693 protein-coding genes, 4 tRNA genes, 2 rRNA genes, 1 other RNA gene, 13 pseudogenes and 2 riboswitches (2 of these 715 cut by a window edge) are annotated in these 826499 nt (G+C 72.4%); of the genes and pseudogenes, 292 read left to right on the forward strand and 421 right to left on the reverse strand.

The window, feature by feature from the left end; all coding sequences use genetic code 11:
- Window positions 1-583 carry the 5' portion of an ABC transporter substrate-binding protein gene (locus tag ACQPYA_RS21515; RefSeq protein ID WP_433528896.1) on the reverse strand. The gene continues 689 nt to the left of window position 1, outside the view, so 583 of the gene's 1272 nt are visible here — the first part of the coding sequence; it begins with the start codon at window positions 581-583; its stop codon lies beyond the left edge, outside the window.
- A 292-nt stretch (window positions 584-875) separates the two neighbouring features.
- Here ACQPYA_RS21515 and ACQPYA_RS21520 point away from each other — a divergent pair, with 292 nt between their 5' ends.
- The 4 genes from ACQPYA_RS21520 to ACQPYA_RS21535 all read left to right on the forward strand — a co-directional run bounded on the left by ACQPYA_RS21520 (window position 876) and on the right by ACQPYA_RS21535 (window position 2949).
- On the forward strand, window positions 876-1217 hold the full coding sequence (locus ACQPYA_RS21520; RefSeq protein ID WP_433528897.1) for an ArsR/SmtB family transcription factor: 342 nt from the start codon (window positions 876-878) through the stop codon (window positions 1215-1217).
- A 3-nt stretch (window positions 1218-1220) separates the two neighbouring features.
- Window positions 1221-1712: an SRPBCC family protein gene (locus ACQPYA_RS21525; protein ID WP_433528898.1), complete on the forward strand. Its 492-nt coding sequence runs from the start codon at window positions 1221-1223 to the stop codon at window positions 1710-1712.
- 485 nt (window positions 1713-2197) lie between these two features.
- Window positions 2198-2632, forward strand: a complete 435-nt coding sequence (locus tag ACQPYA_RS21530; RefSeq protein WP_433528899.1) for a hypothetical protein — start codon at window positions 2198-2200, stop codon at window positions 2630-2632.
- A 47-nt stretch (window positions 2633-2679) separates the two neighbouring features.
- Complete coding sequence (locus ACQPYA_RS21535) at window positions 2680-2949, forward strand: hypothetical protein (protein WP_433528900.1); 270 nt, start codon at window positions 2680-2682, stop codon at window positions 2947-2949.
- 70 nt (window positions 2950-3019) lie between these two features.
- On the opposite strand, the gene ACQPYA_RS21540 is transcribed toward ACQPYA_RS21535, so the two are convergent.
- From ACQPYA_RS21540 to ACQPYA_RS21550, 3 genes are all read right to left on the reverse strand, one after another.
- Window positions 3020-3694 carry an HAD family hydrolase gene (locus ACQPYA_RS21540; RefSeq protein WP_433533561.1) on the reverse strand — a complete coding sequence of 225 codons (675 nt, stop codon included), beginning with the start codon at window positions 3692-3694 and terminating at the stop codon, window positions 3020-3022.
- Window positions 3695-3853: 159 nt separating this feature from the next.
- Window positions 3854-4420: a TetR/AcrR family transcriptional regulator gene (locus ACQPYA_RS21545; protein WP_433528901.1), complete on the reverse strand. Its 567-nt coding sequence runs from the start codon at window positions 4418-4420 to the stop codon at window positions 3854-3856.
- Window positions 4421-4493: 73 nt separating this feature from the next.
- Entirely contained in the window at window positions 4494-7190 is a 2697-nt protein-coding gene (locus ACQPYA_RS21550) for an MGH1-like glycoside hydrolase domain-containing protein (protein ID WP_433528902.1), read from the reverse strand.
- 42 nt (window positions 7191-7232) lie between these two features.
- Between ACQPYA_RS21550 and ACQPYA_RS21555 the strand changes: the two genes are divergently transcribed.
- The 4 genes from ACQPYA_RS21555 (at window position 7233) to ACQPYA_RS21570 (ending at window position 13026) form a co-directional block, all read left to right on the forward strand.
- A complete protein-coding gene (locus tag ACQPYA_RS21555; RefSeq protein ID WP_433528903.1) occupies window positions 7233-9164 on the forward strand; it encodes an amylo-alpha-1,6-glucosidase in 1932 nt (643 codons plus the stop codon).
- A 141-nt stretch (window positions 9165-9305) separates the two neighbouring features.
- The gene (locus ACQPYA_RS21560; protein WP_433528904.1) at window positions 9306-10637 is read left to right on the forward strand and encodes a glycosyltransferase family 4 protein; all 1332 of its coding nucleotides are present in this window, start codon (window positions 9306-9308) and stop codon (window positions 10635-10637) included.
- Between the two features lie 51 nt (window positions 10638-10688).
- Window positions 10689-11276: a DUF1707 SHOCT-like domain-containing protein gene (locus ACQPYA_RS21565; RefSeq protein WP_433528905.1), complete on the forward strand. Its 588-nt coding sequence runs from the start codon at window positions 10689-10691 to the stop codon at window positions 11274-11276.
- Window positions 11277-11304: 28 nt separating this feature from the next.
- On the forward strand, window positions 11305-13026 hold the full coding sequence (locus ACQPYA_RS21570) for a serine/threonine-protein kinase (RefSeq protein ID WP_433528906.1): 1722 nt from the start codon (window positions 11305-11307) through the stop codon (window positions 13024-13026).
- A gap of 52 nt (window positions 13027-13078) precedes the next feature.
- Here the strand turns inward: ACQPYA_RS21570 and ACQPYA_RS21575 are convergent, their stop codons facing one another.
- Window positions 13079-13678 carry an N-acetyltransferase family protein gene (locus tag ACQPYA_RS21575; RefSeq protein WP_433528907.1) on the reverse strand — a complete coding sequence of 200 codons (600 nt, stop codon included), beginning with the start codon at window positions 13676-13678 and terminating at the stop codon, window positions 13079-13081.
- Between the two features lie 187 nt (window positions 13679-13865).
- On the opposite strand from ACQPYA_RS21575, the gene ACQPYA_RS21580 reads away from it, so the two are divergent.
- From ACQPYA_RS21580 to ACQPYA_RS21630, 11 genes are all read left to right on the forward strand, one after another.
- Window positions 13866-14237 (forward strand): GntR family transcriptional regulator, encoded by a 372-nt coding sequence (locus ACQPYA_RS21580; RefSeq protein ID WP_433528908.1) that lies wholly within the window; start codon window positions 13866-13868, stop codon window positions 14235-14237.
- Window positions 14234-15154, forward strand: a complete 921-nt coding sequence (locus ACQPYA_RS21585) for an ABC transporter ATP-binding protein (protein WP_433528909.1) — start codon at window positions 14234-14236, stop codon at window positions 15152-15154. The genes ACQPYA_RS21580 and ACQPYA_RS21585 overlap by 4 nt, the downstream gene beginning before the upstream one ends.
- A complete protein-coding gene (locus tag ACQPYA_RS21590) occupies window positions 15151-15843 on the forward strand; it encodes an ABC transporter permease (RefSeq protein WP_433528910.1) in 693 nt (230 codons plus the stop codon). Before ACQPYA_RS21585 ends, ACQPYA_RS21590 begins: the two co-directional genes overlap by 4 nt.
- Window positions 15844-16130: 287 nt before the next feature.
- Window positions 16131-16940: a metal-dependent hydrolase gene (locus tag ACQPYA_RS21595; protein WP_433528911.1), complete on the forward strand. Its 810-nt coding sequence runs from the start codon at window positions 16131-16133 to the stop codon at window positions 16938-16940.
- Between the two features lie 154 nt (window positions 16941-17094).
- On the forward strand, window positions 17095-18186 hold the full coding sequence (locus tag ACQPYA_RS21600; RefSeq protein WP_433528912.1) for a LacI family DNA-binding transcriptional regulator: 1092 nt from the start codon (window positions 17095-17097) through the stop codon (window positions 18184-18186).
- A 36-nt stretch (window positions 18187-18222) separates the two neighbouring features.
- On the forward strand, window positions 18223-19518 hold the full coding sequence (locus ACQPYA_RS21605) for an ABC transporter substrate-binding protein (protein ID WP_433528913.1): 1296 nt from the start codon (window positions 18223-18225) through the stop codon (window positions 19516-19518).
- A 75-nt stretch (window positions 19519-19593) separates the two neighbouring features.
- On the forward strand, window positions 19594-20571 hold the full coding sequence (locus tag ACQPYA_RS21610) for a carbohydrate ABC transporter permease (RefSeq protein ID WP_433528914.1): 978 nt from the start codon (window positions 19594-19596) through the stop codon (window positions 20569-20571).
- Entirely contained in the window at window positions 20571-21455 is an 885-nt protein-coding gene (locus tag ACQPYA_RS21615; RefSeq protein WP_433528915.1) for a carbohydrate ABC transporter permease, read from the forward strand. The genes ACQPYA_RS21610 and ACQPYA_RS21615 overlap by 1 nt, the downstream gene beginning before the upstream one ends.
- Window positions 21452-23683 carry an alpha-xylosidase gene (yicI, locus tag ACQPYA_RS21620; RefSeq protein WP_433528916.1) on the forward strand — a complete coding sequence of 744 codons (2232 nt, stop codon included), beginning with the start codon at window positions 21452-21454 and terminating at the stop codon, window positions 23681-23683. Before ACQPYA_RS21615 ends, yicI begins: the two co-directional genes overlap by 4 nt.
- Complete coding sequence (locus ACQPYA_RS21625; protein ID WP_433528917.1) at window positions 23680-25077, forward strand: GH1 family beta-glucosidase; 1398 nt, start codon at window positions 23680-23682, stop codon at window positions 25075-25077. Before yicI ends, ACQPYA_RS21625 begins: the two co-directional genes overlap by 4 nt.
- Window positions 25078-25230: 153 nt before the next feature.
- Window positions 25231-26565, forward strand: coding sequence for an IS4 family transposase (locus tag ACQPYA_RS21630; RefSeq protein WP_433528918.1), 1335 nt, complete (start codon window positions 25231-25233; stop codon window positions 26563-26565).
- 176 nt (window positions 26566-26741) lie between these two features.
- On the opposite strand, the gene ACQPYA_RS21635 is transcribed toward ACQPYA_RS21630, so the two are convergent.
- A complete protein-coding gene (locus ACQPYA_RS21635) occupies window positions 26742-27335 on the reverse strand; it encodes a nucleotidyltransferase family protein (protein ID WP_433528919.1) in 594 nt (197 codons plus the stop codon).
- Window positions 27336-27620: 285 nt separating this feature from the next.
- Here ACQPYA_RS21635 and ACQPYA_RS21640 point away from each other — a divergent pair.
- Window positions 27621-28192, forward strand: a pseudogene (locus tag ACQPYA_RS21640) (IS5 family transposase); the annotation flags it as partial.
- A gap of 18 nt (window positions 28193-28210) precedes the next feature.
- Here the strand turns inward: ACQPYA_RS21640 and ACQPYA_RS21645 are convergent.
- From ACQPYA_RS21645 to ACQPYA_RS21655, 3 genes are all read right to left on the reverse strand, one after another.
- The gene (locus tag ACQPYA_RS21645; RefSeq protein WP_433528920.1) at window positions 28211-28453 is read right to left on the reverse strand and encodes a hypothetical protein; all 243 of its coding nucleotides are present in this window, start codon (window positions 28451-28453) and stop codon (window positions 28211-28213) included.
- Window positions 28454-28481: 28 nt separating this feature from the next.
- Window positions 28482-28673 (reverse strand): hypothetical protein, encoded by a 192-nt coding sequence (locus ACQPYA_RS21650; protein WP_433528921.1) that lies wholly within the window; start codon window positions 28671-28673, stop codon window positions 28482-28484.
- 173 nt (window positions 28674-28846) lie between these two features.
- On the reverse strand, window positions 28847-29833 hold the full coding sequence (locus ACQPYA_RS21655; protein WP_433528922.1) for an XdhC family protein: 987 nt from the start codon (window positions 29831-29833) through the stop codon (window positions 28847-28849).
- 117 nt (window positions 29834-29950) lie between these two features.
- Here ACQPYA_RS21655 and ACQPYA_RS21660 point away from each other — a divergent pair, with 117 nt between their 5' ends.
- The 3 genes from ACQPYA_RS21660 to ACQPYA_RS21670 are packed head-to-tail and all read left to right on the forward strand — an operon-like array spanning window position 29951 to window position 33578.
- Window positions 29951-30490, forward strand: coding sequence for a (2Fe-2S)-binding protein (locus tag ACQPYA_RS21660; protein ID WP_433528923.1), 540 nt, complete (start codon window positions 29951-29953; stop codon window positions 30488-30490).
- Window positions 30487-31476, forward strand: a complete 990-nt coding sequence (locus ACQPYA_RS21665) for an FAD binding domain-containing protein (protein ID WP_433528924.1) — start codon at window positions 30487-30489, stop codon at window positions 31474-31476. Before ACQPYA_RS21660 ends, ACQPYA_RS21665 begins: the two co-directional genes overlap by 4 nt.
- Window positions 31473-33578, forward strand: a complete 2106-nt coding sequence (locus tag ACQPYA_RS21670; protein ID WP_433528925.1) for a xanthine dehydrogenase family protein molybdopterin-binding subunit — start codon at window positions 31473-31475, stop codon at window positions 33576-33578. Before ACQPYA_RS21665 ends, ACQPYA_RS21670 begins: the two co-directional genes overlap by 4 nt.
- Before the next feature lie 16 nt (window positions 33579-33594).
- Here the strand turns inward: ACQPYA_RS21670 and ACQPYA_RS21675 are convergent, their stop codons facing one another.
- From ACQPYA_RS21675 to ACQPYA_RS21695, 5 genes are all read right to left on the reverse strand, one after another.
- Entirely contained in the window at window positions 33595-34077 is a 483-nt protein-coding gene (locus ACQPYA_RS21675) for a hypothetical protein (protein WP_433533562.1), read from the reverse strand.
- Window positions 34078-34241: 164 nt separating this feature from the next.
- Complete coding sequence (locus ACQPYA_RS21680; protein WP_433528926.1) at window positions 34242-34736, reverse strand: SUKH-3 domain-containing protein; 495 nt, start codon at window positions 34734-34736, stop codon at window positions 34242-34244.
- A 44-nt stretch (window positions 34737-34780) separates the two neighbouring features.
- Entirely contained in the window at window positions 34781-35188 is a 408-nt protein-coding gene (locus tag ACQPYA_RS21685; protein ID WP_433528927.1) for a hypothetical protein, read from the reverse strand.
- A 557-nt stretch (window positions 35189-35745) separates the two neighbouring features.
- Window positions 35746-36219, reverse strand: a complete 474-nt coding sequence (locus ACQPYA_RS21690) for an NUDIX domain-containing protein (protein WP_433528928.1) — start codon at window positions 36217-36219, stop codon at window positions 35746-35748.
- Window positions 36216-36938, reverse strand: a complete 723-nt coding sequence (locus ACQPYA_RS21695; protein WP_433533563.1) for an XRE family transcriptional regulator — start codon at window positions 36936-36938, stop codon at window positions 36216-36218. Before ACQPYA_RS21695 ends, ACQPYA_RS21690 begins: the two co-directional genes overlap by 4 nt.
- 284 nt (window positions 36939-37222) lie before the next feature.
- Here ACQPYA_RS21695 and ACQPYA_RS21700 point away from each other — a divergent pair, with 284 nt between their 5' ends.
- Entirely contained in the window at window positions 37223-37456 is a 234-nt protein-coding gene (locus tag ACQPYA_RS21700) for a flavin reductase (protein ID WP_433528929.1), read from the forward strand.
- A 52-nt stretch (window positions 37457-37508) separates the two neighbouring features.
- Here the strand turns inward: ACQPYA_RS21700 and ACQPYA_RS21705 are convergent, their stop codons facing one another.
- The 5 genes and pseudogenes from ACQPYA_RS21705 to ACQPYA_RS21725 form a co-directional block, all read right to left on the reverse strand.
- A complete protein-coding gene (locus ACQPYA_RS21705) occupies window positions 37509-38792 on the reverse strand; it encodes a tyrosine-type recombinase/integrase (RefSeq protein WP_433528930.1) in 1284 nt (427 codons plus the stop codon).
- Window positions 38782-38972, reverse strand: a pseudogene (locus ACQPYA_RS21710) (helix-turn-helix domain-containing protein). The gene ACQPYA_RS21705 and the pseudogene ACQPYA_RS21710 overlap by 11 nt, the downstream one beginning before the upstream one ends.
- Window positions 38969-40318 (reverse strand): replication initiator, encoded by a 1350-nt coding sequence (locus ACQPYA_RS21715; RefSeq protein WP_433528931.1) that lies wholly within the window; start codon window positions 40316-40318, stop codon window positions 38969-38971. Before ACQPYA_RS21715 ends, ACQPYA_RS21710 begins: the two are co-directional and overlap by 4 nt.
- Window positions 40319-40418: 100 nt before the next feature.
- The gene (locus ACQPYA_RS21720) at window positions 40419-41756 is read right to left on the reverse strand and encodes an FtsK/SpoIIIE domain-containing protein (RefSeq protein ID WP_433533564.1); all 1338 of its coding nucleotides are present in this window, start codon (window positions 41754-41756) and stop codon (window positions 40419-40421) included.
- A gap of 26 nt (window positions 41757-41782) precedes the next feature.
- On the reverse strand, window positions 41783-42106 hold the full coding sequence (locus ACQPYA_RS21725) for a hypothetical protein (protein ID WP_433528932.1): 324 nt from the start codon (window positions 42104-42106) through the stop codon (window positions 41783-41785).
- Between the two features lie 156 nt (window positions 42107-42262).
- Here ACQPYA_RS21725 and ACQPYA_RS21730 point away from each other — a divergent pair, with 156 nt between their 5' ends.
- The gene (locus ACQPYA_RS21730) at window positions 42263-42826 is read left to right on the forward strand and encodes a GntR family transcriptional regulator (protein WP_433528933.1); all 564 of its coding nucleotides are present in this window, start codon (window positions 42263-42265) and stop codon (window positions 42824-42826) included.
- A 406-nt stretch (window positions 42827-43232) separates the two neighbouring features.
- On the opposite strand, the gene ACQPYA_RS21735 is transcribed toward ACQPYA_RS21730, so the two are convergent.
- The 8 genes and pseudogenes from ACQPYA_RS21735 to ACQPYA_RS21770 form a co-directional block, all read right to left on the reverse strand.
- A complete protein-coding gene (locus ACQPYA_RS21735; RefSeq protein WP_433528934.1) occupies window positions 43233-43484 on the reverse strand; it encodes a hypothetical protein in 252 nt (83 codons plus the stop codon).
- A 9-nt stretch (window positions 43485-43493) separates the two neighbouring features.
- Window positions 43494-50480: a polymorphic toxin-type HINT domain-containing protein gene (locus ACQPYA_RS21740; protein ID WP_433533565.1), complete on the reverse strand. Its 6987-nt coding sequence runs from the start codon at window positions 50478-50480 to the stop codon at window positions 43494-43496.
- Window positions 50481-50648: 168 nt separating this feature from the next.
- Complete coding sequence (locus ACQPYA_RS21745; protein WP_433528935.1) at window positions 50649-54248, reverse strand: LamG domain-containing protein; 3600 nt, start codon at window positions 54246-54248, stop codon at window positions 50649-50651.
- A gap of 286 nt (window positions 54249-54534) precedes the next feature.
- Window positions 54535-55638 carry a hypothetical protein gene (locus tag ACQPYA_RS21750; protein WP_433528936.1) on the reverse strand — a complete coding sequence of 368 codons (1104 nt, stop codon included), beginning with the start codon at window positions 55636-55638 and terminating at the stop codon, window positions 54535-54537.
- Window positions 55639-55743: 105 nt separating this feature from the next.
- Window positions 55744-57831, reverse strand: a complete 2088-nt coding sequence (locus tag ACQPYA_RS21755; protein WP_433528937.1) for a xanthine dehydrogenase family protein molybdopterin-binding subunit — start codon at window positions 57829-57831, stop codon at window positions 55744-55746.
- Between the two features lie 89 nt (window positions 57832-57920).
- A pseudogene (locus ACQPYA_RS21760) lies at window positions 57921-59626 on the reverse strand (bifunctional 3'-5' exonuclease/DNA polymerase).
- Window positions 59627-59763: 137 nt separating this feature from the next.
- Window positions 59764-60813, reverse strand: a complete 1050-nt coding sequence (locus ACQPYA_RS21765) for an SIS domain-containing protein (RefSeq protein WP_433528938.1) — start codon at window positions 60811-60813, stop codon at window positions 59764-59766.
- Between the two features lie 14 nt (window positions 60814-60827).
- Window positions 60828-61928 carry a hypothetical protein gene (locus tag ACQPYA_RS21770; RefSeq protein ID WP_433528939.1) on the reverse strand — a complete coding sequence of 367 codons (1101 nt, stop codon included), beginning with the start codon at window positions 61926-61928 and terminating at the stop codon, window positions 60828-60830.
- 112 nt (window positions 61929-62040) lie between these two features.
- Here ACQPYA_RS21770 and ACQPYA_RS21775 point away from each other — a divergent pair, with 112 nt between their 5' ends.
- From ACQPYA_RS21775 to ACQPYA_RS21790, 4 genes are read left to right on the forward strand one after another with little or no spacing between them, the layout of a single operon-like run.
- On the forward strand, window positions 62041-63153 hold the full coding sequence (locus ACQPYA_RS21775) for a polyamine ABC transporter substrate-binding protein (protein WP_433528940.1): 1113 nt from the start codon (window positions 62041-62043) through the stop codon (window positions 63151-63153).
- Window positions 63154-64080 carry an ABC transporter permease gene (locus tag ACQPYA_RS21780; RefSeq protein WP_433528941.1) on the forward strand — a complete coding sequence of 309 codons (927 nt, stop codon included), beginning with the start codon at window positions 63154-63156 and terminating at the stop codon, window positions 64078-64080.
- The gene (locus tag ACQPYA_RS21785; protein ID WP_433528942.1) at window positions 64073-64843 is read left to right on the forward strand and encodes an ABC transporter permease; all 771 of its coding nucleotides are present in this window, start codon (window positions 64073-64075) and stop codon (window positions 64841-64843) included. Before ACQPYA_RS21780 ends, ACQPYA_RS21785 begins: the two co-directional genes overlap by 8 nt.
- Window positions 64840-65901 carry an ABC transporter ATP-binding protein gene (locus ACQPYA_RS21790; RefSeq protein ID WP_433528943.1) on the forward strand — a complete coding sequence of 354 codons (1062 nt, stop codon included), beginning with the start codon at window positions 64840-64842 and terminating at the stop codon, window positions 65899-65901. The genes ACQPYA_RS21785 and ACQPYA_RS21790 overlap by 4 nt, the downstream gene beginning before the upstream one ends.
- A gap of 90 nt (window positions 65902-65991) precedes the next feature.
- Here the strand turns inward: ACQPYA_RS21790 and ACQPYA_RS21795 are convergent, their stop codons facing one another.
- The gene (locus tag ACQPYA_RS21795; RefSeq protein ID WP_433528944.1) at window positions 65992-66687 is read right to left on the reverse strand and encodes a TetR/AcrR family transcriptional regulator; all 696 of its coding nucleotides are present in this window, start codon (window positions 66685-66687) and stop codon (window positions 65992-65994) included.
- Between the two features lie 72 nt (window positions 66688-66759).
- Between ACQPYA_RS21795 and ACQPYA_RS21800 the strand changes: the two genes are divergently transcribed.
- Genes ACQPYA_RS21800 through ACQPYA_RS21810 form a run of 3 tightly spaced genes read left to right on the forward strand, consistent with a single transcriptional unit; the run spans window position 66760 to window position 70959 of the window.
- Entirely contained in the window at window positions 66760-68058 is a 1299-nt protein-coding gene (locus tag ACQPYA_RS21800; protein ID WP_433528945.1) for a glycosyltransferase, read from the forward strand.
- Window positions 68055-69500 (forward strand): NAD(P)/FAD-dependent oxidoreductase, encoded by a 1446-nt coding sequence (locus tag ACQPYA_RS21805; RefSeq protein ID WP_433528946.1) that lies wholly within the window; start codon window positions 68055-68057, stop codon window positions 69498-69500. The genes ACQPYA_RS21800 and ACQPYA_RS21805 overlap by 4 nt, the downstream gene beginning before the upstream one ends.
- Window positions 69501-69552: 52 nt before the next feature.
- Window positions 69553-70959, forward strand: a complete 1407-nt coding sequence (locus tag ACQPYA_RS21810; RefSeq protein ID WP_433528947.1) for an aminobutyraldehyde dehydrogenase — start codon at window positions 69553-69555, stop codon at window positions 70957-70959.
- Window positions 70960-71084: 125 nt separating this feature from the next.
- On the opposite strand, the gene ACQPYA_RS21815 is transcribed toward ACQPYA_RS21810, so the two are convergent.
- From ACQPYA_RS21815 to ACQPYA_RS21835, 5 genes are read right to left on the reverse strand one after another with little or no spacing between them, the layout of a single operon-like run.
- Window positions 71085-72047 carry a carbohydrate ABC transporter permease gene (locus tag ACQPYA_RS21815; RefSeq protein WP_433528948.1) on the reverse strand — a complete coding sequence of 321 codons (963 nt, stop codon included), beginning with the start codon at window positions 72045-72047 and terminating at the stop codon, window positions 71085-71087.
- A gap of 13 nt (window positions 72048-72060) precedes the next feature.
- The gene (locus tag ACQPYA_RS21820) at window positions 72061-73002 is read right to left on the reverse strand and encodes a carbohydrate ABC transporter permease (protein WP_433528949.1); all 942 of its coding nucleotides are present in this window, start codon (window positions 73000-73002) and stop codon (window positions 72061-72063) included.
- A 38-nt stretch (window positions 73003-73040) separates the two neighbouring features.
- Window positions 73041-74444: an N-acetylglucosamine/diacetylchitobiose ABC transporter substrate-binding protein gene (ngcE, locus tag ACQPYA_RS21825; protein ID WP_433528950.1), complete on the reverse strand. Its 1404-nt coding sequence runs from the start codon at window positions 74442-74444 to the stop codon at window positions 73041-73043.
- A 26-nt stretch (window positions 74445-74470) separates the two neighbouring features.
- Window positions 74471-75220, reverse strand: coding sequence for a sugar isomerase domain-containing protein (locus ACQPYA_RS21830; RefSeq protein ID WP_433528951.1), 750 nt, complete (start codon window positions 75218-75220; stop codon window positions 74471-74473).
- Window positions 75217-76179 (reverse strand): MurR/RpiR family transcriptional regulator, encoded by a 963-nt coding sequence (locus ACQPYA_RS21835; RefSeq protein ID WP_433528952.1) that lies wholly within the window; start codon window positions 76177-76179, stop codon window positions 75217-75219. Before ACQPYA_RS21835 ends, ACQPYA_RS21830 begins: the two co-directional genes overlap by 4 nt.
- Before the next feature lie 191 nt (window positions 76180-76370).
- Between ACQPYA_RS21835 and ACQPYA_RS21840 the strand changes: the two genes are divergently transcribed.
- Window positions 76371-77369 (forward strand): N-acetylglucosamine kinase, encoded by a 999-nt coding sequence (locus ACQPYA_RS21840; RefSeq protein ID WP_433528953.1) that lies wholly within the window; start codon window positions 76371-76373, stop codon window positions 77367-77369.
- Between the two features lie 200 nt (window positions 77370-77569).
- Window positions 77570-79072, forward strand: a complete 1503-nt coding sequence (locus ACQPYA_RS21845; protein ID WP_433528954.1) for an acyltransferase family protein — start codon at window positions 77570-77572, stop codon at window positions 79070-79072.
- Here the strand turns inward: ACQPYA_RS21845 and ACQPYA_RS21850 are convergent.
- The 4 genes from ACQPYA_RS21850 to ACQPYA_RS21865 all read right to left on the reverse strand — a co-directional run bounded on the left by ACQPYA_RS21850 (window position 79044) and on the right by ACQPYA_RS21865 (window position 83536).
- A complete protein-coding gene (locus tag ACQPYA_RS21850) occupies window positions 79044-80528 on the reverse strand; it encodes a CoA-acylating methylmalonate-semialdehyde dehydrogenase (RefSeq protein WP_433528955.1) in 1485 nt (494 codons plus the stop codon). The two genes, ACQPYA_RS21845 and ACQPYA_RS21850, sit on opposite strands and share 29 nt — an antisense overlap.
- Before the next feature lies 1 nt (window position 80529).
- Window positions 80530-81831, reverse strand: a complete 1302-nt coding sequence (locus ACQPYA_RS21855; protein ID WP_433528956.1) for an aspartate aminotransferase family protein — start codon at window positions 81829-81831, stop codon at window positions 80530-80532.
- Window positions 81832-81934: 103 nt separating this feature from the next.
- Window positions 81935-82666, reverse strand: a complete 732-nt coding sequence (locus ACQPYA_RS21860; protein ID WP_433528957.1) for a hypothetical protein — start codon at window positions 82664-82666, stop codon at window positions 81935-81937.
- A gap of 12 nt (window positions 82667-82678) precedes the next feature.
- Entirely contained in the window at window positions 82679-83536 is an 858-nt protein-coding gene (locus ACQPYA_RS21865; protein WP_433528958.1) for a hypothetical protein, read from the reverse strand.
- Between the two features lie 117 nt (window positions 83537-83653).
- On the opposite strand from ACQPYA_RS21865, the gene ACQPYA_RS21870 reads away from it, so the two are divergent.
- Entirely contained in the window at window positions 83654-84817 is a 1164-nt protein-coding gene (locus ACQPYA_RS21870) for a hypothetical protein (protein ID WP_433528959.1), read from the forward strand.
- Here the strand turns inward: ACQPYA_RS21870 and murD are convergent.
- Window positions 84742-86091, reverse strand: a complete 1350-nt coding sequence (gene murD, locus ACQPYA_RS21875; protein WP_433528960.1) for a UDP-N-acetylmuramoyl-L-alanine--D-glutamate ligase — start codon at window positions 86089-86091, stop codon at window positions 84742-84744. The two genes, ACQPYA_RS21870 and murD, sit on opposite strands and share 76 nt — an antisense overlap.
- Before the next feature lie 89 nt (window positions 86092-86180).
- Here murD and ACQPYA_RS21880 point away from each other — a divergent pair, with 89 nt between their 5' ends.
- Window positions 86181-87536 (forward strand): hypothetical protein, encoded by a 1356-nt coding sequence (locus ACQPYA_RS21880; protein WP_433528961.1) that lies wholly within the window; start codon window positions 86181-86183, stop codon window positions 87534-87536.
- A 183-nt stretch (window positions 87537-87719) separates the two neighbouring features.
- Here ACQPYA_RS21880 and ACQPYA_RS21885 read toward each other — a convergent pair whose 3' ends face one another.
- Together ACQPYA_RS21885 and ACQPYA_RS21890 are read right to left on the reverse strand one after the other, a co-directional pair.
- The gene (locus ACQPYA_RS21885; protein WP_433528962.1) at window positions 87720-89630 is read right to left on the reverse strand and encodes a PucR family transcriptional regulator; all 1911 of its coding nucleotides are present in this window, start codon (window positions 89628-89630) and stop codon (window positions 87720-87722) included.
- Window positions 89631-89671: 41 nt separating this feature from the next.
- A complete protein-coding gene (locus tag ACQPYA_RS21890; RefSeq protein WP_433528963.1) occupies window positions 89672-90547 on the reverse strand; it encodes a TrmH family RNA methyltransferase in 876 nt (291 codons plus the stop codon).
- A 42-nt stretch (window positions 90548-90589) separates the two neighbouring features.
- On the opposite strand from ACQPYA_RS21890, the gene ACQPYA_RS21895 reads away from it, so the two are divergent.
- From ACQPYA_RS21895 to ACQPYA_RS21930, 8 genes are all read left to right on the forward strand, one after another.
- Window positions 90590-91276 (forward strand): helix-turn-helix domain-containing protein, encoded by a 687-nt coding sequence (locus ACQPYA_RS21895; protein ID WP_433528964.1) that lies wholly within the window; start codon window positions 90590-90592, stop codon window positions 91274-91276.
- 298 nt (window positions 91277-91574) lie between these two features.
- Complete coding sequence (locus ACQPYA_RS21900) at window positions 91575-93110, forward strand: sugar ABC transporter ATP-binding protein (protein ID WP_433528965.1); 1536 nt, start codon at window positions 91575-91577, stop codon at window positions 93108-93110.
- Window positions 93107-94072, forward strand: a complete 966-nt coding sequence (locus ACQPYA_RS21905; protein ID WP_433528966.1) for an ABC transporter permease — start codon at window positions 93107-93109, stop codon at window positions 94070-94072. Before ACQPYA_RS21900 ends, ACQPYA_RS21905 begins: the two co-directional genes overlap by 4 nt.
- Window positions 94069-95097: an ABC transporter permease gene (locus ACQPYA_RS21910; RefSeq protein ID WP_433528967.1), complete on the forward strand. Its 1029-nt coding sequence runs from the start codon at window positions 94069-94071 to the stop codon at window positions 95095-95097. Before ACQPYA_RS21905 ends, ACQPYA_RS21910 begins: the two co-directional genes overlap by 4 nt.
- A 50-nt stretch (window positions 95098-95147) precedes the next feature.
- Complete coding sequence (locus ACQPYA_RS21915) at window positions 95148-96134, forward strand: sugar ABC transporter substrate-binding protein (RefSeq protein WP_433528968.1); 987 nt, start codon at window positions 95148-95150, stop codon at window positions 96132-96134.
- A 91-nt stretch (window positions 96135-96225) separates the two neighbouring features.
- Entirely contained in the window at window positions 96226-97512 is a 1287-nt protein-coding gene (locus ACQPYA_RS21920; RefSeq protein ID WP_433528969.1) for a M24 family metallopeptidase, read from the forward strand.
- Between the two features lie 35 nt (window positions 97513-97547).
- On the forward strand, window positions 97548-98351 hold the full coding sequence (locus tag ACQPYA_RS21925) for an SDR family NAD(P)-dependent oxidoreductase (RefSeq protein WP_433528970.1): 804 nt from the start codon (window positions 97548-97550) through the stop codon (window positions 98349-98351).
- The gene (locus tag ACQPYA_RS21930; RefSeq protein ID WP_433528971.1) at window positions 98348-99811 is read left to right on the forward strand and encodes an NAD-dependent succinate-semialdehyde dehydrogenase; all 1464 of its coding nucleotides are present in this window, start codon (window positions 98348-98350) and stop codon (window positions 99809-99811) included. The genes ACQPYA_RS21925 and ACQPYA_RS21930 overlap by 4 nt, the downstream gene beginning before the upstream one ends.
- Window positions 99812-99902: 91 nt before the next feature.
- Here ACQPYA_RS21930 and ACQPYA_RS21935 read toward each other — a convergent pair whose 3' ends face one another.
- Both ACQPYA_RS21935 and ACQPYA_RS21940 read right to left on the reverse strand, forming a co-directional pair.
- Window positions 99903-100598 (reverse strand): GntR family transcriptional regulator, encoded by a 696-nt coding sequence (locus ACQPYA_RS21935; protein WP_433528972.1) that lies wholly within the window; start codon window positions 100596-100598, stop codon window positions 99903-99905.
- A gap of 5 nt (window positions 100599-100603) precedes the next feature.
- Complete coding sequence (locus ACQPYA_RS21940; RefSeq protein ID WP_433528973.1) at window positions 100604-101107, reverse strand: VOC family protein; 504 nt, start codon at window positions 101105-101107, stop codon at window positions 100604-100606.
- Window positions 101108-101234: 127 nt separating this feature from the next.
- Here ACQPYA_RS21940 and ACQPYA_RS21945 point away from each other — a divergent pair, with 127 nt between their 5' ends.
- On the forward strand, window positions 101235-103415 hold the full coding sequence (locus ACQPYA_RS21945; protein ID WP_433528974.1) for an alpha-ketoacid dehydrogenase subunit alpha/beta: 2181 nt from the start codon (window positions 101235-101237) through the stop codon (window positions 103413-103415).
- Window positions 103416-103417: 2 nt separating this feature from the next.
- Window positions 103418-104887: a dihydrolipoamide acetyltransferase family protein gene (locus ACQPYA_RS21950; protein ID WP_433528975.1), complete on the forward strand. Its 1470-nt coding sequence runs from the start codon at window positions 103418-103420 to the stop codon at window positions 104885-104887.
- Between the two features lie 57 nt (window positions 104888-104944).
- Here the strand turns inward: ACQPYA_RS21950 and ACQPYA_RS21955 are convergent, their stop codons facing one another.
- A complete protein-coding gene (locus ACQPYA_RS21955) occupies window positions 104945-105499 on the reverse strand; it encodes an RNA 2'-phosphotransferase (RefSeq protein WP_433528976.1) in 555 nt (184 codons plus the stop codon).
- Between the two features lie 339 nt (window positions 105500-105838).
- On the opposite strand from ACQPYA_RS21955, the gene ACQPYA_RS21960 reads away from it, so the two are divergent.
- The gene (locus ACQPYA_RS21960) at window positions 105839-106288 is read left to right on the forward strand and encodes a hypothetical protein (RefSeq protein ID WP_433528977.1); all 450 of its coding nucleotides are present in this window, start codon (window positions 105839-105841) and stop codon (window positions 106286-106288) included.
- Window positions 106289-106406: 118 nt separating this feature from the next.
- On the opposite strand, the gene ACQPYA_RS21965 is transcribed toward ACQPYA_RS21960, so the two are convergent.
- A complete protein-coding gene (locus ACQPYA_RS21965; RefSeq protein WP_433528978.1) occupies window positions 106407-106742 on the reverse strand; it encodes a hypothetical protein in 336 nt (111 codons plus the stop codon).
- A gap of 575 nt (window positions 106743-107317) precedes the next feature.
- Between ACQPYA_RS21965 and ACQPYA_RS21970 the strand changes: the two genes are divergently transcribed.
- From ACQPYA_RS21970 to ACQPYA_RS21980, 3 genes are all read left to right on the forward strand, one after another.
- Window positions 107318-108115, forward strand: a complete 798-nt coding sequence (locus ACQPYA_RS21970) for a helix-turn-helix domain-containing protein (RefSeq protein WP_433528979.1) — start codon at window positions 107318-107320, stop codon at window positions 108113-108115.
- On the forward strand, window positions 108102-108290 hold the full coding sequence (locus ACQPYA_RS21975) for a DUF397 domain-containing protein (protein ID WP_433528980.1): 189 nt from the start codon (window positions 108102-108104) through the stop codon (window positions 108288-108290). Before ACQPYA_RS21970 ends, ACQPYA_RS21975 begins: the two co-directional genes overlap by 14 nt.
- A gap of 227 nt (window positions 108291-108517) precedes the next feature.
- Window positions 108518-110368, forward strand: coding sequence for a thiamine pyrophosphate-requiring protein (locus ACQPYA_RS21980; protein WP_433528981.1), 1851 nt, complete (start codon window positions 108518-108520; stop codon window positions 110366-110368).
- Between the two features lie 161 nt (window positions 110369-110529).
- On the opposite strand, the gene ACQPYA_RS21985 is transcribed toward ACQPYA_RS21980, so the two are convergent.
- The 4 genes from ACQPYA_RS21985 to ACQPYA_RS22000 form a co-directional block, all read right to left on the reverse strand.
- Window positions 110530-112728: a transglycosylase domain-containing protein gene (locus ACQPYA_RS21985; protein ID WP_433528982.1), complete on the reverse strand. Its 2199-nt coding sequence runs from the start codon at window positions 112726-112728 to the stop codon at window positions 110530-110532.
- A gap of 199 nt (window positions 112729-112927) precedes the next feature.
- A complete protein-coding gene (locus ACQPYA_RS21990; RefSeq protein WP_433528983.1) occupies window positions 112928-113746 on the reverse strand; it encodes a hypothetical protein in 819 nt (272 codons plus the stop codon).
- A gap of 231 nt (window positions 113747-113977) precedes the next feature.
- The gene (locus ACQPYA_RS21995) at window positions 113978-115087 is read right to left on the reverse strand and encodes an SPFH domain-containing protein (RefSeq protein WP_433528984.1); all 1110 of its coding nucleotides are present in this window, start codon (window positions 115085-115087) and stop codon (window positions 113978-113980) included.
- A gap of 4 nt (window positions 115088-115091) precedes the next feature.
- A complete protein-coding gene (locus ACQPYA_RS22000) occupies window positions 115092-115562 on the reverse strand; it encodes an NfeD family protein (protein ID WP_433528985.1) in 471 nt (156 codons plus the stop codon).
- Between the two features lie 106 nt (window positions 115563-115668).
- Here ACQPYA_RS22000 and ACQPYA_RS22005 point away from each other — a divergent pair, with 106 nt between their 5' ends.
- Complete coding sequence (locus tag ACQPYA_RS22005) at window positions 115669-116988, forward strand: serine hydrolase domain-containing protein (protein ID WP_433528986.1); 1320 nt, start codon at window positions 115669-115671, stop codon at window positions 116986-116988.
- 34 nt (window positions 116989-117022) lie between these two features.
- On the opposite strand, the gene ACQPYA_RS22010 is transcribed toward ACQPYA_RS22005, so the two are convergent.
- Window positions 117023-117835, reverse strand: a complete 813-nt coding sequence (locus ACQPYA_RS22010; protein ID WP_433528987.1) for a DUF3097 domain-containing protein — start codon at window positions 117833-117835, stop codon at window positions 117023-117025.
- Window positions 117836-118092: 257 nt separating this feature from the next.
- Here ACQPYA_RS22010 and ACQPYA_RS22015 point away from each other — a divergent pair, with 257 nt between their 5' ends.
- Window positions 118093-118887: a hypothetical protein gene (locus tag ACQPYA_RS22015; RefSeq protein WP_433528988.1), complete on the forward strand. Its 795-nt coding sequence runs from the start codon at window positions 118093-118095 to the stop codon at window positions 118885-118887.
- A gap of 12 nt (window positions 118888-118899) precedes the next feature.
- On the opposite strand, the gene ACQPYA_RS22020 is transcribed toward ACQPYA_RS22015, so the two are convergent.
- From ACQPYA_RS22020 to fabG, 4 genes are all read right to left on the reverse strand, one after another.
- Complete coding sequence (locus tag ACQPYA_RS22020; protein ID WP_433528989.1) at window positions 118900-119679, reverse strand: HAD-IIA family hydrolase; 780 nt, start codon at window positions 119677-119679, stop codon at window positions 118900-118902.
- A gap of 93 nt (window positions 119680-119772) precedes the next feature.
- A complete protein-coding gene (locus ACQPYA_RS22025) occupies window positions 119773-120804 on the reverse strand; it encodes a ferrochelatase (RefSeq protein WP_433528990.1) in 1032 nt (343 codons plus the stop codon).
- Between the two features lie 112 nt (window positions 120805-120916).
- Complete coding sequence (fabI, locus tag ACQPYA_RS22030) at window positions 120917-121684, reverse strand: enoyl-ACP reductase FabI (RefSeq protein ID WP_433528991.1); 768 nt, start codon at window positions 121682-121684, stop codon at window positions 120917-120919.
- A 90-nt stretch (window positions 121685-121774) separates the two neighbouring features.
- Entirely contained in the window at window positions 121775-122479 is a 705-nt protein-coding gene (fabG, locus tag ACQPYA_RS22035) for a 3-oxoacyl-ACP reductase FabG (protein ID WP_433528992.1), read from the reverse strand.
- 150 nt (window positions 122480-122629) lie between these two features.
- Here fabG and ACQPYA_RS22040 point away from each other — a divergent pair, with 150 nt between their 5' ends.
- From ACQPYA_RS22040 to ACQPYA_RS22055, 4 genes are all read left to right on the forward strand, one after another.
- On the forward strand, window positions 122630-123901 hold the full coding sequence (locus tag ACQPYA_RS22040) for a sensor histidine kinase (protein WP_433528993.1): 1272 nt from the start codon (window positions 122630-122632) through the stop codon (window positions 123899-123901).
- Window positions 123898-124560, forward strand: a complete 663-nt coding sequence (locus tag ACQPYA_RS22045; protein WP_433528994.1) for a response regulator — start codon at window positions 123898-123900, stop codon at window positions 124558-124560. The genes ACQPYA_RS22040 and ACQPYA_RS22045 overlap by 4 nt, the downstream gene beginning before the upstream one ends.
- Window positions 124561-124661: 101 nt before the next feature.
- A complete protein-coding gene (locus ACQPYA_RS22050; RefSeq protein ID WP_433528995.1) occupies window positions 124662-125756 on the forward strand; it encodes an alpha/beta hydrolase in 1095 nt (364 codons plus the stop codon).
- Window positions 125753-127000, forward strand: coding sequence for an acyltransferase family protein (locus tag ACQPYA_RS22055; RefSeq protein WP_433528996.1), 1248 nt, complete (start codon window positions 125753-125755; stop codon window positions 126998-127000). Before ACQPYA_RS22050 ends, ACQPYA_RS22055 begins: the two co-directional genes overlap by 4 nt.
- Window positions 127001-127319: 319 nt before the next feature.
- On the opposite strand, the gene ACQPYA_RS22060 is transcribed toward ACQPYA_RS22055, so the two are convergent.
- Genes ACQPYA_RS22060 through ACQPYA_RS22070 form a run of 3 tightly spaced genes read right to left on the reverse strand, consistent with a single transcriptional unit; the run spans window position 127320 to window position 130395 of the window.
- Window positions 127320-128270, reverse strand: coding sequence for a VWA domain-containing protein (locus ACQPYA_RS22060; RefSeq protein WP_433528997.1), 951 nt, complete (start codon window positions 128268-128270; stop codon window positions 127320-127322).
- Window positions 128267-129289, reverse strand: coding sequence for a DUF58 domain-containing protein (locus ACQPYA_RS22065; protein WP_433528998.1), 1023 nt, complete (start codon window positions 129287-129289; stop codon window positions 128267-128269). Before ACQPYA_RS22065 ends, ACQPYA_RS22060 begins: the two co-directional genes overlap by 4 nt.
- Window positions 129268-130395: an AAA family ATPase gene (locus ACQPYA_RS22070; RefSeq protein ID WP_433528999.1), complete on the reverse strand. Its 1128-nt coding sequence runs from the start codon at window positions 130393-130395 to the stop codon at window positions 129268-129270. The genes ACQPYA_RS22065 and ACQPYA_RS22070 overlap by 22 nt, the downstream gene beginning before the upstream one ends.
- 231 nt (window positions 130396-130626) lie before the next feature.
- On the opposite strand from ACQPYA_RS22070, the gene ACQPYA_RS22075 reads away from it, so the two are divergent.
- From ACQPYA_RS22075 to ACQPYA_RS22085, 3 genes are all read left to right on the forward strand, one after another.
- The gene (locus tag ACQPYA_RS22075) at window positions 130627-130890 is read left to right on the forward strand and encodes a hypothetical protein (RefSeq protein WP_433529000.1); all 264 of its coding nucleotides are present in this window, start codon (window positions 130627-130629) and stop codon (window positions 130888-130890) included.
- A complete protein-coding gene (locus ACQPYA_RS22080) occupies window positions 130880-131419 on the forward strand; it encodes a PH domain-containing protein (RefSeq protein WP_433533566.1) in 540 nt (179 codons plus the stop codon). The genes ACQPYA_RS22075 and ACQPYA_RS22080 overlap by 11 nt, the downstream gene beginning before the upstream one ends.
- Before the next feature lie 470 nt (window positions 131420-131889).
- Complete coding sequence (locus ACQPYA_RS22085; protein ID WP_433529001.1) at window positions 131890-133206, forward strand: PH domain-containing protein; 1317 nt, start codon at window positions 131890-131892, stop codon at window positions 133204-133206.
- Window positions 133207-133370: 164 nt separating this feature from the next.
- Here the strand turns inward: ACQPYA_RS22085 and ACQPYA_RS22090 are convergent, their stop codons facing one another.
- A complete protein-coding gene (locus ACQPYA_RS22090) occupies window positions 133371-134408 on the reverse strand; it encodes a phosphatase PAP2 family protein (RefSeq protein WP_433529002.1) in 1038 nt (345 codons plus the stop codon).
- 132 nt (window positions 134409-134540) lie between these two features.
- On the opposite strand from ACQPYA_RS22090, the gene ACQPYA_RS22095 reads away from it, so the two are divergent.
- On the forward strand, window positions 134541-134945 hold the full coding sequence (locus ACQPYA_RS22095) for a thioesterase family protein (protein ID WP_433529003.1): 405 nt from the start codon (window positions 134541-134543) through the stop codon (window positions 134943-134945).
- A complete protein-coding gene (locus ACQPYA_RS22100) occupies window positions 134942-135772 on the forward strand; it encodes an MBL fold metallo-hydrolase (RefSeq protein ID WP_433529004.1) in 831 nt (276 codons plus the stop codon). The genes ACQPYA_RS22095 and ACQPYA_RS22100 overlap by 4 nt, the downstream gene beginning before the upstream one ends.
- Before the next feature lie 92 nt (window positions 135773-135864).
- Here the strand turns inward: ACQPYA_RS22100 and ACQPYA_RS22105 are convergent, their stop codons facing one another.
- Window positions 135865-136800 carry a PfkB family carbohydrate kinase gene (locus ACQPYA_RS22105; protein WP_433529005.1) on the reverse strand — a complete coding sequence of 312 codons (936 nt, stop codon included), beginning with the start codon at window positions 136798-136800 and terminating at the stop codon, window positions 135865-135867.
- A 394-nt stretch (window positions 136801-137194) separates the two neighbouring features.
- Here ACQPYA_RS22105 and ACQPYA_RS22110 point away from each other — a divergent pair, with 394 nt between their 5' ends.
- Complete coding sequence (locus tag ACQPYA_RS22110; protein WP_433529006.1) at window positions 137195-138322, forward strand: lytic polysaccharide monooxygenase; 1128 nt, start codon at window positions 137195-137197, stop codon at window positions 138320-138322.
- Window positions 138323-138423: 101 nt separating this feature from the next.
- Here the strand turns inward: ACQPYA_RS22110 and asnB are convergent, their stop codons facing one another.
- Entirely contained in the window at window positions 138424-140385 is a 1962-nt protein-coding gene (asnB, locus tag ACQPYA_RS22115) for an asparagine synthase (glutamine-hydrolyzing) (protein ID WP_433529007.1), read from the reverse strand.
- Between the two features lie 111 nt (window positions 140386-140496).
- Between asnB and ACQPYA_RS22120 the strand changes: the two genes are divergently transcribed.
- The 3 genes from ACQPYA_RS22120 to ACQPYA_RS22130 all read left to right on the forward strand — a co-directional run bounded on the left by ACQPYA_RS22120 (window position 140497) and on the right by ACQPYA_RS22130 (window position 145778).
- On the forward strand, window positions 140497-141978 hold the full coding sequence (locus ACQPYA_RS22120) for an aminopeptidase P family protein (RefSeq protein ID WP_433529008.1): 1482 nt from the start codon (window positions 140497-140499) through the stop codon (window positions 141976-141978).
- Window positions 141979-142272: 294 nt separating this feature from the next.
- Window positions 142273-143838 carry a right-handed parallel beta-helix repeat-containing protein gene (locus ACQPYA_RS22125; protein ID WP_433529009.1) on the forward strand — a complete coding sequence of 522 codons (1566 nt, stop codon included), beginning with the start codon at window positions 142273-142275 and terminating at the stop codon, window positions 143836-143838.
- Window positions 143839-144113: 275 nt separating this feature from the next.
- On the forward strand, window positions 144114-145778 hold the full coding sequence (locus ACQPYA_RS22130) for a right-handed parallel beta-helix repeat-containing protein (protein ID WP_433529010.1): 1665 nt from the start codon (window positions 144114-144116) through the stop codon (window positions 145776-145778).
- Window positions 145779-145860: 82 nt separating this feature from the next.
- Here ACQPYA_RS22130 and pulA read toward each other — a convergent pair whose 3' ends face one another.
- Together pulA and ACQPYA_RS22140 are read right to left on the reverse strand one after the other, a co-directional pair.
- Window positions 145861-151380 (reverse strand): pullulanase-type alpha-1,6-glucosidase, encoded by a 5520-nt coding sequence (gene pulA, locus ACQPYA_RS22135; protein ID WP_433529011.1) that lies wholly within the window; start codon window positions 151378-151380, stop codon window positions 145861-145863.
- 140 nt (window positions 151381-151520) lie between these two features.
- Window positions 151521-151775, reverse strand: coding sequence for a hypothetical protein (locus ACQPYA_RS22140; protein WP_433529012.1), 255 nt, complete (start codon window positions 151773-151775; stop codon window positions 151521-151523).
- A gap of 7 nt (window positions 151776-151782) precedes the next feature.
- Here ACQPYA_RS22140 and ACQPYA_RS22145 point away from each other — a divergent pair, with 7 nt between their 5' ends.
- Window positions 151783-152214, forward strand: coding sequence for a hypothetical protein (locus ACQPYA_RS22145; protein WP_433529013.1), 432 nt, complete (start codon window positions 151783-151785; stop codon window positions 152212-152214).
- 117 nt (window positions 152215-152331) lie between these two features.
- Here the strand turns inward: ACQPYA_RS22145 and ACQPYA_RS22150 are convergent, their stop codons facing one another.
- Together ACQPYA_RS22150 and ACQPYA_RS22155 are read right to left on the reverse strand one after the other, a co-directional pair.
- Complete coding sequence (locus ACQPYA_RS22150) at window positions 152332-153159, reverse strand: hypothetical protein (RefSeq protein ID WP_433529014.1); 828 nt, start codon at window positions 153157-153159, stop codon at window positions 152332-152334.
- Window positions 153160-153236: 77 nt separating this feature from the next.
- On the reverse strand, window positions 153237-153896 hold the full coding sequence (locus ACQPYA_RS22155) for a hypothetical protein (protein ID WP_433529015.1): 660 nt from the start codon (window positions 153894-153896) through the stop codon (window positions 153237-153239).
- Here ACQPYA_RS22155 and ACQPYA_RS22160 point away from each other — a divergent pair.
- Window positions 153895-154104 (forward strand): hypothetical protein, encoded by a 210-nt coding sequence (locus ACQPYA_RS22160; RefSeq protein WP_433529016.1) that lies wholly within the window; start codon window positions 153895-153897, stop codon window positions 154102-154104. The two genes, ACQPYA_RS22155 and ACQPYA_RS22160, sit on opposite strands and share 2 nt — an antisense overlap.
- A 24-nt stretch (window positions 154105-154128) precedes the next feature.
- Here the strand turns inward: ACQPYA_RS22160 and ACQPYA_RS22165 are convergent, their stop codons facing one another.
- Both ACQPYA_RS22165 and ACQPYA_RS22170 read right to left on the reverse strand, forming a co-directional pair.
- Complete coding sequence (locus ACQPYA_RS22165) at window positions 154129-155808, reverse strand: right-handed parallel beta-helix repeat-containing protein (protein WP_433529017.1); 1680 nt, start codon at window positions 155806-155808, stop codon at window positions 154129-154131.
- Between the two features lie 184 nt (window positions 155809-155992).
- Window positions 155993-156347 (reverse strand): annotated as a pseudogene (locus tag ACQPYA_RS22170) (VOC family protein).
- A 158-nt stretch (window positions 156348-156505) separates the two neighbouring features.
- On the opposite strand from ACQPYA_RS22170, the gene ACQPYA_RS22175 reads away from it, so the two are divergent.
- Complete coding sequence (locus ACQPYA_RS22175; protein ID WP_433529018.1) at window positions 156506-159388, forward strand: aconitate hydratase; 2883 nt, start codon at window positions 156506-156508, stop codon at window positions 159386-159388.
- Window positions 159389-159509: 121 nt separating this feature from the next.
- On the opposite strand, the gene ACQPYA_RS22180 is transcribed toward ACQPYA_RS22175, so the two are convergent.
- The 7 genes from ACQPYA_RS22180 to ACQPYA_RS22210 form a co-directional block, all read right to left on the reverse strand.
- Window positions 159510-160112 carry a GTP-binding protein gene (locus tag ACQPYA_RS22180; RefSeq protein ID WP_433529019.1) on the reverse strand — a complete coding sequence of 201 codons (603 nt, stop codon included), beginning with the start codon at window positions 160110-160112 and terminating at the stop codon, window positions 159510-159512.
- Entirely contained in the window at window positions 160093-160479 is a 387-nt protein-coding gene (locus ACQPYA_RS22185) for a DUF742 domain-containing protein (protein ID WP_433529020.1), read from the reverse strand. The genes ACQPYA_RS22180 and ACQPYA_RS22185 overlap by 20 nt, the downstream gene beginning before the upstream one ends.
- Before the next feature lie 5 nt (window positions 160480-160484).
- Window positions 160485-160907 (reverse strand): roadblock/LC7 domain-containing protein, encoded by a 423-nt coding sequence (locus ACQPYA_RS22190; RefSeq protein ID WP_433529021.1) that lies wholly within the window; start codon window positions 160905-160907, stop codon window positions 160485-160487.
- Between the two features lie 86 nt (window positions 160908-160993).
- Complete coding sequence (locus tag ACQPYA_RS22195; RefSeq protein WP_433529022.1) at window positions 160994-163618, reverse strand: nitrate- and nitrite sensing domain-containing protein; 2625 nt, start codon at window positions 163616-163618, stop codon at window positions 160994-160996.
- Window positions 163619-163729: 111 nt separating this feature from the next.
- On the reverse strand, window positions 163730-165349 hold the full coding sequence (locus ACQPYA_RS22200; RefSeq protein WP_433529023.1) for a prenyltransferase: 1620 nt from the start codon (window positions 165347-165349) through the stop codon (window positions 163730-163732).
- Window positions 165346-166227: a terpene synthase family protein gene (locus ACQPYA_RS22205; protein ID WP_433533567.1), complete on the reverse strand. Its 882-nt coding sequence runs from the start codon at window positions 166225-166227 to the stop codon at window positions 165346-165348. Before ACQPYA_RS22205 ends, ACQPYA_RS22200 begins: the two co-directional genes overlap by 4 nt.
- A 14-nt stretch (window positions 166228-166241) precedes the next feature.
- A complete protein-coding gene (locus tag ACQPYA_RS22210; RefSeq protein ID WP_433529024.1) occupies window positions 166242-167609 on the reverse strand; it encodes a cytochrome P450 in 1368 nt (455 codons plus the stop codon).
- Between the two features lie 456 nt (window positions 167610-168065).
- On the opposite strand from ACQPYA_RS22210, the gene ACQPYA_RS22215 reads away from it, so the two are divergent.
- Window positions 168066-168314, forward strand: coding sequence for a DUF2630 family protein (locus tag ACQPYA_RS22215; protein ID WP_433529025.1), 249 nt, complete (start codon window positions 168066-168068; stop codon window positions 168312-168314).
- 87 nt (window positions 168315-168401) lie between these two features.
- Here ACQPYA_RS22215 and ACQPYA_RS22220 read toward each other — a convergent pair whose 3' ends face one another.
- Together ACQPYA_RS22220 and ACQPYA_RS22225 are read right to left on the reverse strand one after the other, a co-directional pair.
- Entirely contained in the window at window positions 168402-169337 is a 936-nt protein-coding gene (locus ACQPYA_RS22220) for an RIO1 family regulatory kinase/ATPase domain-containing protein (RefSeq protein ID WP_433529026.1), read from the reverse strand.
- 188 nt (window positions 169338-169525) lie between these two features.
- Window positions 169526-170170 carry an HAD family hydrolase gene (locus tag ACQPYA_RS22225; RefSeq protein WP_433529027.1) on the reverse strand — a complete coding sequence of 215 codons (645 nt, stop codon included), beginning with the start codon at window positions 170168-170170 and terminating at the stop codon, window positions 169526-169528.
- Window positions 170171-170324: 154 nt separating this feature from the next.
- On the opposite strand from ACQPYA_RS22225, the gene ACQPYA_RS22230 reads away from it, so the two are divergent.
- The 6 genes from ACQPYA_RS22230 (at window position 170325) to mug (ending at window position 174825) form a co-directional block, all read left to right on the forward strand.
- Window positions 170325-170897, forward strand: a complete 573-nt coding sequence (locus ACQPYA_RS22230) for a TetR/AcrR family transcriptional regulator (RefSeq protein ID WP_433529028.1) — start codon at window positions 170325-170327, stop codon at window positions 170895-170897.
- A 103-nt stretch (window positions 170898-171000) separates the two neighbouring features.
- The gene (locus ACQPYA_RS22235; RefSeq protein ID WP_433529029.1) at window positions 171001-171927 is read left to right on the forward strand and encodes a TIGR04222 domain-containing membrane protein; all 927 of its coding nucleotides are present in this window, start codon (window positions 171001-171003) and stop codon (window positions 171925-171927) included.
- Complete coding sequence (locus ACQPYA_RS22240; RefSeq protein WP_433529030.1) at window positions 171924-172742, forward strand: DUF692 domain-containing protein; 819 nt, start codon at window positions 171924-171926, stop codon at window positions 172740-172742. The genes ACQPYA_RS22235 and ACQPYA_RS22240 overlap by 4 nt, the downstream gene beginning before the upstream one ends.
- A gap of 112 nt (window positions 172743-172854) precedes the next feature.
- A complete protein-coding gene (locus tag ACQPYA_RS22245) occupies window positions 172855-173286 on the forward strand; it encodes a hypothetical protein (protein WP_433533568.1) in 432 nt (143 codons plus the stop codon).
- Between the two features lie 85 nt (window positions 173287-173371).
- Window positions 173372-174133, forward strand: coding sequence for an SDR family oxidoreductase (locus ACQPYA_RS22250; protein WP_433529031.1), 762 nt, complete (start codon window positions 173372-173374; stop codon window positions 174131-174133).
- Window positions 174134-174267: 134 nt separating this feature from the next.
- The gene (mug, locus tag ACQPYA_RS22255; RefSeq protein WP_433533569.1) at window positions 174268-174825 is read left to right on the forward strand and encodes a G/U mismatch-specific DNA glycosylase; all 558 of its coding nucleotides are present in this window, start codon (window positions 174268-174270) and stop codon (window positions 174823-174825) included.
- Between the two features lie 124 nt (window positions 174826-174949).
- On the opposite strand, the gene ACQPYA_RS22260 is transcribed toward mug, so the two are convergent.
- From ACQPYA_RS22260 to ACQPYA_RS22275, 4 genes are all read right to left on the reverse strand, one after another.
- Window positions 174950-176926 (reverse strand): ABC transporter ATP-binding protein, encoded by a 1977-nt coding sequence (locus ACQPYA_RS22260; protein WP_433533570.1) that lies wholly within the window; start codon window positions 176924-176926, stop codon window positions 174950-174952.
- 130 nt (window positions 176927-177056) lie between these two features.
- Window positions 177057-177824, reverse strand: coding sequence for an enoyl-CoA hydratase/isomerase family protein (locus tag ACQPYA_RS22265; RefSeq protein ID WP_433529032.1), 768 nt, complete (start codon window positions 177822-177824; stop codon window positions 177057-177059).
- A gap of 43 nt (window positions 177825-177867) precedes the next feature.
- Window positions 177868-178095, reverse strand: a complete 228-nt coding sequence (locus ACQPYA_RS22270; protein ID WP_007072022.1) for a helix-turn-helix domain-containing protein — start codon at window positions 178093-178095, stop codon at window positions 177868-177870.
- Window positions 178096-178333: 238 nt separating this feature from the next.
- On the reverse strand, window positions 178334-179938 hold the full coding sequence (locus ACQPYA_RS22275) for an ABC-F family ATP-binding cassette domain-containing protein (RefSeq protein WP_433529033.1): 1605 nt from the start codon (window positions 179936-179938) through the stop codon (window positions 178334-178336).
- A gap of 231 nt (window positions 179939-180169) precedes the next feature.
- On the opposite strand from ACQPYA_RS22275, the gene ypfJ reads away from it, so the two are divergent.
- Complete coding sequence (gene ypfJ / locus ACQPYA_RS22280) at window positions 180170-181072, forward strand: KPN_02809 family neutral zinc metallopeptidase (protein WP_433529034.1); 903 nt, start codon at window positions 180170-180172, stop codon at window positions 181070-181072.
- A 97-nt stretch (window positions 181073-181169) separates the two neighbouring features.
- Here ypfJ and ACQPYA_RS22285 read toward each other — a convergent pair whose 3' ends face one another.
- The 3 genes from ACQPYA_RS22285 to ACQPYA_RS22295 form a co-directional block, all read right to left on the reverse strand.
- A complete protein-coding gene (locus ACQPYA_RS22285; protein ID WP_433529035.1) occupies window positions 181170-181817 on the reverse strand; it encodes an acVLRF1 family peptidyl-tRNA hydrolase in 648 nt (215 codons plus the stop codon).
- A 186-nt stretch (window positions 181818-182003) separates the two neighbouring features.
- On the reverse strand, window positions 182004-185711 hold the full coding sequence (locus ACQPYA_RS22290) for a M12 family metallo-peptidase (RefSeq protein WP_433529036.1): 3708 nt from the start codon (window positions 185709-185711) through the stop codon (window positions 182004-182006).
- Window positions 185712-185924: 213 nt separating this feature from the next.
- Complete coding sequence (locus ACQPYA_RS22295; protein ID WP_433529037.1) at window positions 185925-186581, reverse strand: LysE family transporter; 657 nt, start codon at window positions 186579-186581, stop codon at window positions 185925-185927.
- 584 nt (window positions 186582-187165) lie between these two features.
- Between ACQPYA_RS22295 and ACQPYA_RS22300 the strand changes: the two genes are divergently transcribed.
- Window positions 187166-189034, forward strand: coding sequence for a S8 family peptidase (locus ACQPYA_RS22300; protein ID WP_433529038.1), 1869 nt, complete (start codon window positions 187166-187168; stop codon window positions 189032-189034).
- An 86-nt stretch (window positions 189035-189120) separates the two neighbouring features.
- Here the strand turns inward: ACQPYA_RS22300 and ACQPYA_RS22305 are convergent, their stop codons facing one another.
- From ACQPYA_RS22305 to ACQPYA_RS22340, 8 genes are all read right to left on the reverse strand, one after another.
- Entirely contained in the window at window positions 189121-189579 is a 459-nt protein-coding gene (locus tag ACQPYA_RS22305; protein WP_433529039.1) for a metal-sulfur cluster assembly factor, read from the reverse strand.
- Window positions 189576-190052: a Fe-S cluster assembly sulfur transfer protein SufU gene (gene sufU, locus ACQPYA_RS22310; protein ID WP_433529040.1), complete on the reverse strand. Its 477-nt coding sequence runs from the start codon at window positions 190050-190052 to the stop codon at window positions 189576-189578. The genes ACQPYA_RS22305 and sufU overlap by 4 nt, the downstream gene beginning before the upstream one ends.
- Window positions 190053-190097: 45 nt before the next feature.
- Window positions 190098-191438, reverse strand: a complete 1341-nt coding sequence (locus ACQPYA_RS22315) for a cysteine desulfurase (RefSeq protein WP_433529041.1) — start codon at window positions 191436-191438, stop codon at window positions 190098-190100.
- Between the two features lie 25 nt (window positions 191439-191463).
- A complete protein-coding gene (sufC, locus tag ACQPYA_RS22320) occupies window positions 191464-192237 on the reverse strand; it encodes a Fe-S cluster assembly ATPase SufC (RefSeq protein WP_433529042.1) in 774 nt (257 codons plus the stop codon).
- Window positions 192237-192563, reverse strand: a complete 327-nt coding sequence (locus tag ACQPYA_RS22325) for a non-heme iron oxygenase ferredoxin subunit (RefSeq protein ID WP_433529043.1) — start codon at window positions 192561-192563, stop codon at window positions 192237-192239. Before ACQPYA_RS22325 ends, sufC begins: the two co-directional genes overlap by 1 nt.
- Entirely contained in the window at window positions 192563-193705 is a 1143-nt protein-coding gene (gene sufD / locus ACQPYA_RS22330; RefSeq protein ID WP_433529044.1) for a Fe-S cluster assembly protein SufD, read from the reverse strand. Before sufD ends, ACQPYA_RS22325 begins: the two co-directional genes overlap by 1 nt.
- Before the next feature lie 78 nt (window positions 193706-193783).
- Entirely contained in the window at window positions 193784-195214 is a 1431-nt protein-coding gene (sufB, locus tag ACQPYA_RS22335; protein ID WP_433529045.1) for a Fe-S cluster assembly protein SufB, read from the reverse strand.
- Window positions 195211-195945 carry a helix-turn-helix transcriptional regulator gene (locus ACQPYA_RS22340; protein ID WP_433529046.1) on the reverse strand — a complete coding sequence of 245 codons (735 nt, stop codon included), beginning with the start codon at window positions 195943-195945 and terminating at the stop codon, window positions 195211-195213. Before ACQPYA_RS22340 ends, sufB begins: the two co-directional genes overlap by 4 nt.
- A 176-nt stretch (window positions 195946-196121) precedes the next feature.
- Here ACQPYA_RS22340 and ACQPYA_RS22345 point away from each other — a divergent pair, with 176 nt between their 5' ends.
- A complete protein-coding gene (locus ACQPYA_RS22345; RefSeq protein WP_433529047.1) occupies window positions 196122-197093 on the forward strand; it encodes a COX15/CtaA family protein in 972 nt (323 codons plus the stop codon).
- A gap of 103 nt (window positions 197094-197196) precedes the next feature.
- Here ACQPYA_RS22345 and ACQPYA_RS22350 read toward each other — a convergent pair whose 3' ends face one another.
- From ACQPYA_RS22350 to ACQPYA_RS22360, 3 genes are all read right to left on the reverse strand, one after another.
- Window positions 197197-198114 (reverse strand): ATP-grasp domain-containing protein, encoded by a 918-nt coding sequence (locus ACQPYA_RS22350; protein ID WP_433529048.1) that lies wholly within the window; start codon window positions 198112-198114, stop codon window positions 197197-197199.
- Window positions 198115-198136: 22 nt separating this feature from the next.
- A complete protein-coding gene (locus ACQPYA_RS22355) occupies window positions 198137-198472 on the reverse strand; it encodes a hypothetical protein (protein WP_433529049.1) in 336 nt (111 codons plus the stop codon).
- 243 nt (window positions 198473-198715) lie between these two features.
- Window positions 198716-199672, reverse strand: coding sequence for a heme o synthase (locus ACQPYA_RS22360; protein ID WP_433529050.1), 957 nt, complete (start codon window positions 199670-199672; stop codon window positions 198716-198718).
- A 278-nt stretch (window positions 199673-199950) separates the two neighbouring features.
- On the opposite strand from ACQPYA_RS22360, the gene tkt reads away from it, so the two are divergent.
- The 6 genes from tkt (at window position 199951) to pgl (ending at window position 208415) form a co-directional block, all read left to right on the forward strand.
- Window positions 199951-202089 carry a transketolase gene (tkt, locus tag ACQPYA_RS22365; RefSeq protein ID WP_433529051.1) on the forward strand — a complete coding sequence of 713 codons (2139 nt, stop codon included), beginning with the start codon at window positions 199951-199953 and terminating at the stop codon, window positions 202087-202089.
- Window positions 202090-202106: 17 nt separating this feature from the next.
- The gene (tal, locus tag ACQPYA_RS22370) at window positions 202107-203231 is read left to right on the forward strand and encodes a transaldolase (RefSeq protein ID WP_433529052.1); all 1125 of its coding nucleotides are present in this window, start codon (window positions 202107-202109) and stop codon (window positions 203229-203231) included.
- Window positions 203232-203282: 51 nt separating this feature from the next.
- On the forward strand, window positions 203283-204929 hold the full coding sequence (locus ACQPYA_RS22375) for a glucose-6-phosphate isomerase (RefSeq protein ID WP_433529053.1): 1647 nt from the start codon (window positions 203283-203285) through the stop codon (window positions 204927-204929).
- A 97-nt stretch (window positions 204930-205026) separates the two neighbouring features.
- A complete protein-coding gene (zwf, locus tag ACQPYA_RS22380) occupies window positions 205027-206541 on the forward strand; it encodes a glucose-6-phosphate dehydrogenase (protein ID WP_433529054.1) in 1515 nt (504 codons plus the stop codon).
- Window positions 206542-206572: 31 nt separating this feature from the next.
- Window positions 206573-207589 (forward strand): glucose-6-phosphate dehydrogenase assembly protein OpcA, encoded by a 1017-nt coding sequence (locus ACQPYA_RS22385; protein ID WP_433529055.1) that lies wholly within the window; start codon window positions 206573-206575, stop codon window positions 207587-207589.
- Window positions 207590-207650: 61 nt separating this feature from the next.
- Window positions 207651-208415: a 6-phosphogluconolactonase gene (gene pgl, locus ACQPYA_RS22390; protein ID WP_433529056.1), complete on the forward strand. Its 765-nt coding sequence runs from the start codon at window positions 207651-207653 to the stop codon at window positions 208413-208415.
- Between the two features lie 95 nt (window positions 208416-208510).
- On the opposite strand, the gene ACQPYA_RS22395 is transcribed toward pgl, so the two are convergent.
- The 8 genes from ACQPYA_RS22395 to rapZ all read right to left on the reverse strand — a co-directional run bounded on the left by ACQPYA_RS22395 (window position 208511) and on the right by rapZ (window position 215655).
- Window positions 208511-208855, reverse strand: coding sequence for an RNA polymerase-binding protein RbpA (locus ACQPYA_RS22395; protein WP_433529057.1), 345 nt, complete (start codon window positions 208853-208855; stop codon window positions 208511-208513).
- 137 nt (window positions 208856-208992) lie between these two features.
- Entirely contained in the window at window positions 208993-209247 is a 255-nt protein-coding gene (secG, locus tag ACQPYA_RS22400) for a preprotein translocase subunit SecG (RefSeq protein ID WP_433529058.1), read from the reverse strand.
- 95 nt (window positions 209248-209342) lie between these two features.
- Entirely contained in the window at window positions 209343-210134 is a 792-nt protein-coding gene (tpiA, locus tag ACQPYA_RS22405; RefSeq protein WP_433529059.1) for a triose-phosphate isomerase, read from the reverse strand.
- Window positions 210134-211411: a phosphoglycerate kinase gene (locus tag ACQPYA_RS22410; protein ID WP_433529060.1), complete on the reverse strand. Its 1278-nt coding sequence runs from the start codon at window positions 211409-211411 to the stop codon at window positions 210134-210136. The genes tpiA and ACQPYA_RS22410 overlap by 1 nt, the downstream gene beginning before the upstream one ends.
- A 52-nt stretch (window positions 211412-211463) precedes the next feature.
- Window positions 211464-212468 (reverse strand): type I glyceraldehyde-3-phosphate dehydrogenase, encoded by a 1005-nt coding sequence (gene gap / locus ACQPYA_RS22415; RefSeq protein WP_433529061.1) that lies wholly within the window; start codon window positions 212466-212468, stop codon window positions 211464-211466.
- A 266-nt stretch (window positions 212469-212734) separates the two neighbouring features.
- A complete protein-coding gene (whiA, locus tag ACQPYA_RS22420) occupies window positions 212735-213715 on the reverse strand; it encodes a DNA-binding protein WhiA (RefSeq protein ID WP_433529062.1) in 981 nt (326 codons plus the stop codon).
- Window positions 213716-213769: 54 nt separating this feature from the next.
- A complete protein-coding gene (locus tag ACQPYA_RS22425; protein WP_433529063.1) occupies window positions 213770-214738 on the reverse strand; it encodes a gluconeogenesis factor YvcK family protein in 969 nt (322 codons plus the stop codon).
- Window positions 214735-215655 (reverse strand): RNase adapter RapZ, encoded by a 921-nt coding sequence (gene rapZ, locus ACQPYA_RS22430; protein ID WP_433529064.1) that lies wholly within the window; start codon window positions 215653-215655, stop codon window positions 214735-214737. The genes ACQPYA_RS22425 and rapZ overlap by 4 nt, the downstream gene beginning before the upstream one ends.
- A 219-nt stretch (window positions 215656-215874) precedes the next feature.
- Here rapZ and ACQPYA_RS22435 point away from each other — a divergent pair, with 219 nt between their 5' ends.
- Window positions 215875-216510 (forward strand): hypothetical protein, encoded by a 636-nt coding sequence (locus ACQPYA_RS22435; protein ID WP_433529065.1) that lies wholly within the window; start codon window positions 215875-215877, stop codon window positions 216508-216510.
- A 36-nt stretch (window positions 216511-216546) separates the two neighbouring features.
- Here ACQPYA_RS22435 and ACQPYA_RS22440 read toward each other — a convergent pair whose 3' ends face one another.
- Entirely contained in the window at window positions 216547-217443 is an 897-nt protein-coding gene (locus tag ACQPYA_RS22440) for a hypothetical protein (RefSeq protein WP_433529066.1), read from the reverse strand.
- A 191-nt stretch (window positions 217444-217634) separates the two neighbouring features.
- Here ACQPYA_RS22440 and recQ point away from each other — a divergent pair, with 191 nt between their 5' ends.
- On the forward strand, window positions 217635-219524 hold the full coding sequence (recQ, locus tag ACQPYA_RS22445; protein WP_433529067.1) for a DNA helicase RecQ: 1890 nt from the start codon (window positions 217635-217637) through the stop codon (window positions 219522-219524).
- Window positions 219525-219542: 18 nt separating this feature from the next.
- Here the strand turns inward: recQ and uvrC are convergent, their stop codons facing one another.
- Together uvrC and ACQPYA_RS22455 are read right to left on the reverse strand one after the other, a co-directional pair.
- Complete coding sequence (gene uvrC / locus ACQPYA_RS22450; RefSeq protein WP_433529068.1) at window positions 219543-221552, reverse strand: excinuclease ABC subunit UvrC; 2010 nt, start codon at window positions 221550-221552, stop codon at window positions 219543-219545.
- Window positions 221553-221561: 9 nt separating this feature from the next.
- Window positions 221562-222896: a jacalin-like lectin gene (locus ACQPYA_RS22455; RefSeq protein WP_433529069.1), complete on the reverse strand. Its 1335-nt coding sequence runs from the start codon at window positions 222894-222896 to the stop codon at window positions 221562-221564.
- A gap of 146 nt (window positions 222897-223042) precedes the next feature.
- Here ACQPYA_RS22455 and ACQPYA_RS22460 point away from each other — a divergent pair, with 146 nt between their 5' ends.
- Window positions 223043-226306 carry a penicillin acylase family protein gene (locus ACQPYA_RS22460; RefSeq protein WP_433529070.1) on the forward strand — a complete coding sequence of 1088 codons (3264 nt, stop codon included), beginning with the start codon at window positions 223043-223045 and terminating at the stop codon, window positions 226304-226306.
- Between the two features lie 53 nt (window positions 226307-226359).
- On the opposite strand, the gene ACQPYA_RS22465 is transcribed toward ACQPYA_RS22460, so the two are convergent.
- From ACQPYA_RS22465 to rsgA, 3 genes are all read right to left on the reverse strand, one after another.
- On the reverse strand, window positions 226360-226839 hold the full coding sequence (locus tag ACQPYA_RS22465) for a Rieske (2Fe-2S) protein (RefSeq protein ID WP_433529071.1): 480 nt from the start codon (window positions 226837-226839) through the stop codon (window positions 226360-226362).
- A 134-nt stretch (window positions 226840-226973) separates the two neighbouring features.
- Window positions 226974-229916, reverse strand: coding sequence for an excinuclease ABC subunit UvrA (uvrA, locus tag ACQPYA_RS22470; RefSeq protein ID WP_433529072.1), 2943 nt, complete (start codon window positions 229914-229916; stop codon window positions 226974-226976).
- A 108-nt stretch (window positions 229917-230024) separates the two neighbouring features.
- Entirely contained in the window at window positions 230025-231050 is a 1026-nt protein-coding gene (gene rsgA, locus ACQPYA_RS22475) for a ribosome small subunit-dependent GTPase A (protein WP_433529073.1), read from the reverse strand.
- Between the two features lie 130 nt (window positions 231051-231180).
- On the opposite strand from rsgA, the gene ACQPYA_RS22480 reads away from it, so the two are divergent.
- Window positions 231181-231303: a hypothetical protein gene (locus tag ACQPYA_RS22480; protein WP_433529074.1), complete on the forward strand. Its 123-nt coding sequence runs from the start codon at window positions 231181-231183 to the stop codon at window positions 231301-231303.
- 80 nt (window positions 231304-231383) lie between these two features.
- Here ACQPYA_RS22480 and ACQPYA_RS22485 read toward each other — a convergent pair whose 3' ends face one another.
- A complete protein-coding gene (locus ACQPYA_RS22485) occupies window positions 231384-231992 on the reverse strand; it encodes a DedA family protein (protein ID WP_433529075.1) in 609 nt (202 codons plus the stop codon).
- 233 nt (window positions 231993-232225) lie between these two features.
- Between ACQPYA_RS22485 and ACQPYA_RS22490 the strand changes: the two genes are divergently transcribed.
- Window positions 232226-232429 (forward strand): cold-shock protein, encoded by a 204-nt coding sequence (locus tag ACQPYA_RS22490; protein WP_013734973.1) that lies wholly within the window; start codon window positions 232226-232228, stop codon window positions 232427-232429.
- A 96-nt stretch (window positions 232430-232525) separates the two neighbouring features.
- On the opposite strand, the gene ACQPYA_RS22495 is transcribed toward ACQPYA_RS22490, so the two are convergent.
- The 4 genes from ACQPYA_RS22495 to ACQPYA_RS22510 all read right to left on the reverse strand — a co-directional run bounded on the left by ACQPYA_RS22495 (window position 232526) and on the right by ACQPYA_RS22510 (window position 237749).
- Window positions 232526-233416 carry a hypothetical protein gene (locus ACQPYA_RS22495; RefSeq protein WP_433529076.1) on the reverse strand — a complete coding sequence of 297 codons (891 nt, stop codon included), beginning with the start codon at window positions 233414-233416 and terminating at the stop codon, window positions 232526-232528.
- A gap of 161 nt (window positions 233417-233577) precedes the next feature.
- Window positions 233578-235245, reverse strand: coding sequence for a CocE/NonD family hydrolase (locus tag ACQPYA_RS22500; RefSeq protein ID WP_433533571.1), 1668 nt, complete (start codon window positions 235243-235245; stop codon window positions 233578-233580).
- Between the two features lie 107 nt (window positions 235246-235352).
- A complete protein-coding gene (locus tag ACQPYA_RS22505) occupies window positions 235353-236270 on the reverse strand; it encodes a transglycosylase SLT domain-containing protein (RefSeq protein ID WP_433529077.1) in 918 nt (305 codons plus the stop codon).
- 123 nt (window positions 236271-236393) lie between these two features.
- The gene (locus tag ACQPYA_RS22510; protein WP_433529078.1) at window positions 236394-237749 is read right to left on the reverse strand and encodes a DedA family protein; all 1356 of its coding nucleotides are present in this window, start codon (window positions 237747-237749) and stop codon (window positions 236394-236396) included.
- A gap of 122 nt (window positions 237750-237871) precedes the next feature.
- Between ACQPYA_RS22510 and typA the strand changes: the two genes are divergently transcribed.
- Both typA and ACQPYA_RS22520 read left to right on the forward strand, forming a co-directional pair.
- Entirely contained in the window at window positions 237872-239740 is a 1869-nt protein-coding gene (typA, locus tag ACQPYA_RS22515; protein WP_433529079.1) for a translational GTPase TypA, read from the forward strand.
- 81 nt (window positions 239741-239821) lie between these two features.
- Window positions 239822-240721, forward strand: coding sequence for a serine hydrolase (locus tag ACQPYA_RS22520; RefSeq protein WP_433529080.1), 900 nt, complete (start codon window positions 239822-239824; stop codon window positions 240719-240721).
- Here the strand turns inward: ACQPYA_RS22520 and ACQPYA_RS22525 are convergent.
- Both ACQPYA_RS22525 and ACQPYA_RS22530 read right to left on the reverse strand, forming a co-directional pair.
- Window positions 240675-241469: a tyrosine-protein phosphatase gene (locus tag ACQPYA_RS22525; RefSeq protein ID WP_433529081.1), complete on the reverse strand. Its 795-nt coding sequence runs from the start codon at window positions 241467-241469 to the stop codon at window positions 240675-240677. The two genes, ACQPYA_RS22520 and ACQPYA_RS22525, sit on opposite strands and share 47 nt — an antisense overlap.
- Window positions 241470-241845: 376 nt before the next feature.
- Window positions 241846-242841 (reverse strand): TerC family protein, encoded by a 996-nt coding sequence (locus ACQPYA_RS22530; RefSeq protein WP_433529082.1) that lies wholly within the window; start codon window positions 242839-242841, stop codon window positions 241846-241848.
- 250 nt (window positions 242842-243091) lie between these two features.
- On the opposite strand from ACQPYA_RS22530, the gene ACQPYA_RS22535 reads away from it, so the two are divergent.
- Window positions 243092-243385 carry an antibiotic biosynthesis monooxygenase family protein gene (locus tag ACQPYA_RS22535; RefSeq protein WP_433529083.1) on the forward strand — a complete coding sequence of 98 codons (294 nt, stop codon included), beginning with the start codon at window positions 243092-243094 and terminating at the stop codon, window positions 243383-243385.
- A 165-nt stretch (window positions 243386-243550) separates the two neighbouring features.
- Here the strand turns inward: ACQPYA_RS22535 and ACQPYA_RS22540 are convergent, their stop codons facing one another.
- Both ACQPYA_RS22540 and uvrB read right to left on the reverse strand, forming a co-directional pair.
- Window positions 243551-244405 (reverse strand): helix-turn-helix domain-containing protein, encoded by an 855-nt coding sequence (locus tag ACQPYA_RS22540; RefSeq protein WP_433529084.1) that lies wholly within the window; start codon window positions 244403-244405, stop codon window positions 243551-243553.
- 104 nt (window positions 244406-244509) lie between these two features.
- A complete protein-coding gene (gene uvrB, locus ACQPYA_RS22545) occupies window positions 244510-246618 on the reverse strand; it encodes an excinuclease ABC subunit UvrB (RefSeq protein WP_433529085.1) in 2109 nt (702 codons plus the stop codon).
- Window positions 246619-246917: 299 nt separating this feature from the next.
- On the opposite strand from uvrB, the gene ACQPYA_RS22550 reads away from it, so the two are divergent.
- A complete protein-coding gene (locus ACQPYA_RS22550) occupies window positions 246918-248567 on the forward strand; it encodes a hypothetical protein (protein WP_433529086.1) in 1650 nt (549 codons plus the stop codon).
- A gap of 79 nt (window positions 248568-248646) precedes the next feature.
- Here ACQPYA_RS22550 and coaE read toward each other — a convergent pair whose 3' ends face one another.
- The 5 genes from coaE to ACQPYA_RS22575 form a co-directional block, all read right to left on the reverse strand.
- The gene (gene coaE / locus ACQPYA_RS22555) at window positions 248647-249828 is read right to left on the reverse strand and encodes a dephospho-CoA kinase (protein WP_433529087.1); all 1182 of its coding nucleotides are present in this window, start codon (window positions 249826-249828) and stop codon (window positions 248647-248649) included.
- 454 nt (window positions 249829-250282) lie between these two features.
- Window positions 250283-251770, reverse strand: a complete 1488-nt coding sequence (gene rpsA / locus ACQPYA_RS22560; RefSeq protein WP_433529088.1) for a 30S ribosomal protein S1 — start codon at window positions 251768-251770, stop codon at window positions 250283-250285.
- Window positions 251771-252124: 354 nt separating this feature from the next.
- Window positions 252125-252949 carry a class I SAM-dependent methyltransferase gene (locus tag ACQPYA_RS22565; protein WP_433529089.1) on the reverse strand — a complete coding sequence of 275 codons (825 nt, stop codon included), beginning with the start codon at window positions 252947-252949 and terminating at the stop codon, window positions 252125-252127.
- A 58-nt stretch (window positions 252950-253007) separates the two neighbouring features.
- Window positions 253008-253343 (reverse strand): PPC domain-containing DNA-binding protein, encoded by a 336-nt coding sequence (locus ACQPYA_RS22570; RefSeq protein WP_433529090.1) that lies wholly within the window; start codon window positions 253341-253343, stop codon window positions 253008-253010.
- Window positions 253344-253349: 6 nt separating this feature from the next.
- Entirely contained in the window at window positions 253350-254636 is a 1287-nt protein-coding gene (locus tag ACQPYA_RS22575) for a helix-turn-helix domain-containing protein (RefSeq protein WP_433529091.1), read from the reverse strand.
- Window positions 254637-255196: 560 nt separating this feature from the next.
- On the opposite strand from ACQPYA_RS22575, the gene ACQPYA_RS22580 reads away from it, so the two are divergent.
- Both ACQPYA_RS22580 and ACQPYA_RS22585 read left to right on the forward strand, forming a co-directional pair.
- A complete protein-coding gene (locus ACQPYA_RS22580; RefSeq protein ID WP_433529092.1) occupies window positions 255197-255661 on the forward strand; it encodes a helix-turn-helix domain-containing protein in 465 nt (154 codons plus the stop codon).
- Between the two features lie 164 nt (window positions 255662-255825).
- A complete protein-coding gene (locus ACQPYA_RS22585) occupies window positions 255826-257271 on the forward strand; it encodes a UDP-N-acetylmuramate--L-alanine ligase (RefSeq protein ID WP_433529093.1) in 1446 nt (481 codons plus the stop codon).
- A gap of 3 nt (window positions 257272-257274) precedes the next feature.
- Here ACQPYA_RS22585 and ACQPYA_RS22590 read toward each other — a convergent pair whose 3' ends face one another.
- Window positions 257275-258666, reverse strand: coding sequence for a UDP-N-acetylmuramoyl-tripeptide--D-alanyl-D-alanine ligase (locus ACQPYA_RS22590; RefSeq protein ID WP_433529094.1), 1392 nt, complete (start codon window positions 258664-258666; stop codon window positions 257275-257277).
- 204 nt (window positions 258667-258870) lie between these two features.
- Here ACQPYA_RS22590 and ACQPYA_RS22595 point away from each other — a divergent pair, with 204 nt between their 5' ends.
- The 3 genes from ACQPYA_RS22595 to ACQPYA_RS22605 all read left to right on the forward strand — a co-directional run bounded on the left by ACQPYA_RS22595 (window position 258871) and on the right by ACQPYA_RS22605 (window position 260843).
- Window positions 258871-260085, forward strand: coding sequence for an esterase-like activity of phytase family protein (locus tag ACQPYA_RS22595; protein ID WP_433529095.1), 1215 nt, complete (start codon window positions 258871-258873; stop codon window positions 260083-260085).
- A 118-nt stretch (window positions 260086-260203) separates the two neighbouring features.
- A complete protein-coding gene (locus tag ACQPYA_RS22600; RefSeq protein ID WP_433529096.1) occupies window positions 260204-260425 on the forward strand; it encodes a DUF2945 domain-containing protein in 222 nt (73 codons plus the stop codon).
- On the forward strand, window positions 260412-260843 hold the full coding sequence (locus ACQPYA_RS22605) for a DUF3140 domain-containing protein (protein ID WP_433529097.1): 432 nt from the start codon (window positions 260412-260414) through the stop codon (window positions 260841-260843). The genes ACQPYA_RS22600 and ACQPYA_RS22605 overlap by 14 nt, the downstream gene beginning before the upstream one ends.
- A gap of 223 nt (window positions 260844-261066) precedes the next feature.
- Here the strand turns inward: ACQPYA_RS22605 and polA are convergent, their stop codons facing one another.
- The 11 genes from polA to ACQPYA_RS22660 all read right to left on the reverse strand — a co-directional run bounded on the left by polA (window position 261067) and on the right by ACQPYA_RS22660 (window position 273650).
- Window positions 261067-263766, reverse strand: coding sequence for a DNA polymerase I (gene polA / locus ACQPYA_RS22610; protein WP_433529098.1), 2700 nt, complete (start codon window positions 263764-263766; stop codon window positions 261067-261069).
- Window positions 263767-263953: 187 nt separating this feature from the next.
- A complete protein-coding gene (locus ACQPYA_RS22615) occupies window positions 263954-264757 on the reverse strand; it encodes an amino acid ABC transporter ATP-binding protein (RefSeq protein WP_433529099.1) in 804 nt (267 codons plus the stop codon).
- Complete coding sequence (locus ACQPYA_RS22620; RefSeq protein WP_433529100.1) at window positions 264757-265734, reverse strand: amino acid ABC transporter permease; 978 nt, start codon at window positions 265732-265734, stop codon at window positions 264757-264759. The genes ACQPYA_RS22615 and ACQPYA_RS22620 overlap by 1 nt, the downstream gene beginning before the upstream one ends.
- A gap of 1 nt (window position 265735) precedes the next feature.
- The gene (locus ACQPYA_RS22625; protein ID WP_433529101.1) at window positions 265736-266647 is read right to left on the reverse strand and encodes an ABC transporter substrate-binding protein; all 912 of its coding nucleotides are present in this window, start codon (window positions 266645-266647) and stop codon (window positions 265736-265738) included.
- Between the two features lie 33 nt (window positions 266648-266680).
- Complete coding sequence (locus ACQPYA_RS22630) at window positions 266681-267397, reverse strand: ABC transporter ATP-binding protein (protein ID WP_433529102.1); 717 nt, start codon at window positions 267395-267397, stop codon at window positions 266681-266683.
- The gene (locus tag ACQPYA_RS22635) at window positions 267381-268220 is read right to left on the reverse strand and encodes an ABC transporter ATP-binding protein (protein WP_433533572.1); all 840 of its coding nucleotides are present in this window, start codon (window positions 268218-268220) and stop codon (window positions 267381-267383) included. The genes ACQPYA_RS22630 and ACQPYA_RS22635 overlap by 17 nt, the downstream gene beginning before the upstream one ends.
- 4 nt (window positions 268221-268224) lie before the next feature.
- Window positions 268225-269334: a branched-chain amino acid ABC transporter permease gene (locus tag ACQPYA_RS22640; protein ID WP_433529103.1), complete on the reverse strand. Its 1110-nt coding sequence runs from the start codon at window positions 269332-269334 to the stop codon at window positions 268225-268227.
- Window positions 269331-270281, reverse strand: a complete 951-nt coding sequence (locus tag ACQPYA_RS22645; protein ID WP_433529104.1) for a branched-chain amino acid ABC transporter permease — start codon at window positions 270279-270281, stop codon at window positions 269331-269333. Before ACQPYA_RS22645 ends, ACQPYA_RS22640 begins: the two co-directional genes overlap by 4 nt.
- Window positions 270282-270385: 104 nt before the next feature.
- On the reverse strand, window positions 270386-271549 hold the full coding sequence (locus ACQPYA_RS22650) for a branched-chain amino acid ABC transporter substrate-binding protein (RefSeq protein ID WP_433529105.1): 1164 nt from the start codon (window positions 271547-271549) through the stop codon (window positions 270386-270388).
- A gap of 274 nt (window positions 271550-271823) precedes the next feature.
- Entirely contained in the window at window positions 271824-272978 is a 1155-nt protein-coding gene (locus ACQPYA_RS22655) for a hypothetical protein (RefSeq protein WP_433529106.1), read from the reverse strand.
- Window positions 272979-273029: 51 nt separating this feature from the next.
- Window positions 273030-273650: an ANTAR domain-containing response regulator gene (locus tag ACQPYA_RS22660; RefSeq protein WP_433529107.1), complete on the reverse strand. Its 621-nt coding sequence runs from the start codon at window positions 273648-273650 to the stop codon at window positions 273030-273032.
- Window positions 273651-273747: 97 nt separating this feature from the next.
- On the opposite strand from ACQPYA_RS22660, the gene ACQPYA_RS22665 reads away from it, so the two are divergent.
- A tRNA-Leu gene (locus tag ACQPYA_RS22665) sits at window positions 273748-273831 on the forward strand.
- A gap of 123 nt (window positions 273832-273954) precedes the next feature.
- Here the strand turns inward: ACQPYA_RS22665 and ACQPYA_RS22670 are convergent.
- On the reverse strand, window positions 273955-275112 hold the full coding sequence (locus ACQPYA_RS22670) for a trans-sulfuration enzyme family protein (protein WP_433529108.1): 1158 nt from the start codon (window positions 275110-275112) through the stop codon (window positions 273955-273957).
- Between the two features lie 102 nt (window positions 275113-275214).
- Here ACQPYA_RS22670 and ACQPYA_RS22675 point away from each other — a divergent pair, with 102 nt between their 5' ends.
- Window positions 275215-275694, forward strand: a complete 480-nt coding sequence (locus ACQPYA_RS22675) for an Lrp/AsnC family transcriptional regulator (protein WP_433529109.1) — start codon at window positions 275215-275217, stop codon at window positions 275692-275694.
- Between the two features lie 55 nt (window positions 275695-275749).
- A complete protein-coding gene (locus tag ACQPYA_RS22680) occupies window positions 275750-276754 on the forward strand; it encodes an LLM class flavin-dependent oxidoreductase (RefSeq protein WP_433529110.1) in 1005 nt (334 codons plus the stop codon).
- Window positions 276755-277130: 376 nt separating this feature from the next.
- Here the strand turns inward: ACQPYA_RS22680 and ACQPYA_RS22685 are convergent, their stop codons facing one another.
- A complete protein-coding gene (locus ACQPYA_RS22685) occupies window positions 277131-279362 on the reverse strand; it encodes a cellulose binding domain-containing protein (protein WP_433529111.1) in 2232 nt (743 codons plus the stop codon).
- Between the two features lie 212 nt (window positions 279363-279574).
- Here ACQPYA_RS22685 and ACQPYA_RS22690 point away from each other — a divergent pair, with 212 nt between their 5' ends.
- Window positions 279575-281002, forward strand: a complete 1428-nt coding sequence (locus ACQPYA_RS22690; RefSeq protein ID WP_433529112.1) for a pyridoxal-dependent decarboxylase — start codon at window positions 279575-279577, stop codon at window positions 281000-281002.
- Window positions 281003-281024: 22 nt separating this feature from the next.
- Here the strand turns inward: ACQPYA_RS22690 and ACQPYA_RS22695 are convergent, their stop codons facing one another.
- From ACQPYA_RS22695 to pyk, 4 genes are all read right to left on the reverse strand, one after another.
- The gene (locus ACQPYA_RS22695; RefSeq protein ID WP_433529113.1) at window positions 281025-282086 is read right to left on the reverse strand and encodes a sulfite exporter TauE/SafE family protein; all 1062 of its coding nucleotides are present in this window, start codon (window positions 282084-282086) and stop codon (window positions 281025-281027) included.
- A gap of 226 nt (window positions 282087-282312) precedes the next feature.
- Window positions 282313-282780 carry an RrF2 family transcriptional regulator gene (locus tag ACQPYA_RS22700; protein ID WP_433529114.1) on the reverse strand — a complete coding sequence of 156 codons (468 nt, stop codon included), beginning with the start codon at window positions 282778-282780 and terminating at the stop codon, window positions 282313-282315.
- Window positions 282781-282931: 151 nt separating this feature from the next.
- Window positions 282932-283816: an acyl-CoA thioesterase gene (locus ACQPYA_RS22705; RefSeq protein WP_433529115.1), complete on the reverse strand. Its 885-nt coding sequence runs from the start codon at window positions 283814-283816 to the stop codon at window positions 282932-282934.
- Window positions 283813-285261, reverse strand: coding sequence for a pyruvate kinase (gene pyk / locus ACQPYA_RS22710; RefSeq protein WP_433529116.1), 1449 nt, complete (start codon window positions 285259-285261; stop codon window positions 283813-283815). The genes ACQPYA_RS22705 and pyk overlap by 4 nt, the downstream gene beginning before the upstream one ends.
- A 259-nt stretch (window positions 285262-285520) precedes the next feature.
- On the opposite strand from pyk, the gene ACQPYA_RS22715 reads away from it, so the two are divergent.
- A complete protein-coding gene (locus ACQPYA_RS22715; protein WP_433529117.1) occupies window positions 285521-285841 on the forward strand; it encodes a hypothetical protein in 321 nt (106 codons plus the stop codon).
- Window positions 285838-286353, forward strand: coding sequence for a hypothetical protein (locus ACQPYA_RS22720; protein WP_433529118.1), 516 nt, complete (start codon window positions 285838-285840; stop codon window positions 286351-286353). The genes ACQPYA_RS22715 and ACQPYA_RS22720 overlap by 4 nt, the downstream gene beginning before the upstream one ends.
- A 16-nt stretch (window positions 286354-286369) precedes the next feature.
- Here ACQPYA_RS22720 and ACQPYA_RS22725 read toward each other — a convergent pair whose 3' ends face one another.
- The 11 genes from ACQPYA_RS22725 to gltB form a co-directional block, all read right to left on the reverse strand.
- A complete protein-coding gene (locus ACQPYA_RS22725) occupies window positions 286370-290401 on the reverse strand; it encodes a CHAT domain-containing protein (RefSeq protein ID WP_433529119.1) in 4032 nt (1343 codons plus the stop codon).
- A gap of 143 nt (window positions 290402-290544) precedes the next feature.
- A complete protein-coding gene (locus ACQPYA_RS22730; protein WP_433529120.1) occupies window positions 290545-291405 on the reverse strand; it encodes a lipase family alpha/beta hydrolase in 861 nt (286 codons plus the stop codon).
- 271 nt (window positions 291406-291676) lie between these two features.
- A complete protein-coding gene (locus tag ACQPYA_RS22735) occupies window positions 291677-292486 on the reverse strand; it encodes a TerC family protein (RefSeq protein WP_433529121.1) in 810 nt (269 codons plus the stop codon).
- 229 nt (window positions 292487-292715) lie between these two features.
- Entirely contained in the window at window positions 292716-293144 is a 429-nt protein-coding gene (locus ACQPYA_RS22740; protein WP_433529122.1) for a hypothetical protein, read from the reverse strand.
- A gap of 60 nt (window positions 293145-293204) precedes the next feature.
- A complete protein-coding gene (locus ACQPYA_RS22745) occupies window positions 293205-293468 on the reverse strand; it encodes a DUF6244 family protein (RefSeq protein ID WP_433529123.1) in 264 nt (87 codons plus the stop codon).
- A gap of 251 nt (window positions 293469-293719) precedes the next feature.
- Window positions 293720-294622, reverse strand: a complete 903-nt coding sequence (locus ACQPYA_RS22750; protein WP_433529124.1) for a hypothetical protein — start codon at window positions 294620-294622, stop codon at window positions 293720-293722.
- Window positions 294623-294624: 2 nt separating this feature from the next.
- Entirely contained in the window at window positions 294625-294993 is a 369-nt protein-coding gene (locus tag ACQPYA_RS22755; protein ID WP_433529125.1) for a hypothetical protein, read from the reverse strand.
- Window positions 294994-295142: 149 nt separating this feature from the next.
- Window positions 295143-297236 carry an FtsK/SpoIIIE domain-containing protein gene (locus ACQPYA_RS22760; protein ID WP_433529126.1) on the reverse strand — a complete coding sequence of 698 codons (2094 nt, stop codon included), beginning with the start codon at window positions 297234-297236 and terminating at the stop codon, window positions 295143-295145.
- A 326-nt stretch (window positions 297237-297562) separates the two neighbouring features.
- A complete protein-coding gene (locus ACQPYA_RS22765) occupies window positions 297563-299107 on the reverse strand; it encodes an MFS transporter (RefSeq protein ID WP_433529127.1) in 1545 nt (514 codons plus the stop codon).
- Between the two features lie 245 nt (window positions 299108-299352).
- Complete coding sequence (locus ACQPYA_RS22770; RefSeq protein WP_433529128.1) at window positions 299353-300861, reverse strand: glutamate synthase subunit beta; 1509 nt, start codon at window positions 300859-300861, stop codon at window positions 299353-299355.
- On the reverse strand, window positions 300854-305650 hold the full coding sequence (gene gltB, locus ACQPYA_RS22775; RefSeq protein ID WP_433529129.1) for a glutamate synthase large subunit: 4797 nt from the start codon (window positions 305648-305650) through the stop codon (window positions 300854-300856). The genes ACQPYA_RS22770 and gltB overlap by 8 nt, the downstream gene beginning before the upstream one ends.
- Before the next feature lie 145 nt (window positions 305651-305795).
- Here gltB and ACQPYA_RS22780 point away from each other — a divergent pair, with 145 nt between their 5' ends.
- Window positions 305796-306641 (forward strand): GNAT family N-acetyltransferase, encoded by an 846-nt coding sequence (locus ACQPYA_RS22780; RefSeq protein WP_433529130.1) that lies wholly within the window; start codon window positions 305796-305798, stop codon window positions 306639-306641.
- A 163-nt stretch (window positions 306642-306804) separates the two neighbouring features.
- On the opposite strand, the gene ACQPYA_RS22785 is transcribed toward ACQPYA_RS22780, so the two are convergent.
- The 5 genes from ACQPYA_RS22785 to trpC form a co-directional block, all read right to left on the reverse strand.
- Window positions 306805-307992: an FAD-dependent oxidoreductase gene (locus ACQPYA_RS22785; RefSeq protein WP_433529131.1), complete on the reverse strand. Its 1188-nt coding sequence runs from the start codon at window positions 307990-307992 to the stop codon at window positions 306805-306807.
- 15 nt (window positions 307993-308007) lie between these two features.
- A complete protein-coding gene (gene lgt, locus ACQPYA_RS22790; protein WP_433529132.1) occupies window positions 308008-309162 on the reverse strand; it encodes a prolipoprotein diacylglyceryl transferase in 1155 nt (384 codons plus the stop codon).
- Window positions 309163-309197: 35 nt separating this feature from the next.
- A complete protein-coding gene (gene trpA / locus ACQPYA_RS22795; protein ID WP_433529133.1) occupies window positions 309198-310004 on the reverse strand; it encodes a tryptophan synthase subunit alpha in 807 nt (268 codons plus the stop codon).
- A gap of 83 nt (window positions 310005-310087) precedes the next feature.
- Entirely contained in the window at window positions 310088-311302 is a 1215-nt protein-coding gene (gene trpB, locus ACQPYA_RS22800) for a tryptophan synthase subunit beta (RefSeq protein WP_433529134.1), read from the reverse strand.
- A gap of 31 nt (window positions 311303-311333) precedes the next feature.
- Entirely contained in the window at window positions 311334-312137 is an 804-nt protein-coding gene (trpC, locus tag ACQPYA_RS22805) for an indole-3-glycerol phosphate synthase TrpC (protein WP_433533573.1), read from the reverse strand.
- 442 nt (window positions 312138-312579) lie between these two features.
- Here trpC and ACQPYA_RS22810 point away from each other — a divergent pair, with 442 nt between their 5' ends.
- Entirely contained in the window at window positions 312580-312825 is a 246-nt protein-coding gene (locus tag ACQPYA_RS22810) for a hypothetical protein (RefSeq protein ID WP_433529135.1), read from the forward strand.
- A gap of 36 nt (window positions 312826-312861) precedes the next feature.
- On the opposite strand, the gene ACQPYA_RS22815 is transcribed toward ACQPYA_RS22810, so the two are convergent.
- The 5 genes and pseudogenes from ACQPYA_RS22815 to ACQPYA_RS22835 form a co-directional block, all read right to left on the reverse strand.
- Window positions 312862-313419: a Trp biosynthesis-associated membrane protein gene (locus ACQPYA_RS22815; RefSeq protein WP_433533574.1), complete on the reverse strand. Its 558-nt coding sequence runs from the start codon at window positions 313417-313419 to the stop codon at window positions 312862-312864.
- 102 nt (window positions 313420-313521) lie between these two features.
- Entirely contained in the window at window positions 313522-315075 is a 1554-nt protein-coding gene (locus ACQPYA_RS22820) for an anthranilate synthase component I (RefSeq protein ID WP_433529136.1), read from the reverse strand.
- Window positions 315072-315503, reverse strand: a complete 432-nt coding sequence (gene hisI / locus ACQPYA_RS22825) for a phosphoribosyl-AMP cyclohydrolase (protein WP_433533575.1) — start codon at window positions 315501-315503, stop codon at window positions 315072-315074. Before hisI ends, ACQPYA_RS22820 begins: the two co-directional genes overlap by 4 nt.
- Before the next feature lie 228 nt (window positions 315504-315731).
- Window positions 315732-316388: pseudogene (locus tag ACQPYA_RS22830) on the reverse strand (phosphoribosyl-AMP cyclohydrolase); the annotation flags it as partial.
- 112 nt (window positions 316389-316500) lie between these two features.
- Window positions 316501-316893, reverse strand: coding sequence for a MerR family transcriptional regulator (locus tag ACQPYA_RS22835; protein ID WP_433529137.1), 393 nt, complete (start codon window positions 316891-316893; stop codon window positions 316501-316503).
- A gap of 124 nt (window positions 316894-317017) precedes the next feature.
- Between ACQPYA_RS22835 and ACQPYA_RS22840 the strand changes: the two genes are divergently transcribed.
- From ACQPYA_RS22840 to ACQPYA_RS22850, 3 genes are all read left to right on the forward strand, one after another.
- Window positions 317018-317746: an ABC transporter ATP-binding protein gene (locus ACQPYA_RS22840; RefSeq protein WP_433529138.1), complete on the forward strand. Its 729-nt coding sequence runs from the start codon at window positions 317018-317020 to the stop codon at window positions 317744-317746.
- Window positions 317743-318498 (forward strand): ABC transporter permease, encoded by a 756-nt coding sequence (locus tag ACQPYA_RS22845; RefSeq protein ID WP_433529139.1) that lies wholly within the window; start codon window positions 317743-317745, stop codon window positions 318496-318498. The genes ACQPYA_RS22840 and ACQPYA_RS22845 overlap by 4 nt, the downstream gene beginning before the upstream one ends.
- Before the next feature lie 66 nt (window positions 318499-318564).
- Window positions 318565-319161, forward strand: coding sequence for a TetR family transcriptional regulator (locus ACQPYA_RS22850; protein ID WP_433529140.1), 597 nt, complete (start codon window positions 318565-318567; stop codon window positions 319159-319161).
- Here the strand turns inward: ACQPYA_RS22850 and ACQPYA_RS22855 are convergent.
- From ACQPYA_RS22855 to ACQPYA_RS22865, 3 genes and pseudogenes are all read right to left on the reverse strand, one after another.
- Window positions 319148-319637: pseudogene (locus ACQPYA_RS22855) on the reverse strand (DUF2470 domain-containing protein); the annotation flags it as partial. The gene ACQPYA_RS22850 and the pseudogene ACQPYA_RS22855 overlap by 14 nt on opposite strands.
- A 66-nt stretch (window positions 319638-319703) precedes the next feature.
- Window positions 319704-321431 carry an ABC transporter ATP-binding protein gene (locus tag ACQPYA_RS22860; RefSeq protein ID WP_433533576.1) on the reverse strand — a complete coding sequence of 576 codons (1728 nt, stop codon included), beginning with the start codon at window positions 321429-321431 and terminating at the stop codon, window positions 319704-319706.
- 254 nt (window positions 321432-321685) lie between these two features.
- Window positions 321686-323554, reverse strand: a complete 1869-nt coding sequence (locus ACQPYA_RS22865) for an ABC transporter ATP-binding protein (RefSeq protein ID WP_433529141.1) — start codon at window positions 323552-323554, stop codon at window positions 321686-321688.
- A 172-nt stretch (window positions 323555-323726) separates the two neighbouring features.
- Here ACQPYA_RS22865 and ACQPYA_RS22870 point away from each other — a divergent pair, with 172 nt between their 5' ends.
- From ACQPYA_RS22870 to ACQPYA_RS22880, 3 genes are all read left to right on the forward strand, one after another.
- A complete protein-coding gene (locus ACQPYA_RS22870; protein WP_433529142.1) occupies window positions 323727-324356 on the forward strand; it encodes a TIGR03085 family metal-binding protein in 630 nt (209 codons plus the stop codon).
- A 121-nt stretch (window positions 324357-324477) separates the two neighbouring features.
- Window positions 324478-325416, forward strand: coding sequence for a terpene synthase family protein (locus ACQPYA_RS22875; RefSeq protein WP_433529143.1), 939 nt, complete (start codon window positions 324478-324480; stop codon window positions 325414-325416).
- A 139-nt stretch (window positions 325417-325555) separates the two neighbouring features.
- Window positions 325556-327376 carry an AMP-dependent synthetase/ligase gene (locus tag ACQPYA_RS22880; protein ID WP_433529144.1) on the forward strand — a complete coding sequence of 607 codons (1821 nt, stop codon included), beginning with the start codon at window positions 325556-325558 and terminating at the stop codon, window positions 327374-327376.
- An 82-nt stretch (window positions 327377-327458) separates the two neighbouring features.
- On the opposite strand, the gene ACQPYA_RS22885 is transcribed toward ACQPYA_RS22880, so the two are convergent.
- Entirely contained in the window at window positions 327459-328769 is a 1311-nt protein-coding gene (locus ACQPYA_RS22885; RefSeq protein WP_433529145.1) for a low temperature requirement protein A, read from the reverse strand.
- A 71-nt stretch (window positions 328770-328840) separates the two neighbouring features.
- Window positions 328841-330298 carry a PLP-dependent aminotransferase family protein gene (locus tag ACQPYA_RS22890; RefSeq protein WP_433529146.1) on the reverse strand — a complete coding sequence of 486 codons (1458 nt, stop codon included), beginning with the start codon at window positions 330296-330298 and terminating at the stop codon, window positions 328841-328843.
- 57 nt (window positions 330299-330355) lie between these two features.
- On the opposite strand from ACQPYA_RS22890, the gene ACQPYA_RS22895 reads away from it, so the two are divergent.
- Window positions 330356-331009: a YczE/YyaS/YitT family protein gene (locus tag ACQPYA_RS22895; RefSeq protein ID WP_433529147.1), complete on the forward strand. Its 654-nt coding sequence runs from the start codon at window positions 330356-330358 to the stop codon at window positions 331007-331009.
- A gap of 121 nt (window positions 331010-331130) precedes the next feature.
- Window positions 331131-331592 carry a hypothetical protein gene (locus tag ACQPYA_RS22900; RefSeq protein WP_433529148.1) on the forward strand — a complete coding sequence of 154 codons (462 nt, stop codon included), beginning with the start codon at window positions 331131-331133 and terminating at the stop codon, window positions 331590-331592.
- Between the two features lie 86 nt (window positions 331593-331678).
- Here the strand turns inward: ACQPYA_RS22900 and hisF are convergent, their stop codons facing one another.
- The 8 genes from hisF to hisD all read right to left on the reverse strand — a co-directional run bounded on the left by hisF (window position 331679) and on the right by hisD (window position 337643).
- Window positions 331679-332446, reverse strand: a complete 768-nt coding sequence (hisF, locus tag ACQPYA_RS22905) for an imidazole glycerol phosphate synthase subunit HisF (RefSeq protein ID WP_433529149.1) — start codon at window positions 332444-332446, stop codon at window positions 331679-331681.
- Between the two features lie 131 nt (window positions 332447-332577).
- Window positions 332578-333294: a bifunctional 1-(5-phosphoribosyl)-5-((5-phosphoribosylamino)methylideneamino)imidazole-4-carboxamide isomerase/phosphoribosylanthranilate isomerase PriA gene (gene priA / locus ACQPYA_RS22910; protein ID WP_433529150.1), complete on the reverse strand. Its 717-nt coding sequence runs from the start codon at window positions 333292-333294 to the stop codon at window positions 332578-332580.
- A 22-nt stretch (window positions 333295-333316) separates the two neighbouring features.
- Entirely contained in the window at window positions 333317-333637 is a 321-nt protein-coding gene (locus ACQPYA_RS22915; RefSeq protein WP_433529151.1) for a hypothetical protein, read from the reverse strand.
- Between the two features lie 57 nt (window positions 333638-333694).
- Complete coding sequence (hisH, locus tag ACQPYA_RS22920) at window positions 333695-334372, reverse strand: imidazole glycerol phosphate synthase subunit HisH (RefSeq protein WP_433529152.1); 678 nt, start codon at window positions 334370-334372, stop codon at window positions 333695-333697.
- Window positions 334369-334542, reverse strand: coding sequence for a hypothetical protein (locus ACQPYA_RS22925; RefSeq protein WP_433529153.1), 174 nt, complete (start codon window positions 334540-334542; stop codon window positions 334369-334371). Before ACQPYA_RS22925 ends, hisH begins: the two co-directional genes overlap by 4 nt.
- A gap of 58 nt (window positions 334543-334600) precedes the next feature.
- On the reverse strand, window positions 334601-335212 hold the full coding sequence (gene hisB, locus ACQPYA_RS22930; protein ID WP_433529154.1) for an imidazoleglycerol-phosphate dehydratase HisB: 612 nt from the start codon (window positions 335210-335212) through the stop codon (window positions 334601-334603).
- Entirely contained in the window at window positions 335209-336327 is a 1119-nt protein-coding gene (locus tag ACQPYA_RS22935) for a histidinol-phosphate transaminase (RefSeq protein ID WP_433529155.1), read from the reverse strand. The genes hisB and ACQPYA_RS22935 overlap by 4 nt, the downstream gene beginning before the upstream one ends.
- Window positions 336324-337643 (reverse strand): histidinol dehydrogenase, encoded by a 1320-nt coding sequence (hisD, locus tag ACQPYA_RS22940; protein ID WP_433529156.1) that lies wholly within the window; start codon window positions 337641-337643, stop codon window positions 336324-336326. The genes ACQPYA_RS22935 and hisD overlap by 4 nt, the downstream gene beginning before the upstream one ends.
- Before the next feature lie 107 nt (window positions 337644-337750).
- Between hisD and ACQPYA_RS22945 the strand changes: the two genes are divergently transcribed.
- Window positions 337751-338452 (forward strand): LON peptidase substrate-binding domain-containing protein, encoded by a 702-nt coding sequence (locus ACQPYA_RS22945; protein WP_433529157.1) that lies wholly within the window; start codon window positions 337751-337753, stop codon window positions 338450-338452.
- Here the strand turns inward: ACQPYA_RS22945 and ACQPYA_RS22950 are convergent.
- The 24 genes from ACQPYA_RS22950 to mraZ form a co-directional block, all read right to left on the reverse strand.
- Complete coding sequence (locus ACQPYA_RS22950) at window positions 338364-339185, reverse strand: DUF2567 domain-containing protein (RefSeq protein WP_433529158.1); 822 nt, start codon at window positions 339183-339185, stop codon at window positions 338364-338366. The two genes, ACQPYA_RS22945 and ACQPYA_RS22950, sit on opposite strands and share 89 nt — an antisense overlap.
- An 84-nt stretch (window positions 339186-339269) precedes the next feature.
- On the reverse strand, window positions 339270-340664 hold the full coding sequence (locus ACQPYA_RS22955; RefSeq protein ID WP_433529159.1) for an AAA family ATPase: 1395 nt from the start codon (window positions 340662-340664) through the stop codon (window positions 339270-339272).
- A gap of 96 nt (window positions 340665-340760) precedes the next feature.
- Window positions 340761-341777, reverse strand: coding sequence for a hypothetical protein (locus tag ACQPYA_RS22960; RefSeq protein WP_433529160.1), 1017 nt, complete (start codon window positions 341775-341777; stop codon window positions 340761-340763).
- Window positions 341778-341821: 44 nt separating this feature from the next.
- Window positions 341822-342766: an RluA family pseudouridine synthase gene (locus tag ACQPYA_RS22965; protein WP_433529161.1), complete on the reverse strand. Its 945-nt coding sequence runs from the start codon at window positions 342764-342766 to the stop codon at window positions 341822-341824.
- Window positions 342763-343443, reverse strand: a complete 681-nt coding sequence (locus ACQPYA_RS22970) for a signal peptidase II (protein WP_433529162.1) — start codon at window positions 343441-343443, stop codon at window positions 342763-342765. The genes ACQPYA_RS22965 and ACQPYA_RS22970 overlap by 4 nt, the downstream gene beginning before the upstream one ends.
- Window positions 343444-343511: 68 nt before the next feature.
- Window positions 343512-343931 (reverse strand): TraR/DksA family transcriptional regulator, encoded by a 420-nt coding sequence (locus tag ACQPYA_RS22975; RefSeq protein WP_433529163.1) that lies wholly within the window; start codon window positions 343929-343931, stop codon window positions 343512-343514.
- 290 nt (window positions 343932-344221) lie between these two features.
- Entirely contained in the window at window positions 344222-344527 is a 306-nt protein-coding gene (locus ACQPYA_RS22980) for a DUF167 domain-containing protein (protein ID WP_433529164.1), read from the reverse strand.
- A 10-nt stretch (window positions 344528-344537) separates the two neighbouring features.
- Window positions 344538-345143, reverse strand: coding sequence for a hypothetical protein (locus ACQPYA_RS22985; protein ID WP_433529165.1), 606 nt, complete (start codon window positions 345141-345143; stop codon window positions 344538-344540).
- Between the two features lie 74 nt (window positions 345144-345217).
- Window positions 345218-346021: a DivIVA domain-containing protein gene (locus tag ACQPYA_RS22990; protein ID WP_433529166.1), complete on the reverse strand. Its 804-nt coding sequence runs from the start codon at window positions 346019-346021 to the stop codon at window positions 345218-345220.
- A 44-nt stretch (window positions 346022-346065) separates the two neighbouring features.
- Window positions 346066-346371, reverse strand: coding sequence for a YggT family protein (locus ACQPYA_RS22995; protein WP_433529167.1), 306 nt, complete (start codon window positions 346369-346371; stop codon window positions 346066-346068).
- A gap of 29 nt (window positions 346372-346400) precedes the next feature.
- Window positions 346401-347090 (reverse strand): cell division protein SepF, encoded by a 690-nt coding sequence (locus tag ACQPYA_RS23000; protein WP_433529168.1) that lies wholly within the window; start codon window positions 347088-347090, stop codon window positions 346401-346403.
- A 194-nt stretch (window positions 347091-347284) separates the two neighbouring features.
- Entirely contained in the window at window positions 347285-348031 is a 747-nt protein-coding gene (locus ACQPYA_RS23005) for a YggS family pyridoxal phosphate-dependent enzyme (protein ID WP_433529169.1), read from the reverse strand.
- Window positions 348032-348040: 9 nt separating this feature from the next.
- Window positions 348041-349156 (reverse strand): cell division protein FtsZ, encoded by a 1116-nt coding sequence (gene ftsZ / locus ACQPYA_RS23010; RefSeq protein WP_433529170.1) that lies wholly within the window; start codon window positions 349154-349156, stop codon window positions 348041-348043.
- A 210-nt stretch (window positions 349157-349366) separates the two neighbouring features.
- Entirely contained in the window at window positions 349367-350146 is a 780-nt protein-coding gene (locus ACQPYA_RS23015) for a cell division protein FtsQ/DivIB (protein ID WP_433533577.1), read from the reverse strand.
- Window positions 350147-350178: 32 nt separating this feature from the next.
- Complete coding sequence (murC, locus tag ACQPYA_RS23020) at window positions 350179-351711, reverse strand: UDP-N-acetylmuramate--L-alanine ligase (protein WP_433529171.1); 1533 nt, start codon at window positions 351709-351711, stop codon at window positions 350179-350181.
- Window positions 351708-352814 (reverse strand): undecaprenyldiphospho-muramoylpentapeptide beta-N-acetylglucosaminyltransferase, encoded by a 1107-nt coding sequence (murG, locus tag ACQPYA_RS23025; protein ID WP_433529172.1) that lies wholly within the window; start codon window positions 352812-352814, stop codon window positions 351708-351710. Before murG ends, murC begins: the two co-directional genes overlap by 4 nt.
- Window positions 352814-354232 (reverse strand): FtsW/RodA/SpoVE family cell cycle protein, encoded by a 1419-nt coding sequence (locus ACQPYA_RS23030; protein WP_433533578.1) that lies wholly within the window; start codon window positions 354230-354232, stop codon window positions 352814-352816. The genes murG and ACQPYA_RS23030 overlap by 1 nt, the downstream gene beginning before the upstream one ends.
- A gap of 329 nt (window positions 354233-354561) precedes the next feature.
- Window positions 354562-355695, reverse strand: a complete 1134-nt coding sequence (gene mraY / locus ACQPYA_RS23035; protein ID WP_433529173.1) for a phospho-N-acetylmuramoyl-pentapeptide-transferase — start codon at window positions 355693-355695, stop codon at window positions 354562-354564.
- Window positions 355692-357125: a UDP-N-acetylmuramoyl-tripeptide--D-alanyl-D-alanine ligase gene (locus tag ACQPYA_RS23040; RefSeq protein WP_433529174.1), complete on the reverse strand. Its 1434-nt coding sequence runs from the start codon at window positions 357123-357125 to the stop codon at window positions 355692-355694. Before ACQPYA_RS23040 ends, mraY begins: the two co-directional genes overlap by 4 nt.
- Complete coding sequence (locus tag ACQPYA_RS23045; protein WP_433529175.1) at window positions 357122-358681, reverse strand: UDP-N-acetylmuramoyl-L-alanyl-D-glutamate--2,6-diaminopimelate ligase; 1560 nt, start codon at window positions 358679-358681, stop codon at window positions 357122-357124. Before ACQPYA_RS23045 ends, ACQPYA_RS23040 begins: the two co-directional genes overlap by 4 nt.
- Before the next feature lie 115 nt (window positions 358682-358796).
- Complete coding sequence (locus ACQPYA_RS23050) at window positions 358797-361043, reverse strand: peptidoglycan D,D-transpeptidase FtsI family protein (RefSeq protein ID WP_433529176.1); 2247 nt, start codon at window positions 361041-361043, stop codon at window positions 358797-358799.
- 3 nt (window positions 361044-361046) lie between these two features.
- Window positions 361047-361652, reverse strand: a complete 606-nt coding sequence (locus ACQPYA_RS23055) for a hypothetical protein (protein WP_433529177.1) — start codon at window positions 361650-361652, stop codon at window positions 361047-361049.
- Window positions 361649-362755: a 16S rRNA (cytosine(1402)-N(4))-methyltransferase RsmH gene (gene rsmH, locus ACQPYA_RS23060; RefSeq protein WP_433529178.1), complete on the reverse strand. Its 1107-nt coding sequence runs from the start codon at window positions 362753-362755 to the stop codon at window positions 361649-361651. The genes ACQPYA_RS23055 and rsmH overlap by 4 nt, the downstream gene beginning before the upstream one ends.
- Window positions 362756-362961: 206 nt before the next feature.
- Entirely contained in the window at window positions 362962-363393 is a 432-nt protein-coding gene (gene mraZ / locus ACQPYA_RS23065) for a division/cell wall cluster transcriptional repressor MraZ (protein WP_433529179.1), read from the reverse strand.
- A 354-nt stretch (window positions 363394-363747) separates the two neighbouring features.
- Here mraZ and ACQPYA_RS23070 point away from each other — a divergent pair, with 354 nt between their 5' ends.
- From ACQPYA_RS23070 to ACQPYA_RS23085, 4 genes are read left to right on the forward strand one after another with little or no spacing between them, the layout of a single operon-like run.
- The gene (locus tag ACQPYA_RS23070) at window positions 363748-364995 is read left to right on the forward strand and encodes a MurT ligase domain-containing protein (RefSeq protein ID WP_433533579.1); all 1248 of its coding nucleotides are present in this window, start codon (window positions 363748-363750) and stop codon (window positions 364993-364995) included.
- Window positions 364985-365704 (forward strand): type 1 glutamine amidotransferase, encoded by a 720-nt coding sequence (locus ACQPYA_RS23075; RefSeq protein ID WP_433529180.1) that lies wholly within the window; start codon window positions 364985-364987, stop codon window positions 365702-365704. The genes ACQPYA_RS23070 and ACQPYA_RS23075 overlap by 11 nt, the downstream gene beginning before the upstream one ends.
- A complete protein-coding gene (locus ACQPYA_RS23080) occupies window positions 365701-365874 on the forward strand; it encodes a hypothetical protein (protein WP_433529181.1) in 174 nt (57 codons plus the stop codon). The genes ACQPYA_RS23075 and ACQPYA_RS23080 overlap by 4 nt, the downstream gene beginning before the upstream one ends.
- The gene (locus ACQPYA_RS23085) at window positions 365871-366569 is read left to right on the forward strand and encodes a TVP38/TMEM64 family protein (RefSeq protein WP_433529182.1); all 699 of its coding nucleotides are present in this window, start codon (window positions 365871-365873) and stop codon (window positions 366567-366569) included. Before ACQPYA_RS23080 ends, ACQPYA_RS23085 begins: the two co-directional genes overlap by 4 nt.
- Before the next feature lie 150 nt (window positions 366570-366719).
- On the opposite strand, the gene ACQPYA_RS23090 is transcribed toward ACQPYA_RS23085, so the two are convergent.
- The gene (locus ACQPYA_RS23090; protein ID WP_433529183.1) at window positions 366720-367973 is read right to left on the reverse strand and encodes a helix-turn-helix domain-containing protein; all 1254 of its coding nucleotides are present in this window, start codon (window positions 367971-367973) and stop codon (window positions 366720-366722) included.
- Window positions 367957-368130, reverse strand: a complete 174-nt coding sequence (locus tag ACQPYA_RS23095) for a hypothetical protein (RefSeq protein WP_433529184.1) — start codon at window positions 368128-368130, stop codon at window positions 367957-367959. Before ACQPYA_RS23095 ends, ACQPYA_RS23090 begins: the two co-directional genes overlap by 17 nt.
- Before the next feature lie 211 nt (window positions 368131-368341).
- Between ACQPYA_RS23095 and ACQPYA_RS23100 the strand changes: the two genes are divergently transcribed.
- A complete protein-coding gene (locus ACQPYA_RS23100; RefSeq protein WP_433529185.1) occupies window positions 368342-369031 on the forward strand; it encodes a hypothetical protein in 690 nt (229 codons plus the stop codon).
- Between the two features lie 23 nt (window positions 369032-369054).
- Here the strand turns inward: ACQPYA_RS23100 and ACQPYA_RS23105 are convergent, their stop codons facing one another.
- Both ACQPYA_RS23105 and ACQPYA_RS23110 read right to left on the reverse strand, forming a co-directional pair.
- Entirely contained in the window at window positions 369055-369951 is an 897-nt protein-coding gene (locus tag ACQPYA_RS23105; RefSeq protein ID WP_433529186.1) for an IS3 family transposase, read from the reverse strand.
- Window positions 369948-370250 (reverse strand): transposase, encoded by a 303-nt coding sequence (locus tag ACQPYA_RS23110; RefSeq protein WP_433529187.1) that lies wholly within the window; start codon window positions 370248-370250, stop codon window positions 369948-369950. The genes ACQPYA_RS23105 and ACQPYA_RS23110 overlap by 4 nt, the downstream gene beginning before the upstream one ends.
- Before the next feature lie 79 nt (window positions 370251-370329).
- On the opposite strand from ACQPYA_RS23110, the gene ACQPYA_RS23115 reads away from it, so the two are divergent.
- Window positions 370330-371019 carry a hypothetical protein gene (locus tag ACQPYA_RS23115; RefSeq protein WP_433529188.1) on the forward strand — a complete coding sequence of 230 codons (690 nt, stop codon included), beginning with the start codon at window positions 370330-370332 and terminating at the stop codon, window positions 371017-371019.
- Window positions 371020-371070: 51 nt separating this feature from the next.
- On the opposite strand, the gene ACQPYA_RS23120 is transcribed toward ACQPYA_RS23115, so the two are convergent.
- Window positions 371071-372396, reverse strand: a complete 1326-nt coding sequence (locus ACQPYA_RS23120; protein ID WP_433529189.1) for an IS701 family transposase — start codon at window positions 372394-372396, stop codon at window positions 371071-371073.
- Window positions 372397-372511: 115 nt separating this feature from the next.
- Between ACQPYA_RS23120 and ACQPYA_RS23125 the strand changes: the two genes are divergently transcribed.
- Window positions 372512-373003, forward strand: a complete 492-nt coding sequence (locus ACQPYA_RS23125; RefSeq protein ID WP_433529190.1) for an NUDIX domain-containing protein — start codon at window positions 372512-372514, stop codon at window positions 373001-373003.
- A 437-nt stretch (window positions 373004-373440) separates the two neighbouring features.
- Here the strand turns inward: ACQPYA_RS23125 and leuS are convergent, their stop codons facing one another.
- The gene (leuS, locus tag ACQPYA_RS23130) at window positions 373441-376275 is read right to left on the reverse strand and encodes a leucine--tRNA ligase (RefSeq protein WP_433529191.1); all 2835 of its coding nucleotides are present in this window, start codon (window positions 376273-376275) and stop codon (window positions 373441-373443) included.
- Between the two features lie 475 nt (window positions 376276-376750).
- On the opposite strand from leuS, the gene ACQPYA_RS23135 reads away from it, so the two are divergent.
- From ACQPYA_RS23135 to ACQPYA_RS23145, 3 genes are read left to right on the forward strand one after another with little or no spacing between them, the layout of a single operon-like run.
- Complete coding sequence (locus tag ACQPYA_RS23135; protein ID WP_433529192.1) at window positions 376751-377803, forward strand: AAA family ATPase; 1053 nt, start codon at window positions 376751-376753, stop codon at window positions 377801-377803.
- 1 nt (window position 377804) lies between these two features.
- Window positions 377805-379103 carry a DUF58 domain-containing protein gene (locus ACQPYA_RS23140; RefSeq protein ID WP_433529193.1) on the forward strand — a complete coding sequence of 433 codons (1299 nt, stop codon included), beginning with the start codon at window positions 377805-377807 and terminating at the stop codon, window positions 379101-379103.
- 16 nt (window positions 379104-379119) lie between these two features.
- Window positions 379120-381591, forward strand: a complete 2472-nt coding sequence (locus ACQPYA_RS23145; RefSeq protein WP_433529194.1) for a transglutaminase TgpA family protein — start codon at window positions 379120-379122, stop codon at window positions 381589-381591.
- 137 nt (window positions 381592-381728) lie between these two features.
- Here ACQPYA_RS23145 and ACQPYA_RS23150 read toward each other — a convergent pair whose 3' ends face one another.
- The 8 genes and pseudogenes from ACQPYA_RS23150 to ACQPYA_RS23185 form a co-directional block, all read right to left on the reverse strand.
- A complete protein-coding gene (locus ACQPYA_RS23150; RefSeq protein ID WP_111214799.1) occupies window positions 381729-382124 on the reverse strand; it encodes a DUF3040 domain-containing protein in 396 nt (131 codons plus the stop codon).
- A 115-nt stretch (window positions 382125-382239) separates the two neighbouring features.
- Window positions 382240-383499 carry a DNA polymerase IV gene (locus tag ACQPYA_RS23155; protein WP_433529195.1) on the reverse strand — a complete coding sequence of 420 codons (1260 nt, stop codon included), beginning with the start codon at window positions 383497-383499 and terminating at the stop codon, window positions 382240-382242.
- Window positions 383500-383537: 38 nt separating this feature from the next.
- Window positions 383538-384797: an alkaline phosphatase family protein gene (locus tag ACQPYA_RS23160; RefSeq protein WP_433529196.1), complete on the reverse strand. Its 1260-nt coding sequence runs from the start codon at window positions 384795-384797 to the stop codon at window positions 383538-383540.
- Window positions 384794-385540, reverse strand: a complete 747-nt coding sequence (locus tag ACQPYA_RS23165) for a methyltransferase domain-containing protein (RefSeq protein WP_433529197.1) — start codon at window positions 385538-385540, stop codon at window positions 384794-384796. Before ACQPYA_RS23165 ends, ACQPYA_RS23160 begins: the two co-directional genes overlap by 4 nt.
- A gap of 97 nt (window positions 385541-385637) precedes the next feature.
- A complete protein-coding gene (locus ACQPYA_RS23170; protein WP_433529198.1) occupies window positions 385638-389036 on the reverse strand; it encodes an error-prone DNA polymerase in 3399 nt (1132 codons plus the stop codon).
- A 510-nt stretch (window positions 389037-389546) separates the two neighbouring features.
- Window positions 389547-391019 (reverse strand): annotated as a pseudogene (locus ACQPYA_RS23175) (DNA polymerase Y family protein); the annotation flags it as partial.
- Window positions 391016-391735, reverse strand: a complete 720-nt coding sequence (locus ACQPYA_RS23180; protein ID WP_433529199.1) for a hypothetical protein — start codon at window positions 391733-391735, stop codon at window positions 391016-391018. The gene ACQPYA_RS23180 and the pseudogene ACQPYA_RS23175, both read right to left, overlap by 4 nt.
- A 151-nt stretch (window positions 391736-391886) precedes the next feature.
- Window positions 391887-392336 (reverse strand): SAV_6107 family HEPN domain-containing protein, encoded by a 450-nt coding sequence (locus tag ACQPYA_RS23185; protein WP_433529200.1) that lies wholly within the window; start codon window positions 392334-392336, stop codon window positions 391887-391889.
- Window positions 392337-392820: 484 nt separating this feature from the next.
- Here ACQPYA_RS23185 and ACQPYA_RS23190 point away from each other — a divergent pair, with 484 nt between their 5' ends.
- The 6 genes from ACQPYA_RS23190 (at window position 392821) to ACQPYA_RS23215 (ending at window position 398164) form a co-directional block, all read left to right on the forward strand.
- A complete protein-coding gene (locus ACQPYA_RS23190) occupies window positions 392821-393309 on the forward strand; it encodes a YbaK/EbsC family protein (RefSeq protein ID WP_433529201.1) in 489 nt (162 codons plus the stop codon).
- Window positions 393306-394046, forward strand: coding sequence for a monooxygenase (locus tag ACQPYA_RS23195; protein ID WP_433529202.1), 741 nt, complete (start codon window positions 393306-393308; stop codon window positions 394044-394046). The genes ACQPYA_RS23190 and ACQPYA_RS23195 overlap by 4 nt, the downstream gene beginning before the upstream one ends.
- Window positions 394043-394624, forward strand: a complete 582-nt coding sequence (locus ACQPYA_RS23200) for a GNAT family N-acetyltransferase (protein WP_433529203.1) — start codon at window positions 394043-394045, stop codon at window positions 394622-394624. Before ACQPYA_RS23195 ends, ACQPYA_RS23200 begins: the two co-directional genes overlap by 4 nt.
- Complete coding sequence (locus ACQPYA_RS23205; protein ID WP_433529204.1) at window positions 394621-395454, forward strand: carotenoid biosynthesis protein; 834 nt, start codon at window positions 394621-394623, stop codon at window positions 395452-395454. Before ACQPYA_RS23200 ends, ACQPYA_RS23205 begins: the two co-directional genes overlap by 4 nt.
- Window position 395455: 1 nt before the next feature.
- The gene (locus tag ACQPYA_RS23210) at window positions 395456-396583 is read left to right on the forward strand and encodes a glycosyltransferase (RefSeq protein WP_433529205.1); all 1128 of its coding nucleotides are present in this window, start codon (window positions 395456-395458) and stop codon (window positions 396581-396583) included.
- 96 nt (window positions 396584-396679) lie between these two features.
- Window positions 396680-398164 (forward strand): phytoene desaturase family protein, encoded by a 1485-nt coding sequence (locus ACQPYA_RS23215; protein WP_433529206.1) that lies wholly within the window; start codon window positions 396680-396682, stop codon window positions 398162-398164.
- Between the two features lie 201 nt (window positions 398165-398365).
- Here ACQPYA_RS23215 and ACQPYA_RS23220 read toward each other — a convergent pair whose 3' ends face one another.
- Both ACQPYA_RS23220 and metF read right to left on the reverse strand, forming a co-directional pair.
- Complete coding sequence (locus ACQPYA_RS23220) at window positions 398366-399055, reverse strand: CDP-alcohol phosphatidyltransferase family protein (protein ID WP_433529207.1); 690 nt, start codon at window positions 399053-399055, stop codon at window positions 398366-398368.
- 43 nt (window positions 399056-399098) lie between these two features.
- Window positions 399099-400016, reverse strand: coding sequence for a methylenetetrahydrofolate reductase [NAD(P)H] (metF, locus tag ACQPYA_RS23225; RefSeq protein ID WP_433529208.1), 918 nt, complete (start codon window positions 400014-400016; stop codon window positions 399099-399101).
- Between the two features lie 219 nt (window positions 400017-400235).
- On the opposite strand from metF, the gene ACQPYA_RS23230 reads away from it, so the two are divergent.
- Both ACQPYA_RS23230 and ACQPYA_RS23235 read left to right on the forward strand, forming a co-directional pair.
- On the forward strand, window positions 400236-400646 hold the full coding sequence (locus tag ACQPYA_RS23230) for a helix-turn-helix domain-containing protein (RefSeq protein ID WP_433529209.1): 411 nt from the start codon (window positions 400236-400238) through the stop codon (window positions 400644-400646).
- A complete protein-coding gene (locus tag ACQPYA_RS23235) occupies window positions 400531-401613 on the forward strand; it encodes a polyprenyl synthetase family protein (RefSeq protein ID WP_433529210.1) in 1083 nt (360 codons plus the stop codon). Before ACQPYA_RS23230 ends, ACQPYA_RS23235 begins: the two co-directional genes overlap by 116 nt.
- A 28-nt stretch (window positions 401614-401641) precedes the next feature.
- On the opposite strand, the gene ACQPYA_RS23240 is transcribed toward ACQPYA_RS23235, so the two are convergent.
- Window positions 401642-402025 (reverse strand): Rv2175c family DNA-binding protein, encoded by a 384-nt coding sequence (locus ACQPYA_RS23240; protein WP_433529211.1) that lies wholly within the window; start codon window positions 402023-402025, stop codon window positions 401642-401644.
- A gap of 166 nt (window positions 402026-402191) precedes the next feature.
- Between ACQPYA_RS23240 and pknB the strand changes: the two genes are divergently transcribed.
- Together pknB and ACQPYA_RS23250 are read left to right on the forward strand one after the other, a co-directional pair.
- On the forward strand, window positions 402192-404183 hold the full coding sequence (gene pknB, locus ACQPYA_RS23245) for a Stk1 family PASTA domain-containing Ser/Thr kinase (protein WP_433529212.1): 1992 nt from the start codon (window positions 402192-402194) through the stop codon (window positions 404181-404183).
- Window positions 404183-405064: a deoxyribonuclease IV gene (locus ACQPYA_RS23250; RefSeq protein ID WP_433529213.1), complete on the forward strand. Its 882-nt coding sequence runs from the start codon at window positions 404183-404185 to the stop codon at window positions 405062-405064. Before pknB ends, ACQPYA_RS23250 begins: the two co-directional genes overlap by 1 nt.
- A 64-nt stretch (window positions 405065-405128) precedes the next feature.
- On the opposite strand, the gene ACQPYA_RS23255 is transcribed toward ACQPYA_RS23250, so the two are convergent.
- The 4 genes from ACQPYA_RS23255 to ACQPYA_RS23270 form a co-directional block, all read right to left on the reverse strand.
- The gene (locus ACQPYA_RS23255; protein WP_433533580.1) at window positions 405129-406151 is read right to left on the reverse strand and encodes a threonine aldolase family protein; all 1023 of its coding nucleotides are present in this window, start codon (window positions 406149-406151) and stop codon (window positions 405129-405131) included.
- 144 nt (window positions 406152-406295) lie between these two features.
- Window positions 406296-407702: a class II 3-deoxy-7-phosphoheptulonate synthase gene (locus tag ACQPYA_RS23260; RefSeq protein ID WP_433529214.1), complete on the reverse strand. Its 1407-nt coding sequence runs from the start codon at window positions 407700-407702 to the stop codon at window positions 406296-406298.
- An 87-nt stretch (window positions 407703-407789) separates the two neighbouring features.
- Window positions 407790-408266 carry a hypothetical protein gene (locus tag ACQPYA_RS23265; RefSeq protein WP_433529215.1) on the reverse strand — a complete coding sequence of 159 codons (477 nt, stop codon included), beginning with the start codon at window positions 408264-408266 and terminating at the stop codon, window positions 407790-407792.
- A 298-nt stretch (window positions 408267-408564) separates the two neighbouring features.
- Complete coding sequence (locus ACQPYA_RS23270; protein ID WP_433529216.1) at window positions 408565-410181, reverse strand: glycosyl hydrolase family 18 protein; 1617 nt, start codon at window positions 410179-410181, stop codon at window positions 408565-408567.
- 213 nt (window positions 410182-410394) lie between these two features.
- Here ACQPYA_RS23270 and ACQPYA_RS23275 point away from each other — a divergent pair, with 213 nt between their 5' ends.
- On the forward strand, window positions 410395-410880 hold the full coding sequence (locus ACQPYA_RS23275) for a glutathione peroxidase (protein ID WP_433529217.1): 486 nt from the start codon (window positions 410395-410397) through the stop codon (window positions 410878-410880).
- Between the two features lie 179 nt (window positions 410881-411059).
- On the opposite strand, the gene ACQPYA_RS23280 is transcribed toward ACQPYA_RS23275, so the two are convergent.
- The 5 genes from ACQPYA_RS23280 to ACQPYA_RS23300 form a co-directional block, all read right to left on the reverse strand.
- A complete protein-coding gene (locus ACQPYA_RS23280; RefSeq protein ID WP_433529218.1) occupies window positions 411060-411620 on the reverse strand; it encodes a GNAT family N-acetyltransferase in 561 nt (186 codons plus the stop codon).
- 94 nt (window positions 411621-411714) lie between these two features.
- Entirely contained in the window at window positions 411715-412065 is a 351-nt protein-coding gene (locus tag ACQPYA_RS23285) for a DUF2203 domain-containing protein (RefSeq protein WP_433529219.1), read from the reverse strand.
- Window positions 412066-412153: 88 nt separating this feature from the next.
- The gene (gene proC / locus ACQPYA_RS23290) at window positions 412154-412972 is read right to left on the reverse strand and encodes a pyrroline-5-carboxylate reductase (RefSeq protein ID WP_433529220.1); all 819 of its coding nucleotides are present in this window, start codon (window positions 412970-412972) and stop codon (window positions 412154-412156) included.
- Window positions 412973-413050: 78 nt separating this feature from the next.
- Window positions 413051-414079, reverse strand: a complete 1029-nt coding sequence (locus tag ACQPYA_RS23295) for a 6-phosphofructokinase (protein WP_433529221.1) — start codon at window positions 414077-414079, stop codon at window positions 413051-413053.
- A gap of 165 nt (window positions 414080-414244) precedes the next feature.
- Window positions 414245-414742 (reverse strand): polyadenylate-specific 3'-exoribonuclease AS, encoded by a 498-nt coding sequence (locus ACQPYA_RS23300; protein WP_433529222.1) that lies wholly within the window; start codon window positions 414740-414742, stop codon window positions 414245-414247.
- Window positions 414743-415042: 300 nt separating this feature from the next.
- Between ACQPYA_RS23300 and ACQPYA_RS23305 the strand changes: the two genes are divergently transcribed.
- Entirely contained in the window at window positions 415043-415735 is a 693-nt protein-coding gene (locus ACQPYA_RS23305) for a Crp/Fnr family transcriptional regulator (protein WP_093401197.1), read from the forward strand.
- Between the two features lie 147 nt (window positions 415736-415882).
- On the opposite strand, the gene ACQPYA_RS23310 is transcribed toward ACQPYA_RS23305, so the two are convergent.
- Window positions 415883-416080: a hypothetical protein gene (locus ACQPYA_RS23310; protein ID WP_433529223.1), complete on the reverse strand. Its 198-nt coding sequence runs from the start codon at window positions 416078-416080 to the stop codon at window positions 415883-415885.
- 177 nt (window positions 416081-416257) lie between these two features.
- Here ACQPYA_RS23310 and ACQPYA_RS23315 point away from each other — a divergent pair, with 177 nt between their 5' ends.
- Window positions 416258-419914 carry an ATP-binding protein gene (locus tag ACQPYA_RS23315; RefSeq protein ID WP_433529224.1) on the forward strand — a complete coding sequence of 1219 codons (3657 nt, stop codon included), beginning with the start codon at window positions 416258-416260 and terminating at the stop codon, window positions 419912-419914.
- A 10-nt stretch (window positions 419915-419924) separates the two neighbouring features.
- On the opposite strand, the gene ACQPYA_RS23320 is transcribed toward ACQPYA_RS23315, so the two are convergent.
- The 3 genes from ACQPYA_RS23320 to ACQPYA_RS23330 form a co-directional block, all read right to left on the reverse strand.
- The gene (locus ACQPYA_RS23320) at window positions 419925-420614 is read right to left on the reverse strand and encodes a lysophospholipid acyltransferase family protein (protein ID WP_433529225.1); all 690 of its coding nucleotides are present in this window, start codon (window positions 420612-420614) and stop codon (window positions 419925-419927) included.
- Window positions 420615-420727: 113 nt separating this feature from the next.
- The gene (locus ACQPYA_RS23325) at window positions 420728-421057 is read right to left on the reverse strand and encodes a hypothetical protein (protein ID WP_433529226.1); all 330 of its coding nucleotides are present in this window, start codon (window positions 421055-421057) and stop codon (window positions 420728-420730) included.
- 72 nt (window positions 421058-421129) lie between these two features.
- Window positions 421130-421558 (reverse strand): hypothetical protein, encoded by a 429-nt coding sequence (locus ACQPYA_RS23330; RefSeq protein ID WP_433529227.1) that lies wholly within the window; start codon window positions 421556-421558, stop codon window positions 421130-421132.
- 251 nt (window positions 421559-421809) lie between these two features.
- Here ACQPYA_RS23330 and ACQPYA_RS23335 point away from each other — a divergent pair, with 251 nt between their 5' ends.
- Both ACQPYA_RS23335 and ACQPYA_RS23340 read left to right on the forward strand, forming a co-directional pair.
- The gene (locus ACQPYA_RS23335; RefSeq protein WP_433529228.1) at window positions 421810-423009 is read left to right on the forward strand and encodes a transposase domain-containing protein; all 1200 of its coding nucleotides are present in this window, start codon (window positions 421810-421812) and stop codon (window positions 423007-423009) included.
- 123 nt (window positions 423010-423132) lie between these two features.
- On the forward strand, window positions 423133-423396 hold the full coding sequence (locus ACQPYA_RS23340) for a hypothetical protein (RefSeq protein ID WP_433529229.1): 264 nt from the start codon (window positions 423133-423135) through the stop codon (window positions 423394-423396).
- A 330-nt stretch (window positions 423397-423726) separates the two neighbouring features.
- Here the strand turns inward: ACQPYA_RS23340 and ACQPYA_RS23345 are convergent, their stop codons facing one another.
- Window positions 423727-423975: a DUF2283 domain-containing protein gene (locus ACQPYA_RS23345; RefSeq protein ID WP_433529230.1), complete on the reverse strand. Its 249-nt coding sequence runs from the start codon at window positions 423973-423975 to the stop codon at window positions 423727-423729.
- Between the two features lie 6 nt (window positions 423976-423981).
- Window positions 423982-424599 carry a polymorphic toxin-type HINT domain-containing protein gene (locus ACQPYA_RS23350; protein WP_433529231.1) on the reverse strand — a complete coding sequence of 206 codons (618 nt, stop codon included), beginning with the start codon at window positions 424597-424599 and terminating at the stop codon, window positions 423982-423984.
- 313 nt (window positions 424600-424912) lie between these two features.
- On the opposite strand from ACQPYA_RS23350, the gene ACQPYA_RS23355 reads away from it, so the two are divergent.
- The 3 genes from ACQPYA_RS23355 to ACQPYA_RS23365 all read left to right on the forward strand — a co-directional run bounded on the left by ACQPYA_RS23355 (window position 424913) and on the right by ACQPYA_RS23365 (window position 428151).
- Complete coding sequence (locus ACQPYA_RS23355; RefSeq protein WP_433529232.1) at window positions 424913-425332, forward strand: transposase family protein; 420 nt, start codon at window positions 424913-424915, stop codon at window positions 425330-425332.
- 604 nt (window positions 425333-425936) lie between these two features.
- The gene (gene ltrA, locus ACQPYA_RS23360) at window positions 425937-427505 is read left to right on the forward strand and encodes a group II intron reverse transcriptase/maturase (protein ID WP_433529233.1); all 1569 of its coding nucleotides are present in this window, start codon (window positions 425937-425939) and stop codon (window positions 427503-427505) included.
- Window positions 427498-428151: an ISAs1 family transposase gene (locus tag ACQPYA_RS23365; protein WP_433529234.1), complete on the forward strand. Its 654-nt coding sequence runs from the start codon at window positions 427498-427500 to the stop codon at window positions 428149-428151. The genes ltrA (ACQPYA_RS23360) and ACQPYA_RS23365 overlap by 8 nt, the downstream gene beginning before the upstream one ends.
- Before the next feature lie 107 nt (window positions 428152-428258).
- On the opposite strand, the gene ltrA (ACQPYA_RS23370) is transcribed toward ACQPYA_RS23365, so the two are convergent.
- From ltrA (ACQPYA_RS23370) to ACQPYA_RS23385, 4 genes are all read right to left on the reverse strand, one after another.
- Window positions 428259-429728 (reverse strand): group II intron reverse transcriptase/maturase, encoded by a 1470-nt coding sequence (gene ltrA / locus ACQPYA_RS23370; RefSeq protein ID WP_433529235.1) that lies wholly within the window; start codon window positions 429726-429728, stop codon window positions 428259-428261.
- A gap of 777 nt (window positions 429729-430505) precedes the next feature.
- The gene (locus tag ACQPYA_RS23375; protein ID WP_433529236.1) at window positions 430506-432476 is read right to left on the reverse strand and encodes an RHS repeat-associated core domain-containing protein; all 1971 of its coding nucleotides are present in this window, start codon (window positions 432474-432476) and stop codon (window positions 430506-430508) included.
- A gap of 628 nt (window positions 432477-433104) precedes the next feature.
- The gene (locus ACQPYA_RS23380) at window positions 433105-433278 is read right to left on the reverse strand and encodes a hypothetical protein (RefSeq protein WP_433529237.1); all 174 of its coding nucleotides are present in this window, start codon (window positions 433276-433278) and stop codon (window positions 433105-433107) included.
- Window positions 433279-433468: 190 nt separating this feature from the next.
- Window positions 433469-440956, reverse strand: a complete 7488-nt coding sequence (locus ACQPYA_RS23385; protein WP_433529238.1) for a LamG-like jellyroll fold domain-containing protein — start codon at window positions 440954-440956, stop codon at window positions 433469-433471.
- Between the two features lie 498 nt (window positions 440957-441454).
- Between ACQPYA_RS23385 and ACQPYA_RS23390 the strand changes: the two genes are divergently transcribed.
- From ACQPYA_RS23390 to ACQPYA_RS23400, 3 genes are all read left to right on the forward strand, one after another.
- Window positions 441455-442894, forward strand: a complete 1440-nt coding sequence (locus ACQPYA_RS23390) for a serine hydrolase domain-containing protein (protein WP_433529239.1) — start codon at window positions 441455-441457, stop codon at window positions 442892-442894.
- Between the two features lie 182 nt (window positions 442895-443076).
- Window positions 443077-443928 carry a DUF308 domain-containing protein gene (locus tag ACQPYA_RS23395; RefSeq protein ID WP_433529240.1) on the forward strand — a complete coding sequence of 284 codons (852 nt, stop codon included), beginning with the start codon at window positions 443077-443079 and terminating at the stop codon, window positions 443926-443928.
- 195 nt (window positions 443929-444123) lie between these two features.
- Complete coding sequence (locus tag ACQPYA_RS23400) at window positions 444124-445542, forward strand: alpha,alpha-trehalose-phosphate synthase (UDP-forming) (protein ID WP_433529241.1); 1419 nt, start codon at window positions 444124-444126, stop codon at window positions 445540-445542.
- 30 nt (window positions 445543-445572) lie between these two features.
- On the opposite strand, the gene ACQPYA_RS23405 is transcribed toward ACQPYA_RS23400, so the two are convergent.
- The 6 genes from ACQPYA_RS23405 to ACQPYA_RS23430 all read right to left on the reverse strand — a co-directional run bounded on the left by ACQPYA_RS23405 (window position 445573) and on the right by ACQPYA_RS23430 (window position 450676).
- Complete coding sequence (locus tag ACQPYA_RS23405; protein WP_433529242.1) at window positions 445573-446397, reverse strand: alpha/beta hydrolase; 825 nt, start codon at window positions 446395-446397, stop codon at window positions 445573-445575.
- Window positions 446394-447800 (reverse strand): flavin-containing monooxygenase, encoded by a 1407-nt coding sequence (locus tag ACQPYA_RS23410; RefSeq protein ID WP_433529243.1) that lies wholly within the window; start codon window positions 447798-447800, stop codon window positions 446394-446396. Before ACQPYA_RS23410 ends, ACQPYA_RS23405 begins: the two co-directional genes overlap by 4 nt.
- A 93-nt stretch (window positions 447801-447893) precedes the next feature.
- Complete coding sequence (locus ACQPYA_RS23415) at window positions 447894-448595, reverse strand: endonuclease/exonuclease/phosphatase family protein (RefSeq protein WP_433529244.1); 702 nt, start codon at window positions 448593-448595, stop codon at window positions 447894-447896.
- 1 nt (window position 448596) lies between these two features.
- On the reverse strand, window positions 448597-449544 hold the full coding sequence (locus tag ACQPYA_RS23420; protein WP_433529245.1) for an ROK family glucokinase: 948 nt from the start codon (window positions 449542-449544) through the stop codon (window positions 448597-448599).
- Window positions 449545-449613: 69 nt separating this feature from the next.
- Window positions 449614-450180, reverse strand: a complete 567-nt coding sequence (locus tag ACQPYA_RS23425; RefSeq protein WP_433529246.1) for a hypothetical protein — start codon at window positions 450178-450180, stop codon at window positions 449614-449616.
- A 40-nt stretch (window positions 450181-450220) separates the two neighbouring features.
- Window positions 450221-450676, reverse strand: a complete 456-nt coding sequence (locus tag ACQPYA_RS23430) for an SRPBCC family protein (RefSeq protein ID WP_433529247.1) — start codon at window positions 450674-450676, stop codon at window positions 450221-450223.
- Between the two features lie 141 nt (window positions 450677-450817).
- Here ACQPYA_RS23430 and ACQPYA_RS23435 point away from each other — a divergent pair, with 141 nt between their 5' ends.
- From ACQPYA_RS23435 to ACQPYA_RS23455, 5 genes are all read left to right on the forward strand, one after another.
- The gene (locus ACQPYA_RS23435; RefSeq protein WP_433529248.1) at window positions 450818-452617 is read left to right on the forward strand and encodes an AMP-dependent synthetase/ligase; all 1800 of its coding nucleotides are present in this window, start codon (window positions 450818-450820) and stop codon (window positions 452615-452617) included.
- A 14-nt stretch (window positions 452618-452631) separates the two neighbouring features.
- Entirely contained in the window at window positions 452632-454329 is a 1698-nt protein-coding gene (locus ACQPYA_RS23440; protein ID WP_433529249.1) for a sensor histidine kinase, read from the forward strand.
- A 7-nt stretch (window positions 454330-454336) separates the two neighbouring features.
- Window positions 454337-455005, forward strand: coding sequence for a response regulator transcription factor (locus ACQPYA_RS23445; protein ID WP_200209675.1), 669 nt, complete (start codon window positions 454337-454339; stop codon window positions 455003-455005).
- A gap of 171 nt (window positions 455006-455176) precedes the next feature.
- On the forward strand, window positions 455177-455986 hold the full coding sequence (locus ACQPYA_RS23450; RefSeq protein WP_433529250.1) for an SAM-dependent methyltransferase: 810 nt from the start codon (window positions 455177-455179) through the stop codon (window positions 455984-455986).
- 79 nt (window positions 455987-456065) lie between these two features.
- A complete protein-coding gene (locus ACQPYA_RS23455; protein ID WP_433533581.1) occupies window positions 456066-457721 on the forward strand; it encodes a putative bifunctional diguanylate cyclase/phosphodiesterase in 1656 nt (551 codons plus the stop codon).
- Window positions 457722-457804: 83 nt separating this feature from the next.
- Here ACQPYA_RS23455 and ACQPYA_RS23460 read toward each other — a convergent pair whose 3' ends face one another.
- The 3 genes from ACQPYA_RS23460 to ACQPYA_RS23470 all read right to left on the reverse strand — a co-directional run bounded on the left by ACQPYA_RS23460 (window position 457805) and on the right by ACQPYA_RS23470 (window position 461849).
- Window positions 457805-458929, reverse strand: a complete 1125-nt coding sequence (locus ACQPYA_RS23460; RefSeq protein ID WP_433529251.1) for a glycosyltransferase family 4 protein — start codon at window positions 458927-458929, stop codon at window positions 457805-457807.
- A gap of 76 nt (window positions 458930-459005) precedes the next feature.
- Window positions 459006-460265: a M48 family metallopeptidase gene (locus ACQPYA_RS23465; protein WP_433529252.1), complete on the reverse strand. Its 1260-nt coding sequence runs from the start codon at window positions 460263-460265 to the stop codon at window positions 459006-459008.
- A 159-nt stretch (window positions 460266-460424) separates the two neighbouring features.
- On the reverse strand, window positions 460425-461849 hold the full coding sequence (locus ACQPYA_RS23470; protein ID WP_433529253.1) for an NYN domain-containing protein: 1425 nt from the start codon (window positions 461847-461849) through the stop codon (window positions 460425-460427).
- Between the two features lie 127 nt (window positions 461850-461976).
- On the opposite strand from ACQPYA_RS23470, the gene ACQPYA_RS23475 reads away from it, so the two are divergent.
- The 5 genes from ACQPYA_RS23475 (at window position 461977) to ACQPYA_RS23495 (ending at window position 467588) form a co-directional block, all read left to right on the forward strand.
- Window positions 461977-463731 (forward strand): DEDD exonuclease domain-containing protein, encoded by a 1755-nt coding sequence (locus ACQPYA_RS23475; protein WP_433529254.1) that lies wholly within the window; start codon window positions 461977-461979, stop codon window positions 463729-463731.
- Between the two features lie 130 nt (window positions 463732-463861).
- Window positions 463862-465643, forward strand: coding sequence for a RelA/SpoT family protein (locus ACQPYA_RS23480; RefSeq protein ID WP_433533582.1), 1782 nt, complete (start codon window positions 463862-463864; stop codon window positions 465641-465643).
- 88 nt (window positions 465644-465731) lie between these two features.
- Window positions 465732-466274, forward strand: coding sequence for an NUDIX hydrolase (locus ACQPYA_RS23485; protein ID WP_433529255.1), 543 nt, complete (start codon window positions 465732-465734; stop codon window positions 466272-466274).
- Between the two features lie 127 nt (window positions 466275-466401).
- The gene (locus tag ACQPYA_RS23490; RefSeq protein WP_433533583.1) at window positions 466402-467232 is read left to right on the forward strand and encodes a nucleotidyltransferase family protein; all 831 of its coding nucleotides are present in this window, start codon (window positions 466402-466404) and stop codon (window positions 467230-467232) included.
- Between the two features lie 68 nt (window positions 467233-467300).
- Window positions 467301-467588: an Lrp/AsnC family transcriptional regulator gene (locus ACQPYA_RS23495; protein WP_433529256.1), complete on the forward strand. Its 288-nt coding sequence runs from the start codon at window positions 467301-467303 to the stop codon at window positions 467586-467588.
- Window positions 467589-467605: 17 nt separating this feature from the next.
- Here the strand turns inward: ACQPYA_RS23495 and ACQPYA_RS23500 are convergent, their stop codons facing one another.
- The 6 genes from ACQPYA_RS23500 to ctaE all read right to left on the reverse strand — a co-directional run bounded on the left by ACQPYA_RS23500 (window position 467606) and on the right by ctaE (window position 473197).
- Window positions 467606-467974, reverse strand: a complete 369-nt coding sequence (locus tag ACQPYA_RS23500) for a hypothetical protein (RefSeq protein ID WP_433529257.1) — start codon at window positions 467972-467974, stop codon at window positions 467606-467608.
- A 166-nt stretch (window positions 467975-468140) separates the two neighbouring features.
- Window positions 468141-468818 (reverse strand): DUF4142 domain-containing protein, encoded by a 678-nt coding sequence (locus tag ACQPYA_RS23505; protein ID WP_433529258.1) that lies wholly within the window; start codon window positions 468816-468818, stop codon window positions 468141-468143.
- Window positions 468819-468984: 166 nt separating this feature from the next.
- Window positions 468985-470610, reverse strand: a complete 1626-nt coding sequence (gene qcrB / locus ACQPYA_RS23510) for a cytochrome bc1 complex cytochrome b subunit (RefSeq protein ID WP_433529259.1) — start codon at window positions 470608-470610, stop codon at window positions 468985-468987.
- A complete protein-coding gene (gene qcrA, locus ACQPYA_RS23515; RefSeq protein WP_433529260.1) occupies window positions 470607-471680 on the reverse strand; it encodes a cytochrome bc1 complex Rieske iron-sulfur subunit in 1074 nt (357 codons plus the stop codon). The genes qcrB and qcrA overlap by 4 nt, the downstream gene beginning before the upstream one ends.
- A gap of 11 nt (window positions 471681-471691) precedes the next feature.
- A complete protein-coding gene (qcrC, locus tag ACQPYA_RS23520; protein WP_433529261.1) occupies window positions 471692-472528 on the reverse strand; it encodes a cytochrome bc1 complex diheme cytochrome c subunit in 837 nt (278 codons plus the stop codon).
- 69 nt (window positions 472529-472597) lie between these two features.
- Window positions 472598-473197, reverse strand: coding sequence for an aa3-type cytochrome oxidase subunit III (gene ctaE / locus ACQPYA_RS23525; RefSeq protein WP_433529262.1), 600 nt, complete (start codon window positions 473195-473197; stop codon window positions 472598-472600).
- Window positions 473198-473329: 132 nt separating this feature from the next.
- Between ctaE and ACQPYA_RS23530 the strand changes: the two genes are divergently transcribed.
- The 3 genes from ACQPYA_RS23530 (at window position 473330) to trpD (ending at window position 476010) form a co-directional block, all read left to right on the forward strand.
- The gene (locus ACQPYA_RS23530) at window positions 473330-474331 is read left to right on the forward strand and encodes a cytochrome c oxidase assembly protein (RefSeq protein WP_433533584.1); all 1002 of its coding nucleotides are present in this window, start codon (window positions 473330-473332) and stop codon (window positions 474329-474331) included.
- A 152-nt stretch (window positions 474332-474483) separates the two neighbouring features.
- A complete protein-coding gene (locus ACQPYA_RS23535; protein ID WP_433529263.1) occupies window positions 474484-474879 on the forward strand; it encodes a hypothetical protein in 396 nt (131 codons plus the stop codon).
- An 84-nt stretch (window positions 474880-474963) separates the two neighbouring features.
- A complete protein-coding gene (gene trpD, locus ACQPYA_RS23540) occupies window positions 474964-476010 on the forward strand; it encodes an anthranilate phosphoribosyltransferase (RefSeq protein ID WP_433529264.1) in 1047 nt (348 codons plus the stop codon).
- An 83-nt stretch (window positions 476011-476093) separates the two neighbouring features.
- On the opposite strand, the gene ACQPYA_RS23545 is transcribed toward trpD, so the two are convergent.
- Complete coding sequence (locus ACQPYA_RS23545; protein WP_433529265.1) at window positions 476094-476522, reverse strand: cytochrome c oxidase subunit 4; 429 nt, start codon at window positions 476520-476522, stop codon at window positions 476094-476096.
- Window positions 476523-476531: 9 nt separating this feature from the next.
- A complete protein-coding gene (gene ctaC, locus ACQPYA_RS23550; protein ID WP_433529266.1) occupies window positions 476532-477503 on the reverse strand; it encodes an aa3-type cytochrome oxidase subunit II in 972 nt (323 codons plus the stop codon).
- 197 nt (window positions 477504-477700) lie between these two features.
- On the opposite strand from ctaC, the gene ACQPYA_RS23555 reads away from it, so the two are divergent.
- Both ACQPYA_RS23555 and ACQPYA_RS23560 read left to right on the forward strand, forming a co-directional pair.
- Window positions 477701-478936 (forward strand): cysteine desulfurase family protein, encoded by a 1236-nt coding sequence (locus ACQPYA_RS23555; protein ID WP_433529267.1) that lies wholly within the window; start codon window positions 477701-477703, stop codon window positions 478934-478936.
- Window positions 478933-479193, forward strand: a complete 261-nt coding sequence (locus ACQPYA_RS23560) for a sulfurtransferase TusA family protein (protein WP_433529268.1) — start codon at window positions 478933-478935, stop codon at window positions 479191-479193. The genes ACQPYA_RS23555 and ACQPYA_RS23560 overlap by 4 nt, the downstream gene beginning before the upstream one ends.
- Before the next feature lie 295 nt (window positions 479194-479488).
- Here ACQPYA_RS23560 and ACQPYA_RS23565 read toward each other — a convergent pair whose 3' ends face one another.
- The 3 genes from ACQPYA_RS23565 to ACQPYA_RS23575 form a co-directional block, all read right to left on the reverse strand.
- Entirely contained in the window at window positions 479489-480466 is a 978-nt protein-coding gene (locus ACQPYA_RS23565; protein ID WP_433529269.1) for a carbohydrate kinase family protein, read from the reverse strand.
- A 168-nt stretch (window positions 480467-480634) separates the two neighbouring features.
- On the reverse strand, window positions 480635-481003 hold the full coding sequence (erpA, locus tag ACQPYA_RS23570; protein ID WP_013735179.1) for an iron-sulfur cluster insertion protein ErpA: 369 nt from the start codon (window positions 481001-481003) through the stop codon (window positions 480635-480637).
- A gap of 205 nt (window positions 481004-481208) precedes the next feature.
- On the reverse strand, window positions 481209-482348 hold the full coding sequence (locus ACQPYA_RS23575) for a glycerate kinase family protein (RefSeq protein WP_433529270.1): 1140 nt from the start codon (window positions 482346-482348) through the stop codon (window positions 481209-481211).
- Between the two features lie 68 nt (window positions 482349-482416).
- Between ACQPYA_RS23575 and nadA the strand changes: the two genes are divergently transcribed.
- The 3 genes from nadA (at window position 482417) to ACQPYA_RS23590 (ending at window position 485861) form a co-directional block, all read left to right on the forward strand.
- Window positions 482417-483592: a quinolinate synthase NadA gene (gene nadA / locus ACQPYA_RS23580; RefSeq protein ID WP_433529271.1), complete on the forward strand. Its 1176-nt coding sequence runs from the start codon at window positions 482417-482419 to the stop codon at window positions 483590-483592.
- A 223-nt stretch (window positions 483593-483815) separates the two neighbouring features.
- Window positions 483816-485171, forward strand: coding sequence for a UDP-N-acetylglucosamine 1-carboxyvinyltransferase (gene murA, locus ACQPYA_RS23585; protein ID WP_433533585.1), 1356 nt, complete (start codon window positions 483816-483818; stop codon window positions 485169-485171).
- Window positions 485172-485255: 84 nt separating this feature from the next.
- Window positions 485256-485861: a DUF3043 domain-containing protein gene (locus ACQPYA_RS23590; protein ID WP_433529272.1), complete on the forward strand. Its 606-nt coding sequence runs from the start codon at window positions 485256-485258 to the stop codon at window positions 485859-485861.
- A 4-nt stretch (window positions 485862-485865) separates the two neighbouring features.
- Here ACQPYA_RS23590 and ACQPYA_RS23595 read toward each other — a convergent pair whose 3' ends face one another.
- On the reverse strand, window positions 485866-486174 hold the full coding sequence (locus tag ACQPYA_RS23595; RefSeq protein ID WP_433529273.1) for an AzlD domain-containing protein: 309 nt from the start codon (window positions 486172-486174) through the stop codon (window positions 485866-485868).
- Window positions 486174-486929 (reverse strand): AzlC family ABC transporter permease, encoded by a 756-nt coding sequence (locus ACQPYA_RS23600; RefSeq protein ID WP_433529274.1) that lies wholly within the window; start codon window positions 486927-486929, stop codon window positions 486174-486176. The genes ACQPYA_RS23595 and ACQPYA_RS23600 overlap by 1 nt, the downstream gene beginning before the upstream one ends.
- A gap of 66 nt (window positions 486930-486995) precedes the next feature.
- Here ACQPYA_RS23600 and ACQPYA_RS23605 point away from each other — a divergent pair, with 66 nt between their 5' ends.
- From ACQPYA_RS23605 to ACQPYA_RS23620, 4 genes and pseudogenes are all read left to right on the forward strand, one after another.
- On the forward strand, window positions 486996-487556 hold the full coding sequence (locus ACQPYA_RS23605; protein ID WP_433529275.1) for a helix-turn-helix domain-containing protein: 561 nt from the start codon (window positions 486996-486998) through the stop codon (window positions 487554-487556).
- A 433-nt stretch (window positions 487557-487989) separates the two neighbouring features.
- Window positions 487990-490875 (forward strand): hypothetical protein, encoded by a 2886-nt coding sequence (locus tag ACQPYA_RS23610; protein ID WP_433529276.1) that lies wholly within the window; start codon window positions 487990-487992, stop codon window positions 490873-490875.
- Between the two features lie 47 nt (window positions 490876-490922).
- Window positions 490923-492464 (forward strand): annotated as a pseudogene (locus ACQPYA_RS23615) (WG repeat-containing protein); the annotation flags it as partial.
- Window positions 492465-492555: 91 nt separating this feature from the next.
- Window positions 492556-493554 carry an aldo/keto reductase family protein gene (locus tag ACQPYA_RS23620; RefSeq protein ID WP_433529277.1) on the forward strand — a complete coding sequence of 333 codons (999 nt, stop codon included), beginning with the start codon at window positions 492556-492558 and terminating at the stop codon, window positions 493552-493554.
- A gap of 102 nt (window positions 493555-493656) precedes the next feature.
- Here ACQPYA_RS23620 and ACQPYA_RS23625 read toward each other — a convergent pair whose 3' ends face one another.
- Window positions 493657-494448 carry a site-2 protease family protein gene (locus ACQPYA_RS23625; protein ID WP_433529278.1) on the reverse strand — a complete coding sequence of 264 codons (792 nt, stop codon included), beginning with the start codon at window positions 494446-494448 and terminating at the stop codon, window positions 493657-493659.
- The gene (locus ACQPYA_RS23630; RefSeq protein ID WP_433529279.1) at window positions 494448-494648 is read right to left on the reverse strand and encodes a hypothetical protein; all 201 of its coding nucleotides are present in this window, start codon (window positions 494646-494648) and stop codon (window positions 494448-494450) included. The genes ACQPYA_RS23625 and ACQPYA_RS23630 overlap by 1 nt, the downstream gene beginning before the upstream one ends.
- A gap of 173 nt (window positions 494649-494821) precedes the next feature.
- On the opposite strand from ACQPYA_RS23630, the gene ACQPYA_RS23635 reads away from it, so the two are divergent.
- From ACQPYA_RS23635 to ACQPYA_RS23655, 5 genes and pseudogenes are all read left to right on the forward strand, one after another.
- Complete coding sequence (locus ACQPYA_RS23635) at window positions 494822-496534, forward strand: protein kinase domain-containing protein (protein ID WP_433529280.1); 1713 nt, start codon at window positions 494822-494824, stop codon at window positions 496532-496534.
- A gap of 59 nt (window positions 496535-496593) precedes the next feature.
- Window positions 496594-496800: a hypothetical protein gene (locus ACQPYA_RS23640; protein ID WP_433529281.1), complete on the forward strand. Its 207-nt coding sequence runs from the start codon at window positions 496594-496596 to the stop codon at window positions 496798-496800.
- Window positions 496801-496871: 71 nt separating this feature from the next.
- The gene (locus ACQPYA_RS23645) at window positions 496872-498893 is read left to right on the forward strand and encodes a bifunctional adenosylcobinamide kinase/adenosylcobinamide-phosphate guanylyltransferase (RefSeq protein WP_433529282.1); all 2022 of its coding nucleotides are present in this window, start codon (window positions 496872-496874) and stop codon (window positions 498891-498893) included.
- Window positions 498883-499655: pseudogene (locus tag ACQPYA_RS23650) on the forward strand (adenosylcobinamide-GDP ribazoletransferase). The gene ACQPYA_RS23645 and the pseudogene ACQPYA_RS23650 overlap by 11 nt, the downstream one beginning before the upstream one ends.
- 66 nt (window positions 499656-499721) lie before the next feature.
- A complete protein-coding gene (locus ACQPYA_RS23655; protein ID WP_433529283.1) occupies window positions 499722-501011 on the forward strand; it encodes a DUF2314 domain-containing protein in 1290 nt (429 codons plus the stop codon).
- 8 nt (window positions 501012-501019) lie between these two features.
- Here the strand turns inward: ACQPYA_RS23655 and gcvT are convergent, their stop codons facing one another.
- On the reverse strand, window positions 501020-502144 hold the full coding sequence (gcvT, locus tag ACQPYA_RS23660; protein ID WP_433529284.1) for a glycine cleavage system aminomethyltransferase GcvT: 1125 nt from the start codon (window positions 502142-502144) through the stop codon (window positions 501020-501022).
- 194 nt (window positions 502145-502338) lie between these two features.
- Here gcvT and ACQPYA_RS23665 point away from each other — a divergent pair, with 194 nt between their 5' ends.
- Entirely contained in the window at window positions 502339-503910 is a 1572-nt protein-coding gene (locus ACQPYA_RS23665) for a leucyl aminopeptidase (RefSeq protein WP_433529285.1), read from the forward strand.
- A gap of 107 nt (window positions 503911-504017) precedes the next feature.
- Here the strand turns inward: ACQPYA_RS23665 and ACQPYA_RS23670 are convergent, their stop codons facing one another.
- Window positions 504018-504347, reverse strand: a complete 330-nt coding sequence (locus tag ACQPYA_RS23670; RefSeq protein WP_433533586.1) for a hypothetical protein — start codon at window positions 504345-504347, stop codon at window positions 504018-504020.
- A gap of 179 nt (window positions 504348-504526) precedes the next feature.
- On the opposite strand from ACQPYA_RS23670, the gene lpdA reads away from it, so the two are divergent.
- Window positions 504527-505918: a dihydrolipoyl dehydrogenase gene (lpdA, locus tag ACQPYA_RS23675; RefSeq protein ID WP_433529286.1), complete on the forward strand. Its 1392-nt coding sequence runs from the start codon at window positions 504527-504529 to the stop codon at window positions 505916-505918.
- A gap of 72 nt (window positions 505919-505990) precedes the next feature.
- Complete coding sequence (gene sucB, locus ACQPYA_RS23680) at window positions 505991-507796, forward strand: 2-oxoglutarate dehydrogenase, E2 component, dihydrolipoamide succinyltransferase (protein ID WP_433529287.1); 1806 nt, start codon at window positions 505991-505993, stop codon at window positions 507794-507796.
- A 69-nt stretch (window positions 507797-507865) separates the two neighbouring features.
- Here sucB and ACQPYA_RS23685 read toward each other — a convergent pair whose 3' ends face one another.
- The gene (locus tag ACQPYA_RS23685) at window positions 507866-508810 is read right to left on the reverse strand and encodes an SDR family NAD(P)-dependent oxidoreductase (RefSeq protein WP_433529288.1); all 945 of its coding nucleotides are present in this window, start codon (window positions 508808-508810) and stop codon (window positions 507866-507868) included.
- 139 nt (window positions 508811-508949) lie between these two features.
- On the opposite strand from ACQPYA_RS23685, the gene ACQPYA_RS23690 reads away from it, so the two are divergent.
- The 5 genes from ACQPYA_RS23690 (at window position 508950) to ACQPYA_RS23710 (ending at window position 514363) form a co-directional block, all read left to right on the forward strand.
- Entirely contained in the window at window positions 508950-509528 is a 579-nt protein-coding gene (locus ACQPYA_RS23690) for a TetR/AcrR family transcriptional regulator (protein ID WP_433529289.1), read from the forward strand.
- Between the two features lie 45 nt (window positions 509529-509573).
- Window positions 509574-510902, forward strand: coding sequence for a low temperature requirement protein A (locus ACQPYA_RS23695; RefSeq protein ID WP_433529290.1), 1329 nt, complete (start codon window positions 509574-509576; stop codon window positions 510900-510902).
- A 246-nt stretch (window positions 510903-511148) separates the two neighbouring features.
- Window positions 511149-512327, forward strand: a complete 1179-nt coding sequence (locus tag ACQPYA_RS23700; protein WP_433529291.1) for a D-alanyl-D-alanine carboxypeptidase family protein — start codon at window positions 511149-511151, stop codon at window positions 512325-512327.
- Between the two features lie 79 nt (window positions 512328-512406).
- Window positions 512407-513414 carry an aldo/keto reductase gene (locus ACQPYA_RS23705; protein ID WP_433529292.1) on the forward strand — a complete coding sequence of 336 codons (1008 nt, stop codon included), beginning with the start codon at window positions 512407-512409 and terminating at the stop codon, window positions 513412-513414.
- A gap of 46 nt (window positions 513415-513460) precedes the next feature.
- Window positions 513461-514363 carry a TIGR01777 family oxidoreductase gene (locus ACQPYA_RS23710; protein ID WP_433529293.1) on the forward strand — a complete coding sequence of 301 codons (903 nt, stop codon included), beginning with the start codon at window positions 513461-513463 and terminating at the stop codon, window positions 514361-514363.
- Between the two features lie 188 nt (window positions 514364-514551).
- On the opposite strand, the gene ACQPYA_RS23715 is transcribed toward ACQPYA_RS23710, so the two are convergent.
- A complete protein-coding gene (locus ACQPYA_RS23715) occupies window positions 514552-515778 on the reverse strand; it encodes an extracellular catalytic domain type 1 short-chain-length polyhydroxyalkanoate depolymerase (protein WP_433529294.1) in 1227 nt (408 codons plus the stop codon).
- A 277-nt stretch (window positions 515779-516055) separates the two neighbouring features.
- Here ACQPYA_RS23715 and ACQPYA_RS23720 point away from each other — a divergent pair, with 277 nt between their 5' ends.
- From ACQPYA_RS23720 to ACQPYA_RS23740, 5 genes are all read left to right on the forward strand, one after another.
- Window positions 516056-517873, forward strand: a complete 1818-nt coding sequence (locus tag ACQPYA_RS23720; RefSeq protein WP_433529295.1) for a DUF2079 domain-containing protein — start codon at window positions 516056-516058, stop codon at window positions 517871-517873.
- A gap of 144 nt (window positions 517874-518017) precedes the next feature.
- A complete protein-coding gene (lipB, locus tag ACQPYA_RS23725; RefSeq protein WP_433529296.1) occupies window positions 518018-518659 on the forward strand; it encodes a lipoyl(octanoyl) transferase LipB in 642 nt (213 codons plus the stop codon).
- A 262-nt stretch (window positions 518660-518921) separates the two neighbouring features.
- Window positions 518922-519626: an SRPBCC family protein gene (locus ACQPYA_RS23730; protein ID WP_433529297.1), complete on the forward strand. Its 705-nt coding sequence runs from the start codon at window positions 518922-518924 to the stop codon at window positions 519624-519626.
- Entirely contained in the window at window positions 519623-520297 is a 675-nt protein-coding gene (locus ACQPYA_RS23735) for a DUF4166 domain-containing protein (RefSeq protein WP_433529298.1), read from the forward strand. Before ACQPYA_RS23730 ends, ACQPYA_RS23735 begins: the two co-directional genes overlap by 4 nt.
- A 13-nt stretch (window positions 520298-520310) precedes the next feature.
- On the forward strand, window positions 520311-520931 hold the full coding sequence (locus ACQPYA_RS23740; RefSeq protein ID WP_433529299.1) for a TetR/AcrR family transcriptional regulator: 621 nt from the start codon (window positions 520311-520313) through the stop codon (window positions 520929-520931).
- 23 nt (window positions 520932-520954) lie between these two features.
- Here the strand turns inward: ACQPYA_RS23740 and aspS are convergent, their stop codons facing one another.
- Window positions 520955-522268: an aspartate--tRNA(Asn) ligase gene (aspS, locus tag ACQPYA_RS23745; RefSeq protein ID WP_433529300.1), complete on the reverse strand. Its 1314-nt coding sequence runs from the start codon at window positions 522266-522268 to the stop codon at window positions 520955-520957.
- Between the two features lie 332 nt (window positions 522269-522600).
- Here aspS and lipA point away from each other — a divergent pair, with 332 nt between their 5' ends.
- Entirely contained in the window at window positions 522601-523593 is a 993-nt protein-coding gene (gene lipA / locus ACQPYA_RS23750) for a lipoyl synthase (RefSeq protein WP_433529301.1), read from the forward strand.
- 364 nt (window positions 523594-523957) lie between these two features.
- On the forward strand, window positions 523958-525907 hold the full coding sequence (locus ACQPYA_RS23755) for a hypothetical protein (RefSeq protein WP_433533587.1): 1950 nt from the start codon (window positions 523958-523960) through the stop codon (window positions 525905-525907).
- 43 nt (window positions 525908-525950) lie between these two features.
- Here ACQPYA_RS23755 and ACQPYA_RS23760 read toward each other — a convergent pair whose 3' ends face one another.
- The gene (locus ACQPYA_RS23760) at window positions 525951-528890 is read right to left on the reverse strand and encodes a helix-turn-helix transcriptional regulator (protein ID WP_433529302.1); all 2940 of its coding nucleotides are present in this window, start codon (window positions 528888-528890) and stop codon (window positions 525951-525953) included.
- 128 nt (window positions 528891-529018) lie between these two features.
- The gene (locus tag ACQPYA_RS23765) at window positions 529019-529174 is read right to left on the reverse strand and encodes a hypothetical protein (RefSeq protein ID WP_433529303.1); all 156 of its coding nucleotides are present in this window, start codon (window positions 529172-529174) and stop codon (window positions 529019-529021) included.
- 206 nt (window positions 529175-529380) lie between these two features.
- Here ACQPYA_RS23765 and ACQPYA_RS23770 point away from each other — a divergent pair, with 206 nt between their 5' ends.
- Window positions 529381-530070: a DUF4191 domain-containing protein gene (locus tag ACQPYA_RS23770; protein WP_433529304.1), complete on the forward strand. Its 690-nt coding sequence runs from the start codon at window positions 529381-529383 to the stop codon at window positions 530068-530070.
- 37 nt (window positions 530071-530107) lie between these two features.
- Here ACQPYA_RS23770 and ACQPYA_RS23775 read toward each other — a convergent pair whose 3' ends face one another.
- Window positions 530108-530500, reverse strand: a complete 393-nt coding sequence (locus tag ACQPYA_RS23775) for an RDD family protein (RefSeq protein WP_433529305.1) — start codon at window positions 530498-530500, stop codon at window positions 530108-530110.
- A 280-nt stretch (window positions 530501-530780) separates the two neighbouring features.
- On the opposite strand from ACQPYA_RS23775, the gene glnA (ACQPYA_RS23780) reads away from it, so the two are divergent.
- The 3 genes from glnA (ACQPYA_RS23780) to ACQPYA_RS23790 all read left to right on the forward strand — a co-directional run bounded on the left by glnA (ACQPYA_RS23780) (window position 530781) and on the right by ACQPYA_RS23790 (window position 533641).
- Window positions 530781-532205, forward strand: coding sequence for a type I glutamate--ammonia ligase (gene glnA / locus ACQPYA_RS23780; RefSeq protein WP_433529306.1), 1425 nt, complete (start codon window positions 530781-530783; stop codon window positions 532203-532205).
- 99 nt (window positions 532206-532304) lie between these two features.
- Window positions 532305-532664, forward strand: a complete 360-nt coding sequence (locus ACQPYA_RS23785; protein ID WP_433529307.1) for a PadR family transcriptional regulator — start codon at window positions 532305-532307, stop codon at window positions 532662-532664.
- On the forward strand, window positions 532661-533641 hold the full coding sequence (locus tag ACQPYA_RS23790; RefSeq protein ID WP_433529308.1) for a hypothetical protein: 981 nt from the start codon (window positions 532661-532663) through the stop codon (window positions 533639-533641). Before ACQPYA_RS23785 ends, ACQPYA_RS23790 begins: the two co-directional genes overlap by 4 nt.
- A gap of 449 nt (window positions 533642-534090) precedes the next feature.
- Here the strand turns inward: ACQPYA_RS23790 and mptB (ACQPYA_RS23795) are convergent, their stop codons facing one another.
- Both mptB (ACQPYA_RS23795) and mptB (ACQPYA_RS23800) read right to left on the reverse strand, forming a co-directional pair.
- Window positions 534091-535914: a polyprenol phosphomannose-dependent alpha 1,6 mannosyltransferase MptB gene (gene mptB / locus ACQPYA_RS23795; protein WP_433529309.1), complete on the reverse strand. Its 1824-nt coding sequence runs from the start codon at window positions 535912-535914 to the stop codon at window positions 534091-534093.
- A gap of 445 nt (window positions 535915-536359) precedes the next feature.
- Entirely contained in the window at window positions 536360-537760 is a 1401-nt protein-coding gene (mptB, locus tag ACQPYA_RS23800; RefSeq protein ID WP_433529310.1) for a polyprenol phosphomannose-dependent alpha 1,6 mannosyltransferase MptB, read from the reverse strand.
- 44 nt (window positions 537761-537804) lie between these two features.
- Between mptB (ACQPYA_RS23800) and ACQPYA_RS23805 the strand changes: the two genes are divergently transcribed.
- Entirely contained in the window at window positions 537805-539805 is a 2001-nt protein-coding gene (locus ACQPYA_RS23805; RefSeq protein ID WP_433529311.1) for a hypothetical protein, read from the forward strand.
- Between the two features lie 45 nt (window positions 539806-539850).
- Here ACQPYA_RS23805 and ACQPYA_RS23810 read toward each other — a convergent pair whose 3' ends face one another.
- Both ACQPYA_RS23810 and ACQPYA_RS23815 read right to left on the reverse strand, forming a co-directional pair.
- Window positions 539851-542979: a bifunctional [glutamine synthetase] adenylyltransferase/[glutamine synthetase]-adenylyl-L-tyrosine phosphorylase gene (locus ACQPYA_RS23810; protein WP_433529312.1), complete on the reverse strand. Its 3129-nt coding sequence runs from the start codon at window positions 542977-542979 to the stop codon at window positions 539851-539853.
- Entirely contained in the window at window positions 542979-543746 is a 768-nt protein-coding gene (locus ACQPYA_RS23815; protein ID WP_433529313.1) for a type 1 glutamine amidotransferase, read from the reverse strand. The genes ACQPYA_RS23810 and ACQPYA_RS23815 overlap by 1 nt, the downstream gene beginning before the upstream one ends.
- A gap of 216 nt (window positions 543747-543962) precedes the next feature.
- Here ACQPYA_RS23815 and ACQPYA_RS23820 point away from each other — a divergent pair, with 216 nt between their 5' ends.
- Both ACQPYA_RS23820 and ACQPYA_RS23825 read left to right on the forward strand, forming a co-directional pair.
- A complete protein-coding gene (locus ACQPYA_RS23820; protein ID WP_433533588.1) occupies window positions 543963-544838 on the forward strand; it encodes a S66 peptidase family protein in 876 nt (291 codons plus the stop codon).
- Between the two features lie 291 nt (window positions 544839-545129).
- Window positions 545130-545678, forward strand: coding sequence for a hypothetical protein (locus ACQPYA_RS23825; protein ID WP_433529314.1), 549 nt, complete (start codon window positions 545130-545132; stop codon window positions 545676-545678).
- Between the two features lie 195 nt (window positions 545679-545873).
- On the opposite strand, the gene ACQPYA_RS23830 is transcribed toward ACQPYA_RS23825, so the two are convergent.
- On the reverse strand, window positions 545874-546299 hold the full coding sequence (locus ACQPYA_RS23830) for a DUF350 domain-containing protein (protein ID WP_433529315.1): 426 nt from the start codon (window positions 546297-546299) through the stop codon (window positions 545874-545876).
- 107 nt (window positions 546300-546406) lie between these two features.
- The gene (gene glnA, locus ACQPYA_RS23835) at window positions 546407-547756 is read right to left on the reverse strand and encodes a type I glutamate--ammonia ligase (protein WP_433529316.1); all 1350 of its coding nucleotides are present in this window, start codon (window positions 547754-547756) and stop codon (window positions 546407-546409) included.
- A gap of 265 nt (window positions 547757-548021) precedes the next feature.
- Between glnA (ACQPYA_RS23835) and ACQPYA_RS23840 the strand changes: the two genes are divergently transcribed.
- Together ACQPYA_RS23840 and panB are read left to right on the forward strand one after the other, a co-directional pair.
- Window positions 548022-549794 (forward strand): NAD+ synthase, encoded by a 1773-nt coding sequence (locus ACQPYA_RS23840; RefSeq protein ID WP_433529317.1) that lies wholly within the window; start codon window positions 548022-548024, stop codon window positions 549792-549794.
- Between the two features lie 146 nt (window positions 549795-549940).
- Window positions 549941-550786 carry a 3-methyl-2-oxobutanoate hydroxymethyltransferase gene (gene panB / locus ACQPYA_RS23845; RefSeq protein WP_433529318.1) on the forward strand — a complete coding sequence of 282 codons (846 nt, stop codon included), beginning with the start codon at window positions 549941-549943 and terminating at the stop codon, window positions 550784-550786.
- Between the two features lie 77 nt (window positions 550787-550863).
- Here panB and ACQPYA_RS23850 read toward each other — a convergent pair whose 3' ends face one another.
- The 3 genes from ACQPYA_RS23850 to ACQPYA_RS23860 form a co-directional block, all read right to left on the reverse strand.
- Window positions 550864-551925 (reverse strand): DUF2332 domain-containing protein, encoded by a 1062-nt coding sequence (locus ACQPYA_RS23850; protein WP_433529319.1) that lies wholly within the window; start codon window positions 551923-551925, stop codon window positions 550864-550866.
- Window positions 551926-552032: 107 nt separating this feature from the next.
- Complete coding sequence (gene npdG / locus ACQPYA_RS23855) at window positions 552033-552731, reverse strand: NADPH-dependent F420 reductase (protein WP_433529320.1); 699 nt, start codon at window positions 552729-552731, stop codon at window positions 552033-552035.
- A gap of 82 nt (window positions 552732-552813) precedes the next feature.
- Window positions 552814-554247, reverse strand: a complete 1434-nt coding sequence (locus tag ACQPYA_RS23860; RefSeq protein ID WP_433529321.1) for an RNB domain-containing ribonuclease — start codon at window positions 554245-554247, stop codon at window positions 552814-552816.
- A 115-nt stretch (window positions 554248-554362) separates the two neighbouring features.
- Between ACQPYA_RS23860 and ACQPYA_RS23865 the strand changes: the two genes are divergently transcribed.
- The 4 genes from ACQPYA_RS23865 (at window position 554363) to ACQPYA_RS23880 (ending at window position 558503) form a co-directional block, all read left to right on the forward strand.
- Window positions 554363-555694: a hypothetical protein gene (locus tag ACQPYA_RS23865; RefSeq protein WP_433529322.1), complete on the forward strand. Its 1332-nt coding sequence runs from the start codon at window positions 554363-554365 to the stop codon at window positions 555692-555694.
- 200 nt (window positions 555695-555894) lie between these two features.
- A complete protein-coding gene (locus tag ACQPYA_RS23870; protein WP_433529323.1) occupies window positions 555895-557163 on the forward strand; it encodes a M48 family metallopeptidase in 1269 nt (422 codons plus the stop codon).
- Between the two features lie 43 nt (window positions 557164-557206).
- Window positions 557207-557716: an NUDIX hydrolase gene (locus ACQPYA_RS23875; protein ID WP_433529324.1), complete on the forward strand. Its 510-nt coding sequence runs from the start codon at window positions 557207-557209 to the stop codon at window positions 557714-557716.
- The gene (locus ACQPYA_RS23880) at window positions 557709-558503 is read left to right on the forward strand and encodes a nucleotidyltransferase domain-containing protein (protein ID WP_433529325.1); all 795 of its coding nucleotides are present in this window, start codon (window positions 557709-557711) and stop codon (window positions 558501-558503) included. Before ACQPYA_RS23875 ends, ACQPYA_RS23880 begins: the two co-directional genes overlap by 8 nt.
- 61 nt (window positions 558504-558564) lie before the next feature.
- Here ACQPYA_RS23880 and ACQPYA_RS23885 read toward each other — a convergent pair whose 3' ends face one another.
- Window positions 558565-559431 (reverse strand): AraC family transcriptional regulator, encoded by an 867-nt coding sequence (locus tag ACQPYA_RS23885; protein WP_433529326.1) that lies wholly within the window; start codon window positions 559429-559431, stop codon window positions 558565-558567.
- A gap of 440 nt (window positions 559432-559871) precedes the next feature.
- On the opposite strand from ACQPYA_RS23885, the gene ACQPYA_RS23890 reads away from it, so the two are divergent.
- Together ACQPYA_RS23890 and ACQPYA_RS23895 are read left to right on the forward strand one after the other, a co-directional pair.
- Window positions 559872-560243, forward strand: coding sequence for a hypothetical protein (locus ACQPYA_RS23890; RefSeq protein WP_433529327.1), 372 nt, complete (start codon window positions 559872-559874; stop codon window positions 560241-560243).
- A complete protein-coding gene (locus tag ACQPYA_RS23895; RefSeq protein WP_433529328.1) occupies window positions 560240-560710 on the forward strand; it encodes a roadblock/LC7 domain-containing protein in 471 nt (156 codons plus the stop codon). Before ACQPYA_RS23890 ends, ACQPYA_RS23895 begins: the two co-directional genes overlap by 4 nt.
- Window positions 560711-561174: 464 nt before the next feature.
- Here the strand turns inward: ACQPYA_RS23895 and ACQPYA_RS23900 are convergent, their stop codons facing one another.
- Window positions 561175-561513, reverse strand: coding sequence for an immunity 51 family protein (locus tag ACQPYA_RS23900; RefSeq protein ID WP_433529329.1), 339 nt, complete (start codon window positions 561511-561513; stop codon window positions 561175-561177).
- A gap of 215 nt (window positions 561514-561728) precedes the next feature.
- Window positions 561729-562143, reverse strand: an RNA gene (rnpB, locus tag ACQPYA_RS23905) — RNase P RNA component class A.
- Window positions 562144-562366: 223 nt separating this feature from the next.
- Here rnpB and ACQPYA_RS23910 point away from each other — a divergent pair.
- Window positions 562367-563137, forward strand: coding sequence for a sulfite exporter TauE/SafE family protein (locus ACQPYA_RS23910; RefSeq protein ID WP_433529330.1), 771 nt, complete (start codon window positions 562367-562369; stop codon window positions 563135-563137).
- Here ACQPYA_RS23910 and ACQPYA_RS23915 read toward each other — a convergent pair.
- The 5 genes from ACQPYA_RS23915 to ACQPYA_RS23935 form a co-directional block, all read right to left on the reverse strand.
- Entirely contained in the window at window positions 563126-564331 is a 1206-nt protein-coding gene (locus tag ACQPYA_RS23915) for a bifunctional RNase H/acid phosphatase (protein ID WP_433529331.1), read from the reverse strand. The genes ACQPYA_RS23910 and ACQPYA_RS23915 overlap by 12 nt on opposite strands.
- A 3-nt stretch (window positions 564332-564334) precedes the next feature.
- Window positions 564335-565072: a zinc ribbon domain-containing protein gene (locus ACQPYA_RS23920; protein WP_433529332.1), complete on the reverse strand. Its 738-nt coding sequence runs from the start codon at window positions 565070-565072 to the stop codon at window positions 564335-564337.
- Window positions 565062-565964 carry a Nif3-like dinuclear metal center hexameric protein gene (locus ACQPYA_RS23925; protein ID WP_433529333.1) on the reverse strand — a complete coding sequence of 301 codons (903 nt, stop codon included), beginning with the start codon at window positions 565962-565964 and terminating at the stop codon, window positions 565062-565064. Before ACQPYA_RS23925 ends, ACQPYA_RS23920 begins: the two co-directional genes overlap by 11 nt.
- A gap of 175 nt (window positions 565965-566139) precedes the next feature.
- Window positions 566140-566712: a flavoprotein gene (locus ACQPYA_RS23930; protein ID WP_433529334.1), complete on the reverse strand. Its 573-nt coding sequence runs from the start codon at window positions 566710-566712 to the stop codon at window positions 566140-566142.
- 13 nt (window positions 566713-566725) lie between these two features.
- Complete coding sequence (locus tag ACQPYA_RS23935; RefSeq protein ID WP_433529335.1) at window positions 566726-567958, reverse strand: helix-turn-helix domain-containing protein; 1233 nt, start codon at window positions 567956-567958, stop codon at window positions 566726-566728.
- Between the two features lie 250 nt (window positions 567959-568208).
- On the opposite strand from ACQPYA_RS23935, the gene ACQPYA_RS23940 reads away from it, so the two are divergent.
- Window positions 568209-568880, forward strand: coding sequence for a bifunctional DNA primase/polymerase (locus tag ACQPYA_RS23940; RefSeq protein ID WP_433533589.1), 672 nt, complete (start codon window positions 568209-568211; stop codon window positions 568878-568880).
- Between the two features lie 460 nt (window positions 568881-569340).
- On the opposite strand, the gene ACQPYA_RS23945 is transcribed toward ACQPYA_RS23940, so the two are convergent.
- Complete coding sequence (locus ACQPYA_RS23945) at window positions 569341-569556, reverse strand: hypothetical protein (RefSeq protein WP_433529336.1); 216 nt, start codon at window positions 569554-569556, stop codon at window positions 569341-569343.
- A 68-nt stretch (window positions 569557-569624) separates the two neighbouring features.
- Between ACQPYA_RS23945 and ACQPYA_RS23950 the strand changes: the two genes are divergently transcribed.
- A complete protein-coding gene (locus ACQPYA_RS23950) occupies window positions 569625-569882 on the forward strand; it encodes a DUF3040 domain-containing protein (RefSeq protein WP_433529337.1) in 258 nt (85 codons plus the stop codon).
- Here ACQPYA_RS23950 and ACQPYA_RS23955 read toward each other — a convergent pair.
- Window positions 569851-570897, reverse strand: coding sequence for an SWIM zinc finger family protein (locus tag ACQPYA_RS23955; RefSeq protein WP_433529338.1), 1047 nt, complete (start codon window positions 570895-570897; stop codon window positions 569851-569853). The genes ACQPYA_RS23950 and ACQPYA_RS23955 overlap by 32 nt on opposite strands.
- The gene (locus ACQPYA_RS23960; protein WP_433529339.1) at window positions 570894-574358 is read right to left on the reverse strand and encodes an SNF2-related protein; all 3465 of its coding nucleotides are present in this window, start codon (window positions 574356-574358) and stop codon (window positions 570894-570896) included. The genes ACQPYA_RS23955 and ACQPYA_RS23960 overlap by 4 nt, the downstream gene beginning before the upstream one ends.
- Window positions 574359-574468: 110 nt before the next feature.
- Between ACQPYA_RS23960 and ACQPYA_RS23965 the strand changes: the two genes are divergently transcribed.
- A complete protein-coding gene (locus ACQPYA_RS23965; protein ID WP_433529340.1) occupies window positions 574469-575338 on the forward strand; it encodes a carbohydrate kinase family protein in 870 nt (289 codons plus the stop codon).
- Window positions 575339-575405: 67 nt separating this feature from the next.
- On the forward strand, window positions 575406-575612 hold the full coding sequence (locus ACQPYA_RS23970; RefSeq protein WP_433529341.1) for a hypothetical protein: 207 nt from the start codon (window positions 575406-575408) through the stop codon (window positions 575610-575612).
- Between the two features lie 6 nt (window positions 575613-575618).
- Here ACQPYA_RS23970 and ACQPYA_RS23975 read toward each other — a convergent pair whose 3' ends face one another.
- The 8 genes from ACQPYA_RS23975 to ACQPYA_RS24010 all read right to left on the reverse strand — a co-directional run bounded on the left by ACQPYA_RS23975 (window position 575619) and on the right by ACQPYA_RS24010 (window position 583203).
- Window positions 575619-576764: a polysaccharide pyruvyl transferase family protein gene (locus tag ACQPYA_RS23975; protein WP_433529342.1), complete on the reverse strand. Its 1146-nt coding sequence runs from the start codon at window positions 576762-576764 to the stop codon at window positions 575619-575621.
- Between the two features lie 221 nt (window positions 576765-576985).
- On the reverse strand, window positions 576986-577783 hold the full coding sequence (locus ACQPYA_RS23980) for an alpha/beta fold hydrolase (RefSeq protein ID WP_433533590.1): 798 nt from the start codon (window positions 577781-577783) through the stop codon (window positions 576986-576988).
- A 125-nt stretch (window positions 577784-577908) separates the two neighbouring features.
- Window positions 577909-577980 (reverse strand) — tRNA-Val (locus ACQPYA_RS23985).
- A gap of 86 nt (window positions 577981-578066) precedes the next feature.
- Window positions 578067-578531, reverse strand: a complete 465-nt coding sequence (locus ACQPYA_RS23990; RefSeq protein ID WP_433529343.1) for a peroxiredoxin — start codon at window positions 578529-578531, stop codon at window positions 578067-578069.
- Window positions 578532-578589: 58 nt separating this feature from the next.
- Window positions 578590-579027: a DUF3052 domain-containing protein gene (locus ACQPYA_RS23995; RefSeq protein WP_433529344.1), complete on the reverse strand. Its 438-nt coding sequence runs from the start codon at window positions 579025-579027 to the stop codon at window positions 578590-578592.
- A gap of 113 nt (window positions 579028-579140) precedes the next feature.
- Window positions 579141-582017, reverse strand: a complete 2877-nt coding sequence (locus ACQPYA_RS24000; protein ID WP_433533591.1) for a thiamine pyrophosphate-dependent enzyme — start codon at window positions 582015-582017, stop codon at window positions 579141-579143.
- 154 nt (window positions 582018-582171) lie between these two features.
- Window positions 582172-582654 (reverse strand): MarR family winged helix-turn-helix transcriptional regulator, encoded by a 483-nt coding sequence (locus ACQPYA_RS24005; protein WP_433529345.1) that lies wholly within the window; start codon window positions 582652-582654, stop codon window positions 582172-582174.
- A gap of 144 nt (window positions 582655-582798) precedes the next feature.
- Window positions 582799-583203, reverse strand: coding sequence for a secondary thiamine-phosphate synthase enzyme YjbQ (locus ACQPYA_RS24010; protein WP_433529346.1), 405 nt, complete (start codon window positions 583201-583203; stop codon window positions 582799-582801).
- Window positions 583204-583368: 165 nt separating this feature from the next.
- Here ACQPYA_RS24010 and aceE point away from each other — a divergent pair, with 165 nt between their 5' ends.
- Complete coding sequence (aceE, locus tag ACQPYA_RS24015; RefSeq protein ID WP_433529347.1) at window positions 583369-586113, forward strand: pyruvate dehydrogenase (acetyl-transferring), homodimeric type; 2745 nt, start codon at window positions 583369-583371, stop codon at window positions 586111-586113.
- A gap of 157 nt (window positions 586114-586270) precedes the next feature.
- Here the strand turns inward: aceE and ACQPYA_RS24020 are convergent, their stop codons facing one another.
- Window positions 586271-586717 (reverse strand): SRPBCC family protein, encoded by a 447-nt coding sequence (locus ACQPYA_RS24020; RefSeq protein ID WP_433529348.1) that lies wholly within the window; start codon window positions 586715-586717, stop codon window positions 586271-586273.
- 185 nt (window positions 586718-586902) lie between these two features.
- On the opposite strand from ACQPYA_RS24020, the gene ACQPYA_RS24025 reads away from it, so the two are divergent.
- From ACQPYA_RS24025 to fabF, 9 genes are all read left to right on the forward strand, one after another.
- Window positions 586903-588252: a GH1 family beta-glucosidase gene (locus tag ACQPYA_RS24025; protein ID WP_433529349.1), complete on the forward strand. Its 1350-nt coding sequence runs from the start codon at window positions 586903-586905 to the stop codon at window positions 588250-588252.
- Window positions 588249-589520 (forward strand): MFS transporter, encoded by a 1272-nt coding sequence (locus ACQPYA_RS24030; protein ID WP_433529350.1) that lies wholly within the window; start codon window positions 588249-588251, stop codon window positions 589518-589520. The genes ACQPYA_RS24025 and ACQPYA_RS24030 overlap by 4 nt, the downstream gene beginning before the upstream one ends.
- Before the next feature lie 156 nt (window positions 589521-589676).
- A complete protein-coding gene (gene gltX, locus ACQPYA_RS24035) occupies window positions 589677-591047 on the forward strand; it encodes a glutamate--tRNA ligase (RefSeq protein ID WP_433533592.1) in 1371 nt (456 codons plus the stop codon).
- A gap of 433 nt (window positions 591048-591480) precedes the next feature.
- Complete coding sequence (locus ACQPYA_RS24040) at window positions 591481-592131, forward strand: hypothetical protein (RefSeq protein WP_433529351.1); 651 nt, start codon at window positions 591481-591483, stop codon at window positions 592129-592131.
- A 664-nt stretch (window positions 592132-592795) separates the two neighbouring features.
- Window positions 592796-594079: a PucR family transcriptional regulator gene (locus ACQPYA_RS24045; protein WP_433529352.1), complete on the forward strand. Its 1284-nt coding sequence runs from the start codon at window positions 592796-592798 to the stop codon at window positions 594077-594079.
- 78 nt (window positions 594080-594157) lie between these two features.
- Entirely contained in the window at window positions 594158-595153 is a 996-nt protein-coding gene (locus ACQPYA_RS24050; protein ID WP_433529353.1) for an ACP S-malonyltransferase, read from the forward strand.
- Window positions 595150-596094: a beta-ketoacyl-ACP synthase III gene (locus ACQPYA_RS24055; protein WP_433529354.1), complete on the forward strand. Its 945-nt coding sequence runs from the start codon at window positions 595150-595152 to the stop codon at window positions 596092-596094. Before ACQPYA_RS24050 ends, ACQPYA_RS24055 begins: the two co-directional genes overlap by 4 nt.
- 82 nt (window positions 596095-596176) lie before the next feature.
- Window positions 596177-596416, forward strand: a complete 240-nt coding sequence (locus tag ACQPYA_RS24060; protein ID WP_433529355.1) for an acyl carrier protein — start codon at window positions 596177-596179, stop codon at window positions 596414-596416.
- A gap of 2 nt (window positions 596417-596418) precedes the next feature.
- Entirely contained in the window at window positions 596419-597645 is a 1227-nt protein-coding gene (gene fabF, locus ACQPYA_RS24065; protein ID WP_433529356.1) for a beta-ketoacyl-ACP synthase II, read from the forward strand.
- 91 nt (window positions 597646-597736) lie between these two features.
- On the opposite strand, the gene ACQPYA_RS24070 is transcribed toward fabF, so the two are convergent.
- Both ACQPYA_RS24070 and ACQPYA_RS24075 read right to left on the reverse strand, forming a co-directional pair.
- The gene (locus ACQPYA_RS24070; protein WP_433529357.1) at window positions 597737-599467 is read right to left on the reverse strand and encodes a glycoside hydrolase family 3 protein; all 1731 of its coding nucleotides are present in this window, start codon (window positions 599465-599467) and stop codon (window positions 597737-597739) included.
- 62 nt (window positions 599468-599529) lie between these two features.
- Window positions 599530-600021, reverse strand: coding sequence for a DUF3145 domain-containing protein (locus ACQPYA_RS24075; RefSeq protein WP_433529358.1), 492 nt, complete (start codon window positions 600019-600021; stop codon window positions 599530-599532).
- A 310-nt stretch (window positions 600022-600331) separates the two neighbouring features.
- On the opposite strand from ACQPYA_RS24075, the gene ACQPYA_RS24080 reads away from it, so the two are divergent.
- On the forward strand, window positions 600332-600661 hold the full coding sequence (locus tag ACQPYA_RS24080; RefSeq protein WP_433529359.1) for a hypothetical protein: 330 nt from the start codon (window positions 600332-600334) through the stop codon (window positions 600659-600661).
- A 68-nt stretch (window positions 600662-600729) separates the two neighbouring features.
- Here the strand turns inward: ACQPYA_RS24080 and ACQPYA_RS24085 are convergent, their stop codons facing one another.
- Window positions 600730-601377: a carbonic anhydrase gene (locus tag ACQPYA_RS24085; RefSeq protein WP_433529360.1), complete on the reverse strand. Its 648-nt coding sequence runs from the start codon at window positions 601375-601377 to the stop codon at window positions 600730-600732.
- Between the two features lie 149 nt (window positions 601378-601526).
- Here ACQPYA_RS24085 and ACQPYA_RS24090 point away from each other — a divergent pair, with 149 nt between their 5' ends.
- From ACQPYA_RS24090 to ACQPYA_RS24105, 4 genes are all read left to right on the forward strand, one after another.
- Entirely contained in the window at window positions 601527-602471 is a 945-nt protein-coding gene (locus ACQPYA_RS24090) for an alpha/beta fold hydrolase (protein ID WP_433529361.1), read from the forward strand.
- A gap of 112 nt (window positions 602472-602583) precedes the next feature.
- Window positions 602584-604698, forward strand: coding sequence for a HelD family protein (locus ACQPYA_RS24095; protein ID WP_433529362.1), 2115 nt, complete (start codon window positions 602584-602586; stop codon window positions 604696-604698).
- An 87-nt stretch (window positions 604699-604785) separates the two neighbouring features.
- Complete coding sequence (locus ACQPYA_RS24100; RefSeq protein ID WP_433529363.1) at window positions 604786-605703, forward strand: cation diffusion facilitator family transporter; 918 nt, start codon at window positions 604786-604788, stop codon at window positions 605701-605703.
- 96 nt (window positions 605704-605799) lie between these two features.
- Window positions 605800-605932: riboswitch (cyclic di-AMP (ydaO/yuaA leader) on the forward strand.
- A 4-nt stretch (window positions 605933-605936) separates the two neighbouring features.
- Window positions 605937-607040 (forward strand): coiled-coil domain-containing protein, encoded by a 1104-nt coding sequence (locus ACQPYA_RS24105; RefSeq protein WP_433529364.1) that lies wholly within the window; start codon window positions 605937-605939, stop codon window positions 607038-607040.
- Window positions 607041-607103: 63 nt separating this feature from the next.
- Here the strand turns inward: ACQPYA_RS24105 and ACQPYA_RS24110 are convergent, their stop codons facing one another.
- Entirely contained in the window at window positions 607104-607469 is a 366-nt protein-coding gene (locus tag ACQPYA_RS24110; RefSeq protein ID WP_433529365.1) for an STAS domain-containing protein, read from the reverse strand.
- A gap of 313 nt (window positions 607470-607782) precedes the next feature.
- On the opposite strand from ACQPYA_RS24110, the gene ACQPYA_RS24115 reads away from it, so the two are divergent.
- Both ACQPYA_RS24115 and ACQPYA_RS24120 read left to right on the forward strand, forming a co-directional pair.
- On the forward strand, window positions 607783-607947 hold the full coding sequence (locus ACQPYA_RS24115) for a hypothetical protein (protein WP_433529366.1): 165 nt from the start codon (window positions 607783-607785) through the stop codon (window positions 607945-607947).
- A 180-nt stretch (window positions 607948-608127) separates the two neighbouring features.
- Complete coding sequence (locus ACQPYA_RS24120; RefSeq protein WP_433529367.1) at window positions 608128-608532, forward strand: hypothetical protein; 405 nt, start codon at window positions 608128-608130, stop codon at window positions 608530-608532.
- A gap of 87 nt (window positions 608533-608619) precedes the next feature.
- On the opposite strand, the gene ACQPYA_RS24125 is transcribed toward ACQPYA_RS24120, so the two are convergent.
- Window positions 608620-611346 (reverse strand): cellulose binding domain-containing protein, encoded by a 2727-nt coding sequence (locus ACQPYA_RS24125; RefSeq protein WP_433529368.1) that lies wholly within the window; start codon window positions 611344-611346, stop codon window positions 608620-608622.
- 302 nt (window positions 611347-611648) lie between these two features.
- Between ACQPYA_RS24125 and ACQPYA_RS24130 the strand changes: the two genes are divergently transcribed.
- Together ACQPYA_RS24130 and ACQPYA_RS24135 are read left to right on the forward strand one after the other, a co-directional pair.
- On the forward strand, window positions 611649-612338 hold the full coding sequence (locus tag ACQPYA_RS24130; protein ID WP_433529369.1) for a BON domain-containing protein: 690 nt from the start codon (window positions 611649-611651) through the stop codon (window positions 612336-612338).
- Window positions 612339-612403: 65 nt separating this feature from the next.
- Window positions 612404-612952 carry a DsbA family protein gene (locus ACQPYA_RS24135; protein ID WP_433533593.1) on the forward strand — a complete coding sequence of 183 codons (549 nt, stop codon included), beginning with the start codon at window positions 612404-612406 and terminating at the stop codon, window positions 612950-612952.
- A gap of 87 nt (window positions 612953-613039) precedes the next feature.
- On the opposite strand, the gene ACQPYA_RS24140 is transcribed toward ACQPYA_RS24135, so the two are convergent.
- Window positions 613040-616213, reverse strand: coding sequence for a LuxR C-terminal-related transcriptional regulator (locus ACQPYA_RS24140; RefSeq protein ID WP_433529370.1), 3174 nt, complete (start codon window positions 616211-616213; stop codon window positions 613040-613042).
- A 179-nt stretch (window positions 616214-616392) separates the two neighbouring features.
- Between ACQPYA_RS24140 and ACQPYA_RS24145 the strand changes: the two genes are divergently transcribed.
- The 3 genes from ACQPYA_RS24145 to serS all read left to right on the forward strand — a co-directional run bounded on the left by ACQPYA_RS24145 (window position 616393) and on the right by serS (window position 620398).
- A complete protein-coding gene (locus tag ACQPYA_RS24145) occupies window positions 616393-617583 on the forward strand; it encodes a saccharopine dehydrogenase family protein (RefSeq protein WP_433533594.1) in 1191 nt (396 codons plus the stop codon).
- Window positions 617584-617720: 137 nt separating this feature from the next.
- Window positions 617721-618851: a MerR family transcriptional regulator gene (locus tag ACQPYA_RS24150; RefSeq protein ID WP_433529371.1), complete on the forward strand. Its 1131-nt coding sequence runs from the start codon at window positions 617721-617723 to the stop codon at window positions 618849-618851.
- A 263-nt stretch (window positions 618852-619114) separates the two neighbouring features.
- A complete protein-coding gene (gene serS, locus ACQPYA_RS24155) occupies window positions 619115-620398 on the forward strand; it encodes a serine--tRNA ligase (protein ID WP_433529372.1) in 1284 nt (427 codons plus the stop codon).
- A gap of 18 nt (window positions 620399-620416) precedes the next feature.
- On the opposite strand, the gene ACQPYA_RS24160 is transcribed toward serS, so the two are convergent.
- From ACQPYA_RS24160 to ACQPYA_RS24175, 4 genes are all read right to left on the reverse strand, one after another.
- The gene (locus tag ACQPYA_RS24160) at window positions 620417-621358 is read right to left on the reverse strand and encodes a cytochrome c biogenesis CcdA family protein (protein WP_433533595.1); all 942 of its coding nucleotides are present in this window, start codon (window positions 621356-621358) and stop codon (window positions 620417-620419) included.
- Window positions 621359-621419: 61 nt separating this feature from the next.
- Window positions 621420-622052: a redoxin domain-containing protein gene (locus tag ACQPYA_RS24165; protein ID WP_433529373.1), complete on the reverse strand. Its 633-nt coding sequence runs from the start codon at window positions 622050-622052 to the stop codon at window positions 621420-621422.
- Between the two features lie 22 nt (window positions 622053-622074).
- Window positions 622075-623541: an NADH-ubiquinone oxidoreductase-F iron-sulfur binding region domain-containing protein gene (locus ACQPYA_RS24170; RefSeq protein ID WP_433529374.1), complete on the reverse strand. Its 1467-nt coding sequence runs from the start codon at window positions 623539-623541 to the stop codon at window positions 622075-622077.
- Window positions 623538-625352 carry a hypothetical protein gene (locus ACQPYA_RS24175; protein WP_433529375.1) on the reverse strand — a complete coding sequence of 605 codons (1815 nt, stop codon included), beginning with the start codon at window positions 625350-625352 and terminating at the stop codon, window positions 623538-623540. The genes ACQPYA_RS24170 and ACQPYA_RS24175 overlap by 4 nt, the downstream gene beginning before the upstream one ends.
- 264 nt (window positions 625353-625616) lie before the next feature.
- On the opposite strand from ACQPYA_RS24175, the gene ACQPYA_RS24180 reads away from it, so the two are divergent.
- From ACQPYA_RS24180 to ACQPYA_RS24190, 3 genes are all read left to right on the forward strand, one after another.
- Window positions 625617-627065, forward strand: coding sequence for an alpha-amylase (locus ACQPYA_RS24180; protein ID WP_433529376.1), 1449 nt, complete (start codon window positions 625617-625619; stop codon window positions 627063-627065).
- A 112-nt stretch (window positions 627066-627177) separates the two neighbouring features.
- Window positions 627178-628080 (forward strand): L,D-transpeptidase family protein, encoded by a 903-nt coding sequence (locus ACQPYA_RS24185; RefSeq protein ID WP_433529377.1) that lies wholly within the window; start codon window positions 627178-627180, stop codon window positions 628078-628080.
- Window positions 628081-628289: 209 nt separating this feature from the next.
- Window positions 628290-629525 (forward strand): MGDG synthase family glycosyltransferase, encoded by a 1236-nt coding sequence (locus ACQPYA_RS24190; protein ID WP_433529378.1) that lies wholly within the window; start codon window positions 628290-628292, stop codon window positions 629523-629525.
- Window positions 629526-629529: 4 nt separating this feature from the next.
- Here ACQPYA_RS24190 and ACQPYA_RS24195 read toward each other — a convergent pair whose 3' ends face one another.
- Window positions 629530-629787, reverse strand: a complete 258-nt coding sequence (locus ACQPYA_RS24195) for a hypothetical protein (protein WP_433529379.1) — start codon at window positions 629785-629787, stop codon at window positions 629530-629532.
- Complete coding sequence (locus ACQPYA_RS24200; protein WP_433529380.1) at window positions 629784-630191, reverse strand: DivIVA domain-containing protein; 408 nt, start codon at window positions 630189-630191, stop codon at window positions 629784-629786. Before ACQPYA_RS24200 ends, ACQPYA_RS24195 begins: the two co-directional genes overlap by 4 nt.
- 357 nt (window positions 630192-630548) lie before the next feature.
- On the opposite strand from ACQPYA_RS24200, the gene ACQPYA_RS24205 reads away from it, so the two are divergent.
- The 3 genes from ACQPYA_RS24205 (at window position 630549) to ACQPYA_RS24215 (ending at window position 633076) form a co-directional block, all read left to right on the forward strand.
- On the forward strand, window positions 630549-631427 hold the full coding sequence (locus tag ACQPYA_RS24205; RefSeq protein WP_433533596.1) for a helix-turn-helix domain-containing protein: 879 nt from the start codon (window positions 630549-630551) through the stop codon (window positions 631425-631427).
- On the forward strand, window positions 631420-631632 hold the full coding sequence (locus tag ACQPYA_RS24210; RefSeq protein ID WP_433529381.1) for a DUF397 domain-containing protein: 213 nt from the start codon (window positions 631420-631422) through the stop codon (window positions 631630-631632). Before ACQPYA_RS24205 ends, ACQPYA_RS24210 begins: the two co-directional genes overlap by 8 nt.
- Before the next feature lie 382 nt (window positions 631633-632014).
- The gene (locus ACQPYA_RS24215; RefSeq protein ID WP_433529382.1) at window positions 632015-633076 is read left to right on the forward strand and encodes a hypothetical protein; all 1062 of its coding nucleotides are present in this window, start codon (window positions 632015-632017) and stop codon (window positions 633074-633076) included.
- 8 nt (window positions 633077-633084) lie between these two features.
- Here the strand turns inward: ACQPYA_RS24215 and ACQPYA_RS24220 are convergent, their stop codons facing one another.
- Window positions 633085-635181 (reverse strand): prolyl oligopeptidase family serine peptidase, encoded by a 2097-nt coding sequence (locus ACQPYA_RS24220; RefSeq protein ID WP_433529383.1) that lies wholly within the window; start codon window positions 635179-635181, stop codon window positions 633085-633087.
- 180 nt (window positions 635182-635361) lie between these two features.
- Between ACQPYA_RS24220 and ACQPYA_RS24225 the strand changes: the two genes are divergently transcribed.
- From ACQPYA_RS24225 to ACQPYA_RS24235, 3 genes are all read left to right on the forward strand, one after another.
- The gene (locus tag ACQPYA_RS24225; protein WP_433529384.1) at window positions 635362-635568 is read left to right on the forward strand and encodes a type II toxin-antitoxin system VapB family antitoxin; all 207 of its coding nucleotides are present in this window, start codon (window positions 635362-635364) and stop codon (window positions 635566-635568) included.
- Entirely contained in the window at window positions 635565-635984 is a 420-nt protein-coding gene (locus ACQPYA_RS24230; protein WP_433529385.1) for a PIN domain nuclease, read from the forward strand. Before ACQPYA_RS24225 ends, ACQPYA_RS24230 begins: the two co-directional genes overlap by 4 nt.
- A gap of 75 nt (window positions 635985-636059) precedes the next feature.
- The gene (locus ACQPYA_RS24235; protein WP_433529386.1) at window positions 636060-637199 is read left to right on the forward strand and encodes a site-2 protease family protein; all 1140 of its coding nucleotides are present in this window, start codon (window positions 636060-636062) and stop codon (window positions 637197-637199) included.
- Between the two features lie 8 nt (window positions 637200-637207).
- Here ACQPYA_RS24235 and ACQPYA_RS24240 read toward each other — a convergent pair whose 3' ends face one another.
- Window positions 637208-638443 carry an FAD-binding protein gene (locus ACQPYA_RS24240; protein WP_433529387.1) on the reverse strand — a complete coding sequence of 412 codons (1236 nt, stop codon included), beginning with the start codon at window positions 638441-638443 and terminating at the stop codon, window positions 637208-637210.
- A 58-nt stretch (window positions 638444-638501) separates the two neighbouring features.
- Between ACQPYA_RS24240 and ACQPYA_RS24245 the strand changes: the two genes are divergently transcribed.
- Window positions 638502-638831, forward strand: a complete 330-nt coding sequence (locus ACQPYA_RS24245; RefSeq protein WP_433529388.1) for a hypothetical protein — start codon at window positions 638502-638504, stop codon at window positions 638829-638831.
- Here the strand turns inward: ACQPYA_RS24245 and ACQPYA_RS24250 are convergent.
- Entirely contained in the window at window positions 638789-639718 is a 930-nt protein-coding gene (locus ACQPYA_RS24250) for an LLM class F420-dependent oxidoreductase (protein WP_433529389.1), read from the reverse strand. The genes ACQPYA_RS24245 and ACQPYA_RS24250 overlap by 43 nt on opposite strands.
- A gap of 236 nt (window positions 639719-639954) precedes the next feature.
- On the opposite strand from ACQPYA_RS24250, the gene ACQPYA_RS24255 reads away from it, so the two are divergent.
- Complete coding sequence (locus tag ACQPYA_RS24255) at window positions 639955-642135, forward strand: carbohydrate-binding module family 20 domain-containing protein (protein WP_433529390.1); 2181 nt, start codon at window positions 639955-639957, stop codon at window positions 642133-642135.
- A 61-nt stretch (window positions 642136-642196) separates the two neighbouring features.
- On the opposite strand, the gene ACQPYA_RS24260 is transcribed toward ACQPYA_RS24255, so the two are convergent.
- Both ACQPYA_RS24260 and ACQPYA_RS24265 read right to left on the reverse strand, forming a co-directional pair.
- Window positions 642197-643234, reverse strand: a complete 1038-nt coding sequence (locus ACQPYA_RS24260; protein WP_433529391.1) for a hypothetical protein — start codon at window positions 643232-643234, stop codon at window positions 642197-642199.
- The gene (locus ACQPYA_RS24265) at window positions 643234-643503 is read right to left on the reverse strand and encodes a hypothetical protein (RefSeq protein WP_433529392.1); all 270 of its coding nucleotides are present in this window, start codon (window positions 643501-643503) and stop codon (window positions 643234-643236) included. Before ACQPYA_RS24265 ends, ACQPYA_RS24260 begins: the two co-directional genes overlap by 1 nt.
- Window positions 643504-644855: 1352 nt before the next feature.
- Between ACQPYA_RS24265 and ACQPYA_RS24270 the strand changes: the two genes are divergently transcribed.
- The 3 genes from ACQPYA_RS24270 to ACQPYA_RS24280 all read left to right on the forward strand — a co-directional run bounded on the left by ACQPYA_RS24270 (window position 644856) and on the right by ACQPYA_RS24280 (window position 648632).
- Window positions 644856-646454, forward strand: a complete 1599-nt coding sequence (locus ACQPYA_RS24270) for a DUF4153 domain-containing protein (RefSeq protein ID WP_433529393.1) — start codon at window positions 644856-644858, stop codon at window positions 646452-646454.
- Window positions 646455-646842: 388 nt separating this feature from the next.
- Window positions 646843-647799, forward strand: a complete 957-nt coding sequence (locus tag ACQPYA_RS24275) for an ATP-binding cassette domain-containing protein (protein ID WP_433529394.1) — start codon at window positions 646843-646845, stop codon at window positions 647797-647799.
- Window positions 647796-648632: an ABC transporter permease gene (locus ACQPYA_RS24280; protein WP_433529395.1), complete on the forward strand. Its 837-nt coding sequence runs from the start codon at window positions 647796-647798 to the stop codon at window positions 648630-648632. Before ACQPYA_RS24275 ends, ACQPYA_RS24280 begins: the two co-directional genes overlap by 4 nt.
- 13 nt (window positions 648633-648645) lie before the next feature.
- On the opposite strand, the gene ACQPYA_RS24285 is transcribed toward ACQPYA_RS24280, so the two are convergent.
- The 5 genes from ACQPYA_RS24285 to ACQPYA_RS24305 all read right to left on the reverse strand — a co-directional run bounded on the left by ACQPYA_RS24285 (window position 648646) and on the right by ACQPYA_RS24305 (window position 654936).
- Window positions 648646-651798 (reverse strand): BTAD domain-containing putative transcriptional regulator, encoded by a 3153-nt coding sequence (locus ACQPYA_RS24285; protein WP_433529396.1) that lies wholly within the window; start codon window positions 651796-651798, stop codon window positions 648646-648648.
- A gap of 237 nt (window positions 651799-652035) precedes the next feature.
- The gene (locus ACQPYA_RS24290) at window positions 652036-652794 is read right to left on the reverse strand and encodes an SDR family NAD(P)-dependent oxidoreductase (protein WP_433529397.1); all 759 of its coding nucleotides are present in this window, start codon (window positions 652792-652794) and stop codon (window positions 652036-652038) included.
- Between the two features lie 116 nt (window positions 652795-652910).
- Window positions 652911-653594: a class I SAM-dependent methyltransferase gene (locus ACQPYA_RS24295; RefSeq protein ID WP_433529398.1), complete on the reverse strand. Its 684-nt coding sequence runs from the start codon at window positions 653592-653594 to the stop codon at window positions 652911-652913.
- Complete coding sequence (locus ACQPYA_RS24300) at window positions 653591-654592, reverse strand: alpha/beta hydrolase (protein WP_433529399.1); 1002 nt, start codon at window positions 654590-654592, stop codon at window positions 653591-653593. Before ACQPYA_RS24300 ends, ACQPYA_RS24295 begins: the two co-directional genes overlap by 4 nt.
- Before the next feature lie 38 nt (window positions 654593-654630).
- Window positions 654631-654936, reverse strand: coding sequence for a putative quinol monooxygenase (locus ACQPYA_RS24305; protein WP_433529400.1), 306 nt, complete (start codon window positions 654934-654936; stop codon window positions 654631-654633).
- Window positions 654937-655309: 373 nt separating this feature from the next.
- Here ACQPYA_RS24305 and ACQPYA_RS24310 point away from each other — a divergent pair, with 373 nt between their 5' ends.
- Window positions 655310-655882, forward strand: coding sequence for a ferritin-like domain-containing protein (locus tag ACQPYA_RS24310; RefSeq protein WP_433529401.1), 573 nt, complete (start codon window positions 655310-655312; stop codon window positions 655880-655882).
- Between the two features lie 4 nt (window positions 655883-655886).
- On the opposite strand, the gene ACQPYA_RS24315 is transcribed toward ACQPYA_RS24310, so the two are convergent.
- Window positions 655887-658631: an ATP-binding protein gene (locus tag ACQPYA_RS24315; RefSeq protein WP_433529402.1), complete on the reverse strand. Its 2745-nt coding sequence runs from the start codon at window positions 658629-658631 to the stop codon at window positions 655887-655889.
- 180 nt (window positions 658632-658811) lie between these two features.
- On the opposite strand from ACQPYA_RS24315, the gene ACQPYA_RS24320 reads away from it, so the two are divergent.
- Window positions 658812-659705 carry an AraC family transcriptional regulator gene (locus ACQPYA_RS24320; protein WP_433529403.1) on the forward strand — a complete coding sequence of 298 codons (894 nt, stop codon included), beginning with the start codon at window positions 658812-658814 and terminating at the stop codon, window positions 659703-659705.
- Window positions 659706-659736: 31 nt separating this feature from the next.
- Here ACQPYA_RS24320 and ACQPYA_RS24325 read toward each other — a convergent pair whose 3' ends face one another.
- Genes ACQPYA_RS24325 through ACQPYA_RS24350 form a run of 6 tightly spaced genes read right to left on the reverse strand, consistent with a single transcriptional unit; the run spans window position 659737 to window position 665930 of the window.
- A complete protein-coding gene (locus ACQPYA_RS24325; protein ID WP_433529404.1) occupies window positions 659737-660687 on the reverse strand; it encodes a class I mannose-6-phosphate isomerase in 951 nt (316 codons plus the stop codon).
- A 6-nt stretch (window positions 660688-660693) separates the two neighbouring features.
- Window positions 660694-661911, reverse strand: coding sequence for an ADP-dependent glucokinase/phosphofructokinase (locus tag ACQPYA_RS24330; RefSeq protein WP_433529405.1), 1218 nt, complete (start codon window positions 661909-661911; stop codon window positions 660694-660696).
- A gap of 1 nt (window position 661912) precedes the next feature.
- Window positions 661913-662776: a ketose-bisphosphate aldolase gene (locus ACQPYA_RS24335; protein ID WP_433529406.1), complete on the reverse strand. Its 864-nt coding sequence runs from the start codon at window positions 662774-662776 to the stop codon at window positions 661913-661915.
- A 31-nt stretch (window positions 662777-662807) separates the two neighbouring features.
- Complete coding sequence (locus tag ACQPYA_RS24340; protein ID WP_433529407.1) at window positions 662808-663650, reverse strand: carbohydrate ABC transporter permease; 843 nt, start codon at window positions 663648-663650, stop codon at window positions 662808-662810.
- A 5-nt stretch (window positions 663651-663655) separates the two neighbouring features.
- Window positions 663656-664591: a carbohydrate ABC transporter permease gene (locus ACQPYA_RS24345; RefSeq protein WP_433529408.1), complete on the reverse strand. Its 936-nt coding sequence runs from the start codon at window positions 664589-664591 to the stop codon at window positions 663656-663658.
- 55 nt (window positions 664592-664646) lie between these two features.
- Window positions 664647-665930, reverse strand: coding sequence for an ABC transporter substrate-binding protein (locus ACQPYA_RS24350; RefSeq protein ID WP_433529409.1), 1284 nt, complete (start codon window positions 665928-665930; stop codon window positions 664647-664649).
- A 291-nt stretch (window positions 665931-666221) separates the two neighbouring features.
- Here ACQPYA_RS24350 and ACQPYA_RS24355 point away from each other — a divergent pair, with 291 nt between their 5' ends.
- On the forward strand, window positions 666222-667067 hold the full coding sequence (locus ACQPYA_RS24355; protein WP_433529410.1) for a DeoR/GlpR family DNA-binding transcription regulator: 846 nt from the start codon (window positions 666222-666224) through the stop codon (window positions 667065-667067).
- Between the two features lie 82 nt (window positions 667068-667149).
- On the opposite strand, the gene ACQPYA_RS24360 is transcribed toward ACQPYA_RS24355, so the two are convergent.
- The 5 genes from ACQPYA_RS24360 to ACQPYA_RS24380 all read right to left on the reverse strand — a co-directional run bounded on the left by ACQPYA_RS24360 (window position 667150) and on the right by ACQPYA_RS24380 (window position 671250).
- Window positions 667150-668064, reverse strand: coding sequence for an aldo/keto reductase (locus ACQPYA_RS24360; protein WP_433529411.1), 915 nt, complete (start codon window positions 668062-668064; stop codon window positions 667150-667152).
- Between the two features lie 199 nt (window positions 668065-668263).
- Window positions 668264-668340 (reverse strand) — tRNA-Ile (locus ACQPYA_RS24365).
- 58 nt (window positions 668341-668398) lie between these two features.
- Entirely contained in the window at window positions 668399-670093 is a 1695-nt protein-coding gene (locus ACQPYA_RS24370; RefSeq protein ID WP_433529412.1) for a M16 family metallopeptidase, read from the reverse strand.
- Window positions 670090-671040 carry a hypothetical protein gene (locus ACQPYA_RS24375; protein WP_433529413.1) on the reverse strand — a complete coding sequence of 317 codons (951 nt, stop codon included), beginning with the start codon at window positions 671038-671040 and terminating at the stop codon, window positions 670090-670092. Before ACQPYA_RS24375 ends, ACQPYA_RS24370 begins: the two co-directional genes overlap by 4 nt.
- A gap of 137 nt (window positions 671041-671177) precedes the next feature.
- Window positions 671178-671250 (reverse strand) — tRNA-Asn (locus ACQPYA_RS24380).
- 275 nt (window positions 671251-671525) lie between these two features.
- On the opposite strand from ACQPYA_RS24380, the gene ACQPYA_RS24385 reads away from it, so the two are divergent.
- Window positions 671526-671915 carry a hypothetical protein gene (locus tag ACQPYA_RS24385; RefSeq protein ID WP_433529414.1) on the forward strand — a complete coding sequence of 130 codons (390 nt, stop codon included), beginning with the start codon at window positions 671526-671528 and terminating at the stop codon, window positions 671913-671915.
- A 147-nt stretch (window positions 671916-672062) separates the two neighbouring features.
- Window positions 672063-673241: an ROK family transcriptional regulator gene (locus ACQPYA_RS24390; RefSeq protein ID WP_433529415.1), complete on the forward strand. Its 1179-nt coding sequence runs from the start codon at window positions 672063-672065 to the stop codon at window positions 673239-673241.
- 114 nt (window positions 673242-673355) lie between these two features.
- Here the strand turns inward: ACQPYA_RS24390 and ACQPYA_RS24395 are convergent, their stop codons facing one another.
- From ACQPYA_RS24395 to ACQPYA_RS24470, 16 genes are all read right to left on the reverse strand, one after another.
- Entirely contained in the window at window positions 673356-674363 is a 1008-nt protein-coding gene (locus ACQPYA_RS24395) for a sugar phosphate isomerase/epimerase family protein (RefSeq protein ID WP_433529416.1), read from the reverse strand.
- Between the two features lie 236 nt (window positions 674364-674599).
- A complete protein-coding gene (locus ACQPYA_RS24400) occupies window positions 674600-676714 on the reverse strand; it encodes a ThuA domain-containing protein (RefSeq protein WP_433529417.1) in 2115 nt (704 codons plus the stop codon).
- A 79-nt stretch (window positions 676715-676793) separates the two neighbouring features.
- Window positions 676794-679655, reverse strand: coding sequence for an RICIN domain-containing protein (locus tag ACQPYA_RS24405; RefSeq protein ID WP_433529418.1), 2862 nt, complete (start codon window positions 679653-679655; stop codon window positions 676794-676796).
- A 228-nt stretch (window positions 679656-679883) separates the two neighbouring features.
- The gene (locus ACQPYA_RS24410; RefSeq protein ID WP_433529419.1) at window positions 679884-680951 is read right to left on the reverse strand and encodes a polyprenyl synthetase family protein; all 1068 of its coding nucleotides are present in this window, start codon (window positions 680949-680951) and stop codon (window positions 679884-679886) included.
- Window positions 680948-682336 carry an alkaline phosphatase family protein gene (locus tag ACQPYA_RS24415; protein ID WP_433529420.1) on the reverse strand — a complete coding sequence of 463 codons (1389 nt, stop codon included), beginning with the start codon at window positions 682334-682336 and terminating at the stop codon, window positions 680948-680950. Before ACQPYA_RS24415 ends, ACQPYA_RS24410 begins: the two co-directional genes overlap by 4 nt.
- Window positions 682333-683574, reverse strand: a complete 1242-nt coding sequence (eboE, locus tag ACQPYA_RS24420; protein ID WP_433529421.1) for a metabolite traffic protein EboE — start codon at window positions 683572-683574, stop codon at window positions 682333-682335. Before eboE ends, ACQPYA_RS24415 begins: the two co-directional genes overlap by 4 nt.
- Entirely contained in the window at window positions 683574-684425 is an 852-nt protein-coding gene (locus ACQPYA_RS24425; RefSeq protein WP_433529422.1) for a TatD family hydrolase, read from the reverse strand. Before ACQPYA_RS24425 ends, eboE begins: the two co-directional genes overlap by 1 nt.
- Window positions 684425-685036, reverse strand: coding sequence for an EboA domain-containing protein (locus ACQPYA_RS24430; RefSeq protein ID WP_433529423.1), 612 nt, complete (start codon window positions 685034-685036; stop codon window positions 684425-684427). Before ACQPYA_RS24430 ends, ACQPYA_RS24425 begins: the two co-directional genes overlap by 1 nt.
- A gap of 14 nt (window positions 685037-685050) precedes the next feature.
- Window positions 685051-685941 carry a sugar phosphate isomerase/epimerase family protein gene (locus ACQPYA_RS24435; RefSeq protein ID WP_433529424.1) on the reverse strand — a complete coding sequence of 297 codons (891 nt, stop codon included), beginning with the start codon at window positions 685939-685941 and terminating at the stop codon, window positions 685051-685053.
- Window positions 685938-686801, reverse strand: a complete 864-nt coding sequence (locus ACQPYA_RS24440; protein WP_433529425.1) for an SCO3242 family prenyltransferase — start codon at window positions 686799-686801, stop codon at window positions 685938-685940. The genes ACQPYA_RS24435 and ACQPYA_RS24440 overlap by 4 nt, the downstream gene beginning before the upstream one ends.
- Window positions 686785-687945, reverse strand: a complete 1161-nt coding sequence (locus tag ACQPYA_RS24445) for an inositol-3-phosphate synthase (protein ID WP_433529426.1) — start codon at window positions 687943-687945, stop codon at window positions 686785-686787. The genes ACQPYA_RS24440 and ACQPYA_RS24445 overlap by 17 nt, the downstream gene beginning before the upstream one ends.
- A 445-nt stretch (window positions 687946-688390) precedes the next feature.
- Window positions 688391-689566 carry a Gfo/Idh/MocA family protein gene (locus ACQPYA_RS24450; protein ID WP_433533597.1) on the reverse strand — a complete coding sequence of 392 codons (1176 nt, stop codon included), beginning with the start codon at window positions 689564-689566 and terminating at the stop codon, window positions 688391-688393.
- Between the two features lie 54 nt (window positions 689567-689620).
- Window positions 689621-690676: a substrate-binding domain-containing protein gene (locus ACQPYA_RS24455; RefSeq protein ID WP_433529427.1), complete on the reverse strand. Its 1056-nt coding sequence runs from the start codon at window positions 690674-690676 to the stop codon at window positions 689621-689623.
- Window positions 690677-690771: 95 nt separating this feature from the next.
- Window positions 690772-691893, reverse strand: coding sequence for an ABC transporter permease (locus ACQPYA_RS24460; RefSeq protein WP_433529428.1), 1122 nt, complete (start codon window positions 691891-691893; stop codon window positions 690772-690774).
- Window positions 691890-693458 carry a sugar ABC transporter ATP-binding protein gene (locus ACQPYA_RS24465; RefSeq protein ID WP_433529429.1) on the reverse strand — a complete coding sequence of 523 codons (1569 nt, stop codon included), beginning with the start codon at window positions 693456-693458 and terminating at the stop codon, window positions 691890-691892. The genes ACQPYA_RS24460 and ACQPYA_RS24465 overlap by 4 nt, the downstream gene beginning before the upstream one ends.
- Window positions 693459-693525: 67 nt before the next feature.
- Complete coding sequence (locus tag ACQPYA_RS24470; RefSeq protein ID WP_433533598.1) at window positions 693526-694704, reverse strand: ROK family protein; 1179 nt, start codon at window positions 694702-694704, stop codon at window positions 693526-693528.
- Between the two features lie 472 nt (window positions 694705-695176).
- Here ACQPYA_RS24470 and ACQPYA_RS24475 point away from each other — a divergent pair, with 472 nt between their 5' ends.
- The 5 genes from ACQPYA_RS24475 (at window position 695177) to ACQPYA_RS24495 (ending at window position 702577) form a co-directional block, all read left to right on the forward strand.
- Window positions 695177-697375, forward strand: a complete 2199-nt coding sequence (locus tag ACQPYA_RS24475; RefSeq protein WP_433529430.1) for a TRAP transporter permease — start codon at window positions 695177-695179, stop codon at window positions 697373-697375.
- Between the two features lie 18 nt (window positions 697376-697393).
- Window positions 697394-698413: a TAXI family TRAP transporter solute-binding subunit gene (locus tag ACQPYA_RS24480; protein WP_433529431.1), complete on the forward strand. Its 1020-nt coding sequence runs from the start codon at window positions 697394-697396 to the stop codon at window positions 698411-698413.
- A gap of 62 nt (window positions 698414-698475) precedes the next feature.
- Window positions 698476-701043, forward strand: a complete 2568-nt coding sequence (locus ACQPYA_RS24485; RefSeq protein WP_433529432.1) for a sensor histidine kinase — start codon at window positions 698476-698478, stop codon at window positions 701041-701043.
- Window positions 701040-701465 (forward strand): roadblock/LC7 domain-containing protein, encoded by a 426-nt coding sequence (locus tag ACQPYA_RS24490; RefSeq protein WP_433529433.1) that lies wholly within the window; start codon window positions 701040-701042, stop codon window positions 701463-701465. The genes ACQPYA_RS24485 and ACQPYA_RS24490 overlap by 4 nt, the downstream gene beginning before the upstream one ends.
- Window positions 701462-702577, forward strand: coding sequence for a TAXI family TRAP transporter solute-binding subunit (locus ACQPYA_RS24495; RefSeq protein ID WP_433529434.1), 1116 nt, complete (start codon window positions 701462-701464; stop codon window positions 702575-702577). Before ACQPYA_RS24490 ends, ACQPYA_RS24495 begins: the two co-directional genes overlap by 4 nt.
- Window positions 702578-702634: 57 nt before the next feature.
- Here ACQPYA_RS24495 and ACQPYA_RS24500 read toward each other — a convergent pair whose 3' ends face one another.
- A complete protein-coding gene (locus ACQPYA_RS24500; RefSeq protein WP_433529435.1) occupies window positions 702635-702826 on the reverse strand; it encodes a DUF397 domain-containing protein in 192 nt (63 codons plus the stop codon).
- On the reverse strand, window positions 702817-703620 hold the full coding sequence (locus tag ACQPYA_RS24505; RefSeq protein ID WP_433529436.1) for a helix-turn-helix domain-containing protein: 804 nt from the start codon (window positions 703618-703620) through the stop codon (window positions 702817-702819). The genes ACQPYA_RS24500 and ACQPYA_RS24505 overlap by 10 nt, the downstream gene beginning before the upstream one ends.
- A 360-nt stretch (window positions 703621-703980) precedes the next feature.
- Here ACQPYA_RS24505 and ACQPYA_RS24510 point away from each other — a divergent pair, with 360 nt between their 5' ends.
- The gene (locus tag ACQPYA_RS24510) at window positions 703981-704217 is read left to right on the forward strand and encodes a flavin reductase (protein ID WP_433529437.1); all 237 of its coding nucleotides are present in this window, start codon (window positions 703981-703983) and stop codon (window positions 704215-704217) included.
- Between the two features lie 28 nt (window positions 704218-704245).
- Here ACQPYA_RS24510 and ACQPYA_RS24515 read toward each other — a convergent pair whose 3' ends face one another.
- From ACQPYA_RS24515 to ACQPYA_RS24545, 7 genes are all read right to left on the reverse strand, one after another.
- Complete coding sequence (locus tag ACQPYA_RS24515; protein WP_433529438.1) at window positions 704246-705055, reverse strand: ABC transporter permease; 810 nt, start codon at window positions 705053-705055, stop codon at window positions 704246-704248.
- A gap of 11 nt (window positions 705056-705066) precedes the next feature.
- Window positions 705067-705861, reverse strand: coding sequence for an ABC transporter permease (locus ACQPYA_RS24520; RefSeq protein ID WP_433529439.1), 795 nt, complete (start codon window positions 705859-705861; stop codon window positions 705067-705069).
- Between the two features lie 22 nt (window positions 705862-705883).
- On the reverse strand, window positions 705884-706816 hold the full coding sequence (locus ACQPYA_RS24525; RefSeq protein ID WP_433529440.1) for an ABC transporter ATP-binding protein: 933 nt from the start codon (window positions 706814-706816) through the stop codon (window positions 705884-705886).
- Between the two features lie 117 nt (window positions 706817-706933).
- The gene (locus ACQPYA_RS24530; RefSeq protein ID WP_433529441.1) at window positions 706934-707470 is read right to left on the reverse strand and encodes a hypothetical protein; all 537 of its coding nucleotides are present in this window, start codon (window positions 707468-707470) and stop codon (window positions 706934-706936) included.
- A gap of 2 nt (window positions 707471-707472) precedes the next feature.
- A complete protein-coding gene (gene dnaG / locus ACQPYA_RS24535) occupies window positions 707473-709335 on the reverse strand; it encodes a DNA primase (protein ID WP_433529442.1) in 1863 nt (620 codons plus the stop codon).
- 151 nt (window positions 709336-709486) lie between these two features.
- Window positions 709487-710332 carry a siderophore-interacting protein gene (locus tag ACQPYA_RS24540; RefSeq protein ID WP_433529443.1) on the reverse strand — a complete coding sequence of 282 codons (846 nt, stop codon included), beginning with the start codon at window positions 710330-710332 and terminating at the stop codon, window positions 709487-709489.
- Between the two features lie 234 nt (window positions 710333-710566).
- The gene (locus tag ACQPYA_RS24545) at window positions 710567-711826 is read right to left on the reverse strand and encodes a deoxyguanosinetriphosphate triphosphohydrolase (protein WP_433529444.1); all 1260 of its coding nucleotides are present in this window, start codon (window positions 711824-711826) and stop codon (window positions 710567-710569) included.
- A 234-nt stretch (window positions 711827-712060) separates the two neighbouring features.
- On the opposite strand from ACQPYA_RS24545, the gene ACQPYA_RS24550 reads away from it, so the two are divergent.
- A complete protein-coding gene (locus ACQPYA_RS24550; protein WP_433529445.1) occupies window positions 712061-712561 on the forward strand; it encodes a roadblock/LC7 domain-containing protein in 501 nt (166 codons plus the stop codon).
- An 85-nt stretch (window positions 712562-712646) separates the two neighbouring features.
- Here ACQPYA_RS24550 and ppdK read toward each other — a convergent pair whose 3' ends face one another.
- Window positions 712647-715355, reverse strand: a complete 2709-nt coding sequence (ppdK, locus tag ACQPYA_RS24555) for a pyruvate, phosphate dikinase (RefSeq protein WP_433529446.1) — start codon at window positions 715353-715355, stop codon at window positions 712647-712649.
- A 316-nt stretch (window positions 715356-715671) separates the two neighbouring features.
- Here ppdK and ACQPYA_RS24560 point away from each other — a divergent pair, with 316 nt between their 5' ends.
- The 9 genes from ACQPYA_RS24560 to ACQPYA_RS24600 all read left to right on the forward strand — a co-directional run bounded on the left by ACQPYA_RS24560 (window position 715672) and on the right by ACQPYA_RS24600 (window position 725637).
- Window positions 715672-717393: a beta-N-acetylhexosaminidase gene (locus ACQPYA_RS24560; protein WP_433529447.1), complete on the forward strand. Its 1722-nt coding sequence runs from the start codon at window positions 715672-715674 to the stop codon at window positions 717391-717393.
- Window positions 717394-718098: 705 nt separating this feature from the next.
- Window positions 718099-718761 (forward strand): C39 family peptidase, encoded by a 663-nt coding sequence (locus tag ACQPYA_RS24565; protein WP_433529448.1) that lies wholly within the window; start codon window positions 718099-718101, stop codon window positions 718759-718761.
- Between the two features lie 262 nt (window positions 718762-719023).
- Window positions 719024-719935, forward strand: a complete 912-nt coding sequence (locus ACQPYA_RS24570) for a ribokinase (RefSeq protein ID WP_433529449.1) — start codon at window positions 719024-719026, stop codon at window positions 719933-719935.
- 5 nt (window positions 719936-719940) lie between these two features.
- Window positions 719941-720969, forward strand: a complete 1029-nt coding sequence (locus ACQPYA_RS24575) for an ABC transporter permease (protein ID WP_433529450.1) — start codon at window positions 719941-719943, stop codon at window positions 720967-720969.
- A 54-nt stretch (window positions 720970-721023) separates the two neighbouring features.
- Window positions 721024-722043, forward strand: a complete 1020-nt coding sequence (locus ACQPYA_RS24580; RefSeq protein WP_433529451.1) for a substrate-binding domain-containing protein — start codon at window positions 721024-721026, stop codon at window positions 722041-722043.
- A gap of 4 nt (window positions 722044-722047) precedes the next feature.
- Window positions 722048-723592: a sugar ABC transporter ATP-binding protein gene (locus ACQPYA_RS24585; RefSeq protein ID WP_433529452.1), complete on the forward strand. Its 1545-nt coding sequence runs from the start codon at window positions 722048-722050 to the stop codon at window positions 723590-723592.
- Entirely contained in the window at window positions 723589-724044 is a 456-nt protein-coding gene (rbsD, locus tag ACQPYA_RS24590) for a D-ribose pyranase (protein WP_433529453.1), read from the forward strand. The genes ACQPYA_RS24585 and rbsD overlap by 4 nt, the downstream gene beginning before the upstream one ends.
- Before the next feature lie 42 nt (window positions 724045-724086).
- Window positions 724087-724791: a deoxyribose-phosphate aldolase gene (gene deoC / locus ACQPYA_RS24595; protein ID WP_433529454.1), complete on the forward strand. Its 705-nt coding sequence runs from the start codon at window positions 724087-724089 to the stop codon at window positions 724789-724791.
- A gap of 78 nt (window positions 724792-724869) precedes the next feature.
- Window positions 724870-725637 (forward strand): GntR family transcriptional regulator, encoded by a 768-nt coding sequence (locus ACQPYA_RS24600; RefSeq protein WP_433529455.1) that lies wholly within the window; start codon window positions 724870-724872, stop codon window positions 725635-725637.
- A gap of 18 nt (window positions 725638-725655) precedes the next feature.
- On the opposite strand, the gene dusB is transcribed toward ACQPYA_RS24600, so the two are convergent.
- Complete coding sequence (gene dusB, locus ACQPYA_RS24605) at window positions 725656-726747, reverse strand: tRNA dihydrouridine synthase DusB (RefSeq protein WP_433533599.1); 1092 nt, start codon at window positions 726745-726747, stop codon at window positions 725656-725658.
- Between the two features lie 230 nt (window positions 726748-726977).
- Here dusB and ACQPYA_RS24610 point away from each other — a divergent pair, with 230 nt between their 5' ends.
- Window positions 726978-727955 carry a type IV toxin-antitoxin system AbiEi family antitoxin domain-containing protein gene (locus tag ACQPYA_RS24610; RefSeq protein ID WP_433529456.1) on the forward strand — a complete coding sequence of 326 codons (978 nt, stop codon included), beginning with the start codon at window positions 726978-726980 and terminating at the stop codon, window positions 727953-727955.
- 112 nt (window positions 727956-728067) lie between these two features.
- Here the strand turns inward: ACQPYA_RS24610 and ACQPYA_RS24615 are convergent, their stop codons facing one another.
- The 3 genes from ACQPYA_RS24615 to ACQPYA_RS24625 form a co-directional block, all read right to left on the reverse strand.
- On the reverse strand, window positions 728068-729447 hold the full coding sequence (locus ACQPYA_RS24615) for a glycine--tRNA ligase (protein ID WP_433529457.1): 1380 nt from the start codon (window positions 729445-729447) through the stop codon (window positions 728068-728070).
- Between the two features lie 114 nt (window positions 729448-729561).
- Entirely contained in the window at window positions 729562-730035 is a 474-nt protein-coding gene (locus tag ACQPYA_RS24620; RefSeq protein ID WP_433533600.1) for an Rv0361 family membrane protein, read from the reverse strand.
- A gap of 259 nt (window positions 730036-730294) precedes the next feature.
- Window positions 730295-730633, reverse strand: coding sequence for an antibiotic biosynthesis monooxygenase family protein (locus tag ACQPYA_RS24625; protein WP_433529458.1), 339 nt, complete (start codon window positions 730631-730633; stop codon window positions 730295-730297).
- 29 nt (window positions 730634-730662) lie between these two features.
- On the opposite strand from ACQPYA_RS24625, the gene ACQPYA_RS24630 reads away from it, so the two are divergent.
- From ACQPYA_RS24630 to ACQPYA_RS24660, 7 genes are all read left to right on the forward strand, one after another.
- Window positions 730663-730920 (forward strand): hypothetical protein, encoded by a 258-nt coding sequence (locus tag ACQPYA_RS24630; protein WP_433529459.1) that lies wholly within the window; start codon window positions 730663-730665, stop codon window positions 730918-730920.
- Between the two features lie 68 nt (window positions 730921-730988).
- Complete coding sequence (locus ACQPYA_RS24635) at window positions 730989-731969, forward strand: metal ABC transporter substrate-binding protein (RefSeq protein ID WP_433529460.1); 981 nt, start codon at window positions 730989-730991, stop codon at window positions 731967-731969.
- Window positions 731966-732730 carry a metal ABC transporter ATP-binding protein gene (locus tag ACQPYA_RS24640; protein ID WP_433529461.1) on the forward strand — a complete coding sequence of 255 codons (765 nt, stop codon included), beginning with the start codon at window positions 731966-731968 and terminating at the stop codon, window positions 732728-732730. The genes ACQPYA_RS24635 and ACQPYA_RS24640 overlap by 4 nt, the downstream gene beginning before the upstream one ends.
- On the forward strand, window positions 732727-733596 hold the full coding sequence (locus tag ACQPYA_RS24645; RefSeq protein WP_433529462.1) for a metal ABC transporter permease: 870 nt from the start codon (window positions 732727-732729) through the stop codon (window positions 733594-733596). Before ACQPYA_RS24640 ends, ACQPYA_RS24645 begins: the two co-directional genes overlap by 4 nt.
- A 37-nt stretch (window positions 733597-733633) precedes the next feature.
- On the forward strand, window positions 733634-733933 hold the full coding sequence (locus ACQPYA_RS24650; RefSeq protein WP_204005657.1) for an ArsR/SmtB family transcription factor: 300 nt from the start codon (window positions 733634-733636) through the stop codon (window positions 733931-733933).
- 129 nt (window positions 733934-734062) lie between these two features.
- Window positions 734063-734461, forward strand: coding sequence for a Fur family transcriptional regulator (locus ACQPYA_RS24655; RefSeq protein ID WP_433529463.1), 399 nt, complete (start codon window positions 734063-734065; stop codon window positions 734459-734461).
- Between the two features lie 72 nt (window positions 734462-734533).
- Window positions 734534-735151, forward strand: coding sequence for a hypothetical protein (locus ACQPYA_RS24660; RefSeq protein WP_433529464.1), 618 nt, complete (start codon window positions 734534-734536; stop codon window positions 735149-735151).
- A 103-nt stretch (window positions 735152-735254) separates the two neighbouring features.
- Here the strand turns inward: ACQPYA_RS24660 and ACQPYA_RS24665 are convergent, their stop codons facing one another.
- From ACQPYA_RS24665 to ACQPYA_RS24690, 6 genes are all read right to left on the reverse strand, one after another.
- Entirely contained in the window at window positions 735255-737159 is a 1905-nt protein-coding gene (locus ACQPYA_RS24665) for an acyl-CoA dehydrogenase family protein (protein WP_433529465.1), read from the reverse strand.
- A gap of 228 nt (window positions 737160-737387) precedes the next feature.
- Window positions 737388-737888, reverse strand: coding sequence for a DUF6328 family protein (locus ACQPYA_RS24670; protein ID WP_433529466.1), 501 nt, complete (start codon window positions 737886-737888; stop codon window positions 737388-737390).
- Between the two features lie 107 nt (window positions 737889-737995).
- Window positions 737996-738745, reverse strand: a complete 750-nt coding sequence (locus tag ACQPYA_RS24675; RefSeq protein WP_433529467.1) for a sugar isomerase domain-containing protein — start codon at window positions 738743-738745, stop codon at window positions 737996-737998.
- Window positions 738746-738921: 176 nt separating this feature from the next.
- Entirely contained in the window at window positions 738922-739752 is an 831-nt protein-coding gene (locus ACQPYA_RS24680; protein ID WP_433529468.1) for an alpha/beta fold hydrolase, read from the reverse strand.
- 72 nt (window positions 739753-739824) lie between these two features.
- Window positions 739825-740613: a TIGR03943 family putative permease subunit gene (locus tag ACQPYA_RS24685; RefSeq protein WP_433529469.1), complete on the reverse strand. Its 789-nt coding sequence runs from the start codon at window positions 740611-740613 to the stop codon at window positions 739825-739827.
- Window positions 740610-741551, reverse strand: a complete 942-nt coding sequence (locus ACQPYA_RS24690; protein ID WP_433533601.1) for a permease — start codon at window positions 741549-741551, stop codon at window positions 740610-740612. The genes ACQPYA_RS24685 and ACQPYA_RS24690 overlap by 4 nt, the downstream gene beginning before the upstream one ends.
- Before the next feature lie 334 nt (window positions 741552-741885).
- A riboswitch (TPP riboswitch) is annotated at window positions 741886-741990 on the forward strand.
- A gap of 73 nt (window positions 741991-742063) precedes the next feature.
- Between ACQPYA_RS24690 and ACQPYA_RS24695 the strand changes: the two genes are divergently transcribed.
- The 3 genes from ACQPYA_RS24695 to ACQPYA_RS24705 all read left to right on the forward strand — a co-directional run bounded on the left by ACQPYA_RS24695 (window position 742064) and on the right by ACQPYA_RS24705 (window position 745182).
- Window positions 742064-742654, forward strand: a complete 591-nt coding sequence (locus ACQPYA_RS24695) for an ECF transporter S component (protein WP_433533602.1) — start codon at window positions 742064-742066, stop codon at window positions 742652-742654.
- Between the two features lie 135 nt (window positions 742655-742789).
- The gene (locus ACQPYA_RS24700; RefSeq protein WP_433529470.1) at window positions 742790-744385 is read left to right on the forward strand and encodes an ABC transporter ATP-binding protein; all 1596 of its coding nucleotides are present in this window, start codon (window positions 742790-742792) and stop codon (window positions 744383-744385) included.
- The gene (locus tag ACQPYA_RS24705; protein WP_433529471.1) at window positions 744382-745182 is read left to right on the forward strand and encodes an energy-coupling factor transporter transmembrane component T family protein; all 801 of its coding nucleotides are present in this window, start codon (window positions 744382-744384) and stop codon (window positions 745180-745182) included. The genes ACQPYA_RS24700 and ACQPYA_RS24705 overlap by 4 nt, the downstream gene beginning before the upstream one ends.
- Window positions 745183-745301: 119 nt before the next feature.
- On the opposite strand, the gene ACQPYA_RS24710 is transcribed toward ACQPYA_RS24705, so the two are convergent.
- The gene (locus ACQPYA_RS24710) at window positions 745302-745709 is read right to left on the reverse strand and encodes a hypothetical protein (RefSeq protein ID WP_433529472.1); all 408 of its coding nucleotides are present in this window, start codon (window positions 745707-745709) and stop codon (window positions 745302-745304) included.
- A 537-nt stretch (window positions 745710-746246) separates the two neighbouring features.
- Here ACQPYA_RS24710 and gndA point away from each other — a divergent pair.
- Window positions 746247-747692 (forward strand): NADP-dependent phosphogluconate dehydrogenase, encoded by a 1446-nt coding sequence (gene gndA, locus ACQPYA_RS24715; protein WP_433529473.1) that lies wholly within the window; start codon window positions 746247-746249, stop codon window positions 747690-747692.
- Between the two features lie 116 nt (window positions 747693-747808).
- On the opposite strand, the gene ACQPYA_RS24720 is transcribed toward gndA, so the two are convergent.
- From ACQPYA_RS24720 to recO, 3 genes are all read right to left on the reverse strand, one after another.
- Complete coding sequence (locus ACQPYA_RS24720; RefSeq protein ID WP_433529474.1) at window positions 747809-747994, reverse strand: hypothetical protein; 186 nt, start codon at window positions 747992-747994, stop codon at window positions 747809-747811.
- Window positions 747995-748109: 115 nt separating this feature from the next.
- Window positions 748110-748886, reverse strand: coding sequence for an isoprenyl transferase (locus ACQPYA_RS24725; RefSeq protein WP_433533603.1), 777 nt, complete (start codon window positions 748884-748886; stop codon window positions 748110-748112).
- 32 nt (window positions 748887-748918) lie between these two features.
- Entirely contained in the window at window positions 748919-749725 is an 807-nt protein-coding gene (gene recO / locus ACQPYA_RS24730) for a DNA repair protein RecO (protein ID WP_433529475.1), read from the reverse strand.
- A 126-nt stretch (window positions 749726-749851) separates the two neighbouring features.
- On the opposite strand from recO, the gene ACQPYA_RS24735 reads away from it, so the two are divergent.
- Window positions 749852-750757, forward strand: a complete 906-nt coding sequence (locus ACQPYA_RS24735) for a DUF4097 family beta strand repeat-containing protein (RefSeq protein WP_433529476.1) — start codon at window positions 749852-749854, stop codon at window positions 750755-750757.
- Here the strand turns inward: ACQPYA_RS24735 and ACQPYA_RS24740 are convergent.
- From ACQPYA_RS24740 to hrcA, 13 genes and pseudogenes are all read right to left on the reverse strand, one after another.
- Entirely contained in the window at window positions 750744-752060 is a 1317-nt protein-coding gene (locus ACQPYA_RS24740) for an acyltransferase family protein (RefSeq protein WP_433529477.1), read from the reverse strand. The genes ACQPYA_RS24735 and ACQPYA_RS24740 overlap by 14 nt on opposite strands.
- 186 nt (window positions 752061-752246) lie before the next feature.
- Window positions 752247-753143 carry a GTPase Era gene (gene era, locus ACQPYA_RS24745; RefSeq protein ID WP_433529478.1) on the reverse strand — a complete coding sequence of 299 codons (897 nt, stop codon included), beginning with the start codon at window positions 753141-753143 and terminating at the stop codon, window positions 752247-752249.
- A gap of 76 nt (window positions 753144-753219) precedes the next feature.
- Window positions 753220-753597, reverse strand: coding sequence for a cytidine deaminase (locus ACQPYA_RS24750; RefSeq protein ID WP_433529479.1), 378 nt, complete (start codon window positions 753595-753597; stop codon window positions 753220-753222).
- Window positions 753590-754996, reverse strand: coding sequence for a hemolysin family protein (locus tag ACQPYA_RS24755; protein WP_433529480.1), 1407 nt, complete (start codon window positions 754994-754996; stop codon window positions 753590-753592). The genes ACQPYA_RS24750 and ACQPYA_RS24755 overlap by 8 nt, the downstream gene beginning before the upstream one ends.
- A complete protein-coding gene (ybeY, locus tag ACQPYA_RS24760) occupies window positions 754972-755445 on the reverse strand; it encodes an rRNA maturation RNase YbeY (RefSeq protein WP_433529481.1) in 474 nt (157 codons plus the stop codon). Before ybeY ends, ACQPYA_RS24755 begins: the two co-directional genes overlap by 25 nt.
- 15 nt (window positions 755446-755460) lie before the next feature.
- A pseudogene (locus ACQPYA_RS24765) lies at window positions 755461-755826 on the reverse strand (PhoH family protein); the annotation flags it as partial.
- 306 nt (window positions 755827-756132) lie between these two features.
- Window positions 756133-756909 (reverse strand): annotated as a pseudogene (locus tag ACQPYA_RS24770) (PhoH family protein); the annotation flags it as partial.
- Window positions 756898-757593 (reverse strand): annotated as a pseudogene (locus ACQPYA_RS24775) (PhoH family protein); the annotation flags it as partial. The pseudogenes ACQPYA_RS24775 and ACQPYA_RS24770, both read right to left, overlap by 12 nt.
- A gap of 184 nt (window positions 757594-757777) precedes the next feature.
- Entirely contained in the window at window positions 757778-759166 is a 1389-nt protein-coding gene (locus ACQPYA_RS24780) for a serine hydrolase domain-containing protein (RefSeq protein WP_433529482.1), read from the reverse strand.
- Window positions 759163-759525, reverse strand: a complete 363-nt coding sequence (locus ACQPYA_RS24785; RefSeq protein ID WP_433529483.1) for a histidine triad nucleotide-binding protein — start codon at window positions 759523-759525, stop codon at window positions 759163-759165. Before ACQPYA_RS24785 ends, ACQPYA_RS24780 begins: the two co-directional genes overlap by 4 nt.
- A gap of 84 nt (window positions 759526-759609) precedes the next feature.
- On the reverse strand, window positions 759610-760344 hold the full coding sequence (locus ACQPYA_RS24790) for a 16S rRNA (uracil(1498)-N(3))-methyltransferase (protein ID WP_433529484.1): 735 nt from the start codon (window positions 760342-760344) through the stop codon (window positions 759610-759612).
- A 20-nt stretch (window positions 760345-760364) separates the two neighbouring features.
- Complete coding sequence (gene dnaJ, locus ACQPYA_RS24795; protein ID WP_433529485.1) at window positions 760365-761510, reverse strand: molecular chaperone DnaJ; 1146 nt, start codon at window positions 761508-761510, stop codon at window positions 760365-760367.
- A 73-nt stretch (window positions 761511-761583) separates the two neighbouring features.
- The gene (gene hrcA, locus ACQPYA_RS24800) at window positions 761584-762606 is read right to left on the reverse strand and encodes a heat-inducible transcriptional repressor HrcA (protein WP_433529486.1); all 1023 of its coding nucleotides are present in this window, start codon (window positions 762604-762606) and stop codon (window positions 761584-761586) included.
- A gap of 210 nt (window positions 762607-762816) precedes the next feature.
- Between hrcA and ACQPYA_RS24805 the strand changes: the two genes are divergently transcribed.
- Window positions 762817-763389: a DUF4870 domain-containing protein gene (locus ACQPYA_RS24805; protein ID WP_433529487.1), complete on the forward strand. Its 573-nt coding sequence runs from the start codon at window positions 762817-762819 to the stop codon at window positions 763387-763389.
- Window positions 763390-763431: 42 nt separating this feature from the next.
- Here the strand turns inward: ACQPYA_RS24805 and hemW are convergent, their stop codons facing one another.
- Window positions 763432-764655 (reverse strand): radical SAM family heme chaperone HemW, encoded by a 1224-nt coding sequence (gene hemW, locus ACQPYA_RS24810; protein ID WP_433529488.1) that lies wholly within the window; start codon window positions 764653-764655, stop codon window positions 763432-763434.
- A 20-nt stretch (window positions 764656-764675) separates the two neighbouring features.
- Here hemW and ACQPYA_RS24815 point away from each other — a divergent pair, with 20 nt between their 5' ends.
- The 3 genes from ACQPYA_RS24815 to ACQPYA_RS24825 all read left to right on the forward strand — a co-directional run bounded on the left by ACQPYA_RS24815 (window position 764676) and on the right by ACQPYA_RS24825 (window position 767613).
- Window positions 764676-765464 carry an enoyl-CoA hydratase-related protein gene (locus ACQPYA_RS24815; protein ID WP_433529489.1) on the forward strand — a complete coding sequence of 263 codons (789 nt, stop codon included), beginning with the start codon at window positions 764676-764678 and terminating at the stop codon, window positions 765462-765464.
- Window positions 765465-765578: 114 nt separating this feature from the next.
- Window positions 765579-766487, forward strand: a complete 909-nt coding sequence (locus ACQPYA_RS24820; RefSeq protein WP_433533604.1) for a hypothetical protein — start codon at window positions 765579-765581, stop codon at window positions 766485-766487.
- Between the two features lie 220 nt (window positions 766488-766707).
- A complete protein-coding gene (locus ACQPYA_RS24825; protein ID WP_433529490.1) occupies window positions 766708-767613 on the forward strand; it encodes a phytanoyl-CoA dioxygenase family protein in 906 nt (301 codons plus the stop codon).
- 86 nt (window positions 767614-767699) lie between these two features.
- On the opposite strand, the gene ACQPYA_RS24830 is transcribed toward ACQPYA_RS24825, so the two are convergent.
- From ACQPYA_RS24830 to ACQPYA_RS24870, 9 genes are all read right to left on the reverse strand, one after another.
- Complete coding sequence (locus ACQPYA_RS24830; protein ID WP_433529491.1) at window positions 767700-768650, reverse strand: IS630 family transposase; 951 nt, start codon at window positions 768648-768650, stop codon at window positions 767700-767702.
- A gap of 206 nt (window positions 768651-768856) precedes the next feature.
- The gene (locus ACQPYA_RS24835) at window positions 768857-769498 is read right to left on the reverse strand and encodes an MOSC domain-containing protein (protein ID WP_433529492.1); all 642 of its coding nucleotides are present in this window, start codon (window positions 769496-769498) and stop codon (window positions 768857-768859) included.
- A 184-nt stretch (window positions 769499-769682) separates the two neighbouring features.
- Window positions 769683-770555 (reverse strand): carbohydrate ABC transporter permease, encoded by an 873-nt coding sequence (locus ACQPYA_RS24840; RefSeq protein WP_433529493.1) that lies wholly within the window; start codon window positions 770553-770555, stop codon window positions 769683-769685.
- Window positions 770552-771535, reverse strand: coding sequence for a carbohydrate ABC transporter permease (locus ACQPYA_RS24845; RefSeq protein WP_433529494.1), 984 nt, complete (start codon window positions 771533-771535; stop codon window positions 770552-770554). The genes ACQPYA_RS24840 and ACQPYA_RS24845 overlap by 4 nt, the downstream gene beginning before the upstream one ends.
- Window positions 771532-772818, reverse strand: coding sequence for a sugar ABC transporter substrate-binding protein (locus tag ACQPYA_RS24850; protein WP_433529495.1), 1287 nt, complete (start codon window positions 772816-772818; stop codon window positions 771532-771534). The genes ACQPYA_RS24845 and ACQPYA_RS24850 overlap by 4 nt, the downstream gene beginning before the upstream one ends.
- A gap of 198 nt (window positions 772819-773016) precedes the next feature.
- A complete protein-coding gene (locus tag ACQPYA_RS24855) occupies window positions 773017-773301 on the reverse strand; it encodes a GlsB/YeaQ/YmgE family stress response membrane protein (RefSeq protein WP_433529496.1) in 285 nt (94 codons plus the stop codon).
- A 168-nt stretch (window positions 773302-773469) separates the two neighbouring features.
- A complete protein-coding gene (locus ACQPYA_RS24860; RefSeq protein ID WP_111217351.1) occupies window positions 773470-773760 on the reverse strand; it encodes a GlsB/YeaQ/YmgE family stress response membrane protein in 291 nt (96 codons plus the stop codon).
- A 150-nt stretch (window positions 773761-773910) separates the two neighbouring features.
- Window positions 773911-775788, reverse strand: a complete 1878-nt coding sequence (gene lepA, locus ACQPYA_RS24865) for a translation elongation factor 4 (RefSeq protein WP_433529497.1) — start codon at window positions 775786-775788, stop codon at window positions 773911-773913.
- 159 nt (window positions 775789-775947) lie between these two features.
- The gene (locus ACQPYA_RS24870) at window positions 775948-776481 is read right to left on the reverse strand and encodes a DUF4240 domain-containing protein (protein ID WP_433529498.1); all 534 of its coding nucleotides are present in this window, start codon (window positions 776479-776481) and stop codon (window positions 775948-775950) included.
- A gap of 53 nt (window positions 776482-776534) precedes the next feature.
- Here ACQPYA_RS24870 and ACQPYA_RS24875 point away from each other — a divergent pair, with 53 nt between their 5' ends.
- Both ACQPYA_RS24875 and rpsT read left to right on the forward strand, forming a co-directional pair.
- Window positions 776535-777521, forward strand: a complete 987-nt coding sequence (locus ACQPYA_RS24875; RefSeq protein WP_433529499.1) for a phosphotransferase family protein — start codon at window positions 776535-776537, stop codon at window positions 777519-777521.
- Window positions 777522-777645: 124 nt separating this feature from the next.
- On the forward strand, window positions 777646-777912 hold the full coding sequence (gene rpsT / locus ACQPYA_RS24880; protein ID WP_433529500.1) for a 30S ribosomal protein S20: 267 nt from the start codon (window positions 777646-777648) through the stop codon (window positions 777910-777912).
- Window positions 777913-778251: 339 nt separating this feature from the next.
- Here rpsT and ACQPYA_RS24885 read toward each other — a convergent pair.
- From ACQPYA_RS24885 to pepN, 10 genes and pseudogenes are all read right to left on the reverse strand, one after another.
- Window positions 778252-778680: pseudogene (locus ACQPYA_RS24885) on the reverse strand (hypothetical protein); the annotation flags it as partial.
- Window positions 778677-779654, reverse strand: a complete 978-nt coding sequence (gene holA, locus ACQPYA_RS24890; RefSeq protein WP_433529501.1) for a DNA polymerase III subunit delta — start codon at window positions 779652-779654, stop codon at window positions 778677-778679. The pseudogene ACQPYA_RS24885 and the gene holA, both read right to left, overlap by 4 nt.
- A gap of 174 nt (window positions 779655-779828) precedes the next feature.
- Window positions 779829-782387, reverse strand: coding sequence for a ComEC/Rec2 family competence protein (locus tag ACQPYA_RS24895; RefSeq protein WP_433529502.1), 2559 nt, complete (start codon window positions 782385-782387; stop codon window positions 779829-779831).
- A complete protein-coding gene (locus ACQPYA_RS24900) occupies window positions 782384-783139 on the reverse strand; it encodes a ComEA family DNA-binding protein (RefSeq protein ID WP_433533605.1) in 756 nt (251 codons plus the stop codon). Before ACQPYA_RS24900 ends, ACQPYA_RS24895 begins: the two co-directional genes overlap by 4 nt.
- A 658-nt stretch (window positions 783140-783797) precedes the next feature.
- Complete coding sequence (locus ACQPYA_RS24905) at window positions 783798-784598, reverse strand: SDR family NAD(P)-dependent oxidoreductase (protein WP_433529503.1); 801 nt, start codon at window positions 784596-784598, stop codon at window positions 783798-783800.
- A gap of 210 nt (window positions 784599-784808) precedes the next feature.
- Window positions 784809-785663 carry a DegV family protein gene (locus ACQPYA_RS24910; protein ID WP_433529504.1) on the reverse strand — a complete coding sequence of 285 codons (855 nt, stop codon included), beginning with the start codon at window positions 785661-785663 and terminating at the stop codon, window positions 784809-784811.
- 60 nt (window positions 785664-785723) lie between these two features.
- The gene (locus tag ACQPYA_RS24915) at window positions 785724-786392 is read right to left on the reverse strand and encodes a histidine phosphatase family protein (RefSeq protein WP_433529505.1); all 669 of its coding nucleotides are present in this window, start codon (window positions 786390-786392) and stop codon (window positions 785724-785726) included.
- Window positions 786389-786793, reverse strand: a complete 405-nt coding sequence (gene rsfS / locus ACQPYA_RS24920) for a ribosome silencing factor (protein WP_433529506.1) — start codon at window positions 786791-786793, stop codon at window positions 786389-786391. Before rsfS ends, ACQPYA_RS24915 begins: the two co-directional genes overlap by 4 nt.
- A gap of 99 nt (window positions 786794-786892) precedes the next feature.
- Window positions 786893-787489, reverse strand: coding sequence for a nicotinate-nucleotide adenylyltransferase (nadD, locus tag ACQPYA_RS24925; RefSeq protein WP_433529507.1), 597 nt, complete (start codon window positions 787487-787489; stop codon window positions 786893-786895).
- A 119-nt stretch (window positions 787490-787608) separates the two neighbouring features.
- Complete coding sequence (gene pepN / locus ACQPYA_RS24930; protein ID WP_433529508.1) at window positions 787609-790140, reverse strand: aminopeptidase N; 2532 nt, start codon at window positions 790138-790140, stop codon at window positions 787609-787611.
- 68 nt (window positions 790141-790208) lie between these two features.
- Here pepN and ACQPYA_RS24935 point away from each other — a divergent pair, with 68 nt between their 5' ends.
- Window positions 790209-790427, forward strand: a complete 219-nt coding sequence (locus tag ACQPYA_RS24935; protein ID WP_093407559.1) for a DUF397 domain-containing protein — start codon at window positions 790209-790211, stop codon at window positions 790425-790427.
- Window positions 790428-790546: 119 nt separating this feature from the next.
- On the opposite strand, the gene ACQPYA_RS24940 is transcribed toward ACQPYA_RS24935, so the two are convergent.
- The 5 genes from ACQPYA_RS24940 to ACQPYA_RS24960 form a co-directional block, all read right to left on the reverse strand.
- Window positions 790547-791437 carry a TauD/TfdA dioxygenase family protein gene (locus ACQPYA_RS24940; protein WP_433529509.1) on the reverse strand — a complete coding sequence of 297 codons (891 nt, stop codon included), beginning with the start codon at window positions 791435-791437 and terminating at the stop codon, window positions 790547-790549.
- Window positions 791438-791454: 17 nt separating this feature from the next.
- Window positions 791455-792234 carry an ABC transporter ATP-binding protein gene (locus tag ACQPYA_RS24945; protein WP_433529510.1) on the reverse strand — a complete coding sequence of 260 codons (780 nt, stop codon included), beginning with the start codon at window positions 792232-792234 and terminating at the stop codon, window positions 791455-791457.
- Window positions 792218-793264, reverse strand: coding sequence for a taurine ABC transporter substrate-binding protein (locus ACQPYA_RS24950; RefSeq protein WP_433529511.1), 1047 nt, complete (start codon window positions 793262-793264; stop codon window positions 792218-792220). The genes ACQPYA_RS24945 and ACQPYA_RS24950 overlap by 17 nt, the downstream gene beginning before the upstream one ends.
- A 36-nt stretch (window positions 793265-793300) precedes the next feature.
- Window positions 793301-794170: an ABC transporter permease gene (locus tag ACQPYA_RS24955; protein WP_433529512.1), complete on the reverse strand. Its 870-nt coding sequence runs from the start codon at window positions 794168-794170 to the stop codon at window positions 793301-793303.
- A gap of 123 nt (window positions 794171-794293) precedes the next feature.
- Complete coding sequence (locus ACQPYA_RS24960; protein ID WP_433529513.1) at window positions 794294-794602, reverse strand: hypothetical protein; 309 nt, start codon at window positions 794600-794602, stop codon at window positions 794294-794296.
- A 174-nt stretch (window positions 794603-794776) separates the two neighbouring features.
- Here ACQPYA_RS24960 and ACQPYA_RS24965 point away from each other — a divergent pair, with 174 nt between their 5' ends.
- Together ACQPYA_RS24965 and ACQPYA_RS24970 are read left to right on the forward strand one after the other, a co-directional pair.
- Complete coding sequence (locus tag ACQPYA_RS24965) at window positions 794777-796024, forward strand: cytochrome P450 (protein ID WP_433529514.1); 1248 nt, start codon at window positions 794777-794779, stop codon at window positions 796022-796024.
- Window positions 796025-796210: 186 nt separating this feature from the next.
- Window positions 796211-796690, forward strand: coding sequence for a DUF4383 domain-containing protein (locus ACQPYA_RS24970; protein WP_433529515.1), 480 nt, complete (start codon window positions 796211-796213; stop codon window positions 796688-796690).
- 4 nt (window positions 796691-796694) lie between these two features.
- On the opposite strand, the gene ACQPYA_RS24975 is transcribed toward ACQPYA_RS24970, so the two are convergent.
- From ACQPYA_RS24975 to ACQPYA_RS25005, 7 genes are all read right to left on the reverse strand, one after another.
- Window positions 796695-797120 carry a GNAT family N-acetyltransferase gene (locus tag ACQPYA_RS24975; protein WP_433529516.1) on the reverse strand — a complete coding sequence of 142 codons (426 nt, stop codon included), beginning with the start codon at window positions 797118-797120 and terminating at the stop codon, window positions 796695-796697.
- Window positions 797121-797190: 70 nt separating this feature from the next.
- The gene (obgE, locus tag ACQPYA_RS24980; protein ID WP_433529517.1) at window positions 797191-798645 is read right to left on the reverse strand and encodes a GTPase ObgE; all 1455 of its coding nucleotides are present in this window, start codon (window positions 798643-798645) and stop codon (window positions 797191-797193) included.
- Between the two features lie 90 nt (window positions 798646-798735).
- Entirely contained in the window at window positions 798736-798990 is a 255-nt protein-coding gene (rpmA, locus tag ACQPYA_RS24985; protein WP_433529518.1) for a 50S ribosomal protein L27, read from the reverse strand.
- A gap of 11 nt (window positions 798991-799001) precedes the next feature.
- A complete protein-coding gene (gene rplU / locus ACQPYA_RS24990; RefSeq protein ID WP_013735422.1) occupies window positions 799002-799316 on the reverse strand; it encodes a 50S ribosomal protein L21 in 315 nt (104 codons plus the stop codon).
- Between the two features lie 300 nt (window positions 799317-799616).
- On the reverse strand, window positions 799617-802658 hold the full coding sequence (locus tag ACQPYA_RS24995) for an Rne/Rng family ribonuclease (protein WP_433529519.1): 3042 nt from the start codon (window positions 802656-802658) through the stop codon (window positions 799617-799619).
- Between the two features lie 131 nt (window positions 802659-802789).
- Complete coding sequence (locus ACQPYA_RS25000; protein ID WP_433529520.1) at window positions 802790-803485, reverse strand: TIGR03936 family radical SAM-associated protein; 696 nt, start codon at window positions 803483-803485, stop codon at window positions 802790-802792.
- 123 nt (window positions 803486-803608) lie between these two features.
- Window positions 803609-805594: a TIGR03960 family B12-binding radical SAM protein gene (locus ACQPYA_RS25005; protein ID WP_433529521.1), complete on the reverse strand. Its 1986-nt coding sequence runs from the start codon at window positions 805592-805594 to the stop codon at window positions 803609-803611.
- 711 nt (window positions 805595-806305) lie between these two features.
- Between ACQPYA_RS25005 and ACQPYA_RS25010 the strand changes: the two genes are divergently transcribed.
- Together ACQPYA_RS25010 and ACQPYA_RS25015 are read left to right on the forward strand one after the other, a co-directional pair.
- Window positions 806306-807304, forward strand: coding sequence for a hypothetical protein (locus ACQPYA_RS25010; RefSeq protein WP_433533606.1), 999 nt, complete (start codon window positions 806306-806308; stop codon window positions 807302-807304).
- 42 nt (window positions 807305-807346) lie between these two features.
- Window positions 807347-808819 carry a cryptochrome/photolyase family protein gene (locus ACQPYA_RS25015; protein ID WP_433529522.1) on the forward strand — a complete coding sequence of 491 codons (1473 nt, stop codon included), beginning with the start codon at window positions 807347-807349 and terminating at the stop codon, window positions 808817-808819.
- A gap of 9 nt (window positions 808820-808828) precedes the next feature.
- Here ACQPYA_RS25015 and ACQPYA_RS25020 read toward each other — a convergent pair whose 3' ends face one another.
- The 3 genes from ACQPYA_RS25020 to ACQPYA_RS25030 form a co-directional block, all read right to left on the reverse strand.
- Complete coding sequence (locus ACQPYA_RS25020; RefSeq protein WP_433529523.1) at window positions 808829-809527, reverse strand: lysophospholipid acyltransferase family protein; 699 nt, start codon at window positions 809525-809527, stop codon at window positions 808829-808831.
- Window positions 809528-809691: 164 nt separating this feature from the next.
- On the reverse strand, window positions 809692-812913 hold the full coding sequence (gene ileS / locus ACQPYA_RS25025) for an isoleucine--tRNA ligase (protein ID WP_433529524.1): 3222 nt from the start codon (window positions 812911-812913) through the stop codon (window positions 809692-809694).
- Between the two features lie 342 nt (window positions 812914-813255).
- Window positions 813256-814026 (reverse strand): alpha/beta fold hydrolase, encoded by a 771-nt coding sequence (locus tag ACQPYA_RS25030; protein ID WP_433529525.1) that lies wholly within the window; start codon window positions 814024-814026, stop codon window positions 813256-813258.
- Window positions 814027-814164: 138 nt separating this feature from the next.
- On the opposite strand from ACQPYA_RS25030, the gene ACQPYA_RS25035 reads away from it, so the two are divergent.
- Window positions 814165-816618, forward strand: coding sequence for an amylo-alpha-1,6-glucosidase (locus ACQPYA_RS25035; protein ID WP_433529526.1), 2454 nt, complete (start codon window positions 814165-814167; stop codon window positions 816616-816618).
- An 84-nt stretch (window positions 816619-816702) separates the two neighbouring features.
- Here the strand turns inward: ACQPYA_RS25035 and ndk are convergent, their stop codons facing one another.
- On the reverse strand, window positions 816703-817128 hold the full coding sequence (gene ndk, locus ACQPYA_RS25040; RefSeq protein ID WP_433529527.1) for a nucleoside-diphosphate kinase: 426 nt from the start codon (window positions 817126-817128) through the stop codon (window positions 816703-816705).
- A gap of 143 nt (window positions 817129-817271) precedes the next feature.
- On the opposite strand from ndk, the gene ACQPYA_RS25045 reads away from it, so the two are divergent.
- Window positions 817272-818675 (forward strand): VOC family protein, encoded by a 1404-nt coding sequence (locus tag ACQPYA_RS25045; RefSeq protein WP_433529528.1) that lies wholly within the window; start codon window positions 817272-817274, stop codon window positions 818673-818675.
- 9 nt (window positions 818676-818684) lie between these two features.
- Here the strand turns inward: ACQPYA_RS25045 and ACQPYA_RS25050 are convergent, their stop codons facing one another.
- From ACQPYA_RS25050 to ACQPYA_RS25060, 3 genes are all read right to left on the reverse strand, one after another.
- Window positions 818685-819143 carry a DUF4233 domain-containing protein gene (locus ACQPYA_RS25050; RefSeq protein WP_433529529.1) on the reverse strand — a complete coding sequence of 153 codons (459 nt, stop codon included), beginning with the start codon at window positions 819141-819143 and terminating at the stop codon, window positions 818685-818687.
- Complete coding sequence (locus ACQPYA_RS25055; protein ID WP_433533607.1) at window positions 819140-820411, reverse strand: bifunctional folylpolyglutamate synthase/dihydrofolate synthase; 1272 nt, start codon at window positions 820409-820411, stop codon at window positions 819140-819142. Before ACQPYA_RS25055 ends, ACQPYA_RS25050 begins: the two co-directional genes overlap by 4 nt.
- Before the next feature lie 191 nt (window positions 820412-820602).
- On the reverse strand, window positions 820603-823221 hold the full coding sequence (locus ACQPYA_RS25060) for a valine--tRNA ligase (protein WP_433529530.1): 2619 nt from the start codon (window positions 823219-823221) through the stop codon (window positions 820603-820605).
- A 69-nt stretch (window positions 823222-823290) separates the two neighbouring features.
- Here ACQPYA_RS25060 and ACQPYA_RS25065 point away from each other — a divergent pair, with 69 nt between their 5' ends.
- Entirely contained in the window at window positions 823291-823974 is a 684-nt protein-coding gene (locus tag ACQPYA_RS25065) for a hypothetical protein (RefSeq protein WP_433529531.1), read from the forward strand.
- An 84-nt stretch (window positions 823975-824058) separates the two neighbouring features.
- Here ACQPYA_RS25065 and rrf read toward each other — a convergent pair.
- Together rrf and ACQPYA_RS25075 are read right to left on the reverse strand one after the other, a co-directional pair.
- A 5S ribosomal RNA gene (rrf, locus tag ACQPYA_RS25070) occupies window positions 824059-824175 on the reverse strand.
- Window positions 824176-824272: 97 nt separating this feature from the next.
- Window positions 824273-826499 (reverse strand): 23S ribosomal RNA (locus ACQPYA_RS25075) (it continues 888 nt past the right edge of the window).

The following is an 826499-nucleotide window of genomic DNA, read 5'->3' on the forward strand; positions in this document are numbered from 1 at the left end:
CCTCGTACTGGGCGCCCATGGTCAGCACCTGGTACGGCTGGCCCTGCTCCTTCAGCCGCTGCGCCATCGAGATCATCTCGTCCCAGCTGGTCGGCGGCTCGGGTACCAGGTCCTTGCGGTACCAGAGCAGCTGCACATTGGTGTTCTTCGGCGCCCCGTAGAGCTTGTCCTGGTACCGGGCGGTCTCCAGCGGGCCGTCGAGGGTGCCGTCCGTCACCTCGTCCCGGTCCGGCCCGGTCCACTCCAGGATCCACTTCGCGCTGGCGAACTCCTGCGTCCAGGTCACGTCGAGACCGAGCACGTCCATGCCGGTGTCCTCGGCCGCGAGCCGGCGTACCATCTGCACCCGCTGCTCGTCGGCCTCCCGTGGCAGCACCCGGTAGACGATCCGGTACCGCCCGCCGGCCTCCGCGTTGCACTCGTCGACGACCTGCCGCAGATTCTGCTCGGGCGGGTAGTACAGATTGATCGTGGGCGTACCGCTGTCGCCGCCGCCGGCGCAGGCGGCCATCGGCGCCACCAACGTCAACGCGGCGGCAGCCGCCGCCGCGCGCCGTCGCCGGCCCCGGGCCGGGCCGCTCATGTCGTCCCCCTGCCACTCTCCGCGCCGCGATCAGGTGTCACCGCGCCGAGCCTGACGAATCGCTGGCTCATGTCGCCTCCCCTCGGTATCGGCCATCAACCGGGGTAAGGGGCCCGCGCCCCGGCGCACGGCGACCAGGACAGGGCCCCTGACCTGCTGCTCCGTGGCCCTGCGTCTCGTGGTTGCAACACTGCCCGGCCCGTGAAGTCGCGAAACCTGACCTGTGCGCCACCGACACCCTGTCGCCATGTCAGCTTGACAACGTACAACTGATTGGTTGTATATTGATCCTGTGGGTGAGGGCAGCGACGACCGGGCGGACGCGATGTTCCACGCCCTGGCCGATCGCACCCGGCGCGACATCCTGCGACGGGTGCTGGCCGGGGAGCATTCGGTGTCGGCGCTGGCGGCCAACTACGACATGAGCTTCGCCGCGGTGCAGAAGCATGTCGCGGTGCTGGAAAAGGCCGGGTTGTTGACCAAACGCCGCCGTGGCCGCGAGCAGTTGGCCAGCGGCGACGTGGCGGCGGTGCGGTCGGTGACGTCCATGCTGTCCGAGCTCGAACAGATCTGGCGCGGCCGGATCGCCCGCATAGACATGTTGCTCGCAACAGATCCGACTCAGGAGGATTGAGACATGCCCGTCATCGAGGTACAACAGGACATCGACCACCGCACCCTGACCATCGTCGCCGACTTCGCCGCGCCCGTACAGCGGGTGTGGCAGGTGTACGCCGACCCGCGCCAGCTCGAGAAGATCTGGGGACCGCCGACCTATCCGGCCACCGTGGTCGACCACGACCTGATCCCGGGCGGGAAGGTCACCTACTTCATGACCGGGCCGGAGGGCGACAAGCACGCCGGCTACTGGCTGGTGAAGACGGTGGACGAGCCGAACAACTTCACCTTCGAGGACGGCTTCGCCGACCTGGACTTCAACCCGATCCCGGACATGCCGAGCTCCCACAACAGCTACACCTTCACCGCGCACGAGGGCGGCACCCGCGCCACGTACGTCGGCACCTACCCCACCGCCGAGGCGTTGCAGCAGGTGCTCGACATGGGCGTCGTCGAAGGCGCCAGCGCCGCCATCAACCAGATCGACACCCTGCTGACTTCCACCCCTTGACCCCGGCCCGCATCCTCGACGGAAAGCTGATCGACACCGGCGACGGCGACACCCGGGTCGACCCACACGACGCCCGCTCCCGCGCCGAGTCGATCCGGGTCAACCGGGTGCCCGAGCCACCTACCGTCAAGACTCCGCGTACACCTGGATCTGCGGCTGCCGGAGGCGGAGCCGGCGGTGCTGCTCGATGCCGGGGCCGCGGCTGGTCCGCGAGCCGGACACGGAGATCGACTGGTGGGTGCTGGCCGACCCGGAGGGCAACGGGTTCTGCGCGTTCCCGTCACGTCCCACCAGGTGAGCGGCGGTGCTACCCAGCGGCTGACCGGTGGACTAGCGTTTGACGTGCTTCGCCGTCAGCGCGTACGCCGTCGCCGTCGATACGCCACCGGCCGACCCCGACCCGCCCAATCGGATGTTTCTCGCGGGAACAGCCCGTAACCGGTCCACCGGTTGGGCAGGATCGTCCCCAATGAGGAGGTGCCGTCGTGGCGCAGGACACCCGCGCTCTCACCCTGACGTTCGACGTGAGCGGCCTGCCACCGGTCAAGACCGAGGCGCTGTCCATCTTCGCCGCCGGGCATCGGCAGGCGACGAGGGTACGAACCCTGCTACAGGCCGCCTGCGAGGCGGCGCAACGCACCGGTTGGACGCCACTGTCCGGGCCGATCGAGGTGGACCTGACCCTGCGCTGCCCGCCCGGGCACCGCACCTCCGACGCCAGCACCCTGCTGGGCGGGGTGTGCGCGGTACTACAGGACAAGAAGCGGGTCTCCAGCATCGGACTGACCCACCTCGGCGTCCTGGTCGACGTCGCCCTCTACGACGACGACAAGCAGATCCGGCGGCTGTCGTACGTGGAGGAGCCGGCGGAGGAGTTCTCGTACCAGGTACGCGTCGCCGCCGTACCGACCGTGGTTTGACCAATGGCCGCGGTGGGGTACCGCAGCCGCGAACGAGGGGAGCGCCGATGTCGGAGCCACATGTCACTCTGGAGCCCCGGGATCCGGTGCAGGAGAAGCTGCGCGGCCCGTTGGAGGACCAGTTGACCTCGGCCCTGCAGGCGGCCGCCGACCGGGTCCGCGACAGCTACACCGGCGAACCGGTGGAGCAGGTCTGCCAACGGCTGCTCGACGAGACCCGCGTCGGCCTGCACCCCGACATCGCCGCCGGCTTCGAACCCGACATGGACGAGTTCTGCCGGGTCGCGGTCGCCATCGTCCGCGGCGAGATCACCTGAGCCCGGACGGATGGGTGAGGCACGCCAGGCGGGCGCGGAACACGGGGCGCCGCCAGCGGACCGGCGCCGGTCAGAAATGGCGCAGCAGGTCGGGAAAGGCACTCAGGTGCAGCACCCCGGCGTCGGCCGGATCCAGTTCGTCGTGCTCCAGCACCCAGGTGTTGGCGTTCGGGATGAACACCGCGTTCCACCCGGCCGCCCGGGCGGGCAGGATGTCGGAACGCGGCGAGTTGCCGATCATCCAGGCCCGGGCCGGGTCGACCAGGTGCTCGCGGACCAGCCAGCGGTAGGTCTCGACGTTCTTCTCCGGCACGATGTGCGCGGCCTTGAAGTGGTGCAGCAGCCCACAGGCGTCCAGCTTGCGCTGCTGTTCCTCGCGCTCCCCCTTGGTCAGCAGCAGCAACTCGTGCCGGCCGGCCAACTCGTCCAGCGCATCGGCCACCCCGGGCATCAGCTCGACCTGATGGGTCAGCAGCGCCACCGCCAGGCCGTCGATCTCGCGCCGCTCCGCCTCGGTGGCCGGCCGCTCGCGCAGCCGTTCCAGGCACTCCCGCAGGCTGCGCAGAAAGACCTTGCTGCCGTACCCGTGGGCGACGGCGTTGGCCCGCTCGATGTCGTCGAGCACGGCCCGGAGTTGCACCCGGTCGAGGGTGGGATGGTCCAGCCACTCCAGAAAGTCGTCGATCACCCGCTCGAAGACGACGTTGTTCTCCCAGAGCGTGTCGTCCGCGTCGAAGACCAGCACCCGTCCCGGCTCGATCGCCACCCCGTCACCTGCCACGCTGCGACTCTAGGCAACCCGACCAACCGATATTCCGCCCGCTGCGGTGGCGACAGGAGTCATTCTTGGACAGTTTCCGTTAGCAGCTAACGGAAACCGTCCAAGATCGCGAGACGAGCCGGGTCAGGGAGGAGTGAAGAGGTGGTTGTCCAGCATCTGTTCACGCTGGTCCTGGGCCTCGGGGCGCAGCCGGCCGCCCCGGGTAAGCATGATCATGCCGTGCAGCAGGCTCCAGCCGAGTTCGGCGAGAGTGTCGGGATCTCGCCCGGCGGCCAACGGAACGAGCGCCGCTCGCAGCTCCGCAAAGGTTGCCGCGACCGTCTCGGGTACCTGTTCGGCGCCGAGGGTCAGATCCGGGGTGTGGGCGAACATCGCGTCGTACACCTCGGGGTTGGCGTACGCGAAGTCCAGGTAGGCCGCCATCACCGCCGGCCACATCTCGGGCGGCCGGCCGACCGCCGTACGGGCGGTGGTCAGCGCGACGGCCAGGTCGGCGAAGCCCCGCACCGCGACCGCGGTGACCACCGCGTCCCGGTCGGCGAAGCGCTCGTAGAGTGCGCCGAGGTCGACGTCGGCACGCTCGGCCAGCCGGCGGGCGGTCACCGCCGCCCAGCCCTCGGCCTCGGCCAACTGCCACGCGGTGGCGACGATCGCGTCGCCGTCCCGACCTGTGTCTGGGTCGTCTGACACGTCATCGATGCTAGCCGCGGGCAACTCAGGGTAAGCATCCCGCGACGGATTGGCGACTCTACGCACCGCCCGGTCAGCGGCGGAGGGTGAGGACGAGGTCGGCGACCAGGGCGGTCCAGCCGGTCTGGTGCCAGGCGCCGAGGCCGGCCCCGTTGTCGCCGTGGAAGTACTCGGGGAAGGCGATCAGGTCCCGCCAGTCCGGGTGGGTCTGGAACAGCTGGGCCGCGCCGTAGATGGGCCGGCGTCCCCAGTCGTCCCGGGTGAAGAGCGCGATCAGCCGGGCGGAGAGGTCGTCGGCGATCTCGTCGAGGGTCTTCTTCACCCCGGACCGGGTCGGGTACTCCACCTGGAGGTCGTCGCCGAAGAACGCCGCGTAGTCGCGCAGCGCGCTGATCAGCAGGAAGTTCGTCGGCATCCAGATCGGACCGCGCCAGTTGGAGTTGCCGCCGAAGAGGCCGCTGGTCGACTCGGCCGGCTCGTAGCCGACGCTGAACTCCTGCCCGCCCAGGGTCACCGCGAACGGCTTGTCCAAATGCGCGCGGGAGAGCGTACGCAGGCCGTACTCGGAGAGGAACTCGTCGGTGTCCAGCATCCGGGCGAGCAGCCGGACCACCTGCTCCGGGCCGCACATGGAGAGCAGGCGTTGCTGCCGCCCGTCCGGGCCGATCCGCCGTGCCCCTATCACCGAGGCGTACTCGGGGCGGTTGGTGAGGAACCAGCGCAGCCGGGCCCCCAGCTCGGGCAGCCGGTGCAGGGTACGCGCGGGCAGCCGGGTCACCGCGGCCAGCGGCAGCAGCCCGACCACCGAACGCACCTTCAGCGGCACCTTCGTGCCGTCGGCCAGCCGCAGCACGTCGTAGAAGAAGGCGTCCTCGTCGTCCCACAGCCCCTGCGAGTACGCCGCCGCGGCGATGTACGCGAAGTGTTCGAAGAACTTCGTCGCGGTGTCCACCCAGGTGCGGTCGTGCTCGGCCAGCACGATGGCGATGTCGAGCAGGTTGAGGGCGTACATCGCCATCCAGCCGGTGCCGTCGGACTGCTCCAGCACCCCGGCCACCGGCAGCGCCGCCGACCGGTCGAACGGGCCGACGTTGTCCAGCCCGAGGAAGCCGCCCTCGAAGACGTTGTTGCCGCCGGTGTCCTTGCGGTTGACCCACCAGGTGAAGTTCATCAGCAGCTTGTGCATCATCCGGGCCAGGAAGTCGTGGTCCCGGCTGCCGTCGATCTCGAAGACCTTCAGCGCCGCCCAGGCGTGCACCGGCGGGTTGACGTCGCCGTACGCCCACTCGTACGCCGGGATCTGCCCGTTGGGGTGCAGGTACCACTCGCGGAGCAGGAGCAGGAGCTGCTCCTTGGCGAAACCGGGGTCGACCCGGGCGATGCTGACGCAGTGGAAGGCCAGGTCCCAGGCGGCGTACCAGGGGTATTCCCACGGATCCGGCATGGAGATCACGTCGAAGCTGGTCATGTGCCACCAGGCGCTGTTGCGCCCGTGCTCGCGCCCGGCCGGCGGCGTCGACCCCGGGTCGCCCTCCAGCCACCGCTTGACGTCGAAGTGGTAGAACTGCTTGCCCCACATCAGCCCGGCGATGGCCTGCCGGGCGATCAGCGCCTCGTCGGCGCTGGCCCGGGCCGGGATCACCCCGTCGAAGAACCGGTTCGCCTCGGCCCGCCGGGCCCACAGCACCGCGTCGAAGCCGTCGCCCAGGTCGGCCGGCGGCGGGTCGCCGTCCCCGGGCGGTGGGGCGGTGCGGGTCAGCCGCAGCCGGATCCGCCGCTGCTCGCCGGCCGGCACGTCCAGCACGTAGTGCAGCGCCCCCTTGGTGCCGGTCAGCTCCGGGTTGACCGTCTCCGCCCCGGACACCACGTGGTCGTTGATGCCGTCCTTCGGGTACGGCGTGCGGCTGGGCAGCCCCCAGAGCCGCTCGGCGTTGGTGTCGTTGTCACAGAGCAGCGGCGTCGGGTCGCCGTCGCCTTCGAGCATGATCTGCCCCAGCACCCAGTGCTCGCCGACCAGCCGGCGCCCCTCGCCGACGATCCGGGGCACCCGGTCGGCGCCGGGCAGCCCCCAGGCCCAGGTGTTGCGGAACCACAGGTGCGGCAGCACGTGCAGTCGCTCGGCCTCCTCGCCCCGGTTCGCCACGGTCACCACGATGCACATGTCGGTCGGGGTGGCCTTGGCGAAGTCGACGGTCACCGCCCAGTACCGGTCGTCGTCGAAGACGCCGGTGTCGACCAGCTCGTACTCGGTGTCGTCCCGGCCGCGCAGCCCGTTGACCGCGACCAGCTCGTCATAGGGGAAGGCGGCCTGCGGGTAGTGGTAGCGCCAGCGCATCCACGAGTGGGTGGGCGTGGAGTCCTCGTACCACCAGTAGTCCTTGGCGTCCTCGCCGTGGTTGCCGCCGTCCCCGCCGAGGCCGAACATCCGCTCCTTGAGGATCGGGTCGCGCCCGTTCCAGAGCGCGAGGGCGAAGCAGAACGTCTGTCGGTCGTCACACACGCCCGCCATGCCATCCTCGGACCACCGGTAGGCTCGGGACCGCGCATGGTCGTGGGGGAAGTAGTCCCACGCCGTGCCGTGCTCGCTGTAGTCCTCCCGGACCGTCCCCCACGCCCGCTCGGACAGATAGGGACCCCATGCGCGCCAGTCCTGCTCCCCGGCGTCAGCCTGGGCGAGCCGGACCCGCTCGGCGTCGGGGGCGGAGGGCGAACCGTCAATGATCACCTGCACATCTTCGACGCCGCCGGGGTACTTCACCACAGCGGCCATTGTCGTCGTGTCGTGTTACACCTCGCCGCCGGTGGAGGAAAGTTGATCGAGATTCGTTTCGGTTCGCAGGTCTGCGGCGAGCTGACCAGCGCCGCCGCGCGGGAGTGGCTGGTGCCCGACGGCCTCGGCGGGTACGCCATGGGCACCGTCGGCGGGCTGCGCACCCGCCGCTACCACGGCCTGCTGGTGGTCCCGGGAAAGACCCCGTCCTCCCGAAAGGTGGGACTGGCCAGCCTCGACCCGGCGGTGCTGCTGCCCTCCGGGGCCCGGGTGCGCCTCGGCGCGCACGAGTGGGCCTCCGGCGACGTCGACCCGCGCGGCTTCGAGCTGCTGGAGCGCTTCGACCTGACCGACGGGTTGCCGCGCTGGCGGTGGCGGATCGGCGAGGTGGTGATCGAGCGGGAGCTGGCCGCCCTGCACGGGCGGTCCTGCGTGGCGGTGGTGCACCGGCTGGTCAGCGGCGGGCCGGTCGAGCTGGAGCTGGCCGCCGCGTGCACCTGGCGGGACGCCCACGGCGAGCGGCACGCCGACGGGCCGCCGCTGCACATGGAGCCGGTGGAGGGCGGCGCGGTGATCGAGGGGGCCTACCGGCTCTCCGGGCCGGGCTGGACACCGCAGGGCCACTGGTGGCGGGGCGTGTACCACCGCGAGGAGGCGGCCCGCGGCCTGCATCCGGAGGAGGATCTCTGGTACGCGGGCCAGTTCCGCGGCCCCCTGCACCGGCCCGGCGACACGGTGTCGGTGCTGGCCTGGGCCGGTCGACTGGAGCCGGAGCCGGAGCCGGGGCCGCAGGTGGTGGCGGCGGCGCGGCGGCGCAACCGGGCGGTGGTGGCGGCGGCCCGGCCCGCCGACGACGTGGCGGCCACCCTGACGCTGGCCGCCGACGCGTTCGTGGTGCAGACCGGCACCGGGCCGGACGTGGTCGCCGGCTACCCGTGGTTCGGCGCCTGGTCGCGGGACACGATGATCTCCTACGAGGGGCTGTTCCTGCGTACCGGCCGCGCCGATCTGGGCCGCGAGCTGCTGCGGTCGTACGCGGCGACGCTGTCGGAGGGGATGCTGGCCAACACCGCCGACACCGGCCAGGTCGAGTACAACACCGTCGACGGCACACTGTGGTTCCTGCACGCGGTCAGCCGGCACGTCACCGTCACCGGAGACACCGACCTCGGCGACGAGCTGCTGCCGGCGCTCTGCGCGGTGGTCGACGCCCACCTGGCCGGCACCCGGTACGGCATCGCCGTCGACCCGGCCGACGGGCTGCTCACCCAGGGCGTCCCCGGCGCCGCGCTGACCTGGATGGACGCCCGGGTGCACGGGGTGCCGGTCACTCCCCGGCACGGCAAGCCGGTCGAGGTGAACGCCCTGTGGGTCAACGGCCTGGCGGCCACCGCCGAGTTGGCCGAGCTGGCCGGGCGGGACGCCGACGGGCTGCACCGGCTGCACGAGCGGGCGGTCAAGGCGTTCCGGGACCGCTTCCCGACCCCGGCCGGCTGGCTGCACGACGTGGTCGACGGCCCCGCACCGGCGTACCCGTTGGGCGGCGCGGCCTCCCACGACGACGACCTGCTGCGCCCCAACCAGCTGCTGGCCTGGTCGTTGCCGTTCGCGCCGCTGGAGCCGGATCCGCAGACGCTGGGCCGGGTCGGCGCCGGGCTGCTCACCCCGCTCGGCCCGCGCAGCCTCTCCCCCGACTGCCCCGGCTTCGTCGGCCGGCACCGGGGCGGGCCGGCCGAGCGGGACAGCGCCTACCACCAGGGCACGGTCTGGCCGTGGCTGATCGGCCCGTACGCCGATGCCAGCCGGCGGGCCGGTCGCCCGGTCGACGAACTCTTCGCCGGCCTGGCGGCGCACCTGGCCGAGTACGGCCTCGGCTCGGTCAGCGAGACCGCCGACGGTCTCGCCCCGCACGCCGCCACCGGCTGCCCGTTCCAGGCCTGGTCGGTGGCGGAGCTGCTGCGCGCCCGCCGGTAGCGCTTTACACCCCCGCAACGGGTACGTCTCCGCTGGTTATCCCGCCACGACCAGGATGGGTCCCGATCCAGCCGCGACCCGAACGGGCCCGCCAGGGGGGCCGGCCCGCGGTCGCGCGGAGACAACTCAAAGGGGGCGCGTGTGTCACCGAACGCCGACGTGATCGACATCAACTCCGCCCGATCGCAGCGGGTGCTGATCCTGTCCTGGGAGTACCCGCCCGTGCTCGTCGGCGGTCTCGGCCGGCACGTACACGCCCTCTCCGTCGCCCTGGCCGCCGCCGGCCACCAGGTCACCGTGGTCACCCGGCACGCCGACGGCGCGCCGCTGGAGGAACACCTCGACGGGGTACGCATCCTGCGCGCCGCAGCGGATCCGGTCGCCTTCCCGCTGGCCACCAGCTCGCTGCTGGCCTGGACGATGGCGTTCAACCACACCCTGACCCGCACCGCCCTGCGCGCCGCCGACACCGGCGACTACGACGTCATCCACGCCCACGACTGGCTGGTCGCGCACACCGCCATCACCCTCGCCGAGCACCTGCGCCTGCCGCTGGTCACCACCATGCACGCCACCGAGGCCGGCCGGCACCAGGGCTGGCTGCCGGAGGAGATGAACCGCACCATCCACGGCGTCGAACACTGGCTCAGCAACGCCTCCACCCGGCTCATCGCCTGCTCCGGTTACATGCGCGAGCAGGTCACCACCCTGTTCGAGGTGCCCGACGGCCAGGTCGAGGTGGTGCCCAACGGGGTCGACGACCGGGCCTGGCGGGCCCGCCCGCGCGCCGTCGCCTCGGCCCGCGCCCGGTTCGCCGGGGACGGCCCGCTGATCGGCTACGCCGGGCGGCTGGTCTACGAGAAGGGCGTACAGCACCTGGTCGACGCCGTGCCGCAGCTGCGTGAACGGCACCCCGGGCTGCGGGTGCTGATCGCCGGGGACGGCCCCTACCGGGGCGAGCTGGAGGAACGGAGTCACCAGCTCGGGCTCGCCGGCACCGTACGCTTCGCCGGGTTCCTCGACAACACCCAGCTGCCGGCGGTGCTCGGCGCCACCGACGCCACCGTGGTACCGAGCCTCTACGAGCCGTTCGGCATGGTGGCCCTGGAGGCGGCGGCGGCCGGTGCGCCGCTGGCGGTGGCCCGCACCGGCGGTCTGGCCGAGATCGTCGAGCCCGGCGTCACCGGCGTCACCTTCCCGCACAGTGACCCGCCCGCCCTGGCCGGCGCGGTCGGCCAACTCCTCGGCGACGAGGTCTTCGCCCGCCGGGTCGCCCGGCAGGCCCGCAGCATGGTCGGCCGGCGGTACGGCTGGGCCACCATCGCCGCCCGCACCGCCGAGACGTACGCCGCCGCCCGCCGCGAGCACGCGCCGGCGCAGGCCCGACGCACCGCTGTCGACGTACCGTCGCGGCGGCCGACGATCTCCATCCCGGACGGCAACCTCCTCGCGCTCGGCGGCGCCGCCTGCTGACCCTGGTCCGACGGCGATCAGGAGGTTTGCGGGTGCCGTTAGGCTCGGAGCGTGGAGTGGGAACGGCACGACGACACGGACCGGCTGCGCGTCTCCGACCGGGAGCGGGAGGAGATCGTGGAGCTGCTCGGCAGGGCCACCGCCGAGGGCCGGCTCACCCTCGACGAGTACACCGAGCGGGCCGGCGCCGCCCACGCCGCGCAGACCCGGGGCGAGTTGGCCCGGCTGACCACCGACCTGCCGGAGGCGCCCGGCCGGGCGCCGGCACGCCCGGCCGGTGCGCTCGCTGCGACGTCGGAGAAGCTCCTGGCCGTCTTCGGTAGCGAGGTACGCAAGGGCGCCTGGGCGGTGCCGGAGCACATCGAGGCCCGCGCCGTCTTCGGCGACTGCCGGATGGAACTGCACGAGACCCGGATGCCCCGACAGGTGATCACGATCGACGCGGAGGCGATATTCGGCGACGTCACGGTCGTGGTGCCGGAGGGCACGGACGTCCGGCTCACCGGCAGCGCGATCTTCGGCAGCAAGAAGTCCAAGCTGAGCGGTCCGGTCATCCCCGGCGGCCCGGTCATCGAGGTGCGCTGCCGCGCCATCTTCGGCGACGTCATCGTCCGCCCGCCGCGCAAGCGCTGGTGGTGAAGACACGCTCTCGGCGGATGGGGGAGGCGTGCACGCGCTGATCGCTGGCCGGTACCGGCTGCTCGACCTGGTCGGACGCGGCGGGATGGGTACGGTCTGGCGGGCCGAGGACGAGATGCTGCACCGCCAGGTGGCGGTCAAGCAGGTGGTGCTGCCGCACTGGCTGGGTGGCGACCGACGCGACGAGTTGCGCGCCCGCACACTGCGCGAGGCGCGCACGGCGGCCCGGCTCAGCCACCCCAACGTGGTCCGCGTCTACGACGTGGTCTCCGACGGCGAAACCCCGTGGATCGTCATGGAGTACGTGCCCTCGCGCACCCTGCAGGATCTCCTCGACAGCGACGGTCCGCTGCCGCCGCGGCGGGCCGCCCGCATCGGGCTGGCGCTGTTGGACGCCCTGCGGGCGGCGCACGATGCCGGGGTGCTGCACCGCGACGTCAAGCCGGCGAACGTGCTCGTCGCGCACGACGGCCGGGTGCTGCTGACCGACTTCGGGCTGGCCGTCTTCGACGGCGGCGACGGGGCGATGACCGGCTCGGGCACGATCCTGGGCTCGCCGCAGTACGTCGCCCCGGAGCGCGCCGCCGAGGGCGTCTCCAGCGTGCCCGCCGACCTGTGGTCGCTCGGCGCGACCCTGCACGCCGCCGTGGAGGGCCGCTCGCCGTACGCGCGCAGCACCGCCATGGCCACGCTCAGCGCGCTGGCCTCCGCCCCGCCCGACCCGGCACCGCACGCCGGGCCGCTCTCGGCGGTGCTGGCCGGGCTGCTGCACCGCGACCCCGCACACCGCGCCGACCACTCCGAGACCCGCCGGCGGCTGCTCGCCGCCGACGATTCGGGACCGGGCGAGCCGACCGGCCAGCCCGGCCACGAGCCACAGCCCGGCGACGAGCCGAATTCGGGCCACGAGCCGCAGCCGACCGGCCGGCACGTCGGGGCCACGACGGCTGTCGGCGCGGAAGGTCGGGCGGCGGGCCCGGAACGCGACCGGGTCGCCGTGGCCCGCCCCTGGGCGCTGGCCGCGGTGGCCGTCCTGGTGGCGACGGCGGCGGGGATCGGCACCGCGCTGACCGTGGTGGGCACCGGCGCGGACCGTGGCGGCCCGCGCCACGAGGCGGGGGAGCCTGCTTTCGGCGCGCCGCCGTTCGAGGTGGGCGGTCCAGGGCCCGGCGGGCCTCCTCCACCCGACGGGAGACGCCCACCACCACCGCCGCCGGGGGGCTTCGTACCACCGCCGCTGCCCTGTGTACGCCCGTGGGTAAGCGGCGCTCCGGTGGCGTCGGCGACCCCCGCCGACGACGAGAGCTTCCGGCCGCCCACGGGCTGGGCCTGGCACGCCGACAGTGGCGGCTTCCGGGTGGCGGTGCCGGCCGAGTGGCGGTACTCCCGCGACAACGACGTGGCCTGCTTCCAGGATCCGGCCACCGGCCGGGCACTCACCGTTGCCCGAGACACCGAGCCGAGCACCGCACCGGTCGCCCGGCTGCGGGCGGTACGGGACCGCGAGATCGCCGCCGGCACCCTCCCCGGCTACCAGGAGTTCCGCCTCGGCCGGGTCGGCGACGCCACCGAATGGGAGTTCGGCTGGCTGACCCCGCACGGCGACCGGCTACGCGCCCTGCAGATCGTGCTGGACGGAGCCGCGCGCGGCCGGGCCTGGACGCTCGGCTGGTTCACCCACGAGCACGACTGGCGGTCCGCGTCGGCCCAACTGGCCACGATCCGCGACGGTTTCCGGCCCGAACGGTGACCGGGCCGGACGCGGCGCCGGCCGGCGGGCGCAACCCGGCACCGGCCGGCGGCTACCCGTGCGTCGCCGGCCGCCGGCTGCCCGCGCGCTCGCCGGCCGAGGCCAGCGGCAACGCGCGGACCAGCATCCGGTGCGGACGCCACTGCGGAAACGGAACGACGTCACCGACGTGGTCGAAGCCGATGCGTTGCAGGGCGTGCCAGACCCGGGTGTTGGTTTCCGCGACCGCGAGCACCACCCGCTCCTCGGCCCGCCGGCCGAGGAGTTCGATCGTCATCCTGACGCCGAGACGGTGCCGACGCATCTCGGGCAGCACGAACGCCTCGCAGACGGCGAAGGTACGCCCGTCCCACTCGGTGGCGAGGTGCGGGTCGTCGGACGCGGTCAGGTCACGCCACCAGAGTGTCTCCGGGGGCAGCGGGCAGCCCATCATCGCGCCCGCCAGCTGACCGTCGACATATCCGAGGGCCGCCTCGAAACCGGGAGCCTCGACGGTCCACCGGAGACGCTCCTCGACCGTCGGCACGCGGTGGTCGACCAGATGAAGATCTGCCGCGTGCGCCTGGCGGTAGACCGCGGCGAGTGCCTCGACGTCCACCTGGTCGGTGACCATCACTGTGTCGTTGCGCCCGCCGACTGCCTCGGCAGTCATGAGTGCCGATACCATCGACCCCTCCGTCAAGTTTGGTTAGGCAAACCTAACTTCAAGCTCACTTGAGGGCAAGCACCGCATCGCTGCGATCGACACCACATCCCGGCCCCCCTTGACGGCGAGGCCACCTTGCCTCCATGGTTAGTTACATGAGTAGTGAACCGCCCAACCAAGGCGGCAACCCGGGATGGCGGACGTGATGGAGGAAGGTCGGCCGATCTTCCTCCAGATCGCGGAGCTGCTGGAGAACTCGATCCTCGACGGCACCCTGGCCGAGGAGAGCCAGGTGCCCTCGACCAACGAGTTGGCCGCCTTCCACCGGATCAACCCGGCGACCGCCGCCAAGGGCGTCAACCAACTGGTCGATGACGGAACCCTTTACAAGAGAAGAGGAATCGGGATGTTCGTCTCCCCCGGCGCCCGCGCCAAGCTGCGCGGCCGACGCCGCGACGAGTTCGCCCGGCAGTACGTGCAACCGCTGCTGGCCGAGGCGCGCAAGCTCGGCATCGACCCGGCGGAACTCAAGCACATGATCGACACCTCGGAGGAGGCCCGATGAGCCCGGTGGTCACCGTCACCGAACTGACGAAACGGTACCGAGGCGTCACCGCGCTGGACGGGATCAACCTCTCGCTCACCGAGGACCGGATCTACGGCCTGCTGGGGCGCAACGGCGCCGGCAAGACCACCCTGATGCAGATCCTCACCGCCCAGAACTTCGCCACCTCGGGCGAGGTGACGGTCTTCGGGCAGCAGCCGTACGAGAACGAGCAGGTGCTCTCCCGGACCTGCTTCATCAAGGAGAGCCAGACCTACCCGTCGAACCTGCGGGTGCGGCATGTCCTGCGGGCAGCGAGCCTGGTCCATCCGGGCTGGGACGAGGAGTTCGCCCAGCGGCTGGTCGACGACTTCCGGCTGCCGCCGCAGCGCAACGTCCGCAAGCTCTCCCGAGGGATGCTCTCCTCGCTCGGCATCATCGTCGGGCTCGCCTCGCGTGCCCCGCTGACCTTCTTCGACGAGCCGTACCTCGGCCTGGACGCCGTCGCCCGGCAGGTCTTCTACGACCGACTGCTGGCCGACTACACCGAACACCCGCGCACCGTCGTGCTGTCGACCCACCTCATCGACGAGGTCAGCGACCTGATCGAGCACGTCCTGCTGATCGACGCGGGCCGGCTCCTGCTCGACGTCGAGGCGGAGGCCCTGCGCGGTCAGGTGATCACGGTCTCCGGCCCGGTCACGGCGGTGGACGAGTTCGCGCGTACCGGCGCCGAACTGCACCGGGTGCTCCTCGGCGGGACGGCCCGGGTCACCGTACGCGGCGATTTCGGCCCGGCCGAGCACGACCGTGCCCGGTCCCTGGGCCTCGGCCTGGAAGCCTCCTCGCTCCAGGACATCGTGGTCCGCCTGACCACCTCGGCCAACGGCCACGCAGCCGGCAGCGCCGCTGCGACCGGCAAGGAAGGTGTCCGATGAACCGCGCTCTGACGGTCGCCCGGCTACAGTTCGTCGCCTGGCCGAGTGTGATCGGCTGGCCCTGGGGGATCCTCACCCTCAGCTTCCTCATCAACCTGGCGCTCTTCACCGCCATCGGCGACACCGACGTCGAACCGACCACCGGCGCCCTGGCCAGCATCTACGTGGTGATGTTCATCGCCTGCATCAACACCATCACGCAGGACTTCCCGTTCGCGATCGGGCTGGGCATCTCACGGCGCAGCTTCTACCTCGGCAACGTGCTCCAGTTCGGCGTCCAGGCGATCGCCTACGCGGCGGTGCTCTATCTGCTGGCCGTGGTCGAAGAGGCCACCGGCGGCTGGGGCATCAACCTGCGCTTCTTCGGCCTGCCCTTCCTCTGGGTGGAGAACCCGGTGCTGCGGTTCCTCGGCTTCGCGCTGCCGTTCCTGCTGCTCGGCTTCATCGGCATCGCGATCGCCCTGGTGTTCAAGCGCTGGGGGGTCAACGGCATGCTCACCCTGAGCACCGCCGCGCTGGTCGTGATCGGCGGGTCCGCGGTGCTCGCCACCTGGCGGGGCTGGTGGCCGGCGATCGGCGGCTGGTTCGCCGACCAGTCCGGCGCGGCCCTGCTGGTGGGCTGGCCGGCGCTGCTCACGCTGCCCCTCGCCGCCGTCAGCTACCTGGTCATCCGGCGCGCCACGCCCTGACCCGACCCGCGGCGCGGACCGGCCCTGGTTGGTCCGCGCCGCCCCGCTGCGGAACGACGCGCGCGAGCAGATCGCGGTCGCCGGCCGGACGCGCACGGCGTCCCATGGCCGACACAGCGACCCGGCGAAGCCGTCCGCCCAGCCATAATCCCTGGTGATCGGCCGGGCCCGCCGGCCGCGCTCCGGCACCGTCTGCTGTGGACTGTCCGGGTGATCCCCTGCGGCGCCGCCACGAACTACAGTGGCGTAGTTTTGGCGCTCAAGATCCCTGGGGAGGGCGAGCCGAGATGATGGGACCGTCGCACGCGCTGTCCGGCGCGGCGGTATGGCTGAGCGGATCCTGGGCGCTCCAGCAGTTCTACGACTACGAGCAGTCGCCGTTGGCGTTGGCCGTGGGCACAGCGGTCTGTTCCGGTGCGGCGCTGCTGCCCGACATCGACCTCTCCGGCAAGGTGACCCGGAACAAGGGCGGCGCGACCGTGGCGCGCACCTTCGGCGTCTTCTCGCTCTTCGTCGCCGAGGTGGTGGAGAAGATATCGCTGGGGGTCTACTACGCCACCAAGCTGAGCCGCGACCCGAAACGCAACAACGGCCACCGTACGCTGACCCACACCATCCCGTTCACCGTGCTGGTGGGCTGGGGCACCACGAGCCTCTGTGCCGCGTACGGCAAGTGGGCGGTCATCGGCATCCTGTTCTTCATGATCGGGCTGGCGCTGCGCGGCCTGTTCGACAAGTGGGCCGAGCGCGCCGGCTGGCTCATCGTCACCCTGGTCTCGGCCGGCGCGGCCGTCTTCACCGCCGCCAACCTGCCCGGCGACCGCGGTTATCCGATGATCGGCCTGGCGGTCGGGGTCGGCTCCTTCGTGCACATCATCGGCGACATGATCACGCGGGCCGGCGTGCCGATCCTCTGGCCGATCCCGATCAAACGCCGGATGTGGACCCCGATCAGCCTGCCGGACCGGATCGCGATGCGGGCCGGGGGCCGGACCGAGGTCGTCTTCGTCCGCACCGCGCTGACCATCGTCTCGGTGCTGGCCACGATCGGGCTGGTCGCCCCCTCGGTGCTACAGAAGTTCGACCTGGACATCTGAGCACCGCCGGACGACCACGGATCCGAGGTCGATTCGTCATCGCCTATTGACGTGCCCGTAACACGTGACCTACCTTCCTGTCGAACCGCTTAGTCGAAGCGTTTCGACACTGTCCTGTGGCCCCGCCACAGGCGCACCGCGAGGGAGGTGTCCGATGGCCACCATGCAGGACGTCGCGCGCCTCGCCCAGGTGTCGGTCAGCACGGTGTCGTACGTGCTCACCGGCGCCCGGCCGATCTCCCAGGCCACCCGGGACAAGGTCCTCGCCGCCATGACCCAGCTCGACTACCAGCCGAACGCCATGGCGCGCGGGCTGGCCAGCCGGCGCAGCCGGATCGTCGGGCTGCTGCTGCCGATGGACGAGCGGGGCATCGGCGCCACCGAGACCGCCTTCGTCACCGGCGCGGCGGCTGCCGCCGGCGCCGCCGGCTACCACCTGGTGCTCTCCCCCATCGGCGTGGGTGACCTCGACGAGCTGCGCCGGCTGGCCAGCCAGCGGATGCTCGACGGCGCGCTGCTGATGGAGGTCCAGCTGGACGATCCCCGGGTGGACGTGCTGCGCGAGACCGGCGTCCCGCTGGTGCTGATCGGTCGCACCTCGGACACCACCGGCCTGTCGTACGTGGACATCGACTTCGACCGGACCGTCCGCGACGCCGTCGACCACCTGGTCGGCCTCGGCCACCGCCGGATCGTCTACGTCAACCACTCCGCCGACGCCATCGCGGCCGGTTACGGCCCCGCGTTGCGCACCCGGGACGCGTTCGCCGCCGCGATGACCGGGCACGGCCTGACGCCGCTGATGATCGCCGCCGGGGACAGCGCGGCCGGTGGCCGGGCGGCGCTGGCCACCGCCCTGCGGCAGGCGCCCGACCTGACCGCGGTCCTGGCGATGAACGAGAACGCCGTCTTCGGCCTGTTCGGCGAGCTGAGCACCCACGGGCTGACCGTGCCCGACGACGTCTCGGTCGTCTCGATGGTCACCTCACCCCAGGTCGCCGAGTTGGCGACGCCGGCCCTGACCGCGATGACGTCACCCGGCTCGGCGCTGGGCCGGATCGCGGTCGAGACGCTGCTGCGGCACCTCGATGGCGGCAGCGGCGAGATCCACCAGCAACTGTTGCCGTGCGCGCTGGAGGTCCGCGGATCCAGCGGCCCGCCGGGCACGGCGAGCAGGGGCGGCCACGACTTGGCCGCCAGCACCGAAGCAGCCCGCCGCCGCGCTGCCACGCGACGACGGGCTTGAGGAGTACCGGCTCGATACTCACCAGGGAGACTAGCAATGCACCGATTCCGCAGAGTAGCCGTGGCGGCCACGGTGGCCGCGATCACGGCGACCAGCCTGGCCGCCTGCGGCGGCGACGGCGACGACAGCGGGGCCAACGTCCTCAAGCTCTGGCACTACGAGAGCGCGAACAGCGCGATGGGGGTCGCCTGGGACCGGGCGATCGAGATCTTCAAGGACGAGCACCCCGGGGTCGAGGTGCGCTTCGAGCGCAAGGCGTTCGAGCAGATCCAACAGAACGCCGGCATGATCATCAATTCGTCCGAGGGCCCGGACATCATGGAGTACAACAAGGGCAACGCCACCGCCGGCCTGCTCTCCTCGCAGGGGCTGCTCACCGACCTCACCGGGGAGGCCACCAAGCGCGGCTGGGACACCGCGCTCAGCCCCAGCCTCCAGACCACCGCCCGGTACGACGACGGCGTGATGGGCTCGGGCAACTGGTACGGCGTGCCGAACTACGGCGAGTACGTGATGGTCTACTACAACAAGGAGCTCTTCGCGAAGCACGGCGTCACGGTGCCGACCACGCTGGCCGAGATGACCTCCGCGATGGACACCTTCGTCGCCAAGGGCGTCACGCCGCTCGGCATGTCCGGCGCCGAGTACCCCGCCGGCCAGCTCTTCTACCAGCTCGCCCTCTCCCGCGCGGACCGGGCCTTCGTCGACAACTACCAGCTCTACAAGAACCCGGTCGACTTCCACGCGGACCCGCTACGCTACGGCGCCGAGACCTTCGCCGAGTGGGTACGCAAGGGCTACCTGGGCAAGGACTCCGCCAGCCTGAAGGCGGAGGACATGGGGGTCGCCTTCATCTCCGGCAAGGTCCCCATGATCGTCTCGGGTAGCTGGTGGTTCGGCCGGTTCAAGAGCGAGATCTCCTACGACTGGGACACCTTCCTCTTCCCGGGCAACACCCTGAACGCCGGCTCGTCGGGCAACATCTGGGTGGTCCCGGAGAGCAGCAAGGCCAAGAGCCTGGCGTACGACTTCATCGACATCACCCTGCGGCCGGAGATCCAGGCGCTGATCGGCAACAACGGCGGCGTGCCGGTGGCCGGTGACCCGGCGACGATCAGCGACGAGAAGGACCGCAAGCTGATCGAGAACTTCAACACCATCAGCGCCCAGGACGGCCTGGCCTTCTACCCGGACTGGCCGGTGCCCGGCTACTACGACGTGCTGGTCTCCGGCTTCCAGGGCCTGATCAACCAGTCCAGGTCGCCCGAGCAGGTGCTCGACGCGATCGCCAAGCCCTACCAGGACGGCGTCGCGGAGATCACGCGCGACTGAGCGGCGGCCGGGCAGGCGTCCCGTCCGGCGTGACCGGGTCACCGGTGCGCCTGCCCCGCCGTGGAAGGACCTCCCATGGCTCTCCCCGACACCGTCGCCGCCCGCCAACCGGCGACCACGTCACCGCCGAAGCCGACGGCCGGCAGGCCGCGCCGGCCGTCCCGCTCCGACGCCGGGTACTGGCTCTACCTGCTCCCCGGCGCGCTGCTCTTCCTGCTCGTCATCGGCGGCCCGCTGGTCTACACCGGCTACCTGTCGCTCACCAAGTGGTCCGGCGTCGGCGATCCCCGCTTCATCGGGCTGGACAACTACCGCAACCTGCTCACCGACGACGTCTTCTGGATGTCGTTCCAGAACACCGTGGCGATGATCATCGCGATGGTGGTGCTGCCCACCCTGATCGGGCTGGTGCTCGCCGCGGTGCTCTTCGACACCATCGGGCGTAGGTTCCGGCCCCGCACCGCCGCCGCGCTGCGGGCCGCCTTCTACCTGCCGCAGGTGCTCCCGGTGGTGGTGGCCGGCATCGTCTGGGGCTGGATCCTGCGGCCCGACGGCGCGCTCAACGGGCTGCTCGACGCGGTCGGGCTCGGCGCGTTGAGCCACGACTGGCTCGGCGACCCGGACAGCGCGCTGCCCGTGGTGATGGCGGTGATGATCTGGGTGCAGCTCGGCTACCCGGTGGTGGTCTTCATGGCGGCGCTGGAACGGGTCAACCCGGAGCTCTACGAGGCGGCCGAGATCGACGGTGCCGGCTGGTGGCACCGGCTCCGGGCGATCACCCTGCCGCAGATCCGGCCGGAGACCTTCGTGGTCGGCCTGACCTGCACCATCGCCGCGATGAAGGTCTTCGGCCCGATCTACGCGCTGACCCGGGGCGGGCCGGAGAACGCCACCAACGTGCCGTCGTACTTCGCCTACTTCACCTTCTTCAAGCGGCTGAACGTCGGCTACGGCTCGGCGATCTCGATGGTGCTGACGCTGATCATCGTCGTGGTGGCGGTGCTCTTCATCCGGGCCCAGAACCGGGCCGAACGCCGGGACGGAGGGCTCTGATGGCCGTCACGCTCACCCCATCCCGCGCCCCCGGCGGCACCCGGCGTGCGCCGGACCGGCATCACCGGGGCATCGGCCGGTGGATCGTGCTGGCGCTGGTCACCGCCGCCGCGCTGGCCATGCTGGTGCCGTTCGCGTTCATGCTGCTCAACGCCTTCAAGTCGCCCGGTGATTACTCGACCAACGGCCCGCTGAGCTGGCCGAGCGAGTTCTACACCACCGGGCTGCGGACCTACTGGGAACAGGTCGACTTCCCGGTCAAGCTGTGGAACTCGATCCTCATCTCCGGCTCGGTGGCGGTGCTCGCCGTGGTCGTCTCGCTGCTCAGCGCGTACGCGCTCGGCATCGGCCGGGTCCGCGGCCGGCTCTGGATCATCGGTCTCTTCCTGCTGGCCAACATGCTGCCGCAGGAGGCCCTGGTCTACCCGCTCTACCACTTCGCCAAGGAGGCCGGCCTCTACAACACCCGGCTGTCGGTGATCATCATCTTCACCGTCGTCCAGGCCGCCTTCGGCACCTACCTGCTCGCCTCGGTGCTCAGCACCTTCCCCCGCCCACTGCTGGAGGCCGCGGCGCTGGACGGGGCCGGCCGGTGGCGGATCCTGTGGCGGGTGGTGCTGCCCAACGTGCGACCCACCATCTCGGTGTTGCTGGTCTTCTTCTTCATCTGGACCTGGAACGAGTTCCTCATCCCGCTGGTCATGCTGATCGACAACCAGACCCAGACCGTCCCGGTGGCGCTCGCCTCGTTGCAGGGCGACCGGCTGATGGACGCCCCCACCACCAACGCCGGGGCGCTGCTCAGCCTCCTCCCGGCGATCCTGTTCTTCCTCATCTTCCAGCGCACCCTGGCGCGCGGCATCACGGCAGGAGCCGACAAGTGAAGTTCACCGACGGGTACTGGCAACTGCGTCCCGGGGTCAGCGTGCTGCGCCCCGGCACGGTGGAGTCGGTGGAGCCGGGCGAGCGTGCCTTCACCGTCTTCGCCCCGATCGGGAAGATCACCGGACGCGGGGACACCCTGAACCGCCCGGTGATCACCGTACGGTTCTTCTCCCCCGCCCCCGGCGTGGTCGGGGTGACGGTCGGCCACCACTCCGGCGGGCTGCCCAAGCAGCCCCGGTTCGCCCTCGCCGAGGGCGGCGACCATCCGGTGCAGGTCGAGGTCACCGGGCTCAGCGCCCGGTTGACCACCGGCGAGTTGACCGTCCGGGTCGCGCTGACCGGCCCGTGGCGGGTGGACTTCCTGCGCGGCGACCGGCTGGTCACCTCCTCCACCGAACGCAGCATCGGCGTGGTCACCGACGCCGAGGGCCGCAAGTACGTGCACGACCGGCTGGCGCTCGGCGTCGGCGAGACCATCTACGGGCTGGGCGAGCGCTTCGGGGCGTACGTCAAGAACGGGCAGACCGTCGACATCTGGAACGCCGACGGCGGCACGGCCAGCGAACAGGCGTACAAGAACGTGCCGTTCTATCTCAGCAGCGCCGGATACGGCGTCTTCGTGGACCACCCCGAACACGTGTCGTTCGAGGTGGGCTCGGAGGTGGTGTCGCAGACCCAGTTCAGCGTGCCGGGGCAGTCGCTCACCTACCACGTGATCGACGGCCCCACCCCCAAGGACGTGCTGCGCCGGTACACCGCGCTGACCGGGCGGCCGACCCGGGTGCCGGCCTGGTCCTACGGGCTCTGGCTGTCCACCTCCTTCACCACCTCGTACGACGAGAAGACGGTCACCGAGTTCATCGACGGGATGGCCGAACGGGACCTGCCGCTGTCGGTGTTCCACTTCGACTGCTTCTGGATGCGGCAGTTCCACTGGGTCGACTTCATCTGGGACCCGGCGACCTTCCCCGACCCGGAGGGCATGCTGCGCCGGCTGCACGAGCGTGGCCTCAAGGTGTGCGTCTGGATCAACCCGTACATCGCCCAACGGTCGTACCTGTTCGAGGAGGGGCGGCAGGCCGGCTACCTGGTGCGCAACCCGGACGGGTCGATCTGGCAGTGGGACAAGTGGCAGGCCGGGATGGCGCTGGTCGACTTCACCAACCCGGAGGCGACCCGCTGGTTCGCCGGCAAGCTCAAGGCGCTGCTCGACATGGGCGTCGACTGCTTCAAGACCGACTTCGGCGAGCGCATCCCGACCGACGTGGTCTGGCACGACGGCTCGGATCCACAGCGCATGCACAACTACTACTCGTACCTTTACAACAAGGCCGTCTTCGAGTTGCTGGAGGCGGAGCGCGGCGAGGGTGAGGCGGTGGTCTTCGCCCGCTCGGCGACCGCCGGTGGGCAGCAGTTCCCGGTGCACTGGGGCGGGGACTGCGAGTCCACCTTCGTGGCGATGGCCGAGTCGCTGCGCGGCGGGTTGTCGCTGGCCGCGTCGGGGTTCGGTTACTGGAGCCACGACATCGGCGGCTTCGAGGGCACGCCGGATCCGGCGGTGTTCAAACGCTGGATCGCCTTCGGGCTGCTCTCCTCGCACTCGCGGCTGCACGGCTCCGGCTCGTACCGGGTGCCGTGGGCGTACGACGAGGAGGCGGTCGAGGTGCTGCGCCGGTTCACCCGGCTCAAGATGAGCCTGATGCCGTACCTGGCGGCGGCGGCCGAGGAGGCCCACCGCGAGGGCGTGCCGGTGATGCGGCCGATGGTGCTGGAGTTCCCGGACGACCCGACCGCCGTCTACCTCGACCGGCAGTACATGCTCGGCCCGGATTTGCTCGTCGCGCCGGTGATGAGCGCCGACGGGCAGGTCACCTACTACCTGCCGGCCGGCACCTGGACCCACCTGACCAGCGGCGCGCAGGTCACCGGCCCGGGCTGGGTCACCGAGAAGCACGGCTTCGACAGCGTGCCGGTGCTGGCCCGACCCGGCTCGGTCATTTCGCTCGGTTCGGTCACCGACCGGCCCGACTACCCCTGGGCCGACGGGGTCCGGCTGCGGCTGTTCGCCCCGGTTCCCGGGCAGCGCAGCCGGGTCCGGGTGCCGGCACCCGATGGTGGCGCCGGCACCGAGTTCGAGGTGAACTACCAGGACGGGACGGCCACCGCCGAACTGGTGGCGGGCAGCTCGTCGGGGTATCGCTGCGAGGTCACGGAGGTGGCGAAGTGAGTGAGATCGTGTTTCCCGAGGGCTTCGTCTGGGGCTCGGCCACGGCCGCGTACCAGATCGAGGGCGCGACCAAGGAGGACGGCCGGGGGCCGTCGATCTGGGACACCTACAGCCACACCCCGGGACGCACCCGCAACGGGGACACCGGCGACGTGGCGGCCGACCACTACCACCGCTGGGCCGGCGACCTCGACCAGGTGGCCGCGCTCGGGCTCCGGGCGTACCGGTTCTCCATCGCCTGGCCCCGGGTGCAGCCCGGCGGCTCGGGCCCGGTCAACCAGGCCGGGGTGGACTTCTACTCCCGGCTGGTGGACCGGCTGCTCGAACTCGGCGTCCGGCCGGTCGCCACGCTCTACCACTGGGACCTGCCGCAGGAGTTGGAGGAGGCCGGCGGCTGGCCGGCGCGGGACACCGCGCTGCGCTTCGCCGACTACGCCACCAAGATCGTCGGGGCGCTCGGCGACCGGGTGCACACCTGGACCACCCTCAACGAACCGTGGTGCTCGGCATACCTCGGGTACGCCTCCGGGGTGCACGCGCCCGGTCGCACCGAACCGGCCGCGGCGCTGCACGCCGTACACCATCTGAACCTGGCGCACGGCCTGGCCGGCCGGGTGATCCGCGACCTGGCCCCGGCGGCGCAGCTCTCGGTCACCCTGAACCTGCACGTGATCCGGCCGGCCTCCGACTCGGCGGCGGACGCCGACGCGGTACGCCGGATCGACGGCCTGGCCAACCGGGCCTTCCTCGGCCCGATGCTGGACGGCGCGTACCCGGCCGACCTGCTCGCCGACACCGCCGCCGTCACCGACTGGTCGTTCGTCCGGGACGGCGACGAGCGGACCGCGGCCGTGCCGCTGGACCTGCTCGGCGTCAACTACTACTCGACCACCCTGGTCCGCGCCTGGGACGGCGTGTCGCCCAAATCGGACGCGGACGGTCACGGCCGCTCGGCGCACTCGGCCTGGGTCGGCTCGGAGCGGGTCGAGTTCCTGCCCCAGCCCGGCCCGTACACCGCGATGGGCTGGAACATCGAACCGGCCGGCCTGACCGAGCTGCTGCTACGGCTGCACCGCGAATATCCCGACCTGCCGCTGATGATCACCGAGAACGGCGCCGCCTTCGACGACGTGGTCACCCCCGACGGCGCGATCCACGACGACCGCCGGATCGACTACCTACGCCGGCACATCACCGCCACGGCCGACGCGATGGCGGCCGGCGCCGACGTCCGGGGCTACTTCGTCTGGTCCCTGCTGGACAACTTCGAGTGGGCGTACGGCTACGACCGCCGCTTCGGCATCATCCACGTCGACTACGACACCCAGACCCGCACCTGGAAAGACAGCGCCCACTGGTACCGCCACCTAACCACAACCCACCACCTCCCCTAACCCCAATGCCGCTCAGTTAAGGGGACAGGGTGTCTGTCAAGGGGGCGTGTCGGTGGACGAGGACGGCGGGGTCTCGGTATAGAGGTTTGTCACTCCAAGACAGCCTCTGGACCGGGAGCCCCGCCGTTGGAACAGTGTGCCATCACCCGCACGATGAGGGTGGCTTCGGGCCGGTTCGCGGCGGGTCATCTGGGTGAGTTGACGCAGCAGGTGCCGTTCGAGATGGTCGATGCGGTTCTGGCTGAGACCGGGGCGGTGCAGTCCCGGGTGCGGGATCTACCGTCACGGGTGGTGGTGTATCTGCTGCTCGCGGCGGGGTTGTTCGCCGAGATTGGCTATCGGCAGATATGGGCTCGGCTGATTGCTGGTCTGGACGGGTTGGTGGTGCCCGTACCAACGTCGTCGGCTTTGGCTCAGGCTCGTCGTCGGGTCGGGGACAAGCCGTTCGTGGCGTTGTTCCGGCTACTCGCCGGTCCGCCGGCCGGGGCCCAGCGGTGGCGAGGTCTGCTGGTATGCGCGATCGACGGCACCAGCATGTTCGTGCCTGACAGTGCGGCGAACCTGGCGGTCTATCCCCGCCAGGCCGGCACTCACGGCGGGTCGGGATATCCGATGTTGCGGCTGGTCACCGTCGTGGCATGTGGCACCCGCGCCCTCATCGACGCGGTGTTCACACCGCTCACCAGCGGGGAACTCGCCTGCGCTGGTCGTCTGCTGGGCTGTCTGCAACCCGGCATGCTCCTGCTGGCCGACCGCGGCTTCGCCGCCCGCACAATGATCGAACAGTTTGCCGGCACCGGAGCTGAACTGCTCATCCGTGACAAGAACGACCGGAGACTACCGGTGATCCGCCGTCACCGGGACGGGTCATGGATGTCGGTCATCGGCGCAGTCACGGTCCGGGTCGTCGATGCCGAGATCGTCGTGAGCCTGGACGGGAAACGCCACGTCGGCCGGTACCGGCTGATCACCACCCTCACCGATCACCACCGGTTCCCCGCCCTGGACCTGGTCACGCTCTACCACCAACGCTGGGAAATCGAGACGGCATACCTGGAACTGAAATCGACCCTGCTGGGGGGACGGGTCCTACGGGCTCGGACTCCGACCGGGGTGAGCCAGGAGGTCCACGCCCTGCTGACCGTCTACCAGGCGGTGCGGCTGGCGATGACCGACGCCACCGCCAGCCAGCCCACCACCAGCCCGGACCGGGCCAGCTTCACCGTCGCGGTCCACGCCGCCCGGGACCAGATCGTCCTGGCCGCCGGGATCATCGCCGACACCGACATCGACCTCGTCGGCGCAATCGGCCACGCGGTCCTGACCCACCTACTCCCCGAACGACGTGCCCGAACAAGCCCACGAGTGGTCAAACGCGCCATCTCCAAACACCGCGCCAAAGGCACCATCGACCGCACCAACTACCACCACACCATCACCGTCAACATCCTCGACACCACAGAGTTGACAACCGACCCACCGCCTTAACTACGCGGCATTGCCCCTAACCCACCCCCTCCCCCGCCCCCCGCCCCCGCCCGCCCCGCCCGCCACCCCTCGCGCGTCGATCATGCAGTTGTGGTGCCCGACAGAACAGGGCAGTCGCCGTATTTCCGGCACCACAACTCCATGATCGGCAAGACGGGGGGTGGTGGGGGTGGGGGTTAGGCGCCTATTCGTTGTTCGGGGACGGTTAGGCCGTAGAGGGCCATGAGTTCCGGGGTGTCGACTCGGCTGCCGTCGGCTACCGCGTCGCAGGCGATGTCGACGATCTGGTCCTTGTGGGCCAGCAGGTAGGGGCGGGCGCCGACGTCGGCGCTGGCCAGGGTGGCGATGCCGGGCCAGTGGCGGCGGCCGAAGAGCATCGGGTAGCCGCGCAGGCCGTTGTAGGTGGCGCAGACCAGCACGTCGGGGAAGGGCAGGGCGGCGACCCGGCGGATCGCGGCCGCGGTCAGCCCCGGCATGTCCACCGGCACCACCACCGCCGCCTCGACCCGGTCGTCGTCGATCCCGGCCAGCCCGGCGCGGATGGACGAGCCGACCCCGGTGCCCCACGCGCGGTTGACCACCACCGTGGCGCGGCCCAGGTCGGCGGTCTGTCGGACCTGCTCCGCCGCGGCGCCCAGGACGACCACGATCGGCCCGCAGCCCGACTCCGTCAGCGTGTCGATCATCTGGTCGACCAGGGGCTTACCGCCCTGGTGTAGCAGGGCCTCCGGGCCGCCGATCCGGCGACCGCCTCCCGCAGCGATGATCATTCCTGCGATCCGGTTCAGAGCTGCGCTCCCTCCAACTTGGGAGCGGCCGGGGGCACCACGCCCCCGCCCGTCCCGTCCTACACACACCGTCTGCAACGAGCGCGGCCGGACCAGGGTGGCGGGGCAAATGGCATAAATTGGGTATCTATCTCATCCTTCGCCAATCACTGCGAGCACGGCGGCCCCGGCGCCCCGGATCAGTCGGGGCGCCGGGGCCTGGGCGCCCCTATCCGCCCGCGCTACCCGGGGTCGGCGTGAAGACGACCTGCCAGGCCCGGTGACATGTCGTCGATCGTGCGGGCGCACCAGCATGCCGCTGACGCCCGCAAAAAGGGGGCTCCCCGGCAAGTCCGGCGACGCCTGGTACGCAAGATGGCGAGGCCATCGGCCGATCCCGCGGCGGGCTGAGCACGAAGATCCACCTCGCCGTCGACGGACGTGGACGGCCGCTGTCGATCCTGCTCACCCCCGGCCAAGCCGGCGACAACCCGCAGTTGTTGGCGCTGCTGGACGCGATCCGCGTCAACGAGCCCGGCCCCGGTCGCCCCCGCAAGCGACCCGATGCGCTGATCGCCGACAAGGGCTACGCGCACGACTCCACCAGACGTGCGCTACGGCAACGGGGAATCCGGCACGTCATCCCGCAACGCTCGGACCAGGTCACCCGCCGTGCCGCCAAAGGCATCACCGGCGGGCGACCACCGGCCTTCGACAAGGCGACCTACCGCAAGCGCAACGTCGTGGAACGCTGCTTCAACCGCCTCAAGCAGTGGCGTGACCTGGCCACCCGATACGCCAAACGCGCATCCCTCTACCGAGCAACCCTTGTCCTCATCGCCGCCATCATCTGGCTCTGATGACACCGATGACTCGCCTCAAGCAGGGACCTGGGCAGAGCTGACGAACCAGGAACCCGACTCGACACCAATGGGCTCATCAACCCAAGGCTGCACGATGACGGCGAGCTGCGCTGTCATGGGCCACACGTCCACGACCCACCCGTCGGGCGTCACCTCGACATGCGCGCGCAGCAGCTCGGTGACCTCTGACGGCAGGTCCCACGAGCGTTCGAGGAAATCGTCCACGCCGAACTTCTCAACCGTGTTGACCACAACCACGGCGAGACTCTAGCCAAGACGTCCTGCCTCATCGTTCCATGATCGGCAGGACAGGCCCTAGTCGCCGCTGGCCGTGCGTAGGTAGACGGTGCCGTAGCCGGGGCGGGGCTGGCAACAGGTCCTCCGCCAGTGCCCAGTCACGGGTGAGCAGGAAGGCGGTGCGCAGCAGCCGCGGTGAGCGGGTCACGACGAATTCGTCGAACCCCTCCGGTGTGATCACGTGCCCGCCCTCCTGACAAGTCGGTCACGAGGTAGTACCCGGCCACCACCCGGAAAGGTTGCCTGACCCGGCCGCCCGAGCGGCACCCGTACCGCGGGCCGCCACCCGCCTCCGGTCGCCACCCGGAGCGCCGCAGAGTTGCCGGCCGGGGGAACGGCAGCGCCTGCGGCCCGTCATCGCCCGGGCGAGGCGGTCTCGGCCGCGCGGATCCTTCCGTGGGCGTCGCGCAGCCGGCCGCCGGTTCGGCGGTTGCCGACCGCCACCACCTCGGCGAGCATGGAGAGCGCGGTCTGGGCGAGGGAGGCCGCGCCGAGGTCCAGGCCCGCCGGTCCGGCGAGCCGGTCGAGGCCCGGCGCACCGGCCAACCGGGCCAGCCGCCGGGCGTGGGTGTCCCGGCTGCCCAGCGCGCCGACGTACCCGACCGGCCGGGCCAGCGCGGCACGGATCGCCCGGTCGTCGATCCGTGGGTCGTGGGTGAGCACGAGCACCGCGTCCCGGGGCTCCGGCGCGACGGTCGCCAGCCACTGGTCCGGCCAGGTGCAGACCACGTCGTCGGCCGCCGGCACCCGGTCCCGCTGGGCGTACGCGGGTCGCGGGTCGACCACGACCACCCGGTACCCCATCGGGACCGCCAGGGCGGCCAGCGCGGCGGCCAGGTCGGTCGCGCCGACCAGCAGCAGCATCGGGCCGGGCCGCAGTTCCTCGACGAAGTGCTCGTCGCCGCAGCGCAGGGCGGCCCGGTTCGCCGCCGTCGACCAGTGGAACGGCGGGCGGAGGTCGATGCCCAACGCCAGCGGGCGGCGGGTGGCCAGCGCCGCACCGATGGCCGCGTACACCGGGCCGGAGGGCAGCGGGCAGATCAGCACGCCCAGCTCCCCGGCGCAGGCCGGGGCGGGTTCCCAGGGCATCAGGTCCGCGCCCGGACTGATCGCGGTGAGCCGGGGGCGGGCACCGTCGAGCACCGAACGGGCCTCGTCGAGCAGGGTGGCCTCCACGCAGCCGCCGGAGACGGACCCGGTCCAGCCGCCGTCCGAGGCCACCGCCATGGTGGCCCCCAAGGGCCGGGAGCCGGGACCGGCGCGGCGTACCAACCGGGCCAGCACGATCCGCTGCCCGGCACCGCGCCGCTGCTCGACGAACGGCCACACCTCCGCCAACATCTGCCGACACCCTCCAACCCCGAGCCACTTGCGTACCTTTTTATAGCTTTTAGACAAGTTCGGTCGTACTTGCCGATAACTTGGTCGGCAACTCACCACCGTCAGGGGCTGGACACCATGGACACCGAGATCAGGCTGCGAGTGGACGGAGCCGACCATCGGCTCACCGTCGACACCCGGACGACGCTGCTCGACGCGCTACGCGAACGGCTCGGCAACACCAGCCCCAAGAAGGGCTGCGACCATGGGCAGTGTGGTGCCTGCACGGTGCTGCTCGACGGGCGACGGGCCAACAGCTGCCTCGCGCTCGCGGTGGCCCACGACGGGGCCGAGATCGTCACCGCCGCCGGGCTGGCCGCCGACGGCGAGCTGCACCCGATGCAGCGCAGCTTCATCGAACACGACGCCTTCCAGTGCGGCTACTGCACGCCGGGACAGATCGTCTCCGCGGTCGCCATGCTCCGGGAGGCGGCGACCGGGTGGCCCAGCGCGGTGACCTTCCGCCCGCCGGACGACCCCGCCGGCGAGCCCGACACCGGTCCGGTCGACCTGGCCGCCAACCCCGACGAGATCCGTGAACGGATGAGCGGCAACCTCTGCCGCTGCGCCGCGTACGCGAACATCGTCCCCGCGATCCAGGAGGTGGCCCGGTCATGAGGCCGTTCCGGTACGAACGCGCCTCCGACCCGGCCGGCGCGGTCGCCCTGCTCGCCCGCTCGCCGCAGGCGGCGTTCCTCGGCGGCGGCACCAACCTGGTCGACCTGATGAAGCTCGACGTGGCCCGCCCCGACCTGCTGGTCGACGTCCGGGGGGTGACCTCCCGCGCGATCGAGGAGCTGCCCGACGGCGGGGTACGCATCGGCGCCGGGGTGTCGAACAGCGACCTGGCCGCCGATCCGCTGATCCGGGGCCGCTATCCGGTGGTCGCCCAGGCCGTCCTCAACGGCGCCTCCACCCAGCTGCGCAACCTCGCCACCGTCGGCGGCAACCTGCTGCAACGCACCCGCTGCGTCTACTTCCAGGACGTCAGCACCGCCTGCAACAAGCGGGAACCCGGCTCCGGCTGCTCGGCGATCGAGGGGCACAATCGGGACCTGGCCATCCTCGGCACCTCACCGGAGTGCATCGCCACCCACCCGTCCGACCTGGCCGTCGCGCTGGCCGCGATGGACGCCACGGTGCAGACCATCGGCCCGGACGGCAGCCGCGCCATCCCGCTGACCGAACTGCACCGGCTGCCCGGAGCCGACCCCCAGCACGACAACGTGCTGACCCACGGCGAACTGATCACCGCCGTCGACCTGCCGCCGCTGGCCTTCGCCGCCCGCTCGTACTACCGCAAGATCCGGGACCGGGCCTCGTACGCGTTCGCGCTGGTCTCGGTCGCCGCCGCGATCGACCTGGTCGACGGGGAACTGCGCGACATCCGGATCGCACTGGGCGGCGTGGCGCACAAGCCGTGGCGGGCGCGGCGGGCCGAGGACCTGCTGCGCGGCGGACCGGCCACCGAGGAGCGGCTGCGCCGGGCCGCCGAGGCCGAACTCGTCGACGCCCAGCCGCAGTCGGACAACGCCTTCAAGATCCCGCTGGCCCGCAACGCCATCGTCCGTACCGTGCTGGACCTGGCCGGGGCGGCGCGGTGAGCGCGGTCGCGCCACACGCCATGGGTCAGCCGCTCGACCGCTTCGAGGGGGCGGAGAAGGTGCGCGGACTGGCGACGTACGCCTTCGAGCACCCGGTGCCGCGCCCGGCCTACCTGTTCGCGGTGCGCAGCACCGTCGCCACCGGAGAGATCATCGGCATCGACTGTAGCCGGGCCAGCGCCCAGCCGGGCGTACTCGCGGTGCTCACCCACCTGAACGCGCCCCGGCTCGGCACCGACGACGGCGAGCTGCGCATCCTCCAGTCCGGGGAGGTCTCCTTCCGCGGCCAGCTCGTCGGCGGCGTGATCGCCGAGACCTCGGAGATCGCCCGGCACGCCGCCGGCCTGGTCCGGGTCGACTACCGGGAACGACCCCACGACGTCGACCTGGAGTCCAGCCGCGCGCGGGGGCAACTGCGGGTACCGCAGCAGACCATGCCGCTCTTCCCGATGGACATCGACAAGGGCGACGTGGACGCCGCGCTCGCCTCGGCGGCCGTCCAGGTGGACCACACCTACCGCACCCCCTGGTACAACCACAACCCGCTGGAGCCGCACACCACCATCGCCTGCTGGACCGCCGAGGGGCTCACCCTGCACGTGTCCACGCAGTACCTGCGGGGCGTCCAGACCACCGTCGCCACCGCGTTCCGGCTCCAACCGGACCAGGTCCGGGTCTTCTCGCCGCACGTCGGCGGCGCGTTCGGCTCGAAGGTTCCCCGCCACTCCGACCTCATCCTCGCCGTGATGGCCGCCCAACTCGTCCCCGACCGGCCGGTGCGCTTCGCGCTCACCCGGCACCAGATGTTCTCCCAGACCGGCTACCGGTCCCCGACCACGCAGCGGGTACGCCTCGGTGCCGACGCCGGCGGGCGGCTGACCGCGGTCGCCCACGAGTCGGTGGAGCAGACCTCCCGGCTCAAGGAGTTCGCCGAACACGCCACCCGGGCCACCCCGACCATGTACGCCACACCCCACCTCCGGACCCGGCAGCAGTTGGCCGCGCTGGACCTACCGACACCCGCGATCATGCGAGCCCCGGGCGAGTCGGTCGGCATGTTCGCCCTCGAATCGGCGATGGACGAACTCGCCATCGCGGGCGGCCTCGACCCGGTCGAGCTGCGGATCCGCAACGAGCCGGAGGTGCACCCGCTGGACGGGCGGCCGTTCTCCAGCCGGAGCCTGGCCGCCTGCCTCCGCGAGGGGTCGCGACGGTTCGGCTGGGAAGCGCGCGACCCCACTCCCCGGGCCCGCCGCGAGCACGGCTGGTTGGTGGGCACCGGCGTAGCCTCGGCGACCTACCCGACCCTGCGGCTGCCCGGCTCCAAGGCCACCATCCGGGTCACCCCGGACGGCCGGCACACCGTGCTGATGGCGGCGGTCGACATCGGCACCGGCACCCGCACCGCGCTGACCCAGATCGCCGCCGACGCGCTCCGGGTCGACTTGGCCCAGGTCGAGCTGCGTCTCGGCGACACGGCATACCCGCCAGCGGCGCAGGAGGGCGGCTCGGCGGGCATCACCAGTTGGGGGGCCACCATCTGCGAGGGAGCCGACGAGCTACGCCGGCGGCTGGCCGCCGACCACGGCGGCACGGTGCCCGCCGAGGGCCTGGAGGTCACCGTCGACATGCCGGAGAATCCCTACCTCAAGCAGTACGTGATGCACGCCTTCGGCGCACAGTTCGCCGAGGTGCGGGTGCACGAGGAGACCGGCGAGATCCGGGTGCCCCGCCAGCTCGGGGTGTACGCGGTAGGCCGGGTGGTCAACCCGAAGACCGCCCACTCGCAACTGATCGGCGGGATGACCATGGGCCTGTCCATGGCGCTGCACGAGGCGAGCATCCTGGACCCGCGCTACGGGCACGTGGTCAACCACGACCTGGCCACGTACCACGTCAGCAGCAACGCCGACGTGGGGGCCGTCGAGGCGTACTGGATCGAGGAGGACGACCCGTACGTCAACCCGATGGGCACCAAGGGCGTCGGCGAGATCGGCATCGTCGGCGCCGCCGCGGCCATCGCCAACGCGGTGCACCACGCCACCGGCGTACGCGTCCGCGAACTACCCATCACCCTCGACAAGCTGCTCCCGTACGAGTGATCCACCCGGCCCGCGGTCAGCTCAACTCGGCCGCCGGCTCCGGTAGATATGCCTTGTACAACCGCTTGACGAGCGAGTTGAAGGCGTAACCCCACAATCTGGTTCCCCGGAAGGTCCACACCTGGCCGGCCTGCACGTCCGCGACCGCGGGTTGGGCCATCACCGCGAAACCGTTCAAGTTAAGGCGGTATGCCTTCTGAGTCAGCGCCACAGCGGCCGGGTCCACCGACTCGGTCACCAGGATGGGCAGCACGATGACGCCCGACTGCATGCCGCGCCACTGGCCCTTGCGGCCAACACCCAGGTTCACCACATCATCGACGTACGCCCGAAGGCTCGCCTCATCGACCTGCTCCACCTTGGCCGCGACCGCGAAGATGTGGATCCTCGTCAGCGCCCGGACCCGCGCCCGATACCCCACCACCACCGGCATCGAACCGATGCTCTCGTCAGTCACCGCACACCCGTCGGCCACCATCCGCTGCCGGACGACACTCATATACGCATCCACAGATTTCATCCCAAAGTCCTCTTCGCAAAACGACGGCAAGCCATTCCATTCCGCGCAACGCGTGACGATAACCGTGACAGCAACGCAAGTAGACCACCAGAGGCATGCATCAGCAAGGTCAGCACTTGGCTACCGGAGATAATCGACAGAGATCACGCAGGCGGCCAGGGGGAAACTCCCGGATCAGAGTGCAGACACAGCAGCGGACGATCCGCGCAAATTGCCAACTCTAAAGACTCCTCGAAGGTTGGTCCAAGCTCCCAAAACCACCCCCTGCCAGCAGCAACCACCCTCCCCTTGGATTCGATGAATACGCTTGAACAGCTAAGCCACTCGCCGATAGGGAAGTACTGTCCACCAAGAACGGACTCCACCTCCACAGCCAGGGCACGCTGGCCCGATCCGGCCGCAATAGGATCAAAATTGTAAGGCTCATCATTAGTGAAGTTCGGACCAACCTGATGGATCGGCTCAACCGACAGCCCCCCAAGCGCCGAGAGAACATCTACAGCCAATGAATGGGCGCGGTAACCTTCGCGCTCCAACTGTTCCACCCATTGGCCAGTGTCAACGGCGCGGCTCGCGCTCCACCCGGAGGCACCAAGAGCTCCGAGCACACCCGGACTGAGCGACTCGAAACGAATCATGGACGCCACTGCGCGTAACTGAAGACGGGACCGGACGATTGGCTTCAAATGAGATCAGGCGCTACAGGTCCTTCGAGATCAAAAACGGGTACTTGGCGCTCATCTTCGGGGCGCCAAACTGAGAATATCCACTCTCCGTAGGGATAGTCGCTAATGGTTTCGAAGATAAACCCGGTTCGGGTTTTCAAACTTAGATCGAGCCCAACATCGCGACTCTGCGCGCCCACTTGAACGATTTCATCTCCGATCAGGTCATCGAGACCGTGAGCCTTCGCGGCGTCGCCTGAAATCGACGGAGAAATTGCAGGAATTTCAGTTGCAGAAACACGCCAGTTCGTGTTAACACGTAGGCGCCAGTGGTTTCCGCTGAGGCATACGCCACCACCGTCCGCCTCGGCAGCAGCGATCGTGAGTGGGAGAAACGCCCTGATTTCCTCTATCCACGGGAACACTATGGCTCCAACTCAATGTGCGTCCGAGACCGTACATACTGCTTCGGATTCACGCCCCTCGGCGGCTGCACCGGCCTGCCTGTGAATGGACTGACTGGCGCATCGGCACCGTTTGTAAACGAGGCTCGAAGCCCCGCATTTCCGTTGGCTGACGGCTGCATAATGCGGATCCTACTGCCATCCGGCAGTTGGAAGCCCGTACCTGCCGAACGGGTGGGGAAGGTGCTAAACCCAGCCTCTCCCGCATCGACCGCCGCCTGCAATCCTGACTCCAGCCGCGAAGCGCTCGTGGGCACTACGGTCCCGTTCGCGTCTGCCACGAACGTGGCCCCGCCGCAGTTGTGGACCAGCACCGGTGTTTTGCCGGCTACCACATAGTACGTGTGGGATTTTCACCCCGTCACGCAGTGTGACTTACGTGTTCATGGCGTTTCACCTGGCCTTTCGCGTGTGGCACCAACTTGCCGCATCGATATCTATCGGTGTTGACGGCGACGGTGACGGCAACCTGGGGAGACGTCCGCGCCCGTCGACGGCCGAGGCATCGATGGGTGGCGTTATCCGAGGTAGGGGGTGTCGCGGTGCTCGGCGTGGTGGTGGAGGCGGAGGCGGACGGTGTCGTGGATGGGGATGTGGTCGAACTCGGTGGGGTGGATGAAGCGGACCTCGGTGGACTCGTCGCTGACGGTCAGCGTGCCACCGACGACTCGGGCGAGGTAGGTCACGGTGAACTCTTGCCGGACCTCACCGTCGGCGTAGGCAATGACGTGCGCGGGGTCGGTGTAGATGCCGAGCAGGCCGGTGATGGCGATGTCGAGGCCGGTTTCTTCCTTGACCTCGCGGACGGCGCACTGTTGGAGGGTTTCGCCGATGTCCATGGCGCCGCCGGGTAGTGCCCAGTTGCCGGAGTCGGTGCGCCGTTGCAGCAGGACGCGGCCGTGGTGGTCGGTGACGAGGGCGGCGGCGCCGGGGACGAGGCTGTTCGCGGTGGGGGCGTGCGGGTCGTGGTAGTAGTCGCGCCGGCCGGTCACCGGGTCTCCTTGGGGTGGGCGGTGGTGGTTTGCCAGATCTGTTCGAACTGGTCGGCGTGGGCGGCGAAGATGCCGTGCGGTGAGAGTTCGCGCAGGTGCAGGGCAGGGTGTTGGTAGCCGCGGGCGCGGTAGAGGTGTGGGGTGACGATCATCTGGTGGTCGAAGCGGAACACCGAGTTGTACAGGTGCACGGTGTGCAGGCCGATCTCGACCCCGGGCACGCCGTGGAGGGGTTCGCAGAAGTTGAGGGCGTTGCGGATCCGGCCGGGTAGGGTGCCGCCGATCTGTTCGAGGGCGTCGCGTTCGGCGACGTGCGGGCAGTCGGGGTCGGCGAACGTGAGCCGGACCCGGGCGCCGTTGGCGGCCTTGTCGGTGATGAGCTGCATGGTGTTGGGCAGCAACTCTAGGAGGAACGGGTAGGCGTAGCCGAGCAGGTCGATCCGCGTGGTGGCGCCGGTGAGCAGGGCCGCCCAAAGGTGGTGGGGGATGTCGGCGCGGTGGGCGTACGCGGCGACGACCTCAGCGGTGGCTTCCGCGCCGGGGGCCTGGTCGGGGCGAGTCTGCGGCCACAGGTCGGCTTCGGTCTCGCCGAGGGCGTCGGCGACGGCGAGGCGGGTGCGTTGGTGCGGGATCCGGCCGGCGAGCCACCGGGTGACGGTCTTGACGTCCACACCGACGGCTGTGGCGAGGGCGGCCGGGTCGAGGTGGGCGCGGAGCATGGCCGCGCGGAGGCGGTGACTCATACCGTCCCACGGTAGTGGACACGGCGGAACGCGCCAGGGTCGCCGAAGTGTCCGGCAAGTTGTCCATCGGGACGTTGGGGTGCCCCGGGGCTGGTTCGTAGGTTCAGCGGCAGGGCCTCGCCGGTTCGCTTGCGATAGATCGCCGGGCTGGTGGGCGCCAGGGGAAGGGGCACCGCCCGACCCGGGCTGTGGTCGGGTCCGGTGCGGGTGGCAGTCCCTTCCCCTTCCAACGATCCGGGAGGGTGGTGGGGTTGTTGTCGATGCACCAGCCAGTACGGCCGCAGTGGATCTGTGCGGGATGTGGGGCGGCGTGGCCGTGCCGGACCCGTAAGCGGCAGCTCGTGGTGGAGTTCACCGGGGCGCGGATATCGCTGATGCTGCACCTGTCGGCGTACCTGGTTCAGGCGTGCGAGGATCTGCCGCACACCCCGTCGGGGGTGTTGCACGCGCGGTTCCTCGCCTGGCCACGCTCAGCGGCGCTGCGCAACGAGTAGCGGCGCCCCGACCAGGATCATGGGTCCGGGTCGGGGCGCCGCTAGTCGGGTGTCAGTCGTCGGCGGGTGGGATGTCGTCGTCCGGGTCGGTGTCGTCGGAGTGCAGGGCTCGGTTCATGGCTTCGATGGCGTTGCGGTGCAGGCGGGGTCGGACGTGGGCGTGGATGTCGGCGGTGACGTGCAGCCGGGCGTGTCCGAGGAGTTCCTTGATGGTGACGAGTTCGACGCCTTGTTCCAGTAGCAGCGTCGCGCAGGTGTGTCTGAGGTCGTGGAAGCGGATGTAGCGGACCTCGGCGAGGTAACAAATCGTCTCGTGCTGACGGTGAACGCTGGCGGGGTCGAGCGGACCGCCCGTAGTTGAGGCGAACACCAGGTCGAGATCTGCCCAGGTGTCGCCGGCTTCCCGCCGGTCGATGTCCTGGCGTTGGCGGTAGCGGGTCAGCGAGGTGATGCAGTCGCGGGGCAGCAGGATCCGCCGCTGAGACGCCTCCGTCTTGGGTGGTTGGAAGGTCATGCCGCCCTTGGTGCGGGCGAGGGTGCGGCGTACGGACAGGTGACCGGCTTCGAGGTCGATGTCGGACCATTGCAGGCCGAGGAGTTCGCCGCGTCGCATGCCGGTGCGCAGCGCGAGTTCGAACAGCGGGCCGTGGCGGTGGAACGCGGCGGCGTACAGGTACTTGCGGGCCTCCCCGGCGGTGAACGGCTGGTACCGGCTGCGGGCAGGGGTGGGGAGTCGGACCGGGGAGGCGACGTTGCGGTGCAGCAGTTCCTCCCGTACGGCGTGAGCGAGGGCGGCGGACAGGACCGCGCGGATGTACCGGACGGTCGCCGGTGTCACGTGGCGTTGGCAGCAGGCGCCGACGGCGCAGCAGCGGGGCCGCCGATCCTTGCGCGGGTGGTGCGGATCACGGCGGGCGTCCCAACCACGGGCGCAGCACTGGCATACGGCCTGGACCGTGTCGAGGAAGGTGCGGACCTCGGTGACGGTGAGCGCGGCGAGCCGGCGGTGACCGAGTGCGGGGATGAGGAACTGCCGGACGTAGGTGTCGTAGTTGGCGTAGGTGGTGGGCCGCACCTGGTGGACCGCCACGGTGATGAGCCAGCGGGTGAGGTAGTCGGCGACGGTTAGCGTCGGGTCGGCGGTCGCGGGTAGACCCCGGTGGGAGTCAGCGAGCTTGACGGCCAGCTTGTCGGCGGCTTCCTTGCGGGTGGCGCCGTAGACCCGGACCCGTCGGCTGCTGCCGTCGGCGGCCTGGACGTAGCCGGCGCCTTCCCACCGGCCGTCGGCGCGCTGGTAGACGGTGCCTTCACCGTTGGCGCGTTTCCTACCGGCCATGCCCGGTCACCTCCCCGCTCAACTCACGCAGGTAGGCGGCCAGGGCCGTGGTGGGGATGCGGCGGCACCGGCCGATGCGCACCGACCGGAGTCGCCGGGTGCGGATGAGGTGGTAGACGGTGTGCTTGGACACTTGGAGCCGGTCCATGACCTGGGCGACGGTGGCAGGTCAGCGGTCACGCCCCACCTCCGGGTCCGGCGTAGCGCCAGTCGCCGACGACGAGCACGCTCGCCGGGTCGACGCCGGCCCGCTCGGCATGCCGGTCGGCCATCCAGTGACGGCGTTCGGCGCGCAGCGCGGTGAGGGTGGTGGAGTAGGCGCGTGAGGTGGTGGCGAAGTGGCCCCGGAAGCCGAGGGTGTGCGCGTACCGGCGCAGTCGCAGCCGACCGAGGCCGGGTTGGCCGCCCAGCCACCAGCAGGTGTCGACCAGCCGACGAGCATGCCCGCTCAGGTGCCGCAGGCTGACACCGGATCGCCGGCCGCTCCCCGCGCACCGGTGACACAGCACCGCAGTTGTGGAGTTGGTGCCGTGGCCGTCGCAGGCGCGGCAGTAGATCGGGCCGAGGTCGACCCCGACCGTCTCGGCGGCCTTGGTGGCGTACTTCGCCACGTACCGGGCCACCACTGTGTCCGACATGCCATCAGCGCGGGTGATCGGGCGGACGTCGACCTGCCGGCCCCACCTCAACCGTCGGGCTGGCACCCGTCGGCAGGCCGGGGTGGTCACCTCGACCCGCTGAACGGCGGCGTGGATGGCGTGGTCGAGCAGGTCGATGCTGGCCCAGCCGGCCGGGGCCGAGGAGGGGCCGTCGGTGCCGTCCAGGCGGACGATCGCGTGCAGGTGCACCACGCCCCGGGCCTGGAACTCGGCGACCTTGGCGAACACCACACGCACCTGCCGGGCCGCCACCACACGGGGCAGACCGGCTGCGGCAGCCAGGCCACGACGCGTCTCGGTCGTGAACCGCGCCCACAGCAGCCCGACATGGGCGTTGAACAGCATCTGACCGGGGTAGTCGTAGCCGGTCGGGTCCAGTGGCGTGCCGATCGCGGGGTCGGCGGCCGGGTGCCACCTGCCACAGCTACGGTGAGCCGCCGTAGGCCGGGTGCGGGGGTGGCAGGGGCGGGGCTGGCCGTGCCGGTCCGGGCCGAGGTGCACCGGCCCGAACGACGGCGCGGTCACCGTGACGAACAGCCGGGGCCGGTCGGCGACCTGTACTGGGGTGTCCTTGCCGCCGTGCAGGCCGGCGGCGATCAGGTGGTAGGCGTCCAGCTTGTACAGCGCCGAGCAGGCCGGACACACCGACGCGCGGCGGCTGCGGCAGCGCAACCCGACCACCCGGCCCGGTGCGGCCGTCGGGCCCAGGCTGTCGACGATCCGGCCGGTGCTCCGCTCGACGAGCAGACTGCTGCCGGTGACGGCTACTGGATGCCGGCACTCGCCGACGTGGTGGGCGAGGTCGGTGGCGGCCGCCACGCGGAGCAGGCCGCCCGGGTCTGCCGGTACGGGGTGGGGTGACATCATCGGGGGTGGTTCCTTCTCATTGCTGGGATAGGGGCTGAACCCGGGCAGCGCGGCGGAGTGTTCTTGGCGGAATGGGCCGCCGCTCTGCCCGGGGAACTCGTCATCGGGGTGCGGCATCGGCCACCGCCTTCCCCGTGGTCAACAGGTGCAACGGGTCGCGGACCAGGTGCGCGGTCGCGGTGGCGATCGCATCGGCGGTCGCGTCCGGCACGTACGGCGTGCGGACCAGGGTGAACCCAGGCCGACCCTGCGCAACCATCGACGCCACCCCGACATACGCCGGGTCTTGCAGCCGACGCGGATGCTCATCCGGCGCGGACGTGATGTCCGAGCCGAGCACCGCCGTGGCCGCCTCCGAGGTGCGCTGGGCGAAGCTGATCGCGACCTGGCAGTTGTCGCGGATCTTCGTCGGGATCGCATCCCCGGTGGCCTTCTGCGTCGCAAGAACGACCTGGATGCCGACGTTGCGGCCCTTACGGATCAACTCCTCCACCAGCCGGGCGGTCTCCCGGGCCAGGGCGTCGAGGCGCTTGGACTGCGCGTCGGTGCCCTTGGTCTCGTTCAGGAACGTGTGCGCCTCATCGATCACCACCATCACGAGGGGCCAGGAGGCGGACGGGCCGACGTGCCACATGTTCTTCACGCCGAGCACTGAGCGGATCGCGTGCTGCCGGGCGACCATCAACTCCCGTACCCGGGCCAGATGGTCACGGACCTGCTCGGGGTCGTCTTTCGCCGACAGCCACGCGCGGGTGAACAGGTCGTCGTAGTCCGGGCCGCCCTTGCCGTCGATCAGCACGAACTGCACCGCCGGCGATGGGGCGAGCTGGCAGAACCGGGCGTTGAGGAACGACGTCTTGCCATAACCCGCCAGCCCGGCCACCACCACGCCGGAGACACCGGCCGAGCGGATCGTGACCGGCTGACCGTCGGCGTCCACGCCTGCGACCCACACGGCCGGGTCCGACCCGCCGTCGGTCGGTTCGGTCCAGCTCGCGGGTTCGGTGAGGGGGTCGTGTAGCAGCGCCCGTATCCGGACCAGGCCGGGACGGACCTGCGCCACCCTCACGAGCGGCACCCGCCACACGTCGGCCAGATGCCCGGCCGCCTGCGTGAACTCCTCAACGCCCAGCCGGCCAACGGTGGAAACGTCCACGCGCACGCCCCACCGCTCGGCCGCCACCGTCACCGCTGGGATCAACTCCCGAGTCACGACCGTGCCCGGCGGACGGGTGGACCACCACGGCGGGCGGCTCCGCTCGGACTGCACGAGCCCGACCCGGCGGGCGGTCCGCCGCCACGTGTACCTGATCCGCCACGCGACCCGCAGCATCCGACGGAGCTGCCTGCCTGCTACCAGGTACCGCACGACGTGCGCGCCGAGCCACACGAGTACGGCCAGGGCGGCGACCGACAGCACGACGGCCGGTACCGCCACGATCAGGCGGGTATCAGGGGGATGGATCATCCGGGCTTCACCGCCGTCAACGCCGACGCCCGGAAGATCTGCCAGGCCCGGCCGTTCTTCTCCCCCGTCACGAACGTCAACCCGGACGCCCGCACCATCTGTCCCACGGCTAGGTCCTTCGGCACCGACGGTTGCGGCACCGACACCCGCAACACCTGCGGCTGTCCACCGTCGACCGTCAAGGCGAGGGGCACCTCCACCAACGGCGCACCGGTGACCCGATCCGTCGCGGCCACACCGTTGGCCTTGTCCTTGAACTGCGGCGCCGGCACAGCCAGCACCAGCAGCGTCTGGCTGCCATCAATCGGCAACACCAACATGTTGTGTTCTCCTCTGCTTCGGTCCACGCCACTGCGGCGTGCGTCCCGTGCACATAAGGTGTCACGTGACACCTGTGACGGTCAAGAGTTCTGGGCACACGAGTGTCATGTGACGCCTGTCTCGCCTGATCAGCCCATGACGGCTACGATCAGCGCATGGCCCACGACCCAGACGACAAGCGAGCCCTGTTCCAGCAGGTCGTCGATGACATCCTCGACCAGATCCGCGACGGACGCCTCAACCCCAACGACCCACTACCGTCCGCCCGCAAGATGGCCGACCTCTACGGCGTGGCGTCCATGACCGCCCAACGCGCACTACGCGAACTCCAACACCGGCGCATCACCTACAGCGTCGCAGGCAAAGGCACCTTCGTCCACCCCGACGCCTTCGACCTCCTACGCGGCGGTGTCCTCCGCGAACCCATCGACGACCCCGACCTCCGCCGCAGAGTCGCCGCCTACCTCGCCGACCAACAAACCATCACCATCCGCTACCACCACGCCCGCACCACCGACGACAAGAACGCCGCCCTACACGACCTACTACGCCACGCCGACACCAACAACGACCTCATCGACGACGTGATCAAATACCAGGCCAACCGAGGCAACTTCGCCCAGCAGCCCGAACACCTCCAACGCCCCAGCAACGACGACCAGGCCCCGCCACCCGCCAAGCGCTCACGCAGCAACCGCCAGCGCACCCCGAAGCAGTAAGCCAGCCGGACCAAGGCCCTCGACCAAGATCCGACTGGCTCAAAACTGCTCTACAGGATCAAGAGCGCCCGGCTACGCCGGGCCGCGCGCACGCGCTACAGGCCTACGGCCACGCGCGCACACCCACCAATACCAAGCGCCCAACCACGAGAGCCGGGACTGTCGACCGACCGGGGCTGCCGTGACGATCCCTTCGCCAACCGATCCAGGCGAGTGGTTCCGGGGATCGACGCCGCACCGCTACGCGGCGCGCCACCGCACATCCACCTCACTCACTACGGCCCACAAGAAGCCACGCATCGATGCATTCCTATATATCTCCTGTCTCTGACGGCAACCATGACGGCAACCCAGGCAGACGACGACGCCTCACAGAGCACCTCAGGCGTCATACCGCCACAGCCTGTTACCCGTCCGCGAGATACTCAGAAACCCATTCCCACTGGCTTCCGCCATCCATCAGCCGCGACAGACCGACGCGAAGACACTCGGCGAGGGACGCCTCTTCAGCTCGCACCAGACCTTGCGCACCTAGCGAGCCGCCCGATATGACGAGGGTCCAATAATCTCCCCCTTGGGCATACCTTTCGTGATCAACCTTCAGGATCACCGTCGTTCCAGCCTCCGCAAGCTTGCACATCAGAACTTCGATATCCATCGACTGCTCCTAATATCCGCGCAGGGCACGCGAGATGTCCTCTACGCTGCTCAGCTTGCCCTTGCCCACGCTGTCGATCACACCACGAAGCTCCGCCGAGGTCGGACCACTGATGACGTTGTTGCGTTGCATTAGCTGTTCAACAACCGCCTGAGTCGTCCGCTTATTACCATTGTCGAACATATAACCACCCGTAATGTCGCGAATTACTACAGCAGATTTGTCGTAGAAACTATTGTACCGCGAGGCATTAATCATCGTATTCTCGAATGATCCATTAAGCGTTGTCTGCCCGCCGAAGCTGCGGTTAATGCTATTGACCTCATCAGCACCAATTCCCACCTTGAATCCGCCGCCGCAGTTGTGCACCAGTACCGGGGTGTTGCCGGCGAGCACATAGTACGTGTGGATGTCTGCGACGGTGAGGTTGTAGGCAGTGCCCTGTTGGACGGTGGTCCAGTCGAGGCCGGTGACGGTGAGGGTTCCTCCGGTGGCCGTGTGGAGCAGGTCTCCGGGGTCGAGGTCCTGGCTGTCCTGCCACTGCTGGTCGGTGACGTTCCAGAACGGGTGGTCCTCGGTGGTGGTAAGGCTCCCGCCGTTCACCTTGAGGTCGACGAGTTGGTCCTCGTGAACCCACAGGTGGGTCACCTTACGGGCGCCTTCCTCCCCCGTTTCGGGGTCGGTGGCCAGGACCGCGTCGCCGATCTCGATGTCTCCGATTGGCTTCTTGCTGCCGTCCGCCATCAGGACTTCGGTGTCACCGCTGAAGCTCTTGAGGCAACCACGGATGCCCCCTGCACCGCCACCACGGGCTGCTCCTCGGGCTCCGGCGCCTGCCATTCTCAGGGAGGTACGCAGGCCTGCCCCACTGGCGAGGCCGAAGGCCCCGGCGCCGAGGGCGGGCAAGAGGATTGCGCCGCCTGCGCCGAGCAGGCCGCCGATGGCACCGCCCACGAGGGCTTCGCCGGCGAGTTGCCAGCCGCTTTCGTCGTCGGCGTCGAGGCCGTTGGTGACCAACGAGGCGACGGCACCGCCGACGAACCCGCCGATCGCCGCGCAGCCGACGGCGCCCACACCAAAGCTTCCGGCCGTGCAGGCGGCGCCGACGATGACGCCAGCGGCAACACCGGCGACCGTGCCCACTGCCCCGGCGTTTCGGCACCAGAAGCTGGACTGGCATTCGCGTTGTCTGCGTTCTGCTTCGGCGCGTTCGTTGCTGGCTTTCCTGAACGCTTCGCGTTGTTGCTGGCAGCTGGATCCACAGGCCGGGGGGACGTACTTCTTGACGATCTTGGTTACCGTCTGCCCGGAGGGAGTGGTGCTGACGTAGGCGCGGTCGCCGGTGTCCTCGCTGTTCTCCGTGAAGTACATCCCGGTGGGGTCGGCGTTGTCGATCGGGTTGTTGCCGCCGTATTGATAGGCGTTGTACTGGGCCGGGTCGTCGGCGACGAGGACCGGGTCGACGGAGATGAAGCGGCCCAGCGTCGGGTCGTACTGTCGGGCACCGACGTTGGTCAGGCCGGTGGGGTCGATGTCTCCGCCGACAAAGCCCTTGTTGTTGACCCAGATCGGGTTCGCGCCGCGGGGTGCCCCATAGGGGGTTTGGCGGCGGATGGAGACGGCCTGGGTGCCGGCGTTGACGGCGGTCTGTTGGGTGCCCTGGTGGTCGTCGAAGAGCCAGGTCAGGTCGGTGGTCGCCGAACCTGCCTTGCGGGAGGCGCAGACGGTGCCGGCGAAGCTGTAGTAGCGGGTGCCGGTGTTGACGCTGCCTTCGCGGCGGATCTCCTGTCCGGGCAGGTAGAGGGTGGTACCCCCACTGTCGCGGCGGATGATCCTGACGCCGTTGGCGTCGTAGATGTTGGTTTCGATGGTCTGGCCACCGGCCGCGACGGTGGCGAGTTTGCCTTCGGCGTCCCAGCCGAGGGTCTGGCTGTTGGTGCCGGTGCCGCAGTTGTTCGCGGTGGTGCCGGTCGGCCGGCAGGTGGTGTTGCCGGTGGCGTCGTAGGCGTAGTTGTTGACGACGCCGGTCTGACCGGGCGCTTGGGTGGTCATGGCGGTGACGGCGTGCGGTCGCACGGCATCCTGGCCGCCGGTCGGCACCGTGTAGGTGCGGGTGGTGTCGCCGCCGGCGGTGTGGCTGGTTTCGGTCAACCGGGAGCCGGTGGTGTTGAAGGTCCAGTCGTGCCAGTACGGCGCGGGACCGCCCAGGTTCGCCACGGTCGGGTCGGTCTGGCAGGCCACTCCGGCCTTCGGGGTCCAGGCGCTGGTGAGCCGGCCGAGCAGGTCCTGCCGGAAGCACTGGGTGTCGGCCTGGCCGATCTGCGGCCTCTCCTCGATGGAGGTGATGTTGCCGCTGTCGTCGTATTCGTAGTTGCGGTCGGAGACGGTGCCGGCGGTGGTCTCCCGCTGCACGGTGGTGCGCTCGATACGGCGGGTGGCTTCGTCGCGGTAGACGGTGTCCTGGGTCCAGACGCCGCCGGGCATCTTGTAGATCGAGCCGCTACGTTCGCCGTACGCGGTGTAGGTGGCGGTGGCCATCGTGCCGGCGGAGCCGGTGAGGCTGGTGTCCAGCCGCACCGGCATTCCGGTGCTGGCGTCGTAGTCGGTGGTGACTTCCTCGGTGACCAGCCCACCACCGGCCGGGTAAGAGATGGAGGTCGGGGCGCCGGTCGCCGCCGAGTAGCCGTAGGCGTAGACGTAGGTGCCGCTCAGACCGGTCTCGTTGGCCGGGATGACGTAGTTGACGCCCTTGGGCTGGTAACGGTCGTCGAAGGTGCGTACCTGCCACCGGTAGGCGTTGCTGCTGCCGGCCGGCTCGTAGCGGACCGCCTGGGTGAGTTGGCCCCTGAAGCCGCTCTGACCGGTGTAGAGGGTGTCGTACCTCCATTCGGCGCGCAGCGCCCCGGTGGCCGAGTCGTCCCGCAGTTCCTTCTTCCGGCCCAACGCGTCGTAGACGTACCAGAGCATCTTGCCGCGGGCGTCGGTGGTCTTGACCAGTTCGTTGGTGTCGTTGAAGGTGCTGGTCGTCGTACCCTTGTCGGGGTCGGTCGTGCGCCAGAGTCGGCCCTTGGCGTCGTACTCGTTGACCCACCGGTTCCCGGCCGGGTCGACGGTCCTGACCAGCTGGCCCTTGCGGTTGTAGACGTACTGGGTCTCCTGGTGGGCCCCGCCGACACCGGCCGTGGTGGTGTGCTGGCGCAGCTTGACGGCGCGGCCCTCGATGTCGGTCACCGTCGTGGTCGGTGTGCCGCCCTGAGGCGGAGTCACCTTGGTCAGGTCACCCTCGTGGGCGGCGATCGTGCGCCACTTCTCGACCAGGTTGGTCTCTCCATCACCGGCCAGGAAGATCGTGTTCGTGGGGCGTGACGCCCGGTCGAAAATGGTCTTGGAGACGGCGGGGAGAGACCATTCCGGCTCCCACCACAGGGTGCCGGAGGGTGCCCCGGGTTCGGCGTGTGCGCCGTAGGAGATCGCGGCGCGGCCGAGGCTGTCGTAGAGGGTGTCGGTGACCACCCGGTTCCCGGTGCCGTCCGACGCCGGGCTCTGGGTCTGTCGGGAGCGCAGCAACCCGTCGAGGATCTCGTACGAGGTGACGTAGTTGCCGTCCGCGTTCAGCGCCTGCGCCCTGACGAACGGATAGGCGTTGCGGCCCGCGGCGAACGTGTACGTGTACTGCGCGGACGGGGTGGTCGGGTGGTCGGCCTTGGTCCAGCCCAGCCCCCACACCTTGCTGACCCGACCGAGCGCGTCGTACTCGACGTCCGAGACAATCTTGTTGTTGGGGTCGGTGGCCTTGACGGTGGCGCCCCAGTAGGGGTTGGTCTCCACGGACGAGGTCCAGTTGAACGGCGCCGGACCCGTCGTGGTGACCTTGGTGATTGGGCCGCCCACGGCCGGCGTGTACGCGGTCGTGGTGACGTTGCCCTTGATATCGGTCGCGCTCACCGGCCGACCGGTGAAGTCGTAGCTGCCCTGCGACACCACCTGCCAGACCGTGCCGGTGCCGGCTGCCCAGTCCTTGAGCTGCTCGGTCTTGGTCACCAACCCGAACGTCGGCGCGGTGTCGACGTTGCTGGCCCCGTCGTAGTAGGTCCTCGCGTCGGAGATCACGTCCTCGACGGTGGTCGGGTTCGTGCCGCAGGTCAGCGCGGTGGTGGTCGTCTGCTTCACCATGGTGGTGAGGTTCTTGACGGTGTTGCGGTTGTAGCGGTAGGTGATGCACTTCTCGTCGCCGGTGACGGTGATGTCGCCGTCGTCCTGCGACCAGTTGACCGTGCCGTACGTGTGATCCAGGTTCTTGGTTCCCCGCGAGGTGCGCCAGCCCCGGCTGCCATCGACACCGAGGGCGGTCGCCGCGTAGCTCGTCTGCGTGTCGACGAACCGGGCCTCGACGGTGTCACCGTTGATCGTCCGACTCGCGGTCGGGTTGGACCGCCACGGCACGTTCACCGTCTTCGACACCGGTTTGGTTTCTACCCCGTTGTAGACGACCTGCTCCCGCACCTGGCCGGCGAACTGGTCCTCGTCGTAGACCGTCTCGGTGCCCAGCGAGGCCGGAACCGTCACGCTGCGGGTGCCGCCGCTCGGGCTGGACCTGTCGCCGTGCATACCCCGCATGAAGGTCGTCACGGCGAGAGTCTGGGTCGCCGAGTCGTCACCGACCCGGGTCTTGACCTGCGCGTAGCCACGCCACTGCGACCACGTCTTGCGTTCCGGCCTGGTCAGGCCGTCGTCGTCGGCGTAGTGCCACGCCGGCGATCCCACGTACTCGTACCAGGTGTGCTTCGACGGCGCCTGGTGCCCGTTGGTCAGCTGCACGTCGTCTTCGGCCACGTGCTCGACCCGGTGCTTGTGCCACCATTCGGTGACCAACCGCTGCCCCGTCGGGTCGGCCGGGTCCGGCACCCGCACCGGGTAGCACCGCTTGGTGTTCGTGTGCGGGTCCAATCCCGCCACCATCGCCTCGGTGCATTCCGGCAGCGCGTAGTCGACCTTGATCCGGGATCCGGTCTCCGTCACGATGCTGGAGATCCGCAGCCAGTTGTCGGTCGTGCCGTGGGCGGTCAACACCCGGTTCGGCAACGACACCGCCTCGAACGTCACCGGCGGCAGGCTCACGGTGCCGCCAACGTGCCCTGCATGATCGATCCTGTTCAGCCACAGCCCGGTATGCGTGGAGTCCGCCGTCGCCGCGAAGGTGTGCGACAGGGTCCACGACTCGACGTCCTGCCAGGCCGGGGTGGTCTTGGTGGTGTCCCACACCCTCGTGGTGATCTTGTTCAACCGCTTCGTGGTCCAGAACGTCGGCGAGTACTGCTGCGGACACGACGACGCCTTGCACTCCTGATCCCAGGGGGTGTCCTTCCAGGACGCCTTCACCGGATTCGACTCGGTGCCGCAGTTCGAGAAGCACCGCAGGTCCGTCTCGAACACCACCTGCGCGTACGGGGTGATGCTGCGCTCGGTCACCCCGTGCGCAGCAGACGTGCGGTCGTAGGTGCCGTAGTCGATCCGGGTCAGATAGCCGTCCCGGTCGTAGGGCGCGTCGTCGGAGTCCGTGTCGTTGCGGGCGTACTTGTTGGTGTCCTTGCCATACCACAGCGACATCGTGTTGCCGCGCACGTCGACGACGTAGTCCAGGTTCCACCGCCACGCCTGCTGGCAGTGCGAGTTGGCGAAAGCCGTGGCGTGACACGGCTCACCCGCGTGGTTACCGAAGACCGGCACCGCCAACGTCGAATTGGTCTTCGACGTGTGGCCCGGCAGCGAGTGCAGACCGAAGAAGTACTGCGTCCCGTCGGTGGTGGTCACCTTCCAGTGCTCACCATCGTCATCACCGTTGCCCGTCGCACCGGTCAACTTCTCGATCTTCGAGCCGTCCTCCGAGCGGGCGTGCCAGCCCTTGCCCGTCTGGAACACCAACTCGGTGCTGCGGCCGTTCAGGTTCATCGTCGCGTTGTCCGACCGCCAGCACAGGTCGCCGGTGTCCTTGGTGTTGTTCGCGCCGTTGACCTTCCTGTCCTCCGCACACGGCACGTACCGCCGCTCGACGAACCCCGGCGAATAGTCGAAACCCTCACCGATCCACGACGGTTGGTTGTTCGTCACCTCCGATCGACCATCCACGGAGGCTGAGGAGTACGCGAAGCCGACCGACGGCTCCGGACCCGCCGCCGGGGGCGTACGCAGCGGATAGCTCCACGAGAAGTCGCCGGAGGAGGAGCCGGCTGACCAGGTCGATGATGGTGCGAGACTGGTAGCGGTGAAGTCACCGTCCGCACCCGCTGCCGCTGCCGCCAGGGCAAGGAAGGATCCGCTCGACTGGGTCGTCACCTCCCCCGACAGCCGTGCCAGTTCCCTCGGTGTCGCCGAGGTGGGGGCGGCGGTGATCACCTCCGCGGTCGCCACTCCCGCGCCTAGGTCGTTCGTGGTGTGAAGCGGCACCGATCGGCAACCCGGCGCATCGGGTGTCGACAACGCACAGGCCGGGACCTGCCACAGTCGTAGCCGCGACGCCCAGGACCCACCCACCGCATGCCGGAACGAGTTGTAGTCCACCGACACCTTCGCCGTGCCGGCCGCAGCCCCGGCTGGCGCCGTCACCTTGAGCACCAGGCCGTCCCGCCAACTGGCCGGCAGTGATTCCCGGTCCACCACCTGCACGTCCACGCTGGTGACCCGGGCACCGGCCGGACCATCGCCCCGAGCGACCCGTACCGGCAGGGCACCGGCCCTGACGCCCACGCCGCTCGCGCTCGGCGAATCAAGCGTCACCCGAGCGGTGCTGGCTGACGGCCACACCGGTTTCGGAACCGGGGTGTCCTGCATCAGCTTCTGCGCCCACGCCCGCCCCGACACCGGACCACCATGCGAATCGAGCTTCTCCACCGGCGGCCGCAGCGGCTCCGCCCCTGGCGCGACGGCCTCAGCCGGCACACCGACCAGCAGCGACGCCGCGACGGGAACCACCGTCAGGCCGGCGGTCCACCGGCGCAGGCGGCCCGCTCGATGAATGTTCCGTCGTAGCTGCCGCGAGTCGTGAACAGAGCGTGCAGACAACATGCTTTCTCCCCGGTAAGGACAGCCGCACGAAGCAAAGGGTGTAGGTATGTCTCATCGGCACATACAAGTTCTGGACGTTGGACCTTCTCGGGCCGTCCGGAGCTACGAGTCGTACAGCATGAACACCGCCGCGTCGGTCAACGCGCCCTGGAACACAGCGACATCGTCGATGCCGCCGATCCACTGATCCACCAACTGGTCCTGCCAAAGAATGCGGCCCACCAAGAGCGGACCGGTCGACGCCATCGGAGTGAACGTGATGTTCTGCCGAACTCCTTCGAGTTCACCGTTGACATAGAGACGGATCTCGTTCCGTCCGGCGTCGTATACGCCCGCAAGGTGAGTCCAGACGCCCTCCTCCGGATCCGATGTCGAGGCAATGCTGGCCGTGGGCGTGGTGGTGGCGTCGTTGGCGCTGATGACGAACTGCCACTTGTTCAGGTTCGAGCTGAACTTGAGCCAGCCACCGCTTGAGTGCTCTCCTCGTTGGGAGACCGCCGTCCGCATGCCGTCGAGCCGGTCGAGCATCACCCAGGCCGACATCGTGAACGACTGATCGGTACGCAGGACCGGCTTGTCCTGCCACTGGGTGAACTCCAGACCATCGGCGTCCGGCGGCGTGATACCCGCCTTCACCGCACTCCGCCCATACTCGGCGGTGCTCTCGGTGTAGCCCTCCTCCGGAAAGTACTCGTTGTCGAGCCACAGACCGGAGCCCTCGGTGGAATAGCCCGCGCCCACGGCAGAGCCCCGCGTCAGTGCCAGCCACCGATCCCAGGCCGTCACCGTGTCAGGCGCCTCGCAGGTGTCCTTCAGATCAGCCGCATAGCAGGACATTGCGGCCTCGAAGTTCCAGTTGCCTACCTGCACCGGCGTCTGGATCCCCGGCTCGTGGAACCCGCCCGACATCGGATCCTGCGCCAACTGGCCGGTGAAGTCGTGCGGCACGAGGACCCGGTCGTAGAGCTGAACGTCGGCGATCTGCCCGGACCAGAAGCTGATGAGGGCACCGTTCCAGAGCTCACGACCAATCGCGATGCGCTGCCGGTTGGGCCAGGCTTGCATGCCGGTGGCCGCCGCCGACACCGGCGACTGCCCGTTCACATATATCGTCGCCGTACCACTGGTCGCGTCGTACACGCCGGCCAGATGGGTCCACACGCCCGCGACGACCGGAACGGTGGAGTTCACCATCCCGGTCGTTGTCGTGGTAGCCGTGTCGTTGACGTGCATCCACATGGACCATTTCTGGGTCGCTGCGTGATAGCCCAGTGCAAAACTGCTGTTCAAGCCTCCGTCCTGGGTCACCGCGATCCGGCTTCCGGTGGGCAGGGTGCCGCCGACACCACCCAGTTTCACCCAGGCAGAGACGGAGAACGACTTCGTCGGGTCGATCACCGGCTCAGTCGTGAAGGCCCGGCTCGAACTGCCGTCGAACGAGGCAGCCTTGCCACCGATCATGCGGACGTCGTCGGTCCAGCTCACGTTGGACGTACCCAGGTCGGTCTTGCCAGCCAGGCTGGGTTGCTGGTCGGCGAGCGCGGCGGTCTGGTCGACGCCGGGGTATTGCTCCAGGCCCCATTTGGCGATGGCCGGTGACGGGCGGGGTGCGGTGAAGGTGGCGGAGCCGATGTTGCCGAGGTTGCCGGTGGCGTCGATGCCACGAACCCAAAAGGTGTTCTGCCCGAAGTTGGGCACGGTGACGGTGACCGTGGCCGTCTTCGGGTTGGTGCCGCTGGCGGTGATCTCGGTCGTCGGCGGGTTGGACCAGCCGTAGCGGAACTTGGTCACGTCGGTGGTGGTGGTGCTGATCGTGAAGGTCATGGTCCGACCCGGGCCGCCAAGGGTTCCGGGGGTGATCGTGGGCGCCGGAGGCACGGTGGTGTCCGCGACGAACCGGCACCACGACGACCAGGGACCGGTGATCGAGTACGGAGCCTGGTCGGTGCCCTTGGCCCGGAACGCGTAGGTCGGCCCCTTCGCGATCGTCACCGCGGCGCTCTCGGCCCGGCTGTTCGGGGTGACTCCCGTTTTCGCTGGTGGCGGGCTCTTGCGAGTCGGGAAGGTGTTGGTCACCGTTCCCATACCCCCGGACGGCACCTCGATCCATTCGAAGGTGCCGGTCAGGGAGTCACCCTTGTCGGCGTCGGGAAACACCGCAGTGAACTTCGGGGCCAGCGTGCCGATCGTCAGCACCCCGGAACCGCAGGTCACGCCGGCGACCTGCAGGGTGTGCGGAGCGCCCGGCTTGGTGTCGTAGTCGACGATCAGCTTCGCGTCGTTGGGGTAGAACTTCTTCCATCGGTCCTGCGTCGACTCCCCCGACCCGTCGGCGGCCCGCGCGGTGAAGGCCACAGGGATCGAGTTCCAGCTCCCGTTCGCCGCAGCCTGCACCTGGTTGGTGGTGTTCGACCCCCGGAAATTCATGATCATATCCGGTTGGATCGACGAACACCCACCCGCCTCGTTCGCATTCCCGGTCGCCGTGTTCAGGAACGATTTCATCGTCATCGTCGACCAGGTCGCCTTCGGCGTAGCGTTGATCGCCGCGGTCAGATACATCGCCGCCACCGTCGGTCCGCACGACCAGGAATGATCCAGCTTCATCTGTACGTACGCCGACTCGATGTGGATCTGCGTCCCCTTGAGCGAAACTCCGTTTGCGGTCGTCGGGAACTCGAAGTACGACCTATACAGCGCGCCAGTGTCCGGGTTCAGCCCCACTCGCGCGCGACTCGTGTCCGAGTTCGACGACCCGTTGTTCGTCCCGTACGCCCACTTGCTCTTGAACACCGACCACGCCGGGTCCACGAACAGCGGGAACACGGCATCCGGGTCGTCCAGCAGCGTCACATCCGGACGCAACACCAGGTCACCGCCGGACACCTCGACACCGACCGTGCCGATCCGCGCCGCGTCCCCGGCCACCGTCGCCGTCGACTGCGGGCTCTCGGCCGACAGCCCCCGCGCCGAGACGCCATCCACCGCCCCCACCCGGGAATCCCACATCACCGCCGGCTCTGCCGAGGCGATGACGGCCGCACCGGCCACCGCCCGCAGGCCGCCGTCCGGACCCGCCACGACCTCGGCGTCCCCACCGAGTCGGAACCGCGGCGCGCGCACTTCAGGATGCGTCGCCGCCGCCGGCGTCTTGACCACCAGGACGTGCGCGAAGCCCGTCCGCGTCGCCCGCACCACCAGATCCACATCGGCGAGTACGTTCGGGTAGGTCAACGAATCCCCCGACACCGTCGGCGCCGGCAGCGTCCCCGGCCACGACAGCGTCACCGTCCGCCCGCCCCGCGTCAGCGTCACCATCGCGCCGTCCCCACCGCCCGAGAACGCCACATCCGCGACCGACACTCCAGGCCGCCACAGCCCGTCCCCACCTCGGGCCAGGTCGAGGTCGATCTCCTCCCACCTGCCGGCCTTGCGCGAGCGCTGCGGCACCACCGCCGACGCGAATTGCAGCCGCCCGTCCGGCAACGCGGTCACCTCGGCGAACTCCGTTCGCGACCCGTCCACCACCACCGGCTGACCGCACGAGGCTGCCAGCGCCCTCGCCTCGGCCTCGGAGCCGGCCGCGTCTGTGCACTGTCGCTCTACCGCAGCCACCCGCTCCGGCGCGGGAACACCGATCACTCCGACAGCCACCACAGCCGTCACCCCAGTGGACAACCCACGCCGCCACCGAACGCCCATCACACACCCCCGTGGAGAGAGCAACCAGTGGCTGAGACACTAGGGCCCGGATCTTTCTCGGGTTGCCCCGCTGCGGGCGTGAGGAACCCGTCACTCCCCGCGCAAAATCGATAGTTGGCGATGTTTTGATGAGCGGGACATCGCTTGATCACGCAGGGCAACGGAGATCGACTCGACTGCCATCGATATGTGACGTGGGGCACATCTGCCAGCCCCCTTCTCGGCCTTTATCCTCGCGCCTCGCGCGGCGGTGGCGACGGCGGCGGCAGGATCCGCGGGGCATCGGCTACTCGTCGCGGCGGGTGACGAGGCGTAGGCGGCGCTTGACGCCGCCGGCCGCACGGTTCCTGAGCCGCGCGAAGACCTTCTCGTCGTGGTCGTCGGTCCGATCGCCGAGGGAGTCCGCGTGCCCCAGCATGCCGACGATCGTCTCGACCGCGACCTGGAGCAGTTGGCTGTCGTCGAGGTCGTCGGGGGTGCCGGTCTGCTTCATCTTCGTCGGCCGCAGTTCGTCCAGGTCGCCGACGATCTGGCACGGGTAGTCCTGAAGTTCCTTGATCTGCTGCTCGGCAAGCGCCGTCACCCACTCGGCCTGGTCGAGGCCGACGCCGAACTTCAGCTCGTTGGCGCGCCGTTTGAGCACCGCGTCCACCAGGTGACGGTGGACGACCTTCTGGTAGGGCGTCCGGAGCGGATAGCGGTCGCCCAGTGCCAGGTTGACCCGGCGGAGTAGTTCGATCTCGGCCGCGCCGAGTGAGGGGTTGGAGGTGGGCTCGGCCAGCTCGCACAGGCCGTCCGGGATGCCCATGATGCCGGCGAAGCGGTGCCAGAGCAGGTCGCGGGGGGCATCGGGGGCCGGGACCGTGACCAGGTGGCGTTGCCGTGCCGGCACGAGGTCGCCCCAGCGGCGCAGCATGCGGGGTGCGGTGTGGTTGTTCCAGAATGCCTCGGCCCTGCCCTGCTGCACGGCGTCCATGAAGGCCCCGAAGCGCCAGCCGCTGCGGGCCCGGATGCTCTGTTGCCAGAACGACGGGAAGGTGCGCCACAGGTCGCGGCCGGCCACGATGATGTGCACCTCGGCGGGTTGCAGGCTCTCCACCGCGCGGATCGCCTGCTCGCTGGTGGCCGCGCCCAGCCCCTCGTTGCTGATGATCACATCACCGGGCCACTTGCGGGTCTTCTCGGCCAGCCGGTCCCAGGTCCAGTACACGTCGGTGTCCCGCCAGCGTGCCTGACGCAGGTCGGCCATCGCCTGGTCGTGCGCCACGGCGCTGCTGGGCAGCAGGATGCCGGCGTCCTCCAACGCGCGCTGGTTGCCCCAGAGCACGTTCTGCACGTAGGTGCTTCCCGTCTTCGGCGCACCGATGTGCAGGTAGACGCGCTTGGCCATGCTGCCTCCCGGACAACTTCACAAAGTTGATCGAATCAATCAGATTTGGGGAAACAGGGTGGCACGCGGACATGAACACTTCGGGGCGGTGACGACGGGTCGGGGTCAGGCCGACAGGAGTTTGTCCAGGGTTATCGGCAGCTCGCGGACGCGTACGCCGGTGGCGTGATGCACCGCGTTGGCGATGGCCGCGGCGGCGCCGACGATGCCGATCTCGCCGGCGCCCTTGACCCCGACCGGATTCAGCTGGCTGTCCTCGTCGGCGACCCAGTACGCCTCCACCGCGGGCACGTCGGCGTTGCTGCTGACGTGGTAGCTGGCCAGGTCGTGGTTTGCCCAGGTGCCGTAGCGGCTGTCGAAGAGCCCCGCCTCGTGCAGCGCCATGGAGAGGCCCATGGTCATCCCGCCGATGAGCTGGCTGCGCAGGGTGGTCGGGTTCACCGCCCGGCCGACCGCGAAGACGCCGAGCAGCCGTCGCACCCGGACCTCGCCGGTGTCGGCGTCCACCCGCACCTCGGCGAACTGCGCCCCGTACGCGTACCGTGGCAGGCTGCGCTGCGCCGCCACCTCGTCGTCGGTGCTCACCTCGACGGTCAGTCCCGCCTCCGGCACCGGGCCGCGCAGCTCGGCGATCCGGTCGCAGAGCCGTTCGCAGGCCCGCACCACGGCCCAGCTCCACGAGGCCAGGCCGGTCGAGCCACCGGCCGGGTCGGCCGCTGGCAGGGCGGTGTCCCCCACCCGGATCCGCACCCGCTGCGGCGGCGTCCCGAGCGCGTCGGCGGCCACCTGCCAGAGCGCGGTACGCGCCCCGGTGCCGATGTCGGCGGCGTTGATCCGTACCTCGAAGGTGCCGTCGGCGCGGACGGTGGCCGACGCGGCGGCCGGGCGGTTCCGGGCGGGGTAGCTGGAACCGGCCATCCCGGTGCCGAGCAGCCACCGGCCGTCACGTCGGGTCCGCGGGTTCGGGTCACGCCCGGCCCAGCCGAACCGCCCGGCCCCGTCGGCCAGGCAGGCGGCCAGGTTGCGGCTGGTGAATGGGGTGCCGCTGGCCGGATCGACGGTGGTGTCGTTGCGCAGCCGCAGCTCGACCGGGTCGACCTGGCAGGCCGTCGCCAACTCGTCCAGGGCGGACTCCAGCGCGAACGAGCCGGGGGTGTATCCCGGCGCGCGCATCCAGAACGGGGTCGGCACGTCGAGCCGGAGCAGCCGGTGCGTGGTGCGCCGGTTCGGGGCCGCGTACATGTTGCGGGTGTAGACCGCGGTCTGCTCGGCGAACTCGGTCACCATCGAGGTCTGGCTGATCGCATCGTGGGCGACCGCGTCGAGCCGGCCATCGCGGCCGGCGCCGAGCCGGACCCGCTGGATGGTCGGGGTGCGGTATCCGACCGGGCCGAAGGTCTGCTGCCGGGTCAGGGCCAGCCGGACCGGCCGCGCGACGTGCCGGGCCGCCAGCGCGGCGAGCACCGCCTGGACCTTGCAGTACAGCTTGCCGCCGAATCCGCCGCCGACGTGCGGGTTGACCACCCGGACGGCCTCGACGGGGAGCCCGAAGAGCCGGGCCAGGATCTCCCGGGTGGGCGAGGAGCCCTGGATGGAGTCGTGCACCAGCAGCCGCCCGTCGCGCCACTGCGCGGTCGTCGCGTGCGGCTCCATCGGGCTGTTGTGGTACGCCGGTGTGCGGTAGGTGAGATCCAGCCGGACCTCGGCGGCGGCGAACCCGGCGTCGAAGTCGCCCGCGAGCACGTCGGTCGGGTAGCTCGGGTTGACGTGCTCGGGCCGGTACAGGGCGGGATCCTGGGCGGAGAGCACCGTGTGGTGCGGCTGCGCGGCGTAGTCGACCCGGACCAGCCGGGCCGCCTCCCGCGCCGCCTCGATCGTCTCGGCCACCACCACCGCGACGAACTGGCCCCGGAAGTGGACGGTCGGCTCCTGGAGACGGAACAGCTCGGCGTCCACGCCCGGCGTCAGGCGGGGTGCGTTGCCGTGGTGCAGCACCGTGAGCACCCCGTCGACCGCCAGCGCGGCGGTGTCGTCCACCCCGTCGATCGTGCCCCGCACCACGGTCGCCGGCACCACCTGGGCGTACGTCACGCCCTGCGCCGGGTACTCGACCGCGTACCGGGCGGCGCCGGTGACCTTGGCGTGGCCCTCCAGGCGGGTGTGCCGCTGCCCCACCGCGCCGGCCGGTCTCACGATCGGGTCCCGCCGCGGCACAGATCCAACAAATCACACATAACGCTCATAATAGGTTCGGTCGGATCGTCGGGGCCCCGATCAGGGGATCACGCCGCGTCGGCGTAGCACTCCACGATGGAGAGATCCAGCGGGAAGCGGACCGGGGTGTCACCGAAGAGCAGCGTGGTGGCTCGCCGGCCGGCCCGGTCGACCGCCTCGGCGACCCGCTCCGCCTGCTCGGCCGGGCAGTGCACGATCACCTCGTCGTGCTGGAAGAAGACCAGCTCGCCACCGGTGCCGGCCAGCTCGCCCCGGAGCACCGCCAGCAGCGTGGAGGCCCACTCGGCGGCAGTGGCCTGGATGACGAAGTTGCGGGTGAACCGGCCCCGGGAACGGGCCGCGCGGGCCCGCGGCGACTGCGGATCACCGGCCGCCTCCGGATCCGCCGCCCCGTCCTCGCCGCCGAACCCCGCCGTCCCGGGCGGGCAGGTACGCCCCAGCCACGAGCGCACCAGCCCACCGGCCTCACCGGTACGCGCCGCCGCCTCGACGTGGCCGAACGCGGTCGGGTAGTTGCGCCGCAGCACCGCCAGGGCCGGCACCGCCTCCCCGCCGGTCTGCCCGTACATCGCGCCGAGCAGGGCCAGCTTGGCCCGGCCCCGGTCGCCGCCGAACGCGTCCCGGGCCAACGCCGCGTACAGGTCGCCGGTCGCGCCGGCCGCGGCGAGCCGGGCGTCACCGGAGACGGCGGCCAGCACCCGGGGCTCCAGCTGCCCGGCGTCCGCCACCACGAACCGCCACCCCGGATCGGCCACCGCCGCCCGGCGGATCACCTTCGGGATCTGCAACGCGCCACCGCCCCGGGTGGCCCACCGCCCCGACACCACCCCGCCGGGGACGTACTCGGGCTGGAACCGGCCGCCGCGCACCCAGGCGTCCCGCCAGGACCGCCCGTGGGCCGTCCAGATCCGGTACAGCTCCTTGTATTCGAGGACCAGCGGCACCGCCGGATGGTCCACCCCGCGCAGCACCCAGGCCCGGGTGTTCGGCAACTCCACCCCGGCCCGGGCGAACGCCCGCAGCAGCTCCGCCGGGCTGTCGGCGTGCAGCTGTCGCACCCCGAACGCCTCGGCGATCCGCGCGGCCAGCTCGGCCAGCCGCCGGGGCGGCCCGCCCACCGGGGACGGCTCCCCCAGCAGCTCGGCCAGGACCGCGTCGTGCACGTCGGCCCGCCAGGGCAGCCCCGCCGCCCCCATCTCGGCCGCGATCAGCGCACCGGCCGACTCGGCGGCCACCAGCAGCCGGAACCGGCCCGGTTGCGCGGTCGCCGCGATGCGGCCGAGCTGGTCGGCGTACACGCTGGTCAAGGCCGTGATGCCCGGACCGGGCGGGCCGGGCACGGCGTCGAAGAGCGCGGCCTGCCCGTCGCCGGGCGGGGCGGCGGCGCGCGGCGGCGGGTCCGCCGGCACCGGCGCGCCGGTCAGCCGCGCCCACGCGGCGGCCAGCGACCGCGGCTCCCCCAGCGACCGGCGTGCCCGAGCAGCAGCGTCTCGGTCAGCTCCACGTCGTGGCACCGCTCGACGCGGAGCCCGGCGCGCAGCAGCGCCGGGTAGAGCGTGGCGCCGGACGCCCAGACCCAGCGCGGCTGGTCGGCGCGCTCCCGGGCGGCCATCGCCGCGGCCAGGTCGGTGACCGGTGCGGGCGGGCCCGCGGGCACGCCGGCGGCGTCGAGGGGTTGCAGCACTCCCCCGCCCCGCTCGTCGGACACCACCGCCACCAGCACGGACGCGATTCTGCCGCCACCGTGCGACATGCCGAACCGCGGCTCGGGCCGCTCCGTCCGCCGTACCGGGCACCAAGGCGCGACGAAGCGCCTCATGGTCGCGCTCGATCACGGATCGGGTGGCCTGAACCTCGTGGTGAGGCCACCCGATCCCGGATCGAGCACGATCATGCGGCAGAGGCCCACCAGTGTGCGGCGACGAGTTCGGCGACCAGCGATTCGGTGAGCAGCCGCACCTGCTCGTCGTCGTCGCCCGCGTAGCGGATCACGGCCGTCGCGTCGGGCACCTCGGCGCCGACCGCGAGCACGGTCGACTTCCGGGTCCGAAGCCACTCCAGCGCCGCCGCGTCGTACCGGGAACCGGGGAGGAACAGCGCCCGGTAGTCGAGCGTCTTGGCGAGGTAGACGTCGACGTGCGACCAGTCGCCCGTCTCGCACCCGTCGGCCGGGCGGCGGGGGCCCTCCCGGACCATCAACGCCGACTGCAGCGCCGAAGAGAGCCGCTCGGCCGGCGCGAGGGCGTAGACACCGTGCGGACCGTCCAGCAGTTCGATCGCTCTGGGCAACCACGCGTCGCGGCGGGCGAGCAGATCCTCGGTGGCGTCGGCGGCGCGCCGCGCGAGAGCGGCGACCGATCCCGCCAGGGCCGCGTCACTGCGCCCGGAACCGGCCGCATCACGGCCCACCGAACCGGCCGCGCCACGGCGCCCGGAGCCGGCCGCGTCGCGGTGCGCCTCGGTCGCGCGGTCGACCAGGGCCAGCAGCAGGACCAGGGTGTGCTGGAAGGTCCGGCACGCGACCCCGCCGCGCTCGGTGCCGGCGTGCATCGGGACCACCAGATCGGCGCTGGTCGCCAGCGGAGAGTCCGGCACGTTCGTCAGCGCGACGAGGTGGCCCGACCCCTGGTAGCGGGCGGCGGCGTCGAGGGTTTCGATGCTCGTCCCGGTCGCCGAGATGGCGATCACCAGGGTTCCGGGGCGGGCCGGGTAGGACGTGGCGGTCGAGGCGTACTCGGCGATCGCGTCGATGCCCGCGGCGCGCAGCCGTAGCGCGGCCATCTCGGCGGCGTACCGCGAGCTGCCCATGCCGAGCAGCAGCACCCGGTCGACCGGGTCGGGCAGGCCGGCCCAGGGGTCGTCAGCGGAGAGGGTGGCGGCCAGGTGGCGCAGCGATTCCGGCTTCGCTTCCAGGTCGGCCAGGAACAGGCGCGGGTCCACGGGGGCTCCTCGGGTCAGTCGCGGTACCAGGAACGCAGCACGCCCATCGGGGCGTACCGCCAGCGGGGCAGGAAGCGGGCGGCGTAGCAGAGTTCGCGGCACTCCTGCTCGACCTCGAACGGTCGCAGCAGCCGCTCGTCGAACAGATGCGCCAGGCCGCGCTCGGCCAGCGTGCGACGGTACGCCCCGAGCAGATCGTCGACGGCGTGCCGGCTCCAGTCGGAGATCTCCGCCCGGTGCCGGCCCTCGGTGCGCCGGTCGGCGATCTGCCCGACGTGCAGCAGGCTGGTACGCAACTGCGCCACGTCACGTGCGGCCGGCTCGGTCAGCGCCCCGCCACCGGGCAGCGCGAGGGTCGGGTTCCCGTCGAAGTCGGTCACCGCCAGCCCGCCCCGCCACCGCAGCACCTGCCCCACGTGCAGGTCGCCGTGCGGCCGGATGAGGTACGCCCGGCCCACCTCGCGGGAGCGCTCGATGTCGGCGGCGAGCCGGTGCGCCCGGGCGGCGAGCCAGCACGCGTCCTCGGCGTGCAGGTCCGCCAGGAGCTGGTGGGTCGCTTCGAGCACGGTCCGGCCGCCGGCCGCCCAGCCGGGGTCACGCATCTCGGTGACCGGCTCCGGGACGCTCTCCGTCGGGGTGGCCAGGGCGGCGTGCAGCTCCGCGGCCAGCACGCCGACCTCCGCGGCCAGGTCGGCCGGCGGCCCGCCGGCGAGCTGGTCGAGCAGGGCGGCGACGCACCAGTCCCACCCGTCGGCGGCGTCCGGCAGGAAGCCGGTGACCACGGCGGCCAGGCCGCCGCCCGGCCCGCCGTGGTAGACGGCCGCGTAGGGGGTCGGGGTGCGGGTGAAGCCGACGGCGGCCAGGTGCGCCAACAGATCCGGGGCCCGGTCGGGGGGACCGCCGGGCGCCGGCCGCATCCACTTCACCACCACCCGCTCGCCCACCACGACCGAGGTGTTCGTCTGGTCGGCGGTGATCAGGCGTTCACCGAGCGGCCCCGGAGCCAGCGGCACGAAGCGGCGCACCCGCAGACCCGCCACGGCTCCGTCGGCGGCGAGGGCCTCGACGAGTGCGGCGGAGACCCCGGGCGGAACCCGATCATCTGTTGAATCCAAGTTCAGTTTCCGACGTAAATTATTGGCTACAAGAGGCGGGATGAGTCTTGCGTACGTTGAGCCTCGTTGCAACACTCCGGTTCACTATCTCGACTCCCGACAGGAGTGCGGAGTGTTGGTGTTGACCCGTTCCCGGCGTACCGCCGGACCGCTGGCCCTCGCCGCGGGCCTTGTTCTCGCCCTTGCGGCATGTGGCGGTGGCGCCGACGGCGCCGGCGCCGCCACCCCGGACACCCTCGACCCGAACGCGGACCTGAGCGCCCAGAAGCTCACGGTCTCCAACTGGGACGGCTACATGCCGGAGGATCTTCCCGAGAAGTTCAAGGCGGCGCTCGGTCCGACGGTCACCGTCACCAAGCACGCCACCAACGAGGAGATCCTGGCGAAGTTGACGGCCGGCGCGGAGAGCGGCATCGACGTCGCGTTCGTCTCCGGCCAGTTCGCCCAGGCCCTCGCCGAGCAGGGCCTGGTCGAGCCGATCCACGCCGATCTCGTGCCCAACCTCAAGAACCTCTACCCCGAGGCCGGGCGACTGGCCTACGACAACGGCAACCGGTACTCGGTGCCGTACACCTGGGGCACGACCGGCCTCTGCTACCGCACGGACCTGACCGGCTACACCCCGGACAGCTGGGAGGATCTGCTCTCCCCGAAGCCGCAGCTGGTCAAGAAGGTGACCATGATGGCCACCGAGCGGTGGCTCATGCTGCCGGCGCAGAAGGCGCTCGGCTTCTCCGCGAACACCACCGACGCCGGCCAACTGGAGCAGGTCAAGCAGAAGCTGCTCGCCGCGAAGAAGACGCTGCTGGCCTACGACGACACCACCTTCGGTGACCGGCTCAAGTCCGGCGAGGCCGCGCTGGTGGAGGCGTGGGACGGCTGGTGCCCGACCGACGACCCGAAGATCAAGTTCGTGGTCCCCAAGGAGGGCAGCGACCTCTGGGTGGACACCATGGTGATCCTGAAGACGTCGAAGAACAAGGAGGCCGCGCACGCCTTCGTCAACTACATCCTCGACGCCGACAACCACCGCTGGGCGGCCGAGAACATCCTCTACAAGGTGCCGAACGCGCCGGCCATGGCCAAGCTCGACGCCACGCTGCTGGAGACCTACCCGTACCTGACGATGACCCCGGCCGACCTGCTGAAGCAGGAGGTGCCGGTCGACCTCGGCGAGGCGGCGCCGGCGTACACCCGGATCGCGACCGAGGTGTCGGCCGGGTAGATGGGCACGACTCGCACCCCCGCACGCGTCGCCCGCGCGGACGTCGGTCCACGCGGGCGACGCGCCGCGCGCCGGGAACGCCTCGTCGGCCGGCTGGCCACCCTGGGCCCCGGGCTGGGCTACCTGACCGTGTTCATGCTGGTGCCACTCGCGCTGGTGCTCAGCTACACCCTGTTCCACCGGGGCCGCTTCGGCGGCATCGTCCACGAGGTCTCGGCCGACAACTTCAGCCGGGTCGCCGACGGGCTCTACCTCGGCGTCATCTGGACCTCGGTGAAGCTCGCCGCGATCACCACGCTGCTGGCCCTGCTGCTCGGCTATCCGACGGCGTACCTCATCGCCCGGCTGCCCCGCGCCTGGCGCACCGCCGCGCTGGTCCTGGTGGTCCTGCCGTTCTGGACCAACTTCCTGATCCGCACGTACGCGTGGATCATCCTGCTCAACAGCGAGGGCGTGATCAACCGGACGCTGACCGGGATCGGGATCATCGACCGGCCACTGGAACTGCTCTACACCCAGGGCGCGATCGTCGGCGGGCTGCTCTACGCCTACCTGCCACTGATGGTGCTGCCGCTGTACGCGGCGATCGAGCGCCTCGACCCGCAACTGCGCGAGGCGTCGGCGAACCTGGGCGCCCGTCCGGCCCGCACCTTCTGGTCGGTCACCCTGCCGCTCACCCTGCCCGGCGTGCTGACCGGCTGCATCTTCGTCTTCGTGCCCAGCCTCGGCAACTTCGTCATCCCCGAGCTGCTCGGCGGCGGACGGACGGTGATGGTCGGCAACCTCATCCGGGACCAGTTCCTCAAGGCCCGCGACTGGCCGTTCGGCTCGACCCTCGCGCTCGTCGTCATCGCACTGCTCGTGCTGCTGCTGATGGCACAGGCGTGGGCGGCCCGCCGGCTGGCCGACGGGGGCGACCGTGCGTAGGTTCAACTGGCTGTACGTACCGGCGGGGCTGACGTACCTCTTCCTCTACCTGCCGATCGCGGTTCTCGTGGTGATGTCCTTCAACGCCGCCGACACCCCCTACCGGTGGGGCGGGTTCGACACCGCCTGGTACGGCCGGTTGCTCGCCAACCAGTCGGTCCGCGAGGGACTGGTCAACACGCTGGTCGTCGCCGCCGGCGCGACCGTGCTGTCGACCGTGCTCGGCACCCTGCTCGCCGTCGGCCTGGCCCGGCACGCCCGGTCGAAGCTGCTCGACGCGATCGCGGTGGCCCCCGCCGTGCTGCCCGACATCGTGCTCGCCATCGGCCTGCTCGCCTTCTACACCGCCGTGCAGTTCACCCTCGGCCTGCACTCGATCCTGCTGGCGCACGCGGTCTTCGGCACGGCCTTCGTCGCGGCCGTGGTACGCACCCGGCTGGCCCACATCGACGGCTCCCTGGAGGAGGCCTCCCGCGACCTCGGCGCCACGCCGGTGCAGACCTTCGTCCGGATCACGCTGCCGTCGCTCGCGCCGGGCATCGTGGCCGGCGCGCTGCTGGCCTTCTCGCTGTCGATGGACGAGTTCGTCATCGCCTTCTTCACCGCCGGCCCGGCCGACCCGACGCTGCCCATCGTGATCTATTCGATGGTGCGGTTCGGAGTGACACCCGAGATCAACGCCCTGGCCACGCTCCTGCTGGCGGTCAGCTTCACGTTCGTGATCATGGCCCAACGCCTGTCCCGACTGACGGAGTCCCTGTGAGCAGCCCACCCCGCACCGGCGAACCCCTGGTCAGCATCGAGTCGGTCAGCCGGCGCTTCGGCGAGGTCCGCGCGCTGGAACAGGTCAGCCTCGAAATCCGCCAGGGCGAGTTCTTCGCCCTGCTGGGCCCGAGCGGCTGCGGCAAGACGACCCTGCTGCGGATCCTCGCCGGCTTCGAACACCCGGACCGCGGATCGGTGACCCTCGACGGCACCGACCTGCTCGCCGTCCCGGCGCACCGGCGACCGGTCAACCTGATGTTCCAGTCCTACGCCCTCTTCCCGCACCTGAGCGTGGCCAAGAACATCGCGTACGGGCTGGAGCGCGAGCGGGTGCCGAAGCCGGAGATCCGGGAACGGGTGGACGAGGTCCTCGCCACCGTCGGGCTCACCGGGCTGGACCGTCGCCGCCCGCACCAGCTCTCCGGCGGTCAGCGCCAGCGCGTCGCGCTGGCCCGGGCGATCGTGAAACGCCCCCGGCTGCTGCTGCTCGACGAGCCGCTCTCCGCGCTGGACAAGAAGGTGCGCGCCGAGATGCAGCTGGAACTCAAGCGCTTGCAGCACGAGGTCGGCATCACCTTCGTGGTCGTCACCCACGACCAGGAGGAGGCGATGTCGCTGGCCGACCGGATCGCGGTGATGAGCGAGGGCCGGGTGCGCCAGATCGACGCGCCGGTGCCGCTCTACAAACGCCCCGCCGACCTCTTCGTGGCGGACTTCATCGGCGCCAACAACCTGATCGACGGCGTGCTCACCGTGGCCGGTCTGCGGGTGCCCGAGGTCGGTGTACTCCCCTGCCCCGGGTCCCCGGTCGCGGTCGGCGCCCCGGCGACCCTGGCGGTACGCCCCGAGCGGGTGCGGCTGGGCGTCGACGCCGGACTGGCCGGTGTGGTGCGCGACGTGACCTTCTTCGGCGGGACCACCCGGGTCGCGGTGACGGTTCCCGGGCTCGACCGGCCGCTGCTGGCCACGGTCGCCGGTGCCGCCTCGGTCGCCGTCGGCGACCAGGTCCGGGTGGACTGGTCAGCCGCCGACGGCGTGCTGCTCGACCGGACCTGACCGCCGGCCGCCGGGCTCCCGGGCGGCGTCACGAGCTGCGCGGGCGGCGGGGCTCCCGGGCGGCGCGGGCGGGACGGCGGTGGGGCGGTGTCAGGCCGGGGCGGGGCGGGCGCGTGGGGGCCGGGCCGGCTCGTCCGGCACGTCGAGCGCATTGCCGGTGACCAGCCGGGCGTACGACAGGGTCAGCTCGACCGCCTCGGCGGTGTGCAGCGTCGGGTGCCGGGCGACGATCCGGTAGCCGTACGCGTCCTCCAGCGCGACCAGGTTGCGGGCGATGGTCTGCGACTCGGCCGCGAGCCGGAACACCCCCCGGGCCGCGCCGAGTTCGAGGATCGTCTGGTACATGCCGACCTGGCGGTCGTAGAGAGTGGTCAGCAGCGCGGCATAGACCCGGTTGCGACCGGCCGCCCCGCCGAGTTCGCAGAGCAGGCGCACGTCGGCGTCCTCGGCGTCGGTGGGTAGTCCGGACCGGATGGTCACCACCAGTTTCCGCACCGGGTCGTCGATCCCGGCGACCCGCTTCACCCGCAGCTCGTAGAAGCGCTCCATGCCGGCGTGGTGCGCCTCCAGCAGCAGGTCCCGCAGGTCGGGGTAGTGGTACAGGACCGCGCCGGAGGTGAGCCCGGCCTGTTCGGCCACCTGGTTGAGCAGCACCGTGTCGGTTCCGTGCTCGATCATCGCGCGGCGGGCGGCCTCGATGAGATCCTGCCGCCGCTGGGCGCGGGACTTGCGGGTGGTCATGCGGCCCCGATCCGGGTACGACGTCAACACTTCGCCAAACACCATAGCGCCTGCTTATTGACTCCCGACCGGCGACCTTGTTGAATCTCGATTCAAGAAACGGCCCGGGGAGAGGCGATGTCGCTGACCGTCCTGTTCATGCCCGAGAGTGCGTACGGCCCGACCAACAACTGCATCGGCATCGGCGACGTGCTGCGCCGGCGCGGGCACCGGGTGGTCTTCGCGGCCGAGGCGTCCTGGCGGGGCAAGCTGACCGCGCTCGGCTTCGAGGAGGACCTGGTCGACCTCGCGCCCCCGCCGGAGAACGCCGAGGAGCAGGACGCCGGCCAGTTCTGGAAGGACTTCATCCGGGACACCGCGCCGGAGTTCCGCAAGCCGACGATCGAGCAGATCGAGACCTGGGTCAAGCCGGTCTGGGTCGAGCTGATCAACGGCGCCAAGTACTGCCAGCCCCGGCTGCTGGAGATCATCGACCGGGTCCGGCCCGACATCATCGTCGAGGACAACGTGGTCGCCTTCCCGGCGCTCAACACCGCCGGGGTGCCCTTCGTCCGGATCGTCTCCTGCAACCCGCTGGAGATCAGGGGTGACGAGATCGCGCCGGTCTTCTCCGGCTATCCCGCCGCCGACCGGTCCGGCTGGGCCGCGTTCCGCGCCGAGTACGACCGGGTGCACCGTCCGGTGTGGGAGGAGTTCGACGCCTGGGTCCGTGAGCAGGGCGCGCCGGGCCTGCCGGACCTCGACTTCATCCACTCCGGCGACCTCAACCTCTACGTCTATCCGGGCATCGGCGACTACACCGACGCCCGGCCGCTCGGGCCGAGCTGGCAGCGGCTCGAATCGTCGGTCCGGGAGACCGACGAGGCGTTCACCCTGCCGGAGCAGCTGGCCGGCCGGGACGGCGCGCTGATCTACTTCAGCCTCGGTTCGCTCGGCTCCGCCGACGTCGAGCTGATGCGGCGGGTCATCGACGCGCTGGGCCGGACGCCGCACCGGTACATCGTCTCCAAGGGCCCGCTGCACGCCGAGATCGAGCTGGCGGAGAACATGTGGGGCGCCGAGTTCCTGCCCCAGACGACGATCATCCCGCTGGTCGACCTGGTCATCACGCACGGCGGGAACAACACCACCACCGAGGCCCTCCACTTCGGAAAGCCGATGATCGTGCTGCCGCTCTTCTGGGACCAGTACGACAACGCGCAGCGGGTCGACGAACTCGGCTTCGGCGTGCGCCTCGACCCGTACCGCTTCAGCGACGAGCAGTTGCACGGGGCGATCGACCGCCTGCTGGGCGACGCGGAGCTGCGCGGTCGGCTCGGCGCGCACGGTGCGGCGATCCGCGCCGCCGACGGCCTGCGGCAGGCCGCCGACGCGATCGAGCAACTGGGCGACAGCGCCGCCGAGGCCCGTCGTTGACCAACTGGTACGCCCCGGCGGCCCGCGACGGCTCGGCCCACGCGCGGGCGAAGGCGCAACGGGCCATCGCCGACGCGACGCCGACCGCCTTCTGGACCGATCGTCCCGACGCCCCGCCGCGACGGCCGCGGCTGACCGGGGCGGGCAGCGCCGACCTCGTGGTGATCGGCGGCGGGTTCACCGGCCTGTGGGCGGCCATCCTGGCCAAGCAGGACGATCCCGCCGCCGACGTGGTGCTGCTGGAGGCCCGGCGGGTGGCCGCCGGCGCATCCGGCCGCAACGGCGGTTTCGTCTCCGACTCGCTCACCCACGGTCTGGCCCAGGGCAGGTCCCGGTGGCCGGCCGAGATGCCGACCCTGGTCCGCCTCGGCCGGGAGAACCTCGCCGCGATCGCCGACACCGTGCGCGACCACGCCATCGACGCCGACCTGCGGCTCTGCGGCAAGACGACCGTCGCGGTCGCCCCGCACCAGGTCGCCGAGCTCGCCGCGCTCGCCGAGTTGCACCGCCGCCACGGCGACGACGTCACGCTGCTCGACGCCGACCAGGTCCGCGCGGACGTGGCGTCGCCGATCTACCTCGGTGGCGTACGGCTGCGCGGCACCGGCGGTCTGGTCGACCCCGCCCGGCTCACCTGGGGGCTGGCCCGCCTCGCCGAGGCGTTCGGGGTACGCATCCACGAGGACACCCGGGTCACCGGTTTCGACCGGTCCCGATCCGGGGTGGTGGTCCGCACCACCGACGGCCGGATCAGCTGCCGGCGGGCCGTCATCGGGACCAACGCCTATCCCCCGCCGCTGCGGCGGCTGCGGCACTGGATCCTGCCGGTGCACGACTACGTGCTGGTCACCGAGCCGCTCACCGACGCGCAGCGGGCGCAGCTGCGGTGGCCGGAGGCCCAGGGCCTCACCGACGCCGGCAACCAGTTCCACTACTACCGCCTCACCGAGGACAACCGGATCCTGTTCGGCGGCTACGACGCCATCTACCGGTTCGGCAACCGGCTGGACCCGGCACCCGAGCAGCGCGACGCCACCCACCTGCTGCTGGCCCGGCACTTCGCCCAGACCTTCCCGCAGTTGGACGGGGTACGGTTCACCCACCGCTGGGGTGGCGTGATCGACTCCACCACCCGGTTCACCCCCATGTTCGGCACCACCCGCGACCGCCGGATCGCCTACGCCGTGGGTTACACCGGGCTCGGCGTGGCCGCCGCCCGGTTCGGCGCCCAGGTGGCGCTCGACCTGCTCGCCGGCCGGGACACCGAGCGGACCCGGTTGCAGATGGTGCGGCGGCGGCCGGTCCCGTTCCCGCCGGAGCCGCTGCGGTACCCGGCGGTGGAGCTGACCCGCCGCGCGCTCGGCGCGGCCGACGCGCGCGACGGACGCCGAGGCGCGTGGCTGCGGCTTCTTGATCGATTCGGTGTCGGATTCAACAGTTGACGGTCGCGTGGGCGTCTGGTCCGTCCCGCGCGGCCCCCGAGAGGAGCGAGACGTGGCGCTACTGACCAATCCCGCGACCGGGGCCGCCATCGGCGAGGTCGCGGACACCGCCCCCGGCGCGGTCGCCGACCGGGTGGCAGGGGCACGCAGTGCCTTCGAGCAGTGGCGGGAGGCCACCCCGGCCGACCGGTCGCGGGTCCTGCTCCGCCTCGCCGACCTCGTCGAACGCGACGCCGAGGAGCTGACCCGGCTGGAGGTCGAGGAGACCGGCAAGCCGGCCCCGGTGATGCGCGACGGCGAGTTGCCGTTCGGTGTGGACAATCTGCGCTTCTTCGCCGGCGCGGCGCGATCCCTGGACGGCACCGGCGCGGGCACGCTCTCGGCCGGCTACACCTCGCTGCTGGTCCGCCGGCCGGTCGGTGTGGTCGGCGCCATCGCGCCGTGGAACTTCCCGCTCATCATGGCCATCTGGAAGATCGGCCCAGCCGTGGCGGCCGGTAACGCGGTGGTCATCAAGCCCGCGCCGCAGACCCCCAGGACCACCCTCGCGCTGGCCCGGCTGGTCGAGGAGGCCGGCGCGCCGGACGGCCTGGTGCAGGTGGTCACCGGCGGCGCCGAGGTGGGTGCCGCTTTGGTCGGCGATCCGGACGTGGACATGGTCAGCGTCACCGGCTCGACCCGCACCGGCCGGGAGGTGATGCGCGGCGCGGTGCCCGGGCTCAAGCGGGTGCACCTGGAACTCGGCGGAAAGGCCCCGGCGATCGTCTTCGACGACGCCGACCTGGCCGAGATGGCCGCCGGCGTGGCGCTGGGCGCGACCTACAACACCGGCCAGGACTGCACCGCCGCCACCCGGGTCTACGTCCAGCGACCGGCCTACGCCGACGCGGTCGGCGCGCTGGAGGCCGCGCTGGCGAAGATCCGCACCGGCGATCCGTGGGCGACGGGAACCGACATCGGTCCGCTCATCTCGGCCGGCCACCGGGACCGGGTGGCCGGCTTCGTCGCCCGCGCGGCCGCCGACGGGGCCACCGTCGCGCTCGGCGGCGCGGCCACCGACGGACCCGGGTTCTTCTTCCCACCCACGCTCGTCCTCGACGCGGACCAGCGCAGCGAGATCGTGCAGGGCGAGGTCTTCGGGCCGGCCGTGGTGGTGCTCCCGTTCGACGCCGAGGACGACGGGGTACGCCTGGCCAACGACTGCCAGTACGGCCTCGCCTCGTCGGTCTGGACCCGCGACGTGGCCCGTGCCCTGCGGGTCAGCCACCGGCTCGACGTCGGGGTCACCTGGATCAACGACCACCTGCCGATCGCCTCGGAGGCGCCGCACGGCGGGGTCAAGGGCTCCGGCTTCGGCAAGGACATGAGCCAGGAGGCGGTGGGCGAGTACTCCGTCACCCGACACATCATGATCAAACACACCGCCCCCGCAACCCGCGACTCCTTCCGCCCCGCCTAACACCCCCACCCCGGCCACCCCGGCCCACCCCAGCCCTCGCTGATCATGCAGTTGTGGTGCCTGACAAATGCGCCGCGTCGCGGCAATTCGCCCACCACAACTGCATGATCGGCAGGGATCGGCTGTTACTTGCCGACACCGGCGGTGAGGCCGGACTGGACCTGGCGCTGGAAGACGATGTAGACGACCAGCACCGGGAGCATCGCCATGGTGACCCCGGCGAAGAGGCCGGACCAGTCGGAGCGGTAGCCCTGGTTGACCGAGAGTTCGATCAGGCCCTGGGAGATGACCTGGTTCTTGGGCTCGCCGGCCACCGACTGCATGAGCAGGGTCGGCAGGTACCACTGGTTCCACTGGCCGAGGACGTTGAAGATGCCGATGCTGATCAGGCCGGGCTTGGCCATCGGCAGCATGACGCTGAAGAACAGCCGGCTGTGCGACGCCCCGTCGACCATGGCCGCCTCGGCGATGGCGGTGGGCAGGGTCCGGAAGAACGAGTGCATGAAGAAGACGGTGAACGCCAGCGACCAGGCCACGTAGACCAGGATCAGCATGAGGTGCTTGTTCGGGCCGAGGAAGGGCAGCACCACGCCCATGTTGTAGACGCCCTTGAAGAGCGGCACCGCGGCCAGGTAGATCGGCAGGGTCAGCCCGGACAGGAACGTGTAGTAGATCAGCCGGTTGCCGGGGAACTCGTAGCGGGCGAGCACGTACGCGGCCATCGAGCCGAGCAGCATGGTGAGGAAGACGCTGCCGGTCAACACCAGCACGGTGTTGAGGAAGAACGAACCGATGTGCCCCTCGGTCCAGGCGCGGACGAAGTTGTCCCACTGTAGCCGCTCGGGGATGAGCGACAGCGGCTTGCGGATGACCTCGGCGTCGGTCTTGAGCGCCGACATCACCACCCAGAGCAGCGGGTAGACCACCATGATCGTCCACACCGCGAGGAACAGGTGGGAGAAGCCGTTGAAGAACCGCGCCCCGGCACGACCGCCGCCCACGGCCGCGCCCGGTGCCGGCGTACGCCCCGGCGGTGGGCCCTGGTCGGGCCCGGCCAGTCCACCCGGGCTGTGGGTCACCGTGCTCATCGTCCAGCTCTCCTCAGTACTCGATCCGCTCACGACGGGTGATCCTCAGCTGGAGAGCGGCCAGCAGGATCGTGAAGATCGCCAGGGCCACCGCGATCGCGCAGGCGTAGCCGAACTGGCCTTTCTGGAATGCGTTGAAGTGGATCACCGAGGCGAAGATCTCGCTGGCGTGGTTCGGGCCGCCCTGGCTCGGGGTCATGATGTAGACCAGCGCGAACATGTCCAGCGCGATGAAACCGAGGTAGACCCAGGCCACCGAGACGGTGTCCCGCAGCAGCGGCAGGGTGATCCGGAAGAAGGTGTGGAAGCGGCTGGCGCCGTCGAGGATGGCCGCCTCGAAGATGTCCTTCGGGATGGACTGCATGGCCGCGGAGAAGAGCACCATGTAGAAACCCGCGCCGCTCCAGACCGCGATCAGCAGCAGCCACCAGAGCACCGCCGGCACGCCGAGGAAGGGCTCCGGGTCGTACATGAAGGTGATCGGGTCGTCCGGGCTGACCAGCCCGATCTTCATCAGCACGCCGTTGATCAGACCCTGGCTGTCGGCACGGTAGATCTGCTGCCACATCACCGCGATGACGACCAGGGAGAGCACCTGCGGGAAGAAGAAGATCACCTTGTACAGGCCGGAGCCGAAGACGCCCCGGATGCCGGCCCTGTCCTCGCGTCCGCCCACGTTGAGCAGGAACGCGAGGAACAGGGCCAACGCGATGGTGAACAGCGGCACGGTGACCAGGAAGAAGACGTTGTGCCAGAACGCCTTCCTGATCAGCTCGTCGGAGAAGAGCCGGATGTAGTTGTCCAGCCCGACGAACTGCTGCCGGTCGGAGTAACCTCCCCAGTCGGTCAGCGAGTACCCGGCCGCCTGTAGGAAGGGCCACACCACGTAGAAGAGGTAGAGCCCGAGCGGCAGTGCCAGGAAACCCGTGACGAAACGCGCAACACCGTGCCGCATTTCTCTCACTTCCTCGTTCGGTCAGATCAGGGCGGCGGTCACGCGTTGCGGGTCTGCTTGGTGATCGACGAGTCCTTGGCGACCTTGTCGGCGGCGGCCTGCATCTTGTCGACGAACTGCGCGGCGGTGAGCCGGCCGGCCATCAGCTCCTGGGAGAGGTTCTGGCTCTCCTTGTCCAGGTCGGCGTAGAAGTCCCAGAGCTTGACCGAGATCAGGTCCTGGCCGGCGTTCTTCATCACCTCGTTGGCCGTCGCCAGCGCCGCGTCCTGCACGTTGTCGCCGGAGCCCTTGGTCGACGCCAGGGACTTGGTCAGCTCGGCGAACTTCGCCGAACCGGCCTTGGAGAGCACCGCCCGCAGGAACTCCTTCGCCGCCGCCTTGTTCGGGGCCTTGCTCGGCACCACGAAGCCCTCGCCCGCACCGGCGAAGACGTCGTTCGGCGCCTTGTCGCTGGCGCCGAGGCCCCAGTAGTCGGAGAGCTTCATCTCGAAGCCGGGCGGGATGGTCGCCGCCATCTCGTTCTTGAGCCAGGTGCCGACCTGGATGAACGCCGCCTTGCCGTCGAGCCACGCCTGCTGCGACTGGGTGTGGTCGAGCTTGCCGGGCAGCACCAGCTTGTCCTTGACGACCTTCTCCCACGCCTCCAGCGCGGGCAGCACGCCCTCGGCGCGCCAGGCGTTCTCCTTCAGGTTGTCGATGTCGACGACCGCCTGCTTGCCGGCCGACTTCCAGATGGTGGACATCAGCGCCCAGCGCGGGTAGTAGCCGTGCACGGCGTCGTAGACGTACGGGGCGATGCCCTTGGCCTTGATCTTCGGGGCGAGGGCGAAGAAGTCGTCGAAGGTCTTCGGCGGCGTCCAGCCCTCCCGGTCGAACAGGGCGCCGTTGTACCAGTTGCCCCAGACCGTGAAGGCGACGTAGACCACGTAGAACTTGCCCTGGAAGGTGCCGTCGGAGACGGTGCCGGGCAGCAGGGAGTCGGCGACGGTGCCCTCGCTGTCCCAGGCGGGCGCGGCCAGCAGGTCGTCCAGCGGATCGATGGCGCCCTCGTTGATCAGCGTGCTGAGGTCCATCAGGTCGGCGCCCGAGTTCATGATGAGGTCGCTGGGCGTCGTCGCCATCTTGGGCTGTTCTTCGGTCTTGATCTTCTGGGTGGAGCTCATGTTGACCGTGATGTCCGGGTGCTTGGCGGTGAAGATCGCCTGGTCTTCCTTTGCCCAGGCGTCACCCAGACCACCGTTGAAGATGACCACCTTCACGGCGCTGTCCTTCTGCACGCCGAAGGGGTTGTCGTTGCTCTTCTCCCCGGCGTTGTCGTTGTTCTGACTCGGCGTGCTGCCGGCACAGGCGCTGAGCAGGCCCACGGCCGGGGTCACCAGGAGGCCCGCGGCCGCCGCGCGGCGCAGCAGGGTCCGACGATTGAGATCGGGGTTAAGCGACATCGTGTGACTCTCCTTGTGGTGTCGGGTCAGGCGGTGCGCCGGAGACGTCCGGCGTACCGCGACTCGAGGGCGAGGTTGTGCTCGTCCCCACCGGGGACGTTGGCGGAGAGGTAGATAGGGGGTGCCTCTCCGGCCTGGTGGAACCGTCGTACGACCTCCGCGGTCAGCAGCTGCGCCAGCAGCGCCGAGGTGACCGAGGAGACCGCACAGACCGCGCCGCCGCCCTCGAGCGGCAGCAGTGCGTCGCCGTACGGCGCGCCGTTGTCCAGCACGACGTCGGCGAGATCGGCGAGCCGCAGGCCGGACGGGTGCCGCGGGGCGACCCGTGCGGTGTGCTCCACCGAGGTGACCGCGATCAACGGGTGACCGCGTCCGGTGGCCAGCAGGGCCAGTTCGACCACCGAGCCGTTGATGCCGGACTGGGACGCCACCACGAACACGTCCCTCGGCTGCGGTGCGGCAAGCGCGTAGAGCTGGTGCGCGATGGCCGGGTCCCGCTCCAGCTTCGGGTCGGCGAGCACGTCGCGCGGGGTGTTGCCGTGCAGCACCAGGTCGTGGATGGCGAGCCGGTTGGTGGGGACCAGCCCGCCGGCCCGGGCGACCAGCTCGGCGGCGAACGCCTCGGAGTGCCCGGCGCCGAACGCCTGGAGCACTCCGCCGTCGCGCAGGCTGGCGGCGATCAGGTCGGCGGCCCGGCCGAGCGGCTCGGCCTCCCCGTCGACGAGCCGGTCGAGGACCGGACGGACGGCGTTCGCGTACCCCTGGGCGCTGATCATGCGGTGGCCCCCCTCGCGGCCTTGTGCCCGTCGACGGCCTGGGCGGTACGCCGGAAGGCCGCGTGGGCACGGTCGTGGGTGCGCTGGGCGACCGCGATGTAGAGCAGGTCGAGCACGACCAGTTGCGGGTGCCGGGCCGACAGCGCGTCCGGCCGGAAGGTGGTCGCGTGGCTGGCGGTGAGCAGGACGATGTCGGCCAGTTCGGCCAATGGCGAGCGGCGGAAGCCGGTCAGCGCGATGGTGGTCGCGCCCCGGCTGCCCCCCTCGGCGAGCATCTCGATGGCCTCCCGGGTCTGGCCGCTGTGCGAGATGCCCAGCGCGACGTCGCCCGGACGCAGCAGCGCGGCGGCGGCGAGACCGGAGTGCACGTCGTTCCACGCCCACGCGGCCACCCCGATGCGGTGCAGGCTGAACTGCATCTCCTCGCCGACCAGCGCGCTGCCGCTGGCGCCGAAGATGTTCACCCGGCTGGATCCGGCGATGGCGACCGCGGCCCGTTCGACCTCGCCGAGGTCGAGCAGCGCGGCGGTGTCGTGCATGGCCCGGGTGTCGGCCGCCATGATCTGCTCCAGCACCCGTTCCAGCGGGTCGCCGGGCTGGATCTCGCGTCCGATGTCGACGGTCCAGCCGGCCGACCGGGCCCGGCCGGTCTCGGCGGCGATGCCGAGCCGCAGGTCGGCGTAGCCGTCGAAGCCCATCGCCCGGCAGAACCGGGTTACCGTGGCCGGTGAGGTGCCGCTGCGTTCGGCCAGCTCGACGATGGTGGCCCGGGCCGCCGCCTCCGGGTCGCTGAGCACGTGCTCGGCGACCCGGCGCAGGGCGCCGGTCAGTTCGTCGGCGCCGGTACGTACCCGGGCCAGTATCCCGTCGGAGGCGACGCCGAGGGCGCCCCGCCGGTCAACCCCATCGGCGTCGGCCACCGCGGTGCCCGCGGGGGTGTCCGCCTCGTGATCAACCATGGGACGCCTTTCCGAAAAGACTGTTAACTGTTAGTGGTAAAAGTTCTTACTGAAGCCACCTCCGTGTCAAGACTGTGGGCGAAGTTTTCAAACTGTTACCTGGCGCACACCGCCCGGCCGGGGTCGCTCCTTGCCCCCGACCCCCGTCGCGACCAGCATGAACGCAAGATCAATCAAGGAGGTGGGCGGCCATGTCCGGCACCGTCGTGATCGGCCTCGATGTCGGCGGTACGTCCACCCGCGCGCTCGCGGTGACGCTCGACGGCGTACGGCTCGGCACCGGCCGAGCCGGCGGCGGCAACCCCACCAGTCACGGGGCCACACGGGCGGCCGGGGAACTCCTGACCGCCCTGCGGCAGGCGCTCGCCGACGTCGACCCGCACCGGGTGCGGGCCGGTGCGATCGGGCTGGCCGGGGCGGGCCGGCTGCTCGCCGACCCGGCGGGCCGGGCCGCCTTCGACGACGCCTGGCGGGCCGCCGGCCTGCGCTGCCGGTACGCGGTGCACGGCGACGCCCTGGTCGCGTACGCCTCGGGCACCGCCAGCCCGACCGGCACGGTCCTGGTCGCCGGCACCGGGGCGATCGCCGCGTCAGTACGCGACCTGCGGCTGGACCGGATCGGCGACGGCCACGGCTGGCTGCTCGGCGATCTCGGCTCCGGTTTCTGGCTCGGCCACCAGGCGGTCCGCCGGCTGCTCGCCACTCTGGACGCCGGCCACGACCCGGGCGGGCTCGGCCGGCGGATCCTCACCGCGCTGGCCGGCACCGACGAGGTGGCGGAGCGCCCCCGGGACACCGTCAGCGCCGTCGTCCAGGCCGTCACCCGCCACCCGCCGGTGGAGTTGGCCCGGCTCGCCCCGCTCGTGGTCGACGCCGCGGTCGCGGGCGACCCGGCCGGCGTCGCGCTGCTCGACGCGGCCGGCACGCACCTGATCGCCACGGTCGGCCGGATCCGCCCGCCCGGGGCGGCCACCCCGCTGGTCCTCGGCGGCGGGCTGCTCACCGGCGACACGCCCCTGGCCACCGTGGTTCGCGCGGAGGCGAGGCGGCGCTGGCCGGGCGCGCCGCTGCGGGCGGCCGGCGACGGTGCCGCCGCCGCGGCCTGGCTCGCCGCCCGGGACCTGCCCGAGGTGACCGACCCGGCCACCCTGCACCCCCTCCTGATCCCCCCAATTAGTGATCGAAAGTGATCTTTTTCTTCTGTCGAAGGGGACGGATTATGAGCACATCTCCGCATTGTCTCTGGTAAATGTTTTCGCGTCGACGGGCGGCCGTGGACCAATCCGAGGTCCTGGTCGATTCACGACTGGGTGGTTCCTTCGCCCGTCGATGCCAGAGGTGAGCGCCGTTATCAGCCCGGCCGCCACCGCCGTTGACATACGCTCGGGCCATGCGCCGTCTGGCCCGACTCGCCGCACGGACTCCGGCCGACCGCGAACGCTACCTTGACCTGCTCCGGGGGCTGGCCATCATCATGGTCGTCCTCGGCCACTGGACGATCGCCACCATCTACCACAACGATCGCGGCCAGCCCGACGGCCACTCGGCGCTGCCCGAAATTCCCTGGGCCTATCCGCTGACCTGGGCCGTACAGGTCATGCCGCTGTTCTTTCTGGTCGGTGGGTACGCCAATGCCGCCTCGCTCGCCGCGCATCGCCGCCGGGGCGGCGACGCGACCGGCTGGCTGCTCGGCCGCAGTGCCCGGTTGCTGCGCCCGACCACCGCGCTGGTGCTGGTGCTCGCCGGCGGGGCGTTCGTCGGCCGGCTGGCCGGCGTCGATCCGAGCATGGTCCGGACCGTCGTCTGGTTCGCCACCATCCCGCTCTGGTTCCTCGCCGCCTACTTCGCGGTGGTGCCGCTGACCCCGCCGATGTACGCGCTGCACCGCCGCTTCGGGCTGGCGGCGCCGGTGGCCCTGGCGCTCCTGGTGGCCGTCGGCGACCTGGGCCGCGGGCTCGGCCCGGACTGGGTGGCCCTGCCCAACTACCTGCTCGGTTGGCTCGCCATCCACCAGCTCGGCTTCGCCTGGTACGACGCCCGCCAGGGCGACTGCCGACACGACCGCCGCCGGCACGACGCCCGGCAGGGCCACCGCCCTCCCGACCGCACTCCGGCCGGTGGCCGTGCCGGGATCCGCACCCGCTGCCTGCCCATGTCCCGCCCGGCGGCCCTCACGATGGTCGCCGCTGGGCTCACCGTGGCCGTGCTGCTCACCGGGCCCGGCCCCTACCCGGTCAACATGATCAGTCTGCCCGGCGAGCGGCTGGCCAACGCCGCCCCGCCGAGCGTGGCGCTGCTCGCCGTGGCCACCGCCCAGCTCGGGGTGATCCTGCTGCTGCGCGAGCGGGCCGAGCGCTGGCTGCGCCGCAGCCGCCCCTGGCAGGCGGTGATCGCCGTCAACTCGGTGGTGCTGACCGTCTTCCTCTGGCAGCTGAGCGCGGTGGTGCTGCTGGTGGGCGCGCTCAACGGGCTTGGCGTGCTACCCACCCCGGCAGCCGGCTCGGCGGCCTGGCTGGCCTGGCGGCTGCCCTGGGTGCTGATGCTGGCCGTGGTGCTGGCCGGGCTGGTCGCTGTCTTCGGCCCGATCGAGGCCCGCACCGGCCGGTCCATCGCGAACCGCCGGCCGGAGCACGCCGGCCGGGGTCCCGCAGGAGGGCACGGCGGGACCGGCCGCCCGCGGGGAGACGGGCGGCCGGCCGGCCGGTGGGCGGGTGTCCGTGGCGTGCTGACCGTCGCCGGCTTCGCCGCCGTCGTGTTCGCCATGGCGGCCAACAGCGCGACCGCGAAAACGGCGCCCGAGCCGCTCGGGCTGCCCGTCGCGGCGCTGCTGGCGTACCTGGCCGGGGCGGGCACCCTGCGCGTGCTCAGGTCTGGGTGGGGAAGCCGAGGTTGACCCCGCCGTGGCGCGGATCCAGCCACCGGCTGGTGACCACCTTGCCCCGGGTGAAGAACGCGACACCGTCGGCGCCGTGCGCGTGCAGGTCGCCGAAGAGCGACGACTTCCAGCCGCCGAACGAGTAGTAGGCCATCGGCACCGGGATCGGCACGTTGACGCCGACCATGCCGACCTCCGCCTCGTGCTGGAAGCGCCGGGCGGCCCCACCGTCGTTGGTGAAGATCGCCGTGCCGTTGCCGTACGGGCTGGCGTTGACCAGCGCCACCGCCTCGTCGTACGAGCCGACCCGGAGCACCGAGAGCACCGGTCCGAAGATCTCGTCGGTGTAGATCGACATCTCCGGGGTGACGTGGTCGAAGAGGGTCGGGCCGAGCCAGAACCCCTCCGGGTCGCCATCCGGCCGCACGCCGCGGCCGTCCACCACCGGCAGCGCGCCGGCGGCCACCCCCGCCTCGACGTACCCGCGCACCCGGGCCGCGTGTGCGGCGGTGACCAGCGGACCCATGTCGCAGCCGCGCCGCCCGTCGCCGGTGCGCAGCCCGGCCACCCGCTGCGCGATCCGGGCCACCAGCTCGTCGGCGACCGGCTCGACAGCGACCAGCGCCGAGATCGCCATGCACCGCTCCCCCGCCGAGCCGAACCCGGCGTTGACCGCCGCGTCGGCGGCCAGATCCAGGTCGGCGTCGGGGAGCACCACCATGTGGTTCTTCGCCCCGCCGAGCGCCTGCACCCGCTTGCCGGCCATCGTGCCGCGCTGGTAGACGTACCGGGCGACCGGCGTGGAGCCGACGAACGAGACCGCCTTCACCGCCGGGTGCTCCAGCAACGCGTCGACCGCCTCCTTGTCGCCGTTCACCACGTTCAGCACCCCGTCGGGCAGGCCCGCCTCGGCGAACCACTCGGCCAGCAGCAGCGCTGCGCTCGGGTCCTTCTCGCTCGGCTTGAGCACCACGGCGTTGCCGGCGGCCACCGCCACCGGGACGAACCAGAGCGGCACCATCACCGGGAAGTTGAACGGGCTGATCACCGCGACCACCCCGAGCGGCTGCCGCAGGCTGTACGAGTCGACCTCGGTGGAGACGTTCTCGCTGAAGCCGCCGCGCAGCGCCGAGGGGATGCCGCAGGCGTACTCGATGACCTCCAGCCCGCGCTGCACCTCGCCGGCAGCGTCGGCGAGCACCTTGCCGTGCTCGGCGGTGATCACCTCGGCGAGCTGGTCGCGGCGGGCGTGCACCAGCTCGCGGAAGGCGAACAGCACCGCCGTCCGCCTCGCCAGCGACGCGTCCCGCCAGCCACGCGCCGCGCGCTCGGCGGCCTCCACCGCAGCCGCGACATCCGCGGCCGAGGCCAGCTCCACCTCACCGGTACGCCGGCCGGTGGCCGGATCGAAGACGTCCCCGTGCCGCCCGGAGGTGCCGCTGACCCGCTTGCCGTCCACAAAATGCCCGATCACGTCAGATCACCTCGGTTGCGCAGGAGCGGATCGCGTCGACCAGGATGGCCAGGCCCTCCCGGGCCTCCTCCTCGGTCAGGGTCAGCGGCGGGCCCATCCGCAGCACGTTGCCGTACAGGCCGCCCTTGCCGGCGAGCAGGCCGCCGGCCCGGCACGCCTCGAAGACGCGGGTGGTCAGCGCCGGGTCGGGTTCGGCGGTGCCCGGCCGGACGAACTCGACGCCGAGCATCAGGCCCTTGCCGCGTACCTCGGCGACGCAGTCGAGCCCGGCCACGGCGGCGCGCAGGCCGTCGGCGAGGATCGCGCCGGTGCGGGCCGCGTTCGCCTGCAGGTCGTGGTCGAGCAGGTAGTCCAGGACGGCGTTGCCGGCGGCGGTGGAGATCGGGTTGCCGCCGAAGGTGGAGAAGCTGATCGCCGGCACCGACTCCAGCACGTCGGCCCGGCCGACGACGCCGGCCAGGGCGAACCCGTTGCCGATGCCCTTGGCGAAGGTGAGCAGGTCCGGGGTGACGCCGTGCGCCTGGTAGCCCCAGAAGTGCTCGCCGGTCCGCCCCCAGCCGGTCTGCACCTCGTCGGAGATGAACAGGATGCCGGACTCGTCGAGCACCTTCTTCCAGGCGGCGAAGAGGCCGTCCGGTGGGTGCACGAAACCGCCGACGCCCTGGATCGGCTCGGCGATCAGGCAGGCCACCTCGCCGGCGGTCTGGGTGGCCAGCACCTCGCGCAGGTCCTCCACCGCCGCGTCGACCTGCTCGTCGGCGCCGAGCCGGGCGAGCAGGCCGCGGAGCCGCTCGCCGGAGTGCAGCCAGGCCACCTGGAGCGGGCTGAGCGCGCTCGCCGACCAGCTGCGGTTGCCGGTGATGCCCATCGCCGCGTACGACCGGCCGTGGTAGCTGTTGCGGACCGCGAGGATCTGGTGCGAGCGGCGGTAGTTGGTGGCCACCAGCAGCGCCGCCTCGTTCGCCTCGGTGCCGGAGTTGGTGAAGAAGACCCGGGCGTCCGGGATGCCGGAGAGCCGGGCCACCTTCTCGGCCAGCTCGACCTGCTGGCGGATCAGGTAGAGCGTCGAGGTGTGCACGATCCCGGTGGCCAGCTGCCGTTGCACCGCCTCGCGGATCTCGGCGATGTCGTAGCCGATCATGTTGGTCAGCACCCCGCCGAAGAAGTCCAGGTAGGTGCGGCCCTGCGCGTCGGTGACCCGGCGGCCCGCGCCGGAGACGAGTTCGATCGGCTCGGCGTAGTAGAGCGGCATCCAGGACGGGAGCACGGCCCGGTGCCGGGCCAGCAGGTCGTCGGAGGTCATCGTCGCACCCTTCGGTTCGCGGTACCCCGCACGCTTTCACCACCGTCGCTGCCCAAACAAGTGTCAACGTGTCGGGCGAGGGTGCGCCTGCGTTGACAGAACGTCAATGCTCGCCGCGCCAGCCGACGGGCAGGTGCAGTGCCGCCGAGACCAGGGCGAAGCCCGCCCAGCCGGTCGCGAGGCCGATCCCGACGGAGACGTCCTGGCCCAGGTGGACCCCGGCGAGGAAGCCGACCAGGGCGAGACTGTTGCGGGCGAAGTGCCGGCAGAACACCGGCAGTTCCCGTCGCACCTCGACCGCCACCAGCACCCCGGCGTACGGGAAGGTCACCACCAGCCCGCGCAGGAGTTGGCCGAGCAGCCCGGTCAGCACCGCTCCGGTGAGGATCAGCAGGAGCCGGCCCGCCGCCGGCAACCAGCCCGGCGCGCGCTGCGGACCGTCGGCGGCCGGCGTCGGGTCGCGCCCGGTGAAGCGGCGGCGCAGCACCAGCACGGCGAGCAGCCAGAGCGCCACGGTGCCGGCCAGGATGGGTACGAACGGCAGGGCGACCGGGCGCAGCGCCACCGCGAGCGCCAGGTAGCCGCCGATGCCGGCCAGGTCGGCCAGCAGGATCGGCCAGCACAGCCGGTGGTGCGTCAACGCCACGACGCCGAAGAACAGGTTGAGCCCGATCACCCCGACGACCTGTGCGCCGTCCACCCGGTAGCCGGTGACCAGCAGCGCCGCCGTCATCGGCAGCGGGAGGCCGGCGACAAAGGCCCGCCAGCGCACCGGACGGATCAGGGTCACCGCCCAGACGACCGCGGTCACCAGCAGCACGCCGTGCGCGGTCACGGGCGACGCCGGTCAGGTGTCGAAGGTCGCCAGCGCGGCGCACGCCTGGAAGGTGTCGCCGGCCCGGGCCACGTCGGCGGCGTTGACCGAGAACCGGTTCTCGTTGATCACCCCGTGCGCGCTCATCCCGGCCGTCCAGCAGGCCGTGCCGTCCCAGCGGATCAGGTTGACGTGCAGGTCGGCGGGGACCGCGACGGTGGGCAGCAGACCCACCCGCACCCCCGCCCGGCGCTGCGTCGCCACCAGTTCCGCCAGCTCGTCGGTGCGCTCGGTGTAGGTGAAGATCCGGGTGATCCGCACCCCACGGGCCAGCGCCGCCAGGTTCTCCGCCCAGTACTGGCGGCCGATGTCGCTGCGCCACCAGTCGAGCCGGGGCAGCACGTTGGTCAGCCCCTGCAACTCGCGTACGCAGTCCCGGGTCGCGGCGAGCATGTCCTGGTAGTCGGTGCCGGGCCGGACGACGCGTCCCTGCCGCAGGTGGGCGAGGTCGGCCTGGAGGCGCTCGAACCGGCGCTGGGCCTCCTCGGCCACCCGGGTACCCGGGTGGCGATCGACCGCCTCCTGGGCGGCGGCGGCCAGCTCCGGGACGGCCTGCACCAGCCAGGGCGGACCGGCCAGCAGCGTCCGCAGGTGGAACCGGCGCTCGGCACGGGCCAGCGAATCCACCAGCAGCGAGATCGTGATGCCCATCAGACCGGCCAGCAGCGACTCCACCCCGCTAGCCGCGCCGGTCAGGTCGAGCGTGACGGAGAGCGAGATCGACAGCGCGATGCCGATCAACGCGATCGGGTCGGTGTGTGCCATCAACCGGACGAAGCCGACCGGGGGGCCGAGCCGGTCCTTCCGTACTCGACGCAGCGGCTGGACCATCGACCACCTCCTGTCTCCGCTGCCGTCAGGGTACGACCCACCGGCCACGGAGCGACCACGACGACCTGCCGGCGCGGTCCGGCCCGCGCCGGGCCGGCGGCCGGTACGATCCGAGCCGTGCCCGAGCGTCCCGTCCCACCGCCCGGGTCCCCCGGTCCGAGCGCGCCACCGCCCGCCGCACCACCGGACGTCACCGGCCCGGCCGGACCGCCGCCGACCACCGCACCGCCGGTCCCCGTCGTACCGTTGCCGAACACCGCGCCCGGCGGCGTCGACGCGATCCGCGACGGCATCGCCCGCTGGGTCGGCAGCGGGTGGCTGCGGGAGTTGGTGGCCTGCTTCGGCGGCCGTTGGCCGGCCGGCGACCTCGGTGCGGTGCTGGCCGGGTTGGACGAGTTCTCCGCCCGGCACTGGGACTTCCGGGCCGGCCGGGAACGACCCGAGGCCCGGGAACCCGACCTCGACCCGCGCACCGTGGCGCAGGTGCACGCCGCCGCGGGCGCGCTCGGCCTGGTCCGGCCGCAACCACCGGCCCGCGCCGGGTACGCGCACCTGGTGGTGCTGGGCGGGCTGGCCCACGCCTGCCTGCGCCGCACGGCGTACGCCGCGCACCTGCTCCGCGGCATCAAGGTCACCGGCGAGGTGGTGCTGCTGGGCAGCTACCGGCCGCTCTCGGATCGGGAACGGCACACGCTCGCCGACGCCGGTGTGACCGGCTGCGACACCGAGGTCGACGTGCTCGACGCGGCGGTCCGGCGCACGTTCGGGCTCGGTGCGCCGGACGACGAGGACGGCCTGGACGCCGGCCACCCGCACCACTCCTGGTCGTCCCGGACCTACCGCCCGGCCGGGCGGCCTCCGCTGCACGTGCTGGCCGCCCCGTCGAGCGAACCCGAGCGGCGTCGCGCGCACACCGCCGACACCCAGCGGTTCTGGGCCGGGCACGCCCGGCTCACGGCCGGCGAGCCGGTGTTGCTGGTCACCGCGCCGATCTACGTGCCGTTCCAGCACTGCGACGCGCTGCGCACCCTCGCCGTGCCGTACGGCTGCGAGATCGAGACGGTCGGCGTCGACCCCGCGCTGCCCGACCTGACCCGGCTGCCGGAGCCGACCCTCACCCCCGGCCGCTACCTCCAGGAGATCCGCTCGGCCCTCCGCTCGATGCGCGCCCTGCACGCCGCCCTCGCCGAGGGCCGGGCTTTCCGTCAGGCGGGGGCGGTGCTGCGGACGGCCTCGGCGAAGACCTCGGAGCGGTGCTCGAAGTTGCGGAAGCGGCCGTAGCTCGGGGCTGCCGGCGAGAGCAGCACCACGCCACCGGCCGGGGTGACCCGTCGGGCCAGCTGCACGGCGTCGGTCAGGTCGTCGACCAGTTCGGTGCGCACCTTCGGCAGCCCGTCCAGCACCCCGACGATGCGGGGGCCGCTGTCCGGGATGCCGATCACGGTGAGTTCCCGTTCGGCCAGGTGATCACGCAGCGGGGTGTAGTCGACGCCCCGGTCGTTGCCGCCGACGATCACGGTCAACGGCCGCCCGTCGTACGCGTCGATGGCGTGCATGGCCGCGTACGGGCTGGTGGCGAGGGTGTCGTCGACGAAGGTCAGGCCGGACGGGTCGGCGATCTCGGTCAGCCGGTGGGCCAGCCCCTGGAATCCGGCGACCGCCACGGCCAGCGTGTCCTTGCGGTCGACCAGGTCCACGCCGAGCGCGTCGAGCACCGCGAGGGCCACGCAGAGGTTGCCCTCGTTGTGCCGGCCGACCAGCGGCAGCACCGCCCGGGGGAAGAGTGGCCGGTCGACCCGGTGGAACCAGGGCGTGCCGTCCGGCCCGGCGGCCACGTTCACCGAGTCGGCGGTGCCGGCGCGTACCGCCGCCCGGTCGCCCAGCTCGAACGCCAGCCGTGGGTCGGCGCCGTTGACGACCACCGTGCGCGGGCCGTACGCGAGCAGGTTGAGCTTGTCCCGGTAGTACTCCCGCTCGCCGCCGTGCGCGTCCAGGTGCTCGGGAAAGAGCGCGGTGACGACCGCGACCCGGGGCGAGTCGGTCAGGTCGCTGCACTGGTAGCTGGAGAGCTCCAGCACGTACAGCTCGGCCTCGGGCAGGTCGAGCGTTGGCACCCCGATGTTGCCGCCGAAGACGTTCGGCCGGTCCACCGCGGCCAGCAGATGGCTGATCAGGCTCGACGTGGTGCTCTTGCCCTTGCTGCCGGTCACCCCGACGGTGCGGTCCCCGTGGTCGGCCATCCAGAGCGAGGTGCCCTGGGTGACCGTGGCGCCCCGGCGGCGCAGCTCCACCAGCCACGGATGGGTCTGCGGCACGCCCGGCGAGCGGACCACCACGTCGGCGGCGGCCAACCGCTCGAAGCCCTCCTCGCCGGTGACCAGCGGAGCGGCCTCGGCCAGCGGCCCGTCCCAGGGCAGCGAAAGGAAGTTGGCGCTGTCGTCGACCGCGACGAGGTCGGCCGGGCCGTGCGCGGCGATCGCGATCACCGCGGCTCGCCCCTCCCGGCCGGCCCCCCAGACGGCCACGGTACGTCCGCGCAGGTCAGACAGGCGCACAGGTTCTCCTCGGGTGCGGCGACGGCAGGGCACGGGCGCGGTCCGGCGGAGCCGGACACGGCCGGACGAACCAGGGCCTAGTATGGCGTGTGCCCAAGACGCAGCTCCGGCGGATGGACGCCTTCACCTTCCCGTCCTACTCCTTCGACCTCTCCACCGGGGAGGTGTTGTTCGACTACGCCCTGACCGGTCCCGACGGCGAGCAGCGGTTCACCGAGGTGATCACGCTGCCGGTGCCCGAGGAGTCGCCCTCGGACGCCGCCGTGGCCGCCCTCGGCCGGGTGCTGGAGCTGCTGCACGTCGTGGCCGGGGTCAGCTACTACAAGACCGCCGCGCCGGGGCAGCTGGTGCTGCCGGCGCCGCTCGGCCCGGCCGCCGCCGAGTTCGTCACGGCCGTCTACACCCGGGGCCTCGCCGAGTACGCGTACCGCAACCAGCTGCCGCACGTGCTGGAACTGACCCCGCAGGTCCCGGCCGGCCGGGTCAGGCCCGCCAGCGAGTACGACAACTCCGGCCGTCGCCCGCTCTCGGCGGTCGGCGGCGGCAAGGACTCGATCGTCAGCCTGGAGGCGCTGCGCCGGGCCGGCCTCGACCCGGTGCCCTTCTCGGTCAACCCGAACCACGTGATCAACGCGGTGAACGCGGCCTCCGGGCTCGCCCCGCTCGCCGCCCGGCGGCGCATCGACCCGGTGCTGTTCGAGCTGAACGCGGCCGGTGCCCGCAACGGGCACATCCCGGTCACCGCGATCAACTCGCTGATCGCGGTCGCCACCGCGGTGCTGCACGGGCTCGGCCCGGTGGTGATGTCGAACGAGCGCTCGGCCTCCGACCCGAACCTGATCTGGAACGGCCACGAGATCAACCACCAGTGGTCCAAGGGAGTGGAGGCCGAGGGGCTGCTGCGGGCCGCCCTCGCGGAGCACGGCGGGCTCACCGAGCCGTACTTCTCCCTGCTGCGCCCGCTGTCGGAGCTGCACATCGCCCGGCTCTTCGCCACCATCGACCGCTACGACGACGTGGTGACCAGTTGCAACGCGGCATTCAAGCTCCGCGACGCCAGCGAGCGGTGGTGCCGGGACTGCCCCAAGTGCCGGTTCGTCTTCCTGGCCCTGGCCCCGTTCATGCCCCGCGAGCGGATCACCCACATCTTCGGCGGCGACCTGCTCGCCGACTCCACCCAGATTCCCGGCTACCGGGAGCTGCTCGGCGTGGACGGGCACAAGCCGTTCGAGTGCGTCGGCGAGGTGGAGGAGTCGGTGGTGGCGCTGAGCCTGCTCGCCGAGCAGCCCGACTGGCGGGACGCTCCGGTCGTCCGCGCCCTGGTCGCCGCCGTCCCCGACCCCGCCTGGTCCACCGCCGCCACCTCCGACGCCTTCACCCCCGGCGGCGGCCCCAACTACGTCCCACCCACCTACACCAAGGCCCTACACTCCCTCACCACCTAACGCCCCGCCCCGCCCCGCCCCGCCCCGCCCCGCCCCGCCCCGCCCCGCCCCGCCCCAACGATCATGGACTTGTGGTGGGCGTGATGCGCCCCTATATGGCTTTTGTGAGGCACCACAACTGCATGATCGGCGCGGACGGGGGGTGGGGGCGCGCGTGGGGTGGGGAGTGGGGGTGGGCAGTGGTTAGGGGGTGCGGATGGCGTCTAGGGCGAGGAGGGCTACGTGGAGGGAGAGGCAGGCGTCGACGGAGTCGAGGTCGACGTCGAGGATGCGGCCGATGCGGGCCAGCCGCTCGTAGAAGGCCGGCCGGGACAGGTGCGCCTCGGCAGCCGCCGCCGACTTGTTCCGGCCCTGCTCAAGGTACGCGCGCAGGGTGCCGAGCAGCTGCTCACGCGGATGCCGGGCGTCGTACGCCAGCAGCGCCCCCAGCTCCCGCTCGACGAAGGTCTGTAGGCGCGGCTCGTCGCGCAGCAGGTGCAGCAGGCCGGCGAGCCCGACGTGCGGCAGCCGGAAGATCGGCAGGTCCCGCCGGTCCCGGCGGGCCGCCTCGGCGACCTGGCGGGCCTCGATCAGCGACCGTCCCGCCTCCCGTAGGCTGCCCACCCCGGACCCGGCCGCGATGATCAGCCCGCCGGCCGACCGGCCCGGCTCGGATCCCCGCGCACCGCCGGCCGACCGGCCCGATGCCGGGTCAGGCTGCCGGGACTCGGGACGGGTCCGGCGCAGTGCGGCGGCGAAGGCGTTCAACGCCCGTTCCTCTGCCGCCGCGCCGGGGAGTGCCAGCAGCACGCCGACCGCGTGGTCGTCGACGGCGCTGGTCAGCCCGGTCACGTTCGCCTCGTGCAGCGCCTGCCCCACCGCCTCGGCGAGGTCCCGCAGCCGGGCCGGCCCGGGGTCGCCGCCGGCCGGCCCGGAATCGCCGCCGACACCGGGCTCGGCGGCCGGCCCGCTCTCCGGGTCGTCGGCCCGGTGCCGGACCACCACCCCGACCAGGTGACGGCGCTCCAGCACCAGCCCCAGCGCCCGGGCCCGCAGCGCCACCTCGTCCACCGGCCGGGAGCGGTCCAGCAGCGCGGTGAGCAGGGTGCGGTGGATCTGCCGTTCCAGCCCCTCGGCATCACGGCGGATCAGCCGGCCCAGCGCCAGGGTCGAGGCGGCCCGCTCGACCAGGATGGTCAGCCGGGTCGGCGGCCCCGCCGAGGCCGGCCGGGCCGGGCCCGGGTCACCGCCGTCGGGCCGGCGCGCCACCCGCGCCGGGCCGCCGCCATCGAGCGAGCGCACCACCGGCGGCGGCTCGGCGGCATCGGGCCAGCGCACCGGCGGGTCACTTCCGGCGGGCCAGCGCACCGGGCTCAGGTCACCTGCGGCGGGCCAGCGCAGCAGCAGCCGGCCCCAGTCCTCGCCCCGGGCACCGACCATGGTCACCAGCCAGCCGCTGTCCGGGTCGTACGCGGTGCGGCCGGCCGGCCGGATCCGCCGGGAGTGCTGCTCCCAGCCGTCGAGCAGCAACTCCGCGTTCTCCCCCGCCGGGTCGTACGCGAGCACCTGGCGGGCCAGGTTCTCCAGCACCACCGGGCAGCCGGACAGCTCGGCGGCCTGCCGGACCACCTCCCCTGGGTCGGCGCCCTCCACGGAGAGCTCGGTGAACCGCTGGTGGATCTCCTCGGTGGCGCGCAACTCGGTGAGCTGGGCGTCCACGATCAGCGCGTGCACCGCCTCGGTGATCCGGACGAACGGGGCCGCCCGGCGCAGCTCCACCAGCGGCAAACCGTGCCGCTCGGCGGCGGCGGCCATCACCCGCGGCACCCCGGTCAGGTAGCGGCGGCCCAGCTCGACCACCAGCCCGGAGACGCCGACGCCGGCCAGGTCGCCGATGAAGGCCCGCAGCCCGGCGTCGTCGCCGGGCAACCCGATGCCGGTGGTGAGCACCAGCTCGCCGCCGCCGAGCAGGGTGGCGATGTCCGGCACCTCGGCGACGTGCACCCAGCGCACCGGACGGTCCAGCCCGGTCTCCCCGGCGACCAGGCGCGGGGCGCCGTGGCGGACCGGGTCCAGGGCAAGGACCTCACGGACGGTGGGAAACACGGGCGACACGGTACCCGCAGGTCATTGCGAACCTCGACCAACGGGCCGGGCTACCCCGGATCGTCGCGCCCCAGCTCCCAGCAGGCCACGGCGGTGGCGGCGGCGACGTTGAGCGAGTCGACGCCGCGCCGCATCGGGATCACCACCCGGACGTCGCTGGCCGCCATGGCCGCCGGGGTCAGTCCGGCGCCCTCGGCGCCGAGGAGCAGCGCGGCGCGGGCCCGCTGGGCCGGGTCGAGCCGCTGGATGGGGACCGCGTCCGGTGCCGGGGTCATCGCCAGCACGGTGAAGCCGGCGGCCCGCACCTGCGCCAGCGCCGTCGGCCAGGGCTCCAGTTTCGCGTACGGCACGGCGAAGACCTCACCCATGCTGACCCGTACGCTGCGCCGGTAGAGCGGGTCGGCGCAGGTCGGCGAGAGCAGCACCGCGTCCACCCCGAGCGCGGCGACCGCCCGGAAAATCGCGCCCAGGTTGGTGTGGTTGTTCACGTCCTCCAGGATCACCACCCGGCGGGCGGTGGCCAGCACCTCGGCGGCGGAGGGCAGCGGCCGACGCCGGAACGAGGCGAGCACGCCCCGGTGCACGTGGAAGCCGGTGGCCTCGCGCAGCACGTCGGGGGTGGCCGCGTACACCGGGGCGGCGCCGGTGTCCAGGTCGGCGAGCTGGTCGACCCGCTTGGCGTCGACCAGGTACGACCGGGCCGGGTAGCCGGCCCGCAGCGCCCGGCGCAGCACCAGCTCCCCCTCGGCGATGAAGAGGCCGTGCGGCGGCTCCCAGCGGGTCCGCAGCTCCACGTCGGTCAGCGCGCGGTAGTCGGCGATCCGCTGGTCGTCGGGATCGGTGATCAGGTGGACGGGCACCCGCCGATTCTGCCCGATTCGGGGATCATGGCCTCGCCGCCCCGGACGCAGCGTCCCGCGCTTCACAACTACACTCGCTGGGCGGTAGTGTTCTGTGACAATGAGCGCTTGGGAAAGGTCGGCGTGGGCGAGAGCGGTGCTTCAGCCGAGTGGGTCCGAGTCGGCGACCGCATCCGGGTCGCCCGCGAGGCGGCCAAGCTGAGCGTCCGGGAGCTCGCCCGGCGCGTGGACGTGTCGTCCAGCCATGTCTCCCAGGTCGAGCGGGGCCTGGCCTCGTTCAGCGTCCGGGCGCTCTACAACGTGGTGAGTGTGCTGGGCATCTCCATGGACAGCCTCTTCGAGGAGGCACCGGCGGGCCCGGACCAGCCACCGGCGAGCGCCCCGGGCCGGGCACCGGCGGCAGCGGTCGGGCCGCTGGACGACGGCGGCATCGTGCTGCGTCGCGCCACCCGCCCCACCATCGCGCTGACCGGCGGCACCCGGTGGGAACGGTTGACCCCGAGACCCGAGGTGGGCGCCGAGTTCATCGAGGTGGTGTATCCCCCGAACCCGCAGGCCACGCCGCCGCCGAAGGACTTCATCCGGCATTCCAGCCGGGAGTACGGCATCGTGGTCCAGGGTGCCCTGACGGTGCAGGTGGGCTTCGACCAGACGGTGCTGCACACCGGTGATTCCATCGCCTTCGACTCGCACATCCCGCATCGCTTCTGGAACGCCACCGCCGACGAGGTACGGGCGATCTGGTTCATCCAGGACGACCCGCGCGGCGGCGAGAGTAACCACGCGCACGACTGAGCGCCCCATCGGGCCATACCGGGCTGGCTGATCGGCCGACGCTGCGCGCCCGATTCATCCCACCGACTGCCCCTCTGTGTCCACTAGTAGTGGACGACGAGTCGGCAATATCGGGAAATGACCGGCTACGCTAGCAACCGACACAGCTCACTGCGCGGCCACATGTAACAGCTCTGTAACCTTCGCCACCTCCTACTTCCTACGCGCTTTCTCGGTATTTACGCTCCCCAGCACAGCGCTCTGTGAGAGAGAGCACTCCGGTTGGCCACAGCGAACAAGGGCCGCGAAGAGGGAGACCATGACCGTTGACCAGACCACACCCGAGGCACCGGGTCCGGTCGTCATCGAGGCCGAGTCGATCACCAAACGATTCGGCGGCGCCACGGCGGTCGACGGCGTGAGCATCGCCGTCCGGTCGGGCGAGATCTACGGACTCGTCGGCGAGAACGGCGCCGGCAAGTCGACCCTGATGCGGATCCTCGCCGGCATCCTGGCCCCGGACCAGGGCGCGGTACGCGTCGACGGCCGACCGCTCACCGGCGGCACCCGGGCCGCGCTCGACGCGGGAATCGCCCTGGTCCACCAGGAACTCAGCCTGGTGCCGGAGCTGACCACCGCCGAGAACATCATGCTCGGCGCCTTCCCGACCCGGCTCGGCTTCACCAACGCGCGGCAGTTGCGCGGTGTCGCGGCGGCGGCCCTCGACGAGATCGGCATCTCCGTCGACCTGGACGAACGGGTCGGACGGCTCTCCGTCGCGCTGCGCCAGTTCGTCGAGATCGCCCGCGCGGTGGCCCGCAAGCCGCGGGTGCTCATCCTGGACGAGCCGACCGCCACGCTGACGCCCGCCGAGACCGACTACCTGCTGACGATGTTGCAGCGTCTCGCCGCGGGCGGGCTCGCCATCGTCTACATCTCGCACCGCATCCCGGAGATCTTCCGGATCTGTGACCGGGTCACCGTGCTGCGCGACGGACACCTGATCGCGACCACGCCGATCCGCGAGACGACGCCGGCCGCGCTCGTCGACCAGATGGTCGGCCGGGAGTACAAGCTGGATCTTCAGATCCGCCGGGAGAGCCGGCCGGGTGAGGTGGTCCTGACCGCCCGGGGCGTCCGGGCCCACCGCGTCCGCGACGTCGACCTCGACGTCCGGGCCGGCGAGATCGTCGGGCTCGGCGGGCTGGTCGGCGCCGGCCGGACCGAACTGGTCCGCGCCATGATCGGCGCGGACGTCCGGAGCGCGGGCCGGGTGACGATCACCGCCGACGGCCGCACCAGACCGATCTCCACCTACCAGTCGGCGGTCCGCAACGGCGTGGCGTACGTCCCGGAGGAACGCCGCACCGACGGCCTGGCCCTAGGGATGTCCGTCGCGGAGAACATCGCGCTGCCGAACCGTCGCCGGCTCTCGACCGGCGGGGTGCTGCGCCGGTCGCGGATCAACACGTTCGCCCAGCGCCTCGCGGACAGCGTCGGCCTCCGCCCGCCGGACATCAGGAAGGACGCCGGCGACTACAGCGGCGGCAACCAGCAGAAGATCGTGATCGCGAAGTGGCTGGGTCGCCGGCCGAAGCTCATCGTCCTCGACGAGCCCACCCGAGGGGTGGACGTGGGCGCGAAGGCGGAGATCCACCGGCTGATCCGGGAGCTGGCGGACCGCGGCACCGCGGTCCTGGTCGTCAGCTCCGACCTGCCCGAGCTGCTGGAGCTCTCGGACGTGGTCCACGTGATCCGGGACGGCCGGATCGCCGGGACGCTCGCCGGCTCCGAGGCCGACGAGAGATCCGTCATGTCGCTGGCGGCCGGCGGCGGAATGGTGGGTAAGGAATGAACCGCAGCCAGTTGACCGGCGCGCAGACCCTCCGGTGGGTCTCCGAGCGGGGCATCTTCCTCTTCACGGCCGCGCTCGTCACCTTCGCCGCGCTCTTCATCGACGGCTTCGTGTCGATCGTCAACATCACCGACGTCTTCCACCGGGCCGCGCCGATCGGCATCGTCGCGGTCGGGATGACCTTCGTGGTGATCAGCGGCAACTATCTCGACCTGTCGGTCGTCGCCCAGGTGGCCACCGCCGCCGTGGTCCTGATCGCGGTGAGCAACTCCGCCGGCCTCGGGCCGGCCGTCCTCGCCGCGCTGGCGATCGCGCTGGTGTACGGCGTGGTCAACGGGGTGGCCGTCGGCTACCTGCGGGCCAACGCCGTGATCGTCACCCTCTCCACCACCTTCGTCGGCCTGGGCATCCTGCGATGGCTTTCCGGCGGCAGCATCTTCTTCGGTCCTCCCGACGGCCCGATCCGGGCGCTCGGCCAGGTCAAGGTCGTCGGGCTGCCGCTCTCCGCGCTGGTGCTGGTGGTGATGACCGCGCTCCTCGCCTTCCTGCTCGGCCGGACCAACTTCGGGTTCCTGGTGCGGTCGTTCGGCTCGAACCGGACCGCGACCCGGCTCGCCGGCGTCGACACCTCCCGCGTCGTGGTCGGTGCCTTTCTGATCACCTCACTGTCGGCCATGGTGGCGGGCTTCGTGCTCGCCGCGTTCTCCAACACCGCCGTCTCCACGATGGCGCAGGGGTTCGACTTCGGCGCCCTCGCCGCGATCATCATCGGCGGTACCAGCGTCTTCGGCGGCAAGGGCAGCGTCCTGCGCACCCTGCTGGGCGTCATCTTCGTCAGCGTGCTGACGAACATCCTCGTCCTGTCGAACATCGGGTTCGGCTGGCAGCAGATGGCCATCGGCGCGCTGATCGTGCTCGCCGTCTCCCTGGACACGTTGGCTCGGAAGGCGGCTCGGCGATGAACGGCACCCCCACCCTGAGGCTCGGTCCGGCCACCACCGACCGGTCGGCCCGGCTGCGCGCGGCACTGGCCCGGCGCACCGAGTGGCGGGGCATCGCCCTGCTCACCGTGGTGGTCATCGCCACCCTCACCTTCGAGCCGCTGGTGTTCACCGCCTACCCGGTCACCCTGGGCCGGGTCGCCCTCATCGGTCTGGTCGCGCTCGGCCTCACCGCCGTGATCCTCATGGGCGAGCTGGACCTGAGCGTGGCCAGCACCCTCGCCGTGGCCGGCGTGGTGATGGCGAGTATCCCGAACGTCGCCCTCGGCATCGTCGTCGCGCTCTGCGCCGGGCTCCTGATCGGACTCGTCAACGCGTTCTTCGTCGTCCGGGTCGGTATCAACTCGTTCATCGCCACCCTCGGCATGCTCTTCGTGCTCCGCGGCCTCGCCTTCGTCCTCTCCGGTGAGAAGCCGGTGCGGATGGCCGACATCGAGGCCGGCATCGCCTTCGGCTCACCGATCATCGGCCCGTTCACCCCCCGGGTCCTAATCTTCGTCCTGGTCTTCATCGGTCTACAGATCTTCGTGACCAAGGTCCGGGCCGGGCGGGAGTTCTACGCCGTGGGCGGGAACCGTCAGGCGGCCCGCGACGCGGGGATCCCGGTGTCCCGGCGACTCGTCACCGGCTTCATGCTCTCCGGCTTCGTCGCGGCTCTGGCCGGAGTCATCAACACCATGGAACGGACCGCCGCAGACCCCACCGCAGGGTCGACCGTCCTGCTGGCCAGCATCGCCGCCGCCATCATCGGCGGAGTCGCGCTGACCGGCGGTCGCGGCTCCATCGTCGGCACGCTCGTCGGGGCGCTGTCGCTCGGAATCATCGAGGTCGGCCTGACCCTCTCCGGGGTCCAGGTCGACGTACAGCAGATCTTCATCGGCGGCGTACTCCTGCTCGCCGTCATCACCGATCCCGCCAGCCTCCGCGCGGTCCTGGGGAACGCCCGCTCGTTCCTCTCCGGCCGACGCAGCGGGGCCCCGGCGTGAACCCACCACCCCCGCCCTCAGCGGTGACAGGCACACAAAAGGGGAACGACATGATGCTTCGTACTCGTGGGACCCGGGCAGCCGCCGGGCTCCTGGTCGCCACCGGAATGCTGCTCGCCGGGTGCGGATCCGGCGCCTCCGACGACGGCTCCGACAGCTACACCGTCTACGCCCTGCTCCCGCAGGGCACCGACCAGCCGTACGGAACCACCTACCTCCCGCCCATGCAGGAGGCCGCGACGAAGGCCGGCATCAAGCTGACCATCACCAACTCGCAGTACGACGCGGACAAGCAGGCGAGCGAGTGTGAGGTCGCGGTGGCGGCCCGTCCGGACCTCATCATCCTGTGGCCCGCCGTCGCGGACACCGTCCGGCCCTGCCTGGAGTCGGCCAAGGCGGCCGACATCCCGGTGACGGTGACCAACTCCGACGTCATCCCGGCGGACAAGAGCCTGATCAAGGCGTACTCCGGCCCGGACACCTACGGTCAGGGCGCGGCCTCCGCCGAGATCATGTGCGAACTCGCCGACGGCAAGCCGACCGGAATCCTGATGATCAACGGTCTGACCGGCAACACCACCGCGATCAACCGCCGGCAGGGCTTCCTGGACACCGTCCAGAAGAACTGCCCGAACGTCACCGTCCTGGCCGAGCAGCCGGGCAACTGGAACAAGGACACCTCGCAGACGGTCACCTCCGAGATGCTGACCTCGGTCGGCGCGGCGAAGGTGCAGGGAATCTACGCCGCCGACGACACCATGGTCGCCGGTGCGATCGACGCCCTCAAGGCCCAGGGCATCGACCCGAAGCCGCTGCTGATCACCTCGATCGGCAACACCAAGCTCGGCAACCCGTTGATCAAGTCGGGTGAGCTGGACGGCACCATCTTCCAGTCCTCCTCCTGGGATGGGCAGAACGCGGTCGTGGTGGCCGAGAAGGTGCTCAAGGGCGAGTCCGTCGACGAGAACCTCTTCATGCCCTCGGTCAAGGTGACCGCCGCCAACGCGGACAGCGCCGAGGTCGCGCCCGAGTGGTGAGTGCAGGTCACAACGGCCCACCGGGTCCCGGGGCGGACGACCACCGTCCCGGGACCGGTGGACCGCCGGTTCCAGATCGAGAGAAGGCACCATGACGCTGACGCAGAACCCACCGCCGCTCGTCCCCGCGCTGGATTTCGCCAACCGGACCATCCCCGCGCCCGGGCACATGTCCGTCGACTACGAGGCCCGGGTCGACTTCGACCGGCTCCGGGAGTACCGGCTGGGCCGCGCGTTGGCCGCGCTGGAGGCCAGTGGCTGCGGGGCTTTCCTGCTCTTCGACTTCTACAACATCCGGTACACCACACAGACCTGGATCGGCGGTGCGCTCGGCGACAAGATGTCCCGGTACGCCCTGCTGACCCGGGACGCCAAGCCGTACCTCTGGGACTTCGGTTCGGCCGCCAAGCACCACAAGCTCTACGCGCCCTGGCTGGAGCAGGAGCGCTGCCGGGCCGGCATGCTCGGGCTGCGTGGGGCGATCAGCCCGGAGGTCGGGCTGATGAAGGAGGCCGTCGCCACCATCAAGGGGCTGCTGGTCGACGCGGGCGTGGCCGACGAGCCGATCGGCGTCGACATCGTCGAGCCGGCGTTCCTCTTCGAGATGCAGGCCCAGGGGCTGCGGGTGGTGGACATCCAGCAGAGCATGCTCGACGCGCGTTCGATCAAGTCCGCCGACGAGATCATGTTGCTGAGCCAGGCCGCCGCCATGGTCGACGGCGTCTATCAGGAGATCGTCGACGTCCTCCGGCCCGGGGTCCGGGAGAACGAGATCGTCGCGCTGGCCAACAAGCGGCTCTACGAGATGGGCTCCGACCAGGTCGAGGCGGTCAACGCGGTCTCCGGTGAGCGCTGCAACCCGCACCCGCACAACTTCACCGACCGCATCATCCGCCCCGGCGACCAGGCGTTCTTCGACATCATCCACTCGTTCAACGGCTACCGCACCTGCTACTACCGCACCTTCTCGGTGGGCTGGGCGACGACCCCGCAGCGCGACGCGTACGCCCGGGCCCGGGAGTGGATGGACGCCGCGATCGACAAGGTCGCCGACGGGGTGGGCACCGACGAGGTCGCCCGGCTCTGGCCCCGTGCGACGGAGCTCGGGTTCGCCAGCGAGATGGACGCCTTCGGCCTCCAGTTCGGGCACGGACTCGGCCTGGGCCTGCACGAGCGGCCGATCATCTCCCGGCTGAACAGCCTGACCAACCCGGTCGAGATCAGAACCGGGATGGTCTTCGCGTTGGAGACCTACTGCCCGGCCAGCGACGGGGTCTCCGCCGCCCGCATCGAGGAGGAGGTCGTGGTGACCGAACGCGGCGCCGAGGTGCTGACCCGGTTCCCCGCCCAACAGTTGTTCGTCGCCAACGAATACTGACCCGCCTCGTCAACTCTCGAAGGGAAACAACAGCAATGGACACGACCCGCCTCGCAGGCAAGCACATTCTCGTCACCGGCGCCGCCCAGGGCATGGGCGCGGCGGTCGCCCGGCACTACGCGGCCCAGGGTGCCAAGGTGTGTCTCGGCGATGTCAACGTCGACGGCGTGGCCCAGGTGGCCGAGGAGATCCGGGCCGCCGGGGGTGTCGCGACGCACGTGCGGCTCGACGTGACCAGCGAGACCGAGGCGGCTGCCGCCGTCGCCCACACGGTCGAGCGGTTCGGCAGCATCAACGTGTTGCTGAACAACGCGGGCATCAACAAGCCGCTGTTCTTCCTGGACATCACCCGGGACAACTGGCAGCGCATCATGGACGTCAACGCCTGGGGCACGCTCAACTGCATGCAGGCCGCCGCGCGGCAGATGAAGGCGCAGGGGCGGCAGGAGTACCCGTACAAGATCATCAATGTCGGGTCGATCCTGTCCCGGGAGGTCTTCGACGACGTGGTGGTCTACTCGGCCAGCAAGCACGCGGTGCTCGCCATGATCAAGGGCGGGGCCAAGTCGCTCATCGAGCACAACATCACCGTCAACGGGTACGGCCCCGGCGTGGTCCGCACCGAGCTGTGGGAGCAGCTGGACCGCGATCTCGTCGCGATCGGCAAGTTCGACAAGCTCGGCGAGTCGATGGACACCCTGGCCGAGAACATGATCCTGATGAAGCGCTACTCCTACCCGGAGGACGTGGTCGGCACGGCCGCCTTCCTGGCCAGCCCGGACAGCGACTACATGACCGGCCAGCTGATCATGATCGACGGCGGCATGGTCCTCCAGTGAGCCCGACACCCGAGATCGGTGCCGGCGCGGCCCTGCCCGAGCCGAGGTCCGGGCTGCTCGTCGGTGGCGAGTGGCTCGACACCGCCGACCGGATCGAGGTCCGCGATCCGGCCTCGGGGGCGGTCCTGTCGACGGTCGCCGACGCCCGCCCCGACGAGGCGCTGGCGGCGGTGACCGCGGCGCACGACGCCTTCCCCGCCTGGGCGGAGACCGCACCACGGCAGCGGGCGGAGATCCTGCGCCGGGCGTACGAGCTGATGACCGCCGAGGCCGAGGTGGGCGCCCGGCTGATCGCCCTGGAGAACGGCAAGGCCTGGCGCGACGCGGTGGGCGAGGTCGGCTACGCGGCCGAGTTCTTCCGCTGGTTCTCCGAGGAGGCGTGCCGGGTCGCCGGCGACTTCCGGTACGCGCCGAGCCGGGACAAGACCATCGTGGTGGACCACCGCCCGATGGGCGTGGCGTACCTGATCACACCGTGGAACTTTCCGGCGGCGATGGCCACCCGCAAGCTCGCGCCGGCGCTCGCGGCGGGTTGCACCACGGTCCTGAAGCCGGCCGCCGAGACCCCGCTCACCGCGCTCTGGGTCGCCGACCTGCTGCACCGGGCCGGCGCACCGGCCGGCGTGGTCAACGTGGTCACGACCGCGAAGGCGGCCGAGGTGTCGACGGCGGTGCTCGCCGACCCCCGGGTGGCCACCCTCTCCTTCACCGGCTCCACCCCGGTCGGCAAGCTCCTGCTGGCCCAGACCGCCCGGCGGGTGCTGCCCTCCTCGATGGAGCTCGGCGGCAACGCGCCGTTCCTGGTGCTCGAAGGGGCCGACGTGTCCCGGGCGGTCGCCGGGGCGATGGTGGCGAAGCTGCGCAACGGCGGTGCGGCCTGCACCGCCGCCAACCGGTTCTACGTGCACGAGTCCCTGGTGCCGGCGTTCACCGAACAGTTCCGGGCGGCCCTGGCGGCGGTACGCGTCGGTCCCGGCATCGACCCGGCGACCGACCTCGGCGCGATGGTCAGCGTCAGGGAGCGCGACAAGATCCTCGCGTTGGTGGACCAGGCCACGGCGGAGGGGGCCGAGGCGGTCGAGGTCGGCACGGCACCACCGGGCGGGGCCTTCGTCGCGCCCCGCCTCGTCCGCAACGTCGCGCACGGCTCGATCCTGACCCGGACCGAGATCTTCGGTCCGGTCGCGCCGATCATCAGCGTGGCCGACGAGGCCGAGGCGATCCGGATGGCCAACGACACCGAGTACGGCCTGATCTCGTACGTCTACGCCCGGGACCATGGTGCCGGCATCCGGGTGGCCCGACGGTTGGAGTCGGGCATGGTGGCGGTCAACCGGGGCGTGGCGTCGGATCCGGCGGCGCCGTTCGGCGGGGTGAAGGAGTCGGGCCTGGGCCGGGAGGGCGGCTTCGCGGGGATACACGAGTTCCTGGAGACCCAGTACCTCGCCGTCGACCTGTGACCCACCCGCGCTCCGGTGGCACCGGGCGACAGGGCGCGGGCGACAGGGCCCCGGGTGCCGGAGAGGGGGCCGGCACCCGGGGCGACGCCGCTCACGGCGCCGGGGGCGCGAACAGCTCCGGATGCCGGACCAGTTCCAGCCGGGTCCGGCGGATGTGACCGGCGACGAATCGTTCCGTGTCGACCCGGTCGCGCCGGCGGATCGCGTCGAGCAGCAACCGGTGCTCGGCGTTGATGATCCAGCGTTCGCCCTGGCCGCGGTACATCATGAAGGCCCGGCGGTAGTACTGCGTCGAGTTCCACAGCGTCACCACCGTGGCCAGCAGCGTGTCGATCGGGCAGCCGGAGTAGGTGAGCAGGTGGAACTCCCGGTCGAGGGTGATGAAGTCGGCGACGTCGTCACTTGCCTCGATCTGTTCCTGGATCTCGGTCAGCCGGTCGATCGTCGGGTCGGGCAGGTGGGCGAGGCTCTCGTTGAGGGCGAGCGGTTCGAGCCGCTCGCGCATCCGGTAGAGCACCTCGACCTCGTGCAGGCTACGCAGCGGCACCCGGGCGCCCCGGTTGGCCTGCGACTCGGTGAGGCCCTCCGCCTCCAGGATGCGCAACGCCTCCCGGACCGGCAGCCGGCTCGCGCCGAGCCGCTCGGCGATCTCCTCCTGGTAGAGCCGGGTGCCGGGCGGGATCCGCCCGGCCAGGATGGACTCGCGCAGCTCGGCCGCGATCCGTTGGCTGGCCACCGCCGACTGCGGCTCGGCCGTCGGATCCGGGCCGGACGGCCGGATGCTCACGTCTGCTACCTCCAGCGGCCGGGGTCTCGGTCGTACGCGCGGCCATCAGGGTACGAGACCAGCTCGAACTGCATGCCCCACGGCGCGAGGAAGTAGACCCACCGTTGTCCCTCGTTGGCGCCCCGACTCGCGGTCGGCTCGCCGAGTACCCGCACCCCGTGCGCGCGGAGGTGGGAGACCGCCGCGTCGAGGTCGTCGACGTAGATCGCCACGTGGTGACCGCCGATGTCGCTGTTGCGCGGTGGGATCGTGCGCTGCTCCGGGGCCGAGTAGTGGAAGACCTCGAAGACGGTGTGGCCGCCGAGCCGGAAGAAGCTGTTGCGCACCATGACCGCCCGGGGGTGCACGTCGAGGTGCTCGGCCATCCAGTCGGTGTCGTCGGAGCGGAACGGGCCGAGCGAGTAGAGGTACTCCATCCCGAGCACGTCGACGAGGAACCGGCTGGCCTCGTCAAGATCCGGCACGGTGAACCCGACATGGTCGAAGCGACGCACTCCCGGCAACCCCACAACTCCCCCTTTGGATCCAAAACAACCTAGCCATCCGCGAACTACGGGCTGGTGTCCGCTCCAAGGCTTGATGATGGATCCATTCTGTGCCAGGCTCGGGTATCCCGACAAGAGCGGAACGGCACACATGACAGAGCGCACCACGTTGCGACCCGCCGTCGACTGGGTCGAACTCACCGCCACCGACACCGACTGGGACGCTGCCGCACCCAGCCTGTTGACCACGATGTTCAGCCAGCAGGTCCTGATCCGGGCCTTCGAGCACTGCGTGCTCCAGCTGGCCGCCGAGGGCCTCGTGCACGGCCCGGCCCACTCCAGCGTGGGGCAGGAGGGCGGCGCGGTCGGGTCCGTACTGGCGCTGCGGTCCACCGACACGGTCAACGGCTCCCACCGCGGTCACCACCAGTTCCTGGCCAAGGCCCTCGGTCACGTCGCGCCGGGCGGGATCGACCCCACCGTCCCGTTCGACGCCGAGGTACGCGCGCTCGCGCTGCGTACCCTGCGGGAGATCTGCGGCCTGGACCGCGGCTTCGCCCACGGCCGGGGCGGCTCCATGCACCTGCAGTGGAAGGAGGCCGGTGCCATCGGCACCAACGCCATCGTCGGCGGCGGTGTCCCCCTGGCCGCCGGGTCCGCCTTCGCCCACCAGCGCGCCGGCACCGACGCCGTCGCGGTGACCTACTTCGGTGACGGCGCGGTGAACATCGGCTCCACCCTGGAGACGTTCAACCTGGCCGCCGCCTGGTCGCTGCCGATCTGCTTCTTCATCGAGAACAACCAGTACGCGGTGTCGACCGCGGTGGCCGAGGCGACCGCCGAGCCCCGGCTCTCCGGTCGCGGTCCCGGCTTCGGCATCCGCAGCTGGCGGGTGGACGGGATGGATCCGCTCGCGGTGCACCTCGCCACCCTGGAGGCCGTGGCGCACATGCGGGCCGGCGGCGGACCGACCGTCATCGAGGCCGACCTCTACCGCTACTACCACCAGAACGGCGCCCTGCCGGGCAGCGCCTTCCGCTACCGGAGCAAGGAGGAGGAGCAACAGTGGCGCGCCCGGGACCCGATCGACCGGACCGCCGGCCACCTGATCCGACGCGGAATCCTCCACCCGGCGCAGGTGGACGAGGCGTACGCGCGGGCCGACGCGCTGCTGGCGGAGATCGCCGCCGAGATCACCGAGCCGGTGGCCGGCGGCAAGCCCGGCACCCGCCGGATCCGGCCGGCGGAGTGGCCCGACCCGGCCTTCGCCGACGTGGGCGTACGGGGTGACCTCAGCGAGTTCGACGGCGCGTACGTGGCCGACCGGGACACGTTCACCGGCGGCGTCGGGCAGGTCAAGTTCATCAACGCGGTGGCCGGGGTGATGGCCCGGCGGATGGCCGAGGACGACTCGATCGTGATCCTCGGCGAGGACGTGCATCGGCTCAACGGCGGCACCAACGGCGCCACCCGGGGACTGGCCGAAGCCCACCCCGACCGGGTGCTGGGCACTCCGATCAGCGAGAACGCCTTCGTCGGGCTGGGCGGCGGGATGGCCCTGGACGGCCGTCTCAAGCCGGTGGTGGAGCTGATGTACGCCGACTTCATGTGGGTCGCGGCGGACCAGCTGTTCAACCAGATCGGCAAGGCCCGGCACATGTTCGGCGGGGCCGGTTCGGTGCCGTTCGTGCTGCGGAGCAAGGTCGCGATGGGCACCGGCTACGGCTCCCAGCACTCGATGGATCCGGCCGGGGTCTTCGCCACCCAGCCGGGTTGGCGGATCGTGGCGCCCTCCACCCCGTACGACTATGTGGGCCTGATGAACAGCGCGCTGCGGTGCGCCGATCCGGTGGTCGTCCTCGAACACGTGGACCTCTACGGGTCGACGGGCGAGGGGCCGCTGGACGACCTGGACTACCACCTGCCGGTCGGCAAGGCCGCGCTCCGGCGCACCGGCGACGACCTCACCATCATCACCTACCTGGCGATGACCCGGTACGTGCTCGACGCGCTGGACACCCTCGACGGCGTCGCGGCCGACGTGATCGACCTGCGCTGGCTGGACCGGGCGTCGCTGGACTGGGACACCGTCGGGGAGAGCATCCGCAGGACCAACCGGGTGCTCATCGCCGAACAGGGCGCCCGGGGCACCTCGTACGGCGGCTGGCTCGCCGACGAGATCCAGCGGCGTTACTTCGACTGGCTCGACGAGCCCGTGCACCGGGTGACCGGCGGCGAGGCGTCGCCGAGCATCAGCCGGGTGCTGGAACGCGCGGCAATCGCCCAGTCGGCGGAGGTCGTCACCGCGGTCAAGAACCTTCTGGGGAGCTGAGCATGGCCCACATCCTGCGGGTGCCCGAGACGGCCGGCGCCGAGGCGGCGTTGCTGACCTGGTTCGTGGCCGAGAATGCCCGCTTCGCCGCCGGCGACACCCTGGTCAGCCTGGAGACCGACAAGGCCGTCCTGGACATCGACGCGGAGGCCGACGGCATCCTGGTCAAGATCCTGGTCGAGGAGGGTCGGCCCGTCGAGACGGCCGGCGCGCTGGCGGTCCTCGGCGCACCGGGCGAGACCGTCGACCTGACCGAGATCCTCGCCGGCCCGATCGCCGCCACAGTCCCGAACACCACCACGGATGCCACCACCGCCGCGGATGCCACCGCAGGCCCGGTCACTGGTGCGGGCCCGGTCGCTGATGCGGGGCCGGTCGCTGATGCGGGGCCGGTCGCTGATGCGGGGCCGGTCGCTGATGCGGGGCCGGTCGCTGATGCGGGGCCGGTCGCTGATGCGGGGCCGGGTGCCGGCCGTGCGCCCGTGGTGCAGCTCGGGGAGAGCCGGGCCCGGCTCTTCGCCAGCCCGATCGCGCGTCGGCTCGCACGGGAGGCCGGGCTGGACCTCACCGTGATCGCCGGCACCGGCGCCAACGGCCGCATCACCCGGCGCGACGTCGAGGCCGCGCGCCCTGCCCTCGCGACGTCCCCACCCCCAGCCGTCCCGACCGTGGCCGCCGCCCCGGCCGCCACGGCCGTGGCCACCCCGACCGCCTCAGCTACCCCGGCCGTGGCCGCCTCGGTCGCCGTGGCCGGAGCGGCGGTGACCAGCGGGCCGGCCGCCGCTGGCAGCGGGTACACCGAGATCCCGCACTCGCGGATCCGGCGGACCATCGCCAACCGGCTGGTGACGAGCAAGCAGCACACGCCGCACTTCTACCTACGGGGCAGCGCCCGGGTGGACGAGTTGCTGGCGCTGCGTACACAGATCAACCAGGGCCGGGCCGACCGGGTCTCGGTCACCGACCTCCTGGTCAAGGCGGTCGCCCAGGCGCACGTGGCGGTGCCCGCCATGAACGTCACCTGGACCGACGAGGCGGTGCGGCAGTACCGCTCGGTCGACATATCGGTCGCCGTCGCGACCGACCAGGGGCTGATCGCGCCGGTGTTGCGCGGCGTCGAGTCGATGGGTCTCGCCCAGGTATCCGCGGGCGTCCGGGACCTCGCGACCCGGGCCCGAGCCGGCCGGGTGGCCCCGGACGAACTGGTTGGCGGCACGGTAAGCCTCTCCAACCTGGGCGGTTACGGCACCGAGGAGTTCGCCGCGATCATCAACCCGCCGCAGGCGGCGATCCTTGCGGTGGGTGCGGCCCGGCCGGAGCCGGTCGTCCGGAACGGCCAGATCGAGGTGGGTACGGTGCTGCGGGTCACCCTCTCCGTCGACCACCGACCGGTCGACGGCGCGGTGGCCGCCGAGTGGATGCGTACCTTCCTTGCCCTGCTGGCAGCGCCGCTGCGGATCCTCACCGGTTGAGGAGGTCGAGCCCCCGTGGCACCCCGATCGGGAGCGGCTCGGGGTGCCACGGGCTCGTCAGGCGAGGGTGCGCCCGCCGGGCAGGGTTATCCAACGCGGTGGGACATGGCTGGTCAGCCAGACCCCGTTGGCGGCCCGGTGGAACACCAGGCCGAGCGCGTGCATGCCGGCCGCGTCGACGGTCAGGACGACCGGTTCGCCACGTCGGCCACCGACCGTCACGGCGGTCCGCCGGTCGGCGGAAAGATGCACATGGGTACGCCCGCGCGGCTGGAGTCCCTCGACGTCGATGCTGGCCAGGAAGCGGGCGACGGTGCCGTGGTAGAGCACGGGCGGCGGGGTGGCCGGTTGGAGCCGCAGGTCGACGCCGATCGAGTGCCCCTGGGCGGCCCGGATCCGCCCGTCCTGGACCTCGAAGCGTTGCTTGTCGGTGCCGGCGATGACCCGGTCGAGCAGCTCCGGGGTGACGGTCCGGCCGTGCCGGGCCAGCGCGGTGAGCAGAACGCCGACGTCGACCCAGCCGGCGTCGTCGAGAGCGATCCCGACCGCCTCCGGACGGTGCCGCAGCACGTACGCGAGAAGCTTGCTGACTGACGTGAGCTGGTCGGTCACGGCCAGCGCCGGATCTGGTCGAGAAGGTCCCGCACCAGAAACTGTCACTGCGGGCCCGCCGCGTCTGCTTCGGGCAGTTCCCGTTCGGCCATGGCTCACGACGATAGCGCCATGGCCAACCGACGGTCGTGCCGGAGCCACGCCCACCTGGACCGGCGTCGAACGCCTCGTCACCCGAACGCCTCGTCACCCGAACGCCTCGTCACCCGATCACTCGCCGTGCGGGAGCAATCGACGCGGTGACGCCGACCGATCCCGGGCCGGGACCCTGTCGTACCCGGTGGGCATGATGCCGGGTAGCGGTCGCGACGGGCGCACGCCGCGGAGAGGACGAGTCGAATGAGCGGCGGATTACCGAGCCGCATCCCGATCGATCACGACGACTACCACGCCGAACATGTCGGGCGCACCGCCGATGGCCGGCAGTTCTTCCTCACCACCCCGTTCGAGCCGGCCATGCGCGACGAGGACGACGGCCAGGAGTTCGTCGCTCTCTACCTCTTCGACGCCGACGGCAGGTTCCTGGAGGCCAGGATCGACGCCTTCGGTCCCCGCGCCCGGATGGACGACGCGGCGCGGCGAGCGACGTACGAGGCCCGGCTGATCGAACTCGGCGACGTCACCTTCACCCGCATCGAGGTCGAGCCGTTCGCGGTCGACCGCTTCGGCACGACCTTCGGGCTGATCCCGCGCGAGCCGGAGGGCGACGACGACACCTGGTGGGTCACCGTCGAGCCCGGCGACTACATGGCCTTCTCCGAGCCGTGGGACGGCGACTACGACACCTGACGAGGGCGACTCGACAGCTGGGGGGGCCAGCGGGACATCGCAGGGGCATCGGGTGGAGCGACCCGCCCGGCTCAGCGACTGTCGGGAACCCCCGGGGCCAGGGCTTCCCGACAATCGCTCAATCCGGCGGCCTGGTGGTCGGGCGGCGGGACGGGCCCCAGGCAACGAAGCGGTCGAAGAAGGACTGCGGCTCCGGGCCGTCGTGCGGGTTGAGGTGGTAGAGATCCCGCATCGCCTCGTACATCAGACCCGCGAGGTAGATCGACAAGCCGATCAGGTTGCCCTCGTACTCCGCCCGTAGCAGCAGCCGCGCCTCCGCGCACGGCCACGGCTGCCCGTCTGCGCGGCAGCACCACATCGGCCGCAACGGGGTGTGCGGCGGCTGGGTGCCGGCGGCGCGCGGACGCTCCGGCTCCGGGCCCCGGCCCGGCCTCGGCAGGCGCGTGCTGATCACCGACGGCCTCCGCTCGCCCGCCACCGCTGGCCCGGCGTCAACCAGCCCGCACATCCCGGACGTTGCATCGGCAACGGCCGCGTCGGCTCCCGCATCCACCCCGGCAGCCGCACCCCGCCGCCCGCTGCGGCAGAGCCGGCACCGCCGCACCCAGGCGGCAGAGCCGGCACCGCCGGTAGCCCCGGCGGAGCCTGCGGCAGAGTTGATCCCGGCGCACGTTGCGGCAGAGGTGGCATGGCCGGCACCGCCGGCAGCACGGTTGTCGGGCATTGGAACCACGGAACGCGCACGTCGACCTCCAGGGAGAACCTGTGGGTACGTTTCTTGTCGCCTCAGCAGCAAGAGATGTACCCGGAGCGGTGGGAAGGGGCCGCCCCTGCACGGGGGAACACGGGCGGCCCCGGGAGCAGGACCCGCCCCAGCCCTTCCCGGCGTGGAGCGGATCCGCTTACGTGACAGTCTGCTGAGGACACCGATACGCTCGAAAGGCATCGAGCCTGGTCACGGCGATGGTCGACGGATCTTGCCGGACACCCGGCAAGGCTTGGTGATCTTGGGGATTCCTTGGAGGGCGCATGGAAGGTGAGCAGAGCGTGGAGCTGATCCGCGTCCAGTTACGCAAGCAGCGGGCGTTGGCCGGCATGAACCAGGAGGAGTTCGGCAAGCGCACGAACTACTCGGGCTCGACGGTGTCCGCTGTGGAGACCGGCACCCGCGCGGTCGACCTGCCGTACGCCCGCCGGGCGGACGAGATCCTGGAGACCGGCGGTCTCTTCGAGTCGCTGCTCCGCACCGCGCAGCAGGACGGCCAGCCCGCCTGGTTCATGCCCTGGCTGAAGGCCGAGCGCGCCGCCCGGCAACTGCGCTACTTCAACCCGACGCTCATTCCCGGCCTCTTCCAGACCGAGAACTACGCCCGCGCGGTGCTACGCTTCGACGACACCCGGCCGGAGCAGGAAATCGAGCAACAGGTGGCGGCGCGGCTGGAACGCCAGGAGATCCTCAAGCGCGAACGCCCGCCGCAGGTCGTCGCGGTGATCGACGAGGCTGTCCTACGCCGCACCGACGCCATCATGGCCGAGCAACTGGCCCACCTACTGCGGATGGCCGAACTGCCACACGTTCACATCCACATCATCCCCGCCCGCGCCGGCCTGCACATCGGGCTGTGCGGGCCGCTCCTGTTGGCCATGCTGCCCGACGGCACCTGGATCGGGCACCTGGACAATCAGCTCGGTGGCGAGGCGTCCGACACCGAGGAGAAGGTGGCTAAACTCCTGGGCGTGTGGGAGTGCGTGCGGGCTATCGCCCTTCCCGAAGACCTCTCGATCGCTTTGATGAAGGAAGTTGAGAGCCAACATGGACCTCAGTAACGCCCGCTGGCGGAAGTCCACTCGGAGCAACTCATCCGCCGGCGACTGCGTCGAGGTGGCGGACAACCTGGCCGGGGTGGTCGCCGTGCGTGACAGCAAGGACCCCGCCGGCCCGGTACTCGCCTTCGACCCGGCCGCCTGGCGGTCCTTCCTCGGCTTCACCCGGCAGCACTGACCGCGCGGCCCGCTGTATCAAGGGCCCGCTGCCGGGCCGGCTCGAAGCCGGACCGGCAGCCCGGCCCGATCCCGGCCGACAACCCGGCCCCGAGCCGGACCGGCAGCGGCCAGGGCCCGGTCCCGACCAGTTGTCGCTGGCCCGTCGAACACGTCCCCGGCGCGGTGGTTTTGTCCGGGTAAGAAGGGGAATCCCGCGCCACCAGTCGCGACCGAAGGGTGGACCAGGTGAGCGCAGACCACGCCGGCAGCTACGTGCCGGCCGACCCGTGGCCGCTGCCCCGCGAGGCCACCGTCGCCGACCACATCGTGCAGCGGCTGGCCTGCTGGGGCGTCCGCCGGTACTTCGGCTACCCCGGCGACGGCATCAACGGCATGACCTCCGCCCTGCAACGCACCGGCGAGCAGGCGCAGTTCATCCAGGTACGACACGAGGAGACCGCCGGGTTCGCCGCGTCCGCGCACGTCAAGTACGGCGGCGGGCCGATCGGCGCGGTGCTGGTCACCAGCGGGCCGGGCGCCATCCACGCCCTCAACGGCCTCTACGACGCCAAGCTGGACCACCAGCCGGTGGTGGCGCTGGTCGGGCACACCGCGCTCACCGCCGAGGGCGGCGGCTACTACCAGGAGGTGGACCTGCTCGCCCTCTACAAGGACGTCGCGGCGGCGTTCCTGGCCCAGCTCGACCATCCCTCCCAGGTGCGGCACCTGGTCGACCGGGCCTGCCGGACCGCGCTGGCCCGGCGTACCGTCACCGCGCTGGTCCTCCCCCTCGACGTGCAGGATCTGGCGGCCGTGCCGAACCCGCCGCACGCGCACGGGTTCTACCAGACCAGCAGCGTGCCGAGCAGCGGCCCGACGGTCCCGCCGGAGCAGGACGTACGCCAGGCCGCCGAGGTGCTGCGCGGCGGCGAGCGGGTGGCCATGCTGGTCGGGCAGGGCGCGCTCGGCGCCGAGAACGAGGTACGCGAGGTGGCCCACCGGCTCGGCGCGGGGGTGGCGACGGCGCTGCTCGGGATGACCGTGGTGGATCACCGGGAGCCCTGGGTGACCGGCGCGATCGGCCTGCTCGGCACCCGGCCCAGCTGGCAGCTGATGAACCAGTGCGACCGGTTGCTGATCGTCGGCAGCAACATGCCGTACTCGGAGTTCTATCCGCCACCCGGCCAGGCGCGGGCGGTGCAGATCGACCACGACGGCACTCAGCTGGGCCTGCGGTACCCGACCGAGGTGAACCTGACCGGCGACGCCGCGCCGACGCTGCGTGCCCTGCTGCGGGAGCTGGGCCCCGGTCCGGGGCCGACCCGCTGGCGGCAGACCGTCGCCGGGGCCACCGCCGCGTGGCGGCAGGCGCAGCGGGACCTGGCCGGGCAGGAGGCCGACCCGGTCAACCCGCAGCGGCTCTTCGCCAGCCTCAGCGACCGGCTCCCCGACGACGTGATGATCGCCGTGGACTGCGGCACGACCACCGCCTGGTACGCCCGGCACCTGCGGGTCCGCCCGGGGATGCTGGCCAGCCTCTCCGGCACGCTGCTGTCGATGGGCGGCGCCATGCCGTACGCCCTCGCGGCCAAGTTCGCCCACCCGGACCGCCCGCTGGTCGCCCTGATCGGCGACGGGGCGATGCAGATGAACGGCGTCAACGAGCTGATCACCGTGGCGAAGTACTGGCGCGGCTGGGCCGATCCCCGCTTCGTGGTGCTGGTGCTCAACAACCGGGATCTCGCCTTCGTCAGCTGGGAGCAGCGCTCCACCGAGGGCACCCCGATGTTTTCCGACAGCCAGCAACTGCCCGACATCGCCTACCACCGCTGGGCCGAGGTGCTCGGGCTACGCGGCGATCTGGTCGACCACCCGGATCAGGTGACGCAGGCGTGGGACCGGGCGCTGCACGCCGACCGCCCCACGGTGATCAACGCCCTGGTCGACCCGGCCGAGCTGATGATGCCGCCGCACTTCACCGCCGATCAGGTCCGCAAGACCGCCGCGGCCGTGCTACGCGGCGACACCGACTGGGCCGGCATCATCCGCCGCGGCCTCCCCAGCGTAGTAACCACCTACCGCCCCCGCCGCCGGTAAGGAAGGGCCCCCTATTAACGCCTCGTGCATAGCAGGGGCCCCCTATTAACGCCCGAACCCGCGAGCGAGCAGCGGGCGAGCGCGAGTGCGGGCGGCGGCGCGGGCGGCACGGGCGGCGGGTGCGGGTGAGCGCGGGTGCGGGCGGCGGGCGCGGGCGGGCGTCAGCCGCGGCGGCCTTGCAGCCAGCGGTCGAAGGTGGAGAGGGGATCGTCGGCGGTCTGGCGGCGGTCGGTGAACGGGCCGCGTTCGACCGGGCGGCGCGGGTCGCCGACCAGGGTCTGGCTGGGCGCGGTGAACGCCTGCTCGGGCTGGCCGTCGACGGCGGTGGCGATGATCTGGGCGACCGCGTCGATGACCCGAGCCTGCACGGCGCTGCCGACCAGGTCGGTCGGGTCGTCCGGGTTGGCGGCGATGCCGGCGACCGCGACCTGCGGGGTGAAGCCGACGAAGGTCTCCGTGGCGGCGCGCTCGGAGCTGCCGGTCTTGCCGGCCACCGGACGGCCGTCGAGGATCCGGTTCACGGCGGTGGCGGTGCCGCCGTTGCACTGCCCGAACGCGGACTGCTGGCCCACCGGGCAGCGCGCCGCGTCGGTGGCGGCCCGGGCCACGTCGGGGTCGAGCGCCTGCCGGCAGGACGGGTCGCCGACCGGCAGCGGCTGACCGTCGGGCGCGGTCACCGACACCACCGGCAGCGGCGCGCAGTACGTCCCCTCCGCTGCCACGGTCGCGTACGCGTTGGCCAGGTCGAGCGGGGTGGTGGCGGCCACGCCGAGGGTGAAGGCCCCCCAGTTGGCCGCGTTGTCCTCGGCGAAGTTCGCGTCGGACTCGGCGCGGAAGGTGATGCCCAGCCGCTGGGCCATCTCGACCACCTTCTCCGGCCCGACCTGCTCGGCCAGCCAGACGAAGTACGTGTTCACCGAGCGGCCGAAGCCGTCCCACATCATCCGGTAGCCGTCCATCCACTGCGGGTTGGCGTTGGCCGGGCACCACTTGCCGCCGCAGCTGCTGTCGTCCGTGCCGGCCGAGTACCGGGTGGGCAGCCGGCTGGGCGCGTCGAAGCCGGTCGACAGGGGCCGGCCGGACTCCAGCGCGGCGAGCATGGTGAAGAGTTTGAACGTCGAGCCGGCCTGGTAGCCGGCGACGCTGCCGCCACCGGAGATCAGCGGGTTGACCGTGTTCGGATAGTTGACCTGCCCGTCCGGGTTGTCGTCGAGGCTGTAGTGCCGGTTGACCGCCATCGCCAGCACCCGGCCGGTGCCGGGCTCCACCGCGGCGATCGGCACGGCACGCGGGTTGTCGTACCCGTACACGCTGGTCGCCTGCTTCTGCGCGGTGGCCTGGACCTGCGGGTCCAGCGAGGTGACCACGGTGTAGCCGCCACCGCGCAGCGCCTGCTCGCGCTCGGCGACGGTGTCGCCGAACTCCGGCTGGGCCAGCCACCACCGGCGCAGGTAGTCGCAGAAGAAGCCCCAGCCGTCGCGCTCGCTGGCGGTGGCGGTGCAGCCGTTGGGCTGCTCGCTGGGGTGCAGGCCGAGCGGTTCGGCCTTGGCCTCGGCGGCCTGCTCGGCGCTGATCGCCCCGGTCTCGGCCATGGCGTCCAGCACGTACGCCCGCCGGGCCAGCGCCGCGTCGGCGTCGCCGTCGATCGGGCTGTACGCCTCCGGCGCCTGCACCAGGCCGGCGAGCAGGGCGGACTCGGCGAGGGTCAGCTCCGCCGGGGCGGTGGAGAAGTAGCGCTGGCTGGCGGCGGCGATCCCGTACGCCCCGGAGCCGAAGTACGCGATGTTGAGGTAGCGGTTGAGGATCTCGTCCTTGCCGAGGCGCTGCTCCAGCGCGTTGGCGTACCGGACCTCCTGGAGCTTGCGCCCGACGGTCTGCTCGGTGGCGGCGGCGCGCTCCTCGGCGGTGCGGCTCGGATCGGTCTTGAGCACGTTGCGCACGTACTGCATGGTCAGCGTCGAGCCCCCCTGCTCGGTGCCGCCCTCGGTGACGTTGGTGACCAGGGCCCGCAGCATGCCGCGCAGGTCGACCCCGCCGTGCTCGTAGAAGCGCCGGTCCTCGGCGGCCACGATCGCCTGCCGCATCACCGGCGCGATCTCCGCCAGCGTCACGTCGCTGCGGTTGACGTCGTAGAACGTGGTGATCAACGTCTTGCCGTCGTTGGCGTAGAGGTAGGACCGCTGCGGGGTGGCCGGGGTACGCAGCGCGTCCGGCAGCGCGGCGTAGTTGCCGAGTGCCGCCTGCGTGGCCAGACCGAGCAGCAGGTTGCCCGGCAGCGCGACGACCGCCAGCACGAGGCCGACGAGCACGCCGGTCAGCAGCACGGTGAACAGCCGCGACAGCGGCGTAGGGGTGGCCATGGTCACTAGGATTGCCACGAAAGCCGCGATCCGACCACCTCGACGGGCCGTTTGTCAGCCAATTCACCGCCCGTTGCCAGCCGCCTTTGCGCTGGTCAGCGCGGGGCCACAACGCCATCTGCGAAGTCGGCCAGCCGGCGCGCCCCCGCCCGATCGGGCACGGCAGGGGCGGCACCGGCAGCAACCGGACGGAGCCGGCTCAGGCCGCGCCCAGTGGGCCGGCGCCGCCCGGCGCCGCCGGTCCCGCCGGGCCGGCCGGCCCGGCGGTGGCGACGCTGGCGTTGGTGGCGTCCCGCAGGATCTCCCGGGGCATCAGGCGACCGGAGCGGTACGCGATGCCGATGCCGGCGATCAACACGAAGATCGCCCCGAAGGTCTGCAACGAACCGATCAGCGCCCCGCCGAGACCGAGCAACGGGCTGGCGATCATCAGCATCGTCCCGTCGCCCATGCTGAACATGCCCGAACGGGCCACCGCCCACCCGGTGCACAGCCAACCCACGCTGTAGCAGGCCGCGCCGACCAGCACCAGGGTCCGGGCGGTGGTGCCGAAGACCGGGGTCTGCTCGGCCAGCCCGGCGAAGGGCAGCATCAGCACCGTGCCGGCGATGCTGACCAGCAGCCCGGCCACGGCGGAGCGGCGGCTACGGGTGGCGGCGAGCAGGCCGGCCAGCCCGAGCAGGGCCAGCAGGCCGAGCCAGACCGCGGCCACCCAGCCGACCAGGTACAGCGGTCGTCCGTCGGCCGGGTACGGGTCGTTGCCGACCCCGCCGTCGCTGGCCATCGCCACCGCGCCGTAGAGGATCGCGTACGCCGGCAGCAGCCAGACCGCCGCCCGCGCCAGCCGGCGCAGGGACCAGGCCCAGCTGGCGTTGGTGGCCGGTCCGGGCGGGGCCGGCTCGTCGACGAAGGGCAGCACACCAAAACCGCCACCGGTACGCCGGGTGCCCGGCGGCCCGGCGGGGTCGTGCGCTCCCGGCACGTCCGGCGTGGACCACAAGCGCCTCAGTGGATCCATCCGTCACCTCGCTCATCCACGAGCGGTGCCGGGACACGCCAAGGCGCCCCGATGCCTGGTCACCACCCGCTCTACGACCGATGGTGGCAGGCACCGGAGCGCCCTATGAGCCGTTTTCACATTTACCGCCGGTTGGCCCCGGCGGGGTCAGCTTCGCCGGCCCCGATCCGGCCGGATCAGCCGCGCCGGACCGGGCGACCCACCGGGGTCACCGTTGCCGGCCCGACCGGGTCAGCCGCGTTCGCGCTGGTCGGTCGGGTCGTTGAGCAGGCTCGCCGGGGAGACCGGCTCGGGTGCGGGCAGACCCGGCTGCGCCGTACCGCCGGTGGCCTGCGCCTCCGCGACGCGTACCTCGTCGTGGATTTCCTGGGCCGCCGCGGCGGCGGCCTGGGCGGCCTCGGCGGCCTCCCGCTCGACGGCGCTGGCGTCGTCGGACGCCTCCTTGCTCGGCGCGTCGCCGACCATCCGGCTCAGCCCGCCGAGCGCGCCGCCCATGCCCTCCAGGGCCTTGGTCAGCTCGGCCGGCACGATCCACACCTTGTTGGCCGTGCCGTTGGCGATCTGCGGCAGCGCCTGGAGGTACTGGTAGGCGAGCACCTTCTGGCTCGGGTTGGCCTGGTGGATGGCGTCGAACACGGTCCGGATCGCCTTCGCCTGCCCCTCGGCCTGGAGGATGCGGGCCTGCCGGTCACCGTCGGCGCGCAGCACCGCGGCCTGCTTCTCACCCTCGGCGGAGAGGATCTGCGACTGCTTGTGCCCCTCGGCGTTCAGGATCGCGGCCCGGCGGTCCCGCTCCGCGCGCATCTGCTTCTCCATCGAGTCGCGGATGCTCGGCGGCGGCTCGATCGCCTTGATCTCCACCCGGGTCACCTTGATGCCCCACCGGCCGGTGGTCTCGTCCAGCACGCCGGAGAGGTGCCGGTTGATCTCCTCACGGCTGGTCAGCGCGCGCTCCAGGTCCAGCGAACCGATCACGTTACGCAGCGTGGTGACGGTGAGCTGCTCGATCGCCTGGAGGAAGTTGGAGATCTCGTAGGTGGCCCGGACCGAGTCCACGACCTTGAAGTAGAGCACCGTGTCGATCGACACGACCAGGTTGTCCGAGGTGATCACCGGTTGTGGCGGGAAGCTCACCACCTGCTCGCGCATGTCGACCTTGGTACGTACCGAGTCGATGAACGGCACCAGGAGGTTGAGCCCCGGGTTCAGCGTGCGCTTGTAACGGCCGAGCCGCTCGACCACGTCCTGGCGCTGCTGCGGCACGATCCGCAACGCCTTGGCCAGGGTGATCACCGAGATGAGGGCAATACCAATCAACAGGACGGGGAACAAAAATTCCATCCGTTCACCTTTCCGCTTCGGGTAGCTCACCGGGCGTCGCAACGTCCCGCCAGACCAGGGCTACCGCTCCCTTGACCTGGATAACCTGCACCCGTTCACCGGGTGCCAGAACCTGGGTGGCGTCGTAGGCGCGGGCGCTCCACATCTCGCCGTCGATCTTCACCATGCCCCGGTCGCTGTCGACCTGCTCCAGCACCAGGGCGGTGGAGCCCTCGATCGCCTCGATCCCGAACGGGGTGTCGCCGCTCTCCATCGCCGACAGCCTGTGCCGCTGGATGACCGGGCGGGCGGCGAGCACGGTCAGCGCCGACACGGCGGCGAAGACCACCGCCTGCACCCCCACCGGGGCACCGAGCGCGGCGGCACCGGCAGCGGCGAACGCGCCGACCGCGAACATGATCAAGAACAGCGTCGCCGTGAAGATCTCGGCGATCGCCAATAGCACACCCAGAACGATCCACAGCACTGCTTCCACAACACGATCGTGACATGGCAATGCACGTGTCATCTAACTGTCATGATCGAAGGCACGGCCCCGCCACCATCAAGGGAGATGCCCGCCACCATCGAGGGAGATGTTCGTGTCCCTGCGTCCCGAAACCGCCCGGCAGGTCGACGCCATGGTGGCCGACGCGCAGGCCACCGGCCGCGCCCCGTCGCTGGTCGTCGGCGTGATCCGGGACGGCACGCTGGCGCACCTGGCCGCCGCCGGCACGCACCCCCGGCCCGACGCCGATCTCCAGTACCGCATCGGCTCGCTCACCAAGACGATGACCGCAGTGCTGATCATGCAGGAACGCGACGCCGGCCGGCTGGCGCTGGACGACCCGCTCCGGCTACACCTACCCGAGGCCGCCGCGGCCGGCGCGGTCACCCTGCGCCAGCTGCTCGGGCACGCGGGCGGCCTGCAACGCGAGCCGGACGGGCCGTGGTGGGAACGCAGCGAGGGCGTCGACCTGGCCACCCTGCTGGCCGGATTCTCCGCCGCCAAGGTGGCGTACCCGCCGCACCACGCCTTCCACTACTCCAACCTGGCGTACGGGCTGCTCGGCGGGGTGCTGGAACGGGTCACCGGCACGCCGTGGGCGCAACTGCTGCACGAGCGGATCCTGACGCCGCTGGGCCTGCGCCGCACCACGTACGCGGCCACCGAGCCGTTCGCCCGGGGCTACGTGGTGCACCCGTGGCAGGACACGCTGCGGGAGGAGCCGCGTACCGACACCCGGGCCATGGCACCGGCCGGGCAGCTCTGGTCCACCGTCACGGACCTCGTCCGCTGGGCGGCCTTCCTGGCCGACCCCGACCCGGCCGTACTCGCCCCGAGCACCCTCGACGAGATGTGCGCCCCGGTGGTCATCGGCGACCTCGACTCGTGGAGCGGCGGGTTCGGTCTCGGGATACAACTGACCCGCGAAGGCGACCGGGTGTACGCCGGGCACGGCGGCTCGATGCCCGGTTACGTCTCCACGCTGGCCGTGCACCGCCGCAGCCGCACCGGCATCGTCGGCTTCGCCAACTCGTACGGCCTGCGTACCGGCGGCCTCGGTCCGTTGGGCCACCAGATCCTGACCCGCGTACTGGAGGCCGAGCCCGCGCCGGCCCTTGCCTGGCCCCCGGCCGACGCCCCGCCCCCGGCCGACGTGGCCGCGCTCACCGGCCGCTGGTGGTGGATGGGCTTCCCGCTCGACGTCGCCTGGGAGCACGCCACCGGCGAACTGGTCGGCACCCTGCGCGGCGACCGGATCAGCCGGTACGCCCCGGACGGCGTCGACCGCTGGCGTGGTCGCAGCGGGCCGGAGAACGGCGAGGTGCTGGCCGTGCGGCGCGACGACGCCGGACAGCCGGTCGCCCTGGACATCGCCACCTTCGTCTTCACCCGCACCCCCGACGAAGCCCCCTGAGGCGCGGGCCGGGCACCGGCTCCCAGCCGTAAACTCACAACGGCTCGGTGACGAAGTCGATCAACCGCTCCATCGCGTTGATCAGCGGCGTCTCCACGTCGGCGAAGGTGTTCACCCGGGACAGGATGCGCCGCCACAGGTCGGCCGGCTCGGCGACGCCGAGCGCCGCGCAGACGCCCTCCTTCCACGGCTGGCCCGGCGGCACCACCGGCCACGCCGCGATGCCCAGCGCCGCCGGCTTCACCGCCTGCCACACATCGACGTACGGATGCCCGGTCACCAGCACGTACGGGGAGGTCACCCGGGCCACGATGCGGCTCTCCTTGGAGCCCGGCACCAGATGGTCGACCAGTACGCCGAGCCGCCGGTCGGGCCGAGGGCCGAACTCCCGCACCTGGGCATCGAGGGCGTCGACGCCGTCCAGCGGCTCCACCACCACGCCCTCGATCCGCAGGTCGTCACCCCAGATCCGCTCGACCAAGGCGGCGTCGTGCACGCCCTCCACCCAGATCCGGCTGGCCCGGGCCACCCGGGCGGAGACCCCGTCGACCGCGATCGAGCCCGAGGCGGTACGGCGGCGGGCCGCCGGCACCGCTGCCCGCGTCGGCCGGCGCAACGTGACCGGTCGCCCGTCGAGCAGGAACGCCGCCGGTAGCAGCGGAAAGTTGCGCCGCCGCCCGTGCCGGTCCGCCAGCACCACCGCACCGGACTCGAAGCCGACCACCGCGCCGCAGAAGCCCGAGTCGGCGTCCTCGACCACCAGCTCCGGCTCGGCGTCGACCTCCGGGATCACCTTCCGCCGCCGCCAGTCCCCCGCCAACACGTCATCCCCATACCGCCGCCCCATCCACCCCACGCTAATCCCACCCCCCTCCCACCCCAACCCCAACACACCCACCCCCACCCCCCCACCCCCACCCCGCCCGCCACTCCGCCGCCCCGCCCCACCCCCGCTGCTTCGCCGCGTCGATCATGCAGTTGTGGTGGCCCGCAAAAGCCGTGAACATTGACGAACCGCCCACCACAACTGCAAGATCGGCGGGGTGGGGAGGTGGGGGCGTGGCAGTCGAGACAGGGGCGGGCGTCAGCACGTACTCTTTCGGCATGTCCACCCCCGCTGCGGGTGCGGCCATCCTCGCGCCGCGCCGGTCGAGCCGGTTCGTTGCCTGGGTGCGCGCGTGGCGCGCCGGGCTGGTGCCCTTCGACGAGGTCTCCGACACCGTCGCCGGCGACGAGGAGCACCTGGTCGCCGACGCCCCCGGCACCTGGACGGACGTGCCGCTGCGGGAGGCGTTGCCCACCCTCGCCAAGCTCTCGCCGGACGAGATCCGACTGGTGCTCCCGGCGCCCGGCGACCCGCGCGGGCTGCCCGGTCCGGGTGACTTCGCCGGTGCCGCGCTGCTCGCCGGCGAGGCGGTGATCGCCGGCGGGTTGGGCCTGATCCCCGAGGTACGGGTGCACACCTCCGGCTCCGGCGACACCTTCGAGACGGTGCTCTGGCGGGTCTACCCGCTGCCGGCCAACGCCCCGGCCGCCACGCTCAACCTGCCCGGCGCCGCCGAGGCCGAGGCGGAACTCGCCACCGCGCTGGCCTACACCACCGCCGCGCTCACCCGGCTCGACGTGGCCCAGTGGCGCCCCGAGCTGGCCGGCGCCCTGGAGGCGCTGCGCCGCCCCGACGGCACCACCGACCTGCCGCCCGGATTCGACCCACGGGCTCGCCGGCTCTTCGCCCGCGCGGCCGTACTCGATCGGGTGCTCGCCCTGGCCGGGCACGCCGCCCCCGGTGGCGCGATCAACAACCACGAGGCCCAACAGCGCGACGCCGCCCTGCGACCGCTCACGGCGGCCTGCCGGCAGGCCCTCGTCGCCGCCTGCAACGCCCCCCTCCGTCCCTGACGGAGCCGGTGCTCAGAGTTCGTCGATCAGGTCGGCGACCGAGTTGACGATGCGCGACGGGCGGTACGGGTAGCGTTCCGCCTCGGTGCGGCTGCTGATCCCGGTCAGCACCAGGATGGTCTCCAGCCCGGCCTCCAGGCCGCAGAGGATGTCGGTGTCCATCCGGTCACCGATCATCGCGGTGCTCTCCGAATGTGCGTTGATCGTGTTCAGCGCCGAGCGCATCATCATCGGATTGGGCTTGCCGACGAAGTACGGCTCGACGCCGGTCGCCTTCGAGATCATCGCGGCGACCGAGCCGGCGGCGGGCAGCGCGCCCTCCATCGACGGGCCGGTGGCATCGGGGTTGGTGCAGATGAACCGGGCCCCGTCGTTGATCAGCCGGACCGCCTTGGTGATCGCCTCGAAGCTGTAGGTGCGGGTCTCCCCCAGCACCACGTAGTCGGGGGCGAAGTCGCTGAGCACGTAGCCCACCGCGTGCAGGGCGGTGGTCAGCCCGGCCTCCCCGATCACGTACGCCGTGCCGCCCGGCCGCTGATCGGCCAGGAACTGGGCGGTGGCCAGGGCGGACGACCAGATCGCTTGCTCCGGCACGTCCAGGCCCATCCGGGCGAGCCGGGCCTGTAGGTCACGCGGCGTGTAGATCGAGTTGTTGGTCAGCACCAGGAACGACTTCCCGGAGCTGCGCAGCCGCTTGACGAACTCCGGGGCGCCCGGCACCGGCTGCCCCTCGTGCACCAGCACGCCGTCCATGTCGGTGAGCCAACTCTCGACGGGCTTACGGTCATGCATGATCGTCATTCCCTGGGGGTGTCGGGGATCGCCGGGCGGCCGGAACAGGCGGCGAGGCGGTCAGCAGGGGCGGCAGGATGGCCGGCGGGCTGGTCAGGACGCACGGCGGGGCGGAACGCAGCAGACCGTGGGGCAGGTGTCCCACATCGGCAGCTCGCCGAGGCGGCGGCGCAGGTTCGTACCGGCCGGGTCGATCCGCTCCCGGACCAACTCCCGCACCATGGTCACGAAGCGCGGGTCGGTGCCGGGGGTGGCGGCGCGGACGAAGTCCAGGCCCAGTTGCTTGGCCGTGTCCAGCGCCTCGGTGTCGAGGTCCCACACCACCTCCAGGTGATCGGAGACGAAGCCGATCGGGCTGATCACCACGCCGGTGACGCCCTGCTCCGCGAGCGTGGCCAGGTGGTCGTTCACGTCCGGCTCCAGCCACGGCACGTGCGGCGGGCCGGAGCGGCTCTGCCAGACCAGGTCGTATGGCAGGTCCGGGGCCGCCGCCGCGTGCACCAGCCGGGCCGTCTCGGCGAGCTGGGCGGTGTACCGGCCGCCGTGCGGGCCGGCGCTGTCGGCCGCCGAGACGGGTACGGAGTGTGCGGTGAAGACGAGCCGGGCGCCGTCCCGTCGGGCCGGGTCGAGCTGGGCCAGTGCCGCGCGTACCGCGTCGACGTGCGGCTCGACGAAGCCGGGATGGTCCCAGAACTGGCGCAGCTTCTCGATCGTCGGCGCGTCCGGACCGACCGCCGCCCGGGCCGCGGTGATGTCCTCCTGGTACTGCCGGCAGGAGGAGTACCCGCCGTAGGCGCTGGTGACGAAGGCCAGTGCCCGCCGTACGCCGTCGTCGCGCATCTGCGCCACGGTGTCCGCGAGCATCGGCTTCCAGTTCCGGTTGCCCCAGTACACCGGCAGGTCGAGGCCGTGGGCGGCGAAGTCCGCGCGGATCGCACCGAGCAGCTGCCGGCACTGCTCGTTGATCGGCGAGACACCGCCGAAGTGCTGGTAGTGCTCGGCGACCTCGGCCAGCCGCTGCGGCGGGATGCCCCGCCCCCGGGTCACGTTCGCGAGGTACGGCAGCACGTCGTCCGGCCCCTCCGGGCCACCGAAGGAGACCAGCACCACCGCGTCGTACGCCATGGGCCCATTCTTCCCGGTGGCCGGCTGCGGCCCGGCAACGCCCCCGGGTCCCGGTCGTTAACAGGGGGCCCCTGCTATACCGCAGGCGTTAATAAGGGGCCCTTCCTTTCACCTAGGCGCCGATGGCGTGGTAGCCGCCGTCTACGTGCACGATCTCGCCGGTGGTGGCCGGGAACCAGTCGGAGAGCAGGGCCAGGCAGGCCCGGGCGGCCGGCTCCTGGTCGGTGAGGTCCCAGCCCAGCGGGGCCCGCTCGGACCAGGCGTCCTCGAACTGCTCGAAGCCGGGGATGGACTTGGCGGCCATGGTGCGCAGCGGCCCGGCGGAGACCAGGTTGCTGCGGATGCCCTGCTTGCCCAGGTGCAGGGCGAGGTAGCGGGAGGCGGACTCCAGCCCGGCCTTGGCCACGCCCATCCAGTCGTAGACCGGCCACGCCTGGGTGGCGTCGAAGGTCAGCCCGACCACCGAGCCGCCCGGCGACATCAGCGGCAGCGCCGCGACGGCCAGGGACTTGTAGGAGTACGTCGAGACGTGCAGCGCGGTCGCCACGTCCTCCCAGGAGGCGTCGAGGAACCCGCCGCCGAGGCAGCTCTGCGGGGCGAACCCGATCGAGTGGACCACCCCGTCGAGGCCGTCGACGTGCTCCCGGACCTTGTCGGCCAGCCCGGCGAGGTGCTCGGTGCTGGTCACGTCCAGCTCGATCACGGGGGCCGGCTCGGGCAGCCGCTTGGCGATCCGCTCGACCAGCGAGAGCCGGCCGTAGCCGGTGAGCACGACCTGGGCGCCGTTCTCCTGGGCGAGCTTCGCGACCGAGAAGGCGATCGAGGCATCGGTGATGACGCCGGTGACGAGCAGCCGCTTACCGGCCAGCAGTCCGGACATTACGCTCATTCCTCCGTGGCAGGTGGGTCGGGCCGCAGGCGGCGCGCGGTCCGGGTTGATGAAGGTTCCGCAGTCCAGGTCGGTGCGGGCTCAGTGGCCCATGCCCAGGCCGCCGTCGACCGGGATGACCGCGCCGGAGACGTAGCCGGCGGCATCGGCGGCCAGCCAGGTGACCACCGCGGCGACCTCGTCCGGGCTGGCCATCCGACCGGCCGGGATCGACTTGAGGATCTCCGCCTTGCGCTCGTCGGTCAGCACCGCGGTCATGTCGGTCTCGATGAAGCCGGGCGCGACCACGTTGGCGGTGATGTTGCGGCTGCCCAGCTCGCGGGTGATCGAGCGGGCCACCCCGACCAGGCCGGCCTTGCTGGCCGCGTAGTTGACCTGACCGGCGCCGCCGGAGAGGCCGACCACCGAGGAGACGAAGATCATCCGCCCCCACCTGGCCCGCAGCATCTTCGCCGAGGCGCGCTTGGCGCAGCGGTACGCACCGGTCAGGTTGGTGTCCAGCACCCGGGTGAACTGCTCCTCGGACATCCGCAGCAGCAACGTGTCGTCGGTGATCCCGGCGTTGGCGACCAGCACCTCCACCGGCCCCAGCTCCGCCTCGATGGTGGCGAACGCGGCGTCCACCGACTCGGCGTCGGTGATGTCGCACCGCACGCCGAACAGCCCGTCGGGAGCCCCGCCGCCCCGGTGGGTGATCGCCACCCGGTCGCCCTGCTTGGCGAAGGCCTGGGCGATGGCCAGACCGATCCCGCGGTTGCCGCCGGTAACCAGCACAGTTCGAGACACGGTGGGTCCTCTCCGATGATCGCTGCGGGTTGGAGACTAGGCGCTACCGCACGGTAATCACTAACCCGCCCACCCCATACCTGGGTATGACCCGCGAGATCACCCCGCAGGTGCGCGACGGGCCCGGTCCGCCGAACTACCCTGCGGGGAATGGACCGCCATGCCGTCCGTGTCGCTCTGATGGCCCTTCGCCGCGCCCTGGCCGGGCCGGACTATCCCGCGACCCGGCTACCGCTGGACCGGCTGCGACACCGGCCCCGCACGGCCGCCACCCTCCGCACCCTCGGGCTGCTGGCCCTGCTCGGGCTGGCCCTGGTCACCGCGCAGCACCTGCTGGACTCGCGGGGGTTGCCCGTCGCCACCGCCTGGGTGATCGCGCTGCTCACCGTCGCACCGCTGCCGCTCCTGTCCACCCGGCCACTCCTGGCCTGGCGGATCATGTTCGTCGGGCAGTTGTTCGGCACCTTCAACCGCCGGCCGTCGGACGAGGCCGTGGTCGTGGGCGTCCCGGTGGGTGAGTTTTGGCCGTGGAGCCCCACCCAGGTCATAGTCATCGTCGTCGTGCTCGCCACCGTGGCGGCCCGGGTCGACCGGGCCGTCCTGGCCTGGATCGGGCTGCTCAGCCTGATACCGGTCTGGATCTTCGTGAGACCGGGCAACCAGGTCGGCGTCACCCTGCTGTTCGTGGTGCTGCTGATCGTCGGCGACCTGATACGACGCAACCTGCTGGCCCGCCGGGCACTCGCCGAGGAGGCGGAACGCAGCGAACTGGAGAAGGCGCGGCGCGCGGTGCTGGAGGAGCGCACCCGCATCGCGCGGGAGTTGCACGACGTCGTCGCGCACCACATGTCGATGATCGCCGTACAGGCGGAGACCGCACCGTACCGGCTCGCCGCCGTACCCGACCCGACCCGGGCCGAGTTCGCCGCCATCGCCGACTCCGCCCGGGCGGCGCTGACCGACATGCGCCGGCTGCTCGGCGTGCTGCGCAGCGAGTCGGAGGATCCGCGTACCGCGCCGCAACCCGGTCTGGCGGAGCTGCCCGCCCTGGTCGCCGCCGCACGGCGGGCCGGCATGGCGGTGACCCTGGAGAGCGACGTCGGCAGCGAACCGTCGGCCCCCGTCGGGCTGGCCGCGTACCGGATCGTCCAGGAAGGGCTGGCCAACGCGGCCCGCCACGCGGCCGGCGCCGAGGTGCACGTCAGCCTCCGCGACCAGGCCGGCAACCTGGCGGTGCGGGTGGTGAACACGGCCGGTGGCACCCCGGCCGGACCAGACACGCGCGGCGGCGGGCAGGGGTTGACCGGCATGCGCGAGCGTGCCGTCTCCCTCGGCGGTACGTTCACCGCCTGCCCCACCGCGGCGGGCGGGTACGCGGTGGACGCGCTGCTGCCCAGCGACCGGGAGGACGGGACGTCATGATCCGGGTACTCATCGCCGACGACCAGGCGATGGTCCGGCAGGGCTTCGGCGCGCTACTGGCCGCCCAGCCGGACCTGCTGGTGGTCGGCGACGCCGCCGACGGCTCGCAGGCGGTCGCCGAGGCCCGCCGGCTCGACCCGGACGTGGTGCTGATGGACGTGCGGATGCCGGTGCTCGACGGTCTGGCCGCGACCAGGAAACTGCTCGGTGACCGGCCCGCCGACCGGCCGAAGGTGCTCATCCTCACCACCTTCGACCTGGACGACTACGTCTACGAGGCGCTGCGTGCCGGAGCCAGCGGCTTCCTGCTCAAGGACGCCCCGGCGGCCGACCTGGTGCACGCGGTACGGGTGGTCGCCGCCGGTGACGCGCTGCTCGCCCCGGCGGTCACCCGCCGGCTGATCGCCGAGTTCGCGGCCCGGCCGCAGCGCCAGCGCCCCCGGCCCACCGCCCTCGCCGGGCTCACTCCCCGCGAGACCGAGGTGCTGCGGCTGATCGCCCGCGGCCGGTCCAACACCGAGATCGCCGCCGAGCTGGTCGTCGCCGAGCAGACCGTCAAGACCCACGTCGGCCGGATCCTGGCCAAGCTCCAGCTGCGCGACCGGGCCCAGGCGGTGGTCCTCGCGTACGAGACCGGTCTGGTCGCCGCCGGCGAGTAGCCCCCGGGTACCGGGCCGGAAACCACTCTCCGGGTTGACGCCCGCCACCCGCCGCCCCACGCAGGCTTCGCACCATCATCCGGTGCGAAGGGAACGCGTCAATGAGCCTTCTTCCATCTGCCCCCACGGCGCAGGGCCGGCGGAGGTCAGGGCACCGGCCCCGCGTCGTCCAGGTCCTGGCCGGTTCGATGGTGTGCCGGGTCGGTCTCGCGGCGCTGCTCGGGGCGGGGCTGTTGACGCCACCGAACGGGACGCCGGCCGGGCTGCCGGCGGGCTTCGTCGAGGCGTACCCGGTGACGGTCCTGGCGATGGACGCGGCCGGGCCGCCGTACGCCGACTGGGCCCGCGGTGGACGCCGGTTCCTGGCCTTCGACGCCCGTGGCGACGGCCGCGCCGTCGAGGTGGTCGGCGAGCTGGCGACCGCGGACCGGATCGCGGTGCTGGTCCCCGGGGTGGGCAGCCGACTGTCCGACCTCGACCGTGGGCTGGGCGGGGTCGCCCGGCGCGCCCTCGCCCGGCAGGCCCGGGACCTGCACGCCGCGCTGCGCCGCGCCGACCCGCACGCCCGGGTCGCGGTGCTGGCCTGGCTCGGCTACGACCCGCCCGACGGCGTCGCCGCCGCAGCCACTGCGGCCAGCGCCCGCCGTGGCGCCCGCGCCCTCGGCGAGCAACTGCGCGTACTGGCGGCCCGGCGGCCGACCGCCCGCGTCACGCTCGTCGGGCACAGCTACGGCGCGCTGGTCGTCGGGCTGGCGGCCGTCGACGCCCCACCGCAGGTCACCGACGTGGTGACGCTCGGCGGCGTGGGGACCGGGGTGGACCGCGCCGACCTGCTCGGGCCGGCGCGGGTGTGGGCGGCCGAAGCACCGAACGACTGGATCCGCCGGGTGCCGCAGCTGCGGCTGCCCGGGATCGGGCACGGGGTCCGGCCGGGCGACCGGTCCTTCGGGGCGCAGCCGCTACCGGTCGCCGCGACCGGCCACGACGGGTACCTGCTGCCCGGCGGGCCGACCCTCGCCGCCGTCGCGGAGGTGGTGCTGCACGGGGCCACCGCGCCGCGCGACCCGGTGCCGGCCGCACCGGTCGCCGAGGGCGGCACGGAGGCAGCGCCGGCGGGTCCGGTGGCCGAGCACGGTGCGGGCACCCTGACGGCGGGTCCGGCGGCCGTCGGTTCGGCGGCGGGAGCTGGGCGGTGAGCGCCGACCGGCCCACCCCCCGACCGCACCGCGACCCCGCCGTCGACGCGTTGCGGGCGTACGCGGTCGCCGGGGTGGTCCTCGGCCACTGGCTGGTCACCGGCCTGGTGCTCGACGCCGGGGGCAGGCTGACCCAGGCCAGCCCGCTGACCGCGATGCCGGCCCTGGCCCCGGCCAGCTGGGCGTTGCAGACCCTCGGGCTGTTCTTCTTCACCGCCGGGTACGCCTCGGCCCGCTCCGCCGCCCGGCACACCGGCCCGGGGTGGCTCACCCGCCGGCTGCGTAGGTTGATCCTGCCGGCGGTGGCGCTGCTCGGCACGGGCGCGGCCGTGCTGCTGGCCGCCATCGTGGCCGGCGTGCCGGACGGCACCCTGTCGGTGGCACTGAGGCTGGCGATCAGTCCACTGTGGTTTCTGGCTCCGCTGCTCGCCCTGGTCCTGCTGACCGGCCCGCTGCGGGCCGCCGTACGGCGGTGGGGCGCGCTGCGCTGCGCCGGCACGGCAACGGCGGTGGTCGGCGCGGTCGACCTGGCGACCTGGCTGCTTCCGGCCGGCGCCGGGCTGCCGCCGGTGACCGTGCTGGCCGCCTGGGCCGTGCCGTACCTGCTGGGTCTGGCCCACGCCGACGGGCGGTGGGGCGGACGACGGGCTGCGCTGCGGCTGGTCGCCATCGGGGCGGCCGGGCTCGCCGCCCTGGTCACGCTCGGCTACCCGGTCAGCGCGGTCGGGGTGCCCGGCGCCGGCCGGTCCAACCTGGATCCGCCGTCGCTGCTGGCGGTGGCGCTCGCGGTCAGCCAGGTCGGGCTCGGCCTGCTCGCCCGGCCGGCCCTGACCACACTGCTCCGCCGACCGTTGCCCCGGCGACTGGTCCACGAGGTCAACCGGCACGCCGTCCGGGTCTACCTCTGGCACCAGCCGGTGCTGGTCGGGGTGGCGGTGCTCGCCGCCCACACCGGAGCCACCCTGCCCGGGCTGCACACCAGGCCCGACGAGCCGGCCTGGCTGCTGGCCCGGCTCGGCTGGCTGCCACTGCTCGCGGTCGTCCTGGCGGTCCTGGTCCATCGGCGCGGATCCGTGGACCGGTCGGCCGAGTGTGCTCCGCCCCCACCCCGGGTGTACGCTGATCCCCGTTTGCGGGCCGCACGGCGACCCGCAACGCTCCGGACCCGCCGACCGCAGGAGGTGATCGCTGTGCGAGATAGCGATCCTCCCAGTCGTGGCCGGGCCGACCGCCAGTCACGCTGAGTTCCGCTCCGCCTGAGCTGGCCCCGCTCCCGACGCACCCGCCCCCGTCACCCGGCACAGCACGCCGGGACCGGGCGGGCGGTTGCCACCGGAAGCCGTCCGGTCACGACTTCGTGTGTGCGCGTCCTGTTCCACCCCCCCTGCGGTCCGCCCTGCCCCCGGGCCGCCGAGTCGCCGCTCCGGAGCCTGTCATGAGCCGTTACGTCGCCCCGCTGGGCTTCACCCTCGCCGCCGTCTGGGTGGCCGTCCTCTTCGTCCTGGCCAGCGGCAACCACTGACCCGCGCGACCCAGCCCCCCGACCGACCGTCCTCCCGGCCGTCAGAGCATGCGGGAGGACCAGAGCAGGCTGAAAGCGCCGGCACAGAGGGCCAGCAGCAACGCGAGGCCGGCGTACCACTGGGTGATCTCCCGAGGCTCGGTGCGGAACCCGATCGAGCTGCCCATGTCCTGGTACACCTGCTTGAGCTCGTTCACCGAGGCCGCCTCGTAGAAGTAGCCCTCGGTGGTCTCCGCCAGCTCGGCCAGGGCGAGCCGGTCCACCGGCACCCGCTGCAACTGGCCACCGATGTCGACGTGGCCCGCATCGGTGCCGAAGGCGATGGTGGAGACCGGCACGTTCGCCGCCTGCGCCGCCGCGGCGGCCTCCTCCACCGACCGGCCGGCCGTGCGGTAACCGTCGGAGAGCAGCACGATGCGCGCCGGTGGGATACCCGCCGCGCCGTCGGCCGGCACCGACCGGATCGCCTCCAGGCAGGTGAAGACCGCCTCCCCGGTCGCCGTCGCCTCGGCCAGCACCAGCCCGTCGATGGCGCTGGTCACCGCCGGACGGTCCTTGGTCGGCGGCACCAGCACGTTGGCCGACTTGGCGAACGACACCAACCCCACGTTGTACGTCTCGGGCAGCTCCGCCACGAACTGGTTGGCCGCCTCCTGGGCGGCCTCCAGCCGGTTCGGCGACACGTCGTCGGCCTGCATGGACAGCGACACGTCGATGGCCAGCATGATGGTGGCCCGCTCCAGCGGTTCCCGGGTGTCCACCGCCGGCCGGGCCAGCGCACCGGCGAGCACCAGCAGGGCGAGCAGGAACGCGGTCGCCGGCACGTGCCGCCGCCAACCCAGCCCCTTCGGGGCCACGGTACGCAGCAGCTCCACGTTGGTGAACCGCATCGCGTAATCCCGGCGACGCAGCTGCCGCCAGACGTAGAGCGCGGCGAGGGCGAGCACCGGCAGCACAGCCAGCAGCCACCACGGTTGCAGCAGTCTGATCATCTCGTCGTCCCCCGGGTGCGGGCGTGCCGCTGCGCGGCCACGAAGCGCACCATGTCCAGCAGCCAGTCTCGGTCCGTACGCAGTCTCAGGTGCGCGGCTCCGGCGGCGCGCAACGCGGCGGAGATCTCCGCTCGCTGGGCGGCGGCGGCCGTGGCGTACCGGTGCCGCAGGCTCGGATCGGCGGTCTGCACCTCGTGCAGCTCGCCGGTTTCCGGGTCGACCACCGGGAGCACCCCCACGTCGGGCAGCTCCAGCTCCCGTGGGTCGACCACCTCGATCGCCAGCAGGTCGTGCCGTACCCGCAGTTTGCGCAACGGCCGGGACCACTGCGCCGACGGGGCGAGGAAGTCGGAGATGACCACCGCGACGCCGCGCCGCCGGGGCGGGCGGTTCAGCATGTCCACCAGCGCCCCGAGATCGCTGCGGCCGGGCCGGATCTCGGTGGCGTCGATGGCCCGCAGCATGCCCTGCGCCTCCTTGCGTCCGGCGCGGGCGGGCAGCCGGACCAGCCGGCCCGGACCAGCCGGCGGGGGTGTCGCCCGCCGGAAGCGCCGCGGCGCGGGAACGTCGCCACCGCTGCCCACCACCGCCCCGATCCGGTTGCCGCCGCGTACGGTCAGGTGGGTGATGGCCGCCGCCGCCGCGATCACCACGTCCCGCTTGAGCCACCGGCCGGTGCCGAAGTCCAGGCTCGCCGACAGGTCCACCGCCAGCCACGTCTCCAGCTCACGGTCGGCCACCGTACGCCGCACGTGCGCCGTCGTGGTCCGGGCGGTGACCGGCCAGTCCATCCGGCGTACGTCGTCGCCGGGGCGGTACTCCCGCGACTCGCCCGCCTCGCTGCCCGGCCCGGGGAGCAGACCGGCGTAGTCGCCCTGTAGCAACCCGTCGAGCTTGCGGGTGACCAGCAGTTGCAGCCGGGACAGCACCGCGCCGGAGCGGCCGGTGGTGGCATCCGGGGCGCGGTCCCGGTTGCCGGGCCGAGGGGTGGTCGAGGTCACGGCCGCTGCCCGGGCCACCCCGAGGTCGGTGCCACGGCGCCCGGCGGGGTGGCCTGCTGCCGGGGCGCCACCGACGGCAGCGGGATGGTCGACAGCACCCGGTGCACCACGTGGTCGGCCGGCACGTCGTCGGCGAGCGCGTCGTAGCTGAGCACCAGGCGGTGCCGCAGGATGTCCGGCGCGATGTCCAGCACGTCCTGCGGCAGGGCGTAGTCCCGGCCGCGCATCAGCGCCAGCGCCCGGGTCGCCCGGACCAGACCGAGCGAGGCCCGTGGGCTGGCACCGTACTGGATCAGTTGCGCCACGTCGGGCATGCCGTGCTCGGCCGGGGTACGCGTGGCCAGCACCAGCCGCACCGCGTAGTCGACCAGCGCGTTGTGCACGAAGACCTGGTCGGCCTTCTGTTGCAGGGTGATCAGGTCGGCGGTGTCGAAGACCGGGGTCGGCTCGGGCGCGGACACCCCCATCCGGTAGACGATCTCCCGCTCCTCGGCGTCGGTCGGGTACCCCACCACGATCTTCATCAGGAACCGGTCCCGCTGCGCCTCCGGCAGCGGATAGACCCCCTCCTGCTCGATCGGGTTCTGCGTCGCCATCACCAGGAACGGGTTCGGCACCCGGTGGCTCTCACCCCCGATGGAGACCTGCCGCTCGCTCATCACCTCCAGCAGGGCGGACTGCACCTTGGCCGGCGCACGGTTGATCTCGTCGGCGAGCAGGAAGTTGACGAAGACCGGCCCCAGCTCCACGTCGAACTTCTCGCTGGACTGCCGGTAGATCCGGGTACCCATGATGTCGGCCGGCACCAGGTCGGGGGTGAACTGCACCCGGGCGAACGACCCGCCGACGACCTTGGCGAGCGTCTCCACCGCGAGGGTCTTGGCCACCCCCGGCACGCCCTCCAGGAGGCAGTGCCCCCGGGCCAGCAGCGCCACGAACATCCGCTCGACCATCCGGTCCTGCCCGACGATCACCCGCTTGATCTCGAACAGCGCCCGCTCCAGCAGGGTGGCGTCCTGCGCGGGCGTGGTCGGCGGCCCAGTCGGCGCAGTGGACGGCGGCGCGGGTGCCTGCGGCGGCGCGCCGTTCGGCGGCGGGGCGTCGGGCGTGGTCGGCTGGGCCACCGGTCCTCCACAGCATGATCGGTCGTCGCGGCGTGTGCGCTACCAAGCCTCGCATGCCCGACTGAGTACGGACGCGGGGAGCAACCGATTTCCGCCACGCCCACGCCGACGAATCGCCGATCACCAGTGGACAGATGCCGCCCCGGCGTGTGTACCATTCATCCGTCGCCGGGCGGCTTCCCCCGTGGCCGCCCGGCGCTCATCCTCTCCCGCCGCCCTAGACTGGCCGGGATGAGCGACCCCGATCTTTCCTCCGAGGCCCTGATCTGTTCGGCCCGTGGGTGTCGCGCCCCCGCCGGATGGGCACTGCGCTGGAACAATCCCCGTCTGCACGAGCCCGATCGACGCAAGACCTGGCTCGCCTGCGACGTGCACCGACCCTCGCTCGGCGACTTTCTCACCGCCCGGGGCTTCCTGCGCGAGGTCGCCCCGCTGTCCGGATCGCCTACCCTCGAAGGGTGGACGCGTACAACGGAACCAAATGGTGAACGGTGACGGGCCGGGCGGCCCAGCGCCGGTGCCGCCCGCCGCTCCGCCCGGCCCCCTCGAACCGTGGCCGGCCACCGTCCGGTGGCAGTCGATCTCGTCCGACCTGATCTGGGTGGAGTTGCTGCGGCTCTGCGCCCTGGTGACCGTCGTCTCGATCGCGCTCGGCGTCAGCTGGTCGGTCACCGGCGCCTGGCCCTTCGGGCTGGCGCTCGGCGGCATCCTGCTGTTCGCCGTCTGGCGCGCGGTGACCATCGTGCGGGCGGTGCGCGCCTGGGGCTACGCCGAACGCGAGGACGACCTGCTGGTCCGGCACGGGCTGCTGGTCCGCCGGCTCTCCATCGTGCCGTACTCCCGGATGCAGTTCGTCGACGTCAGCGCCGGCCCGCTGGAGCGCGCCTTCGACCTGGCCACCGTGCAGCTGCACACCGCCGCCGCGGCGAGCGACGCCCGGGTGCCCGGGCTGCGTCCCGCGGAGGCATCCCGGCTGCGCGACCGGCTCACCGCGCTCGGCGAGGATCGGGCGGAAGGGCTATGAGCGGCCCGGCCGGCGGTTCGGACCGGCCCGCGCCCGCCGCCGACGACCCACCGCCACCCCCCGGACCGGCCGACGCCCCCTCCGCAGCGGCGGCACCACCGCCCGGCACGCCCCCTCCCCCCGGCGCCAGTCCACCTCCCTTGCCAGGGACGCCCGCCGCCTCGTCGGGGACACCCGGCTGGCCCCCCGGACACCCGACCGGCCCGCCCTACCCGCCGCCCCTGGCATACCCGGTATACCCGCCGTACCCGCCCGGCGCGCAACACCCGCCAGGGCCGCAGCCCGCGGGATATCCGCCCTACCCGCCCGGCACGCAGTACCCGCCAGGGCCGCCGCCTCCGGGATACCCGCCGCATCCTTCCGGCGCGCAGTACCCGGCAGGGCCGCCGTCCCCGGGATATCCGCCCTACCCGCCCGGCGCGCCGTACCCGCCCGGCGCGCCCTACCCGCCGGGGGCGCCGTCTGACGCGTTGCAGGCGCGGCAGCGGCTGCATCCGTTGAGTCCGGCGCTGCACGGCGCGAAGTCGCTGGTCGTGGTCATCGTCGGGTTGTCCTGGTCGACGCTGTCCCGGGTCGGGTTCGGCTGGTTCGTCGCGATGGTGATCGTGATCGCCCTCGGCGCCACCGTGCTGGCCTTGGTCAGTTGGTACAACACCGGCTACCAGGTCGTCGGTCGGGAACTGCGGATCCACGAGGGGCTGCTCTGGCGGCGGACCCGGGCCATCCCGCTGGAACGGCTCCAGGCCGTCGAGGTGGTCCGGCCGTTGCTCGCCCAGCTCACCGGCCTGGCGGAGCTGCGGCTGGAGGTGGTCGGCGGGGGCAAGACCGAGGCGCCGCTGGCGTTCCTCGGCGTCGCCGAGGCGGCGGTCCTGCGACAGCGCCTGCTGACGCTTGCGGGGCGACCGGCAACTGCGGCGCAGGGCACCCAGCCGCCGGAAGAGGCACACGCGGCGGTGCCGGTCGGTGCCGAGCCGGCCGGTCGGCCGCTGCACGCGGTGAGCAACCGGGACCTGTTGATCAGCCAGCTGCTGACCCCCCAGGCGTTCCTGCTGCCGTTCGGCGTGGCCTTCGTGGCCGCGCAGTTCCTGTCGGAGGGGACCTGGTCGTTCATCGCGGTGGCGAGCACGCTGACCGCGATGGCGGGCATCCTGCTGCAACCCGTCCGCCGGGTCCTCGACGACTGGCGGTTCCAACTGGCCCGCGACGACGACCGGCTGCGGATCCGGAACGGCCTGCTGGAGACGCGGGTACAGACCGTGCCGCTGCACCGGGTGCAGACCGTGGGCGTGACCTGGCCGCTGCTGTGGCGGGTCAAGGGCTGGCTGCGGCTACGGCTGGAGGTGGCCGGCTACACCGCCGGCGAGCCCGACCAGCGCAACCGGCCGGATCGCCTGCTTCCCGTCGGTGACCTGGCGACCGGCGCGGCGATCGTCGCCGAGGTGCTGCCCGGGGTGGCCCTGTCGGCGTTGCCGCTGAGCCCACCGCCGGCCCGGGCCCGCTGGCTCAGCCCGCTGAGCCGACAGGTGCTCGGCGCCGGCCTGACCGAGCAGGTCTTCGTCGCCCGCTCCGGCCTGCTCACCCGTCAGCTGACCATCGTGCCGTACGCCCGGTTGCAGAGCGTCCGGGTGGTGCAGGGGCCGGTGCAGCGCCTGCTGCGGTTGGCCACCGTGCACGTCGACACCGCCGGCGGGGCCGGCGCGGCGGCGGTGGACCGGGATGTCGCCGATGCCTGGGCGCTGGCCGCCGAGCTGACCACCCGCGGCCACGCCGCCCGCCGCCCCGCCTGACCCTCCCCACCCACCCCCACCCGTCCCCGCCCCGCCCTCCCCCGCCCCGCCGATCATGCACTTGTGGTGGCGACAAAGGCCGTGAAAGCGGGCACATCAGCACCCACAAGTGCATGATCGGCGGCGTGGGGGAGGGCGGGACGGCAAGGGTGGGGCGGAGGGGGTCAGTGGGGGGTTGGGACGGGGGGTGGGGTGACGGGGGCTGCTCGGGGCGAGGGTGGGTGGGGCGGGGCGGGGGGTGGGGCAAGGCGGCTTTTCCGGCCGGCCCACCATCGCTCGGCCCAACCGACCGCCAGGAAGGTCATCCCGACGTACGCCCAGCCGACCAGCACATCGATCACGTAGTGCTCGCCGCTGTAGACCAGGGTGAAGGTCATCGCCAGCGGGTACGCCAGCAGCAACGGCCACCAGCGACGCCGGACGCTGCGCAGGAAGAACAGCACCACGAAGAGGGCGAACGCGGTGTGCAGTGACGGCATCGCGGCCACCGGGTTCGAGGCCAACTGCCCGGCGTTGAGCAGGTTGCCGGCGCCGTGCATGCCGAACGCCTTCCAGCCCCGGGTGGAGATCCGGGCGACCTCTTCCAGCAGGCCGTTCTGCGCCGCCCACCACGGCGGTGCGGCCGGGTAGAGGAAGTAGGTGATCAGCCCGGTCGCGCAGAGGAAGAACCAGCGGCGCATGAACGCCGCCCACCGGCTGCGCTCGCGCATCCAGAGCACGGTGGCGGCGGCCAGCGCCGCCACGAAGTGGGAGAAGTACACCCAGCTGGCCAGGACGTCCCACCACCGCACCTCGGGCTGGTAGAGGTGCTGCTGCAACCAGACGGTGGGCACCTGGCCGTCCATGGCCCAGCCGAACATCAGCCGGTCCGCCAGGATCAACTCGTAGGCGTGCGGGACCGTCCCGTCGTGGTAGGCGAAGCCTCGGGAGAGGTTGTAGGCGACCAGCAGCAGCACCACCGGCACCCAGTCGCGGGCGAAGCGCAGGTGACTGCGCCACGGTCGGGCGGAGTGCCAGGCGATGGTCCCGGCCCAGATCCAGAAGAACGCGTACACGGGGTCGGTGGGCAGGCCGATGACGAGCCAGCCCGCCACGAAGGCGACGCTCCACACCGACATCGCGATCACGCGGCGGCGACCGCCGTCGGGCGAGGCGGGTGGCTCGGTCGGGGCGGCAGGCTGGGGGTCGGTCACGGCAGACATCGCGGACAAGGTTAACGGCGGGCAACGCGCCGCCCCACGCAGGACCGCCTGCCACGCCGGAGCCGGGGCGTGCCGTCGCGTCATCTGGCCGGCCGCGTGACCCGGGTCTCCGCGAGCACCTACGCTGTGGCCATGCAGGAGCAGCCGGATCATGCCCTGACGCCGGGTTTGGCCGCCCGGGTCGAGTTGACCGTCACCGACGCCGACACCGCCCAGGCGGTCGGCTCCGGCGACGTGCCGGTGCTCGGCACCCCTCGGGTGCTGGCGCTGGCCGAGGCGGCGACCGTGGCGGCGACCGCGCGACACCTGCCCGCCGGATCGACCACCGTGGGCACCCGGGTCGAGCTCGACCACCTGGCCGCGACGCCGGTCGGCCGGACGGTGACGGCGCAGGCCCGGCTGACCGCGGTCGACCGGCGACGGCTGGTCTTCGAGGTCACCGTGACCGAGGGCGGGCAGACGGTGGCCGAGGGTCGGGTGCAGCGGGTCCTGGTCGACCGGCACCGCTTTGTCGAACGCGCCGGACAGCCGGCATGACCAGCCGCTTCGTCGAGGTCGCCGACCGGGTGCACGTGCTGCGGGAGCCGCTGCTCGCGGTCAACGTCACGCTGGTGCTCGGGGACGGCGAGGCGCTGCTGGTCGACACGCTTTCCAGCGCCGCGCAGGCCGCCGAGCTGACCGCCGCCGTACGTGCGGTCACCGGCGACCCGCTGACCCTGGTGAACACCCACCACCACTTCGACCACTGCTTCGGCAACGCCACGCTGGCCGCCGACCCGCCGCGCCCGGTGTGGGCCCACGAGTTGGCCGCCGCGGCGATGCGCGAGGACCCGGACCGGCTACGCCGGGAGGCGTACGCGGAACTCCGCGCCGAGCAGCCCGAACTCGCCGCCGAGCTGGCCGACACCGTGCTGCTGCCGCCCACCGACACCGTCCACACCGAGGCCACCCTCGACATCGGGGGGCGGCGGGTAATGCTGCGCCACCCCGGCCGTGGCCACACCGACGCCGACCTCGTGGTGCAGGTGCCCGACGCCGACCTGCTGGTCGCCGGTGACCTGGTCGAACAGGCCGGCCCGCCGGCGTTCGAGGACTCGTACCCGTTGCAGTGGCCGGACGCGCTGGCCGAGTTGCTCCGGTGGACCACCCCGACGACGGTGGTGGTGCCCGGCCACGGAGAGCCGGTCGACGCCGAGTTCGTCCGGGCGCAGCACGCCCAGTTGGTCGAGCTGGCCTGGCTGATCCGGGCCGGGCACACCGGCGGCGCACCGCCGGAGCGGATCGCCGCCGACGCCCCGTTCCCGGCCCGCCCCGCCCTGATCGCCGCCCGCCGTGGCTACGCCGAACTGGACGGCGCCGCCTGACCCGCCCACAGCCCGCCGGACCCGCAGCCCGCAGCCGGGCAGCCCCGCAGCCCGCCGACTTCACAGCCGACCGGAGCGCAGCTGGGCGGTTGTCAGCTGGTGAAGCGCTGGAGCACCTCGGCACGGGTGGGCATGGCGACCGCGCCGCCGGGGCGCTCGCAGACCAACCCGGCGACCCGCAACGCGAAGGCGACCCGCTCGTGCCAGCCCGCCGGCTCGACCGGTTCACCGTCGACGAGCAGGTCGGCGACGAGCGCGGCCATCACCGAGTCGCCCGCGCCGGTGGCGTCGGCGGCGTCCACCTTCGGGGCGGGTACGCGTACCGGATCGGCATCGGCGGCGGCGACCACCGCACCGGCGGCGCCCAGGGTGACCACGACGGTGCCGGCGCCCAACTCCCGCAGGTACGCCACCACCCCTTCGACCGGCTCGCCGGGATAGAGCAGGTCCGCGTCGGCGCCGCTGAGCTTGACCAGGTGCGCACCGGCGGCGAACTCGGCGACCACCTCGCGGAGCCCGGCCAGCGCCGCCGGGCCGTCCAGCAGGCGGGGGCGGACGTTGGGGTCGAACACCCGAAGTCCCGGCGCCAGCGACCAGGCTCGCCGCGCGGCGGCCAGCGTCGACGGGGACAGCAGCACGATCGAGCCGCAGTAGAGCACCTCGGCGCCCTCGATCAGCGCGACGTCGATGTCGTCGGGGGCGAGCAGCGCATACGAGGGCGGTTCGCCGTAGAAGCGGAAGTCCGGCTCCGGGCCGGCGAAGGTGGCCACGGCCAGCGTGGTCGGCACGGCCACGGTGATCGCCCCGGTCAGCCCGACCTCCTCGGCGGCGAGGAAGGCGCGGATCCGGTCGGCGAGCACGTCGTCGCCGAGTGACCCGACGAACTGCACCGCGCCGCCGAGCCGGGCGACCCCGACGGCGACGTTGAGCGGGGCTCCGCCGATGGCCTGCCGGTAGATCGGCGCGCCGTCGCACTCGGTGTCGAGCAGGTCGACGAGCGCTTCGCCGAGCACCACCGCGTATCCCATCGTCAGGTCCCTCCGTCGGCCGTCCCTGATGCCCAGGCTGGCACAGCGGATGCGTGCCGGGCACCGGAGCCACGGTATTGGCGGGACGGCCCCGGCGCGACGCCGGGCCCGCCATACGCATCGAGAGATGCTATTGCGTCGATGCGCTCGGCATGCTGGGATGGTGCTGTCGGGTGGCGCGGGGCTGCGCGCCACCGATGCCGGGTTCACCATGCGCGAGGGCACTCAGACGCGTCGACAGACCGCTGGCGGCATACCGCCCGGCGGGTCACCCAATCCCGTCGCAGGTCGCCGCAGCGTCGCATCCGCCCACAGCAGCGGGGCGGCCTATTCCGCCACCCCGCGCGTTTCGGCGGGGCCACCCACCTGTGTGCCCCGCAAGTCAGGAGAACCCGTGCACCGTCCTCGTCTGGCCGCGCTGCTCCTCGCAGCCGCCACCCTTGTCGCGAGCGTGGTCGTGGTGACCGCCCGCCCCGACCCGGCCGCCGCGCACGGCGCGGCGATGATTCCGGGTGCCCGTACCTTCCTCTGCTGGAAGGACGGCCTCTCCCCCACCGGCGAGATCCGGCCGCAGAACCCGGCCTGCGCCGCCGCGGTCGCGCAGAGCGGCGCGAACTCCCTCTACAACTGGTTCAGTGTGCTGCGCTCGGACGCCAACGGGCGCACCACCGGCTTCATTCCCGACGGCCAGCTCTGCAGCGGCGGCGCCACCGGCTTCCGCGGCTACGACCTGGCCCGCAACGACTGGCCGTTGACCCACCTGACGGCCGGTCGGACGATGGAGTTCCGGTACAGCAACTGGGCCCACCACCCGGGCACGTTCTACTTCTACGTCACCAAGAACACCTGGAGCCCGACCCGGGCACTGGCCTGGAGCGACCTGGAGGAGCAGCCGTTCCTCACGGTGACCAACCCGCCGCAGCGCGGCGCGGTCGGCACCAACGACGGCCACTACTACTTCACCGGCACCCTGCCGTCGAACAAGAGCGGCCGGCACATCATCTACTCGCGTTGGGTCCGCTCGGACAGCCAGGAGAACTTCTTCGGCTGCTCCGACGTGACCTTCGACGGTGGCAACGGCGAGGTGACCGGCATCGGCACGGGCGGCAGCAACCCGCCGCCCACCACGCCGCCGCCGACCACCCCGCCCCCGACCACGCCGCCGCCCACCACCCCGCCGCCCACGACGACCCCGCCCACCACCCCGCCGGCACCGGGCGGTGACTGCGCGGCCGTCTACCGGATCACCAGCTCCTGGTCGGGTGGCTTCCAGGGCGAGGTCGAGATCACCAACCGCGGCAGTACGCCGTTCAGCGGCTGGACCGCGAACTGGACCTGGCCCAACGGCCAACAGATCAGCCAGATCTGGAACGCCACCCAGACCACGTCCGGATCATCGGTGACGGCCACGAACGTGGCGTACAACGGCGCCCTCGGCGTCAACGCCAGTACGACGTTCGGCTTCCTCGCCAGCTCCACCGGCACCAACGGCTCACCGACGGTCACCTGCACCCGCCGCTGACCGCACGCGCCCGCCGCACGCATCCGTCGCGCGGCGGGCGGCGTGTTAATAGGGGCCCCCTGCTATACGCGAGGCGTTAACAGGGGGCCCCTCCTTACAGCTCAGCGGACCATGGAGCCGACGACGGGTTTGGTGAGGAGGGCGGACTGGTTGCGCTGGATGCCCGGGTCCAGCGTCTTCGCGACGAAGATCGCATGCCAGATGCAGAAGATCAGCACCGTCCAGACCTTGCGGGAGTGGTCGAACTCCTCCCGCTTGTGCTCCTCCAGCAGGCGCAGCGCGTACGACAGGTCGAGCAGCTCACCGGCGCCGGAGGTGGTCAGCACGTGCCGGGCCCACTCGTACATCTCGCCGCGCAGCCAGACCCGGGTCGGGGTCGGGAAGCCCAGCTTCTTGCGGTTGACGATGGCCGGCGGCACCACGCCCTGCAACGCCTGCCGCATGGCGTACTTGGTGGCGTCCGAGCGCGGCGGCAGCTTCAGGTCGACCGGGATCTTCGCCGCCACCTCGAACACCTCGCGGTCGAGGAAGGGCACGCGGACCTCCAGCGAGTGCGCCATGGAGATCCGGTCGGCCTTGACCAGGATGTCCCCGCGCAGCCAGGTGTAGAGGTCGACGTACTGCATCTTGGTGACGTCGTCCAGCTCGGTGCACTCGGCGTAGATCGGCGCGGTGACGTCGGTGTAGCGCACCGACGGGTCGTAGCGGCGCAGCAGGTGCTGCTTCTCCTCCTCGGTGAACATCCGCGCGTTGCCGTAGTAGCGCTCCTCGATCGGCGTGGTGCCGCGTTCCAGGAAGCTCTTGCCCTTGACGCCCTGCGGGATCGCCTTGGAGACCGCCCGCAGACCCTTCTGCACCCCGCCGGGCAGGCCGTTGACGCCGCTCAGCGAGAGCGGCTCGCGGTAGATCGTGTAACCGCCGAAGAACTCGTCGGCGCCCTCGCCGGAGAGCACGACGGTGACGTGCTCGGCGGCCTTCTTGGCGACGAAGTAGAGCGGCACCAGCGCCGGGTCGGCGACCGGGTCGTCCAGGTGCCAGACGATCTTCGGCAGCGCGTCGATCATGTCCTGTGGCCCGATCTTGGTCGGGATGGTGGTCACGTCGAGGTGCCGGGCCGAGTCCTGGGCGACGTCGATCTCGGAGTAGCCCGGCACGTCGTAGCCGACCGTGAAGGTGAGGATGTTGGGGTTGAACTCCCGGGCGAGGGCGACCACCGCGGTGGAGTCGATCCCGCTGGACAGGAACGAGCCGACCGGCACGTCCGAGCGCATGTGCATGCGCACGCTCTCGCGCAGCGTCTCCCGGATCTCGTGGTAGAGCTTCTGCTCGTCGGAGACCGGGGCCGGCCGGAACACCGGGCGGTACCAGCGCCGCACCTCGATCCGCCCGCCCGGGCTCCAGGTCAGGTACTCCCCCGACCCGATCCGGCTGATCCCCTGGTGCAGGGTGCCGGGCTCCGGGACGTATTGCAGGGTCAGGTAGTGGCTGAGGTTCGCGGTGTCCACCCCGGCGTCCCCGGCGTGCGCGGACTGCGCGAAGGGCAGCAGCGCCTTCTTCTCCGAGGCGAGGTAGAGCCCGTCGGCGGTCTCCAGGTAGTGCAGCGGCTTGATGCCGTAGTAGTCGCGGGCGCCGAACGCGCGGCGCTCCTGCCGGTCCCAGATGACGAAGGCGAACATGCCGCGCAGCCGGGTGAGCACCTGCTCGCCCCAGTAGTGGTAGCCGGCGACGATCACCTCGCCGTCCCCGTTGGTGGCGAACCGGGCCCCGAAGTCGCGGATCAGCTCCTCGCGCAGCTCGATGTAGTTGTAGATCTCGCCGTTGAAGGTCAGCAGGTAGCGCCCGTCGGCGTACGGCAGCGGCTCGTGACTGAGCGCCACGTCGATGATCGCCAACCGCTTGTGGGCGAACACCCCGTCCGCGTACCGGCCGGAGGCGTCACCGACCACCTCGACACCGGTCTCGTCCGGTCCGCGGTGGTGCAGGCATTCCAAGGCTCCGGCGATGTTGTCGCGGTGGGCGGCGGCATCGCCGCGGGCACTGAAAAAGGCCAGGAGTCCGCACATGGTTGTCATCTTTCCACGCGTCCGGATCGGGCGTCGCGGCACTGCCGGCCTCTGGACCGGAACCGGTTTCGCGGTACGGTCGCAACAGCGATGACGCGAAGGGAGCGGGGCATGACCGAGGAACGCACCGACGGCAAGCCGGCCGACGGCACCGAGTCGCACGACCCGGACTTCCCACCGGCGTTCCTGTCATTCATGCGGCAGGGCTGGCGGGACACCACCCTGCCGGTCGGCCCGCGACCGGAGGCGCCGAACTACGCCAAGCGCCGGGCCGCCCTCTCGGCCGCCTTCCCGGGCGAGACGCTGGTGATTCCGACCGGCGGCGAGAAGGTACGCGCCAACGACACCGAGTTCCGGTTCCGGCCGGGCAGCGACTTCGCGTACCTGACCGGCGATCACGACCCGGACAGCGTCCTCGTGCTGCGCCCCAACGGCTCCGGCCACGACGCCACGCTGTACATGCGGCCCCGTTCCTCCCGGCAGACCGACGAGTTCTTCCGCAGCCGGCACGGCGAGCTGTGGGTGGGCCGGCGGCACACGCTGGCGGAGAAGTCGACCGAGCTGGGGCTGCCCACCGCCGACCTGACCGAGCTGGCCGCCGCGCTGGCCGACCTGGCGCCGGGGCGTACCCGGGTGCTGCGGGGCTTCGACGCCCGGGTGGACGCCGCGGTGCGCCCCTACGACGGCCCGCGCGAGGAGGGCCAGCCGGCCCGCGACCGTGAGCTGGCGATCGCCGTCTCGGAGCTGAAGCTGGTCAAGGACGAGTGGGAGATCGCCCAGTTGCAGGACGCGATCGACGCCACGGTCCGTGGTTTCGAGGATGTGGCCCGGGTGCTGCCGGCCGACCGCGGCGTCTCGGAGCGGCTGTTGGAGGGGATCTTCGCGTTGCGGGCCCGGCTGGACGGCAACGACCTCGGCTACAGCTCGATCGTCGGTGCCGGCGAGCACGCCACGATCCTGCACTGGGTGCACAACCACGGCGTCACCCGGCCGGGTGAGCTGCTGTTGATGGACATGGGCGTGGAGAACCGTCACCTCTACACCGCGGACGTGACCCGGGTGCTGCCGGTGGACGGCCGGTTCACCCCGTTGCAGCGGCAGGTCTACGACATCGTGTACGCCTCGCAGCAGGCCGGCATCGAGTTCATCAAGCCGGGCGTGGCGTTCAAGGACGTCCACCTCACCTGCATGCGGGTGCTCGCCGAGGGGCTGGCCGACCTGGGGCTGTTGCCGGTGGGCGTGGACGAGGCGATGGACGAGTCCTCGACGGTGTACCGGCGCTGGACGCTGCACGGCTTCGGGCACATGCTCGGCATCGACGTGCACGACTGCTCGAACGCCCGCAAGGAGACCTACCGTGACGGCACGCTGGGCGAGGGTTACGTGCTCACCGTGGAGCCGGGGCTCTACTTCCAGCCGGAGGACGAACTGGTCCCCGAGGAGCTGCGCGGCGTCGGCATCCGGATCGAGGACGACGTCCTGGTCACGCCGGCGGGTGCGGTGAACCTGTCGGCGGGCCTGCCGCGCCGGGCCGACGAGGTGGAGACCTGGCTGGCCGAGCAGCGCGAGGCGGGTCTGCGCCTGCCCGGCTGACGCCGGCACGAATACGCGGCGGGCCCCGCCGGGGTGTGCGACGTTTCGGACGTCCAGCACGCCCCGAGCGGGGCCCGTCCCTGTTCGTACAGCTCAGCCGCTTTCTGCCCGGCCTGGCAGCCCTGAGTGGGGGACGCCCGATTCGAGATGAATGCGGGCTTTTTTCAGATAAGCCCTTGTCGCGAGGATCGCTCTCATACGGTGGTCATCGGAGGCTGCAACCGATTTGTAGCTGCTCGCGCCCTCTTCGGATGGTGCGGGCCCGTCTGGTAGCAGGAAGGGCGGAAGGCTCTGATGTCCAATGACCTAACGAGTCCCTCCGGTGAGGCCCCCATGGCCCCATCCGGACGAGGACGACGCAAACTTTGGGTGGCCGCCGGTGTGGTCGGTTTGACCGGCGTCGTCGGCCTGGCGGCCGTGGGCGGCATCGCCGCCCGCAACAACCAGAAGTCCGCCGACAAGGAGCGGGCCTCGAACGCGCAGGCATCCGCGCCCAAGCAGAACGTCAGCGACGCGGGCAAGGCCGAGGACACCGAGAAGTCCGACGCGGGCGACCGGAGTGGCCGGAACGACGCCGGGGGCGGCAAGGGCAAGGGCGCCGATCGGGTACGTGAGGTGCCCTGCGACACCGACAAGCTGATCGCGGCGATCACCCTCGCCAACCGGACCAACGGCGCGACGCTGAAGCTGGCCGACCGCTGCACCTACAGGCTGACCCGGCACGACGAGTGGGGCAACGGCCTGCCCAGGATCAACCAGCCGATCACCCTCAAGGGCGACAAGACCCTGATCGAACGGGACGCCACGGCCAAGCCGTTCCGCATCCTCAACGTCGGCCCCGGCGGGGAACTCACCCTCAAGGGCCTGACCGTCAAGGGCGGCCAGCTCAAGGAGGAGAAGGAGCGGCCGAAGCCGGGCAAGTGGGGATCGGAGCGGAGCGGGTCCAACGCCGCACCGGCGGCGGCGCCCGCACCGGATCCCGCACACGGGCACACGCCCACCGAGGGCGCGGGGCTGCTGGTCCACCAGGGCGGCCGGGCGGTCGTCGAGGAGAGCACCTTCGTGCAGAACCACACGAGTGGCGACGGTGGGGCCATCGCCAACTTCGGCTCGACCCGGGTCCGTGACAGCTTGATCGAGCGCAACAGCGCCGGCGGTTTCGGCGGCGGCATCTTCAACGCCGGGGTGCTCAACGTCGAGGAGTCCAAGGTGTCGCAGAACAGCTCCGGTCTCGGCGGCGGCGGCATCGCCAACGGCACCAGTGGCAGATACGCGACCGAGGGCGGCACCGTCTACATCTGGAAGAGCAAGATCCGCCAGAACCGGACCGCGGGCGACGGTGGCGGCCTGTTCGACGAGGGCGGCACCACCTCGGCCAGCCACAGCGAGATCACCGACAACGTGGCGGCCTCCGACGTCGGCGGAGTGGTCGCCAACCGGGGCGGCCAGCTGACCCTCAAGAACGTCGTGGTGGCGCGGAACGCCACCGAGGGTCGGGCCGGCGGCATCGGCGTCGGCACCGACGCCAGGGCCGTCGTCGAGCACAGCCTGATCAAGGAGAACGTCTCCGGTTCCGACGGCGGCGGCCTGTACAACTTCGGTTTCACCGTCCTGCGGGACACCGAGGTCCTCGCCAACCAGGCGGTCGGCGGGAACGCGCGGGCCGGCGGCATCTTCAACGACGGCGGCAAGGTGAGCCTGATCCGGACGAAGGTGGCCGTCAACTTCGCCACCCAGAAGCCGGGCGGCGTCTTCACCACCAACGACGACGTCACCGTCGACAGCAGGTCCAGCATCACCGACAACCGCCCGACCAACTGCCTGGGCAGCCCGGTCATCCCGAACCGCTGCTTCGGCTGACCATCGACAGCCACACCACATAACTGGAGGGCTCCTCCGGCCGCCAACCGGCGCCCCGAGGAGCCCTCCTCCCACTCACCCCTTGGCGGGACGGCAGGGCGCGGTGGGTGGAGGCAGGGCGAATGAAACCTAATGTGGGGTTGTTTCGCATTTGCCGGCGAGGCGAAGAAGGTTCTCATACCGTTGGTTTCGGGAGCTACAACCGATTTGTAGCGGGGACGCCCGCCTGTGGCGGGACGACCCTGTCTGGTACGAAGAGAGGGCAGAGAGCTCCGATGTCCAACTACCTACCGAACAACGATGATCGGCCTTCTGTGCCGAAGCGTCGCCGCAAGTTCTGGGTTGCCAGCGGCGTAGCCGGGCTGACCGGCGTGGTCAGCATCGCTGCGGTCGGCGTCGCCACCGGCGCCGGGGCGGTCGGGGGCGAGAGCCCGAAGTGGTCGACCGCCCAGCAGGTCAGCCAGGACGGCGACAAGCACGGCAAGAAGGACCGCGACGAACGTGACGACGAGCGGGGAAGGGAGGTGCCCTGCGACACCGACAAGCTGATCGAGGCGATCACCCTCGCCAACAATCGGGACGGTGCGACGCTGAAGCTGGCCGAGCACTGCACCTACAAGCTGACCCGGCACGACAAGTGGGGCAACGGCCTTCCGAAGATCACCCAGCCGATCACGCTCAAGGGCAAGAAGACCAAGATCGAACGGGACGCCACGGCCAAGCCGTTCCGCATCCTCAACGTCGGCCCCGGCGGGGAACTCACCCTCAAGGGCCTGACCATCAAGGGCGGGCAGACCGAGCCGCACCGGAAGCTGTCGGCACCGACCCCGCTGGAGGCGTGGTCGCAGTTCTCCGGCTCCGCGGCGGCGACCGCGTACCTGGAGTCCGGCAAGCCGCTCACCACGGCGTTGCTGGCCGGGCCGAAGGCCCCGGCCGCCGCACCCGAGGCCGACGCACCGTCGGCACCGGCCGCGCAGGCCGACGGGGCGGCATGGGAGTCCGACGGGCTGGCCGAGGTCGAGGCGAAGGGAAGCTGGGAGCCCGGCTTCTTCGACGGTGCGGGCCTGCTGGTGCAGCCCGGCGGTCGCGCGGACGTCATCGACACCGAGTTCGTCAACAACCAGTCCGGCGCCAACGGCGGCGGTGTGGCCAACTACGGCCAGACCCGGCTCAGCGAGAGCCGGGTCGACGAGAACACCGCCTTCCTCTTCGGCGGCGGCATCCTGAACGTCGGCGTACTCAAGATCGAGAAGTCGTCGGTGGCGGACAACCAGGCGATCATCGGCGGCGCGGGCATCTCCAACGGCCTGGTCAAGGTGAAGCCGTACAAGGAGAAGCTGCACATCGCCGGCATCGACAACGGCACGCTCTTCGTCGAGAAGTCCGAGATCGAGGGCAACCAGACCACCGGCTTCGGCGGCGGTCTCCTCGACCTCAGCGGCGAGACCACCGTCAAGCACTCGAAGGTCACCGACAACACCGCACTGATCGCCGGCGGCGGTCTCCTCGCGGCCAAGAAGAGCCAGCTCACGCTGGCGCACAGCACGGTCGCGAAGAACAGCACCGCGGGCGTCGGCGGCGGTCTGGCGGTGGTCGGCTGGAGCACCGCCACGGTCGACGACAGCAGCATCAAGGAGAACGTCGCCGGATTCTTCGGTGCCGGTCTGTTCAACGACGAGAGCAAGACCACACTGCGGGACACCGAGGTCGACGGCAACCGTGCCGTCGGTCCCTGGGCCACCGGCGGTGGCATCTTCAACAAGAACGGCTGGGTCTACCTGACCAAGACCAAGGTCGCCCACAACTTCGCCACGAACAAGCCGGGCGGCGTCTTCACCACCAACAACGGCGTCGAGCTGGACGACAAGTCGGTGATCACCGACAACCGTCCCACCAACTGCCTCGGCAGCCCGGTGACGCCGAGGGGCTGCTTCGGCTGACCCACCTGGTTGACCGGTGCTGACACCGGCTCCGACCGGGACCGGCCCCCTTCCGCAAGCTGGAAGGGGGCCGGTCCGCGTCCTAACGCTGGACGAAGACCGCCACGCTGCGGGCCGGCACGGTGAACGTACCGCTCGACGACTCGAACGACGCCGTACGCAGCACCTCGTCGGCCGAGGAGCGCAGCACGGGGTGCAGCGCCACGTCCGCCCCGCGCAACCCGGTGACCTGCTGCCTCGCGGCCTGCGGGGTGCCGTTGAAGACCACCGTCACCGATTTCCACGCCCCACCGAGGCCGCGGGCGTCCAGGGTCATGGTGAGCACCCCCGGCGTCTCCTCCCGACCGGAGAGCGGGAAGGCGACCCGCCGCTGCACCTCCTGCGCGGTGGGCAGCCCGAAGACCGGCGAGGAGGCCCGGATCCGCAGCAGCTCGGCGTACCGGGCGTCGGTCAGCTCGACCGCCGCGCAGTCCGGCACCAACGCGCGATCGGCCAGCAGCGGCCGGGCGTACGGCCACTTGTCCCGGTTGTCCTCCGCCGCCGGCAGGCCGACACCGAACCCGTTGCCCTGCGCACAGTCCCAGCGGATCTGGTTGAACCAGTCCCCCGAGTCGTACGAATTGCGGTCCAGCGACTTCGACCGCAACCGTTCGGTGCCGGTGGTGAGGAAGCCGGCGCCCTGGCTCATCACCACCGTGCCCAGCGCGAGCACCTGCATCCGCGCCCGATCGGCCGGCGAGGTGGCCGGCGGCAGCTTGTACGCCAACGCGTCGTACAGGATCTCGTTGTCGTGCGCGTCGACGTAGGTGATCGACTCACCCGGCGCGTCGGTGTAGCCGGCCGGCGCGCCGTTGTAGTCGACCTGGGCACCGGTCACCGCCCGGCCCGCCGAGTCGGTGAACCGGTAACCGCGCAGGTTGCCGGCCAGCCCGACCTTGACCAGGTCGTGCTGGTGCAGCAGCCGGGCCCGCTGCTCGGCGGCCGAGCCGTTGACCGGGTCGCCGTTCGGGTCGGTGAAGAGCCCCGAGGCGAAGCCCTGCCGGCGCGGGTTGTCGTCGAAGGGCCCGCCGCCGCGCACCGCGTCGCGCAGCCGGTCGTTGAACGTGCCGATACCGGTGCCGGCCATGTTTGCCTGGGTGGCCTGCACGAACCGGGCGTCGTCGGCCACCTCGCCGAAGTTCCAGCCCTCGCCGTAGAGCAGGATCTTCTTGCCGTCCACGCCGTCCCGGGCCACGGTCAGCTTGTCCAGCGCGGCGCGTACGGCCAGGATGTTCGCCTTCGGATGGTGGCCCATCAGGTCGAAGCGGAACCCGTCCACCTTGTACGCCTTCGCCCAGGTGACCAGCGAGTCGACCACCAGCTTGCCCATCATGGCGTGCTCGGGGGCGGTGTTGGCGCAGCAGGTGGAGGTGGCCACCGCCCCGTCGTCGAGCAGCCGGTGATAGTAGCCGGGCACGATCTGGTCGAGCACCGACTTCGGGTCGGTGCCGGCGGCCGAGGTGTGGTTGTAGACCACGTCCATCACCACCCGCAGGCCCGCCGCGTTCACCCCGGCGACCATCTGCCGGAACTCCGTGGTGCGCGCCGTCCCGTCCGGGTCGACGGCGTACCCGCCCTCCGGGACGGTGTAGTGCAGCGGGTCGTACCCCCAGTTGTAGCCGTCGGCCTCCTTCACCGCGGCGACGCACTCCTGCTGGCGCTCCGAGTCCGGCGGCAGGGCCGCCAGGTCGCAGCCCGGCTGCCGCTGGTCGGCCCGCCGTTCCGGGATGGTGGCGAAGTCGAAGGCGGGCAGCAGGTGCAGGTGGGTCACCCCGGCGTCGCCGAGCGCCTTCAGGTGCCGCATGCCGGCGGTCGCCGGGTCGGTGAAGGCGAGGAAGGTGCCCCGTCGGTGCGCCGGCACGCTGTCGTCGGCGATGGAGAAGTCCCGTACCGACAGCTCGGAGATCTGCACCTTGGCGGAGGCCACCGCGGCCGGCTTGCGCAGCGACGACCAGCCCGCCGGGGCCAGCCTCGGGTCGGTCAGGTCGGCGATCTGGCTGTGCGTGGAGTCCGCCGCCAGCGCCACCGAGTACGGGTCGGTCACCGCGGCGGTGACCAGCTGCTGTGCGGCCGGCTGCCACGCCTGCACCCGGTACCGGTAGTAGCTGCCGGTCCAGTCGCGCGCACCCCGTACCGACCAGACGCCGGTGCGGTCGTCCCGGCTCATCGCCACCGTGCGGGGCGTCGCGGTGGGCGAGTCGGAGAGTTCCAGCGAGACCGTCCGGGCGGTCGGCGCCCAGACCGCCAGGGTCGGCGCGCCGCCGGTGAAGGTGACGCCGAGACTGGCCCGGGTGGCCGGAGCGTACACGTCGTCGAGCACGCCCGGGATCTGCACGCCGGTGACGCCGAGCAGGGTGCCGTCGGCGGCCCGCTCGGTCACCAGCAGCTGCCCGCGCAGCGCCGCCGGCACCCGGCCCAGGTCCCTCCGGTCGAGGGTGAAGGCGCGGTGATCCCACAGGTGCGGGAAGGCCGCGCGTTGGGCCTCGGTGAGCCCGTTGCGCTGCGCGGTCAGCGGCAGTTCGGTGTACGCCCCGACCAGCTCGCCGTCGACCACGCCTACCCCACCGGCGGGCGCGGTCACCAGCGCGTACGCCCGACCGTCGGTGGGACCGGTGCGCCAGGCGACGGTGGACCGGTCGATCCAGTGCGCCCGCTGCCGGGTGATGTCGGTGTCCGTACCGGTGCCGGTGGCGCTCGCCGGCAGCAGACGGCCCGGGGTCGCGGCGAGCAACCAGACCTCGCGCCCGGCGTCGGCGAAGTCGAGCCGCTGGTCCTGCGGCAGGTCCTTCTCGTCGCCGGAGTGCACGATGTAGCTCAGCCCGGTCGCGCCGTCGGCCAGCGGCACCCGGAACTCGGCGCCGAAGGAGTCGATCCGGGTCGGCGGCATCGGCCTGGCCCAGTCGGTGGGGTTGGCCGCGCCGTCCCACAGGTGCAGGCCCCAGCCGTCGTAGTTGCCGTCGGAGCGGCGATAGTGGATCACCGCCAGCCCATCCTCGACCGGCGGCGCCGGCTCCCCGGCGGCCTCCTCCCGGCTCGGGTAGGTCGCCGGGTCGCCCCGCTTGACCCAGACCTCAGCGGTCTGCGTCACGTCGACGGTCCGGTCGTTCTCGACGTCCTTGTTGCCGTCGGCGTCGACCACCAGGAAACCGACCGACTTCGCGCCCGGTTTGAGCTTCACCCAGGCGAACCGCCCGTAGGCGTCCGTGCCGGCGAACGGCTGCCCCTTCGGCCACTCGGTCGCGTACGCCGGATCGATGTCACCCCAGGTGTAGAGCCCCCAGTCGGCGTAGTCGCCGTCGGGGCGCTGGTAGTGCACCACCAGCCAGTCACGGGACGCGCCGGACCGCTCCGGCGTGCCGACGGTGGCGGTGGCGCGGGCGGTCGCGGTGCGGCCCCGGCCGTCGCGGACCGCCGCCCGGTACTCGACCTTCGTGGCGGCGGGCAGGCCGGTCAGGTCGTGGTGCACGGTGTACGGGGCACGGTGCGCGGAGCCGAGCAGCGTCCACCTGCCGCCGTCGACCCGGGCGGCGACCGTGACGGTGGCCAGCGGATCCCCGGTGACCTGGGCGGTGATCCCGGCCCGGGTGGCCGGCGACGCGTCGGGGGCGGTGATGGTGAGGCCCGGCCTGGCGGTGGGCAGCGCGACCGGCGTGCCGGCCCGGTGCACCACCGCCGACAGCGGCGGCACGGTCACCGTCAGCCTGCCGTCACCGGCGGCGACCGGAGCGCCGGTGCCGCCGTAGATGCCGGTGAAGGTGGCACCGGCCGACCAGGTCTCCACGGTGACAGTCTGGGCGGTGGCGGCGTTGTTGACCGCCACCACGTACTCGGTGCGGTTGTCCGGGTCGAAGCGGGAGAAGGCGAAGACGCCGGGGCCGTCGGCGGCGTACCGGGTGACCTGCACGCCGTCGCGCAGCGCCGGGTGCGCCTGGCGCAGCGCGCCCAGCTCGGCGATGCCCCGGTAGAGCGGGTGCGCCCGGTCGAACTGGTCGACCGCGTGGGTACGGTCGGTGCCGAGCAGGTCGTCGTCGAGGTAGTCCGGGGTCTGCGAGGCGAACATGCTCTGCCGGGCGTCCTTGTCCCCGCCCGGTCCGGTGAAGCCCTGCTCGTCGCCGGAGTAGACCACCGGCTGGCCACGGGTGAGGAACATCAGCTCATGGGCGAGCTGGTCGCGGCGCAGGTGGGTGGCGGGGTCGGTGCGACCGCCCGCGATGAAGGAGCCGATCCGACCCATGTCGTGGTTGCCGAGGAAGGTGGGCAGCCGGCCGGCGTGGGTGTCCCGGGCGGCGTACAGGTCGTCGCGGGCGTACACGTCGGCCAGCGCCTTCGCGGAGCCGTCGTCGGCGGTGAAGCCACGGGCCGCCTCCTGGAAGGCGAAGTCCAGGGTGGCGGGCAGGCCACCCTGCCGTACGTAGTCGGAGGTGATCTCCGGGTCGGCGCTGTAGACCTCGCCGAACATGAAGAAGTCCTTCTTGCCGGCGCGAGCCGCGGCCCGGTCGATGCCCTGGCTGAACTGCGGCCAGAAGTCCAGGTTGACGTGCTTGACGGTGTCCAGCCGGAAACCGTCGACGCCGGTCGACCGCACCCAGTCGGCGTAGATCTTCGTCATGCCGCGGACCACCTCGGGGCGCTCGGTCCAGAGGTCGTCGAGGCCGAAGAAGTCGCCGTACTCGCTGTTCTCACCGGCGAAGGTGGAGTCACCCCGGTTGTGGTACATGGTCGGGTCGTTCAACCAGGCCGGGACCTTGACCTTGGCGTCCGCCGGGGTCTCGAAGGTCGGGGTGTACGGGAAGGAGTCCGCGTTCACCGCCGGGAAGGCGCGGCTGCCGTCGGCGTAGTTGCGGTCCTCGAACGGCCGGCCCTGCGCGTCCCGGTACGGCGCGGTCGACTTGTCGACGTACGTGTAGCGGTCCTCGGCGTAGCTGATGACGTCGGCGGTGTGGTTGACGATGACGTCGAGGTAGACCTTGATCCCGCGCCGGTGCGCGGACTGGACCAGCTTCTTCAGGTCGGCGGCGCTGCCGAAGTGCGGGTCGACCTGGGTGAAGTCGGTGATCCAGTAGCCGTGGTAGCCGGCCGAGACGTCGTCGCCCCTGCCCTGCACGGGCCGGTTCTTGAACACCGGGGCGAGCCAGATGGCGGTGGTGCCCAATCCCTGGATGTAGTCGAGCCGGTCGATCATCCCCTTGAGGTCACCGCCGTGGTAGAACCCCTTGTCCCTGGGGTCGTACCCGGTGCGCAGCCGGTCCCCGGCCAGGCCGCCCCGGTCGTTGCGTGGATCGCCGTTGGCGAACCGGTCCGGCAGGACGAAGTAGAACTGCTCGGCCCGTGCCCGGTTGGTCCCCGCGGCGAGCAGGGCCGCGGCGGAAGGCTCGGTGTGCCAGCTGACGGCACCGGTGGCGTCGAGCTGTCCCGGGCCGGCGCCTACGGCGCTGAGCTGTCCGGCAGCCGGCTGGGCCGCCGCGGCGGTGGGCTGCACCGCGACGGGCGCGCCGCCCAGGGTGAGTACGAGCAGGAGGACGAGGGCCAGCACGGGCTTGCGCGGTATCGGCGGCGGTTTCATCGACGGCCTTCCTCTGGTCGCTGATTGGCCCGCACGCTAGCCCTTGCCGAAACATTCTGCAATACCTTGCAAACAGGCCCGCAACATTGCCGGCTCCTTGCGCAAGGCTGAAAGGGGATCGGTCCGCAGCGGGACCGCGGTCAACCGTCGCTACAGGCGCTCCCGGAGACGGCGCAGCTCGCCGGGCGGGAATCGGCGTACTCGATGTGGAAGCGCAGCGCGACCGAGGAGCCGCCGGCCAGGTCCGGGCCGCTGCGGTAGGTCAGGGTGCCACCCGAGCCGCTGAACGTCCCCTGTGGAACGCCTTCCAGCCAGGCCGTGACCACCCGACCGCCCGGGTACGCCACCCGCGCCACCCAGCCCAGGTCGCGGCCGGAGGTGTTGCGGATCAGCACCTCCGCAATGAAACCGCCATGGAACGTGTTCAGCACCCGGTACCGCGCCGTCAACGGCGGCGGCGCGGCGGACGGCGCGGTGGTGGTACGCGACGGCGCCGGGACGGCCGGCGCCGTCGGCGCTGCGCTCGTCGGTGCGGGCGTGGCCGACGCGGCGCTGGTCGGGCTCGGCGGGTCGGTCCGGCGTGGGGAGAGTCCGGGCACGGCCGGTGACGGCCGCGCCGAGGCCGCCGACGCCTCCCGCCCCGTCGACGAGGCCCGTTCCGGCAGGGGTGCGGCAACCGCCGGCGGCCCCGGCGGCACCGGGCTGAAATCCGGCCCCGGCCCCCGGTACGTCCCGACCGCGACGACGAAGAGCGCCACCATCATGGCGACCCCGACCGACAACAGGATCCAGGGTGAGGACGTGACGGCGGCGGGGCCGTGGGGCGGAACCTGACGCGGAGCGCGACGCATACCGGACATGTCTCTCCTCAGCGGGCAGCCCGGCAAGCGTAACGATCAAGAGCTATGCCCGGAAGTACCCGGCGAATCACCAGGTGTCCCAACAGTACGGTCAGCCGAGCGCGCACGCGGACCCGTTCACCGTGCACTGTGCCGGGTACTCCCCACCCCCGGTGCGGGTGAACCGCAGCTGCACGGTCTGTTCTGCCCCGGAATTGAGCGGGCCGGTGCCACTGAGCAGGTACCACCCACGGTCCTTGATGGTCACCGACACGCCGGGGCCGCTGGAGGCCCGGACGCCGGTGACCTCCCCGGTGAACCTCAGCTCCACCCGCCAGTCACTCGACGCGCCGCTGCCGTTGCTCACCACCAGCCGGGCCTGGAAGGATTCCTCGTCATCGGCGAGCACCCGGTAGCTGGCGGCGAGCGTGCCACCGCCGGTGGTCGATGGTGACGGTTCGGGAGCGACGCCGGCCGGCGATCGGCTGGCCTCCGACCGGCCGGCGGGCGACGCGGTCCGGGACGGGACCAGCGGCTCGGCCGACGCTCCACTCGGGGTGGGCGACGCGGCGCCCGACCGGCTCGGGCCGCTCGGGCCGCTCGGGCTCTCCGTCGGCGCGGGCGTGCCCGCGGCGGCCGGGATCGGCAGGCTCATCGGCGGCACGGGCGCCGACTCCGCCGGCCGCTCCGGGCCCCGGAACGACAGCACCGCGACCACCAGCAGCACCACCAACAACGCGGCGGCGAGCAGGACCACCACCCACGGCGCGGAGGCGATCAGCCTGAGCACCGTCCGCCCGCCGGTCTCGTCCCCGGTCTGCTTCCCGGTTCCGCCGCCGGTCTCGTCCCCGGTCGCATCGCCGGTTGCATCCCCGGTCCCGTCGCCGGTTGCGTCGGCGGTCTCGTCGCCGGTCTCCGCAGCGGCCGGTCGCACTGACATGAGGTCCCCCCTCGTCGTCACCGACGCGACAGCCTAATCACGTCATCCCGGGACGCGAAACGGGCGGTGCCCGCACCTCAGCGGGACGGGATCCGTACCTCGATCTCGCTGCCCAGCCGGGCGCCACCGCGCAGACCGAGGTCGTCGCCGCTCCAGAAGCGGCCCGGGTCGTACCAGTTCGGCCGCCGGCCGGCGGGCAGCAACCCCATCTCCTCGTAGGTGACCGCGACCACCTCGGCGCAGTACGCGGTCTCCAGGGCCCGCTCGCGGCCGGCCGCGGCACGCTGCCGGGCCGCCGGCAACGGCAGCCGTGGCGCTGGCACCCGCCCGCGCAGCCAGCGCCAGGCCAGCCGCGCGGTGGACGGGAACGGCGTACCGTCCAACCGGGCGATGGTCCGCAGCACCGACCGCTCCATCTCCGCGTCCGCCGGCGGGTCGAGCTGGCGCAGCCAGGCCCGCTGGCCGTACCGGTTGGCCCACACGCTCACCGCGTTCCGCAGGTCGTGCAGCTGCACACCGCGCTGGTGGCTGCCGGTCCAGAGGTCCGGCAACGACCGGCCCAACTCGGCATGCCACATCAGCGGCGGCATGTCGTCCAGCACCACCGCCATGCCCACGTGGTTGACCGGGCTGTTGGTGGTCAACTGGATGGCGCGGTCGGGCACGCTGCGACCGCGGAACACCCACACGTCGCCGGTACGGGTCAGCTCCACCGCGTCGTCCAGGCTGATGCTCATGAAGGACTACCCTAAGCGGATGCGGCGACGAATGCGGTGGTGGAAAATCGTCGGCCTGGCCGGTCTGGCCGGTGTCGCGGCTTCCGGTGTGGTGATCGCGCGGGCGGAACGGCGGCGGCGCGCGTACACCCCGGAGGAGATCCGGGCCCGTCTGCGCGACCGGCACGCCGAGGCGGCCTCGGCCAGCCCGGCGGACCAGGCCGGCTGAGCGACCCGGCCGCCACGGCCGGCGTCAGTCCACTTCGACGTGGTTGCGGTCCCATCGGCCGCCCACCGGCTGGCGGTCCAACCGCAGCGCACCCTCGGCGTTGCCGGCGAGGTCGTTCTCCTCGACCCGGCAGGAGACGCAGGCACCCCGATCGGTGACCCACAAGCCGTAGCTCTGGGTGGGGTTCTCGCGGTTGTCCCAGATCCGATTGCCGCGCACCATCGCGGACTCGAAGCGCGCGTTGATGGCGATGCCGGACCGCACCGGCGCGGCGGCCGGCAACTCGTATCCGGTGCCGGGCTTTGGCACGTCCTCGTTCCATGCGGTCGCCGCGTCCGGCCGCAGTTCGGCCAGGTCCAGGTCGGTGTCGGTGTTGCCGACCACCACCGCCACCCGCGAGCCGACCCGCAGCACCTTGCCCCGGTGCCCGTCGGTCGGCCACTGCGCGGACCGGTCCGTCATGGACCGGCGGGCGTACCGCACCGACTCACCGGCCCCGCACGCCGCCACGGCGCACTGCCGGCCGTTGTTGCGGATCCGGTTGTCGACCACCGCCGCGTCGACCATCGGCCGGTCCACCCGGATCGCGTCCAGCCCGTTGTCCCAGAAGTCGTTGCTGTCGATCACCACATCCGAGGCGGCGCCCTGGTAGCCGTTGCCGAGATCGTGCTGGTGGTAGCCGTACCCGCCATTGCCGCTGATCCGATTGCCCCGGATGGTGTACGGGCCGGGGGTGTTACCCATGCTGATGCCGTCGCGGACGTTGCGGTCGATGACGCAGTCGCTGAGGATGCCGCCACGGCCGGCGACCCCGGCCGTACCGTTGGCGGAGACGTCGAAGCCGGCCTCCAGATTGCCGGTGATGGTGCAGGCGGAGACGATCAGCCCGTCGGCACCCCAGTCGGAGATGCCGAACCGGTTGGCCTGGCTGTGGCAGCCGATGATCCGGTACCCGCGCGGCGAGGCCCAGTACGACTTCTGCAACTCCAGGAAGATCCCGTTGGTGCCGTTGCCGAGCGTGGTGCAGTTGCTGATCGTGCAGCGTTCCACGTCACCCCAGCCACCGATGCCGATACCGATGCCCGCGCCGCCCATCTCCTCGCCGTTGTCCAGCCGTCCGCAGCCGACCACCACCACCCCGTCGATCAGGCTGTCCTGGAGGAAGTCACAGCCCAGCCCGGTCGCGGCGGTGTGATGGATGAAGAGGTTGCGGAACACGCCCCGCACCACGTACTGAAGACCGAGCCCCTTGGCGAGATAGCTGTACGACGCCATGGCCACACCCGAGCCGTCGATCTCGAAGTCGGCGAAGGTGCAGTCGGCGATGTGCCGGTCACGGTCCGCGCCGTGCTGCACGGTGGTCCAGAAGGCGAGCGGCGTCGGATCGGCGCGGTTGCCCTCGTTGCTCAGCATGAACCGGGTCGCTCCCGGCCCGGCGCCGACCAGCGACACCCCGCTGCGCCAGACCGTTCCCGCGTCCCGGATCGAGTAGATCCCCGGCGGGCAGTAGATGACGCGCGCCCGGCCGTCCGCGACGTACCCCTCGCCGAGGCGATCGACCAGGGCCGACAACGCGGGCTGGTCGTTGGTCACCCCGTCGCCGCGAAGTCCGAACTCCCGCGCGTCGCACCACAGCGGCGCACCGGCGACCGGGGCCAGGCGCTCACGGGTGGCGATGGCGGTGGACCGGCCCTGCTGCCACACGGGTCCCTCCCCTCGGTCGTGACCTCCTGCCCGCCGGGCTTTCCCGCTCCCCCCGCCCGGAAACACCGCCACCCGCGCATCAGGCCGCACCCCGCCGACGCCGCGCGGTCGTTCGTTGAGCACGCGGTCGTTCCGTTAGGAAGGGACCCTTTACCTACACCAGGCGTTAAGAAGGGCCCCCTCCTTATCGCGGGGTGAGGAACTCCAGCCGGTTGCCGTGCGCGTCCTCGGTATGGAAGCGGCGCAGGCCCGGCAGCTCGTCGTCGCCCCAGGTGACCGGGTATCCGGCGGCGGCCAGTCGGGCGGCGAGGGCATCCAGGTCGGGGTCGGAGCAGGGCGGGATGCGCCTTGCGGGCCGGGCGGAAGTCGTCCTCGACGCCGAGGTGCAGTTCGGCGCCGTACCCGCTGAACCAGCAACCGCCGCGGGCCGCGAGGGCCGGCGGTTTGGGCTGCTCGGTCAGGCCGAGCAGGCCGACGTAGTAGGCGCGCGAGCGGTCTTCGGAGGCCGGTGGGCAGGCCAGCTGAACGTGGTGGATCATGGTGGCACCTCCCGTCCACACGATGGCATCGGGTTGCACTAATAGCAAGACGGACGTACGGTTTTGTTGATAGTGAGAATCGGCGGTAAGTGTTGCCTAACCACGGCGGCCCTCCAGCCGGTGCGACAGACTGCTCAGGACTACTCACGGTCGCTGGTGTGAAGGAGTACGACGTGGCGAGCCTCGACACCTTCGGTGCGAAGACCCAGCTGCGCGTCGGAGACGCGAGCTACGAGATTTTCAAGATCAGCCAGGTGGAGGGGCACGAGCGGCTCCCCTACAGCCTGAAGGTCCTGCTGGAGAACCTGCTGCGGACCGAGGACGGCGCGAACATCACCGCCGAGCACATCCGCCAGCTCGGCGCCTGGGACCCGACCGCGGACCCGAACGTCGAGATCCAGTTCACCCCGGCCCGGGTGCTGATGCAGGACTTCACCGGCGTGCCGTGCGTGGTCGACCTGGCCACCATGCGGGAGGCCGTCCGCGACCTCGGCGGCGACCCGACCAAGGTGAACCCGCTCGCCCCCGCCGAGCTGGTCATCGACCACTCGGTGATCGCCGACCTCTTCGGCCGGGAGGACGCCTTCGCCCGCAACGTCGAGCTGGAGTACGCCCGCAACAAGGAGCGCTACCAGTTCCTGCGCTGGGGGCAGAGCGCGTTCAACGAGTTCAAGGTGGTCCCGCCGGGCACCGGCATCGTGCACCAGGTCAACATCGAATACCTGGCCCGTACGGTGATGGAGCGGGGCGGCCAGGCGTACCCGGACACCGTGGTCGGCACCGACTCGCACACCACGATGGTCAACGGCCTCGGCGTGCTCGGCTGGGGCGTCGGCGGCATCGAGGCCGAGGCGGCCATGTTGGGCCAGCCGGTCAGCATGCTGATCCCCCGGGTGGTGGGCTTCAAGCTCGCCGGCGAGATGCCGGCCGGCACCACCGCCACCGACCTGGTGCTCACCATCACCGAGATGCTGCGCAAGCACGGCGTGGTCGGCAAGTTCGTCGAGTTCTACGGCCCCGGCGTGAGCGCGGTGCCGCTGGCCAACCGGGCCACCATCGGCAACATGTCCCCGGAGTACGGCTCTACCGTGGCGATCTTCCCGATCGACGCCGAGACCGTCCGCTACCTGGAGCTGACCGGCCGCGACCCGCAGCAGGTCGCGCTGGTCGAGGCGTACGCCAAGGAGCAGGGCCTCTGGCACGACCCGGACGCCGAGCCGGAGTACTCCGAGCACCTGGAGCTGGACCTGGGCACCATCGAGCCGTCGCTCGCCGGCCCGAAGCGTCCGCAGGACCGGGTTCCGCTGGGCAGCGCCAAGACCCTGTTCCGCTCCGCGCTGACCGACTACGTCGCGGCGGACCAGACCGGCAGCGACGCCGACGCCCGCGGCGGCCTCCGCACCAACCCGCCCTTCGGCACCGCCGGCCCGGCCGACGAGGCCAGCGCCGAGTCGTTCCCGGCCAGCGACTCGCCCGCGAACGAGGTCAACGATCCGGCCGACGCCCCGCGTGACCTGGTGACCGCCGCCGTCGGCTCGGGCGGGCGGGCCAGCAACCCGATCCGGGTCACCGGCGCCGACGGCAACGAGTACGAGCTGGACCACGGCGCGGTGGTGATCGCCGCCATCACCTCCTGCACCAACACCTCCAACCCGCAGGTGATGATCGGTGCGGCGCTGCTCGCCCGCAACGCGGTGGACAAGGGCCTGAACCGCAAGCCGTGGGTGAAGACCACCCTGGCGCCCGGCTCGAAGGTCGTCATGGACTACTACGAGCGGGCCGGCCTCACGCCGTACCTGGAGAAGCTCGGCTTCCACCTGGTCGGCTACGGCTGCACCACCTGCATCGGCAACTCCGGCCCGCTGCCGGAGGAGGTCTCCGCCGCGGTGAACGAGGCCGACCTCGCCGTGGTGTCGGTGCTCTCCGGCAACCGCAACTTCGAGGGCCGGATCAACCCGGACGTCAAGATGAACTACCTGGCGTCCCCGCCGCTGGTGGTCGCGTACGCGCTCGCCGGCACGATGGACATCGACCTGGCCAACGAGCCGCTCGGCGAGGACAGCGAGGGCAAGCCGGTCTACCTGCGCGACATCTGGCCGAGCACCGCCGAGATCCAGGACGTCATCGCCTCGGCGATCGGCGCCACCGGCTTCAGCGCCGCGTACGCCGACGTCTTCGCCGGTGACGAGCGCTGGCAGTCGCTGCCGACCCCGACCGGGGACACCTTCGCCTGGGACGGCGAGTCCACCTACGTCCGCAAGCCCCCGTACTTCGAGGGCATGCGGCAGCAGCCTCAGCCGGTGTCCGACATCGCCGGCGCGCGGGTGCTCGCCAAGCTGGGCGACTCGGTGACCACCGACCACATCTCACCGGCCGGCTCCATCAAGGCCGACTCCCCGGCCGGCGAGTACCTCGCCGGGCACGGCGTGCCGCGGCACGAGTTCAACTCGTACGGCTCGCGCCGGGGCAACCACGAGGTGATGATCCGGGGCACCTTCGCCAACATCCGGCTGCGTAATCAACTGCGGACTCCCGGCACCGGGCCAGCTGCGGGAGCTCCGCTCCCCGAGGGCGGCTTCACGGTCAACCACCTGACCGGCGAGACGACCTCGATCTACGACGCCTCGATGACCTACCAGCAGGCCGGCGTCCCGCTGGTCATCCTGGCCGGCAAGGAGTACGGCTCCGGCTCGTCGCGGGACTGGGCGGCCAAGGGCACCATGCTGCTGGGCGTGCGGGCGGTCATCGCCGAGTCGTACGAGCGGATCCACCGCTCCAACCTCATCGGCATGGGGGTGCTCCCGCTCCAGTTCCCGGCCGGCGAGACCGCCGACTCGCTGGGGCTGACCGGCACCGAGACGTTCACCATCACCGGGGTGACCGCGCTCAACGACGGCTCGACCCCGCGTACGGTGCGGGTCGCCGCCGACAGCGGCGTGGAGTTCGACGCGGTGGTGCGGATCGACACCCCGGGTGAGGCCGACTACTACCGGCACGGCGGCATCCTGCAGTACGTGCTGCGACGCATGATCGCCAGCTGACGTAGCACGGCCAGGAGGGCTCCTTCCCGCGAGCGGGAAGGAGCCCTCCGTCTTCTGGCCTTCGTCTGGCCGCTGCCGGGGCGGGCGCGCCGGGTGGGCGGCGAGGGTGGGCGGGCCCGGGTCACTCGGCGCGGCGGCGCGCGTCCCGGGTCTTCATGGCGTGCTCCACCAGGGTGATGAGCACCTCCTTGGCCGACTCCCGGCGTCGGGCGTCGCAGAGCAGCACCGGGACCTCGGGGTCGAGGTTCAGCGCGGCCTGCACCTCGTCGAGCCGGAACTTCCGGGCACCCTCGAAGCAGTTGACCGCGACCAGGAACGGCGTGCCCCGCTCCTCGAAGTAGTCGATGGAGGGGAAGCAGTCGGCCAGCCGTCGGGTGTCCGCCAGCACCACGGCGCCGATCGCGCCGAGCGCCAGCTCGTCCCAGACGAACCAGAACCGGTCCTGGCCCGGGGTGCCGAAGAGGTACAACACCAGGTCGTCGCTGATGGTGATCCGACCGAAGTCCATCGCCACGGTGGTGGTCCGCTTGGTCTCGACGCCGGAGAGGTCGTCGATGCCGACCCCCGTCTCGGTCAGCACCTCCTCGGTCCGCAACGGACGCGTCTCACTGACCGCGCCGACCAGCGTGGTCTTACCCACCCCGAAACCGCCCGCGACCAGGATCTTGATCGCAGTGGGCAGCGCGCCCGCTCCCGGCGGCCGCTCAGAGTGCCCGTAGTCCATTGATAACCGCCTCGAAGATGCTGTGGTCGGGAATACCGACGGTGGTGTGCGGCTCCCGGATCTGTACCAGATTGCGCGCCACCAGGTCGCCGAGCAGGACCCGCACGGTGCCCACCGGCAGGTCCAGGTGTGCCGCGATCTCGGCGACGGACTGTATCCGCTGGCACAGGCCGACGATCGCCAGATGCTCCGGGCCCAGCCCGATCTCCGGAGAGACGTCCTTACGGGTCGCCGTCACCAGGGAGATCAGGTCGAACGTACCGGTGACCGGGCGGGCCCGGCCGCCGGTCACCGCGTACGGACGAACCACCGGACCGGCGTGGTCGTCCACCCACTGGTGGTCGGCGGACTCTCCCTGCACCGTCATGTGGGCTACTTCTCCCCGCTGGTCTGCTCGGCTGATCGTGACGGCGACGCGACGTACTTGCCGACCCGGGTCACCAGCATGGCCATCTCGTACGCGATCAGTCCCACGTCGGCGTCCTCAGTGGCCAGTACCGCGAGGCAGGCGTTGCGGCCGGCGGCTGTGACGAACAGGAACGACGACTGCATCTCGATGATTGTCTGCTGCACCTGCCCGCCACCGAACCGCTTGCCCGCACCGCGGGCCAGGCTCTGGATGCCCGCCGCCATCGCCGCCAGATGCTCGCCGTCGTCGCGGCTGAGCCCCTGCGAGGAGGCCATCAGCAGACCGTCGGCGGACAGCGCGACCGCGTGCTCGGCCTGCTTGACCCGGCCGACCAGGTCGTCCAGCAACCACGTCAGGTCGGCACTCGAAGCCGTCTTCTGCGCCACTTCGTCGTCCTCTTCTCCCCCGGCTCTTCGCCGTGCTCATCTGGGCCTGACCGGCGGTCGCCCGGATCGCCGGGCCACCGTCTCGGTCAGGTCGCCTGTTGGTCAGCGTCGTCGGGCTCGTCCGCGTCACGCCGACCGCCACCACCGAGCAGACGCGCGGCGTCGTCGCGTCCACGCCGGGTGCCCGTCTGGTACGAACTCATCATGCGCCGGACCTGTTCGGGTTCGCGGATCACCTCGTTGCCCTGCACCACCTGCCCGGGCTCGACCCGCAGCGCCGGCGCGAGGCTGGCCTGCCGGACCCGGACCGGCAGGCCAGACTCGGTGCGGCTCGGCTCAAGGTCGGCCGGGTCGGCACCGCCGGGCGCGGTCGGGGCCGACCCGGCGCCCTCCGACGCGGCCGGTGCGACCGCAGTGCCCGGCGGTGGGGATCCGGCGGTGGTCGCGGCGTCGACCGGCTCGCCGCCGCCCGCGCCGACGTCGACGGGGCGCTGCGGCAGCCCGTCACCGCTCGACGGCGTGCTGATCGGCAGCCCGATCGCGAGGGTCGGCCCGTCCAGCGCGGAGTGCCCGGGCCGGCGCCGGGACCGGGTCGGCAGCCCGGTGTCGTCGGCGCCGTCGGCGGGGCCGAGTTGGATCTCCGTCGGCGCGTCCACACCGGATCCGGCGGGGGCTTCCTCCTCGGCCGCTCCGGTGTCCGTCTCGGCCAGCGAAGCAGCCGGCGCGGCGAGTGCCAGCGGCGTGGCCGACCGCTCCGCCGGGTGGGCCGGGGCCGGCCGGGCGGCCAGCGCCGGGGTCTCGGCCCGGGTTTCGCCCGGCGCGCTCGGCTCGGTCTCGTGCGCGATGATCAAGCTGCTCGGGATCAGCACCACGGCCGTCGTCCCGCCGTACGCGGACTCCTTGAGCTGCACCCGCACGCCGTGCCGGTCGGTCAGCCGGCTCACCACGTAGAGCCCCAGCCGGGACGCGTCGGCGAGGTTCAGCTCGGACCGGTCCACGATGCGGTGGTTGGCGGCGGCCAGGTCCTCCTCGGTCATGCCCAGGCCGCGGTCCTCGATCTCGATGGCGAACCCGTTGGCGACCAGTTGCCCGCGCACCTCCACGGTGGTGTGCGGCGGGGAGAAGGAGAGCCCGTTCTCGATCAGCTCGGCGAGCAGGTGGATCACGTCGCCGACCGCCCGTCCGGCCAGCGACACCCCGCTGATCGGCAGCACCTGGACCCGGGTGTAGTCCTCCACCTCGCCGACCGCGCCGCGGACCACGTCCACCATCGGCACGCTGCGCCGCCAGGCACGGCCGGGTGTGGAGCCGGAGAGCACGATCAGGTTCTCCGCGTTGCGCCGCATCCGGGTGGCCAGGTGGTCGACGCGGAACAGGTCCTCCAGTTCCTCCGCGTCGTGCTCGCGCCGTTCCATCGCGTCGAGCAGGGTGAGCTGGCGGTGCACCAGCGCCTGGGTACGCCGGGCCAGGCTGAGGAACACCTCGCGTACGGCCCGGCGCAGCTCGGCCTGCTCCACCGCGGTCCGGATAGCGGTTTCCTGCACGACGTTGAAGGCCTTACCCACCTGGCCGATCTCGTCGTCACCGAACTGCAACGGCGGCGCTTCCTTGGCGACGTCCACCTGGTCGCCGCGGCCGAGCCGCTCCACCACGCTCGGCAGCCGCTCGTTGGCCAGTTGGAACGCGGCGTCACGCAGCCGCTGCAACTGCTGCACCAGGGCACGTGCGGTGGTGACCGAGACGACCACCGAGGCGATGACCGCGAGCAGACCGAGACCGGCGGCGAGGACCAGCCGGATGATGACCCCGATGGCGACCGGGGTGGCGCTCCTGACGACGTCGTCACCGCCGGCCAGGACCACGTCGGCGATCTCGATCAACGCCGGGCCGGTGACGTCGGCCCACTCGCTCGCCGTGAACGGCAACCGGGAAGTGCCGGAGCCGACCATGATCTTGTTTTCCATGTCGGCCAGCCGGCGGAAATTCATCCCGTCGGACATCTGCGCGTAACGGCGCTGGTCGGCGTCGGGCAGCCGGACGACCGCCTGCTCCGCGAGGAACTGGCGGGCGCCCACCACCCGGGTGAACTCGGCCCGCTCGGCGGAGGTGATCCGGCCGGCGGCCAGCACACCGGCGAGCATGGCGTCCTCCTGGGACATCAGCTCGCGGGCCCGGTTGAGCCGGATCAGATCGGCGGTGTTCTGGGCGACCTCGTCGTCGTCGAGGTTGCCCAGCTCGTCGTAGACCTGGTAGATCGACTCGATCAGCTCGGTGAACGCCGCCCCGGCCTCGCTGCGGCCGATGTTGCGCCCGTCGACGGCCGTGCGGGTCTCCGGCAGCACAGCCAACCCCTGGTTGAGGGCCGAGATCCGGCGCTGCAAGTCGTTGCTGCCAAGCAGGCTGACCTGCCAGTTGTCGGTCGACCTGGCGAACTCGGCGGCCAGCTCGTCGGTACGCTGCCGAAGCTGATTCAACTCCCCGCGCTGCGCGTCGTCCGGCCGCCCCAGATAGACCAGTGATCTCCGCCGTTCGAGCTGGAGTTGCAGCAGCAGCGGCTCGGTGGGGTCGAACACCTTGACGTCCAGCGCCTGCACGCCGACGAGGTTGACTCCATCCCGGACGGTTACCCAGGCCGTGAAGGACCAGAGTGCCACCAGCGAGGCCAGCAGTGCCACGACCTTGGTACGCAGATTCGAACTGCGGGAACCCATTACACCGTCCCTGGCCCTGAGCTAGTTGATCGGTCAGTCAGGAGTGCATTTTGCGCGCACCGACCCCGGCGCACGCTAACAGCGTCAAAGCATCAACTCAAGCGGTGGTGATCATGCCCTGGTGGCCCCGCTACCGCGTGTCGTCGGTAAACCGTCCGCCACCGGCACCCCCGCCGCGAAAGCGAGTTTGCGCGCCGCGAGAATCGCCGCCCGCACGATGAGCAGCGGCGCATAAAGATCCTTGTCGTGCCACAGTGGCGGATGCCCGGCCAGGTCGGCGCGCAGGTGCGCCAGGGCCCGGCGGGCCGCCTCCGGCACCCCGGGTCGGGCCGGACGGCCGGCGGCGAGCAGCACGTGCACCGCGTACGCCGTCTCCTCGGCGGTCGTCGACCAGCGTCCCCAGCCACCGTCGTCACGCTGGGTCGCCAACACCCAGTCCAACGCGCGGTCGACGGCCGCCCCGGACACCTCGGACGGCGCATAGCCGGCCAGTGCCAGCGTGGCGCAGCAGGTCGCGTAGTAGGGCGAGGCGTGCCACCGGTCCGCCCACCCGCCGTCCGGCTGCTGGATGTCGCGCAACCAACCGGCCAGCGCCGCCACCCGGGCCGCGTACCGGTCGGCGCCGTCCCGGGTGTGCCGGGCGTGCCAGCCCAACGCCTCCAGCACGTGCGCGTTGGTGGTGACCGAGTGCCCGTCCTCCCCCTGCCAGGTGCAGAAGTGGCTGCCCAGGTCGTAGTGGCGCAGGCTCGCCGGGTCCACCGGGTGGCCGAGCCGGGCGAGGGCGTACAGCGCGGCCGAGGTGGTGTCGGCGTCGGCGGGCAGTCCCGGCCCGGTCGCCGCGCCGTGCGGCCCGAGTGCGGCGGCCAACTCCGCCACCAGCTCCGGCGACGGCCGGACCGGCAGGCCCACCCGGGTCAGGGTGGCCAGACACCAGGAGCGCTCGAAAACGGTGATCGGGATGCAGCAGGGCACCGGGCCCTCGTGCCGGGCCACCACGGCGTCAAGGTAGGCCCGGGCGGCGCGCTCCGGGCCGCTCCGGTGGCCCAGCCAGGCCGCGGTCGCCGCGGGTGAGGCTCCCACCGCGCCGTCGATCGGGGCGACGTCGTGGCGGGCGGCGGCGGGACCGAGCACCTCGTACGCGTGCCACAGCTTGCTGGGCACCGGCCGGCCGGCGCCCAGCAGCGCGTCGACCGCGTCGACCCGCCGCCGGTCCACCGGGGGCAGCGGGCGCAGGGCGCCGGGCAGCGGCCCGCCGGCCTCGTCGGAGAGGCGGGCCAGGTGCCCGTCGATCCGGATCGCCAGGGTCGGCACGATCAGGTCGGCGGCCGGGGTGTCCGGCAGGGCGCCGCCCTGACCGAGCCGCCGGGCCAGCGCGGCCACCCCACGCGACGCGGCGGCGACGAGCGCGGCGCGGGTTGGAGCGGCGGGCCCGGCCCGGTCGGCCCGGCCGAGCACGGCGAGCAACGCCTCCACCGCGCTGGCCGTCGGCACCAGCGCGTACCCGCCCGGCGGGCCCCAGCCGCCGTCCACGCCCTGTTCCCCGAGCAGGTACGCCAGCCGTTCCCCGTGCCCGGCCAGCCACGGCGCGTCGGCGACCAGCCGGCCGGTCTCGTAGACCGAGTTGCTCACCTGCCCGTGCGGTTCCCGCTCCAGCTGCGTGACCAGCTCGCGGACCGCGCCGGTCAGCGCCGGCTCCGCGCCGGTGGGGGCCGCGACGGCGGGGGCGGTCACGACTCGCCCCAGAAGTCGGTGGAGCGGTAGAAGCCGCTGCTGAAGCCGATCTGCCGGGCCAGGTAGTTCGCCGCGACCGGACATCTCCCGTGCAACGGCGCGAGCAGCTCGCGGGCATCCGCCACCAGCTGGCTGATCCGCTGTTCGACGTCGGCGCGGGGCACCAGCAGCAGCGCGTTGAGGTCTCCCCAGCGCAGGTCGCGCTCGTACGTGCCGAGGTCGTTGACCAGGCGCAGAATCCGCTGCACCTGGTCGCTCGCGGCCAGCAGCGCGTCCAGGTGCGCCAGCGTCGCCGGGTCGCCGGCGTGGATCCAGTGCACCACGTTGACCACCGTGCAGGCCAGGTTGGCGGCGTTGTCGAGGTATTCCTCGAAGCCGGGCAACCGGTCCGGGTGCTGCTTCCAGTCCCACTCCCGGGCCATCGCGGCGAGCACCGTGCGGGTCTCCTCCCGCCAGCGGTGCCGGTGCGCGGCGAAGGCCGGCCCGGTGGCGAGTTCGTCGCGCAGCTCGGCGAGGAAGGCGCCGAGCTGGTCGCCGTCGGCCGGCGCGTCGCCGTCGAGCACCGCGAGGCAGCGGGCGGTCAGCCGGTCGATCTCGTCGCGGCTCCGGGCCTCGTGGTCGACCAGCCAGTCGACGGCGAACCCCCAGAGCACCGCCCGGTTGGTGATGCGCAGCTGGTCAAGGTCGCACCAGGGCGCGCCGAAGGCGATCGCCATCGCCACGTTGCCGAACAGCGCCGCGTCGAACGGCCGGGCCGGGAACAGCTCGGGGTACGCGGCGGCCACCGCCGCCAGGTCACGCTGCCCCTTGGCGGCGAGGGCACAGATCCGGCCCTGCTCCGCGGCCATGGTCATCTGATCGCCGACGGTGGCCGGCATCGTGGTCAGGGAGTTCACGCCGCGAGACCCTGCACCGGTCGCAGGGTGACCTCGACCCGGTCGAGGGGACGCAACGCGGCCGCCACCTTGATGCCGGGTACGCCCGGACGGCGCAGCCGGAACCGGAACCGGCTCAACAGGGTCGCGACGATCAGCGTCGCCTCCAGATAGAACAGATGCATCCCGATGCACTGGTGCGGGCCGCCGCCGAACGGGAAGTGCGCGTACTTGGGCCGGGCGCGGACCAGTTCCGGGCTGAACCGGTCGGGGTCGAAGACCTCGGGCCGGTCCCAGAACGTCGACATCCGGTGGGTGATCAGTGGGCTGACCACCAGGGTGGCGCCGGCCGGGATCCGGACTCCGCCGACGACGTCCTCCTCGACCGCGGTACGCGGGAAGAGCCAGCCGATCGGGTAGAGCCGCAGCAGTTCGTCGAGCACCTGGCGGGTGTAGCGCAGCTCGCGCAGGTGTTCACGGCGTACCGGCTGGTCGCCGACCACCTCGTCGAGTTCCGCGTAGAGCCGGGCGGCGATCGCCGGATCCTGCTCGATGTGCGGCCAGAGCCAGGTGAGCACGCTGATCGTGGTCTCGGTGGTGGTGGCGACCATCGCCACGGTGTCGTTGCGCACCTGGCGCTCGTCGAGCTGGCCGCCGTCCTCGGTGCGCCCCCGCCACAGCGTGGAGATGATGTCGTCGGCATCCTCGTGCGCGGTGTCGCGCGCCGCCCGGACGGTCGGCAGCAGCACGTCGTCGATGAGCTGCACGGCGCGGCGGAAGGTCCGGTCGCCGGGCATCGGCGCGGCCAGCGGCGCCCACGGCAGGAGGATCCGGGGCATCACCGACCGGGCGATGGCGTCCTGCGCCTTCATGATCCGCATGGCGTCGGTCACCGTGATCTTGTCGGCGAAGAAGACCCGCATGACCGCCCGGCAGACGATCTGGGCCTGCACGGTGCCCATGTCCACCGGCGCGCCGGTCCGCGCCGGTTCGGCCAGCTCGTCGATGGCGTCCTCGATCGCGACGGCGAGGCGGTCGACCAGCCCGTCGATGCGCCGGGCGGTGAAGAGCGGCTGGAGGATCTGCCGGCTGTTGGTCCAGTGTTCACCGTCGCTCAGGATGCCCTCGCCGAAGAGCCGCTTGAGCGGACGCCACTGTAGACCGTCGCCGGCCCGTACGTAGTTCTCGGATCTCTCCCGCAGTACCCGCTGGAGATGGTCGGGGTGGGTGACAAGGAAGGGGCGGAACGAGCCGAGGTTGAGTTTGACCACCTCACCGCCGGATCGTTCGCCGGTGTCGATCAGGGCCCGTGCTGGATCACGGAGCAGACCAGGCAGAACATGTCGTAGGGGTACGGATCCCGCTCGTCTGGTTTGGACGGACATTTGTGGTTGTCTCCCACCTGCACAGGCCCCAGGGGTGCGGGGCGTCACTCTGTGAAATGCCACGGTTGCAATGAGCATGACACCGCAATAGCAGTCCTCACTAGTCGCGTGCCGAGAAATCTTCATGGTCGACATTCCCGCTGTCCACACCAGAAGCCGCGTGGAAGCGGCTTCACCTGGGATTTCGCCGCACGCCGCCCGATCTGGCGGCAACCCGCCGCCGCTCCGGCCGCTGCGACGTTTTCCCTGCTCAGGGGCGGAGTGCGGGCACGGAGGGCGGTGGTCGGGCCCGACCGGGCGACGCACCGGCCCGCGCTCACCCGCGACGCTGGAGTTTCCCCTGGTGATCTACGTCATTGCCGCCCGCGCCCGACGCGCTCCGGCGTCACGGCTGCCCGGCGGCTTCGCCGGGGGGAATCCGGACATAGCCCGCCTCGCTGTGCCAGGCTCAGGGGCATGGACGACACGACCATCCTGAGCCGGATCTCCGATCTGGTCGACGAGGAGCACCGGCTGCGGGCAACAGCCCAGGCCAACGAGGCGGGCACCGACGACGAGGCCCGCACCCGCCTGCGTGAGCTGGAAGAATCCCTCGACCAGTGCTGGGACCTGCTCCGCCGCCGCCGGGCCGCCCGGCAGGCGCACGGCGACCCCGACGCCCAGGGCGCCCGCCCGGTGCCCGAGGTCGAGCGCTACCTGCAGTGAGCGCCGTAGCGGCGACGGCGGGTTCGACCGCCGGGCCGACGGCCTGAGCTCCGGATGGCGGTCCGTCCGCCACCCGGAGCCCGCTGATCAGCGCAGGCCCGCCTCGCGGGAGAGCGCCTCGGTCAGCACGGTCGGGTCCACCAGGCTCGGCGGCAGGCCCCGAGCCGCGAACCAGGCGGCGACGACCCGGACGTCCCGGGCCAGGAAGTCCCGCCCCTGCGGGTTCGCCACCACGTCGACCACCTGCGGCAGGTCGATCAGCACCAACCGCCCGGCGTTCACGAGCAGGTTGTACGGCGACAGGTCGCCGTGCGCGTACCCGGCCCGGGCCAGCACCATCAGGGCTTCGACCAGTTGCCCCCACAGCTCACGTAGCTCGGCCGCGGCCGGGCGCAGCTCGGCCAGCCGGGGCGCGGCCCGGCCCCCGTCGGGGTCGCCGAGGAACTCCAGCATCAGCTCGGTGCCCCGCAGCTGCACCGGGTACGGCACGGCGACCGTGCCGTACCGCTCACCGATCTCCCAGAGCCGGGCCAACGCGGCGAACTCGGCCGCCGCCCACTGCCCAGCGATCATCTCGCGGCCGAACGCCGTCCGGCCGGCCATCGCGCGCATCTCCCGGGACCGGCGCACCCGGCGTCCCTCCAGGTACCCGGCGTCCCGGTGGAAGAGCCGGTGCCGTGGGTCCCGGTAGCGCTTCGCCGCCAGCAGGCAGGATCGGTCGGTGCCGGGGACGGCCCGGCGGACCAGGTGGACGTCCGCCTCCTTGCCGGTCTTGAGCACCCCGAGTTCGGTGTCCTTCGCGGCCAACTCGGTGATCAGCCAGGCCGGGTGCGGTTGCGGGCCGTGCACGGCTCCGTCCCAGGACGACCAGACCGCGCCGGTCTCCGGGTCGGGCTCGTCGTCGGGGTCGGCCGGGGTGGGGCCGGTTGCCCGGCCGTGCTTCAGGAAGTGTGGTTCGTCGTCGTCGAAGCGGCGCCTGCCGCGGCCCCGGCGCTCCGGCGACGGGAAGTCGTGATCGCGCACTGCGCTGGTCGTCCCTTGTTCGAGGTGAATGGAGGCAGGAAGTGACCTGCGAAGACGGCCATGACCGACCCCCTCTCCTCGACCGGGCGCGGGCCCGGGATGCACGATGCGCCGACCATGCTCGCGCCGACGTCGCGCCGGGTCAACCGATTTAGAGCGACCGGCAACAGGCGTTCCCGGACGCCCACTCAGGCGCCCATGACCGCGGCGACCGCGGCGATCACCGTGTCCACCGTCGCGGTCGGCGCGAACCGGGTGTCCGTCCAGGGCCGGCCCCGGTGCAGCCAGATGCTGGGCAGCCCGACCGCGGTGGCGCCACCGATGTCCGCCTCCGGGCCGTCGCCGATCACCCAGGCCCCGCGCAGCGGCATCCGGACCCGCTGGGCGGCCAGCGCGAAGATCCTCGGGTTGGGCTTGCTGACCCCGGCCTCCTCGGAGATCACCCAGTCGGCGACGTACCGGTCCAGCCCGGTGCGCCGGATCTTGGTGTCCTGGAGGCGCACCGCGCCGTTGGTCACCACCACCGGCATCCAGCCGGCGTCGTCGGCGATCCGCAACGCGCAGGCGACCAACGGGTCGAGCCGGGTGAACTCCACCACCCCGTCGTGCAACTCCTCGACCAGGTCGATGGAGGGGATGCGCAGGCGGTACCGGTCCCGGATGGCGTCCGCGACGTCCCAGCGATCGGTGAGCCCGTCGGCGTCGATGGAAAGCAGCCATTCGAGGTCGTTCGGCGGGGCACCGATGCCGTCGAGGAAGCGCGCTGCCCAGGTGCGGAACGGCCCGGCCCGGTCGAGCAGGGTGTTGTCCAGATCCAGCAGGAGCAACGGCACTCGGGAACCCTACGGGAATCCGGTACCCCGCCGACAGGGCCGTAGGTTACGCGCTCGTGTCAGGCTGACACCGATGTCTACGGTGACCCCTCGGGCCGGAAACAAGCCGTACGTACGGTTTGCGTTACCCGAGGTGAGCTGACACGATCCAACTGTGCCCAGAGTAAGTCAGGACCAGCTCGACGCCCGCCGGCAGGAGATCCTCGCCGCCGCGCGGGCCTGCTTCGCCCGGCACGGCTACGAGGGCGCCACCGTCCGCCGCCTGGAGGAGGCGACCGGGCTCTCCCGAGGGGCGATCTTCCACCACTTCCGGGACAAGGACTCCCTCTTCCTCGCCGTCGCCGAGGACGACGCGGCGGCGATGGTCGAGACGGTCGCCCGCAACGGTCTGGTCCAGGTCATGCGTGACCTGCTCGCCCGGGCGGTCTCCCCGGACACCACGGGCTGGCTGGGCAGCCAACTGGAGGTGTCCCGGCGGCTGCGTACCGACCCGGCCTTCGCCAGGCGCTGGGCCGAACGGTCGGCGGCCATCGCCGAGGCGACCCGGGAGCGCCTGGCCCGCCAGCGGGAGGCCGGCGTGCTCCGCGACGACGTACCGATCGACGTGCTGGCCCGCTTCCTGGAGCTCGCCTACGACGGCCTGGTGCTGCACCTGGCGATGGGCCGCCCGGCCGGCGACCTCGGCCCGGTGCTCGACCTGGTCGAGGAGGCCGTCCGTCGGGGCTGACCCGTCAGGTAACGAGAAGGTAACTGGGCCACCGCGCCGGCCGTACGCTGGCGTCGCCGCTCCACAATGAGGCCGCGTTCCCCTCGCACGACAGGAGCAGGCCATGACGGGTTTCGCGGCAGACCTGGACACCTGGGGTGTCCCGAGCCGGACCTTCCTCATCTTCTATCTGGTGGCGGCCGTCGTGCTGGTCACCGGTGTGCTGATGCACCGCCGCGCCCTGCTGTCCGGCCGCTCCGCACCCACCGCCGACCAGATCGGCCCGCAGCAGGTGGCCTACCTCAACGGCGGGGAGGATCTCGCGGTCTGGTCCTCGGTCAGCAGCCTGCGCAGCCAGGGCGCGATCGGGGTGAAGTCGACCGGCGAGCTGACCGCCGACGGCCCGCTACCCTCGGGGGCCACCCCGCTCGACCGGGCCGTCCACTACGCCGCCGGCCAGCACCACACCGCCCGGCAGCTGCGACAGACCGAGTGGGTCGCCCGGGCCCTCACCGAACTGCGCGACGGGCTGGCGCGCCATGGCCTGCTGGTCAGCCCGGAACGGCGAGCCGCGCTGCGCCTGGGCTCGCTGTTCCTGGCCACCTTGCTGGCGCTCGGCGTCGCCCGGATCGCCGCCGGCCTGGCCAACGGCCGTCCGGTCTGGTACCTCGTGTTCATCGTCTGCGGGCTCGCGGTGGTGACCGCGGTGCTGTTCCTCCGGGTGCCACGGCGGACCCGGTCGGCCGACGTCGCGATCCGGAGCCTGCGACAGCGGAGCCGCCACCTCGCGCCCGCCTCGAACCCGGCGTACGCCGTCTACGGCGCGAGCGGGCTGGCGATGGCCGTGGCGCTCTACGGCACCGCCTCACTCTGGGCGATGGACCCGACCTTCGCCCAGCAGGCCGAGATCCAGCGCCAGGCGATGACGGCCGGCGGCACCGGCACGACCAGCAGCTGTGGCGGTGGCAGCAGCGCCGGCGCCAGTGACGGTGGCGGCGGTTGCGGCGGTGGTGGCGGGGGCGGCTGCGGCGGAGGCGGGTGCGGCGGATGACCGGCCTGCACGGGGTGGGCATCGGCTGGCGGCCGGAGATCGCCGGGTTCGTCGCCGACCTGCCCGGCCTGCGCTTCGTCGAGGTGATCGCCGAGGCGGTGCCGGCCGCCGGCCCGCCCCCGGACGGTCTGGTCGAGCTGCGGGAACGGGGCGTGACCGTCGTACCACACGGGGTACGGCTCTCCCTCGGCGGCGCGGAGCCGGTCGAACCGGCCCGGGTCGCCCACCTGGCGGCGGTCGCCGAGCTGATGGCGGCCCCGCTGGTCAGCGAGCACATCGCCTACGTCCGGGCCGGCGGCCTGGAGGCCGGGCACCTGCTGCCGCTGCCACGCAGCCGGGAGGCGGTCGACGCGGTCTGCGCCAACGTCGCGCGGGCGCAGGCGGACCTGCCGGTACCGATCGCGCTGGAGCCGATCGCGGCGCTGTTCGACTGGCCGGACGACGAACTCGACGAGGCGGCGTTCCTGAGCGAGATCCTGGAGCGCACCGACGCGCTGCTGCTGCTCGACATCGCCAACGTGCACGCCAACGCCCGCAACCGGGGCACCGACCCGCTCGCCCTGCTGGACCGGCTGCCGTTGGAGCGGATCGCCTACCTGCACGTGGCCGGCGGGGCCGAACAGGGCGGCTTCTACCACGACACGCACACCGACCCGGTGCCCCCACCGGTGCTCGACCTGCTCGCCGAGCTGTGCGCCCGGCAGCGCCCGCCGGGGGTGCTGCTGGAACGCGACGGGCACTACCCACCCGCCGCCGAGCTGCGCGCCGAGTTGGACGCCGTCGCCGCTGCCTGCGGGTTCCCGGTGGTGACATGAGCACCGCCGGCACCGACCCCGCCGCGCCCTCCGGCTCGCTGGCGCAGCGGCCGGCGCCCGGCTCGCTCGCAGACCAACAGACCCCGGATCGCTGGCGGAGCGGCAGGCGCAGCTGGTGGCGGCGCTGGTGGCCGGGGGTCCGCCGCCGCCGGGCTTCGCCGCTGCGCCGCTGGCCGCCGCCCGCGCGGCGCTGCTGCGCAAGCGCGCCGGTGAGGTCGCCCGGCACTGGCCGTTGCTCGCCGCCGGGCTCGCTGCCAACTGGCCGGCGGCCTTCGTCGAATGGGCGGCGGATCGGCCCACCCTTGGCGGCCTGCGCGACGGCTGGGACCTGGCCCGCGCGCTGCGGGCCCGCGACGCGCTGCCGGACCTGGGCGCCGACGAGCTGGCCCTCCGGGAGGCCGCCTTCCGCTACGACGGCCGGCACCCCCCACGTCCGCGCCGGCTCCCCGCCGTCGGCCGGGCCGGCGGCGCAGTCGCCGTGCAACTAGCCCGCCGAACCCACCTCCTCCGCCCCGCCCGCCTGCAAGGAAGGGCCCCCTATTAACGCCTCCGGTAGAGGAAGGGCCCCCTTTTAACACGTGCCGGGCCCGGGATGCCGAACCGAGGCGGACTGCGGCAGGATCGACGGCATGGATCTCGGACTGACCGACCGGGTTTACGTACTCACCGGCGCCTCCCGTGGGCTCGGCTACGCCACCGCGCAGTGCCTGGTGGCCGACGGCGCCCGGGTGGTGCTCTCCGCCCGGGACGCCGACGCGGTGGCCGCCGCCACGGCCGGCCTCGGCGGGCCGGAGCGGGCCGTCGGCATCACCGCCGACCTGGCCGATCCGGCCACGCCCGGGCTGCTGGTGGCCGCCGCCCAGCGCCACTTCGGCCGCCTGGACGGCGCCCTGGTCTCGGTGGGCGGCCCGCCACCGGGCAGCGCCGCTTCGATCGACGACGAGCAGTGGCGGCAGTCCTTCGAGACGATCTTCCTGGGCAGCCTGCGGACGGTGCGGACGGTAGCGGCGGCGCTGCCCGACGGCGGCGCGATCGCGCTGGTGCTCTCCACCTCGGCGCGCGGCCCGGTGCCCGGGTTGGGCATCTCCAACGGGCTGCGCCCCGGCCTGGCCGGCGTCGCCAAGGACGTCGCCGACGAGTACGGCCCGCGGGGCGTACGGGTAATCGGGCTGCTGCCGGGGCGGATCCTGACCGACCGTAACCGGGAACTCTTCGCCGCCACCGGTGACCCCGAGCGGGCCCGCGCCGAGGCGGAGGCCGGCATCCCGCTGCGCCGCATCGGCGAGCCCGCCGAGTTCGGCCGGGTGGCCGCGTTCGTGCTCTCCCCGGCGGCGAGCTACCTCACCGGGGTGACCATCCCGGTCGACGGCGGAGCGCTGCGCGGCCTGTGACCGCCGCACCGGCACCGGGCCGCGATCCACATCCAGGCCGCGGGCGGCCACCCCGCCGGCACGCCGGCGACGAGCCGAGCCACCAGCGCAGCCGCGACGAACCGGCCCGCCGGCGGGGACGCGACGAAGCGCCGATCCGCCGGAATCCGCGGCCGAGCCGGGAGGAGCTGGCCGCGGCGGCCGACCGGACCCTCCCGGACGTCATCGCCCCCGGGCTGGACGTGCTCTTCGTCGGGATCAACCCGGGCCTGTGGTCGGCGGCGGCGGGTTGGCACTTCGCCCGTCCCGGCAACCGGTTCTGGCCGGCGCTGCACCGGGGCGGGTTCACCCCGCGCCTGCTGCACCCCGGCGAGCAGGACGAGTTGACCGCGCTCGGGCTCGGCATCACCAACCTGGTCGGCCGGGCCAGCGCCCGCGCCGCCGAGCTGGCCCCCGCCGAGCTGATCACCGGCGCGCAGGAACTGGCCGGCAAGGTGGCCCGGCACCGGCCCCGCTGGGTGGCCGTGGTCGGAGTGACCGCGTACCGGATCGGGTTTGCCCGGCCGAAGGCGACCTTCGGCCGGCAGCCGGAGCTGCTGGCCGGCGCCCGGCTCTGGGTGCTGCCCAACCCCAGCGGCCTGAACGCGCACTACACCCCGCAGACCCTCGGTGCCGCCTTCGCGGAGCTACGCGAGGCGGTCGAGCGGGAGTGAACGGTCGGCCGGCCACCGCCAGCCGAGCGGCTGGGACGCGCCCGCCGCCAGCCGACCGGTCAGGGTGTCCACCCGAGGCCGTCGCCGACCGGCTCTGGCCGGGCGCGTCACGCGTCACGGCCGGTCAGTTGGCGGCGGCGGGGGGTAGCGCCTCGTCGGGGACGTACTCGCGGGTCGGGATGACGATCGGCTGCGGGCCGGGCGCGTCGAGGTACGGGGTGGGCGAGTCGGCCACCGCGAACTGGGTGCGGTAGAGCTCGGCGTAGAGGCCGCCGACGGCGACCAGCTCGTCGTGGCGGCCCCGCTCTACGATCCGGCCCTCGTCGAGGACGAGGATCTGGTCGGCGTCACGGACGGTGGAGAGGCGGTGCGCGATCACCAGGGCGGTACGCCCGGCCAGCGCCACCGACAGCGCCCGCTGCACGGCCGCCTCGCTCTCCGAATCCAGGTGCGCGGTGGCCTCGTCGAGGATCACGATCGACGGTGCCTTGAGCAGCAGCCGAGCGATGGCGATGCGCTGCTTCTCGCCACCGGAGAAGCGGTAGCCACGTTCGCCGACGGTGGTGTCCAGCCCGTCCGGCAGCGACCGGACCAGGTCGGCGACCTGCGCGCCGGCCAGCGCCGCCCAGAGTTCGTCGTCGGTGGCGTCCGGTTTGGCGTAGCGCAGGTTTTCCGCGATGGTCTCGTGGAACAGGTGCGAGTCCTGGGTGACCACGCCGATCTCGTCGCGCAGCGAGTCTGCGGTGGCATCGCGCACGTCGACCCCGCCGACCAGCACCTGCCCGTCGGTGACGTCGTAGATGCGGGAGATCAGCATGGACAGCGTCGACTTGCCGGCGCCGGACGGGCCGACCAGGGCCACCATCTGCCCCGGCTCGACCCGGAAGGAGACCCCCTTGAGCACCGGTTCGTTGACCGTACGGTCCAGCGTGGCGACCTCCTCCAGCGACGCCAGGGAGATCTCCGCGGCGCTGGGGTAGCGGAAACGTACGTCGCGGAATTCCACCGTGCCGGCGCGCCGGGGCACCGGCACCGCGTCGGGCCGCTCCCGGATCGCCGGCTCCAGGTCGAGCACCTCGAAGACCCGGTCGAAGGAGACCAGCGCGCTCATCACGTCGACCCGGACGTTGCTCAGCGCGGTGAGCGGGCCGTATAGGCGGGTGAGCAGCAATGCGAGGGTCACCACGGTGCCGGCGCTGACGTCGCCGGTGACCGCCAGCCAGCCGCCGAGGCCGTAGGTGAGCGCCTGGGCCAGCGAGGCCACCAGCAGCATCGCGACGAAAAAGGTCCGCGAGTACATCGCGGAGGTGATGCCGATGTCGCGTACCCGCTCGGCGCGGGCGGCGAACCGGCCGGCCTCCGCCTCCGGCCGGCCGAAGAGCTTCACCAGCAGCGCGCCGGCGACCCCGAACCGCTCGGTCATGGTCGCGTTCATCTTGGCGTCGAGGTTGTACGACTCGCGAGTGATCTCGGCCAGCCGCCGGCCGACCCGCCGGGCCGGGATGATGAAGATCGGCAGCAGCACCAGCGAGAGCGCGGTGATCTTCCAGGAGAGGGTGAGCATCACCGCGGCGGTGAGCACCAGCTGGATCACGTTACTGACCACGCCGGAGAGCGTCGAGGTGAACGCCCGCTGGGCACCCTGCACGTCGTTGTTGAGCCGGCTGACGAGCGCACCGGTCTGGGTGCGGGTGAAGAACTGCAACGGCATCCGCTGCACGTGGTCGTAGACCCGGGTGCGCAGGTCGAGGATGATGCCCTCGCCGATGCGGGCCGAATACCATCGCTGGGCGAGCGAGAGCAGCGCGTCGGCGACCGCGAGCGCGGCGATGAACAGGGCCAGCCGGATCACCAGCGCGGCGGCCTCGGAGCCGCCCCGGGTGATCGCGTCGATCACGTCGCCGGCCAGCAGCGGAGTGGCGACCCCGATCACGGCGGCGACGATCACGGTCAGCAGGAAGATGACGATGTCCCGCCGGTAGGGGCGGGCGAAGGCGACGATGCGGCGAGCCACCCCGCGTTGCAGCCGGTGGGTGGAGATCTCGTCCTGGCTGCGCATCGACCGGAGCATGCTCCAACCGCCCATGCCGCCAGCGGCCATCGGGTTGGACACGCACACCTCCGGGTTGACGGATCTCGCACAGGTCGGGTCAATTCTCCCGACGACTACGACAACCTCGTCCGTAACCCGAATCTTCCCGAGCGGTCCTTACTATTCGCCCCGAGCGGCACTATTCGCCCCGGCCGGCGAGATCGCGCAGCCGCCGGGTCTGTGCCTCCCGCTCGGCCCGCTGCTGCTCGGCGTGGGTACGCCCGGCCGCCCCGGCGAGCAGGGCCTTGATCTCCACCACCGCGTTCCGATCATGGGCGAGGAGCCCCGCGGTGAGGTCCCGCACGGCGTCGTCCAGCTCGGCGTTCGGCACCACGAGGGTGGCCAGGCCGATCCGGTCCGCCTCGGCGGCGTCCATCCGCCGGCCGGTCGCGCAGATCTCCAACGCGCGGGCATAGCCGACCAGCTCGACCAGGCGCTTCGTGCCGGCCAGGTCCGGCACCAGGCCCAGCGTGACCTCGGCCATCGAGAACTTCGCGTCCTCGGCCAGCACCCGCAGGTCGCAGGCGAGCGCGAGCTGGAAGCCGGCGCCGATGGCGTGTCCCTGCACGGCGGCGACGGAGATCACGTCCGGGCGGTGCAGCCAGTTGAACCCGCCCTGGAAGGCGGCGATCCGGTCGGCGCACTCCGCCTCGGGCAACGCGGACAGCTCGATGAACGAACCTGGCCCGGTGGCACCCGCGACGGAGAGGTCAAGGCCGGCGGAGAACGCCCGGCCCTCACCCCGCACGATCACGACACGTACGTCGCCGGGCAGGTCGCGGGAGAAATCGCTCATCGCGCGCCACATCGCCGGGGTCTGCGCGTTGAGCACGTCGGGCCGGCACAGGGTGACCGTGGCTACCGGCCCGTCGCATTGCAGCCGGACCCCGGTCGCCTCGGCGGTCACCGGGCGGCCCGGGTCGCGGTGCTGATCGACGGCGCTGGGCGGGTCACGCCTTCTTGCGACGCCGGGCCCCGCCGCGCTGCCGCAACTGCACCCCGGACTCGGTGAGCACCCGGTGGATGAACCCGTAGGAACGGCCGGTCGAGGCCGCGAGCGCGCGGATGCTCTCGCCCCCGGTGTACCGCTTGACGAGGTCCTTGGCGAGCGTCTGACGCTCGGCTCCGACGATCCGGCGACCCTTCTCAGTGCTGGTGGCTGTGCCAGTGGCTGCCATGCTGTGTCCTCACGTCCCAGACTGTGCGGTTCGGATACGGTCCCACCTATTAGACCGTCTCGAACGATCATGCGCCAGATATCAACTATTCGCCAACCGACACGCTATGCAATGTCAGCTTCCCGATAGGTGACGCTGCCGACCCGACCGGGCCAAGCGGTTAACGGGCCAAGCGGTTAACAAGGGGCCCCTGCTCTACCTGAGGCGTTAATAAGGTGCCCTTCCTTCCTCTTACCCCTCAGGCGAGTTCGACGAGTTCGAGCAGGTCGTCGCTCCAGGCGTCCTCGTCGCCGTCGGGCAGCAGGATGGCCCGGTCGGGCTTGAGCGCGAGCACCGCCCCCGGGTCGTGGGTGACCAGGACAATCGCCCCCGGATAGCGGGCGATGGCATCGAGCACCTGCTCCCGGCTGACCGGGTCGAGGTTGTTGGTCGGCTCGTCGAGCAGCAGCACGTTGGCCCCGGAGCAGACCAGGGTGGCCAGGGCCAACCGGGTCTTCTCGCCGCCGGAGAGCACCCCGGCGGGCTTGTCGACGTCCTCTCCGGAGAAGAGGAAGGCACCAAGGATCTTGCGTAGCTCGGTGTCGGTCTGCTCGATCGACGCGGCCCGCATGTTCTCCAGCACGGTCCGCTCCACGTCGAGCGTCTCGTGCTCCTGTGCGTAGTAGCCCAGTCGCAGCCCGTGACCGGGGTGGACCTCGCCGGTGTCCGGCTCCAGCAGGCCACCGAGCATCCGCAGCAGGGTGGTCTTGCCGGCGCCGTTGAGCCCGAGGATGGCCACCCGGGAGCCCCGGTCCACCGCCACGTTGACGTCGGTGAAGATCTCCAACGAGCCGTACGACTTGGAGAGGCCGGTCGCGGTCAGCGGGGTCCGCCCGCACGGGGCCGGGGCCGGGAAGCGCACCTTGGCCACCTTGTCGGCGACGCGTACCTCCTCCAGACCGGACATCAGCCGCTCGGCCCGGCGGGCCATGTTCTGCGCGGCGACGGTCTTGGTGGCCTTGGCCCGCATCTTGTCCGCCTGGGCCATCAGCGCGCCGGCCTTCTTCTCGGCGTTGGCCCGCTCCCGACGCCGACGCCGCTCGTCGGTCTCCCGCGCCTCCAGGTACGCCTTCCAGCCCAGGTTGTAGCTGTCCACCACGGACCGGGTGGCGTCGAGGAACCAGACCTTGTTGACCACCGACTCCAGCAGGTCGCCGTCGTGCGAGATGACCACCAGCCCACCCTTGTGATTGGCGAGGAAGCCGCGCAGCCAGGTGATCGAGTCGGCGTCGAGGTGGTTGGTGGGCTCGTCCAGCAGCAGGATGCCGCCGCCGTCGTCGCCCGCGTCGCGGAACAGGATGCGGGCCAGCTCGATGCGGCGGCGCTGGCCGCCGGAGAGGGTGCCGATGGTCTGCGCCAGGGCCCGGTCGGGCAGCCCGAGGTTGGCGCAGATCCGGGCCGCCTCGGCCTCGGCCGCGTACCCGCCGAGGGCGGCGAACTGGTCCTCCAGCGCACCGTAGCGGCGGACCAGCCGCTCGTCGCCGCCGTCGGCGAGCTGCGCCTCCAGCTCCTTCATCCCGGACATCAGGGTGTCCAGGCCACGGGCGGAGAGCACCCGGTCGCGGCCGGTGACCTCCAGATCGCCGGTACGCGGATCCTGCGGGAGGTAGCCGACGGGGCTGCGCCGGTCGATCTGCCCGGCGTACGGCTGCCCCTCGCCGGCGAGGACCTTCAGGGTGGTGGTCTTTCCGGCGCCGTTGCGGCCGACCAGGCCGATCCGGTCGCCCGGCTGCACCCGCAGCGTCGTGTCGGACAGCAGGATCCGAGCGCCGGCGCGCAGTTCCAGGCCGCTGGCAGTGATCATGTCGGGGTACTCGCTCTCGGGTTCCGAAGGGCTGACTCAGGGCACACGAAAGCGCCGGCGGATCTCGGTTGACCCGTCGGCGCGGGGCGTTCAGCCTTCGCAGAGCAGCACGAGCCGATTGTACCGGGCCCCGGCTGGCGGTGAACGCGGATTACCGACCAAGATCGTCGGGTACCGATTCGCCGTCCGGAGCGGTTCCGGCCCGCGAGCCACCGACTGATCGGGGTCATCATGGAGCTGAACGAGAACGCGCGGATCGACACCAGCCAGGTGGACGACCGGCGAGGCAGCGGCGGCGGGCGGGGCATCCCGATCCCGATCGGCGGTGGGCGCGGCGGCATCGTCGGGATCATCATCGCCGTGCTGGTCGCCCTCGTCGGCGGCGGCCTCGGCCTGAACGTCCTGACCGACGGCGACGAGCAGGGCGACAACACCGCGCTGGAGCAGCGCTGCGACGCCCCGGACGCGCTGGACCAGCTCGACTGCCGCAACACCCTCTACGTCAACTCGATCCAGGCGTACTGGCGCACCGCCCTGCCGCAGTCGCTCGGCCAGCCGTACCGACCGACCCGCACCGTCTTCTTCAGCCAGGCCGTGAACACCGCCTGCGGCGCGGCCGACTCCGGCGTCGGCCCGTTCTACTGCCCGGCGGACTCGCTGGTCTACATCGATCTCACCTTCTACCAGGTGCTCGCCCGACAGCTCGGCGCGGCCGGCGAGTTCGCCCAGCCGTACGTGCTGGCCCACGAGTACGGCCACCACGTGCAGAACCTGCTCGGCACCAACGAGCAGGTCCGCCGCGCGCAGCAGCGCGACCCGGGCAAGGCCAACGACCTGTCGGTACGCCTTGAGTTGCAGGCCGACTGCTACGCGGGGGCCTGGGCGCGCAATGCGACCGGCACGGCCGACGACAGCGGCCAGAAGATCTTCAAGAGCATCACCGAGCGGGACATCGCCGAGGCCATCGACACCGCGGAGAAGATCGGTGACGACGCGATCTCGAAGCGGGCGAATCGACCGGTCAACCCGAACGAGTTCACCCACGGATCCTCCGCCGACCGCAAGCGCTGGTTCAGCCGGGGCTACGAAACGGGCGACCCGGCCTCCTGCGACACCTTCAGCGGCGCAGTCTGAGGTGTAAGGAGGGGCCCCCTGTTAACGCCTACGGTAGAGAAGGGAACCCTTTTCACCAGCACGTGTTAAGAGGGGGCCCTTCCTTCGTTGGGGGCTGTCAGGCGGGGTCGCGGATCAGGACGTGCACTGCCCGGGCGGCGGCGATCGCGGCGACCAGCACCGCGTGCCGGGGTTCCGGCACGTCGAGCAGCCGGTCTGTGCGCAGCGCGGCCAGTGGGGCGAGTCGGCGGTCGGCGAGCACGGTGTCCACGGCCCGCCGGTCGCCGCCGGCCACCACCACGTCCAGCCGGTCGGCCTCCGGCAGCAGCAGCCGGGCCGCCAACTCGACCGCGTCGGCCAACGCCGCCTTCGCCTGGTTGTCCCGCCGCCGGGCGAACCGCTGCTGCGACCAGCCACCGGCGGCGGTACGACCCTGCACGTACCGGGTGTCCACCTTGTGCACCGGCAACCGCTCCCCCTCCGCGACGCCCACCGCCACCGCACCCTTGCGGGCCAGCAGCAGCCCGACCCGGCGCGGCGCGATCGCGGCGGCCACGAAGGCGTCCAGGTCGGTGGTGGCCGGCGCGCCCGGTGGGGTGTGCAGCTCGGCGGTCGCGCCGTCCGGGGCGGTGAGCAGCAGGCCGTACTCCCGGGCGGTGGTGGTGGGTGGGCCGTGCCGGTCGGCGAAGCCGGCGACCCAGCGGCCGACGCGGGCCGGATCGACCTCGACCCACCGGCCGCCCCCGGCGGCGGGTCGGCTACTCATCACCCGACCGTACGGCACGGGCGACCGCCACCGCACGGCAGGAAAGGCGGACGCCCGCCACCGCACAGCAGAAAGGCGGACGCCCGTCATCAGAGCGGGGAAGGAGGGCGCCCGCCACCGCACGGCGGGGAAGGCGACGCGGGAGGACACCGTCGTCGGCGTCCTCCCGCGCTGGCTCTTCGTGGGTCAGTGCACGGTGAGGTTGCCGCCGGTCAGCCTGACCTCGCCGGTCCCCGCTCCGGTCCAGTCGGACGAGAAGACCAGGAGGCCGCCCTGCCACACGGTGATGCCGACGGTGTCGTTCTTTCCGGGCGAACCCCGGTCGGTCACCGTCACGGCCAGCGTCAGACCGCTGGCCACCACCTTGCCCCTGCTGTCGTACAGGCTGGCCCGGTAGCGGACCTCGGCCGCCTTGCCCTTCGAGGTCAGGCCGAGGCCGTCGACGGTGGCGGCCTTGACCTTGTACGTCCTGCCACCGGAACGGAACTCGATCTCCGCCTTGCCCGACGCCGCCTTCTTCGACGTGGCCGGCTTCGCGTTCAGCTCCACCTCGACCTTGGACTTCGGGTCAGCCGGGTAGGTCCCCGCCGAGCGGCTGACGCTGGCATGCCCGCCGCCGGTCAGGGATGCGCCGTCGGAGACCGCCACCCGCAGCGTGGCGCTGGTGCTGCCGGTGTAGTACCCACCGATCGTCGCGGTGACCGTGTGGGTGCCCGCCGGCAGGGTGGCCGCGCAGGCCGCGGAGCCCGTGGTGGTGGGCGTGGCGACAAGTGCGACCGCGGCGGTGCAGAGCGCCGCGCCGCCGGCGGTGAAGGTCACCGTGGCGTTGCGGAGGTCACCCGCGGTCCTGTCGGTCGCCGACGGGAGCGCCGAACTGTCCCGCAGGACGGCCCGGAGCAGGGCCTTGCCCGCCGCCCCACGGGTCGCGGTGGTCACCAGCGTGTCGCCGGCCCAGGTGGCTGCCGAGTTCTCGGCGGTGACCGTGATGGTGAACGAGGTGCTGACGGGCGGGCTGGCGCCGTCGGCCACCGTCACGGTGACCGGGTATGCGCCCGGGGCCGCCACGGTGGTGCCGGTGACCGTCCAGCTCCGGCTGCCGGGCAGGGTGTCCGCCCCGGAGGTGTTCGACAGGGCCAGCGACAGACCAGCCGGCAGGCCCACGGCGGACGCGGTCAGCGCCGTGCCGGCGGTGTCGGCGTCGGTCGCCGTGACGGTGACGGCCGGCGAGAGCGCGTCGCTGTACTGGACGCCGGCCCCGCCGGCCGGGGCGTCGCTGGCGACCACCGGGACGGCCCGGATGGTGAACTCGGCGTCGTTGACGTCGAAGAAGATGTTGCCGATCGCCTCGATCCTGATCCGTGCCTGCTCGGTGGCGACGTTCGGCAGGGTGACCGTCGCGCTTCCGGTGTTGGCGGTGCTCTCCGCCAACACGTGCGGGAAGGTCTCCCCGCCGTCCGCGGAGAGGGTGACCCGCACCTGGCCGACGTTCACCGGCGCCACGTCGGTGCCGGCCACGTCCCAGGTCACGGTCTGGGTCGAGCCACCGTCCAGGACGGCGGCGGAGTCCTGCGAGGTGACCAGGAACGGCCCGGCGTCCGGGGCGAGCACCACCGCGACGTCGGCGCTGCCGAGGCCGCCGCCCCCGAGCCGCCCGTCCCGCGCGGTCAGCTTGAAGTGCATGGTCCGGTCGTTGCTGAAGCCGACCCAGTCCCGGGTGGGCAGGAACTCCGAGTAGCAGTCGAGGAGGTCCGCCGGCACGTTCGAGGCACCACCACTGGCGGGCGGCGCCGGGGCGGCCGGGCAGGCGCCCGTCCGGGCGTTCGTGTTGCCGGCCAGGATCTGCTTCAGGTCCGGGAAGACCCGCGTCGAGTTGGTGGTCACCGCATTCTGACCCGGCGAGTGGTACTTCAGGGTGTCCTCCGCCGACACCCACGCCGGCTCGCTGAACACCCGGAACAGCGGGCCATTGGTCTTGGTGTTGTTCGTCAGCGCGATCCCGGCGGCGCCACCCCGGTCATTCTGCTCCCACAGGTACGTCAGCGTGTCGCCGTCGGCGTCGGTGGCGCTACCGGTGAGCGCGAACGGGGTCCGCACCGGGATCGTGACGGTGTCCGGCACGGTGACCACGGGGGCGCGGTTGCCGGTCTGCTCGACCAGGTAGCCGCCGTTGTCGATGGCCCCGCCCTTGGCCGTCTCGCCCACGAACCCGGTGGCACCGGAGACGTTGGTGAGGGCGAGTTGGGCGACGTCGGTGGCGGCCAGCGTGCCACCGAAGGTGACCTGGAACCCGGTGTCGTTCAGCGTGCCGCTGCCGCCGAAGGCGGCGACGGTGACCGTGGCGCCGGCCGGCCAGCCGGCGATCGCCTCGATCGCGGCCTTGATCCCGGCGGTGGTGTAGTTGATCCCCCGCACGATGGCAGCCGAGTCGGCCCCGCCGTGGTTGATGGTGAACGAGTCACCGGCGGTGTCGAAGTCGCGCAGCGAGACGGTCTGCACCTCGCTGATCGCCGGCCGGCTCGACGTGACGTAGTTCGTGATCTCGGTGTAGCTGCGGTGCGACCAGTACGGGTCGGTGTGCGGCTGAAGGTTGTCCTGCTGGCAGATGCCGGCGTACGCCATGATCGACGAGCCGCTGCCCGGCTCGTACGAGTTGGCCGCGCTCCGGTTGCCGCCCGAGCAGTTCCACTGGTTGCCGTTGAAGGTGTGGTTGCCGGCGAACTGGTGGCCGATCTCGTGCGCGACGTAGTCCACCGCGTAGAAGTCGCCGATCGGTGTCGGTAGGCCGGTGCAGCCCTGGGCCTTGCCGTTGCCGCCGACCACGCCCAGGCTGGCGATGCCGCCGCCGTTGACGCCGAGTCCGATGTGGCCGACGTCGTAGTTGCTGGCGCCGATCAGCTGACCGAGCACGATCCGGTTGCGGCTCAGCAGGCCGCTGCCACAGGAGGCGATCTGGGCCGGGGTGTAGCAGGCCGCCGCGCCGCACGGGCCGTTCGGCTCGGTGGCCAGCGCCGGAGTGTTCAGGTTCGTCTTCTCGGTGTCGTTGACCAGGACGAGCCGGATCGCGGTCTCGTCCTCATAGATCTGGTTCACCCGGTTGATCAACGTCACCTTCGCCGCGGTCACGTTCTCCGCGCCGAAGAAGGTGGCGTACGACGAGTCGGTGACGAACGCGAGACGGTAGGTGCGCAGCGTCACCAGCGGGCCCACCACCGCCTCGTCCTGGGCCGCCTCGACCTCGTCGTGCAGCGCATGGGCCGCCGACTCGACATCCTCGCGCTCCACGAAGTCACCGTGCTGGTTCGCCAGGTCGCGGGCGAAGTAGCTCGCGTACAGGCTCTGGTCGCGGTGGTAGTACGGGTCGATGTACCACGCGCCGTCGGCCGAGCGGACCGAGGCGTGGAAGCCGAGCGGGGTCAGGTCCGCCCGGAGGGTCGCGGTCGGGTCGTCCAGGCCGGTGCCCGCGTACGTGCTGATCTCCTGATGGGCAGCGGCCAGGCCCGCCTCCATCACCGGCGACTCGACGAGCGCGAAGCGCTGGAAGGTGCCGTCCGGGGCGGGCAGCGACACCACCTGTCGCTGCTGGCGCGCCGCCCGGCGCTGCTCCAGCGGTGCCCGGTCCAGCAGGTTCTCCAGGCCGGCGCGGTCGAGGGTGTAGGCGGACAGCCGCGTCGCCTCGATGGCGGCCGTACGGCCCGACTTCGTTGCGGCGGGCTTGCCGTCCAGCTTCTGCCACGGCCCGTCCGCCGAGGGGGCAGCGCCGGCCGGAGCCGGGGTGAGCACGATCGGCGACATCGTCGCCACCAGCGCGGCGGCCAGGACGGCGGCCAGCCGGCCCCGGCGTGACCGGCCGGCGGCTGACCGGCCACCCGGTCGATGGGTGAGCAAGTTCCTCAACTCGTCTCCCTGTTGGTGAGGGGTGAGACCCACCGCGCCGTCCCGGGTCGACGGGGCGACGCGGATGATCCATGGATGGGCCAGACCCTAGGCGGACGGGGGATGTCGAACATCGGCCGAACAGTGGAAGATGTTCCGGGAGGCGACTGTCGACGATAGACGCAACTCGTTCTTCACAGGACCGTCACGTCGCCGACCGTCCACTGCGGACTTCTACCGGTCGAGGAGCACCGCGAGGGCGAGTGCCGTGATGATGGCGCTCGACAGCAGGGCGGTGACCAGGCGTCCCCGGGCGCCGGTGAGTGTCCGGCCGAGCAGCGTGCCGCCGGCCGCGACCAGCAGTTGCCAACTGGCCGAGGCCAGGAACGCGCCGAGGGTGAACAGCACCGCCACGGCGGCCCCGGACCCGCCCTGGTCGCCGCGTCCGACAACCAGTGCCGTGAAGTAGACGACGGTGGCCGGGTTGAGCAGGGTCAGTGCGAGGATCCCGGCGAACGCCCGCAGCGGGGTGTCCAACCCTCGTCGAGCCGTTGCGCTGCCCGGCGGCCGCGCGGCACCGGCCGCCGGCCGGGCCGGCTCTCGGGCGCGCAGGGCCCACCACGCGCCGTGGGCGGCGAGGGCGAGCAGCACCGTGGCGGCGACCAACCGCAACGGCGTCCCGAGCGGCCTGAGCCAGCCGGCGACGACCGCGCCGCCGAGCGCCGCGAGTCCGGCGTAGATCCCGTCGGCGGTGGCCACCCCGAGCGCGGCGGCCGCGCCGACCCGGAACGAGGTACGCGCCGTCAGCCCCACGACGAGTACCGCGATGGCGCCGACCGGGATGGCGACGCCGTAGCCGGCGACCAGGCCGGCCAGGAAGGCCCCGGTCACGGGGACGGGGAGGGTGGCGAGGAGCACCCGGGCGAGATCGGCTGTCGGCCCGTGGCAGCGGTCGCGGCAGTCAGGCGGGGCAGCATCGGGTACGTCCGCACGCCGACATCCTGCGCCTACCGCACCGCCGGCACCACACGTTTATCCCGGGCCCCGTCCGAGGCCGACGGCTCCTGCGCCCACAGCCGTCCCGTGATTGTCCGCACGCGTCTCGGCGACGGGACCCGTGTGCTGTTCACAGCTCGCGAGAATTGCCGTCAGGCAATCGTCCGGCATCGAATGTCGACGATCACTTCCGGACAGATCCGGGCGAGAGGGCGGCGTCCTCGCTGCTCGCCGCACTGATCGATAGAAGTCGCCGGCGAACAGGCACCAGCACTCCCCACGGCTGACGTTTCAGTTCTGTTAACGCCACTTAATCCATGTTCGTAGATGCAAAAAATCACCATGCTACGGGATTCCAGGGCCGATTTATATCTCTCAACATCGATGGATTTTGGTCCTACCATCTGTGTCAGTCAGCTCCATGGTCACCGACTGTCCTGTCACAAGCAGGTCAGCCGCGCTTCGGAAGGAGGCGGGAGATGCTCCTCTCCCAGCCATCCCGGCGCCCCTGGCGCCTCACGCTCACCGCCGCCGCGACGCTCGCCCTGGTGGCGGTCGCCGCACCGGCCCACGCGGAACCCGCGGAGGGCCAGATCCTGCACGCCGGCGACGTCGCCGCCGTCGCCGACTCGTACATCGTCGTCCTCAAGGACTCGGCGGTGAGCCGGGCCGAGGTGGGGGCCACCGCGAAGACCCTCGCCGGCCGGCACGGCGGCAGCATCGCCCGCACCTACCACGACGCGCTGCGCGGCTTCGAGGCCCGACTGACCGAACGAGCGGCCAAGCGACTGGCGGCCCACCCGTCCGTCAAGTACGTCCAGCAGAACCGGACCGTCTCGATCGCGGACACCCAGGCCCCGACCCCGTCCTGGGGCCTGGACCGGATCGACCAGCGGGCCCTGCCGCTGAACAACAGCTTCACCTACCCCAACGACGGCACGGGCGTCACCGCGTACATCATCGACACCGGCATCCGGTTCTCCCACTCCGACTTCGGCGGCCGGGCCGTCACCGGCTTCGATGCCATCGACGGCGGCAGCGCCGACGACGGCCACGGTCACGGCACCCACGTCGCCGGCACCGTCGGCGGCGCCGCATACGGGGTGGCCAAGGGCGTCACCCTGGTCGGCGTACGGGTCCTGGACAACGGTGGGGGCGGCACCTACGCGCAGGTCATCGCGGGTATCGACTGGGTGACCGCGGACCACGAGCCGGGCGAGTTGGCGGTGGCGAACATGAGCCTCGGCGGCGGCCGTGACCAAGCCACCAACGACGCGGTCAGCCGGTCCATCGCCGACGGCGTGGTGTACTCCATCGCCGCAGGCAACAACTCCGCCAACGCCTGCAACTACTCGCCGGCCAGCACCCCGGAGGCGATCACCGTCGGCGCGACCACCAGCACCGACGCCCGCGCCAGCTACTCCAACTTCGGCACCTGCCTGGATATCTTCGCCCCCGGCAGCGCCATCACGTCGGCCTGGATCGGCAGCGACACCGCCACCAACACCATCAACGGTACCTCGATGGCGGCCCCGCACGTCGCCGGCGCGGCTGCCCTGGCCCTGGCCGCCAACCCGGGCTACGACCCGCAGCAGATCCGCGACCTGCTTGTCGACCACGCCACCACCAACGTGGTCACCAACCCCGGCACGGGCTCCCCGAACACCCTGCTCTACACCGGCAACATCGTGCCGCCCACCCAGGACTTCGCCCTCACCGTCGACCCGACCGCCGGCACCGTCGACCCGGGCAGCTCGACCACGGCCACGGTCAGCACCACCACCACGGTCGGTACGCCGCACGACGTCGCGCTCAGCGTCACCGGCCTGCCGGCCGGTGTGACCGCCAGCTTCAGCCCCGCCACGGTCACCTCCGGTGACACGGCCACGCTGACCCTGAGCAGCGCCGCCAGCACCGTGCCCGGCCTCTACCCGCTGACCGTGCTCGGCACCGGGCCCGAAACCTCCCAGGGCACGACCTACACGCTCACCGTCAACGGCCCGCCCGGCTGCGCCCAGACCAACGCCACCGACTACCCGATCAACGACAACAGCACGATCGAGAGCACGATCGTGATCCACGGATGCGGGCGCACCGCCAGTGCCACCAGCGCGATCGAGGTACGCATCTATCACACCTGGATCGGTGACCTGACCGTCTCGCTGGTCGCCCCGGACGGCACCGCCTACGTGCTGCACAACCGCACCGGCGGCAGCGCCGACAACATCTTCCAGACCTACACCCGGGACCTGTCCGGCAAGGCCGCCGACGGCGCCTGGAAACTGCGCGTCCAGGACTCCGCCAGCGCCGACACCGGCTACCTGGACAGCTGGACGCTGAGCCTCTGACCTGACCCGCCGACGCCCACCAGGACCGACACCAAACGCCCGGAGTTCCGGCCATCGGCCGGGCCCCGGGCGCCGGTGCGACCAGGTCAGACGTTGAAGCCGAGAGAGCGGAGCTGGTCGCGGCCCTCGTCGGTGATCTTGTCGGGGCCCCACGGGGGCAGCCAGACCCAGTTGATCCGGATGTCGTCGACCAGCCCACCGCCCGGACCGGTGGTCAGCGCCGACCGGGCCTGGTCCTCGATCACGTCGGTGAGCGGGCAGGCCGCCGAGGTCAGCGTCATGTCCAGGGTCGCGACGTTCTGGTCGTCGACGTGGACGCCGTACACCAGTCCCAGGTCGACCACGTTGATGCCCAGTTCCGGGTCGACGACGTCCTTCATCGCCTCCTCGATGTCGGCGAGGGTGGCCCGGCCACCGCCGGCCGACCCGGCGCCAGCGGTCGCCTCGGTCCCAGCGGTCGCCGACGTGTCGGCGGCCGTCGGGGTCGCCGCGTCGGTGGCCACGGCCCCGCCCTGCGGCGTGGCGGTTCCAGTTTCCTCGCTCATGCCTTCACCTCCGTCGGGCTCGCGCCCACACCGGCGCGTGCCGCGGCGTCCCTGAACGCCATCCACGGCAACAGCGCGCACTTGACCCGGGCGGGGTAGCGGGCGACTCCCTCGAACGCCACCCCGTCGCCGAGCACGTCCTCGTCCGGCGTGACCTGGCCACGGCCGGACATCAGCGCCACGAACGCCTCGTGCACCTCGAACGCCTCGGCCGCGCCCCGGCCGACCAGCAGCTCGTGCAGCACGCTCGCGGACGCCTGACTGATCGAGCAGCCGATCCCCTCGTACGACACGTCGTGCAGCACGGTGCCGTCGGTGGCCACCCGGATGGTCACCTCGTCGCCACAGGTCGGGTTAACGTGGTGCGCCTCGCCGACCTGGTCGCCCGGGTCGGCGGCATCCCGCAGGCCACGACCGTGCGGGTGCTTGTAGTGGTCCAGGATGATCTCCTGGTAAAGCGACTCAAGCTGCATCAGGCCGGCCTCCCGTCGACGCGCCGGGCTCCTGCGCCGCCCGGCTCATCGGAACACCTTTCGCACCCGCTCCAGCCCCGCCACCAGCGCGTCGATCTCCTCCGTGGTGGTGTAGAGGTAGAACGAGGCCCGGGTCATCGCCGGCACCCCGAACCGGGTGCAGACCGGCCGCGCGCAGTGGTGCCCCACCCGCACCTGCACACCGAGGGAGTCGAGCACCTGCCCGACGTCGTGCGGGTGCACGTCGCCGAGGGCGAAGGAGATCGTGCCGCCCCGGCCGACCGGCACCTCCGGGCCGAAGATCCGCAGACCGGGGACGGTGGCCAGGGCGTCCAGCGCGTACGCGGTCAGCTGCTTCTCGTGCCACTGGATTGCCCGCATGCCGATGCCGGTGAGGTAGTCCACGGCCGCGCCGAGCGCGACCGCCTCGGCGATCGGCGGGGTGCCCGCCTCGAAGCGGGCCGGCGGCGGGGCGTACGTCGAGCCGCCCATCGCCACCGTCTCGATCATCGAACCGCCACCGAAGACCGGCGGCATCGCCGCCAGCAGCTCCGACCGCCCCCAGAGCACCCCGATGCCGGTCGGGCCGCACATCTTGTGCCCGGTGAAGACGACGAAGTCGGCGTCCAGGTCGACCACGTCGATCGGCAGGTGCGGCACCGACTGCGAGCAGTCCAGCAGCAGCAGCGCCCCCACCTCGCGGACCCGCGCGGTGATCCGCGCGGTGGCGTTGACGGTGCCGAGGATGTTGGACATGTGCACCAGCGAGACGATCTTCGTCCGCTCGTTGACCAGGTCGGTCAGGCCGGACTCGTCCAGCCGGCCCTGGTCGGTGACCGGGAACCAGCGCAGCGTCGCGCCGGTGCGCTCGGCCAGCAACTGCCACGGCACGATGTTCGAGTGGTGCTCCATCTCGGAGATGACGATCTCGTCACCCGGCCCGAGCCGGAACCGCTCGTCCGTCCCGCGTTCGCGGGACGGAGCAGACAGCGCAGCCGCGTCGGGGCGCAGCGAGGCGTTGGAGAAGGCGTACGCCACGATGTTGATCGCCTCGGTGGAGTTCTTGGTGAACACCACCTCGTCGACGCTGGGCGCGTTGACGAACGCGGCGACCTTCGCCCGGGCCCCCTCGTACGCCTCGGTGGCCTCGGTGCCCAGCGTGTGCACCGAGCGGGACACGTTGGCGTTGTGCCGCCGGTAGTGCTCGTCCAGGGCGTCGAGCACCTGGCGCGGCTTGTGCGAGGTGTTGGCGCTGTCGAGGTAGACCAGCGGATGCCCGTTGATCTCCCGCTCCAGGATCGGGAAGTCGGCGCGTACCGCCGCCACGTCGTAGCGGGGCGCGTCGTCGTACTGCGGCATGCCTGACGGGATCGCGATGGTGGTCATCGTGGTGACCGGCCCTTCCTTGGGATCAGGCCCGGGCCGAACCGGCCCCGGCCGCGTACCGCTCGTAGCCGGATTCCTCCAGCTTGTCGGCCAGTTCCGGGCCGCCCTGCTCGACGATCCGGCCGGCGACGAAGACGTGCACGAAGTCCGGCTTGATGTAGCGCAGGATCCGGGTGTAGTGGGTGATCAGCAGCAGACCGGTGTCGCCGGTGTCGCGCACCCGGTTCACGCCCTCGCTCACCACGCGCAGCGCGTCCACGTCGAGGCCCGAGTCGGTCTCGTCGAGGATGGCCATCTTCGGCTTGAGCAGCTCCAGCTGCACGATCTCGTGCCGCTTCTTCTCACCGCCGGAGAAGCCCTCGTTGACGTTGCGCTGGGCGAAGGCCGGGTCCATGTGCAGGCGCTCCATGGCGCCGCGCAGCTCGCCGCCCCAGGTGCGCAGCTTCGGCGCCTCGCCGTCGATCGCGGTCTTGGCGGTACGCAGGAAGTTCGCCACCGAGACGCCGGGCACCTCGACCGGGTACTGCATGGCGAGGAAGAGACCCGCGCGGGCCCGCTCGTCGACCGACAGTTCCAGCATGTCGACGCCGTCCAGGGTCACCGACCCGCCGGTGATCTCGTACTTCGGGTGACCGGCGATCGAGTACGCCAGGGTCGACTTGCCGGAGCCGTTCGGGCCCATGATGGCGTGCGTCTCACCGGAGCGCACGGTCAGGTCGACACCGGCCAGGATCGGCTTGAGCTCACCCTCGGGCAGCTTGACCGACACCTGCAGGTCACGGATCTCCAGGGTGCTCATTATCGGGTCACTCCATTACTCGGCGTCAGACTGACGTAGATGTCGCCGTCGCGTACGTCGACGGGGTAGACGGGAACGGGTTCGGTGGCGGGCAGCCCGGTCGGCTCGCCGGTGCGCAGGTCGAAGCGGGAGCCGTGCAGCCAGCACTCCAGCGTGCAGCCCTCCACCTCGCCCTCGGAGAGGGCCACGGCGGCGTGTGAGCACTCGTCGTACACGGCGTAGAACTGCTCGTCCTCGCCGTGCACGAGGGCGATCCGGGTGCCGTCGACGTCGGCGGCGATCACGGTCCCCTTCGGCACGTCCTCGACGGCGCAGATGCGGATCATCAAGCGCCGGCCTTCGTGAGCCGGGCCTCGATCGTCTCGCCGAGCCGCTCGCGCAGCCCCTCGACCGGGATCTTGTTCAGCAGTTCGGCGAAGAAGCCGCGCACCACCAGCCGGCGCGCCTCGGCCTCCGGGATGCCCCGGGCCATCAGGTAGAAGAGCTGCTCGTCGTCGAAGCGGCCGGTGGCGCTCGCGTGGCCGGCGCCGGCGATCTCGCCGGTCTCGATCTCCAGATTGGGTACGGAGTCGGCCCGCGCGCCGTCGGTGAGCAGCAGGTTCCGGTTGATCTCGTACGTGTCGGTGCCGGTCGCCTCGGCCCGGATCAGCACGTCGCCGACCCAGACCGTACGGGCGCTATCGCCCTGCAACGCGCCCCGGTAGCCGACGTAGCTGCGGCAGTCCGGCACGGTGTGGTCGACCAGTTGGCGGTGCTCCAGGTGCTGGCCGGAGTCGGCGAAGTAGACGCCGTACAGCTCGGCCTCGCCACCCCGGTCGGTGTACTCGACGGTGGTGTACTGGCGGACCAGGTCGCCACCGAGGCTGACCTGGATGTGCTGCACCCGCGCGTCGCGACCCAACCGCACCTTGAGGTGCTGCGCCTGCACCGCGTCGTCGGCCCAGTCGGCCACCGTGACCAGGGTCAGCTTCGCCCCGTCACCCACCGCCACCTCGACGTTGTCGGCCAGGGTCGCCGAGCCGACCTGCTCCAGCACGATGATCGCCTCGGCGAAGCGGCCCACCTCGACGAAGGTGTGCCCGAAGGCCAGGCCGTCGCTGCCCTCGCCGATCGCCCGCAGGATGGTCGGGCCACTCACCACGGCGTCCTGCGCCACCCGCACCAGCAGGGCCTGCCCGGTCGCGCTGAAGGCGAGCGCGCTGACCCGGTCGACCGGGGTGAGCACGCTGCCCAACCGGGGGTCGTCGGTGCCGATCCGCTCGACGGTCACGCCCTCGGGCAGGTCGGCGTACTCGTGCCGGACCGTGCCGGTGGCGGTCCGGTCGTCACCGACCAGCCCGCGCAGCCGCTTGAGCGGGGTGAAGCGCCACTCCTCCTCCAGGCCGGTCAGGGCCGGGAAGTCGGCGACGTCGTACGAGCGCAGCGCCTGCGACTTGGTGCTGGGCGGCGCGGAAGCCTGGGTAGTCATCTCGTCCTTGGTCTGTTCTTGCGACGACGGTCTTGGTGCTGGGGTGGCGGGCCGACCCGGGCCGGCCCGCCGGGCGGGTCAGCCGACCGCGCCCTCCATCTGCAGCTCGATCAGGCGGTTGAGCTCCAGGGCGTACTCCATCGGCAGTTCCTTGGCGATCGGCTCGATGAAGCCGCGCACGATCATCGCCATCGCCTCGTCCTCGCTCAGGCCCCGGCTCATCAGGTAGAAGAGCTGGTCCTCGCTGACCTTGGAGACGGTCGCCTCGTGCCCCATCGACACGTCGTCCTCGCGGATGTCGACGTAGGGGTAGGTGTCGGAGCGGGAGATGGTGTCGACCAGCAGGGCGTCGCACTTGACCGTGCTGGCGCTGCTGTGCGAGCCCTCCAGCACCTGCACCAGGCCCCGGTACGAGGTCCGGCCGCCGCCCCGGGCGATCGACTTCGACACGATGGTGCTGCTGGTGTGCGGCGCCGCGTGCACCATCTTGGCGCCGGCGTCCTGGTGCTGGCCCTCGCCGGCCATCGCCACCGAGAGCACCTCGCCCTTGGCGTGCTGGCCGGTCATGTAGACCGCCGGGTACTTCATGGTCACCTTGGAGCCGATGTTGCCGTCGATCCACTCCATGGTCGCGCCCTCGTGGCAGACGGCGCGCTTGGTGACCAGGTTGTAGACGTTGTTCGACCAGTTCTGGATGGTCGTGTAGCGGCACCGGGCGTTCTTCTTGACCACGATCTCGACCACCGCGCTGTGCAGCGAGTCCGAGGAGTAGATGGGCGCGGTGCAGCCCTCGACGTAGTGCACGTACGCACCCTCGTCGACGATGATCAGCGTCCGCTCGAACTGGCCCATGTTCTCGGTGTTGATCCGGAAGTACGCCTGCAACGGGATCTCCACGTGCACGCCCTTCGGCACGTAGATGAACGAGCCACCGGACCACACGGAGGTGTTCAGCGCGGCGAACTTGTTGTCGCCGACCGGGATCACCGTGCCGAAGTACTCCTTGAACAGGTCCTCGTGCTCCTTGAGGGCGGTGTCGGTGTCGAGGAAGACGACACCCTGCTCCTCCAGGTCCTCACGGATCTTGTGGTAGACCACCTCGGACTCGTACTGGGCGGCGACACCGGCGACGAGACGCTGCTTCTCGGCCTCCGGGATGCCCAGCCGGTCGTAGGTGTTCTTGATGTCCTCCGGCAGGTCCTCCCAGCTGGCGGCCTGCTTCTCGGTGGAGCGCACGAAGTACTTGATGTTGTCGAAGTCGATCCCGGTGAGGTCCGCGCCCCAGGCCGGCATGGGCTTGCGCCCGAACAGCCGCAGGCCCTTCAGCCGCAGGTCGAGCATCCAGGCCGGCTCGTTCTTCTTGGCCGAGATGTCCCGCACCACCGCCTCGCTGAGGCCGCGCTGGGCGGCGGCCCCGGCGACGTCCGGGTCGGCCCAGCCGTACTCGTAGTTGCCCAGGGCGGCAAGCTGCTCCTCCTGGGTCAGGGGCTGGACGATCTGCTCGGTCATCTATCTGTCCTCACAGTGGTGACGGTCTTACCGGACTGGGCAGGCGGCGGACCGGGAATGTGCGTGGTGCACACCCCGTCGCCGTGCGCGATGGTGGCCAGGCGCTGCACGTGCGTGCCAACCAGGCGGGAGATCACCGTGGTCTCGGCCTCGCACAGCTGGGGGAACTCGGCGGCCACGTGCGCCACCGGGCAGTGGTGCTGGCAGAGCTGGCCGCCGGAAGCGATCGTGGACGCACTGGCAGCGTAACCCTCGGCGGTCAGCGCCGCGGCGAGTGCCTCGGCGCGGGCCATCGGATCGTCGCCGGCGTCGGCCAGGGCGGCCCGGCAGCGAGCCTCCAGGGCGGCCACCTGCTCGGCGGCGAACCGCTCCACCGCGGGCGAGCCACCGGTGCGGGCGATCCAGCGCAGCGCGGCGGTGGCCATGTTGTCGTAGTGGTGTGTGCCACAGCGGCTGCGGGCGGCGTCGGTCAGCAGGAACACCTTGGCCGGCCGGCCCCGCCCCCGGTGACCGCGTACGGCCTGCTCGCGGGCGAGCACGTCACCGTCGGCGAGCATCGCGTCGAGGTGCCGGCGGATCGCCGCCGGGCTGAGCCCCAGCGCGTCGCCCAGTTGGGCGGCGGTGGCCGCCCGGCGCTCCAGCAGCAGCTGGGTGACCCGGTCCCGGGTCGACAGCTCGCCGGCGGGCAGGTTGGCGGCGGCTCCGGCGGTACGCCCCGTCGCGGACGCCACCTGGGCGGCTGACGCCGACCGGTCGGCAGCCGCTTCGGCTGCCGACTGGCGCCCGGTGGGCCCTGCCGCCTTTTTCACAACACCCACGTTACGTAATTCGCCGGGGGCCTGCAAACGCGGGGTGCGGTGATCCGAACCACCGCACGGGCGGAGTCACCCGATCGGGGTCAACTACGTTGCGTAGGATTCGCTCCGTGAAGCGACCCGCCCGGTTTCCGGTCACCACCACCCTGCTACGCCGCCTCGCGTACGCCAACATCGTCGCGAACACGGCGATCGTCGTCACCGGCGGGGCGGTCCGGTTGACCGCCTCCGGGCTGGGCTGCCCGACCTGGCCCCGGTGCACCGACGAGTCGTACACCGCCACGGCCGAGATGGGCGTGCACGGGGTGATCGAGTTCGGCAACCGGCTGCTCACCTTCGTGCTGGTGCTGATCGCGGGCGCCACCCTGCTGGCCGCGCTGGCGCACCGGCCGCGCCGGCCGGGCGTGGTGCCGCTCGCGCTGGGCGTCGTCCTCGGCATCGTGGCGCAGGCCGTGATCGGCGGGATCACCGTACGCACCCAGCTGCACCCCTCGATCGTGGGCATCCACTTCGTGGTCTCGATGCTGCTGCTCCTCGTCGCGTACGCGCTCTGGCGTCGGGTGGTCGAGCCGGACGGCCCCCGGGCGCCGGTGGTGCCGTCCGCGCTGCGGGCCCTGGCCTGGCTCACCGTGGTGGTCAGCGCGGCGGTGATCGTCGTCGGGGTCGCGGTGACCGGCAGCGGTCCGCACGCCGGTGACGCCGACGCGATCCGCAACGGGCTCGACCCGCAGACCATCTCCCAGGTGCACGCCGACCTGGTCTTCCTGCTCGTCGGCCTGACCGTGGGCCTGTGGCTGGCCCTGCGCGCGATCGGCGCGCCGACCCGAACCGTGCGGGCCGCCCTGACCCTGCTCCTGGTCGAGCTGGGCCAGGGTGTGATCGGCTTCGTGCAGTACTTCACCAACCTGCCGGTGCTGCTGGTGGGCGCGCACATGCTCGGCTCCTGCCTGGTCTGGCTCGCCACCCTGGCGGTGCTCTGGTCGACCCGCGAGCGCCGTCCGGTCGACGCGGCACCGGGCGGAACCAGCGCGCCGGCCGAGGAGCCGCTCCCGGCCCACGCCTGACATCCCGTCGGCGAGGTCACGCCCGCTCCGGGACCGGCTGGCCTCTCCGGCGCTTCCGCGCAGCGGACCGGGAAACGAGCGTGAGCTGGCCGACCGCCACGCCTCAGGGGCGGTCCAGGTGGGTGCGGATGGCATCCGCGAGACGGTCGGGGGCGCCGTCGGCGTACCCGATGAAGAGCGACGGCTCGGTCAGCTCCAGCTCCACCAGCACGGGGGTGCCGTCCGGGCCGGGGATCAGGTCCACCCGGGCGTAGAGCAGCCGCTGCGACCCGCCGGGCACCCCCGCCAGAACCTGCTCCGCCACGGCGAGCTGCTCGGCAGCAGCGGTGCGCGCGGTGATCTCCTCGGGCTTGAAGAGCCCCTCGATGCCCTCGTCCGGGCCGGTCAGCATCGGCCCCTTGCGGATGGCGTGGCTGAACGCCAGGCCGTCCGGGCCGGCGAGGAAGAGCAGCGCGGTCTCGCCGACGGTGTCGACCGCCGTCAAATACGGCTGGATCATGGCCACCCGACCGGCCGCGCCGAGCCGGCGGACGTGGGCGGCGGCGAGTTCCCGGTGCTGCGGGTCGGCCAGGTCGTAGCGCCCGGTGTCCCGGCTGCCGGCGCTGACGGCGGGCTTGACGACGTACCCGCCCCGGTCGGCGGGCGGTTGCCACGGCTCGCCGGGCAGCACCCAGCCGGTCGGCACCGTCGGCACGCCGGCCGCGGAGAACTCGTCGAGGTAGCGCTTGTCGGTGTTCCAGCGCACCACGTCGACCGGGTTGACCAGCCGGGGCACCCGGGTCGCCCAGGCGACGAACTCGTCGCGCCGGAACATGTAGTCCCAGGGCGAGCGGAGCACGGCCAGGTCGTACCCGGCCCAGTCGACGGTCGGGTCGTCCCAGACGACGGGCTCGGCGGCGATCCCCCGGGCCGCCAGCGGGCCGAGGACGAGACGGTCGTCCGGGTCGAGGTCGGCCAGTTCGGCGCAGGTGACGAGAGCGACCCGGGGTTCCCCCCGGGTCGCCTGGTGGTGGTTGGTCAACGTGTCCGTCTCAGTAGCTATCTCAGCGGGCCATCGTGCGGCGCGCCATCGAACGCCAGAGGTCGTTGCTCGGGCGCATCTGGTCCATCAGTTCCCGTTCCCAGGCGTTCTCCACGGTGACTCCGGCCTTTGCGCAGGCCTCGCGGGCCACGCCGGTGTCCTCCGCGAACTGGTCGCCCCACGCGCCGTCCGAACCCACGAGGACGATGCGTGCACCGCGCTTGCCGACGTACTCGATGACCGCCTTCGCCCCGCCGTGCCCGGCGGCGAACGACTTGATGCCCGCGACGAGCCCGTTGGGGGCCTGTCCGGAGGCGGCCTGATCAGCCGTCAGCGTCGTATCGGAACCATCTGCCATAACGCGAAGCCTAAGCAGACATGCACCCGGTCGGGTGAGAACCGTGAGGCTTTTGTGATGCCGATTACCTGCAAGTTTAAGGAAGAGGAAAGGTTTTTCGCCCGGTTTTATCACCATCAAAAGGGATAATGCGACGCCGCAGATCGGCACCAACCGCCAACAAACCGGACAGCGCCCTCGGGACTGTTAAAAAGGGGCCCTTCCTCTACCGCAGGCGTTAAGAAGGGGCCCTTCCTTACACCTTTAGAGGAGGGCGTCGAGCGCGGCGGCGGCGAAGACGATGGTCAGGTACGTCGTCGACCAGTGGAACAGCCGCATCGGCTTGACCGGCTCGCCCCGGCTGGCCCGGCCGGCGAGCTTGTGCGCCTCGACCAGGAAGACCACGCCCACCACCAGCGTCGGCACGCCGTAGACCGGGCTCAGGCCGAGCGCCCAGGGCGCCAGCGAGGTCAGCACCGTCAGCCAGGCGAACAGCAGGATCTCGGCGTTGACCCGCCGCACCGAGGCCACCACCGGCAGCATCGGGATGCCGGCCCGGGCGTAGTCGGCCTTGTACTTCATGGCCAGTGGATAGAAGTGCGGCATCTGCCAGAAGAAGACCACCGCGAAGAGCGCCCAGGCCACCGGCGACAGCGAGCCGGTCACCGCCGCCCAGCCGATCAGCACCGGCGCGGCCCCGCAGGCCCCGCCCCAGAAGGTGTTCGCCGCGGTGGTGCGCTTGAGCCAGAGCGTGTAGACGAGGTCGTAGTAGACGATCGCGGCCAGCGTGAGCCCGGTGGCGAGCAGGTTGGTGAAGGCCGCCATCAGCGTGATCGAGACCGCCGCCAGCACCAGGCCGAAGATCAGAGCGTTGCGGGGCGTGACGGTGTGCGCCGGCAGCGGCCGCCGCTTGGTCCGCCGCATCAACTGGTCGATGTCCCGGTCGATGTAGCAGTTGAGCACGCTGGCCGCGCCGGCCGCGAGCGAGCCACCCACCAGCACCACCGCGACCAGCCACAACGACGGCATCCCGCCGTGCGCGAGCATCATCGCCGGCACGGTGGTGACCAGCAGCAGCTCCACGATCCGCGGCTTGGTCAGCGACACGTACGCCGCGATCACCACCCGCAGGTCGCGGGAGCGGACCGGCAGCTCCTCCGTGGCGCGCACCGGCGTACGCCCGGCAGGGTTACTGACGGGACGCTCGGTGACCATGCTCACGGATTGCCACCTTCCGGCTTCGGCAGGGGAGGTCAGGGCGGACCGGACCCGGCTCGGGTCCACACGCCGCCCCACACACTACGCGTTGTCGTTTTGGCTGCCCGGGCGACCCGGCAACGGTGCGGGCCGTCACACCTGCGGCTGAACCGGGGGTGAACCGGGGCGCCGGCCGGAACCGTACAGACCAGCATGCTGAGATCCTCGGGCACACGTTTAGCAGCGCTCGATAGGGTCACCAGTGAGGGTTCCGCCCATCTCGCCGAGGAGCACAAACCACCGTGGCTGCCAACCGACCCGAGCATTCCGCTCTTGACTGGTCCGATCTTGACCGCCGTGCCGTGGACACCGTCCGCGTGCTGGCCATGGATGCCGTGGAGAAATCCGGCAACGGCCACCCGGGCACGGCGATGAGTCTCGCCCCCGCGGCGTACCTGCTGTTCAACCGGGTCATGCGGCACAGTCCCGCCGATCCGCTCTGGCCCGGCCGGGACCGCTTCGTGCTCTCCGCCGGCCACTCCAGCCTGACGCTCTACATCCAGCTCTTCCTCGCCGGCTACCCGCTGAGCCTGGACGACCTGAAGTCGCTGCGGCAGTGGGGCTCGCTCACCCCGGGTCACCCCGAGCACGGGCACACCCCGGGCGTGGAGACCACCACCGGCCCGCTCGGGCAGGGCCTGGGCAACGCCGTCGGGATGGCGATGGCGGCGCGCCGCGAGCGCGGCCTGTTCGACCCGGAGGCCGAGCCGGGCGAGTCGGTCTTCGACCACCACATCTGGTGCATCGCCTCGGACGGCGACATCGAGGAGGGCATCAGCCACGAGGCCAGCGCCCTGGCCGGGCACCAGCAGCTGGGCAACCTCTGCCTGATCTACGACGACAACGAGATCTCGATCGAGGACGACACCCGGATCGCGATGAGCGAGGACGTGGCGGCCCGCTACACGGCGTACGGCTGGCACGTGCAGACGGTCGACTGGCGGCGCGGCGACGCCGACCAGGGCGACTACCACGAGAACGTGGCCGAGCTGTACCAGGCGCTGCTGGCCGCCAGGGCGGAGACCGGCCGCCCGTCGTTCATCGCGCTGCGCACCATCATCGGCTGGCCGGCGCCGAACAAGCAGAACACCGGCAAGATCCACGGCTCGGCGCTGGGCGGCGACGAGGTGGCCGCCACCAAGCAGATCCTCGGCTTCGACCCGGCCGGATCGTTCGAGGTCACCGAGGAGGTGCTCGGCCACACCCGCCAGGCGCTGCGCCGCGGCGAGGCCGCCCAGCGGCAGTGGACGGCCGCCTTCGACGCCTGGGCCGAGGCCAACCCGGAACGCCGGGCTCTCTACGACCGGCTGGCCGGCCGTACGCTGCCCGAGGGTTGGGCCGACGCGCTGCCCGAGTTCCCGGCCGACGCGAAGGGCGTGGCCACCCGGGCCGCCTCCGGCAAGGTGCTGGCCGCGCTCGCGCCGGTGCTGCCCGAGCTCTGGGGCGGCTCGGCGGACCTGGCCGAGAGCAACAACACCACGATGAAGGGCGAGCCCTCCTTCGTCCCCAGCCAGTACGCGACCAAGGAGTTCCCCGGCCACGAGTACGGCCGGACGCTGCACTTCGGCATCCGCGAGCACGCCATGGGCGCGATCCTCAACGGCATCGCCCTGCACGGTGGCACCCGCCCGTACGGCGGCACCTTCCTGGTGTTCAGCGACTACATGCGCCCCTCGGTGCGCCTGGCCGCGCTGATGAAGCTGCCGGTGGTCTACGTCTGGACGCACGACTCCATCGGCCTCGGCGAGGACGGCCCGACCCACCAGCCGGTGGAGCACCTGACCGCGCTGCGGGCCATCCCCGGCCTGGACGTGGTCCGCCCCGCCGACGCCAACGAGACGGCGTGGGCCTGGCGGCAGGCGCTGGAGCACACCGACCGGCCGACCGCGCTGGCGCTGAGCCGGCAGCCGCTGCCGACCCTGGACCGGTCGACGCTGGGCGGGGCCGACGGGGCCGCCAAGGGCGGTTACGTGCTGGCCGAGGCGTCCAACGGCAAGCCGGAGGTGATCATCGTCGGTACCGGCTCGGAGGTGCAGCTCTGCCTGACCGCCCGGGAGCGGCTGGAGGCCGGCGGCACCCCCACCCGGGTCGTCTCGATGCCCTGCCAGGAGTGGTTCTACGCGCAGGACGAGGCGTACCGGGAGTCGGTGCTGCCGCGCGGGGTAAAGGCCCGGGTGAGCGTGGAGGCGGGCATCGCGATGTCCTGGCGCGGCATCGTCGGCGACTGCGGCGAGAGCGTCAGCCTGGAGCACTACGGCGCGAGTGCCCCGCACTCCGTGCTCTTCGAGCAGTTCGGCTTCACCCCCGACCGGATCGTCGCCGCCGCCCACGCGGCGCTGACCCGGGTCGGCGACATCACCGGTTTCACCACCGGCAACTGAGGGGAGCGTTGGCGCACATGACGACCGACAGGCTGGGCGAGCTGACCGCTGCGGGAGTGGCGGTCTGGCTCGACGATCTTTCCCGGGTACGACTCTCCTCCGGCGGGCTGGACCAGCTCCGCCAGGAGAAGCACGTGGTCGGGGTCACCACCAACCCGACCATCTTCGCGAAGGCGTTGGGCGACGCCACCGAGTACGACTGGCAGCTGCGTGACCTGGCCGTCCGGGGCGTCGACATCGAAGAGGCCGTCCGCATGCTCACCACGTACGACGTGCGGTGGGCCTGCGACGTGATGCGCCCGTCGTACGACGCCAGTGCCGGCGTGGACGGCCGGGTCTCGATCGAGGTCGATCCGCGGCTGGCCCACGAGTCGGAGCGGACCGTCGCCGAGGCCAAGGCGCTCTGGTGGCTGGTCGACCGACCGAACCTGTTCATCAAGATCCCGGCGACCGAGGCCGGCCTGCCGGCGATCACCGCCACCCTGGCCGAGGGGATCAGCGTCAACGTGACGCTCATCTTCGGGCTGGACCGCTACTCGCAGGTGATGGAGGCGTTCCTCGCCGGCCTGGAGCAGGCCCGGGCCAACGGCCACGACCTGTCGAAGATCGGCTCGGTGGCCTCGTTCTTCGTCTCCCGGGTCGACACCGAGGTCGACAAGCGGCTGGAGAAGATCGGCTCGGATCAGGCCAGGGCGCTGCGTGGCAAGGCCGCCGTCGCCAACGCCCGGCTGGCGTACGAGCGCTACGGCGAGGTCTTCTCCAGCGACCGCTGGCAGGCGCTGGCCGACGCCGGTGCGCACCCGCAGCGCCCGCTCTGGGCCTCCACCTCGACCAAGAACCCGGACTACCGGGACGTGATCTACGTCGAGGAGCTGATCGCCCCCGGCACGGTGAACACCATGCCGGAATCGGTCATCCACGCGTGGGCCGACCACGGTGAGACCCGTCCGGACACCATCACCGGCGCGTACGACCACGCCCGGCAGGTCTTCGCCGACCTCGACTGGGTGGGCGTGGACATGTCCGACGTGATCGACACGCTGGAGCGTGAGGGCGTGGAGAAGTTCGAGGCGAGCTGGAACGAGCTGGCCGCCGGCGTACAGAAGTCGCTGACCGCGGCGCGCGCCGGAGCAACTGGGTGACGGAACGACCCGGCGTCCCCCACGCCGCCGCCCCGACGATGGGGCGGCGGCGTGGGTGAGCCGCTGGCCGCAGCGGCCGAGGCCGCTGGCGGGCTCGCGGTGTACGGCGCGGGGGCCGTCGACGGCGGCGCGCCGGCCGCCACCCGGCAGGCGCTGGTCGACGCCGGTGTGCCGGGCCGGCTGGCCGCCAAGGACCCGACACTCTGGGGTCCGGCGGCGGCCGGTGCCCGCGCCGGGCTCGGCTGGGTGGACACCCACCGGCGCAGCCGCGAGCTGCTCCCCCAGCTCGCCGAGCTGACCGCGGAACTGGCCGACCTGGATCACGTGGTGCTCGCCGGCCCGGGCGACGCCTCGCTCGCGCCCGAGGTCATCGCGCGCACCACCGGCCGGCCGCTGACCGTGCTCGACAGCACCGATCCGGGGCAGGTCCGCGCCACGCTCGCCGATCGGCTGACCCGCACCGTGGTCGTGCTGGCCGGCAGGTCCGGCACGGTGGAGACCGACAGCCACCGCCGGGCCTACTGGTCGGCGTTCCTGGACGCGGGGATGACCGAAGCCGAGGCGGGCCGGCACTTCGTCGTGGTCACCGACCCGGGATCGCCGCTGGAGGCAGTCGCGGCCGAGTTGGGCGCGATCACCGTGTTCGCCGATCCCGAGGTGGCCGGCCGCTACTCGGCGCTGACCGCGTTCGGGCTGGTGCCGTGCGCGCTGGCCGGTGTCCCGGTGGCCGACCTGCTCGACCAGGCCGAGGCGTTCGCGGCGACGCTGGACCGGGCGGACGGCAATCCCGGCCTGGCGCTCGGCGCCGCGCTCGCCGCCGCCGCGACGGCGGGACGGGACAAGATCGCCCTGGTGCCCGACGGCACCGGCATCGAGGGGCTCGGTGACTGGGTGGAACAGCTGCTCGCCGAGTCCACCGGCAGGGACGGCCGCGGGCTCCTGCCCGTGGTGGTCGAGTCGCCGGACAGCCCCGGCCTGACCGGACCGGACGTGCTCGCCGTCAGCTACGGCGGCGCGCTCGCCGCCGGTGCGGTGCCCGCTCCCGGCGCGGCACCCGACATCGCGGTCAACGGGCCGCTCGGCGCCCACTTCCTGGCCTGGGAGTACGCCACCGCGGTCGCCGCCACCGTGCTCGGGGTCGACCCGTTCGCGCAGCCGGACGTGACCGTGGCCGAGGGCCACACCGCGGCAATCCTCGCCGCGGATTCGCCGCCGGCACCGGCGCCGTCGTCGACCGAGGGCGCGATCGAGGTGTACCCGCCCGCCGGCGCCCCGGGCGACCTGGCCGGCGCGCTGCGGCACCTGCTGGCCGGGGTCGGCGACGCGGGCTACCTGGCGGTGACCGCGTACCTGGACCGGCAGGCCGACGCCGTGGCGGCCCGGCTGCGTCCGCTGCTGGCCGAGGTCACCGGACGGCCGGTCACCTTCGGTTGGGGCCCGCGCCACCGGCACTCCACCGGGCGGTACCACACGGACGGTCCACGGGTGGGTAGTTTTCTTCAGGTAACCGGTGCGGTCGATGTTGATCTGCCGGTGCCCGGAGAGCCGTACTGCTTCGGGGAACTTCAGGCGGCACAGGCCGCCGGCGACCGGCGCGCCCTGGCCGGTCGCGAACGCCCGCTGCTGCGCCTGCACCTGACCGAGCGGTCGGCGGGCCTGGCCCAGCTGCTCGATGCGGCCGGGTCGCTGCGGGCATGACGATGAACGATGTGGACGACCAGGATCGGGAAGGCACCGTGAGCGCGAGGAGTGAGCCGATCCTGCGAGCCCCGCAGTCGCGAACAGAGGAGACAGAGTGAACCCGCTGCGCGACCCGCAGGACCGGCGGTTGCCGCGGATTCCGGAGCCCTGCGCTCTGGTGATCTTCGGAGTCACCGGTGACCTGGCCCAGAAGAAGCTGTTGCCCGCGGTCTACGACCTGGCCAACCGGGGGCTGCTGCCGCCCGGTTTCGTGGTCGTCGGCTTCGCCCGGCGGGACTGGGGCGACGGCGACTTCGCCTCGCTGGCCCGCGAGGCGGCCAAGGCACACTCCCGGACACCGTGGCGGGAGGAGGTCTGGTCCCGGCTGGAGCACAACATCAAGTTCGTCGGTGGCTCGTTCGACGACGACGCCGCCTTCGACAATCTCGCGCACTGCCTGGAGAGCCTGCGCGACAGCCACGGCATCCACGGCAACGCGGCGTTCTACTTCTCCATCCCACCGGCGGCCTTCCCGGTGGTGCTCAAGCAGCTGGCCCGCACCGGCATGGCCGACAACGAGAAGTGCGGCGGCTGGCGCCGGGTGGTGGTGGAGAAGCCGTTCGGGCACGACCTGCCGTCCGCGAAGTCGCTCAACGACCTGGTCGACGACGTGTTCACCCGGCGGGACGTGTTCCGCATCGACCACTACCTGGGCAAGGAGACCGTCCAGAACATCCTCGCCCTGCGCTTCGCCAACAGCCTCTTCGAGCCGTTGTGGAACTCGCAGTACGTCGACTCGGTGCAGATCACCATGGCCGAGGACGTCGGGATCGGCAGCCGGGCCGGCTTCTACGACTCGGTCGGCACCGCCCGCGACGTGCTCCAGAACCACCTGCTGCAACTGCTCGCCCTGGTCGCGATGGAGGAGCCGACCAGCTTCGACGCCGACGAGATCCGGGCCGAGAAGCTCAAGGTGCTCAAGGCCATCACCCTGCCGAAGGACGTCGCGCAGGGCACCGTACGCGGGCAGTACCTGCCCGGCTGGGTCGGTGGCCAGCGGGCCAAGGGCTACCTGGAGGAGGACGGCGTCCCGGCGACCTCGACCACCGAGACGTACGTGGCGGTCCGGCTCGGCATCCAGAACCGCCGCTGGGCCGAGGTGCCGTTCTACATCCGCGCCGGCAAGCGGCTCCCGCGCCGGGTGACCGAGGTCGCGGTGATGTTCAAGCAGGCCCCGCACCTGCCGTTCAACCCGGCCGACATGGAGATGCTCGGCAACAACCAGCTGGTCATCCGGGTCCAGCCGGACGAGGGCGTGGTGCTCAAGTTCGGCTCCAAGGTGCCCGGCACCACGATGGAGGTCCGCGACATCGCGATGGACTTCCAGTACGGCGAGGCGTTCACCGAGTCCAGCCCGGAGGCGTACGAGCGGCTGGTGCTGGACGTGCTGATCGGCGACCGGACGCTCTTCCCGGACGCCGCCGAGGTCGAACAGAGCTGGGCCGTGGTGGACCCGCTGGAACACGCCTGGGCGGGTACGAAGCCCGAGAACTACCGGTCCGGCGAGTGGGGTCCCCGGGCCGCCGACGAGATGCTGGCCCGCGAGGGCCGGGCGTGGCGGCGGGCGTGACCGCGCACCCCGAACGAACCAGGAGGCTCCGTTGATCGGACTGTGGGACACCACCGGCAACGAGGTGGTCAAGGCGCTCGGCGCCGAGCGGCGCAGCGCTGGCGGGGTGGCCAGCGGCATGGCGCTGACGCTGATCGTGGTGGTGGACGAGAAGCGGGTCCGCGAGGCGGAGGCCGCCGCGACGATCGCCGCCGCCGCGCACCCGTGCCGGCTGCTGGTGGTGGTCCGCTCCGACGTCGACCGGGATCGCAACCGGCTGGACGCGGAGATCGTGGTCGGCGGGCGGCTGGGCCCGTGCGAGGCCGTGGTGATGCGGATGTACGGGCGGTTGGCGCTGCACGCCGAGTCGGTGGTGATGCCGCTGCTGGTGCCGGACGTGCCGGTGGTGACGTGGTGGCACGGCGAACCGCCGGACGAGATCGCCACCGACTTTCTCGGGGTGGTCGCCGACCGGCGGATCACCGACGCCGCCCAGGCGGCCGACCCGATCGAGGCGCTGCGGCAGCGTGCCCGGGACTACGCCCCCGGCGACACCGACCTCGCCTGGACCCGGATCACCCCGTGGCGCACCCTGGTCGCGGGCGCGTTCGACACCACCGAGGCGCAGCTCACCGAGGCGGCGGTGGCCGCGCCGCCGACCGACCCGACGGCCGCGCTGATGCGCGGCTGGTTGCGCAGCCGGCTGGGCATCAAGCCGCGCTGGGAGCGGACCAGGGAGTTCCCGCGCATGCGCGAGGTGCAGCTGCGCTGCGCCAACGGCGACGAGCTGACGCTGACCCGGGACGACAGCGTCGCCGTGTTCCGGCGCAGCGGCCAGGAGGACCGGATCCTGCCCCTGGTGCGCCGGCCACTCGGCGACGAGTTGGCCGAGGAGCTGCGCCGGCTCGGCCCCGACCAGGTGTACGCGGAGGCGCTGGCCGCCTTCGCCGGGCTGACCAACCTGGACCGGCGGCCCGGCCAGCGGGTGCACGTCTGGAAGGACCCGGCCACCGCCCAGCGGGCCGAGGCCGGCGTCAGCGCGCACCCGAGCACGAGCACCGGATCCTGACCGTTCCCGCCCTGCCGACGATGGCACGACACCGACCGCTGCGCGGTCTCGGAAGGACAGCATGAGTGAGGCGAGTGTCGCCGTCCACGCCGACGCCGACCTGCTGGCACAGGCCGTCGCCGCCCGGTTGGTGGTGCGGCTGCTCGACGCGCAGGCCGCCCGCGGCCAGGCGTCGGTGGTGCTCACCGGCGGCCGGATCGCCGCGGCGGTCTACCGGGCGGTGACCGCGTTGCCGGCCCGGGACGCGGTGGACTGGTCCCGGGTGGACTTCTGGTGGGGCGACGAGCGGTTCCTGCCCGCCGGTGACCCGGATCGCAACGAGACCCAGGCGCGGGCGGCACTGCTCGACGCGCTGCCGGTGGACCCGGCCCGGATCCACCCGATGCCGGCCTCCGACGCCGGGGCCGACCCGGAGGAGGCCGCCGCCCGGTACGCGGCCGAACTCGCCCGGGCGGCCCGGCCCGGCACCGCCGTGCTGCCCCACTTCGACGTGCTGATGCTCGGCGTCGGCGAGGACGGGCATGTCGCCTCGGTGTTCCCGGAGCACCCGGTGCACTACGAGAGCCGACCGGTCAGCGCGGTGCGGGGCAGCCCGAAGCCGCCGCCGGTGCGGATCACCCTCACCCTCCCGACGATCAACAGCGCCGAGGAGGTGTGGCTGGTGGCCAGCGGCGCGGACAAGGCCCACGCGGTCGGCATGGCGCTGGCCGGCGCCGGCCCGGTGCAGATTCCGGCGGCCGGCGTGCAGGGCACCGGCCGGACCCTCTGGCTGCTGGACCGCGCCGCCGCAGCCTCCGTCCCCACCCGCCTCCGCAGCCTCCGCTGAAAGGAGGGGCCCCTTATTAACGCCTGGTGAGGTAAAGGGGCCCCTTCTTAACACCTAGAAGCAGCGCGCGCCGGCTGCCGGCGAGCGGTGCGGGCTCAGCGGGCGCCTCGGCGATGCCGTAGGGCGGCGAGGGCCTCGGCGAGAATCGCCTCGCCCTCCGCGTCGGTACGCCGCTCCTTCACGTACGCCAGATGGGTCTTGTACGGCTCGGCCCGGGCCCGCCCCGGGGGATCCTGCGCGTCCTGGCCGGCCGGCAACCCGCAGCGGGTGCAGTCCCACACGGTCGGGGCCTGGACGTCGGCGACGATACGGATGTCGGTGCGGTGCCCGTTGCGGCACCAGTAGCTGACCGACCGGCATGGCACCGGCCGGTGACGTTCGGGGTGGCGTGGGGGCGCGGACCCGACCCGGGCGCCCCGGATGACGTTGCCGTTCGGCACGGCGCTCGCTCCTGTCGTCGGAGGGGACCGCCGTCGAGGGGTGGACGGCGGGCGACGCGGTGCAGCGGGTGAAACGGACTGCGCGCGGCCCGTCGAGTGACGGACCGCGCGCAGATTGTACGACTAGACGGGCCTGCTCAGACGCCCACCTGAAGCCGGATCCAGAGCCCGAGCCCGACGATGCAGGCGAACCAGACAATGCCCACCAGAACGGTGTAACGGTCGAGATTCTTCTCGGCCACCGACGAGCCGGCCAGGCTGGAGCTGACGCCACCGCCGAACATGCTGGACAACCCACCGCCCTTGCCGCGGTGCAGCAGGATGAACATGGTGAGCAGGATGCTCGTGATGACCAGCAACACGATCAACGTGTAGGCGAACCAGATCGGCATGGCGGGGGTCAGTCCTCTCGTTACGATCCTCGCCCGGGCAGTTCGGGCACGGCGGCACCGACCGGCGGACGGGCGGAGTCAAGGATAGCGAGCGATCAGCCGGTGATGTGCTCCGGGAACCGGCAGATCTTCGCGAACTCCTCGGCGTCCAGGCTGGCGCCGCCCACCAGGGCGCCGTCCACGTCCGGCTGGGCCATGATCGCGGCGACGTTCGACGATTTCACCGACCCGCCGTAGAGGACCCGGACCTGCTCGGCGGTGCCCTGGTCGAAGGTCTCGGCCAGCCGGGCCCGCACCGCGCCGCACACCTCCTGGGCGTCGGACGGGGTGGCCGTCTTGCCGGTGCCGATCGCCCAGACCGGCTCGTACGCGACCACGACCTTGGTGACCTGCTCGGCGGGCAGTCCCTTGAGCGCCGCGTCGAGCTGGTCGGAGCAGTGCGCCACGTGCCCGCCCTGCTCGCGGACCTCCAGCCCCTCCCCCACGCAGAGGATCGGGGTGAGGTCGTTGGCCAGCGCGGCCTGCACCTTGGCCCGCACCTGGGCGTCGTCCTCGTGGTGGTAGGCCCGCCGCTCGGAGTGCCCGACCACCACGTACGTGCAGCCCAGCTTGGCCAGCATCGACCCGGCGATCTCACCGGTGTAGGCGCCCGACGCGTGCGGCGAAAGGTCCTGCGCGCCGTAGCCGATCAGCAGCTTGTCCCCCTCCACGACGGTCTGCACCGTGCGCAGGTCGGTGAAGGGCGGCAGGACCACCGTCTCCACCTCGGTCAGCTGCTTCTCGTTGAGGCTGGCCGCCAGCTTCTGCACCAGCAGGTTCGCCTCAAGGTGGTTGAGGTTCATCTTCCAGTTGCCGGCCATCAGCGGCCGGCGGGGAGCGCTCGCCATCAGTTCTCCAGGGCCGCGATGCCGGGGAGGGTCTTGCCCTCCAGGTATTCCAGGGATGCGCCGCCGCCGGTCGAGATGTGCCCGAAGGACTTCTCGTCCAGCCCCAGCGCCCGCACCGCCGCGGCCGAGTCACCACCACCGACGACGCTGAACGCCTCGGACTCGGCGATCGCCTCGGCCACGCCACGGGTGCCGTTGGCGAAGGCCGGCATCTCGAACACGCCCATCGGGCCGTTCCAGAAGATCGTCCGGGCGCCACCCTGCCCCTGCGAGCCGGTCTTCAACGCGGCGGCGAAGCCGGCCACGCTCTCCGGGCCGATGTCGAGCCCGACCCGGTGGCTCGGGATGCCGTTCGCCGGGACCACGTCGTGCGCGGCGTCCGGGGCGAAGGCGTCCGCGGCCACCACGTCGACCGGGAGCAAGATCTTGCCCTCGGCACGCTCCAGCAGGTTGCGGCAGGTCTCGACCATCTCCTCCTCCAGCAGCGAGGAGCCCACCTCGTGGCCCTGCGCCTTGAGGAAGGTGAAACACATGCCGCCGCCGATGAGCAGCCGGTCGACGGTGGGCAGCAGCGCCTCGATCACGGCGAGCTTGTCGGAGACCTTGGAACCGCCGAGCACCACCACGTAGGGCCGCTCGGGGTTGCCGGTGAGGGTGGAGAGAACCTCCACCTCGCGCAGCACCAGGCGACCGGCGACGTGCGGCAGCCGCGCCGGCACGTCGAAGACGCTGGCGTGCTTGCGGTGCACGGCGCCGAAGGCGTCGTCCACGTACGCGTCGGCCAGCGCGGCCAACTGGTCGGCGAAGGCGCCCCGCTCGGCCTCGTCCTTGCTGGTTTCCCCCTTGTTGAAGCGGAGGTTCTCCAGCAGCGCGACCTCGCCGTCGGCGAGCCCGGCCACGGTGGACCGGGCGGAGTCGCCGACAGTGTCGGTGGCGAAGTGCACCGGAACCCCGAGCAACTCGCCGAGCCGGGCGGCGACCGGACCGAGGCTGAACTGCGGATCCGGCGCGCCCTTCGGCCGGCCCAGGTGCGAGCAGACGACCACCTTGGCACCGGCCTCGGTGAGCGCCCCCACGGTCGGCAGCACCGCCCGGATCCGGCCGTCGTCCGCGATCCTCACTCCGTCCAGAGCGCCGCCCTGCGGCGCGGAGGCGGAGTTATGATCGTTGATGGCGCCGGTCTGCTTGTCGAGCGGGACGTTCAGGTCGGCGCGCACCAGCACGCGCCGACCCGACACCCCCTCGGCGAGCAGGTCGTCGAGGGTCCGGATGCTCACAGAGCTACCCTTCCGTTCGTGACTGCGGAGCTCGCAAGCTCGCTCCTCACACTCACAGCGACTGACCCACCAGCTTGACCAGGTCAACGAGGCGGTTCGAGTAGCCCCACTCGTTGTCGTACCAGCCGACGACCTTGACCTGGTTGCCGATCACCTTGGTCAGCGGCGCGTCGAAGATGCACGACGCCGGGTCGGTGACGATGTCGGCAGAGACGATCGGGTCCTCGTTGTAGACCAGGATGCCCTTGAGCGGGCCGTCGGCGGCGGCCTTCAGCGCGGCGTTGACCTCGTCCACCGTGGTCTCCCGGCCGACGGTCACGGTGAGGTCGGTGGTGGAGCCGGTGGGGATCGGCACCCGCAGCGCGTACCCGTCGAGCTTGCCCTTGAGGTCCGGCAGCACCAGGCCGATCGCCTTCGCCGCGCCGGTCGAGGTCGGCACGATGTTCAGCGCGGCGGCCCGGGCCCGGCGCAGGTCCTTGTGCGGCGCGTCCTGGAGGTTCTGGTCCTGGGTGTACGCGTGGATGGTGGTCATCAGACCCTGCTTGATGCCGAACGTGTCGTGCAGCACCTTCGCCATCGGCGCCAGGCAGTTGGTGGTGCAGGAGGCGTTCGAGATGATGGTGTGCTTGGCCGGGTCGTACTGGTCCTGGTTGACGCCCATCACGACGGTGACGTCCTCGTTCTTGGCCGGCGCCGAGATGATGACCTTCTTCGCGCCGCCGTCGATGTGCGCCTTGGCCTTGGTGGCGTCGGTGAAGAAGCCGGTGGACTCGATCACGACGTCGACGTTCAGGTCACCCCAGGGCAGGGCGGCCGGGTCCCGCTCGGCGTACGCCTTGATGGTCTTGCCACCGACGGTGATCTCGTCGGCGGTGGCCTTGACCTCGTACGGGAGCCGGCCCAGGATGCTGTCGTACTTGAGCAGGTGAGCGAGCGTCGCGTTGTCGGTCAGGTCGTTGACGGCGACGACCTCGACGTCGGCGCCGGACGCCAGCACTGCCCGGAAGAAGTTACGGCCGATCCGGCCGAAGCCGTTGATGCCAACCCGGATGGTCACAGGTCCCATCTCCTCGCGTTCTGGTCCGCCGGCGTGGAGACCCTCGGCCGGCGAAGTGGTGTGCGCCGACCGTTGGAGCCGGCCGTTGACGGTTCATCTCGGCCACCCCGCCGCGGTCCTGAGGGACCTTGACCGCCCGAGGCGGTGGGTACGGCGGGGAGCGCCGCTGCCGGCCCCCTTGCCGTACTCAGCGACCATATCCGAGCGCACCGACCCGTGCCGCGCCGGGTGGTGGCCCTCCCGCGCCGTGGCGACCCACCGTCCTATCAGACCACGAGCATGTCGGGCGTGACGGCCGCTTCGGTATCCGGGATGCCCAGGTCCCGCGCCCGCTTGTCGGCCAGCGCCAGCAACCGGCGGATCCGCCCCGCGATGGCGTCCTTGGTCAGCGGCGGGTCGGCCAGCGCGCCCAACTCCTCCAGCGACGCCTGCCGGTGCTCCAGGCGCAGCCGACCGGCCGACGTCAGGTGCTCCGGCGCGTCGTCGGCGAGGATCTCCAGGGCCCGGGTCACCCGGGCCGCGGCGGCCACCGCCGCCCGCGCCGAACGTCGCAGGTTGGCGTCGTCGAAATTCGCCAGCCGGTTGGCGGTGGCCCGCACCTCGCGGCGCACCCGGCGCTCCTCCCAGGCCAGCACGCTGGCGTGAGCGCCGATCCGGGTGAGCAGCGCGGCGATCGCGTCGCCGTCCTTGACCACCACCCGGTCGACGCCCCGCACCTCACGGTTCTTCGCGGTGATGCCGAGCCGGCGGGCCGCGCCGACCAGGGCGAGGGCCGACTCCGGACCAGGGCAGGTGATCTCCAGGGCGCTGGACCGGCCCGGCTCGGTCAGCGAGCCGTGCGCCATGAACGCGCCCCGCCAGGCCGACACCGCGCAGCAGACGTTGGCGGCGACCACGTGCGGCGGCAGCCCGCGCACCGGCCGACCCCGCACGTCCAGCAGGCCGGTCTGCCGGGCCAGGGCCTCGCCGTCCTTGACCACCCGGACGATGAAGTGGCTGCCCTTGCGCAGGCCGCCGGAGGCCAGCACGTGAATCTCGCTCGGGTAGCCGTAGACCTCGGCTATCTCCCGCCGCAGCCGGCGGGCCACCGCGCCGGTGTCAAGCTCCGCCTCCACCACCACCCGGCCGGAGACGATGTGCAGCCCACCGGCGAACCGCAGCAGCGCCGCCATCTCCGCCCGCCGGCAGCAGGGCTTGGGCACGTCGACCCGACTCAGCTCGTCCTTGACCGCAGCCGTCATCGCCATTGTGCGTCCCCTCACGGACCGGTTCCGGCGTGTCGCCGGAGATTACGTACGTGTCTAACGATCGGCACCCAGTACGGGCACCAGGGCGGCGCCCAGGGCGGCCGGATCATGACGGGGAGTACCGTCGTCGACCGCGACGGGGGCGAGGACCAGTCGGGCTCCCAGCGATTCTGCCGCACGGTCGACGGGCTCGGGGTCGCCGACCGCCTTGGCGTCGGCGAGCACGAAGTCGACGGCCAACTCCGGCAGGTACCAGCGCAGCGCCGCCAGGTGGTCGGCGACGGAGAGGCCGAGGGTCTCCTTCTCGGCGGCGAGGTTGAGGGTGACCAGCCGCCGGGCCGGGCTGGCCAGGATCGCCGCCGCCAGCTGCGGTACCAGCAGGTGCGGCAGCACGCTGGTGTACCAGCTGCCCGGCCCAAAGATCAACCATTCGGCCGCGCCGATCGCGGCGACCGCCTCCGCGCACGCCGCGGGCGCCTGCGGGGTGAGCCGCAGCGACTCGACCCGCCCGGTGGTGACCGCGACCTGGTGCTGGCCGCGCACCGTGCACACCTCGTCGGGGCGGCCCGGGTCCGCACCGCGCACCCGGGCCTCGATGTCGACCGGCTGGCAGGACATCGGCAGGACCCGGCCGACCGCGCCGAGCATCGCCCCGGCGTGTTCCAGGGCGGCCACCGGGTCGCCCAGCGACTCCATCAGCCCGCAGAGCACCAGGTTGCCCACCGCGTGCCCGGCCAGCCCGTCACGGCCGCCGTCGGCCACCTCGGCGAAGCGATGCTGGAACAGCCCGGCACTGCGTCGGGTGGCGGGATGGTCGCCGGCCAGCGCGACCAGCGCCTGCCGCAGGTCGCCCGGGGGCAGCCCGCCCCGCTCGGCACGCAGCCGCCCACTGGAGCCGCCGTCGTCACCCACGGTCACCACCGCGGTGATGTCCAGATCCAGCTCCGGGGCGCAGCGGCGCAGTGCCCGCAGCGAGACGGAGAGGCCGTGCCCGCCGCCGAAGGCCACCACCCGGATCGTCATTCCCGCCCCAGGTCCCGGTGCTGGGCGTTGGCGGCCAGCCCGGCACGGCGCAGCCGGGCGGCCAACTCCTCGGCGATCGCCACGCTGCGGTGCTTGCCGCCGGTGCAGCCGACCGCCACGGTCAGGTACCGCTTGCCCTCCCGCTCGAAGCCGGCGGTGGTGGCGTTGACCAGGTCCGCGTACGCGGTGACGAAGGCGTTCGCGCCCTCCTGCCCCAGCACGTACGCGCTGACCGCCTCCTCCCGGCCGGTGTGCTCGCGCAACTCCGGCACCCAGTACGGGTTGGGCAGGAACCGGGCGTCGAGCACGAAATCGGCGTCCGGCGGCAGGCCGTACTTGAAGCCGAAGGAGATCACGGTCAGCCGCAGCCGGCGGGCGTCCTCCCCGCCGAACAACTCCTCGATGCGCCGGCGCAGCTGGTTGACGTTGAGGTGGCTAGTGTCGATGATCACGTCGGCCTGGTCGCGGGCCTCCTCCAGCAGGCCCCGCTCGACCGCGATACCGTCCGCGAGCCGCCCCTCGCCCTGCAACGGATGCGAACGCCGCACGCTCTCGAACCGCCGGATCAGCACCTCGTCGTCGGCGTCCACGAAGACCACCCGGGGGGCGTAGCCACGCTCCTTCAGCTCCCGGATGGCCTCGGCCAGGTCCGTGGAGAAGGCCCGGGACCGCACGTCCAGCACCATCGCGGTACGCCGGGCCGCGCCGCCCGCCTTCACGGCCAGCTCGGCCATGTCCAGCAGCAACGCCTGCGGCAGATTGTCCACCACGTAGAAGCCGACGTTCTCCAGCGCCCGGGCCACGGTGCTGCGTCCGCCACCGGAGAGCCCGGTGACCACGACCAGCGTGGTGTCCGTCTCGCCCGCCTGCTCGCCGGGTACGCCGGCGCGGTGACCGGTCGTGTGCCCCTCGCCCACCCATCAACCCCCAAGCCGTGGCGCCGCGGTCGGTACCGACCGGGCATGGACAAACAGCGACTCTAGCTCGCCGCTTCCCGGCCCGGCGGTACGCACCGCCGCCACGCCGGCCACTGCCGCCTGCCCGCAGAAACACGATCTACGGGTCAGGGTGCGGATCTAGGAGGTCGTGTCGGCTGACCGACGGCGCGGGCCGGACAGCGCGGCTATCCTCCGGCCATGGGCAGGCACGGTGCGCGGCTGCGCTGGGTGGTGGCGCTCGTGTCGGTCACGGTCGCCGTACTGGCCACGGTTCACCGGTTCGTCGACCGCGAGCGGGAGTGGGACCGCGGCGGCGACACCCTCGCGGTGACCGTCGAGGCCCGCCTGCCGGAGCCAGACCAGGTGCCCGCCGCCGCTGCCGCGCTCGGCTGGCCCGACGCCGCGAACCAGGTCCGCGGCGACACCGACAGCCAGTCGGCCGTGCTGCGACTGCGCTGGTCCGGGCCGAGCCGGCCCGGCAGGTACCACATCGTCCTGCTGGATTCGCGGAACACTCCCCCTCGGGTAATACGCCCGTACGGTGGCTGGGACGCGGCCGGCGCCACCGGCCGCAGCTGGGCCGGCGCGTACGAGGTGCTGTCCGAACGCTACGGCTGGCTCGCCGGCGCCGCCGCCGAAACCGCCGACCCGGCTGACCTCGGTGGGCTGCCCACCCGGGCGCTCGGTGACGGCAGCCTCGTCGCCGTGTTCCGGCTGGGCCGGGAGGCCGCGCTGCTGACCGACCCGGCGCGCCTGCTGGTGGCCTTCTGCTACGTCGACCCCGACGGTGACGTGCGCTGGGCCAAGCAGGTGCCCGTCCCGCCCGCCGCATGACCGTGACCGGCCCAACGGCGGATCCACCAGCCCTGATCAGCGGCGGCGCAGCGCCTTGACCCGGTCACGGCCGAGCACGCCGAGGTAGTCCCACGGCTCGTCGAGACAGGAGTCGACCTCGGCGGCGGCGATGATCTCGGTCAGCCGCGCGGCAAGCGCGTCGGGATCCGGCTGCGCCTGCTCGCAGAGCTGGACGTGGGCCGCGCGAAGCGCATCACCGATCTCGGCCGGCTCGTCCTCGTAGACCTCCCAGGCGTCGTTGAGGTAGCCGGCCAACCCGTCCCACGCTCGGGCCGCCCGCTCGACCACCAGCACCGCCTCGATGCTGGCCGGCCGCTGGGCCAGAACCTGCACCTCCTCGACGATCGCCCGGCCCGCCTTCTCCACATCGTGCAGGTCCCAGCGGTCGCCGTTGGTCGCCTCGTGGGCCAGCCTGTCGATGGTCCGGCGGACGTCGGCCAGCTCGGCGTCGGTGACCGGACCGACCCGCCCGGCGTACGCCAGCAGCCGGGACTCCAGCACGCGATCGGTGACCGCCCACTCGGCGATCAGCAGCGCCAGCCGCCGGGCGGAGATGGTGCTCGCCACCTCGGCCAACTCGGCCACCCGGGAGTCGATCTCCTCGGCCGATGGCGGCGTGGCCAGGGAGGACCACCTGAACCCGTCCGCCAGGGCAGCGACCGCGAGCGCCACCGCGTGGCCGCACAACTCCTCCGGCGCGGGACAGTCACACTCGGCGGTGAACCCCGCCGCCGTGATCCCCGCCCAGACCTCGTACGGTGCCTGCCCCTCCTCCCGGATGGTGCAGGAGGCTCCCCCACCAGCCGACCTGATCACCTCAGGATGCCCGGCTTTCCGAAGTCTCTCCGCCGCGTCGCAGGCCACGGAGCCGGCCGCGATCCGCAGGGCATCAATATCGATCCGCACCGCCACCCGCACATCTAACCGCACGGCCACTTCGCATCGAACCGTGGCACCGTGGGCAGTCGACACGCCGAGCCGACCGCGCGGAAACCGTCCACAGTTCGAGCGTCCCAGCTCAGCGGCACCGCTCCGGCTGCCGCGTTGACCCGACCGAGGCTGGCGGCCCGTACAGCGAGCGGTGTGGCTCGTAGAATCCTCGGATGGCCTCCCCCGCCGACGTGCGCATCACCGACCTTGCCACCTCAGACGCGCCTCCTGCTGAGAAGGTGACAGCGGCGCTGGAAACGCTGCGGCGGGTCTTCGGGTACGACTCGTTCCGCGGGTTCCAGCGGGAGGTCATCGACCACGTGGTGGCCGGCGGCGACGCGCTGGTGCTGATGCCGACCGGCGGCGGCAAGTCGCTGTGCTACCAGATCCCGGCGCTGGTCCGGGACGGCGTCGCGGTGGTGATCTCGCCGCTGATCGCGCTGATGCAGGACCAGGTCGACGCGCTGACCGCCGTCGGCGTGCGGGCCGGCTTCCTGAACTCCACGCTGGACCTCGACACCCGGCGGCTGGTCGAGGCGGAGTTCGTGGCCGGCGAGATCGATCTGCTCTACCTCGCGCCGGAGGCGCTGGCCAGCCGGGCCACGCTGAGTTTGCTGGACCGGGGCCGGATCGGGCTGTTCGCCATCGACGAGGCGCACTGCGTGTCGCAGTGGGGCCACGACTTCCGGCCGGACTACCTGAACCTGTCGATGCTGCACGAGCGCTGGCCGGGTGTGCCGCGGATCGCCCTGACCGCCACCGCGACCAGCGCCACCCGGGCCGAGATCGTCACCCGCCTCGGTCTGGGCGAGGCGCGGCAGTTCGTGGCCAGCTTCGACCGCCCGAACATCCAGTACCGGATCGTGCCGAAGCGGGAGCCGCGCAAGCAACTGCTCGCCCTGCTGCGCGACGAGCACCCCGGCGAGGCGGGCATCGTCTACTGCCTGTCCCGGGCCTCGGTGGAGAAGACCGCCGAGTTCCTGGTCGCCAACGGGGTCGACGCGCTGCCGTACCACGCCGGGCTGGACGCGGCGACCCGCGCGGCGAACCAGCAGCGTTTCCTGCGCGCCGACGGCGTGGTGATGGTGGCGACCATCGCCTTCGGGATGGGCATCGACAAGCCGGATGTCCGCTTCGTCGCCCACCTCGACCTGCCCAAGTCGGTCGAGGGGTACTACCAGGAGACCGGCCGCGCCGGCCGGGACGGGCTGCCGTCCACCGCCTGGCTGGCGTACGGGCTCCAGGACGTCGTCCAGCAGCGCAAGATGATCGACACCTCCGAGGGGGACCTGGCCCACCGGCGCAACCTGGCCGCCCACCTCGACGCGATGCTGGCGCTCTGCGAGACGGTACGCTGCCGGCGGGTGCAGCTGCTCGACTACTTCGGTCAGACGCTCGACGGCACCTGCGGCAACTGCGACACCTGCCTGGAGCCGCCCGAGTCGTGGGACGGCACCATCGCCGCGCAGAAGCTGCTCTCCACGGTGTTCCGGCTGGACCGGGAACGCAACCAGCGCTTCGGCGCCGGGCACTGCGTCGACATCCTGCTGGGCCGCAGCACCGACAAGATCGTCCAGCACCGCCACGACGCGTTGACCGTCTTCGGCATCGGCGAGGAGCTGAGCGAGGCCGAGTGGCGCGGCGTGGTGCGGCAGCTGCTCGCTGAGGGGCTGCTGGCCGTCGAGGGCGACTACGGCACGCTGGCGCTCACCGAGGCCAGCGCCGAGGTGCTCGGCCGGCGACGCACGGTGATGCTGCGCCGCGAGCCGGCCCGCCCGGCACGGGCGGCCCGCGCCGCCAAGCCCCGGGGCGCGGCCACCATGGTCGCCGAGCTGCCGGCGGAGGCGGCCGGCACGTTCGAGCGGCTGCGCGCCTGGCGGGCAGCGACCGCCAAGGAGCAGGGCGTCCCCGCGTACGTGATCTTCCACGACGCGACGCTGCGGCAGATCGCCGCGGACACCCCGGCCACGCTGGCCGAGCTCTCCGGGATCAGCGGCGTCGGCGAGAACAAGCTCGCCAAGTACGGCGAACAGATCCTCGGTGTGCTCGCCGACGCGGACTGAGCCGCGGTAGAACGGCGATCAGTCGGCGGACGACGGTGGGCCGGCGACGCCGAGCGCGCTGAGGACGGCCTCGGCGGTGCGGCGGCCCACGCCGGGGACCTCGGCGATCTCGTCCACGGTGGCCGACGAGAGGCGCTTGAGTGAGCCGAAGTGCCGGAGCAGGGCCTTGCGGCGTACCTCGCCCAGACCGGGGATGTTGTCGAGCGCGGAGGTGGTCATCCGTTTCGAGCGGCGCTGCCGGTGGAAGGTGATCGCGAAGCGGTGCGCCTCGTCGCGCACCCGTTGCAGCAGGTAGAGCCCCTCCGACGCGCGCGGGAGGATGACCGGGAACTCGTCGTCGGGCAGCCAGACCTCCTCCAGCCGCTTGGCCAGACCGCAGAGCGCCACGTCGTCGATGCCCAGCTCGGCGAGGGCCTGGGCGGCGGCGGCCACCTGCGGGGCGCCGCCGTCGACCACCACCAACTGCGGCGGGTACGCGAACCTGCGCGGTCGCCCGGTGGTCGGGTCGACCAGCACGCCCACCTTCGGCTCGTCGCCGCTCTCGCCCGCTGCCTCCGGGCCGCCGGAGGCGGCCGGGTCCGCTGGGGCGGTGAGGTCGGTGGCGGACTCCACGCCGGCCTCGCCGGTCTCGGCGCGGGCGTCGAGGTAGCGGGCGAAGCGGCGACGCAGCACCTCGGACATGGCCGAGAGGTCGTCGGTGGCGCCCCGGATGACGAACCGGCGGTACTCGCTCTTGCGGGGCAGCCCGTCCTCGAAGACGACCATGCTCGCCACCACGTCGGTGCCCTGGATCTGCGAGACGTCGAAGCACTCGATGCGCAGCGGCGCCGTCCGCAGACCGAGCGCCTCGCTGATCTCGTCGAGCGCCTTGCTGCGGGTGGTGAGGTCGCCGGCCCGCTTGAGCTTGTGCCGGGCCAGCGCGTCGGTGGCGTTGCGCCCGACCGTCTCCAGCAGGGCGCGCTTGTCGCCGCGCTGCGGCACCCGCAGGGCCACCCGGCTGCCCCGGTGGGTGGCGAGCCAGTCGGCCAGCGCGTCGGCGTCCGCCGGCAACTCGGGCACCAGCAGCTCTCGTGGCACGTCGGCCTCGCCGTGCTCGCCGCCGTAGACCTGGGTGCAGAAGTGGTGCACCAGGTCGCCGGTGGTGAGGTCCTCGGTCTTCTCCACCACCCAGCCGCGCTGGCCACGCACCCGCCCGCCGCGGACGTGGAAGACCTGGACCGCGGCTTCGAGCGGGTCGTCGGCGAAGGCCACCACGTCGGCGTCGGTGCCGTCGCCGAGCACCACCGTCTGCTTCTCCATCGCCCGGCGCAGCGCGGCCACGTCGTCGCGGAGCCGGGCCGCCCGCTCGAACTCCAGCTCGGCGCTGGCCTCGGCCATCTCGCGTTCGAGCTTGCGCACCATGGTGTCGGTGCGGCCGGCCATGAAGTCGCAGAAGTCGTCGACGATCTCCCGGTGCCGCTCGGCGGAGACGCTGCCCACGCAGGGCGCCGAGCACTTGCCGATGTAGCCGAGCAGGCACGGCCGCCCGACCTGGCCGGCCCGCTTGAACACCCCGGCGGAGCAGGTCCGCGCCGGGAAGACCCGCAGCAGCAGGTCGAGCGTCTCGCGGATCGCCCAGGCGTGCGAGTACGGCCCGAAGTAGCGCACGCCCTTGCGTTTGACGCCCCGCATCACCTGTAGGCGCGGAAACTCCTCGTCGAGGGTCACCGCCAGGTAGGGGTAGGACTTGTCGTCGCGGTAGCGGACGTTGAACCTCGGGTCGTACTGCTTGATCCAGGTGTATTCGAGCTGGAGCGCCTCGACCTCGGTGCCGACGGTGACCCAGTCGACCGCCTCGGCCGTGGTGACCATCTGCTGGGTGCGCTGGTGCAGCCCCCAGATGTCGGCGAAGTAGGAGTTGAGCCGGCTGCGCAGGTTTTTCGCCTTGCCGACATAGATCACCCGGCCGGTGCCGTCGCGGAAGCGGTAGACCCCCGGCGTCTCGGGGATCGTGCCCGGCGCGGGACGGTAGGTCGACGGATCAGCCACGCTCCGAGACTAGTCGCCGCCCCCGACAGACCAGATCACCCCGAGTTGGTCGACCTCGTCCCCGCTGCGACCGAAGAAGCCGGCGAGCGCCCCGCCGGGCGGGGCGGTGAAGGTCACGGCCGCCGAGGTGGGGGTGCCGGCGATCAGCGTACGGCCCAGGCTGGTGCTGAACCGGGCCGAGAAGATCCGGGTACGGCCGTCGCGCTGCCCCTGGGTCAGGGTGACCTCGGTGATCCGCTCGCCGGTGTCGAGGGCGAGGCTGACCGCGGTACCGCCCCCGCCGCCGTGGACGCGGGCGGTGCCGTCGGCGAAGGTCAGTCCGACCTGGTCGAGCCGGGCGCCGCCGCGCAGGGAGAGCCGGGTGACCCGGGGGCCGACCGAGTCCAGGTCGGTGAAGGGGGTGCCGTGCGGGCCGCCCCAGGTGTCGCTCTGCCGCAGGCCGGGGTCGAGGGTCCAGGTGAACCAGGCGGCGTGCGGGTAGTGGTCGGACAGGTGCTCACCGGCCCCGTCGAGGAAACGGGCGTACTCGTTGTGGTAGCGGCCGAGGCTCAGCCGGACCAGCCGGCTGCCCCGGTAGAGGATCTTGTCGACCACCTCGCAGGCGTTGGTGACGTTGGCCGGGTCGCAGACCAGGGCCGGGCTGCCGGGGGCCGGCGGCTGCCCGCCGCGTTCCTGCTGTACCCAGGCGTCGGTCAGGCCGTTGGCGCTCACCAGGTCCCGGATGTTGTCCCCGTCGCGGGTGTAGCGGACGTTGAGGTCACCCATCACCACCACGGCGTTGCCGGCGGAATTGGCGGCGATGTAGTTGGCGAGCTGGGTGATGTTGGCCCGCCGGGCCGCCAGGTCGGCGTCGGTGCTCCCGGCGTTGGTGTGCACGTTGTACAGATCGACGAAGACCCCCTCGTCCAGCCGCAGCCTGGAGTAGGTGAAGCCCTTGGGGGTCAGGCAGTCGGTGCCGTTGCACCGGTTCCACTTCACCCGGATGAAGGCCGAGTACGGGAGGTTCGACATGGTGTTGAGGCCGTCGCCGAAGGGGACGCCGCCGCTGGTCGGGGTCCGGTACGGGTGGCGGTCGGTGGCGTACAGGTCGGCGTGGTAGTTGAAGTCCTCCTGGACGTGCACGATGTCGTAGGCGTTGACCCGCTCCCCGATCGGCCGGGTGTTCACCGAGGGCCGGCCGCTGGAGAGCGGCTCCGGCAGGCCGGCGACGTTGTAGGTGAGCACCGAGAAGGCGCCGGATGCGGTGGTGGCACTGGCGGCGGCGGTCCCGGCCGCGGCGGGAGTCGACGGGGGCAGCGCGGCGGCGAGCAGTGCCGCGGACGCGAGCAGGCGCAGGGCGATCATCCGGGGGGTCCCTTCTCGACGGCGCGGACCGGCGGTCTGATTGACATCTTCCAATCTCGGGGGAGGCAGCCTACCATCCAGTAACCGAATGTTCTTCATGTAATGATCCCGCCCGATGGTCCCCCGTCCACAGAGGATCGATTGCCATGCCCGCTCGTACCGCCACCCGCCGGCTGCTCGCCGGTGCGACCGCCGTCGCCGTCGCCGCCTCACTCGTCGCCGCCCAGACCCCCGCCACGGCCGCCGACCCGCCCGCCACCACCGCCAGCACTCTCGCGATCAACGTCGCGAGCGCCTTCGCCGGCAACGACTACTGCCTCGGCGAGTGCGGGGAGATCCTGCCGCCCGGGCAGAACGGCAACGCCACCCTGGTCGAGATCCTGGGCAACCAGGCCTTCGGCACCCTGCCCCGGCACTCCGCCGACCAGCTCGACAAGTACGCCGACCTCGTCTACGGCTACGCCGGGCTGCGCGAGGACCAGATCGGCGCCTTCTTCAACGACGCCACCTTCGGCGTCGCGCCCAGCCAGGTCGAACGCGACTACTCGCCCCGCTCCGACGTGCGGATCGTGCGGGACCGGGCCACCGGCATCCCGCACATCACCGGCACCACCCGGGGCGGCACCATGTACGGCGCCGGATACGCCGGAGCCGAGGACCGGCTCTTCACCATGGACCTGCTGCGGCACGTCGGCCGGGGCACCCTGACCCCCTTCGCCGGTGGCGCACCGGGCAACCGCGCCCTGGAGCAGAGCGTCTGGCGCACCTCCCCGTACACCGAGGCCGACCTCCAGGCCCAGGTCACGGCCCTACGGGCCAAGGGCGGCACACGCGGCGAGCAGCTCTACGCCGACGTGCAGGAGTACGTCGCCGGGGTCAACGCGTACATCCGGGCCTGCATGGCGGGGCGCAACTGCCCCGGGGAGTACGTGCTGACCGGGCACCTCGACGCGATCACCAACGCCGGGGGCCCGAAACCCTTCACCACCACCGACCTGATCGCGATCGCCGGGGTGGTCGGCGGTCTGTTCGGCGGCGGGGGCGGCACCGAGATGCAGTCCGCGCTGGTCCGGATCGCCGCCCGGGCGAAGTTCGGCCCGGCAGAAGGCGACCGGGTGTGGAACGCCTTCCGGGGGCAGAACGACCCGGAGGCCGTGCTGACCCTGCACGACGGGCAGAGCTTCCCGTACGGTGACGCCTCCCCGGACGCCCCCAGCGTGGTGCTGCCGGACGCCGGCTCGGCCCGGGTCGAGCCGGTCTTCACCGACCCCACCGGCTCCGCCGCGTCCGCCACCACCCTCGCCGCCGACAGCGGCTCCGAGCTGGCCGCCGCGCTCTCCGGGCTGACCATCGACCCGGCGCACCGGGGCATGTCCAACGCCGCCGTGATCTCCGCCGCGCACTCCGCGACCGGCCACCCGATCGCCGTCTTCGGGCCGCAGACCGGCTACTTCTCCCCGCAACTGCTGATGGTCCAGGAGTTGCAGGGCCCCGGGATCAGCGCCCGGGGTGCCGCCTTCGCCGGGCTCAACCTGTACGTCCTGCTCGGCCGCGGTCAGGACTACTCGTGGAGCGCCACCTCCTCGATCCACGACATCACCGACACCTACGCGGTGCCGCTCTGCGTGCCCGGCGGCGGGACGCCGACGCTGGCCAGCAACCACTACCTGTTCCGGGGGCAGTGCCTGGCGATGGAGGAGCTGTCCCAGGTCAACCGGTGGAGCCCGACGACCGCCGACGGCACCGCGGCCGGGTCGTACAAGCTGGTCGCCTGGCGGACGAAGCTGGGCCTGGTCGGCTGGCGCGGCACCGTCGGCGGCGCGCCGCACGCCTTCACCCAGCTGCGCTCCACCTACGGGCGGGAGGCCGACTCGGCCATCGGCTTCCAGATGTTCAACGACCCCACCCAGATGGGCTCCGCCGCCGCCTTCCTCAACTCGGCGGACAACGTCGACTACGCGTTCAACTGGTTCTACGTCAACTCCACCGAGTCGGCGTACTTCAACTCCGGGCTCAACCCGCTGCGGGCCACCGGCGCCAACCCGAACCTGCCGATGAAGGCCGAGCGGGCCTACGAGTGGCAGGACTACGACCCGGAGAGCGGCACCGCCCGCTACGCACCGCGCTCCGCCCACCCCCAGTCGATCAACCAGGACTACTACATCAGCTGGAACAACAAGCAGGCCAAGGACTTCGGGGCGGCCGACGGCAACTTCAGCTTCGGCGCGGTGCACCGGGGCGACCTGCTCGACAAGCCGGTGAAGGCGGCCCTGGCCGCCGGGCGCAAGTTCGACCGGGCCTCGCTGACCGAGCTGGTGCAGCGGGCCGGCCTGACCGACCTGCGCGGGGTCGAGGTGCTCGACGAGCTGATCCGGGTGCTGGAGAGCCAGCCGGTCACCGACGCCACCCTGGCCGCGGAGATCAGTCGGCTGAAGGCCTGGCGGCAGGCCGGCGCGCTGCGGGTCGAGACCGCCAAGGGCTCGAAGGTGTACCAGCACGCGGCGGCGATCCGCACCTTCGACGCCTGGTGGCCGCTGCTGGTCCGGGGCATGTTCCGCACCCCGCTCGGCGCGGACCTCTACCAGTCCCTGGTCAACACCCTCCAGGTCAACGAGTCCCCCTCCGGCCTCCAGCAGGGCGACGTGTCGAACCTGCCCTCCTCGGCGAACAGCGCCCAGACCCACAAGGGCTCGTCGTTCCAGTACGGCTGGTGGGGCTACGTCGACAAGGACCTGCGGGCGGTCCTGGGTGACCCGGTCGCCGGCGGTCCCGGACGGGCCTTCTGCGGCGACGGGAACCTCGGCTCCTGCCGGCAGATCCTGCTGGACACCCTGCGGACGGCGGCGGCGACACCGGCCGCCCAGGTCTACCCGGGCGACGCCAGCTGCGCCGCCGGGAACCAGTGGTGCGCGGACGCGATCATCCAGTCCCCGCTGGGCGGGATCAAGCACGCCACCATCGCCTGGCAGAACCGCCCCACCTACCAGCAGGTGGTCTCGTTCCCGGCCCGCCGCGGCGACGACCTGACCAACCTCGCTCTCGGCCGGCCGGTGACCGCCTCCAGCAGCCAGAGCGGCAACGGCGTCGCCCGTGCCGTCGACGGTGACCTCGGCACCCGGTGGGCCAGTTCCTGGTCCGACAACCAGTGGGTCAGGGTGGACCTGGGCAGCGTGCGGCAGGTCGGCCGGGCGGTCCTGGCCTGGGAGTCGGCCTACGCCCGGTCGTACCGGATCGAGGTTTCCACGGACGGGAGCAGCTGGCGGGAGGTCTGGTCGACCACGGCCGGCGACGGCGGCACCGACGTCGTCGCGTTCGCCCCGCAGCAGGCCCGCTACCTGCGGATGTACGGCCTGACCCGGGGCAGCTCCTACGGCTTCTCGCTGTGGGAACTCTCCGTGTACGCGCAGTGAGCATTGCGGCCGGGCCGGGACGAGGTTCGTCCCGGCCCGGCCGTCAGCCAGGCTCAGGCGAGCGAGATCTGGTCGCCCTCGACCTTGACGTTCTTCGCCGCGAGCGGCGCCGGGGAGGGACCGGAGGTGACGGATCCGTCCTCGATCGAGAACTTGCTCTGGTGGCAGACGCAGTTGATCGTGCCCCCGTCGACGTTCGACACGTTGCAGCCCTGGTGGGGGCACTTCGGGTCGAAGCCCTTGAACTCCCCGGGAGACGGCTGGGTGATGACGATGCCCTGGGCCGCGAGGACCGCGCCCCCGCCGACCGGAATGTCGGTGGTCCGGGCCAGGGACTGGGACCCCTGCCGGTCGCCGCCACCGGCGTCGCCGGTGTTCGACACCTCCGGACCCGGGCTGCTCGGGGTGGCCCCGTCGTCACCGTCCCCGCCGCAGGCGGAGAGGACCACCGCCGCGCCAGCGGCACCCGCACCGGCCAGCAGCGCCCGCCGCGTCCGTTTCCCGGCCCCGGTCAACCCCCGGTCGTCACTCATCCGTCGCCTCCTCGGCTGTCACCGTGCATGATCCGCGGTCCGTGTGCCTTACCGCGACCACTCTGCCTGGTGATTCACCCGATCGACCACTCGGCGCAGGACGCCGCGGACGCCGACGACGGCGATCGGCGTGGTCAGCGGGGCGCGGCGGCGGCCTTGCGGCCCCCGCGTGACCTGCCGCCGTTGGCCTTGGCCGCGCGGGCGGTGGCCGCCGCCGCGCCCTTCGCCGCGCCGTCGAGCTTGAGCACGGTACGCAGGAACTGCCCGGTGTGGCTCTCGGCGACCTCGGCGACCTCCTCCGGGCTGCCGGTGGCGAGCACCGTGCCGCCCCGGTGGCCGCCCTCGGGACCCATGTCGATCAGCCAGTCCGCGCTCTTGATCACGTCGAGGTTGTGCTCGATCGTGATCACCGTGTTGCCCTTGTCGACCAGCCCCTCCAGCACCAGCAGCAGCTTGCGGATGTCCTCGAAGTGCAGGCCGGTGGTCGGCTCGTCGAGCACGTAGACCGTCCGCCCGGTGGAGCGCTTCTGCAACTCGGAGGCGAGCTTGACCCGCTGCGCCTCGCCGCCGGAGAGGGTCGGCGCCGGCTGGCCCAGCCGTACGTAGCCCAGGCCCACGTCGACCAGCGTCTTGAGGTGCCGGTGGATGGCCGGGATGGCGGAGAAGAACTCGGCCGCCTCCTCGATCGGCATCTCCAGCACGTCGGAGACGGTCTTGCCCTTGTAGTGCACCTCCAGGGTCTCCCGGTTGTACCGGGCGCCCTTGCAGACCTCGCAGGGGACGTAGACGTCGGGCAGGAAGTTCATCTCGATCTTGATGGTGCCGTCGCCGGAGCACGCCTCGCAGCGCCCGCCCTTGACGTTGAACGAGAAGCGGCCCGGCCCGTACCCCCGGACCTTGGCCTCGGTGGTCTCGGCGAAGAGCTTGCGGACGTGGTCCCAGACCCCGGTGTAGGTGGCCGGGTTGGAGCGCGGGGTGCGCCCGATCGGCGACTGGTCGACCCCGACGACCTTGTCGACGTGCTCCAGCCCGGCGACCCGGGTGTGCCGGCCGGGCACCAGCCGGGCACCGTTGATCTGGTTGGCCAGCACCGCGTAGAGGATGTCGTTGACCAGGGTCGACTTGCCCGAGCCGCTGACCCCGGTGACGGCGATCAACTGGCCGAGCGGGAAGCTCACGGTCAGGTTGCGCAGGTTGTGCTCGCGGGCGCCCTGCACCACCAGCTCCCGCCCCGGGGTCTGCGGGCGGCGGCCCTTCGGCGTCGGGATCTCCCGGCGTCCGGCCAAGTACGCCCCGGTCACCGACTCCTCGTTCGCCAGCAGCGCCGGCACCGAGCCGCTGTGCACGATCCGGCCACCATGCTCGCCCGCGCCGGGACCGATGTCGACGATCCAGTCGGCGGTCCGGATGGTGTCCTCGTCGTGCTCCACCACGATCAGCGTGTTACCCAGGCCGCGCAGCCGGACCAGGGTCTCGATCAGCCGGTGGTTGTCCCGCTGGTGCAGCCCGATCGACGGCTCGTCCAGCACGTAGAGCACGCCGACCAGGCCGGAGCCGATCTGGGTGGCCAGCCGGATGCGCTGCGCCTCACCGCCGGAGAGGGTGCCGGCCGGCCGGTCCAGGGAGAGGTAGTCCAGCCCGACGTCGAGCAGGAACCGCAGCCGGGCGTTGATCTCCTTGAGCACCCGCTCGGCGATCAGCTTCTGCCGGTCGGTCAGCTCGATGCCGGCCAGCAGGTCGGCGCACTCCCCCACCGACAGGTTGCAGACCTCGGCGATGCTGCGCCCGGCCAGCGTGACCGCGAGCACCTCGGGCTTGAGCCGGGCGCCGCCGCAGGCCGCGCAGGGCACGTCGCGCATGTACCCCTCGTACTTCTCCCGCGACCACTCCGACTCGGTGTCCGAGTGCCGGCGCTCGATCCACTGCACCACGCCCTCGAAGCCGGTGTAGTACGAGCGCTCCCGGCCGTACTTGTTGCGGTAGCGCACGTGGACCTGGTCGTCGGAGCCGTGCAGGACGGTCTTCTGCGCCCGCGACGGCAGCGCCCGCCAGGGCGTGTCGATGTCGAAGTGCTCCGCCTCGCCGAGCGCCTCCAGCAGGCGCAGGAAGTATTCCAGGTTGTGCCCGGTCGCCCAGGGCTGGATCGCGCCCTCGCGCAGGGTGCGCTCCGGATCCGGCACGACCAGCTCCGGGTCGACCTCCTTCTTGGTGCCCAGGCCGCTGCACTCCGGGCAGGCGCCGTACGGCGCGTTGAACGAGAAGACCCGGGGTTCCAGGTCCTCGATCGCCAAAGGGTGGTCGTTGGGGCAGGCCAGGTGCTCGGAGTAGCGGCGCTCCCGGTCCGGGTCGTCCTCCGGCAGGTCGACGAAGTCGAGCAGCGCCAGGCCGCCGGAGAGCCCCAGCGCCGCCTCCACCGAGTCGGTCAGCCGCTGCTTCGCGCTCGGCTTGACGCTGAGCCGGTCGATCACCACCTCGATGGTGTGCTTCTCCTGCTTCTTGAGCTTCGGCGGCTCGGTGAGCTGGTGCACCACCCCGTCGACCCGGGCCCGCGCGTAGCCCTTGGCCTGAAGCTCGGCGAAGAGGTCGACATACTCGCCCTTACGCCCCCGCACCACCGGGGCGAGCACCATGAAACGGGTGCCCTCCGCCATGGCGAGCACCCGGTCGACGATCTGCTGCGGGCTCTGCTTGGAGATCCGCTCGCCGCAGACCGGGCAGTGCGGCTCACCGACCCGGGCGAAGAGCAGCCGGAGATAGTCGTAGACCTCGGTGATGGTGCCGACGGTGGAGCGCGGGTTGCGCGAGGTCGACTTCTGGTCGATGGAGACCGCCGGGCTCAGGCCCTCGATGAAGTCGACGTCCGGCTTGTCCATCTGGCCGAGGAACTGCCGGGCGTACGACGACAGCGACTCGACGTACCGGCGCTGCCCCTCGGCGAAGATCGTGTCGAAGGCGAGGCTCGACTTGCCCGACCCGGAGAGCCCGGTGAACACGATCAGGGCGTCCCGGGGCAGGTCGAGGCTGACGTCACGCAGGTTGTGCTCGCGCGCGCCACGGATGATCAGACGGTCGGCCACGGTCCGTGTACTCCCGGGTGAGGATGATGGGGTGATCTGTCCGCGTTTGGGGTGAACCCAGCGGTTGTGCCAGCGCGGAGAGTGCGCCCCGGCAACTGTAGACCCGCCCTACGACAACTTTCCCCGACGGCGGGTCGGGCGGGTGGCGCGGCGGCGGGTCTCGTGGGCGATCTCGCGTTGCAGGCGACGCCAGCTCTCCCAGCGGCGGGCGGTCAGCTCACCCGTGATCAGGGCCACCTGCACGGCGCAGCCCGGCTCGGCCTCGTGCCCGCAGTCGCCGTACCGGCAGTCGGTGGCGAGCGCGGCGATGTCGGCGAAGGCCCGGTCGAGGCCGGTCGCGCCGTCCAGCAGGCCGACCGCCCGGACCCCGGGAGTGTCCAGCACCGCGCCGCCGCCGGGCAGCGGCACCAGCGCCCGCCAGGTGGTGGTGTGACGCCCCTTGCCGTCGACCCGACGGATCGCCTGGGTGGGCATCACCACCGCCCCGGCCAGCGCGTTGACCAGGCTCGACTTGCCGGCCCCGGAGGGCCCGAGCAGGCCGAGGGTGCGCCCCGGGGTGACCTCGGCGCGCAGCGGGTCCAGCCCGGTGCCCCGCTCGGCGCTGATCGGCAGCACCGGCACCCCGGGCGCGACGGCCGCGAGCTGGCGGGCCACCGCCGCCGGGTCGGCCGCCAGGTCGGTCTTGGTCAACACCACCAGCGGCCGGGCCCCCGACTCGTGGACCAGGGAGAGCAGCCGCTCGATGCGACCGGCGTCCGGCGCGGGGTGCACCGGCTCCACCACCGCGGCGGCGTCCAGGTTGGCGGCGAGCAGCTGGCCACCGGCGTCCTTGCCGGCGGTCCGTCGGATCAGCGCGGTCCGCCGGGGCAGCACCGCCTCCACGGTGACCCGCGCATCGGGCCAGCGGCCCAGCAGCACCCAGTCACCGGCGCAGGGCAGCCGGGTGGGATCGCCCGCGGCGGCGGCCAGCACGGCCCCACCCGGCGAGGCACGCAGCGCTCCGTCCTCGGTGAGTACGGTGCAGACGCCGCGGTCGACCCGGGCCACCCGGCCCGGGCGGTGGTCGGTGCGGATGTGACGCAGGTACGCCGCCCGGTCGGCATCCCAGCCCAGGGCGGTCAGCGTGATGCTCATGCCGGCCCTCCGCTTCGCTCCGTGCCGGCCTGAGGCACCCACGCACCGAGTCGATGATTCGCTCGCTGACGCTCGCTCATGGCTCCTCGTTCAGTGTCGGTGCGGGTGACGTAGACGTGCGGTGACCGGCATGACCACCACCTCCCCCCGCTCCGGCGCCGCGAACCACCCCGACGGTAGGGCCGGCGCGGGCCGCGCCGGAAGCGAATTCCCCGGCGCGGTCCGCCGGCCGTACCCGAACTCGACCGGCTGACCATCACCAAGGCGTCGGCGACGCCGGGCTGCGCAGGGTGGTCACCACCCACCAGCACATGACCGGTCCGGTGGCGGAGGTCACTCGGTGACCGCGCGCAGCCGGCGCCGGGTGCCGAGCAGCAGCAGCGCGGCCAGCAGCAGGCCACCGACCATCGTGACCAGCAGCGGGCTGGCCCCGCGCGGGAGCAGCCCGACCAGCGAGCGGGACGCGACGCCGACCGCCAGGTAGAGCCCGGCCCATGCGCCGGCACCGAGCGCCGCGAAGCTCAGGAACCGCCGGTACGACATGTGCAGGCCGCCCGCCGCCAGGGGCAGCAGCGCGTTGAACACCGGCAGGAAGGGCGCGACCAGCACCAGCCGGCCGCCGTCGCGGCGCAGGATGCGCTCGGCCGTCGCCCACCGGGCCTCGCCGACCCAGCCGCCAAAACGGCTGTGCCGCAGCCGCTCGCCCCACCGTCGGCCGACCAGGAAGCTCAGCGACCAGCCGGCGAGGCATCCGGTGACCACGGCGACGAAGGTGGCCAGCCCGGTGGTGGGGCTGCCGACCGCCACCGCGGCGAGTACCGCCACGTCGCCGGGGACGAGGACGCCGAACAGCGGCACCGCGTCGAAGAGCATGACCACCCCGAGCACCCCCATCAGCAGGGCGACGGGTAACTCTCCGACCTGGGCCAGCTGCTCTGCCATGCCTCGTACGCTAGGTCCTGGCCGCCCGCACGAACATCGGGTGTCCTACCGACGTTCCCCAGGACACACTCGGGGTCTTCCCTGACACCGTGCCCCTCGGACGTGCGCCATCCGGCCACCACCTCAGGCGCTTCGGCCGGCAAATGCGCGTTTCACCAGTTACTGTCGGGAAGGTATCGGGCGATCACCGGCGCGGAGCCGGCGGTCGCCCGCGTGGAACAGGGAGAGAACGCATGGCAACCGGCACCGTGAAGTGGTTCAACTCGGAAAAGGGCTTCGGCTTCATCGAGCAGGATGGTGGTGGACCCGACGTCTTCGTCCACTACTCGGCGATCGCGTCGAGTGGCTACCGGGAACTGACCGAGGGCCAGAAGGTCGAGTTCGACGTGACCCAGGGTCAGAAGGGCCCGCAGGCGGACAACGTCCGCTCGCTGTGACCTGCGCCGCCACGGCGGCCGAGTGACCTGCGCCGCCACGGCGGCCGACGCCCGATCGCGGCCGCACCTGCCCGGCCGCGATCGGTCGGCCGGTGGTCAGGCGGCCAGGCGTCGGGCCAACTCCTCCACGACCTGCCGGGCGACGGTGGGCGGGATCGCCCCGGCGATCTGCTCGGGAGTGAGGCCGGCCAGCACTCCGGTGATGATCGCCTGCTCGTCGGTGAAGTCCTTCTTCGACAGCGCGTCCAGCGCCGTCTGAAGCGCGGTGAGCTGCGAGCCGATGCTGCGCAGCGTCGGGTGCGAGACCTGGAACTTCGGGTCGATGTGATCCTCGCCCATGGCCATCCGGGTGTAGATCTGCCCGACCGGGTTCCGCCCGTCGAGCACCGTGAGGTTGCGGTGGACGGTCTTCAGCCAGTTGTGCTCCTCGGGTGTCATGTCGGGCTCCTCCTGCTTGATCAGTCCGATGGTGGTCAGGTAGCGACGGAACAGCGGCGTCTGGTCGCGGTTCGCCTTGATCGAGTCGCGGAAAAAACTGAAGTGGGTGTGCCACAGGTGGGACCGGTCCCCGGTGTTGCGCCGACCGAGCCGGTCCCAGCGCCGGACCACCTTGCCGTCCGGCGAATAGATGATCTCGCGCAGGTCACGGGTGTCCGGGGCGTTGGCGACGCACTGCGCCACGCACCAGGTCGAGAAGGTGGCCAGGTCGTGGTTGCGTCCACCGGAGCTGACCCGGAACGTGCCCACGTCCAGGGCGGCCGCGTCGAGGGTCAGCCCGCTGCGGTCCCGGGACGACTCGACCACCGAGTAGTCGTTCGTGACCACCCGGTCGGATCCGCAGTGATAGCCCCCGCGGTGGTTGGCATCGCCGACGATGCCGACCTCGTTGGGTTCGAGATCCTCGTCGCGTACCCGGTTGGGGTCGCGGTTGAGGTGTTCGAGCAGTAGGCCGCGGACGGCCAGTAGGTTTGCCGGTGCCCGCGTCATGGGTCTCCCCTCAGCGGTCTCGTCGGGAGCCGGGCACGACGGTGACACCGCGTCGCGGTGGGGAGGCCTCACAGGCGGGCCCGGCCATCGGGTGCACAGCGCCGGGCGTGCCCCAACGATAGCCCCGAATCAGATGAATGCCCAGCTCAGCGCCGCATTGTTCACCTTGGAAAAGGCTGTGAGGCAGAGTGGACGATCGGGAGGACCACTGCGGACGGATGATCGGGATCGTGGATGATCTCGCGATATCCGCCACGGAGCGTGACGGCGGCACCGAGGGGTTCGCCAGTGCCGGGGTTGCGGGAGTAGCGAGGGTGGGCGCCGCCGGAGAGCTGTAGCCGCAGCCGGTGACCCGGGGCGAACCGGTGGGCGGTGGGCCACAGTTCCACCGGCACCACGACCGCACCCGTGTCGTCGGCGTGGAAGCGCTCCGGATCGAGCCGGACCAGCCCGTCGCAGACGTTCCAGGATCGGCCCCGACGGTCCACGTCGCACAGTCGCACGAAGACGTCCAGGTGGCTCAGCTCGCTGCGCAGGTGGATCTCCGCCCGCACCGGCCCGATCACCTCGACCGCGTCGGTGAGCGGATCGCTGCTCCAGGTCAGCACGTCGGGGCGGGCCTCGACCGGGCGGTTGTCGAACGCTCCGGCGCGCTGGGCCACCAGCAGCGGGCCGCCCAGCGACGGGGTGGGGTCGGCGGGGTCGTACCAGAATCCGTCCGGCGGCGACGGCACGGCGGCCGAGGTGCGCAACGCGAACCCGGGGTGCAGGTACCACCGGGTGGGGTGGGCCGGCGGCGGCCAGTCGGGCAGGTCGCGCCACCCGCCACCGGCGCCACCGACGTGCACCCGCACCGGCGCATCGCCGGCCCGGCCAGCGGCCCTCCCGGCGAGGTGCGTGTCGAGCCAGCGGAGCCCCTCGCGCAGGGCGGCCACGAAGAGCCCCAGGCTGCCGTGGGTCCACGGCCCGACGGTCAGCCGCGGGCGGGCACCGGTGGCGCGCAGCGCCGCGAAGTCGCGCAACTGGGCCGGCAGGAAGATGTCGTGCCAGCCGGTGACCATCGCCACCGGGGCCCGCACCAGATGCAGCCGGTCGTCGAAGACCCGGCTACGCCAGTAGTCGGCCTGCGGGGTGTGGTGCCGCAGCCACTCCTGAAAGAACGGCACGGTCACCCCGGTGGCGACCCGGTCCGCCTCGACCAGCGGCAGATGGGACAGCGCGGCGGCCAGCCGGGGCTGCCCGCGCTTGAGTTCCCACTGCCGGGCCAGCCACGGCACGGTCTGCGCCTGGAGCAGCTCCGTCCAGGTCAGCACGGTGTCCAGGGCGAACGACTCGCCGGCATAGGTCGAGTCACGGGTGGTCGAGGCGGTGACCACGGCGACCATCGCCCGCAGTTCCTCGCCCGCGTCGGCCGCCAGGGCCCACTGCACGAAGCCCTGGTAGCTCGCGCCGAACATGCCGAACGCGCCATGCCACCAGCGCTGCCGGCGCAGCCAGTCGAGGGTGTCCAGCCCATCGTCCCGCTCGTGCACGAACGGGTCGAACGACCCGCCCGAGCCGCCGGTGCCCCGACACGACTGGATCACCACGTGGAATCCCTGCTCGGCCGCGAGCCGGCAGAGCAGCCGCATCGGCCCGCCCCGGCCGTACGGGGTGCGGATCAGCACGGTGGGCGCGCCCACCAGGTCGGGGGCGTAGTGGTCGGTCCGCAGGATCACCCCGTCGCGTACCCGCAGCGGGATGTCCCGGGTGACTGCGATCCGGCGGGTACGGGCCGGAGGCAGCCGCAGCGCGGCGGCGGCGAGCCGGGAGGCGAACCGGTCCAGCACCTCGGCCTCAGCCCGCCCGATGCCGGGGTCCGACGCGGGCGGGTCGGACCGCGCCCCGGTGCCGGCCACTCGCGACCTGACTCGCCATCACGCTCCTGCCCCCGCTCTCAGTAGCCCAGGCAGACGCACTCGGTCATCAGCGCGCGAACGTTGCGTACGTAGCTCGGGTTGGGGATGGCCAGCGGCTGCCCCTCCCGAGCCACCGCCGCGTGACCGTAGTTGTACGCCGCGATGACCGCGTTGAGCAGGCAGGAGTTCAGCTCACCGGAGGTGCACAGGCTGGCGTCGAGCCGGTAGTCGGAGTCGAAGTACATGTCACCGACGTACTTGGTGAGCCAGGCCAGGTAGGTGCCGCCGAGGTAGGCGTTGTCCCGGTGGTCCCGCACGTCGTAGCCCTGCCCGAACCGCTGGTTCATCCAGGTCGCGGTCTCCGGCATCACCTGCATCAGGCCGATGCCGCCGTCACAGGCGATGATGTTGGACTGCCAGCCGCTCTCCTGCCACGCCGTGGCCTTGACCAGGTTCAACGGGATGCGGATGTCCGGCGCCGAGGTCGGCCAGTAGGTGCGCGCCGCCGCGTCGGTCAACGCGGCCCTGACCTGCGCCCGGGTGGCCTGATCGCCCTGGTAGCTGGGCTGGCAGCCGCTGGGCGCCGGCTTCGGCGGAGCCGGTGGCCGGTTCGTCTCCGTCGGCGGCTTCGGCACCGTCCGTGGCGCGGTGACCGTGCGCTTGGGCTTCGGGCTCGGCTTCGCCGACGGCGACGCGCTGGCGCTCGCACTGGCACCCACCCGCGGGGCGGTGCCCATCGACTCCACCGCCGACGGGGTGGCGCTCGGCTCGCCCGCGTCGTCCGGCTCGACGGGCTCCGGCGTCGAGTCGGCCACCTCCTCCGCCACCTCCTCGGGCAGCGCGACCGGGGCTGGCGCCTCCCCCGCAGGGGCGTCCACTCCGGCGCATCCGCCCGCCGCGACGAGCAGCAGCCCGGCGGCGAACGCGATGCCCAATCGGGTGGCGATCCGTCCCATGTCGACCCCCTTCGGCACTGACGAACCCGCCGACCCTAACAGCTCCCGACCGCCCCACGAGGCCCCGCGCAGCCGCCCCGGAGCCGCTCGGACCGCCCGAGAATCCCCGCGTGCCCGCCGGCCTCATCCGGGTGCCGGCGCCCCGCCGGCCGTCACGGCACGGTCCCGGGTGGCCCAGGCGACCATGAACACCGCGGTCCAGGCCGCCCCCAGCAGCACCGCGCCGACAGTGCCGCTGGCGGTGCTCAATCCCAGGTAGAGCCGCGCGCCACCGACACCGACCACGCCGGCTGCCGCGGCGGTCCAGACGGCCACCGCGACCGGCCACCGCGCTCCCCGCGACAGCAGCCAGGCCAGCGTGCACAGGCTCGCGGTCACCACCGCGTTCTGGGTGGAGAAGAGCGCCACCCGGCCGCCGCCGGCCAGATCGGCCACCAGCGCCAGCACGACCAGGGGCACGAAGGCGCCGATCGTGCCGACCACGCTGAGCAGGTCGGCCCGCCAGGGCCGGTGCCGCCAGGCCTGCACGGCGGCCACCAGGCCGACCACCACGATCAGCGACGAGCCCCGCAGCACCGACACCGCGGCCTGGGTCGCCTCCACCGCGTCCGGGGTACGCCGCGCGGCGAACCAGCTCGCGATCACCCCGTCGACCAACGCCAGCCCGCTGTGCCGGACCACCGCCCGCAACAGCCCGGCGATGGCCAGGCCGACCACGAAGAGCAGCAGCACCCCGGCCGCCAGGTTCGCCAGCAACGCCCACGCCGGCCCCAGGCGCAGGCTGAGCAGGAAGAACAGCAATCCGTACCGGGCCGACAGCCACCGCACCGGCGGCAGCCGGGCGGCCCGCGCCAGCAACGCCCGCACCGGGTCGGGGTTGCGGCCCAGCCACCGGCCCGCCAACACCACCGCGACCAGCGCCGCCACCAGCACCAGCACCGCCCCGGTCGCCTGGCCGAGCAGCCGGGACACCGTGTCGTACGACTCGCCGGCGAGATTGCCGACCAGCACCGACCCGCCCGCCCAGCTCGCCACGCCGGCCAGGTTCCAGGGCGCGAACCGCCGGTACGGCATGCCGGCCGCCCCGGCGAGCCGGGGCACCAGGGTCCGGGCGAACGCGACCCAGCGGGCCGTGAGCACACCCCGGCCACCCATCCGGCCGAGCATCGCGTCGGCCCGGGCCCACCGCTGCGGCCCCACCCGGGCACCCCACCGGCTGGCCCGCAGCCGCGGCCCGTAGCGCCGGCCGGAGCGGAACGCCACCGCGTCGCCGACCGCGGCGGCCAGGATCATCACCAGCAGCGCCGGGCCGAGCCGCAGCGTCCCGGTGTACGTGAGGAAGCCGACCAGCAGCAGGGTGGCCTCCCCGGGCGCCACCAGCCCGATGATCAGCGCCGTCTCGGCGGCCACGACCAGCGCCGCCACCACGTAGATCAGCCACGGGGGCAGGCTCTGCACCGAGTTCAGCAGATCGTGCACGGCGCCCCCGGATCACCTCGGCAACTGCCCCGCAAGTGTGACAGCGGTCTCGGTGGCGAGCTTCACCACCCGGGATGACCCCGACGCCACGCCGCCACCGCACAGGCGGGAGGATGGAGCCCATGCAGCTTCGCACCGACCTCCGCAACGTCGCCATCATCGCTCACGTCGACCACGGCAAGACCACCCTGGTCGACGCCATGTTGCGGCAGGCCGGCGCCTACGGCGCCCGGGGCGAGGTGACCGAGCGGGTGATGGACTCGATGGACCTCGAACGGGAGAAGGGCATCACCATCCTGGCCAAGAACACCGGCGTGCGCTACCTGCCGGCGGACGGCTCGGGCCCGGTCACCATCAACATCATCGACACTCCCGGGCACGCCGACTTCGGCGGCGAGGTCGAGCGCGGCCTGACCATGGTCGACGGGGTGGTGCTGCTGGTCGACGCCAGCGAGGGGCCGCTGCCACAGACCCGGTTCGTGCTCCGCAAGGCGCTCAAGGCCCGCATGCCGATCATCCTGGTGATCAACAAGGTGGACCGTCCCGACGCCCGGATCAAGGAGGTCGTCGACGACACCTACGAACTCTTCCTCGACCTCGACGCCGACGAGGAGCAGATCGACTTCCCGATCGTCTACGCCTGCGCCCGCGACGGCATCGCCTCGCTGGCCCAGCCCGCCGACGGCTCGGTGCCGGACGACAGCCACAGCCTGGAGCCGCTGTTCCGCACCCTGCTGGACACCATCCCGCCGCCCGCGTACGACGAGCAGGCCCCGCTCCAGGCGCACGTCACCAACCTCGACGCCTCCCCGTTCCTCGGCCGGCTCGCGTTGTGCCGGGTCCGGCAGGGCACCATCGCCAAGGGCCAGTCCGTAGCGTGGTGCCGCACCGACGGCAACACCCAGCGGGTACGCATCTCCGAGCTGCTGATGACCGAGGGGCTGGAGCGCAAGCCCGCCGACTCGGCCGGGCCGGGCGACATCATCGCCGTCGCCGGCATCCCCGACATCATGATCGGCGAGACCCTCGCCGACGCGGAGAACCCGATCCCCCTGCCGTTGATCACCGTCGACGAGCCGGCCATCTCGATGACCATCGGCACCAACACCTCACCGATGGTGGGCCGGGTCAAGGGCGCCAAGGTCACCGCCCGGATGGTCAAGGACCGCCTGGACAAGGAACTGATCGGCAACGTCTCGCTGCGGGTGCTGCCCACCGAGCGCCCGGACGCCTGGGAGGTGCAGGGCCGCGGCGAGCTGGCGCTGGCGATCCTGGTCGAGCAGATGCGCCGCGAGTCGTACGAACTCACCGTCGGCAAGCCGCAGGTGGTCACCCGGGAGATCGACGGCAGGACCTGCGAGCCGGTGGAACGGCTCACCATCGACGCGCCGGACGAGTACCTCGGTGCGATCACCCAGCTGCTGGCCACCCGCAAGGGCCGGATGGAACAGTTGGTCAACCACGGCACCGGCTGGATCCGGATGGAGTGGCTGGTCCCGGCACGTGGCCTGATCGGCTTCCGGACCGAGTTCCTCACCGAGACCCGGGGCACCGGCATCCTGCACCACGTCTTCGAGTCGTACGAGCCCTGGTTCGGCGAGCTGCGTACCCGTAACAACGGCTCGCTGGTCGCCGACCGGTCGGGCGCCGTCACCGCGTTCGCGATGACCAACCTCCAGGAGCGCGGCCAGCTCTTCATCGAGCCCGGCACCGAGGTGTACGAGGGCATGATCGTCGGGGAGAACTCCCGCTCCGACGACATGGACGTCAACATCACCAAGGAGAAGAAGCTCACCAACATGCGCTCCTCCACGGCCGACGAGACCGAGAAGCTGATCCCGCCGCGGAAGCTCTCCCTGGAGCAGGCCCTGGAGTTCTGCCGCGAGGACGAGTGCGTCGAGGTCACCCCGGCCGCCGTACGCATCCGCAAGGTCGTGCTCGACCAGACCCAGCGGGCCCGCACCGCCGCCCGCCGCAAGCACGCCGGATGAACCTGCACACACGTTAAGAAGGGGCCCCTTTACCTCACCAGGCGTTAATAAGGGGCCCTTCCTTTCCGTTACCCTCGGCGGGTGATCTTCGGGGAGGTGGACGCGGGGCTGGACGAGGTGCCCGGCGTGGTCTCGGTGTACGCGGGGCGGCTCGACGCCCCGCCCAGCTGGCTCCGGCACGCCGACGTCACCCACTATGCGGCGAGCACGATGAAACTGGCCGTGCTCGCCGCGCTGCACCGCGCCGCCGAGGCCGGCCGGCTCGACCCGGACGCCCCGGTCGAGATCCGGAATCGGTTCACCTCGGCCCGGCCGGACGCGCCCCCGTTCTCCTGCGCCCGCCACGAGGACAACGACGACGCCGTCTGGGACCGGCTCGGGAAGCACGCCCCGCTGCGCTGGCTCGCCGAGCGGATGATCGTACGATCCAGCAACCTCGCCACCAACCTGGTCATCGAACACGTCGGCCTGCCCGCCGTGGCCGAGGTCTGGACGCTGGCCGGCGCCCGGCACAGCGTCACCGGACGGGGCATCGAGGACTTCGCCGCCCGCCAGGCGGGCATCACCAACCTGGTCACCGCCGCCGACCTGGCCGCCCTGCTCGATGCCGTCGCCACCGGCGCCACCCGCCCCGGGCCGATCGCCACCCCCGCCGGCTGCGCCGCGATGCTCGACGTGCTCCGCGCCCAGCAGGTCCGCCAGGACATCGCCGAGGGGCTGCCCGCCGGCGCCCGCCTCGCCCACAAGAACGGCTGGGTACGCGGAGTCCGGCACGGCGCGGCAGTGGTCTACCCCGACGACGCCGACCCGTACCTGCTGGTCGTCTGCACCACCACCCCGCTCGCCGACGACCAGCGCGGCGACCGGGCCGACGCCGCCGCCCGCCGGCTGGCGGCCGACATCTCCGCCCGGGTCTGGCGGGCCCGCCACGACCTCACTCCAGCAGGTTCGCCCGCAACGCCGCCGTCAGCTCCTCGGTGATCCCCAACCCGTCGCGCAGGTACGCCCCGAACGACCCGTGCACCCGCCGCACCTCCGCGTACCCGGCGTCCAGGTACTCCGCACGGACCTCCAGCACCGGCCGGACCGCCGCCTCGTCCAGCCCGGGATGACGCCGCCGCATCGCCTCGATCAGCACCTCGCGCAGGCTCGCGGTCAACGGGTTGTTGGCCAGGTAGTCGGCCCGGATCGCGGCCTCGTCCACACCGAGGGCGTGCAGCAGCACCACGGTCAGCCAGCCGGTGCGGTCCTTGCCCGCCGAGCAGTGGTAGACCAACGGCAGGTTGCTCCCGTCGGCCGCCAGCCGCACCGCCGTGGCGAACCCCTCCCGGGCCGAGTCCCCGGTGACGAACCAGCGGTAGATCGCCGACATCGCCGCCGGCGTGCCCTGCCGGGCCAGTTCCGCGTACGCGTCCAGGTCGTGGCCGAGCAGCACCGCCGAGACGTACGTGAAGACCGGATGCGCCGGGTCGTGCACCGGCAGGTGCACCAGCCGAGGTTCGCCGGGCAGCCGGTCCGGCGGGGCCACCGACACCTCCGAGTGGGCCCGCAGGTCCACCACGCAGGCCGGGTCCAGCTTGGCCAGCACGGGCAGGTCCTCGTCGGTCAGCCGGCCCAGCGCCGGGGTACGGATCAGTCGGCCCGGACGCACCCGACGCCCCGCCACCCCGATCATGCCGCCCAGATCCCGCGCGTTGGGCGCACCCACGAGTTCCCAGTCTCCGGCCATCGCGCCTCCCCTTCGCCGCTGCTCGCGCTCCTAGCCTGCCGCACCCGACGAACGGGGCGGCACACGCCCGCCTGCGCACCGCCCCGCCCGCCGTTGCACCATCCGAAGTAAAGATTCGGACTGATCATTGATTGATGTCAGAAACTTTCATATCGTTCGCGAGGACGGGGGTGCAACCGGCCGGGGGTGGGCGTACAGCAGGGTGCCGAGGCGGTGGCTAGGGTCGCCATCGCCGCCCTGTGGAGTTCTCCCACCGCGGTCCGACCGGGCGACGCCCCGACGCTCGGTAGACCCGCCGACGTCGGGGCGTGGGTCGCCGGCATGAACGCCGACCGGCGCGTACCGAGTCAACTCCCGCTCGGCGGGCGGGTGGACCTCAGTGCACCTTGGTGAGTTCGCGGCGCCGGTCCCGGGACGACTTGATCAGGCTGGCGGCGGTGGCCAGGGCCAGCGTGCCCAGTACCACCGACAGGGACATCCAGATCGGGATGTGCGGCGCCCAGCCAACGGGCGCGCCGTGGTTGACGAACGGCAGATTGTTCTCCGCCAGCGCCTCCAGGATCAGCTTGACCCCGATGAAGCCGAGCACCACCGCGAGGCCGTAGCTCAGATAGATCAGCCGGTCCAGCAGCCCGCCGAGCAGGAAGTACAGCTGTCGCAGCCCCATCAGCGCGAAGACGTTGGCGGTGAAGACGAGGTACGGCTCGTGGGTGATGCCGAAGATCGCCGGGATCGAGTCGAGGGCGAAGATCAGGTCGGTCGTGCCGATCGCGATCATGACGATGAGCATCGGGGTGAACATCCGCCGGCCGCCCTCCCGGGCGGTCATCCGGGCACCGTGATAGCCCCGGGAGATCGGCAGCGCTCGCCGGCTCCACCGGACGAGCACGTTCTCCTTGAACTCCTCGTCGGCCGACTCGCCCTGCCGGGCCAGGTTGATCGCGGTGTAGAGCAGGAACGCCCCGAAGAAGTAGAAGACCCAGGTGAACTGTGAGATCAACGCCGCGCCGGCGGCGATGAACCCGCCGCGCATAACCAGCGCGAGCACGATGCCGATGAGCAGCACCTTCTGCTGGTACTGCCGGGGCACCGCGAAGCGGGCCATGATGATCATGAAGACGAAGAGGTTGTCCACGGAGAGGCTGTACTCGGTCAGCCAGCCGGTGTAGAACTGCCCCGCCACGCCGGCCCCGGCGGTGAGCCAGAGCCCGCCACCGAAGAGCAGGGCCAACCCCACGTAGAGAGTGACCCAGAGGCTCGACTCCCGCACGCTCGGCTCGTGCGGACGGCGTCCGATGATGAGCAGGTCCACCAGGAGCACCACGGTCAGCACGACGAGCGTAACCGCCCACACCAGTCCGGACACGTTCACAGTCTCATTCCTCCGGCAGGCAGGCGGCAACCGGCACACCGTACGCCCCGGCGACAGCGCGCCATACGCCGGTGACGTCCGAACGGCCTGCGACGGCCCGCACCTCCCGCCATGCTTCCTAGGAGGCTAGGTGGACGGCTCGGGGCAGCGTCGCTCGTGGAATCCGGCGCGGTGGGCATTCCAGACGGCCCGCGCCGGAACAGTTACCGCGCCGGGGTCGGGCCGGCGACGGCATGGCAGGCTACGGGGCATGGTGCTTGAGGTCGCGCTGATCGACGTCCTGCCGGGCCAGGAGGATGCCTTCGCCGATGCGTACGCGCAGGGCCACCCGGTCCTCGCCGGTGCACCCGGCTGCCGCTCGGTGCGGATGACCCGGGGCGTCGAGTCCCCTTCCCGTTTCGTGTTGCTGGTCGAGTGGGACTCGATCGAGGCACACGAGGAGAACTTCCGGGCCACCGACCGGTTCGTCCGCTGGCGGGAGCTGATCGGGCCATACTTCGCCGCCCCGCCGCGGGTCGAGCACTTCGTCGACGTCCCCGCCTGACGCCCCAGCCTGACGCTGCGGCGTCGCGGTCGAGTGCCCCGGTCGGGACGCCACGGCGTCGCGGGTCGGAGAAAATGTCACACCGCCGGCTTATAGTGCGCCTCGTGTCGGCACCGTTCCCGACGGGCTACGGGGGCGCCGGGCCCGGTGCCGACGCGCGAGCGGTCAACCGTCGAGCCGGCCGGCCAGCACCCGCGTTGTCTCGTCCTGCGACAGCGCCGCCTCCAGCAGGCACCCGGTCATCTGCTCGTACCGGTCGACGTCGGCGGCGGTGGTCAGCCGGACGTCCGCGGTCAGCGCCTCCAGCATCACCGTGCGCGGGTCCGCCGGGTCCGGAAAGGAGTAGCAGGAGAAGGGCGTGAGCGGCGCCGGACCCCGCCCGGCCCCGGTCGGCAGCAGCCGGATCGTCACGTGCGGCAACGCGGCCAGGTCGAGCAGGTGGCGCAGTTGTTCGCGCCAGATCTCCACCGGGTCACCGGCGGGCTCGCAGGCCACCTCGGTGACCAGCGCCGTGTAGCGGGGCGGATCGGCGCGCCGAAGCACCGCGTGCCGGGCGGCGCGGGCCCGCAGGTCGGCCTCCACGTCCACGCCCCGATCGATCAGCTGCCCGGCGGCGATGCGCAGCCGGGCGTACGCCGGGGTCTGCAACAGGCCGGGCACCACGGCCGGCTGGTATTCGACGATGCCCGCCGCGCCGGCTTCGAGTTCGGCGTAGGTGCGCTGCCGCTCTCCCATCTCGCCCAGCGACTTCCACCAGCCCCGACTGGTCGCGGCATCGCGAGCGATGACGATCAGCGCGTCCCGCTGCGTCGCGGACACCTGGTAGACGTCGAGCAGGTCGAGCACGTCGGCCAGATCCGGGCGGCTCTGCCCCAGTTCGATGCGGGACAGCTTGGAGGTGGACGCCCAACCGAGCCGTTCACAGACCTGTTCCAGAGTCAGCGCCGCACGCCGCCGGAGCTGGCGTAACTCGGCGCCAAGTCGCGCGCGTCGAATGACCGGACTCGTTGGCAACGGCATCCCCGCCTCCCCATCGAGGGAGAGTACGCACGGCGATCACCCAGCGCAATAGGATGCTCGCATTCCGCTACTCCCACCCGGTAGGAAGTGGACACCCGCCCGGGTCACTTCACCCCGGCGGCATCCATGCCCCGCAGCTCCTTCTTCAGCTCGGCGATCTCGTCGCGGATCCGGGCGGCCAGCTCGAACTGTAGATCCCGCGCGGCGGCGAGCATCTGGTCGTTGAGCTCCTGGATGAGCTGCGCCAGCTCGGCCCGGGCCATCCCCTCCCGGGCCGGGGCGCCGGTGCCGGCCGGGACCCGGCTGCGGGTCTCCTTCACCGGGGCCTTGCCGCGGGACAGCTGCCGCACCGCGCCGCCGACCCGGGTCGCCTCGGTGTCCTCCGCCTCACGGTAGATGTCGTCGAGGATGTCGTGGATCTTCTTCCGCAGCGGCTCGGGGCTGATCCCGAGCGCCTCGTTGTGTGCGGTCTGCTTGGCCCGCCGCCGGTTCGTCTCCTCGATCGCGTCCGCCATCGACGGCGTGATCTTGTCGGCATACATGTGCACCTGTCCGGAGACGTTGCGCGCCGCCCGGCCGATGGTCTGGATCAGCGACCGCCCGCTGCGCAGGAAGCCCTCCTTGTCCGCGTCGAGGATCGCCACCAGGGAGACCTCGGGCAGGTCGAGACCCTCGCGCAGCAGGTTGATGCCGACCAGCACGTCGTAGTCGCCCCGGCGCAGCTCGCGCAGCAGCTCCACCCGGCGCAGCGTATCGACCTCGGAGTGCAGGTAGCGCACCCGGATGCCGTTTTCCAGGAGGTAGTCCGACAGGTCCTCGGCCATCTTCTTGGTCAGCGTGGTGACCAGCACCCGCTCGTTTCGCTCGGTGCGGAGCTTGATCTCGTGCATCAGGTCGTCGATCTGGCCCTTGGTGGGCTTGACCACCACCTCCGGGTCGACCAGGCCGGTCGGGCGGATCACCTGCTCGACGAACTCGCCCTGAGCATGCTCCAGCTCCCACGGGCCCGGGGTGGCCGACAGGAAGACCATCTGCCCGACCCGTTCCAGGAACTCGTCGAACCGCAACGGCCGGTTGTCGGCGGCGCTGGGCAGCCGGAAGCCGTGGTCGATCAGCATCCGCTTGCGGGAGGCGTCGCCCTCGTACATGCCACCGATCTGCGGGATGGTCACGTGCGACTCGTCGACGACGGTGAGGAAGTCGTCGGGGAAGTAGTCGAGCAGGCAGTGCGGCGGGCTACCGGGCAACCGGCCGTCGATGTGCATCGAGTAGTTCTCGATGCCGGAGCAGAAGCCGACCTGCCGCATCATCTCGATGTCGTACGTGGTGCGCATCCGCAGCCGCTGCGCCTCCAGCAGCTTGCCCTGCCGCTCCAACTCGGCCAGCCGCTCGGCCAGCTCGGTCTCGATGCCGCGGATGGCCCGCTCCATCCGCTCCGGACCGGCCGCGTAGTGCGTCGCCGGGAAGATCAGCAGGTGGTCCACCTCGCGCACCACGTCACCCGTGAGCGGGTTGAGATAGTACAGCTTCTCCACCTCGTCGCCGAAGAGCTCGATCCGTACGGCGAGCTCCTCGTACGCCGGGATGATCTCCAGCGTGTCGCCGCGGACCCGGAACGTGCCGCGCTGGAACGCCATGTCGTTGCGGGTGTACTGGATGTCGACCAGCCGGCGCAGCAGCTGGTCGCGGTCCAGCTCCTGGCCGACGGCGACGCGCACCGCGCGGTCGAGGTACTCCTCCGGGGTGCCCAGGCCGTAGATCGCGCTCACCGTGGCCACCACCACCACGTCGCGGCGGGTGAGCAGCGACATCGTCGCCGAGTGCCGCAGCCGCTCGACCTCCTCGTTGATCGAGGAATCCTTCTCGATGTACGTGTCGGTCTGCGGGATATAAGCCTCGGGCTGGTAGTAGTCGTAGTAGGAGACGAAGTATTCCACCGCGTTCTCCGGCAGCAGCTCGCTGAACTCCTTGGCCAACTGCGCGCAGAGCGTCTTGTTGGGCGCCAGCACCAGCGTCGGACGCTGCAACCGCTCGACCAGCCAGGCCGTGGTGGCGCTCTTGCCGGTGCCGGTGGCGCCGAGCAGCACCGTGTGCCGGTCGCCGCGGCGCACCCGCCGCTCCAGATCGTCGATCGCGGCCGGCTGGTCGCCGGCCGGCTGGAACTCGCTGACGACCTGGAAACGGCCGTCGAGCCGGGGTATGTCGAGCGCCATGACCCCCACCGTACGCCCGGGGCCCGACAGTCCGCGGCGACTACGCCTGGCACCTGATCCGCTTCGATATTCGCATTGTGTGGTTCTTCTCACCCGGCTACGCTTTTGCCGTAGGCCGCTCGCGGCGGCCGACCGGGCCGGTGGCGAGCCGCACAGGCCGCGCCGCCCCCGGCACAGAGGGTCGCAGCACCCGGCCTGTCCGGCGTGCGCACCCGACGTGGTCGCGCTGAAGGCGCAGACCGGCCGCCGCGAGCGCCGTGGCCTCGTCACCCGATCCCGGTCCGGCCCGTTCAACCTCCGTGGAGAACAGCTCACGACCGACACCCGGCGCACCCGACACCGACCGTCCCGGTCCGGACGACCCGGCCGGCGGCCCCACCCGACCCGGCCGCCCGGCGACCGCTCTCGGCGGCCCGGCCGGCCGGCGGCACCGCACCGGTCCACGGCGGCACCGGGCCGGCATCCTGCCACCCGCGGTCCTCGGTCTCACCGGTTCCGATCCGGTGCCCGGCCAGCCGGGGCGGCGGCCCGGGGTCCGTCGGGCCCCGGCGTTCTCCGGTGTGCTCGACCTCACCGCCGGTGACCCGACGGAGGCGGACGACCTCGCCGGGACGGGCCCGCAGACCGGCGCGGCGCGGCGCATCGGCTCCCACCGGCGTCGACTCGTCCTGGCCGGGCTCGCCCTGACCGCCGTGCTCTCCGCCGTGATGCTGGTCGCCACGCTGGTCAACTGGGCCCCCGACGGCCCGGCGCCGCGGGAGATGACGACGGCCGAGCGGGAACGGCTGGCCGCCCTGCGGGTCACCAACTACCGCGACCTGCGCGCCGGGCTGCACGTCACGGTCGATCGCGGGACGGGCCGCACGGACCTGCTCGGCTGGGTCGACTGGGCCCGGCAACTGATCTACCTGGACGTGGGCGGGCCGGGCGCGGGCGCGCTGCGGGGGCTGGCCCAGGCCAGCCCCACCGTGCTGCTGGTCCGGCCCGATCCGGGGGCGGTGCCGACGCCCGCCACGCCGCCGCTGATACCGCCGGCCGAGGGCTGGCGACTGCCCGCCGATCGTGGACTCGATCCGCTGGTGGGTCTGATCTTCGCCCTGGCCGCCGACCGCCCGGAGCCCGTCGACGGGCTTGCCGGCCGCTGGGTGGGCCGGGAGCGGATCAACGGGGATACCGTCGACATCCTGGAGGGGCCATCGCCGGGTGCCGGACCCGCCTCCACCGGCGCCACCGCCCCGGCGGAACCCACCGGCGACGGCCGGGCACGCTACTGGCTGGACGCGGCCGGCCGGCTGCACCGGCTGGCGGTCACCCTCCCCGGGGTCGGGCCGGTGAGCGTACGGCTGAACCGGGCCGACCGGCCGACGCTCCGGCCGGTCGACGCGCTGGGCGGCCGGCCCGGTTTGCCCCGCGCCCTCGACACCGCCGAACGGGACCGCTGGCACCGGCTGCCCGCCCGGTTGCGGGCCGCCGGCGGGGCCGAGGTGACCGTGACCGGTCCCGTCTCCGCCGGCACCAACCTGCGCGGCGCGGGCTGGCTGAGCTGGACCGCGGGCACGGCGTACCTCGGCGTGACCGATCTGGACGCGGAGGGTCCGCGTACCCTGGTCCGCCGCGACCGCGACGGGTTCACCCGGATCGACGGCCCCGCGGCGGGCAGCGGGGCCGGGCCCCGCCGCTGCCCCCGCCGGCGACCGGCTGGCGGGCCGCACCGCACCGCACCGAAGCCCTCGATCCGCTGCTGGAGGCGGCGCTGCGAGCGGCCCGGGGAGCCGGGCCGCAGGGCAGCGTCCGGCGGGTACGCGGCGACAGCCTCGCCGGCGCCCCGGTCGACATCATGGAGGTCGACAGCGCCCGGGGCCCGACGCGCTACTGGGTCGACCGGGCCGGGCTGCTACGCCGGGTGGAGCAGCCGACCCGCTCCGGCGCCTGGGCGCAACTCGACCTGACCCCCGGCAAGGTGCCACGGCTGACACCGGACCCGACCCGCTGACCCGCCGGGCGCGGCGTGGCGGGCGGTGCCCGCGATCAGGGATGCCAGCCGGTCCGGGCCGCCCACTCCTCCGCCCGCAGGTGCTCCTCGTCGAACCACGGGTCCTTCGCCGTGGCGTACGCGCCGCTCTCCGGCGCGGCAGCCGCCAACTCCCGCTTGAGCAGCAGGTACGCGGCCCGGCGGTCAGGGTCGGCCCGCAGGTGGTCGCGCATCAGCAGGGCGTACCGCCAGCCGGGTGAGCCGGTCTCCCGCAGGTGCAGGTGGACCGGGCGGGCCGGATCGGCGCTGCCGTGCAGCCGCTTCTCCCAGCGACCGCTGCCGGCCGGCCGGGGGTTGTCCCACCAGTCGCCCGGCAGCCGGGGGAAGCCGGCCTCGGCGAGCCGGTCGGCCAGCGGCCCGTCGGCCTCGGCCAGGGACGGCACGCTGAGCTGGATGTCGATGACGTCCTTGGCGGCCAGGCCGGCCACCGCGGTCGATCCGATGTGGTCGATGCGCAGGTCGGCCGGGGCGACCGCGTGCCGGATCCGGGCGGCCAGCCGGGCGTACTGCTGCGGCCAGGTCGGGTCCGGCTCGGCCAGCGTCACCCGGCGTGCCCGGACCGCCCGCCGGTGCCGCAGGTTGGCCTCGAAGGGCACCAGCCGGTCGTACCAGAGCGCGTCGGCTGCGGCATGCAGCTGCCCCAGAGTACCGTCGTTGTTGATCAACACGTCCGCCTCGGCGGCCCGACGGGCGTCGTCGGCCTGGGCGGCGATCCGCCGCTCGGCCTCCGCGCGGGCCATCCCACGGTCGCGGGCCAGCCGCTCCAGTCGGGTCGCCACCGCCGTCTGCACCACGATCACCAGGTGGTACGTGGCCGCCAGCCCCACCTCGACCAGCAACGGTACGTCGTTGACGAGCACCGCCTCCGCCGGTGCGGCGGCGACCAGCTCCGCGGTACGGGCCCGCACCCGGCTGTGGACGATGGCCTCCAGCCGGCGACGGGCCGCCTCGTCGCCGAAGACCAGGTCACCGAGGGCGGCCCGATCGAGGGCACCCTCGGCGTCGAGAACCCGCTCGGAGAAGGCGGCGACGACCTCGGCCAGCCCGTCGGTGCCGGGGGCGACCACCTCGCGCGCGACCTGGTCGGCGTCGACGAGCACCGCGCCCCGCTCCACCAGCCGCCGCGCCACGGCGCTCTTTCCCGACCCGATCCCGCCGGTCAACCCCACCCTCAGCACAGCACCCAGTCAACCCGATCATGCCGGTCCCACCAAACCTGACCGCGCCGACCGCACGCCTCAGCCTTTCCACCGACCTGCCCCACGGGGGGCGGGCCTGCCCCGCGAGGGCGGGCCTGCCCCGCGCGAAGGCACCCACGTGCCTATCTCGCGGGGGAAGATCACGCTCGATCACGGATCGAGTGGCCTCATCGTCGCGACCAGGCCACTCGATCCCTGATCGAGCGTGATATTGCGGCAGCCACCACGCGGGGCGGCCTTGCCGGGTGGTCGCCGCCCGCACTCCGCCTCGGCTCGACCGAGGACTTCGACACCGGGCCCAGGTGCATGCGGGGGAGCGCCACGACGAAGGCCCCGCCGCGACCTGGAGTACCAGGTCGGGGCGGGGCCCGTCGTCGTCGGCGACAGCTCCGGGTCGCGGCGTCAGAGGCGCCGGACCGGAGTTGTCAGAGGCTCACTTGCCGCCGGCGAGCTTCTCCCGCAGAGCGGCGAGCGCCTCGTCGGTGGCCAGCGTACCGGCCGGCTCCTCGGCCTGCCGGCTCGGCGCGGCGCTGGTCGAGGTGGTGGTGCCGGTGGCGGCGGGCTGCGGGTTGGCAGCGGCCTCGGCCTCGGCGGCCCGGGAGGTCTGCACCTGCTTCTGGTGCGCCTCCCAGCGCAGCCGCGCCTCGGCGTACTGCTGCTCCCACGTCTCGCGCTGCTTGTCGTACCCCTCGAGCCACTCGCCCGTCTCCGGGTCGAAGCCCTCCGGGTAGATGTAGTTGCCCTCGGTGTCGTAGGTCGCGGCCATGCCGTAGAGGGTCGGGTCGAAGTGCTCCTCGCCCTCGACGAAGCCCTCGTTGGCCTGCTTGAGCGAGAGCGAGATCCGGCGACGCTCCAGGTCGATGTCGATGACCTTGACCATGACCTCGGAGCCGACCTGGACGACCTGCTCCGGGATCTCGACGTGGCGCTCGGCCAGCTCGGAGATGTGGACCAGGCCCTCGATGCCGTCGTCCACCCGGACGAAGGCGCCGAACGGCACCAGCTTGGTGACCTTACCCGGCACGATCTGCTGGATCGCGTGGGTCCGGGCGAACTGACGCCACGGGTCCTCCTGGGTCGCCTTCAGCGACAGCGAGACCCGCTCGCGGTCCAGGTCGACGTCCAGGACCTCGACCTCGACCTCCTGGCCCACCTCGACCACCTCGGACGGGTGGTCGATGTGCTTCCAGGACAGCTCCGAGACGTGCACCAGACCGTCCACGCCGCCGAGGTCGACGAACGCGCCGAAGTTGACGATCGAGGAGACGACGCCCTTGCGGACCTGCCCCTTCTGGAGCTTGTTGAGGAACTCGGTGCGCACCTCGGACTGCGTCTGCTCCAGCCAGGCCCGGCGGGACAGGACCACGTTGTTGCGGTTCTTGTCCAGCTCGATGATCTTGGCTTCGAGCTCGCGGCCCACGTACGGCTGGAGGTCACGGACCCGCCGCATCTCGACCAGCGAGGCGGGCAGGAAGCCGCGCAGCCCGATGTCGAGGATGAGGCCACCCTTGACCACCTCGATGACCGAACCGCGGACGACGCCGTCCTCGTCCTTGATCTTCTCGATCGTGCCCCAGGCCCGCTCGTACTGCGCCCGCTTCTTGGAGAGGATCAGCCGCCCCTCCTTGTCCTCCTTCTGGAGGACAAGGGCCTCGATGTGGTCACCGACCGAGACGACCTCAGCCGGGTCCACGTCGTGCTTGATCGACAACTCGCGCGAGGGGATGACGCCCTCGGTCTTGTAGCCGATGTCGAGCAGGACCTCGTCCCGATCGACCTTGACGACGGTGCCTTCGACAATGTCGCCGTCGTTGAAGTACTTGATGGTCTCGTCGATCGCGGCGAGGAAAGCCTCCTCAGAGCCGAGATCGTCGACGGTGACCTTGGTGGCGCTCGAGGGGGCCTCGATGCTGCTCGTCATGTGGGCGGTTGCTCCGGTCGGATGGTGTGTCACAGCAGGCTGGTGTCGCGGTGACCTGTGCGCGCCAACGGATCCGCCGGCGGGCCCACCTGGAAATCGCTGAACGAGATCTTGATGTGACTCCGTCGACCGCGCACCTGCTCCCTGCCGAGGCACACGATCCGCGAGCGCATCCTCTAGCCTACCCGCTGCATTACCACAGCGTGCAAGCCCTCCCGTCTCCTCGCGACCTCGCCACCTGCGAAAGAGGAGATTTCTGGCGGTAAGGGGCCCGAGCTGTCTCGTCCGTCACAGGGACACCATTCGTCCCGTGGCCTGAGGCTCTGTGATGCCGAGGTGAAAACCTGCGTTGGGTCACGAAGCGACTGGACGCCGGGCTACGAAGATGGCGGTGCCAGGGAACAGCCGACCGCGTAGCGGGCTCCACTGGCCCCAGATCTCCTCGTGCCCTGCGGGCCACTCCGGCTCGACGACATCGCAGAGGACGAAGCCGGCGGCGGTCAACTCCCGGACACGATCACCGAAGGTGCGGTGCGCCTCGACGTAGGTCGGCACACCCGCCGAATCCTGTTCGATGTAGGGGCGGCGGTCGAAGTAGGAGTGGACCGCCATCAGGCCACCCTCGCCGGGATCGTCCAGAAAGACCCAACGCATGGGGTGGGTGACGGCAAAGATCCACGCCCCGCCGGGGCGAAGCACCCGGAACACCTCGCGCATGAGGGCTTCGGAGTCCGCGACAAACGGAACGGCACCGAACGCGGTGTGCACGGTGTCGAACGTGTCTGCGCCGAACGGCAGCGCCAGGGCGTCCGCCTGCACGAGCGGCACATGCACGCCGGAGCGTTCGGCGGCCAGTTTGGCGTGTCGCAACATGCCGGCAGACAGGTCCAGAGCCGTCACGTCGGCCCCTTGACCGTCCAGCCACCGTGAGCCCGCAGCCGCGCCGCAGCCCAGTTCCAGCACCCGGGTCCCTTTGACGTCACCGAGCAGCCGCACGTCCGCTTCCCGTAGGCCCTCGGGGCACCAGACAAGGTCGACATCCCCGAGGAACGCGCCGTGTTCGTCCTGGTAGTTGTCCGCGTCCTGGTCCCACCAACGGCGGCTCGCCGCCCTGCCCTCGGCGTCGGAGACAGTGCGCCGGGTGACGGCGGGCTCGGCGTGGGGTGGGCTGTCGTCCATCCCGGTAACGGTACGGATCGCGGCAACCAGCACGACAGCAGGTGCCGAGCACTTACCCCTACTGCAACGGCAGCGTGTACGCGTGCACGAAGAAGGTTTCGACGCGCGCCCAGTGCAGGTGACCGGCAAGTGCGGCGTCGCCCTCCCGGCCGAGGACCACGTGCACGTGGACTTTGCCGTCCCGGATCTCGCCCGTGCCGCCCAACTCGAACGGCTGCCGGTACTCGTTGACGATATCCGTGCTTGCGTCGTCCGCAGGCATGTTGCTGATCGCGCACTCGTCGACAGCGCCGATGAGAGAGACGATTGCGCCGTTCGCTATGCCCTCTTCTGCTGCACGCCGGGTAAGCGTGTCGATCACTTCTTCACCAGGCTTGACGCTCAACAGCTTCATGGCTGCTTATCCAATCGCTAGAGGAGTGGCACCCGCCAGCACTGCCGCATATGCGCGCAGGTTCTCGCGGCACGGTTCGTTCTTGACGGCCAACATCAGAGCCGATCGCATCCCCGTGTCCTTGGCATCCACGCAGTTCGCGAGCAGCACGGCGCTGCACCATCGGGCGGCGGCGTCTCGGTTATTCGTGAGTTCATCGGCAAGGCGGCGTGATGCCCACGCTTTGGTGTCGTCGCCTTCGCCAAGTGTCCAGACGGCTGCGTGTGTGTTTGTCTCGCCGGTTAGATCGGCTGCTCGTTCCCATGGCAGTTCTAGGACTCGACTGGCGACGGCTGTGACGTAGAGGTGTCGGGCGTCTTGGTCGCTGCGGATGGCCGAGATTGCCGCGTCGCCCAGGTCTGCCGCTCCGATCTTAGCGAGGATGCCGGCGGAGTTGACTCTCAGGACTGCGGTGGCACCGCTTCGCATCCATGCGGTCAGGCCCCGGCGTGCGCCCTCGTTGTCGGCTGCAAGTGCGCTGATGGTTAGGTCGGTGGCGTGGCTCGTCTGCGCTGTGGCGAGCAGATGTCCGCTGCCTTGTGCGATGTCGCCGAACACACGGTGGGCAACCAGAACGTCAGTCAGTGCGGGGTCTGTGAATCGGTATGCTCCGCCTGCTGTGCGTACAACGTGTGGGTGCGTGTTCAAGCGATGAGCAACCGGCTGCGAGACTTGAGAAGAGTGCAGCTCGTCTTTGCGGTTCTGCCAAAGGTGCCATGCGAGCCACTCGACGGCTTCGTGGTCGCCAATCGGCTGCCCTGGCATCGATGGGTCGTACAGAAACCCGCTGGCGGCGGTGGCTGCCGTCGAGGTGAAGAACTGGCGGCGGTTCACTGTGCCCTCTTTCTCGTCCAGCTTTCCGCTGGCGGCGGGCAGGGCGAACCACAATCGGTCTTCCGGTATGTGTAGCACTGCTGCCCACTGCGCCAAGCGGTCAAGGTGGACGACGGGGGGACCGTTCTCGATCCGGCTTAGTTGAGCTTGGCTCATGCCGACCCAGGAAGCGGCCTGATCTTGAGATATCGGTTGGCGGCCATGGTAGGGGTGTGTTCGCCAGGCCCGGATCACCCGGCCCATGTGACGGTCTTGTAGCGCTTGGTCAAGGACGGCCTCGTTCCAGAAGTCGGCCGGCACCTCCGGTGCCGCCCCTGGCTGCTGGCGGCCGTGGGATGCGCAGGGCGAGCAACGGTCCCCTGTGTTGTCGCGTGCGAGCCGTACGCCGCAGCGGCAATAGCGGTGGCGGGTCGATGTCATCTTGGCGTCCTTGCGTGGCTGCCGAGCCTTGATGGTAGGCAGTGCCTCTCCAAAATCCCATCCGAGCGCCGGTTGTGCCTATGCATGAGACGCATATTGACATCCGCCCTCTGTCATGTTGCCGAAGGTCTGACCTCCGGCATCGTGTCGTAACGATAAGCGACAAGTCGATTACGGCGCTGCGGCTCCTGTTTGCGCTGCTCAATCGGTGCGGGCAGGTAGTCGGCGCGGTGCGCTAGGCCGGACGACATCCGGCCTGTCCTCTCGCAGCGCGTTCGGCCATGCAGCGTGAAGGGCGGTTACGGATGGGCATGTATCCCGGCGGCGAACAGGTTGATGCCGCGCAGGTGGCGCTTGAGCGGCACGCGGTGTCGAGCGCGGATGGCAGGTGCTTGAGCTGCGGAACGGCGGGGCCGTGCGCCCCCCGTGAGGCGGCGGTTCTGGTGTTCACGCGATCACTGCGTCTGCCCAGCCGGCGGCCCGGGGCTACTCGCCCGGAGCTGATCGGCGCACGTCGTGTCGGTGTGCCCATGCTGCTCGCGGCTCGGTAGGTCGCTGTGATGACAGTTGCCACCGCCGCGTTGATCCCGTTACGCCCGGCTCTTGAGCAGGTGACCCCGGAAACGGTGGCGGAGGCTCGTCGGTTGCTGGGGGCTCGGTTAGCGGACATGCGTACGGCTGCCGGTGTCAGACAGGTGGACCTCGCTCGGATGGTGCGGTGGTCCCGCAGCACGGTCGCCAACGTCGAGACGGGACGGCAGTCAGCTCCACGGGAGCTCTGGTTGGGGTGTGATCTTGCTCTGGGTGCTCGCGGGCTGTTGGTGGCCGCGTGGGTGGAGACCGAGGCGCTGTCGAATCGCTTGCGCGACCAGGTAGCGATGGAGCGAATCAGGCTGCGGTTGTCTGAGTCGCCGCCAAGGTGCGTGTGCCGCGATCTTCAACGCCTGCTGAGTGAGGTGGCTGCGTCGGCGCAGCCCGGCCGTCCGACTGTCGTCCGAGCGGTTCGGCGGCAGCGCCCTGGATGACTCGCTCTGCCCTTCTGCGGAGCGACTGAACTCGCGCGGCGAGCGGTGACCCGGGGCTGTTCGGCCGTGCGCACAGAAATCACGGCGACTGAAGGGAGTCGATTGCCTCGTACGTCAGCTCGTAGTGCCGACTAGATCAGTTCTCGCAAAGGAGACACAGCATCATGACTGACACGATCACTGGTAACCCGACCATCGAGGCGTACACCGGCTCGATCGATCTGTCTCGTCCGCATTTCGTGGGCGCGGGCGGTTCCGCGATGTCCGGCCTGGCTCGGCTCCTGGCCGAACTGGGACACGAGGTCAGCGGTAGCGACCTGCACGACTCAGCCACCCTGGACACCCTGCGTGCCTCTGGCGTGCGGGTTCACCTCGGTCACGACCCGTTGCACGTCGAGGGCGCGAGTTGCGTCGTCTACACCACCGTGGCGCGGAACGTATCGGAGGTGCGAGCGGCCCGTGCTGCCGGCATCCCTGTCGTGCATCGCGCGCAGGTTCTCAACACGCTCTCCGCCGGGCGGCGGTTGGTGGCCGTGTCCGGATCGCACGGGAAGTCCACCACGGCGGGCCTGCTCGCCCACATCCTGCACACCCTCGGTGAGGACCCGACGCATCTGATCGGGGCGGACCTCACCGGCCCGGGTTCGGGCGCGCACCTCGGCCGGTCGCGGCTGTTGGTCGCGGAGGCGGATGAGTCGGATCGTTCCTTCCACTTCCTCACTCCGTCGATCGCGGTCATCACCAACGTGACGGACGACCACCCGGAGAACTTCGTCAACCACGCCGACGTGATGCGGGCCTACGTCGGGTTCGGTGGTCGAATCGCACCGTCCGGGTTCCTGATCGTCAACGCGGACTGTGTGGGCGCGACGGTGGCGGCCGACGTGATCGCCGACGAGCGTCCGGACCTGTCGGTCCTGCGGTACGGCCGGGACCGGACGGCCGACATGCGGATCCTGGACGTGCGCGCCGAGGGCTGGTCGGCCTGCGCAACGCTGCGCATGCCGAACGGCACGGAGGTACGGCTGACCCTGCCGACCCCAGCGGGACACCACCTGGACAACGCGGCGGCAGCCGTGGCGTGCGCGGTGACCCTCGGCCTGAACCCCGCCGACGTGGCCCGGGCGTCGTGCACCTTCGCCGGAGTGCGCCGCCGATTCGAGCAGCTCGGCAGCAGGGCCGGCGTGACGGTGGTCGACTCCTACGCCGACCACCCGAACGAGATCGCCGCCGATCTGGAAGCGGCCCACACCCTGGCCCGTGGGCGGGTGTTCGTGGTGTTCCAGCCGTCCGGACACGCCCGCGTCCTGGCCTTCGGAGAGCGGATCGGGCGGGTGCTGGCGGACAAGGCCGATTACGTGCTGCTCCTCGACGTGCACGGCACCGTGCCGGAGGGACAGCCGGTCGCGGACAACACGGCCATCATCGCGCGACTGCGTGAGGGCTCGTACTGTCTGCCTCTCGGGCCGGAGCACTCCGCCAGGGTCGTGGCGCGGATGGCTGGCCGCGGTGACGTGGTGCTGACGATGGGCACCGGCGACGTGGCAAGCTACGGCGCGGCGATCCTGGACAGCCTGACCAGCAGACCCGAGGTCGCGCTGTCCGCGTGACCGCTACGCCTCGGCGGTAACGGCGTCGGGCTCCTCGGCAAGCTTGTCTGCCAGTGCGAGGAGTCCGGCGCTGTTCGCTGCCTTCACCAACACGACATCACCCGGCCGCAGCCCTTCACGCAGCAACTCCCACGCCTGCTCCATGTTCGCGACCCGATCCACCGCCGTGCCGGCGGCTCCGGCCGCGTACTGGTCGGCGTTTGCCGCACCGATCGCAACCAGCCACCCGGCACCGATCTCGGAAATTTGCTCCCCGATCTCACGATGAACCTGCGCAGCGTGGTCGCCCTGCTCGGTCATCTCACCCAGTACTGCGACGGCACGGCGGCCGTCCCCGGCCATCGCGTGCAATGCCCGTAGTGCGGCGCGCATAGCGTCCGGGGCGGCGTTGTAAGCGTCGTTGATGACCGTCACGCCATCAGTCCGAGTGGTCACCTGCATCCGCCCCGGTGACACCGCCTCCGCCTGCGACACCGCCTCGGCCACGGCGTCGATTGAATGCCCCAGCCCAAGGGCGACGGTAGCGGCAGCGAGGGCGTTCGACGCCTGGTGTAGCCCGTAGAGCCGCAACCGCACCTCGGCGGCCCGGCCGTTGAACACGAGCCGGAATCCGGCGCGTCCCAGTTCGTCCATGACTAGGTTCTCGGCCCGCACGTCGGCAGTGCTGTCGATGCCATAGGTGAGCACGCGCGCGCGAGTTCGGTCCGCCATCGCGGCCACACGCGCGTCGTCGGCGTTGAGCACTGCCAACCCGCCGTTGTGCGCGTCAGGCAGCGCTTCCACGATCTCCCCCTTGGCCTGGGCGATGTTCGCCACCGACCCGAATTCCCCGATGTGTGCGTGCCCGACGCGGGTGACAACGCTGACGGTGGGCGGAGCGATGCGGGCGAGATAGGCCACGTGTCCGATGCCACGCGCGCCCATTTCCAGCACCAGATAGCGCGTGTCGACGGTGGCGCGGGTGACCGTGTACGGCAATCCCAGTTCGTTGTTGTTCGATGCTCGGTTGGCTACCGTCTCACCCCAGACGGGGAGCACCTGGGCGAGGATGTCCTTGGTTGATGTCTTGCCTACCGAGCCGGTGACTCCGACGACGGTGGTGTTCGAAAGCCGGTCCACCACAGCACGGGCAAGCCGCCCGTACGCCGTTGGCACGTCCTCAACGACCAGCGCCGGCACCCCGACTGGGCGCGAGGCCAGGACAGCCGCCGCCCCGGCCTCGATCGCACGGGTAGCAAAGTCGTGCCCGTCGGCGCGCTCACCGGGCAGCGCCACGAACATTCCCCCGGCTTCCACGCGCCGGCTGTCGAATACCACCGGGGCGGTCACGGTGACGCCGTGAGGAGCATCGTGCACGGCTCCGCCGACAACGGCGGCGATCTCTTGGAGGGTCATCGGAAGCACCCCATGAACTTAGCGTGCGGAAGTGCGTCGGGTGAGTGAGTCACTGACGGGTGTCGCCGGATCAAGCCCTCTGCGCGGACGGCTCTATCCCGGCACCGCCATCTGCGTCGCCGGCTCGGAGCGGCCCCGGCACGCCCCTCCCGCGCCATCGCGGTGTCGTCTCCGGTTCATTCATGTTCCCTAATGTCCGGCTCCATGAGACGAATCATCAACAACAGACCGCTGGCACGGTTCCTCGCCGGTGCTGGCGTCCTCGCGCTCATTCTCGCCCTGGCCGGTAACGCGTCCCTCGCCGGCGGGCCGAAGGTCACCACGCCGACGCTGACCGGCTTCGCGGCGCTGCCCGCCGCCACGTTCGTGCCGGGCAGCGAGCCCTCCGGCAGCCTCATCACGGGCAACACGAACGGCCACCGCACGCCCTTCGCCGACCAGCCGATCCAGGGCTTCTCCGGCATCGCCGACAACGGCGACGGCACCTTCGACGTGCTGTCGGACAACGGCTACGGCAACATCGCCAACTCGGCCGATTTTTTGCTGCGCGTCCAGCGGCTCGCCCCGGTGTTCGCCACCGGCGCGGTCGACGTGGTCGGCGGCATCAACCTCACCGACTCCGACGGGTACGTCCCGTGGCAACTGACCCGCGAGGACCGGGTGCTCACCGGTGCCGACTTCGACGTCGAGTCGATCGTCAAGGCCGCCGACGGCACGTACTGGATCGGCGACGAGTTCGGCCCGTACCTGCTGCACTTCGACCGGGCCGGCCGGCTGCTGGCCGCTCCGATCCCGCTCGACGGCGTGGTGGCCCCGGAGACCGCCGCGCGCACCGGGGTACCCGCCACCCTGGGCAGCAGCAAGGGCTTCGAGGGCCTCGCCGCCTCGCCCGACGGCCGCTACCTGTACCCGCTGCTGGAGGGCACCGTCACCGGAGACCCGGCGGGACACCTGCGGCTGAACGAGTTCGACCTGCGGACCGGCGCGTACACCGGCAAGCGGTACACCTACCCGCTCGACGCCCCCCACCTGGCGATCGGCGACGCCATCGCGATCGACAAGCACCGCTTCCTGATCATCGAGCGGGACAACGGCCAGGGCCCCACGGCCGTGGTCAAGCGGCTCTACGTCGCCGACACCCGCGACCGCGACCGGGACGGGCTGATGGACAAGACGCTCCTGGTCGACCTGATGAAGATCGCCAACCCGAAGCGGCTGGGCGGCTTCGGCAGCACGTTCACCTTCCCGTTCCAGACCATCGAGAACGTGGTGATCCTGGACGAGCGGACCGTCGCCGTACTGAACGACAACAACTTCCCGTTCTCCACGGGCCGGAGGCCCGGAGTCGCCGAGGACAACGAGTGGATCACCATCAAGCTGCCCCGGTCGCTCGACCCGGACAAACGCGTCCTCCGGTGACCCGCTGACCTGATCCGGCTCACCGCTGCCGTGCCGCCGTACCCCGCTCGTCCGGGACGGGACCGTCGCGGCACGGCGGCGGCGTTTTCGGCCAACCGCCCTCGGGTATCCGGGCGGCATGGCCGAGCAGAGAGAGTTCCGCCGGGGTGACCACGTCTCCTGGGCCAGCCACAGCGGCCGGGCGTACGGCGTGGTGAGGGAGAAACTGACCGAACGCACGCACGTACGCGGACACGCCGTGAACGCGTCACTGGAGGCCCCGCAGTACCGCATCCGCAACGACGACTCGGGCCGGGACGTCGCCCACCGGCCGGAGGTGCTGCGTCATGAGCCGAAGTGACGATCCTGAGCAGACCTACCGGGAGTTCACCGAGGCGGTGAACATGAAGCCCGCCGAGCTTCAACAGTGGCTGGAGACCCCGGAGTCCAAGCACGTCGGCTGGCAGAAGAAGGGCACCGAGGGCGGCGAGTCCGTCGGCCACGAATCCGGTCGGAAGATCGTCGACCTGCTCCGCCGCAAGCGGGACCAGCTCACGGACGCCGACTACAAGCACATGCGCAAGGTCGTCGGATACGTCCACCGGCACATGGCACAGCGGCCGAGCGGCGACGTACGCGAAACCAGGTGGCGATACTCGCTGATGAACTGGGGCCACGACCCGGTCAAGGCCCCGCTGCCGCCGCCCGGCGGCCCGTCCCGCAAGGCCCTCGAACGGCACGGTACCCCGCCGAAGGAGCGACGCGGACCGGGGCGCTGATCACGGCCCCGCGCCGCGACCCCGCCCCGCAAGTAACTCACACCCAGATCACCCGACTGGGCCGGGCCAGCCCGCTGATCCGAGCATCACCGCGCGGGCCCCCTAGCCCGCCCACCACCCGGACCACGTCAGGTTTCCGGGCAGCCCGCTCCGCGGAGGGATCAAGCCTGACCGCCCGGAGCGGGGGCTGCCCGGAAACCGCACCGAATCCACAGCGACGGAATCAGTGGTCCGCGCTGTTCCAGTCGCGGCCCTCGCCGACGGAGACCTCCAGCGGCACCGACAGCGGGTACGCTGCGCCCATCTCGCGCCGCACCAACTCCTCCAGTGTCGCCCGCTCCCCCGGCGCCACCTCGAAGACCAGCTCGTCGTGCACCTGGAGCAGCATCCGGGAGCGCAGCCCGGCGTCGCGCAGCGCGGTGTCGACGTGCAGCATCGCGACCTTGATGATGTCGGCGGCCGAGCCCTGGATCGGGGCGTTGAGCGCCATCCGCTCGGCCATCTCCCGCCGCTGCCGGTTGTCGCTGACCAGGTCGGGCAGGTAGCGCCGGCGGCCGAGGATGGTGGAGGTGTAGCCGTCCTGGCGGGCCCGGGCGACGACCTCCTGGAGGTAGTCCCGCACACCGCCGAAGCCGGCGAAGTAGTCCTCCATCAGCCCGCGGGCCTCCTCGGCGCTGATGCCGAGCTGCTGGGCCAGGCCGAAGGCGCTCAGCCCGTACGCCAGGCCGTAGTTCATCGCCTTGATCTTGCGGCGCTGGTCCGGGGTGACCTGGGTGACCGGGACGCCGAAGACGGAGGATGCGGTCGCCGCGTGGAAGTCGGCGCCGGAGTTGAACGCCTGGATCAGCGCGTCGTCCGACGACAGGTGTGCCATGATCCGCATCTCGATCTGGCTGTAGTCGGCGGTGAGCAGGCACTCGTAACCCGCGCCCACCACGAAGGCGCGGCGGATCCGCCGCCCCTCCTCGGTGCGGATCGGGATGTTCTGCAGGTTGGGCTCGGTGGAGGAGAGCCGGCCGGTGGCGGCCACCGTCTGGTTGAAGGTGGTGTGGATGCGCCCGTCGTCGGAGACCGACTTGAGCAGGCCGTCCACGGTCGACTTGAGCTTGGCCACGTCGCGGTGACGCAGCAGGTGGTGCAGGAGCGGGTGCTCGGTCTGCGCGTAGAGCCACTGGAGGGCGTCGGCGTCGGTGGTGTACCCGGTCTTGATCTTCTTGGTCTTGGGCAGGGCCAGCTCGCCGAAGAGGATCTCCTGGAGCTGCTTGGGCGAGCCGAGGTTGAACTCCCGGCCGATCACCGCGTACGCGCCCTGCGCGGCGGACTTCACCTCGGCGGCGAAGTGCGCCTCCAGTTCGGAGAGGTAGTCGGTGTCGGCGGCGATGCCGGTGCGTTCCATCTCCGCCAGCACCCGCATCAGCGGCAGCTCGACGCCGGCCATCAGCCGGGCCGACTGCTCGCCGTCGCGGGACAGCTCGGCGTCGATCGCCTCGGCCAGGTCGAGGGTGGCCCGGGCGTGCAGCATGAGGTTCTGCTCGGCCTCGCCTTCGTCGCCGAGCCCGTCCAGCGTCAGCTGGCCGTCGTCCGGAACGTCGACCCGCAGCTCCCGGTGCAGGTAGCGCAGCGCCAGATCGGTCAGGTCGTAGGAGCGCTGGTCGGGGCGGGCCAGGTAGGCCGCGATCTGGGTGTCCCGGGAGATGCCCGCGAGAGCCCAGCCGTGCGCGGCGAAGGCGAGCACGGCGGGCTTGCTGTCGTGCAGCACCTTGGGCCGGGCCTCGTCGGCCAGCCAGCCGGCGAGGGCCGCGTCGTCGTCCGCCGCCAGCCCGGCCGGATCGAACCAGGCCGCCGCGCCGTCGGCGGTGGCCAGGGCCATGCCGGTGACGGTGGCGGTGTGCCGCCGGTTGGGACCGGTGTCGAGCTTGACCGCGACACCGACCGGGGTGCTGGTGGTCGCGTGCGTCGCCAGCCAGCCGGCCAGGGCACCCGGCGCGGTCAGCACCTCGCCGGCCAGGTCGAAGCCCGCCTCGGCCTCCGGCTCGACCGCGTCGAGGTATTGGTAGAGCCGATCGCGCAGGATGCGGAACTGGAGGGTGTCGAAGACCTGGTGCACCGCCTCGCGGTCCCAGCCCGGCCAGCGGGCGTCGTCGGGGCGAATCGGCAGCTCCAGGTCGGAGACCAAACAGTTGATCTCGTAGTTGCGGATCACGTCGGCGAGCCGCTCACGCAGGCTCTCGCCGGCCTTGCCCTTGATCTCGTCGGCGCGGGCGACGACGCCCTCCACCCCGTCGTACAGGTTGATCCACTTGGCCGCGGTCTTCGGGCCGACACCGGGGACACCGGGCAGGTTGTCGCTGGTCTCGCCGACCAGCGCGGCCAGGTCGCGGTAGCGCCGGGGGCCGACGCCGTACTTCGCCTCGATTGCGGCCGGGTCCATCCGGGCCAGGTCGGAGACGCCCTTGCGCGGGTAGAGCACGGTGATCTGCTCGTCGACCAGTTGGAAGGCGTCCCGGTCGCCGGTGCAGATCAGCACCGGCATGCCCTGGTCGCGGGCCTGGCAGGCGAGCGTGGCGATCACGTCGTCGGCCTCGTAGCCCTCCCTCTCCACCACCGGCACACGCAGCGCGGCCAGGACCTCCTTGACCAGGCTCACCTGGCCCTTGAAGTCGGTCGGCGTCTCGCTGCGGCCGGCCTTGTATTCCGCGTACTTCTCGGTGCGGAAGGAGCGGCGGGAAACGTCGAAGGCGACGATGATGTGGGTCGGCTGCTCGTCGCGCAGCACGTTGATCAGCATCGAGGTGAAGCCGTAGACCGCGTTGGTCGGCTGCCCGGTCGTGGTGGAGAAGTTTTCCACCGGCAGGGCGAAGAAGGCCCGGTATGCCAGGGAGTGTCCGTCGACGAGAAGCAGGCGCGGCGTCGTAGCTGTCACGGCAGCGACTCTAGCCCGTACCGCCGACAACCCTCGGCCGCCACCACCGCCGAGCGGAGCGCGAAGCTGTGCTGCCGGTGCTGTCCGGGCCCGGCATCGGACGGCGGCCGGCCGGGGCGGGAGCACCGCCCGGCCGGCCGCCGTCGCGCGACCCGACCCACCGACCGCGGTGGGTCGAGGCCGATGATCAGAGCACCTTGGCCAGGAACGCCCTGGTGCGCTCGTGCTTCGGGTCGGCGATCACCTCGCGCGGGTGGCCCTGCTCGACCACCACGCCGCCGTCCATGAAGACCAGCGAGTCGCCGACCTCCCGGGCGAAGCCGATCTCGTGGGTCACCACGATCATCGTCATGCCGTCCCGGGCCAGGTCCTTCATCACGTCCAGCACCTCGCCGACCAGTTCGGGGTCGAGCGCGCTGGTGGGCTCGTCGAAGAGCATCAGCTTCGGCTGCATGGCCAGCGCCCGGGCGATGGCCACCCGCTGCTGCTGCCCGCCGGAGAGCTGACTCGGGTAGCTGCCCAGCTTGTCGCCGAGCCCCACCCGCTCCAGCAACGCCACCGCCCGGTCCCGGGCCCCGGCCCGCTTCTCCCGGCGGACCAGCAGCGGCGCCTCGATGACGTTCTCCAGCGCGGTCTTGTGCGGGAAGAGGTTGAACCGCTGGAACACCATGCCGATCGAACGGCGCTGGGCGGCGACCTCCTTCTCCCGCATCTCGTGCAGCTTGCCGCCGCGCTCCCGGTAGCCGATCAGCTCGCCGTCCACCCGGATCCACCCGGCGTTGATCTTCTCCAGATGGTTGATGCAGCGCAGGAAGGTCGACTTGCCCGACCCGGAGGGTCCGAGCAGGCAGCACACCTCGCCGGCCCGCACCTGTAGGTCGATGCCCTTGAGCACCTCGATCGACCCGAACGACTTGTGCACCTGTTCGGCATGCACCATCGGCCCCGGCTCCGCCGGGCCGGCCTGGGCCGGCACCCGTACCCCCGTCATCACGCACCACCCCTGTTCGCGCCGCCACCGGCCTCCGCGGCGATGCCCCGCAACGTCAGCTTCGCCCGTCCGCTACGTCCGACGCCCTTGGAGAAGTGCCGTTCCAGGTAGTACTGCCCGACCAGCAGCACGCTGGTCAGCGCCAGGTACCACAGGCAGGCCGCCACGTACATCGGGAAGAGCTGGAAGGTACGCGCACCAACCGCCCTGAGCTGGAAGAACAGCTCGGTGGAGACCGGCACGAAGGCCACCAGGGCGGTGTCCTTGAGCATCGCGATGGTCTCGTTGCCGGTCGGTGGGATGATCACCCGCATCGCCTGCGGCAGGACGATCCGGCGCATGATCTGCCCCCGGGTCAGGCCGAGGGCCTGGGCCGCCTCGGTCTGCCCCTCGTCGACCGACTGGACGCCGGCCCGGATGATCTCCGCCATGTACGCGGCCTCGGAGAGGCCGAGCGCCAGCGCCCCGGCGACGAAGCCGGTGAGGATGTCCATCGCCGAGAAGCCGAACAGCCGCGCCTCGAAGTCGCTGACTCCGAAGAGCGCGCCGATCTGCCGGTCGAAGGGCAGCCCGAACTCGATCCGGGACCAGAGCAGGCCCAGGTTGCCGAAGAGGATCGCCAGCACCAGCCGGGGCACCGCCCGGAAGAACCAGGTGTAGACCCAGGAGACGCCGCGCAGGATCGGGTTCTCGGAGAGCCGCATGATCGCGATGACCACGCCCAGCGTGATGCCGAGCAGCATCGCGATGATGGTCAGCGCGATGGTGCCGCGCAGCCCCGCCATGATCGGCGGCCGGAACATGTTGTCGACCATGAACGACCAGTTGAACGCCGTGTTCGTCACCAGCATGTGCACGAACATGGCCACCAGCACCCCGATGACGGCGACGGCGAGCCACCGCCCGGGATGCCGCACGGGCACGGCCTGGATGGGTTCCGGCCGTGCCCGTTCGGGTGTTTCGGTGTTTTGGGACATGTCAGCTGGCGGGGTTCAGCGCCGAGGTCGTGATGGCACCGCCCTCGACACCCCACTTCTTCAGCGCCGCCTCGTAGCTACCGTCGGCGATGACCGCCTGCACGGCCTCCGTCAGCACCTCGGCGAACGCGGTCTGGTCCTTCTTCACCACGTAGCCGTAGGGCGCCGACTCGTAGATGTCGCCGAGCACCTCCAGCTGACCGTTGCTCTGCTGCACCGCGTACGCGCCGACCGGCGAGTCGGCCAGCATGGCGTCGTTCTTGCCGCTGACCACGGCGGCCGTCGCGTCGGCCTGCGACTGGTACTGGTCGATGGCGATCGCCGGCTTGCCACCGTCGGTGCACTTCTTCGACCGGGCGGTGATGTCGTCGGCCTGGACGGTGCTGGTCTGCACGGCGATCTTCTTGCCGCAGGCGTTGTCCGGGTCCACCTGGTTCGGGTTGCCGGCCTTGGTGGCCCACTGGGTGCCGGCGGAGAAGTAGCTCACCATGTTGACCGTCTGCATCCGCTCGGCGTTGATGGTGAACGAGGAGACACCGATCTCGTACTTGCCGGAGTCCACACCGGGCAGGATCGCGTCGAACGGCGCCGCCTCGTACTCGGCCTTCAGGCCGAGCTTCTGCGCCACCGCGTTGAACAGCTCGATGTCGAAACCGATCACGGTCTGGCCGTCGGTGTCGAGGAACTCCGCCGGGGCGTACGTCGCGTCGGTGCCGACCTTGATCACGCCATCGGCCTTGATCGCGTCCGGCACCTTCGCGGCGAGCGCCGAGTCGGCGTCGGCGGTCACGGAGGGGCCCGCGCCGGGCTGGTCGTCGCCCTCCTTCTCGCCACACGCGGCCAGCGACAGGGTGAGCAGTGCCGCACCGGCCACGCCAAGAGCGGCCCGCCGTCGGCCGTTGAGACTGAACATGTCGTTCTCCTTGGGATGAGGGGTAGCAGCTGGTCAGGCCACGCCGAGGTATGCCTCTTTGACCGCCGGGTCGTGCAGCAACTCCGAGCCGGTGCCCTCCTTGACGATCCGGCCCGTCTCCAGCACGTACGCGCGGTGGGCCCGGGCGAGGGCCTGCTGCGCGTTCTGCTCCACCAGCAGGATCGTGGTGCCCTGTTGGTTGATCTCCGTGATGATGCTGAAGATCTGCTGGATCAGCATCGGCGCCAGACCCATCGAGGGCTCGTCGAGCAGCAGCAGCTTGGGCCGGCTCATCAGCGCCCGCCCCACGGCCAGCATCTGCTGCTCACCGCCGGAGAGCGTGCCACCGACCTGCTTGCGCCGCTCGGCCAGCCGCGGGAAGAGCTCCAGCACCTTGGCCAGGTCCTTGACCACCTCCGGGCGGTCCCGCCGGGTGTAGGCGCCCATGTCCAGGTTCTCCAGCACCGTCATGCCGGGGAAGATGCCCCGGCCCTCGGGCGCCTGGCAGAGCCCGCGGCGTACCCGCAGGTCGGCCCGGAGCTTGGTGATGTCCTCACCGGCGAACCGGATCCGACCGGAGGCGACCGGACGGATGCCGGAGATGGCCCGCATGGTGGTGGACTTGCCGGCGCCGTTGGCACCGATCAGGGCCACGATCTCGCCCTCGTTCACGGTCAGGCTGATCCCGTGCAGCGCCTTGATCCGCCCGTAGAGCAGACTGACGTCTTCGATCTCAAGCAGCGTCGTCATCCGGCACCCCCAGGTAGGCCGCGATCACCCGGTGGTCCTCCCGCACCTCGGCGGGGAGTCCTTCAGCGATCTTCTTTCCGAACTCCAGCACCACGATCCGGTCGGTCACGCCCATGACCAGACGCATGTCGTGCTCGATCAGCAGCACGGTGATGCCCTGGTCCCGGATCTTGCGGATGAGCTGGAGCAGCTCCTCCTTCTCGGCCGGGTTGAAGCCGGCGGCCGGCTCGTCCAGGCAGAGCAGTACCGGGTCGGTGGCCAGCGCCCGGGCGATCTCCAGCCGGCGCTGCTCGCCGTAGGAGAGGTTGCGGGCGGCGTCGTGCATCCGGTGGGGGATGCCGACGAAGTCGAGCAGCCGCTCGGCCTTCTCCAGCCCGTCACGCTCCTCGCGGCGGTGCCGGGGCAGCCGGAACAGCGCGGAGATGACGCTGGTCTTGTGGTGCGCGTCCGCGCCCACCTGGATGTTCTCCAGCGCGGTCATCTCCGGGAAGAGGCGGATGTTCTGGAACGTCCGCGCCATGCCCATCTTGGTGATGTGGTGCTTCTTCTTGCCGGTGATCCGCTCGCCGCGGAACCGGATCTCGCCCTCGGAGGGCTGGTAGATGCCGGTCATGGCGTTGAAGCAGGTGGTCTTGCCGGCGCCGTTGGGGCCGATCAGACCGAGGATCTCCCCCTTGTAGAGGGTGAAGTCCACGTCGTTGAGGGCCACCACGCCGCCGAAGCGCAGCGTCACGTGGTCGACCTCCAGCAGCGGCTCCCGGCCACCGGAGGTGGACTCCACCGCCGGTGCGCCGGCCTGCTCCGGAACGGTCGGCTTCTGCACGGTCTCACCCACCGACGATCACCTCCTTGCGACGGTCCTTGAACTCCGCCGCTCGTCGTCGGTTCGGTATCAGGCCCTGTGGTCGGAAGATCATCATGACCACCAGGATCAGGCCGAAGAACATGAAGCGGTACTCGTACAGCTCGACGCCGAAGAACTCGATGCCACGGAACCGCTCGATCAGGTACGCCACCAGGCCACCGCCGACGATCGCGCCGACGATGTTGCCCGAGCCGCCGAGGATGACCGCGGCCAGGATGATGATCGAGTTGAGCAGTTCGAGGTTCTGCGAGCTGACGAAGTTCTGCTTGCCGGCGAAGAGCGCGCCGGCCAGACCACCGATCGCCGCGCCCGAGGCGAACGCCCAGAGCTTGAACTTGAACGTCGGCACACCCATCAGCTGCGCCGCGTCCTCGTCCTCCCGGATCGAGATCCAGGCCCGGCCGACCCGGCTCCGGTTGAGGTTACGCACCCCGATGACCACCAGGATGATCATCGTCAGGACCAGCCAGTAGTACGGCCGCGGGTCGAGCACACCGAAGATCGGCTTGCCGTCGGAGTAGCTGCCGGGCGGGTGCGGGATCTGGTTGAAGCCGCGCTGTCCCTTGAGGAAGTCGGAGGCGGTGGCCGCCACCCGGATCATTTCGGCGAAGCCGAGCGTCACGATGGCCAGGTAGTCACCGCGCAGCCGCAGCGTCGGCGTGCCCAGGAAGACCCCGGAGATCATGGTCAGCGCGATCGCCACCGGCAGGGCCAGCAACCACGGCCAGAGCGTCTTGAGGTCACTGCTCGGCGAGGTCAGCACCGCCACCGTGTACGCACCGACCGCGAAGAAGCCGAAGTAGCCCAGGTCGAGCAGGCCGGCGAAGCCGACCACGATGTTCAGCCCCACCGCCAACAGCACGTAGATGGAGATGGTGAAGAGCACCTGACCGAAGTTCGACCCGGTGGTCGGGATCGGCCCGAGCCACTGGTAGAACTCCCGGTTCGGCAGGGCGTAGAAGAAGACGATCACCGCTGCGATGACGGCCCACCGCATCCAGCGGGGCGCGTTGTGCCAACGATCGGCCACCGCGTGCCGACCGGTATCGATCCATTCCCTCACGCTTGTCATGCGCGGGCCCTCCCCAACGACTCGCCGAGCAGACCGGTCGGCCGGAACATCAGCAGCACGACCAGGACCACGAAGGCGGCCAGGTCCTTCCAGTTCGCGCCGAACAGAGCCGAGGCGTAGTTCTCGACCAGGCCGAGCAGCAGCCCGCCGATCAGCGCGCCGCGCAGGTTGCCGATGCCACCGAGGACCGCCGCGGTGAACGCCTTCAGCCCGAGCAGGAAGCCCACGCTGTAGGTCAACGTGCCGATCCGGATGTCGTAGAGCATGCCGGCGACGCCGGCCATCACGCCACCGATGACGAAGACCACCAGGATGATCCGGTCCTTGTTGATCCCCATCAGCGCGGCCGTGTTCTGGTCCTGGGCGACCGCCCGGATACCCCGGCCGATCCGGCTGCGGTTGATGAAGAGGTCCAGAGCGACCATCATCGCCAGTGCCGAACCGATGACCAGCAACTGCACCACGGTGACTTCCGCACCGAAGACGGTGAAGAGCACGTCGTTCTTGACCACCGTGGGAGCACCGACCGGGAGCCGGCGGGTGTAGATGCCGAACGCCTCGGCGATGGCGATCGACGCGCCGATCGCGGTGATCAGGAAGGCCAGCGGCGGGGCGTTGCGCTTACGCAGCGGCCGGTACGCCACCCGCTCGATGACCGTCGCGGTGCCGGCCGAGGCCACCGCCGCGAACAGGGCGCCGACCAGCAGGTAGAGCATGATCGAGCCGAAGCCGCTGACGACCGAGTCGCGGCCCAGGCCGAGCGCGGCCCAGCCCCAGATCGCGGCGAAAGCGCCGGCGATGAAGACCTCGGAGTGGGCGAAGTTGATGAGTCTCAGCACGCCGTATACCAGCGTGTAACCCAGCGCGACGAGGGCGTAGATGGCGCCCACCGTCAGCCCGGTTATCGTATATCCCCCGAAATCGGAGAACAGGGCGTTGAAGTCCAAGGAAGGGCACTCCGTACAGGAAGGGAAGACAGTGGGGGTGCGGCCGGGAAGGGGCTCCCCGGCCGCACCCCGCAATCACAGCGGAACCGCTACTACCGGAACGGTCAGGCCTTCGGGATCTCCTGGTCCGGAACGACCTTGCCGCCCTCGACCTTGTACGCCCAGACCTTGACCTGAGTCGGGTCGAGCTCACCGGTCTCGGTGAACTTGTAGGCCGCCGCGACGCCCTCGCCGCTGTAGCCCTTCACGAACTCCAGGATCTTCTCGCGGGTGCCGTTACCGGCCTTGATGCCGGCGAGCAGGATGCTCGCCGCGTCGTAGGCGGTGTCGCTGTAGGTGCCGGGCTCCGCGCCGTTGAGCGCCTTGAAGTCCTCGACGAAGGTGCCGCGGGCCTCGGTGGCCGGCTGGCAGGGGCAGGTGAGGATGGTGCCCTCGGCCGCCGCCGCACCGGCGCCCTCGATGTAGGAGGCGTCGTTGACGCCGTCACCGGCGACCAGGGTGGCGGTGACGCCAGCAGCGGTGAGCTGCTTGCGGATCAGGCCAGCCTCCTGGTAGTAGCCGCCGTAGAAGAGCGCGGTCGCGCCGGAGGACTTGACCTTGGTGACGGTCGCCGAGAAGTCGTTCTGCTTGCCCTCGCCCTGGACCTTGTCGCTGCCGACAACCGCCGCGCCGAGGACCTTCTTGACCTCGTCGGCCAGGCCGGCGCCGTACGCGGACTGGTCGTCGATGACGTAGACCTTCTCGGCCTTCAGCACGTCCTTGATGTAACGACCGGCCGCCGGGCCCTGGCTGAAGTCGTTGCCGACCGCCCGGAAGAAGGTCTTCCAGCCCTGGTCGGCCAGGCTCGGCCGGGTCGCGGACGGGCTGATGTGCACCAGGCCGGCCTCGGAGAAGAGCGGGTTGGCGGCCTCGGACTCACCCGAGAAGGCGGGGCCGACGATGCCGAGGATCTTCTCGTCGTCGATCGCCTGCTGGGCCAGGCCCGGCGCCTGCTCCGGGTTGCCCTGGGAGTCCAGCGGCACCAGGGTCACCTGGCAGTCGGCGTTCTCCTTGTTGTACTTGTCGACGGCGAGCTTGACGCCGCCGTTCATGTTCACGCCGAGCGCGGCAGCCGGGCCCGTGAGCGCGCCGAAGAAGGCGATCTTGGCACCACAGGCGTCACCGCTGGCGGCGTCGTCCCCACTGTCAGACTTGCAGGCGGTCACGCCGCCCATGGCGAGAGCGGCGATCGCCACCCCGCCGACCAAACGTACGAGCTTCTGCCTCACGGCCCGAACCCTCCTCCGTCCCATGGCCCGAACCACCCGCTGCCTATTGGCACTTGCGGGGGCGGACGAACCAGACCGTCGTCGCCGGTCTGGGGCCGGACGTTATCCCACCGCGGAGCCGCGACGTAAGTCCTGGGCGGAGCCGTTGACCGAACCGTTACACGGGGTGGCGGATAGGGTGCGATCGCTGTAAGAAGCAGCCGTAAGAAGCGCGGGCTGTGAGCGTTTCTCGCCTTCGTTTCGTCGGCCGTGACCCGGCCCCGGGCACCCCTGCTCAGGTATCGGTCGACAGCCGCGCCCACCAGGCACGGGACCCGTTTCCCGGGTCCGCGAGCACCATCAGTCGATCACCCTGGAACGCCACCGCCAGCCCCGTGTCGCCGCCCGACGGCACGGTCACCGGCAGGGCGACCGCCCGCCACGATGCACCGCCATCAGTCGAGCACCACAGCCGATGGCCGTCGCCGTCGGCGGTGGCCGCCACCACCCGGTCGCCGTCGGCCGTCAGGGCCCGCACCGAGCGCCGACCCGGGCCGTCCGAGCCGAACGCGCCGACCCACCGCCACTCGGAACCCACCCACCGCCAGGTGCCGAAACCGCCCCGCACCGCGCCGACCGCCAGCACCGCGTCGCCGGCCACCGTCACCCGCTCCACCTGGCCCGGACCATCCGCCCCCGGCACCGCCAGCCGCCGCCACGCCCGCGTGTCCGCCGAACTCCAGGCCACCGGCGTCGCCGCGGGCGCCAGCACCGCCCCCACCACCAGCCAACCCGACGGTACGGCCACCGCGTCGTACGCGGCGGTCCGGCCCCGGCCGTCACCCGCCAGCTCCGGCAGCCCCTCGTGCAGCGTGAAGCGCTCCCCCTCCGGCGAGGTCCACACCGCCGCCCCGGCCAACCGGGTGCCCGCCACCAGCCACCCGTCCGGACCGGCCGCCAACCGCGACGCGCTCACCGCCCGAGCTCCACCGAACAGCTCGAAAGAACCCTCCGCCTCACGCAGAAGTCCGTCCGAACCCTGCGACCAGGTGCCCGTACGGGGATTACCGTGCGCGCCACCGATCGCCGCGCCGAGCGCCGCCATCCGCCCGTCCCGGCAGGCCACCGCATATAGCAGGTGCCGCCGGCCGTAGAAGGTCGACGGCGCGACCTGCACGGGCGACCAGGTCAGCCCCGCCGAGTTGGTCCAGGCCACCGGGCGGATCTCCCCCGCCGGATCGGCGACCCCGCCGACGGCGTACCAGTGCCCGGCACAGGTCGCCGCGTCCCGCACCATGGTCCTACCAGCAATGCCGGCCGGCGTGGGCAGCGCCACCGGCTGCCAGGCCGGACGCAGCGGCGCCGGCTCCGGGGGCGCGCTCGGGCGGGCACAGCCGGCCAGCGCCACCGCCAGGCCGGCGACCACCGCGACCAGCCGCCTGATCACCACGGGTCGATGCTATATCGATGCCGGACATCCCCCGCAGGCGGTGACCGCCGCTCAGGTGGCCGGCTGCGCCACCTCACCGCCGGCGGTCTCGGCGAGGATCCGCTCGGAGACCTCCTTCATGGTCATCCGGTGGTCCATCGCCGTGCGCTGGATCCACTTGAACGCCTGCGGCTCGGTCATGTTGTAGGTGGTCATCAGCGCGCCCTTGGCCCGCTCGACGGTCTTGCGGACCTCCAGCCGATCGGTCAACCCGGCGACCTCGGACTCCAGCGCGGCGATCTCCGAGTAGCGGGACAGCGCGATCTCCACCGCCGGCACCAGGTCGCTCTTCTGGAACGGCTTGACCAGGTACGCCATCGCGCCGGCCGCCCGGGCCCGCTCCACCAGGTCACGCTGGCTGAAGGCGGTCAGGATGATCACCGGGGCGATCCGGGCGCCGGCGATCCGCTCGGCGGCGGCCAGGCCATCCATGATCGGCATCTTGATGTCGAGGATCACCAGGTCAGGCTTGAGCTCCTCGGCCAGCCGGACGGCGGTCTCCCCGTCGCCGGCCTCGCCGACCACCTCGTAGCCCTCCTCGGCCAGCATCTCGGCGAGGTCCAGCCGGATCAGCGCCTCGTCCTCGGCGATCAGTACCCGCCTGCGCGCGGCATCCGTCTGCGTCTCGGCCACGAGCCACTCCCACCATCGTTTCCCGGCACGGCTACCACCCATGCTCTCGCATGAGCCTAGTCGGGTACAGTGAGCCACACCCCTCCGCAGGGGGAAGGCCGGGATGGAGGAATCGGCAGACTCGGATGCCTCAAAAGCATCTGCCCGAAAGGGCGTGCGGGTTCAAGTCCCGCTCCCGGCACTTTTATCGCACGCCCGTTCGATGATTCGAGCATTCATTCTCCCGAAATACGGACGCCTCTTCGCGCCATCGTGCTGACGACCACGACATCGTCCCGGTGGCGCGCATCCGCTCCCTCCCCTGTCAGACGACCGCGAGCGCCTGGGCCAGGTCGACGCGTAGGTCCTCCGGGTCCTCCAGGCCGACCGAGAGGCGGAGCAGTGCGCCGCCGGGCTTCGCGTCCCCCTCGACCGGGCGATGGGTCAGCGACGCCGGGTGCTGGATGAGCGTGTCGACGCCGCCGAGCGAGACGGCGTGGGTGATCAGCCGGCAGGCGCCGGCGACCGCCGCCGCGGCCGGCGCGCCGCCGCGCACCTCGAAGGCGAGCAGGCTGCCGGGGCCGGCCATCTGCCGCCCGACCAGCCCGGCCGGGTCGTTCACCCCAGGGTGGTGCACCCGCGCGACAGCCGGGTGGTCGCCGAGCCAGGCGGCGAGTTTCTCGGCGCCGGCCTGCTGGGCGCGTACCCGTAGCGGCAGCGTCTGAAGGCCGCGGTGCAGCAGGTACGCCCCGAGCGGGTGCAGGATCGCGCCGGTGAGGGCGCGGACCTGGCGCAGTTTCACGGCCCACTCGGCGTCGCAGGCGAGCACCCCGGCGAGGACGTCGCCGTGGCCGCCGATGCTCTTGGTGGCGCTGTGCAGCACGAGCCGGGCCCCGTGGCGGGTGGGCTGCTGGAGCACCGGGGTGGCGACCGTGTTGTCGACCAGCAGCGGCACCTGGCCGGCCGCCTCGGCCAGTGCGGCGATGTCGAACAGGTCGAGGGTGGGGTTGGCCGGGGTTTCGGCGATCACCAGGGCGGTGTCCGGTCGGACGGCGGCGGCGACCTGGTCGGGGCCGGCCCAGGTGACGTCGGTGCCGAGCAGGCCGGTGGCCAGCACGTGGTCGGTGCCACCGTAGAGGGGTCGCACGGCGACCAGGTGCCGCTTGCCGTCCCGGGTGGCGGCGAGCAGGGCCGCGGTGAGGGCGGCCATGCCGCTGGCGAAGGCGACCGCCGCGGCGGCGCCCTCCAACTCGGCGAGGGCGGTCTCGAAGCGGGCCACCGTGGGGTTCCAGAGCCGCTGGTAGACGGCGCTGGCGCCGGCGGGCAGGGGGCCGCCGGTGGCGAGCGTCTCGTACGCGTCGCCGCCGGCGTCGACCGACGGCAGCGGGTTGGTGGTCGACAGGTCGATCGGCGGCACGTGGACGCCGAGGGCCGCGAGGTCTTCACGGCCGGCGTGCACGGCTCGGGTGTCCACGGTCGTCATGCCGGACAGGATCGAATATCCAGATCGCCATCGGCAACAGTTTCGAAGATTATTCGTAACATCCTCTTCCTGATGCGGTCCTGTTCGGCGGAGGATGGCGGGATGCCCCTCGTATCGAACGATGTGCGGCCGTTCGCGGCCCTCGACGACACCGACCGCGCGATCCTGGCCGAGCTGACCGCCGACGGGCGGCTGCCGAACAACGCCCTCGCCGAGCGGGTGGGGGTGGCGCCGTCGACCTGCCTGGCGCGTACCCGGGCGTTGCGGGAGTGCGGGGCGATCCGGGGGTTCCACGCCGAGGTCGACCCGGCGGCGGTGGGGATGCCGTTGCAGGCGCTGGTGTCGGTACGGCTGACCGAGCACGCGCGGGCGGCGGTGGACGCGTTCCGGGCCCGCTCGGTACGGCTGCCCGGGGTGGTGTCGGTGTTCCACGTGGCCGGGGCCGAGGACTACGTCCTGCACGTCCGGGCCGCCTCGGCGGAGGCGCTGCGCGACTTCGTCCTGGATCACCTGGCCGTGGACCCGGCGGTGCAGCACACCCAGACCAGCCTGATCTTCGAGCAGGCGCGCGGGATGGGTTGACCACACCGGCGCCGAGGGGGGAACAAATACGGCATCCGGCGGGTTGGCCAGGCGTGTGATCGACGTACCGCTGTCTGTTCTCGACCTCGCCCCCGTGGCCGCCGGCGCCTCCGCCGGCGAGGCCCTGCGGCACACCACCGAGCTGGCCCGGCGCACCGACGAGCTGGGCTATCACCGGTTCTGGGTGGCCGAGCACCACAACATGCCGGCCATCGCCTCGTCTGCGCCGGCGGTGCTGATCGCGCACCTGGCCGCGCACACCCGCGCCATCCGGCTCGGCTCGGGCGGGGTGATGCTGCCCAATCACGCGCCGCTGGTGGTCGCCGAGCAGTTCGGCACCCTGGAGGCGCTGCATCCCGGGCGCATCGACCTGGGCATCGGTCGCGCCCCGGGCACCGACCAGGTCACCGCGCTGGCCCTGCGCCGGACCATGGAGGGGCTGTCGGCCGAGGGCTTTCCCCGGGAGCTGACCGACCTGATGAACTACTTCGGCGACGAGGAGCCGGGGCCGATCACGGCCACCCCGGGGCGCGGGCAGCAGCCGGCGGTCTGGCTGCTCGGCTCCAGCGGGTTCAGCGCCCAGCTGGCCGGCGCGCTGGGGCTGCCGTTCTCGTTCGCGCACCACTTCAGCGCGCAGAACACCCTGCCCGCGCTGGCGTTGTACCGGCAGAGCTTCCGGCCGTCGCGCTGGCTGCGGGAGCCGTACGCGATGGTGGCGGTGAACGCGGTCTGCGCGGAGACCGACGAACGCGCCGAGTGGCTGGCCGGGCCGGCCGGGCTGTCGTTCCTGCGGCTGCGCGCCGGGCGGCCGGAGCCGCTCGCCTCACCGGAGGAGGCGGCGGCGTACCCGTATCACGAGGTGGAGCGGGAGTTCCTGGCGCAGCGTCGGCAGGGCCAGGCGACCGGTTCCCCGGAGACGGTACGCCGGCAGCTGGGCGACCTGCTGGCGCGCACCGGCGCGGACGAGCTGATGCTCACCACGATGGTGTACGACATCGCCGACCGGGTGCGTTCGTTCGAGCTGATCGCCACCGAGGTAGCCGGCGGCCTACGCCGCTGAGCCGGGCCGGCGGCTGAGCCCGGGCCGGCGAGTGAGTCGGGCCGGCAAGTGAGCCGGGCCGGCGAGTGAGCCGCAGGCCCGCGCGGCGGGCCGGGGCGCGGCGCCGGGCGGAGCGGGCGAATGTGGTGGCCCAGGTCACACCGGACACGGAGCCATGAAACACGATCTTCATGGCGGCGTCACTCTCGCGACGCGGACGCTGCCTAACGTTATTGCCGGTGGTGGTACGGCACTCCCCGGTCGGGACGGGTCGGGGGTGCCGCGGTGTGGGGCACCGGGCCGCGATTGTGCGGATTCCGCGATTGCGGCCCGGTGCCCGTTCCCTTTTTCCACCGCCTTCCTTCCCGCCAGCTTCCTGCTGCCTCCTTCCGCCAGCTCAGCGCAGGTGGATGCGGGGTGCGGGCGGGGTGGCCATCCCGTCGCCGAGGAAGAAGCTCGGGTGCGGGGGCTGGTTGTAGGCGGTGTTCTGCCAGGCGATGGCGACCCGGTACTGCGGGTCGTGCATCAGGGTGTGGATGCGGGTGCTGGTCGGGGTCGGGGTGCTGTAGATCCGTAGCGCCCGGCTGTCGGTGGTCCGCCAGACCACCTCCTCCCGCCAGTCGCCGAGGATGTCGCCCGAGAGCGCGGGAGTGGCCTTGGTGCCGTTGTTCGAGGCGACGTCGCTGCCGGTGAGCAGGCGGGTGTCGGCGCTCGGGCCGTACTTGTCGATCCGGGTGGCGTCGAGCAGTTCGCGGACCGGGTCGGCGTCCCACCAGATCAGGAAGTTGGTCGAGGAGGGCTTGCGGCCGACGTTCTGCCCTCGGGTGTTGGCCAGGCCGCTCACCGCCGACGACCAGGATTCGGCCCCCGGACTGCCGGCCCAGATGTCGCCGGAGACGCCCCGACCGTTGTCGCCGTTCGCCGGGGTCGACCAGATGAGTTGGCCGGTGCGGGCGTCGGCAAGGTAGGAGCTGGGCTTGCTGCCGTCCTCGTTGACCTTGAAGACCTCCAGGCCGGGGCGGGCGGGATCGAGGTCGCCGACGTGCATGGCGTCGCCGTGGCCGGTGGCGGTGGAGTGCAGCAGCCGGCCGTTGTCGTCGATGGTGACCGCGCCGTAGACGATCTCCTGGCGGCCGTCTCCGTCCACATCGGCCACCGACAGGTTGTGGTTGCCCTGGCCGGCGGCGGCGCCGTTGCCGCTCGCGTTGGAGTCGAAGGTCCACCGCTTGGTCAGGCTGCCGTTGCGGAAGTCCCAGGCGGCGATCACCGCGCGGGTGTAGTAGCCACGGGCCATCACCAGCGAGGGACGCTGCCCGTCGAGGTACGCGGTGGCGGCGAGGAACCGGTCGACCCGGTTGCCGTACGAGTCGCCCCAGGAGGAGACGGTGCCGCGCGGCGGGTCGTAGTCGACGGTGGAGAGGGCGGCGCCGGTGCGACCGTCGAACATGGTCAGGTACTCGGGTCCGGCGAGGACGTACCCGCTGGAGTTGCGGTGGTCGGCGCTCGCGTTGCCGATCACCTGGCCGGTGCCGGAGCGGGTGCCGTCGGCGGTCTTCATGGCCACCTCGGCGCGGCCGTCGCCGTCGTAGTCGTACACCTGGAACTGGGTGTAGTGGGCGCCGGCCCGGATGTTGCGGCCCAGGTCGACCCGCCACAGCCGGGTGCCGGTCAGGGTGTACGCGTCGACGTAGACGTTGCCGGTGTAGCCGGACTGGGAGTTGTCCTTGGCGTTGGACGGCTCCCACTTGAGCACGAACTCGTACCGGCCGTCACCGTCGAGGTCGCCGACGCTGGCGTCGTTGGCGGAGTAGGTGTACGTCTCACCGCTGGGCGTGGCGCCGCCCGGCGGGATCTGCAACGGCACGTCCAGATAGCCGGCGGGGAACTGGAGCGCGGGCCCGGAGGCGGCCTGCTCGACGCCGCCCACCACGGCCCGCACGGTGTACGCCGCACCGGCGGCGGCGCCGCTGTCCAGGTGGTTGGTCGCGCCGGTGATCGGGCTGGCGTTGACCCGGGTGGCGCCCCGGTAGAGGTTGAACGCCACGCCGGAGGTCTCGGTGCCCAGCAGCCGCCAGGAGACCAGGTTGCCCGACCCGGAGCGGACGCTGACCAGGCCCCGATCCAGGTTCTCCGCCTGCATCGAGCCGGCCGGCGGCGTGGTGGGCGGTGTCGTGGTCGGCGGCGGGGTGGTCGGCGGCGCGGTGGTCGGGGTGGTGGCTCCGGTGCAGGTGGTGCCGTTGAGGGCGAAGCTGGTCGGGGCCGGGTTGCTGCCGGTCCAGGAGCCGTTGAAGCCGAAGCCGGTGCTGGCGTTGGTGCCGAGCGCGGCGTTGTAGTCGACGTTGCGGGCGGTGGCCTGGGCGCCGGACTGGGTGACGGTGGCGTTCCAGGCCTGGGTGACCTGCTGGCCGGCCGGCCAGGTCCAGGTGAGCGTCCAGCCGGTGAGCGGGTCGCCGAGGTTGGTCACCGTGACGTCGGCGCCGAAGCCGCCGGTCCACTGGTTGGTGACGCGGTAGTCGACGCGGCAGCCGGCCACGGCAGCCGAGGCGGTCAGGGTGGTCAGGGTCCCGGCGACGAGGGTGGTGGCGGTGACGGTGGCGAGCAGGGCGACCCGGCGGGGGGTGCGCGGCATGGGAGTCCTCCGGTGGAGGTCGGGCGCGCGGCGGCCGGTGCCCGCCGGCCTGCCCGGTGCCGGCGGGGGCGCGTCGCGCTGGCGGCAGAGATCCCGACGCATCGACGTCGGTGTACGCGGCCCCGCGCAGCTGCGATGCTAGGGCAAGCGCTTTCTGCACACAATCGTTCGGTGTGCTTGCCCCCGCGGCCACTTCTTGATCGACTCATCGGGTGGCTGCGCACATGACACCCGAGGAGTTCCGCCGCGCCGGGTACGCCGTGGTCGACTGGATCGCCGGCTACTGGGCCACCCTCGACCAGCGGCCGGTGACCGGCCAGGATCCACCCGGCACCGTGACCGCCGGGCTGCCGGCCGGGCCGCCCGCGCGGGGCGAGCCGGTCGAGGCGGTCCTCGCCGACCTGGACACGCTGGTCGCGCCCCGGCTCACCCACTGGCAGCATCCGGGCTTCTTCGGCTACTTCCCGGCCAACACCAGCGGGCCCAGCGTGCTGGGCGACCTGGTCAGCTCGGGACTGGGCGTGCAGGGGATGCTCTGGTCCAGCGGCCCGGCCTGCACCGAACTGGAGACGGTGATGCTCGACTGGCTGGCGGAGGCGCTGGACCTGCCGGCTCGGTTCCGTTCCGCCGGACCGGGCGGCGGGGTGATCCAGGACTCGGCCTCCTCGGCCACGCTGGTGGCCACCCTGGTCGCCCTGCACCGGGCCAGCGGCGGCCGGTGGCGCGAGGCCGGCGTGGACCGCCGCTACCGGGTCTACACCTCCACCGAGGGGCACTCGTCGATCGAGAAGGCGGTCCGGATCGCCGGGCTCGGCGTCGACGGCGTACGGCTGATCGAGGTGGATCCGGTGACCCAGGCCATGTCGCCGACAGCGCTGCGGGCCGCGATCGACGCGGACCGGGCCGCCGGGGTGGTGCCGGTGATGGTGGTGGCGACCGTGGGCACCACCTCCACCACGGCCGTGGACCCGTTGCCGCAGATCGGGCCGATCTGCGCCGAGCAGGGTGTCTTCCTGCACGTCGACGCCGCGTACGCGGGGGCCGCGGCGGTCTGCCCGGAGCTGCGGTTCGGCCACGCCGGCCTGGCGTACGCCGACTCCTACTGCTTCGACCCGCACAAGTGGCTGCTCACCGGCTTCGACTGCGACGCGTTCTGGGTGGCCGACGCGAACGAGCTGGTGGAGGCGCTGACCGTGCTGCCGGAGTTCCTGCGCAACGCGGCCACCGAGTCCGGCGCGGTGATCGACTACCGGGACTGGCAGGTACCGCTAGGCCGGCGGTTCCGGGCGCTCAAGCTCTGGTTCGTGCTGCGCTGGTATGGCGTCGAGGGCCTACGCGAGCACGTCCGCCGGGGCGTCGCGCTGGCCGCCCGCTTCGCCGACCGGGTACGCGCCGACGACCGCTTCGAGCTGGTCGCCCCGCACCCGTACTCGCTGGTGTGCTTCCGGCTGCGCGGCCCGGACGGGCCGAACGAGGCGCTGCTGGCCGCGGTGAACGCCACCGGCCGGGTCTACCTGACCCACACCCGGGTGGCCGGCCGCCACACGCTGCGCCTCGCCGTGGGCGCGCCGCAGACCACCGAGGCCCACGTGGACGAGGCGTGGAAGCTGATCTCGCAGGCGGTCGCAGCGCCCGGCTGAGCGCCTCCGACGGCCCGGCCTGTCAGCGATCCGCACCGGAGAGGGCGCGGACCGTGCCGGCGTCGGCCGGCTCGACCCGGGCAGTGGCGGCCGGCTCGACCCGGGCAGTGGCGGCCGGGGCGGTAGCGGTGGCCCGAGCGGTGGCGGTGGCCGGGGCGGCCAGCTCGGCCGGGACCGGGGTGGTGGTCGGGGTGGCCGGGACCGGGGCCGCTATCAGCGCCCGCTCGCGGCGGGTGCGCAGCAGGATCCGGACCGCCAGCGCCAGCGCGGCCAGCCAACCGGCGGCCAGCATCAGGTACACCAGCACCGGCAGGGAACCGCCCAGGTCGGCGCTGCGCATCAGGACGCGGGCGTTGGTCAGCACGATCACGCCACCGACCGCCGCGCCGAGGAGTTGGGCCGGGACGATCCGGACCAGCCAGGCCGCGATCGGGGCGGCGATCAGGCCACCGGCGAGCAGGGCGAGCACGATCGGCAGCAGGAAGCCCTCGGTGCCGAGGCCGATCAGGAAGCCGAGGCTGGCGGCGCTCGCGACGACGAACTCCGAAGTGTCCACCGAACCGATCACCTTGCGGGGCTCCATCCGCCCGCTGACCAGAAGGGCCGGCGTCGCGACCGGGCCCCATCCCCCGCCGCCGGTGGCGTCGACGAAGCCGGCGACCAACCCGAGCGGGCCGAGGAAACGCCCGCGCAGTTGCCCGGCCGCCGGCTTGCGGCGCAGCGGCCGGGAGAACCGGACGAGCAGGTACGCGCCGAGCGTGAAGAGGATCGCCGCCATCCACGGGGCAGCCGACTCGGTGGAGAGCGCGCTGAGGAAGGTGGCGCCGACGAAGGCACCGATCGCGCCGGGCACCGCGATCCGGCGAACCACCCGCCAGTCGACGTTACCGAACCGCCAGTGCGCCGCACCCGCGGCGAGCGTGGTGCCGATCTCGGCCAGGTGCACCGAGGCGGAGGCGGCGGCCGGCGCGACGCCGACCAGGAGCAGCAGCGTCGAGGAGGTCAACCCGTACGCCATGCCGAGTGCGCCGTCGACCGACTGCGCGGCGAACCCCACCAGTGCGATGACCAGCAGCTTGCGCACCGACGCCCCCTACTTTTCGGCATCTCCTATCAACTTGGTCGACAATGCGGCACCGGGGCAGCCCCCGTCAACCCCCTGATCGCCCAGTGAGACGACCGGCCGACAGCCGAGGGCCGCCCACCCGTCGGCCGGTGGCGCTACTTCCCTGTTGTTGCTGGCTCACCCCGCGCCGAGGCAGCACCATCCCCGAAGTCGCTGCCTCGTAACGGTCGGGGCAGGAAGTGGGTTAGGTCCAGGCGGTGGGGTCGGCCGCCAGCTTGGTGACCTGCTCGGGCAGCGTGCCCTGGGCCACGTCGGCCAGCGTGACCAGTTCGAGGATCTGCCGTTCGCTGGCCCGCAGGGCGATCCAGACCTCCTGCAACGCGCGGGCCGCGCCGTGGTAGCCGAGCTGCTCGGGCCGCTGCCCGCGGATGTGGGCCAGCGGCCCGTCGATCACCCGGATCACCTCGGCCAGGGAGATCTCCTCGGCCGGCCGGGCCAACCAGTAGCCACCCTCGGGGCCCCGCTGGGCCTGCACGATGCCGCCCCGGCGCAGTTGCAGCAGGATGCTCTCCAGGAACTTCGGCGGGATCTCCTGGGCTCGGGCGATCTGGTCGGCGGTCACCGGGCGGCCGCGCCCAGCCCCGGTGCCGGTCACCGACGCCAGTTCGGTGACCGCTCGAAGGGCGTAGTCCACCCGGGCGGAGAGACGCATGTCCGACAGGTTAACGTTCCGCGGGCCCGGCTCGACCATCACCCCTTGACCGATCGAACCGCTCGGGTACCAAGGACACCGGCAGCCGGCCGCCCGGACACACCGGCAAGCGGCGGCCTCGGCACGCCGGCGATCCGTCCGGGCCCACCGGCTACCTGCCGACCCGGCGCAACAGCCCCTCCTGCACGGAGCTGGCGATGTGGTGCCCGTCGACGGTGAACATCCGGCCGGCGGCCAGGCCCCGGGCGCCCGAGGCGGACGGGCTCCAGCAGTCGTAGAGGAACCACTCGTCGGCGCGGAACGGCCGGTGGAACCAGAGCGCGTGGTCCAGGCTCGCCCCGACCACCCCGCCCGGCCCCCACACCTCACCGTGCACGGAGAGCACCGAGTCGAGCAGGGTCAGGTCGGAGGCGTAGGTCAGCGCGCAGGCGTGCAGCAGCGGATCGTCGGGGAGCTTGCCGTCGATCCGCATCCACACCCGCTGGTGCGGGTCGGCCGGCCGGTCGCCGGGGGGCACCCAGCCGGGCTCGCCGACGTAGCGGACGTCGATCGGGCGGGGAATCTGCCCCCAGATGCCCAGCCGCTCCGGATAGCGGGCGAGCCGGTCGGCCATCGTCGGGACCGCCTCCGGACCGGGCACGTCCAGCGGCATCGGAGCGTGATGTTCCAGCCCCTCCTCCGGCCGCTGGAACGAGGCCGACATGAAGAAGATCGGCTTGCCGTGCTGGCGCGCGACCGACCGGCGTACCGAGAAGGAACGCCCGTCGCGGATGTTCTCCACGTCGTACTCGATCGGCTCCGCCGGGTCCCCGGCGCGCACGAAGTAGCCGTGCAGCGAGTGGACCACCCGCTCCGGGTCGACGGTCCGGCCGGCGGCGACCAGGGCCTGGCCGGCGACCTGCCCGCCGTACACCCGCTGGGGGCCGACCGGCGGGCTGATTCCCCGGAACGACATGTCGCCGGTCGGCGCGAGGTCGAGCACCTCCAGCAGCTGGTCGACCGCGGCCTGGCCGACGGCCACCTCGCCGTCGGTCACTGCAAGGCCCGGGCGGACGCCGCGTCGACCAGGGAGCCGAGCTGGTGCACCCGCAGGGTGTTCGTCGAGCCGGGGGTGCCGGGCGGGCTGCCCGCCACGATCACCACGTAGTCGCCGGGGTTGCCCCGGTTGAGCCCGAGCAGCGCCTGGTCGACCTGGCGGAACATGTCGTCGGTGTGCTGCACGAACGGCATCAGGAAGGTCTGCACGCCCCAGCAGAGGGCGAGCTGCGAGCGCACCTCGGGCACCGGGGTGAAGGCCAGCAGCGGCAGGTCGCAGTGCAGCCGGCTGAGCCGGCGCACGGTGTCGCCGGTCTGCGAGAACGCGACCAGCGCCTTGGCGCCGATGGCCCGGGCGATCGAGGAGGCCGCGACGGTGAGCGCGCCGCCGTGCGTACGCGGGTCGTGCTGGAGCCGGGGCACCACGATCGAGCCGGCCTCGGTGGTCGTGACGATCTTGGCCATGGTGCTGACCGTGAGCACCGGATACTTGCCGACGCTGGTCTCGCCGGAGAGCATCACCGCGTCGGCGCCGTCGAGCACCGCGTTGGCGACGTCGGACGCCTCGGCGCGGGTCGGCCGCGAATTCTCGATCATGGAGTCGAGCATCTGGGTGGCCACGATGACCGGCTTGGCGTTCTCCCGGCACAGCTGCACGGCGCGCTTCTGCACCAGCGGCACCTCGTCCAGCGGCAACTCCACGCCGAGGTCACCGCGGGCGACCATGACGCCGTCGAAGGCCAGCACGATCGCCTCCAGGTGGTCGACCGCCTCCGGCTTCTCGACCTTGGCCAGCACCGGCCGGTGCACGCCGACCTCGCTCATGATCGCGCGACACAGCTTGATGTCGTCGGCGGAGCGGACGAACGACAGCGCGACCAGGTCGACACCGAGCCCGAGCGCGAAACGCAGGTCGTCGGCGTCCTTCTCCGACAGCGCGGGCACGCTGACCGCCACGTTGGGCAGCGAGACGCCCTTGTTGTTGCTGACCGGCCCGCCCTCGGTGACCAGCACCCGGATGTCGTTGCCGGTGACGTCGGTGACCTCGACGGCGACCCGGCCGTCGTCGATCAGCAGCCGGTCGCCGGGCTTGACCTCCTGCGGGAGCCGGCGGTAGGTGCAGGAGACCCGCTCCTTGCTGCCCAGGATCTCGTCGCCGGTGATCACCACGGAGTCACCGGTGCGCCACTCGTGCGGGCCGTCGGCGAACCGGCCGAGCCGGATCTTCGGCCCCTGGAGGTCGGCCAGGACCGCGACCGGCTGACCGGCCGCCTCGGCCGCCTCCCGGACGAGCCGGTAGACCGCCTCGTGGTCGGCATGGCTGCCGTGGCTGAAGTTGAGTCTCGCCACGTTCATGCCGGCTTCGACGAGCCCGCGGATGCGCTCGGGCGACGAGGTGGCGGGGCCAAGAGTGCAGACGATCTTCGCGCGGCGTGTCACGCCCATCAGGCTAGTCTCTCCTCCGGGTCGGACCATGAGCCGACCCCTTGCGCAATGCGGAACAATTGTCCAACGGCACGCGGCGTATGCGCGCAACCGGCGGGCGGAACCGCACCGGATGTCGATGGCGGGCAACGGCGACCGCGCGCCGGGTATGGTACGCCCCCGCCGCCAGCGCGCACCGAGGCGCTCCACGCGGACGACCAGTCGTGAAGATCGAACTACCGCTGGTGACTCACCGGCCGGGAGCGGGGAGGGCAGAGTCGTGCAGGGTGGTGAGCCGGCGGCGGGACCGCTGCCGTACGCCGAGACGACCGACGACGGGTACGCCGCCCGGGTGGCGGAGACGTTCACGGTGCGGGAGTTCGGGCCGGCCGTGCTGCTCGTTGGCGACTGCCCGCGCTGCCAGCACCCGATCAGCTGCCCGGTCGTGGACCACGTCTACCGAAGCGACGCGCCGGGCGGGTCGGACGATCCCGGTTACCGGACGGTGCTCTGCACCTGCGAAGCCGACCATCCGTCACGCCCGGAGTGGCTGACCGGCTGCGGCGCGTACTGGACGCTGCGGCTGGAGGTCGAGTCGTGATCCGGCTGCGGCCCGGGCCGCCCGCGACGATCACCGACCTGCGCCGGGCACAGGAGGTGGCCGGGCTGCTCCGTGGCGAGTTGGACCGGGTGCGGGCCGCCGCGCTGGCCTGGCGCAACGGGCTGGGCGGGCTGCTGGTCGCGCTGGTCGGCTTCAGCCTGATCCGGGGCCGCTCGGACATCGGCACGCTGGCCCCGGCCTGGGGCGCCCTGGTCGGCGTACTGCTGCTGGCCGCGGTCTCGGCCGGGGTGGCCGGGGCGCTGGCGCTGCTGCGGGCCGCACACGGGCCGCTGTCGGTGACCGCGGTGGCCACCCTCCCGCCGGCGCCGCTCGGCGACCATCGGGAGGCCCTGGCGGCGGCGCGGGCCCTGCGGACCGGGGTACGCCTGGTGCTGCTCTGCACCGCCCTGCTGATCACGGCCGTCGGGGTCACCTGGTACGCGCCCGGCGCGGCCGGCGCGGCCGCCGCCGGCACCACGGGCGCCCCGGTCACGGTTACCCGCCACGCATGACGATCCGATGCGGACGCTACGGTCCGATGTGGACGTATCCGGCCCAGAGTTCCGGCCGGCCGGGTAGCGCGGCGCGGAGCTGCCGGACCGCGTGGTGCAGGGCGGGCGCGGCGCGTTGCGGATCGATCCCGCCCGGCACCGCCAGCCCGGCATAGAGCTCCGTGCAGAGCTGCACGGTCAACGCGTCCGAGACGGACCAGAGCGCGCCGATCACGTCCCGGAAGCCGGCGAGTTGGAACGCGGTGCCGAGGGTCAGCGCCTCGTCCGGCAGGGCGGCGCCGCCGCGTACCGTGTCGCAGGCGGAGAGGACGGCGAGCGCGGCCGTGGCGCCGGCGGGCCGCCACAGGTCCCGGACATGCAGCGGTCCGCCGGCCAACGCGAGCCGACCGCGGGCCGGCGCGGCCAGATCCTGGGTGCCGTGGCAGCAGAGATGGGCGACCGGCCGGTCGGGCAACGCGGCGAGCACCGCGCCGGGGGTGGCCGCCGGGCCGGTCAGCGACGTCACCCGGGGCAGATGCCGGCGGACGACGGCCTCCTCCCGCGCCGCGCCGGGCAGGTCGGACAGGCCCGGAGTCTGCGGCATCCCGACGACCAGCGCCGAGGTGACCGGCACCGGGTCGGCCGCGCCGTCCCGCCGGGCGTGCCGCAACGCGCGCAGCGAGGCCGTGTACGAGGACACCGCCCGGTCGAGCACCTCGTCGCCGCCGCCGAGCGGCGCGGCGGCGTGCAGCGGCAGCAGGCTGAGCAGGCCGGTCGGGCACCACCAGATCCGGGGTGGCGCCGAACCGCTGCGGGTCGGGCCGAGCGCGTCGAGCACCGGCGCGGCCACGGTCCGCCACAGCCAGTCCAGCGTCTCGGGAATCCGCCGCCGGAAGGCCGCCCGGCGGCGCTCGGCCTCGGGCCCCGGGTCGCCGGCCGGGCCGGTGGCCTCCGCGACTCCGATCAGGAAGTAGAGGAGCCGGGCCTGCACCTCGGCGAGCGTCAGCTCGGGCAGCGCCACCAGCTCGACCCGGCCCGCGCTGACCACCAGCGCGTCGCAGCGCCGGAGGGCCACGTTGACCAGGACGACCGGGCCGTCGACGGCGGCCAGCTCGGCAAAGGGCGGCGGGCGTAGGAAACCGTCGAAGCCAGGCAGCCGCCGGATCTCGGCCAGCACCTCGCGCCGGCCGGTGGCCAGCTCGTGCCGGCGTTCCGGCAGCTCCGTCAAGGCGGGGAACGCGGGCACGACGCCCCCGGGAGTCGGATCGAGGCCGTCCAGCGCGGTCTGTAGGCCGGCGAGCCGGTCGGCCAGACCGGGCGCCCGCTCACGCAGCGCCGCCAGGTCGGTGCCGGCGTCGTGGGCCCGGGTCAGCAACACCCCCCGGCCGTACTCCAGCAGCTCCACCGCGCGTTCCGGGCGGTCGAGCGCGATCGCCACCGCCGCGGCGTCGACGGCCAGTCCGGGGAACCGCCCGAGCAGCCGACCCTGGTCGTCGAGGTCCATGCCGTGCCAGGCGACCAGGTCGATCAGCTCGATCGCCGTGGCGTACCCGTCGAGGGCCGCTGGCAGGTCACCGGCCGTTGCGGCGTGCTCCGCGTACCGTCGGGCGGCGGTGGCCCGCAGCAGCGACGGCGCCGCCTCGACCCCGGCGGCCTCGCGCAGCGCGGCGGCGGCCTCGGCCAGGTCGGCGGGCGGAAGGTCGGGCGGCACCGCCGGGCCGCCCACCGGCTCCCCGCCGGGGTCGCGGACCTCGGCGATCTCCTCGACGGCGATGGCCAGGTTGACCAGGCACATGGTCCGGTCCGGGTGGTCGGCGGACAGCGCCGCGACCGCCGAGCGGTACGCGGCCAGCAGCTCTGCCGCGTCCGCGCCGGAGCGGGCCGCCCGGAACCTCAGCAGGAGCGTGTTGCCGAGGTTGGTCAGCAGCCGGTGCCGGTCCGGGCCGGCCGCCGGCAGCGTCTCGCGGGTCCGTCGGAGCAGCGTGATCGCCTCGTCGAGGGCGCTCCGGTCCCCGGTCAGCTGGTGATGCAGCAGATGGGCGAGGGCGAGGGTGCCGGCCACCTGCAGCTGCTCGCCGGGCTCGGCCTCCCGCTGCGCCAGCTCCGCCGCCTCCCGCAGCATCGTCACGGCCGACTCCGCGTCCGCACGCGCGGCGGCCCGGGTCGGGTCCGGCCCGTCGGCCCCGGCCTGCGCAGCGTCGTCGACCGCCAGCTCGGCCCGCCGGTTCAGCGCCGAGCCGTAGTTGGTCAGGGCGGGCAGTCGGTCCGGGTGCCCGGGCGGTGCCGCCTCGACCGCCCGGCGCAACACCGCGACCGCCTCGGTGAGGGTGGCCATATCCTGGGTACGCCCGAAGATCGCCTGCAACGTGAGCCCCAGGTTGGACAGGTAGCGGGGCAGCCGCGCCGGAGCCCCGCCGGCGGCGATCGCCGAACGGAACGCGGCCGCGGCCGGCTCCAACAGCTCGTGCTCCCCCGCCTGGTCGGCCAGTTCGCGTAGCTGGTTGCCCAGGTTGTTCAGCAGGTCGGCCCGCCCCGGATGCCCTGCCGGCAGCTGGGTCTCCGCCTCGGTCAGCACGTCCCGGGCCTCTCGCAAGGTCCGCAGGCCGGCCAGGTCGGCGTGCCAGCGGCCGAGCGTGTAGCCGAGATCGCCGAGGCGCTCGGCCCGCTCGACCGGGTCGGCGGCCCCGGCCGCGCCCGCGCGCAGCAGCCGGAGCGCCTCGTCCAGGTCGGCGGAGCGCCGGTGCAGCTCGTAACGGCGTTCCAGCAGCTTGCCGACGGTATGCCACAACCCGAGCGGATCGGACCCGGTGCCGCCCGGCTGGGGGCCGGTGGGCCCGGCAGCGGCTGCCCGGTACGCCTCGATCGCGGCGTCCAGGTCGGCGGGGTCGCCGCGCCGCTCGGAACGCTCACCGAGCAGGGCGGCCAGGCTGACCCGGACCGTGGGGTCCAGCACGCCCGCGCCTCCGGTGGCCAGGGCCGCCCGGCTCGCCGCTATCGCCGTGTCCAGGTCGTCGTCGGTGCGGCGATGGGTGAACCGCTCGGTGACGAGGGTCGCGTACAGGGCGAGGATGGCCGGCTCGGCCGGTCCGGCCGTCACCTCCGCCAGCAGGGCGACGGCCCGGTCGAGGTCGGCCGGGTCGCCCCGCCGCCGCCAGCGCTGCCGCAGCCCCTGCGCCAGGTTGGCGCGGGCCATCGCCCGCACGGGCGAGTTCGCCGGTGCGGCCCGGGCGGCATCGCCGAGCAGCTGCATCGACTCGTCCAGCGCCTTCGCGTCGCCGGTCAGCTCGAACCGGTCGGCGAGCACGTTGCCGAGGTTGAACAGTCGGATCGGCCGCTGCGGATCGCCGGCCGGGGTAGATTCCAGGCTCTCCCGATGCGCGTCGATCGCCGCCGGCAGGGACCGCGCCCGGCCGAGTTGCCGGAACTGGTCCCGGTGGACCTTGCCGAGCGCGGAGAGGTAGTGCAACCGCTCCGGTACGCCGGACGCGGTGACCGCCACCGCCCGTTCCAGCAGCGCCTGGGCCTGCTCCGCCACACCGTAGTCGCCGGACCGCTCGGCGCCGGCCATCAGCGTGGCGGCCTGCTGGAACAGCGCCGCCGCATCCTCACCGCCCGTCCGGGGGCGGCTCGTCGGCAGGTGGCTCGCCGAGCCGGGGATTCGGGCGGCGAGACCGGCCGGGCCAGGGGTCCGGGCGGCGGGGCCGGACGGGCTGGGATCGGCTGGCAGGTGCGCGCGCAGCATGGCCAGCAGTGAGATGGGTACCCGCTCGGGCGCCAGGCCCAGCAGGAGCTCGGTCAGCATCACGGCCTGGACGAGGTCGGTGGCGTCCTCGCCGGCCGGCAGGACCTGGTACCGGTACCAGTGCAGGCAGGCCAGGAGGAACATGGCCTCGGCCGCACGCTCCGACAGCTGCCGTTTGGCCCGTGCCTCGTCGACCAGGTCGAAGACCGCCTTCGCGTCCCGCATCGCGTCGGCCTCCAGCACGTGCCGGGCGTTCATGGTGGCACCGAAGCGGTCCAGCCGCTGGCGCAGCCGCCGTACCGGGTCGGATCTGAACCGTCGCCACATGCCGGCCTCCCCGTCGACCACATCGACCCATATCAGAGTTAGCAGAGCGACCGGAACGACCGCTAGCACAAAACCGACCGCGGGGCGTACGGCCCGTCGACCGCCCGCCCCGCGTCCCGGATCCTGCGTCGTGTGTCGCGTTGTCAGAGGGCGAGGCAGTTGGGGCGGATCGCCTGGTCCCGCAACGCCTGCCGGATGACCGTGTACGTGGTGCCGTCGAACACCAGGCCGAGGTGCCCGACCACGCGCAGCGGGCACTGGGACTGGATCAGCACGTTGGTCGCCCCGTCGGCCAGCGTGGCGTTGTCGACCGGCCGGACCAGTTCGTCCTGCCAGGTACGCACCGTGGTCCAGCGCACCGCGCCCGGGGTGTCGTCGCCGGCGTTGAGCGCGGTGAGGAACGACGAGCCGATCGTCATCTGCTGGCAGGCGACGACGCCGGCACAGCTACCCAGGCCGAGGAACGCCACGATGTTGGCGACGTACGTGCCGTACTGCGGGGTGCCCAGGCTGATGTACCGCCCGACGGCGTCGCCACCACCGAGGTTCTTGATGTAGTAGCGGCTGGCCAGGCCACCCTCGGAGTGGGCGACCAGGTCCACCTTCGCGCCGCCGGTGGCGGAGCGGACCTGCCCCACGAAGCCGCGCAGGCTGCTGGCGGAGGCGGCGATGTCACCGAGCCCCAGGTTCGGCAGCTCGTAGATCCAGACTCGGTAGCCGTCGGCGCGTAGCCGGGCGGCGAGCGGCTCGTACACGGCGGCGAAGCCGCTGAGCCCGCCGACGACGATGACCGGGTTCGCATCGGCGAGGGCGCGCAGGCCGTCGTCGGTGACGGCATCGGCGGCCGGTGCGGCGCTGGCGGCGGTGCCCGGAGCCGCGGTGGCCGGGGCGGCTCCGCGGGCCGGAGCGGCTGCGGTGGTCGGGGCGGCTGCGGCGGCGGCCGGGGCGGCCAGGACGGCGGTGAGGGTGAGGGCGAGGACGGGGACAGCCTTTCGGAGCAGCATCGCTGCACCTCCCAAGGGGATCCCGGGGTTGCCGGGTGGAGGCGGTGAGGTGTCCGATCGACCGTGAAATGATGATGCCGGTCACAATCTAGAAACGTCAATGAAAAAGTTACGCGCGAGTAGCGGTAGGCCCACCAGGCCTCCCGGCCGGCCGCCGGCCACCGACGACGAACGCCGCACGCACCCGTCGTCAAGGTGCGTGCGGCGTCGGATTCGCGCGGGATCGGCCAGCGTGCCACCGGGGCCCGCCAGGGGGCTCAGCCAGGCAGGCTCAGCCGGCCGGCGTCTTCTCGGGCTCGGGCTCGGGGTCGGGCCGCGCCGGACCGCTCTTCACGTACGTCGGGTGCAGTTGCACCGGCTGCGTCTCCCGCTGGCGGGACTGCCGCGCCCGCACCCGCAGGTTGAGGAACTCCACGAAGATCGAGAAGGCGATCGGCCCGTACACATAGCCCTTCGGGATGTGCTGGTCGAAGCTCTCGGCGATCAGGCTCGCGCCGATGATCAGCAGGAACGACAGGGCCAGCATCTTGACCGTCGGGTGCTGGTTGACGAAGTTGCTGACCGCGCTGGCCGAGACCAACATGATGATCATCGCGATGACCACGGCGGCCACCATGATGGCGAGTTCGTCGACCATGCCGACCGCGGTGATCACCGAGTCGAGCGAGAAGACCACGTCCAGCACCAGAATCTGCGCGATGACCACGCCGAACGAGGTGACCTTCTTGGCCGAACGGCCGTGGTCGGAGCCCTCCAGGTGCTCGTGAATCTCGTACGTCGCCTTGCCGACCAGGAACAACCCGCCGAGCAGCAGAATCAGGTCCCGCCCGGAGATCTCCTGACCGACCACGGTGAACAGCGGCGCGGTCAGGCCGATGATCCAGGACAACGACGCCAGCAGGAGCAGGCGGGTGACCAGGGCGAGCGAGATGCCGATCGTCCGGGCCCGGGCCTGCTGATGCTCCGGCAACCGGCCGGACAGAATCGAGATGAACACGACGTTGTCGATGCCCAGCACGATCTCCAGCAGGAGCAGCGTCGCGAACGCGATCCACAGCTCGGGACTGGTGAAGAACTCCATCTGATCCTCGACTCTCGGACCGCCGCCGGGTAGGCACCCGGAACCATCGGCAGATCCACGTACGCATGGCGTACCGCGCCGGCCGCCAACCCGCAACCCCGTGACGCCGCTCGAACATGCGTTCTGCCGTTCTCGACCTCCGGCACACCAGGGTCGACGTCGGCAAGCCCGGCGCGCGGTTCTGCCACTGGCGCTTCGTCGACAAGCACCGTGCCAGCCGGCTGAAAAACTACTCGGGTTGCGGCACGATGGCGCACGCCACGGCGAGCAGCTCCTCCCGGCCGACCTGTTCCGGGTCGGCCAGGACGTTCACGGCAACGCCGGGCTCGGCCAGCCAGAACGCCTGAGCGTCGTCGGTCAGGCCGGGGCCGCCGTCGTGCTGGAACTCGACCAGCTGCCACTCGTCGGGGTCCCGTTCGTGGTAGGTGACGAGGAAGGCCCGCAGCGCGTCGAGATCGGTCAGTCGGGCCCCGCGCAGCACGTGGACCCGCAGGTCCGTCCGGTAGCCGTCGGGCGTCTGCCGTTCCCAGAACCGGCTGGCGAAGTGGACGTCGTCCCACTCACTGGCGAAATCGGAGACCTCGTCGCCCACCCCGTCCGCCAGGTAGCCGATGTGGAATCCGTCCAGTGTTCCGCCGTCGCGCGTCGCGTCACCCACCCCGCCGCCTCCATCCCTGTTCCGCTGGTCGAACCACTCTTGACCGTCCACCGTCGCCGGTCAGTTTCCCAACGCGCGGACCTTGGTGATCGTCTCCTGGACGTGCTGCTTGGCGGGCTCACCGCCCTGCGCGGCCTGCGCGAGCGCCTGCCGGTACGAGTCGATCATGTTGATCAGCGGGCCGGCGGCGACGCCCTGCAACGCGCCCGCGACGAGTTGACGTGCCTCGGCCGCGTCCTGCGCGGCGGCGGCCGTCTTCGCCTTGGCCTCGTCCAGCTTCTGCGCGGCTGCCGCCAGCCGGGCGATCATCTCCGCTGCGCTCACACGCCCCTCCCATCGTTGGCCCCGCCCAGACGAGCAGCGACCACAGGGGAGAGTACGAGATCCATGCATCCACCGCGACCATCCGGTCGTCGAACAGTCACACCGGCCAACGTCCCGGTCCCGCGACCGAGAATTGTTCGATCCGGGATCGAGTGGCCTCACATCGACTTTGATACCACTCGATCCCGCATCGAGCGCGATCTTGCGGTGCGGCTCCGGGTGGATGCGGTGCGCCGTGCACCCCGGCAGGGTCAGCGCATGGTGCGGAACAGCAGCAGATAGCCGCAGTAGGCGAGGGGCACGGCCAGGAAGCAGAGCAGGAAGCCGAGCACCGGGTAACGGGGTGGGGCGGCGACGCCGACGGCGGGTCGGCCCCAGCGGCCGAGCACCAGCCAACCACCGACCAGCGCCACGGCGGGCAGGCCGGCGCACATCCAGGCGACCAGGGTGCCGAAGCCGACCACCCCGACACCGGAGGCGAGCACCAGGATCAGCATGAGCACCACGGCGACGCCCGCGAAGCCGAGGTAGACGGCGCCCGCCCGGGCCATCGGTGACCAGCCTGGAAGCAGCCTCGGCCGCTGGGCGAGCAGTTCGGCCTGCTGGCCGTGCCGGTCGGCCTCGTCGGCCCAACGCCGGGCCAACTCCAGCTCCGTCGCCGGGTCGACCTCCCCGGCCCGCTGCGCGGGCACCCCGCCCGCCGTCGCGCTCACCGCCACCGGCAGCGCCCGGCTCGTCTCCCCCACACCCATCCGCGGGTACGCCCCGACCCCCGACCACCCCGGCGCGGCGGCTGCGCCGCCGTCCCCCACGGTCCCCGGTCCCGGCCCGCCTCCCGGGTGCCCGAACGGCGCCGACGCCCCGGCCACCGGCGCAGCGCCGGGCGGCGAAAGCGGCGACCCCGGCGGCCCGGAGGACGCGGGCGGCGCCGATACCGGCGCGGGCGGAGTGGCGGTCGTGCCCGGCGGGCTGCCGATCGCGCGGCCGAGTTGGTCGAGGCGTTGCCCCTGGGCGACGAGTCGCCGGTCGAGGTACTCCACGGCAGCGCCGAGGTCACGCCGACGCTCCGCCTCGGTGGCGGCATCCTGCTCGCCCGCGCGCTGCTGGGCGGCCAGGTGGCGGGCCAGGGCCGCGTACTCCTCGAAGGTGGACACCCTCACTCCTGCCCGTCGGAGGTGTGCCCGTCGCGGGCGAACGGCACGATCAACCGGACCCGCTGGTCGTGCCGGTCGACCAGCAGCGCCCGGTCGGCCCGGGGCGTGTACGCCAGGTCGTGCATGCCCAGGTGCAGGCCGAGGTCGGTGCCGGGCACGTTCAACGCGACCAGGCAGGCGACGTCGTCGCGGTTCTGCGTACCGCCGAGGTCCTCGGCGAGCCGGCGCAGCCCGCGCCACCAGGCGAGCAGGTGCACCCCGTGGCCGGGGCCCTGACGCAGCAGGGCGCGCAGGTCGTCGTGGCCGGACCGGAACGTCGCCGGATCGGGCTCGGCGAGCCGCCCGGCCGCGGCGTCCATCCCGAACACCACCAGGTAGCTGCGCCCCGGCTGCTCGCCGAGGTCGAGACCGGGGCCGTCGCCGCTCGTACCCGCGGGGCCGGCCAGGCCGGCGGCGAGCGTGCCGATCCGGGCGCGTACCCCGGCGGTGTCGAGGCGTTCGACCGGGTGGCCGGCGGCGGTCAGCGCGGCGGCGGTGTCGTCGGCGGCCGGGTCGGCGGCGGCGACCAGCGGGGCGAGCAGGAACGCCGCCTCGCCGGGGCGTGCTGCCGGGCCAGGCTCAGGGTCGCGGCGCGCAGCACCTCGGCGCCGGCCGCCGAGGTGCCCACCACGGCCAGGTGCCGGCCGGGAGCGGTGTCCATGATGAACAGCGCGGTGGTGCCGTCCACGTCGACCGTCCGGCCGACCAGCGCGAGTGGGCGGCGGCCGCCGGGGCGCAGCCCGGTGAAGGTGGCGTCGTCCTCGACGCGGGCGGTGTCGTACCCGCGGAAGACCGACGGCGGGCGGGCGCCCGCCGGCCGGGCCTGCCACAGCTCGTGCCGCAGCCGGGTCAGCTCGCCGGTGGCAGCGTGCGCGTCGGGGAAGCGGACCACGGTGTTCGCCCCGGGCGCGCCCGCGGCGGTGTTCACCACGGCCGAGCCGACCGGCAGCGTCGCCGCCGCGTCGTTGAGCTGGTCGAGCACTCCCCCGCCGCCGGGCAGCGCCACCCGCAGCGCGAACTGCCCGAAGACCGCCTCGGCACGGCCGTAGAGCGCCTCGATGCCCGTCGTGCTCTGGCTGGCCAGCACCAGGTGCACGCCGTACGAGCGGCCCTTGCGGGCCAGCTCCTCCAGCAGGTCCACCGATTCGCGGGCGAGCTGGTCGTTGCCGGCCATCAGCACCTGGAACTCGTCGATCACGGCGACGATCCGGGGCACCGGCGTGTCGGCGGGCAGGTCGGCGAGCTTGGTGACGCCGTGCCGCTTGAGTGCGGTGGCCCTCCGGTGCAGTTCGCGGCGCAGCTCGCGCAGCACGGCGACGCCGTACTCGCGGTCGCTCTCGATGCCGACGGTGCGGGCGTGCGGCAGCCAGGACGGGTCGCGGCCGGTGGGGACGAACTCCGTGAAGCTCACCCCCTCCTTGAAGTCGAGCAGGTAGAGCTGCAACTCGGCCGGCGAGTAGCGGGCAGCCAGCCCATAGAGGACGTCGAGCAGGAAGACCGTCTTGCCGGCGCCGGTGCGCCCACCGACCAGCCAGTGCGGGGTGGCGTCGTCGAAGGCCATCTCGAACCGGTCGCGCCCGGCCCGGCCCACCACCGTGCGCAGGCCGGCCCGGGCCGAGTCGACCCACCGCTGGCCGGGCAACAGGTCGGCGAAGCCGATCACGGCGCCACGGCGGGCGGTCTCGCCCAGATGCGTGGCGAGCGCGGCGACCGAGGCGGGCGGCGGGTCACCGTCGAGGAGCACCGGGACGGCCAGACCGCTGCCGTCGGCGCTGAACGGGGTGCCGGGCGGGTCGCCGACCCGGGCGTACCGGCGGTGTTCGGGTGCGGCCCCCGGGTTGGCGGCATCGGTCAGCCGCAGCATGGTGGTGGCGCCCAGCCGCAGCGCCGGCTCCTCCGGCGTGGCCGGCGGCCACCCGCCGAGCAGGACGCAGACCGCGGCGGGCGGCCCGGCGTGGGTGAGCGCGGCGAGCCGGGCCGCCTCGCGCGGCGGCGGGACCGACGCGGCCACCACCACCAGCAGCTCCTGGTCCGGCCGGTCGGCCTGCCGGGCGTCGCGGGCGTGCTGCTCGGCGGCGTCGAGCAGCGCGGCGACCTCCGGTTCGCTGGTGGCCGGCGGGTCGATGACGCCGGCGTCGACCAGCGGTCGCAGCGGGCCGAACGTCGCGCCGAGGGCGCCGGTATCCAGCCCGGCGACCCGGACGCCACCGGGCTCGGCGGTGGCCAGCAGTCGCAACACCAGCGCCCGCAGCAGCCCGGCCACCGCCGGGACGCGGGCGTCGGCGTCGACCGCCAGGTGGTGCCCCGCGCCGAGCGGCAACAGCACGGGGAATCCGCCGTTGGAGACGACTGCTTCGCCGACGCGTACCGGCACCGGTTGGTGGGCCAGCCGGGTGCCCGGGGTCGGGGTGGCCAGCGCGGAGCCGACCCGGGCCAGCCGGGCGAGCAGGTCGGCGTCGGCCGCCGGGGCGGGCGGCGCGGATGTGCGCAACGCGTCGCGGGCGGCTTCCAGGTGCGCCCGGGCCGCCCGGTGAGCGGCGACCGCCTGCCCGTACGCCGACGCGAGCGTGCCCAACCTCTGCCCCTCCGCCGACGGCCGTCCGGTCCGCTGAAACCCTAACGGACCACGCCGACACCGGCACACCCCGAACCGGACGTGTCGCACCGGACGCGATCCCGCCGCACCGCCCGGGCAGCACGGGTCGTGTCGATCGTTGGCGGCTCAGCTGCACGACACGCCGGGCCGGCAACAGCCGAGCCGGCACCGTTCGGAGTCCGCTCCGGCGGGAGGCTAGGGCGCCGCGACGGACCCAGGCGACGCCCAGCGGCGTTGGCTGGTTCGCCGCCTGGACCCCGTCCCGACGCCGACGAGGTCCAGGCGGCACGCCCTACGGCATCCGGCTACGGCGTCCGGCTGCGGCGGGCCGGACGGACGGGGGCGCCGCCCGGACGGGCGCGGGCGACGGCCGGCGAAGCGACCATCTTGGATGCGGCGACCGGCTTGGCCGAGACGACCGTCTTGACCGAAGCGACCGTCTTGACCGAAGCGACCGGCTTGGCCGCGGCAGCGCCCCGCGCCGGCCGGACGATCCGGGCGACGGCCGACACCGGCCCGACGATCCGGGCGACGGCCGAGGCCGGCCAGACGACGCGCGTCGCGGTGGACGCCGCCCGGCGCGCCGGGCGGCGTAGCGCCGGAACAGACAGCACCCGGGTGACCCGCCCGTTCAGTCGACGCCCGCGCAGCCGCTCCAGGACCAGCGCCGCCGCCGCGGTGGCCACCGCGGTGATCACGCCCGCCAGTACCAGGGTCTGCCGGGGGCCGGCATGCTCGGAGAGCCAGCCGAGCAGCGGCGCGCCGACCGCGGCGGCGACCGAGCCGGTGATCCCCACCGCGGCGAGCACCCGGCCGCGCATGGCGTAGTCGGTGTCGAGCTGTGCGCGGGCGCCCACGGTGGTGTCGATGACCACGGCCGCGGCGGCGATCGGCAGGATCACCGCGGCGAAGCTCACCGTGCCCGGGGCCAGGCCGGCCACGATCTGCAGGACGCTGGCCAGCAGGCCGGCCGCGACGAGCACGCCGTAGCCCAGCTCCCGCCGCCGGGCCGCGAGGAACGCGCCGACCACGGTGCCGACCGCGAAGACACTGGACAGCACGCCGTAGCCGGACGCCCCGGCCGCCAGCGGCCCGTCACTCATCGCCGCCATGGTCACCTGGTAGTTGCGCCCGAGGCTGCCCAGCACGAAGGCGAGGGCCAGCGCGACGAGCACCACCGGCTGGCGCAGCAGGTACCGGAAGCCGGCCCGGATGCCGGTGTCGGCGACCTCCGCCCCGGCGGCTGGCCCGCTGGTGTGCAGCTCCCGCTCGCGTACGGCGAACAGGGCCGCCACCACGGCGAGGAAACTCGCGGCGTTGATGGCGAACAGCATCCCGGGGCCGAGGAGGGCGACCACGACGGCGCCGGCGCTCATGCCGAGGATGCGCCCCGCGGAGTGGGTGAGCGAGCCGAGCGCCAGGGCGTTGCCGAGGCTCTCCCGGTCCACCAGGGTCGAGCACCAGCGTCCCATGATCGGGCCCTCGATAGCGGAGACCGCCCCGGTGGCAAGGGAGATCGCGTAGATCGCCGGAAGGCCGCCGGCGCCGGTGAAGGCGACCACCGCCAACCCGGCGGCCAGCGCCGCGTGCGCCACCTGCGCGCCGATCAGCACCGGCCGGGCGGGCAGCCGGTCGGCCAGCGCCCCGCCCCAGACGCCGAGCAGAAGCATGGGGATGGCCTGGAGCAGGACGGCGAGGCCCATGGAGGTCGCCGAACCGGTCTCGGCGAGCACGTACCAGTTGACCCCGAGCACCTGCATCCAGGTCCCGACCACGGACACGAGGCCGGCCGCAGCCCAGATCCGGTAGTTGCGGTGGCGCAGCGCGGCGAACGTGGCACCGAACGCCACGGTGTACCTCCCAGACAGCGGCATGACGAAGCCGAACCGCGCAGCGGTTCGGCAGCCGCCAAGTCTGGCGGCAATCAGCCTGATGCGCTGCAATCCGTGAGGCGTCTCACCGCCGTGACCTCGTCGATCACCGAGTTGCCGGCAGCCCCGCTCCGCCAGCCGCCGGACCAGCGCTGCGGTCGCCGGCTCGCGAATGTTAAGAGGGGCCCCCTGCTATACACCAGGCGTTAACAGGGGGCCCTTCCTTACACGGTTAGGGGGTGGGTGGTGGGGGTTACCGGGGCGGGGAGGGCGCCGGGTGCGCCGAGGTAGGTGTGGATCGCGGCGGCGGCGGCCCGGCCCTCGGCGATCGCCCAGACGATCAGCGAGGCGCCGCGGTGCATGTCACCGGCGACGAAGACGCCGTCGGCCCCGGTCTGCCAGTCGGCCCGGGAGTCGACCGCGCCCCGGGCGTTGCGGGTCACCCCGAGCTGCGCCAGCAGCGGCTGCTCCTCGGTGCCCTCGAAGCCGATGGCCAGCAGCACCAGGTCTGCGGGAAGCTCCCGCTCGGTGCCCGGCACCGGGGTGACGATGCGCCGGCCGTCCCGCTTCTCGACGGTCACCTCGGCGATCCGCACCGCCCGTACCGCGCCGGTGCCGTCGTCGACGAACTCCTGCACGGCGACCGCGAAGACGCGGTCGCCGCCCTCCTCGTGCGCCGCGTACTCGCGCAGGATCCACGGCCAGGTCGGCCACGGGTCGCGCTCCTCGTCGCGGGCCTGCGGCGGTCGCGGGTACAGGTCCAGCTGGTGTACGCCGGCCGCGCCCTGCCGGTGCGCCACCCCGAGACAGTCCGCCGCGGTGTCGCCGCCGCCGATGATGACCACGTGCTTGCCGGCGGCGTCGATCGGCGTGCCGTCCGGCCGGGTGGCCACCGCGGGCCGCCCGTCGCCGGCCGTGGCGACCACCCGGTTGGCCGCGACCAGGTGTTCCATCGCCTGGTGCACGCCGCGCAACTGCCGGCCCGGGGTGTCGGTCTCCCGGCCCTGCAACGCCCCGCAGGCGAGCAGCACCGCGTCGTGGTCGGCGCGCAGCTGCTCGGCGGTGACGTCGACGCCGACCTCCACCCCGCTGCGGAACACCACGCCCTCGGCGGCGAGTTGGGCCAGCCGGGTGTCGATGTGCCGCTTCTCCAGCTTGAAGTCGGGGATGCCGTACCGCAGCAGACCGCCGATCGCGTCGTCGCGCTCGTAGACGGTGACGGCGTGACCGGTGCGGGCCAACTGCTGGGCGGCGGCGAGCCCGGCCGGGCCGGAGCCGACCACGGCGACCGACCGGCCGGACCGCGCCGGCACCGGGCGCGGCGCCAGTCCGCGCGCCACCGCCGCGTCGGCGATCTCCACCTCGACCTGCTTGATGGTCACCGGCTCGCCACCGGCGATGCCGAGCACGCAGGCGGCCTCGCAGGGCGCCGGACAGAGCCGGCCGGTGAACTCGGGGAAGTTGTTGGTGGCGTGCAGCGCCGCCGCGGCCGCGTCCCAGTTGCCGGTCCGCACCAGGTCGTTCCAGTCCGGGATGCGGTTGCCCAGCGGACACCCGGCGGTGTCGCTGTGGCAGAACGGGATGCCGCAGTCCATGCACCGGGTGGCCTGCTCGCGGATCAGCACCTCACCCGCCGGCGGGTAGACCTCCCGCCAGTCGCTGATGCGCACCGGCACGGGCCGGCGGGCCGGCAGTTGGCGGGGATAACGCAGGAAACCGTTCGGGTCAGGCACGAGCCACCTCCTGGGCGACCGCCCGCGGGGCGGGCGGAACCGGCGTCGACGCATCCGAGGCCGCCGGCTGCGGCGGCTGCGCGATCGGCGCGAGAGCGCTCATCACCGCGTCGTCGACGTCCTGGCCGGCGGCTTCGGCGGCCCGCATGATCTCCATCACCCGGCGGTAGTCCCGGGGTACCACGGCGGTGAACTCCTCCACCGCCTCCGGCCAGCGCTTGAGCAGCTCCTCGGCGACCGCCGAGTCGGTCTCGGCGAAGTGCCGCTGCACCAGCTCGTGCAGCCGGATCCGCTCCTGCTCGCCGGGGGCGGAGAGGTCGACCAGCTCGGTGTTGACCCGCCGGCGGTCGAGGTTCCAGACGAAGGCGGCGCCGCCGGACATGCCCGCGGCGAAGTTGCGCCCGCACCCGCCGAGCACCACCACCGTGCCGCCGGTCATGTACTCGCAGGCATGGTCGCCGACCCCCTCGACGACGGCCACCGCGCCGGAGTTGCGCACCGCGAACCGCTCCCCCACCCGGCCACGGAGGAAAACCTCGCCCTCGGTGGCCCCGTACAGGATGGTGTTGCCGGCGATGATCTGCTCCTCGGCGCGCTGGCCGGGCGCGGCGTCGGTGGCCACGAAGGGCGCCGCCGCGTCGGGCCGGACGACGAGCCGGCCGCCGGAGAGGCCCTTGCCGACGTAGTCGTTGGCGTCGCCGTGCAGGCGCAGGGTGACCCCGCGGGGCAGGAAGGCGCCGAACGACTGCCCGGCGGTGCCGCGCAGGGTGAACTCGATGGTGTCGGCGGGCAGCCCGCCGCTGCCGTGCCGGCGGGTCACCTCGCCGCCGAGCATCGCGCCCACGCTGCGGTGCTCGTTGCGGATCGCCACCTCCGCCCGCACCTGCGGGACCGGGCCGCCCGGCTCGGCGTCCACCGCCCGCAGGGCCGGCTCGGCCAGGGCGATCAGCTCGTTGTCCAGGGCCAGCTCCAGCCCGTGGTCCTGAGCCCGTACGCCCCGACGGGCCGCCCCCTCGGGCAGCTCCGGCAGGTGCAACACCCGGCCGAGGTCGAGCCCGCCGGCCTTCCAGTGCTGGATCGCCGGGGCGACGTCGAGCAGCTCGGTGCGGCCGATCGCCTCGTCGATGCTGCGCAGGCCCAGCTCGGCGAGGTAGCCGCGGATCTCCTCGGCGAGGAAGAGGAAGAAGTTCTCCACGAACTCCGGCTTGCCGGTGAAGCGCTCGCGCAGCACCGGGTTCTGGGTGGCGATGCCCACCGGGCAGGTGTCCAGGTGGCAGACGCGCATCATCACGCAGCCGGAGACGATCAGCGGGGCGGTGGCGAAGCCGAACTCCTCGGCGCCGAGCAGTGCGGCGACGATCACGTCCCGGCCGGTCTTGAGCTGGCCGTCGACCTGCACGGTGACCCGGTCGCGCAGCTTGTTGAGCAGCAGCGTCTGCTGCGCCTCGGCCAGGCCCAGCTCCCACGGGGTACCGGCGTGCTTGAGCGAGTTCAGGGGGGACGCGCCGGTGCCGCCGTCGTGGCCGGAGATCAGGATGACGTCGGCCTTGAGCTTGGCCACCCCGGCGGCGACCGTGCCGACGCCGACCTCGCTGACCAGCTTGACGTGCACCCGGGCGGCCGGGTTGACGCACTTGAGGTCGTGCACCAGCTGGGCGAGGTCCTCGATGGAGTAGATGTCGTGGTGCGGCGGCGGTGAGATCAGGCCGACGCCGGGGGTGGCGTGCCGGGTCCGGGCGATCCACGGCCAGACCTTGTTGCCGGGCAGCTGGCCGCCCTCGCCGGGCTTGGCCCCCTGGGCCATCTTGATCTGGAGGTCGTCGGCGTTGACCAGGTATTCGCTGGTCACGCCGAACCGGCCGCTGGCGATCTGCTTGACCGCGGAGCGGCGGGCCGGGTCGTGCAGGCGGTCGACGTCCTCGCCGCCCTCGCCGGTGTTGGACTTGCCGCCGAGCCGGTTCATCGCGATGGCCAGGGTCTCGTGCGACTCGGCCGAGATCGACCCGTACGACATGGCGCCGGTGGCGAACCGCTTGACGATCTCGCTGGCCGGCTCGACCTCCTCGATCGGCACCGCCGGCAGCTCGCCGGTGCGCAGCCGGAACAGCCCGCGCAGCGAACCGGCCCGCGCGGCCAGCTCGTCGACCTTGGCGGTGTAGTTGCGGAACACGTCGTACTGCTTGCTGCGGGTGGCGTGCTGGAGCAGGAAGACCGTCTCCGGGTTGAACAGGTGCAGCTCACCCTCGCGACGCCACTGGTACTCGCCACCGACCGGCAGCCGGGTGGAGGCGTCCGCGCCGGGCGCCGGCCAGGCCAGCGCGTGCCGGGCGGCGACCTCGGCGTGGATGCCGTCCAGCCCGACACCGCTGATCGTGCTCGGCGTGCCGCGGAAGTACCGTTCGACCAGGCGGGTGTGCAGCCCGACCGCCTCGAAGACCTGCGCGCCGCAGTACGACGACACGGTCGAGATGCCCATCTTGGACATGATCTTCAGGACGCCCTTGCCGAGCGCCTTGACGTAGTTGCGGATCGCGACCTGCGGCTCGACGCCGGCCAGCGGGCCCGCGGCTGTCATCCGGTCCGGAGCGCCGCCTGGCGGCGTGGAGGCCGAATCACGGTCGTTGGAGATCATGTCCTCCACCGACTCGAAGGCCAGGTAGGGGTTGACCGCCGCCGCGCCGTACCCGATCAGCACCGCGGCGTGGTGTACCTCGCGACAGTCGCCGGACTCCACGATCAGCGCGACCTGGGTGCGGGTCTGCTCACGGACCAGGTGCTGGTGCACCGCCGCGGTGAGCAGCAGCGACGGGATCGGGGCGAGGTCGGCGTTGGAGTCGCGGTCGGAGAGCACCAGGATCCGTACGCCGTCCTCGATCGCCTCGGAGACGTGTCGGCAGATCTCGGTCAGCCGGGCCTTGATCCCGGCGCCACCGTCGCGGACCCGGTAGAGCCCGGAGACCCGCACCGCCTTGAAGCCGGGCAGGTCACCGTCCTCGTCGATGGAGAGGATCTTGGCAAGCTCCTCGTTGTCGATCACCGGGTAGGGCAGCACGATCTGCCGGCAGCTCGCCGGGCCGGGGTCGAGCAGGTTGCCCTCCGGGCCGATGGTCGAGGCCAGGCTGGTCACCAACTCCTCCCGGATGGCGTCCAGCGGCGGGTTGGTGACCTGGGCGAAGAGCTGGTGGAAGTAGTCGTAGAGCAGCCGCGGCCGGGTGGAGAGCGGGGCGATCGGGGTGTCGGTGCCCATCGAGCCGATCGGCTCCGCGCCGGTACGGGCCATCGGGGCGAGCAGGATCTTCAGCTCCTCCTCGGTGTAGCCGAAGGTCTGCTGGCGGCGGCGGACCGAGTCGTGGGTGTAGACGATGTGCTCGCGGGCCGGTAGGTCGTCCAGCTCGATCAGCCCGGCGTGCAGCCAGTCGGCGTACGGCTCGGCGGCGGCCAGCTCGGTCTTGATCTCGTCGTCGTGCACGATCCGGCCGGCGGCGGTGTCGACCAGGAACATCTTGCCGGGTTGGAGCCGGCCCTTGGCGACCACGGTGGCCGGGTCGAGGTCGAGCACGCCCGCCTCGCTGCCCAGCACCACGAGGCCGTCGGCGGTCTGCCACCAGCGCCCCGGGCGCAGGCCGTTGCGGTCCAGCACCGCGCCGACGATCTCGCCGTCGGTGAAGGCGACCGAGGCGGGGCCGTCCCAGGGCTCCATCAGGCTGGCGTGGAACCGGTAGAACGCGCGCTTGTCGGCGCGCATGTCCGGGTCGTTCTCCCACGCCTCGGGGATCATCATCAGCACCGCGTGCGGCAGGCTGCGCCCGGCCAGGTGCAGCAGTTCGAGGACCTCGTCGAAGTTGGCCGAGTCGGAGGCGGCCGGGGTGCAGACCGGGAAGACCCGGCGGATGTTGCCGGGCAGATCCGGGGTACGGAGGAGGGCCTCGCGGGCCTGCATCCAGTTCCGGTTGCCGCGGATGGTGTTGATCTCACCGTTGTGCGCGATGAAGCGGTACGGGTGGGCCAGCGGCCAGGACGGGAAGGTGTTGGTGGAGAACCGGGAGTGCACCAGGGCGATGGCGCTCTCCACCCGCTCGTCGGTGAGGTCCGGGTAGAACGCGGGCAGCTGGTCGGGGGTGAGCATCCCCTTGTAGACCAGGGTCCGCCCGGACAGCGACGGGAAGTACGCCGGCACGCCGCGCTCGGCGGACTCCCGCTCGGCCTGCTTGCGTACGCAGAAGGCGACCCGCTCCAGCTCGATGCCGCGCAGCGCGGAGCCGGCCGGGCCGGCGGGGCTGTCGGTGAGCCGCTTGGCGGCGAGGAAGAGCTGCCGCACCCGGGGCATCGCCGCCAGGGCCGTCTCGCCGAGGTCCGACGGGTCCACCGGGACGTCCCGCCAGCCGAGCAGCTCGGCCCCCTCGACCAGGGCGTACTTCTCGACCACCTGCCGGGAGCGGGCCTCGGCGGCGTCGTCGGCGGGGAGGAAGACCAGGCCGGTGGCGTACTCGCCGGCCGGGGGGAGCGGGAAGTCCACCACCGCGCGCAGGAACGCGTCCGGCACCTGGATCATGATGCCCGCGCCGTCACCGGTGTTCGGTTCCGCACCCCGGGCCCCCCGGTGGTCCAGCCGGCACAGCGCGCCGAGGCCGTTGGCGACCACCGTGTGGGAGCGCCGTCCGTACAGGTCCGCCACGAAGGCCACACCGCAGGCGTCATGCTCGCGGGAGGCGTCGTAGAGGCCGGCCGGGGGCGTCACCTGGCCGGATCGGGGCGCCGGCCGGGGGTGGTGTGGGTACGCAAAGGCCACCGGGCCTCCTGTCGTCACTCAGGGTGGATCATGGTCGGGACGACGTCGGCCCTTGCGGTTTATTGAGTCTACGTTAGGGCGCGGTAGGCAAGGCCAGTGCAGATTGATCACACCGTCCAGACTCTGGGACATGTAGTCTCGCGCGGTGGATACACACCACGCCGACCTGCTCGATCGGTTGGAACGGTTCTACGACGCGGTGCCCCGGGATGCGGCCCGCGCGGAGGATCACGGCGGCTGCGTCCTGTTCGTCCGAGAAGGTCCCGGATGGCCGTTCTACGCGCGGCCCCGCCTCGACGCCGAGCGGTCCCCGTCGCTGGCCGACGTGGCCGCGGTACGCGCCCGGCAACGCGAACTCGGCCTGCCCGAGGCCCTGGAGTGGGTGCACGAGATCAATCCGGAGCTGCTCGCGGTGGCCCGCTCGGCGGGGCTGGCCGTGCTGGAGGCCCCGCTGATGGTGCTCGACCCGGCCGCGGCCGTCGACCCGGCGAGTTTCACCGACGTACCGGTGCGGTTACTGGACGCGTCCGCCCCGACCCTGGCCGCGGACGTGGCCGCCCGGCGGGCTGTCGCGGCGGTCGGCTTCGGCGCGCCCTGCACCGGCCGGGGTGCGGACGGCCCGGCCGACCGCGACGCCGCCATGATCGGTCTGGACGTGGCGGCGCTGGACGAGGAACGGGCCCGCATCGCCGACGGCAGCCGGCTCTCGGCGCTGGCCGAGACGCCCGACGAGGGGGCCGTGGCCAGCGGAATGGCCATGCGGGTCGGCGACGTGGCCGAGATCGCCGGAGTGGCCACCCTGCCCACCGCCCGCCGCCGGGGCCTGGCCGCCGCAGTCACCGCCGCCCTGGCCCGAGCCCTGCTCGCCGCCGGCACCGACCTGGTCTTCCTGGCCGCCGGCAGCGAAGAGATCGCAAGAATCTACCTCCGCGTCGGCTTCCGCCGCGTCGGCACCTCCTGCATAGCCCACCCCACCCCCCTCACCCCCTAACCGCCCCCACCACCCCTCTCCCCCCGCGATCATGCAGTTGTGGTGGGCATTTTGTCCCGATTGGCCCCTTTGGTGGACCACCACAACTCCATGATCGACGCCGGGTGGGAGGAGGGAGGGGGTGTGGGGTGGGTGGGGTGGGGGTGGGTGGGGTGGGGGTGGGTCAGGTTGGGGGGTGCCATTGGGCGGCGATGGTGGCGGCGCTGCTCAGCAGGCGAGGGGTGATGGTGCCGAGGGCGGCGTCACGGGCGCGCAACGCCAGCCGGCCCCGGGTCTGGAGCACGGCGGACATCCGGCGGGTCTGCCGGACCACGGCCGCGGCGCGGGGGCGGCGGGACCGGTCGTACGCGACCACCGCGTCGGGCAGCCGCGACTCGCGCAGCAGCGCGGCGAGCGTCGCGGCGTCCTCGAAGGCCAGGCAGGCCCCCTGGCCGAGGTGTGGCGGCATGGCGTGGGCGGCGTCACCGAGCAGCACCACCCCGCCCGGCCCGACCGGGAAGCCGAACGCCCGCGGCAGCGGGCGCAGCTCACGGATCTCCTGCTGCACCAGGTCGGTCGGGTCGGTGGCGGCCAGCAACTCGTCGACCGGCGCGGGCCAGCCGGCGTACCAGCGGCGCAACAGCGCCAACTGCGTCTCGGGTGGCTCGGGCCGGGGCGCGCCGGCCGCGGTGGCCATCCAGTAGATGCCGCCCCGGCTGGAGGCGCCGGAGGAGCCGCGCTCGCCGAGCGAGGCGGCCACGAAGCGGTAACCGGCACCGAGGATCTCGCCGCCGACGGGCTCGCCGACGGGCAGGCTCGGCGCCCGGTACCAGGGGATCACCGCTCGCCAGGCGGCGCACCCGGAGCTGACCACGCCCGCCTCCGGGGCGAGCTGCCGGCGGACCACGCTCTCCGCGCCGTCGGCCGCGACCACCAGGTCCGCCTCGTACGTGTGCCGGCCGTCACCGACCGCGGGACGCAGGCCCGCGGCGGCGCGTACCGTCCGCACGGTCACCCCGGTGCGCAGCTCGACCCGGTCGCCGAGACCCGCGATCAGCGCGTCGTGCAGGTCCTCCCGGTGCACCACGACCGGCAGCCGCTCGACCGGGGTCTGCCGCGGCTGCACCAGCCAGTGCCCGTCGGGGCGGCGTACCCCGCGATCGGGCAGCGGGGTGGCGATCGCGTCCAGCCCGGCGCCGAGGTCCAGGGCGCGCAGGGCGCGTACCCCGTTGGGCCAGAGCACGACGGCCGCCGGCTCGGGGCGGATCCGGTCGGCCCGCTCCAGGAGGGTGACCTGCCAGCCGGATCGGGCGAGCGCACCGGCGACCGCCAGGCCGCCGAGGCCGCCGCCGACCACCACCGCGGTCCGCATGGCGCCGCCCTCGCCTCAGCTGTCGCGGTCGGCGGGCCGGGCCGAGGCGGACTCCGCGGCCGCACCGTCGGCGGGCCGGGCCGACACGGCCCCCGCCACATCACCCGCCGAGGGCTCGCCGCCCGGCTGCTCCCCGGCCGGGTCGGCCTCGCCCGTCGGCTCGGGCGGCGTCTCGCCGGTCGCCCGCCAGTGCTCGAACTGCTCCTCGCTGACCACCCGGTATCCCTCGGGCACGGCCGGCTCGGCCGCGGCCCGCTTCGTCGACAGGTCGACCTGGGAGACGTCGGAGGCCACCGGCGGCACGGTCGCGGCCGGCAGGCCGATCGGGATCAGGTACTCGCGCGGCCCGCGGACGCGCAGGAAGTAGATCAACGCGCCGAGGAAGACCAGCGCCGCGGTCCAGACGTTGAGTCGTACGCCGAGGATGGTGTTGGCCTCGTCGGTGCGCATCATCTCGATCCAGAACCGGCCGGCGGTGTAGCCCATCACGTAGAGCGCGAACGCCCGGCCCCGGCCGAGCTTGAACCGGCGGTCGAGGAAGAACACCAGCGCCGCGACCCCGACGTTCCACAGCGCCTCGTAGGCGAAGGTCGGATGGTAGAGCCCCTGCTGCAGGATCGGTTGGCCGGCCTCGTCGCGCACCGCCTGTCCACCCTCCATCAGGTGGACCTCCAGCCCCCAGGGCAGGGTCGTCCGGCCGCCGACGAGCTCGTTGTTGAACCAGTTGCCGAACCGGCCGATCGCCTGGGCCAGTGGCAGGCCCGGCGCCAGCGCGTCGGCGACCACCGCGAACGGGATGCCGAGCTGCCGGGCGGCGATCCAGGCGCCGACCGCGCCACCGGCGACGGCGCCCCAGATGCCGAGCCCGCCCTCATGGATGAAGAAGACCTTGAGGGGCTCCCCGCCGGTGCCGAAGTACTTCTCCGGTGAGGTGATCACGTGGTAGATCCGGGCGCCGATGATGCCGGTCGGCACCGCCCAGAGGGCGATGTCGAGCACCGCGCCCTGGGCGACACCACGCTGACGCAGCCGCCGCTCGGTGACCCAGCAGGCCACCACGATGCCGGCGATGATGCACAGCGCGTACGCCCGCAGGGGGATCGGGCCGAGATGCCAGACGGCGGTGCTCGGGGAGGGCAGGGCGGCCAGGGGCGGCGAGGCGAGACTCACGGGTGCAAAGGCTACCGCTGCCGACCCCGGTTCCGTCACCCCGGTCCGGCGTGACGTACGCCTTCGGCCAGTTCGGCGCTGAGCGTGCCCAGCGCGGCCAGGCCGGTGGCCTGGTCGGGGGCGTCGAGCAGGCAGCGGATCAGCGCGCTGCCGACGATCACCCCGTCGGCGTACCCGGCCACCGCGGCGGCCTGCGCCCCGGTGCCCACCCCCAGCCCGACGCCGACCGGCAGGTCGGTGACCTGCCGGACCCGGGACACCAGCACCGGCGCCGCCTGTGAGGTCTGGGTGCGGGCACCGGTCACGCCCATGATCGCGGTGGCGTAGACGAAGCCCCGGCAGTGCTCGACGGTCATCGCCAGCCGGGCGTCGGTGGACGACGGGGCGACCAGGAAGGTGCGGTCCAGCCCGTACGCGTCGGAGGCGGCGAGCCACTCGTCGGCCTCGTCCGGGATCAGGTCGGGGGTGATCAGCCCGGTGCCGCCGGCCGCGGCGAGGTCCCGGGCGAACGCGTCGACGCCGTACCGCTCGATCGGGTTCCAGTAGGTCATCGTCACCACCGGCGCACCGGTGGCCGCGACCTCCTCGATGATCCGCAGCGTGTCCCGGGTGCGTACGCCGCCGGCCAGCGCGATGTCGCTGGCCCGCTGGATGACCGGGCCGTCCATCACCGGGTCGGAGTACGGGATCTCCACCTCGATCACGTCGACCCCGGCGGCGACCATCGCCTTCATCGCGGCGATGCTGCCCTCGACGGTGGGAAAGCCCGCCGGCATGCAGCCGACCAGCACCGCCCGGCCGTCCGCCCGGGCCTTGTCGAACGCCACCCCGATCCGGCTCACGCCGGCGCTCCGCTACGCTCCGCGCCGTCATGAGGCACCACGGCACCGAGCTGATGATTCGCTCGCCGACGCTCGCTCATGCCCTACTCCTTTTCGAGGATGCCGAAGTACCCGCCGGCGGTGTGCACGTCCTTGTCGCCCCGGCCGGAGAGGTTGACCACGATGGTGGGCTGCCGGCCCAGGTCGGCGGCGAGCTTTCCGGCCACGGCCAGGGTGCCGGCCAGCGCGTGCGCGCTCTCGATCGCCGGGATGATCCCCTCGGTGCGGCAGAGCAGCTCGAACGCCGCCATCGCCTCGTCGTCGGTGACCGGCTGGTAGCTGGCCCGGCCGGTGTCGTGCAGCCAGGCGTGCTCCGGCCCGACGCCCGGGTAGTCCAGGCCGGCCGAGATCGAGTGCGACTCGACGGTCTGGCCGTCGGCGTCCTGGAGCACGTAGGTGCGGGTGCCGTGCAGCACGCCGGTGGAGCCGCCGGTGATGCTGGCCGCATGTCGCCCGGTGGCGACCCCGTCGCCGCCGGCCTCGAAGCCGTAGAGCCGCACCTGCGGGTCGTCGACGAAGGCGTGGAAGATGCCCAGCGCGTTGGAGCCGCCGCCGACGCAGGCGGTGACCGCGTCGGGCAGCCCGCCGGTGAGTTCCAGGCACTGCGCCCGGGCCTCGTCGCCGATGCCCCGGACGAAGTCGCGGACCAGCGCCGGGAACGGGTGCGGGCCGGCGGCGGTGCCGATCAGGTAGTGCGTCTCGTCGACGTTGGCGACCCAGTCCCGCATCGCCTCGTTCATCGCGTCCTTGAGGGTGCGCGAGCCGTTCGTCACCGGCACCACCTCGGCGCCGAGCATCCGCATCCGGGCCACGTTCAGCGCCTGCCGCTCGGTGTCGACCTGGCCCATGTAGACCACGCAGTCCAGGTCGAACAGGGCGGCGGCGGTGGCGGTGGCGACGCCGTGCTGGCCGGCGCCGGTCTCGGCGATCACCCGCCGCTTGCCCATCCGCCGGGTCAGCAGCGCCTGGCCGAGCACGTTGCGCACCTTGTGCGCGCCGGTGTGGTTGAGGTCCTCCCGCTTGAGCAGCACCCGCGCGCCGGCCCGCTCGGAGAACCGGCGGGCCTCGTAGAGCAGCGACGGGGTGCCGGCGTAGTCGCGCAGCAGGGCGGCGAACTCGGCCCGGAACGACCCGTCGGCCATGGCCGCACGGTGCGCGGCGGCCAGCTCGTCGAGGGCGGCGACCAGCGCCTCCGGCACGAACCGGCCACCGAAGCGACCGAAGTGACCGGCGGCATCGGGGAACTGCTCTTGGCTCACGGCTGAACCTCTCGCTGCGGGCCGGCGCCGGTCAGCGCACCGGGCGGGGCGTGGCCGGGTGGTTCCCGGCGTTGACCAGCTCGGCGACCGCCTCCCGGGGGCTCTTCTGGGTGACCAGACCCTCGCCGACGAGCACCGCGTCGGCACCGGCCGAGGCGTACCGGATGAGGTCGTGCGGTCCGCGTACACCGGACTCGGCGATCTTGACGACGCGGCTCGGCAGGCCGGGCGCGATCCGCTCGAAGACGGACCGGTCGACCTGAAGGGTACGCAGATCACGGGCGTTGACCCCGATCACCTGCGCGCCGGCTTCCAGGGCCCGGTCGGCCTCCTCCTCGTCGTGCACCTCGACCAGCGCGGTCATGCCCAGCGACTCGATCCGCTCCAGCAGGCCGACCAGCGCGTTCTGCTCCAGCGCGGCGACGATGAGCAGCACCAGGTCGGCCCCGTGCGCCCGGGCCTCGTGCACCTGGTAGCTGGAGACCACGAAGTCCTTGCGCAGCACCGGGATGTTCACCGCGGCCCGCACGGCGGCGAGGTCGTCCAGCGAACCGCCGAACCAGCGCCCCTCGGTGAGCACGCTGATCGCACGGGCGCCGCCGGCGGCGTAGTCACCGGCCAGGTCCGCCGGATCGGCGATCTCGGCCAGCTTGCCCTTGGACGGCGACGAACGCTTGACCTCGGCGATGACGGCGACGCCGGGCCGGCGCAGGGCCGCGTACGCGTCCAGCGGCGGCGGAGCAGCGGCGGCCAGCTCACGGATCCGCTCCAGCGGAACCTGCTCCTGCCGCCGGGCCACGTCCTCGCGGACGCCGGCCAGGATCTCGTCGAGCACGCTGACGGGCGCCGCCGGACCGGCCTCGTCCCCCTCCGCGTGCGGATGCTCAGCAGTCACCAACGGACTCCCCTCTCCGGGTGTCATGGGCCGATGTTAGGGGGCCCTACCTGGGGCCGACCGCCGGGGGTATGGCGCTCCTCACGAAATGGACTGCGGCATAATGGCCGACTTGCGCGAACGCGCCGTGACTCTGCGTCACAACACCATCGACAGTCACTCATATAGATAATCATCTCAGCGTCCGGACCGGCCCGCGGCCGCCGGCGTCGACACTGTGAGCAAGCTCAAGGCCGAAGGACCCTTTGCCTGCTCAGGGCCCCTGCCGCAGAGTTTGATGGTGCGGTCATCACCACGAAACGTGAACCGGGCAGCCTCGTCCTCGGGCAGACTCGATGGCGCGCCTGCCCCACCACCACGACCATCTCTCCCCGGGGTGATCATGAACTCCTCCGCGCCGCAGCAGACCATCGGGCTCACCACCATCTCGCGCACCGTCGCGTCGCTCGCCGTCGGTGTCGTCCACACGCTTGAGCGGGCCGTGGTCGGGCCGGACCGGATCCGCACCGCCCGCGGCAACGCCTGGGAGGCCATCTGCGCCGACCGCGCCCGGGCCGACCAGCGGGCCGCGCTGGACCGGCTGGTCGCGGAACTCGCCGCCGCCCGCGACCGCCAACCGATCGGCTGACCCACAGCCCGCCTCTGCGTCCGGAGACCCGGCCCCTCAGCGCACCGTCGGGTCCTCGCCCCGGTCGAGGGCGTCCCACGCCTCGACCGTGCCGCGCCCGGTGATCGGGCCGGCCGCACCGCCCAAGCCGGCCGCGCCACCCGGGTCCGACGCACCGGCCGGCTGCCGCGGGCGGCGCTCGTACCGGGCGCCCATCGCCGGCCAGCGCTGACCGCGCAGCGCGGTGAACAGGCCGCCGGCCGCGGTCAGCAGCCCGCCGAGCAGGGTGAGCGCCGGCCACTGCCAGGTGACCCGGTCACCGAGATCGGCGGCCAGCCCGTAGGCCCCGCCGGCCGCCACCGCCAGGCCGAGCAGCGCCAGCAGCCCGCCGAGCACCCGGCGCAGCAGGCCCCGGGTGGCCAGCACCGCACCGCCGCCGGCCAACCCGACCAGAGCCAACGCCGGCAGCCAGGGCAGCAGCTGCGCGCCGGTGCGCCCCTCGGAGACCAGCGGCATCGGCTCCGGCCGCCCGGACACGTCCATCGCCCAACTCCGGGTGGTCGCCCAGAGCGCCAGCCCCGCACCGGCCAGGCAGAGCAGCACCGCGTACGCCAGCTCGCGCCGCCCGCCCCCTCGGACCGCACCGCGTCCCGCGCGCTCACCGAGCCCGCCCTCCGCTCGCGACCGCGGTACCCCGCTGCGCTGCGTTCCTCGCGCTCACCGAGCCGGCCTGAGGGTTTCCGCGGCGGCGATCGCGGCGAGCACCGCGGCGGCCTTGTTCCGGGTCTCCTGGTCCTCCGCGGCCGGGTCCGAGTCGGCCACCACGCCGGCGCCGGCCTGCACGTAGGCCCGGCCGGCGCGGATCAGCGCGGTCCGGATCGCGATCGCCATGTCGAGGTCGCCGCCGAAGCCGAAATAGCCGACGGTGCCGCCGTAGAGTCCCCGGCGGACCGGCTCCAACTCCTCGATGACCTCCATGGCCCGCACCTTCGGCGCCCCGGAGAGGGTGCCCGCCGGAAACGTCGCGGCGAGCGCGTCGAAGGCCGTCCGGTCGGCGCGCAGCGTGCCGACCACCGTCGAGACGATGTGCATGACGTGGCTGTACCGCTCGATGGTGGCGAACTCCGGCACCTCGACGGTGCCCGGCCGGCAGACCCGGCCCAGGTCGTTGCGGCCCAGGTCGACCAGCATCACGTGCTCGGCGCGCTCCTTGGGGTCGGCGAGCAGCTCGGCGGCGAGCCGCGCGTCGGCCTCCGGTGTCGCGCCGCGCGGGCGGGTGCCGGCGATCGGGTGCAGCAGCGCCCGCCGCTCGCCGTCGACCTCGCCGGTCACCTTCAGGTGCGCCTCCGGCGACGAGCCGACGATGTCGAAGCCGTCGAAGCGCAGCAGGTACATGTACGGGCTGGGGTTGGTGGTCCGCAGCACCCGGTAGACGTCGAGCGGGTCGGCCCCGGTGTCGCGCTCGAACCGCTGGGCGAGCACGATCTGGAAGCACTCGCCGGCCCGGATCGCCTCCTTGGCCGCCTCGACCGCCTTCGGGTAGCCGCCGTCGGGGGTACGGCTGCGTACCTCACCCGCGCTCGGGCGGCGGACGGTGGCGACCATCGGCGGGATGGGCCGCGACAACGCCGTGGTCATCGCGTCCAGCCGGCCCACCGCGTGGTGGTACGCGGCGGTGATCCGCGCCTCGCGGCCGGGCTCGTCGAGCGGGGGCAGGATCGCGTTGGCGACCAGGATCGCCGAGCCGTCGAAGTGGTCCAGCACCACCAGGTCGGTGGCGAGCATCATGCCCAGCTCGGGCAGGCCCAGGTCGTCCTCGGTGAGCGAGGGCAGCCGCTCGAAGCGGCGGATCAGGTCGTAGCCGAGGTAGCCGACCATGCCCCCGGTCAGCGGTGGCGTCCCGCCGTCCGGGTCGGCGGGCGGGCCGGCCAGCGCCGCCACCGTCTCGCGCAACACCTGGACCGGGTCGCCGGTGGTCGGCAGCCCGGCCGGCGGCTCGCCGAGCCAGGCCGCCACGCCGTCCCGCTCGACCAGGGTGGCGCTGCTGCGCACCCCGACGAAGGAGTACCGGGCCCAGGCCAGCCCCGAGGAGCCGACGCCCTGCTCGGCGGACTCCAGCAGGAAGGTGCCGGGACCGCCGGCCAGCTTGCGGTAGACCCCGACCGGGGTCTCCGCGTCGGCGAGCAGCCGCCGGGTGACCGGCACCACCCGCCAGTGTGCGGCCAGTTCGGTGAAGGTGGCCAGGTCCGGGCTGACTCGGCCGTCGGTCACGAGGCCACCTCGCCGGTGGTGACGGGAAGCTCGGTGAAGAAGCAGCTGCGCTGCCCGGTGTGGCAGGCGGCGTCGACCTGGTCGACGCTGACCAGCACGGCGTCGCCGTCGCAGTCCAGCGCCACCGAGCGCACGTACTGGTGGTGGCCGGAGGTGGCGCCCTTGACCCAGTACTCGCGGCGGCTGCGCGACCAGTAGGTGGCCCGACCGGTGGTCAGGGTGCGGTGCAGGGCCTCGTCGTCCATCCAGGCCACCATCAGCACCTCGCCACTGTCGTGCTGACGGACCACGGCGGCCACCAGGCCGTCGGGGGTACGTCGCAACCGGGCGGCGATCGCCGGGTCGAGCCGGGACGGCCGCTCCGGGCCGCCCGGCGGCTCCGGCGTTTCGAGGTGGGCGCCGGTCACCGGCGCGTCAGGTACGGGCACAGTGACCCATTGTCCCGTACGCGGCGCGGGCACCCCAGCGGACTCCCGACTGGCGGACGGCGTCGGGGCGGTGGGCCGGCCCAACTGGGTCACGTAGCGGTCCAGGCGACCGTCGAGCAGGGCGTCGGCGAGCTCCGAACCGGCCGCCTCGGCCACCTCGGCGGCGTACGGGCGGATCAGTGGCAGGGTGCCGGCCACCAGGCGGGCCGCCGCCGCCCACAACTGGCCGGTCGAGCCGGGCCACAGCCCTAGGCAGCGCAGCATGTCCGTCCGGTAGCCGGCCGGCGCCACCGGCAGGTCGAGCGCGGCGGCGAACGCCGAGCGGCGGGAGACCACGCGGACGGCGGGGTTCGCCAGCCGCAGCACCGACGGGCAGAGCCGGGCCAGGTCGGCGGCGGCCAGCCGGGCCCCGAGCTGGTCGTCGGCGTCCCGGGCGGTGGCCACCTTGCCGAGGGTGGCGATCAGCTCCTCCAGTCGTGGCTCGCCCGCCGGCTGGCAGAGCACCGGCAGGTCGATCCGGTCCCGCCAGTGCGGATCGGCCCAGAGCAGGCGGGTCGGGGCCGTCACGGGCAGGCCGAACGCCCAGTCGGCCGGCTCACCCAGCCGGCTCACCCAGGACCGGACGTCCCGGGCGGCGACCGAGACGTGGGTCAGCCGGCCGGAGTGCTCCGCGAAGTACGCCTGGCGGGCCGCGTACGGGGCACCGCCGACCAGCACGTCGACGTCGACGTCGCTGTGTGCGGTCGCGGCCCGGCGGGCGTGGCTGCCGCGCAGCAGGATGCCCACCACCGGCCGGTCGGCGGTCGCGCGCAGCCGCGCGGCCCAGTCGTCGAAAAAGTTACTGGTCGGTGACTGAGCGTGATCCACTACGCCATCGTGCCGCACGTCCGATCAGGGTGCAATGACCCATGACGGACACTGTGTCCGGTCTGGAGGCTAGCGCCCGTGCTATGGCATTGTCACCTCGGAGCCCGTTTCGTCGGCCAGCGGCACGGCCTCACCCGGCGTCGCCCAACTCCATCCGACGATATGCGTCGATCTTGAAATCGAGCACCTTCAGGTCCTCCACCAGCTCGGCCATCCGGTGCAGCACCCGTACCCGGTGCTCCTCGAACAGGGCCCGCCGCGCGCCGAGGGTGGCGTCGCCCTGCCGGGCCAGCTCGACGTAGCGACGCATGTCGCGCACCGGCATCCCGGTCCGGCGTAGCCGGGTGAGCAGCAGCAGCCAGTCGAGATCCCGCCGGGTGTAGCGGCGCCGCCCGGCCGAGTCCCGGCCCACCGGGGCGACCAGCCCCTCCTGCTCGTACCAGCGCAGCGTGTAGGCGGTCAGGCCGACCTGGTCGGCCGCCTCGCTGACGGTGAAGGTCCGCTCCCGGATATCGGCGTCCATCCACCGAGGGTCCCAGTCGCGGTCAACCCCCCGCATCCCGGCCCGCCGTCGTTCGTTCCTTGCTTCGCCGCCGCTATTTCATCTACCGTTGATTTCAACAGCCGATGAGTTTAGGAGGTACGCGATGGGCGACGCGATCGCCGTCCGGGGCCTGGTCGTGAACCGGGGCGGACGGCGAGTGCTGGACGGGATCGACGCCGCGGTGCCACGCGGCTCGGTCACCGGACTGCTCGGGCCGAGCGGCAGCGGCAAGACCACACTGATGCGCGCGGTCGTCGGGGTGCAGGTGATCGCCGCCGGCACGGTGACCGTGCTGGGCCAGCCGGCCGGCGCGGCGCAACTGCGCCACCGGATCGGCTACCTCACCCAGGCGCCGAGCGTCTACGCCGACCTCACGGTCCGGGAGAACGCCCACTACTTCGCCGCCCTGCACGGGCGCGGTCGGGCCGAGGCCGATCGGGCGGTCACCGACGTCGGGCTGGCGGACGCGGCCCGCCAGTTGGTGGGCACCCTCTCCGGCGGGCAGCGCAGCCGGGCGTCGTTGGCCTGTGCGCTGGTCGGCGACCCGGAACTGGTCGTGCTGGACGAGCCCACGGTCGGCCAGGATCCGGTGCTGCGGGCCGACCTCTGGGCACGGTTCCACGAGTTGGCCGCGGCGGGGACGACCCTGCTGGTGTCGAGCCACGTGATGGACGAGGCGGCCCGCTGCGACCGGCTGCTGCTCATCCGCGAGGGCCGGCTGGTCGCCGACGACACACCGGACGCGATCCGGGCCACCGCCGGGGTGGACGACCTCGACGAGGCGTTCCTGCGACTGATCAGAGCGACCGAGACCGGCCGGGAGGCGTCATGAACCCACGGATCCTCGCCGCCACCGTTAGCCGCATCCTGCGACAGCTGCGCCACGACCGGCGCACCGCGGCCCTGCTGGTGGTCGTGCCCACCGCGCTGCTCACCCTGGTCTACTACATGTACGCCGACCAGCCGACCCCGCCGGGCCAGCCGTCCCAATTCGACCAGATCGCGCTTGTGATGCTCGGCTTCTTCCCGTTCGTCATCATGTTCCTGGTGACCAGCATCGCCATGCTCCGCGAGCGGACCACCGGCACGCTGGAGCGGCTGCTCACCACCCCGTTGGCAAAGGCCGACCTGCTCTTCGGCTACGGCATCGCCTTCGGCTTGGCCGGGGCGGTGCAGGCCGCCGTCGCCTCGGCCGTGGCGTACTGGGTCTTCGGCCTGGAGACCGCCGGCAACAGCGGGCTGGTGATCATGATCGCGGTGCTGAACGCGGTCCTCGCCGTCGCGCTCGGGCTGCTGTGCAGCGCCTTCGCCCGCACCGAGTTCCAGGCCGTACAGTTCATGCCGGTCGTGGTCGCCCCGCAGTTGCTGCTCTGCGGTCTCTTCGTGCCGCGGGACCAGATGGCCGGCTGGTTGCAGGCGATCAGCGACGTGCTGCCGCTGTCGTACGCCGTGGAGGCCCTACAGGAGGTCGGCGCGCACACCGAGCCGACCGCGACGATGTGGCGGGACGTGGCCGTCGTCGCGGGCGCGGCGGTGCTGGCGCTGCTGCTCGCCGCGGCCACCCTGCGACGGCGCAGCAGCTGACGGGTGGCCCGTGCCCCGGTGTGGACCGGGGCACGGACGCCCCACGGGAACGAGCGAGGGAGGGCGATGGCGCGGCGGACCGGACGACGCCCCGGCAACCCGGCGACCCGGGACGCGATCCTCGAAGCGGCCCGCGCCGCCTTCGCCCAGCGCGGCTTCGACGCCACCACCATCCGCGCCATCGCCGCGGAGGCGGGTGTGGACCCGGCGCTGGTGCACCACTACTTCGGCAACAAGGACCAGCTCTTCCTGGCCGCCATGCAGGCGCCGGCCGACCCCCGGGAGCTGCTGCCGAAGGTGCTCGCCGGGGACCGCGACGGTCTCGGCGAGCGGCTGGTGCGGATGTTCATCGCGCTCTGGGACTCACCGGCCGGCACCGCCGGGGTGGCCCTGCTGCGCTCCGCGGTCAGCAACGAGTGGACCGCCCGGATGCTGCGGGAGTTCCTCACCACCCAGGTGCTGCGCCGGGTCCTCGACCACCTCGACGTCGATCCGGCGGAGGTGCCGCTGCGCGGGTCCCTGGTGGCCAGCCAGCTGATCGGGCTGGCCCTGATGCGGCACGTCGTCCGCCTGGAACCGGTCGCCTCCGCCGCGCCGGAGACGTTGGTCGCCCTGATCGGCCCGACCATCCAGCGCTATCTCACCGGCGAACTGCCCGACTGAGCGGGTGCAGCGGCCGGCTCGGCCTCGGCGTACGCGGCCGGATCGATCCGGCGCAGCACGCCGGCACGGTCCCAGCGGGCCTCGGCCACCTCGAACCGGAAGAGCCGGAACCGGGTGCCGACATCGAGCAGGTCACCGGTGGGCTGCACGACGGCGAAGTCCATCGCCGCGGCGCGGGCCGCGTCACCCGCCAACGGCCGGGCCCAACCGGAGACCAGGGCCCGGCCGAGCGACGCCGCCCCGGCGACGGGCGGCAGGTCGGGCACGTCGAGCACCACCGCGACGGGGCGCTCCTCGCTGGCCGGACGCAGCGCCGCCGCGAGGTCGCTGACCACGGGCACCAGCAGCAGCACCCGCCCGTCGGGGTCGGTGGCGTGGCGGACCTGGTGCAGGCCGGGCCGGCAGGCCAGACGGACGAGGCCGGGCAGCCGGCCGGCCACCAGGGTCCGGACGATCTCGGCAGGACTGGGCCGCATAAAACCGACCTCCTTCTGAGGTTAGGCTTACCTAACTCGGAGCGTATGGCATGGGCCCGGCGCCGTCTACCGCGTCTGTTCCAGCCAGGAGGCGTAGAGCAGGCCGTAGACCGAATCCGGATCACGGATCAGCTCGTCGTGCGAGCCGCGCTGCACGATCCGGCCCCGGTCCACCACGATCACCTCGTCGGCGCCCTGCGCGGTGGAGAGCCGGTGCGCGATGGCAAGCGTGGTACGCCCCCGGGTGACCGCGTCCAGGGTTCGTTGCAGCCGTACCTCGGTGGCCGGGTCGACCGCGCTGGTCGCCTCGTCCAGCACCAGCAGATCGGGATCGGCCACGTACGCGCGAGCCAGCGCGACCAGCTGCCGCTCCCCCACGCTCAACGCCTCGCCGCGCTCCCCCACCCCGGTGGCCAGCCCGGCCGGCAGCCCGTCCAGCCAGTCGGCCAGCCCCAGCTCGGTGAAGGCCGCGGTGAGCTGCTCGTCGGTCAGCTCCGGACGGCCGAAACGGACATTTTCCGCCACCGTCGCGTCGAAGAGGAAGCCGTCCTGCGGGACCATCACCACCCGGGAACGCAACGAGTCGAAGCGGACGTCGGTCAACGGCACTCCGGAGAGCAGCACCGCGCCCGCCGACGGGTCCATCAGCCGGGTGAGCAGCTTGGCGAAGGTGGTCTTGCCGCTGCCGGTCTCACCGACCACCGCCACCCGGCTCTTCGCCGCGATCTCCAGGCTGACGTCGTGCAGCACGGTGGAGCCACCCGGGTAGGCGAAGCGCACCTGCGCGAAGCGGATGTCCAACGGGCCGGGCGGCAGCTCGCGCCCCTGCTCGCCCGGGTCGGCCACGTCCGGCGCCACGTCCAGCACGTCCAGCACACGGCGCCAGCCGGCGATCGCGTTCTGCGCCTCGTTGAGCACCTCGGTGGCGATCTGCACCGGCTGGATGAAGAGCGTGACCAGGAACAGGAACGCGGTGACCTCGCCGATGCTCAGCGTCCGGTCGGCGCCGAGGAACACCCCGAGCACCACCACCCCGGCCAGCGCCAGCCCGGCGGCCAGCTCGCCGACGGAGCTGCCGACGATGCTGATCCGGATCGCCTTCTGCTGGGCCCGCCGCTGGCCGTCGATCGCCTCGTCCAGCCGCCGGGCGGTCCGCCCGGCGATGCCGTACGCCCGGATCACCGGCGCGCCGACCACGCTCTCCCCGACCGCCGCCAGCAGCGCGCCGGTGCGCTGCCGGACCACCCCGTACGCGCTGGCGAGCCGGCGCTGGAGCAGCCGGATCACGAAGACCGCCGGCACGAAGGCGACGAGGACCACCAGGGTCAACTGCCAGGAGTACGCCAGCATCACCGCCGTGGTGACCGCCAGCTGACCCAGGTTGACCAGCAGGATCACCCCGCCCCACTGGAGGAACTGGGTGATCTGGTCGACGTCGCTGGTCACCCGGGAGACCAGCGAGCCGCGGCGCTCGGACTGCTGGTGCAGCATGGACAGGTCGTGCACGTGCCGGAACGCCCGCACCCGCACGCCGGCCAACGCCGTCTCGCTGACCGTGAACAGCCGACGCATCATCAGGTAGCCACAGCCGGTGGTCACCACCAGCACGGCGGCGGTGACCACCACCACGGTGAAGAGCGCGTGGAAATCGAGCCCACCGACGATGCCCCGGTCGATGCCCTGCTGCACCGCCACCGGCACGGCCACCCGGCCGACCATGTAGACCAGCGCCAGGCCGAGCGTGCCGGCCAGCCCGACCCGCAGCTCCGGGGAGAGCGCCAGGCCCCGGCGCATCGTCCGCCAGGTCGACTCGTCCCGCTGGGCCGCCTCGTCCCGCTCGGCCGCCTCGTCCCGCTGGGCCGCCTCGTCCCGCTCGGCCGCCTCGTCCCGCTGGGCCGCCTCGTCCCGCTCGGCCGCCTCGTCCCGCTGGGCCGCCTCGTCCCGCTCGGCCGCCTCGTCCCGCTGGGCCGCCTCGTCCCGCTCGGCCGCCTCGTCCCGCTGGGCCGCCTCGTCCCGCTCGGCCGCCTCGTCCCGCTGGGCCGCCTCCGTCATAGCTCCGCCTCCAGGCCGGAGGCCAGTGGGGTGACCTCGTCGTAGGTACGCTGCCGATCGTGGTCGACCTCGGCCTGCTCGTAGGCGGTGACCAGGTCGGCGTAGCCGGGCACGGTGGCCAGCAGGGTCGAATGGGTGCCCCGGGCGAGCACCCGGCCCTGTTCCAGGTAGATCACCTCGTCGGCGAGCGCGATGGTGGCCCGGCGATAGGCCACCACCAGGATCGACGCGCCCGGACCGCCGCTCGCCGACGAGCGCAGCCCGGCCAGGATGGCGGCCTCCACCCGGGGGTCGACCGCGCTGGTCGCGTCGTCCAGCACCAGCAGGCGGGGGCGTCCGGCCAGGGCCCGGGCCAGGGTGAGCCGCTGCCGTTGCCCGCCGGAGAGCGAGGTGCCCCGCTCACCGACCATGGTGTCCAGCCCGTCGGGCAGGGCGGCGACGAAACCGTCCGCCTCGGCCAGCCGCAACGCGGCCCACACGGCCTCGTCGCCGACGCCCGGCCGGTCCAGCGAGACGTTGGCCCGGACGGTGTCGTCGAAGACGAACGGCACCTGGGCCACCAGCGCGGCGGTGGCCGCCAGCGAGTCCGCGGCCAGCTCGCGCACGTCCACGTGATCGAGGCTGACCGTGCCGGAGCGCGGGTCCACCAGCCGGACCGCCAGCGCCGCGACGGTGGACTTGCCGGCCCCGGTCGGCCCGACCAGGGCGACGGTCTTCCCGGCCGGGACGGTGAAGGTGACCTCGCCGAGGACCTCGGCGCCGGGCAGGTGGGCCTCGGCGGGTTCGTAGGCGAACGCGACACCGGCGAAGGCGAGCGTGGCGGGCGTGGCGGCGACCGGGTCCAGCCGGATGTCGCCGTACGGCATCTCACCGGTGGCGTCGAGCACCCGGCGAATCCGGTCCCAGCCGGCGACGCTGCGCGGCAGCTCGGCCAGCACCCAGCCGATGGCCCGCACCGGAAAGGCCAGCACGGTGAAGAGGAAGGCCACGCTGACCAGGTCGCTCACGGAGATGGCGCCCTGCTGTAGCCGGAACGCGCCGACCACCAGCACCGCGAGGGTGCCGAGGCTGGGCAGGGTCTCCAGCATCGGGTCGAAGATGCCGCGCAGCCGGCCGACGGAGATCAGCGCGTCGCGCAGCTGGCCGGTGCGGTAGGCGAACCGGGCGGTCTCCTGCGCCTCCCGGCCCATCGTCTTGACCACCAGCGCGCCGTCGAAGCTCTCGTGGGCGATGCCGCTGACCTCCGCCCGCAGCCGCTGGGCCTGGGCCTGTCGCGGGGCCATCCGACGGGAGTAGGCCACGTTGAGCACGAACAGCGCCGGGAAGACCGCCAGCCCGACCAGCGCGAGCGCCCAGTCGGTGAAGAACAGCGACGCCACCGCGCCGACCAGCATCACCAGCGTGCCGACCGCGAAGGGCAGCGGGGCGATCGGATGCCAGGCGGCCTCGACGTCGGAGTTCGCGTTGGACAGCAGGGTGCCGGTGGCGTTGCGGTGGTGCCAGGACAGCGGCAGCTCCAGGTAGCGGCGGGTGACCCGGCGCCGGTATTCGGCCTGGAGGCGGAACTGCATGTATCCCGCGCCGAGCCGCCGACCGAAGATGCCGACCACCCGCAGCACGCTGATCCCGAGCAGCGCCGTGGCGGCCAGGGCGAGCGCGCCCACCGCGACCGAGCCCTGCTCGATCGCCGGGACCACGACCTCGCCGACCACCCGCCCGACCACGAACGCGCTGGCGACCACCATCACGCCGAACAGCACACTGCCGCTGACCGCGACCGCGAAGATCCTCGGCTGCTCCCGGATGGCCCGCCACAGGACGGCCAGCCCGCGGCCGAGCACGTCCCGACTAGTCCCGCTCGCCACATTCTCCCCCGCCGTAAGCCGCCACAATCCTCCCTCATCCTTACCGCTACCCGCCGGTCCCGCCGACCCGCAGCGATATGTCCGACGTCACCCCGCAGCCGGCCCGCGATCACCGTCTGGTTGACCCGCGATCACCGCGCGGCTGCGCCGGCACCGGCATACGATCGCGGTTATGTCGCGGTACGCCCGATCGGAGCGCGAGGCGCTCGCCGACCTGATGTCGACGCTGGGGCCGGAGGCCCCGACCATCAACGAGGGCTGGACCACCCGTGATCTCGCCGCCCACCTGGTGCTCCGGGAACGGCGGCCGGATGCCGCGGCCGGCATCGCGCTGACGCCGCTGAACGGGTACGCCGAGCGGGTCCGGCGCGAGATCGCGGCGGGCGACTGGGCCGAGCTGCTCGACCAGGTGCGGCAGCCTCCAGTGTGGAGCCCGGTGAGCAATCCGCTCACCGACGAGCTGGCCAACACGCTGGAGTTCTTCATCCACCACGAGGACGTGCGCCGGGCCCAGGCCGGATGGCAGCCCCGGGAGTTGCCCGCCGGGCTGGACCGGGCGCTGTGGCGACGCGGCGCGATGCTGGCCCGGTTGGCGCTGCGCCGCTTCCCGGCCCAACTGCTCGTCCAGGCGCCCGGTCACGGCGAGACCACCGCCGGCCGGGGCGGTGAACCGCTGCGGCTGGTGGCCGCGCCGGGCGAGCTGGCCCTGTTCCTCTCCGGCCGGCAGCGGGTGGCGCGGGTGCAACTGGACGGCTCCCCGGGGCTGACGGAGCGGCTGCGCGGCGCCAACCTGGGTTTCTAACCCACTGCACAGAACCGGTCACGACGATATCCGAAACGTTATCCACCGGGCGGTCCGTGACGACCGTCGCTCCCGTACTCTGGCCGCGCCGCTCGTGGGGGGCGGCGCGACAGGGAGCGCGATGCGGAGCTTTGCGGTCTCGGCCCTGCAGGAACCACCGTTCACCGGCGCCCGGCACGACGACACGGAGCGGGTGGCGCGGGAAAGTACTGACTGGGCGCAGGATCTGGGGCTGATCAGTAACGGGCAACGCCTTCGCCGGGCGGACGCGGCCGGGCTGGCCGGGCGAGCCTGCCCGCAGGCCCCGATGGAGCGCCTGCGTCTGCTGGCCGACCTGATCTCCTGGCTGTTCGTGATGGACGACGCCTGCGACGAGGACGGGCTGGGCGACGACCCGACCCGGCTCGCACCCACCGTGGCCGCCCTGCTCGGCGTGCTGGACCGGCTGGGCACGCCGGGCGAGCTGCCGGCCGGCGCCGCCGGGCCGCTCGGTCGTGCGCTGGCCGACCTGTGCCAGCGGGTCCGCGCGCACCGCCGCCCGGCCGTGCTGCTGCGCTTCACCGCCGCGATGCGCACGTACCTGCTCGCGCTGCTCTGGGAGGCGGCCAACCGGGAGCACGACCGGGTGCCCTCGGTGGACGAGTACGTACAGATGCGCCGGCACACCGGCGGCGTGTACCCCAGCCTCACCCTGACCGACCTGGCCCTGGACGGCTTCCCGCCGGCCGCCCAGCGGGCCGACCCGGGCTGGGCCGCGCTGGACCTGCTCGCCGCCGACCTGGTCTGCTGGTGCAACGACGTCTTCTCCTACGGCAAGGAGCACCGGGTCGGGCCGGACGCGCACAACCTGGTCACCGTGCTGGCCCGGGAGACCGGCGACGAGTCGGCCGCCCTGCGGGCCGCCGCCGACCGGTTCAACGACGGACTCAGCGCGTACCTGAGCACCGAGAGTGACCTGCTGGCCAGTCACGGCGACGCGGTACGGCCGGCGTTGGCGGCGCGGCGGAACTGGATCCGGGCCACCTACGACTGGTCGCGGGCGGCGGAGCGGTACGCCTGAGACAAGCGTTCCATTTGCCGGGACGGGGTCGGTGGATGATCGCCGGGGCTGGCCGATGCCGGAAACGCAGGCAATACTGCTCAGTAACGCAACCGACGTGACGACCGTCACGCCTCCACCCCCGAAGGCGGCTACAGCGATGGCTCTCGATGTACCGTACCGTTCCATTCCTGACATGTTCCTCAAGCGCGTGGCAGCGACCCCCGACCGCCACGCTTTCGGCCACCCCGGCTCGGCCGGGCCGGTCTGGCTGACCTGGGCGCAGGTCGCGCAGCGGGCCAAGGCGGTCGCCGCCGGCCTGCACGGCCTGGGTGTCGGTCAGGAGAATCCGGTGGCGATCCTGGCGAACACCCGGCTCGAATGGGTGATCGCCGACTTCGGCATCATGTGCGCCAGCGGCGCGACGACCACGGTCTACCCGACCACCGAACCGAAGGATGCCACCTACATCCTCGCCGACTCCGGCTCCAAGGTGCTCTTCGCGGAGAACCCGGCGCAGGCCGCGAAGATCTCCGGAGCGGACCTGCCCGCGCTGACCCACGTGGTCCTCTTCGACGGCGACGCCGATCCGTCGGCGGCGGTGCCGCAGCTGACCCTCGCCGAGCTGGAGGAGCAGGGCGCCCAGCGGCTCGCCGAGGACCCGGAGCTGATCGACCGCATCGTGACCGGCATCGGCCCGGAGCACCTGGCCACCCTGATCTACACCTCCGGCACCACCGGCCGGCCCAAGGGGGTCGAGCTGCTGCACGGCGGCTGGTGCTGGGAGGGCGTGGCACAGGAGGCGGTCGGGTTGCTCCGCCACGACGACCTCCAGTACCTCTGGCTGCCGCTGTCCCACTCGTTCGGCAAGACGCTGCTCTGCGGCGCCACCCACGTCGGCCTGCCGACGTACGTCGACGGCCGGGTCGACAAGCTGGTCGAGCTGCTCTCGGTGGTCCGGCCGACGCTGATGTGCGGCGCGCCCCGGGTCTTCGAGAAGGTCTACAACAAGTCGGTGACCACCGCGCAGAGCGCGGGCGGCGCGAAGGCGAAGATCTTCGCCTGGGCGGTCGGCGTGGGCAAGGAGAAGGTCGCCCTGGAGCAGGCCGGCAAGCCGCTGCCCGGCGGGCTGAAGCTCAAGTACACCGTGGCCGAGAAGCTGGTCTTCAGCAAGCTACAGGCCCGCCTCGGCGGCCGGATCCGGGTGCTGGTCTCCGGCGCCGCACCGCTCAGCCCGGAGATCGCCACCTTCTTCGCCGCGGCGAACCTGCCGATCTCCGAGGGCTACGGCCTGACCGAGTCCAGCGCCGGCAACTTCGTCAACCCGCCGGACGGGCTGCGCATCGGCACCGTCGGCAAGGCGATGGGCGACCTGGAGTGCCGGATCGACACCGACGGCGAAATCTTGATCAAGGGCCGGCCGGTGATGCGCGGCTACCACAACCTGCCCGAGGAGACCGCCGCCGCGTTCACCGAGGACGGCTACTTCCGCACTGGTGACATCGGCAGCCTCGACGACGACGGCTACCTGCGCATCACCGACCGGAAGAAGGACCTGGTCAAGACCTCCGGCGGCAAGTACATCGCGCCGTCGCACATCGAGGGCATGTTCAAGGCCACCTGCCCGTACACCTCGCAGGCGGTGGTCGTCGGACAGGCGCGCAACTTCTGCACGATGCTGGTCACCCTCGACCCGGACGCCATCGCCGGTTGGGCGGCCGGCACCCCGCTGGAGGGCCGCACCTACACCGAGATCGTCGCCTCGCCGGAGGCCCAGGCCATGGTCGAGGAGTATGTCGCCGAGCTGAACAGCAAGCTCAACCGCTGGGAGACCATCAAGAAGGTCACCATCCTGCCGCGGGACCTGACCATCGAGGACGGCGAGATCACCCCGTCGCTGAAGATCAAACGTCGCGGGGTGGAGGGGAACTTCTCCGCCGAGATCGACAAGATGTACGCGGGCAGCGTCGCCGAGATCTGACGGCAGGTACGGCGAGTTCCGCGCCGCCGGCCCCGCACCCGATTCCGGGTGCGGGGCCGGCGCGTACCCCGGGGTGCTGGGCTCACAGGTGGCGGCCACGCCAGTTGGTCTGCTCGGCCTCGGTGGCGAGTTGCTCGGCCAGCGCGACCTCCCGGACCTCTCCGCGCAGCGGTGCGTCCGCCATCGTCTGGACCACCGTCACCGCCAGCACGACCACCGTGAGCAGCCCCAGCGCGACCAGCTCTGGCACCCGGGCGGCGACCGGGACCAGCACCGCCAGCAGGACCACGCCGATGATCGTCGGCCACCGCGGCACCCGCAGCACCCGCCAGCCGAGCGCCACCAGCGCCAGCAGGTAGAGGGCGACCCCGCCGTGCAGCACCAGCAGGTCGAACCCGGGCAGCAGGCTCCCGGCCGGGGTGTCCGGCGCGGCGGCACCGCTGAGCACCCGCTTGAGGCCCAGGGCGAACAGGATCGGACCGGCGATCAGCGGCAGGTGCAGGTAGGTGTAGGCGTCGCGGGCGAGCACGGCCCGGGCCTGCAACTCCCGGGTACGGTGCAGTGCCTGCTCCAGCGCCAGCGCGAGGGTGTCGAAGTACGCCCACCACAGCCCCGCGACCACCGCCACGCCGAGCATCGCCGAGATGATCACCAGCCAGCTCAGCGGCAACTCGACGACGAAGCCGGCGCCGAGCCCCAGGGCGATGATCGTCTCGCCGAGCGCCACCAGCACGATCAACGCGTGTCGCTCCGCCCAGTGCCCGGCGGAGAGCACCGTCCAGCCGCTGCCGCGCAGGGCCAGCGCGGCGCCGTACTCGACGGCGAGCGCGGCGATCCACAGCACCAGCCGCAGCCCGATCTCCGCCGCCTGGTCGGCCAGGTGCTGCGGCAGCAGCGCGGCGGCGAGCACCAGCGCACCGACGACCAGCCCCCGGCCCACCACGAACAGGAAGCGGCGACGCAGCTCGCGGTCGGCGCGGGCCAGCCAGCCGAAGACCGCCACCTGGGTGGCGCGGACGAGGAAGTAGCAGACCGCGAAGACCAGCGGGCCGGAGAGCCCGCCGGCCGCGTTGCCGAACGCCTGCGGCATCGCCACGGCGAACACGAACGCGCCGCCCATGGTGGCGAAGGCGACGAAGGGCAGCACGCCCTGGTCGGTACGGACCACGTTGCCGAGCACCGCGAAGCCGGTCCACGCCCACCAGAGCAGGGCGAGCACGACCAGGCACTGCACCAGCCCACGCGGGGTGGGGTTTTCGGCGGTGAGCGTGGTGACCTGGATGAAGGCGAAGACGAAGATCAGGTCGTAGAAGAGTTCGAGGCGGGTGGCGCGGGAACCGGGCGCGCCGGGCCGCACGCCGCGCGACCACCGCACGCCCCTGACGCTGTCCACCCCGGCAGTCTGCCCGCCAGCGCCGAAGGGTCGCGGTGGATCGGCCGGATCGGATCCAGCCGGGACAGCCGTCAGGCGATGACGCTGGGCTCCCGCCACCGGGGCAGCCCGGCCCGGTCCAGGTCGTAGCGGACCGCGGCGATCCGCCCGACCGCCTCGACCAGCTCCGCGGCGGGCAGGGTGAACGGCAGCCGCAGGAAGCGCTCCAGGGTGCCGTCCAGGCCGAACCGGGGACCGGGCGCCAGGCGTACGCCGACCTCCTCGGCCGCCCGCGCCAGCGCGCTGGAGATCGGCCCGTCCAGCTCGGCCCAGAGGGTCACGCCGCCGGTGGGGACGGTGACCCGCCACTCCGGCAGCCGGGCGGCCAGCGCGCCGAGCAACGCGTCGCGCTGGACGGCCAGCTGCGCCCGCCGGGCCGCCGCGATCTCCGGCGCGGCGGCCAGCAGGTGCACGGCGACCAGCTGATCCAGCACCGGGCTGGCCATGTCGACGCCGACCCGCACCGCGGCCAGCCGCTGCACCTGCGGCGCGGAGGCCCGGATCCAGCCGATCCGCAGCCCGCCCCAGAACGGTTTGCTCATCCCGCCGATGCTGACCACCCGGGAGTGCCGGTCGAAGCTCGCCGTCGGCGGCGGCAGCACGGTGCCGTCCAGCGGCAGGTCCACGAAGGACTCGTCGATCACCAGGTCGGTGCCGACGGCGTGCGCGGTGGAGACCAACCGCTCGCGCAGCTCCGCCGGCATCAGGTGGCCGGTCGGGTTCTGGAAATCGGGGATCAGATACCCCACCCGCGGACGCACCTGCCGGAGCGTGCCGAGCAGCAGGTCGGCGTCCCACCCGCTGGCGTCGGCGGCCAGCCCGTAGGTGGTGATCCGGGCCCGCCGGGCGGAGAGCGCGGCGAGGGCGTTGGGGTAGCTCGGCGACTCCACCAGCACGCTGCCGCCCGGGGCGAGGGCCAGCCGCAGCACCAGGTCCAGGGCGTGCTGCGTGCCGTTGGTGACCATGATCTGGTCGGGCGAGGTGGGCAGGCCCCGGTCGGTGTACCCCTGGGCGACCGCCTCGCGCAGCTCGATGAGCCCGATCGGGTGGTATCCGGCGCCACCGAGGTAGCGGGGCAGGTCCTCGGCCGCCGCGCGGGCGGCCGGCAGCAACTCGGGCGGGGCGGCCAGCGCCGCCACCCCGAGGTCGAGCATGTCCCGGTCGTCCAGCGGGATCCACAGCCCGTTGCTGGCCACCCGATGGGTTCCCGGCAGCATCGTCCAGCTCCCCGCGCCGCGCCGGCTGGCCAGGTGCCCGCTGTCACGCAGCTCGCGATACGCGGCGGTGACCGTGGTACGGCTGATCCGCAGCGCCTCGGCCAGATCACGCTCGGCCGGCAGGCGTACGCCCAGCGGCAGCCGGCCGTCGGCGAGCAGCCCGCGTACGGCGCCGGCCAGCGCCGCGTAGTCGGGACTGCGTCGGCGACCGGGAAGGGCGTGCCACTGACCGAGCAACCGGGCCAATTGGCTCCCGCGCACCTGACTCGCCATGCCACTCCCCCCGCATTGGCTCTTTATCGACACCAATTGGACCCTAGGGTGGCATGGGTGGCAATGATTGGCAACCTTCGACACCGGCCAGCCCGGCGACTCGCGCAACTCTTCGTCGGGCTCGCCCTCTACGGGGTCAGCATGGCGCTGATGATCCGGTCCGGGCTGGGCCTGAACCCGTGGGACGTGTTCCACCAGGGGCTCTCCCAGCGGACCGGACTCTCCATGGGCACCGCGGTCATCGTGGTCGGTGCGCTGGTGCTGCTGGCCTGGATTCCGCTGCGGCAACGCCCCGGCCTCGGCACGGTGGCCAACGTCGTGGTGATCGGCCTGGCGGTCGACGCGACCCTGGCCCTGCTGCCGCCCGGCGGGCCGCTCACCGCCCGGATCGCGCTGCTGGTCGGCGGCATCGTCGGCAACGGCGCGGCCACCGCGCTCTACCTCGGCGCCCGGCTCGGCCCCGGCCCCCGGGACGGCCTGATGACCGGCTTCGTCGCCCGCCGGCCCGGCCGGTCGCTGCGCCTCGTCCGCACCGTCATCGAGATCGCGGTGCTGGCGCTGGGCGCGCTGCTCGGCGGCACGGTCGGCATCGGCACGATCGCCTACGCGCTGGCCATCGGCCCGCTGGCCCAGCTCTTCCTACCCCTCTTCGACGTCCCCGAGCCGGCCGGCCCGGCGCCGGAGCGGTTCGAGGCCACGCCGGCCAACTGACGGCCGCCGGCCACACCCGCACGGCCCGACTCGCGTCACCTTCCGCATTCACATCGTCACCCATCGCTGTATTGGGGCAGGTGGTGTTTTCTTGCGGCGGCTCGCCCGGCAGAATCTCCGCATGGGGGAGAACGCCTGGCGGCGCACCGACGCTTGGATCTTCGTTTCGTTGGTGATCGCCAGCGGCGCGGGACGACACCGACGATCCCCGACCACCCGCCGCCCCGAGGGGGTACGCCTCGCCGACGTGCTCTCCACCGCCGACCACCTCGACCACACGATCCCCGAACGGCAGGACATCGAGGAGGCGATCCAGCGGCTGCTCGGCGCCGGTCTGGTCGACGTCTCCGACGGCTGGTTCCGGATCACCCCCGAAGGCGAGCGGCTCTGGCGTTCACGACCCAGCGCCGGCCTGGCCACCACCGTCGACACCGTCCAGGGCGTGCTGCACCGCCGGCACGCACCGGGCGCCGCGGAGTGGCACCTCGACGAGGCCGAGCACGCGGCCGCCGTACAGGAATATCTGGTGCGCTCCATCCCGATGCCCCGACGCTCCCCCGAGGGGCACTCCGGCCGGGGCTGACGCTCGATCGGGTCCGCGCAGGCCGGACCGCCCCACCCGGGCTGCCGCCCCACCCGGGCTTGCCGGGCCGGGACGGGTGACCCGGGTCAGCGGACGGGGTGACCCGCGCCGCGCAGCGCGTCCTTGACCTCGGCGACGGTCAGCTCCCCGAAATGGAAGACGCTGGCGGCGAGCACCGCGTCCGCCCCGGCACCGATCGCCGGGGGGAAGTGGGCCACCTCGCCAGCGCCACCGCTGGCCACCACCGGCACGTCGACCACCCGACGCACGGCGCCGATGAGTTCCAGGTCGAAGCCGGCCTTGGTGCCGTCCGCGTCCATCGAGTTGAGCAGGATCTCCCCGGCGCCCAGCTCCGCGCCGCGCCGCGCCCACCACACCGCGTCCAGCCCGGTGCCCCGCCGGCCGCCGTGCGTGGTGACCTCGAAGCCGCTGGGGGTGCTGCCGGCCGCGGCCCGCCGCACGTCCAGCGAGAGCACCAGCACCTGGCGGCCGAACCGGTCCGCGATCTCGGCGATCAGCTCGGGCCGGGCGATCGCCGCCGTGTTCACCCCGACCTTGTCGGCACCGGCGCGCAGCAGAGTGTCCACGTCGGCCACCGCGCGGACGCCACCGCCGACGGTCAGCGGGATGAAGACCGACTCCGCGGTACGCCGGACCACGTCGAGCATCGTGCCCCGGTCGCTGGCGGAGGCGGTGACGTCGAGGAAGGTCAGCTCGTCCGCGCCGGCCCGGTCGTACGCCGCGGCCAGCTCGACCGGGTCACCGGCGTCGCGCAGGTCGAGAAAGTTGATCCCCTTCACCACCCGACCCGCGTCCACGTCGAGACAGGGGATCACCCGTACCGCCACCGTCATGACAAGAGCCTATCGCCCCCCACGCCGGCCGGCCGATCCGTGCGCCCGCCCCCGGCGCCGGCCCCGCCGGCCGGCCGGGGTGTTAACAGGGGACCCTTCCTATACCGCAGGCGTTAACAGGGGGCCCTTCCTTACAGTGCCTGGAGGGCTTGGGCGACGGTGAAGGCGCCGGCGTAGAGCGCCTTGCCGGCGATCACGCCCTCCACCCCGATCGGTTCCAGGGCGGCCAGCGCCCGCAGGTCGTCCAGGGTCGAGACGCCGCCGGAGGCGATCACCGGTGCGTCGGTACGCGCGCACACCTCGCGCAGCAGGTCCAGGTTCGGCCCGCGCATGGTGCCGTCCTTGGTGATGTCGGTGACCACGTACCGCGCGGCGCCGGCCTTGTCGAGCCGCTCCAGCACCTCGTACAGGTCGCCGCCGTCCCGGGTCCACCCGCGGGCCGCCAGGGTGCGGCCCCGCACGTCCAGCCCGATCGCGACCCGGTCGCCGTACTCGCCGCAGATCCGGTCGCACCAGGCCGGATCCTCCAGCGCGGCGGTGCCGATGTTGACCCGGGCGGCTCCGGTGGCCAGCGCGGCCCGCAGCGACGCGTCGTCGCGGATGCCGCCGGAGAGCTCCACCCGCACGTCGAGGCGGCGCACCACGTCGGCGAGCAACTCGGCGTTGGAGCCCCGGCCGAACGCGGCGTCGAGGTCGACCAGGTGAATCCACTCGGCGCCGTCGCGCTGCCAGGCCAGGGCCGCGTCCAGCGGGTCGCCGTAGGCGGTCTCGCTGCCCGCGGCGCCCTGCACGAGCCGGACGGCCTGGCCGTCGGCGACGTCCACGGCGGGCAACAGGGTGAGGCTCACGTGTCTTGTCCTCTCGCGTTCATCAACGGCGGTCCAGGGCGATCACCACGATCACCGGAAGTACCAGCAACAACAGCGCGACCAGCCCGACGCGCAGCCCCGGGTCGGGCACCAGCACCCAGATCAGGACGATCGCCGCCAGGGTCAGCGCCACGATCGCGGACCGCTCGCCCCGGGAGTACCTGCGCAGGCGTCCGGTCCGGCCGCGCCGCACGGTCGGCGTCACCCGGCGGACCAGCGCCCGACGGCGGGCCCGGCGGGCGAGCGCGCGTTCCCGGACCACCTGACGCCGGGCCGCCTCCGCCTCGCGGGCCGCCCGGCGCTGGGCCCGTTCCTTGCTCATCGCGGCCCCCGACCCGGCCCGCCCGGCGGCACAGCCGACCACGGCCGGCCCGTTGCCTCAGTCACCGGCGGGCACGGTGGCCAGCCAGTTGCGCAGCAACGCGGCACCGGTGTCGGCGGACTTCTCCGGGTGGAACTGGGCGGCCGACAGCGCGCCGCGCTCCACCGCGGCGACGAAGTCGCTCTCGTGGTGGGCGGTGGTCACCTTGGCGCCGGCCCCGGTCAAAGCGGCGGCGTCGGTGACGGCGTACGAGTGCACGAAGTAGAACCGGCTGTCGACCGGCAGCCCGGCGAAGAGCACCGAGCCCACCGGCGCCTGCACCGTGTTCCAGCCCATGTGCGGCAACCGGGCCGCGGCCAGCCGGGTGACGCTGCCGGGCAGCAGCCCCAGCCCCTTGGTGACCAACCCGTGCTCGTCGCCGAACTCGAAGAGCACCTGCATGCCCACGCAGATGCCCAGCACCGGACGGCCGGCGGCGACCCGCTCGGCGATCACCGGCCCGGCGCCGATCGCCTCGATGCCGGCCATGCACGCGGCGAAGGCGCCCACCCCGGGCACCACCAGCCCGTCGGCGTCGGCCGCGGCGGCCAGGTCGCCGGTGACCAGCACGTCGGCACCGGCGGCGGCCAGCGCCCGTTCGGCCGAGCGCAGGTTGCCCGAGCCGTGGTCCAGCACCACGACCCGACGCCGGTCACCACCGCCGTCGGGTGCTGCGCCGATGATCCGGTCGGTCACGACCCCTCCCCCGGCAGCAGCCAGAGCACCCCGGCGACCGTGGCCAGCACGGCCAGCAGCGCGGTGACCACCACCGCGCTGCGGGGCGCCCCCTGCCGGTGCAGGGACAGCGTCCCACCCACCAGGACCCCGGCCAGGATCAGCAGCAGCGTCGGCAGCACGCCGCTCACCGGCGCCACCTCCGGCCGGCGGGCGGCACGGCGCGAGCTACGGCGTCACCCGGGCCGCTCACAGCGCCCCCTTGGTGCTGGGGATCGCGCCGGCCGCCCGCGGGTCCACGGCGGTCGCCTCCCGCAGCGCCCGGGAGACCGCCTTGAACTGCGCCTCCACCACGTGGTGGGCGTCCGGGTGGCCGCCCGGGCGGGTTGCCCGCAGCACGTCCACGTGCAGGGTGATCCGGGCCGCCTGGCCGAAGGACTCCCAGATGTGCCGGGTCATGCTGGTCGGGTAGACCGGCCCGATGTACGGGGCCAGCGGCGGCTCGTCGTGCACCACGTACGGCCGGCCGGAGAGGTCGACGGCGGCCCGGACCAGCACCTCGTCCATCGGGACGGTGGCCGAGCCGTACCGCCGGATGCCGGCCTTGTCGCCCAGCGCCTGGTCGAACGCGGCGCCCAGGGCCAGCGCGGTGTCCTCCATGGTGTGGTGGGCGTCGATCTCCAGGTCGCCGACGGTCTGCACGGTCAGGTCGAAGCCGCCGTGCCGGGCGATCTGGTGCAGCATGTGGTCGTAGAAGCCGACCCCGGTGCTGATCTCGGCCGCTCCGCTGCCGTCGAGGTCGATCTCGACCAGGACCTTGGTCTCCTTGGTGATCCGCTCCACCCGGGCGGTCCGGCTCATGCTGTGCCTTTCGGTCTCGGCGGCGGGGCGGGCCGGCCCTCGCGCTGAATCTTGTCCACGGCGGCTAGGAAGGCGTCGGTCTCGGCGGGTGTGCCGGCGGTGACCCGCAGCCAGCCGGGCAGGCCGACGTCGCGGACCAGCACACCGTGCGCCAGCAGCGCCCGCCAGGCGACGGCCTGGTCGCCGCCGACCTCGTAGAGCACGAAGTTGGCGTCGCTGTCGGCCACCCGCAGGCCACGATCGCGCAGCCCGGTCACGATCCGGTCGCGCTGTCGCATGATCTCGGTGACCGTGCCGAGCAGGGCGTCGCGGTGCGCCAGCGCGGCCCGGGCGGCGGCCTGGGTGAGCGCGGAGAGGTGGTACGGCAGGCGGACGAGCTGCACCGCCGCCACCACGGCCGGGTCGGCCGCCAGGTAGCCCAGCCGCCCGCCGGCGAACCCGAACGCCTTGCTCATGGTGCGGGTCACCACCAGCCGCGGGTGCCCGGGCAGCACCGCGAGGGCGCTGACCGTGCCCGGTCGGGCGAACTCCGCGTACGCCTCGTCGACCACCACCATGCCGGGCGCGACGTCGAGCACGGCGCTGATCACGGCCGGGTCGAGCGCGGTGCCGGTGGGGTTGTTCGGCGAGCAGAGGAAGACCACGTCCGGGCCGTGCTCGCGGATCTGGGTCACCGCCTCGTCGGCGGTCAGCCCGAAGTCGACGCCCCGCCGGGCCGGCGCCCAGCGGGTGCCGGTGCCGAGCGCCAGCAGCGGATGCATCGAGTACGCCGGGGTGAAGCCGAGCGCGGTGCGCCCCGGCCCGGCGAACGCCTGGAGCAACTGCTGCTGGATCTCGTTGGAGCCGTTGGCCGCCCACACCCCGTCGGCGGTGAGCCCGTGGCCGAGGTAGCCGGCCAGGTCGGCGCGGAGCGCCGTCGCGTCCCGGTCCGGGTAGCGGTTGAGGTCGCGCAGCTCGGCCGCGACCGCCTTGCCGATCGCCTCGACCACCGGCTCCGGCACCGGGTACGAGTTCTCGTTGGTGTTCAGCCGCACCGGCACGTCCAGCTGCGGCGCCCCGTACGGCGACAGCCCACGCAGGTCGTCGCGGATCGGCAGGTCGTCCAGAGTGGTCATGCCGTTGCCTCGAACCGGGCGGTGACCGCCTGGCCGTGTGCCGGCAGGTCCTCCACGTTGGCCAGGGTGACCACGTGCGGGGCGACCTCCCGCAGCGCCGCCTCGGTGTACTCCACCAGGTGGATGCCGCGCAGGAAGGACTGCACGGAGAGCCCGGAGGAGTGCCGCGCGCAGCCGCCGGTGGGCAGCACGTGGTTGGAGCCGGCGCAGTAGTCGCCCAACGACACCGGCGAGTACGCGCCCACGAAGATCGCCCCGGCGTTGCGTACCCGCATCGCCCACTGGCGGGCGTCGACCGTCTGGATCTCCAGGTGCTCCGCCGCGTACGCGTCGACCACCCGCAGCCCGGCCGCCAGGTCGTCGACCAGCACCACGCCGCTCTGCGCGCCGCCCAGGGCGGCGCCGACCCGCTCGGCGTGCTTGGTGGCGGGCACCTGCCGGTCCAGTTCGCGGTCGACCGCGTCGGCCAGCGCGACCGACGGGGTGACCAGCACGCTGGCCGCGAGCGGGTCGTGCTCGGCCTGGCTGATCAGATCGGCGGCGACGTGCACCGGGTCGGCGGTGTCGTCGGCCAGGATGGCGATCTCGGTGGGGCCGGCCTCGGCGTCGATGCCCACCACACCGCGGAGCAACCGCTTCGCGGCGGTGACCCAGATGTTGCCCGGGCCGGTGATCATGTCCACCGGCACACAGTACGCGCTGCCGGCGGCGTCCACGGCGCAGCCGTAGGCCAGCATCGCCACGGCCTGGGCGCCGCCGACGGCGTAGACCTCGTCGACGCCGAGCAGCGCGCAGGCGGCGAGCACCCGCGGATCGGGCAGGCCGCCGTTGTCCTGCTGCGGCGGGCTGGCCACCACCAGCGACCGGACGCCGGCCGCCTGGGCGGGCACCACGTTCATCACCACGGTCGACGGGTACATCGCCAGCCCGCCGGGGACGTAGAGGCCGACCCGGTCGACCGGAACCCAGCGTTCGGTGACCGTGCCGCCCGGCACCACCTGGGTGGTGTGGTCGGCGCGCCGCTGGTCGGCGTGCACCCTGCGGGTGCGGGCGATCGACTCCAGCAACGCGGCGCGGACCTGCGGATCCAGCGTGCCCTCCGCGGCGGCGATCGCGTCGGCGGGCACCCGCAGCACCTCCGGGGCCACCCCGTCGAACCGCTCGCTGGCCTCGCGGACCGCCCGGTAGCCATGCTCGCGGACCGCCGCCACCAGGGGACGGATCTGCTCGACGGCCACCGAGACGTCGAGCTGGGCGCGAGGCAGCAGGTGGCGCGGGTCGGGCGCGCCACCGCGCAGGTCGATGCGGTTCAACACCCCTGCGAGTCTAGGCGGCCCCGCGCCGGGCCGGACCGCGCCGCCCGCTGGCCGGGACGGTGAGCCGGGACACGCCGAGCGCCGCCGGTGCGGCTACGCTCGATCACGTGACCGTACGGCTGCCGGTGTTCCCGCTCGCCACGGTGCTCTTTCCCGGGCTGGTGTTGCCGCTGCACATCTTCGAGGAGCGCTACCGCGCCCTGGTCCGGCACCTGGTCGGGCTGCCCGAGGGCGCGCCACGCGAGTTCGGCGTGGTGGCCATCCGCAGCGGCTGGGAGGTCGCTCCCGGCTCCGGGCGGATCACCCCCGGCGGCGGCGAGGTGACCCTGCACGAGGTGGGCTGCACCGCGGAGCTGCGGCAGGTCACCGAGCTGGCCGACGGGGGCTTCGACATCGTCACCGTGGGGCGGCGGCGGTTCCGGGTGGCGGAGGTCGACCCGCATGCCGCGCCGTACCTGACCGCCGAGGTGCAGTGGCTGCCCGAGCCGACCGGCCCGGACGAGGCGGCCAGCCTGCTGGCGGCCCGGGTGATCGCGGTCTTCCGGCAGTACCTCGGCCTGATCCGGGTCGAGACCGGCCAGCTGACCGAGCAACTGCCGGAGGATCCGACCGTGCTCTCCCACCTGGTGGCCGCGACCGCGGCGCTGACCGTGGCGGACCGGCAACGGCTGCTCGCCATCGACGACACGGCGGCCCGGCTGCGCGCCGAGCTGACCCTGCTCAACCGCGAGGCGGCTCTGCTGCGTCAGGTGCGGGCGGTTCCGGTGCCGCTGGCGGAGCTGGCCACGGCCCCGCCGGCCCCGAACTGACCCCACCCGCCGGATGACCGGCCGGCGGGTAGCCGCCCGCTGGATAGCCCCCCGGCGGGTAGCCGCCGGCTGGATAGCTGCCCGGCGGGTAGCCGAGCCAGGTCGCCTCGGGCTCCGGCTCGGGGCGCAGCGACGGCCACCGGGACCAGCCGGCCAGCATCGTGTACATCACCGCGGCGCCGAACGACGGCAGCAGCAGGTTGCCGTGCGGCATCGGCAGCACGCCGAAGACCAGGTCGACCCCGCCGGCGTGCAGGTCGGCCGGCTTGGTGAAGGCCGTACCCTCCGGGGCGGTGTCGAGCAGCCGCTCGAAGGTGCTCAGCCCGACCCGGCGCCCGACCTGCCAGGCGACCAGCGCGGTGGTGAGCGCGCCGGCCACCACGACGACCAGCCCGACCGGGCCCCGGTGCCGGCGCAGCACGAACCACACCACGATCGCGGCGAGCACTCCGAAGCCCAGCCCGAGCAGGGAGAACCACCCGTCGGCGGCGATCGGCTGCTCCGGCTGGGTCTGGCCGTAGACCGCGCCCCTGGCGGTCTTCACCACCGGGGTGGCCGGGGCGATCGCCGCCCAGAGCAGCCCCAGCGGGGCACCCAGCAGGCCCAGCACGAGCACGACCAGCGCCCCGACGGTCACCGTGCGACCGGGCCGGCGTGGCGGGTCCGCCGGCACCGGCTCGACGGCCGGCGGTACCGGTACGGGCGGTTCGGCGGCGGGGGTGTCCGGGGTCACCCGATGATCCTTGCAGTTCCCGTCCCGAGCCGTGCATCGTGTCCCGTCACGAGTCACGCATCGTGTCGCCACCCCGGGGCGCGATCAGTGCGCGAACGGCTCCAGCATCGCCGACGCCGCCCGCAGCCACGCCTGCCGCGTCTCGGCCTGGAGCTGGTGGTATTCGATCGAGGAGCCGGTCTCCAGGGCCGGGTCGTACGGCACCACGGCCACCGCCCGGGTGCGGGTGGCGAAGTGCCGCTCCAGGTCGGCCTGCAACGGCAGGCGCCCCGGGGTGGGGCAGGAGATCAGGGTGACCGCGTTGTCGGCCAGCTCGCCCATCCCCTCCTCGTGCAGCAGGTCGAGCATCCAGTCCGCGCTGAACGCGGCGTCCTCGCGGGGCACGGTGGTGACCACCAACTGGTCGGCGGCCTGCATCACGGTGCGCCAGTTCGGGCTCTCCACGTTGTTGCCGGTGTCCACACAGATCACGTCATGGGTGCGGCGGAGCAGTTCGAGCACCCGTTTGACGGTGAACTGGTCCAGCCGCTGGGCGAACCGGGGGCTCTCCTCGCCGGCCAGCACGTCGTACGAGCCGTCGGAGGCGTGCCGCAGGTAGTCGTCGAGGATCTCCAGCAGCTCCGCGCCCTCGCGGATCTCGATCTGCACGAGATCGGCGACCAGATGCCGGATCGTACGGGCGTGCCGGGCGCTGCCGGCGCGCAGCCCGAGGGTGCCGCGCAACTCGTTGTCGTCCCAGGCCAGCACGCCACGCCCGCGCACGCTGCCGACGGTGGCCGCGGCCAGGACGGTCGCCGTGGTCTTGTGCACCCCGCCCTTGGGATTGGCGAAGGCGACCACCCGTGGGGTGCCCAGATCCCGGCGGAGCACCCCGGCGGCGCGTTCGAGCTCGCTCTCGGCGCTCTGCGCGCGCCACTCGATGCGCCCCGGCCGGCCGGCCACCGTCGGCGCGGCGGCGGGCGGAGCGGGTGCGGGCGACACCGGCGGCGCGGATGGGGCGGGCGGGGCGGGCGGTTGGTAGCCGCCGTTGTCCAGCAGCGCGTACCGGGACTCCACCGGTGGCCGGGACTCCACCGGTGGCGCGGCATGCCGGTAGCCGTTGTCCAGCAGGGTGTAGCGGGACTCCGCCGGATCCGGCCGGCGCGGCTCCGGCACCGCCGGGTAGGCCGACTGCCCCCGGTACGCCTGGGCGGGGTGCTGCGGCTCGACCCGGTAGCTCGCCTCGGCCCGGTAGTCGGGCTCGCTGCCGTACGGCCGCTCGGCCGGCTGACCGACGGCCGGGGCCCGGCCCGCGTAGCCGGGACCCGCCGTGCGGCGCGGCAACGGCGACTCGGGCGGCGTCGGCGGCGCTTCCTCAGCGCGCTGATCGGCCGCGGCCGGCTCGGCGCCCCGGCTGCCCAGGCGGGCCCGGTCGAGCAGCGCCCGCCATCGCGGTGCCGGTTCGGCGGGCCGTCCCCAACCGGTCTCGCTGCCGTCCACGGCTCGCCTCCCCAGCGCCTCGGTCTCCGTCTGACAGGCTACGAACGAAACCCTATTCGGGCCACACCGGGCCACGCACCGATGTGGCCCCAATCGTCAGGGTGTCGGGCTCATGTCGCTCTCCACGACGACGTCTGCCGAGGTGGGAGGCGCATGAGGAGTGGTGGCTGCCGGTGTCGACAAGGACACCGCCGGTGATGGTGATGAATCCGACACCTCCGGCGAAGCCGGCACGCGATCCTCGGGCACCGGATCCGGTGTCGGCGAGGCGGGCCAGGCCGTCGGGGACGGTACCGGGGTGACGTCGCGATCGACCGGCGGCCGGGCCACGTCCCACTGCTCGGGCAGCGGCGGAGTGAACACCGTGCGCTCCAGCCGCCGGACCTCCGGGGCCGGGTCGACCACCCGCACGCCGGATCGGGCCGCGACGCCGCGCAGCGCGGCCGGTGCGGCACGCACCACCAGCGCGTAGACGCAGGCGCAACCCGCTCGGTAGGCGGCCGCCTCCTGTGCGGCGACCCGCGAGCCACTCTCGTACAGCTGGCGCAGCTCGCGCTCCTGCGGACCGCCGCCGCCCAGCCCGGCGGCCCGGGCCCGGTAGTCGGCGGCCTCCCGCTCCTTGCGCTCGGCAAGCGCCATCATGCCGGCGGTCACGTCCTCGGGCAGCCGCTGCGCGGGAATCCGGACGATCTCGGTCTGCCGGTCCGGCAGCGGTACCCGGCCGAAGACGACCGCCACGCCCACGTCGCCGACCACCGTCGCGAGCGCCTGCGGGGTCAGGTACTCGGTCAGCGAGACCAGGGCGTACGTGCCCTCGCCGAGGGCCGCGCCGCCGGCCAGGGCGGCCAGGTCGGCCGCGGACGCCCGCTCGTAACCGGGGATCGAGTCGCCCTCGGCGACCCCCACCCGGGTCACCTCCCCGACCGTCCGGTCCTGGGCGGGCGGGCCGCCCGTGGCCAGCACGGCGGTGAACAGCACGGTGGCGCAGGAGAGCACCGCCACCCAGCCGAGCAGCGGGGCGCCGGCCGAGCGCTGGCCGAGTCGGGTCACCGCGGCGGCGAGCCGGGGCAGCGTTCGCTGGTCCAGCTGCCGGAGCAGGTCGCCAGCGCGCACGGGCGGATCCCCCTCGTCGGATCGGTCGGGACGGGCGGGGCGCGTCAGTCGCGGAGGAGTTCCAGCGCGCGTCCCAGGTCGTCAGGGTAGTCGCTGACGAAGCGGACCTCGTCCCCCGTACGGGGGTGCTGGAAACTCAACTCTCTGGCGTGCAACCACTGGCGGTCCAGTCGGAGCCGGGCGGCGAGAGTGGGATCGGCGCCGTACGTGAGGTCACCCACGCAGGGGTGCCGCAGGGTGGAGAAGTGCACCCGGATCTGGTGGGTGCGACCGGTTTCCAGCCGCACGTCGACCAGGCTCGCCGAGGGAAACGCCTCGATGGTGTCGTAGTGGGTGATGCTGGGCTTCCCGCCGGAGACCACCGCCCAGCGGTAGTCGTGATGGGGGTGCCGGTCGATCGGGGCGTCGATGGTGCCGCGCAGCGGGTCCAGGTGGCCCTGCACCACCGCGTGGTACCGCTTCTCCACCTCGCGGTACTTGAAGGCCCGCTTCAGCACGCTGTACGCCTGCTCGCTCTTGGCCACCACCATGACCCCGGTCGTGCCGACGTCGAGCCGGTGCACCACCCCCTGGCGCTCCGCGGCGCCGCTGGTGGCGATGGTGTGCCCGATCGCGGCCAACCCGCCGATCACGGTCGGGCCGGTCCAGCCCGGGCTGGGATGCGCGGCCACCCCGACCGGCTTGTCGACCACCACGATGTCGTCGTCGGCGTAGACCACCTGAAGGCCGGGGACCGCCCGGGGCACCACCACCGGCGCCCCGGCCGGCGCGGGCAGCGTCACCTCCAGCCAGGAGCCCGCCCGTACCTTGTGCGAGTTGGGCCGGACCGCGCCGTCGACCAACGCCTCACCGGCGTCGACCAGGGCGGCCGCGGCCGTGCGGGAGAGGCCGAACAGCCGGGCCACGGCCTGGTCCAGCCGCATGCCGTCGAGGCCGTCCGGCACGGGCAGGCTGCGCTGGTCGCCGCCGGCGGCGAAGGTGGCCGTCACGCGCGCTCCCGCCGCCCGCCGTCGCTGGCACCGGGCTCGCCGGTCGCCGCGCTGTCTTCGGCCGCGGCGTCATCGTGGCCCGCGGCGTCGTTCTTGCCCGTGGTGTCCGGGCGGTCGTCGCCGGGGGCCCGGGTGCCGTCGCGCTGGCGGCCGGTGAACTCCAGCCCCACGGCCAGCAGCACGCCGCAGACCAGGGCGCTGTCCGCGACGTTGAAGATCGGAAAAACCCGGCCGTACGGGTCGAAGACACTGATCATGTCGACCACGTGCCCGACGAACCAGCCTGGGGCCCGGAAGATCCGGTCGATCAGGTTGCCGGTCACCCCGCCGACCACCAGGCCGAGCGAGATCGCCCAGGGCACCGAGCGCAGCGTCCGGGCCATCCAGCCGATCCAGCCCAGCACGCCGACCGCGATCAGGGGAAAGATGAAGGTGTAGTCCGAGCCCATGCTCCACGCCGCCCCGCTGTTGCGGGTCAGCGAGAGGTAGAGAGCCCCGCCCAGCAGTCGGACCGGCTCGCGATCGCTCAACTCGACCAGGGCGAGGTGCTTGGTGAGCACGTCGACCGTCAGAGCGAACGCCGCGAGGCTCAGGAGGATCGTGACCGGTCGACGCCGCGATCTCGTGGCGGCGCCCGGCTCGGCGGTGCCGGATCCAGCGGGCGGTGCTGCGCTCATCTGCTCCCCATCGACGCATCGCGGCGGTGCCGTCGCACCGCCGCGCACGGGTGCCGGGGAGCGTGCCGTCAGCGCCGCTCCGCCAGCTGCTTGCAGGTCACGCAGAGGGTGGCCGACGGGAAGGCGGCCAGCCGCTCCACCGGGATGGGGTTGCCGCACCGCTCGCACCAGCCGTAACCACCCTCGTCGAGCCGCTCCAACGCGCGCTCGACCTGCGTGATCCGTTCCAGAATGCTGTTGGCGAGGGAGATCTCCTGCTCCCGCTCGAACGTCTTGGTGCCGGTGTCGGCCTGGTCGTCCCCGGCCGAGTCGGTCAGGCGGTCGCGCTGCAACTCGGTGATCTCGCTCAGCGTCTGATCGTACTCGGCTCGCAGTTCGTCATGCCGCGCCGCCAGCGCGGCCCGGATCTTCTCGGTCTCCGCGGCGCTGCGGGCGGACTTCGCTGCCGGCTTGCGGCCTGCGGTCCTGGTCTCGGCTGGCTTGGCCATCGTCGCTCCCTCAGCCACGGAGCCGCGGTGACTCCGCGGCGCCTGGACAGGGGCCGCCAACATCGGCTGCCCCGGGTACAAAACGGGCGCGCGGCGACGAGGCCGCGCACTCCGGAGGTTGGCAAGGATACGGAACGTACAGGCGTCCGACAACGTGCCGCACCGGAGCACCCGATCCACCCCGATTTATGCCGTATCGGGGCAAATGGAACGCTAGCAGATTGACCCGCCCGATCCGGCGTACTCGGCCAAGGAGCCCGGCCCTTTCCTGACCCCTCGCCGGCCCTGCGTCAGCCGGTCGCTCCGGCCCCGTCGCGCAACCGGCTGAGCCGGCCGGAGAGATCCGGGCCGGCCGGAGTGACCAGGAAGAGTTTGTCGCGGCTGGCCGCGCCGGTACGCAGCGACACGGTGGACGGTCGGACGCCGAGCGCACCGGCCAGGGCACGCCGGGCGGCCTCGGTGGCCCGCCCGTCGACCGCCGGGGCATTGACCGCGATCACCAACGCGGGCCCGTGCGGGCCGTCGAACCGGCCCCCCACCCGGGCTCGGGACGCACCCGGTTTCACCCGGACGGCGACGGTCAGCGCATCGTCCATGGGGATCGGCTCAGTGTCGTCCGGATTCCGACAACAGAATGGTGCCCGGCGTGCAGTGGGCGCAGGGGGTGAAACCGAGATCGGCCGCCTCGGCGACGGGCAGCGGCTCGTGCTCCCGCCCGACCAGGTGCGGGCATTCGACGAGGTGGTAGCGGGGTCGCCCGTCGACCACCCGGACCTCGTCGGGGAGGAGAGCCACCCGGGCCGCCTGCTCCGGGGTGATCTCCTGGGCCGCGGGCTCGTCGTCGTACCCGTCGGCGTCGGCACCGGCGTCGACGACCCGCTCCCGCGGGCCGGTCACCGGCGAGCCGGGTGGTTGCCGCCACCCGACGTCGCCGGTCTCCACGGTCGGTGGGATGTGCTGTGCCGGGATGCCCGGTTCGCGACCGGCGGCCGGAGCGGCCTCGCCGGCGGCGTCCCGCGGCGGCCTCCCGGCTGGCCCGCGATGCCCGGTGGCACGGCCGGCGGCCGCCTGGCGGGCGCCCGCGACCAGCGCGACGGCGGCCAGCAGGCTGGCCCCGATGGAGACGACCAGCAGCGGGCTGGAGCCTCCGGCCAGGCCCAGGACCAGCAGCACCACGGCGACGAGGATGAGCGCGAGACTGATGACTATCACGACTCACCCCCGCCGCGTCGTGCCTATGAAGCAGGGCGGCCGACCGTCGCGCCGACGGTCACCGGCCCGGTGGTTCAGCGACCGGCCTCAAGCGCTCCGGAGCGCCCGCCGCCGTAGGACCCGGCGAGGCCGGCGGCGGCCAGCCCGTTACCGGCGGCCCGGGTGCCGTCCCCGCGGGTCATCTCGGCTTCGAGACCCTGGCCACGACCGTCGAGGTCACGCAGCTGGCTCTCCAGGTACGCCTTGAGCCGGGTGCGGTACTCCCGCTCGAACTGCTTCAGCTCCTCGATGTGCTTCTGCAGCGCGGTGCGCTTGGCGTCCAGGCCGCCCATGGCCTCCTGGTGCCGCTGGCGGGCGTCGCGCTCAAGCGCGTCGGCCTTGGCCCGCGCCTCGCGGGTGACCTCCTCGGCCTTGGAGCGGGCCTCGGAGAGCAGCTGGTCGGCCTCGCGACGGGCGTCGGAGACGTGGTCGTCCGCCGTCCGCTGGGCCATCATCAGCACCCGCAGCGCCTGCTGCTCGCCGTCGGGGCCACCCGGCACCACGCCACCGGTGGCGGCCCGGACCTGCTCCAGCTCGGCCTGCATGGCGCGGGCGGCCTGCTCGGCGGCGACCTTGTCGCGCTGCACCCGGTCGAGCTGGGACTTGACGTCGTTGAGTTCGGCCGCCAGGCGGGCGTCGCCGCCGGGGCCGGCGGGAGCGCCGCCCCGCCCACCGCGCTCCACCTGGGCGCGCAGTTCGTTGTTCTCCTCGATCAGACGGGCGAGTTCGCGCTCGACCTCGTCCAGGAAGGCGTCGACCTCCTCCTCGTCGTAGCCCCGCTTGCCGATCGGCGGCTTCTTGAAGGCGACGTTATGGACGTCGGCCGGGGTCAGCGGCATCGAAACTCCTCGGGTCAGTTGCGGCCGCGATAGCGCGTCGGTCATCAGGCTGTCCTGAAGATCGCCGGCTCTAACACAAACCTCATCAGCACGAACAGGATAACCAGGAGCACAAGGGAGGCCAGGTCGATGCTCACGGTACCAATTCGCAGCGGAGGGATCACACGCCTCAACGCCCAGAGCGGGGGATCAGTGACGCTCCACACGGATTCCAGTCCGGCCGATGCTCCGCGACCAGGTTGCCAGCGCCGTCCGTACTGAAGAACCGCGCTCAGTACGAAACGGGCCAGAAGAACGATCAGGAAGACATACGTGATCAGGTAGAGGACCTGTAGCAAGATCGACAACACGGTTGGCGGCGTCCCTCGGGTCGGGCGGGTCAACTCAGGCTGAAGAACCCACCCTCAGCGATCTTGGCCTTGTCCTCGGCGGTGACCTGGACATTGGCCGGTGAGAGCAGGAACACCCGGTTGGTCACGCGCTCGATCGTACCGCGCAGCCCGAACGCCAGACCGGCGGCGAAGTCCACCAGACGGCGGGCATCCGCCTCATCCATTTCGGTGAGGTTGATGATCACGGGCACGCCGTCCCGGAAGTGCTCGCCGATGGTGCGGGCCTCGCGGTAGGTGGTCGGGTGCAGCGTGGTGATCTGGTAGCGCTGCTCCTCCTCGGGCGCCACCGCGCGCTCTCGGGGCTGCACCTGCGGAGCCAGCGCGAGATTGTCCCGGGAGTGGTAGGTCAACGCGCCGGACGGCTCACCGGTCGACCGGGTGATCGACCGGACGCTGGACCGCTCGCCCCGCTCCGGACGCTCGGAGTCCAGCCGATCCGACTCGCCCAGCCGGCCACCGGAGCGCTCGCTCAGCCGGCCCCGGTCAGCCAGCCGCGGACGCGGCGCGGGCGGCTCCTCCGCCTCGTCCTCGTCGTCGGCGAACTCCTCGGCGTACCGGCTCTGCCGGTAGCGCGACTCGCGGTAGCCACCCTTGTCGTAGCCACCGTCGTCATAGGCCCGCTCGTCGTCCTCTTCGACCAGTCCGAGCCAGACCCCCGCCTTGCGCAGTGCACCCATCCCCGCGCCCTTCCCGTCCGCCGTGCGGCACACGCCCCCGCCGTGTCGCCTGTCGCGAGTGGACCATTCCTGCCCACCGGACCGGAACGGCAATCCCCCGACGCGCAATTCGCGTTGCACGCCACGCCCCCCGGTCGCCGGGAAGGCCGTTCCCGCAAACAACACTGATGTAATTTGCTTCCCTCGCGGTCAGGCTACCGCAGCGTGGGACGCATTCCGAGCAACGCGCTGCCGACGCGGACATGTGTCGCGCCGTGGTCGATCGCCGCCTCCAGGTCACCGCTCATGCCCGCTGACAGGGCCGTGGCCTGCGGGTGCTCCGCCCGGAACGCCTCGGCGAGCGCGGCGAGCCGGCCGAACGCCCGCGCCGGCTCCCAGCCGAGCGGCGCCACGGCCATCAGCCCGGCCAGTCGCAGCCCCGGCGCGGCGGCCACCGCGGCGGCGACCGGACCGAGGCCGATATCCGGATCGGTCGAGTCCGGCACCGTACCGCCCCGGGCCGGGTCGGCGTCGATGCTGACCTGCACCAGCACCTCCAACGGGCGATCCCGGCCGGCGGTCGCGGCGGCGTCCAGCGCGGACGCCAGCCGGACGCTGTCGACGGACTGCACCACGTCCGCGTACCGGATCACCGACTTCACCTTGTTGCGTTGCAGCCGGCCGATGAAGTGCCAGCGGGCCGTGACCCCGGCGGCGGCGACCAGCGTGGCCTTGGCCGCCGCCTCCTGGTCGCGGTTCTCCCCCACGTCGGTCACTCCGAGGCCGGCCAACGCGACCACGTCGGCCGCCGGGTAGGTCTTGGTCACCGCGATCATGGTCACGTCGGCCCGGTCACGGCCCGCCGCGGCGCAGGCGTCGGCGATACGCGCACGTACCCGGGCCAGCCCGGCGGCGAGTTCGGCACGCCGATCGGGGCGTACCAGGGCGGGACTGTCGGTCATCGGAGGTGCTCAGGACCCGTTCTTGAGGAAGTCGGGCACGTCGACGTCGTCGAACAGCACCCGGCGCGGCGACTGCGGCGCCACCGGCGGGGCGGGCGACGGCACGACCGGCGTGCTCGGCTGCGCGGCCTGGTTCTGGTTGGTCTTTCGGGCCGGCTCGGCCGCCTTGTAGGCCGGCGTACCCCCGTCGAAGCCCGCCGCGATCACGGTCACCCGCACCTCGTCGCCGAGCGCGTCGTCGATGACCGCACCGAAAATGATGTTGGCGTCCGCGTGCGCTGCGTCGGTGACCAGCTGGGCCGCGTCGTTGATCTCGAACAGGCCCAGGTCGGACCCGCCGGCGATGGAGAGCAGCACGCCCCGGGCGCCGTCCATGCTCTGCTCCAGCAGCGGGCTGGAGATGGCCGCCTCGGCCGCCTCGACCGCGCGGTTCTCGCCGCGGGCGCTGCCGATGCCCATCAACGCGCTGCCCGCACCGCTCATCACGCTCTTGACGTCGGCGAAGTCCAGGTTGATCAGACCCGGCGTGGTGATCAGGTCGGTGATGCCCTGCACACCGGAGAGGAGCACCTGGTCGGCCGTGCGGAACGCGTCCATCATGCTGATGTTGCGGTCGCCGAGCGCCAGCAGCCGGTCGTTGGGGATGACGATCAGCGTGTCGCACTGGTTGCGCAGCTCGTCGATGCCGGCCTCGGCCTGCACCTGGCGGCGCTTGCCCTCGAAGGAGAACGGGCGGGTCACCACACCGATGGTCAGCGCACCCAGCTTGCGGGCGATGTTCGCCACCACGGGCGCGCCGCCGGTGCCGGTGCCGCCGCCCTCACCGCAGGTCACGAAGACCATGTCCGCGCCCTTGAGCACCTCCTCGATCTCGTCGCGGTGGTCCTCGGCAGCGTTCTTGCCGACGTCCGGGTTGGCGCCGGCACCCAGCCCGCGGGTGAGTTCGCGGCCGACGTCGAGCTTGACGTCGGCGTCACTCATCAGCAACGCCTGCGCGTCCGTGTTGATCGCGATGAACTCGACGCCCTTGAGCCCAACCTCGATCATCCGGTTGACGGCGTTGACGCCGCCGCCCCCGATGCCGACGACCTTGATGACCGCCAGGTAGTTGTGCGGAGGTGTCATCTCCGGTCCTTTCCCTTCGAGATTGGCTACTCCCCGACCGACTACGGCGTGGCCAGACCGGCGGTCGAGAGGCAAACCCTCACCCTCTACTAGAGGGTTACGGTTATGTCAACCACTGATCCTCTTCCGGGCAACGTAAGCGCACCTGAGCGATGAGCCAAGGATCTGCCCGGCGTGTCGCCGCTGGAGCGCAACGCCTCACCGCCGGCCTCATTGGAAGGTGACCACATCCGGGGCGCTGACGTCGATCCGGGCGGCCTCCTGGCCGAGCAGGGCGGTGGCCACCCGGGCCTTGTCCGCCCCGCGGGTCGCGTCACCCCAGAACACCGTGCGATCGCCGCGCAGCTGCACGCTGATCCGGGCCAGGCCCTCGACCGTGACCTCCACCAGTTCGGCGCGCAGCTGTGGGGTGAGCACGGCCAGCACGGCCAACCCGGCCTGGGTGTCCGGGTCGTCGGGGCCGGGCTCGGCCAGCCGTACCAGCGGCAGGCCGTCCGGACGCTGCGGCAGGGTCCGGAAGGCCACCCCGGTGGCGTCGACCACGACGAACTGTTCCCCGCGTGGCACCACCGCCACGCCGGTCCGCTCGGTCAGCCGGACCACCACCGCCTCCGGCCAGTCCCGGGTCACCGTCGCCCGCTCCACCGGCGGCAGGGCACCGACCCGGCCGGCCAGCTCGGCCAGGTCCAGCCGGGCCAGCGGGACGCCGTCCGGCACCCCCACCGCGTCCCGGACCTGCACCGCCGTGACCAGCTCGGCCCCCTCCACCCGCACCTCGCGCACCCCGAACAGGCCGGTGCCGAGCAGCAGCCAGGCCACCAGGGCGGCCAGGGCGAGCACCCCGCCGGCCACCGCCCACGGCAGCGCCGCGCGCATCCGGCGGCGCCGGGCCCGGGCCATGAACCGCCGGGTGGAGGCCGGCACCGCGTCGCTGCCGGCGCGGACCAGCTGCCAGCGCCGGGTCGGACGACGGCCCGCGCCGCCGTCCACACCGGTGCCGCGCCCGCGGGCCGGGCCGGGACTCATTCCGCCGCGGGCGCCGCGCCGTCCACGCCGACGCCGCCGGGGACGGTGCCGCCGATGCTGGTCGCCCCACCGGCCAGACCGCCGGGAACGGTGCCGGCCGGTTCCTGCCGGTCGGTCGTACGCGCGGCCAGCGCGGCCAGCAGCTCGTCACCCATGAGCGAGATCGGCGGAGCGCCCATGGTCACCACGACATCGCCGGGGCGGGCCCGCCGGGCCACCTCCACCGGCGCGGCCTCCCACGAGTCGACGAAGACCTTCCGCTCCGCCGGCAGCGACACCGCCGCCACCAGCGCCGTCGACCCCTCGCCCGGCCCGCGCAGCTCGCCCGGCCCGAAGACCTCCAACAGCACCAGCTCGTCGGCGATCGCGAGGGCCTCGGCGATCTCCGCCTGGAGGTCGCGGGTGCGGTAGAGCCGGTAGGGCTGGAAGACGACGATCAGGCGGCCCTCCCCGGCCACCTCGCGCAGCGTGCGCAGGGCCAGGGTCATCGAGGTCGGGTGGTAGGCGTACTCGTCGTAGACCAGCACCCCGTCGGCGACGCCTTTGCGCTCGAAGCGCCGGCGCACGCCGGGGAAGGCCGCCAGCGCGGCCTCCACCGCCGGCATCGGCAGCTCCAGCAGGTACGCGGCCAGCACCGCCGAGGCGCTGTTGAGCCCCATGTGCCGCCCCGGCACCGGCAGCCGGAACTCGCCAAGCGACCGCCCGTCGATGTGGGCGAGGTAGCGCACCCCGCGGGCCGACGACGCCATGTCGCTCAGCCGCAGGTCGGCGTCGGCCGCCTCGCCGTAGGTGTACACCCGACGTCCCTCGGCGCGCAGGGTGGCCGCCAGCCGCTGCCCGCCCGGGTCGTCCGCGCAGGTGATGATGAAACCCGCCGGGTCGGTGAGCCGGGCGAACTCGGCGAAGGTGGCCTCCAGGTTGGCCAGGTCGCCGTAGGTGTTGAGGTGGTCCGCCTCGATGTTCGTGATGATCGAGACGAACGGGCGGTAGATGAGGAAGGACCGGTCGCTCTCGTCCGCCTCGACCACGAAGTACTCGCCGGTGCCGTGGTGCGCCCCCGAGCCGACCTCGGAGATCTCCCCACCGATCACGAAGGACGGATCCGTCCCGGCCTGCTGGAGCACCATGGTGACCATGGAGGTGGTGGTGGTCTTGCCGTGCGTACCGGCGACCGCCACGGTGCGGCGACCGGTCATCGCGGCCGCGAGGGCCTCCGAGCGGTGCAGCACCCGTAGGCCGCGCTGCCGTGCCTCGACCATCTCCAGGTGGTCGGCGGGAATCGCCGAGGAGTAGACCACCGTGTCGACCCCGTCGAGGTTGGTCGCCTCGTGGGTCATGTGGATCGTCCCGCCGAGCGCCCGCAGGCCGGCCAGGGACGGCCACTCACGCAGCTCGCTGCCGGAGACCGGCAGGCCGCGGGTGAGAAAGAGCCGGGCCAGGCCGCTCATGCCGACCCCACCCACCCCGATCAGGTGGATACGACCCAGGTCCTCGGCGGTCAGGGTGCCGGCCGGGCTGAACGTGGTCATGGGGTCACCGCCTCGTAGACGAAGTTGAGCAGCGCCTCGTCGCCGTCGCGCCGCCCGTACGCGGCTGCGGCGGCGCCCATCGCGTGCAGCCGCTGCGGGTCGCGGATCAGCGGGATCACCGTCCGGTCCAGCCAGTCCGGGGTCAGCTCGCCGTCGTCGACCAGCAGGCCACCGCCGGCCTCGACCACCGGCAGCGCGTTGCGCTTCTGCTCCTGGTTGCTGTGCGGGTAGGGCACGTAGATGGTCGGCAGGCCGATCGCGGCCACCTCGGCGCAGGTCATCGCCCCGCCCCGGCCGAGCATCAGGTCCGCGGCGGCGTAGCCGGCGTCCATCTCGGACAGGTACGGCAGGGTCACGTACGGCACCGGCAGGTCGGTCGGGATCGGCACCGGCTCGTTGCGGGCCCCCATCACGTGCAGCACCTGGATGCCGTTGCGGGCCAGTTCCTTGGCCGCCCCGGCCACCGCCAGGTTGATCGACCGGGCGCCCTGTGAACCGCCGGCGACGAAGAGCACCGGCAGGTCGGGGCGGAGCCCGAAGTGGGCGCGGGCGGCGTTGCGCATCGCCACCCGGTCCAGCCCGGCGATGGCCCGGCGCAGCGGCACGCCGACCACCCGGGCGTCGCGCAGCGACTCGGCCTGCGCCGGCTGGTGCGGGAAGCCGACCGCCACGTGCTTGGTGAACTTCATGCCCAGCCGGTTGGCCACGCCCGGCGGCACGTTCACCTCGTGGATCACGATCGGCAGCTCCCGCCGCCAGGCGGCCAGGTACGCCGGCACCGAGACGTACCCGCCGAAGCCCACCACCACGTCGGCGCGTACCTCGTCGATGACCTTGCCCGCCGCGCGGGCCGCGGTCCACATCCGGCCCGGGGTGCGGACCAGGTTCATGTTGATCGACCGGGGCAGCTGGTAGGCCGGGATGTTCCGCAGGTCGTAGCCGGCCGGCGGGATCAGCTCGTTCTCCAGGCCCTTGGGTGTGCCGAGACAGGTGATCCGGACGCCGGGGTCGTGTCGGCGAAGGCAGTCGGCGAAGGCGAGCAACGGGTAGATGTGCCCCCCGGTGCCACCTCCTGCGAGCACCACCGAACGCAGCGGACCCATCAACGTCTCCTCTCGTCCGCCGACCCGCCGCGACCCCGGTCGTCCCGGGCGCCACGCGGTGCGGCCTGGTCGTCCCTGCGCCGCTTGCGCGCCTGGGGTACGGACCCCCGGGCGGCTGGCGGCGGCGTCGCACGGCGACGCCGGCCGGGAAGCGGCGGCAACGGAGCCCACACTAGTCGGACCCACCGGGCCGGCGGACGGGCATGCAGCGCCCGGGCCGCATCGGGTTCCGCGCGGGCGCAGGAGGCCAGCATGCCGACCGCCGCCAGGGTGACGACCAGGGCGCTGCCACCGACCGAGATGAACGGCAGCGGCACCCCGGTCAGCGGCAGCAGGCCGATCACCCCGCCGATGTTGATGAACGCCTGCCCCACCAGCCAGGCGGTGGCGCCGGCGGCGGCCAGCCGGCGGAACGGGTCCTCGACCCGCCGGGCGATCCGCAGACCGGTGTAGGCGAGCACGGCGAAGAGGGTGACCACCACCACGGAGCCGACCACCCCGAGTTCCTCGGCGATCACCGCGAAGATGAAGTCGTTCTCCGCCTCCGGCAGCCAGTCCCACTTGGTCCGGCCCTGGCCCAACCCGGTGCCGAACCAACCACCGTTGGCGATGGCGTAGCGGGCCTGCACCATCTGGTAGCAGAGGTTGTCCTTGCAGGCGTCGAGCGGCGGCGGGCTGACGAACATGGTCAGCCGCTCCAGCCGGTAGTTGCTCTCGCCCTTGACGCCCGAGCCGGCGCCGAGCGAGGCGACCGCGACCAGCACGCCGATGCCGGCCAGGCCGATCGCGCTGAGCACGGCGAAGACCCGCAGCCGTACCCCCGCCGCCCAGAGCAGGCCGACGACCAGGGCCAGCATGCAGAGCATGCTGCCCAGGTCGTTGTAGCCGACCAGGACGAACATCAGGCCCACCACCGGGAAGAGCGGGGTGGCCAGCTCCCGCCACCAGCCCAACGCCGCGCCCTTGCGGGCGAGCACGTGCGCGCCCCACAGCACCAGCGCGAACTTCGCCAGCTCCGAGGGTTGCAGCCCGACGCCGCCGATGAACAGCCAGAGCAGATCCGCCTCCACCGGGCCGATCTGTGCCGGACCGCCGGTCAGCCGCCCGTACGCCTCAAGCAGGTTCAGCAGCACCAGCAGCACCACCGCGACGGCCAGCGCCGGGCGGCCGAGCGCCCGGAAGGTGCTGGCCGGCAGCCGCTGGCAGGCCCAGAACGCCAAGATGCCGATCACCGCGAAGATCGCCTGCCTGGTCAGCGAGGCCGAGGCGTTGCCGCCCTCGGCGTAGTCGCGCACGCTGGTGGCCGAGAAGACCATGGTCAGGCCGATCAGCAGCAGCAGACCGGCGCTGGCGAGCAGCAGGTGGTAGGAGGCCAGCGGCCGGGACAGCAGTCCCCGCAGCGCGGCCAGCCCGCCCATCGCGTCCAGCCCGCGCCACGGTCCACCGGTCTCCGGTGCCGCACCGGCCGCCCCGGAGCCGGCCGGCCGTACGCCGCCGCTGCCCGACCCGGCGCTGCCCGCCGCGCCCGCGCGCGCGGCCTTGCCGGCGCCGGCCCGCGCCGCAGCAGCCACCGCCGCACCACCGGCACCACCGGCCCGCCGGCCGCCCGGCTCCGAGCCGTTCTCTTCTCGCGCCTCCCCCACAGCGCCATCATCGCCGTTGCCGGGAGCTGGCACCGCCGCTACCGCCCACTCGGCGTGTCGCACTTGCGCCGACCACCCTCCGCTGTCACCCCGCCGCCGGGGCGTCAGCCCATGTTGGCCAGGAAATCGCTGTAGAAGAGGCCCAGGGCGATGGCCACGCCGATGCCGGCGATGATCCAGAAGCGAACCACGATGTTGACCTCGCTCCAGCCGGCGAGCTCGAAGTGGTGTTGCAGCGGCGACATCCGGAACACCCGCTTGCCGGTGGTCTTGAAAGAGATGATCTGGATCACCACCGACATGGTGATGATCACGAAGAGCCCGCCGATGATCGGCAGCAGCAGGACGGTCCGGGTGGACATCGCCATGCCGGCGATCAGGCCGCCCAGGCCGAGCGCGCCGGTGTCGCCCATGAAGATCCGGGCCGGCGAGGTGTTCCACCAGAGGAAGCCGACGCAGGCCCCGGCCGCCGCCCCGGCGATCAGCGCGATCTCCAGCGGATCCCGCACCGTGTAGCAGTAGTTGTTCGGGTTGGCGGTGTACGCCGGGTCGGCGCACCAGTGCCGGTACTGCCAGAACGCGATCACCGCGTACGCGCCGAGCACCATCACCGAGGCACCGGTGGCCAGGCCGTCGAGGCCGTCGGTGAGGTTGACCCCGTTGGTCGCGGCCATCACCACGAAGATGAAGATGACCACCGCACCGATCTTGGTGACGTCCAGCGCCGGGATGTCCCGGATGAAGCTGAGCGTGGTGCTGCCGACGGTCTCGGTGTTGGTCACCGCCCCGGAGGCGTCGGTCATGGTGGACGGGAAGTAGAGGGCGATCACCCCGAACAGCGCGCCGACCAGGATCTGACCCAGCAGCTTGCCGCGCGCGCTCAGCCCGCCGCTGTGCCGCTTGCGCACCTTGAGGAAGTCGTCGAGGAACCCGACGGCACCGGAGAAGACCATCAGCCCGAGCAGCACCAGGGCGGTGATGGTCGGCTCGACCTGGGCGATCTGGGCGTCCGGCAGGGTGGTCAGGGCCAGGTGCCCGGCGACGTACGCGATGACGGTGGCGAGGATGAACACCACGCCGCCCATCGTCGGCGTGCCCTTCTTGCCCTGGTGCATCTGCGGGCCCTCGGCCCGGATCGGCTGACCGGCCTTCAGCCGGGTGAAGACCTTGATCGCGATCGGGGTGCAGAACAGCGAGACGAGGAAGGCCACCCCGATGGCCACGATGACCGCTCTCACGCCGCGCCACCCTCCGCCACCGGGCCGGCCGGCGTACCCGTGCCGTTGCCCGCGGCGTCGGCCCGCAGCGCGTCGGCCACCTCCCAGGTCCGGTACCGGGACCCCTTCACCAGGACGACGTCGCCCGGCCGTAGCTCGCTACGCAGCACCTCGACGGCCGCCGCCTGATCGGTGAGCAGCACCGACTCTCCTCCCCAGTCACCTACCGATGTCGCCCCGTGGTGGATCGGCGCCGCCGCCTCGCCGACCACAAGCAGCCGGTCAACGCCCAGCTCGACCGCGAGCCGGCCCATCTCGGCGTGCCCCTGCGCCTCGAACTCGCCCAGCTCGGCCATGTAGCCGAGCACCGCGACGGTCCGCCGCCCGCGGCCGATGCCGGCCAGCGCACGCAGCGCCACCGCCATCGACGCCGGGTTGGCGTTGTACGAGTCGTCGATCACGGTCACCCCGTCGGTGCGTTCGAAGACGTCCATCCGACGGGTGGAGACCAACCCGAGCGCGCCCAGCGCGATGGCCAGCTCGGTCAGCGGCATGCCCAGCTCCCGGGCCACCGCCGCGGCGGCCAGCGAGTTGGAGACCTGGTGCCGCCCGGTGAGACCGAGCCGCACCGGCGCGCTCCCCTCCGGCGTCACCAGGGTGTACGCGGGCCGCCCCCGCTCGTCCACGGTCACGTCCACGGCCCGCACGTCGGCGTGCGCCGCCTCGCCGTAGCGGACCACCCGGGCCACCGTACGGGTGGCCATCGCGTCGACCAGCGGGTCGTCGGCGTTCAGCACGGCCAGGCCCGCCGCCGGCAGCGCCTCGACCAGCTCGCCCTTGGCCAGCGCGATGTTCTCCTGCGAGCCGAACTCGCCGATGTGCGACACCCCGACGTTGAGCACCACGGAGATTCGCGGCGGCGCCACGTCGCAGAGGTAGCGCACGTGCCCGATGCCCCGCGCGCCCTTCTCCATCACCAGGTAGCGGGTGGTCGGCCCGGCCTGCAACGCCGTGTACGGGTGCCCCAGCTCGTTGTTGAACGACCCGGGCGGCGCCACCGTCTCCCCGAGCCGCGCGGTGAGCTGGGCGATCAGGTCCTTGGTGGTGGTCTTGCCGGAGGAACCGGTCAACCCGATCACGGTCAGCCCGGGCAGCCGGTCCACCACCGCGCGGGCCAGCCGACCCATCGCGGCCAGCGGGTCGGCGACGATGATCATCGGCACTCCGGGCACCTCGCGGGTGCCCAGCACCGCCACCGCGCCGGTGTCGACCGCCGCGGCGGCGTAGTCGTGCCCGTCCACCTTCGCCCCGTCGAAGGCGACGAAGAGGCCGCCCGGGGTGACCTTGCGGGAGTCGAACTCCACGCCCGCGGTGATCCGCGCGGCGGGGTCGGCGGCGACCAGCCGACCGTCGACGGCCGACGCGACCTCGGCCAGGCTCAGCGCGATCACTGCTGGCCCGCCAGGTTCCCGAAGCGGATCCGCAGCGCGTCGGCCAGCTCGGTCACGTCGTCGAACGGATGCACCACACCGGCGACCTCCTGACCGCGTTCGTGCCCCTTGCCGAGGACCGCCACCACGTCGCCCGGCGCGGCCAGCCGGACCGCCTCGTCGATCGCCGCGCGGCGGCCGGCCACCTCCAGCACCCGGTCCGACGCCGCGGCCCGGTACGCGCCGGCGAGCACCTCGGCGCGGATCGCCCCGGGCTCCTCGGTACGCGGATTGTCGTCGGTCACCACCACCACGTCGGCTCCCTCCGCTGCGGCGGCGCCCATCACCGGCCGCTTGCCCCGATCCCGGTCGCCGCCGGCGCCGATCACGCAGATCAGCCGGCCGGCGCTGAGTTCCCGCAGCGCGGCCAGCACGGCCACCACGGCGTCCGGCTTGTGCGCGTAGTCGACCACCCCGCGCACCCCGCCGGCCACGCCCACCGACTCCAGCCGGCCGGGCACCCCGCCGCAGGCGGCCACGCCCTCGGCCGCGGTCACCGGGTCGACCCCGGCCGCGACCAGGGTGGCGATGGCCAGCAGGGCGTTCGCCACGTTGTGTCGGCCGGGCAGCGCCACCCCGGCGGGCAGCACCAGCCCGTCCGGGCCGTGCGCGGTGAAGCGCTGGGCGTACCCCTCGCCGTCGACGTCCCCGGCCCACCAGGTGGCGGCCCGGTCGCCGGCCGCCGAGAAGCTCACCGTGGCCGGCTTGAACAGCGCCTTCAGCGCCGGGTCGTCGTAGTTGAGCACCTCGACGGCGCAGCGGCCGTCGAAGAGCCGCGCCTTGGCGGCGAAGTAGTCCGCGGAGTCGGCGTGGAAGTCGAGGTGATCCGAGCCGAAGTTGGTCCAGCCGCCCACGGTGAAGCGCACCCCGCCGACCCGGCCCATGGCCAGGGCGTGGCTGGAGACCTCCATGACCACCGCGGTGACCCCGCGCTCGCGGGCGGCGGCCAGCATCGCGTGCAGGTCGGTGGCCTCGGGCGTGGTCCGGACGCTCTCCACCACCAGGTCGCCGAGGCGGGTCTCCACGGTGCCGATCAGGCCGGTGGTGTGGCCGGCCGCGCGCAGCCCCGACTCGATCAGGTAGGCGGTGGAGGTCTTGCCGGCGGTGCCGGTCACCCCGATCACGGTCAGCTGCGCGGTCGGGTCGCCGTAGACGGCCGAGGCGAGCGTGCCGAGCACCGCGCGGGGGTCGGCGACCACCAGGGCCGGCAGCCCGCTGGCGGCGGCCAGCTCGACGCCGGCCGGGTCGGTCAGCACGGCGACCGCGCCGGCCGCCGCCGCGTCGACGGCGAACTCCGCGCCGTGCCGGCGGGCGCCGGGCAGGGCCGCGTACAGATCGCCGGGGTGGACCTCCTGGCTCGCGTGGGTCACCCCGGTCACCACCGGATCACCGCTGGTAGGAGTCGCCACGACGAGCCGGGCGGCCAGTTCACCGAGCCGGTTTCCGGTCACGGTACGGGGACGAGGATTGCCGCGCACGGCGTCAGACCCTACCCGGTCGCCCGGTCCGGGCCGCACGGCGCGCCTGAATCTCCGCCACAGGGAGTCAATCCCCAGCTCCCGCCCTTGGAGACTGTCGGGTGACCGCCCGCTTGGACTCCGCCTCGCTCGCCCCGGTCTTCCCGACGGTCGCTTACGGGAAGACCGTGAACTTCGGCGCGGGCTCGCTCGACGGCGGCACCTTGAAGTGCCGGAGGGTGAAGGTCATCATCTCCTGGAACGCCGGTGCCGCGACCGTGCCACCACCGCCGTTGGGGCTGTGCACGAAGACCGCGATCACGTACCGCGGGTTCTCCGCCGGCGCCATCCCGATGAACGAGCCGACCTCCCCCGGCTGCTTCTTGCCGTCCACCAGCCGCCAGCCGGTGCCGGTCTTGCCGGCCACCCGGTATCCGGGGACCGCCGCGGCGAGCCCGGTGGCGTTCGGCACGGTGGTGACCGCCTCCATCATCGTCCGCAGCGCGGCGGCGTTGGCCGGGCTGAGCACCTGCCGGGTCACCGGCTCCTCGGTCGGGGTGCGCTTGCCCTTCGGGTCGACCACCTCCTTCACCAGGCGTGGCTGGACGTAGGTGCCGTCGTTGGCGATGGCGGCGTAGGCGGCGGCCATCTGCAACGGGGTGGCGTCCACGCTGTGCCCGATCGGCACCGACCCGTGCGACGACTCGCTCCACTCCGACAGCGGGAGCAGCCGCCCGCTGGCCTCGCCGGGCATCCCGACCCCGGTCGCCTTGCCCAGCCCGAACCGCTGCTGGTAGTCGATCAGGCGCTCCGGGCCGAGGGCGTCGCCGATCTGGATGGTGCCGACGTTCGAGGAGTGGGCCAGCATCCCGGCCACGCTCATCCGCCGCCCGCTCACCGGGTAGGTGTCGGGGAACCAGGTGTCGCCCTTGCGGATGCCGTTGGCGACCGGGAACGAGGTGTCCGGAGTGATCACCCCCTCCTGGAGCGCGGCCCCGAAGGTGATCGCCTTGTGCACCGAGCCCGGGTCGACCACGAAGCTGGTGGCCCCGTCCTCCCGGTCAACCGGGTCGCTGGGCAGCGGCTTCGCCGCGTTGTAGGTGGGATGGCTGGCCTGGGCCAGCACCTCACCGGTACGCGCGTCCAGCACCACCGCGGCGGCGGTGCTGGCGTGCACCTTCGCCACCTGCGTGCTGAGGATCCGCTGGGTCACGAACTGGAGGTCGCGGTCGAGGGTGAGCACCAGCGAGCTGCCGGGCTTGGCCGCGGTGGTGCGGCTGTAGCCGCCGGGGATCGGGGCGGCCAGCTTGCCGAGGCCGACCTCGAACACCCGCTTGCCGTCCTCACCGTGCAGCAGGTCGTCGTAGCGCGCCTCCAGCCCCTCCAGCCCGACCTTGTCCACGCTGGTGAAGCCGATCAGGTTGGCGGCCAGGTCGCCACCGGGCACCTCACGCCGCTCGTCCCGGTCGATGTAGATGCCGCGCAGCTCCAGCGCCATGATCTCGCGGGCGCGGTCGACATCCACCCCCCGGGCCAGGTACTCGAACTGGGAGTCGACGCCGTTGACCCGCTTGCGGGGCTGCATCTTCGCGGCCAGCTCCGAGGCCGGGATGCCGAGCAGCGGGGAGAGCGTCCGGGCGGTCGCCGCGACGTCCTCGACCTTGGTCGGGTCGGCGTAGACGTACCGGGCCTCTACGCTCTGCGCCAGGGTGGCGCCGTTCCGGTCGTAGATCGCCCCGCGCGGCGCGGGCAGCGGCACGGTCCGGAGGCGGTCGGCCATGCCGCCGTCGGCGTACGCGGGGGCGTCCACCGCCTGGAGCGCGACGAGCCGGATGCCGATGACCACGAACATGGCCAGGACCAGCGCGGTGCCCAGCCGCAGCCGGCGGCCCGGGTCGGCGAGCCGGGGTGGGCGGGGTGGCTTGCGGGTGGGTCGACGGCCGGGTGGCCGTTCGCCACGGCGGGGCTCGCGAGCGGCGGCGCGGCGCGGCTCGCGGCCGGCGGCGCGGCGACGCGGCGGGCTCGGTGCCCGCTCGTCTCGCGGGTCCCGCTCGGTGACGGTACGGACCACCGTGGCGCGCCCGGTGCCGCCGTCCCGGCGCGGCTGGCCGCCCTGCCGGTTGCCGGCCCGGGTGGCGGCCGACCGGCCACCGTCGAGCACCTGCAACGCGGGCCGGAACGGGTCCTGTGACCGGCTGCTGCGCGGGGTGCGCCGCTGTTCGGCCCGGCCGGCGGCGGCCGGGGCGGCACCCTCCCGGATGGTCCGGCCCCGGGGGGTGTACGCCCGGGCGTCGGAGATCCCGCCGATGCCCGGCTCGGCGCCACGATCCCCGCCGCGGGGCGGAACGTCACCGGTGCCACGGGACGAACCGCGCCGGGAGCCTGTGGCGTCCCGGCGCGGTTCCTCCGACCTCGGTGGCACGGCCTACCCCTCCGCGCCCTGGCTCGCGATGGACGGCTGCCCGACGGCCGGCTGCGGCACGCCGATCAGCTTGCCGTCCGGCAGCCGGATCAGCCCCAGCTCGCCCGACTCGACCAGCCCCAGCTTGCGGGCGTTGGCGGCCAGGTTGCCCGGCGCCTCGGCGTCGTCGATCTGCTTCCTCAGCTGCTGCTGCTTCAGGTCCAGCTCGGCCTGCTGCTTCTGCAACTCGTTGAGCCGGAACGAGTTCTCGTTGACCTTCGTGTTGACGGCCAGGATGCCCAGCACGCCGCCGACGACCAGCAGCACCACGAGCGCCGCGAAGGGCGCCCGGGGCACCCGCACCGGCGGCGGCGGAGCGACCCGCAACCGGGGCGACTCCGCCCGCTCGGCGGTGCCGGCGTCGGTCCGCTCGACCGGACGCAGCGCGGCGCTGCCCTGGGTCGGAAACTCGCGCGCCCCCCGGGCGCGAGTCTCCGCCAGCCGGCTTACCCGATCCGACCGACCGGTGCCGTCCTCGGTCTCCCTGGCCCGCTCTGCCGCGATCCGGCCCCCCGACCGCGGTGCGCGCTGCCCGACGCCGGCGACGTCCCGGCGCTTGTTCACGTTCATGTTCCCTCCCCCTCTTCGTCCGTGGTGTCCCCCGGCATCCGCCGCGGATCCGGCCCCAATCCCGTGGCCGATCCCGTCCCCGGTTGATGCATTGCCCTGACCCGGCGGCGGTACCGTTCGCGGTCGGTACCCCCCTGTTGCCGGGCCTGCGGGTCGATCCGTTCCGCGGCCCGCAGCCGCACCGAAGCGGCCCGCGGGTTCGCGGCGACCTCCACCTCCCCGGGCAGCTCCGCGCCCCGGCTGAGCAGCCGGAACGTCGGCTCCGACCCGGGCAGTTCGACCGGGAGGTCGACCGGGCCCGTGCTACGGACCCGGCCGGCGAGCGCCTGTTTGGTGAGCCGGTCCTCCAGCGAGTGGTAGGAGAGGACCACCAGGCGACCGCCGATGGACAGTCGGTCCAGAGCGGCCGGCAGCGCCGTCTCCAGCGCCACCAGCTCCCTGTTTACCTCGATCCGTAAAGCCTGAAACGTTCTCTTTGCCGGGTGTCCGCCCGTTCGTCGGGCTGGTGCCGGAATCGACTCCCGAACCAGCTCGGCCAGCCGCGCCGACGAGGTGATCCGGGCGCGCTCCCGCTCCCGGATGATCGCCGAGGCGATCCGCCCGGCGAACTTCTCCTCGCCGTACACCCGCAGCACCCGGGCCAGGTCCGGGTGGCCGTAGGTGTTGACCACCTCCTCGGCGGTCACCCCCCGGGTCTGGTCCATCCGCATGTCCAGCGGCGCGTCCTGCGCGTAGGCGAACCCGCGGTCGGGCGCGTCGAGTTGGAGCGAGGAGACACCGAGGTCGAACAGGACGCCGTCCACGGTCGGATAGCCCAGCCGGTCGAGCACGTCCGGCAACTCGTCGTAGACGGCGTGCTCCAGATGGACGCGGTCGGTGAACCGGGCCAGCCGTACCCGTGCGTGGGCGAGCGCCTCGGTGTCCCGGTCCAGGCCCACCAGGACCGTCTCCGGGTGGGCCTGGAGCACCGCCTCGGCGTGCCCGGCCAGGCCCAGCGTCGCGTCGACGTGGACCGTGCGTCCGCCCCGGCCCAGTGCGGGGGCGAGCAGCTCGAGACACCGCTCAAGCAGCACCGGCACGTGCGTGCCGCGTAGCTCCCCCATGTCGACCCCCCTGGTTGACCCGTTCTCGTTCCCGCGCCCTGCGTGCGACGACGCCATGCCGTCGTACCGCCAGATCCCCATCCGCTCCCCGCCCGCCCGGTGGGCCGGAGCCCGCCGTGTCGGATCGTGCGCCTGGCACCGGGGAAGGGATGCCAGGAACTCGAAAGCGGCTGGAGATCTCGCAGTACGTCGGGCGTCGCCGCGCCCTACAGACCGCCTGGCAGCACCCCTTCCTCGATGTCGGCGAAGTCGTCTTCGCTCTCTGCGAGGTAGGTCTCCCAGGCGACCTTGTCCCAGACCTCCACCCGGGTGCTCGCGCCGATGACCACCAGGTCACGGTCGAGCCCGGCGTACGTCCGCAGGTGCGGCGGGATGGTCACCCGGCCCTGCTTGTCGGGCACCTCGTCGTGCGCGCTGGCGAAGAAGACACGGCTGTAGGCCCGGGCCGCCTTGTGCGTCATCGGCTGCGCGCGCAACTGCTCCGCGATGCGCTGGAACTCAGGCGTCGGAAAGACGTAGAGGCAACGATCCTGCCCTTTGGTGATCACGACACCCCCCGCCAGCTCATCCCGGAACTTCGCCGGAAGGATCAACCGGCCTTTGTCGTCCAGGCGCGGAGTGTGGGTGCCGAGAAACAACGGCCCAACCCCCTCGCCCTTTAGCGGCGTTCGCGCGCCGCTGACCCCCCGGGCCGGTGGGCCCTCCCGGCCTCACCAATGCGCCCCACTCTACTCCACTTCCCTCCACCCGCAACCAGAATCGCCCGCGTGGCGCGCCGTTTCGAGCGGCAAAACCGCACGTCAGCCGGGGTGGAGCGGAGTGGAGGGCGGCGAGCCCGCCGGGCAGGGGTCCGCAATCCGACATAGATCGACTCCGTCCGGACAGCCACCTCCTGCCCGCTCGCCGGGAAAGCCGGGCCGAACGGATCGCCGTCGGCGGCGATCTGACGGGTACCGCGGTCCGGTAACCTCGCTCGCGTGACAGACGCGAAGATGCCCCTACGGGCGAAGGTGGCCAGCTCCGTGTCACGGACCGCCGCGGCGCTGTCGCGGGCCGCGGGCCGTGGCGACGGCTCGGTGATCGGTGGATGGCTCGGTCTGAAGATCGATCCGGAGCTGCTCGCCCATCTCTCCGCCGGGCGGGCCATCGCGCTGGTCTCCGGCACCAACGGCAAGACGACGACGACCCGGCTGGCCGCCGCGGCCGTCGGGGTCCTCGGCCGGGTCGCCACCAACTCGTTCGGCGCCAACATGCCCAGCGGGCACACCTCCGCCCTGGCCAAGGCCGGCAGCACCCCGTACGCGGTGCTGGAGGTCGACGAGCACTACCTGGCGCAGGTGATCGAGGCGACCGAGCCGCACGTGGTGGCGCTGCTCAACCTCTCCCGCGACCAGCTGGACCGGGCCAAGGAGGTCGCCATGATGGCGCAGCTCTGGCGCGCGGCGCTGGTCCGCCATCCGGACATCCGCATCGTCGCCAACGCCGACGACCCGATGGTGGTCTGGGCGGCCACCCCGCCGGCCACCCACGACCAGCGGATCACGCCGCCGCACGTCACCTGGTTCTCCGCCGGGCAGCGGTGGCACGACGACTCCTGGGTCTGCCCCGAGTGCGGCTCGACCATCCAGCGCTCCGGCGAGCAGTGGTGGTGCACCGGCTGCCCGCTGCGCCGGCCCGACCCGCAGTGGACCGTGGACGAGGAGGGCGTCCTGGACCCGACCGGCGCCTGGTACAAGGTCAAGCTCCAGCTCCCCGGCAAGGTCAACGTCGGCAACGCGGCCACCGCTCTCGCGGTCGCCGCCGAGTTCGGCGTACGCCCGTTCGACGCGGTCCCCCGGCTCGGCGACGTCACCTCGGTCGCCGGCCGCTACGCCCAGGTCGAGCGGGAGGGGCGTCTGGTCCGGCTGCTGCTGGCCAAGAACCCGGCCAGCTGGCTGGAGGCGTTCGACATGGCCGAACAGGCACCGACACTGCTCTCCATCAACGCCCGCGACCCCGACGGGCTGGACACCTCATGGCTCTTCGACGTCGACTTCGCCCCGCTGCGCGGACGCCAGGTGCTCATCACCGGCGACCGGGCGTACGACCTGGCGGTCCGGCTGGACGTCAACGACGTGCCGTTCCAGCACGTGCGTACGTTCGACGACGCCATCCGGACGGTGCCGCCGGGCCGGTTGGAAGTCATCGCGAACTACACCGCGTTCCAGGACATCCGAGCGGAGTTGGACCGTGTCAACTGAGACCCTGCGCATCGTCTGGATCTACCCCGACCTGCTCTCCACCTACGGTGACCGGGGCAACGTGCTGATCCTGGCCCGGCGGGCGCAGCAGCGCGGGTTCCGGGTCGAGGTGCTGGAGGTCCGCTCCGACGAGCAGCTGCCCACCACCGCCGACATCTACCTCATCGGCGGCGGCGAGGACGGGCCGCAGGCGCTCGGCGCGCAGCGGCTGCACGCCGACGGCGGGTTGCACCGGGCCGTCGCCCAGGGCTCGGTGGTCTTCGGCGTCTGCGCCGGGTACCAACTCCTCGGCACCTCGTTCTTCGCCAAGGGCACCCAGTACCGCGGGCTGGAGCTGCTCGACCTCAGCTCGGACCGGGGTCCCAGCCGGGCGGTCGGCGAGCTGGCCGGCGACATCGACGCCCGGCTGGGACTGCCGCCGCTGACCGGCTTCGAGAACCACGGCGGCCGGACCCACCTCGGCCCCGGCGTCTCGCCACTGGCCCGGGTGACCGCCGGCATCGGCAACGACGGCACCACCGAGGGGGCGTGGCGGGGCAAGCTGCTCGGCACGTACTCGCACGGGCCGGCGCTGGCCCGCAATCCGGCCCTGGCCGACCTGCTGCTGCGCTGGGCCACCGGCGCGCAGCAACTCCCGCCGCTCGACGACACCTGGTCCGACCGGCTGCGGGGCGAACGCCTGGCCGCGGTGGCCGCAGCCCGCGCGTGACCCCCGCCGTCCGGTTCGGGCTGCTGCGGGCCCGCCGGTCGGGTGCTCCCGGGGCCGCTCCCGCCCGACCGGACCTGTCCTGGCCCGACCAGACCTCGCCCAGACCGTGCCCGGACCTGGCCCGACCCGACCTGGCCCGACCCGGCCAGACCTCGCCCGGCCCGTCGTGAGGCCGGGCAGCGGGCACGGGCCGCTGGTCGCCGTGACGCCGTCGGCCGTCCGGTTCGGGCTGCTGCTGCTCCTGCTCGCCGGGTTCGGGGTCACGCTGCTGCTGGCGCCGCACCCCGACCCGACGGCGCTGCCGCAGTTCGGCGATCGGCTCGGCCGGCTCGCCCCGGTCGCCGGCGTCCTCGGCGGGGCGCTGCTGCTGGTGGCGCTGGTGCCGCGTACCTTCATCACGCTCGCCGCCGGGGCGCTCTTCGGCGCGCTGCCGGGCGCCTTCTACGCGCTGGGCGCCGCGCTGCTGGCCGCGGCGATCGGCTTCACCGTGGGCCGGCTGCTGGGCCGGCAGTTCGTCGCCGAACGCGTCCGCGGCCGGCTGGCCCGACTCGACAACTGGTTCACCCGGCAGAGCATCCTGGGCGTGATGACCGTACGGCTGCTGCCGATCTCCGGGTTCGGCCTGGTCAGCTACGGCTACGGCACCACCGGCGCGCGGATCCTGCCGTTCCTCACCGGCAGCGTCATCGCATCCGTGCCCACCGCATTCGGCTACGCGGCCCTGGGCGCCGCCGTCACCTCCCCCGACAAGATCAACTGGCTGGCCGCCGCCCCCGCCGCCCTCGGCCTGATCGCCGCCGCCGTGCTACTCACCCGCTGGTGGCGCGCCGAGGCACGCCGGCACGCCGCGCAACTTCAGGGATAGTGCTGTATCCCGACCCGGTCGAGGCAGCAGTATCCCTGAAGTTGGGAAGGCCGCCGCCGGAAGGTGGGGCGGCAGGGCGATGACGTGCGGGGGCGCCCCGAGGAGACCGGTCGAGCCTGGATCAAACACGATCTTGGGAGTGCGGCTCCGTCATCGGGTGAGGCCGACCAGGGTGGCGAGGCGCGCCACGCCGGCCGGCGCGGGCCGTCCCCGGGCAATCTCGGCAAGGAGGGTACGCGCCGACGACCGCACCCGAACCTCAGCCGGCGCCACCCCATCCGCGCCCACCAACATCCGCCCCGCCCCGGCCAGATCACCGGCCAACAGGTACGCCCGCGCGGCATCCACCAGGTAGGCACCCCGATACTCAGCCGGCAACCGCCGCCACCCGTCCCGCCGGATCACCATCTCGTGCCGACCAACCGCCTCCGCCGCGTCACCACACTCGACCGCCACCACCACCCGCGCCAAGTCCACCGCCACCGACCCGAAGCACACCCGCCACGGGTCGTCACGAGCGTCGAGCCGATGCGCGAGGTGGGCGGCCCGGTCAAGCAACATCCCAGCCTGCCGGGGCTCGCCGCAACTCGCGGCGGCCAAGGCCGCCTGGAGCAACAGCGTCCCGCCCACCGCCGACTCGTCCGGCAACCCGCCCGACGCCCGCCCCGACACCCCATGCCTCGTCGCCCCGCCCGACGCCCGCCCCGACGCCCCGGGCCTCGCCGTCCCGCCCGGCACCGGCACGAGCCGCCCGGCGGCGGCGACGGTCGCGGCCAACGCCAACCGCTCCCGGCCCGCCGCACGCAACGCCGACCCGAGCGAAATGGCTGCCATACCCGCCAGCACCCGATCACCACCGGCCACCGTCACCGCCCGGTCAGCGGCCAGCCAGGCGAGATCCGGTTCACCCAGCTTCACCAGCACTGACGAGGCGATCCGGTACACCTGCACCAGCAACTCCGGCTCAGCAACGCTGAGCCCTTGCGCAGAGTCCAGCAACCCCGGCAGCGCCCGCACCACCTGCGGATACCGCGCATCCTGATACGTCAACCAGGCATGCCCGACGTGCCGACGAAGCTCAGCCGACGCCACCGGACGCTCCGGCGCCTGAAACACTCCATATCGGGCCAGGGCCGCCCGCACCCCATCGAGGCCGTCCAGCGTCCCCCCACCGGCCGGCGTCGGTGACTGCTGTCCGAGCAGCACCGCCGGGTCGACCCGCAGCACCTCGGCGATCTGCCGGATCACCGAGAACTTGTCCAGTCGGCGGGCACCCCGCTCCACCTTGTCCACCCAGCTCTTCGACTTGCCCAGCCGGTCAGCGAGCGCCTGCTGCGTCATCCGCCGCCGCGCCCGCCACTGCGCCACCCGCCGCCCGATCGGCAGCTCACCCCTGCCGGTCACGCCGCCACCGCCGATCCGGCACCGCCCGGGTTGTCTCCTCCACCGGAATCCGCTCGGCCTCGGCCTGCGCCAGAATCCGCCGCTTCGCCGCCTCCCGCTCAGCCGCCTCCATCCGCTCGCCCCGACTCACCACCGACTCGCCACCCTGGTCCTGCATCCGCACCTCCATCGACAGGGCGATTCGGAGTCACCGCCGCCACCTCTGTCATCAGCGAAGCCGACCGCCGATTGAGGAGCCAGACCGCAGGTCATGTGTGCGCTTGCGCTGTCCCAGCGAGGGTTGCGCGGGGTTGCGTGACAGCACAGCGCATCACAGTGAGCGTCTACGCTCGCAACAGAAAGTAGACGGTATGCCTGGAGGCGCACCCATGCCGCGATCAGTTACGAACACAGCCTTTGCGGCGCTGCTGTCCGCTGCTGGCTACGGCAACGCCCATGGCGCTTTCGCCCGACAACTCAACCACGCCGGCCGTTCACAGGGCAGCTGGCGGTACGACGCCGCCAGCGTCTACTGGTGGCTACGCGGACGTCAGCCAGTCGAGCAGGTCCAAGGCGCGATGGCCGAGATGCTCGCCCGCAAGCTGGGACGTTCCGTCGCCGTGACCGACCTTGGGTTCGTCGCCACCGGTGTACCTGCAAGCATTGTCTACCCGAGATCCGTCGAGCAGGCGATCGAAGCCTCCGAACGGCTATGGAGCAGGTTCGCTCAGCAGTTCAGTTGGCGGAACAGCGGGACCTTCCAGATAGACAAGGCGCTACAGGCCGCGTTGGCCTGGCGATACGATCTGTCCGACGGCTTTGTGGTCCGCACTGGCAGACGGCCGGTCACGAGTGCCGATGTCCAGTCCCTCCACGCCCTCACAGATCACTTCACCGACCTGGACCGCCGTCACGGCGGCGGGTCCCCGCATACGCGGACGATGATGGCCGACTTTCTGGTACGTCAGGTCGGACCCATGCTCCGAGGCACCTACACAGACACCATCGGCCGGGGACTCATGGGCGCAACCGCTTCGCTTTCGGGTCAACTCGCCTTCATTGGGGTTGACCCGGTTTGACGGACAGGGTCGATAAGTTGGTCTCACGCTACCTTGGCGGTTGACCTGCGGGAATAGGTGGTCGCTTCGTACTCTGCCGGGCTCATGTAGTCGAGGGTGGAATGCCTGCGGCGGGTGTTGTACCAGCCCTCGATCCAGTCGAAGATCGCCGCACGGGCGGCGGCGCGGGTCGGCCATGCCCGCCGGTCGAGTAGTTCGGTCTTGATCGTGGCGAAGAACGATTCGGCGACGGCGTTGTCCCAGCACTGACCTCGGTTCCCGACTGACAGACGCACGTGGTGCCGGAGGGCGAGGCGGGCGTACTGGGCGCTGGTGTACTGGCACCCGCGGTCGCTGTGAAAGATCACCGGCCCGGTCGGTCGGCGGGCGGCGATCGCGTTGGTCAACGCCTGGGCGGGCAGGTCGGTGCGCAGGTGCTCGGCGGTGGCCCAGCCGATGACCCGACGCGAGGCGATGTCGATCACCGTAGCCAGGTACAGCCAGCCCTCCCACGTCGGGATGTAGGTGATGTCCCCGCACCAGCGGGTATCGACCTCGCCGGCGGCGACGTCGAAGTCACGACGGATCAGATCCGCCGGCAACACCGCCGCAGGGTCGGGCACCGTGGTGGTGCGCCACCGTTTCGGCGTACGGCCACACAACCCGGCCGTGCGCATCAGCCGGGCGACCCGCTTGCGGGAGTGCCGCCGCCCCTGCGCGGCGAGTTCGGCCCGCACCCGAGGGGCGCCGTAGGCGCCGGCCGAGGCGCCGTGGATGCGTGCGATCCGTTCGGTCAGATCGACGTCGTCACGCTCACGCGTGCACGGGCCGGTGCGGTGTTGGTAGTAGGCGGACCGGGAGACCTCCAGCAGCTCACAGGAACGCTTCACGTTCCCGCCCTGCCGTGCCTTCTCCGCCTCGATGAACGGGTACACGTTCACCGGGTCTCCTTCGCGAAGAAAGCCGTGGCCCGTTTGAGGATGTCGACATCCTCACGCAGCCGGCGGTTCTCCCGCCGTAGCCGCGCCAACTCCTCCCGCTCGTCGCTGGTCAACCCGTCCGACCGGGTGCCGGCGTCGAGGTCGGCCTGCTTGACCCACTCCCGCACCGCGGTCTCGGTCAGGTCGAAGTCCCTCGCGACCTGCGCCACCGTGCGGTCACCCCGCCGGCACACCTCGACGATCTCCGCCTTGAACTCCGGCGTGAACGCCCTGCGCGGCCGGCGTGGTTTCTTGCCCATGCCTTCCATGATGAACATCCTCCCGAGGAGCCCGTAGCCCCTCTGAGCTGGGATGTCCGTCAAACCGGGGCAGGCCCACATGTCGTACGACGCTGGCCAGCACGGCATCGCCCAACAGCACTTCACCCTTGCCCTGAGGCTTGCCAAGGCCGCCGACGATCGCCTCTACGGCGCCCACCTTCTGGCCAATCTCGCCACTCAGGCCGTCTATCTCGGCCACGCACCCAACGCCACAAGACTCGCCGAGGCGGCCATCGACGGAGCGGGCCGTGCGCCCGCCGCCGTCCGCGCCCGGCTCTATACGACCGTTGCCAGCGCGTACGGTCGGTCTGGCGAGAGACGTGCCTGTCAAACTGCGCTCGGTAGGGCCGAACGCGCGATCGATCGAGCAAGCCCGGGCGAGGGCCCGCGCTGGGTCGGATACTTCAGTCCAGCCCACGTCGCCGGCAGTGCCATACGATCCCTCAGCGATCTACGCCTGTACCGGCAGGCGCTGCGACACGCATCTGATGCGATCACCGTTGGCCAACACAACGCGCGAACACGGGTCCTGCACACCGCTCTAATCGCCATGACACACGCCCAAGCGGGCGATGTAGACGCCGCCTGCGCATGGGGCGTGGAGTTGGCAGAGCAGACACCGGCCGTCGATTCTGCCCGGGTGGCGCACCGCGTCCGGGAACTTGCCGCAGCGCTCAATCCCTATCTAGCAAACCCCCAGGTAGCCGACCTGCTTCATGGTCTGAGGAGCAATCTCCGGCGCGAATAGCCGGCGAACATGTACGTACAAGTCGGCTAGTACGGCAGCCGCCATTTGTGATCATGGTTGAGTCTCAAGGTTGAGGCGGCGGGCGTAGTGAGCTCGTCTGGCTCGTGCTTGGTGTCGGCGTCGCCAGTTTGACCAGTGCAAACGGTGGGCGATGCTGTGGGTCGGCCGGATCAGCAGGACGTTGATCAGGCGGCGGATCTCGTTGGTGGTCAACTCGATCATGTTGGGTGGGGCGGGACGGTCCGTTGTTCGGGCGTCGGCGGCGCAGATCGCGAGGACAGCGAGGGCGGCCATCGCCAGGGTGGTGAACCGGTGCCAGGACGTCCAGCGGCGGACCTGGTGCTGGTCGAGACCGGCCTGACCTTTTCCGGCCTGAAAGCCTTCTTCCACGATCCACCGGATTCCGGCTACCCGCACGAGCTGGGCGAGGGTAGCGGAGCCGGGTGTCCAGCAGCGGTAGAAGGCCATCTCGCCGGTGGTGTTGTTGCGGCGGACCAGCAGACTGTGCCGGCCGTCGTCGTCGGGGTCACCGTCGGCGCCGACGTCGGTCAGCCAGGCCCAGTCGTAGAACCGCGGCCCTTTCGATCCGTCGCCGGCGCTGCGCCGGGTCCATGCGGTGGCGGGCAGGTCCGCGGCCAGTCGGTCGGCGCGGCAGCGGGTCTTCCCGCCGTCGATCGGCACGAGGTGATCGCAGGAGACCGCCAGGACGTATCCCAGGCGGAGTTTGCGCAGTGCACTCCGCAGTCGGCTGTTGTTGCCGTAGGCCTCGTCCGCGGCGACCCACCGGGCCGGGACCAGGGCCTTCACCGCGGCGCTGATCATGTCGTCGGCCAGTTCGGATCGGGTGGCGAACACGACATCGTCGGGGACGCCCGCCCGTTCACACCGCTGGCGGTCGTCGGTCCAGGACTTCGGCAGGTAGACCCGCCGGTCGATCAGGGTGTGACCGTGCCTGCTCGCATAGGCCAGAAACACCCCGACCTGGGCATTCTCGATCCGCCCAGCGGTTCCGGTGTACTGGCGCTGGACGCCGACGGTGTGCACGCCCTTCTTCAGATCCCCGGTCTCGTCGACCACCAAGACCCCATCAGGGTCACCGAGCCGGTCGATGACGACCTTCCGCACGTCGTCACGCACCGCGTCCGCGTCCCACTTCGCCCGGTAGAGCAACCTTTGCATCGCGTCCGGCCGGCCGTGTCCGGCCTGCTCCGCCAACTGCCAGCACGTCTTGATCCGCAGGTCGGCGAGCAGCCCGGTGACGAACCCGGCTGCAGCCCGGCGGGGCTCGACCCGGCAGAACCGGCCGGTGAAAGAGTCGATCACCAGGTCGATGGCTCGTCGCCACCGGGCAGGCTCTACGCTGTGGCTCTCGGCCACCGCACGGTCTGATGTTGTGTCCACAACGCACAGACGATCACGCGGTGGCCGTCCTCATTCCCGCGGGATCCGAGGTCACCTCACGAACGGCGGCTGCCGTACTAGCGTCACTGGGGTGACCTGGACGGAACCCTCCATCTGGTACGCCAACCTACCGGCCTTCTACGGCGCCGCAGCCGCCTTCATCACCGACCCGGCTGGTGACGTCCTGCTCGTCAAGCCCACCTACCGTGACCACTGGGCCTTCCCTGGTGGCTATGTCGAGGCGGAGGAATATCCACACCAGGCGTGCTCTCGCGAGGTGCACGAGGAGTTGGGACTCTCCATCGCCGTGGGCGATCTTCTGGTGGTGGACTGGTCGCTTGCCACAGGACCACGGCCACGCGCGCTCGTCCACTTCACCTTTGATTGCGGGGTCATAGCCGGGCTCGGTGGGCTTTGGCTGTCTGGTCGGGAGTTGGAGGGGATGGCCTTCGTGTCGCCACAACGAGCCGAAAACCTGCTTCCCTCCAACGTCGCCCCACGGGTGCCGGCCGCGATACGGGCCCGTAGCGGACGCACTCCGGTGTACCTCGCCGGCGGGCTCGCACATCCCCCAGCCGCGTAGGCGTCCTCGCTCCCGGAACAAGTGGGAACGTACGCCTATCGCCTGTGGGACAAGGCAATCACCAGCACAGGGAGCAGATGAGCGACGACCACGAGGCCGCCAGCGCCCATCGCCTCGCCGACGCCGCACTCGCCGGGCAATCTCTGGCCTGGCTCAACCCGCCCACGCGGTGGGGCGTCGCCGGGGCTTAGGCGACCACCGTGCAGGCAGCGCGAACGGCTCGCCGCATCCCGCTCCATGGTCGTGCTCGATCCGGGATCGAGTGGCCTCGCTGGCACGAGGATGCCACGCAATCCGGGATCGAGCACGACCTTGCGGGACGTTTCCGGGGCGTCCCAGGCGCGTCCCCGAGTGACGCCGTGCGCTGCCGTGCGGGTGTTAAGAAGGGGCCCCTGCTCTACACGAGGCGTTAATAGGGGGCCCCTCCTTACACGCCGTCAGAGTACGACGGAGACCATGCGGCCGGGGATGACGATGACCTTGCGGGGTTCCTTGCCGGCCAGGGTGGCGGCCACGGCCGCCAGCGCCTCGGCCCGTACGGCCTCCTCGGTCGCGTCGGCGGGCACCTCGACCCGGCCGCGGACCTTGCCGTTGACCTGCACCGGGTAGGTGACCGTCTCGGCGACCAGCAGGGCCGGGTCGGCGACCGGGAAGTCGGCGTAGGTCAGCGAGGTCCGGTGGCCCAGCCGCCGCCACAGCTCCTCGGCGATGTGCGGGGCGAACGGGGCCACCATCAGCACCAGCGGCTCGGCCACCTCGCGCGGGGTGCCGGCCAGCCGGGTCACCCCGTTGGTCAGCTCGATCAGCTTGGCGATCGCGGTGTTGAACCGGATCCCCTCCATGTCGCCCCGGACGCCGTCGATCACCCTGTGCAGCAGCCGCCGGGTCGCCTCGTCGGCCGGCTCGTCGGTGACCCGGGACTCGCCGGTCTGCTCGTCCACGATGGCCCGCCAGACCCGTTGCAGGAACCGGTACGAGCCGACCACCGCCCGGGTCTCCCAGGGGCGGGACACCTCCAGCGGCCCCATCGACATCTCGTACACCCGGAACGTGTCGGCGCCGTAGGCGGCGCACATCTCGTCCGGGGTGACGACGTTCTTCAGCGACTTGCCCATCTTGCCGTACTCGCGGTTGACCTGGACGTCGCCCAGGAAGAAGCCGCCGTCACGCTCGGCGACCTCCTCGGCCGGCACGTACGCGCCCCGCGCGTCGGTGTACGCGTACGCCTGGATGTAGCCCTGGTTGAACAGCTTGCGGAACGGCTCGAAGCTCGACACGTGGCCCAGGTCGTACAGCACCTTGTGCCAGAACCGGGCGTACAGCAGGTGCAGCACGGCGTGCTCGGCCCCGCCGACGTACAGGTCCACGCCACCGCAGTCGCCCTCGCCGCGCGGCCCCATCCAGTACCGCTCGTTCTCCGCGTCCACGAACCGGTCCGGATCGGTCGGGTCCAGGTAGCGCAGCTCGTACCAGCAGGAGCCGGCCCACTGCGGCATCACGTTGGTCTCCCGGGTGTAGCGCTTGGGCCCGTCGCCCAGGTCCAGCTCCACCTCGACCCAGTCGCGGCGGCGCGACAGCGGCGTCTCCGGGTCGCTCTCGGCGTCCTGCGGGTCGAAGGTACGCGGGGAGAAGTCGTCCACCTCGGGCAGTTCGACCGGCAGCATCTCCTCCGGCAGCGCGATCGCGGCGCCGTCGGCGTCGTAGACGATCGGGAACGGCTCGCCCCAGTAGCGCTGCCGGCTGAACAGCCAGTCCCGCAGCCGGTAGGTCACCGCGCCCTGACCGACGCCGTTCTCCTCCAGCCAGGCGATGATCCGGGCCTTGGCGTCGGCCACCCCCAGGCCGTCCAGGTCCAGGCCACGCGCGGGCGCGGCGCTGTTGATCGCCGGCCCCTCCCCGGTGTACGCCCTGCCGTCGAAGCCTTCCGGCGGTTGCACGGTACGCACGATCGGCAGCTCGAACAGTTCGGCGAAATCCCAGTCCCGCTCGTCCTGGGCGGGCACCGCCATGATCGCGCCGGTGCCGTAGCCGGCCAGCACGTAGTCGGCGATGAAGATCGGGATCTGCGCACCGGTGACCGGGTTGGTGGCGTACGCCCCGATGAAGACGCCGGTCTTCTCCTTGGTCTCGGCCTGCCGCTCCAGGTCCGTCTTGGCCGCCGCCGACTTGCGGTACGCCTCGACGGCCGCCCGGGGGCTGGCGTGCCCGCCGGTCCACGCCTCCCGGCTCCCCGCCGGCCAGGCCGGAGGCACCAGCGTGTCGACCAGTTCGTGCTCCGGCGCCAGCACCATGTAGGTGGCGCCGAAGACGGTGTCCGGCCGGGTCGTGAACACCCGGATCGGCGCGACGTCGGTCGGGAAGTCGATGTGCGCGCCGGTGGACCGGCCGATCCAGTTGCGCTGCATCAGCTTGATCGGTTCCGGCCAGTCCAGCTTGTCCAGGTCGTCCAGCAGTCGGTCGCCGTACGCGGTGATCCGCATCATCCACTGCTTCAGGTTGCGCTTGAAGACCGGGAAGTTGCCCCGCTCCGAGCGGCCGTCGGCGGTGACCTCCTCGTTGGCCAGCACCGTGCCCAGCCCGGGACACCAGTTCACCGGCGCCTGCGAGACGTACGCCAGGCGGTGGTCGTCGACGATCGCGCGGCGCTCGGCGGGCGACAGCTCGGCCCACGGACGACCATCCGGGGTACGCCGGGTGCCCCCGGCGAACTCGGCGATCAGCTCACCGATCGGGCGGGCCCGGCCGGCCTCGCCGTCGTACCAGGAGTTGAAGATCTGCAGGAAGATCCACTGGGTCCAGCGGTAGAAGTCGGTGTCGATGGTGGCCACCGAACGGCGCTGGTCGTGGGCCAGCCCCAGCCGGCGCAGCTGCGCCCGGTAGCGGTCGATGTTGGCCTCGGTGGTGGTCCTCGGGTGGGTGCCGGTCTGCACCGCGTACTGCTCGGCGGGCAGGCCGAACGCGTCGAAGCCCATCGCGTGCAGCACGTTACGCCCGGCCATCCGCTGGTAGCGGGCGAAGCAGTCGGTGCCGATGTAGCCCAGCGGGTGACCGACGTGCAGCCCGGCGCCGGACGGGTACGGGAACATGTCCAGCACGTACAGCTTCTCCGCGCCGGAGCGCGGGTGGGCCGGATCGGCCAGCGGCCCGGCCGGGTTCGGCGCGTGGAAGCTGCCCTCCCGTTCCCAGAAGTCCTGCCAGCGGCGTTCGATCTCGTCGGCCAGCACTGCGGTGTACCGGAACGGTGGGGTGTCGCTCGTCGCTGCCTCGGTCATGATGGCGTCTCCTCGCGTCGCTCGGCGGAGTCGGTCCGTGCTGGCTGGTCTCGTGTCTCGGGCTGACGGCCCGCCCCGGGCCGGCGGCGGGCACGAAAAAGCCCCTCACGCAGGAGGGGCCGCCGTGCTGTCGCGCGCTCAGCGCATCAGCACGGCCCGGTAAGAAGCAGGAAGACTCCGGCCATGACCGGCAGTGTACCGCCATCCGTCCGGCGCTGCCGGCGACCACCCCGCCCGGTCCGGATCGGCGCGACGGGTCCCCTCACCCCGCAGATTCGGTGACATGCGCTGGGTAACTGAACAAATCACTGCATAAGCACTCAAACACCTGCGGCGGTCGGCGTTGACGACAAACATGGTTAGCCTGAGAGGCCAGTGAGATTGCTGCGGCAGACGAGGCTCGCACGTCGCGAACCCAACGGCGGGTCCGGGTGCTCTATACAGAGCTGCCGTGACGGCGACGAGGAGGAGGCCCGTGACACAACAGACCTGGGACGAAGTTGGCGGACTGCTGCCGCACGACGAGTTCCGCGCCGCGAGTGACGCCATCGTGGCCAACATCGAACAGGTCATCGAGGGCAAGACCGCGACCGTACGGCTGGCCCTTGCCGTGCTGCTCGCCGAGGGTCACCTGCTCATCGAGGACGTACCCGGTGTCGGCAAGACCAAGCTGGCCAAGGCACTGGCCCGCTCCATCGACTGCTCGGTACGCCGCATCCAGTTCACCCCCGACCTGCTGCCCAGCGACGTCACCGGGGTCAGCGTCTACAACCAGGAGACGCACGACTTCGAGTTCCGGCCGGGCGCGGTCTTCGCCAACCTGGTGGTCGGCGACGAGATCAACCGGGCTTCACCGAAGACCCAGTCCGCCCTGCTCGAATGCATGGAGGAACGGCAGGTCACGGTCGACGGGGTGACCTATCAGCTACAGACCCCGTTCATGGTGATCGCCACCCAGAACCCGATCGAGATGGAGGGGACGTACCCGCTGCCGGAGGCGCAGCGTGACCGGTTCACGGCCCGGATCGCGATGGGTTACCCCGACCCGAACGCCGAGCTGGCCATGCTCGACGCCCACGGCGCGGTGGATCCGCTGCCCGGGCTGCGACCGGTCTCCGACGCCGACACCGTGCGCCGGCTGATCGGCCACGTCCGGCAGGTGCACGTCGCCGACGCGGTGAAGCAGTACGCGGTCGACCTGGTCACCGCCACCCGGGAGGCGCCCGACCTGCGCCTCGGCGCGTCCCCCCGGTGCACCCTGCAACTGCTGCGCACCGCCCGCGCGGTGGCCGCGCTCGACGGGCGCGACTATGTGCTTCCCGACGACCTCCAGGTGCTCGCCGTGCCGGTGCTGGCGCACCGGCTCATCCCCACCGCCGACGCCCAGCTCGCCCGGCGCACCACCGACGCGATCGTCGCCGACCTGGTGCACCGGCTGCCGCTGCCGCACGACCGTAAGCGCTCGCCGTACGACACCCGCCCGCCGAGCGGCACCGGCCGGGCCCCGTTCGAGCCGCGGAGGCCGTGACGTGCGTGACGGGCTGCGAGGGCTGACCACCCGCGGCCGCTCGTTCCTGGCCGCCGCGGTGGCGGCGGCCGTCTCCGCCGGCATCCTCGGCGAGAAGGACCTGCTGCGGGTGGCCGTGCTCCTGGCCATCCTGCCGCTGCTCGCCGCGCTCTACGTCGGGCGCAGCCGGTACAAGCTGGCCTGCCACCGGTCGCTGGATCCGCACCGGGTGCCGGTCGGGGCCAACGCCCGGGTGGTGCTGCGGTTGCAGAACATGTCCCGGCTACCCACCGGCACCCTGCTGCTGGAGGACCGCCTCCCGTACGCGCTGGGCAGCCGGCCCCGGGTGGTGCTGGAGCGGCTCGGCGCGCACCAGGCCAGCTCGGTGGCGTACACCGTGCGCGCCGACGTGCGCGGCCGGTACGAGGTCGGTCCGCTGGTGGTCCGGATGACCGACCCGTTCGGCCTCTGCGAGCTGAGCCGTGCCTTCCCCGGCACCGACCGGCTCACGGTCATCCCGCAGGTGGTGCCGCTGCCGTCGGTGCGGCTGCCCGGCGAGTACGCCGGCAGCGGCGAGAGCCGGGCCCGCTCCGTCGCGGTGCACGGCGAGGACGACGCGGCGACCCGTGAGTACCGGCGGGGCGACGACCTGCGCCGGGTGCACTGGAAGTCGACCGCGCGCACCGGGGAGCTGATGGTGCGCCGGGAGGAGCAGCCCTGGGAGAGCCGGGCGACGGTCCTGCTGGACACCCGCGCGTACGGCCACCGGGGCGACGGCCCGACGGCCAGCTTCGAGTGGGCCGTCTCGGCCGCGGCCAGCATCGCCGTGCACCTGCGGCAGGCCGGTTACAAGCTGCGCCTGGTCACCGGGGCCGGCGCGGACGTCGACGCCGGCGAGGGCGCCGGCGACGGGGTGCTCCTCGACCACCTGGCGGAGGTCCGGCTGGACCAGCGGGTCGAGATCACCACTCTGGTGCAGCACGTCCGACAGCGGGCCGACGGCGGCCTGATCATCGGCGTGTTCGGCTCGCTGAGCACGGCCGAGGCGGAGCTGCTGGCCGGGTTGCGGGCCAACGGCGCCACCTGCGTCTGCTTCCTGCTGGACAGCTCCGCCTGGCTCAACCTGCCGGCCAACGCCCGGGCCGAGGCCGACCAGGCGCACGACGCCGCCGCGCTGGCCCTGTTGCAGTCCGGTTGGCGGGTGATCGGCGTGGACCACGGCGGCCGGCTGCCGGCGCTCTGGCCGCAGGCGGGACGGGGCTCCCAGGGGTTCGCCCTGCGGGCGGCGATGGCCGAGACGGTGGCGGGCGGCGCACGATGAACGGAAGGTCCCCCTCATGATCGCCCATCGGAACCTGGGCCTGGTGGCCGCCGCGGCGACGGTGCTCGCCGCCGCGCCGCTGTCGGCCATCTTCGATCGCTGGACGTGGCTGATCCAGACCGTCATCGTGGTGGCCACGGTGGCCGCCGCGGCGGCGCTGTCCCGGCTCGGCCGGACCCCGCTGTGGGCCCAGATCCTGGCCATGCTCGGCGGGCTGACGCTCGTGTTGACCTGGTTGTTCCCCAGCGGTGACGAACTGCTGGCGGTGCTGCCCACCCCGGCCACCTTCGGGCACTTCGCCGAGCTGCTCAGCAACTCGGTCGAGGACATGCGCTCGTACGGCGTGAAGGTCCCGGACACCGACCCGCTGCTCTTCGTCACGGTGCTCGGCATCGGCGGGGTGGCGGTCCTGGTGGACGTGCTCTGTGTCGGGCTGCGTCGGCCCGCCCTGGCCGGCCTGCCGATGCTGGCCATCTACTCGGTGCCGGTGGCGATCTACGTGGACAGCGTCCCGCCGGTGCCGTTCGCGATCGGCGCCGCCGGTTTCCTCTGGCTGCTGGTCGCCGACAACGTCGACCGGGTCCGCCGGTTCGGCCGGCGGTTCACCGGGGACGGCCGCGACGTCGACGTCTGGGAGGCGTCCCCGCTGGCCGCCGCCGGCCGGCGGCTGGCGGTGGTGGGCCTGGCGCTGGCCGTGCTGGTGCCGCTGGCCGTGCCGGGGATGACCGCCGGCCTGCTGACCGGCCTGAACTCCGGCCAGGGCTCCGGCTTCGGCGGCTCCGGCCTGGGCGGCTCCCCCGGCCGGGTCGACCTGTTCGCCGCGCTCAGCGGGCAGCTCAACCAGTCCAAGGTGACCGACCTGGTGAAGGTCACCACCACCGAGGAGGAGCCGTTCTACCTGCGCTTCGGCGTCGCCGACGAGCTGCGCAGCGACGGCTTCCGGGTACGCGGCCCCAACGGCCAGCGGGTCACCGGCGACCTGCCCGACCCGACGCAGCAGTCCCAGCAGGGTGTCGAGCAGACCCGGCACCGGGCCACCGTCGAGGTGTCCCGCGACCTGAACATGCGACTGTTGCCGGTCTACGCCGAGCCGATCCGCTTCGGGCAGCTCGGCAACAACTGGTTCTACGACCCGAACCTGCAGGTCGTCTTCTCCAACCGGGAGGACTCCCGGGACCGGCGCTACGAGTTCGACTACGTACGCTCGAAGTACAGCGTGGAGCGACTGCGCACGGCCCAGCCGCTCCCGGCCGACCTGCCGTTGCGCCGGCAGCAGACCGTGACGCCCGACGTGCCCGAGGTGCTGACCCTGGTGGAGGGGCTGATCCGGGGCAAGCGCACCGAGTACGACAAGGTCCGCGCCATCTACGACTACTTCTCCGAGGACAACGGCTTCAGCTATCGGCTGAGCACCGAGCAGGGCACCAGCGGGCAGGAGATCCTCGACTTCCTGGAGAACAAGGTCGGCTACTGCCAGCAGTACGCCGCGGCGCTGGCGTGGATGGTGCGCAGCGCCGGCATCCCGGCCCGGGTGGCGTTCGGGTTCACCAACGGCAGCCGGCGCAGCGGTGGCACCTTCACGCTGACCAACCGGAACCTGCACGCCTGGACGGAGGTCTACTTCGACCAGATCGGCTGGGTGCCGTTCGACGCCACGCCGACCTACGGGGTGCCCGGCGCCACCCGCTCGGCCTGGGCACCGGACACCGACGCCCCGGAGGAGACGACGCCACAGCCGGGCACCTCGGGCGCGCCCGACGACGCCGATCCGTCGGCCGGGCCGGACCGCGGGCCGAACCAGTTCGAGGAGGACCTCGACCCGGGCACCGGGGGCAACTCGAACACACCGGACGCGCAGACGCCGATCTGGCTCTGGTGGGTCGCCGGCCTGCTGGTGCTGCTCGTCCTGCTGGCCGTGCCCGCGTTGCGCCGGCTCAGCCTGCGTCGACGTCGGGGCCGGCCGGCACCGGCGGTGCGGACGGTCGAGACACCCGACGCCGACCCCACCGTCGCCGGTACGCCGGTGGTGCTGGTCGGCGCCGATTCGGATCGGGCGCGGGCCGACGCGCACGCCGCCTGGGACGAGCTGATCGACACGCTGGTCGACTACCGGATCCGGGTGGACCGGACGGAGACCCCGCGGACGACCGCCGACCGGCTGGCCCGCGAGGCGCTGACCACCGACACCGAGGCCGAGACGGCGGCCCGCCTGCTCGGCCGGGCGGAGGAGCGGGCCCGTTACGCGCGGGACCCGCTGACCGGGGAACCACTGCCCGCGGCCCTGCGCACGGTGCGCAGTGCGCTCGCCGGGCGCGCCGACCGGCGTACCCGGCTGGTGGCGGCCGTGTTGCCGCCGTCAGTGCTGCAACGGTGGCGGACCGCCGTCGCGGACGGCTCCTCGCGGCTGGTGGCCTCCGGCGGGCAACTCCGCTACCGGCTGCTGCGGTTCAGCCCGCGCCGGGTGATCGCCAACCGCACCGGACGCTGAGCGGGCCGGCGGCACGACCTGGCCGGGTGCCTGGCGGGGCGCTGAGCGGACCGGGCGCTGAGCGGCCGGCGGCACGAACGACGACCGGGCCGGCGGTGGGCAACCACCATCGGCCCGGTTCCGTCAGCGGTGCCGGGTCAGCGATGCCCCTCCGGGCGCTGCCGCCACCGGTCCTCCATCCGGTCGAGGAAGCCCGGCCGCCGGCCGGCACGACCGCGGGACCGGCGACGACTCGCCGTGCCCCCGACGACGTGCAGGTCGGGTGACTGCGCCCGACGGTGCGACTGCACCGCGAACGCGGCCGAGGCCAGCATGACAACGAATCCCGCCACTGCCAGCGGCGGAGTCTTGATCACCGCGCCATAGACCAACAACGCCAGGCCAGCGATGATCACGCCGGCAGCGACGAGCAGGCGACGCCGCGCGTGGAAGCGCGGATCGCTGGCGCGCACAGCCGAGGCGAATTTGGGGTCCTCGGCAAGCGACCGCTCGATCTGCTCGAACAGCCGCTGCTCGTGCTCCGAGAGCGGCACGGCACTCCTCCCCGGTCACGTTGGTCGGCCCGGTCGGACCGACAGACCGTGGCAGCCAACCGGCTGCTTACCCGCAAGTCTACGAGGGCCCTCGCGCGTCGGAAAGCGGGACGACCTATGGCCGGGTCGGATTTTCATTTCGTCGGGGATCGCGCCCGGTGAGAAGACTGGCCGGTCCTATGACGGACCGCCCGAAACGGGCAGCTGCGGCGTCGGCGGCGACCTCCGCCTCCCGCCAGCCCCGCTCGGGCGCACCGAGGGTGAGCTGCCGGGGTGTCTCGTCCGCCGCGCTGAGCGACTCGGCCCGGACACCGAGCAGGCGGATCCGTTCACCCGGTTGCAGCGCGGTGTAAAGAGACCAGACCGTGTCGAACATCTCCCGGGCGACATCGGTGGGCACGTCGAGGGTGCGCGAGCGGGTGACGGTGCGGAAGTCGGCCATCCGCACCTTGACCGAGACCGTCCGCCCCACCTGCCCGGCGCCGCGCAGCCGGGCGCCGACCTTTTCGGCCAGGGCGAGCAGCGTACGGCGGATCTCGGTCGGATCATCGACATCGACGTCGAAGGTGACCTCCGCGCCGATCGACTTCTCCACCTGCTCCGGGCTGACCCGACGCGGATCGCGTCCCCACGCCAGCTCGTGCAGGTGCGACGCGGCCGCCTCGCCGAGCGCGGTGTGCAGCATCCCCACCGGCGCCTCGGCGAGGTCGCCGACGGTACGCAGACCGAGCCGGCGCAGCGCCTGCTCGGCGCGCTCCCCCACCCCCCACAGCGCGGCGACCGGCAGCGGGTGGAGGAAGTCGAGCACCCGGGTGGCCGGGACCACGAGCAGGCCGTCGGGCTTGGCCCGGGTCGACCCCAGCTTGGCCACGAACTTGCTCGGCGCGACCCCCACCGAGCAGGTCAGCCCCGACTCCGCCGCGACCCGTTCACGGATGCGGCGGGCGATCGCCGCCGGTCCGCCGAACAGCCGCCGGGCACCGGCGACGTCGAGGAACGCCTCGTCCAGCGAGAGCGGCTCGACCAGCGGTGTGACGTCCCGGAAGATCTGCATGACCGCCCGCGAGGCGGCCGTGTAGCGGGTGAAGTCCGGTGGGAGGAAGACCGCGTGCGGGCAGAGGGCTCGGGCGCGCATGGTCGGCATCGCGCTGCGTACGCCGTACCGCCGGGCCTCGTAGCTGGCCGAGCTGACCACGCCGCGCGGGCCGACCCCGCCGACCACGACGGCCCGGCCGCGCAACTCCGGCCGGTGACGCACCTCCACCGAGGCGTAGAAGGCGTCCATGTCGACGTGCAGGATCGGGCAGCCGGTGTCGTCGGCGTCCGGCCCGAAGCGGGGATCACCACCCCGGGGTAGCGACTGGCTGCGGCCCACCCGCGCAGGGTAACGCCCGGCACCGACATTTCCGCCGGTCAGCCCCGCAGCACCAGCAGCGGGATGGCCATCTCGGCCGCCGTGTCCGCCCCGTGGAAGGCCACCAGCCGGGACAGCACCGGGCTCTCCGACCGGCTGGCCAGCACCGCGTACGTGTCGTTGCAGATCACCACGACGTCACCGAGGCGGCCCAGGTGCTCCTCCGGGACCGGCCCGAACCAGCCGGCGGCCACCGCCTCCGCGCGGGTCAGCACCCGGGCGGCCCCGCCCAGCACCCCCGACCAGGCGGCCACCACGTCGGCGGTGGCACCGGGGGCGACGTGCAGGTAGCGCACCCGCGGCTCACCGGCGACGACCCGCACCCCGGCCCGCAACCGGGGGTCGGTGTCCAGGTCGAACCGGTGCCCGGCGGGCACGTCGAGCTGCCCGTGGTCGGCCGTGACCAGCAGCGCCGCGTCCGGCGGCAGCCCGTCCACCAGCCGGGCCAGCAACGCGTCCACCTCGGCGACCGCCGTCCGCCAGGGCGTCGAGTCGACACCGCTGAGGTGGCCGTTGCGGTCCACGTCCGGGTGGTAGCCGGAGACCAGGGTGGGACCGGACCCGGCGGCCAGCGCCGCCAGCATCGTGACGGCCAGCGCGTCGATGCCGGCCGCGCCCCGGTAGTCGCCGCCCCGGTTCGCGGCCAGCGTCAGGCCGGTGCCCGCGAACTCCGGCCGGCTCACCACCGTCACCGCCACGCCCGCGGCGCGGGCCCGCTCCAGCTGGGTGGTGACCGGCTGCCAGCGCAGCGGCGACGGGTCGTCGGTCCAGTCGATGTGGTTGAGCACCCGATCGGTGCCCGGTACCCGCAGGGTGAAGCCGAGCACCCCGTGCGCGCCGGGCGCCGCGCCGGTGCCCAGGGTGACCAGGCTGGTCGGGGTGGTGGAGGGGAAGCTACAGGTGAGCTGCCGGCCCGTGGTGGCGGCCAGCCCGGCCAGGGTCGGCGCGTACGGCGCGGCGGTGGGGATCTGGTGCCAGCCGAGACCGTCGACCAGCAGCACCGCGACCCGGCGCACCCCCGCCAACCCGGCGGTGAGGCCGAGAAGGTCGGCAGCACCGGGCACGCCGAGTACGGCAAGAGCGCTCGGCAACAGATCCCCGAGACTCCCCCCGCCATACCCCGGCGCGACCGGAGTAAGCAGGGGCCCCCTCTTAACGCCTGGTGTATAGGAAGGGCCCCCTCCTAACACCGGCTGCCGGGCGGATGCGGCGGGAGCGGGGGTGGGGGTGGGGGTGGGGGTGCCGGGTGGGTCGGTCATGCCGGGCGGCGGGCGAACAGGTGCAGTTGGGCGGCGACGTCCCGCCAGGGTGAACGGGCCGCCAGCGCCCGCTCCAGCTCGACCAGGGCCGCCGGCTGACCGTCCGCCACGGCCGCGGGGAGCAGGTCGGCGAGGACGCGTACCCCGTGGATCTCCTCGACGGTGAGCCCGGCCGCGGTCAGCAGCGCGGCGGCGCCCTCGGCGTCGAAGCGCCGGCGCAGCGTGTCCCGGGGGCCGGCACTGCCGTCCGGGTCGGCGGCGAGCGTCGCCGCCACGTCGAGGTGGCCGTTCATCGCCCGGCCGAGCACCGCGGCGGCCCGCCCGGCGACCAGCACGCTCGCCGCGCCACCCGGGCGCAGCGCGCCGGCCAGCGCGGCCACCACCGACGCCGGGTCGTCGACGACCTCCAGCACGGCGTGGCAGAGCACCAGGTCGACACTGGCCGGCTCGACCAGCCCGGCGAGCGCGTCCCCGTCACCCTGCACCGCGCGTACCCGCTGCGCCACCCCGGCCTCGGCGGCCCGGCGGCTGAGCGCGGCGAGCGCGTCGGGACTGGCGTCGACCACGGTGACCTGGTGCCCGGCCTGGGCCAGCGGCACGGCGAAGCCGCCGGTGCCGCCACCCACGTCGAGCACGGTCAGTTCGGCGGAGGGCCGGCGGTCCAGCTCCGCGCGGAGCACCGACCAGACCACGGCGGTACGGGGGGTGAGCGGCGGCCCGGCCGAGTTCAGGGTCTGTTCCACCCGGTCGAGCCTAGGGCCTGTCGTGCCGATCACGTCAGGGGAGGCATGGCCCGGCAGCGCACGCGGCCAACGGCACCGGCCCGGGCGGTGCGTGCGGTCAGCGGAAGTCGCGGGAGGGCGGGCTGACCGGGGGTTCGATCGCGTCCAGCCGGTCGGCGACCAGGTTGACCACTCCCTCGTTCCGCTCCAACCGTCCCCGCACGACCAGCGCCGCGCTGGTGCGGGCCACCCGCCGGTGCCGCCGCCACAGCCCCGGCGAGCAGGTGACGTTGAGCATGCCGGTCTCGTCCTCCAGGTTGAGGAAGGTGACCCCGCCCGCGGTCGCCGGGCGCTGCCGGTGGGTGACGATCCCGCCGACCCGGATCCGCCGACCCGGCTCCACCCGGCCCAACCGGTCGATCGGCACCGCGCCCAGGGCGTCCAGCTGCGGACGGACGAACCGGGCCGGGTGGCTCTCCGGGGAGAGCCCGGTGGCCCACACGTCGGCGACCAGCCGGTCGACCGCCTCCATGCCGGGCAGGGTGGGTGCCGCCGCGCCGGTCACCGTGCCGGGCAGCCGACCCGGCCGGTCCTGCGCCGCGGCGCCGGCCGCCCAGAGCGCCTGCCGCCGGGTCAGCCCGAAACAGGCGAAGGCGTCCGCGGTGGCCAGCGCCTCCAGCTGCGCGGCGGTCAGACCCACCCGCCGGGCCAGATCCGACATGTCGCGGTACGGCCCGTCCGCCGCCCGTTCCGCCTCGATCCGCTCGGCCAACTCGTCGCCGAGGGTACGCACGCCGGACAGCCCGAGCCGCACGGCCGGCCCGCCCAGCCCCCAGGCGTGCGGCGGCTCCCCCGGCTGGCTGCCCCACCGGGTCTGCGGGGTGGACTCCAGCACCGGCTTCGCGCCGCTGGCGTTGACGTCCGGTCGGCGTACCTCCACCCCGTGCCGGCGGGCGTCGTCGACCAGGGTCTGCGGCGAGTAGAAGCCCATCGGCTGGGCACTGAGCAGCGCGGCCAGGAACGGCCCCGGGTGGTAACGCTTGAGCCAGGAGCTGGCGTAGACCAGGTAGGCGAAGCTCATCGCGTGGCTCTCCGGGAAGCCGTAGCTGGCGAACGCGGTGAGCTTGCGGTAGACGTCGTCGGCCAGCTCGCCGGTGATGCCGCGCTCGGCCATGCCGGCGTAGAGCCGGTCGGCGATCCGCGCCATCCGTTCCACCGACCGCTTGGCGCCCATCGCCCGGCGCAGCTGGTCGGCCTCGGCCGCGTCGAAGCCGGCCAGGTCGATGGCGAGCTGCATCAGCTGCTCCTGGAACAGCGGTACGCCACGGGTCTTCTCCAGCGCGTTACGCATCAGCGGATGCGGGAAGGTCACCGGCTCCTGCCCGCTCTTGCGCCGGATGAAGGGGTGCACCGAGCCGCCCTGGATCGGGCCGGGCCGGATCAGCGCCACCTCGATCACCAGGTCGTAGAACTCGCGGGGCTTGAGCCGGGGCAGGGTCGCCATCTGGGCCCGGCTCTCCACCTGGAACACCCCGACCGAGTCGGCCCGGCAGAGCATGTCGTAGACCTCGGGGTCGTCCAGCGTCAGGTCACCGAGATCCAGGCTCATCCCGATCATGTCGTAGCCGTAGTGCAGCGCGGAGAGCATGCCGAGGCCGAGCAGGTCGAACTTGACCAGGCCGACGGCGGCGCAGTCGTCCTTGTCCCACTGGAGCACGCTGCGGCCGGGCATCCGGCCCCACTCCACCGGGCAGACCTCGATCACCGGCCGGTCGCAGATCACCATCCCACCGGAGTGGATGCCGAGGTGCCGGGGAAACGTCTGGAGCTCGTTGGCGTACGCGATCACCTGCTCGGGGATCTCCGGCACGTCCACCGTGGCCACGTCGCCCCACCCGTCGATCTGCTTGCTCCAGGCGTCCTGCTGGCCGGGCGAGAAGCCGAACGCCTTGGCCACGTCCCGCACCGCCGAACGGGGCCGGTAGGAGATCACGTTGGCCACCTGGGCGGTGTGCTCCCGGCCGTAGCGGCGGTAGACGTGCTGGATGACCTCCTCCCGGCGGTCGGACTCGATGTCCACGTCGATGTCGGGCGGGCCGTCGCGCTCCGGGGCCAGGAAACGCTCGAAGAGCAGCCGGTGCCGGACCGCGTCCACGTTGGTGATCCGCAGCGCGTAGCAGACCGCCGAGTTCGCCGCCGAGCCCCGCCCCTGGCAGTAGATGCCCTCCCGCCGGCAGAAGTCCACGATGTCGTAGACCACCAGGAAGTAGCCGGGGAAGTCCAACTCCTCGATCATGTTCAGCTCGCGGTCGAGCTGCGCGTACGCCCGCGGGTGTGCCTCGCGCGGGCCGTAGCGTTCCCGCGCGCCCTGCTCGGTGAGGTGGCGCAGCCAGCTCATCTCGGTGTGCTCCGGCGGCACCGGGTACGCCGGCAGCTGCGGCGCGACGAGTTGCAGGTCGAAGGCGAGTTCCGCGCCGAACTCGGCGGCCCGGGCCACCGCCCCCGGGTACCCGGCGAACCGGGCCGCCATCTCGACGCCACTGCGCAGGTGGGCGGTGCCCGCGGCGGGCAGCCAGCCGTCGATCTCGTCCAGACTGCGCCGGGCCCGCACCGCGGCGAGGGTGGTGGCCAGCCGACGCCGCCCCGGGGTGGCATAGTGCACGTTGTTCGTGGCCACCGTGGGCAGCCCGGCGGCGGCGGCCAGCTCGGCCAGGGCGTCGTTGCGGTCGCCGTCGACCGGGTGCCCGTGGTCGGTCAGCTCCACCGCCACCGTCTCCGCGCCGAACAGCTCGGTGAGCCGGTCCAGCTCGCGGGCGGCCGCGTCGACCCCCTCGGTGAGCAGGGCGGCCGGCACGTGCCCCTTGCGGCAGCCGGTGAGCACCAGCACGTGGTCCCGCAGGTCGGCGGCGACCTCCTCCAACTCGCCGTAGACCGGGCGGCCCTTCTCCCCGCCACGCAGCTGGGCGCGGGCGATGGTCGCGGCCAGCCGGGCGTACCCCTCGTGGCCGTGCGCCAGCACCAACAGGTGGCTGCCGTGCGGGTCGGGTACGCCGTTGCGCCCCCGGGGCCCCGGCTGCGGGCCGGGCAGGCCGAGGGAGAGCTCCGCCCCGAAAATCGTCGGCAGGCCCAGCGCGTGGGCCGCCTCGGCGAAGCGCACCACGCCGTAAAAGCCGTCGTGGTCGGTGACCGCGAGCGCGGTGAGCCCCAGCCGGACCGCCTCCTCGGCCAGTTCCTCGGGATGGCTGGCACCGTCCAGGAAGCTGAAGTTGGTGTGCGCGTGCAGCTCGGCGTAGGGCACCACGCCGTCGGGTCGGGTCAGCTCCGGCGGCCGGTAGTGCTCCCGCCGCCGGCTCCAGGCCGGCGAGTCGCCCCCGTCGGCGTCGACCGCAAGAGGATCCACCACGTGCAGATGCCGCCCGTCGCGCTCCACCGAGCCGCCGCCGTTCCTCCGCCCCGGCCGCCCGGACAGCACCCGTTCCAGCTCCGACCAGGGCAACCGCGGATTGTGGAAACTCACCGCCCCCTCCCGGCCGTCGAGATCTTGGTACGTTTCGGCCCTCCGCGGGGCGGAAACGTACCAAGATCCATCTCAGTCATAGATCGCCTCCACCAGCCACCGGCCGCCCTCCACGGCGAGCAGCAGGGCGGCGCCGTCGGCCAGGCGGACCTGGAACCGGGCCCGGCGACGCGCCTCGGCCGGGGCCCACCACCGCTCGTCGACCGGCCACGGGCCGACCCAGCCGACGATCTCGACCGGCACGGCCGTACGAACAGGGTCGGCAGGCGCCGCAGCCGGACGAACCGGGGCGACGGGCCCCGCGGCCGGGCGGACACGGGCAGCAGGCTCCGCAGCCGGGCGAACAGGGATCGCCGGCTCCGCGGCTGGACGAACAGGGGTGGCAGGCTCCGCGGCCGGGCCGAGGGGGACGGCGGGCGCCACGGCCGGATCGACGATCAGCCGGGCCGGCGGGGCGCTCACCGCCAACCGCGCGCTCACCACGACCGGTGCGCCGGCGGCGTCCAGCACGCTCGCGGCGAGCGGGGTGGGCAGCACCACGGCCGGCGAGGGCGGCGGCAGACACCCCGGCCAGGACGGCACCGGCTGCCCCGAGCCCGCCCGTCGGCCACCCGCCCGGCCCGGCTTCCCCTCGGCGGCGGCTCCGGGGGCGTCGGTCCGGGTCGGCCGGCTCGCTGTGGGCCCCGCGGCCCGCCGGACGCCGGTCGGCGGCAGCGCGACGCCGAGAGGTTCGACCGGCTCCTCCGGCAGCGGCGCGACGCCGGGGCGGGCGGGCCGGCGTTCGTCGCCCCACGGGACCAGGCTGACCTGGTCGGACGGGGACCGACCGCCGCCGAGCACCGCAGTGACCACCGCCTCGGGACCGAGCAGGCCCTGCACCCGGCTCAGCGCACGATGCGCCCGTTCGCGTTCCGCACCGGTCTCGCCCCACAGCCCGGACTGCAGGCCGGCCTGGGCGAGCACCCCGTCCGGCACCAGCCGCAGCCGGATGATCCCGGCGGTGGGGCGAGCCGGCCCGCCGCCCCGGCGACTGCCGGAGAGCCAGCCGTCCAGTTGCCAGCGGACCCGGTCGGCGATCGCCGCCGCGGTCAGCAGGCCGTCGTGCCGCCAGACCCGGTGCAACTCCTGGCCGTGCGTGGTGACTGCCTCGATGCCGAGCCGGGTGCAGGACAACCCGTGCCCGGCAAGTCGCTCGTGCAGCCGCTCGGCCAGCGTGCGGGCGGCGAACGCCGCGACGTCGACCCGGTCGATCGGCTCGTCGAGGTCGGCGGTGACCGTCAGGTCGGCGGGCGGGCGCCGGACCGCGAGCGGCTGGTCGTCCCGGCCGGTGGCCAGCCGGTGGGCCAGCGCCCCGTCGAACCCGAACCGGGCCAGCACGTCGCCGGCCGGCAGCGCGGCGAAGTCACCGAGCGTACGCGCCCCGAGCCGGCGCAGCAGGTCGACCAGGGCGGGCCGGCCGAGCGCCTCGACCGGCTGGCCGGCCAGGAACTCCGGCGTCCCGCCGGGCGGCACGATCCGCCCCTCCCGGGCCGCCAGCCCGGCGGCGAAGACCCCGTCGGCGACACCGACCTGGCTCTCCACCGCGCAACTCTGGGCGACCTGCTCGACGATCCGCTCGGCGGCCGCCTCCTCGCCGCCGAGATACCGGCTCGGTCCCCGGGCGGCCAGCGCGCAGGCCCCCGGGCGGATCACCTCGACCCCGACCGCCACCTCCTCGACCGCCGCCACCACCGGCTCGAAGGCCCGGGCGTCCCGGCCGGGGTCGTGGTCGACGACGGTGAGTCGCGGGCAACGCCCCTGCGCCTCCCGCCGGCGCAACCCCCGGCGTACCCCTTCGGCGCGGGCCCGCTCGGAGCAGGCGACCACCCGGTTGGCGTGCAGCACCGCGACCGGGCCGGTGGCAGGCACCCCGTCGACGATCTCGGCGGCAAGGACCGGCCAGTCCGGACACCAGAGCAGCAGGATCCGCGTCGGCGTGCTCACTGGTGCACCATGCGCAGCCGGCTGGCATCTGGACGACCGGCTCCGGGGGGCGCGGGAATGACCCGGGTCAGCTCGTCACCGGGCAGCCATACCTTGACCTCCTTGGGCCGGGCAGCCGCGCCCCGCCCGCTGGCCGAGATGGTCACCTCGCGGCGACGCAGCCGTCCCCGCCCCGCCCCGAGTCCTTCCCACACCCCGCGGACCACCTGGAGCGTCACGTCCGCGCCGTCCCACCGGCCATACGGAACGAGTACGCAGCCGCGTTGCCGGGCCCGCGCGGCCAACCGGCCGGCGACGGAGGCGGAGACGGTGGCCGGTACGGCGGTGACCACCACGTCGACCCCGTCGATGAGCGCGGCGACGACGGTGGGCCACTCGGGCCCGGGTTGGGGCACCAGGGCGAGCCGGTCCAGGGCGATCCCGGCCTCGACCGCCGCGCCGGCCCCGAAGGTCGGCATCCCGACCACCGCACACCAGGAGCCGGCCCGGGACGCCTCGGCGAGCAGGGCGAGCAGCAGCGACGTGGTACCGCTGCGCCGGGGCTGCCCGACGCCGACCGCGACGGTGCTGCCGCGCCGCAGCCCGCGGCTGGGCAGCAGCCCGGTCAGCTCGGGCCGGACGGGCAGCACCCGGTGCCCACCCGCGGGGTCGGGTGCGCTGGCCGGGCGCACCAACTCGGCCAGCGCGGCGGAACCGACCACCATGCGGCCCGCCATCGGAGCTCCCCCGTCGTTTCCGCCACCGGGCACCGGCCCGTGGATGGTGCTGTCGTGGTTCAAAGGGTCGTGGATCAGAAAAGGACGTGACGCCTGGCGGGGCGGCGTCCGGCCACCCTGGATCCCGCCGGTGGTGGCCGGACGCCACGACTCAGGCCACGAGACCGTCGATCGCCGGCTGGTGTGCCAGGCCGAGCGCGGACTCCACCACCGCCACGAACTCCTCGGCGGCGCGGAGCAGGTCGTCGGCCTCCCGGGCGGTGACCACCCGGGGTATGCCGGCCTCGGCGGCGGCCCGCTTGCCGGCTCCGATGGCGAAGTAGCTGGCCCACTCGTCGAGCTCGGGGGCGACACCGGCGAGCAGGACCCAGACGTTGGTGATCCGGTTACGTCGGGTGGGGGCGGGACGGGCGCGGGCGGCGAGCACCGCGGCGGCGGCCCGCAGGGCCGCGAGGTGGGCGGTGGCGTACCGGAGGCCGTCGGGGCCGGTCCGGGCCGCCTCGGCGAGCCCGTGCCGGGCCACCACGAGCAGCTGGGCGGGAGTGCGGTGCGGCAACACGTGCGCGGGCACCGTCGGCGCCTGGGCCGGGCTGGTCGGCATGGTCTCCTCCTCCAGGTGTGCTGGACGGATGGGCCACGCGGCAGAGGCGGATCGCCTCGACGCGGGACACCCGCAGCGGGCGGTGCGGAGGAAGACGCACCAGGTGGGTGGCCGGCCGGGTGTGGAGCTTCCCCACACCACACCCGGCCGGCGTACCGGCGGGTCCGTCGCCCGCCGCCCGGGGGTCGTTGGGCGGCGGGCGACGTGCCTGCCTGATGGGTCCGGACTCGCGACTGCCCGGAGCCCCGGTGCGGTCCGCGGCACCGCACCTCCTGAGGGCCGGTGCCGCGAAACACCGCCCCCGAGGGGGTTGGAACGAACGTTCGAGGCAATCGAACACTCGTTCTAACTGCTGCTGACAGTACACCCTCCCACCGACGAAAACGCAACGTGTGACGCGCCGACACCCGAGACCGACTGCATACCGGCGTCACGTGGCGTGGCCGGCTGCGCCGGTCGCCCGCGTACCGGGAAGAATGGCGGCATGCAGTCACACCCGAACGTACGGGCGGTGCAGGACGCGCTCGACGGCGCCGACGCCCGGGACGGCGCCGGCACGCCCACCGTGGTCCGCCTGCTGCCCGACGCGGTGCACACCGCCGCGGCCGCCGCCGAGGCGCTCGGCATCGACGTCGGCGCCATCGCCAACTCGCTCGTCTTCGACGCCGACGGTGCGCCGCTGCTGGTGCTCACCTCCGGCGCGCACCGGGTGGACACCGCCGGCCTGGCCGCGCGGCTCGGCATCGCCCGGCTGCGCCGGGCCACCCCGCAGTTCGTCAAGGAGCACACCGGGCAGGTGATCGGCGGGGTCGCTCCGGTGGGCCACCCGCGCCCGCTACGCACGCTGGTGGACACCGCCCTGGAGAAGTACGACGAGATCTGGGCCGCCGGCGGCGTGCCGCAGGCCGTCTTCCCCACCACGTACGCCGAACTGCTGCGGGTCACCGGCGGCACCGCGACCGACGTGGCGTGAACGAGCCGGAGACCGTCCCGGATCTGGTCACCCTGCACGTGTGGCGGATCCCCCGGACCGCCCTGCCCCGGGCGCTGGCCCGGATGGCGCTCGATCCACGCCGGCTGCGCGCCCTGCCCGGCGTACGGTTCGGCAAACTGCTCGGCACCGGGACCGGCACCGGCTTCGGGCCGGGCGACGCCGACCCGACCCGCTGGGCGGTGCTGACGGTGTGGGACTCCCCCGCCGCGGCCACCCGGTTCGCCGGCTCACCGGTGGGGCGGGCCTGGTCCGGCATCGCCCGGTCCGGCGTCCGGCTCGACCTGCGGCCGGTGACCAGCCGGGGCGCGTGGTCCCGGCGGCGACCGTTCGGCGCTCCCGCGGGCGGCCCGGTCGCCGGCCCGGTGCTGGCCCTGACCCGGGCCCGGCTGCGACCGGCCCGGGCCCTCACCTTCTGGCGGGCGGTCCCGCCGGTCGCCGCCGCCCTGCACACCGCCCCGGGCCTGCTGGCCCGCTTCGGCGTCGGCGAGGCCCCGCTCGGCTGGCAGGGCACGGTGAGCGTGTGGCGTGACCCGACGGACCTGGTCGCGTTCGCGTACCGTCACCCGGAGCACCGGGCCGCGATCACCCGGACCCCGACCGAGCGGTGGTACGCGGAGGAACTCTTCGCCCGGTTCGAGGTGCGTGACGTGATCGGTGACCGGACGGTACTGGGGTGGGTCGTCGACGGCGATCCGGCGAAGGGTGGGCGGGCATGAGGTTGGTGCGGTGGACACCGGACGATCTCCTCCGGCGGCTGGACGACGTGGTGGCCGTCTACGGCGAGGCGATGGGCTACCGTGCCGACCTGCTGGATGCCCGTCGCGGCTACATCGCCACCCACGTCCGCCGGCCCGGCTTCCGCGCCGTCGCCAGCCTGACCAGCGAGGGCCACCTGGCCGGTTTCGGCTACGGCTACGTCGGCGGGCCCGGCCAGTGGTGGCACGACCAGGTCTGGCGGGCACTGGATCCGGCCACCCGGCAGCGCTGGCTGACCAACTGCTTCGAGGTGGTCGAACTGCACGTACGGCCACCGGCCCAGGGGCACGGCCTGGGCGCCGGGCAACTGCGCGCCCTGCTCACCATGGCCGAGGGCACGACCACGCTGCTGTCCACGCCCGAGGCCGACGAGCGCGCCTCGCGCGCCTGGCGGCTGTACCGCCGGTTCGGCTTCGTCGACGTGCTGCGCGACTTCCGCTTCCCCGGCGACGAACGCCCGTTCGGAGTGCTCGGCCGGGACCTGCCCCTGCCGGCACCGGGCCCACCACCCGTACCCGAGCCCGCCGACCGGTCATGAACAGGCTGGCCCGGAGTTACGCCTGGGCGGTGCTGGCCCTGCTGGTGCTGGCCCAGATCTGTTATCCGCTGACCGGCGGGCCGACCCGGGCCCGGCTGACCGTGGCCACCGTCGCGCTCGGCTACCTGCTCTCGGTCGGCCACGCGCTGGCCAGCCGGGGACCGCGTACGGCGATGACGCTGGTCACGGTGGTCACCGGTGGCGGGTTCGCCATCGAGGCGCTCGGGGTGGCCACCGGTTTCCCGTTCGGCGGCTACGACTACTCCGGTCAGCTCGGCCCCAAGCTCGCCGGGGTGCCGCTGGTCATCCCGCTGGCCTGGACCTGGATGGCCTGGCCGGCCTGGCTGGTGGCGACCCGGCTCACCGGCACCCGCACCGGCCGGTGGCGGTGGCCGGGCCGGATCGCGCTGGCCGCGGTCGGGCTGGCCGCCTGGGACCTCTTCCTCGACCCGCAGATGGTGGCCGAGGGCCACTGGGCGTGGCGAGATCCGGCGCCGGCGCTGCCCGGCCTGCCCGGCGTCCCGGTCAGCAACTACCTGGGCTGGCTGCTGTTCGCGGTGCTGGTGATGACCGCGCTGCGCCCGCTCGCCGGGCCCGTCGTGGCCGCCACCGACGCCGGCGACCACCCGATGTACGCCCTCTACCTGTGGACGTACGGCTCCAGCGTGCTGGCCCACGCGGTCTTCCTCGACCTGCCCGCCTCGGCGCTCTGGGGCGCGGCCGGCATGGGGCTGGTCGCGGTGCCGCTGGCGGTGACGCTGCTACGCAGCCGCCGGTCACGGGGAACCGACGTCGGGTCATCCCGATCCCGGGCCGGCGTCGCGGCATGACATGACCGCTGCCCTCGTCCTGCTCCTCGCCGTCGCCGCGCTGACCGGGCACACGGTGGTCAACGCCGGCCGGTGGCTGCGCCGCCCGGCCGAGGGGCCGGCCGAGGTCACCGAGCCGGTGGCGGTGCTGCTGCCGCTGCGCGACGAGGCCGCCCGGGTCACCCCGTGCCTGCGGGCCCTGCTCGCCCAGCGCGGCGTGCCCGGGTTGCGCGTCGTGGTGCTCGACGACGGCTCCGCCGACGGCACCGCCGACGTGGTCCGCGCGGTGGCGGCCGGCGACCCGCGGGTCACCCTGCTCACCGGCGCCGCCCCGCCACCGGGCTGGCTGGGCAAGCCCTACGCCTGCTGGCAGCTGGCCACCCGCGCCGACCCGTCGGCCACCGCGCTGGTCTTCGTCGACGCCGACGTGGTGCTCGGCCCGTACGCCGTGGCGGCGGCGGTGACCGAGCTGCGCTCCGCCGGGGCGACGCTGCTGTCGCCGTACCCCCGGATCGTGGTGCGGACCGCGGCCGACCGGCTGGTGCAACCGTTGTTGCAGTGGCTGTGGCTGACCTTCCTGCCGCTGCGCGCGATGGAACGCTCACCGCGGCCGTCGCTGGCCGCGGCCGGCGGGCAGTTCCTGGTCGTGGACCGGGCCGGCTACCTGCGGGCCGGGGGGCACGCGGCGGTCGCCGACCGGGTGCTGGAGGACATCGAGCTGGCCCGGGCGGTGAAACGCGCCGCCGGCCGGATCACCCTGGTCGACGGCTCCCGGCTGGCCAGCTGCCAGATGTACGAGGACTGGCCGCAGCTGCGCGACGGCTACACCAAGTCGCTCTGGGCCTCGTTCGGGCACCCGGTCAACGCCGCCCTGGTGGTGACCCTGCTGCTCCTGCTCTACACCGCGCCCCCGCTGGTCGCCGTCGCCGCGCTGCTCGCCGGCGCGCCGGCGGTGGCCGGGGCGGCCGGACTGGCGTACCTGCTGGGGGTGGCCGGGCGGGTGGTCAGCGCCCGGGCCACCGGAGGGCGCGCCTGGCCCGACGCGCTGGGCCACCCCGTGTCGGTCACGGTCCTCGGTTGGCTGACCCTCCGGTCGTACCATCTACGCAAGCGGCGACGCCTGTCCTGGCGCGGCCGTCCGATCAGCTAGTGCGGTGTCCAGCAACCTTGGCGGTGTCGCGGCGGGATCCCCGGCGGCGGCCCGGTAACGGCTGGACACACCGCACTGAGGCGTGGAGGACGCGGCATGGCGCGGATCGTGGTCGTCGGCGCCGGGGTGGGTGGGTTGGCCGCCGCGGCCCGGCTGGCCGTCACCGGGCATCAGGTGACCGTCCTCGAACGGGCCGACACCGTCGGCGGCAAGCTCGGCCGGCACACCCGCGACACCCCCGAGGGCTCGTTCCATTTCGACACCGGACCCAGCCTGCTCACCCTGCCCGGGGTCTTCCACGAGCTGTTCGAGGCGACCGGGGCGAAACTCGACGAGTACCTCGACCTGGTGCCGCTGGACCCGATCGTGCGGCATGTCTTCCCCGGCGACGGCCCGGTGCTCGACTCCTGCGCCGACCCGGTGGAGTTCACCGCCCGGGTCGGCGCGGCCCTCGGCGACCGGTCCGCCACCGACTGGCAGCGGCTGTGGCGGCGCGCCGCCCGGGTGTGGCGGGCCGCCGAACGCGACATCCTGCGCCGCCGCGTCGACTCTCCCCGCGACCTGGCCCGGCTGGCCTGGCGGCTGGGTGACCTGGCCGCCATCCGGCCCGGACAGAGCCTGCGCGGGTTGGGTCGGGCCCACCTGTCCGACCCGCGGCTGCGGATGCTGCTGGACCGCTACGCCACCTACACCGGCGCCGACCCGCGCCGCGCGCCGGCCGCGCTGGTCGCGGTCCCCTACGCCGAACTGGCCTTCGGCGGCTGGTACCTGCGTGGCGGGCTGGGCACCCTCGCCGACGCGCTGCTGTCGCGCTGCCTGGACCTGGGCGTGGTGGTGCAGACCGGCGCCGTGGTCACCAGGATCGACGCCGCGGGTGGCCGGGTGCACGGGGTACGCGTCGCCGGCCAGCGTGCCCCGGTCCCCGCCGACGTGGTGGTGGCCAACGTGGACGCGCTCACCGTCTACCGGGAGCTGCTGCCCGACCCGCGCCGGCTGGCCGGGCTCACCGACCGCAGCCTGGCCGGCTTCGTGCTGCTGCTCGGCGTACGCGGCGACTCCGGGCTGGCCCACCACAACGTCTTCTTCCCCTACGACTACGACGCCGAGTTCGATGCCGTCTTCGGTGCCCCGGGGCGGGGGGTACGGGCCCGTCCGGCGGCCGACCCGACGGTTTTCGTCACCGTCGCCGACGACCCGGTGCTCCGCCCGACCGGGCACGAGGCGTGGTTCGTGCTGGTCAACGCCGCCCGCCACGGCACCGCGCCGGGAGCGGTCGACTGGCACCGGCCGGGGCTGGCCCAGGCGTACGCCGACCGGATCCTCGACGTGCTGGCCGAACGCGGCCTGGACGTCCGTGACCGGCTGGTGTTCCGCGACATCCGCAGCCCCGCCGACCTGGCGACGGCGACCGGTACGCCGGGCGGGGCGATCTACGGCACGGCCGGCGGCCTGCTCCGCCCGGCCAACCGTGGTCCGGCGCACGGCCTGTGGCTGGTCGGCGGCTCCAGCCATCCGGGCGGCGGCCTGCCGATGGTGGCCCTCTCCGCCCAGATCGTCGCCAACGAGATCGGCCAGGTGTAAGGAAGGGCCCCCTTTTAACGCCTGCGGTAGAGGAAGGGTCCCTTCTTAACACCCAACGGGCGGGCGGCGCGGCGGGTGGGCGGCGGCGCGGCGGGCAAGCAGGCGGCAGCGCGGCGAGCAGGCGGCAGCGCGGCGGCGGGTGGCAGCGCGGCGCGGCGGGCGGGACGGCGGGGCGGGCGGGACGGCGGTGCGGGGCGGGCGTCAGTCGACGTTGATCAACGCCCGGCGGACGGCGGAGAGCAGTTGCCCCAGGCCGAAGGCGGCCAGCAGCACCCAGACCGCGGTCGCCATGGTGATGGTGCCGGCGGCCAGATCCGACTCGATCAGCCCGGTCAGACCGGCCAGCAACAGGCCACCGATGGCCACGCAGACCCGGGTCGGCCGCTCCCCGACGGTCACCGCGCCGATCTCCCGCATGCCTGCGGCGACCGCCCGGGCCCGGACGTACTCGTGCAACCAGGACAGCGCGCCGCCCGCGGCGACCAGCGCACCCGGCGCGCCCACCAGCCAGAACGCCACGAGCCATGCGGCCTCGCCGATCCGGTCGGCCAGCGAGTCGTAGACGTAGCCGAGCCGGGTCGTCCGGCCGGTGGTCACCGCCACCGCCCCGTCGACGCTGTCCGCCACCGAGGCGAGCAGCACGAACAGGGCGCCGAGGAACGGCCCGCCACCCGGCCGCACCGCGAGCAACGGTACGCAGAGACAGAGCAGCACCCCGACCACCGTCACCGCAGTCGGGCCGACCCGCAGCCGGCCCAGCAGGAACCCGACGTGGTACGAGAAGCGCAGCCAACCGCGTACCACGGGAGTGGCGGCGCGGGGATCGAAGCCCCCGTGCAGCCGGGCCCACACCGTGGCGTACTCGTTCCAGTTCAGCTGTCTGCCCACCACAGTTCAACCGACCCGACGGCGCTGAGGTGTCGCGACGCCGGTGTCACATCGCAGCGCCAACCCGAAGGTTCTGCCAGATCTCCCGAGTCGCGGTGGACCGGTTGAAGGTGATGAAGTGGATACCCGGAACCCCCTCGTCGAGCAGTCGCCGGCACATCTCACTGGTCTGCTCGATACCGAGCTGGCGGACCGCGTCCGGGTCGTCGGCGACCCGCTCGAACCGCGCGGCCAGCCCCGGCGGGAACGGCGCCCCGGTGAGCTGCACCGACCGCTCGATCGTGCCGATCCGGGTCACCGGCATCACTCCGGCCAGGATCGGGGTGTCGCAGCCGGCGGCGGCCACCCGGTCCCGCAGGCGGAGGTACTCGTCGGCGTCGAAGAACATCTGGGTGATCGCGAACTCCGCGCCGGCCCGGCACTTGCGGACGAAGTGCTCGGTGTCGGTGGCGACGTCCGGGGAGCGCGGGTGCCGGTACGGGAAGGCGGCCACGCCGACGCTGAAGTCGCCGGAGCGGCGGACCAGGCGGACGAGGTCCTCCGCGTAGTGCACGCCCTCGGGGTGCGGCACCCACTCGCCGGTGGGATCACCGGGCGGGTCGCCCCGCACCGCGAGCACGTTGCGCACCCCGGCGCCGGCCAGCCGGCCGATCACGTGCCGCAGCTCGGCCACGGAGTGGTTGACCGCGGTCAGGTGGGCCATCGGCAGCAGGGTGGTCTCGGTGGCGACCCGCTCGGTGACCGCGACCGTGGTGTCCCGGGTCGACCCGCCGGCACCGTAGGTGATCGAGACGAACGAGGGGCGCAACGGCTCCAACTCGCGGATGGCCTGCCAGAGCTGCCGCTCCCCCAGCGCCGTCTTCGGTGGCATGAACTCGAAGGAGAAGGTCGGCTGGCAGTCACGGACCAGCTCCCCGATGGCCGGTTGCGGATTCGGGAGGACCGAGGGAAGACCGAGCGCCACGCACCGACTCTAGCGGCCCGGGCCGCGTACCCCCAGCGGCTTCCCAGTGGTGGGGACGCCGCGCCGCCGCGGGAAATCGTCGTACCCGCCGGGTAGATCTGTGCTCAGCGCGGGTGCGGCCGGGACCGCACCGGGGGCCGCGCGGGGGTCAGCAGAAGACTGGTGGCGGACAGGTCCGGTCCCGGGCACGCCACCACCGCGCCGAATCCCGGAGGTCCGATGCCCCCGTACCCGCCCGCCCCGCCACCGTTCGGGCCGCTGCTGGCCCGGCTACGACGCGCCCGGGGTTGGAGCCAGTCCCGGCTCGCCGCCGAACTCTGCGCGGCCGCCGGGGTGCCCACGCTGAGCCGGCACGAGATCTCCCGCTGGGAACGGCAGCGACGCCGACCCGGACGCTTCTGGCGCGCCTGGTTGACCGAGGTGCTCGATCCGGCCCGTGAGCAGCACGGCGACGACGCGCCGGTACGTGGGTGGTGGGTCAGCGTGTCGCGTCCCGACCTACTAGCGTCGGGACGTGACCCACGCTGCTCCCGTCTCCCCCGTCGACCGCGCCAGCCTCCGCCAACGGGTCGACAAGGCGCTGTCCGACTTCCTCGCCGGCCGCCGGGCCTGGATGGCCGGCGTCGATGACGCCCTGGCGCCGGTCGCCGAGGCGATCGAGGCGTTCGTGCTGGGCGGCGGCAAGCGGCTACGGCCGGCCTTCGCCTACTGGGGATACCGGGGCGCCGGCGGGGTGGACACCGACCCGGTGGTGACCGCCCTCGCCGCGCTGGAGTTCGTGCAGGCCAGCGCGCTGATCCACGACGACCTGATGGATCGCTCGGACACCCGGCGGGGCGAGCCGGCGGTGCACCGCCGGTTCGCCGCCCGGCACCGGACCGCGGGGTGGGGCGGGGACCCGGACGGCTTCGGCGACGCCGCGGCCATCCTGCTGGGCGACCTGTGCCTGGTCTGGTCCGACGAGCTTCTGCACTCCGCCGGGCTCGATCCCCGGGCGGTGGCCCGCGCCCGGCCGGATTTCGACGAGATGCGCACCGAGGTCACCGTCGGGCAGTACCTCGACGTGCTGACCCAGGCCACCGGGGACACCTCGCTGGAACGGGCCAGCAAGGTCGCCCGGTACAAGTCGGCGAAGTACACCGTGGAACGGCCGCTGCTGCTCGGCGCGGCGCTGGCCGAAGCGCCCGCCGACGTACGCATCGCCTACTCGGCGTACGGGCTGCCGCTGGGCGAGGCGTTCCAGCTGCGCGACGACGTGCTGGGCGTCTTCGGCGATCCCGCCCAGACCGGCAAGCCGGCCGGCGACGACCTGCGCGAGGGCAAGCGGACCTACCTGGTGGCGGCGGCGCTGGAGGCGGCCGACGAGGCCGGCCGGGCGCTGCTGCTGGCCGGGCTCGGCGACGCCGACCTGGATGCGGCCGGGGTGGCCCGGCTGCGGGAGCTGATCAACGGCACCGGCGCACTGACCCGTACGGAACAACGCATCGTCACCCTCACCGACGCCGCTCTCGCCGCGCTGACCGCCGTCGACCTGGACACCGAGGCCCGCCAGGCCCTGGTCGACCTGGCCATCGCCGCCACCCGCCGCACCGACTGACCACGGCACGCGCGGGGGGCGGGGCGGGCTAGAAGCCGAGGGCTTGGGCACGGCGTTTGATCTCGCGGGCCTGGTCGCCGGCGAGGGCGGCGGCGGGGGTACGGCCGGGCAGGCTCTCGTCGGGCTCGTAGAGCCAGCGCAGCGCCGCCTCGTCGTCGTAGCCGGCGTCGGCCAGCAGGGTGAGCACCCCGGGCAGGTGCTTGATGACGGTGTGGTTGGCCACCAGGTCGGCCGGGATCCGACGGACGCCGTCGCGGCGTACCGCGATCAGCTCCCGGTCCCGGATCATCTGGTGGACCTTGCTGATCGGCACGTCAAGCCGCTCAGCGACGTCCGGCAAGGTCAGCCAGCCCGCCGCGTCGGCGGGGCCGGCCTCGGGCACGGTGCCCTCGGCGGGTACGGAGTCGGTCACCCGATCACCCTGCCACGCCGCCCCGGCCCCGGGTCAACGGCCTCGGTGAGAACCGCACTGAACAGGGCATACCGTCATTCCATCGCCACGGTGGACCCGCTGACGCACACCCGGCCTGTAGCATCCTGTTCAAACTCCCCGCCCCCGACACATAGACTCCCTGCCGATGGACACACAGGTCGCCGACACGTTGCTGGGCTCGCTGATAGACGGGCGCTACCGCATCCGCGGTCGCGTGGCCCGTGGCGGCATGGCGACCGTGTACACCGCCACCGACGAGCGGCTCGAACGCACCGTGGCGGTCAAGATCATTCATTCGACCCAGGGCCCCGCTGGCCGGGCCGGGCTGGCCGGCTTCGTCGACCGGTTCACCGACGAAGCCAAGATGATCGCCCGGCTCACCCACCCCAACGTGGTCGCGGTCTACGACCAGGGCACCCACGCCGGGATGCCGTACCTGGTCATGGAGTACGTGCGCGGGCGCACCCTGCGCGAGGTGCTGACCGAGCGACGCCGGCTCAACCCGGACGAGGCGCTGGCCATCACCGAGCAGATGCTCGCCGCGATCGCCGCCGCCCACCGGGCCGGGCTGGTGCACCGGGACGTCAAGCCGGAGAACGTGCTGGTCGCCGAGGCGCCCAGCGCCGGGCCGGCCAACCTGGTCGACAGCGTGGTCAAGGTGACCGACTTCGGGCTGGCCCGGGCGGTCGAGGCGAGCACCGACCACGACAGCGGCAACCAGTTGATGGCCACCGTGGCGTACGTCGCCCCCGAGCTGGTCACCGACGGCCGCGCCGACGCCCGTACGGACGTCTACTCGACGGGCATCGTGCTCTTCGAGATGCTCACCGGCCGGGTGCCGTACGACGGCGACCGGCCGATCGACATCGCCTGGCAGCACGTCGACCGGGACGTCCCCGCGCCGTCGACCCTGGTGCCCGGTCTGCCGAGGACGCTCGACGACGTGGTCGCCCGGGCCACCCGGCGGGATCCGGCGGTCCGCCCCGCCGACGCCGGCACGCTCCTGGCCGAGGTGCAGGTGGCCCGTGACGGCCTCGGCAATCCGAACGCCCACACCGCCATGCTGTCCCCGGTGGCCGACGGCCCGGCGGTCTCCGAGCCGACGATGGTGGTGGCTGCGGTCCGCCCGTCCCAGCGGCCGGCCTGGGCCCGGCTGCCGGAGGCCGACACCCCCGGCCGTGGCCGGCGCCGGGCGGCGCCCCCGGGCGGCGACGAGGACCTGCGCTCCCGACTGGCCACGCTGCGTACCCGGCTGTTCGGCGAGTCGAACGGACGGCTCGCCGTCGCCGCGGTCGTGGTGGTGCTCGGCCTGGTGGCCGCGCTCGGCGGCTGGTGGGTCGGGGTGGGGCGGTACACCACCGCGCCGGAGCTGGTGAGCATGAACAAGGCCCAGGCGGAGGCACAGGCCGCCCAGGGCGGCTTCACCCTGCGGTACGCCGATCCGCGCTACGACGAGCAGGTCCCGCGTGACGGCGTACTGGCGCAGGAGCCGGCCTCTGCCGGCCGGATCCTCAAGGGCGGCACCATCACCCTGACCCTGTCGCTGGGCCCGGAGCGGTTCCCGATGCCCGACGTGGTCGGCAAGGAGTTCGACCTGGCCGAGGCGGATCTGGCCAGCGCGCAGTTGGAGGTCGTCAAGGGCACCGCCCGCTACGACGACGGCCTGCCGGAGGGTGTGGTGGCAGCCACCAAGCCGGAGGCGGGCAAGGAGGTCAAGCCGGGCGACAAGGTCACCGTCATCCTGAGCAAGGGCCGGGCCCCGATCACCGTGCCGAACCTGGTCGGGAAGAACCTCAACGAGGCCCGCACGCAGATCGCGCAGCTCGGCCTGGTGCTGGTCGAGCCGACGTACAAGCAGTCCGACAAGCCCCGCGACGAGGTGCTCGGGCAGAGCCCGGCCGACGGCAGCGGCGTGGAGAAGGGCGCCCAGGTCCGGTTGGAGGTCAGCGAGGGTCCCCCGCAGGTGACCGTGCCTCGGGTCGTCGACCTGCCCTGCCAGCAGGCCAAGCAGCTGCTGGAGAGCCAGGGCTTCCCGGTGCAGGTGCAATTCAACCCGGAGGCCTTCGCCCGGTTCCAGAACCCACCGGAGAACGCCCAGGTCCCGCCCGGCACCCAGGTCACCATCGGGTGCTTCTGATGGCGGCCACGGATCCCGGTCACCGGCCGGTCGGCTCGCACACGCCCACCTCGGGCGGGCTGGCGAAGGCCGCGCTGCCCTACCTCGACGCCGCCGGCTCCGAGGTGGCGCAGGTCTACGTCGGGAACTCGCGCGGGTGGGCCATGCCGGCCGGCGATCCGGCGCAGGACGCGCTGTTCCGCGACGGCTGCGCCGAGCGGGACATCGCCGTCTACATCCACGCGTCGCTGCTGGTCAACCTCGGTTCCCCGACCGCCGCGACGGTCGAACGATCGGCACAGACCCTGGCCCACGCGCTGCGCCGGGGCGCCGCGATCGGTGCGCGCGGGGTGGTGTTCCACGCCGGCAGCGCGGTGGACGCCGGGCACGCCGAGGCGGCGATGCGACAGGTACGCGAGTCCCTGCTGCCGCTGCTCGACTCGGCCGCGACCGACGGCGGGCCGATGCTGTTGGTCGAGCCGAGCGCGGGCGGCGGCCGGTCGCTGGCCTCCCGGGTGGAGCAGCTCGGGCCCTACCTCGACGCGGTGGACCGGCACCCGTGGCTCGGCGTCTGCTTCGACACCTGCCACGCCTGGGCCGCCGGCCACGACCTGGCCGCCGAGGGGGGCATGACCGAGACCCTGGACGCCCTGGTGGCCACCGTCGGGGCGGACCGGCTACGGCTGGTGCACGCCAACGACTCGAAGGACCTTTGTGGCTCCACCCGCGACCGGCACGAGAACATCGGCAAGGGCATGATCGGCGAGCCGGCCTTCGCCGAGTTGATGCGTCACCCCGCCACCGCCGGCGTCCCGATCCTGGTGGAGACCCCCACCGACCGCCACGAAGGCCACGCCGCCGACATCACCACCCTCCGCCGCCTCCTCCCCTTTCTCCGTTGACCACCTGGTTGATCATGAGGGGTTTGAAGATCATCTTCGCCGGCAACCTCATGATCAGGGCGGGTTAGCGGCGGAAGATCTGGGCGAGGGTGGTGGCGGCGCGGTCCACGGCGGCGTCGGTGACGTCCAGGTGGGTGACCAGGCGGGCCGTGTGGGGGCCGAGGACTGAAATCAGGACGCCCTCGGCACGGGCGGCGGCGGCGAGGGCGGGCGCGTCCAGCGGCGCCTTGGTCAGGTCCAGCGGGACCAGGTTGGTGCGCACCGGCGTGGCCAGCACCCCGAACGGGGCGATCGCCTCGCCCAGCCGGGCCGCCTTCGCGTGATCCTCGGCGAGCCGGTCGACGTGGTGGGCGAGGGCGTACCGTCCGGCGGCGGCCAGGATGCCGGCCTGGCGCAGCCCGCCGCCCATCCGCTTGCGGATCACCCGGGCCCGCTCGATCTTGTCGGCGGCGCCGACGACCAGCGAGCCGACCGGCGCGCCGAGCCCCTTGGAGAGGCAGACCGACAGGGTGTCGAAGAGCGCGCCATAGGTCGCCAACGGCACCGCGTCGGCGACGTGCGCATGCCAGATCCGGGCACCGTCGCAGTGCAACGCCACCTGCGCGGCGTCCGCGACCTGGCGCAGCGCGCGCAACGCGTCGAGGGGGATCACCCCGCCACCGCCACGGTTGTGGGTCTGCTCCACGGCGATCGCCCGGGTGGGCACCGCCCAGTAGCCGTCGGGACGGATCATGCCGGCGACCACGTCGGGGTCGATGTCCGCGCCCACCGCAGGCCAGGTCCGCGAGGTCAATCCGCCGTACGCGGCGGCAGCCCCCATCTCGTACGTGACCACGTGCGCGTCGGCATCGCAGAGCAACTCCGCGCCGGGCGGCACCAGCAGTTGCAGGGCGATCTGGTTGGCCATCGACCCGGTCGGGCAGAACAGCGCCGCCTCGTGCCCGAAGAGCGCGGCGACCTCGGCCTCCAGGGCGTTGACCGTCGGATCCTCGCCGTACACGTCGTCGCCGACCTCGGCGCCGGCCATCGCCGCCCGCATCCCGGCGGTGGGCCGGGTCACCGTGTCCGAACGCAGGTCGACGAGCATGTCCCCGCGCGCCGTGCGTCCCGTTGTGTCAGCCACGGTCATCCTTTCGACTACCGACTGCGGGGCTCGCAAGCTCACTCCTCGCGTCAGCCACAGTCATCCCTCCGGCTACCGACTGCGGGGCTCGCAAGCTCACTCCTCGCGTCAGCCACGGAGCATCTCCGCGACGAGGAAAGCCAGCTCCAGCGACTGCTGGGTGTTCAGCCGCGGGTCGCAGGCGGTCTCGTACCGGTCGGGCAGGTCGAGGTCCGCGATGCCCTGGGCGCCGCCGAGACACTCGGTGACGTCCTCGCCGGTCAGCTCGACGTGCAGGCCGCCCGGGTGCGTCTCCAGGCCGCGGTGCACCTCGAAGTAGCCCAGCACCTCGTCGACGATCCGATCGAAGTGGCGCGTCTTGTAGCCGTTCGACGATTCGTGGGTGTTGCCGTGCATCGGGTCGCACTGCCAGACCACCTTCGCCCCGGCGGCGGTCACCTTGGCCACGATCGGCGGCAGCGCGTCGCGGACCTTGTGGTTACCCATCCGGCTGATCAGGGTGAGCCGGCCGGGGACATTGTCCGGGTTCAGCTTCTCGCACAGCTCGATCGCCTCGTCCGGCGTGGTGGTCGGCCCGAGCTTGACCCCGATCGGGTTGGCGATCCGGGAGATGAAGTCGATGTGCGCCCCGTCGATCTGCCGGGTCCGCTCGCCGATCCACAGGAAGTGCCCGGAGAGCCCGTACGGCCGGCCGCCGGAGACCCGGGTCAGCGCCCGGTCGTACTCCAGGGCCAGGGCCTCGTGCGAGCAGTAGAGGGTGACCGTACGCAGCGCGTCGTCGTCGGTCATGCCGCAGGCCCGGATGAACGCGAGGGCCCGGTCGATCTCCCGGGCGATGGCCTCGTACCGCTCGCCGGCCGGGGAGTTGCGCACGAAGCCCTTGTTCCAGTCGTGCACGGCGTGCAGGTCGGCCAGCCCGCCGGCGAGGTAGGCGCGGAGCATGTTCATCGCGGCGGCCGAGTTCGCGTACGCCCGGATCATGCGCTGCGGGTCGGCGACCCGGGCCTCCGGGACGGCCTCCAGCGAGTTGATCATGTCCCCGCGGTAGGCGGGCAGGCCGCGGGCGTCGGTCGGCAGCGACCGGGGTTTGGTGTACTGCCCCGCCACCCGGGCCACCTTGATCACCGGCAGCGACGCGCCGTAGGTGAGCACGATCGCCATCTGCAGCAGCGTGCGGGCGTTGGCCAGCAGGTGGCTCTCGGTGTTGTCGGCGAAGGTCTCCGCGCAGTCGCCGCCCTGGAGCAGGAACGCCTTGCCCTCGCAGACCAGCGCGAGGCGCTGGCGCAACTGGTCGACCTCGTACGGGGCGACCACCGACGGCACCGTGTCGAGCACCTTGCAGACCTCGGCCACCTGTGCCTGGTCCGGCCAGGGCGGGGTCTGGGCGCGCGGCAGCTCCCGCCAGCGGTCCAGGCCGAGGGCCTCGTCCTCGGCGGAGTCGACGGTCGGGCGGCTGGTCTGCAGCACCCGGCTGCCCACCGCCGGATGGCTCAACTGATGCCACTCATGGCGCATGACATGAAGCGTACGGCGACCGGCCGGGCGACCGGCCAGCGAGGGGCCGGGTTCCGGCAGATGGACGACGGCGGACGACGACGCAGGTCAGGGCGTCGGATCGGGGGCGGGAGTGTTCCCGCCGGGCCGTTCGTCCGAGATACACCAGTCCAGTCCGTCCCGGGTGACCGTGAACAGCAGCTTCCGGGTGAGCTTGCGGCTGCCGGCGGTCACCGAGATCGAGGTGCTGACCTCCTGCCCGGCCGGCCCCGGCCGGATGTCGGTGATCTCGGCCCGCGGCACGTCGAAATGGTCGGCGAAGTTCCCGTTCGGCCCGGTGGCGGCCTCGTCGAACGCTTCGTGCAGCACGCTACAGAGCTGGTTGCGCCCGGCCGCCACGTCCTTGGCCGCCATCGCGTCGAGGTACGCCTGCACCCGCTCGCGGGAACTCGCCATGGCCTCCTCGGCCGGCGCCCGGCCGGGCTGCTCCGCCTCGTTCTCCTCGCCGAACACCCCGCAGCCGGACAGCACGGCGGCGAGCAGTACGGCGGCGGTGGCGACCGATCGCCGGTGGTTCACCCGCATCGCTACCTCCCGACGGTGGACCACGTTCGACCGGCGAGTCTGTCACACCCACCCCCGATGTAAGGAAGGGCCCCCTTTTAACGCCTCCGGTAGAGGAAGGGCCCCCTATTAACACGGCAGCTCCGAGCTTGCACGGACCGGCTGTCCGTCGGGAGCCGGTTTGCAGCGGAGGCAGGCTTGTTAATAGGGGGCCCGTGCTCTACCCGAGGCGTTAAAAGGGGGCCCTTCCTTACACCCGGACGGGGAGGGGCCGGTGCGGGCCCCTCCCCGTCGTGTGGGTGGTGCGTCGGCCGTCGGCTCAGCCGAGACCGCCCTTGATGGCGCTGATCAGCTCACCGTTGGTGGTGTCACCGGAGAGCTCCCAGAAGAAGGCGCCACCCAGGCCCTGGTTCTTCGCGTACGTCATCTTGCCGCCGATGGTCGACGGGGTGTCGTAGCTCCACCAGTTGCTACCGCACTTGGCGTACGCCGTGCCGCCGACCGTTCCGGTGGCCGGGCAGGTGTTCTTGAGCACCTTGTAGTCCTCGATGCCCTGCTCGTAGGTGCCCGGAGCGGGCCCGGTGGCGGTGCCGCCCGCCGTGGTCTGGGTCACCCCGGTCCAGCCCCGGCCGTAGAAGCCGATGCCGAGCAGCAGCTTGTTGGCCGGGATGCCCTTGCTCTTGAGCTTCTGGATGGCCGCGTCCGACCAGAATCCCTGCTGCGGGATGCCGGTGTACGAGGTCAGGGGCGAGTGCGGGGCGGTGGGGCCCTGCGGTGCGAAGGCGCCGAAGTAGTCGTACGTCATCGGCATGATCCAGTTGAGGTTCGCCGCCGCACCGGCGTAGTCGGTCACGTCGATCTTGCCACCGTTGCTGCCGTCGGCGGTGATCGCGGCGGTGACCAGCGCCGACGAGCCGAACCGGGTCCGCAGCGCGCTGATCACGTTCTTGAACGCGTTCGGGCCGCTCGCGTCACAGGTGAGGCCACAGGCGTTCGGGTACTCCCAGTCGATGTCGATGCCGTCGAAGACGTCCGCCCAGCGCGGGTCCTTGACCATGTTGTAGCAGCTCTCGGCGAAGGCGGTCGGGTTCTGCGCGGCCTGGGTGAAGCCGCCGGACCAGGTCCAGCCACCAATCGAGTAGATCACCTTGAGGTGCGGGTACATCCGCTTGAGCTTGCGCAACTGGTTGAAGTTGCCGCGCAGCGGCTGGTCCCAGGTGTCGGCGACGCCGTCGACGCTCTCCGCCGCGGTGTACGCCTTCTCGTAGTCGGCGTAGCTGTCACCGATGGTGCACCGGCCGCCCGTGGTGTTGCCGAAGGCGTACAGGATGTGGGTCAGCTTCGCCGCCGAGCCGCTGGTGTGGATGTTGCGAACGTGGTAGTTCCGCTGGTAGACGCCCCACTGGACGAAGTAGCCGACGACCTTCTGCGCGCCCGGTGGGGTGGTGGGCGGCGGGGTGGTCGGCGGGGGCGTGGTCGGCGGCGTGGTCGTGGGAGGCGTGGTGGTCGGCGGGGTGGTGGTCGGCGGCGGGGTGCCGCCCCCACAGGACGCGCCGTTGATGGTGCAGTTCTGCGGGGCCACGTACCCGCCGGTGCCGTTGTAGCCCCAACTGAAGGAGGCGCCCGGCGCCAGCGCGCCGGCCCAGCTCTTCTTGACCGCCACGACGCGGTTGCCGGTGCGGGTCACGTCGGCGTCCCAGAAGCTGCTGATGCTGGTGCCCGAGGGCAGGTCGAACTCGATGCGCCAGGTGCTCACGCTGGCGTCCGAACCGTTGGTGATGGTGACCCTCGTCTCGTGACCGGTCCCCCAGTCGGACACCCGGGTGAACGAGGTGGTCACGCTTCCGGCGCCGAGCGCCGAGGTCATCGGGACCGTGGCGACGGTCACCGCGACCACGGCGCCGACCCAGAGGGCCCGGCGGAGCGATCTCTTCATGTGGCGTCTCCAAACAGTTAGGAAACTTTCCAAAATGATGAGGAGACGCTACTCACACGCAACCACTTCGTCAAGATGCGCATGTTTCGATTTCCGTGACGGGGCGAAACCGTCCCGGATCACGTCCACGCCGGTCAACGGCCGATTACTGACCGGTAGGGTAACTCGGCCCGGCGCACGCCGGGCCGCAGGGCGGGCGGGTAGCCTCGCGGCATGACCGTCTTCGACATCCCCATCGGCGCGCTCACCGGCGGTCCGGCCGATCTCGCGCAGTACCGCGGACGCGCCCTGCTGGTGGTCAACGTCGCGTCCCGCTGCGGACTCACCCCGCAGTACGCCGCGCTCCAGGCCCTACAGGACGAGTACGCCGACCGCGGCCTGACGGTGCTCGGCGTGCCGTGCAACCAGTTCGCCGGCCAGGAGCCGGGCAGCGCTGCGGAGATCAGCGAGTTCTGCCAGGTCAACTACGGGGTGGCCTTCCCGCTGACGGAGAAGGTCGACGTCAACGGCCCCGACCGGCACCCGCTCTACGCGTCCCTGGTGGACACTCCCGACGCCGAGGGCCACACCGGCGACGTCCGCTGGAACTTCGAGAAGTTCCTGGTCGCCCCCGACGGCGCCGTCACCGCCCGCTTCGCCCCCACCGTCACCCCCGACGACCCCGCCCTCCGCGCCACCCTCGAAAAACTCCTCCCCTAACCAACCACCCACCCCACCCCACCCCACCCACACCCCACGCGCCCCACCCACTCGCCGATCATGGAGTTATGGTGGCCGATTTGGCTCATGTGAACCTTTTGCGGGGCACCACAACTGCATGATCGACGGGGCGTCCGGGGCATGATCGGACGCGGCGTCAGGGGCACGACGATGGGGTGTCAGGGGTGGTGGGGGCGGTGGGCGTGCCACTCGGGGGCCAGGATCGACCAGACCTCCAGGTCGGTGCGGCCGGACGGGGTGGGGAGCACCTCACGGAGTACGCCGTCGCGGCGCATGCCGAGTCGACGGGCCACCGCGATGCTGCGTACGTTGCCGGCGTTGGTCCGCCACTCGACCCGGTGCAGGCCGCGCTCGATCAGCGCCCAGTCGATGAGCTGCTCCACTGCCCGGGTCACCAGGCCACGCCCCTCGGCCGCCGGCTCCAGCCAGCAGCCCGCCTCGCAGACCCCGGTCGCCGCGTTGAGCGATACCAGCAGCACCCCGCCGACCAGCGTGCCGTCGTGCCAGATGCCCCAGATGCCGCCGTCGTCGCGGGCCCACCGGTCGGCGTAGCGCTGGAGCACGTGCCGTGCCCGGTCGAGGTCGGTCGCCACGAAGGACGGCGACACCCAGGGTGAGATGTGCTCCCGCGCCCGGTCCAGGTTGGCCAGGAACTCCTCGGCATGCCAGGGGTTCAGCGGACGCAGTTGCGCGTCGTCGGTCAGCGCCACGGCGAACATCAACGAACTCCCGTCTCCCGCAGATCGATCATGCCGATCGCGCCCCGGCGTTCACCACGAACGCCTCCTGAAACCGCCGATCGGTCCAGCGCGGTCAGATGGGGCGGCGGCCGGCGAAGCCGCAGTCGGCGCGGTGGTACCAGCGCACGTCGCTGTCCCCTTCCAGCCAGCACCAGAGCACCGGCCGGCCGTCGCGTTCGCCGGGGAAGTCGAGCAGCACCGGCGCCACGCTCTTGACCTCGATGCCGTGCTGCTGAAGTTCGTCGACGACCGCGTGGAGCCGGGCCTCCAGGCCCTTGACCTCTGGCCGGCCGCCGAGCGCGCTGACCCCGTGGGTGGCCAGGTCGGCCTGTAGCTCGGTCAGGTCGGCCCGGACCCGGATCAGCTCGTTGACGCGGGGGTGCAGGGTGGCCACCAGGTGCCGGGCCTGGGCGAGAGTGAACACCGCGCCAGTATGCGGCACGACGGTCGGCGGAACGAGCCGGCGACGGTGACGCACACGTCGACCAGCCGGGTCGAGTCCGCCGGCAGGCTCACTCGGCCTGGGCGGCCAGCTCGCGGGCCCGGTCCCGGGCCGCCTCCAGCGCGGCCAGCAGCGCCGCGCGTACGCCGTGGTTCTCCAGCTCGCGGATGGCGGAGATGGTGGTGCCGGCGGGCGAGGTGACCGCCTCGCGCAGCTTCACCGGGTGCTCGCCGGAGTCACGCAGCATCACCGCCGAACCGATCGCGGTCTGCACGATCAGGTCGTGTGCCACCTGCCGGGGCAGGCCGAGCAGGATGCCGGCGTCGGTCATCGCCTCCACCAGCAGGTAGAAGTAGGCCGGGCCGGAACCGGAGAGCGCGGTCACCGCGTCCTGCTGGGTCTCGGGCACCCGGATCGTCGCGCCCAGCGGCTTGAACATCTCCTCGGCCAGCGCCAGGTGGGCGCCGGTGGCGTACGCCCCGGCGGAGATGGCGGTCATCGCCTGGTCCACCAGGGCCGGCGTGTTGGTCATGACCCGCACCACCGGCGTGCCCTCCGGCAACCGGCGGCTGAAGAAGCTGCTTGGCAGCCCGGCGCAGAGCGAGATGACCAGCTTGTCGGCGGGCACCTTGGGCCCGATCTCCTCCAGCAGCGCGGCGGCGTCCTGCGGTTTGACGGAGATGGCCAGCACCTCGGCCTCGGCGACCGCGGTGAGATTGTCCACCACCCGTACGCCGTAGCGGGCGGCCAGTTCCTCGGCGCGCGCCGGCCGGCGGGCGGTGGCCAGCAGCCGGTCCACCGGCCAACCCGAGCGCAGCAGCCCGGAGAGCATCAGCTCGCCGATCTTGCCCGCGCCGATCACCGCGACCGTGTGCACCCCGGCTGGCATCTCCGCCCCTCTCCCCGGCCGGCCGATCGGCCGGCTTGCACGCGCCGGTGGGCTCCAGCCCACCGGCGCGCCTCGCCGTCAGCTGCCGAAGAAGACCTCGGCCTCGGCGTACCGCTCCAGCGGAACGGTCTTCAGCTCGCGGGTGGCCTCGGCGAGCGGAACGCGGACGATGTCCGTGCTCTGCATGGCGACCATCTTGCCCCAGTCGCCCTCGTTCGCGGCGTCGATCGCGTGCAGGCCGAGCCGGGTCGCGAGCACCCGGTCGAACGCGGTCGGGGTGCCGCCACGCTGGATGTGCCCGAGCACCACCGTGCGGGCCTCCTTGCCGGTCCGGGCCTCCAGCTGCTCGGCCAGCCACTGGCCGATGCCGCCGAGGCGGACGTGACCGAAGGCGTCCAGCTCCTGGTTGTGCAGCACCATCTGCCCCTCGAGCGGGTGGGCGCCCTCGGCGACCACGACGATCGGCGCGTACTGGTGCTGGAAGCGCTTCTCGACGTAGCCGGCGACCTGCTCGACGTCGAACTGCCGCTCCGGCAGCAGGATCACGTTCGCGCCACCGGCCAGGCCGGCGTGCAGGGCGATCCAGCCGGCGTGCCGGCCCATCACCTCGACGACCAGGGTGCGGTGGTGGCTCTCGGCGGTGGTGTGCAGCCGGTCGATCGCCTCCATCGCGATGTTGACCGCGGTGTCGAAGCCGAAGGTGTAGTCGGTGGCGCCGAGGTCGTTGTCGATGGTCTTCGGCACGCCGATGACGTTGACGCCCAGCTCGTGCAGCTTGGTGGCGACGCCGAGGGTGTCCTCGCCGCCGATGGCGATGAGCGCGTCGACGCCCTGCGCGGCCAGGTTGTCCTTGATCCGCTCGACGCCGTTCTCGATCTTGAAGGGATTGGTGCGGGACGAGCCGAGGATCGTGCCGCCCCGCGGCAGGATCCCCCGGACGTCCGCGATACCCAGCGGGCGGGAGAGCCCCTCCAGCGGGCCCTTCCAGCCGTCCCGGAAACCCACGAATTCATGGCCGTAGCTGGCGACACCCTTGCGGACCACCGCCCGGATGACCGCGTTGAGACCCGGGCAGTCGCCGCCGCCGGTGAGCACGCCGATACGCATGATCTGCTCATCCTCCTGGGGAGCATCTGGTCAAGCCCGATCAAGCCCCAGGATAGGTGTCAGGTCAGACCCACGGCACCGTTGCCGGCCCGGGGCGGGCCGTCACTTGCCGACTGTAGTCGCCGCGGGGTGACACCCGACATCGCGGGGTGCCGCGGGAGACAGCTACGAACCGGTCATCGCCTGCCACCGGGCCAGGTTGTGCCGGGCGTCGACCAGGGCGTCGTGCCGGGCCGCGTCGGCGCTCGGCAACCTCGGTCGTCCCCGGTCGTCCCACAACTGCCGCAGCTCCTTGGTGAACCGGGGGATCTCCCGGGGCAGGGCCGGCATCGCGCCCCACAGCTGCGCCAGCGCCAGATGGTCGTACGCGGCGTACCAGGCCCAGAGCTCCAGTTCCTCGCCGGGACGATCCTGGATCGGCTCGACGAGGAAGTCGAACAGCTCGTCGCGGATCCGCTCCCGGGACCGCCAGGCCCGGTCGGCCGGGGAGGGCAGCTTGTCCAGCACGTTACGACGGACCCAGGGCACCGCCCGGGACGCGTCGAACTCGGTGGAGACCGCGTAGAACTCACGGCCGTACTCGTCGACAACGCCGATCGAGACCAGCTCGACGGTCCGGCCGTCCTCGATGAACTCGCAGTCGTAGAAGTAGCGGTAGGGCATCCCCGCCATCCTCGCCGACGCCCACCGGAGGCCGGCGAGCGGGGCGGGTCGGTCGGGCCGACGGGCGGGCCGGGCAGGGCAAACCGGCCCGGGAGCGCTTCCATCAATCTCGACAAGGCGACATCCCCAGCTCGAAGCGGTCACGGAAGTGATTTGAGGGGTGTACAGCACGCGACCGGACCGTCATGATCTGATGTGTATCGCTGCCGGACGCCGTACAGGTGTCAGATCACCTTGTCAGGGGCCGTCAGGCTCACCCGGTGAGCGGGTTGGGGTCCTTGACCGGGGAGGGGTGGGGCCGTGGAGATGCGCCTGCCGGAGCCGGGCGACGCGCTCACGGGTGTCGACATGTTCGCCGGGCTGGAGCCCGAGGTACGTCAGCGGGTGGTCGCCGCCGCGGTACCTCGGACGTATCGCAAGGGTCAGCTGCTCTTCGTGGAGAACGATCCCGGTGAGTCGCTGATCATCCTGCGCCGCGGCGCGGTGGCGGTGTTCCGCACCGCACCGACCGGCGAGCGGGCCATCCTGACCGTGATGCGCCCGCCGGACGTGCTCGGCGAGGTCTCGCTGCTGGACGCCTCGACCCGGTCGACCTCCGCCGAGGCGATCGAGGACACTGCGGCGCTGGCGTTGTCTCGCCCCGCGTTCATGGAGCTGGTGCACTCGAACGCGCGCATCCTCGACGCGGTGATGCGCTCCCTCGGCGCGCTCATCCGCCGGCTGACCGAGCAGAACGCCGACCACGTCTTCCTCGACCTGCCCGGCCGGGTCGCCAAGACGCTGGTCCGACTCGCCGGCGAGAGCCAGGCTCCGATGATCACCATCGAGCTGAACCAGAGCCAGCTCGCGGAGATGGCCGGCGGCTCCCGGCAGAGCGTCAACCAGGCGATCGGGTCGTTCGCCAACCGGGGTTGGCTGCGTACCGAGGGCCGGCGGATCGTGGTCACCGACGTCCCCGCGCTGCGCCGCCGCGCGGGCATGAACGAACGCTGACCCACCGGGTATCGGCGCACACGGGGCACAAGCGCACACCGGGTATCAGCGCGCACCGGGTATCAGCGCATACCGGATACGAACGCGCAGACGCCGACGGGCGGGGCCGGGGACGATCGTCCCCGGCCCCGCCCGCGTACGCCCAGGTCAGGGCTTGGTGCTGCCCGGCCCGGCCCAGTCCGTGCCACCCGGCCCGGCCCAGTCCGTGCCGTCCTTGCCCTTGCCCGGCACCTCGCCGACGATGCCCTGCGCCTGGAGCAGGGCGAGCGTGGCGGCGTCGACGTCCACCGAGTCCCCGGCGGAGTGAGTGACCCCGTTGCTGTCGGTCCATTCGCTACGAAGCATGACGTACACCATGAGGCTGTCCCCCTGATCAGCGAGTTGACGATCGGCTGCCTGAATCTAGCCGTTCGGAACCCGCTGAGCTGCCCGGTGGAGTGTCCGCAAGCCAACAGCCCGGTACCCGACAGTGCGCCGGGCAGGGATACTGACCCTGCGCTCCCGGGCGTCGGGGGCTCGCCAGTGGAGGGTGTCATCGCCGCGCAGTGTGACCGGTGTGGACGCACCGCCGCCGACGGCGACCGCTTCTGCGGTGGCTGTGGGGCGGAGCTGGGTGCCGTCTGTCCACACTGCCTGCGCCCGCTCGCCCCGGACGTGGCCTTCTGCACCTCCTGCGGCGCGCCCCGGGCCGGCATCGACCGCCCGACGGTCATCAATCCCCAGGAGGATCGCCGCCGGGTCAGCGTGCTCTTCGTCGACCTGATCGATTTCACCCCGTACGTCGAGCGGGCCGACCCGGAGCTGGTCCGCGGCATGCAGACCGGCTTCTTCTCGGCCGCCCGGCGGGTGGTCGGCCAGTACGGCGGGGTGGTCGAGAAGTACATCGGCGACGCGGTGATGGCGCTCTTCGGCGCGCCGGTGGCCACCGAGACCGACGCGCTGCGCTGCGTGCGGGCCGGGCTGGAGCTGCAACGGGTGCTCACCCGGTTCACCCCCACCGGCACCGACGGGCTGCGCTTCCGGGTCGGCGTGGCCACCGGCGAGGCGCTGGTCGACGTGGCCGCCGCCCGCGACGGCGGGCAGGCGATCGTCGCCGGTGACGTGGTCAACACCGCCTCCCGGTTGCAGTCCGTGGCGCCGCCCGGCGGGGTGCTGGTCGACGGCACCACGCACGCGCTGACCCGGGACGCCATCCGCTACGACGAGCAGCCCCCGGTCACCCTGCGCGGCCGGTCCGCGCCGACCGAGGTGTGGCTGGCCCTGGCCGCGGTCCGCCAGCAACCCACCGACCGGGAGCCGGACACCACCCCGCTGATCGACCGCGAGCACGAGCTGGGCATGCTGGTCAACGCCCTACACCGCAGCCTGCGCGACCGCCGGCCACAGGTGGTCACCGTCTTCGGCCGGGCCGGCATCGGCAAGAGCCGACTCGTCCGCGAGCTGCACAAACACACCGGCCGGCTGGTGGACGAGCCGCTGACCTGGCGCACCGGGCGGTGCCCGCCGTTCGGCGAGAACGTCACCTTCGCCGCGCTGGCCGACATCGTCAAGGCCGAGGCGGGCATCCTCGACACCGACCCGGCCGCCACCGCCGCGCAGCGCCTCGCCGCGGCCGTCGGCGAGCTGGTCGGCCCCGGCGAGCGCGGCCGGGTGGCCGACGCGCTGCGGCCCCTGGTCGGCCTGCCCGGCACGCCGCTGCCGGCCGAGGAGGCGGAGTCGGCGTGGCGGCGGTTCCTGCTGGCGCTGGCCGCCCGCCGCCCCACCGTGCTGGTCTTCGAGGATCTGCACTGGGCCGACGACGCGATGCTGCGCTTCGTGGAGCTGCTCGGCGCGGCGGCCCGGGACGTGCCCCTGCTGCTGCTCTGCACCGCGCGCCCCGAGCTGGTGGACCGGGATCCGAGTTGGGCGGGGACCATCACCGGCTCGGTGACGATCACCCTGCCGCCGCTGCGGGACACCGGCATCGCCGCGCTGTACGCGCACATGTTCGGCCAGGCCGCGTTCTCCGCCGACCTGCTGACCCCGCTGGTCGAGGTGGCCGGCGGTAACCCGCTCTACGCCCACGAGTACGTCCGGATGCTGATCGAGCAGGGTGCGCTGCGCCAGTCCGGGCGGGGCTGGTCGCTGGAGAAGCACCTGGACCTGCCGATGCCGGAGAGCGTGCACGCGGTCATCGCCAACCGGGTCGACCTGCTCGACGCGAAGGACCGGGCGGTGCTGCTGGCCGCGGCGGTGGTCGGGGTGCAGTTCTGGCCCGGCGCGGTGGCCGCCGCGGTCGGGCAGCCGGTCGAGTCGGTCGAGCGGGCGCTGCGCCGGCTGGAGCAACGGGACTTCGTCCACGAGCAGGCCGCCTCCACCATGGCCGGTCAGCCGGAGTACCGCTTCCGGCACGTGCTGGTGCGCGACGTCTGCTACCAGCGGCTGCCGCGTACCGAGCGGGTGGCCCGGCACGAACGCACCGCCGACTGGCTGGACACGCTCTCGCAGAGCCGGGACACCGACCTGGCCGAGGTGCTGGCGCACCACCGCTGGGCGGCCCACGAGATCGCTCGCTCGCTGGGCATGGAGACCCGCCGCTACGCCGGTCCGGCACGGGCCGCGCTGCACCGGGCGGCCCGCCGGGCGTACGCGCTGCACGGGCTGGACGCCGCCGCCAGCCACGCGGGTCGGGCGCTCGGGCTGGCCGACGACTCCGACCCGTTGGGTCGGCTGCAACTGGAGCTGCTCAGCACGGAGATCTCCTTCTACCGGGACGGCAACGCCTTCCTCTCCGGCGGCGGCCCGGAGCAGGTGCAGGCGCTGGCCGACCGGCTGCTGGCGTACGGCGACGAGGCGTGCGCGGCACGCGCCTGGACGCTGCTCGGTCAGGCCGCCTGGCTGCGGGCCGACCGGCAGGCCGCGCTGGCCTGCCTGGACCGGGCGGTACGGCTGTTCGAGCCGCTGCCGGACAGCCCCCAGAAGGCGGACGCCTTCGCCGAGCTGGGCCGGCTGCACATGCTCAACTACGAGCGGGACCCGGCGGTGACCGCGGCCGACACGGCGGCGGAGATCGGCGAGCGGCTCGGCCTCACCGAGACCCGCACCAACGCCCGGATCACCGCGGCCACCGCCCGCTACCAGGCCGGTGACCGGTCCGGCCTGGACGAGCTGTACGCCATCGTCGAGTTCAGCCGGGCCGGGCAACTGCTCGCGCTGCCGAGGGCCACCCAGAACCTCGCCTACGCGGTACGCGAGGAGGGCGACTGGCTACGCTCCGACGCGCTGCTCTCGGCGGCCCCGGCCCGCACCGCGAGCGGGCAGACGCTGACCACCAGCTACTCCGGCGAGGCGATGCGGGCCTGGTTCGAGGGAGACTTCGCCCGGCTGCTCGCCGCCGCCGAGGCGTTCGTGGACACCCCGACCGGCAGCTGGGACATGCAGGTCCGTGGCCTGCGCTCCGGCCTGCTGGTGCTGCGCGGCCAGCCGGTGCCGCCCGCCGGTCCAGCCGCCACGCCGGATGCGGGCACCCCGCCGGCCGCCGCAGCCGCCACCGCCGACCCGCCGGCCGGGGCCGCCGACGCCGGCCCCACCCCACTCGGCGCGGTGGCGGCCCCGCCGCCGCGCGACGACGTGGCCGCCGCGTTGGACACCGCCCGGCGCAGCGGCTTCCACCGGCTGCACTGGACGATGCTGGCGATGGGCGCCCTGTGCCGGGCGGTGCAGGGGCGCACCGACGAGGCCGCCGCCCTGGTCGACGAGTTGGCCGAGGCGTGGACGACGGTGCCGGCCCTGGCCAGTGGCGAATGGATCGCCGCGGCCAGTTGGGCGGCCACCCTCGCCGGGCGCAAGCCGGCGGCCCGGGTACGCGCCATGCTGGACCAGGTCGGCCATCGCACACCCTGGTCCGAGGCGGCGTTGCGGACCGTGACCGGTGCGCTGGCCGGCGCCGAGGGCGACCACCGGCACGCCGCCGAACTGCATCTGGCCGCCGCCGAGATCTACGCCGGAATCCCCGACGTCACCGACCGGATGCTGGCGCTGACCTTCGCGGTCCGGGAACTGACGTCGGCCGGCGATCGGGCGACGGCCGCCGCGCCGCTGACCGAGCTACGCGCCTTCGCCCACCGCAACGGCGCGCCGGGCCTGCTCGCCCTGGCCCACCCGTCCGCCGCCGACACCACCCGGACCCTGGCCTCCTGACCCGGCCCGGTCAGGCGGGCACCGGGGCAGGTTGGGTCTTGAGCTTCTGCGCGTAGACGTCGACGTACTCGCGTCCGGAGAGTTCCATCAGCTCGTACATGATCTCGTCGGTGATCGCGCGCTCGACGAACCGGTCGCCGGCCCGCCCGGCGTACCGGGAAAAATCCAGCGGCGGGCCGAAGCTGATCCGGACCCGCTCGACCTTCGGGATGATCTTGCCCGGTGGCTGGATCTCGTCGAGGTTGAGCATCGCCGCCGGCACCACCGGCGCGCCGCTCTCCAGCGCGAGCCGGGCCACGCCGGTCTTGCCCCGGTAGAGCCGCCCGTCCGGCGAACGGGTGCCCTCCGGGTAGATGCCGGCGATGCCACCGTCACGCAGCACCGCGAGCTGGGTGTCCAGCGCGGCGCGGGCGGCCTTCCCGCCGGAGCGGTCCACCGGGATGGTGCCCGTGCCGGTGAAGAACATCTTCGTCAGCCAGCCCTTGATCCCCTTGCCGGTGAAGTACTCCGCCTTGGCCACGAAGGTGACCCGCCGCGGCACGATCAGCGGGGTGAAGATCGAGTCCGAGAAGGAGAGATGGTTGCTGGCGAGGATCACCGGGCCGGTGGCCGGTACGTGGTGCAGCCCCTCCACCTGCGGCCGGAAAACGAGCCGCAACAGCGGGCCGAGGAACACGTACTTCAACAGCCAGTACAGCACCGGCGTCCTTTCCCCAGGGCGGTGGTCGCGACGGGCCGGTCCCCGAGGCCGCCGTTGCCGACGAGCCTACGGAGCACCGGCCCTCCGCCACAACGGGCAGTCGACCGGGCCGGTTACCCCCCTGCCTCCGGCTGCTGCTCCTCCTGCTGCTTCTTCCACTCCAGATACTGGTGGTACAACTCCTCTTCCCGCCGCCGCTTGCGTACGTGCAGCACCCGCGAGGCGATGAGGAGCACGGCGCCACCGCCCAGCATCAGGTAACCGGTCATCCGGTCCTCGGAGACCTTCGGCGCCGTGCTGAACAGCAGCCCCAGGAAGGCCGCGGCCAGGCCGAGGTAGAGCGTGATCCCGGGCGGCGTCTGCCGGTACTCCAGATGGTGGCGGTGCGCAAAGGTCTGGAACTGCGGAGGGATGTCCAGTTCCTCGTACTTGTCAGTAGCCACGCGTACCCCTCCAGTTGCCGAACTGGGCACTCCCGAACTGGATCCAGGTGTTACGGAGGGTACGCCGTGGATTCAGGATTCAGGCCGCTTACCCCGCTGAAGGGCCTGCTCCTCCCAACCGTCGAGCGGATCGCCAGTCAGCGGCACGTTCGATGAATAATCATCACCAGCCACCTCCACGGTCAGCACCAGCCTTTTCCGCAGCAAGGCCCGCTCGACCACTAGAGATACGTCGCCGGTAAGCAGTTTTCGCACAAACTCCGGAACTCGCGAGGTCGTGACCGCCTCAAAAGCGTACTCGCCAGCGACAATGCGGCAGTACGGATTTCCATCGGCATGGGAGATCAAGACCTCAGGCGCCTCAACATCCTCGACCAACTCAAGCCAGATGTCCGTTAAATTCTTCTCTCCCGCCAACTTCCGCAAATCAATGCTTACGTCATGCCCTACCGAGGTTAGCGCAAGTCGAACTTCGCGAGCAAGGAACTCCGAGGTTGTCATCTGACCCGCCCGTAGAACAGGCTAATCCTACGCCCGCGAACTTGACCCGCGTGCGGAAGGACTTTCCCGATGGTATCCCGAGGTGAGGACCGGATCCGCTTCGAGCGCGCCGACGCTCTTCTTCTTCCGGTCTTCGCAGCACCATTCACATTGCCCAATATACACCTAGTCAACCGCAAATGGGGAATGCCGCGCCAGATCGATCGGAAACGTCAACCTCATGCTCTTCCAAAGCATCGGAGAAGGACGCGGTGATTGATGAGGCCAAGGCGCGGGAGCGGCGTAAGCGGTCGCTGCCGACCCGGCTGACCGACTGTCTCGTGCTGGCGATGTGGTTGTGGCGCGAGCACGGCTACGAGGAGGTGCTGCGGCAACTCATCGACGGTTTGGCGTGGCCGGGGGCCGAGGGGGATGGGCCGGACGAGGCGGATGTGGCCTGGTCGGGGTCGATCACCAGGGCCCGGGCCCGGCTGGGCCCCGATCCGCTGCGGCTGATGTTCGCCCGGGTGGCTGACCCGACCGGTGGCCCCGAGGTGCCGGGGTGTTTCTGGCGCGGGCTGCGGCTGAGCGTCATCGACGGGTCCACCATGGACGTGCCGGACAGTGACGAGAACCGGGCCGCTTTCGACGGGCCGTCCAACGATGGCGGACTCGGGGCGTTGCCGCAGGTGCGGCTGCTGGTACACGCCGAATGTGGCAGCAAGGCGCTGCTGGGGGCGGCCTTCGACGGCTACCGCGCTGCCGAGACGGTCCTCGCCCAGGGGGTGTTGGACTCGTTCGGGCCGGGGATGCTGAAACCGCCGCGCAAGAAAGATGGTGATCCGATCACCGTGCGGGTCATCGAGTACACCGTGACCACCCGCGACGAGCACGGCGAGCACCACAGCGAACTGTTCTGCCTGGCCACTACCCTGCTCGACCCCGAGGCGTGGCCGATCGAACAGATCCCAGCGCTCTACCACGAACGCTGGCGCGGGGAAACCCTGCTGGACGTGGTCAAGACCGACGTACACGGCGGGGCCGATGTGCTGCTGCGCTCGCACAGCCCGGCCGGGGCACGGCAGGAGATGTGGGCCCTATTCTGCCTCTACCAGGCCCTGGCCCACCTGGTCAGCGACGCCGCCCGCCACTACCGGATAGACCCCGACCGCATCAGCTTTCCGCGCGCCCGCAACGCCGCCCGCCGGTCCGCGCCCCGGATCCAGCGGACTTTTTCCCCCTCACCAGATGCGACGCGTCCACGACCGGCCCGGACGATCCAGCCCCCGAGCCACCAAACGACGCACCAACCGCAACCCCACCCGAGGCGATCGACCCGCGACACGGCGGGTAACCCACACGATCACCATCCACCGAGTCAAGCCTCTACCAGCCATGATCGACTAAGGAAGCGCCATTACCCGTCTACCCCGCCTGGACGCAGCGTTCGCCAACTGACGTCCGTCCCATGATCCAGTTGCGATCCGACGTCCGACAGTTTCGCCTACCATCGCAGCATGGGAGTTAATGTTGAGCTGCGCCACCAGGGGGCAACGCCACGCAAAGGACGCGTCCCGACAACCACAATCGATACCGTGGTTGACGCAGACGACTTGTTCGCGGGCCTGCTGAACAAATGCTACAAGTCCGGCCGGACACCAACGCTCGACAAAATCGACCCCTACGCCAACATCATCATCAAAGGCCCCGATGTCCAGAAACTCATAGCAGAGCTTCCCATCCTTGAAGGTTGTGCACAAACCGATCCTGAAAAGCATCAGGTCGTCATCATCGGCGCGCTCGCAAGAAGGTGCCTGGCGCACATCGCGGACCACCACCTTTACTTCATAGGAGACTGACCGGAATTCCGGCTAAGCCTGCGACCCGGAGTTCTGCTGGCGATCGCAGTCGGGACACCCGGGGCGGCGAGAGAGGTGCCTACGCACCCCTCTCGCCGATCAATCAGTACGGGAATGCAGTGACCACTTTCCACTCCTGAGCACAACCCGGACCCGGGTGGTGAGCCGCCCCTTGGTGGGTGTAGGTGTGCTCCACCCACTGGCAGTCCATGCACGCCCGGCACTGCCGCCCATCGAACCAGGACCGCTCGTGACAGTCCGCCCGACCTCGGCCGCACCACCATGCAGAGCGCACTGAATGTTGACGACGTCAACGCCCCCTGACAGCGGTCAGGTCATGCCATCGATCACCTCATCGGGAAAAACTACCGAGACACCAATTACCTCCATTCCGAGCAAATGGCCCCGCGCATCAAAATCTAGATTGATCTCAGCTGGACTGGGTATCCCTTCGACCTGGACCTGTCGGACAGCCCCTCCCGGCCGAATATCAACGAACTTGAAATACGCCGCATCAGCGGCCGGGTCAATACTGACCTCCAACGGAAGCCGGCAAACACGAGGCTCGTCCTTATTCACGCATGCCTACCTACGTCCGATCCATCCACAAGACACAACCTCACACTTCCTGTTCAACACTACCCAGACTTTCCGACCTGTGTACTTGGTCGTGCCCGGCGAGTTCCCGTTCGTCCGTCGACCGCTCCGGACGGCACTCCTCGCCATGTCCTCGCTGATCCCCCGCTCCCTTGCACGCTGTCGGCCGTGTGAAGTCCAGCCTGCGATGTCTCGGCAACTGTCATTGTGGACAACAATTGCTGCTGCAGGGCCGCCCACTAAATAGGTGTGCACGTTCCCCACGTTGAGGTTGTAGACCGTCATGTCTCGCAGGTATCCGTGGTCGTTGACCCCGGTAACCCGCCACGAGCTGTCAATGGCGAGCAGGGCGACTCCGGGGCCCAGGTCACTCGCCGCCGTCCAACCCCTGCCTTGCACATAAAAGGGGTGGCTGGCGGTAGAGCGAATCTCAATCGATGGCGCACTATCAGCGCCGACCTCAACGGCAATGATTCGCCTTGCGCCCTGCCCGACAATCACGTCAAGGACGGGTTGCAGCGACGCGAAGCCGGTAGCCGGATCCTTTGCCACGACGAGGTCGCCATGCTCGATGTCCTGGATCGCGCGCCAGCTTCCGTTTGCCATGAGCACGGGCGTGTCTGCGGTGAAGGAGTTCGATCGCCGACAACTTTTGCGACCATATCGGCTCGCGCCCGATCGTTTCACCCTATGAGCTGCCGACCTCGACGCCCAGGGCCTTTGCGTAGTCGATTGAGGTTTCCCTGACCTGGTCGTAAGCGGTGTGACGACCTGTGTGGAGGGTGACGCGGGGCGGGTGCGGCCCGTCGGTGATCATGGAGTTGCTGAGACAACATGACACCGAGAAGGACCACACCCGCGCATGTCATCATCGCTGATCGCCGTGATCCGTCAGCATGCCCCTGCCCCATCCGGAACGATGCCCGCTGGTGGTGAGTCGTATGGCCTGCTGGCTGCCCTGGAACAGGTTCCTGACCCGCGTGACCCGCGAGGGATCCGCTACCCGCTAGCCAGCCTGCTCGCGGTCGCGGTGTGCGCGGTGATGGCCGGGGCTTCCACGTTCGCCGCGATCAGCGACTGGGTCGACGATCTCGATGCGTCGGCGTGGGGCCGGCTCGGGTTCCCGGGCCGGGTGCCGGTCTTGACCACGGTGTGGCGGCTGCTGGTCCGCGTCGACGCCGAGACGTTGACGGCGGTCCTGGCCGACTGGCTGTGCTCCCGATTGCCAACGCCTACGCCAAAGCGGCGGGTCATCGCCGTGGACGGCAAGGTGCTGCGTGTGCGACACGAGGTCGCATGTGTTGAGTGGATCACGGTGGAGGAGGTGCCGTTGTGGTGACGTGATCCCCGGTCCGTGCTTGGTGGCCGGTCTCCTCCCTGGCGTGCGTCGCGGGTGACTGCGGGGTGCGGAGCCCAGGGTTCAAGCCGAAGGGTCCTCGTTCCTTCCGGGGGCTACGGGTGAGGAGAAGGACGGGCGGGCGAACGTGAGTGAACCCTTGGTTGATGCCTCGTCATCTTGAAGGTCCGGGTGGAGGGAAGTGGGACCGGGCCGAGATCAGGGACTGGCCGTTGAGAAGCGGCGGATGCCGGCGGTGGAACGTAGCGCTGCTGGGTGAGCACCATCGTCCCCGGGGTACAGAGGGCGCCCTATCCGTGCGTGTCTCATGCATGCGGAACGTGGAAACCCCGTCCAGGTCCAGCTTCAACGGCTGGTAGGCCGACCGTGAGGAAGGCGGAAGTCCTGGCCGGGAACAGGATGGCCCGAGAAGCGAAGGCCGGGATGCCGAAAGGCGACGGGAAGGGCATCACAGGGTGCGGCCGCCTCCTGGCCGTGTGGTGCCGAACCGACCGGATACGGGCAGCGCCGTGTCGTTGGTGCGGTGGTGCCCGGCCCGAGAGGGAGCCCACGCGGGTCAGGTGAGTCTGTGGAGATGGTGATGGGCATGACGTCAGCGCCTGCGGGGACGTTGGACGCCGCTGTTTCGGCGGTGAACGGAGCGCAGGGCTTTCCCGACGACTGGGACCAGGTGAACTGGACCCAGGCGGAGGAGGAAGTACGACGGCTGCGCCAGCGGATCTTCACGGCGTCGCAGGCAAGAGCGCACCGCAAGGTACGTAGTCTGCAACGGTTGATGCTGCGATCCCGGGCAAACGCGTTACTCAGTGCGCGCCGGGTCGCGCAGGTCAACCAGGGGCGAGCGACAGCAGGGGTCGACGGCCGGACCGCGCTGACCGGTCCCGAGCGGGTGGATCTCGCCCGCTGGGTCCAGCAGCGCGGGTGTCGACCGATGGCCCGGCCCGTCCGCCGGATCTACATCCCGAAGGCCAACGGCAAACGGCGTCCGCTCGGTATCCCCGTGATCGCCGACCGGGCGGCGCAAGCCGTGGTGCTGAACGCGCTGGAGCCTGAATGGGAGGCACGGTTCGAGTCGAGGAGCTACGGCTTCCGGCCCGGCCGGGGGTGTCATGACGCGATCGAGGCGATTTTCGCCGTCTGCAAGGGCAAGAACCCGAAGCGGGCATGGGTCCTCGACGCGGACCTGACAGCGGCGTTCGACCGGATCGACCATGACCGGCTCCTGGGCCACCTGCACGGATTCCCCGCCAGGGAACCCGTCGCCCGGTGGCTCAAAGCGGGTGTGGTCGAGAACCGGCAGTACGCCCCGACCGAGGAGGGCACCCCGCAGGGCGGAGTGATCAGCCCACTGCTGATGAACATTGCCCTGCACGGGATCGAGACAGCAGCCGGGGCCCGGCAGCAGACCACCCCGTCGCATCGGGGCTGGTCGGTGCCCGGAACCCCGGTCGTGGTCAGATACGCCGACGACCTGGTCGCGCTCTGCTCCACCCGGGAGCAGGCCGAACAGGTCAAGCAACGCCTCGTCCAGTGGCTGGCGCCGCGAGGATTGGCGTTCAACGAGGACAAGACACGCATCGTGCACTTGTCCGACGGGTTCGACTTCCTCGGCTTCACCGTCCGCCACTACCGCAATCCCGGGAAACTGCTGATCACACCGTCGAAAGCGGCCGTCAAGCGGTTCCGCGCCCGGCTGCGGACCGAGGTCCGCAACCTCTACGGCGCGAACGCGATCGCCGTGATCAGCAGACTCAACCCGGTCCTGCGGGGCTGGGCCGCGTACTACCGCACGGTCGTGTCCAAGAAGGTCTTCAACGACATCGACTCCACGCTCGTCTGGACGATGCTCAAGTGGGCCCGACACCGGCACGAGACGAAGTCCTACCGATGGATCGTGAACCGCTACTTCGGGCGGTTCCACCCGACCAGGCAAGACCGATGGCTCTTCGGCGACCGGGACACCGGCGCCTGCCTGACCCGCTTGTCCTGGACGCCCATCCGCCGACACCAGATGGTCAACGCCGACGCGTCTCCGGACGACCCGGCCCTGACCTACTACTGGCGACAGCGACGACGACGCCGACTGCCACCGGACACACCCGCAGCACCAGGCCCCGCGCCTTACACCCTGCGACCGCCCACGGGACTTGCTTGAGCCGGATGCGGTGAAAGTCGCACGTCCGGTTCTGAGGGGGCCCCGGCGCAGCAATGCGCCGGGGCTACCCGACGGTGCGGTCCTGCCCGAGGGGCGGGTTCATCTGCTGTCGGCCTACGACACGTCGACCGGTGTGGTCCTGGCGCAGGTCCAGGTCGCGGCGAAGTCGAACGAAATCCCCGCGTTCGCTCCGCTGCTGGAACAGGTCAAGGTCCGGCTGGGCAGCCTGGCGGGCGTGGTGATCGTCGCTGACGCGTTGCACACACAGGTCGCCCACGCCCGAGCCGTCGCCGCCGCCGGCGGACACCTGTACGTGTCGGTCAAAGCCAACCAACCAACGCTGTTCGCGCAGCTCAAACAGTTGCCGTGGGCGCAGGTGCCCGTCGGGGACCAACACCGCGACACCGGACACGGCCGCCGCGAGACCCGAACCGTCAAGGCATTGACCCTGCACACTCCCGGCGGCATCGGCTTCCCCCACGCCCAGCAAGCCGTCCGGATCACCCGCTCCCGCACGGTCGCCGGTAAGCGGACACGGGAGACGGTCTACCTGGTGGCGTCACTGCCCACCGCCCACGCCCAACCCGCCGAACTGCAGCAATGGGCCCGCCTGGAATGGCACATCGAAAACCGACTGCACTGGTGAGTCGGCCTGGGGCGCGGTGCCGGGATTGCTCCCGTCCGTTTCCCCAGGCCGCTCTCCGAACCCGGCGTGCCTGTCTCCAGGCACCGGGCTCTCCACGGTCGTTGGCGTCAGGCTGGTTGCGTCCGCCGGACCCAGGGGTTAGGGATCGCTGCGCCTCGATAGCGGTAACGGGTGACCGTGACCGCGGCGAGGTCGAACAATGCGATCCCGTCCGCCGCCAGGGGTTTCCACCGTCCTTGCCCGGTGGTGAACTGACGCCGAAACTGCGTCCACGTCCACCGGTGAAGCGTCCGCCACCACCGCACGACCCTGTTCCACACGAAGTGGGCCAGCTGCCGGAAGGTGTTCTTGGCGACCGCGTGCCGGAAGTACGTGGACCAGCCGCGCAGGATCTGCCCGAGGCGGATCAGCACGGCTGCCGGATCCTGCTGTGATGTCCTGCGGGTCAGGGCACGGACCTTGCTCTTCAGCGACCGGATCGGCCGGTCGCCGATGAACGTGTACACGTGCCACTTCAACGACCCCCGTTTGCGCCGCCACTGGATGTGGAAGCCGAGGAAATCGAACCCTTCGCTCATGTGGACCACGCGGGTCTTCTCCACCGACAGGCGGAGCCCGATCGTGGCCAGCACCTTCGCGATGCTCTCGCGCAAAGCCTCGACGTCAGCCTTGACACCGTTCACCAGTACCGCGAAATCGTCCGCATAACGCACGATCCGCCAGTTCGGCAGCCCTCTTTGACGTCGATATCGGCGGCGGCCATCGGTACTCATCGTTCCACCCGGCTGCCACGGCGCATGGACATGCTCATCGAGCACGCTCAACGCGATGTTCGCCAGTAGCGGTGACAAGATCCCGCCCTGAGGTGTTCCGGTGGCCGTCTCCTCAAGGTCGCCGAGCTCACTCAGCAGACCAGCCTTGAGGAACGCCTTCACCAGCGACAGTACGCGCTTGTCCTTGATCCTCGACCGGACCCGGTCCATCAAGGCGGTGTGATCGATCTCGTCGAAACACGCCTTGATGTCGGCATCCAGCACCCACCGGTAGCTCTTGCTACCGAACAGGTGGATCTCAGCAATCGCGTCCTGCGCCCGCCGCCGAGGCCGAAAACCATACGAGACCGGCACGAAGTCGGCCTCGAAGATCGGCTCCAGCACCAGCTTCAGGGCCGCCTGGACCACTCGATCCGCCACCGTCGGTATCCCGAGGCGACGGACCTTCCCCGACCCTCCCGGCTTGGCGACGGCGCGTTCCCGCACCGGTAATGGGCGGAACGTCCCAGTCTTCAACTGGGAACGCAGGTCGTCCAGGAACCCAGGTGCGCCCATCTGCTCCTCCACATCGGCGACCGTCAGGCCGTCAACGCCGGGAGACCGGGCACCCCGATTGCCCGCGACCCGATCGAACGCCACGATCAGCGTCGCCGGGTCGTACACGAGATTGAACAGGTCATCGAACCGGCGACCACGATCGACCGCCGCCCAACGATGAAGCTTGGCCTGCATCTCCGATACCCTGGCGAACGGATACCACTGCTCACCAGGACCGCCGGGATTCCCCAGCGGATCTTTCAGCATTGCAGTCTCCTTCCCTTCCACAACCGCTGCCGTCCTTCCCCATGTGACCGGCTCTCCCGGCCTCGGAGTACTACGACGGCTCCGCCCCATCCCGATCCGATCGGTCGGCAGTGGACCCAGCCCTTCCCTCGCACAGGCTGCACGCAGGATAGGCAGCATCGAGACGGTTCCCGTGTTCACTGCTGTTCGCTCGACGAAGTAGGAGCCCTGCTATGTCCCAGCGGCATCGCCATGGTTACCCCGCAGCCCTTCGCCACGGCCTCCCGACAGCCGAATCCAGGGCCATCTAGGAGTTCCCTTCACCCCAAGGAAGAAGGTGCGCACCGCATCCGACCCGCATCCGCCAGGTTCAAGGTCGGTCACATCTTGAGGGACGTAAGAACACAGGTTCCTCGCGTACTCCTCTCCATCACGCTCACCGGACCCGCACCATCTGGCAGTACTGGCACGTCCCGACTTTGTCAGGGCTGCTCCCGCCGTCCCCGGCACTCCCCGGACCAGGCTGCCCTCAGCTCCACCGCCCTGCTGCGACAGGGTCAGCGGTGGAGGTCTCCCACCTCCACTCGAAACAGCAGCGCCTCACGGCGCACGGATCCGCGACGTCACCTTCCACGAAGACGCCCACCAGGCACGGACCGGCAACGGACCCGCCGTCGCAGCGGTCCTACGCAACACCGCCATCGGATTCCACCGCGGCAACGGCGAGACCAACATCGCCAGAGCAATCCGCCGCGCCAACCGTCGCCCCCACGACCTCATCGCCACCGTGACCAGCAGTCACCCGACTACGCAATGACCCTGCCTCGACGCCCTAGCCGCGCTCGCCGAGCGGGCGCTTCTAACTGCTTTAGCGGCCTTCGAGGCTTTACGAGCCCGCGCAGCGGCGCGGGCGGTGTTCACGGCGAGGCGGGCGCCCTTGACGGCCGCGCCGGCGCCGACCACGGCGGCTGCCGCGCCGGCGACCGCCCAGGCGGCCTCCTTCCAGTTCCCCGTCGCCGCGTACGACACAGCGGAAACCACGCCGGCGATGGTGCCGATCGGGCCAGGGATCATCGAGGCGTACGAGGAGACCTTGGCGACCTTCGACAGGCCCTTCTTGACGCTGCCCCAGCCCCACTTGCCGTCCAGGTCTGTGCAGTTGACCGGGTCACCGGCGCAGTAGTCGTACGCGGTGGCGTTACCGCCGTCGACCGGGTCGACCTGGAGGAACCGCCCGAGCGTGGGTGAGTACAGGCGGACGCCCATCAGGATGACGTCGCCGATCGCCTCACCGGAGCGCTGCTTGCCGCCCAGCCAGCCGTACCGCTGGTCGGCCTGGCCCGGCATCGGCACGCCGAACTCGTCGTAGTCGAACAACTCCGGCTCGGTCAGCGCCGTGTCGACCGTCACGGCCACGTCACCGTGCAGGTTGGTCAGTTGCAGCACCACGTCGCCGGTCGCCAAGGTTGTGGCGACCAGGTCGCTGTCCGGGCCGGACACGTTACGGGTGACGTTGCCCAGGGTGGTGTCCTCGACGATCCACCGGGGCTCGTCGGAGTCGTCGCCGTAATGGTTCAACTTCGACGTGGCGTTGACCCAGTTGCCGTCGACCAGCGTCTCCGTGGTGAAGGCGCGGAACCGGTGCGCCGGATCGAGGGTCCACGTCTGCCGTGCGTCGTCCAGCTGCTGACGTTGCACCAGGTCGTTGGCGAAGTAGCTGTTGACCAGGCCACCCGGCAGGTTCGTCGTGCGGCCGAACGCGTCGTATACGTACCCGTCGTCGGTCAGCCGGTCCGCCGTGTCGTACGTGTGGCTGCGCGTGGTGGTCGCCGTCGACTCGTCACATTCACCGTCAGCCCCGGGGGCGAACCCGGCACTGCCGGTACGGTTCGTCCGGTCGTCGTAGGAGTACGTCCGGGTGACGCACCCCTCGGTGATCGCGCTGTCGTGCTGTGCCCGGAGCAGCCGGCCGAGCCGGTCGTAGCGGTAGGTCTTGGCACCGCCGGTGTAGGTGTGCTCCACCCACTGGCTGGCGGTGTTGGTGACCACCGACTCGGAGAAGATCACCTCATCGTCGGAGTCGCGGGTGTACGTCCGTTCCACCGGTTGCAGGTTGGCGTCCAGCCGGTCGGTCCGGGTCAGCCCACCCGGGTACTTCAGCTCGGTGAGTTGCCCGTCCGGGGAGTACTTGGCCGAGAACGTGCCGGCGACGCTGTCCGTGACACTGGTCAACAGGCCGCGCGGCTCGGCCACCCGGTCGTAGGCAAACGTGGCGTGGCCGGTGGGGTCGGAAACCTTCACCGACTTGCCGAACCGGTCGAACTCGTTGACCGTCGTGCCACCGTCGGCGTCGGTGTACGACGCCAGCCGGCCCAGCAGGTCGTACTCACGGCTGATGGACGCGCCACCCATCGAGGTGACGGTGACATCACCCGAGGTCGGGCTGTAGGTGGTGGTCACCGCCGAGATCGGTGCGCCCTCGTCGGAGGTGATCGCCGCGCTGGTCACCCGGGTCGCCGGGTCGTACGTCGTGGTGGTGGTGCGGGTCTTGCCGGCCGCCGTCTCGGTCACCACGGCCTCGTCGCCGTAGCGGGTGTAGGAGCCGACCCGCCGCACCGGGAGGTTGGTGGTCATCCGGGCCGGATCGTGCCCGGTCACCGCACCGACCGCCCGGGTGACGCACGGCTCCCCGGCCCACTCCGGCCTGTTGCCGCACGCGCTGTCCTGGGCGTTCACCCCGGCGGTGTAGTAGATAATCTCGTGGGCCATCGCGTCCGACCCGGTCGAGCCGATCCCCCACGACTTGAGCACCTGACCGCGAGCGTTGTACACCGCGTACGCAGTCAGGTTCCGTCCACCTGGCCCCGCATCAGCGACCACCTTCGTCGGCGTCTCCAACACCCAGCCAGACACACCGGAGCCGGCGCGATTTACTCAGGCATATGTTCCTGGCCCTCTAATTGCAGAATAAGCCTGGCCGCTTTTCTCCCCTTCCGACTGAATTCCCCACCAAGGGCACCACCTGTTGCCTGGCCACCAACCCCTCCATTGAACGGCGACAAGGCAACGTCAATCAGAAATCCGATGAATCCCGATCGACCTACCGTCGCCCATCGTTCACGGCTTGTAGCATCTTCCTCCAGCACGGTACGCGCCCAGCGCTGAGCGGTCCGCGCAACGCGAGCATCAGGATGGCGAGCGCCACGAGCCGCCAGTTCCACCACCTCACGGCGCCGTTTCCGCCCAAGCCTTCTCCAGTCTTCCAGTGCCTCGCCTGAATTCCATCGTCGAGGACTGTTGCCATTTTTATCCATCCGCCGCCTCTCGCCCTTCGTCCCCTTCGCTCGAACCCAAAGTCTCGCCGCTCAGCTTAGTCGTTGCGCAGATAGATCAGGTATCATGGCTGGCCCGCGGGCCCGCTGGTTGTCCCATCGGTAGAGGGTCCATGCTCGCCGGTGAGGCTACGCACGGTAATGATCGTATCGGCGAGGTCGAAGTAGGCGTGGCCCACGTTCACCTTGCGCTCGTAGCAGCATTGCAGCCGGTTGAACGCGTTGCGCCAGGCGTTCATGTACTCGATGTGCCATCGTTTTGTGGCCTGGACGGGACTTTGACGCCTTGCGGGCGATGTCGTCGGTCAGGCTGCGGGTGTCCAGCAAGGGGTCACTCAGCCATGCTGAGACAGCGGGCACAGGCAATTCAATGATCACTAATGTCCTGTGCCCGCCTCATACCGACCGCTGTCCTATTTGCGTAACCTCTTAGAAGAATCGCCCAGTCCTAACCCAGCGTCCCGACGCACGAACCCAATGCAGCTGCCACGACTTCTTGGTGATCCAGTTCCCCCGCTTGTACGTAAGGTTTCCTACCCATCCAGCAGTGAACGCTTTGCCGTACGCACCCGCCATTGCCGTCACACCGCCGCGCGCCGATGCGCCCACGTAGCCTTTCCAGCTTCGCTTCCGAGTCGTCGCCCGGTAAGATAATGCACCCGTAGCGGCCCCAGCGACGAATGCGGCTCCCATCGCGCAGGTGACTCCGCCAGATGCCGGGCAAAGCGCAACGGCACCGGCGACAACCGCCGCGTTGACAATGGTCCGCCCGATCGGGTTGCGATAGACAGCCTTAGCTGCTTTCCATGTGGTGCGTCCGGCGTTGCAGGCCCACCTTGCCCAGCGCGAGCACTTCCGCTTGCCGTCCAGGTCGGTGGCGTTGATCGGGTCGGCGCAGGTGTATTCGTAGGGGTTGCAGCTTCCACCGAAGACAGGATCGACCTGCAGGAACCGTCCTAGGCTCGGACTGTAGAGGCGGACACCCATGAGGATGACGTCGCCGATCGTCTCACCAGAGCGTTGTTTGCCGCCCAGCCACCCGTACCGCTGGGTGGCCTGCCCCGGCATCGGCACGCCGTATTCGTCGTGGTCGAACAGTTCGGGCTCGGTCAGCCCAGTGTTGATCGTTGCCGCGATGTCGCCGTGCAGGTTGGTCAGCTGGAGTACGACGTCGCCGGTCGCGGAGGTGGTGGCGACGAGGTCGTTGTCCGGGCCGGCCACGTTGCGGGTCAGGGTGCCGGCGGTGGTGTCCTCGATGATCCAGCGTGGGTTGTCGGTGTCGTCGCCGTAGTGGTTCAGCTTCGACGTCGCGCCCACCCAGTTGCCGTCGACCAAGGTTTCGGTGGTGAAGGCGCGGAATCGGTGTGCCGGGTCGAGGGTCCAGGTCTGCCGCGCGTCATCGAGCTGCTGGCGTTGCACCAGGTCGTTGGCGTAGTAGCTGTTGACCAGGCCGCCGGGCAGGTTCGTGGTGCGGCCGAAGGCGTCGTAGACGTACCCGTCGTCGGTCAACCGGTCCGCGGTGTCGTAGTCGTGGGTCCGGGTCGCGGTCGCCGTCGACTCGTCACACTCACCCTCCGGGCCCGGGCCGAACTGGGCACTGCCAGTCCGGTTCGTCCGGTCGTCGTGGGTGTACGTGCGGGTGACGCAGCCTTCGGTGATCGCGCTGTCGTGCTGCGTCCGGACCAGCCGGCCGAGCCGGTCGTAGCGGTAGGTCTTGGCACCGCCGGTGTAGGTGTGCTCCACCCACTGGCTGGCGGTGTTGGTGACCACCGACTCGGAGAAGATCACCTCTCCGTCGGAGTCGCGGGTGTAGGTCCGCTCCACCGGCTTCAGGTTCACGTCCAGTCGGTCGGTGCGGGTCAGCCCACCCGGGTACTTCAGCTCGGTGAGCTGCCCGTCCGGGGAATACTTCGCCGAAAAGGTCCCCGCGATGCTGTCGGTGACACTGGTCAACAAGCCCCGCGGCTCAGCGTTACGGTCGTAGCCGTACGTCGCGTGGCCGGTCGGGTCGGACACCTTCACCTGCTTGCCGAACCGGTCGAACTCGTTGACCGTCGTCCCACCATCGGCATCGGTGTACGACACGAGCCGGCCCAGCAGGTCGTACTCGCGAGTGATGGACGCGCCGCCCATCGTGGTGGCCGTGACCTTGCCTGAGGTTGGACTGTAGATGGTGGTCACTGTTGGGATCGGTGCGCCCTCGTCGGAGGTGATCGCTTTGCTGATCACTCTGGTGGCGTCATCGTGCGTCATGGTGGTGGTGCGGGTCTTGCCGGCTGCCGTTTCGGTCACCACGGCCTCGTCGCCGTGGCGGGTGTAGGACACCACCCGACGCACCGGAAGGCTGGTGGTCATCCGGGCCGGGTCATGCCCGGTCACCGCACCGGCAGCCCGGGTCACACACAGGTTTCCGGCCCACTCCGGCTTGTTGCCACACGCACTGTCCTGCGCGTTCGCCCCGGCCGTGTAGTAGATGTTCTCCTGGGTTTTGGCGTCCGTGCCGGACGAGCCGATCCCCACCGACTTGATCGTTCGCCCGGCGGGATCATACACGACCCCGGAGCTCAGGTTCTTGCCCCCCGATACCGCGTCGGTCGTCTGCCTGGTGGCCTTCTTCAGCGTCCAGCCGGCTACTCCGCCGTACTCGGCGTCGTATCCGTTCTTGGTGACCCGTACGTCGGCGTCGGGGTAGCCATCAATCTGCATGCCCTTTGTCTCCCGGGTCAGCAGGTGGTAGGTGGCGCCGTCGGGTTTGCCCTCGTCGTAGGTGTTGACGGTGCGGGCCCGGCCGATGACCGTGGCGCCGGCGGGGATGGCCTCCAGCGGTCCGGTGCCGTCGGGGTCGTCGAGCGGGTTCTCCAGGACCATGGTCGAGGTCGGTCCGACGGTCTCCAGCAGGTCGATGCCGTCGGTGCTGTAGGTGTTGATGGTGGACAGGGCCAGCGCCCGGCTGGCGGTGTCGGAACCGGCCAGGCCCAACTCGGCAAGGAAGGTGTCGGCGTTGGGCAGGGTGCCCAAGGCAAGCGCGCGGTCGGTGGCTTCCAGGGTGCGGATGACGTTACCGAACCGGTCGTACTCCTGGGTGTCGATGTGGCCGCCGGGGGTGGCGGTGTTGACCTCCTTGCCGCCGGCGGAGAGGTAGTGGACGGTGGCGTGTTTGTAGCCGTTGGTGCCGGGGGTGGGGGGGATGGCGCTGTTGCGGCCGGGGTTGTCCTCCGGCCCGAAGATGGCGGTGGCGTCGGTGGGCAGGTCGACCTGGCCCCAGGCCGCGATGGCGGCGGAGTTCAGGTTGTACGGCCCGCCGGCCAGTTGGGTGAGCGGGACGTTGTAGACGACGTTGGTGGCGACTTCGCCGTCGAGGGCGGTCGTGGAGCCCTGTTGCAGGGCGGGGCGGCGGACGCGGAGCAGCCGGCCGGTGTTCTCGTCGCCGGCCAGGTCGGTGACCTGGTCGTCGGTGAGTGCTTTGCCGTAGACGCGGACGTCGTCGATCTCGCCGTCCCAGATGTTGGCGGCGGCGCCGGCCCACTTGGCCCGGCCGATGACGTATCCGCCGGTGGCGTTCCAGCCGCCGACGGCGGCGGTGGTGCTCTGGAGCACACCGTCGACGTAGAGCTTCATCCGTCCGCTGGCGGTGTCGTAGACGCCGGTCAGGTGGGTCCACCGGCCGGCCACCGGGGCGGTGTTGGAGGTGGCCCGGATCGGGGTGGCTGCGTCGCTGTCGACGCTGACCCGGGAGAAGGCCCACCGGTCGTCGGCGGCGACGTAGTTGAGGAAGAAGCCGCTGGTACGCGAGCCGTCCTTGGACACCGCGGTCCGGTTGGCGGTCTTGGTCTTCAGGCGCACCCAGGCGGAGACGGTGTAGGAGGAGGTGTTGGACAGGGCGGTGCCGGCGACGCTGATCTGCTGGCCGGTGCCGCCGGTGAAGACGGCGGCGCGGTCGGCGGGGTTGTCGGGGTCGTTGCCGTAGCCCCAGGTCACGCCGGAGGCCATGGTGCCGGTGCGGCCGCTGCCCGAAGAGTCGGCGACGCTGGTGCCGGAGCCGGCGTCGAGGTCCCAGCGCAGTGCCGCGGAGTCGATGTCGGGGTTGCCGTGGTCGAAGTGCCACGGCAGCTCACCGGCCGGGGTGACCTTGGCGACCCGACCGTCGGCGTACTCGTAGGCGGTCTTGAGCGCCGGGCTGACGCGGGGGTCCCAGACCTCGCGGAGCTGGCCCAGGTTGTCGTACGCGTAACGGGTGATGTGGGTGGCGGTCATCGCGGAGGTGTTCGGGTCCCAGGCCCACAGCTTCACCCCGGAGACCCGGTCGGTGTAGTCGCCGAAGACGCTCTGGCTCAGCCCGGAGGTGGTGGTCGTGGCGTACTCGTATTCCAGGACCTCGCAGCCGCGGGCGGGGGTGGCGGTGGTGCAGTTGTTGGTGTCGTCGACGCCCGGCTCGACCGGATTGATCACCTTCTTGAGCAGCAGCCGGTCGCCGGCGGTCTCGTAGGTGTAGCGGGTGGTGGTGTTCGATTCCGCCGTCCACGACGAGGTCGCGGCCCACACCCCACCCTGCTGGGCGAACTCCGTGACCGTGCCATCCAGCTCGGACAACCGGTAGGCGGTGCTGCCCACCCGGCTCAGGATCATTCCCTCCGCGCCCGGCTCCGGGGTGAAGGAGGTGCCGTCGGTGTTCTTGGCGAAGGTGATCCAGCCGCCGCCGATGGTGTTGACCTGGGCCAGCGACGGCTCCGGCAGGGTGAGGGTGGTGTAGTCGACATCCGCCGCGCCACCGGTGGCGCCACCGGTCCAGGCGGGCCCGAACGGGGCGACGATCTCGGTGAAGGAGAGGTTGTCCCAGTAGACCCGGCGTCCGGAACCGCCCTGGGCACCGTTGTAGAGGCGGAAGAACGCCTCGGTGGCACCGGCGGGGACGGTCATGTCCACCGACAGTTCCTGCCATCCCTCGGTGTAGGCGGCCATCGGCGAGACGACCTCGGTGTAGACCCCGCCCACCCGGTGGAAACCGACGATCCGCAACCCACGCTGGGCGTTCTCAGGAACAAGGCCGGTCGCGGCGGGCACGAAGATCCAACCCGTCATCCGGTACGTCTTGCCGGCCGTCATACCCAGCCGCATCGCCCCACCGTCGCCACCGACCGCCACGTAGGTGTCGTTGCTGGTCGTAGTGACCGGAGTGATCTCCAACGAGTCGACCGGAGTGGTCTCGCCCTGACCGCGCACCGTGGAGCGGACCGCCGAGGAGGTGGCCGGCACGGTGAAACCGGTCAGGTTGGTCGAGACCTGCTGCTGGTTCGGCGTCAACCGCTGACCCATCGGCAGGTAACCGTCACTGCGGTTACGCGACGACGACGCCCGCGAGACCGACAGACCCAGCTCGTCGGCGTCGGTCGAGGAGAGCGCGTAGTCGCCGGTGAGCAGGTTCACCGAACCTGGACCGACGTCGTCACCGGCGGCACCGGCACCGCTGGAGTCGACCGTCACCCGCACCCACGGAATCGTGTATGCCGGGGTGCTGCCGCTGGCCGTGTAGAGGCGGGCCCGCACCTCCACCACACCGCCGGTCAGGCCGAGGGTGTCGGTGGCGTTCCAGATCGCGTACCCGCCGAGCGACGACAGGGTGACCGGGCTGGCGGCGGTCGCCGTGATCGGCGCGCCGGTGGCCGAGGTCAGGTTCGCCGACGGAACCGGCAACACCGCCCCACCCGGCCCCCGCCGGTATTCGAAGTACGCCCGGGTGTAGCCGGCGACCGGGGTGGTGATCTCCAGCTTGGTGCGCTTCACGACGGTGGCACCGGGCAGTGGCTGCGCCAGCGCCGCGTCACCAGCGGCGAACACGTACAGGTTCGGGTCGGACAGGTTGCCCGCCGAGTCCTTCGCCTGCACCGTCAACGTCCGTTGGCCGTCACGCGGGCGCAACGTCACCGACTTCGCGGCGGTCGCCGCCACCGTCGTCGCACTCGCCTCGTAATCGAGCTTGTAGACGAACGCGGCCAGATCGTTGGTGCCGGACGCGGGCGTAAAGGTGAACGTGTCCGGCGCCTCCGCGCCGCCGTGCGGCTGCCCGTCGTTGAGGTAGATCGCCGCCGATACGAACGGCACACCCGGCTTGGCAGTGTCCACGGTCAACGTGGACCACCCGGTCCAGCCCCCGTAGGTGTGCGGGTCCTTGCCGCGCACCCGCCACTCGTACGCGGTGCCGTTGGCCAGGTTGACCGGCACCTGCCACGACGCGGTCGACCCGTTGGTCCACGCCGGGCTACCCGAGCGCAGCCCGGAGGTGGACACCACGGCCAGGGTGCTCTTGTTGCGCACCTCGAACTCGGCCTGCAACGTCTGCCCCGCGTTGGCGTCGGCCAGCTTCGCCGACAGCGTCGGCCGCAACGACGCGGTCCGCGCCCCCGCCCCGCAGGCGGTGTAACACGGAGCCACGGCCAGCGCCGTGGGCGCCGTGGGCGCGCTGTTGTAGGTGATCGTCAGCAGCGGCGGGCGACCGCCCTCGGCCGAGTCGAACTTCTTCCACCCGGCGGTGGCCGACTCGGAGGTGGCGCGCAGCATCACGCTCGCGCTGGACAGGTTGTTGTCGGCGCTGTGCTGCAACGCCCCGCCGACCTCGATGTAGACGTAACCGTCGTTGCAGGACGAGTTGTAGCCCTTGGTCTCGGTCGACGTGCCGACCTTCGCCCGCGCCGTGGGCTGGTTCGTCCACCGCACCGAGGAGTCCACCGTGTCGGTGCGCCACGCCTCCCAGGACGCGGCGTTGCAGGACCAGGAATGGAAGTTCCACAACCGCAACTTCGCCGTCATGATCTTGCTGCCGGCGAAACCGGTGGTGTTGAACCGCAGATACGACCGCGCGGTGAACGACCCGCCGTCGTTGGCGAAGCCGAGCCGCAGCTCACTGGCGCCGGACTGGTCGCTGGAGAAGCTGTTCTGCACGAACGCGTCGAACGACGGCGACAGCGACGTGGGCGGGTCGATCGTCACCGGGAAGGTCAGGTCCTCGCGGGCCAGGAAGTCCGCGTCGGGCGTCAACTCCAGCAGCGTACGGCCCTTGCCGGCCGATCTCGTGCGCAGCGCGACCGGCGCCAGGTTGAGGTGCTGAGCGGAGTCCGGGGAAACCTTGGCGTCCCACATCATCGGCGTCTGCGCCTGACCGACCCGCCGCCCCCGCGAGTTCTTCAGGACCAGCCCACCCATGCCGTCGGCGGTCGCGGTGAGCTTGCCCGTACGCATCGGCAACGTCAGCTTGCGTACCTGTGCCAGGCCGGTCCGGTTCCTCACCACGAAATGCTGCTCGAAGCCGGTCGCGTGGGCGTGGAACACCAGGTCGACCCCGGGACGCACGTCCGGGTAGGTGATCGTCCGGCCGTCGAGGACCGGCTCCGGCAACGGGCCGGTCCAGGCCAGCGACGTCCGCTCCGCGCCGGCGCCCAGCGACACCACCTCGTGCTCACCCGCCGCCGGGGAAGCGCCGGCGAAGCTCAGGTCGCGGGCGTGCGCCTTCGGCACCACCGTGCCGTCCGCCCGGCGCTGCAACGTCAGGTCCACCGGCACCCACGTGCTGTCACCCTGGCGGACCCGCACCGGCGCGAGCGCCTGCTCCTGGGTCAGGGTGCCGTCCGGGTTCGCGAAGACCTGCACGGTCTCCGACCGCCGGCCCGCCACCTCGACCCGCTCGCCACACAACCGCGCGGCCACCGCCGCCGACACCTCGTCCGGACGATCATCCGGACAGGCCGGCTTCGCCGCCGGCGTCGGCTCGGCGGCCGGCTTCGGCGCGGCCACCGCCCGGTCGGGCCGGACCGGAACGTCCGACATGGTCACGACCAGCAACACCGCCAGCGCCACCGCGACCCGCCGCGCCCAGCGGACGAAACCATCGCCGCCCGCCAGCGCGACGAAAACACCGCCACGCACCCACTGCTCCTGCACAGTCAGCCTCCCCGTAAGGCAGAACCCAGCGAAAGTCAGGCGCAGCCTAGAGAGATCAACGAATCACGATCAACACATTGACGAAGGGCGCTGGGGGCAGTAGAACCGCAGCTCAAATGCTGCCCACGGCGACCACAGCCGACCGATGATGCAAAACGGACAGATGACCGTTGGTCGCCGGCGCGATCACTGCCGGCGACCGGCATCGACGCCGCCCGCCGGCATCGGTCGCACGGCACCGGTTGGGAATCACCGGGCAGGTCATGCGAGACGGCGCTACGGCCACGACGCTCCACAACGGTCTGCGGCACCACCACGCCCGATCACCGAGAGTGAAACCCCGATCGGGGCGACGGCACAGATCAGTTCGATAATCAAGAACGATCAGAATGAGAATTATCACTATCCGACCGGATGAACGACGCGGAAACAACCGGGATGCCGGGCTGCGGCCGGTGACCTGCGCCTGTCATGATGCCGCGCATGTCTGTGCACCGCCGTACCGTGCTCGGCACCGGTCTCGCCGCCCTCACCGCCGTCGCCACCGGCTGCCGCGAGCAGGCCCCCTCCTCGGCGGGCGCTCCCGCCGGGTCGCCGGCCAGCAACGCCGGGGCGGCAGGTGGACCGGGCACCGGCTCGTCGGCGGCACCGTCGACGTCGGCGTCGGCGGGTGGCCCGGCCGGCGCCTCGGCCGCGCCGGCCACCGAGGGACTCGGCGCGGCACCCGGCAGCTCGGCCAGCGCGTCGGCCGGCGGCACCATCACCGGGCAGGCCGGCATCGGGGCGCCGTCCCCGTTCGGCCGCGCCCTGGCCACCGAACTCACCCGGCATCTCAAGCCGACCAGCGCCAACCCGAACCATCCCGCGTACGGCGGCGCGGTGGTGCTCTGCCAGGTCGACGGGAAGGTCATCGGCAGCGCGGCGGTCGGCAAGGCGCTGCGCTACGGCGCGGGCCCGGTGCTGCTGCCCGAGGCCCAGCAGGTCGACATGCGCCTCGACTCGATCTTCGATACCGCCTCGCTGACCAAGGTCTTCGCCGCGATCCTGACCCTGCAACAGGTCGACAAGGGCCGCATCGCCCTCGACGCCCCCGTCGTGGACTACCTACCCGGCTTCGCCGGCGCCGGCAAAGACAAAATCACCGTGGCCCAGCTACTGGCCCACACCAGCGGCCTACCCGTCGGCGCCAAGGTCACCGGCCTGCCCAACGACAGCGCCCGCCGCAACGCGGTGCTCGCCACCCCACTGATCAAGGGCGCCACACCGGGCACCGTGTTCCGCTACTCCAGCGTCGGACTCATGGTCGCCGCCCAACTCGTCGAGAAGGTCACCGGCCAACGCCTCGACCAGGCCCTCAAGACCAACCTCACCGGCCCACTCGGCCTGAAGGACACCGGCTTCAACCCCAAAACCTGGCTCAGCAGCACCGACCAGGCCAACCGCCTCGTCGCCACCGACGCCCGCACCTCCCGCGGACTGCTCCGCGGCACCGTCCACGACGACGTCGCCAACCACCTCGGCGGCATCGCCGGACACGCCGGCATCTTCTCCACCGCCACCGACCTCGCCGTCATCGGACAGCTGCTCCTGAACGGCGGCACCTACAAGGGCACCCGGATCCTCTCCGAGGCCACCACCAAACGCATGCTGACCAACGTCAACGCCGGCCTGCCCGCCGTCGACGCCGAACGCCCCAACCGCACCTCCGACCACGGCCTCGGCGTCGTCCTCAACCAATCCTGGTTCATGGGCAAACTCACCACCTCCCGCACCTTCGGACACACCGGCTTCACCGGCACCAGCCTCCTCGTCCACCCCGCCCGCAAGATGGTCCTCGTCCTGCTGACCAACCGCGCCCACCCCAACTGGAGCTGGGCCAACCCCGACCCCGTCCGCGTCGCCATCGCCAACCTCGCCGCCTGAGCACAAAAGGACAAAGAGCCCGGTCGTGACCAGCGGCGACGGGACGCGCCGACGTACCCCACGCCACAAGGCACTCCCCGAACCGACCCCGGACGTGTCACGATTCAGAGCACGGCGTGCGGGGGCACGCCGAGGGGGCTGGACGCGGGGCGCGCCGGTGGCGCGATGAGGAGGGTGGTCCGGTGTCAGCGGGTGGGGCCCGTCGGGGTCGGCGGGACAACGGGCTCGACGCGAGCGAGTACGCCGTCGCGGGCGACGTCGATCCCCGCGTCGGCGAGCACCTGCTCGACGTGCTGGCCGCCGGTGGCATCGCCGCCTACCTGCAACCGTCAGCGGATCTGAACCCGGTCACCCGCACCACCACCGTGCCGCCCCGGCCGGTGGACCGGCTCTACGTGGACCGCTCCCACCTGGGCACGGCCCGGGACTACCTCAGCCAGCTCACCGACGAGACCGGCGGTGGTCGCGCCGACGACGAGCCGGACATCGACGCGGAGTGGGCCCGGATCGTCGCCGGTTACCACAGCTCGCCCGGGGCCGGCGAGCACCCGTGGCCGGCCGCGGAGGACGTGGACGACCAGCCGGAGCGCAGCGGCGGCACGGCCACGGCGATCCGGCCGGGCACCGACGAGCCGGCCGGGCCGACCGCGACCGACGTGCGCCGGCTGCCGTACGCGGCCGACATCTCCGGTGTCTCCGTCTCTGGTGGCCCGCGCGACGGCGACGGGCCGTCGCTCCTGGACGGCCTGGACACCTTCGGCACCGACCTGCCCGACGACCCCGACGCCGAGGAACGCTACGTCCCGCCGCCGCCCCCGCCGCTGCCCCGGGTGTCCAAGTACGCGGTGGCCGGCGTGCTCGCCGTGGTGCTCGGTTTCCTGCTCTTTCTCTTCCCCGACCTGGTCCCCGCGGATCGCGGGGTGGTGACGCTGCTCGGCTTCACCAGCATCCTCGCCGGTTTCGTCACGCTGGTGTGGCGGCTACGCCCCGGCGACGCCGACGACCGCGACCCCGACGACGGTGCCGTCGTCTGAGCGGAGGCGCGCGGCGGTGGGGGCGTCCGGCGGTAGGCGTCCGGATGGCGGGACGGCGACCCACCCGCGCCAGCGGGCGTAACAGTGGTGTAACTTACGGTCAGTAGGAATACCGCAGCACGTCACTTTACCCGCCGACTGCCCGGTTGTTCCTTTCTCGTGGCGGTCGCTCCCCTGCTGATCGGAATGCCCGAGATGCGACAGAGTTCCCTCGTGGTGGTGGCCAACCGCCTACCCATCGACGACAGTCAGGCGCTCGACGGCGCCTGTGAGTGGCGCCGCAGCCCCGGCGGGCTGGTGAGCGCGCTCCACCCCCTGCTGCGACACACCCCGGCGACCTGGGTTGGCGGCTGGGTCCGCGGGACCGGTCCTGCGCCCGCTCTGCCCGACGTCGACGGAGTGCGAATGCACAGCGTGGCGCTGACCGGCGACGACCTGCGCGACCACTACGAGGGCTTCGCCAACGCGACGCTCTGGCCGATCTACCACGACGCCGTCGAGCAGCCGGAGCACCACCGGCGCTGGTGGGACGGCTACCTGCGGGTCAACCAGCGCTTCGCCGAGGCCACCGCGGAGGTCGCCGAGCGCGGCGCGGTGGTCTGGGTGCAGGACTACCACCTGCAACTGGTGCCGGGGCTGCTCCGCGACCTGCGACCCGACCTGCGCATCGGATTCTTCCTGCACGTGCCCTTCCCACCGCCGGAGCTGTTCATGCAGCTGCCCCGCCGGGCCGAGTTGCTGCGCGGGATACTCGGCGCGGACCTGGTCGGCTTCCAGCGGGCCCAGGCCGCACACAACTTCGCCCAGTTGGTGACGAAGGTGCTCGGGCTGCCGGCCACCGACCGACGGATCGCGGTCGACGACCGGGTGGTGCGGATCGGCGCGTTCCCGGTCTCCATCGACACCGCCGAGATGTCCGCGCTGGCCGGCCGGCCGGAGGTGGCCGACCGGGCCCGCCGGCTGCGCCACGATCTGGGCAGCCCCGACCAGGTGATCCTCAGCGTCGACCGGATGGACTACACCAAGGGCATCGAGCAGCGGCTCAAGGCGTACAGCGAGTTGCTCGCCGGCGGGCACGTCAAGGTCCGGGACACGGCGCTGGTGCAGGTGGCGGTGCCGAGCCGGGAACGGGTCGGCCAGTACCAGATCCTCCGCGAACGGGTGGAGCGGGAGGTCGGGCGGATCAACGGGGAGTTCGGCCGGGTGGGCGAGCCGGCGATCCACTACCTCACCCAGCCGTTCGACCGGGCCGAGTTGGCCGCCCTCTACCGGGTGGCCGACGTGATGGCGGTGACCCCGCTACGGGACGGGATGAACCTGGTCGCCAAGGAGTACGTCGCCGCCCGGGTGGACAACGCCGGTGCGCTGCTGCTCAGCGAGTTCGCCGGGGCCGCGGCCGAGCTGTCGCAGGCGTATCTGGTCAACCCGCACGACCTGGAGGGGCTCAAGCAGGGCCTGCTCGCGGCGTTGCGGGCCGACCCGGCGGACGTGCGGACCCGGATGCAGGCGATGCGCGTGCACCTGCGGGAGCACGACATCCGCGCCTGGGCCCGCTCCTATCTGTCCACCCTGGACCAGAGCGGTTCGCTGCTGACCCACCTCACCAGCGGCTGACGCCGGCCCGCCGCGGCCGGGCCGGGCCGGTCAGGGCCGGTCGGCGCGGGCCGGGTCCTTGACCAGCCAGTCGAGGATCGCGTCGATCGGCTCCCGCCACCGGGCGTCGAGCATCAGGTCGTGCCCCATGCCCGGGAAGAGCAGCGGCGCCGAGCCGTACCGCCGGGCCGCGCGGGTCAGCGCCGACGACGGCACCACCCGGTCGTCCGGGCTGCCCAGCACCAGCACCGGGGGGTGGCCCACCGCCGGCTCCGGGTCTGCGCCGGCCAGCAGCTGCCACTGGGCGCGCCGGGCGGCCCGGCCCAACCGGGCGCTGTGCCGCCGGGCGTCGGCGTCGGCAAGCTCGCGGCTGAACAGTTGCCGGCGGCTCAGCCGCAGGCCGCCGCCGAAGATCGCCGGCAGGGTGCCGAGCGGGTTGCGGCGCAGCGCGGCGCCGAGCGTCGCCCAGCCACCGAGCACCGGCGCCACCAGCACCGCCGCCCGGGCCGGGTACCGGGCCAGGGCGTGGCCGACCACCAGGGCCCCGGCGCCATGCCCGACCAGCACCGCCTGGCGCGGCAGGCCCGCCGCCACCTGGGTCACGTCGTGGGCGTACGCCCGCAGGTTCGCCTCCGGCGCCGGGCCGCTGCCGCCGTGCCCGCGCAGGCTCACCGCGTACGCCGGGAAACCGCGCGCGGCGGCGTGCCCGAGCCAGTGTTCGGCGTACGCCCAGGCGCCGTGCCCGAAGCCGGGCACGAAGAGCAGCGGCGGATGGCCCTCCTCCAACTCGGGGGTGGCGCTGAGCACCTCGCGCCGGACCGGGCGGACCGGCCGCGCCCACTCCCAGCCCCGCATGACGCGCACCGACTCGGTCACTTCCCCTCCAGGTCTCGCAGCGCGCGCTCCAGCGCCCGCAGGTAGTCGGCGTGGCCGACCTCGAACCAGTGCCGGGTCGAATCCTTGACCTGACCCGAGTAGCGCTCGCCCGCGCCCGCCCGGACCCGGGCGGCGAACGCCGTCGCCCGCTCCGGCCGGGTGGCGCGCAGACGCAGCAGCCGGGCGAAGAGCACGGCCTGCCAGTGCGACAGGGTGAACACCCCCGAGTCCGGCTGGACCAGGCCGGTCACCGCGAGGGTGGGATGGTCCGGCACGAAGGCGTTGAGCCACAGTCGGGGCCGCCCCACGCCCTCGTCGTCGCCGAGGACCTTCGCCTCCAGGAACTCGAAGCGCGGCAGGTAGCCGGTGGCGAAGACGACCAGCTCCGGGTCGATCTGCCGGCCGTCGGCCAGCTCGACGATGTGCGAGTCGAAGCGGGCGATCTCCGTGACCGGGCTGATCGCGCCGTGGCCGACGTAGTAGACGAGCTGGCTGTTGGCGATCGGGTGGGTCTCGTACACCCGGTGGTCCGGCTTGGGCAGGCCGAAGCGGGTCAGGTCGCCGACGGTCAGCCGCAGCGTCCGGTGGTAGAGCCACTGCCGCAGCCGCAGTGGCACCCGCAGCGCCAGCAGGGTGTCGTTGACCTGGTCGGCGGGGCGGCCGAAGACGTACTTCGGGGCGTACCAGTAGCCCCGGCGGGTGGAGTGCCAGCAGCGCGACGCCTGCTGCGCGGCCTCCACCGCGATGTCGCAGCCGGTGTTGCCGGCCCCCACCACCAGCACCCGCTTGCCGCGCAGCTGGGCCGGGTCCTTGTACGACGAGGCGTGCATGACCTCACCACGGAACTGCTCCAACCCCTCGTACCGGGGCAGCTTCGGCGACCAGTTGTGCCCGTTGGCGATCACCACGGCGGCGTACCGGGAGGTGCGCTCCGGGCCGTAGCCGCCGGTGCTGCGGGTGGTCACGTCCCAGCGGTCGTCGTCGACCGGCTCGACGCGCACCACCTCGGTGCCGAACCAGATGTGCCGGCGCAGGTCGAAGTGGTCGGCGTAGCGCTCGAAGTAGGAGAGCAGCCGGCTGTGGTGCGGGTAGTCCGGCCAGTCGTCCGGCATCGGGAAGTCGGGGAACTGGGTGAACGGCCGCGACGAGATCAGGTGGGTGCTGGCGTAGACCGGGCTGCGGTCGTGCCGCCAGTTCCAGGCGCCGCCGACGCCGGTCTCGCGTTCGTAGCAGTCGACGCCGAAGCCGTGCTCGGCCAGGTTCTTCACCGCGGTCAGGCCGCTGGCTCCGGCGCCGATGACACAGACGGTGTCACCCCGGTCGGAGACCGGGCGGCCGTCACGGCTGCGGGCGAGCGTGGTCGTCTCCGGATCGGGCCGGCCGTGCTCGGTGGGGGTGGGCACCGGGAAGTCTCCTTCGTCTCGGCACGAGTGCCGGGTCGCGCGAAATCCTCTCCACAACGGAGCGGGATGTCCAGCCCGGCCGGCGGCCGACGGTCAGCCGGCAGCGGGCGCCAGCAGGTCGACCAGCACCGGAAAATGGTCGCTGGCCCGGCGGGTCAGCGGGGTGTCCAGCACGTCGTAGTCGACCACGACGATCCGCGGGTCGACGAAGAGGGCGTCGATCCGCCGCCGGGGACTCGCGCAGGGGTAGGTGAAGGTCTCGCCCCGGCCGGCCGCCACCGCCGCGTCGGTCAACCCCCGGGCCACGGTGGTCCAGGCCGCCCCGCCCGGCTCCTCGTTGAGGTCGGCCGCGGCGATCACCGGGTACGGCGCGGCGGCCAGGTCCCGGCCGAAGAGCTGTGCCTGCCCGGGCCGCTCGGCCGGGTCGGTGGACAGGTGCGAGCCGGCCACGGTGAACCGGGCGCCGCCCACCACGCAGTCCGCGTACGCGGCGCCGCGCAGGTGCCGGCCGGGGGTGAGCGGGAAGCGCCGGCACCGGACGCCGGTCACCCGGACCCGCAGGCTGGTGAGCAGCAGGTTGCCCAGCGACGGCAGCCCACCGGCGGCGACCACCAGGCCGAACGAGGCGGCCAGCGCGGCCGACTTCTGCCGCCACCGGAAGCGGCGCGGCCCCTCCTGCACCACCACCACGTCCGGCGCCGCCGCGCGGACCACGGTGGCCAGCGCGGCGGTGTCGTCGCGCTGGCCGTGGACGTTGTAGGACACGACGCGCAGCGGCACGCCGGGGTCGGTCACCTCAGATCCGCAGGGCCAGGTCGGCCGCGCCGATGACACCGGCGGAGTTGCCCAGCTCGGCCGGGCGGATCTCGGCCACCGGCAGCCGGCTGCGCTGGGCCAGCGCCTCGGTGAACGAGCGGCGGGTCGGGCCCATCAGCAGGTCACCGGCGTCGATCACGCCGCCGCCGACGACGAGGACCTGCGGGTCGAGGATCTGCGCCATGTCCGCCAGGCTGGTGCCGAGCCAGCGCCCGACCTGGGCGAACGCCTCGGCGGAGACCGGGTCGCCGCCCTTGGCCGCGGCGGTCACCATCGGCCCGGTGATCGCCTCGGCCTCGCCGTCGGCCAGCTCCAGCAGCGCGGTGGCCCGGTGCGGTTCCTGTCGGGCCGCGGCGCGGGCGAAGCGGACCAGTGCGCTGCCGCTGGCGTACTGCTCGATGCAGCCGAGCCGCCCGCAGCCGCACTGGTGCCCGTCGGGGACGGTGAGCATGTGGCCCAGTTCGGCGGCGATGCCGTTGTTCCCGCGCACCAGCTCGCCGCCGAGCACGATGCCCCCGCCGACGCCGGTGCCGATGGTGAACATGACCATCGAGTCGTCGGCGTTGCGGGCGGCGCCGTAGCGGAACTCCGCCCAGGCGGCCGCGTTGCCGTCATTCTCCACGACCACCGGCAGCTCGACCGCCGCGCTGACGTAATCCCGCAGCGGCTCGTCGCGCCAGGCGAGATTGGGGGCGAAGAGCACGGTGGAGCGCTTGGCGTCGATCCAGCCCGCCGCGCCGATGCCGACCGCCTGGATCTGGTGCCCGGTGGCCAGCTCGCTGACCACCTCGATGATGACGTCGCGGGTCTTGCCGACGTCATCGGCGGGGGTGTCCCGTCGGGTCTGCACGAGAACCGTTCCGGTGTCGTCGACGACACCGCCGGCCACCTTCGTGCCACCGACGTCGACTCCGATGGTCAGCGTCACCGCGGACACTCCCCTCTGCTGTGCCACCCCGCGCGCACCTGCCCTCGCCGGTGGTGCGGGTCGTCCTGATCAGGCCCCGTCGCCTGGTGCGCCCTGCGGCCCGCCGGGCACGGCTTCCGTGTCCGGTGCCGGTTCTTCGTCGGGCACCCGCGAGGCGGGCACCACGCGACGGTCGGCCGGCGTCCGCCCGGCCGGCGCTTCCGGCCCGGCGGCGTCGACGGGCTCGGCGGTGGGGACGGCGACCTCCGCCGCCCGGGTGGCGGCGGACCAGACGTCCCGCTCCGGTGCCGGCTGAGAATCATGCCCGGTACGGGTCGCCTCGCGCCACACGTGGTCGCCCTCCGAACCGTGGCCGGCACCCTCGGCCGGGTCGGCGGCGGGCTCCGCCGAGGCGAAGGCCCGCAGGAAACTGGCCAGCCCAGCGGCCAGATCGCCGGCACCGGTGGCCAGCCGCTCGGAGAATTCAGGACTTGGATCGCGCAACGCGGCGATTCCCCGGCACACCGGGCAGACACAACATTCGGCCGCGCCGGTGGCGAAGGCGGGACCGGCGGCGGCCATCCGTGCGGTGGCCAGCAGAGTGGCGACCAGCCGCTCCGCCTCTTCCCGGGCCGAGCCCGGATCCGTTGCACCCATGCTGGGCTCCTCTACCGTGGCGAACGGGTCGCCGGACGCGTCACTGCGCCGCACCAGGTGCTTCTACCCGGCGCTTGAGCTGCTTCAACGCGGCGTCCATGATCATTTTTTCGGCTTTGCGGCGGAACATCCCGAGCATCCCGACCGCGAGCTCCACCTCCAGGGTGTAGGTCACGGTGGTGCCCCCGTCGGCGTTGCCGACCAGGTCGTACGCGCCACGCTGGGCCTTCTGCATCTTCGAGGGCGCCACCAGGTGCCACTCGATCCGGGACAGGTCCTCGGCGTAGGCGTATTCGAGCACGTACTCGTCGGCCATCACTCCGGCGTCGAGGACGAAGCGGACCTGACTGGCGTAGCCGTCCTCGTACTCCTCGACGACCTCGGCCTGGCGCACCGCGTCGGCCCACTCCGGATAGCTCGGGAAGTCACAGATGACCGCCGCCACCCGGTCCGGTGACGCCGCGATGGTGATCGACTGGGTGGAGGAGTCCGCCATGGGGGGAGGCTACCCGCCCGGCCGGCGCCAACGCGCCGCGCCGCCCCACCTGCCTGCGCCCCCGGGCGGGTCGGGCGGGTAGGTTTCGACAGAGCCGACCGAGCGGCGGCCCGACCCGGCCAGCGAGCACGAGGAGTGCAGGTGCGCGAGTTCTCCGTCCCACCGATCGTCACCGTCGGCGATTCGGCCAACCTCACCGACCCGGTCTGGGACAACGCCGAGGTCGCCCCCGACGCGGTGCAGTTCCGCCGCCGCGGGGCCGGCGGCGGCCTGGTGGACGTGACCTGCCGGCAGTTCCGCGACGAGGTGGTGGCGGTCGCCCGCGGTCTGGTCGCCGCCGGCGTGCGGCCGGGTGACCGGGTCGGGTTGATGAGCCGCACCCGCTACGAGTGGACCCTGGTCGACTACGCCGTCTGGGCGGCCGGGGCGGTCACCGTGCCGATCTACGAGACCTCCAGCGCCGAGCAGGCCGCCTGGATCCTGGCCGACTCCGGCGCGGTGGCCTGCGTGGTGGAGAGCGCCGCGCACGCCACGCTGGTGGCCGACGTCCGGGACCAGCTGCCCGACCTGGCCCACCTCTGGCAGATCGACACCGGCGGGATCGACGAGCTGGTGACCGCCGGCGCGGCGGTGGAGCCCGCCGAGATCGACCAGCGGCGCGCCGCCCTGCGCTCGCCGGACGTGGCGACCATCATCTACACCAGCGGCACCACCGGCCGGCCCAAGGGCTGCGTGCTGACGCACCGCAACATGTACGCCGACATCGCCAACGCCGTGCCGGTGTTGCCGAACCTGTTCGGGCCGAACGCGTCGACCCTGCTCTTCCTGCCCCTGGCGCACGCCTTCGCCCGGCTCATCCAGATCGGCGTGGTGCAGGCCCGGGCCACCATGACGCACTGCTCGGACACCAAGCACCTGGTCGCCGAGTTGCAGGAGGTCAAGCCCACCTTCGTGCTCTCGGTGCCGCGGGTCTTCGAGAAGGTCTACAACGGCGCCAAGCAGAAGGCGGAGGCGGCCGGCAAGGGCAAGATCTTCGCCCGGGCCGAGGCGGTGGCCATCGCGTACAGCGAGGCGTTGGAGACCGCCGCCGGGCCGGGCCTGGCCCTGCGCGCCCAGCACGCGCTCTTCGACCGGCTGGTCTACGGCAAGCTGCGGGCCGCGCTCGGCGGGCGTTGCCGCGACGCCATCTCCGGCGGCGCGCCGCTCGGCGCCCGGCTGGGGCACTTCTTCCGGGGCGTCGGGGTGACCGTCTGCGAGGGGTACGGGCTGACCGAGACCTCCCCCGCCGCGTCGGCGAACCTGCCGGAGTTCACCCGGATCGGCACGGTCGGCCGGCCGCTGCCCGGCGTGACCATCCGGATCGCCGACGACGGCGAGATCCTCATCTCCGGTGACCTCATCTTCCAGGGGTACTGGCACAACGAGGCGGCGACCGCCGAGGCGATCACCGCGGACGGCTGGTTCCACACCGGTGACCTCGGCTCGCTGGACGGCGACGGCTACCTGACCATCACCGGCCGGAAGAAGGAGATCATCGTGACGGCCGGCGGCAAGAACGTCGCCCCGGCCGTGCTGGAGGACCAGGTCCGGGCGCACCGGCTGATCAGCCAGTGCGTCGTGGTGGGCGACCGGCAGCCGTTCATCGCCGCGCTGGTCACCCTCGACGAGGAGGCCCTGCCGGCCTGGCTGGAGTCGGCCGGCCTGCCCGCCGGCACCGACGTCGAGACGCTGCGTGCGCACGAGGGGATGCGGGCGGAGATCCAGTCCGCCGTGGACGCGGCCAACCGGTCGGTCTCCCGGGCCGAGGCGATCAAGGTGTTCCGGATCCTGCCCCGGGACTTCACCGAGGCCACCGGTGAGTTGACCCCGTCGCTGAAAGTCAAGCGTCAGGTCGTACACAAGACGTATGCGGCGGAGATCGCCGACATCTACCGCGGCTGACTACGATCCGTCACGTGCCCGCCTCAACATCCACCCTGGCCCGGCCCCACCCGCTCGCTGCGGCAGCGCGCGTGGTGGTGCTGGCGCTGATCGCCGTACTGACCCTCTTCGCCACCCGCGACGTGGCCCAGCTGTGGTGGATCCTGCTGCTCGCGATCGCCGGGATGCCGGCGTGTCTGGCGCCCCAGCACTGGCTGATCGGTCCGCTCAGCCGGGTGGCGGAGGTGGTGGTGCTCGGTCTGGCGGCCAGCCAGGTCGCCGCGGTCGCCACCGTCGGCGGTCACATCGGCGGGCTCGGCGCCTCCGCGGTGCTGCCCTACCTCGCGGTGCCGGTGACGGTCACCGCGCTGCGGCGGCGCTTCCGCGAGGGCGCCGCGCTGATCGCCGTCGTCGCCGGCACCCTGCTGGTCGCCGGCGCGCTCACCGAGGTCGGCGGGGTGCGCCAGCTGAGCCAGCCCGGTTACCTGGCGGTGTGCGCGCAGTGGCTGATCCTGGCCACGCTGGGCCTCTACGCCGCGGGCACCCTGCACCGGGTGATGCAGGTCCGCCACGAGGGCAAGCCCCAGCCGTACGCGGAGGCGACCCGGCTGCTGACCCAGCTGCGTACGGTGGCCCGGCAGCTGCCCGGGGCGACGCTGGACCCGGGCGGCATCTCCGAGCACCTGCTGGAGGAGTTGCGCACGGTGGCCCGCACCGACCGGGGCGCGGTGCTCTCGGCCAGCGGCGGCGGGCGGTTGGTGGTGCTCGCCCAACTCGGGGCGGACCGGGTCGACTGGGAGACCACCCTCGACGCGGACTCGGCCATCGCCGACGCCTGGGCCAGTCAGCAGCCGCACACCGCGGCCCGCTCGCAGTCCCGTTCACACCCGGGCGGGGACGTCTCGGCGCTGATCGTGCCGCTGGTCGCCGGGGTCCGCACGGTCGGCCTGGTGGTGCTGGAGGCGGATGCCGCGCAGGCGTACCCGCCGCCGGTCACGGCGCAGGTGACCGGGATGACCGGCCCGGCGGCGCTGCGCCTGGAGGCGGCGCTGCTCTTCGACGAGGTGCGGTCGCTGGCCACCAACGAGGAGCGGCAGCGGCTGGCCCGGGAGATCCACGACGGGGTGGCCCAGGAGCTGGTGATGGTCGGCTACGGCATCGACAACGCCCTGGCCACCGTGCACGACGACGCGGAGGAGACGGCCGAGTCGCTGCGCGTCCTGCGCCACGAGGTCACCCGGGTGATCACCGAGCTGCGGCTGAGCCTGTTCGAGCTGCGCAGCGAGGTGGACCGGCACGGTGGGCTGACCGCCGCGATCGCCGAGTACGCCCGCACCGTCGGCGCCTCCGGCGGGCTGCGGGTGCACCTGTCGCTGGACGAGTCCCCCGCCCGGCTGCCCGCCGCCACCGAGGCCGAGCTGTTGCGCATCGCCCAGGAGGCGGTGACCAACGCCCGCAAACACGCCGGTGCATCCAATCTCTGGGTCACCTGTGAGGTTGATCCCCCCTATGCTCAGATCGAAGTGTCGGATGACGGTCACGGCATAGGTGACCAGCGCACCGACGGGCACTATGGTCTTGCGATCATGGCCGAGAGAGCGGAACGTATCCGGGGCCGGTTGGAGATCAGGCCGCGGCAACCGAGCGGGACCACCGTGGCGGTGGTGGTCGGCTCGCCGCCCCGGCGCGATAACGTTCGCGGTAGCGCCGCCGCAGTTGCAGAAGGGGAGTAACCCGAGGATGACCACAAGTCCGACACCGGCCACACGTACCAAGGTCCTCCTTGTCGACGACCACGACTTGATCCGCAAGGGCCTGCGGCACGCCTTCGAGCGCGACCGGCAGTTCGAGGTCGTCGGTGAGGCGGCCACCGCGGCCGAGGGCGTTCGGCAGGCCGGTGCGTTGCAACCGGACGTGGTGATCATGGATCTGCGGCTGCCCGACGGCAGCGGCCTGGAGGCCACCCGCGCCCTGCGCAAGTCCAGCTCCTCGATGGGCATCGTGGTGCTCACCATGTACGCGGGCGACGACCAGCTCTTCGGCGCGCTGGAGGCCGGGGCGAGCGCGTTCGTGCCGAAGACCGCGCCGGCCGACGAGGTCGTCGCCGCCGCCCGGCACGCGGCCTCCTCCCCCAGCGCCTTCACCGCCGCCGACCTGGCCGAGGCGATGAAGCGCCGGCTCGCGCCGTCCGGACCGCAGTTGTCGCCCCGCGAGGGTCAGGTGCTGCGGCTGCTCGCCGACGGGATGAGCGTCGCCGGCATCGCCAAGCAGCTCTTCGTCAGCGAGTCGACCGCCAAGACCCACATCTCCAAGCTCTACGAGAAGCTCGGCGCGGCCAACCGGGCCCAGGCGCTGATGACCGCACTGCGGCTCGGCCTGCTCGAGGCTCCGGACGCCCCGAAGTTCTGAGCCCGGCAGACACAGCTCCGACGGAGATCCGTGTCTGCCGCCCGGCGGGCACGGACCCCCTCGCATCGATCACCCTCCGCAGCACCGCGCTATGGTCTCTGCGGTGAAGGCGGGGCAGAATACCCGCCGGGGCGGTAACGCCCCAGATGGCGCGCAAAGGGGTTGAGGGCATTGCAGCGGCCGGACTGGGCACCCGAAACGATCGACGTCGAACGTCCCAGCGTCGCCCGCATGTACGACTACTACCTCGGTGGCTCGCACAACTTCGCGGCCGACCGGGCGGCGGCCCGGGCGATGGTGGCGGCGGTGCCGGAGGCGCCACTGATGGCCCAGGCAAACCGCGCGTTCCTGCGCCGGGCGGTGCAGTTCCTCACCGCGGCCGGCGTCCGGCAGTTCCTGGACATCGGCTCGGGCATCCCCACCGTCGGCAACGTCCACGAGATCGCCCAGCGGCACGCCCCCGACTCCCGGGTGGTCTACGTCGACGTCGACCCGGTCGCCGTGGCGCACAGCCGGGAGATCCTGGCCGGCAACGACGGCGCGCGGGTCGTCCAGGAGGACCTGCGCCGCCCCGAGCGGATCCTCGCCCATCCGGACGTCCGTGAGCTGCTCGACTTCTCCCAGCCGATCGCCGTCCTGATCGTGGCGGTGCTGCACTTCGTCGCCGACGACGACCACCCGGCCGAGGTGCTGGGCACCCTGCGCGCGGCGCTCGCTCCCGGCAGCTACCTGGTCCTCTCCCAAGCCAGCGACGACGGCCGCAACGATTCCCAGCGGGCCGAGGCCGAGGAGGTCTACCGGCGCACCGACAATCCCCTCTGGGTGCGCACCCGGGCCGAGCTGACCTCGTTCTTCGACGGCTTCGAGCTGGTCGAGCCCGGAGTGGTGTGGGCGCCACAGTGGCGCCCGGAGACTCCGGAGAGCGCCGAGGACGCCGAGCGGGCAGTCTTCCTGGGCGGGGTCGGGCGGCTCGGTGGGTGAGCCCCCGGAGGGCGGGTCCCACGCCGGGGCCTTCGCCCGCGCCTGGGCCAAGGCGCTCACCGGCACCAGCTACCTGCCGATGACCCACGCCCAGCTGGAGACGCTGTTGCAGCGGCTCACCGACCTGCTGGCCGAGGCGCTGCGATCCGAGCCGCTCGATCTGCGGGTGGGGCACCGGGTCGCGGACGAGCTGGTCGCCGCGCACATCGCCTCCGCCGAGGCGCTCGGCCGCACCGTGGAGGTGATCCAGCTCCGGCTGATCCGTGACCTCGACCTGGTCGCCGACGACATCTCCGACCGGATGGCCCGGCTGCTGGCCACGGTCGCCACCGGATACGCCCGGGCGCTGCGCGACCGCACGTTGGACGAGCAGGAGTCGATCCGCCGGGCCGCGCTGACCGCCCGCGCCGATGCGGAGCAGGCGCTGCGGGCCAGCGAGGCCCGGTTCCGCCACCAGGCCACCCACGATCCGCTCACCGACCTGCCCAACCGCACCCTCTTCGCCGAGCGCCTCGCCGCGGCGGTGAACGGGCCCACCAGCGGTGGCCGTCGGGTCGGCCTGTGCTTCCTCGACGTGGACCGGTTCAAGCGGGTCAACGACTCCTACGGCCACCAGATCGGCGATCGGGCGCTGGTCGCGGCGGCGGGGCGGCTGCGCCGGGCCGTCGAGCCCCATCTGGTGGCCCGGCTGGGCGGGGACGCGTTCGTCATCCTCGTCGAGCGTTCCACCGGCACCGGGGACGTGGTGGCCGTCGCCGAGGCCGCGCTGGCCGCCCTCTCCGAGCCGGTGGTGGTCGAAGGGCACGACGTGACGGTCACCGCCAGCGTCGGCATCGTCGAGCGGCGGGTCGCCGGCACCTCACCGGACGACCTGATGCGGGCCGCGGGCAGCACGCTGCACTGGGCCAAGACCGCCGGGGGCGCCCGGTGGGCGTTGTACGACGCCGAGCGCGACGGCCGGGAACAGGCCCGCCAGGCGCTCAGCGCGGCGATCCCGGTGGGCCTGGAACGCGGCGAGTTCTACCTCGACTACCAGCCGTTGACGTCGCTGCACGACGGCTCGCTGCTCGGCGTCGAGGCGCTGGTGCGCTGGCGCCATCCGCAGCTGGGTGTGCTGCGGCCGGACAGCTTCATCGGGCTGGCCGAGGAGACCGGGCTGATCGTGCCCCTCGGTGGCTGGGTGCTGGCCGAGGCGTGCCGCGAGGCGGTCGGCTGGACGGCCGCCACGGGCGAGCCGCCGTACGTCAGCGTCAACCTGGCGGTACGCCAGGTCCGCCGGCCCGGCCTGGTGCAGGAGATACGCGCCCTGCTGCGGCGTACCGGCCTGCCACCGAACCGGCTCCAGCTGGAGATCACCGAGAGCACCATGATGACCACCGCCGAGGAGCCGGTACGCGCCCTGCGGGCCCTGGCCGACCTGGGCGTACGCATCGCCATCGATGACTTCGGCACCGGCTACAGCAACCTGGCCTACCTGCGGGACCTGCCGGTGACCGAGCTGAAGGTGGCCGGGGAGTTCGTCCGCGGGCTACGCGCCCCGGAGGCCCGCGCCGACGAGCGGATCCTCGCCTCGCTGGTCTCGCTCGCGCACGCCCTGGACCTGACGGTGACCGCCGAGGGGGTGGAGACCGACGGGCAGGCCGAACGGCTGCGGGCGATCGGCTGCGACGCCGGCCAGGGCTGGCACTTCGGCCGCCCCGCCTCCCCCGACCACATCCTCGCCCGCATCCGCTGACCGTGTAAGGAAGGGCCCCCTGTTAACGCCTGGTGTATAGCAGGGGCCCCCTATTAACGTCGGGGCCGGCGGCCGGCGGGGGGTCAGCCGGCGAGCAGGGTGGCCAGGCGGTGGGCCTGGGTCTCCCAGCGCCACTCCCGCTCCACCCAGGCGCGGCCGGCCGAGCCAAGTTGCCGGGCCAGGTCCCGGTCGGCGAGCAGGGTCGCCACCCGGTCGGTGAGCTGGAGCAGGTCGGTCCCGTCCACCACGTACCCGGTCTCGCCCTCGCGCACCGCGTCGGGGGCGCCGCCGGAGTCGCCGGCCACCACCGGCAGGCCGGTCGCCGACGCCTCCAGGTAGACGATGCCGAGCCCTTCGACGTCCAGTCCCCGGTTGCGGGTGCGGCAGGGCATCGCGTAGACGTCGCCGGCCGCATAGTGGGCGGGCAGCTCGGCCGCCGGCACCGAGCCGGTGAAGACCACGTCCCGCTCGACGCCGGCCTGGCGGGCCAGCCGGGCCAGCGTGGCCCGGTACGGCCCGCCACCGACCACCAGCAGCGCGGCGTCCGGCACCCGGCGGCGGATCAGCGGCATGGCCCGGATCAGCATGTCCTGTCCCTTGCGGGGCACCAGACGGGAGACGCAGACCACCACCGGCCGGTCGGCCAGCCCCAGCCGGTGCCGCACCGCGCTGCCGTCGACGGTCGGGTGGTAGACGTCGGTGTCCACGCCGGGGGCGAGCCGACGCAGCTCGGTCAACCCGTCCAGGGCCCGCGCCAGCCGGATGCGGGTGTACTCCCCCAGGTAGGTGACCACGTCCGCGCCCCGGCCGATGCGCCGCAGCGCGCCCCGGGCCACCGGCAGCGCCGCCCAGCCCACCTCGTGCCCGTGGGTGAGGGCGACCACCCGGCGCACCCCGGCCCGCCGGCGCAGGCCCGCGGCGAGCAGGCCGAGCGGGGCCGCCGCGCCGAACCAGACCGTGTCGCAGTCGTACGCCCGGGCCAGCCGGGCGGCGCGGCGGGCCACCAGCGGGGTGGGCAGCAGCATCCTGGTCCGCTCCCGCACCACCTCGAACGGCTGGTCGGCGTCGAACTTGTCGGCACCGGACCAGCTCGACGCGTAGACCACCACCGAGCCGGCCGGCTGACGTACCGCGAGGTTGTGCACGAACGACTGGATGCCGCCCGGCCGGGGCGGGAAGTCGTTCGTGACCAGCAACGTGCGGCTCATGCCGGCGCTCCGCCTGGCTCCGCGCCGTCCTGAGGCAGCACCGCACCGCACCTGACGATCCGCTCGCGGCGCTCGCTCATGAACTGGCCTTTCGGGCGTACGCGCGGGCGGCGGCGATCCGCTCCACGGTGGACGGATGGGAGGCGGAGTAGAGGTACTCCCAGCGGGGCGGGTCGGGGTCGGAGAGGTTGACCGCGGAGAGCCGACGCTGCATCGCCTCGAAGGCGGCCGGGTCACCGGTCAGCGCCAGCGCGTGCGCGTCGGCGCGCGCCTCGACCCGCCGCGACATCAACGCCTGCACCGGCGCGAAGACCAGCCCGGCCACCGTGACCAGGGCGAGCAGCAGCGGGAACGCGCGGGGTTGGGCGACCGAGTCGACGCCGGCCAGCCGCAGCAGCGGCGGCCAGGAGCCGATCAGGTAGAGCGCCACCACGGCGGCCGCGGCGCCGAGCGCGCCGGTGAGCGTGCCGATCGGCACGTCCCGGTCCCTGGCGTGGCCGAGTTCGTGGGCCACCACGGCGGTCACCTCGGCCGGTGTCGCCTCGCGCAGCAGGGTGTCGTACACCACCACCCGCCGGGTCGGGCCGAGGCCCGAGACGTAGCCGTTCACCGCCCGGGTGCGCCGGGAGGCGTCGGCGACCAGCACGTCGCGCACCGGTACGCCGTCCCGTTCGGCCAGCTCCATCAGCTGGGTCCGCAGCGGCCCTGGCGGCATCGGGCTGAACCGGTTGAACACCGGCTCGACCAGCACCGGCAGCACGAAGGAGAGCAGCACCACCAGGGTCGCCGCCCCGGCCGCGCCGAACGCCCACCACCAGCGCGGCGCCAGCCGGACGATCGCGTAGAAGCCGAGCAGCGCCACCGCGCCGATGACCGCGCTGACCGCGTACGACTTGAGCAGGTCCACCGCCCAGCCGCCCCAGCCGTTGGTGGCCAGCCCGTACCGGGTGAGCACGGCGTGCCGCCAGGCGGAGAGGGGCAGCGTGACCAGGTCGGCGACCAGCACCACGGCCAGCCCGCCGAGGACCGCCTGCGCGATCCAGTGGTCGCCGAAGGGGCGCCCGGCCAGCTCGACCAGGCGGCCGCCCAGCGGGGTCAACCCGAGCGCCAGCGCCACCAGCAGCCCGACGCCCAGTGCCGCCCAGCCGCCGGGGCGCAGCGCGGAACGGAACTGCCGGGCCCGCTCCACCTGGTCGGCGGGCAGGTCACGCAGCGCGGCGAGCTGGTCGGCCCGGGGCGCCGGCGGGCGACTCCACGGGATCAGCACCAGGGCGGCGACGACCAGGGCGACACCGAGACCGGCCAGGGTGAGCACGGCCCAGCCGCGCGGGCTCACCGCGCCGCCCCGTCCTGCTCCGGCGAAGCGCCGCCGCAGCGACCGGGATCGGGCCCCTCGTCCGCCATGCGCCTCATATCGCCGCTCCTGTCGCCATGGGCGCTCATCCTATTGCCCGCCGCGCCCGCCTCCCGCGCGAGTCGATCAGAGGCGGATCGATCAGGAGCGGGACAGCCGACGTAGCAGCGAGTCCGCCCCCAACGGGTAGGCGCCGTGCCGGCGTACCCCGTCGGCGACCTCGCGGTCGGAGGAGACCACCACCACCGGGCGGCCCGGCGGCTCGGCGCGGACCAGGCGGCGGATCAGCTCGTCCGCGGTCTCGCCCTTGCGGGAGAAGAGCACCCGCACCCCCCGGGGGGTGGGCGGCAGGCCGTGCATCCGCTCAGCCCCGTCGAAGACCACGGTGACCTCGTCCCCGGTCTGCGCGGCGATCCCGCCGAGGCCGGTGATCAGCCGCTTGCGCTGCTGCTCCAGCGACATCTCGCCGAAGCCGCGCTTGGTGACGTTGTAGCCGTCGACCACCAGGTGGGCCCGGGGCAGGGCGAGCAGCTGGTCCAGCCGGGCCGGGTCGTCGGTGTCCCGGGCCCGGGCCGCGGTGCCGGCCGGGGTGGCCGCCGAGGAGTCGGCGAAGGCGTCCGCGACGAAATCTGCGGGCAGCCGGTCGACCGGGTCCAGGGCCAGCTCACGACGGAGCCCGAGGGCGGCCTGGCCGATGGTCTCCAGGAGCAGCCACAGCCGCGCGTCGTCGACCGACCGGGCCTCCTTGGCGCTGGCCCGGGCCACGCCGGCCGCCGCCTCGGCCTCGGCCAGCCGGGCCCGGGCCCGGCGCAGCTCGGCGTCCGCGTCCGCGGCGGCCCGCGCGGCCCGGCCCCGCTCGGTGGCGAGCAGTTCGCTCGCCCTGCGCTCGCGGGCCTGGATCTCCCGCAGGGTACGGCTCAGCTGCCGCGCCTCCTCGCGCAGTTGGCCCAGCTCCTCACGGGTCCGGGCGAGTTCGTCGCGGAGCTTGTCGGCCTCGACCCGGGCCACCGCCCGGTCGTGTTCGGCGCGGCCGGCCCGCTGTTCGGCCTGGCGGACCAACTCGGCCACCACCGCGGTGTCCGCTTCGGCGCGCACCGCCGCGCCGCTGGCCTCGATCAACTCTCGCCAGCCGCGCGGCCGGGCCAGGTAGGCCAGGGCGGCCACCTCGACCGGGTCGGCGGCGGCGGGGGCCGTCCCCTCGACCACGGCGGTGCCCAGGTCACCGGCGTCGGCCAGGACCTGGGCGGTGACCCGCTGCCGGAACAGCGGGTCGGCGGCGAGTTGGGCGGCGATCGCCGGCGCGCCGAGACGGGCCCGCCGGTTGGGGGCGAACTTGGCGACCCGGCGCAGCGGCACGGGCACCTCGTCGGCGGGCAGGCCGGGCAGCACCGCGGCGGTGAGCGAGACGATCCGTTGCCGCACCGCCTCGGGCAGACTCGGCTCCGGCTCCGGCGGCTCCCCGGGTGCCGCGAGGTCACCGATGGTGTCGTCCTCACCGGCCACCGGCACGGCGACGACCTGCTCCTCCTGCGGGAGGCTGTCGTCGTGCGGCTCGGTGAGGGGCATGTGGCAAGTCTCCCACCGCGACCGGGCCCACCGCCCGGTGAGTGAGCCGATCTCTCATCCTAGACCGGTGGTGACGCGTGGGGCCGGTGGGGCACGAGTGTCGGACCGGAGCGCTAGCGTGCCGCCGATGGCACAGCAGGAGTACCTCCAACCGGCCCTGGCCGGGCTCGACCCGGCCACCGACGGCATCGACCCGGCCCTGCCGCTGTACGCGACGACGTTCGTGGTGGTCGACCTGGAGACGACCGGCGGCGCTCCCGACGGTGGCGGCATCACCGAGATCGGCGCGGTCAAGGTACGCGGCGGCGAGGAGCTGGGGGTGCTCGCCACCCTGGTCAATCCCGGGGAGCCGATCCCGCCCTTCATCACCGTGCTGACCGGCATCACCCAGGCGATGCTGCTGCCGGCGCCGCCGATCGAGCAGGTGCTGCCGAGCTTCCTGGAGTTCGTCTCGGAGGCCGTGCTGGTCGCCCACAACGCCCCGTACGACGTCGGTTTCCTGAAGGCGGCCTGCGCGAAGCACGGCTACCGCTGGCCGAACCCGAAGGTGCTGGACACCGCCGCGCTGGCCCGGCGGGTGCTGCTGCGCGACGAGGTGCCCAACCGGAAGCTCGGCACCCTGGCCGCCTATTTCCGGGCCGCCACCCAGCCGACCCACCGGGCGCTGGACGACGCCCGGGCCACCGTCGACGTGCTGCACGGGCTGATCGGCCGGCTCGGCGGGCACCGGGTCGACAGCATCGGCGACGCGATCGAGTTCTCCCGGGCGGTCACCCCGACCCAGCGGCGCAAGCGGCACCTGGCCGACGGCCTGCCGCGCTCGCCCGGGGTCTACATCTTCCGCGCCGCCGACGACCGCCCGTTGTACGTCGGCACCTCGCGGGACATCGCCACCCGGGTACGCAGCTACTTCACGGCCGCCGAGAAGCGTGCCCGGATCTCGGAGATGCTGGCCGCCGCCGAGCGGGTCGAGGCGGTCGAGTGCGCCCACTCGCTGGAGGCGGAGGTTCGCGAGCTACGGCTGATCGGGGCGCACGCGCCGCCGTACAACCGGCGGTCGAAGTTTCCCGAGCGGGTGCTCTGGCTGAAGCTGACCGACGGACCGTACCCCCGGTTGTCGGTGGTCCGGGAGATCGCTCCCGGTGACCGCGCCTACCTCGGCCCGTTCACCTCCCGGCGGGCCGCGGAGCTGGCCGCCGCCGGTTTCCACGACGCGGTGCCGCTGCGCCAGTGCACCCACCGGCTGTCGCTCCGCACCGTCACGCCGGCCTGCGCCCTGGCCGAGCTGGGTCGCTGCCCGGCGCCCTGCGAGCACCGGATCACCCCCGAGGAGTACGACGCCCGCGCGGTGACGCCCTTCGCCACCGCCACCACCGGCGACCCGCAGGCGGTGGTGGACGCCCTGCTCGCCCGGATCGAGGCGCTCTCGGCCGGCCAGCGGTACGAGGAGGCCGCCGTGCTGCGGTCCCGGCTGGCCGCCCTGCTGCGGGCGACCGTACGCATGCAGCGCCTCGCCGCGCTGAGCACGATCGCCGAGTTGGCCGCCGCCCGACCGGCCCCCGGCGGCGGCTGGGAGCTGGCGCTGGTGCGGCACGGCCGGCTGGCCGGGGCCGGTGTCTCTCCGGCGGGAGTCCATCCTCGACCGACGCTGGCCACCATCCGGGCCACCGCCGAGACGGTGCCGGCCGGCCACGGTCCGGTGCCGGCCGCCAGCCCCGAGGAGTCGGAGCGGATCCTGTCCTGGTTGGAGCGACCGGAGACGCGGCTGGTGGAGATGTCCGGCGGATGGGCCTCGCCGGTGGCCGGCGCGGCCCGGTTCCGCGACCTTCTCAACAAGGCCGAAAGTGCCGCATCTCACCAACTCTGGTCCGAACGCTCATGAGCAAGTGTCCGATCGGACTACGTCGACTCACTTACTCTGTTAAGGAAGTGCAGTCCTGCCCGATTCGAGGGTCTGCTCCCGCTTGCCGGAGTTCCGGCGGTGAGGGGGCGGGGGTGAGGGGGTGTCCCAGGTGGACGTCGACGCCGGACGCGGCGGCGCCCTGGGGGGCGCGCTCCCGACACAGCCGGGCGAGCTGCCGCTGACCCGCCGACTCCGATCGCTGCTGACCTGGCCCACCGCCGAGACCGAACCGGTCGGCCAACTGGTCCGCACTCACCGGGGCATCCACACCGGCGCCGATCCCGCGGTGCTGCGCCGGGCGTACACCATCGCGGAGAACATGCACCGCGGCCAGTTCCGCAAGAGTGGCGAGCCGTACATCACGCACCCGCTCGCGGTCGCCGAGATCTGCGCCGACCTGGGCATGGACACCACCACCCTGGTGGCGGCCCTGCTGCACGACACGGTGGAGGACACCCGCTACACGTTGCAGGCCCTGGCCGAGGACTTCGGCCACGAGGTGTCCCACCTGGTCGACGGGGTGACCAAGTTCGACAAGGCGTTCTACGGCCAGGCCGCCGAGGCGGAGACCATCCGCAAGATGATCATCGCGGCCGGCAAGGACGTCCGGGTTCTGATCATCAAGCTCGCCGACCGGCTGCACAACATGCGCACCCTGGGCGTGCGCTCGGCGGCCTCCCGGGAGCGAATCGCCCGCAAGACGCAGGAGGTGCTGGTGCCTCTCTGCGACCGGCTGGGCATCCAGACCCTCAAGCGTGAGCTGGACGACGTGGTGCTGCTGCACCTGGAGCCGGACGAGCACGCCCGGATCGCCCGGCACGTGCACGACCGCCCGGGGTGGGACGGCTACCTCGCCGACGTGGTCGCCCAGGCCCGGGTGGCGCTGCGCCGCGGCCGGGTCGACGCCGAGGTGGCGCCGCGTTCCCGGCACCTCTACTCGATCTGGAAGGACACCGTCGCCGGCGGCCACACCGTGCCGTACGACCTGCCCCGCATCACCATCGTGGTGGACGGCCCGGCCACCGACTGCTACGCGGCGCTCGGTGCGATCCACGGGCTGTGGCGGCCGGTCCCCGGCCGGTTCAAGGACTTCATCGCCTCGCCCAAGAACAACCTCTACCGGTCCCTGCACACCAGCGTCTGCGGCCCGAAGAACCGCACCGTGGAGGTGCTGATCCGCACCGAGGAGATGCACCGCTCGGCCGAGTACGGCGTGGCCGCCGACTTCCGCTTCCCGCGCTCGGACGGGGCCCGCGCCGAGCAGCTCGACTGGCTGCGCCGGGTGCTCGACTGGGAACAGGACGCGGCCGACCCGGCGCAGTTCCTCCAGTCGCTCCGCTCCGACCTGGCCGAGACGCAGATCCAGGTGGTCGCCGAGGGACGGCAGATCGTGCTGCCGGCCGGTGGCACGCCGGTCGACCTGGCCTACGAGCTGGGCACCGACCGGGGCGATCGATGTCTCGCCGCGCGGATCAACGGCCGGCTGGCACCGCTCTCCTCCGAACTGGAGGAGGGCGACGTGGTCGAGATCTTCACCGAGACCGACGAGGAGAGCAGCCTCGACGCCGAGGTCGCCCCGCGCGGTCCGCGTCGCGAGTGGCTGGGCTTCGTCAAGTCGCCGCACGCGCAGATGCAGATCAACCGGTGGTTCGCCGACCACAGCGAGCCCGGCATCTCGATCAGCGACAAGGTCCGGCTCGGCCGGGCCACCATCGGGCTGGCCCTGCGCCAGCACAACCGGGGCCTGGCCAGCGACCTGCCGCTACTGCGGCTCTCGGAGGAACTCGGCTACCCCGACCTGGAGACCCTGCTGGTCGCGGTCTTCGACCGGGTGATCGAACCGGACGCCGTGGTACGCCAGCTCATCGACCTGGTCGACCACCGGCAGTGACCCGGGTGCCGGCGCGGCAGCTCGACGACGGCCGCCCCGGCCACGGTCCCGAGACGCGAGCCGGCCGCCCGGCCACTAGCCTGGACTCATGATCCCCCGCTCGCGCCGCACCGGCCGCGCCGTCGCGTACCAGGTCTTCTACCGGCTGCCGCTACCGGTCCGGCGCCGGCTGGTGCGACTGGCCGTGCCGAAGTACATCGTCGGCGCGGTCACCCTGGTCCGGGACAGCGAGGCCGAGGGCGCGGGCCGGCTGCTGTTGCTGCGGCAGCCCCCGGGCCGGGGTTGGTCGCTCCCGGCCGGGCTGCTGCAACGCGGCGAGAACCCGGCGGTGGGCGCGGCCCGGGAGTTGCACGAGGAGTCGGGCATCCGGCTTGCGCCCACCCGGCTCACCCCGGCGGTGCCCAACGCGATCGTGCACGCCAAGGGCTGGGTGGACATGGTCTTCACCGTCGAGGTGCCGGCGTCGAGCACGAAGCTGACCGTCGACGGGGCGGAGGTCTTCGAGGCCGCCTGGCACCCGCTGGACGACCTGCCGAGGCTGACCTGGCCCACCGCGCGCCTGCTCGCCTACTACGACATCGGTCCGCTGGCCGGGCAGTTCCCGCCGCCGCTGCCCGACACCACGCCGTGAGCCCCGCCGACGCCATCGCTGCCGGCGGCACGCCGTGACCGCCACCGACGCGGCCAGGCGGCCCGCCCCGACCGGCCCGGACGTTGCGGCGGCGGCCGGCCGTACGCCGGCGGCGGGTGGCGGCGGGATCTGCGCGGTGGTGCTCGCCGCCGGCGAGGGCACCCGGCTGCGCCCGCTGACCGAGCGGCTGCCCAAGGCGCTCTGCCCGGTGGGCAACGTGCCGCTGCTCGACCGGGCGCTGGCCCGGCTCGCCGGTCTCGGCCTGACCGGGCCCGGGGCGGTCGCCGTCAACGCCAGCTACCTCGGCGACCAGGTCGTCGACCGGGTCGGCGCGCGAGCCCAGCTCTCGGTGGAACCGGACAGCCCGCTCGGCACCGCGGGCGGGGTGGGAAAGCTGCGGGACTGGATCTCCGGGCGGGGGGTGCTGGTCGGCAACGCCGACGCGTACCTCGCCGACCCGGCGACGCCGCCCGGGCCGGACATCGCCGCCCTGCTGGCAGGCTGGGACGGCGACTCGGTGCGCCTGCTCGGCCAGCCCGCGCCCGACCCGCGGGCACCGGGCACCTTCGACGGGCACGTCTTCACTGGCTTCTCTCTGCTGCCCTGGCGGCTGGTCCGCGACCTGCCCGCGGTCTTCGGCGACCTGGTACGCACGGTGTGGCGGCCGGCCGAGGCCGCCGGCCGGCTGACCGTGATCCCCTACCGGGGCACCTTCTACGACACCGGCACCCCCGCCGACTACCTGGCCGCCAACCTGCACGCCGCCGGCGGCGGCTGCCTGGTCGACCCGGACGCCACCGTCACCGGCCGCTGCCACCACTCGGTGGTCGGCGCGGGCGCCACGGTACGCGGGCAGGTCACCCGCAGCGTGATCTGGCCCGGCGCCACGGTCGCCGCCGACGAACGCCTGCACGACGTGATCCGCGCCGGTGCCGACCTCACCGTCCCGGCGGGCTGAGTGCTCGCGTCGGGCCTCAGGGCGGGCCCTAGCATGGGCAGTGACGCCGACGAACGGAGGAGCCCACCGTGATCACCGCGATCGTCCTGATCGACTGCGCCACCGACTCGATTCCCGAGGTGGCCGAGACCCTGGCCAACCTGCCCGGGGTCAGCGAGGTCTACTCGGTGGCCGGGCACGTCGACCTGATCGCCATGGTCCGGGTCCGCGAGTTCGAGGAGATCGCCCAGATCATCGCGGGCAGCATCTCGAAGGTGCCGGGCGTGCTCGACACCGAGTCGCACATCGCCTTCCGCGCCTACTCCCGGCACGACCTGGAGGAGACCTTCGCCATCGGCCTGGGCGGCGCGGACTAGCCGGCTGCCGCCCTGGGCTACGTGCTCTGCAGGACGTCCAGCAGCCGTATGGTCAGGGGAACCAGAGCGCACCCGACCAGTCCGACCGCCGCCGCGACGGTTCCGGAGAGGACCGGGCCGGCCGTCCAATTGGCGCTGCGCGCCCGGATCGCCATGATCCCGATGCCGATCGCGCTGCTCAGGACGAACGCGAGCGCCCCATAGGCGATGGCGGCGAACAGGATCAGGTCTTCCCATCCGTCGACGCCGGTTCTGGACTGCCACGCGACCCAGCCGACGAAGGCAAGGTAGAGGATCGCGTACCACGCCGGCACGGTGACGATGGCGGTGACTTTGTCGCGGGTGCTGCGGGGCGTGCCGCGCGCCGCGACCAAAGGTTCGGTCATGCCGCCACTGTGACTGCCGAAGGCGAGCCGGCGCATGAGTAGCGCTACCCAGTCGGGCACAGGCGTCGGGTGCCGGTGTGGGCGGTCGCCGGGTCCGGCCCGTCGAGCCCGGGACGCGAACCGGCCCAACCCGGAGGGTGGACCGGCTCGCCTCGTACCGACCAGGTCAGCTCTGCTGCGGTTCCGGGCTCTCGGTGACGGTGCCACCCGGAGCCGGGGCCTCCTCGGTGCTGGTGCCGCCCGGAGCCGGCGTGCCGCCGCCCGGAGCGGGGATGGTGCCACCCGGGCCGGGAGTGCCGCTCGCGCTGGTCTGCGGCACCGGGATGCCCAGCTCCTCGGCCAGCTGCACCAGAGCGTCATAGTGCGCCTGAAGCATCGGCAGCGCGGTCTGCGCCAGCTGGACCACCTGCGTCTCGGAGCCCTGCGAGATCTCCGTCTGGGTCGCCTGGATGGCCTGGAGGTGGCCGGTCAGCCCCTGGGTCACCCAGAGCCGGTCGAACTCCTCACCACTGGCGTTGTTCAGCTGGTCGAGAGCCGCCCGCTGGTCGGTGGTGGCTTCGTTCGGCAAGTGCACGTTCAGCTGTTTGGCCAGGTTCTTCACCTCGTTGTCGAGTTCGGTGTGGTCCGTGACGAACTGCTGCGCCAGGTCCTTGACCTGCTGGTTCTGGCCCTTCTTCTGGGCCAGCTCGCCGGCCGCGATCTCGTACAGATTGACCTGGTGCATCGCCTGCAGGTACTGCGTGTCCTGCTCCGACGGCTGCGCCGCCGCCTGCGCCGCCATGGCGGGTGCGACACCCACCAGCACCAGCGCGGCCACCAGGCCGAGGCGTTTGAAACCCAACATGCTTCCTCCCCGTTGAGACGTTGGACCGCACGGATACCCGGCTGGCCGGGGTTATTCCTGCGATCCGACGACGGGCGGGAAGCCCCGACGAGGGTCCGGAAGGCCGGAAAGGGCGTGGCGCCCGCCGGACGACTCCGGCGGGCGCCACGTCACGCTGTGGCGGACCTCAGCGGCGGGTCTCCCCGCTGCTGATCTCCTCCCGCTCCGCGCGCGGCTCGACCGGCGGGTGCCCCGGCGAGACCGGCGCCTCGGCCGGCTTCTCGATCGGGTAGAAGAAGCCCCGGATGGCCGGGCCGAGGGCCCCGAGCCGGTTCATCTTCTTCGGCACGACCCAGCCGGCGTACGGCAGCTCGCCGTGCCCGTGCTCGTCCGGCGCGGCCAGCGGCTGGTGCACCTCGACGAAGCGGCCGTCCGGCAGGCGCCGGATGATGCCGGTCTCCACGCCGTGGGCGAGCACCTCCCGGTCGTGCTGCTGCAGGCCCAGACAGATCCGGTAGGTGACGTAGTAGGCCAGTGGCGGAAGGATCAGCAGACCGATCCGGCCGGCCCAGGTCATCGCGTTCAGGCTGATGTGGAACTTGTCGGCGATGACGTCGTTCGCCCCGGAGAGGGTCAGGATCACGTAGAACGTGACGGCCATGGCGCCCAGGCCGGTGCGGAACGGCACGTCGCGGGGACGCTGGAGCAGGTTGTGGCTCCGGTGGTCCTTGAGGTGGCGGGCCTCCAGGAACGGATAGAGCGTGGAGAGCCCGACCAGGATTCCGGGTAGCACCACGGTCGGCCAGAACAGCGGCGGAATCACGTACCCGTCGCCGATCGGGATGTCGATCTGCCAGTCCGGCATGAGACGGGTCGAGCCGTCGAGGAACATGACGTACCAGTCGGGCTGGCTGGCGGCCGAGACCACCCACGCCTCGTACGGGCCGAAGAGCCAGATCGGGTTGATCTGGAACAGACCGCCCATCAGCGCGATCACGCCGAAGACGACCATGAAGAAGCCGCCCTGCTTGATCGCGTACCGGGGGAACATCCGCTCGCCGACCACGTTGCTGTTGGTCCGGCCCGGGCCCGGCCACTGGGTGTGCTTCTGCTTGAAGACCAGCCCCAGGTGGACGCTGATCAGCGCGACCAGCAGGCCCGGGATGAGCAGCACGTGGGCGATGAAGAACCGGCTGATGATGATCGTGCCGGGGAACTCGCCGTTGAAGACCGCCGCGGTCACCCAGGAGCCGATCACCGGGATGGAGAGCATGATCGCCGAGGCGATCCGCAGGCCGGTGCCGGAGAGGCCGTCGTCCGGCAGTGAGTAGCCGGTGAAGCCGGCCAGGAAGCCGACCCAGAACAGCAGCGAGCCGATGATCCAGTTGGTCTCGCGGGGCTTGCGGAACGCGCCGGTGAAGAAGATCCGGAGCATGTGCACCACGATCGCGGCCATGAACAGCAGGGCCGCCCAGTGGTGCATCTGCCGCATGATCAGGCCGCCCCGGACGTCGAACGAGATGTCCAGGCTGGAGGCGTACGCGGCCGACATCGGCGTGCCGCGCAGCGGGGCGTAGCTGCCGTTGTAGATGACCTCGGTCATCGACGGCTCGAAGAAGAAGGTCAGGAAGACGCCGGTCAGCAGCAGGACGATGAACGAGAAGAGCGCGATCTCGCCGAGCAGGAACGACCAGTGGTCCGGGAAGACCTTGTTCAGCAGCTTACGCAGCGGGGTCGCCGCCTGGAAACGCTCGTCGACCGCCCGGGCGGTGTTGCCCGGCGCCGCTGCCATGTCAAACTTTCGCCGCTTCACGGCCGCTCCCAGAAGTCGGGCCCGACGGTTTCGGTGTAGTCGGACTTCGCCACGAAGTAGCCCTCGGCGTCGACCTCGATCGGCAGCTGCGGCAGCCGGCGGCTGGCCGGACCGAAGACGGGCTTGGCGTTGTCGGTGATCAGGAACTGCGACTGGTGGCACGGGCAGAGCAGGCGGTTGGTCTGCTGCTCGTACAGGCTCGCCGGGCAGCCGGCGTGCGTGCAGATCTTCGAGTAGGCGGCGTAGTTGCCCCACATGTAGTCGCCGTGACCCTCGCGCTCGTTGTTGCGGCGCGATTCCGCGGCGTCGACGTCCCGCAGGTGGATCAGCAGGGTGGGCGAGTCGGCGTGCAGGTTGCTCACGCCGTGCTCGATGCCGGGGAAGACGGTGATCTGGCCGCCGGAGCTGATGTCCGACGGCCGGATCGGCCGCCCGTCCTCGCGGATCAGGCGGATCTTCCGGCCGTCCTGCGGGGCGAACCCGGTGGTGAACATCTGGTTGTTCTTGTGCGGCTGGGAGATCAGCCCGCCCACCAGCGGCGCCGCGACGACCGCGCCGACCGGCACCAGACCGGCCAGCAGCGAGACGCCGAGCAGCGGCCGACGCTTCACGCCCAACTCGTCGGCCATGTAGAGCATGGTCTGACCGGTGATCTTCTGATCCTCGGTCGAGACGCCCTCGTGCCGGTCCTGGATCGACACCTCCTTGGGCAGCAGCTTCTTGCCCCAGGTGAGGATGCCGAAGCCGATGCCCAGCAGCGCGACGCCGAGGGTCACACCGAGCAGCGGGGTGTAGAGCTTGTCGCCGCCGCGGCCCGGCTCGTACTCCCAGGGCCACCAGATGTAGATCGCCAGGAAGGCGGTCGCCGCCAGGCCGGTGAGCAGGAAAAACCCCGCCACCGTACGGACCAGCCGGCGCTCGGCCTTGCTGCCCGCGACAACCTGCGGCTCGTAGTGGACGATCTCGATGTCGTCCCGCCGGGCGCCCTCCCGGACGATGTCGAACCGGCTCAGCCCGGGGTCGTTCACGTCGAGCGGCTGCTCGCCCGGTCGGGCCGTCTGGGTGCTCATGCTTCCCCCCGTCACGACTTGCCCGCAATCCACAGGCTGGCGAAGACGAGCGCGACGATGCCGACCAGGAAGATCGCCACACCCTCGGTGGAGGGGCCGTACCGGCCCAGGTTGAACCCGCCCGGGTCGCCGTCCTGCTTCAGGGTCTGCTGGATGTAGGCGATGATGTCCGCCTTCTGCTCCGGCGTGATCTGGTTGTCGCCGAAGACCGGCATGTTCTGCGGGCCGCTCAGCATCGCCGCGTAGATCTGCCGGTCGGTGGCCGGCGCCAGGCTCGGCGCGTACTTGCCGGAGGAGAGGGCGCCGCCGCCGCCGCTGAACGCGTGGCACTGTGAGCAGTTGATCCGGTACAGCTCGCCGCCGATCGCGACGTTTCCGTCCTCGTGCAGGTTGTCGCCGGCCGGCACGATCGGGCCGCCACCCAGCTCCTGGATGTACGCGGCCAACTGGTCGATCTGGTCCCGGTCGAACACCTCGGGCTTGCGCGCCGCCTGGGCCTCCTGCCGGGCCATCGGCATCCGGCCCGAACTCACCTGGAACTCGACCGAGGCCGCGCCCACCCCGATGAGGCTCGGCCCGCGCCCCTCGACCCCCTGCGCGTTGCGACCGTGACAGGTCACACAGCTCACGTCGAACAGCGCCTTGCCCTCTGCGGCGGCGGCGCTCATCGGCGGGTTGTCCTGCGCCTGCGCGCCCGGGGCGAAGACGGCGTAGGCGCCGCCGGCCAGCATCAGGGCGGCGACCAGCCGGACCGCGGCACCCAGCCGACGGCGGCCCCTGCTGCGCGCCCCGGGCCGCCCGCGCAGCCGCGCGCGCAGACCGCGTCGGCGGTCGTTGTCAGAAGTCATGACCTGTGTCCTTAACCGGTTGGACCTTGTCTCAGGGGTGGAGCAGCAGCGCGGCGTGCAGCGCCAAGATCACTGAAGCCAGTAGATCATGGCGTAGAGGCCGATCCACACGACGTCGACGAAGTGCCAGTAGTACGACACGACGATCGCCGATGTGGCCTGCGCCGGGGTGAACCGGCCCATGGTGGTGCGGATCATGAAGATCACGAAGGCGATCAGACCGCCGATCACGTGCAGACCGTGGAACCCGGTGGTCAGGTAGAACATCGACCCGTAACCGTCTGCGTTGATCTTGATACCCTCGTGCACCAGCTCGCGGTACTCGTTGGCCTGGCCGAGGACGAAGATCAGGCCCATCACGAAGGTGATCGTGAACCAGCGGCGCAGCGCGTGCACGTCCCCCCGCTCGGCGGCGAACACACCGATCTGGCAGGTCACCGAGGACAACACCAGGATCACCGTGAAGGTGGTCGCGTACGGGATGTTGAGAACCTCGGTGTGCTCCGCCCAGAGACCCGGCGCCGCGGCGCGGATGGAGAAGTACATCGCGAACAGCGCCGCGAAGAACATGAGTTCGCTGGAGAGCCAGACGATCGTCCCGACGCTGACCATGTTGGGTCGGGTCAGCGAGTGGATCCGGCTCTTGTCAATGGCTGGGGCCGCAGTCACGCGGTCATTATTGCCGTTGACCACGGCCGGCGATCAGCGGGGGCCCAAACCCGGGGTGCACATGGCCCGATCGGTACCGTCCGGTTCGCCTGACCTAGGCTGATTGGCGTGCTGCACGTCGATCCATTCTTCCTGGCCACCTCGGCCGCGCCGCAGCTCACGGCCGGCGCCACCAGCACGGCCGCGACGCCGGCGGCAACGTCGGCCGCTACCGAGCTGGCGGCCGGCGCCGGGCTGCTGGCGGCCGAGGCCACCCCGCCGCCGTTCTCGATCACCGCCGTGTTCACCGAGGCCAGGCTGGACAGCTGGCTCGCCGTCGGCCTGGTGCTCGCCGCCGGCCTCTACCTCTACGGGGTGCACCGGCTGCGGGTACGCGGCGACCGCTGGCCGATCGCCCGGACGGTCTTCTTCCTCGGCCCCGGCCTCGGCGGCATCGCCTCGGTCACGGTCAGCGGGCTGCACGCGTACGACACCGCGCTGCTGTCGGTGCACATGGTGCAGCACATGGTGCTCTCCATGGTCTCGCCGATCTTCCTGGCGCTGGGCGCACCGGTGACGCTGGCCCTGCGTACCTTCCCGCCGGGGCCTCGGCGGCGGCTGCTCGCGGTGGTGCACAGCCGGGTCGCACGGATCTACACCTTCCCGCTGGTGGCGTTCGCCATCTTCGTGGTCAACCCGTTCGCGCTCTACTTCACCGACCTGTACCGCTACACCCTGGAACACGCCTGGGCGCACGAGCTGGTGCACGCGCACTTCATCATGACCGGCTGCGTGTTCTTCTGGCCGCTGCTCGGCCTGGACCCGCTGCCCGGACGCTGGCCGTACCCGGGCCGGGCCCTGCTGATGCTGCTCTCCGTGCCGTTCCACACCGTGCTCGGGCTGACCATCATGCAGAGCACCACCCTCTTCGGCGGCGACTGGTACCCCTCGCTCGGGCTGAGCTGGGCCGACCCCTGGGAGGACCAGGTCCTCGCCGGCGGCATCCTGTGGGCCGGCGGCGAGTTCGTCAGCGTGACGATGCTCGCGGTGCTGGTCGTGCAGTGGATGCGCCAGGCCGAGCGGGAGGCCCGCCGGATCGACCGCGAGCTGGACCGCCAGGAGGCCCGCCAGCGCGCCGCCGAAGCCGCCGGCTGAGACGGCCCGGGGCGGCGTGTCACGTGCGGCACACCGACCGGTACGATCGGCGACGCAGCTACCAGGTGGGAGCAACTAACAGCCATGAGCGAGCGAATCAAGCTCGGTGCGGTGGTGCCTCAGGACGGCACGGAGCGAAGCGGAGTGTCGGCATGAGCGATCGTCTGTGCACCGTCCTGCTCTACAGCGACGACCCGCAGGTGCGGGACCGGATGCGGCTCGCCGTGGGCACCCGTCCCGCGGCCGACCTGCGCGTCGAGTTCGTCGAGGCGGCCAGCTACGCGGAGTGCGTCCGGCTGGTCGACGACTACGAGATCGACCTGATGCTGCTCGACGGTGAGGCCACCCCGGGCGGCGGCATCGGCATCGCCCGGCAGATCAAGGACGACTACGAGGTTGCCCCGCCGACCTGCCTGGTGATCGCCCGCGCCGCCGACCGATGGCTCGCCGCGTACGCCGAGGTCGACGCCACCCTGGTGCACCCGCTCGACCCGATCACCACCGCCGCCACGGTGACCGAGCTGCTGCGGACGCACGCCCCCGCCTGACGCACCACTCCGGCACCGCCACGGCGCCGGGCGAGCCGGCGCCGGTCCCGTCCCACCCGTACTCGTCTGCTCGGGAGGCCCGCCATGGGCGATCGGACCTGGCCGCACCTGCTCTCCGCGCTGCTGCGCGGGGAGGAACTCTCCGCCGCCGACACCGCCTGGGCGATGGGCGAGATCATGTCCGGCTCGGCGGCCCCGGCCCAGATCGCCGGCTTCGCGATGGCGCTGCGCGCCAAGGGCGAGACGCCGGCCGAGCTGACCGGGCTGGTCGAGGCGATGCTCAGCCGGGCCGTCCCGGTGGAGCTGCCCGAGGAGGTACGCGCGACCGCGCTGGACGTGGTCGGCACCGGCGGCGACCTCGCCCACACGGTCAACATCTCCACCATGACCGCACTGGTCGTCGCCGGTGCCGGAGTACGCGTGGTGAAGCACGGCAACCGGGCGGCCTCCTCCTCCTGCGGCACCGCCGACCTGCTGGAGTTCCTCGGCGTACCGCTGGATCTCGGCCCGGAGGGGGTGGCCCGGTGCGTGGCCGAGGCCGGCATCGGCTTCTGCTTCGCCGCCCGCTTCCACCCGGGCATGCGCCACGCCGGCCCGGTCCGCCGCGAGCTGGGCGTGCCGACCGCGTTCAACTTTCTCGGCCCGCTGACCAACCCGGCCCGCCCCCGGGCCGGCGCGGTCGGCTGCTTCGACGCGAGGATGGCGCCGGTGATGGCGGCGGTCTTCGCCGCCCGGGGCGACTCGGTGCTGGTCATGCGCGGCGAGGACGGGCTGGACGAGTTCACCACCGCCGCGCCGACCCGGTTCTGGGTCGCCCAGGGCGGCACCGTCCGGGAGACCGTGGTGGACGCCACCGACCTCGGGGTGCCCCGGGCCACCCTCGCCGACCTGCGCGGCGGCGACGCCCCGCAGAACGCCGAGGTGACCCGCCGCCTGCTCGCCGGCGAGCCCGGCCCGGTACGCGATGCCGTCCTGGTCAACGCCGCCGCGGCCCTGGCCACCCAGACCCCCCTGGACGGCGACCTGACCACGGCCCTGCGCGCCGGCCTGGACCGCGCCGCCGCCTCCATCGACTCCGGCGCCGCCGCCCAAACCCTAACCACCTGGATCCAAACCGCCCGAACCCCCTAACCAAGGGGTGGCAGGCGGCTGGGATGACGAAGGCCCGCCTCCCCGAGGCGGGCCTTCGTGGGGTTATGGGTGGGGCGTGGGGGTCAGTGTTCGGCGGTGCGGCGGGTGCCGCTGTAGTACTCGAAGAGCAGGCCGCAGGCGGCAAAGACCACCGCGACCGCACCCACGCCGAGCAGCCAGAGCTGCCAGAACACCAGGCCCAGGCCGGCGACCGCGGCGGCCAGCGCCAGGCCGAAGGGCCAGTAGCTGCCCGGGCTGAAGAAGCCGATCTCGCCCGCGCCGTCGGCGATCTCGGCGTCCGGCCGATCCTCCGGGCGCAGGTCGATCCGGCGCGAGACGAACCAGAAGAAGCCGCCGCACATCGAGCAGAGCAGGAACGACAGCAGCAGGGCCACGGTGCCGATCCACTCGACGTGACCGCCCGAGTCGACCCACGTCCAACTGCCGTAGAGGGCCGTCGCGAAGAGCAGGAACGCGGCGATGATCAGGAAGATGCGCCACTCGGTCTTCATGCCGCTGCCTCAGCTTCCCGCGCCGGCCGGAGCGCTGCTCTGGTTGAAGTTGTCCTGGGTGCGCCGCGTCTCGAACGGTTTCGTGGTCACCGCGTACGGCTCCTCGCCGATCGCGGACAGCGCATCCTGGGTCGAGGCGCCGTCCTGCTTGGCGGCGAGGAACCGGTCGAACCTCTCCGGCGAGACCACCCGCAGCTCGAAGTTCATGAAGGCGTGGTAGCTGCCGCACAGCTCGGCGCAGCGACCCACGTAGGCCCCCTCGGCCTCCAGCTTGGAGACCTCGAAGACGTTGCGGATGCTGCCCGGCATGACGTCCCGCTTGAAGAGCATCTCCGGCACCCAGAACGAGTGGATGACGTCCTTGCTGGTCTCCTCGAACCGGATGGACCGGTCGGTCGGCAGCACCAGGATCGGGATGACCTCGCTGGTGCCCAGCACCGAGGCGGTGGTGTCGGCGTCGACGCCCTGGCCGTCGCGGTAGTTGAACTGCCAGTTCCACTTGAAGGCGACGACCTCGACGGTCACGTCGGGGTTGTTGGTGGTCTTCACCACGTCGGTCTGCACGACCGCGGTGTAGTAGAAGAGCACCGCGACGATCAGCACCGGCGCGATGGTGTAGAGGAACTCCATCGGCAGGTTGTAGCGGGTCTGCACCGGCAGGTCGTTGCCCCGCTTGCGGTAACGCACGACGCACCAGAAGATCAGGCCCCAGACGAAGACGCCGACCACGAGCGCCGCGATGCACGAGGCGATCCAGAGGTCGTACATCCGCCGGGACTCCGGGGTGATGCCACCCTGCGGCCAGCCGAAGCCGCCGAACGCCGCGCCGACGTCACAGCCCGTGAGCAGGACCAGCAGCGCCGCCCCACCGAGGCCGAGCCCGGCGAGACGCCCGGCACGACGCCCCCGGCGCCCACCGGCTCCTGGGGATGCGCTGCGCCGTACGGCCGTCGGCCGTACCTCCGAACTCCTTGCGACCACCTGGTCCTGCCTCCCTAGCGCGCCGCGGTGTTCTCCTCGATCCGGCCGGCTCCGCCGAGCGGAGCCGCTACACCAGCGGCAAAGGCGTCACCGACGGTCGCAGATTACTCGACCATGGCAGGCTCGACCCGGTTGGGGTCTGTGTCCGCACCCGACGGGGGGAACTTGTGCGGGCCGAGGCGATAGCGTGGCAAGACGTGATTCCTTCCCCGGTCTACCTGGACGCCGCCACCGCCGCGCCGCTGCACCCGGTCGCGCGGCAGGCGCTGCTGGCCGCGCTCGACGACGGCTGGGCCGACCCCGACCGGCTCTACACGTCCGCCCGGCGCGCCCGCCAGTTGCTCGACGCCGCCCGCGAGGCCACCGCCGAAACCCTCGGGGTACGCCCCGACGAGCTCTCCTTCACCGCCAGCGGTACGACGGCCGCGCACGGCGCCGTGCTCGGCGGCCTGGCCGGCCGGCGACGGGCCGGCGGTGTGCTGGTGCACTCGGCGATCGAGCACTCGGCCGTGCTGCACGCGGCCGAACAGCACGTGGCGCGCGGCGGAGCCGCTGTCGAGGTGCCGGTCGACCGGCTCGGCCGGTTGGATTTCGACGCCTGGTCGGCGGCGGTGGCCGGGCCCGGGGTGGCGCTGGCCGCCCTGATCGCGGCCAGCCACGAGGTGGGCACCGTCCAGCCGGTCGAGGCCGCGGCGGCGGCCTGCGCCGACGCGGGAGTCCCGCTCTACGTCGACGCCGCCCAGGTGGTGGGCCGGATGCCGATGCCGCCCGGCTGGTCGGCCCCGACGCCACCGGACAGGTCAGCCCCGACGCCGCTGCCAGCGGGCTGGTCGGCCCGGACGGCGGTGCCGGCGGGCTGGTCGGTGTTGACGGCGAGCGCCCGCAAGTGGGGTGGCCCGCCCGGCGTCGGCCTGCTGGCGGTCCGCAAGGGCACCCGCTGGGAGTCGCCGTGGCCGGCCGACGAGCACGAGTCCGGACGCACGCCCGGCCCGGTGAACCTGCCGGCGGTGGTGGCGGCGGCGGCGAGCCTGCGCGCGGCGGCGGCCGACGCGGCGGCGGAAGCCGCCCGGCTGTCCCCGCTGGTGGACCGGATCCGGGCCCGGGTGGCGGCCGAGGTGCCGGACGTGGAGGTGGTCGGCGACCCGGAGCGCCGGCTGCCGCACCTGGTCACCTTCTCCTGCCTCTACGTCGACGGCGAGGTGCTGCTGCACGCGCTGGACCGGCGGGGCTTCGCCGTCTCGTCCGGCTCGTCCTGCACCTCCTCCACGCTGCGCCCGTCCCACGTGCTGGAGGCGATGGGGGTGCTCTCGCACGGCAACGTACGGGTCTCGCTGCACGCCGGCACCACCGAGGCCGACGTGACACGCTTCCTCGCCGAGCTGCCGGGCATCGTGGCCGACCTGCGCGCCCAGGCCGGGGTGGTGGGGCTGTGACCGCCCCCGACGGCCCGGTCGCCGGGGGCGACGGCGGCCGGCCCGACGAGGTCCTCGACTGCCTCGGCCAGCGCTGCCCGCTGCCGGTGATCGCGCTCGCCCGCCGACTGCCGGAGCTGCCGGTCGGCGCGGTGATACGGGTGCTGGCCGACGACCCGGCAGCGGCGGTCGACATCCCCGCCTGGTGCCGGATGCGCCAGCAGGAGTACCTCGGCCCCACCCCCGGCCCCACCTACAACATCCGCCGGACCCGGTGAAAGGAAGGGCCCCCTATTAACGCCTGCGGTAGAGGAAGGGCCCCCTTTTAACACCGCACGCCGGCTCGGCACCGGGCGGCGGCATCAGCGTTGGGCGGCGGCATCAGGTTGGGCGGCGGCTCGGCGTTGGGCGGCGGGGGGCGCATTCACTGGTCGATCTGGAGCAGTCGCAGCCGACGACCGGCGCGGGCAGGCAGGCGCATGAACGAACAGAAACTGTCCAAGATCGGCGCAAGCGAGAGCGGGCGGACGCGAAAGCGGGCGGGAGGACGCGGGCGGGGACGGACGCGGGCGTTTAGGGGAGGAGGTGGGGGCGGATTTCGTCGGCGGCCTGGTCGCCGTAGGACTCGGCGAGACGCTTGACGAAGAGGTCGCGGCGGACCTGGTACTCCTGGGTGCCGACGGTCTCCAGCACCAGCGTGGCGAGCAGGGAGCCGACCTGGGCGGCGCGCTCCAGCCCGACGCTCCAGGAGAGGGCGGTGAAGAAGCCGGCCCGGAAGCCGTCGCCGACGCCGGTGGGGTCGACCGCCTGGGTCTCCCGGGCGATCGGTACGTGGATCGGGTCGATGTCCCGCCCGGCGATCTCCACCCCGTGCTTGCCCAGCGTGGTGACCCGGATCCGGACCCGGTCCAGCAGTTGGTCGTCGCTCAGCCCGGCCTTGCTCTGCAGCAGGGACTTCTCGTAGTCGTTGGTCATCAGGTAGTCGGCGCCGTCGATCAGCGCCACCACGTCCTCGCCGGCCATCCGGGCGAGCTGCTGGGACGGGTCGGCGGCGAAGGCGTAGCCGCGCTCGCGGCACTCGGCGGAGTGACGCAGCATCGCCTCGGGGTCGTTGGCGCCGACCAGCACCAGGTCCAGCCCGTCGAGGCGCTGGGCGACCGGGTGCAGCTCGATGTTGCGCGCCTCGCTCATCGCCCCGGCGTAGAAGGAGGCGATCTGGCACATGTCGGTGTCGGTGGTGCAGACGAAGCGGGCGGTGTGCGCCACCTCGCTGACGTGCACCGAGTCGCAGTCCACGCCGTGCCGCTCCAGCCAGGACCGGTAGTCGGCGAAGTCGGCACCGACGGCACCGAGCAGCACCGGGCGCAGTCCGAGCTGGCCCATACCGAACGCGATGTTGGCCGCCACCCCGCCCCGGCGCAGCACCAGGTCGTCCACCAGGAAGGAGAGCGAGACCTTGTGCAACTGGTCGGCGATGAGCTGGTCGGCGAACCGGCCCGGGAAGCTCATCAGATGGTCGGTGGCGATCGAGCCGGTCACGGCGATCTTCATGGCAACCCTCGGGTTCGGCAGCAGAGCCCGGTCAGCCTACCGACCCCGTGACCCCACCGCGACCACCCCACCGAACCCCCATCGAACCCCGGGCAGGCGAGGGGGTGGAGGCACGGCGGCGGGACGGCCGTGAGGCCGTCCCGCCGTCCCGTCGCCGTGCAGGCCGGTTCAGCTGAAGGAGTCGCCGCAGGCGCAGGAGTTGCCCGCGTTGGGGTTGTCGATGGTGAAGCCCTGGGCGTCGATCCGGTCGGCGAAGTCGATGGTGGCGCCGGCCAGGTAGGGGGCGCTCATCCGGTCGACGACGACCTCGACGCCGTCGTAGTCGGTGACGACGTCACCGTCGAGCGAACGCTCGTCGAAGAAGAGCTGGTACCGCAGGCCGGAGCAGCCGCCCGGCTGCACGGCGACCCGGAGCCGCAGGTCGTCGCGGCCCTCCTGCTCGATCAGGGCCTTGACCTTCTGCGCCGCGACGTCGGTGAGGACGACGGACGTGGGGGCCTTGGCCTCGGTCGACTCGGTCTGCGCTGGCGTGGTCACGTGGAATTCTCCCTGCGCGCGTTCGGTGTGGTCTCACCTGGCCAACGTCAGCCGCCGGTCAGCGATTCCCACAGTGGTCCAATTTCCGATTGTATGCCGCCCACGGCCGGCTCACCCGGCGACGTGACCAGCCACTCCGGCGGCCTCCGCCCCGGCACCGGCAGCAGCGCGGTCCGTGCGCCGCGAGCAGCGGCCTGCGGCGGCGTCAGCGGCTCCACTGCCGGGCCAGCCGGGCGCCGAGCGCCCGCAGCCCCTCCGCCGGCCGGTCCAGGGCGGCGGCCAGGCCGCCGCGCTCCTCACCGCCGAAGTGTTCCACCAGGCTGTACGCGTCGGTCACCCCGACCGATGCCGCCTCCCGCCGCCCGGTGCTCACCTGGCCGGCGAGCACCACGCAGGGTACGCCCCGGTCCCGGGCCGCGCCGGCCACTCCGGCGACCACCTTGCCGCGCAGCGACTGGTGGTCGAACTTCCCCTCCCCGGTGACCACCAGGTCGACCTCGTCGAGCACGGTTTCCAGCCCGATGGCCTGGCTGACCAGGCCGATTCCCGACTCGCACCGGCCACCGAGGGCCAGCAGCGCGGCACCGGTGCCACCGGCCGCGCCCCCGCCCGGCAGCGCGCCCAGTCCGGCGGGGCATTCCGGCAGATCCCGCTCCAGCACCTCGGCCCAGCGCCCGAGCGCGGCGTCGAGCAGCAGCACGTCGGCCCGGTCCGCGCCCTTCTGCGGCCCGAAGACGTTGCTCGCCCCGTGCAGCCCGAGCAGCGGATTGTCGACGTCGGTGGCGGCGACCAGCCGGGCGTCGCGCAGCCGGGGGGCGCCGTCGAGCGTGGCCGCGGCGGCGAGCGCGGCACCGCCGTAGGGCAGGGCCGTCCCGGTGTCGTCCAGCGGGACGGCGCCGAGCGCGGTGAGCATCCCCGCGCCGCCGTCGTTGGTCGCCGAACCACCCAGCCCGACGATCACCGTACGGGCGCCGGCCTCGACCGCGGCGGCGATCAACAGCCCCAGCCCGTACGAGGTGGTGGCCTTCGGGTCCCGCTCGGCGGCGTCGAGCAGGTGCAGCCCGCACGCCTGCGCGCTCTCCAGCCAGGCGGTCGCGCCGCCGTCGGTGAGCAGCATCTCACCGGCGGCCGGGCGGCCCAGCGGGTCGAGGGTCGACACCGGCGCCCGCCGGCCGGGCAGCGCCTCGGCGAGCACGTCGAGGAACCCGGGCCCGCCGTCGGCCAGCGGCCTGACCAGCAGGTCGTCGCCGGGTGCGACCTCCCGCCAGCCGTCGGCCACCGCGGCGGCCACCTCGGGGGCCGGCAGCGTGCCGGCGAACTTGTCCGGGCAGAGCAGTACGCGCATGCCTGGCAGTGTGGCAGCCCACACCGGCAGGGGCGGCAGGCCGATCACGCTGTGGGAGCATGGAGTGCGTGACGTCGACCTGGGTTGAGCCCTCCAACACCGCCACTGCGCTGCTGCTCCTCGGCCGCGGCAGCGACCCCGCCACCGAACGTGGCGTGGAGTGTCCGGGTGACCTGCCGGCGCCGAGCGACCCCGACCTGGTGGCCCGGGCGACCGCGGCCAAGGCCGCGCTGGGCGACCGGGTCTTCGTGCTCGGCCACCACTACCAGCGCGACGAGGTGATCCAGTTCGCCGACGTGACCGGCGACTCGTTCAAGCTCGCCCGCGAGGCCGCCGCCCGGCCCGGCGCGGAGTTCATCGTCTTCTGCGGTGTGCATTTCATGGCCGAGAGCGCCGACATCCTCACCTCCGACGCGCAGCGGGTGATCCTGCCCGACCTGGCGGCCGGCTGCTCGATGGCGGACATGGCCGTGCTGTCACAGGTCGAGAACGCCTGGGACGTGCTCACCGAGCTGGGTGTCGCCGAGCGGACCGTCCCGGTGACCTACATGAACTCCTCGGCGGACATCAAGGGCTTCGTCGGGCGTAACGGCGGGGTGGTCTGCACCTCGTCGAACGCGAAGCGGGCCCTGGAGTGGGCGTACCAGCAGGGTGAGAAGGTGCTCTTCCTGCCCGACCAGCACCTGGGCCGCAACACGGCGGTGCTGGAGATGGGCTTCTCGCTGGACGACTGCGTGCTCTACGACCCGCACAAGCCCGGTGGCGGGCTGACTCCGGAGCGGCTGCGTGACGCGCGGATGATCCTCTGGCGCGGGCACTGCTCGGTGCACGGCCGGTTCACCCTGGAGAGCGTGAACGACGTCCGCGAGCGGGTGCCGGGGGTGAACGTGCTGGTACACCCCGAGTGCCGGCACGAGGTGGTCAACGCCGCCGACCTGGTGGGCTCGACGGAGTACATCATCCGCACCATCGACGCGGCACCGGCCGGCTCGGCGTGGGCGGTCGGCACCGAACTGAACCTGGTTCGCCGGCTCGCGCTGGCCCACCCGGACAAGCAGGTCATGTTCCTGGACCGCGCGGTCTGCTACTGCTCGACGATGAACCGGATCGACCTGCCGCACCTGGTGTGGGCGCTGGAGGAGCTGGCCGCCGGCCGGGTGGTCAACCAGATCACCGTCGACCCGGACACCGCGCACCACGCCCGGGTGGCGCTGGACCAGATGCTCGCGCTGCCCGGCGCGTAACCACGGGGCCACTACCCTCGGTAACACCAGTGGTACACGAAAGTGCCGGATCACCGATAAATGCCCTCCAAGGCGGTGTGACCGGATCCATTCTCATCACGGAGGGCTATGCTGCCGGGCGACGACACACGCGGGCGTGGCGTTTGGACGCGACCGCTTCCGGGGTAGCGACCCGGTGGTGTCCCCACATCCGAACGGCAGCACGCACGCGCTGGAGGTTGCGTTGACCGACGACGTCCTGGTCGTACACGGAGGCACCCCGCTGCAAGGGCGGATCCGGGTGCGCGGCGCGAAGAACCTGGTTTCCAAGGCGATGGTCGCCGCGCTGCTGGGCGACAGCCCGAGCCGGCTGTACGACGTACCGAGGATCCGTGACGTGGAGGTGGTCCGGGGCCTGCTCGGACTGCACGGTGTCAAGGTCACCGACGGCGACGAGGACGGCGAGCTGGTCTTCGACCCGGCGAACGTGGAGAGCGCCAGCACCGACCAGATCAACGTGCACGCCGGGTCCAGCCGGATCCCGATCCTCTTCTGCGGGCCGCTGCTGCACCGCCTCGGCCACGCCTTCATCCCGGACCTGGGCGGCTGCCACATCGGGCCCCGGCCGATCGACTTCCACCTGCAGGCGCTGCGGGAGTTCGGCGCCACGGTCGACAAGACCCCCGAGGGGCTGCACCTCTCCGCGCCGAACGGGCTGCACGGCACCAAGTTCTCGCTGCCCTACCCGAGCGTGGGCGCGACCGAGCAGGTGCTGCTCACCGCGGTGATGGCCGAGGGCGTCACCGAGCTGCGCAACGCCGCCGTGGAGCCGGAGATCATCGACCTGATCTGTGTCCTGCAGAAGATGGGCGCGATCATCAAGGTGCACACCGACCGGGTGATCGAGATCCAGGGCGTACCGAAGCTGCACGGCTACACCCACCGGCCGATCCCGGACCGGATCGAGGCGGCCAGCTGGGCCGCGGCGGCGCTGGCCACCCGCGGCCACGTCGAGGTGCTCGGCGCCGAGCAGGCCGACATGATGACCTTCCTCAACGTCTTCCGCTCGGTTGGCGGCGAGTACGAGGTGACCGACACCCGGCCGCCGCGGCTGGGCCACCCGGGCCAGGAGGGCGGCATCCGGTTCTGGCATCCGGGCGGCGAGTTGCAGGCCACCGCCCTGGAGACCGACGTGCACCCGGGCTTCATGACCGACTGGCAGCAGCCGCTGGTCGTCGCGTTGACCCAGGCGCGTGGCCTGTCGATCGTCCACGAGACGGTGTACGAGCAGCGGCTGGGTTACACCGAGGCGCTCAACACGATGGGCGCGAACATCCAGGTCTACCGGGACTGCCTGGGCGGCACCCCGTGCCGCTTCGGCCGGCGCAACTTCAAGCACTCGGCGGTGATCGCCGGGCCGAGCAAGCTGCACGCCGCCGACCTGGTCATCCCCGACCTGCGGGCCGGCTTCAGCCACCTGATCGCCGCGCTGGCCGCCGAGGGCACCTCCCGGGTGTACGGCGTCGACCTGATCAACCGTGGCTACGAGGACTTCGAGGCGAAGCTCGCCGACCTCGGCGCGCACGTCGAACGGCCGTAGTCCCGGCCACGGTCACGCCCACCCGCTGGCGTCCGGTGCACCCGCGATGTGCACCGGACGCGTGGTGTTGGCTACCCTTGCCGCGTGCCGTCGCTGTTTCGTCGCAAGTCCGCCGACCTCGCCGATCCCGCCACCCAGCCGGTAACCCCGGCCGAGGAGGAGGCGGCCGAGGCCGCCCATCCGCGTGGCTACACCCCGGCCAAGGGGCGGGAGACCCCCAAGCGGCCCGCCACCGGCCGCCGGCCGGCCGGCTCGACCAAGCCGCTGACCAAGGAGGAGGCCAAGGCGCTGCGGCGGGAACGGCGTGCCGAGGCGGCGGCCGAGTTCCGGCGTGAGGGTGGCCCCCGTGACCGGGGTCCGGAGCGGCTGCTGGCGCGGAACGTGGTCGACTCCCGGCGTACCGTCGGCACCTGGTTCTTCGGCGGCGCGCTGGTCGTGCTGATCGGCTCCAACCAGGCGATGCCCCCGGTGATCCGGCTGGCCTCCAACCTGCTCTGGGGCGCGTTGGCGATCGGCGTGGTGATCGACTCGGTGCTCATCTCGCGGAAGATCAAGAGGCTGGTCCGGGAACGCTTCCCGAACACCGGCCAGCGGATGGGGTCGCTCTACCTCTACGCGATCATGCGGGCGATCACCTTCCGGAAGCTCCGCACCCCGCAGCCCCGGGTCGCCATCGGCGATCCGGTCTGACCCGTCAGGGCACGCCGAGCAGGCGCAACAGCGCCGCGGTGCCGGCGGCGGCGAGGACCACGAGCACGAACGGCGCCCGCCGCCACGCCAGCAGCACCCCCACCAGCACCCCGGCTGGCCGGGCCCAGCCGGCGAACCCACCGGCCTCGGTCAGCGCCGCGGTGGCCGCCAGCGCCGCCAGCAGGGCCGCCGCACCGATCGGCAGCAACCGCCGCGCCCACGCCGGCAGGTCGAGCCGGTCGCGCAGCAGCACCCCGGCGACCCGGAAGCCGTACGTCCCGACGGCCAGCGCCACGATCACCGCGATCAGCATCACGTCTCCTTCCGGCCGGCCGGCACCACGTCGGCCCCGACCGGCGGTTCGCTGGCCGGCGGCGTACCCGTCTGCGGAGCCGGCCGCCGGAGCTGTCGGGCGGCCAGCAGCGCCGGACCGGCCAGCGCGAGCAGCACCGGCAGGCCGGCCGGCAGCAACGGCGTGGTCAGCACCGCCAGCACGGCGCCGGCCAGCGCCACCTGCCGGGTCTCCCGGTCCCGCAGGGTGGGCAGCAGCAGGGCGATCAGGCCGGCCGGGAACGCGGCGTCCAGCCCGAGCGCGGCCGGATCGCCGGCCACTCCACCGGCGAGCACGCCGAGCACGGTGCCGGCGTTCCAGGCCAGGAAGAGCAGGGTGCCGGCGAGCCAGAACGCCCGTCGCCGCACGGCGCCGGGCGGCCGGGCCAGGGTGAAGGCGGTCGTCTCGTCGGTCATCAGGTGACTGCCGAGCAGGCGGTGCCGAAGCCGGCGGCCGATCGTGTCGCCGAGGGTCAGCCCGAAGGGCAGGTGCCGGGCGTTGAGCAGCAGCCCGGCGAGGACGGCGGCCAGCGGGCTGCCGGCGGCCACCAGGCCGACCGCCATGAACTGGGCGCCACCGGCGTAGACCAGCACGGACATGACGACGGCCGCCCAGCCGGGCAGCCCGGCGGCGACGGCCACCGCGCCGAACGAGGCGCCGACGGCCACCATCGCCGCGCCGATGGCGGCGACGTCGCGGATCATTGCCGCCCCCGGCGTTCGTTCTGGCGTACGCATGGTCCATCATGATGAACAGGCCCCTGCCGTTCGTCAAATAGAACAGCATGACCGACGGAGCGAACGATGTCCCCGGATCCCACTCCCCCGCTGGCCGCCATCGCCGCCGCGCTGCGGTACGAGCGCCAACGGGTCGGCATCTCCCTGACCGAGCTCGCCCGCCGGGCCGGAATCGCCAAGTCGACCCTGTCCCAGCTCGAATCCGGCGCGGGCAACCCGAGCGTGGAGACACTGTGGGCGCTGGGGGTGGCGCTCGACGTGCCGTTCAGCCGCCTGGTCGAGCCGCCGGCGACCAGCGTGCGCGTGATCCGGGCCGGCGACGGCCCACGGATCCGCTCCGAGCACGCCGACTTCAGCGGCACGCTGCTCAGCGCCGGCGCCGCGCACGCCCGCCGGGACGTCTACCTGATCGAGCTGGAGCCGGGCCGGGTACGCGCCGCCGACCCGCACACCCCACGCAGCGTCGAGCACGTGGTGGTGGGCTCCGGGCGACTACGCTGCGGCCCCGAGCACGACCAGGTGGAACTCGGCCCCGGGGACTACGCCACCTTTCCCGGTGACGCGCCGCACCACTACGAGGCCCTCGAACCGGGCACCTTCGCCGTACTGGTCATGGAACACCCCTGACCCGGCCACGAGCGTGGCGACCGCCGGCTGACGATGGGTGGAGTATCCTCGGAAGTCCGATCCAACCAAAGTCCTAAATGTCCGGATCAATAGGATAACGTTTGGGGTCGGCGAGGCCTGCCACAGTGGCGGTGACCGAGCCCGCGCCGCTACCCTCCTTTCGCAGCCATTCGGTGCCGGGACGAGCGACTTTGCCGGTTCCCGGGGGTGCCCAGCGCGACCATTTCCAACGAGGTGACATCGCCGTGAGCGAGCGGACGCGAGCCGACCACCGGGGCGCGGCCGTGAGCGGGCGGACCCCGAGCCGGCGCCGTACCGCGGCCCGGTCCGGATCGTCCGGTGCCGTCGCCTCCGCCGGGCGGGTCCGGGGCCTCCGTGTCGCGGCCGGCGCCGCCTGCCAGCGACGTTCCGGCGGCAGCGACGGGTCCGGCGGATGAGTCGCGGCTACGCCGACCGGTGGCACGATCCCGCCGAGCCGTCCTGGGCCGGCGAGCCGACCAGCGAGTGGCAACCGCAGTTTCCTGGCCAGCGCTATCCGGGCGACATCGGCATCGACCACCAGCCGCCGCCCGCCCGGGGCCGGGCGAGCGCCGTCGGACGGGCCGAAGTGCCCCCGCTGGCACCGACCCGGCCCGACGGCACGTACGTGGGCAAGTCCTGGGCCGACGAACCGGACGGCTGGCCGGGCCGGAACGAGGCGCCCGACCCGCGGCGTCACGACGCTGCCAACGGTGCGCGGGGGCACGACCGGTCGTCGTACCCCGGGCCGCGATCGGAGCAGCCCCGCGCCGAGGGCCGGCGGTCGCGTCACGCCGAGCCGGGACGGAGCGGCGACGGGGTCACCTGGTCCGACTTCGGCCCGCAGGGTGGGAATGGCGTCCCCACCCGACGCGACCCGGACCGACGTGCTCCGGACCGGCGCGACCGGCGCGAGCCCGACTGGCGCGACTCTGATCGGCGTGACCCCGACCGACGCGAGCCCGATCGGTATGACTCCGACCGACGCGACCCCGACCGACGCGAGCCCGATCGGTATGACTCCGACCGGCGCGACTCCGACCGGTATGACCCCGACCGGCGTGACTCCGCTCGGCGTGACCCCGACCGGTATGACCCCGACTGGCATGACTCCGCTCGGCGCGGCCCCGACCGGCGCGGACCGGACCGGCGGGATTCCGGCCGGCGTGACCCGGATCCGCGCGAGCAACGTGACCCGGACCGGCGCGATCGACGCGACCCCGAACGCGGGCAACGCGGCGCGGACCGCTACGCCCAGCGACCCCAGCGGTCCGAGCCGACCGACCGCGACCAGCACCGGTTCCGCGGCACCCCGGTCTCGCCGGCCGGTCGGCCGGAACCCGGTCGGCTGCCGGATACCGGCCAGGAGCCGCGCCGGCCCGCGGCCGGGCAGCGGCCGGTCGATGGTCCCGACCGCCGGTCCGCCGACGACAACTCCCGGCGTCCCCGCTACCAGTGGAGCCGCCATCCCGGCCAGCCCTCGTTCGACGAGGGCCCCGTGGTGGACGGTTACCAGGACGATTTCAGCCTCGGCGACCCGGACGGCGCCCCGTACCCGGACGGCTACGTTGACGACGAGCCAATCCGCTCGGGTGGGCCCCGCGACGAGTGGGACCGCCCCGACTGGTCGCCCGAGCGGGATCGCCCCGAGCCGGCATCGCCCCTCGATCCGCAGGCGTACGCGCCGCCGCGCGGTGAGCTGCCCTGGCCGGAGCCGGGCCCGCTGCGTCCGGGCAGCGGGCGGGACCACCGCGAGTACCAGCGACCCACCGCACCGCCCGAGGCCGACGCCCCGCGCCGCGACGACCGGCGGCGGGCCGCCCCACCGGACGTACCCGGACCGGGGCGGTTCCCGGCCGACCGGCCGGCCGCGCAGCGACCCGACCTCGACCGTCCAATCTCGCCCGCGCCCGACCGCGACACCGCCCGCCCCGGCCGGCCGCACCTGTCGGTGGTCCCCGACCCACCGGTTCCGCCGGCCCGACCCGTCTCCCCCGCCCCGGCGCACGACCGGCCGGTCTCGCCCGCCGCCGGGCGGGCCCGGCCGGCCGCGCCCGCGCCGGAGCAGGACCGGCCCGACGTCACCAATCCCTACCGGGACCGCCCCCCGGCCGCGGCCCGGGACCGGACCGACATCCCCGCCCCGGGCCGGGACCGGCGCCCCACCGCACGCCCCGACCAGGATCGGCCCGACAGTCCCGGCCCGCACCGGGACCGCCCCACCGCACCCGGTATCGACCGGCTACCGGCCGGGGACACGGTGCGGCCGGCACCGCTGCGTCAGGACGAGGTCCGTCCGGCTCCGCTGCACGAGCACCAGGTCCGGCCCGCGCCCCTGCACGACCAACCGCTCGTGGCCACACCGCCACCGGTCCCGACGCCCTCGGTCGCTGCCGGGCCACCCCCCGCTCCGCCACCCACCGCCCGGCCCGTCTCCGCACCGCCCACCCACCGGCCCGTCTCCGCCGTACCCGCCCAGCAGCCCAGCAGCCCACCGCCGCCCCATCGGCCCGCCCCCACGCCCCCCACTCGCCGACCCACCTCCGCACCACCCACCTCCCCGCCACCCGGCCAGCGACCCACCTCGGCACCGCCCAGCCAGCGGCCGACCTCGGCACCACCCGGCCAGCGGCCCGTCTCGGCACCGGCCACGCCGGGACCGGCGTCGGAGTCCCCGGCCTGGGCCGCCCGACCGGCCGCCGAGCAGCCACCGCTGAGCCCGCCGGCAGGGCCGTCGCACCGCCGGGCCGGTGGTCCAGCCGGTGCTCCGGATGCCCCGGCCGCCGGTGACCACGCGGCCGGATTCCCGCCCGCACCCGCCGGTGACCACGCGGCCGGGTTCCCGCCCGCACCGCCCAACGTGGGCCACCGCCCGGCGACGCCACGGCCAACGGAGCCGGAGCCGGCACCCGTCGCCCACCAGTCGACCCGGTACGTCCCGCCGCCGACCGAGCCGGTCCGGCCCACGCCGACTCCGCCGAAGGCCGACGGCCCGCAGGGGTGGTTCGGGCCAGCCGCGCCGCCCGCCCCGCTCGCCCGGCCACCGAACCGGCGCAGCCGGCGGCGCCGGTCTCCGCGCACGCCGGCCCGCCGGCACCGGTTTCCGCACCGCCGATGTCAGCGCCACCGGCCTCCGCGCGGCCGACGTCAGCACCGCCGATGTCACCCGCCTCCGGACCGCCGGCATCGCCCGTTTCCGCCCCCCCGACGACGCCGGCCTTCGCGGCACCGGTTTCGGGACCGCCGCTCGGCCCACCGGCGACACCGGTCTCCGCGCCCCCGGCGCCGCAGGCCGCCGTGACGCCGATCTTCATACCGCCGGCGACACCCATCTCCGCTCCGCCGGCACCGCCCGTCTCCGCACCACCGGTCTCCCCGTCCCCGATGTCGGGACCGCCGGCTGCCGACACCGCGCCGCCCGTCTCCGCTCCGCCCGCCGACCCGAGCCCTCCCGCGCCGCACGCCGACCCGCCCCCATCCGAGCCGCCCGCCGGCGCCAGCCCGTCCACACCGGAGGGCGAGGCCATGACGCCGGCCGGCGACGAGTCGGCGTCCGGGATGGCGGACGACGCCGATCCGGTACCCGAGCCGCCGGCCGATCCCGAGCAGGTGTTGGCGACGTACCGCTGGCGTCTCGACCCGACCAGCCTGCGTGAGGTCGTGGACGACCCGGAGGAACTGCGGACCGTCCGGGACCGGCTCACCGACAAGCTCGCGACGGCCCTCGACAACCGGTCCCGGGCCCGGCTGCTGAGCCTGCGGGCGGTGGCCTCGCGGGTCCTCGGCGACCTCGACGACGCACTGGCCGACGGCCGGATGGCGCTGACCTACGCCGAGGCGACCGGGGAGCTTCGACGCGCCGCGCTGGCCCAGGCACGGCTGGCGCACGTGCTGCGCTGGCGCGGCGAGTTCGCCGAGGCGGACCGGCTGTTCGCGGAGGCCAACTCGGCCGAGTTGCCTGACCGGCTGCGGGCCGCCCTGCACGAGCATGCCGCCCGCTGCTGCTACGACCAGGGCCGGCTGATCGAGGCCTGCCACCACTTCGAGCGAGCCCTCGACCTGCGCGGCGAGGGCGACGCCGAACTGCTGGACCGGGTCCGGGTCGGGCTGGACGCGATCGCCGCCCGGGCCGAGGCGGGCGACTTCGGGCCGTACCCACGCGGTTGGGACGAGATCCTGGAGCGTGACCGGAGCCCGGTGCCGGCCCGCGACGGTGGTCAGGGTCTGTGGGGCTACGCGGACGCCGAGGGCGACATGGTGGTGCCGGCCCGGTACGCCGAGGCGCAGCCGTTCCGGGACGGTCTGGCCTGGGTACGCGGGCCACAGACCGACCGGTGGTCCCTGATCGACCTGGCCGGCGAGACCCGGATCGGGCCGACTTTCCTGGCGGCCCGGCCGTTCTCCGACGGGCTGGCCTGGGTGGTACGCGACGAGAGTGGCTGGCTCGCCGTCGACACCGCCGGTGAGGTGGTCGTGCCGCCCGGCTTCGGCGACGTGCGGCCGTTCTGCCGGGGTGTGGCGGCGGTCCGCCGGGAGGGCTGGGGCGCCGTCGACCGGACCGGCCGGATCGTGGTGCCCACCCGCTACCACGGTTTCCACACCGCGCTCGCCGACGGCCGCTACGTCGACGGCTTCACCGAGGAGGGGCTGGCCGTGGTCGACCTGGCCGGTCGCAAGGGCGTGGTGGACCGTACCGGCCAGGTGATCGTCGCACCGGCGCACCCGGCGCTGCTCATCCACCCGGTGGCCTTCCTGGCGACCAACGGCGCGGGCCGCTGGGGCGCGCTCGACCGGCGGGGCGGGCCGCTGATCGACCCGGTGTTCCGCAACCCGGCCGAGGTCGTCGTGGAGATCGAGGCGCTGCTGGCGGACGCCAACCCGGTGCTCTGAAGCGCCGCAAGAGTGCCCGCCGGAGCCGCCACGGTGCCCGCCGGCCAGATCACATGGCGGTCTTGTCCCGGGTGCGGACTAGGGTCGGGGTATGGAATTCCGACACCTGGGCCGCTCCGGCCTGATGGTCAGCGAGATCTCGTACGGCAACTGGATCACCCACGGCTCGCAGGTCGAGGAGGACGCCGCCGTCGCCTGCGTCCGAGCCGCCCTGGACGCCGGCATCACCACCTTCGACACCGCCGACGTCTACGCCGGCACCCGCGCCGAGGACGTGCTCGGCCGGGCGCTGGAGCACGAGCGGCGCGAGGGCCTGGAGATCTTCACCAAGGTGTACTGGCCCACCGGCCCGGGTCGCAACGACCGGGGCCTGTCCCGCAAGCACATCATGGAGTCGATCAACGGCTCGCTGCGCCGGCTGCGGACCGACTACGTGGACCTCTACCAGGCCCACCGGTACGACTACAGCACTCCGCTGGAGGAGACGATGGAGGCGTTCGCCGACGTCGTGCACTCCGGCAAGGCGCACTACATCGGCGTCTCCGAGTGGAAGGCGTCGCAGATCCGCGAGGCCCACGCCCTCGCCCGGGAGCTGCGCATCCCGCTGGTCTCCAGCCAGCCGCAGTACTCGATGCTCTGGCGGGTCATCGAGAGCGAGGTCGTCCCCACCAGCGAGGAGCTCGGCCTCGGTCAGATCGTCTGGTCGCCGATGGCGCAGGGGGTGCTCTCCGGCAAGTACCTGCCCGGCCAGCCTCCGCCGGCCGGTTCCCGGGCCACCGACGAGAAGTCCGGCGCGGGCTTCATCGCCAAGTGGCTGACCGACGACGTGCTGACCCGGGTGCAGCAGCTGCGGCCGTTGGCCGACCAGGCCGGGCTGACCATGGCCCAGCTGGCCGTCGCCTGGGTGCTACAGAACCCGAACGTCTCCTCCGCGATCATCGGGGCGTCCCGCCCCGAGCAGGTGCACGACAACGTCAAGGCGGCCGGCGTCAAGCTCGACGCCGCCCTGCTCAAGGCGATCGACGAGATCGTCGAGCCGGTGACCGAGCGCGACCCGGCGCGTACCGAGTCGCCGGCCGAGCGTCCCTGACCCGGCCCGGCCCGGTCGGCGCGGGACGCGTCGGCCGGGCGCTCGGGCCGCCTCCCGCCGGCCGGGCCGCTCGGATCAGCTCTGCCGGCCGGGCCGCTCGGGTCAGCTCTGCCAGAAGCGGACCAGCTCCAGGCCGGTGGCGTAGAGCCAGGGCGGCAGGCCGAGGAAGTTCGCGATCGCGAAGACCGCCTCGAAGAACCAGCCGCCGATCCGCGGGTTCCACAGCAGCGCGAAGAGCAGGATGAAGCCGTACGGCGCGAAGAGGTCGTACATCCGCCGCCACTGCGGATTCAGCCACGGCTGGATCATGTTGCCGCCGTCCAGGCCGGGCACCGGCAGCAGGTTGAGCACGCTGGCGGTGAGCTGGAGGAAGGCGAGCAGCGCCACGGCCGCCCAGAACTCCACCGGGCCGCCGCCGGGCGCGCCGAGCCGCAGCACCGCCACGAGCACCAACGCGAAGAGCACGTTGGTGGCCGGGCCGGCGAGGCTGACCAGGGTGTGCCGCAGCCGCCCGGAGATCACGTGCCGGTCCACCCAGACCGCGCCGCCCGGCAGACCGATGCCGCCGAGCAGCACCACCACCACCGGCAGCGCGATGGAGAGCAGCGGGTGGCTGTACTTCAGCGGGTTGAGCGTCAGGTAGCCGCGGTGCGCCACGCCCCGGTCGCCGAACCGGTACGCGACCACGGCGTGCGCGTACTCGTGCAGGCAGAGCGAGACCACCCAGCCGGAGACGACGAAGCCGAAGACCGCGAGCCGGACGTTACCGACCCCGTGCCAGGCCAGCAGGGCGCTGGTCACCAGCAGCGCGACCAGGGCGAGGAAGACCGGGCTGGGCCGGAAGGCCGCCCGGGGCACCCCGAGCACCAGCGGCTCGGCGTCCCGCCCGGTCATCACTCGGCCACGGGCAGCAGGCTCATCCGGTAGTCGACCCGATCGTCCTCGACGAGCGCGACCGAGGTAACGCCGGACGCCGCGAGCTCCCGCCAGGTCTGGCCGATCCAGGACTCGGCATCCGCCTGACTGCCGAACGACTCGCCCGGCCCGTCGACCGGCTCGCCGTTGGTGCCCTCGTACCGCCAGCTCCACGCCATGTGCGCGTCTCCCCTCGCCGCTGATGTCCCGTGGGACGGGACCCCCGCCAGCGTAGTCGGCCGTTCGAGCAGCGGCTGTGCCGTCGCCCGGTGAGGCGGCGCCCATCCAGAGGGCGGCCGGTGAGCGGGCGGCCGGACCCCGGGCGTGGATCGACGGCCGGTACCGTGACCCGGTGCTGACTTCGGGGGTCGTGCTCAGCGAGCGGTACCGGCTGGGCGAACGGGTGGCGGCCGGCGGGATGGGCGCGGTCTGGCGGTGCACGGATGTCCTGCTGGGCCGGGTGGTGGCGGTCAAGGTGCTGTTGCCGGGGCTGACCGCCGACCCCGAGTTCACCGCCCGGTTCCGGGCCGAGGCACGGATGCTGGCGGCCCTGCGACACCCCGGGGTGGTCGCGGTGCACGACGTCGGGCAGGCCACGCTCGCCGACGGCGGTCACGTCGACTACCTGGTGATGGAGTACGTCGACGGCGAGCCGCTGACCGCGCGGCTACGACGGGTGGGGCGGCTCGATCCGGTCACCACCATGTCGGTGGTGGCCCAGACCGCCGAGGCGCTGCACGCCGCCCACCTGGCCGGCATCGTGCACCGGGACGTGAAGCCGGGCAACCTGCTGGTCAAGCCGGACGGTCGGGTGGTGCTGGTCGACTTCGGTATCGCCCGGTCCGGCGCGACGGCGGGGATCACCGCCGCCCACACGGTGCTCGGCACCGCCTCGTTCATGTCCCCCGAACAGGCCGCCGGCCAGCCCATCTCCGGAGCGAGCGACATCTACGCGCTCGGCGCCGTGGCGTACCTCTGCCTCACCGGGCGGCCACCGTTCGTCGGGGACAACCCGCTCGACGTGGCGCTGCGGCGGCTGCGCGAGGAGCCGCCGCCGCTGCCGTCGGACGTGTCGGCACCGGTGGCCTCGGTGGTGTCCAGGGCGATGGCGAGGGATCCGGCCGGCCGGCACGCCAGCGCGGCCGAACTGGCCAACGCCGCAACCGCGGCCGGCCGCACCGCAGCGGCCGGCAGCGCGGCACCGGGCGGCAGTCCGGCACCGGGCGGCCCATCGCTCGTCGCGGGGCATGCCTGGGCGGCCTCGGCGTCGCCTGATCCGGGGCCGCGACCGGCCGGCGCGGCCCGCGCCACGGTGCCGCCGGCCGGGCCCACCGACGCCGGGGCCGAGGCGACCACCCTGGGCACGACGACACCGGTGGGCCGGAACCGGACCCGCCGGCTGCGGCGTCCGGCCGTGCTGGCTGCCGCGGTGGGCGTCGTGCTCGCCGCCGTGGCCGGGGTGGTGGCGGTGGCGTCACGGCCGCCGGTCGACGACGACGCTGCCGCCGCGCCCAACGACCCGCCCGTGCTGATCGGCGACCCGGGGCTGGTGGCCTCCCGGCGCGCCGGCACGGGCGGCACCGGTGAGCCGAGGGAGAGCCGGTCACCGTCGGCGGTGTCGACCCCGTCGCCGGGCCGCAGCAGCACCCCGGCGAGCACGCCGGGACCGGGCGCCTCCTCCCCCACCCGGCCGAGCACCGCGCCCAGCAGCGGGGCGGCCGAGATACCCAACCCCTATACCGCGGTCCAGGCGTGCGGCAGCGGATACAAAGTGATCAACTCGGCGACGCTGACCGCCGGTGGCCGGCGGCAGGGCAGGGTTCACCTGCTCTACCACGCGGGGACCGGGTCGAACTGCGTGGTGACGCTCAAGGAGACCGCGGTCGGCACGGCGACGCCGGTGTCGGCCTTCCTGGAGGTGCAGGGCCGGGCCCGGTCCACCGACAGCGGCTCGTTCCGGTACTACGCCGGGCCCGTCCGGGCCGGTGCCGCCGGAACCTGCGTGAAGTGGGGCGGCTCCGCCGGCGGAGCCAGCCACAGCAGTCCCTTTGAACACTGCGGTTGACCGCCCTCCGCACGGGTATGCCGCTTCTTCCGCGACCGACGTCGGTACAGGAGGCGGCGATGATGAAACCGATCCCGGAGATGGACACGGCGGAGCTACGCCACATCGCGGTGCACGGGGGCATCGAGGGCGCGCGGGAGATGGACCGGGAGGAACTGATCGACGCCCTGGTCGCCCGCCCCGGTGAGGGAGCCTGGCAGGAGGATCCGAAGCCGGCCGACGTCAACCCGAACGACTTCTTCTACCACGGCCCGGAGCAGCGGTGAACCGTACCGGGCGGCAGCGTCACGGCCAACCTGCGCTGCCCGTCGCGCGCCGAGGGTCGTAAGGTACGGGCATGTCGCTAGACGGGTGGAACACGCTCCTGGTGCTCGGCGGTACCCGCTCCGGCAAGTCGGAGTTCGCCGAGTCCCTGGTGGCCGACGCGGCCACGGTCCGGTACGTGGCCACCGCCGCTGGCGGAGGCGACGACGACGCGGAGTGGGCGGCCCGACTCGCCGCACACCGCGCCCGCCGGCCGGCGGCCTGGAGCACCGAGGAGACCGCGGCCGACCCGCGCCGGCTCGCCGACGTGATCGCCGCCGCCCGGCCGGAAGAGACGCTGCTCGTCGACGACCTCGGCGGCTGGGTGAGCGTGCTGCTCGACCCGGCCCACCAGCCGGCCGACGACACCGCCACCGTCGACGAGCTGGCCGCCGCCGTCCGCTCCTGCGCGGCACGGCTGGTGCTGGTCAGCCCCGAGGTCGGGCTCTCCCTGGTGCCGACCACGCCGCTGGGCCGGGCGTTCACCGACGCGCTCGGCACGGCCAACCGGGCCGTCGCCGACGCCTGCGACGCGGTGGTCCTGGTGGTCGCCGGCCAGCCGTGCCGGTTGAAGCCGGCCACCGCCGGGCCCGCGCCGGTCGGCCCGACGCCGGGCCGGACCGCCGGGAGCGGCCTCGGCACGACGGTACCCGCGCAGGCCGGCCCGGCCACCGGGCAGGCCGCCAACGGCGCCGTCCCGGCACTGCCGGCCTCGCCGCCGGTGACCACGCCGGAGCGGCCCGCCGCACCGGCCGGCGACACCGATGTACGGCCGGTGCCCGTGCCGACCCGACCGCTGGCCGGGACGGGTCCGGTCATCCAGTCCGGCATGGACCTGCCCATGCCCGACGAGTACGCCGGGCCGCAGGCCGTGGACCGGCTGGCCACCCTGGACGTGCCGGGCACCGGGCTGGGCGCCCTGGCGCAGGTGGTCTCGTTCGCCGCGGCCACCCAGGGCACGCCGACCCCGTTGCCCTGGCAGTCGGTCCGGGTGCTGATGCTGCACGGCGACCACGCCGGTGGCTCCGCCGCCGGCACCCGGGTCGGCGAGTCCACCCGGCGAGCCGACCAGGCGCGTGCCGGTCAGGGCGTGCTCGCCCGGCTGGCCGCCGAGAGCGGGGCGAGCCTACAGGTGGTGGAGGCGCCCGCGGCCGAACCCATCGAACACGGACCGGCGCTGACCGCTGAGCAGGTCGAGTCGGCCCTGCACTACGGCTGGCGGCTGGCCGAAGAGGCCGCGGAGGCCGGCGTACAACTGCTGGTGCTGGCGGCCTGCGGTGCCGGCACCGAGGCGGCGGCGGCAGCGGTGCTGGCGGCGACCGCCGGCGCCGAGCCGCCCACGGTGCTCGCCCGGGTGGTCACCGGGACCGGCGAGATCGACGACGTGGCCTGGATGGCCCGTTGCGCGGCGGTCCGGGACGCCCTGCACCGCACCCGCCGCTCCTCGCGCGACGCCAAGGACGTGCTGGCCGAGTTGGGTGGTGGGGACATCTCCGTCGCCACCGGTGTCCTGCTCGGCGCGACCGCACACCGGGTTCCGGTGCTGCTGGACGGCCCGGTCGGCGTGGCGGCCGGGCTGGTCAGCCGGGATCTCGCCGGGCAGGCCCGGCACTGGTGCCTGCTGGCCGACCACGGTGGGCACCCCGCCGTCCGGCTGGCCGCCGACGTGCTCGGCCTGGACCCCCTGGCCGAGCTGCGACTCGACCTCGGCGAGGGGGCCAACGCGCTGACCGTGCTGCCGCTGCTGCGGTCGGCGGTGGCGCTGGCCGCCACGCTGCCGCCCCGCCCCGCCCCGGCCGGCGACGATCCCGCCGCCCCCGACAGTGCCGCTGGTTCCGCAAGTGCTGCCGGCTTCGGCCCCGGCGGTGCCCAGGGCGACGGGACGCAGGACGACGCGACGCAGGACGACGGGGCGCTGCCCGACGATGCGGCCCGGCCGGAGGAGTCCGTCGAGGACGCCGAGCCCGACTTCCGCGAGCCGGAGCCCGACGGGCCGGGGCCGACCAGCACGGAACCGACCCACCCGGCGGACCACTCCGGCTCGCGTGCCGGCTGAGCCCCGGCTCGGCCACGGGGCGCGGCTGGCGCTGACCACCCTCACCATCGCACCGGTGCGGGCCGGCCGGGTCGACCGGGCCACGGCCGGTACCGCGATGGCCCTCGCGCCGGCGGTCGGTGCGCTGCTCGGCCTGCCGCTCGCCGGCGTGCTGCTGCTGCTCGACGTGGTCGCCGCGCCACTGGTCGCCGCCGGGGTGACGGTCGCGGTGGGCGCCCTGCTCACCCGGGGACTGCACCTCGACGGGCTGGCCGACACCGTGGACGCGCTCGGGTCGTACCGGCGGGGACCCGCCGCGTTGGAGATCATGAAGAAGCCGGACGTCGGGCCGTTCGGTGTGGTCGCCCTGGTGCTGGTCCTGCTGGTGCAGGCCGCCGCGCTGGCGGAGCTGGCCGGTCGAACCCGGCCGGCAGCGCTCGCGGCGGTCGTGACGGCCGCCGCGGCCGGCCGGCTCGGAGTGACCCTGGCCTGCCGGCGGGGGTGCCGGCGGCCCGCCCGGAGGGGCTCGGCGCGCTGGTGGCCGGCACCGTCGGGCCGGTCGCCCTGGCCACCGGGACGGCCGCCGTCGCGCTGCTCGCGGTCCCGGCGGTGCCGGGCCGCCCCTGGCAGGGCCCGCTGGTCGTGCTCGCCGCCCTCGCCGTCGCGGCCGGGCTGCTGCGACACGTGGTACGCCGGCTCGGTGGCATCACCGGTGACGTGCTCGGCGCCACGGTCGAGCTGGTCACCACGCTCGTCTACCTGGGACTGGTGCTGTCCGGCTGAGCCGGGACACCGCCGGCGGGTAGCGTTCTCCCACGACAACACCGGCGCGGCCACCCGGGGGACGACATGCTCATCACCGACGACTTCCTGCCCGTTCCGGTTCCGGAGTCGCTCAACGCGACGTACCTGGTGCCGACGGCGGGACTGCCGGCGGTCAGCGCGCGGGCCGCGGTGCGCGGGCTGGCCGGCCGGCTGGCCGAGCCGGTGCACGGGCTGGCCAAGCAGATGCTGGACAGCCCGCTGATGAGCGTCGACGTCCGGCCAATCGGCGAGTTCCCCGAGCTGCCGCCGGACCTGCTCACCGCGTTCGGGGCCACCGAGCCGCAGTTGGACCGGCTGGCCGCGGCGAGCCACCTGGTGGTGGTGCAGGCCGAGTACCGGCCGGGCTGGCCCCCGGCGCACGAGTGGGCGGCCCGGGCGGTGGCCGCCGCGGTCGCCGAGGCGGTGGGCAGCGACGTGGTGGACGTCTTCGGGTTGCAGTTCCTGGACCCGGCCGCGGCGCTGCGCTCGCTGCCCGACGCGCAGGGACGGGTCCGCCTGGTCGACTGGGTGCTGGTGCCGTACTCGTCGGACGCCGAGGGGCTCTGGTTCACCACCAAGGGGCTGCGCCGCTTCGGCCTGCTGGAGTTGCAGACCCAGGGCGTGCCGGACCACCTCACCCGGGCCTGGGGCGCGGTGATGACCGGCGCCGCCCGGCGGCTGCTGCGGGACTGGACCGACGGGCTGGCCGGCGAGGAGGTGCCGGCCTTCGTGCAGCTGCCGGTGCTGGCCACCGTGACCGGGCACGACATCGCGGTGGCGTACGGCAATCCGGAGCAGCACGGAGCGACCGCGCCGGTGCTGCTCCGGCTGGAGCTGGACCCGGCCACCGACCCGGACGCCGACTCGTTCCTCAGCCTGCGCCCGCCGGCCGGGCATCCCGGCCCGCCCGGACGCTACTTCGCCGCCGCCTGCGCCACCCTCTTCGCCGGCATCCAGCCGGACGTGCGCTACGCCCGGGCGGGTGACGCGATGAGCCGGGCGATCGCCACCGCCCGCGCCGGGCTGGGTGACATCCGGGCCCGGTTCCACGCCGGGCAGCTCCCGCCGGAGACCCAGCTGGTGGTCAAGTACGGCCTACCCGGCGACGACGGCCCCGAGTACGTCTGGGCCGGCGTGACCTCCTGGGACACCCCGGAACGGATCGTCGCCGCCAGCGCCAGCGACGCCAACACCGACCCCACCGTGCGGATCGGCTCCCCGGTGGTGGTGGAAGCCACCGACGTGGTCGACTGGGCCGTCCTGGACGGCACCGGCGTCATCGAAGGCGGCTGGACCCAGGCCGTCCTCGACGCCGGCGAATCCCCCACCCCCTAACCGGTGGGTTACTTGACGGAGGGGTGGGTGAAGGGGGGGCGGGTCAGGCGGACGGGGAGGCGGCGGCCGCGGATGTCGACCTGTAGCTCGGTGTCGTCGGGGAGGGCCGGGGCGGTGTCGATGAGGGCCAGGGCGATGCCCTGCTTCCTGGTGGGGCTGAAGGTGCCGCTGGTGACCGTGCCGACCTGGGTGTCACCGTGGAAGACCGCCATGCCGGGGCGGGGGATGGCGCGGTCGACGGCCACCAGGCCGCGCAGGGCACGTGCGGGGCCGGCGGCCCTCTCGGCGAGCAGCGCGGCACGGCCCCAGAAGGCCGGCTTCTCCCAGCCGACCGCCCAGCCCGAGCGGGCCTGCACCGGGGTGATCTCCAACGACAGGTCCTGCCCGTGCAGCGGGTACCCCATTTCGGTGCGCAGCGTGTCCCGGGCGGCCAGCCCGCACGCCTGCGGCGTCGGCTCGGCGGCGAAGAGCGCGTCCCAGACCGCGATTGCCTCGCCGGCCGGGACCACCAGCTCGTAACCGAGCTCGCCGGTGTAGCCGGTGCGGCACACGGTCAGCTCGACGCCGTCGAGCGTGGCCGGCGAGAAGCTCATGTACCCGTGCCCGGTGGGCAGACCCAGCGCGCCCAGCAGCTCCGCCGAGCGCGGCCCCTGCACGGCCAGTACGGCGTACGCCTCGTGCTCGTCGGTGACCGTCACCTGCGGTGGCGCGGCGGCGCGCAGCCGGCGCACCACCTCGGCGGTGTTCGCCGCGTTCGGGATGAGGAAGACGTGGTCGTCGGCGTACAGGTAGGCGATGATGTCGTCCACCACGCCGCCGGTGGCCTCGTCGCAGCAGAGGGTGTACTGGGCCCGGCCCGGCCCGATCCGACCCAGGTCGTTGCTGAGGCAGGCGTTGACGAAGTCCGCCGCCCCCGGCCCGGTCACCCGGACCTTGCCCAGGTGCGAGACGTCGAACACACCGACGTCGGTCCGCACCGCGGTGTGCTCGCGGAGCACCCCGCCTCCGGCGTACTCCAGCGGCATCTCCCAGCCGCCGAACGGGGCGAACTTGGCGCCGAGCGCGCTGTGCCGCGCACCCAGCGGAGAACGACGCAGCCGGGTCTCGGCGGCGTCGGTGGTCACGTCGGTCATGGGTGGCAACTTACCGGGATGCACCGGTCTGGTTAGCATCGGCGGGACCCGCCGGGGTCTGGTTAGCATCGGCGGGTCCCGCCGGATGAGCCGGCGGTGCAGCATCGACCTCCGGCGGGTAATCATCCGCTGGAGACCTTCCACCGCCGGTACGCCACAACGCGACCGGCCCGGCCCGCCCGGGAGCAGCTTCCGTGACATCGCCCAGCACCACCCTGAGCCTGGTCGACACCGACCCCGCCGAACTCGCCGTCGACGCGATCGTGATCGGCGTGCACAGTACGACCGGTGAGCAGGACGCCACCAGCGGCCTCGCCGGCACCCTGCTGCTCGCCACCGGCGCAGAGAGCATCGCCGCCGCCTTCGACGGCAAGCTGACCGAGACGCTCGCGCTGCTCGGCGCGACCGGCGGCCCAGGCGAGGTGATCAAGCTGGCGACCCTCGGCACGGTCACCGCCCCGGTGGTCGCCGCGGTCGGCCTCGGCCCGGAGCCCAGCGGTGCGGCACCCGCGCCGGAGACCCTGCGGCGGGCCGCGGGGGCCGCCGTACGGGCTCTCGCCGGGTCGCCCCGGGTGGCGCTCGCGCTGCCGCTGCCCGACGACGCGGACGCCACCGACGCGCTTCGCGCGGTCGCCGAGGGAGCGCTGCTCGGCGGCTACCGCTTCGCCGGCTACAAGACCCGGCCGCAGCCGACCCGACGCGTCCCGGTGGCCGAGGTGCTGGTCGCCGTGCCGGACGCCGCGGACGCGGGGGCGCAGGCCGAGATCACCCGGGCCCGGACGGTCGCCGACGCGGTGCGACGCACCCGGGACTGGGTCAACACCGCGCCGAACGAGCAGCGCCCGCCGGTCTTCGCCGACTCGGTCGCCGAGGCGGCCCGGGCCGCGGGCCTGGAGGTCGAGGTGCTCGACGAGGTCGCGCTGCGCGAGGGCGGGTACGGCGGCATCACCGCGGTCGGGCAGGGCTCGGAGGCCCCGCCACGTTTGGTGAAGCTGACCTGGACGCCCGACGGCGGCGGCACCGGCAAGCGGGTGGCCCTGGTCGGGAAGGGCATCACCTTCGACACCGGCGGCATCTCGATCAAGCCGGCGCAGGGCATGTGGGAGATGAAGTCCGACATGGCCGGGGCGGCGGCGGTCGCGGCCACCATGCTGGCGGTGGCCGAGCTGAAGCCGCCGGTGGCGGTGACCGGGTACGTGCCGATGGCGGAGAACATGCCGTCCGGGACGTCGTACCGGCCGGGCGACGTGATCAGCATGTACAACGGCAAGAAGGTGGAGGTGCTCAACACCGACGCCGAGGGCCGCATGATCCTCGGTGACGCGATGGCCCGGGCCTGTGAGGACGGCTGCGACTACCTCTTCGAGACCTCCACCCTGACCGGTGGGCAGGTGGTCTCGCTGGGCAAGCGGATCTCCGGCGTGATGGGCACCGCCGAGCTGTGCGAGCGGGTCCGCGCGGCCGGCGACGCGGTCGGCGAGCCGGCCTGGCCGATGCCGCTGCCGGACGACGTCCGCAAGGGCATGGACTCGGACGTGGCCGACATCTCCCAGGTCAACGCGGGGATGGACCGGGCCGGCCACATGTTGCAGGGCGGCGTCTTCCTGCGCGAGTTCGTCACCGACGAGGTGGCCTGGGCGCACATCGACATCGCCGGGCCGTCCTACCACTCCGGCGAGGCGACCGGCTACTGGACCAAGGGCGGCACCGGTGTCCCCGTCCGCACCCTGCTCCACCTGATCGACGACGTCGCCACCAACGGCTGACCTGTAAGGAAGGGCCCCCTGTTAACGCCTGGCGCATGGCAGGGGGCCCTTCTTAACACCTGGCCGAGCACCTGGCCGGGCATACCTGGCCGGCGGGTGGGGCGGGCTCAGTACAGCTCGGGTCGGCGCTTGCGGCGCTCGTTGTAGTCGCGCATCCGCTGCGGATAGCCCATCAGAGCCACGTCGTAGATCGGGATGCTCAGCCGGTACGCGAAGCGCCGCGCGCCGTCCGGCCCGTCGATCCGGCGCCGGGTCCACTCGCCGTCGTCGGCGATCAGGATGATCGTGGTCTCGGTGACCGTGGTGCGGGGCTCGATGAACGCCTCGACGCCCTTCCGGGTCCGGATAAAATTCTCCAAGTGCTCCAGATCGGCGCGATTGGCCGTACGGTCAGGGTCAACCGCGCGTGCCCGCTTGCGTCGCCGGAACAGTCCCACCGAGCCGTCTCCCCACGCGTCCGTCATCGAAGGCAGTGCCAAGGGTACGTGGCCGCAACGTGTCATTGGGCACCTCGGTACGCAGGTTCGTCACGGTGGTGACAAGATGGCCGAGGTGGGGTGTGTCCCTGTTACCCCGCCGTGACCCCCGATGCAGCGAAGCGACCTGGGAGTTGGACGTGAGCGAGCCGAACGACGCAACCTTCGACATCGTCATCCTCGGAGGTGGCAGTGGCGGCTACGCGACCGCGCTGCGCGCCGTCCAGCTGGGTCTGACGGTCGCGCTGGTCGAGAAGGCCAAGCTCGGTGGTACCTGCCTGCACAACGGCTGCATCCCGACCAAGGCGCTGCTGCACGCCGCGGAGATCGCCGACCAGACCCGCGAGTCGGAGCAGTTCGGCGTCAAGGCCGAACTGGTCGGCATCGACATGGCGGCGGTCAACTCGTACAAGGACGGTGTGATCTCCCGGCTCTACAAGGGCCTACAGGGCCTGGTCAACGGCAACAAGTCGATCACCTTCGTGGAGGGCCACGGCAAGCTGGTCGCGCCGAACACGGTCGAGGTCGACGGCAGGCGGTACACCGGCCGCAACGTGGTGCTGGCCTCCGGCTCGTACGCGAAGAGCCTGCCGGGCCTGGAGGTCGACGGCGAGCGGGTGATCACCAGCGACCACGCCCTGGTCCTGGACCGGGTCCCCAGCTCGGCGATCGTGCTGGGCGGCGGCGTGATCGGCGTCGAGTTCGCCAGCGTCTGGAAGTCCTTCGGCGTGGACGTGACGATCATCGAGGCGCTGCCCCGGCTGGTCGCCGCCGAGGACGAGGAGTCGTCGAAGGCGCTGGAGCGGGCCTTCCGCAAGCGGAAGATCAACTTCAAGGTCGGCAAGCCGTTCGAGAAGGTCGAGAAGACCGAGAACGGCGTGAAGGTGACCATCGCCGGCGGCGAGACCGTCGAGGCCGAACTGCTGCTGGTCGCGGTCGGCCGCGGGCCGAACACCGCCAACCTCGGGTACGAGGAGCAGGGCGTGAAGATGGACCGGGGCTACGTGCTGACCGACGAGCGGCTGCGCACCAGCGTGCCCAACGTCTTCGCGGTCGGCGACATCGTGCCCGGCCTCCAGCTCGCCCACCGCGGCTTCCAGCAGGGCATCTTCGTGGCCGAGGAGATCGCCGGCCAGAGCCCGGCGGTGATCGACGAGGCGGGCATCCCGCGGGTCACCTACTGCGACCCGGAGCTGGCGTCGGTCGGCCTCACCGAGGCGAAGGCCAAGGAGCAGTACGGCGCTGACAAGATCAAGACTTACAACTACAACCTCGGCGGCAACGGCAAGAGCCAGATCCTCAAGACGGCCGGCTTCGTGAAGCTGGTCCGGGTCGAGGACGGGCCGGTGGTCGGCGTGCACATGATCGGCGCCCGGGTCGGCGAGCTGGTCGGCGAGGCGCAGCTGATCTACAACTGGGAGGCGTACCCGGGCGAGGTGGCGCAGCTCGTACACGCCCACCCGACGCAGAACGAAGCCCTGGGCGAGGCGCACCTGGCTCTCGCCGGCAAGCCGCTGCACGCGCACGCCTGACCTCGACGTATCCGCGGCGTCCGGCGACGGGCGATGATCCCCCCACCAGGGAAATGAAGGAGTCTGGAGAACATGCCGGTATCGGTCACCATGCCCCGGCTCGGCGAGAGCGTCACCGAGGGCACCGTCACGCGCTGGCTCAAGCAGGAGGGTGACACCGTCGAGGTCGACGAGCCGCTGCTGGAGGTGTCCACCGACAAGGTCGACACCGAGATCCCGTCCCCCGCGGCCGGCGTGCTGACCCGGATCGTGGTGAGCGAGGACGAGACGGCCGAGGTCGGCAGCGAGCTGGCGGTGATCTCCGGCGAGGGCGAGTCGGCCGGCGGCGAGGCCGCCCCGCAGCAGCAGGCCGCCCCCGCCGAGCAGGCCGCCGAGGCGGCCGAGGAGCCGCAGGCCGAGGCGGAGCAGCCGGCCGTCGAGGAGCCGGCACCGGCCGCCCCGGCGCCGTCGGGCGCGGGCACCCCGGTGCAGATGCCGGCGCTCGGCGAGAGCGTCACCGAGGGTACGGTCACCCGCTGGCTCAAGCAGGTCGGCGAGACCGTCGAGGTGGACGAGCCGCTGCTGGAGGTCTCCACCGACAAGGTCGACACCGAGATCCCCGCACCGGTCGCCGGCACCCTCCTGGAGATCAAGGTCGCCGAGGACGAGACCGCCGAGGTCGGCGCCACGCTGGCCGTCGTCGGCGCCGCCGGTGGCGCCCCGGCCGAGGCGAAGCCGAAGCCGAAGCCCGAGCCGGTGGCGCAGCCCTCGGCTCCGGCCGAGCAGCCGCCGGCCCGGCCGGAGCCGCAGGTTTCCGAGCCGACGCCCGGCGTGTCGTACAGCCAGCCGGCCGCGGAGGCCGAGACCGCGCCGGAGCCGGCCCGGGCCGAACAGGCCGCACAGCCGTCCGCGCCGGCCCCGCAGCGGGCGACGGCGCCGACCGCCGGCGCCGAGCAGCCGGCCGGTTACGTGACCCCGCTGGTACGCAAGCTCGCCGCCGAGCACGACGTGGATCTCGCGGCGGTCAACGGCAGCGGTGTCGGTGGCCGGATCCGCAAGCAGGACGTGCTGGAGGCGGCCGAGAAGGCCCGCGCCGCGAAGGCCGCTCCGGCTCCGGCCCAGCCGGCCGCGCCGGCCGCCCCGGCCCGGGCCGCCGCCAAGCCGCAGCCGAGCGCGAAGCGCGGCACCACCGAGAAGCTGCCCCGGATCCGCGCGGCGATCGCCAAGCGGATGCAGCAGTCGCTGCACGAGATGGCGCAGCTCACCACCGTGATCGAGGTGGACGTCACCAAGATCGCCAAGCTGCGGGCGCAGGCCAAGGAGTCGTTCGTCGCGCGGCACGGCGTCAAGCTGTCGTTCCTGCCGTTCTTCGCCCTCGCGGCGATCGAGGCCCTCCAGACGTACCCGATCGTGAACGCCCGGATGGACCTCGACGGCGGGACGATCACCTATCCGGAGGCCGAGAACCTCGGCATCGCGGTGGACACCGAGCGCGGCCTGCTGGTGCCGGTCATCCACAACGCCGGTGACCTCAACCTGGGCGGCATCGCCAAGCGGGTCGCCGACCTGGCCGAACGCACCCGGACCAACAAGATCAGCCCGGACGAGATCGCCGGCGCGACCTTCACGCTGACCAACACCGGCAGCCGGGGTGCTCTCTTCGACACCCCGATCGTGCCCTCGCCGCAGTCGGCGATGCTGGGCACCGGTGCCGTGGTCAAGCGTCCGGTCGTGGTCAACGACCCGGATCTGGGTGAGGTGATCGCGGTCCGCCAGATGGTCTACCTGGCCCTGTCGTACGACCACCGGCTGATCGACGGCGCCGACGCGGCCCGCTTCCTGGTCGCGATCAAGGAGCGGCTGGAAGCCGGCAACTTCGAGGCCGAACTGGGCCTGTAACACGTCGTCACTGCCGAAAGGGCGCCCCCGGTCACCCAGGACCAGGGGCGCCCTTCCGGTTCGGGCGGGTCAGGAGGTGAGGGTCTCTTCGCTGACCTGCCACAGCCGCTGGGCCGCCTCCGGGTCGAGGGCGTACCCGGCCACTCCGGTGCGGCTGCCCGGCTGGTTCGGGCCGGCCTGCTGGCAGTCCTCGAAGTAGCGCCCGCCGACGCCGTCGAGCAGGGGCGAGGTGGCCACCAGCACCGAGGTGGCGGCGCCCTGCTCGGGCGTCTTCCAGGCCGGCGCCGCCGGGCCGCTCTGGGTACGCAGCCGGGCCAGCTCCTCCTCGGTCACGTACCGCTGGAGGTTGGTGCGGATCCCCCCGGGGTGCAGCGCGTTGACCAGGATGCCGTCCTGCGCCCAGCGCCGGGTCGCCTCGACGGCGAAGAGCACGTTCGCGGTCTTGGACTGCCCGTACGCCGCCCACGGCTCGTAGTCGCGCCGCTGGAAGTGGATGTCCTCGAAGACGACCGGCGAACGCAGGTGCGCCGCCGAGCTGACCGCGACGACCCGGGCGCCCCGCGCCGCGGCCAGTGCCGGGTGCAGCCCGGTGGCCAGCGCGAAGTGCCCGAGGTGGTTGGTGGCGAACTGCATCTCCCAGCCCTGCGGGGTACGCATCTCGGGCGAGGCCATGATGCCGGCGTTGTTGACCAGGAGGTGCAGCGGACCGTCCCAGGTCGCCACGAAGGCGGTGACCGAGGCCGGGTCGGCCAGGTCGAGCGGGGCCACGGTGACCCGGTCGTTGCCGGTGGTGCCGGTGATCTCCGCGGCGGCCCGGGCGCCCTGTTCCGGTTGGCGCACGGCGAGGGTGACGTCGGCGCCGGCGGCGGCGAGCGCGCGGGCGGTCTCGACGCCGATGCCCGATCCCCCGCCGGTGACGACGGCCCGGCGGCCGGTGAGGTCGATGCCCGCGACGACCTCCAGCGCGGTGGACGCCGCGGTGAACGGGGTGCTGACAGGTGTGCCTGTGGTCATGATCCATCCTTGTCCGGTAGCGGCGCGGCGGGATCGACCGCCGCTACGATGGGAAAGCGGAGACTCCTCCGTTACGGTCCAGGCTAACCGGAGGATCCTCCGCTTGCCACCCGGACGGAGGTCGAATTCAGGAGGCGACGTGCCGGAACGAAGTCCCCGACCTTTGCGCGCCGACGCGTTGCGCAACCGCGAGCGGCTGCTGGAGGCGGCGGTCCGGGCGTTTTCCCAGGCCGGCGCGGAGGTAACCCTGGACTCGATCGCCAGGGACGCCGGGGTGGGGATCGGCACGCTATACCGGCACTTCCCCAGCCGGGAGGCGCTGGTCGAGGCGGCCTACCGCAACGAGCTGGAGAAACTCTGCGACTCGGCCGGCGACCTGCTCGGCCAGCTGCCGCCCGCCGAGGCGACCCGGGCCTGGATGGACCGCTTCATCGACTACCTCACCACCAAGCGGGAGATGGCCGACGCCCTGCGCCTGGTGATCGCCGCCGGCACCAACCCGTACGCGCAGAGCCGGGACCGGCTGCTCGCCGCCGTCGCCCGGCTGCTCGCCGCGGGCGCGGCGGCCGGGGCGATCCGGTCCGACGTCGACCCGGGGGACGTGCTGGTCGGGCTCAGCGGCGTCTCCCTCGCCGCCGGCGGGCGGGACCAGCGTGACCAGGCGCGGCGGCTGCTGGACCTGCTGATGGACGGCCTGCGGTACGGCCCACGCGGCTGAGCCGAATCGCCCCGTGGCCCGGCCCGACGCTGCGAAACTCAGGCGATGGGCGAGCGAGGCTGGCGGGGGCGGCTGGGTCCCGCCGTCGGGATAGCGCCGGGCGCCCGGGTCGACAAGTTCGAGATCTTCTTCGACCTGGTCTTCGTCTTCTCGTTCTTCAACATCGCCCGGACCACCGTCGTCAACATCAACAGCCAGCAGTTGCTGCACGCCGTGCTCGTCCTCGCGGTGCTCTGGTGGTGCTGGGTGGTGCACACGGTGGTGGCCACCCGGGTCCGGATCGGCGAGGGCTTCGTACCGGTGCTGATGGTCGCCGGGATGGCCGCGCTGTTCTGCTTCGCGCTCGCCCTGCCCCAGGCCTTCCAGAACCCGCGTGGCGGCGACGCCGGGCCGATCGTGGTGGCGGTCAGCTACGTGGTCATCCGTGCCGTGCACCTGGCGCTCTTCCTGCACGTGGTCCGCAACGACCCGGTGGAACGCCGGCAACTGCTCCGGTACGCCCCCGAGCTGACCCTGAGCACCATCCTGCTGCTCGTCGCCGCGCTGCTGCCGAGCCACCTGCCCGACCTGGGCATCGCCGAGACGATTCGGGACGCCCTCTGGATCACCGTCGTCCTCCTCCAGTACGGCACCGGGCTGCTCGCCAAGACCTGGGGCTGGGAGGTCACCTCCGCCGAGCACTGGACCGAGCGGTACGACCTGATCCTGATCATCGCGCTGGGCGAGTCGGTGATCTCCGTCGGCCTGGGCAGCAACCTGATCGGCCAGCCGCCGACCTGGCCGGGGGTGATCGCCGCGGTGTTCGGCATCGTCTTCACCGCCGCGCTGTGGTGGGCACACTACGACGTGATCGGTCCGGCCGCCCGGATCGCCCTGCACGCCAGCCAGGGCCGGCCCCGGGTGCTGATGGCCCGCGACGCGTACGCCTACCTCTACCTGCCGATGATCTCCGGAATCATCCTGTTCGCCCTGGGCGCCGAGGGGATCGTGCACGACATCGCCGAGCCGGGCGTACCGGTCGGCGAGCGGGCGCACGGGCCGGACGTGCCGCTGCTGTTCGGCGGGGTGATCTGCTATCTGGTCGGGAACATGCTGTTCCAGCTGCGCACCCTGCGCACGCTCTCCTGGCTTCGGCTCGGCACGGTGGGGCTGCTCGCGGTCAGCATCCCGCTCGCCATGCTCCTACCCGGGCTGGCCGCCCTCGGCCTGCTCACCGCGATCTGCGTCGGTCTGGTCAGCGCCGAGGTGGTGCTGATGGCCGACGCCCGACACGCGCTACGCGCCACCGTCTTCGAGGAGCGCACCACCCACGAGGCCAACGAGGCCGCCTTCCGCGCCCGCTGGCACGACAACCCGCCCGAGTCGACGCTCTGAAACACCGCCGGAAGCGACGAGCCGGCACCTTCCGGGACACGTTTCCCCTCCTCCCCGAAGCGGCACGACGGCGACCGTCCAGCGACAACGGTCGGATTGGCGGCGGTTGCCGACGTCGTGGCCAAGGACGAACAGGCGGGCTCTCCGGCACTCAGGCCGCTCGTCGGTGTCGATACGCCGCGCCTTCTCCAAACGCCGCGCGCCCGCCGAACGACCACTACCGTGCGTGACGTGGCCTCTTCTCGTATGGTTGCCGTTTTCTTGAGCGTCGTTCTCGTCTCGTCCGCCGGGCCGGGCGTGACTCCCGCGTGGGCCGCGGCCCCGCAGAACCAGCCGTGCCCCACTGTGGAATCGCCGGCCCGGCCGCCCGCCACGCCCTCGCCGCCGCCGGTCGACCCGGCCGACGGGGCGGTCGGCGGCGAGGCCCTGGCAACGCCCGGCCTGGCCGCCCCGGCCGGCGCGCCGAAGGTGCCGGCCGTCACCGCCACCGCCTGGCTCGTGGCCGACCTCGACAGCGGACTGGTCCTCGGCGGCTGCGGACCCCACGAGCACCGGACCCCGGCCAGCGTGCAGAAGCTGCTGCTCGCCGCCGCCCTGATGCCCCGCCTCGACCCGACCCAGGTTGTGGAGGTGAAGCGGGAGGACCTACAGGATCTCGATCCGGAGAGTTCGTTGATGGGTGTGGTCCCCGGTGGCCGGTACACAGTCGAGGACCTGTGGTTCGGGCTGCTCCTCGAATCCGGCAACGACGCCGCCAACGTGCTGGCCCGCCTCGGTGGCGGCGCAGCCGGGCGGGCCGGCGGCGTGCAGGCGATGAACGACGAGGCGCGGCGGCTGCGCGCCAACCAGACCCACGCGGCGACCCCCTCCGGCCTGGACGGACCCGGCCAGTACACCAGCGCGTACGACCTCGCGCTGATCACCCGGATCGCCTTCGCCCGGGAGGACTTCCGCCGGTACATGGCGACCCGGGTCGCGCAGATTCCGGCGCAGCCGGGACGGCCGGCGTTCGCGCTCAGGAACGACAACTCGATGATGGACGGTTATCCCGGCATGCTCGCCGGCAAGACCGGCTTCACCGATCTGGCCCAGCAGACGTACGTCGGGGTGGCCGAACGCGACGGTCGCCGGCTCGTGGTGACCCTGCTCGGCGCCCAGACCGCGCCGCTGGGCAGCCTCGGCGAGGCGACCGCGCTCTTGAACTGGGGATTCGCCCTCTCCCCCGACACGTCGGTCGGTCACCTGGTCACGCCCGAGGAGCAGAAGAAGACGGACCAGATGGTGATCGCCGCCGGGGGCCGGGCCGGCGGGTCCGGTGGATCGTCGTCGCTCTCCCTGCCGGCCACGCTCGCGTTCGGCGCCGTCCTCCTGATTGCCGTGCTCGGCGTGATCGTCGGCCAGCACCGGCGCGCCCGCCACCGGTAGCGCGGTGACCGGCAAGTATTCAAGCTTGCCGGATGGGGCGGCTTGACTTCGAGTGGGCTCGAAACGGAACGCTGGGCGCATGACGACGACAAAGGCACTGGGACGCAGTGGGATCGAGGTCAGCGCCATCGGCATGGGGTGCTGGGCGATCGGCGGGGCGCTCTGGGGCGACGACGGTCAGCCGTACGGCTGGGGCGAGGTCGACGACGACGAGTCGGTTCGCGCCATCCACGCGGCGCTCGACTACGGGGTGAACTTCTTCGACACCGCCAGCAACTACGGCGCGGGGCACAGTGAACGGGTGCTCGGCCGGGCCCTGGCCGGCCGGCGTGACCAGGTGGTGATCGCCACCAAGTTCGGCCACACCTCGGACGAGGCGACCCGCCGGGCCACCGGCGCCGACCACAGCCCCGGCTACGCGGTGGCCAGCCTGGAGGCGTCGCTGCGCCGGCTCGGCACCGATCACGTCGACCTCTACCAGCTGCACCTCAACGACCTGCCGACCGCCGCCGCGCTCGACCTGGTCGACACGCTGGAGGCCCTGGTGACCCAGGGCAAGATCCGGGCGTACGGGTGGAGCACCGACGACCCCGCCTCCGCGACGGCCTTCGCGGCAGCCGCCCCGCACTGCACGGCGATCCAGCACGAGCAGTCCGTGCTGCGGGACAATGCCGGGATGCTGGCGGTCTGCGAGGCGTACGACCTGGTCAGCATCAACCGGGGGCCGCTGGCGATGGGGCTGCTCACCGCCGCGACCCGGGTACTCGGCGCGGACGACGTGCGGGGGCGCGCACCGGAGTGGCTGGACTGGTTCGCTGACGGCCGACCGGCACCGCAGTGGGCCGAGCGGGTCGCCCGGGTCCGCACCGCGCTCACCGCCGACGGCCGTACCCTCGCGCAGGGCGCGCTCGGCTGGCTACTGACCCGCAGTCCACGGGCGGTGCCGATCCCCGGCTTCCGCACGGTGGCCCAGGTGCAGGAGAACGCCGCCGTCCTCACCCTCGGCCCGCTGCCCGGCGACGCGTACGCCGAGGTCGAGCGGCTGCTGGCGGACCTGCGCCAAACTGCGAGCTATACCGCCACGTGACCGACTCGACCGGTTCAGGCCGCCGCGCGTACCCGAAGATATGAGCATGCGGATCCTCATGGCCGGCGCGTCCGGCTTCCTCGGCACCCGACTGGTCGACCTGCTCGTCGCCGACGGGCACCAGGTGACCCGGCTGGTGCGGCGGACGCCGCGCAGCCCCGACGAACGGCAGTGGAGGCCCTCGGCGGCGCAGCTCGACCCGGCGCTGGTCGCCGAGGCGGACGCGGTGGTCAACCTGGCCGGCGCGGGGGTGGGTGACCGCCGCTGGAACGACCGGTACAAGCAGCTCATCCGGTCCAGCCGGGTGGACACCACCAGCACCCTGGCCATCACCATCGCCGGGCTGCCGGCGGCCGACCGGCCCGAGGTGCTGCTGAACGCCTCGGCGATCGGCTGGTACGGCAACACCGGCGACCGGGTGGTCGAGGAGGACGCGCCGGCCGGCGAGGGCTTCCTCGCCGACGTGGCCCGGGTGTGGGAGGCGGCGACCCGGCCCGCCGAGGACGCCGGGGTACGGGTGGTGCGGCTACGCACCGGGTTGCCGCTGCACCGCGACGGTGGGCTGCTCAAGCCGCAACTGCTGCCGTTCAAGCTGGGCATCGCCGGCCGGCTCGGCAGCGGGCGGCAGTGGATTCCGTGGATCTCGATGACCGACTGGCTGAACGCCACCGCGTTCCTGCTCGCCCGCGCCGACCTGGCCGGCCCGGTGAACGTGGTCGGCCCGGCACCGGTCACCAACGCCGATTTCACCCGGGAGTTCGCCCGGCAGCTGCACCGCCCCGCGATCATCCCGATCCCCGCCCTGGCCCTGAAGCTGGCCCTCGGCGGCTTCGCCCAGGAGGCCCTGACCAGCACCCGGGTCCTCCCCGGCGTCCTCAACCGCGCCGCCTTCACCTTCCGCCACCCCGACCTCCCCACCGCCCTCCACGCCGCCCTAACCACCCCCTGACCCGCCCACCCCCCGCCCCCACCCCCGCTCCCGCTCCCGCTCCCGCTCCCGCTCCCGCTCCCGCTCCCGCTCCCGCCGATCATGCAGTTGTGGTGCCCCTCGAAAGCGGCATATCGGCATCTTTCGGTCACCACAACTGCATGATCGGCAGCGACGGGGGTGGGGGTGGGGTGGGGCGGGCGGGGGCGTTAGCAGCCGATGGTCCAGTGGGTGGGGGTGACCTGGCGCAGGGTGGTGGTGTGGAAGGTGTTGTAGAGGCCCATGCGTTGGTTGGAGCCGTTGGCATAGGCGTAGCCGCCGGAGTGGTAGGCGCGGCCGGCTGCCACGTGGGCGTAGTTGCTGGCGGTGATGCAGGTCGGGGTGCCGGTGGGGCTCGGGGACGCGGTGGGCGTGGGTGACGCGGTGGGGCTCGGGGAGGCCGTCGGGGTCGGGGTTGCGCCGCCGTCCAGGCCGAAGAAGACGGCGTCGCGGTACGCCGAGCAGATGGTGTCCAGGAAGTACGCGGCGACGGTGCCGCACTGGTCCGCGCCGGAGCCCGGGTCGATCGGGGTGCCGTGGCCCATGCCGGAGACCCGGTAGACGCGGACCACGTCGTTGCCGTACACCTCCAGGCTGGTGCCGGCCGGCAGCTGCGCCGTGCTGGTCGGGGTCTGCGACACGCCGAGCACGTTGGTCCACTGGTCACGGGACTCCGTGGCGTTCGCCACCGCCACCGTGTAGTCGGCGGTGCCGTGCCAGAGCGCCACCCTCGGGCGCGGGCCGGTGTAGCCGGGGTGGGCGTTGCGCACCAGGTCGCCCCACTGCGCCGGAGTCTTGTCCACCCCGGGGCTCATGCAGGAGAACGCGTTGACGGTTCCGGTGGCGCAGCGGTACGGGATGCCGGCGATGACCGAGCCGGCGGCGAAGACGTCCGGGTAGGTGGCGAGCATGACCGCGCTCATCGCAGCGCCGGCCGAGAGCCCGCTGACGTACACCCGGTTGGCGGCCGTGCCGTAGCTGGACCGGGCGTGGTCGACCATCTGCTTGATGGACAGCGCCTCGCCCTGGCCGCGGGTGGTGTCGCCGGTCTCGAACCAGTTGAAGCAGGAGCTGGAGTTGTTGGCGGACCGCTGCTCGGGCACGATCAGGGCGAACTGCCACTGGTCGGCGTACTTCTGCCAGCCCGAGTTGGCGAAGTAGCCGGCGGCGTTCTGGGCGCAGCCGTGCAGCAGGACGACGGCCGGCGCCCCGGAGGGCAGGTTGTCCGGCCGGTAGGCGTACATGGCGAGGTTGCCGGGGTTGGAGCCGAAGCTGGTGACCTGGGTCAGGGACGCGGCCTGGGCGGGAGCGGCGACGGCCACCAGCGCGGCGACGGCCAGGACCAGGCCGGCCACCACGCCGGCGAGCCGGCCGGGCAGGGTGCGGGTACGGCGCACGGAGACCTCCTGTGGCGATATGTGAGCTGGGCCACCGATGATTGCCGCGAGGTTACGCAGATGTGTCACACCCATGACATGGCGAGTATTCACACATTCATCGGCGTCACCATGTGTCCCCGACTCGCCCGCCCCACCCCCTCCCCGCCGCCGCCCCGTCCGGATGTTAGGAAGGGCCCCCTTACCTACCTCAGGCGTTAAAAGGGGGCCCTTCCTTACATCTCGACGTGCCGGGTCTGACCGGGGGTGTCCGGGTGCGGTTGGTAACGTCCGCTAGGTGCCCACCTCCCCGTCCCTGGCGTCCGCGCCCGCCTCGCCACCACGCGTCACCCGTGACCGCCGCGCCGACCTGATCGTGACGCTGCTCGCGCTGGCGCTCGCGGTCTGGGTGACCAGTGGGCTGTGGCGGGACCCGAACGCCCGCGCGATCACCGTCAACTCCAGCGACCAGGCGCTGTTCGAGTGGCTGCTGGCCTTCGGCGCCCACGCGGTGGGTCACGGGGAGAACCCGCTCTACACGTATCTGATCAACGTCCCGGACGGGGTCAACCTCGCGGTCAACACCTCGATCACCGTGTACGCGGTGGTCTTCGCGCCGCTGACGTACCTGATCGGGCCGCCGGCCACGTTCCTGGTGATTCTCACCCTCAACCTGGCCGCCACCGCCGTCGTCTGGTACTGGCTGCTCTCCCGGCACCTGGTCCGCAGCCCGCTCGCCGCCGCCATCGGCGGGCTGTTCATCGGCTTCTCCCCCGGCATGGTCTCGCACGCCAACGCCCATCTGAACTGGACGGCAGGCTGGCTGGTGCCGCTGCTGGCATGGCGGGTGTTCGCGCTGCGCCGGCCGGGGCACTGGCTACGCGACGGCGTGATCCTCGGCGTGCTCGTCGCGATCTCCTTCTCGATCGCCGCGGAGGGGCTGTTCTTCACCGCGCTGGCGCTCGGCCTCTTCGTCGCCGTGTGGGCGCTGCATCCCGCCAACCGCGCCGAGGCCCGGGCCGCGCTGCCGTCCTTCCTGCGCGGGCTCGCGGTGACCGCGGTGGTCGCCGGGGTGCTGCTGGCGTACCCGCTCTGGCTGCACTTCGCCGGGCCGCAGCGGTTCCACGGCACCGGCTTCGACCCGGTGATCCACTCCGAGGACATCGCCGCGTACGCCGCGTACCCGCGCCGGTCGCTGGCCGGCGAGGCCGGATTGCGTACCTCGCTGGCCCCCAACCCCACCGAGGAGAACTCGTTCTTCGGGCTGCCGCTGCTGCTGCTCACGGTCGGCTGTTTCGTGCTGCTGTGGCGGCACGCCGATCCGCGGCGCCGGGCCACCCTCTGGGCGCTCGGGGTCGTCGCGGTGGTCTTCACCCTGCTCTCCTTCGGGCCGGTGGCGAAGGTCGACGGCCGGCACACCGACCTGCCCATGCCGTTCGAGCTGCTCGGGCACCTGCCGGTGGTGAACGCCGCGCTGCCCGCCCGCCTCGCGCTGGTGGTGACGCCGGTGATCGGCCTGCTGCTGGCGTACGCCGTGGACCGGCTCCGGCAGCACCCGCCCCGCCGGGCAGCGGCGGTGGCCTGGACGGTCGCCTTCGCGGTGGCGCTGGTGCCGATCTTCCCGACGCCCCTGCTGACCAGCGAACGCGAACCGATCCCCCGCTTCATCACCTCGGGGGCGTGGCGGAACTATGTTTCGCCCGGCGGGGTGCTGACCCCGGCACCGCTCGCCCTGGACGTCTATCCCGACGGTCAACGCTGGCAGGCGTACGCGCTGTCGCACCGGCAGGGCGAGTTCGCCATCCCGTCCGGATTCTTCCTCGGCCCCGGCGGCCCCGACGGCCGGGGCCGGATCGGCCCGGTGCCGCGCCCCTTCGGCGCGCTGCTGGACCAGGCTGCCCGCAACGGCGCGCTCCCGATCGTCACCGAGGGCACCCACGAGGAGATCCGGGCCGACCTGGCGCACTGGCGGATCGAGACGGTGGTGCTCGCCGACGCCGTGCACGGCGCCAAGTGGGCGGTCGACGAGGAGGCGCTGCGCCGCACCCTGACCATGCTGCTCGGCGAACCGGAGCGGGTCGAGGACGTCTGGCTCTGGCGCATCGACCGGAACTGAGCCCGCACCACGGCCCGACCCGACCGGGACGGAGCGGACCTCTGGGCCCCGCCCGACCGGGACGGAGCGGATACCAGGGCTCGGTCGCGGCCGTGAGCGGGCTCACCGCCGGTGACCGGCGGGTACGGGTCTACGCTGAGACGCGTGACCACCACGACCTCCGGCCTGACGGCCGTCCACGCCGGCGTCCTCGACTACGCTGCCGCCTGGGACGAGCAGCGCCGCCTGCACGAGGCGGTGGTCTCCGCCGAGCAGGGCGACACCGTGCTGCTGCTGGAGCACCCGAGCGTCTACACCGCCGGCAAGCGCACCGAGCCGTGGGACCGACCGCTGGACGGCACCCCGGTCGTCGACGTGGACCGCGGCGGCAAGATCACCTGGCACGGTCCGGGGCAGCTGGTCGGCTACCCGATCCTGCGGCTGCCCGACCCGGTCGACGTGGTCGCGTACGTCCGGCGGGTCGAGCAGATGCTGATCGACGTGTGCGCCGAGTTCGGCCTGGCCGCGGGGCGGATCGAGGGCCGCAGCGGAGTCTGGGTGCCGGCCGACGACCGGGGTCCGGCCCGTAAGGTCGCCGCCATCGGCATCCGGGTCGCCCGTGGGGTGACCCTGCACGGCTTCTCCATCAACTGCGACTGCGACCTGACGTACTTCGACCGGATCGTGCCGTGCGGCATCCGGGACGCCGGGGTCACCTCGCTCACCGCCGAGTTGGGCCGCCCGGTCACCGTGGCCGACGTGCTCCCCGTCGTCGAGCGTCACCTACGGACCATCGTCGAGGTCTGACCAGACGTAGGCCCAGTGTCGCGGTCCTCGGTCGAGGACTCCGACACCGGCACCCTTGCGCCCGACCCTGACCGGCGGACACCAGCGCCGGCGGCCGGGCGCTGATCCGACCACGTCGCCAGCCCCGGCACGTCGCCGGTCCTCGGCATGTCGCCAGTCCGGGTCAATGGCGCACGTCGAAGACCATCTCCGACACCCCTCTTGAGCGAATGCTCAAAAGTCGATACCGCCTATTAAGCAGTCGCTCAAAACGGGGGTGGACGTGCAACCGATCTACGTCGAGGCGCTCATCGACGCGCCGATCGAGCAGGTCTGGCGGGCGACCCAGGAGCCCGGGGAGCACCGCCGGTGGGACGTGCGTTTCGGCCGGATCGACCCGGTCCCGGGCAGCACGCCCGCCCGGTTCCGATACGCCACCACGGTGTTTCCCGGGCTCACCGTGGCCGGCTGGGGCATACACGCCGGGGAACGCCGTCGCCCGGACGGCACCCGTACCTCGGCGTTGCGATTCGGCTCGGACGACCCGCGTTCGCTGATCGCGACGGGCACCGGTTACTGGCGTTACCTGCCCGGCCCGCACGGCGTGCGCTTCCTGACCGGATACTCGTACGCCCCTCGGTGGGGGCCGCTGGGCCGGCTGGCCGACCTGGCCTTCCGCCCCGCCTTCCGCTGGGCCACCGCCTGGTCGTTCGACCGGCTGCGGCTCTGGTTGGCGCATGGCATCCCGCCGGAGCGCGCCCGGGCCAACGCCATCCGGGAAGTCACCCTGCGGGCGGTCGCGGTGACGGCGGCCGGCGCGGCGGCCGGCGCCGCCGGCCGGATACCGGCGACGGTCGCGCTGGTGGCCGCCGCCACGGCGGCGTGGTTCCTGCCTCCGCATCCGCACACGCCGGCCGCGCGCCGGTGCCGACGCCGCCCGGCGGACCGTCTCGCCGCCCGGCCACCCACTCTCCTGGGGGAGCTGTGACCTCTGTCTTCCAGCACGCCCTCGGTGCCGACTTCGACCGGCTGCACCCACAGCTGCGCCGCCGCTTCGGCGTGGATGGTGACGCCGACCTCGGCTGCGTGGGCACCGGCGTGATGGACCGGGTCTGGCGAGGCACCGCCTTCACCAGCCCGTTCCTGCACTTCGGCGCCCAGCGCCACATCCTGTTCCCGGAAACCGGCCGGCATGTCCCCTTCACCATCGAGAACTACGCCTACACCGACTCGTACGGCCGCCTCACGCTGACCTTCGTGCGGACCTTCCAGGTCGCCCCGCACCGGCGGCGGCGCTTCGACGCCACCATGGTGTGGAGCACGCGCCGGGCAGTCCTGGTCGACTACCTCGGTACGCACCAGCACCTCGCGGTCGACCTGCACCTCGCCGTCGACTCCACCGGCGCGCTGACCATCCGCAGCGGGCTCCAGCGATTCCGGAACGGCCTGTCCTGCCCCGGCGTGCTGACCGGCGAGGCCCGGGTGCGGGAGTGGTACGACCAACGGGCCGGGCACTTCGGCATCGAGGTGGCGGTGACCAGCCGCCGGTTCGGCCCGCTCTTCGGGTACACCGGCAGCTTCACCGTCCGCTACGTCGGGCCGGACCGGGCACCGGTGCCCGCCGCGGTCCGGCCGCTGCGCGAGAATCCCCGGGAGTAGACGAGGGGATTCCATGGCCACCCGCGAGAAGCTGATCGACGGTGCGCTCGCCGCGATCCGTGAGCACGGAATCGCCGGTGTGTCGGCGCGTACCATCGCCGCCGCCGCAGGGGTCAACCAGGCGCTGGTCTTCTACCACTTCGGCAGCGTGGACGACCTGCTGGCGGCGGCCTGCCAGAGCGCGACAGCCGCGCGCGTGGCGGTCTACCGGGCCCGCTTCGCCGACGTCCGGTCGCTGCGCGAGCTGCTCGACCTCGGACGCGCCCTGCACGAGCAGGAACGGGCCGAGAGCAACGTTGCGGTGCTGGCCCAACTGCTGGCCGGGGCACAGAACGATCCCCGGCTCGCCGAGCCCACGGCAGCGGCGCTGCGACTCTGGACGGTCGAGATCGAGGCCGTCCTGCACCGGCTGCTGGACGGCTCGCCAGCCGCCCCGGTCGCCGACCCGCCCGGGTTGGCCCGGGCGATCTCCGCCGCCTTCGTCGGGCTGGAGCTGTACGAGGGCGTCGACCCGATCGGCGCCCGGTCCGCGTTCGACGCGCTGGGGCGGCTGGCCACCCTGGTCGAGGTGGTCGACGACCTCGGCCCACTCGCCCGCCGCGCGGTCCGGGCGAAGCTGCGTGACCTGACCTGACCGAGCGTGGTCGGGGGCGCGGGCTACGGGGTCAGGCGGTGCAGGTCGCGTGGGAAGGCGGTGACCTCACGGACGTTCGGGGCGTTGGTCAGGCGGGCGACGAAACGTTCCAGGCCGATGGCGAACCCGCCGTGCGGCGGCATGCCGCGCCGGAACGCGTCGACGTACCCGGCGTACGGCTCGACCGGCTCGCCGCGTGCGGCCAGCGCGGCAAGGTAGTCGGCGTGCCGGTGCAGCCGCTGCCCACCGGTGACCAGCTCCATACCGCGGAACAGCAGGTCGAACCCGTTCGAGTACGTCGGCCGGGCCGGGTCCGGGTGGGTGTAGAACGGGCGCTTCGCCATCGGGTACCCGGTGACGAAGACGAACTCCGACCCGTGCTCGCGCCGGGCCCACTCTCCCAACGCCCGTTCGTGCGCGGGGGCGAGGTCCGACTCGTCCGCAGGTCCGCCGGCGATCTCCAGGGCCTCCGTGAACTGCACGGCCGGGATCCGCGCCGGCACCGCCGGCAGATCCACGCCGAGGGTGGCCAGCGCCGCGCCGGCCCGGTCGCCGACCGCGTCGAGCATCCCGGCCAGGGTGTCCCGCAGCACCGCCATCACGTCCCGGTGGTCGGTGACGAAGCCCAGCTCGGCGTCGAGTGAGGTGTACTGCGCCAGGTGCCGTACGGTGTCGTGCGGTTCGGCCCGGAACACCGGTCCGACCTCGTACACCCGCTCGAAGACGCCGACCATCAGCTGCTTGTAGAACTGCGGCGACTGGGCCAGGTACGCGGGCCGCCCGAACCAGTCCAGCGCGAAGACGTTCGCTCCGCTCTCGGTGGACGAGGCGACCACCTTCGGCGTCTGGATTTCCACGAACCGCCGGGCGTCCAGCGCGGCCCGGAAACCGGCCACCGCCGCCGCCGAGACCCGCAACGCGGCCGACCGGCTCGGGTGCCGCAACGCGACGGGTGCGTTGTCCAGCTGGGTGGGCAGGCCGGCGGTGAGTAAAGGCCGGTAGAGGTCGAACGGCGGCGGTACGGCGGGTGGGCCGAGCGGGCGTACCGCCGGGTCGGTCAGCTCGACCCCGGCGGATGCCGTGGCCGCCGCGACCTCGGCAGCGGCGCCACGCCGCGCGACCACCGTGCCGGTGACCTCGACGACGGTCTCCTCGGGCAGCGCCTCGACGGTGGCGCGCACCGCCGGGTCGGTGACCACGACCTGGGCGAGTCCGGCGGCGTCCCGGACGATCAGGAAGGCCACCGACTTGAGCAGCCGGCGGCGGTGTACCCAGCCGGCGATCCGGACGGTGTCTCCGGCGTGCCGGGTGAGTTGGTCGGAAAGAATGCGTTGCACAGCGGCTGCTCCTCGGTCGATGGCAACGCCTTCGCCACCCTCCGGTGGCGAAGCATCGCCTCAGCCCCGGGGGGTGTGGGCGAGCGGGAACCTCGCGGTGCCACCACACCTTCGCCCCCGCCGGAGCGGGAGCCTCGTTCGTCGCCTTTCACCGGGGCCAGCCGGGCGGGCTCTACTGGCGCGGGGTGTTAAAAAGGGGCCCTTCCTCTACCGCAGGCGTTAAGAGGGGGCCCTTCCTTACACCGCTCCGGTGTCCGGCGTCACAGGGATTCCGGGGTGACGGCCGTCGCCCGCCGTTCATCGACGGCCACCGTCCGGCGTAGGCTCGTTTTGTGACGATCGAGCACTCCGCGCCGACGACCGGCCACGCCGCGCGCACCGCGACGCCCGCTCCCGAGGGACGGCGCCTGCTGCGGATCGAGGCCCGCAACGCCGAGACGCCGATCGAGCGCAAGCCACCGTGGATCAAGGTCAAGGCCAAGATGGGCCCGGAGTACACCCAGCTGCGCGGGCTGGTTGCCCGCGAGGGGCTGCACACCGTGTGCCAGGAGGCCGGCTGCCCCAACATCTACGAGTGCTGGGAGGACCGCGAGGCCACCTTCCTCATCGGCGGCGACCAGTGCACCCGTCGCTGCGACTTCTGCCAGATCGACACCGGCAAGCCGGCCGAGTTCGACGCCGACGAGCCGCGCCGGGTCGCCGAGTCGGTGGTGTCGATGGGTCTGCGGTACGCCACCATCACCGGCGTGGCCCGCGACGACCTGCCCGACGGCGGCGCCTGGCTCTACGCCGAGACGGTCCGGCAGATCCACGCGCTGCAACCCGGCTGCGGCGTCGAGCTGCTGATTCCCGACTTCAACGCCGTGCCCGAGCAGCTCGCCGAGGTCTTCGGCGCCCGGCCCGAGGTGCTGGCGCACAACGTGGAGACGGTGCCGAGGATCTTCAAGCGGATCCGGCCGGCATTCCGCTACGAGCGGTCGCTGGACGTCATCCGGCAGGCCCGCGCCGCCGGCCTGGTGACCAAGAGCAACCTGATCCTGGGCCTCGGCGAGGAGCGGGCCGAGATCTCCCAGGCCCTGCGCGACCTGCACGCCGCCGGCTGCGAGCTGATCACCATCACGCAGTACCTGCGCCCCACCCCCCGGCACCACCCGGTCGAGCGTTGGGTCAAGCCGGAGGAGTTCGTCGAGCTGAGCGCCGAGGCCGAGGAGATCGGCTTCGCCGGGGTGATGAGTGGGCCGCTGGTCCGCTCGTCGTACCGCGCCGGCCGCCTCTACCAGCAGGCCCTCCAGGCCCGCGAGGGCGTCCCGGTCGCCGCCGGCTGAGCTGCTTCCCGACCGCCACGCCGGTGCGGCGACCACCCGTGCGCCGGCCGGGTGCCATGATCGGCCCATGACCGCCGGGGTACGCCGAGAGCCACGCGACGCGCTGCGCGCGCTCCCGGCGGCCCTGCGCATCCGGCCCGGCTCGCTGCCAGCACTACCCCGCTCACTGCGTGCGCTGCGGGCACTGCCCCGTGCACTGCGCGCCCGGCCCGGCTCCCTGCTGGCACTACCCGGCTCCCTGCTGGCACTGCCCCGCTCGCTGCGTGCGCTGCCCGGTCCGCTGCGTACCCTGACCGGCGCCCGGTTGTCCGGCGTCCGATCGCGCGCCTTCCGGCTGGCTGGCTCCCGGGCGTCTGGCTCCCGGTTGCACCGCTCACGGCTGACCGGCTTCCAGCTTCCTGTGCTGCTCACCGTGCTCGCGTTCCTCGCCGGGGTGGGTTACCGCCTCGGCCTGCTGCTGCTCGACGCGCCTCCCACCAACAGCGACGAGGCCACCATGGGCCTGGCCGCCCTGCACATCTCGCGGGGTCAGGAGTTCCCGATCTGGTTCTACGGCCAGTCGTACATGGGCACCCTGGAGGCCTGGCTGGCCGCGCCGGTGTTCGCCCTGGCCGGGCCGTCGACGTTCGGCCTGCGGCTGCCCACCCTGGCCATGTACGCACTGTTCGTGCTGCTGCTCTGGCGGCTCACCCTGCGGTTGACCGGGGACCGCTGGTTCACCCTGCTGGTCGTCGTGCTGCTCGCGCTCGGCTCGGACCGAATCGTCAAGAACCAACTCATCGCCGGTGGCGGCTACCCGGAGATGAACGTGGCCGGGGCAGCGCTGGCCCTGCTGGCGTACGACCTCGCGGCCGGGCGGCCCGGCCGGCGGCTGGCCCGCTGGGTGACCTGGGGATTCCTCGCCGGGCTGATGCTCTGGGTCGATCCGCTGGTGCTGCCGTACGTGGCCGCCACCGGGCTGGTGCTGGCAGTCTTCCGCCGACCGGAGCTGCTCGGCCGGCCCGGCGCGCAGCTCGACCGGGCCGGCGCGCAGCTCGACCGGGGCAGCGTGCTCCTCGGCCGGGCCGCCGCGCTGCCCGGCCGGGGCGGTGTGCTGCCCGGCCGGGGCGGTGTGCTGCCCGGCCGGGGCGGTGTGCTGCTCGGCGTCGGCGCCCTGCTCGGTGCCGCGCCGCTGCTGGTGGACAGCATCATGGCGGGCCGCAACCCGCTCGCCGCGGTGCTCACCGCCAGCGGCGCCGACCAGCCCGCCGGCTGGGCCGACCGGCTGCACGGCGGGCTGGTGCTCGGTCCCGCGCTCGGCATGGGCTTCTGCGACCCGGGCCGCTGCGCCGGCTGGCAACTCTGGTGGGCGGCGGCGTTCCCGGTGCTGCTGCTCGCCGCCGCGCTGACCGCCTGGCGCACCCTACGCAACCCGCCCGCCGCCTCGACGCGTGTGCCCGCAGATCTTGGACACTTACCGTTCAATGCTGACGGAAACTGTCCAAGATCGGCTGATGCGGAGGGCGGCGATGGCGCGGGGCAGGTGGCGCGGGTCGGGGCGGCGGTGTCGCTCGCTCTCGTCGCGGCGGCGGTGGCCACCGTTGCGGCGTACACGGTCAGCAGCGCGGCCGGGCGCACGCCGGTGGAGAGTTCCCGCTACCTCTCGTGCCTGCTGATCTCCGTACCGGTGCTGCTGTGGCCGCTGTGGACGGCGGCCCGGCGACGCGGGCGGACCGGTCCGCCCGCCACACCGTCCCGGATCACGGCGTCCGAAGCACGCGTGGCGTCCGAGGCGCGCGTGGCATCCGAGGCGGGCGTGGCGTCCGAAGCCCCGACGGCGTCCCGAGCCGCCGTGGCATCCGGAGCCCCAGCGGCATTCGGAGGCCCAGCGGCATTCGGAGGCCCAGCGGCGTTCGGAGCCGCCGTGGCGTTCGGAGCGCTCGCGGCCACCCTCGGCACCGCCGGCGTCGCCACGGCCGGCGCGATCGGTGCCGCGCCGGCCGCGCACGCCGCCGAGGCACGGTACACCGCGCTGGTCGCCGCGCTACGCGAGCGGGATGTGCGGCACGTGTACGCCACCTACTGGACCTGCAACCGACTCACCTTCGCCAGCGCCGAGGAGGTGGTCTGCGCGGTCGTCGACGACGATCTCCACCCCGGCCACGACCGCTACCGGCCGTACCGGCGCGCGGTGGCGGCGTCGGCCGCGCCGGCCTGGGTCGCGCCCGACGGCTCCCCGCTCGCGGCTCGCCTGGACGAGCGGCGGCACGCCGAGCCCGGCGCTCTCGACCTGCTCACCGTCGACGGCTGGCGCGTCTACCTACCCCGTGACTGACCCGCCCGGCCTGAGTTCCCGCCCTGGCCCGGTGCTGCCGCGCCTACGCACGCCCGTTGCTCTGGCCCGCCTCTTCTCCTTGGCCGGCCCGCCCTGACCCGGAGGGGTCGGTCAGGAGGTTCAGGCGGTGCGCCACGGCGGCGGCCTCGATTCGGTTGGTCACGTCCAGCTTGGCGATGATCCGGGAGACGTGCACGCTGGCCGTCTTGGGCGAGATGAAGAGCTGCTCGGCGATCCGGCTGTTGCTGTGCCCCTCGGCCACCAGGCGCAGCACCTCGCGTTCCCGCCCGGTCAACAGGTCGCCGCCCGGCCGGCCCCGGCCCGCGCCGCGCAGGCCGACCCGGCGGGCCAGGGTGGTGGCCTGCTCGGCGAGCGGGGTGGCACCGAGCCCGTCGGCGAGCGCGAGCGCCTCGGCGACCGCGGCCCCCGCCTCGCCCCGTTCGCCCGCTCCGGCCGCCGCCTCGGCGAAGCCCAGGAGCACCCGCGCCAACGATCCGGGCTGACCGGCCGTCCGCCACGCCTCGACCGCGGCCCGCCAGGCGGCGAGCGGACCGTCGCCGGGGGCCACGGTGGCGGCGACCTCGGCGGCGTACGCCCGCTCGGCGGGGAACCGGACCGCGACCGTGGCGGCCAGCCCGGCGACCTGGGCGGCGATCGCCTCGTCGCCGGTGTACCGGGCCACCCGGGCCTGGGCGGCGAGCACCGGCCAGCCGTAGCGGGGGTACACGGCGACCGCCGGGTCGGTCAGGCTCGCCTCCGCCGCCCGCCGCGCCTCCGCCCGGTCGTCGGCGGCGAGCGCCGCCGCCAGCCTCAGCTCCGACAGCGGGAGCCGGTTGTGCGGGTGCAGGTACGGCTTGGTGAGGAAGCCCAGCGCCCGGCCCACCGTCTCGTCGGCGCCGGGGTGCCCCTGGGCCAACCGCAGCCCGGCCCGCAGTTGCAGCCAGTGCAGCCCGGACACGCCCGGCGGATCGAGCCGGGCCGCCTCGGCGCAGACCTGGTCGGCCTCCGCCCACCGGCCCAGCGCCAGCAGCGCCTCGGCCTGGTTGGAGAGGAGGTACGCCCCGGTGGAGCGGCTGATCCCGACCCGGCGCGCCTCGGCCACCCCGTCTGCGGCGGCGCGTGCCGACTCGGCGTACCGGCCCAGTTCGAAGAGCACGTCGGAGATGTGCACCAGGGCACTGACCAGAGCCGGCGCCTCCCCGGCGGAGCGCGCCAACGCCTCGCACCGGCGCAGCTCGGCCAGCCCGAGATCCGGTACGCCGTCACGGCGGCGCAACACGGCGAGCTGCACCGGCAGCAGTTCGTCGTTCACCCCGGCCGCCTGGGCCGCGGCCACCACCTCGGCGGCCACCCGGGCCCCGTCGGCGTGGTCGATGCGGGCCAGGTGGTTGGCGAGGTCGGCGAGGAGCAGCAGTCGCTCCCGGCCGTCGGGCACCCCCGATGTCAGCCGGTACGCCTCGCGCAGCTCGGCCGCGCCGTCGCTCTTGCCGAGCATGGCCAGCATCCGGCCCCGCCGGTCCAGCAGTCGCGCCGCGCGCAGCGGCTCTGTCTCGGTGTCCACCTCCGCCAGGGCGGCCCGGGTCAGGGTCAGCGCCCGGTGGTAGTCACCGGCGGTGGTCGCGGCGGCGAGGGTCTCCTCCAGCACCGCCAGGTGGTCCATGCCGAGCCGGTCGGCCGCGTCGGGCACCAGCTCCCACAGCTCCAGTACGCGTTCCAGCAGCCGGCTCTGCTCGGCGTACGCGTACCGGTCGGCGGCGGCGCAGGCGGCCACCCGGGCGGTCACCAGCGCACGGGGGTGGTCGTGGGCCGCGTACCAGTGGTGGGCGATCTCAGCCGGGGCCCGGCCGGCGGCGACCAGGTGGGGCTGGGCCTCGACGGCGGCGGCGAACCGGGCGTGCAGGCGGGCGTGCTCGCCGGGCAGCAGGTCGTCGTGGACCGCCTCGCGGACCAGCGCGTGCCGGAACTCGTAGTCGCCGTCCGGGTCGGCCACCAGCAGCTGGCCGGCGACGGCGGCCCGCAGCGCGTCGTCCAGCTCCGGCTCGGGCAGCCCGGCGACCTCGGCCAACAACTGGTGGGCCAGCCGGGTGCCGCCGGCCGCGGCGATCCGGAGCACCCGCTGGGCCGCCTCGGGCAACCGGTCCACCCGGGCCAGCAGCAGGTCGCGGAGCGTGTCCGGCAACGCGGCGCAGCCGATCGGGCTGCCGGCGGCGGCCAGCTCCTCGATGAAGAGCGGGTTGCCCTGGGTACGGTCGTGAATGTCGTCGACCGCCCGGGCGACCGGCTCGGTGCCGAGCAGCCCGGCGAGCACCGCCCCGGTGCCGTCCCGGTCCAACCGGCCCAGCTCGATCCGGTCGACGCCCCGGGCCCGGTCCAGCTCGGCCAGGAAGGGGCGCAGCGGATGGCCCCGGTGCAGCTCGTCGGTGCGGTAGGTGCAGACCAGCAGCAGTCGCCCGGTGGGGGCGGCCCGCACCAGGAAGCCGATCAGGTCGCGGGTCGACCGGTCGGCCCAGTGCAGATCCTCGATCAACAGCACCAGCGGCTGGTCCACGGCGAGCCGGCCGAACAGCTCGGCGACCAGGTCGAACAGGTAGCCACGGGGAGCGTCCGAGGGCGGCCCGACGGCGGACACCGCCACACCGGCAGGGACCCGGGCCAGCTCCGGCAGCAGTCGGGCGAACTCGGTCTCGTACCCGTCGAAGACGGCGGTACCGTCGCGGCGCAGCACCGCGCGCAGCGCGGCGGCGAACGGGGCGAAGGGCAGGCCGGCCTCGCCGAGTTCGAGGCACTGACCGACCAGCAGGCGGGCGTCGCCGCCGGCCGACCGGCCGAACTCCTCCAGCAGCCGGGTCTTGCCGACCCCGGCCTCGCCGCCGACCAGTACGGTGACGGGCTCGCCGGCCCGGGCACGGGTCAGCGCGTCACGCAGCTGCGCCATTTCGCGCTGCCGGCCGACGAGCACGGTGCTGGGGGCGCGGGCGGTCACGGCACCGAGCATGCCACGCCCGGTCCCGCCGTCGTCGTCGCCGACCACCCGGTTGCCGGGCCGCGTGTTAAGCGGGGCCCCTTCCTCTACCGGAGGCGTTAAGAAGGGGCCCTTCCTTACATCCGGGTTCACTGGCGGGTTGGGGCGCGCCAGCGGCTCAGCCAGCTGCGGGTCGACCGGCGCGGCAGCGACCGGGCCAGCCGGTCCTGGGCCGCCTCGGCCCGCAACTCGGCGGCGTGCGTACGGTGAACGGAGAGGAGGAAGTCTGCGTCGTTGCCGAACATGTCGGGCTCCTTGCGATCGTCGTCATCTGCCGACTCTGACTCTGCTCGCGAAGGTGCCGCCGGGGCGTGAGTAGGCCGCCTGATCTTTGCCCGCTCCCCCTCCTTACGCCCGGCCGGTGGAGCCGCCACGGCGCCGTAAGGTACTCAGCCGGCCGAGGTCCGGCCGCGGATCAACGGTGCGGCGTGCGACCACTAGACTCGACGCCATGGCAAAGCCCCAGGAGAAGGTCTCGTTCGGCCAGCGGCTGAAGCAGATCGGGTTGGTGTTCCGGTTCACCGCCAAGCAGGACAAGTGGTTCGCGCCACTGGCCACCGGCGCGGTGCTGATCCCGCTCGCGCTGACCGTGGTCGCGGTCGTGCTGTGGGGCTGGCTCTGGCTGCCGCTGGGCATCCTGTTCGCCCTGCTCCTCCTGCTGATCGTGCTCAACCTCCGGTCCAACCGGGCGATGATGAACGCCGCCGAGGGCCAGCCTGGCGCCGCCGCGCAGATCATGGAGAGCATGCGGGGTGACTGGCGGGTCTCCCCCGCGGTCAGCTCCACCACCCAGATGGACATGGTGCACCTGGTCGTCGGCCGTCCGGGCGTGATCCTGCTGGCCGAGGGGAACCCGCAGCGGGTACGCGGCCTGCTCGGCCAGGAGAAGCGTCGGCTCGCCAAGGTGATCGGCAACGCCCCGCTCTACGACTACGTCATCGGGCAGGACGAGGGGGAACTGCCGATCCGCAAGTTGCGGATGACCCTGATGCGGCTGCCACGCAACCTCAGTGGCAAGGACGTCAACTCCCTGGAGAAGCGCCTCAAGGCGCTCACCGCCCGACCCCAGATGCCCAAGGGCGCCATCCCCAAGAACCTCCGCCCGCCGCGCGGCGCCTTCCGCCAGACCCGCGGCCGCTGACCCAGCCGCCCCGGCCCGGCAGTCTCCGAGGATCGGCTCAGCGGGCGGGGGTGACCACCGAGCCGGTGAGGCGGTCGTGCAGGCCACGACGGTGCTGGTCCATCAGGAGGGCCGGGACGACCAGGGCCAGCAGTACGCCGCGCAGCAGGGCGCGGGGCAGGCCGATCCGCCCGCCGTCGGTCCAGTCGACGCAGCGGATCCTGGTCAGGTACATGCCGGGGGTCTGCGCGAACAGGCCGAGGAAGAGTCCGTACGCCACGATCAGCACGGCCACCGGGGCCCAGGCGTCCCGGGCGGGGCTGGCGAACAGGCCCGACGCGAGCAGGCAGAGGACCCAGTCGATGACCAGCGCCCCGAACCGGCGACCCAGGTCAGCGGGGGTGAAGGCGGGATCCGCGGCGGGGGGCGGGGTACGGTGCTGGGTGGTCACAGCGGACAAGAGTAGTCAGCCGCGACACACCGGCCGAGCGCGGAGGCCCGACGCGTAGCGCGGGCCCGACGCGTAGCGCCGAAAGGGACCAACCACACCAATTGTCACTACACTGACAAAGCAGTTAGCAGTCCCCCGCTCCCCAGCGTCCGTACCAGCCGCCGGGGTGACAGATCGCGAGGGACGTAACACGGCAGAAACACTGGAGACATGGCCGGGCAACCGCACGGCCATAGCGTCGCCAGGAGCCTAGCTACCCGTGGACGTGCCAGGAGGACGAGTGTTCGCCAATCCCGAGGAACTCCTGCGATACCTCAAGAACGAGGACGTGAAGTTCGTCGACGTACGTTTTTGTGACCTGCCCGGCGTCATGCAGCATTTCAATCTGCCGGTCGAGTCCTTCGACGACAGCGTCTTCACCGACGGCCTCGCGTTCGACGGCTCGTCGATCCGTGGCTTCCAGGCGATCCACGAGTCGGACATGCTCCTGCTCCCGGACGTCGCGACCGCCTTCATCGACCCCTTCCGCGCGCAAAAGACCCTCGCGCTGAACTTCTTCATCCACGACCCGTTCACCCGTGAGGCATACTCCCGGGACCCGCGGAACGTGGCCAAGAAGGCCGAGGCATACCTCGCGGCCAGCGGCATCGCCGACACCGCGTACTTCGGCCCGGAGGCGGAGTTCTACATCTTCGACTCGATCCGCCACGAGACCTCCGCCAACCAGGCGTTCTACTACATCGACTCGATCGAGGGCGCCTGGAACACCGGCCGCGAGGAGGAGGGCGGCAACCGCGGTTACAAGACCGCGTACAAGGGTGGCTACTTCCCGGTGCCGCCGGTCGACCACTACGCCGACCTGCGGGACGGCATCGTGCGCCGGCTGATCGACACCGGCTTCACCGTGGAGCGCTCGCACCACGAGGTCGGCACCGCCGGCCAGGCCGAGATCAACTACAAGTTCTCCACCCTGCTGCACGCCGGTGACCAGCTCCAGCTCTTCAAGTACATCGTGAAGAACGAGGCCTGGGCCAACGGCAAGACCGCGACGTTCATGCCGAAGCCGCTCTTCGGCGACAACGGCTCGGGCATGCACACCCACCAGAGCCTCTGGCTCAACGGCGAGCCGCTCTTCTACGACGAGACCGGCTACGCCGGCCTCTCCGACACCGCCCGCTGGTACATCGGCGGCCTGCTGCACCACGCCCCGTCGCTGCTGGCCTTCACCAACCCGACGGTCAACTCGTACCGTCGCCTGGTGCCGGGCTTCGAGGCGCCGGTCAACCTGGTCTACTCGCAGCGCAACCGCTCCGCCTGCACCCGCATCCCGGTCACCGGCAGCAACCCGAAGGCCAAGCGGGTCGAGTTCCGGGTGCCGGACCCGTCGGCCAACGTCTACCTCGCCTTCTCGGCGATGCTGATGGCCGGCCTGGACGGCATCAAGAACAAGATCGAGCCGCCGGCACCGATCGACAAGGACCTCTACGACCTCCCGCCGGAGGAGTGGGGCGACGTCAAGCAGGTGCCGGGCTCGCTGCCCGAGGTGCTGACCGCGCTGGAGGCCGACCACGACTACCTGCTGGACGGCGGCGTCTTCACCCCGGACCTGATCTCCACCTGGGTGGACTGGAAGCGCAGCAACGAGGTCGACCCGGTGCGCCTGCGCCCGACCCCGCACGAGTTCGCCATGTACTTCGACTGCTGATCCAGATCAGCGTCGTTCGGGCCGGCTCCGCATTGCGCGGGGCCGGCCCGAGTGCGTAGCGGGGCCACCTAATACCTTCGCGTCCGATATATTGCCGGTGTGGACACACCACTACGCGAACCCACCTTCCTCATCCTCACCGCGCTCGCCCGCGAGCCGATGCACGGATACGCGATCATCGGCGAGGTCGCCACCCTCTCCGACGGGCGGCTCTCGCTGCGCCCCGGCACCCTCTACGGCGCGCTGGACCGGCTCACCGACGCCGGCCTGGTGGAACTCGACCGCGAGGAGACCGTCGACGGTCGGCTGCGCCGCTACTACCGCCTCTCCCCCGCCGGAGACGCCACGCTCGCCGCCGAGACCGAACGGCTCCGACGCAACGTCGAGGTGGCGACCGCCCGGCTACGCGACCGCGCGGTACGACCGCTGGCCCCGCGTACCGCCGGGGGCCTGGCATGACCGGGCTGGAGCGCCGCTACCGGCAACTGCTGCGGGCGTACCCGGCCGGCTACCGCCACGAGCGGGGCGAGGAGATCGTCGGGACGTACCTCGACCTGGCCGCCCCGGGACGGCGCTGGCCCTCCCTCGCGGAGGCCGCCGACCTCCTGCGCGGCGGCCTCCGTCAGCGGCTCCGGGCCGCCGGCGCCACCGACCTCGTCCCCGGGGTACGCCTCGCCGCGCTGCTCGCGCTGACCACCGCCACCTTCCTGGCCGGTTACTGGATGCTCGTCGAGCAGCAGACGTCACCCGCCCAGTGGGGCATACCGACCTTCGGGCCGTTCCTCTCGGCCGGTGTCGTCGCGTGGCTCGGCTGGCTGGTCGCCGCGCTGCTCGTGCTCGTCGCACCGGGCCGACCCAGCCGAGTCGCCATCGCCCTGGCCGTCCTGGCGACCGCCGCCGTGCCAGCGATCGGCCTGATCACCAACGCGCCCCGGCCCCCGCTGCTGGTGCTGGTTCCACAGATCGCGCTCGGGACGCTGGCACTCGCGGTCGACCACCATCTGCCCCCACCGGCCCGGCTCCTGCCGATCGCGGCGGCGATCGGGGGTGGCGCGTTCGCGTATGTGTCCGGACACAACTTGTACTTCGGCGCCTACCGAGGAAGCGCCGAAGAGTTCCTGCCGGCGGCCGGCGCGGTGCTGCTGGTGGTCGCGGTGCTGCTCGCCGTCGGGCTGACCATGCGGCGGGACCGGCGGGGCGGCTGGGCGGTGACCGCCCTGCTCACCCCGGTCGGGCTACTCAGCGTGCACATCCTGGCCGGCGCGGTGGACGGCGTGGCCAGCGGCGCCCCGCGACCCACCCTGCCGACGCTGATCGCCACCGCCCTCACGGTGGGCCTGCTCGGGCCGGCGCTGCTGCCCGCAGCAGTCGCGCTGCACCGCCGTCGCGGCATCCCACCCTCCCAGCCCTGCCCGACCTGCGGCGCGCATCGCTGACCCGCCTGCCGATCTCCCTCTGGCCGGTGCGATCTCTGGCCGCCGGCGCGGTGTCGGCGCTGACCACCGTCAGATGACCCGACTCGGTCTCCCATCTCGGCCCATGCCGGAGCGTTTGGTGCCGGTGGGTTCATCTGTTGTCACTGGACCGACAACAGATGAACCCACCGCAGGCCATGGAGGTCAGGACGAGCGAGCCAACCCAGCGGCCCGGACCGACCGAAGCGCCACGGCCACGCCTGCCCGATCATGATCACGCTCGATCCTGGACCGAGTCGCATCGGTGTCGCGAGAAGGCCACTCGATCCAGGATCGAGTGGCCCGTCCGAGCGCGCCCCGTGAGGTCGGGCCAGGTGAGGTCGGGCCAGGTGGCGTGACGCTCGGACGCCGGTTGGCGTGGCGGGATGGGCGGCGTGCGGCTGGCCCTGCGAGCGTCAGCGCGAGTGGGCTCAGGGCAGCTCGCGGGCCCGGCGTAGCCGGGGCAGGCCCCAGACCGCCACGCCGATCACCAGCAGGGTCATCGCCACCGCGCCGGGCGCTTTTGCCAGTCGGGCCAGGTTGGTGCCGTCCGGCAGGGCGAGGAAGGCCACCAGCGCGCTGGGCGCCACGAACCAGGTGGTCCTGGCTGCCGCCACCGCGAGCACCGCCAGCGGCCAGGTCGCGTACCAGGGGTGGAACACCGGGGCGAGGGCGACCGTGAGTGCCAGCGCCAGCCCGGCACCGAGCAACACCACCCGGAGGCGACCGGCTCCTGCTCCGACCCCATCCAGACCCTGCGGCTCAACGCCGCCCAGACCCTGCGGCTCAACGCCGGCCCGGCCGTGCGGCTCGACACCGGCCTGTCCGCGCGGCTCGACGCCGCCCACGCCCTGCGGCTCGACGCCGGCCGGGCGGCGCAGTGCCGACCAGCTCCGCCACCAGAGCAACACGAGCAGGGCGGCCAGCAGCACCAGCGCCACGACCCGGGCCACCGGTACACCGGCGGGCTGCAGGCCGACCAGTCCACCGGCGTAGTCGACGACCATGCCGACGGCGGTCGGCGGCGACGTCCACTGCTCGGTGTCGCCGCTGCTACCCAGCCCACCGATCCAGCCCAGCCCGAGGCCCGACAGCAGCGAGGTCACCGCCAACCCACCGAGCACACCGACGGCGAGGGTGCCGCCGTCGCGCAGCAGCGCCGCCACGGTGTACCGGCCGCGCACCGCAGCCAACGCCGCGAACGGCAGCACCACCACGGCGGTGGCCTTCACCGACACCGCCAGGCCGAGCAACACCCCGGCAACCAGCAACCACCCGACGGCCAGCAGCGCCCCGGCAGCGCCCGTCTCCGGCCCGGACGGCTGGCCCGTCCACCTCGACCGAATTGGCTGGCCCAGCCGACTCGGCCTGCCCGCTTGGCCCGGCACGCTCAGTTGCCTCAGCGGACTCGATTCCCCCGGCAGACTCGATTCCCCCGGCACGCTTAGTTGGCCCGGCCGGCTTGGTTGGCCCGGCGGACTCGATTCGCCCGACGGACTCGATTCCCCCGGCCGGCTTGGTTGGTCCGGCGGACTCGATTGGCCCTGAGGGCTTGGGTGGCCCTGAGGGCTTGGGGCAGCGAGGTGGGGCGGGCCCGTCGTTCGGTGGGGGCGACGGACCAGTAGCAGCAGGCCGAGCAGGAGCAGGCCGAGCATGACCGCGTCGTTGTGCGCCCCGGCCACCAGGTGCACCCCGACCAGCGGGCAGGCCAGCACCAGCCAGGTCGCCCGCCGGGGCGGCACCCCAGCCGCCCGGGCCAGGCCGGGCAGGCAGAACGCCGCCAGCAGCAGCCCCGCCACCGCCAGCACCCGCAGCAGCACCAGAGTGCCGGCCAGGCCACCGCCGAGGACCACGGCGAGCGCGGCGAGCAGCACGAAGAACGGCCCGTACGGTGCCGGGGTGTCCCGCCAGATCGGCGCGACCGTCTCCAGCCAGGGACAGCCGGCTGCGGCCACTCCGGTGGCGTACGGGTCGCCGCCGTCGGCGTACACCCAGCCCTGGCAGGCGTACGAGTAGATGTCCCGGCTGCCCAGCGGGGCGGTGACCAGCAGGGGCAGCGCCCACAGCCCGGCGGTGACGTACGCCCACCGGGTCGACGGCGCGCCGCCGCGCAGCGCCCACCAGGCACCCACCATCGCGCCGGTGCCGAGCAGCCACAGCACCACGGTCAACGGGCCGCCGTCAGAGGACCAGACCCGGGACGTGGTCGCGCCGGGCAGCGCGCCGCCGAGGTACCCGGCGACCGCCAGCAGCACCGCCCCGGCCAGCCCGCTGTAGCGGACGCCCCGATCACGGGTGCCGACCAGCCGGGCACCAGACGCCGGCTCAGCACCAGACGCCGGCTCAGCACCAGACGCCGGCTCAGCACCAGACGCCGGCTCAGCACCAGACGCCGGCTCAGCACCAGACGCCGGCTCAGCACCAGACGCCGGCTCAGCACCAGACGCCGGCTCAGCACCAGACGCCGGCTCAGCACCAGACGCCGGCTCAGCACCAGACGCCGGCTCAGCACCAGACGCCGGCTCAGCACCAGACGCCGGCTCAGCACCAGACGCCGGCTCAGCACCAGACGCCGGCTCAGCACCAGACGCCGAACGGGCACCAGACGCCGACCGGGCACCGGACGCCGGTGGGGCGTCTCGGGCTGGGTGGGCATCGGGGGCGGGACGGGCGCCGGGATCGGTCACCGACGCACTCTCCTCAGTCGGCGGGAACCGGGCGGCGGGCCGCCCGAGCCGACCGTACCAAGCGAACCGCCACCACAATCACCAACAGCGTCATCAGCGGCGCCCCGACCGTCTTGCTGTACCGAGGCAGCCCGGTGCCGTCGGCCAGCACCTGGAACGCGGCGAACACGGCCACCGCGCTGAACCACCAGGTGCGGTGGGCGGTGGCGGCGAGCAGGGCCAGCGGCCAGAACCAGTACCAGGGGTGGAACAGCGGGGCGAGCGCCACCGTCGCGGTCAGCGCCAGCGCGGCGTGCCACAGCGGATCGCGGTGCCGAGCCCGGAACCACAGCCAGACCAGCAGCGCCGCCAGCACCACCATGCCGATCCCCCGGGTCACCGGCAGCGCGTCGACGTGCAGGCCGAACGGCAGCACCAGGTAACCGACCGTCTGCCCGACGGCGGTCGGCGGCGAAGTCCAGGCGATCACCTCGTTGCCGTGCGACAGTCCGGTGATCCAGCCGAAGTCCAGCCCGGCGGCGAACGTCACGCCGAGCAGCGTCGCCACCGCCCCGCCGACCACCGGCGTACCGTCGCGCAGCAGCGCCCGCAGCGAGAACCCGCCGACGATCGCGGCGAGCGCCGCGAACGGCACCACCACCAGCGCGGTCACCTTGATCCCGGCGGCCATGCCGAGCACCACCCCGCCGGCCAGCAGCGGCCACGGCCGGCCCGGCCAGCTGACCACGATGGCCAGCCCGGCCACCATCAGCCCGACCATCAACGCGTCGTTGTGCACCCCGGAGACCAGGTGCACCCCGACCAGCGGACTGGCCAGGGCCAGCCAGAGCGCCCGGCCGACCGGCACGCCGCAGCGGCGGGCCAGCACCGGCAGGCAGGCCGCCGTCAGCACCACCCCGGCCACCGCGATCACCCGGAACAGCGCGATGCTGCCGAACAGCGAGCCGGTCGCGGCCACCACCGCGCCGGAGAGCATCACGAACAGCGGTCCGTACGGCGCCGGGGTGTCCCGCCAGATGTGCGACATGGTGTCCAGCCAGGGGCACGGCAGGGTGGAGACCCCGAACTCGTAAGGGTTGATGCCGGCCGAGTAGCTGGCCCCCTGGCAGGCGTACGCGTAGGCGTCCCGGCTGCCCAGCGGCGGCGTGAACAGGAACGGCAACAGCCACAGACCGGCGGTGACCAGGGCCCACCGGGCCGACGGCACCCGGTCCCGCAGCACCCACCAGGCGACCGCCATGGCGGTGGTGCCGACCAGCCAGAGCCCGATGATCAGCGGCCCGTGTGTCCCCTGCCAGATCCGCACCGGAGTCGGTCGAAGATCTCCGTCGGGTAGGGCGCCACCGAGGAACGCGGCCACGGCGAGCATGATCGATCCGGCCAGTCCAGTCCAGCGCACGAGGTGATGGGGCACGCCGGACATGCTGCCAGTACCGTGGTCGCGGTACGGAGGTGGGCATGCGGGGCAGTCGGGTGGTGGCGCTGGCCGCCGCGTCCGCCGGGGTGCTCGGTGTGGCGTACCTCCTCCTTCCGCCGATGGGTTCGGACCTTGCCGCGCAGGTGGCCCGGGCCGACTTCTTCGCCGCGCACGGCCCGACCCCGGTGGACCTGCGCTGGTACGGCGGCGTCCAGCAGTTCGGCTACAGCCTGCTCGCCCAGCCGGTGATGGCCCTGCTCGGGGTACGCCTCACCGGCGTGGTGGCGTTGGTCACGGCGGCGACCGTGTTCGCCGCGCTACTGGTACGCACCCGGGTTCCCCGGCCGCTGCTCGGCGCTCTGGTCGGGGTGGTCACCATCGCCGGCAACCTGATCTCCGGCCGGGTGACGTACGGCCTCGGGGTGGCCTTCGGCCTCGCCGCCCTGCTCGCCCTCACCTGGCGGACCGACGCCGTCCGCCCGGCCGGTGCCGGCGGTCGGCCACGGCTCGACACCTCCACCGGCCGGCCACGGTCCGACCTGCCCACCGGCCGGCCACGGCTCGGCGCCGCCACGGGCTGGCTGCGGCTCGGGTGGCGCGGCGGTTGGCTGCGGCTCGGGTTGGCCGCGGCCGGGGCGCTGCTGGCCTCGGCGACCAGCCCGGTGGCCGGTCTCTTCGTCGGCCTCGCCGGAGTCGCCCTGCTGCTGTCCCGCCGGTACGCCGACGGCCTCGCCATCGCGGTCGCCGCCGCCCTGCCGCTGGGGGCCACGGCGGTGCTGTTCGGCGACGGCGGCTGGATGAACATCAGCCGCACCGACGCGATCCGGGCGACGGTGACAGCCCTGCTGGTGGCCGTCCTGGTCGGGTACCGGCCGGTACGGTTGGGTGCGCTGCTCGCAGCGGGTGGGGTGGTCGCGGCGGCGCTGGTGCACACCCCGGTCGGGCTGAACGCCACCCGGCTCGCGACCATGTTCGCGCTGCCGCTCCTGGCCGCCGCGGCCCTTCCCCCCACCTGGCTGGCCCGACCGGCCCGGCGACACCCGGCCACGCCACCACCCAGCCCACCGACCCGGCCCAGCCCACCGACCCGGCCCAGCCCACCGACCCAGCCCAGCCCGGCAGCCCAGCCTAGCCCGGCGTTCCAGCCCAGCCTGCCGGCCCAGCCCGGCCCGGCGACCCGACCCAGCGCCGCCGGGCTGGCTGGCGCGGCGGCGCGGCCGCACCGGCGGGGGATGGTGGCGACGGCGCTGACCGTGCTGCTGGCGGCGGTGTGCTGGTGGCAGCCACCGGTGGTCCCCGCCGACCTGCGCAGCCTCGGCGACCCGACCAGCGATCCCGGCTACTTCGCCCCGCTGCGCGCCGAGTTGGACCGGCGCGGGCTCACCGGCCGACTGGAGGTGCCACCCACCCGCAACTACTGGGAGGCCGCCCGGCTCGGCGACGTGCCGCTGGCCCGGGGCTGGCTGCGGCAGGCGGACATCGAGCGCAACCCGTTGTTCTTCGCCACCGTGCCGGGCGCGACCGGCACCGGCGTGCCGCTGACCGCCGAGACCTACCGGGCCTGGCTGGACGAGAACGCGGTGCAGTATGTCGCGGTGCCCGACGCGCCGCTGTCCTGGGTCGGCCGGGCCGAGGCCGAACTGGTCACGGGCGGCCTGCCGTACCTCACCGAACTCTGGTCGGACCACCGCTGGCGGCTGTACGCGGTGACCGACCCGACGCCGCTGGTCGGGGCCCCCGGCGAGCTGCTCCGCGCCGACGGCGCGGCGGTGACCTTCCGCACCGGAGGCGCCGCCACGGTGCCGGTACGGGTACGGCACAACCGCTGGCTCACCGTCACCGCCGGCCCCAGCACGGCGACCCGCCGAACGGCAACCACCGCCGGGGGAACCGCCGCTGCGCCGGGAACCACGGCTGCGCAGGGAACCGCCGCTGCGGAGGGTGTCGCCGACCGGCCGGTGGTGGCCGATGACGGCGGCTGGACCGCCGTCACCGTGCCGAGCGCCGGCACCTGGACCCTCGGCACCGGACTCCGGTGTTAATAGGGGGCCCCTGCTCTACCCCAGGCGTTAACAGGGGGCCCTTCCTTACATCTCTAGGAGGTGTTCGGTGGCGGTGCGGGAGCGGCGGGCGGTGCGTAGGTACTCGTCGAGGAACTCGCCCGGGTCGTCGCGGCCGAGCAGCCGGACCACGCCGGCCAGCTCCACGCCGTGCCGGGGCAGTTGGTCGCCGGCCCGGCCACGGACCAGCATCAGCGCGTTGCGGACCTGCGCGGCGAGGGTCCAGCCGGCCGCCATCGCCTCGGCGTCCGCCGGGTCGACCAGTCCGGCGTCCCGGGCGGCGGCGAGCGCGTCGACGGTACGCGTGCCGCGCAGCGCCGGGTACGCCCCCGCGTGCCGCAGCTGGAGCAGCTGAACCGCCCACTCGACGTCGGCCAGACCGCCCCGTCCCAGCTTGGTGTGGGTGGCCGGGTCGGCGCCCCGGGGCAGCCGCTCGGTCTCCACCCGCGCCTTGATCCGCCGGATCTCGACGACCTGTTCCCGGGTCAGCCCGTCGGCCGGGTAGCGGACCGGGTCGACCATCTGCTCGAACCGGGTGCCCAGGTCGGCGTCGCCGCAGACGCATCGGGCGCGCAGCAGCGCCTGTGCCTCCCACACCCGCGACCAGCGGGCGTAGTACTGCTGGTAGGCGGCGAGGCTGCGGACCAGTGGCCCCTGCCGGCCCTCCGGACGCAGGTCGGCGTCGACGCCGAGCGGCGGGTCGGGCGCGGGCATGCCGAGCAGGCGGCGCAGTTCCTCGGCGATGGCCTGGGCGGCGGCGCTGGCCGCGCTCTCGCTGACGCCCTCCGGCGGGTCGTAGACGAAGAGCACGTCGGCGTCGGAGAGGTAGTTGGACTCGTAGCCGCCGAGCCGGCCCATGCCGATCACCGCGAAACGCAGCCCCGGCATGGCCGGCTGGGCGGCCCGTGCGGTCCGCAGCGCGGCGGCGAGGGTGGCGTCGGTGACGTCGGAGAGCGCGGTGCCGACCGCGGTGATGTCGGCCAGGCCGGAGGTCGGGCGGCCGTCGGGGCGAGCCGGGGCGAGCGAGCCGGCGCGGCTGAGCACGTCGGCGCAGGCGAGGCGGAGCAGTTCCCGGCGGCGCAGCGCGCGTACCGCCCGGGTGGCCTCGACCGGGTCGGTGTGCCGGGCCGCGGCGGCGGCGAACCCGTCGCAGAGCACGTCGCGGGGGCGCGGGCTCAGTTCGCTCTCCTCGGCCAGCAGGCGCAACGCCTCCGGCTCGCGGGCCAGCAGGTCGGCGGCGTACCGGGAGGAGGAGAGCACCCGGGCCAGCCGGCGGGCCACCGGCCCCGAGTCGCGCAGCAGCCGGAGATACCAGGGGGTGCTGCCGAGGGAGTCGGAGACCTGCCGGTAGTTGAGCAGGCCGCGGTCCGGTTCGGGGGCGTCGGCGAACTCGCTGAGCAGGACCGGCAGCAGGGTGCGCTGGATCGCCGCGGTGCGGCTCACCCCGCCGGTGAGGGCCTGGAGGTGACGCAGCGCCCCGGCCGGGTCGGCGAAGCCGAGGATCTCCAGCCGGTTGCGGGCCGCCGCCGGGGTCAGCCGCAGGCCGTCGGCGGGCACCCGGGCCACCGACTCCAGCAGCGGCCGGTAGAGCAGTTTGGCGTGCAGTCGGCGTACCTCGGTGGCGTGGGTGACCCACTCGGCGCGGAACTCCTCGACGGCGCTGCGCCCCGGCGTGGCCGCGTAGCCGAGCGCGGTGGCCAGCCAGCGCAGCGCGCCCGGTTCGGTCGGCACGGTGTGGGTCCGGCGCAGGCCCTGAAGTTGCAGGCGGTGCTCGATGCCGCGCAGGAAGCGGTAGCCGCGCAGCAGCGCCTCCCCGTCGGCCCGGCCGACGTAGCCGCCGTTGACCAGCGCCCGCAGGGCGGGGAGGGTCCCGGGCGCGCGCAGCGACTCGTCGCCCCGGCCGTGCACGAGTTGCAGCAGCTGCACCGCGAACTCGATGTCGCGCAGCCCACCGGGACCGCGCTTGATCTCGCGTTCCAGCTCCTTCGGCGGGATGTGGTCGATGATCTTCCGCCGCATGGCCCGGACGTCCTCGACCGCCTCCGGGCGCTCGGCCGCCTGCCAGAGCAGCGGGGCCAGGGCGTCGATCCACTCCTGGCCGAGCGCCAGGTCGCCGGCGGCCGGGCGGGCCTTGAGCAGCGCCTGGAACTCCCAGGTGCGGGCCCACCGCCGGTAGTACGCCAGGTGGCTCGCGAGGGTCCGCACCAGTGGACCCCGGTTCCCCTCGGGGCGCAGCGCGGCGTCGACCGGCCAGGCGACCAGCCCGCAGATGTGGATCAGGCGGGTGGCGATCGTGGTCGCCGTGGTCAGGTCGTCGTCCTCGGCGGCCACGAAGATCACGTCGACGTCGGAGACGTAGTTCAGCTCGCCGCCGCCGCACTTGCCCATCGCCACCACGGCCAGCCGGGGCTCCCGGCTCCCGTCGGGCAGTTCGGCGACGGCGATCGCGTACGCCGCGGAGAGGGTGGCGTCGGCGAGCGCGGAGAGCGCGGCCATGGTCTGTTCCAGGCCACGTCCGCCGGTCAGGTCGGCCGCCGCGACGCGCAGCAGGGCCCGCCGGTACGCCTGACGCAGCACCGCCACCGGGTTGCCGTCCCCGGAGAGGTCGAGCTGCCCGTCGGCGATCGGGGCGAGCCCGTCCGGGGCGGTCCGCAGCACCGGCCACTGGTCCGGGTTGGCGACGAGATGGTCGCCGAGCGCCGAGGAGGCGCCCAGCACGGCGATCAGCCGGCGACGCAGCCCCGCGTCCTCGTGCAGCGCGGCGAGCAGCGCCGAGCCTTCGCCGATGCCGCCCGGCGACGCACCTGGGCCGCCGGGCACCGCATCGCCGGCTGCCGTGGCCCGGCCCGGCCCGGCGCCGTGGCCCGGTCGAACCGCGCCGGCCGGGCCCGGCCCGCCGTTCCCGGTCGACCTCGCGCGATGCTCGCCCTCGACGAGCCGGTGCAGCTGGCGTAGCGCCAGGTCCGGGTCGGCGGCCCGGGACAGCGCGGTGAGCAGTTCCTGGGCCGCGTCGTCGGTGGGTTCCTGGGTCTGTGGCCGCCACAGGTCGAGCCCGCCGGGGCCGAGCAGGTCGGCGGCCCGGGCGCCGCCGTCGTCGTCGGCGATGCCGAAGCCGTAGCGGGCGAGCCGGCCCGTGGCGCTGGTCGGCCGGCCCATCAGTGGCCGAGCAGCGGCAGACTGCGGCGCGACCCGCTGTCGTCCAGTTCGCCGAGGGCAAGCGCGGCGAACCGGGCGGCGAAGGGCTGCCACACCTCCTCGACGTCGGCCATCACCGCGTTGCAGGCGGAGATCACCAGCTGCGGGTCGTAGCCCAACTCGGCCAGCAACACCGAGTCGGCGGCCCACTCCGCGATCATGGCGGTGTCACACTCGATGTGGAATTGCAGGCCCCAGGCCCGGTCGCCGAGGCGGAACGCCTGGTGCGGGTAGCGGGTGGAGGCGGCCAGCAGGGTGGCGCTGGCGGGCAGTTGGGTGATCTCGTCGGCATGCCACTGGAGCACGTCGGGGATCAGCGGGACGTACCGGAAGAGCGGGTCGGACTCGGCCGCGTCCCGGCGGCCGACCACGGCGGGGCCGACCTCCGGACCGGACGCGCTCCGCTCGACCGTGCCCGCGTGGGCGGTGGCGAGCAGCTGGGCGCCGAGGCAGATGCCCAGCGTCGGCACCCGGTGCCGGACGGCCTTGCGCAGCAGCCCCTCCACGGCCGGGAACCAGGGCGCGTCCGGTGCCCCGTCGGCGTCCGGATATGCCTGCTGGTCACCGCCGAGCACCACCAGGGCGGCGTACCCGTCGAGGTCGGCCGGGAGCGCGTCGCCGCGGTGCGGGCGGATCACCGACAGGTCGAGGCCGGCCTCGGTCAACCACTCCCCCAGCCGGCGCAGGTCGTCGGTCGGGTCATTCTCGATCACCAACGCGGTTGCCACGCCGTCGAGGCTATCCGGTCCCGCCGACCGGATCGCCACGCGGGACCGGTGCGGTCTCCAGGAACCCTGCCGATGCTCTGGAACGGCGCACTAGGCTCAGCCGCTGTGCCCGACCACACCCCGCCCGACCACACCACGCCCGACCACTTCCCGCCCGACCACTTCCCGCCCGACGATGTCGTACGCCCGCCGGCGCTGCGCCCCGGCGACACCGTGATGCTGGTATCGCCTTCGGGGCCGACCCGCCCGGAGCGGGTGGCCCGGGGGATCGAGCTGCTCACCGGCTGGGGCCTGCGGCCGGTGCTCGCGCCGAACGTGTACGCCCGGCAGGGCTACCTGGCCGGTTCCGACGCGCTCCGCGCGGCCGACCTGAACACCGCCTTCGCCGACCCGGGGGTGCGCGGGGTGATCTGCACCCGGGGCGGCTACGGCGCGCAGCGGGTGGTGGAGGCGATCGACATGGCCGCGGTGCGCCGTGACCCGAAGGTGGTGGCCGGCTTCTCCGACATCACCGCGCTGCAACTGGCCCTGTGGCGGGGCGCCCGGCTGGCCGGGGTGCACGGGCCCGGGGCGGCCTGGCGGGACGAGCGCACCCCGCTGGCCTCGGCGGAGTCCCTGCACGCGGCGCTCACCACCACCACGCCGGTCACCGTACGCGCCGTCGAGGGCGAGGAGACCTTCGGCGTACGCCTGCCGGGGCGGGCCGTCGGCCGGCTGCTGGGCGGCAACCTCTGCCTGATCGTGGCCACCCTGGGCACCCCGGACATGCCCGATCTGACCGGGGCGGTGCTGCTCCTGGAGGACATCCAGGAGCCGCCCTACAAGGTCGACCGGATGCTGACCCAGCTGCGCCGGGCCGGCGTGTTGGAGCGGCTGGCCGGGGTCGCCGTGGGCCAGTTCACCGACTGCGCGGACGGCTGGGAGGTGGGCGTCGCCGACGTCCTCACCGAACGCCTCGGCGACCTGTCGGTGCCGGTGCTGGGCGGCCTGCCGATCGGGCACGGACCCGGTCAGCTCAGCGTTCCGGTCGGCACGCTGGCCACCCTCGACGCCGAGGCCGGAACGCTGACCGTCGCCCCCGCCGTCCGCTGACGCCGCCGGCCGGGGTGAGCCGGGCCGGGCAAAGCCGGGCCGGGCAAAGCCGGGCCGGGGTGAGCCGGGCCGGGGTGAGCCGGGCCACGGCCCCAGCCCGTCACGGTTTCCCCGTCCGCCACAGCCGTGCCGACCTGTCGTGCCCGGATGGCCTCGGCGCGCCGAAGCAGCCGATTCACCCGTTTTGCCCGGCCGGATTGCCAGCCCGCTGACAGCTTCGCCACGGCTCGCCCCAAGCCAGCGCCATCACTGTCGGTGACGTCAACGGAACACCTACGAGTTGGAGGATCGATGTCCCGCACGATCTCGAAGAAGCACCTGCTGGCCGGTCTGGCCGCCGCGGGCGTGCTCGGCGTGGGGATTGCCGCTCCCACCGTGGCGCTCGCCGACGACAAGGCCACCCCGAGCGCCAGCGCGAGCGCCGAGGAGCAGCAGCAGGACGGCCAGCGGCCGGAGCGCGGGGAGCAGCGTGAGGCGTTCGCCGAGGCGCTGGCCGAGGAGCTCGGCGTGCCCACCGAGAAGGTGACCGCGGCCCTGGAGAAGCTCCGCGAGGAGCACAAGCCGCAGGGCCGGCCGGACGGCCAGGGCCGCGAGGGCCATGGCGACAAGGGCCGTGAAGGCCGTGGCGGCGAGCGCGGGCCGAAGGCATCCGCCGAGGACCGCAAGGAGGCGCTGGCCGAGCGGCTCGCGAAGGCGGTCGAGGACGGCAAGCTCACCCAGGAGCAGGCCGACGCGATCACCGCGGCCGTGGAGGCCGGCGTGCTCGGCGGCCCGGGTGGCTGGGGCGGCCCGGGTGGGCCGGGCGGCCGTGGCGATCACGGAGACGCACCCGGCAAGTGACGCCCAGGCCGGCTTGACCGGCTCCACGACGCCGGTATGGCGGTATCCGGACAAACCGCGATACCGCCATACCGGCGGAGCAGATGGGATCGGCCCCGGCGCGGGGCATGGAGTGGATCGGGCCCCGGCGCGGGCACGGAACCGATCAGCCCCGGCCCGGCCCGGAGGTGGATCGAGCCGGGCGGCGCGGCGTCGTCAGGCGATGCAGGCGCAGACGATCAGCGCGGCGCCGAAGTGGGTGGCGGCGCTGACCCGGGCCGCCGGGTGCGGCTCGTCGGAGCAGACGACCTCGCCGAGTTTGCCCGGGGTGAGCAGGTCCAGCACGAAGAAGGCCAGCGCCATGATGGCCAGGCCGATCAGCCCGAACAGCACCGTCGAGGCCAGCCCCTTGGCGAAGTCGTGGTAGCTGGTCAGGATCGCGGTGAACACGATCGCGGCGACACCGAGCTGGTTGGCGGCGAGCAGCAGCCCGGCGTTGGCGTTGCGGCGGATCCAGATCAGTTCCCGCAGCTTGCCGGGCGTGAGCAGGTCGACCAGCAGGAAGCCGGCGGCCATCAGGCCGACCCCGACCGCCCCGAACACCACGCTCTGCCAGGCTCCGCTGAGCAGATCCTCCAGCACCGACTGCCTCCCCGACCGTCCCCGGCCGGCGGGCGCCGGCACGGTGATCGAGACGATAGCGGGGAGGCGCAACGCCCCACGCCGGCCCCTTCACGGGGCCCGCCGCCCTACAGCGCCAGGTAGCGCCGCCGCTCGTACGGGGTGACCTCGCGGCGGTACTGCTCCCACTCGGCGCGCTTGTTACGCAGGAAGAAGTCGAAGACGTGCTCGCCGAGCACCTCGGCGACCAGTTCCGAGCCGGCCATCACGTCGATCGCCTCGGCCAGGTTCTCCGGCAGCGGTTCGTACCCCATCGCCCGCCGCTCGGCGCTGGTCAGCGACCAGACGTCGTCCTCGGCGCCCGGCGGCAGCTCGTACCCCTCCTCGATGCCCTTCATCCCGGCGCCGAGCAGCACCGCGAAGGCGAGGTACGGGTTGGCGGCCGAGTCGGGCGAGCGGATCTCCACCCGGGCCGAGTTCGGCTTGCCGTACGCCGGGACGCGAACCAGCGCGGAGCGGTTCAGGTGCCCCCAGCAGACGTACGCCGGGCTCTCGGTGACCCGGTCCGGCAGCGCCTGCGGGAAGAGCCGCTTGTACGAGTTGACCCACTGGTTGGTGACCGCGGTGTACTCGCGGGCGTGGGTCAGCAGCCCGGCGATGAACGCCCGGGCCACCTTGGAGAGCTTCATCGGGTCGCCGGCGTCGTGGAACGCGTTGCGCTCCCCCTCGAAGAGCGACAGGTGGGTGTGCATCCCGCTGCCGGGCTGGTCGGTGAAGGGCTTGGGCATGAAGGTGGCCTGCACCCCGGTGGAGAGCGCCACCTCCTTGACCACGTGCCGGAAGGTCATGATGTTGTCGGCGGTGGTCAGCGCGTCGGCGTAGCGCAGGTCGATCTCCTGCTGGCCGGGGGCCACCTCGTGGTGGCTGAACTCGACCGAGATGCCGATCCGCTCCAGCGCCAGCACCCCCTGGCGGCGGAAGTCGCGCGCCACCGCGTGGGTGGTGTGCTCGAAGTAGCCGCCGCTGTCCACCGGCACGGGCACCGAGCCGTCCATCGGCCCGTCCTCCAGCAGGAAGAACTCGATCTCGGGGTGGGTGTAGAAGGTGAAGCCCTTCTCGGCCGCCCGGGACAGCGCCCGGCGCAGCACGTGCCGGGGATCGGCCCAGGACGGGCCGCCGTCGGGGAGCAGGATGTCGCAGAACATCCGGGCGCTCTCGCCGCTGACCCCGCCCTCGAACGGGAAGACCTGGAAGGTGGTCGGGTCGGGCATGGCGACCATGTCCGACTCGAAGACCCGGGCGAAGCCCTCGATGGCCGAGCCGTCGAAGCCGATGCCCTCCTCGAAGGCGGCCTCCAACTCGGCGGGGGCGACGGAGACGCTCTTGAGCGTGCCGAGCACGTCGGTGAACCAGAGCCGGACGAAGCGGATGTCCCGCTCTTCCAGCGTACGGAGGACGAACTCCTGCTGACGGTCCACTGCCCCAACCTTCCGCGACACGCTCTGTCCGCCTCGGTCGGGCCTTGCCCGACCTGACCGATCAGTCTTCACCGACCCGATTACGCAGACGTTACGCGAACCGCCGCCGCCGCGTCCCGTCCAGTCCCGACCGACGGTCGCCGACCTACGGAGAACCCGGTCTCCGGTGGCACGGGCGCTACCCGACCCTGCCGGCGCCCGGTGGCAGGCGGGGTCTGCCCGCGGCCCGCGTGTCGGCCCCATCCCGCTGGGGCAAGATGAGGGCATGCCCACCCTGCGTCTCGCGCTCTGCCAGGTCAACCCCAGCGTCGGCGACATCGACGGCAACGCCGGCCGCGTCCGCGCCTGGGCCCGCCGGGCCGCCGACGCCGGCGCCCAGCTGGCCCTCTTCCCGGAGCTGATGTTGACCGGTTACCCGGTGGAGGACCTGGTCTTCCGGCGGTCCTTCGTCGCCGCGTCGAAGGCGGCGCTCGACCGGCTCGCCGCCGACCTGGCCGCCGACGGCCTGGGCGAGCTGCCGGTCGTGGTCGGCTACCTCGACGCCGACGGCCCGCCGCAGGTCAGCGGGGAAGCCGAGCCGGGTCGGGGGGCCCGCAACGCGGCCGCCCTGCTGCACCGGGGCGAGGTGGTGGCCCGCTACTTCAAGCACCACCTGCCCAACTACGGCGTCTTCGACGAGGACCGCTACTTCGTGCCCGGGGAGATGCTCACCGTGGTCCGCCTCGGCGGGGTGGACGTGGTGCTGACCATCTGCGAGGACCTGTGGCAGGCCGGCGGGCCGTTCGCCGCCGCCCGGCAGGTCGGGGTCGGGCTGGTGGTCAACATCAACGGCTCGCCGTACGAGCTGAACAAGGACGACGTCCGGCTGCCGCTGGTCCGTCGCCGGGCCGCCGAGGCCGGGGCCACCATCGCGTACGTCAACATGATCGGCGGCCAGGACGAACTGGTCTTCGAGGGCGACTCGATGATCGTGGCGGCGGACGGCACGCTGCTCACCCGGGCACCGCAGTTCGTCGAGCACCTGCTCGTGCAGGACGTGGAGCTGCCCGAGGCGGCCGGGTCGGGCGACGACGGCACGCCGGGCGGCGCGGAACTCGCCGACGGGCTGCGGGTGGTGCGCCGTACCGTCGACGGCCTCCCGCCGGCGCCGACCGGCCCGGCGGCGGCCGGCGGGATCATCGAGCCGGTGGCCGACGAGGCCGAGGTGTGGCAGGCGCTGGTGCTCGGGCTGCGGGACTACGTCGACAAGAACCGCTTCCCCTCGGTGGTGCTCGGGCTCTCCGGCGGCATCGACTCGGCGGTCGTCGCGGCCATCGCGGTGGACGCGCTCGGCGCCGACCGGGTGGTCGGGGTCTCCCTGCCCAGCCAGCACTCCTCCGAGCACAGCCGGGAGGACGCGGCCGACCTGGCCAAGCGCACCGGGCTGGACTACCGGATCGAGCCGATCCAGCCGATGGTGGACACCTTCCTGGCGAACATGTCGCTGGCCGGGGTGGCCGTGGAGAACCTCCAGGCCCGGGTCCGGGGGGTGATCCTGATGGCGCTGTCGAACCAGGAGGGCCACCTGGTCCTCACCACCGGCAACAAGAGCGAGTTGGCGGTCGGCTACTCGACCCTCTACGGCGACTCGGTCGGCGGTTTCAATCCCATCAAGGACGTCTGGAAGACGCTGGTCTGGCGGCTGGCCAAGTGGCGCAACGCCGAGGCGGCCCGGCTGGGCGGGACGCCGCCGATCCCGGAGAACTCGATCGGCAAGCCGCCGAGCGCCGAGCTGAGCCCCGGCCAACTCGACAGCGACACGCTGCCCGACTACGACGTGCTCGACCCGATCCTGATCGGCTACATCGACGGCGATCTCGGCCGTGAGGGGCTGGTGGCCTCGGGCCACACCCCGGCGGTGGTGGACAAGGTGCTACGGATGGTGGATACCGCCGAGTACAAGCGTCGCCAGTCCGCGCCCGGCACGAAGATCTCGATGAAGGCGTTCGGACGGGACCGGCGGCTGCCGATCACCAACCGGTGGCGCGAGCACGGCTGACCCGCCCCCGCGTGCGCCCGACGGCCCGGCCGGTCAGCCGCCCGGAGTGACATCCTCCACTGCGCTCTGCCATGACCAGGGCCGACGGTGCGACCATCGCGGAGAACCCGGGGACCGCGTACGCGGCCTCGAGGAAGGAGACAGTCATGGTGGAATCCACCCCGGCCGAGGTGACCGCCCTCTACGGCGGCCCGGCCACCCGACGGGTCCGCACCCGTGACCTGATCGCCGCCAAGGAGCGCGGCGAGAAGTGGTCGATGCTCACCTCGTACGACCAGTACAGCGCGTCGATCTTCGACGCCGCCGGCATCCCGGTGCTGCTGGTCGGCGACTCGGCGGCGAACAACGTGTACGGCTACGAGACGACCCTGCCGGTGACCGCCGAGGAGTTGCTGCCGCTGGTCCGGACGGTCGTCCGGGCCACCCGGCAGGCGCTGGTCGTCGGCGACCTGCCGTTCGGCTCGTACGAGGAGGGGCCGACCCAGGCGCTGCGCACCGCCGTCCGGTTCATGAAGGAGGGCGGCTGCCACGCGGTGAAGCTGGAGGGCGGCCAACGCTGCGCCGACCAGATCGCCGCCATCGTCGGCGCCGGCATCCCGGTCATGGCGCACATCGGTTTCACCCCGCAGCGTGAGCACACGCTCGGCGGCTACCGGGTGCAGGGCCGTGGCGACGCCGCCGAGGACGTGATCGCCGACGCCCGGGCGGTGACTGCGGCGGGCGCCTTCGCGGTGGTGCTGGAGATGGTGCCCGGCGAGGTCGCCAAGCGGGTCACGGCCGAACTGCCGATCCCGACGGTGGGCATCGGCGCCGGCCCGGAGACCGACGCCCAGGTGCTGGTCTGGCAGGACATGGCCGGCCTGCGTACCGGCCGGACGCCGCGCTTCGTGCGGCGCTATGCCGACCTGGCCGGCGTGCTGGGCGAGGCGGCCCGCCGCTTCGCCGACGAGGTCCGCGACGGTCAGTTCCCCGCCGCCGAGCACACCTTCTGAGCACGCCGGGCGGCGGTCCGTCGAGTGGCGGACCGCCGCCCGTCCGGTCTCCCGCGCCGCGCCGAGGTGGCGGGTTGTCACGGGCGCAGGTGCAGCTCGTTGATCGCGGGCAGTGGTTCCAGCCAGGCCAGGTGGCCGTCGGCGACAGCGATGGTCCGGCTTCCCGCGGCGTCGGTCGCGGTCAGTCCGACGCCGGGGCGACCCGAGGGCGCGATGCGCCGGTCGTCTTCCAGCGCGAGGTGCAGCATCGGCCCGTCCGCGCCGAAGGCGGCGACCGCGGCGTCGAAGGCGGGCCGTTCCTCGGCCGGCACGTGGATCCGGGTCGCGGTGTGCACGACGAGCCGTGGCAGCCCCGCCGGAAGGATCGCCGCGACGTCGGGGCCGACCTCGATGACGTTGCCGCGTAGCACCCGTGGCGGGTCGGCGCGGGTGGCGTCCAGCGCCGCTTGCAGCTGTGCCGCCTGGTGTGCGTTCTCCGGCCAGACGAGCGCGCGTAGCCACGCCCGGTCCTCCTCGTCGGCGAGGTCGGGCGGGTCGAGGTCGACGCCGACCACCTCGGCGATGCCCGGTAACCGGTCCAGGTCCGGCAGCAGGGCCGCGCCCGGCACCTCGACGCGGAGGTGGACCGGAGAGCCGCGGTCGCCGAAGGTCGCGCCCTCCACGGTGAAGGCGTAGCGGTCGGCCCGCAGGTTCAGGCCGGCGCTGCACCCCACCTCGACCACGCAGACCGGAGCCGAGGTCGCACGACGCAGCAGGGCGAGACCGACCCGGGTCACCAGCGCCCGCTGGACGTGGTTGGTCTGCACCAGGCGGGTGCCGATGATCGACGCGATCTGCCCCCAGTACGCCTCGCAGAAGCGCGTGAAGGCCGGCCCGGTGTGCCCGTCGAACGGCCGCGCGCGGTCGCCGACGACCGACGGGTAGTACTCGGCCAGTGGATCGGACTCGCCGCGCAGCAGCAGGTAGTGGACGGCGCCGAAGAGCGCGAACGTGGGCTGTTGACCATGTCGGGTCTGTGCCGCCAGTTCGAGCAGCGCCTCGTCGTCGGCGACCACCGCGAGCAGCCGGCTGTACAGCGGGGAGCTGTCGAAGCCACGCGCCGTGCGGAATGCCCCTGCCACGGTCCTGACGTCACGCACGACCCGACAGTAGCGGGAAGCACCCGCCATCCGAACTCATCCCGACCGGGCGGGCCGCTGGCAGCGGTTGTCGGGGAACCTCGCTCCGGGGTCTCCCGACAGTCTTTTCACAGGTCGGTGACGCGGATGCCGGCGTGCGCCTGGTAACGCTTGTTGATCGCGATCAGGTTGGCGGTGAACGCTTCGATCTGGTGGGCGTTGCGCAGCCGCCCGGCGTAGATGCCGCGCATCCCGGGGATGCGGGCGGCGAGCGCGCCGACGATGCCGGCCAGGTCCCGCTCCTCGGTGCAGATCAGCACGTCGAGCTCGATCCGGTCGATCTCCGGGTCGGCCAGCAGCGGCGCGCTGACGTGGTTGAACGCCGCGCAGACGCGGGAGTCGGGCAGCAGCGCGGCGGCCTGCTGGACGGCGCTGCCCTCGGCGACGGCCAGAGCGTACGGGCCCTGCTTGTCGAAGCCGAGCGGGTTGACACAGTCGACCACGATCTTGCCGGCGAGTGGTTCGGCGAGCCCGGCGACGGTGGCGGCGTGCCCGTCCCAGGGCACCGCGATGATCACCACATCGCTGCGGCGGGCCACCTCGTCGTTGGCGGCACCGGTGACACTGCCGTCGGCCGGCACACCCGGCAGCGCGGCGATCTCCTCGGCCGACTGCGCGGCCCGCTCGGCGGAGCGGGAGCCGATCAGCACCGGCTGGCCGGCCCGGGCGAACCGGTAGGCGAGCCCCCGCCCCTGGTCGCCGGTGCCGCCGATGATGCCGACGGTGAGCCCGGACACGTCGGGCAGCGTGCTCGCGTCGTATGCCATGGTCGTCATCCTCGCAAATCCGCCGGCCCGCCAGCAGGGACCCGCGCTGTGACAAACCCCGCTGCACCCCGCCGGGGACCGCTCAGGCGAGTTCGAAGCCGACCGAGCGGGTGACCGGATCGGCGGCGACCAGCCGGACCCGTACCCGCGTACCCAGCGGCAGCTCGCCGACGCAGCGGGCGCGCACCGGCGGGTCGTCCAGGGCGACGGTGCCGCCGGGCGGCCGGCCCGGACGGGCCTTGCCGTTCGTCGGCGCGTCCACGTCCAGCACGGCGGCGTCGAAGGTCTCACCGATCCGGTGCTCCAGCAACACCGCCTCGGCCAGGTCGATGGCGCCCCGGCTGGCCGTCGACGCGGTCCGGTCCGTCGCGGCCATCACGGCGGGCAGCCGGGGCAACGCCGCCTGGGCCCAGTCGGGCACCTCGCGGCCATCGTGCAGGGCGAGGCAGACCTCCGTGGCGTACCGGTCGGCCAGTCGCCGCAGCGGCGCCGTGACATGGGCGTACGCGGCGGCGACCCCGCCGTGCGCCGGCTGCCCGGGTACCTCGCCGGCGAACGCCGTGTACGCGGCCGACCGCATCAGCTCGGCCGCCTGGTCGACGAAGGCCGCGGCCCGGGGCTGGCCCGGGTCCAGCCCGACCAGCAGCTCGCCGACGCTCACGCCGTCCGGCCAGTGCACGCCCAGCGGCGCGGCGGCGGCGCGCAGCCGCTGCACCGCCTCCGGCTTCGGTGCCGGCATCGTGCGCAGCAGGCCGACCCCGCCGGCCAGCATGAGGTCCGCCGCGGCCATCCCGGTGAGCAGGGAGATCTGCGCGTTGTGTTCCTCCAGCGGCACCGGCGCCCGCAGCACCAGCCGCCAGCCGTCGCCGTCGGCCTCCACGTCCTGCTCGGGGATCGGCAGGTTGATCGCCCCACGGCGCAGCCCCCGGGCGGTGAGCAGGGCACCGATCTCGGGCAGCAGGGCGATCGGCTCGGGCAGCCGGCCGGCGTCGGCGTCGGACTGCGCCCCGCCATAGTCCAGCTGGGCCCGGCTGCGGACCAGCGCGCGTTCCACCACCACGGCGACGGTGCCACCGTCGGCGTCCAGGTCGATGGTCCAGAGCACGGCCGCCCGGTCGACGCCGGGCAGCAGGCTCGCCGCGCCCTCGCCGAGAATGCGCGGGTGCAGCGGCACGTTGCCGTCGGGCAGGTAGACGGTCTGCCCCCGCCGCCAGGTCTCCTCCTCCAGTTCACCACCCGGGCGTACGTGTGCGGCGACGTCGGCGATCGCGTACCGCACCCGGAAACCGCCACCGGCGCGGCGGGTGAGGTGCATCGCCTGGTCCAGGTCCCGGGAGCCGGGCGGGTCGACCGTGACCAGCGGGATGTCCGTGCGGTCGGCGGTCGGCCGGGGCGGCGCGGCGGCGGCCTCGTCGGCCTCCCGCTGCGCCGCCTCCGGATAGACCTCGGGCAGGCCCAACTCGCGGCGCAGCGCACCGAAGTCGATTCTGGGCGCGAGGACGCGTCGGATGACCATGGGTCAATCCTGACAGCGCGGCGCACCCGCCGCCCTCCACCAACCGACGGGCGTCCGGCGTACGCCGGGTCAGCCGGCCGCCTTCCGCGCAGCGCCGCCCCGCCCGGTCGAACCCGTGGTGGCCTTGCGCGCGGAGGCCGAGCGCGCGGGGGCGGTGCGCGCTGAGGCCGAGCGCGCGGGGGCCTTGGCGGTGGTCTTCTTCGCCGGCGCGGTCCTGCCCGCCGGCGTCGCCCTGCCCGCCGACGCCTTCTTCGCGGGAGCCTCCTTCGCGGGGGCTTTCCGTGCGGGGGCCTTCGCGGTCGTCTTCCGCGCCAGCCCGGTCGCTGCCGTGGTGGTCCTCCGCGCGGGTGCCGGCTTCGCGGCGGCGACGGCCTTACGGGCCGGCGCGGCAGCCTTGCGCACCGGCGCGGCCTTCCGGGCGGCCGTCACGGCCTTCCGGGCGGGTGCCTTGGTAGCGGCCCTCTTCGCCGTAGCCTTCTTCGCCGGCGCGGTCCTGCCGGCCGGAGCCGACTTCGCCGAAGCCTTCTTCACGGGGGCCTTCTTCGCCGGGGCCGCCGCCGTGCTCTTCCGCGCCGCCGTCCGGGTCGCCGCCGTCGTGGTCTTCCGCGCCGCCGCCGGTTGGGTTGCCGTCGCCGTGCTCTTCCGCGCCGCCGTTGGCCGCGCCGACGCGGGCCGGGTCGCCGCCGTCGTGGTTTTCCGCGCCGTCGACGGCCGGGCCGTCGCCGTGGTCTTCCGGGCCGACGCCTGCTTCGTCGCCGTGGTCGCCTTCTTCACGGGTGCCTTACGCGCGGCCGACGTGGCTCGCGCCGTGGTCGCCTTCCGGGCGGGCGCGGTCCTGCCGGCGGGGGCAGCCGAGCGGGCGGGCGCCTTGCGGGCGGGCGCCTTCGCCGCCGTGGCCCGGGTGGCCGCCGTCTTCTTCGCCGCCGTAGTCGCCGCCGCCGTCTTCTTCGCGGCGGTCTTCTTGGCGGGTGCCTTCTTGGCGGGTGCCTTCTTGGCGGTGGCCTTCGCGGTGACGCTCTTCGCGGCGGCGGTCTTGCGCGCCGGCGAGGTCGCCTTCCGGGCCGCCGGCGCGGTGCCGTTCGCGCGGCGGGTGGACGGGGTACGGGTGAGGCCCGCAGTGCGTTCCGTCGCGGCGCTTCTCCTCGCGGGCGTACGCTTCGCGGCCGGGCGGGTGGCCTGTTGTGCTTCGGCCATCTCGGTTCCCTCCTTGGGGACGTGCCGCCGCCCTCGCGGCGCACGCAGTGCCTCGACGCGGGAGGCGTCCCGCGTCGTCTACCTCTCCTCCCCGGTCCAGCGGGCGTCCTCGGCCTCCCACGCTTCGTTGCGCTCCCGCACCTGTTGCAGGGCGTTCTCCGCGTCGGCGGCTGAGGCGTACGGTCCGAGAACGTGCCGGGCAGCGCACACGTCGGCTTCGGTCTCGACCCGGTGGTGTCGCGTACACCAGTAGTAGCGTCCACGTCCGCTGTCGCTCATGGGATCACTGTGCACCGGGAAACGACCGCCCGCCACCCGAACACCGCAAGTCACCAGGCTTTTCCACAGTAGACGTGCAGGCCGACCGACGTGCCGAAACGCCAAAACCGCCGTCCGTTGATCATCCGAACGGCCGCTGCCGGCGCGGTGCCGGCGCCGCCACAATCAGCGATCGTGACGACAGCTACCCCGACCGCCACCGAATGCCCGGAATGCGGTGCCGCGACGGTGTCCCCGCTCGCTGCCACGCCCTGGTGCCCGTCCTGCGAGTGGAACCTGGAGGCGTACGACCCGGATCGGAGCCGGCCCGTGTTCGGCTGGGTCTGGCTCGACCGCCGGGCGCACCGGCTGGGTTACCGGTTGACGCGCCAGCAGTTCGACCGGCTGGTGGGGCGACCGATCGGCGCGACCGGCGGCGGTGCCGCGACGGTGCTGATCGCGGCGGCCTCGGTGCTGCTACTGGCCGGGGTGGCCGCGCTCGCGGTCACCGGCGTCTGGCTGACCGTGTGGTCGTTCCCGAGCCTGACCATCCTGCCCGGCGTCACGCTGCTCGCTCTCGCCTTCGTGCTGCGGCCCCGCTTCGGCCGGCTCGACCCCGAGTTGGAGGTGCTGACCCGGCAGCGGGCGCCAGAATTGTTCGCGCTGGTCGACGAGGTCGCGACGGCGCTGGACACCCCCGCGCCGCAGGTGATCGGTGTGGACGGCAACTTCAACGCGTACGCCGGCCAGGTCGGGCTACGTCGGCGGCGGGTCCTCTGCCTGGGCCTGCCCTACTGGGGTTCGCTCGGTCCGCAGGAGCGGGTGGCGTTGCTCGGCCACGAGTTGGGCCACTTCGCCAACGGTGACCCGCGCCGGATGCTGCTCACCCAGCCGGCGTTGCGCACGCTCGGCGAGGCCGCCGACCTGCTCCGCCCGATGGAGACCGGGCATCGCGGCGGCATCCTGGAGTTGTTCGGGGCCCTGCTGGCGAAGGTGTTCCTCGGCACACTGTCCCGGCTCTTCTCCGCCGCGCACCTGGCCCTGGCCTGCCTCGCGCTGCGCGAGAGCCAGCGCGCCGAGTACCTCGCCGACGAACTGTCGGCCAGGGCCGCCGGGACGGACGCGACGACCCGACTGCTGGACAACACACTGCGCATCGAGTCGATGACGCTCGTGGTGCGCCGGGACTCCCGGGCGGGCCAGGGCCCGCAACAGTGGCGGGCCGACACGGCCCGGTCACTCGCCGAGGCCACTGACCGGCTGCCACAGCTACGGCAACTCTCCGTACGCGAAGAGGCATCGCTGCTGGCCTCGCACCCGCCCACCGGCCTGCGCCGACGGATGCTGACCAGCCGGAGCTGGCACGACCCGAAGGTGGTCCTCACGCTGGCCCGCCTGGAGCGCATGGATCAGGAACTGGCCAGGGAGTACGAGCGGATCCGCCGACAGATCAGCCTCTCCTGACCGGGGCGCGCGCCGGGAAAACCTGAGGGGCTAAGGTCGCCGGATGGGCGTACCGGACTACATCCTGCGGATGCGAAAGCACGTCGGCCATGACCTGCTCTGGTTACCCAGCGTCAGCGCGGTTGTCCGCAACGACGCGGGCGAACTGCTGCTCGGCCAACGCGCCGACGACGGCCGATGGTCCGTGGTGAGCGGCTTCGTCGAGCCGGGCGAGCAGCCGGCCACCGCGGTCGTACGGGAGGTGCAGGAGGAGACCGGGCTGGACGTCGAGCCGCTGCGGCTGAGCAGCGCCATCTCGCACCCGCACACCTACCCCAACGGGGACCACTGCGAGTACCTCAACCTCGGTTTCCGCTGCCGGTTCCTGGGCGGTGAGTTGCGGGTCAACGACGACGAGTCGTTGGACGTCCGGTGGTTCCCGCCGGGCGGGCTGCCCGACCTGGACGAGCACGCCCGGCTGGTCATCCGGCACGCCCTCGGCGCGGAGGCCCCGGCGTTCTTCCTGCCCGCCGGGATGCTCTGGGGCGAGCCCGGGGAACTTGAGCATGGCTGATCCGCTACGGCGGTATCTTTCCGAACTGGTCACGGTCGCCGGCAACGTGCTCGGCGACGAGCTGTGCGGGGCGTACGCGGCGGGCTCGGTGGGGCTGGCGGCGTACCAGCCGGGACGCAGCGACGTGGACGTGGCGCTGCTCTGCGCCAACCCGGTGCCTCCGGCGACGGCTCGCGAGCTGGTGGCGCGGCTGCGGCACGAGGCGTTGCCCTGCCCGGCCCGGGGCCTGGAGCTGGTCGTGTACCGCCGGGAGGTGGCCCGCTCCGGCACCCCCGAGCCGGGCTTCGAGGTCGAGCTGAACACCGGCGCGCGGATGGACTTCCGGGCGTCGTACGGCCCGGCCGAGCGACCACCCGCGGACGGCCTGTTCTGGTACGGCCTGGACCGCAGCATCCTGCACCAGAGCGGGCAGGCCCTGCTCGGCCCGCCCGCCGCGGACGCCTTCGCCGACCTGGCCCCGGACGACCTGCGCCGGCTCATCGTGGCGGCGCTGCGCTGGTGGCTGGAGCGGCCGGTCCCGCCCGGCGACGTACCCGCGCCCGGGGCGGAGGACGCCGTGCTCGGCGCCTGCCGCTCCTGGGCGCGGCTACGGCACGGGGTGTGGCTGCCCAAGGTGGCCGCCGGCCGGCGGCTGCTGGCCGGGGCCGGGCCGCTGGTCGACGCCGCCACCACCGACCTGGTCGAGCGGTCGATCGCCGCCCGGGACGGCGGCACGTCGCCCAGCGGCCCGCAGGCCCGCGCCTTCCAGCGCCGGGTACTCACCGACCTCACCGACCGGCCGGCCTGACCCACTCGCGGCCCCGCCTGGTCCGCCTTTTGCGGCCTGGTCCGGCCTGTGCGGCGGCCCGTCAGGCCGGGGCCGGCTCCACCGGGATCCACAGCTCGGCGTCCGCGTGACTGCCGTCCGCCGAGACGCGGGTACGCGAGATCTCCGGTCCGGGACGGGAACGGTACGGGTTGGCCGGGAACCACTGGGTGAACACGTCCCGCCACAGGTACTGCACCGCCTCGGGGAACGCCCCGGAGGTCTCGAACACCGCCCAGGTCCCCGCCGGCACCGGCAACACGGCCAGGTCGTCGGGGATCTCGGCACCGGTCACCACGCCGTACCAGTAATCCAGCTCGGTGCCTTCCGCGCGGTTGCCGGCCAGCCCGTCGCTGACGTTGACGATCCCCGCCGGCTCCTGGTCGGACAGCGCCTCGATCCGATCCCGGGTCGCCGGCTCGATGCTCTTGACGAAGGCCACGATCGCGGGATTCAGGCCCTCGTGCACCAGCGGCACCCGGGCCTTGCGGCCGGCGAGTTGGAACGACTCCTTCTGCACGATGCGGTATCGCATGCTGCTGCTCCCTTCCACGGTGAGTCGGAAGGACATCCGGGGCTGGGCGTGCAACGCGGCCCCGGTGCGCCGGGCCTCGCCGGGACCGACCCCGTGCACGGCCTTGAACGCCCTGGTGAACGCCTCGGCCGAGCCGTACCCCCAGCGGACCGCGATGTCGAGCAGGGTCCGCTCCCCCGCCAGCACCTCCGCGCCGGCGACGGTGAGCCGGCGTCGGCGCACGTACTCCGACAGCGGGATGCCGGCCAGCGCGGAGAAGAGCCGCCGGAAGTGGTACTCCGACGTGACCGCGATCCGCGCCAGCTCGGCCGCGTCGACCGACCGGTCGAGGTGCCGCTCGATGTGCTCCATGGCCTGGTTGAGCCGCTCCAGCACCCGGGTCTCCTTCCCTTGTGCCGCCCACGCTATGGCCGCGCCGGCACCCCCGACCCGACATGCTGTGCCCGGCCCGGTCGGGTGGTCCGGGCGTCTGCCGGTTCACCGTCGGACGTGGCCGAACCGGCGGCCCTCTCGGCATCGGCCCTACGCCGGCCGGCCCAAACCTCTTGGTCGCGCGACGATCGGTGGCACCGTCCGCCCGACCGAGTCGGTATCAGACGGAATCGGGACCAAGGGATCAGCCGCAGCGACGATCTCGACCGCCCCGGTGGTCACCCAGCGTGGCCCGCTCAGCCCGTTGTGCCTGTCCAGGGTGTGGATGCAAGGTCATATGTGCAACTCTCACGTCCGAGAAACCTTCATTGGGGCGACGGGGGTCCCCTACGAAGACCCGTGCGCTGGCGTGGGCAGAAACGTCAGTCGACCCTGGAGGCACCGTGGCCAACCTTGACGCCGCACTGAAGGACGCCATGACCATCGACGGCGCGATCGGCGTCGCACTCGTCGACTACACCAGCGGGATGACCCTCGGCGTGGCCGGTGGGACCCCGGAGATCGACCTGACCATCGCCGCGGCCGGCAACACCGACGTGGTACGCGCCAAAATGCGCACCATCGAGATGCTGAAGCTGAACGACCAGATCGAGGACATGCTGATCACCCTCGGCAACCAGTACCACATCATCCGGCCGCTCACCGGCGCCAACGGCATGGGCCTGTTCCTCTACCTCATGCTCAGCAAGGCCCGGTCCAACCTGGCACTCGCCCGGCACCAGCTGCGCGCCATCGAGGAGAAGCTGGAGCTGTGAGCGTCGGCGACACATTCCTGCCCCGCCGTACCGCCCAGCGACCGGATCTCCCGCCGCCGCCCAGGCTCCCGCCGTCGTTGGCCGGCAACCCGTCACTGCCGTACCCGGCCATCGGCAGCGAGCTGGCCGAACTGCGCCTACAGGTCCCCGGGGTGCAGGGCAGCGTCCTCGGCGGCGTGGACGGCCTGCTCATCACCCACGAGCTGCCGCCGCCGCTGGACCCCGACGACCTGGCCGCGATGGCGGCGGCGACCTTCGGCCTCGGCCGGCAGGTCAGCCTCCGCCTCGGCCAGGGCGAGTTCCGCCAGTCCACCGTCCGCAACCAGGCCGGCTACTTCGCCGTGTACGCGGTCGGCCCGCAGGCGCTGCTCTCCGTCGTCGGCCACGACGCGATCAACGTGGCCCGGCTGCACCTGCACACCCCACCGGTAGCCGAACGCCTCGCCAAACTCATCGCCCAGGTCTGACCGACACCCACCGGCGCAATGACCGGCACCGCTGCGGACGCCGCTCCGCCACGAACCGGGCTCACCGCCATCGCGTACGCCACGCGGCGGCCCGCGTGATTCCTCGCTGCGCGATGGCGGTGAGCCTGCCTCACACTACTTACTCGTCACCCCGGGCGTTCAACTCCCGACGACGATCGACGTGCCCACGCCCACGAGGGGTCCGAACCCACAGGGACGCACCGATGAGCACCCGGTCGACCGACCCTGACCTGGCCCGACGGCCCGGGTCGAGCACCACGTCGCTGTAGACCTCGGCCCACCACTCCGAGTCCGTGACGGGGGTCTCGACGAGTGGCGGTATATGTACCGGGAACGGGCCGGCGAGGCGTGGCGGAGGCCGACGGCTCGAACGAGGTCGGGGGTTGGGGGTTGGGGGCTTCCGACTCTGCAAGCACGGAACGGGCCACCGGCCGCCCTGGCGGTCAGTCGTCGAACTCGAACCCGCTCGCCTTGGCTTCCACGACCAGCCGCCGCATGCGTTCGCCATCGGTCGCGACCACATTCATCCGAGCTGCCAGCTCTTCCAGCGCGCTTCGATCGGTGCCGTAGGCACAGAACATGCCGGCCTCGGGGTCATAGGCGAACCGGTCTTCGAGCGTCTGGGCCTCGGTGCTGACGAGAACCTGCGCGACGCCTTCCCAGAAGTACCCGTTGGGCTCGTGACCGAGTTCCCCGATCAGGTCGTCGACCGGCGTGGTTCCCGCATCCAGCAGCAGCGAGTACTTCCCTGGAGTCGTCTCGATCAGCCTGAGCAAGGTCATCTGAAAAGTCTGGCACCCCTCGGTACGCAGGCGCAACGATCGGCCGGTCGTTGTCACGGGCGCATCCCGGATCTCAAGCCGCAGGCTCGAAGAGCCGGTCGACGGCCCGCCGGGCGCGTTCCTCACCGTCGGGCATCAGGCGGGTGCAGGCGCGGAGGGTGAAGCCGGGGCCGGCGTGGCCAAGGCCTGATCACGGCCGCTGGGCTGGTGGGCGACGGACGAGTCGACCTGTACGCCGGATTCTGTGCTCGGCGCGTACCCCGGAGGGTTTGCGCCGGCGGCGGCCATCCATCTCGGCCTGCCGTTGCCGACAGGCTCGTGCGGCCTACCCGCAGACATCGGGCGGGCCACCCTCAAGCGTCTGCGCGGGTCGTCATCTTGCGGTGACGGCCCTTTCTTGGCCTTGCTCCGGGTGGGGTTTACCAAGCCACCCCGGTCACCCGGGGTGCTGGTGGGCTCTTACCCCACCGTTTCACCCTTACCGTCCCCGATGGGGCCGGCGGTCTGTTTTCTGTGGCACTGTCCCGCGGGTCACCCCGGGTTGCCGTTAACAACCACCCTGCCCTGTGGAGTCCGGACGTTCCTCGGCGGCGGGCCATGGCCCGCCGACGCGACCGCCCGGTCGACTCGTCCGTCGTGCACCCATCCTAACGACGCGCCACCCCATCCCACTTCCGCCCCACGCCCGACCCCGACGCCCCGCAGTGCCCGCGACTGAGCAACTTCAGGGATGTTGCGGTATCCGGCCGACCGCGACACCCCAGGTTCACGGATGTTGCGGGCAAGGTGCCGCCCGGTGGCGGGCCTTCCCTGGTGGGCAGGGCGTGTGGTGTGGGTACTAGCCTCGGGGATCATGGAGCTGGTCGATGCCGCGTTGCTGCTCGCCGCCGGGCTGGGCGCCGGGACGATCAACGCGGTGGCCGGGGGTGGTTCGCTGATCACGTTTCCGGCGCTGCTCGCCGTCGGGTTGCCGCCGGTGGCGGCGAACGTGAGCAACTCGGTGGCGGTGTTCCCGGGGTACGGGGCCGCGGTGGCGGGCAGCCGGGTGGACCTGCCCGGCGGGCGGCTGCTGGCCAGCCTGGTGCCCACCGCGATTGTGGGCGCGCTGGCCGGGGCGGCGCTGCTGCTGGTCACCCCGGCTCGGGCGTTCGAGCTGGTCGTACCCTTTCTGGTGCTCGGGGCGACCGCGGTGCTGGCCTTCCAGGATCCGCTGCGCCGGCTGGTCGGCCACCCGCGCGACCTGCCGCCGCGCCGTCGGGCGGTCACCCTCCAGGCCATTGTCGCGCTTGCCTCGGTGTACGGCGGCTACTTCGGCGCGGCCGTCGGGGTGATGCTGGTCGCCGGCCTGGCCCTGGTGCTGGACGCGACGCTGGCCCGGGTGAGCGCGGTCAAGAACCTGCTCTCCGCCGCGATCGGCCTGACCACCGTGGTCGTCTTCGCGCTCGCCGGCCCGGTGAACTGGGCGGCGGTCGCGCTGGTCGCACCGGCGACGCTGATCGGCGGGTACGCCGGTGCCCGCCTGGTCCGCCGCCTGCCGTCGTTCGTGCTGAAGGCCGTCATCGTGCTCTTCGGCACCGCCATCGGCGGTTATCTCCTCTGGCGCACCCTCGCCTCAGTGCGGTAGGTGGGCGGTTTCGTTGACCGAGCGGACGGCTACGCCGCCATCGGGCCAGCGGTCGAGCACCGAGATGCCGGCGGCGTCGAGGTAGAGGCGGTGCAGGAAGGCGTCGGGGGCGGCGAGCGCGTCGCGCAGGATCAGCTTGATCGGTGAGACGTGCGAGACCACCACGACGGCCTGACCGGGGTACGCCGCGAGCAGTCGCTGCACCACCCGCGCGCACCGTTCGGCCACCTGGGCGAAGGACTCGCCGTCGGGCGGGGCGACCCGGGTCGAGGCGAGCCAGGCGTCGAGCTCACCGGCCCAGCGCTCGCGTACCTCGGCGAAGGTGCGCCCCTCCCAGGAGCCGAAGTCGCACTCGATGAGGTCGTCGTCTCGGCGTACCGGAATGTCGCCGAGGGCGGCGGCGATCGCCTCGGCGGTGGCCGTACACCGGGACAACGGCGAGCTGACCACGGCCGCGGCGTTCGGGGCGAGCGCGGCCACCCGGGTGGCGGTGGCCCGCACCTGGGCCCGGCCCTTCGCGGAGAGCGTGATGTCGCCGCGGCCCGAGTAGCGGCCCTGCTCGGTGTACTCGGTCTCGCCGTGCCGGACCAGGATCAGCCGGGTGGCGGTGAAGCTGGGCCGCGGCTCCCAGGAGACCGGTGCGCTGGTCAGGTCGGCCCCCACGGTTTCGGCGCTGGCGACGACCTTTGCCGCGCCGCCGCCGGCCGGCTCCGGGCCACCCAGCCGTCGTGCCGGCTCGACGATGCGGGGCGGCTCGACGGTCGGTGCGGCGAGGCCCGACTTGGCGGCGGCGTCCATGGCGGCGTTGGCCAGGGCGTCGGCGTGGGTGTTGCGGTCCCGGGGGATCCAGCTGAACCGGACCGCGGCGAACCGGCCGACCAGCTGCGCCGCCTGGGCGGCGAGCGGACGCAGGCCGGGGTGCTTGATCTGCCAACGGCCGCACATCTGCTCGACCACGAGTTTGGAGTCCATCCGGACCTCGACCTCGCTGGCACCCAGCTCGGCGGCGGCGGCCAGGCCGGCGATCAGCCCCTGGTACTCGGCGACGTTGTTGGTGGCGGTGCCGATCGCCTCGCTCCGCTCGGCCAGCACCGCACCGGACGCCGGGTCACGGACCACCGCGCCGAAGCCGGCCGGGCCGGGATTGCCCCGGGACCCACCGTCGGCCTCGACGAGGACGGTACGCGGCGCCACCGGCTACAGCCCGGACTCGTTGGTGCGGACCATGATCCGGCGGCAGTCCTCGCAGCGGACCACCTCGTCGGCATCGGCCCTGCGGATGCGGGCCAGGTCGGCGCCGGAGAGTTCCAGCCGGCACCCGCCGCAGCGGCCGGCGGCGAGCAGTGCGGCGCCGAGCCCGGTGTCGGTGCGGATCCGGTCGTAGAGCTGCACCAGGTCGGCGGGGAGGTCGTTGGCGAGGGGCTGCCGGGCGGAGCGCCTGAACTCCTCCTCCCGGCCGATCTCGGCGAGGCTCTCGTCCCGCCGCTGCTCGGTGCCGGAGCGCCGTTCGCGCGCCTCGGCCAGCCGCTGCTCCACCCCGTCCAACACCGACTGGGCGGTCTCCCGCTGCTCCATCAACTCCAGCTCGGCGTCCTCCAGGTCGCTCTGCCGGCGGTTGAGCGAGACCAGTTCGTGCTGGAGCGCCTCCAGTTCGCGGGCCGGGCCGGTGCCGGCGGCCAGCCGGGCCTCGTCCTTGGCCTTGCGCGCCCGCACCTGGTCGACGTCCTTCTCCAGCCGGGCGATGTCCCGGTCCAGGTCGTCGACCGCCACCTGGGCGCGGACCCGTTCGTCCTCCAGGGCGGAGAGCTCCCGCGCGAGGGCCTCCAGCTCGGCCCGCTCGGGCAACGCGCGCCGGCGGTGGGCGAGCTGGGCGAGGGCGGTGTCGATCGCCTGGAGGTCGAGCAGGCGGCGCTGGACCTGGGGGTCAGCCTTCACGATGGGGCTCCTTGTCGTCCGCGACGGGTTCGCCCGCAGCGGGTTCGTCCGCCGCGGGTGAGGCGGCGTGTACGGTCCACGGGTCGGTGTCCAGGTCGGACACCAGCGTCTCGACACCGGGCGCGGCCCGCAGCGCCGCGGCCAGATCGTCCAGCCAGGGCCGCTCGGTGGCCCAGTGGGTCGCGTCGAGCAGCGCCGGCCCGTCGGTGGCGAGATGCTCGCCGGCCGGGTGGTGGCGCAGGTCGGAGGTGAGGTACGCGTCGACCCCGGCGGCGGTTGCGTCGGCCAGGAAGCTGTCCCCGGCACCACCGCAGACAGCGATGGTACGCACGGTCCGGTCCGGATCGCCGGCGGCGCGTACCCCGACAGCGGTGGCCGGCAGCGCGGCGGCGGCGTGCCGGGCCAGCTCGGCCAGGGTCATCGGCTGCGGCAACCGACCGATCCGGCCGGCGCCACGCCCCTCACCGGCGGCGGGGGTGCCGGGTCGGGACGGTTGCAGCGGGCGCAGGTCGGCCAGCCCGAGCCGGGCGGCGAGGGCGTCGGAGACGCCGGGGACGGCCACGTCGGCGTTGGTGTGCGCGACGTACAACGCGATGTCGGCCTTGATCAGCTGGTGGATGATCCGGCCCTTGTACGTCGTCGGCGCCACCGAGGAGACCCCGCGCAGCAGCAGCGGATGGTGGGCGATGATCATGTCGGTGCCGGCATCGAGCGCTTCCGCGACCGTCTCGGGGACCACGTCGACGACGCAGAGGATCCGACGTACCGGGGCGCAGGGCTCACCCAGCACCAGCCCGACGCGGTCCCACTCCTCGGCCCAGGCCGGCGGGTAGCGCCGCTCCAGCTCGGCCACCACCTCGGCGACGGTCGGCACGGCTGCGGTTGTGCTCACGGCGGGCCAGCTTACCGGCGTCGGCGGCGCTCCGGGGCCTCACCCGGCCGACCTCGACGCCGGGGCCCGGGCCACGGCCACCGCCGGACCCGGGCCATCGCGCTCCGACCGCCCGAACCAGCTGTTAGCAGGGGGCCCCTTTACCTCACCAGGCGTTAACAGGGGGCCCTTCCTTTCACCCGGTGCGGACGAGGTGGGCGCGGACGGCGGTGAGGGGCAGGGCCCAGGGGAAGGCGTGCTGGTGCCGCTCCCCTGTGCCGGGCGCGTGCAGCGGGAAGACGTCGTCGCCGAAGAGCACGCTCACCCCCCACTCGGCGAGCCGGTCGATGCTCGTCCGGAAGGCCGGATGGGCGGCCATCGCCGAGTTGGTGTACGGCACGGCGACCAGCGGCACGCCGCGGCCCTGCGCCTCGACCAGCAGGCCGAGGGCGAGGGTGTCCGCGATGCCGGCCACCCACTTGTTGACCGTGTTGACCGTGGCCGGGCAGACGATCATGGCGTCGGCCGGCGGCAGCACGTCCGGGTCGCCCGGGTTCTTGTAGTGCGTACGCACCGGGTGGCCGGTCTGGCGGGCCAGCGCCGTACGGTCGACGAACTTCGCGCCGTCGGGGGTGGTGATTACGCAGACGTCCCACCCGTCCTGTTGGGCCAGTTCGACGAGCCGGCCGACGTCCCGGGCCAGCGGTGAGCCGCAGGCGATGATGTAGAGCACCTCGCGGTGCCCGTCATGGCGGTGCGAACCGGTCATGCCGGCTCCGAGGTCATACTCCTACTCCCATGTGCTCAGCCAACTCCGCGATCAGAGAAGGCGGCGCACCACGTGTGCGACGCAGGACGTCCGACATCACCTCGTGGGCGATCGGCCGGCAGCGGATCTCGGAGGGGGCGAGCCGGTCACCGCGCAGCAGCATCTCGCCGGCGTTGGCCACGTCGCCGATCAGGGCGAAGCCCCGGGCCAGGTCGAGCAGGTGGTGCGCCCGGCGCTCGGGCAGCATCGCGTCGAACGGCGCGTCCTGGATCTTCTGGCGGTGCACCTCGACCGCCCGCCCGCCGTCGCCCAGTTCGACCGCCGCCGCCGCGCGGTGCAGGTGCACATTGGTCGGCCCGAACGACGTCCAGTAGTGGTTCTGGTCGCCGCCGAGCTCGTTCGCCGCCTCCTGGGCGCCGTTGAGCAGGTCCTCCACGGTCGAGGTGTCGCCGATCCGGGCGGCGGCCATGGCGCCCTGCAACAGCAGCATGCCGTAGACCGAGATCCGTTCCGGGCGGGTGTCGTTGCGTCCGCCGGGCGCGAGCCGGTTGGCGATGGTGACGTTCAGCTCCAGCGCGGGCCGGGCCCGGCCCATCGCGACCAGGGCGTTGCAGACCCGGGTGGTGGCGACCCCGGCGAGCAGTTGGTCGTCGGCGCGCTGGGCGACCGCGATGGACCGGTCGGCGGCGAGCCAGGCCAGCTCGCGCTCGCCCAGCTTGCGCAGCACCGAGGAGGCGATCTGGTAGACCTGCCCGAGCAGGTGGGCCGCCCGTTGCCCCTGGTCGGCACCGCCGTAGGCGGCGTCGGCCGCCTGGGCGTCGCGTAGCAGTTTCGGCAGCGCCCGGGTCAGCATGCCGTACCGGCCGTACTGGTAGGTCAGCCACGCGTGGGTGACGGCCTTGCCCATGTCCGCCAGCGGCGGGGGGCAGGGCGCCGCGTCGAAGTACGCGCTGATCGAGTCGTACCGTTCCAGGGCGGCCCGGATCTCCTCGACCTCGAACTGGTCGATGCAGTTCAGCGTGTCGGTACGCCGCTCCGGGTCCCTGCCGAGCAGCAGTTGCACGTCCATCTGGAGGATGTCGGCGATCTCGTAGAGCACGGAGAACTTGTCCAGCCGGCGCACGCCGCGTTCGATCTTGTCCACCCAGCTTTTCGACTTGCCCAACCGGTCGGCGAAGACCTGCTGCGACATTTTCCGCCGCCCCCGCCAGTAGGCCACCCGCCGCCCGATCGGTAGTTCGTCCATACTCCCCAGTCCTCCCCTTGCTGGAGCCCCGGCCCAGGTGCCGGGGGCCGATCCGCGGGCGTACCGATCCGTCCGTATCTCAGGTTTCCGCTGGTCGCACAGGTTGTGCGTCAGCCGTACGGCCAGTCCTCGTAGCTTTCGTGCAAGTTGCATCGGCCACCTTGTCAAAGCAACGAGCACAGGCGACGGCAGTGACGGTGCTCGACATACGAGCTGACGCCGGGCGGTCCGGCGAGGGGAGATGGCACCAATGTGGGGGAATGTCGGACCGCGCGTGGCACCTCTGTCGCCCTTGGAGCGGGTACGGCTGCGCCGGGTCGCGGTGCGGTACGCGATGCACGGCTGGGAGGTGACCCCCGGCGCCTGCCTGGCCCGCAGCCGTTTCGTCTGCGGGCGGGCCGGCTGCCCGACGGTCGGTTGCCACCCCGCCCTTGAGGAATGGGAAGAGGCCGCCAGCGCCGATCCGGCCCGGGTGGCCACCTGGTGGCGGTCCCGCCCGCACGGCGTGCTGCTGCCCACCGGCCGTTCGTTCGACGTGCTGGAGGTTCCCGCCCACCTGGGCCGGCCGGTGCTGGACGCGGTGCGGGCCCATCCCGTCGGTCCGGGCGTACGCGGGCCGGTGCTGGTCACCCCGACCGGCCGCTGGATGTTCCTGGTCCGTCCGGGCGACCCGCTGCGGCCCGAACTGGAGCACTGTTTCCACGTGGTGCGGCACGGCCCCGGCTCGTGGGTGCCGGCGCCCCCCACCCGGCTGCCCGAGGGGCAGATCCGCTGGGCGGTGGCGCCGGAACAGGCCCGATGGCAGCTGCCGGATTCCTACCTCGTGCAGAACACGCTGGTCGACGCGTTGCGCGCGGCCGGGATCACGCTGACCTCGGCGCTGGTCCCCGGGCACCTACCACTGCCCCGCCGGGGCCGCTGACTTCCGCTGACTTCCGGTCCGGAGCGAGGTCCGGACCGACCGGGCAGCGACGCCCGGCGGCGGGCGCTCGTTGAACACCACGACGGCGCACCCGCGCCGGGAGCGGGGATCCCGATGTCCACGGACGACACTACGCGCCATCCGGGCGGAGCCGAACCGCCCCGCCAGCACCGCCCCGGCCGCCGGTGGGCCGCCACCCGGCCACCGGGCGCACGGCCCGGACGGCCCCGGCCGCTCGGCTCCCGCCCGGCGACCATCCACCGGCCGACGCGCTGGCCCTGACCCGCCCGCCAGCGGAGGAACCGGCCCCGCCCGCCAGTGGCAGAACCGGGCCCCGCGGGGCTCCGGGCCGGTTCCGGTACGCACCTCGCGAGCCGGACTCCGGTCACCGGAGGTGACATTCCTGCCCGGTGCGCCCGTTCATCCACAGAGCCGGAGGCAGGGCCCGGACGGGTGGTGCTCAGCCGCCACACCCGGTTTCGTGCCACACCAGGCCGCGCCGGGCCGGATCGCGCCAGGCCAGGCTGGGCCGGGCCGGATCGCACCACGCCAGGTCGGGCCGGACCAGGCCGCGCAAGGCTGCGCCGGGCCGGGCCGGGCCGGGCCGGGCCGGGCCGGGCCGGGCCGGGCCGGGCCGGGCCGGGCCGGGCCGGGCCGGGCAAAGTAGCAACAGCAAGAGCGCGTGAGTCCGCGCCGCAGTGGGTATTCCGCCGCACCGTTGCTGAACGCGTGAGGGGAAGGCACATGCTCAGCAAAGAGGATCAGCGCAGATTTGAGCAGATCACCCGCCACCTGAAGGAGAGCGACCCGGCGTTTTTCGCCCGGCTCGACCAGCGGGCCCGGGTCCGGCGCGGCCGGTGGCTGCTGCTGTTGACAATCCTGCTCTGGGCGGCGCTGCCGGCGACCACCGTGCTCGCCGGGCGGCTGGCCGGCGGCATCTTCGCCGTGGTGCTCCTGGCCAACGCGGCGCTCATGTGGCGGTTCCGCCATCGCTGGCTGTGACCGCCCCGAGTTGCCGGTAGGCGTGGCGCAGCCGCTCGGCCAGGCCCGGCCCGCCGATCGCCGGTGCGGGTGCGCCGAGCTGGCGCAACAGCAGATCCGGCCGGCTGGTCAGGCTCGGCGGGCGGTCGGGCAGCGGCACGGGCGGGAGCCAGAACCGGTCGACCGTCTCGGCCAGCGGCGCGGCGGGCAGGTCGGCAAGCGCCCGCGCCGCCCCGGCCGCCGCAGCCGGCACGGCCGGCCGACCGGTTGCCGGGACGGGAGCGTCCGGCTGGCCGGTTGTCGGGACGGGGCCGTCCTGGTGGCCGGCGGGCCCGACGGCGGACGCCTCGCCGCCGGCGGCAGCGCGGGGGCGCTTCCGTCCTGGTCCGGTGCCGTCGCCGCGCGATTGGGCCGGCGAACCGGCCGAGCGCAGCTCGCGTAGCCGGTCCAGCAGCTCGGTCCGGCCCCGGCCACGCCAGTGCAGCAGGGCGAACGGGTCCGCGTCGAACGCCTCGGCGAGCAGGTAGAAGGTGGCCGCCAGGTGTTTGCAGGGCACCGCGAAGTCCGGGCAGGAGCAGCGCTGCTCCAGCTCTGCCACCGCGGCCGGGAAGAGTGGCGCCCCGGCCGCGGCGAACAACTGCTCCAGCTCGGCCGGCAGGTCGCCGGCGAGCAGCCGGGCGCTGAAGAACGCCTGGGCGGCCAGCTCCGCCTCGATCCGGCCCCAGAGCTGCTCCGGGAACGGCGACAGTCCGATGTGGACCTCGTACGGCCGGGGCCGGGAGCCCTGCACGGCCGCGCTCACCACGCCGGGGGCGACGTCGAGCCGGAGCACCTGGCCGGCGCGGGCATACGACCGGCCCCGGGTCAGCCGGGTGCCGAGCGCGAACGACTCCAGCACCTCCAGGAAGCGGCGGGACCACCAGGAGACGCCGATCGCGCCACGGGTGCTGCGGGCGCGCAGCCCGCCATCGACCCGGCGCGGCGGCCCGTAGTCGGCGAACCGGCCACGGGCGCCGGCGCCGGTCGGGCCGGTCACTCGGTCACCGCCCCGGCGTCCAGGGTGAACAACTCACGCAGCTGGGCGGTGGAGAGCTCGGTGACCCACTGCTCGCCGGCGCCGACGACCGAGGCGGCCAGGCCGCGCTTGTCGGCGATCAGCGCGGCGACCTTCTCCTCCACCGTGCCGGCGCAGACGAACTTGCGGACCTGCACCCGGCGGCGCTGCCCGATCCGGAACGCCCGGTCGGTGGCCTGGTCCTCCACCGCCGGGTTCCACCACCGGTCGACGTGCACCACGTGGTTGGCGGCGGTCAGGGTCAGCCCGGTCCCGCCGGCCTTGAGGGAGAGGACGAACAGGGCGGGCCCGCCGTCGGACTGGAACCGGGCGACCATCTCGTCCCGGTCGGCCTTGTTGACCCCGCCGTGCAGGAAGAGCACCTCCCGGCCGAACCGCGCCGACAGGTGCCCGCGCAGCATCCCGCCGAACTCCGCGTACTGGGTGAACAACAGGGCCTTCTCCCCCGCCGCGAGGACCTCGTCCAGGATCTCCTCCAGCCGGGCCAGCTTGCCGGAGCGTCCGTCCAGCGGGGAGCCGTCGCGCAGCAACTGCGCGGGATGGTTGCAGACCTGCTTGAGCCGGGTCATGGTGGCCAGCACGAGGCCGCGTCGCTCGATGCCGTCGCTGGACTCGATGCGCGCCAGCATGTCGTCGACGACCACGCGGTAGAGCGCCGCCTGCTCGGCGGTGAGGTTGCAGAAGACCTCCATCTCCAGCTTCTCCGGCAGGTCGGTGATGATCGAGGAGTCCGTCTTGAGCCGGCGCAGCACGAACGGGCCGGTGATCCGGCGCAGCCGCTCGGCGGTTTCGGCGTCGCCGTGCCGTTCGATCGGCTCGGCGAATCGCTTGCGGAACGTCGCCGCCGGGCCGAGCAGCCCCGGGTTGGCGAACTGCATGATCGACCAGAGGTCGGCCAGCCGGTTCTCCACCGGCGTGCCGGTCACCGCGATCCGGTGTCGGGCGGGCAGTGCACGGACCGCCTCGGCCTGCCGGGTGGCGGCGTTCTTGATGGCCTGGGCCTCGTCCACCACCACCCGGTGCCAGTCGATCCCGGCCAGGTCCACGGCGTCCCGCGCGGCCACCGAGTAGGTGGTGAGGACCAGGTCCGCCGCGTGCACGGCCGCCGCGAGCCCCTCGCCCCGGGCCCGCTGCGCGCCGTGGTGCACGTGTACGCGCAGCCCCGGGGTGAACCGCGCCGCCTCCCGCTGCCAGTTGCCGACCAGCGACATCGGACAGACCAGCAGGGTCGGTCCGGTCTGCGGCGGGTCGGCGGCCAGCAGGGCCAGCAGCTGCACCGTCTTGCCGAGCCCCATGTCGTCGGCGAGCACCCCGCCCAGCCCGAGCGACTGGAGGAACGCCAGCCAGGCCAGCCCCCGCCGCTGGTACGGCCGCAGCGTGCCGTGGAACGAGGGTGGCTCATCGAGCGGGGCGAGCCGGCGTTCCACGGCCCCGGCGAGCAGGTCGCCCAGGGCCCCGTCGGCGGTCACCTCCAGCACCGGCAACGCGTCCGGCTGCTCGGCGTCGGCGAGCCCCAGCCGCAGCAGGTCGGCCACGGTCAGCTCGCCGGCGGAACGCAGCAGCCGCAGACCGGCGGCGAGCCGCTTCGGGTCCAGCTCGACCCAGCGACCGCGCAGCCGGACCAGCGGGGTCTTCAGCTCCACCAGCCGGGCCAGCTCGTCCTCGGTCAGCGGCTGGTCGCCCAGGGCCAGTTCCCACCGGTAGTCGACCAGCGCGTCCAGCCCGACCTTCTCGCCGGGGCCGGTGACCGTGCCGGGGGCGGTCCGGGAGGTGGCCCGCAGCCGTGCGCCGAGCCGCGACGAGGGCCGCTGCCACCAGGACGGCAGCAGCACGGTGAAGCCGGCCGCGTGCAGCATCGGCGCGCCCTCGCGGAGGAACCGGTGGGCGCCGTCGGCGTCCAGCTCCAGGGCCTCCGGCGTGGCGGTGCGCAGCGCCGCGTCCAGTTCGGGCCAGAGTCGGCTGGCCCGGCCCAGCTCGGCCAGCAGCGTCTCCTGCGGATTGTCACCGGCGGCCGGCAGGCCCGCACCGCGCCACACCTGGCCGGCGTCGACGTGCAGGCCCGGCTCGTCGGCCGCGCGGAGCCCGAACTCCACCCGCCACCCACCGAACCCGACGGCCTCGGCCTCGTCGTCGAACTCGACGGCGAGGCCGGGGTCAAGGCCGGGGTCAAGGCCGCAGTCGGGGCCGCGGTCGAGGTCGGCGTCGGAATCGAGGTCGGGGTCGGCCCGCATCCCGGCCACCGGGATGGTGATCTCCTCGGCGGATGGCTCGACCAGCCGGAAGCTGGCTCGCACCGCACCACCGGCGGCGTCACGCTGCCAGGCGTCCAGTTCGGCACGCAGGGTGTGCAGCGCCGCCGGCTCGGCGGTGAACTCGCGGCGCGGCCCGGTCAGCGCGCCCAGCCACGGGGCCACCGCGGCCCCCGGCCGCACCCCTCGGGCCAGCGCGGTCTCCGGCAGGGCCGCGCGCACGGCCGCGTCGGTGAGCGCGTCGAGCGCCCCGGCGACCAACAACCCCGGCGTGCCGGACAGGTCCACCTCCGTGACCGGCGATCCAGGCGTGGCGGGCACGCCCGCCTCCGCCGGCCTGCCGGGCAGGCCCGCCTTTCCCGCCCGCGACCCCGGCCGGCCGGACAGGCCCGCCTCCCCCGCCCGCGGCACCGGAGCGCCGGGCAGGTCCACCTCGACGACCGCGCGTGCAGCCGGCGGCAGGGCCAGCGCCAGGGCCCGGGCCCAGGTGGCGTCGGTGCCGGTGAGCAGCGGCCGCCAGACGGCCCGGGCGAGGACCGGGCCGCCACCGGCCGAGGTGCCGGATCCGCCACCCGCCGAGGTGCCGGATCCGCCTCGAACGAGCCGCCCGCCGCCTGCGGCGCGACCGCGCGCCGAGCCCGACGTGCGAGCCTCGCCGGACAGGGCCGGGCCGGCGGTGGGAGCGGGGTCGGCGAGGTGGGTCGGGTCGTCGGCGAGGCCGGGCAGGACCCGGCCGCGGGCGGCCAGGTCGGCGGCGAAGGCGGCCAGCTCGGCCAGGTGCCGAAGGGTCGCGCCGGGCACGGCCGCCAGACGGTCGAGGGCGCGCAGCAGCGGCAGCGCGGCGTCCGGGGCGTACGCCAGGATGGGGACCCGCCAGCCGGCCAGGGTCACCGGGCCGCGGACCGGTTCCACGACGGCGGTCCGGACCAGCTCGGGCGAGTCCAGCGGCGAGCCGGCGCGGGTCGGTAGACGGACCAGCGCGGTGCCGAGGGCGGTCGGCTCGGCGGCCTCGGCGAGCGTGGCGACCAGCGTGGCGTGCTCGGCGGCGAACGGGTGCGGGCGCTCCCGGGGCGCCCGGCCCGGACGGCGCGGCGCACGCGGCGGCCGGGTGCTGTCCTCGGCCCAGACGGCGAGCCCTCCACCCGCCAGCCACACCCCGTGCACAACCAGCACGCGCTCCCCCTCAGAAGGAAGGGCCCCCGGTTAACGCCTCAGGTAGAGAAAGGGCCCTCGGTTAACACCCGGGACAGGATAGGCGGCGTCAAGCGGCTACCGTCGGCGCCATGTACGACCTACTGGTGATCGGCGGCCTCGGTGTCGACGTACGGGTCCGGGTGCCCGGGCTGCCACTGCCGGTGGTCGACTCCGTCACCGTCGACCCGATCGAGCTGCGGATCGGCAACACCGGCGCCGGCGTGGTGCTCGCCGCCCACGCGCTCGGGCTACGGGTGGCGGTGGTCGACACGGTCGGCGCCGACCCCGCCGGTGACCTGGTACGCGCCGCGCTGGGCCGTGCCGGCGTGCACGCCGTACTGGCCGAGGACCCGGCCGGCACCCGCCGCTCGGTGAACCTGGTCGATCCCGCCGGAAGACGGATGTCGCTGCACGACCCTCGGGCCTCCGACGGGCCGGGGCCGTTCACGGCGGCACACCTGGCCACGCTGGTCCAGGACGCCGCCCACGTACACCTCTCGATCATGGGTTGGGTCCGGGGCCTGCTCCCCGGCCTCGGCGACGTGCTCGGCGAGGGCGTGGGGTCCTCCACCGACCTGCACGACTGGGACGGGCGCAACCCGTACCACCGCCCGTTCGCCGAGGTCGCGGAGCTGGTGCTGGTCAGCGGCACCGCGCTGGGCGAGCGGGCGGCGGCGGTCGCCGCCGCGCTGACGCCGCGCCCGGTGCTGGTGACCCGCGGCGCCGACGGCGTGGACCTGCACCTCGGCGGCGGCGTCCGCCGGGTGCCGGCCGCCACGCCGCCCGGCCCGGTGGTGGACACCAACGGGGCCGGGGACGCCTTCGCGGCCGGCGTCATCGCGGCCCGGTTGCGCGGCGCGACGTGGGCGGAGGCGGCCGGGTACGCGGCCCGGGTGGCCGCGGCGGCCTGCACCCACGACGGCATGGAGTACCCGCCCGGCCTGCTCCCCCGGCCCTGACCCACGGGCCCGGCGGTCGTGCCGGCTATCCGCTGCGCGGCGACGGCGGTCGGGGCAGGATGGGCGCATGGCATCAACGGTTGAGATCCCGCTGGTGGGCGGCGCGGCCGACGGCGAGCAGGTCACCGTCGAGCTGGACCCGCATGGCCGGCCCCCGCTGACCCACCACCACCTGGGGCCGGCGGGCCTGGCCTCGGCGGACATCTACGAGCTGGAGTCGATCGGCTCGGACGGCCGGCAGTGGCGCTATTGCTGGCGGGGCCCGGCGCTCTGACCGCCGTCAGGCGCCGATCTCGACCAGGGAACGGCTGCGCAGGCTCTCCAGCACCGCCCGGGTGACCTGCGAGGTGCCCCGGGCCTCGTCGCAGACCTGGGCCACCCGCTGGGCGGTGGTCTCGCGCCGCTGGTCGCGTTCGTCCCACAGCTGGTCCACCTCGGCCAGCAGCGGGCCCTCCACCTCCCGCTCCACCCCGCGCAACGCCGGCACCCCCAGCCGCTGGGCCAGGTCGAAGACCTTGCCGGCGTACGGCAGGGGCAGGAACGGCGTGCCCATCATCGCGGCGAAGATCAGGAAGTGCAGCCGCATGCCGACCGCCAGATCGAAGTGGCGCATCAACCCGAGCACCTGCTGCGGCGTGTAGGTGCCGTGCAGGATGCGGCCCCGCTCCGCGGCGGTCATGTGCGACAGCACGCCGTGCGAGTGCCGGATGTCGTCGCGCTCCATCGGCACGAAGAGCACGTGCGCGTCGATCCGGTGCACCAGGAAGTCACCGATCTGGGCCAGCAGCCGGTGGTAGCCGTCCACGTCGAGCCGTTCCGCGGCCCGGCCCGGCTCCCGCACGCTCATCCCGACCAGTCGCTTGCCGGCCGGTACGCCCTCCTCGCGGAGCAGTTCCGCCGGGAACTCCTCGGGCTCCAGCAGGAACGCCGGGTCGGCGGTGACCGTGATCGGGTTGAGCAGCCCGGCCTCCTCCAGCACCATCCGCGACTCCTGGTCGCGTACGGTCACCTGGGTGGCGCCGGCCAGCGTCTCCCGGACCATGCCGGTGTCCACCATCTCGCTGAGCGGCCCGACGCCGACGGCGTACGTCAGCAGCGGCAGGCCGCGCTCCTGCGCGACCCGGACGACCCGCAGGTAGCGGCGGGCCTCCTTGTCGTAGAGGATGCCGCCGCCACCGAGAATGAGCAGGTCCAGCTGGGAGAGGACGAGGGCGGAGTCGGTCCGGCTGACCCCCTCCCACGGCACCGCCTCCACATCCGGGTGAGCCATCGCGGTGTGCTCCGGGTTTCGCGAGAAGACGATGATCCGGGCGTTCGGCTCCTGCTGTCGCAGGTCGGTCAGCAGGCCGGTGAGGATGGCCTCGTCGCCGAGATTGCGCCCGCCGTACGAGCCGAGCACACCGATGGTCAGTCCGGCACGCGTCATCGTCGCTCCTCCCAGATGCGTCCGGTTCGACGTTTCCCCGTTGCGACGGTGAACACTCCTCCGCCGGCCCGGTCGAACCGCCCACCAGGCCGGAAACCGGACCACTTACGCCCGCAGTCGCCGACGGTGTCCGGTCCGCGCCCGGCAACTCCCCTGATGTTGCTGGGTCGGCGGGATGGGAGCCAGCAACATCGGGGAAGTTGCACCGATGGCCGGCGGGCTCAGGTCGGGGTGTTCAGGGTGTGGGTGAGGAAGGGGAGGACCACCGCGGGGAGAGCCGGCGAGTCGACGATGTCGTAGTGGGTGAGGCCGGGTAGGACGGCCAGCCGGGCGTCCGGCCGGTCGGTGCCGTCCCAGCCGGCGTCGCGGTGCCCGCCGCCGAGCAGGCCGAAGAACTCCACCATGTGGCTCGGGCGGATCGAGTCGGCGTCGGCGAAGACCAGCAGGGTCGGGGTGGTCATCGTGGCGACCTCCGGCGACCAGTCGTACTCGCGGCGCAGCAGTTCGCCGTTCCTGGCCCAGAGCCTCGGCCAGTCCTGGGGGCGCGGGGCGACCCGCTGGTAGAGCTGCTCCGGCGGGGTGCCCCGCATCCGCTCGCCGGCTGCCTCGTCGGGCTCCGGCATGCCGGCGAGCACCTCCGGAAACCAGCCCTGGCGGCGGCACGGCGCGGAGACGACCACCAGCCGGCGGAGCACCTCCCGGTGCTGGATCGCCAGCCGCAGGCCCACCCCACCGCCGAGGGAGAAACCCAGCACGTCGGCCTCGACCAGCCCGAGGTGGACGATCAGCGCGGCGACGTCGTCGGCCATCGACTCGTACCGCAGCGGCCGGTCGACGTCGGCGGTGCGCCCGTGGCCCGGCAGGTCGACGCTGATCACCCGACGCCGCTGCGCCAGCGCGGGCCGGATCGCCGCGAACGTCTCCACCGCGCCGAACCCCCCGTGCAACAGCACCAACGGCCGTCCCGAGCCCTGCGTCTCGTACCAGAACCGGACGCCGTCGACCTCCGCGTAGGCCATCCCGCCCTCCCGATCCGGTGCCGCCCCGCCGCCGGCGTACGGCTGGTAAGCGAGTGCTCTGCGGGCGGCCAGGTCCGCCGTGACGCCGGGACTTGACGGCATTTCCGCAGGTGGAAGGGGGTGGGTGGGCGCGGCAGGTTTCGAACCTGCGACCCCTCGCTTGTAAGGCGAGTGCTCTCCCGCTGAGCTACGCGCCCGGAACGCCGTACGGCGGACCGGCGGTTGGCAGCTTACCCTGCCGCCCGCCGGCCCGGCCCCACGGTCGCACCGGTTGGGACCGGGGTCAGGCGCCGACCTCCGCCAGGGCCTTGCGCCAGCCCTGCTGGTCGCGGGGCTCGCCCGGCTTGTTCATCTCGGCGAAGCGGACCACGCCGGTCTTGTCGATGACGAAGGTGCCCCGGAAGGCGATGCCGGCGACGTCGTTGAAGACGCCGTACGCCTCGGCGACGCCACCGTGCGGCCAGAAGTCGGCCAGCAGCGGGAACTGGTAGCCCTCCCGCTCCGCCCAGATCTTGTGCGCGTAGACCGAGTCGACGCTCACGGTCAGCACCTGGACGTCGTCGTTGACGTACTCGTTGAGGTTGTCCCGCACCTCGCACAGCTCGCCCTGGCAGACGCCGCTGAAGGCCAGCGGGTAGAAGACCAGCAGGACGGTACGCCGGCCGCGGAACTCGGAGAGGCGGACCTCCTGGTTGTTCTGGTCCTTCAACACGAAGTCGGGCGCCTCGGCGCCCACCTCGATCGGCATGCGAACTCCTCGGAGTCGATTCGGGATGGCCTCAGCCTGTCACACCGCTCGGGTGGGCCTACTTCTTGCCCTTGGCGCCGCGGCGCAGCACGAGACGGGCACCGCTCCAGTCCTTTCCGGCGTTCAGCGTGGAGGTCTGCTGGAGGCCGGCGGTGGGCGCGGACTCGGCGACCTCGCTCGGCTCGACGTGCCCCTCGCGGCCGGCCTTGGGCGTCAGCAGCCACACGACCCCGTTGTCGGCCAACGGGCCGAGGGCGTCGACGAGTAGCTCGAAGAGATCACCGTCGCCGTCCCGGTACCACACCAGAACCGCGTCGACCACCTCGTCGGTGTCCTCGTCGACCAGCTCTCCACAGCGGTCGGTCAGGGCGTCCCGGAGATCCTGGTCGACGTCGTCGTCGTAGCCCATCTCCATGACGACCATCCCCGGCTCGATCCCGAACCGGTCCGCCAGGCTACGTACCCCGTCGGCAGCCTGACCAGCGGTCGCGCTCACTGTCGCGTGCCTCCTCATCTCGTCCGAGCCAGCGGCGTCTGCTCGACGCCGTCAGGCAAAGTCCACACAGTTGTGCCGCCCTGCGCAAGTGGCACACCGGGTGGGTCCGAAATTTACCGTGCCAGCAGCGTACGGGCACCCTGGGTGATGGCCTCCTCGGACACCAGGACCTGCCGGGCAGCCGGACCTAATGGTACAAAAGAGTCAACTCCGGCCACTCGCCGCGCCGCGCCGACATATCCGGCGTCCACCAGCGCCGCGATCACCCCCTCGCCCACCCCGCCGGATCGGCGCGTCTCGTCCACCACCAGCACCCGGCCGGTCGCGGTGGCCTCCCGGATGAGATCGGCCACCGGCAGTGGCGCGAGCCAGCGCAGGTCCACCACCCGGGTGCCGATGCCCTCGTCGGCCATCCTCGACGCGGCCCGCAACGACATCCGTACCCCGTTACCGAAGGTGATGATGGTGATGTCCTCGGCCGAGCCCACGCCGTACACCCGGGCCCGGCCGACCGGCACGTGCCCGCCGGCCCAGGCCCCCGGCTCGGGATAGTGGGCCAACCACTCGCCGTCGCCGTCGGCGTAGAGGTCCCGGGTGTGGTAGAGCGCGATCGGCTCCAGGAAGACGCAGACGCTGCCGTCCACCGCCGCGCTCGCCAGGCAGCTCCGCAGCATCGCCGCCGCGTCGTCCGGCCGCGCCGGCACGGCGATCACCAGGCCGGGCACATCCCGCAGTACGGCCACCGAATTGTCGTTGTGGAAGTGCCCGCCGAAGCCCTCCTGGTATGCCAGCCCCGCCACCCGCACCACCATCGGGTTACGCAGCGCCCCCTGGGAGAAGAACCTCATCGTCGCCGCCTCGCCGCGCAGCTGGTCCTCGGCGTTGTGCAGGTACGCCAGATACTGGATCTCCGGCACCGGCAGCATCCCGGCCAGCCCCGCGCCGAGGCCGAGACCGAGGATCGAGGTCTCGTCGAGCAGCGTGTCGAACACCCGCGCCGCGCCGAACCGGTCGCGCAGCCCCTTGGTCACCCCGTACACCCCGCCCTTGGCGGCGACGTCCTCGCCGAAGACCGCCATCTGCGGGTGGTCGAGCAGCCCGTCGGTGAGCGCGGCGTTGATGCTCTGCGCGAGCGTGAGCGGGCCGGCGAGCTCGGGCGGCTTGCCGCCGAACACCTCGGCCCGCGCGCCCGCACCCGCCCCGGCAGCGCGGGCCCCCGCCTCGGCCACCGCGTGGGCCACCCGTAGCGGCCGGCGGGGCGCCAGCGGGGCGATCACCTCGGCGGCGCTGGTCAGCTTCGGCTCGTCGAGCACCTGCTCGGCGATCCGGCGGACCTGCCAGCCGATCTCGTCGTACCGGGCCAGCAACTCCGCGCCACTGGCCAGGCCCGCCTCGACCAGCCGGCGCGCGGTGGCGACCACCGGGTCCACGGCCAGGTCGGCGGCGATCTCCGCCGGGGCGCGGTACCCGCTCTCGGCGTCCGCGCCCGCATGGCCCATCAACCGAACCGTGCTCAGGTGCAGCACCGCGGGACGCCGGTGCCGGCGTACCCAGGCCGCCGCCTCGGCCGCCACCCCGTACGCCCCGATCGCGTCGGCGCCGTCGGCGGCGAAGTACCGGATGCCCGGCTTCGACCGCAGCGCGGTCGCCACCCAGCCCTGCGGCGAGCGGACGCTGATGCCCAGGCCGTTGTCCTCGCAGACGAAGAGCACGGGGATACGCAGGCCAGCATGGTCGTACCAGCCGGCGGTGTTGAACGCGGCGGTGGCGGTGGCATGGTTGATCGAGGCGTCCCCGAACGAGCAGACCACGATCGCGTCCGGGGCCCAGGATGCCGGCGTCGCCGGATCGCCGCGCCCCGCCCCCCGCCGGGCGTCGAGCCGGCGCAACCGTTCCACCGCGAGGGCCATCCCGACCGCCCGGGGCAGGTGCGAGGCGATGGTGGAGGTGGTCGGCAGCACCGCGAGATCGGCCCGGCCGAAGACCTTGTGGCGGCCACCGGCGATCGGCTCCCGGCTGGAGGCCGCCATCCCGCGCAGCACGTCCCGCGCCGCCTCGGCGTACGCCGGATCCACCGGCCGCTTCACCGACGCCATCGACACGACCGCCTCGACCTCGTCGTGCCCCGCCGACCCGGTCGCCGGCTGGGCGGTCGTCGCCGTCTGGGCGGTCTTGGTCGACCCGCTCGCCGCCGGCCCGCTCGCCGCCCGCGCGGGCGCGGGCGGCGCGGGCGCGGTGGGCTGATCGGGGTCCGCAGGGGGTACGGCCTCGGCCGGCTCGCCGTTCGGGAGCGGGTCGACGGCGACGGTCCCGCGGGCCGGGGCGATCGCGGCGGGGAGGGCCGTGCTGCCGGCCACGCCCCGGATGCGGGGGTCGGACCCGCCGGTCACGCCGCTATGGCCGGGATCGGCAGCACCGTCGGCCACGTCACCGTCGTGATGGTCGCCGTCCGGTCGCTCGCCGCCAGCTCGATCGGTCGCGGATTCGGACTCACCGGCCGGGTCGGCCGCGGTTCCAGCGCCGCCAACCGGATCGGTCGCGGCGGCGACTCCACCGGGCGGGTCGCTTGCGGCTCCGTTGTCGCCGGCCCGACCAGGACTCGTCGCGGCACCGGCGACCGCCGAGTTGCCGGCGGGAACCTGCTGGGCGGCTTGGGCGGCGCGGACGCAGTAGAACGCGCCGGAGCGGTAGTGCAGCAGCGCCGGATCGGTGGGCCGCAGGGCGGCCGCGACCGCGGCGTTGCCCTCGTGGCCGGCCGACCCGATGGTGTAGTAGCCCTCGCCGAAGCTGCGCAGCCAACGACCGGCGAGATCGAGCTGGCGGCTGGTGACCTGGGCGTCGAAGAGTTCCAACAGCTGGGCGCCGGTCAACGCCGCGCCCCCGGCCACCGCCTGCGCCGGGTCAGCACGGTGCTGCGGCGCGGCGAGCGCGGCCAGGGATTCCCGGAACCGGTCGTCGAGATCCTGCGGGGTGGTCACGTCCGACAGCATTACCGACCGAGGCACGCCTCGCCCAGTCGAGACCGCCGACGGAGAACCCGCGCCGGCTGGTCGAGAGCTTTGCGTCAAGCTCGCCGGCGTGTCGTGACGCAAACCTCTTGGTCAACGCTCCCGGACCGGCGGGGTGGGGTGGGAGCCCGCGGGGTTATTGGGGGGTGCAGGGCTCTGGGCAGCCGGCGTCGGAGATCTTCCAGACCAGTTGCCGCAGGGCGGCCAACTCCTGGGTGCTGAGTCCGGTGAGCAGTCGGGAGTCCGACAGCACGTGGTGCACCCGCTCCCGCATCCGCCGGCCGGCCTCGGTCACCACCAGCGTCTTCTGCCGGCGGTCGGCCGGGTCGACCCGGCGCTCCACCAGACCGGCCTGCTCCAGCCTGTCGACCAGGGCGGTGACGTTGGACCGGTCGCACCGCAGCTGATCGGCCAGATCCCGGCCGGGCAGCGGGCGATCCGGGTCAAGCTGGTAGAGGGCGCGGGCGACGGCCGGGGTCAGCCCCAGGGCGGCGATGTCGAGATCCTGGTGATGGCGCAGCGCGGCGGCGACATGCATGATCCGGCGCACCGCGTCGCCGGCCAGCCCGGCACGGTCGGCCGGCTCCGGGTCGCCGCCGGAGACGGTGAGCTGCGCCATGGCCCGCATCCTACCGACGACCGACAGCTTGATCATTCCTGCTATCGGCTGATCAGGCGGCATCCCGGCGGGCCGACGAACCAGCCGGCCCGAACGACGAACCAGCCGGCCCGAACATGGAACCCGGCCGGGGCGTTGGGGGAATCAGCCGGGCAGGAAGGAGAAGCGGACCTGCCGGCTGGTGTTGTCGCCGTTGGTGTCGACCAGGCAGACCGACTGCCAGGTGCCCAATGCCAGGCGCCCGTCCAGCACCGGCAGCGTCGCGTACGGCGCGACGAAGGCGGGCAGCACGTGGTCGCGGCCGTGCCCCGGGGATCCGTGCCGGTGCCGCCACCGGTCGTCGGCGGGTAGCACGGCGTCCAGCGCGGTGAGCAGGTCGTCGTCCGACCCGGCGCCGGTCTCGATGATGGCCACCCCGGCGGTGGCGTGCGGCACGAAGACGTGCAGCAGGCCGTCGCCCTGGCCGGAGACGAACTGTTCGGCCTCGGTGGTGATGTCCCGGACGGTCGGCCGTGAACCGGTCCGGACGGTGATCACCTCACTACGCATACCCCGCATTCTGCCGCCCCGCCCGACGGCCCCCGCCGGGGGTGAAGTTACTGGTGGGTACGTGTGTCGAGCGTCGCCCTTCGGACGGGTGGACGTGACGCCGAGTGCCACGACGGGGCAGGATGGCGCTAGAGACCTATCCCACACACAACCGAGGGAACGCCTGTGGCTACGGAACGCAAGCGCCCGGTGATCACCGCCGGCCTGCCGAGCCAGCTTCCGGACATCGACCCTGAAGAAACCAGCGAATGGGTCGAGTCGCTCGACGGAGTCATCGACGAACGTGGCACCAAGCGAGCCCGCTACGTGATGCTTCGTCTGTTGGAGCGCGCTCGTGAGCGCCAGGTCGGGGTGCCGTCGCTGACCACCACCGACTACATCAACTCGATCCCGCCGGAGCGCGAACCGTGGTTCCCCGGCGACGAGCACGTGGAGCGCCGGATCCGGGCGTACGTGCGGTGGAACGCGGCGATGTTGGTGCACCGCGCTCAGCGTCCGGAGATCGGTGTCGGCGGTCACATCTCCACCTTCGCCAGCTCCGCGTCGCTCTACGAGGTGGGCTTCAACCACTTCTTCCGGGGCAAGAACCACCCCGGCGGTGGCGACCAGATCTTCTACCAGGGCCACGCCTCCCCCGGCATGTACGCCCGGGCGTTCCTCGAGGGCCGGCTCGGCGAGAACCAGCTCGACGGCTTCCGGCAGGAGCTGTCGCACCCCGGCGGCGGGCTCCCGTCGTACCCGCACCCGCGGCTGATGTCGGACTTCTGGGAGTTCCCCACGGTCTCCATGGGACTCGGCGGGCTGAACGCCATCTACCAGGCCCGGTTCAACCGGTACCTGCACCACCGGGGCATCAAGGACACCTCCGACCAGCACGTCTGGGCCTTCCTCGGCGACGGCGAGATGGACGAGCCGGAGACCCTCGGCGCGATCGGCGTGGCCGCCCGCGAGGAGCTGGACAACCTCACCTTCGTGATCAACTGCAACCTCCAGCGGCTGGACGGCCCGGTCCGCGGCAACGGCAAGGTGATGCAGGAACTGGAGGCGTTCTTCCGGGGCGCCGGCTGGAACGTGATCAAGGTGGTCTGGGGCCGGGAGTGGGATCCGCTGCTCGCCGCCGACACCGACGGCGCGTTGGTCAACCTCATGAACACCACGCCCGACGGCGACTACCAGACCTACAAGGCGGAGTCCGGGGCGTACGTGCGGGAGCACTTCTTCGGCCGGGACGCGCGGACCCGCAAGATGGTCGAGGGGCTGACCGACGACGAGATCTGGAACCTCAAGCGGGGTGGGCACGACTACCGCAAGCTCTACGCGGCCTACAAGGCGGCGACGGAGCACACCGGCCAGCCGACCGTGATCCTGGCCAAGACGATCAAGGGCTGGACGCTCGGCTCGCACTTCGAGGGCCGCAACGCCACCCACCAGATGAAGAAGCTGACGCTGGAGGACCTGAAGACCTTCCGCGACCGGCTCTACCTGGACATCCCGGACTCGGCGCTGGAGGAGAACCCGTACCTGCCGCCGTACTACCACCCGGGCGAGAAGTCCGACGAGATCCAGTACCTGCACGAACGGCGTCAGCAGCTCGGCGGCTACCTGCCGACCCGGCGGACCAAGGCCAAGTCGCTGGCCATCCCGGGCAGCGAGCGCTTCGCCGACGTCAAGCGGGGTTCGGGCAAGCAGAAGGTGGCCACCACGATGGCCTTCGTCCGCCTGCTCAAGGACCTGATGAAGGACAAGCAGTTCGGCAAGCGCTGGGTGCCGATCATCCCGGACGAGGCGCGTACCTTCGGGCTGGACTCGATCTTCCCGACCGCCAAGATCTACTCGCCGCACGGCCAGCGGTACACCTCGGTCGACCGGGACCTGTTCCTGTCCTACAAGGAGTCGACCGCCGGGCAGATCCTGCACGAGGGGATCAACGAGGCCGGCTCGGTCGCCTCGTTCACCGCGGCCGGCTCGTCGTACGCCACCCACGACGAGCCGATGATCCCGATGTACATCTTCTACTCGATGTTCGGATTCCAACGCACCGGTGACGGCTTCTGGGCCGCGGCGGACCAGATGGCCCGCGGTTTCGTGCTCGGCGCCACCGCCGGCCGCACCACGCTCAACGGCGAGGGTCTCCAGCACGAGGACGGCCACTCGCTGCTGCTCGCGGCCACGAACCCGGCGGTGGTCGCGTACGATCCGGCGTTCGCGTTCGAGATCGCGCACATCATGGAGAGCGGCCTGCACCGGATGTACGGCGAGAAGCAGGAGAACGTCTTCTACTACCTCACCGTCTACAACGAGCCGATCCACCAGCCGGCGGAGCCGGAGGGTGTGGACGTCGAGGGCATCGTCCGGGGCATCCACCGCTACTCGCCGGCCTCCTCGGTCGACGAGGACGCCCCCCGGGCGAACCTGCTCGCCTCCGGCACCGGCATGCAGTGGGCGCTCAAGGCGCAGCAGTTGCTCGCTCAGGACTGGGGGGTGGCCGCCGACGTCTGGTCGGTGACCTCCTGGAGCGAGCTGCGCCGGGACGCGGTGCAGTGTGAGGAGTACAACCTCCTGCACCCGGGCGCCGAGCAGCGGGTGCCGTACATCCAGCGGAAGCTGGCCGACGCCGACGGGCCGAAGGTCGCGGTCAGCGACTGGATGCGCGCGGTGCCGGACCTGATCTCGCGCTGGGTGCCCGGTGACTGGACCTCGCTGGGCACCGACGGCTTCGGCCTGTCGGACACCCGGCACGCGCTGCGCCGGCACTTCCACGTCGACGCCGAGTCAGTCACCGTCGCGACGCTGCGGCAGCTCGCGCTGCGCGGGGCGGTACCGGCCCACGTACCGGCCGAGGCGGCCAAGAAGTACGCCATCGAGGACGTCAACGCCGCCCCCGTCGGCGAGACCGGCGGCGACAGCTAGCAGAAAGGAGGGGCCCCCTGTTAACGCCTCGCGTACTAAAGGGGCCCCCTCCTAACACTCTCGTTCGGCCCGGAGGTCGAAAGCGGTGGCGGCCCGGGTGTACCTGGTAGGGACACCCGGGCCGCCACCGTCGCGGGTGACGCCAGGACGCGGCCGGTCAGCCGACGGCGGCCAGATCGGTCAGCCGGGCCAGCGAGTCCTCCAGATCGGCGCCGACCCGCCGCAGGCCGAGGCGGAGTAGCGCGGCCTTGACCGGGCCGGCGGGCCACCGTACGACGATGAGCCGCACGACCGTCCCGCCCTCCTCCTCGTCCGGCGTGAGTTGGACGTATATCTCGGTGCGCGCCTCCGCTCGGGCACCGGCGCCCTTGGCGCGTTCACGCCAGCCGATCAACGTCGGCTCCTGGTAGGCGATCACCTCGGCCTCATGCGCGGCACCGCGTCCGGCCTGGACCAGTTGTCGTCGACCGAAGCCCTCCCCCGAGAGGACCTCGGCCGCCCGTACCCCGGCCAGCCAGGCGGGCAACTGCTCGGCCCGCTGCACCACATCCCAGACCGCTTCCACCGGCGCCACCACGTGCGCGCTGCGTTCCACGAGGATCATTTCCGTCTTCCTCCAGTGAGGACATCCCACGATATCGGCACTGTATGCGCAAAAACGGACGTATATGGACGTGTTCGTAAAAGACACGCCGAAAGGTATTGCTCTCCGGCGCAGATCCGCCTATAGACCCGGGCCCCGGCACGCCCTAGAGTTCCGAACACATTTCGCGTTTACCGGGAGGGCGCATGCAGACCGCACCGATGCCCGAGTTCCCCACCGGATTCCGCTGGGGCGTCTCCACGTCGGCCTACCAGATCGAGGGCGCCGCCAGCACCGGCGGGCGCGGGCCCTCCATCTGGGACACCTTCGCCCAGGTTCCGGGCCGGATCCTCGACGGCAGCAGCGGCGCGGTGGCCTGCGACCACTACCACCGATACGCCGAGGACGTCGCCCTGATGGCCGGGTTGGGAGTCACCGCGTACCGGTTCTCGGTGGCCTGGCCCCGGGTGCAGCCGACCGGCGCCGGCGCGGTCAACCCCGTCGGGCTGGACTTCTACGAACGGCTGGTCGACGAGGTGCTCGGGCACGGCATCGACCCGGTCGCCACGCTGTTCCACTGGGATCTCCCCCAACCACTGGAGGATGCCGGCGGCTGGTCGAACCGGGACACCGCACACCGCTTCGCCGAGTACGCCGACCTGGTGGCCGCCCGCCTCGGCGACCGGGTCAAGCTCTGGATCACCCTGAACGAGCCGTTCATCCACATGAGCCTCGGTCACGGCATGGGCGTACACGCGCCCGGCCGGATGCTGCTCTTCGACGCCTTCCCGGTCGCCCACCACCAACTGCTCGGCCACGGCCTCGCGGTGGCCGCGCTGCGCGGCCGTAGCGCCAGCCCGGTCGCCATCGCCAACAACTACTCGCCGGTACGCGTGATCGGCGGCAGCCAGGCCGACGCCACCGCCGCGGCGGCCTACGAGGCGCTGCACAACCGGCTCTTCACCGACCCGCTGTTCAGTCGCGGGTACCCGCCGGAGCTGGGCTTCGACACCGCCGTGGTCCGCGACGGCGACCTCGACGTCATCGCCGCGCCGATCGACGTGCTCGGCGTCAACTACTACAACCCGACCGGGGTACGCGCGCCCGAGGAGGGCTCGCCGCTCCCCTTCGACCTGGTGCCGCTCACCGGCTACCCGCGTACCGCCTTCGACTGGCCGGTGGCCCCGGACGGGCTGCGCGAGCTGCTCGGCTGGTTGCACCGCCGCTACGGCGCGGACCTGCCGCCGATCCAGATCACCGAGAGCGGCTGCGCCTACGACGACGCCCCTGACGCCGACGGCCGGGTGCACGACCCGGACCGGATCGCCTACCTGGACGGCCACCTCCGGGCGGTACGCGCGGCGATGGACGACGGGGTGGACGTGACCGGTTACTTCGTCTGGTCGCTGCTGGACAACTGGGAGTGGGCCGAGGGCTTCACCAAGCGCTTCGGCCTGGTGCACGTCGACTACCCCAGCCGACGCCGCACGCCGAAGTCGTCGTACGCCTGGCTGCGTGAGGTGATCGCCACAGCCCGGCGGGAACCGGCCCGGTGACCACCCTCGACCCGACCCCGACATCCCTGCCGGCCGCGCTCGCCGAGCCGACCCTGCCGGTCCGGCGGGGGTGGATCGCGCTGCTGTTCGCCGCGAACCTCGGCGTCTGGATGGCCTTCTTCACCCCGATCCAGGTGTTGCTGCCGCAGCAACTCGGGCAGATCGCACCGGCGAACAAGGAGACCATGCTGGCGGTGGTCACCGGGCTCGGCGCGCTGGCCGCGGTGGTGGTCAACCCGCTCGTCGGCGCGCTGTCGGACCGGACCTGCCTGCGGATCGGCGGTCGGGAGTTCGGCCGCCGGCACGTCTGGACCCTGGGCGGCGCGCTGCTCGGCGCGCTCTCCCTGGCGCTGCTCGCCCAGGCGCAGACCGTGCTCGGCGTGGCGGTCGGCTGGGTCGCCGCGCAGACCTGTTTCAACGCGATGCTGGCCAGCCTGACCGCCGCCGTACCGGACCGGGTTCCGGTGACACAGCGCGGCGGGGTCTCCGGCTGGGTGGGCATCCCCCAGGCGCTCGGGCTGGTACTCGGCGTGGTGCTGGTCACCGCCGTGGTCACCGGCAACGCCGCCGGGTATCTGGCGATGGCCGCGGTCGTGCTGCTGCTCGCGCTGCCGTTCGCCCTGCGTACGGCCGACGACCCGCTGCCCCGCGCGCACCGGCCGGCGCTGCGCGGCCTGCTCGCCGGCATGTGGGTGTCGCCACGCCGTCACCCCGACTTCGGCTGGGCCTGGATCACCCGGTTCCTGGTCCAGCTCGGCAACGCCCTCGGCACCCTCTACCTGCTCTACTTCCTCACCGACGAGGTGCGGGTGGCCGACCCCGACGGTGGGCTGCTGGTGCTGATCCTGCTCTACACCGCCGGGCTGATGTCCACCACCGTGGTCGCCGGCCGGCTGTCGGACCGCTCCGGCCGGCGGAAGGTCTTCGTGATCGCCGCCGGGATGCTGATCGCGGTGGCGGCGCTGCTGCTGGCCGTCGCGCCCACCTGGCCGATGGCGATGACCGCTGCCGTGCTGCTCGGCGCCGGCTACGGGGTCTACCTGTCGGTGGACGCCGCCCTGATCACCCAGGTGCTGCCGAAGGCCACCGACCGGGCCAAGGATCTCGGTGTGATCAACATTGCCAACTCCGCCCCGCAGGTGCTCGGCCCGGCCATCTCCGCCCCGATCGTGGTGTACCTGGGCGGCTATCCGGCGCTGTACGCGACCACCGCCGCGGTGACCGTGCTCGGCAGCGTCCTGGTTCTGAAGATCCGCTCCGTTCCGTAATCGCCCGCCCGCCGCGCCGATGCCGCGAAGCGTGTTAGGAGGGGGCCCTTTTAGTACACGAGGCGATAAGAAGGGCCCCCTCCTTACATGCGGGTGGGCGGCCGTAGGCTGGGGGTTGTGACGGTACGTGTGCGATTCGCCCCTTCCCCGACCGGTATGTTCCACGTCGGCGGCGCCCGCTCGGCGCTACAGAACTGGATCTACGCCAAGCAGCAGGGCGGGGTGTTCGTGCTGCGTATCGAGGACACCGACGCGGCACGCAACAAGCCGGAGTGGACCGAGGGCATCCTGTCGGCGCTGGACTGGATCGGCATCGAGCGGGGCAGCTACGAGGGCCCCTACTTCCAGTCCTCGTACGCCGACGAGCACCGGGCCGCCGCGCGACGGCTGTACGACTCGGGCCGGGCGTACTACTGCGACTGCACCCGGGAGGCGGTGCAGGCCCGCACCGGCAACCAGTACACCGGTTACGACGGGTACTGCCGTGACCGGGGGCTACCGGCCGGCGAGGGGCGCGCGCTGCGCTTCCGTACCCCTGACGAGGGCTCGACGGTGGTCGTCGACCTGATCCGGGGCGAGCCGACCTTCGAGAACAGGCTCATCGAGGACTTCGTGATCGCCCGGGGCGACGGGTCGCCGGTCTTCCTGCTCGCCAACGTCGTGGACGACATGACGATGGGGATCACCCACGTGATCCGGGCCGAGGAGCACCTGCCGAACACCCCGAAGCAGCAGTTGCTCTGGGACGCGCTCGGGGTGAAGCCGCCGGTCTGGGCGCACGTGCCGGTGGTGGTCAACGAGAAGCGGCAGAAGCTCTCCAAGCGCCGCGACAAGGTCGCCCTGGAGGCGTACCGGGACGAGGGCTACCTGGCTGACGCGATGCGCAACTACCTGATGCTGCTCGGCTGGGCCCCCTCCGGCGACCGGGAGATCGTGCCCTGGCCGGTGATCGAGGACGAGTTCCGGCTGGCGGAGGTCAACCCGTCGCCGGCCTTCTTCGACGAGAAGAAGCTGCGGGCGTTCAACGGCGAGTACATCCGGGCGTTGCCGGTCGAGGAGTTCGTCGAGGTCTGCCGGCCGTGGCTGACCGGCACCGGCACCATCGCGCCGCCGCCCTGGCAGCCGGAGGAGTTCGACCCGGCGGCGTTCGCCGCGGTGGCGCCGCTGGCCCAGACCCGCATCGCGGTGCTCAGCGAGATCGTGCCGAACGTCGACTTCCTCTTCGTCGCCTCGCCGCTGATCGACGAGGCGGCCTGGGCCAAGGCGATGAAGGAGGGCTCGGCGGAGCTGCTGGACGACGCCATCGCCGCCTTCGAGGCGGTGCCGTCGTGGGACGCGGAGACGTTGAAGGCCACCCTGGAGACGGTCGGCGCGGCGCGCGGCCTCAAGCTCGGCAAGGCCCAGGCGCCGGTACGGGTCGCGGTCACCGGCCGTACCGTCGGGTTGCCGCTGTTCGAGTCGCTGGAGGTGCTCGGCCCCGAGCGCACCCTGACCCGCCTGCGCGCCGCCCGCCTCCGCCTCACCTGAACCGGATGGTGCCGCCGGCAGTCACCCAGCGGCACCAGGGCAGTCGGTCGGTGGCGGCCGACCGTCACCCGCAGGAGCGGCAGATCGTGGAGCAGGTCGCGGCGGGCAGGACAAACAAGTCGCTGCCGCCGCCAGCTGCATCGACACGCTTTGCGACACGCCGGGCATGGCTGCCCGGACCCCCGCGACGCACGGTATCCTGCCCCCCAACACTGCCTCCGCAAAGGTAAGATCCGCCCGCTGGTCCACGGCTGATCACTTGTCGAGTCGCGATCGCAGATAGTTCCAATTAGTGTTCCACCAGCTGCAACCGATCGACGTTCCGCGGAGTCTTTGAGGTGGGAACCCGTCCTGTGGGCACGGTCTCCGCCGTCAACCTTCAAGGCGTGACCCGTGCAGCACAGCCACCCATCGAACGGGGCGAGGAGGCGGCATGGTCCGACGGATGAGGCGACTGGCCGCGGTGGCGGTGGGCGGGCTCGCGGCGCTGCTGTTGCCGTTCACCTTCGCCGAGCCGGCGAAGGCCGCGCCGAAGGCCCCGCCAGCCGGGGTGGACATCACCGGGCACGGGTTGGCCGAGCCGTTGAAGCTGCGCGCCGACTCCCACCCCGCGCACGTCGTCGCCGTGATCGAGCAGGTCAACTTCCGTGGTCTGGTCCGCCAGTCGACCAAGCCGAAGACGGCCGACCTCGGTCCGAAGTACACGGTCGTGGTGCTGGCCGGCGACGTTCCAAAGCAGACGTACGACCTCTACCCGAAGGCGGTGGGCGGGCCGCGGGTCTTCCGGCCGGCCAAGCAGCCGGACGCCCGCAAGACGACCGCGGCGTGGTTCCTCGGTCGGGTCAGCATGTCCGAGACGCTGCGCACCGCCGGCGTGCCGCTGGAGCGGACGCACGAGACGGTCAGCGGCGGAGTCGGCGGGGGCGAACGAATCATCCCGGAGGACTCGCTCAACCCCGCCCAGGACATCAACGAGGCCTTCGTCGAGCTGCGGCGTCTGCTCCTGCTAAACGTCGCGGTGGTGCTGGTGATCACCATCGGGCTCGCCGGGATCGCGCTGCTGATCCGCCGCCGGACCCGCTAGGGCGCGCTCGGGCCACCCGCGCCCCGGTCGCGGCGACGGCTCCGGGTCGCAACCCGGCAGCCCCGCGCGACGCGGTCGACGGCCACCCCTCCGGGTCACGTCGGCGCTGGCCGGCCTGGCTGCCCGGTCAGCACCAGCGACGTGGGGGCGCTCCCGCCGGACGTTGCGGTGTGCCGGGCGGACCGGGCCGTGCCGGTGCGCGCCGGCCCAGCCGGGCCGGTCGCTGCGGCAACCGGTGTCGGCCGGCTCCGGCGCATCCGGCGGCGGCGGTTCGGCGGCCCGCTGGCGGGGCACCGACGGCTCGCTGGCCAGCTGGCGGGGCAACAGGGGCTCGGCACTGCGGGGCCGGGCGGGCGAGGGTCCTCCTCCGGGCGCTCCGGTGACCACCCGGCGGGCGGCTCGACCGGGTGCGTCAGGCCGGCGGGCCGGCGGTGGTGCTGGGCGACGGCCGGCTGCTCGTGCGGGCCCGGCCGGCTGGGCTCCCCCTGGGCGCAGCCGTGCTCGGCCTCCCCGTGCGCCATCGGCCTCTCCTCACGCTCTCGCCCTCACTCGCCGGTGCCCACCCGGACGTGCACCGTCACCGTACTGGCCGGCCCCGACGTGCCGTGCAGCGCGTACCCGGTGAAGGCCCCGCGGCCCGGTCGGCGACCCCGGGACGCCTGCCGTGGAGGTCCAGTTCAGGGCATGTCAGGCTAGGCGGGTGAGCGAGTCGGGCGGGACGGAGCTGTCGGCCACCCTGCGCCGGATCGAGCGCGCCGCCGGGGCCCTCGCCACGGCCAGCGTGGCCCGGATGGACGAGACCCTGCCCTGGTTCCGGGAGCTGCCCGCCGACCAGCGGTCGTGGGTGATGCTGGTGGCCCAGGCCGGTGCCCGCTCCCTGGTCCAGTGGTTGCGCGCCGGCGGCGGGGCCGCCGAGGGCACCCAGGAGGTCTCCGACGAGGTGTTCGCCACGGCGCCGCAGGCGCTGGCCCGCTCGATCAGCCTCCAGCAGACGGTCGCACTGATCAAGGTCACCATCGACGTGGTCGAGGAGCAGGTCGGCCAGCTCGCCGCGCCCGGCGAGGAGCCGCAACTGCGGGAGGCGGTGCTGCGATTCTCCCGGGAGATCGCCTTCGCCGCCGCCCGGGTCTACGCCCGGGCCGCCGAGTCGCGCGGCTCCTGGGACGCCCGCCTACAGGCCCTGCTGGTGGACGCGCTGTTGCGCGGCGACTCCCCGGACGTGCTGGCCAGCCGTGCCGCCGCGCTCGGCTGGACGGACGCGCCGCCGGTCTCCGTGGCGGTCGGCCGCTCGCCCGGCGGGGAGGTCGCCGCCGTGCTACACACCGTCTACCGCCAGGCCCGGCGGATCGGGGTCGAGGTGATCGGCGGCGTGCACGGCGACCGGCTGGTGATCGTGCTCGGTGGGGCCGCCGACCCGGTCGCGGCCACCGGGAACCTGCTGACCGCCTTCGGTGAGGGGCCGGTGGTGGTCGGCCCGGCGGTGCCGAGCCTGGACGAGGCGACCGAGTCGGCCCGGGCGGCGCTGGCCGGCTACCGGGCGGCACCGGCCTGGCCGGCCGCGCCCCGGCCGGTCCACGCCGGTGACCTGCTGCCGGAGCGGGCCCTGGCCGGCGACGCCGAGGCCCGCCGGAGGCTGCGGCACGACGTGTACGCGACGCTGGTCCGCGCCGGCGGTGAGCTGCTGGAGACGCTGGACGCCTTCTTCGCCGCGGGCGGCACGCTGGAGAGCGCCGCGCGGGCGCTGTACGTGCATCCGAACACCGTGCGCTACCGGTTGCGGCGGATCTCCGAGGTCACCGGTTTCAGCCCGCTGACGCCCCGGGACGCCTTCGCCCTGCGGATCGCGTTGACCGTGGGCCGGCTGGATCCGGTCGCGCCGACCCAGACATTGACCCCACCCGACGGTAAAAGATCACAGACTGGCGATGATCAACGCCAATCTTTGTAGGATCTCACCAAAGGTCCTAGTGCGGTTTGGTGCCAGTCCGCACAGCGCAACCCAAGGGTATCCGGGAGAGTCATAGACGTGCTCGCCGTACTTTGCCCCGGCCAGGGTTCCCAGAAACCCGGCTTCCTGACGCCCTGGCTCGACCTGTCCGGCGCCGAGGACCGGTTGCGCTCGTGGTCCTCGCTGGCCAACGTCGACCTGGTGCACCTGGGCACCGCCGCCGACGCCGACGAGATCCGGGACACCGCCCGCACCCAGCCGCTGCTGGTCGCGGCGGCGCTGCTCGCCGCCGAGCACCTGCCGATGCACGACGTGTCGCTGACCGCCGGGCACAGCGTCGGCGAACTCGGCGCGGCGGCGCTGGCCGGTGTGCTGCCGGCCGAGGCGGCGATCACCCTTGCCGGGGTACGCGGCCGGGAGATGGCCGCCGCCTGCGCGCTGGAGCCGACCAGCATGGCCGCGGTGCTCGGTGGCGACCCGGACGAGGTGATCGCCGCGATCACCGGGCACGGGCTGCACGCCGCCAACCGCAACGGCAGCGGTCAGATCGTCGCCGCCGGCGCGGTCGCCGCGCTGGAGAAGCTGGCCGCCGAGCCACCGGCCCGGGCCCGGGTCGTCCGGCTCCAGGTGGCCGGCGCCTTCCACACCCCGTACATGGCCCCGGCGGAGGCGGCGCTGGGCACGGTCGCGGCCGGGATCGTCCCGAGCGACCCGGCCCGGATCCTGCTCTCCAACCGTGACGGCACCGCGGTCGACCACGGCCGGGAGATGCTCCAGCGGCTGGTCCGCCAGGTCACCGCCCCGGTCCGCTGGGACCTCTGCATGGCCACCCTCGCCGACCTCGGCGTGACCGGCGTGATCGAGCTGCCCCCCGCCGGCACCCTCGCCGGGCTGGTCAAGCGCGAGCTCAAGGGCGCTGGCGCTCCGGAGATCGTCACCCTGAACACCCCGGACGACCTGCCCGCCGCGCGCGACCTGATCGCCCGGCACCGCAGGGCGCCCACCGAGCAGACCATCGAAGACGGCCCGGACGAGTCCCGTGACGGGACCGACCGCAGGGAGGACGTGTCGTGACCGGCAGCAGGATTCTTTCCCTGGGGCACTACCAGCCCTCGCGGGTGGTGACCAACGACGAGATCGCCCAGCTGGTGGAGACCAACGACGAGTGGATCCGCGACCGGGTCGGCATCGTCTCGCGGCGGATCGCCGGCGAGGAGACGGTCGCCGACATGGCCGCCGCCGCCGCCGACAAGGCGCTGGCCAACTCCGGCCTGACCGCCGCCGACATCGACCTGGTCGTGGTCGCCACCTGCACCTCGGTCGACCGGAGCCCGAACGTGGCCTGCCGGGTCGCCGCCAAGCTGGGCATCAACGCGCCCGGGGCGTACGACCTGAACACCGCCTGCTCCGGTTTCGCGTACGCGCTCGGCACGGTGGACCACGCCATCCGGGCCGGCGCCACCCGCAACGCGATCGTGATCGGGGCGGAGAAGCTCTCCGACTTCACCGACTGGACCGACCGCTCCACCTGCATCATCTTCGCCGACGGCGCGGGCGCCGCCGTGGTCACCGCCGCCGCCGAGGACGAGCCGGCCGGCGTGGGCCCGGTGGTCTGGGGTTCGGTGCCCGAGCGCGGCGACGCGGTACGCATCGAGGGCTGGCGGCCGTACGTCGCCCAGGAGGGCCAGACGGTGTTCCGCTGGGCCACCACGGCGCTGGCGCCGCTGGCCCTACAGGCGTGCGAGCGGGCCGGGGTGGACCCCTCCGAGCTGGCCGCGTTCGTGCCGCACCAGGCCAACGCCCGGATCATCGACGGGATCGCCAAGCGGCTGAACATCCCGCAGGCGATCATCGCCAAGGACATCGTCGAGTCCGGCAACACCTCTGCGGCCAGCATCCCGCTGGCCCTGTCCAAGCTGGTCGAGCGTCGCGAGGTGCCCTCGGGCGCGCCGGTGCTGCTGTTCGGCTTCGGCGGCGGCCTGACCTACGCCGGTCAGGTCGTCCGCTGCCCCTGATACCCCCTCGGCGCGTCGGCGTCGAGGAGCGACGGGCGGCGTCGCCGCCGTCGAGAGAACCCGATGAGAGGAACCCACCGCAATGACCCGTGACGAGATCACCGCCGGCCTCGCCGAGATCCTCGAAGAGGTTGCCGGGGTGAACCCGGACGACGTGGCCGAGGCGAAGTCCTTCACCGACGACCTGGACGTCGACTCGCTCTCCATGGTGGAGGTCGTGGTGGCGGCCGAGGAGAAGTTCGGCGTCAAGATCCCGGACAACGAGGTACAGAACCTCAAGACGGTCGGGGACGCGGTCAGCTACATCGAGGCGCAGTCCTGATCATGAGTCGCTCCGACGTCGTCGTCACCGGGCTCGGCGCGACCACCCCGCTGGGCGGGGACGTCGCGTCGACCTGGGACGCCATGCTCAACGGCCGCTCCGGGGTGAGTGCGCTCACCCAGGAGTGGGCCGGGCAGCTGCCGGTCCGGATCGCCGCCCAGCTCGCGGTCGACCCGGCCACCCTGCTGGACCGCGTGAAGCTGCGCCGGCTGGACCGTTCCGAGGCGATCGCGCTGATCGCCGCCCACCAGGCCTGGGCGGACTCCGGCCTGGCCGACTCCGGGCTGGATCCGGAACGGCTGGGGGTCAGCGTCGGCTCCGGCATCGGCGGTGCGGTGACCCTGCTCGCCCAGGACGACATCCTGGAGGCATCCGGCCCCCGGCGGGTGTCCCCGCACACCGTGCCCATGCTGATGCCGAACGGCCCGGCCGCCTGGGTGGGGCTGGAACTCGGCGCGCAGGCGGGCGTGCACTCGGTGGCCAGCGCCTGTGCCACCGGCGCGGAGGCGATCGCGCTGGGCCTGGACATGATCCGGGCCGGCCGTGCCGACGTGGTGGTGGCCGGCGGCACCGAGGCGGTGATCCACCCGCTGCCGATCGCCGGCTTCGCCTCGATGCGGGCCATGTCGACCCGCAACGACGAGCCGGAGCGGGCCTCCCGGCCGTGGGACAAGGGCCGGGACGGGTTCGTCCTCGGCGAGGGCTCCGGCATCGTGGTGCTGGAGCGGGCCGAGCACGCCGCCGCCCGGGGTGCCCGGGTGTACGCGCGGCTGGCCGGGGCCGGCATCACCTCCGACGGCTTCGACATCGTCCAGCCGCACCCGGAGGGGGCCGGCGCGATCCGGGCCATCGCCAAGGCGATCGCCGACGCGGGCGTGGCAAGGGCCGACATCGTCCACGTCAACGCGCACGCCACGTCGACCCCGGTGGGCGACTTGGCCGAGATCAAGGCGCTGCACCAGGCACTGGGTGACCACCCGGTGCTGACCGCCACCAAGTCGATGTCCGGGCACCTGCTCGGCGCGGCCGGCGCGCTGGAGTCGATCGCGACGATCCTGGCCATCCGCGACAGCGTGGTGCCGCCGACGATCAACCTGGAGGACCCGGACGACGGCCTCGACCTTGACGTGGTCGCCAACAAGCCGCGCCAGCTGGACATCCCCGCCGCGCTGAACAACTCGTTCGGCTTCGGCGGCCACAACGTGGCGCTCGTCTTCACCCGCGCCTGAGCCGAGCGACAGAGCGGGCAGACTCCCCCGGCCCCCGCCGACGCCACCCTGCGTCGGCGGGGGCCGCCGCACTGGTGTGCCGAGGCGGGGGTCAGCCGTCGCAGGTGGTGGCGGGCAGCCCGGACACCGTGACCGGGGAGCGGCCGGTCGGGCGGGCCTTGCCGGCCAGCACGCCGGCGAGCGCGGCCATCGCGGTCCGGCTCGACGAGTAGGTGGCCAGCAGGGTCGGCGACGTCGCCCGGGCCAGCACGTACGGGGTGTCCATGGCGACCGTGACGGCGGCGTCGGCCCGCAGGTCGGCGGCGGCGTCGCCGTACCCGACCAGGTGCACGACCGTGCCGCCGCTGGGCACCACCTTCACCCCGGCCGCGGTCAACGCCTCGGTCAACGCGGCCCGGGTGTGTGCCCGGCCGCCGGAGGAGGTGACCGTGACCGGGCCCGGCACCCCGCTGGTGTCGCACTTGCCGCGCAGCACGGTGACCGCGGCGGCGGCCAGGGCGCGCGCCGCCTCGCGGTGCGCTGTGGAGTTCAGCGTGGACAGCTTCGGCGCCTCCCCGCCGGCCAGGGTGAACTTCATGGTCAGCACCCGGGTGGCCGCCTCCACCAGCCGGGCCCGGGGCAACGAGCCGTCGCGCAGGGCGGCCAGCAGTCCGTCGTACGCCTGACCGACGTTCGGCGGCATGAGGATCAGGTCGTTACCGGCCTTCAGGGCGCGTACCGCGGCCTCCCCCGGTGACCAGCGGCGGGCCGGCGGCATGTTCATCCCGTCGGTGATCACCACGCCCTGGAAGCCGAGCTCTCCCCGCAGCACCTCGGTGAGCAGCTTGTACGAGAAGGTGGCGGGCACGTCGGGGTCGACCGAGCGCACGTCGAGGTGGGCCGACATCACGGCGAGCGCGCCGGCCTCGATGCCGGCGGTGAACGGCGGCCAGGCCTCGGCGGCCAACTGCTTGCGGGACTGGCTCAGCACGGGCAGGTCCTGGTGCGAGTCGTCGGCGCTGTGCCCGTGCCCCGGGAAGTGCTTGACCGTGGCCGCCACACCGGCCGCCTGCAATCCGCGTACCGCGCCGCCGACCTGCTCGGCGGCGCGCTGCGGGTCCGCGCCGAACGACCGGGATCCGATCACCGCGCTGCGGGTGACCAGCACGTCGGCGACCGGCGCGAAGTCGACGTTGATCCCCATCGCGGCCAGTTCGCTGCCGGCGGCCCGCCAGGCGGCCTCGGTCAGGGCGGGTTCACCGGCGGCTCCGGCGGCGAGCGCGCTGGGCAGCATGGTCACCCCGTCGGTGATCCGGGTGACCACCCCGTACTCCTGGTCGGTGCCGATCAGGAGGGGCGCCGCGCCGGCGGGCAGCCGCCCGGCGGCCTCGCGTAGCCCGGTGGTCAGCGCCCGGACCTGCTTCGGGTTGTCGACGTTGGTGGTCGCCTGGTTTTTCTGGGTGGGGTCGTCCGCGCTGAAGCCCACCAGGATCAACCCGCCGAGCCGGTACTTCTCGATCATCTCGGCCGGGGTGTCCACGCCGGCCAGGGCCTGGTTGCCGGCCGCCGAGCCGGCCGAGACCCGGGTCGCCTGGTCGCCGTACGCGTACGGCATCAGCACCTGGCCGACCAGGTCCTCGTCGGCGAGGTCGGCGATCAGCGCGGCGGCCCGGGTGGCGGGGTCGTCCGGCGGGGCGCTCGACGGCGGGGCCGGTTCTGTGGCCGGGGCGGACGACGGAGCCGATCCCGGTCGCTGGCCGGCTCCGGAACACCCGGAGGCGAGCAGCGCGATCACGACGACAGCGGCGGCGACACGCCGAGGGGTAGTCGACACGCGGACCATCCCACCAGGTCACCGCGTATCGGGGCAACTCGGCCCTGGCGGGGACCGTCACCCTGGGTCGCTCATCCGACCCGGGTGAGCAGGGTCACCGGTGCGCCGTCCCCGGCGTAGCGGTACGGCTCCAGCTCGGCGTCCCACGCGCTGCCGAGCGCCTTGTCGAGGGCGTGCGCGAGGGCCTCCGGCGCGCGGGCGGCGGCCATGATGCTGCGCAACCGGTCCTCGCCGAGCTGGATGTCCCCGGCGGCGCCGACGGTGGCCCGGAACAGCCCACGGCCCGGGACGTACATGAAGCGTTCGCCGTCGGCCCCCGGACTGGGTTCCTCGGTCACCTCGAAACGGATCATGGGCCACTGCCGGAGGGCAGCGGCCAGTTCGGCGCCCGTCCCCGGGCGACCGGACCACCCGCACTCGGCCCGGCGGGAGCCGGGATCGACGGGCTGGGTCGTCCACTGCAGGTTGACCGGCGCGGCTAGGACGCGCGCGATCGCCCACTCGACGTGTGAGCACACGGCGAGCGGGGTCGAGTGGACGTATACGACGCCACGCGTTGGCACGGTGACCTCCCGGAGAGCGAGGTGCGTCTTCCCCTACGACCTCACCCGGACCCGGGCTGTTGCTGGAACACATGATGACTCGTGTGACGGATGGTACGCCAGGGAATCACCAAATCCGCCGCCCGGAATACCCGGACAGGTGACCGCCGTTCCACCACGTGACGCCGCGATGACCAGCCGGGATCGTGGGTCGTGTACAGTTCCATTGGCGGCCTGTGCCGCGTACGTCTTTCGCGGGGTCACCCCTCCGGTGCCACCCGCACAGCCCCCGGACATTCCGTCCTCCGTACGTCTTGCAAGGAGTACCTCCGTGGCGAGCAACACCTCTAAGACCGCGCGCGCGTCAGTCCGGGCCGGCCAGGCTGGCCAGGGTGGCGCCCTCAGCGTGCTGGGCGAGTTCAAGTACCTCATCCCGCTCAACGGCGGCAAGCACGCCTACGTGCGGAACCTGACCAACGGCAAGACCGCGCACCTGCGTACCGACTCCGAGGCCTTCGTCGAGGAGATCCGGGTGCTGGCCGCCGCCGGTCACGCCGCCAAGATCCGGGCGGAGATCAACAGCCTCAACGCCATCCACCCGGGCGACGGCTGGGACGCCACCGAGAAGCGCCTCGTCGAGGCCGGCGTCTTCGAGGGCTGACCCCCTCCCCACGCATCACCCGAACGCCCGTCGGCTCCAGCCGGCGGGCGTTCGCCCGTCTCCGCAGGTCAGGGCGGATCGAGGAGGGCCACGTCGCCGGTGGAGAGGGTGTAGAGAGCGCCGGCCACGGCGACTCGGGCGGCGGCGATCGGGGTGGCGAGGAACGGGTCGGCGCGCAGGGCGGCGACCGTACGGCGGACGTGCCGACGGACCGCCAGCGGCTGCACCTGCGGGTCGTCCACCCCCACCTCGGTCACCGCCGGCGCGATCCGGTCGACCAGGTGGGCCAGGGCGCCGGCCGGCCGCCGGCCGGTGCGCAGCGCGCCGACCGTGGCGTCCACCGCGCCGCAGCGCTCGTGCCCCAGCACCATCACCAGCGGTACGCCCAACTCGTGGACCACGAACTCGATCGAGCCGAGCACCGCCCGGTCGAGCACGTGACCCCCGGTGCGGATGACGCAGATCGAACCGAAGGTCTGGTCGAAGATCGCCTCCAGCGGCACCCGCGAGTCGATGCAGCCCAGCACGACGGCGTACGGCTGCTGGTCGCCGGAGGCGCTCGCGGCCGCCGCGGTCACGTCGTGCCCGTGCACCGGTTGGCCGCTGACGAAGCGCCGGTTGCCGGCGAGCAGCTCGGCCAGGGCCGCGCGGGGCGTCCCCCCGCGTGCCCGGTTGCCCGGCACGGAGCCCGGGGGCACCGCCCGCGACACTGCCATGTCACCCAGCTTGACCGGAGGGTCGCGGATGCGCAGCCGGGTTCCGGGATCTTCTCACCGCCCCGGTTCGCGTGGTGTCATGACGGGTAGCCGGTGTTACCACCGGGTATCCCCGGCGTTACGGATCCGCGCGGCCCTGGGGAGGTGGCGTGCCCGTCGAGGTACGACTGCACGACGACGTACGCCTGCACGTAGAGGCCACCGGGCCGGCGGACGCCGAGGTCACCGCGGTGCTGCTGCACGGCTGGACGCTGGACGGGCGCAGCTGGCACCGGCAGCTGACCGCCCTGCGGGCGGCGTTCGGGTCGGTCCGGGTGGTCAGCTACGACGCGCGTGGACACGGCCGCTCCAGCTGCATGACGCTGCCCACGGCCACCCTGGCCCAGCTCGGCGACGACCTGGCGGCGGTGCTGGACGCGGTGGTGCCGGCCGGCCGGGTGGTGCTGGTCGGTCACTCGATGGGCGGCATGACGATCATGGAGTACGCGCACCGCCATCCCGGGCACTTCGCCCGACGGGTGGCCGGGCTGGTCTTCGTCTCCACCACCGCAGAGGGGCACACGCACACCGTCTACGGGCTGTCGCCCCGGATCGCCCGGATCATCCGGTTGGCCGAGACCACCGGCGCCGGGATGCTGGCCCGCTGCGGCGCCTGGCGACCGCCCCGGGCGCTGCTGCGCGCGTTGCGGCCCAGTCTCCGCTGGATGCTCTTCGGCGATCGCTGCGACCCGACCGACATCCGCCTGGTGACCTCGGCGGTGGCCCACGCCTCGCTGCGTTCGATCGGCGGCTTCCGGGCCTCGATCGGCACCCAGCACCGGCTGGAGACGCTCGCCGCGCTGGCCCACCTGCCGGCGGCGGCCCTGGTCGGCGACCGGGACCGGCTCACCCCGCCGCCGTGCGCGGAGTCGATCGCCGCCGCGCTGCCCGCCACCGAGCTGACCGTCTGCGCCGGGGCGGGCCACATGCTGATGATGGAACGCCCCGAGGAGGTCAACACCGCCCTCTCCGGCGTGCTGCGCCAGGTCCTCGATGCCGCTCCCGCCCGACCCGTCGCCGGCACCCACACCGCCGCCCGGCGGGCACACGGTTAAGAAGGGGCCGCTGCTATACCGCAGGCGTTAACAAGGTGCCCTTCCTTGCACCGGGGGCGCGGGGCGTAATCTCTTGCGGTTGGCCGGGCGGTGGGACGAGGAGAAACGAGCGGTGGATCAGAGCACCCTGGATCAGGAGATCGCCGTCGAGCAACGGCATCTCGACCGGGTGTACGCACGCCTCGCCGAGCTGCGCCGCGCCGCGGTCCGCGCGGAACGGGACGGCTACCGGCTGGCCCGGGTCGGCACCTTCGGCGCGCTGGTCGAGCGGGACGCGATGGTCTTCCACGCCGCGCAGCGCCGGCACCTGCTCGACGCCGAGTACGAGGGGCTGGTCTTCGGCCGGCTCGACCTGCACGACGGGCAGGTGCTGCACGTCGGGCGGCTCGGCATTCGCGACGAGGACGCCAGCACCCTGGTGGTGGACTGGCGGGCCCCGGCCGCCGCCGCGTTCTACCGGGCCACCCCGGCCGAGCCGCTCGGCGTGGTGCGACGCCGGACGATCCAGTCCAGCCGGGAGCGGATCACCCGGATCGAGGACGACCTGCTCGATCCGGAGGCCGCGCCGCCGGACATGCCGGTGGTGGGCGACGGGGCGCTGCTGGCCAGCCTGTCCCGGGCCACCGGCCGGGGCATGCGCGACATCGTGGCGACCATCCAGCGCGAACAGGACGACGCGATCCGCTCCCCCGGTTCCGGGGTCACCATCGTCTCCGGCGGTCCGGGCACCGGCAAGACGGCGGTGGCGCTGCACCGCGCCGCGTACCTGCTCTACGCCGACCGCAGCCGGTACGCCGGGGGCGGCATCCTGGTGCTCGGCCCGTCCTCGGTCTTCGTCGAGTACATCGCCTCGGTGCTGCCGTCGCTGGGCGAGAACACCGCCACCCTGCACTCGCTGGGCACCCTCTTTCCCGGGGTGGTCGCCCGCCGCACCGACCCGCCCGAGGTCGCGGCGGTGAAGGGCTCGCTGCGGATGCGCCGGGTGCTGGAGCGGGCAGCCCGGGACGCGGTGCCCGACACCCCGGCCGAGCTGCGCCTGCTCTACCGGGGGCAGTTGCTGCGGCTGGACCGGGCCGAGCTGGACGCGATCCGGGACCGTGCGCTACCCCGGGGCGCCCGGCGCAACGAGGTACGCCGGGCCGGTTTCGACGGCGTGCTCGCCGCGCTCTGGTCGCAGGCCCGCCGGCTGGGCATCCCCGGCCTGCCCGAGCAGCGTGCCTTCGAGGACGAGCTGATCGAGCGCACCGACTTCCGGGACTTCCTCAAGGCCTGGTGGCCACGGCTGCATCCGCGGCACGTGCTGGGCTGGCTGGCCGATCCCGAGCGGCTGCGCCGGTACGCGGGCGGCCTGCTCTCCGGCGCCGAGATCCGCCGGCTGGGCCGGGCCTACCAGGGGCTGGCCGTGGACGGGCCGACCGTCGCCGACGTCGCGCTGCTCGACGAGCTGGACACGCTGCTCGGCAAGCCCGTGCGGCCGGCCCGCCCCCGGCGGGACCCGTTCCAGCTGGCCGGCGGGGTCCGCGAGCTGAGCACCTTCGCCGACCGGCAGCGAGCCGCCCGGCAGGCGGCCCGCGAACGCCCCGAGGACTACCGGGACTACGCCCATGTGGTGGTCGACGAGTCGCAGGACGTCTCGCCGATGCAGTGGCGGATGATCGGCCGGCGCGGGCGGCTGGCCTCCTGGACGGTGGTGGGCGACCCGGCGCAGACCGCCTGGACGGGCGATCCGCAGGAGCTGTCCCGGGCCCGGGACCAGGCGCTGGGCCGACGACGGCGGCACCGCTTCACGCTCACCACCAACTACCGCAACTCGGCGGAGATCTTCGCGGTGGCGGCGGCCGAGATCCGCCGGGCGTACCCGGACCTCGCGCTGCCGACCGCGGTCCGCTCCACCGGCGTCGACCCGATCGAGCTGGTGGTGCCGGCGGCGGAGCTGGAGACCAGCGTGGTGACGGCCGCGAGCGCCCTGATCGGCGAGGTCGAGGGCACGGTCGGCGTGATCACTCCGGTGCCGCGTCGGGGCGAGGTCGCCGCCTGGCTCGGCGGGCTCGGCGAGGATCGGCTCCAGGTGGTGACCAGCCTGGAGGCCAAGGGCATGGAGTACGACGGGGTGGTGCTGGTCGCCCCGAGCGAGATCCGCGCGGAGCCCGGCTCCGGCGTACGCACGCTCTACGTCGCCCTGTCCCGGGCCACCCAACGGCTCACCACGATCGACCCGACCGGCTGACCCGAACGGGCCGGGACCACCGGTTGCATACATAGCGATGTTGGCATAGATCTGCCTCCGGCCCGGCGGACGACGCAAGGTGTCTGCGTGGGCGCGGGTCATGACCACCACCACGCCGCGGTGTCGACCGCCGCGCACCGCCACTCCGGCCGGCTGTGGGCGGCGTTCGCCCTGCTCAGCACCCTGATGTTGGTCGAGGCGGGCACCGCCCTACGGACCGGCTCGCTGGCCCTGCTCTCCGACGCCGGACACATGTTCACCGACGTGCTCGGCATCGGGATGGCCCTGGCCGCCGTGGCCGCCACCCGCCGGGCCGGCACCGACCCGCAGCGCACCTTCGGGCTCTACCGCCTGGAGGTGCTCGCCGCGCTGGCCAACGCCGTGCTGCTCTCCGGCGTGGCGGTCTACGTGCTGGTCGAGGCGGTACGCCGGTTCGGCGACCCGCCCGAGGTGCTCGCCGGGCCGGTGCTGGTGGTGGCGGCGCTCGGGCTGCTCGCCAACGTGGTCGCCTTCGCGCTGCTGCGGCCCGGAGCGCAGGTGAGCCTCAACCTGCGCGGGGCGTACCTGGAGGTGCTGGCGGATCTGCTCGGCTCACTGGGCGTGATCGGGGCGGCGCTGCTGATCACGGTGACCGACTGGTGGTGGGCGGATCCGCTGGTCGCGGTCGCCATCGGCACGTTCATCCTGCCCCGCACCTGGCGTCTCGGCCGGGCGGCGGTACGGATCCTGGTGCAGGCCGCCCCGGAGCACCTCCAGGTCACCGCGGTGCACGACCGGCTGGCCGCGGTGCCCGGCGTGGCCGGCGTCCACGACCTGCACGTCTGGACGCTCACCTCCGGCATGGAGGTGGCCTCGGCCCACCTGACCATGGCGCCCGGCGCCGAGGTCGGCGCCGTGCTGGCGGCGGCCCGGACGGCGCTGCACGAGGACTTCCACATCGAGCACGCCACGTTGCAGATCGAGCCGGGAGCGAACCCGGGGGCCTGCGGAGCGGTCGAGTGGTAGTGAAACAATTACCATGAGTCACAATGGCTGCACCGGCCCCACCTGCACCGGTAGGCTCGGACCCGGCCTCCGCCAGGCGGCACCCACCGGTGCCGGCGGCGGCCGCCGCCTAATCGCCCGCCCGGGCGAACCGGGGAACCAACGTTCCTGGGGTGCATCCGCATACGCGGTAGGGATCTTCCGTCCCGAACCCGTCAGCTAACCCGGTCGGCGGCTGACGGAAGGACATGTGCATGCCAGCAGTGGCAACCGTGACACCGGCCGCCCGGACGGCGGCCCTGATCTCCGCGGCGCTCGCCCTCGCTCTGGGCGTCGCACTCGCCCCGTTCACCCCCGCCGCCGCGGCGCCGTCGGGGCTGCGCGCGGCGGCCCCCGCCGACGTGGGCGACGAGGGCGGCACCCCGGCGCTGCGCGCCCAGTTGGAGGCGGCCAGCAAGGGCTTCCTCGACGCCAAGTCCGCGCTCGACCGCTCGGTCAAGCGCCAGGGAGAGTTGGCCGACCAGCTCAAGACGACCGAGAGCCAGCTCACCGAACGCAGCGCCAAGGTCGCCCAGATCGCCGCGCAGGCGTACCGCAGCGGGCGGCTCGGTGCCGCGTCGGCGCTGCTCAACAGCGGTTCCCCGGCGGGCTTCATGGACCGGGCGGCGGCCTTGGACGCGGTGGCCGCCAACGAGGAACGGGCACTGCGCGAACTCCAGGCCACCCGGGACGAGATCAGCCGGACGAAGAAGGCTCTGGACGGCGAGGTCCAGGAGCAACGCAAGCAGGTGGCCGTGATGGCCAAGCGCAAGGAGCAGGCCGAGCGGGCGTTGACCGTGGCCGTCGAACGGGAGGAGGCGGCGGAACGGGCGCAGGCGGCGGAACGGGCCAACCGTGCTCCGGCGCGTTCCAGCGGGTCCAGCCCGACGGCCAAGCCCGCGCCCCGGAACTCGGACGGCTCCTGGCCGGCGGAGTCGTGCAGCGTCAACGACCCCACCCCGGCCAACGGCTGCATCACCCCGCGCACGCTGCACGCGCTGAACCAGGCCAAGGCGGCCGGCTTCACCCGGTACGTCTCCTGCTACCGCTCCGGCGGCTCCGGTGAGCACCCGAAGGGTCGGGCCTGCGACTTCGCGGCGCAGAAGAACGGCTTCGGGGGGGTCGCCACGGGCGGCGACCGGACGTACGGCAACAACCTGGCGGCGTACTTCGTGGACAACGCCGACCGGCTCGCCGTGCTCTACGTGATCTGGTACAAGCAGATCTGGCTGCCGAGCAGCGGGTGGCGGGCGTACAACAGCGGGCGGGGCGACCCGTCCAGCGACCACACCAACCACGTCCACCTGTCGGTGTACTGATCCCCGGCCGACGCCGGGTGGGTCGCCTTACCGAGCGGCCCACCCGGCGTCGTGCGTATGCGCTCAGGCGCCGGGCAGCACCTCGGGGGTCGCGGCGGCACCGGCGTAGTAGGGCTCCGGCGCGCCGAAGAGGCCGAGCAGGCCGGTCACCCAGAGCTGCCGGTGCACGAACCGGCTCGGCTGCGTGACGACCAGTCTCACGCCGCTGACCTCGGCGGTCTGGAAGCCGGCGACCATCGCGCTGATGCCCACCGAGTCGATGAAGGTGACCAGCCGCATGTTGAGCTCGATCCGGGCCGGACGCCCCTTGGCCAGCACCTCGGCAATGGCCTCTTTCACCTCGTACGCCGTGTCGACGTCGATCTCGCCCCTCGGGGCGATCTCGATGACACCACCGGGCCGAACCGTCTGCAGGATCGACAGGCTCACGCGAGCACCTCCACTCGCCCGTCCGACGGGCGCCTCATCAGTACGCGGGCCGCGACCGAGAGTATTCCTCCGACGGCCTCGGTCGCCACCCCTCGGGATGAGCAATTCGCGGACAGGGGCACGCCAAGTCGCCCACATCCGAACTTTTCATGCCCTACCACTCGACGTTAGCTCAATGCCTACGCCGACGAACCAGAGTAGCGGGCCGGTGCCAACCCGTCGGATATCCGGCGCACCGGCGTGCCTGCCGGAAACCCCGCCCGACCTGTGCACTCGGTTGTCCCGCGTTGACCCGGTGTGCCTAGCATCACGGATGACGGTACGACGAGAGGACGAGGTCATGCTCCGCAGACTTGCCACGCTGGCCGGCGCCGGCGCCCTGCTCGCTCTCGTGCTGGCCTGCGGGTTCGGCGGCGGGGACGATGACGACGACGATGACGACGACTTCGCCCGGGCGGTCGCGATCGTGTCCCACTGACCGGGACAGCCGGACTCGGCGTGGCCTGAACCGCCCGCCCGCGCCGGCACGCCGGCCCGCCGCCGGGGTTTGCGGCGGCATCCGGCGGGGCACAGCTCCGATGGCGAACGCCGCACGCCGGGCCACCCGCCGAGGTCTGATGTGGGCACCGGCCTCGGCACTGTCGAGGAGGGAACCACCATGTTCGGAACCAACCTGCTGGAACGCCGCAGCAAGCCGGAGCGGATCGCGGAGCACGCGTGGCAGCACCTCGTCTCGGCGGTCAACACCGCGGGCGACAGCATCCGCGACACCGCCCGGTCGGCCCGCCACACCTCCAGCGGTCTCGCCGACGGGGCCGGTGACCTGGTGGGCTCGGCCGCCGAGGAGGCCCGGCACCGGGCCACCCGGGCCTTCGACGCGCTCGCCGGACGGCGTCCCGCGCTGCCCTGGACGTTGCTGGTCGGCGCGGCCCTGGTCGGTGCCGCGATCGGCTGGGCCGCCGGCACCGCCGCGCGGGCCGCCGGCAGCCAGGACCGGGCCGTCGACGACATCGAGTTCATCGACGTGGAACGCCCGGACTCCCCCGCCGAGACCGACCGTTGACCACTTCCTGACCCTGTTCCCAGGCGACGGGCCCGTCCGACCGGTACCGGTCGGACGGGCCCGCTCTGCTGGCCGCGCTGTGGACGGTCAGCGGGTGGCGCAGGTGATGGTGGTGGGTGGATTGTTGGTGCTGGTGGCGCTGGCGAGGAAGCCGGCGGTACCGGTGGCGCCGGGGGCGAGCGCGCCGTTGTAGCCGGCGTCCCGCACCGAGACGGCCGCGCCGGTCTGGGTGTGGGTGCCGCCCCAGATCTGGGTGATCTGCTGGCCGTTGGCGAACGTCCAGCCGACCGTCCAACCGTTGATCGACGCGGTGCCCGAGTTGCGGGCCACCACCTCGGCCTGGAAGCCACCCGGCCAGGAACCGACGATCCGGTATGTGGCCGTGCACCCGCCGGTGGACGGCGGCGGACTGGTCGGGGGCGGGCTGGTGGGCGTCGGGGACGGGCTGGTCGGGGAGGGCGTCGGGCTGGTCGGGCTCGGCGAGGGACTGGTGGGCGTCGGGGTCGGTGTGCCGCCGACCCGGTCCGCCACCAGGATGCCGCGCCCGTTGGTGCCCAGATACACCCGGCCGTAGACCCGGGGGTCGCCGGTGAGCGCGTCACCCGCGTTGCCGTACTGGTGCTGGTCGTCGTTGATGCGTACCCAGGTCGCGCCGACGTCGTCCGACCGGTACACGCCGGGCTGGCCGCCGACCGTGCCGAACAGGTACAGCGCCGGGTAGGTCTGCCCGGGAGCCGCCCGACCGAAGCCGATGTTGCCGGACGTGCCGACGTTGGTCGACCTGGTGAAGGTGGCTCCGGAGTCGGTGGAGCGCCAGAGTCCGCCCTGACCGGCCAGCCACAGCTCCCCCTCCCGGCCCGGCAGCGCCTTGAACCGCACGTTGCCGGTGGCCGGCAGCCCGGTCGCGGCCGACGCGGTGAAGCTGGCCCCGCCGTTCGTGCTCACGTAGAACCGGCCGCCGCTGAAGCCGTAGAACTTGTTCGGGTTGACCCGGTCGGACTCGACCGTCGCGTTGGCCGGGATGCCGGTCGCGGCGGTCCACGAGTTGCCGAAGCCGACGGAGTAGACGACCTGCTGGCCGGCGTCGCCCGGGGCCCAGACGAAACGACTGCCGTTGGCCGCCGCGGCGACGGTGCCGCCGTTGTTGATCCCGCCCGGCTCGGTGCCCTGGAACCAGTTCGCCCCGCCGTCGGTGGAGAACGCGACGTGGCTGTCGTTCGGCCGGTCGGCGTCGGTGAAGTTGCCGGCCCGGACCATCACCGACGGGTTGGTCTCGGCAAAGTCCAGGCTGGTCGTGCTGGTGAAGACCGGCTGGGTGAACATCGCCGGCGGTACGGCGTCGAGGTTGGCGTGCCGGAAGCCGCCGATGTCACCGAGGGCGCTGACCAGCGGCGCGCCGGACGGCGGGCTGACCAGGTCGAGCACCGCGGTCTCCTCCAGCCCCTTGACCATGGGCCGGATGGTGACCGTGCCGCCGGTGTCCCAGCGGGTCAGGTCGGTGCTGCCGTAGATGGTCGCGCCGGTGCCGTACATGAAGCGGTTGGAGTCGTGCGGGTCGATCTCGACCGACTCGTTCATCCAGCCCAGCTTTGGCGTCTCCTCCGGAGGTTGGGGGTTGGCGCCGAAGTTCAGCCACGGCACCGGGCTGATGTCCATCGTGTACTTTTTCACCCGCTGCGGATAGCTGCCCCAGTCCCAGATCCGGCTCCAGGTCGCGCCACCGTCGGTGCTGCGCCAGAAGATGGCGTCCGGCCACCAGGAGATCTGGGTGGCCACCATCAGGGTGTTCGGCCGCTGCCGGTCGATGGTCAGGCCGCTGTAGCCGAAGTACGCGTCGGAGCTGCTCGACGGGACCGGGCTGATCTGCGTCCAGGCGCCGGTGGACCGGGTGAACTTCCACACGTCACCCTTGCCGCCGTCGTACGGGCCGCCGGTGTCGCTGGTGGCGATGTAGAGGTGGCCGCCGACGTGGTCCACCACGCCCTTGTGCGCCAGGTAGCCGGTGGGCTGCCCGGGGATCCGCTCCCAGTTGCTGCCGCCGTTGGTGCTGCGGTAGACCGGGTTGGCCTTGTCCGCCACTCCGACGTAGATGGTCTGCGTGGTGTTGCCCGCCGTACCGGTGGACTTGTCGAAGCTGACCCAGGTCAGGCCCTGGTTCTGGCTCTGGTAGCCGCTGCTGTCGTTCGGGTCGGCGCGGTAGTTGCCGACGTTGGGGAAGTTGGCGACCTTCGCCCAGGTGACGCCGTAGTCGGTGCTGCGCCACAGGCCGTTGCCGCCCTCCGCGCCGTAGTAGACGATGCTGTTGCGGTTCGGGTCGACGGCCAGCCGCTCCCCCATGCCCCGGCCGGGCATGTTGCCGCCGTTCTTGAACGGCAGCTGGAACGCCTGCCAGGTGTTGCCCTTGTCGGTGGAGCGCAGGATCGCGCCGTTGTTCGGGTCCCAGTCGTTGGTGTACATGCCGACGGCCGCGTACACCCGGTTGGTCTGCACGGGGTCGGTGGCGAGGCTGACCACGCCGTTCCACCCCCACCGGTCCTCGCCGACCCAGTCCAGCAGCGGGATCCAGGACTGGCCCGACTGGTCCCACCGGTACGCCCCGCCGATGTCGGTCCGGGCGTAGATCAGATTTCTCTCGGTGGGGTTGAAGACGATGCCGGGGACGAAGCCACCGCCGTCGATCCGGACGTTCTTCCAGTTGTACGCCTCGGCGGCGACCAGCGCGGTCGACGCCGAGGAGGCCGTGAGCGGCACCGCCACCACGGCCGCGGCGGCGGCCAGCGCGGACACCACCGCACCGACGAAACTTCTCCGCATCTGCGGTTCCTCTCGGGGAGACACGCCCGTGCCCCACCCGGGGCGGGCGACGTACGCGGAACACCCGTCGGAGCTGCCCTGGCTCCGGCTACCGGCGCGACGGCTCCCGCACCCGAGGAATGCGCTTACCCTAGCCCTTCCGGAAGAGGATTGGAAGCGCTCCCACGGCTCGCCGATCACTCGCCCGGTCCGGGTGAGGCCGGATCACCCGATCGGTCACCAGGCTCGGTCCCGGCGGACCTCCAGCCCGCTCCGGCGGACCGTGAGCCCGGTCCGCAGCGCATCCGAGAGGAGAGCATCCGATGGCCAGCATCTCCACGATCAACCGCACCGACCAGGACATCCAGACCGCGGTGCTCGACGAACTCGACTGGGAGCCCCGGGTGCAACCGCACGAGATCGGAGTGACCGTCAGCGAGGGCGTGGTGACCCTGACCGGGCGGGTGGACGGCTACGCCAAGAAATGGGCGGCGGAGCGGGCGGCCCACCGGGTCACCCAGGTCCGGGCGGTCGCCAACGACATCGCCGTACGGCTGGCCACCGGCGCCGAGCGCACCGACCCGGAGATCGCCGCGGCGGTCGAACACGCCCTCCAGTGGCGGGCGTTCGTGCCGGTCGAACAGCTCGACGTGACCGTCTCGCAGGGCTGGGTCACCCTGCACGGCGAGGTCGAGTGGGAATACCAGCGCCGCGCCGCCGTGCAGGCGATCGGCGGGCTGACCGGCGTACGCGGGGTCAGCAACGGGATCACCGTCCGGCCACCGGTCCGCCCGGACGGCGCGGCCCTGGCCCGGCGGATCGTCGACGCGCTGGCCCGCAACCGGGCCACCGACGCCGAACAGGTCACGGTACGCGTACACGGTGACACGGTGCTGCTGGGCGGGCTGGTGCACTCGATGCCCGAACGGGCCGACGTGGAGCGGGTCGTCTGGTCCGCGCCGGGCATCCGGGAGGTGCAGAACCACATCGCGGTGGCCCCGGTGCTGCGCTGACCACCCCGGTCGGGTGAGCCGCCCTCACCCGACCGGGTGCGAGGCTGGCAATCATGACCGATCAGCTGACCACACCGTTGCAGGTCACGACACGGCTCCGCACTCCGGTCACCGAAGACGACCACGTCCGGGGCCCGGTCGACGCGCCGGTGACGATCGTGGAGTACGGCGACTTCCAGTGCCCCTTCTGCGGCCTCGCGCACGCCAACTTGCGGGAGGTGCTGCGGCAGCGGGCCGAGACGGTACGCCTGGTCTACCGCCATTTCCCGATCGCCAACCTCCACCCGTACGCGGAACGCGCCGCCGAGGCGGCGGAGGCCGCCGGACGGCGGGGCCGATACTGGGAGATGCACGACTGGCTCTTCGAGCACCAGGACCAGCTGGACCCGGTGCACCTGACGCTCGGCGTGGAACAGCTCGGCCTCCCCGTCGAGGAGGTGGACGCGGAGATCGGCCAGCACGTCAACGCCGACCGCATCCGACACGACTTCGTCGGCGGCATCCGCAGCGGCGTGAACGCCACCCCCACCCTCTTCGTCAACGGCACCCGCCACGACGGCGACTTCGACCTGCCCACCCTCCTCGCCACCATCGACACCGCCGCCACCCCTTGACCCCCGGATGGTTGATCGAAAAGTTCGCGTCCGGCTCCGGACTGATCCGGACGCAATCTTCGCGATCGACAGGGTGGGGGTGGGGTGTCAGAGGAGGTGAAGGTCGCGGGCGCGGCGGACGGCGTCGCGGCGGCGGGTGGCGTCGAGCTTGCGGTAGATGTTGCGGACGTGCGTCTTGACCGTATTGACCGAGACCGACAGCTCGGCGGCGATCTCCACGTTGGACAGGATGCTCTGCAAATACCGCAGGATCGTCAGCTCACGCTCGGTCAGCGGATCGTTCAAGGGCGCCGCCGGTGCGGCGGCCGGTCCCCGCTCGGGTGGCAGGTCGGCGGCGCGGACCAGGTCGCTGACCATCGGCCAGTGCGCGGTGCCGGCGTCGAGATGGGCGGCGAGCAGGTCCCGCAGGCCCGGCTCGGCCCGGGTGAACGGCCGGCGGTAGCCGTCCGGGGCGGCCAGGTCCAGCGCCTGCTCCAGGATCCGAGAGGCACCCCGGTCGTCGCCGCCGCGCGCGGCGAGCAGCGCGTCGAGCAACACGACGTCGAGGCGTACCGGCAGCGGCCAGCCGGCCGCCGACGCGGCCGTCCAGTCCGGTAGCAGGCGCGCGGCGGCACGCGGATCACCGGCCCGCAGCTCGGTCCGGGCCACCGCAACGGCCAGCGCCGGGTCCACCCCGGCCGGCCGCTCGACGGCCAACACCGCGACGTCGGCCCCGGCCCGAGGCTCGACGGCCAGCACCGCCTCCGCCCCGGCCGGGTGCTCGGCGGCCAGTTGCCGGGCGGTCGACAGGTCGCCCCGGGCGCTGTGCAGGTCCACCTCGGCGGCCAGCAGCCAGGCCCCCAGTTCGCCGGCCCGGCCCGACCACCTTTCGCGGGCCTCCGTCAGCAGCCCGTGTGCGCCGGGCAGGTCCCCCTCGTCGTGGCGCAGGTAGGCCCGGCACCACGCCGCCACCACGCCCGCCGGTGGCTCCCCGGTCGCCGCCGCAGCCAGCGTCAGGTTCGCCTCGGCTTCCGTCGGCTGGTCCCGGTGCACCGCCACCAGGCCCAGCGCCAGATAGGCGTACCCGCAGTCCAGCTGCGCCGACCAGCCCTGGCAGGGCGGCAGCGCAAGGGCCGCCCGAGCCGCCTCCTCGGCCGCTCGCAGCTCGCCTCGCAGCGCCGCGAGCAGGGCCCATCGGCTGGCGCAGACCAGCTCGGTACGCGGCCGTCCCGCCTGCCGGGCCGCCGCCAGCGCCGTGCCGAACCCGGTCGACGCCCCGATCAGATCGCCCGCATTCAGCGCAAGCAGGGCCAACGCCGTGCCGGCCACCGCCCGCACGTCGGCATCGTCGCCGCCACCGGCCGCAAGCGCCCCGAAGGCGCCCGCCCGAGACTCCCCATCAGCCAACGCAGCACCCGCCCGAGGCTCCTCCGCAGGGACCGCAGCAGCCGGGTGCGGCGCTGCCCCCGTGGCAGCCGCCGGGTCCGCCCGCACCGCCCCGACCGGATCCCCGGCGTCGGGCCGATTGGCGGTGTCGTGCCGAGGGCCGGTGTCGTGCCGAGGGCCGGTGTCGTGCCGAGGGCCGGTGTCGGGCCGAGGGCCGGTGTCGTGCCGAGGGCCCGCGTCGACCGGGGCGGCCGTCGAAGCGGAGGTCGGGTCGGCCGTTCGGGTGGCGAGCAGCCGGGCGGCGCTGGCGCGTACCGCATCGGGGTCGCCGGAGATTCGGGCCAGGGCGAGTTCGCCCGCGGCGACCAGCCGGCCGAAGCGGGCCCGGCGCGGTTCCGGCAGCGACCGGGCGTACCCGGCGGCCAGTCGCAGGTAGCTGCGGGCGGCATCGGCGTCGGCGTCGAGGGCCCGCTGGGCGGCACAGGCCAGCGCGAGTTCCGGATCGCGCTCCACCGCCTCCGCCGGGGGCGGCGCGGGTGCCGGGCGTGGCGCGGACGCCGGAGGGGCACCGGTAATCCGGTCGTAGGGTACGAGTTCCGGCCACCGGGTCACGAACAGGTCGGTGGCGCCCGACCAGTCGCCACCGGCAAGCGCATGCCGCAGGGCGGCCCCCGGGCGGCCGTTGCCGGCGTACCAGCCCGCCGCCCGCAGGTGCAGGTCGCGCAGCTCGTCGGCGGGCACCCGGGCCAGCTCGCGGTAGAGCAGGTCGGCGAGGAGCGGATGGCAGCGGTACCACGCCGGATGGCCACCGTCGGAATGCAGCAGGCCGGCCTCCTCGGCGAGCCCGCTCAGCCGGCCCTCGGCGTCCGCGTCACCGGTCAGCGCGTCGGCGAGCCCGGCGCAGACCGTGTCGGCGACCGCGGCCCGGCGCAGCAACTCCCGGTTGCCCGGCGCCAAGCCGGCGAGCACCTCCTCGCGCAGGTAGCCGGCGATCTCCGGCTGGTCCCCGCCGAGCTGGGTGATCCAGCGCTCCGGGTCCGGTTGGCTGCCCAGGGCGAGCGCGGCGAACCGCAGTGCCGCCGCCCACCCCTCGGTACGCTGCCACAGTCGCCGCACCGCGCCGGCCGGGACGGCCACCCCGTGCGCGGTCAGCAGGTCGACGATCTCGTCACCGGTGAAGGCCAGTTCGTCCGGGCCGATCTCGGTCAGCTCGCCGGCCAGTCGGAGCCGGTGCACCGCCAACGGCAGCCCGGCGCGCCCGGCCACCACCAGGCGCAGCCGCTGCTCGGTGTGGCGCAGCAGGAACTCCAGCCCGGCCAGCGCCGCCGGCTCGGTGACCCGGTGCAGGTCGTCCAGGACGAGCACCACCGGCCGTTCCCGGGCGGCGAGGGCGGCTGCGAGCACCTCCAGTTCGTCCGGTCGCGGCGTCCGGGCGGGCGCGGCGGCCGGATTCGCTGCCGGGTCGGCGACCGAGCGCAGCGCCGCCACGAGGTACGACCAGAGGCGGTCGGCATCGTCGCCGACCTCGACCGAGACCCAGGCCGGCGCCGGGGCGTCCGGGTCGGCCGCCACGGCCGCGCGCCGCCACGAGGCGAGCAACGTCGTCTTGCCCCAACCCGCCGGGGCCCGGACCAGGGTGACCGGTCGGGCCACCCCGTCGTCCAGCAGCCGGGCCAGCCGGGGCCGCAGGACCACCGGCTCGGGCAGTACGGCAGGGGTCAGCCGGGACGCCAGCAGTGGCGGGCCGGCCGGCGTCCGGGCCGCCTCGGCGACCCGGACGGTGCTGCGTTCATCCGGCACGGCCCACCCCCACGGACGCGTTCCCCTCCCCCGGCCCTGCGGCGGGCGGTTACCCCACCGGCGATGGTTCACCCCTTCCGGGCGAGCCCGGTTCACCCCAGGACCGCCGGACTGCGCCCCGATCGGTCGCCTTGAGCGGCGGTACCCACGCGATGACGTCGCCGCGTCGGGTGTGCCAGGGCCGCGTCAACGCGGCGGCCACGGCCACCGAGGCGAAGGCCCAGGCCATCACCGACGGGCGGGCGGCCCGCCGGCCGGGATGGGATGATCGCGCGATGGCTGCGGAGCGGGCGTACGACATCGTGCTGTTCGGGGCGACCGGGTTCACCGGTGGGCTCACCGCGGAATACCTGGCCCGACACGCGCCACCCGGGCTGCGTTGGGCGATCGCCGGGCGCAACCCGGCCAAGCTGGCTGCCGTCCGCGACCGGCTGGCCGCGATCGATCCGGCGGTGGCCGGGTTGTCGCTGCTCACCGCCGACGCCGCCGACCCGGCGTCGCTGCGCGCGGTGGCCGCCGACGCCCGGGTGGTGGCCAGCACCGTCGGGCCGTTCGTCCACCACGGGGGACCGCTGGTGGCCGCCTGCGCCACCGAGGGCACCGACTACCTCGACATCACCGGCGAACCGGAGTTCGTCGACCTGATGTACCTGCGCCACCACGCCGAGGCGGTACGCACCGGCGCCCGTCTGGTGCACACCTGCGGCTTCGACTCGATCCCGCACGACCTGGGCGTCTGGTTCACGATCAAGCAACTGCCCGCCGACGGGCCGATCACCGTGGACGGCTACGTCCGGGCCGGTGGCAGGGTCTCCGCCGGCACGTACCACTCGGCGCTGACCTCCTTCTCGCGTACCCGGGAGGCGTCCCGGGCGGCCCGCGAGCGCCGGGCGGTCGAGCCGCGCCCGGCCGACCGGAGGGCGCGCGCCGTGCCCGGCAAGCTGGCCCGCTCGCCGGACCTGCCCGTCTGGGCGGTGCCGTTGCCGACCATCGACCCGCAGGTGGTACGCCGTTCGGCGGCAGCGCGCCCGGAGTACGGGCCGGACTTCCGCTACCGGCACTTCGCGGCGATGAAACGGCTGCCGACGGTGCTGGCGGCCGGTGCCGGTCTGGGCGCCCTGGTCGGGCTGGTGAAGGTGCCGCCGGCCCGACGCTGGCTGCTCGGCCGGCTCGCCTCCGGCCAGGGGCCGACCGCCGCGCAACGGTCGAAGTCGTGGTTCCGGGTACGGTTCGTCGCCACCGGTGGCGGCCGGCGGGTCGTCACCGAGGTGGCCGGCGGCGATCCCGGCTACGACGAGACCGCCAAGATGCTCGCCGAGTCCGCCCTCTGCCTGGCCCTCGACGAGCTGCCGGCCACCTCCGGCCAGGTCACGCCGGTCACCGCGATGGGCGACGCCCTCCTGCGCCGCCTGACCGCCGCCAACCTCACCTTCCGCATTCTGGATGAAGGAAGGGCCCCCTATTAACGCCTGCGGTATAGCACGGGCCCCTTCTTAACATCGCTCCCTACGCCGCGGGCGGGCGCGGCGGGCGGCGCGGCGGGCGCGGCCCTGCGGGCGGCGGGGCTTGACCCTCGACCAGGTCGAGGCGGCAGGATCGGGCCGTGGAGAGCGACCTGCGCAGCATCGGCGAGCTGGCCCGGGCCAGCGGGCTGACGGTGAGTGCCCTGCGGTTCTACGACGCCGCCGGGGTGTTGGTCCCGGCCTGGGTGGACCCGGCCACCGGATACCGCCGGTACACCAACGACCAGGTGACACCGGCCCGGCTGGTCGCCGGGCTGCGCCGGGTCGGCATGCCGGTGGCCGAGATCGCCCAGGCGGTACGCGCCGAACCCCCGCTCGTCCACCGGCTGCTCGACACGCATCTGCGGCGGTTGGAGGACGGTCTCACCGACGCCCGCCGGGAGGTGACCCGGATCCGCTCCCTGCTCCCGACCGGCCAGCCGCCGAAGGCGACCCGGGTCGTCCTGACCGGACGCGACCTGGCCGCCGCCGTGGACGCGGTCCGGTTCGCGGTCGGCACCGACCCCGAATTTCCGGCGCTGACCGGCGTCCTGTTCGACGTGGCCGCCGACGGCGTACGGCTGGTCGCCACCGATCGGCACCGGATGTCGGTGGCCCGGGCCGACGCGGCGGCGCACGGCCCGGCCGTGCGCGCGCTGCTGCCGGTGGCGGCGGTCGACGAGGTGCGGCGGCGGCTGGGCGAGGAGGGCGAGGTCCGGCTGACCCTGGTTGGACGGGAGGTGAGCGTCGAGGTCGCCGGAGCACAACTGCCGGTCGCCGCCCTGCCGTACGACTTCCCGGACTATCACACGCTGCTGCCCCGTTCCGCCGGTGGCGTGCCGGCCCGCCGTGTCCCGATCGACGCCGAGTGGCTGGTCGGCAAGCTGCGGGCGGGCGAGCCCACGGTCATCCGGGAGTACGCCGGGGCGCCGCTGCCGGTGCACGTGCTCGGCCTGGGCGCCCGGGACGCGCTGCGCCTGCTCGGCCCCGACGACCTGACCGACCCCGCCGGTGCCGTCCCCGATGGCCTCGCCGACCCTGACGACCTCGCCGACCCCGACCCCGACGCCGAGCTGCGCGTCGGTGTCAACGGCGAGTACCTGCTCGACGCGCTGGACGCGGCCGGCGGCCCGCAGCTGGTGCTGGAGTTGGACAGCCCGATCGCTCCGCTCGCGATCCGCCGCCCCGACAACAAGGATGCCTTCTCCATCCTGATGCCGATCCGCCTCTGACCGACCGATACCGGTCCGCCGGTGACCGGCAGCGTGCCGATCCGCCGCTGACCGACCGATACCGGTCCGCCGGTGACCGGCGGCGTGCCGGTCCGCCGCTGACGGACCCGGCCGCCACCGTCGGACTGGAGGGGCCGATCCGCGACTGACCGCAGCGTGCCGGTTCGCCGCTGACCGGCATGGGTGCGGGAGGCGGTGCGGTCCGGGTCCGGCGGTAGCATCTGGAGGTCCACCCGAGGCCGGACGGAGGCGTACGGAGCAGCATGCTCGACATGGAGTTGATCCGGAAGGATCGCGACGCGGTGGCGACCGCGCTGGCGAAGCGGCTGGAGGCCGCCGAGGTCGATCGGGTGCTGGACGAGATCCAGCACCTCGACCGGGAGCGCCGCCGGCTGATCAGTGAGATCGACGGGGAGCGCCAGCGCCGCAAGGCCGAGGCCCGGGCGTACGCGCAGGCGAAACGGGCCGGTGCGGAGCCGGAGGTGTCCACGCCGGAGGCCGGCCGCAAGCAGATCGCCGAGTTGGAGGCCGAGCTCGACGAGGTGCAGTCGCGGCTGCGCACGGTGATGAGCGAGCTGCCCAACCTGCCCGCCGACGACGTGGTCCCCGGCGGCAAGGAGGCCAACCGGGTGGTCAAGACCTTCGGCGAGCCGCCGACGATCGAGAAGATCCGCGACCACGTCGAGTTGAGCCGGATGCTGGGCCTGGTCGACCACGAGCGCGGCGTCAAGCTGGGCGGGTCGGGCTTCTGGATGTACACCGGGCTGGGTGCCCGGCTGGAGTGGGCGCTGGTCAACTGGCTGATCGAGCGGAACATCGAGGCCGGGTACGAGTTCCTGCTCCCGCCGCACCTGCTGCTGGACACCGCCGGCTTCGCCGCCGGCCAGTTCCCCAAGTTCTACGACGACGTCTACCACCTGGACAAGCAGTCCGCCCCGCGCGGGCAGTTCCTGCTGCCGACCGCGGAGACGGCTATCCTCGGGGCGTACCAGGACGAGATCATGGAGACCGCGAAGCTGCCGCTGAAGGTCTTCGCGTACACCCCCTGCTACCGCCGTGAGGCCGCCGGTTCGCACTCGGACGAGCGGGGCACGGTCCGCGGCCACCAGTTCAACAAGGTGGAGATCTTCCAGTTCACCCTGCCCGAGCAGGCGGATGCCGCGCTGGAGCAGATGGTCGGCCACGCGGAGAGCCTGCTCGAAGGGCTGGGCCTGCACTACCAGCGCAGCCTCCTGGCGGCCGGCGACGCCAGCGCCTCGATGCGCAAGACCCTCGACATCGAGGTCTGGATGCCCAGCACCGGCAAGTACAAGGAGGTCTCGTCGGTCTCCTGGGGCGGTGACTACCAGGCCCGCCGGGCGGCGATCCGCTACCGCGAGCCGGGCGGCAAGCAGACCCGCTTCGTGCACACCCTCAACGGCTCGGCGCTGGCGACCAGCCGGCTCTTCCCGGCCATCCTGGAGCAGTTCCAGCAGCCGGACGGTTCGGTGCTGGTGCCGGAGGTCCTCCGCGACCGCCTCGGCACCGACCAGCTCACCCCGCGCTGACCCGGTCGGCGAGGGCCGCTACGCCCGGCCCTCGCCGCTGCGCTCCACCTCCCGCGCGGCTCCGGCTGGTGTCGGGCGCGCCGCGTCTTCGGTGTTAGTAGGGGGCCCCTTTACTACCGCAGGCGTTAATAGGGGGCCCTTCCTTCTCAGCAGGGCGGTTAGGAGTAGGGCGGCCAGGAGGGTGGTGAGGGCGGCGGGGCCGGCGGCGTCGAGGGTGGCGGCCAGCCAGCGCTGGATTCCGGCGGCGGCGGTGACCACCGGGTCGGCGAGCGCCTCGCGGCGACCGGCGGCCAGCCGTGCCTCGTACCAGCCGTACCAGGCGACGTAGCTGCCGGCGAGCAGCAGCACCAGGCCGCTGAGCCGGGGTGCCCAGGCGCCGGCGCCGCGCAGCCGGGCCACCACCTCGCCGCGCAGCAGCGCCACGCCGAGCGCGGCCACCGCGACCACCAACCCCATGCCGAGGGCGTACGCGCCGAACAGCGCCAGCCCGCGCGCCGTGGAGCCGGCCTGGAGGCTGGTCACCACGATCGCCAGGAACGGGGCGATGGCGCAGCCCAGCGAGGCGATCGCGTACGCCATGCCGAAGAGCACCATCGACGGCCAGGTGCGGGTCAGCCGCGGTGCCCGGGCCAGTGGACGCGGGGTGGGCAGCCGCCGGCCGGCGAGCAGCCAGCAACCGAGCGCCACCAGCAGCAGGCCCAGCCCGACGGTGAACCACGGCAGCCGGGGGCGCAGCCAGCCGGCGACCGGGGCCAGTGCCAGGCCGAAGGCGCCGAACACCACGACGTAGCCGAGGGTGAGCGCGGCGGCGGCGGTGAGCGCCCGCCCGACGGCGGCGCGGGTGTCGGTGGCCCCGGCGACCAGCAGCGACAGGTACGCCGGAAGCATGGCGAACCCGCACGGGTTGACCGCGCCGAGCATGCCCGCGGTCAGCGCGAGCAACAGCGGCGCCTCCATCAGCGGACCGGCGCGAGCGGCAGCGGGGCCGTCGGGGGGTGCGGGATCTGCTGGGCCGCCGCCATCAGGCGGCCAGCGCGGTGACCCGGCGGGTGAGGTCCTCGCCGTCCAGCCAGCCCTGGTGGATCACCCGACCGTCCCGGTCGATGATCACGAAGGTGCTCTGCTCGACGACCTCGAAGCGCCGCCAGAGCACCCCCTCCCGGTCGTCGAGCTGCGGCACCGGGCCGAGTTCGAACTCGGTGACGAAGTCGGTCATCGCCTTGCGCTCGCCGAGCCCGGCGACGCCGATGATCGGCACGGTGTCCCGGAACCCGGGCGCGATCTCCGCCACCGTCCACGCCTGGGCGGCGCAGGTGGCGCACCAGGGCGCCCAGAACCAGAGCACCACCGGCCGGCCGGCGAGGGCGGCGGCGTCGAACGGGGCGCCGGCCAGGGTCGTCCCGGTGAACCGGAGGGTGTCCGGGACGGGCACCGGGCCGGCCGGTCCGGTCGAGGGGGACGCGCCGGCGACCGCCGGGGTCGCGGTGGGTGCCGCGGCGGCCGGCCGGAGCGCCTCGGTGTCCGTACCGGCGACGCACGCGGAGGCGGCCAGCAGCACGGCGACCAGGGCGGCGCCGAGAAGGCCGGGACGTCGGCCGGCGGTCATTCGATGGCCGGGCGACGGGTCGTCCGGGCCCGGGCGAAGTGACCGCATCGGCGTCTCCGTTCGGTAGGGATCAGGCCTTGGTCAGCCGCAGCGCGAGTTCCGGGCAGACCTTGATCGCCTTCACCGCGCCCTCCCGCAGCCAGGTCGGCACGGGTGTGCTCGGGAAGGCGGGATATCCGTTCTGGTCGAGTCGGATGAAGTCCGGCACCACGTGGGCGCAGAGGCCGTGACCGTCGCAGCGGGACCAGTCCAGCACCAGCTTCTGCGGGTCCGGGTCGGGTGCGCCGGGCAGACCCATCACGCCCTTCACCCGCTTGCCACAGCCCTCGCCGGTGGTGTGCTTCTTCAGGTCGTCGGCGAAGACCTCCATCGCCGACAGCGCGAAGCGGGACGTACCGTCGGGGTGGCTGCACGCGCCCCGCCCCTTGACGTCGCCGGCGGCGGCCCGGACGACCTCCACCGGCGCGCTGCCGGAGACCGCCAGGTCGACGGCGCGGGCCAGGTCGGGCAGGCCGCGCTTGCACGGGCCGCACTGGCCGGCGGACTCACCGGCCAGGTAGCGCACCACCTGGGCGGCCTCGCCGAGCGGGCAGGTGTCGTTGGCGAGCGGGACGATGATGCCGGCACCGAGGGTGCCGCCGACCGCGGCCAGCCCCTTGCGGGTGACCTCGGCCTTGTTCGCCGCCTCCATGGTGATCCACCTGCCGTGGTAGCCACCCATCAGGATGCCCGGCCCGTCGGGCACCTCGCAGAGTTCGAGGACCTCCCGCAGCGGGGTGCCGGCCGCGCACTCGACGACCGCGTGGCGCTTTGCCGCGCCGGTCACGCTGAGCAGCACAGTGCCCGGCTCGTCGTCGGTGCCGAGCGCCGCGTACTCGTACGGGCCGAGTCGGGCGGCGATCGCCACCTGCGAGTACGTCTCGGCGTTGGACAGCAGGGTGGGCAACCCGTTGACGCCGGAGTCGCTGGATCGCTTCTTGGTGCCGGGCGGGATGTGTGGCAGCCCGTTGATGCCGTTGACCAGCGCGCCGCCCTCACCGCTGATGAACCGGTGCGGCACCGTGACCACGCTGGTCGGCACCGGCATCCGCCGCTCGTCCAGCGCCTCCATCAGGGAGTCCCGGCCGACCAGGTCGTCGGCCACGCAGAGCACGATCTCCTCGGCGTCCAGCGCGAACGCGGCCAGCGCGGCCCCGTCCAGGATCAGGTGCGGCGCCCGGGTCAGGATGACCTTGTCCTTCCAGCTCGCCGGCTCACCCTCGGTGGCGTTGACCACCACCACCGGCGGCAGGTCCTGGCGTTCACAGGACTCCAGCACCGCCCGCAGCTTCCGGGCGAACGGGAAGCCGGCACCCCCCTTGCCCTTGAGCTGGATGCCCTCGGCGAGACGCAGCAGGTTGGACGGTTCCATCGGGCTGATCGGGCCGTGCACCATCTCGTGGGCACGCAGGTCGAGCCGGCCGAACTCGGCGAACCCGGCGGTGAGCCGGGGCTCGCCGATGCAGGCCACCGGGGGAACCGTGGTACGCGCGGTCACTTGGCCTCACCGCGCAGTCCGGCCCAGTAGGCCCCGTCGACCGTGTCCGGGTCGGCCTTGCGGCGACGCCGGCTGTCACCGGAGGCCTTGCGGGCCCGCCGGGAGGCGAGGTCGACCAGGGTCGGGGTGTCGTCGTCGTCCGCGTCCTCCGGGGCGTACCGGGCCGGGGGCCGCCAGTAGTCGGTCTCGGCCTCGGGCATGTCGTCCTCGGCGCTGTGTCGCCCGCCGCCGCTGCGCGGCGCGGCCGAGATCGGCGAACCGGAGATCGGCGCGCCGGAGATCGGACCGGCGGAGATCGGCGCGTTCGACTCCCAGCGGCGCGGGCTGTCCCAGGGCTCCTCCGGCTCCTCCCTGGTCCGCCGGGGCGGGGACGAGTAGCGGCTGCCGGTGTCGGCGTCCACCCGGGATCGGCGGGACCGGCCGGCCTCTTCGTCGTCGCGGCGACGCCGGCCGCCCGACTCCCGCTCCGAGTCCAGCAGTTCCTCCTCGCGGCGGCGGGCCGAGCGACGGCCCGCCGTCTCGCGCTCCTCCTCCCGGCGGGAGGCTCGCCGCCGGGTCGGTTCCTCGTCGCGGCGGCCCCGGCGCCCCGCGGGCTCCACGTCCTCCTCCTCCCGGCGGTAGCTACGCCGGCTGGTCGACTCCAGCTCGTCGTCCCGGCGGGAGGTCCGCCGCCCGACCGGCTCCTCGTCGCGGCGGCGGGCGACCGGCTCAAGCAGCTCGGTCTCCCGGCGCACGGCCCGCTCCAGCTCCTCCTCGTCGCGGCGCGACGCGCGCCGGACGACCGGCTCCAGCTCCTCGTCGCGGCGGTCCCGGCCGGACCGGACCGGCTCGCCCAGGCTGCCCGGCTCGGGGACCACCGGCACGGTGAACCGCTCCGGGTCGTTGCGCCGGATGGTGGGGCTGGCCCAGGTGCCGGAGGTGGTGTTCGCCCAGGTGGCGTCGCGCCGGCTCCGCTTCTCGCGGCCGTCGTCGGCCTCGGCCCGCCGCCCGGTCAGGGTGCCGAGCAGCATCTTGCCCCGGGTCTCCTCGGTGCCCTTGCTGCCGGTCATCGCCTCGTTGAGGGCGGCGGCCTGGTGCTGCTCGCGGCTGCGCCGCTGAAGGGTGACCGAGAGGCGCACCAGCAGCGCCACCACGACCAGCACCACGCAGAGCCAGTAGCTGAGGCTGACCCAGGTGGCCGCCGGGCGACCGGCGCCGAGACCGTGGAAGATGCCGAAGGGCCAGGACACGTATGCCATGGAGTGCAGGGCCCGCCACAGCCACTTCGGGCCGACGTCGGCGAACCGGGCCCGGATGATGCCGGTCCAGAGCACACCCACCATGAGCAGCGCGGCGATGGTGCCGAGCCCGACGTAGAGGCCCCGGCCGCCGACGAAGGGCACGGCCACGTCGGTCACCCCGGCCCGACCGCTGGCGATCTTCGTGATCACGTGGAAGACCAGGCCGGCGACGCCGAGGATGCCGGTGGCCCGGTGCGCGGACTGCAACAGCACCCGGTGCCGGATCATCAGCACCAGCCGGTCGGTGGCGAGCAGCCCCATCATCACCGTCAGACTCAGCGAGACGAGGGCGATCACACCGGCGAAGAACTCGGTGAAGAAGAAGCCCATCGCGTACATCTTCTGGCCGCCGGTGGTGAGCATCATGATCGCCCACAGCGCGGCGATCCCGGACGCGGTGAGCGCCAGGATCTGGCCACGGGACCGTAACCGGATCCCCCGACTGCTGCTGCTGGTACGGACGGCAGGCGCCTTCTCGTTCTGCGTTGCCCGGGCCATGTGCTCCTCGATCGTCTCGCGGCGGCGTACCACCGGCCGACCCTGTTCCCCACACCAGTACGCAACTGGCGCTCGGTCGGATCAGCGTCAGCGAAAAAAATATCGGCGAGTTGTCGAACCGTCCCGTCGCGCGGCGCGTGTAGGCGATGCCCGCCGGCGGAGGGGCAGTCACCGATGTCCATGCATTGACAGGCGATGAAATCGACTTGTAACCTTTCCGAAACTTTCAGCCCGGGTTGCAAGATCCGGGCAACCAGCCCTCACCACCCCGTCCCCCCGGCACCCCAGGAGCACCCGATGCATCGACGTCGACTCCGCACGGCGATCGTCGCCCTCGGCGCGATCGCCAGCCTCCTCACCCCCACCGCCGTGACGGCGCCCCCGGCCGCCGCCGCCCCGGCCGGCAGCAAGAAGGTCATCGCCAACCTCTTCGAGTGGAACTGGCCCTCGGTGGCGGCCGAGTGCACCAGCACGCTCGGCCCGAAGGGCTACGGCTACGTCCAGGTCTCACCACCGCAGGAGCACGTACGCGGCAACCAGTGGTGGGTCGCGTACCAGCCGGTCAGCTACCGGATCGAGTCCCGCAAGGGCAACCGCGAGCAGTTCCGCTCCATGGTCAGCACCTGCCAGGCGGCCGGCGTCAAGGTGATCGTCGACGCCGTCGTCAACCACATGTCGGGCCAGGCGAACGGCGGCACCGGCTGGGCCGGCTCGTCGTACCAGCACTACGTCTACCCCGGCATCTACCAGGCGCAGGACTTCCACTACTGCGGTCGCAACGGCAACGACGACATCGTCAACTACAACGACCGGTACGAGGTGCAGAACTGCGAGCTGGTCAACCTCGCCGACCTGAAGACGGAGTCGGACTACGTCCGCTCCCGGCTCGCCGCGTACCTCAACGACCTGCTGTCGCTCGGCGTGGACGGCTTCCGGCTGGACGCCAGCAAGCACATGCCGGCGGCGGACATCGCGGCCATCCTCGGTCGGCTGAACCGGTCGGCGTACATCGTGCAGGAGGTCATCTACGGTGCCGGCGAGCCGATCCGGCCCGAGGAGTACACCGGCAACGGCGACGTGCACGAGTTCCGCTACGGCAAGGACCTGGCCCGGGTCTTCCGCTCCGAGCGGCTGGCCTACCTGCGCAACTTCGGTGAGGGTTGGGGCCACCTGCCCAGCGCCCGCTCCTCGGTCTTCGTCGACAACCACGACACCCAGCGCGACGACGCCGGCGTGCTCACCTACCGCAACCGGGGCATCTACGCGCTGGCCAACGCCTTCATGCTGGCCTGGCCGTACGGCTCGCCGACGGTGATGTCGAGCTACACCTACAGCAACCGCGATGCCGGCCCGCCCTCGGACGGCAACAACAAGACCCTCAACACGGTGTGTTACTCGGGCTGGGAGTGTGAGCACCGCTGGCCGGTGATCGCGAACATGGTGGGCTTCCGCAACGCCACCGAGGGCGCCGGGGTCAGCAACTGGTACGACAACGGCTACCAGCACATCGCGTTCAGCCGTACCGGCCGGGGCTACCTCACCATCAACGACGAGGACTTCGCGATCAACGGCCGCTCGTACTTCACCGGCCTCCCCGCCGGCCGCTACTGCGACGTCATCCACGGCACCTTCACCAATGGCACCTGCACCGGCCCGGTCATCACCGTCGACTCCACCGGCTGGTTCGCCGCCAACGTCCCCGCCCACGACGCCATAGCCCTGCACATCTCCGCCCGCCTCCCCTGACCACCCCATCCGCCGCCCCGCCCCGGATCACGATCCGGGGCGGGGTAGCGGCGGGTTTGGGGTGGGGGTGGGGCTGAGGTGGTTAGAGTAAGGTGTGGTATTTGGGCGAAATGTGAGGACTGTGGGGCGGCTGCGCTGGCTTGCCGGGCTCACCGTGGTGGCGCTGGTGGGTGGGGCCGGGTACGTCGGGTGGGCGTTGACGCCCACGGCGGGGCCGGCACCGGTTGGGCGGGCGACCGAGGGCCCGACACCGGCTGCGGTCGGGCCGACGGCCGCGCTGCCGCCGGTCGCCGAGGCCGTTCCCTCCGCCGCGCCAGCGCCGGAGGGGCTGCCGGAGATCGACTACGACCCGGCGCCGGCCGGTTTTCCCGACGACCCGGAGAGCCTGGACACCACCCCGCTGACCCAGGGGCTGCACCCGAACCGCCGACTCGCCGCCTACGACGCGCCCGGCGGTCGGCCGCTGGCCTTCCTGATGCCGACCATCAGCGGAGTGGAGCTGACCGTGCCGATCGCGCACCGCGAGACCGGCTGGACGGCGGTGCTGCTCCCCTCGGCCAACCGCAAGCTGGCCTGGCTGCCACCCGGCGGCTTCAGCACCGTCACGCTCCGCGACCAGATTGTGGTGGAACGCGTCCCGTACCGGCTCACCTGGTACCGCGACGGCGTCGCCAAGCGCACCTGGCAGGTCAGCCTGGGTCAGCGCGGCCAGGAGACCCCGCTCGGCCGGACCTTCGTCCTGGGCCGCACCCCGCCGCCGCAGAGCGTCTACGGCGGGGTGGACATCTTCGCCCTCGGCTCGGTGCCCGACGATCCCGACTCCGTGCCGACCGGTCTGCGTGGCGCGCACATCGGCATCCACACCTGGTACCACGACGGCGAGTTGGGCAAGAAGACCACGAACGGCTGCATCCGGTTGACCCCGAGCGGCCAGCGGCTGCTGCTGGCGGAGCTGCGCGAGGGAACCCCGGTCGTGGTCGTTGACGAGCTGCCCGACCCACCCGCGACGGCCTGACCCGTCCCGCTGACCCGCGCCGTAGGCCCGAGCCCCGTCCCGGACGCTCGAAACCCGTCCCGGACGCTCGAAATTGGTCCGGCGACCATCCGGACGTAAGCCGGGGGTAAGCAACCGCGGCCTACCGTCCTGAGACCTTGGTCCCCGGCTGGACGTACCCCCGGCAGGACCACCGGAACCGCGCCACCCGTACGGCGGAAGGAGCCCCGGTGTCCCGCCACACCGCCCACGACCGGACCGCCCCCGGCGACGTGCTGATCGTCACGGGCGGGGTCGGCGCCGGCCACGACGGCGCCGCGGCCGAGCTACGCGCCCGGCTGGCGCGGACCGGCCTTCAGGTGGAGGTACGCGACTTCCTCGACGCCGTTCCCCGGTCCTGCCGGTTCCTCCTGCGCGACGGCTACACCGGCAGCGTCCGGCACGCGCCGTACCTGTTCGAGTGGGTGTTCCAGGGCATCGAACGCGGCAACTGGGTGCATCGCGCCGTCGACGGGATGTGCCGCCTCGCCCAGCGGCAGCTGCGCCGCTGGGCCACGGACCACCGGGTCGTGGTGTCCACCTACCCCCTGGCCAGCCAGTCACTGGGCCAGCTACGCGGTGCCGGACGACTGACGGCCACGGTCGTCACGTACCTCACCGACCCGGCCGTACACCGCCTGTGGGTGCATCCCGACGTCGACCACCACCTGACGGTGACCGAGGCGACCGCCACGATGGGTACGCGCGAGTTCGGCGTACCGATGCGCGCCGTCGGCGGCCTGGTGTCCCCCGCGTTCGAGCAGGAACACACCGCGGCGCAACGGGTCGCGATCCGCCGGTCGGTGGGCCTGCCGGTGCAGGGACGGGTGGCGCTGCTGGTGGCCGGCTCCGAGGGCATGGGCGAGGTCATTCCCACCGTCGACGCGATCGTGGCGTCCGGGGTCGCCGACGTGCTGGTCCTCTGCGGACGCAACGAGCGGCTCCGCCACCGGCTCTCCGGCCGGGACCGGGTCGTGGCGCTGGGCTGGCGCTCCGACGTGGCCGGCCTGATGGCCGCGGCGGACGTGCTGGTGCACAACGCGGGCGGCCTGTCGCTGACCGAGGCGCTCACCGCCGGCCTGCCGGCGGTGACGTTCCGGCCGATCCCCGCACACGGCCGCGCCAACGCGGAGGTGCTCGCCCACGCCGGGCTGGTGCCGTGGCCGAAGACCGACGCGGAACTCGCCGCCGCCATCGTCACGCAGTGCGAGGCTGGCCGCCAGGGCCGCCGGTCGGTGCGGCACCACCAGGACGCCAGCGAACTGGTCCGGTCGCTGCTCGACCGTGGCGAGGCGTTGCCGGCGTCCGCCGACCGGTGTCCGGCGTACCCGTCGGCACCGCACCCGGACCGGCCCGGACCGGACCAACCCGGCGCGCCCGATCACGGCCGCCGGGCCAAGACCGCGCCGTCGAGCGTCGCGGCCTGAGCCCTCATCGCCGATTCACCAGCCGTCGGGCACAGCCGCCGTCGTGGTCGGCCCGCAGCAGGCACCGCCCGCCGCCCGGCAGCCGCAGGTCACAGAAGACCCGATGGCGTACGCCCTGCTCGTCCTCGGCCGACACGGTGGTCTCCCCCGGGTCGGCCTGCGGCAGCACCAGCGCCCAGTGGGCCACCACCCGGGCCAGCCGCTGCGCGTCGAGCAGGTCGGGGGCGACCACCGGCAGGTGCACGACGTACCGCCCGGTCACCGATGGTGCCCCTGGCTCGTCGGCCGCTGGTCCACCGGGCCCTGGCTCAGGCTGGCCTGCCGCGCCTCGGCCTGCTCGGACTGCCACCGCCGCAGCGCCTCCCTGACCCGGGCCGCCTCCCGGTCGGCCGCGGCCACCTGCCGGTACGCGGCCTCCAGGTCGCCGGCCACCCGGTCAAGGAACTTGACGACCTCTACCGGGTCGTAGCCCCGCCGGCCCAGCCGGAACCGCCGATCCCGCACCTGCCACGGCCGCAACGGCCGGTAGCTCGCCGCCCGATAGCAGGTGCCGGTGTGGTGGCGCTCGCCGCGCTGGCTGCCGTGCCGCCCGGTGTGGCCGATGTCGGGCCGCCCGGTGTGCCCGGGGTCGTGTCGGGCGGTGCGCCGCCGGAATGGGATGCGCATGACGGACCTCGCTCTCGTTGGCGTAGGCGATGTGGAGGGCGGGTCCATCGGTCCGCCGCGCACCGACGGACCCGCCCGGCACCTGCCACCGCAGCCTCATTCGGCAGTACGTCAGCAGGGCAGACATGGCCGCTGAGCAGCGGTTCCACAGTGGCCGTGGAGAGAGTGAAGCATCGGCGGGAAAGAAAAGCAACGTCTAACAAACGACGCTTGATCGGCTACGACTTCGACTCGAACACGCCCAGTAAGATGTCTATTGTTTCTGATACAAAGTGGCTGTTTAATCACACAGAGACACGTCGACAATGGCCACGACAGCGGAGGCACGGAGTGTCACAGGCGGTAACCGGAACGACGATGCTGCGACGCCAGATCGGCCGCAAGCTCGAAGCCCTGCGCAAGGCAGCCGGCCTGACCATGGAGCAGGCAGCCGAGGACCTGGATCGGGCCCGGGCGACCCTGCATCGCATCGAGAACGGCGCTGAGAACGTCCGCTTCCGCGCCGCTGATGTCAAGGAGATGCTGAACCTCTACGGCGCGTCGGCCGAGGACGCGGAGTTGCTGCTGGCGATGACCGCCGCCACCCGGGAAAACAAGAACTGGTGGCACGACTACATCGGCTCCGGCATACCCCGCTGGTTCCAGCTCTACATCGGACTTGAGGCTGCCGCTGCGAAGATCCGCAAGTACCAGCCCGAGTTGGTTCCGGGGCTACTTCAGACGCGCGCCTACGCCACACAGATCTTCCAGGTTCCCGGCGGTGCCATCGATGTCGAGAACAGCGAGGAGCAAGAGCAGGCCATCCAACTTCGGATCGAACGGCAAACCCTGCTGACCCGGTTCGCCGCACCGCAACTTAGCGTGATACTCAACGAAGCGGTGTTGCGGCGCCCAGTCGGTAGCGCCACGGTCATGATCGAACAGCTCCACCAGATCCTGAAGGCAGCAGAGTTACCGAACGTAACCGTGCAGGTGCTGACCTTTTCTGCGGGGCTACACGCCGGAGCGATGTCCGGAGCCTTTTCAATCATGGAGTTCCCCGAAGACAGCAACGGCAAGGAGGTGGAGCCGCCGGTGGCGTACCTGGAGGCCGCGACCGGCGCGATCTATCTCGACAAGCCACACGAAACGGCCGCCTACAACACGATCTGGGCCGACATGACGGGTCGCGCCCTCAACCAATCTCAGTCAAAGAGTCTGATCCACCAAGTCGCAGAGGAGCACTCCCGTGCCTGACCTGACCAGTGCCGTCTGGCGCAAGTCCAGCCGCAGCAACAATGGCGGCGACTGCGTCGAGGTCGCCGACAATCTGCCCGGCATCGTGGGGCTGCGCGACAGCAAGGATCCGTACGGTCCGGTCCTCGCCTTCGGCCCGGCGGCGTGGATCGCCTTCGTCGGGGCCGTGAAGCAGGCGGAGCCCGGGAACCGCCCCGGGCAGTAACGCCGATCGAGGCGACATCCACCAACTCTCGTCGATCACGGAGTTGTGGCGACCCAAATCTGCGGGAGTGTCCACCTTTGTTGGGCACCACAACTCCTTGATCGACAGGACGTCGCGGCGCGTGGCGGCGTTGACGCCTTCTCCGACCGGCAGCAGGATGGCGCGGACCGGGCAGCTCGGACCAGGAGAAGGAACCGCCTCCGCCGCCGCGGGTACGGCGGGAGTGCTGTTGTGGAGCCAGATCGAGTCGATCCGGATGGGGCTGTAACAGGCTCTCCGTTCCCGCTCAGGGCGGCTGCGGAAGTGCAGTGACGATGACCGTTGACGGCCGGGGTCGGGCAGCGGCATAGTGCGCAACGCAGGCGATTGAGGGGGCAATCGAATGGGTGGATTGATTCCCGGCAACGCGCCACGCCGGTCGCGGCCCCGGGGCGGGCGGCGCTGGGTGGTCGCGGCGGTGGTCACGCCCGCTCTGCTCGCGTTGGGACTGCTGGCTTTCCGCCTGAACGAGCGGTACGAAGGGTGTCTCGCAGAGCACGGACCGACTTCGGCCGACCTGATCGACGGCGTCTATGGGCCGTGTTACTCGGCCATGGTGCTCGGCGACACCCTCTCACTTGCCTTTGTTGCCGTCTTCGCGGCGACCATCGTCGTCGGTTTCGTCCTCGGAGTGGTCGACGGCCGCGGGCGGCGGCGCTTCGCGTACGGCCGGTGGGTGTGCGTCGTCGTGGTCGGGCTCACCGCGCCGTGGGGGCTGCTTGCCTACGCGCTCGCCTACGGGCTGGGCCGGCTGCTACCCGCCCGCCGACCACCCGTGTACCGGCCGCCCCCGTCTGCGGTGGCCCTGCAACACGGCTGGATCGAGGCGATCCACCTGTACCAGCGACTCGCCAGAGGCGAGCCACCGCCTTCGGTGGTCGCGCCCGGCTTCATCGGGCCGGGAGTAGTCTATCTGGACGCCCCGTTCACCTACTCCCGCTACTACGGCACGACGGTCACCTATGGGCAGAGCCGCACCGTCGCCTTCGGTTCACCGGCGATCGTCGCTGGTGCGATGATCGGCAATCTCATCGGCAACAGCGCCGCCCGGTCCCGCGCCGCGAGCCTGGCGCAGCCGCAGTGGCGGGAGTTCGCGTACGCGCGGGTCGTCCTGACGGCGACCACCACGTGGTGCTCTCTGGGCGGGCGGTGGCTGGCCTTCGACCACGGCGCGGCCGTGGAGTACTCCATCAACGGCCCGAACGCCGTCCTGTCCTTCGCCGACGTGGAACCACTGCGGCTCACCGGCCCGTCCGTCTGGTGCCACGCCGTCATGTTCGCCTACGCCCGGTACGGACCGGGCCAGTGGCAGCAGGCACCGTTCCTGCACCCGCTGCGCGAAGCGGTGCACAGCCTCGCCGGCCCAGGCCCGCAGCCCCAGCAGCCGGACGCTGGCCACGGCTGAACCGAGCATCACTCCGCTACGGCAGCTCCGGCACGCCTTTCATCGGTCGGCTGGCGCGGTGCGACGGCTCGCGACGGCGCCAGCCTCTGCCAGAGGAACTCCAGCTCCAGCGCCTCGATGAAGGCCCGCTGCTCGTTGTTGGCCGCCGCGCCGTGCCCACCCTCGACGTTCTCGTAGTAGGTCACGTCGTGGCCGTACTCGCGCAGCCGGGCGGTCATCTTGCGGGCGTGCCCGGGATGCACCCGGTCGTCGCGGGTGGAGGTGATGAAGAGGACCGGCGGGTACGCCGCCGCACGATGGACGTTGTGGTAAGGCGAGTACTCCCGCAGGAAGGCCCAGTCCTCCGGCACGTCCGGGTCGCCGTACTCGGCCATCCACGACGCGCCGGCCAGCAGCCGGTGGTAGCGCCGCATGTCGAGCAGCGGGACGTGCGCGACGACTGCGCCGACCAGGGTCGGGTAGCGGGTCAGCATCACCCCCATCAGCAGGCCGCCGTTGCTGCCGCCCTCGATGCCCAGCTGTTCCGGCGTGGTGATGCCCCGGGTCGCCAGGTCGGTCGCCACCGCCGCGAAGTCCTCGAACGCCCGGGGTCGGTTCTCCCGCAGCGCGGCCCGGTGCCACTGCGGGCCGTACTCCCCGCCGCCCCGGATGTTCGCCACGACGTAGGTGCCGCCCCGGGCCAGCCAGCCCCGGCCGGTGATGCCGCCGTAGCCGGGGGTCAGGGATATCTCGAAGCCGCCGTACCCGGACAGCAGCGTCGGCCCGGCGGGCGCGGCGGGATCCCCGACCACGAAGTACGGCACCCGGGCGCCGTCGGCGGAGGTGGCGAAGAACTGGCGTACCGCGAGGCCGTCGGTGTCGAAGAACGCCGGTGCCCGCTTGAGGGTTTCGACCGGGCCGCCGATCTGCCCGAGCCGCAGCGTGGCCGGCTGGAGAAACCCCTCCGAGGCGACCAGGTAGGCGTCGCCGATCTCCGGGTCCGTCTCGACGAGGCAGCCCTCCTCGTCCGCCGGCACCCCCGGCAGCGGCTCCCGCCGCCACTCGCGCTCGCCGGGCGTGAGCACCTCCAGTTTGCTGCGTACGTCGGTGAGGGTGGTCAGGATGAGGTGGTTGCGGGTCCAGGCGTAACCGCTGAGCGAGGTGCGGGCGTCGGGCCGGAACAGCACCGTCAGGTCCCGGCTCCCGGCCACGAAGGCGTCGAACCGGGTCGCCAGCAGGGCCCCCGCCGGACAGGTCAGCTCGCCCACCGTCCACGGCGTGCGCGGCCGGATCACCAGCCACTCTCGATGTACGCCCCACCAGGCGTCCTCGGGCACCGGGATCCGGACCCGCTCGCCCGCCCCGGTCAGCAGGAAGTCCTCCGACCGGTAGAAATCCAGGCCGCGTCCGACGAAGTCGCGCTCGAAGCCGGGTGTCGGGTCGTGCCAGCCGTAGGCGGCGACGTCCTCGCTGGACGCCTCGTAGACGACCTCGGCCTCGGTCAGCGGGGTGCCCCGTCGCCACCTCCGCACCACCCGTGGATACCCGGAGTCGGTCAACGATCCCGGCCCCAGGTCCGTGCCGACGTAGATGTGATCCGCGTCGATCCAGCAGACGTCGGTCTTGGCTTCGGTGATGGTGAAACCGTCCTCGACGAAGGCCCGGTCACCAAGGTCGTACTCGCGCACCACCACCGCGTCCGCGCCGCCCCGAGAAAGGCTGACCAGGCAGAGTTGCTGGGCGGGCGGCAGCGCCGTCACGCCGCCCCAGACCCAGTTCTCGCCTTCCCGCTCGGCCAGCGCGTCGAGGTCGAGCAGCACGTCCCACTCCGGCTCGGGCCGGCGGTACTGGTCGAGTGTCGTGCGCCGCCACAGCCCGCGCGGATGTGCCGCGTCCCGCCAGAAGTCGTAGTAGAAGTGGTCCCCGCGCCAACCGGGGTAGGGAATGCGGTCGTCGGCGTCGAGCACCTGCCGGATCTCGGCCTGCCGGGCGGCGAACGCCGCCGTCCCGGTCAGCGCCGCGACGGTCTCCGCGTTGCGCTCCCGCACCCATCCGAGGGCCGTCGCGCCGTCCAGGTCCTCCAACCAGAGGTACGGGTCATCACTGTCATCGGTCGACGTGGCCACGTTGGCACTATCGCCGACATCCGACGCGACGCCGGCCCCGAACAGCTGTCGACATGGTGACATTCCGCACGCGAGCCACTTGTCGCTGCCCGCATCCCCGGTCCACCCAAGGCGAGATATCAAGAACAGCAGAACTTGATATCATTGCGGCAGCGCCGCGCCGAACTGGGGGACCGATCAATGTCCAGGACGATCCTCGACGTCGATGACAAACTGCTCGCCGAGGCCGCCAAGATCTTCGGCACGACTACGAAGAAGGCGACGGTCAACGCGGCGTTGAAGGCCGCCGTCGACCGGGAGAAGCGGCGCGAGTTCGCCGACTGGCTCAAGAGCGGCGGCCTGCCGGACCTCACCGGCCACACCGACGTGAAGCCGGACGCGGCGTGAGTCAAGAGCTGTACCTGCTCGACAAATCCGCTCACGCCCGCTGGCCCAAACCGGCCGTCGCGCCCGTCCTCGACGAACTGTCCGAACGCGCACTGCTGGCGGTGTGCGGCGCGATCGAGATCGAGGTGATCCAGAGCGCCCGGACGGTCAAGGACGCCCAGCGTGCTCGCTGGCTACTCGGCGGCTTCCACTGGCTTCCCATGCCCGACGAGGTCTGGGACCGTGCGGTCGAGGTTCAACTCCAGGCGCTACACAAGGGCAATCACCGCGCCCTTTCCATGGCCGATCTGCTGATCAGCGCGACCGCCGAGCGGCACGGTGCCGCGGTGCTGCACTACGACGGCGACTACGACATGATCACCGCCATCACCGGCCAACCCACCACCTGGGTCGTTCCGGCCGGCATCGCCGACTGATCGCCCACCCGCCGCGGGCCGATCGGTGACGTTCGTCCTTGGTATGGGATCACTTCTCGGGGGTATCACCGAGTTATGAGGGCGAGTTTCCGGCTCGGTCGGATCGTGGGCGTACCTGTCGGAGTCAACTGGAGTGTCCTGGTCATCTTCGCGCTGATCTGGTGGGGGCTGTCGGCCAACCTCTTCCCCCGGTCGTACCCCGGCCGGCCGGGAGCGGCGTACCTGCTGGCGGGCCTCGCGGCGGCGGTGGTCTTCTTCCTGGGTCTGCTCGCCCACGAGGTGTCCCACGCGGTGGTGGCCAAACGCAACGGGCTCGGGGTCGGCGGGATCACGCTCTGGCTCTTCGGCGGGGTCGCGGAGTTGCGCGGCGAGGCCCGCAGCCCCGGTGCCGAGCTGCGCATCGCCGGCATCGGGCCGCTGGTCAGCCTCGTCATCGGCGCCTTCTTCGGGGCGATCGCGATGCTGCTCGGCCTCGCCGGGGTGCACGGGCTGCTGCTGGGCGCGATGGCCTGGCTCGGCGGCATCAACCTGCTGCTGGCGGTCTTCAACATCCTGCCGGCGGCGCCGCTGGACGGCGGGCGGCTGCTGCGTGCGGCGGTGTGGAAGGCCACCGGGGACCGGACCCGGGCGTCGGTGGTGGCGGCCCGCGCCGGCTGGGTGCTCGGCGTGCTGCTGATCGGGCTGGGGCTGTGGCGGTTCCTGACCGGTGCCGGCATCGGCGGGCTCTGGCTGGCGCTGATCGGTTGGTTCCTGATCGGCGCCGCCGCCATGGAGGAACGGCAGGCCCGGATGGGCAGCGCGTTGCGCGGGATCCGGGTCGCCGACGTGATGACGCCCCAGCCGCAGACCGCGTCGAGCGAGATGACCGTGGCCGACTTCGTCGACAACTACCTGTTCGCGTACCGGCACACGGCGCTGCCGCTGACCGAGGACGGCCGGCCGGTCGGCCTGGTCACCCTCGACCGGGTGCGCGGCGTGCCCGTCGGCGAGCGGGGCAGCACCACACTGGAAGCGGTGGCCTGCCGGGCCGACGACCTGGTCCTCGCCTCCCCCGACGAGCAGCTGACCGACCTGCTCCCCCGGCTCAGCGAGTGCGCCGACGGCCGGGCGTTGGTGGTGACCGACGGCCACCTGGTCGGCATCGTCTCCCCCAGCGACATCAGCCGCGCCGTCCAACGCGGCCACCTGCGCAACGAACCCACCGCCAACCGCTAGGGCGCGGGTCAGCGGGGAAAGAGGCGGTCCAGCTCGTCGGTGCGGAACTTGCCCTTGGGGTCGAGGCGGTGCAGGAGGGCCTCGAAGCTGGGCCAGCGGGGGTATGTGGCGACGATCGCGTCGCGGGTGAGGCCGAAGACCTTGCCCCAGTGCGGGCGGGGGGCGAACGGGGCGAGGGCGCGTTCCACCTCGGCGACCACCGGCAGCACCGCCGAGGCGTCGGCGACCCAGGTGAAGTGGAGGGCGAGGGTGTCCCGGCCGTACTGCGGGCTGAGCCACAGCTCGTCGGCGGCGATCGTGCGGAGTTCGCTGGTCTGCGCCACCGGCGCCATCAGGTGCGCCACCTCGTCCAGCGCGGCCAGCGCGTCGGCGGCCACGGCCCGGGGCAGGTGGTACTCCGACTGCAACTCGTCGCCGCTGCTCGGGGTGAAGCCGAGCCGGAAGTGCGGCAGCCGCTCGTGCCAGGGGCCGGCCGCCCCGAGCTGCTCGGTGCAGTTGACCGTCGGCATGCCGGGCACCGGATGCCACGGCCGGTCGGCCGGCGTCGTACCGAGCCAGCCGGCCGGGGGCGCGGCCTGCTCCGCCAGCTGCTTGCGCCAGACCTGGGTGCCGCGGGTGGAGCGCCAGTCGGTGAAGACACTGACGCTGTACGCCGAGGCGAACGCCGCCTCCAGCGCGGCGCGGGGCAGGTCGAGCTGGACGTACTGGCGGATATCGAAGGTGGGCACCACGTCGAGGGTGAGCCGGGTGACGATGCCCAGCGCGCCGAAGGAGACGACCATCCCGGCGAAGCCGTCGTCGTCCCGGTCCACGGTGAGCAGCTCGCCCGCGGCGGTGACCAGTTCCAGGCCGGCCACCGCGGTGGCCAGGTTGCCGACCGCGTTGCCGGAGCCGTGGGTGCCGGTGGCGACCGCGCCGGCCACCGAGATGTGCGGCAGCGAGGCGAGGTTGGCCAGGGCGTACCCTCGCTCGTGCAGCCAGGTCGCCAGGTCCCCGTAGCGCATCGCGGCGGGTACGTCGACCACCCGCCGCTGCTCGTCGAGGCGCACCGTGGCCGGCAGTCCGGCCAGGTCGACCAGGTCCCCGGTGGTGTCGCCGAGCCGGTTGAAGGAGTGTCCGCTGCCCACCGCCCGGATCCGGTCGCTGCCGGCGACCAGCTCACGCAGTTCGTCCACTGACGACGGCCGGTGGTACGCCCGGGCGGCGTACCGGACGTTGCCCGCCCAGTTACGGTGCGTCGGCACTGCGACCCCCTCTCCGCGCCGACGGTTACCGCCGGCTCCGACGGGGAACCCTACGCCGATGAGCAGCTACCGTGATCCCGCCCCTCGCGGCGACGTGTACCCCTCCGAGGAGGAGATCGACCCGACCGGCAGCGGCGTGGAGCCGGCCAGCGGCCCGGCCGAGGCGTACCTTTGGTCCCAGCCGGATCCGCAGCCGGTGCCCACTCCCGAACCGGTCCCGACGCCACCCGTGCCCGGTCCGCCCCCGGTCCCCGGCCCGCCGCCGCGCACCGACGCCGACGCGCGGCCGATCGTCGGCCGGTACCTGGACGGCTCGGTGCAGGTGGTCACCGATGTGACGGTGGTTCACAGCTGCCGCATCACCTCGGTGGCGACCAGGTCCAGGTGATCCAGGTCGCTCAGGTCGAGCACCTGGAGGTAGATCCGCTGGCTGCCGGTCTCCGCGTACCGGCCGATCTTGTCGACGACCTCGGCCGGCGTGCCGGCCAGCCCGTTCTCGCGCAGTTCGTCCGGGGCGCGGCCGATCGCGGCGGCCCGGCGGGTCACCTCGGCGTCGTCCCGCCCGCAGCACAGCACCAGCGCGTTGGACCAGGTCAGTTCGGCCGGGTCCCGGTCGATCCCGGCGCAGGCGGCGCGGACCCGATCGAACTGGGCGATCGTCTCGGCGACCGAGACGAAGGGCAGGTTGAACTCGTCGGCGTACCGGGCGGCGAGCTGCGGCGTGCGCTTCACGCCCCGCCCGCCGAGCAGGATCGGCGGGTGCGGTCGCTGCACCGGCTTGGGCAGTGCGGGTGAGTCGCTGACCTGGTAGTGGTCTCCGGCAAAGTCGAACGTCCCGCCCGACGGGGTCCGCCACAGGCCGGTGATCACGGCAAGCTGCTCGGCCAGCCGGTCGAACCGCTCCCCCAGCGCCGGGAACGGGATGCCGTACGCGCTGTGCTCGGCGTCGTACCAGCCGGTGCCGATGCCCAGCTCGACCCGGCCGCCGCTCATCTGGTCGACCTGGGCGACGGTGATCGCCAGCGGGCCGGGCAGCCGGAAGGTGGCGGCGGTCATCAGCGTGCCGAGCCGGATGGACCGGGTGTCCCGGGCCAGCCCGGCCAGGGTCGTCCAGGCGTCGGTCGGGCCGGGTTCGCCGCTGACCGATCCCATCATGAGGTAGTGGTCCGAACGGAAGAAGGCGCCGAAGCCGGTCTCCTCGGCGCGACGGGCCACGGCGAGCAGGTCGTCGTAGCTGGCACCCTGCTGGGGCTCGGTGAAGATCCGCAGTTCCATGCGTCGAGCATAGAAAGCCGGCGGCGGCACCCGGGGGCGGTCGGCGCGGAAGAAAATCCTTGCAGCACTTTCACACCTCCGCAAGGGTCGAATCACAACGAACCAAGTTGTGAAACAGAGGTTCCCAACCATCGACGTCACTGTTACGGTCACGCCACTACCGCAAGTTCTTGCATAACTTGCAGGAATCCTTGCTGTCACCGACGACTGCCTGACCGTCCCCCGAGGAGGGCACCGTGCGTATCCCCCGTCCCCGCGCCGCGTTACCCGCGGCGGCCCTGGCCGCGACCCTGACCGCGGCCACCCTCACCGCCATCGCCGGCAGTGTCCCCGCCAACGCGGCCGAGGCACGCGCCAACGGCGACACGATCGTCCACCTGTTCCAGTGGCGGTGGGACTCCATCGCCGCCGAGTGCGAGAGCACGCTCGGCCCGAACGGCTGGGGCGGGGTGCAGGTCTCCCCGCCGCAGGAGCACGTGGTGCTGCCCAGCGCCGAGGGCGCCACCTACCCGTGGTGGCAGGACTACCAGCCGGTGTCGTACCGGCTGGACGCGACCCGGCGCGGCACCAGGGCCCAGTTCGTCGACATGGTCGAACGCTGCCGCGCGCAGGGCGTCAAGATCTACGTGGACATGGTGCTGAACCACATGAGCGGCACCGGCTCGGCCGGCAGCGGCCCGGGCAGCGCCGGCACCGTGTACAGCAAGTACAGCTACCCGAACCTGTTCAACGACGGCTCCGGCGACAGCTACGGCTACGCCGACTTCGCGCCCTGCTACCGACGGATCAACAACTGGGGCAACAAACAGGAGGTGCAGGACTGCGAGCTGCTCGACCTGGCCGACCTGAACACCGCGGACCCCGAGGTCCGGCGGAAGATCGCCAAGTACATGAACGCGGTGATCGACCTCGGTGTCGCCGGGTTCCGGGTGGACGCGGCCAAGCACGTGCAGGAGGCGCACCTGGCCGACATCATCAGCCGGCTGCGTGACGTGCCCGGCTTCGGCGGCCGGCCCGACCTGTTCCATGAGGTGTACGGCGACGGGACCATCCCGTACACCGCCTACGCCCCGTACGGCGGGGTGACCAACTTCGACTACCAGCGGGCCGTGTCGTCGGCGTTCCGCGACGGCAACATCGCGCAGCTGGGCAACCTGCCCGACTACGGCGGGCTGACCAGCCAACAGGCGGTCGTGTTCGTGGACAACCACGACACCCAGCGGGACAACCCGACGCTGACCTACAAGAACGGCCCCCGCTACTACCTGGCCGACACCTTCATGATGGCCCACCCGTACGGCCGGCCCCAGCTGATGTCGAGCTACGCGTACGGCTCGGTGCACGGGCAGGGCCCGCCCAGCACCTCCAACGGCACCACCCTCGCCACCGCCTGCGGCGACGGCGCATGGATCTGCGAGCACCGCGACCCGGGGGTGGCCGGCATGCCGGGCTTCCGCAACGCGGTTGCCGGTACCGGCATCGGATCGGTCACCACCGACGGCAACGGCCGGCTGGCGTTCGCCCGCGGCAACCGGGGGTACGTCGCCCTCAACGCCACCAACAGCACCTGGAGCCGCAGCTTCGCCACCTCGCTGCCGGACGGCCGCTACTGCAACGTGGGCCGGGGCGCGTACGACCGGTCCACCGGGGCCTGCCCCGGCGGCCCGGTGACCGTCGCCGGCGGCGCCTTCACCGCCGACGTCGCCCCCGACCACGCGGTGGCCCTGCACGTCGAGGCCCGCCTCGACGGCGTGACCCCCACCCCGACGGCGACCCCGACCGCCGGCCCGACCGGCACGCCGACCCCGACCCCGAGCCCGTCCAACCCGGCCGGGGCCACCCGGTTCACCGCCACCGTCTCCACCGACCTGGGCCAGGAGGTGTACGTCGTCGGCTCGATCCCGCAGCTCGGCTCCTGGAACCCGGCGGGCGGGGTGAAGCTCTCCACCACCTCGGGCAGCTACCCGACCTGGACCGGGTCGGTGGACATCCCGACCGGCACCACCTTCGAGTGGAAGCTGGTCAAGGTCGGCAACGGCGCCGTGCAGTGGGAGAACGACCCGAACCGCACGGGCACCGGCGGCACGGCCATCGCCGCCACCTGGAACCAGCCGGCCGGCAACCCATCGGGCACTGCCACGGTTTCCTTCCGGGCCACCGCCACCACCGTGTACGGGCAGAACATCCACGTCGTCGGCGACCTCCCCGCCCTCGGCGGCTGGGACCCGGCCCGGGGGCTGCGGCTCTCGGCGACCGGCTACCCGGTCTGGACCGGTGAGCTGAGCCTGCCGGCCGGCACCGCCTTCTCCTACAAGTACGTCAAGCGCACCGACGACGGGACGGTGGTCTGGGAGTCGGGCGCGAACCGTACCGCCACCGCCACCGGCTCGCTGATCCTGACCGACACCTGGCGCTGACCGTGCCCACGGCCCCTCCCGAGCCCTCGGGAGGGGCCATTCTCGGCCTCGCCAACGGTGGTCAGGCGTACGGCGGGCGGGCGTACGCGGCCCGCAGCGCGGCCAGCCCGGCCGCCTTCGGGGTGAGCGTGCCCCAGCCCGAGTTGAAGTAGTTCGTCCGCTCGATGACTGGCCCGCGCTCGGCGTTGAGGCGGGCGATCGCGGCCGGCACGGTGGCGATCCAGCCCGACTGGTCGGGAATCTCGGCGACCCGGACACCCCACTCGGCGATCAGCACCGGGCGGGACAGCGCCACCGGTCCGAGGTCGGCCACCGCCCAGTCCTTGGTCCGCCGGAACCGCTCCAGCGCGGTGTGGCTGGCGTTGGTCGCGTAGACGTTCCACTGGAGGAAGTCCAGCCGGGACATCAGCGCCTCCGGGTGGGTGCGCTGGAAGCAGGCCCGGTCGAAGCCGCCGAGGCCGACCGAGAAGGTGGTGCCCTGGGGCAGCGCCTTGGCCCGGAACCAGTTCACGATGTACGTCATCGCCTGCACCGCCCGAGCGTCCGACTCGGCCCAGGTGTACGCCTTGCCGGCCTCGGTGGTGCCGAACTCGTGGTCGGTGTCCAGCTCGGAGGCGAGCTGGACGTTCACCCCGAACCCCAGCGTCCGGTACTGCGACAGCGCCCGGGCGAACAGCCCGTCGCACTGCCCGGCGAGCACCTGGCTGTAGCCGTACGCCCTCGGCCACACCGTGCTCGGGCGCTGCTGGATGGTCATCGCCGGGGCCGGCACGGTGTACGTCACGCCGTCCACGGCGAAGGTCTGCGCCCCGGTGTTCGTCGTGCCGTAGTGCTTCAGCTCCAGAACCATGTTGATCCGCACTCCGGCCTTGCCCAGCGTGGTCAGCCACGGCCGGTTGTAACCGGGGAAGACGTAGCCGTCGGCGAAGCTGCGGTACTGGGTCAGCGAGCGGAAGTTGCCGCCGGTCATGTCGGCCGTCGGGTCGGCGCCGCCGGAGAGGTAGTAGCCACCGAGCACCGGCGGCGTGATCGCGTAGTCGGCCGCGGCGGTGGCGGTCTGCCCGCCGGTGTCGCGCACGGTCACGGTGACCCGGGGCATCACGCCACCGCCCGGTAGACGGCCACGGCGCCGTTGTCCGACACCCGGGTCCAGGTGCGACCCGAGTCGTCGGTGACGGTGATGGTGAGCGGGTCGATGACGGCGTTGACCCTGACCGGCGCGCTGCTGTTGCCCTGGGCGTCGGTGACCACGACAGTGACGGTGAGCGCCTTGTTGTCGGGATCGCTGTAGGTGACGGTGAGCAGCATCTGGGCACCGGGGGCGTAACTGGTCGCGTTGAGGGAGGCGGTCGCGGTGGGAGCAGCCATGACGGCTCCTTCCTGGCTCGATCGCCGCGACCAGCGGATCTGCACCACCGGTGCGGCGGAGTCTGCGGCGGCCGGAGCCGGGCGAGGCGACGCGCCTCGGCGGGGATCCGGCGTGGTTGCGGCGGCGACGTCGCTGTCGGGCGCGGGGACACCGGCCCGGACGATCGGGCGGTGTCGACCGGGACGCGGCCGTGACGGCGTACGCGGGGCCACCGGCGCGGGGCGCCGGGACCGGTCGCGACGGCGGCGGCCGGGCTCGGTGCTGGCGGCCCGGCGGGGAAGTTATTGTCCCCGCCCGGCCGGAGAGTCGGATGTGGCCCGCCATCCGCAGCCTCTCTACCTGCTACAACAGTGCGTCGAGGCAGGCCCCCCCGTCCTGTCACCTTCCAGACACCCCAGATGTAAGGAGGGGCCCCCTGTTAACGCCTGGCGTAGTACAGGGGCCCCCTTTTAACACTTTGACGGGCAACGGCGCGCTTGACGACTACGACGGGGACCACGCGAACGGGCGGCCGGCCCTAGAGTGACGGCAACTTGTCGATCTAGGAGGCGCGGTGTCCGAACCGCCACCCGCCGCGAGTTCTCCGACCACCGGGGAACCCGGCGAGGCCCCTGTCACAGCCGGTGCCAGCACGGCGGATCCGGCCGCGATGCCACCCCACTTGTTGGTCATGCCGGCCGCCGAAGGAGTGCCGTCCATCGTCTGGCCCGGTCCGGCCGACCAGCCCGCCTGGGCCATCCCGGTGACCGTCCCACCCGGCACCCGGGGTTACGCGATCTTCCTCCCACTGGTTGCCGCCGAGGGGGAGCCCACTGCCACCGCCGGTCCGGATACCCGGACGGCGAGCGCTGCGGTGGCGGGGCAGCCGGCCGCCATCACGGTGCCCGTTCCGCCAACCAGCGTCTCTGGCCCGACCCGGGTGACGCCGCCGGCGCAGCGCACTTCCGAGGCAACCGCCGCAGCGGCCCCTGAAGGGGCCACGCCGGCGCGGCCGGAGGACGCGGCCACCAGCGACGATCCGACCACGTCCACCACCGGCCCGACGGCCATGCCGCCACCCGCCGGTGGACCGGTAGCCGCAGCGTCCGGGTCGGACCCGGCACCCACCAAGGCCGGTGCAACAGCGGATGCAGAGCCAGCAGCCGCCGATGCGGCGGACGCCGCGCCCGCAGACACCGGGACGGCGACGGGCACCGGCCCGGTCGACCCCGGACCGACAGGCACAGGACCGACAGGCACAGGACCGACGGGCACAGGACCAGCGGGCACAGGACCAGCGGGTACAGGACCAGCGGGCACAGGACCGGCGGGGACGCGGCCGGTTGGCGTCGGGCCGGCGGACCCGGCGAGGGTGGGCGCGCCGGCGTGGCCGGTGGCGCCGCCCGGCGTGCCGGGCTACCGGGCGCCCGGTAGCCCGGCCCTGTTCCAGCGGGTGCCGCCGCAGCCGTCGTTCTTCGACCGGGCGTGGCCCGGACCGAAATCGGCCGGCGAGCGGGCCACCCCGCTGGCCGTCCTGGCCGGGGCGCTGGGCGTGGCCGCCTTCGTACCGATGGGCCGCACCGGCATCGGCTGGTTCCTCGGCTGGCTGGTGCTGACCGCCGGCGTCACCGTCGCGGTACGGGCCCACACCGCGGCGCTGCCGCGCACCGAGCGGTGGGTCCGGGCCGGCTGGGCGGCGGCGGCCCTGGCGCTGCTCGCGGTCCTGGGCTTCCGCAACGCCTGGTGGCTGGTGACGTTCTGCGTGCTGGGGGCGCTGGGCTGCGCGGCGCTGGCGATCGTCGGCGGACGGCGGGTCCGCTCGATCCTGTTCAGCGTGGTGGCCGCACCGCTCGCGGCGATTCGCGGCCTGCCGTGGGTGCGTACCCACATCCGGCCGCCCGGTGCGCCCGGTGCCGCACGCCGCGTCGTCGGCTCGGTCGTCGCCACCGTGGTCGTGCTGGTGGTCTTCGGGCCGCTGCTCTCCTCCGCCGACGCCGCCTTCGGCCAGGTGCTCGGCGCGCTCGTCCCGGAGATCAGTGTCAGCGGCGTGTTCCGGTGGCTGTTCCTCGCGGCCATCGGCGGCCTGATCGCCGTGGCCGCCGTCTACACGATCGCCGCACCGCCGGACCTGTCCACGGTCGACCGGCCGACCACCCGCAGCGTCGGCCTGGTCGAGTGGGCTCCGCCGATCGCTGCCCTGGTGGCCCTCTTCGGCGGCTTCGTCGCCGTGCAGTTCACCGTGCTCTTCGGCGGGCAGCGCCACGTCCTGGCGACCACCGGCCTCAGCTACGCCGAGTACGCCCGCAGCGGCTTCTGGCAACTGGTCGTGGTGACCGTGCTGGCGCTGGCGGTGCTCGGCGGTGTGACCCGGTGGGCCCGCCGGGACCGGCCACTCGACCGGGTGCTGCTGCGGGCCCTGCTCGGCCTGCTCAGCGCGCTGACCGTGATCATCGTGGTGTCGGCGTTGTCCCGGATGTACACGTACCAGCAGGTCTACAGCTTCACCGGCGAGCGGATCTTCGTGATGGCCTTCGAGCTGCTGCTCGGCGCCGTCTTCCTGATGATCCTGGTCGCCGGCGTACGCTGGCGCGGCGGTTGGATCCCGCGGCTGGCCACGGCGCTCGCGGTGGTGATGCTGCTGGGCCTGGCGGCGCTCAACCCGGAGGACTACGCGGCCAAGCGCAACGTCGCCCGGTACGAGGAGACGGGCCGGATCGACGCCTGGTACCTGCGCGCTCTCTCCGCGGACGCCACCCCGGCCCTGGCCGACCTGCCGGATCCGATACGCCGCTGCACGCTCAGCTGGATCGCCGACGACCTGGCCGAGCCGGACCCGTGGTACGCCTGGAACCTGGGGCGGGAGCGGGCGCGGGCGGTGCTCGACCGGTTGGGGCCGAAGGCGATCGGCAACCAGCGCGACTGCCGCCGCGTCGACGAACTCGACCTGCCCAGGACCCGATCACCGCGCTGACCGCACGATGACCCTGTCCCGCCGATCACCGTACTGACCCGCACGGTGACGCCAGGCGGCCCTGGCGCGACAGCGCGCAGGCGCAGCAGCGGGCCGACGCCGGGCGGGAGCTCGCGACGCTCGTCGGCGAGGCCGCGCAGCGGCATCGGAAGCGGTTCCGCACGCCCGCCGAGGCTCCGCAACGCCCGTTGACCGACCAGGAACGGCAGCTGGTCGAGGCCGACCTGGCCGACGACGACCTGTAGCCGTTGCACGGGCGGAGGCCGCCCGGCCGCCGTGCGGCACCGCGCCACGCGCGCCCGGCCCGCAGGGCGTCTCAGCGCGCTGTGCGGGCCGCTGCCAGCGGCGTGTGCGCGGCCTGCAAGCGGGTCCGGGCACGGTGAGTGCCATGAGTTACGCATTCGAGGCGGAGGGCCTGGTCAAGCGGTTCGGCGAGACGACCGCGCTGGCCGGGATCGACCTCGCCGCACGACGGGGGACCGTGTTGGGCGTGCTGGGACCGAACGGCGCCGGCAAGACCACCGCGGTCCGCATTCTGGCCACGCTGCTGCGGGCCGACGAGGGACGCGCTTCGGTCGGCGGGTACGACGTGGTCCGCGACGCCGCGAAGGTACGTCGCCTGATCGGGTTGACCGGGCAGTACGCCTCGGTCGACGAGGACCTGACCGGCACGCAGAATCTGGTGCTGATCGGTCAGCTGCTCGATCTGACCCGCCGCGACGCCAAGGCCCGCGCGGCCGAGCTGCTGGCCTGGTTCGACCTGGGCGAGGCGGCCGGGCGGCCGGCCAAGACCTACTCGGGTGGCATGCGCCGACGCCTGGACCTGGCGGCCAGCCTGGTCGGCCGGCCCGATGTGATCTACCTGGACGAGCCGACGACCGGTCTCGACCCGGCCAAGCGCGAGGACATGTGGGGCGTCGTCCGCTCGCTGGTCGACGACGGCTCGACCGTGCTGCTCACCACGCAGTACCTGGAGGAGGCCGACGCGCTGGCCGACGAGATCTCGGTCATCGATCACGGCCGGGTGATCGCGCACGGCACTCCGGACGAGCTGAAGCGGATCGCCGGCAGCCAGACGATCGTCGTCCGGCCCACCGACCCCGGCCAGCTCGGCGAGGTCGCCGACATCCTGCGTACCTGCACGGGAGGCGACCCGGAGCTGCCCCAGCCGGGCGTGTTGACCGTGCCGGTGGAGAGCGACGCGACGTTCGTCACGGTCGTCCGCCGGCTCGACGACGCCGGCATCGGGGTGGTCGAGCTGGCGCTGCGGCTGCCCAGCCTGGACGAGGTGTTCTTCACGCTGACCGGCAACGGCGCCAAGGATCTTGAGGAGCTGACGGCATGACCACGATGACCCGGGCGGCCGAGCCGCCCCAGCAGCAGACCCGTACCGTCCGGGCCGACCACGGCCAGCGGCGTCCCTTCGGGCTGGCCCGGCACAGTCTCGCGCTCGCCCTCCGGAGCCTGATCAAGACCGCCCGGACACCCGAACAGCTGCTGGACGTGACCCTCCAGCCGGTCATGTTCGTGGTGATATTCGTCTATCTGCTCGGCGGGGCGATCTCCGGCTCGCAGCACGCGTACCTCCAGTTCCTGCTGCCGGCGATCATGGTGCAGACGGTGCTGTTCGCCTCGATCGCCACCGGGGTGAGCCTCAACACCGACGTCGAGAAGGGTGTTTTCGACCGGTTCCGCAGCCTGCCCATCGCCCGGTCCGCGCCGCTGATCGGCTCGGTGGTGGGCGATCTGGTCCGCTTCGTGGTCTCGATCGTGGTGCTCTTCTCCTTCGGGTACGCCATCGGCTTCCGGATCGGCACCGACCCGCTGTCGACCATCGCGGCCTGCCTGCTGACCATCGCGTTCGCGTTCGCCATCAGCTGGATCGGCGTGCTGCTCGGCGTCCTGATGCGCAGCCCGGGCGCCGTGCAGGGCACCGCGTTCCTGATGCTCTTCCCGCTGACGTTCGGCACCAACATGATGGTGCCGACGGAGACGCTGCCCGGCTGGCTACAGTGGTGGGTCAAGATCAACCCGGTGGCCGACGTGATGGAAGCCGCCCGCGGCCTGGTCATCGGCGGCCCGGTCGCCGGCCCGGTCACGAAGTCGCTGATCTGGACCGTGGCGATCATCGCGGTCTTCGCGCCGCTCGCGGTACGCGCGTACCGCCGCCGCGCCTGACCCGCCCGGAAACTCACCGAGTCGGGTCGGTGCCCACGAAGGCGAGGGCATCGGCCCGACTCAGGCCGTTCCCCCGGGCGTACGAGGAGTCGTACGCCTCGTCGCCCAGCTCCGCGCGCAACTCTTCGGCGAGCCGCTGGGCGTCGACGTTGGACCGGTCGGGCCAGCCGCGCAGCGAGTCGGAGGTGCCGAGCAGCTCCGCGGCCAGCGCGAACCGGCCCTCGGCCGCGGCGAGCGCGACCCAGCCGACCGTGACGATCGCGACGACCGGCATGTCGCGTGAGGCGATGCCGCAGGAGGCGGCCTCGCCGACACACCGGCGCGCGCCCGCGATGTCGGCGCGGGCGAGCGCGAGGTGCGCCATTGCCGTCAGCACCAGCCCGCGGAACTGCGGTACGGCCAACGGCATCGCCGCCAGCCGGCGCATCGCCTCGGTCAGGCATTCCTGTGCCTCGTCGAGCGAGCCCTCGACCCGGGCGATGTCGCCGAGCATCACCAGCCCGAACGCGGTGTTGCGGCCGTCCCGTCCGGCCGCCTGGTCGGCGATGAACCGTCGCAGGTCCCTCTTGGCCCCGGCCACGTCGCCGGAGCGGGCACGCAGGGCCGCCAACCAGACCATCTGGAACCCGGGCTCCGTCGCGGGGTCGAGTTCGCGCGAGAGCCGCGCCGACTCCTCAAGCGCCGATGTCGCCGCCGCCCAGTCACCGCGCTTGGTGAGCGCGTCGGCGTACTGGCTCAGGGCCATCGACAGGCTCCACCGCTCGCCGACCGCGCGCAGTTGCGCGGTGGCCTGCGTCAGGTCGCGCAGCATGCCGTCGGCGTCGCCGTCGTTCTCCTTGATCCGCCCCCGCAGCGCGAGCAGCGTCCCGCTGGTCCACGGGTCGGCGTCAGGCCGCGCCCGGTCGACCGCGGCGATGCCGGCGGCCGTGTCGTCGACGAGCATCGACAGCAGCGGTTCGAGCAGGGCCAGGTAGGGGTTGCCCGACCCCTGCGCCGCGCGGAACGCCTCCGCCAGCTCCGCGACCTGGGCCGCGTCCGGTTCCCGCGCGCCGCCGAACGAATCCATGATCAGGCGGAGGGCGAGCACGACGGCGCGTTCGCCGGACGGAGCCGGCCCCGGCAGCGCGAGCGCGCGGGCGAGCACGTCGCCACCGATGGCGTCGTCGCCCCAGATCACCAGCGGCAGCGTGAGCGCCGCGCCGATGCGCAGCGCGGTGTCGGCGTCGCCGGCCTCGCAGGCGAACTGCAACGCACCCACGATGTTGTCGCGCTCCGCCTCCAACCGCCGCAGCCACGGCAGCTGACCAGCGGTGCGCAGGTGCGGGTCGGCGGTCTGCATCAGGTGCCGGAAGTACACGGCGTGGGCGGCGCGGGCCTGGGCGAGGCCACCGGTCTCGGCGAGCCGCTCCAGGCCGTACTCGCGGATGGTCTCCAGCATCCTGAACCGGCCGTCACCGACCACCTGCAACAGCGACTTGTCGACCAACACGTCGAGCACCGGCGCGGCGTCCCCGCCACCGACCGCGACCGCCGACTCCGCGGTGATCGAGGACGGAAAGACCGCGAGCCGCTCGGCAAGGCGCCGCTCGGCGTCGGTGAGCAGCGCCCAGCTCCAGTCCACCACCGCGCGCAGCGTCCGGTGGCGCGGCAGGGCCGTCCGGCTGCCGCCGGTGAGCAGCCGGAACCGGTCGTCGAGAGCGGCGGCGACCTGCCCCGGCGAGAGCGTCCGGAGCCGGGCCGCGGCCAGCTCGATGGCGAGCGGCAGGCCGTCGAGCCGGCGGCAGATCTCCCCCACCTCCGCGACGTTGTCGTCGGTCACCGCGAAGCCGGGACGTACCGCCGCACCCCGGTCGCGCAGCAGCTGCACCGAGGGGTAGGCCAGGGCGTCGATCGACGTCACGTCCACCGGCGGGAGCCGCAACGGCGGCACCGGGTCGAGCACCTCGCCGACGATGCCGAGCGGCTCCTGGGAGGTGGCCAGGATGCGCAGCCCCGGGCAGCGGCCGAGCAGGTCGTCGGCGAGTCGGGCCGCGGCGCCGACGACGTGCTCGCAGTTGTCGAGCACGATCAGGGTCTCCTCGGAGGCGAGCGCCTCGACCAGGCGACCGAGCGTGTCGCGCGGGGTGGGGCGGGCCGATTCGAGCGCGAGGTCGCGGCGGCCGACCGTGTCGAGCACGGCACGCGGCACGTCGGCCGGTTCGGTGATCGGCGCCAGCTCGACGAGCCAGGCACCGCCGGCGAGGCTGTCGGCCAGGACGCCGGCGGCCACGATCGCCAGCCGGGTCTTGCCGGTGCCGCCCGCACCGATGAGAGTGACCAGCCGGTTCTCGGCGAGATGCTTGGTGAGCTGGCGCAGATCCTCGTCGCGACCGACGAAGGTGCTCAACCCGGCGCGCAGGTTGCCGCGTTGCGCGGCGACCTTGGCCGGCGGCGATGCGACTTCGCCCCGCAGCAGGGCGAGGTGAGCGGCGCGCAGCTCGGGCGAGGGGTCGGCCCCGAGTTCGTCGGAGAGCCGCTGACGCAGCCGCTCGAAGATGGTGAGCGCCTCGGCCGGCCGACCGGCGGCGGCCAGCGCGCGCATGTGCAGTGCGGCGAGCCGCTCCCGCAGCGGATGGGCGGCGGCCAGCTCGTCCAGTTCGGCGACGGGCGACGCGGCCTGACCGAACTGCAGTTCCGCCTCGATGCGGTCCTCCTGCGCGGTGAGCCGAAGCTCCTCCAGACGACCGGCGGCGGCGATCGCGTACGGCGCCTCCGCGACGTCGACCAGCGCCGCACCGCGCCACAGCTCAAGCGCGTCACGCAGGGTGGCCAGCGCGCGGGCGGCGTCGCCGGTGCGGAGCGCCTCCCCGCCGTCCCGGGTGAGACGCTCGAACCGGTTGGCGTCGACATCGCCGGGGCCCAGATCGAGCCGGTAGCCGGCCGGGCCGGAGAGTACGCCGAGCCCGGGTACGGCCCGGCGCAGTCGCGACACCAGCGACTGCACGGCGTTCGCGGTGTCGGCGGGCGGGGTGTCGCCCCAGAGCGCCTCGGCGAGCGCGGGCACGCCCACCGAGCGGCCCGGGTCAAGCGCGAGCCGGATCAGCAACGCGCGCAGGCGCGCGCCGGCGACCTCGACAACCTGATCGCCGTCGCGGACCTCCAACGGCCCGAGGATGCCCACCCACACGGTCCCACTCTCTCACCCGTCGCCCCGGCCGAGCTGCGACGGCGTCGAGCCCGGCCCGGCCCCGTCGCCCCATCAGGCTCCGGGATCGGGCGGCGGCTGGTCGGGCGTCTCGTCCAGCAGGGGCGTCGAGTGCAGCGCCCGACCGGGGCCCACCGCTGCTGCCCGCCACCCCGGCGGCCACGGCACGGGCCCTGGCGGGCGCGGCCGGGCCGACCGGGGTGCCGGCCTGACGGTGGTTCAGAGGTTGTAGCCGCCGGAGACCTCGATGTCCTGGGCGGTGATCCAGCGGCATTCCTCGGAGAGCAGCGCCGCGATGACCATGCCGATGTCGTCGGGCTCGCCGAGCCGGCCGAGGGCGGTCTTCGCCGCCAGGTCCGGGATCACCTCGGGAAAGCGCTCGAAGGCGTCGTCGGCGATGCGGGTACGGGTGGAACCGGGCGAGACGGAGTTGACCCGGATCCCCCGGCTGCTGAGCTCCTTGGCCAGGTAGCGGGTCAGCACCACCAGACCGCCCTTCATGGTGCCGTAGGCGGAGTAGCCGGGTTCCAGACCGGAGCGCAGCGCCGCGTTGCTCGTGGTGTTGACGATCGCGCCGCCGTCGGCCAGCAGCGGCAGCAGCGTCTGGGTCAGGAAGTACGGGCCCTTGAGCAGGACCCGCATCAGGGTGTCGAACATCTCCTCGGTGGTCTCCTCGAACATCGCCAGGTGACCGAAGCCGGCGTTGTTGACGAGCAGGTCGAAGGTGTCCCGCTGCCACGTGTCGCGCAGCGCTGCGGCGACGGCCTCGCGGAACGGGGGAAAGGCGGCGCTGTCACCGACGTCCAGCGGCAGCGCGACGACCGCGCCGTCCTCCTTGTCGATCATTTCGACCGTCTCCAGCGCACCGGCCTGGTTGCCGTTGTAGGTCAGGATCACTCCGGTCCCGCGTCGAGCGAGTTGGATGGCGGCGCTCTGTCCGATTCCGGAGCTGGCACCGGTGACGATGGCGATCTGCATGGTTGACCCACCTGTTCGTTCGTCGAACGGTTCGCTGCTGCATGGGCGGTACCTGCGGGCGTGGGGACACCGGCGCGGGACCGGCGCTCGGCCCCGCGCCCCAACTGGATGGCGCGCTAACTGGACGGCGGCCCATCGGTGGCGGGCGGCAGGGACGTACGGGGTTGGCGGCAGTAGTAGACGAATGCCGGTGGCACGTTCGCCCACACGGTCCGGCTCGGCACGACCTCTTCGAACCGCGAGCGGAGCAGACGCCGGAGCCGGCGGGCCGGCGGCGCCCACCGCGTGTGGGTGTACGCAAAGGTGGTGAACGCGCCGTGCGGGGCGAGGCCGTCGGTCACCGCGTCGAGCAGGTCGTCCTGGCGGCCGGGCGTGAACGCGGCCCAGGGCAGCCCGCTCACGATCGCGTCGGCGCGCTCGTGGCCGTGTTGCCGCAGGATGTCCCGAAGGTCACGGGCGTCGGCGACGGTGACGTCGACGCCGGGGTAGCCCGCTGCCAGGCGTTCGGCGAACCGGGCGTTGATCTCGATGGCCAGGTGCCGCCCACGGCCGGCGAGGCGCCGCTGGATCGCCGCCGTGAACGCGCCGGTGCCGGGGCCGAGTTCCACGACCAGCGGCTCGCCGGTGCGGGGCACGGTCGCGGTGACCGCCTCGGAGAGCGGCCGGCCGCTGGGTGCGACGGCGGCGACGGTGAACGGGTCGCGGAGAAACTCGCGCAGAAACGCGGCCCGTTCGTCGCTGCGCGGTGCTGTCGACGGCGGAGCGGCCGGGTTCGGTTGGGCGACGGCGAGGGCGGTCATGGCGCGGTGCTCGTTCCGACGGCGCGGCGCTCGCTGGCGTCGAGCGAGGCCAAGACGCGGGTGAGCCACTTGTGGCGGGTGCGGCGGGCCGCCGCGGAGACGCGGGTACGGGGGAAGAGGGCGTCGAAGCCGTGGCAGCCGCCGGCCCAGACGTGCAGTTCGGCCTGGCCGCCAGCGGCCCAGATGCGGGTGGCGTAGGCGACGTCCTCGTCACGGAAGACCTCCGCCGTGCCCGCGTCGATGTAGGTGGTAGGCAGGCCGGAGAGATCCTCGGCCGTGCCGGGCGAGACGTAGCAGGGCACCTCGGCGTCCGGAAGGTCGCCGAGCACCGAGCGCCAGCCGAACTCGTTCATCTCCCGGGTCCACACTCCCGGATCCCCGGAGTACTGCCGGCTCGACGTGGTGAAGTTACGGTGGTCGAGCATCGGGCTGATGAGCAACTGGGCGGCGATCGCCGGGGCGCCGCGGTCGCGGGCCATCAGCGTGGTGCCGGCGGCGAGGCCACCACCGGCGCTGATCCCGGCGACGATCAGGCGGGCGTGGTCGATGCCCAACTCGGCGGCGTGCTCCGCGGTCCAGAGCAGGCCGTGGTAGCAGTCCTCGACCAGGGTCGTGCCGGTGGCCTCCGGTGCCAGCCGGTAATCCACCGTGACCACGACCGCGCCGAGGCGGTCGAGCCATTCGAGTGGGATGTCGAGCTGGGAGAAGCGGTCTCCCATGATCATGCCGCCACCGTGGAGCCAGTAGACGCACGGCGCGGTGGCGGAGGAGTCCACCCCCTGCGGGCTGAAGATCGACAATGGGAGCTGGGCGCCGTCCGGGCGGGTGACCGTGACCTCGCGCCGCTCGACGGCACGACCCGCCAGGAGCGCGTCGACCGGCGTCGAGGGGATCTGCCGGAACTGCGCGAGCAGTTCCGGGCTGAGCTGGGATGACAGGGGCATATCGGCGAGCAGCGCACGCAGCTCGGGATCGATGTCGGGTCGAGTCAGGGTCATGGTCGGCTCCCCGGGGTGTCAGTGGGTTCGGTGGATGTTCAGAACGTGGGCTTGCCGCCGACGGGCACCGCGTCGGTGTACTGCGACTCGCCGGCCAGCAGCGGCTGGAGCTTCGCCACGAACGCCTGCGCCCCCTCAGCGGCGAAGAACCCGGCGTGCGCCTCCTGGCTGGTCCAGCCCTCGGCGACGGAGACCACGTCCGGGTTGGCCGCGGAGCGGCTGACCAGGAAGACGACGCAGTCCTCGTGCGGCAGGGACGGCGCGTCGAGCAGCAGGGCGACCAGCTCGTCACCGCGGCCCGGCTGGGCGGTCATGACGGCGTGGAATCCGTGGTTGACAGTCATGGCGTACGTCTCCTCGGTCCTTGTCCGGTCGCCTGTTCCCGGCGGCCGGCGCGGTTGCGGTGCGTTCCACTCTCCGGCGCGGCCCGGCCCCGCTCATCAGTCATCTGTCTGCGACTTCGCGGGCCGCCGCGACCGGCGACCTAGCGGGCCCGCGCTCCGGCCCCGGCCGCGGGCCGGGGCGGGCCGGTCCGGTCGCGGGGCCGGCGGGCGCGGGGGTGGGGGTGGGGGTGGGGGTGGGGGTGGGGGTGGGGGTGGGGGTGGGGGTGGGGGTGGGGGTGGGGGTGGGGGTGGGGGTGGGGGTGGGGGTGGGGGTGGGGGCCGTTAGGTCGTTTGACAGATGTACGGCGGTGGCCGGCGGTCGACCATCGAAGGCATGACGAGGCCTGCTGGGCGGGGAGACGCCGGACCGCCACCTGCAGTACGCATCCGCGAGGTTCGTGATCGGGCACTGTTCGACCTGGACGACGGACCGGTGACGCCGTCGAACCGCGCCGAACTGGCTGCGGTGGCGAAGCTGCTCAACGTCTTGCTGGCCAGCCTGGTCGTGTCGTCGCTGCAACACGAGCAGCACGCGCTGCTCGTCCGCGCGCCGTCGGATCGGGCGGTCGCGGAGTTCCTGCGCACCTGCGCCGACCGTGACCGCGCGGGTGCGCGGCTGCTCGCGGCGCGCATCGGGCAGCTCGGGTTCTCCGCCGACCACGATCCGCAGCACCTGGCCAACCGCTCGCGGGTGGCATTCCGGACGTTCCCCGACGGCGACCTCGCCGGCATCGTGAACCAGGACCTGGTCGGGGCGCGAATTTTCGTGCAGACGTTGCAGGAGGCGGTGCGCTGGGTCGGCGACGACGATCCCACCACCCGGCGGCTGCTGGAACGGCTGCTCCAAGAGAAGGAGGCGCAGGCCGCCGACCTGAGCGCGCCGCCCTGCACCGCGGCCCGGCCGTAGGTGGCTACCGGGGATCCGTCGACAGCGCATCCCTGAGTCCTGCTCGCGAGGCGACGCCGAGCTTGGGAAAAATCCGGTACAGGTGTGCACCCACGGTGCGGTGCGACAGGTACAGGCGCTCGGCGATCTGCTTGTTGGTCAACCCGCCGGCCGCCAGTTGAGCGATCTGGAACTCCTGCGCGGTCAGGGCGGCCGGACCACCCGACGGCACGTTGGCGAGCCGATACTTGGTTGCGCGCAGTTCGGCGTGGGTGCGGTCGAGCCACGGCGCGGCGGCCATCGCCGCGAACCCGTCGCGGGCCGCCAGCAGATGCCGGCGGGCGGCCGACGCCGACCTGCTTCGGCGCAGTCTCTCGCCGAGGGCGAGCCGGATCCGGGACGCCTCGAACAGCCACCGCTCCGCCGCGGGACCGGCCAGCAGTTCCTCCAGCCGCGCCGGTACCACGTCGTCGTCCAGGACAAGGACCTCCGCCCCCGCCAGGATGAGCGCCATCCGGGGCGACAGCGCGCCGATGTCGGCGGACCGCATCGCCTCGACGTGCGCCCTGGCCTCGACCGTCCGCCCGGTCCGGACCGCGGCCTCGACCAGGTCGAACATCACCCAGGTGCAGTGCGGCACGTGGGAGGCGAGCACGCCGGGCGGGCTCATCGCGGCGGCATGGCGGAAGGCGGCATCCCAGTCACCCTGCCCGAGGGCGGCCAGGGTGCGCGGATGATGGGCAAACAACGCGGCGGCCGACACACCGCGGGGAAGCGCCCAGTGGCTCATCTCGTCGGCGAGGGCGTACGCCTCGTCGAAGCGACCCCGGCCGGCGGCGATGATCGCCCGGTTGTACCGGAAGTACCACGCGAAGAAGGAGAAGCCGCTCGCGTCGCAGACCCGCTGCCCCTCCAGCGCGAGTTCTTCGGCTTCGTCCCAGCGTCCGACGAGGTAGTCGTCCAGGCAGAGGTGCATCAGGGCGCCGAGATGCCGTCGTGGTGGTCCGCCCTCCCGTCCGTGCTCCACGAGCCGCCAGGAGGACTCCCGGCAGTCGCTCAGGCGGTCCAGGTAGACCGAGGCGGTGCCGATCCGCATGATCCGGGTGGGATCGGCTTCGGCGGGCAGCGATTCGAGGATCGCCGCGATCCGCGGCAGCGCCGACGCCCCGGTGCGTACCGGGTCGGGAAAGGTCCTACTCGCTAGGGCGAGCACGTCGGGCGGCTGCGGTTTCAGCCGGCCCAGGGCCTGGTAGAAGGGCACCCAGTACTCGGGGCTGCTGCCGTACCAGGACAGCAGCAGCAACGTGTGCATGGCCTCGATCAACGCCGGATCATCGGCCAGGTAGCCGTGATCGCCGGTCTCGATGGCGCCCATGAGGAGACGGTGTGCGGTGTTCACGTCACCGTCGCCGTTGAGCATCAGGAATGCCGCCGCGTTGGCCGCGTGCAGGGAACCGGCACCGTCCGGAGCGGCCCGGCGCGCATCGGTCAGCAACGTCCTCGCGTCGTCGACGGCGCCGCTGGCCTCGGCGCCGATGTACGCGGCCTCGGCGAGGCGCCGGCCCCGGGCGGCACTTGTCACGCTCAGCTCGGCGGCCCGGATCAACGCCGCGACGGCGGCGAACGCGTCCCCCCGGAGCATGACCCGGTGCGCCGCGTTCTCAAGCAGCTCCGCCACCGCCTCGTCGGGTCCCACGGCGGCGGCCGCCAGATGCCAGGCACGGCGTTCCTGGTCCCCGTGGAGTGCGCCGGCGAGGGCGACGTGCGCGCGGCGGCGTTCCTCGTGGGCGGACATCGCCACGATCGCCGATCGGATCAGCGGATGCCGGAACGCGATCCGGGCGGTGGCGTCGTCCACCCGCACGAGCTGCGCCCGCTCGGCCGGGGCGAGATCGGCGAGTCCCGGCTGGTCGTCGGGGAGGGCGCGGAGCACCCGGATGTCGCCGGTGCCCTCGAACGTCGCCAGCAGCAGCAGTTGGCGGGTCGGCTCGGGCAACTCGGCGATGCGGGCGGCGAACATCGCCTGTAGGCGGTCGCTGAGCGGCACCACTTCCGGTCGCGCCGCCGTCCGGTGGACGGCGCCCACCAGCGTCGACGGCAGCTCCATCAGGGCCAGCGGATTGCCCTGGGCGAGGTCCAGCAGCCGCTGCCGGATCCGGGCGGTCAGCTGCGGAAAGGCAGCGTCGACCAGGTGCCCGGCCGCCTCGTCGTCGAGCGGCGGGACGACGATCTCGGCCAGTCCCCGGGGGTCGAGCAGGCTCGCCGTCCCCGTCCGGGCCGACGCCAGCAGGCCGGCCCGGCAGCCGTCCAGGCGACGGGCGATGAAGCTGAGCACGACGGCGCTTGCCCGGTCGACCCACTGGATGTCGTCCACGAGCAGGACCACCGGCGCATCGTCGGCGACCGCCCTGACCAGCAGCAGAGCGGCGTTGCAGACCAGTAGCGCGTCCGGCGGCGGGCCGGCACCGAAGCCGAGCGCCACCGCCAGGGCCTCCCGTGGGCCCGGGGGAATACGGTCAAGGTCGGCGTGGACCGGCAGGAGCAGCTGGTTGAGGCATGAGTAACTGACATCGGCCTCAAACTCGGACCCGGACGCCCGTAACAGTCGCATCTGTGCCGCGAGTGCCAGCTCCCCCGCGGCGGTGATCAGGGCGGACTTGCCGACGCCGGGCTCACCCCAGATCAGCCGCGCATCGCCGTGGTTCCGCGTGTTGATCAGGAAATCGGAGAGCTGCTCCAGCTCGGCATCGCGGCCAAAGAGCTCGGTCACCTCTACTCCTCAGGCATGGCCGGACACCTGAAAACATGAAATCAGCCGATCACCGGTGACGGCTTGCCCAAAAGTGGCGACGTCTCGCTTGATCCTGCTTGATTGCACCAGTGAGTGGCCTTGGCCCGGTCGGCCCGCCCAGTGCTGGCCCGCTGCCGCTGCGGCGGTCTACTTTCAGGTATGGCACTCGACGAACTCCGCCGCCTGCTGGCCCGCCATGCCCGGCCCGACCTGAAGACCGGGATCGACGACGTTCTGATCTTCAAGGCCGACCGGCCCTACCCGCCCAAGCCGGCCCTCTTCGGCCGGGTGCTCGCCGTGGTGGCCCAGGGCGCCAAACGGGTGGCGCTGGGTGACCGCGTCCACCACTACCAGGCCGGGCAGTACCTCATCTCCTCTGTCGATCTTCCCGTGAGCAGCCATTTCACCGTGGCCAGCCCGGACCTTCCGGGGCTCGGCGTCGGTCTGAACATCGACCCGACCGCGGTCGTCGACCTGCTGCTCCGGACGGCCCCGGGCGACCTGCCGGAGGTCGACAACGACGCACCGGCCGGACTCGCCGTCAGCACCGCCTCCGCCGAGCTCCTCGACGCCGTCATCCGGCTCGTCCGCCTGCTCGACCAGCCCCGCGACATCCCGGTGCTCGCGCCGCTGGTCAAACGCGAGATCCTCTGGCGGTTGGTCACCGGCGACCAGGGCGCGATGCTCCGCCAACTCGGCCGGCCCGAGAGCAGCCTCAGCCACATCGCCCGCGCCGTGCGGTGGATCCACGACAACTACATGCAGCGTTTCCTCGTCGAGGAGGTGGCACAACAGGCGGGCATGAGCGTTTCGGCCTTCCACCGCAACTTCCAAGCCGTCACGGCGATGAGCCCGATCCAGTTCCAGAAGCAGATCCGGCTCCAGCACGCCCGACTCCAGCTCGCCGCCGACGCCAACGACATCGCCGCCGTCAGCCGCCGGGTCGGCTACGGCAGCCTTTCGCAGTTCAGCCGCGAGTACCGTCGACAGTTCGGTGTCCCGCCGAGCCAGGACGCCACGCGGCTGCGCGGGGCCGCCCCGGCCTCGACCTGACCACAGCCCAGGGCTGATCGGCACGGATCCGTCAGGAGCCGGGAGCCGCCAGGCGGATCACCTCGGTCTGGCCCTCCACCCGGAGCGGACCGGCGGCGTACGGGACCAGGAGCGTGTCCCCCCGCCGCAGCGACAGGTCGTCCTGCTCGCCGGTGAGCCGGCCCGCGCCGGCCACCACGACCAGGACGCTGAACCCCTGTTCCAGGCGGTCGCCGCCGCGCAGGCGGCGGGCGGCGAAGAACTCGTCGGCGGCCTCGGGCAGCAGCCGGGGCCCACCGCGCAGCCGGTCGAGACGCTCCGGTGTCCACCGGCCGCGGTCGACGCACTGTAGGGCCAGGTCGTAGCCGAGGCCCAGGTGGCCGTCGGCGAGGCCGAAGCTCTCGTATTCCAGCAGCACCGAGAAGTCGGTCGGCTCCTGGACCTCGACCAGCAGGATGCCGTCGCCGATCGCGTGGGGCAGGCCGGCGGGGCAGAGGATCGCGTCGCCGGCCGACACCGGGATCCGGTTGGTGGCGTCGAGCATCTGCTCGGCCTGCTGCCCGGCCACCCAGCCGGCCAGTTCGTCGGCGGGCACGTCCCGGGCGAAGCCGAGGTGGACGTACGCGCCGGGGCGTGCCGAGACGATCACCCAGGCTTCGGTCTTTCCGTACGGCGACGCCAGGTGGGCGTTTGCGAAGCGGCGGTCCGGGTGTACGTGCAACGGCAGTCGCTGGCCGGCGTCGAGCAGCTTCACGAGCACGCCGGTGTCGGTGCGCTCCGGGCCGAGCCACCAGCGCGGGTCGGCGGCGATTGCCTCCGCGAGCACGCGCCCGTCGGAGAGCGTGGAGAGCCCGGACGGGCCCAGCCCGAACCGGGTGGTCACCGAGCCCACCCAGTCCTCGGGGCGGTCGGGCAGCGCGGGGACGGTGCGGAATCCGGCTATCCGGCCGGCGCCCGAGTAGAACGTCTCCGGCTGGTTGGCGGGCAGCACTTCAACGGTCATCGGCCGTCAGTCCAATCGAGGGGTGGAGGAACGCTTGCGGGCGAGCGCGGCGAGGAAGCCGCCGACGAAGGTGTCGCCCAGCCCGACCGTAGTGGGGTTCCTGACATCGAGCGCGAACCCGGGGACACAGTGGACCTCGCGGCCCATCCGCTGCCGAAGTGCGGCGGCGAAGGCCACCGACTCGGGCCGCCGCGGTTGCCGGCGCAGGCGATCGGCGTCGGAGTCGGTGAAGTCGTCGCCGTGGCAGTAGCGGGTGGCGGCCAGCACGGTGCCGGTGTCGAGGGCGTCGGCGTACTCGGAGGCTCGTGCGCCGAGCGCGATGGCCCAGTACTTCGAGTGCAGGACCAGCGTCGGTACGGGGATGAGCGCGTGCACCGCGGTGAGCGCGTCCGCGACCTCCACCGCCGAGAGCAGGTCGACCGGGTGCCCGAGGTACGACTGGAGCTCGTCCTCGTTCAGCCCGTACACATCGATCGCGTCGAGCAGCGCATCCCGGACCCGGCGGCTGAACGCGGGCTCGTGGTAGGCCGCGTCCTCGAAGTAGGTCACCGCCCCGGGCGGCAGCTGCCGCATGTGGGCGCGTAGTTCGGCGAGCCGCTGGTCGAGCTGGGCCGCCGAGCGCATGGCGTTGAACCCGGAGATCAGGAACACCTCCGCCGCGCGGAGCCGGTCGCCGAGGTCGCCGCTGAGCAGCATGGCCCCGTTGGCCGGGTCGTTGACGTAGATGAGCCGGTTCGGGTACGGCGCGGTGATGTCGAGGTCGCCGGTGCGGATCCGCAGGCCCTGGTCGTACTGGACGATCAGGTGGGGATAACACGTGTCCTCGGTGCCGCTGGCGAGGTAGTCGCCGTCCGGCGGCAGCAGCCGGCGCACGGTGTCGTTGACGGTGACCAGGTGCAGCGTCGACGGCACGCCCAGCCGGCTCATCAGGATCCCGGCCCGCACCGACGTGCCGCCCAGGGCCACCCGGCGCGGGAACCGGCCGGCGAAGGTCTCCAGCGCCGGGGCCGAGGCGACGAAGTGCTCGCCGCCCCCGCCCCGGGCGAGGTAGCCGAGGATCGACACCACGAGGTCCCGCTCGCTGGCCACCTCAGCCGGCGAGGTCAGTTCCGCGGCGACGATGCCGTAGTCGGCGACCAGCTGTGCCATCACGTCGGCGGTCAGCTTCACCTCGTAGTCGACGCAACCGCCGAGGCCGAGGAGGACACGGGACGCGTCCGCCATGTCAGTAGAGCGATGCCTTGCCGGTGGCGCCGAACAGCTCGATCTTCTGGGCGGCGACGACCTTCATGGCCTCGATGCAGGCGGGCTGGATGGCGTTGGGCTCGCGCACCTTCGGGTCGTTGCCCAGCACCTCGCGCATCTTGGCGTGGTAGGCGAGCTTGATGTCGGTGGAGATATTGATCTTGTTGATGCCGATCCGCGCGGCCTCGCGGATCTCGTCGTCCGGGTTGCCGGAGCCGCCGTGCAGCACCAGCGGAATCTGCACCCGGCTCTTGATCTCCTTGAGCAGGTCGAGCTTCAGCTCCGGCTTGAGGTGCGCCGGGTACATGCCGTGGAATGTGCCGATCGCCACGGCGAGGCTGTCCACGCCGGTCCGCTCGACGAAGGCGACCGCGTCGTCGGGGTCGGTGTAGATGATCTCGGCGGCGCCCGCCTCGGCGTAGCTGTCGTTCCCGCCGATCGTGCCGAGTTCGCCCTCCACCGAGACGCCGAGGACATGCGCGGAGTCGGTGACCCTCCTGGTGATCGCGACGTTCTCCTCGAACGGCTCCAGCGAGCCGTCGATCATCACGGAGGTGAAGCCGAACTGGACCGCCTGGAGGATCTGCTCGTAGGTGGCCCCGTGATCCCAGTGGATCGCGATCGGGACGGTCGAGTGGTGCGACCGCTCGATGATGCCCGTGATCATCTCGCGCCCGATGTGCCGGACCTCGTCCGGGTGGATCGCGACGATCAGGGGGGCGTTCGTCTCCTCGCTGATCTCCACGATGCCCCGGAACATCGCCCAGTCGCTGATGTTGAAGGCGGGCACGGCGAAGCTGTGCGCGTTGGCGACGTCGAGGATCGCCTTGCCGGTCGTCAGCATTTCCGAATGTCTCCTTTGTTGCCGGTCGGGGTCAGGTCTTCACAGCGCCGGCGGTGAGCCCGCCGATGAACCGCCGCTGGAAGAAGAGGAAAAGGACGAGGACGGGAATGGACCCGAGGACGCTCATCGCCATCATCTGGTTCCACTCGTACGAGTGCTGGCCCATGAGCAGTTGGATGCCGATGGGCACGGTGCGCATGTCGTCGGTGCGGGTCAGCGTCAGCGCGAACAGGTACTCGTTCCACGAGATCATGAACGTGTAGACGCCGACCGCGATCAGGCCGGGCACCGAGATCGGCACCAGGATCCGCCACAGCGCGGTCCAGCCGCTGCCCCCGTCGACCTTGACGGACTCGTCCAGCTCCCGGGGCAGCGTGTTGAGGTACGCGGTGATCATGATGATCGCGTACGGGAGGGTGAACACCATGTGCGTGAGGATCAGGCCGGCATAGGTGTTGTACAGGCCGAGCGCGACGATGAGCCCGAAGTACGGAATGACGAGCGTGATCGGCGGCACCGCCTGGACGCTGACGATCACGGCGTTGATGGTCTTCTGGAAGGGGAACGTGAAACGGCTGAAGGCGTACCCGGCGAGGACGGCCACCAGGAGCGTCAGGATGGTCACCGCGAAGGCGACCAGGTAGCTGTTGAGGAAGAACCGCAGCTGGACGCCGTTGCCCAGGATCTCGCGGTAGGCGTCGAGCGAGAAGCCCTCGGTGACGAGCCGCGGTGGGCTCTGGAAGACCTCGCCGTTGCCCTTGAACGAGGTGGAGACCAGCCAGAGGACCGGCAGGCCGGCGAAGAGCCCGCCGACGAGCAGCCCGGTGATGACGCCGGCCTTGGCGAGGGTGCGCCGAGTCTTGACGGTGGCCATCTGCCTCACCGCTCCCTTTGCGAGCGCACGTAGAAGACCGCCAGCACCATCGTGAGCAGCAGGACGATCACGGCGGCGGCGGACGCGGTCGCGAACTCGTACTCGCTGAAGGCCAGTTTGTAGGTGAAGGTGCTGAGCATCTCGGTGGAGTTCAGCGGCCCGCCGCCGGTCGTCATCCAGATCAGCGCGAACTGGTGCGAGGTCCAGATCAGGTCGAGCACCGCCATGCTGATGATCACCGGCCGGAGCTGGGGCAGTGTCACGTGTCGGAACCGCTGGAACCAGTTCGTGCCGTCCACGGCGGCGGCCTCGTACAGATCGGCGGAGATGCCCTGCAACCCGGCCAGCAGGCTGATCATGAAGAACGGATAGCCGGACCAGATGTTGACGAAGGTGACCGCCCAGAGCGCCCTGGTCGGGTCGCCGAACCAGTTCACGCCCTCCTGGATGAGGCCGAGACTCTGCAACATGTAGTTGACCACGCCGGACGGGTCGAGCAGCAGCCGCCAGATGACGGCGATCACCGCGATCGTGAACAGCCAGGGCAGGATGTAGACGATCCGGAAGATGGCCTTGGTGAACCCGCTCAGCAGCGGGGTGTTGAGCATCATCGCGAAGGCCAGGCCGAGGACCAGGTGGGCCACGGTGCTGACCGAGATGAAGACGGCGGTGTTCTTCAGCGCGGCCAGGAAGTCCGGGTCGGTGAGCACCTTGGTGTAGTTGGTGAACCCGGCGAAGACCGAGTTCTCCTGGACGATCACGTTGTCCCGGAACGAGTAGCCGATCACCATGACGATGGGGATCACCATCAGGACCAGGATCAGCAGCACCGTCGGGGACAGATAGCCGTACGGGACCAGGCGCCGGGCCAGGGTGGAGCGGGACCGCCCGGTGGCGGCCGGCGCGGCCCGCGTCGGGGTCTCCGGTGCCGTCAAAGTCATGACTGTCTCCTTGGTCGGGCGCCGCGCCGCTGGGCCGGCGCGGCGCCCGGGCGGGCTAACCGATTACCGAGGACCAGTTCTCCTGCGACTTGGCGAGGGCGTCGTCGACGCTCGACTTGCCGGTCAACACGAGTTGCAGCTGCTCGGCGAAGCTGCGCATCAGGTCCTCGGACTTGGGCAGGCCGACGAACTCGTTGGCCGGGTAGCCCTGCTGGTAGATGTCGAAGGCGGTCTTGAACAGCGGGTCGCTGCTGCCGAAGTCGGGCTCCGCGTTCTTGTTGCCGGGGAAACCGTTCGCGATCGTGCTCAGCTTCGCGTTCGTCTCCTGGCTCATCAGGTACGAGACGAACTTGAACGCCTCGGCCTTGTGCTTGGTGGAGTCGGAGATGCCGATGCCCCACGACGCGTAGGGGATGCCCCGCTCGCCGGTGTAGCCGTCCTCGGCCGGCAGGGCCGCCACCTCGAAGTTCAGGTCCGGCTTGTTCTCCTTGATCAGGTTGATGTGGGCGAGCGAGTCGATCATCATCCCGACCTGGCCGTTGCTGAACTTCTCGACCTTGTCCTGCTCCTTCATGGTGAGCGAGCCGGGCGCGATGACGCCGGCATCGTTCAGGCTCTTGACGTACTCGATCGTGCTCTTGACCGGCGCGCTGGTCAGGTTCGGCTTACCGTCGTCGGTCAGCATGCTGCCGCCGGAGGCCCAGAGCCAGGACATGACGTCGTTCTGGACGCCGTTGGGCACGGCGGTGTCGAGCGGGAGCGCCCAGCCCTTGACGTCGCCGCCGCTCGCGCTGATCTTCTTGGCCGCGTCGAGGAACTCGCTGCGGGTGGCGGGCACCTTCTCGACGCCGGCCTTGGCGAGCAGGTCCTTGTTGACGAAGAGCGGGTAGACGAAGTTGACCACCGGGATCATGTACGTCTTGCCGTCGACCTGCACCTGGCTGGCGAGCTGACTGGCGTCGTAGCTCGCGTCGGTCATCAGCTTGGACAGGTCGGTGATCGCGCCCTGCTTGGCGAAGTCGTTGACCCAGGCGCCGTCGAGGCCCACCACGTCGGGCAGCGTCTTCGAGGCCGCGCCGGTAAGCAGTTGCTGCTTGGTCGAGGCGTACGGCGCGCTCAGCAGCTTGACCTTGATGTCCGGGTTCTCCGCCGTAAAGTCACTGATGATCTTGTCGAACTCCCCGGCCGGCAACTCGGCCCCCCACCACTGGGCGAACTCCAGCGTCACGGTGCCGTCCGAGGCGGCGTCGTCCGAGCCGCATGCGACCAGGGACGCGACCATCGCCGCCGCTGTCACCGTCCCCACCAGTCGCCTCATCCGGGTAGCGCGAAACATCATGGCGAGCTCCTTCTACATACAAATCTTTCTATTCTCTGCGAGGTTGGCGTCACGTTAGCAACGTGTTACGGGCAAGGACAAGAGTAGAACGGCAGAAAAACGCGGAGTACGGCAGAGTCTTGCGTCGGGCACGGGCCCAGGCGTACGGTTTGCACCTCTTGCCCTGGTATACGGTGCAGGACGGTTCACTGCGGAGCGTTGCCCACCGGCACCGCTCGATGCTTTTCTCTGCGGCGATGCGAGCGACCAACGCGCGGTTGTGGCATACTGCCGCACTGACAAGGGAGGAGCATGAGCGTCGACAAGGACGAGCGGCAGCGCCACCTGCCCGCCGGGCGCAAGGCTCAGCTGGCCGCGTACGTCGCCGACACCGGCCAGGTCACGGTGAGCGAACTGGCCGAACGCTTCGGCGTCTCCATCGACACCGTCCGGCGCGATCTCGACCAGCTCAGCGCCGACGGGGTGCTGGTGCGCACGTACGGCGGCGCCGTCAGCCTCTCCACCGTCTTCCGCACCGACCGCGCCGTCGACCAGCGACTCACCCTCCAGGAACAGGAGAAGGAGAAGATCGCGGTACTCGCCGCGGCCCTGGTCCAGGACAGCTCGACCATCATGATCAACGGCGGGACCACCACGCTGGCGGTCGCCCGCAACCTCGGTCAACACCGGGACCTCACGGTGGCCACGAACAACCTGCTGGTGCCCGGCGCGCTGCCGCCCACGGCGATCCGCGACATCTACGTCTTCGGCGGCGCCGTACGCACCCTCACGCTCGCCACCATCGGTCCGGTGAGCTTCCGGGCCAACGGCGGCGCCGAACTGGACATCAGCTGCGACCTGGCGCTGATCGGCGTCGGCGCGGTCGCCGCGGACGCCGGCTACACGACGAGCAACCTCGCCGAAGCCGCCATGATGCAGGAGATGATCTCGCGCGCCGCTCGCGTGGCGATCCTCGCCGACTCCTCCAAGTTCGGCCGCCGGCTGTTCGCCCAGGTTTCCGAGCTGGGCAGCGCCGACTATCTGATCACCGACACCCCGCCGCCCGCCGACCTACGGGACGCCCTCGCCGCGAACGAGGTACAGGTCATCACCCCGGCCCCCGCACCACGCCCGCGAAACACGCGAAGCACAGTCTAGTCCGCGCACGTCCCGACGCCCCTGCGCGTTTCGGGGGCGTTCGCTCACGTTCACGGCACCCACCCACATCCAGGGCATCCGCTCACGTCCAGGGCAGTTGTGATCGCTCCTGCCAGTACCGGGTGGGCGGCACCGCCAGGTCCGCCCATCGAGCCGAATCGACGGCGAGCGTCTCCGCCCGCAGGTTCGAGGCCAGTTGGTCGCCGGTCGCGGCCCCGGAAAGCACAATGGCCGCCCACGGTCGATGCAGCGCCGCCGCGAGCGCGACCGCGTCGCCCACGCCCTCACGCACGGCGAGACGACCGTTGGCGAGCGCCTCCTTCACGATGACCAGACACCCCGCGTCGTGCGCCTCGGCGAGCGCCGGACCGACGCTGGGCTCCAACAGATTCCAGGTGGCCTGCACGCTGCGGAACACCGGCTGACCGTCGACCCGTACGCCCAGGGCGCTCCGGATCACCTCGGCCTGCGCCGGCCCGCTGGTGGAGAGTCCGACCAGCACGCCCTGCTCGGCGAGATCGGCGAGCCGGCGGTGCAGGGTCGCGTCGCGCAGCGCCGGGCTCTCCGGGGTGACCGAATGGATCTGGTAGAGATCGAGGCGGTCGGCGAGCAGCGCACGGGTCTCGCCGTACTGCCGGTCGAAGGTGGCGACGCTGTGCTCCTTGACCTCGTGCGTCTCGGCCTCTACCCGCCAGCCGGCCGTGTACGTGTAGCCCCACTTGCTCCCGACCACAACGTCGTCGACGTCCGGCCGGGACCGCAACCACTGCGCCAGGAACTCCTCGGCCCGGCCGTACGAGCGGGCGACATCGACATACCTGACACCCGCCGCGTACGCCTGGTCGAGAAGTTCGCCGGCGCGGGCGCGCAGCGCCTCGACCGTCCGCTCCACCGGAAGGTCCGCGGCGCGCCCGAGATTGATGTAGCCGGGTCGGCCGACGGCCGCCAGTCCCAACCCGATCCGGGAAGCACCAGCCAGGCGGTCGATGATTGCCATGATCCCATCCAACACCGCGCATCACCCACTGCCGTCGCCACCCCCGCCTCGGTCTCCGGGATCCCCCGTCGAGACCGAGGGTCCCCGATTTCCGCTTGATCTGCCGGGTGCCCGTTCAGCTTCTTGACGTACCCCTGCCGGGTCGGTGTCTCCACGTCGAGCACTTCAAGCCACCGGTCTCGCGGATCCAGCGTTTGCCTGGTGGGGCGGGCGGGACTCGAACCCGCGACCGAGGGATTATGAGTCCCCTGCTCTAACCGGCTGAGCTACCGCCCCGGCACCGGGCGGATCTTATCCCGCCCGGTCGATCACCGGCCAGCATCGACGGCCCTTCTCACCGGCGTCGCCCTCGTGCCAGCAGCACGATGGGCAACGCGAGGATAACAGCGAGCAGCCAGCCGACCGCGACCACGCCCCACATCCACATTTCGCCGTCGAGTTCGGGGTCGACGAACATGGCGAGGGTGAGCAGCAGGGTGAACCCGCCGACGGTCAGGGTGGCGAGGCCGCTGAGCAGCATCAGCGGCGCCTCCCACCAGGGGCGCTTCGGTCGGGCGAGGTAGTCGCGGATCTCGCGTACGGCGCGTGGTTGGGGGATGGTTTCCGGGTCGCGGGACGGCATGGTGACCTGCCGGTCGGCCGGCACTCCGGCGTCGATCGCCTGCATCGCCGTCGGGTGCAGGTCGAACAGGGTGGGCTCGATGTGCAGCACGATGGCGTCGGGGCCGATCAGTTGCCGTGCTCCGTCCGGCCAGGCGAGCATCACGGCACACTCGGCGTAGGAGACGGTGAGCCGGCTTCCGTCACCGAGGTAGCTGGCCCCTTCCGGGCCGATGCGCAGCTGGCTGTCGTCGTCCCGGGAGTAGTGGGTGGTGCCCGCCGCGACGGTCTCCGAGGCGGTGGGGGCCGCGGTGAAGCCGGCCCAGTCGGCGCGGGTGCCGGTCGGCACCATCAGCAGCGCCGAGGCGCACACCTCCTGGGCGACCTCGTGCAGCTCGGCGAGGGTGACCGCCTTCAGTTCGGCGCGGTGCTCGTCGAGGCTGCGGTTGCGTTCGCCGGTGAGCAGGTTGATCGCGTAGCCCGGCAGTCGGGCGGCGTCGACCTCGGTGGCGGCCAGCGCCTCGACCCGCTTGGCCACGGCGGCGTCGAGGTCGCGCTGCTCGATCCGGCCGACCCGGAGCTTGGCCAGCACGTCGACGAAGCCACCGAGCACGGCGTCCTGTTTCTCGGCGAGCGCGTCGGCGACGGCCCGCAGGGTGACCTGGCCGTCGCCGCGTGGCTCGAAGCCGGTGCTGGTGGTGTAGGAGAGGCCGGTCTCCTGGCGCAACGCCCGGAACAGTTCGCGCTCCAGCACGTCGGCGAAGACGCCCACCGCGGCCCGGCGTCGCAGCACCGCGTCGAGCACCACCGCCTGGGCGCCGGCCACGAAGTACGCCGGGGTGGTGGGCAACGCCGACGAGGCGACCGGTACGGGCTGCCGGGCGCCGGTGGGCAGGGCCAGCCGCAGCCCCTCGGGCACCCGGTCGCCGGCGATCCAGAGCACCGCGTTCTCTCTGGTGAACCAGCGCGCGGCCCACTCGCGCAGCTCCTCGGCGGTGAGCCGGTCGAGCCCCCACTCGGGATAGCTGCTGAGTCCGAAGTCGCGCGCACCGTACCGCCAGAGTGCGATGTCGTCGCTGGTCGCGCCGCCCTGGCTGCTCCACTCGGTGCGGAGGATGTCCTTTTCCACGGATAGGCGGCCGGTGGGCAGGTCGGCGAGGTTGGCGCAGACGGCGGTGAGGAAGGTGGCGATGTCCTGCTCGGAGCCGTGCATGTGGAAGGTGGTGAAGATCGGCGCGGTGGCACCGTTGAAGTGGTAGTCGGCGATGCCGAGCGGGGCCAGGGCGAGGTGTTCGAGCAGGTGGGTGATGCCGTGGCGGGCGAGGGTCTCGTCCGCGGTGCCGACCCGGAAGGTCAGCCCGGCGCGCATCGGGCCGCCGGTGGGGGCGAGCAGCGTCGGCACCCCGTCGGTCTCCAGCTGTTGGATCATGGCCGGCCGCCCTTCGCGTACGCCTTGTCGCGGAACCGCTGGAACTCCTTCGCCCCGTCGCCGAGGTGTTCGTACATCCAGGTGCTGCCGAGGTTGCCGAGCGCGGCGTACTGCTGCGCCGCTGGCGTCCACTCCTGCATGAGGGCGAACGCCAGGGCGAAGGTGCTGCGCACCGACACCCAGTCCCAGCCGTGGCGGAATTCGGGATGCCAGATCGAACGCCGCGCCGCGTCGTGGATCTCGGCGCGTGCCCGCTGGCCACGCAGGAACTCGCCCGCCACGGATGCCTTGCCGTGGTGGAGCGCCTGTTCCAGGTACGCCTCGACGACGAGTACCGCGTTGGGTGCGCCGGGTGGGACGGCCTCCACGCACTCGCGGACGAACGCGTGGGCCCGTTCCCAGCTGCCGCCCCATTTGGGGCAGAGCTGCTGTAGCAGTTGCGTCTGTGCCGCCAGGTGGTGGGGTTCGTGGGCGGCGAGCCGGTCGTAGCGGCGGCGCGCCTCGGCCTGCCCGGCCTCCAGCCCGCGGGCGCTGGTGATCCGCTGCGCCCAGGCCGTCACCTCGGCGGGGTGGCGGGCGGTGACGTCGATGAGCACCTGCTCGGCCCGGCAGAGGTGGTCGGAGAACTGGGCGAACTGCTGCTGGCTGACGTACTGGGCCCGCTTGGCCGACCGGATCCGCCAGCCGGCGCCGATCAGGTACGCCCCCAGAAGCGTCCCGGCCAGTGGGTCCTCGGGGTGCTCGGTGTGCACGTCGTGCAGGAACTTCCCGGCGTCCGGGGTGCCGCCGACGTCGTCGACCAGGAACGTCCGGCCGTGCGGGTCCTGTTCTTCGAGGAGCGCGCGCAGGGCCGGCCAGTCGCCGGCGGCCAGCGCCGCGCGGCCGGCACTGACCTGGGGGTACGCCGCCGCGGCGGAGAACTCCGGCGGCGGGAGGGGTGCTGGCATGGCGAGGATGATAAGTGATCATCTTCGGCGTCGGGATCCCGAATTCGCCCTGATCGCGCCGCCGCCGGAGCCGGCTGGAGCGGGGCGCGACGGCGAACGCCCACCGGCTTGCCGGTGGGCGTCATGATGGGAGGAAGCTCCCCCGTTTGGACTCGAACCAAAAACCTGCCGGTTAACAGCCGGCTGCTCTGCCAATTGAGCTACGGGGGACCGCGATGTCGCCCGGTGGGGATCTCTCCGCGCCGTGCGACCGGCACAAGAGTACAGGACGCCGGGGGGTCTTGGTCCAGGGGGTTACCGACCCCACCCGGAGGTCCGACAGTCGAATTCTTCGGACAAATCGCCATCGCGGCACAAGGAGGTATGAGCGGAGAGCAGGATGGGTAGTTAGCTGCCGACGACAGGACGCAGGCGCGAAGTGGTCCGCCTCGCCCAGAGAGGTCCCTGGGCGGGACGGCGGCGCGTCAGGTACGAGAGGAGCCGCCATGCGCGGAAAGATCATGTTCCTTGGCGGGCTGGCTGCAGGGTTCGTCCTGGGCGCCCGTGCCGGCCGGGAAAAGTACGAAGAGCTGGTGATCCGGGGCCGCAGGGTGCTCGACCACCCGACCGTCCAGGAGGCGGCCGGGGTCGCGCAGGCCCAGGCGAGCCGGCTCTACCAGGAGGGCAGGGACAAGCTCGGCCACTCCAAGCTGGGCGAGCGGCTGGGCCAGAACGGCAAGCATGGGCCCACCCCCGCCGACGAGGCCTTCGCCGGTACGCCGGCCACGGCCGGCACGAAGCCGGGCGCGACGTCGTCGAGCACGCCCACCAGCTCGACGTCCACCACCCCCCGCAGCAAGCCCTCCGGCTCTGGCACCAGCGGCGGCGCTCTGTAGCGCGGCGTCGTCTGCCACGGGCCCGGCCACCAGGTTTGGTGGCCGGGCCCGTTTCGCCGTCCGGGCAGGCCGACGAGGAGCTGGCGGCTGCTGGCCACAGGCCCGAAACACCGCCGTGGAAGACTCGCCGCTTGGGAGGTGGTGGCGATGACCCTCGTCCGTCCGGAGAACCCGCAGCAGGCACGGCTGGTCCGGCTGCTGCGGGACGACGGCCCCCGGTCCCGGGTGGAGTTGGGCGACATCCTGGGCCTGTCCCGGTCGACGCTCACCACCGAGCTTGACCGGCTCCTCGCGCGGGGTCTGGTCGAGACCGCCGGGCCGGCTGCCTCCCGCGGCGGGCGCCGGTCGTCGCTGCTGCGCCTCGCGGCCCGGGTGCGCTTCGCCGGCGTGGTGGTCACGGCGGACCGGATCAGCGTGGCGGTCACCGATGGGGAGTTGAACGTGCTCGCCGAGACCGGCGAACCCGTGGAGGTCCGTGGCGGGCCGGAACCGGTGATCGGTCGAGCCGTCGACCTGCTCGACAAGCTCCGCGCCGAAGTCGGCGTCGCCGAGCTGACCGGGGTCGGCGTGGCCCTGCCCGGGCCGGTCCACGGCGGCGCCTCCGTCGCGCCCGCCGCCCTGCCCGGCTGGCAGCGCTTCCCGGTCCGGGACGCGTTCGCCACCGAGCTCGGCTGCCCGGCGCTGGTCGACAACGACGCGAACGTGCTCGCGCTCGGTGAGCAGCACGCCGGGATCGGCCGTACTTTCGACGACTTCCTCTACCTCAAGCTCGGCACCGCGATCGGCTGCGGTCTGGTGCTCGGCGGCGCGCTGTACCGGGGCGCGACCAGCAGCGCCGGGGACATCGCGCACCTGCCGCTCGGCGAGGACGGGCCGGCCTGTGTCTGCGGCGAGGTCGGCTGCCTTGAGGCGTACTCCGGGGATGCCGGGCTGGTCCGGGCGGCGCTGGCGGCGGCCCGCGCGGGCCGTTCCGACGTGCTGGCCGCCCGGCTGGCCGGGGCGGGCACGCTCACCGTGCCGGACATCGCCGCGGCCGCGACCGCCGGCGACCCGGCCGCGCAGTCACTGGTACGCGAGGCCGCCCGCCGCCTCGGCCAGGTGCTCGTCGGCCTGGTCAGTTTCTTCAACCCGGGCATCGTGGTGATCGGCGGAGCGCCGGACGGGCTCGGGCACATCCTGCTCTCCGAGATCCGTGGCGTGGTCTACCGGCGGTCGGCGCCGCAGGCCACCGGCGCCATGCCGGTCGTCCTCTCCGACCTGGCCGACCGGGCCGGGCTGGTGGGCGCGGCCCGGTTGGCCAGCGAGCACGTCTTCACCACCGGCTGATCCGCGAGGGCCACGCCGGCCCGCCTGAGCGTCCGCCGGCACGCCGTTGGCGACGACCCGGCGCAGGCGGGGCCTCGGGCCCGGCGTGGTGGCCGGCGCCCGGGGCCCGCTCTGTCAGTCCTTGCTGCTGAACGCCGCGTCGAAGGCGGCGGTCGGGGCGTCGAAGGCGAGCCGGCGGACGAACTGGAGCGCCTCCGGGGCACCGACCAGCCGGTCCATTCCGGCGTCCTCCCACTCGATCGAGATCGGCCCGTCGTAGCCGATCGCGTTCAGCGCCCGGAAGCAGTCCTCCCAGGGCACGTCGCCGTGGCCGGTCGAGACGAAGTCCCAGCCCCGCCGCAGGTCCGCCCAGGGCAGGTGCGAGGCGAGCCGGCCGCGGCGACCGTCACCGGTACGCACCTTGGCGTCCTTGCAGTCGACGTGGTAGATCCGGTCGGCGAAGTCGAAGATGAAGTTGACCGGGTCGAGCTCCTGCCAGACGAAGTGCGACGGGTCCCAGTTCAGCCCGAACGCGGGCCGGTGCCCGATCGCTTCGAGCGCCCGCTTCGTCGTCCAGTAGTCGTACGCGATCTCGCTCGGGTGCACCTCGTGGGCGAACCGCACCCCCACCTCGTCGAAGACGTCCAGGATGGGGTTCCACCGGTCGGCGAAGTCCTGGTACCCGCGTTCGATCATCGACGGTGGCACCGGCGGGAACATCGCCAGGGTGTGCCAGATCGACGAGCCGGTGAAACCGACGACGGTCCGCACGCCGAGCTTCGCCGCCGCCCGGGCGGTGTCCTTGATCTCCTCGGCGGCGCGCTGGCGTACCCCCTCGGGCTCGCCGTTCCCCCAGATCCGGGCGGGCAGGATGTCCTGGTGCCGCTCGTCGATCGGGTGGTCGCAGACCGCCTGGCCGACCAGGTGGTTGGAGATCGCGAAGACCTGGAGGTTGTGCTTGGCGAGCGTCTCCCGCTTCCGGTCGACGTACGACTCGTCGGCCAGGGCCTTGTCGACCTCGAAGTGGTCGCCCCAGCAGGCGATCTCCAGGCCGTCGTAGCCCCACTCGGCGGCGAGCCGGCACACCTCGTCGAACGGAAGGTCGGCCCACTGGCCGGTGAACAGCGTGATCGGTCGCGCCATGTGTCCTTCTCCCCTGTCGTGATGGGGATTCCGTACCTGCGGGACCGGGGCGAGGGACGACCGGATGCGAACGGCCCCGACGGGCCGGTGGGCGCGGTCGCGCCTGGGGTCGACGGGTTGCGCCTCCCGCCGACTCACCGGCCACCTCGCGGTCGCCGCCTCTCACTCTAGGCGGGCGGCTCGCGGTTAAGAAGGGCCCCTTGTAATACGCCCGGCGTTAACAAGGGGCCCTTCCTTCACGGAAGCACCCAGCGCTGGTTGGGGTTGGTGTGGCAGGTCCAGAGGTGCACGGGGGTGCTGTCGGCGGAGCTGTTGCCGGAGACGTCCAGGCACTTGCCGGACTGCGGGTTGCGCAGCGTGCCGTTGGCCTGCGCCGACCAGTTCTGCGCGCCGCTGCCGTTGCAGGTCCAGAGCTGGATCTTCGTGCCGTCGGCCGAACCGCCGCCGGAGACATCCAGGCACTTACCCAACGCCCGGACCGTCGAGTTCGGCGTCACCGCCCAGGTCTGCGCGGCGCTGCCGTTGCAGGTGTAGATCTGGATCTGCGTACCGTCGGCGGTGGTCCCGCCGCGTACGTCCAGGCACTTGCCGGCCAGGCCGGTGATCGGGCCGGTGCCGGCGCCGCCGCCGCTGCCCCGCACCAGGGTGAAGTCGTCGACGTCGAAGAGCCCCGAACCCGAACCGGTGAAGGTCAGGTAGACGTTCCGCAGGCCGGACGGGACGTTGGACAGGGTGGTCGTGACGTCGGCGAAGGTGGTCCAGCTGCCGGTGTTCGGCACCGCCACCGAGCCGAGCACCGTGCCGGTGGCCGAGCCGGTGCGCACCTGGATGGTGCCGCCCGGCCCGCCGGAGACCACCCGGGCCCGGAACGACGTGACGCCGGTCAGGTCGAGGTTGTTGTACGCCGCCCAGTCCCCCGGGTCGATGTAGCCCAGGGTCTGGCCGCCGTTGGCGCCGGCCTTGGCGAACGCGGTGACCCCGCTGGCCGAGCTGAACGCCTCGGCCTGGACGGTGGTGTTGCCGCCCGGCGGGTTCGAGCCGCCCAGCTCCTTGATCCGGATGTTGCGGAACGAGGCCACGTCGCCCGCACCGTGGTTCTGGATGCCGATGTGGCCGGCGAGCGAGCGGGCCGGGTCGGTGTTGGTGAAGTCGTTGATCTTCGCGCCGTTCAGGAAGACCTGGAGGCGGTTCCCCTCCACCAGCAGCTCGTAGGTGTTCCACTCGCCCGGCGGGTTGAGCGCCGCGTCCCGGGCGGGGATGTCGGCGGACTTGAAGGTGTAGACCGCGCCGGTGGTGCGGTCCGGCGCGTCGGTCGCGTCGATCTGGATCTCGTAACCGTTGTTCACCGCCGACCACGGGTCGCTCGACGGCGGGAAGCCGATGAAGACCCCGGAGTTGTCGTCCCCGTTGAGCCGCCAGTCCAGCTTGAGCGAGTAGTTGGTGAACTGCTTCGCGCTGTACCAGTACAGGCCCATGCCGCCGGAGGAGGTGAGGGTGGCGTCGGAGTTGGTGAAGCCCCCCGGCCCGGCCTGCGACCAGCCGGTGGTCGATCCGTTGTAGAGCGTGGTGTAGCCGGTCTCCGGGCGGCAGTCGGCCTTGGTGCGGCCGGCCGCGTACCGGATGCCGCCGAGCAGGTGCGTCCGGAACGCCGGGTCGGCGTACGACGCCTGGGTGTGGCCGCCGCCGGTGTAGAAGGACCGTCCGCCGGCGTACGTCTTGCACCAGGCGATCGGGTGGTCGGCGCCCATCGCGCCGCCGGAGTACGACGACTCGTCCAGGTTGGCCAGCACCCGCGCGCCGGGGCGGGCGTTGGCCCGGTAGTCGTACCACTCGTCGGTGCGGGTCCAGGTCTGCGGCAGGTGGGCGGTGGCCGCGTGGGCCCGGTTCTCCACCCGGACGTTGGCCTGCTGGATGGCCGGGTGCGACTGGAAGTACGCGCCGACCAGGTTGCCGTAGAAGGGCCAGTCGTACTCGGTGTCGGCGGCGGCGTGCACGCCGACGAAGCCGCCGCCGGCGCCGATGTACGACTCGAAGGCGCTCTGCTGGCTGGCGTTGAGCACGTCACCGGTGGTGTTGAGGAAGACCACCACCTCGTACTGGGCGAGGTTGCCGGTGGTGAAGGCGGCGGCGTCCTCGGTGGCGGTGACCGTGAAGCTGTTCGCCGCGCCCAGGTCACGGATGGCCTGGGTGCCGACCGCGATGGAGTCGTGCCGGAAGCCGGCCGTCTTGGAGAAGACCAGCACGTCGTACGGGGTGTCGGCGGCGCTGGCCGGGGTGGCCGGGGTGGTGCAGGCGAGGACGGCGAGGACCGCGGTGGCCACGCCGAGCACGGGTCGAAGAAGTCTGCGCATGTTGCTCTCCCAACGTGGTGGGGTGTTAGGAGGGGCCCCCTTTAGTACACCAGGCGTTAATAGGGGGCCCCTCCTTTCATCAGGGCAGGGTCCAGCGCTGGTTGGGGTTGGTGTGGCAGGTCCAGAGGTGGACGGGGGTGCTGTCGGCGGAGCTGTTGTTCGACACGTCCAGGCACTTGCCGGACTGGGGGTTGCGCAGGGTGCCGTTGGCCTGTGCGGACCAGTTCTGGGCTCCCGTGCCGTTGCAGGTCCAGAGCTGGATCTTCGTGCCGTCGGCCGAACCGCCGCCGGAGACATCCAGGCACTTACCCAACGCCCGGACCGTCGAGTTCGGCGTCACCGTCCAGGTCTGCGCGGCGCTGCCGTTGCAGGTGTAGATCTGGATCTGGGTGCCGTCGGCGGTCGCCGCGTTCCGCACGTCCAGGCACTTGCCGGCCAGGCCGGTGATCGGGCCGACGCCACCGCTGCTGGTGGTGAAGGCGAACGAGTCCAGGTCGTAGAGCGCGCCGGTGCCCGTACCGGCGAAGGTCAGGTACAGCGTGGTGGTGCCGGTGGGCGGGTTGCTGATACTGCCGGTGACCGTGGTGAAGGTGTCCCAGGCGCCGGTGACCGGGACGGTGGCCGAGCCGAGCACCGTGCCGGTGGCCGAGCCGGCCCGCACCTGGAGGGTGCCGCCGGAGCCGGCCGAGGAGACCCGGGCACTGAACGAGGTCACGTTGGCCAGCCGGTACGGCTCGAAGGCGATCCAGTCGCCGTTGTGGATGTCACCGACGGTCTTGCCGCCCTCAGCGGTGGCCTTGTCGAAGGTGGCGATGCCGGCCGAGGTCTTGTAGTGCTCGGCCTGCCGGCTGCGCGGCTGGAGGATGTGCTGGGTGTGCGTGGTGAGCCCGCCGTTGTCGGTGTACTCGGCGTCGAAGATCGCGAAGATGTTCGCCGCGTAGTCGTGCTCGCCGTCGACCGGGATGGTGATCGAGCCGGCGCAGCCGTTCTGCGAGGTGATCTGGTGGCCGTGGCTGTCATGGCCCAGCACGTAGGTCATCTTGACCCGGGCGCAGTCGATCGACCCGTCCTCCGGATCGGTGACCGTGATGCTGAACGGCACGGTGTCGCCGAAGGAGAAGAGCGAGCCGTTGACCGGGCCGTTGATGACCACGGTCGGCGCGGTGTTGCCGACCCGGATCTGCACGCTCGCGTTGCCGGTGGCGCCCTGCGGGTCGCGTACGGTCAGGGTGGCCGTGTACGAGCCGTTGGCGGTGTACGTCTTGCTCGGGTTGGCCGCCGTCGAGGTGGTCCCGTCGCCGAACGCCCACGCGTAGGTCAACGCCCCGCCCTCCGGATCCGACGACCCGGCCGACGAGAAGTTCACGGTCAACGGGGCCACCCCGGAGGTCCGGTCCGCCGAGGCGACCGCCGTCGGCGCGCGGTTGCCGCCGCCGACGTAGTCGTACCGGTAGAGGGCCGAGTTGGCGTCACCGTTGAAGTAGCCGGTGCCGTAGTCCAGCACGTAGAGCGCGCCGTCCGGGCCGAAGGCCATGTCCATGACCTGCTTGCCGTTCCACGGGAAGGTGTCGATGGTGCCCACCGAACCGTCGGCGTTGACGTGGATCGGCTTGATCCAACCCCGGCCGAACTCCCCGGCGAAGAACTGCCCGTCGAAGCTCTGCGGCCACTTGCTGGCCGAGTTCAGCGCGGCGTCGTACCGGTAGACCGGGCCACCCATCGGGGACTCGGAGCCGCCACCGAACTCGGGCGGGCTGCCGGCATCGCCGGCGTACCGGATCCAGGACGGCTTGGCGCCCGGCAGGGTGGGCAGGCCGGTGTTGCGGAACGAGTTGTTGGTCGCCCCGCCGGTGCAGTTGTACTTCGGGGCGGCGGTGCCGGTGGCGAAGTCCCACTCGGCGTACGTCTCGGCGGCGGTGTTGGTGCCGGTGCAGTACGGCCAGCCGTAGAAGCCCGGCCCGGTGACCCGGTTGAACTCCACCTGCCCGCTGGGCCCCCGGGTCGTGGTGGTGCCCGCGTCCGGCCCGTAGTCGCCGACGTAGACGATGCCGGTCGCCTTGTCGACGCTCATCCGGAACGGGTTGCGGAAGCCCATCGCGTAGATCTCGGGGCGGGTCCGCGCGGTGCCGGGGGCGAACATGTTGCCGGCCGGGATCGAGTACGTGCCGTTGGCGTTGACCTTGATCCGTAGGATCTTGCCGCGCAGGTCGTTGGTGTTGGCCGAGCTGCGCTGCGCGTCGTACGCCGGGTTGCGGTTGGTCCGCTCGTCGATCGGCGCGTACCCGCCGGAGTCGAACGGGTTCGTGTCGTCGCCGGTGGAGAGGTACAGGTTGCCCGCGGCGTCGAAGTCGATGTCGCCGCCGACGTGGCAGCACATGCCCCGGTCGGCGGGGACGTCCAGGACGTCGACCTTGCTGGACTGGTTGATGGTGAAGTCGGCGTTGAGGGTGAACCGGGAAAGCCGGTTGACCCCCTGCCAGGCGGAGAAGTCGGTGCCGGTGGCCGGGGCGTCGCCGGCCGGGGTGGAGAGCGGCGGCGCGTAGTAGAGGAAGATCTGCCGGTTGCTGGCGAAGTTCGGGTCGGCCCCGATGCCCTGCAACCCCTCCTCGTCGTGGGTGTAGACGGGAATGGTGCCGATCACCGAGGTGGTGCCCGCCGCGTCGGTGCGGCGGACGGTGCCGTTGCGGGCGGTGTGCAGGACCGAGCGGTCCGGCAGCACCGCGATGGTCATCGGCTCGCCGACCTCGGCCACCCCCTTGGCGAGGGTGACCTGCTGGAACTCGCTGGCGACGATGGGGTGGGCCTGCGCCGGGGTGGGGCCGCCGAGCGTGGCCGGGCCGGCGCCGAGGGCGACCGTGCCGGCCGTGGCGACCAGGAGCAGCGCCGTACCGGCGGTGAACCAGCGTGGGGGACGGGGTGGGATGGTGTCCCTGATGGACATCGCTGCTGTCCCTTCCTGACGGATGACTGCCAGGGCGGGGCGCGCGCCGTCGCGCCGGATGCCGTAGCGGGGGTCAGTCGATGGGTTCCCGCGCCGCCGGTTCACCTCGACGAAACAAACTGGTACTGGCGACGACACTAAATGGCATGCATCGATCTGTCTACACCTTCCGATGGAAAGGCGCAGACTTTCGTCAGTTTGATCAAAAGTGGCCGACCGGCCCGCGGCTCATCGCTGGCGGTCGATTGCCTGGGCGGCCAGCGCGGCCAGCGCCGCCCGGCTCTCCGCGGTCACCGCGGTCTGCTCCAGGGCGGCCAGCGCGGCGCCCGCGCGGACCTGGATCATCTGTTCGATCTTGGTACGGGCCCCGGTGTTCTCGATGATCTGCCGCAGCTCGGCGGCGCCCTCCGCGTCCAGGTCCGGATTGCCGAACAGCTCCCGCAACCGCGCGCTCTGGGCCCGGTCGGCGGCGTCCCGGGCCAGCGCCATCATCACCGTCGGCTTGCCCTCCCGCAGGTCGTCCAGGACGGACTTGCCGGTGACCGCCGGATCGCCGAAGACGCCGAGCACGTCGTCGCGGAGCTGGAAGGCGTCCCCCAACGGGTCGCCGAACTCGGCCAGCGCGGCAGCCAGCTCGGGGGACCCGTCGGCCAGCGCGACGCCGATCTGCAACGGCCGGGTGACGGTGTAGCGGGCCGCCTTCATCCGGATCACGGTGAGCGCGCTGGCCACCGAGCCGTCGCCGACCCCGGACACCAGGTCGAGGTACTCCCCCGCGATCACCTCGGTACGCATCAGCGCGAAGACCGCGTACCCCCGGTGCACCGCCTCCGCGCTCAGCCCGCACTCGTGGAACATCTGGTCGGACCAGGCCGCGCAGAGGTCACCGCAGAGCAGCGCGGTGTTGCGCCCGTACGCCTCGGGGTCGCCCCGCCAGGACGAGCGGCTGTGCAGGTCGGCGAAGATCCGGTGCACCGAGGGCTCGCCCCGGCGTCGATCGCTGCCGTCCAGGATGTCGTCGTGGATCAGCGCGAACGCGTGGAACAGCTCCAGCGCCGCGGCGGCGGAGACGATCGGCGTGCCGTCCGGACCACCCGCGCCGCGCCAGCCCCAGTAGCAGAAGAGCGGACGCAGCCGCTTGCCGCCGGCCAGCACGAAGCGGTGCAGCGTGGTGAAGACACCGCGCGGCGCGCCGTCCGGCCAGTCCGGGTCCTGCCGGTCGAGGAACGCGGTCAACTCGGCGTCGAACCTGGCCCGCAGCCCGTTCACGTCGGTCGGCGCCACCGTGACGGTCATCGTCCCTCCACTCCGGTCAGCTCCAGCAGCAGCCCCTTCACCTCCGTGGCCGCGATCCGCTCCCGCGCCATCGACGGGTCGGAGCAGAGCAGGACCGGCCCGTCGGCGGGGTCGGCCGGCAATCGCCCGTGCGAACCCCGGACCGCCCGCGCGCCGGCATCCAGCCCGACCACGCTCATCAGATACCGCATGCCCAGCTTCTTGCGGGCCAGCGCGACGGCGGCGCGCCGCTTCGCCGCGCCCGGGTCGGCCGGGTCGAAGAACAGCTCCGCCGGGTCGTACCCGGGCTTCCGGTGGATCTCGACCAGCCGGGCGAAGTCTGGCGCGCGGGCGTCGTCCAGCCAGTAGTAGTACGTGAACCAGGCGTCCGGCTCGGCCACCAGCACCAGCTCACCGGCGCGCGGGTGGTCCAGCCCGTGCGCGGCCTTGCCCGCTGCGTCGAGCACCTCGGCCACCCCGGGCAGCCCGGCGCAGAGCTTCGCCACCGCCGGCACGTCCGCCGGGTCCCGCACGTAGACGTGCGCCACCTGGTGGTCGGCGACGGCGAACGCCCGCGAGGTCCACGGGTCGAGGTACTCCATGCCGGCCTGGGTGTGCACCCGCAGCAGCCCCTCGGCGCGCAGCAGCCGGTTGACGTCGACCGGCCGGGAGACGTCGGTGATGCCGTACTCCGACAGCGCCACCACCGTCGCGTCCCGGGCCTGGGCGGCGTCGAGCAGCGGGGCGAGCACGCCGTCCAGCTCGGCCGCCGCGGCGGCGGCCCGGGGCGAGGAGGCCCCGAAGCGTTGCAGGTCATAGTCCAGGTGCGGGACGTAGACCAGGGTCAGGTCCGGCGCGTGGTCGGCGAGGATCCGCTCGGCCGCCCGGCAGATCCACCGGGACGAGGGCAGCCCGGCGCCCGGCCCCCAGTAGGTGAAGAGGGGGAAGGTGCCCAGCGCGCCGGTGAGCACATCGTGCAGCTCCGGCGGGTCGGTGTAGCAGTCCGGATCCTTGCGCCCGTCGGCGTGGTAGACCGGCCGTGGGGTGACCGTCCAGTTCACGTCCGCGCCCATCGCGTACCACCAGCAGACGTTCGCCACCGTGTAGCCGGGCTCCACCCGACGGGCCGCCTGCCAGAGCTTCTCCCCGCCGACCAGCGCGTGGTGCTGCCGCCACAGCAGCACCTCGCCGAGGTCCCGGAAGTACCATCCGTTGCCGACGATCCCGTGGTCGCTCGGGAGGGCGCCGGTGAGAAAGGTCGACTGCACCGAGCAGGTCACCGCCGGCAGCACCGTACCCAGCTCGGCGCGGAAGCCGGCGTCGGCCACCGTGCGCAGCCGGGGCATGTGCGCCAGCAGGCGAGGCGTCAGTCCCACCACGTCCAGCACCACCAACGGTCGGCTCACACCGCCACCTCGCTTCCGGTCAGGGTCAGGCCAAGGGTGACCAGTTCGTCGCGGGTGAAGGCCAGTTCGGCGGCGATCCCGGCGGCCAGCTCCGCGTCGGTGCGCGGGCGTCGCTCCGCCGGCAGCACCCCCCAGGTGTACGTCTCGACGTCGAGGTGATCGCAACCCGCGTCGGCCCCGGTGAAGAGCGCGGCCAGCGCGGCACGCAGCACCGGCAGGGTCGAGCCCAGCGGCGGCTCGGGCGGGGCGTGCAGCGGCACGTGGTAGTGCACCCGCCACGGGCCCGGCAGCGCCGCGGCGAGCGCACCGTCCAGATCGTCGGCCGCCCAGGCCGGATCCGCCGGATCCGCCGGACTGGTCGGGCGCACCGGGCCGGGCGGCCCGGCCACGGTCGGGGCGGTCGCGGTGGCGCAGTGGGCGGCGCGGGTCTGGTGCAGGAAACGCGGCTCGACCCAGCGGCGCAGCGCGGCCGCGTCACCGGCCGGGTCGGTTGCCTCCAGCGCGGCGGACACCTGCACCTTGACCACCGGCAGGCCGGCCGCCGCCAGCCGGTCGAGGGCGGCGGCGGGTTCCTCCCAGGCGCAGGCGAGGTGGGCCAGGTCCAGGCAGATCCCGAGCCGGCCGATGTCCACTCCGGACAGTACGGCGGCCGCCTGGGCGGTGCTCTCCACGACGCAGCCGGGCTCCGGCTCGAAGCCGACCCGGATCGGCCGGCCGGTGTCCCGCTCGACGGCGGCGAGCCCGGTGGCGAGCTGGTCGAGCCGGCGGCGGGCGGCGTCGGCCCGGGTGCTGTCCCAGGGTTCCCGCCAGGCCAGCGGGAGGGTGGAGATCGAGCCGCGGGCGGCGTCGTCGGGCAGCAGGTCGGCCAGCACCCGGGCCAGGTCCAGGGTGTAGCCGAGCCGCTCACCGGTGGTCCAGTCCGGGTGGTACACCGCGCCCTTGACCACGGGCGCCTGGAAGGCCGCGTACGGGAAACCGTTGAGGGTGACCACCTCCAGGCCGCGCACGGTCAGCTCGGTGCGCAACCGGCGGCGGGCGGCCGGGTCGGCGGCCAGCTCGGCGGCGACCGGGGCGGCCAGCCAGAGGCCGAGGCCGAGCAGGTCGGAGCCGAGCGCCGCGCGGACCGGCACCGCGTAGCGGTCGAGCTGGGCGAGGATGCCGGCGAGGTCCTCGGCGGGGTGCACGTTGGTGCAGTAGCCGAGGTGGACGGTGCGCCCGCCGGGGTGCCGCAGCCGCATCAGCTGCCGCCGCGCAGGATCGAGTTGCCGGCGAAGGTCGCCTCCGGAGCGCCCTCGTCGCCCAGGTCGAGCCGTCCGGACTGCCCGTAGAACTCGACCGGGTTGCGCCAGAGCACCCGGTCCACATCGTCGGCGGTGAACCCGGCGAGCAGCATCGCCTCGCCGGTGGCCCGGGTCAGCAGCGGGTCGGAGCGCCCCCAGTCGGCGGCCGAGTTGACCAGCACCCGCTCGGTCCCGTACGCCTTGAGCAGCTCGACCATCCGGGGCGGCGACATCTTGGTGTCCGGGTAGATGGAGAAGCCGAGCCAGCAGCCGGTGTCCCGGACCAGCTTCACGGTCACCTCGTTGAGGTGGTCGAGCACCACCCGGCCCGGCTCGATGCCGGACTCGGCGACCACGGCGAGGCTGCGCTCGACGCCCCGGGCCTTGTCCCGGTGCGGGGTGTGCACCAGCGCCGGCAGGTCGTGCGCCACGGCCAGGGCGAGTTGGGCGGCGAAGGCGGCGTCCTCCTCGGGCGTCATCGAGTCGTACCCGATCTCGCCGACCGCCACCACGCCGTCCTTCTCCAGGTAGCCGGGGAGCACGTCGAGCACCGGCCGGCAGCGCGGGTCGTTGGCCTCCTTGGGGTTGAGCGCGACGGTGGCGTGGTGGCGCACCCCGAACTGCCCGGCCCGGAACGGTTCCCAGCCGATCAGCGAGTCGAAGTAGTCGGTGAACGAGCCGACGTTGGTGCGCGGCTGGCCCAGCCAGAAGGCCGGCTCCACCACCGCCCGCACGCCCGCGGCGGCCATCCGCTCGTAGTCGTCGGTGGTCCGGGACGTCATGTGGATGTGCGGGTCGAAGATCCGCATCACACCTCCCTGTGCAGCTCGCTGGCGGTCAGTCGGTCGAGCAGCTCGGTGGCGTCGGCGGGCATGCGCCGGCCGGCGGCCCGCCGCTCGGCGGCGAGCGCGGCGAGCATCGCCGCCAGCTCCCCGTCGGCGCGGGTGTCGAGGTCGGCCACCACGGCCAGCGGCACGCCCGTGAAGACGCACTTGAGCACGGCCTGCCGCCACGCCGATGCGTCGAGGTGGTGCGCGTACGGGCCGAGGGCGGCGGCGACCAGCCGGGTGTCGTTGGTGCGGATGGCGTCGTGCAGCAGCGGCACCCCGGCCGCACCGATCGGCAGCAGCGGCAGCGCCTTGAGCACCGCCCGCTTCTCGGCGGCGTCTCCGGCGCGGTAGAGCGCCTCGGCCCGCCCGGCGTGGTCGCCGGGCAGGGCGGTCAGCAGCAGCGCGCGGGCCGCCTCGTCGGCGGTCCAGCCGGGCAGGTCGGGCAGCTCGGCCCGGCCACAGCGCCGGCCGGCGGCCGGGAAGAACCGCGCGATCGTCGCCGGTTCGGTCGCGACGCGGCGCAGCGCCGTCGCCAGCCACTCCGGGTCGGGTACGCCCCGCAGGGCCGCCCGCAGTTCGTCCGGTCTCATCGCCGTCCCCTCTCTCAGCTGCCACCAGTGGTGCTGTCGGCCGCGTCGCGCAGGAAGTCCAGCGAGCGGGCGGCCACGGCCGGGGCGGCGTGCGAGTGGCGGGGCAGCTCCACCGCGACCAGACCCCGGTAGCCGACCTCGCGCAGCGCGGCCAGCACCGGCGGAAAGTCGATCTCGCCGGTGCCGAACTCCAGGTGTTCGTGCACCCCGCGCCGCATGTCGTCGATCTGCACGTTGACCAGGTGCGCGGCGACCGCGCGGACACAGTCGGGCACCGGCTGCGGTTCCAGGCAGCGACAGTGTCCGATGTCGAGGGTGATGCCCAGGCAGGCCGGTCTGCCCAGGGTCGCGTGCAGCCGCCGCCAGCCGGCGATGTCCTCGACCAGCATGCCCGGCTCGGGCTCGAACCCGAGGGTCACCCCGGCGGCGTCGGCCGCCGCGACCACCGTGGCGCAGCCGGCCACCAGCCGGTCCCAGGCCACCGGCGGCGGGACGGAGCCGGGCCGCACGCCGGCCCAGAAGGAGACCGCCTCGGCGCCCAGGTCCGCGCCGACCGCCACCGCGTGGCGCAGGAACTCGATCCGGCGGGCCGGCTCGTCGTGCAGCAGCGTCGGGGCGTGTTTGTGCCAGGGGTCGAGCAGGTAGCGGGCCCCGGTCTCGATCACCACAGCCAGGCCGAGTTGGGCCAGGCGACGGCCGACGGCGTCGACCCGTGCGACCAGCCCGGGCGCGAACGGATCGAGGTGGTCGTGGTCCAGGGTGAGTGCGACGCCGGTGTAGCCGAGGTCGGCGATGACCGCGAGGGCGTCGTCGAGGCGGTGGTTGGCGAAGCCGTTGGTGCCGTACCCGAAGCGCAGAGCGCCGGCCCCCGCTCCGGGGGCGGCGGCACGGGCGGCGGCGGTCACGTCGGCGACACCTTCCGGGCCAGCCGCCGGCCCAGCGGCGCGGCCATCGCCACCGCCAGGCCGAGCAGGTTGGCGCCGGCCCGGGCGGTCAGGGCGCCCTGCAACGCGGGCAGGCCGGTGATCCCGGCGCCCACCGCCGCCCGGACCCGGCCGGCGGTGGGTCGGTCGACCACCCGGGCCTGGGCGGTGCCGTAGCGGGCGACGTACCAGCCGGCGAGGACGGCCGGCAGGGACACGCCGGCGCGCCGGCGCGCTCCGGGCGGGAGCGCGGCGCTCGCCGCGACCAGGGCGGTGCCGGCGAGGGTACGCAGCGGCAGCCTGCGGTCAGCGCCGTCGACCTCGCGGCGGGACAGGGCGGTGACGGTCCAGGTGTGCGCGGCGACGGTCACCGCCGCCGGCAGCGCCCGCACCGGCCGGCCGTTCGCGGCGCCGAGCAGCACGTCCAGCCCCCGGCAGGCGGCCATCACGGCCGGCCCGGCGGCGGTGTTCTTGGCCACCAGGTCGTACCCCCAGACGGTGGCGGCGAGCGGCACCGCGACGGCGGCGGCCCGCCGGCCACCCGCGACGGCGGCGAGCCCCACGCCCGCGGCGGTGAGGCCGGCGGCGAGGCCGACCGCGAGGCCGGGGGCGACCCGGCCGCTGGGGATCGGCCGCTCCGGGCGTTCGACGGCGTCCAGCGCCCGGTCGGCCCAGTCGTTGGCGGCCATGCCGGCCCAGTACAGCAGCACCGACGCGGCGGCGAGGGCCGGCGTACGCGGGCCGAGCGCGCCCGCCGCGGCGGCACCGGCGACCACGTCCCCCGGCACCGAGAGCGCGGCCGGGGCCCGGACCAGCTCGGCGAGGTCAGCCATGCTCGGCATCGGCACCTCCACCGGAGAGCTGTCGGGCGAACCCACACAGCCGGGTCCACTGGTCGGCGAGCGAGCCGGTGGTGCAGTCGAGCGGGTCCTTGAAGAAGAAGGCGAGGTCCGCCAGGGGGCCGGTGTGGCCGGCGGCGTGTGCGGCGGCGGTGAGCCGGGCCAGGTCGAGCACGAGCGGGGCGGCCAGCGCCGAGTCGCAGCCGTGCCAGGTGAACTCGAGGCGTACTCCGGTGCCCAGGAACCCGGCGACGTTGACCAGGTCCCAGGCGGTCTTGAAGTCGCCCATCTCCTCGACGTAGTCGATCCGGGTGTCGCCCTGCGGCAGGTAGCCGAGCGTCTCGCCGAGCACCCGTTGCTTGCTGCGCACCTTGGCGGCGTTGGCGGCCGGGTCGGCCAGGGTGGCGCCGTCGCCCCCGCCGAGCAGGTTGAGCCCGGACCAGGACCGGACGGTGAGGTGGCGCATCGCGAACATCGGGGCGAGCACCGACTTGAGCAGGGTCTCCCCGGTCTTGCCGTCGTGCCCCGCGTACGGCACCCGGTGGGCGTCGGCCAACGCGGTCAGCGCCGGCAGCCGCAGCCCGGTCGACGGGGTGAAGTCGACGTACGGGCAGCCTGCCGTCACCGCCGCGTATCCGTACAGCGAGCTGGGCGGCAGCACCTCGTCGGGGCCGCTGAGGGCAGCCCGCAGCGCGGCCGGGTCGGCGTGTGCGGGATGCCGGCGCGGTGCCGGTTCGGTGGCCGCGACGTTGACCACCACGACCCGGGCCAGCCCGTGCCGCTCCCGGAACTCGGTGAGGTCGCGGACCATCGCGGCGGCCCGGTCGGCCTGGCTTCCGCCGGTGGGCGCGGGGCGCAGGTCCCGCTCGACCGCGGCCAACTCCTCGGGCAGCGCGGCGACCAAGCGGGCCGGAACCACACCGGCGGTGGCGAGCGCCTCGGCGCGCTTGGCGAGTGGGGTGGCGACCACGTCGTGCCCGCCGAAGATCAGGTCGGCGAAGGCCGGCAGGGCCGGACTCCGCACGTCGGGCAGCTCGGTGACGCATCCGGTCGGCCCGGTCAGGCCGGCCCGGAGCGCGAGCGCCCCCACGATGCTGGTGGTCGCGACCGAACCCCGCGCTCCCACCAGCCAGACACCTGTACGCATGGCGCTCCTTCCCGGTTGTGCGGATGCGCCCCGCCCGCCGTCCGCCCCGGCGCAAAGCTCACCGGCCGGCGCCGACGTCGGCGGCGACGCCGCCGGACCGGCGACCCGGAGCGGGTGCGGACGGACGGGGCTGGCAGGCAGGGGCGGTCGGCGTCTCGCCCCTGCCTGCCCCGCATCCGGCCGGCCGGCATCGCGGCGCGTCCGACCGGACGTCTCCTAACCCGCACCGCCCGGAGGCGGCTGAGGTCACCTGTGGCGGCCCAGGGGCCGCCGGGGCGGCGGTCCTCCGGCGCGACCGGGGAATCCCGGTCCGGCCGCGCCGGAGGAACCGCATTGCTCGTGCCGTCGGGCCGGGTGGCCGGTGGGCACGACCTCCGGTCCCGACCCGTGCCCGGCCGCGGGGCGCAACCGCGGCCGGCCCTCGCCGGTCGGTACCGGAGGTGGCTCAGGCGGCGACCGTCGCCAGCGTCGGCTCCACGTCGGTCCACGAGGACCCCCGCTCGGCCGACCGGACCACCGCGTCCAGCACCAGTTGCACCTGCAACGCCTCGGCGAACGACGGCGTCGGGTCGACGCCGGTCGCCACCGCCTCGATGAAGTCGCGCATCTGGTGGGTGAAGGAGTGCTCGTACCCGATGATGTGGCCCGGCGGCCACCAGGCCGACAGGTACGGGTGCTCGCCCTCGGTCACCAGGATCCGGCTGAAGCCCTGCTCGGCGGCGGGCCGCGTCGCGTCGTAGAACTCCAGCTCGTTGAGGCGCTCCAGGTCGAAGGCGACGCTGCCCAGCGACCCGTTGATCTCCACGCGGAGAGCGTTCTTGCGACCGGTGGCGAACCGGGTCGCCTCGTAGGTGGCCAGTGACCCGCCGTCCAGCCGGGCCACGAAGACCGCCGCGTCGTCGACGGTGACCGGGCCGGTGGCGGCGGAGACGCCGTCCACCTGCGCGGCCAGCCCGCTGGACTCGGTCGGCAGCGGCCGTTCCTTCACAAATGTCTCGGTCACCGCGCCGACTCCGGTGATCCGCTGACCGGTGACGTACTGGGTCAGGTCGATGATGTGCGCACCGATGTCGCCCAGCGCGCCGGAGCCCGCCAGATCCTTGCGCAACCGCCAGACCAGCGGGAACTGCGGGTCCACGATCCAGTCCTGCAGATAGCTGGCCCGGACGTGCCGGATCTCGCCGAGCCGACCGGCGGCGATCATCTGACGCATCAGGGTCACCGCGGGCACCCGCCGGTAGTTGAACCCGCACATCGACCGCGCCCCGCCGGCCCGGGCGACGGCCGCCGCGGCGGCCATCTCACGGGCTTCGGCAACGGTGTTGGCCAGCGGCTTCTCGCACAACACGTGCTTGCCGGCGGCCAGCGCGGCGAGGGCGATCTCGGCATGGCTGTCGCCCGGCGTGCAGATGTCGACCACGTCGATGTCCGGTCGGGCCACCAGCTCCCGCCAGTCCGTGGTGTGCTCCTCCCAGCCGAGCCGGTCGGCGGCCTCGGCCACCTTCCCGGGGTCACGGCCGGCGACGAGCACCATCCGGGCCCGTGCCGGCAGGTCGTACACCCGGTTCACGGTGCGCCACGCCTGCGAGTGCGCGGCGCCCATGAACGCGTAGCCGACCATGCCGACCCGCAGCTGCCTGTCTGTCGTGGACAAGGTGGGTCTCCCCCCGTTGTGTCAGAACCCGAGCTTCAGGTAGTCGCTCGCGTTCTCCTTGGTGATCGTCTCGGAGGCGAGGACGATCTCCTTGGGCACCTGGAGTTCCACCAGGTCGGACAGTCCCCGGCCCTGGCCGATCAGCCGGGCCAGCGAGATCGCCGAGGAGGCCATCGACGGGCTGTAGGTCACCGTGGCCTTGAGCACCGTGTTGTCCGCCTGGATGTCCTCCATCGCCTTCTTCGAGCCGGCGCCGCCGACCATGAAGAACTCGCTGCGGTTGGCCTGGTTGATCGCGGCCAGCACACCGATGCCCTGGTCGTCGTCGTGGTTCCAGAGCGCGTCGATCTTCGGCAGGGCCTGGAGCAGCTGGCTCGCCTCCTTCTGCCCACTGTCGACGGTGAACTCGGCGGCCCGGCGGTTGGCCACCCGCAGGCCGTGCTGGGCCAGGGTGTCGGCGAAGCCCTTGGATCGCTCCTGGGTCAACTCCAGCGAGTCGATGCCGGCGATCTCGGCGATCACCGGGTTGCTCACGCCCTTGGCCTTGAGCTGCTCGACGATGTACGTGCCGGCGGAGACGCCCATGCCGTAGTTGTCACCCTTGATCTGCAACCGGTACGCCTTGGCGTCCGGGAAGGCCCGGTCCAGGTTGACCACCGGGATGCCGGCCTGCATCGCCTCCAGGCCGAACGAGTTGAGTTCCTTGCCGTCGTGCGGCAGCAGCACGATCACGTCGGGCTTCTGGGAGATCAGCGTGGAGAGCGCCGCCCGCTGGGCCGCCGCGTCCGCGCCCGCCTCGACCGTCTTGAACTCCACGTCGGAGTACGCCGCGGCCTGCGCCTTCGCGTTGTTGGTGATCGCGGCGATCCAGCCGTGGTCGGCGGCCGGCGCCGAGAAGCCGATCGTCACCTGCTTGCCGGGCTCGGCGTTGCCGCCGCCGTCGGCCGCCTTGGTCTGCGCTCCGGTCGGTGTCTGCTGCTCGTTGCTGGTACAGCCGGCGAGTAGTACGCCGGCTCCGACGGCCGCCCCGCCGAAGAGCAACCGGCGCCGCGACATGTCGCGACTCTGCTGGGTCATGACGACCTCCTGGTTATCAGTGGTGGAGTGGGATCTGGGTGTGCGGGGCCCGGCCACCGTCGTGCGCTCGGGTGGCCCGGGACAATCCGGGTGGTTCAGCCGGTGGTCAGTCGGTTCTTCCGGAAGAACTGGGTGAGGCTGCGGAACTGGACCTGCTGGATCAGGACGGCGGCGACGATGATGCCGCCCTTGACCATGTTCTGGGCCTCGGTGGAGAGGCCGTTGATCGCGAAGAGGTTGGTGATGGTGGCGAAGATGATCACACCGAGCAGGGAGCCGATGATCGTTCCCCGCCCGCCGCTGAGCAGCGTGCCACCGATGATCACGGCGGCGATCGCGTCCAGCTCGTAGAGGTTCGCCATCGCCGCCTGGGCCGAGGTGGCCTGGGCGGTGAGCATGATAGCGGCGATGCCGCAGCAGAGTCCGGAGAGCGCGTAGAGCATCAGGGTGTGCCGCTTGACGTTGATGCCGGCCAGCCGGGCGGCCTCCGGGTTGCCGCCGACGGCGACCGTACGCCGGCCGAAGGTGGTGCGGTTGAGCAGCACCCACCCGGCGGCGACGACCGCGGCCAGGATGTAGACCAGCAGCGGGATGCCGAGCAGGTCGGTGCTGGCGATGCCGTTGATGGTGCCGCTGTGCGAGATCTGGGTCTGCTTGTCGGAGATCTCGGCGGCCAGTCCCCGGGCGGCCACCAGCATGGCCAGCGTGGCGATGAACGGCACCAGCCGCCCGTACGCGATGAGCGTCCCGTTGACCAGGCCGACCGCCATCCCGACGATGATCGCGGTGAAGATCATGCCGCCGGGGCCGAAGTTCTGGGTGGCGACCGTGGTGCACCAGACCCCGGCCAGCGCGACGATCGCGCCGACCGAGAGGTCGATGCCGCCGCCGATGATCACGAAGGTCATCCCGACGGTGACCACGCCGACCACCGAGGCGAGCTTGAGGATGCTGAGCAGGTTGGCCCAGACCCAGTCCGGGTTGGCGTAGAGGTCCGAGCGGGTGGCCGCACCGATCACGAAGAGCGCCAGCAGCACCCCGAGCAGGGCGAGGTTGCGTCGCGCTCCCTCACCGCCCTCCCCGTGCCACCAGGAGAGCCGGCCGGCGTTCGCCGGGGCGGGCGGCCCCCCGTGCCCGGCCGCCCCGGCTGCCTCGGTCCCGGACGGTTCCTCCGGCGGTGACTGCGCCGGCAGCTGTGTGAGCGGACTGTCGGTCATGCCGGTGTGCCTTCCATCAGGGACCCCGCCATCACGAGGTCGAGGACGGTGTTCTCGTCGAGTTCGCCGGCCGGGGCCGTGCGGACCACCCGCCCTTCCCGCATCACCAGCACCCGGTCGGCCAGACCGAGCACCTCGGGCACCTCGCTGGAGACCAGCAGCACCCCGACCCCCTCGGCGGCGAGCTGCCGGATCACCTGGTACAGCTCGGCGCGGGCGCCCACGTCCACGCCCCGGGTGGGTTCGTCGAGCAGCAGCAGCCGGGTGCCGCCGAGCAGCCAGCGCCCGACCACCACCTTCTGCTGGTTGCCGCCGGAGAGGGTCCGCACCGCCCGGCGTACGTCGCGCGGGCGCATCTCCAGGCTCTCCGCGATCCGGTCCGCCTCCGCGCGTTCCCTGCCGACATCGGTGAACCCGAAGCGGGCGTAGCGGCCGAAGGTGGCCAGCGTGACGTTGCGGTAGATCGGCTCACCGAGCAGCAGCGCCTGGCTCTTGCGCTCCTCGGGAGCCATTCCCATGCCGGCCCGCACCGCCGCGCCGACGCTGCCCGGCCGCAGCACCCGGCCGGCCATCCGCACCGAGCCGGCCTCGGCGCGGCGCGCGCCGTAGATGGTCTCCAGCAGCTCGGACCGGCCGGAGCCGACCAGCCCGGCGATGCCGACGATCTCACCGGCGCGGACGGCGAGCGAGACGTCGGCGAACTCGCCGGCACGGGTCAACCCGTCGACCCGGAGCAGTTCCGCGCCGATCGTGGTCTGCGCCGGGCGGTCCGGGAAGACGTACTCGATGGTCCGGCCGGTCATCCGGGAGACCAGGTCGCGGGTTGGGGTGTCGCGGGCCGGCAGGTTCGCCGCGGTGGTCCGCCCGTCCTTGAGTACGGTGACCCGGTCGCCGATCTCGCGGATCTCCTCCAGCCGGTGCGAGATGTAGATGACCGCGATGCCCTGCGCGGTCAGTTCCCGGATGATCCGGAAGAGGTTGTCGACCTCGTCGTGGGCGAGCACCGCGCTCGGTTCGTCCATGATGATCAGCCGGGCCTCGTGGGAGAGCGCACGGGCCATGCTGACCACCTGCTTGCCGGCCGCGGGCAGCGCCCGGACCATCCGGCCGGGCGGGATCTCGGCGTGACCGAGCCGGCCGAGGATCTGGCGGGTACGGCGGGCCATCTGGCCCCGGCGGATGAAACCGAGCTGGCGCGGCTCGTGGCCGAGGAAGGCGTTCTCCGCCACCGAGAGGTCCTCGACCAGGTCGAGTTCCTGGTAGATGGTGGCGATCCCGGCACGCATCGCGGCCTGCGGGTTGGCGAAGCTCGCCGGCTCGCCGCGCCACTCGACCAGCCCCGAGTCCGGCCGGTGCACCCCGGCGAGCACCTTGATCAGGGTGGACTTGCCGGCGCCGTTCTGCCCGAGCAGGCAGTGCACCTCCCCCGCGCGTACCTCCAGCTGCACGCCGTCCAGCGCGCGTACGCCGGGGAAGGTCTTCACCACGTCGGCCAGGCGCAGGACCACCTCGCCCGCGACGGTGTCGGCGGGCGCCTCGACCAGCGGACCACCCGTCCCGGTCATGCCGCCCCTCCGCTCCGCTGCGGGCCGACATTCTCCGGCGCCGAGTGGTTCACTCGCTGATGCTCGTTCATGCCGCCTCCCCGAAGGCCAGGTCGCTGGCGAGCACGGCGGCACCGGCGACACCGGCGCGTGGGCCCAGTTCGGAGAGGACGACCGGCAGGTTGCCGGTGGCCAGTGGCAGCGAGCGGCGGTAGACCACGCTGCGGATCTCGGCGAGCAGCACGTGCCCGAGCTGGGCCAGGCCACCACCGATCACGATCATCGACGGGTTGGTGAAGCTGACCAGCCCGGCGAGGACGCTGCCGACCCGCCGCCCGCCCTCGCGGATCAGCTGGATGCAGGTCACGTCCCCCTCGACCGCTCCGGCCGCCACGTCGAGGGCGGTCACCGCGCCGTGCGCGGCCAGCCGTTCGGCCAGCGCGGGCGAGGCGCCGGCGCGCGCCGCGGCGGTGGCGTCCTTGGCCAGCGCGGCACCGCTGAACAGCGCCTCAAGGCAGCCGGCGTTGCCGCACGAGCAGACCGGCCCGTGCGGGTCGACCTGGATGTGGCCGATGTCCCCGGCGCACCCGTCGGTGCCCCGGTAGACCTCGCCGCTGAGGTAGATGCCGCACCCGATGCCGGTGCCGATCTTGACGAAGAGGAAGTCGTCGACCGAGTGGGCCACCCCGCCGTGCCGCTCGCCGATCGCCATGATGTTGACGTCGTTGTCGACCACCGCCGGGCAGCCGTGCTCGCGGGTGAGCTGTTCGCGGACGGGGAAGCGGTCCCAGCCGGGCATGATCGGCGGGGACACCGGCACCCCGTCGCGGAAGCTGACCGGGCCGGGCACCCCGATGCCGATCGCGTCGAGCCGCTCGTACACGCCGTCGGCCCGGGCCTTGAGCAGCAGCTCGCCGACCCGGGCCAGGGTGGCCTTGGGGCCGGACCGGATGTCGGCCGGCTCCGCGTACGCGGCGACCGGCTCCAGCCGGCCGTTGACCACCTCGACGTCGATGGAGCTGGCGCCCAGGTCGACGGCGGCGAAGCGCAGGTGTGGGCTCAGCTCGACCAGGGTGGAGCGGCGACCACCCCGGGAGGCCGCCTTGCCCGCCTCCGCGACGTAGCCGAGCGCGACCAGCCGTTCGAGTTCGGCGAGCAGCCGAGGGCGGGGCATCTGCAATCGGTCGGCGAGTTCGGCTCGCGACAGTGCTCCCTCGTCACGGAGCATCCGCAGCATCCGTACGTGCAGGGGGTCGGCGGCGTGCACGGTCCTCACCTCTCCACCGGACTCGTTCACATCGGCGACATGTCGATGTGTGGTGCCCGACACAGTAGGAGGCTTCGGCCCGTGCTGTCCAGACCTTAGAGCGATTTCGCGGCAACTTTCGCTAGATCCAGCAAAAGTTACCGTCCGAACTAGCGGGACCTTCCCGGGTGGCAACCCGCTCGGGATTCCCACCGACACTCTCCGTAGCTTTATAACCGAGAGTAGTCGCTTTAACAACTTTCTTCGTCGCCGGATTCGCGGTGGCAACCGCCATCAATGCCGAAAAGCGGACGCATCACATCTGACCGCCGCGAGCGCGGCACCACATCGCCCACCGTGGATACGCTGTTCGTGAAAGCGATTCTGAAATATTCAACTTCAGGGAGTGACGGAAGCGAATTGAAAGTCACTCAGGGAAACGATGTTCGACAATGTTCCCAACGCAGAGACAATTCGCGTATCGTCCCCCCTCGTGTCGGCAATCCGATTCACCGATGATTCTGGACCCGAGTCGAACCGCGCCCGCGTCAGCGTGGCGGAGGCGGACCCGGACGCCGCGCCACTCGCCGTCGGCGGGCCGCCGGCCGCCCGGGTGGACCCGCGGGAACTGGCCGCCCGGTTCGAGGAGGAGAAGCCCGGCCGGACACTGTCCGGACCGGTCGCCGCCGTCCTGACCGCGGCAACACTGGCGATCGCCCTGCTCGCGCTCTGGCAGGTGTTCCGGCCGCTGGCCCAGGGCAGCAAGTACTACCTGATCTACTTCCTGGCCGGCGTACTCCCGCTGGTCTTCCTCGCCTACCCGGCCGACCTGCGGCTGCCCCGCTGGCTGCGCCGGTCACCCGCCGGCGACGGCACGGCACCGGATCCACCGGGTGCGGCAGACCTGGCCGGCCTCGGCCCGACCGGGCCGAGCCGCGTCGACTGGGCACTGGCCGCCACCGCGCTGGCCTGCTGCCTCTACCCGGTGCTGCCGGTCGCCCTGGGCGGCGGTGGCGGCGGCTACGACGCCTTCCTCGACCGGCAGGGCCTGCTCGTCGGCATGGACGTGGTGATGGGCACGCTCCTGCTGCTCCTGCTGCTGGAGGGATGCCGGCGCACCACCGGCTGGATCCTGCCCGCGGCATGCGTGGTCTTCCTCGGCTACGGCTACTACGGCGGGCTGCTGCCGCAGAGCTGGCCGGTGGCCCACGCCGGCCTGGACTTCGGGCAACTGGTCGACGCCTTCTACAACTCCGACAGCGGTTTCTACGGCACCCCACTGGACGTGGCGGCCACGTACATCGTGCTGTTCACCATCTACGGCGCGGTGCTCGACCTCTCCGGCGCGGGCCGGTTCTTCGTGGACCTCTCCGCCGCCGCGTTCCGGCGCTCCCACACCGCCGCCGGCCGCACGGCGGTGGCCTCCGGCTTCCTGCTCGGCACCGTCTCCGGTTCCGGAGCGGCGACGACCGTGAGCATCGGGGCGGTCACCTGGCCGATCCTGCGCCGGGCCGGCTATCCGGCGGAACGGGCTGGCGGCATGCTCGCCGCGGCCGGCGTGGGCGCGATCCTCTCCCCACCGACGCTCGGCGCGGCGGCGTTCATCATCGCCGAGTACCTGGGCGTCTCCTACCTGCGCGTGCTCGGCTGGGCGATGGTGCCGACCGTGCTCTACTACCTGGGCATCGTGCTCTCGGTGGAGATCGACGCGCGGCGCTCCGGGGTACGGCCGGCGGCCATGCCGGCCACCTCCGCCTGGCGGCTGCTGGCCCGTTCCGGGTACCACTTCGCCTCGCTGTTCGCCATCGTCGGCCTGCTCGCCGTCGGCATGTCGGCCACCCGCGCGGTGGTGCTGGCCACCCTGCTCGCCGTCGCGCTGTCCTTCCTGGACCGGTCGCACCGGCTCACCGCGCCCCGGCTGGTCGCCGCGCTCTCCAGCGGCGTACGCGGTGTCCTCGCGGTCACCGTGGTCTGCGCGGCGGCCGGCATCATCACCGCCACCACCACCAAGACCGGCCTCGGCCCGCAGGCCGCCGCGCTGCTGGTCAACGCCGCCGGCTCGGTCAGTTCCGACCCGGCCGTGGTGCTGGCGCTCACCGCGCTGCTCGCCGCCGTCGCGCTCAGCCTGCTCGGCCTGGCCATCCCGGTCACCGCGTCCTTCGTGATCGGTTGGGTGATCATCGGCCCGGCCCTGCTCGACCTCGGCGTCAGCGCCCCTGCCGCGGCGATGTTCGTCTTCTACTTCGCGGTGCTCTCCGAGGTGTCGCCGCCGACCGCGCTCGCCGCGGTCGCCGCCGCCGCGGTCACCGGCGGCCGGGTGGTGCCGACCATGTGGCACACCCTGCGGTACGCGCTGCCGGCGTACCTGATCCCGCTCGCCTTCGTGATCACCCCGACCGGGCTCGGCCTGCTCGGCATGGGCGGCCCGAAGCGGATCCTCCTCGCCACCGCGGTCACCGCGCTCGGCGTGGCGGTACTCGCGGTCGCGGCGGGCGGCTGGCTGCCCGGCGTCGGCCCGGCCGGCGTTCCGGAGCGGGTACTCGGCGTGGTCGCCGGGCTGACGCTGCTCTGGCTGCAACCCGTGCCCATCGCCATCGGCGCCGTACTGGCCGGCGCCATGGCCGTGGGCGTGCTCGTACGACGCGGATCCACCGGCCCCTCCGGCGGGACGCGAGCCGGATCACCGGCATGACCCAGGAAGGAGATTCCATTGCGACGGATCAACGTGCGGCTCGTGGCGGGAGCGGGAGCACTCGCCCTCGTCACGGCCGGTGCCGCTGGTTGCGGAGGCCGTCAGGGCACCGCCGCCACGGACGACACCGCGAGCGCCGTCACCTGCGAGGTGGCTGAGAACACCAGGGTGGGCATCGCCACCGGCAACGCCACCGGCGTCTACTACGTGGTCGGCAACGCGCTGGCCGGCCAGCTCGCGAACAGCACCGGCGGGCGGCTGACCGGCACCGCGGCGGAGACCGGTGCATCGGTCCAGAACATCGAACAGCTCGTCGGCGGCCAGTACGACGTGGCCTTCTCGCTCTTCGACACCGCGGTCAACGCGGTGGAGGGCAAGGGCAACTTCACCGCCCCGCAGCCGGTCGAGGCGCTGGCCCGGATCTACGACAACTACACCCAGGTGGTCGTCCGGGCCAACTCGGGCATCAACTCGGTGGCCGACATGAAGGGCAAGAAGATCTCCACCGGCTCGCCCAAGTCCGGCACCGAGGTCATCGCCAACCGCCTGCTGGAGGCCGCCGGCCTCGACCCGGCCACCGACATCCAGGCCCAGCGGCTGGACCTCACCAAGACGGTCGAGGGCCTCAAGGACGGCAACGTGGACGGCTTCTTCTGGTCCGGCGGCCTGCCCACCGGCGGCGTCACCGACCTCTTCACCACCGCCCGTGACAAGGTCAAATTCATCGACATCACGCCGTTGCTGCCGAAGATGAGCGAGCTGAACCCCGCGTACCAGGCCGGCACGATCGGCAAGGACGTCTACTCCACCGTGGCGGACACCCCGACCATCGTGGTCCCGAACGTGCTGCTCGTCCGCAAGGACCTCGACGCCAACGTCGCCTGCGCCATCACCCGCACCGTCTTCGAGAAGAAGGACGCGCTGGCCCAGGCCAACCCCGCCGCCAACGGCATCGCCCTGGAAACCGCCCGCAAGACCGACCCGGTCGGCCTGCACCGGGGCGCGTCCAAGGCGTTGCAGGACCTCGGCGCGAGCTGACCGACGGTGGCCGGGCCGGGTGGCGACGCCCGGCCCGGCCACCCCGACCTCGGGAGCCCCCCGTGCCGCTGTCCTCCCTGGCCCGCGTACGCCGGCACAACCGGCCGTCCGGCCACGCCGACCGACTGTGGTCGGTGCGTACCCAGCTGCTCGCCCCGATCCTGGTCGCCACCGCCGGTCTGGTCGTGCTCGGCGCGATCCAGACCGGCAACGCGCTGGCCGCCTCCGCCGACGCCGAACGCGCCCGGGTGCTGGCCGGCACCGCCACCGCCACCGTCTCCCTGGTGCACGAGCTGGAGCGGGAACTCGGCGAGACGGCCGCGCTACGCCAGCGCGGCGGGACCTCCGGCCGGCAACTCGTCGACGCCCAGCGGCGGCGGGTGGACAACGCGGCCGAACGCTACGGCTCCGCCAGTTCCGAGGCCCGCCGTGCCGCCCCCGACCTCGGCCGGGCCCTCGACGGGGTGAGCGAGCACCTCACCCAGCTCGACGAGGCCCGGGTCGCCGCGCTGGGCGCCGACACCGCCGACCCGATCTACGTGGCCATGGTCGAGTCGCTGCTCGCCGTCGCCGACGCGCTCCCCGCCCAGCTGCGCGACCCCGAGCTGGCCAACCGGGCCCGCGAGGTGGCCGCGGTCGCCGCCCAGGAACACCTGGCCGCGCTGGAACGCGATCTGCTGCGGACCGTCTTCGTCCGCGGCGAGCTGGCCCCGGGCGAACTCGCCCGGCTCGCCCGGCTGCGCGGCGCACAGGAACAACGGCAGGCCGAGTTTTCCCGGATCGCCGGACGGCGCGCCGCCGACGCGTACACCCGGCTGCTCTCCGGCAGCGACGTCTCCACCGCCCAACGGATGCGCGAGAGCGCGTTGAACGCCGAGACCAAGCCGGCCGCGCTCGCCATCGACGGCGACGCCTGGTATGTGGCACAGAGCGGCGCCATCCGCCGGTTCAACCTGCTGGGCCGGGAACTCTCCGACGAACTCGACCGCCGCGCCGCCCAACTGGCCGCCGACGCCCGCCAGCGGGCGCTGGTCACCGGCGGATCGGCCGGCACGCTGGCGCTGGCCTCGCTCGCCGCCGCCGCGTTGCTGGCGGTACGCACCAGCCGCCGGCTGCGCCGGCTCCGGGTGGCGGCGCTCACCATGGCGCACCGGGAACTGCCCGAACGGATCACCGCCATCGTGGCCGGTGACAGCGGCCGGGACGAGGGGCCGGCCTCGCAGCTCACCGCCGGGATCAGTCGCGGGCGCGACGAGATCGCCCAGGTGGCCGAAGCCTTCGACACGGTCAACCGGGCCGCCCTACGGCTCGCTGGTGAGCAGGCCGAACTGCGGATGGACGTGACCCGGATGGTCGAGGCGCTGGCCCGCCGGATCCGCACGCTGATCACCCGGCAGCTGCGCCTGCTCGACGACTTCGAGCAGGAGGAGACCGATCCGGACGCGCTGGCCCGGCTCTTCGCCCTCGACCACCTCGCCGCCCGGATGCGCCGCAACGGGGAGAACCTGCTGGTCCTCGCCGGTGGCGAGCCCGGCCGGTCGCAGGAAGGGCCACACCTGCTCGCCGACGTGGCCCGCGGCGCCGCCTCGGAGATCGAGGAGTACGCCCGGGTCGAGATCGACGTACCCGCCGCAGCCGTGCACGGCTCGGCGGTGGGCAATCTGGTGCATCTGCTGGCCGAGCTGCTGGAGAACGCCACCGCCTACTCCCCGCCGCAGACACCGGTGCACGTGGACGGTCGGCGTACCGTCGACGGGCTCACCCTGCGCGTACACGACCAGGGCATCGGCATCGGCGGGAGCCGGCTCGCCGAGATCAACGAGCGGCTGCGCTCACCGGCCATGCTCTCCAGCGCGGCGGCCGGCAGCATGGGCCTGCACGTGGTGGCCCACCTGGCCGCCCGGCACGGCATCGCGGTGCGGCTGTACAGCACCGGTGCCGGCACGGTGGCCCAGGTCGAGGTGCCGGAGTCGGTGCTCACCCGGGTCGAGGAGGTCACCGGACGCCCAGCGGTCGGCGCCCGCCCGACCCCCTCGGCCGTCGGCGCCTGGTTCCGGTCCCCGAACGGCGGACCCGCCCCGACCGCACCGATCATGGACCTGGTCACCGCGCCACCGGACCAGTACAGCGTCCACCGGGCCCCGACCATGACCCTGCCGGTCATCGGCGCCACCCCGACCTGGCCGCCGGGTCCCCCGGGCCAGCCACCGGCGGACCGGCCACTGGCGAACCGGCCCGGCTCCAACGGACATTCGACCTGGCCGCCGGCCGGTGGCCAGCCGAGCTGGTCGGCCAGTGCCGGCCCGTCCGGTGTCGGTGGTGTCGGTGCCGGTCACGCCGGGGCTGGCCCGGCCGGTGTTGGCCCGGCCGGGGCCGGGGCCGGAGCCGGGGCCGGAGCCGGAGCCGGAGCCGGAGCCGGTCACGCCGGGGCCGCCACGGCGGCCGGTCTGCCCCGGCGGATCCACGGCGGCCGGTTGCAGGCCGAACTGCACGACGTGCCGCCGACGCAGGCCAGAAGCGACCTGCTCGACCCCGAGGTGGTACGCACCCGGCTGTCCGCCCTCTCCGCCGGGGTGGCCCACGCGATGCGTCGTAACCAGCAGACCAAACCCACCGGGAGAACCGAATGATGCCCAACGTCAGCCCCGGCCTCGACTGGCTCCTGGCGAACTTCGCCGAGCAGGTCCCGGATGTGTCGCACGCCCTCGCCGTCTCCGGGGACGGGCTGCGGCTGGCCGCCTCCCCCCACCTCTCCACCGACCAGGCGGACCATCTCGCCGCCGTGATCAGCGGCCTGGCCAGCCTGACCGTCGGCGCCGCGCGACTGATGTCCGCCGGCCGGGTACGGCAGCAGATCGTCGACATGGACGGCGGCGTCCTGCTGGTGATGGCGGTCGGCGACCGCGCGCTGCTCGGCGTGCTCGCCGCCGCCGGCTGCGACCTGGGCCAGATCGGCTACGAGACGGCCACCCTGGTCCAGCGGGTGGCCGAGGCACTCGAACCGGCGGCCCGAGCCTGGGCCGACCACCAGCCCGGCGGGGTCCCGGCATGACCCGGCACGCGACCGACCCGGACCCGCGCGCGACCGACGCAGGCCCACACACGGCCGGCATGACCCGGCATGCGGTGCACGTGGGCCCGCGCACACCCGGCATGAGCCGGCATGCGGCCCACGTGGGTCCGCGCACGGCCGGCCGGAGGCGGCGGGGGCGGCTGCTGGCGGCGCTGGTGGCCGTCGTGCTGGTGGCCGGGTGCGGCACGGAGGGCACGCCGGAGCCGCGCCCGTGGCACGACGGGCGGATCTTCCTGGCCACCGGCAACACCACCGGTGTCTACTACCAACTCGGCGGCGGGTACGCCGACATCATCAGCCGCCACCTACCCGGCTACGAGGCACGGGCCGAGCCGACCGGGGCCTCGGTGGAGAACATCACCCGCCTGGTCGACGGCGACATGGAGATCGCCTTCAGCCTGGCCGACACGGCCGCCGACGCCATCGCCGGACGCGGGGCCTTCGCCGGCCAGCCGCAACCGGTCCGGGCGCTGGCCCGGGTCTACAGCAACTACACCCACGTGATCGTGCAGGCCGACGCCCAGATCACCGACGTCGCGGCGCTACGCGGCAAGCGGGTCTCCACCGGCTCACCGAAGTCCGGCACCGACGTGATCGCCGGCCGGATGCTCAGCGCCGCCGGGCTGGATCCGGAACGGGACGTACGCCGGGCCCGGCTGTCGCTGCCCGAGACGGTGGCCCGGATGCGCGCCGGGACGCTGGACGCGATGTTCTTCTCCGGCGGCCTGCCCACCCCCGGCATCGCCGACCTGCTGACCAGCGCGCCGGGCCGGTTCGCCCTGCTGCCCGCCGCCGATTTGATCGAACCGCTCGGCGCGGCGCACGGCTCGGTCTACACCACCGCCGAGCTGCCGAAGAAGACCTATGATACGCCGGCCGCCACCCCCACCGTCACGGTGGCGAACATGATGCTGGTCAGCGCGGACATGCCCGACCAACTGGCGTACGACCTGACCCGGCTGCTCTTCACCTACCAGGCCGACCTGGCCGCGGTGCACCCGGAGGCGCGCAACTTCGACCGCCAGTCCGCCGCCAGCACCGACCCCATCCCCCTACACCCTGGTGCCGCCCGCTACTACCAGGGCGGCTAGCACCCCGGTCATAGATCTTGGACAGTGCCCGCCACACGAACGGGGTGGTGAGGTGCCTTATGGGCGCTCGGCGTGTTGGGTGACGAATGCGCGCCAGGACTCCGGCGCGAAGGCCAGCACCGGACCGACCGGATCCTTGGAATCACGCACGGCCACCACGCCGGGAAGGTTGTCAGCCACCTCTACGCACGCACCACCGCCGCCGTTGCTGCGGGTGCTCTTGCGCCACCGGGCGCCGGTCAGATCCATGTCTCCGCCACCTCCGCGATCAGATCGAGGGACTGCTGTTGCGATAGTGCCTCACCCCGGATCGATTCCCAAATCTCCACAATCTGCCGCACATACTCGGAGCGGTCGATCACCTGCGCGTAGCGCTGCCCCTCCAGGTAGACCACATCCTCGCCCTGTGGATACGTGGCGATCACGAAAGGGCCGTCGAGCCCTGGGTAGGCCCCGGCGGAGAGCGGCACCACCTGGATCCGCACCCGGGGCAGTGTCGAGCCGAGCTTCACCAGGTGCCGTAGCTGCTCGCGCATCACCTCCGGATCGCCGATCCGGCGGCGCAGCACGTACTCGTCGATGACGGCGATGAACAGCGGCGGGCGGTCGCGGGTGAGCACCGGTTGCCGGTCCAGCCGGGTCGCCACCTGCTGGTCGATCTCGTCCGGCGCGAAAAACCCGGCACCGTCCATGATGGCGCGAGCGTATGCCCCGGTCTGCAACAGGCCGGGCACGTAGATCGGCTCAAACCAGCGCAGTGCGGTGGCCTCCTCCTCGATGATGGGCCAGTCGCGAAACCACGACACCAGCACCTCCCGGCTGATCCGTCGCTGGATGCGCTCGAATCGTCCACCGGTGCCGAGAACGCTGTCGCAGCGATGGGCGAAGTCCAGGCTGGGCCGGCGCTCGCCGGTCTCCACCTTGGCGACCAGGGCGGCCGAGTAGCTCAGCGCCTCGGCGAGCGCGGTCTGTGACATGCCGACAGCGGTCCGGGTGAGCCGCAGCTCCTCGGCGAAGTGCTCCAGCATGGACGAGCGTTTCACGGACAGCCTCCGTACCTTCGCGTACCGCCTGGGAACCGGCTGCGGACGCGCTGGTCGTCACCGCGCCGGACCTCCCACCGTAGCCGCGTCCTCACCAGACTGTCACGCAGCGGAACCGCTCACGGGATCGGACGGCGGGCGGAACCAGGCCGGGGCGCCGGCACCCTACGTTCGGCCGGCGCCCCTCCCACCTCGACGGAGGCTCCTCATGCGACGTAAATTCTGGCGGTGCCCGCCCCCGGCAGCACCCGCACGGCTGCCTCAGCGCACCCGGAACACCCGCCCACTGCCACCCGCGCCCTGGCGGTCGGACGAGGACCGACGGCTGCCGCCGCGCGGGGCCGACGAGGGTCGGCGCTGATGCCCCGCTACCGGCCCCACGTCGCGGCGCGGCCGTCCTGGCGGTGTCGGGTGTGCGGGGCGGCGTGGCCGTGCTCGCCGGCCCGGCTGGCGCTGCTCGGCGAGTACCGGGAGAACCGGACCGGGCTGCTGATCTACCTCGGCGGGCTGATGTACGAGGCGGTGGACGACCTCGCCGCCCAGGTTCCGCCGGGCACCCTGGCCGACCGCTTCCTCACCTGGGCCCGGTCCCGCTGACCCGCATCCGGCCGAGGCGTAGCGCTGGCTACTTGTAGAGGAGGTGGGACATCCGGCGGGACGCGATCAGCAGGCCGGCGGCCAGCGCCGCGATCAGGTAGAGCACGTCGAGCAGCCAACTCCAGCCGGCCGTGCCGACGGTCAGCTCGCGGATCAGGTGCACCGCCCGGTAGAGCGGGGTCACCTCGATCAGCCAGCGCAGCACCGCCGGGTACGCCTCGGCGGGCACGAAGGTGCCGGAGAAGAGGAACAGCACGAACTGCGCCGAGCCCATCAGGTCGAAATCCTGCCAGCTGCGCATGAACGTGGAGATAGCCATGCCGAGTGCCCCGAACGCGAAGCCGACCAGCACCGCCGCCGGGAACGCGGCGAGCGCGCGGGCCGGCTCGGTCAGCTCCATCGCGACCATCACCACCAGGAACGCGGCGGAGTACGCGCTGCCCCGCAGCATCGCCCAGGCCAATTCACCGAGGGCGATCTCGAATGGCCGTACCGGGGTGGCGATCACCCCGTCGTACAGCTTCATGTATTTCATCTTGCCGAAGAAGTTGAAGGTGGTTTCCGCGAGCGCGCCGGTCATCGCCGACGAGGCGAGCATGGCCGGGGCGACGAAGGCGGCGTAGCTGACCACCTCGCCGCCGGGCAGCGTCAGGTCGCCGATCAGCGCACCCACGCCGACGCCGATCGACAGCAGATAGAGCAGCGGCTCGACGAAACCGGAGATGAGCAGCAGCCAGTAGACCGATCTCAGGGCCGCGACGTTGCGCTCGGTGACCGATGCGGAGCGCCGGGACGCCGCGGAGACGTCGACCAGCCGGGGCAGCACCAGATTGACCATGACAGCCCCTCCTAGACGACGAGCTTGCGGGCGAAGGCGCGGCGGGCCAGCAGCCAGCCCCCGACCGCCCAGGCGGCGAGATAGCAGAGGTGGCCGGCGACCGACCAGTGCGGCGCGGCACCGAGCACCGCCGCCCGGCAGAGGTCGACGGCGTGCCAGAGCGGCGTCGCGTACGCGATCCAGCGCAGCACCAGCGGCAGCGACTCGACCGGGAAGAACACCCCGGAGAAGAGGGTCATCGGGATCACCGCGAACCGGAACAGCATCGCGAGCCAGCTGTCCGAGTCGACCACCGCCGCGTACGCGAAGGTGGGCACCGCGACGGCCAGGGTGAGCAGCGCCGCGACCGGCAGCGCGAGCACCGCCCACGGCGAGCGCAGCGCCCCCAGCACGCCGGTCACCAGCAGGAACGCCGCGATCGAGGTGAGCACCCGGAACAGCACGAACGCCAGGTGGCCGGCGAGGATGTCGTCCACCCGCAGCGGCGTCGAGCCCTGCGCGAAGTAGATCTTGGTCCACCGGAGGTTGCCGAAGACCGGCCAGGTCGACTCGCCGATCGCCACCTGCAACGCCGTCGAGGCGAGCAGCCCTCCGACGATCCACTCCAGGTAGGAGACGCCACCAATGCCCCGATCGATGTAGGCACCGACGCCCAGCCCGAACCCGAGCACGGTCAGCGTGGGCAGCAGGAAGGACGAGAAGGCGCCCGCCCGCCAGGTGCGCCGGTAACCGACCAGGTGGTATTCGAGCACCGCCAACGCCGGCACCCTCGGTAGGGCGCGATTCTGACGCGCCAGTTGACTCATCGCAGTCGCTCCCCGGGCCCGCTCAGTCGACCAGCGTGCGGCCGGTGAGGTGCAGGAAGACGTCCTCCAGGCTGCTGCGCCGGACCAGCACGTTGACCGGGTGCAGGCCGAGCGCGCCGACCTCGGCCACCGCCGCGTCGCCGTCGGAGACGTAGACCAGGATCCGGTCGGGCAGCACCTCGACCCGCTCCCCCAGGCCGTCCAGCTTGCCGGCGAACGCCTCCTGCGAGTCGGCGGCGAAGCGCAGCTCGACCACCTCGCGGGTGGCGTGCCGCTCGATGAGCGCACGCGGCGACCCCTCGGCGACGATCCGCCCGCCGTCCATCACGACCAGCCGGTCGCAGAGCTGCTCGGCCTCGTCCATGTAGTGCGTGGTGAGCACCAGCGTGACGCCCTGCTGCTTGAGCCGGAACAGGCGTTCCCAGACCAGGTGCCGGGCCTGCGGGTCGAGGCCGGTGGTCGGCTCGTCGAGGAGCACGATGTCCGGCTCGTTGACCAGCGCGCGGGCGATGGTGAGCCGCCGCTTCATGCCGCCGGAGAGCGGCTCGACCTTGCTCTCCGCCCGCTCGCCGAGCTGCACGAAGTCGAGCAACTCGGCGGCCCGGGCGCGGGCCACCCGGCGGGGGATGCCGAAATAGCGGGCGTACGTCGTCAGGTTTTCCCGGACGGTCAGCTCCGGGTCGAGGTTGTCGAGCTGGGGGCAGACACCGAGCCGGGCCCGGATGGCGGACCCGTCGCGCACCGGATCCAGGCCGAGGATGCGTAGCTCCCCGGCGCTGGGCGGCGAGATGCAGCCGACCATCCGCATGGTGGACGACTTGCCAGCGCCGTTGGGCCCGAGGAAGCCGAACGCCTCACCGGCGCGGACCTCCACGTCGATGCCGTCGACGGCGGTGAAGTCGCCGAACCGTTTCACCAGCCCCCGGGCCTGGATGAGTGGTTGTGCCGTGGTCACCCCCCGACCCTAGACACCAGGTCTGACACACCCCACCGAGTTTCCGCCCGGCCTACACCCGCCCGGCCCACGCCCGCCCGATGCACGCCCGTCCCGGCGGCACCGGTGATCGGAGCGTCACAGGTCCGCTGGCCTGGTCGCGGCGCGGGCCGCCGCGACCAGACGGTCGGTCTCCGCGAACACGTCCGGGTCGTCGCCCGGGGTGCCCGGGTCGTAGTGGACCATCCAGGTCAGGCCGTCCAGGCCGGGCACCCGCCGGGCGACGATCCGGCCGGACCCGCCGGGCAGGGCATGGTGCTGGGTGTACGCCACGGACCTGGTGACCCGGGTACGCACCTGGTGCGGCAGCTCGCCCGGGTCCAGCAGCAGGTAGCGCTCCGCCGGGCAGTCGGCGACCACCAGGTAGCCGTCCCGCTCGGCGACCCGCTCGCCGGGGGTGACGGTCAGCTCCCGGCCCGACCAGACGGCCTTGACGACGTCGTGCCAGCCGATCCGGTGGCCACGGCCGGGCAGCCAGAGCCCGAGGTTGGTGGCGACCACCACCCCGTCGCCCTCACCATTGCCGACGGCGGCCCAGGCCAGCACCCGCTCGTCGCGGTCAAGCGGCGGCCGGTCGGCCGGCGGCAGCTTCGGCCGGCGACGGAACAGTCCCATCTCTACAGCCCTCCCGCCGCCTGCTCGCGCAGCGCCCGGGCATGCTGTTCGAGCGAGAGCAGCTCGCCGAAGGTGGCGAAGTACTCGTCCTTGTTGCTGACCGGGTTGATCCGCTGGATCCGCGACTTCAGGTCCCGGATCCGCGCGGTGACCGAACCGCCCTGTAGGCGGGCCATGGTGACCGCGACGTACCTCGGGTCGGGCTCGCCGTCGATCCGCAGCGGCTCCACCGCCAGCTCGCCGACCAGGGCCCGGGACGCGAGGTCGTCGCAGGCGTCGCGGACCGCCTCGATCCACACCGCGCCGCCGGTGGCCGCCGCCGCCCCGCCGGCCGCGGTGACCGCGGCCCGGACGGCCACGTGCACGGGATGCCGGTAGTCGGACGCCTCGACCGCGTCGAACATCGGCCCGGCCAGCACCGGTTCCTGGAGGGCCAGCTTGAGCGCCTCCCGCTCGACCATCGACTGTGGGCTGTCCACGGTGGGTTCGCTGCGGGCGGGACGCGCCACCGGCCCGTCCGCCGGTCGCCCCGAGGCGGCGGCCTGCACCGCCCGCTGCACCGGCTCGATCTCCATGCCGAGGTCACCGGCGAGCTTGCGGACGTACTCCGGGCGTTTTTCCCGGTCCTTGAGCTTGGCGACCAGCGGGGCGGCCCGGCGCATCGCCTCCACCCGACCGTCGACGGTGTCCAGATCGTACCGGCTGATGACGTGTCGCAGCGCGAAGTCGACCAGCGGCTCGCGGCGGGCGACCAGGTCGCGGACCGCCAGGTCGCCCTTTGCCAGGCGGAGGTCGCACGGGTCCATGCTGTCGGGGCTGACCGCGATGAAGGTACGACCGACGAAGCGCTGGTCGTCCTCGAAGGCGCGCAGCGCGGCCTTCTGCCCGGCGGCGTCCCCGTCGAAGGTAAAGATGATCTCGCCGGCGACCGCGTCGGTGTCCAGCAGCAGCCGGCGCAGCACGCCGATGTGGTCCGCGCCGAACGCGGTGCCGCAGGTCGCCACGGCGGTCGGCACGCCGGCCAGGTGGCAGGCCATCACGTCGGTGTAGCCCTCGACCACCACCACCCGGCCCTGCTTGGCGATCTCCCGTTTGGCCTGGTCGATGCCGTAGAGCACGTGCGACTTCTTGTAGATCGGCGTCTCGGGGGTGTTGAGGTACTTCGGGCCGTCGTCGTCATCGAAGAGCTTGCGGGCACCGAACCCGATCACGTCACCGGTGAGGTCGCGGATCGGCCAGAGCAGCCGGCGCCGGAACCGGTCGATCAGGCTGCCCGAGCGGGCCGGCCGGGACAGCCCGGCGGTGACCAGCTCGTCGTGGCTGAAACCACGCTGACGCAGATGCTTGGTGAGCAGGTCCCAGGCGTCCGGGGCGAAGCCGCAGCCGTACCGCTGCGCGGCGGCCCGGTCGAAGCCCCGCTCGGCCAGGAACTCCCGGGCGGCACGCGCGCCGGCCGTGGTCAGCTGGGCGGTGTAGAACTCCACGGCGGCGGCGTGCGCGGCCACCAGCCGCTGCTTCTGCCCCTGTTGCGGGCGGCTGCGCGGGGCGGCCCGATCGTCCTCGACGTAGCGCAGCTGCACGCCGACCCGGTCGGCGAGCCGCTCCACCGCCTCGACGAAGCTGAGATGCTCGGCGTCCATCAGGAACTTGATGGCGTCGCCACCCGCCCCGCAGCCGAAGCAGTACCAGACGTTGCGGGCCGGCGAGACGTTGAACGAGGGGCTCTTCTCGTCGTGGAAGGGGCAGAGCCCCTTGAGGTTGCCGCCGCCCGCCGACTTGAGCGTCACCGTGTCGGAGATGACCTCGGCGATGGAGGTGCGCTCCCGGACCAGCGTGATGTCCTCGTCCCGGATCCGCCCCGCCATACCGCCACCTCCTCCCGCCTATCCTGCCCTGCCCGCTGACGCGGGTAAGGAAGGGCCCCCTGTTAACGCCTGCGGTAGAGGAAGGGCCCCCTCCTAACACACCCTGGGGTGGCCGGGAGGGGACCTGCTGACAGCCGGGGGCGGCGCGGTCTCAGCCGAGCGGGGTGAGGGCCGGGGCCTGCTCGTCGGCCTCGACCTGGCGGTTCCAGTCGGACTTGGTGGCCCGCCAGCCCTCGTCGTCCAGGCCACGACGCCAGTAGCCGGAGATGGAGAGCCACTCGCTGGGCACGCCGCGCTCGACCCGCAGCAGCCGGCGCAACTGGCGGACGAAGTTCGCCTCGCCGTGCACGAAGGCGTGCACCAGGCCGGGCGGGAAGTCGAGCCCGCGTACCGCGGCGACCAGCGCCTCGCCCACCGGGGCCCCGCCCCGGTGCAGCCAGGTCAGGCGTACCTCGCCGGGGCTGGGCAGCGGCTGCTCGTCGGCCGGGCCGTCGACCTCGACGAAGACGTGTGCCGGCGCGCCGGCCGGGAGGCGGGCCAGGGAGGTGGCGATCGCCGGCAGCGCGCTCTCGTCGCCGACCAGCAGGTGCCAGTCGGCGTCCGGGCTCGGCGCGTACGCCCCGCCGGGGCCGACGAACATGACCTCGTCGCCGGGGCGCAGCGCCGCCGCCCACGGGCCGCCCAGCCCCGCGTCGCCGTGGTGCACCACGTCGACGGTGATCTCCCCCGCCACCGTGTCCCAGTCCCGCACGGTGTACGCGCGCAGCCGGGGCCACTGCTCGCGCGGCAGGTCACGACGCATCGCGGCGAGGTCCAGCGGGCCCGAATACGCCACTCCGGCCGCCGGGAGGACGAACTTGATGTAGTGGTCGGTGAACTCGCCGACCGGCAGGCCGACCAGTTCCTCCCCGCCGAGCAGCAGCCGGACCACGTGCGGGGTGGGCCGGTCGGTTCGCAGCACGCGGACAGAGGTGATCTTCACTGGGCGCTCCGTCATGTGGTTAGGCTAACCTAACTCGCCGGGTCGTTGTCCAGCCGGGCGGAATGTTCCGCCGCCACGCCGCCCACCCGGCGATCAGCCACCGCGCCGGTCGACCCCGCCGGCCGCCGTGCCGGTCGAGCCTGCCAGCCACCGCGCCGATCAAGCCCGCCGGCCGCCGTGCCGACCGGGCCGGCCAGGCGGACGGGTCAGCCGGGCGGACGGGTCAGCCGGGCGTGCCAGCCGGACGGGTCAGCCGGGCCCGCCAGCTGGACGGGTCAGCCGGGCGTGCCAGGCCAGCGCGGCCGGGTCGGTCAGCGAGGCCACCTGGTCGACCACCACCCGCAGCCGGGCGGCGTCGTCGGGGGCCGCCCGCCACAGCGGGGCGAAGACCGGGTCGAGCAGCTCCGGCGCCCCGTCGACCAGCACCCCGACCAGGTCGGTGAGGATCTCCCGTTGCCGCTCGCGGCGGCCTAGCGCGTCGGGCCGGCGCATCACGTACCGCAGGGCGATGCCCTTGAGCAGCGCACACCGGGCGCGCAGCGGCCGGGGCACGACGAGGTCGGCGGCGTACCGGCGGTGCGGCCCGGGACCGAACCGGGCCGTGGTGGCGGCCACCGCGGTTGCCACGAAACGGCCGGTCAGCACGCTGGTGGTGGCCTTGAGCGCGGCCTGGGCACGGTGGCTGCCGTCGTACCCCGCCAGCGGGACGAGCACCGGGTCGGCGAGCAGCTCCACCAGCACCTCGCCGAGGTAGCCGGGCGACTCGGTCGAGTAGACGGCGGCCACGTCGGCGCAGAGGGCCGCCCGCTCGTCGGCGTCGGCGAGCAGCGGCCCCAGCGTCAGGTACCCGCCGTGGATGCCGTCCTCCACGTCGTGCACCGAATACGCCACGTCGTCGGCCCAGTCCATCACCTGCGCCTCCAGGCAGCGCCGCTCGCCGGCCGGCGCCCCCTCCCGCAGCCAGGCGAAGACCGGCAGGTCGTCGGCGTACGCCCCGAACTTGCGCCGGCCCGGCCGGCGCGGCCACGGGTACTTGGCGACCGCGTCGAGCGAGGCGCGGGTGAGGTTCAGCCCGGCGGACGCGCCGTCCGGGGCGTACACCTTGGCCTCCAGCCGGGTGAGTACGCGCAGCGTCTGCGCGTTGCCCTCGAACCCGCCGCAGGCGGCGGCGACCGCGTCGAGCGCGTCCTCGCCGTTGTGCCCGAACGGCGGGTGCCCGAGGTCGTGGGCGAGCCCGGCGGCGTCCACCACGTCCGGGTCGCAGCCCAGCCGCGCGCCCATCTCCCGCCCGATCTGCGCCACTTCCAGCGAGTGGGTCAGCCGGGTACGCAGGAAGTCGTCCGTGCCCGCCGTGTGCACCTGGGTCTTCGCGGCGAGCCGGCGGAACGCCGCCGAGTGCAGCACCCGGGCCCGGTCCCGCTCGTACGGGGACCGGCCGGGCCCGTCGTCCTTGGCCGGCTCCACCACCCACCGCGCCACGTCCGCCCCGGACAGCTCGGCGCTGGTCATGCCGGCACCCCTTCGCGACGACGGTCCTCGGGCGAGTCTCAGGTTACGCCCGGCCGAGCCGTACGCCGCACCCGCGACCTGCGCCGGACGGGTCCACATCCTCCGATCAGACGAGAGTTGTCGACCGATTGCCGACGGTCACGGGATCGCGCAGATCGACGGCCACGGGTAGCCTCGCCATCGCGGAACGTCACCTGTTGCGGCGGAGACACGACCGGTGGGAGAGACACGCTCGTGAACGCGGAAACGATGATGGGCACCGAGCTGCGGGGGCTGCGCCGACGCCGCCCCGAGATCGCCGGCACGGTACTCGCCGGCACGGACGGCCTGTTGATCTCCAGCGACCTACCCACCACGGACGCCACCCACCTGGCGGCGCTCGCCGCGGCCAGCTTCGGCCTCGGCCACCGGATGGCGGCCACCGTCCGGCAGGGGGAGTTCCACGAGTCCGTGGTGCACACCGCGGCCGGCTGCGTGGTCACCTACCCGGCCGGCCGGGACGCCCTGCTGACCCTGGTCGCCGACCCCGGGGCGGATCTGGCGGCGCTGCGCGCCGAGGCGCGGGGGGTGGTCCACCGCGCCGGCCCGGCACTGGCCGCCTGCCGCCGTCCGACCCTGCTCCCCCACCCGCCGGACCCGCACGCCCCACTGGCCACCCGCACCCCGATGGCCACCCTGCCGAACGAACGGCCACACCGGGACCCGCGCATCACCTGGCGCCGGCCACCGATCTGAGCCGGAGCCGGCCACCGATCTGAGCCGGGGCCGACGGGCGATCTGAGCCGGGCCGGCGGGCGACACCGTCCGCCGGCCCGTTCGCTCAGCGGCTGTCCGAGCCGGCGGTGACGATCGCGGCCCGACCGGCCTCCAGCCGGGCCACCGGCACCCGGAACGGCGAGCAGGAGACGTAGTCCAGCCCGACGGCGTGGAAGAAGTGCACCGAGTCCGGGTCGCCGCCGTGTTCGCCGCAGACGCCGAGTTTCAGCCCGGGGCGGGCGGCCCGGCCCTCCTCCGTGGCGATCCGCACCAGCCGGCCCACCCCGTCGGCGTCGATGGACTCGAATGGTGAGATGCCGAAGATGCCCAGCTCCAGGTAGCGCCAGAAGAACGCGCCCTCCACGTCGTCGCGGGAGAAGCCCCAGGCCATCTGGGTCAGGTCGTTTGTGCCGAAGGAGAAGAACTGCGCCGCCTCGGCGATCTGCCCGGCGGTCAGCGCCGCCCGGGGCACCTCGATCATCGTGCCGATCAGCACCTCGACGTCGCTGCCGCCGACCACCTCGGCGATGATCTTCTCGGCCTCGGCGCGTACCGTCTCCAGCTCCTGGACCGCGCCGACCAGCGGCACCATGATCTCGGGGTGGGCGCGCAGGCCCTGGCGCGCGCACTCCACCGCGGCCTCGGTGATCGCCCGGACCTGCATCGCGAAGAGGCCGGGGATGACCAGGCCGAGACGTACGCCGCGCAGCCCCAGCATCGGGTTCTGCTCGTGCATCCGGCGCACCGCGGCGAGCAGCGCCTCCTCCTTGGCGACGTCCTCGCCGCGCTCCTGGGCGACCGCCACGTCGACCGCGAGCTGCTCCAGCGGCGGCAGGAACTCGTGCAGCGGCGGGTCGATCAGCCGGACGGTCACCGGCAGCCCGTCCATCTCCCGGAAGATCTCCACGAAGTCCGCCCGCTGCAACGGCAGCAGCGCGGCCAGCGCGTCGCCTCGCTCGGTCTCGTCGCGGGCCAGGATCAGCCGCTCGACCAGCTCGCGCCGGTCACCGAGGAACATGTGCTCGGTACGGCAGAGCCCGATGCCCTCGGCGCCGAACCGCCGGGCCCGCGCGGCGTCGCCGGCGGTGTCGGCGTTGGTGCGGACCGCCAGCCGCCGCTGCGCGTCGGCGTGCGACATGATCCGGTGTACGGCCTTGACCAGCGCGTCGTCGGTGGTGGCCGGGTCGAGTTGGCCCTCGAAGTACTGCACCACCTCCGACGGGGTGGCCGGCACCTCGCCCAGGTAGACCTTGCCGGTGGTGCCGTCGATGGAGACCACGTCCCCCTCGGTGACGGTCCGCCCGGCCACGGTGAACCGCCGCTTCGGCACGTCGATGTCCAGCTCGTCGGCGCCGGAGACGCAGGTCTTGCCCATCCCCCGGGCCACCACCGCGGCGTGGCTGGTCTTGCCGCCGCGCGAGGTGAGGATGCCGCGCGACGCGATCATGCCGTTCAGGTCGTCCGGGTTGGTCTCCCGGCGCACCAGGATGACCGCCTCGCCCTCACCGGCCAGCTCGACCGCGCGGGCCGAGGTGAAGACCACCTTGCCGACCGCCGCGCCCGGTGAGGCGCCGATGCCGGTGGCCACCGGCTGCAACTCGTGGTCGAGCTGGAACCGCGGGAACATCAGCTGGGCCAGCTGGGCACCGTTGACCCGGTGCAGCGCCTCGTCGAGGTCGATCAGGCCCTCGTCGACCAGCTGGCCGGCGATGACGAACGCGGCGGCGGCGGTGCGCTTGCCGACCCGGGTCTGCAACATCCACAGCTTGCCGTGCTCGATGGTGAACTCGATGTCGCAGAGGTCCTTGTAGTGCCGCTCCAGCCGGGCCATGTAGTCGAGCAGCTCGTCGTAGGCGGGTTTGTCGATCCGCTCCAGCTCCTGCAACGGCACGGTGTTGCGGATGCCGGCGACGACGTCCTCGCCCTGGGCGTTGGCCAGGTAGTCGCCGTAGATGCCCTGCGCCCCGCTGGCCGGGTCGCGGGTGAAGGCGACCCCGGTGCCGGAGTCCGGGCCGAGGTTGCCGAAGACCATCGCCACCACGTTGACCGCGGTGCCGAGGTCGGCCGGGATCCGCTCCTGCCGGCGGTAGACCACCGCCCGCTCGGCGTTCCACGACTCGAACACCGCCCGGATGGCCAGGTCCAGCTGCTCGCGCGGATCCTGCGGAAACTCCCGCCCGGTGTGCTTGCTGAAGATCTTCTTGTACGCCTCGACCAGCCCGCGCAGGTCGTCCGCGTCCAGGTCCAGGTCGTCGGTGGTGCCCCGGGCGCGCTTGGCCTCGTCGAGCGCGTGCTCGAACTCCTCGCCCGGCACCTCGCAGACGGTCTTGCCGAACATCTGGATCAGCCGCCGGTAGGAATCCCACGCGAACCGCTCGGAGCCGCCGGCCTGGGCGGCCAGGCCGACCACCGAACGGTCGTTGAGCCCGACGTTGAGGACGGTCTCCATCATCCCGGGCATGGAGAACTTCGCCCCGGACCGCACCGAGACCAGCAGCGGGTCCTCCGGGTCGCCGAGGCGTCGGCCCATCTCCCGCTCCAGCGCGGCCAGGTGGGCGGCGGTCTGGTCGGCCAGCCCGGCGGGCTCCTCGCCGGTCGCCAGGTACGCCTTGCACGCCTCGGTGGTGATGGTGAAGCCGGGCGGAACCGGCAGGCCGAGGTTGGTCATCTCGGCCAGGTTGGCTCCCTTGCCGCCGAGCAGGTCCTTGAGATCCTTGTTGCCCTCGGCGAAGTCGTAGACGTACTTGTGTTCGGCCGTCTCTTGTGCTGCCACCAAAGCCTCCCGCGCGCCCAGATTGACACTTAACGAAGGTTCAGTTCTCAGGTACCCCGGAGCCGACCACCGGTAATCCGGGGAGCTGTGCCGATCGGTGGGCGAAGGCTAAGCGAACAACGCGGGGGGCGGGAGCATTCGGTGACAATAGGCACAGCAATCACGACTATCCGCGTTCGCGACGGTTTTTGGGAACGCTTCCATGCGCACTATTACGCAACGGCCAACCTCCTCGTACCCTTGACCGCACGCACCGTCACCACACCTCGCACCATTGCCACAACCGCCGCGAATACACCCCCTCGGAGCCGTCCTCGTGTCCTCCCCCGCCAGCACCGCACCGGAGCCGCTCGACCCGCTCGACCCGGCACACCCGCTCGACCCGGGTCGCCCGGGCGACGCCGTGGTGGCCTCGGGGCGTACCGCCGGGGAGCTGGCGGGGGCGGCGGAGCGGGAGGCGACGGCGCTGCTCACGCCCCCGGCACCGGTCCGGCTGGGCGACGTGGTGCCCGCGCCGGAGCGGGTCACGCCGGACGGCACCGCCGACCACCTGCTCGCCGCCGACGCGGTGATCCGGGTCAGCGCCGACCCGGCCGCGCTGGCCGTCGCCGAGCAGCTCGCCGCGCTGCTGCGGCCGGCCACCGGGTACCCGCTGCCGGTCACCGACACCGCCGGGCCCGCGCCGGCCGGCGGCATCGCCCTCCACCTGGCCGGCGACACCGAACTCGGCGCGGAGGGCTACCGGCTCGACGTCACCACCGGCGGGGTACGCATCACCGCCGGCACCGCCGCCGGGCTGCACCACGGGGTGCAGACGCTACGGCAGCTGCTCCCCGCCGCCATCGAGAGCGCCACGCCGGTCGCCGAGCGGTGGGTGCTGCCCGGCGGGTCGATCCTCGACCGCCCCCGGTACCCGCACCGGGGCGCGATGCTCGACGTGGCCCGGCACTTCTTCGGCGTCCCCGACGTGCTGCGCGTGATCGACCACCTGGCCCGGTACAAGCTCAACCGGCTGCACCTGCACCTCACCGACGACCAGGGCTGGCGGATCGCGGTCGACTCCTGGCCGGCGTTGGCCACCGTCGGCGGGGCCAGCGAGGTCGGCGGCGGTCCCGGCGGGCACTACACCCGGGACGACTACCGGCGCATCGTGGCGTACGCCGCCGCCCGGCACATCACCGTGATCCCCGAGATCGACCTGCCCGGCCACACCAACGCCGCGCTGGTCGCGTACGCCGAACTGGCGCCGGAGCGGATCGCGCCGCCGCCGTACACCGGCACCGAGGTCGGGTTCAGCTACGTCGACCCGGCCAGCGAGCGGACGTACGACTTCGTCGCCGACGTGCTCGGCGAGCTCGCCGCGCTCACCCCCGGTGAGTGGCTGCACATCGGCGGCGACGAGGCGTTCAAGGTCCCCGCGCAGGTGTACGCCAGCTTCGTCGAACGGGTGCAGCGGATCGTCGCCGGGCTCGGCAAGTCGGTCGTCGGCTGGCACCAGATCGCCCCGGCCGCGCACGCCGACGGGCGGCTTCTCCAGTGGTGGGGCACCAGCGGCGACGACCCGGCCACCGCCGACGCGGTACGCCGGGGCGCCCGGCTGATCCTCTCTCCCGGCAACCACGCCTACCTCGACATGAAGTACGCCCCGGAGACCCCGATCGGGCAGGACTGGGCCGGCCTGATCGACGTGCGACGGGCGTACGACTGGAATCCGGCCGCCCACCTGACCGACGTGCCGGCCGAGGCGGTGCTCGGCGTCGAGGCGCCACTCTGGACCGAGTCGGTGACGACGCTCGCCGAGATCGAGTTCATGCTGTTCCCCCGACTCCCCGCAATCGCCGAGCTGGGCTGGTCCCCCCGGTCCACCCACGACTGGGACCGGTTCCGGGAGCGCCTGGCCGGGCACGGCGCGCGGTGGACGGCCGCCGGGATCACCTTCCACCGCTCCCCCGAGGTGCCCTGGCCGGCGCAGCCGAGCATCCCCGCGCCCCGGCGGGGTTCGCCGGATCACGCCCCGACGCGATCCGCCCGCGACTGACCGTCGGCGGATAACCTGCCATCCGCCGGCCGAAAGCGGACACACCGGTGGCCGCGCCCGCGACGGCCCGGTCCAGGTCGGCCCGCGGGCAGTCGGGGCGGCCACCGCCAGCGCCACGGCTCAGCTCCGTCCGGCGCGGCCGGGTAGGGGTCCCGTGCCCGCTGGCCGGTGGTTGCTCGCCGGTCGCGCCTGGCACAGGCGGCTCGGCTCGTAGGACCAGGCCGCCGATCCTCCCCGGCCCGCCGGGGCCAGGGACGGCGGGCCCGCATCGAACGGCGCCGACCCGATGGGACCAACCTCCCGCCCGCACCGAGGCGGTACCGGTGTCCGGATCGGCTGGTGTCGGCCATGCCGGTGGGCGGTGTCCGGATCGGCCTGGGTGTGCCGTACCCGGATGTCCGGTATCAGCCCGGCCGGGTGGTGGTCCGGGTCACCGCCGGGCCGGAATCATGCCCGGCCCCGGGTCGTTGAACATGGCGTAACCGCGACGCTCTCCCGCGCCGCACCGCGACGCCCCGGGCGCCGCACCGGGCTGGCCGGAATGAACCCCCGCCCCGGGTCGTTACACCTCTCCCGGACGTCACGAGCGCTCCCCCCGGGATCGCCGACGTACCGGATCGACTTTCCCCCTCCGCACGGTCCCGCCGCATCCCCCGTCCGCGGCACGGGCCGCGCACACCCCCGAACGGAAGGCGTGAACTCATCATGGCTACCACCATCCTGCGTAAGACCGCCCTCACCATCGCCGCTGCCGCCGCCACCACCGCCGGCATCGCCGGCCCCGCCATCGCCGCCCAGGCCACCCCCGGCACCCAAGCCGCCACCGCCTCCGTGCAGGCCGACCGCAAGACCAGCGGCGAGCGCGAGCTGAACGTCCGCTACGAAGCCCAGCCGAACTTCTACTACTGCGGCCCCGCCGCCGCCCGTAACGCCCTCTCCGTGCAGGACAAGAACATCGACGTCGACACCATGGCCAAGGAGATGGGCACCACCGAGAACGGCACCGACTCCATCAACGACATCACCCCGGTCCTGAACAAGGAGACCGGTAAGGACGTCTACAAGTCGGTAGAGATCCCGGCCGCGAAGGCCGACAGCAAGCTCACCGACAAGCTCCGTGACGACATCGTCCGCACCGTCGACGACGGCCGCGCCGTGGTCGCCAACATCGCCGGTACCGCAACCGACACCGACGGCACCAGCCACAGCTTCGAGGGCGGCCACTACATCAGCGTCGTCGGCTACCGCGACAACGGCAAAACCGTCACCATCGCCGACTCCGCCAACCCCGACCAGGCCTCCTACCGCATGAGCGTGGACAACCTCGCCAACTGGATCGCCACCCGCGGCTACACCGCCACCAGCTGACGATCCACCCATCCACAAGCGTTAAGAAGGGACCCTTCACCTACAGCAGGCGTTAAGAAGGGTCCCTTCCTTACCCGACCCGGGCCGTCCCCGTTCAGGGGGCGGCCCTTTGGCGTTCCTGCGGTGGTCTGGGCAGGTCAGAGCGGGTTCCAGGTTTCGAGAACGTTTCCTGAGAACAACCACGAGGCTATTGACACCCCGGTTCGACCGACCGTAGGGTCCCCCCAAGTTGTACATGGTTGTCCATGAACAAGAGGCGAACATGAAGATCGCAGTGGTTGGCAGCTACGGCGCGGGGCTCACCATGCGGGTGCCCCGGGCGCCCGTCGCCGGCGAGACCCTCTCCGGTGGCCGCTTCGCCTCCGGGCACGGTGGCAAGGGGTCGAACCAGGCCGTGGCCGCCGCCCGCCTCGGCGCGGAGGTCAGCTTCCTCACCGCCGTCGGGCGGGACCAGTTCGGCGACGCGGCCCGCCGGCTCTGGGCCGAGGAGGGAATCGACGCCGGGGCGGTCCGGACCGCCGACGCGGCCACCATGGTCGGGTTCATCCTGGTGGACGACGACGGCGAGAACCGGATCTCGATCGCGCCGGGCGCGCTCGACGAGCTGACCCCCACCGACGTCGACGGCTTCGCCGACCGCATCGCCGAGGCGGACCTGACCGTGGTCAGCCTGGAGATCCCGCTGCCCGCCGCGCTCGCGGCACTCCGCACCGCCCACGAGCGCGGGGTACGCACGCTGCTCAACCCCGCCCCGGCCCGGGCGCTGCCGGACGAGGCGTGGGAGTGGATCGACGTGCTCACCCCCAACGCCAGCGAGGCCCGGGTGCTCACCGGCCTGGACCCGGAGGACACCACCGGTGCCGAACAGCTGGTGGAGCTGCTCCGAGCCCGCTACACCGGCACCGTCGTACTGACCCTCGGCGCCGAGGGCGCCCTCGTGGACCGCGGCGGGCGACGGACCCGGATCGCGCCGGTCGCCGTCCCCCGGGTCGTCGACACCACCGGCGCCGGCGACGCCTTCACCGGCGCGCTCGCCGTCGCCCTGACCCGGGGTGACGACCTCACCGACGCGGTCCGGTACGCCGCTGCGGCCGGCGCCCACGCCGTCGGAGTCGCCGAGGTGATTCCCGCCCTGCCCGGCCCGGACGATGTCGCGGCCCTGTTGAGGAGATGAGAGAAATGGCCCAGATGACCGCGCCGGCGGCACCTCCGACGGCGGCCGTCGCCCACCCCGGCAACCCCTCGCCGCTGCGGCGTTTCCTGCACGCCCGCGAGTCCAGCACCTTCCTCGCGCTGGTCGTGCTGTTCGCGCTGGGCACCCTGATCGCACCGGGCTTCGTCGGGACCGACAATTTCCTCACCGTCGGCCAGCAGGTCGCGCAGATCGGCATCATGGCGATCGGGGTCACCTTCGTCATCATCAACGCGGAGATCGACCTCTCCGTCGGCTCGATCTACGGCCTCGGCGCGGTCGTCGCCGGCCTGCTGATGACCTCGGACGTCGCCTGGCCCCTCGCGGCCCTCGGCGGGATCGCCGCCGGCGCGGTCGCCGGCCTGCTCAACGGCCTGATGACGGTGGGCTTCGGGATCCCGTCCTTCATCGTCACCCTCGGCACCCTGAGCGTCTACCGGGGAGTGGCCCTCCTGCTCAGCGGCGGGTCACCGATCTCCCTGTCCAGCAACGACCCCAACGTCGCCGAGTTCAACCTGCTCGGCCAGGGCAAGCTCGTCGGCCTGCTGCCGATGCAGTTGGTCATCTTCGCTCTCGTCGCCGTGCTCGGCGCGATCGTGCTCTCGCGCTCACGCTACGGTTTCCACACCTACGCCGTGGGTGGCAGCGCCGAGGCCGCCCGGCTCTGCGGCATCAACACGGGCCGGGTGAAGGTTGCCGCCTTCACCCTCTCGGGCACCCTCGCCGGCCTCGCCGGCGTGCTCGGTCTCTCCTTCCTCTCCTACGTGCAGGGCGTCACCGGCACCGGAATGGAACTCACCGCCATCTCCGCCGTGATCATCGGTGGCGCCGCCCTGTTCGGCGGCTCCGGGACCATGCTCGGCACCGTCATCGGCGTCGCGTTCATCGGCGTCCTGCAGAACATCCTCAACCTGCGCGGCATCTCCTCCTTCTGGCAGACGGTGGCGACCGGCGCGGTGATCATCCTCGCCGTGGCCGCCGACAACTGGCTGCGCAGGCGCTCCGGGCGGCGCTGACCCGCGTCGGCACGCGCCCAACCCCGTTCCCCCACACCGCAAGGAGCCACCCTGATGAGACTCACCCTCGGACGCCGGGTCGCGGTCGCCGCGACCCTCGGCCTGGCGCTGCTGGCGAACGCCGCCTGCGGCGCGGTCACCCCCGCCGGCAACGCCACAAGCGGCGACGGCGGTTTCCAGCTCGCCGACTACATCAAGGACGCCGTCGAGAAGGGCGACCCCCTCAAGATCCGGCTCAGCTACCACGACCCGTCGCTGGCCTTCGCCGTGCCGATCCGGCAGGGCATGGAGCGGGCGGCCAGGGAACTCGGGGTCGAGGCGCAGATGATCGGCCCGACCGGCGGCAACGCCGCCGACCAGGTCGCCGAGTTGCAGACCCTGATCAACCAGAAGCAGATCCACGGCCTGGCCGTCTCGTCGGCCAGCAACGACGCCCTCAAGCCGGTCATCGCCCAGGCGTACGACGCGGGCATCCCGATCATCTCGTTCAACACCAACAACCCGGAGTCCAAGCAGATGGGCTTCGTCGGGCAGGACCTCGTCGCCTCGGGCGAGTCGCTGGCCAAGGAACTGCTCGGGGTGCTCAACGGCACGACCGGCAAGGTCGTGGTGGTCTCCGTCGACTCCGGCGCCGGCTGGTCCAACGACCGCTTCTCCGGCTTCCAGACCGGCGTGCAGGACTCCGGCCTACAGATCGTCGGGCCGGTGAACACCGGCAACGAGCCGAGCGCCGCCTACAACACGATCGAGTCGACGATGGCGGCGCAGCGCGACGCGATCGCGCTGGTCTCCCTCGACTGCTGTAGCTTCACCGCGGGCGCCAAGTGGCTCCAGCAGTCCGGCAACGTCGGCAAGATCCGCTCAGTCGGCTTCGACGTGCAGCCGCAGACGGTCGAGTACCTCAAGAACGGCGTGGTGGACCTCAGCATCAGCCAGGGCCCGGCCGAGCAGGGCTACCAGGCGGTCAAGCTGCTGGCCGACTTCCTGAAGAACGGCACGGAGATCAAGGACGTGGACACGGGCGCGCTCGTGGTCACCCGAGACAACGTGGCCGACGTGCCGGTGGAGGGCTGAGCCGATGACCGGCCCGGCCATGATCGCCGCTCCGACGGTCGCCGCCGTCGAGGTGACGGGCCTGTCGCGGCACTTCGGAGCCGTCCGAGCCCTACAGGACGTGACCCTGGGCGTCCCCGCCGGCAGCCTCACCGCCGTGATGGGCGAGAACGGCGCCGGCAAGTCGACGCTCATGAAGATCCTGGCCGGGCTGGACAGCCCCACGACCGGCACCGTGCGGGTGGACGGGGACGAGGTGCGCCGGTTCGACCCGGCCACGCTGCTGAGCCGGCACCGGGTCGCCCTGGTGCCGCAGGAACTCGCCCTCGCCCAGGACCGCACGGTCGCCGAGAACATCATGCTCGGCGCGGAGCCCGGATCCCGTCCCTTCCCCCACCGCCGCCGGATCGACGAGGGGGCCGCGCAGCTGCTGGACCGGCTCGCCGTACGGGTCGACCCCCGGCGTACCGTCCGCCACCTGGACGCCGCCACCCAACAGTTGGTGGTCATCGCCCGCTCCCTGGCCCGCGAGGCGCGGCTGCTGATCCTCGACGAGCCGACCTCGATCCTGTCTCCGGCGGAGTCGGACCGGCTCTTCGAGGTGATCCACTCGCTGCGGGCCGCCGGGGTGACGATGCTGTACGTCTCGCACCGGATGCCCGAGGTGTTCGCCCTCTCCCAGCACATCCACGTGCTGCGTGACGGCCGGCACGTCGGGCACTGGCCCACCGCGCAGGTCGACCCGGACACCGTGGTCGCCGCGATGGTGGGGCGGGAACTCGCCGCCGAGTTCGCCCGGCACGACACCCCCGCCCCCGCGGCCACGGCCACCGCACGGCTGCGGGTGCGCGGCGTCTCCGGCGACGGCTTCACCAGCGTCGACCTGGATGTCGCGCCGGGCGAGGTGGTCGGCGTGGCCGGCCTGCCCGACAGCGGCCGGGTCGAGTTGCTGCGCGGCATCTTCGGCGCGGACCGCGTCAGCGGCGGAAAGCTGACCCTGGACGGTGCGGCGTTCATCCCGAGGACGCCCCGGGACGCGATCGACGCCCGGGTGGCGTACCTGCCGGGCGAACGCCGGCAGCAGGGAATCCTGCCGACGATGAGCGTCGCCGACAACGTCAACGTCCTGGCGCTCGGCCGCCGGCAGCGGCTCGGCCTGCTGCGGCGGCGGGCCCTGCGCCGCGACGCCGACACCCGGGCGCGCGAGCTGCGGGTGAAGACCCCGTCCACCGCGCAGGGCATCACCCAGCTCTCCGGCGGTAACCAGCAGAAGGCGTTGCTGGCCCGGTGGTTGTCCATCGAGCCCCGGCTGATGTTGCTGGACGAGCCGACCCGTGGCGTCGACGTCGGTGCCAAGGCGGAGATCTACCGGCTGTTCCGCAACCTGGCCGACGGCGGGGTCGCGATCCTCGTCTCCTCGTCGGACCTGCCCGAACTGCTGACCGTCAGCGACCGGATCGCCGTCATGGCCGCCGGACGCCTGGTCGGCGTCATCCCCGCGGCGGAGGCCACCGAGGAGAAGGTGATGGCCCTGGCCACCGGCGCGCACACCATGAAGGAGAAGGCATGAAACGCAGGGGCGTGCTCAACGCCGAACTGTCCGGGGCGCTGGCCACGCTCGGCCACACCGATCTGCTGCTCGTGGTCGACGCCGGCTTCCCGATCCCGCGTACCGCCCACCGCATCGACCTGGCCCTCGCCGAGGATCTGCCGCCGCTCACCACCGTGCTCGACCTGGTCGCCGACGAGATCATCGTCGAGGGCGTGGTGGTCGCCGAGGACGTCACCACCCACAACAAGCCGCTCGCGGACTGGCTGGGCCAGCGCTTCCCGGGCGTACCGCTGAGCACCCGGCAGCACGCCGAGATGCTCGGCGACCTGGCCCACCAGGCCAAGGCGATCGTCCGGACCGGGGCCTTCAACCCGTGGGGCAACGTCGGACTGGTCTGCGGCGTGGACGTGCCGCGCTGGTTCGACGAGCCCGGAGTCATCGTGCCCGACTACTACCGGGACCGGATGTAGCGGCGCGCCCCCGCGTCACCACGTACCACATTGGAGAAGAACGTGAGCACTGCCATCCTGGCCGACACCGTCACCCCCGCCGCGTTGGCCCCCTACATCCAGCACACCCTGATCGAGACCGGAGTGACCCGGGACCGGATCGTGGCCCACGCGGAGGAAGCCGTCCGGTACGGCTTCAACGCCGCGATGGTGCCCGGGTCCTGGGTACCGGAGGTCGCCGAGGTGCTGCGCGGCACCGGCCTCGAGGTCGCGTCGGCACTGGACTTCCCCTCGGTCGGGGTGACCACCAGCGCCGGAAAGGCCGCCGAGGCGGAGAGCCTGGTCCGGGCCGGCGCCACCCAGATCGACATCGGGGTGCAGATCGGCTGGCTCAAGAGCGGGCGGTACGACGCGTTCCGCGACGACATCGCCGGGGTGGTCCGGGCCGCCGGGGTGCCGATCAAGGTGATGCTCGAACTGCCGCTGCTCACCCCGGCCGAGCGGGATCTCGCCGTACGGCTGGCCGTCGAGGCCGGGGCCGCCGTGTTGAAGAACGCCAGCAGCGGCACCGTCGAGGTGGCCAACCCGGACAGCATCGCCTACCTGGTGGCGCGGGCACCGGAGGGCGTCACAGTCAAGGCGTCCGGCGCCATCAAGTCGTTCGACCAGGCGGTCTCCCTGCTGCGCGCCGGTGCGGTGCTGCTGGGCACCAGCGCCGGGGTGGCTATCGTCACCGACACGACCGACGACCAGACGACGAGCTACTGAGCCACCGTCGCCCCTCGGCCCGAGCGACCGCACCACGATCGGCGTCGAGGGGCGACGGTCCCCACGGTGGAAGGTGACATGTCCGACCAGTTGCACCCGGCCGAGGCGTCCGACCAGCTCGACCGCGACGCACCGGTGCCCCTGCACGCCCAGGTGTCGGAGCAGATCCGGGCCCGGATCCTGTCCGCCGAGTGGCCGCCGCACTACCGGCTACGGAGCGAACCCGAGCTGGCCGCCGAACTCGGCATCTCCCGGGGCACCCTGCGCCGGGCCCTGTCCACGCTCATCCGGGACGGCCTGCTGGTGCAGGTCCGGGGCCGCGGCACCTTCGTCACCTCCACCGCGATCGAACCCTCCATCGCCCAGAAGCTGACCACCCTGTCCGAGGACTTCGCCCGGCAGGGCGTCACGGTCACCACCCAGGTGGTCTCCCACGAGGTCATGCCCGCGCCGTCGCCGGTGGCGGCGCTGCTCGACCTGCGCCCCGGCCAGTCGGTGCTCCGGCTGGAGCGGCTCCGCGCCGTCGCCGCCGGCCCGGTGGCCTGGCTCGTCAACTACGTACGGGTCGACCTCGCGCCCGGCCTGGAACGGGCCGACCTGGCCGACCGCTCCCTGTTCGGGCTGCTGGAGAACGAGTACGGCCTGAAGATCAGCACCGGTCGGCGCACCTTCACCGCGACCGCCGCCACCGGCCGGACGGCGGAGGCGCTCCGGGTGCCGGAGAACTTCCCGCTGCTCTACCTGGAACAGATCACCTATCTCGACGACGGCCGGCCCATCGAGTACTCCGACGTGTGGATCCACAGCGAGCGGATGCGCGTCACCTCCCTGCTCTCCCGCCGCTGACGAACCCCGACCGACCCGTCAGCCGCCGGAGTCGTCCAGCTCGGCGCCCTCGGGGACGGTGTCGTCGTCGCGGCTGGCCAGCCAGCCGTCGGGCAGGAAGACCTTGCCCGGGGAGTTGGTCCGCCCGCGCGGCTGGCCCAGCGTCTCCACCGGGAACGGCACGGTCGGGTCCAGCTTGCCGAGCAGGTCGTCCAGCTGGGCCAGGCTGTCGATCATCGCCAGGGCGCGGCGCAGCTCGCTGCCGACCGGGAAGCCCTTGAGGTACCAGGCGACGTGCTTGCGGAAGTCGGTGCAGCCATCCCGCTCGCCCCGGGCCGCGTTGCGCGCCCCGGCGGTGAACTGCTCCACCAGCAGCTCGGCGTGCCGGCGCATGGTCACCGCCACCTCGCCGAGGGTGGGTAGCCGCCGCTCGGTGCGACCGGTGAAGGCGGCCTCCAGGTCGGCGAAGAGCCACGGGCGGCCGAGGCAGCCACGCCCGATCACCACCCCGTCGACGCCGGTGTGCGCCACCATCCGCAGCGCGTCGTCGGCCTCCCAGACGTCGCCGTTGCCGAGCACCGGCACGTCGAGCGCCTGCTTGAGAGCGGCGATGGCGTCCCAGTCCGCGGTGCCCGAATAGCGCTGTGCGGCCGTACGCCCGTGCAGGGCGACCGCGGCGACGCCGGCCTCCTGCGCGGCGAGCCCCGCCTCGACGTACGTCAGGTGGTCGTCGTCGATGCCCTTGCGCATCTTGACCGTGACCGGCACCCCGGCGGGCGACGCGGCGTCCACCGCGGCCCGCACCAGGCGGGCGAAGAGCCGGCGCCGCCAGGGCAGCGCCGCACCGCCACCACGGCGGGTGACCTTCGGCACCGGGCAACCGAAGTTGAGGTCGATGTGGTCGGCGAGATCCTTCTCGACCACGATCCGCACGGCGGCGGCGGTGGTCTCCGGGTCGGTGCCGTAGAGCTGGAGGCTGCGCGGGCTCTCGTCCGCCCCGAACGCGATCATCCGCAGCGTCTTCGGGTTCCGCTCGACCAGCGCAACCGTGGTGATCATCTCGCAGACGTAGATGCCGCCGCCCTGTTCCCGACAGAGCTGCCGGAACCCGGCATTGGTGATCCCGGCCATCGGCGCCAGCACCACCGGCGGCCACACCTGATACCGCCCAATCCTCAGCACCGCCCAAGTGTAAGGAAGGGCCCCCTCTTAACGCCTCGTGCATAGCAGGGGCCCCCTGTTAACGCGACGCATAACACATGCGGGGCGGCGGCGGGGCGTCGTCCACAGCACGTCCGGCTGTCCACAGGTAGCGGGATCGAGGCAGCGGGCAGTGGAGGGCGCCGCCGATGCTGCGTCTCATGCGTACGCACCCACCCGAGTTCTCCGAGCTGGCCGAGCGGCAGCAGCAGATCGTCACCCGCGCCCAGTTGCTGGCCACGGGCTTCGACGACATGTACCTGTACCGGCAGACCCGACGCGGCCTGTGGCAGCGGATCCTGCCCGCAACGTACGCCCTGGTCACCGGCACCTTGACCGATGAGCAGCGGCGGATCTCGGCGGCCCTGTACGCCGGCGGCGAGGCACAGCTCACCGGCCTGGCCGCGCTGACCTGGTACGGCTTCCGACAGAGCCCGCGGAGCGACGCCGTACACCTGATCGTGCCGCATCACGCGCGCCGCAAGTCCGCCGGCCACGCGGTGATCTCGCGCGCCCTGGCCCTGGACGACCGGGCCCGGGCCACGCCGCTGTACCCGGTCTGCTCGCCCGCCCGTGCCGTGGTGGACGCGGCGCGCGACCTGCGACAGCTGCGTCCGGTGCGCGCGGTCGTCGCCGAGGCCATCCAGCGGGGGTACGCCGACCTCGCGTCCCTGGACGAGGAGATCCGGCGGGCCCGACGGAGCCGGACGGCGCTGGTCAGGAAGGCGTTCGCTGAGGTGTCGCAGGGCACCCGGTCGGCGCCCGAGGCCGAGATTCGGGAGCGCCTCGCGGGAAGCCCGGTGCTGTCGGAGATCCACTGGAATCCCCGCCTGCGGGACGCGGGCGGGGAGTCGTTGCCGACGCCCGACGGCTACCTGCCCGACGCTGCGGTGGCGTTGGAGGTCGACTCGCAGGAATACCACTTCCGGCCCGCCGACTGGGCGCGCACGCTCGACCGACACAACGAGCTGAGCCGGCGCGGCGTCCTGGTCCTGCACTTCACGCCCGCCCAGATCCGCCGCGACCCGCGTCGCGTCCGCCAGCTGGTAGAGGACGCGTGCGAGTCCCGGCGCGGCCTCGGCGCCACCGTCCGGCTGCGGATCGACCCGCCGCACGTACCCGAGCCCCGAAGCCGCTGAGCCCCCACTCCCCGCGCCCCGGCGCCGCCCGGCCCCGGCGGTGCCGGTGGTGGATGTTAAAAGGGGGCCCCTCCTCTACGCCAGGCGTTAAGAAGGGGCCCCTCCTTACATGTCAGCAGCCGGGGAGGTGGGTGATCAGGTAGGGCTCTACCTGATCCAAGGGGATGCGCTGCTGGGTCATGGTGTCCCGGTTGCGGATGGTCACCGCGTTGTCGTCGAGGGTGTCGAAGTCGACCGTGACGCAGAACGGGGTGCCGATCTCGTCCTGGCGGCGGTAGCGGCGGCCGATCGCCTGCGAGTCGTCGAACTCGACCACCCAGCGCTTGCGCAGGTCGGCGGCGAGCTGCTTGGCCTTGGGCGAGAGCGCCTCGTTGCGGGACAGCGGCAGCACCGCCACCTTGACCGGGGCCAGCCGCGGGTCGAAGCGCATCACCGTGCGCTTGTCCACGCCGCCCTTGGTGTTCGGCGCCTCGTCCTCGTCGTACGCCTCCAGCAGGAACGCCAGCACCGCGCGGGTCAGGCCGGCGGCCGGCTCGATCACGTACGGGACCCAGCGCTCGCTCTTGGTCTGGTCGAAGTACGACAGGTCGACGCCGGAGTGCTTGCTGTGCGTGGAGAGGTCGAAGTCGGTGCGGTTGGCGATGCCCTCCAACTCGGCGAACTCGGTGCCGCCGAACTGGAACCGGTACTCGATGTCGACGGTGCGCTTCGAGTAGTGGGAGAGCTTCTCCTGCGGGTGCTCGTAGAAGCGCAGGTTGTCCGGGGAGAGGCCGAGGTCGATGTACCAGTTCCAGCGCTCCTGGAGCCAGTACTCGTGCCACTGCTCGTCGGTGCCCGGCTCGACGAAGAACTCCATCTCCATCTGCTCGAACTCGCGGGTCCGGAAGATGAAGTTGCCCGGGGTGATCTCGTTACGGAACGACTTGCCGGTCTGCGCGATGCCGAACGGCGGCTTCTTGCGGGCGACCGTCTCGACGTTCTTGTAGTTGACGAAGATGCCCTGGGCCGTCTCCGGGCGCAGGTAGTGCAGGCCCTCGTCGCTCTCCACCGGGCCGAGGTAGGTCTTCATCAGGCCGTTGAACATCCGCGGCTCGGTGAAGGTGCCCTTGTTGCCGCAGTTGGGGCAGTTCAGCTCGGCCAGCGAGGTCGGCGGGCGGCCGTGCTTGGCCTCGTACGCCTCCTCCAGGTGGTCGGCACGGAACCGCTTGTGGCAGGACTGGCACTCGGTCAGCGGGTCGACGAAGGCCTCCAGGTGGCCGGAGGCGGCCCAGACGTCCCGGGCCAGGATCACCGCGGAGTCCAGGCCCACCACGTCGTCGCGCTGCTGGACCATGGTCTTCCACCACTGCCGGCGGACGTTCTCCTTGAGCTCCACGCCGAGCGGACCGTAGTCCCACGCCGACCGGGTGCCTCCGTAGATCTCGCTGGAGGGAAAGACGAAGCCCCGGCGCTTGGCGAGGCTGACGACGGCGTCGATACGGTCGGCTGGCATTTTTCCTCCTACGCCGACTGGCGGTCGGCGGGGACCTGATGGGATGGGCTGGCACGGTTCGGGACAACCGTACGACCGGTCTGCTCCCGAGCCCAGCACATTACCCGCGGCCGGTCAGTTGACTCCGCAGACCTCCATGCTGCCCGTCTCCTGGTCCTGCTTGAGCACGACCTGCTGGCGCTCCTGCCCGCCGCCCACGTAGGTCACGTCCACCGGCACGGTCAGCGTGCGGGTGTCCACCTCGCCGACCCGGTAGGAGGCGATCTGCGGCTCGGCGGCTGCCCGGCGCTCGAACTCGGGCCGGGACTCGCGCCGTTTGGCCGGCTCGCAGAGCTGGTCGTACGCGCGGCCGTACTCGCCATTGGACAGTGCCCGGTAGTAGTCGCCGGAGACCGTGCGGCCCTGCTCCGCAGCGGCCTGCACCGAGCTGACCAGCAGGCCGAACACCGCGGCGCCGCCACCACCGCAACAGAGCAGCAGGGCCAGCGCTCCGGCCCCGAGGCCGAGCCAGAGCCGGGACCGGCGGCCCTCGGTCGGTGGCGCCGCGAACGGCGGGGCCACCCCGGGCCCGGGCGGCGGTGCCGGCACGCCCGACTCGGACCACCCCGGCGGCGGGGGCGGGACGGAGCCGTCCGGCGCGGGCCCGGCGGGGCTGCCGGTGGCCGGGACGCCGGGACTGCCGGGTGGCGGGACGCCGGGACCGCCGGTGAGCGGGACGCCGGACGCGGCCGGCGCGGCGTCGGTCTCGCCCGGGACCTGCGGTCCCTGCTGGCCGGGTAGCGGGGGGTGTGGTGGTGGGGCTCCCGGTCCGGGGTGGGTCATAGGAGCCACAGTAGTGCCCGGCGGCTCAGCGGTAAGGACCCGCAGCGCGATCGCTGGCGACCACCACCACGTCCCCGCCGGGCGGGGCGCTGGCCAACGCCTCGTACGCGGAGGGCTCGTCGACGCTCTCGGCGAGCAGCGGCACCGCCGTGACCTTGACGTCGAAGCCGCCGAGAGCCCGGCGGTAGGCGCCGACCGACTCCCACTCGGTGACCAGGCACCAGTGCCGGGGGTCGTCCAGCGCCCGGACCAACTGGCCGCGCAGGTAGCCGGGCCGGGCGGCGAGCGCCGCCAGCGCCGCGTGGGCCCGGGCGGTGAACGCCTCGGCGTCGTCGTCGACCACGAACCGGTTGGTCACCAGCACCGGGCTCTCCTCCTCGTAGAGTCTGTGGAATGCAGCGTACGCAGAGCGGGATCACCGGCCGGCTGGCCCGGGCCAACCCGACGACGGTGTTCCTGGTCACCCTGCTCCTGGTGCTGGTGGCGTTCTTCACCCCGGGGGTGCTCGGCGGGCTGTTCACCCTGCTGCTCGCCGGGGCGATCGCCGCCCTGCTGGTCACCACCTGGCGGGTGCAGACCCCACCGACCCGGGCGATCCGGCTGTTGGCGCTGACCCTGCTGGTCACCGCCGGCCTGGTGAAGCTGCTCTGAGGGCTCCAACCGGACATGCAAGCATGCGTTTTTGACAATCATTGTCGTTGTCGCGGAGAGTCGGTGTCATGACCTTCCGCACCACCCCGCGTGCCCTGGCCGCCACCACGGCCGCCCTGCTCGCCCTGGCCGGCGTCACCGCCTGCTCGACCGACGGCGGCCCGGCCGGCGCCGACCCCGATCGGGTCGACGTGGTGGCCGGCTTCTACCCGTTGCAGTTCCTCGCCGAGCGGATCGGCGGCGACGCGGTGGCGGTGACCAACCTGGCCCGCCCCGGCGCCGAGCCGCACGACCTGGAGCTGAACCCCCGTCAGGTCGGGCAGATCAGCGAGGCGAAGCTGGTCGTCTTCCTGCACGGCTTCCAGCCCGCGGTGGACGAGGCGGTGGAGCAGAACGCCGGGGACCGGGCCTTCGACGTGGCGACCGTCCAGCCGCTGCTGGACGCCACCGCCGGCGGCCACGACCACGACCACGACGGCGAGGAGGAGCACGCCGACGAGCCGGAGCACGCCGAGGAGACGTCGGGCGACGCCAAGGACCCGCACGTCTGGCTCGACCCGACCCGGCTGGCCACCATCGGCGACCAGTTGGCCGAGCGGCTCGGCGGGATCGACCCGGACCGGGCCGGCGAGTACACCCAGCGGGCCGCCGCCCTGCGCACCGAGCTGGCGCAGCTCGACACCGAGTTCACCGAGGGGCTGAAGACCTGCCAGCGCCGGGAGATCGTGGTCAGCCACACCGCCTTCGGCTATCTGGCGCAGAAGTACCAGCTGGAGCAGATCGGCATCACCGGGCTCTCCCCGGAGAACGAGCCGTCGCCGCAGCGGCTGGCCGAGGTCACCGAGGAGGCGCGCGAGCACGGCGCCACGACGATCTTCTTCGAGACGCTGGTCAGCCCGAAGGTCGCCGAGACGATCGCCCGCGAGGTCGGCGCGCAGACCGCGGTGCTCGATCCGATCGAGGGCCTGTCCGCGGAGAACGGCGCGGACTACCTTTCGGTGATGCGTACCAACCTGCAGACCCTGAGGACGGCGTTGAGCTGCTCGTGACACCTGAAGTCATCACCGTGGAGCACGGGGTGGTCGGCTACGACGGCCGCCCCGTGCTCCGTGACGTCTCGCTGACCGTGACCGCCGGCGAGGTCGTCGCGATCCTCGGCGCCAACGGCTCCGGCAAATCCACCCTGATCCGCGCCGTGCTCGGGCTGGTCCCGCTCAGCGCCGGCTCGGTGACCCTCTTCGGCCGGCCGACGCGCCGGTTCCGGCAGTGGCACCGCATCGGGTACGTCCCGCAGCGCCTCGGCGCGGGCAGCGGCGTACCGGCCACGGTGGCCGAGGTGGTGGCCTCCGGGCGGCTGGCCCGCCGGGGCGTGCTGCGCCCACCCGGACGCGCCGACCGGTCCGCCGTCGCCGAGGCGTTGCACGCCGTCGGCCTGGCCGACCGGGCGAAGGACCCGGTCGCCACCCTCTCCGGTGGGCAGCAGCAGCGCACCCTGATCGCCCGGGCGCTGGCCGGACGACCCGAGCTGCTGGTGCTCGACGAGCCGACGGCCGGGGTCGACGCGACCAGCCAGGAGGCGTTCGCCGGGGCGCTGCACGGCTTCGTCGACAGCGGCGGCACCGTGCTGCTGGTCGCCCACGAGCTGGGCCCGCTGCGCCCGTTGATCAGCCGCGCGGTCGTCGTACACCAGGGGGTCATCGCGCACGACGGCGCGGTGCCGGATCCGGCCGGGCACCACGCCGCGCCGGACCACGACCACGTGCACCCGCACGGTCCCGAGGAGCCCGCCGGGCTGTGGAGCACGCGATGAGCCTCTTCCAGTACGACTTCATGCTCCGCGCCCTGGTCGGCGCGCTGATCATCGGTCTGGCCGCACCGGCGCTCGGCATCTACCTGGTGCAGCGGCGGCTCGCCCTGATCGGGGACGGCATCGGGCACGTCGCGCTGACCGGCGTCGGCGCCGGACTGCTCTTCCAGACCTCCCCCGTGATCATGGCGGTGATCGCGGCCACCCTCGGCGCGATCGTCATCGAGCTGATCCGCGAACGCGGCCGCACCTCCGGCGACCTGGCGCTCGCCCTGCTCTTCTACGGCGGCATCGCCGGAGGCGTGGTCCTGGTGGGGCTCTCCGACAGCACCAGCGCCAACCTGAACGCGTACCTGTTCGGTGCGCTGACCACGACGTCCCGGGAAGACCTGATCACCATCGCGGTGCTCGGGGTGGCCGTGCTGGTCGCGATGATCGCGCTGCGGCCCGCGCTCTTCGCGGTCTGCCACGACGAGGAGTACGCCCGGGTCTCCGGCCTGCCGGTGCGTACCCTCAATCTGCTGCTCGCGGTGACCACCGCGATCACGGTGACCATCGCGATGCGGGCGGTCGGCGTCCTGCTGATCAGCGCGTTGATGGTCGTCCCGGTGGCCACCGCCCAGCAGGTCACCCGGGGATTCCGCGGCACCATGGCGGCGGCGATGGCCCTCGGCCTGTTCGCCGCCGGAGCGGGCATCTGGCTGGCGGCGATCGCCGACACCGCACCCGGCGCCTCGGTGGTGGTGCTCGCGATCGCCTCCTTCGTCGCGGTCACCCTGTTCGCCGCCGGCTGGCGCCGGCTACGCCGGGCGCGACCGGTGCCGACGCCCGCGCCCGAGCCGCACGAAGTGGTGCTCGGCGGAACCTGATACCGGCGGTCGTCCCGGGATTGGTTACCGTTGCAGCGTGACCAGCGGATCCAGCTACGACGCGTACGAGGGTGCCAGCGAACTCCTGCGCGCGCTCTCCGCGCCGATCCGGCTGGCCATCGTCAGCGAACTGGCCGGCGGTGAGCGCTGCGTGCACGAGCTGGTGGACAAGCTCGGTGTCGCGCAGCCGCTGGTCTCCCAGCACCTGCGGGTGCTCCGCGGGGCCGGCGTGGTGCGCGGCTCCCGGCGGGGCCGGGAGATCGCGTACACCCTGGTCGACGAGCACGTGGCGCACATCGTGGCCGATGCGGTCAGCCACGCCGGGGAGGGATCATGAGCAAACGAGTCGTCAACCAGGCCGGCATACTGCGAAGCGAGGTGACGGCATGAGCGAGCGCCAGCGAGCGAATCAGCAGCACCGTGCGGAGAACGCTCAGGCCGACGCCGAGCGAAGCGAGGTGACGGCATGAGCGAGAGCGGTACGGCCGTCCGCAACACCCGCCAGCGCTCGGCGGTGAGCGCCCTGCTGGCCGAGGTGGAGGGCTTCCACAGCGCCCAGGACCTGCACGCGATGCTGCGCGAGCGCGGCGAGCGGGTCGGCCTGACCACGGTCTACCGGACGTTGCAGAGCCTGGCCGACGCGAGCGAGATCGACGTGATGCGTCCACCCGGTGGCGAGAACCTCTACCGCAGGTGCAGCGAGGGGCACCACCACCACCTGGTCTGCCGGGTCTGCGGGCGGACCGTGGAGGTCGCCGGGCCGGCGGTGGAGACCTGGGCGGACCGGGTGGCGGCCCAGCACGGTTTCACCGACGTCAGCCACACCCTCGAAATCTTCGGCACCTGCCCAACCTGCACCTCCTGACCCGACGTTCCCGTCGGGAGGGCCGCCGGGCTCGGGATGCCGGGCGCGGTGGGGCGTGGCACGCTGTGCGGCGTGAAGATCTACGCTGATCGCTTTCCGACCGCGCTGCGGCAGCTTCTCACCGACCTGCTCGTCGTCGCCTGGGTGTACGCGACGATCCGGGGCGCGCTCTGGCTGCACGACCTGGTGCAGAAGCTGGCCGTACCCGGGCAGAAGCTGGAGGGGGCCGGCGGTGGGCTGGCCGACAACCTCGCCGAGGCCGGTGGCAAGGTCGGCCGGGTGCCGCTGGTGGGCGACGAGCTGACCGCACCTTTCCAACGGGCGGCCGGCGCGGCCCGCTCACTCGCCGAGGCCGGACGGGACCAGCAGGAACTCGTCGACCAGCTGGCCCTGGCGCTGGCCGTCGGGATGCTGATCGTGCCGCTCGGGCTGGTGCTGTTCGGCTGGCTGCCGCTGCGGGTGCGCTGGATGCGGCGGGCCGGCTCGGCGGCGGCGCTGGCCGCCGCGCCGGCCGGTCGGGACCTGCTGGCCCTGCGCGCCCTGGCCGGGCAGCCACTGCGCCGGCTCACCCGGATCTCCCCCGACGTGGCCGAGGCGTGGCGCCAGGGTGACCACGCCACCGTCGACGCCCTGGCCGCCCTCGAACTCCGCCGCCTGGGTCTCCACGACCCCCGCGCCCCCCGCCCCTGACCGCCCCACGCCCGGTCGGTGGTGCAACTTCGGGGATGTTGCTGTCTCGCCTGGCGCTGAGACAGCAACATCCCCGAAGTTGCTCGCCGTGGCCGGGTGGGGGTCAGGCGGGTGGGGGGATGCGGCGGCGGGCGTCGGTGGGGGCGGTGGAGGGGCCCGGGGTCCAGGGGGCGACCCAGGGCAGATCGTCAGATGGGGTGATCACGCCGTCCTCCAGGGCGGCGTAGCGGCCGGCGAGGATGCGCTTGGCCGCCGTCACGTCGAGCGAGTCGGTGTTCTCCCAGAGCGCGGTGAAGAGGGCGTCGACCCGGACCCGGGCCTGGCGGCAGAAGAGGTCGGCCAACTCGACGTGCTCCGGCCGCTCCGGCTGCTGCGCGGACGCCCGGACGCAGACCGCGCTCATCGCGAACAGTTCCGCCCCGATGTCCACCACCCGGCCCAGGAACGCCTGCTTGCGCTCCATCCTGCCCTGCCAGCGGGACATCGCGTAGAAGGTGGACCGGGCCAGCTTGCGGGAGGCGCGCTCGACGTGACGCAGGTGCCCGGCGAGCGCGCCGAACTCGGCGTACGCCATGGGTTGCTGCCCCTTGCCGACCGCGAGGGTCGGCAGCCATCGCGCGTAGAACGCGCCGGCCCGCGCCCCCGCCCTCGCCTTGCGGCCGAGCCCGGCATCGGGATCGATGATGTCCCCGGCGACGGAGAGGTGCGCGTCCACCGCCTCGCGGGCGATGAGCAGGTGCATGATCTCGGTGGAGCCCTCGAAGATCCGGTTGATCCGCAGGTCCCGCAGGAGCTGCTCGACGGCGGCCGGGCGTTCGCCCCGGGCGGCCAGCGAGTCGGCCGTCTCGTACCCACGGCCGCCGCGGATCTGGACCAGCTCGTCGGCGATCCGCCACGCCATCTCGCTGGCGTAGAGCTTCACCAGCGCCGCCTCGATCCGGATGTCGTTGCGGTCGTCGTCGGCGAGCAGGCAACAGAGATCCAGCATGGTCTCCATGCCGTACGTGGTGGCGGCGATGAAGGAGAGCTTCTGCGCGACCGCCTCGTGTTCGCCGACCGGCCGGCCCCACTGGACCCGCTCGACGGACCACTCCCGGGCCACGTTCAGCGCCCACTTGCCGGCGCCCACGCACATCGCCGGCAACGACAGCCGCCCGGTGGTCAGCGTGCTCAGCGCGATCCGGAGACCCCTGCCCTCGCCGCCGATGACGTTCTCCTTCGGCACGAAGACGTCGTGGAAGCGGGTGAGGCTGTTCTCCAGGCCCCGCAGGCCGACGAAGCCGTTCCGCCGCTCCACGGTGATGCCCTCGGCGTCCCCGTCGACCACGAACGCGGTGATGCCGCCCCGGCGACCCTCGGCGGCCGGCACCCGGGCCATCACCACGAGCAGGGTGGCCACCGTGCCGTTGGTGGCCCACAGTTTGACCCCGTTGAGCCGGTAGCCGGCGCCGTCGGGGGTCGGCTCCGCCGTGGTCGCCAGCCGGGCCGGGTCCGAGCCGACGTCCGGCTCGGTGAGCAGGAACGCGGAGACCTCGCCGGCCGCCAGCCGGGGCAGGAACCGCTGCTTCTGCTCGGCGCTGCCGAACATCTTCAACGGCTGCGGCACGCCGATCGACTGGTGCGCGGAGAGCAGCGCGCCGATCGCCGGACTGACCGAGCCGACCAGCATCAGCGCGCGGCAGTAGTGCAGGTTGCTCAGCCCGACGCCGCCGTACTCCTGGCCGATCTTCATGCCGAACGCGCCCAGCCGGGCCAGCCCCTGGAAGACCTCGTCGGGGATGCGCGCGTCCCGTTCGATCGCCGCGCCGTCCACCTCGGCGGCCACGTAGTCGCGGAGCCGGCCGAGGAACTCCCCCGCCCGCGCCTCCTCCGCCGGGTCGGGCCGGGGCCACGGGTCGATCAGGTCGAGCCGCAACCGGCCCAGGAAGAGTTCCTTGCCGAAACTCGGCCGGTCCCAGGTGCTCTGCCGGGCCGCCTCGGCGACCCGGCGGGCCTCCTGCTCGGACACCTGCGTCTCGGGCGACTGCGGTTCGGATGCCTGCGGTTCGGATGCCGGGCCTGCCGCGTTCGGCGGCGGGACGGCGCTATGGCTGTCGGTGGCTGACGGACGGTGATTCTCGGCGATGGCCACGGCAAACCCCCGGGCTGGATCCGGCACTCGGACTGTTCCGCCTGTTCAGCAGGCTACCCGCGTTTGTTACCCAAAGGTAGTCACAGACTATCCACAAAGGCCCGGTCAACCCTGGGCGAGCCCACTGGGATCCTCGTCGTCGTCGATGTCGTCGTCACCCCAGTTGCGTCGGGAGAACGGCAGGATCACCCAGAAGGTGAGGAACCACAGCCCGGTGACCACGCTGAGCAGGAAGGCGATCGGCCGGGCGAGCACGAAGTCGGTGATCAGCAGCACCGCGCTGACCATCGAGACCAGCATGAAGCCGAGCCCGCCGGTGGCCATCCGGTGCGCGAAACGCACCAACTCCGGCTTACGCCCCTGCCGAAACAGCGCCCGGTGGAACGCCACCGGCGAAATGATCATCGCGGTGGCGCCGGCCGCCGCGAGCAGCGCGACGATGTAGACGTCCCGCTGAAACGGCGTGGTACGCGTGAAGCCGTTGCTGAACGGCAGGGTGAGCAGGAAGGCGAAGAGGATCTGCACACCGGTCTGCGCGACCCGCAACTCCTGAAGCAGGTCGGCGAAGTTGCGCTGCCATCGCTGCCTCTCGGTTTCCTTCGACACCGCGTACCTCCGGGGAGAACGACCTCCGCCGGCCCGACTTCCGCGGCCCGGCGGCAAGGCTGATGCCCCGCGCGGGGTGACGCGAAACCGGCTCGCGGCCGTCCCGCTCAGGAGCCGCGGCGGATCCGTCCCGCGTAGCGGGCCTCCAAGGCGTCGTTGTGCGCGTCGCCGCCGGCGATGTTCGCCGACAGGTAGACCGGTGGGCGTTCGCCCGTGGCGAGCAGTCGGGCCACCACCTCGACCACGATCTGCTGGGCGAGCAGGGCCGCAGTGATCGAGGAGACCGCGCCGACCGCGCCGCCGTCCGGCAGCGGCAGGGTGGCGTCGCCGTACGGAGCGCCGTTGTCCAGCACCACGTCCGCGAAGTCGGCGAGCTTGCGGCCGGACGGGTGGCGCGACTCCATCCGCGCCGAGTGCTCCGCCGAGGTGATCGCCACCAGCCCGTGACCGCGCTGCCGGAGCAGCGAGGCGAACTCCACCATGGCGCCGTTCACGCCGGAGTTCGAGGCGAGCACGAAGACGTCCCGCGGGCCGATCGGGGCGAGGGCGTAGAGGCGGTGCGCGACCGCCGGATCGCGTTCCAGCTTCGGTCCGAGCACGTCGGCCGGATCGCCCCCATGCAGCACCAGGTCACGCAGGGCGATCCGGTTGGTCGGCACCAGCCCGCCGGCCCGCCCGGCGATCTCCATCGCCAACGCCTCGGAGTGTCCGGTGCCGAAGGCGTGCACCACACCGTCGGCCCGGATCGCCTCGGCGATCAGGTCGGCGGCCCGGCCCACCTGCTGCCGCTGGCTACGCGCCACCCGGTCCATCGTCGCGGTCACCATCGCCAGGTAGCCCTCGGCACTCAGCGTCATGCTCTCTCCGCTCCCTCGGATCCTTCTACCCACGCCACCCGCCGGCCCCACGCGCGCCACCCGGCCGGTCTTACCCGCGTCACCCCACGCGCGCCACCCCGCCGGCCGCCGGGCCGCTTCGCCGGCATTCAGCTTCGGCGCTGTGCCGCCGGGCGGCCCACCGGCTCGCCCGCCGCTCACCCGGCCGGGCGTACCCGGGCCAGGATCGCCTCGGCCAGCGACGCCGCCGCCTCGTCCGGGATCCAGTGACTGACCCCGGGCAGCTCCACGAACCGGTACTCCCCGACCACGTGCACGGCGCACGCCTCGGCTGCGGTCCGTCCGATCGCGACGTCCCGGTCGCTCCACACGTAGCTGGTCGGGACCGCCACCGGGCCGGTCGCCGCCAGGTCAGCCCGGGACATCGCCCGGTACCAGTTCAGCGCCGCGGTCAACGCGCCCGGCTCGCGCATCGGATCGGCGTACGAGGCCACCCGCGCGCCGTCGCCGACCCCGCTCAACAGCCGGCGCAGCCCGCTGGCGCCCAGGGCCAGCAGCGTCTTCTCGGCCACCCCCGGCTGCCGGAACAGCAGCATGTACGCCGAGCGCGCCTTCTGCTGCGGGTCCTGCGCCATCGCGTGTGCCATGGCAGCCGGGTGCGGCACGGAGACCGCGGTCAGCGTGCGTACCCGGTCGGGATGGCCGGCGGCCAGCGCCCAGCCGACGACGGCCCCCCAGTCGTGCCCCACCACGTGCGCGGCGGCGACGCCGAGGCCGTCCAGCACGGCCACCGCATCGGCGACCAACTCCGCCAGCCGGTACGCCTCGACCGCCTCCGGCCGGGCCCCGGGCGAGTAGCCCCGCTGGTCCAGCGCGTACGTGCGCAGCCCTGCGGTGTGCAGGGCCGGCGTCACCCCGTCCCACTCGCCGGAATGCTGCGGAAAGCCGTGCAGCAGCAGCACCGGTTCGCCCTGCTCGGGGCCACCGGCGGTGACGTCGAACCGCAGACCTCGGGCGTCGATGCGCATAGCCGGCACCCTACCCATCCCCGGCCCACCGGGCTCCACCCGCACCAGCTCCGCAACGGCGGGGGTGGGGGTTCACTCGTACTGGTTCTTCGGGGTGGGGATCTGACGCCAGGACTCGACGTCCAGGTAGGGGATCTCGGCGTCGTTGACCGGGTCGCGGCCGAGTCGGTCGGTGTAACGGCCGGTCACCTCGACCCAGCTGTCGTCCGGCAGCCCGGCCGGCACGTCCCCGGTCAGCCCGAGCTTGACCGGCCGGCCGTCGGCGGCGCAGCAGGAGAGCACCATCCGGGCCAGGATCGGCTGGCCGTCGGGCCCGGTGGCGACGAAGCCGGTGAGCTGCACGCGCCGATCACCGATCGAGGCACCCCGGTCGAACAGCGCCCGGGAGGCGTAGTCGAGCACGCTGACGGGCACCGGGTCACCGGCGGGCAGCGGCGGGTAGTCCGACTGTTGCTGGGTGCTCAGCGCGGTGCCGGCCTGACTCGCCGCGTACGACCCGAGGGCCGGCGGGGCGACCAGCAGCAGGCCGAGCACCGGCAGGATGAGCAGCCAGCCGACCCGCGGCTCGTGATGCCCGTGCCCGTCGTGGTCCGCCGGACCGGCCTGCCCCTCCGAGCCGTCAGCCGGCCCGCCGGCCGAGCCGTCGCCCGGGCCGCCGGCCGGGGCGAGCGGGCGGGGGGCGGTCGGGCGCAGCTCGTACCAGAGGGTCATGATCGCGGCGACCACCAGCAGCAGGCCGGCGCCGATCAGGAAGGGGCGCAGCCCCTCCTTGACGTAGCGCAGGTAGAGGTCGGTGACGCTGGCCCGGAGCACCGCGCCGCCGAGCAGCAGCAGGATCACCGCCTGCGCCTGCCGGTTCACAGCAGCACCGCCCCGACTCCGGCGGCGACCAGCAGGGCCACCGCGAAGGTGGTCGGCGCGAACCGGAGGGCGAAGCGGCGGCCGAAGACACCGGCCTGCATCGCGATCAGCTTGAGATCGACCATCGGCCCCACCACCAGGAAGACCAGTCGGGACGTGAGGGAGAACTGCGACAGCGAGGCCGCGACGAAGGCGTCCGCCTCCGAGCAGAGCGAGAGCAGCACGGCGAGCAGCGCGAGGGCCAGGATCGACAGCCAGGCGTTGTCGGCGAGGGTCTGCAACCACCGCTCCGGCACCAGCACGTTGATGCTGGCGGCGGCCATCGCGCCGAGCACCAGGAAGCCACCGGCGTGGGTCACGTCGTGCCGCACGGCGCCCCAGAAGGCCCGGCCCCGGGAGGCGTCGTCCAGCTCCGGCCGGTGCGGCATCCTGATCCACTCGGTCCGGCCGAGCCGCAGCCAGAGCCAGCCCATCACCATGGCGACGACCAGGCTGGCGAGGCCGCGGGCGAGGACCATCTCGGGGTTGTTGGGGAAGGCGACCGCGGTGGCGGTGAGCACGATCGGGTTGACCGCCGGGGCGGCGAGCAGGAAGGCCAGCGCCGCGGCGGGCGTGACGCCCCGGCGGATCAGCGAACCCGCGATCGGCACCGATCCGCACTCGCAGCCCGGCAGCACCACCCCGGCCGCGCTGGCCGCCGGCACCGCGAGGGCCGGGTGCCGGGGCAGCGCCTTCGCCCAGAACGACCGGGGTACGAAGACCGCGATCACGGCGGAGAGCAGCACCCCGAAGACCAGGAACGGCACCGCCTGCACCATGATCGAGACGAAGACGGTGGTCCAGGTCTGGAGGCGGGGGTCGTCGAGCGCGGCGGCCAGCGGATCCCGGAAGATGATCAGCAGGATCAGCAGCGCGGCAAGCACCTCCACCGAGCCGATCCGGTCACCGAGCCACCGCCGGGGCGGCTCGCCACCGGTCGGCGCCGGCTCGCGTACCTCCGTGGCTACGCCCACCGAGCCCGGTGGATGGTCCTCCGGTTCGCCGGCCGGTGCGGCCTGGCTCGTGTCTGCGGTCACCTGTCGCCCCTCGGCCCGTCCGGATCGCGGCCTGAGACTACCCGTCCGGGATCGGTGACGTCGATGGACGTCACGGAAGTGGGCGGGTCGCCCTATCCGTGGGCCGCTGCCGCGCCGGACGTGAGCACCCCGCATGACCTGGGAAGATCACGTTGCTCGTTGATCTTCCCAGGTGTTAGCGTCGGTGAGACAACTTCACCTCCGACAGGGGAGCGCACAGCGCTGAGAGTGCGGGTTCGCCCGCAGACCCTCGAACCTGATCTGGGTAATGCCAGCGCAGGGAGTTCGGTCCACCTCCAGCCCGCCATTGTCCGGCAACGCCGGACGGGGCGTGCGTCTTGCCTGGTTCGACACTGGACTGGGAGCAGACCATCATGGGAAACACCAACAGCGACCGCTGGCGCACGATCGACATCGTGGTGGCCTCGGTCATCGCCGTCACGTTCGGCGTCATCTTCTGGGCCTGGGGCTTCCTCTGGGCCGCCACCGAGGGAGTGTTCGCCTTCTTCCCGCCCGCACAGTCGGTCATCTACGGCGTCTGGCTGGTGCCGGGCGCACTGGGCGGGCTCGTCATCCGCAAGCCCGGCGCCGCCTTCTACTGCGAGTTCCTCGCCGCCTTCGTGTCGGTGCTGCTGGGCAGCCAGTGGGGCACCGTGGCGATCCTTCAGGGCGCCGTACAGGGTCTCGGTGCCGAGTTGGGCTTCGCCGCCTTCCGCTACCGCTCGTTCCGGCCGCCCGCGGCCCTGCTCTCCGGCCTGCTCGCCGGGCTGGCGGCGGCCATCTTCGACCAGGCCAGGTACTACGTGACGCTCGACCTGTGGAGCGCCCGGGTGCCGATCTTCGTACTCACCGTGCTCAGCGCCACGGTGATCGCCGGCGCCGGCGCGTACGCCCTCACCAACGCACTCGCCCGGACCGGCGTCCTGGACCGCTTCCCCGCCGGCCGCGACCGCGCCCTCATCTGACCACACCATCCCCACTCGTGTTGATCATGAGGTTGACGGGCAGTTCGATCTTCAAATCGCCGCCAATCCCATGATCGACCGAGGGTGGGAGCAGGGAGAAGTGGGGTGGGAGGGGGAGTTGGGCAGGGGATGGGTATGGGTGGGGTGAGGTTGCGGGGGTTCGGGTGGCGGCACGCCGGGCGGCGGGCCTGGGCCGTACGCGGGGTGGACCTGCGGGTGGCGCGCGGTGAGCGGGTGCTGCTGCTCGGGCCCTCCGGGGCGGGCAAGAGCACGCTGCTGGCCGCGCTGGCCGGGCTGCTGCCCGAGGACTCCGGCGAGCAGGAGGGCACCGTCGAGGTCGACGGCCGGCCGCCGGCCGAGGCCCGGGAGCGGGTCGGGATCGTCTTCCAGGATCCGCAGTCCCAACTCGTCATGGCCCGCAGCGGCGACGACGTGGCGTTCGGGCTGGAGAACCGGGGCGTGCCGGCCGGAGAGATCTGGCCGAGAGTGGACGAGGCGCTGCACCGGGTCGGCTTCCCGTACCACCGGGACCGGCCCACCGCGGCGCTCTCCGGCGGCGAGCAGCAGCGGCTCGCGCTGGCCGGCGTGCTCGCGCTCCGCCCCGGCCTGCTGCTGCTCGACGAGCCCACCGCCAACCTCGACCCGGCCGGGGCCGCCCTGGTCCGCGCGGCGGTCGCCCGGGCGGTCGACGCCGACACCACGCTGATCCTGGTCGAGCACCGGATCGCCGAGGCGCTGCCCCTGGTCGACCGGGTGGTGGTGCTCGAACCCGGTGGCGGCATCCGCGCCGACGGTCCACCGGAGAGCGTCTTCGCCACCCACGGCGACGCGCTCGTCGCCGAGGGGGTCTGGGTGCCCGGCCGCGAGGCGCCGCCACGCCGGGCCACCACGCCGGCCGGCGAGATACTGCTCACCGCCGACCGGCTCGGCCGGCCACCCCGGCTGGCCACCACCAACCTGGCCGTACGCGCCGGAGAGGCGCTCGCCGTGCTCGGCCCGAACGGCGTCGGCAAGTCCACCCTCGCGTTGCTGCTCGGCGGGCTCCTTCAGCCGGGCACCGGCCGGCTGGCAGCGAGCCCGGAGTTGGCCGCTGCCGACGCCCGCACTCCCCCGCACCGGTGGCGGGCGCCCGCGCTGGCCGGCCGGATCGGCTCGGTGTTCCAGGACCCCGAGCACCAGTTCGTGACCAGCACGGTCTTCGACGAGCTGGCCCTCGGCCTGCGCCGCGGCGGGGCCTCCGAGACGGCGGTACGCGAACGCGTCGACCCGCTGCTGCAACGGCTGCGGCTGACCAGGCTCGCCGCGGCCAACCCGTACACCCTCTCCGGTGGTGAGGCGCGGCGGCTGAGCGTGGCGACCGCCCTGGCCACCGCGCCCCGCCTGCTCATCTGCGACGAGCCCACCTTCGGCCAGGACCGGCGGACCTGGCGGGAGCTGGTGGACCTCTTCGCGGAACTACGCGACGCCGGCCACGGCCTGGTCATGGTGACCCACGACGCCGATTTCGTGGCCGCGCTGGCCGACCGCACCCTGACCCTGCACCACCCGCCGTCCCCGACCGCCCACGACGGCCCCCCGGCTGCCAGCACCACAAGCGCAGACGCCGCGAGCACAAGCACCGCAGGCGCGGACGCCGCAGGCACAGGCAGCGGGCCCGTCAGCGCTGGGCTGGGCGCACCCGCCGGCGCCGAGTCCGCTGACGCTACGGCCGCGCGGGTGGCGCAACGATGATCAGCCTGGAACCGGTCGCCCGCCCGGAGGCGCCGCTGGCCCGGCGCAATCCGGTGGCCAAGCTGGCGGCGGCGCTGCTGTTCGCCTTCCCGCTGATGGCGACGCTGGATCCGGTCGCGCCGGCCATCGCGATCGCCGTGGAGCTGGCGGTGCTGCCGCTGTTCGGCCTGCACCCCCGGGTGCTGGTACGCCGGGCCTGGCCCCTGCTGGCCGCTGGTGGCGGCGTGCTGGTCACTCTCGTGCTCTTTGCCGCCGATCGGTCGGGACGGGTGCTGCTCGACGCGGGCCCGGTCCTGGTGACCTCGGGAGTGCTCCTCACCGCACTGGGCATGGTGCTGCGGCTGTTCGCGGTGGCCCTGCCCGGGGTGATCGTCTTCGCCACCACCGACCCGACCGACCTGGCCGACGCGCTGGTGCAGAACGCCAAGGCACCGGCCCGGTTCGCGATCGGCGCGCTGGCGGCGTTCCGGCTGGTACCGCTGCTCGGGCAGGAGTGGGAAATGATCGTCATGGCCCGCCGGGCGCGCGGCGTGGAGGCCGGCCGTAACCCGGTGGCGAGGCTGCGACTCTTCGTCTCGACCGCCTTCACGCTGCTGGTCGGGGCGATCCGGCGGGGTACCCGGCTGGCGGTCGCGATGGACGCGCGCGGCTTCGACGCCGGTGTCCCCCGCACCTTCGCCCGCCGGCAGCGCTTCGGCGCCGCCGACTGGCTGCTCGTCGTCGGCGCAACGGCACTGGCCAGCGCCGCACTCGCGGCCAGCGTCGCACTCGGCACCTTCCGCCCGTTGATCAGCTGAGCGACCCGGCCGCCACGCGCGAATGCGCCCGCGCGTCAGGTCGGGCTGCCGGGTCGCGACGGGCCGCCGGGCTTGGGCACGACCTCAGCCGCCGTCAGGAGTCTTGGCGGGTCAGGTGCTCAGCTGCGCCGAAAGGCGTACTGACGGCCCTGCCCGGCCCGCTGTGGGCGGCCCGGGCTGAGCCCCTTGCCCCGGCCGGACGCCGGCGGGCCACCTTTCGGCTGGGCAGCACGATCGACCGGCGGCGCGCCGCCCACCGGCGACATGAACTCCACTGACGTGGCGAGCCCCGCCGACCCGGGCGGAGTGAGCGCCACGGTCGACCCGGGCGGGGTGAGCGCCACCGACTCGGGCGGGGTGAGCGCCTCAGCCGGCCCGGGCGGGGTGAGCGCCGCAGCGGTCCCGGGCGGGGTGAGCGCTACCGGCGTCCCGGGCGGGTCGGTCGCCGCGGCCTTGGCGAGATCGGCCGGCGTCAGAGCCGGAACGCGGGTGGTACGGGATTTCCTGGACTTTCGGCTGGCAGGCATCGGGGCCTCCTCGCTCGGCGGATGGCGGCGCTGGCCGCAGACCCGCCGCTTCTGGTGACCGCCGCGGCATCGGGCGGTCGAGCGGAATCGGGAACGGCTGCCCCGGAGCGACCACGGAGGACGCCGTCGACACGACGGCGGGTGGAACGCGGACGCCCGGAAGCAACGGGTCCGCGGCGGCAGTGGCGGCGGACCGGCTCGATGAAGCGGGCGTCAGTAGCGCATGCCCGCACGTTACCCCGGGACGAAGGCAGGCGCACCCGAATTTGCGCCGGACACCGGCGGACACGCAGAACCCGACACCGTCCCGCAGGCACGCCAGCCGCACCCGCGGGCACGCGAGCCGCACACCGCGCGGCAGGCACGCTGAGCCGGATGCGGGAAGGCAGGCGGAGGCGGGTGTGGCAGGGCGGAGGCGGCCCTGATTGTGCGGTGCGCGACGTGACGGTGACCAGCCGTGGGACGGACAGCGCGGTTCGGCGTCGCCCGCGATACCGTCGCAGCACTACAGGTCAACGGCGGAAGGTGGCGACGAGGATGGCGGATCGGGCTACGGCGCAGATCGGTGTGACCGGGCTGGCGGTGATGGGGCGGAACCTGGCCCGGAACCTGGCCCGCAACGGATTCACCGTGGCGGTGCACAACCGCTCGCCGGAGCGGACCCGGACGCTGGTGGCGGAGCACGGCGACGAGGGCACCTTCGTTCCGGCGGAGTCCCTTGCGGACTTCGTCGCCGCGCTGGAGCGGCCCCGCGCGGTGATCATCATGGTCAAGGCCGGGGCGCCCACCGACGCGGTGATCGACGAACTGGTGCCGCTGCTGGAGGCGGGCGACATCATCATCGACTGCGGCAACGCGCACTTCGCCGACACCCGGCGGCGGGAGGAGGCGTTGCGGGACAAGGGGCTGCACTTCGTCGGCACCGGCGTCTCCGGCGGTGAGGAGGGCGCGCTGCTCGGGCCGAGCATCATGCCGGGCGGGTCGGCGGAGTCGTACCGCAAGCTCGGGCCGATCTTCGAGAAGATCGCCGCGCAGATCGACGGCGTGCCCTGCTGCCAGCATGTCGGGCCGGACGGCGCCGGGCACTTCGTGAAGATGGTCCACAACGGCATCGAGTACGCCGACATGCAGCTCATCGCCGAGGCGTACGACCTGTTGCGGGCCGGGCTCGGCGCGGAGCCGGCGGAGATCGCGGAGATCTTCCGGGAGTGGAACTCCGGCGAGCTGGAGTCCTTCCTGATCGAGATCACCGCCGACGTGCTGGGGCACGCCGACGCCGCCACCGGGCGGGCGTTCGTGGACGTGGTGCAGGACCGGGCCGAGCAGAAGGGCACCGGCCGGTGGACCGTGCAGAGCGCGCTGGATCTCGGCGTGCCGATCACCGGAATCGCCGAGGCGACCTTCGCCCGGTCGCTGTCCGGGCACGTCGACCAGCGCGAGGCGGCGGCCCGGGCCTTCCCGGGCACCGGGGAGAAGTGGCAGGTCAGCGACCGCGAGGCGTTCATCGAGGACGTACGGCGGGCGCTGCTGGCCTCCAAGATCGTGGCGTACGCCCAGGGCTTCGACCAGATCCGCGCCGGCAGCTCCGAGTACGACTGGGACATCGACCTGGGCGGCACGGCGACCATCTGGCGGGGCGGCTGCATCATCCGGGCCCGCTTCCTGGACCGCATCCGGGAGGCGTACGACGACCAGCCGGAGCTGCCCACCCTGCTGGTGGCGTCGTGGTTCGCCGACACCGTGCGCGACGGCGTGCCGAGCTGGCGGCGGGTGGTGGCTGACGCGGCCCGGGCCGGCGTCCCCGCGCCCGCCTTCGCCTCGTCCCTGGCGTACTTCGACGCGCTCCGCGCCGAGCGCCTCCCCGCCGCCCTGATCCAGGGCCTGCGCGACAACTTCGGCGCGCACACCTACCGCCGCACCGACCGCGACGGCTCCTTCCACACCCTCTGGGCCACCCCCACCCGCCCCGAGATCACCGCCTGACCCCGCCCCGCCGATCTCCGCCGATCATGCAGTTGTGGTGGCCGTCTCAGCCCGCTACGACCCCTTTGTCAGGCACCACAACTGCATGATCGACAGGGTGGGGACGGGGTGGTCGGTCAGAGGAAGCGGCGGGGCTTGGGCTTTCGGGGGCGGATCAGGTCGGCTCCCTGGGTGAGCATGCGGCTGGCTCGGGACGGGCCACGCCGCGCCTCCAGCGACTGGCTGAGCCGGCGGGCACCGGCTGCCGCCAACGGAACCGCCACGGCCATCACCGCCCACTGGGCAACACGTTTGCGCATCATGTGGTTCACCTCCGTCAGTGGCTGCTGTGGAGGTGATACCCAACCCGCCCGGCGGCTAAGCGCGACCAGGACCCGCCTCGCCCCCGACCGCCCTACTGCCGGTCGCGCCAGGCGCTCAGGTGGTTGGCGCGACCGGATTGGGCAGCGCGCCACCGAAGCGGCGGTCCCGCTGGGCGTACAGCTCGCAGGCGTACCAGAGGTGGCGGCGGTCGAAGTCGGGCCAGAGCGTGTCCAGGAAGACCAGTTCGGCGTACGCGCTCTGCCAGAGCAGGAAGTTCGAGGTCCGCTGCTCGCCCGAGGGCCGCAGGAACAGGTCCACCTCGGGCACCTCGGGGTGGTAGAGGTAGCGCCCGATGGTCTTCTCGGTGACCTTCGCCGGGTCGAGCCGGCCGGCGGCCACGTCCCGGGCGATCGCGGCGGCGGCGTCGGCGATCTCGGCCTGGCCGCCGTAGTTGACGCAGAACTGGAGGGTCAGCGTCGAGTTGCCCCGGGACATCTCCTCGGCGGTCTGCAACTCGGAGATGACGCTCTTCCAGAGCCGCCCGGCCCGGCCCGACCACACCACCCGCACCCCGAGGTCGACGAGCTGGTCCCGGCGGCGGCGGATGACGTCCCGGTTGAAACCCATCAGGAACCGGACCTCGTCCGGCGAGCGCCGCCAGTTCTCGGTGGAGAAGGCGTACGCCGACAGGTAGGGGATGCCCAGCTCGATGGCGCCCTCGACGGTGTCGAAGAGGGAGAACTCCCCGGCCTCGTGCCCCTTGGTGCGGGGCAGCCCGCGCTCCTTGGCCCACCGGCCGTTGCCGTCCATCACCACGGCGACGTGCTGGGGCACCGCCGCCGCCGGCAGCGCCGGCGGACGGGCGCCCGACGGGTGTGGTGTCGGCGGCACCGGCTCGCGCCGGACGGCCCTGGTGGATCGGATCACTCGGTGCTCTCCCTGCTCACGTCGGGTGTCGCCGGTACGCCGCCCCGGTCGACCAGCGGCAGCGAGCGTAACGCGCGCTCCAGGTGCCACTGCAGGTGCGCCGCGACCAGGCCGCTGCACTCCCGGCGTACCCCGTTCTCGGCCGCGTCGGCGATCCGCCAGTCACCGGTGACCAGCGCCGACATCAGGTCGATGGTGGCCGGTGCGGGGTGGGCGGCACCGGGCGGCCGGCAGTCCGGGCAGACCGCGCCGCCAGCCGGTACGGAGAACGCCCGGTACTGCCCGGGGGTGCCGCAGACCGCGCAGGCGGTCAGCGCCGGCGCCCAGCCCGCCAGGGCCATGCCGCGCAGCAGGTACGCGTCGAGCACCAGGGTGGTGGCGTGGCTGCCCTCGGCGAGCGCGCGCAGCGCCCCCAGGGTGAGCTGGAACAGCCGCAGCGACGGCTCCCGCTCCACCGGGGTGAGCCGTTCGGCGGTCTCGGCGATCGCGCTGGCCGCGGTGTAGCGGGGATAGTCGCCGAGGAACCGCTTGCCGTACAGGTCGATCCCCTCGACCTGGCTGACGCTCTGAAGCGAACTGCCCAGCTCTCCCTTGGGGTCTCCGGCGAGTTGCAGGTCGACGTGGCCGAACGGCTCCAGCCGGGCACCGAACTTCGAGGTGGTCCGGCGTACCCCCCGGGCGACCGCGCGCAGCCGACCGTGCCGCCGGGTGAGCAGGGTGATGATCCGGTCCGACTCGCCGAGTTTCTGTACGCGCAGCACCACCGCGTCGTCGCGGTAGAGCTGTCGGCGGTACCCGGCCATCGCGTCATTCTCCCTCCCGGCCGGAAGTCAGGTCTCACCCCGGGTCGGAATTCAGGGTCCGCTCCGGGTCACGGTGCCGGCGAACCCGGATGCGCATCCGTCGACGCCGGTCGTAGCGTGCTCGGCATGGCTCTGCATCGGACCAACGCCGCGCCCGGGACCAACGCGGTGCCCCGGACCAACGCCACCACGCCCCGGACCAACGCCGTGCCCCGGACCAACGCCGTGTCCCGGACCAACGCCGTGTCCCGGACCAACGCCGTGTCCCGGGTCGGCATGGCGGTCGCGGCGGCGGCCACCCTGATCGTCCTCGCCGGGTGTGACAACCTCTCCTTCCGCCGGCTCGACTACGACACCACGGAGGCCGCCCGGGTGACCGCGATCCGGGTCCTGCCCGGCTCCGGCGACGTGGTGGTCCGGGCCGACGGCGACGCGGACGGGGTACGCATCAAGCGCGTGGTGCGTTACCAGGGCGACCAGCCGGGGCCGACGTACGAGATCAAAGGCACGGAGCTGGTGCTGGACACCTCGTGCGGCAACCGGTGCAGCGTCTCCTACGAGGTGATCACCGGTGAGGGGGTCAGCGTCCAGGGCGAGACCGGCTCCGGCAACGTCGACCTGAGCCGGGTCGGCCAGGTGGAGGTCAAGGTCGGGTCGGGCGACGTGCGGGTGTCCGACGCCGCCGGACCGGTCCGGGTGGAGACCGGCTCGGGCAACATCGAGGTGTACGACGTGGCCAGCCCGGTCGTGCTCCGGGCCTCGTCCGGGAACATCACCGGAACCCGGCTCGGCGGCGAGACGGACGCGCAGGCCCGGTCCGGCAACGTCACCATCGATCTGGAGCGGCCCGCCTCGGCCCGGTTGCACGCGTCGAGCGGCGACGTCGAGCTGACCGTGCCGGCCGGCGCGTACCAGGTGCGATCGGGGGCCGGCTCCGGTGAGGTCGACCTGGGTGTGCCGAACGATCCCGCCGCCACGCTCGTGCTCGACCTGCGCACCGGCAGCGGCAACATCACCGTCACCTCGCGCTGACTCCGCCGCCCCGTCCGCGCTGACCCGGTACGGCGTCCTCGCGACGCTCCGCCGCGCGACCGGCCGACGGGCGTCCGGTACCGGCCGGCCGGGCACCAGCGGAGCGGCCGGCGCCGACGGGCTGCGCGTCGCCAGGACGGCCGGCGCCGGCCGGGAACTCGTCACCGGAGCCGCCGGCACCGGACGGGTACTCGTCACCGGAGCGGCCGGGACCGGACGGGGAACCGCTCGGCGCGGCGGGCTCGGCGCGGGCCCGGCCCTCGGCGGAGACCGACGCCGGACGGGGCGGGGAGACCGCCGGACGACGCCCGCCGGGGATCAACTCGGGCGGGCGCTGCGCCGCCACGTCCTCGACCCAGCCGAACAGCGCGGTCACCACGCCCAGCAGCAGGAAGACCAGCACGATCCGGATGGCCAGGCCCAGCAGGTCCTGGTGCGACCAGCCGACCACGTCCACCAGCGGGGTGAGCGCGACCACGAACGCCATGTGCCACAGGTAGACGGTCAGCGCCCGCCGGTTCAGCACGGTGACCACGCGGCCGAACAGCGCGTTGCGGTCCACCCACCCCGCGCTCGACGGCGCGCGGCCGAGCGCCAGCAGGATGAACGCGGCCGACCAGAGGGCGTTGCCGAGCTGGTTGTCGTTCAGGTCGTAGCCACGCGGGCCGGGGTGGGCCAGGATCCAGGCGCCGCCGATCGCCGCGAGGGCGAGCACGATCGGCACCAGGACCCGGTTGGCCAGGCGGCGCAGCATCCCGGCCTGGTGGGCGAAGCCCAGCAGCCAGGCGCCGAAGTAGAGGCCGAACTCCCGGAGCACACCGGGTGCGTTCGGGTAGATGCCCATCTCGATCGCCAGCAGCAGGCAGTACGGGGCGAGCAGGGTGGGCAACGGGAAGCGCCGGAACAACCAGAGGGCCACCGGGGAGGCGAGCACGAACCAGAGGTAGTCGCGCAGGTACCAGATCGGGCTCAGCGCCAGCGCGCCCCAGTAGTTCGCCGGCGGGTCTGACACCGGGAAGAGCCAGAGCAGCACCTTGGGGGTCAGCGGCAGTCCGGTGAGCAGCATCGCCGGCACGAAGATCGCGGCCACCACCCACAGCGACGGCAGCAGCCGGCGCAGCCGCCGGCCGACCGCCGTGGGCCCGGACCGGTGCAGGGAGGCCGCCATCAGCGACCCGGCGAGGGCGAACATCACCGACATCGCCGGAAACAGCAACGTCAGCGAGGCCCAACCGGTGACGTGGTAGACGACGACCCGCACGATGGCCAGGAAGCGCAGCAGGTCCAGGTATCTGTTTCGCATCAGCCTGCATCTGTGTCCGGGGGCAGTGGACGTACGATTCCTACCCTCCGGGGCCGGCCGGTGAAACGGCCAGCTACCCACCGGGATAGTGAAACTTCCCATATGCCTGACCGGTACCGATCAGCCGTCAGGGGTGCCGCGCGTCCGGATTCGGCCACCTCGTGCGGTCGCCCGACCGGACCGGCGTCAGAACCCGAGCTTGCGCAGCTGCTTCGGGTCGCGCTGCCAGTCCTTGGCCACCCGTACGTGCAGATCGAGGTAGATCCGCGTACCCAGCAGCTCCTCGATCTGACGCCGGGCGGTGGTGCCGACCTCCTTGAGCCGGCTACCCCGGTGCCCGATGACGATCGCCTTCTGGCTCGGCCGCTCCACATACACGTCGGCGTAGATCTTCGTGAGCCGCCCCTCGGGGATCATCTCCTCCACCACGACCGCGATGGAATGCGGCAGCTCGTCCCGGACCCCCTCCAGCGCCGCCTCCCGGATCAACTCCGCGACCAGCACCTGCTCCGGATCGTCGGTGAGCATGTCGTCCGGGTAGAGCTGCGGGGACTCGGGAAGATAGCGTGTCATCACCTCGACCAGGGTCTCCACCTGGTGCCCGGAGACCGCGCTGACCGGGACGATCTCGGCGAACTCGCCCAACTCGCTGACCGCGAGCAGTTGCTCGGCCAGCCGCTTCCGGTCGACCAGGTCGGTCTTGGTGACCACCGCCAGCACGGTCGCCTTCAGCTCGGCCAGTTCCCCGGTGATGAACCGGTCGCCGCGGCCGATCGGCTCGTCGGCCGGGATGCAGAGGCCGATCACGTCGACCTCGCTCCAGGTCTGCCGGACCAGGTCGTTGAGCCGCTCGCCGAGCAGCGTACGCGGACGGTGCAGACCGGGGGTGTCGACCAGCACCAGCTGCGAGTCCGGCCGGTGCAGCACCGCCCGGATGATGTGCCGGGTGGTCTGCGGCTTGTTCGAGGTGATGGCGATCTTCTGCCCGACGATCGCGTTGGTCAGCGTGGACTTGCCGGCGTTGGGCCGACCGACGAAGCAGGCGAAACCGGCCCGGTACGGGCGCTGCCCCAGGTCACTCATGCCGGCACTCCGCTTCGCTCCGCACCGTCATGACGCACCACCACACCGAACCTGACGATTCGCTCGCTGCGCTCGCTCATGCCGTGACCGTGCCGAGCACCGTGCCGTCCGGCGCGGCCACGTGCACCGGCGCGTCGGCGGCCAGGTCGCGCACGGCCGCGTACCCGGCGCCGTCCAGGGTGGACGCCTCGGTCACCACCGCGGCGGCCTCCAGCCGGGTCGCGCCCGCCGCCGCCGCCGAGGCGACCGCCAACTGGAGCGCGGTGATCGTCAACGAGGGAAGCGACACGCTGGCCGCCGCGTACGTACGGCCGTCCTGGTCCCGAACCGCGGCGCCCTCCACGGCCCCCACCCGGCCCCGGGCTCCCCGGGCGAGGATGACCAGCTTGCCGTCCTCGGCACTCAGCTCGGAGCCGGTGGGCCGGGCGGCCGGTACGGCGGGTGACTCAGGCATCGGCGGGTTGCCTCTCCTCGGATCGGTCGTTGTCGCCCCGGGCGGCGGTCGGCGTACCGCCGGGGTTGTCCTGCGAGTCGGTCGACGCCGCCCGGCAGACCAGCACCGTGTCGATCCGGTTGCGCCGGCCGGTGGTGCCCTCGGCGAGCAGCCGCAGCCCGGCCACCTCGACCTCGGCGCCCGGGATCGGCACCCGGCCCAGGGACTGCGCCAGCAGACCCCCGACAGTTTCCACCTCGTCGTGCGGCAGCTCGGTGTCGAAGAGCTCGCCGAGATCCTCCACCGGCAACCGGGCGGTGACCCGCACCGCGCCGTCGGGCAACTGCTCGACCGGCGGGCGTTCGACATCGTACTCGTCGGTGATCTCCCCGACGATCTCCTCCAGGATGTCCTCGATGGTGACCAGCCCGCCGGTGCCGCCGTATTCGTCGACCACGATGACCAGGTGGTTGCGGGCGGCCTGCATCTCCGACAGCAGGTCGTCGACGGGCTTGGACTCCGGCACGAAGGTGGCCGGTCGCATCAGCTCGGCCACCGGGAGCTGGTGGTCCTCCGCCGCGCCGCCCTGGGTGCGCCGGATCAGGTCCTTGAGGTAGAGCACGCCGAGCACGTCGTCGACGCTCTCGCCGATCACCGGGATGCGGGAGAACCCGGAGCGCAGGAATAGCACGAGCGCCTGGGAGAGCGTCTTGCCCGACTCGATCCACACCATCTCGGTACGCGGCACCATGACCTCACGGGCGATGGTGTCGCCGAGGGCGAAGACCGAATGGATCATCTGCCGTTCGCCGTGCTCCACCACCCCCCGCTGCTCGGCGAGGTCGACCAGCTCACGCAGCTCGACCTGGGTGGCGAAGGGCCCCTCCCGGAAGCCGCGCCCCGGAGTCACCGCGTTGCCGATCAGGATCAGCAGCGACGCCAGCGGGTTGAGCACCCGGCCCAGCCAGCGGACCAGCGGCGCGGCGGTCCGGCCCACGGCGTACGCGTGCTGCCGGCCCAGGGTGCGCGGACCGACACCGACCACCACGAAGCTGACCACGGTCATCGCCCCGGCGGTGACCAGCGCCGCCCACCAGCCCGCTCCGAAGGTGTCCACCGCGACCAGGGCCACCAGCGTGGTGGCGGTCAGCTCGGCGAGCAACCGGAGCAGCAGCAAAAGATTGAGGTGACGGACCACGTCACCGGCGACCGCCTGGAGGGTACGGGCGCCCCGCTCACCGTCGCGGGCCAGTTCGGCGGCGCGGGCCGGCGAGACCGCGGCCAGGGCGGCCTCGGTCATCGCGATCAGGCCGGCGAGCACCACCAGCCCGGCGGCGAAGACGAGCAGTTGCAGGTCGGGTAGGCCGGTGGCGGCCGCGGCCAGTGGAGTGTCCATCACCGGGAGCGGGTCGACCGCCAACTGGACAACAGCCGGGCCTGGAGCCCGAACATCTCCCGCTCCTCCTCCGGCTCCGCGTGGTCGTAGCCGAGCAGGTGCAGGACGCCGTGCACGGTGAGCAGGTGCAGCTCGTCGTCGGCGCTGTGCCCGGCGGTCGCCGCCTGTTTCGCCGCCACCTCCGGGCAGAGCACGATGTCACCGAGCAGGGCCGGTTCACCGGAGGCGGCGGCATTCTCACCGGGCCCGTGGTCGACGCTGCCCTCGTCCATGGGGAAGGCGAGCACGTCGGTCGGCCCGTCGCCGCCCATCCAGCGGTGGTTCAGGTCGGTCATGTAGACGACGTCGACCAGCAGCACGGAGAGCTCGGCGAGGGGGTTGACCCCCATCTCGTCGAGCGCGTGCCGGGCGACGGCGAGCACGGCGTCGGTGTCGACCTCGACACCGGACTCGTTGGCGATCTCGATGGACAACTGTCTTCCCCCGGTCTAGCGGCGCCGGCCGGCGCGATTGCCCTGGGCACTGCGCCCGGCCACCGCGTGCACACCCTGTGCCTGCTGGTTCTCCCGCTCGGCGTCCCAGCGGGCGTACGCGTCGACGATCGCACCGACCAGTCGGTGCCGCACCACGTCGGCGCTGGAGAGCTGCGCGAAGTGCACGTCCTCCACGCCGCCCAGGATCTCCCGCACCACGCGCAGTCCGCTGGTCGTCCCACCCGGCAGGTCGACCTGGGTGACGTCGCCGGTGACCACGATCTTGGAACCGAACCCGAGCCGGGTGAGGAACATCTTCATCTGCTCGGGCGTGGTGTTCTGCGCCTCGTCGAGGATGATGAACGCGTCATTGAGCGTGTTGTGCGTGACGATCAACTCGTCCGTGACGTACAACGAGTCGGCGGACGCTACCTGGATGCAGACCGTCTCGGCCTGTCCTGCCGGTTCGATGGAGTCGATGAAGCGCATCGGACGTCCACCGCCCACAGCGTCGTACGCTGCGCGCTTGCGAGCAAGACGGAACGGCTGCAGGCCCTCCGGAAGCCGGATGTCGAGGACGAAGGCATCGTGCCGATACTCGACGGACCGCCCTCGCGCCAGTCCAGGCTTGCGACCTGACGCCGGGCGCACCCGGGAGTATGCGACGCCGCCGAGCGAGCGAACCAGGAAGATGACATCGTCTCGCAGCTGTGCGGAGCACGTCGTGTACTGGATCCGGCACGTCCCACCCTGCCGGGTGACCGGCCCACCGTCGCTGTCGAGTAGACCCTGCAGGAGAGCGAGGCGCACGGTGGAGCTATTGAGGCGATAGCACTCCGGCACGAACTTCGTGCTCGACCGGCTGCCGGCAAGACCCAGCTCGCGCAGCGTTGCGGTGACCGGATTGGCGACGATCACCCCGCCCCGCCCACCGGCCGGATCGCGGAGCACGTAGTCGACTTCGCCCTTGCGGTCCAGGCTGATCTCCGGCAGCTCCGTCTGCAGCGCCTCCGCGAGCTCGGGATCCGCGGTGCTGAACGATGGAGTCGTCTTCGTCGAGAGACATCCGTCTCCGAGCAGCAAACCCAGCGCGTAGGGCGACATCGGCACCTCGCGCGGCACGAACTCCACCGGCTGGACAAGTGGCAACTCGAACCGGTGCACGTGACCGCGGCGCAGCCGGCCGATCATCTCCTGAGTCTCCAGCACTCGGGCAGGGCGGCCATGACTGCGGTCGTCCGGGGTCCGCACGGTCCACAGGTGCTCGCCGCAGGCGAGGGTCGACGCTCCGTCCTGGGTGGTGACCTGGTACACGTCCTTGCGGCCCTGCGGGTAGACCCCGAGCACCGGGGTCGGCAGGCCGTCGGAGCCCACCACGAGGTCGCCGACCCGCAGCTCGCCGATGGGCCGCCAGCCCTCCGGGGTCAGCACCTTCGCCGACAGCGGCTGTGCCCGGCCACGCATGTAGGCCAGCGGGGCGACCTCGATGGTGCCCGCCGCCATCAGCTTCGGGATCGTCTCCGGGTCGAGCATGTCGTGCAGCGCGTCGTAGAGCGGGCGCAGGTACGGGTCGATCTTCTCGTTGAGCGTGCCGGGCAGGAAGCCCAGCCGCTCCCCCGCCTCGACCGCCGGTCGGGTCAGGATGATCCGGTTGATCTGCTTGGCCTGCAACGCCTGGACCGCCTTGGCCATGGCGAGGTAGGTCTTGCCGGTGCCGGCCGGACCGATGCCGAAGACGATGGTGTGCGCGTCGATCGCGTCGACGTAGCGCTTCTGCCCGAGCGTCTTGGGCCGGATGGTGCGCCCGCGCCGGGAGAGGATGTTGAGCGTCAGGACCTCGGCGGGCCGCTCCGCGCCGCCCTGTTCGAGCATGCCGACGGTACGCCGGACGGCGTCTGTGGTCAGGGTCTCGCCTTTCTCGATGAGTTCGAGCAGTTCGCTGAAGATCCGCTCGGCGAGGGCGTTGTCGGCGGGGGCACCGGTGATGGTGATCTCGTTGCCTCGCACGTGCACGTCGCTGTTCACCGAGCGCTCGACCAGTCGCAGGATCTCATCACCCGCGCCGAGCAGGTTGACCATGATCTTCGAGTCGGGGACCGTGATCCTGGTCTGCACCCGGGGCGGGCCGGGAGGTGGGGTGCCGGTCATAGGTCGGGCCGAGGGGCCCTGCGCCACCTGCTCTCGATCTCGGCGCCGGGCCAGGTTGCCGCGGCGTGCGGACGTTACCTCCATCGTATCGGTTCAACGGCGCGGGCACGCTGCCCATTTCCGCCGGTCGAGCCGCCTCGCACCACCGGACAAAACGGGCAGGGCGCGGCGGGTGCCGGCAGGCTCAGGCGCGGAAGTCGTACCGGTCGAAGGTCTCCTGGCGCCGGGTGAACCGGTACGTCGCCCAGTGCATCCGGACCACCACCCCGGCGGAGTCCCGGGTCAGCCGGAGCAACTCGCCCACCTCCCGGCCGGCGACCGTGCGGAACACGTCCGGCCGCTCCGGCACCGGCGCGAAGACCGCCGGCGGCTTCCCCTGCGGGTCACCGGCGCCACGGGCCCGCAGGGCGCCGTCGTGCCAGCCGAAGACGTACTCGAAACCCTCGCCCCACCAGCGGCCGAGCAGCCCGCGCAGGTGCGCGGGAGCCGGCTCGCCGGGCCGCCACGGGTCGATCTCCGCCGGGTCGTGCTCGACCGCGGCGGCGAGCAGCCGGTGCGGCAGTTCCAGCAGCTCCGCCGCGGTGCCCGAGGAACCCAGCACGGCGACGCCGAACGCACCCGGGGCGCCCGCGCCGCCGCGCCGGCCGTACACCCCGGCGAGGAAGCCGGGCATCGCGCCGTCGTGCCCGACGTGCACCACCCGCTCCCCCTGCGGCACCACGATCAGCCCGAGGCCGAAGCCGCCGGCCCAGACGGTCTCGTCGGTGACCGTCAGCGGCCAGCGCATCTCCTCCAGGGTGGCCGGGTCGAGAACCCGGCCGGCCGCGTCCAGCGCCGCCGGGTCGGCCAGGAACGCGGCCCACCGGGCCATGTCGGCCGCGGTGCTCCAGAGCTGCGCGGCGGGGCCGACCGCGCCGAAGTCGGTCGGCGGCTCCGGATGCGCCTCGTCGGAGTACGCGTCGACCAGGAAGCCGGTCGCGGCCCGGGGCCCCGGGGTCACCGTGGTGGCGGTCAGCCCGAGCGGGGTCAGCACCCGCTCGGTCAACACCTCGGCCCAGGTTCCGCCCCGCAACCGACCGACCAGCCGGCCGAGCAGCGCCATGCCCAGGTTGGAGTAGTGGTAGCGGCGTCCCGGCGGCAGCACCCGCTCGGCGCGGGCCAGCTCGGCCACCAGTTGGTCGACGTCCGGCGCGCGCAGCGTGTCCCAGACGTCGCCGTACGGCTCCCGTTGCAGGCCGGCGGTGTGCGACAGCAGCCGGCGCACGGTCAGCTCGCCGTGCGCCGGCAGGTCGAGGTGCCGGTCCAGCGGGTCGTCGAGGTCGAGCAGGCCGTCGTCCCGGCACTGCATGGTCAGCACGGCGGTGAAGGTCTTGGTCACCGAGCCGATCCGGAACCGGGTCTGCTCGTCCAGCGCGGTGTCGTTACCGGTGCCGCCGACCGTGCATGTCCATAGGGGACGGTCGGCCCGGTTCACCGCCGCCGAGACCGCCGGCACCCGGGCCTGCGCCTGGACCTGCCGCACCAGCCGTTCCAGGTGGCCGGCGGCGGCGGCACGGCCGGCGGCCACGGTCACGCGACGTCCCGGGCCAGCATCGGGCCGAGCGGGGCCCCGCCCAGCAGGTGCGCGTGGGCGTGGAAGACCTCCTGGCCGCCGTACGCCCCGGTGTTGAACATCAGCCGGAACCCGTCGCCGAGCAGGCCCTCGTCCTCGGCCACCGCGGCGGCCGTGGCCAGCACCTCGCCGGCCAGCGCCGGGTCGCCCTGGCCGAGGGTGGCCACGTCCGCGTAGTGCTCCTTCGGGATGACCAGCACGTGCACCGGCGCCTTCGGACTGATGTCCCGGAAGGCGAGCGTGGCGGGGGTCTCACGGACCACCGTGGCCGGGATCTCCCCGGCGACGATGCGGCAAAAAAGACAGTCAGGAGTGCTCACCGACGCAGTGTAAGGAAGGGCCCCCTATTAACGTCTCAGGTATAGGAGGGGCCCCCTCCTAACATTTCGCCGGCGGCGGGTGGGTCACCAGCGCAGGAGGCGGGTGGCGAGGACCGCCAGGGCGGCCACCCCGGCGGTGGAGGTACGCAGCACCGAGGCGCCGAGGCGGACCGGGCGGGCGCCGGCCTCCTGGAAGGTCGACAGCTCCGCCGGGCTGATGCCGCCCTCGGGGCCGACCACCAGCACGATCTCGCCGCGATCGGGCAGTTCGGCGGTGGTCAGCCGGTCGGTCGCCGCCTCGTGCAGCACGTACCCGGCGGCGGCCCCGGCGATCCGGCGGGCCACCGAGGCGGTGGACTCGTCCGGCGCGCCCGCCAGCACCGGCAGCCACGCCCGGCGGGCCTGCTTCGCCGCCTCCCGGGCGGTCGCCACCCACTTGCCCCGGGCCCGTACGCCCCGCTCGCCGCGCCACTGCACCACCGAGCGGCTCGCCGCCCAGGGCACGATCTCGTCCACCCCGACCTCGGTCATCGCCTGCACGGCCAGCTCACCCCGGTCGCCCTTGGCGATGCCCTGCACCACCACGAGCCGCGGGTTCGACGCGTCGGCGTACCCACGGGCGGTGATGTCGAGGTCGAGGGTGCCCCGGCCGACGGCGGTGACCACCGCGGTGGCCGTGCCGCCCCGGCCGTCGGCGAGCAGCAGCTCCTCGCCCACCCGCAGCCGCTGCACGGTGGCGGCGTGGTGGCCCTCCGGCCCGTCGAGCAGCATCGAGTCGGCGGTCGGCAGCGACTCGACGAGAAACAGCGGGGCGGACACGAACGACAGGTTAGTGCGGCTCAGGCGTGGCCGTTGAAGGCGTCGCGCATCCGGGAGAAGAAGCCGCCCTGCTTGCTCAGCTCGGCGACCTCCTCGCCCCGGGTCTTGGCGAACTCGCGCAGCATCCGCTCCTGCTCGGCGTCGAGCTTGGTCGGGGTCCGGACGTCGAGATGCACGTAGAGGTCGCCCCGACCGGTGCCGCGCAGGTGCGGCACGCCGCGGGCGCGTAGCCGCAGCGTGCTGCCCGGCTGGGTACCCGGCTTGACGTCGACCGGCTCCTCGCTGTCCAGCGCCTTGATGGTCAGCCGGGTGCCGAGCGCGGCGGCGGTCATCGGCACGGTGACCCGGCAGTGCAGGTCGTCGCCCTTGCGGGAGAAGACGTCGTGGGGCCGCTCGTGGATCTCCACGTAGAGATCCCCGGCGGTGCCGCCGCCCGGGCCGACCTCGCCCTGCTGGGCGAGACGGATACGCATGCCGTCCTCCACCCCGGCCGGGATCTTGACGGTCAGCGACCGGCGGGTCCGGACCCGGCCGTCGCCGGCGCAGGTCGGGCAGGGCTGCGGGATGGTGGTGCCGTGCCCCTGGCAGACCGTGCACGGCCGGGCGGATACCACCTGGCCGAGGAAGGTGCGCTGCACGGACTGCACCTCGCCCCGGCCACCGCACGCCTCACAGGTGGCCAGATGGGTGCCGGCCGCGGTGCCGGCCCCGGAGCAGGTGGTGCAGAGCACCGCCGTGTCGACGGTGATCGGCGCCTCGACCCCGAAGGCGGTCTCGTGCAGGTCCAGTTCCAGCCGCAGGATCGCGTCGGCGCCGGGCCGGGTACGCGGCCGTGGCCCCCGGCCGGCACCGGTGGCGCCGCCGAAGAAGGCGTCCATGATGTCCTGGAAGCCGACGAACGGGCCGGCGCCCCCGGGGCCGCCCGGGCCGCCGGGACCGCCGCCGCCCGGGGCCAGCGGATCGCCACCGAGGTCGACGATCTGCCGTTTCCGGTCGTCCGACAGGACCTCGTACGCGGCGTTGATGTCCTTGAACTTCTCCTGTGCCTCCGGGTCCGGATTGACATCCGGGTGGAACTGCCGCGCCAGCTTGCGGTAGGCGCGCTTGATCTCGTCGTCGGAGGCGCCCCGGCTCACGCCGAGAATGCCGTAGTAGTCCCTGGCCACTGCGTTCCGTGTCCTCGTGTTCGTCTCGCGTTACGCCGTTCGGCGGCGGCAGCCTGCCGTCGGCCCTGACTGGTCAGTTCTGGGCCAGCAGCTCGCCCACGTAGCGTGCCACGGCCCTCACCGTGGCGATGGTGCCGGGGTAGTCCATCCGCGTCGGTCCCAGCACGCCCATCCCCCCGACGATGGTCGCGCCCGGGCCGTATCCGGTGCTGACCACGGAAGCCGCCCGCAGGTTGTCGATCTGGTTCTCGTCGCCGATCCGCACCCTCAGCGTGCTCGGCTCCACCTCGCCGATGAGCTTGAGCAGGACGACCTCCTCCTCAAGCGCTTCGAGGATCGGACGCAACGAGCCCTGGAAATCGAGCAGGCCACCCCGGGTGAGGTTGGCGGTGCCGGCCAGGGCGAGCCGCTCCTCGTGCCGCTCGACCAGAGTTTCCAGCAGCACGGTGGAGAGCGTCGTCATGGCCGGACGCAGGTGCGGCAGGGACTCGTCGATGAGCGCCTGCACCAGCGGCGGGGTGTCCGACAACCGGGTGCCGACCAGCTTCTCGTTGACCAGCCGGCGCAGGTCGAGGACGTCCTCGGCGGGGATCGGCGCGGGCAGCTCGACCAGCCGCTGCTCGACCCGGCCGGTGTCGGCGATCATGACCAGCATCAACCGGGTGGTGGAGATCGGCACCAGTTCCAGGTGGCGCACCCGGGACCGGGCCAGGCTCGGGTACTGCACCACGGCGACCTGGCGGGTCAGCTGAGCCAGCAGCCGGACGGTGCGATGCACCACGTCGTCGAGGTCGACCGCGCCGGCCAGGAAGCGCTCGATGGCCCGCCGCTCGGCCGGGCTGAGCGGCTTGACCCGGCTCAGCCGGTCGACGAAGAGCCGGTAGCCACGGTCGGTGGGCACCCGGCCGGCACTGGTGTGTGGCTGGCGGATGTAGCCCTCCTCTTCCAGCACGGCCATGTCGTTGCGGACGGTGGCCGGCGAGACGCCGAGCTGGTGCCGCTCGACCAGCGCCTTGCTGCCAACCGGCTCCTGGGTGGCGACGTAGTCCTCGACGATTGCCCGAAGCACGGCCAGCTTGCGGTCGTCGAGACCCATCCTTTCCACCTCCTGTCGCTGGTCAGCCCCGGAGGCGACGGCCGCCGGAACAACGCCCTGGCACTCGACTGTAGCGAGTGCCAGTCTACGTCGGTGGCCCCGCCGACGCGATGATCAAGTCACCACAGCTGTCCGAGGTCCGATCGTCGGGTTGACACTCGCCGGTGTCGCTATGGTGCACCGTTGCCAGTGGCACCTAACGTGACCTCCATGACTGAACCACCTCGTCCCTCAGACGCCGGCGACGAACCCACGACTCCAATGTCCGGCTCCGCTGGCCAGCCCGGCTATCCCCCGCCCGGCGGCTATCCGCCGCCCACCGGCGACCAGCCGCCGCCGGCTGGATACCCCCCGCCCGGTGGCTACCCCCCGCCGGGCGGCCAGCCCGGTGTCGGCTACCCGACCGGCGGCTACGGCGCTCCCGCGCCGCCCCCCGGCTACGCCAGCAACGAGGACAAGACCTGGGCGCTGATCGCCCACTTCGGCGGCGCCGCCGGCGCGCTGATCAGCGCCGGACCGCTGGGCTTCGTCGCACCGCTCATCGCGTACGTGGTCCGCGGTCAGCAGTCGCCGGCCGCCCGGGCGCACGCCGTGGCGGCGTTGAACTTCCAGATCCTCTGGTCGATCATCGCGTTCGTGCTGCTCTTCGTGAGCTGGTGCCTGGCCTTCCTGCCCAGCATCGCGGTCATGGTGATCCAGATCATCTTCGGCGTCATCGCCGGCCTCAAGGCCAACGAGGGACAGCACTACCGCTACCCGATGTCCGCCAGCTTCATCAAGTGAGCCGATCCGGCCAGCCGACGGGCTGGCCGGATCCGCCCTCGCTCAGGGCAGCAGGTCGCGCACGACGGCGTCGGCCAGCAGCCGGCCGCGCAGGGTCAGCACCGCCCGGCCGGCGGCGTGGTCGTCCGGAGTCAGCAGGCCGTCGGCCAGGGCGCGCTCCGCGCCGGCCCGGCCGGCCTCGTCCAGCACCGCCAACGGCAGGCCGCTGGCGAGCCGCAGCCGGAGCATCACGTCCTCCATGTGCGCCTCGTCGTCGGTGAGCACCTCCCGGGCGAGTCCGGGTGACCCACCGGTGGCCAGGCGCTGCGCGTACGTGCCGGGGTGTTTGACGTTCCACCAGCGCACGCCGCCGACGTGGCTGTGCGCCCCCGGGCCGAGGCCCCACCAGTCGCCGCCGGTCCAGTAGAGCAGGTTGTGCCGGCACCGGGCGGCCGGCGTACGGGCCCAGTTGGAAACCTCGTACCAGGAGAAACCGGCCGCGCCGAGGGCGGCCTCGGCGGCCAGGTAGCGGTCCGCGGCGACGTCGTCGTCGGGGTACGGCAGCTCGCCGCGACGCATCCGCGCGGCCAGCCGGGTGCCGTCCTCGACGATCAGGGCGTACGCGCTGACGTGGTCCACGCCCGCCGCCACGACCTGGTCCAGCGAGGCGGCGAAGTCCTCGGCCCGCTCCCCCGGCGTGCCGTAGATCAGGTCGAGGTTGACGTGGTCGAACCCGGCGTCGCGGGCCTCCAGCGCGGCGGCGGTGGCCCGGCCGGCGCGGTGCCGGCGGTCGAGCACCGCGAGCACCCCCGGGGCGGCCGACTGCATGCCCAGCGAGATCCGGGTGTAGCCGGCCGCCCGCAGCTCCTTCAGCGACTCGGGGTTGACCGACTCCGGGTTGGCCTCGGTGGTCACCTCCGCGTCGCCGGCCAGCCCCCAGGTGCGGTCGATGGCGTCGAGGATCCGGGCCAGGTCGTCGGCGGGCAGCAGGGTGGGGGTGCCACCGCCGACGAAGACCGTCTCGACCCGGCGCGGCGGCCGGTCGCCGAGCACCCGCGCGGCGAGCGCCAGCTCGGCGAGGACGGTGTCGGCGTAGCCGTCCCGGCTCGCGCCGCCACCCAGCTCCTCGGCGGTGTACGTGTTGAAGTCGCAGTAGCCGCAACGGCTGGCGCAGAAGGGCACGTGCACGTACACCCCGAAGCCACGGTCACCCACGGTCGGGCGGGCGGAGGCGGGCAGCGCCCCGTCGACGGGGACGGGTTCGCCTGCTGGAAGGAGGCCGGGCATGGCCACTAGTGTGCCCTCACATGACCTCTGCCGACGCGCTCGTCCGGGTTGCCACGGCCCGTGGGGTGACCACCCTCACCCTGGACAGCCCGCACAACCGCAACGCGCTCTCCACGCCGCTGATGACCGAGCTGCTGACCGGGCTGGCCGCCGCGGTCGCCGACGACACGGTCCGGGTGATCGTGCTCGACCACACCGGCCCGGTCTTCTGCTCCGGGGCGGACCTGAAGGAGACGGCGGCCGCGTACGCCAGCGGGACGGTGCCCGCCGGGATGCTGGGTGACGTGCTCGCGGCGGTCTGGGAGTGCCCGAAGCCGGTGTTGGCGCGGGTCGGCGGCCCGGCCCGGGCCGGCGGGCTGGGCCTGATCGCGGCGGCCGACCTGGCGGTCTGCGCGGCCGAGGCGACGTTCGCCTTCACCGAGGTACGGATCGGGGTGATCCCGGCGGTGATCTCGGCAACCGTGCTGCCCCGGCTGCACCCCCGGGCGGCGGCCGAGCTCTACCTGACCGGCGACCCCTTCGACGGCCGGCGGGCGGCGGAGATCGGCCTGGTCACCGCCGCGGTGCCGGCCGACGAGCTGGACGCCGCGGTGGAGCGGTACCGCGACTCGCTGGTGCACGGCGCCCCATCCGCGCTGGCCGGCGCGAAGGAGTTGCTGCGCCGCCCGGCCGCCACCGGCCTGCGCGCCGAGTTGGCGGAGCTGGCCGCGGTCTCCACCCGCTACTTCCTCTCCGGTGACGGCGTCGAGGGGGTCGCCGCGTTCCGCGAGAAGCGCCCGCCCCGGTGGGTGGCCGAACTCGACAGGTGAGTACCGGCCGGGACGGGGAACCCCCGGTCGGCGCGGTCCCGTGGCGGGTGGAACCGGTCGGACGACCCGAACGGACCGATGGGGGACGTACGCTTGGCGGACGTCGTACGGGAGGTGCGGGTGCGGGCTCGGGCAGTCGTGGCGGGTTTCGTGGTTCTCGTGGTGGTCGCCGTGATCGGGATCGTGCTCGGGATACGACAGGTCGGAGACCGGCTGCGACTGCCGTTGGCCGGCCGGACCTGCACCGTGCAGGCCGAGGGGACGGTCTCCCTGAACGCCCACCAGATGGCCAACGCGGCGACGATCGCGGCCATCGGCATCCGGCGCGGGATGCCCGAGCGGGCCGTGGTGGTGGCGCTGGCCACCGCCTACCAGGAGTCCGGGCTGCGCAACCTGGCCGGCGGCGACCGCGACTCGGTCGGCCTCTTCCAGCAGCGCCCGAGCCAGGGTTGGGGCACGCCGACCGAGATCCGTGACCCCCGGTACGCGGCCGACCGGTTCTACGCCGCGCTGAAGAAGGTGCGCGGCTGGGAGGACATGCGGGTCACCGACGCGGCCCAGAAGGTCCAGCGGTCGGCCTTCCCCGAGGCGTACGAGAAGTGGGCGGACGACTCGGAGGTGCTCACCCGGGCCCTGCTCGGCGAGGCCACCGGGGCGGTCTCCTGCACGGTGGGCGGTGACCCGGCGATGCGCGGCGCGGCCGCGGCCGCCGCACTGACCGAGGGCCTGACGCTCGACTGGGGCCTGGCGGGCTCGGCGGCGGGGCGCAAGCGGGGGGCGGACATCGTGGGTTCCCGGGTGAACGGCGACGGCGGCCTGACCGGCCTGACGGTGACCGCCGCGGACGAGCGCGCCGGCTGGCGGTACGCGCACTGGCTGGTCTCCCACGCGAACGATCACGGGGTGAAGCGGGTGCGCTTCGGCGGCCAGGAGTGGAGCGCTCGGGACGGCAGCTGGAAACGGGTGACGAACGGCGAGAAGAGTGCCGACCGGGTGGTTGCCGAGGTCCACGCGGACGTGTGAACGACCCCTTGTCTCCTTACCCGCAGTCACCGCAAATTCCGGCAATCGCCCCTCTAAACCCCCCGCCCTACCACGCTGCGTAACTGCCAGTAGTCACACCACCGCCCTCGGTCGCCATACCTGTGGGATCGACCGGGGCCGTCCCCCGGGCCCGGCGTGGGCGCGTTACGATCGGCGGCCTGCGCCAAAAATGGTTTCACCTCTTGGGGAGGGGTACGACGTGGCATTCGACTACGGCGACCGGACCGGCTACGAACCGATCAGCGACGTCGACCGCAAGGAGTTCCATGAGCAGGGCTTTCTCCTGCTGCGCAACGTCCTGACCGAGGACCACCGGGCCGCGCTCGAGGCCGCGGTCGACCGGGTGTACGAGGAGGAGAAGGCGAAGGGCAAGACCACCAAGGACGGCACCCTGCACCTGCTGGGCTTCCTTGAGCGGGACGAACTCTTCGGCGACCTGCTGACCCACCCGATCGCGTTCCCCTACATGTGGGGCCTGGCCGGGTGGAACATCTACAGCCACCACAACCACCTCGACGTCACTCCGCCGGCCCTGGAGCCGGAGAAGCCGTACTGGGGTTGGCACCAGGACGGGTACCGGCAGAACTCCGACCCGGAGACGATGGACCCGAACCTGCCCCGGCCGATGTTCTCGCTGAAGGTCGCCTACGTGCTCTCCGACCTCTCGGAGACCGGCCGCGGCGCGACCAAGGTGATCCCGGGCAGCCACCTGTGGAACTCGCTGCCGCGCCCGGCGGACACCACGGTGCACAACCCGGACCCGGAGGGCACCGTCGAGATCACCGCCAAGCCGGGCGACGCGTTCATCTTCGACCGCCGGCAGTGGCACTCGCGGTCGACCAACCTGTCGACGATCACCCGCAAGATGCTCTTTGTCGGCTACACCTACCGGTGGATCCGCCCGCTGGACGAGCTGCACATCGACGCCGACGGCGAGTGGTGGGGCAACCGCACGCCGGTACAGCGCCAGCTCTGCGGTGAGGGCACCCACACCGCGAACTACTGGGGCATCAACTGGGACGGCTACATCGACGACGAGATCCCGCTCCGCAAGGAACTGAAGCAGCGCGGCCTACTAAACCGAAACATCCCCTGGCTCCGCTAACCAGCTTGTAAGGAAGGGCCCCCTGTTAACGCCTGGCGTTGTACAGGGGGCCCTTCTTATTGATGGGTAACCCAAACGTCCCGTGGTCATCCGGCGGCGTAGCGGACTTCTGGTTTGCCGAACAGGCTCCGGATCCGGTCGGGCTGGTTCTGTCGCCGGCGGAGGTGGGTGCGAGCCTGCGCGGCCAGCTGCTGCTGGTTGGCGGGATTGGCTTGTGCGACATGGTGTTTGATGTCGCCGTTGAGTAGTTCTACGGGATTCAGTTCGGGGCTGTAGCCGGGCAGGTAGTGCATCTCAAGCTGGGCAACACGTTCGGCGACCCAGGTGCGGACTTCGGTACGGCGGTGGACGGGGTGTCCGTCGACGATGAGGTGGATCTTCCGGTCGAGGTGGCGGACGAGCCGGTCCAGGAACTTCAGGAACACCTCCCCGTTGAGGGTGCCCAGGTAGCAGGTGAAGTACAGCTCGCCCTTGTTGGAGATCGCGGCCATCACGTTGATCGAGAACCGTCGGCCGGTCCTGGCCACCACCGGGGTCTGCCCGACCGGCGCCCAGGTGGTGCCCACCGCGGCGGTGGAACGCAGCCCAGTCTGATCCAGCCACAACACCACACCGCCCTCGGCCTTGGCCTGCCCGGCGATCGCCGGGTAGGTCACCTCCAGCCACCGCGTGACGGCCTCGGGATCCTGCTCGTACGCCTTACGGATCGGCTTCTGCGGCGACAGCCCCCACGACCGCAGGTACTTGCCGATCGTGACCAGCGACAACCCGATATCGAACCAGTCACGGATCAACTGCCGCACCTGCGGACGGGTCCACACCAACCCCGGCAACGCCAACTGGTCCGGACACTGGTGGATCACCGCCCGCCGCACCCGCGCCTGCTGCCGCGCCGTCAACGCCTTCTGCTCACCCGGCCGCCGACCACGTCTCTTGGCGTTCAACCCCCGATTCCCCTTACGGCGGAACGCCTCCACCCACACCCACACCGTTTTCGGCCCGACCCGAAATACCCGCGCCACCTCAGCCTGCGACATCCCACCCTGCCACGCAGCCACCGCCCGCCGACGCAGATCCTCTTGCGCCTGCTGGGAAAGCCGCCTCGCATCGGTCACCGCAACACCCATACACACTCAACGATCACGGGATGTTTGGGTTACCCATCAATAACATCCCGCCCGCCGGCACCCAGCGACGGTGGGCGGGTGGTGGTTGGTGGTTGGTGGTTGGTGGTTGGTGGCGGTCAGGCGGGCGGGGTGGTGAGCCGGCGACGCGCCTTGTCCCGGATCCACCCGGGCAGGTCGTCGGCCGCCAGCAGCCGGGGCAGCAGCTCCGGCTGAAGGTTCAGTGCCCGGAACACCTCACCGACGGTCACCCCGTGCGCCGGCCGGTGCGTCACCTCGATCGGGTCGCCGGCACCCAGTTCGCCCTCACGCAGCACCCGCAGGTACGCCCCGGGCGCCGCCCGCGCCGTGAACCGCTTGATCAGATTCGGTACGCCCCAGAAGCCGGCAAACGTGGCGCACGGCGTACGCGGCATCGTCACCTGGAGCACGGCCGAGCCGACCGTCCACCGCTCGCCGATCACCGCGCCGGTGACGTCCACCGCGTACGTGGTGAGGTTCTCGCCGAAGCCGCCCGGCCGGATGTCCCGGCCGAGCTCGGCCTCCCACCACGCCGCGTCCTCCGAGGCGTACGCGTAGACCGCCTTGTCGGGGCCGCCATGGTTGCGCAGGTCGCTGATGAAGTCGCCGACCAGGCCCTCCGGGCGCACCGGCACCCGGCCCGGCACCGGCCGCTTGTCGATTCCGCTGCGCCCGTTCGCGCCCGCCCAGTCGGCCCTGGTCACCACGCCGACGTTGACCGTCACCACTCGCCCCGTCATGGCCCGGCAGCCTAGCCTCCCGTCGTGGCCGGCCGCCCGGCCTTCCCGTCGTGGCCGGCCGCCCGGCCGCGCCCACGGTGCCCGCCAGCATGCACCGACCGCCGCATCAAAACCGACGCCGCCGGTGTGAGAAGGGAACCCTTCTATACCTCAGGCGTTAATAGGGGGCCCTTCCTTACACCCCTCAGCCCTTGATGGCGCCGGTGATCAGGCCGGCGGCCATCCGCCGCTGCACCAGCAGGAAGAACACGATCACCGGCAGGGTGAACAGCGTGGAGGCGGCCATCACCGGGCCCCAGGCGGTGTCGTCGCGACCGAAGAAGAAGGTCATCGCCACCGGCAGGGTGTAGCGGTCCTGTCGGTTGACGAAGGTCAACGCGAAGATCAGCTCGTTCCACGCGGTGATGAAGGAGAAGATGCTGGTCGCCACGAGCCCCGGGGCCACCAGCGGAAACAGGATCCGGCGGAAGATCTGCGCCCGGTTGGCCCCGTCGATGGCGGCGGCCTCCTCCAGTTCCCTGGGCACCGCCGCGACGAAGCCGCGCAGCATCCAGACCGCGAACGGCAACGAGAAGCCGAGGTAGGTGAGGATCAGGCTGGGCAGGGTGTTGTACAGGCCGAGCCGCTGGATCATCAGGAACAGCGGAATGACCAGCGCCTCCAGCGGGATCATCTGCACCACCAACAGCATGATCAGGAAGCTGGTCCGCAGCCGGAACCGGAACCGGGCCACGGCGGTGGCGGCCAGCAGGGCGACCAGCCCGCTGAGCAGCACCGTGGCCGCCGCCACCAGCACGCTGTTGAGGAAGAAGTCGGTGAAGGTCACTCCGGGGATCAGGTTCCCGGTGAGGATCTGCCGGTAGTGCTCCAGCGTCGGCTCGGCCGGCACCGGCCGGGGCGTGCTGGCGAAGATCTCGCCGCTCGGTTTCAGCGAGGTGGCGATCATCCAGTAGACCGGGAAGGCCGCGAAGAGCGCCACCAGCAGGCCGGCGCCGTTGAGCGCGAGCCGTCGGGCGGTACGGCCGCGCCGCCCGCCACGCGCCGGGCCGGTCGTCACGCGTCCTCCTGCCGGAGCATCATGCGCACGTACGCCCCGGTGACGGCGAGCAGGATCAGGGTGAGAACGACCGCGATCGCCGAGCCGAGACCGTACTTGGGCGGGGGCGAGAACGCCTCGGCGTACGAGTAGACGGAGAGCATGAAGGTGGGCCGGTCCTGGGTGCCGCCGGCCAGCACGTAGTACTGGGTGAAGACCTTGAAGTCCCAGATGGTGGAGAGCACCACCAGGATGCCGAAGACCGGGCGCAGCAGCGGGACGGTGACCCGCCAGAACACCCGCCACGGGCCGGCGCCGTCGACCCGGGCCGCCTCGTGCAGTTCGCTCGGTACGCTCCTGAGCCCGGCCAGCACGCTGACCGCCACGAACGGGAACGAGTGCCAGACCACCACCAGGGTGAGGATGGCGAAGAACAGCAGCGGGGAGTTGAACCAGCCGTAGCCGGTCCAGTCGCTGCGCCCGAAGAGGGCCTGCGAGAGCCCGTCCGGCAGGGCGTTGAACGTCCAGGTGACCAGCCCGCTGGTGTCGTCGAAGATCCACTTCCAGACGATGGTGCCGGTGAGTGCGGGGGTGGCCCAGGCGAGCATCACGCAGCTGGCCACGAAGGCCGCCATCCGCCGGCCGAGCCGGTTGAGCAGCAGGCCGACCAGGGTGCCCAGGACCATGGTCAGCGCCACGTTGGCCGCGGCGAAGAGCACCGTGTTGCGCAGCACGGTCCAGAAGAACGGATCGCCGAGGATCTGGGTGTAGTTGCCCAGTCCCACCCACGGCCACTCCCGGTGGCCGCGCAACTGGCGGACGTTGTCCAGCCGGTGGAAGGACATCACCACCACCTGGCCGAGCGGCCAGAGCAGCAGCACCCCGATGACCACCAGGCAGGGCAGGAGCAGCAGATACGGCAGCCGGTCGACCCGGCGACGCCGCCGCACGGGGGTCTCCCGGGCGGCGGCCGTCTCCGGCACCTCGGTCAGCGTGGTCACCTGGCGTTGAGGATGCTTTCCATCTCCGCGGCCGCGTCGGCGGTGGCCTGTTCGACCGTCTTCTGACCCTTCATGACCGAGCTGTTCATCGCCTGGGTCACCGTCTTGGTCCGGCTGACCTCCACCCACTTCGGGGTGAGTGGCGTGAGTCTGGTGTTCCGCATGGTCGTTGCGAACGCCGCCATGATCTTGTCATCTGCGTATTCGCTGCCGCTGACCAGGTCCGAGTAGACCGGGAAGAAGCCGAGGCTCTCCGCGAACTGCTGCGAGTTCTTCTTGTCCAGCAGCACGGTGAGGTAGTCCCAGGCCAGGTCCTGACGCTGGCTGTCACGCCAGATCGCGATGTCGGAGCCGCCGGCGAACGCGGGCGCCGGCTGACCGTCCGGGCCGGGGATGGGGAAGGTGCCCCAGACCTTCTCGATCTCGGGGTTGTCCTTGGCGATCGCGCCCTGCTGCCAGCTGCCGGCGAAGGCCATCGCCGCCTTGCCGGTGGCGAACTGGGTACGCGCGTCGATCTCGTTCCAGCCGGCGGCGGCGGGCGGGGCGACCTTGTGGACGGTCACCAGGTCGGTCCAGTACCGGACCGCCGCGCGGGCCTGCGGCGAGGTGTAGCCGGACTTCCAGCTCTCCCCCTCCCTGGTGGCGATCTCCGCGCCGGCGCCCCAGAGGAAGGAGTAGAACGGCAGCTCCGAGTTGCCGGGCAGGGCGATGCCGTATGTCCCGGGCCGGCTGGCCTGCACGGCCTTGGCCGCCGCGACCAGGTCGTCCCAGCTCTTCGGCGGCTGCACGCCGGCCTCGGCGAACCAGTCGGTGCGGTAGTAGATGCCCCGGACGCCGGCGTACCACGGCACGCCGTACTGCCGGCCGTCGAGTTGGGCGTTGCGGACCAGGTCGGGCAGGATGTCGCGGCCCTCGGCCCAGCCGCTCATCCGGTCGGTGACGTCGGCGAGGGCCTCCTGCGCCGCCCAGCCCTGGGTCTCGGTGTTGCCCAGTTCGGTGACGTCCGGCCCCTCGCCACCGGCGAGCGCGGCCTGGAACTTCTTTGGCGCCTCCAGCCAGGGGATGTACTGCACGACCACGTCGGTGTCGGGATGCTTGCGCTGGAACTCGGTCTCCACGGCGTCGAGGAACGCGGTCTGCGCCTCACCGCCCTCGCCCATCATCCAGACCGTGAGCCTGCTGGTGTCGGCCGCGTCCTCGTCCGAGCCGCCGCAGCCGGCCAACACCAATGCGGTCGCGGCCACGACGGCGGTGACCGGGACCAGCCGTTTCCACCTGTTCACGCCACTTCCCCTCCCGCTGGCTGGCATTAACCTTCCGCCTCGCACCCTAGTACGAAGGATTCCTTTACGACAGTGCGCGGGGACCGACGGTATCGCGGAGCGGGCGCCGGCGTCCGGACGCGCCGTCCCCGAACCCGGGCGTACGCAGACGAAAGGCGCCCGACCTCGACGGTCGGGCGCCTCCTCGGGACTCGGTTGTCACCTGTGGATGGGCCGCCGGCGGCGGCCCGTGCCGGAGACCAGCGCGACCGCGACGGCGGCCAGCAGGACCTGGAGCATCAGTTCCCGCCAGTCGATGCCGGCGGTCTCCGCGAAGCCGGACGCGCGGGCGATCACCGTGCCGAGCAGCGCGGCGCCCACACCGATGAGCATGTGCAGCCAGATCGGCATGGGCTGGCGGCCCGGCACCACCAGGCGACCCAACGCGCCGATAATCAGGCCGACGAACAGGGCGGTGATAATGCCCCAGACGGTGAGCTCCATGGTCGCTCTCCTTCACAAAGACGTTCCACGTGCGGTGGGATTCCTGTCGTGATCGCCTAGTACCCCGAGCCGGTGAGAATCCAAACCGGCCGCGCCGCGTCCAGAAAGGACGCTGGTACGCCGACGGGCGCCCGGTCGGGTGGCCGGGCGCCCGAAAGACGGGTGTGGTTACCGGTGGGTGATACCGCGTCGGCGACCACCGACGCCGGCCACCAGGGCCACCGCGATCGCGGCCAGCGCGACCTGCACCGCGAGTTCGGCCCAGTCGATGCCGGCGGTCACCGTGGCGATGCCCATCGCCCGGGCGAGCACGGTGCCGAGCAGCGCCGCGCCGACACCGATGAGCATGTGCAGCCAGATCGGCATGTCCTGCCGGCCCGGCACCACCAGGCGACCCAACGCGCCGACGATAAGACCGACGAACAGGGCGGTGATGATGCCCCAGACGGTGAGCTCCATGGTCGCGCTCCTTAACGAGAAGATGTCGTTCGGCAGGGTTCCTGTCGTGCCGATCCAGTTCCCTCGGCATCGAATCCCCAAACCGACCGGACATGTCGCCCGTCGATGGCACACCGGTTTCCGTACGTCGTCCCGGCCCACCGGCCGGCGTCACTTCTTCCCGGCGGCCTTGCCGTCGCCCGAGTCGGTGGAGAGCGCGGCGATGAAGGCTTCCTGCGGGACCTCCACCCGGCCCACCATCTTCATCCGCTTCTTGCCCTCCTTCTGCTTCTCCAGCAGCTTGCGCTTGCGACTGATGTCACCGCCGTAGCACTTGGCGAGCACGTCCTTGCGGATCGCCCGGATGGTCTCCCGGGCGATGACCCGGCTGCCGATGGCGGCCTGGATCGGCACCTCGAACTGCTGGCGCGGGATCAGGTTGCGCAGCTTCGCGGCGATCGTGGTGCCGTAGTTGTACGCCTTGTCCTTGTGCACGATGGCGCTGAACGCGTCCACCGGCTCGCCGTGCAGCAGGATGTCGACCTTCACCAGGTCGGACGCCTGCTCGTCGGTGGGCTCGTAGTCCAGCGAGGCGTAGCCCTTGGTCCGGCTCTTGAGCTGGTCGAAGAAGTCGAAGATGATCTCGGCCAGCGGCAGCGTGTAGCGCAGTTCCACCCGGTCGGCGGAGAGGTACTCCATGCCGAGCAGGCTGCCCCGGCGACCCTGGCACAGCTCCATCACCGCGCCGACGTAGTCGTTCGGGGTCAGCACGCTGGCCCGCACCGTCGGCTCGTACACCTCGGCGATCTTGCCGGTCGGGTACTCGCTCGGGTTGGTGACCACGATCTCCTCGCCGTCCTCCTGGATGGCGCGGTAGACCACGTTCGGCGCGGTCGAGATGAGGTCGAGGTTGAACTCCCGCTCCAGCCGCTCCCCGATGATCTCCAGGTGCAGCAGGCCGAGGAAGCCGCAGCGGAAGCCGAAACCGAGCGCCCCGGAGGTCTCCGGCTCGTAGGTGAGCGCGGCGTCGTTGAGCTTGAGCTTGTCCAGCGCGTCCCGCAGCGCCGGGTAGTCCGACCCGTCGATCGGGTACAGGCCGGAGTAGACCATCGGCTTCGGGTCCTTGTAGCCGCCGAGCGGCTCCTCCGCCGGCCGCCCGTTGATGGTGACCGTGTCACCGACCCGGGACTGGCGCACGTCCTTCACGCCGGTGATCAGGTAGCCGACCTCGCCGACGCCGAGCGCGTCGGCCTTCACCATCTCCGGCGAGATGACGCCGATCTCCAGCAGCTCGTGGGTCGCGCCGGTGGACATCATCTTGATCCGGTCCCGGGCGCCGATCCGCCCGTCGACCACCCGGACGTAGGTGACCACGCCCCGGTAGACGTCGTACACCGAGTCGAAGATCATCGCGCGGGCCGGGGCGTCGGCGTCGCCGACCGGCGGGACGAACTGCCGGACGATCTCGTCGAGCAGGTGCGGCACGCCCTCACCGGTCTTGCCGGAGACCTTGATGCAGTCCGCCGGGTCGCCGCCGATCAGGTGCGCCAGCTCCTCGGCGTACTTCTCCGGCTGGGCGGCCGGCAGGTCGATCTTGTTGAGCACCGGGATGATGTGCAGGTCGTTTTCGAGTGCCAGGTACAGGTTGGCCAGCGTCTGCGCCTCGATGCCCTGGGCGGCGTCGACCAGCAGGATGGCCCCCTCGCAGGCGGCCAGCGAACGGGACACCTCGTAGGTGAAGTCGACGTGGCCGGGGGTGTCGATCATGTTGAGCACGGCCTGCTCACCGGCGCGCTCGCCGTCGCGGATGGTCCACGGCATCCGCACGGCCTGGCTCTTGATGGTGATGCCGCGCTCGCGCTCGATGTCCATCCGGTCGAGGTACTGCGCGCGCATCTGCCGCGGGTCGACCACGCCGGTGAGCTGCAACATCCGGTCGGCCAGGGTCGACTTTCCGTGGTCGATGTGGGCGATGATGCAGAAGTTCCTGATCCGCCCCGGGTCGGTGGCACCAGGAGCGTTCGCGCCGGGATCGAGCGTCGGTGGCACAGCGGTCCGTTCTGGTCGGCTGACGTGAGCAGGCCGGCAGATGCCGGCCCCCTCTATGCTCCCACGTCCGCGGCGGGCAGCCGCCGCGCGGGCGAACCCCGCCGGCGCGAGCACCGCCGAGCCGTCACCGGGCGGCCACCACCGGCCCGCACCGGGCCCTCACTCCTGCGGCGGCTCGACGAAGAGGGCGGCGAGCCGGGGCAGCCGGCGCCGGGCCTCCTCCTCGTCGTCGAAATCCCAGAAGTCGTTCAGGTCCGGCGGCGACGCCGCGTGGCGTTCCGCCGGCAGATCGGTCGCGGTCGCCCTGCGGTACGCGTCCCACGCCACGGCCAGCATGTCCTCGCACTCGAACTCCTCGCCGCTGAGCGAGGCGGCCCGGACCCGAGGCAGTTCGGCCAGCGAATCCGGGTCGGCGACGGCGCTGGCGAAGACCTCCCGCCCCTGGGTCATCAGCCAGCCACGGAAGTACTCGAACCCGTCGTCGGAGGCGCCACCGTTGATCAGGTACGCGGCACCCCACAGATCGACGCGATAGGAGGCGGCGAGGACCCGCTGCTGGTGGCGGGCGTACCCGACGATCTCCTCCGGGGCGCGGGCGGCGAGCAGCGCGACGGCCCGCGCCGCGATGGCGTCCGGCTCTCCCCCACCGGCGCGGGCATGGTCGATCAACCGCCAGAAGTCCTCGGTCCTCATGGCCTGCCAGTCTGGCAGACCACGCCGGATGTGCCAGCGTGCAGCATGGTCGGGTGAGCCTTCCGTCCCGACCGCCCGTGGCGTACCACGCCACCGCCCAGCGGCCGGCGTGGCACGCGCTGCCGCAACCGCTGCGATCCGCGGTGTCGGCGCGACTCGGCGCCCCGGTGGTCGAGGCCCGCGGCGCCGGCGCCGGCTTCACCCGGGGATTCGCCGCGCTGCTGGGCACCGCCGACGGAGGCAGCGCGTTCGTCAAGGCCGCCGGCCACGCCGAGCAACCACACCTGGTCGACTGGTACGCCCGGGAGGCGGCGATCCTCGCCCGGCTGCCGGCCGGGCTTCCCGTGCCGCGCCTGCGCTGGACGCTGTGGGAGGCGGGCTGGTACGCGCTCTGCCTGGACCCGGTCGACGGCCACACTCCCCGGCTGCCCTGGGACCCGGCCGAGCTGACCGCCGCCCTCGCCGGTTACGCCGGGATCAGTGCCGCGCTCGCCGATCCGCCGGCCGAGCTGTCCACCCTCGGGCTGCCCCGGCTGGCGGAGCTGGCCCGCGACGACATCCTCTGGTGGGGCGAGGTGGCCGCCGGCCGGGAACCGCCGCCACCGCTGCCCGCCCCGGCCCGGGGACGGCTCGCCGAGCTGGTCGCGCTGGAGTCCCGCCTGCCCGGGTACGCCGCCGGGGCGACCGGGCTGACCCACGGCGACCTGCGGGTCGACAACGTGCTGATCGATCGCGCCGGTGCCGCCTGGTTCTGCGACTGGACGTGGCTCTGCCACGGGCCGGCCTGGTTCGACCTGGTCGGCCTGCTGATCACCGGATACGCCAGCGGGCTGGACGTCGACTCTCGCTTCGCCGCGCACCCGGCCACCGCCGGCGCGCCCCCCGACGCGCTGGACGTGACGCTGGCCGCCCTGGCCGGCTACCACCTCACCGCCGCAGCCGCCGCGCCGCCCACCGCGTCGGCCCACCTGCCGGCGCACCAGCGGTGGACCGGCGAGCAGGCGCTCGGCTGGCTGGCCCACCGCCGGGGCTGGACCTGATCCGCCCACGGTGCCGTTTTGGCCCCTCCGCGCCGACCTGGTAACCTGGCTCTTCGCGCAGCGATGACGCATGCTCGTCGCGCGCAATGCTGACCAACCCGAGCTATCAAGACGAGGCTGTCGCGTGGCGAACATCAAGTCCCAGATCAAGCGCAACCGGCAGAACGAGAAGCGCCGGCTGCGTAACAAGTCGGTCAAGTCGTCGCTGAAGACCGCCATCCGCAAGTTCCACGAGGCTGCCGAGGCCGGTGACGTCGAGAAGGCCACCACCCTGATGCAGGACGCCTCGCGCAAGCTGGACAAGGCGGCCAGCAAGGGCGTCATCCACGCCAACCAGGCCGCGAACCGCAAGTCGGCGATCGCCAAGCGCGTCGCGTCGCTCGCCGCCTGACCTCTGGCGACCCAGATCTGACCGAAAGCCTCGGGGCGGCGCCCCGGGGCTTTCGCGCGTCACCGCCCCGGCGCATCCGCATGTCACCACGGTGGGCTCTCGTCTACGGCCACTGCCCGCGGTCACTGTTCGCGGCCGCCCGCAGGGAATCGATCACGACCCCGGTTCGGCGGTGCCAGGCTGCGGCGCGGCTGCCGGTGCGTCGGGAAGGGCGGCCCGCAGCACCGGATCCGGGCCCGCCGGGGCAGCGGGAGACCCGGCCGACGGCACCGGTTCCGCCGGAGCGCCGGGACGCACGCCGGGCGGCGTCGGGTCCCGCGGAGCGTCGGGAAGCACGGACGGCCGCGTCGGATCCGGGGCGGCCGGGGGTTCGCCTCGCGCCGGCTCCGCGCCGACCACCACACCGGGCACGCTGTGCGGCAGCCAGTCGACCCGGGCCCGCCCGACGACCGGTTCGATCTGCCGCCGGAAGCGGTCGCGTTCCTGCTCGGGTACGGCCGCGGCCGAGCGGACCACCACGGCGGCCACCAGGTCGTTGAGCTTGACCATGACGGCCACCGCTGCGGGCAGCACCAGCACCGCCCACCAGCTCACCAGCTCGGCGAGCGCGAACAGGGCCGCCAGGGCGATCATCCCCTCGAAGAACAGGAAACAGAGCACCCCACCCGGGTTGACGAAACGCAGGCCGAGCACCCGGGCGTAGAGCGGGCGGTACCGCTCCTCGTCGGCCTGGATCGTGGCCCACGAGCCACGGAGGGCTCCGCTCACCTGGCGCCGCCCCGCGCGGCGGCCACCGAGAAGACCGCCTTCTCCAGCGCGTACGCCCGATCGTCGGATCCACCCTTGACCGCCGCGTTGCACTCCGCCGCCGCCTGCATGGCACGGACCAGCCCGTCGGGCGTCCAGCCGCGCGCCTGCCGCTGGGCCCGTTCGACCTTCCACGGCGGCATGCCCAGGCTGCTGGCCAGTTGATACGGGCTGCCCCGGCCGGCCGAGGCGACCCGGGCCACGGTGCGGATCCCGTCGGCGAGGGCGTCGGCGATCGGCACCGGGTCCACCCCCACGTGCAGGGCCCAGCGCAGCGCCTCCAACGCGCCCGGCAGGTCACCGACCATCGTGGCGTCGGCCACGGTGAAGCCGCTCACCTCCACCCGGCCCCGGTAGTAGCGGGCCACCGTGTCGGCCCCGATCCGGCCGTCGGTGTCGGCGATCAGTTGGGAACAGGCCGCGGCGAGTTCCCGCAGGTCGTTGCCGACCGCCGCGATCAACGCCTCGGCGGCGTCGTCGGTGCACCGCCCGCCGGCTCGGCGGAACTCGTCGCGGACGAAGGCCACCCGGTCCCGGTGCCCCTTGAGCTTGACGGCCGGCTGGACCTGGGCACGGGCCGACTTCAGCCCGTCGGCGAACGCCTTGCCCTTGGCCCCACCGAGGTGCTGCACGACGAGCTGCACCTCGGGATCGGGGTTCTTCGCGTACGCGAGCAGGGCGGCGACCAGGTCCTTGCGAGCGTCCTGACCGGACCGGAGCACCAGCACCCGGCGACCGCCGAACAGCGACGGGCTGAGCATCTCGTCGACCTCACCGACGGTGAGCTGGCCGGCCTGGTACTCGCGCACGTCAGCACCGGGGTCGGCGGCCCGGGCCGCGGCGACGGTTTCGGCCACCGCACGCGTGGCGAGCAGCTCCTCGTCGCCGAGGACGAGCACAATAGGAGCGGCACTGGCGGCGGTCACGCCGCCCATACTCGCACGCTCGGCGACCCGGTCCAGCCTGGTCGTCGGCACTGTGCCTGCGGGCCCCGCACTCAGCGCAAATCCAGACATCTATCTTATTCCACTCCTTTGCCGTAAACCGGAATCGATCGCCGCCCCGCCGGCCGGCCCGTTCGTTACCGGCTCCCCGCCGGCCGGCCTGTTTCACGGCTCCGCCCGGCTCAGGTCGACGCCGCCCGACACCACCGCCAGACCCGACGACCCCACCACCACCGCGACATCCCCGTCGACATCGGTACGCAACACCCGCGCCCCACCCCGCGACAACCGGGCCAGCACCCCCGCATTGGGATGGCCGTACGAATTACCCGCCCCCACCGGCACCAGCGCCACCACCGGACGAATCGCATCCAGAAAGGCCGGATCCTGGAACCCACTGCCATGGTGGGCCACCTTCAGCACATCGGCCCGCAGCCCACCCGCCGGCAGATGCTCCCGCAACGCCTGCTGCTCCTCGGTCTCAGCATCACCGGTCAACAGAATCCGCACCCCCGCCACCGTGGCCAACAGCACCAACGAGTTGTTGTTCGGGTCCGACCGGGTGCCGCGCATCGGGTACGGCGGACCGAGGACGACGAGGTCGACCGCGCCGGCCTGATACCGCCACCCGGCCGGGGCGGCCACCACCGGGGCGCCGTGGGTGGCGGCGGTGGCGTGTATCAGGTCCCGCCCGATCGCCGGCTCCGGCCACTGCGGGGTCAAGACGGTGTCCACCCGCCGCCCCCGGAACACCCCCGCCACTCCGCCGGTGTGGTCGACGTGGAAGTGGCTGACCACCAGCAGCGGCACCCGACGTACGTCGAGCCGGCGCAGGCAGGCATCCGCCGCCGCCGGATCCGGGCCGGTGTCCACCACGACCGCTCGCCCGGCCGCCACCGGCAACACCACGGTGTCCCCCTGGCCGACCGCGCAGACGGCGATCACCCAGCCCTTCGGCGGCCACCCCGGGGCGACCACCCGCACCGGCACGGTGCCGAGCATCGCCGCGACGGTGAGCACCGCCACCAGCCGGCGCACCACGGGCCGCCGGGCGGCGACCAGCAGGGCCACGGTCAGCGCGGCCAGGAGCAGCGCCCCGGACACCCCACCCGGCCACGGCAGGTTGCCCGCCGGCAGTCTCGCCCCGTACCGGGCGACCAGCACCAGCCACCACGCCGGCCAGTGCGCAAGCCAGGCGGCGATCTCGGCACCGTACGGCCAGACCGGCGACACCGTCGCGGCCACCACGCCGAGCACCGTGGCCGGGGCGATCGCCGGCACCACGAGAAGGTTGGCCGGCACCGCCACCAGACTGACGGTGCCCGAGAGTCCGGCGATCACCGGTGAACAGGCCAGTTGCGCGGCGGCCGGCACCGCCAGCGCCTCGGCCGCACCCGGCGGTACGCCCCGCCGCCGCAACCCGTCCCGCCAGACCGGGGCGAGCAGCAGCAGACCGCCGGTGGCCAGCACGGACAACGCGAAGCCGGCGTCGCCGGCCAGGTCGGGGTCGACCAGCACCAGCACCGCCACCGCGGCGGCCAGCGCCGGCACCGCCGCCCGGGGTCGACCGGCGGCCAGGGCGGCGAGCCCGATCGCGCCCATGGTGGCCGCGCGTACCACGCTCGGCGAGGGTCGGACCAGGATGACGAAGCCCACCAGGGCCAGCCCGCAGAGCCCGACGGCCAGCGCGGGGCCGGCGCGCGCCCAACGGGCCAGCAGCAGCACCGCGCCGACGATGATCGCCACGTTGGAGCCGGACACGGCGTTCAGATGGGTCATCCCGGTGGCCCGGAAGTCCTCCTCGACCGTGTCGGGCAGCCGGCTGGTGTCGCCGACCACCAGGCCGGGCAGCAGGCCGCCCGGCTCGTCGGCCAGCGGCGCGCAGGCCTGTTGCAGGCCGGACCGGAGCCGGCCGGCGGCCAGTTGCAGGGCCGACGGCGACCCGTGCAGGTCGGGCGGGCCGACGGCGAGAAGCACGGCGCCGGTCAGGTCGCCGCCGCGCGGTTCGGCCAGCCGCCCCTCGGCGGTGAGCCGCTGACCGGGCAGCAGGCCCCGCCAGGCCGGGTCGCCGGCGAGCACCAGCACCCGGGCCGGCGCGGTGACCCGCTGCCCCGCCGGACCGGTGACGGTCACCAGCTTGGCCCGCACCAACAGGGTCGGCGGACGGCCCACGATGCCGCCGCGTACCGGCCGGGGGTCGTCCCGGACGACCAGTTCGGCGGTGACCCGAGCCCGTTCGTCGACCAGGGCGCGAAGTGGCTCGGCGTCGCGTACGGCCAGCCGGGCCGAGGTCGTGGCGCCGCCGCAGACCACCCCGATCAGCACCGCGACCCCTATCCAGCCGTAGCGACGCGCGACTGTGCCGGGACGGCCGGCGACCCCCAGCAGGTGCAGTGCCGTCAGCACGGCCAGGCCGGCCGCGACGGCGGCCACCAGCAGCGTCCGCCCGGCGCTGAGATGCAGCCCGGCCAACGCGGTGAGCCAGGCCGCCACGGCCAGCCCGGCCAACCGGAGATCCGGTGCCTCGCCACCGCCCAGCCCGGCGATCGCCCCAGCCGCTCCGATCGTGCCGCCGCCGGCCCGCGCCGTGCTCCGCGGCTTCGGCGTGGATGGCCCACCGGCCCGTGCCGCGCCGGCCGCCGCCGGCACGGACATCCCGCCGGCCCGCGCCGGCCCGGCCACCGCCTTCGCCGGCCGGGACGTTGGTGTCCTGTTCGCCGTCACACCGTGACCAGGTCTTTGAGCTGTTCGTAGCGCGCGTCGCCGATGCCGTTGACCTGGCGCAGGTCGCCGACGGACCGGAAGCCACCGTGCTGGTCGCGGTGCTCGATGATGCGCTTGGCCAGCACCGGCCCCACCCCGGGCAGCGTTTCGAGCTGCGCCGCCGTCGCGGTGTTGAGGTTGACCCGCCCGCCGGTGCCGGGGTCACCGCCTCCGCCCGGGCCGACGACAGGTGGCGCTCCCGCAGCCGGGGTCGGCGCCGGTACGCCGACCAGGATCAACTCACCATCGGTGACCTTGCGGGCCGGGTTGAGCATCGCCACGTCCACGCCGGGCAACGCCCCACCGGCCGCGTCCACGGCATCGGCTACCCGGGCCCCGGCCGGGACCCGCACCAACCCGGGTCGGCGCACCTTGCCGGCTACGGCGACCACCAACTCGCCGGCCGGGTCGGCGGCTGGCTCGTCACCGGCCGGGGCGGCCGGATCCGACGTCGGGGCGACGCCCGTCACGGCGACGACCGGCTCCACCTGCGGTCGGGACCGCCACGTCCAGGCAGCGGCGCCGAGCACCACCAGGGCGGCGACGACCGCCAGTGCCCGGACGCCCCGCCGGCCCGGGTCGAACGCGCCCGGCCCCGGCAACCGGGACACCGGCGGCGTCTCGTCCGCGTCCCGGACCGGCTCGGGCTGCGACTCCGGCTGGGGCACCGGCAGCACCGGCACCGGCGGACCCGACAGCGGCGGACCCGGCAGCGGCGGACCCGGCCGGGTCGAGCGGGCCGGCCCGGGTGAGGCCGGTGGGGGCGGTTCCCGGTCGGAGGTGGCGGAATGGACCGGCAGCAGCACGGTCGGCCCGTCCAACGGGGACGGCGAGACGCGGCCGACCGGCACCGCCGGATCGGAGCGGAACGGCACCGCCGGATCGGGGCCACCCGGCGACGCCGGATCGGGGCCGCGTAGCGACGCCGGATCGGGGCGGCGTGGCGGCGCCGGATCGGGGCCGCGAGGCGACGCCACGGGTCCGTCCCACGTCGCGGATCCACCGGGCCGCGAATCGACCGGAGGCACGCCGGGCGTGGGCATCGACGGTACGTCCGGACCCCGCGCGGTCGCGCCCGGCATCAGTCGCCACAGGCGCTCCCGTACCGCCGTCTCCTCGTCATTGGACACGGCGCGAGGCTAGGACGACGAGGCCGGGTCCCGTGTGCCTCGAACCTCTCCGCTGTGGACAACCGGCCCCCTGTGGACAACGCCCTGATCATGCCCGCGATGTGCTAAGGCGCGTTCGACAAGGGCGGTCGAGCCAAGGCGGAGCCCAGACGGTGCTCCGGGCAAGGCAGCCGCCGTCTGGGCCCGATCGACGCCCCGGGTCCGGAGGAGATGCCGGGAGGAGATGCCGGGACCACGATGGTCAGCGGGATTCCGGGTCGAGGCCGAGGACTGAGCGTCCGCCGTCGACCGGCAGGGTCACGCCGTTGACGAAGCTGGCCGCCGGCGACAGCAGGTACGCCACCGCCTCCGCCACGTCCCGCGGCTGGCCGATCCGGCCCACCGGGTGCAGCCGGGCCATTTCCGTCTCGATCCGCTCCACCTCGTCCGCTTCCTGGCCGGCGAGGAACGCCTCGTGCCGTTCGGTCGTCACCGAGCCGAGCGCGACCGCGTTGGCCCGGATGCCGTGTGGGCCGTACTCGACGGCAAGCGCCCGGGTCAGCCCCTCGATGGCGGCCTTGGCCGTGGCGTACGGCAGGCAACCGGGCACCGGCCGGCCGGCCTGGTGGGACGAGACGTTCACGATGGCACCGGCCGTGCCGGCGGCGAGGAAGCGGCGTACCGCGACGGCCACACCGACCAGCGCGGGGCGCAGGTTGCGGGTGATCAGGTCGACCACCTCACCGACCGGGGCGTCGTGCACGGAGGCGTCCCGGAACACGGCGGCGTTGTTGACCCATCCGGTGAGCGGCTGGACCCGTTCCGCGAGGTCGGCGGCGCGGGCGGCGACCGCCTCGTCGGCGGCGTCGCCGACCACCGCCGCCAACCGACCGGCCCCGGCATGCCCCTCCACCCAGGACACGGCGTCCGGATCGCGTTCGATCACCACCACCGCCGTCCCCCCGGCGAGCAGCCGCCCGACAATCCCACGCCCGACCCCACGCCCGCCCCCGGTCACCACACACGACACCCCGCCCACCTCCCAGCCCGCCTTACACCCCATCCTCACCCACCCGCAAACCCCCGCCGAGCGCCATCCCCCGGCCGGGACGACCGTCGATCATGCAGTTTTCGTCGCCCTGAAAGCCCCAAACAAGGCATTCCAACCACCAAAAGTGCAAGATCGGCGGGGCGGGGGCGGCGCGGGGCAGGGCAGGGCGGGGCAGGGCGGGGCGGGGCGGGAGGCACGGGGTGGGGGCGGGGCGGGTGGGGGTTATGGGGTGGGGTGGCGGTGGATGACCACGCAGGCTAGGCCGGGGCCGGCGTGGGCGGCCACGGCGGCACCGGCCTCGGAGACGTACGCGTCGTGCAGGCGGTCGCCGAGCCGGGCGGCCAGCGCCGCCAACAGGGCCTCGGCGCGTTGCGGGGCGGCCAGGTGGTGCACCGCGAGGTCCACCTCTGCGTCGCCAGCCGCCTCGACGGCGAGGTCGACCAGGCGCGCCACTCCCCGGCTGGCGGTGCGCACCTTGTCCCGCAGCACGATCCCGCCGTCCGGCATGTGCAGGATCGGCTTGACCGAGAGCGCCGTGCCGAGCAGCGCCTCGGCCGCGTTGATCCGGCCGCCCCGGCGCAGGAACTCCAGCGTGTCGACGTAGAAGAAGATGCCGGTACGCCCGACCGCGGCCACGGCTGCGGCGCGTACACCGGCCAGGTCGGCCCCCTCCCCGGCGGCCCGGGCCGCGGCGATGGCCGGGAAGCCGAGACCCATCCCGCAGGAGCGGCTGTCCACCACGGTCACCCGGTCACCCAGCTGCGCGGCGGCCAGCTCGGCGGCCTCGACCGTGCCGGAGAGCCCGGCCGAGAGGTGCACCGAGACCACCCCCTCCGCCCCGGCGTCCAGCAGCTCGCGGTATGTCCGGGCGAACTGCTCCGGTGACGGGCGGGACGTGCTCACCGAGACCCGTCGCCCGGTCAGCGCGCGGGTGGCGTCCGCCGGGAAGATCTCCACCCCTTCCAGTCCCTCGACACCGTTGAGCACCACGGTCAGCGGCACCACGGTCAGCCGGTGCGCCGGCACCAGCTCGGGCGGGAGGTAGGCGGTGGAGTCGGTCACGACCGCGACGGGCATGCCCGGCACGGTAGCCGATCGCGCTGGGCGAGCGCCTCCACGGATCCGGCGGAGGGTGGATCAGACCGGGTCGGAGCCGGCCGACGGCGAGGCGGCGGCGGAGACGGGGGCCGGCGTGGTGGACACCGCGATCGCCCCCACGTTGTGGGCGCGCAGATGCCATCCGCGCTCGGCGTCGTGGCGTAGTTCGGTCCAGTGGCAGTTGCCCAGCGAGCCGATGGCACGCAGCACCGGGTGGCCCCAGCCGAGCAGGTTGCCGCAGCCCTGGCGGGCCGCGCCGCCGTGGGTGGCGACGACGATTGTGCCGCCGGCCAGCTCGTCGGCGGCCTCCTGCAACGCGGTGCCGATCCGCTTGCCCAACTCGTCCAGCGGTTCGATCTCCGCGCCCGGGTCGGGGTCACCGGCCCGCCAGCGCGCGTACTCGTCGGGGAACCGCTCGGCGACCTCGGTGAGCAGGAGCCCCTGCCAGCGGCCGAAGTGGCGTTCGCGCAGCCGGGCGTCGGAGCGTACCGGCAGGCCGGTCAACGCGGCCAGCGCGGCGGCGGTCTCCGCGGCGCGGCTCAGGTCGCTGGCGATGACGGCGTCCGGGCGCAGCGCGGCGAGCAGCGGCGCGGCCTGGCGGGCCTGCTCCCGGCCGAGGTCGTTCAGCGGTACGTCGGTCTGCCCCTGCACCCTGCTGGCGGCGTTCCAGTCGGTGTTGCCGTGCCGCCAGATGACCAGCCGGGTCACTCGCCCGAGCCGGCGACGGCCTCGGCGGGGGCCAGGTCCCGGTCGACGAACGGGATGGTCGGGCAGTCCTTCCAGAGCCGGTCGAGGGCGTAGAACTCGCGTTCCTCGGTGTGCTGGACGTGCACCACGATGTCGACGTAGTCGAGCAGCACCCAGCGCCCGCCGCGTTCGCCCTCGCGCCGGACCGGCTTGGCCTTCTCCGGCAGGTCGAGCAGGGCCTCCTCGATGGCGTCGACGATGGCCTGCACCTGACGCTCGTTCGGGGCCGCGGCGAGCAGGAACGCGTCGGTGATGGCGAGCTGGTCGCCCACGTCGATGATGACGATGTCCTGCGCCTTCTTGTCGGCCGCAGCCTGGGCGGCGGCGATCGCCAGCTCGTGAGCGCGTTCGGAAACTGTCACCGTACTCCTTCGATCAACCGTGCGATGCTTCCAGCCTCTCACACGCCCCGGAATCCCGACTCGCCAGTTTCACCCGGAAAACGGGGCGAAAAGGCCAGATCACCCCTGGTAGAGCCGCCTTTTCGCGATGTACTGCACCACACCGTCCGGCACCAGGTACCAGAGCGGCTCGCCGCGGGCGACCCGGGCCCGGCAGTCGGTGGAGGAGATCGCCATCGCCGGCACCTGCACCAGGCTGACCGTGTCGGCGGGCAGGTGGGCGTCGGTCAACTCGAAGCCCGGCCGGGTGACCCCGATGAAGTGGGCCAGCTCGAAGATCTCGTCGAGGTCCTTCCAGCTCAGGATCCGCTCCAGCGCGTCCGCGCCGGTGATGAAGAACAGCTGCACCTTCGGGCCGTACTCGGCATGCAGGTCACGCAGGGTGTCGACGGTGTAGGTGGGGCCGCCCCGGTCGATGTCCACCCGGCTGACCTGGAACCGGGGGTTGGAGGCGGTGGCGATCACCGTCATCAGGTATCGGTCCTCGGCCGGGCTGACCGGGACGTCCGCCTTCTGCCACGGCTGCCCGGTCGGCACGAAAATCACTTCGTCGAGGCCGAACCGGTCCGCCACCTCGCTCGCCGCCACGAGGTGCCCTTGGTGGATCGGGTCGAACGTACCGCCCATGATCCCGATCCGCCGGATGTCTTCCTCCACTCCATGATCTTATGCCGGGCCGGCCGCACGCCGGGCCGGGCCGACCACCCTCCGCACCGGCCCGGCCACCACCGGTCAGGCGGTCAACCCGGCACGCGGCCAGGCAGGCCGGCGGACGGTCAGGCGGTCGTGGCGGCCACCGCCGTCCGCGCCACCAGGGCACGGCGCAGGTCGTCGTCGGCGTCGGTGACCACCCGGCGCAGCCCCGGCGTGAGGTCGTCGCGGGCCAGCAGCGCCGCGGCCGCCTCCCGGGTGGGCTGGGCGACCGCGTAGCGGGGGAAGGCCAGCTTGGCCACCTCGTCGGCCACCCAGGGCGTACGCAGCCGCGCGGCGGCCGGCATCTCGGCGAAATACCGTGCCACGTGGTCGGCGGTCAACTCCGCCTGCTCCGGCTGCCAGAAGCCGGTCGCGGTCGCCTCGACCAGGCGGTTGGACAACTCCGTGTTCGACACGATGATCTCCCACGCGGCCTGCTTGGCGGCCGGATCGGGCCGGGCGGCCCGGCACTTCGCGGCGCGCTCCGCACCGGCGGCGCTCGGGTCGGCCGCCGCCTCCGCCGCGATCTCGGCCTCGCCGGCCGCGCCCAGCACCACCAGCCGGCCGAGGATGGACCAGCGCAGCTCGGTGTCGACGGCCAGTCCGGCCGGTGCGTCCCGGCCGGCGAGCCAACCGGCGAGCAGCTCCGCGTCGGTGGTCGCCGCGATCAGGCCGCGCGCCGCAGCCAGCTGCAACGACTTCCCCGGCTCGGCGGCGTCGAGCAGACGCCGGCAGGCGTCGGCCACCCGGGCCAGCGCGGTCTGCCGCGCCAGCGGGTCGAGATAGCGGTCGACCAGTGCGCGGCTCAGCGTCAGCACGTCCTCGGCGATGATCACCTCGGTCTCGACGGGCAGCGCCGCCACGATCAGGTCGACCACCGCGCTGACCGGCCGCTCGCCGTCGGTCGCCGCATCCAGCGCCTCGCCCCAGAGCAGCGCGCGGGCCAGCGGGTCGGCCAGCCGGGGCAACAGCAGCGGCACCGCGTCGGCCGAGGCCGGATCCAGGCGGATCTTCGCGAAGGTCAGGTCACCGTCGTTGGGCAGCAGCACCGCCGCGGCCGGCTCCCCGGCCAGCCCGGCGAGGACCGTACGGCCCGCGTCGGTCTTCGGGTCGAGGTCGACCTCGAAGCGCTCGGCGGTGCCGTCGACGGCGTACCGGCCGACGCCGATGCGGTGCGGGCGCAGCACCGGATGCGTCGCCGGCGCGGTCTGTGCGATGGCGACCTCGGCGTAGCGGCCGTCGGCGTCCACCGCCACCTCGGCCCGCAGGGTGTTGACCTGCGCGGCACGCAGCCAGGAGTCGGCCCAGTCGGTCAACTCCCGGCCGTTGGACGAGGGAGCCGCGCTCGCGGTGCCCAGGCTGTCGAGGAGATCCGCCAGGGTGGCGTTGCCGAACCGGTGCCGGGCGAAGTGGTCGTTCAGGCCGGCCAGGAAGGCCTCGTCGCCGAGCCACGCCACCAGCTGTCGCAGCACGCTGGCGCCCTTGGCGTACGAGATGCCGTCGAAGTTGAGCAGCGCCTCGGCGGCGTCGGTGACCTGCTCGGGAGCGACCGGGTGGGTGGAGGGGCGCTGATCCGCCGCGTACCCCCATGCCTTGCGGCGCAGGGCGAAGGTCGTCCACGCCTCGCGGAACCGGGTCGCCTCGGCGGTGACCCGGGTGCCCAGGTACTCCGCGAACGACTCGTTCAGCCACAGGTCGTCCCACCAGCGCATGGTGACCAGGTCGCCGAACCACATGTGCGCCATCTCGTGGGCGATGGTGGTGGCCCGCAGCTCCCGCTGGGTGTCGGTGACCGCCGACCGGAAGATGTAGTCGTCGCGGAAGGTCACCAGGCCCGGGTTCTCCATCGCGCCGGCGTTGAACTCCGGCACGAACGCCTGGTCGTACTTGCCGAACGGGTAGCGTTCGTCGAAGAGCTGGTGGAAGCGGTCCAGGCACTGCTTCGTGACGGTGAAGATCTCCTCCGCGTCGGCGTCCAGGTGCTCGGCGAGGGAACGCCGGCAGTAGACCCCGAGCGGGATCCCGTCGTGGCTGTCGCGGCAGACGTGCCAGGGGCCGGCGATCAGGGTGAAGAAGTAGGTCGCGATCGGCAGGGTGGGGGCGAACTCCCAGCGCCCCGGTGCCGGGTTGGCTGCCAGCTCGGCGTTGGCCGCCACCGTCCAGTGTGCCGGGGCGGTCACCGCGAGGGTGACCGGCGCCTTCAGGTCGGGCTGGTCGAAGGCGGCGAAGATGCGCTGCACGTCGTCCAGGAAGGACATCGCGTAGAGGTAGGTCTCGCCGTCGGTGGGGTCGACGAAGCGGTGCAGCCCTTCGCCGGTGTTCGTGTACGCCATCTCGGCGTCCACGGTCAGCGTGTTCTCCTCGGCCAGCCCGGTCAGCGGCAGCCGGTTGTCGGCCAGCGCGGCCGGGTCGAGGTCGGCGTCGTTGAGGCGTACCGCCAGCAGTTTCGCGGGCTTGACCTCGGCGAAGGTCTCGGTGCCGGCGGCCCGGAACCGGATCGTGACGTGCGAGCGGAACCGCTCTGCGCCCCCGGTGAGGTCGAGGTCCACGTGGTAGGACACGACGACGATCGACGCGCCACGCGCGGTCGACTCTGCACGGCTCAGGCTCGGCATCCGCTTATCCTGCCCGATGGGGGAGCGAACCGGCTTCCCCGACTCCCCTGGTACTGGAGGACTGGACCATGACAGCGCACCCCAAGGGTGACTTCGACCTCTCCCGGGCGGTATGGCAGCGGGCCGAGGGCGACACCTCGGAGGCGGCGGTGGAGGTCGCCTTCGTCGACGATCTCATCGGCATGCGCAACTCTGCCGAGCCGGACGGCCCGGTGCTGGTGTTCACCCAGGCCGAGTGGGACGCCTTCGTCGCGGGCGCCCAGGACGGCGAGTTCGACCTGGACTGAATAGCGGGGCCAGGGCCGCCGGCCGGCGGCCGGTCCCGCCGCCCGGCCCGGATCACCGACGGATTCGGGCCGGGCCCTCGCGGCCAACGCGCCGGAGGCGCACCGCGTCGGTCACCCGGTTAGGGCGCCGTCGGCGGGGGCAGGAACGGGGGAACCTCCGGCCCCCGGGGACGGTCTCCGCGCAGGGTGATGCGGTGGACGATCCGCCGTGCGCCGCCGTAGTCGCGGTTGGCGTAGTGGGCGGTGCTGCGGTTGTCCCACATCACCACGTCGCCCGGCTTCCAGCGGTGCCGTACCAGGTGCTCGGGCTTGGTCAGGTGGGCGTAGAGCAGATCCAGGATCGCCCTGCTCTCGGCCTCGGAGAGGCCGACGATGTGCGAGGTGAAGCCCGGATTGACGAAGATCCCCTTGCGGCCGGTCTCCGGATGCACCCGCACCACGGGGTGCTCCACCGGGTCGAGCCGGGTGACCACCTCACCGTCCCACAGGCTGCCCCGCCCACCGCGGCGTTGCGCGAGGTAGTAGCCGAACTCCCGGTTGCCGTCGTGCACGGCGACCAGGCGGTCCGCCAGAGCCCGCACCGGTTCGGCGAGCGAGTCGTACGCGAGTTGGCTGTCCGCCCAGGTCGTGTCCCCACCGCTGGGCGGCAGCGTGACCGCCCGCAGGATCGAGCCCAGGGGCGGGCGGGCGACGAAGGTCACGTCGGTGTGCCACACGTCGGCGAAGCCGTTGTCGGCGCTGTCCAGCGCGTAGACCTCCGGATGATCCTCGTCCACGCCGCCGACCACGGGGTGGGAGGCGGTCAGCTCGCCGAGCCGGCGCCCGAGGCGTACCTGACTGTCGTCGTCGAGCCGCTGGTCGGCGAAGAACAACACCTTGCGGTCCACCAGCGCCGCGCGTACGGCGGCGAGTTCCGCGTCGGTGGCGCGGTCGAGGTCCAGTCCACGGACCTCGGCGCCGAAGTGTGGCCCGAGCGGATCCAGGGCCAGGTTCGTCAGGGTGTCGGTCATTGCGGTCTCCCGTCTCCTCAGGTGGCGGCGGCGCGCACGGCATGGCCGATCGTGGCGCGCAGCGCGGCGTACTCCGGTGCCCCGCGTAACTCGTCCGGCTCCACGCCGGTGCGGGGAAGGTCGACGTCCAGGTCGAGCGCGATGCGCCCGGGCCGGCTGGTCAGGACCACCACCCGGCTACCGAGGAACACCGCCTCGTCCACGCTGTGCGTGACGAACACACAGGTACGGCCGGTCTCGGCGGTGACCCGGCGCAGGTCCTCCTGAAGCCGTTCCCGGGTCAGCGCGTCGAGGGCGGCGAAGGGCTCGTCGAGCAGCAGAAGTGGGTTCTCCACGGCCAGCGCCCGAGCGATGGCCACCCGCTGCTGCTGCCCGCCGGAGAGTTGCCAGGTGCGCCGGTGCGCCACGTGCGGAAGCCCGACCCGGTCGAGCAGTTCGGCCACCCGCCGCGTGCGTTCGGCCTGCGGTACGCCGGCATACCGCAGGCCGAGCCCGACGTTGCCGCCGACCGTCTGCCACGGCAGCAGCCGCGGTTGCTGGAACACCAGGCCGGCGTTGCGGCCGGGCACCGGCGTCCCGCCGGCTGCCGTCACCGTCCCGCTGGTCGGCCGTTCAAAGCCGGCGATCAGCCGCAGCAGCGTGGTCTTGCCGCACCCGGAGGCGCCGACCAGTACCAGGAAGGTGCCGGACGGCACGCGGAGGTCGACCGGGCCCAGGGCGGTGACCGCGGTGGGCCCGGTGCCGTAGACGTGCGTGACGCCTCGGACCTCGACCGCGGGCTCAGGACTGGAGGACACCCGGCAGACCCTTGGTGTAGATCGCCTTCTCGAAGACGGATCGGTCCGGCACCGCGTCGATCTTGTTCTGCTCCTTGAGGAACACCGCGGCGGCATGCAGGTTGTCGGCGAGGCCGCCGACCTTCTCCGGCGTGCCCAGCCACTCCGGGCCGGCGAGGTCGGCCGGCTTGAGGAAGACGCCCTGGCTCAGCTGGTGCTTGGCGTCCTCGGTGCTCAGGTTCAGCTCCCTGCCCACCGCGGTCGCCGCGGCGGTGGGATCGCTCGCGATGAGGTCGAGCGCCTTCGCCTGGGCCTGCCGCCAGGCGTCGACGGCGTCGGGGTGGGCCTCGGCGAACTCGGTGGCGACCACGCCGAGGTCCAGGGTCGGCTTGCCGGCGGTGGCCAGTTCCCGGCTGGTGACCAGCACCGTGCCGGTCTTCTTGAGTTCGTCCAGCGACGGCAGCCAGGAGTACGCGGCGTCGAGGTCACCGCGGCTCCAGGCGGCGAGGATGTCCTGCGGCTCCAGGTCGACCAGGGTCACCTCGGACTCCTTGACCCCGGCCCGGTCCAGAGCGGCGAGCAGGCTGAAGTGCGCGGTCGAGGCGAACGGGGTGCCGATCTTCTTGCCACGCAGGTCGGCGACGGTGGCGACGTTCGTGCCGTTGCGGGCCACCAGCGCCTCGTTGTCGCCGGCGACGTCGAGGACGAAGGCCACCTTGTAGGGCAGGTTCAACGGTGCCGACAGCCCGCGGGCGACCGGGCTGGAGCCGATCGCGGCGATGTCCACGCTGCCGGCCGCGAAGGCGGTGTTGATGCTCGCGCCGGAGTCGAACTTGGTCCAAGTGATCTTGTAGTCCGGTAGCGCGTTCTCCAGCAGCCGCTGGTTCTTCACGATCAGGTCGCCGCTCGGGAACGCCTGGTAGGCGAGCCGGATGGTCCTGCTCTGCGGGTCACCGCCGTTGCTGGCGGCACCGTCGCCGCACGCGCCGAGCGAGACGGTGGCGAGGAGCACGGCGGCGGCGCCGAGGATGCGGATGATCGTTCGCTGCACGGCATGTCCATTCTTGGGGCAAGGTGGGCGGCGCGGTCAGCCTTGACCGCGCCAGGGAACGAGCCGGTCCTCCGCGCCGCGGAGTAACGCGTCGATGAGCAGGCCGGAGAGTCCGATGGCGAAGAGGCCGAGCACCACCACGTCGGTCTGCGAGTACCGCTGCGCGTCGCGGACCATGCCGCCGATGCCCGGCACGCCGTTGATGGTCTCGGCGGCGACCACCGACGAATACGCGATGCCGACGGCGAGCCGGACGCCGGTGAAGATCTCCGGCAGCGCGTGCGGCAGCACCACGTCGCGGATGACCTCCCAGCGACCGCCACCCAGCGCCCGGGCCGCCTCGACCAGCGTGGCGGGTGCGGCGTTGACGGCCGACGCGGTGGCGACCGCGACCGGCGGCAGAGCGGCGATCGACAGCAGCCACAGCTTCGGGGTCTCGTCGATGCCGAACCAGATGATGAGCAGGCTGAAGTACGCCAGAGGTGGCAGTGCGCGCACGAAGGTCACCAGCGGCTCGGCCGCGACACGCACCCACGGGACGGTGCCCATCACCACTCCGAGAACCAGCCCGGCCGCCACCCCGATCAGCGATCCGATGAGGATGCGGCGCAGGCTCACCCCGAGGTGCTCGATCAGCAGGCTTCCGCTGTAGCCCCGGATGCCGTCGTGGGTCGTGGAGGTCTGCACCAGGCGGTCCCACACCGCGGCCGGCGCAGGGATGAACGTCGGATTGTCCGTCACCACCGCGAGGGCCTGCCAGAGAGCCAGCAGGACCGCAAGGGCGACAGCACGCAGTGCGATGCGTCGCAGCCGCCTGCTCCGCGCCGACCGGGCGACGTCGCGGGTCGGCGGCGGTGGCGGACCGGTCTCGACACCCACGGCCGGCACAACAGGAACAGCGGTCACGGTCTCTCCCGATCGCAATGACCTACTTTTCCTACAGCTTTAGTGGGGCTTGGGCAAGGGGAGCCCACGGCGTGGAATGAAAGGCGTCCTCGCCCACCGGCGCGCTGCCTCCCGGAGACCGCGCTAACCGCGACCACCGTCACCGTCGCCCCAGCCGAGACCACCGGGGCCGGGTGCGTGATGGAAGCCGAGATGCTCGGCGACATCGACGCAGCGTTCACCGTCCGGCCCGAGCGCACCGCAGAACAACCGCTCCGCCCGCTGCCACGCCTCGGCTGGCGAGAGCGCGGAGGCACCGAGCGCCAACTCGGGCCGCAGGAGGCTCAGTGCCTCGGCGTAGCCGACCGCCACCTCGCGGGCCACCCCGAGATCGCGGGCGGTGAAGCCGAGATGCACGGTGAAGCGACGAGCGGCGCCGCCGGAACTGAGCAAACCAGCTTCACGCGCTTTTGGGAGGGGCCAGCCGGCACACCCGGATCATCCTGGCCAGCCAGCGCCCGCCTCCCGGGCCGGACCGGGTTCCACCGGCCCTGACCTGGGTAGAAGCCAACCGGCAAGGGACAGGGAGCCGGTCGGCGACGGCCGTGCCCGGTGGCAGGGGATCCCATGGCGACCATTCCGACCGACCGCAGCCCGGACAGCACCGTGGCCTTCCTGCGGGCCGGCTACCGGTTCATCGGCGAGCGGTGCGAGCGGTACGGCAGCGACATCTTCCAGACCCGGCTGCTGCTGGAGCCGACCATCTGCCTGCGCGGCCGGCCGGCCGCCGAGCTGTTCTACGACGCCGACCGGTTCGTCCGCGAGGGCGCCATGCCGGTCCGGGGCCAACGGACGCTGACCGGTCGGGGCGGCGTGCAGGGCCTCGACGGCGCCGCCCACCACCACCGCAAGGCGATGTTCATGTCGCTGATGACCCCGACCGCGGTCCGGCAGCTCGGGCAGCTCTTCGCCGACGAGTGGCGGGCCCGGATCCCCGCCTGGGAGTTGGCCGGGCCGGTGACGCTGCACACCGAGGTCGCCTCGATGCTGACCGAGGCGGTCTGCGCCTGGGCCGGGGTGCCGCTGGCCGCCGGCGAGGTGGACCGGCGCACCGAGCACCTACAGGCCATGATCAACAGTGCCGTGTCGGTCGGGCCGCGGCACTGGCGCGGCCGGGTGGGCCGGCTGCGCGGCGAGCGCTGGGCCGGCGACCTCGTCGAGCGGGTACGCGCCGGCACGCTGCCCGCGCCGGAGGGCGGCGCCCTGCGGGTGGTCGCCGAGCACCGCGACGGTCAGGGCCGGCCGCTGCCCCGCCGGGTCGCCGCGGTCGAACTGCTCAACGTGCTGCGCCCGACCGTCGCCGTGGCCGGCTTCGTGGTCTTCGCCGCGCTGGCCCTGCACGACCACCCCGCCTGGCGGCAGCGGGTACGCGACGACGACGACGCAACCGAGCAGTTCGTCCAGGAGGTCCGCCGCTACTACCCGTTCTTCCCGGTGGCCGCCGCCCGGGTCCGGCGCTCCTTCGACTGGCAGGGCTACCACTTCCCGCAGGGTCGCCGGGTGCTGCTGGACCTCTACGGCACCGATCATCACCCGGCGCTCTGGCCGGAGCCGGAGCAGTTCCGGCCGGAACGCTTCGCCGGCTGGCGGGGCGACCCGTTCACGCTGGTACCGCAGGGCGGCGGTGGACACCTCGGCGGGCACCGCTGCGCCGGCGAGTGGGTCGCCATCGAGCTGCTGAAACGGGCGGTGACCCTGTTGACCGGGGCGCTCCGGTACGACGTGCCGCCGCAGGACCTCGCGATCGACCTGCGCCGGATGCCGGCGCTGCCGGCCAGCGGATTCGTCGTCACCGCCGTCCGCCGGATCGGCTGACCACCGATGCCCGCCGGCGGACCGGCTGACCACCGACCTGCCGGCGGGCCGGGTGATCAGCGGCGGGCCGGCCCGGTCCGGCATTTCTCTGCGGAGTCGTCCCCGCCCCCGTCAGGATGAGGAATCGTCGGGATCAGGTCGAACCCGGCGCGCTCGGACGGCCGCCGCCCCACGGAGGGAACCACGATGGCGCACAACGTTCGCGGTAGGGCGGCGGGGCGCAGGCCCCCGGCCCAACTCGCCGCCATGATCCTGGCGGTGATCTTCCTCCTGATCGGGGTGCTCGGGTTCATCCCGGGCATCACCACCGACTACTCCGACCTGAGCTTCGCCGGGCACCACTCCGGGGCCAAGCTGCTCGGGCTGTTCCAGGTCTCGGTCCTGCACAACCTGGTGCACCTCGCCTTCGGCGTGGTCGGCCTGGCGCTGGCCCGCACCCTGGCCGGCGCCCGGCTCTTCCTGATCGGCGGGGGCGTGGTGTACCTCGTCCTCTGGATCTACGGGCTGGCCGTGGTGAACAAGGGCTCGGCCAACTGGATCCCGGTGAACAACGCCGACAACTGGCTACACCTGTTTCTCGGCATCGGCATGCTGGCCCTCGGCCTGCTGCTGTCCCGGCGGGCCGGCACGGGTGGCCGGCTGGACAACCCGATCGATCGACCCTGACGCCTCAGGCGGCGACCGGCAGTCGCTTGGCGAGGCAGACCCGGTTCGGCCCGCCCGTCTGCTCGCGGTAGGCCGGCACCGGCTCGTACCCGCCGGACCGATAGAGCGAGATGGCCACCGCCTGGTACGTCCCGGTCTCCAGGCAGAGCAGCGAGTGCCCCTGCCGGAATGCCAGTTCCTCCAGCGCGGCCAGCAACTGCCGGCCGATCCCCCGGCCCCGGAACGCCGGTCGGACGTACATCCCCGACAGCTCGCCGACACCGTCGGCCAGGTCCCGGAGCCCACCGCAGGCCACCGCCCGGCCAGCGACCACCACCGCCAGGTACTGGAGGTCCTCCCGCGGCGCGCCGGTCGCGCCGAGTTCGCGCTGCTCGGCCGTGACCAGCGCGGCGACCTCCGGATCCGTGGCGGGGCGGGACTCGATCAACATCACGCCACGCTATGCCCATGGGATTTCGCGGAGGTTTCCGGCAGTCGTCCCGATTTCGGACCGCACACGGCTAGCCGGCGTCATCCCCGTCGGGATCCGGCGACGGCTCGACCTCGTCCTCCGGCCGCTGCCGGCGGGCCTTGCGGGCCGCCAACCGTTCGGCCGCGCTGGCCCGGGTCGTCTGCTCCTCCAGCCGGACGTCGCGGCCCCGGGCGCCGGGCACGAATTCGACACCGGCGTAGAGGGTCGGCTGCCAGTCGAACTCCCGCTCGGCGATGCGCACCAGGTCGCCCGGCTGGGCACCCGCCTTCGCCAACTGTTCCTCGACGCCCAGCCGGGCCAGCCGGTCGGCGAGGTAGCCGACCGCCTCGTCGTTGTCGAAGTTCGTCTGGCGCACCCACCGCTCCGGGCGACCACCGCGCACCGTGTACGAGCCATCGCCTTCCGCGACGATGGTGAAGCCCGCGTCGTCGACCGCCTTCGGCCGGATGACGATCCGGGTCGGCTCGGCCGGCGGCGCCGCGGACCGCGACTGCTCCACCAGCTCGGCCATCGCGTAGGTGAACTCCTTGAGCCCCTCCCGGGTGGCCGCCGACACCTCGAAGACCCGCAGGCCACGCGCCTCCAGGTCGGGGCGGACGATCTCGGCGAGGTCCCGGCCGTCGGGCACGTCGACCTTGTTCAGCGCGACCAGCCGGGGCCGGTCGGCCAGCCCGCCGTACGCGGTCAACTCCGCCTCGATGGTGTCGATGTCGGCCAGCGGGTCCCGACCTGGCTCCAGGGTGGCGGTGTCGATCACGTGCACCAGCACGGCGCAGCGCTCGACGTGTCGGAGGAACTCCAACCCCAGCCCCTTGCCGGTGGCCGCGCCCGGGATCAGGCCGGGCACGTCGGCGACCGTGAAGGTGTGGTTGTCGACCCGGACCACGCCGAGGTTCGGCACCAGCGTGGTGAAGGGGTAGTCGGCGATCTTCGGCTTGGCCGCCGAGATCACCGAGATCAGCGACGACTTGCCGGCCGACGGGAAGCCCACCAGGCCGATGTCGGCGACGCTCTTGAGCTCCAGCACCACGTCCAGCTGCTCGCCCGGCTCGCCGAGTTCGGCGAAGCCGGGTGCCTTGCGGCGGGCGTTGGCCAGCGAGGCGTTGCCCCGGCCACCGCGCCCACCCCGGGCCGCCTCGAAGGTGGTGCCGGCGCCGACCAGGTCGGCCAGCACGGTGCCGTCCGAGGTCTGCACGACCGTGCCGTCGGGCACCTTCAGCACCAGATCCCCGCCGTTGGCGCCGTCCCGGTTGGAACCCGCGCCACCCCGGCCGCTCGGTGCCTTGACATGCGGGCGGAAGTGGAAGTCGAGCAGCGTGTGCACCTGCGGGTCGACCACCAGGGAGACGCTGCCGCCGTGCCCACCGTTGCCCCCGTCGGGGCCGCCGAACGGCTTGAACTTCTCCCGGTGGATCGAGACACAGCCGTGCCCGCCGTCGCCAGCCTGCAGGTGCAGGACGACCCGGTCAACGAACGTCGTCACGCCGCAATCCTTCCAGCGGGGTCGGGCCCCGCGCGAGAAAAAGCGAAGCGGGCCGGGACATCAGGTCCGCGGCCCGCTTACGCCGGAGAACTACTGCTGCGGCACGATGCTGACGGTCTTGCGACCGCGCTTGGTGCCGAACTGGACCGCACCGTGGGCCAGCGCGAAGAGCGTGTCGTCGCCGCCACGGCCGACCAGGTCACCGGGGTGGAACTTGGTGCCGCGCTGCCGGACGATGATCTCGCCCGCGCTGACGACCTGACCACCGAAGCGCTTCACGCCGAGCCGCTGGGCCGCGGAGTCACGGCCGTTGCGCGAGCTGGACGCACCCTTTTTGTGAGCCATCTGAGGACGACCTACTTCCCGCTGGAGATGCCGGTCACCTTGACCTGGGTCAACGGCTGGCGGTGACCCTGGCGCTTGTGGTAGCCGGTCTTGTTCTTGAACTTGTGGATCCGGATCTTCGGGCCCTTGGTGTGCGCGGCGATCTCGCCGGACACCTCGACCTGAGCGAGCTTCGCCGCATCGGTCACCAGGTCGTCACCGTCGACGAGGAGCACCGCGGCGAGCTTCACCGCGTCGCCGGGGGCACCGACGAGCTTCTCGACCTCGATCACGTCGCCTTCGGCGACCTTGTACTGCTTGCCGCCGGTCTTGACGATCGCGTACATCGGAGGCGGACTCCCTGTCGTTGAGGCTGCTGGTGGTAGTTCCCGCGGCGGCTCGCCGGGTAGCAGAGGCACGGCGGCGCGGGCACGCAGGAACTCGGCACACCAAAGTGCACCGCAGGCCAGCGTACGCCATCCCCACCCCCCACCCCAAACCGGGGGTGAAGGAAGGGACCCTTCTTAACGCCTGGTGTAGAGGCGGGGCCCCCGGTTAACAAGTCGGTGCCGGCACGGGAGAGCCCCTCCCGGCGGGCGGAGAGCACCGCCGGGAGGGGCCCCACGGAAGGTCGGCCGGTCAGCCGGTCACGGTCGGGTACGGCGACGCGCGCCACCGCGGCGGGAGCGACGGCGGCCGGTACCGCCCTCGGCGCTCTCCTCGTCGTCCCCCTCGGCCAGCGCGTCCGGGTCGTCCGGCGCGGCCAGCCGGGCGGACTCGCCCTGCTGGCTCTCCGCGACGGCCGGCGCGGCCGGGGTCTCCGTCTCGTAGCGGGACAGGTCGTAGCCCATGGTGTCGTGGAAGTCGGCGTCGACGGTGCTCGTGTTGTCGGTCTCGGTGACCTCCACCACGGTCCGCTCGGCCGGGGCGCTCTTGCGGGCTCGACGCCGGGACGAGCCGCCCGCCGGCTCGGTCGCCGGGGCAGCCGCCCCGGCGACCGCCTTGACCTTGTCCCCGGTGCCCGCGCGCGGCTTCTCCGGCACCGGCTCGGTGTGGATGATCAGGCCACGGCCCTTGCAGCAGTCACAGGTCTCGCTGAACGCCTCCAGCAGCCCCGCGCCGATCCGCTTACGGGTCATCTGCACCAGGCCCAGCGACGTGATCTCGGTGACCTGGTGCTTGGTGCGGTCCCGGCCCAGGCACTCGGTCAGCCGACGCAGCACCAGCTCCCGGTTCGACTCCAGCACCATGTCGATGAAGTCGATCACCACGATGCCGCCGATGTCCCGCAGTCGCAGCTGGCGGACGATCTCCTCGGCCGCCTCCAGGTTGTTGCGGGTGACCGTCTCCTCCAGGTTGCCGCCGGCACCGGTGTACTTGCCGGTGTTGACGTCGACCACGGTCATCGCCTCGGTCCGGTCGATCACCAGGTGACCGCCGGAGGGCAGGAAGACCTTGCGGTCGAGCCCCTTGAGGATCTGCTCGTCGATGCGGCAGTCGGCGAAGACGTCCGTGGTGCCGACGTGCCGGCGCAGCCGCGCGACGAGGTCCGGCGAGACGTGCGACAGGTACGACTCGACCAGGTCGTACGCCCCGTCGCCCTCGATCACCAGCTCGCGGAAGTCCTCGTTGAACAGGTCACGGACCACCCGGATGACCAGATCCGGCTCCTCGTAGAGCAGCACCGGCGCACCGCCCTCGGCGGCCTTGGCCTGGATGTCCTCCCACTGCGCCTGGAGCCGCTTGACGTCCCGGGCCAGCTCGTCCTCGCTGGCTCCCTCGGCCGCGGTCCGTACGATCACCCCCGCGCCGTCCGGAACGAGCTTCTTCAGCACGTCGCGCAGCCGCTTGCGCTCGGTGTCCGGCAGCTTGCGGCTGATCCCGGAGGCGTTGCCGCCCGGCACGTAGACCAGGTGCCGGCCGGAGAGCGCGATGTGACTGGTCAACCGGGCGCCCTTGTGCCCGATCGGATCCTTGGTGACCTGCACCAGCACCGAGTCGCCGGACTTGAGCGCCTGCTCGATCGAGCGGGCCCGCCCCTCCAGACCGGTGGTGTCCCAGTTCACCTCGCCGGCGTACAGGACCGCGTTGCGGCCCCGGCCGATGTCCACGAACGCCGCCTCCATGCTGGGCAGCACGTTCTGCACCTTGCCGAGGTAGACGTTGCCGGCCATGGTGCCGGCGGAGTTGCGGGTGACGTAGTGCTCGACCAGGACGCCGTCCTCCAGCACGGCGATCTGGGTACGGTCACCGCGCTGGCGTACCGCCATCACCCGGTCGACCGCCTCCCGGCGGGCCAGGAACTCGGACTCGCTGAGGATCGGCGGGCGGGTCCGGCGCTGCTCGCGGCCGTCCCGGCGGCGCTGCCGCTTGGCCTCCAGCCGGGTCGATCCGGAGACGCCCTGTACCTCGTCGACCGTCCGGCGCGGCTCCCTGATCTTCACCACCGTGGGCACGCCGTCGTCGGCGGCGCCCTCGGTGTCGCCGGCGCCCCGGCGGCGACGGCGACGGCGCCGACGGGTCATCCCGTCGCCCTCCTCGCCGCCCTCGGAATCCTCGCCGGCTTCGTCCGCCTCAGCCTCGTCCGCCTCAGCCTGGACGGCCTCGTCGGCCTCGCTCTCCTCGACGTCGTCGACGTCATCGGCGCCGCCCTTGCCGCGGCCCCGGCCCCGGCGACCACGCCGGCGGCGTCGCCGCCCGGCGGCGGTCTCCTCGTCTTCCTCCTCCTCGGCGGCCTCCTCGGCCTCCGCGGCGGGTTCCTCCTCGACCTCGACCTCCACCACGGGCTCGGCCTCGCGGCGGCCCCGCCGGCGTCGCCGGGCCGGCTCGGCCGGCTCCTCGGCGGCCTCCTCCGCGGCGACCGGCGCCGCGGCGGCGGAACGCGCGGCCGTGACCTCCTCCGGGGCCATGAACAGCACCGTCGGCGCGGTGAGCGCGGCCCGCCGCCGGCGGGACCGGGGCTCCGATGCGGGCTCCGCGGCCGTCTCCTCGGCGGGCGGGGCCGCGGGCTGCTCACCCGCACCGCTCTCGGCGGGCACCCCCCCGGACGGGACGGCGCTCTCGGTCGGTGGGACGGCAGCGCCGGAGTCGATGCTGGCCGCCGGTTCCTCGACCGCAGGCTCCTGGGTCGGTTCGGCCACCGCCTCGGGGGCGGCCTTCTTCCGGCGGGTACGGGTCACCTTGACCGGCGGTACGACGTCACCGGCGGCGGCCTCGACCTCGGCCGCGGTCAACGGCTCCTCGACCGCCTTCTGCGCGGTGGTGGCCTTGCGACGCCGGCGGGTGGTCTTCGGTGCGACGTCGAGGTCGCCGGAGACCGGGGCGAAGACCTCGGCCTGGGGCGCCTCGCCGCTGCCCGCGACCGGGACGCTGGATGCCTCCACCGGGGCGTCGGTCTGCTCCGGCTGGCTCACCGGGCCGGCCCGGCGTCGGGTGGCTCGCCGCTTCGGCGGGGCCTCGCCGGTCGACGCGCCGGCCAGGTCGGCGGTGCCACTCACGGTGCCGGTGGCCTCCCCGGGCGCGACGACGGACTCCTCCGGCGCGGCGGCGTCCGGCGTGCCGCCGGTCGCGTCCTGCGGCGCCGCGGCGCCGGTTGCCCCACTCGCCATGCCGGCGGTGCTGTTCTCGGCGGTCTCGGCGGCCGGGTTCGCGCCGGTCCGTTCGCCGCCCTCGGGCTCGTTCTCGAGCATGGACGTTCTCCAGTTCTGGCTTCCCCGGGCGCGGGTGAGCGCTGCCACGCAGGGTTGCCGCAAAGGTGTTTCCCCGGGCGCACGGGCGTGCGCGACCGGCGAAGTCTGCCTGCCAGAGCGCCGACCGTCGGTCAGCGCCCGCCGATGGTTGCCCCGTCGCGGTCCGCGTCCAGCGGATCCACGATCGCGCCCTGCGTGGTCAGCGTGCCCTGAGCCAGCCGGATCACCTTCGGGGCTACCGGCGGCTCCAGGCCGGCCACCACGCGGAGGCCGGAAAGGACGTCATCGGGTCGTACGGACGGGGTGACCTGCCGCACGACCAGTTCGAGTATCGCACACGGTACGGCCGGCGCCCCGGAAGGCGTCGCCGGCGAGGCGATCACATCGATGGTGATGACCGCGGCGCGGGCGTCGAAGGTCCGCCGCCCCTGCTTGGTCATCCGCTCGACCAGCACCTCCTCGGCGGCGGTGAAGGCGGCCACGGCCTTCGCCAGGAGTTCGGAATCCACCTCCGGCAGCTCGATCCGCCAGTGGGACGCCTCGATCCGGTCGGCCAGGCCGGCGCCGGTGGCCACCACGGCGTCGAGCACGTCGAGACCGGGCGAGAGCGCCGCGTCCAGCGCGCTGCGCAGCGCGGCCGGGTCGACCGGCTCGCGCAGGCCGATCTCCAGGTACTCCGCCTCGCTGGCCACCCCGGTCGGCGCCGCGCTCGCGTACGAAATCTTGGGGTGTGGGGTGAAGCCCTGCGAGAACGCCACCGGTACGGCGGCGCGGCGCAGGGCCCGCTCGAACGCCCGGGCGAAGTCCCGGTGCGAGGTGAACCGCAACGGGCCACGCTTGGCGTACCGGATCCGGACGCGCTGGACGACCGGCGCCTGTCCGCCTTCGGGCTGAGGTTTCTTACTGATCGTCCTGCTCCTCGATGTCGGACCCCATCAACGGCGCCGGGATCACTGCTGGGCGCCGGTGGGCAGCTTCAGAGTGTTGACCGGGGTCAGCGGGAGCAGCTTCTTGCCGGTCGGGCCGATCTGGATCTCGGTGTCCATGGCCGGGCAGACGCCGCAGTCGAAGCACGGCGTCCACCGGCAGTCGTCCTGCTCGTACTCGCTGAGCGCGTCCTGCCAGTCCTGCCAGAGCCAGTCCTTGTCCAGGCCCGAGTCCAGGTGGTCCCAGGGCAGGACCTCCAGCTCGTCGCGCTCCCGGGTGGTGTACCAGTCGAGGTCCACCCCGAAGGCGGGCAGCACCTCGGTGGCGGCGTCCACCCAACGCTGGTACGAGAAGTGTTCGCTCCAGCCGTCGAACCGGCCGCCGTTCTCCCAGACCCGGCGGATCACCGCGCCGACCCGGCGGTCACCGCGGGACAGCAGGCCCTCGATCAGCGAGGGCTCGCCGTCGTGATAGCGGTAGCCGATCGCCCGGCCCAGCGAACGGTCCGCGTTGATCGCCTGCTTGAGCAGCTTGAGCCGGTGGTCGATGACCTCCGGACGGTCCATCGCCGCCCACTGGAACGGGGTGTGCGGCTTCGGCACGAACCCGCCGATGGAGACGGTGCAGCGGATGTCCTTGGAGCCGGTGGCAGCCCGGCCGGCCTTGATCACCTCGTGCGCCATGGCGGCGATCTCCAGGACGTCGTCGTCCGTCTCGGTGGGCAGGCCGCACATGAAGTAGAGCTTCACCTGCCGCCAGCCGTTGGTGTACGCGGTGACCACGGTACGGATGAGGTCGTCCTTCGACACCATCTTGTTGATCACCTTGCGGATCCGCTCCGACCCGCCCTCCGGGGCGAAGGTCAAACCGGTCCGCCGGCCGTTGCGGGACAGTTCCTGGGCCAGGTCGATGTTGAACGCGTCCACCCGGGTGGAGGGCAGCGAGAGCGAGACGTTGGTGCCCTGGTACTGCTCGGCGAGGCCGGAGCACATGTCGCCGATCTCGGAGTGGTCGGCCGACGACAGCGACAACAGGCCCACCTCGTGGAAGCCGGAGAACTCCAGCCCCTGCTGCACCATCTGCCCCACGGTGGTGATGGACCGCTCGCGCACCGGGCGGGTGATCATGCCCGCCTGGCAGAACCGGCAGCCCCGGGTGCAGCCCCGGAAGATCTCCACCGCGTACCGCTCGTGCACCGTCTCGGCCAGCGGGACGAGCGGCTTCTTCGGGTAGGGCCAGGCGTCCAGGTCCATCGTCGTGCGCTTGTGCACCCGGAACGGCACGTCCGCCCGGTTCGGCACGACCCGCTGGATCCGGCCGTCGGGCAGGTAGTCCACGTCGTAGAAGCGCGGCACGTAGACGCTCTCGGTCCGGGCCAGCCGCAGCAGCAACTCGTCCCGGCCGCCGGGGCAGCCCTCGACCTTCCACTCCCGGACGATCGCGGTGATCTCCAGTACCGCCTCCTCGCCGTCGCCGAGCACGGCGGCGTCCACGAAGTCGGCGATGGGCTCGGGGTTGAACGCGGCGTGCCCGCCGGCCACGATCACCGGGTCGGCGTCGGCCCGGTCGGCCGCCAGCAGCGGCACGCCGGCCAGGTCGATCGCGGTGAGCAGGTTGGTGTAGCCCAGCTCGGTGGCGAACGACACGCCGAAGAGGTCGAAGTCGCGGACCGGGCGGTGCGCGTCGACGGTGAACTGCGGCACGCCGTGGGCGCGCATCAACCGCTCCAGGTCCGGCCAGACCGCGTACGTCCGCTCGGCCAGCACGTCGGGCAGCTCGTTGAGCACCTCGTAGAGGATCTGCACGCCCTGGTTGGGCAGACCGACCTCGTACGCGTCCGGGTACATCAGCGCCCACCGGACGGTCGCCGCGTCCCAGTCCTTGACCACCGCACCCAGCTCACCACCGACGTACTGGATGGGCTTGGTCACCTGGGGCAGCAGCGGCTCCAGCTCGGGCCAGACGGAGTTGGCCGCGACCGGGCGCGGTGTGGTGGACGGCACGCTCATGATGCCCAAGGGTACGCGCCACCCACCGACCGCCGCGCCACACCTAGCCGACGCTGCCGCGTTAACAAGGGGCCCCTGCTCTACCCCAGGCGTTAAGAAGGGGACCCTCCTTACCTCGACTTACCGGATTCGGCCCGGGTGGCACAGCGGTACTAGCCTCGGGTCGGCGCGAGAGGAGATTGCCGCGATGTCGGAACCGCAGCCGGGAGCAGGCCGGCCGGTCGACGGGAGCCTCCCGGATTCACCCCGGGACGGGGAGCCGGCGGTCACCCAGGAGCAGGCGACCACGCCCGTACCCTCGGTCGACGGACCCCGCACAGGCCCCGGCGGCACCCACCAGCCGCCCGCCGACCCGCCCGCGCCGAGCGCCCAGCCGCCCCAACCGGCCACCACCACCGAAGCCGCCGCCGAGGCCGGGCCGACCGCCGACGGCGAGGTCCCCCGACCGCCGCCGGAGAGGCCAGCCCAACCGCCGCCGGTTCGAGCACGCCGGACGATGCGCGCGGCCCTGCTCCCGCGCCCATCCCCGAGGTCGGCCCGCAGGGCACCCGCGTGCTCCCCGAGTCCACCGCGGACGAGTCGCCGACGCCCCGCTGGAGCGGCTCGGCCCCGGTCCCGCCGGCCGCGCCGCGCCGACCGGCCTGGGGCGAGTCGGCCGAACCCACTCCGCCGCCCGCGGCGTCGACGCACGAGCCGGAGCACCAGACCCCGGTGGACCCGTGGGCCGGTGTCGACACCAGCGGATGGGAGTTGCCTTCGGCAGACTTCCCCGCCCTGCCGCCGACCCTGTCCTACCCGACCCCGCCGCCGACCCGGCCGTACTCCGGGCCTCCGGTGTCGCCGGCCCCACCGGTCTCCCCGGCGCACCAGCCGGGGCCCCGTTCGCCTGCCCCGCCGGCACCGCCTGCCCCGCCGGCACCGTCCGGGCCGTACCGGCCAGCGGTCTCGCCGACGCCACCGGGATATCCGCCACCGGGATACCCACCGCCGGCTGCCCACCCGCCGGTACAACCCGCCCCGCCACCGATCTCGCCGGCCGGCCGGCCCCCCGCCCCGGTCGAACCCCCGGCACCAGCGTCCGGGCCGGGCGCGATGAAGGCCAGGCCGGTCCCGCCGCCGCCCGGCTGGCAGGCGCCCCCGGGGTACGTCCCGGTCGCCGTCCGCAAACGTCGCCGCTGGCCCTGGATGCTGCTGCTGACCCTCGCCTGCTGCTGCGGCTGCCCGGCCTACTACGGCATGCCGATGGCCAGCCAGTACCCGGTGCGCGCCGCGCTTCCGGCGCAGGTGGCCGACCTGCAACTACGCGACGACGCACGCAGCACGCAGACCGCCCGGCAGTTGGAGGCGCAGATGCGCCAGACGCACTGGCTCGCCGAGGAGACCTTCGCCGGCATCTACACCACCCAGGCCGGCAAGCGGGTGACCGTCTTCGGCGGCACCGGATTCCGGCTCACCCCCTCGGCGGACGCCGACGCTGAGATCGAGCGGCTCACCGCGGACTACGCCCTCGGCGAGCCAGAGGTCGTGGAGAGCCGCGTCCGGGGCCGGCACGAACGGTGCGCGGTGGGTCGCTCCGACGGCGTCGGGGTGGTGGTCTGCACCTCGGTCGACCACGGCAGCATCACCAGCGCGGTCTTCACCGGACTTTCGGTGGACGACAGTGCCCGACTGCTCGGCACGCTACGCGAGCAGATCGTGAGCACCAAGTGAGTCTTCCTCACTCTCGACCCCCCGATATGGGACGATCGGGGCATGCCGCGGCGTTGGCTCTTCGCTGACCAACTGGGGCCGCACTTCCTCGACGACCGCCATCAACCGGTGCTGCTGATCGAATCGAAGGCGGTCTTCCGGCGTCGCGCGTTCCACCGGCAGAAGGCGCACCTGGTGCTCTCCGCGCTGCGCCACCGCGCCGCCGAGCTGGGTGACCAGGCGATCTCGCTGCGCGCCGAGACCTACCGGCAGGCGCTGCGCCGGGTACGCGAGCCACTGGAGGTCTGCCAGCCGACCTCCCGGGCGGCCCTGGACCTCGTCCGCGGGCTGGACCGGGTGACCGTGTTGCCACCGCGCGGCTTCGTCACCGGTCTCGACGACTTCGCCGACTGGGCGGACAGCCGGCGGGGAGCGCTACGCATGGAGGCGTTCTACCGGTTCGCCCGGGAGCACCACCGGGTGCTGGTCGACGGCGACGAGCCGGTCGGCGGGCGGTGGAGTTTCGACACCGAGAACCGCCAGCCCCCGCCGAAGGGCACCGACCGGCTCGACGTACCGCCCCCGCCGACGCCCCGCGAGGACGACATCGACGCCGAGGTCCGGGCCGACCTCGACCGCTGGGAGCGGGAAGGCATCCGGTTCGTCGGGCGCGACGGCCCGCGCCGCTTCCCGGTCACCACCCGCGAGGCGCAGACCCGGCTGCGGCACTTCCTCAAGCACCGGCTGCCCCGGTTCGGCCCGTACGAGGACGCGATGCTCGCGGACGACCCGTGGCTGGCGCACAGCCTGCTCTCCTCCTCGTTCAACCTCGGGCTGCTCGATCCGATGGCGGCGATCCGGGGCGCCGAGCAGGCGTACCGCAAGCAGGGCGCGCCGCTGCCCAGCGTGGAGGGTTTCATCCGGCAGGTGCTCGGCTGGCGGGACTTCATCTGGAACCTGTACTGGTACTTCGACCCCGGCTACCGCCGCGGCAACGCGCTGGCCGCCCGGCAGTCGGTGCCGGCCTGGTTCCGTGACCTGGACGCCGGGGCCGTGCAGGCGCGCTGCCTGTCGGGCGTCCTGTCCGACCTGCGCGAGCACGGTTGGGTGCACCACATCCCCCGGCTGATGGTGCTGGGCAACTACGCCCTGCAACGGGGCTGGCGGCCGAGCGAGATGGTGGACTTCTTCCACCGCAGCTTCGTCGATGGGTACGACTGGGTGATGACCGTCAACGTCGTCGGCATGAGCCAGTACGCCGACCTCGGGCGGATGAGCACCAAGCCGTACGTGGCCGGCGGCGCGTACATCAACCGGATGAGCGACTACTGCGGCGGCTGCCGGTACGACCCGAAGACCCGGCTGGGCGAGAAGGCCTGCCCCTTCACCGCCGGCTACTGGTCGTTCCTGGCCCGCAACCGGGACCGGATCCCGGGCAACGCCCGGCTGGCCCGCACCATGGCCCAACTCGACCGGCTCCACGACGTCGACCAGGTACGCGCCCAGGAGGACCACCGGGGCGGCACGCCGCCGTGACCCCGGGGATCAGCCGGCCTTGGGTTCGTCGGCGGTCGGCGGCTGGGCCCGGGGCGGGGCATAGCGGGAGACGTACTCCTGGCCGGTGAGCTTCTGGATCTCGCCCATCATCTCGTCGGTCATCTGCCGCAGCGAGAGCCGGTCGTCGGGCCGGCCGGTGAAGTCCAGCGGCTTGCCGAACCTGATGGTGATCTTTCCGGTGAAGGGTCGCGGCACCCGGGCGCCGATCGGCTGCACCTTCTCGGTGCCGATCATGCCGACCGGAATGATCGGCACGCCGGCCGAGATGGCGAGGCGGACCGCCCCGGTACGCCCGCGGTAGAGCCGCCCGTCCGGCGAGCGGGTGCCCTCCGGGTAGACCACCACCAGGTCACCGCCCTGGAGCGCCGGGATGGCGGCGTCGAACGCGGAGAGCGCGGCCCGGCCGCCGGCCCGCTCCACCGGGATCGCGCCGAGGCCGGTCAGCACGAACTTGGAGAACCACCCCTTGACGCCCGTCCCCTTGAAGTATTCGGACTTGGCCCAGAAGGCCAGGTGCCGCGGCACGACCGTGCCGAGGAACAGCTCGTCGGCCACGGAGAGGTGGTTGCCGGCGAAGATCGCCCCGCCGGTCTCCGGAACGTGCTCCAGTCCCTCCACGGTCGGCCGGAACGCCAGCCGCATCGTGGGCCCCACGGTGAGCTTGCCGATGGTGTAGAGCAGCGGCACTGGTCCTCCGGCAGATCGAGTGAGGTAAGGGCGGTGTCACGGTAGCGGACCGCCGCACACCATCATCCGCGAGGTAGGGAACGTCCGCTGGCCGGGTGATGGGTGTTAAGAAGGGGCCCCTGCACTACCCCAGGCGTTAACAAGGGGCCCCTCCTTACCAGCGGTCAGGCGCGGTGGACGGCGACGGTCACGCGCTCGCCGTCGCCGGCCTCGCCGGCGAAGCCGGTGATCTCCTCGGCGAAGTCGACGCGGTCGGCGAGCACCTCCCGGGCCACGAAGTCGGCGTACCCGGACACCGCGGCCCGGACCTCCGCGGAGGCCGACAGCGACACCACGATCCGGTCGGAGACGTCCAGGTCGGCGTCCCGGCGGGCCTGCTGCACCACCCGTACGACGTCCCGGGCCAGCCCCTCGGCGGCCAGCTCGGGGGTGACCGTGGTGTCCAGCACCACCACCCCCTCGCCGCCGGGCAGCGGCGCGGAGTGCTCGGCGTCGGCCGCGACCAGGCGCAGCTCGTACTCGCCCTCGGCGAGGGTGACCCCGGCGGCCACCGGAGCGCCGTCGCGAAGCTCCCACTCCCCCGCCTTGACCGCCTTGATCACCTGCTGCACCTGCTTGCCGACCCGGGGCCCGAGCGCCCGGGGCACCACGGTCAGCACCTGCTGGCAGTACGCGGACACCTCGCCGGTGAAGACGACCTCCTTCACGTTGACCTCGTCGGCGACCAGGTCGGCGAAGGGGCGCAGTTGCTCGGCCACCGGCGAGGCCACGGTCAGCCTGGACAGCGGCAGCCGCACCCGCAGCCCCTTGGCCTTGCGCAGCGACAGCGCCGCCGAGGCGACCGCGCGCACGTTGTCCATCGCGGCGACCAGGTCGTGGTCGGCCGGGAACTCCGTCGCCTGCGGCCAGTCGGTCAGGTGCACCGACCGCTCGCCGGTCAGCCCGCGCCAGATCTCCTCCGCGGTCAGCGGCGCCAGCGGCGCCACCACCCGGCAGAGCGTCTCCAGCACCGTCCAGAGGGTGTCGAACGCGTCGGTGTCCCCGCTCCAGAACCGGTCCCGGGATCGGCGCACGTACCAGTTGGTCAGCGCGTCCAGGTAGGACCGGACAGTGGCGCAGGCCCCCGAGATGTCGTACGCGTCCATCTGCGCGCCGACCGTCTCGACCAGCTCGTTCGTCTTCGCCAGCAGGTACCGGTCGAGCAGGTTGCCGGCGGCGGCCCCGCCCTCGCCGGCCCGCTCAGCGCCGGCCTTCCGCTTGGCCTGGTAGCCCTCCGCGTTGGCGTAGAGCGAGAAGAAGTACCAGACGTTCCAGAGCGGCAGCAGCACCTGCCGGACGGCGTCCCGGATGCCCGACTCGGTGACCGCCATGTCCCCGCCGCGCAGCACCGGCGAGGACATCAGCATCCAGCGCATCGCGTCCGAGCCGTACGAGTCGAAGACGTGGTACACGTCCGGGTAGTTGCGCAGGCTCTTGGACATCTTGCGCCCGTCGGAGCCGAGCAGGATGCCGTGGCTGAGGCAGTTGCGGAACGCCGGCCGGTCGAAGAGCGCGGTGGCCAGCACGTGCATGGTGTAGAACCAGCCGCGGGTCTGCCCGATGTACTCGACGATGAAGTCACCCGGGTAGTGGTGCTCGAACCAGTCACGGTTCTCGAACGGGTAGTGCACCTGGGCGAACGGCATCGAGCCGGACTCGAACCAGCAGTCCAGCACCTCCGGCACCCGGCGCATCGTCGACCTGCCGGTCGGGTCGTCCGGGTTGGGGCGGACCAGCTCGTCCACCGCCGGCCGGTGCAGGTCGGTCAGGCGTACGCCGAAGTCCCGCTCGATCTCGGCGAGCGACCCGTACACGTCGACCCGCGGGTGGTTCGGGTCGTCGGAGCGCCACACCGGGATGGGCGAACCCCAGAACCGGTTCCGGCTGATCGACCAGTCCCGGGCGTTGGCCAGCCACTTGCCGAACGAGCCGTCCTTGATGTGCCCCGGCGTCCAGTTGATCTGCTGGTTCAGCTCGACCATCCGGTCCTTGAACTTCGTCACCGCGACGAACCACGACGACACCGCCTTGTAGACCAGCGGGGTGTCGCAACGCCAGCAGTGCGGGTACGAGTGGGTGTAGGTGTCCTGCTTGAGCACCACCCCCCGCTCCTTCAGCTCCCGGATCACCGGCCTGTTGACGTCGAAGACCTGCTCACCCTGGTACGGCGGGACCAGCCCGGTGAACCGGGTGTGATCGTCGACGGTGACGATGGTGGGGATGCCGGCCGCGTTGCAGACGTTCTGGTCGTCCTCGCCGAAGGCCGGGGCCAGGTGCACGATCCCGGTGCCGTCCTCGGTGGTCACGAACTCCGCGCCGAGCACCTGGTACGCGTTCTCACCGGCCTGCTCGACCAGGAAGTCGAAGAGTGGCGTGTACCGGCGCCCCACCAGCTCCGCGCCGCGCACCGTGCCGACCTGCTGGTACCCCTCCAGCTCCCTGGCGTACGCCCCGAGCCGGGCCGCGCCGACGACGAACCGGACGCCGTCGCGCTCCAGCACCGCGTACTCGATGTCGGGGCCGACGGCGAGCGCCAGGTTCGACGGCAGCGTCCACGGCGTGGTGGTCCAGACGCCGAGCTGCACCGGACCGCGGACCAGCTCCGGCGCGGAGTCGTCCGGCGTCAGCTCGAACCACACCGACAGGGTCGGGTCGTGCCGGTCCCGGTAGACGTCGTCCATCCGGGTCTCGGTGTTCGACAGCGGCGTCTCACACCGCCAGCAGTACGCCAGCACCCGGAAACCCTCGTAGACCAGACCCTTGTCGTGCAGGGTCTTGAAGGCCCACATGACGCTCTCCATGTAGTCCAGGTCGAGGGTCTTGTAGTCGTTGGCGAAGTCGACCCAGCGGGCCTGCCGGGTGACGTACCGCTCCCAGTCCTGGGTGAACTCCAGCACCGAGGCGCGGCACGCCTCGTTGAACCGGCCCACGCCGAGGTCGAGGATCTCCGCCTTGCTGGTGATGCCGAGCTGCTTCTCGGCCACCACCTCGGCGGGCAGGCCGTGGCAGTCCCAGCCGAAACGCCGCTCCACCCGCCGGCCGCGCATGGTCTGGTAGCGCGGCACCACGTCCTTGACGTACCCGGTGAAGAGGTGGCCGTAGTGCGGCAGACCGTTGGCGAACGGCGGCCCGTCGTAGAAGACGTACTCGTTGTCGGCGGCGCCCGCGTCGCCGCCATCGGTGCCGGCCGTCGGTTCCGGTTGCCGGCGGGATGCCGGCCTGGCCTCGACGGACGCCTCGAAGGTCTTGTCGGCCGTCCAGTGCTCCAGCACCCGGCGCTCGACCGCGGGCAGGTCCGGGCTCGCCGGGACTCCGGCGGCGGTCGGGTCGTGCAACGGATAGGCCATCGGGGGTCGCTCTCCTCGCTGACGCTCACTGTCGTGTGGGTCTGCGAGGACGAGCCTCCTCCGGTACGCCGTCACCGGCGCCCCGGGCCGGGCCCGCGGTACCACCCCGCTTGACGGTCAGGATCGACCGCCCGCTCATCGGCCGGCTGTGACGGGCCGGACCCGTCCGGTTCTACTGAGCCGGTCACCCGGCCGTTCTTCCGGAGGCTCACCGGTGATAGCCGGATCATCGCCGTACCCGCCCACAATACCCGCCGCCGTCGCGCCCCCGACACCTCATTCCCCGCGCCCTCTCGCCGGCTGGGCTTCCTGCGTCCTGCGGCCGGGGGTCGCCGGCCGCGGTCAGGCGGTGATCTCCAGGTAGCGGTCGACCATCGCGTTCACCTGCGCCGGCACCTCGAACTGCATGAAGTGCCCGGAGCCGACGGTCTGGCCGATGTGCGCCTCGGGAACCAGCCGGGCGAGGTGCGCGTAGTCGGCGAACGGGGCGTCGGTGCCGATCAGGAGCAGCGTCCGGGCCCAGGCGGTCAGTGCCGCCACGTCCCCCTCCCGCTCCACGTACTCGGCCAACCCGGCGATCGGGGCGTAGGCCACCTCGGTCGAGGGCCGGGCCATCGCCCGGACCACCCGTTCCACCAGGGCCGGATCGGAGTAGGGCCGGAAGTACGAACGGACGATCTGCTCCCGGACCGCGCCCGACGTGTCGTTCCTCAGCGAGGCGGCCACCTGCGCGATCGCGTCGGCGGCGCCGGGCGGCCCGGCGACGGCCGAGTCGAGCAGGACCAGCCCCCTGAACACGTCCCGGTCGGCGGCTGCCGCCGCCAGGGACCAGACACCGCCCAGGCTGTGCCCAACGACGGTGACCCGGCGCAGGCGGAGTTCCCGGGTCAGCGCACGAAGATGGCCGGCCATCTGCTCGACGCCGTACCCGTCGGGCGGGGGTGGGCTGTGGCCGTGGCCCGGCATGTCCACCGCGATCACGCGGGCCCGCCGGGCGGCAAGATGCCGGGCCAGCGGCGTCATGAAGGTGTGATCGCAGCACCAACCGTGCACCAGCAGAAAGGTGCCGCGTCCGCCCTGCCCGTAGGTGTGGTATCGAACTCCACTGGTCATCTGTGTCACTGTCACCACCTCCGGGGGAAACGTACCCCTGCTTCCTGAGAGACAGCGCTCACCTGGGCATCTGCGGCGTACCGTGTGTCGGTTCGGCTTCGCGTGCGCCGGCCGCGCCCGACACGACGGGGAGAAGTGGTGACTGAACGGCTCAACGAGTTCTTCACCGGCCTGGCCAGTTCCTCCGTCGGCCGGCTGCCCGCCACGCCCACCGGGCTGCTCCGCTTCGACTTCGTCGCCGCCAGTGGCGGGACGGACACCTGGTTCGTCCGGCTCTGCGGCGGCCGAGCCCGGGCACGGCGAGACGGCGGGCGTGCCGACTGCCGCGTCGAGATGCGGGCCGAGGTGTTCGAGCGCCTGCTCGCCGGGGGCGACCAGGTCGTCGCCATGCTGTTCCGGGGCGTCGTCTCGGTCGAGGGCGAGTTGGCTCTCCTGCTGCTGTTCCAACGCCTGCTGCCGCTCCACGCCGACAGCCGGGCCAGCACACCGCCGGACTGGCCGACCGTGGACAACACGCTCAGCTTTGCCGGACTGCAAACGGCCAGCCGCATTTTCGCCGGCAACATGTTCATGATCAGCGAGTCCAACGGGGACGTTCAGGCCGACCGGGAGACCCCGCTCGGGCTCTACTTCTTCGACACCCGTTTCCTGTCGACCTGGCGGCTGACCATCGACGGCGAGTCGCTCTCCGTGCTCTCCCAGACCGGCGTGCACACCTGGGAGGCAAAGTACGGGCTCGTGCCCCGACAGCCCACCCACTACGTCAACGCCACCACCTCGATCCTGCGGCACCGCCTGGTGGGACACGAGTTCGAGGAAGAGATCACCCTGCTGAACCACGCGCCCGAGACGATGCGTCACACACTCCGGCTGGAGGTTGCCGCGGACTTCGTCGAGGTGCCGGAGATCTGGGAGGGCTGCCGCCGGATCCGTCCGGTGAGCGCCGCCGTCGACGAGGGAACGCTGCGCCTGCACTACCGGCGGCACACCTTGCACCGGGAAACGGTGATCACCGCCAGCACGCCGGCACAGATCACCGCGGAGGGACTGACCTTCACGCCCACCATCGCCGCACAGGGCGTCTGGACCACCCGGCTGCGGGTGCTCACCCTCGTCCGTGACCTGCGCCGTCGGGATCTCCGGGAACGGCTGACCAGCTCGACCGGACGCTCCCGGGCGTACTTCGCCCAGGACATCGCAAGCATGACCGATCCGGCGCCCCGGCTACGCGCCGACCACCGCCCCCTGGAAGAGGCGTACCGGCAGGGCCTGCACGACCTCGCCGCGCTGCACTACCCGGGGCTCAACTACCGGGAGGGCCTGCCCGCCACCGGCCTGCCCTGGTCGATGACGCTACTCAGTCGGGAGAGCCTGATCAGCAGCTTCCAGGCGCTGCCGTTCATCTCGGACCGGGCGGTCCGGACCATGCGTATCCTGTCGCTGACCCAGGGCAACCGGGAGGATCCGTTCCGCGGCGAGCAACCCGGAAAGATCGTCCAGGAGTGCCGGTACGGCGACTCGGCCGGCTTCAACGACACCCCGGAGTCGGCCAACTTCAACGCCGTCGACACGACGGCCCTCTTCGTCATCCTGCTGGACGAATACGAACGTTGGACCGGCGACGTGGACCTGGTCCACCAGTACCAGTTCCAGGTCCGAGCGGCCATCGACTGGCTCGACGGGTACGCCGACCCGGACGGCACCGGCTATGTCTGGACCCTCTGTCACCACACCCGTTCCACGCCGGTGAGCGGCAGTTGGCGCAGTTCGGCGAACTCGACCTGCTACGCCGACGGCCGCAGCGCCGGCTTCCCGCAGGCAAACTGTGAGGTGCAGGGATACACCTACGACGCGAAACTCCGTGCGGCCAGGATGGCCCGGTCGTTCTGGCAGGACCCGGAGTGGGCGGACCAGTTGGAGCGCGAGGCGGCCGGCCTGCGCCAGCGGTTCGACCGGGACTTCTGGCTGCCCGGCCGGGGTCACTACGCGGTGGCCCTGGACACCGACGGCCAGCCCGTCGACGGGTTGTCGTCGACCATCGGGCACCTGCTCTGGAGTGGCATGGTGCTGCCCGAGCGGGCCGACGACGTGGTACGGCACCTGTTCGGCCCGGGGCTCTGGTCGGGTTGGGGAATCCGCACCATGTCCGCCACCGAGAGCCGGTACAGCCCGCTCGGCCACCACACCGGCGCCGTCTGGCCCTGGGACAACTCGATCATCGCCTGGGGCCTGTGTCGCGCCGGCTTCCGAGAGGAGGCCGCCCGCATCGCCACCGCGATGCTGGAGGCGTCCCGCTACTTCCAGGGACGGCTGCCGGCGTACCTGACCGGCTACGAGCGGGCCACCACCCACGTACCGGTACCGCACGGCCTCACCGACAGCCCGTACGCCCTGTCGGCGGGAACACCCCTGCTGCTGCTACGCGCCCTGCTCGGACTGGAGCCGTACGGCAACCACCTGGCGGTGGACGCCGGGGTGCCGGAGCAGCTCGGCCAGATCGAGCTGCTCGACGTCCGCGGCCCCTGGGGGTACGCCGACGCGCTCGGCCGGGGCCGCCCGTTCCGCCCACGCGGGCAGGCGCGACGGTCATAGGCGACGGCCCCTGGCCGTCGCGCCCGGCACGGCGGGCCCGGGGGCGGACGATCCTCCTGCGCGGACCGCCGGCTCCCCTGACAGTCAGCCCAGCTCGGGGAACCAGAGTGCGATCTCGCGCTTGGCGCTGTCGGTCGAGTCGGAGGCGTGCACCAGGTTCTCCCGGTTGGACAGGGAGAGGTCGCCCCGGATGGTGCCGGCGGCGGCGCGACGCCCGTCGGTGGCCCCGATCAGGCCGCGTACCACCTCGATGACCTGGTCGCCGGAGAGCACCAGCGCGACCAGCGGGCCACCGGTCATGAAAGCCTTCAGCGGCGGGTAGAACGCCTTGTCCACGTGCTCGGCGTAGTGCTCGTCGGCCAGTGCGGCGTCCATCGTGCGGGACACCATCGCGTCGATCCGCAGCCCCTTGCGCTCGAACCGGGAGATGATCTCGCCGACGAGTCCGCGGCGAACCGCGTCGGGCTTGATCAGTACGAGCGAGCGCTCGTCCGGGCTGCTGCTGGACACGCTGGGTTCCTCCTCAGAGCGGAAACCGGTCGGGCTGGGTACGGTCAGCCTAGCGACCCGGTCCCGGCGCCGGCGCGGTGGTCGGTGCTTCCCCCGGCCTCCGATCCGGCCTAGCCTGGCCCTGACCACCCGGGAGGTCCACTGTGGCGAACGGCGGGAACCGACCCATCGCACCAGTACGCAAACTGATCGCGGCGGTGCTCGGCACCGTGGCCACCTTCGTCATCCTCTTCGGCCTGGGCATGACCAGCTGGGCCATCGTGGCGCTCGGGGTGGCCCTGCTGGTGCTGGCGATCGCGCTGGCCACCGTGCGCGGCGGCGGCCGGACCTGGGTGGTGGGCGCCGGGCACGTGCACAGCGCCTCCGAGCCGCCGACCCAGTACGCCTTCGGGCGCTGCGAACTCCAACTGGTGATCGACGCCCCCGGTCTGCCGCCCCGGTCGAAAAAGATCATCGAGCCGCGGGTGCCGGTCTCCAAGTGGCCGTCGCTGGGCCAGTCCCTGCCGATCCGGGTGGCGTTGGACGACCCTCGACACGTCCGGGTGCTCTGGGACGAGGTGCCCACCCACGCCGAGGCCGGCACCGCCGACCTGCCGCCCGAGTTCGCCAGCCACGTCCCCCCGGACGAGGTGCTCATCGGGCAGCAGGCCCCGCCGTGGGCCGGCCGGGCACCCGAGGACGACTTCCACGACCCGGTGGGCGACCCGCTGAGCGACCCGATCCGCCCGCTGGGTGACCCGGTCCACGACGACCCAGCCGAGCCCGTCGAGCAGCGGGAGACGGTGCGGGTGCGCCAGCGTCCGGGCGGGCCGGTCGTGTTGGAGGGGACGGTGGTGGAGCATGCCAGCGACCAGCCGCTGCCCCGCCGGGCCACGCCCGCGCCTCGCTCGCCCGCCGAGGAACGCTTCGCCGCGACGCCACCACCGGCCGAGGAGGAGCCCTCACCCGCCGGGCAGTTCGCCGGCTCGTCGGCCGGCCGGCTCGCCGACCCGCCGCCTGCTCCGACGGACCCGCTCGACCCGTTAGACCCGCTAGACCTGCCGCTGGACGACCCGAAGCCCGCTGCGGCAACCCGGGTCGGGCCGACCAGCGTCGGGGATGATGCGGTCGGCGCCCGGGAGTTGGACGAGGCGATCTTCGGTTTCGACCCGGAGGCGGCCGACCCGGCCGGGCCGATCAGCGGCGTGGGCATCACCCTGCTGGTCACCGAACTCTCCCGCTCCCTGGAGTTCTACCGGGACCGGCTCGGGTTCACCGAGGTCGACCGGGGCGCCGGCAACGCCGTGCTCTCCTCCGGGGCGACCCGGCTGGTGCTGCGGGAGGTGACCGGCGCGCAGCCGATCAGCCGTCGCCTGGTGCACGTCAACCTCGACGTCGACGACATCCAGTCGGCCTACGAGCGGCTGCGCGACTCGGGCGTCCGGTTCACCTACGCCCCCCGGGTGGTCAACCGGGGCACCAAGCTGGAGGTGTGGGCGGCGGCCTTCCGCGACCCGGACGGTCACGGCATCGCGCTGACCCAGTGGCGGGAGCGCGCCGAGGCGTGAGCCGGCGGCTCAGCCCAGGATCACCCGGCGTACGTGCCAGGCGTACGCCCAGACCAGCGCGAACATGACGCCCAGCGCGAACAGCGACCAGTGCAGCAGCCCGGAGAGCAGCAGCAGCCCCTGGAGCACGGTGCCGGCGTGCCACGCCCACGGCCGACGCATCATGCCGGCCAGCACGGCGGCGGCCACGGCCAGCGCCACCACGACGCCGATCGCCGCACCGCCGAGATCACCACCCACCACCCTGATCGGCTGGATGGCCAACAGCAGCACCAGCGCCTCCAGGGCGAGGGTGCCGGCGCCCAGGCCGCGTACCGCCCGCTGCGGGTCACGCAGCCCCGACCGGCGCGGCCCCGGCGGACCGCCGGGCTGACCCAGGTCGCCGGCTTGGCCAGCACCGCCGGCCTGCCCAGCATCGCCGGGTTGGCCGGTGACCTCCGGGCGGTGACCGCCGTCCGGCGCGGTCATCGCTTCAGCAGCCGGCGGGCGTCGGCCACGGTCACCACCGAGCCGGTGATGAGCACGCCGACGCCGGCCAGCTCGCCCGGTACGTCCTCCTCGGCGAGCGCCACCGCCGCCTCGATCGCGTCCGGTATCTCCTCGGCCACCTCGACCCGATCCGGCCCGAACACCTCGGCGGCCAGCGCCGCCAACTCCTTGGCCGGCATCGCCCGGGGCGAGCTGTTCCGGGTCACCACCAGCTGGTCCGCCACCGGCTCCAGCAACTCAAGCAGGCTGGCCGCGTCCTTGTCGGCCAGTACGCCCATCACCGCGACCAGCTTGCTGAACGCGAACTCCTCCTGCAGGGCGGTGACCGTGGCCGCCATCCCCTGCGGGTTGTGCGCGCCGTCCAGCAGGATCGTCGGGGCGCTGCGGACCCGCTCCAGCCGGCCGGGGGAGGTGGCGGCGGCGAAGCCCTCCCGCACCGTCTCCACGTCGAGCTGCCGCCGGGCGCCGGCGCCGAGGAACGCCTCGACGGCGGCGAGCGCCACCGCCGCGTTCTGCGCCTGGTGGGCACCGTGCAGCGGGACGAACACCTCCTCGTACACCCCGCCCAGGCCCTGCAGGCTGAGCACCTGCCCGCCGACCGCGACCGCCCGGCGCAGCACGCCGAACTCGGCCCCCTCCCGGGCGATGGTCGCGCCCACCTCGGCGCAGCGTTGCAGGATCGGCCGGGCGGCCTCCTCCTCCTGGGCGGCGCAGATGACCGTCGCCCCGGGGTGGATGATGCCGGACTTGGCGACCGCGATGTCGTGCAGCGTGTCACCGAGCCATTCGGTGTGGTCCAGCCCGATCGGGGTCAGGACGCACACCCCGGCCTGGATCACGTTGGTGGCGTCCTCGGCCCCGCCCAGGCCCACCTCGACCACGGCCACGTCGACCGGGGCGTCGGCGAACGCGGCGAACGCCAGCGCGGTGGTCATGTCGAAGTAGGTCAGCGGCTCGGCCGAACGGTCGTCCACCAGCTCGGCCAGCGGCTTCACCTCCTGGTAGACGGCGGTGAACCGGGCCTCGTCCACCGGCTCGCCGTCCAGGCTGATCCGCTCCCGGACGGTCTCCAGATGCGGGCTGGTGTACCGGCCGGTGTGCAGCCCGAACGCCCGCAACAGCGAGTCGATCATCCGGGCCGTGGAGGTCTTGCCGTTGGTGCCGGTCAGGTGGATCGACGGGTACGCCCGCTGCGGGCTGCCCAGCAGGTCGAGCAGGGACGAGATGCGATCCAGCTCGAAGAGCATCCGGGTGAACCCACGCTCGGCCAGCTCGGCCTCCACCTCGGCGAAGGCGGAGTGCCCGGCCCGGTTGCCCCGGTCTGTGCCCGAGCGGTCGTCGGCACGGTCGCGTCCGGTGCGGTCGGCACGGTCGCGTCCGGTGCGGTCGGTGCGGGCCTGGTCGGCGCGGTCGGTGCTGGTGCGGTCGGTGCGGTCGGTCACGAGGGAAGCGCCTCCAGGGCGGCGTCGATGCGGGCCAGGTCGGCCTCGGCGACGGCCAGCCGTTCACGGATCTTGGCGACGACGGGTTCGGGGGCCTTGCCGACGAACGCCGGGTTGTCCAGCTTCGCCCGGGCCTGCCCGGCCTCCTTCTCGGCCGCCGCGCGGTCCTTGGCCAGCCGGGCCCGTTCGGCCGCCACGTCGATCGAGCCCCGGGTGTCCAGCGCCACGCTGACCTCGCCCGGCATGGCCAGGGTGGCGCTGGCCTGGAACTCGTCGCCGGCCGGATCGAGCCGGGCCAGGGACCGGATCAGCGTCTCGTGCGCCGCGACACCGGCGCCGGCCAGCCCGTCGAGCCGGGCGGCCACCCGCTGGGTCGGGCGCAGTCCCTGGTCGGAGCGGAACCGGCGGACCTCGGTGACGACCCGTTGCAGGGTGGCCACCTCCGCCTCGGCGGCGTCGTCGACGAGCGCCCGGTCGGCGGCCGGCCAGGCCGCGGTCACCACCGTCTCGCCGCCGGTGAGCGCGGTCCAGAGCTCCTCGGTGACGAACGGGATCACCGGGTGCAGCAGCCGCAGCAGCTGGTCCAGCACGTGACCGAGGACCCGGCGGCTGACCGCGGCCGGTCCACCGCCGCCGGCCAGCACCGGCTTGCTCAGCTCGACGTACCAGTCGCAGACGTCGTCCCAGGCGAAGTGGTACAGCAGGTCGCAGACCTTGGCGAACTCGTACGCCTCGAACTGCTCGTCCACCTCGGCGGTGACGTGGGCCAGCCGGGACAGAACCCACCGGTCGACGGTCGACAGCTGCCCAGCGGCCGGCAGCGGGCCGTTGGTGTGCGCGCCATTGATCAGCGCGAACCGGGTGGCGTTCCAGAGCTTGTTGCAGAAGTTCCGCGAGCCCTGGCACCACTCCTCGCTGACCGGCACGTCGCCACCGGGGTTGGCGCCCCGGGCCAGGGTGAAGCGGGTGGCGTCGGCCCCGTACCGGTCGATCCAGTCCAGCGGATCGACCACGTTGCCGAACGACTTGGACATCTTCTTGCCGTGCTCGTCGCGGACCATGCCGTGCAGGGCGATCACGTCGAACGGCTGCCGGCCGTCCATCGCGTACAGGCCGAACATCATCATCCGGGCGACCCAGAAGAACAGGATGTCGTACCCGGTGACCAGCACGCTGGTCGGATAGAACTTGGCCAGATCCGGGGTCTGCTCCGGCCAGCCGAGGGTGGAGATCGGCCACAGGCCGCTGGAGAACCAGGTGTCCAGCACGTCCTCGTCCTGGTGCCAGCCCTCGCCGGTCGGCGGCTGCTCATCGGGCCCGACGCAGACGACCTCGCCCTGCGGGCCGTACCAGACCGGGATCCGGTGGCCCCACCAGAGCTGCCGGGAGATGCACCAGTCGTGCATGTTGTCGACCCAGGCGAAGTAGCGCTTGGCCAGCTCCGCCGGCTCGATCCGGACCCGGCCGTCGCGCACCGCGTCCCCGGCCGCCTTGGCCAGTGGCGAGGTGTTCACGAACCACTGCAACGACAGCCGGGGCTCGACCGTGGTCCGGCAGCGGGAGCAGTGACCGACGGCGTGCACGTACGGCCGCTTCTCCGCGACGACGCGCCCCTGCTCACGCAACGCGGCGACGATGGCCGGGCGGGCCTCGAACCGGTCCAGCCCCTGGAACGGGCCGGGCACGGTGATCACGCCCCGCTCGTCCATGACGGTCAGCGAGGGCAGGTCGTGCCGCTGCCCGATCTCGAAGTCGTTGGGGTCGTGCGCCGGGGTCACCTTCACCATGCCGGTGCCGAACGCCGGGTCGACGTGCGCGTCACCCACGATCGGGATCCGCCGCCCGGTCAGCGGCAGCTCGACCTCGGTGCCGATCAGGTGCCGGTACCGCTCGTCGTCCGGGTGCACCGCCACCGCGGTGTCGCCGAGCATCGTCTCGGCCCGGGTGGTGGCCACCACCACGTCGTCGCTGTAGCGGATCGAGACCAGTTCGCCGTCGTCGTCGGTGTGCTCCACCTCGATGTCGGAGAGGGCGGTCAGGCAGCGCGGGCACCAGTTGATGATCCGGTTCGCCCGGTAGATCAGCCGGTCGTCGTACAGCTTCTTGAACATGGTCTGGACGGCGCGCGACAGGCCCTCGTCCATGGTGAAGCGCTCGCGGTCCCAGTCCACCGAGTCGCCGAGGCGGCGCATCTGGCCGAGGATCGCCCCGCCGGATTCGGCCTTCCACTGCCAGACCCGCTCGACGAACTTCTCCCGGCCCAGGTCATGGCGGGACAGGCCCTGCGCGGCGAGCTGCCGCTCGACCACGTTCTGGGTGGCGATGCCGGCGTGGTCCATGCCGGGCAGCCAGAGCGCCTCGAAGCCCTGCATCCGCCTACGCCGCACCAGCGCGTCCTGCACGGTGTGGTCGAGCGCGTGGCCCATGTGCAGCGAGCCGGTCACGTTCGGCGGCGGAATGACGATGGTGAAGGGCTGCCGCTCGCTCTCCGCCGACGCCCGGAACCGACCGTCGGCTACCCACTGCTCGTACCGCCGCTGCTCTACCTCGCCGGGCTGGTACTGGCCGGCAAGGGTCGGGGCGTCGGGGCGTCGGGCATCCAGTCTCTCGGTCACCCTGAAAGTCTACGGAGCGCTTCGGCGGACCCGACGTGCGCCACCGGTCGTTCGCGTACGGTGTCGGCTATGTCCGACGCACATCTCACCGCCCGCCAACTCGACGAGGGCTCGCCGCCGGTCGAACTGACCGACGAGCCGATCGAGCTGAGCAACCGCGGCCCGGAGGAGAACACCGACCGGGTCACGGCCCCGGGTCGCCGGCGGCGCGTCGTGGTCACGCTCCTGGCGGTTCTCGCGCTGGCCGGTGTCGGCGCGTTCGGCAGTTGGGGTTGGCGGATCGTCCAGCAGAAGGACGCGCAGATCAGCGCCCCCGGCCAGGTGGCGGGGCTACGCCAGGACAACAGCGAGCGGGCGGTGAGCACCGCCGACTACCTGCGCAGCGGCCTGGCGGCCGACATCCGGTTGGACAGCAGCTTCGGCGCGGTCTACCAGGATCCGGCCGATGCCCGCCGCTCGGTCCTGATCTTCGGCGGTACGACGCTGCTGTGGCAGCCGGAGCGCGACCTGGACAGCCTCTTCGGGCTGATGACCGACGAGACGGGCGCGGTGACCGGCCTGCGCGACGTCCCGCCGGGGCGGCTGGGCGGCGTGATGAAGTGCGGCAGCACCAGCGGCGACGGCGGCGACTTCGCGATCTGCGGCTGGGCCGACCACGGCAGCGTGGTGATGGCCATGTTCCCGTTCCGTCCGGTCGACGAGTCCGCCGCGCTGCTGCGCGAGATCCGCGAGACCGTCCAGACCCGCAACTGAGCGGCCGGTCCGGCGTTACACCGGCACCTCCAGAAATGCGTTGAGGGCCGCCCCCTTACAGGGGGTGGCCCTCAACGAAAGATTGTCCGGCGGTGTCCTACTCTCCCACACCCTCCCGAGTGCAGTACCATCGGCGCTGGAGGGCTTAGCTTCCGGGTTCGGAATGTGACCGGGCGTTTCCCCTCCGCCATGACCGCCGTAACCTTATCAACATATCAAACAACACCAACACCAACACACTTGTCGGGGTGTATGTTTGTTTGTCGTGAGTTACACAGTGGACGCGAGCAGAACCTTCGTGAGCAAGTCCTCGGCCTATTAGTACCGGTCAACTGAACCCGTTACCGGGCTTACATCTCCGGCCTATCAACCCAGTCGTCTAGCTGGGGGCCTTACCCCCACAAATGTGGGGTGGGATACCTCATCTTGAAGCAAGCTTCCCGCTTAGATGCTTTCAGCGGTTATCCCTTCCGAACGTAGCTAACCAGCCGTGCCCCTGGCGGGACAACTGGCACACCAGAGGTTCGTCCGTCCCGGTCCTCTCGTACTAGGGACAGCCCTTCTCAAGTATCCTACGCGCACGGCGGATAGGGACCGAACTGTCTCACGACGTTCTAAACCCAGCTCGCGTACCGCTTTAATGGGCGAACAGCCCAACCCTTGGGACCTGCTACAGCCCCAGGATGCGACGAGCCGACATCGAGGTGCCAAACCATCCCGTCGATATGGACTCTTGGGGAAGATCAGCCTGTTATCCCCGGGGTACCTTTTATCCGTTGAGCGACACCGCTTCCACACGCAAGTGCCGGATCACTAGTCCCGACTTTCGTCCCTGCTCGACCCGTCAGTCTCACAGTCAAGCCCCCTTGTGCACTTGCACTCAACACCTGATTGCCAACCAGGCTGAGGGAACCTTTGGGCGCCTCCGTTACCCTTTAGGAGGCAACCGCCCCAGTTAAACTACCCACCAGACACTGTCCCTGAACCGGATAACGGCCCGAAGTTAGATACCCGAATCAACCAGAGTGGTATTTCAAGATTGCCTCCACACATACTGGCGTATGCGCTTCACCGGCTCCCACCTATCCTACACAAGCTAACTCAGATACCAATGTCAAGCTATAGTAAAGGTCCCGGGGTCTTTCCGTCCTGCCGCGCGTAACGAGCATCTTTACTCGTACTGCAATTTCGCCGGGCCTGTGGTTGAGACAGTGGGGAAGTCGTTACGCCATTCGTGCAGGTCGGAACTTACCCGACAAGGAATTTCGCTACCTTAGGATGGTTATAGTTACCACCGCCGTTTACTGGCGCTTAAGTTCTCCGCTTCGCCCCGAAGAGCTAACAGGTCCCCTTAACGTTCCAGCACCGGGCAGGCGTCAGTCCATATACATCGAATTACTTCTTCGCATGGACCTGTGTTTTTAGTAAACAGTCGCTTCCCCCTGCTCTCTGCGGCCATACAACGCTCCACCCGCACGGGGCTTCACGTCTCCGGCCCCCCTTCTCCCTAAGTTACGGGGGCAATTTGCCGAGTTCCTTAACCACAGTTCGCCCGATCGCCTCGGTATTCTCTACCTGACCACCTGTGTCGGTTTGGGGTACGGGCCGCTCGAAACTCGCTAGAGGCTTTTCTCGGCAGCATAGGATCACTGACTTCACCTGAATCGGCTCGGCATCACGTCTCAGCCTACATGCGCCACGGATTTGCCTATGGCACGGCCTACACGCTTACCCCGGCACAACCACCGGCCGGGCTCAGCTACCTTCCTGCGTCACCCCATCGCTTGACTACTACCCGCCAGGTTCCCACGCTCCCCCAGCATGGTCCGAAGACCACACCAGGCTCGGATGGTTAGCACAACGAAGTTCATCAGGGACGCTCCTTCGCGGGTACGGGAATATCAACCCGTTGTCCATCGACTACGCCTCTCGGCCTCGCCTTAGGTCCCGACTCACCCAGGGCGGATTAACCTGGCCCTGGAACCCTTGGTCATCCGGCGGAAGGGTTTCTCACCCTTCTTTCGCTACTCATGCCTGCATTCTCACTCGTGCCGCGTCCACAACTCGATCACTCGGCTGCTTCACCCCCGGCACGACGCTCCCCTACCCACCCACACACCTGCACCAGATTCCCAAAGAAACCCGGCGAAGTACACGTGTGAGTGCCACAGCTTCGGCGGTGTACTTGAGCCCCGCTACATTGTCGGCGCGGAACCACTTGACCAGTGAGCTATTACGCACTCTTTAAAGGATGGCTGCTTCTAAGCCAACCTCCTGGTTGTCTATGCGACCCCACATCCTTTTCCACTTAGCACACGCTTAGGGGCCTTAGCTGGTGATCTGGGCTGTTTCCCTCTCGACTACGAAGCTTATCCCCCGCAGTCTCACTGCCGCGCTCTCACTTACCGGCATTCGGAGTTTGGCTGATTTCGGTAAGCTTGTAGGCCCCCTAGACCATCCAGTGCTCTACCTCCGGCAAGAAACACACGACGCTGCACCTAAATGCATTTCGGGGAGAACCAGCT

The organism is Micromonospora sp. CA-263727, assembly GCF_050942455.1.
In the GTDB taxonomy this organism is placed as follows: domain Bacteria; phylum Actinomycetota; class Actinomycetes; order Mycobacteriales; family Micromonosporaceae; genus Micromonospora.

What these genes read in the sequence shown, in the direction of transcription:
- ACQPYA_RS21525 (WP_433528898.1), top strand. Translation starts at nt 1,221, where the DNA reads ATGCCCGTCATCGAGGTACAACAGGACATCGACCACCGCACCCTGACC.
- ACQPYA_RS21535 (WP_433528900.1), top strand. Translation starts at nt 2,680, where the DNA reads ATGTCGGAGCCACATGTCACTCTGGAGCCCCGGGATCCGGTGCAGGAG.
- ACQPYA_RS21550 (WP_433528902.1), bottom strand. Translation starts at nt 7,190, where the DNA reads ATGGCCGCTGTGGTGAAGTACCCCGGCGGCGTCGAAGATGTGCAGGTG.
- ACQPYA_RS21575 (WP_433528907.1), bottom strand. Translation starts at nt 13,678, where the DNA reads ATGACTGCCGAGGCAGTCGGCGGGCGCAACGACACAGTGATGGTCACC.
- ACQPYA_RS21580 (WP_433528908.1), top strand. Translation starts at nt 13,866, where the DNA reads ATGGCGGACGTGATGGAGGAAGGTCGGCCGATCTTCCTCCAGATCGCG.
- ACQPYA_RS21585 (WP_433528909.1), top strand. Translation starts at nt 14,234, where the DNA reads ATGAGCCCGGTGGTCACCGTCACCGAACTGACGAAACGGTACCGAGGC.
- ACQPYA_RS21590 (WP_433528910.1), top strand. Translation starts at nt 15,151, where the DNA reads ATGAACCGCGCTCTGACGGTCGCCCGGCTACAGTTCGTCGCCTGGCCG.
- ACQPYA_RS21595 (WP_433528911.1), top strand. Translation starts at nt 16,131, where the DNA reads ATGATGGGACCGTCGCACGCGCTGTCCGGCGCGGCGGTATGGCTGAGC.
- ACQPYA_RS21600 (WP_433528912.1), top strand. Translation starts at nt 17,095, where the DNA reads ATGGCCACCATGCAGGACGTCGCGCGCCTCGCCCAGGTGTCGGTCAGC.
- ACQPYA_RS21605 (WP_433528913.1), top strand. Translation starts at nt 18,223, where the DNA reads ATGCACCGATTCCGCAGAGTAGCCGTGGCGGCCACGGTGGCCGCGATC.
- ACQPYA_RS21610 (WP_433528914.1), top strand. Translation starts at nt 19,594, where the DNA reads ATGGCTCTCCCCGACACCGTCGCCGCCCGCCAACCGGCGACCACGTCA.
- ACQPYA_RS21615 (WP_433528915.1), top strand. Translation starts at nt 20,571, where the DNA reads ATGGCCGTCACGCTCACCCCATCCCGCGCCCCCGGCGGCACCCGGCGT.
- ACQPYA_RS21630 (WP_433528918.1), top strand. Translation starts at nt 25,231, where the DNA reads ATGAGGGTGGCTTCGGGCCGGTTCGCGGCGGGTCATCTGGGTGAGTTG.
- ACQPYA_RS21635 (WP_433528919.1), bottom strand. Translation starts at nt 27,335, where the DNA reads ATGATCATCGCTGCGGGAGGCGGTCGCCGGATCGGCGGCCCGGAGGCC.
- ACQPYA_RS21655 (WP_433528922.1), bottom strand. Translation starts at nt 29,833, where the DNA reads ATGTTGGCGGAGGTGTGGCCGTTCGTCGAGCAGCGGCGCGGTGCCGGG.
- ACQPYA_RS21660 (WP_433528923.1), top strand. Translation starts at nt 29,951, where the DNA reads ATGGACACCGAGATCAGGCTGCGAGTGGACGGAGCCGACCATCGGCTC.
- ACQPYA_RS21665 (WP_433528924.1), top strand. Translation starts at nt 30,487, where the DNA reads ATGAGGCCGTTCCGGTACGAACGCGCCTCCGACCCGGCCGGCGCGGTC.
- ACQPYA_RS21675 (WP_433533562.1), bottom strand. Translation starts at nt 34,077, where the DNA reads ATGAGTGTCGTCCGGCAGCGGATGGTGGCCGACGGGTGTGCGGTGACT.
- ACQPYA_RS21680 (WP_433528926.1), bottom strand. Translation starts at nt 34,736, where the DNA reads ATGATTCGTTTCGAGTCGCTCAGTCCGGGTGTGCTCGGAGCTCTTGGT.
- ACQPYA_RS21695 (WP_433533563.1), bottom strand. Translation starts at nt 36,938, where the DNA reads ATGCTCCGCGCCCACCTCGACCCGGCCGCCCTCGCCACAGCCGTCGGT.
- ACQPYA_RS21700 (WP_433528929.1), top strand. Translation starts at nt 37,223, where the DNA reads ATGCACCAGCCAGTACGGCCGCAGTGGATCTGTGCGGGATGTGGGGCG.
- ACQPYA_RS21705 (WP_433528930.1), bottom strand. Translation starts at nt 38,792, where the DNA reads ATGGCCGGTAGGAAACGCGCCAACGGTGAAGGCACCGTCTACCAGCGC.
- ACQPYA_RS21715 (WP_433528931.1), bottom strand. Translation starts at nt 40,318, where the DNA reads ATGATGTCACCCCACCCCGTACCGGCAGACCCGGGCGGCCTGCTCCGC.
- ACQPYA_RS21725 (WP_433528932.1), bottom strand. Translation starts at nt 42,106, where the DNA reads ATGTTGGTGTTGCCGATTGATGGCAGCCAGACGCTGCTGGTGCTGGCT.
- ACQPYA_RS21730 (WP_433528933.1), top strand. Translation starts at nt 42,263, where the DNA reads ATGGCCCACGACCCAGACGACAAGCGAGCCCTGTTCCAGCAGGTCGTC.
- ACQPYA_RS21735 (WP_433528934.1), bottom strand. Translation starts at nt 43,484, where the DNA reads ATGGATATCGAAGTTCTGATGTGCAAGCTTGCGGAGGCTGGAACGACG.
- ACQPYA_RS21745 (WP_433528935.1), bottom strand. Translation starts at nt 54,248, where the DNA reads ATGGGCGTTCGGTGGCGGCGTGGGTTGTCCACTGGGGTGACGGCTGTG.
- ACQPYA_RS21750 (WP_433528936.1), bottom strand. Translation starts at nt 55,638, where the DNA reads ATGGCCAAGCGCGTCTACCTGCACATCGGTGCGCCGAAGACGGGAAGC.
- ACQPYA_RS21780 (WP_433528941.1), top strand. Translation starts at nt 63,154, where the DNA reads ATGGGCACGACTCGCACCCCCGCACGCGTCGCCCGCGCGGACGTCGGT.
- ACQPYA_RS21795 (WP_433528944.1), bottom strand. Translation starts at nt 66,687, where the DNA reads ATGGTGTTTGGCGAAGTGTTGACGTCGTACCCGGATCGGGGCCGCATG.
- ACQPYA_RS21800 (WP_433528945.1), top strand. Translation starts at nt 66,760, where the DNA reads ATGTCGCTGACCGTCCTGTTCATGCCCGAGAGTGCGTACGGCCCGACC.
- ACQPYA_RS21815 (WP_433528948.1), bottom strand. Translation starts at nt 72,047, where the DNA reads ATGAGCACGGTGACCCACAGCCCGGGTGGACTGGCCGGGCCCGACCAG.
- ACQPYA_RS21820 (WP_433528949.1), bottom strand. Translation starts at nt 73,002, where the DNA reads ATGCGGCACGGTGTTGCGCGTTTCGTCACGGGTTTCCTGGCACTGCCG.
- ngcE (WP_433528950.1), bottom strand. Translation starts at nt 74,444, where the DNA reads ATGTCGCTTAACCCCGATCTCAATCGTCGGACCCTGCTGCGCCGCGCG.
- ACQPYA_RS21830 (WP_433528951.1), bottom strand. Translation starts at nt 75,220, where the DNA reads ATGATCAGCGCCCAGGGGTACGCGAACGCCGTCCGTCCGGTCCTCGAC.
- ACQPYA_RS21835 (WP_433528952.1), bottom strand. Translation starts at nt 76,179, where the DNA reads ATGGTTGATCACGAGGCGGACACCCCCGCGGGCACCGCGGTGGCCGAC.
- ACQPYA_RS21840 (WP_433528953.1), top strand. Translation starts at nt 76,371, where the DNA reads ATGTCCGGCACCGTCGTGATCGGCCTCGATGTCGGCGGTACGTCCACC.
- ACQPYA_RS21845 (WP_433528954.1), top strand. Translation starts at nt 77,570, where the DNA reads ATGCGCCGTCTGGCCCGACTCGCCGCACGGACTCCGGCCGACCGCGAA.
- ACQPYA_RS21855 (WP_433528956.1), bottom strand. Translation starts at nt 81,831, where the DNA reads ATGACCTCCGACGACCTGCTGGCCCGGCACCGGGCCGTGCTCCCGTCC.
- ACQPYA_RS21865 (WP_433528958.1), bottom strand. Translation starts at nt 83,536, where the DNA reads ATGGTCCAGCCGCTGCGTCGAGTACGGAAGGACCGGCTCGGCCCCCCG.
- ACQPYA_RS21900 (WP_433528965.1), top strand. Translation starts at nt 91,575, where the DNA reads ATGACCGTTGACCAGACCACACCCGAGGCACCGGGTCCGGTCGTCATC.
- ACQPYA_RS21905 (WP_433528966.1), top strand. Translation starts at nt 93,107, where the DNA reads ATGAACCGCAGCCAGTTGACCGGCGCGCAGACCCTCCGGTGGGTCTCC.
- ACQPYA_RS21910 (WP_433528967.1), top strand. Translation starts at nt 94,069, where the DNA reads ATGAACGGCACCCCCACCCTGAGGCTCGGTCCGGCCACCACCGACCGG.
- ACQPYA_RS21915 (WP_433528968.1), top strand. Translation starts at nt 95,148, where the DNA reads ATGATGCTTCGTACTCGTGGGACCCGGGCAGCCGCCGGGCTCCTGGTC.
- ACQPYA_RS21920 (WP_433528969.1), top strand. Translation starts at nt 96,226, where the DNA reads ATGACGCTGACGCAGAACCCACCGCCGCTCGTCCCCGCGCTGGATTTC.
- ACQPYA_RS21925 (WP_433528970.1), top strand. Translation starts at nt 97,548, where the DNA reads ATGGACACGACCCGCCTCGCAGGCAAGCACATTCTCGTCACCGGCGCC.
- ACQPYA_RS21945 (WP_433528974.1), top strand. Translation starts at nt 101,235, where the DNA reads ATGACAGAGCGCACCACGTTGCGACCCGCCGTCGACTGGGTCGAACTC.
- ACQPYA_RS21950 (WP_433528975.1), top strand. Translation starts at nt 103,418, where the DNA reads ATGGCCCACATCCTGCGGGTGCCCGAGACGGCCGGCGCCGAGGCGGCG.
- ACQPYA_RS21960 (WP_433528977.1), top strand. Translation starts at nt 105,839, where the DNA reads ATGAGCGGCGGATTACCGAGCCGCATCCCGATCGATCACGACGACTAC.
- ACQPYA_RS21970 (WP_433528979.1), top strand. Translation starts at nt 107,318, where the DNA reads ATGGAAGGTGAGCAGAGCGTGGAGCTGATCCGCGTCCAGTTACGCAAG.
- ACQPYA_RS21975 (WP_433528980.1), top strand. Translation starts at nt 108,102, where the DNA reads ATGGACCTCAGTAACGCCCGCTGGCGGAAGTCCACTCGGAGCAACTCA.
- ACQPYA_RS21985 (WP_433528982.1), bottom strand. Translation starts at nt 112,728, where the DNA reads ATGGCCACCCCTACGCCGCTGTCGCGGCTGTTCACCGTGCTGCTGACC.
- ACQPYA_RS21990 (WP_433528983.1), bottom strand. Translation starts at nt 113,746, where the DNA reads ATGGATCCACTGAGGCGCTTGTGGTCCACGCCGGACGTGCCGGGAGCG.
- ACQPYA_RS21995 (WP_433528984.1), bottom strand. Translation starts at nt 115,087, where the DNA reads ATGGAATTTTTGTTCCCCGTCCTGTTGATTGGTATTGCCCTCATCTCG.
- ACQPYA_RS22010 (WP_433528987.1), bottom strand. Translation starts at nt 117,835, where the DNA reads ATGGGGCGGCGGTATGGGGATGACGTGTTGGCGGGGGACTGGCGGCGG.
- ACQPYA_RS22015 (WP_433528988.1), top strand. Translation starts at nt 118,093, where the DNA reads ATGTCCACCCCCGCTGCGGGTGCGGCCATCCTCGCGCCGCGCCGGTCG.
- ACQPYA_RS22020 (WP_433528989.1), bottom strand. Translation starts at nt 119,679, where the DNA reads ATGCATGACCGTAAGCCCGTCGAGAGTTGGCTCACCGACATGGACGGC.
- ACQPYA_RS22025 (WP_433528990.1), bottom strand. Translation starts at nt 120,804, where the DNA reads ATGGCGTACGACGCGGTGGTGCTGGTCTCCTTCGGTGGCCCGGAGGGG.
- fabI (WP_433528991.1), bottom strand. Translation starts at nt 121,684, where the DNA reads ATGTCCGGACTGCTGGCCGGTAAGCGGCTGCTCGTCACCGGCGTCATC.
- ACQPYA_RS22040 (WP_433528993.1), top strand. Translation starts at nt 122,630, where the DNA reads ATGGACCGCCATGCCGTCCGTGTCGCTCTGATGGCCCTTCGCCGCGCC.
- ACQPYA_RS22045 (WP_433528994.1), top strand. Translation starts at nt 123,898, where the DNA reads ATGATCCGGGTACTCATCGCCGACGACCAGGCGATGGTCCGGCAGGGC.
- ACQPYA_RS22050 (WP_433528995.1), top strand. Translation starts at nt 124,662, where the DNA reads ATGAGCCTTCTTCCATCTGCCCCCACGGCGCAGGGCCGGCGGAGGTCA.
- ACQPYA_RS22060 (WP_433528997.1), bottom strand. Translation starts at nt 128,270, where the DNA reads ATGATCAGACTGCTGCAACCGTGGTGGCTGCTGGCTGTGCTGCCGGTG.
- ACQPYA_RS22075 (WP_433529000.1), top strand. Translation starts at nt 130,627, where the DNA reads ATGAGCGACCCCGATCTTTCCTCCGAGGCCCTGATCTGTTCGGCCCGT.
- ACQPYA_RS22090 (WP_433529002.1), bottom strand. Translation starts at nt 134,408, where the DNA reads ATGTCTGCCGTGACCGACCCCCAGCCTGCCGCCCCGACCGAGCCACCC.
- ACQPYA_RS22095 (WP_433529003.1), top strand. Translation starts at nt 134,541, where the DNA reads ATGCAGGAGCAGCCGGATCATGCCCTGACGCCGGGTTTGGCCGCCCGG.
- ACQPYA_RS22100 (WP_433529004.1), top strand. Translation starts at nt 134,942, where the DNA reads ATGACCAGCCGCTTCGTCGAGGTCGCCGACCGGGTGCACGTGCTGCGG.
- ACQPYA_RS22105 (WP_433529005.1), bottom strand. Translation starts at nt 136,800, where the DNA reads ATGGGATACGCGGTGGTGCTCGGCGAAGCGCTCGTCGACCTGCTCGAC.
- asnB (WP_433529007.1), bottom strand. Translation starts at nt 140,385, where the DNA reads ATGTGCGGACTCCTGGCCTTTTTCAGTGCCCGCGGCGATGCCGCCGCC.
- ACQPYA_RS22120 (WP_433529008.1), top strand. Translation starts at nt 140,497, where the DNA reads ATGACCGAGGAACGCACCGACGGCAAGCCGGCCGACGGCACCGAGTCG.
- ACQPYA_RS22125 (WP_433529009.1), top strand. Translation starts at nt 142,273, where the DNA reads ATGTCCAATGACCTAACGAGTCCCTCCGGTGAGGCCCCCATGGCCCCA.
- ACQPYA_RS22130 (WP_433529010.1), top strand. Translation starts at nt 144,114, where the DNA reads ATGTCCAACTACCTACCGAACAACGATGATCGGCCTTCTGTGCCGAAG.
- pulA (WP_433529011.1), bottom strand. Translation starts at nt 151,380, where the DNA reads ATGAAACCGCCGCCGATACCGCGCAAGCCCGTGCTGGCCCTCGTCCTC.
- ACQPYA_RS22145 (WP_433529013.1), top strand. Translation starts at nt 151,783, where the DNA reads ATGAAACCGCCATGGAACGTGTTCAGCACCCGGTACCGCGCCGTCAAC.
- ACQPYA_RS22150 (WP_433529014.1), bottom strand. Translation starts at nt 153,159, where the DNA reads ATGTCAGTGCGACCGGCCGCTGCGGAGACCGGCGACGAGACCGCCGAC.
- ACQPYA_RS22160 (WP_433529016.1), top strand. Translation starts at nt 153,895, where the DNA reads ATGAAGGACTACCCTAAGCGGATGCGGCGACGAATGCGGTGGTGGAAA.
- ACQPYA_RS22155 (WP_433529015.1), bottom strand. Translation starts at nt 153,896, where the DNA reads ATGAGCATCAGCCTGGACGACGCGGTGGAGCTGACCCGTACCGGCGAC.
- ACQPYA_RS22180 (WP_433529019.1), bottom strand. Translation starts at nt 160,112, where the DNA reads ATGGACTACGGGCACTCTGAGCGGCCGCCGGGAGCGGGCGCGCTGCCC.
- ACQPYA_RS22185 (WP_433529020.1), bottom strand. Translation starts at nt 160,479, where the DNA reads ATGACGGTGCAGGGAGAGTCCGCCGACCACCAGTGGGTGGACGACCAC.
- ACQPYA_RS22195 (WP_433529022.1), bottom strand. Translation starts at nt 163,618, where the DNA reads ATGGGTTCCCGCAGTTCGAATCTGCGTACCAAGGTCGTGGCACTGCTG.
- ACQPYA_RS22205 (WP_433533567.1), bottom strand. Translation starts at nt 166,227, where the DNA reads ATGCCGGCCACCGTCGGCGATCAGATGACCATGGCCGCGGAGCAGGGC.
- ACQPYA_RS22210 (WP_433529024.1), bottom strand. Translation starts at nt 167,609, where the DNA reads ATGTCCGTCCAAACCAGACGAGCGGGATCCGTACCCCTACGACATGTT.
- ACQPYA_RS22215 (WP_433529025.1), top strand. Translation starts at nt 168,066, where the DNA reads ATGGACGACACGACCATCCTGAGCCGGATCTCCGATCTGGTCGACGAG.
- ACQPYA_RS22235 (WP_433529029.1), top strand. Translation starts at nt 171,001, where the DNA reads ATGACGGGTTTCGCGGCAGACCTGGACACCTGGGGTGTCCCGAGCCGG.
- ACQPYA_RS22240 (WP_433529030.1), top strand. Translation starts at nt 171,924, where the DNA reads ATGACCGGCCTGCACGGGGTGGGCATCGGCTGGCGGCCGGAGATCGCC.
- ACQPYA_RS22250 (WP_433529031.1), top strand. Translation starts at nt 173,372, where the DNA reads ATGGATCTCGGACTGACCGACCGGGTTTACGTACTCACCGGCGCCTCC.
- ACQPYA_RS22260 (WP_433533570.1), bottom strand. Translation starts at nt 176,926, where the DNA reads ATGGCCGCTGGCGGCATGGGCGGTTGGAGCATGCTCCGGTCGATGCGC.
- ACQPYA_RS22270 (WP_007072022.1), bottom strand. Translation starts at nt 178,095, where the DNA reads ATGGCAGCCACTGGCACAGCCACCAGCACTGAGAAGGGTCGCCGGATC.
- ACQPYA_RS22275 (WP_433529033.1), bottom strand. Translation starts at nt 179,938, where the DNA reads ATGATCACTGCCAGCGGCCTGGAACTGCGCGCCGGCGCTCGGATCCTG.
- ypfJ (WP_433529034.1), top strand. Translation starts at nt 180,170, where the DNA reads ATGGAGCTGAACGAGAACGCGCGGATCGACACCAGCCAGGTGGACGAC.
- ACQPYA_RS22285 (WP_433529035.1), bottom strand. Translation starts at nt 181,817, where the DNA reads ATGAGTAGCCGACCCGCCGCCGGGGGCGGCCGGTGGGTCGAGGTCGAT.
- ACQPYA_RS22300 (WP_433529038.1), top strand. Translation starts at nt 187,166, where the DNA reads ATGCTCCTCTCCCAGCCATCCCGGCGCCCCTGGCGCCTCACGCTCACC.
- ACQPYA_RS22305 (WP_433529039.1), bottom strand. Translation starts at nt 189,579, where the DNA reads ATGAGCGAGGAAACTGGAACCGCCACGCCGCAGGGCGGGGCCGTGGCC.
- sufU (WP_433529040.1), bottom strand. Translation starts at nt 190,052, where the DNA reads ATGCAGCTTGAGTCGCTTTACCAGGAGATCATCCTGGACCACTACAAG.
- ACQPYA_RS22315 (WP_433529041.1), bottom strand. Translation starts at nt 191,438, where the DNA reads ATGACCACCATCGCGATCCCGTCAGGCATGCCGCAGTACGACGACGCG.
- sufC (WP_433529042.1), bottom strand. Translation starts at nt 192,237, where the DNA reads ATGAGCACCCTGGAGATCCGTGACCTGCAGGTGTCGGTCAAGCTGCCC.
- ACQPYA_RS22325 (WP_433529043.1), bottom strand. Translation starts at nt 192,563, where the DNA reads ATGATCCGCATCTGCGCCGTCGAGGACGTGCCGAAGGGGACCGTGATC.
- sufD (WP_433529044.1), bottom strand. Translation starts at nt 193,705, where the DNA reads ATGACTACCCAGGCTTCCGCGCCGCCCAGCACCAAGTCGCAGGCGCTG.
- sufB (WP_433529045.1), bottom strand. Translation starts at nt 195,214, where the DNA reads ATGACCGAGCAGATCGTCCAGCCCCTGACCCAGGAGGAGCAGCTTGCC.
- ACQPYA_RS22355 (WP_433529049.1), bottom strand. Translation starts at nt 198,472, where the DNA reads ATGGCAGATGGTTCCGATACGACGCTGACGGCTGATCAGGCCGCCTCC.
- tal (WP_433529052.1), top strand. Translation starts at nt 202,107, where the DNA reads ATGACGACCGACAGGCTGGGCGAGCTGACCGCTGCGGGAGTGGCGGTC.
- pgl (WP_433529056.1), top strand. Translation starts at nt 207,651, where the DNA reads ATGAGTGAGGCGAGTGTCGCCGTCCACGCCGACGCCGACCTGCTGGCA.
- secG (WP_433529058.1), bottom strand. Translation starts at nt 209,247, where the DNA reads ATGCCGATCTGGTTCGCCTACACGTTGATCGTGTTGCTGGTCATCACG.
- tpiA (WP_433529059.1), bottom strand. Translation starts at nt 210,134, where the DNA reads ATGGCGAGCGCTCCCCGCCGGCCGCTGATGGCCGGCAACTGGAAGATG.
- whiA (WP_433529062.1), bottom strand. Translation starts at nt 213,715, where the DNA reads ATGGCGATGACGGCTGCGGTCAAGGACGAGCTGAGTCGGGTCGACGTG.
- ACQPYA_RS22425 (WP_433529063.1), bottom strand. Translation starts at nt 214,738, where the DNA reads ATGACGATCCGGGTGGTGGCCTTCGGCGGCGGGCACGGCCTCTCCGTC.
- ACQPYA_RS22435 (WP_433529065.1), top strand. Translation starts at nt 215,875, where the DNA reads ATGGGCAGGCACGGTGCGCGGCTGCGCTGGGTGGTGGCGCTCGTGTCG.
- recQ (WP_433529067.1), top strand. Translation starts at nt 217,635, where the DNA reads ATGGCCTCCCCCGCCGACGTGCGCATCACCGACCTTGCCACCTCAGAC.
- ACQPYA_RS22455 (WP_433529069.1), bottom strand. Translation starts at nt 222,896, where the DNA reads ATGATCGCCCTGCGCCTGCTCGCGTCCGCGGCACTGCTCGCCGCCGCG.
- ACQPYA_RS22460 (WP_433529070.1), top strand. Translation starts at nt 223,043, where the DNA reads ATGCCCGCTCGTACCGCCACCCGCCGGCTGCTCGCCGGTGCGACCGCC.
- ACQPYA_RS22465 (WP_433529071.1), bottom strand. Translation starts at nt 226,839, where the DNA reads ATGAGTGACGACCGGGGGTTGACCGGGGCCGGGAAACGGACGCGGCGG.
- rsgA (WP_433529073.1), bottom strand. Translation starts at nt 231,050, where the DNA reads ATGAGCATCACGCTGACCGCCCTGGGCTGGGATGCCGACCGGGCGGCG.
- ACQPYA_RS22480 (WP_433529074.1), top strand. Translation starts at nt 231,181, where the DNA reads ATGACCACCACCTCCCCCCGCTCCGGCGCCGCGAACCACCCCGACGGT.
- ACQPYA_RS22485 (WP_433529075.1), bottom strand. Translation starts at nt 231,992, where the DNA reads ATGGCAGAGCAGCTGGCCCAGGTCGGAGAGTTACCCGTCGCCCTGCTG.
- ACQPYA_RS22490 (WP_013734973.1), top strand. Translation starts at nt 232,226, where the DNA reads ATGGCAACCGGCACCGTGAAGTGGTTCAACTCGGAAAAGGGCTTCGGC.
- ACQPYA_RS22495 (WP_433529076.1), bottom strand. Translation starts at nt 233,416, where the DNA reads ATGACGCGGGCACCGGCAAACCTACTGGCCGTCCGCGGCCTACTGCTC.
- ACQPYA_RS22505 (WP_433529077.1), bottom strand. Translation starts at nt 236,270, where the DNA reads ATGGGACGGATCGCCACCCGATTGGGCATCGCGTTCGCCGCCGGGCTG.
- typA (WP_433529079.1), top strand. Translation starts at nt 237,872, where the DNA reads ATGCAGCTTCGCACCGACCTCCGCAACGTCGCCATCATCGCTCACGTC.
- ACQPYA_RS22525 (WP_433529081.1), bottom strand. Translation starts at nt 241,469, where the DNA reads ATGGCCGGAGACTGGGAACTCGTGGGTGCGCCCAACGCGCGGGATCTG.
- ACQPYA_RS22535 (WP_433529083.1), top strand. Translation starts at nt 243,092, where the DNA reads ATGGTGCTTGAGGTCGCGCTGATCGACGTCCTGCCGGGCCAGGAGGAT.
- ACQPYA_RS22540 (WP_433529084.1), bottom strand. Translation starts at nt 244,405, where the DNA reads ATGCCGTTGCCAACGAGTCCGGTCATTCGACGCGCGCGACTTGGCGCC.
- uvrB (WP_433529085.1), bottom strand. Translation starts at nt 246,618, where the DNA reads ATGGCGCTCGACATACCCCGGCTCGACGGCCGTTTCCAGGTCGTCAGC.
- rpsA (WP_433529088.1), bottom strand. Translation starts at nt 251,770, where the DNA reads ATGACGAGCAGCATCGAGGCCCCCTCGAGCGCCACCAAGGTCACCGTC.
- ACQPYA_RS22565 (WP_433529089.1), bottom strand. Translation starts at nt 252,949, where the DNA reads ATGGACGACAGCCCACCCCACGCCGAGCCCGCCGTCACCCGGCGCACT.
- ACQPYA_RS22570 (WP_433529090.1), bottom strand. Translation starts at nt 253,343, where the DNA reads ATGAAGCTGTTGAGCGTCAAGCCTGGTGAAGAAGTGATCGACACGCTT.
- ACQPYA_RS22575 (WP_433529091.1), bottom strand. Translation starts at nt 254,636, where the DNA reads ATGACATCGACCCGCCACCGCTATTGCCGCTGCGGCGTACGGCTCGCA.
- ACQPYA_RS22580 (WP_433529092.1), top strand. Translation starts at nt 255,197, where the DNA reads ATGACAGTTGCCACCGCCGCGTTGATCCCGTTACGCCCGGCTCTTGAG.
- ACQPYA_RS22585 (WP_433529093.1), top strand. Translation starts at nt 255,826, where the DNA reads ATGACTGACACGATCACTGGTAACCCGACCATCGAGGCGTACACCGGC.
- ACQPYA_RS22590 (WP_433529094.1), bottom strand. Translation starts at nt 258,666, where the DNA reads ATGACCCTCCAAGAGATCGCCGCCGTTGTCGGCGGAGCCGTGCACGAT.
- ACQPYA_RS22595 (WP_433529095.1), top strand. Translation starts at nt 258,871, where the DNA reads ATGAGACGAATCATCAACAACAGACCGCTGGCACGGTTCCTCGCCGGT.
- ACQPYA_RS22600 (WP_433529096.1), top strand. Translation starts at nt 260,204, where the DNA reads ATGGCCGAGCAGAGAGAGTTCCGCCGGGGTGACCACGTCTCCTGGGCC.
- ACQPYA_RS22605 (WP_433529097.1), top strand. Translation starts at nt 260,412, where the DNA reads ATGAGCCGAAGTGACGATCCTGAGCAGACCTACCGGGAGTTCACCGAG.
- ACQPYA_RS22615 (WP_433529099.1), bottom strand. Translation starts at nt 264,757, where the DNA reads ATGACGGGGGTACGGGTGCCGGCCCAGGCCGGCCCGGCGGAGCCGGGG.
- ACQPYA_RS22620 (WP_433529100.1), bottom strand. Translation starts at nt 265,734, where the DNA reads ATGTCCCAAAACACCGAAACACCCGAACGGGCACGGCCGGAACCCATC.
- ACQPYA_RS22625 (WP_433529101.1), bottom strand. Translation starts at nt 266,647, where the DNA reads ATGTTCAGTCTCAACGGCCGACGGCGGGCCGCTCTTGGCGTGGCCGGT.
- ACQPYA_RS22630 (WP_433529102.1), bottom strand. Translation starts at nt 267,397, where the DNA reads ATGACGACGCTGCTTGAGATCGAAGACGTCAGTCTGCTCTACGGGCGG.
- ACQPYA_RS22640 (WP_433529103.1), bottom strand. Translation starts at nt 269,334, where the DNA reads ATGACAAGCGTGAGGGAATGGATCGATACCGGTCGGCACGCGGTGGCC.
- ACQPYA_RS22670 (WP_433529108.1), bottom strand. Translation starts at nt 275,112, where the DNA reads ATGACGACCGTGGACACCCGAGCCGTGCACGCCGGCCGTGAAGACCTC.
- ACQPYA_RS22675 (WP_433529109.1), top strand. Translation starts at nt 275,215, where the DNA reads ATGCCCCTCGTATCGAACGATGTGCGGCCGTTCGCGGCCCTCGACGAC.
- ACQPYA_RS22685 (WP_433529111.1), bottom strand. Translation starts at nt 279,362, where the DNA reads ATGCCGCGCACCCCCCGCCGGGTCGCCCTGCTCGCCACCGTCACCGCC.
- ACQPYA_RS22700 (WP_433529114.1), bottom strand. Translation starts at nt 282,780, where the DNA reads ATGCGTCTCTCCGCCCGGGTGGACTACGCCCTTCGAGCGGTCACCGAA.
- pyk (WP_433529116.1), bottom strand. Translation starts at nt 285,261, where the DNA reads ATGGGCGTGACACGCCGCGCGAAGATCGTCTGCACTCTTGGCCCCGCC.
- ACQPYA_RS22725 (WP_433529119.1), bottom strand. Translation starts at nt 290,401, where the DNA reads ATGTGGCGACGGTTCAGATCCGACCCGGTACGGCGGCTGCGCCAGCGG.
- ACQPYA_RS22730 (WP_433529120.1), bottom strand. Translation starts at nt 291,405, where the DNA reads ATGCTGCTCCGAAAGGCTGTCCCCGTCCTCGCCCTCACCCTCACCGCC.
- ACQPYA_RS22735 (WP_433529121.1), bottom strand. Translation starts at nt 292,486, where the DNA reads ATGGAGTTCTTCACCAGTCCCGAGCTGTGGATCGCGTTCGCGACGCTG.
- ACQPYA_RS22785 (WP_433529131.1), bottom strand. Translation starts at nt 307,992, where the DNA reads ATGCGGACCGCGGTGGTGGTCGGCGGCGGCCTCGGCGGCCTGGCGGTC.
- ACQPYA_RS22810 (WP_433529135.1), top strand. Translation starts at nt 312,580, where the DNA reads ATGAACTCCTCCGCGCCGCAGCAGACCATCGGGCTCACCACCATCTCG.
- ACQPYA_RS22835 (WP_433529137.1), bottom strand. Translation starts at nt 316,893, where the DNA reads ATGGACGCCGATATCCGGGAGCGGACCTTCACCGTCAGCGAGGCGGCC.
- ACQPYA_RS22840 (WP_433529138.1), top strand. Translation starts at nt 317,018, where the DNA reads ATGGGCGACGCGATCGCCGTCCGGGGCCTGGTCGTGAACCGGGGCGGA.
- ACQPYA_RS22845 (WP_433529139.1), top strand. Translation starts at nt 317,743, where the DNA reads ATGAACCCACGGATCCTCGCCGCCACCGTTAGCCGCATCCTGCGACAG.
- ACQPYA_RS22850 (WP_433529140.1), top strand. Translation starts at nt 318,565, where the DNA reads ATGGCGCGGCGGACCGGACGACGCCCCGGCAACCCGGCGACCCGGGAC.
- ACQPYA_RS22860 (WP_433533576.1), bottom strand. Translation starts at nt 321,431, where the DNA reads ATGCGCCGGGGCCTGGCGCTCTCCCCGGAGCTGCGGGTCGGGCTGGCC.
- ACQPYA_RS22870 (WP_433529142.1), top strand. Translation starts at nt 323,727, where the DNA reads ATGTCGCGGTACGCCCGATCGGAGCGCGAGGCGCTCGCCGACCTGATG.
- ACQPYA_RS22875 (WP_433529143.1), top strand. Translation starts at nt 324,478, where the DNA reads ATGCGGAGCTTTGCGGTCTCGGCCCTGCAGGAACCACCGTTCACCGGC.
- ACQPYA_RS22880 (WP_433529144.1), top strand. Translation starts at nt 325,556, where the DNA reads ATGGCTCTCGATGTACCGTACCGTTCCATTCCTGACATGTTCCTCAAG.
- ACQPYA_RS22890 (WP_433529146.1), bottom strand. Translation starts at nt 330,298, where the DNA reads ATGGCGAGTCAGGTGCGCGGGAGCCAATTGGCCCGGTTGCTCGGTCAG.
- ACQPYA_RS22900 (WP_433529148.1), top strand. Translation starts at nt 331,131, where the DNA reads ATGGGGGAGAACGCCTGGCGGCGCACCGACGCTTGGATCTTCGTTTCG.
- hisF (WP_433529149.1), bottom strand. Translation starts at nt 332,446, where the DNA reads ATGACGGTGGCGGTACGGGTGATCCCCTGTCTCGACGTGGACGCGGGT.
- ACQPYA_RS22915 (WP_433529151.1), bottom strand. Translation starts at nt 333,637, where the DNA reads ATGAGCAAGGAACGGGCCCAGCGCCGGGCGGCCCGCGAGGCGGAGGCG.
- hisB (WP_433529154.1), bottom strand. Translation starts at nt 335,212, where the DNA reads ATGAGCCGGACCGCCCGGGTGGAGCGGATCACCAAGGAGACCAAGGTC.
- ACQPYA_RS22935 (WP_433529155.1), bottom strand. Translation starts at nt 336,327, where the DNA reads ATGACCACTCTGGACGACCTGCCGATCCGCGACGACCTGCGTGGGCTG.
- ACQPYA_RS22970 (WP_433529162.1), bottom strand. Translation starts at nt 343,443, where the DNA reads ATGAGCGCAGCACCGCCCGCTGGATCCGGCACCGCCGAGCCGGGCGCC.
- ACQPYA_RS22975 (WP_433529163.1), bottom strand. Translation starts at nt 343,931, where the DNA reads ATGGCCAAGCCAGCCGAGACCAGGACCGCAGGCCGCAAGCCGGCAGCG.
- ACQPYA_RS22980 (WP_433529164.1), bottom strand. Translation starts at nt 344,527, where the DNA reads ATGGACGATGCGCTGACCGTCGCCGTCCGGGTGAAACCGGGTGCGTCC.
- ACQPYA_RS22990 (WP_433529166.1), bottom strand. Translation starts at nt 346,021, where the DNA reads ATGCCGCTGACCCCGGCCGACGTCCATAACGTCGCCTTCAAGAAGCCG.
- ACQPYA_RS23000 (WP_433529168.1), bottom strand. Translation starts at nt 347,090, where the DNA reads ATGGGTGCACTGCGCAAGGCGGGGGTCTGGCTCGGACTGGTCGAAGAG.
- ACQPYA_RS23005 (WP_433529169.1), bottom strand. Translation starts at nt 348,031, where the DNA reads ATGACCGACAGTCCCGCCCTGGTACGCCCCGATCGGCGTGCCGAACTC.
- ftsZ (WP_433529170.1), bottom strand. Translation starts at nt 349,156, where the DNA reads ATGACACCTCCGCACAACTACCTGGCGGTCATCAAGGTCGTCGGCATC.
- murC (WP_433529171.1), bottom strand. Translation starts at nt 351,711, where the DNA reads ATGACCACGTTCAGCCCGGCCGGCACCCTGACCGCCGAGGACCTGGGT.
- murG (WP_433529172.1), bottom strand. Translation starts at nt 352,814, where the DNA reads ATGGGTCCGCTGCGTTCGGTGGTGCTCGCAGGAGGTGGCACCGGGGGG.
- ACQPYA_RS23030 (WP_433533578.1), bottom strand. Translation starts at nt 354,232, where the DNA reads ATGGGCGGGCTGGCCGCGCTGCGGGGACTGCTGTCCCGGCCGCTGGCC.
- ACQPYA_RS23055 (WP_433529177.1), bottom strand. Translation starts at nt 361,652, where the DNA reads ATGAACGTGAACAAGCGCCGGGACGTCGCCGGCGTCGGGCAGCGCGCA.
- rsmH (WP_433529178.1), bottom strand. Translation starts at nt 362,755, where the DNA reads ATGGGGGAGCTACGCGGCACGCACGTGCCGGTGCTGCTTGAGCGGTGT.
- ACQPYA_RS23070 (WP_433533579.1), top strand. Translation starts at nt 363,748, where the DNA reads ATGCCCCTACGGGCGAAGGTGGCCAGCTCCGTGTCACGGACCGCCGCG.
- ACQPYA_RS23095 (WP_433529184.1), bottom strand. Translation starts at nt 368,130, where the DNA reads ATGCAGGACCAGGGTGGCGAGTCGGTGGTGAGTCGGGGCGAGCGGATG.
- ACQPYA_RS23100 (WP_433529185.1), top strand. Translation starts at nt 368,342, where the DNA reads ATGCCGCGATCAGTTACGAACACAGCCTTTGCGGCGCTGCTGTCCGCT.
- ACQPYA_RS23110 (WP_433529187.1), bottom strand. Translation starts at nt 370,250, where the DNA reads ATGGGCAAGAAACCACGCCGGCCGCGCAGGGCGTTCACGCCGGAGTTC.
- ACQPYA_RS23115 (WP_433529188.1), top strand. Translation starts at nt 370,330, where the DNA reads ATGTCGTACGACGCTGGCCAGCACGGCATCGCCCAACAGCACTTCACC.
- leuS (WP_433529191.1), bottom strand. Translation starts at nt 376,275, where the DNA reads ATGACCGAGGCAGCGACGAGCGACACCCCACCGTTCCGGTACACCGCA.
- ACQPYA_RS23145 (WP_433529194.1), top strand. Translation starts at nt 379,120, where the DNA reads ATGATCGCCCATCGGAACCTGGGCCTGGTGGCCGCCGCGGCGACGGTG.
- ACQPYA_RS23160 (WP_433529196.1), bottom strand. Translation starts at nt 384,797, where the DNA reads ATGACCGACCCACCCGGCACCCCCACCCCCACCCCCACCCCCGCTCCC.
- ACQPYA_RS23180 (WP_433529199.1), bottom strand. Translation starts at nt 391,735, where the DNA reads ATGGCGGGCCGCATGGTGGTCGGTTCCGCCGCGCTGGCCGAGTTGGTG.
- ACQPYA_RS23185 (WP_433529200.1), bottom strand. Translation starts at nt 392,336, where the DNA reads ATGCCGACCAGCCCGGCCCAGGCGCCGACGGTGCCCGCGCACGTGTTG.
- ACQPYA_RS23190 (WP_433529201.1), top strand. Translation starts at nt 392,821, where the DNA reads ATGCAGTCACACCCGAACGTACGGGCGGTGCAGGACGCGCTCGACGGC.
- ACQPYA_RS23200 (WP_433529203.1), top strand. Translation starts at nt 394,043, where the DNA reads ATGAGGTTGGTGCGGTGGACACCGGACGATCTCCTCCGGCGGCTGGAC.
- ACQPYA_RS23205 (WP_433529204.1), top strand. Translation starts at nt 394,621, where the DNA reads ATGAACAGGCTGGCCCGGAGTTACGCCTGGGCGGTGCTGGCCCTGCTG.
- ACQPYA_RS23210 (WP_433529205.1), top strand. Translation starts at nt 395,456, where the DNA reads ATGACCGCTGCCCTCGTCCTGCTCCTCGCCGTCGCCGCGCTGACCGGG.
- ACQPYA_RS23215 (WP_433529206.1), top strand. Translation starts at nt 396,680, where the DNA reads ATGGCGCGGATCGTGGTCGTCGGCGCCGGGGTGGGTGGGTTGGCCGCC.
- ACQPYA_RS23230 (WP_433529209.1), top strand. Translation starts at nt 400,236, where the DNA reads ATGCCCCCGTACCCGCCCGCCCCGCCACCGTTCGGGCCGCTGCTGGCC.
- pknB (WP_433529212.1), top strand. Translation starts at nt 402,192, where the DNA reads ATGGACACACAGGTCGCCGACACGTTGCTGGGCTCGCTGATAGACGGG.
- ACQPYA_RS23250 (WP_433529213.1), top strand. Translation starts at nt 404,183, where the DNA reads ATGGCGGCCACGGATCCCGGTCACCGGCCGGTCGGCTCGCACACGCCC.
- ACQPYA_RS23255 (WP_433533580.1), bottom strand. Translation starts at nt 406,151, where the DNA reads ATGCTCGTCGACCTGCGTTCGGACACGGTGACCCGGCCCACCGCCGGG.
- ACQPYA_RS23260 (WP_433529214.1), bottom strand. Translation starts at nt 407,702, where the DNA reads ATGCGCCATGAGTGGCATCAGTTGAGCCATCCGGCGGTGGGCAGCCGG.
- ACQPYA_RS23265 (WP_433529215.1), bottom strand. Translation starts at nt 408,266, where the DNA reads ATGCGGGTGAACCACCGGCGATCGGTCGCCACCGCCGCCGTACTGCTC.
- ACQPYA_RS23270 (WP_433529216.1), bottom strand. Translation starts at nt 410,181, where the DNA reads ATGAAGAGATCGCTCCGCCGGGCCCTCTGGGTCGGCGCCGTGGTCGCG.
- ACQPYA_RS23275 (WP_433529217.1), top strand. Translation starts at nt 410,395, where the DNA reads ATGACCGTCTTCGACATCCCCATCGGCGCGCTCACCGGCGGTCCGGCC.
- ACQPYA_RS23280 (WP_433529218.1), bottom strand. Translation starts at nt 411,620, where the DNA reads ATGTTCGCCGTGGCGCTGACCGACGACGCGCAACTGCGTCCGCTGAAC.
- proC (WP_433529220.1), bottom strand. Translation starts at nt 412,972, where the DNA reads ATGCCAGCCGGGGTGCACACGGTCGCGGTGATCGGCGCGGGCAAGATC.
- ACQPYA_RS23295 (WP_433529221.1), bottom strand. Translation starts at nt 414,079, where the DNA reads ATGCGTATCGGCGTGCTCACCGGCGGCGGCGACTGCCCGGGTCTCAAC.
- ACQPYA_RS23300 (WP_433529222.1), bottom strand. Translation starts at nt 414,742, where the DNA reads ATGCCCTACCGCTACTTCTACGACTGCGAGTTCATCGAGGACGGCCGG.
- ACQPYA_RS23310 (WP_433529223.1), bottom strand. Translation starts at nt 416,080, where the DNA reads ATGCTTCGTAGCGAATGGACCGACAGCAACGGGGTCACTCACTCCGCC.
- ACQPYA_RS23330 (WP_433529227.1), bottom strand. Translation starts at nt 421,558, where the DNA reads ATGACAACCTCGGAGTTCCTTGCTCGCGAAGTTCGACTTGCGCTAACC.
- ACQPYA_RS23350 (WP_433529231.1), bottom strand. Translation starts at nt 424,599, where the DNA reads ATGGCAAACGGAAGCTGGCGCGCGATCCAGGACATCGAGCATGGCGAC.
- ACQPYA_RS23355 (WP_433529232.1), top strand. Translation starts at nt 424,913, where the DNA reads ATGCCCGCTGGTGGTGAGTCGTATGGCCTGCTGGCTGCCCTGGAACAG.
- ltrA (WP_433529233.1), top strand. Translation starts at nt 425,937, where the DNA reads ATGACGTCAGCGCCTGCGGGGACGTTGGACGCCGCTGTTTCGGCGGTG.
- ltrA (WP_433529235.1), bottom strand. Translation starts at nt 429,728, where the DNA reads ATGCTGAAAGATCCGCTGGGGAATCCCGGCGGTCCTGGTGAGCAGTGG.
- ACQPYA_RS23375 (WP_433529236.1), bottom strand. Translation starts at nt 432,476, where the DNA reads ATGGCCCACGAGATTATCTACTACACCGCCGGGGTGAACGCCCAGGAC.
- ACQPYA_RS23380 (WP_433529237.1), bottom strand. Translation starts at nt 433,278, where the DNA reads ATGAACGCCTGGCGCAACGCGTTCAACCGGCTGCAATGCTGCTACGAG.
- ACQPYA_RS23390 (WP_433529239.1), top strand. Translation starts at nt 441,455, where the DNA reads ATGTCTGTGCACCGCCGTACCGTGCTCGGCACCGGTCTCGCCGCCCTC.
- ACQPYA_RS23400 (WP_433529241.1), top strand. Translation starts at nt 444,124, where the DNA reads ATGCGACAGAGTTCCCTCGTGGTGGTGGCCAACCGCCTACCCATCGAC.
- ACQPYA_RS23425 (WP_433529246.1), bottom strand. Translation starts at nt 450,180, where the DNA reads ATGGGTGCAACGGATCCGGGCTCGGCCCGGGAAGAGGCGGAGCGGCTG.
- ACQPYA_RS23430 (WP_433529247.1), bottom strand. Translation starts at nt 450,676, where the DNA reads ATGGCGGACTCCTCCACCCAGTCGATCACCATCGCGGCGTCACCGGAC.
- ACQPYA_RS23445 (WP_200209675.1), top strand. Translation starts at nt 454,337, where the DNA reads ATGACCACAAGTCCGACACCGGCCACACGTACCAAGGTCCTCCTTGTC.
- ACQPYA_RS23455 (WP_433533581.1), top strand. Translation starts at nt 456,066, where the DNA reads ATGACCCACGCCCAGCTGGAGACGCTGTTGCAGCGGCTCACCGACCTG.
- ACQPYA_RS23460 (WP_433529251.1), bottom strand. Translation starts at nt 458,929, where the DNA reads ATGAGCCGCACGTTGCTGGTCACGAACGACTTCCCGCCCCGGCCGGGC.
- ACQPYA_RS23470 (WP_433529253.1), bottom strand. Translation starts at nt 461,849, where the DNA reads ATGCCCCTCACCGAGCCGCACGACGACAGCCTCCCGCAGGAGGAGCAG.
- ACQPYA_RS23475 (WP_433529254.1), top strand. Translation starts at nt 461,977, where the DNA reads ATGGCACAGCAGGAGTACCTCCAACCGGCCCTGGCCGGGCTCGACCCG.
- ACQPYA_RS23485 (WP_433529255.1), top strand. Translation starts at nt 465,732, where the DNA reads ATGATCCCCCGCTCGCGCCGCACCGGCCGCGCCGTCGCGTACCAGGTC.
- ACQPYA_RS23500 (WP_433529257.1), bottom strand. Translation starts at nt 467,974, where the DNA reads ATGACCGAACCTTTGGTCGCGGCGCGCGGCACGCCCCGCAGCACCCGC.
- ACQPYA_RS23505 (WP_433529258.1), bottom strand. Translation starts at nt 468,818, where the DNA reads ATGTTGGGTTTCAAACGCCTCGGCCTGGTGGCCGCGCTGGTGCTGGTG.
- qcrA (WP_433529260.1), bottom strand. Translation starts at nt 471,680, where the DNA reads ATGAGCACCCAGACGGCCCGACCGGGCGAGCAGCCGCTCGACGTGAAC.
- qcrC (WP_433529261.1), bottom strand. Translation starts at nt 472,528, where the DNA reads ATGACTTCTGACAACGACCGCCGACGCGGTCTGCGCGCGCGGCTGCGC.
- ACQPYA_RS23535 (WP_433529263.1), top strand. Translation starts at nt 474,484, where the DNA reads ATGAGCGATCGTCTGTGCACCGTCCTGCTCTACAGCGACGACCCGCAG.
- trpD (WP_433529264.1), top strand. Translation starts at nt 474,964, where the DNA reads ATGGGCGATCGGACCTGGCCGCACCTGCTCTCCGCGCTGCTGCGCGGG.
- ACQPYA_RS23545 (WP_433529265.1), bottom strand. Translation starts at nt 476,522, where the DNA reads ATGAAGACCGAGTGGCGCATCTTCCTGATCATCGCCGCGTTCCTGCTC.
- ACQPYA_RS23565 (WP_433529269.1), bottom strand. Translation starts at nt 480,466, where the DNA reads ATGAAGATCGCCGTGACCGGCTCGATCGCCACCGACCATCTGATGAGC.
- ACQPYA_RS23575 (WP_433529270.1), bottom strand. Translation starts at nt 482,348, where the DNA reads ATGCGCGTACTGCTCTGCCCGGACAAGTTCGCCGGCACGCTGCCGGCC.
- ACQPYA_RS23595 (WP_433529273.1), bottom strand. Translation starts at nt 486,174, where the DNA reads ATGCTGATCGCGGTGATCGTGGCGCTGGCCGTCGGGACGTACGGCTTC.
- ACQPYA_RS23600 (WP_433529274.1), bottom strand. Translation starts at nt 486,929, where the DNA reads ATGCGTACGCCAGAACGAACGCCGGGGGCGGCAATGATCCGCGACGTC.
- ACQPYA_RS23605 (WP_433529275.1), top strand. Translation starts at nt 486,996, where the DNA reads ATGTCCCCGGATCCCACTCCCCCGCTGGCCGCCATCGCCGCCGCGCTG.
- ACQPYA_RS23610 (WP_433529276.1), top strand. Translation starts at nt 487,990, where the DNA reads ATGAGTCGCGGCTACGCCGACCGGTGGCACGATCCCGCCGAGCCGTCC.
- ACQPYA_RS23620 (WP_433529277.1), top strand. Translation starts at nt 492,556, where the DNA reads ATGGAATTCCGACACCTGGGCCGCTCCGGCCTGATGGTCAGCGAGATC.
- ACQPYA_RS23625 (WP_433529278.1), bottom strand. Translation starts at nt 494,448, where the DNA reads ATGACCGGGCGGGACGCCGAGCCGCTGGTGCTCGGGGTGCCCCGGGCG.
- ACQPYA_RS23630 (WP_433529279.1), bottom strand. Translation starts at nt 494,648, where the DNA reads ATGGCGTGGAGCTGGCGGTACGAGGGCACCAACGGCGAGCCGGTCGAC.
- ACQPYA_RS23640 (WP_433529281.1), top strand. Translation starts at nt 496,594, where the DNA reads ATGATGAAACCGATCCCGGAGATGGACACGGCGGAGCTACGCCACATC.
- ACQPYA_RS23645 (WP_433529282.1), top strand. Translation starts at nt 496,872, where the DNA reads ATGTCGCTAGACGGGTGGAACACGCTCCTGGTGCTCGGCGGTACCCGC.
- ACQPYA_RS23655 (WP_433529283.1), top strand. Translation starts at nt 499,722, where the DNA reads ATGCTCATCACCGACGACTTCCTGCCCGTTCCGGTTCCGGAGTCGCTC.
- gcvT (WP_433529284.1), bottom strand. Translation starts at nt 502,144, where the DNA reads ATGACCGACGTGACCACCGACGCCGCCGAGACCCGGCTGCGTCGTTCT.
- sucB (WP_433529287.1), top strand. Translation starts at nt 505,991, where the DNA reads ATGCCGGTATCGGTCACCATGCCCCGGCTCGGCGAGAGCGTCACCGAG.
- ACQPYA_RS23685 (WP_433529288.1), bottom strand. Translation starts at nt 508,810, where the DNA reads ATGACCACAGGCACACCTGTCAGCACCCCGTTCACCGCGGCGTCCACC.
- ACQPYA_RS23695 (WP_433529290.1), top strand. Translation starts at nt 509,574, where the DNA reads ATGGGCGAGCGAGGCTGGCGGGGGCGGCTGGGTCCCGCCGTCGGGATA.
- ACQPYA_RS23700 (WP_433529291.1), top strand. Translation starts at nt 511,149, where the DNA reads ATGGTTGCCGTTTTCTTGAGCGTCGTTCTCGTCTCGTCCGCCGGGCCG.
- ACQPYA_RS23705 (WP_433529292.1), top strand. Translation starts at nt 512,407, where the DNA reads ATGACGACGACAAAGGCACTGGGACGCAGTGGGATCGAGGTCAGCGCC.
- ACQPYA_RS23710 (WP_433529293.1), top strand. Translation starts at nt 513,461, where the DNA reads ATGCGGATCCTCATGGCCGGCGCGTCCGGCTTCCTCGGCACCCGACTG.
- ACQPYA_RS23740 (WP_433529299.1), top strand. Translation starts at nt 520,311, where the DNA reads ATGGCCACCCGCGAGAAGCTGATCGACGGTGCGCTCGCCGCGATCCGT.
- ACQPYA_RS23765 (WP_433529303.1), bottom strand. Translation starts at nt 529,174, where the DNA reads ATGTTCGGCAACGACGCAGACTTCCTCCTCTCCGTTCACCGTACGCAC.
- ACQPYA_RS23770 (WP_433529304.1), top strand. Translation starts at nt 529,381, where the DNA reads ATGGCAAAGCCCCAGGAGAAGGTCTCGTTCGGCCAGCGGCTGAAGCAG.
- ACQPYA_RS23790 (WP_433529308.1), top strand. Translation starts at nt 532,661, where the DNA reads ATGACCGGGCTGGAGCGCCGCTACCGGCAACTGCTGCGGGCGTACCCG.
- ACQPYA_RS23805 (WP_433529311.1), top strand. Translation starts at nt 537,805, where the DNA reads ATGCGGGGCAGTCGGGTGGTGGCGCTGGCCGCCGCGTCCGCCGGGGTG.
- ACQPYA_RS23810 (WP_433529312.1), bottom strand. Translation starts at nt 542,979, where the DNA reads ATGGGCCGGCCGACCAGCGCCACGGGCCGGCTCGCCCGCTACGGCTTC.
- ACQPYA_RS23820 (WP_433533588.1), top strand. Translation starts at nt 543,963, where the DNA reads ATGCTGGTATCGCCTTCGGGGCCGACCCGCCCGGAGCGGGTGGCCCGG.
- ACQPYA_RS23825 (WP_433529314.1), top strand. Translation starts at nt 545,130, where the DNA reads ATGTCCCGCACGATCTCGAAGAAGCACCTGCTGGCCGGTCTGGCCGCC.
- ACQPYA_RS23840 (WP_433529317.1), top strand. Translation starts at nt 548,022, where the DNA reads ATGCCCACCCTGCGTCTCGCGCTCTGCCAGGTCAACCCCAGCGTCGGC.
- panB (WP_433529318.1), top strand. Translation starts at nt 549,941, where the DNA reads ATGGTGGAATCCACCCCGGCCGAGGTGACCGCCCTCTACGGCGGCCCG.
- npdG (WP_433529320.1), bottom strand. Translation starts at nt 552,731, where the DNA reads ATGGCATACGACGCGAGCACGCTGCCCGACGTGTCCGGGCTCACCGTC.
- ACQPYA_RS23860 (WP_433529321.1), bottom strand. Translation starts at nt 554,247, where the DNA reads ATGGTCATCCGACGCGTCCTCGCGCCCAGAATCGACTTCGGTGCGCTG.
- ACQPYA_RS23875 (WP_433529324.1), top strand. Translation starts at nt 557,207, where the DNA reads ATGGGCGTACCGGACTACATCCTGCGGATGCGAAAGCACGTCGGCCAT.
- ACQPYA_RS23880 (WP_433529325.1), top strand. Translation starts at nt 557,709, where the DNA reads ATGGCTGATCCGCTACGGCGGTATCTTTCCGAACTGGTCACGGTCGCC.
- ACQPYA_RS23900 (WP_433529329.1), bottom strand. Translation starts at nt 561,513, where the DNA reads ATGACCTTGCTCAGGCTGATCGAGACGACTCCAGGGAAGTACTCGCTG.
- ACQPYA_RS23910 (WP_433529330.1), top strand. Translation starts at nt 562,367, where the DNA reads ATGGAGCTGGTCGATGCCGCGTTGCTGCTCGCCGCCGGGCTGGGCGCC.
- ACQPYA_RS23930 (WP_433529334.1), bottom strand. Translation starts at nt 566,712, where the DNA reads ATGACCGGTTCGCACCGCCATGACGGGCACCGCGAGGTGCTCTACATC.
- ACQPYA_RS23935 (WP_433529335.1), bottom strand. Translation starts at nt 567,958, where the DNA reads ATGGACGAACTACCGATCGGGCGGCGGGTGGCCTACTGGCGGGGGCGG.
- ACQPYA_RS23940 (WP_433533589.1), top strand. Translation starts at nt 568,209, where the DNA reads ATGTGGGGGAATGTCGGACCGCGCGTGGCACCTCTGTCGCCCTTGGAG.
- ACQPYA_RS23950 (WP_433529337.1), top strand. Translation starts at nt 569,625, where the DNA reads ATGCTCAGCAAAGAGGATCAGCGCAGATTTGAGCAGATCACCCGCCAC.
- ACQPYA_RS23965 (WP_433529340.1), top strand. Translation starts at nt 574,469, where the DNA reads ATGTACGACCTACTGGTGATCGGCGGCCTCGGTGTCGACGTACGGGTC.
- ACQPYA_RS23970 (WP_433529341.1), top strand. Translation starts at nt 575,406, where the DNA reads ATGGCATCAACGGTTGAGATCCCGCTGGTGGGCGGCGCGGCCGACGGC.
- ACQPYA_RS23975 (WP_433529342.1), bottom strand. Translation starts at nt 576,764, where the DNA reads ATGACGCGTGCCGGACTGACCATCGGTGTGCTCGGCTCGTACGGCGGG.
- ACQPYA_RS23980 (WP_433533590.1), bottom strand. Translation starts at nt 577,783, where the DNA reads ATGGCCTACGCGGAGGTCGACGGCGTCCGGTTCTGGTACGAGACGCAG.
- ACQPYA_RS23990 (WP_433529343.1), bottom strand. Translation starts at nt 578,531, where the DNA reads ATGCCGATCGAGGTGGGCGCCGAGGCGCCCGACTTCGTGTTGAAGGAC.
- ACQPYA_RS24000 (WP_433533591.1), bottom strand. Translation starts at nt 582,017, where the DNA reads ATGCTGTCGGACGTGACCACCCCGCAGGATCTCGACGACCGGTTCCGG.
- ACQPYA_RS24005 (WP_433529345.1), bottom strand. Translation starts at nt 582,654, where the DNA reads ATGGCGCAGCTCACCGTCTCCGGCGGCGACCCGGAGCCGGCCGACCGT.
- ACQPYA_RS24010 (WP_433529346.1), bottom strand. Translation starts at nt 583,203, where the DNA reads ATGCGTAGTGAGGTGATCACCGTCCGGACCGGTTCACGGCCGACCGTC.
- ACQPYA_RS24020 (WP_433529348.1), bottom strand. Translation starts at nt 586,717, where the DNA reads ATGATCCTCGTGGAACGCAGCGCGCACGTGGTGGCGCCGGTGGAAGCG.
- ACQPYA_RS24025 (WP_433529349.1), top strand. Translation starts at nt 586,903, where the DNA reads ATGCAGACCGCACCGATGCCCGAGTTCCCCACCGGATTCCGCTGGGGC.
- gltX (WP_433533592.1), top strand. Translation starts at nt 589,677, where the DNA reads ATGTTCCACGTCGGCGGCGCCCGCTCGGCGCTACAGAACTGGATCTAC.
- ACQPYA_RS24040 (WP_433529351.1), top strand. Translation starts at nt 591,481, where the DNA reads ATGGTCCGACGGATGAGGCGACTGGCCGCGGTGGCGGTGGGCGGGCTC.
- ACQPYA_RS24060 (WP_433529355.1), top strand. Translation starts at nt 596,177, where the DNA reads ATGACCCGTGACGAGATCACCGCCGGCCTCGCCGAGATCCTCGAAGAG.
- fabF (WP_433529356.1), top strand. Translation starts at nt 596,419, where the DNA reads ATGAGTCGCTCCGACGTCGTCGTCACCGGGCTCGGCGCGACCACCCCG.
- ACQPYA_RS24070 (WP_433529357.1), bottom strand. Translation starts at nt 599,467, where the DNA reads ATGGTCCGCGTGTCGACTACCCCTCGGCGTGTCGCCGCCGCTGTCGTC.
- ACQPYA_RS24085 (WP_433529360.1), bottom strand. Translation starts at nt 601,377, where the DNA reads ATGGCAGTGTCGCGGGCGGTGCCCCCGGGCTCCGTGCCGGGCAACCGG.
- ACQPYA_RS24105 (WP_433529364.1), top strand. Translation starts at nt 605,937, where the DNA reads ATGCCAGCAGTGGCAACCGTGACACCGGCCGCCCGGACGGCGGCCCTG.
- ACQPYA_RS24115 (WP_433529366.1), top strand. Translation starts at nt 607,783, where the DNA reads ATGACGGTACGACGAGAGGACGAGGTCATGCTCCGCAGACTTGCCACG.
- ACQPYA_RS24120 (WP_433529367.1), top strand. Translation starts at nt 608,128, where the DNA reads ATGTTCGGAACCAACCTGCTGGAACGCCGCAGCAAGCCGGAGCGGATC.
- ACQPYA_RS24125 (WP_433529368.1), bottom strand. Translation starts at nt 611,346, where the DNA reads ATGCGGAGAAGTTTCGTCGGTGCGGTGGTGTCCGCGCTGGCCGCCGCC.
- ACQPYA_RS24130 (WP_433529369.1), top strand. Translation starts at nt 611,649, where the DNA reads ATGGCCAGCATCTCCACGATCAACCGCACCGACCAGGACATCCAGACC.
- ACQPYA_RS24145 (WP_433533594.1), top strand. Translation starts at nt 616,393, where the DNA reads ATGGCTGCGGAGCGGGCGTACGACATCGTGCTGTTCGGGGCGACCGGG.
- serS (WP_433529372.1), top strand. Translation starts at nt 619,115, where the DNA reads ATGCTCGACATGGAGTTGATCCGGAAGGATCGCGACGCGGTGGCGACC.
- ACQPYA_RS24165 (WP_433529373.1), bottom strand. Translation starts at nt 622,052, where the DNA reads ATGCGGTCACTTCGCCCGGGCCCGGACGACCCGTCGCCCGGCCATCGA.
- ACQPYA_RS24180 (WP_433529376.1), top strand. Translation starts at nt 625,617, where the DNA reads ATGCATCGACGTCGACTCCGCACGGCGATCGTCGCCCTCGGCGCGATC.
- ACQPYA_RS24200 (WP_433529380.1), bottom strand. Translation starts at nt 630,191, where the DNA reads ATGCGCATCCCATTCCGGCGGCGCACCGCCCGACACGACCCCGGGCAC.
- ACQPYA_RS24205 (WP_433533596.1), top strand. Translation starts at nt 630,549, where the DNA reads ATGCTGCGACGCCAGATCGGCCGCAAGCTCGAAGCCCTGCGCAAGGCA.
- ACQPYA_RS24215 (WP_433529382.1), top strand. Translation starts at nt 632,015, where the DNA reads ATGGGTGGATTGATTCCCGGCAACGCGCCACGCCGGTCGCGGCCCCGG.
- ACQPYA_RS24225 (WP_433529384.1), top strand. Translation starts at nt 635,362, where the DNA reads ATGTCCAGGACGATCCTCGACGTCGATGACAAACTGCTCGCCGAGGCC.
- ACQPYA_RS24235 (WP_433529386.1), top strand. Translation starts at nt 636,060, where the DNA reads ATGAGGGCGAGTTTCCGGCTCGGTCGGATCGTGGGCGTACCTGTCGGA.
- ACQPYA_RS24245 (WP_433529388.1), top strand. Translation starts at nt 638,502, where the DNA reads ATGAGCAGCTACCGTGATCCCGCCCCTCGCGGCGACGTGTACCCCTCC.
- ACQPYA_RS24250 (WP_433529389.1), bottom strand. Translation starts at nt 639,718, where the DNA reads ATGGAACTGCGGATCTTCACCGAGCCCCAGCAGGGTGCCAGCTACGAC.
- ACQPYA_RS24260 (WP_433529391.1), bottom strand. Translation starts at nt 643,234, where the DNA reads ATGCCCCGGGTCACCGTGACCGTGCGCGACACCGGCGGGCAGACCGCC.
- ACQPYA_RS24265 (WP_433529392.1), bottom strand. Translation starts at nt 643,503, where the DNA reads ATGGCTGCTCCCACCGCGACCGCCTCCCTCAACGCGACCAGTTACGCC.
- ACQPYA_RS24275 (WP_433529394.1), top strand. Translation starts at nt 646,843, where the DNA reads ATGAGTTACGCATTCGAGGCGGAGGGCCTGGTCAAGCGGTTCGGCGAG.
- ACQPYA_RS24280 (WP_433529395.1), top strand. Translation starts at nt 647,796, where the DNA reads ATGACCACGATGACCCGGGCGGCCGAGCCGCCCCAGCAGCAGACCCGT.
- ACQPYA_RS24290 (WP_433529397.1), bottom strand. Translation starts at nt 652,794, where the DNA reads ATGCAGATCGCCATCGTCACCGGTGCCAGCTCCGGAATCGGACAGAGC.
- ACQPYA_RS24295 (WP_433529398.1), bottom strand. Translation starts at nt 653,594, where the DNA reads ATGACCGCCCTCGCCGTCGCCCAACCGAACCCGGCCGCTCCGCCGTCG.
- ACQPYA_RS24300 (WP_433529399.1), bottom strand. Translation starts at nt 654,592, where the DNA reads ATGACCCTGACTCGACCCGACATCGATCCCGAGCTGCGTGCGCTGCTC.
- ACQPYA_RS24305 (WP_433529400.1), bottom strand. Translation starts at nt 654,936, where the DNA reads ATGACTGTCAACCACGGATTCCACGCCGTCATGACCGCCCAGCCGGGC.
- ACQPYA_RS24310 (WP_433529401.1), top strand. Translation starts at nt 655,310, where the DNA reads ATGACGAGGCCTGCTGGGCGGGGAGACGCCGGACCGCCACCTGCAGTA.
- ACQPYA_RS24320 (WP_433529403.1), top strand. Translation starts at nt 658,812, where the DNA reads ATGGCACTCGACGAACTCCGCCGCCTGCTGGCCCGCCATGCCCGGCCC.
- ACQPYA_RS24325 (WP_433529404.1), bottom strand. Translation starts at nt 660,687, where the DNA reads ATGACCGTTGAAGTGCTGCCCGCCAACCAGCCGGAGACGTTCTACTCG.
- ACQPYA_RS24330 (WP_433529405.1), bottom strand. Translation starts at nt 661,911, where the DNA reads ATGGCGGACGCGTCCCGTGTCCTCCTCGGCCTCGGCGGTTGCGTCGAC.
- ACQPYA_RS24335 (WP_433529406.1), bottom strand. Translation starts at nt 662,776, where the DNA reads ATGCTGACGACCGGCAAGGCGATCCTCGACGTCGCCAACGCGCACAGC.
- ACQPYA_RS24340 (WP_433529407.1), bottom strand. Translation starts at nt 663,650, where the DNA reads ATGGCCACCGTCAAGACTCGGCGCACCCTCGCCAAGGCCGGCGTCATC.
- ACQPYA_RS24345 (WP_433529408.1), bottom strand. Translation starts at nt 664,591, where the DNA reads ATGACTTTGACGGCACCGGAGACCCCGACGCGGGCCGCGCCGGCCGCC.
- ACQPYA_RS24350 (WP_433529409.1), bottom strand. Translation starts at nt 665,930, where the DNA reads ATGATGTTTCGCGCTACCCGGATGAGGCGACTGGTGGGGACGGTGACA.
- ACQPYA_RS24355 (WP_433529410.1), top strand. Translation starts at nt 666,222, where the DNA reads ATGAGCGTCGACAAGGACGAGCGGCAGCGCCACCTGCCCGCCGGGCGC.
- ACQPYA_RS24360 (WP_433529411.1), bottom strand. Translation starts at nt 668,064, where the DNA reads ATGGCAATCATCGACCGCCTGGCTGGTGCTTCCCGGATCGGGTTGGGA.
- ACQPYA_RS24370 (WP_433529412.1), bottom strand. Translation starts at nt 670,093, where the DNA reads ATGATCCAACAGCTGGAGACCGACGGGGTGCCGACGCTGCTCGCCCCC.
- ACQPYA_RS24375 (WP_433529413.1), bottom strand. Translation starts at nt 671,040, where the DNA reads ATGCCAGCACCCCTCCCGCCGCCGGAGTTCTCCGCCGCGGCGGCGTAC.
- ACQPYA_RS24385 (WP_433529414.1), top strand. Translation starts at nt 671,526, where the DNA reads ATGCGCGGAAAGATCATGTTCCTTGGCGGGCTGGCTGCAGGGTTCGTC.
- ACQPYA_RS24390 (WP_433529415.1), top strand. Translation starts at nt 672,063, where the DNA reads ATGACCCTCGTCCGTCCGGAGAACCCGCAGCAGGCACGGCTGGTCCGG.
- ACQPYA_RS24395 (WP_433529416.1), bottom strand. Translation starts at nt 674,363, where the DNA reads ATGGCGCGACCGATCACGCTGTTCACCGGCCAGTGGGCCGACCTTCCG.
- ACQPYA_RS24400 (WP_433529417.1), bottom strand. Translation starts at nt 676,714, where the DNA reads ATGCGCAGACTTCTTCGACCCGTGCTCGGCGTGGCCACCGCGGTCCTC.
- ACQPYA_RS24405 (WP_433529418.1), bottom strand. Translation starts at nt 679,655, where the DNA reads ATGTCCATCAGGGACACCATCCCACCCCGTCCCCCACGCTGGTTCACC.
- ACQPYA_RS24410 (WP_433529419.1), bottom strand. Translation starts at nt 680,951, where the DNA reads ATGACCGTCACGGTGGCGCCGACCGACGTGAACGGGCTGCGGGCCAGG.
- eboE (WP_433529421.1), bottom strand. Translation starts at nt 683,574, where the DNA reads ATGCGGCTGCGGCACCCCGGCGGGCGCACCGTCCACCTCGGCTACTGC.
- ACQPYA_RS24425 (WP_433529422.1), bottom strand. Translation starts at nt 684,425, where the DNA reads ATGCGGATCTTCGACCCGCACATCCACATGACGTCCCGGACCACCGAC.
- ACQPYA_RS24430 (WP_433529423.1), bottom strand. Translation starts at nt 685,036, where the DNA reads ATGAGACCGGACGAACTGCGGGCGGCCCTGCGGGGCGTACCCGACCCG.
- ACQPYA_RS24440 (WP_433529425.1), bottom strand. Translation starts at nt 686,801, where the DNA reads ATGCCGAGCATGGCTGACCTCGCCGAGCTGGTCCGGGCCCCGGCCGCG.
- ACQPYA_RS24445 (WP_433529426.1), bottom strand. Translation starts at nt 687,945, where the DNA reads ATGCGTACAGGTGTCTGGCTGGTGGGAGCGCGGGGTTCGGTCGCGACC.
- ACQPYA_RS24450 (WP_433533597.1), bottom strand. Translation starts at nt 689,566, where the DNA reads ATGGTCGGCTACGCGTTCATGGGCGCCGCGCACTCGCAGGCGTGGCGC.
- ACQPYA_RS24455 (WP_433529427.1), bottom strand. Translation starts at nt 690,676, where the DNA reads ATGACCCAGCAGAGTCGCGACATGTCGCGGCGCCGGTTGCTCTTCGGC.
- ACQPYA_RS24460 (WP_433529428.1), bottom strand. Translation starts at nt 691,893, where the DNA reads ATGACCGACAGTCCGCTCACACAGCTGCCGGCGCAGTCACCGCCGGAG.
- ACQPYA_RS24465 (WP_433529429.1), bottom strand. Translation starts at nt 693,458, where the DNA reads ATGACCGGGACGGGTGGTCCGCTGGTCGAGGCGCCCGCCGACACCGTC.
- ACQPYA_RS24490 (WP_433529433.1), top strand. Translation starts at nt 701,040, where the DNA reads ATGATGCCCAACGTCAGCCCCGGCCTCGACTGGCTCCTGGCGAACTTC.
- ACQPYA_RS24495 (WP_433529434.1), top strand. Translation starts at nt 701,462, where the DNA reads ATGACCCGGCACGCGACCGACCCGGACCCGCGCGCGACCGACGCAGGC.
- ACQPYA_RS24500 (WP_433529435.1), bottom strand. Translation starts at nt 702,826, where the DNA reads ATGGATCTGACCGGCGCCCGGTGGCGCAAGAGCACCCGCAGCAACGGC.
- ACQPYA_RS24510 (WP_433529437.1), top strand. Translation starts at nt 703,981, where the DNA reads ATGCCCCGCTACCGGCCCCACGTCGCGGCGCGGCCGTCCTGGCGGTGT.
- ACQPYA_RS24515 (WP_433529438.1), bottom strand. Translation starts at nt 705,055, where the DNA reads ATGGTCAATCTGGTGCTGCCCCGGCTGGTCGACGTCTCCGCGGCGTCC.
- ACQPYA_RS24520 (WP_433529439.1), bottom strand. Translation starts at nt 705,861, where the DNA reads ATGAGTCAACTGGCGCGTCAGAATCGCGCCCTACCGAGGGTGCCGGCG.
- ACQPYA_RS24530 (WP_433529441.1), bottom strand. Translation starts at nt 707,470, where the DNA reads ATGGGACTGTTCCGTCGCCGGCCGAAGCTGCCGCCGGCCGACCGGCCG.
- dnaG (WP_433529442.1), bottom strand. Translation starts at nt 709,335, where the DNA reads ATGGCGGGGCGGATCCGGGACGAGGACATCACGCTGGTCCGGGAGCGC.
- ACQPYA_RS24540 (WP_433529443.1), bottom strand. Translation starts at nt 710,332, where the DNA reads ATGACGGAGCGCCCAGTGAAGATCACCTCTGTCCGCGTGCTGCGAACC.
- ACQPYA_RS24545 (WP_433529444.1), bottom strand. Translation starts at nt 711,826, where the DNA reads ATGACCAGCGCCGAGCTGTCCGGGGCGGACGTGGCGCGGTGGGTGGTG.
- ACQPYA_RS24565 (WP_433529448.1), top strand. Translation starts at nt 718,099, where the DNA reads ATGGCTACCACCATCCTGCGTAAGACCGCCCTCACCATCGCCGCTGCC.
- ACQPYA_RS24570 (WP_433529449.1), top strand. Translation starts at nt 719,024, where the DNA reads ATGAAGATCGCAGTGGTTGGCAGCTACGGCGCGGGGCTCACCATGCGG.
- ACQPYA_RS24575 (WP_433529450.1), top strand. Translation starts at nt 719,941, where the DNA reads ATGGCCCAGATGACCGCGCCGGCGGCACCTCCGACGGCGGCCGTCGCC.
- ACQPYA_RS24580 (WP_433529451.1), top strand. Translation starts at nt 721,024, where the DNA reads ATGAGACTCACCCTCGGACGCCGGGTCGCGGTCGCCGCGACCCTCGGC.
- ACQPYA_RS24585 (WP_433529452.1), top strand. Translation starts at nt 722,048, where the DNA reads ATGACCGGCCCGGCCATGATCGCCGCTCCGACGGTCGCCGCCGTCGAG.
- rbsD (WP_433529453.1), top strand. Translation starts at nt 723,589, where the DNA reads ATGAAACGCAGGGGCGTGCTCAACGCCGAACTGTCCGGGGCGCTGGCC.
- ACQPYA_RS24600 (WP_433529455.1), top strand. Translation starts at nt 724,870, where the DNA reads ATGTCCGACCAGTTGCACCCGGCCGAGGCGTCCGACCAGCTCGACCGC.
- dusB (WP_433533599.1), bottom strand. Translation starts at nt 726,747, where the DNA reads ATGGCCGGGATCACCAATGCCGGGTTCCGGCAGCTCTGTCGGGAACAG.
- ACQPYA_RS24610 (WP_433529456.1), top strand. Translation starts at nt 726,978, where the DNA reads ATGCGTACGCACCCACCCGAGTTCTCCGAGCTGGCCGAGCGGCAGCAG.
- ACQPYA_RS24615 (WP_433529457.1), bottom strand. Translation starts at nt 729,447, where the DNA reads ATGCCAGCCGACCGTATCGACGCCGTCGTCAGCCTCGCCAAGCGCCGG.
- ACQPYA_RS24630 (WP_433529459.1), top strand. Translation starts at nt 730,663, where the DNA reads ATGCAGCGTACGCAGAGCGGGATCACCGGCCGGCTGGCCCGGGCCAAC.
- ACQPYA_RS24635 (WP_433529460.1), top strand. Translation starts at nt 730,989, where the DNA reads ATGACCTTCCGCACCACCCCGCGTGCCCTGGCCGCCACCACGGCCGCC.
- ACQPYA_RS24645 (WP_433529462.1), top strand. Translation starts at nt 732,727, where the DNA reads ATGAGCCTCTTCCAGTACGACTTCATGCTCCGCGCCCTGGTCGGCGCG.
- ACQPYA_RS24655 (WP_433529463.1), top strand. Translation starts at nt 734,063, where the DNA reads ATGAGCGAGAGCGGTACGGCCGTCCGCAACACCCGCCAGCGCTCGGCG.
- ACQPYA_RS24675 (WP_433529467.1), bottom strand. Translation starts at nt 738,745, where the DNA reads ATGACGCTGAGTGCCGAGGGCTACCTGGCGATGGTGACCGCGACGATG.
- ACQPYA_RS24680 (WP_433529468.1), bottom strand. Translation starts at nt 739,752, where the DNA reads ATGCGCATCGACGCCCGAGGTCTGCGGTTCGACGTCACCGCCGGTGGC.
- ACQPYA_RS24695 (WP_433533602.1), top strand. Translation starts at nt 742,064, where the DNA reads ATGGGAAACACCAACAGCGACCGCTGGCGCACGATCGACATCGTGGTG.
- ACQPYA_RS24700 (WP_433529470.1), top strand. Translation starts at nt 742,790, where the DNA reads ATGGGTGGGGTGAGGTTGCGGGGGTTCGGGTGGCGGCACGCCGGGCGG.
- ACQPYA_RS24705 (WP_433529471.1), top strand. Translation starts at nt 744,382, where the DNA reads ATGATCAGCCTGGAACCGGTCGCCCGCCCGGAGGCGCCGCTGGCCCGG.
- ACQPYA_RS24710 (WP_433529472.1), bottom strand. Translation starts at nt 745,709, where the DNA reads ATGCCTGCCAGCCGAAAGTCCAGGAAATCCCGTACCACCCGCGTTCCG.
- gndA (WP_433529473.1), top strand. Translation starts at nt 746,247, where the DNA reads ATGGCGGATCGGGCTACGGCGCAGATCGGTGTGACCGGGCTGGCGGTG.
- ACQPYA_RS24720 (WP_433529474.1), bottom strand. Translation starts at nt 747,994, where the DNA reads ATGATGCGCAAACGTGTTGCCCAGTGGGCGGTGATGGCCGTGGCGGTT.
- recO (WP_433529475.1), bottom strand. Translation starts at nt 749,725, where the DNA reads ATGGCCGGGTACCGCCGACAGCTCTACCGCGACGACGCGGTGGTGCTG.
- ACQPYA_RS24735 (WP_433529476.1), top strand. Translation starts at nt 749,852, where the DNA reads ATGGCTCTGCATCGGACCAACGCCGCGCCCGGGACCAACGCGGTGCCC.
- ACQPYA_RS24740 (WP_433529477.1), bottom strand. Translation starts at nt 752,060, where the DNA reads ATGCGAAACAGATACCTGGACCTGCTGCGCTTCCTGGCCATCGTGCGG.
- era (WP_433529478.1), bottom strand. Translation starts at nt 753,143, where the DNA reads ATGAGTGACCTGGGGCAGCGCCCGTACCGGGCCGGTTTCGCCTGCTTC.
- ACQPYA_RS24750 (WP_433529479.1), bottom strand. Translation starts at nt 753,597, where the DNA reads ATGCCTGAGTCACCCGCCGTACCGGCCGCCCGGCCCACCGGCTCCGAG.
- hrcA (WP_433529486.1), bottom strand. Translation starts at nt 762,606, where the DNA reads ATGGGTCTCGACGACCGCAAGCTGGCCGTGCTTCGGGCAATCGTCGAG.
- ACQPYA_RS24805 (WP_433529487.1), top strand. Translation starts at nt 762,817, where the DNA reads ATGACTGAACCACCTCGTCCCTCAGACGCCGGCGACGAACCCACGACT.
- hemW (WP_433529488.1), bottom strand. Translation starts at nt 764,655, where the DNA reads ATGCCCGGCCTCCTTCCAGCAGGCGAACCCGTCCCCGTCGACGGGGCG.
- ACQPYA_RS24815 (WP_433529489.1), top strand. Translation starts at nt 764,676, where the DNA reads ATGACCTCTGCCGACGCGCTCGTCCGGGTTGCCACGGCCCGTGGGGTG.
- ACQPYA_RS24830 (WP_433529491.1), bottom strand. Translation starts at nt 768,650, where the DNA reads ATGTCGCAGGCTGAGGTGGCGCGGGTATTTCGGGTCGGGCCGAAAACG.
- ACQPYA_RS24835 (WP_433529492.1), bottom strand. Translation starts at nt 769,498, where the DNA reads ATGACGGGGCGAGTGGTGACGGTCAACGTCGGCGTGGTGACCAGGGCC.
- ACQPYA_RS24855 (WP_433529496.1), bottom strand. Translation starts at nt 773,301, where the DNA reads ATGGAGCTCACCGTCTGGGGCATTATCACCGCCCTGTTCGTCGGCCTG.
- ACQPYA_RS24860 (WP_111217351.1), bottom strand. Translation starts at nt 773,760, where the DNA reads ATGGAGCTCACCGTCTGGGGCATCATCACCGCCCTGTTCGTCGGTCTT.
- ACQPYA_RS24870 (WP_433529498.1), bottom strand. Translation starts at nt 776,481, where the DNA reads ATGAGGACCGAGGACTTCTGGCGGTTGATCGACCATGCCCGCGCCGGT.
- holA (WP_433529501.1), bottom strand. Translation starts at nt 779,654, where the DNA reads ATGGGCGGCGTGACCGCCGCCAGTGCCGCTCCTATTGTGCTCGTCCTC.
- ACQPYA_RS24905 (WP_433529503.1), bottom strand. Translation starts at nt 784,598, where the DNA reads ATGGGGTGTAAGGCGGGCTGGGAGGTGGGCGGGGTGTCGTGTGTGGTG.
- ACQPYA_RS24910 (WP_433529504.1), bottom strand. Translation starts at nt 785,663, where the DNA reads ATGCCCGTCGCGGTCGTGACCGACTCCACCGCCTACCTCCCGCCCGAG.
- pepN (WP_433529508.1), bottom strand. Translation starts at nt 790,140, where the DNA reads ATGCCGAGCCTGAGCCGTGCAGAGTCGACCGCGCGTGGCGCGTCGATC.
- ACQPYA_RS24935 (WP_093407559.1), top strand. Translation starts at nt 790,209, where the DNA reads ATGACAGCGCACCCCAAGGGTGACTTCGACCTCTCCCGGGCGGTATGG.
- ACQPYA_RS24940 (WP_433529509.1), bottom strand. Translation starts at nt 791,437, where the DNA reads ATGACCGACACCCTGACGAACCTGGCCCTGGATCCGCTCGGGCCACAC.
- ACQPYA_RS24965 (WP_433529514.1), top strand. Translation starts at nt 794,777, where the DNA reads ATGGCGACCATTCCGACCGACCGCAGCCCGGACAGCACCGTGGCCTTC.
- ACQPYA_RS24970 (WP_433529515.1), top strand. Translation starts at nt 796,211, where the DNA reads ATGGCGCACAACGTTCGCGGTAGGGCGGCGGGGCGCAGGCCCCCGGCC.
- ACQPYA_RS24975 (WP_433529516.1), bottom strand. Translation starts at nt 797,120, where the DNA reads ATGTTGATCGAGTCCCGCCCCGCCACGGATCCGGAGGTCGCCGCGCTG.
- rpmA (WP_433529518.1), bottom strand. Translation starts at nt 798,990, where the DNA reads ATGGCTCACAAAAAGGGTGCGTCCAGCTCGCGCAACGGCCGTGACTCC.
- rplU (WP_013735422.1), bottom strand. Translation starts at nt 799,316, where the DNA reads ATGTACGCGATCGTCAAGACCGGCGGCAAGCAGTACAAGGTCGCCGAA.
- ACQPYA_RS24995 (WP_433529519.1), bottom strand. Translation starts at nt 802,658, where the DNA reads ATGCTCGAGAACGAGCCCGAGGGCGGCGAACGGACCGGCGCGAACCCG.
- ACQPYA_RS25005 (WP_433529521.1), bottom strand. Translation starts at nt 805,594, where the DNA reads ATGAGCGTGCCGTCCACCACACCGCGCCCGGTCGCGGCCAACTCCGTC.
- ACQPYA_RS25015 (WP_433529522.1), top strand. Translation starts at nt 807,347, where the DNA reads ATGCCGCGGCGTTGGCTCTTCGCTGACCAACTGGGGCCGCACTTCCTC.
- ileS (WP_433529524.1), bottom strand. Translation starts at nt 812,913, where the DNA reads ATGGCCTATCCGTTGCACGACCCGACCGCCGCCGGAGTCCCGGCGAGC.
- ACQPYA_RS25030 (WP_433529525.1), bottom strand. Translation starts at nt 814,026, where the DNA reads ATGACCAGTGGAGTTCGATACCACACCTACGGGCAGGGCGGACGCGGC.
- ACQPYA_RS25050 (WP_433529529.1), bottom strand. Translation starts at nt 819,143, where the DNA reads ATGACCGCGCCGGACGGCGGTCACCGCCCGGAGGTCACCGGCCAACCC.
- ACQPYA_RS25055 (WP_433533607.1), bottom strand. Translation starts at nt 820,411, where the DNA reads ATGCTCTTCGAGCTGGATCGCATCTCGTCCCTGCTCGACCTGCTGGGC.
- ACQPYA_RS25065 (WP_433529531.1), top strand. Translation starts at nt 823,291, where the DNA reads ATGTCCGACGCACATCTCACCGCCCGCCAACTCGACGAGGGCTCGCCG.